We start from the raw sequence: 922,746 nt of genomic DNA, 5'->3' as shown, positions 1-922,746 counted from the left end.
CGCCGCCGCTGCTGAATATCATCGGCTGGCGCGGCATGTTCCTGGTCGGATTATTACCGGCGCTGGTCTCGTTTGCCATTCGTCGCGGCATGGGCGAACCGGAGGCGTTTCAGCGGCAGGTTAAACATGTGCCGTCGCTCTCGTTTCCGGCGCGCCTGAAGCTGCTGGTGCGCGACTGCGCGACCGCCAAAGCCAGTCTCGGTATTTTTATCCTCTGTTCAGTCCAGAACTTTGGTTACTACGGGCTGATGATCTGGATGCCGAGTTACCTCTCTTCCAGCTTTGGCTTTAGCCTGACGAAATCTGGCCTCTGGACTGCGGTAACCGTGGTCGGGATGACCTTCGGCATCTGGTTGTTTGGCGTGCTGGCCGACCGCTTTGCGCGCTGGAAAATCTTCCTGCTCTATCAGTTTGGTGCCGTCGTGATGGTGGTGGTTTATGCTCAGCTGCGCGACCCTGACATCATGCTGTTTACCGGTGCGATCATGGGAATGTTTGTTAACGGCATGATTGGCGGCTATGGCGCGTTGATTTCCGATACCTTCCCGCCGCAGGTGCGTGCCACCGCGCAAAACGTCCTGTTCAACCTGGGTCGTGGCGTGGGCGGCTTCGGCCCGGTGGTGATTGGTCTGCTGGCGAGCCAGTTCTCTTTCACCGCGGCGATTACCCTGCTGGCGCTGATCTACCTGCTGGATATTGCGGCAACGCTGTTCCTGCTGCCGAAGAAACAGGGTCAGGAAGATACGCTGGGCGCGATTGGCTGATGCGAAGTGCGCGTTCGCCGGATGATTTTCTCCCGGCAACAACAGATCAGGGATGATGGTCATCCGCTAAGCAGGACGCCAGGCAAAACGGTTCAGATGCCTGGCGTCCTCTTTATTTCATCAGCGGCAGGAGCTGCTGATACAGGGTCGCAAACGTCTCACGACGCGGCTGATAGTACGCCCTCCTGGCCGGATCGGGCTGATGGCGCTGCACCAGCGCCGGCCGTGGAACGGTGACGTCGGCGTCAAGCGCCTGCTGCGCCAGCCTTGCTGCCCCCAGCGCCGGACCAACGTCACCGCCGTGGCAGTAATCCAGCGTCTGACCACTGATGTCTGCCAGCATCTGACGCCACAGGGCACTGCGTGCGCCACCGCCGATCAGCATAATACTATTTGGCTGAACGCCACACTCATGCAGCACGTCCATGCCCTGCGCCAGGGCGAACCCTACGCCTTCCAGCACCGATCGTGCCAGCTCGGGACGACCATGCTGGTGAGTAAAGCCAAAGAAAGCGCCCCGGGCACCGGGGTTGTTATACGGCGTGCGTTCACCGGAAAGATAGGGCAGAAACCATAGCCCTGGCTCGTCATCGCGTGCGCGCGCCGCTTCAGCCAGCAGTTCTGGAACATCTTTGCATCCGGTCAGCGTGGCTGCCCAGTCGAGACAGGAAGCCGCACTGAGCATCACCGACATCAGATGCCAGCGCTGCGGTAACGCATGACAGAAGCTGTGAACCGCGCGTTCCGGATTGCTGAGATAGCCGTCGCTCACCACGAAGTAGACGCCCGACGTCCCCAGCGACAGCATCCCCTGGCCCGGTTCGGTCATACCGACACCAACAGCGCCCGCGGCATTGTCACCACCGCCAGCGGCCAGCGGCACCGTGTTCATCTTCCAGCGCGTCGCCAGATCGGCATGCAACGTGCCGGTCAGGGCATTGCCTTCACAGAGTTGCGGCATCTGATCGCGGCTGAGGTCGCAGGCGCGCAGCATCACATCGCTCCAGTCACGCTGCGCTACATCCAGCCACATCGTCCCTGCGGCATCGGACATATCGGTGGCGAAGTCGTCACTCAATCGCCAGCGCAGATAATCCTTGGGCAACAGCACATGCGCGATCTGACTGAAGATGGCCGGTTCATGCTGCTGCACCCACAGCAGCTTGGGGGCCGTGAAGCCGGGCATCATCAGATTGCCGGTGATCGCCCGTGAATCCGGCACCTTCTGCTCCAGCTCACGGCACTGCGCCTCGCTGCGCCCGTCATTCCAGAGCATGGCCGGACGCAATACCTGGTTAGCGCTGTCGAGCAGCGTGGCACCATGCATCTGTCCGCTCAGCCCGATAGCCTGCACCGTACGCAGGTTTTGCTGTGCGCTCAGCGCCTGCATGGCTGAATCCAGCGCCTGCCACCAGCTTTCAGGATCCTGCTCGCTCCACAAGGGCTGCGGACGCGAAACCTGCAGCGGCGACGTCTCTGTCGCCACCACGTTGCCCTGTGCATCCATCAGCACCACTTTGATGCCAGAGGTTCCTAAATCGATCCCGATAAACATGCGCTGCTCCTGAAGGGTCAGAAATCAAACAGGTAGTGATTCACCAGATTTTCCAGCTGCTCCTGACGCCCGCTCTGATGCTGCGGATTGAACTGCTGTTGCTGAGCATGCGCCGCCAGCGCCTCCAGTGAAAACTCACCTTTCAGAATTTGCTGGCCGAACTCACCATTCCAGCCACTGTAGCGCTGCGCCACACGCTTATCGAGTTCACCGTCGCTAATCATGCGGGCCGCCACTTTCAGCGCCAGCGCCATGGTGTCCATCGCGCCGATATGGCCGTAGAAGAGATCATATTTATCGGTGCTCTGACGACGCACTTTGGCATCAAAGTTTAAGCCGCCAGTGGTAAAGCCGCCCGCCTTAAGGATTTCGTACATCACCAGCGCGTTTTCTTCCACGCTGACCGGGAACTGATCGGTATCCCAGCCGCACTGCGGATCGCCGCGGTTAGCATCCACGGAACCAAAAATACCCAGCGCAATGGCCGTCGCAATTTCATGATGGAAAGAGTGACCGGCCAGCGTGGCGTGGTTCGCCTCAACGTTAACTTTGATCTCTTTCTCCAGTCCGAACTGTTTCAGGAAGCCATAAACTGTCGCGACATCGTAGTCATATTGATGTTTGGTCGGCTCCTGCGGTTTGGGTTCGATCAGCAGCGTTCCCTGGAAGCCAATTTTGTGTTTGTGCTCGACCACCATCTGCATAAAGCGGCCAATCTGCTCGCGCTCCTGGCGAAGATCGGTATTCAGTAGAGTTTCATAGCCTTCGCGCCCGCCCCACAACACATAGTTTTCACCGCCCAGGGTTTTGGTCGCCTGCATGGCGCTGCAGACCTGCGTCGCCGCCCAGGCAAAGACCTCCGGATCGGGATTGGTGGCAGCGCCCGCACCGTAGCGCGGATGGGTGAAGCAGTTAGCCGTACCCCATAACAGTTTCACGCCGGTCTCCTGCTGTTTCTCCAGCAGTTTATCGGTCATGGCAGCAAAGTTTTCTTTGTAACTGTGCAGCGAATCACCCTCCGGTGAGACATCAACGTCATGGAAGCAGTACCACGGCACATTCAGCTTATGGAAAAACTCAAAGGCGACATCCGCTTTCAGTTTTGCCTGCTGTAGCGCATCCCCGTTTTTCTGCCACGGACGATCAAAGGCACCGACGCCAAACATATCCGCGCCATTCCAGCAGAAGGTGTGCCAGTAACAGGCAGCAAAGCGCAGATGCTCCGCCATGGTCTTGTCGAGGATGACCTCATCGGGATTGTAGTGGCGGAAAGCGAGAGGATGCGTCGACTGGGTGCCTTCATAACGAACCCGATCGATCTGATCGAAATAAGCGTGCATGGTTTGCTCCTTAGCATCAGTACCCGGATGGTCTGCGTTGAAGCAATATTCAATATGGGCTGTAACCTCAGCTCAATTACGATATTTCATTACGGGTGTCAGATAATTATTATTTGTGCGCTGGCTCGCAAAATAATGTTATTTGCGGGGCGGTTTATCCCTGTCACTCTTTTGTCCTAAAAAGATGAAACCTCGATCGCGCTCATAAAAAAAGAAATAAACCAAAAAACGTAATAGCCGGATAAAAATCAGTAATTGCTGCGACAGGAAAAGAAGGGCAACAATTCATCCGCCTGGTTTATCGGCCTGCGATAACAATAGCCTCCACCTACAGGATGATCACAATGAAGATGAAACATGCACTGTTAGCCGCCTGCGCGGCGCTGGCGCTCTTCAGCCAGACCAGCGTGGCAAAAGAAGTGAAGATCGGCATGGCAATTGACGATTTGCGCCTCGAGCGCTGGCAGAAAGACCGCGATATTTTCGTTAAACAGGCGGAGACGCTGGGCGCTAAGGTGTTTGTTCAGTCGGCCAACGGCAACGAAGAAACACAGATGTCGCAGATTGAAAATATGATCAACCGCGGTGTCGATGTGCTGGTGATTATTCCCTACAATGGTCAGGTCTTGAGTAACGTTGTCGCTGAAGCGAAACGGGAAGGCATTAAAGTGCTGGCCTATGATCGAATGATAAATAATGCCGATATCGATTTTTATATTTCGTTCGATAATGAAAAAGTGGGCGAACTTCAGGCCGAAAGCATTGTGAAACAGGTGCCTAAGGGCAACTATTTTTTAATGGGCGGATCGCCGGTAGATAATAACGCCCGCCTGTTCCGTGCCGGGCAGATGAAAGTGTTAAAACCTTATATCGACAACGGCAGTATTAAAATTGTCGGCGATCAGTGGGTCGATGCCTGGCTGCCGGAAAACGCCCTGAAAATTATGGAAAACGCCCTGACCGCTAACAGTAACCACATCGATGCGGTCGTGGCCTCTAACGATGCCACCGCAGGCGGTGCGATTCAGGCGCTGAGTGCACAGGGACTGGCCGGAAAAGTGGCGATTTCGGGTCAGGATGCCGATCTGGCCGCGATTAAGCGCATCAAAGCGGGCACCCAGACCATGACGGTTTATAAACCGATCACCGAACTGGCCACCGAAGCGGCGAAAATTGCCGTCGAACTGGGTGATGGCAAAACACCAGCCAGCAACAGCAAGCTGAACAATGGCCTGAAAGATGTGCCGTCGCGACTGCTGAAGCCGCTTCCGGTCAACAAAGACAATATCGAAAGCACCGTGGTGAAAGACGGTTTCCATAAACAGAGCGAACTCTGACCGCGCATAGCGTGAGGGAGAACAGTCGATGCTGCTGGAAATGAAAAACATCACCAAGCGTTTCGGTGCCGTGAAGGCGGTTAATGATGTCAGTCTGCAACTGGAGGCGGGCGAAGTAATGTCGCTGTGCGGTGAGAATGGATCGGGCAAATCGACGCTGATGAAAATCCTGTGCGGCCTCTATCCGCACGGCGATTTTGAAGGGCAGATTCACTTCTCTGGCGACGAGATTCAGGCGCAGACTATTCGCGATACCGAACGTAAAGGCATTGTGATTATTCATCAGGAGCTGGCGCTGGTGCGGCAACTCACGGTGATGGAGAACATCTTCCTCGGTGCCGAACTGAGCCGTTTCGGCATGGTGGATGACGAAACCATGACCCTGCGCTGCCAGCAGCTGCTGGCGCGGGTCGGGCTGAACGTTTCTCCCGCGACCCGTGTCGGTGAGTTAGGCCTGGGCCAGCAGCAGCTGGTGGAGATCGCCCGCGCGCTTAACAAACAGGTCCGGCTGCTGATTCTGGATGAGCCAACCTCATCGCTGACGGAGCAGGAAACAGATGTGCTGCTGGGCATCATCCGTAATCTGCGCGAACACGGCATCGCCTGCATCTACATCTCACACAAGCTGAATGAGGTGAAGGCGATCTCCGACACCATCTGCGTGATCCGTGACGGCCAGCATATCGCCACCCGTCCGGCGGCAGGCCTGAGCGAAGATGACATCATCACCATGATGGTCGGACGCGAGCTGACCGCGCTTTATCCTCACGCGCCGCATCAGATTGGCGAGGTGATACTGAAAGTCGACAACCTCACCGCCTGGCATCCGGTTAACCGCCACATCCGCCGCGTCAACAATGTCTCGTTCACGCTCAGACGTGGTGAAATCCTGGGTATCGCCGGGCTGGTGGGTGCGGGCAGAACCGAAACCGTGCAGTGTCTGTTTGGCGTCTGGCCGGGACGCTGGCAGGGTGATATCTGGATCAATGGCCAGCAGGTCAGCATCACCGACTGCCGCGCTGCGATTGCGCACGGCATCGCGATGGTGCCCGAAGATCGCAAAAAGGATGGCATCGTGCCGCTGATGGCGGTGGGCAAAAATATCACCCTGGCGGCGCTGGATCAGTTTAGTCACCGCCTCTCTACCCTGGATGAAGCGCAGGAGCAGCAGGCGATCAACGACGCGATCAGCCGGCTGCGGGTGAAAACCTCCTCGTCGGAACTGCCTATTGGCCGCCTGAGCGGCGGCAATCAGCAGAAAGCGATTCTGGCGAAGTGCCTGCTGCTTAATCCCAAAATCCTGATCCTGGATGAACCGACGCGCGGCATCGATGTGGGCGCCCGTCAGGAGATCTACCTGCTGATCAATGCGCTGGTGCAGCAGGGTATCGCGGTGATTGTGATTTCATCTGAGCTGCCGGAGGTGCTGGGCCTGAGCGATCGGGTGCTGGTGATGCATGAAGGGCAGATCAAAGCCGATCTGATTAACGATAACCTGACTCAGGAGCAGGTGATGGAAGCTGCCCTGCGGAGTGAACATTATGCTTAAAAGTGAAAGTACCCAAAGCCGCCTCACCGGCACGTCGGGCAAACCGTCACCGGGCAGGTTCACGCTGCCTAATCTGCAGGTGCTGGTGATGCTGGGCGCGATTGTGCTGATTGCGTTGTTCTTTACCTGGACCACCGAAGGCGCGTGGCTCAGTGCGCGTAATGTCTCCAACCTGCTGCGTCAGACCGCCATCACCGGTATCCTGGCGGTGGGCATGGTGTTCGTGATTATCTCGGCGGAGATCGACCTGTCAGTCGGCTCCATGATGGGGCTGCTGGGCGGGGCGGCGGCGATATTCGACGTCTGGCTCGGCTGGCCACTGCCGCTGACCATCGTGGTGACACTGGTGATGGGGCTGTTGCTCGGTACCTGGAATGGCTGGTGGGTGGCCTACCGTAAAGTGCCGTCGTTTATCGTCACGCTGGCAGGGATGCTGGCGTTCCGCGGCATTCTGGTCGGAATTACTGACGGCACTACGGTTGCGCCCATCACGCCGGGCATGTCGCAGATTGGACAGAGTTATCTGCCGGGTGGCGTTGGTTTCGGCTTTGGCGTGGCCGGTCTGGCGTTGTTTATGCTGTGGCAGTGGCGTCTGCGTCTGCGTCGTCAGCAGCTCGGACTGCCGCAGGGCGCAGCCAGCAGCACCGTGGGGCGTCAGGCGATTACCGCCATCTTAGTGCTCGGTGCCATCTGGTTACTCAACGACTATCGCGGCGTGCCGACGCCGGTTTTACTGCTGGCTGTGCTGCTGCTGGCGGGCATGTTTATGGCCACCCGCACTGCATTTGGCCGTCGTATCTATGCCATCGGCGGCAACATTGATGCTGCCCGGCTGTCTGGCATTAACGTGGCGCGCACCAAACTGGCGGTGTTCGCCATCAACGGTGTGATGGTGGCGATTGCCGGGCTGATTCTGAGTTCAAGGCTGGGCGCAGGTTCGCCATCGGCGGGTAACATCGCAGAACTCGACGCGATTGCTGCCTGCGTCATCGGCGGCACCAGCCTGGCGGGCGGTGTGGGGTCGGTGGCGGGCGCGGTAATGGGGGCCTTTATCATGGCCTCGCTGGATAACGGCATGAGCATGATGGATGTGCCGACTTTCTGGCAGTACATCGTCAAAGGCGCGATTCTGCTGCTGGCGGTGTGGATGGATACCGCAACGCGGCGTCGGGTGTAATCGCGCGGGCGATCACATTGTGGCGCAAACAATTTTTTTGCCCCTTTCAGCCGTGTTATGCAATGCGCTGAGGATTTAAGGGAACGCGCCACCATGCATGATAAACGCTATCGCATTACGCTGCTGTTTAACGCCAATAAAGTGTATGACCGCCAGGTTGTTGAGGGCGTCGGAGAGTATCTGCAGGCGTCGCAGACTGACTGGGATATCTTCATCGAGGAAGATTTCCACTGTCGCATCGACAACATCCGCGAGTGGCTGGGCGATGGGGTGATCGCCGATTACGACGATCGCTCCATCGAAACCCTGCTGTCAAATGTCTCTGTGCCGATTGTCGGCGTTGGCGGCTCTTACCATCGTCAGGAAGATTATCCCCCGGTGCATTACATCGCTACGGACAATGCCGCGCTGGTGGAGAAAGCCTTTCTGCATCTGAAAGAGAAGGGCATTAACCGTTTTGCCTTTTATGGTTTACCGGCCTCCAGCGGCAAGCGCTGGGCACAGGAGCGGGAACAGGCGTTCCGCCAGCTGGTGGGGCGTGAGCGCTATCAGGGCGTGGTTTATCAGGGCATGGAAACCGCACCGGAAAACTGGCAGCACGCCCAGAACCGGCTCGCCGACTGGCTGCAGACGCTGCCGCCGCAAACCGGCATTATCGCCGTCACCGACTCACGGGCACGGCACCTGCTGCAGGCGTGCGAACATCTGAAAATACCGGTGCCGGAGAAGCTTACGGTGATCGGGATTGATAATGAGGAGCTGACCCGCTATCTGTCACGCGTGGCACTCTCGTCCGTAGCACAGGGCTCGCGACAGATGGGCTACCAGGCGGCCAAATTGCTGCATCGGCTGCTGGATAAGCAGCCTCTGCCGCTTCAGCGCATTCTGGTGCCGCCGGTGAAAGTGATCGCCCGGCGCTCAACTGATTTCCGCTCGCTGCGCGATCCGGCGGTGATTCAGGCGATGCACTATATCCGCTTCAACGCCTGTAAAGGGATTAAAGTGGAGCAGGTGCTGGATGCGGTAGGACTGTCGCGCTCTAACCTGGAAAAGCGCTTCCGGGATGAGACCGGCGACACTATCCATGCGATGATCCACCGCGAAAAGCTGGAAAAAGCCCGCGAACTGCTGGCTTCCTCGTCGCTCAACATCAACGAAATCTCACAGATGTGCGGCTACCCTTCGCTGCAATACTTTTACTCAGTTTTTCGCAAAAGCTACGACACCACGCCGAAAGAGTATCGCCAGCATTTTGGCGAAAACCTGCTTTAACGACAGACTGGCGTAAAGAACGCCAGTGTTTTCATATAATGACCAGGATGAAAATTATATTTCATCCTGATGCCTCGCTGTCAGTCCAGGGGCTATTTTCGCAGGCTTAATCTGCCAGCCGGAACGGCCCGGCTTCATTGAATTTAAAGCTTAAAAATCAGCACTTAAGGATGAATGCTGGCGTAGTGTTTTATCAGCCCCAGACAGGCCACTTCAGACGATATTTCGTCTGTCATCAGATGTTTACCCTTGATGGGAAAACATCACTGCCCGGATTTATCTCTTATATCATTGATTTATATGAGCTTTATTAAGGATTACCACTCAACAAGTTTATAATTTTTTCCAACCTGCCTCACACTTCCGAAAGAATTAATCCAAATCTCTCCATTTAGAAAATATATTTCACGGGTATCTGATCGCTGCAATTCCTGAACCCCTGACAATCACGCCTCCTCTTTCTGAACCGATACGGTTCAGGCAGTAGAGAAAAGGAGCCTGTAAAAATGGAAACCCGGCAAAAACGTTACAACATGAAATATGTCATGCTCTGTTGCACCGTCGCCGCTTTTGGTGGCCTGCTGATGGGCTATGACTCGTCAATTATCTCTGGCGCTATCGAGCCGCTTAGTGACTATTTCCAGCTGACCCCGGCAGAAACCGGCTGGGCAGTGTCTAACATCCTGCTTGGCAGTCTGGTGGGCTGCTTTATTGCGCCAAAGCTGAGCGATAAATTTGGCCGCAAAAAGTCGCTCGCTATCACGGCGCTACTGTTTACTGCCTCGGTGGTGGGGACTGCCATCGCCCATAACTTCTTCACCTTTGTCGCCTTTCGTATTCTTGGCGGATTAGCCATCGGGCTGGCCTCGGTGATTTCGCCAATCTATCTGGCGGAGCTTTCACCGTCGAAGTATCGTGGCCGCACCAGCGCGCTCTATGCGGTCTGCTGTGTCGGTGGGCAATCGGTGGTACTGCTCACCAACTACTTCATTAATAAATCGATGCTGCCGGAGGTGATGGTCGATACAGGCTGGCGCTATATCCTGGCAACCGCGCTGGTGCCCTGTGCGCTGTTTATCTTTTTCATTGCTTTTATACCGGAATCACCGCGCTGGAACGTTCTGAAAGGCAAAGACAAAGAGGCGCTGGATACGCTGAGCAAAATCTCTGACCCGGCCCATGCCCGCACCGTTTTCAATGAAATTAAACACTCATTCTCTGATGAGGCGGCGACCCGCCATAAATCCCGATTCCGCCTGAACAAAACCACGGTACCGTTGCTCATCATTGGTATTGGCCTGGCTGTCGGCAACCAGATTAGCGGCATCAATGTGATTCAGTATTTCGGACCAACGTTGCTGAAAAATGTGTCCGGCAGCACGGATTCGGCGCTGCTCCAGACCTTCTGGCTGTCTGTATGTCAGTTTGTGGGAGTGCTGATGGGTATGGCGCTGATTGATAAAGTCGGACGTCGTAAGCTGTTACTGCTGGGGGCGATTACCTCTGCCGTTTTCCTTGCCTACACCTTTATCGCTTTCTATTACCGTTTGCCCGGCTTGCTGGCGGTGGTGGGACTGTTTGCCTATATGGTTTTCTTTGGCATGACCTGGGGACAGATTGTCTGGACCGTACTGGGCGAGCTGTTTCCGACAGAAATCCGCTCAATCTGTGTCGGCATCTCTATTTGCGCCATGTCGATGGCCAATTTTGTCATCAGCACCACATTCCCGATTCTGAACAGTAGTGCTTTTCTGCTTGAGATTTTCCACGGTGGCTTCCCGCTGTTACTGTTTGCGCTTTTTTCACTGGCTATGTATTTCTTCACTTTCCGCTATCTGCCGGAAACGGCTGGGATGCCGCTGGAAAAAATTCACGCGCGCGTGCTGGAGAAGTTTAATATTGACCCGCGTGAGGCGGGCGAACGGACAGATGCTCCGGTCAGCGAGACGCGATCGTAAAGAAGAGGGCAGTCTGTGGGGGCACGCTCACCCCACACGCTGCTCACTCTGTTCCAGCACCGCCAGTGCCAGCCCGTTTGCCGGGTCAATCCGGTTTTCCGGGAAGTGCAGCTGAGTGTGCGCGGCGGTAAAGGCCAGCGCGTTGCCGTGTGCGGTATCGCGCACCGCCTTGCAGAAGCGCTCACTGGCGTTCCACGGACAATCAATGATGATGGTAGCGGGATTGAGCAGCAGCATAATCTGACTCAGCGCCGCACCCAGATAGCCACCCGCCTGCGCCATCACCTCATCCACCACGCGCGGGGCGCTGTCACGGTTCTGCCAACTCAGGCCAGGCTGACGCTGCGCCAGCTGCTGATTCACTGCAGGCTTGCTGACCAGCGCTTCCAGACACCCCCGGCGGCCGCAGCTGCAACGTGGCCCTTCAGGCTGGACAACCAGATGTCCTGCTTCGCCCGCCGTCCAGCTATGCCCGGTAAATACCTGACCCTGTTGTACCAGTGCGCCGCCAATCCCCTCGGAAATACGCAGATAAAAATGACCGCTCTCCGGCGATAATCCACTTTGCTCGACAGCCAGTAGCGCAGCGGCTTTGACATTATTCATAATGCGGATAGGCAGACGCACGTGCTTGCGCAGCGTGGTCAGCAGGTCAACATCCTGCCATTCCAGCGGCAATGAGATATGCATCCAGCCGCGCCGGGGATCGACGATGCCGGGGAAGCCGAGGCCAATACCGAGCAGATCGGGATAGCGTTCTGACAGTTCCCGGCACAGCATAGCCAGTTCAGCCAGCAGGCGGGTCGGATGACTGGTATCGGTACGCAGCGTCGCTTCAGCCAGCACCTGGGAAAAGTAGTCGCAGACCCGCCAGTGGATCACGTTGCGTTCCACCATGACGCCAGCGCTCTTAAGCTTTTCCGGTCTCAGGGTGATCCCGATTTTAGGCCGTCCGGCAGCCGCGACGCTGACCGGCCCCAGTTCCTCTATCAGACCCTGCTCCAGCAGGTCATCAATGATTAATGAGACGGTGTTTTTACTGAGTGCCAGCGCCTCCGCCAGATCCTGACGCGAGGTTACGCGGCGTTTACGCAGCTGAGTCATCACCCGTTTCTGGTTATTCAGTCGCAGTAGTGCAGGGCCTTTGCCGTTCGTTTTCATGACGGGTTCAGTCAACAGAGGAGTAAGAATTGAGTGTATCAGTCCATGCGTATTCTTCGCCCTACACTTTGTGGGCTGTTTCACATAACGAGATCGCCTGTGGCTAAGATCGTGACGGCGATCAGAACGCCGGGTTAATACCCTGTTTCAGGAGAAGATGAGGAAAGCCACATGCAAGCCGTGTTCTGATAATGATGACGCGGGAGATCATATTTGATGAGCAGAGTGACCCGGCGTAGCCGGGTCATTGTTAATACTCGTCGCCGCGTACCCGACAGCGATAGCTTTCCCAGTCGAAACGTACCCACAGGCTGTTGCCCAGGCGCATACGGTCCATGACGCGTTCGCCCAGCAGCGCATTCATGCCCGCATGGTCGAGGTTGGATAACATGCCCGTTGGCCGCTTTGACGAAGAACGGCGATCGACAATCTGGTTGATGATCACTTTTTCGTAGCGCGATTCGCTCTGCATACCGATCTCATCAATCACCAGCAGATCGACACTGCTGAGATCCTGAATCAGGCGCTCTTCGGTAATGCCGCTGCTGCCGCTGAAGGTCCCCTTCATGCTCGACATCAGATCGGCGACCGTCACGATCAGCACGCTTTTACCGCGCAGGATCAGGTCATTGCCAATCGCCGCGGCCAGATGGTTTTTACCGGTGCCAGGACGCCCGGAAAAGACAAAGCTGGCGATGCTGCCATCAAACTCAGCGGCGTACTGACGCGCCAGCTCCAGCGCTTTGCGCTGTCCCTCGTTCTCTACCCGGTAATTATCAAATGAGCAGTTCATGTGCAGCTCGCGAATACCGGAACGGCCCATCACGCGCTGCATTTTCATTGCGCGATTCTCACGCACAATCGCCTCCGATCGCAGACGACCCTGTTCCTGATTCCACGCCAGCAGCTCTTCACCATTGGCAAATTTGGGACGGGTGCCCGCAGGCATCATTCTTTTCAGACGGTTAAAGAGATCATCTGGCGTTTTCATCATTCACCTCGGAAACCATCGGGAATGGTACGGTCAGGATCAGGCAACTGCGTGATATCACGCTTCGGCTGCCCGCCATTTGCTGCGCGGTTCATCTGAATGCTGCGCGCCAGCTTCTGTTGCCACTGCACATGATGGAACATCCGGCTTTCCGCCTGCCAGTAGGCCACAAAGGCCGCCAGCTCGCCGGGCGTCACCGGTTCACTCAGCGCCACGCCCCAGATGGCGGCCTGACGCGTAAAGTCGGCATCCGGCTGCCAGCCCGGATACATGGCGAACTTGCCTGCCGGCGTATGAATCGCGGCGGGCGCATCGTCATAGAGGCTGTCATCCAGCACCACATCATTTGGCTGCCGGGCGGCGGCTTCCAGCGCCAGCAGCTCAGCCAGACGCGCCGGTGTGATGGCATACATCACCGGCGCATAGTTGTCTAACACCGCCAGCGTGCCCTTTTCCGCCTGCTGCAGGGCAGTCAGCGGATCCTGTCGGAAGGCATCCAGGCCAATGAGCGTTGAAGTTAAGATTTTAGCTGACATGAAAAGACCTGAGGTTAACGAACACCTTGCGCCGGGAACCTGTCGTCGACGCAGAAGTGTTTATTGTACCTGTTTTGAGGGTGCGGATCGCTTAAAAAGCAACACCGCAGTCAGTGCGACGTGGCCGGAGAAGAGGCGTGGCGGGCCGATGCAGATTCAGTGGCGCACACGCTGATGGCAGCGGCGGCCGGGCGGGTCTGCCATAAATAGCGAACCGAGGCGAGCCAGCAGAGGCTGTATCCCAGAAGCTCGGTGCCCTCTTCGGCCATGTTTTTCACCACGCGGTTGTAATCACCGAGCATCAGATGCTGCCACAGCGCGTGAATACCAAACAGACGTGAAAAAACCAGCACTACTAAAAAGCCGGACGCCATCACCGGCCAGCTGCGATGCAGCAGCAGGTTAGCCAGCGCATGCAGGGTTTTTTTCGGCGTGCGCAGTGCAACGGCCAGCGAACCCGCCGTGACCGCCAGGGCGAACCAGACCCAGCTGCCGTGCTGAATGACATCAAACACGAAGTCGAGCTCGCGGATCAGCATGCAGCTGTAAAAGCCGGCGACCAGGGTCAGCGCTCCACGCTGGGCGGGACGACGGCGGGCCGCAATGAAAAACAGCGCGGCGATCATCGCCAGCATGATTTCCTGGGTAGTTTCAGTAAAAGAGGTTTCGTGCAGTGCGTCGTTCATCCAGGCCACATCAATGTAGACGGGGACGATAGTCAGGGCGAGAACCAGGGCGGCCATCAGGAAGACCGCGATTTCACGGCCAATAATTGTCAAATCGTTGCGCATTTTGTTACCAGTATAATGATTAGCGGACTCATTATATTTTAAACGCCCGATTCCCTTTCTCTTTTCATGCCCCGCTAGAAGCTGGCGCTGAAGCCAAAGCTATAAAGTTGCTGCTCGTCGTTATTTAGCGCTTCGCTTTGTGAAAATGACGCGAAAGCCGCCAGATTATCGTTCAGTGGCATTTGTGCGCCGATGCTTAAATCGATACCGTCGGACTGGTCCGAGCCATTCGTTGCCTCGCGCCGTGGGCTTTGCGGCGCATCTGCCATCAGATAGTGGTAACTCAGCTGCGCCCAGGGCGATATCCATCCCTGCTGCGAATCAATGCGCCATCCGACGCTGGCGCTTTGTTCACGGCTCTGCTGATCGCTGTAGTCGCATTGCAGACAGTTCATCTGCTGGGGATCGACCGCATACTGCGCCACGGGTCCGGTGGTCAATGACGGCGCAATGGGCATATCAACACCCGCCCGATAGCGTTTACCCAGCGGCGTGGTACCTACGCTACCGGTTTCACTGTGCAGGGCGATGGGGGAAGCAGTGGGAGAATTAATTGCAGCTTCAAACAGGGCGCGGCTCTCATCGCTGAACGCAAGTGGCGTCAGGGCGATCTTCTCCGCCAGAATTGTGTCGTAGTCGGGCAGAAAGTCAGGATGCTGAGGCGCAGAGATACCACCGCGGGCAAAAGTCGGTTGCATGAACATTAACAGCCCTACAGCACAGCAGGTCCGCAGACCTTTCCAACCGCTTCTCGGCAACATCGCTTCTCCGGGCAAGGCTGAAGTTATGGCGTCTTAATGAATTTTTCGGCCCGTCTCTGTTATTTAACCGGTGATCGTTTAACTATCAACCGATTAATTCTAAGATCAAGCGGACCGCTAAAATATTCTCGTTATAAAGGAACAAAACGATGCAACGATGTGGCTGGGTAACGCAGGATCCGCTCTATCTGGCGTATCACGACAGGGAATGGGGTGTGGCGCAGAGAGAGACGCGTGCACTGTTCGAGATGCTCTGTCTGGAAGGACAGCAGGCGGGATTATCCTGGATCACCGTGCTGAAAAAACGTGAAAACTATCGGGCGGCGTTTCACCAGTTTGATCCTCAGGCTATTGCGCAGATGGACGCTGCCGACATTGACGATCTTATGCTCAACAGCGGCATTATCCGCCACCCTGGCAAAATCGCTGCCATTATCGCTAACGCCCGCGCTTTTCTTGAGATGGAAGCGAAAGGCGAGGATTTCAGCGACTTCGTCTGGCAGTTTGTCGATAACGTGCAAATTGTCCACCATTATCCTGATTACAGCCAGGCACCCACCACGTCAGAGCAGGCCATTGCGCTCTCGAAGGCGCTGAAGCTGCGTGGTTTCAAATTCATCGGCCCTACAATTTGCTACTCCTTTATGCAGGCCTGCGGGCTGATAAACGATCATCAGAGCAACTGTTTTTGCCATCCTGACAATCAAAAGGCGTGATTCCCGGTAAATCAGGATTTTTCCGCACTACATTCCCGGTCACCAGACGTCATAATCGTGCCACTTATGGGAAAGGTTTTCCCCTGTGTGTCGAATATAAGGGAACAAAAATGCAGAAGAAATTAATCGCCATCACCTTGTTATTAAGCGGCAGTCTGGCCCTGCCAGGTTGTACGACCAATCCCTACACCGGCGAATCTCAGGCGGGTAAGTCAGGCGTGGGCGCGGGCCTTGGCGCATTAGTCGGTGCCGGTGTCGGCGTGCTCTCTTCATCGAAGAAAGATCGTCGTAAAGGTGCGCTGATTGGGGCCGCAGGTGGTGCTGCACTGGGCGGTGGCGTGGGTTACTACATGGACGTGCAGGAAGCGAAACTGCGTGACAAGATGCGCGGGACCGGCGTCAGCGTAACCCGCAACGGCGATAACATCGTCCTGAATATGCCAAACAATGTCACCTTCGACTCCAGCAGCAGCAATCTGAAACCTGCCGGCGCCAACACCCTGACCGGTGTTTCAATGGTGCTGAAAGAGTATCCGAAAACCGCGGTAAACGTTGTGGGTTACACCGACAGTACCGGCAGCCGTGCGCTGAACATGCGTCTGTCACAGCAGCGTGCTGAAAGTGTTGCCAGTGCGTTGATCGTGCAGGGTGTTGCCAGCGATCGCCTGCGTACGCAGGGTGCAGGACCGGATAACCCGGTTGCCACCAACAGCACCGAAGCAGGCAAAGCACAAAACCGTCGTGTTGAGATCACGCTCAGCCCGCTGGGATAATCGCGGTCGCCCCCGAACGGGGGCGTACCTTTTCTGTAAAGCATCACGTTAAAAGCACCAGTAATGTTTCTGCGGATAGAGCCAGCAGAGGCCTTATGGTAGTCTGATCAAAAATTGATCAGTGGACTTGCCCCATGTCTCTTAAAGCCATCGCTGCAGTTTTAGGTCTTTCCGTTACGACTGTCAGCCGCGCCCTTAATGGTTATCAGGATGTCGCTCAGGAGACGCGTAAACGCATCGAAGAGGAAGCGCAGCGGCGCGGCTACCGGCCTAATGCGGCGGCCCGACGGCTGAAAACCGGCCGTGCAAACGCGGTGGGATTTGTCTGCCCAATCAGTGTATCCCCTCTATGTGGCAGCGACTTCAGCGACATGCTGCTGGCGCTGGATCATCATCTTGCCCGTCATGAAATTAACCTGCTGTTGCTGGCGGATAAACAGCAGCAGAGCCATTCAACCCTGACGCGCCTGCTGCGCAGTGGGGCCGTCGATGCTCTGATCGTCGGCCATACCACGCCAGAAGACAGCCGACTGAATGCGCTGATGCAGACCAGTTTTCGCTTTCTGGCGCTGGGCCGCAGCGATCTGCCAGCCGCCTACGCCTGGTTTGATGTTGATCACCTTGCCGGTTCACAACTGGCAGTGGGCTGGTCGCTGGCGCAGGGGCGGCAGCGGATAGCCTGGCTCGGCAGCAATGAAAACAGCACGCGGGTACGTGACCGGCGTCAGGGTTATCTGACGGCGCTGGGTGACGTTGCGCCTTACGCGATGGCGGCGGTCGCACCGTCGCGCCGTGCCGGCTATCACCAGACGCGTGAGTGGCTGGCAGAGGAACCCGCGCCGGAAGTGATTATCACCGACTGCGCTGCGCTGGCTGAAGGGGCAGCTCTGGCGCTGCAGCAGGCCGGTCGGGCAGCGGGCGAGGACGCCATTCTGCTCGCAGGCTGGGAAGGATTACCGCGTGATGCGATTCTCGATCATCCCATTGCTGCGATTCGCCAGGCAACGCCGCATCAGGCCGGCGAACAGGTGGCTGACATGGTTATCAGGCTGATCAATGGCGCGCCGCCGGAAACGTTACAGACCCTCTGGCAACCCTGGCTGCAATTACCGGCCTAGCACTTTTTGCGCCGGGCTTCGCTTGTGCTAGTCTCTGCCGGGTTTCTTATTTCGCAGGATATCTCATGAAAATCAGGCCGCCTCGCGCCACCATCAGCGATGTTGCTCACGCGGCACGAACCGGTAAAACCAGCGTTTCACGCTATCTCAATGGCGAGCTGCATCTGCTCTCTGCCGACTTAAAAGCGCGGATTGAACAGGCTATTGCGGATCTCAGCTACCGCCCGAGTCAGATGGCGCGCGGCCTGAAGCGCGGACGTACCCGCCTGATTGGGCTGATTATCGCCGACATTACCAATCCCTATTCCGTCGATGTGATGAGCGGCATTGAAGCTGCCTGCCGGGAGCAAGGTTTCACGCTGCTGATGTGTAACACCAACAACGAAGTGGATCTGGAGCAGCACTATCTGCAACTGCTGAGCAGTTATCAGGTTGAGGGCATCGTGGTTAACGCGGTCGGCATGCGTGAAGAGGTACTCAGCCATCTGCAACAATCCCTGCTGCCGATGGTGCTGATCGACCGCAAAATCCCCGACTTTCCCTGCGATGTGGTGGGCCTGAACAATGCCGAAGCGGCCGAGACGGCCACACGCCATCTGGTCGACAATGGCTATGACGCGCTGCTGTTTCTCAGCGAGCCATTGGGCAGCGTGAATACGCGACGCGAGCGTCTGAAGGCTTTCCGCCAGCTGCTGGCGGCGCATCCGCAGGTTGAGCATGAAAATGCGGAAGTGCCGCTGCACCAGCCCGCCGCACTGGACCAGGCGCTGCTGGCCTTCCAGCAGCGTCACACCGGTAAACGCTGCGCGGTGATGGTGGCCAACGGCGCGCTGACGCTGCAGGTGGCGCGATCGCTGCAACGACTTAACCTGCACTGGGGCCGTGATATCGGCCTGCTCGGTTTCGACGAACTGGAGTGGGCGGCGCTGGCGGGTGTCGGCATTACCACGCTGAAACAGCCGACCTGGCAGATTGGCTACAGCGCGCTGGAGCGATTGATTGCGCGCATCGAGGGCAGTGAACTGCCTGTTGCTGAGCAGGTCTTCTCGGGTGAACTGATCGTTCGTGGCTCCAGCCAGCCTCTGGGCTGACTTTCAGATTTAACCTTCCGTTTACATGCTCGCTTCGTGAGCACGATCATAATTTCACAGTTTGCTGCTTTGCTTTGGAACCGGTTCCATTTAGGGTTTTTCTATTCATTATGGGCAGACCTCTGCCATGGAGTAGAACATGAAACCTGACATTATCGTGGTGACCGCCGCTTATGGCCACACGCAGATTGCCGCTCTCGGCGGTCAGGCTGCGTTGCTGCCAATAATCCAGCAGGCGGGCGCTGACGGGGTCGAAATCCGCCGTGAACTGCTTGATGACGCGGCGCTGGCCGATCTGCCGGCGCTGGCCAGGGCGATAGCGGAGCATCAGCTGCACGCCAGCTATTCCGTGCCGGATACGCTGTTTTGTGACGGCGGCGAAATCAATCCACGCATAACCCACTACGTTGAAGAGGCACGACAGCTAAACGCGCAGCGGCTGAAAGTGGCGCTGGGAGACTTTACTGGTGCGCTGCCTCGCGAAACGTTGCAGGCGCTGCTGGCAGATCTGCCATTCCAGCTGACCGTGGAAAACGACCAGACCGAACATGGCCGACTGGCACCGTCCGTCGCGTTTTTCACGGCGGTGCGCGAAGCCAATCTGCCGATCAGCATGACCTTTGATATGGGTAACTGGTGCTGGACCGGCGAAAACGCCGATCAGGCAGCAGAGCAGCTGGCCGCGCAGGTGGGCTATGTGCATGTCAAAGCCGCCGTACCGCATCAGGATAGCTTCCGGGCGATTGCGCTGGATGAGGCTGATGACCACTGGCGCACGCTGCTGCAAAAGCTGCCCGCCCGCGCGCCGCGCGGTATTGAATTTCCGCTGGAAGGCAACGATCTGACTGCGGTGACACGTCACTATGTGTCGCTGTTGCGTAACGTGTAAGGAGTGAAGATGACGACGCATCACACTATGCATCACAACGGTCCGCTTGATGTTGTCACCATCGGTGAAGCGATGGCGATGTTCATCGCCCGTGAAACCGGCGACCTGGCCGCAGCAGAGACCTTTGTTAAACGTGCCGCGGGCGCGGAACTCAATGTAGCGACCGGCCTGGCACGTCTTGGCCTGAAAGTGGGCTGGGTCAGCCGTGTCGGCGATGACGCTTTTGGCCGGTTTATCTGCCAGCAGCTGGAAAAAGAGGGTATCGATCACGCCTGTGTGACGGTCGATAAGCGCTATCCCACCGGTTTTCAGCTCAAGTCCAAAGTGGATGACGGTTCCGATCCGCTGGTGGAATATTTTCGTAAAGGCTCGGCGGCCAGCCATCTCTCGGTCGATGATTTTGACGCGGACTATTTCGGCTCGGCGCGCCATCTGCACCTCAGCGGTGTGGCGGCGGCGCTGTCAGAAAGCTCATTAGAACTGCTGAAGCACACCGCCAAAGAGATGCGCGCACGCGGCAAAACTATCTCGTTTGACCCGAACCTGCGACCGGTGCTGTGGCGCAGCGAAGAGGAGATGCGTAAGCAGCTCAATCTGCTGGCGGAGTATGCCGACTGGGTACTGCCGGGCGAAAAAGAGGGTCTGATTCTGACCGGTTATCGTCAGCCGGAAGCGATCGCGGATTTCTATCTCGACAGGGGTGTGAAAGCCGTCGTGATTAAAACCGGTTGTGACGGTGCATGGTATAAAACCGCGCAGGGCGAACAGGGCCAGGTTGAGGCGATCAAGGTCGATAACGTGGTGGATACCGTGGGTGCCGGTGACGGCTTTGCCGTTGGCGTCATCAGCGCGCTGCTGGAAGGTCAGTCGCTGCCGCAGGCGATTCGCCGCGGTAACAAGATTGGTTCGATGGCAATTCAGGTCATTGGTGACAGCGAAGGTCTGCCGACGCGTCAGCAACTGGGCGACGTGTAGTTCGCGCCCCTCTACAGTCACAGGAGTTCCCGATGAAAAAGCAGACAATCGCGCCAAAACGCTGGTGGTTCATCATGCCCATCGTGTTTATCACCTACAGCCTGGCGTATCTCGATCGTGCAAATTTTAGCTTCGCTTCTGCTGCCGGGATTAACGACGATCTCGGCATCACCAAAGGCATGTCCTCGCTGCTGGGTGCGCTGTTCTTCCTGGGTTACTTCTTCTTTCAGATCCCGGGTGCGATTTACGCCGAACGCCGCAGCGTCAAGAAACTGATCTTCGTCTGTCTGATCCTGTGGGGCGGCTGTGCCTCGCTGACCGGCGTGGTCAGCAACATTCCGATGCTGGCCGCGATTCGCTTTGTTCTGGGCGTCGTGGAAGCCGCCGTGATGCCCGCGATGCTGATCTACATCAGCAACTGGTTCACTAAATCGGAACGTTCGCGCGCCAACACCTTCCTGATTCTGGGTAATCCGGTCACGGTGCTGTGGATGTCTGTGGTGTCGGGCTATCTGATTGAATCCTTTGGCTGGCGTGAGATGTTTATCTTCGAAGGGATTCCGGCGGTGGTCTGGGCGATTGCCTGGTGGTTCCTGGTGCAGGATAAACCGGCACAGGCGCGCTGGATGAGTGATGCCGAGAAAGCGGCATTGCAGGCTGAACTGCAGAAAGAGCAGGAAAACATCAAAGCGGTGCGTAACTACGGCGAAGCGTTCCGTAACCGCAACGTCATCCTTCTCTGCCTGCAGTACTTTGCCTGGAGCATCGGCGTGTATGGCTTTGTGCTGTGGCTGCCGTCGATTCTGCGCAACGGTACGCAGATGGGCATGGTAGAAGCGGGCTGGCTCTCTGCCGTTCCTTATCTGGCAGCGACCATTGCGATGGTGGTGGTCTCCTGGGCGTCGGACAAAACCCAGAATCGTAAGCTGTTCGTCTGGCCGCTGCTGCTGATTGGCGCGCTGGCGTTCCTCGGCTCGTATCTGATGGGATCGAACAATTTCTGGATGTCCTACACCCTGTTAGTGATTGCCGGAGCCGCGATGTATGCCCCTTACGGACCGTTCTTCGCCATTATTCCTGAGATGCTGCCCCGTAATGTCGCCGGTGGCGCAATGGCGCTGATCAACAGCATGGGCGCGCTGGGGTCGTTCATCGGTTCATGGATTGTCGGCTATCTTAATGGTGCTACCGGCAGCCCGTCGGCGTCTTACATCTTTATGGGATCGGCCCTGCTGGTTTCGGTGTGGCTGACGCTGATTGTGAAACCGGCGCAGAATAAAGCCCCGCCGCTGCAGGGTGCGAAACCGGCCTGAAAGCGTAAACGCTAGAGAGTGCTGATTCATAAACGCCTAAGGCTTAGTCAGCACATTAAAAGCGTAATCGTTAATCTCTGTTTCTCCGGGCGGCCTGCAAGCCGCCCGCTACTTATTGAACGGGAGCAACCGAATGAAACCCGCTGTAATTCTTTATAAAAAACTGCCTGACGATCTCTACGCACGCCTGGCTGAACAGTGTGACGTGACGGAAATCAGCGATCTGTCGCCGGAAAGCCAGCAGCAGCATGCTGCGGTGTTTCAGCAGGCAGAAGGGCTGCTGGGATCGGGCGGTAAAGTGAATGGCGAGCTGCTGGCGAAAATGCCCAATCTGCGCGTCTGCTCCAGCGTCTCTGTGGGCTATGACAATTTCGATGTTGATGCACTGAATCAGCGTCACGTGGTGCTGATGCACACGCCGACCGTGCTGACCGAAACCGTGGCGGACACCATGATGGCGCTGGTGCTGAGCACGGCGCGCCGGGTGCCGGAACTGGATGCCTGGGTGAAAGCGGGCAACTGGCAGAAGAGCATCGGGCCGGCGCAGTTCGGCATCGACGTGCACCATAAAACGCTGGGTATCCTTGGCATGGGACGCATCGGCATGGCGCTGGCGCAGCGCGCCCACTTTGGTTTCGGCATGAAAATCCTCTACAACGCCCGCCGCGAACATGAAGAGGCGCAGTTGCGCTTTAGCGCGCAGCGCTGTGAACTGGAGGCGCTGCTGAAGCAGAGTGATTTCGTCTGCATCAGCCTGCCGCTGACGGAAGAGACGCACCATCTGATCGGTGCTGCCGAACTGGAACTGATGAAGCCGGATGCAGTGCTGATCAACGCCGGTCGCGGGCCGGTGGTGGATGAGCAGGCGCTGATCGCCGCGTTGCAGGCGGGCAAACTGCACGCTGCCGGGCTGGATGTGTTTGAGCAGGAGCCGGTCTCAGCCGACTCTCCGCTGCTGTCGCTGCCTAATGTTGTGACGCTGCCGCACATCGGTTCCGCCACGCATGAAACCCGTTACGGCATGATGCAGGATGCGGTAGAGAATCTCATCGCCGCGCTCGGCGGAAACGTTGAGAAAAACTGCGTGAACCCGCAGGCGCTGAAGTAATCCCCACGCCTTCCCATTGCGCCCGCCGATGGCGGGCGTTATGGTGGACCCCCGATTCGCTATTACAAATATTTAACCGCTATGTCCTTTTCTCAGTTCGGTGACAAATTTACCCAACATTCCGGCATCTCACGTCTGATGGAAGATATGGGCGCAGGCCTGCGTACGCCCGGCACCATCATGCTGGGTGGCGGCAATCCGGCGCAAATTCCGGCCATGAACGACTATTTTCAGCAACTGCTGCAGCAGATGCATGAGGAGGGCAAACTCAGCGAGGCGCTGTGCAATTATGACGGTCCGCGTGGCAAAGCGACGTTGCTCGAATCGCTGGCCGGACTGCTGAGCGAACAGCTTGGCTGGCCGATTACCGCAGAGAACATCGCGCTGACCAACGGCAGCCAGAGTGCCTTCTTCTATCTGTTTAACCTGTACGCCGGTCGCCGGGCCGATGGCAGCAAAAAGCGGGTGCTTTTCCCGCTGGCGCCTGAGTATCTTGGCTATGCGGATGCCGGTCTGGAAGAGGATCTGTTTGTGTCGGCGAAGCCGAACATTGAGCTGCTGCCGGAAGGCCAGTTTAAATATCATGTCGATTTCGAGCATCTGCCGATGAACGATGATGTCGGGTTAATCTGCGTATCGCGCCCGACCAACCCCACCGGCAATGTGATCACCGATGATGAGCTGATGCAGCTCGATGCGCTGGCACAGCAGCATGACGTGCCGCTGCTGATCGACAATGCCTATGGCGTGCCGTTCCCCGGCATCATCTTCAGCGAGGTGCGCCCGCTGTGGAATCCCAACATTATTCTCTGCATGAGCCTGTCGAAGCTCGGCCTGCCGGGTGCGCGTTGCGGCATTATTATCGCGGATGAGAAGACCATTACTGCGCTGAGCAATATGAACGGGATTATCAGCCTGGCGCCAGGCAGTATCGGTCCGGCCATCGCCAATGAGATGATCCGTCGTGGCGATCTGTTGCGGCTCTCCGAAGAGGTGATTAAGCCGTTCTATCAGCAGAAGGTGCAGCAGACTATCGCGATCCTGCGGCGCTATCTGCCGGAAGATCGCTGCCTGATCCATAAGCCGGAAGGGGCGATTTTCCTCTGGCTCTGGTTCCGCGATCTGCCGATCACCACCGAACTGCTTTATCAGCGGCTTAAAGCGCGCGGCGTACTGATGGTGCCAGGCCACTTCTTCTTCCCGGGACTGGAACAGGCGTGGCCGCATACTCATCAATGTATGCGGATGAACTACGTGCCGGATGCAGAGAACATCGAGCGGGCGGTGCAGATTCTGGCGGAAGAGGTTGAGATCGCCTGGCGCGACAGTTAATCCTGCTGTTCCTGTGAATCGGTTAACGACAGCTGGCACCACTGTGCCAGCTGCTGAATCGCCTGTTCCACTTCCGCATTCCAGCCGAAACCGGCATTCAGCCGGAAACAGTGATCGTAGCGCTGATCGGTAGCAAAAATGTGGCCGGGCGCAATCCCGATGCCCGCATTGCGCGCTTTCAGAAACAGCTCGCGCACGTTCAGTGCCCCCCGTGGCATTTCCACCCACAGCACATAGCCTCCTTCCGGATCGGACACCCGGGTTCCCGCCGGAAATTCCCGCAATACCGACTGCCGCATTTCACGGATTTGCCGCGCCAGCTCGCGCCGCAGTTTGCGCAGGTGAGCATCATAGCCGCCGCTGCGCAGCAGCTCCGCCACCGCCGCCTGTGACAGCACGGAGGTGCCCATGGTGGAGGTATATTTCAGCGAGGCAATTTTGCGCATGTAGTTAACGCTGTGCACCCAGCCAATACGAATGCCCGGTGCCACGGTTTTAGAGAAGCCGCTGCAGAGAATGGCATTGGGGCTGAAGGCGCGCATCGGGAAGGGGCGACGCTCACCAAAGGCGGTATCGCCAAAAATATCATCCTCAATGATCACTACATCGTTCTCATCCGCCTGCCGCGCGATATAGGCTTTATGCTCGTTGGGAATACTCTTGCCCAGCGGATTATTGACGTTGCACAGGGTGAGAAAAACCCGCACCGCCTTGCGCTGAAACAGGCCGGTCAGCTTCGCCACATTCACATACCCTTCCGGCCCGGCTTCCACTTCAATCACCCGCAGATTCAGGTTATGCAGCATCTGCAGCAGCACGAAATAGCAGGGTGACTCTACGGCCACGACGTCACCCGGCTGGGTGGTGGCGCGCAGCGACAGTGAGATCGCCTCGATGCAGCCGTTGGTGATCAGAATATCGTCAGCGCTGATATTGCAGCCATAATCGACCGCGCGGCGGGCAATCTCGGTTTTCAGCGGCGCATAGCCGGTGCCCTTGACCGTATTGCCGAGCAGGGCCGGTTTGCTGTAGCCCATCTGGCGCATCAGCAGGCCGATGCGTTTGACCGGATAGAGCGCGCTGTCGCCGTTAGCCAGATCGAGGCGCACCCGGCAGTCTGAGCCAAGCATCGCCAGATGCAGTTCGGTCTGTTCATCCAGCGGTGCGATGGCGTGTGGCTGTTCGCTGATGGCGGGCAACTGACGTGAAGAAGGCCGCTGCGGGGCGACAAAAAAGCCCGATTTAGGCCGGGCGACGGCGTAGCGCTCATCTTCCAGCGTGCGCAATGTTTTCAGGGCGGTGGTGAGGCTGACATTGTACTGCGTCGCCAGCGTGCGTACCGACGGCAGACGGCTGTCGGGAGCCAGCGAACCGGCATGAATGGCCTGCTTGATCTGTTCTGCTATCTGGCGGTAACGACTGCTCTGACTCTCCTGTTCCCCGATAACATCGGCCATCTGTTCCACCCCATATCGCGCTGATCTGTGCATATTCAACAGAGTACATTCAAAGTACTTTAGGCTGCATCTCTTAATTATTCATGATGCTGAACGGCACGGCGACCCCGCCAGCCACCGGGCTTCAGGCCATAAAGCGATTCTGTTCACCTGAGGGAAATGCGAGAAATGAATAATCTGCCCGCCATGATGAAGGAGATTGAAGCGTATCTGTCGCCCGCGATCATGGAGTCGGCTCAGCGCTGCTCCGCCCGCCTGCTGGCGGCGTTACCGGATAAGCTGCAGCTAGAGAACAACCGTGTGCTGCTCGCCTATGGCGGCGGAAAAGACAGCAGCTACATGGTGGCGTATGTGCGATACATTCAGGGCCTGATCTGGCAGCAGCAGGGCAGCACTTTTTCTCTTCGGGTCAGCACCAACCGCCATGCGGCAATGAATCAGAGCGTGATGGAGAATATCCATCGCGTGTATCAGGCGCTGGCGATGCATGACGATGAACGGGCGGAATGTCTGGTGGTGGATGGCCTGCTGATCCGGCCGTTTGCCCGCGACCTGCCGATGCCGGAGAGCGTGCGGCAGCAGAACCGCCATGATGTGCTGATGAATGGCCACCGCTTTCGCGCCGATGGGCGCTCGACCTTCTGCAATGCCTGTAATCTCAGCATGGTGAACTCCTTTGGCCTGGCGGCAGACTACAACGGCGGCGTGGATTTGATTGTTACCGGCGACTCGCCGCAGGAGCAGGCTGCCTATGTTGCCTGGGCGCGGCACCTTTCACGGCTGTTTGATGCGCCGGTAGCGGACAAAGACCGGGGCTTCAGCGGCTTTCTCCAGACGCTGGACGGCGTAGCTGATCGCTACTTCTCTGACGTTTACGGTGCCGATCAACTGACACCCGCGCACCGCATTACCCACCAGCTGGCGCGCGATCCGCTGTTTTTCAACATCTATCAGGACACCGCCTATGAAGCGGGCGCGCACTGGGCACTGCTCAGCGAATTTATGCGTTTCCGTTTTGATGAGCTGATGTTCAGCTTTTCTGAGTCCGACTGCGGTAATCCGACACTGATGGCGCACCTGCGGGGACTGCGGGCAGAAACGCTGCTGCAGCGTAACTATGCCGAAGGGATCCGCGAATATGTGCGCTTTGCGCTGGGGCTGATGGTGAAGAAAGATTTTCCGCCACAGCTGATTGATGAGATGGCGGCACGTTATCAGGATGACGACGCCATCTACCAGCAGCGGCAGCGCGCGGCGGACTTCGCCCTGCAGGCGTTTGACCTTAACGACGACCAGCTGATCTGCATGATCTACTCACCCTTCCTGGCACAGGGAGAACAGCTCGGACAGTGGCTGTCACAGGAGCAGATTGCGCTGGATGAAACAGCCATTCGCGACCTGCTTGAGCAGCGCAGCGAGGATCTCACGCTGGCACAGCAGCTAACACAGCTCTCTGGCATGACGCTGACGCAGATGCAGCACTGCTGGCAGAGTCAGCCGGTCAGTTCGCTGCTGGAGGGCAAAAGCCGCGATCCGCTGTCGCGCGTCCTGCGTTTTGATCCCCATAAAGCGGTGATTCAGGTCAATAACGGTGTGCTCAACGACATCGTGACAGAAATCATTTCCGGGCGTTAACCCGGTAAGGCAAGGCGATGAAAAAGATTTTTCTGCAAATTGGCGCCACCCGCGATGGCCAGAACCCCTACTGCGAGGTGGCAAAGCGCGATGGCTATTTCACCGTACTGGCGGAAATGGGCGATTTTGTCGATTACCAGTCGTTAAGCCTGGCGCTGCCGTTTGATCTGATCATCCGCCTCGACCGTCCTGAGAATCCGTGGGAGGTCATGCAGGCCTATCTCCATGCCGGTTTGCTGGCGCATCCGCTGGTGGTGCTGGCGGGTTTTGAAGCCTACAACGCCAGCGCCGGACGGCTGCGCGAGATGCTGGCCGGGCCTGACGCGCCCGCCGCCTTTATTCCGCTGGATAAATATGCGCAGCGCATGGCGCTGAAAAAAGCCTGGCCGCGCTTTCCGCAGCCGGAGTTCCGCTTTTTTGCCTCGCCGCTCAGCATTCTGGATGCGGAACAGGCGCTGATCTATCCCTGTGTCGTGAAGCCGGTGGATGGTGGCGGTGGGCTGGGCATCTGGCTGATTGAGCGCGCCGATCAGCTGCACAGCGTAGTAACACAGCTGGTACAGACCATGAACTACGGCGGGCGCGGCTTCAGCGGCTTTATTGTGGAAAGTGCGCTGATCGGCGAGGAGTTTTCGTTGCAGGGCGTGGTGCATCAGGCGCATCCCCTGGCGCTGACCTGTTGCCAGAAGATCATTGAGCAGCACCGGGATAGCGAAGGCTGCGTCAGCTTTTATGAGTCGGGCCATGTAGCGATGGCGGCAGCAGCCCTGCCAGCGTCGTTCAGCAGTCTGATGACCTTCTGCTGCGAAACCTTTGGCTATCGTCAGGGCGCGTTTCACATCGATTTCATCGTGGTGAATGGCGTGCCGCATTTCCTGGAGATGGGATTCCGGCTCTCCGGCATGGGCGTGGCGACGCTGGTGCAGGCGACGACGGGCATCAACTGGGCGGAAGTCACCTTCCGGCTGGAAGCGGGCGGTGCACTGCCTGTCTTTACCTTCACCCCACCCGGTGCGGTCGGCCAGCTGCGGTTACGGCAACCGGCGCAGCTTCAGGCGGCTGAACGCTGGATTGATCAGCATCAGCAGGGTGCGCTGTTGCCACCACTCAGATTGCCGGCATTACAGGTTTCACCCCGATCCTCACTCTATGCCGATCTGACCCGACACGCGGGCATTCTGGCAACGTTCAGCCTGACGGCCGCTACGCGCGAACCCATTATGACCACCTTTCAGCAGGTGATTGCCGCGCAATCCGTTACAGCCGGGAGAGACAAAGTATGTGCAGGATGATTCTGGCGCATGGTCAGTTCGACAGCGCACAGATTTTAGAGGCGGCGCGCGCCATGAGCTGCGGTGAAGGCGCTGAACACGATGGCCCGATTAAATCGCATCCCAACGGCTGGGGCTGTCTGTGGCTGGAAGAGGGCGAGATTCGAACCCTGCACGGCACCGGCCCGTTCGCCGACGCCCTGCCGGGCATTGATGTGGATCGCCTGCGCAGCCGCTTTCTGGCGGTGCATGTGCGTCACGCCACGCTGAGTAAAAATCAGGGGATCGAATTTTCGCATCCGCTGTGGCGCAACAGCGCCGGACATCAGTGGTACATGATGCATAACGGCTTTCTGCCGACGATTTACCGCCAGCTTGGCCTGGCGGAATCCCGCTTCGATTCCGAAGAGTATCTGCGCTACCTAGTGGATCAGACCACACCCGCCGATTTCACCCGTGACTATCTGCGCGCAAAGATGGCGCAGGTTGAGCCAGGCGGTAGCGCAGGCAATGCCATTTTTGTCACCCGCGACAAAGCCTGGGCGTGGCAGTGGCATCCGCACGATACGCCTTTCCCTGACTACTTTACGATGCATTTTCGGCAACAGGACGGTTGCACGCTGATCGCCTCTGAACCCGTAACAATACCAGGCAGCGCCGGCAGCTGGCGGCGAATGATCAATCATGAACTCTATGAAATACCGTTTAGGGAGTGATAAACATGGCTATTTTCAATCAGTTCCGCGTGATTAATCCCAACATGTTTGTGGAATCGACCTGGCTGGATGACATCGTCACTGCACGGGTGCCGCTGCTGGTGCTGCGTAATTTCCTGACGCCAGAGGTGCGGGAAACGGTGGTGGCTGACCTGCAGCGCTGCCGGGAAAAGATCCGTGTCTCTCACTATCCCAATGGCGCGCTGACCACGCTTGGTCCCTATCTGGCGCGCCATACGGCGGCACCCGATAACTATTTTACCGAGCTGCGTGATATCCAGCCGGCGTTGCCGCCCTCGCTGAATTCACTGCGCGAACTGATTTACGGCTGGGTGCAGCATGCGCTGCGGCTGGAAAGTTTAAACATCGCCCATGAGCCGGGTCGTGGTGACTACGCCGGTTCTATCGTGCGCTTTCATGCCGATGGCGTCGCGAACCCGCTGCATAACGACAATATCGTGCGCGACGCCGCAAAGACCTCACTGGTGGTGACGCAAATCCTGCATCAGCTCAGCTGCGTGGTCTGCCTGCAGGAGTGCAACGCAGGTGGCGCGCTACGTATCTACAACAAAAAGTGGATGCCGGAGGATGAGCAGTTCAAAACCGCCGGTGAGCTGGGCTATCGTAGTGGTGTGATTGAAAACAGCGAGATCTGCGAATTTTCACCACGCAGTGGTGATATCTATCTGTTTAATCCTGCTTTTTATCACGAGATCGACCGGGTTGAAGGTGATACCCGCATCACCATGGGGTTCTTTTTCGGGCTGACCGATAAAAAGATGAAACACGCTATCGCCTGGAGCTAAGCCGGGTTGTGCCAGAAGAGGAGAAGGGAATGACGACGTTTGAAAAAATTACTGCGCTGCTGGATCAGCATCAGGCCAGCTACCGCGTGGTGGAGCATGAAGCGGTCGGACAGACCGATCAGATCAGCCAGATCCGCGGCAACGCGCTGGGCCAGGCGGCCAAAGCGATGGTACTGGAGGTCACTATGCCGGACGGTGCGCCATCGCGTCAGCTGCTGGCGATTGTGCCGGGTGACTGTCGGATCAATTTCAAAAGCGCGGCGCGCGCCATTGGCGGCAAAAAGTCCTCGTTCGCCGCGCCAGAGCTGGCGCAGGCACTGACCGACTGTGTGATGGGCGCGGTGCCGCCGTTTAGTTTTGATGACCGGCTGGCGCTGCGGGTCGATAGCCGGCTGCAGCAGGTCGGCACATTATGGTTTAACGCGGGCGAGCTGGAGAAGTCGATCGCGCTGGCTGCAGATGACTATTTTCGCATCGTGGGTGAAGGCTGTTGTGCTGATATCGCCTCCCCGATTGCGATCACCGCCTGACGGCGGCTCAAGGAGTTTCAGATGTCGGTAAAAGATATGCTGTTAGCGCTGTGCGTGGTGGTAGCGTGGGGCGTGAATTTTGTGGTGATTAAGCTCGGGTTGCAGGGCATGCCGCCTTTTTTGCTGGCCGGACTGCGTTTCGCCCTGGTCGCCTTTCCCGCTATTTTCTTTGTGCGTCGCCCGCCGATCCCGCTGCGCTGGCTGGTGGTTTACGGCATGACCATCAGTTTTGGTCAGTTTGCGTTTTTGTTTCTGGCGATCAAGCTCGGCATGCCAGCCGGTCTGGCCTCACTGGTGCTGCAGGCACAGGCGTTCTTTACCCTGTTGCTGGGGGCGTTGCTGCTGGCGGAGAAACTGCGCTGGAATCATATCGTCGGGATTATCATCGCCACGCTGGGAATGTTTATGCTGGCGACGGCGGGGATGGAAGGGCAGACCAGCGCCGGGATTACGCTGACCACCATGATGCTGACCCTGTCGGCGGCGCTGTCATGGGGGCTGGGGAATATCACCAATAAGATTATTATGCGGAACCGCAGTGTGCCGATTATGTCGCTGGTGGTCTGGAGTGCGCTGGTGCCGGTCATTCCCTTCTTTGCCTGTTCGCTGCTGTTTGAGGGGCAGGCCGCCATCGTTAATAGCCTGCTGCACATCGGCCTGCAGACCGTGCTGGCGCTGTTCTACCTGGCGTTTGTCGCCACCATTGTCGGTTACGCTATCTGGGGGAATTTACTGAGTCGCTATGAAACCTGGCGCGTCGCGCCGCTGTCGCTGCTGGTACCGGTGGTAGGGATTATTACCGCCGCGCTGGTGCTGGATGAGCACCTCTCTGGTCAGCAGATGCTGGGGGCGGGGGTGATTATTCTGGGGCTGCTGGTGAATGTGTTTGGTGGCGTGCTGGGTCAGCGTCTGGCGATGCGAACGCAGCTTTAAAGATAGCCATAAGAGCAAAAAAAAACGCCGCATGCGCGGCGTTGAGATTGTTGAAAAAGTCTGCCCTGGCTCGCTGTAAGATCCAGCCAGCGAAGGGAACAAAGTAAGATCGGAAAGTCGCAAAAACCGCCATCCCTGGCACGCTCGGCCCACGCCATCCCTGGCGCGGGACGTTTTCCTCCTCTGGCCTTATTCCCTGCGCTTTTAGCGAATGCGTTGCTGCCAGGTTCACCCAGCTTTGGCTTTGTCAGCAGTCTGACGCCGCTAACGCGGCGTTTGTCAGAAATTACTTCAGAATCTCAATACGGCGTGGTTTCGCCTCTTCCGGCACCAGTCGTTCAAGATCGATGCTCAGCAGACCATTTTCAAGGCGGGCATCGCGTACCACAATGTGGTCGGCGAGCTGGAATTTACGCTCGAAGTTACGCTCGGCGATACCCTGATACAGGTACTTACGCTCGGCCTGCTCTTCAGGATGGGCACCCCGCACAATCAGCACGTTATCGTGCGCCGTGATATCCAGTTCGCTCTGAGAAAAACCGGCCACCGCAATCGTAATGCGATAGTGATTTTCATCGACCAGTTCAACGTTATAGGGAGGATAGCCGCCATTGCTCTGATTCTGATTAGATTCGAGCAGGTTAAACAGGCGATCAAAACCGATAGCAGAGCGATAAAGTGGGGTGAGATCAAAGTTACGCATATTAAGACTCCTGAAATTCAGCAAGTTTTGGCAACCTTCCACAACTGGACAGGCTGGATACGGCACCTCACTGTCCCTTGCGGCGACGGTGAGTGAGTCCGTAAAATAAAAATGGGTGTCACAAAACGATTTTCAAGAGGGCGAAATGCAATTTTTTTCGCCAAATTGCGGAAATGACATACACTCAGGACTACTTTTGCCAGACGCAGACGGACTTCGCCCCAGAGTGTTGACGTTGTCTGGCAAGCCAACTCAGCCAGGCTTATGCCATGGCTGAAGGGATGATGATGATGAAATTGATGAAGACCTTACCTCTGGCTGGAATGGTGTGCTGCGCTATGGCAACAACAGGCTGTTCCAGCGTGATGTCTCATACCGGTGCGAGTCAGGGCTATTATCCCGGCACCCGTGCCAGTGCCGACATGCTGACGGATGGTGATACCAGCTGGGCGCTGAAGCCGCTGGCGTTAATCGATCTTCCTTTCTCTGCCGTGCTGGATACGCTGCTGCTGCCGTGGGACTACTACCGTAGCGACAAAGACAAATCTCTCGACTCCCCACGTGAACGTATCCTGCAGAGCGAAAGGCTGGCGCATACCCAGGAAAGCCTTGCGCAGGCGCAGCCTATGCCACCTATGCGGTCACAGCCGCAACCGTAAAGAGCTGCCGCCAGCCATTCACCTCACGCATAAAAGCAATTTGTGACCCGTCCGGTGACCAGACTACCGCGTCACCTGACGGTGCTTCTTCCGTTCTGCGTGTCAGACGCTGACACGTGCCGCTCTCAACCTCACATCGCATCACGCTGTTATCGCAGATAAAGGCAATTGACTGGCCGTCAGGATGCCAGCTAAAAGCGGACTGAATGCTGTGGCTGAGTTCGGTGATCTGACGCGGTTCGCCGCCGTTGGGAGAGACCGTCCAGAGCTGGATCACCGCACCGGCATCCGCCATCAGAAACGCGATCTGGCTGCCATCGGGCGCAGTACGCAGCCAATGGCGCGGTTGTAGCGCCACGCCACGGCTGTGCGTCAGGCGACGCTGCTGCACACCAGCCGGTGGCGCAGGTAACTGCTGGCTGCTGCCCTCCAGCGGCCTCTCTCCGGCGCGGGCGTAATCCTCCAGCGCGTCCGGCAGATCAACAATAAAAATTTCAGGCCGTTTCTCGCCCTGCGCCGTCAGCGTGTCGCCAATAAAAGCGATGGCCCAGCGCTGCCAGCTGCCGTCCGGTTTCTGATAGCCACGCTCACCGACCCAGCACTCCTCATAAGCACGATTAATCTGGTCACTGCCTGGCTGCGGTTCCGCATGCGTTCTGCTCACCAGCAGGCAGAAATAGCTGCCGTCATACTCGCGCGGATGCTGTTTAACCGGCGTCACCGCGTGAAGCGGCACCGCGATACCGACGTTGCGCAGATCGAGACGGCTATCCAGCTCATGCATGACATGGTCATTGTAGGTAAAGCTCAGGCGTGAACCATCGGGGCTGAAGACATGTACATGCGAGCCGCCGCGCAGCGCGCCAGGGGTAAAGGGCGGCGTGATATCGCAGGCATCCAGATTCACCGCCGCGCCGTTCTGAACGATCACACCGCGCCGGTGGTGGAAGTCATACTGCCAGCTGTCATCGGGATGTTCCGGGCCATGAATGCAGACGTAGCGTGGGGGCAGATCGGGGCTGACCGTCACGACGCCGACGTGGGCACCGTGCCGGGCCTGATAGAGCACCTCAACGTCACCGGTCATCACATTGACCCGCTCAATGGTCTGGCTGGTAAAGGAGGCACCTGATGGACGGACGTCAAACGCCAGCCACTGGCTGTCGGCCGTCCAGACATTGATATTGGTGAGCTGATGCTGACGGGCAGCAAAGGTGATCTGTTTTTCTGACATGATGAAACCCACGGAGAAAGCGTTGCCCGACAAATTACGCGATTCCGTTTTGCGGTGCAGCTTTTTTGGCGGGGTAAGGGAGCCGGGCCGCTGCGGCCCGGCAGAGAACAGGGCCGTTACAGCACTAACTCTTCAATGGCATGAGCGACGCCATCTTCCATATTGGTTTTAGTGATAAACTGCGCGATTTTCTTAACAGAATCAATGGCATTACCCATGGCGACACCCGTGCCAGCATATTCAATCATCGCCAGGTCATTCTCCTGATCGCCAATCGCCATCACTTCTTCCTGCTTCAGGCCGAGCTTCTCCGCCAGCATTCTGACGCCCTGGCCTTTGTTCACCCGGCGATCGAGGATTTCGAGGTAATACGGCGCACTTTTCAGGATGGTGTAAGTCTGCTGAGCATGCTCGGGCAGGCGGGCAATCGCCGCGTCGAGCAGGGCGGGCCGATCGATCATCATCAGTTTCGGGAAGCGCATAGCGCGATCCATCTCTTCCACCGCGCGATAGCGCACCGGAATGCCGGTCAGGCTCGCTTCATGGATGGTGTATTCACTGATGTCTTTGTTCGGCGTGTAGAGATGAGATTTGTCGAACGCCTGGAAATGGACGCCAAGCTCACGTGCCAGATTCTCAATGTAGAGGTAATCGTCAAAGGTCAGCGTCACTTCTGCCACACACTCACCATCTGCCGCCTGATGAACCAGCGCACCGTTGTTGCTGATCGCGTACTGGCCGGGCGCCTGCATATCCAGCTCCATCAGATAGCGCTGGATACCTACAAACGGCCGACCCGTGGTCAGCACAATCGACACGCCCTGCTTACGGGCACGATCCAGGGCGGATTTCACCCCCGGCGTGATCTCATGTTGCGGATTGAGCAGGGTGCCATCCATGTCGATAGCGATCAATTTAATAGCCATAGAGTCCTCGTAGCGTCTGGGTTTTGTTCAATGCTAGCGCGATTCAGCGCACATTGACTAGTTTCCTGGCAGGCGGGAATGGCCAGGAAACCGCCAGGGTCAGGCGGTAAAGAGATCGCGGTGGATTTTAATCACGGCTTTTCGGATAGTTGCGGGTTCGCCTGGCGCGCAGCAGGGGCGATGAATATCGTGCGGGAAAAACAGCGCGAACATGTCGGGCAGCAGCGTAATCACTGACTCATTTAATATTTTCTGATAAAAAACGACGTCACGCTCCTGGGCGAAATCTTCGGTGATGTGCTGATCGGGATGGGCGCGGGCCACACCAATATTCTCGGTGCCTGCCAGCAGATACTGAATATCGATGTAGTTTAAGTGGGACTCTGCACGACGCGCGCTGGCGGGTTCGGTCATCATCTCCTGCACCAGACAGAACATTTTGTTGTCAGGCAAAATCTCATATTTGCCGGTGTCCAGCTGGCTGAAATCGGTTTCCGCAATCCAGCTTATCGCCTGATCGATGACCGGATGAAAGGCGTGACGTTCTCTGTCCCAGTCGTGACGATCGCAAACAATCATGGTGTAACTCCCTGTAAAAATGAGTGCGCCGGAATAGCGCAAAGAGAGGCAAGAGTAAGGGAGCTGACCGGGTTAAAACGTGATCGGGGTCGCAGCATGCGGGCAGCAGGACCCGCCTCGCCGGGTTTTCGCCCATACGGCACAAAAAAAAGGCCATCACCTCAGTGATGGCCTGTTATGTCCGCTATCTGTTAAATATCGATATTGGCCGCTTTCAGCGCATTCTCTTCGATGAAGGCGCGGCGCGGCTCGACCGCATCGCCCATCAGGGTCGTGAACAGCTGGTCAGCACCGATCGCATCTTTAATAGTGACGCGCAGCATACGACGGCTGTCTGGATCCATGGTGGTTTCCCACAGCTGATCCGGGTTCATCTCGCCCAGACCTTTATAGCGCTGGACCGACAGGCCACGACGCGACTCTTTCACCAGCCACTCAATCGCCTGTTCGAAGCTTGCCACCGGCTGACGACGCTCACCACGTTCAATGTAAGCATCTTCTTCCAGCAGACCACGCAGTTTGCCACCCAGAGCACAGATTTTGCGGTACTCAGGTCCCTGAACAAACTCAGCTTCCAGTGGATAGTCGGTATCCACACCGTGGGTACGGACGCGCAGCACCGGCTCGAACAGGTTCAGTTCGCGGTTTTCACGCACCTGTGCCAGATAAGTACTGCCGTGCGCTTCACGCTCCGTCAGATAGCTCACCAGGCCGTTCAGCCAGGTAGTGACCTCTGCTTCGTTGCTCAGGTCGCTCAGCGTGTCGTGATAAATCATCGCACGCAGCATGGCCATCGGATAACGGCGTTCCATACGCTTGATCATCTTCTGGGTGCTGTTGAAGTCAGAGACCAGCGTCTCCAGCGGCTCACCGCCCAGCGCAGGCGCGCTGGCATTGGTGTGCAGCGTTGCACCATCAAGGGCGATAGCGATCTGGTATTGGTCCATCGCCTCGTCATCTTTGATGTACTGCTCCTGCTTGCCTTTCTTCACTTTGTAGAGCGGCGGCTGGGCGATATAGACGTGGCCGCGCTCAATGATTTCAGGCATCTGACGATAGAAGAAGGTCAGCAGCAGGGTTCGGATGTGTGAACCATCGACATCGGCATCGGTCATGATGATGATGCTGTGATAGCGCAGCTTGTCCGGGTTGTACTCATCGCGACCAATACCGCAACCCAGTGCGGTGATCAGCGTGGCCACTTCCTGCGAGGCAAGCATTTTGTCGAAACGCGCTTTCTCAACGTTAAGGATCTTACCTTTCAGTGGCAGAATCGCCTGGTTTTTACGGTTACGGCCCTGTTTGGCCGAGCCGCCTGCGGAGTCACCCTCCACCAGGTAGATTTCAGAGAGCGCCGGATCACGCTCCTGACAATCCGCCAGTTTGCCTGGCAGACCAGCCAGATCCAGCGCGCCTTTACGGCGGGTCATTTCACGGGCGCGGCGTGCTGCTTCACGGGCACGTGCGGCATCGATAATTTTGCCCACGACGATTTTGGCGTCTGACGGGTTTTCCAGCAGGTATTCTGCCAGCAGTTCATTCATCTGCTGCTCAACCGCCGATTTCACCTCTGACGAGACCAGTTTGTCTTTGGTCTGTGAGGAGAATTTTGGATCCGGCACTTTTACCGAAACCACGGCGATCAGGCCTTCACGCGCATCATCACCGGTGGCGCTGACTTTGGCTTTCTTGCTGTAACCCTCTTTATCCATGTAGGCATTCAGGGTACGCGTCATCGCTGCGCGGAAACCGGCAAGGTGCGTACCGCCATCGCGCTGCGGGATGTTGTTGGTAAAGCAGTAAATATTTTCCTGGAAGCCGTCGTTCCACTGCAGCGCCACTTCCACGCCAATGCCATCTTTCTCGGTAGAGAAATAGAACACGGTAGGGTGAATCGGAGTTTTGTTTTTGTTGAGGTACTCAACAAACGCCTTGATACCGCCTTCGTAATGGAAGTGGTCGGTTTTGCCATCACGCTTGTCTTCCAGGCGAATCGACACGCCCGAGTTCAGGAACGACAGTTCGCGCAGGCGTTTTGCCAGAATCTCATACTCGAAATCGCGCACGTTGGTAAAGGTTTCATAGCTTGGCCAGAAACGCACGCGGGTACCGGTGATGTCGGTATCACCAGTGACCGCCAGCGGTGCCTCAGGTACGCCGTGGACGTAAATCTGCTGATGGACTTTGCCTTCGCGACGAATGGTCAGCTCCAGCTTCTGCGACAGGGCGTTAACGACAGAGACGCCCACGCCGTGCAGGCCGCCGGAGACTTTATAGGAGTTATCGTCGAACTTACCGCCCGCATGCAGCACGGTCATGATCACTTCAGCGGCGGAAACGCCCTCTTCTTCGTGAATACCGGTTGGAATACCGCGTCCATCATCCTGCACCGAGACGGAGTTATCCGCATGGATAGTGACTACGATGTCACTACAGTGACCAGCGAGCGCTTCGTCGATTGCGTTATCCACGACCTCGAATACCATGTGATGCAGACCGGTACCGTCATCGGTATCGCCGATATACATGCCCGGGCGTTTGCGTACCGCATCAAGTCCTTTCAGGACTTTAATACTTGAGGAGTCATAAGAATTCGACATCAACGTTTCTCGCTCATTTTAATCTTCAGGTTGAACCGCTATTTTACCCTGTTCCACGCGGAACATCTTGCCCTTTTCGTCGGTCATGTCGATTACATGTCCGGCAGAAATGGCGCTGACAAACACCTGAGCCTGAGTGGCTTTTAACCGGTCCGCCAGCAGGCGCCGACGGCTTTCATCCAGCTCAGAAGCAAAGTCATCAATGAGGTAAATACAGCGGCGTCCGCTCTGGCTTGTCAGGAACTCGCCCTGTGCCAGACGCAATGCACACATCAGCAGTTTCAACTGCCCGCGTGAGAGTAAATCTTCGACCGGCGTCCCTTCAGCGCGAATACGAAAATCGGCTTTATGGGGGCCGCTGGCGGTATAGGTCAGTGCGCGATCGCGCTCAAAATTACGTTCCAGCAGTTCGGCGTAGTCGCTCTCTTTGTCCCAGCCACGCTGGAAGGAAAAGCGCAGCTCAAACTCCGGCAGAAACTGGGCGCAGGTGGCAGTGATCTCCGCTGAAATCGCCGCACTGTATTCCGCCCGCCACTGGCTGATCTGTTCCGCCAGCGGAACCAGCTCCTGATCCCAGGGACGAATCTGGCTGTAACGTGAAACCTGGCGCAGCGCCGCGTTTCGCTGCTTAAGCAGGCGGCGCATGTTGTTCCAGGCGTTAAAGAAGCCCGGCGTGTTATGGAAACAGCCCCAGTCCACATAGGCTCTGCGGTATTTGGGGCCGCCATTCAACAAACTAAAGCCTTCCGGCGTAATTAACTGCATCGGCAGCAGCTGCGCCAGCTCCGCGACCTTGTGACCATCGCTGCCGTCAATGCGCACTTTGCTGTCACCGGCCCGGTTTTTGGTCAGCCCGACGGAGATTTCCCGCTCTTTGCTTTCCAGTCGTCCGTGCAGTACGAACGCTGCCTCGTCGTGACGGATCACGCGGCCCGCCTGCAGGCTGCGAAACGAGCGGCCATGCCCCAGCGTATGGATCGCCTCTAAAACGCTGGTTTTGCCGCTGCCGTTGACGCCCACCAGGAAATTAAAGCCGGGTGCCAGCTGCAGGTCAGCCTGCTCGATATTACGAAAATCTTTGATAAGAAGGCGGGTTAAAGCCATGAATCAATCCAGCGTGAAGGGCAATAGTCGGGATGAAATGGGTTTGCCTAATAACACAATCCAGTGCGTTGACGGCGAAGCAGGTTTGCCCGATATCGCCGTCACCAGGACGATATGTAACACCTACAAGCGCATGGGCATCACGACGTAGGCCGCTGCGGGACTTGCTACATCTTCAATCTGCACGCTCGACACCGAATCCGTCAGCAGCAGGCGGACGTTTTCGCACTTCAGCGCGTTCAGCACATCCAGCACATAACTGACGTTGAAGCCAATCTCCAGCTCGGTGCCGTTGTAGCTGACGTCCAGCATCTCTTCCGCTTCTTCCTGTTCAGGGTTATTAGCGGTGATCTTCAGCTGATTTTCAGTGATATAGAGGCGAACGCCGCGGAACTTCTCATTCGAGAGGATCGCCGCACGGGCAAACGCCTGTTTGAGCAGATCGCAGCCGGCTTCCAGCGCTTTGTCGGGATTCTTCGGCAATACGCGGCGATAATCGGGGAAACGACCATCAACCAGCTTAGAGGTGAAGATATAGTCACCGACATGCGCCCGGATGTTGCTGCCGCCAATCTGAACCTGCAGCGGATTCTCGCCGCCATCAAGCAGACGCAGCAGCTCAATCACGCCTTTACGTGGCACAATTACCGAATGACTCGGCAGCGCCTGACCAATCGGCATAGAGCAAACGGCCAGACGGTGACCATCAGTGGCCACGGTGCGCAGCTCTTCCCCTTCGGTTTCAAACATCATGCCGTTGAGGTAGTAACGCACATCCTGATGCGCCATCGAGAACTGCGTTGCTTCGATCAACCGTTTCAGCGTTGCCTGCGGCAGGGTGAATTCAACTTCACTCTGCCAGTCGTCCAGATTCGGGAAGTCACTGGCGGGCAGGGTCGACAGCGAAAAACGGCTGCGGCCAGAGCGAACCAGCATGCGATCGCCTTCCAGCGCCAGCGTAATTTCTGCGCCATCGGGCAATCCGCGACAGATATCGAGGAATTTGCGCGCTGGCACGGTGGTGGAGCCAGGCTCATGCGCCTGCGTCAGCGCTACGCGCGCGACCATCTCCATTTCCAGATCGGTACCGGTCAGTAACAGCGATCCTTCCGTTACCTGCAGCAGCAGGTTTCCAAGGATCGGCAGTGTCGGACGACCGCCCAGCGGGCCACTTACTTGCTGCAGCGGCTTCAGCAGCTGCTCACGTTCAACAATAAATTTCATAGCGTCAGGAAGATAATGTTCTGATGAGATTAGAGAAATCTTCTTTGATATCATGGCTCTCTTCACGCAGCTGCTCAATCTTGCGGCAGGCATGAAGCACCGTTGTGTGGTCGCGACCCCCGAAAGCATCGCCAATTTCTGGCAAGCTGTGGTTCGTCAACTCTTTTGCCATCGCCATCGCCATCTGGCGCGGACGCGCTACCGAGCGCGAACGGCGCTTGGAGAGCAGATCCGCCACCTTAATCTTGTAGTACTCAGCCACGGTCTTCTGAATATTATCGATGGTGACCAGCTTTTCCTGCAGCGCCAGCAGATCGCGCAGCGCTTCGCGCACGAAGTCGATGGTTATCGCCCGGCCGGTAAAGTTGGCATTGGCGATCACGCGATTCAGCGCGCCTTCCAGTTCACGCACGTTAGAGCGTAAACGCTTGGCAATAAAGAAGGCGACTTCACCCGGCAGACGGATGTCGTTCTCATCTGCTTTTTTCATCAGGATTGCCACGCGCGTTTCCAGCTCAGGCGGCTCGATCGCCACCGTTAAACCCCAGCCGAAACGTGACTTAAGACGATCCTCCACCCCATTGATCTCTTTTGGATAGCGATCCGAGGTGAGGATGATCTGCTGATTGCCTTCTAATAAGGCATTAAAGGTGTGGAAGAACTCTTCCTGCGACCGCTCTTTATTCGCAAAGAACTGAATGTCATCGATCAGCAGCGCATCGACAGAACGGTAATAGCGTTTGAACTCTTCAATCGCGTTGTTCTGCAGCGCTTTAACCATATCCTGCACAAAGCGCTCGGAGTGCATGTAAACCACTTTTGCATTGGGTTTACGGGCAATGATGCCGTTGCCTACGGCGTGCAGCAGGTGCGTTTTACCGAGACCGGTGCCGCCATACAGAAACAGCGGGTTGTAAGCGCCGCCTGGATTATCCGCCACCTGACGTGCCGCCGCGCGCGCCAGCTGGTTGGATTTACCCTCGACAAAGTTATCGAAGTTATGACGGTTATTCACATTCGAGCGATAGGTGACGTCGGCCGGTGCCGGGACATTATCCCAGCTGGGACGCAGGATCTGCGTTGGGGCCGGACGGATGTGACTCTGCACGGGCATGACGGGCGCGCTGACGCTGGCCATCACCGGCTGGCTGACCGCTGCCGCTGGCTGCTGAACCGGGCGCGTACCCACTTCAAAACGCAGCGCAGGCACGTTCGGACCACAGAATTCATTCAGCAGTGCATTGATACTGTTAAGGTATTTGTCCCGGACCCAGTCGAGTACGAAGCGATTTGGAGCATACAAGGCAAGCGTATTGTCGTTTAACTCAGCCTGCAGTGGACGGATCCACATGCTGAATTCGGTGGCAGGAAGCTCATCCTGCAAACGGGCAAGACACTGTTGCCAAAGCGTAAGTGACACGGCGGACTCCACTCGTACAAATTCGAAAAGAATAGTAGGCGTTACTCTAAGAAACGTTCATTTTTGACACAGACGCTAAGAAAGCGCCTGCGACCGCTATCAGCGGTTTCCCGTCCTGCAATCACCGGAGGATCGTCAGCGGAAGGGCGGATCATAGCGCAAAGCGAGACAGAGATCTTCCCTTTCTACACAGTTTTGATCCTTTTTATCCACAGGCCGGAGACGCGCAAAGAAGTTTACGCCAGTTGCGGGAAAAACCAGCAGGGATCTGGCGCAATGCGCTAAATTTTCGGGCGACATCTCATTTTATCCCCAGGATCCGGCAAGCCGATCGCAATAAGATCCCGTACGATCCTTGCGCTTTGGAACGGAGCCCGTATAATCCTTCACCCGACATTATGCTGTAAGGCGCAACGTCGGGTCTCAGCGGGCTGTATGCGGGTTTTCAGGCACGACAACACGCGAAGTAAATTGACTCGGGACTGTACAATTATTACAATCCCGCCTCTTTATTAAAGACACATTGAGGCGTAGGTCGATTTACTGGCCCGAAACGCGTCATCCAGTGAAAATTTTCAAGTTTAGGTAGAAACCGCCATGAAACGCACTTTTCAACCGTCCGTACTGAAGCGCAACCGTTCACACGGTTTCCGTGCTCGTATGGCAACAAAAAATGGTCGTCAGGTTCTGGCACGTCGTCGTGCTAAAGGCCGTTCTCGTCTGACCGTTTCTAAGTAATAAAGCAAGCCCTGATGGGTAAGCTCGCATTTCCCAGGGAGTTACGTTTGTTAACTCCCACTCATTTCACTTTCGTCTTCCAGCAGCCACAACGGGCTGGCACGCCGCAAATTACTATTCTCGGCCGCCTTAACGCGCTGGGGCATCCCCGCATCGGTCTCACCGTCGCTAAAAAACATGTGAAACGCGCTCATGAACGCAACCGGATCAAGCGATTGACCCGCGAAAGCTTTCGTCTGCGTCAACATGAACTGCCGTCGATGGACTTCGTGGTGGTCGCGAAGAAGGGGGTTGCCGATCTGGATAACCGTATGCTGGCGGAAGCGTTGGAGAAATTATGGCGTCGTCACTGTCGCCTGGCGCGCGGCTCCTGATCGTCCTGATACGCGTCTATCAACGCGGTATCAGTCCATTACTGGGACCACACTGTCGGTTTCACCCGACCTGCTCTCATTACGGAATTGAGGCGTTACGCAGGTTCGGCCTGATAAAAGGCAGTTGGTTGACATTAAAACGCGTATTAAAATGCCACCCTTTGAACCCGGGTGGTGACGATCCTGTGCCGCCAAAAACCTTTGATACCAGAGAACATTAACGATGGATTCGCAACGCAATCTCTTTCTCATCGCTTTTCTGTTCGTGACCTTTATGATCTGGCAAGCCTGGCAGACGGACCACGCTCCGCAGCCACAGCAGACGCAGACCACACAGGGCACCAACAGCGTAGCGGGTGATACCGCCAGTCAGGGTGTACCGGCCAGCGGTCAGGGCCAGACGATCACCGTTAAGACTGATGTCCTGTCATTGAATATCAACACCCGCGGCGGTGATGTTGAACAGGCACAGCTGCTGACTTTCCCGGACAAACTGGGTTCAGACCAGCCGTTCCAGCTGCTTGAAACAACGCCAGCGTTCCTTTATCAGGCTCAGAGTGGTTTAACCGGTCGTAATGGTCCGGATAACCCGAACAACGGTGCGCGTCCGCTGTTCACCACTGCGCAGGATCACTTCGAGATGGCTGATGGCCAGTCCGAACTGCGTGTGCCGATGACCTATACCGCTGAAAATGGCGTGGTTTACACCAAAACCTTCATCTTCAAGCGTGGCGAATATGCCGTTAATGTCGATTATCATGTCAACAACACCACTCAGCAGCCGCTGGAAGTGTCACTGTTTGGCCAGCTGAAGCAGACGATTGATCTGCCTAAGCATCGCGATACCGGCAGCAACAACTTTGCTCTGCACACCTTCCGTGGCGCGGCCTACTCCACCAGCGAGTCGAAATATGAGAAGTATAAATTCGACACCATCGCGGACAACGAGAACCTGAACGCAACCACCAGCAATGGCTGGGTGGCGATGCTGCAGCAGTACTTTGCGACTGCATGGGTTCCGCGTACTGAAGGCACCAACACCCTTTACACCAGCAACCTGGGTAACGGCGTGGCAGCGATTGGCTATAAATCTGCACCGGTCACCATCGCTGCAGGCGCTCAGCAGAATCTGGGTGCAACGCTGTGGGTCGGCCCGGAAATTCAGGACAAGATGGCCGCGATTGCGCCGCACCTTGATCTGACCGTGGATTACGGCTGGTTGTGGTTTATCTCTCAGCCGCTGTTCAAGCTGTTGAAATTTATCCACAGCTTCATCGGTAACTGGGGCTTCTCCATTATCGTGATCACCTTCATCGTGCGCGGCATCATGTACCCGCTGACCAAAGCGCAGTACACCTCGATGGCTAAGATGCGCATGCTGCAGCCGAAGATTCAGGCGATGCGTGAGCGTCTGGGTGATGACAAGCAGAAGCAGAGCCAGGAAATGATGGCGCTGTATAAAGCAGAGAAAGTGAATCCGCTGGGTGGCTGTCTGCCGCTGGTGATTCAGATGCCAATCTTCCTGGCGCTCTACTATATGCTGTCAGGCTCAGTTGAACTGCGTCATGCGCCATTCATTCTGTGGATCCATGACCTGTCAGCGCAGGACCCGTACTACATCCTGCCGATTCTGATGGGCATCACCATGTTCTTCATTCAGAAGATGTCACCGACCACCGTGACCGATCCGATGCAGCAGAAGATCATGACTTACATGCCGGTGATCTTCACCGTGTTCTTCCTGTGGTTCCCGTCAGGTCTGGTGCTGTACTACATCGTCAGCAACCTGGTAACCATTCTCCAGCAGCAGCTGATTTATCGCGGCCTGGAAAAACGTGGTCTGCATAGCCGCGACAAGAAGAAAGCGTAAGCGATCCAGCGCGGGAGCCATCCCGCTCTAAAATAGTCTATTCTCAGGCGGTCAAAGCGACCGCCTGTGTTTTTTGTAGCGAGAGAAAATTTATGAGCCACAGCGATACCATTGTTGCCCAGGCAACACCGCCCGGACGCGGCGGCGTCGGCATTCTGCGCGTTTCCGGTGCCCAGGCGGCAGAGGTCGCCCGCCAGCTGCTGGGTAAACTGCCTAAGCCGCGATACGCCGATTATCTGCCGTTCACTGACAGCGACGGCAGCGTGCTGGATCAGGGCATTGCGCTGTGGTTTCCTGGCCCCAATTCCTTTACCGGCGAAGATGTGCTGGAGCTGCAGGGCCACGGCGGCCCGGTAATTCTCGATCTGCTGCTGAAGCGCATCGTGGCGCTGCCGGGCGTGCGTATCGCTCAGCCGGGTGAGTTCTCTGAGCGTGCGTTTCTGAACGACAAGCTCGATCTGGCGCAGGCCGAAGCGATTGCCGACCTGATCGATGCCAGCTCTGAGCAGGCGGCGCGTTCGGCCGTGAACTCGCTGCAGGGCGCGTTCTCCACCCGCGTCAATCATCTTGTGGAAGCGCTCACTCACCTGCGCATCTATGTCGAAGCGGCTATCGACTTCCCGGATGAAGAGATCGATTTCCTCTCTGACGGCCGAATTGAAGCACAGCTGAATACGGTGATCGGGGACCTGGATGCGGTCCGTGCCGAAGCGCGTCAGGGCAGCCTGCTGCGTGAAGGAATGAAGGTGGTGATTGCGGGCCGGCCTAATGCGGGCAAATCGAGCCTGCTGAATGCGCTGGCAGGCCATGACGCCGCTATCGTTACGGACATTGCGGGCACCACCCGTGACGTCCTGCGTGAACATATTCATATAGATGGCATGCCGCTGCATATTATCGATACCGCCGGTCTGCGAGAGGCCAGCGACGAAGTCGAACGCATCGGCATTGAGCGCGCCTGGCAGGAGATTGAACAGGCTGACCGCGTGCTGTTTATGGTAGATGGCACCACCACCGATGCCACCGAAGCGGCGGCTATCTGGCCCGATTTTGTCTCCCGTCTGCCGCCGGAGCTGCCAATTACCGTGGTGCGCAACAAGGCGGATGTTACCGGTGAAGCGCTGGGCCTGACAGAAGTAAACGGTCACTCACTGATTCGCCTGTCGGCACGCACCAGCGAGGGCGTCGATGCGCTGCGGGATCACCTGAAGCAGAGCATGGGCTTCGCGGGCAACATGGAAGGTGGCTTCCTGGCGCGTCGTCGCCATCTGCAGGCGCTGGAGCTGGCGGCCACACACTTACAGCAGGGGAAAGCGCAACTGCTCGGTGCCCAGGCCGGTGAGTTACTGGCGGAGGAGCTGCGTGTTGCTCAGCAGGCGTTAAGCGAGATCACCGGTGAATTCACATCTGACGATCTGCTGGGCCGTATCTTCTCCAGCTTCTGTATTGGTAAATAGCTTTCCGGGCCTGGCGGCATCGCGCTGTCAGGCCTGATTTCCCGTCTCGCTGCCTTCCCTGTTATTCCCGCCTCTGCGTTGATTCTTGCTGATATGTTATTTTGCGGCGGCACCGCGTTGTCGTATAACGGTAGATGCGCCGATCTGACGTGCGGCTATGATCGCGGTGAGTGAACCCCGCTTCATCCCGCCGTGTCGGGCCGCACGCAAACCCACTACGTGAACACCGTCAGGCGAAATTTTTGCCTGAAAAAGGAGAGTTGCATGAGTACACCGCTCGACACTGCCGCACTGGATACGCTGTTTAATGACGCCCGCACCCACAGTTACTGGCAGGATAAGCCGGTCGATAACGCCCTGCTGGAACAGCTCTATACCTTAACGGCGCTGGGGCCGACCTCGGCGAACTGCTTGCCTGCGCGTTTTGTTTTCGTCACCTCAGCGGAAGGCAAAGAGAAGCTGAAACCGGCCCTCTCGTCCGGCAATCTGGACAAAACCATGAGCGCGCCGGTTACGGTGATCGTGGCCTGGGACCGTGAGTTCTATGAGCAGCTGCCTGCGCTGTTCCCGCATGCAGATGCGCGCAGCTGGTTTACCGGCAGCCCGGAAGCAGCGAAAGAGACGGCTTTCCGTAACAGCAGCCTGCAGGCGGGTTACCTGATCCTGGCAGCCCGTTCGCTGGGTCTGGATGCCGGTCCGATGTCCGGTTTCGATCCGGCCAAAGTCAATGATGCCTTTTTCCCCGACGGCCAGTATCAGGTTAACCTGCTGATTAACCTCGGTTACGGTGAGGCATCAAAACTGCATCCGCGCCTGCCGCGTCTGAGTTTTGAGCAGGCAAGCCGCTTCGCCTGATGCGGCCCGCGTCGCGATTCGGTTCGCGGCGCGTAACTCTGATCCATTCCTGCCAGCCTGTGCTGCCTGATCATCCTATTCTGAATTTAACCCAATCTGTGCTGTTGCTGAGTGCATTAAGGTAGGAAAATTCCTACAATGTTTCTGATGATTATCTGACCATTTTCACGGAGCGACAGATGGCTGGTCATTTTGTACGCTGGACGGGCGATCCCGGCTTCCCGGCTAAAGAGATGTGCATTCCCCAGGCGATTACCGACACGGCACAGCAGTTCGCTGACAAACGCCGTGGACGTTTCCTTGCCGCGCGAACCCTGCTGGCACAGCTGATGCTGCGCGTTTATGGTATTCAAGAGCTGCCACGCCTGATTATCCAGAGCAACGGACGTCCCGTGTTTGCTGACAGCGATCTGCCCGATTTCAGCATTGCCTATGCGGGCAATACGGTGGGTGTACTGCTGGCTGAAGAGGGTGGACGTGCCGGTCTGGATATGGAGATTGTGCATGCGCGGAGCCGTCAGACGCAGGCGCAGCTGATTCAGGGATTAACGTCGGGCGAAATCGCCTGGATTAATGCCCAGCAGGATGCCATGGAAGCGGTGACGCAGATCTGGACGTTACGCCAGAGCATTCTCAAGCTGACGGGAGAAGGCGATCGGGGACTGGATTCGCTGCGGCTGCTGCCGGGTGCCGGTCGGCTGCGATCGTCACTCTATCCCGACATTCAGGTGGTGTGTGATGCGGAACCCATGCTGGTCTGGTCGTGTGCGCTGTCGTCTGCGACGCAGCGGCTGTACCTGTGGGAGATGGATAACGACTTTGAATGGCGTGCATTACGTGAAATTGAGATGGGTAAGCCCAACATCGGGCCTCATGCCCTGCGGCTGACCAGTCTGCCCAGCGAGCGCAATCTGCATCCTGAAATGTAAAAAGCCGCAACCGGTGGGTTGCGGCTCTGACTGCGCTTAGTGCGCGTCGATAAAGACAATCTTCAGCACAAACAGCAGCGCAACAATCACCACGCAGGGGCTGATCTCACGCCAGCGGCCGGTACCCAGCTTCATGACACAGTAAGCAATGAACCCCAGCGCAATCCCTTCGGTGATGGAAAAGCTGAAGGGCATCATGGCGGCGGTCACAAACGCCGGAACCGCTTCGGTCAGATCGTCCCAGCGCACGCGCGACAGGCTGGCGGTCATTAACACGCCCACATAAATCAGCGCACCCGCGGCAGCGTAGGAGGGCACCATCGCGGCCAGCGGTGACAGGAAGGTCACCAGCAGGAACAGCAGGCCGGTCACCACAGCCATCAGGCCGGTACGGCCACCAATCGCCACGCCCGAAGTGCTCTCGATATAGGCGGTCACCGATGAGGTGCCCGCCAGCGCGCCACTCACCGAACTGATGCTGTCGACATAAAGCGCCTGCTGCATCCGCGGGAAGGTGCCGGTTTCATCGGTCAGTCCCGCTTTGTCGGTGACGCCGATCAGCGTGCCGGACGAATCGAACAGGTTGACCAGCATAAACGAGAAAATCACGCCTGCCATGCCAATGTTAAACGCGCCTTTGATATCAACCTGACCCACTACCGACGTAATCGACGGCGGCGCTGAAAACAGGCCAACAAACTTCACGTCGCCCAGCATCCAGCCAATACCGGTGGTGATCACCATTGAGATCAGCACCGCCGCGTGGATATTACGTGATGCCAGAATGGCGATAATAAAGAAGCCCAGCGCACCCAGCAGCACGCTGTGCGAGGTCAGGTTGCCTACCGCCACCAGGGTATCGGGATTCGGCACGATAATACCGGCGTTCTTCAGCCCCATCATGGCGATAAACAGACCGATACCGGCGGTAATGCCAACGCGCAGGCTCAGCGGGATATTGGCAATCATCCAGTAGCGAACCCGCAGCAGCGTCAGGATCAGCAGGCCGACCGCGCCCCAGAAGATCGCGCCCATACCGACCTGCCACGAATAGCCCATCGCCCCGACCACCACAAAAGCGAAGAAGGCGTTCAGGCCCATTGCGGGGGCCAGCGCCACCGGTAGATTGGCAAACAGCCCCATCAGAATGCTGCCGAAGGCGGCAATCAGACAGGTGGTCACAAACACCGCCTGGGTATCCATGCCGGCGACGCCGAGGATCTGCGGGTTGACGAAGACGATATAGACCATCGTCAGAAAGGTGGTGATACCCGCGATCACTTCGGTGCGCACCGTGGTGCCATGTTCCTGCAGCCTGAAGATGCGCTGCAAAACGCCTTGCTTGCTCATGCCATCCATCCAGAAGAAAAAATCATCGGCGCGTATCCTGGCGATTTTACCGGGGCAATACAATGATTTTTCGCAACCGATTGCCAGTCTCGCAATCTGCGCTGAGTGCGGTAGAGTGTGGAGCACCCCCCTGAATCGAAGGATAGAGTCTGATGTCAGTTGAATGCGTCTTTTTTGATTGCGATGGCACGCTGGTGGACAGTGAGTTGCTCTGCACCCAGGCCTACGTCAACACCTTTGCCCGTTATGATCTCGAGCTGTCGCTGCAGCAGATGTTTGAAAAGTATAAGGGCGTCAAACTCTACGACATCATTCGTGACGTGGGTGATGCACATCAGGTGACGTTGCCGATGGAAGAGGTGGAAACTGCCTATCGCGCGGAAGTCGCGCGACTGTTTGATCAGCAACTGCAGCCGATCTCAGGCGCAAAAGCGCTGGTTGAGCAGATCAAAGTGCCGATGTGCGTGGTCTCAAACGGGACGGTAAAAAAGATGCAGCACTCGCTGGGCTTAACCGGCATGCTGCCGCTGTTTGAGGAGCACCTTTATAGCGGCTATGACATTCTGCACTGGAAGCCCGATCCGGAACTGATGTATCACGCGGCGGAACAGATGCAGGTGCCGATTGAGCGCTGCATTCTGGTGGATGACTCCGAAGCGGGTGCCCGCGCCGGTATCGCCGCCGGCATTCCGGTCTACTACTACTGCGCTGACCCGCACAACCCTGAACTGGACCATCCGCTGGTGACGCGCTTCGACGACATGGCGCAGCTGCCTGCGTTGTGGCGCGCCCGCGGCTGGGATCTGGTGTAGCGAGCCAGCATGACGCATACCGTCTGGTTTTTAACTCTGCCCGGTGTCATGGCGCTGGATCTGACCGGCCCTGCCGAGACGCTGAAGCTGGCGGGCGATCGCTTTACGCTGCGCTACATCGGCCCGCAGCCGGAGGTGGTCTGCTCCACCGGCATGACTATTGGCGGCATCGAACCTTTACCGGAACAGTTGCCCGCCGGGAGCCTGCTGGTGGTGCCGGGCGTCTTTGACTCACAGATCTGTTATTCCACACAGCAAGCCGCAGAAGCACGCGACTGGCTGATGCGCCAGCACGCCGCGTTGCGCGCGCAGACCTTTATGCTGGTCTGCGTCTGCTCGGGGGCACTGCTGGCGGCGCAGGCAGGCATGCTGGATGACGTGCCCTGCACCACCCATCATGATGTGATCGCCCGCCTGAAAGCAGCCGCCCCGCGCGCACGGGTGCAGGAGAATCGGGTGTTTGTCGGGCATGAGAATATCTGGACCAGCGCGGGCATCACGGCGGGCATCGATCTGGCGCTGCATCTGGTGAAGCAGCTCTGCGATACGCCTACCGCGCTGGCGGTGGCGCGGGAAATGGTGGTCTGGTTCCGCCGCGCCGGGGACGATCCGCAGCTTTCACCCTGGCTGCGTTACCGCAATCATATGCATCCGGCCATTCATCGGGCACAGGATCTGATGATTGCCCATCCTGAACACGGCTGGACGCTGACCGAGCTGGCAGGGCGCACCCACGTCAGCAGCCGCCATCTGGCGCGGCTGTTTCGTCAGCATCTGGGGATCAGCGTGCGGGAATACCATGAGCAGCTGCGAGTTGGCGTGGCGCGCCAGCGTCAGCAGCAGGGGGAATCGGCCGAAAAAGCGGCGCTGGCGGCGGGATTTTCATCGGCGCGCCAGCTGCGACGCGCCCGCCAGCGGGAAACCGATCAACTGACGAAGTGACGGGTATCGACACGTTTCAGCGCCATCCCCAGCAGCAGACTGCCGCCCAGCGTCAGCCCGAACACCCAAGGCAGGTCGAGCCACGGACGCGACATATCATCGTAGTGATGCGTACGCAGATAGTGAATGAACAGCGCGTGAAAGCCGTAGATCGGCAGTGAATAGCGTGCAATCACCGTAAAACCGGGCAGCGTGCGCTGATTCAGGCTGTTTTTAAACACAATCAGCAGGCTAATGGCCGCGATAAACACCAGCGGTCCGCAGTAGAGATACCAGGTATCGTTAAACGCTCCGTTGACGATCAGCGCCTTTTTCGTCCCTAACGTAATGCCAATTACGCAGGCGATAAACAGCCCGGCCGCCAGCGGCGTCAGGCCGCGCCGGGTCGTGTCCATTGTGCCGATCGCCCGTCCCAGCAGCGCATAAAGCAGGTAGTAAATGCTGTCCCCGCTGACATAAAGATTCACCGGCAGAAAATGAAACGGGCCCAGCGACTGGCTGGCCGTATTCGGATTAGCGAGCACCGCCAGCACCAGCACCAGCAGCGCCACATAGCGTGCCTGCACGGTTTTCACCTGAATCAGCGGCGACATCAGATAGAGGCCAATCAACGCAAAGAAGAACCAGAGGTGATAAAACACCGGCTTCTGCAGCATCTTCAGGATCGACCGTCCTTCGCTGATCGGCGTCAGCCAGGTGATATAGGCCAGCGAGACCGCGCTGTAAAATAGCAGGCAGAGCACCAGCCGGAGCATATGGCGCGGCTGGGCGCTGCGTTCACCGAAGAACAGATAGCCGGAGATCATAAAGAACAGCGGAACACAGACGCGTGATGCGGAGTTCAGCAGATTCGCCACATCCCAGGTGGTACCCGTTACCGCCATCGGGCCAGTGATATACCAGGTAGTAGTGTGAATCACGATCACCATCAGGCAGGCAACCGCGCGTAAATTGTCGATCCAGTAAATCTTTTGCGGCATGGCGTCCTCTTGCGCATAGCTCCGTGCGCAAAAGGGTAGTCAAATGCGACCAGAGCAACAACCGCTGCCAGCAGGATTCGGAGCCATCTGTATGCCGGCCCCCGAAATTACCGTGAAAACGCGCTGGAACCGTCCGGGATTTACGGCTGCACATCGCGCGGTCAAAGGGTATACTGTCGGCCTCTTTTTTTAATCTAACCGAAGCGCGTGCACACTTAACATGCAAAAGTTTGATACCAAAACCTTTCAGGGGCTGATCCTGACCTTGCAGGATTACTGGGCGCGTCAGGGCTGCACCATTGTCCAACCGCTGGACATGGAAGTGGGCGCTGGCACTTCACACCCGATGACCTGCCTGCGTGCACTCGGCCCGGAGCCGATCGCCGCCGCCTACGTGCAGCCATCCCGCCGTCCTACCGATGGCCGCTACGGTGAAAACCCGAACCGTCTGCAGCACTATTACCAGTTTCAGGTGATCATTAAGCCGTCACCGGACAACATTCAGGAGCTCTATCTCGGCTCGCTGAAAGAGCTGGGTATGGATCCGACGGTGCATGACATTCGCTTTGTGGAAGATAACTGGGAAAACCCGACGCTGGGTGCCTGGGGACTCGGCTGGGAAGTGTGGCTCAACGGCATGGAAGTGACGCAGTTCACCTACTTCCAGCAGGTTGGCGGCCTGGAGTGTAAGCCAGTGACCGGTGAGATCACCTACGGCCTGGAGCGTCTGGCGATGTACATCCAGGGCGTCGACAGCGTTTACGATCTGGTCTGGAGCGACGGCCCGCTGGGCAAAACCACCTACGGCGACGTGTTCCATCAGAACGAAGTGGAGCAATCCACCTATAACTTCGAATACGCCGACGTCGACTTCCTCTTTACCTGCTTTGAGCAGTACGAGAAAGAGGCGCAGCATCTGCTGGCGCTGGAAAAACCGCTGCCACTGCCCGCCTACGAACGCATTCTGAAAGCGGCGCACAGCTTTAACCTGCTGGATGCGCGCAAAGCGATCTCGGTAACAGAGCGTCAGCGCTATATTCTGCGCATTCGTACCCTGACCAAAGCCGTGGCTGAAGCTTACTACGCCTCTCGCGAGGCAATGGGCTTCCCGATGTGCAATAACAAAAAGTAAGAGGCAGCCATGACTGAACAAACTTTCCTGGTGGAGATCGGCACCGAAGAGCTGCCACCAAAAGCCCTGCGCAGCCTGGCAGAAGCCTTTGCCGCGCAGGTTACCGCTGAACTGGATGCCGCCAACCTGAGCCACGGCGAGGTCAGCTGGTTTGCTGCGCCGCGTCGTCTGGCGCTGAAAGTCGCAAACCTGAGCGCCTCACAACCCGATCGGGAAGTGGAGAAGCGCGGTCCGGCGGTCGCTGCGGCGTTTGACGCTGACGGCAACGCCACCAAAGCCGCAGAAGGCTGGGCGCGTGGCAACGGCATTACGGTCGATCAGGCTGAACGCCTCGCCACCGATAAAGGCGAATGGCTGGTTTATCGCGCCCAGGTCAAAGGCGAAGCGGCTCAGGCACTACTGCCGGCGATGATTGCGACCGCACTCAGCAAGCTGCCCGTGCCAAAACTGATGCGCTGGGGCGACAGCGATGTGCAATTCGTTCGTCCGGTTCACACCGTGACGATGCTGCTGGGCGATGAGCTGATTCCTGGCACTATTCTGGGCATTAAGTCAGATCGCGTTATTCGTGGTCACCGCTTTATGGGTGAAAGCGAAATCACGCTCGACAACGCCGATCAGTACCCGGATGTGCTGGAAAAACGCGGCCAGGTCATTGCCGACTATCAGGTCCGCAAAGCGATGATTAAAGCTGATGCCGAAGCGGCCGCACGTCGCTTAGGCGGTAACGCCGATATCAGCGACAGCCTGCTGGAAGAGGTGACGTCGCTGGTGGAGTGGCCGGTCGTCCTGACCGCGACCTTTGAAGAGAAATTCCTTAAGGTGCCTGCGGAAGCGCTGGTCTACACCATGAAAGGCGATCAGAAATATTTCCCGGTTTACGACAATGACGGCAACCTGATGCCGAACTTCATTTTCGTCACCAACATCGAATCCAGCGATCCGCGCCAGATTATCTCCGGCAACGAGAAAGTGGTACGCCCACGCCTGGCCGATGCGGAGTTCTTCTTTAATACCGACCGCAAAAAACGTCTGGAAGATAACCTGCCGCGTCTGGAGACGGTGCTGTTCCAGAAAGAGCTGGGCACGCTGCGCGATAAAACCGATCGCATTCAGACCCTGGCGGGCTGGATTGCCGGTGAAATTGGCGCCGATGTGAATCACGCTACCCGCGCGGGCCTGCTGTCGAAGTGTGACCTGATGACCAACATGGTCTTCGAGTTCACCGACACCCAGGGCGTGATGGGCATGCACTATGCGCGTCACGACGGCGAAGCCGAAGATGTGGCGGTTGCGCTGAACGAGCAGTATCAGCCGCGCTTTGCCGGTGACGATCTGCCATCCAGCCCGGTTGCCTGTGCGCTGGCGATTGCCGATAAAATGGATACGCTGGCCGGTATTTTCGGCATTGGTCAGCATCCGAAAGGCGACAAAGATCCGTTCGCACTGCGTCGTGCGGCGCTGGGCGTGCTGCGTATCATCGTTGAGAAGAACCTGCCGCTCGACCTGCAAAAGCTGACCGAAGAAGCGGTACGTCTGTATGGCAGCAAGCTGAGCAACGCTCGCGTGGTGGATGATGTGATCGACTTTATGCTGGGTCGCTTCCGCACCTGGTATCAGGAAGAGGGTCACAGCATCGATACGCTGCAGGCAGTTCTGGCGCGTCGTCCGACCCGTCCGGCTGACTTTGATGCACGTATGAAAGCAGTGTCGCACTTCCGTACGCTGGAAGCCGCTGCAGCGCTGGCAGCGGCGAACAAGCGCGTCTCTAACATACTGGCAAAGTCGACCGAAACGCTGAATGAAAGCGTGCAGGCATCGCTGCTGAAAGAGAACGAAGAGATCCAGCTGGCGACCTTTGTCACCGCACTGAGCAGCAAGCTGCAACCTTACTTTGCTGAAGGCCGCTATCAGGATGCGCTGGTCGAACTGGCCCAGCTGCGTACCGCGGTAGACAACTTCTTCGACAAAGTGATGGTGAACGCCGACGATCAGGCAGTGCGGGTCAATCGCCTGACGCTGCTGTCAAAACTGCGTGAGCTGTTCCTGCAGGTCGCGGATATCTCGCTGCTGCAGTAATCCTCTTAGCGTAGTGCGGAAAAGGGACGAGCAATCGTCCCTTTTTTTATGGGATTTTTCAGGCCGGGAGGGCCTCCCGATAGCGTGTTTACTCAAAGCACCTGTCTTAATGCTCAGCTCTGGCTGACGACTGCAGATGAAGTGGATTGCCTGCGTTTCAGTTGTGCTGAAGATCCCTGAATTCCTCTCTAATCTGTATGGTTTTACCCTATCCGGTAATGACCGTGGCTGAACCGCTGGTAAAATGCGCTGGCGCGTTGTTGAAAACCGGATACTCGCAACGCCATCTGTAAATATCCGATTTCTGAGAGAGTGACTCCGCAGGGTATGAAACTGACAGCTGCCAGCCACCGCACCCATCACGCCGCAGGCGGCGTCGTCCGCGCAAAGCTCTCGCGCTGAAACAGCGTTTCCGCCAGCTTCACCAGTGTCGGACGTTCGACACACCAGTTGGGCACCACGCGACGAAAATTGAGGTAGCCGATCAAGCAGCCGGTGGCGATATCCGCCAGATTAAGCTGACCGTTGTTAAGCCATTTGCCCTCTGCGGCCTTCGCTTCCAGCATATCGAGACTGCGCTGAATTTTTTCACGATTACGCAACAGCACCTCTTCCGACTGCAAATCCCCCGGACGCATCTGTTCGCGCACGATCACCAGCGCGGCATCACTGACCCCATCCGCCAGCTTCTCCAGCTGACGAATGTTAAGTGACTCAAGCGGATCGGCAGGGAGTAAAGCCGGCTCCGCGCCGCGCAGTTCCAGAAATTCGGCGATGATGCTGGAGTCGAACCAGATTTGCTTATCGTCAGCGACCAGCGCCGGGACTTTGCCCAGCGGATTGTAGTGCGGCACGTGGCTGTCATCGCTATAAGGCGATGCGTTAACGAATTCAAACGTAATGCCTTTTTCCAGCATGATAATCGAAATCTTACGCACAAACGGGCTGGTATAGCTGCCAATCAGTTTCATCGGGTTCTCCGGATTCAGTGACTATTCGCCAGGAAACATAAAGGGATTGAGACTGCTGCGTGCGAAGCCTTCCTGCTCCATTTTTGCATCGAGTATCAGCGACGCCAGGTCATCGGCCACCGGTTCAATAGCCGGATCTTTCTCCTGATAGAGCATCTTCAGGTAGGTGCCGCAGTCGCCGCAGCTCTCTGCCTTCACCGCCGCATGCTCGCTGTCGAGCGACCAGTAATGCAGATCGCGGGACTGTTCGCACTGGGTACATTTGCTGCGCACCACGTGCCATTCACTTTCGCACAGATTGCAGTGCAGATAGCGCGCACCTTCATGACTGCCCATATGCACCACGCTGGCGACCGGCATGCTGGCGCAGACCGGACAGAACTGGCGCTGATCGCCCATCTCCGCGCGTGCTTTGCCCGGGATCAGGGCCGCCATCTGCGCCCAGTAGAGCGAAAGCGCCGCCCAGATAAAGGGGGCTTTATCGCTGCTGACTTGGGCATATTCGCCGGTAAACAGCGCGCTGGCCAGGGTTTCCAGCTCGGTGGCTGACGCCTTCTCCAGATTCTCCAGCACTGCCAGTGCCTGACCGCTCATCTCCGGCTTCAGCTCGGCAATCAGCGAGTGCAGCAGCCGTTGCCAGTGTGCATCGCGCGGCAGGGTATGGATGTTCAGCGGCGGCTTGCCCTCGCTGGCGCTCTGCGTCAGTCGGGCATGCAGGTCGATGTGCAGCGGATGGTCATACAGCACAATCTCCTGTGCTTCAGCGATCACCGCCGCAAAGCGCAGATAGTCGCCGAGTGGATTTTTCGCCGCCATGTCGCGCAGTCGCGCGGCACGACGGCTGTATAAATTTTTCAGCCGTGGAAAAAGTAACGGCGGAATCATCTCCGCCGTTGTCTTTTCGCCTTTCTCCAGCTGGTCCTGCGGGATTATGCGAATACTCATCAGGGGCGTTTTTCCTGTTTTATTGGCGGATTACGCTGCTCACGATACCAGCGAGGATGATGCTGTCTGGCCCATTCGGCGCTGACCCAGCCTTCCACCATCGCGGTCAGTGTGCCTTTGACCCACAATGCAGCATAAATATGCACCATAATGACGATGATCAGCGCCACCGCTGACACCGAATGCACAACCAGCGCCAGACGAATCAGCGGAATGGCAAAGGCATCAGCAAAGTATGGTCGCCAGATCACAATGCCGCTGGCAAGCAGCAATACTAAGCTGATGATAGCAGCCCAGAACACACACTTCTGACCAAAGTTATATTTACCGGTATCACCGACCTCTTCATTCAGCGCAATCCGGTGAATATTTCTGGCCCAGTAAAGGTCATCGCGATTAATCAGGTTGTGTTTCCAGTAACGTAAAAACATCAGCATAAAAGCGACAAACATCACCACGCCAACAAAAGGATGCAGAATACGCGCCAGTTGTGGTGTGCCAAATATCTGCATCAGCCAGTTAAACGACGGAAAGAAAAACCCTAATCCGCTTAATGCGGCCATGACAAAGCAAATCGCGACGATCCAGTGATTGATGCGTTCAGGTGCGCGATAGCGCACCAGATGATCGGGCTTCTTCATTATTGATGCTCCTCAGGCTGATCGTCGTTGTCGTCGTGCTCTTCAGTGACGCGATTCGGGCCAACGCCAACATAGTGGAAGATTGAGGCGGCAAACGTCGCGGCAAAACCGACCGCTGCCAGCGGTTTCCAGATCCCCTTCCAGAAGGTCACGGTCGGGCTGATGCCCGGATTCGCAGGCAGGCAGTGATAAAGCTGAGGCTTGTCCGCATGATGCAGCACATACATTACGTGGGTGCCGCCCACGCCTTCCGGATTGTAGAGGCCAGCCTGCGCAAACCCGCGTGACTTCAGCTCCGCCACCCGTTCATCCGCCAGCGTCAGCATGTCGCTTTTGCTGCCGAAATGAATGGCACCGGTCGGGCAGGTCTTCACACAGGCGGGTTCCTGACCGACGCTGACGCGATCCACGCACAGGGTGCATTTGTAGGCGCGGTTATCCTCTTTATTGAGTCGTGGCACGTTGAACGGGCAACCTGCGATGCAGTAGCCGCAGCCGATGCACTGCTCCGACTGAAAATCGACGATGCCGTTGGCATACTGAATGATGGCGCCTGCCGACGGGCAGGCTTTCAGGCAGCCTGGATCGGCGCAGTGCATGCAGCCATCTTTGCGAATCAGCCAGGCCAGCTTGCCGTTCTCTTCGACTTCAGAAAAGCGCATCACCGTCCAGGATTTGGCGGTCAGGTCGGTGGGATTGTCATAAACCCCGATGTTGTGGCCGACCTCATCGCGGATGTCGTTCCACTCAGAGCAGGCGACCTGGCAGCCTTTGCAGCCGATACAGGTGGTGACGTCGATAAGTTTCGCCACTTCGCGCTGGTGATCGCGCGCCTGCGGCGGCGGGGTAAAGCCATTGGTCGCAGAGCGACGGATAATATCTTGTGATTGATAAGCCATAGTCATCTGCCGTTACGCTTTTTCAACTTTCACTAAAAATCCCTTGTACTCCGGGGTCTGCGAGTTGGCGTCGCCAACCGAAGGCGTCAGCGTATTGGCGAGGAAACCTTTACGCGTGGTGCCTTCAAAGCCCCAGTGACAGGGAATGCCCACGGTATCAACCGGCCTGCCGTCAATCATCAGACGCTGCAGACGACGTGTGACCACTGCTTTGGCTTTGATATAGCCTCGACGTGACGTGACTTTGACGCTGTCTCCGGCCTGAATGCCTTTCTCCTCTGCCAGCTCAGTGCCGATCTCGACAAACTGCTCCGGCTGCGCGATTGCATTCAGCAGGGCATGCTTGGTCCAGTGGCGGAACAGCTCGGTGATGGAGTAGGTGGTGGCGACGCAGGGATAGTCGGCGGCCTCACCCAGCTGCGCGGCGTCGCTACTGAACAGACGGACCACCGGACTGTGACGCTGCTGCGGATGCAGGGGATTGTCGGCGAGCGGACTTTCCATCGGTTCGTAGTGTGCCGGGAACGGGCCGTCGGCCATTTTATCGAGTGCAAACAGGTGGCCTAGACCATCGGGCTGCATGATAAACGGACCGGCCTGCTTCTGCGGCGACAGCGTCACCGGGTAATCCGGTACGTCGATGCCGTGCCAGCGTGTGCCATCCCATTCAATCAGGCGGCGCTGCGGATCCCAGGCTTTACCCTGTGCATCCGCGGAGGCACGGTTATAAAGAATGCGGCGGTTAGCGGGCCAGGCCCAGGCCCAGCCTGAGACGGCCCCCAGTCCCGACGGATCGGCGTTGTCGCGTCGTGCCATCTGGTTGCCTTCCGGCGTCCAGCTGCCGCTGTAGATCCAGCAGGAGCTGGCAGTGGTGCCATCGTTATGCAGCTCAGAGAAGCCGTTGAGCTGCTGACCTTTTTTCAGCAGCAGTTTGCCGCTGGCGTCATAAATGTCGGCCAGCGCCTGCCCGTTGTTCTCCTTCGCCACCTCTTCCGGCTCAGGATTGAACGGGTCGTGGTAGTCCCAGCGCATCGCCATCAGCGGCTCAGGGGCTGCACCGCCTTCCAGGAGGTAGAGCGCGCGCAGACGCATAAACAGATTGCCGAGGATTTTGCCGTCGTGCAGCGCTTCAGCAGGTGGCTCGGCGGCTGCCCAGTGCCACTGCAGCCAGCGCGACGAGTTCGCCACCGAACCCGACTCTTCGGCGAAGCAGGAGGAGGGCAGGCGGAATACTTCGGTCTGGATAGTCGATGGATCGACGTCGTTGAATTCGTCATGATGCTGCCAGAAGCTGGCGGTTTCCGTGCGCAGCGGATCGATCACCACCATATATTTGAGGCGCGAAAGGGCCCGAACGGCTTTGTTTTTGTCCGGGAAGGCGGCCAGCAGGTTGAAGCCCTGAATCAGGCAGCCGTTCAGCGCGCCCTGCTCCATCATCTCCGCCTGCGCCATGCAGTCATAGGCCTTGTCCCACTTCGGCAGCCAGTCGTAGCCCCACTGATTCTCCGCCGTGGCGTTATCACCATAGAAACTCTTCATCAGGCTGACGAAAAACTTGTCGATGTTCTGCCAGTAGTTGACCTGGTCCGGCAGCGCCGCCACCGGCGTGGCCTGTTGCAGGTAAGTCGCCAGCGTGGTCATCTTCTCGGACGGCAGCGGCAGATAGCCCGGCAGGCTCTGCGCCAGCAGGCCGAGGTCGGTGTAACCCTGCACGTTGGAGTGACCGCGCAGCGCATTGATACCGCCACCTGGCATACCGATGTTGCCCAGCAGCAGCTGGATCATCGCCGCCGTGCGGATAATCTGCGAACCGTTGGTGTGGTGGGTCCAGCCCAGCGCATAGAGGATGGTTGCGGTGCGATTAGGCACGCAGGTGGAGGCGAGCTGCTCGCACACCGTAATAAAGGCGTCCTGCGAAGTGCCGCACATCCGCGTCACCATTTCCGGGGTGTAACGGCTGGCGTGGGTTTTCAGCAGGTTCAGTACACAGCGTGGATGGCTGAAGCTCTCATCGCGTCGCGCATGGCCGTTTTCATCCAGCTCATAGTGCCAGCTCTGGCGATCGTACTGACGGGTTTCCGCATCGTAGCCGCTGAACAAACCGTCGCTGAAGCTGAAGCCTTCGCTGACAATCAGCGCTGCGTTGGTAAAGGCGCGAACATACTCCTGCTGAATCTGATTGTGCTGCAGCAGATAGTTGATCACCCCCATCAGGAACACCACGTCGCTGCCTGCTCGCAGGGGTGCATAGAAGTCGGCGACCGCTGCAGATCGGTTAAAGCGCGGATCGACCACGATAACCTGTGCATTATTATGGATCTTGGCTTCAATCACCCATTTAAAGCCAACCGGATGCGCCTCGGCGGGGTTGCCGCCCATGATCATCACCACGTTGGCGTTTTTGATGTCATTCCAGTTGTTGGTCATCGCACCGCGACCAAAGCTCGGGGCCAGCGCCGCTACGGTCGGGCCGTGACACAGGCGCGCCTGGTTTTCCAGCGCCAGAATACCCAGCGCGCGGGCAAATTTCTGATCGAGCAGGCCGGTTTCATTACTGGCGGCGGAGGAGCAGAGCATCGACGTGGTCGGCCAGCGGTTTACCGTTACGCCAGCGGCGTTGGTCGTCTGGAAATGAGTATCGCGATCCTGCTTCATCAGGCGGGCAATGCGGTCAAATGCCTCATCCCAGCTGATGCGCTGCCATTTATCGGAACCCGGAGCGCGGTATTCCGGGTATTTCAGGCGCTGTTCGCTGTGAATAAAGTCGAGCACGCCTGCGCCTTTCGGGCAGAGCGATCCGCGACTGACCGGATGGTCAGGATCGCCTTCGATATGGTAAATCGAGGCACGGGCATTTTTTGCACCATCGCCCAGACTGTAGATCAGCATGCCGCAACCGACTGAACAGTAGGTGCAGTTATTGCGTGTTTCTCTGGCACGAATGAGTTTGAATTCTCTGACGCTGGCTAACGCTGTGGTGGGGGCAAAACCGAGTAATGCCGCGCTGGTGCCTGCCAGCCCGCCAGCACAGATTTTGAAAAAACTCCGTCTGTTAATCTGCATTTTATCGTTCTTCTTTATTGGCTCCATTGCGAAGCCTTGCAAAATAGCAGTCCTGGTTGACTGTAAGTTGACCAGGGTCAACACGTTAGTCATTAGTAATTCTTTTTCTCAATTTTGTTAAAAATCCTCGGTGGTGTATTTGTGCTGCAAGCAGATTTTCAGACGGCGCAGATAATTACTGTTGTTTTATGCTTACTGATGTTAACGCGTAAAAGAGAACTATTCGCATTGTGTCCGCCAGCAGGCGCGGCTACGCCTTTTGGGGGAGAAAACCGCATGAATTGCCCCGCTGTTTATTTGCGCTGAATGGGGCTAAAAGGCAGAATCAGAGCGCGTCAGTGCTCTGCCGACTCGGGCACTGAATTACATAATTTATTAACAACAGGTCATACTTTTTGAAAGCTATCCAGCCTGACTCAGGCGAAGATTTAACAATTCAGGCCGGCGTCAGCAGGACGCAGGTGTGGCAGCGTAAAGACCTGACTGATGCGCAGGATGACTGGCTGGCGGATGAAGTGCCGGTGGCGCTGGTCTATAACGGCATCTCGCACGTGGTGATGATGACTACGCCCAAAGATCTGGAGGCGTTTGCGCTGGGCTTCTCGCTGTCAGAGGGCATTATCGACGCGCCGGGCGACATTTTCGGCATGGACATCGTGCCGGGCTGTGACGGCATTGAGGTTCAGATTGAGCTTTCCAGCCGCCGTTTTATGGCGCTGAAAGTGCAGCGTCGCGCGCTGGCAGGCCGGACCGGCTGCGGCGTGTGTGGCGTTGAACAGCTGGATCAGATTGGCAAGCCGCTCTCTCCGCTGCCGTTTACCCAGACCTTCGCGCTGGAGCAACTGGATCGGGCGCTGGGCCAGCTGAAAGATTATCAGCCGGTCGGACAGAAAACCGGCTGCACCCATGCGGCCGCGTGGATCCAGCCCGACGGTCAGCTGGCCGGAGGCTGTGAAGATGTGGGTCGCCATGTGGCGCTGGATAAGCTGCTGGGGTATCGCAGCCAGTCAGAGTGGGGACCGGGCGCGGTGCTGGTCTCCAGCCGCGCCAGCTATGAAATGGTGCAGAAGTCCGCCATGTGCGGCGTCGAGATCCTGTTCGCGGTTTCAGCCGCGACCCGCCTGGCGGTTGAGGTGGCTGAGCGCTGCAATCTGACGCTGGTCGGCTTCAGTAAACCTGGCCGCGCCACTGTCTACAGCCATCCTCAGCGACTGCGTTAAACCACCATCACTCCTGACAGCGTCTGCTGCAATGCTTCAAGGGCGGCACCGTTGTCGCCGTCGCTGTCGGTAATCAGCAGAGAGATTGTCTGCGGCGGCGCGTAAACCGTGCGGCTGACCACGCCCAGTTTGGTGTGATCGGCCAGCAGATAGCAGGCTGCAGATTGCTGCACCATCGCTCTGGCAATGGCCGCTTCGTGCGGATGAAAACTGCTGGCACCCCGATTCGCCTCAATGCCGACCGGCGACAGCAGCGCGACGTCGGCGCGATAGCGGACGATCTCGCCTACGGTGATTTCGCCGCGCGTCTGGTGCGCACCCGCTGACATCATCCCGCCCAGCAAAATAATCTGGTTATTCAGCGGCCGATCTTCTTCTCCGGCGCTCAGCGCCAGCGCGGCCTGCAGGCTATTGGTGACTATCGTCAGGCCGGAAAGGGCGTGCAGCTCCTCTGCCAGCAGGGTAGTAGTGCTGCCCGCATCCAGAAACAGCGTCTGTCCCGGCTGCAGCAACTGTGCAGCGGCGCGGGCGATGGCGCGCTTCTCGCGGGTCTGCGTACTGCGGCGTTGTGTCAGCGGCGGTTCAGCCGCCGTTTCAATCGCCACTAATCCGCCGTGAACGCGACGCGCCAGACCCAACGCTTCCAGCTCAATGATATCGCGGCGCGCGGTTTCGCGAGACACCCCCAGCTCCCTGATGATGCGTTCGGTACTGACCTGATTAAGCCGGGTCAGTAAGGCACGGATGCGATGAAGGCGCGTTTCCTGCAGCATAGAGATTTCCTTATAAAGCGCGAAGAGCACGGATGATACGCCACTGACGCGAAAGATGCCGTCTGAATCAGAGGGAAGCTTAGCGCGGGGATCGGCCAGCGTCATGTGTATTTTATTGTATTTGTGTATTTGGTTGCATTTTGGATTCAGGCAGGCATGATACAGGGGTCAGCTCTTCCTCCTTCATCCTTGTCACGGGAGTCATTATGGCCACGCGTTCTACCATTATGGATACCAACAGTTTCCGCGCCGAACATGCCGATGCGCTCGACAGCGAAACGCGCAAACTGACCGATAAACGCAGCAAAGTGCTTGGCGAATCCTATCGCCTGTTCTATCGCAAACCGGTTCATCTGGTGCGGGGTGAAGGGCAATATCTGTGGGACGCGGCGGGCGATAAATATCTCGACGTCTACAACAACGTGGCGAGCATCGGCCATTGCCATCCGGCCGTGATTGAGGCGGTGACGCAGCAGATGAAAATGCTGAACACTCACACCCGTTACCTGCATGAAAATATACTCGACTACAGCGAAGCGCTGCTGGCGACAACGCCTGCGGCGATCGATCGCGCGATGTACATGTGCACCGGGTCGGAAGCCAATGACCTGGCGATCCGCGTGGCGCGCGCTTTCAGCGGCGGTACCGGAATTATCGTCAGTAAAGAGGCCTATCATGGCACCAGTGAGCTGACCTCTGGCGCTTCTCCGGCGCTGGGTAGTGGACAGCCGCTGGCACCTACCACGCGGCTGGTGATGCCACCGGATGCGTATCGTGTGGATGCGCCGGACCTGGGTGACTGGTTCGCTGATCAGATTCAGCAGCAGATTGATGATATGGCGGCGCATGGCATTAAATTTGCTGGTTTCCTGGCGGACTCGATCTTCTCTTCGGACGGGGTGCTGCCGAATCCGCGCGGCTTCCTGAAAAAGGCGGTCGATGTGGTGCATGCCAACGGCGGTATCTTTATTGCTGATGAAGTCCAGCCTGGCTTTGGCCGTACCGGCGATGCGTTCTGGGGCTTTGGCCGCCACGATGTGGTGCCTGATGTGATTACCACCGGTAAGCCGATGGGCAATGGTATTCCGGTGTCCGGGCTGCTGGCAAAAAGCGACGTGCTGGCCGCCTTCAGTGACTCGATTCCCTACTTCAATACTTTTGGTGGTAATCCGGTGGCGATGGCGGCGGCGCAGGCAGTGCTGAACGTGATCACCGAAGAGGGATTACAGGAACACAGCCGCGTGGTCGGCGCGAAGCTGCTGGCGGAGTTGCAGACCCTGATGGATCGCTATGAGTGCGTGGGCGACGTGCGCGGTGCCGGACTGTTTATCGGCTTTGAACTGGTCACCGATCGTCACAGCAAAACGCCGGATAAAACCCTGGCGCTGAACCTGATCGAGAAGCTGCGTGAACATCGTGTGCTGACCTCGGTCGCTGGCCCGTATGGGAATGTACTGAAACTGCGTCCGCCATTGGCTTTCCAGGAAAGCGACATCGACTGGCTGGTTGGCGCACTCGACAACTCACTGCGCGAGCTGGGTCAGTAAGGCACAGGGCAGGGCAGACGCGGCATCCGGGCAGGCAGCGTGCTTGCTGCTGCCTTGGCTTAAGCGCGCCGCGTGCGCTGTCGGATAAGTCAGAAAAGCCTGAGTCAGCAGCAGCACACTGAAAAAACAATGGGTTGCTTTTGCCGGGTTTCGCAAATCCTTATGGTTAATAGGGCATTGATTACCCTTTTACGCTACATGAATTTAACTATAATGATTCGACTGCTTACGCGGCACGTCCCGAATTCGTCGTGCTGCTCACACTAAATGGAGAGGAAGAACATGAGTTATTCACTGCCATCCCTGCCTTACGCATACGACGCACTGGAACCGCATTTCGACAAGCAGACGATGGAGATCCATCACACTAAACACCACCAGACCTACGTGAACAACGCGAACGCAGCGCTGGAAGGTACTGAATTTGCTAATCTGCCGGTAGACGAGCTGATCACCAAACTGGATCAGCTGCCAGCAGACAAAAAAGGCCCACTGCGTAACAATGCTGGCGGCCACGCTAACCACAGCCTGTTCTGGAAAGGCCTGAAAACCGGCACCACGCTGCAGGGCGACCTGAAAGCGGCTATCGAGAAAGATTTCGGTAGCGTGGAAAAATTCCAGGAAGAGTTTGAGAAAGCTGCCGCCACCCGTTTCGGTTCTGGCTGGGCATGGCTGGTTAAGAAAGGCGACAAACTGGCTGTGGTTTCAACCGCAAACCAGGACAACCCATTGATGGGTGAAGCGGTTGCCGGCGTTTCTGGCTTCCCGATCATCGGTCTGGATGTGTGGGAACACGCTTACTATCTGAAATATCAGAATAAGCGCCCTGACTACATCAAAGCGTTCTGGAACGTGGTTAACTGGGACGAAGCGGCAGCCCGCTTCGCATCTGCTAAATAAGTTAACCAAACGTAAACGTAATGAAGATAAAACCGGTGAAATCTATTTCGCCGGTTTTTTTTGTCCTTATTTTGTGCATTGCCAAAATGAAATGAAAATCGTCAATTATCGGTTTTAATGTTATTCCACATTAACTTTCTGTTGATATTGACTATGTTATGTTCAGTGACATTCCTGCTTAACTCACTGTGTGTCGCTGACTATGTCAATTATAACTACTCACGAAAATACGACCGAATCCTCTGCTTCACTTTTTTTCCAGTTAATCAGTGGCAAATACATTCCGGATAAACTCTGGAACAGTAAACGTTTTCGTCTGAAATTTGTGTTAAGAACCTTAATATCGCCGCTGACCACGCTGCATTATCTGGATGCACTGTCGCATCTGCCGCAACTCCCGTTGCTGATGAGCACTCAGGGATTGCTGCCAGCCAAGCTGCACCGGCCCTATCTGCGTTCAGGCATGAGCATTGCTGCGCGTGCGCAGGCGATTCTCGACCACTACACGCTGATGAACAATCTCGACAATCCTGTGCTGCGTCAGCTGCTGCAGAGCGCTTCAGAAAATCCGCTGGCCGCGCTGACCGGAAAAAATGGCGAAGCTTTTTTACTCTCCTGCAGTTCCGGTTATTTTGATCGTGAAGGGGAAGTGACGCTGGTATTGCGTTATAACGACGAAATTATTGCTTCACTCTCATTTTCGATTCTTAACGAGAATAACCAGCGCACCTTATTAATTGGCGGATTACAGGGGCCGCGGAAACATATTAATAATGAGATGATCCGCGAGGCGACCAAAGCGGCTCACGGTCTCTTCCCGAAACGCCTGTTAATGGAAGCGGTATTTATTGTGGCGAAGCAGTGCGGCGTGGAAAGTATTCAGGCAGTAGGCGATGAGACCCATGTATTTCGCAGCCTGCGTTATCGCCACAGCAAAGGGGATAAATTCTTTGCCAGCTACAGTGAATTCTGGCTGTCGCTGAGTGGTGAAGCGCGCAGGGATGGGATGTTTACGCTGCCGCTGAGCCTGCCGCGTAAAACGCTGGAGGAGATTGCCAGTAAGAAGCGGGCAGAGTATCGCCGCCGTTATGAACTGCTGGATGCGCTGGCGGAGCAGGTTTATGCCGCCGCCGGCGAACGCAAAGCCGATGTCGATCAGGCTGCTGCCTGATCGACCCGTCAGAATGCGGTTTTAGCGAAGCCCGTCATCGCTTTAAGACCCATCTCACGTCCCAGCGCGGTCATTGGATGCACCACCACCAGGCCGCGCACGCTTTTCTTCAGCGCACCCAGATTTGCCTGCTCTTTTTTAGTAATTTCGCGGCTGAAGCCCATCTTCTGCAGCTTCTGCGCTTCGGCACTCAGTTTTTCAACCCGCTGACCGCGCAGACGCTCGATCTCAATGACCAGCGCTTCTTTCTCTTTCAGCAACGCGCCCAGTTTCTCGACATCACCTGATTCCAGTAACTGCGGCTCTTTGCGGTTCAGTGCGTCCAGCTTATCGCTGAGAAGTTTAATTTCGTTCTTTTCTTGCTCTTTCATGACAACAACTCGTTGAGGAAAACAGGCCAAGGATACACCAAATCTGACGTATATTCCCGGCCAGGTTAAGACGAAAAAGGCGTCGTGATGACGCCTGACAGGATTAGCTACCGGACTTTTTAAACGCCTGCTTCATACTGATGCGGGCGATCAGCTCGGTGAGCGACAGGACCATGGTGGATCGCACCATCTGCAGATAGCGCTGCTGCTGCATGCTGCGCAGCTCAGCATCGTCGGTGTGAAACACCGGCGCAGGTGGCCAGGCGGTGACGCAGTGCAGCTCACCAAACGGGCCCAGGATCTCATCGTCGGTAAAACGATAATCGCCGCTGTCGTGATTCAGCTCTTCGCGCAGCGCCAGCAGCAGTTCACCATCTTCATATTCGTGGCGACTGATGACGCCAAGTCCGTAAATCAGCTTCAGGCGAACCGAGAGTTCGCCCAGAGGACCATCGCCCAGCAGCAGCGGTTCTACCGCATATTTCACCGCATAGTCATCTTTACGAAACACCTGCAGCACCAGCAGATTGACGGCCTCAGCCAATAGCTCAACGGCGGCGATCAGAAAGCTTCTCACCGAACGACCGGCGTTCAGGCGCTCAAGCACCCGGTTCTCAAAAGCCTGCTTCTCTTCCATTATTGCCTGCATGGGTTCAATACCGCCGTCGGGCGCAGGTGAACTGCGCCCGGCTTGCATCACTAACACGCGCGCATTATGCCATAGCGTGCCAGGCGCTCACCACAGAAGCCACCACTTCGCTGTCAGCATCCAGCCCTGAAATCTCAGCCAGGGTCGCCTGTGGGCCTTTTTCAGCCAGCAGTGTAGCCAGCTCCTGCGCCTGGGGGTCCTGATCGCTGCGATAGTGCATTGCGGCGGCAATGCCCTGCACCAGGCTGGCGTGCGGCAAACCATACTCCAGCGTGCCCAGCGTCGGCTTGATCAGGCGATCGCCCGCGCTGAGTTTACGCAGCGGCTGACGGCCCACGCGCTCCACATCATCTTTCAGATACGGATTTTCAAAACGACCCAGAATCTTCCGGATGTAGGCCGCATGCTTCTCCGCGTCAAAACCGTAACGTTTGATCAGCACCGCGCCGCTCTCTTCCATTGCGCCTTTCACCACGGCCCGGATTTTTTCGTCGAGGATGGCGTCGCGAATGGTCTGGTGACCGGCCAGCTGGCCGAGGTAGGCGGTAATGGCGTGACCGGTGTTCAGGGTAAAGAGTTTACGCTCAACAAAGGCCATCAGATTATCCGTCAGCTCCATGCCCGGAATGGTCGGCAGGTCGCCTTTAAACTGAGTTTTATCGACGATCCATTCGCTGAAGGTCTCAACGGTCACTTCCAGCGGATCGGTGCTGCCGGCTTCAGACGGGGGCACGATGCGATCGACAGCGGAATCCACAAAGCCGACATGCTGCTCCAGCCAGGCGTGATACTGCTCCGGCAAGGCTTTCAGCACGTGCTGTTTCAGCTGGCTGGTGCCGCGCACCATATTTTCACAGGCGATGATATTTAACGGACGGGTGTTGCCGTTGTCGCTGCGTTTTGCCAGCCCTTTAGCCACACTGCCGGCAATACGCTCCAGAATCTGCGGACCCACGGCGGTGGTGACCAGATCGACTTCAGACACCAGGGTGATGATCTCATCGCTGGTGCTGTTGACCGCACTGACGCCTTTAACGGTTTCCACTTTGGCCTGCTCGCCAACCACATGAACGGGATACTCATGACGCGCGTTCAGTGCATCCAGCACCGTCTGATTCACATCAGCAAAAACCAGTTCGATACCTGCATCAGCCAGTAATTTGCCGATAAAGCCGCGACCAATGTTTCCTGCTCCGAAATGTAACGCTTTCATAATTTTTGACCCATATCAAATGACGATGGGGCGGGCAAACCCGCCCCAGGAAATCGGGACGGGCATGACCGCCCCAGGGAAAATAATTGCTATAAATTACGCGATTACAGGCTTACCTGACAGCAAATCCAGCACTTCCTGGACGCTGGTGGTATTCGCCAGCTTCTCAATCACGCTGTCATCATCCAGCGCGTTGGTCAGGCTGGTGATCACCTGGATGTGCTCGTTGTTGCGGGCCGCAATACCAATCACCAGGCGCGCCACATCGTCCGGCTCTTCGCCGAACAGAACGCCTGCCGGATACTGACAGAACACTACGCCGGTTTTCAGCACGCGATCTTTCGCTTCAACCGTGCCGTGTGGTACTGCGATCGACTCACCGAGATAGGTCGGCGTCAGTTTTTCACGCGCCAGCATCGCATCAATATATTCAGGTTCAACGTAACCACCTTTGACCAGCTGTTCGCCGGCAAAGCGAATCGCCTGCTCTTTGTTGCTGGCGGTCAGACCGAGGAAGACATTATCCGCGCCCAGTTTAAACAGGTGCGCATTGCCTTCATCGTAGCTGTCTGAGAGCGCGGTATTCACCGTCTCACGATGTACGTCGCTGCGGTTCGCCGCCACCAGACGCTCGGTCAGGGTGCTGTAGAGCGCGCTGTCGAGGAAGTTATTCAGCGAGATATGCTGGGCATGCGGCGCCTGGCGAATCGCGCGTTCAGTCAGGTCACGATGCGTAATCACCAGATCGACATCACCCGGCAGGGCGTTGATGGCGGTGTTGGTTACCGACACATTGCTCAGACCGGCGTCCTGCACTTTCTTGCGCAGCACGCCTGCACCCATGGCGCTGGAACCCATACCGGCGTCACAGGCCACGATGATTTTACGCACGTGATGCAGCTCGACGCTCATGGCATCGCTGGCGACGGCGCCGCCTGCTGTGCTCTGGCCTTTAGACTGCGCTTTCATCTCATGCATGCGCTGGGTCGCGGCTTCAATATCGTCATCTTCTTTGACTTTGCTGGTTTTCAGCAGGATAGCGGAAACTACGAAGGAGACGGCGAAGGCTGCAGCGATAGCGGCGATGTTGGCGAAGTAGGCACCTTTTGGCGTCATTGCCAGCACGGCTAGGATAGAACCTGGTGAGGCAGGAGAGACCAGGCCACCGTTCAGCACGGTCAGCGTGAAGACGCCGGTCATACCGCCCAGGATAACCGCCAGCAGCAGGCGAGGGGCCATCAGCACATACGGGAAGTAGATCTCATGGATGCCGCCGAGGAAGTGGATAATCGCCGCACCGCCCGCAGACTGTTTAGCACTGCCACGGCCAAAGAACATGTAGGCCATTAGTACGCCCATACCCGGACCCGGGTTGGCTTCGATCAGGAAGAAGATCGACTTACCCGCTTCGCTCGCCTGCTGGATACCCAGCGGTGAGAAAATACCGTGGTTAATGGCGTTGTTCAGGAACAGGATTTTCGCCGGTTCCACGAAGATGGAAGTCAGTGGCAGCAGGTTGTTCTGCACCATCAGATTCACGCCTGCGGCGAGAATGTGTGACAGACCTTCAACCAACGGACCGATTGCCAGGAACGCCAGCAGTGCCAGGATCATCCCGATAATACCGGCCGAGAAGTTGTTAACCAGCATCTCGAAGCCGCTTTTGATTTTGCCGTCAATCGCCCGGTCAAACGACTTAATTGCCCAGCCGCCCAGCGGACCGGCAATCATCGCACCGAGGAACATCGGCATATCTGCACCGACAATCACACCCATGGTCGTAATCGCGCCAACCACGCCGCCGCGATCGCCGCCCACCAGACGCCCACCGGTAAAACCGATCAGCAGAGGCAGCAGGTAGGTGATCATCGGGCCAACCAGTTTTGCCAGCGTTTCGTTAGGGATCCAGCCAGTTGGAATAAACAGTGCGGTGATGATACCCCAGGCGATAAACGCCCCGATGTTCGGCATCACCATATTACTCAGAAAGCGACCAAAGCTCTGTACTTTGACCTTCACTGATGAGGACATAAACCCACCCCTTATTGAGACGCGCTGCAATAGGAGAGCGCGCTTGTTTTTGTTTAGCCACCCCGACGCAAAGCCGGTGGTATTACTGTATGCACGCGGACTCTATCACGCGAATTTGACGCTGCGTAGCGCATGGAGCAAGTGTGATCTGTGTCACTGATTGAGGGTGGTGGAAGGGGTGATTTGCGTGATTTTGATCACATTTTTGTCGGCATTAATGATCGTTTTGCCTGGTTTCTGGCCGGACTGGCAGGTTATCTGTGAGATGAATCACACTTATCGGCAGGGTATTTGTTATATAAATGTGACTTAGATCACAAACTATTTTTGGTCGAAAATGCGCCAGATCACACTTCATTATCCAGGTGACAGGAAGAGAAATGAAAAGGGGAATGAGCCGGGCAGACGAATAACGCCTGCCCGTTAAACGGTTTTACTGCAGACCACCCTGGACGGCAGCCTGTGCCTGAGGAAGTGCCTGCGAATTGGCTGATAAAGTGCTCATCAGCGCGTTATATTGTGAAGCCTGATCCTGCGTCGGGAACTGCACGCCACCATCATTGAAGCTGACACGGTTTCCCTGCGTTTGCAGGAAATCGCCGGCCTGTACGGCACCCTGACTCAGCGCCTGGAGTTTTGGCAGCAGCGGAATCAGCTGATTGGCAGGCACCGTCACCACTTTGTTATAGGCGGTGTCATAGACTTTTTTCAGGTCATCCGGCTGCTTCAGGGCCGCTTTGCTGCTGTCCGCCTGCATTTTTGCGCTTTCAATCTGCTGGGTAACGATCACCAGTGCGCTGTTCGCCTGACGCAGGGAATCACGACGGCTAAGATAATCCTGCGGAACGCGAATGGCCGAAAGCTCATCCACCACCGGACGCATACCCTGCTCAACGGCCTTGTTCGCCTGCTGTGAGAAGCCATACATGATGGCGTAATCGCTGGCGAAGTTGCCAAAGCTCTGCTTCTGATTCTCGCTGAGGCTGGGCAGATGCTCGCCGCTGCGCATGACGGTGTTCTGGAGGAAATCGATAAATGCTTTGCGCTGCTCGCCTTCTTTATCACCGCACGCGGTGAGTTGCAGCACAATCAGCGCGCCAGCGAGCATCATGCCGCCGCGTGCCATAAGGCGTGTAAGTCCTGAAGCCATGGGTTCAACTCCTGTCGGTGATACTGTCGGATGTCCAGGTAAGAATGGCCTAAAGAATAGAACAAACCCGCATCACGGCACAATGTGAAACCACCTGTGAAACAGACGCTTTCTGAAACGCCGGTTAAAGAACGGGATTGTCTGCGTGTCAGGGCAAGCTGCTTTGCCTGCCATTGCGGGCAAAGCGTGTAGCTGAAAGGCACGCTTAGCGACATGACGCGCGCTGGCGCGGCCTTAAAACACTACCGCCTGACCATCTTTGCGACTCTCGCTGGCTGCGATATAGAAGCCCTGCGGATCGCGTACGATTACCTGTGCGCCACCAAAATTGTAGTTACTCAGAGGGTCTTCCAGCACCACATTGTGCCCCATACGGCGCAGCGTGCTCAGGGTATTGCGATCGAGAGTGGATTCAAACACCACCTCACGTCCCTGTACCACGCGCCAGCGCGGCGCATCAATCGCGGCCTGCGGATTCTGCCGGTGCAGCATAATCCGCAGCGCCAGCTGAACGTGTCCCTGCGCCTGCATCGGGCCGCCCATCACGCCAAACGCCATCAGCGGCTGGCCCTGCTGATCCAGCGCAAAGGCCGGAATGATGGTATGGAAAGGCCGCTTACCGCCCGCCACAACGTTGGGATGCTCCGGGTCGAGTGAAAAGCCTGCGCCACGGTTCTGCAGGCTGATGCCGGTATCGGGTACGACCACGCCAGAGCCAAAGCCCATGTAATTGGACTGGATGAAAGAGACCATCATGCCGCTGGCATCCGCTGCCGCGACATACACCGTGCCGCTTTGCTGCGGTGATCCAAAGCGGAAATCTCCTGCTTTATCAGGGTCGATTAATGCTGCCCGCTGGCGGATGTACTCTTTGCTCAGGAGTAATTCAGCCGGAAATTCGAGGTGATCCTCGTCAGTGACATAACGGTCCAGATCAACCAGCGCCAGTTTCATCGCCTCAATAGAAAGATGCAGCCACTGCGGTGAATCGGGTGCATAGCGATTGATCTCCCACGCTTCCAGAATGCCGAGCGCAATTAAGGTCGCGATCCCCTGACCATTCGGCGGCAGCTCCTGCACCGATCCGCCAGCAAACGGATGCGACAGCAGGGTAACCCAGTCAGCACGATGGTTTTTTAAATCCTCCAGCGTCAGCGCCGCGCCATGTTCGCGGGCGAAGGCCGCCATTTTCTGCGCCAGTGCGCCGCGATAAAAACTTTCACCCTCAGTCTCAGCAATCTCCTGCAGGGTGCGGGCCTGCGCCGGGTTGCGGAACAGTTCGCCCGTACGCGGTGGACGGCCCTGCGGCGCAAAGCAGTCGCTGAAACCAGGCTGATCCCGCAGCTTGTCATAGCCGCGCTGCCACAGCTGACCAATCAGCGGAGAGACCGGAAAGCCGTCGCACGCATAGTCAATTGCCGGTTGCGCCAGGGTGGTCAGCGGTAAGGTGCCGAAGCGCTGCGCCAGCGTCACCCACGCCGAGACGGCGCCCGGCACAGTGACAGACTCCCAGCCGGTTTCAGGCATCGCGCTCAGAGCGGCAAAGCGTTCGGGACGCCAGGCGGCGGGCGCCCGACCTGAAGCATTTAAGCCATGCAGCTCGCTGCCGTCCCAGACAATCGCAAACGCATCACTGCCGATGCCGTTTCCGGTCGGCTCCAGCACGGTTAAGGCGATGGCGGTGGCGATAGCCGCATCCACGGCGTTCCCACCCTGTTGCAGCATCCGTAAACCCGCCTGTGCCGCCAGCGGTTGCGAGGTTGCGACGGCATTGCGGCCCATCATCGGCACGCGATGAGAGGGATAGCCGACGTTAAAATCTGTTTCACGCATCGCTTTTCCTTAAAGAGGTCAGGAGTGAATTTTCCCGTCATCAGCACGTGATTCCACAGCTGCACGTTTAGCGCGCAAAGGGCTCGTTTTTAGCCGCCAGCTGCACCGTTATGAGGCGTCAGCCGTTTCGTTAGGATGACTGTTGATTCATCTGACGATGCAGGGGCGTTAAGAGTAAAAGATTTCTCCGCACTGCACTGTGAGCCGCCGCGCGCCAGGGTTCAGGCGCTAACCAGGACTATTCTTAAATTAATCAGAACCGTGAATATAAGTGTTCAGGAAGTAAACCATTGGCGTATATTTTGCACTCACAAGGTGAAGAGGTGTAGTGCTTCACAGAAATGAGAATATGCCTGAGAAAAGCTTGATGGCATCCACATAAATCGCAAACACCACTTGATTTTTTTGCACGCTATGCCAGCACAAAAATCAACTGCCTCAGCAGGTTAGAGGTGCTGGAACATTTCCGGCAAACCATAGTGAAAAAAATAATTATAAATTGCGCGGCAAATAGTCAGGTCTCTATCCATACTTAGTCTCCCGGCATTTGTTGCATTGACCTGACATCATTTAAGCAGTGCACCGCAGGCTGTGTCCCGTAATGGTTTTTCTCATAACAAAAACAAACCCTTGCGGGATCCAGCCTGAAACAGGCCCGGTTTCAGAGTCCTGACTTCAGGCTCGTACCTCTCTACTTTCACGTGCTTCATAGTGAGTTTTTAAGGAGTTCTCTATGGAATTAAAAGACCCGATGTTTGAATTGCTCAGCAGCCTTGAGCAGATTGTTTTGACACGTGATGATCGCGCCGCCGAGTTACTTATTCAGCGTCAGCAACCCGCCCAGCCAGAGCCGCAGCGTCTGCGTGAAATGACCGGCATGCAGGTTGATGAATTTGCAAAAGTGATGGGCGTGAGCGTCTCTTCCGTGAAAAGCTGGGAAGCGCGACGTACCCGTCCTTCCGCGACGGCGCAGAAATTAATGAAGTTATTGCATGCCAATCCCTATCTGGGACGGCAGTTGCTTGAATAATCAGGCATCACGAGAAGAACCCGCCGCTGGCGGGTTTTTTTATGCGCGCATTTCGCTGTATTTAGCGGCCTGTTTCACAAACCAGCTCTCTGGCACGTTGTAGGGAGGCTCCCGCAGTTGGGCAAGGCCGCTTTCAATGATCGTTGACGCCTGTTGCCATAACTGCGCATCACCCTCCTTCAGCAGCGCAATCTGTATCTGTTTTTCCACCAGATAGACCCGAGCAAAGTCAGGATCAAAACGCACAATCGCGCGGGTATTGTCGATGATGTCAGCCAGTTTGATCGTCTGCGCCTCAGGACTGGCACTGGCCGTATGGCGAAAGTGCGCCAGTTTACGGGCCGCCCGATTTTTTGCCGCTGTGGGTGTGCTGTCGGTCAGCATCTCCACCAGGCTGGCCACGTGCGCACCAAACCGGGCTTCGATATCCCCCAACGTGGCAGAGGTATCTTCTACGGTGTCGTGCAGCCAGGCGGCGGCTAACATGGCATCGTCATGAGTGACGCTGCGCACCAGCTCCACTACCGCAGCCGGATGAACAATGTAAGGCTCATCGGTATATTTCCGGCGCTGACCGGCACCGGCATGTGCCTCAGTGGCGAAACGACGCGCCTGTTCTTCCAGTGAATCCTGCATGCTATTTCTCCTGACAAAAAAGTTTGCTTGCAATTATCTAGCGCGCTATCTATATTAATCATCATGAACTGTGATCAAGATGACAAAAAAGTGAAAACGATGCCACTGTTGGTCGATCAGCAACTCTGTTTTGCGCTTTATTCTGCCAATCTGGCGATGAATAAAGTCTATCGACAGTTGCTGAGCCAGCTCGACATTACCTATCCGCAGTATCTGGTGATGCTGGTGTTGTGGCAGAAAGATGATGTCACGGTGTCAGAGATTGGCGAGCAGCTTTTTTTAGATTCGGCAACATTAACGCCACTGCTGAAGCGGCTGGAAAGCGCAGGTCTGATTAACCGACAGCGCACCCGGCAGGATGAACGCCAGGTTGCGGTAACGCTAACAGAGGCTGGCCGCGCGCTGCGCGTTAAGGCTGAAGCGATTCCTGAAGCGGTTAAATGTGCCACAGCCTGTGACGATGATGCCCTGCTGGCGCTGAAATTACAGCTCGATGGGTTGCGTGATAACCTGAATCAATCACGATAAATATTGCCGACGGATGCGCTGCATCCGTTGAACCTCACCGCCTGATTACGGTTAAATAAGTAGCAGGCGATTAAATAGCGTAACGGAGAAATGTCATGTCTTTAGAACAAGTGGTTTACCGCGCCAAAGCCAAAGCAACCGGTGGTCGCGATGGTCGTGCAACCTCTTCTGACGGTGTACTGGACGTTAAACTGGGCGTGCCAAAAGAGATGGGCGGTGCAGGCGGCGAAGTGACTAACCCTGAGCAGCTGTTTGCTGCAGGCTACTCTGCCTGCTTCCTGGGTGCGATGAAGTTTGTTGCTGGCCGCGACAAAATCGCGATGCCAAAAGATGCGTGGATTGAAGGTGAAGTCGGTATCGGTCCTATCCCTGATGGCTTTGGTATCGAAGCGACCCTGAATATTCATCTGCCAGAGATGGATGAAGCAGAAGCGCAGAAGCTGGTTGATGCGGCGCATATCGTTTGTCCTTACTCAAACGCTACCCGCAACAACATCGACGTTACGCTGAACATCATTCGCTAAGCGTGCCGCGGGCCTGAACCATCAGGCCCGCATTTTTCATTCATCACATCCTCTCTCCTGCTGTTTTCTGCGTCAGCCAGCCAACAGTCACTCTCCGCCATGTACAAAAAATGTGCTAATCCGGTCGACAACGATTATTTTCTGGTCTATCAACCGCGGCCATGTTTTACTGAGCCACCTCGCGTTATAGCCAGTAAATCCGTTCAGAATTTTCCTTCATCTTGTCCGGTCCGCTTATTCAGCGAACTCTGCCGCGTTTCGGCAGTCACATAAAAGATTTGGTCAAGCGCTTCACACCGGAGAAACTCCTTTTTTCATGAATTATATTAAAACCCTGACTCAGCAGAAGTTATCGCTACTGCTGGCGCTCTACCTCGGTATCTTACTGAACTTACCGATTTTCTATCGTCGTTTTGACGGTTTTCTCAGGCAATCCACGGTAACGAACTGGCTCACTGCCGTCACCGAGGTCGTGGCCATTGTGCTGCTGACGTTCTTTCTGATGCGTCTGCTGTCGCTGGGCGGAAAGTGGTTTTATCGCGTGCTGGCCACGATGATTGTTCTGATCTCTGTTGCCGCCGCCTATTACATGGCGTTTTTTAACGTTGTAATTGGCTACGGCATTGTGGCGTCGGTGATGACGACCGATACCGATCTTTCTAAAGAAGTGGTTGGCTACCATTTCATCCTGTGGATGGTTCTGGTCAGCGCGCTGCCGCTGCTGATGATCTGGCGCAACAGGCTGAGCATGACACTGAATGAACAGCTGCGTACGCCAGGGCAGCGCCTGAAACCGACCCTGATTATGCTGCTCTGCGTAGCCCTGGTCTGGCTGCCGATCCGTTATTTCGACAAGCTGCAGAAGCATAATGAAGAGATCACTAACATCGATCTGCCGAGCTACGGCGGTGTGGTCGCCCACTCGTATCTTCCTTCCAACTGGCTGGCGGCTGTAGGACTGTTTGCCTGGACCCGCGTGGATGAGTCGCTAAATAGCGAGGAGCTGCTGGATCCGGCGAAGAAGTTTACCTACGTTGCGCCTGCCGGTCTGGACGATACCTATGTGGTGTTTGTGATTGGCGAAACCACCCGCTGGGATCACATGGGAATGCTGGGTTATGAGCGCGACACGACGCCTAAGCTGTCGAAAGAGAAGAACCTGGTCGCGTTCCGCGGCGAGTCCTGTGATACCGCGACGAAGCTGTCGCTGCGCTGCATGTTCGTACGCGAAGGCGGTACCATGGATAACCCTGGCCGCACGCTGAAAGAGCAGAATGTGTTTGCGGTGATGAAAGAGCTGGGCTTCACCTCTGAGCTGTTTGCGATGCAGAGTGAAGTCTGGTTCTACGACAACGTCAATGCCAACAACTTTGCTTTCCGTGAGCAGATTGGTTCAGAGAAGCGCAATCAGGGCAAAGCGGTCGATGACATGCTGCTGGTGCCGGAGATGAAAGCGTCACTGGATCGTTTTCCGAAAGGTAAGCATCTGGTGGTGCTGCACACCAAAGGTTCGCACTATCTTTATTCACAGCGTTATCCGCGTAGCTTCGCGAAGTATCAGCCGGAGTGTATGGGCGTCGATGAGACCTGCAGCAAAGCGCAGTTGATTAACGCTTATGACAACTCGGTGCTGTATGTCGATAGCATGCTGGATAGCGTGCTGGATCAGCTGCGTGATAAGAAGGCGATCGTCTTCTATGCTGCTGATCACGGTGAGTCGATCAGCGAAAATATGCACCTGCACGGTACGCCGCGTGAGATGGCACCGCCGGAGCAGTTCCGTGTGCCGATGATGGTCTGGGCGTCAGATAAGTATCTGGAAGATAGTCAGAACCGCAGCAACTTCGAGCGCCTGCAGGCGCAACAACGTGTGGGCCGCACGCATCGTCACGTTGAGTTGTTCGATACCATCCTGGGTTGTCTGGGCTACACCTCGCCAGATGGCGGCATTAACCCGGCTAACAACTGGTGTCAGGCACCGGCTAAAAGTCAGGCTAAAGCGCTGTAATAGTGAGCGAAAAGGGCAGGGCAGGTGGTTAATTTCCGGTAACCGCGTGCTTTCCAGGCGATTGGCGGCAAAAGCATAAAAAGCGGTTGACGCTGATCGGGGGTAGCAGTAACATGCGCCCCCATCGGCGAGTAGCGCAGCTTGGTAGCGCAACTGGTTTGGGACCAGTGGGTCGGAGGTTCGAATCCTCTCTCGCCGACCATATTTAAGAAACCTGTCTGAAAAGACAGGTTTTTTTCGTCTGTAGAAAATGAGGATGAGGACCTCCGAAGGAGGTTTGAGCCGAGCGTAGCGAGACAACGTTGCTTCAGCAACGGCCCGGAGGGCGCTGCTCGAAGAGCAGAGTAATCCTCTCTCGCCGACCATATTTAAGAAACCTGTCTGAAAAGACAGGTTTTTTTTCGTCTGTAGAAAATGAGGATGAGGACCTCCGAAGGAGGTTTGAGCCGAGCGTAGCGAGACAACGTTGCTTCAGCAACGGCCCGGAGGGCGCTGCTCGAAGAGCAGAGTAATCCTCTCTCGCCGACCATATTTAAGAAAACCTGTCTGAAAAGACAGGTTTTTTTTCGTCTGTAGAAAAGTCATGGGCAGGCAAAAAAATTAGTGGTGTGCGGGCTTCAGGGAGCATACGCCTTCCGCAAAGACGCAAAACCGCTATCCCTGGCGAGCTCTGCGCGGGCGATTACGCACCTCATCCCTGAGGTGCGCACGTTGCCGGGCCAACGCGTTGCGTTGTTCAAAAACGCTCCCGTCGTTTTTATCCGGGCGGCGCGATGCTTTGCTACAGGCGTATGCTCCCTTCGCTTTACGTCTGGCAGACGCATCAGGTACTTACAGAAGCACTACAAACGGCTGGCAGATCTAAACCCTAGGAATCTGACCGCAGTGCATAAATTCAAGGCGAAGGGGACGCGGGCAGAGGAGGAAAGCGTCCCACGCCAGGGACGGCGTGGGCCGAGCGTCCAGGGATGGTTTAAGCGCCTTTCCGATCTGCCCGTGTTCCCGAAGCAGATCTCGATCTTAACGCCACTCCCGCTTACCACATTTTGTTTTGTTGCCCGCCTCGCTGCCTTCCAGAAAGTTCCAGTAAACTCCATCCGCCGCGCATTTCGCTTACCCGCCGTTATTGTTACCCCTTTCCCGCTGTCAGGCCTTGCCCTGTAAGAGTTACGATCATAATTCGCGACACATTCTTCTTATGACCGAAAGCGGCAACATGCTGATTTCTTATGCTTCTTTCCCAGCATATTCCGCTGGTTGAACGTCATAACGCACGGTGAATCGTTCAGTTATTCAACATTTGCCGGTAAAAGTTTTAAGTTTTTTAGCGGTGAGAATCACTAGCGATAGAGCCGCTATCCAGCACAATGCACGGAATTCAGGCCAGCTACGCTGTGCATTGTATGGCTTTCAGACAGAAACGGTTTTTATTACCGTTGCATGCTATTCCTCACACTCTGTGTAAATAAGTAACCGTTGTATTGACGTTCTTTGCAACTGTTGACAAATTGATGCGTCAATAAACGCGCAGTTACGGAATTTTCTGAATGCACAATCTGCGTCAGAAAAAACATAAAAAACGCAGCGCGCGTTAACCACCTGTTCGGTGGTACGCCTGAACCGCATAAAAAAATCAGAGGTCGGGCAATACACACAACATCACATCACAATGGAGCAAAAGCATGATCAACTCCCTGGCTAAATCCGGGATGCTGAAGGTCGGTCTGAGCCTGATTGCTATGACTGTCGCCGCCGGTGTTCAGGCAAAAACCCTCGTTTACTGTTCTGAAGGTTCTCCGGAAGGCTTTAACCCGCAGTTGTTCACCTCGGGCACCACCTACGATGCCAGCTCACGTCAGATCTACAATCGACTGGTTGAGTTCACTATCGGCACCACCGAACTGCACGCTGCGCTGGCAGAGAAGTGGGATGTCAGTGAAGACGGTAAAACCTACACCTTCCACCTGCGTAAAGGTGTGAAGTGGCAGACCACCAAAGATTTCAAACCGACGCGCGACTTCAATGCGGATGATGTGGTGTTCACCTTTGAGCGCCAGCTGGATAAAAACAACGCCTACCACGGCGTCTCCGGCGGCAGCTACGAATATTTCGAAGGCATGGACATGCCGAAGCTGATCAGCAAAATCGAAAAAGTGGACGAGAATACCGTTCGCTTCGTGCTGACCCGCCCTGAGTCACCGTTCCTTGCTGACCTCGGCATGGACTTCGCCTCGATTCTGTCGAAAGAGTACGCAGACAACATGCTGAAAGCGGGCACCCCGCAAAACGTCGACCTGAACCCGGTCGGTACCGGTCCGTTCCAGCTGCTGCAGTACCAGAAAGATTCGCGCATTCTTTACAAAGCTAACCCGGATTACTGGGGCACCAAGCCAAAAATCGATCGCTTAGTCTTCTCCATTACCCCGGATGCGTCGGTGCGCTACGCCAAGCTGCAGAAGGGCGAATGTCAGGTCATGCCATATCCGAACCCGGCTGACATTGCGCGTATGAAGCAGGACAAAAACATCAACCTGTATGAGCAGGCTGGCCTTAACGTTGGCTATCTGTCGTACAACGTTGAGAAAAAACCGCTGGATAACCTGAAAGTGCGTCAGGCACTGACCATGGCGGTCAACAAAAAAGCGATTATCGACGCCGTTTATCAGGGTGCAGGCCAGCCTGCTAAAAACCTGATCCCACCAACGATGTGGGGCTATAACGACGACGTAAAAGACTACGCCTACGATCCTGAGAAAGCCAAAGCGCTGCTGAAAGAAGCGGGCATGGCAGACGGTTTCTCCATCGACCTGTGGGCAATGCCGGTTCAGCGTCCGTACAACCCGAACGCTCGCCGCATGGCTGAGATGATTCAGAGCGACTGGGCGAAAATTGGCGTCAAAGCCAAAATCGTCACCTACGAGTGGGGCGAATATCTGAAGCGCGCCAAAGCGGGTGAGCACCAGACCGTCATGATGGGCTGGACTGGCGACAATGGGGATCCGGATAACTTCCTGGCCACCCTGTTCAGCTGCTCAGCGGCGAAAGATGGCTCTAACTACTCGCGCTGGTGTGATAAATCCTTCGAGGATCAGATTCAGCCCGCTCGCGCCACCGCCGATCAGGCGAAGCGTATCGAGTACTACAAGCAGGCTCAGGTTGTGATGCATGACCAGGCACCGGCGCTGATGATCGCGCACTCAACGGTATACGAACCGGTCAGCAAAAAAGTCTCCGGTTACAAAGTCGATCCGCTGGGCGGACACTACTTTGCTCAGGTAGACATTAAAGAATAATTGTCGCCTTTTCCGGGGCGGCTGCGCGTCGCCCCGGCTTTATCTCCCTGTTTTACTGGAAACGGTAGAGGCGCAGCCTGTCTGCGTCGCGGTCGGGCCTACCCGATCGTCAGATGTAAGCAATAACAACCCTCGCGGCGACGGTCGCGCGGACAAGAGAGAACCCGGATTATGCTGCAGTTCATACTCCGACGTCTGGGCCTTGTCATCCCAACGTTTATCGGTATTACATTACTCACCTTCGCGTTTGTTCACATGATCCCCGGCGATCCGGTGCTGATCATGGCCGGCGAGCGCGGTATTTCTCCTGAACGTCATGCACAGTTAATGGCGCTGTTAGGTCTGGATCAGCCGCTGTGGAAACAGTACCTGAACTACATTAACGGCGTATTACATGGCGACCTGGGCATTTCACTCAAGAGCCGCATCCCTGTCTGGGATGAGTTTGTTCCGCGCTTCAAAGCGACGCTGGAACTTGGCATCTGCGCCATGATATTTGCCGTGGCCATTGGTATCCCGGTTGGGGTGCTGGCGGCGGTAAAACGCGGTTCAATTTTCGATCACACCGCTGTGGGCATCTCACTGACCGGCTACTCCATGCCAATCTTCTGGTGGGGCATCATGCTGATCATGCTGGTCTCGGTGCAGCTCAACCTGACACCGGTTTCCGGGCGGGTCGGTGATACCGTCTTCCTGGATGACAGCATGCCGCTGACCGGCTTTATGCTGATTGACACCTTCTTCTGGGGTGAGCCGGGCGACTTCCACGATGCGGTGATGCACATGATCCTGCCCGCCATCGTGCTCGGCACCATTCCGCTGGCGGTAATTGTACGAATGACGCGTTCGGCAATGCTCGAAGTACTGGGTGAAGATTACATCCGTACGGCGCGCGCCAAAGGCCTGACGCGGATGCGCGTGATCGTCGTGCATGCACTGCGTAACGCTATGCTGCCGGTGGTGACGGTCATCGGCCTGCAGGTCGGCACGTTGCTGGCCGGGGCGATTCTGACCGAAACCATCTTCTCGTGGCCGGGTCTGGGGCGCTGGCTGATTGAAGCGTTGCAGCGCCGTGACTATCCGGTGGTGCAGGGCGGTGTGCTGCTGACCGCGGTACTGATTATTGTGGTCAACCTGCTGGTTGATCTGCTGTATGGCGTGGTTAACCCGCGCATACGTCACAAGAAATAAGGGGGCATCATGTCTGTTGTTGATCCCGGCAGCGTTACCGTTGCACCCAAGCCGATGACCCCATTCCAGGAATTCTGGCACTACTTCAAACGTAACAAAGGCGCCGTCGTGGGCCTGGTCTACATCATCATTGTATTGCTGTGTGCCATTTTTGCCGATGTGCTGGCCCCGCATGCGCCTGCTGAGCAGTTCCGCGATGCGCTGCTGCATCCGCCGGTCTGGCAGGAGGGCGGTAACTGGAGCTACATTCTGGGCACCGACGACGTGGGCCGCGATGTGCTGTCGCGTCTGATGTACGGTGCGCGCCTGTCGCTGCTGGTCGGCTGTCTGGTGGTGGTGCTGTCGCTGATTTTCGGCGTGATCTTCGGCCTGCTGGCCGGTTATCTCGGCGGCGTGGTCGATGCCATCATCATGCGCGTGGTCGATATCATGCTGGCATTGCCAAGCCTGCTGCTGGCGCTGGTGCTGGTCGCCATCTTTGGCCCCTCGATCGTTAACGCCTCTATCGCGCTGACCTTTGTGGCGCTGCCGCACTATATCCGTCTGACCCGCGCGGCGGTGCTGGTGGAAGTGAACCGCGACTATGTGACCGCCTCCGGCGTGGCCGGTGCCGGTATGCTGCGCCAGATGTTTGTGAATATTCTGCCTAACTGCCTTGCACCGCTGATCGTGCAGGCTTCATTAGGTTTCTCCAACGCCATTCTCGATATGGCGGCGTTGGGCTTTCTCGGTATGGGTGCGCAACCGCCAACGCCGGAGTGGGGCACCATGCTCTCCGACGTTCTGCAGTATGCGCAAAGTGCCTGGTGGGTCGTGACCTTCCCTGGATTGGTCATTCTGCTTACCGTGCTGGCATTTAACCTGATGGGCGACGGTTTGCGTGATGCCCTCGACCCGAAACTCAAGCAGTAAAGAGGCACCGAGATGGCGTTATTAAATGTAGACAAACTATCGGTGCATTTCGGCGACGATAAAGCACCGTTCCGTGCGGTTGACCGCATCAGTTATCAGGTTGAGCAGGGCCAGGTCGTCGGTATCGTGGGCGAGTCCGGCTCCGGTAAATCGGTCAGTTCACTGGCGATCATGGGACTGATCGACTTCCCTGGCAAAGTGATGGCGGAGAAGCTGGAGTTCAACCAGCGCGATCTGAAACGCATCTCTGAACGCGAGCGCCGCCAGCTGGTGGGCGCTGAAGTGGCGATGATTTTTCAGGACCCGATGACCAGCCTGAATCCCTGCTACACCGTGGGCTTCCAGATTATGGAAGCGATCAAGGTGCATCAGGGCGGCAACAAACGCACCCGGCGTCAGCGGGCAATCGACCTGCTGAATCAGGTCGGCATTCCCGATCCGGCGTCACGGCTTGATGTCTATCCGCACCAGCTGTCGGGCGGGATGAGCCAGCGTGTGATGATTGCCATGGCGATCGCCTGCCGGCCTAAGCTGCTGATCGCCGATGAGCCGACGACGGCGCTCGACGTGACCATTCAGGCGCAAATCATCGAACTGCTGCTGGATCTGCAGCGGCAGGAGAACATGGCGCTGATCCTGATTACGCACGATCTGGCGTTAGTGGCAGAAGCGGCGCACCACATTATCGTGATGTATGCCGGACAGGTTGTGGAGAGCGGGAAAGCGACCGATATCTTCAAAGCGCCGCGCCATCCTTATACCCAGGCGCTGCTGCGCGCGCTGCCGGAGTTTGCGGCTGATAAAGCGCGTCTGGCGTCACTGCCTGGCGTAGTGCCGGGCAAATATGACCGCCCGGCTGGCTGTCTGCTTAACCCACGCTGCCCCTATGCGACTGACCTTTGTCGCCAGGAAGAACCGGAACTGCGCACCATTCCAGGACGTCAGTCCAAGTGTCACTATCCTCTGGATGATGCCGGGAGACCCACTTATGAGTCATGAAACCACGAAAGATCAGTTCCTGCTGCAGGCGATTGATCTGAAAAAACACTACCCGGTGAAGAAGGGGCTGTTTGGTCAGGAGCGTCTGGTCAAAGCGCTGGATGGCGTCTCTTTTAATCTGGAGCGCGGCAAAACGCTGGCGGTCGTCGGCGAGTCAGGCTGTGGTAAATCCACGCTGGGCCGGTTGCTGACGATGATTGAAACCCCGACAGAAGGGCAGCTTTACTGGCACGGTCAGGATCTGCTGAAGCACGATCCCCAGGCGCAGAAGCTGCGTCGTCAGAAAATCCAGATCGTATTCCAGAACCCGTATGGCTCACTCAATCCGCGTAAAAAAGTAAGCCAGATTCTGGAGGAGCCACTGGTCATCAATACCCAGCTGACCAAAGCGGAACGCCGCGAGAAGACGCTGGAGATGATGGCGAAAGTGGGCCTGAAAACCGAACATTACGATCGCTACCCGCACATGTTCTCAGGCGGTCAGCGTCAGCGTATCGCCATCGCGCGTGGGCTGATGCTCGATCCGGACGTGCTGATTGCCGATGAGCCGGTTTCGGCGCTCGATGTTTCGGTGCGTGCTCAGGTGCTGAACCTGATGATGGATCTGCAGCAGGATATGGGTCTCTCCTACGTCTTTATCTCGCACGATTTGTCGGTAGTAGAGCACATTGCCGATGAGGTGATGGTGATGTATCTCGGCCGTTGCGTCGAGAAGGGCAGTAAAGAGGCGATTTTTGCCAACCCGCGCCATCCTTATACCCAGGCTTTGCTGTCAGCGACGCCGCGTCTGAATCCGGACGACCGTCGTGAGCGTATTAAGCTGACCGGCGAGCTGCCCAGCCCGCTTAATCCGCCGCCAGGCTGTGCTTTCAATGCACGCTGCCACCGACGTTTTGGCACCTGCGTGCAGTTACAGCCGAAGCTGAAAAACTACAGTGGTCAGGAGATTGCCTGCTTCGCGGTCGATCAGGATGAGAACCAGCCGGTGGGTGTGGCAGAAAAGGTCAGCTGAGGATTGGCGGCTCAGGCCGTTGATTCAGTGATAGCTCAGGGAGCATACGCCTTTCGCAAAGACGCAAAACGCCTCTGTAGCCCGCGTTGCTTTGCTCCAGGTGTATGCTCCCCTCTCCTGAAGAGGGTTAACCGTCTGTGCTTCTGAGTGGGTAGTGTCATACTCCCTGCGTTCTCACTTCTCTTCTCAGCCAAAGGCGCCTTTCTGGCGCTTTTTTTTATCTCAATTCCGCTGTAAACCAGCACCGCTGGCGGACCAGCCATCACGTTTTGGTTATTTCCCGTCTTTTTCCGTAATCAGATTTAACCTGTTTTTCTGCTGGCAATATTCGCAGCGAAAAAAGATAAACACTCCCCATCCCTTATGACAGCGATCAGGCTTTTTTGCGCCTGCGGCAGCCCGATTGCGGCTTAACATTGCGCTTATCGTGTCCCGCCTGGTTGTGCCAGTGGTTGTCAGAGCGGCTAAGTCTTAAAAATTATTGAAACATCGCAGATTAATTTAACTTAAACATCACTTATTAATTATAGGGGTTAATCATCTTATGTTGGCTTTATTCCGCTGTAAGTGAATCTTTATGATTAAACTATTTTATTGAATCTGCTTTATTTGTAATCAGGTTTTTCTGACTGACATTAAAGGGATGTGTTATATTCCAGGAAAATTCCTCCCTTGTTGCAGGCCACGGCCAATGAAGAATAATTACGATGATTTGCAGCGTTTTAAAGAGAAAACGCAAACGCTCGACATCGACTTTAAAGATATGTCTGGCCAGGCGCAGGAAGCGGCGGAACACAGTAAATGGTCTTTGATTCGCCAACTGGCGAAAGAGGACCATCAGACTTCACTGGGAGGCGGTCAGCGAATCGACCTGCCGCAGCCTCAGCCGCTGCGCGGGGATGAATTCACCGCGCCACCGCCTGAGGCACCGGCAAGGCCCGCCACACTCAGTGCGCAACCGACGACATCAGCCCGCAGCTCAATTCTCGATAGCCTGTCAGGCAGCAGCCTGCCCGCAGCCCGCACGGCTGAACGTGACCCTTCATCACTGTTTCCGCCGCCGCCGCAAAAACGGGTTGCGGCTGAGCCTGTTGCTGTATCACATCCTGAGCCCGTCCGGCCCGCCATGGCGGCAAATTTAAAGCCCGCCCTCACGCCTGTCACACCCCATTCTGAACCGGAACGGTTTAGTGCCTTGTTCCGCTCGCGTGACAGCGAACCGTCGAATCTGCCGAAAGAAACTTTACTCAAACCGTTACTGGAGAAGATTGCGCTATGCCGTTAGTTTGTGTGTGCTCGCCGAAGGGAGGCGTGGGGAAAACCACGCTTGCGGCGAATCTGGCCTGGAGTCTGGCGCGTTCCGGTAGCAAAGTTCTGGCTATTGATTTTGATGTGCAGAATGCACTGCGTCTTCACTTTGGCGTGCCGCTGCATGATGGTCGCGGATTTGTGGCGCGCTCAGAAGAGCAGGCGGACTGGAGCCAGTCGATCCTCACCACTGGCGGCAATATCTTTGTCCTGCCTTATGGCGATGTCACCGAGCCACAGCGCGAACGGTTCGAAGAGAACCTGATGAAAGATCCCAACTTTATTAAGCGTGGTCTTGATACGGTACTTAATTATCCCGGTCTGGTCATTGTCGCTGATTTTCCGCCTGGTCCGGGCCCGGCCCTTAAAGCAATGACGGCGCTGGCCGATATGCATTTAGTGGTGATGTTAGCGGATACCGCTTCTGTGTCGTTATTACCGCAGATTGAAGAGAACCGGATGACCGGGAAACCGCTCAATAATAAGCAGGGACACTATTTTATCCTGAACCAGTGCGATAATCGCCGGAATATTAATCGCGATGTCACTGCATTTATGCAGCAGCGTCTGGGCGATAATTTACTGGGCGTGGTTCACCGTGATGAAAGTGTGGGTGAAGCCAATGCTTCCCAGCAGTCCGTATATGATTTCAGTCCTGCCTCAGCAGCGGCATTTGATATTGAACTGATCGCCAAACGGGTCAGCAGCATTCTGAATATCACCGTGGGAAATGGCGAAGTTCAGGCTTCCATCCGCACAAATCATTTTTAGTCGGCTACTGCAGGCGACTGCCTTACACAGCTCTTCTCAGGGTGAATCATGAGTAAAATCGGGTTTTACCTGCTGCTGCTGGTGCTTGCACCCGTTGCCGCGGTGATCATCATTACGCCAATGGACAGCCAGAAACAGTATATTTTTGGTCTGATCAGCATCGGCATGATGTTTTTATTGGGTTTCAGCAAGAGCCGCAAAATAACCGTGGTGATGGTGATTCTCTCTGCCCTGATGTCCAGCCGGTATATCTGGTGGCGCACCACTGAGACGCTGCACTTTAATTCCGAAGTCGAGGCGATATTAGGGATTGGCTTATATCTGGCGGAGCTTTACGTCTGGCTGATCTTAATTCTCGGCTTCCTGCAAACCACCTGGCCATTAAAGCGCACCATTGAGCCGTTGCCGGACGATACTCGTCTGTGGCCGACGGTCGATATTTATGTGCCGTCTTACAATGAAAGCCTGGATGTGGTGCGCGATACCGTGCTGGCGGCGCAGTGTATCGACTACCCGCGTGACAAACTCAAAATCTATCTGCTGGATGATGGCAAACGCAGCGAATTTGCCCGCTTTGCGGCGGATGTCGGGGTCGGGTATATCACCCGCGACGACAACAAACATGCCAAAGCGGGTAACCTCAACCATGCGATGAAAATCACCAAAGGTGAGCTGATTTGCATCTTCGACTGCGACCACGTGGCAACCCGCACTTTCCTGCAGGCGACGGTGGGACCGTTTCTGAAAGATCCGAAGCTGGCGCTGTTGCAGACGCCGCACTACTTCTATTCGCCCGATCCCTTTGAGCGCAACCTGCGCGCTGCGCGCAGCATTCCCAACGAAGGCGCGCTGTTTTATGGCCCGGTGCAGCAGGGTAACGATAACTGGAACGCCACCTTCTTCTGCGGCTCCTGTGCGGTAATCCGTCGTTCGGCGCTGGAAGAGATTGGCGGCTTTGCCGTTGAAACGGTCACTGAAGATGCACACACCGCCCTGAAAATGCAGCGCCTGGGCTGGGGTTCAGCGTTCCTGTCGATCCCGCTGGCGGCCGGTCTGGCGACCGAACGTCTGGGTCTGCACATCATCCAGCGAACCCGCTGGGCGCGCGGCATGACGCAGATTTTCCGCGTCGATAATCCGCTGTTTGGTCGTGGCCTGAAGTGGCAGCAGCGTCTTTGCTACCTCAACGCCATGCTCCACTTCCAGTTCGGCCTGCCACGCGTCGCCTTCCTGACCGCGCCGCTGGCTTACCTGCTGTTTAATCTGAATATTATTCACTCGTCGGCGTCGCTGATTTTTGCCTATGTGCTGCCGCACCTGGTGATGTCGCTTTACGTTAACTCGCGCATGAATGGCCGCTTCCGTTACACCTTCTGGGGTGAGATTTATGAGACGGTAATGTGCTTCCATCTGGTGATCCCGACCATCCTGACGCTGCTGTCGCCGAAACATGGCAAGTTTAACGTGACCGATAAAGGCGGCGTGCTGGATCAGGGCTTCTTCGATTTCCACATCGTGCGTCCGCACGTCATTGTGGCGCTGCTGCTGGGCATCGGGATTGTCGCGGGCGTGGTACGTGCGGTGATGCATGACTATTTTGGCGTCGACCCTTACGTTATTGCGCTTAACGTCGGCTGGGCGATTTTCAGCCTGATCATTCTGATGGCGGCGATTGCCGTAGCGCGCGAAACCAAACAGGTGCGTAAAACCATCCGCGTTGACGTACAAATCCCGGCGATTATTCACTACGCCAGCGGCATTTCATCACGCACGCTGACCAGTAACCTGTCGATGGGCGGTGCGCAACTCGATGCGCCGGATGGGCGTCATGAAACGGATGTCATTGAAGAGATCGACCTGCTGCTGAAATCCGGCGCGATTACCATCCCGGTGAGTAAGATTTCCGGCGATGAGGAGAGCATCCGCCTGCGCTTTGAGGCGATGCCGCTGGCGCGCCGTCGCGAACTGGTGCGTGTGGTGCTCGCGCGTGCGGATGCCTGGATCCAGCCGGAGTATAAGCAGGACAACCCGCTGATTTCGCTGGGCACCATTATCCGCACCGTATTTGAGCTGTTCTGGCTGACCTGGAAAGGTCGCCACGATAAACGTAAAAAAGTCGACCCGGTTGCCGCGGCGGCGAAAGAGGATGGCGCGGCATGAAGATCCTGACGCACACGTTGCTGGCCAGTTCACTGACCGCCGCGTTATGGCTGACGCCCGCTGGCGCGGAAACGCCGACAGCGATTGATAACAGCAGTGCCGCGCCGGTAAACAGCGCGGCACCGATGCCACCTGAGGCTGCTGCAACCCGCCAGCCAGCGGGTGCTGCCGTCAGTGCGCCGGTAAACAGCGCGGCTCCGGCGTCGTCTGAGGCCGCTGGATCCTCACAATCTGCTAATGCCGCCGTCAGTGCGCCGGTAAACAGCGCGGCTCCGGCATCGTCTGATGCCGCTGGAACCTCACAATCTGCTAATGCCGCCGTCAGTGCGCCGGTAAACAGTGCGGCTCCGGCATCGCCTGAGGCTGCTGCAACCACACAGTCAGCCAATGCCACTGTCAGTGTGCCAGCGGAAAACCAGGCTCCGGCGACGCCACCTGCAACGCCTGTTAATAACACTGCCACACCAGATGCCGGTTCAGCGCAGGTGACGGCCCCGGTGAGTGTTGGCGGGTCAGCAACGCCGTCAGTGCCATCCGCGGCCCAGCCCGCAGAATCTGTACCGGCCTCTGCGTCACAGAGTGCAGTACCGGATGCCTCACAGACATCTGCGACCCCATCTTATGCTCCGGCTGCAGAAGCCGCCGCCGCACCTCAGGCGTCAGTAACCGGTGAAGCTTCACCCGCCGCGCCAGCCACCGCACCGGTGACGAGCAGCGGCGCTGTGACGCAGGACAGCAGCGCGCTCTCCGCGGTGCCGCTGCCGCAGGGGCTGAGCAGTGCCGATCCCGCGCTGGAAGCGGCCGCCAGTGCGCTGCCCTACGCGCCAGGCCAGACGACTGCGCCGGTTGCAGAACCGCAGATGCCGATCACGGCGGCTATCAATCAGCCGATCAGCAGCGTCATCTCCGTAGCCCAGATGGGCCAGTCGCGCGGTATCACGCTGACCGGCGGCCAGTTACAGTCGGGCATCACCTTTACCCTGCCCGGCGATGAGGTCATTACCAATGCGCGACTGAATCTGACGCTGCGCGTCTCAGCCGCGCTGGCAGCTCGCAATACTTCGCTGCAGCTGATGCTGAATGGTCAGCCGCTCGGTACGCTGCCGCTGGGTGCCACGGACAGCGACGTCAGTGATTATGAGCTGGATATTCCGGCGGCGATGGTGGTGTCGAACAACAACCTCAGTTTTAAAATCAACGATGCGGACAAGCTGCTGTGTGAGAAGGAGAGCGCGCAGCAGTATCAGGTCACCATTCTGCCGAATACCGCGCTGCACCTTGAAGGGCAGAAGCTTAATATCGGTACGCGCCTGCGCAACTTCCCGCGTCCGTTCCTGGATCCGCAGCGGATGACGGCGTCCACCATCACGATGGGCTTTGCCAGTAACGTTTCACCTGATGCGGTCAGCGCGGCGGCACTGGTCGCTTCCTGGCTTGGCATTCAGAGTGATTATCGCGGCATCCGGTTCCCGGTGGTGCGCGGCGAACTGCCGGAAAACAACGGCATCCTGTTTGGTCATCCTGGCGATCGAATCGGCATCCTGACGTTCCCGGCCAGTCATGGCCCGATGCTGCAGGTGGTGGATAACCCCAGTAACCCGGTTTACAAATTACTACTGGTCAGTGGTAACAATGACGATCAGCTGCGTCAGGCGGCGAACCGTCTGACAACCCAGCCCTTTACCACCGATGAGAGCCAGCTGCAGGTTCCTGTACAGACCATTGGCAACCGCAAACCTTACGATGCGCCACGCTGGATTAACACTGACCGCCCGGTCCGCCTGAGCGAACTGCTGCGTAAAGACCAGAGCCTGACCAGCAGCGGCATCTGGCATGATGCGCTGCGGGTGAACTTCCGCGCCGCGCCTGATCTGTTCCTGTGGGATGGCGACACGGTGCCGGTTAATCTGCACTATCGTTTCCCGTCCGAAAGCTGGATTGATGAGGACAACTCGTTCCTTAACGTCATGCTCAACGGCACTTTCCTGCGTAACCTGACGGTCAACAAAGTTGGCCTGCTGGAGAACGCCTGGCATCGTTTAGGCGGTGATGCACGTCAGGAACAGTATCAGCTGAATCTCGAGCCCTATCTGATCTATGGCGATAACCAGCTGGCGCTCTACTTCAATATCAAACCGCGCGCCGATGCGCCCTGCGGTGTGCTCCTGAATAACAACATCAAGAGTCGGATTGAAGAGGACTCGTGGATCGATCTGAGCCATACCCGCCACTTCAGCATGTTGCCGAACCTCTCTTACTTTGTCGGTGCCTCGTTCCCGTTCTCGCGGCTGGCTGACTTCGGCCAGACCACGCTGTTGCTGCCGGAAACACCCAGTAATGCCGAGCTGTCGACGCTGCTGGATCTGGCGGCGCGGGCCGGAACCGCGACCGGCGTAGCGCTGACGCAGAATCAGGTGCTGTTTGGTCTGCCCACTGGCGGCACCCATCTGGCGCGCATCCAGCAGAGCGATCTGCTGGCAGTCAGCACCACCGGCAACAGCGCTTTCAATCAGGCGATGCTGGCGGCGTCACCTTATGATGCCACCAGCAGCACCTTTGGGGTGAAAGAGCCGGACACGCTGGAAAAATTACGCGGCTGGCTGACCGGCGACTGGAGTCGTCAGCAGCTGGATGCAGATCGTTACTTCTCTTCCAACGAAGCGTGGCGGGGCTTTCTCAGCTACCGGTCGCCGTGGAATCGCGATCGGCTGGTGGTGATGACGGTGGCAACCAGCGACGATCAGCTGCTGCGACTGCACAACGATTTAAGTTCGGCGCAGATTAACGCCGCAGTGCGTGGCGACACCGCGATTATCACCGATGAAAACGGCATTCGTAGTTTCCGCGTCGGTGCACAGTTCCCCAGCGGCGAGATGCCCTGGTACATGATGGTGGTTTGGTATGCCAACCAGCACTCGGTGCTGCTGGCGGTGGCGGCGATGCTGCTCTCTGCGCTGGTGGGCAGTGCGGCCTGGGTGATGCTGAAGCGTCATGCCTGGCGGCGTCTGAACCCAAAGCAGAGCCATGATTCCGGCAGGAAGTAAGGACAATAATAATGAAAAAAAATCTGTTAAGTGCCGGTATCCGTAAAGCGTTACTGCTGGGAGGCGCGCTGGCTCTGTCGCCGCCGCTGCTGGCGGCGGAAAGCGCTAATCCGGCGTTGCAGGCCCTGTTCGATCAGGCTTCCTACTGGCATCAGAAAGCGCATGACGACCTGGCGAAAGCCTCGCTGCAAAAGGTGCTGATGGTTGAACCCGGCAATACCCAGGCGCTTTATCTGCTGGCCCTCTATTCACAGCAGGGTGGCGACACGGCTGCCGCAATGGAGTATCGCGCCCGTCTCAGCCAGGTCTCCCCCAGCGATCCGCACCTGAGCGAGCTGGATAATGCGCGCCAGATGCAGACCATTCCGCAGGCGCAGCTTTCGCTGGCGCGTCAGCAGGCGCGCAGCGGCAACATTCCGGCGGCGTTACAGACCTGGCGCAACACCTTCAGCGGTAATGAGCCGCCACCGAGCGTCGCGGCAGAATATTATCTTACGATGGCGGGTGACCGTACGCTGCTGCCGCAGGCGGTTGAGGCGCTGCGGCAGTTTGCGGCTCAGCATCCGCAGGACACCGGCGCACGGCTGGCGCTGGGTAAGGCGCTGACTTATCAGGAACCGACCCGTCGCGAAGGCATTGAGGTGCTGAGTTCGCTGGCGAGTGGTAATCAGGATGCCGATCGTTCACTGCGCCAGGCGCTGCTGTGGCTCGGTCCGCAGCCGTCAGACGCGGCCCTCTATCAGACCTGGCAGCAGCGTCATCCGCAGGACTCCGCCGTCATCGACTACTACCGTAAAAATGTCGGTGGCGCAGAAAAAGGAGCCGGATTCAGTGCGCTGAACAGCGGTGACGTCGGCGGAGCACAGACCAGCTTTGAAAAAGTGCTGGGAGCCAATCCCCAGGATGCCGATGCGCTAGCGGGCATGGGCTATGTGGCCCAGCGAGCCGGACGTTATCAGGAAGCGGCTGATTATCTGCAACGCTCTGCTCAGCAGGGCGGCGATCAGGGTTCCTCACGCCAGCAGCAGGCCGACGATGCCCGCTTTTATGCGCAGCTGGCCAGCGCGCAGCAGGCGCTGAAAAACGGCGACAGCGCGCAGGCGCTGACCTTAAGCGAACCGCTGGTCCAGGCTGACGGTGAAAAAGGGCTGGCCGCCAGGCTGTTCCGCGCCGACGTGTTGCGCCGCACCAATCAGCCTGAGCAGGCGGAGCAGATCTATCGCACCATTCTGCAAAGTGATGCGGATAACCGCAGCGCCAAAGAAGGGCTGTTCTACGTTCTGCGTCAGCAGAATCGCAGTGCCGAAGCCAGTACGCTGCTGGGGGCACTGCCCGACAGCGTGCGTCAGAGCGTCACGCCACGGGCCAATGAAGCGGATGCGCTGCGTCAGCAGGCGAAGCGTCAGCTGGCGGCCGGTAACAACGCCGCTGCTATCGCGACGCTGCAGCAGGGTATTCAGCGCTATCCCTCTGATGGCTGGCTGCGGCTCGATTTAGCCCGGCTCTATCGTCAGCAGGGCGATACGCTGCTGGCGGCCAACGTGATGCAGCCGGTGATGCGCAACGGGGCCAGCACCAGCGAACTCTATGCCGGTGCGCTGAACGCCAGCGAAAGCGGTGGCTGGCAGCAGGCCAGCGCGTTGCTGGCGCGCATTCCTGCCAATGCGCAGACGGCGGCGATGCGTGAACTGGCGCAGCGGGTGAATTTCAATCTGCAGATGAGCACCGCCGATCAGTACCTGGCGCAGGGCGCGACGGCCGCCGCCGCCAATACCCTGAAAGCGCTCACGGTCACGCCGCCCGCTAATCCGGTGGATGCCGGAAACCTGGCGCAGAAGCTGGCAAAGGCGGGCGATCTCAGCAGCGCGGTGTCGGTGGTGCGGACGAACCTGCAGCGTGGCGTGCAGGGCAATGCGGGCGATTATGCCGCGCAGATGGCGGTGCTGAATCAGGCGGGCCTCGGCAGTGAGGCGCAGCGCTTCCTCAGCAACCCGGAGCTGCAGGCGCGCAGTACCCCGACCCAGCTCGCCGGTATCCGCAACGGTTATCTGATTAACGAAGTGGATCGCCTGCGGCAGCAGCGTCAGTACGCGGTGGCTTATGACAAGCTGATTGGCGCGCTGCAGCAGGATCCGCAGAACCGCGATCTGATGTTCGCGATGGCCCGTCTCTATCAGGACGGCAAGATGAACCGGGATGCGGGCGTAGTCTATGACTACCTGATGACCCAGGATACGCCGACCCAGGATGCGCGCGTCGGGGCCATCAACGTCGCGCTGGCGCAGAACAATGTGCCGCGTGCTAACGAGCTGAGCCGCGGCCTTAACACCACCACGCAGACGCCGGATCGTCTGCTGTTGCTGGCACGTGTCGCCGAAGCCAATGGCAACCATTCACAGGCGATGGCGTATCTGCGTTCGGCACGCGGGCAACTGACTGGCCTGCAGGGCGCGCAGTCTGGCAGTGTGCCGACCGTGGGCGGCCTGGCGCTGGCGGACAATCCGTTTATCAACCGCACCACCTCGCCAGTGGGACGCTCACCGTCCAGCTACGGCACCGTGCTGCCGTGGCAGGCCGCACCGGCGGGCCAGACTGCTGGCGTGACATCACAGGGCGAACCGGCTGCGGGCAGCACAACGGTTTCTCAGCAGTCACAGGTTCTGCATGACGTTAACACCATGATGGATTCGCTACAGGAGAAAACGGCTACCTGGAGTCAGGGCATGGTGCAGGTGCGCGGGCGCGACGGCGAGTCGGGCCTGAGCAAACTGACGGAAGCCAAAGCGCCGCTGACCTTCTCTACCGTGCCGTTTGAAACGGCGCGCCTCGACTTTACCGCCACGCCGGTCTCACTCACGGCAGGCAGTGGCGCCGCCGATGCCTGGCGTCGTTTCGGCACCAATGCGCTGAGCCAGGGCCGCGTTGTGGCCGCAGGCGGCGCGACGGTGAATGACCTGCCCACCGCGACCACCGATTCGCAGACCGCTTCTGGCGTCGAGTTGAATCTGGCGCTGAAGGGCGACAGCTATAAAGTAGATATCGGCAGTACGCCGCTGGGCCAGGATCTCAGTACGCTGGTCGGGGGTGTGCAGTGGTCACCGAAACTCACCGACTTCCTGACGCTGATCCTGACTGGTGAGCGTCGCGCGATTACCGACAGCCTGCTCTCTTACGTCGGCGCAGAAGATAAAGCCAGCGGCAAACGCTGGGGACGTGTCACGAAGAACGGCGCGAACGCCCTGTTAAGCTACGATAATGGCGATGCGGGCTTCTACGCTGGCGGCGGCGCGTACAGCTATCTTGGTGAAAATGTCGCCAGCAACAACAATCTGCAGGCGACCGCCGGGGTGTATGTTCGTCCGTTCCACAGTGACGACCGCGAGCTGAAAGTGGGCATGAGTCTGGCGTGGATGGACTTCTCAAAAAACCTCAGCTACTTCAGCTACGGGCAGGGCGGTTACTTCAGCCCGCAGAACTACGCGTCGGTCTCGTTCCCGATAGAGTTCTCACGCAAGTTTGACGATCTCAAAGTGAATATTGGCGGGGCAGCCGGTTATCAGACCTACAGTCAGGATAAGAGCGCGTACTTCCCGGCGGATGCCAGCCTGCAGTCAGAGCTGGAATCCCTTGCTGCCAGCGGCAGCGTGAAAGACGCGTACTACTCTGGCGGCAGTAAAAACGGCATCGGCTATAACCTGCATGCCGGGGCGGACTACAAACTCAATAAAGATGTGACGATTGGCGGCCAGCTGGGTTATGACACCTTTGGTGACTACAACGAAAGCAGCGCCAGGCTCTATGTCCGTTACCTGTTCGGAGAGAAGTAATGAGTGAGCATTCGGGGGTATCACATCCTTATCAGCCGGGCTGGTTTGACCTGGTCAGCGTGCTGATTGACGGGATGATCGCCAACGCCGGTCAGCAGGAGGCGGAAGCCTTTCTCTACAGGATGGGTGAATCGCTGGCGACCCGCTATCCTTTGCCAGAGTCGCGCACCGTGCAGGATCTGGAGCGCGAGACCAACCTGCAACTGGCGCGGTTTAACTGGGGCTTTGTGCAGCTTCAGCCGGAAGAGAAGGCGCTGCTGATTGCGTATCACGCCTTACCGGCAGGCGACAATCGCCATTCTCCGGCTGACTGGCAGGCGGCGTTTGGTGCGGTCATCGCCGGGCTTTTTTCAGGCTGGTTGCAGGGCCAGGGCGGCAGTAGAATGGTACCGGTGACGCTTGAACTCAACGATGGCAGCACGCTGCACTATCGATATCAATAGGATCAGAAATGAAACGTAAGCCATTCTGGATGGGCTGGATCTGCACTGTTTTACTGCTGGCCTGCAGCGCGCAGGCCAATGCCAGCGGCTGGGATACCTTTAAAAGTCGTTTTCTGACCGCCGAAGGGCGGATCACGGATACCGCCAATAACAATGTCAGTCACACCGAAGGTCAGGGGTATGGCATGTTGCTGGCGGTGGCCAACAACGATCGCGCCACCTTCGATCGGCTGTGGCAGTGGACACGCACTCAGCTGCGTAATCCGCAGACCGATCTCTTCTACTGGCGCTATGTGCCGGGCAGTGACAACCCGGTTGCCGACAAAAATAACGCCTCGGATGGCGATGTGCTGCTGGCATGGGCGCTACAGCGCGCCGCACAGAAATGGCAGGTGGAGAGCTATCAGCAGGAGTCAGACCGCATTCAGCGCGCCATCATCAAGCTGGATGTCACGAGCTTTGGCGGCCATACCGTCCTGCTGCCGGGCGCGCAGGGCTTCAATAAAACCAGCTATGTGGTGCTGAACCCCTCGTACTTCCTGTTTCAGGCGTGGCGGGAGTTTGGCGAGCGCAGTCATCTGCAGGTCTGGGATAAGCTGATTAACGATGGTTTTGATCTGCTGGGTAAGCTGAGCTTTGGTAAAACCGGCCTGCCGCTGGACTGGGTCGCGCTGAATGCGGATGGGTCGGTTGCGCCAGCGGTGGGTTACTCAAACCGCTTCAGCTACGACGCGATCCGCGTGCCGCTGAACATCTGGTGGTATGACCCGCACAGTCTGGCGCTGGTGCCGTTTCAGCGCGTCTGGCAGGGTTACAGCCGCATGCTGACCCCCGCCTGGTTCGATGTGCTGGCGAATGCACCCGCTCCTTACCACCTTGAGGGCGGTCTGCTGGCGGTGCGTGACCTGACGCTGAATGAGACCGGCTATCTGAGCGATAAGCTGGCTGCCGATCAGAACTACTTCTCTGCCAGCCTGCAGCTGCTGACCTGGCAGGCGTTTCAGGAGAAGCGCTGATCAATCGCAGAACGGCGGCGCTGGCCGCCGTTCTGGAGCTGATAACCCGGTGTGTCAGGCGCTGAGTCGCGCCTGACACACTCTTCTGCTATCCGGCAATAATGCGTTACTGCGGATAGGGCACCCAGTCGCCGCCGTTGAGCCTGATCCAGGGCTTGCCCTGATACATCATCACCACCGCACCGTCGTTTTCCGACACCACCGGCGTCTGCGGCAGCTTGTCGGTCAATACCGACATATTCACATTCGGCGCATTAAATACCTGTCCATCCACCACCCGCGACACAATTTCTGAAATCGCCAGCAGGCTGGTCGGTGCATCAATATTGAGAGGCTGACCCTGATGCGGGGCCTTCATGCCGACAAACTTAATCCCCACCGGCACATGCGTAATGGCAGGGCTGGGAATATCCCGCAGGCCTGACATCTGCATCTTATCGCCCTCAAGTGCGGCACCATGCTCCGGCACCACCAGCACCATCACCCGGCGGCCCGACTTCTCCAGCTGGGTGAGGAAGGCGTCGATTTGATCAAACAGCAGCTGAGCGCGCGGCTTCCACGGGGCAGTCTGGGTGCTGCCCAGTTCACGGGTGCCGTCGTGCAGCGGGATCAGGTTGTAGAAGGTGGCGCTGCGTGCATCGCTGCTCTTGCTGCGATCGTCAAGCCAGCGCTGCATCAGCTGCGCATCGTTAAGCACCGGCGAGCCGTCGAATGAGGTCAGTTCCGGGGCAATGCCTGCCTGCGACATCAGCGGTGCCTGAATATCGCCGCCCTCGCGCAGTTCCTTGAGATAGTTACCGAACACGCCGGTGTGATCCATCATCAGCTGCTCTTTAAAGCCCAGCTTCGCCAGATTATCGAACAGATAACAGCGAGAATCGGTGGGTTTGTAGAGTTCGCTGTGCGAAGTCTGACCGCAGCTGGCACGCAGCAGACGGATCCCCGCCGGTCCGCTGTAACTGGTGGCGGAGTTATAGTTGGTCAGCATGATATCGAAATGCTGCCACAGCGGATGATTACGCAGCTGGGAGGCATCCATGTCGGACCAGGCGAGTGAACAGATGTTGATCACCAGGATGTCGAACGGCTGCGAATCGGCCGGCAGGCTGTCAGGGAAATGGGTGACGCGCTTGCGCTCACTCTCATAAAAACGGCTGAGCCAGGCGGTCAGGCTGGCGCTGGTGGGCGCGGCTGACTGATCGAGCCCATCCGGCACGGCCGCCGCCTGGCTGGCAGCAGCCGGTGTCTGATTCAGCACCACCTGCGGGGTTGTCGCGCGGGTCGGCAGCAGCGACATCGCCGGACCCGCAATGGTCAGCACGTTGAGCCAGATCAGCATCAATGAAACCAGCACGGTGATGCGAATCCACTGCGAAATAAACAGATAGAGCACCAGCAGAACAAACAGGGCACCCACCATTTGCCAGTTGATAAAACGGTCAGCCAGATCGAGCAGGTAAGCACCCGAGAAGCCCGCCAGCTGATCGCCCTGGCTGAGAATGCTGCTGAGTCCCGGCAGCCAGGTATCATGCCAGAACAGCGCGAAGCCAACAGGGATCGAGACCCAGTGGCGCAGGCGATGCAGGCGAACCGACGGCAGCGGGAAGAGCAGCCAGGCGAGAAACACCAGATTGCTCAAAGCATGAAAGTTGAGGTAGCCGTACCACAGCAGGGCAAATTTGACTAAAAAGTAGAAGTTCCAGCCGCCCAGTCCGCGCCAGCAGGACCACAAACGGGAAGAGTGGGCCGCAGCGGGTTGATCATTTTTCATTAATTTTTGCATCCGTTTTTGGAGATTGACGCTGCCAGTGACCTTCAGACTTCAGCGCGCGAGCAGGCAACAGCCGATTCAGCAGGCCGTTCCAGCGACGCGGCAGCCACTGATGCCAGACCGGCTTTAAAATCAGCAAAATAACAACGATCAGCAGCGCAATCTGTACCCAATCCATCAGGTTCATCGGGATTCATTCTCCGGCAGTAAAGTGATGGGCAGGGGGGCTGAGCGTTCCTGCGTTTCGTGCCGGCTCTCAACGGCAGCACGTGTTGTCTCTGATACCGGCGTCAGATCCTGAATCGCCATGGGCGTCAGTTTCTTAATATTGCTGACTTCCGCAAGAATCTGATTATCCTCGAACCAGACCATTCGGTTTGCAAACAGCTCGTCGTGAGGCAGTGAAAATATATATTTCAATGCTTTATCAAGATCGTTATAGCGGCAGGAGGAGAGAAACAGAATGACGCGATCTTCCAGTACCGTGACCAGATCGCCAAAGCGGCGCGGCTTACAAAGTGTCAGGATCTGCTGCGGTTTAAGCTGTGGCACCGGCCGCAACGCCACCAGCAGGCCCTTATCATTTTCCGGCAGCAAAGTATTACTGATCAACTGGCTGACTGACTGGCAGAAGGCGTCAAGCCGCAGGTAGCCTTTTTCATGCAGAGGCTGCAATGACGCGGTTAACGCCTCAAGACTGGCGGGAACGCGACGGTTAAACACCTGTCCCTGAACGCCTTCCAGCGTGGTCAGAAACCGCGACATGGGCGCGTTGGTCGGCACAATAACGTTTACCCCGCAGGCCAGCAGCAGACGCTCGTCGCTGTAACGCAGGCTGGCACCCATCTCGCGCACTACAATTTTCAGGCCGTTGCCGCGTCCGCGTCGCAGGCTGTGTACAAACTTCGCCAGTTCGTTGATCAGGTCGCTTCGGGTCAGGCTGAAAATAACCGTTGCGGCATTGGCCTGTTGAGCCCGTAACCAGACCTGCTCATTATCATCGAAGAGTTGCCACTGGCGTGAAAGTGGCGGTGCACCCTCAAGCACGATTTTGTCCGCAAGATAATGCTGCTCGTCATTAAGGCTCAGTGGTTCCTGGTTTTCATTTAACGTAAAGAAACGATCTTCTTCACAGCCCAGGCGTATTGCACGATCGGCCAGCAGGCGTTCTGCGGCATACCACCAGTTAATTCGATACTGCCAGCTATCCTGCTGAAAGCCCAAATGCGCCACGCCATCCAGCTGACGAAAATAACGCTGAAGATTATTACTCAGGTTTATTATGGTGGAGCCGGACGTCACGATTAACAGCGTGAGTTTTCTTTTATGCAGCGTGTGGCGCATACCCTTTATCCACCGCGTTAATTCGGCGTCATCGAGCTTATCCCATTGCGCTGCGCTGCTGTTAAATATCACCAGGCCGTTTTTGCTGCCGAGCGTGCGCAGAAAATCGCTTTCCAGCTGCAGCAGACTCCGTTTGCTTTTGGGAAGAGAAAACAGCGGGATACGGTCAGGACCGCCGACCGGGTCGGGCGTCAGTAAATCACGCGGCGGCTGATCAGCGCTGATCAGCGTGACGGCCTGCTGATGTGAAATCACCTGTCGAATAAACGTGCGGGCGTCATCCTGACGTGCACAAGTGACCCAATAACAGCCAGGGGTTTGCAATGCCGTTAATTCAGGCTGAACATGCAACAGCCCTAGCGAAAAAGAATTTTTCATATTGAATTCGTTATTTTTCCAGTCCAGGCTAGCTTATTATAGACAGGCCTGGATGTAACCTGAGAAATTTGAACATTGCTAATGACAGGCTGACTCACAATGTTCTGCAAATGCCGCGTTTCAGGAAATTTTTTTTCAACGCCCTTTTTTACGCGCAGGCGGTCATTCTGAATCTGACATTGTTTTATTTTTGGCGAAAAGTAATGAAAAACCAAAATCTTTATACCCCTGTCGCCACTGCGGGCGATCGTCAGGATGATATTAGCGCTTTGCGTGACGCCTTTTCTTTGCACTCTTTTCGCTATGTCGACATTGCACGTGAAGAGCGCCTGAAAGAGATTGTGTCGCGCTGGCCGCTGTTAGCGGAAACGCTCCCCAGCAAGCCTGAGCAACCTGACTGATGCCGCTGATAGCGCTTCAGGGCGTGCGGGGCGGCGTTGGCACAACCTCTCTTTGTGCCGGACTCGGCTGGGCGCTCGCCACCCTCGGCGAGCGGGTCTTGCTGATCGACGGCTCGCCGATCAGTCAGCTCGGCGTGCATTTTAATCTGCCCCCTCAACAGGAGAATGGCTGGATGCAGGCGCTGTGCGATGACGGGGAGTGGCAGCATGCCGCGCTTCGCTATCCCAATGGACCTGATTTGCTTCCACATGGTGTGCTTTCTCATCAGCATGCGTTGACTATTGCCCACCAGAGTGAAGCGGTGGCCGCGCCGCTGCTCCAGGCATTGCCGGACCTGCAGGCGCGCTATCAGTGGATTATTTTCGATCTGCCCGCCGATCCCCTGCCGTGGCACGAAACGCTCTATCCGGGACTGGACGGTATACTGTGCGTCACTCAGCCAGATGCGAATTGTCATTTACGTCTGAGCCAGCGCCATTTTCCGGCGCGTACGCGCTTTATCATCAATCAGTTCAATGCCAACAGCCGTCTGCAGCAGGACCTCCATCAGCTCTGGATGGCTTCGCTGACAAAGCTGATACCGCTGCTGATCCACCGCGATGAGGCGCTGGCTGAATCGCTGATGATGAAGCAGCCAGTTGGTGAATATCGGCCACATGCGTTAGTCAGCGAAGAGATTATCACGCTGGCAAACTGGCTGCTGCTCAACCTGAATGGGGTGAGGTCGTGAACCCGTTGCGCTGGCTGTTGACTGCTCCCGCCTGGCAATCACTGCACAGCGGCTATACCACCGCGCGAGGCAATGGCGCTTCCCGCTTTGCCAGTGCACTCCACCTGTTCTGGTCTGTTCTGGGGCTGATGCTGCTCCGTTTCGAAAGCCCGGCCTGGCAGCGTGTTATTCAGCAGCGCCGCCGCCTTTATCCGCACATTTCTCCGGAGCGTCCGCGTCCGCTGGATATTTTGCGTTATCTGATTCAGACACTCTGGCTGATTGTGATCCGGCTACCGGGTGCGGGCAGGCGCGACGGCGTTAATCGCCTGAGCGTGCTGACTGGCTGGCGGCACCACGGTTATCGCTGGCTGGATAATCTTGTCGCCCGCTCGCAAACCCACAGCATTGATACGCGTCTTGAACAGCGGCTGAAGCGCCTGTCACCGCTGATGCGACGCAGCCTTTTCGTCGTCATTGCCCTCTTTGCCTCACTGCTGGCACTGCTCTGTATCAGTCAGCCCTTTGGTCTGATGACCCAGTTTATTTTTGTCGTACTGCTCTGGGGGCTGGCGATGCTGGTACGGCGCATACCGGGGCGTTTTCCCACGATGATGCTCATCGTGCTGTCGCTGACCGTGTCGTGCCGCTACCTCTGGTGGCGCTATACCTCGACGCTGAACTGGGACGATCCGCTGAGCCTGATCTTTGGTCTGCTACTGATTGCAGCAGAGACCTACGCCTGGGTGGTGCTGGTGCTGGGCTATTTCCAGACGCTCTGGCCGCTTAATCGCCAGCCGGTTTCTATGCCAGCGGATCGTTCGCAGTGGCCCTCGGTGGACCTGCTGGTGCCGACCTATAACGAACCGCTCAGCGTTGTCAGACCGACGCTCTATGCTGCGCTGGGCATCGACTGGCCGAAAGACCGCCTGACTATCTATCTGCTCGACGACGGCAACCGGCCGGAATTTCGCGACTTTGCTGCCAGCGTGGGTATCAACTATGTCGTGCGTCCCTCTAACGAACATGCCAAGGCAGGCAACATCAACCACGCGCTGAAAAAGTATTGCCGCAGCGACTTCGTCTCGATCTTTGACTGCGACCATGTGCCGACACGCTCATTTTTACAGATGGCCATGGGCTGGTTTATCAAGGATCCCCGGCTGGCGATGCTGCAGACGCCGCATCACTTCTTTTCACCCGATCCGTTTGAGCGCAATCTCGGGCGGTTTCGCCGTACGCCGAACGAGGGGTCGCTGTTTTACGGGCTGGTGCAGGACGGTAATGATACCTGGGACGCCACCTTCTTCTGCGGCTCCTGCGCCATTCTGCGTCGCACCGCGCTGGAAGAGATTGGCGGTATTGCTGTAGAAACCGTCACTGAAGATGCCCATACCTCGCTGCGTCTGCACCGGCGTGGCTACACCTCAGCCTACATCCGCATTCCTCAGGCGGCCGGACTGGCAACCGAAAGCCTGTCAGCGCATATCGGGCAGCGTATCCGCTGGGCACGCGGCATGGTGCAGATTTTCCGCCTGGACAACCCGCTGTTTGGTAAAGGGCTGAAGTGGGTGCAGCGGCTCTGTTATGCCAACGCCATGCTGCACTTCCTGTCCGGCATTCCAAGGCTGGTCTTCCTGCTGGCACCGCTGGCATTTTTACTCTGCCACGCCTACATCATCTACGCGCCTGCGCTGGCGATCGCGATTTATGTTTTACCTCACATGCTGCATACCAGCCTCACCAACTCGCGTATCCAGGGGCGCTGGCGTCATTCTTTCTGGAGCGAAGTCTACGAGACGGTGCTGGCCTGGTATATCGCCCGCCCGACCACCGTAGCGTTGTTCAATCCCCACAAAGGCAAGTTTAACGTTACCGCCAAAGGCGGACTGGTTGAGGAGCAGCATCTGGACTGGGTGATCACCAAGCCCTATATGCTGCTGGTGCTGCTCAATCTGGCGGGGGTGCTGATGGCGTTCTGGCGCATACAGCATGGCCCGGCAAACGAGATACTGACGGTATGCGTAAGCCTGATTTGGGTGATTTACAACATGATTATTCTCGGTGGCGCGGTGGCGGTGTCGGTTGAAGCTCGACAGATCCGCGAGGCGCATCGGGTAGAGATTGCCATGCCCGCAGCCATCGCACGTGAAGATGGTCATATGCTGCCCTGTACGCTGCGTGACTACTCTGACGGCGGTGTGGGGCTGGAGATGCGCGAACCGGATGCGCTGCGGGAGAATGAAAAAGTCTGGCTGCTGCTGCGTCGTGGACAGCAGGAGTTCAGCTTTCCGTGCCAGGTTCAGCGCGTCTTTGGCCGTCGGGCGGGTGTCCGTCTGCATCAGCTGACCACCCAGCAACATATTGATTTTATCCAGTGCACCTTCGCCCGTGCTGATACCTGGGCGCTGTGGCAGGACGGTTTTCCGGAGGATAAGCCAGTGCAGAGTCTGGCCGACATCATGATCCTCGGCTTTAAAGGTTATCTGCGCCTGGCGGAATATGGTCCGCCGCAGTTACGTCGGTTGTTTAACCTGCTTACCGCTGGGGTAAGCTGGCTGGCTTCGCTGTTGCCGCAAGGCATCGGACGCGTGCCCGCTTCAAAAAATCTGCATTGAGTTGATGATATGACGACAACAGGAATAAACAGGTGGGTCGCTGCACTGCTGCTGGGCTCGGCAACGCTGAGCAGTGCCGTGGCGCAGGAGAGTGCACCGGTCATGGCTACCGGAGAAACGGCGGTGCAATCGTTGCCGCAGCAGCCTGCCGCGCCGCTGCGTAGCAGTCAGCTGAGCTTTGCTAAGCTGGCGCCGCCGCCGGGCAGCATGACGCTGAGCGGAACGCGCCCCAGCGGGCAGATCGAGTTCGGGGTGCGCAGTGATGAGGTGGTGACACGTGCGCTGCTTAATCTCAGCTACCGGCCGTCGCCTGCGCTGCTGCCCACGCTGTCGCAGCTGAAAGTCTATCTCAATGATGAGCTGGTGAGCCTGATCACCCTGACGCCGGAACAGCCTGGCAAACAGAATCAGATGCAGTTGGCGATCGATCCCCGTTTTATCACCGACTTTAACCGCGTGCGCTTTGAGCTGGTCGGTCACTACGCCAACATCTGTGAAAATCCGGCTAACAGCACCATCTGGCTCGATATCGGCAAAGAGAGCGGTCTGGATCTGACGCTACAAAAGCTGCCGCTGAAAAATGACCTGTCTCATTTCCCGGAGCCCTTTCTTGATACGCGCGACACGCGACCGCTGACTCTGCCGATGGTGTTTGCTGCCCGGCCAGACGTTAACCAGCAGCGTGCCGCCGCGATCCTGGCCTCATGGTTCGGCAGCAAAGCCGCCTGGCGCGGACAGCATTTTCCGGTGCTCTACAATCAGCTGCCGCAACAGCAGCATGCGGTGGTGTTTGCCACCAACGATGCACGCCCGGATTTCCTGAAAAATTTGCCGCCGGTGATGAAGCCGACCGTGGCGATGGTAAGCCAGCCTGACAGTCCTTATGAAAAAATGCTGCTAATCCTGGGACGCAACGACGACGATCTGCTGACGGCGGTGCAGGGGATTGCGCAGGGTGAGCTGCTGTTACGCGGTGACAGCGCGACCGTCGACCGTGTCACACTGCTGGCACCGCGTCAGCCCTATGATGCGCCAAACTGGGTGCGGACCGATCGCCGCACCACATTTGCTGAGCTGACGCAGTATGAAAACCAGTTACAGTCCGACGGTCTGCAGCCCAACCCGATCAGCCTGACGCTGAACCTGCCGCCCGATCTCTTCCTGGTACGGGCGCGCGGTATCGATATGGATCTGAGCTATCGCTATACCTCGCCTGTCCACCCGGATGGCTCACGGCTGGCCGTTAACCTGAATAATCAGTTTATTCAGGACTACCCGCTGGTGCCGAAAAACACTGCCGGGCAGCAACTGCTGCATATTCCGCTGATTCAGGGAATGATGGACAAGAATCATGAGCTGCTGATCCCGGCGCTGCGGCTGGGCGTGGTAAACCAGCTGCGCTTTGATTTTGACTATGCCAATACCTTTATGGGTGGCACCGCCGACGGGCGTTGTGAAACCGTGACGCCGGTAGGACACCATGTTGTGGTGGACGACAGTTCCAGCATCGACTTCTCTGGCTATCGCCACTACATCGAAATGCCCTCATTGCAGAGCTGGGCGAATGCGGGCTTCCCGTTCAGTCGCTACGCCGATCTGGCCCAGACGCTGGTGCTGGTCCAGCCCAATCCCGATGCACAGCAGGTCAGTACGCTGCTGAATGCGCTGGGCAATATGGGCGCGCAGACCGGCTATCCGGCGCTGCGCGTGCAGCTTACCGATGACTGGGGTACGGCGAAAAAGCAGGATGCGGATCTGCTGATGATCGGCGATATCCCCAAAGATCTTCAGGATGACCGCCGGATCACGGCGCTGGTCGATGCTACCGCCAGCTGGCTGAAAACCCCGGCGCGCAGGGTTTCTCAGCCTGTTCAGCCACTGAGCGAGGCTGAAAGAGCAGCGGAAAGCACTACGGCTATTGGGTCACGCGGCCCGCTGGCGACCGTGATTGGTTTCCAGTCGCCGTTTTACGATCAGCGCAGTGTCGTCGCGCTGCTCGCCGATGGCAGTCCGCGCAGCTGGCAGCTGCTTGATGAGGCGCTGGCTGACAGCGGCAAACGCCAGGCGATCTCAGGCTCCACGGCGATTATCCGTGAGTCGGGCGTCAACAGCCTGCGCGTTGGAGAGACCTACTTTGTCGGCCATCTGCCGTGGTGGGAGCGTCTCTGGTCGCTGCTCTCTTCACATCCCTTCTGGCTGGCACTCTGTGCGCTCTTTGTGGTGGTGCTGTTCGCGCTGATGACATGGCGTCTGATGCGAATTATTACCCGTCGTCGTTTACTGGATGAAGATGAATAACGCTCAGTTATTGCGGACAGGCATGCTGCTCGGCGCACTAAGTGCGCTGCCGGGCATGGCCGTCGCCGCTGACGGATCGGAAGTCTCGCCGGTCGACTGGCTGCTGACCCAGGTCCGTACCGGCGAGTCGACCAACAAATACGATCTGGTACAGCAGTCGCTCTATCGGCTGGAGAAAATCGATCCCGATAATCCCCAGGTGCTGGCGGCACGTCTGCGGCTGGCACTGCACCAGGGCGATATCGCCAGCGCGCAGTTGCTGCTGGATCAACTGAAAAAGGTTGCACCTGATTCGGCAGAGACGCGCGAATCAGCTGTCGGCCTGGCGCTGACCTCATCCGATGGACGGCAGCAACTGCAGCAGGCGCGTCTGCTTGCCACATCGGGGCGACTGACCGAGGCGAAAAGCGCTTATGATGCGCTGTTTAACGGCGTCTTCCCCGATCCCAATACCGCCCTGGAGTACTGGCGGCTGCTGGCGCGCCTTCCCGGCCAGGAGAGTGTGGCTTATCAGCAGCTTCAGGCACTGGAACAGCGCTATCCGGGCAATATCGGGGTTGAGCTACAAATTGCACGCATGGCGTTTAATCAGCAGCAGCCAGAAAAGGCGATAGCGCAGCTGAAAAAGCTGGCAAACAGCAACGGCGGGCGTACCGCTGCCGCCGACCTCTGGCTGCAGCAGATCACCAGTCAGCCGATCAGCGACAGCAGCGTGGCGCAGCTTAAAGCCTATCTGGCTGTGTTCACTGAGGGCGATGCGTACCAGCAGGGCGCAGAGGCGCTCGCGAAGCAGCAGACGACACTGGCCGATCCCGCTTATCGGGAAAGGATGCGGGCGCTGGCGCTGGTCGACGCAGGCGATGTGAATAACGCGATGACGACCCTTAACCGGGCGCTGAAAGCGAATCCCGATGATGCCGAATTAATGGGCGCGATGGGACAGACCCAGGCCCGCGCGGGCCATCGTGAGACTGCGATTCTGTGGCTGGAACGCGCCATCAAAGCGGGCCAGCAGAGCACGCTGATCGGCAAATGGCAGTCACTGTTGCAGAGCAATCGCTACTGGCTGGCGATTGAGCAGGGCGATAAAGCGCTGGCACAGCACGATATTGATGCTGCCGAAAAGCACTATCGCGCGGCGCAAACGTATGACAGCAGCGACAGCTATGCCCTGATTGGCCTGGGCGATGTGGCGATGGCCCGCAAAGAGACGGCGGCGGCTGAACAGTTCTGGCAGCGCGCGCGACGGCTGGATGGCACTAATATCACCGCGGTGCGTCGGCTGGCGGGACTGTATCAGACGGTGTCGCCCGCCCGCGAGATGGAATTCATCAATACCTTACCTGCTGCACAGCAGCGCGCACTGGCCGACACGATCCGGACGCTGCGCAGCGACAGCCTGCGCGCGGAAGCGGATGCCCTGGCGCAGCAGGCGCGCTGGTCGCAGGCCGCAGAGAAATATCGTCAGGCGCGCGAGCTGTCACCGGATGACGTCTGGCTCAGTTACCGGCTGGCAGGCGCACTGCGTAACAGCGGAGCCGGACAGCAGGCGGATGCGGTAATGCGCGCACTGCCGCAGCAGCATCCTCAGGACGCCACCGCGCTTTATGCGACCGCACTCTGGTTCTCAGGCAATGATAACAACAGCGAGGCGATGGCCACGCTGCATCGGCTGCCCGACGCGCAGTGGAGCAGCGATATGCGCGAGCTGGCTGACCGCCTGAAGCAGGATCAGATCTTTGCCCAGGCTGAGGCGCTGCGCGCCGCCGGGCAGGAGCAGGCAGCGGTGACGCTGCTTGAGCAGCAGCCGGTTTCTACCCGGCGAGACCTGATGCTGGCCGACTGGGCGCTGGAACGTGGTGAAGCGCCGCAGGCGCTGGCGGAATATCAGCAGGTGCTGTCGCGCCAGCCGGATAACGGCGATGCGGCGCTGGGGCGAATCGAAGCGCTGGTTGCCCTGCAGCGCAACAGCGAAGCCCGCCAGGCCCTGGCGCAACAGCCGCCCGTACAGGCGAGTGTCAATGCGGATCGCCGTATTGCGCTGGCGTGGCGGGCGGTGGGTGAAACCACGCGGGCTGCTGCGCAGTTTACCGATCTGAAACAGCGCGCCGCCGCGCTGCCGCCTTCGCAGGATAAGGCGCTGGTGTTTCGTGATTCGGCACGGCTGGAGGGCGCACAGCAGCAGCCTGAACAGGCACTGGCAGACTATCGTCAGGCGATGACGGCCAGCGGTATCGATAGCAGTGGCAATATCAGCCGTGCAACCCGCAACGATCCCCAGGATGACTGGCTGAAGCGCAGCCTGCGCAGCGACACGGCCGATCTTTATCGTCAGCAGCAGACCACGCTGACGGTGCAGCAGGACTATTCACGCAACAGCGGCACCGGCGGCATCTCTGATTTTACGGCGCACACCACCATGCTGCAGGCGGAACGTCCGTTTGCTGATGGCCGGGGCTTTGTCCGTCTTGATCGGGTGGATGTCTCCGCAGGCACCTTTACCACCCAAAACGGCAACATCGACGCTCTGTTTGGCAGCTGTGACGATGCGAATTCCGGCGGCTGCAGTCGTCAGACCCGCCAGCGCGATGAGGGTACGGCGCTGGCCGCTGGCTGGCATAACGCGACCTGGTCGGCTGACCTCGGTACTACGCCGCTGGGTTTTGAAGTCACGAACTGGACCGGTGGGCTGAGCTGGAAAACCGATGTGAAACAGCTCGGCGTCACACTCACTGCCTCACGCAGGCCGATCGCCAGTTCGCTGCTCTCCTATGCCGGGACGCGCGATCCCGCCGCCAATGGTGGCAAAAGCTGGGGCGGCGTAGTGGCCACGGGCGGCAGCATCGGGCTGAGTTACGATCAGGGCGGGGCGCATGGCGTCTGGGGCGACATCAGTGCGCATCAGATCACCGGTAAAAATGTTGCCGATAACAGCCGCGAGCGGCTGATGGGCGGCTATTACTACAAGCTCATCAACAGCGACAATCGCCGTGCGACCGTCGGGCTGAACAGCATGATCTGGCACTATCAGAAGGATCTCAGCGATTACACCTTCGGCCAGGGCGGTTACTACAGTCCGCAGCAGTATCTCTCTTTTTCCGTGCCGGTGACCTGGCGGCAGCGGACAGAGAACTGGTCGTTTGATCTGGGCGGCTCCGTCTCCTGGTCCCATTCGAAAACCAGTGCGCAGCAGCGTTATCCGGTTAATCCGGGTTATACCCTGGCCAGTAATCCGTCTTCTGCCAGCAGTTCCGGCGGCGGTACGGGCTATACGCTGCAGGCAGTGATTGAGCGACGGCTGACGTCGAACTGGTTTATTGGTGCGGGTGTCGATATTCAGCAGGCGAAGGATTACACCCCGAGTCATGGTCTGCTCTATGTGCGCTATGCTGCCGACGGCTGGGAAGGCGATCTCGATATGCCGCCACAGCCGCTGATCCCTTACGCAGATTTTAAATAACACGGAACGGGAAAAAGCAGGACTTTTCAGACGGTAAAAAAGTCAGTTTATGGGATATACTGGCGGGCATTGTCCTGTCTGCTATCTGGGCTTTTTTCATCGTCGGGAGAGAATTTTTTTGCGCGTAAGCCGGTCACTTACGATAAAGCAGATGGCGACAGTTTCGCTGGTTGCGGTTATCACCATCAGTATCTTTATCGTCATCCAACTGTTTCATTTTGTGCAGCAGCGCAGGATTGACTATGCCCAGCAGATGGAGAATATCGCACACACCGTCCGCCAGCCGCTGTCGGAAGCGGTGCTGCGTGCCGATATTTCTCAGGCCGAACGCATTCTTCATTCACTGAAGCCAGCCGGTATTTTATCGCGCGCCGATGTGGTGCTGCCGAATGCGTTCCAGGCCCTGCACGCCGACTTCGAGACGGAAAAACCGGTGCCGCTTCTGGTGGCCCGCCTGTTTGAGCTGCCGGTGCAGATTACCCTGCCGCTCTATTCGGTGGAAAATACCGGGATGCCGAAGCCGCTGGCCTATCTGGTGTTGCAGGCTAACTCGACGCGCGTCTACCAGTTTATCCTCAGCACGCTCTCGACCATGATCATCACCTACCTGCTACTGGCGCTGATCCTCTCTGTGGCGATCAGCTGGTGCATCAACCGGCTGGTGGTGCATCCGCTGCGCAATCTCTCACGGGAATTGCAGGAGCTGCCACCGCAGTCGATTCTGACGCATAAACTGACCCTGCCGCAGAGCCACCGCGATGACGAAATCGGCATGCTGATACGAAGCTACAACCGCAATCAGCAGGTGCTGGAGTCGATTCATGACGAGATGAGTCGGCTGACCACCCATTTTGCCGTCACCGATCTGCCTAACCGTACGCTGTTTCTGGCGCTGGTCGAGCAGTTTATGTGCAACCCTGAACAGCCACTGGGTCTGATGGTGATCCGCATTGAAACGCTGCAGGAAGCTAACGGCGTACTGAGCGATGAGCAGCGCGATACGCTGATGCTGACGCTGGTGGAGAAGATCCGGCATACGCTGGATGACCATACCCTGCTGGCACAGACCGGTGTCAGCGACTTCGTGCTGTTAATGAAGCGCGCCAGTAATCCGTTCCGTGCGCTGCGCCTGGCGCGCAACCTGATGATTCGCCTGAATCAGCCGGTCAACCTGCATCAGCTGCAGCTGCGTCCTAACGTCAGTATCGGTCTGGCGCTGCGCGACGATCGGCCGCTGAGCGCGAATGAGCTGCTTGACCGCGCGACCTCGGCGATGATGTCGGCCCGTCATCAGGGCAAAAATCAGATCCTGTTCTTTGACGCTGCCCTGACCGAGCGCGCGCAGAAACGCCTGACGCAGGAGCATGACATTCTGCAGGGGCTGCACGATGAGCAGTTCGCCCTCTACCTGCAACCTCAGGTGGATATGCGCACCGGCACGTTAACCGGCGCAGAAGCGCTGCTGCGTATGCGCCAGCCAGATGGCAGTTACGGTCTGACCGAAGAGTTTATTGCCAGTGCCGAAGAGATTGGCGTGATTAGCGCGATTGGCCGCTGGGTGTTTGAAGAGGCGTGCCGCATTCTGGCTGGCTGGCAGCGACAGGGCATTATGCTGCCGCTGAGTGTGAATATTTCCGCGGTGCAACTGCGGGATACCGGCGTAGTTTCTCATCTGCAATCTTTGCTGGCGCGCCACCGCATCGCACCAGGCACCCTGGTGCTGGAAGTGACAGAGACGGCTCAGCTTGACGATGCGGAACAGGCGATATCGATGCTGCGACTGTTGCAGCAGACCGGCGTGGCGGTGGCGCTGGATGATTTCGGCATGGGCTATTCCAACCTGAACTATCTCCATCAGCTCAAAGCGTTGCCGGTTAACAAACTGAAGATGGATCGCAGCTTTGTGGCGGCACTGCCGCATGACGACACCATGGTCCGCATCGTGGCGGCCATCGCCGAGATTATCCATCTTGAGGTGATTGCTGAAGGCGTGGAAACGGCGGAGCAGCGCGACTGGCTGCTGGCGCGCGGTATCGCTATCGGTCAGGGCTATTTCTATGCAGAAGCGCTGCCGGTGAGCCGATTCAACGAGACGTGGATCGAAAACTCCTCACTGCCGCAATAATTGCCTGATTCATTGATTTTGCGAGAATTTTAGTTACAAAACCCCTTGCTGAAGCGTTTCAGTTCAGAATTACGATCCCAGGGTTTCCTGGGCGTTTGTCACCCTGTATTAATCACGTAAACAGAGTGTTATTTTCGGGTTACTGTCAGGCGCCACCTCTGTTGCCCGCCAGTCACAATAACGAATCCGACAACATCACCTCACGGCGTTAGTGGACACCTGTTTATGAAAACCTCACTTTTTAAAAGCCTTTACTTCCAGGTGCTGATGGCGATTGGCATCGGCGTTTTGTTAGGCCATTTTTACCCGGAGTTAGGGACTCAGATGAAGCCGCTGGGAGATGGCTTTGTTAAATTAATCAAGATGATTATCGCCCCGGTGATTTTCTGTACCGTGGTGACCGGCATCGCTGGCATGGAAAGCATGAAAGCGGTAGGGCGGACCGGCGCAGTAGCCCTGCTCTATTTTGAAATTGTCAGCACCATCGCGCTGATTATCGGCCTGATCGTGGTGAACGTCGTGCAGCCAGGTGCCGGGATGAACGTTGATCCTGCCACGCTGGACGCCAAAGCCGTGGCGATGTACGCCCAGCAGGCAGAACAGCAGGGCATCGTTCCCTTCCTGCTGGATATTATTCCTAACAGCGTGATTGGCGCCTTTGCCAGCGGCAACATTCTGCAGGTATTGCTGTTCGCCATTCTGTTTGGTTTTGCCCTGCATCGCCTGGGTAACACCGGCACGCTGATTTTCAACGTGATTGAAAATTTCTCAAAAGTGATTTTCGGCATCATTAACATGATCATGCGTCTGGCACCGATAGGAGCATTTGGCGCAATGGCGTTTACTATCGGTAAGTATGGCGTGGGATCACTGGTGCAGCTCGGCCAGCTGATTATCTGCTTCTACATCACCTGCGTGCTGTTTGTGGTGATCGTGCTGGGGCTGATTGCGCGTCTGTTTGCCGGATTCAGCATCTTTAAGTTCATTGCCTACATCAAAGAAGAGCTGCTGATTGTGCTGGGAACCTCCTCTTCCGAGTCTGCGCTGCCGCGTATGCTGGATAAGATGGAGAAACTGGGCTGTAAGAAATCAGTGGTCGGGCTGGTGATCCCCACCGGTTACTCCTTTAACCTCGACGGCACCTCGATTTACCTGACCATGGCGGCGGTATTTATCGCTCAGGCGACCAATGCGCACATGGATATCTTCCATCAGATTACGCTGCTGGTGGTGCTGCTGCTCTCCTCGAAAGGCGCAGCGGGGGTAACCGGAAGCGGATTTATCGTACTGGCGGCGACGCTCTCTGCGGTAGGACATCTGCCGGTGGCGGGTCTGGCGCTGATACTCGGTATTGACCGCTTTATGTCCGAAGCCCGTGCGCTGACTAACCTGATCGGTAACGGTGTGGCGACCGTAGTGGTCGCGAAGTGGGTCGATCAGCTGGATCATAAACAGCTGACCGACACGCTGGCAGGCCGTAATAAGGAGAATAAAGCGTCTGAATCTTCAATTTAATCATTGAATTTCACTTAAATCCCCACAAATGCCCGCTGTCGCTTGCCCTGACAGCGGGCATTTGCATAATGAACCCCACTTGTTTTTTTTGACGTTTTTCACTTCGTTGCGCGACATCCTGAGCTTCCTGTGGTCAAACACTCTGTTGTTGGATAACAGCGCGATTCGGCGCCAGCCGATTCGTTAATAACAGCGGCAATATGCGCCAGTGATAACGATATTTGAATTATTTGAGTAGGGGTTCACATGCAGGGCACCAGAATTCGGCTTTTGGTTGGTGGATTAGTGCTGGCAGGCAGCTTTGGTCTCCAGGCAGAAACGCTGCAACCGGATCCGGCCTGGCAGGAAGGCAAGCTGGATAATGGATTTAACTGGCAGTTACTGGCCACACCGCAGCGCCCCAGTGACCGCATTGAACTGCGGCTGGTGGTGAACACCGGTTCGCTGGTAGAAAGTGCGCAACAGACCGGCTTCAGCCATCTGCTGTCGCGTCTGGCGATGGTGCATAACACGGCGCTCAATACGCAGCAGCAGCGCGCGCTATGGCAACAGGCGATGGATCCTCAGCATCCGCTGCCGCCCGTCATCGCCTCCTATGATTCCACCCAATATAATCTGAGTCTGCCGAATAACCGCCCCGAGCTGCTGAAAGAAGCGCTGAACTGGCTGGCGGCCACGGCAGGCAATATGGCGATCACTGAAGAAGTGGTTAACACCGCGCTGGCCGCTTCCGATCCGGTGGCGACCTGGCCGAAAGATCCGCAGGATGTCTGGTGGCGCTACCGACTGAAAGGCTCCGCGCTGCTGGCGCACGATCCCGCTGCACAGCCCCGTGCGCCGGTTGATTTAACCCAGCTCAGCGATTTTTATCATCAGTGGTACACCCCGGACGCGATGACGCTCTACGTGGTAGGCAACGTCGACAGCCGTAACCTCTCTGAACAGATTAACAAAACCTTCTCGGCGTTAACCGGCAAACGTGAAACCCCTGCGCCACTGCCCACCCTGTCGCCGCTGCCGCACGAGCCGGTGAATCTGGTCAGCAGCAACATGACTCAGGATCGTCTCTCACTGGTGTGGGATACGCCGTGGCAGCCGATCCGTGACTCTCAGAATCTGCAGCGTTACTGGCAGGGCGATCTGGCCCGTGAAGCGCTGTTCTGGCATGTGCAGCGTGCACTCAGCGACAGCAAGGCACAGGGCATCCAGGTCGGATTTGACTGCCGTGTGCTTTATCAGCGTGCGCAGTGTTCCATCAACCTGGATGGGCGCAATGAAAATCTGGCGCAGAATATGAATCTGGTGGCGCGTGAGTTGGCAAACGTGCGTGATAAAGGTTTACCGCAGGAGGAGTTTGATGCGCTGATGGCGCAGAAGCTGCTGGAGCTGAACAAGCTGTTTACCACGTATGCCCGCACCGACACCGATGTGCTGATGAGTCAGCGCCTGCGCTCGCAGCAGAACGCCGTGGTCGATATCGCGCCTGAGCAGTATCAGAAGCTGCGTCAGACTTTCCTGGCCGGCCTGACCCGTGAACAGCTGAACCAGGAGCTGCGCCAGCAGCTGACGCAGGAACTGATGATGGTTCTGATTCAGCCGGAAGGCGAAGCAGAAACCAACGTGAAGAGCCTGCAAAACAGCTGGGACAAAGTGATGTCACCATCAGCGGCACCGGCGACCAGCAATGAAGCCAGTCCGCCGGATAGCAACGTCAAAGACGTTCCGCCCGCCGCGTAACGTCAGGTTTTTGCCCTGAGCCACTCGGTCACTAACATCGGCCAGCTGGCGAGGGGCAAATCTGCCACGCCACGGATACCAAATCCGTGCCCGCCTTTCTGATAGAAATGCACTTCTGCCGGGACCTTATGCTCACGCAGCGCGCCGAAAAACGCCATGCTGTGATTCACGGAGACATCATCATCGTCGGCGGCGTGGATTAACAGCGTCGGCGGCACCAGCGGATGAACCCGGGTTTCCATTGAGTAGGCTTCAATCGTTTTCTGATCCGGCCACGCACCCAGCAGGCGGGTTCTGGCACCTTCGTGGGCGATGCCGTCACGCATGCTGATCAGGGGATAGACCAGCACCATCGCATCCGGACGCGGCGAGAAGTTTTCAGCGCCATCCTGCACCGGATAGAGTTTCTCTGCGAAACGCGTGCCCAGACTGGCTGCCACATGGCCACCTGCCGAAAAGCCCATCATCACAATGTATTTACCGTTCAGGCCGCGCTGTGCCCGATCGCGCAGGACGCGAACCGCACGCTGTGCATCGGCCAGCGGCGCATCGGGGCCTTCGTGATGCCCGTCGTAGGGCAGGCGATAGGTCATGACCGCCAGGGTATAGCCCATGGAGGTAAAGAAGGTCGCCAGCGCGCTGCCTTCACGATCGATCATTACACGCTGATAGCCACCGCCCGGTGCAACCAGCAGGGTAATGCCGTTGGATTCGACCGGATGCCAGATCGCCATCTCCGGGCAACGCACGCCGGTCGCGGCGCGATCGTAAGGCTCATACTCTTTTGCCATATCGACAATCTGCGGTTCGGCGCGGGAGTCGCTGGCGCCTGGCGCATCACCGTGTGGCCAGATATTAATAATTTCTGTGTGCATAAATAGATCCTGATGCGGGGAATATTTTAATTGTTTTGTTCGCGGCCGGAGAGAACAGCGTCCTGCTGTCTTTTGATTAAAAGATGGTCTTTTTTCAGGCGGTCGTCCATCCGAAAAGGGTGAATCTGACCAGATTCGGACTATGCCTGGAGTGAGATCTGTCTGCGTAAATGATTAATTTTAATCAATAAATTATAAGAGGGATTAACGGGGATTGCCGCAGGGTGTCTTTTATTAACCACTAATTTTCAGCTTAAGGTAAATGGCTGGCACGGGCCGCTTTGTTAGCCGCAATTTACCGGATATCACACTGTTTGCTGTTAAGACGACATAATGCTTTTAATGACAGAGTGATCTCCGCCTCGATGCTGAGATGAATGTGCCAGTCTCATTTGGGAATGGTCAGCATCATTGACCATGAGGCAGTTTCCTGTTGGTTGATGCGGTTTAACATAACATCACCCGTCTGTTCACAACGGTAAGATGCATGCCATGTTTGATACCGATCTCTCCACCAGACAAACCTTTGGTCGCCTGTGGCCGACAATTTCTCCCTTCAGGCTGGGACTGCTGGTTGCGGGTGTTGCCCTGATCGTCAATGCTGCTATAGACCCGTTTATGCTGACGTTACTGAAGACGCTGCTGGACGATGTGATTGGCAAAAATAACCACGGCATTCTGGCCTGGATGCCGCTGGTGATTATCGGGCTGATCCTGATCCGCGGTGTCAGCGGTTATATCTCCAGTTACTGCATCTCCTGGGTGTCAGGCAAAGTGGTCATGACCCTGCGGCGTCGGCTGTTCAGTCACATGATGGGCATGCCGGTATCGTTCTTTGATCAGCAATCAACCGGCACGCTGCTCTCCCGTATCAGCTACGACTGCGAACAGGTCGCGTCTTCCTCGTCCGGGTCGCTGGTCACGGTAGTACGTGAAGGGGCCTCGATTCTCGGCCTGTTTGTCATGATGTTCTACTACAGCTGGCAGCTTTCCCTGATCCTGCTGGTGCTGGCTCCCATTGTGTCGCTGGCGATCCGCATCGTCTCCCGGCGCTTCCGCCGCATCAGCAAAAATATGCAGAACACCATGGGGCAGGTGACCTCTCATGCAGAGCAGATGCTGAAAGGGCATAAAGAGGTGCTAATGTTCGGCGGTCAGCAGGTTGAGACCGACCGCTTCGGCCAGGTCAGCAACAAAATGCGTCACCAGGGAATGAAAATGGTCTCGGCGACCTCGCTCTCCGATCCGATTATTCAGCTGCTCGCCTCTTCGGCACTCGCCTTTGTGCTTTATGCGGCCAGCTTCCCCTCGGTGATGGCCACGCTGACGGCGGGCTCCATCAGCGCGGTGTTTTCCGCCATGTTGATGCTGATGCGTCCGTTAAAATCGCTGACCAATGTCAATGCCCAGTTCCAGCGCGGCATGGCGGCCTGTCAGACGCTGTTTGCGATTCTGGATACGGAGCAGGAGAAAGATGAAGGTACACGCGTGGTTAAGCGCGCCATCGGCAACATTGAATTTCGCGACGTCACCTTTACCTATCCGGGGGCGGAAACCCCGGCGCTGCAGCATATCAGTCTGACCCTTCCCGCCGGTAAAACCGTGGCGCTGGTTGGCCGTTCCGGTTCGGGGAAATCGACCCTCGCCAGCCTGCTGACGCGCTTTTACGACATCGACAGCGGCGAAATTTTGCTGGATGGGCATGACCTGCGTGATTACACCCTGGCCTCGCTGCGCGAGCAGATGGCGCTGGTCTCTCAGCATGTTCACCTGTTCAACGACACGGTCGCCAACAACATTGCTTATGCCCGCACCGACGTCTTCAGCCGCGAGGAAATTGAAAAGGCGGCAGAGATGGCTCATGCCATGGAATTCATTAATAAAATGGATAACGGACTGGATACGGTGATTGGGGAAAATGGGGTGCTGCTGTCGGGTGGACAGCGTCAGCGCATCGCGATTGCCCGCGCCCTGTTGCGCGACAGCCCGATTCTGATCCTCGACGAAGCGACCTCGGCCCTGGACACCGAGTCTGAACGCGCAATTCAGTCTGCGCTGGAGACGCTGCAACAGAACCGGACCACGCTGATCATCGCTCACCGGCTCTCAACCATTGAAAAGGCAGATGAAATTCTGCTGATAGAAGAGGGGAAAATTGTGGAGCGCGGTTCGCATCAGCTGCTGCTGCAACAGAACGGCGCGTATGCGCGGCTCTATCAGATGCAGTTCAGTCAGCCGCTTTGTGCGTAAGAGGCATGAATGCCCAAAGCTAAAAAATGCGCCCAGGGGCGCATTTTCCGTCATCTGCATTCGCAGAGCGATCTTTACGACGCTAACTGCTTCAGTATCACTCAGGCATCGCCGCCGCCGGAATAATCGCGCCGCGATGCTGAATCACGGTGCTGGCGGTCAGGTGTCCGCGCTGCGCTGCGGCCTCCGCTGAGGCACCCGTCAGACGACGCGCCAGATATCCGGCACTGAATGAATCGCCAGCGGCTGTCGTATCGATCACTTTCTCTTTCGCCAGATGTACCGCAGGCACCTCGATCAGCGGCGCATCGCCGATAGCGACCAGACAGGAGTCTGCACCCCGCTTAATGACGATTTCGCTGGCACCGGCCTGACGGGTACGCGCAATAACGTCATCGAGTGGCTGCTCGCCCCACAGCAGATGTTCATCATCCAGCGTCAGGAAAGCGATATCGGTACAATTCAGCATGGCGCGATACGCAGCCTGCGCGCTGGCGCGATCGGCCCATAAACGCGGGCGGTAGTTGTTATCAAAAATCACCCTGCCGCCATTCGCCCGGCAGCGGGCCAGCAGCGCCATCAGCTTCTCACGGCTTGCCGGCGGCAGAATCGCCAGACTGATGCCGCTAAGGTAGAGATAATCGTAGTGCGACAGCTGTTCGGCTATCTCTGCGGATTGCGGGCTGTCGAGCCAGTAACGCGCGGCAGCATCACTGCGCCAGTACCAGAAGGTACGCTCGCCATCGGCATCGGTTTCAATCACATACAGGCCCGGCATCTTATTATCGAGGCGCTGAATCAGGTCCGTATTCACCTTTTCCTGCTGCCAGGCGGCGATCATCTGATCGCTGAACGAATCCGTGCCCAGCGCGGTAACATAATCGACCCGTAACTGCTGCTCATCAACCTGGCGGGCAAGATAAACGGCCGTGTTAAGGGTATCGCCGCCAAAGCCCCGCTTAATGTTCTCACCCTTTTCGGACAGCTCAATCATGCATTCGCCGATGATGGCGATTTTCTTCTGCGTCATGGTTTCAGACCTGTAGTGAAATATCGCCTTAGTCTCGCGTCTGGTATGGCAGACGTCAATGGTTTTAAAACGGTGTTTTAATTTAACTTAAGGCGCTAAAAGGCCCCGATCCGGGCGATAAGAGCGGCTAATTTCGGCCTGTTTTACCGATTATGCTAACGAATCGGCTGGTAAACTCTCCGTTTTCATACGGCCGCCCCATTCATCTCATTATCACAGGCATTTACGATAATCACTTCAGTCTCCCGTTTTGGGGACGTGTTACCAACCAGGAAAATAGCATGGTGATGGAGAGTATTAGCCAATGGCTGCCGTCTTCAACCGACCTTAATCTCCACACGGAAACGCCGCTCTTCTGGCAACAATGTCATCGACGCTATCGGTTTCAGCCGATCTATCGGGTAACCGGTCGGTTACTCGCCATTGAACTGCTGACCGCCGTCTATCATCCCATGGCGCCGGAACGGAATCTCTCGCCTGAAGCCTGGTTTGCCGGACTCGACATCGCTCAGCGCCTGAACGTCGTGTATGAGCAGCTTGAAATCCTCGCAGAATGGACTGCATTTTTTGAACGCAATGATGTGGTCGCCTCGGTCAACATAGACGGCCCCTCACTGCTCGCCATTCAGCATCGACCTGCTATTCGCCAGCTTATTGCCCGGCTGCCCTGGTTACGCTTTGAACTCACCGAGCATCAGGTGCTGCCGCAGGAGGAGAAAGTAGCGAAAATTCCTGAGCTGGGAGCGCTGTGGCTGGATGATTTCGGTTCGGGTATGGCCAATTTCTCGGCGCTGACCCAGCTCAACTATGATTACATCAAGCTCTCGCGCGACCTGTTTGTTTTGCTGGGCACCACCGATGAAGGGCGCAGCCTGTTTTCGATGCTGCTGGCGCTGATCAATCGCTACTGTAACGGCGTCATTGTTGAAGGCGTTGAGACGGAAGCGCAGTGGCAGCAGGTGAAAGCGTCCCCCGCTATCGCAGCCCAGGGCTACTACTTTTCGCGGCCTGTCCCATTTTCTGAACTGAATCATCTCACTATCCAGCTTCCCTGATGCCGTTGCTCGCCGTCTCGACTATCTTTAACGCAGACCGTGAATGTGCAAGGAGAAAGCGTAATGTCGCGTACCGGGAAAATAGTCAGCTGGGTAGCAGGAATTCTGGTGTTATTAATCGTGGTGATTATCGTCGTCATCGCCACCTTTGACTGGAATCGCCTGAAGCCCACCATCAATCAGAAAGTCTCTGCCGAATTAAACCGTCCCTTTGCGATACGGGGAGATTTGGGTATCGACTGGGCAAGAAATCGCGACGAGGCAGGCTGGCGGCGCTGGGTGCCGTGGCCGCAGGTGCACGCGGAAGATATAATGCTGGGCAATCCGCCAGACATTCCTGACGTCACGATGGTGCATCTGCAACGTGTGGATGCCACGCTGTCACCACTGTCGTTGCTACATAAAGAGCTGTTTATCCCGTGGATTAAGCTGCAGCGGCCTGATGCCCGGCTGATCCAGACCGCAGATAAAAAGAACAACTGGACCTTTACCCTGGCCAATAGTGACAAAGACGAGAAGAGTGCCGCGCCGTCTGCGTGGTCCTTCCGTCTGGATAATATTCTGTTTGATCAGGGACAAATCCGTTATCGCGATGCCGTTAACCGTGCGGATGTGACGGTACAGATTAATCCGCTGGGTAAACCAGTGCCTTATGCGCAGATTGCCGGAGGCGATGACCAGCAGAAGGGCGCGGGCGATTTTGTCTTTGGCTGGAAAGCCAGTGGCACCTATAACAACGAGAATCTCACTGGCGACGGCAAAATTGGCGGCATGCTGTCGCTGCGCAGCCAGAACACTCCGTTCCCGATTCAGGCCGATGTGCGCAACGGCTCCACGCGCGTGCAGGTGACGGGCGGGTTGCAGGATCCGATGAACCTCGGCGGGCTTAACGTGCGGCTGCGCTTCGCAGGCGATACGCTGGCGAATCTCTATGGTCTGACCGGCGTCCTGTTGCCTGACACACCCCCTTATGAAACTGACGGCCATCTGATTGCGAAATTCAATGGCGAAAAGGGTGCGGTCTACCGCTATGAGAAATTCAACGGACACATTGGCGACAGCGATATTCATGGCTCGCTGATTTACACGCAGGGCAAACCCCGTCCGACGCTGACCGGCGAACTGACCTCGGAGCAGCTGCGTATGGCCGATCTGGGGCCGCTGATTGGCGTGGACTCCGGCAAAGGCAGTGAAAAAACCGCGCAGGCCAAAGCCCGTCGTGGTGAGAAATCGAATCAGCCTGCCGACCGCGTGCTGCCGCACGATAAATTTGAGACTAAAAACTGGGACGTGATGGATGCCGATGTGAAGTTCAGCGGCAAACGAATCGAACACAGTAATTCCCTGCCGTTAAGCGATCTCTATACCCACTTACAGCTGAAAAGCGGCGATCTGCTGCTGGATCCGCTGCGCTTTGGTGTGGCAGGCGGCAGTCTCAACAGTACCATCCGGCTGGAGGGCGATCGATCGCCGATGCGTGGCCGGGTTGACCTTCATGTCCGTAAGCTGCAGCTGCGTCAGCTCTTCCCGACGGTGGACGCAATGAAGAACAGCCGTGGTCAGCTCAATGGCGATGCCAGCTTTACCGGCACTGGTAACTCAGTGGCCGATCTGCTGGCGACCAGCAACGGTCAGCTTAAGCTGCTGATGAATGATGGACTGATCAGCCGCAGCCTGATGGAGATTGCCGGACTCAACGTCGGTAACTACGTGGTGGGCAAGCTGTTTGGCGATGACCAGGTGCGTATCAACTGTGCTGCGACCGATCTCAGACTGCAGAACGGTGTGGCGACGCCTAACCTGTTTGTGTTTGATACCGAGAACGCGATTATCAATGTGTCAGGTAATGCGAACTTCGCCAGTGAGCGGCTGGATCTGTCGGTGAATCCGGAGAGCAAGGGCATCCGCATCGTGACGCTGCGCTCCCCGCTCTACGTGCGCGGCACCTTTAAAAATCCGGATGCAGGCGTGAAAGCGGGGCCACTGCTGGCCCGCGGTGCCGCTGCCGTGGCTCTGGGTGCGGTCGTCGGTCCGGCAGCGGCCCTGCTGGCCATGATCTCGCCAAGTGATAACGAAGACAATCAGTGCAGCACCGTCCTGCAGCAGATGAAACAGAAGAAGTAACTAGTTGCGGTAGAGCACTTTGATAATGTGATAACCAAAGCCGGTCTTTACCGGCCCGTAAGGCGTCAGCAGCGGGCAGGTAAAGACCGCTTTATCAAAGGCCGGCACCATCTGTCCCTGCCGGAACTCGCCCAGATCGCCCCCCTTACGGCCGGAAGGACAGGTTGAGTGCTTCTTTGCCAGCTCCTGAAAATTGCCGCCTTTCGCCAGTTTCGCCAGAATCTCTTTTGCCAGCGCTTCCTCTTTGACCAGGATGTGTAAAGCCGCCGCGGTTTTCGCCATGTTGGTATCTCGGTTGTGTATAATTGCCGCCCAGTATAAACCCCTTTCTTTTGATTCAATCAGGCGATTTCTTTTATGCGTTTAAACCCCAGCCAACAACGTGCCGTCGAATTTGTTACCGGTCCCTGTCTGGTGCTGGCGGGCGCGGGATCGGGTAAAACCCGCGTGATTACCAACAAAATCGCCCATCTGATTCGTGAATGTGGCTATCAGGCGCGCCACATCGCCGCGGTAACTTTTACCAATAAAGCTTCGCGCGAAATGAAAGAGCGTGTGGCGCAGACGCTGGGCCGCAAAGAGGCGCGCGGCCTGCTGATCTCAACCTTCCATACGCTGGGACTGGAGATCATCAAACGCGAAACGGCGGCGCTGGGCATGAAGTCGAACTTCTCGCTGTTCGACGATCAGGATCAGCTCGCCCTGCTGAAAGAACTGACCAAAGAGTGGCTGGAAGAGGATAAGACGATGCTACAGCAGCTTATCTCCACCATCTCGAACTGGAAAAACGATCTGATCGATCCGCAGGGCGCTGCTGCGCAGGCGAAATCACAGCAGGATAATATCTTTGCCCACTGCTATGCCCTCTATAGTCAGCATCTCAAGGCGTGCAACGTGCTGGACTTTGATGACCTGATCCTGCTGCCGACGCTGCTGCTGCAGCGTAATCAGGAAGTGCGTGAGCGCTGGCAGCAGCGTATCCGCTATCTGCTGGTGGATGAGTATCAGGACACCAACACCAGCCAGTATGAGCTGGTTAAGCTGCTGGTTGGCACACGTGCGCGCTTCACGGTCGTCGGCGACGATGACCAGTCGATTTACTCCTGGCGCGGCGCACGGCCGCAGAATCTGGTGCTGCTGAATCAGGATTTCCCGGCGCTGGAGGTGGTGAAGCTGGAGCAGAACTACCGCTCTTCGCAGCGCATCCTGAAGGCGGCCAATATCCTGATTGCCAATAATCCGCACGTCTTTGAGAAGCGGCTCTTTTCGGAGCTGGGGCAGGGCAGCGAGCTGAAAGTGCTGACCGCCAACAGTGAAGAGCATGAGGCGGAGCGGGTCACCGGTGAACTGATCGCGCATCACTTTATTAACCGCACGCAATACAAAGATTACGCGATTCTGTATCGCGGCAACCATCAGTCACGGACCTTTGAAAAGTTTCTGATGCAGAACCGCATCCCTTATCGCATCTCTGGCGGCACCTCTTTCTTCTCCCGGCCGGAGATTAAAGATCTGCTCGCCTATCTGCGTGTGCTGACCAATCCTGAGGATGACAGCGCGTTTCTGCGCATCGTTAATACGCCGCGCCGCGAGATTGGCCCGACCACGCTGCAGAAGCTCGGTGAATGGGCCAACCTGCGCAGCAAGAGTCTGTTTAACGCCAGTTTTGATGTCGGTCTGGGGCAGACGCTGAGCAGCCGTGGTCTGGAGCATCTGCAGCGCTTCACCCACTGGCTGAATGAGATTATCCAGCTGAGCGAACGAGAGCCGGTGAATGCCGTCCGCGATTTGATTCGCGGCATCGACTACGAAAGCTGGCTGTTCGAAACCTCGGGCAGCCCCAAAGCCGCCGAAATGCGGATGAAAAACGTCAACACGCTGTTTCAGTGGATGACTGAAATGCTCGAAGGCAGCGATATCGATGAGCCAATGACGCTGGCGCAGGTGGTGACGCGCTTTACCCTGCGCGACATGATGGAGCGCAGTGAAAGCGATGAAGAGCTGGATCAGGTGCAACTGATGACGCTGCACGCCTCTAAAGGTCTGGAGTTCCCCTATGTGTTCCTGGTGGGCATGGAAGAGGGACTGCTGCCGCATCAGAGCAGCATCGATGAGAACAACATCGAAGAGGAGCGTCGTCTGGCTTACGTGGGGATCACGCGGGCGCAGAAAGAACTGACTTTTACCCTGTGTCGCGAACGCCGGCAGTATGGCGAGTTAATCCGGCCAGAACCGAGTCGTTTCCTGCTGGAGCTGCCGCAGGACGATCTGCAATGGGAGACCGAGCGCAAAGTGGTCAGTGCGGAAGAGCGGATGAAAACCGGGCAGAGTCGGGTCGCCGGATTGAGAGCGATGCTGGATAAGGCGAAGAAGAGTTAAACCTCGCAGGAGGCGAAGGAAATTCGCCTCACGCGGGTGCTATTACGACAGGGTTAACAACCAGTGGACGTAAGACTGATAGTGGCTTTCCTGCTCCAGCAGTTCGCTGCGCAGCGGATGCGCCTCCAGCCAGCCTGCGGGCAGGGTCAGATGCAGGGCATCATCGTCTGCCAGTAGCCGCACTGCAGGCAGGGTGTCATCGCGACGGCGGGTGGAGAAAATAATCGCCAGCCGCAGCAGACGGCACATCCGTTCCGCCAGACGCGGCGGCAGCGCGTTTTGCTGAGTCAGCAATGCCAGATCGATGCTGCCGCTCTGATTTTGCAGTAAACAGGCCAGCAGCTTCTTCTGCGCCGGTGTGAAGCCAGGCAGATCGAGGTGACGCACCAGATACGCCGCGTGCTGTGGCGCATGACGGAAGTCGACGCTCAGGCCAATTTCGTGGATCGCGCAGGCGCTGAGCAGCAGCTCACGACAGCGCTGATCCAGCTTCCACGGCGTGGAAACCTGACGGAAAAAACTCTCAGCCAGCTGACGCACGCGGTCTGCCTGTTCGACATCAATGCTGAAACGGCGCTGGACGTTGTGCAGCGTACGGGTACGGATATCGCGGTCAATCGGCAGATGAAGCATGCCGTAAACCAGTCCTTCCCGCAGTGCACCACCAGCCAGCGTCATGCTATCAATGCTGAGCGTCTGGAAGATAGCGATCAGGATCGACAGGCCGCTGGGGAACACCAGTGCCCGTTCCAGCGTCAGTCCTTCAATTTCCAGCTCTTCCAGTTTGCCGCACTGAATGGCGCGCTGCTTCAGCTGCTGCAGTTTATTCAGCGTGATGCGCTCATCCATACCCTGCGCCACCATGATCTCCTGCAGCGCCTGAACCGTGCCGGATGCACCGACACAGGCCTGCCAGCCCTGCGCACGCAGCTGCGCGGCAATCGGCTGGATCATCTCACGGGCCGCCTGCTCAGCCTGGTCGAAGTTCTCTTTTGCCAGATGACGATCGCTGAAGAAGCGCTCCAGCCACGTCACACAGCCCATCGACAGGCTGAACAACACGGATGCGTGTGAGCCGTCGCCGGTAGCCAGTTCGGTACTGCCGCCGCCGATATCGACCACTAAGCGCTTGTCGGAACCGCCGGTAGTGTGGGCCACGCCCTGATAAATCAGGCGCGCCTCTTCTTCACCGCTGATGACGTTAATGGTACAGCCGAGAATCTGCTGGGCGGTGTCGAGGAAGGTCTGCGCATTGGCAGCCAGACGCAGCGTGGCGGTCGCCACCACGCGAATCTGATCGGGGGGAATATCCTGCAGTTGTTCAGAGAAGAGTCTGAGGCATTGCCAGCCACGCGACATCGCGTCGGCTGACAACAGGTTATTTTTATCCAGACCGGCAGCAAGGCGAACCTTGCGCTTAATTTTTGCGACGGTCTGAATACTGCCAGAGACTTCGCGCACCACCAACATATGAAAGCTGTTAGACCCTAAATCGATCGCTGCATAAAGTGACGACGCGCTGAGCATGGTGGCCTAACCTGAACGTTTGCGGTTGTTGTTGCGTGGAGCTCCGCGACGATTGGCGTTATTCCCTCCGCGACGCTGGCCATTGCCGGTACGGCTGCGTTGCAGACGTTTAGGCGGCGGTAAATCGGTTAACAACGCCTCGCTGCTGTACTTGCTGACCGGAATGCTGTGGCCAATGTACTCTTCAATTGAAGGCAGGTTCAGCGCGTACTCTTCACAGGCCAGGCTGATCGAGTGTCCGCTGGCGCCGGCACGACCGGTACGGCCAATACGGTGAACGTAATCTTCACAGTCATCTGGCAGATCGTAGTTAAAGACGTGCGTCACAGCCGGAATGTGCAGGCCGCGAGCGGCTACATCGGTGGCGACCAGAATATCCACATCACCTTTGGTAAAGTCATCCAGAATGCGCAGGCGCTTCTTCTGAGCCACGTCGCCAGTCAGCAGACCAACACGGTGTCCATCGGCAGCCAGATGGCCCCAGATATCTTCACAGCGGTGCTTGGTGTTGGCGAATACAATGGCGCGATCGGGCCACTCTTCTTCCAGCAGGGTCTGCAGCAGGCGCATTTTCTCTTCGTTAGACGGATAGAAAAGCTCTTCCTGAATGCGATGGCCGGTTTTTTGTTCCGGTTCCACTTCGACATATTCAGCGCTGTTCATGTGCTCAAACGCCAGTTCGCGGACGCGGTAAGAGAGCGTCGCCGAGAACAGCATGCTCAGACGCTGCGTAGCAGGCGGCATGCGACGGAACAGCCAGCGGATATCTTTAATAAAGCCGAGATCGAACATGCGATCGGCTTCGTCCAGCACCATGACCTGAATGGCACCGAGATTGACATGATTCTGCTTCGCGTAATCGATCAGGCGGCCGGTGGTTGCCACCAGAATATCAACGCCCTGTTCCAGCACTTTCAGCTGTTTATCATAACCGTCTCCGCCATAGGCGAGACCCAGTTTCAGGCCGGTTGAGGCGGTAAGGGGTTCGGCATCCGCATGAATCTGCACAGCAAGTTCACGCGTCGGCGCAAGAATTAAAGCCCGTGGCTGGTTAACCTGACGACCTTCCGCCGCAGGATGAGAGAGAAGATGATGAAACGTTGACGTCAGAAACGCCATCGTTTTGCCGGTACCGGTTTGCGCCTGGCCTGCAACATCACGCCCTGAAAGCGTAAAAGGCAGAGCTAACGCCTGAATCGGCGTGCAGTATTGAAAGCCTTTACTATCAAGGGCTTCCACCACTTTTGGGTGCAGGGCGAAGTCGGAAAACTTCTGTTCAGTTAAGTGTGTTTTGCTCATAGTGTGGTAGAATATCAGCTTACTATCGCTTTACGAAAGCGTATCCGATGAAATAAAGTCAACCAACATTGGTATATATTACGCCAATTCGCCAGGCATAATCTTTGGAGTAAAACATGAGCAGCGATAAAATCGTTCATCTGACTGATGACAGTTTCGACACCGACGTGCTGAAAGCCGACGGCGTTACACTGGTAGATTTCTGGGCTGAATGGTGTGGTCCTTGCAAAATGATCGCGCCCATCCTTGATGAAGTTGCAGAAGAGTATGATGGCAAGCTGACCATCGCTAAGCTGAATATTGATGATAACCCAGGCACGGCACCGAAATACGGCATTCGTGGTATCCCGACGCTGCTGCTGTTTAAAAATGGCGAAGTCGCCGCGACCAAAGTGGGCGCGCTGTCTAAAGGCCAGCTGAAAGAGTTCCTGAACGCCAACCTGGCGTAATTCAGGGCTGAACGTCTGGCAGTGGTGAATTTATCTCCTGCTGCTGGACGTTCGCTTTCGGGCGTGCTAAGTTACCAATACTGCATTACGAACTTACCTTGTAGTTTGCATCTGAAAGTTTTCCCTTGTTGAACCCTGTCGCCCTGTACCTTATAAAGATAGAACGGTTCAGCAATCTTACGGTTAGCTCCAACTCTGGCATCACATTCGGACATCTGCCTGCATACCGATCGCCATTTCATACGATGATCGTCGGGAAGAGCCGAAAAGAGCCATTAACGGCATGGATTAATTGCCATACCACTCACGACAAACATTCCGAGTATTACCCCGAGTTTAAGAACCCATCACTATGAATCTTACCGAATTAAAGAATACGCCGGTTGCTGAGCTGATTACTCTCGGCGAAAATATGGGGCTGGAAAATCAGGCTCGCATGCGCAAGCAGGACATTATCTTTTCCATCCTGAAGCAGCACGCGAAAAGCGGCGAAGACATCTTTGGTGATGGCGTGCTGGAGATTCTTCAGGATGGATTTGGATTCCTCCGTTCCGGAGACAGCTCCTACCTCGCCGGCCCTGATGATATCTACGTTTCCCCCAGCCAAATCCGCCGCTTTAACCTCCGCACTGGTGACACCATCTCTGGCAAAATCCGTCCACCAAAAGAAGGTGAACGTTATTTTGCGCTGCTGAAAGTTAACGAAGTTAACTACGACAAGCCGGAAAACGCGCGTAATAAGATTTTGTTCGAAAACCTCACGCCGCTGCACGCAAATAAACGTCTGCGTATGGAACGGGGTAATGGCTCAACGGAAGATTTAACCGCTCGCGTACTCGATCTGGCATCGCCGATCGGTCGCGGCCAGCGTGGTCTGATCGTGGCACCGCCGAAAGCCGGTAAAACCATGCTGCTGCAGAACATCGCGCAGAGTCTGGCGTACAACTACCCGGATTGCGTGCTGATGGTGCTGCTGATTGACGAGCGCCCGGAAGAAGTGACCGAGATGCAGCGTCTGGTTAAAGGCGAAGTTATCGCCTCAACCTTCGATGAACCTGCTTCGCGCCACGTTCAGGTTGCTGAAATGGTGATCGAAAAGGCCAAGCGTCTGGTTGAGCATAAAAAAGATGTCATCATCCTGCTCGACTCCATCACACGTCTGGCGCGTGCCTACAACACCGTGGTGCCTGCTTCAGGTAAAGTCCTGACCGGTGGTGTGGATGCCAACGCCCTGCATCGTCCAAAGCGTTTCTTTGGTGCTGCACGTAACGTGGAAGAGGGCGGAAGCCTGACCATCATCGCGACCGCGCTGGTTGATACCGGTTCGAAGATGGATGAAGTGATTTACGAAGAGTTTAAAGGTACCGGTAACATGGAACTGCATCTCGCCCGTAAAATTGCTGAAAAACGCGTCTTCCCGGCGATTGATTACAACCGTTCTGGTACGCGTAAAGAAGAGCTGCTCACCTCTCAGGAAGAGCTGCAGAAGATGTGGATCCTGCGTAAGATTATTCACCCGATGGGCGAAATCGACGCAATGGAATTCCTCATCAACAAACTGGCGATGACCAAAACCAATGATGAATTCTTCGATATGATGAAGCGTTCATAATCCGATACTGCCAGGCCGGACCACAGATTCGGCTTTTTTAGTTCAAATGCGCAGAAAATCGACCTTACGCCACGTCTCAACGTGGCGTTTTTCATTTGTGAGCTATAGGATTGAACACTGGCAGGAGCATTTATAATGACTGTGGTAGTGATGGCGAATTTATGACCGTTCGTCTGTCTCTTTATGCAGAATTCGGAATCCGACACAGCACCAGGCGCGCTTTTTCGCGTATTGTGGTGCGGGATGTTAGCTGAGAGCGTTTAACGTGAATTTACTCACTATGAGTACTGAGCTTGGTTTAATTTTTCTCTTTTCCCTGGCTTTCCTCTTTTTTGCTCGAAAAGCAGCTAAAAAAATTGGTTTAGTTGACAAGCCTAACTCACGTAAACGTCATCATGGCGCGATTCCGTTGGTGGGCGGCATTTCCGTGTTCGCAGGTATCTGCTTTACGTTTGCCATCACCAACTACTATCTGCCACACGCGCTGCTCTATCTGGGCTGCGCCGGGGTTCTGGTGCTGGTTGGCGCACTGGATGACCGATTCGATATCAGCGTCAAAATTCGCGCAGTCGTACAGGCCATCGTCGCGCTGGTGATGATGTTTGGCGCAAAACTCTATCTGCTCAGCCTGGGCTTTATCGTGGGTCCGTTCGAGCTTATCGTGGGGCCCTTCGGCTATGTGCTGACCCTGTTTGCCGTCTGGGCTGCGATCAACGCCTTTAATATGGTAGACGGGATCGATGGTCTGCTGGGCGGACTCTCCTCGGTCACCTTTGCCGCAATGGGTATCATCCTCTACTTCGATGGCCAGACCAGCCTCGCGATGTGGTGTTTTGCGATGATTGCCGCCACGCTGCCCTATATCCTGCTTAACCTCGGCTTCCTGGGGCGTCGCTTCAAAGTCTTTATGGGCGATGCCGGCAGCACCATGATCGGCTTCACCATTATCTGGATTCTGCTGGAAACGACGCAGGGTCTGAGCCATCCCATTACACCCGTTACCGCACTCTGGCTGATCGCCATTCCGCTGATGGATATGGTGGCGATTATGTATCGTCGCCTGCGCAAAGGCATGAGCCCGTTCTCGGCCGATCGTCAGCACATCCACCATCTGATTATGCGTGCCGGTTTTACCTCGCGTCAGGCCTTTGTCCTGATTACCGTTGCGGCGGCCATCCTCGCTGGTATCGGTGTACTGGGTGAATATCTGGCGTTCATTCCGGAGTGGGTGATGCTGCTGCTGTTCCTGGGCGCTTTTATGGTTTATGGCTACTGCCTGAAGCATGCGTGGCGCGTGGCGCGACGCGTCCGGCGTATCAAGCGTCGTCTGAGCCATCATCGCGAAGCAAAAAATAAATGAACCCGATGCTGAAAAAGGATACCTCTGCCATGCCTGCTGACGTTGTGGACAACGAACTGGATATTCGCGGCCTGAGCTGCCGTTTATGGCGTGGCAAACGCTGGATTGTCGGGCTGGCGCTGCTGTTTGCTCTGATTGCCTGGCTGGCGACGCTGCTATTGAAACAGGTCTGGAGCACCACGGCGATCACCGATCGCCCGACGGTGAACATGCTGGGCTCTTACTATGCGCAGCAGCAGTTCCTGACCAATCTGGATGTGCGCAACAATGCCCTGACGCTGGCTGCACCGTCACCGACGGTGATGGATCAGGTTTATCAGGAGTTCACCATGCAGCTTGCCTCCTGGGATACGCGTCGGGAGTTCTGGCAGCAAACGGATTACTATAAGAACCGTAAAACCGGCAATGCGCATAACGATGCTGCGCTGCTCGACGATTTGATCGGCAACATCCTGTTCACGCCCGCAGACGCAGCACATAACCTGCCCGATAACGTCAAACTTAAAGCGGAAACAGCAGGCGACGCTAACAATCTGCTGCGGCAGTACATCGCTTACGCCAGTGAGCGCGCCGCGCGTCATCTGAATGATGAGTTAAAAGGGGCCTGGCGGGCGCGTACCGATCAGTTGCAGGCGCAGGTAAAACGTCAGGAAAATGTGTCTAATGCGGTATTCCAGCGCCAGCAGCATCGGCTGGAGCAGGCGCTGAAGATTGCCAGCCAGCAGGGCATCAACGAGAAACAGACGCGCGAAGCGGGTGAGAACCTGGCAGACAGCGACCTGTTCCTGCTGGGCCAGCCCGTTCTGCAGGGACAGCTGGATACCCTGCGCGCCACCGGTCCGGAATTTGATATCAGCTATGATCAGAACAGAGCAATGCTGACCACGCTGCAGACCGGGCCAAAACTGAACAGCCAGTTCCAGACCTACCGTTATCTGCGTACGCCGGAAGAGCCGGTATCACGTGACAGTCCGCGACGTCTGTTCATGATGATTATGTGGGGTGCCGTTGGGGCATTAACAGGCGCGGGAGTGGCGCTGGCACGTCGTCCGCGTCTGATGTCAGACGCGCATGATTGAGAGAAACAGTGTGAAAGTTCTGACCGTATTTGGTACTCGTCCGGAAGCGATTAAAATGGCGCCGCTGGTGCAGGCGCTGTCGCAGGATCCCGCTTTTGAATCGCGACTGTGCGTGACCGCTCAGCATCGCGAAATGCTCGATCAGGTGCTGCGTCTGTTCAAGCTGGAGCCGGACTATGATCTCAATATTATGCGTCCTGAACAGGGGCTGACCGAGATCACCTGCCGCATTTTAGAGGGCATGAAAACCGTCCTGCTCGACTTCAGACCGGATATCGTGCTGGTGCATGGTGATACCACCACGACGCTGGCGGCGAGTCTGGCGGCTTTTTATCAGCAAATCCCCGTCGGGCATGTGGAGGCAGGTCTGCGTACCGGCGATCTCGCCTCGCCGTGGCCGGAAGAGGGTAACCGTAAGCTCACTGGCCATCTTGCCCGCCTGCACTTCACGCCTACCACCCGCTCGCGTCAGAACCTGTTGCAGGAGAATCTGCCCGATGCGCGCATCGTCGTCACCGGTAATACGGTCATTGATGCACTGCTGTGGGTTCGCGATCGGGTGCTGGACGACAGTAATCTGAACGCACAACTGGCGGCGCGCTATCCGTTTCTCGACCCGGATAAGAAACTGGTGCTGGTCACTGGTCACCGGCGTGAGAGCTTTGGCGGCGGTTTTGAACGTATCTGCAGCGCGCTGGCGCAGATTGCCCGCCAGCATCCCGAGGCGCAGATTGTCTATCCGGTACATCTCAATCCCAATGTCAGCGAGCCGGTTAACCGGATACTCAGCGGCATTGAGAATATCATTCTGATTGAACCGCAGGAGTACCTGCCTTTTGTCTGGCTGATGAACCGTGCCTGGCTGATCCTTACCGATTCCGGCGGCATCCAGGAGGAAGCGCCTTCACTGGGCAAGCCGGTGCTGGTGATGCGCGACACCACCGAGCGTCCTGAAGCCGTCGATGCCGGAACCGTCAGACTGGTGGGAACCGATATCGCCAGAATCGTAGCCAGCGTCAGCGAATTGCTGAGTGACGACGCTGCCTGGCAGGCGATGAGCCATGCCCATAATCCGTATGGCGATGGCAAAGCCTGTGGTCGTATTTTACAAGCCTTAAAAGATAACCGAGCCGAATTATGAGTTTTGAAACCATCTCCGTGATTGGACTGGGATACATTGGGCTGCCGACGGCAGCCGTTTTTGCCTCAAAGGGAAAAAAAGTGGTGGGCGTGGATATCAACGCGCGCGCCGTAGAAACCATCAATCGTGGCGCGATCCACATTGTGGAACCCGATTTAGATCAGGTGGTGCATGCGGCCGTGACGCGTGGCGACCTGCGCGCCACCACGCAGCCTGAAGCCGCCGACGCCTTTCTGATCGCCGTACCGACGCCATTCAAAGATGATCATCAGCCCGACCTGCGCTTTGTGAAAGCCGCGGCGGAGTCGATCGCGCCGGTTCTTAAAAAGGGCGATCTGGTGATTCTGGAATCGACCTCGCCGGTGGGCAGCACTGAACAGATGGCCGACTGGCTGGCTGCGGCGCGTCCCGACCTGCGTTTTCCGCAGCACGGAGAGACGCCCGATATTTTTGTCGCCTACTGCCCGGAGCGCGTGCTGCCCGGCCAGGTGATGGTTGAGCTGATTAACAATGACCGGGTGATTGGCGGCATGACGCCCGCCTGTTCCGCCCGCGCCAGCGAGCTTTACCGGCTGTTTTTAAAAGGTGAATGCGTTGAAACCAACGCCCGTACAGCCGAGATGTGCAAGCTGACCGAAAACAGCTTCCGTGACGTGAATATCGCCTTTGCAAATGAGCTGTCGCTGATTTGTGCCGACCAGGGAATTAACGTCTGGGAGCTGATTGCGCTGGCGAATCGCCATCCGCGCGTCAACATTCTGCAGCCGGGTCCGGGCGTTGGGGGGCACTGTATCGCCGTCGATCCCTGGTTTATCGTGGCGCAGAATCCCGAATTAGCTCGCCTGATCCGCACCGCGCGCGAGGTGAATGACGCCAAGCCGCAGTGGGTGCTGGACCAGGTGAAAACCGCGCTGGCGGACTGCCTGACCCAGACCGGCAAGCGCGCCAGCGATATCACCATCGCCTGCTTTGGCCTGGCCTTTAAACCCAATATCGACGACCTGCGCGAAAGCCCGGCGGTGGGCGTGGCCCAGAAGATTGCCGAATGGCACAGCGGCACCACCTGGGTGGTTGAACCGCACATTGAGCAGCTTGCTGACTCGCTGGCTGACAAAGCAGAGCTGGTCTCCTGCGAGCAGGCGCTGGCCCAGGCCGATATTCTGGTGATGCTGGTTGATCACCGCGCCTTCCGCGCCATTGATGCCGCTGATGTTCAGCAGAACTGGATTGTCGATACCAAAGGTGTCTGGCGATGAAGCGCTTTCTGATTACGGGCGGTGCCGGTTTTATCGGCTCGGCTCTGGTGCGCTTTCTGATCGCAGAAACCAGACATCAGGTGGTGGTGGTCGATAAACTCAGCTATGCCGGAAATCTGGCGTCACTCGCCAGCGTGGCCGATTCGCCCCGCTTCTGTTTTGAGCAGGTCGACATCTGTGATCGTGCGGCGCTTGATCAGGTTTTTGCCCGTCATCAGCCAGACTGCGTGATGCATCTTGCGGCTGAAAGTCATGTTGATCGCTCGATTGATGGACCGGTGGCCTTTATTGAGACCAATATTGTCGGGACTTATCAGTTGCTGGAAGCCGCGCGTTTTTACTGGCAAAACCTGGATGACGCGCGCAAGACGGCTTTTCTGTTTCACCATATCTCGACCGATGAAGTGTTTGGCGATCTGCATGACAGCCAGGCTTACTTCACCGAAACCACCCCTTATGCGCCAAGCAGTCCTTACGCCGCCTCTAAGGCCAGCAGCGACCATTTAGTACGGGCCTGGCTTCGAACCTACGGTCTGCCCACGCTGGTTACCAACTGCTCGAACAACTACGGTCCCTGCCATTTCCCGGAGAAGCTGATCCCGCTGACCATCATCAATGCGCTGGCTGGTAAAGCCTTGCCGGTTTACGGCAACGGCCAGCAGATTCGTGACTGGCTTTACGTTGAGGATCACGCTCGCGCACTCTATCAGGTGGTCAGTCAGGGCAAGCCAGGCGAGACCTATAATATTGGCGGCCATAACGAGCGCCGCAATATTGAGGTAGTCGAAACCATCTGCAGCCTGCTTGAAGAGCTGGCCGCAGAACAGAAACCTGCCGGGCTGGCGCATTATCGCGACCTGATTACCTATGTCACTGACCGGCCCGGTCACGATCAGCGCTACGCCATCGATGCCAGTAAAATTGCGCATGAACTTGGCTGGGTGCCGCAGGAAACCTTTGAAAGCGGCATGCGTAAAACCGTGGCATGGTATCTGGCTAATCCCGCCTGGTGGCAGGCCATTCTGGATGGTCGCTATCAGGGCGAACGCCTCGGCTTATCGCAATAAACCCGCGTAAGGAGCAGTGATGAAAGGCATCATTTTAGCGGGAGGCTCGGGCACGCGGTTACACCCGATAACCCGGGCAGTATCAAAGCAACTTCTGCCGGTCTACGACAAACCGATGATCTACTATCCGCTTTCCGTGCTGATGCTGGCGGGGATTCGCGACATTCTGTTGATCACCACGCCGGAAGATCGGGCACAGTTTGAACGCCTGCTGGGTGATGGCAGTGAATTTGGGATACGCCTGAGCTATGCGGTGCAGCCCAGTCCTGATGGGCTGGCGCAGGCCTTTATCATTGGCGAATCTTTTATCGGCGATGACAATTGCTGCCTGGTGCTGGGTGACAATCTCTATTTCGGTCAGGGCTTCAGTCCCAAGCTGCGGAAAGTCGTCGAACAGAATCGTGGCGCAACGGTGTTCGGCTATCAGGTTATGGACCCGGAGCGTTTCGGTGTGGTGGAGTTTGACGATAACTTCAAAGCGATATCGATTGAAGAGAAGCCCCAGCAGCCGAAATCGCGCTGGGCGGTCACCGGACTCTATTTCTATGACAACCAGGTTATCGAATTCGCAAAACAGGTTAAGCCCTCTTCGCGGGGCGAGCTGGAAATTACCGCCATTAACCAGATGTATCTGGAGCGCGGTGAGCTGACGGTCGAACTGCTGGGACGCGGCTTTGCCTGGCTTGATACTGGCACCCACGACAGCCTGGTGGAAGCCAGCATGTTTGTGCAGACGGTGGAAAAACGTCAGGGCTTTAAAATTGCCTGCCTGGAAGAGATCGCCTGGCGTAACGGCTGGCTCAGTGATGACCAGCTGCGTGCTGCAGGTGAAGCGCTGACAAAAACCGGCTACGGCCAATACCTGCTGGATTTATTACATGCCCGTCCACGTCAGTATTAATCCCCTTAGCTGGGAAAGTGCATTCTTCGGTGTTGAGACCGTGCGGCTGGAGCCGGAAGGTGACATTCCGCTGGAGCAGGCGCTGCGTCATCCCTGTGCGCTGATGCAGATGAAAGTTGCGGCCAGCGAGACGGCGCTGATTGATACACTGCAGCAGCATCAGTTTCAGCTGGCAGAAGGCGAGGCGGACCTGGCGCTGGCGGTTAACGAGACGGAACGGCAGGCGGGGATTCGCATTGCGCGCGAAGCACAAATTCCGCAGCTGCGTGATGCAGCGTCACAGCTCTTCAGCCAGAGTCGTTTTCGCGCGCCCTGGTATGCACCGGACGCCAGCGGCCGTTTTTATGCGCAGTGGATTGAGAATGCGGTGCGCGGAACGTTTGACGATCAGTGTCTGGTGGCCAGTGATGCCACCGGCCAGCTGCAGGGTTTTGTGTCGCTGCGCGCAGTGGACGGCGATGCCCGCATTGGCCTGCTGGGCGTGCTGCCTGACGCGCAGGGCCAGGGGCTGGGTCAGCGACTGCTGCTGGCAGCGGCGGACTGGGCGCGGGTAAGACAGCTGGCTCAGCTTCGGGTGGCTACCCAGCTCAGTAATCTCACGGCGATGCGCCTCTATTTACGCAGCGGTGCCCGGCTCGACAGCACCGCCTACTGGTTTTACAGGAAAGGTCATGATTCCATTTAATGCGCCCCCGATTGTGGGCACAGAAATTGAGTATATGCAGTCGGCAATGAACAGCGGCAAGCTGTGCGGTGACGGCGGATTTACCCGTCGCTGTCAGCAGTGGATGGAGCAGCGTTTTGGCAGCAAAAAAGTGCTGCTGACCCCTTCCTGCACCGCTTCGCTGGAGATGGCGGCGCTGTTAATCGATCTGCAGCCCGGCGATGAGGTGATCATGCCGAGCTACACCTTTGTCTCAACCGCCAACGCCTTTGTGCTGCGCGGCGCGCGCATCGTGTTTGTCGATGTGCGCCCGGATACCATGAACATTGACGAAACGCTGATCGAAGCGGCCATCACTGAAAAAACCCGCGCCATTGTGCCGGTCCATTACGCAGGCGTGGCCTGTGAAATGGATACCATTATGGCGCTGGCGGCAAAACATAAGCTGTTTGTGATTGAAGATGCGGCGCAGGGCGTGATGTCACGCTACAAAGGTCGCGCGCTGGGCACCATCGGTCATATTGGCTGCTTCAGTTTCCACGAAACCAAGAACTACACCGCCGGTGGCGAAGGTGGCGCGACATTGATCAACGACGCCAGCCTGGTCGAGCGCGCCGAGATCGTGCGGGAAAAAGGCACCAACCGCAGCCAGTTCTTCCGGGGTCAGGTCGATAAATATACCTGGCGTGACATGGGATCGAGCTACCTGATGGCCGATCTGCAGGCCGCCTATCTCTGGGCGCAACTGGAAGCCGCTGAACGCATCAACCAGCAGCGGTTACGCATCTGGCAGCGTTATTATGACGCACTCCAGCCGCTGGCGGCTCAGGGACGCATCAGCCTGCCGGTGATCCCCGCCAGCTGCGAACATAATGCGCACATGTTCTACATCAAACTGCGCGATCAGGACGATCGCCAGGCGCTGATCAACTGGATGAAAGAAGCCGAGATACTGACGGTGTTCCACTATATTCCGCTGCACAGTTCACCTGCCGGCGAGCGTTTCTCGCAGTTTGTCGGCGACGACCGCTTTACCACGCTGGAAAGTGAACGTCTGCTGCGCCTGCCGCTGTTTTATAACCTGTCGGATAATAATCAGAGCACGGTTATCAGCTCGCTGCTGAGCTTCTTTTCCTGATGTCATTAGCCAGAGCCTCAGTGTGGACCGCGTCGTCCACGCTGGTAAAAATTGTGTCTGGTCTGCTGGTGGTCAAACTGCTGGCGGTCAGCTTCGGCCCTGAAGGTGTCGGCCAGGCGGGTAACTTCCGCCAGTTGATCACCGTGCTGGGTGTGCTGGCGGGCGCGGGCATCTTCAACGGCGTTACCACTTATGTCGCGCAGTATCAGCAGCAGCCCGGACAACTCCGGGCGATGGTGGGCACGGCATCGGCTATGGTGCTGGGCTTTTCCGGCATGCTGGCGCTGCTGTTTCTGCTGGCGGCGGCACCCATCAGCACCGCGCTATTTGGTCACGACCGCTATCAGGGCGTCATCCGCGTCGTCGCTTTTCTTCAGCTCGGTATCGCCTGGGCCAACTTTACGCTGGCGCTGCTGAAGGGGTATCGCGACGCGCATGGTAATGCGCTGGCGCTGATTCTCGGCAGTCTGACTGGCGTGGTGGGCTATCTGCTCTGCTGGTGGCTGGGCGGCTATCAGGGCGCATTGATCGGCCTGGCGCTGGTGCCGGCTTTGCTGCTGCTGCCTGCGCTACTGATGCTGAAACGCCGCGCGCCGCTGCCGCTAAGCTGGCTACGGCCACAGTGGCACCCTGAGCTGGCGCGTAATCTGGCAAAATATACCCTGATGGCGCTGATCACGGCCGTGACCCTGCCGGTTGCCTGGGTAATGATGCGTAACCTGCTGGCAGAGCAGGAGGGCTGGGCGCAGGTCGGATTGTGGCAGGGCGTCACCAGCATTTCCGATGCCTACCTGCAGTTTATCACCGCAACGTTTAGCGTCTGGCTGCTGCCGACGCTGGCGCGGCTCGACAACAAACGCGACATCGCACGTGAGATTGGCCGTGCATTGCGCTTTGTCCTGCCCGCCGTGGCGGTTGCCAGCTTTGGCGTCTGGGTACTGCGCGATTTCGCCATCAGCCTGCTGTTCTCTGAGGCTTTTCGCGGAATGCGCGATCTCTTTGTCTGGCAGCTGTGCGGCGATGTTTTTAAAGTCGGTGCCTATGTTTTCGGATATCTGGTTATCGCCAAAGCCTCGCTGCGCTTTTATGTTCTGACTGAGATCAGCCAGTTTCTGTTACTGACCCTGTTCTCACGCTGGCTGATCCCGTTACATGGCGCGACGGGTGCGGCGCAGGCCTATATGTTTACCTATATGGCTTACTTTGCCCTGTGTTGTGGCGCTTTTATTGTTTACTGCCGGAAAAAATGACTTTAATTCACGTTTTGGGATCGGACATTCCCCACCACAATCTTACGGTGCTGCGCTTTTTCAACGACGTACTCAGCGTTGAGCAGCCTGTGGCTTCGCCACGCCATTTTATGGTGGTGACGCAGCAGCCGGAGAGCCTGGCTCCGTTCAGTGCGTTACAGATCGAGTGTTTCGCCAGCAAGAAAGCGCTGGCGCAGGCGGTACTGCAGCGAGCCAGGAATCGGCAGCAGCGTTTTTTCTGTCACGGTCAGTTTAACCCGTGGATCTGGCTGGCATTACTTAGCGGTAAACTGCGCCGTTCACAGCTGTTCTGGCATGTCTGGGGCGCCGATCTCTATGAAGATTCGCGCAGCCTGAAGTTTCGCCTGTTCTATCTGGTGCGCCGGATAGCGCAGGGGCGGGTTGCACAGGTTTTTGCGACCCGTGGCGACCTGCATCACTACCAGCAGCGTTATCGCCGGGTTCCGGGTTCACTGCTCTATTTCCCGACCCGAATGCCAGATGCTGCCGTTGAGTCGGCGCCGTCAGAGCCGTTTACGCTGCTGCTGGGTAACTCGGGCGATCCGAGTAACCGGCACATTGAAGGCTTAAAAGCGATTCACGCACAGTTTGGCGAGCAGGTGCGCATCGAAGTCCCATTAGGTTATCCGCCGGGCAATGAGGCGTATATCAGCCAGATTCAGACCGCAGCAGAGGCGCTGTTCCCGAACGGGCAGGTGAATCTGCTGCGCGAAAATCTGGCGTTTGATGATTACTTAGCGCTGCTGGCGCGCTGCCATGTTGGCTATTTTATGTTTGAACGTCAGCAGGGGGTGGGCACACTTTGCCTGCTGATCCAAGCCAGCGTGCCGTTTGTTCTGACCCGCAAAAATCCATTCTGGCGTGATGTGGCAGAGCAGCAGCTTCCGGTATTGTTCAGCGAAGATACGCTGTCGCCTGCAGTCATCGCCGAGGCACGCCGGCAGCTGATGCGCTGTGATAAACAGGCTATCGCCTTCTTTGCGCCGGGTTATCTGGCAGGCTGGCGTACAGCGTTACAGCTCAGCGAAGGGGAGTTGTCATGAGTCTTATGCAGTTTGGCGGCCTGCTGGTGGTCTATCTGCTGTCGCTGGTTTTTATTCTGACCCTGACCTGGCGGGAATTTAAGCGCGTCCGTTTTAACTTCCATCTGTTCTTTACGCTGCTGTTCTTACTGACCTTTTACTTCGGCTTCCCGCTGACCTCCGTGCTGGTGTTTCGCTTCAACGTGGACGTAATGCCGGTTGAGAATCTGCTGGAGGCGCTACTGTCGGCCACGGCGTTTTACGCCATTTATTACGTCAGCTATAAAGTGCGGCTGAAACCGGCGGGTGCGCCGCCGGCGAAGCCCTGGCTGCAGATGAACCGGGTTGAAACCCACCTGACCTGTGTGATTCTGGCGCTGGTCGCGCTGGGTACCGTGACGGTGTTCTTCATTCACAACGGTTTTCTGCTGTTCCGCCTGACCGCCTATAACCAGATTTTCTCCAGCGAAGTATCGGGCGTAGCGCTTAAACGCTTCTTCTATTTCTTTATTCCGGCGATGCTGATCCCCTACTTTTTACGCCCGACCCGGCGCAACTGGCTGCTGTTCCTGGTGGTGACGGTGGCCTTTGGTTTACTGACTTATGCACTGGTGGGCGGAACCCGCGCCAATATCATTATTGCGTTTGCCCTGTTCCTGTTTATCGGGATTACCCGTGGCTGGATCACCCTGTGGATGCTGGCAACGGCGGGTGTGATGGCGATTGGGGGGATGTTCTGGCTGGCGCTGCGCCGCTATAACCTCGACGTGATGGGCGATGAAGCATTCTATACCTTCCTGTATCTGACGCGTGATACCTTCTCGCCGTGGGAAAATCTCGCCAGGCTGCTGGATAACTACGACAAAATTGAGTTTCAGGGGCTGGCACCTCTGTGGCGTGATTTCTACGTGTTTATTCCGACCTGGCTCTGGCCGGATCGACCGCTGGCGGTGTTGAACAGTGCCAACTACTTCACATGGGAAGTGCTGAATAACCATTCGGGCCTGGCGATTTCACCCACGCTGATCGGGTCGCTGGTGGTGATGGGCGGCGTCTGGGCCATTCCAGTTGGTGCTGTTGCGGTAGGAATGATTATTAAAGCCTTTGATGCGATCTATCAGCGTGGCTGCCTTGAGACGAACCGCTATACCGGTGCCATCCTGCAAAGCTTCTGTTTTGGCGCAGTGTTTAACATGATCGTACTGGCCCGCGAAGGTCTTGATGCGTTCGGCTCACGAGTAGTGTTTTTCTGCCTCATTTTTGCTGCCTGTCTGGGCATGGCTAAATTACTTTTCTGGTTACTGGATCGCGCAGGTTTGATTCGCGACCGCAGCAGGCGGGTGTTGCACAGCCCGCTCTGATTAACCTCTGGGATTGACGGAAGATATGACAACGTTAACTGAGACGCCGCAGTACCGTATTCGCGGCGTTGATTTGTATGGCTTCGAAAATATGCCGTCGGCAGTGAATTTTCTAATGCCGCCGCAGAGCGTCCGCAGCGGTATTTTAGTGGCCATCAATGCGGAGAAGATCCTGACCGCTGAGCGGGATGAAGGATTGCGCGCGCTGTTAGCGCAGGCGGAATATGCGTATGCCGATGGCATCAGCATCGTGCGCTCGATTCGTAAAAAGTATCCGCAGGCGTCAGTGCAGCGCATTGCGGGTGCTGATTTATGGGAAGCGCTGATGGAACGCGCCGGGCGTGAAGGGACGCCGGTGTTTCTTATCGGCGGTCGCCAGCAGGTGCTGGATGAAACCTGCGATAAGCTACGTCGTCAGTGGAATGTAAATATTGTCGGCGCGCAGGATGGCTATTTTGCGCCAGCCGAGCAGGATGCGCTGTTTGCCCGGATTGCGGCCAGCGGTGCGAAGCTGGTGACCGTCGCGCTGGGCTCGCCACGTCAGGAGCTGCTGATGCTAGCGTGCCGTGCGTACTGGCCTGATGCCCTCTATATGGGCGTGGGCGGAACCTATGATGTTTTCACCGGCCATGTGAAGCGCGCGCCCAAAATCTGGCAGCGGCTGGGTCTGGAGTGGCTCTATCGTCTGATTCGGCAGCCGAGCCGCCTGCGCAGGCAATTAAAACTGCTTAAATATTTGCGCTATCACTGGCGCGGCGATCTCTGATATTGCTGATAAATGCCGCATTTTCAGGCATTACGAGAGTGGAAATGTACTATTTGTCGACGAAATGCACAAAGCGTAATCAAACGCGTCTTTTTATTTAAAAAGCACTAGACACGATGGGCGCTTATCTCTAGTATGCACATCCGCAACGGCGCTACGCGCCCGTAGCTCAGCTGGATAGAGCGCTGCCCTCCGGAGGCAGAGGTCTCAGGTTCGAATCCTGTCGGGCGCGCCATATCGTTTGTGCGCATGAGCTTCGGTGGTTGATTTACCGCGGTTGGCAGTAAAGATTTAAATGCTGCAGGTTTTAAACTTGTAACATTAAGAATAGTGGTGGCTATAGCTCAGTTGGTAGAGCCCTGGATTGTGATTCCAGTTGTCGTGGGTTCGAGTCCCATTAGCCACCCCAGATTTTGCTGGGAAACGCGAAGGTGGCGGAATTGGTAGACGCGCTAGCTTCAGGTGTTAGTGTCCTAACGGACGTGAGGGTTCAAGTCCCTCTCTTCGCACCAGGCAAAACAGTTAAAAAAATCGGCGAGTAGCGCAGCTTGGTAGCGCAACTGGTTTGGGACCAGTGGGTCGGAGGTTCGAATCCTCTCTCGCCGACCATTTTTAGAAACCTGTCTGAAAAGACAGGTTTTTTTTCGTCTGTAGAAAAGTGGATTTGAATTTCTGCGGGAGATATGGGCCGGGCCGGGTTGGGTGCTGTAGAACAATGTTGCTGTGAGTTCGAGCCTGCGAAGAGAACACGGTCAGATCGGAAAGTCGCTTAAGCCATCCATTGGCCGCTCGGCCCGCGCGATTACGCACCTCATCCCTGAGGTGCGCCCGTATCCGGGCCAACGCTTCGCGTTGTTCAAAAACGCTCCCGGCGTTTTTTTCCGGGCGGTGGGACGCTTTCCTCCTCTGCCCGTGTTCCCTGCGCATTGAGCTTCTTCATTGCTGTAAACCCTCTGAAGCTTATGTAAGTACTTAATGCGTCTGCCAGACTTAAAGCGAAGGGAGCATACGCCTGTAGCAAAGCATCGCGGGCCAGGGACGGCCCGCGCTGAGCCCGCCAGGGATGGCGTCTTTTGCGTCTTTGTGAAAGGCGTATGCTCCCTGAAGCCCGCACTGCGGTGAGTGCGGGCGGTGCGTTTGAGCTTATCCGTGGCAACCAAAGCTACTCTGCTTTATATGACCAATAGTCTAAGCAACGTCGTGAATCGCAGACAAATAAACCATTGTTATTGTTGAAATCACCGTAAGAATTACCTTGCTGTCTCCATCCAGAGACAGAGAAAATGCCAGCTGTCGCCTGATACCGACACTTCATGCCATATCCCGCTATGACCAGACTTATCGATCTGTTTAAGGCATTGATTTATAGTTATTTTAAAAATAAACCTTAACCTGGCACGGCTTGTGCAATACTTCTGCTGTAGATGCTCATTCCACCTCTTATGTTTGCTGATGCTACATAAACCTGGGAATGATGCAGAGCCAATTTTAGGTACCTGTTGTCTGCCTGCCTGTATCGCGAAAGCCTTACAGGGTTAACAGACACCACGTTGAGTCAGGTACCTCCCGGTTGTCTTACCGACCTGATCTTACACCTGCCACTGGCAGGTGTTTTTTTTGCCTGTAAGAATAGAGCGGCAGATTGCGGGCACAAAAAAGCCGGGCAAGCCCGGCTTTATCCTGTCTGACAACCGCATCAGGCGTTGGGATTATTCTTCAACGTCAGCAACAATCCTTCACGGCGCATCTTCGCGGCCTCTTCCGGACGATGCAGACGATCATAAACATCCGCCAGCCACGCATAATCGAACGCATCCGGACGCTGTGCCAGCGCCTGCTGCAGCGCATCTGCTGCCTGCTGCCATTCACCATGACGCATCAGCAACTGTCCCAGCGTACTGTGCAGCAACGGCGTTGCGCCATGCTGTTTGATCTGCTGGCGTAATGCCTTCTCCAGCGCTTCCGGATTGCCGCTTTTGATGCGCGGCATCAGCAGTACCAGACGATCGTCATAATGACGCTTGAGGCCTTCCAGCACGATCGACTGTGCGGTGTCGTGATCGTTGCATTCAATCAGATGATCCGCCATTGCCACCTGCAGGGTCGTGTCCTGACGGGTTTTGCGGCTCAGCGTGCTCCACCAGCGCTTCAGGCCATCACTGCCCTGATCGGCCATTGCCTGATTCATCAGACCCAGCCAGGCCTGCTGCTGCAACGCATCACGATGCAGCTCATCGCCAACCTGCGCTTTCTGCATAGCAGGCAGAATATCCAGCAATGCACTCCAGGCACCCGTACGGACGTACGCCTGTTCGGCCAGGCGCAGCACTTCAGGGTGACGCGGCGCCACTTCCAGCAGACGGTCAATGCTGTGTCGCGCCGCATGATCTTCGTTACGAGCCAGCTGAATACGAGCGCGGGCAATTTCAACCGGAATGGTATTGCTTTCGGACAGCTCAGCAGCACGTTCAAGATGCTGATTGGCACGAATTTCATCGCCACGCTGCTGGGCAGCTTCGGCGGCCAGCAGATAGTTGGCTACCGGCACATCGGCGTGATCGGCATCTTTAGACAGCAGTTTCTCCACCTGACGGTGGTCGCCTTCTGCCAGCTTCATCAGCGCAGACTGAGTATGACGCTGGGCGCGACGGCGCTTACGGCCGGTAAACCAGCCGCGGGTACGCGCCCCGGTGTGCAGCACGCGGCGCAGCAGCCATTCCACCGCCAGAATCACCAGCAGGCTGATGATAAGGATAATCACCAGGCCAGTGACGCTGGTTTCGATATTCCAGTTATCGGTCTGAATCAGCACGTAGCCCTGATGACCGGCAATCATCGGTCCCAGCACCACGCCCGCAATCAGCAGGATAAAGAGGATAAATACCTTAAGCATGCTTAGCCTCCCTGCTGATTAGCAGCGGCAGACGGTTGCGCCAACAGGTTCCGCACGCGTGTCTGCATCAGCTGTTCCAGCAACGGCTGACTTTCCAGGTTATCCGGCAGATCCATGTTGATGTTCTGCTGGCTCAGCTCATCCAGCTGGGCAAGGAAGGCTTTGGTAGCGGCATCATTGGTGTCGTACCAGGCGCGAACCCAGGCGGACACGGTGTCGATAGATTGTTTATAAATCTCATCCTGATGACGCGGTACGGCCTGCGCAGCGATCAGCAGACGCGAGCGGATATTCTCACGCAGGTAAACATCCTGATTCGGAGCCAGCAGCGGCTGTGCGGTGTTATCGCGGCGGCGGATGGTAATAAAGTCATCCATAAAGTTATGCCAGCTTTTCACCAGATTCTGACGCCATTCGCGCACGGAACCTGAGAGTTCGCCGCCATCGCTGTCCATCGGCGCATCATCGCTGTCGTTGTCGGCCAGACGCAGATTATCAACGTTATTCGACAGCTGATTCAGCTTGAGGATCACGCCGTCGTAGTCGACCTGCGTAACGGAAGAGAGGTTACTGATATCCTGGGTCAGCGCACGACGCACATTCATGACGCTGGGATCGTTCATGTCAGCCAGGCTGGCATCGGCGCTTTTCAGCAGTGCCGCGGCGGTAGTAACATCCTGATCGCTCCAGAGTTTGCGGCCAGCCAGTTTCACCAGATAGTCCGCCTGTGCCAGCAGCCAGCTGCGCACGTCGTTGCCAGAAATTACAGCCACTTTTTCACGCAGCGTTTCCAGCTCTTTTGCTGACGCGGTCTGCTGCTGCTGTGCCGTCTGCAGGGCAGTTTCAGCGCCACTCAGTTGCTGTGTCAGCTGCTGTTTATCGCTGCTGGCCTGCTGCTGCAACGCGCTTAACTGATCGCTCAGCTTCTGATTGGTTTGTGCCTGTAAATCAGCCTGATGTTTCCCGTTAAGGTATAAACCCGCACCTATCGCCAGCGCGATGACAATCGCAACTGCACCCAACACCATGCCACCATTTTTCGCATTACGCGGTGGTGTGCTGTTGCTGGAAGGAGAGCGGTCGACCGCTGGGGTGGTTTCTTCAACCATGGCGGAGGAGTCTTTTTGTTCCGTCATATGTGGCACATCCCATTGTTAAAGTTCAGCGTAACGCGCGCAGCAGCGCATCGTTATCGGCACCATCGGCTACCTGAATATCCTGCCAACCCAATCCTGCGGCCAGGGTAGCCAAACGTTCACTGACGACTATCAGTCGGCAGTTGAGCAGCCATTCCTCGCGATCAACCGCGGGGAATAGCGAAAAAAGCTGTTGTAACATTTCACCGCTGGTCACCACCAGCACAGAGACGCCGCGATCGCGCCAGCGGCGGCCTTCAACCGGCCCGTCATAATGCTTCTGGCAGCGCTGGTAGCAGGCAGCAAACGTTACCTCAGCACCTCGCCGGTTTAATGTCTCCGCCAGCAATTCGCGTCCAGGATCGCCACGCAGAATCAGCGCACGTTTACCGGCAACCTGCTGAAGCGTGTTTATCCTGATCAATTCCTCACTGGTTTCATGCGCATGAGGCCAGGTCACCTGCTGTCCGCTGACGGTGTGAAACGCCAGCGCGGTGCTGCGACCAATTGCATAATAGTCCAGCTCAGTGGGCCATGCTTTGATCGCGTGCTGGGCGTAGTGAATAACCTGCTGAGAAAGAATAAAGACGAGGTCGCCAGCACGAAGTCCGGCGAGCTTGTGAGGCAGGGAATTGAGGTCAGCGCCCGGTGCAAATTCGATTAGCGGCAGGCTCCACGCCTGTTTGCCAAGGGCATGCAGGCGTGACACCAGCTCTGCCGCTGCGGGTTCCGGGCGCGTCACCAGGATGGTCATGCCGGCGGCTGCCCCTGGTAGACCTCTTTCAGGATTTCACGCGCGCCGCCGTTCAGCAGCTCATCGGCCAGTGAAATGCCCATCTGTTCAGCCTGCGCGCGGGGGCCACGACGTTCTCCGCTGACCATAACCCGGCCATCGGGCGCGCCGACCATGCCGCGCAGCCAGAGCTCATCGCCTTCCAGCACCGCGAAGCTGCCGATGGGCACCTGACAGCCACCCTCTAAGCGCGTATTCATGGCACGTTCTGCTCTGACACAGACTTCGGTGTCATCGTGATTCAGCGTCTGTAACAGGCTGATTAAAGTGGTGTCGTCCAGACGGCATTCAATGCCGACCGCACCCTGGCCCACGGCGGGCAGGGAGACTTCGGCAGGCATCGCCTGGCGAATGCGATCTTCCAGCCCCAGACGCTTCAGCCCGGCGACGGCAAGAATGATCGCGTCATACTCGCCGGCATCAAGTTTGCCGAGGCGGGTGCCGACGTTGCCACGCAGCGAGCGGATCACCAGATCCGGACGGCGCGCGCTAATCTGGCACTGACGACGCAGACTGGAGGTGCCGACAACGGCGCCCTGTGGCAGCGCATCAATGGAGTCATAATGATGAGAAACAAACGCATCGCGCGGATCGTCGCGCTCGCAGATGGTCACCAGGCCCAGACCTTCAGGGAAACTGACCGGCACATCTTTCATAGAGTGCACGGCCATATCGGCACGGCCATCCTGCATTGCCAGCTCAAGCTCTTTGACAAACAGCCCTTTGCCACCGACTTTTGCCAGTGGCGTATCAAGAATGATGTCACCTTTGGTGACCATAGGCACCAGCTCAACGCGCAGTCCCGGATGGGCACTCATGAGTCGTTGCTGTACATAATGTGCCTGCCATAATGCGAGCGGGCTTTGTCTTGTAGCAATTCTGAAAATTTTGTCTAACATGCTGTTAACCATTTTTATCGTTCACTGAATATCCTATCATCTCTGGGTGAATACTGTCAGTTTCAACGGATTGAAAACGGCCTGTGTGCGGTTTCAGGCCCGGTTTATCAAGCCATAGCGTGGCAACCCGTGCCGAAAAGGCGGGAAGCTGGTAAGAACGTGCTAAACTGTTAAGTAGCGCAACTTTCTTTACGGTCAATCAGCCGAGTGATAGATTGATCACGTTTCCAGCAATTATCTGCCCACTTTTTTACTTTTAATAAGCGGCAGAGCGTGGAAACAGGGTGCTTAAACACTGGGACAATCAGGCGAAACGTCTTGTACCTCTACATTGAGACACTGAAACAGAGACTGGATGCAATCAACCAGCTGCGCGTTGATCGTGCGCTGGCTGCCATGGGACCCGCTTTTCAGCGCGTCTACAGTCTGCTGCCAACCTTATTACATTATCAACATCCGCAGATGCCGGGTTACCTTGAAGGTAGCGTTCCACATGGCATCAGCTTCTTCACGCCTGATGAAAATCAACGCCAGCTGCTGGCCGACCTCACCGGCGACAGCGATCTGCGCCATGCCGATGCGCCGAAAGGCGAAATGCCGATCACCGCTATCTACTCTATGGGCAGCACCTCGTCTGTCGGCCAGAACAGCATCTCCGATCTTGATATCTGGGTCTGCCATCAATCCTGGCTCGATAATGAAGAGCGCCTGAATCTGCAGCGCAAATGCACGCTGTTACAGAAGTGGTGCGTCTCAATGGGCGTGGAAGTCAGTTTCTTCCTGATTGACGAAAACCGCTTCCGTCACAACGAAAGCGGCAGCTTGGGCGGTGAAGATTGCGGTTCAACCCAGCACATTTTACTGCTGGATGAGTTTTACCGTACCGCGGTTCGTATGGCGGGCAAACGCATCCTGTGGAATATGGTGCCGGGCGAAGAAGAGCATCATTACGACGACTACGTGATGTCGCTGTATGCCAAAGGCGTGCTGACACCCAATGAGTGGCTTGACCTGGGCGGCCTGGGCACGCTGTCGGCGGAAGAGTATTTCGGTGCCAGCCTGTGGCAGCTCTATAAAAGTATCGACTCGCCTTATAAAGCCGTACTGAAAACGCTGCTGCTGGAAGCTTACAGCTGGGAATACCCGAACACGCAGCTGCTGGCGATGGATATCAAACAGCGCCTGCACGACGGCGAAATCATCTGCTTCGGACTTGATCCTTACTGCATGATGCTGGAGCGCGTTACGCACTACCTGACCAGCGTTGACGATCAGCCGCGCCTTGACCTGGTGCGTCGCTGCTTCTATCTCAAAGTGTGTGAAAAGCTCAGCACCGACGATCATCAGCAACGCACCGGCTGGCGTCGCGAGATCTTATCGCAGCTGGTGAAAGATTGGGGCTGGAACGAAGAGAAGATCGCCATTCTGGACAACCGTGCCGGGTGGAAAATCGAGCGGGTGCGCGAAGCCCATAACGAATTGCTGGATGCGATGATGCAGAGTTATCGCAACCTGATCCGCTTTGCCCGTCGCAATAACTTAAGCGTCAGCGCCAGCCCGCAGGATATCGGTGTATTGACCCGTAAACTGTATGCCGCGTTTGAAGCGCTGCCGGGCAAAGTGACGCTGGTGAATCCACAGATTTCGCCCGATCTTTCTGAACCGAATTTGACCTTTATTCATGTGCCGCCTGGCCGCGCTAACCGTTCCGGCTGGTATCTCTATAACCAGGCACCAGACATGGATTCGATCATCAGCCATCAGCCGCTGGAATATAACCGCTACCTGAACAAGCTGGTGGCGTGGGCCTGGTTTAATGGTCTGCTGACCCGCAAAACCCGGCTGCATATTAAAGGCAATGAGACCTGCGATCTGGCGCGTCTTCAGGAACTGGTCAACGATGTTTCCAGCCATTTCCCGCTGCGTCTCCCTTCGCCGACGCCAAAAGCGCTCTACAGCCCGTGCGAAATCCGGCACCTCGCGATTATCGTTAACCTTGAGCACGATCCGACGGCGGCCTTCCGCAATCAGGTGGTGCACTTCGACTTCCGCAAACTGGATGTCTTTAGTTTTGGTCAGCAGCAGCAGTGCCTGATTGGCAGCATCGATCTGCTCTATCGCAACTCCTGGAATGAAGTGCGTACGCTGCACTTCAGCGGCGAACAGGCGATGATCGAAGGGCTGAAAACTATTCTCGGCAAGATGCATCAGGATGCCGCACCGCCGGATACGGTAGAAGTGTTCTGCTACAGCCAGCATCTGCGCGGGCTGATTCGCACGCGCGTCCAGCAGCTGGTCTCAGAGTGCATTGAGCTGCGCCTCTCCAGCACGCGTCAGGAGCCGGGCCGCTTTAAAGCGCTGCGCATGGCGGGTGAGACCTGGGGTCTGTTCTTTGAACGCATGAGCGTCTCGGTGCAGAAGCTGGAAAACGCGGTAGAATTTTATGGCGCGATCTCCAATAACAAGCTGCATGGGTTGTCGATCAAAGTCGAAACGAATCAGACGCCGCTGCCACCGGTAGTGAACGGTTATGCCAGCGAAGGCATCATTCAGTTCTTCTTTGAAAACACCACGGATGAGCGCGGCTTCAACATCTATATCCTCGATGAGAGCAATCGGGTTGAGGTTTATCATCACTGTGAAGGCAGCAAAGAGGAGCTGGTGCGCGACGTCAGCCGCTTCTACTCCTCGTCACACGATCGCTTTACCTATGGCTCAAGCTTCATCAACTTCAACCTGCCGCAGTTCTACCAGATTGTGAACACCGGTGAGCGATTCCAGGTGATCCCATTCCGGAGTCAGACGCTGACGCAGCTCTGTACAACGCAGCCTGACAACGACAACAGCGACTATCAACCGCGCTATCAGGTGCATTGATGCTGACGGGCTGCCTGCGCTCTGCAGGTGGCCGCTATCTTCCTGGCCTGTCACCCGGTTCACGCTATTTGCGGGGATTTCCTGTTGCTTTTCCACCTTCAACTGCGATGATAAGCATCCAGGTAAAGGACATTAAGAGCATAAAGAATGAAGAAAGTAATAAGCCTGTTGGCCATGACACTGGCAGTAATCAGCCTTGCAGGTTGTGGTCTGAAAGGACCGCTCTACTTCCCGCCGAAGGACCAGCCGAAGAAACAACAAGTCCCAACCGAACGCCAGAAAGCGGATGCCACTAAAGCCGATGTCGGCGGGCTGGTGACCGGCAATTCAGGCGTAAAAGCGAACTAATCTGATGGCTTATCCGGCGGAGCAAAAAATGCAGTTCTCCAAAATGCACGGTCTCGGCAACGATTTTATGGTTGTGGATGCGGTGACACAAAACGTCTTCTTTTCGCCGGAACTGATCCGCCGGCTGGCCGATCGTCATCTGGGGATCGGTTTCGATCAGCTGCTGATTGTTGAACCGCCTTACGATCCCGATCTCGATTTTCACTATCGCATTTTCAACGCTGACGGCAGTGAAGTGGCCCAGTGCGGTAACGGTGCGCGCTGTTTTGCCCGCTTTGTTCAGCTGAAAGGGCTGACCAACAAAAGCGATATTCGGGTCAGTACCCAGAATGGCCGCATGGTCCTCACCGTGACGCCTGATGACCACGTGCGCGTGAACATGGGTGAGCCCAACTTTGAGCCTCAGCAGGTGCCGTTCCGCGCCAACAAAGCCGAAAATCTCTATCTGCTGCGCGTGGCCGAACAGACGGTGATGCTGGGTGCGGTGTCGATGGGGAATCCTCACTGCGTCATCCAGGTTGAAAGTGTTAAAACCGCGCAGGTTGAACTGCTTGGCCCGATTCTGGAGAGCCACGAGCGCTTCCCGGATCGCGTCAATGTCGGTTTTATGGAGATCATTAATCCCGAACATATCCGGCTGCGCGTCTACGAACGCGGAGCGGGTGAAACGCAGGCGTGCGGCAGCGGCGCCTGTGCTGCCGTTGCATGTGGCATTCAGCAGGGCATTCTGGCACCGAAAGTGCGTGTCGATCTGCCTGGCGGGACGCTGCATATCTCCTGGAAAGGCGCCGGTCAGCCGCTCTATATGACCGGGCCTGCGACACACGTCTACGATGGGTTTATTCATCTATGAAAAATATCGAAGAGCAGGCTGACAGTTCGGTTCTGCTGGACGATCAGGCCGTCAGTGATTATCTGCGGCAGAATCCCGATTTCTTCATCCGTAATGCCCGTGAAGTTGAACAGATGGCGGTGCCGCATCCGGTGCGCGGCAGTGTGTCCCTGGTCGAGTGGCATATGGCGCGGCAACGCAACCACATTCAGCGGCTGGAAGAAGAGATCACACTGCTGATGGAGCAGGCCAGCGCGAACCATGAGCTGTTTGACCGTTTGCTGTCGCTGGAAAGTCATCTGGCCGCGGCTGATTCGCTGCAGGATATGCTCAACCGTCTGCATCGCTGGGCGCGTGAGCTGGGCCTGGCGGGTGCCAATGTGCGGCTGTTCAGCGACAAATGGCTGCTGGGTGCCCCCTCCGATTTCTTCCAGCTGAGCCTGTCGCGTCAGGCGTTTGAGCCGCTGCGTATTCAGCGTTTCGGCAACCAGCACCACTATCTCGGTAATATCAATGGGCCGGAACTGCTGCTGCTGCTGCCACAGGCCAAAGCAATTGGCTCGGTTGCGATGTCGCTGATGGGCGAAGAGGGCGATCTCGGCGTGCTGGTGTTCAGCAGCCGTGACAGCCAGCACTATCAGTCGGGCATGGGGACGTTGCTGTTGCAGCACCTGTCACAGATGATGCCTGGCCTGCTTTCCCGCTGGGTGGAGCGCGCATGAGCAGCGGACTGCAGGAGGCCGTCGACGGATTTCTGCGCTACCTGAAAGTGGAGCGCCAGCTGAGTCCGTTAACCCAGAGCAGCTATGCGCGCCAGCTTGCCGCGCTGGTGGCAATTGCGGATGAGATGAAGCTCGGCAGCTGGGCACAGCTGGAACCGGCGCAGGTGCGTAGCATGGCGGCACGCAGCCGTCGCGCCGGACTCTCAGCCAGCAGCCTCGCGCTGCGCCTCTCCGCCCTGCGCAGTTTTCTCGACTGGCAGGTAAGCCAGGGTTTGCTTTCCGCCAATCCGGCTAAAGGGGTAATGACGCCGCGTAAAGCGCGTCATCTGCCTAAGAATATCGATGTGGATGAAGTGAATCAGCTGCTGGAGATCGACCTTAACGATCCGTTGGCGGTGCGCGATCGCGCGATGCTGGAAGTGATGTATGGCGGCGGGCTGCGTCTCTCCGAGCTGGTGAATATGGATTGCCGCCACGTCGACCTCGATTCCGGCGAAGTGTGGGTCGTGGGTAAGGGCAGCAAAGAGCGCCGGGTGCCGATTGGCCGCACGGCGGTCACCTGGATCCAGCACTGGCTGCCGCTGCGTGAAACCTTCGGCGGCCAGGATGATGCGCTGTTCCTGTCGACGCGCGGCAACCGCATCTCGCCCCGTAACGTGCAGAAACGCTTTGCCGAATGGGGCGTCAGACAGGGTGTGGCGAGCCATATCCATCCGCATAAGCTGCGGCACTCTTTTGCCACGCATCTGCTGGAATCCAGCGGCGACCTGCGCGCCGTACAGGAGTTGCTGGGGCATGCGAACCTCTCGACGACCCAGATCTATACCCATCTCGACTTCCAGCATCTGGCTTCGGTGTATGACGCTGCGCATCCCCGCGCCAAACGAGGAAAGAACGAATGAAGTTTTATCGTCCGCTGTCGGCCATTAAAGCCATGACTTTCGATCTTGATGACACGCTCTACGATAACTATCCGGTGATCCGTCGCACCACGCTGGAGTCTCACGCCGCTTTGCAGGCTTTTCATCCGGCGCTGCGTGACTTCACGCCGCAGGATTATCAGCAGTTGCGCGATCAACTGCTGCAGCGCGAGCCTGAAATCTATCATGACGTTTCAGAGTGGCGACGCCGTTCGGTAGAGCTGGCGATGCTCAATATCGGCCTCTCTGCTGCGGAAGCGACCGCTGGCGCGGCAGAGGTCATGGCGGTGTTCCATCAGTGGCGGAGTCAGGTCGAGATGCCGGATGAGACGCATCAGACGCTGAAGGCGCTGGCGGAAAAAATCCCGCTGGTGGCAGTCACCAACGGCAACGCCAGCCCGGAAAAAATGGGCATCGCTGAATACTTTCAGTTCACGCTGCGGGCCGGGCCTGACGGGCGCGCCAAGCCGTGGCAGGATATGTATCAGCTTGCCGCGCAACGCCTTGATATCGCGCCACAACACATTCTGCATGTGGGCGACGACCTGACTACCGATGTCGCTGGCTCACTGCGCTGCGGCATGCAGGCCTGCTGGATTAACCTGCGGCAGGGCAACCTGATGCATATCCCGGACGCGCGCCTGTTGCCGCATGTCGAAATTTCGCGGTTGGCATCACTCACCTCACTGCTATAATGGCTGTAAATTTATCCAGTCGTCTCCTCTTCTCTGCTTTGCCGCCGTCCCTTATCCGGCATCTGTGTCGCCGCCTGACTGGCCGTGACACTGCCTTGCGGCAGGCGGAATAAACAACGCGGCGACGGCGTTTTTCTCTGGTAAACGGTGCTTATGGACGTTTCTGAACTGCTCGACGGTTTGAATGACAATCAGCGCGCGGCCGTTGCGGCTCCGCGCAGTAACCTGCTGGTGCTGGCAGGTGCGGGCAGTGGTAAAACGCGGGTGCTGGTGCATCGCATTGCGTGGCTGATGTCAGTAGAGAACTGCTCACCCTATTCGATTATGGCGGTGACCTTTACCAATAAAGCAGCCGCGGAGATGCGTCACCGTATCGAGCATCTGATCGGCACCAGCCAGGGCGGGATGTGGATCGGGACTTTCCACGGTCTGGCGCACCGTTTACTGCGCGCCCACCATCTTGACGCCGGTCTGCCGCAGGATTTTCAGATCCTCGACAGCGAAGACCAGCTGCGTCTGCTCAAGCGCCTGATTAAATCAATGAACCTTGATGACAAGCAGTGGCCTGCGCGTCAGGGCATGTGGTACATCAACGGCAAAAAAGATGAAGGCCTGCGGCCAAAGCACATTGAAAGCTATGGCAATCCGATTGAGCAGACCTGGCTGCGCATCTATCAGGCCTATCAGGAAGCCTGCGATCGCGCCGGTTTAGTCGACTTCGCCGAGCTGCTGCTGCGCGCCCATGAACTCTGGCTCAACAAGCCGCATATCCTCAATCACTACCGCGAACGCTTTACCAACGTGCTGGTGGATGAGTTTCAGGATACCAACAACATTCAGTACGCCTGGATTCGGATGCTGGCGGGCGACAGCGGCCGGGTGATCATTGTGGGCGATGATGACCAGTCGATCTACGGCTGGCGCGGCGCACAGGTCGAGAATATTCAGCGCTTCCTGCAGGATTTCCCTGGTGCAGAAACGATCCGTCTGGAGCAGAACTACCGCTCAACCAATAACATTCTGAAAGCGGCTAACGCCCTGATCGCCAATAACAATGGCCGTCTGGGTAAAGAGCTCTGGACTGAAGGCAGCGATGGCGAACCGATCTCTATCTACTGCGCCTTTAATGAGCTGGATGAAGCGCGCTTCGTGGTCAACCGCATCAAGGTCTGGATGGAGAACGGCGGTGCGCTCAACGACTGCGCCATTCTCTATCGCAGCAACGCCCAGTCGCGCGTGCTGGAAGAGGCGCTGCTGCAGAGCAGCATGCCGTACCGTATTTATGGCGGCATGCGCTTCTTCGAACGTCAGGAGATCAAAGATGCGCTCTCCTATCTGCGTCTGATGGCGAACCGCAATGACGACGCCGCCTTTGAGCGCGTAGTGAATACCCCGACGCGCGGCGTGGGCGATCGCACGCTCGACGTGGTGCGTCAGACGGCGCGTGAACGTCAGATGACGCTGTGGCAGGCCACGCGCGAACTGCTGCAAAGTCGCGCACTGGCTGGCCGCGCCGCGTCTGCGCTGCAACGCTTCTGTGAGCTGGTCGATTCACTGGCCACCGAAACTGCCGATTTACCGCTGCATGTTCAGACCGACCGGGTTATCAAAGACTCCGGCCTGTGGCTGATGTATGAGCAGGAAAAAGGCGAAAAGGGTCAGGCGCGTATCGAAAACCTTGAGGAGCTGGTGACGGCAACGCGTCAGTTCAGCTATCAGGATGAAGATGAAGATCTGATGCCGCTGCAGGCCTTCTTATCCCATGCGGCGCTGGAAGCGGGCGAAGGTCAGGCAGACAAATGGCAGGATGCGGTTCAGCTGATGACGCTGCACTCGGCCAAAGGGCTGGAGTTCAGTCAGGTCTTTATCGTCGGTATGGAAGAGGGGATGTTCCCGAGCCAGATGTCGCTGGATGAAGGTGGACGGCTGGAAGAGGAGCGTCGTCTGGCGTACGTCGGTGTGACCCGCGCGATGCTCAAGCTGACGCTGACCTACGCTGAAACCCGCCGACTCTATGGTAAGGAAGTGTATCACCGGCCTTCCCGTTTTATCGGCGAACTGCCCGAGACCTGCATTGAAGAAGTGCGTCTGCGCGCCAGCGTCAGCCGTCCGGTCAACCATCAGCGGATGGGTGCGCCGGTGACCAAAAATGACAGTGGATTCGCGCTGGGCCAGCGTGTTCATCACGCAAAATTTGGCGAAGGCACCATCATAAATCTGGAAGGCAGCGGCGAACACAGCCGCCTGCAGGTGGCGTTTCAGGGGCAGGGAATCAAGTGGCTGGTGGCGGCTTACGCGAAGCTGGAAACGCTTTAGCGTGCGGTTGACGGCTTTTTCGTCTCAGCGTAACATGCGCCCACTATTATCATGAGAGGACAATGCCTTGGACACGCCCAGTCGATGCTGGCTCAATGACCTGGATACCAGGCATAACATCTAAGGCTACCTCTTTACGCGGGTAGCCTTAGCGGTTATCAGCGACCTCCCTTTTTGATTCCGTCGCGCGAGTCAGCACTGATTTATCTCTGAAACTCTGTTTCCGTGTTCAGGCCGCACGTTCCATGTTGAGGAACGGCGGACCGCCTTGTCCCATTTAGTCTGCAATGGGGAGTATTGCTATGCTGAGCGCATTTAAACTGGATCACAGCCGCCTGACGCGACTGGAGCTGGAAGACGAAAACGACAAACTGACCACCTCCGTCTGGGTCGATCTGATCGAGCCGGAAGAGGGCGAACGTGACCGGGTGCAGACCGAGCTGGGCCAGAGCCTGGCAACACGGCCAGAGCTGGAAGATATCGAGGCCTCGGCACGCTTCTTCGAAGATGAAGATGGTCTGCATATCCACTCCTTCTTCTTCTATGAAGATGCTGACGATCACGCCGGTAACTCCACCGTGGCATTCACCATTCGTGAAGGCCGCCTCTACACGCTGCGTGAACGTGAGCTGCCCGCTTTCCGCCTCTATCGCATGCGTGCCCGTAGCCAGACCCTGATCGACGGCAACGCCTTTGAGCTGCTGCTGGACCTGTTTGAAACCAAAATCGAACAGCTGGCGGATGAAATCGAGAACATCTACAGCGCGCTGGAGAAACTCAGCCGGGTGATCATGGAAGGTCAGCAGGGCGAAGAGTACGATCAGGCGCTGTCACGCTTAGCGGAACTGGAAGATATCGGCTGGAAGGTGCGTCTCTGCCTGATGGATACTCAGCGCGCCCTGAACTTCCTGGTGCGTAAAGCGCGCTTACCGGGTAATCAGCTGGAGCAGGCGCGGGAAATTCTGCGCGATATCGAATCGCTGCTGCCACATAACGAATCGCTGTTCCAGAAGGTCAACTTCCTGATGCAGGCGGCGATGGGCTTTATCAATATCGAACAGAACCGCATCATCAAGATCTTCTCGGTGGTCTCGGTAGTGTTTCTGCCGCCGACGCTGGTCGCTTCCAGCTACGGGATGAACTTCGAGTTTATGCCGGAACTGAAGTGGAGCTTCGGTTATCCCGCGGCTATCGGCCTGATGATTCTGGCCGGACTGGCGCCGTATCTCTACTTCAAACGTAAAAACTGGCTTTAGAAAAGCAACGGGCCATCTGAGATGGCCCGTTCTGCTGGCTCCCGTCCCGATTTCTGCGTACTCTGACCCTCCTGTTTTTACAAAAAATTAACTTCTTATGGACGCTTTTTCGTTACGCACGCAGTGGACGCTGCTGCTGCTGATTTCCGTATTGCTAGGTGCGGTGCTGCACTATTTTCACGTGCCTGCCGCGCTGCTACTGGGACCGATGATAGTGGGCGTGGTGATGGGCCTGTCGGGTGCCACACTGCGGATTGATAAACGATTCTTCCTGCTTGCCCAGGCGGTGCTGGGTTGCATGATTGCCCAGAGCCTCTCGCCTTCGATTCTGACACCGCTGATTCAGGAGTGGCCGATCGTGCTGGCGGTGCTGCTGCTGACGCTGGCGGCCAGCGGCCTGTCCGGTTTTCTGCTGGTGCGCTTCAGTCATCTGCCTGGCCCGACCGGCGCATGGGGCTCGTCACCGGGCGGTGCTTCGGCCATGGTGGCAATGGCGGGGGACTTCGGCGCTGATGTACGGCTGGTGGCGTTTATGCAGTATCTGCGGGTGCTGTTTGTCGCCTCGGCCGCCGCGCTGGTCGCGCGTATCGGGCTGGGCGATGAAGCGCACAGCATCTCGCTGCTCTGGTTTCCCGCGCTGAATTATGGCTTTGCCATTACGCTGGTGGTGATGCTGACGGGCGCGTGGCTGGGCACACGACTGCGCATTCCCTCTGGCGCATTACTGCTGCCCGCGCTGGCGGGTGCGGTACTGAACAGCAGCGAAATCGCAGTGCTACAGGTGCCGGAATGGCTGCTGGCCGTAGCCTATGCACTGATTGGCTGGAGCGTGGGTTTACGTTTTACCCGCCCGATTTTTCTGCTGGCACTGCGCACGCTGCCGCAGATGCTGGCGTCAATCTTCGGGCTGATGCTGTTGTGTGGCGGGCTGGCGTGGATACTGACGCGCATGCTGGATATCGATCTGATGACGGCCTATCTCGCCACCAGTCCAGGCGGGCTGGACACGGTGGCGATTATTGCTGCGGGAACTCAGGTCAACATGGCATTTGTGATGGCGATGCAGACGTTGCGCCTGTTCACTATTCTGCTGACCGGCCCGGCTTTAGCGCGCTTTATTTCACGCTATGCGCGCGCGGGAACGGAATGAAAACGCCACCGCATCGCAGACAAACACCAGCAGCGCCAGCCAGATGAAGCCAAAGGTCACCATCTTGTCTGGTGTGATGGTTTCGCCATAAAACACCACCGCCAGCACAAACATCAGCGTCGGGCCGAGGTACTGAAAGAAACCGACCGTTGAGAGGCGCAGCCGGCTGCAGGCCGCCGCAAACAGCATCAGTGGAATGGTGGTCACAATGCCGGCCGCGATCAGCTTCAGGTTAAGACTTAGCGGGTTAGCGGACAGATGACTGGTGGCGCTGTCGGCAAAGCCAAACAGATAAATGGCTGCCAGCGGAAACAGCCACAGGGTCTCAATCAGCATGCCGCTCTGCGCATCGACCTGAATCTTTTTGCGCATCAGACCATAAACGGCAAAGCTCAGGGCCAGCCCCAGCGCGATAACCGGCAACGATCCAAACTGCCACAGTTGCACCAGCACGCCAATGGTTGCCAGCAGCACGGCCAGCCATTGCAGACGACGAAAACGTTCGCGCAAAAACAGCATGCCGAACACCACGTTGATCAGCGGGTTAATAAAGTAGCCCAGGCTGGCTTCCAGCATATGCTGATTGTTGACCGCCCAGATAAACAGCAGCCAGTTGCTGCCGACAGTCACGGCCGTCAGCGCCAGCAACAGCACTTTTTTGGGCTGGCGCAATACGCTGCGAACGCCGGGCCAGCTGCGGCTCAGGGTAATCAGCAACAGCATAAAGAGTGCCGACCAGATCACCCGGTGCGTCATGATTTCTGTGGCGGGAACCTGTTTGACCAGCTTGAAATAGGCGGGCGCAATGCCCCAGATAAAGTAAGCGCCCAGTGCAAAGCCAACGCCCTGGCGGGTTTGTTGCGTATCCATATGCGATCCATTCAGTGGCGTGGTTAGCCGATAAGATAGGTGGCGGTAGCCGTGGCGATATAATCGCCCTGTTGATTGTGCAGTTCCACGCGCGCCACGGCGACTTTGTTACCAGCGCGCAGCAGGCTGCTGGTGGCGGTGAAGCGCTCGCCGCGTCCGGGACGCAGATAGTCAACGCGCATGTCGATGGTGCCCATGCGTGACAGACGCTGACGCAGATCCGCTTCGCTGATGCTCTCCTGACGGGTTAACGCATTGCTGACGCAGACCATGCCCGCGGCCACATCGAGGACGGACGCGATAACACCACCGTGCAGAATCTGCTGCGCCTGATTGCCCACCAGCATGGATTTATTATTGAAGCTGATTTCAGCGTAGTCTGCGTCAAGACGCATCAGCTCCAGGCCTAGCGCCTGATTAAACGGCATGTGATAAACAAAAATTTCGCCGACCAGCTGGCGAGCGTCCTGCGGTGTCAGCACGGGTGATGACATGATGATGTGTCCTGAAAAAATCGGGCCAGAGGGGCGCGGAACATGAATGAGTTGTGTATTCTATGCCGCCTGCGAGGGTGTTTCCAGTTTAAGAAATCAGCACTCATGCTCACTGCCATTTGCGTGTAGAATGGCCTGCTTTTGACAACACCCTTTCAGTTATTCTGATACGCAGCTGCTCACCGGAGAATTTTATGCGTAAGCATCGCGCCTTGCTGGCGGCAATGTTGATATTTCCTGCGCTGGCGCAGGCGGATGAAGCCCGGATTAAAGAGGTTCATGACGCGCCACAGGTTCAGGGCAGCATTATTGCTAACCTGCTGGAGAAGCATGATAACCCGTTTGTTCTCTATCCTTACGAGAACAACTATCTGCTCTACACCTATACCAGCGACCTCAATAAAGAGGCGATCTCCTCTTATAACTGGGGTGAAAACGCCCGCAAAGATGAAGTGAAATTCCAGCTCAGTCTGGCATTTCCGTTATGGCGCGGTATTCTGGGCGACAACTCGGTGCTGGCAGCCTCTTATACCCAGCGTTCCTGGTGGCAGCTGTCGAATAGTGCTGAGTCATCACCTTTCCGTGAGACCAACTATGAGCCGCAGATTTTTCTCGGCTGGGCGACCGACTACTCGCTGGGTGGCTGGACGCTGCGTGATGTCGAACTGGGTCTGAATCACCAATCTAACGGACGAAGTGACCCGACCTCACGCAGCTGGAACCGTGTCTATGCGCGTCTGATGGCGGAGAACGGTAACTTCCTGGCGGAAATCAAACCCTGGTATCGCATCCCTGAAGGGGCGAGCAGCGATGATAATCCCGACATCACCAAATATATGGGTTACTACCGCACCCGGCTGGGCTATAAGCTCGGCGACAGTATCTTCAGCGTAGAGGGCAACTATAACTGGAACAGCGGTTATGGCGGCGCGACAATGGGCTGGAGCTACCCTATCAGCGAGCACGTCCGCTTCTATACTCAGGTGTTTAGCGGCTACGGTGAATCACTGATCGATTACAACCATCGCCAGACGCGTCTGGGTGTGGGTGTAACGCTTAACGACTTGTTCTAATCCCTAACGTAAGACAGGAATCGCGTGGCAACCTCGGCAGTTCTTAATCAGGAAGCGCTGGCTCAGCAGGTATTGCAGGATACCTTCGGCTACCAGCAGTTTCGTCCCGGTCAGCAGACGATCATTAATCAGGCGCTGAGCGGACGCGACTGTCTGGTGGTGATGCCCACCGGCGGCGGTAAATCGCTCTGTTATCAGATCCCGGCGCTGGTGCGCGAAGGGCTGACACTGGTGGTGTCGCCGCTGATCTCACTGATGAAAGATCAGGTCGATCAGCTGCTGGCGAACGGCGTGGCGGCAGCCTATCTCAATTCCACCATGACGCGCGATCAGCAGCAGACGGTGATGGCTGACTGCCGTACCGGCCGGGTTAAGCTGCTCTACATCGCCCCAGAACGCCTGATGATGGATAATTTCCTGGAAAGTCTGGCGCACTGGCAACCGGCGATGCTGGCGATAGATGAGGCGCACTGTATTTCACAGTGGGGCCACGATTTCCGTCCGGAATATGGTGCACTCGGGAAGATGCGTCAGCGCTTCCCGGAATTACCGGTCATGGCATTGACGGCGACTGCGGACGAAACCACCCGCAACGACATCGTTAACCTGCTGCACATGCAGGATCCGCTGATTCAGATCAGCAGCTTTGACCGCCCCAATATTCGCTACACGCTGGTGGAAAAATTCAAACCCACCGATCAGCTGCTGCGCTACGTTCAGGATCAGCGCGGCAAATGCGGCATTATCTACTGCAATAGCCGGGCGAAGGTGGAAGACACCGCCGCGCGGCTGCAAAGCCGGGGTTTCAGCGTCGGGGCGTATCATGCCGGCATCGACAGCGAACAGCGTGCCCGCGTGCAGGAAGCGTTCCAGCGTGACGATCTGCAAATCGTAGTGGCGACCGTGGCTTTTGGCATGGGTATCAACAAGCCCAACGTCCGTTTTGTGGTCCACTTCGATATTCCGCGCAACATCGAGTCCTACTATCAGGAAACCGGACGAGCCGGACGTGATGGTCTGCCCGCCGAAGCGATGATGCTCTACGATCCGGCCGATATGGCCTGGCTGCGTAAATGCCTGGAAGAGAAAGTGCCGGGGCCCTTGCAGGATATTGAACGCCACAAGCTCAACGCCATGGGCGCGTTTGCTGAAGCACAGACCTGCCGCCGCCTGGTGCTGCTGAATTATTTTGGCGAGGGTCGCCAGCAGCCGTGCGACAACTGCGATATCTGCCTTGATCCGCCGAAACGGTATGACGGCCTGGTTGAAGCGCAAAAAGCGCTCTCCGGCATCTATCGCGTCGGCCAGCGGTTCGGCATGGGCTATATCGTTGAGGTCCTGCGCGGGTCCAACAACCAGCGCATCCGTGAACAGGGTCATGACAAACTGCCGGTTTATGGACTGGGCAAAGATCAGAGCCACGAACACTGGGTCAGCGTGTTACGTCAGTTAATCCATCTGGGGCTGGTGACGCAGAACATTGCTATGCACTCGGCATTACAACTCACCGAAGCAGCGCGGCCGGTGCTGCGCGGTGAAGTGCCACTGATGCTGGCGGTGCCGCGTTTAATCACCGCGAAAACAAAGAGCAGCGGTCCGGCGAAGTTTCACGGTGGTAACTACGATCGCAAACTGTTCGCTAAGCTGCGTAAGCTGCGAAAAGCGATCGCCGACGAAGAGAATATTCCGCCTTACGTGGTGTTCAATGACGCCACGCTGATAGAGATGGCAGAACAGATGCCGGTCAGCGCGTCCGAGATGCTTAGCGTCAACGGCGTGGGGCACCGCAAACTGGAGCGCTTTGGCAAACCCTTCCTGGTGATGATCAAAGAGCATCTTGATGATGAAGAGTAAAGGACACTAATCATGCTGATGTTATTCGCAACCGTGGCGCTGGTACATCTGGTGGCGCTGATGAGCCCCGGCCCTGATTTCTTTTTCGTATCGCAAACCGCCGCCAGCCGCTCGCGTAAAGAGGCGATGATGGGGGTACTGGGTATTACGCTGGGTATCGTTGTCTGGGCGGGCGTGGCGCTGATGGGCCTGCATCTGATCCTGGAAAAAATGGCGTGGCTGCATCAGATTATTATGGTCGGCGGTGGCCTCTATCTGCTCTGGATGGGCTGGCAGCTGATGCGCTCGGCGCGTCAGCGTCATAAGCAGCCGCAGCAGGATGAGCCGGTGGTAGAGCTGCCGAAACGCGGCATGAGCTTTCTCAAGGGCCTGCTGACCAACCTGTCGAATCCTAAAGCGATTATTTACTTCGGCAGCGTATTCTCGCTGTTCGTCGGTGACGATGTCGGTTCAGCAGAGCGCTGGGGTCTGTTCCTGCTGATTGTTGGTGAAACCTTTGCGTGGTTTACGCTGGTGGCGGCTATCTTTGCGCTGCCGTGGATCCGCGCGAAGTATCAGCGGCTGGCGAAGTGGGTAGATGGTATGGCTGGCGTTCTGTTCGCCGGTTTTGGTATCCACCTGATTATTTCGCGTTAAGCCCTAATGCCGGAGAGCGTGCTGCGCATCCGGCAGTCATTTCACCTGCTGCTGCCTCTTTCTGAACTTCACCTGGGTGACGGCTATCACAATCCAGGCCTGCTGACGTCTTTCTGCTGTCATCGCTGACAAAAAGTCACCCTTCGTTAATTAATGAAACCATCACCTCCGGTATGGTCGTATCGACGGACTCTTTTTCATGGAGAGGATGATGCGAGTAAAACCCCTTTTACTATTGTTTATCGCGGCCTGTATCAGCGCCTGCGCTTCCCCTGATGCTGCCCATAATCGCGTCTCTGAAACGGCAGAAGTAGATAGCGTGTCGGCTATCCTGTCGCAGGCACGCCCGGCGTCAGAGCAGTTGCAGGGCGAAAGGATTAGCCAAATCTCTGCCGCGTTTCTCGGTACGCCTTATCAGGCGCATACGTTAACTGGTTCGATCAATACGCCGGAAGCGCTGGTGATCAATTTCAACGGAGTGGATTGTTTCACGCTGCTTGATTATGTCCAGGCGCTGAGCCGCAGCCATGACCGCGCCAGCTTTGAGGCTAGCCTGATTCGGACCCGCTACGCTGGCGGTGAGGTCAGCTTTCTGAAGCGCCGCCACTTCTTTTCCGACTGGTTCGCTGAGAACCCGCGCAATGCCGATGATGTCACCGGCACCCTCAGCCCGGATGCGGTGACGGTAGTGAAGCAGCTCAATCATCAGGCTCGTGGAAAAGAACAGGTGCCCGGTCTGGGTATCATTCCTCGCCGCATCACCTACATTCCGGCCCGGGCGATCACACCAAAGGTGCTGGCGCAGATCCAGACTGGCGATTACATCGGGGTTTACACCCCCGCGCAGGGGCTGGATGTCACGCATGCCGGAATTGCCGTCCGACATGATGGCCGGTTGTGGTTCAGGAACGCCTCATCACTGGCCGTTAATCGCAGGGTTGTCGATACGCCGTTCAGGGAATATATGCGGTCGAAGCCTGGCATGATTGTGTTGCGTGCGGTGCCACTGACTGCACCGTAGCAGCGGTAAGGAAGAAATTGCGCGCCGGATTCGGCGCGTCAGGTCTTAAGCGATTTTTCTGGCGCTGGCCAGCAGTGCGCCCACCGCCATAAACAGCCCACCGAAAATACGGTTCATCAACTTCATCTGTTTTGGCCCTTTAATCCAGCCAGCAATGCGCGTTGCCAGCGTGGCGTAGCCAATCATCACGATGATATCGACCACCACGGTGGTCACGCCCAGCACCAGATACTGCATAAACAGCGGCTGATGCGGCTGGATAAACTGCGGGAACAGCGCCGCCAGAAAAACGATACTTTTCGGGTTGGTGAGATTAACCAGCACGGCACGTTTGAACAGGCGACGACGCGGCATCGCTCTGGAGACCGCATCCAGATCGATGCCGCCTGCTGAGCGCCACTGCTGAATACCCAGCCAGACCAGATAGGCTGCACCGGCCCATTTCAGAATTTCAAACGCCAGCAGCGACTGCGAAAACAGCGCGCCCAGACCGATACCGACCAGCACGATGTGCAACGCCAGGCCGACCTGCAGACCAGAGATAGAGGCCACCGTGCCGCGATAGCCGTGGCTGATACCGGTACTCATGGTATTGATTGCGCCGGAACCGGGTGACAGGCTGAGAATTGTGGTAGTAAGCAGGTAGGTCAGCCACCATTCGATGGTCATGGGTCAGGCTCTCTTTAGTCGCGGATTTGTGACACAATACGCCAGAAATAAGCGCGGCGCTACGGCCTGCGCAGGGCGTTCAGGACTCTGTATCCGGTCATCAGGAGGGCGAATGAATCAACACAAAGCCAGCTGGCTGCGACGGGAAAAAGCCTTTGCTGCCTTCGCCACCGGGCCGCTGCTCGATTTCTGGCACAGTCGTGAGGAGCTTGAGTTTACCGGCGTCGGCAATCTGACGCTGCGTTATGTTCGCTTCACATCGCCGCAACACAAGCGTGTGATCCTGATTGTGCCGGGACGCATCGAGAGTTACATAAAATATCCTGAGCTGGCGTACGATCTGTTTCACTGCGGATTTGATGTGGTGATCCTGGACCATCGCGGTCAGGGGCGTTCCGATCGCCTGCTGGAAGATTCACACCGCGGTCACGTGGCGGAATTTACCCATTACGTTGACGATCTTGAAACGCTCTATCTGAAAGAGATCGTCAGCGGCCATTACCAGCAGCGCTATGCGCTGGCTCACTCAATGGGTGGCGCAATCTTAACGCTGTTTCTGGCGCGTCAGCCGCAGGCGTTTCATGCAGTCGCGCTGGTGGCACCGATGTTTGGCATCGCCTTACCGTTGCCCTCTTTTCTGGCTCATCGTATCCTGGACTGGGCGGAGAAACGTCCAGCCTTGCGCGATGGCTATGCGCTCGGCACCGGACGCTGGCGCGCGCATCCGTTTGGCATTAACCGGCTGACCCATAGCGCCGAGCGTTACCGGCGTAACCTGCGTTTTTATGCGGACGATCCGGCGATTCGTGTGGGCGGACCGACCTACCATTGGGTACGGGAAGGCATCCATGCGGGGCGCAACATCATCAGCCAGGTCGATAAGATCACCACGCCGCTGCTGCTGTTACAGGCGAGCGACGATCGGGTGGTCGACAATCGCTCGCAGGACCTTTTTTGTGCCGCGATGGCGGCGGCGGGTCATCCGTGTGAGGGCAATAAGCCACGGGTGATCGACGGTGCACGTCATGAGATCCTGTTTGAAAAGGATGAGATGCGCGCCGAAGCACTCAATGCAGTGGTCGACTTCTTCTCATCGCACCACTGACGTTATTTATCCGACCGGTTTAAACCGGCAGAACCAGATACCCGAGGTTTTCATGTATCACATCGTTGCATCCGATCTGGATGGCACGCTGCTTTCCCCCGAACATCGTCTGACCCCTTTTGCGCGTGAAACGCTGCAGCAGCTGGTCGCTAAGAATATTCACTTTGTCTTCGCCACCGGCCGTCATCATATCGATGTCGGACAGATGCGCGACAGCCTGGCGATTCCGGCCTATATGATCACCTCGAACGGCGCGCGCGTGCACAACGCAGAGGGCGAGCTGGTGTTCAGTCATAATCTGGATGAGGATATCGCCAGCGACCTGTTTGGCCTGCAGTATCATCACAGCGATATTCTGACGCACGTTTACCGCGACGATGAGTGGTTTGTCAGCCGTTCAAGCCCGGCTGAGCAGGACTATTTCCGCGAGTCAGTGTTCAACTATCAGGTCTATGAGCCGGGCCTGCTGCCAACCAGCAACATCAGCAAGGTCTTTTTTACCTGCGAAAACCCTGAGCATCTGATCCCAATGGAGCAGGCGATTGAAGCGCGCTGGGGCGATCGGGTTAACGTCAGTTTCTCGCTGCCAACCTGCCTGGAAGTCATGGCGGGCGGCGTGTCGAAAGGACATGCGCTGGAAGCGGTCGCGAAAACGCTGGGTCACTCACTGGAGAGCTGCATTGCCTTTGGCGACGGTATGAATGATGTGGAGATGCTGAGCATGGCGGGCAAGGGCTATATCATGCAGAACGCCCATCAGCGCTTAAAAGATACGCTGCCGGAGCTGGATGTGATTGGTTCGAATGCCGATGATGCGGTGCCGCAGACACTGCGCACGCTCTATCTTGCTTAAGCAGCCTGCGTTAAAAGGGCCGGATAACCGGCCCTTTTTATTGCCGTCAGGCGAGGGTCTTTTTGTGTTTGTGTTCGCTGACCATGGTCAGTAACAGCAGAATAACCGCCAGCACACAGCCCGCAATCATCACCATAAAGCCGCCGTCCCAGCCGAAGTAATCGACGGTGTAACCGACAATGGCACTGGCCGCGACCGAGCCACCCAGGTAGCCAAACAGGCCGGTAAAGCCCGCCGCCGTCCCTGCTGCTTTTTTCGGTGCCAGCTCCAGCGCATGCAGACCAATCAGCATCACCGGACCGTAGATCAGGAAGCCAATCACGATCATGCAGGCCATGTCGACGCCAGGATTGCCCGCCGGGTTGAGCCAGTAAATCACGGTCGCAATGGTCACCAGTGTCATAAAGAATACGCCAGTCGCACCGCGATTACCCCGGAACACTTTGTCCGACATCCAGCCACACAGCAGCGTTCCCGGAATTCCCGCGTATTCATACAGGAAGTAGGCCCACGACGATTTATCCAGCGTGAAGTGTTTGACTTCGCGCAGATAGGTGGGTGACCAGTCGAGGATGCCGTAGCGCAGCAGATAGACAAAGACGTTGGCCAGCGCGATGTACCACAGCAGCTTGTTCGGCAGCACATACTTCATGAAGATCTGTTTTGCCGTCAGCTCCTCTTCGTGGCTGGCATCGTAGTCGGGCGGGTAGTCGTTTTTGTACTCTTCAATCGGCGGCAGGCCACAGGATTGCGGCGTGTCACGCATCAGCGCAAAGGCAATAATCGCAATGGCAATGGCACCAAACGCGGGCATATAGAGTGCTGCTTTCCAGTCGTTGAACCACGCCATGCCGAGCAGGAAGAGCAGTGGCGGAATACCACCGCCCACGTTATGCGCACAGTTCCAGACCGAAACGATCCTGCCGCGCTCCTTCTGCGACCACCAGTGAACCATGGTGCGCCCACAGGGTGGCCAGCCCATGCCCTGGAACCAGCCGCAGATAAACAGCAGTACGAACATCACCATGATGCTGGAGGTCGCCCAGGGGACGAATCCCATGATCAGCATCACTGCTGCGGCCAGAATCAGGCCAGCCGGTAAGAAGACGCGCGGGTTTGATCGATCAGAGACCGAGCCCATGATAAATTTTGAAAAGCCGTAGGCAATGGAGATGCCGGACAGGGCAAACCCGAGATCGCCACGTGAAAAACCCTGCTCGACCAGATAGGGCATGGCGAGTGCGAAGTTTTTTCTGACCAGGTAGTAGGCAGCATAACCAAAGAAGATCCCGATGAAAATTTGCCAGCGCAGACGACGGTAGAGCGGATCAACGTGATCCGCCGCCACCTGCGGCTGACGTGGTGCAGGTTTAAAAATGCTCAGCATCAGTGAGGCCCTCCAGGGCACATTATGGTTTTTCATTCCCGGCAGGTTGGAGCAGGAAAGTGCAGAACAAAATGGATGCAGAATGTTCCATTTCGCGCAAAGAATAGTGTTAGTTGCGCAACGTTACTGTGATGAATGACACATTTGTTACAGTTTTATTACAGTCAGGAGCGGAAGTGATCACCGGATGGATCATTTCGCGCATTTTATCTGGCTGAAAGCCTATTCTGTCGATTGATGTGTCAGGAAGTGTAAGCAGGCTATCCGGTCTGCTTTTTAATCGCCTGGTTTATAATCAGATGTCAACCAGATTTCACAGCCTGACGGTGGCACATTGTTTACACTGTCGGCCTGTTAATTTCGGGGTCGTTGCCGTGTTTTTATTGATTATTACCACCATTCTGTGGGCCTTTTCGTTCAGCCTGATTGGCGAATACCTCGCCGGGCAGGTGGATAGCTGGTTCTCTGTGCTGATGCGGCTGGCGCTGGCTGCGCTGGTATTTTTGCCTTTCCTGCGCTGGCGGGGTTATCGCCCTTCGACGCTACTGCTGTATATGCTGGTGGGAATGCTGCAACTGGGCGTGATGTATCTGCTGAGCTTCGAAGCCTATCTCTACCTTAGCGTGTCAGAATTCCTGCTGTTTACGGTGATGACGCCGCTCTATGTGACGCTGATTTACGATCTGATCAGCCGTCGTCCGCTGCGCATCGGCTATATCTTCAGTGCGTTACTGGCGGTAGCGGGTGCGGCCATTATTCGCTATGACAAAGTCAGCGATCATTTCTGGTTTGGTCTGCTGTTAGTACAGCTGGCTAACATCTGCTTTGCGGCAGGCATGGTGGGCTATAAGCGTCTGCAGGAGACCCGCCCAATGCCGCAGCACACGGCCTTCTCCTGGTTCTATCTGGGGGCGGTGTTGATTGCCGTCATCGCCTGGTGCGCCTGGGGCAACCCACAGAAGTTACCGACCACCTCATTGCAGTGGGGCATTCTGGTCTGGCTGGGCGTTGCGGCTTCCGGTCTCGGCTATTTTATGTGGAACTACGGTGCGACGCAGGTCGATGCCGGTACGCTGGGCATCATGAATAACATGCACGTCCCTGCCGGGCTGCTGGTGAATCTGGCTATCTGGCAGCAGAAACCGCACTGGCCGAGCTTTATTGCGGGCGCGCTGGTGATCATCGCCTCGCTGTGGGTGCATAAGCGCTGGGTGGTGGGGCGCGGTGACCGGTCATAAGGTGAAAGGGGTGCGCTGCCACAGACCATAAACAGGCTTTGAAAAGTGGCTGTTGAATGGGTGCCGCCTCCCGGGCTGGGGCGTCCGATCGCGAAGGAATCTCACCTCCCTGTCGATCGGCCGGGCCATCCCTGGCCCGGACGCTTCGCTCTTCTGACGCGCCAGCCCATGAGGTGCGACAGCCTCATCGCTGTTAAATGCGTGGCTCAGCGCGAGCATGAAGGAGGGAATGGCGGGCTGAGAAGTAAAGCGTCCGCCGCATGGCTGGCCCGGTGCTGCTCTTGTCAAAGCAATGATGAAGCGGGAGCGCAGCTGAGGAGCAAAGCGTCCGAGCCAGGGATGGCGAGGCCGTACTGCATGGATGCAGGCTTTCTTTGCGATCAGATGCGCCACCTCTGACCACGCAGGGGTCAGAAGCGATCAGAAATTAAGCTGGCTTCTCACTCTTAGGGCGCTGAATCATCGCCAGCCCTTTCAGGAAGTTACGCAGAATCTGATCGCCGCACTCGCGGTAATTTTTATGATCGGGCTTGCGGAAAATCGCGCCGACTTCCGCCTGCGAAACGGTAAAGTTCACGCGTTTGAGCACGTCAGGGATATCGGTGGTTTTTAAATCGAAAGCGATACGCAGTTTTTTCATGAAGATGTTGTTCGTCATCTTGCGTTCAATCGACGGTGCAGGCGCATCTTCACTCTTGCCGCGACGGTAAAAGATCAGGCCATTCAGGAAATAACCCATCAGCACATCGGGGCAGGGACGGAACGCCGCATCGTCATCTTTTTTCAGCCACGCCTGAATATCTGTCTGCGGCACGTCACATTCTGCCAGCGCAAAAATCTCCACCATTTTGGCATCGCTCAGGTTGAGCATGTAGCGCACGCTGCGCAGAATATCGTTGTTAGTCATGGTGAGATCTTCTCATGGTCAGTCGACAGGCTGCGCATTATAGGGGATTTTGCCCGCGTTCGCGCAGGTTTGTGCTGGCCGGATTACCGTTGCAACACCGTGCCGGGCAGCGCGGCATCACGCACAAACGGCAGATGCTCACAGGCATGCTGACGGGCAAAACGGATAAACGCTTCCAGCACCGGCTGACGCTGCTCACCTTCACGCACGGCGGCATAAAGACGGCTCCACAGACCCTCACCCAGCGTGCGCGTGACGACCAGACCCTGCTTCTCAAAACTCTCCACCACCCAGTGCGGCAGTGCGGCAATCCCCATCCGTGCCGACACCATCTGAATCATCAGCAGGGTGTTATCCACACTTTTCAGGGCCGGACTGACGCCAGCGGGCTGCAGGAAGTGACGCCAGATATCCAGACGCTGACGCTGCACCGGATAGATCATCAGCACTTCATCGGCTAAATCTTCTGGCGAAATCTGCTCAACCTGCGCCAGCGGATGATCCGTCGCCAGCACCAGCCGCACTTCATAATCAAACATCGGCGAGTAGAACAGGCCCGAGCGCGCCAGAATGTCGGAGGTCAGCACCACATCCAGCTCACCCTGTTGCAGAGCGGGCTGGGGATCAAAGGTCACACCCGATTTAAAATCCATCACCACCTGCGGCCAGCTCTGCCGGAATTTATCCAGCGCGGGCGTCAGCCACTGAATGCAGCTGTGACACTCAATCGCTACCCGCAGCGTGGTCTGATGCGGCTCATGGCAGGCCTGCAACGCCTGCTGAATCTGCGGCAGCACCTGTTCCGCCAGCTGCAGCAGAATATCGCCCTGCGGCGTAAAACGCAGTGGCTGACTTTTACGCACGAACAGGCGGAATCCCAGCCGCTGCTCCAGATCGCTGAACTGGTGAGACAACGCCGACTGCGTCTGATGAAGCTGGGCCGCCGCCGCCGCCAGCGATCCGGTATTGCGCAGAGCCTGAAGCGTCCGCAGGTGCTTGAGTTCGATCATGAGAGTCCTTCACATCGAAAATGAACATATTGCGCTTGAGCAACATACAGTACCCGCAGAGTATAGCAGTGTAAACATCTGGACGGCTAAACATCTTTGGGCTGCCCATTTAAGCCAAAGTGAAAGATTATCTGGAGAACAGCATATGACTATCCTGAACCATACCCTCGGCTTTCCCCGAATTGGCCTGCGCCGTGAACTGAAAAAAGCCCTGGAGAGTTACTGGGCGGGCGACAGCACGCAGCAGGCTTTACTGGCAACGGGCCGAGAGCTGCGCGCCCGACACTGGCAACAACAGAAAGAGGCGGGGGTCGATCTGCTGCCGGTCGGCGATTTCGCCTGGTATGATCATGTGCTGACCACCAGCCTGCTGTTGGGTAACGTGCCCGCGCGTCATCAGAACAAAGAAGGGACCGTTGATCTCGACACGCTGTTTCGTCTGGGGCGCGGTCGTGCGCCGACTGGCGAGCCTGCGGCGGCGGCAGAAATGACGAAATGGTTTAACACCAACTATCACTACATGGTGCCGGAATTTACTCAGGACCAGACCTTTAAACTGACCTGGACTCAGCTACTGGATGAAGTGGATGAGGCGCTGGCGCTGGGCCACAACATCAAACCGGTGCTGCTGGGACCGGTGACGTATCTGTGGCTGGGTAAAGTTAAAGGTGAGCCGTTTGAACGTCTGTCGCTGCTGGAAAGGATTCTGCCGGTCTACCAGCAGGTGCTGGCAGAACTGGCGAAGCGCGGCATCGAATGGGTTCAGATCGAGGAACCCGCCCTGGCGCTGGAGCTGCCACAGACGTGGCGCGATGCGTTTAAACCGGCGTATGACGCCCTGCAGGGGCACAGTAAGCTGCTGCTGACAACCTATTTTGACAGCATCGGCCAGAACCTTGATGTCATTCGTAAGCTGCCGGTACAGGGCCTGCATGTCGATCTGGTCCATGGCCGCGATGATATTGAGCATCTGAATCAGCAACTGCCCGCCACCTGGCTGCTGTCGCTGGGCGTGATTAACGGTCGTAACGTCTGGCGCGCCGATCTGAGCCGCTGGTTCAGTCGCCTGCAACCGCTGATCAAAGAGCGTCAACAACTGTGGATCGGATCTTCCTGCTCGCTGCTGCACAGCCCAATCGATCTCTGCGTCGAGACCCGTCTGGATGATGAGGTCAAAAGCTGGTTCGCCTTTGCGCTGCAGAAATGTGCTGAGCTTTCACTGCTGAGTCAGGCACTGAATAACAATGATGCGACGCTGCTGGACGCCTGGAGCACACCGGTGCGTGCCCGTGCTCACTCCCGCCGCGTGCATAATGCGGCCGTGGGACAGCGGCTGCAGGCCATTACGCCGCAGCACAGTGAGCGCCAGAACGCCTATCCGGTGCGGGCAGCGCTGCAGCGTCAGCGTTTCAATCTGCCCGCGTGGCCCACTACCACCATCGGCTCATTTCCGCAGACCACTGAAATTCGCGGCCTGCGCCTCGACTTTAAACAGGGCCGTCTCGACAGCAACCATTACCGCACCGGCATCGCGGAGCACATCAGACAGGCGATTACCGAACAGGAGCTACTGGGACTGGATGTGCTGGTGCACGGTGAAGCGGAACGTAACGACATGGTTGAGTACTTCGGCGAGCATCTGGAGGGATTTGTCTTTACCCAGAATGGCTGGGTGCAGAGCTACGGTTCCCGCTGTGTGAAACCGCCTGTGATCATCGGCGATGTCAGTCGTCCAGAGGCGATTACCGTTGAGTGGGCGAAGTATGCGCAGTCGCTGACCGACAAGCCGGTAAAAGGAATGCTGACTGGCCCGGTGACGATTCTGTGCTGGTCATTTCCGCGTGAAGATGTGTCACGGGAAACCATCGCGAAGCAGATCGCGCTGGCGCTGCGTGATGAGGTGGAAGATCTGGAGAAAGCAGGCATTGGTATTATTCAGATCGATGAGCCTGCACTGCGTGAAGGTCTGCCACTGCATCAGTCTGAGTGGGCGGACTATCTGAACTGGGCGGTGGAGGCGTTCCGGCTGAATGCGGCGGTGGCGCAGGATGAAACCCAGATTCATACGCATATGTGTTACTGCGAGTTTAACGACATCATGGACGCCATCGCGGCGCTGGATGCGGATGTGATCACGATTGAAACCTCACGGTCTGACATGGACTTACTGGAGTCGTTCGAACACTTCGACTACCCGAATGAAATCGGCCCCGGCGTCTATGACATTCACTCGCCTAATGTTCCCAGCGTGGCGTGGATAGAGGCACTGTTGCTGAAGGCGGCGAAACGGATTCCGGAAGCGCGGTTGTGGGTGAACCCGGACTGCGGTCTGAAAACGCGTGGCTGGACGGAGACGCGTCAGGCGCTGGCGAATATGGTGACGGCGGCAAAGAAACTGCGTGGTGAGACGGCGTAGGAAAGGGACCGGGTGGCAAAAACAGGGGCGCAGAAGCGCCTCTTGTTCATTTATTTTGCTGCAACGCCATACTGCCTGAACCAGGCCAGCATCCGCTGCCAGCCATCATTGGCTGATTCAGCATGGTAGCTCGGGCGGTAGTCAGCATTAAACGCATGTCCCGCCTCGGGATAGACGATGATCTCGGCGGTCGCATTAGCGGCATGCAGCGCCTGACGCATCTGCTCGACGCTCTCCAATGGAATACCGTCATCCTGACCACCATACAAACCTAACACCGGCGCACTCAAATCGACCGCAACATCAATTGGATGCTTCTGTTGCTTCAGCGTGCGCTCACCGATTAATCGTCCATACCAGGCAACCGCGGCGCGTAGCTGTGGGTTATGCGCGGCGTAGAGCCAGGTAATGCGGCCACCCCAGCAAAAACCGGTGATGCCCATGCGACGGATATCACCGCCGTTACGTGCTGCCCAGTTAGCGGCATGATCGAGATCGGCCAGCACCTGCGTATCCGGCACTTTGCTGACCAGTTCGCTGAACAGGGTCGGGATATCGTTATACTCAGTCGGGTCGCCTTCGCGGAAATAGAGCTCAGGTGCAATCGCCAGATAGCCTTCCAGTGCCAGACGACGGCAGATGTCCCGGATGTGTTCATGGACGCCAAAGATCTCCTGCACTACCAGCACCACAGGCAATGGGCCTTCCGCTGAGTGCGGTTTTGCAAAAAACGCTGGCATGTTTTCGCCCTGGCTGGGCACTGAGGTTTCACCTGAGTGAATTGCCGGGCTTTCGGTAATAATGGTGGTAGAGGCGGTGGGCTGCACGGCAGGGGCAAAGCCGCCCGTCGCCGGTTTTTGTGCCATAGTGTCACTGGGTTTCATTATTCTCTCCGTGCAAGCATTTGCGCAATCACGTAACTATAGCCTGGCCGTAAAGCGTCTGCGTCCAGGTGTCGGGTAACAGAATCAGCAGCGAATAAAATCATCCACCTCTTTAACACTGCGCCGACCCTGACACAGCCTCGCTAAGGGCTATCCGGAAGAATAAGACGTAATTGTGTGATTAAAATCACATTTAATCTTCCGTGAAATGTAACTTTCATTTTCTTAAGTGAATGTTGTCACATATTTATCGGGCGTGCTGGCGTAGAGTGACGCGCTACCTTCCCTTAACAGGAGTCTGAAAATGACACAGTCTGACGTTTTCCATCTTGGCCTGACAAAAGCCGATCTGCAGGGCGCGACCCTGGCGATTGTGCCGGGCGACCCGGAGCGTGTGAAGAAAATTGCCGGACTGATGGAAGATGCCACGCATCTCGCCTCACACCGTGAATTTACCTCCTGGCTGGCAAAACTTGATGGTAAGCCGGTCGTGGTCTGCTCAACGGGCATCGGCGGTCCTTCTACATCGATTGCGGTCGAAGAGCTGGCGCAGCTTGGCGTGCGTACCTTCCTGCGTGTCGGTACCACAGGTGCTATTCAGCCACACATCAACGTCGGCGATGTGCTGGTGACCACCGCGTCCGTTCGCCTGGACGGAGCAAGCCTGCATTTTGCCCCGATGGAATTCCCGGCTGTCGCTGACTTCGCCTGCACCACCGCGCTGGTTGCCGCCGCTGAAGCCTGTGGCACGAAAACCCACATTGGCATCACCGCCTCTTCTGACACCTTCTATCCGGGCCAGGAGCGCTACGACACCGTTTCAGGCCGCGTCGTCAGTCGCTTCAAAGGATCGATGAAAGAATGGCAGGAGATGGGCGTGCTTAACTATGAGATGGAATCTGCAACGCTGTTAACCATGTGCGCCAGCCAGGGTCTGCGAGCCGGCATGGTAGCTGGCGTGATTGTGAACCGCACTCAGAAAGAGATTCCGGATGCGGTTACCATGAAGCAGACTGAAAGTGACGCAGTGAAGATTGTGGTCGAAGCGGCGCGTCGTTTATTATAACGCCCGCGTCTGGCAGCAGGTTTTTTGTCCAGACTCAAAACCTGTTGCCGGTAGTTAACGGCGCGTAACATCAGTGAAACCTGAGAGTTTTTATGCGCAATACGATTCCTGTCCGACGTCCTGTCCCTGGCGCTAATCCTGCGGCAATCAATGCCCGGCTGGAACGCAGTGCCGAACGTTTTCGCGCTGCCATGCAGGAGGGTGACCACGCGCTGGCTGCCCGGTGCTGCGAAGAAGTCTTGCGCTCAATGCCCAATCAGATGCAGGTGCTGAGCGACTACGCGCTCTGCCTGCTGCGTCTGGGTCAGTACAATAAATCGTACAAAATCTACCAGAAAATTTATCAGTCACCGCCCGCGGTGCAGGCCACGGCCTCTGAAACCTGGCTGGATGGCTTAACCGAAGTGTGCGGCTGGCTGGATAAAAAGAAAGAGGTGGCACGTTTTGGTCTGGCGTCGCTGATGCGCTCTGATGCGCGTTTCAGTCAGGGACAGCGTGCCGCGTTTCCTGCTCCGCAACCTGAGCCTGTCGATCTCAGTCAACCGCACCAGAATGTCATCGCTTTCTGCCTGTATGGCGATCAGCCCCGCTATTGCGAAACGCTGATTAAAAACGTTGAGGTAGCGCCTGAGTTCTATCCTGGCTGGGTTTGCCGCATCTATCTTGATGACAGCGTGCCGCAGCATGTCTGGCAGCGCCTGAACCAGCCACACGTCCAGCTGGTCGATATGTCTCACGAGAAAACGCTGTTTCCGACCCTGTGGCGTTTTCTGGTGCTCGACGATCCGACGGTGAAGCGCTTTATCGTGCGCGATGCCGACTCGCTGCTTTCGGAGCGCGAAGCGGCCGCGGTTAACGCCTGGCTGGCGTCGCCTTACTGGTTCCACCACATGCGCGACTACTTCTCTCATACCGAACTGCTGCTGGCGGGAATGTGGGGCGGCTGTCACGGCGTCTTTCACAACGTGGAACAGGCGATGCGTGATTTCATTGCCCGGTATCAGGGCAGTCAGCGCTTCACCGATCAATATTTTCTTAAAGTGGCGTTATGGCCGACAGTGCGTGAAAGCCTCCTGAGCCATGATGAGCTGTTCAGTTTTCATCAGGCCCGGCCGTGGCCTGATCATGCGCCCGTGCGCTGGCAGACGCCGCATTTCCACGTTGGCAGCAATGCCGGTTTTGCCAGTATGACCGGTAAATCCAGCGCCCCTGAGGGCAGCAGACAGCGCGTTGCGATCACCTCCGGCGAGACAACCTGGCATTATCTGGCGCAGGTCAAAAACGGCGAGTGGCTATTGCCGATGCCATTCTTCCTGATTGATGAGTGGCAGGCTGGAAAGCTGACGGTAGCGGCCCTGTAAGGCGCTGAATGCCGGTAAATTTATCTGGACATTCATACAGTGCGACTCTACCTTTTTCCTCAGCAGCCTGAGTCGCGGGGAAATCATGGATCAGCACATCATTATCAGCGCCTGTCTGGCGCTGGCCGGGTTGGGGATTGGCTGGATGCTGGCACAGTTACGTGCCGGCCATCAGGTCGCCAGTTTTCAGACCGAGCGCCGTCTGCAGGAAGAGGCGCAACAGCGCCAGCAGCAGCAAATCGAACAGCTTCAGCAGCAGACGCAGCAGCGTGAGCATGAGCTGCGTCAGCTTCATGGCGCGCTGAGCGGGGCGAATGAGCGCCTGCAACAGCTCGATTACTGGCGCAATGAAAGCGAACAGCTTAATCGTGAACTGCGCAATCAGCTGGAGGTGAACAGCGCGCAGGAAGCAGAGCTGCGCGAAGTGACCATCCGCCTTGAAGAGACCCGTTTTGCCGCTGAAGAGAAACAGCGCCTGCTGACCAACAGCGAACAACGCCTCAGCGCCCAGTTTGAAAACCTCGCCAACCGTATTTTCGAAAACAGCGGCCGTCGCGTCGATGAACAGAACCGCCAGAGTCTGGACGGGCTGATTGGCCCGCTGCGTGAACAGCTGGATGGCTTTCGCCGTCAGGTGCATGAAAGCTTTGGTGCAGAAGCGCGTGAACGGCACACCCTGACTCATGAAATCCGGCAGTTACAGCAGCTGAATGCGCAGATGGCGCAGGAGGCACTTAACCTGACCAAAGCGCTCAAGGGCGACAATAAAATCCAGGGTAACTGGGGTGAAGTGGTGCTGAGCCGGGTACTGGAGGCCTCCGGGCTGCGTGAAGGCTACGAATATGAAACCCAGGTCAGCATCCAGTCAGAACAGCAGGGCAGGATGCAGCCGGATGTCATTGTGCGTCTGCCGCAGGGTAAAGATGTGGTGGTGGACGCCAAAATGACGCTGGTGGCCTATGAGCGCTACTTCAATGCGGATGATGAGATCGAACGTGAGCAGGCGATCCAGGAACATGTCAGCGCGATGCGAGCGCACATTCGCCTGCTGGGACGAAAAGATTATCAACAATTGCCCGGTTTACGGTCGCTGGATTATGTGTTGATGTTCATTCCGGTCGAGCCGGCTTTTTTGCTGGCGATTGACCGTCAGCCTGAGCTGATTGGCGAGGCGCTGCAGCAAAACATTATGCTGGTCAGTCCCACCACGCTGCTGGTGGCGCTGCGTACCATTAACAATCTCTGGCGCTATGAGCATCAGAGCCGCAATGCGCAGCGTATTGCTGACCGGGCCACGCGCCTCTATGACAAGATGCGACTGTTTGTCGATGACATGAGCGGCATTGGTCACAGCCTGGATAAGGCGCAGAACAGCTATCGCGAGGCGATGAAAAAGCTGGCAGAAGGGCGCGGCAACCTGATTGCGCAGACGGAAGGATTTCGTGCGCTGGGCGTGGAGATCAAACGACCCATCAATCCCCAGCTGGCCGAGCGGGCCATGCCGGAAAACCGGGCCGCTGACGACGCAGATGACGACAGGGATGCGGATGAAAGTGAGAGTCGTGTGAGACGCCTCCACGAATAGTATGGGCGCAGCGTGCCTGACTTCCGTGACTCTGATACACTTCGGGAAGTATTGTTTGTGGAGCAGGTAAAACCGATGGCAGATGAATCACAGCAGGAAACTACCCATTTTGGCTTTCAGACGGTCGCCAAAAGCGAAAAAGCTGACAAAGTCGCGGATGTGTTTCACTCCGTAGCAGCAAAATATGACCTGATGAACGATTTGATGTCGTTTGGCGTCCATCGTATCTGGAAGCGTTTTACCATTGACAGCAGCGGCGTACGTCGCGGTCAGCGCGTGTTAGATCTGGCGGGTGGTACCGGCGATCTCACCGCCAAATTCTCTCGCCTGGTGGACGAAACCGGTCAGGTTGTCCTGGCGGATATCAACAGCTCCATGCTGAAGATGGGCCGCGAAAAACTGCGCAATCAGGGCGTGGTGGGCAACGTGAGTTACGTCCAGGCTAACGCAGAAGCGCTGCCTTTCCCCGATAACTATTTCGACTGCATCACCATCTCTTTTGGTCTGCGCAACGTCACGGAAAAAGAGAAGGCGCTGGCCTCCATGTTCCGCGTCCTTAAGCCGGGCGGACGCCTGCTGGTGCTGGAGTTCTCTAAGCCTGTTCTGGATCCGCTGAGCAAAGCGTATGACGCTTACTCGTTCCACATTCTGCCGCGCATCGGACAGCTGGTAGCGCAGGATGCAGAGAGCTATCGCTATCTGGCCGAATCAATCCGCATGCATCCCGATCAGGAGACCCTGAAAGCGATGATGAACGATGTCGGTTTTGAAAATACCACTTACTCCAATATGACCGGCGGCATTGTTGCGCTGCATCGCGGATTTAAGTTCTGAGTGAGATGGTAATGAACCTGACGCCCTTGATTACCGCGGGTCTGGAAACGGCGCTGAACCGTATTCTCTATCGTGATCGTGGCCTGAAAGCGGCGCGGCAACGCCTGAATGGCAAAGTGCTGACGCTGCGCCTGAGTGAGTTTTCGCATCCGCTGGTGCTGGTTTTCAGTGAGCAGCAGTTGGACGTATTAGCGGACTGGCAGGATCGCAGTGACTGCACGGTGATCACCTCGCTGAAAACGCTGCCTAAGCTGCGCGATCGCCAGCAGCTGACGCCGCTGATCCGCAGCGGTGAGCTGCAGGTTGAAGGTGACCTGCAGGTGGTGCAGCAGTTATCAGCGCTGATGGATCTGGCTGAGCTGGATCCGGCAGAATATCTGGCTCCCTGGGTCGGCGATATCGCCGCTCAGGGCATCAGTCAGCGCTCACAACAGGCATTCCGCTTTTTCAAAGGTGAAGTGCAGCGTCGCCAGGATTATCTCGGACAGGCCATTACCGAAGAGTGGCGTGTTGCGCCTGGCTCGCTGGAGTTAGCCTGGTTTTCTGAGGAGGTCGACGCGATGGAACGTTCGCTTGAGGCGCTTGATGCGCGTCTGGCGCAGCTGGAGGCAAAATGAGTTTTGGAGAGATCCGCCGTTTATATCTGATCATGAAGGTCTTTCTGACCTATGGCCTTGATGAACTGATCCCTCAGACACGCCTCACTTTCCTGTTTCGTCTGTGGCGTCGCTCTGTTTTCTGGATCCCGAATCTGTATAAGCATGAACCGATTGGCGCACGCATGCGCATGGCGATGGAGCAACTTGGGCCGGTCTGGATCAAGTTTGGCCAGATGCTGTCGACGCGTCGCGATCTTTTCCCGCCGCTGATCGCCGATCAACTGGCAATCCTGCAGGACCGCGTTGCGCCGTTCGATGGCGTCAAAGCCAAAGCGCAGATTGAAGCCTCAATGGGCGCACCGATTGAAACCTGGTTTGATGATTTTGATATCAAGCCCCTGGCGTCGGCATCCATTGCGCAGGTACACACCGCCACACTGAAATCGACCGGTAAGAAAGTGGTCATCAAGGTGATTCGCCCCGATATTTTGCCGGTCATCAGAGCGGACATGAAGCTTATCTATCGCCTGGCACGCTGGGTTCCGCGTCTGCTGCCGGATGGCCGTCGTCTGCGTCCGGTCGAGGTGGTGCGCGATTATGAGAAAACCCTGCTTGATGAACTGAATCTGTTACGCGAAGCCGCCAATGCCATTCAGCTGCGCCGGAACTTTGAAGATAGCCGTATGCTCTATGTGCCGGAAGTCTATTCAGATTACTGCAGCGAAACTATGATGGTGATGGAGCGCATCTACGGCATTCCGATTTCAGACGTAGCGACGCTGGAGCGTCATGGTGTGAACATGAAGCTGCTGGCAGAGCGTGGCGTGCAGGTCTTCTTCACCCAGGTTTTCCGCGACAGCTTCTTCCATGCGGATATGCACCCGGGCAACATTTTTGTCAGCTATGAGCATCCGGAAGACCCGCAATATATCGGCATCGACTGCGGTATCGTGGGTTCGCTGAACAAAGAAGATAAGCGTTATCTGGCAGAAAACTTCATCGCCTTCTTCAACCGTGATTACCGTAAGGTCGCGGAGCTGCACGTTGACTCAGGCTGGGTGCCGCCCGATACCAACGTTGAAGATTTCGAGTTTGCGATCCGTACGGTCTGTGAGCCGATTTTCGAAAAACCGCTGGCTGAGATCTCCTTCGGCCATGTGCTGCTGAATCTGTTTAACACCGCACGCCGCTTCAATATGGAAGTGCAGCCGCAACTGGTATTACTGCAAAAAACGCTGCTCTATGTGGAAGGGATTGGCCGTCAGCTCTATCCGCAGCTCGACCTGTGGAAGACGGCTAAGCCGTTCCTGGAAGACTGGATTAAGGATCAGGTCGGTTTGCCCGCTATTATTCGTGCGGTCAAAGAGAAAGCGCCATTCTGGGCTGAAAAGTTACCTGAGTTGCCAGAACTCTTTTACGACAGCATGCGCCAGCACAAACTCTTACGGCACAGCGTCGATAAGTTAGTGGGCGACATGAACGCGCAACGCGTCCGTCATCATCAGGCGCGATACCTGTTTGGCGTCGGTGCAACGTTGCTGTTAAGTGGAACGGCGGTGCTGCTCACCCGACCGGACTGGGACTTCTTCCCGGCGGTGCTGATGGCAGCGGGAATCGTCTCCTGGTTAATCGGCTGGCGTAAGACAAACTGATTGTCACGTCTGTTTAAAAAAAGGTAATGTCGCTGGCTAAAGCCCGGTTAAAAAGGGCACTCTGTCCTGCATTACCTTATCGTTTTCACAGAATATTAGAGGCTATCTCATGGGCGGTATCAGTATCTGGCAATTGTTAATCATTGCCGTGATTGTTGTTCTTCTGTTCGGTACCAACAAATTACGTAATCTGGGTTCAGATTTAGGTTCTTCGATTCGTGGCTTCAAAAAAGCCATGAGTGACGAGGATGACAAAAAGGATCAGCCGAAAGAGCAGGACGCTGACTTCGCGGCCAAAACACTGGCGGACAAACAGCAAACGTCGGCTAACAAAGAAGAAGCCAAGAACGACAAGCAGGTGTAAACCGTGTTCGATATTGGTTTTAGTGAACTGGTATTGGTGTTCGTTATCGGGCTGATTGTTCTCGGCCCGCAACGTTTACCGGTTGCGGTGAAAACAGTGGTCGGCTGGATCAGGGCGATTCGCTCGCTGGCAGCCAATGTACAACATGAACTGGCGCAGGAGCTCAAGCTGCAGGAATTGCAGGAGAGCCTGAAAAAGGTGGAAGAAGCGGGCCGCGGTACGCTCTCCCCTGAGCTGAAAGAGTCGATGGAAGAGCTGCGTAAAACCGCGGATTCAATGAAACGCTCGGTCAGTCAGAGTATCGACATTGAAAAAGAGGAAGATGAGGCGAACACCATTCATTCGGCTCAGCACAGGCATGTACCTCAGGCGGCTTCTGAGACGGTGCAGGCATCTGAACCTGGCCCGGTTGAGCCTTCGGCAACGCCGGCTAGCGCAGAACATCAGGCCAGTGCCCCGGCCCAGGCTCCCGCTGCGGTTTCAGATTCAGGTCCGGCCGTGCAACCTTCTGCGGCACCTGCCGCAGTCGCCACGGCTCCGGCACAGGCTCCATCCGCGGTTTCATCCGCTCCGGCTGTGCAATCCTCTGCCGCACCTGCCGCTGTGGCCAGCGCTCCGGCTCAGGCGCCTGCGAGTGATGTTGCCAGACCGGCAGATTCTGCGCGTAATCCCGCAGCCTCCTCTTCTGCAAGTGATGAACGATAATGGCCGTTGAAGATACCCAACCGCTCATCAGTCATCTGATTGAGCTGCGTAAGCGACTACTGAATTGCATTCTCGCTGTATTAGCGATTTTCCTGGTGCTGGTTTACTTCGCCAATGACATCTATCAGTTGGTCGCGGCACCGTTGATCAGCCAGATGCCGGTTGGATCGAGCATGATCGCGACCGATGTGGCCTCACCGTTTTTCACCCCGATTAAGCTGACCATTATTGTGTCGGTGTTTCTTGCGGTGCCGGTGATCCTCTATCAGGTCTGGGCCTTTGTCGCCCCGGCGCTCTACCGGCATGAGCGTAAGCTGGTTATGCCGCTGCTCTTTTCCAGCACCTTCCTGTTCTATTTCGGTGTGGCCTTTGCCTATTTCGTGGTCTTCCCACTGGCATTTGGCTTTTTTACCAAGACCGCACCGATTGGCGTCACCGTCGCAACGGATATCTCTAAATACCTCGATTTTGTCATGACGCTGTTTATGGCATTTGGCGTGGCGTTCGAAGTGCCGGTAGCGATTGTGTTGCTGTGCTGGACCGGGATCACCAGTCCGGAAGAGTTGAAGAAGAAGCGCCCCTATATTCTGGTGGGTGCCTTCGTGGTCGGGATGTTGCTCACACCGCCGGATGTTTTTTCCCAAACTTTGCTCGCTATTCCGATGTACTGCCTGTTTGAAGTCGGCGTATTCTTTTCCCGGTACTACGTGGGTAAAGGCCGACGCTTACAGGATGAGGAAGAGAACACCGACGCCTGATGCTGACAGCCTTACCCGCACTGGCGGGAAGCGTTCACTCCAAACCGCCCTGATGGGCGGTTTTTGTTTATAAACAGTGGGAAATATTATGTTTGATATCGGTGTAAACCTGACCAGCACGCAATTCGCCTCCGACCGGCAAAAGGTGGTTAAACGCGCGCGTGATGCGGGCGTCACCGGCATGCTTATTACCGGCACTAACGCGCTGGAGAGCCAGCAGGCTCAGCGACTGGCTGAAGCTCAACCCGGCTTCTGCTGGTCTACTGCGGGCGTTCATCCTCACCATGCCAGCGAATGGTCCACGGAAATCGCCAGTACCCTGCGTCGCCTGGCTGAAAAACCGGAAGTGGTAGCTATCGGTGAGTGCGGGCTCGATTTCAACCGCAACCTGTCGGCGCATGAGCAGCAGGAGTATGCGTTTGACGCGCAGCTGGCGCTGGCGGCCGAACTCAACATGCCGGTGTTTCTGCACTGCCGTGAAGCCCATGCCCGTTTCGCTGCGGTACTTGAACCCTGGCTGCCGAAACTGGCTGGTGCGGTGATTCACTGCTTTACCGGCACCCGTGATGAGCTGGAGGCCTGTCTGGCGATGGGATTATCGGTGGGGATTACGGGCTGGGTTTGCGATGAGCGTCGTGGGCTGGAATTGCGCGAGCTGCTGCCGCTGATTCCGGCTGACCGGCTGCTGCTGGAAACGGATGCGCCTTATCTGCTGCCACGCGACATGCGTCCGCGCCCAACCTCACGCCGGAACGAACCCTGCTTTTTACCGCATATTGTTAATCAGGTGGCGACATGGCGAGGCGAGAGTGCTGAGGAACTGGCGACCCGCATCGATCAGAATGCGCGGACGTTGTTCCGACTGGCTTAAATCTTACGGAACTGCTTGTTATCGACGCTGCGCATCACCTGCTTGTTCAGCAGATTCAGCAACAGAATCGAGCGCGTTTCACCATCCGGCTCGGCAAAAATGGCGCGCAGCCCTTCAAACGTCCCCTCGGTGATGACGACTTCATCGCCGCTTTGTGGTGTCTCAGGGTCAAGCAGGATTTGCGGAACGTCGGTTTCCAGCGCTTCTATCACCGCCGATGGCACGGTTGCGGGCGTGGTGCCAAAGCGCACGAAGTGACTGACACCGCGTGTGCTGCTAATCGTCGTGGTGTGAATCGCTTCCGGATCGAATTCGATAAACAGATAATTTGGAAACAGTGGCTCACTCACCGTGGTGCGTTTGCCGCGCACGATTTTTTCCAGAGCGATCATTGGACTGAGGCAATGCACTTCCTGCCGCTCCAGATGCTCCTTCGCGCGCAATAGCTGTCCACGTTTGCAATAGAGTAAGTACCAGGATTCCATAACTGCTCCCATTGAATGGACGCTAAGAATAGCAAACCTGCTGCCAGAGTTATAGCGCAGGGGCAGGGTAAAGCGTCCTGCAGCGAAAATAAACTGAGACTTTTCCTAACATGCCGGATGGCAGTAAAAGCATTGATGGGTAATTGACGGCGGCTATTGCTCTGTATCAGACTCGATGACCATCACATCTGCACAAGGATCCTCTGATGGAACTCTTTCTGTTGAGCAATGGCAAGCTGGCGGATGATGCGCCGTTGCTGGGCTATGCGCAGCCACAGCTGCACGCCATGATCGCGCGACGCGCTATCCGGTCGGCGGTACTGATCCCCTACGCAATTATTCGTGGCGATCAGCAGCAGCGCGCTGATGAGCTCAGCGCTTCTCTTGGAATTCAGGTGGAGCGGGTTCAGGCATTCGCTTCGCCAGCTGATGCAATTGCCCAGGCAGAGCTGATTTTAGTCAGCGGTGGCAACACCTGGTTTCTGAATCAGATGCTGCATGAACAGGGTCTGATCGGAGCGATTCAGCGCGCGGTGCGGGAGCGGCAGGTACCCTATGTCGGCTGGAGCGCAGGCTGCAACGTGGCAACGCCCTCAATCCGTACCACTAACGATATGCCGGTACGCAGCAGCGTGGTGTTACCTGCGCTGGGCCTCTTTCCGGTGCAGATCAATCCCCACTATCTGGATGCCAGCGTCAGCGGCCACATGGGCGAAACCCGTGACGAACGTCTGGCGGAGTTCTGTGCCGTTAACCCTGCTGAGTCGGTCATTGCGCTGCGTGAAGGCAGTTTTCTGCATCTACATGACAACCAGCTGCGTTATCACAGCGTGCGTAACGAAGATTTTAAACTGTTTCGCCACGGCGAGCCGATTCAGGGGTATCACGATGCCCGTGCGTTACAACCGCTGGTTCCCTTTCAGTGCGTATGAGGCGGCCATATAAACCTCAGCAACTCCGTGTAATCAGACCTATAATGGCCGACTCACTCTGGCCGGAAAGCTAAAGCCGCATGAAATATCACGATTTAAGAGACTTTCTCGCGCTGCTCGAACAGCGCGGTGAGCTAAAGCGCATTACCCAGACGATCGATCCTGAACTGGAAATGACCGAAATTGCCGACCGTACCCTGCGTGCCGGTGGCCCCGCCTTGCTGTTTGAAAACCCGAAAGGGTACGACATGCCGGTGCTGTGCAATCTGTTCGGCACGCCAAAGCGCGTGGCCATGGGCATGGGCCAGGAAGAAGTCAGCGCACTGCGTGAAGTGGGTAAACTGCTGGCCTTCCTGAAAGAGCCGGAGCCGCCAAAAGGCTTCCGCGATCTGTTCGATAAGATGCCGCAGTTTAAGCAGGTCCTGAACATGCCAACCAAACGCCTGCGCAATGCACCCTGTCAGGAAGAGGTGTTCAGCGGCGATGAAGTCGATCTGACGCGTATTCCGGTGATGAAATGCTGGCCTGGCGATGCGGCACCGCTGATTACCTGGGGACTGACCGTCACGCGCGGCCCGCATAAAGAGCGGCAGAATCTTGGCATTTATCGACAGCAGGTGATCGGCAAAAACCGTCTGATTATGCGCTGGCTGTCGCACCGTGGCGGCGCGCTCGATTATCTGGAGTGGACGAAAGCGCATCTGGGTGAGCGTTTTCCGGTCTCGGTGGCGCTGGGTGCCGATCCCGCCACCATTCTCGGTGCCGTCACGCCGGTGCCTGACACGCTGTCAGAATATGCGTTTGCCGGGTTGCTGCGCGGCAATAAAACCGAAGTGGTGAAGTGCCTGTCGAACGATCTTGAAGTGCCGGCCAGTGCGGAAATCGTACTGGAAGGGTATATCGAAGCGGGCGATATGGCGCCAGAAGGACCTTACGGCGATCACACCGGCTACTACAATGAAGTAGACAGCTTCCCGGTGTTTACCGTGACACATATTACGCAGCGCCATAAGCCTATCTATCACTCCACCTACACCGGCCGGCCGCCGGATGAGCCTGCGGTGTTGGGTGTGGCGCTGAATGAAGTGCTGGTGCCAATCCTGGTGAAGCAGTTCCCGGAGATCGTGGACTTCTATCTGCCACCGGAAGGTTGCTCATACCGGCTGGCGGTTGTAACGATTAAAAAGCAGTATGCCGGGCATGCGAAACGTATCATGTTTGGCGTCTGGTCGTTTTTACGGCAGTTCATGTACACCAAATTTGTTATTGTGTGTGACGATGATGTTAATGCGCGTGACTGGAACGACGTGATCTGGGCCATTACCACCCGTATGGATCCGGCCCGCGATACGGTATTAGTAGAAAATACCCCGATCGATTATCTCGATTTCGCCTCACCTGTTTCCGGGCTGGGGTCGAAAATGGGGATGGATGCGACCAATAAGTGGCCAGGTGAAACGCAGCGTGAATGGGGCACACCCATCGTTAAAGATCCGGCGGTTACCGCGCGCATTGATGCTATCTGGGATGAGCTAGGTATTTTTGATCAGCCGCCACAGCGTTGATGGCGAGCACAACCATAAAGACGACCCGACAGAGGGAACGCATGACAACGTTAAGCTGTAAAGTAACTTCGGTTGAGGCGATTACCGACACGGTCTATCGCGTTCGCCTGATCCCTGAAGCGGAATTCAGTTTTCGCGCGGGACAGTATCTGATGGTAGTGATGGATGAGCGCGACAAGCGTCCGTTCTCGCTGGCCTCAACGCCGATGGAAAAAGATATTATCGAGCTGCATATCGGCGCGTCCGATCTGAATCTCTATGCCATGGCCGTAATGGACCGCATCCGTAACGATCGCCAGATCACGGTTGATATGCCGCACGGCGATGCCTGGCTGCGTGAAGAGAGCACTAAACCGCTGATCCTGATTGCAGGCGGCACCGGTTTCTCCTATGCCCGTTCGATTTTGCTCACCGCACTGGCGGAACAGCCAGAGCGCGACATCGCCATTTACTGGGGCGGACGTGAGCTTAAGCATCTGTACGATATGGATGAGCTGGATGCGCTGGCCGTGAAGCACCCGAACCTGAAGGTGATCCCGGTCGTCGAGCAGCCTGAAGCAGGCTGGCAGGGCCGTTCTGGTACGGTACTGACCGCAGTGATGCAGGACTTCAGCACGCTGAGTGAGCATGAGATCTACATTGCCGGACGTTTTGAGATGGCAAAGATTGCCCGCGATCGTTTCTGTGCCGAGCGTGGCGCAGTGGAATCACAGATGTATGGCGATGCGTTTGCCTTTATCTGATTCCCGGTAGCAGACAGAAAAAACCCGCCGATCAACGGCGGGTAAATCTGACAAAGTAAGACTCAACGTATTAAAGACGCTCGAATACGGTTGCGATCCCCTGGCCCAGTCCGATGCACATGGTGGCGAGGCCAAAACGGGCATCGCGTCGTTCCATGATGTTCAGCAGCGTAGTGCTGATGCGCGCACCGGAACAGCCCAGCGGATGACCTAAAGCAATCGCGCCGCCATTCAGATTGACCTTCTCATCCATCAGTTCCAGCAAACCTAAGTCTTTAATACAGGGCAGGGTCTGCGCGGCAAAGGCTTCGTTCAGCTCAAACACGTCGATTTCACTGACGCTCAGTCCCGCCCGTTTCAATGCCAGTTTGCTGGCCGGAACCGGTCCGTAGCCCATGATCGACGGATCACAGCCGACCACTGCCATGCTGCGGATACGTGCACGTGGCGTCAGTCCCAGTTCACGGGCGCGTGATTCACTCATAATCAGCATGGCGGCCGCGCCATCGGACAGGGCCGACGACGTACCCGCTGTGACGGTGCCATTCACCGGATCGAAGGCGGGTTTAAGCGCCGCCAGGCCTTCGGCGCTGGTCTCCTCGCGGATCACCTCATCGAAATCATAGCGCTTAAGAATGCCGTCGCTGTCGTGACCATAGGTGGCGACAATTTCCGTTGCGAAGTCCCCGCGCTGTGTGGCCTGCCATGCGCGCTGGTGCGAACGCAGGGCGAACGCATCCTGCTGCTCACGGCTGATATGATGCATACGCGCCAGCATCTCGGCGGTTAAGCCCATCATGCCCGCAGCTTTAGCGACGGTGCGGCCCAGGCCGGGATGAAAGTCGACGCCGTGATTCATCGGCACGTGTCCCATATGCTCCACACCGCCAATCAGGCAGCACTGCGCATCGCCGACCATAATGGCGCGGGCCGCATCGTGCAGCGCCTGCATTGACGAACCACACAGCCGGTTAACGGTCGTGGCCGGCACAGAGTGCGGGATTTCGGCCAGCAGCGCGGCGTTACGCGCGATATTAAATCCCTGTTCCAGCGTCTGCTGTACGCAGCCCCAGACGATATCGTCGAGGGATGCCGGGTTCACCGCCGGGTTGCGGCTCAGGATTTCGCGCATCAGGTGCGCGGAGAGATCTTCAGCGCGCACGTTCCGAAAGGCTCCGCCTTTTGAACGTCCCATTGGCGTGCGCACCGCATCAACAATCACCACATTTTCCATCTTCTTGCCCTCAGGCGCTTTTCAGCGCGGCTTCATCAATCGGTTTGGCGGCGGGATACCAGCTTTCATGCTGATGGGCTTTCTGTACCAGCAGCGCAGGCAGGGCATACAGGCCACCAAGCGCGCTGTAGCGCCGGGCCTGATCGACCACATTGCTGTTGCCCAGGGTATCGAGGTAGCGGAAAGCACCACCACGGAACGGCGGGAAGCCGAGGCCATAGACCAGCGCCATATCCGCTTCTGCTGGCGAAGCGATAATCTTCTCTTCCAGGCAGCGCACGACTTCATTCAGCATCGGAAGCATCATACGGTTCAGGATCTCTTCATCGCTGAAGACCCGCGCGGGCTGACAGACCTGTTGCAGCAGCGTATCCACTTCAGCATCCGGCACTTTCTTCAGCTTGTCCTTTTTATCCTCTTCCCAGCGCCAGAATCCTTTGCCATTTTTCTGACCAAAACGACCGGCATCAAACAACAGATCGATCGCATCGCGATAGTCGTGCTTCATGCGATCCGGGAAACCATCCGCCATAACACTTTGCGCGTGGTGCGCGGTATCGATGCCCACCACATCCAGCAGCCATGAAGGCCCCATCGGCCAGCCGAACTGTTTTTCCATCACTTTGTCGATCTGACGGAAATCAGCGCCGTCGCGCAGCAGCAGGCTGAAAGCAGCGAAGTAGGGGAACAGCACCCGGTTCACAAAGAAGCCGGGGCAGTCATTCACCACGATAGGCGTTTTGCCCATTTTGCTGGCCCATGCCACCACTTTACTCAGTGTCGCTTCACTGGTTTTCTCGCCACGAACCACTTCGACCAGCGGCATACGCGGCACCGGATTGAAGAAGTGCATGCCACAGAAGTTTTCCGGGCGCTGCAGCGCCTGCGCCAGCTGGCTGATAGGAATGGTTGAGGTATTGGAGGCCAGAATCGCATCCTGACGCAGATGCTGTTCGGTTTCCGCCAGCACTTTGGCCTTGATCAGCGGGTTCTCGACCACGGCTTCCACCACCACATCGGCCTGGTCAAAACCGGCGTAATCCAGGGTGGGCTGAATAGTGGCGATCACACTGGCGAGTTTACTGCCGTCGATTTTGCCGCGCTCCAGCAGCTTATTGAGCAGCTTGCTGGCTTCATTCATCCCCAGCGTTAACGCCTGCGGATTAATGTCTTTCATTCTGACTGGCACGCCTTTCCAGGCAGACTGGTAGCTGATGCCGCCACCCATAATGCCCGCGCCCAGTACCGCTGCATGAGCCGGAGCGCCGCTTTCGCTGCCGCGTTTTTTCGCCAGACTTTTAACGTACTGGTCGTTGAGAAAGATGCCGACCAGTGCGCGGGCTTCATCAGACTGCGCCAGCGGCACAAACGCTGCCGTTTCAAGTTTCAGCGCATCATCACGACCCAGGCTGGCCGCCGCTTCAATCGTTTTTACGGCCATCAGCGGAGCGGGATAGTGTTTACCTGCGGTCTGCAGCACCATCGCTTTCGCAATCGTGAAGCTCATCGCCGCTTCAATCGGGCTGAGTTTCAGCGGTGCCAGTTTCGGTGCACGGCGTGCGCGCCAGCTGTCATCTGCGGCAGCGGCCTTAAGCATGGTGATCCCCGCCTCGCGCAGTTTCTCACGCGCCACGACCGCATCGACCAGACCGAGTTTCAGGGCGGCATTGCCATCCACATCTTTACCCGCTGCAATAATTTCCAGCGCACTGTCGGCACCCAGCAGGCGCGGCAATCGCACGCTGCCACCAAAGCCGGGCATGATGCCAAGTTTTGTTTCCGGCAGGCCAATACGGGCATCCGCAGTGGCGATACGCAGATCGGTTGCCAGTACGCATTCGCATCCGCCACCCAGCGCATAGCCGTCAATGGCGGCCAGGGTTGGCACCGGTAAATCTTCAAGACGGTTGAAGATGCTGTTGGCGTAGCTCAGCCACTGACTCAGTTTTTCGGTGGGTGCATCAAACAAAGAAAGGAACTCGGTGATATCCGCGCCCACAATAAAAGCAGGTTTAGCGGAGCTCAGCAGCAGGCCGCGCAGGTCTGGCTGCTGTTCCAGCACCGCAATCGCCTCGCCCAGACTGGCGACCGTTTGCGTATCGAGCTTATTGACCGAGCCTGTAGCGTCAAAAACCAGCTCGGCGATGCCATCGTCCAGCCAGTGAAGAGTAAGGTTAGCGCCTTGGTAGAGCATGTGCGTCTCCTGAAACCGCGAAAGGTGATCTGGTCATACCAGATGATCGTGAGTGTGGGAGCGATGTTAATTATTTGCAAACTGCTCTTTGCTTATTTGCTAACAAGATCACAGCTGCGCCGACTTCGGCATCTGCACAAGGGGTATGCTAAACTTGCGGCCATTTCGCGACACTGGAGAGACGTCAATGGATTCACTGAAGACCTTGTATCACGCGCATATCGCCACGTTGCAACAACGGGCGCAGCAGGTGCTGGCACGCAATAAACTGGATGCGATGTTGATCCATTCCGGTGAATTGTTGACGGTGTTTCTGGATGACCACACCTATCCATTTAAGGTGAATCCGCAGTTCAAGGCCTGGGTGCCGGTAACGCAGGTGCCTAACTGCTGGCTGTGGATTGACGGGGTGAACAAACCGAAACTGTGGTTCTACTCTCCGGTGGATTACTGGCACAACGTTGAACCGTTGCCGGATAGCTTCTGGACCGCGGATGTTGAGGTTATCGGCCTGAAAAATGCCGATGAGATTGCGCAACTGCTGCCTGCACAGCGCGATAACGTCGCCTATATCGGCCCGGTTAACGCGCGTGCGGCTCAGCTCGGTATCACTTCCGGCAATATCAATCCGAAAGCGGTGATCGACTTCCTGCATTTCCATCGCAGCATCAAAACAGATTATGAACTTGCCTGCCTGCGCCAGGCACAGAAGCTGGCGGTTGCGGGTCATCGCGCAGCGAAAGAGGCATTCTCTGCAGGCTTAAGCGAGTTCGATATCAACCAGGCCTATCTGACCGCAACCGGGCATCGCGATACTGATGTGCCTTACGGCAATATCATCGCGCTGAATGAACACGCTGCGGTGCTGCACTACACCCGGCTGGATCATCAGCCACCGGCGAAACGCCACAGCTTTTTGATTGATGCCGGTGCTGAGTATCTTGGCTATGCCGCCGATTTAACCCGCAGCTATGCGGCGCAGAGCAGTTCGCTCTATGCCAGAATGGTTGAGGCGATGAACGCGGAAGAGCTGGCGCTGATCGCTACGCTGAAAGCGGGCGTGCGCTATACCGATTATCATCTTCAGATGCACCAGCGTATTGCGAAGATGTTGCTGAAGTTTGAGCTGGTGCACGGGATTAGCGAAGAAGCGCTGGTGGCTGAAGATCTGACCGGTCCGTTTATGCCACATGGTCTGGGACATCCGCTGGGTCTGCAGGTGCATGACGTGGCTGGCTTTATGCAGGATGATCAGGGCACCCATCTGGCCGCGCCCGCGCAATATCCTTATCTTCGCTGCACCCGCGTGCTGCAACCGGGCATGGTCTTAACCATCGAGCCGGGCTTCTATATTATTGACTCATTACTGGCGCCGCTGCGTGCGGGCCGTTTCAGTCAGCACTTTAACTGGCAGGCTATCGATGCGCTTCGGCCTTATGGCGGGATTCGTATCGAGGACAACGTGGTGATCCATGCGCATCGCGTTGAGAATATGACCCGCGATCTGCATCTGGCCTGATGGACGCTTTTGATATTCCGGCTGTGCCAGTCAGCAGCAGTGAGGAGACGATCAAAAAGAGTCGCTTCATTACGCTACTGGCACACACCGAAGGCGCTGAGGCGGCACGCGCGTTTGTCCAGCAGGTGAAAAGCGAGCATCCTGCTGCCCGGCATCACTGCTGGGCGTGGGTCGCGGGCGCACCGAATGATTCCCAGCAGCTTGGCTTCTCTGATGATGGGGAACCCTCGGGCACGGCCGGCAAACCGATGCTTGCGCAGCTGATGGGCGCAGATATTGGCGAGATTACCGCCGTCGTCGTACGTTATTACGGCGGCATCATGCTGGGAACCGGCGGCTTAGTAAAAGCCTATGGCGGTGGGGTCCAGCAGGGACTTAAGCTGCTGCCACGGCAGCGCAAAGTACCGATGAAGCTGTTCACCTTGCAATGCGACTATCCACAGCTCAGCGATATTGAACGGCTGGTTCAGCGTTTCGACGGTAAGGTGACCGACAGTCAGTTTCAGGATCGCATTGCATTGACGCTGGCTGTACCTTACGGACAAATCGACGGATTCAAAAAAAATCTGTCAGACTTTAGTCGGGGCGCGTTATCGCTGATCCCGCTCACACCCTGATGTTCATCTCTATTATTTAAAGGAACGGCTGAATGCACTTTCGCGCCATTACCCGCATAGTCGGTCTGCTGGTGATCCTCTTTTCAGTGACGATGATTTTGCCCGGTCTGGTCGCCCTCATTTATCGCGATGGGGCGGGGCGGGCGTTTAGCCAGACCTTTATGATGGCGCTGGTGATTGGCTCGCTGCTGTGGTGGCCGAATCGTAAAAAGAAAACCGAACTCAAACCGCGCGAAGGGTTCCTGATCGTCGTCCTGTTCTGGACGGTGCTGGGCAGCGTAGGAGCCATGCCCTTTATCTTTGCCGAGCAGCCACATCTTTCGGTGACGGATGCGTTCTTTGAATCGTTCTCGGGCCTGACAACAACCGGTGCCACCACGCTGGTGGGGCTGGACTCGTTGCCTAAGGCGATTCTCTTCTATCGGCAGATGCTCCAGTGGCTGGGCGGTATGGGGATCATCGTGTTAGCGGTGGCGATACTGCCGATTCTGGGCGTCGGGGGCATGCAGCTCTATCGCGCTGAAATGCCGGGGCCGCTGAAAGATAACAAGATGCGGCCACGTATCGCCGAGACGGCCAAGACACTCTGGCTAATCTACGTTCTGCTGACGGTGGCCTGTGCGCTGGCATTGTGGCTGGCGGGCATGCCGGCGTTTGATGCTATCGGCCACAGCTTCTCGACCATCGCCATTGGCGGCTTTTCTACCCACGATGCCAGCATCGGCTATTTTCATAGTGGCACCATCAATACCATCGTGGCGGTGTTTCTGCTGATCTCAGGCTGTAATTACGGCCTGCACTTTGCCATGTTAAGCGGACGTAATTTGCGCGTGTACTGGCGCGACCCGGAATTCCGCATGTTCATTGGCGTTCAGCTGACGCTGGTGTTGATCTGCACGCTGGTGCTCTGGTTCCACAATGTCTATGCCAGCGGCTGGCAGACGCTGAATCAGGCCTTCTTTCAGGTCGTTTCCATGGCAACGACGGCGGGATTCACGACCGACAGCATCGCACGCTGGCCATTGTTCCTGCCGGTGCTGCTGTTGTGCTCAGCCTTTATTGGCGGCTGTGCCGGTTCAACCGGCGGTGGCCTGAAGGTGATTCGCATCCTGCTGTTATGCAAGCAGGGTAACCGTGAGCTTAAGCGTCTGGTTCACCCCAATGCGGTCTACACCATTAAGCTGGGTAATCGGGCGCTTCCGGAACGTATCCTTGAAGCCGTCTGGGGGTTCTTCTCGGCCTATGCACTGGTGTTCCTGGTCAGCATGCTGGCGATCATCGCCACCGGTGTCGATGACTTCTCGGCTTTTGCTGCGGTTGCCGCGACGCTCAACAACCTCGGGCCGGGTTTAGGGGTTGTGGCTGATAACTTCACTTCAATGAATGACGTGGCGAAATGGATTCTTATTTCTACCATGTTGTTTGGGCGTCTCGAGGTATTTACCTTGCTGGTGCTGTTCACGCCTACTTTCTGGCGCGAATAATTAATAAGGATGCTGACATGAAAGCGCTGATTCTCTATTCCACTCGCGACGGACAAACAAAGAAGATTGCCTCTTCTATTGCTGAGGTGATCCGTCAGCAGCAACCATGTGATGTGCTGGACATCCAGGATGCTACCCTGCCTGACTGGACGCAGTATGATCGCGTGCTGATTGGCGCCTCGATCCGCTACGGCCATTTCCAGCCGGTCGTCGATAAGTTCGTTAAGCAGCACCTCAAGGAATTGCAGCAGCGTACCAGCGGTTTCTTTTCGGTGAACCTGACAGCGCGGAAACCGGAGAAGCGTTCTCCTGAAACTAACGCCTATACGCAAAAGTTTCTGGCTAACTCTCCGTGGCAACCCGATTGCTGTGCCGTGTTCGCGGGCGCACTTTATTATCCGCGCTATCGCTGGTTCGATCGCGTCATGATTCAGCTGATTATGCGTATGACCGGTGGCGAGACAGATTCAACGAAAGAAGTGGAATACACGGACTGGCAGCAGGTTCGCACTTTTGCCAATGATTTTGCACAGTTACCAGGCAAATCGTAGCGAAATAGCGCGATTTGATGAAAATTACTGCGAACGATAATCTTTTCGTAATAAACACTTGTCAGCCCGCGCGAACTCCCTATAATGCGCCTCCATCGACACGGAACACCGGCAACGGGAAACGCGCTGAGAGGCACAGGAGACTGCGCCGCCGGAGAAAAACTTCTGAGAAAGGGGTTGACTCTGCAGGAGGAAAGCGTAATATACGCCACCTCGCGACAGGACGCTAACGCACTGTTCGCACTGCTCTTTAACAATTTATCAGACAATCTGTGTGGGCACTCGCAGGATTGATATCAGCGTCTTAGGACGCAACAAAATATCAAAGCCTCACGAGTGAACACATAATGAAATTCATTATGACGTTTTACAGATGAGCACCGCTTAACTTGTTTAAGCAAATCAAACTTAAATTGAAGAGTTTGATCATGGCTCAGATTGAACGCTGGCGGCAGGCCTAACACATGCAAGTCGGACGGTAGCACAGAGGAGCTTGCTCCTTGGGTGACGAGTGGCGGACGGGTGAGTAATGTCTGGGGATCTGCCCGATAGAGGGGGATAACCACTGGAAACGGTGGCTAATACCGCATAACGTCGCAAGACCAAAGAGGGGGACCTTCGGGCCTCTCACTATCGGATGAACCCAGATGGGATTAGCTAGTAGGCGGGGTAATGGCCCACCTAGGCGACGATCCCTAGCTGGTCTGAGAGGATGACCAGCCACACTGGAACTGAGACACGGTCCAGACTCCTACGGGAGGCAGCAGTGGGGAATATTGCACAATGGGCGCAAGCCTGATGCAGCCATGCCGCGTGTATGAAGAAGGCCTTCGGGTTGTAAAGTACTTTCAGCGGGGAGGAAGGCGATGCGGTTAATAACCGCGTCGATTGACGTTACCCGCAGAAGAAGCACCGGCTAACTCCGTGCCAGCAGCCGCGGTAATACGGAGGGTGCAAGCGTTAATCGGAATTACTGGGCGTAAAGCGCACGCAGGCGGTCTGTTAAGTCAGATGTGAAATCCCCGGGCTTAACCTGGGAACTGCATTTGAAACTGGCAGGCTTGAGTCTTGTAGAGGGGGGTAGAATTCCAGGTGTAGCGGTGAAATGCGTAGAGATCTGGAGGAATACCGGTGGCGAAGGCGGCCCCCTGGACAAAGACTGACGCTCAGGTGCGAAAGCGTGGGGAGCAAACAGGATTAGATACCCTGGTAGTCCACGCCGTAAACGATGTCGACTTGGAGGTTGTTCCCTTGAGGAGTGGCTTCCGGAGCTAACGCGTTAAGTCGACCGCCTGGGGAGTACGGCCGCAAGGTTAAAACTCAAATGAATTGACGGGGGCCCGCACAAGCGGTGGAGCATGTGGTTTAATTCGATGCAACGCGAAGAACCTTACCTACTCTTGACATCCACGGAATTCGGCAGAGATGCCTTAGTGCCTTCGGGAACCGTGAGACAGGTGCTGCATGGCTGTCGTCAGCTCGTGTTGTGAAATGTTGGGTTAAGTCCCGCAACGAGCGCAACCCTTATCCTTTGTTGCCAGCGATTCGGTCGGGAACTCAAAGGAGACTGCCGGTGATAAACCGGAGGAAGGTGGGGATGACGTCAAGTCATCATGGCCCTTACGAGTAGGGCTACACACGTGCTACAATGGCGCATACAAAGAGAAGCGACCTCGCGAGAGCAAGCGGACCTCACAAAGTGCGTCGTAGTCCGGATCGGAGTCTGCAACTCGACTCCGTGAAGTCGGAATCGCTAGTAATCGTGGATCAGAATGCCACGGTGAATACGTTCCCGGGCCTTGTACACACCGCCCGTCACACCATGGGAGTGGGTTGCAAAAGAAGTAGGTAGCTTAACCTTCGGGAGGGCGCTTACCACTTTGTGATTCATGACTGGGGTGAAGTCGTAACAAGGTAACCGTAGGGGAACCTGCGGTTGGATCACCTCCTTACCTGAAGATACCTTCCGGCGCAGTGTCCACACAGATTGTCTGATAAAAAGTAACGAGCAGAAAAAACCTCTACAGGCTTGTAGCTCAGGTGGTTAGAGCGCACCCCTGATAAGGGTGAGGTCGGTGGTTCAAGTCCACTCAGGCCTACCAGATTTGTCCTCATGCTGCGTTGTGTCGACGGCTCGCATAGTTCACTATGCTTCGCATCGACACGCCTTGCCTGAGAAAAAATCGCATTCTTTACATGAAGAATGTTACTCCTGGTAGTAGTGGTCTCTGCAGTAACTGTATGGGGCTATAGCTCAGCTGGGAGAGCGCCTGCCTTGCACGCAGGAGGTCAGCGGTTCGATCCCGCTTAGCTCCACCATACCGTTTTAACTGTTTTTTCTGAATACCTCAGAGCGTACCGGCAACGGTGTGCTGCGAAGTATTATGCTCTTTAACAATCCGGAACAAGCTGAAAATTGAAACGACGTGTCGTTTTCATTCTCCGTAATAAGAATGAAAAATACGATACGTTCGAGTCTCTCAAATGCTTGCAGCTCGCAGCGTTGAAAAACGCCTGTGGGTTGTGAGGTTAAGCGACTAAGCGTACACGGTGGATGCCCAGGCAGTCAGAGGCGATGAAGGACGTGCTAATCTGCGTAAAGCGACGGTAAGGTGATATGAACCGCTACAGCCGTCGATGTCCGAATGGGGAAACCCGGTGCACTCTGTGCATCATTGCAGCATGAATACATAGTGCTGCAAGGCGAACCGGGGGAACTGAAACATCTAAGTACCCCGAGGAAAAGAAATCAACCGAGATTCCCCCAGTAGCGGCGAGCGAACGGGGAGCAGCCCAGAGCCTGAATCAGCATGTGTGTTAGTGGAAGCGTCTGGAAAGTCGCAGGGTACAGGGTGATACTCCCGTACACAAAAGCACACGTGCTGTGAGCTCGATGAGTAAGGCGGGACACGTGGTATCCTGTCTGAATATGGGGGGACCATCCTCCAAGGCTAAATACTCCTGACTGACCGATAGTGAACCAGTACCGTGAGGGAAAGGCGAAAAGAACCCCGGCGAGGGGAGTGAAACAGAACCTGAAACCGTGTACGTACAAGCAGTGGGAGCCTTGATTTATCAGGGTGACTGCGTACCTTTTGTATAATGGGTCAGCGACTTATATTCTGTAGCAAGGTTAACCGTATAGGGGAGCCGCAGGGAAACCGAGTCTTAACTGGGCGTTAAGTTGCAGGGTATAGACCCGAAACCCGGTGATCTAGCCATGGGCAGGTTGAAGGTTGGGTAACACTAACTGGAGGACCGAACCGACTAATGTTGAAAAATTAGCGGATGACCTGTGGCTGGGGGTGAAAGGCCAATCAAACCGGGAGATAGCTGGTTCTCCCCGAAAGCTATTTAGGTAGCGCCTCGTGAACTCATCTTCGGGGGTAGAGCACTGTTTCGGCTAGGGGGCCATCCCGGCTTACCAACCCGATGCAAACTGCGAATACCGAGGAATGTTATCACGGGAGACACACGGCGGGTGCTAACGTCCGTCGTGAAGAGGGAAACAACCCAGACCGCCAGCTAAGGTCCCAAAGTCATGGTTAAGTGGGAAACGATGTGGGAAGGCACAGACAGCCAGGATGTTGGCTTAGAAGCAGCCATCATTTAAAGAAAGCGTAATAGCTCACTGGTCGAGTCGGCCTGCGCGGAAGATGTAACGGGGCTAAACCATGCACCGAAGCTGCGGCAGCGACGCTTATGCGTTGTTGGGTAGGGGAGCGTTCTGTAAGCCGTCGAAGGTGTGCTGTGAGGCATGCTGGAGGTATCAGAAGTGCGAATGCTGACATAAGTAACGATAAAGCGGGTGAAAAGCCCGCTCGCCGGAAGACCAAGGGTTCCTGTTCAACGTTAATCGGAGCAGGGTGAGTCGACCCCTAAGGCGAGGCCGAAAGGCGTAGTCGATGGGAAACAGGTTAATATTCCTGTACTCGGTGTTACTGCGAAGGGGGGACGGAGAAGGCTATATCAGCCGGGCGACGGTTGTCCCGGTTTAAGCGTGTAGGCGGAGGGTCCAGGTAAATCCGGTCCCTTATCAACGCTGAGGCGTGACGACGAGGCACTACGGTGCTGAAGTGATAAATGCCCTGCTTCCAGGAAAAGCCTCTAAGCATCAGGTAACACAGAATCGTACCCCAAACCGACACAGGTGGTCAGGTAGAGAATACCAAGGCGCTTGAGAGAACTCGGGTGAAGGAACTAGGCAAAATGGTGCCGTAACTTCGGGAGAAGGCACGCTGGCGCGTAGGTGGAGGGACTTGCTCCCCGAGCCGAAGCCAGTCGAAGATACCAGCTGGCTGCAACTGTTTATTAAAAACACAGCACTGTGCAAACACGAAAGTGGACGTATACGGTGTGACGCCTGCCCGGTGCCGGAAGGTTAATTGATGGGGTTATCCGCAAGGAGAAGCTCTTGATCGAAGCCCCGGTAAACGGCGGCCGTAACTATAACGGTCCTAAGGTAGCGAAATTCCTTGTCGGGTAAGTTCCGACCTGCACGAATGGCGTAATGATGGCCAGGCTGTCTCCACCCGAGACTCAGTGAAATTGAACTCGCTGTGAAGATGCAGTGTACCCGCGGCAAGACGGAAAGACCCCGTGAACCTTTACTACAGCTTGACACTGAACATTGAGCCTTGATGTGTAGGATAGGTGGGAGGCTTTGAAGCGCGGACGCCAGTCTGCGTGGAGCCAACCTTGAAATACCACCCTTTAATGTTTGATGTTCTAACGTAGGCCCGTGATCCGGGCTGCGGACAGTGTCTGGTGGGTAGTTTGACTGGGGCGGTCTCCTCCTAAAGAGTAACGGAGGAGCACGAAGGTCAGCTAATCACGGTCGGACATCGTGAGGTTAGTGCAATGGCATAAGCTGGCTTGACTGCGAGAGTGACGGCTCGAGCAGGTGCGAAAGCAGGTCATAGTGATCCGGTGGTTCTGAATGGAAGGGCCATCGCTCAACGGATAAAAGGTACTCCGGGGATAACAGGCTGATACCGCCCAAGAGTTCATATCGACGGCGGTGTTTGGCACCTCGATGTCGGCTCATCACATCCTGGGGCTGAAGTAGGTCCCAAGGGTACGGCTGTTCGCCGTTTAAAGTGGTACGCGAGCTGGGTTTAGAACGTCGTGAGACAGTTCGGTCCCTATCTGCCGTGGGCGCTGGAGAATTGAGGGGGGTTGCTCCTAGTACGAGAGGACCGGAGTGAACGCACCACTGGTGTTCGGGTTGTCATGCCAATGGCATTGCCCGGTAGCTAAGTGCGGAAAAGATAAGTGCTGAAAGCATCTAAGCACGAAACTTGCCCCAAGATGAGTTCTCCCTGACTCCTTGAGAGTCCTGAAGGGACGTTGAAGACTACGACGTTGATAGGCCGGGTGTGTAAGCGCAGCGATGCGTTGAGCTAACCGGTACTAATGACCCGTGAGGCTTAACCTTACAACGCCAGAGGCGTTTTTGAGAGACACGATTTTCAGCCTTGTACCGGATATTCTGCGCGGCCCCCTGTGGCGGCGCGGAGACAGAATTTGCCTGGCGGCTTTAGCGCGGTGGTCCCACCTGACCCCATGCCGAACTCAGAAGTGAAACGCCGTAGCGCCGATGGTAGTGTGGGGTCTCCCCATGCGAGAGTAGGGAACTGCCAGGCATTAAATAAGTGAAGAAGCCCCGCACGCGAGTGCGGGGCTTTTTTACGTCTGCAGATCGTGAAAAACCGCACCATAATCTCCGAAAACAGCCTGAGAACCCCTCTCTGATACGGTAAACTACGGCCAGATAACTCAGTAAAGGCCGTCAAATGTCCAGCCAGCATCCCTCCTTAAAAGCCGACAATACGCTTGGGCTTGAAGTACACACACAAAAACGCATCGTCGCAGAGACGCCAGCCGCTATTCTGGCCGCATGGCAGGATAGCCAGCGTAATCAGACACCTTTCCTTGTGCTCGGGGAAGGCAGTAACGTCCTCTTCCTGGAGGATTTTGCCGGTACCGTGGTGCTGAATCGCATTAAAGGCATCAAAATTCAGGATGAATTTGAGTGCTGGAAGTTGCATGTCGGGGCAGGTGAAAACTGGCATCAGCTGGTTAAGAGTACGCTGGAAAAAGGGATCACTGGCCTGGAAAACCTGGCGTTGATCCCTGGAATGACGGGTTCGGCACCGATTCAGAACATTGGTGCCTATGGTGTGGAATTAAAAGATGTCTGCGAATACGTAGATGTGCTTAATCTGCACAGTGGTGAGACAGAACGCCTCGATCGTGAAGCCTGTGAGTTTGGCTATCGTGACAGCATTTTTAAACATCGCTACCAGTCAGGCTATGTCATCGTCGCCGTCGGGATGATCCTGCCTAAGCAATGGCAGCCGGTATTAACCTATGGCGATCTGAAAACGCTTAATCCGGTGACGGCTAATGCCTGGGATGTCTATCACGCGGTTTGCCAGATGCGGCAGAGCAAATTACCGGATCCGAAAGTCACCGGTAATGTCGGCAGCTTCTTTAAAAACCCGGTCGTCACCGAGGCGCAGTGTAGCTCCCTGCTAACCCAATTTCCCGCTATGCCACACTATCTGATGCCAGATGGAGAAACCAAGCTGGCCGCAGGGTGGCTTATCGATCAGTGTCAGCTGAAAGGGTATCGCATCGGAGGCGCCGCCGTTCACCAGCAACAGGCTCTGGTGCTGATTAACGCTGACCATGCCACGTCTGAGGATATCGTTGCGCTGGCAAAAACTGTGCGCGCCCGGGTGGGTGAAAAATTTGATGTCTGGCTGGAGCCTGAAGTCCGCTTTATTCAGGCGCAGGGTGAGTGCAATGCTGTCGGGGTGATCGCATGAAAGACCACAGTGTCCCGCTAAAACTGGTCGATATTTTATCTGATGGTGAGTTTCATTCTGGCGAGCAGCTGGGCGACACTCTGGGCATGAGTCGTGCCGCCATCAACAAGCACATCCAGACACTAAAAAGCTGGGGTCTGGACGTCTATACCGTGACAGGGAAAGGCTACAGCCTCTCTGCCCCGATACAGTTGCTGGATGAGCAGGCAATTCTGTCACAGGTGAAGCAGGGCAATGTCTCGGTTATCCCGGTCATTGACTCCACAAACCAGTATCTGCTGGAACGCATGCATGACCTGCAGTCGGGTGCCGCCTGTATCGCTGAATATCAGCAGGCCGGTCGTGGCCGTCGTGGTCGTCAATGGTTCTCTCCTTTTGGTGCCAACCTCTACATGTCCATGTACTGGCGTCTTGAGCAGGGTCCGGCTGCGGCGATGGGTCTTAGCCTGGTCATTGGCATTGTTATGGCTGAAACATTACGTGCACTCGGGGCCGATGATGTCCGGGTAAAGTGGCCCAATGATATTTACCTCAACGATCGGAAACTGGCAGGTATTCTGGTCGAACTGACCGGGAAAACCGGTGATGCTGCGCAGATCGTGATGGGAGCTGGCATCAACCTGGCGATGCGAACAGCGGATGCTTCACAGATTAATCAGGGCTGGATTAACCTGCAGGAGGCCGGAGTAAGCGTGAACCGCAATGAGCTGGCAGCCCGTCTGATCAACAGCCTGCGCGAGGCCCTGCCGCTGTTTGAGCAGGAGGGATTAACTGCCTTCATCTCGCGCTGGGCGGCACTGGACAATTTTATTAACCGGCCCGTTAAGTTGCTCATCGGCGAACGTGAAGTGCATGGTATTGCACGGGGTGTCGACAGCCAGGGTGGTTTATTACTGGAGCAGGATGGTGAAATAAAAGCCTGGGTGGGCGGGGAAATATCACTGCGTCCTGTCTGATCAAAAAAGCCTGCACTAATGCAGGCTTTTTTATGACCGCTGTTATTTACGCAGGCGAACCTTATCGACCGCATGATCGCCACTTTTGGTCATGATCAGGCTGGCCCTTTCACGTGTCGGCAGGATATTTTCCTGCAGGTTAAGCCAGTTAATCTCTTTCCATAGATTACCTGCTATCTCAACCGCTTCTGCCTCTGAGAGCTGGGCGTAATGGTGGAAGTAGGAGTCTGGATCGGTAAAGGCACCCTGACGGAATTTCAGGAATCGATTGATATACCAGCTTTGCAGAAGGTCTTCCTCTGCATCTACATAGATAGAGAAGTCAACGAAGTCCGAAACAAAGACATGATGAGGGTCATGGGGATAGTCCATGCCGCTCTGTAATACGTTCAGACCTTCCAGAATAAGAATATCTGGCTGCTGTATCACTTTATCGCCATCAGGGATGACATCATAAATCAGGTGCGAATAGACCGGGGCGGTCACCTGACTGGCGCCGGATTTTAAATCGGAGACGAAATTGACCAGCCGGTGCATATCATAAGATTGCGGGAAGCCTTTTTTCTTCATTAAGCCACGCTCTTTCAGCACGGCATTAGGGTGAAGGAAGCCATCCGTCGTGATCAATTCCACTTTACGATGTTCAGGCCAGCGACTGAGCAACGCCTGCAGTACACGCGCAGTCGTACTTTTACCGACCGCGACGCTCCCCGCGATACTGATGATATAGGGGATTTTCTGGCTATTGGTGCCAAGAAATTGCTCCAGTACCGCCTGCCGACGAACGTTAGAGCTGATATAGAAATTAAGCAGACGCGAAAGTGGCAGATAAATTTCTGCAACTTCCTCCAGCGAAAGATCTTCGTTGATGCCCTTGAGCTGCGCGATCTCTTCCTCTGACAGCGTCATAGGTACAGAATCACGTAATGCAGCCCACTGCTCACGAGTGAACTCCAGATAAGGCGTTGTCAGGGGGGTTGTTTTATCCATAAGCATGCATCTGACCGCAAATTCATTACTATCAACCGCGTATTAGCCGATAAGCAGGACAGCACGGGTGAAGTGAATCACGAATCGCTGGTTTATCAGTGAGAACAATGGGCTGGAGGGTATCACCAGTATGGCTTTTAACAGAAGTAAAAAGATAAACGCGATCGCGCTTTCGTCGGCATACCCACAAAACGTTGCAGTGCCTTTAATTTTTACTGCTTTATCGTTGTTTATGATATTGCAGGCCGGCACAGGTAATGTGCGACGTTTAATCTGCTTATACGGTCATCGCTGTGCCTGATTGGCTGAACGGCGTAATAAGACGCTTGCAGTGAGGCTAATACATGTCACGCGCAACCTTTCGCAAAAAAACAAACAGTACAAAGACATTTTAAACGCTTCCTTCAGCGCAAATCGTGATAGTGAGAAAGAATGCGCATGACAATATGCCCCTGCTTTCGATAGAAGTGCGCCGCTCCATGAGAAAAAAGGGTTCAGCCAGGGGCAAAAAAACCTCATTCAGCACCCCGACGTAAAAAAAAGGGTGCTGGCCACTCATTTTATTCGCATAAAAGAGAAGGGCAGAGGGAGTTAAGATGGTGGCGCGCTTTAGTCTGATCCTGTGAAAACAGAGCCAGATTGCACAAATAATCTGCATAAAAACGTTAAAATGCGATGATTTGCACAAATAGTAAGCGATAGAAAAAAATATGCGATTTTTTAGTTGCATCCAGGGCCCGACCTTCCTAGAATGCGCTCCACTTGATGCCGGCTTAGCTCAGTTGGTAGAGCAACTGACTTGTAATCAGTAGGTCACCAGTTCGATTCCGGTAGCCGGCACCAATCAAGTAGGTGGGATTCCCGAGCGGCCAAAGGGAGCAGACTGTAAATCTGCCGTCACAGACTTCGAAGGTTCGAATCCTTCTCCCACCACCATCTCAGCCTCGCGGTTGAGTACAGATAAACGGCCTGTTTATCTGTCAGGTGAGTCACTTATCACCCTGAATTCAGACTGAGCGTTAGCGAAGTCAACGTCGGTCAGCTTCGCTGGCAGACAGTAGATAGCAGAGAAGCATTCACTGTTATCTGCAAGCTACAGAAAGAACAGGTAGCCGAGTTCCAGGATGCGGGCATCGTATAATGGCTATTACCTCAGCCTTCCAAGCTGATGATGCGGGTTCGATTCCCGCTGCCCGCTCCAGATGTGCTGATATGGCTCAGTTGGTAGAGCGCACCCTTGGTAAGGGTGAGGTCCCCAGTTCGACTCTGGGTATCAGCACCACTTCCTTTAATCTCCCTCCTGATTTTCTCTGTAACTTCCTTGCAGTCAGGCATTGCCTGGTTAATGTGATGATATCATTGATATATCCGTGTCTTAGAGGGACTAGCGATGGCTAAAGAGCAATTTCAACGTAACAAACTGCACGTAAACGTGGGCACCATCGGTCACGTTGACCACGGTAAAACCACCCTGACTGCAGCTATCACTACCGTACTGGCTAAAACCAACGGCGGCCAGGCTCGTGCGTTCGACCAGATCGACAGCACGCCTGAAGAAAAAGCCCGCGGTATCACCATCAACACCGCTCACGTTGAGTATGAGACTGCTGCACGTCACTACGCTCACGTTGACTGCCCAGGCCACGCCGACTATGTGAAAAACATGATCACCGGTGCTGCGCAGATGGACGGCGCGATCCTGGTTGTTGCTGCGACTGATGGCCCGATGCCACAGACCCGTGAGCACATCCTGCTGGGTCGTCAGGTTGGCGTTCCTTACATCATCGTGTTCCTGAACAAGTGCGACATGGTTGATGATGAAGAGCTGCTGGAACTGGTCGAGATGGAAGTTCGTGACCTGCTGTCACAGTACGACTTCCCAGGCGACGACACTCCAATCGTTCGTGGTTCTGCTCTGAAAGCGCTGGAAGGCGTTCCTGAGTGGGAAGCGAAAATCATCGAACTGGCTGAACACCTGGACAACTACATCCCGGATCCAGTCCGTGCGATCGACATGCCGTTCCTGCTGCCAATCGAAGACGTATTCTCAATCTCTGGCCGTGGTACTGTTGTTACCGGTCGTGTTGAGCGCGGCATCGTTAAAGTCGGCGACGAAGTTGAAATCGTGGGTATCAAAGATACTGCGAAATCAACCTGTACCGGTGTTGAGATGTTCCGTAAGCTGCTGGACCAGGGTCAGGCAGGCGAAAACTGTGGTGTTCTGCTGCGCGGTATCAAGCGTGAAGACATCCAGCGTGGCCAGGTTCTGGCTAAGCCAGGCTCAATCAAGCCACACACCCAGTTCGAGTCAGAAGTTTACGTTCTGTCTAAAGACGAAGGTGGCCGCCATACTCCGTTCTTCAAAGGCTATCGTCCACAGTTCTACTTCCGTACAACTGACGTAACCGGCTCAGTAGAGCTGCCAGAAGGCGTTGAAATGGTCATGCCAGGCGACAACATCAAAATGGTTGTTACCCTGATCCACCCAATCGCAATGGACGAAGGTCTGCGCTTCGCAATCCGCGAAGGTGGCCGTACCGTTGGCGCGGGTGTTGTTGCTAAAGTTATCGCATAATTACCGATAACGTTTGACGCAATGCACACGGAAAGGGCATCATTTGATGCCCTTTTTGCACGCTGTTTCATAGAACCTGGCTCATCAGTGATTTTTTGAATCATAATCATTGCTGAGACAGGCTCTGTTATGCGGCGTTGGATACCGAGTTACGCCCCAAAAGCTCATTCGGTTTGGACGCCTCGCACTGCGGGGCAGAATAGTTTCTGAATTATTGTGGCAGGTTGGTTTATGAGTGCGAATACCGAAGCTCAAGGGAGCGGGCGTGGCCTGGAAGCGGTAAAGTGGGTAGGTGTTGTATTACTGCTGCTTGCAGCGATTGTAGGTAACTACCTCTATCGTGATGTGTCACTGCCACTGCGTGCATTAGCCGTAGTTGTACTGATTGCAGCGGCTGGCGGCATTGCGCTTTTAACGACCAAAGGCAAGGCGACCGTGGCTTTTGCTCGTGAAGCAAGAACAGAAATGCGTAAGGTTATCTGGCCAACCCGCCAGGAAACGCTGCACACCACGTTAATCGTTGCCGCGGTTACTGCCGTGATGTCACTGATTTTGTGGGGGCTGGATGGTATTCTGGTCCGTCTGGTATCGTTTATCACTGGCCTGAGGTTCTGAGATGTCTGAAGCTCCAAAGAAACGCTGGTACGTCGTACAGGCGTTTTCCGGTTTTGAAGGCCGCGTAGCCCAATCGCTGCGCGAGCATATCAAATTGCACAACATGGAAGAGCTGTTTGGTGAAGTCATGGTTCCGACTGAAGAAGTCGTTGAAATCCGTGGTGGCCAGCGTCGTAAGAGCGAGCGCAAGTTTTTCCCGGGATACGTACTGGTTCAGATGGTGATGAATGACGCCAGCTGGCATTTAGTACGCAGCGTCCCGCGCGTGATGGGTTTCATCGGCGGTACCTCTGACCGTCCTGCACCTATCAGCGATAAAGAAGTTGATGCGATCATGAATCGTCTGCAGCAGGTCGGCGACAAGCCTCGTCCTAAAACGCTATTTGAACCAGGTGAAATGGTTCGTGTTAATGACGGTCCGTTCGCTGACTTTAACGGTGTGGTTGAAGATGTGGATTACGAGAAGAGCCGCCTGACGGTATCCGTTTCCATCTTTGGTCGTGCAACACCGGTTGAGCTCGACTTCGGTCAGGTGGAGAAAGGTTAACCTCTTTCCGCTCACAAATTAGCTGTTGCAGCAGGCGCGAAATTTAACTACAATTTCGCGCCTTTTGTTTTTATGCGCTGGCAACAGCGTATAAATCGTTATCACGGGGAGCCTTTACAGGCGCTATAACCCAATTGAGGAAATATCATGGCTAAGAAAGTCCAAGCCTACGTCAAGCTGCAGGTTGCAGCTGGTATGGCGAACCCAAGTCCACCGGTTGGTCCAGCTCTGGGTCAGCAGGGTGTTAACATCATGGAATTCTGTAAAGCGTTCAACGCTAAGACCGAATCTCTGGAAAAAGGTCTGCCGACTCCTGTTGTTATCACCGTATACAGCGACCGTTCTTTCACCTTCATTACCAAAACGCCTCCGGCTGCCGTACTGCTGAAAAAAGCAGCGGGCATCAAGTCTGGTTCTGGTAAGCCGAACAAAGATAAAGTCGGTAAAGTGACTCGTGCTCAGGTACGTGAAATCGCAGAAACCAAAGCTGCGGACATGACTGGTTCTGACGTTGAAGCGATGACTCGCTCAATCGAAGGTACTGCTCGTTCCATGGGCCTGGTAGTAGAGGACTAAGAAATGGCTAAGCTGACCAAGCGCATGACCGTAATTCGCGACAAAGTTGACGCGACCAAGCAGTATGACATTGCTGAAGCTGTTGCTCTGCTGAAAGAACTGGCAACTGCCAAGTTCGTTGAAAGCGTTGACGTTGCTGTCAACCTCGGCATTGATGCACGTAAATCTGATCAGAACGTTCGCGGCGCGACCGTTCTGCCACACGGTACTGGTCGTTCAGTACGTGTTGCTGTCTTCGCCCAGGGCGCTAACGCTGAAGCTGCTAAAGCAGCTGGCGCAGAGCTGGTAGGCATGGAAGACCTGGCTGATCAGATCAAGAAAGGCGAAATGAATTTTGACGTTGTTATTGCTTCTCCGGATGCAATGCGCGTTGTTGGCCAGCTGGGCCAGATTCTGGGTCCACGTGGCCTGATGCCAAACCCGAAAGTCGGTACTGTAACCCCTAACGTTGCTGAAGCGGTTAAGAACGCTAAAGCCGGTCAGGTTCGTTATCGTAACGACAAAAACGGCATCATCCACACTACCATCGGTAAAGTGGACTTTGACGCTGACAAACTGAAAGAAAACCTGGAATCCCTGCTGGTTGCGCTGAAAAAAGCTAAACCATCACAGGCCAAAGGCGTGTACATCAAGAAAGTCAGCCTTTCAACCACCATGGGTGCCGGCGTTGCCGTTGACCAGGCTGGTCTGAACGCAACAGCAAACTAATTGCTGCTTGAAACGGGCGAAAAATTCACCTAGAATCTTACGCCCGTTGTTCTGTTATTAGCAGAACGGGACACCAGAGAGCCAGAACCGACTGTTGCGTTTATCGCCATTCCCTCTGACTCTGCTGCGTCGCACAGAATTTAGGTTGGAGCCAGGCCTTATCCTGGCCTCCGTCCAAGACCGCAGGCGCTGTTTATCTCCGGATATTCCGCTTAATCCCCTGCGTAGACGGTGACAGAACCAAAAGAATATTTTCTTAGCTGGATTCTGCTCACCGTGTTCGAGCGCTTATTACCCCTCGGGGTGAGTAAGTGAAGTGAGTTCCGGGGAAATCCTTTCCCGGTCAAATCCAGGAGCAAAAGCTAATGGCATTAAATCTTCAAGACAAACAAGCGATTGTTGCTGAAGTCAGCGAAGTAGCCAAAGGTGCGCTTTCAGCGGTTGTTGCGGATTCCCGTGGCGTTACCGTTGATAAAATGACCGAACTGCGTAAAGCAGGCCGTGAAGCTGGCGTTTACATGCGTGTTGTTCGTAACACCCTGCTGCGCCGCGTCGTTGAAGGTACTCAATTTGAGTGCCTGAAAGACACGTTTGTTGGTCCGACCCTGATTGCATATTCTATGGAACACCCGGGCGCTGCTGCTCGTCTGTTCAAAGATTTCGCGAAAGCGAATGCAAAATTTGAGGTCAAAGCTGCAGCCTTTGAAGGTGAGCTGATCACGGCGGCCAATATTGACCGTCTGGCAACGCTGCCGACCTACGAAGAAGCACTGGCACGTCTGATGTCGACCATGAAAGAAGCCGCTGCCGGCAAACTGGTCCGCACTCTGGCTGCCGTACGCGATGCAAAAGAAGCGGCTTAAGGCCTTATTCTTTTCTTCGTACCTGCTTACGTATAAACTTTTTCTGATTCTTAGGAACAATTGTCATGTCTATCACTAAAGACCAAATTCTGGAAGCTGTTGCAGCGATGTCCGTAATGGAAGTTGTTGAGCTGGTTTCTGCTATGGAAGAAAAATTCGGCGTTTCTGCTGCTGCTGCTGTAGCTGTTGCTGCGGGCCCGGCTGAAGCTGTTGAAGAAAAAACTGAATTCGACGTCGTACTGAAAGCTGTTGGCGCGAACAAAGTAGCAGTCATCAAAGCCGTACGTACTGCAACTGGTCTGGGCCTGAAAGAAGCCAAAGACCTGGTTGAAGCAACTGGCGTAATCAAAGAAGGCATCAGCAAAGATGACGCAGCTGCACTTGAAGCTGCTCTGAAAGAAGCTGGCGCTGAAGTTGAAGTTAAGTAAGACAGCCTTCGGGTTGCAGTCTGAGTAGTTTCAGACTGATGGCTGGTGACTTTTTGGTCACCAGCCTTTTTGCGCTACAGGGTCTCAATGGGGTTTCACACTGTTTGTCCATTGTTGCTCTTCAATATCTTTCTCTATCGACGACTTAATATACCGCTTTCCTGTGCGGGTTCCCTGCCTTCACAAAAGCGATGAAATGATTTAAGCGTGATAGAAAGAGGTATTGCACTGCTGCCGCGCAGCCAGTGAATCAAACAAAATCGTGTTGCATGAACTGTCCTGTCAGGACGGACAGCGTGGGTCGACTTGTCAGCTAGCTGAGGAACCCTATGGTTTACTCCTATACCGAGAAAAAACGTATTCGTAAGGATTTTGGTAAACGTCCGCAAGTACTGGACATACCTTATCTCCTTTCCATCCAGCTCGACTCGTTCCAGAAGTTTATCGAGCAAGATCCAGAAGGTCAGTACGGACTGGAAGCTGCATTCCGCTCTGTATTCCCTATTGCGAGCTACAGCGGCAACTCTGAGTTGCAGTATGTCAGCTACCGCCTGGGTGAACCTGTCTTTGACGTGAAAGAGTGTCAGATCCGTGGCGTGACCTATTCGGCACCGCTGCGCGTGAAACTGCGTCTGGTGATCTATGAGCGCGAAGCGCCAGAAGGCACCGTAAAAGACATTAAAGAACAAGAAGTCTACATGGGCGAGATTCCGCTCATGACCGACAACGGTACCTTTGTTATCAATGGTACCGAGCGCGTTATCGTTTCTCAGCTGCACCGTAGTCCCGGCGTGTTCTTTGATAGCGATAAGGGTAAAACCCACTCATCGGGTAAAGTGCTGTACAACGCACGTATCATCCCTTACCGCGGTTCATGGCTCGACTTTGAGTTTGACCCGAAAGATAACCTGTTTGTCCGTATTGACCGTCGTCGTAAGCTGCCGGCCACTATCATCCTGCGCGCGTTACAGTTCACTACACCTCAGATCCTCGATATCTTCTTCGAGAAAGTGGTGTTTGAAATCCGTGACAACAAGCTGCAGATGGAGCTGGTGCCTGAGCGCCTGCGCGGTGAAACCGCTACCTTCGATATCGAAGCGAACGGCACCGTCTACGTCGAAAAAGGTCGCCGCATTACTGCGCGCCATATTCGTCAGCTGGAAAAAGATGGCATTCAGCACATCGAAGTCCCGGTTGAATATATCGCGGGCAAAGTGGTCGCTAAAGATTACATCGATGAGAGCACCGGTGAGCTGATTGTTGCAGCGAACATGGAACTGTCACTGGATCTGCTGGCTAAACTGAGCCAGTCCGGTCACAAGCGCATCGAAACGCTGTTCACCAACGATCTGGACCACGGTCCATATATGTCCGAGACCCTGCGTGTCGACCCAACCAGCGATCGCCTGAGCGCACTGGTTGAGATATATCGCATGATGCGTCCTGGTGAGCCGCCAACACGCGAAGCTGCAGAGAACCTGTTTGAGAACCTGTTCTTCTCAGAAGATCGTTACGATCTTTCTGCGGTCGGTCGTATGAAGTTCAACCGCTCATTGCTGCGTGATGAAATCGAAGGTTCAGGCATCCTGAGCAAAGATGACATCATCGAAGTGATGAAGAAACTGATCGACATCCGTAACGGTAAAGGCGAAGTGGACGATATCGACCACCTCGGTAACCGTCGTATTCGTTCAGTGGGTGAAATGGCTGAGAACCAGTTCCGTGTTGGTCTGGTCCGTGTTGAGCGTGCGGTTAAAGAGCGTCTGTCTCTGGGCGACCTTGATACGCTGATGCCACAGGACATGATCAACGCGAAGCCTATTTCGGCTGCGGTGAAAGAGTTCTTTGGTTCAAGCCAGCTTTCTCAGTTTATGGATCAGAACAACCCGCTGTCAGAGATTACGCACAAACGTCGTATCTCTGCTCTCGGCCCGGGTGGTTTGACGCGTGAGCGTGCCGGCTTCGAAGTGCGTGACGTACACCCAACGCACTACGGTCGTGTCTGCCCAATCGAAACCCCTGAAGGTCCGAACATCGGTCTGATCAACTCCTTGTCTGTCTATGCACAGACCAATGAGTACGGTTTCCTTGAAACACCTTATCGCCGTGTTATCGACGGTCTGGTTTCTGACGAGATTCACTACCTCTCTGCTATCGAAGAGGGTAACTACGTTATCGCTCAGGCGAACGCCCCTCTGGATGACAACGGCGCGTTTGTTGATGACCTGGTCACCTGCCGTAGCAAAGGCGAATCGAGTCTGTTCAGCCGCGATCAGGTTGACTACATGGACGTTTCCACGCAGCAGGTGGTTTCTGTCGGTGCATCCCTGATCCCGTTCCTGGAACACGATGACGCCAACCGCGCCCTGATGGGTGCGAACATGCAACGTCAGGCCGTTCCGACTCTGCGTGCTGATAAGCCGCTGGTTGGTACCGGTATGGAACGTGCTGTTGCCGTTGACTCCGGTGTAACAGCCGTGGCGAAACGTGGCGGTACCGTACAGTACGTTGACGCATCACGTATCGTTATCAAAGTTAACGAAGACGAAATGCATGCTGGCGAAGCCGGTATCGACATTTACAACCTGACCAAATATACCCGTTCTAACCAGAACACCTGCATCAACCAGATGCCATGTGTTTCTCTGGGTGAGCCGGTTGAGCGCGGCGACGTGCTGGCAGATGGCCCGTCCACCGATCTGGGTGAACTGGCTCTCGGCCAGAACATGCGCGTGGCGTTCATGCCGTGGAACGGCTACAACTTCGAAGACTCCATCCTGGTCTCCGAGCGCGTGGTTCAGGAAGATCGCTTTACGACTATCCACATTCAGGAACTGGCTTGCGTGTCGCGTGACACCAAACTAGGGCCGGAAGAGATCACTGCTGATATCCCGAACGTGGGTGAAGCTGCACTCTCTAAACTGGATGAGTCAGGCATCGTCTACATCGGTGCTGAAGTGACCGGTGGCGACATTCTGGTTGGTAAGGTAACGCCTAAAGGTGAAACCCAGCTGACGCCAGAAGAAAAACTGCTGCGCGCTATCTTCGGTGAAAAAGCCTCTGACGTGAAAGATTCGTCACTGCGCGTGCCGAATGGCGTGTCAGGTACTGTGATCGACGTTCAGGTCTTTACCCGCGATGGCGTGGAAAAAGACAAACGTGCGCTTGAAATCGAAGAGATGCAGCTGAAGCAGGCCAAAAAAGACCTGTCTGAAGAACTGCAGATCCTGGAAGCGGGCCTGTTCAGCCGTATCCAGAACGTACTGATTTCGGGTGGCGTTGAAGCAGACAAACTGGACAAGCTGCCGCGCGAGCGCTGGCTGGAACTGGGTCTGACTGACGAAGCCAAGCAAAACCAGCTGGAGCAGCTGGCAGAGCAGTACGACGAACTGAAGCACGAGTTTGAGAAAAAACTCGAAGGTAAGCGTCGTAAGATCACCCAGGGCGATGATCTGGCACCAGGCGTGCTGAAAATCGTTAAGGTTTATCTGGCTGTTAAGCGTCAGATTCAGCCGGGTGACAAAATGGCAGGCCGTCACGGTAACAAAGGTGTTATCTCCAAGATCAACCCGATCGAAGATATGCCTTACGATGAAAACGGCACGCCGGTTGACATCGTTCTGAACCCGCTGGGCGTACCATCGCGTATGAACATCGGTCAGATTCTGGAAACGCACCTGGGTATGGCAGCGAAAGGTATCGGCGAGAAAATCAACGCCATGCTGAAGAAGCAGGAAGAAGTCGCGAAACTGCGCGAATTCATCCAGCGCGCCTATGACCTGGGTACCGATCTGCGTCAGCGTGTTGATCTGAACACCTTCTCTGATGACGAAGTACTGCGTCTGGCTGAGAACCTGAAGAAAGGTATGCCAATCGCCACGCCGGTGTTTGATGGCGCGAAAGAGAGCGAGATCAAAGAGCTGCTGCAGCTCGGCGGCCTGCCTTCTTCCGGTCAGATTACCCTGTTTGACGGCCGTACCGGTGAGCAGTTCGAACGTCAGGTAACCGTTGGCTACATGTACATGCTGAAACTTAACCACCTGGTTGATGACAAGATGCATGCACGTTCTACCGGTTCCTATAGCCTGGTTACTCAGCAGCCGCTGGGTGGTAAGGCGCAGTTCGGTGGTCAGCGCTTTGGTGAGATGGAAGTATGGGCACTGGAAGCATATGGTGCCGCGTATACCCTGCAGGAAATGCTTACCGTTAAGTCTGATGACGTCAACGGCCGTACCAAGATGTATAAAAACATCGTTGACGGTAACCATCAGATGGAACCGGGCATGCCGGAATCCTTCAACGTACTGTTGAAAGAGATTCGCTCGCTGGGTATCAACATCGAGCTGGAAGACGAGTAACCCCTTTTCAGGCTGCGGCTTGCCGCCGCCTGAAAGCGCAGGGTTTAAAGCGCTCGCAATTGTACTGGTTACGGGGCGTTCAATTTCGGTTGGACGCCCCCTGAGTCTCACTCCGACGGGAGCTAATCCGTGAAAGACTTACTTAAGTTTCTGAAAGCGCAAACTAAGACCGAAGAGTTTGATGCGATCAAAATTGCGCTGGCTTCGCCAGACATGATCCGTTCCTGGTCTTTTGGTGAAGTGAAAAAGCCAGAAACCATTAACTACCGTACTTTTAAGCCAGAGCGCGATGGTCTGTTCTGTGCCCGTATCTTCGGGCCGGTAAAAGACTATGAGTGCCTGTGCGGCAAGTATAAGCGCCTCAAACACCGTGGTGTGATTTGTGAGAAGTGCGGCGTTGAAGTGACCCAGACTAAAGTACGCCGTGAGCGTATGGGCCACATTGAACTGGCGTCGCCGACTGCGCACATCTGGTTCCTGAAGTCACTGCCATCGCGTATCGGCTTACTGCTGGATATGCCACTGCGTGACATCGAGCGCGTGCTCTACTTTGAATCTTACGTGGTAATCGAAGGTGGCATGACCAACCTCGAGAAGCGTCAGATCCTGACTGAAGAGCAGTACCTTGACGCTCTGGAAGAGTTCGGTGACGAGTTCGACGCCAAAATGGGCGCCGAAGCGATCCAGGCCCTGTTGAAAAACATGGATCTGGAGCAGGAGTGCGAGCAGCTGCGTGAAGAGCTGAACGAAACTAACTCCGAAACCAAACGTAAAAAACTGACCAAGCGCATCAAGCTGCTGGAAGCGTTCGTCCAGTCTGGCAACAAGCCAGAGTGGATGATCCTGACCGTGCTGCCTGTTCTGCCACCGGATCTGCGTCCGCTGGTACCGCTGGATGGTGGTCGTTTCGCTACGTCGGATCTGAACGATCTGTATCGTCGCGTGATCAACCGTAACAACCGTCTGAAGCGCCTGCTGGATCTGGCTGCGCCAGACATCATCGTGCGCAACGAAAAGCGTATGTTGCAGGAAGCGGTCGATGCACTGCTGGACAACGGTCGTCGCGGTCGTGCGATCACCGGTTCTAACAAGCGTCCGCTGAAATCGCTGGCTGACATGATCAAAGGTAAGCAGGGTCGTTTCCGTCAGAACCTGCTGGGTAAACGTGTCGACTATTCTGGTCGTTCGGTTATCACCGTTGGTCCATACCTGCGTCTGCATCAGTGCGGTCTGCCGAAGAAAATGGCACTCGAACTGTTCAAACCGTTTATTTACGGCAAGCTGGAACTGCGTGGCCTGGCCACCACCATCAAAGCCGCGAAGAAAATGGTTGAGCGCGAAGAAGCGGTTGTCTGGGATATCCTCGACGAAGTGATCCGTGAGCACCCGGTTCTGCTGAACCGTGCGCCTACGCTGCACCGTCTGGGTATTCAGGCCTTTGAACCGGTTCTGATCGAAGGTAAAGCGATCCAGCTGCACCCGCTGGTTTGTGCGGCTTATAACGCCGACTTCGATGGTGACCAGATGGCTGTTCACGTACCGCTGACGCTGGAAGCCCAGCTGGAAGCGCGTGCACTGATGATGTCGACCAACAACATCCTGTCACCTGCGAACGGCGAGCCAATCATCGTTCCTTCTCAGGACGTTGTACTGGGTCTGTATTACATGACCCGTGACTGTGTTAACGCCAAAGGCGAAGGCATGGTGCTGACTGGCCCGAAAGAAGCTGAGCGTATTTATCGCGCCGGCCTCGCCTCTCTGCATGCTCGCGTTAAGGTGCGTATCACCGAACACGAGAAGAATGAGCAGGATGAGTGGGTTGCTAAAACCAGCATCATCGATACCACGATTGGCCGTGCCATCCTGTGGATGATCGTGCCAAAAGGTCTGCCTTTCTCCATCGTTAACCAGGCGCTGGGCAAAAAAGCTATCTCCAAAATGCTGAACACCTGTTACCGCATTCTGGGCCTGAAGCCGACCGTTATCTTTGCTGACCAGACCATGTACACCGGTTTCGCTTATGCTGCCCGTTCAGGCGCGTCAGTCGGCATCGACGACATGGTTATTCCAGAGAAGAAAGTGGAAATCATCACTGAAGCGGAAGCGGAAGTGGCTGAGATCCAGGAGCAGTTCCAGTCTGGTCTGGTAACCGCAGGCGAACGTTATAACAAAGTCATCGATATCTGGGCTGCAGCCAACGAACGTGTTGCCAAGGCGATGATGGAAAACCTCTCTACCGAAGTCGTCATTAACCGTGACGGCGAAGAAGAGCGCCAGGTTTCCTTCAACAGCATCTTTATGATGGCTGACTCCGGTGCGCGTGGTTCTGCTGCACAGATTCGTCAGCTGGCCGGTATGCGTGGTCTGATGGCGAAGCCAGATGGCTCCATCATCGAAACACCAATCACGGCGAACTTCCGTGAAGGGTTGAACGTACTCCAGTACTTCATCTCAACCCACGGTGCACGTAAAGGTCTTGCGGATACCGCACTGAAAACAGCGAACTCCGGTTATCTGACGCGTCGTCTGGTTGACGTTGCCCAGGATCTGGTGGTTACCGAAGATGACTGTGGTACACACGAAGGCATCATGATGACGCCTGTCATCGAAGGTGGCGACGTTAAAGAGCCACTGCGTGAACGTGTACTGGGTCGTGTGACTGCTGAAGACGTTCTGAAGCCGGGTACTGCTGATATTCTGGTCCCACGCAACACGCTGCTCGATGAGCACTGGTGTGACGTGCTGGAACTGAACTCAGTCGACAGCCTGAAAGTCCGCTCGGTAGTAGGTTGTGAAACCGACTTTGGTGTGTGTGCGCATTGCTACGGTCGCGACCTGGCACGTGGTCACATCATCAATAAAGGTGAAGCGATCGGTGTTATCGCGGCACAGTCCATCGGTGAGCCAGGTACACAGCTGACGATGCGTACGTTCCACATCGGTGGTGCGGCATCACGTGCGGCTGCTGAATCCAGCATTCAGGTGAAGAACAAAGGTACCATCAAGCTGACCAACGCCAAGTCGGTAACGAACTCGGCAGGCAAGCTGGTGATCACCTCGCGTAACGTTGAACTGAAAATGATCGACGAATTTGGTCGTACCAAAGAGAGCTATAAAGTTCCTTACGGTTCTACCATGGCGAAAGGTGATGGTGAGCAGGTTGCAGCGGGCGAAACCGTCGCAAACTGGGATCCGCATACCATGCCAGTCATCACCGAAGTGGGCGGTTTCATTCGCTTCACGGATATGGTTGATGGCCAGACGATTACCCGTCAGACAGATGACTTAACCGGTCTGTCTTCGCTGGTGGTTCTGGACAGTGCTGAACGTACTGCAGGCGGTAAAGATCTGCGTCCTGCGCTGAAAATTGTTGATGCCAACGGCAACGACGTTCTGATCCCAGGCACCGATATGCCGGCTCAGTACTTCCTGCCAGGTAAAGCGATTGTTCAGCTGGAAGATGGCGTTAAGATCAGTGCTGGTGACACGTTAGCGCGTGTTCCGCAGGAATCTGGCGGTACCAAGGATATTACCGGTGGTCTGCCACGCGTTGCTGACCTGTTCGAAGCGCGTCGTCCGAAAGAGCCAGCTATTCTGGCGGAGATCAGCGGCATCATCTCCTTCGGTAAAGAGACCAAAGGTAAGCGTCGTCTGGTCATTACTCCGCTGGATGGCAGTGAGCCATACGAAGAGATGATTCCGAAATGGCGTCAGCTGAACGTGTTCGAAGGTGAACGTGTTGAGCGCGGTGACGTGGTTTCCGATGGCCCAGAGTCTCCACATGACATCCTGCGCTTGCGTGGCGTGCATGCGGTGACCCGTTACATCACTAACGAAGTGCAGGAAGTTTACCGTCTGCAGGGCGTTAAGATTAACGATAAGCACATCGAAGTCATCGTTCGTCAGATGCTGCGTAAAGCAACCATCGTGAGCGCAGGAAGTGCAGACTTCCTGGAAGGTGAGCAGGCTGAATTCTCTCGCATCAAGATCTCTAACCGTGATCTGGAAGCGAACGGAAAAGTCGGCGCAACCTTCATGCGTGACCTGCTGGGTATTACCAAAGCGTCACTGGCTACCGAATCGTTCATCTCTGCAGCCTCGTTCCAGGAGACCACACGTGTCCTGACCGAAGCAGCAGTAGCAGGCAAGCGTGACGAACTGCGCGGCCTGAAAGAGAACGTGATCGTGGGTCGTCTGATCCCGGCCGGTACCGGTTATGCGTACCATCAGGATCGTATGCGCCGCAAAGCGGCAGGTGAAGTTCCGGTTGCACCGCAGGTGACTGCGGATGAAGCCTCAGCCAGCCTGGCTGAACTGTTGAACGCCGGTCTCGGCGGCAACAAAGACGATTAATCGTCCTTTGCCTGATAAAAACCCTGCCTCGGCAGGGTTTTTTTTGTCTCAGATTCAGCCATTCCAGTCACTGCGGCTGATACCAATATCTTTCAGCTGACTGTCGCTTAACTTCGACAGGATGAGGCGCGTCTCACGCCGCAGTTGCCAGCGTTTGTAACTGCGCCACAGATAACGAACCAGGTGGTAAGGCGTGCCTGTAAACGGTTTAGCTGCGCGATTCTCGTCATATCCCATGATAGTGCCCTCAGTGAAGTGTCTGAGGACCATTTTCAGTGGATTTCTCTGTATGATACAGACGCAAAAATCACTTTTATTTAACATACAGTTTGCCGTCATGACGATCTGAATGGTAAAAAAGAGACGGAACTGTACTGGTTACGGCTCAGCATCTGAGCCTGTGGAGATACAATGACCCGCTATGAACATCTGGCTACGCTGCTGGCTCAGCGTATCGAACAAGGCTTATATCGCAGCGGTGAGCGCCTGCCTTCAGTACGCAGTCTGAGTACGGAGCATGGCGTCAGTATCAGTACCGTGCAGCAGGCTTATCATCTGCTGGAAGAGAAGCAGATGATTACACCGCAGTCGCGCTCCGGCTATTTTGTGGCGTCACGCAAAGCAACGCCGCCGATCCCTGCGCTGACCCGTCCCGCCCAGCGGCCGGTTGAGGTGACACAGTGGGATGCGGTGCTGGAACTGATTAACGGCCGTCTGGAAGATGATGTGTTGCAGCTGGGCAGTGGCATGCCCGATTTGACCCAGCCGACGCTTAAGCCGCTGTGGAAAGCTTTCAGCCGCCAGGCGCAGAAGCAGGACATGGCGCTGCTGAATTATGACAACCTTTATGGTGTGCTCGCGCTGCGGCAACAGGTTGCACGGCTGGCGATAGACAGCGGCTGTCAGCTCACGGCCGATGACATTGTCATTACGACTGGCTGCCACGAAGCGTTATCGGTCGCCGTACGCGCGGTCTGTGAGCCGGGCGATATCATTGCTGTTGAGTCACCGTCGTTTCACGGCATCATGCAAACCCTGCGCGGCTTTGGCATTCGTGCCATTGAAATCCCGACGGATGCGGTCACCGGCATCAGTCTGGAAGCGCTGGAACTGGCCTTTGATCAATGGCCGATCAAAGCGGTGGTCGTGGTGCCGAACTGCAATAATCCGCTGGGATTCATCATGCCCGAACAGCGTAAGCGGGCATTGCTGGCGCTGGCGCAGCGGTTTGATGCCGCCGTGATTGAAGATGATGTTTATGGTGAGTTAGCCTGGGAATACCCGCGCCCCTCCACAATTAAAGCGCTGGATCTCGATGGCCGGGTTCTGCTGTGCAGCTCCTTTTCCAAAACGCTGGCGCCAGGTCTGCGCGTCGGCTGGGTTGCACCTGGTCGTTATCGCGATCGCGTGCTGCACATGAAATATATTGTCACAGGCTCAACCGCGACGCAGCCTCAGCATGCGGTCTCTGAGTTTATCCGCCAGGGACATTATCAGCCCCATCTGCGCCGGATGCGGCAAATCTATCATCGTAACTATGAAACCTTTAGCTGCTGGGTACGCCACTACTTTCCCTGCGGTATCTGCGTTTCCCGTCCTCAGGGCGGCTTTCTGATGTGGATTGAACTCCCCGAAGCGTTTGATGCGGTCCGGCTTAACCGGGAACTGCGCGAGTCAAAAATTCAGATTGCTGTAGGCTCACTGTTTTCAGCGTCGGGTAAATATCGTAACTGTCTGCGCTTAAACTACGGGCTGCCGATCAACGAGCAGACTGAACAGGCGCTGGCGCTGGTGGGTGCGGCCGTCGAACGTGCCATGCTCTCGTGCCAGCATGAGACGCAGACTTCCACCTCGACGCCCGCATAGCGAAAAGAAGAAGCAGGGCCGGCAAGAGGAGGGAACCGGCCCTGGTCAGATAACCTTAACCTGACGGATGCCACGTTAAGGTTTTGGATCACAGCACGCCAGCGGCAACATTCCACTTTGCGCGCTGCTTTCCCGGAAGAACGCTGGCGTTACCGATTTTGCAGCCAATATGCGCGGCAGGTTCCATAAATGCTTAATCGCCTGGTCCTGCCAGCGCCAGAAGCGTGCGCGTTGCGGCACGCCAGTCATCTGCCTGAGTAATCGCACTCACCACCGCAATGCTGCCGACGCCGGTGGCCAGCACCTCAGGTGCCCGTGCAATCGAGATACCGCCAATCGCCACGGTGGGAATATGCGACAGACGTGTCAGGTGTTGATTCAGCTGTGCAATGCCCTGCGGTGCAGAAGGCATCTCTTTGGTCTGCGTCGGGAAAATATGCCCAAGTGCGATGTAAGAGGGCTGGATTGCCAGAGCGCGATCCAGTTCCGCATCGTCGTGGGTAGAGAGTCCCAGTCGTAACCCGGCCTGATGAATGCGGGCAAGATCGGCGACATCCAGATCCTCCTGACCCAGATGTACGCCATAAGCATGATGTTTAATCGCCAGCTGCCAGTAATCATTGATAAACAGACGCGCGTCGTAGCGTTTGCCCAACGCAATTGCCTGAGCAATGGCGGGCTCGGCGGCCTCATCAGGCTGATCTTTGATACGCAGCTGCAGCGTGCGAACGCCCATCTCCAGCAGGCGTTCGAGCCACTCGGGGCTATCAACCACCGGATAAAGTCCCAGACGCGGGGCGGTAGCGGGAAATGCAGGCATCCTTACTCCTCCTTAATGGCATCGGCAGGGTGATAGAGCTCACTGCCGCGGCTGCGGAAACGATCTGACATCTGCGCCATGCCAACTTCAACCGGCTCGGCACGGGCATCCTGGCGTGCCGCAAACTCGCGCACCTCCTGGGAAATTTTCATTGAGCAGAATTTGGGGCCGCACATTGAGCAGAAATGGGCCACCTTGCCCGACTCCTGCGGCAGGGTTTCATCATGCATCGCCCTTGCCGTATGGGGATCCAGCGCCAGGTTAAACTGATCTTCCCAGCGGAATTCAAAGCGCGCTTTGGACATGGCGTTATCACGGATCTGCGCACCGGGGTGGCCTTTCGCCAGATCGGCAGCATGCGCCGCGATTTTGTAGGTGATCAATCCCTGCTTCACGTCCTCTTTGTTCGGCAGACCCAGATGCTCTTTGGGCGTGACGTAGCACAGCATGGCGCAACCAAACCAGCCAATCATGGCGGCACCGATACCCGAGGTGAAGTGGTCGTAGCCGGGCGCGATGTCAGTGGTCAGCGGGCCAAGCGTGTAGAAGGGGGCTTCATCGCACAGGTCGAGCTGTTCGGTCATATTACGGCGGATCATATGCATCGGCACATGTCCCGGACCTTCAATCATCACCTGAACGTCATACTCCCAGGCAATACGCGTCAGTTCACCCAGGGTTCGCAGTTCGGCAAACTGCGCCTCATCGTTGGCATCCTGAATCGAACCCGGACGCAGACCATCGCCCAGCGACAGGGAGACATCGTAAGCGGCGCAGATTTCACAGATCTCCCGGAAGTGCTCATACAGGAAGCTCTCCTGATGATGCGACAGGCACCATTTGGCCATGATCGATCCCCCCCGCGACACGATCCCGGTGAGACGTTTCGCCGTCATCGGGACATAACGCAGCAGCACGCCCGCGTGGATAGTGAAGTAATCGACGCCCTGTTCCGCCTGCTCCAGCAGCGTGTCCCGGAATATTTCCCAGTTCAGCGCCTCAGCCACGCCATTCACTTTTTCCAGCGCCTGATAGATCGGCACGGTACCGATGGGCACCGGGCTGTTTCGCAAAATCCATTCTCGCGTTTCATGAATATAGCGACCGGTAGAGAGATCCATCACCGTATCGGCACCCCAGCGGGTCGACCAGACCAGCTTTTCCACTTCTTCCTCGATAGAAGAGGTGACTGCCGAGTTACCGATATTGGCGTTGACCTTAACCAGGAAGTTACGACCAATGATCATCGGCTCCGATTCCGGGTGATTGATATTGGCAGGGATGATGGCGCGTCCGGCAGCGACCTCCTGACGGACAAACTCGGGGGTGATGTCGGCGGGCAGATGTGCGCCAAAACTGTGTCCCGGATGCTGTTGCAGCAGCACCTCACTGCGGATTCGCTCACGGCCCATGTTTTCCCGCAGGGCGATGAACTCCATTTCCGGGGTAATCCTGCCCTGACGGGCATAGTGCAGTTGCGTGACACGGCGGCCTGCACGGGCGCGGCGCGGTGTCGGAAGGTGATCGAAGCGCAGATGATCCAGCCCCTCGTCAGCCAGCCGCTGCTGGGTATAGCCCGAGCTGTTCTGTTCGAGAAGCTCACTGTCGTCGCGTTCAGCAATCCAGCGAGCGCGCAGCTTTTCCAGACCACGATGCACATCGATCTGCGCCGCGGGATCACCATAAGCACCCGCCGTGTCATAGACCGGCACCGCTTCATTTTGCTCATAGAGAGGCTGTTCTTTGGTGCCGCCGATGTGGGTCGGGCTTAGGGTGATTTCACGCATCGGCACGCGAATATCTTCCCGGCTGCCGGTAATCCAGATGCGACGGGACTGGGGAAAAGCACTGCCGCTTTGCAGGGAATCGATAAATTCCTGCGCCTGGGCACGTTGTTCACGACGGGTCATTTTTGGGTCAGACATAGCAATCTTCCTGTTAAAGGGGAACGATGCTTGTCCGGAGTTCGGAAGGAGTAACCGTATAGACAGCACAGGCATGCTGGCATACAGAGAATTTTTACTCTTGTTCCCTACGCAGGTTCTAACCTGGTCAGGTTCCGCGGATCCCGAATTAACGGTCTCAGCCCAACTGGGCACTCCGACAAGAAGCAGTTTTTACGCGGGTGTCTGATAACAGACCCGGGCGTAAAAACCTTACATTTCAACGCTAAAATAACAAAGGTTCTCTGGAGAGTACTCCTCAGAACCTGTTCAGCATAAAAGGGCTACGGGATAATCTCAAGCCCTTTGCCGTTGTTAACCATCAAGCCGGACGCGCGATATGGCTGTCATTCGCCACTGGCGGCGTAGCAAGCTGGTTATCCCAGGCCAGCTGGATCAGCTTATCTTCCAGCGTAAAGCGTGATTCCAGCACTTCGCCCACTTCGGAGAGTGCCTGCTGGAAGGTCATGCAGTTTTCATCGTCAATCGCCTGCTGCAGGTGACCGTCATACAGCTGCATCAGACGCTCAGTATTCGCTTCCAGCGGAGGGTAGATCTGCGCGGCAGCGATCATCGGGCTGTCGCCACTCATTTCGCTGATTACGCGCTCATAGATACTGAAGTGACCGGCAGAAAGATAGTCGACCAGGCCGTGACAGAAGTTGTCGAGCGCCTGCTCGTCAAGACGCGTCAGCGCCTCTTTTTTAGGTTTAAGACCGACCAGGTGATAATAGGTCACCAGTAGCTGGCGGCGTGCTTCAAGCCACGAATCGACCAGTTCATTACTGCCACCTACGCGTTCAGCCAGGACGTCTAACTGGTTAAGCATATCTAACTCCATGTGAGTTATAGTTGTTTATCTACACACTTAACATCAGGGCTTCAGCGTGCGGGTTGACGCTAAGGATGACGAAATAAATGCAATGCGAAATCTCAAGCGTAGACGCTGGATGGTGGATTGTCAGCCATGAACAGAAACTTTGGTTGCCACAAGGTGATTTACCCCACGGAAACGCCGAAAAATTTGGTTTAACCGGCAGTAAGGCCCGGACCATTGGTGAATGGCAGGGCGAAAAAGTCTGGCTGATTTGTGAGCCGCGTTCTTCCGATATGTTCTCCGTGCGACAGCTGATCGATCAGGATGTGGAGCTGTTTCAGCTGGTGGGTCGCGGTGTACAGCTGGCGGAATTCTACCGTTCTCATCGCTGGTGCGGCTATTGCGGCCATGAGATGCACCACAGCAAACATGAATTTGCCTGTCTCTGCAGCCATTGCCGTGAGCGTTACTATCCGCAGATCGCGCCCTGCATCATTGTGGCTATCCGTCGTGGCGATGAAATCCTGCTGGCGAATCATGCCCGCCATCGCAACAAGGTCTACACCGTGCTGGCCGGTTTTGTGGAGGTCGGCGAGACGCTGGAGCAGGCCGTTGCCCGGGAAGTGATGGAAGAGAGCAATATCCGCGTCAAAAACGTCCGTTACGTGACCTCCCAGCCGTGGCCCTTCCCGCAATCGCTAATGACCGCTTTTATGGCGGAATATGACAGTGGCGATCTGCAACACGACGGTAAAGAGCTGCTGGATGCCGCCTGGTTCCGTTTTGATGCGCTGCCTTTGCTGCCACCGCCAGGCACCGTGGCACGCCGCCTGATTGAAGATACCGTCGCCCTGTGCCGCGCCGAAGCGTGAAAGTGCTACACTACACGCCTGTTATTGAGAGAGTGTTGAGATGAGTGAACTGAAGAACGATCGTTATTTGCGTGCCCTGCTACGTCAGCCGGTCGATGTCACGCCGGTATGGATGATGCGACAAGCCGGGCGCTATTTGCCGGAGTACAAAGCGACACGCGCCCAGGCGGGTGATTTTATGTCGCTGTGTAAAAACGCCGAGCTGGCCTGTGAAGTGACCCTTCAGCCGCTGCGCCGTTATCCGCTGGATGCCGCCATCCTCTTCAGTGACATCCTGACCATTCCGGATGCGATGGGACTGGGTCTCTACTTTGAAACCGGCGAAGGCCCGCGTTTCTCTAACCCTGTCACCTGTCGCGCCGACGTTGAGCGTTTGCCGGTGCCCGATCCTGAAATGGAGCTGGGCTATGTGATGAATGCGGTCCGCACCATCCGTAAAAACCTGAATGGCGATCTGCCGCTGATTGGCTTCTCCGGCAGTCCGTGGACGCTGGCCACCTACATGGTGGAAGGCGGCAGCAGCAAGGCGTTTACCAAAATTAAGAAGATGATGTATGCCGATCCGGCGACGCTGCACGCGATGCTGGATAAGCTGGCCGACAGCGTCATCCTCTATCTCAACGCTCAGATCCGCGCCGGTGCGCAGTCCGTCATGGTCTTTGATACCTGGGGCGGCGTGCTGACCGGTCGTGACTATCGCGAATTCTCCCTGCACTACATGCACAAGATTGTCGATGGCCTGCTGCGTGAAAACGACGGCCGCCGCGTGCCGGTGACGCTCTTTACCAAAGGCGGTGGACAGTGGCTGGAAGCGATGGCAGCCACCGGTTGTGATGCGCTGGGTCTCGACTGGACCACCGATATTGATGATGCGCGCCGTCGCGTAGGCGACAAAGTTGCGCTGCAGGGCAACATGGATCCCTCTATGCTCTATGCGGCACCTGAACGTATCGAACAGGAGGTGGCCGGTATTCTGGAGCGTTTTGGCTCAGGCACTGGTCACGTCTTTAATCTGGGGCATGGCATTCATCAGGATGTTCCGCCCGAAAATGCCGGTGTTTTTGTTGACGCTGTGCATCGTTTATCACGTCCCTGGCATCAGGAGTAATCATGGACATTGCCGCACTTCGCGCTGAGCAGTTACAACGCGCCGCTGACGTGGTGCGTGAAGATGACTTTGACGTGCTGCCTCCCCGCTTTATTGGCGGGGCAGACGTTGGATTTGAGCAGGACGGCACCATCACGCGGGCGGCGATGGTGATACTGGAATATCCTTCGTTAACGCTGGTGGAGCATCGCATCGCGCGCGTTGAGACCACCATGCCCTATATTCCGGGCTTTCTCTCCTTCCGTGAATATCCGGCTCTGATGGCTGCCTGGCAGATGCTGGAGCAAAAGCCTGATCTGCTGTTTGTGGATGGGCACGGTATTTCGCATCCAAGACGGCTGGGCGTCGCATCGCATTTTGGCCTGCTGGTCGATGTCCCCACGATTGGCGTTGCGAAAAGTCGTCTCTGCGGACGTTTTGACGATCTGGATGCGCAGCCTGGCAGCCGTCAGCCGCTGATCGACAAAGGTGAGCAGATAGGTTGGGTATGGCGCAGCAAGCTGCGTTGTAATCCGCTGTTTGTCGCCACCGGTCATCGTGTCAGCCTGGATACGGCGCTGCAGTGGGTCGAAAACTGTACGCGCGGTTACCGGTTGCCGGAACCCACCCGCTGGGCCGATGCGGTTGCCTCTAACCGAACCGCTTTCCAGCGCTGGCAAAACGCGCTTTAACACTGTTTGTGCTGCGGTTTTGCAGTTACACTGCGGCCAGAGAAACGAATAAGAGCCACCATTATGTTACAGAACCCCGTGCATCTGCGTCTGGCGAAGCTGGAAAGCTGGCAGCACCTGACTTTTATGGCCTGCCTGTGCGAACGCATGTATCCCAACTATCGCGCATTCTGCGAGCAGACTGAATTTGCCGATCCGGCACTCTATCGCCGGATTCTTGATCTGATCTGGGAAAACCTGACGGTTAAAGATGCGAAGATTAACTTCGACAGCCAGCTGGAAAAACTCGAAGCCGCCATTCCTGATGGCGATGCATTTGAGGTTTACGGCGTTTATCCGGCTATCGATGCCTGTGTGGCATTAAGCGAAGTCGTCCATGCGCAGCTGAGCGGCGAAACGCTTGAGCATGCTATTGAAGTCAGCGAGACCTCAATTACCACTGTCGCTATGCTGGAGATGACCCAGGCTGGACGCGAAATGACCGATGAAGAGCTGCGTGAAAATCCGGCTATCATCGATGAGTGGGACCTCCAGTGGGAGATTTTCCGTCTGCTGGCGGAGTGTGAAGAGCGCGACCTTGAATTGATTAAAGGTCTGCGATCTGACCTGCGTGAAGCGGGAATTAGCAACATCGGTATAAATTTCCAGCAGTAAGGCGATAAAACGTGACTTCAGGCCCGAATTAGCGCGCCTGAAGGCTTCACATTGGCCCCCTGTCTGGTCTACATTTGGGGGGCTGAAAATTGTGGCTATCGGTGCGTGCAGGCAGAAGAGTGCCAGAATATGGCTTTTCCCTCGCACTCGTTGCTTAGCAAGCGATAAATACACTTTAAGGATAACTTATGAACAAGACTCAACTGATTGATGTGATCGCAGAAAAAGCTGACCTGTCTAAAACCCAGGCAAAGGCAGCGCTGGAATCTACTCTGGCTGCGATCACTGAGTCTCTGAAAGATGGTGATGCTGTACAACTGGTTGGTTTTGGTACTTTTAAAGTGAACCACCGCGCTGAGCGTACCGGTCGTAACCCGCAGACTGGCAAAGAGATCAAAATCGCTGCAGCAAACGTACCGGCATTCGTGTCTGGTAAAGCGCTGAAAGACGCCGTTAAGTAAGACGTCGCACTGCGGTTAAGCTTTAAAACAGGGGGCGTTTCGCCCCTTTTGTTTTTAAGAGGCCAGCCATCATGACTTCGCTGTTACCGCGTTTATCTGTTCTGTTTCTCTCTCTGTTTCTTTTCGGCTGTAGCTCGACGCCGGATATTCCTCCCTTTTCTGCCAGTGGCTATCTTGCCGATCGTGGTGTTGTGCGAATCTGGCGCAAAAATAGCGATCATCAGTCGGTTCATATTCGCACCCTCTATACGCCGTTCAGTGGCGGGGAAGGTGAAGTGACTGACTATGTCTGGCTGGAAGAGTCATTGATCAGCATTCAGCGACAGGTGAAGGGCAAGCAACCTGACGATGTGACCCTGCGCTTCGACCAGGCCGGTGGTCTCAACTTTATGCAGCGCCAGCTTGCAGGCCGGCGTGAAGCGGTCAGCCCGGATTCGATTGAACTCTATAAGTTTGATGCTCAGCGCATGCGTAACCTCAGCGATGCGCTGTTAAGCGGTCAGGTGTTTCTGAAACAGGGGCACTGGCTGGGAAATAATGTGCTGGAGAGTTGTGAAGGCCGGCAGGCCAGACCCGCTTTTGATGCTGACGATCTGCAGATGCTGATACAGCAGCAGCGTAGCGCATCGGCACCGCTGATGGTGTCATGGCTTGAAGCGCCTGAAGGGATACAGTTGTTGCGGGTCAGCCAGCAGGATGACTGCTCACAGCAGCCGACAGAAGACGATATGTGAATTGAAGAGGGGGCACCATGTGCCCCCTTTGCTTATTTGCGATTAATAGCGCGATAGCCGATATCGCGGCGACAGAAGCTGCCCTGCCATGAGATCGGCTTTGTCAGCTCGTAAGCCCGCTTTTGTGCCGCAGCGACATCGTCACCCAGCGCGGTGACGCACAGCACGCGGCCACCGTTCGTCAGTACCCGATCCTCTTCCAGACGTGTTCCGGCGTGGAATACCTTGCCGTCAGCCACTTCTTCCAGTGGCAGCCCATGAATCTGATCGCCCTGAGCATAATCACCCGGATAACCGCCGGCCGCCAGTACCACACCCAGCGCAGGGCGGGGATCCCATTGTGACGTTTTCTGATCCAGCTTGCCGTCGCAGGCAGCCAGGCAAAGATCGACCAGATCCGACTGCAGGCGCAGCATGATCGGCTGCGTTTCCGGATCGCCGAAGCGGCAGTTGAATTCGATCACTTTCGGCTGCCCGGTGTGATCGATCATCAGGCCGGCATAGAGAAAACCGGTGTAGACATTACCTTCAGCGGCCATGCCACGCACGGTCGGCCAGATAACCTGATCCATCACGCGCTGGTGGATCTCATCGGTGACCACCGGTGCCGGCGAGTAAGCGCCCATGCCACCGGTGTTCGGACCGGTATCGCCATCGCCGACACGTTTATGATCCTGGCTGGTGGCCATAGGCAGCACATTCTCGCCGTCCACCATCACGATGAAGCTGGCTTCTTCGCCATCCAGAAACTCTTCAATCACAATACGGTGTCCGGCATCGCCAAAGGCGTTACCGGCCAGCATATCCTGAACCGCATCTTCAGCTTCCTGCAGCGTCATCGCGACAATGACGCCTTTACCTGCGGCCAGGCCGTCGGCTTTGATAACAATGGGCGCGCCTTTCTCACGCAGATACGCAAGAGCAGGCTCAACGTCGGTAAAGTTCTGATACGCTGCGCTGGGGATCTGATGACGCGCCAGGAAATCTTTGGTAAAGGCTTTAGAGCCTTCCAGCTGTGCCGCGGCCTGCGTCGGACCAAAGATAGCCAGCCCCGCTTCACGGAAGGCATCTACGACGCCGATCACCAGCGGCGCTTCCGGTCCGACAATCGTCAGATCGATCTTTTCACGCTGAGCAAACTCAAGCAGAGCAGGGATGTCGGTGGCTCCGATTGCGACATTCTGCAGCGCAGGTTCTAATGCCGTGCCCGCATTACCCGGCGCGACAAATACGGTTTCCGCCAGTGGTGACTGGGCCGCTTTCCAGGCCAGAGCATGTTCACGTCCGCCGTTGCCGATTACTAAAATTTTCATCTGTTACTCTCCGAATCGATTAATGGCGGAAGTGACGCATGTCGGTGAAGATCATCGCAATGTCATGCTCATCCGCTGCCGCAATCACTTCTTCATCGCGGATGGAGCCGCCTGGCTGGATAACGCAGCTCACGCCTGCCGCGGCGGCAGCATCAATACCATCGCGGAACGGGAAGAAGGCATCTGACGCCATGGCTGAGCCTTTCACTTCCAGACCTTCATCAGCTGCTTTAATACCTGCAATTTTTGCGGAGTAGACGCGGCTCATCTGACCCGCACCAATGCCGATAGTCATGTTGTCGCGTGCATAGACAATGGCATTGGACTTAACGAACTTCGCGACTTTCCAGCAGAACAGTGCATCGCGCAGTTCCTGCCCGGTTGGCTGGCGCTTGCTGACGACACGCAGCTGGCTGGCTTCCACCATGCCAAGATCGCGATTTTGGACCAGCAGGCCGCCGTTGACGCGTTTGAAATCCAGCGCGGCGGTACGGTTCTGCCACTGGCCGCAGATCAGGACACGGACATTCTGCTTCGCAGCGGTAATTTTCAGCGCGGCTTCAGAAACGGCGGGCGCGATGATCACCTCAACAAACTGGCGGCTGATAATGGCCTGCGCCGTTGCTTCATCCAGCTCGCGGTTAAAGGCAATGATGCCGCCAAACGCGGAAGTGGGGTCGGTCTGGTAAGCACGCTCGTAGGCTGCCAGCAGATCGTCACCGGTTGCGACACCACAAGGGTTGGCATGCTTAACGATGACGCACGCGGGTTCACTGAACTCTTTCACACACTCCAGTGCCGCATCCGTGTCAGCAATATTGTTATAGGAGAGCGCTTTGCCCTGAACCTGCTGCGCGGTCGCTACTGAGGCTTCAGTGATATTCTCTTCTATATAGAAGGCAGCATCCTGATGGCTGTTCTCGCCGTAACGCATATCCTGCTTCTTGATGAAGTTCAGATTGAGCGTCCGTGGGAAACGGCCGGCGGGCTGGTTGCGTTCACCGTGATAGGCAGGCACCAGGGTACCGAAGTAGTTAGCGATCATGCTGTCATACGCGGCGGTGTGTTCGAACGCTTTAATGGCCAGATCGAAACGGGTCTCAAGCGTCAGCGCGTTCTCGTGAGCGTCCATTTCAGCAATGATGGCGTCGTAGTCGCCGCTGCTGACCACAATGGCGACATCTTTATGGTTCTTGGCAGCAGAGCGCACCATGGTCGGGCCACCGATATCGATGTTTTCCACCGCATCTTCCAGTGAACATCCTTCACGGGCGACCGTCTGTGCAAAGGGATAGAGGTTAACGACCACCATGTCGATTGGGCTGATGTCGTGCTGTGCCATGATGGCATCATCCTGGCCGCGACGACCTAAAATGCCGCCATGCACTTTCGGATGCAGGGTTTTGACGCGTCCATCCATCATTTCCGGAAAACCGGTGTAGTCAGAGACTTCAGTGACAGCCAGGCCCGCATCCGCCAGCAGGCGAGCGGTTCCACCTGTGGAGAGCAGTTCGACACCGCGATGGGAGAGCGCCTGAGCAAATTCGAGGATACCGGCTTTGTCAGAGACACTGAGCAATGCGCGGCGTACAGGACGAGGTTGTTGCATGGTGGTTTATCCCTTGGCTTTGTTTCGCGTATATAAGAGCGTTACATCAGGTTTTATCGCGGTTTTCTCTTCTATATAAGAAGAAAAGATCAAAAACCTCAGGTAACGCCCCGATAAGGGGGTCCGGAATATTGCCCGGCATTGTAGCGAAAACGTTTGCGTGATGCTCGCCTAAATTTGATTAGCCCGCTCTGTGTGGATAACATTGTGCGTAACTGCGTATAACAGCGGCTTTTGCTGTGGAATGCAGCGAACGCGCTTTTTTATGCATTTTATGGGTTGCGCCTCTGTGCGAACTCCCTATAATGCGCATCCATCAACACGGAACACCGGCAACGGGAAACGGGCTGAGAGGCACAGGAGACTGCGCCGCCGGAGAAAAACTTCTGAGAAAGAGGTTGACTCTGCAGGAGGAAAGCGTAATATACGCCACCTCGCGACAGGACGCTAACGCACTGTTCGCACTGCTCTTTAACAATTTATCAGACAATCTGTGTGGGCACTCGCAGGATTGATATCAGCGTCTTAGGACGCAACAAAATATCAAAGCCTCACGAGTGAACACATAATGAAATTCATTATGACGTTTTACAGATGAGCACCGCTTAACTTGTTTAAGCAAATCAAACTTAAATTGAAGAGTTTGATCATGGCTCAGATTGAACGCTGGCGGCAGGCCTAACACATGCAAGTCGGACGGTAGCACAGAGGAGCTTGCTCCTTGGGTGACGAGTGGCGGACGGGTGAGTAATGTCTGGGGATCTGCCCGATAGAGGGGGATAACCACTGGAAACGGTGGCTAATACCGCATAACGTCGCAAGACCAAAGAGGGGGACCTTCGGGCCTCTCACTATCGGATGAACCCAGATGGGATTAGCTAGTAGGCGGGGTAATGGCCCACCTAGGCGACGATCCCTAGCTGGTCTGAGAGGATGACCAGCCACACTGGAACTGAGACACGGTCCAGACTCCTACGGGAGGCAGCAGTGGGGAATATTGCACAATGGGCGCAAGCCTGATGCAGCCATGCCGCGTGTATGAAGAAGGCCTTCGGGTTGTAAAGTACTTTCAGCGGGGAGGAAGGCGGTGCGGTTAATAACCGCGTCGATTGACGTTACCCGCAGAAGAAGCACCGGCTAACTCCGTGCCAGCAGCCGCGGTAATACGGAGGGTGCAAGCGTTAATCGGAATTACTGGGCGTAAAGCGCACGCAGGCGGTCTGTTAAGTCAGATGTGAAATCCCCGGGCTTAACCTGGGAACTGCATTTGAAACTGGCAGGCTTGAGTCTTGTAGAGGGGGGTAGAATTCCAGGTGTAGCGGTGAAATGCGTAGAGATCTGGAGGAATACCGGTGGCGAAGGCGGCCCCCTGGACAAAGACTGACGCTCAGGTGCGAAAGCGTGGGGAGCAAACAGGATTAGATACCCTGGTAGTCCACGCCGTAAACGATGTCGACTTGGAGGTTGTTCCCTTGAGGAGTGGCTTCCGGAGCTAACGCGTTAAGTCGACCGCCTGGGGAGTACGGCCGCAAGGTTAAAACTCAAATGAATTGACGGGGGCCCGCACAAGCGGTGGAGCATGTGGTTTAATTCGATGCAACGCGAAGAACCTTACCTACTCTTGACATCCACGGAATTCGGCAGAGATGCCTTAGTGCCTTCGGGAACCGTGAGACAGGTGCTGCATGGCTGTCGTCAGCTCGTGTTGTGAAATGTTGGGTTAAGTCCCGCAACGAGCGCAACCCTTATCCTTTGTTGCCAGCGATTCGGTCGGGAACTCAAAGGAGACTGCCGGTGATAAACCGGAGGAAGGTGGGGATGACGTCAAGTCATCATGGCCCTTACGAGTAGGGCTACACACGTGCTACAATGGCGCATACAAAGAGAAGCGACCTCGCGAGAGCAAGCGGACCTCACAAAGTGCGTCGTAGTCCGGATCGGAGTCTGCAACTCGACTCCGTGAAGTCGGAATCGCTAGTAATCGTGGATCAGAATGCCACGGTGAATACGTTCCCGGGCCTTGTACACACCGCCCGTCACACCATGGGAGTGGGTTGCAAAAGAAGTAGGTAGCTTAACCTTCGGGAGGGCGCTTACCACTTTGTGATTCATGACTGGGGTGAAGTCGTAACAAGGTAACCGTAGGGGAACCTGCGGTTGGATCACCTCCTTACCTGAAGATACCTTCCGGCGCAGTGTCCACACAGATTGTCTGATAGAAAATAACGAGCAAAGTGTCTTTCGAAGACAGACTTAATTGTCCCCTTCGTCTAGAGGCCCAGGACACCGCCCTTTCACGGCGGTAACAGGGGTTCGAATCCCCTAGGGGACGCCAAAGCTTGGTGACAGGTGAAAGATGTTACCCACATATCTTAAAGATGACTTACGAGTCATGTTTAAGATATTGCTCTTTAACAATCCGGAACAAGCTGAAAATTGAAACGACGTGTCGTTTTCATTCTCCGTAATAAGAATGAAAAATACGATGCGTTCGAGTCTCTCAAATGCTTGCAGCTCGCAGCGTTGAAAAACGCCTGTGGGTTGTGAGGTTAAGCGACTAAGCGTACACGGTGGATGCCCAGGCAGTCAGAGGCGATGAAGGACGTGCTAATCTGCGTAAAGCGACGGTAAGGTGATATGAACCGCTACAGCCGTCGATGTCCGAATGGGGAAACCCGGTGCACTCTGTGCATCATTGCAGCATGAATACATAGTGCTGCAAGGCGAACCGGGGGAACTGAAACATCTAAGTACCCCGAGGAAAAGAAATCAACCGAGATTCCCCCAGTAGCGGCGAGCGAACGGGGAGCAGCCCAGAGCCTGAATCAGCATGTGTGTTAGTGGAAGCGTCTGGAAAGTCGCAGGGTACAGGGTGATACTCCCGTACACAAAAGCACACGTGCTGTGAGCTCGATGAGTAAGGCGGGACACGTGGTATCCTGTCTGAATATGGGGGGACCATCCTCCAAGGCTAAATACTCCTGACTGACCGATAGTGAACCAGTACCGTGAGGGAAAGGCGAAAAGAACCCCGGCGAGGGGAGTGAAACAGAACCTGAAACCGTGTACGTACAAGCAGTGGGAGCCTTCTTTATGGGGGTGACTGCGTACCTTTTGTATAATGGGTCAGCGACTTATATTCTGTAGCAAGGTTAACCGTATAGGGGAGCCGCAGGGAAACCGAGTCTTAACTGGGCGTTAAGTTGCAGGGTATAGACCCGAAACCCGGTGATCTAGCCATGGGCAGGTTGAAGGTTGGGTAACACTAACTGGAGGACCGAACCGACTAATGTTGAAAAATTAGCGGATGACCTGTGGCTGGGGGTGAAAGGCCAATCAAACCGGGAGATAGCTGGTTCTCCCCGAAAGCTATTTAGGTAGCGCCTCGTGAACTCATCCTCGGGGGTAGAGCACTGTTTCGGCTAGGGGGCCATCCCGGCTTACCAACCCGATGCAAACTGCGAATACCGAGGAATGTTATCACGGGAGACACACGGCGGGTGCTAACGTCCGTCGTGAAGAGGGAAACAACCCAGACCGCCAGCTAAGGTCCCAAAGTCATGGTTAAGTGGGAAACGATGTGGGAAGGCACAGACAGCCAGGATGTTGGCTTAGAAGCAGCCATCATTTAAAGAAAGCGTAATAGCTCACTGGTCGAGTCGGCCTGCGCGGAAGATGTAACGGGGCTAAACCATGCACCGAAGCTGCGGCAGCGACGCTTAGGCGTTGTTGGGTAGGGGAGCGTTCTGTAAGCCGTTGAAGGTGTGCTGTGAGGCATGCTGGAGGTATCAGAAGTGCGAATGCTGACATAAGTAACGATAAAGCGGGTGAAAAGCCCGCTCGCCGGAAGACCAAGGGTTCCTGTTCAACGTTAATCGGAGCAGGGTGAGTCGACCCCTAAGGCGAGGCCGAAAGGCGTAGTCGATGGGAAACAGGTTAATATTCCTGTACTCGGTGTTACTGCGAAGGGGGGACGGAGAAGGCTATATCAGCCGGGCGACGGTTGTCCCGGTTTAAGCGTGTAGGCGGAGGGTCCAGGTAAATCCGGTCCCTTATCAACGCTGAGGCGTGACGACGAGGCACTACGGTGCTGAAGTGATAAATGCCCTGCTTCCAGGAAAAGCCTCTAAGCATCAGGTAACACAGAATCGTACCCCAAACCGACACAGGTGGTCAGGTAGAGAATACCAAGGCGCTTGAGAGAACTCGGGTGAAGGAACTAGGCAAAATGGTGCCGTAACTTCGGGAGAAGGCACGCTGGCGCGTAGGTGGAGGGATTTACTCCCCGAGCCGAAGCCAGTCGAAGATACCAGCTGGCTGCAACTGTTTATTAAAAACACAGCACTGTGCAAACACGAAAGTGGACGTATACGGTGTGACGCCTGCCCGGTGCCGGAAGGTTAATTGATGGGGTTATCCGCAAGGAGAAGCTCTTGATCGAAGCCCCGGTAAACGGCGGCCGTAACTATAACGGTCCTAAGGTAGCGAAATTCCTTGTCGGGTAAGTTCCGACCTGCACGAATGGCGTAATGATGGCCAGGCTGTCTCCACCCGAGACTCAGTGAAATTGAACTCGCTGTGAAGATGCAGTGTACCCGCGGCAAGACGGAAAGACCCCGTGAACCTTTACTACAGCTTGACACTGAACATTGAGCCTTGATGTGTAGGATAGGTGGGAGGCTTTGAAGCGCGGACGCCAGTCTGCGTGGAGCCAACCTTGAAATACCACCCTTTAATGTTTGATGTTCTAACGTAGGCCCGTGATCCGGGCTGCGGACAGTGTCTGGTGGGTAGTTTGACTGGGGCGGTCTCCTCCTAAAGAGTAACGGAGGAGCACGAAGGTCAGCTAATCACGGTCGGACATCGTGAGGTTAGTGCAATGGCATAAGCTGGCTTGACTGCGAGAGTGACGGCTCGAGCAGGTGCGAAAGCAGGTCATAGTGATCCGGTGGTTCTGAATGGAAGGGCCATCGCTCAACGGATAAAAGGTACTCCGGGGATAACAGGCTGATACCGCCCAAGAGTTCATATCGACGGCGGTGTTTGGCACCTCGATGTCGGCTCATCACATCCTGGGGCTGAAGTAGGTCCCAAGGGTACGGCTGTTCGCCGTTTAAAGTGGTACGCGAGCTGGGTTTAGAACGTCGTGAGACAGTTCGGTCCCTATCTGCCGTGGGCGCTGGAGAATTGAGGGGGGTTGCTCCTAGTACGAGAGGACCGGAGTGAACGCACCACTGGTGTTCGGGTTGTCATGCCAATGGCATTGCCCGGTAGCTAAGTGCGGAAAAGATAAGTGCTGAAAGCATCTAAGCACGAAACTTGCCCCGAGATGAGTTCTCCCTGACCCCTTGAGGGTCCTGAAGGGACGTTGAAGACTACGACGTTGATAGGCCGGGTGTGTAAGCGCAGCGATGCGTTGAGCTAACCGGTACTAATGACCCGTGAGGCTTAACCTTACAACGCCAGAGGCGTTTTTGAGAGACACGATTTTCAGCCTTGTTACCGGATATTCTGCGCGGCCCCCTGTGGCGGCGCGGAGACAGAATTTGCCTGGCGGCTTTAGCGCGGTGGTCCCACCTGACCCCATGCCGAACTCAGAAGTGAAACGCCGTAGCGCCGATGGTAGTGTGGGGTCTCCCCATGCGAGAGTAGGGAACTGCCAGGCATCAAATAAGTGAAGAAGCCCCGCACGCGAGTGCGGGGCTTTTTTACGTCTGTTGTTTGCCACTTTAAGCTGAAACATTTTCATTTTCTGCATGAAACCTCGACATCTTACAACGATCAGGCTAATGTTGGGCATCCAGATGTCTAAACGTTTATATGGTTGCGAGAGGTGAGCAGGCTATGCCAATCAGGGTTCCCGACGAATTACCGGCAGTGAATTTTTTGCGTGACGAAAATGTCTTTGTCATGACATCGTCGCGCGCCAGTGTTCAGGAGATCCGACCGCTTAAAGTGCTCATACTGAATCTGATGCCGAAAAAGATCGAAACGGAGAATCAGTTTCTGCGTCTGCTTTCCAACTCGCCCTTGCAGATCGATATTCAGCTGCTGCGCATCGACAGCCGCGAGTCACGTAATACGCCCACTGAGCACCTCAACAATTTCTACTGCAATTTTGAAGATATCCAGCACGACAACTACGATGGCTTAATCGTGACAGGTGCACCACTGGGACTGGTTGATTTTAATGATGTCGCCTACTGGCCCCAGATTCAGCGCGTACTGCACTGGGCCAATGAGCATGTCACCTCCACCCTGTTTGTCTGCTGGGCCGTGCAGGCTGCGCTTAATATTCTGTATGGCATTCCCAAGCAAACCCGGCATAACAAGCTGTCTGGCGTCTATGAGCACCAGATTCTGCATCCCCATGCGTTACTGACCCGGGGTTTTGATGATAATTTCCTTGCGCCACACTCACGCTATGCTGATTTTCCTACTCAGCTGATAACGGATTACACCGATCTTGAGCTGTTTGCTGAATCGGAACAAACCGGCGCCTATCTGATGGCGAGTAAAGACAAACGTCTGGTGTTTGTTACCGGTCACCCGGAGTATGATGCGCTGACGTTGTCGGGTGAGTATCATCGCGATTATGAAGCGGGAGTCAGCCCGGAAGTTCCGTATAACTACTTCCCGCAGGATAATCCGGCTCTGCCACCGCGCGCCACCTGGCGAAGTCACGGCAATCTGCTGTTCTCGAACTGGCTCAACTACTATGTTTACCAGATCACTCCGTTCGATCTGCGCCGCATGAATCCAACGCTGGAATAGTCCCACCTGACGATCAACTGAACCGTGTTAGCCAAAGGCAACACGGTTTTTTTTCGTCTGTAAAACGCTAATGAAATCCGTTCCTTTAATAAAAATAACTTTAATTGCATGTAAAACATCGGGATAGAATAATTTATATACAAAAATGGAAATAGTTTTTGATTTAGAAAAATAAATGCTTATGCTCTGATCCTGTCGCTCACAAAACGAACACCGTGTGGATCCGCTGCATTCGATCCTTTGAATACAGGAGAAAACCAGCATGACAGACTCAGTGATCAGCCATATCCTCTCTTTCAGCCAGCCCTTTAACCATGCCGAACAGCAGTTATTAACCCTCGAGGCCGTCTCTTTTCTGGAGGCGCTGGTTGCGCGCTTTGCACCGCAACGCGACGTGCTGTTATCAGATCGCCAGCAGCGTCAGCAGCAATATGACCAGGGCTATCTGCCAGACTTCGATATGGAAACCGCTTCCATAAGAGCCAGCGAATGGCGTATTCAATCCATTCCGGCAGACTTAGAAGATCGTCGGGTCGAGATCACGGGGCCACCCGAGCGAAAAATGGTGATTAATGCCCTGAACGCAAACGCAAAAGTTTTTATGGCCGACTTTGAGGATTCGCTGTCACCGGAGTGGTCAAAACAGATTGACGGGCAGCTGACACTGCGCGAAGCGGTGCAGGGCACCCTGAGTTACACCAGCGACACGGGCAAAATTTATCAGCTCGGCGCTAATCCAGCGGTGCTGATGTGCCGGGTTCGCGGCCTGCATCTGTCAGAAAAACATGTCAGCTGGCAGGGTGAGGCGATTCCGGGCGGGCTGTTTGATTTCGCACTCTATTTCTTCCACAACGTCCGGCCTTTGCTGGCTAAGGGCAGCGGACCTTACTTCTATCTGCCTAAGACCGAGAGCTGGCAGGAGATCGCATGGTGGCGTGAGATCTTCAGCTTCAGCGAGGATCAGTTCGATCTGCCGCGCGGCACGATCAAAGCAACAGTGCTGATTGAAACCTTACCCGCCGTGTTTCAGATGGATGAGATCCTGTGGAATCTGCGCGATCACATCGTTGGACTCAACTGTGGCCGCTGGGATTACATCTTCAGCTACATCAAAACCCTGAAACAGCATCCGGATCGCGTCCTGCCGGATCGCCAGTCCGTCACCATGTCTCAGCCGTTTCTGGATGCTTACTCGCGTCTGCTGATTAAAACCTGTCATCGCCGGGGAGCATTCGCGATGGGCGGTATGTCAGCGCTGATCCCCGCTAAAGATCCGACGCGCAATGCCTGGGTGCTGCAGCGCGTGACGGAAGATAAACAACGGGAGGCGGGCAACGGGCATGACGGCACATGGATTGCGCATCCGGGCCTGGCAGATACCGCTATGGCGGTCTTCGATGCTGCGCTGGACGACCGGCCGAATCAGCTGCATGTCATGCGTGAAGAAGATGCCCCGATCACGGCGGAGCAATTACTCGCACCCTGTCAGGGTGAGCGCACCGAAGCGGGGATGCGCGCCAACATCCGCGTCGCCCTGCAATACCTTGAAGCCTGGATCAGCGGTAACGGCTGTGTGCCGATTGACGGGCTGATGGAGGATGCCGCTACCGCTGAGATTGCACGCACCTCAATCTGGCAATGGATTCGTCACCAGCAAATGCTGAACAGTGGCCAGCGGGTCACGGCCGAACTGTTTCTGCGCTGGCTGAACGAAGAGCTGCATCTGCTGCAAAACGCGCTGGGTGAAGCCCGCTTTAGTGCCGGTCGCTATGATGACGCGGCGCAGCTGATGGCGCAGATCACCACCGAGCGCGAGCTGGTTTCCTTTCTTACCCTGCCAGGCTACCGCCTGATCCCCTGAACAGAGGAGCTATTGCCATGACACGTACTCAACAGATCGATCAACTGGAACAACTCTGGCAGACCGCACGCTGGGAGGGCATTACCCGACCTTATAGCGCCGCAGAGGTCGTCAATCTGCGCGGCTCGGTCCTGCCCGCCTGTACGCTGGCAGAGCGCGGTGCGGAGAAGTTATGGGCGCTGCTGAACGGCGAAGCGAAGAAAGGGTATATCAACAGTCTGGGGGCGCTCAGCGGCGGGCAGGCACTGCAGCAGGCCAAAGCGGGCATTGAAGCAATTTACCTTTCTGGCTGGCAGGTGGCTGCGGATGCCAACGTAGCGGGGCAGATGTATCCCGATCAGTCGCTTTACCCGGTGAACTCGGTGCCGGAAGTGGTGACGCGCATCAATCAGACCTTTCAGCGCGCCGATCAGATTCAGTGGTCCAGCGGTATCGAAAAGGGTGACAGCCGATACACCGATTTCTTTCTGCCGATTGTCGCTGATGCGGAAGCCGGTTTTGGCGGCGTACTCAATGCGTATGAGCTGATGAAGGCGATGATTCAGGCGGGCGCGGCTGCGGTTCACTTCGAAGATCAGCTGGCGGCGGTAAAAAAATGCGGTCACATGGGCGGCAAAGTGCTGGTACCGACTCAGGAAGCGATTCAGAAACTGGTGGCGGCGCGGCTGGCTGCGGATGTCATGGGCGTGCCAACGGTACTGCTGGCCCGCACCGATGCCGACGCCGCGGACCTGATTACCTCAGACTGCGATGAATACGATCGTCCCTTTATCCGTGGCGACCGGACGGCAGAAGGCTTCTTCCGCACACACGCTGGCATTGAACAGGCGATCAGTCGCGGGCTGGCTTATGCCCCTTATGCTGACATCCTGTGGTGTGAAACCTCAACGCCGGATCTGGCGATGGCGCAGCGCTTTGCCGATGCCATCCATGCGCGCTTCCCCGGCAAACTGTTGGCCTACAACTGCTCGCCATCGTTCAACTGGAAGAAGAACCTCGACGACCGCACCATCGCGAAGTTCCAGCAGGCGCTCAGCGACATGGGCTATCGCTTCCAGTTCATCACGCTGGCGGGCATCCACAGCATGTGGTTCAACATGTTCGATCTGGCGCATGCCTATGCCCAGGGCGAAGGCATGCGTCACTACGTGGAAAAGGTGCAGCAGCCTGAGTTCGCCGCCCGCGATCGCGGTTACAGCTTCTCGTCACATCAGCAGGAAGTGGGCACCGGCTATTTCGATCAGGTGACCAACATCATTCAGGGCGGTAAGTCTTCGGTCACCGCGCTCACCGGTTCGACCGAAGAGCATCAGTTCTGACGCTTCTCCTATGACGGATTCCCCGCCCGCACCACGCGGGCGGGCATTGACCGGAGCTGACTATGCCGCCACGTGAATCCCTGATCGCCCACACTATCCTGCAGGGTTTTGATGCTCAGTATGGCCGTTTTCTGGATATTACCGCCGGGGCGCAGCAGCGGTTCGAGCAGGCAGAATGGCAGGCAGTGCAGCATGCGATGAAGGCCCGCATTCATCTCTATGATCATCACGTCAGTCTTGTCGCCGATCAACTGCGGGTGCTGAATGGCGCGGCCAGCTGGGATGAGATTTTCTGGCTGCGGGTCAAGGAACACTATCAAAGCCTGCTGCCCGGCTATCCCCGGCATGAAATTGCTGAAAGCTTCTTTAACTCGGTTTACTGCCGGTTGCATGGACATACCGACCTGCAGCCGGACCGGCTGTTTATTTTCAGCTCTCAGGCCCAGACTGCGCCGGTGACACCTTTGCGACCGTTGTCGCGCCATTATCAGCCGGAGCGGGGCTGGCAGGCATTGGTGGATCAGGTGCTGGGAGATTTACCGCTGACGCTGCCCTGGCAGCACCGCGCGCGTGATGTCGGGTGGATTGTCCGCCATCTGGCGTCGCATTTCCCCCGGCTTGATCAGGGCTGGCTGGAGGTCAACAGTGAACTCTTCTATCGCAACAAAACCGCCTGGCTGGTGGCGCGCCTGCAGCTGCCGGAAGGCATTTTTCCCTGTCTGCTGCCGATCCAGCGCACGGAAGCTGGCGAACTGTGGATCGACACCTGCCTGACTGATGTGAATGACGCCAGCATTGTGTTTGGTTTTGCCCGTGCCTATTTCATGGTGTATGCCCCGGTGCCTGCAGCGCTGGTCGCCTGGCTGCAACCGATTCTGCCCGGTAAAACCCTGGCGGAGCGCTATATGGCGATTGGCTGTCAGAAGCACGGTAAAACTGAAAGCTATCGTGAATATCTTCAGGCGCTGGCAGAGAGTGACACCGCTTTTGAGATCGCGCCTGGCGTGCGCGGCATGGTGATGCTGGTCTTCACGCTGCCGGGCTTTGACTGGGTGTTCAAGGTAATAAAGGATCGCTTCGCACCGCAAAAAGAGGTGACGGAAGCGCAGGTCCGCGCCTGTTATCAGCAGGTCAAAGAGCACGATCGCGTGGGACGGATGGCGGATACGCAGGCGTTCGAGCAGTTTGCGCTGCCACTGTCGCGTATCTCACCGGCGCTGCTGGCGGAACTTCACGCCTGCGTGGCAGAGAAGCTGCATATCGAAGGCGATCGCCTGGTCATCCGTCACCTGTGGCTGGAGCGTCGTATGCAGCCGCTTAATCTCTATCTGGCTCAGGCCAGCGACGCTGAGCGACGACACGCCATTGAGGAGTATGGTAATGCCATTAAACAGCTGGCAGCCGCCAACATCTTTCCTGGCGACATGCTGTTTAAAAACTTCGGCATAACCCGCCATGGGCGCGTGATTTTCTACGACTACGATGAGATCCGCCCGATGCAGGAGCTGAATTTTCGCGAGGTGCCCGCGGCGCGCTATGAGGAGGATGAACTCAGCGCCGAACCGTGGTACAGCGTCGGGCCGGACGATGTCTTCCCGGAAACCTTCCGCTATGCGTTATGCAGTGAAGCCGCGACCGGTGCCTTGCTGCTGCAACTGCATCCCGAGATATTCGACGCCCGCTGGTGGCGCGCGCAGCAGCAACGCCTCGCCCTGGGTCATGTGGAGGAGGTGATCGCCTGGCGGCAGACGCAGCGTTTCAGCGTCTGCTATGCGGCGGAGACGGTCAACGGCCGCTATACGCCAGCGTAACCTGACGCGCTTCGCGGATGACCAGCGCACCTAATTCCGTAATCCGATCGTCTGTCATGCGCGCGATGGGGCCGGAAATCGAAAGAGCGGCAAACGCCTCGCCATGTTCATCATAAATGGGCGCGGCGACACAGCGCAGTCCGAGCGCATGCTCTTCATCATCCAGCGAAAAACCCGCTTTGCGCACCTGCGCCAGATTCTCTTTCAGACTCTGTGGCGACATCAGGGTTTTCGGCGTGTAGTAATGCAATCCTTTCTGATGCAGCAGGGCGGTGACCTGCTCATCACCCAGATGGGCCAGAAAGGCTTTGCCTGCGCCTGACGCGTGCATCGGCAGTTTGCCGCCAATCGGCGCAGACATCCTCATCAGCTGGGTGCACTGTACCTGATCAATGATCACCGCCTGGTGGTCGCTGAGATCCAGCACCGCCAGATTCACCGTCTCACCGGACTGCTCCATCAGGCTGCGCAGCACCGGGTGGACCAGCGCCAGCAGATTCCGGCTTTGCAGGAAACTGCTGCCGACCACAAAGGCGTGTGCGCCAATTGTCCACAGCCCGAGATCGCCCACCTGACGGACAAAGCCCTGCTGTTGCATGGTGCTGAGCAGGCGATGCGTGGTGGAGTTAGGCAGGCCCGCCTGCTGTGCCAGCTCGGTCAGCGCCACGCTGCCATGTGAATCCGCAATCAGCTCCAGCAGCGTCAGGCCGCGCGTCAGCGATTGAACCTGACCGCCCGCCGGTGCGGCGACAGGGGTGCCGCGGGGTTTCTTACCGCGCTTAACAGGAACGGGCGTTGCCATCGTTGTCTCTCCTTTTGCATTGTGGAAATCATTTTCGTTTTAATCACACCGTTTGCAAACGCTGGTTTTCTGGTCAGACCTGTATGGCCATGGATGGAACCTGTCGCAGAAGAGGTTACTTTGTCGCCAGACAGGCTTGTGCCAGAATGAAAAACAGGGTTTTCCGCCAGCAGACTGACGTGAATGGGGCAACAGTGAGCACTAAAATCGACGCGCTACATCAGCAGCTCGCACAACGCATTATGGTGTTGGATGGCGGCATGGGCACCATGATCCAGAGCTACCGACTGGCGGAAGAGGATTATCGCGGCAGCCGTTTTGCTGACTGGCCCTGCGATCTCAAAGGCAACAACGATCTGCTGGTGCTGAGCAAACCGTCGGTGATCCGCGAGATCCACGACGCTTATCTGGCTGCCGGTGCAGATATCCTCGAAACCAACACCTTCAACGCCACGTCGATTGCGATGGCAGATTACCAGATGGAAAGCTTGTCGGCGGAGATCAATTTCGAAGCAGCCCGGCTGGCGCGCGCCTGCGCCGATGCGTGGACGGCGAAAACGCCGGATCGTCCGCGTTACGTTGCGGGTGTGCTCGGCCCGACTAACCGCACCTGCTCGATCTCACCCGACGTCAACGATCCTGCTTATCGCAACGTCACCTTTAATCAGCTGATGGAAGCCTACCGTGAATCGACCCGTGCGCTGGTGGAGGGCGGTGCTGACCTCATCATGATCGAAACGGTGTTCGATACGCTGAATGCCAAAGCGGCTGTCTATGCGGTGAAGACCGAGATGGACGCGCTGGGTGTGAAACTGCCGCTGATGATCTCCGGCACCATCACCGATGCGTCCGGCCGGACGCTCTCCGGCCAGACCACCGAAGCGTTTTACAACTCGTTGCGTCATGCCGAACCGCTCTCTTTTGGCCTGAACTGCGCGCTGGGGCCGGATGAGCTGCGTCAGTATGTGGCGGAGCTGTCGCGCATCGCCGAGGGCTACGTCACTGCCCATCCCAACGCCGGACTGCCGAACGCCTTTGGCGAATACGATCTCGATGCAGAACTGATGGCGGAGCAGATTGGTGAATGGGCCACCTCGGGCTTCCTGAACATTATTGGCGGCTGCTGTGGCACTACGCCGCAACATATTGCGGCCATGGTCGCGGCGGTTGACGGCATCGCGCCGCGCAGGTTGCCGGTGATTCCGGTGGCCTGTCGCCTCTCCGGTCTGGAGCCGCTGAACGTCACCGCAGAGTCGCTGTTTGTTAACGTCGGTGAGCGCACCAACGTCACCGGCTCAGCAAAATTTAAGCGGCTGATCAAAGAAGAGAAGTACAACGACGCGCTGGAAGTGGCACTGCAGCAGGTGCAGAGCGGCGCGCAGATCATCGACATCAACATGGATGAAGGAATGCTCGACGCCGAAGCGGCGATGGTGCGGTTTCTGAATCTGATTGCGGGCGAACCGGATATTGCCCGCGTGCCGATTATGATCGACTCCTCGAAATGGGCGGTGATTGAGAAAGGGCTGCAGTGCATTCAGGGCAAAGGGATTGTGAACTCGATTTCGATGAAAGAGGGGGAAGCGGCCTTTATCCATCATGCGCGCCAGGTCCGGCGTTACGGCGCGGCGATGGTGGTCATGGCGTTTGACGAAGTGGGCCAGGCAGATACCCGCGCCCGTAAAATCGAAATCTGTCGTCGCGCTTACCGGATTCTGACCGAACAGGTCGGCTTCCCGCCGGAAGATATCATTTTCGATCCCAACATCTTTGCGGTCGCCACCGGCATCGACGAGCACAACAACTACGCCATGGATTTCATCGGTGCCTGTGAAGACATCAAGCGTGAACTGCCCCATGCGCTGATCTCCGGCGGCGTCTCAAACGTGTCGTTTTCCTTCCGTGGCAACGACCCGGTGCGTGAAGCGATACATGCGGTGTTTCTCTACTATGCTATCCGTAACGGCATGGATATGGGCATCGTCAACGCAGGCCAGCTGGCCATCTATGACGATCTACCGGCAGAACTGCGCGAGGCGGTGGAGGATGTGATCCTCAACCGACGGGATGATGGCACTGAGCGGCTGCTGGCGCTGGCGGAAAAATACCGTGGCGGCAAAAGTGATGGTGCGCAGGACAAGCAACTCGCCGAGTGGCGCAGCTGGGACGTGGTGAAGCGGCTGGAATATTCGCTGGTCAAAGGCATCACGGAGTTCATCGAGCAGGATACCGAAGAGGCGCGTCAGCAGGTGCCACGCCCGATAGAGGTGATTGAAGGGCCGCTGATGTCCGGGATGAACGTGGTCGGCGACCTGTTCGGCGAAGGCAAAATGTTCCTGCCACAGGTGGTGAAATCGGCGCGCGTGATGAAGCAGGCGGTAGCGTATCTGGAGCCGTTTATCGAAGCCAGCAAAGAGGCGGGGCGCAGCAACGGTAAAATCGTGCTGGCCACGGTTAAAGGCGACGTGCATGACATCGGCAAGAATATCGTCGGCGTGGTGCTGCAGTGTAATAACTACGAAATTATCGACCTTGGCGTGATGGTGCCGGGCGAGAAAATCCTCAAAACGGCGCGTGAAGTGAAGGCGGACATCATCGGCTTGTCTGGCCTGATTACGCCGTCGCTGGATGAGATGGTCAATATGGCGAAAGAGATGGAGCGGCAGGGCTTTACCTTACCGCTGCTGATTGGCGGCGCGACCACCTCGAAGGCGCATACTGCCGTCAAAATTGAACAGCACTACAGCGGCCCGACGGTCTATGTGCAGAACGCCTCACGCACCGTCGGCGTGGTGTCGTCGCTGCTCTCCGCCACGCTGAAAGACGACTTCGTTGCCCGAACGCGCAAAGAGTACGAAACCGTTCGCATCCAGCATGCGCGTAAAAAGCCACGCACGCCGCCGGTCCCGCTGCAGGCGGCGCGCCACAACGCCACCTCAATTGACTGGGAAAGCTACACGCCGCCGGTACCGCATCGCGCTGGTGTCAGTCAGGTGGAGGCCAGCATTGCGACGCTACGCAACTACATCGACTGGACGCCGTTCTTTATGACCTGGTCGCTGGCGGGTAAATATCCCCGCATTCTTGAAGATGAGGTGGTGGGTGAAGAAGCGCAGCGTCTGTTTGCCGATGCCAGTGCGATGCTCGACAGATTAAGTGAGGAGTCGCTGCTGAAGCCGCGTGGCGTGGTCGGTATTTTCCCGGCTAACCGGGTTGGCGATGATATCCATGTTTACCGCGATGAGCGACGCGATGAAATTTTGTGTGTGAGTCATCACTTACGTCAGCAGACCGAGAAAACCGACTTCGCCAACTACTGCCTGGCGGATTTCGTTGCCCCGAAGTCAGCGGGAAAAGTGGATTACCTTGGCGCGTTCGCGGTGACCGGCGGACTGGAAGAGGATGCGCTGGCGGAGGCCTATGATCGTCAGCACGATGACTACAACAAGATCATGGTCAAAGCGCTGGCGGACCGTCTGGCGGAAGCCTTTGCTGAATACCTGCACGAGCGGGTGCGTAAGGTGATCTGGGGCTTTGCGCCCAACGAAAACCTCAGCAATGAAGAGCTGATTCGCGAAAATTATCAGGGGATACGTCCGGCGCCAGGCTATCCGGCCTGCCCGGATCACACTGAAAAAGCTGCCATCTGGCGTCTGCTGGCGGTTGAAGAGCAGACCGGCATGAAACTGACCGAATCCTTTGCCATGTGGCCGGGTGCGGCGGTGTCCGGCTGGTATTTCAGCCATCCTGACAGCCGCTATTTCGCCGTGGCGCAGATTAAGCGTGATCAGGTGGAAGATTATGCGACACGCAAAGGGATGTCGGTGAGTGAGGTGGAGCGTTGGCTGGCACCCAATCTCGGCTACGATGCGGACTAAATAAAAAAAGCGGCCTGAGGGCCGCCTGAAGGGAGATCAGCCGCACCGTACTGGTCAGCTGTAATATCGAGCCAGCACAGGAAACACGGTCAGATCGGAAAGGCGCTAAAGCTAGTCCCTGGCCGCTCGGCCCGCGCCGTCCCTGGCGCGGGACGCTTTCCTCTTCTGCCCGTGTTCCCTGCGCATCAGGCTTCTTCATTGCTGAGAGTCACCCTGACCGGGCCTGTCAGCCAACTCATGCATACAGGTGACTTCCTGAAACGCGTGCCAAAGTCAAAGCGATGGGAGCATACGCCAGGAGTAAAGCATCGCGGGCCACAGATGGCCCGCGCTGAGCATGCCACGGATGGCGTTTTTGCGTCTTTACGCAGGGCGTTTGCTCCCTGAGCCTGCTTCTGTAAACAGCGTTGAGCGGCCCGGAGGCCGCCTCTGCTTAGTTGAAGCGAGCGTCGCGATCCGACGTCAGATCATACAGCTGGTACTTACGACCCAGCATCTGACCGCCATCACGCGTCAGCGGCACCCAGTTCACCTGCGCGCGACCGCGTGTTGGCGTCACGGTGAACAGATCCATCGGGATAGAGATATAGAAGCCTTTGGTGAAGTCGCCTTCGCCATACTCTTCAGACGACACGTTGGTTTTGGTGGCATAAACACCGACCATCACGCCGCTGTCGAAGCGCTTCGACACATCGACCGTCACGCCTTTATCTTTTGCCAGATACTGACCGACGCTGGTTTTCACCAGCACATCCTGCATGAACCACGGACGCCAGTAACCGGTCAGGTTGCCCGTTGACGCTTTGTAGCGGTTAAACTGCATCATATTGTCCCAGTCACGCTGACGGACGTAGTTGGCATCGACGCCCACCGCCCAGTTCGCATCGACCGGACGATAAAGCAACTCGCCGCCCACGCCGCCGTACATCGTCTCCAGATAGCCGCCGTAGACCTGACCATAGAAGCCGTTACCGAGGTGGCCCATATAGTTCGCCTGCAGATCGTTGACGTAGACGTTGTTCTCAACGTAGTCGCGGATATGGGTACGCACGCGCGGCAGCGAAGAGTCCGCCGGTGCGCCGTTGTAGTTGAACTTATCGTAGTTGTTGGCGAGGTTACCAAACAGACTGCCGCCCACCAGCAGGTGATCCGTCAGCCAGTAATCCGCGCTGGCCATCACGCCAACCTGATACATGTAGAAGCTTTCGGGGCCGCCCACCGACTGATTCAGCACTGGTGACAGGCTGTAGTTCAGGCGATCCTGGCGGATGAACATCCCCTGCTCGGTATTACCCGGATCGACCGGTTCTTTGCGGGTCTGTTGCAGCGGCTGTTCGTGGCCGAGCGGGTAGCCTTCCAGATCGTTACGCAGACTGGCAACTTTCGTTTCAGTGGTCACCTGCGGCATGTTAAAGCGCGACTCGGTCACATTGATGGTGTCGATGCCGTCCGGCAAGTGGTTCATGATGATGCGGTTAGCGCGATCCACCCCTTCACGGGTATCACGATACTTCGTCTGCTCGCCTGACACATACAACGTGTGGCCCTGAGTCTGAATCCGCGGACCATCAAGACCAGCGTTGTATTTCAGATCGGTCAGCTGAGTCCCGACTACCGTCGGTTCCAGCAACTGAGGCTGCGGCTGCGGATTGTAGGCCGGCTTCTCGCTGTCGATGTGCGCCTGACGCAGATCGTTGAAGTTGGTACGGATGGTGACACCAAACATAAAGGTGTTGCCGCGCTCGTAGCTGGCGTTGATGTCAGCCCAGTCGGTCACACGATAAATCGCGCCGACATTGAGCTTGCTGCGCTGATCAAGGCGGCCAGCAAAGTCATTCTGGTAGTCGTTGCCCTCATACTCCATCTTGAGACGCAGCGGCTGCCAGGGCGTCTGATACTCCACGCCGCCGAAAAATGCTGTCGGACCGTGGAACATCTGCGAGCCATTGATGGAACCCGCTTCGCCCACCCGTGGACGCTGGCAATAGCTGTCGCTATAGGAGCAGAACGGGTTCTTCACAGTGCCGCTGTTGCCGAGATAGCCCCAGCCGAGGCCCAGGGTGAAGTCGAACGGTCCCCAGGCTTTGGTTCCCACCACATATTCACTGTCAAACAGGCCGGTACCGCCGAGATCGCGGGTTCCCACCGCCACTTCCGGCAGCCAGAAGCCTTCCTGCCACAGACGCAGTTTCAGGTCGAAGGCTTTATCCTTATAGCTCTGCGTGCCGCTGAATTCTGACACTGCACTGTACTGCCGGGTGCGCACGTCGGTATAACGCACGGTCGTCTCCAGCCAGGGGAAGAGCTGCAGTGACGCAGAGTAATAGCGGTACTGATCGTTGTCGCGCGCATTGAGGCTGAACTCGCCTTCTTTGGCCATGCGCGCCGTCGGCACCTGCATCAGGCCCACACCACCGAAATCAGATTGTGACGGGCCCACCGGCGCGGGGAAGGTGTCGGCCTGCGCCTGACAGGCTGCCGCCACGGAAACAGCCAACAGGCTGAAGAGATAACGTTTTTTCATCAGTCTGGTATCCGGTGAGTCAGTACGGAAAGAATGCGATCGTTCAGATCTTCATAGCTGCCTGGCAGGCTCCATGAGGAAAAGCCGAGCCAGATAACGCTGCCTGGCTCCACTTCCGCGTGGCGATGATTCCAGTAAGCAACCGGCACCTGCTGTGTGGCGCCGGAAGGCGCAATCACCGTGACAAAATTGCGTTCTGCGCCGGAGAGTGACGGGTGTCCCTCCAGATAGTCGCGTACTGATTTACCCGGCTGCCAGCTCACTTTGCCTGCGCCGCTTAGTGCGCCGAGCAGCAGCACTGAATCGGATGGCGTCTGCAGCCAGAGGTCATAGCTGCCTTCAAGTCGACGGTTGTCCGCCGGATGGAGACGGATCCAGTCCGGGTCAAGCGGGGTGAACTGACGACCTGTCACGTTGATGGCGCTCATCTGGCGGATGACCTCATCAATAGCCGCCGCCCGATCGCCGCTGCTGTCAGCACGCCAGGCACGTAAAGCACCCAGCGTCTGTTGATATTGCTGCTGTGCGACTGCGCTGGCACCGCGCTCGGCAATAACGGTACGGCGCCAGTCCGTGTTGGCCTGCAGCGGAGGCAGTGTCGCCAACTGTGAGAGATCCGCGATCTGGCTCAGCTCAGCCTGACCGCCGTTGTGCGGTGCATGAACGATAACCTGCGCAGTCGCCTGCGCTTCTGCGGCGCTGAGCAGGCTCAGCCCGGCCAGCAAAATAGTGATTTTTTTCATGATTTCGCCGGCTTCAGAATAGTGATATCGACAGGGAAGGCATCGGCCGCCAGCATCTGATGGGCCTGCACCACATCACCGCTGCTGTTGTCGATCCAGAAGGTGTTTTCCCACTCGCGGTTACTGCTGTCGATGCTTACCTGCTCATGCCAGACACGGCACGGGATACGGTTGCCCGCCACGGTCAGCACTTCGTCGGTGCCGCGCTGGAAGGTGGAACGCACGGTCGCGCCGCGAACCTTGCCCTGCTCGGTCCACTGCACGATGCGGGTCCAGCCTGCGCCATTGCTGATATGCAGGCTGTCAGCAAGCGGATCCTGTTGCAGATTGCTGACGCTCAGCAGGTTATCCGGTAAGCCCAGGGTTTTAACCAGGCGGCCGTGCTGTGTCACCAGCATCGCCTGATCCTGCGTCACCCATTTCTGCTGCCCCTTCTCGCTGTAGCCCAGCACCACAAAAATGCGCGGACCGTCATTCAGACGAGCATAGAGACTGGCATAGGGAAGATTGTTGACCTGTTGATCGGTGACGGTCACGTCATCCGGACCGTTAACCGCGAGCAGCAGGGTCTGTTCAAGACCTTTTTGCGTTTGTGTACAGGCCTGCAGCAGCAGGCAAGCGAGCAGCAGAGGAAGTCGGCGCACTGTGTGTCCCTGATAAGTCATGCCAAAGTAAAAAATAACCACACAGGCGTGTGGTTATGTTTAAAGGTGCTCTGCCCGTCACGGCTGGCTGCAGAGATACAGGTTACAAGGCTCAGCGTCATCACTTAACGAAGTCAGTGATTCAGCCTCGGCCCGTTTGCTGCACATCAGCAATCAGACGGGAGTCGGGCATCCATTAACGAGTGGTGCTCGTCGTGGTCGTGGTTGTTGTACCGGTATTTGCGCCGTCACCACCGCCAGAAGCAGCAATGCCGAGCCCGACCAGCGCGCCAAGTGCGCCGATACCCACAGCCGTGGACGTGCCAGCAGAGATTGCTCCCGCCTGCGCGCCAGCTGCAGTACCTGCTTCACCTGCTTCCTGCGGCGCAGCAAATGCGCTGGAAGAAGCGGCAACGAGGATCAGGGCTGCACCGGCAACCATAGTTTTTTTCATAACAACGTTTCCTGCATTGAGTGAATGAAGGATCTCTGACCGGCGACAAGGGCTATACAGACAGGCTGCAACCAGAGCGACGGACAGTCCCATTGCGGGCGCGTTCATTATAGGGCAACAAAATATCAGAGTTCAGTGCCATAAAAACCAGGGCAAATAGCGGGGTGATTGCGTGATTTAATCAGCTGGATTGGGGATAACTACTTTTTAAATCGGAGTTTTTCTGGTTGATACCCTATATTTCGCTACGGGTGAGGTAATTGCAAAGCGGAATGTTCTTTTTTAGTTATATCTGGTACGGAATAAGAATAATCAGAATTTACTCAGAAGAGCTCAAATTAAATATGACTATAAATCAATAGTTAACCCTGCGTGCCGCCTGTTTTCAGATCCATTTTATACTGGACGCCACTCTGTTTTATCACCAGATGTTCAGAATTATCTTAGGGTATTTTAAGACTTTTCCCGCGCTGGCGTGAATGACAGAATCGATAATCAGGTCATCCGGATGGAAAAAGAGACAAAAAAAGGGCGGCAACGTTGCCGCCCGATGAAATTAACGCCGATTAACGCCAGGATTTATAGCGGTTAATTAAGGCATTAGTGGAACTGTCATGAGAGGTAATTTCGTCCTCATTTTCCAGTTCCGGCAGAATACGGTTCGCCAGCTGCTTACCTAATTCCACACCCCACTGATCAAAGGTGAAGATATTCAGGATGGCACCCTGCGTGAAGATTTTGTGCTCGTACAGCGCAATCAGCGCGCCCAGGCTGTACGGCGTAATCTCACGCAGCAGGATGGAGTTAGTCGGGCGATTACCTTCAAACACCTTGAACGGCACAATGTGGGCCACAGATTCTGCAGATTTGCCGGCATCGGTAAACTCTTTCTCCACGACGTCGCGTGACTTACCAAACGCCAGCGCTTCGGTCTGGGCAAAGAAGTTAGAGAGCAGTTTTGGATGGTGGTCCGCCAGCGCGTTATGAGTAATAGCCGGCGCAATAAAGTCACACGGAACCAGTTTAGTACCCTGATGGATCAGCTGATAAAACGCATGCTGACCGTTAGTGCCGGGTTCGCCCCAGATAATAGGGCCCGTCTGGTAGTCCACCGGGTGACCGTCGCGATCCACATACTTGCCGTTTGACTCCATATTTCCCTGCTGGAAATAGGCGGCAAAGCGGTGCATGTACTGGTCGTAAGGCAGAATCGCTTCGGTTTCGGCACCAAAGAAATTGTTGTACCAGATACCAATCAGCGCCAGCAGCACCGGCAGGTTCTGTTCAGCCGGGGTGGAGGCGAAGTGCTGGTCCATGGCATGTGCGCCGCTCAGCAGCTGCTCGAAGTTATCGAAACCAATCGAGAGAATGATCGACAGGCCGATCGCTGACCACAGTGAATAGCGGCCGCCAACCCAGTCCCAGAATTCAAACATGTTATTGGTGTCGATACCGAATTCACCCACTGCTTTGGCATTGGTCGACAGTGCAGCAAAGTGTTTCGCTACATGCTGCTGATCGTCTGCGGTTTTCAGGAACCAGTCACGCGCGCTGTGGGCGTTGGTCATAGTTTCCTGAGTCGTGAAGGTCTTGGATGCAACCAGGAACAGGGTGGTTTCCGGGCTGAGATCTTTCAGCGTTTCGGCGATGTGAGTGCCGTCAACGTTGGAGACAAAATGCATATTCAGATGATTTTTGTACGGGCGCAGCGCTTCCGTCACCATAAACGGGCCAAGGTCGGAGCCGCCGATACCGATGTTCACTACGTCGGTGATCGCTTTACCGGTATAGCCTTTCCATTCGCCGCTGATGATGCGCTCTGAGAAGCCTTTCATCTTGTCCAGCACCGCGTTGACCTCTGGCATCACATCTTTGCCATCCACCAGAATCGGCGTGTTACTCCGGTTACGCAGTGCGACGTGCAGCACCGCACGATCTTCGGTACGGTTAATCTTCTCACCCGAGAACATAGACTTAATGGCACCGCTGAGATCGGTCTCTTTGGCCAGCGCCTGTAACTTATCTAGGGTTTCCTGGGTGATGCGGTTTTTGGAGAAATCCACCAGCATCTGATCATCAAAGGTGGCAGAGAATTTGGCAAAACGATCGGCATCCTGAGCGAACAGATCGGCAATTTCTACCGATTTCATCTGCTCAAAATGCTGTTGCAGCGCTTTCCAGGCTGCGGTTTGTGTCGGATTGATATTTTTCATGGCAACACTCTTGTTGATATTAAGAACCGTCATTCCATCGGAGGCACATCATGCCCGTTTAGCGTTTCAGTATGACCACACTTGTAACTGAAAGGAAAAATTTTGTCAGCGTACGCCGCGCAGGTGAGGTGAACGCTGCGATCTGACGTCAGCATTCACTGGCGCGAACAGCCTGCGGATGGCAGCAGTATCACGCGCTAAAGTGTGACGCGAAAGTCTGCGCAAAACGTTGTGCCGTGTCAGGGATTGTTGCAGGGGCTGAACCCATTAAGCACTGTAGTCGCTGCGGCGCAGGGTCATTTGTTTTCTGATGCGGCTCTCCGGCCATCGCTGACATTGACAGCAGGTCCAGAAAAGGCTAGATCTATGCGCCTACTTGCGCACCTGTGTGCAAGCCAGAAGAGGCGCGTCGCCCAGGCAGTGTGTTGGAGGAACCGTATCCGGTGAAAACACATCATGGGGAGCGACGCCGAGGTGGGTCAGCACGCGGTGTGTTGCCTGTCGGCTACAGGGGCTGAATCCTCTGGGTTGTCACCAGAAACGTCTGCAGTCGACGTTTTGCAAGGTGGGGCGCTTCTGGGTGACTCGTCTATCCGATCTTGTCCGCCCGTTTCTGCTCTTTCCTTGTGCCTGGCTGAAAGCATGTTTCTCGACCCTTTCATCGGCGAGAACAAGATAACCTGACACGAGGTCCTACATGTCTCAAACTCTGATAGTGGCAAAATTTGGCGGCACCAGCGTAGCCGATTTTGAAGCGATGAACCGCAGCGCCGATGTGGTGTTGCAGGACGCCAGCACGCGTCTGGTGGTGCTCTCTGCCTCGGCAGGCATTACCAATCTTCTGGTTGCGCTGGCTGAAGGCCAGCAGGCACCCCAGCGCGCTGCTCTGCTTGATGATATCCGCCGTATCCAGTACGCCATCGTCGATCGCCTGCAGCGTCCGGACGTGATCCGCGATGAAATCGATCGGATGATCGACAATATCAGCATGCTCTCAGAAGCGGCGTCACTCGCCACCTCAAATGCCCTGACCGATGAACTGGTCAGCCACGGCGAGCTGATGTCTTCACTGCTGTTTGTTGAAATTCTGCGTGAACGTCAGGTGAATGCAGAGTGGTTTGATGTTCGTAAAGTGATGCGCACCGACGATCATTTTGGCCGCGCAGTCCCGGATGTTCAGGTGCTGGCGGAGCAGGCGACGGCACAGTTGCAGCCGCGCATTGAGCAGGCGCTGGTGATTACCCAGGGCTTCATCGGCAGTGAAAGCGAAGGGCGTACCACCACTTTAGGGCGTGGCGGCAGTGATTACACCGCCGCGCTGCTGGGCGAAGCGCTGAATGCGGCGCGAGTCGATATCTGGACGGATGTGCCAGGTATCTATACCACCGATCCACGCGTGGTGCCGACGGCGAAGCGTATTGATGAAATCACCTTCGAAGAAGCCGCTGAGATGGCGACGTTTGGTGCCAAAGTATTGCATCCGGCGACGCTGCTGCCCGCCGTGCGCCGGGGTATTCCGGTCTTCGTCGGTTCCAGCAAGGATCCGGCCGCAGGCGGTACCCGCGTCTGCAACGAAACCCGCAATCCGCCGCTGTTCCGGGCGCTGGCGTTACGTCGTAAGCAGACGCTGTTAACGCTGCACAGCCTTAACATGCTGCATACGTTTGGTTTCCTCGCCGAACTGTTTAACATTCTGGCGCGTCATAACGTCTCCGTTGACCTGATCACCACCTCCGAAGTGAGCGTGGCGCTGACGCTGGACACCACCGGATCGACCTCAACCAGCGCCAGTCTGCTGACGCAGGCGCTGCTGACTGAACTCTCGTCGCTGTGCCGGGTAGAAGTGGAGGAAGATCTGGCGCTGGTGGCGATTATCGGCAATGAGCTGTCAAAAGCCTGCGGTGTCGGCAAAGAGGTGTTTGGTGTGCTCGACCCGTTCAACCTGCGGATGATTTGCTATGGGGCCAGCAGCTACAATCTCTGCTTCCTGGTGCCGGGCAACGACGCGGAAAGCGTAGTCCGTACGCTGCACCGCAATCTGTTCGAGTAAATTTATCTGCTGTTCAGGCCGCGTCTGCGCGGCCTGAACAGCGGCAAAAAAACTTCACTTCGTTCTGATCCTCCGCTGGTTTCCTTCTTTCAGATAATTAAATTAATCCAACGACTTATTGCCCACTATTGCCAAATGGCAACCCCTTTCTTTGCGCATTTCGTGTACCGGCGTTGCGCTCCCTTTCCTCAGATTTATAATCCCGCCGCTGAATCAATTCACCCAAATTTAGGAAATATCATGAAAAGGTTAGTCGCAGAGGCGCTGGGGACTTTTGTACTGGTCGCAGGCGGTTGTGGTAGTGCCGTACTGTCAGCGGCGTTCCCGGAACTGGGCATTGGCTTCATGGGCGTCGCGCTGGCTTTCGGTCTGAGTGTACTGGTCATGGCGTATGCAGTTGGTCATATCTCAGGCGGTCATTTTAATCCGGCGGTCACTCTGGGATTAGTGGCAGGCGGACGTTTCTCCGCCTCGCAGGCCATTCCTTACATCATCGCGCAACTGGTAGGCGGCATTGCTGCTGGCGCGGTGCTTTATCTGATCGCCAGCGGTAAAGGCGACTTCAGCGCAGCGGCCAGCGGCTTTGCGGCGAACGGCTACGGCGAACACTCGCCGGGCGGCTTCAGTTTGCAGGCAGGCATGATCACTGAGGTCGTGATGACGGCTATCTTCCTGATTGTGATCATGGGCGCGACCAGCGAACGCGCGCCAAAAGGCTTTGCGCCGATCGCGATTGGGCTGGCGTTAACCCTAATCCACCTGATCAGCATTCCGGTGACTAACACTTCTGTTAACCCGGCACGCAGCACCGCAGCAGCCCTCTTCCAGGGCGACTGGGCGATCGCTCAGCTGTGGATGTTCTGGTTGATGCCGATTATCGGCGCCGTGATTGGTGGTTTGATCTACCGCGGTTTAGAGGATAAAGCAGCGTAATTTCGTCGATATTCAGCGGATCGGCAGCAGTCGATCCGCATTTTCCTGCCTCGCCCCATCTTCGCCTTACGCCATGATAATGAAATGTTATGATCCCGGCCTCGTCACGACAGTCGTTCCTGCATGATGACGCTCTATGGCAAATCTGCACTAAACATAACATTCTTATAAGGAAGTCTGGCTATGCTCGCCACGTTAACCCGCCTGTTCCCGCTCTGGGCCGTGCTGCTGTCTGTCGCCGCTTATTACTCTCCAGGTACCTTTCTCGGCATCGGACCCTGGGTCACTTATCTGCTGATGCTGATTATGTTCGGCATGGGCGTGACCCTGAATATCGACGATTTCAAACGGGTGCTGACCCGGCCTGCGCCGGTGATTGCCGGCACTTTTCTGCACTATCTGGTGATGCCGTTAGCTGCCTGGGGGCTGGCAAAACTGTTTCATATGCCGCCCGATCTGGCCGCCGGCATGATTCTGGTCGGCTCAGTTGCCAGCGGCACCGCCAGCAACGTGATGATCTATCTGGCGAAAGGCGATGTGGCGCTGTCGGTAACCATTTCTTCCGTCTCTGCGCTGGTGGGCGTGTTCGCTACGCCGCTGTTAACCCGCTTTTATGTGGATACCCACATTCAGGTTGATGTGGTGGGCATGCTGCTGAGCATCGTGAAGATCGTCGTGATCCCGATTAGTCTTGGACTGATCATTCATCACAGCATGAACAGCGTGGTTCGCCGGGTGGAGCCGTGGCTGCCTGCGTTTTCGATGGCCTGCATTCTGCTGATCATCAGCGCGGTAGTGGCGGGCAGTCAGGGCTTTATCGGGTCGGTGGGTCTGATGGTGATCGCGGCGGTGATCCTGCATAACGCGATTGGTCTGCTTGGCGGCTACTGGGGCGGCAAACTGTTTGGCTTTGATGAGTCAACCTGCCGTACGCTGGCGCTGGAGGTCGGCATGCAGAACTCCGGTCTGGCGGCGACGCTGGGCAAACTCTACTTCTCGCCGCTGGCGGCATTGCCGGGCGCACTCTTCTCGGTGTGGCACAACCTGTCAGGTTCGTTGCTGGCGGGTTACTGGTCCGGAAAGCCGATTAAGAAGAAGTAACCGTGGCGGCGCATTATTGCGATGCGCCGCTTCTCACTGCTGTTGCGCCGGACGAGTGCTCCGGCGTAACTGTCTGTTCACACCCCTTATTCATAATCCCGTTCATCGTCGGGCTGGTCCAGCACGGTATAGGCCACGCTGCAGAACAGCGAATTCAGGCGCTTCATGTCGCCGAGTAAACCGAGGTGCAGCGAGCTGGTTTCAATGCTCTGCACATTCTGCTGATGCAGGCGATCAACGTGGGCGTGAGAGTAGCGACGAATCATCAGGCGGAAGCGATGTTTCGCGCGGCGCAGACGTCTGGCGCTGGTGACATCGTGCGACAGAAACACCGACAGGCTCATTCTGAGGTTGGCGATCAACAGTTCCTGCAACTCCTGCAGCTCCTTTAATCCCTCGGCAGAAAACGCGCGGCCCGCTGCCAGCGACTTGTCAGCGACATCGCCGCTCATCCGCTCAATAATGTCACCGGCCTGCTCCAGATTCAGCGACATCTCAATAATTTCGCCCCAGCGGCGCGAATCCTCTTCGGGCAAATCCTCTTTGGGCATCCGCGCCAGATAGAGTTTGATGGCGGTATAAAGCACATCGACATCATCATCCAGCCGACGCACCGTGCGCTCCTCGCGGGACTCACCATGCACGACTTTATTAAACGCCTCCAGCATCTGTTCCAGCACGTCACCCATGCGCAGCGCTTCACGGGCGGCATTCACCAGCGCCAGCGCCGGGGTGTCCAGCGCGCTGCGATCGAGATGCTTTGGCTTAAGCTGCAGCGCGTTGTCGACGTCGTCAGCAATGAGTCGACGGCAAAGGCGCGCCATCAGGTCCGCAAACGGCACCATCGCCACGCAGCGGATCAGGTTGTAAAACACATGGAAGAAAATCACTAACTCTTCATCGTTGACCGGCAGCTTATCGAGCCAGGTCGCCACAATATCGACAAACGGCAGGATCAGGACGCAGCCAATGAACTTGAACAGCAGGCTGCCGAGCGCAACGCGCTTACCGGCGGCATTCGAGCCGCTGGCGTTGATCATCGCCAGCAGGCCGCTACCGAGATTGGCACCAATCACCAGACAGAGCGCGACCTTGAACGAAATCACGCCGGTGGCAGTCAGTGTCGCGGTGATCAGCACCGCGGCCAGACTGGAGTAACTGATAATGGCAAACACTGCGCCCAGCAGCGCATCAAGCATCACGTCGCCGGTCAGGCTGGAGAAGAGTACCTGCACGCCCGCGGCCTGAGTAATCGGACGCGCCGCTTCGACAATCAGCTGCAGCGCCAGCAATATCAGGCCCAGGCCGATACTGGCACGGCCTAACTGACCGGCGCGGGTCTGCTTGCGGCTGAGGAAGAACACCACACCAAAGAAGATAAACAGCGGTGAGAGCCAGGAGAGGTCAAAGGTCAGGATGCGCGCCATGATGGCGGTACCAACATCCGCGCCCAGGATCACCACCAGCGCAGGCGTCAGGCTGACCAGATTCTGTGCCACAAACGAGGTGACCAGCAACGTCGTGGCATTGCTGCTCTGTACCAGCGTAGTCACGCCGAGACCCGCCAGAAACGCCATCGGTTTTTTTTCTATACTGCGGCTCAGCACGCGGCGCAGATCGGCACCGTAAACCCGCATGATGCCGGTTCGCACGATATGTGTGCCCCAGACCAGCAGGGCCACTGCAGAAAGCAGATTAAGCAGAGTTAACACGGGGTATCGCTCCTCGTTTGTCAGGCTTCAAACAGCACAGACTGCCAGCCTGACAGCAAGAGCAATCTGTGAAGGGGATTGCCGTGCTATGCGTGATTTTTTCCTGTGTTTTAAGCCACCTGGCGCAAAGTCGACAGCTCTAATTGTAGACCAATCTGCCTGCCAGCGGGGTGCAAATCCGCCGCTGATCGGTTCAGCACATCGACCGAAAGCTCCACGTCATGCGCCCGGATACGGTAGCGGATGACGTTACCCAGCAGACTGTGGCTGAGGATTTCTGCAGGAATCCCCTGGCCCGGCGCGGTAAACAGCATCGACTCCGGGCGAATGGCGACCTGGCTGTGGAAAGGCTGGCCGGTCAGCCGCGTCGCCTGCTCGGCACTCAGCAAGTTGTAGTTGCCGATAAATCCGGCAGCAAAGAGATCGACCGGCTGGGTATAGAGCGCTTCGGCATCGCCGTTCTGCACAATTTTGCCCCGGTTCATCAGCACAATGCGGTCGGAGAGCGTCAGCGCCTCCTCCTGATCGTGGGTGACGAAGAGGGTGGTGAGATTCAGCTCGCGCTGAATGCGCCGGATTTGATCGCGCAGATGGCGACGGATGCGCGCATCCAGCGCCGACAGCGGCTCATCCAGCAGCAGCAGACGCGGACGCGTCACCAGCGAACGCGCCAGCGCCACGCGCTGACACTGGCCGCCTGACAGCTGATGCGGATAACGACGCGCATAGTCACTGAGTTCCACCAGTTCCAGCACCTCCAGCACCCGCTGGCGGATCTGTGCCTCGGGCAGCTTCTGCATCTTCAGGCCAAACGCGACGTTCTTCTCCACCGTCATGTTGGGAAACAGCGCATAGCTCTGGAACACCATGCCAATGGCGCGTTTCTGCGGGGCCAGCGGCACGATATCCTTGCCCTCCAGCCTGATTTCACCGCTGTCGACGCCGGTTAATCCCGCCAGACAGCGCAGCAGCGTCGATTTGCCGCAGCCGCTGGGGCCGAGCAGGGTGACAAACTCTCCTTCGGCGGCGCTGAAATCGATCTGCTCAAAAATCGGCGTCGGTCCATAAGACTTGTTCAGCTCTCTGACCTCAAGGTAACTCATATTCAGCCTCGTTCAGGATTCAGGGCATTGGCCAGCCAGGTGACCAGCAACACCACAAAGAAGTAGGAGATCACCAGCGCGCTGGTGAAGTGACCGCTGCCGTTACGCATGTTGAAGAGGTAAACCTGCAGGGTTTCATAGCGGTTGCCGACCAGCAGGTTAGCGAAGACAAACTCACCAATCAGAAAGGAGAACGAGAGCAGCACGGCGATCAGCATCCCTTTACGCAGGTTAGGCAGCACCACCCACAGCGCCGCCTGCCAGGTGCTGGCACCCAGCAGCTGTGCAGCATCAATCAGCTCTTTAAGGTTGATCGCCTGCATATTGTTCGCCAGCGCCCGATAGATAAAGGGCAGTGCGATAGTGAAGTAGCAGCCGATTAAGATCCACGGCGTGCCGGTGAGCATCAGCGGTGACGAAGAGTAGAGCTGGAGTAATCCCACAGATGACACCACCGGCGGCACGGCAAAAGGCATCAGGATCAGGATGTTCATCACCGCATCCAGTCGGGGAAAGTAGTAAGCGATTACAAACATGGCAGGCAGCACCAGCACCAGAGAGAAGAGCAGCGCACCGAAGCAAATCAGCAGCGAATGGCCCAGCGCTGTCAGAAAACGTGAATCGCTCCAGAGCTGAATGAACCACTTCAGGCTATATCCCTGCGGCAGAATGGTATTGCTCCAGTCGGACGAAATCGCATAGAGCAGCGTCGCCAGCAACGGCAGCGCCAGCAGAGTAAAGAGTAACCCGACCATGATCCGGTGATAGAGATGCTCAGCACGTGACATGACGGCTCCTTTCATGGCTGTTTCGCATTGAGATAGCTGCGGCGCACCAGATACTGCTGTACCAGGGTGATCAGCGCCATGATTGCCACCAGCAGCATCGCCAGCGCGCTGCCGGTGTTGGGATCGAGCGAAATATCACCGGAGACCAGCGCGGCGATGCGCACCGGCACCACGTTGAAATTACCGGTGGTCAGCGCGTAAATCGTGGCATAAGCGCCCAGCGCATTCGCCAGCAGGATCACAAAGGTTCCGAGCAGCGCCGGGAAAAGAATCGGCAGAGCGATGTGCCAGACGTAGCGCCAGCGGCTGGCACCCAGCAGCGCAGCAGACTCCTGCCACTCTTTTTTCAGTCCGTCGAACGCCGGGTAGAGCAGCAGCACACCCAGCGGGATCTGAAACCAGGTGTAAACCAGCACCATCCCGTTGCGCGAGAAGAGTCGGAAGCTCTCAATCACACCATAATGGCGCAGCAGCAGCGTCAGGCAGCCGTTCAGCCCCAGCAGAATCACAAAGGCAAACGCCAGCGGGACACCGGCAAAGTTGCTGGTCATGTTGGTAAAAGAGATAAGGAAGCGCTGCAGTCGTCCGCCGCCGAGCTGATGCAATGAATAGCCGGTGATCAGCGCAATCAGCAGTCCCCAGACGCTGGACCAGAGCGAGATATCCAGTGAGAAGCGAAATGCCTGCTGGTAGAACGGTGAGGTGATGATGTCGTGATAGTTATCCCAGCCCCACTGGCTGTTCATGTCACTCCAGAAGCTGTTGATGGCGATCCACAGCAGTGGGGCCAGCTGAAAGGCGACCCAGAATAGGGTGAAAGGCAACAGCATCAGCAACGCGAATCCTTTTCCCTTCATCTTTGCGGCTCCGCCAGCAGCCCGCGACAGACCGGTTTGTCATGCGCCACTTCCAGCAGTTCACACAGCGTGCCGCACAGATCCGTCTGCTGCGGCGCAAGGTCAGGCTGCAGCGAGAAAGCGTGGCCAAAGACAAACAGCGGCACCGTTGTCTCCTCCGGCAGAATTCCGCCGTGGGAGCGATCGTCATTCATGCCGTGATCGGCCGTCACCATCACCTGGTAGCCTTCGGCCAGCCACAGCGGCATCCACTGCGACAGCAGGCCGTCAGCGATGCGCGCCCGGTTGCGGTACTGCGGCGAGGAGAGCCCCGACTTATGACCGGCATCGTCGATATTCATCGGGTGGATCAGCAGGAAATCGGGATCGTGACGCAGCCGCAGGCTCTCTGCATCCTCAAACAGATGTGAGTCAGGATAGCTATCGTCAGAATAAAAATGACCATACTGAATCGGCAGGTCCGGCGCGTCGGTATGACGATCGCGCGCCGGAACGAACGGTGTGCGGTTATAAAGCTCACTTACCCAGTGGTAGGCCGCCGCCGCTGTCGTCAGCCCTGCCGCGCGCGCAAAGTGAAACACGCTGCGTTCGCGACTTAACCGGCTGACGCCATTATGAATAATGCCGCTTCTGACCGGCGGAACGCCGGTCAGAATGCACTCATAAAGCGGGCGCGACAGCGACGGTAATTCACAGGTCATACGGTAATAGAACCCGTTGCACTGTGAACACTCGGCATGCAGGTAACCCATTGCATGTTGTGCGACCTGATTGCTCAGCCCGTCCAGTACCACCAGGATGGTCTTCATTCCGTTCTCCCTGCCGCGAATTACTGCTGCATGTTGATGATGACGTTTTCCTGCCACAGGCGCGGCAGCATTTTCGACGATTTATCCCAGGCAGCCTGATCCTTAACCGGACGGGCATTTTTATATTCGGACTGCGGCAGCAGGCGAGCCTGAACGTCCGCTGGCAGGGTCAGATGCTCGGCACGAACCGGGCGGGCATAGCCCTTCGCCAGATTGATCTGTCCCTGGTCTGAGAAGATATATTCGCGCGTCAGTTTTGCGGCGGCAGGGTGTTTCGCATATTTGTTGATGATAGTGGTGTAGCCGGAGGTGACGGAGCCGTCAGACGGGATCACTACTTCGTAGCGATTTTTGTCGATCTGGTCACGGTAGTTCAGGGCGTTAAAGTCCCATACCACTGCCATCTGCACTTCGCCTTTTTCGATGTTAGCAATGACCGGATCGGTCACGCCAAGACGACCCTGTTTGGCCAGATCGGCAAAGAACGCCAGCGCAGGTTTCAGGTTCTTTTCATCGCCGCCTAAGGCGTAGTTTGCAGCCAGTACGCCATTAGCCGCCTGAGCTGCCACACCGACGTCGCCGATAGTAACCACATACTTACCTTTCTTCAGATCGGCCCAGCTGTGGGGAATATCTTTCACCTGCTGCTTGTCGATCAGAAAGGCAATGGTGCCGGTGTAGGCCAGCGCCCAGTGACCGTCTTTATCTTTGGCCCAGGCAGGAATCTGATCCCAGTGCGTCGGTTTGTAAGGCTGGGTTACCCCTTTGGCGACGGCGATCGGGCCAAAGGCGGCGCCCACGTCACCGATATCAGCGCTGGCGTTCTCTTTCTCTGCATCGAATTTCGCCAGCTCCTGCGCCGATGACATATCGGTATCGCTGTGCTTAAGGCCATATTTGCTGCTGATGTCGTTCCAGGTATCTTTCCAGTTGGCCCAGCTATCCGGCATCCCGACGCTGTTGACCTGACCTTCACTGCGTGCGGCTTTTTCGAGTGCGGCGAGGTCGTTATCGGCGGCCTGCGCAACGGGCAGGGTGAGGACTACAGCACTGGCTACTACAGAGGCGATAAACGCTTTCATCTCAGTTGCTCCGGGTGTAAGTTGATGGGCCTGGCTGGTCTAGTCCAGCAAGAACCGAGCCAATGTAGCCCCTCTATATGAACGATTTATGACAAGGCGGCGGGGTGCGGGGAAGGGGCGACAAAAGACGCGGCCCGTTCGCCCACCTCAGGCGCGTTTACCTGAACAGTAAGAGTGCGAAGTCGCACCAAAATGAGGCTACTGTTGTGGAGTCGATAGCACTCAAAACGGCAGATGCGATAGCCAGCGCACTGCTGACGCGCATCAAGGCCGGTGAGTTCAGCGGCGGGCGCCTGCCAGCGGAGCGTGCCTTAAGCGAGGCGTTCAGCACCACGCGGATTACCCTGCGGGAAGCGCTGGGTAAGCTGGAGGCCCAGGGGATGATCTACCGGGAACTGCGTCGCGGCTGGTTTATCGCGCCACCACGTCTGATTTACAACCCGCTGCATCACAGCCACTTTCATGCCATGGCGAGGGAGCAGGGAAGGCAGGCGACCACGGAAGTGATCGCTGCTGAGCAGGTCGCAGCGCACGACAGCGTAGCGATCGCGCTGCGTCTGGCTCCAGGTTCGTCGGTTTACTGTATTCGCCGCCTGCGCCGCATTGATGGGCGCGCGGTGCTCTATGTAGAACACTACCTCAATCCGCGTTTTTTCCCTGGCCTGCTCGATGAAGATCTGACCCGCTCCCTGACCGATCTCTATGACCAGCGCTACGGTATTCGCTACGGCGGCGCGCGCTTCACGATTCTGCCCGGCCCGTTGCCGGAGATTGCTGCACCTACGCTGAATGTCGCGCCGGGCAGCCCCGGTTTGCTGATCACCCGTATCAACCGCAATCAGCAAAAAGAGGTGATTGATTGCGACTGTGAATACTGGCGGTACGACGCGCTCTGTGTGGATGTGGAAGCTTAGGGTTATTGTGATTTGCATCACACTCACGCATGATGTTGCGCGCTAATAACTCCTTTTTAAAGGCGCAACATGAGTGACAAAAATCCTTTGGCCCGCCACCTTGCAACGGTTCTGCAATGGGTGCTGAATCTGGGTCTGCTGAGTCTGGCGATCATCCTGATCGTCTTTTTAGGCAAAGAGACTATTCATCTGGCAAATGTCCTGTTTAACACCGGCGAGCAGGCCTCTTCTTACCTGCTGATTGAGGGAATTGTTATCTATTTCCTCTACTTCGAATTTATTGCCCTGATTGTTAAGTACTTTCAGTCGGGCTATCACTTTCCCCTGCGCTACTTTGTCTATATCGGTATCACGGCTATTATCCGCCTGATTATCGTCGACCATAAAAATCCCTTCGATACCCTCTGCTACTCAGCGGCGATTCTGATTCTGGTGGTCACGCTGTGGCTGGCCAACAGTAACCGGCTGAAACGCGAGTAATCCCCCTGCCGTCTGACACGACGGCAGGTGTTCGCATCGCCGCTCTGCGCTAAACTAGCGTCCTGAAAATTATCGGGAGTGGTGCCATGTCGCAAGACGCACTCAGCTTATTACGTTCGCTCAACTGGCTTTCTCCGTCGCAGGCCACCCTTGCGCCGCCCTTGCTCGACTGGCTGATGGAGGAGGATTCGATGACGCGCCGTTTTGAACAGCACTGTCAGCGGGTCACGGTTCAGCCGCTGCGTGAAGGCTTTATCGACGCCAGCGAGTTGGGTGAGGAAAGGGCGTTGTTGCCAGACGATGAACGCTTCTGGCTACGCGAAGTGCTGCTGTCCGGCGACGATCAGCCCTGGCTGGCTGGCCGCACGCTGGTACCGGAAAGCACCCTTAACGGGCCAGAGGCGATGCTGCAACAGCTCGGCACCCGTCCTCTGGGGCGCTATCTTTTTTCGTCGTCGACGCTGACCCGCGATTTTATTGAGCCGGGGCAGGTGGAGGGATTGTGGGGACGGCGTTCCCGTCTGCGTCTCTCCGGCAAACCGCTGCTGCTGACTGAACTGTTTTTACCGGCATCGCCGCTCTATCGCGATCTGGTCTGAGGATTTTGTGGTGCAAACGAGCTTAAGTATGAATAAATGGCGGGCCTACGCTCGCCTGATGCGTATCGACAAACCGATCGGGACGCTGCTGCTGATGTGGCCCACGCTCTGGGCATTATGGCTGGCTGACATGGCGATCCCGCCACTGCCGGTGCTGGTGGTATTCGTTGCCGGAGTGTTTGTGATGCGCGCGGCGGGTTGTGTGATCAATGACTACGCCGACCGCAAAGTTGATGGTCATGTGGAGCGTACGAAGCACCGGCCACTGGCCAGCGGCGCGGTGAGTGCAAAAGAGGCGAAGCTGCTGTTCGTGATCCTGGCGCTGATAGCTTTTGCGCTGGTGCTGACCATGAACCTGATGACGATCATGCTCTCCGTCGTAGGACTGGCGCTGGCCTGGGTTTATCCCTTTATGAAGCGCTACACCCACCTGCCGCAGGTGGTGCTGGGGGCCGCGTTTGGCTGGGCGATTCCGATGGCCTGGTCCGCAGTTAGTGAGTCCTTACCTCTGGTCTGCTGGCTGGTGTTTATTGCCAACATTTGCTGGACGGTCGCTTACGATACGCAGTATGCGATGGTCGATCGGGACGATGACCTGAAGATTGGCGTGAAGTCGACGGCGATTTTGTTTGGCCGTTTCGATAAGCTGATTATTGGTCTGCTGCAACTGGCAACCCTGCTGCTGATGGCGCTGGTGGGCATGATGCTGCATCTGAACGGCGCCTTCTACTGGACGCTGCTGCTGGCGGCTGCGCTGTTTGTTTATCAGCAGAAGCTGATCGCCGGGCGCGAACGCCAGCCCTGTTTCCAGGCTTTCCTGAATAACAATTATGTCGGGATGGTGCTGTTCCTGGGCGTACTGATGAATACGCCGCCGTTCAGTCAGCTGTTCTGATAGAGAGTTTTGGGCATAAAAAAGGCGACCTCATGAGGTCGCCTTTTTACTGGGCGCGTGTGTCAGTCGTGCGCCACCGCGGTTTCAATCGTCATGCGCACATCACTGGTGACCAGGTCAGCCAGGATATGCCAGGTCGCCAGAGTCTGCGCGACATCGGCATCACCGCTGTCGCTGATATACCCTTCGTCACGCAGCGTCAGCACCAGTGAGGTAAAGACCGCTTTGTCGAAGAACTCCGGCGCATTGATACCGTGCAGCACCGACAGACGCTGTGCCAGCGTCCGGCTCTCTTTCTCCAGCGTGCCACGGTTAATCGTCGGCTTGGCGCTGAGAATCGAGAAGGTAATGGCATAACGCTGCAGCGTTTCGCGCACACCGGCAGCCAGCAGTTGCAGCGTGCGGTAGCGCGCCGCAGTAAAGCGCAACTCACCGGCTTCGAAGGTAATCAGGCCCTGACGCGCCAGCTCCTGACTGATATCGGTCAGCAGTTGCGGCAACTCATCGGTCTGCCAGCGCAGGAACAGTTCGCTCTTCAGCATCGGGTAGATCAGGCTTACCTGACGCAGCAGTTCGGCTTCAGTCAGCGTCTGATGCTGCTGAACTATGGCGGCAATCAGCGACGGCATCACCAGCATGTGATGAATATTGTTGCGATAGTAGGTCATCAGCACCGCCTGCTCACGCGGCAGAATGATGATGTCGCCGATACTGTCCTTTTCATTCTCAAACTTATTCATACCCATGGCGTGATCCAGCAGCGCTTCCGCTGAAAGATCGGGTACGGTCGCGTTAGGTGAATAAGGCACATTGCGCAGCAGCTGGGTATAGCATTCCAGCTGTTCAATCAGCTGTTCACGGGTGAGTGAGCGCTGACGTGACGCCAGCAAAGCGGTAACACAGAGGTTCATGGCATTGGCCGCGCCCGCTTCATTGATACGTACCATCAGGCTGGCCGCGATATCATTGACCGTCGGTGTTAACCAGCTCGGACGCTGCGGCTCAATCGGATCGATGGCATCGCGCCATTCCGGTACCTGCTTGTTGAGATAGTTGACCAGCGGCAGCGGTTCGCCAAAGTTAACGTAACCCTGACCGAGATTGCGCAGCTTGCGCAAGCCACGCACCATCTGCATGAAGCCCTCTTTCTCTTTCGCCGCGCCGCGCAGTTCTTTGGCGTAAGTACCCACTTCCATCACGTGCTCATAGCCGATGTAGATCGGCACCAGCGTGATCGGGCGGTTACCGCCGCGCAGCATCGCCTGCAATGTCATGGCTAAGGTGCCGGTTTTCGGGTCCAGCAGACGGCCGGTACGAGAACGTCCACCCTCGACAAAGTACTCAACCGAATAGCCGCGGGTAAACAGCTCGCCGAGATATTCACGGAACACCGTGGCGTAGAGCTTGTTGCCTTTAAAAGTACGACGAATAAAGAATGCGCCCAGACGACGGAAAATCGGGCCGGCTGGCCAGAAGTTGAGGTTGATACCGGCAGCAATGTGTGGCGGGACCAGGCCCTGATGATAGAGCACGTAGGAGAGCAGCAGATAATCCATGTGGCTGCGATGGCACGGCACATAGACAATCTCGTGGCCATCCTGCGCCAGCTGGCGCACTTTTTCGCCGCCATTAACGTTGATGCCCTGATAGAGACGACTCCATAGCCAGCCCATCACGCGGTCAGTAACGCGAATCGCTTCATAAGAGAAGTTGGCGGCAATTTCTTCCATCATCTCGACAGCATTCTGCTGCGCTTTCTCATGGGAGATTTTTTTGCTGCGTGCTTCATCTTCGACGGCTTTTTCAATCGCTTTGGATTGCAGCAGACGGTTAAAGAGATCCTGACGCGCCGGTAACCGCGGGCCAATCGCCGCCAGCCGCTGACGGGCAAAATGGATGCGCGCCACGCGAGCCAGCTTCTGGGCGATCGACTTATCCGTACCGTGTTCCGTGGCCATGCGGCGCAGCGAAACGGTCGGCGAGAAGCGAACAAAACTGTCGCGTCCGTGCCAGATCACCGCAAAGAATTTCTGTACGCCGTTCAGCACCCGCAGGTGTGGCGTGGCTTCGCCCTGGACTTCACGTCCTGGTGCGCGGCCAAACATCACCGTGACCGGCAGCATCTGGATATCCAGCGTAGGATTATTGCGATGCAGATCGAGGTAATCGTGAAAGATTTTCACCGATTCCACGCTGGGCACGAAATAGGGAAAGACGCGCGGGCCATCGTGGATAAATACGTGGCGCGGCAGCAGTGAACCATCAATCTCCAGCGGAGAGAGTGGGTCAGGCAGATGATGCCGCAGACACTGCGCGCGTAAAGTCAGTAAGTCGGCCTTCGAATCGTAAGGCAAAACATACATAATAGGTCGGGTCGGATCCAGACCATGTTCAGACACGGGATCGGCCGGAATGGCCTTACTTTTTACCAAAAACGACAGTGGTAAATTAAGCAATTTGTAATAGAGTTTACGCCAACCTGACATAGACAACATGAAGCCTCTTGTTAGCAAAGCGCCGCAAGCATACCAGAAAGTGCAGCGAAGATCTGTGGTGGTGCCAATTGCACGCAGCCCAGACATTGACGTCAATCCGATAAAAGGGTTCCCACATCATGGCAAATAATGCCACCGGACTTATCAGAATAGTTAAAGCCGCAGGTTACTCCTGGCAGGGACTGCGTGCCGCCTGGCAACATGAAGCGGCGTTTCGTCAGGAGGCACTGGCTGCGCTGGTCGCCATTATTATCGCCTGCTGGCTGGATGTCGATGTGGTCTCACGCATCCTGATGATTGGGTCGGTGGTGCTGGTGGTCATTGTTGAAATCCTCAATAGCGCCATTGAAGCGGTCGTTGACCGCATCGGTCAGGAGCATCATCCGCTGGCGGGCCGGGCCAAAGATATGGGCTCTGCGGCGGTACTGATCAGCATCTTACTGGCACTGTTTGTCTGGATCGCGCTGCTCTGGACACATTTGCGATAAGCGTTCCATATCGCGCCGGAAGCCGCGTTTTGCCTGACAATCGGTTTCCATTTCGCCAATACCTGTATATACTCACAGCGACTGTATAAACAACCAGGGGGCGGGATGAAAGCATTAACCAGCAGGCAGCAGCAGGTCTATGACCTGATTCGCGACCATATTTCTTCAACAGGCATGCCGCCTACGCGCGCAGAGATTGCTGCACAACTGGGCTTCCGCTCACCGAATGCGGCAGAAGAGCACCTGAAAGCGCTGGCGCGTAAAGGCGTTATCGAGATCGTTTCCGGTGCATCGCGCGGCATTCGTCTGCTAATGGAAGAAGAAGCCTCAGAAGGCATACCGTTGATTGGCCGGGTTGCTGCCGGTGAGCCGATCATGGCGCAGGAACATATCGAAACCCACTACAAGGTCGATCCGGGCCTGTTTAAGCCGTCTGCCGACTTCCTGCTGCGCGTCAGCGGAATGTCGATGAAAGATATCGGGATTATGGATGGCGACCTGCTCGCGGTACATAAAACCCAGGATGTACGCAACGGCCAGGTTGTCGTTGCCCGCATTGATGATGAAGTCACCGTTAAGCGCTGGAAAAAGCAGGGTGCTATCGTGCATCTGCTGCCTGAAAACAGTGATTTTGACCCGATTGTTGTCGATACCCGTGCACAGTCCCTGACCATTGAAGGTCTGGCGGTTGGTGTGGTGCGCAACGGCGAGTGGCTCTGATTTGAGGCCTGCGTGCATTCGCCTTTTCTGATGCTATTCTGTCTGCCCTAATTTTGTCGCTGCCTGTTTTGCGCAGCGACACCGAGCACGGAACGGCGAATGCGCTTTATCACGGCAACCGATAAAAATCTCTGGCGGCTTGCGCTGCCAATGATCCTTTCAAATATCACCGTTCCCTTACTGGGGGTGGTTGATACGGCAGTAATAGGTCATCTCGACAGCCCTGTCTATCTTGGCGGGGTTGCGGTCGGGACCACGGTGACCAGCTTCCTCTTTATGCTGCTGCTTTTCCTTCGAATGAGTACGACTGGCCTTACGGCGCAGGCGTTTGGTGCGGGCGATAAAACTGCGCTGGCACGCGCGCTGACGCAGCCGCTGATTATTGCGCTGCTGGCAGGTGTACTGTTCATCGCTTTACGTTATCCGATTATTCAGCTGGCGACCCATCTGGTTGGCGGCAATCCCGCGGTACTGGAACAGGCGGCGCTGTTTATTCAGATTCGCTGGCTCAGCGCGCCTGCTACGCTGGCAAATCTGGTCATTCTGGGCTGGCTGCTGGGCGTGCAGTATGCGCGCGCGCCGGTGATCCTGCTGGTGGTGGGCAATGTGGTTAATATCGTGCTCGATCTCTGGCTGGTGATGGGTCTGCACTGGGGTGTCGCGGGTGCAGCAACCGCCACGGCGCTGGCGGAGTACATTACGCTGGGTGTCGGCAGCATCATGGTCTGGCGGGTCCTGAAGCTGCGCGGCATTTCGCTAAGCCTGTTGAAGCAGAGCTGGCGCGGTGACAGCGGCCGACTGCTGCGGCTGAACCGGGATATCATGCTGCGCTCACTAATGCTGCAACTCTGTTTCGCCTCGCTGACCGTGCTGGGCGCGCGGCTTGGCCCGGATGTGGTGGCAGTTAACGCGGTATTGCTGATGTTCATTACGTTCACGGCCTATGCGCTGGATGGCTTCGCCTACGCGGTTGAAGCGTTTGCCGGCGAGGCGCATGGTGCAAAAGATGGCAGCAAACTGTGGCATGTCTGGCACTCTGCCTGTCGGCAGGCGGTGGTGGTGGCGCTTTTCTTCTCGCTGATCTATGCCATTGCTGGCTCGCAGATTGTTACCCTGTTGACCTCCCTTCCTTCGCTGCAACAAAGTGCTGACCGCTATCTGGTCTGGCAGATCGTTATGCCGCTGATCGGCGTCTGGTGTTATCTGCTGGATGGGATGTTCATCGGCGCGACGCGCGGACGTGAGATGCGTAATAGCATGGTGATAGCAGCAGCAGGCTACTTTCTGACGCTGTTGAGCGTACCGGCGCTGGGCAATCACGGACTGTGGCTGGCGGTAACGGTTTTCCTGGCGCTGCGCGGTCTGTCACTGTGGCTCATCTGGCGCAGGCACTGGCGTCAGAACAGCTGGTTTGATGCCTGACGCTGCACAGATTGATACAGATTATTCCGTATTATTCCGGGTTTTTGAATCTGGTTGCTACAATTAACTTTATCCGGCGCAGTTAACCAGCGCTTTATATCGTTATTTTGTTAAGTAACAAGATAATTGTTAAACCCCGAGGATTGGAGGTCTGCCATGAATAAAGACGAAGCGAGCGGCAACTGGAAGCAGTTCAAAGGCACAATGAAAGAGAAATGGGGCAAGCTGACCGACGATGACATGCAGGTTATCGAAGGCAAACGCGATCAGCTGGTCGGCAAAATCCAGGAACGTTATGGCTATGCGAAAGATGAAGCAGAGCGTGAAGTGACGGACTGGGAAGGCCAGAATAAAGACCACCGCTGGTAATGCAGCGCTGATCAGTTAACACATTCCGGTGCACCCGCACCGGAACCACACAAGGATGCGCCAGTTACCCGCGTTTTCCCCGCTTTTTCCCCTCATCCTGATGATCGTGTTCGCAGCTTTCATGGTGCGTACAGGCTTCTACTGCAGCACAATTTTCACATAAACCATGCGCTTCAATCACACTGTGGCGTAAAGCGAACTGCGCTTCACCCGCCAGCGTCGCGATAATCTTCTCCACGCCCTGCGCCTGTTTCTCCGTTACTGCTGCACAGCGGTCGCAGATCAGCATCACTGAGGTATGTGCCGGTGCCTCGAAGTGGTGACACATAACGTAGCTATTGTTGGACTCCACCCGATGTATGAAACCCTGCTCCAGCAGGAAATCCAGCGCACGATAGACGGTGGGCGGCTTGGCCTGCGGTTCGCTGATGCGGAGTTGATCCAGCAGATCGTAGGCGCTGATCGAGCCAGGCTGTTCGGCCATCAGGCGCAATACCTCAGCACGCTGCGAAGTCAGACGTACACCGCGCTGCAGGCACATTTTTTCAGCCTGAATCAAAATTTGCTGCGATGTCATGTTTGTCATGAAAAATTCTCCGCTGGATAAGTGATGTTATTTTATCACACATAGTTTTGCGGCGCTGATGTTCGTTTTCGCCTGTTAAAACAGCATTATTTGCCTGTTAAAACAGCATTTTAAGAATTTAAGCCGCTATCTATCTCAAATCTGACGAGAAATCAGATCCATTCTCAATCGACATGAAGCGGAATTTGTTGGCATTTTGCTTTGCATCTCACTGAGTTAAGAAGTAATGTTCAGAAAGACTTAAGGAAAGTCTGGCAGTATTTGAAATAACCCGACACAGTCTGAACAATTACAACGGTTTTTTGATTGGAAAACGTCCAATCCTTTGAATTAAGACACTGTTTCCTTTGAATTCACAGCAATAACGCGTTAGCCAGGGTTCACAATAGGGCTAACAAACTATTCAGTCGTTGAATGTTTCAATGACAATTTCTCAGGTGATGGCAGGCAAATGGTGAAAAAATCCGCTCAACGTTCAGCGCTGAAGTATTCCGCTGCAGCGACCGCGCTTTTCCTTTCTTCTTCCGCCATGGCGGCAGGGACCTGGTATGATGCACGTAATGACGCCATGGGCGGCACCGGCGTAGCATCTTCTGTTTATGGCTCAGCAGTGCTGGCGAACCCGGCATTAATGACGCGTGCTAAATCTGACGATAACGTCAGCATTATTATTCCCTCGGCAGGAATTCAGGTTACTGACAAAGATAAGCTGATTGATAAAGTCGATGATATTACCGACACAGTGGATCGCTATCGCGACGTGATTGGTAACCTGACTTTTGCGGATTATCTGCGTGGCTACCCTGAACTGCGTGCTGCCTCCGGCGATGTTGCTGACAAGCTCAGCGATTTGCGCGGTAACAAAGCGGACGGCAGTGCAGGCGTGGCCGTGGCCGTCACGATCCCTAATGAGACCCTGCCTTTTGCGTTTATTACCAAAGCCTACGGTACGGCGCACGTCCGTGCCAACGTGGTCCAGGGTGATATCGACTATCTGCGCGGTGTTGCTAACGGAACGGTGCTGCCACGTCCTGGCGATCAAAATAACCTTCGCTCCAGTGCAAATGGCTTAGCGGCACTCACCATTGATTATGGTGTGGCGGTCGCGCATGAGTTCACCATCGCCGGTCAGCCGGTCTCGGTGGGCGTAACGCCGAAAGTGCAGAAAACCTCGCTCTATAACTACACTGCCAGCATCTATAACTACGACAAGAACGACATCAACAATAGCCAGTATCGCAGCACCGACACCGGCTTTAACGTTGATGCCGGTCTGGCGACTACCTTTGCTGAAAACTGGACGCTGGGTGTGACCGGACAGAACCTGGTTTCGCGCGATCTGCAGACCAAAGAGGTCAACGGGTTCCGCGATACCTACCAGATTCGCCCGCTGGTCACCACCGGACTATCCTGGGATAAAGGGCCGTTTACCGTGACAGGCGATGTGGATCTGACTGAAACCAAACGCTTCAAAACCCAGGATAACAGCCAGTATGCGGCAGTGGGCGCGGAGTACCGCGTGCTTGACTGGCTGCAACTGCGTGCCGGTTATCGTGCGGACATGCGGTCTAACGACGAAAATGTTGCCACCGCAGGTTTTGGTCTGTCACCGTTTAACAAAGCTGTCCATCTGGATCTGGCTGGCTCGGTGGGGGCTAACAACACCTGGGGCGCGATGATGCAGCTGGGCTTTAACTTCTAAGCACGATATTCAGGCTGTTCGGGGGCGGGCGATGCACTATCGCCCGCCCTTGTGTTATCCTTGCACAGAATTCCATCACCCTTAATTACCGGATTGTCTGCGCTTCATGCCTAATTTCTCTTCGCAACGTTTCTCTATCGCCCCCATGCTCGACTGGACCGATCGCCACTGTCGCTATTTTCATCGTCAGCTGACCGGTGACGCGCTGCTCTACACCGAAATGGTGACCACAGGCGCGATCATTCATGGCAAAGGGGATTACCTGGCATACAGCGAGGCGGAACATCCGGTCGCGTTGCAGCTTGGCGGTAGCGATACGGCGGCGCTGGCGCAGTGTGCGAAGCTGGCAGAGCAGCGCGGCTACGATGAAGTAAACCTGAATGTCGGCTGTCCTTCGGATCGGGTTCAGAATGGTCGTTTTGGTGCCTGCCTGATGGCCGAGGCGAATCTGGTCGCGGATGCGATTAAAGCGATGCGCGATGTGGTATCGATTCCGGTGACGGTGAAAACCCGCATCGGGATTGATGAGCTGGACAGCTATGAATTCCTGACGGACTTTATCGGCACGGTGGCAGGTCGCGGTGAGTGTGAGACGTTTATCATCCATGCGCGCAAAGCCTGGCTCTCTGGCCTCAGCCCCAAAGAGAACCGCGAAATTCCACCGCTGGACTATCCACGCGTATATCAGCTGAAACGGGATTTCCCGCATCTGACGATCGCGCTTAATGGCGGCGTAAAAACGCTGGAAGAGGCACAGACCCACCTGCAGCACCTGGACGGTGTGATGATGGGACGCGAAGCCTATCAAAACCCCGGCATTCTGGCGCAGGTCGATCAGACGCTGTTTGGTCGTCAGCACCCGGCGGCAAACCCGGTGGAAGTGGTGCGCGCCATGTATCCCTATATCGAAGCGGAACTGGCGAAGGGCACGTATCTGGGACACGTCACACGCCATATGCTGGGACTGTTCCAGGGTATTCCGGGCGCCCGCCAGTGGCGACGTCACCTGAGTGAAAACGCTCACAAGCCGGGGGCGGATGTTCGCGTACTGGAAGCCGCGCTGGCGCTGGTGGCGGATGAGATCCCACAGGAAGTCTGATCCGTGATCGTAACCCTGATAAACCAGCTCTGATAAGCTGGTTTTTTTTACGCCAGAATGTGGTTTTTCTCACCAGGTCGCTACACCTTTTTTAATCCTTTTCAGCTTTAAATCAATAAGTTATCAGTTGGCACGCTTTTTGTAATAGCTATAACAACTGATTTTAAAAGGAGCGCTGACGTGGAAATTTTATTCGTATTGGGGTTTTTCCTGATGCTGTTGCTGACCGGCGTTTCACTGCTGGGCGTGCTGGCGGCACTGGTGGTCGCTACCCTCGTGATGTTTGTCGGTGGACTGTTTGCACTTGTTATCAAAGTGTTGCCGTGGCTGGTGCTGGCGGTCATCGCTGTATGGCTGCATCGTGCCTTTTTTGGCGATAGCGATGCGCGAGCGCGCCGTAAGCTGAGACGTAAGATCAACAGGTTAGACCGCAAAGGCTGGCGCTAAATGCGGTAGCGATCACAGTGTGAGAGATTGTTCGGCGCTGATCTGCAATTAAACATATTTTTTACTTATGTTTTCTGGCAGGATGCCTGTCGTCAAATCGATGTGCCATCGACTCGACATGAATTTATCGCCGCTGTCCCTACACCAGCGCGAAAAAAAAATAAAAAAAAGAAGAGGGCTTCCCACGGGAGGCCCTTTTTGCTGCTTACGGGGTGCTGGCTGTTACGGGATTAACAGGCAGGATCCCTGCGTGGCACGGCTCTCCAGCATCTGATGCGCCTGGCTGGCCTCTTTCAGCGCAAACTTCTGCTGCTCCGGCACATCAACCTTGATCGCGCCGCTCGCCAGCAGGGAGAACAGCTCGGCACTGGCGGTTTCCAGCTCCTGGCGATTGGTGATATAGCCAAACAGGGAAGGTCGGGTCACAAACAACGAGCCTTTCTTATTCAGAATGCCCAGATCGATGCCGGTCACCGGACCCGATGCATTACCAAAACTGACCATCAGACCGTGACGGCGCAGCGAATCCAGCGATGCTTCCCAGGTATCTTTACCCACGGAGTCATACACGACACCCACTTTTTTCCCTTCTGTCAGTTCGCTGATGCGCTGTGCAATATTCTCTTCGCGATAATTAATGGTCTCCCATGCGCCAGCATTTTTCGCCATCGTGGCTTTTTCCGCTGAACCCACGGTGCCGATCAAATGCGCACCCAGCGCTTTTGCCCACTGACAGGCGATTAACCCGACGCCGCCCGCCGCGGCATGAAACAGAAAGGTCTCACCGGCGCTGATTTTATAGGTCTGGCGCAGCAGATATTGCGTGGTCAGCCCTTTCAGATAGCTTGCCGCACCCTGCTCAAAGCTGATCGCCTCCGGAAGATGCATCAGGCGATCTTCCGCTACGTTGTGCACTTCACTATAGGCCCCCATCGATGCCAGACAGTAGACTACGCGATCGCCAGGTTTAAACAGAGTCACGCCACGGCCAACCCGCGACACCACACCTGCGGCTTCCGTTCCCAGGCCAGAGGGAAAAGCGGCAACCGGATAGAGCCCGCTGCGAACATAGGTATCGATGTAATTAATCCCGATAGCGCGATGCTCAACCTGCACTTCATGTTCAGCCGGGTCAGCAGGTTCAAAATCTGTCCACTCTAAGACGTCCGGGCCGCCATGCGCGCTGAACTGAATACGCTTTGCCATTCTGACTCCTGTGATTGTTTCATCATGAGGGTGAGGCGCGCACCCCAACTAAGGTATACTTGCGCGTCCCCACAGAAGATCGGTAATGCATTCACTATGGCAGGAAATAAACCCACCAACAAATCGAACGAAACGCAGGATCGCCAGCTCGCAGGCGTGAAAATGCCCCCGCATTCTCTGGAAGCGGAGCAGTCGGTGCTCGGTGGGTTAATGCTGGATAACGAGCGCTGGGATAACGTCTCTGAGCGCGTCGTCGCGAATGATTTTTTCAACCGCTCGCATCGGCTGATTTTTTCCGAGATGCAGCGGCTGCTGGAAAACAGCAAACCCATCGACCTGATTACGCTCTCTGAATCGCTGGAAACCCGCGGCGAACTGGAGATGGCCGGTGGCTTCGCCTATCTGGCTGAGCTGGCGAAAAATACCCCGAGTGCGGCGAACATCGGCGCTTATGCTGACATTGTGCGCGAACGCGCAGTGGTACGTGAGATGATCTCCGTTGCCAACCAGATTGCTGATGCCGGCTACGATCCGCAGGGACGTAACAGCGAAGAGCTGCTCGACTTCGCAGAGTCGAACGTCTTTAAAATTGCGGAAGCGCGTGCGGATAAAGATGCTGGCCCGAAAAACATTGAGCAGATTCTGGAATCAACCGTCTCCCGTATCGAATCGCTCTATCAGACACCGCATGACGGCGTCACCGGCGTGGATACTGGCTATCAGGACCTCAATAAAAAGACTGCCGGCCTGCAGGGCTCTGACCTGATTATTGTTGCCGCCCGTCCATCGATGGGTAAAACCACCTTTGCGATGAACCTGTGCGAAAACGCCGCCATGCTGCAGGAGAAGCCGGTGCTGATCTTCAGTCTGGAGATGCCCAGCGAGCAGATCATGATGCGTATGCTGGCGTCACTTTCCCGCGTCGATCAGACCCGCATCCGAACCGGACAGCTGGATGATGAGGACTGGGCGCGCATCTCCGGCACCATGGGCATCCTGCTGGAGAAGAAGAACATGTACATCGATGACTCTTCTGGCCTGACGCCCACCGAGGTGCGTTCGCGCGCCCGACGCATCTACCGTGAAAACGGTGGCTTAAGTATGATCATGATCGACTACCTGCAGCTGATGCGCGTGCCGTCACTGTCGGACAACCGTACGCTGGAGATTGCAGAAATCTCCCGCTCGCTGAAAGCGCTGGCCAAAGAACTGAATGTGCCGGTGGTGGCGCTGTCGCAGCTTAACCGCTCACTGGAGCAGCGTGCTGACAAACGGCCGGTCAACTCGGATCTGCGTGAATCGGGTTCGATCGAGCAGGATGCGGATTTGATCATGTTTATCTATCGCGATGAGGTTTACCACGAGAACAGCGATCTGAAAGGGATTGCCGAGATCATCCTGGGTAAACAGCGAAATGGCCCGATCGGTACGGTGCGCCTGACCTTTAATGGCCAGTGGTCACGCTTCGACAACTACGCGGGTCCGCAATACGACGACGAATAATCTCCGCTTTGTGCTGTCATGCACGATCTGTGCATGACAGCCCTCATCATCAGAAAATAGTGTTGGACAACCTCTCGGGTTATCGGGTTATCTGTAACAAAGCGACGCCCATTACGCTGTGGAAACGGAATGACTCACGTAGACGATTACGACCTTAAAATCCTGACTTTATTACAATCTAACGGCCGTCTGACCAATCAGGAACTCAGCGATCTGGTCGGCCTTTCTGCCTCTCAATGTTCCCGCCGCCGTATCAATCTGGAACAGGCTAACCTCATCCTGGGTTATCACGCCCGGCTGTCACCTGATGCCATCGGGCTTGGCATGGTGGGATTAATAGAGGTGCGCCTGATTAATCACACCGCCGAATATGTCGAGAGCTTTCACCGCATGGTGGAGCAGGAGCAGGCGATTGTGGATGCCTACAAAACCACGGGTGATGCAGACTATCTCCTCAAGGTGGCGGTGGCCGATCTCAACTCCCTCAGTGCGTTAATCAGCCAGTTAGTTGCCGGACACCAGAGCGTTTCCCATGTGAAAACCTCCGTGGTACTGGGACGAATGAAAGAGAACGGGCTGATGATGATCCCCGGAGAGAAGACGCGCTAAAAGAGTGCGTGCTGTGCGATTTTGGTGCACACTGGCGGCAGTTAATGCAAATAACGCGCATTTAAGATGGCTTTGGCGCATAGGTTGACGGCATCAGTCGAAATTCATGCACAAAGTTCCGTTATAAAGCGCCTTAGATATCAACGGGATATCGCTGGCATCCGCTTTACAGCCGTTCAGTGCTGTGACGATGGTGCGTTTTTTGCATCGGAACCGCATCATTTGCACTGAGAAAACCCCCATGGATAACATCGCAGAACCCACCCGCGTTCCGCATTCGCGCATTGAAGATGCGCTGGCGATGGTGCTCGGCACTCTGATGGTCTCGTTCGGCGTCATTATGCTGAAACAGGCCGGTGCGCTGACCGGCAGCACCGCAGGTATCGCCTTTCTGATCAGCTATCTCTCGCCGCTCTCGTTCGGCAGCGCGTTCTTCCTGATCAACATCCCGTTTTACTGGCTGGCGGTTAAACGCATGGGCTGGGAATTTACCCTGAAAACCTTCTGCGCCGTCGGGCTGGTGTCGCTCTTCACCCAGCTGCACCCGCTGTTCGTCCACTTTTCTGACCTTAACCCCTTCTATGCGACACTGTTCGGTAACGTCATCATGGGAATCGGGTTTATAGTGTTATTTCGTCATAAGGCGAGCCTGGGCGGCATCAATATTCTGGCGCTGTGGCTACAGGATCGCTTTGGGATCCGCGCGGGTAAACTGCAGATGGCAGTCGATACCTGCGTCGTGCTGGCGTCACTGTTTGTGGTGAGTGGCCCCATCCTGCTCGCGTCGATTGCGGGTGCGGTGATCCTGAACCTGATTATTGCAATGAACCACCGTCCGGGACGCTATCGGGTTTAATCCGCCGCTTACGGACCAATCATGGAGACCTACACCGTGTTTCAAAACGTTGATGCCTATGCTGGCGATCCGATTCTGTCGTTGATGGAAGCTTTCAAACAAGACCCACGCGAACACAAAGTTAACCTGAGTATCGGACTCTATTACGACGAACAGAACATTATCCCGCAACTGAAGGCTGTAGCGGCTGCCGAAGAGCAGATCTATGCTGAGCCGCATCAGGTATCGCTCTATCTGCCAATGGAAGGGCTGAACAGCTACCGTAGTGCGATTGCACCGCTGCTGTTTGGTGCCGATCATCCGGTATTAAAAGCGGGCCGTATTGCGTCGATTCAGACTCTGGGTGGTTCTGGCGCGCTGAAAGTCGGCGCGGATTTCCTCAAGCGCTACTTCCCGCAGTCTGCCGTCTGGGTCAGCGATCCGACCTGGGAAAACCACATCGCGATTTTTAACGGTGCAGGTTTAGAGGTAAATACCTATCCCTGGTATGACGCCGAAACCCACGGTGTGCGGTTTGATGCCTTTATCAGCACCCTGAAAACCCTGCCCGCGCAGAGCATCGTGTTGCTGCATCCCTGCTGTCATAACCCGACCGGCGCTGACCTGACGGATGCGCAGTGGGATCAGACCGTTGAGGTGCTGAAAGCACAGCAGCTGATTCCTTTCCTGGATATCGCCTATCAGGGCTTTGGTGCGGGTATGGAACAGGATGCCTATGCCCTGCGCGCGGTCGCGGCGGCTGGTCTGCCTGCGCTGGTCAGTAACTCCTTCTCCAAAATCTTCTCGCTTTATGGCGAGCGCGTAGGCGGTCTCTCTATCGTCTGCGACAGTGCCGAAGAGTCAGCACGTGTGCTGGGCCAGTTAAAAGCTACCGTTCGCCGTAACTACTCCAGCCCGCCAAATTTTGGTGCGCAGGTTGTGGCACGCGTCCTCAACGATGAGGCGCTGAAGGCCAGTTGGCTGGCTGAAGTAGAGGCGATGCGTCTGCGCATTCTTGCGATGCGCCAGTCGCTGGTGGACGTACTGAGCACCGCGCTGCCAGGTAAAAACTTCGACTACCTGCTGAAGCAGCGTGGCATGTTCAGCTATACCGGCCTGAGTGCGCAGCAGGTTGATCGCCTGCGTAACGAATTTGGCATCTATCTGGTGGGCAGCGGCCGCATGTGTGTGGCCGGTCTGAACAGCAAAAATGTGCATCAGGTAGCGGAAGCGTTTGCTGCCGTGATGTAACAGCAGCCAGGCTGTAAACAAGACCGCCAGGGTTTTCTCTGGCGGTTTTTTTATGGGTCAGGGTTTACCTTTCGGCGACATGCTGCACACTTAAACGGGATAACCGTTTCAGGAATAAGCTATGTGGCATCAACAAACTATAACGCTGAGGGCGAAGTCGCGCGGGTTTCATCTGGTCACCGATGAGATCGTTAATTCGCTTTCCGGACTGCGTGATATCAAAACCGGACTGCTGCATCTGCTGTTGCAGCACACTTCGGCGTCGTTAACCTTAAACGAGAATTGCGACCCGACGGTGCGCAGCGACATGGAGCAGCATTTCATGCGGCACGTGCCGGAGAATGCGCCTTATCAGCACGACTACGAAGGACGTGATGATATGCCAGCGCACATCAAATCATCGACCTTAGGGGGTTCGTTGTTATTACCGGTTCAGCGGGGACGTCTGGTGCTGGGCACCTGGCAGGGTATCTGGCTGGGCGAGCATCGCATTGATGGCGGTGCCAGGCGGATTATCGCCACTTTACAAGGGGAGTCGTAATGAATAACTCAGACTTACTGACCTATTGCATGAGCAAGCCGGGCGCGGAGCAGAGCGTCCACAATGACTGGAAGGCTACACAGATTAAAAGTAACGGCGTGCTGTTTGCAATGGTGCACGAGGTAAAAGGGCGGCCCGCCGTCTCGCTGAAATCGACGCCAGCGCTGGCCGAATTGCTGCGCGATGAGCACAGCGATATTATTCCCAGCGAGCATCTGAATAAGTCTCACTGGAGCACGCTGTTCCTCGACGGTTCGCTGAAAGATTCGCAGATCTACTATCTGGTCGATGCCTCATACCAGCAGGCGGCGGCTGCCCGTTAAACGGCAATAAAAAACCCTCTTACCTGAGCAGGAGGGTTTCAGATCAGACCGCTTACGCGGCAGACTGATCGCGCAGGGTGTTAATATCAATAACAAAGCGATACTTCACATCGCTTTTCAGCATGCGCTCATACGCTTCGTTGATCTGGTCCATCGCGATCAGCTCAATGTCTGACGTAATCCCGTGCTCGCCACAGAAATCGAGCATCTCCTGGGTTTCCGCGATGCCGCCAATTAGTGAACCGGCGATGCTGCGACGTTTAAAGATCAGGTTAAAGACCTGCGGTGCCGGATGATCGTGCTCCGGTGCGCCCACCAGCGTCATGTTGCCATCCAGCTTCAGCAGGGTGATGAACGGATTGAGATCGTGCTGAGCCGCCACGGTGTTCAGGATGAAGTCAAAGCTGTTCGCGTGCTGCGCCATCTGATCCGCATCTTTGGAGATCACCACTTCATCGGCACCCAGACGTTTGCCATCTTCAATTTTGGATGGTGAGGTGGTGAACAGCACCACATGTGCGCCCATGGCATGCGCAATCTTCACGCCCATATGGCCCAGGCCGCCTAAGCCTACGATACCCACTTTCTTGCCAGGACCGACATTCCAGTGACGCAGCGGCGAATAGGTGGTGATACCGGCACACAGCAGCGGTGCCACGCCCGCCAGCTCCAGGTTTTCCGGGATCCGCAGCACAAAGCTTTCATCAACCACCATCGACGTTGAGTAGCCGCCGTAGGTAATGGCGCCGGTTTCGCGATCTTCGCCGTTATAGGTGCCGACAAAGCCGTTTTCGCAGTACTGCTCCAGACCCTGCTGACAGCTCGGACAGCTGCGGCAGGAATCGACCATACAGCCGACGCCAACCAGATCGCCGACTTTGTATTTCTGCGTCTGTGGACCAACAGCAGTTACGCGACCCACAATTTCATGCCCCGGAACGACGGGAAAAATAGTGTTTTTCCACTCATTACGGGCCTGATGCAGGTCTGAGTGGCAAACGCCACAGAACAGCACCTCAAGCTGAACGTCATGGGCGCGCAGCTCACGCGGCTTAAAATCGAACGGTGCCAGTTTGGATTTTGCATCCTGAGCAGCATACGCATGCGTAATATTCATGGTGTCTCCAGTTTCGATGTGTCGTGAGTGTTTTTTGATGATGTGCAGCAGCGTGGATGTGCTGCGAAAACAGGGCGACGCCAGGGGCGTGCCAAAGAGGAACCGCTTAAGGATAGTCAGCGTGAGGAAAAGCGTATATGCCTATACATGTCTGAATCTTGCCTGATTCTGCATTTTTCTGGCTGAATCGGCAGGGGATAAAAAAGGCCCGCACGCGGCGGGCCTGAGAGAATTACTTCTGTAACAGGGGCTTCAGGAAGCGCGCTGTGTGGGATTTCTCACACTCCGCCACGGTTTCTGGCGTACCCGCCACCAGGATTTCACCGCCGCCGCTGCCGCCTTCCGGACCAAGATCGACAATCCAGTCTGCGGTTTTGACCACATCGAGGTTGTGCTCAATCACCACGATGGTATTGCCCTGATCGCGCAGCTTATGCAGCACTTCCAGCAACTGCTGGATATCGGCAAAGTGCAGGCCGGTGGTCGGCTCATCCAGAATGTAGAGCGTCTGACCGGTGCCACGCTTCGACAGCTCACGCGCCAGCTTCACACGCTGGGCTTCACCGCCGGAAAGGGTGGTGGCGGACTGACCGAGGCGGATATAGGTGAGACCCACATCGATCAGCGTCTGCAACTTACGCGCCAGCGCTGGCACGGCATCGAAGAACTCACGCGCCTCTTCGATCGTCATCTCCAGCACTTCGTGAATGCTCTTGCCTTTGTATTTCACTTCCAGCGTTTCACGGTTATAGCGTTTGCCTTTGCACTGGTCGCACGGCACATAAATGTCCGGCAGGAAGTGCATCTCGACTTTCAGCACGCCATCGCCCTGACAGGCTTCACAGCGTCCGCCCCGCACGTTGAAACTGAAGCGACCCGGATTGTAGCCGCGCGAACGCGCTTCCGGCACGCCCGCAAAGAGTTCACGCACTGGCGTGAAGATGCCGGTATACGTGGCCGGGTTGGAACGCGGTGTACGACCAATCGGGCTCTGGTCGATGTCGATCACTTTGTCGAAGTGCTCCAGGCCTGCCACGTCACGGTAAGGTGCCGGTTCGGCGATGGTCGCGCCGTTCAGCGCACGCTGAGCAATCGGGAACAGCGTATCGTTGATCAGGGTCGATTTACCCGAACCAGAAACACCGGTAATACAGGTGAACAGCCCGACCGGCAGCGTCAGCGTAACATCCTTAAGGTTGTTGCCGCGTGCGCCGGTAATCTTCAGCACTTTGGCCGGATCGCCTTTAACGCGCTCCTCTGGCACCACAATGCCACGCTTGCCACTCAGGTACTGACCGGTCAGCGATTCTTCCTGCGCCATAATCTGATCAACGGTGCCTTCTGCGACCACCTGACCGCCGTGTACGCCTGCACCCGGACCGATGTCGATCACGTGGTCTGCGGCACGAATCGCATCTTCATCATGCTCAACCACAATCACGGTGTTGCCGAGGTCGCGCAGATGAATCAGGGTGCCAAGCAGTCGTTCGTTGTCACGCTGGTGCAGGCCAATAGAAGGCTCATCCAGCACATACATCACGCCGACCAGACCGGCACCGATCTGGCTGGCCAGGCGGATACGCTGTGCTTCACCCCCGGATAGGGTTTCCGCAGAGCGTGACATCGACAGATAGTTCAGGCCGACGTTGACGAGGAAGCTCAGGCGATCGCCAATCTCTTTCAGAATTTTCTCGGCGATCTGCGCACGCTGGCCGCTGAGTTTCATGTTTTCAAAGAAGGACATCGCATGGCCGATGCTCATCTCAGAGATGGTCGGCAGCGTGGTGTTCTCCACGAAGACGTGGCGCGCTTCACGACGCAGACGGGTGCCTTCACAGCTGGCACAGGCGCGGTTGCTGATAAACTTCGCCAGCTCTTCGCGAACCGCAGAGGATTCCGTCTCTTTATAGCGGCGCTCCATATTATTGAGCACGCCTTCAAACGGATGACGACGAACCGAGGTATCGCCGCGATCGTTGATGTACTTAAATTCGATGCTCTCTTTGCCTGAGCCATACAGAATCACTTTCTGCACATTGTCTGGCAGGCTGCCGAATGACGCTTCGATATCAAAATCGAGGTGTTCCGCCAGCGAACGCAGCATCTGGAAATAGTAAAAGTTACGACGATCCCAGCCGCGAATGGCGCCGCCCGCCAGCGAAAGCTCGGGATTCTGCACGACGCGGTCAGGATCAAAATATTGCTGTACGCCCAGGCCGTCACAGGTTGGGCAGGCGCCCGCCGGGTTGTTAAACGAGAACAGGCGCGGTTCCAGCTCGCTCATGCTGTAACCACAAATCGGACAGGCGAAGTTAGCCGAGAAGAGCAGCTCTTCTGCGTCGCTGTCATCCATGTCCGCCACGATAGCCGTGCCGCCGGAAAGCTCCAGCGTGGTTTCAAACGACTCCGCCAGACGGGTTGCCAGGTCTTCACGCACTTTGAAGCGGTCAATGACCACCTCAATGGTGTGCTTCTTCTGCAGCTCAAGCTTCGGCGGATCGGAGAGGTCACACACTTCGCCATCGATACGCGCACGGATGTAGCCCTGCGTCGCCAGATTCTCCAGCGTCTTGGTGTGCTCACCCTTACGATCTTTCACCACCGGGGCCAGCAGCATCAGGCGACGACCTTCCGGCTGGGAAAGCACCTGATCCACCATCTGGCTCACGGTCTGCGCCGCCAGCGGCACATCATGATCCGGGCAGCGCGGTTCGCCTACGCGGGCAAACAGCAGACGCAGGTAGTCATGGATCTCTGTGATGGTTCCCACCGTCGAGCGTGGGTTGTGCGAGGTGGATTTCTGCTCAATGGAAATGGCGGGCGACAAACCTTCGATATGATCGACGTCCGGCTTCTCCATTAACGAAAGAAACTGGCGCGCATATGCAGAGAGCGACTCCACATAGCGGCGCTGACCTTCCGCATACAGCGTATCAAACGCCAGTGAGGATTTACCGGACCCTGACAGGCCGGTTACCACAATGAGTTTGTCGCGTGGGATGGTCAGGTTGATGTTTTTCAAATTATGGGTGCGGGCACCACGAACTTCGATCTTATCCATTCACCTTTCCCGGATTAGCTGCACTCACCGTGCCTTGCCGACACGGCCAGAATAAACGTGTCATTATGGCACAAAAAATAGACTGAATATATATCCAGTACTCTCGGCCGGGAAGCTGAGAGGGATTAAAACTGGAACCCCGCTCGAAAGTGGGAAACAGTCCGCAGGACGTGTTAGAATTGATAGATTAGACTGTATGCATTAACTCATCGGGAGACAGCAACATGGCCAGTCGTGGCGTTAACAAAGTGATTCTTGTCGGGAATCTGGGTCAGGATCCGGAAGTACGTTACATGCCAAATGGTGGCGCGGTTGCCAACATTACGCTGGCTACGTCGGAAAGCTGGCGCGACAAGCAGACCGGTGAAAACAAAGAGATCACTGAATGGCACCGTGTGGTGCTGTTTGGCAAACTGGCTGAAGTCGCAGGCGAATACCTGAAAAAAGGATCGCAGGTTTACATCGAAGGTCAGCTGCGTACCCGTAAATGGCAGGATCAGGGCGGCCAGGAACGTTACACCACCGAAGTCGTGGTCAACGTTGGCGGCACCATGCAGATGCTGGGTGGCCGTCAGCAGGGCGGCAACGCGGGTGCACCAGCAGGTGGTGGCGCGCAGGGCGGTGGCAACAACAATGGCTGGGGTCAGCCGCAGCAGCCGCAGGGCAACAACAACCAGTTCAGTGGCGGCGCGCAGTCCCGTCCGCAGCAGCAGCCACAGAGCGCACCGGCCAGCAACAACAACGAACCTCCAATGGATTTCGACGACGACATTCCATTCTGATTCCGCTGGACAGACAGTGCAAAAAAGCCCGCTTATGCGGGCTTTTTTATGCGCGGCTTTTGCGGGCGGTTACGACCATTCCGCCACAATCTCATCGGTACTCAGCACGCGCGGCACGTGGCCGGGAATCGACAATGAGGACCAGACCTCATTGTGCTGGTTTATCAACGCTTCAGCGCTGACCCAGCGACGATCGGCGGTGGTATGCGCATCAGCAGCCACGGTAATGGCATAGCCCGCACTGGCACCCACTTTTATGGTGGTATCGAGACAGTAGTCAGTGGCACAACCGCACGCCACAAACTCTTCCACCGCCAGCTTCTTTAACAGTGCGGCCAGCTCTGTCTGCCAGAAGCTGTCGCAGGCGGTTTTTGTGACGTAATGCGCGCCAGCAGGCTGAACCAGTTCCGGCAGCAGATTAAAAGCCTCATTCCCCTCGCACATCGCGCCTTCGCGGTGCTGGATAAAAATGGTGATGTCGGCGCGTTCAGTCAGCCGGTTAATCTGCGCCACCCGACCCGCCTGGTCGAAGCGTGGCGAGCTGAAGACCCCATTCTGCATATCGATAACCACTGCCACACGCTGTGCCATGCTTGACCCCATCCGTCTGAAAAAAACAGTGTTACCTGTGGCATTGCAGATAGCAATCTTTTGCATTTCAGACCCGGTCACAGGCATGCTTAGCAGACTGGTTAAATAAGGAGAGAGAAGTGGACGGTGTTCCGGCAAGTTTCCCCTGTGAGAAAGATCGCGCCCGGTTCCGGCAACTCGCAGAGCTGCCCGGTGTGGAACTCTATCAGGCCCACATCTCCCGCTACGCCTTTGAACCCCATACCCACGAAGCCTTTGGGATCGGCACCATTGAAGCGGGCGCGCAGCGCTTTCGCTATCGCGGCACCGAATATACTGCGCCGGAAAACTCACTGGTCATGATGAACCCGGATGAGCTGCACACGGGTGAGTCAGCGTGCGAAGAGGGCTGGCGCTATCAGATGATCTACATTCAGCCGCAGCTGATGGATGAACTGACCGGCGACCGCGGCTGGTGGTTTAACGAGGCGCTGCTGACCGATCCGCGCGTGGCGCAGCCGCTCTCCCGCCTGCTTGCCGCACTCTGGCAGGCAGAGTCTGAACTGGCGCGCCAGAGCCTGATTGCTGAGCTGCTGCTGCAAATCCGTCCGCTGGCGCGTATGTCTTCACAGAGCAGACCCGATGCCCGGCATCGTTTTGATCAGGTCAGAGATTTTCTGCGCGCAAACCTCGCAGAACCGGTGCGGCTGGAGGAGCTGGCGGCGCTGGCTTCACTGTCGCCGTGGCACTTCTTACGTGCCTTTCGCCAGCACTATCACGTTACGCCGCATCAGATGCTGATGGCTTTCCGGCTCTATGACGCCAAGCAAAGGCTGGCACAGGGTGAAGCGGCCGCCAGCGTCGCGGCGGCGGTGGGATTGACCGATCAGGCTCATCTCACCCGCGCCTTTGCTCACCGTTATGGCATTACGCCGGGCCGCTATCAAAAGCAGGTCCGCCAGCCCTGATACCACCGCAATCTGCTACAAGCATTTCCCGCCCGAACCCGCCACACTCTGCCAAAAGTCTGTATAAGGAAGAAATCATGTTTGCGGGAATTATGTTTGCCGTCACTGCCGGACTGATGTGGGGGCTAATCTTTGTCGGGCCGCTGCTGGTGCCGGACTATCCTGGCGCGCTGCAATCGGCGGGACGTTATGTGGCGTTTGGGCTGATTGCGCTACCGCTGGCCTGGCACAGCCGTCGTCGTCTGCGTCAGCTGTCACGCGCTGACTGGCTTGAGGCCGTAAAGCTCTCGCTGGTGGGAAACCTCTTTTACTATGCGTTTCTGGCGAACGCCATTCAGCGAACCGGCGGGCCGGTCTCCACCATGATTATCGGCACGCTGCCGGTGGTGATCGCCGTCACGGCTAATCTCTGTTATGGCCATCTTGAAGGACGATTGCCGTGGCGGCGGTTGTTCCCGGCACTGGTCATGATGGCGGCTGGCTTGCTTTGCGTGAACGCGGCGGAGCTGCAGAGTCAGGGTGCTACGCTGGATCTCAGTCGTTATCTGACCGGTATCGTGCTGGCACTATTGGCGGTAGTCTGCTGGACCTGGTATCCGCTGCGTAATGCCCGCTGGCTGCGTACGCATCCCGAACTGCGCCCCTCAACCTGGGCTACCGCGCAGGGGCTGGTGACGCTGCCGATGGCACTGATCCTGTACGCGCTGGTCAGCGTTCAGCTCGCCTGGCAGCAGCCCGATTTTTCGCTGCCGTTCGGGCCGCGACCCATGGTATTCATCGCATTGATGCTGACGATTGGCCTGCTCTGTTCCTGGCTGGGTACCTTATGCTGGAATGCTGCCAGCCAGCGTCTGCCTACCGTACTGATGGGACCGCTGATCGTTTTCGAGATACTCTTTGGCCTGTTATGGACTTTTCTCTGGTATCAACGCTGGCCGCCGCAGCTCACTCTGATGGGCATTGTTTGTCTGATGGCGGGTGTGATCTGGGCAATGCGCATCAAACCCCAACCCCAGGTCGTCGCGATTAAAGAGTAAACCGTAAAGCTCACCTGAATGCCTTTACCGCGCGGACAAGACGCCGCGCGGCTTTTTAAGATTAAACCCTATCCTGATTTGCTCGCTCTCCGGCAGATTTATACCGCGAAATCGATTTCATGGTTCCGCACTGTTGTCCGGTATCCCCCGATAACCCCCTTCATCCTCCCTTTGTCAGTAAAAAAACGGCCCTTTCTGGCGGCTGAAAGTGGCCTGTTCCAGCGCTGGCAACCGTTCACCGGTCAGATATCGGTCATTAATCAGGAAAAATAGCGCAGCATTATGGACGTTACGCTTTTATCCAGTGCTGTTTATTGCGTTATGGACCTGAGAAAAGGGGACTAAAAACCACCATTAACTTCACTCAGTGATAAATGAGTAAGAGAATTCCGCCGCTGCGTTAATAATTAAAGATTAATCTCTGGCATCAATGATGCGCAATGAAGAGAGTCAAAAGATAGACCCATAACGTTAGTGATAAGGAGTAATAAACTATTTAACCCGGATTAATCCTGGAGAAAGTTAATGCAATAAACCCATCATCGGGAATTAAAGCGCAACCGCAAAATTTCAGGCAGGTCCATCATTAACTCAAATTTACGGTGATTAATGTTTGTGCGATGTTTAAAGTGGCTTAATGATATTGAGACGATTTAGTTCCGACGATTAGCAGGACTAAACTAAAAAAGGGAAGGCCCAATCCCGCGTAAACGAGATTGGGAGGGGAAGATAAGGCGTGGAATGCGAGACTTTTGCTGTTGTGAATCAATTTTACCGCAAAAAAAGAAGCTTAGCCGTGAAGCCATTCATTAGTTATAAATGGAGCGGAAAAGGGTGCCGCAATTGTCCTGTTAAATGATCTTCATCTCTTCTGGTAAGAACAAATCTCAGCGTTAAGTCTAAAAAGCGCGGTAGCATTAGGTTTAGCGATTCTCCGTGCCTGACGGATAGTGGTATACGCTGCGGCTGATATCTAATAAGCGGCAGCTGCGGCGGGTGCCAATGTCGAAGGTGGTCTGCAGGAAATCCACAGCCTGTCGTTTTTCATTAGTAGTAAAGAAGTGCTTCAGAACGCTCTGCAGCATCTCTTTGTCCGAGTTGAGCGTCTGCAGTTCACGTGTGACATTCTGCAGTTTTTCTTCCAGCTCCTTGATTTTTCTGCCTTCTTCCGAAGACAACCCAGAAAACTTCTTTTTCCAGCTATAGAACGTGGCTTCAGAGATGCCTAACTCTTCACAAATCTCTCTGACTTTCACGCCCGATTCAGAAGCTTTAATGGCATTTGTGATTTGATCTTCGCTGTATCGTGACTTTCTCATAAATGCTCTTACCTTTCTTATCGATTAATGGATGAGAATGACTTTAATAATTTCTGGCACTGTAAGATTTTATTAAGGCAGTATTAAAGTGCGCGAATTGAATTGCGAAGCCTAAATTAAGATATTTAGAAGAAATATCATCATGGGATAAATCTTATTTTATTCTTATCCGGGGGGCGTGCCTTCCTGGAGGCGGGTTTTTGTTATAAATTCATCGCATCCAAAATACGAAAAAATTCTACGTACAGTGGATATTTAGCTTCGCCGACTTGATTAATATGCCGGTATGGCTGTTTAAGGTTGTTTTATTTTCAGCCTGAAATCGTTTCCATCAGAAGTGATTCGCGCCATTTATAATAAGAATTATCCTGAATTCACTCTCCGGATCATGATTTACATCTCAATTTTCGGACCAGTTTGGTCTGAAGTCATACATTTTCGCCAGGCCCACTGAGCGCTTATTAATTCGTTACAGGGATGTTGTACCGAAGCGGTTGTAGTTGAGTAATACTAAGGAAGAGTCGATGAAATTGAGCGTAATGTCTAATGCCGCCTGGATGATGTCTGAGAAGATCATCTCCGTTTTTGGCGTCATTTTTGTGACGTCTTACGTGGCTAAATCCTTTGGTCCAACGGTGTTTGGCCAGATGGCGTTTTCTACTTCACTATTTGCCATGGTGCAAACCGTCGCAATCTTTGGCACCGAAACCATTCTGTTTAAGCGCGTCAGCAAAAATGCGTCGAAAGGCCTGCGCCTGATGACCATCGCCCGTACGCTGCGCATGGTGCTATTGCTGGTCACGTCGGTGCCAGTCTTAATTTGGGTCTGGTACAACATGCAGGAAAACTTCCTGGCGTTTGCACTGGCCTCATTTGTTGCCTCGGTTTTTGTCACCCAGGACACCTTCAGCGTTTATAACAACGCACGTCTTGCTTCGCGTCTTAACACCATCGCTAACGCTGTGGGCATGCTGCTGAGTTTCGGCATCAGCTTTACCGTCGCCTGGCTGCGTCTTAATCCGCTCTGGCTGACGCTGTCGATTGTTGCCGTGACGCTGGTGCCTTACCTGATCAAGCGTCACAACTTCTATCAGGACCATCAGGATCAGATGCCGCCGCGCGAAAAGCGCACCGCCTATCTGCGCTATCTGATGTATGCCGGTCTGCCGCTGGCGATCTCCAGCATCTTTATCTCGGTGCAGGTTAAAGCGGCGCAGATGTTTCTGGCAGGCACGGCGCCTGCGCGCGACCTCGGTCTGTTTGCGGCGGCAAATACCATTTCCGCCTCCTGGATTTTTATCCCGGTTGCGCTGATCACCTCCTGCTTCACTGAAATCTTTAGGGAGCGCGGCGAGGTGGCTATTAAGCTGGCTGCCCGGCTCAATGGCTACGTTATGGCAGTTTCATTGCTGATGCTGCTGGTCATTTCGCTTTACGGCGAGCAGATCATCATCGCGTTGTACGGACCGGAATACACACAGTCAGGAAGTCTCATTACGTTGCTGTCGATAGCGACCAGCTTTTCGGCAATGGGGACTGTAGCGTATCGCTACATGGTCAAAGAGGGAGGATTTAACTACTTGCTGAGGAAAATCATCTGCCTGATGGTCATCAGTCTGCCGCTCTCCTGGTGGTTGATCCAGGGTCACGGCATCATGGGGGCCGCGTGGAGCGTTTTCCTTTCAGAACTTTTGTCCCTGACCGTAATGAATTACTTCTTTAAAAACGGCGTCATTCAAAAGATTCAGGTTTCCTCACTCAACTACAAAACATACAAATGAGGTCAGATATGCTCAAGTTGAAAGAAGAACTCAGAAAAAGTGTGCAGTACTTTATCAAGAAGATGCCCTGGGCTTATCAGGACCGCATCTACTACTTCCATAAGTTCAGAAAGCTGCCCAATCTGCGTCAGCCAAAAGTGTTCAACGAGAAGGTGTTGTACCGTAAGTTTATCTTCGGCGATTACCAGAACTACGGTCGTCTGTCAGATAAGTACTCGGTGCGCGAATTCATTGCTGAAAAAATCGGTAATGAATACCTGATCCCGCTGGTACACGAAACCACTGACCCGACCACGCTGAACAGCCTGCCTTGCTGGAAGGGAACGGTGATCAAGCCGAACCACGCTTCCAACATGGTAGAAATTCTGCTGGAAGAGCCGGACGCGTTGCGCAAGCAGCAGATCATTCATGACTGCTATCGCTGGCTGAAGACCGACTTCGCCAACGAAGCGCGTGAGATTCACTATCGCTACATCAAGCCACGCATCCTGGTTGAGAAGTACATTGGTGATGGCAAAAGCGCGCCGATCGATTACAAGTTTCATATGTTCAACAAGCGTGATGGCCGGTTCGAATATGTGCTGCAGGTGATCTACAACCGCTGTCAGCCGCTGCTGTCGATGAATTTCTACGTGAATAACCTCAATGAGGCCTACCACAAGATTCGCGATACCGGTCTGGATGTTTCACCGATTATGCCGTCACTGGAACATGCGCTCGAACTGAGCAAAAAGCTGGCCAGTGATTTCGACTACGTGCGTGTGGACTGGTATATCCATGACGAGCACATCTACTTTGGCGAACTGACCTTCACCCCAGGTGCAGGGCTGGTTACCGGATTGGATCGTGGTTTAAACCAGATGATGGGAGATATGTGGATTCAGGACCGCCGCGGAACGCAGAGCCCGGGCGTTACAGTGCAGGATGTTAATATCCCTGCCATGTTGAAGAAAATTTAAGTTCACACAGCAATATAAAAAACCCCGCTAAGCGGGGTTTTTTATGCGTAAAAATCAGGGCATCGGCCAGTCAGCAGGCGCCTGGCTCATCGCATCAATAAAGGCGTGCTTTGAGATTTCCACGAAGTTGTGCACGTTTTCCATGCTCAGGGTAATGCCCATCAGACCGGTAACAAACCAGCAGGTCATGCCTAAACCAATCCCGCCACACATAAAGGCCATCACGTGACGGCTGTCCTGACGAAGTTTGGTTTTCAGGGTGCTGGCAAAAAACATCATGATTGCGCTCAGCAGTTCCCAACGCATAACAAGAAAACTGGCGGTTAACGTAGCCATCGGCCGGACCTCAATATCAGTAAGTATTCCTGACAATCTGCGGACATCACCGGCGACAAAAAAGTGTGTCAGGTAGGACTTTTTTGCCGTCAACCCAGGTTCAAAGTGTGACTTGGGTCACATTATATCACCCGATTTTAAATTTTGAACAAAATTTGACTCTTGTATGGTAGTGACGTGCGGAAAAAGTGAGCAGCAGAAGAAGAACGGCGGGGGAAATCAGGCAGATGCGCCCGGAGCGGGCGCAGCAAAGAATTAACGGACCGGGCAGCACTCGCCGGTGGTGCGCTGGGTAAAGCTGGTAATGCCGTCGTTACAGCCAAAACTCAGCAGGCGAGGGCGCTGAATCGTCTGGCGGCGCATGGTGTGGCGGTAAGCGGTCGGGGTCTGTGAAAACTGACGACGAAACACCCTGGAGAAGGTCTGCTGCGAGTCATAGCCATATTGCATCGCGATATCAAACACCGGACGCTGTGTCTGCGATAGCGCTTCTGCGGCCAGCGTCAGGCGGCGCTCACGAATATAGCCACCCAGCGTCTGTTTCGTCACGGAACGGAACATACGCTGCAGGTGCCATTTCGAATAGCCTGATTTTGCCGCAACCTCATCAATCGACAGGCTCTTATCGAGGTTCTGGTCAATCCAGTCCGTCAGGGAATGAATGATCTCTTCTTGCATCATGGCCTCATCCTTCTGGTGCTTAATAAGGGGTAATGGGAGTTTAGGGGTTTCAATGGAGAAGGAGTATAATTCCTCAAGTTAACTTGAGGTAAAGGGTCTGATGAAAAAAGAACGCAACTATCCAAAACCGGTTTTAACACCCGGTGAAGTGGCGCGCCGCAGCGGTGTGGCGGTCTCGGCGCTGCACTTTTATGAAACCAAAGGCCTCATTTTCAGCACCCGTAACAGCGGTAATCAGCGCCGTTACAGCCGCGACGTGCTGCGACGCGTGGCGATCATCAAGATTGCGCAGCGCATTGGCATCCCGCTGGCGACGGTCAGCGACAGTCTTGACCACATTCCGCCCGATAAGCGCATGTCGACGACGGAATGGGATGCGCTGACCCGGCACTGGCGCGAAGAGCTGGATAAGCGCATTGAAACCCTGACTCGCCTGCGCAATGACCTGGATGGCTGTATCGGCTGCGGCTGCCTGTCGATGCGCGACTGTCCGCTGCGCAATCCTGGCGACCGGCTGGGTCAGCAGGGCTCGGGTGCAGTGCTGCTTGACCCGGAACAGGATGATAAACATCCACCTGTGGAGTGATGTCTATACTTGGTGAAGGTCAACACACAGGGAATCATGATGATCACCGTTCACCATCTTGAAAAATCGCGCTCGCATCGGGTGCTGTGGCTGCTGGAAGAGCTGGAAGTGCCGTACCAGATTAAACACTATCAACGCGAACCCACCATGCTGGCCCCGGAGGCACTAAAAAAAGTGCATCCACTGGGAAAATCGCCGGTCATTACTGACGGAAACCAGGTGGTAGCTGAATCGGGTGCTATTCTCGAATACCTTGAAGAGAAATATGATCGCGAATTCCGGCTGAAAGTGAGTGATGAGGCGTCACGGTTACAGTGCCGCTACTGGCTGCACTATGCTGAAGGCTCACTGATGCCGCTGCTGGTAATGAAGCTGATCTTCGGGCAGATGGGCAAAGCGCCGGTGCCGTGGCTGCTGCGTCCGGTCGGCGCGGCATTTGGCAAAGGGGTGCAGAAGGCGTTCCTGGATAAACAGCTTAAGCCGCACAGGCAGATGATCGAACAGCATCTGGCGACGCATCCCTGGTTTGCCGGTGAGCGTTTCACCATTGCGGATATCCAGATGAGCTTTCCGCTGCTGGCACTGGCGCGCCGTGCCGGACTCGATCAGATGCCCGCCACCGGGAAATGGTTGCAGACGGTGCAGCAGCGCGCCGCCTGGCAACGCGCGATTGCGCAGGGCGGCGAGCTTTCGCTGCCAGGTTAATCGTCTCTCTCCACCGGCGCGTGCTGTACGATCACCGCTGCGCCGGTGTGAATCCTCTCTTTATATGACATTAAGTTTATGGCCTCAGCGTTTCAGACTGGCTTCCGCCGGGTGTCGGCCAGCCTGTTACGCCCAATCTTTATGCCAAAGAATCTCCCTCTTAGAGTTGAAAACGTGGCGCTAAACGCCGGATAATCGCATGCCTTTTTATCTGGCCGCTTTTGACGGCTAATTATCTGCGGCAAGGTAAACGTTTGCCTGGCGGGTTAATCCCGACAGTGACGCCGTTTACCCGCTTATTCCAGGGACAGCGATGGTCGCAGAGCGATCCACACAACAAAAATTTTTGAGGCTCAACTATGTCAACTGAATCACGCCCGGCCAGTGGAAAACTGGACGCCTGGTTCTCGATCTCGGCGCGCGGCAGCAGCGTGCGTCAGGAAATTCTGGCCGGACTCACCACCTTCCTGGCGATGGTTTACTCCGTCATCGTGGTACCGGGAATGCTGGGCAAAGCCGGTTTCTCCCCCTCCGCCGTGTTTGTCGCCACCTGTCTGGTCGCCAGCTTTGGTTCCATCCTTATGGGACTGTGGGCCAACCTGCCGATGGCGATTGGCTGTGCCATCTCCTTAACCGCCTTTACCGCTTTCAGTCTGGTGCTGGGTCAGCATATCAGCGTGCCGGTGGCGCTGGGCGCAGTGTTCCTGATGGGCCTGCTGTTTACGCTGATCTCCGTGACCGGCATTCGTGCCTGGATTTTGCGTAACCTGCCGATGGGCGTGGCGCACGGCACCGGCGTCGGGATTGGCCTGTTTTTGCTGCTCATCGCCGCTGATGGCGTGGGTCTGGTGGTAAAAAACCCGGCTCCGGGCCTGCCGGTAGCGCTGGGTCACTTCACCACTTTCCCGGTGATGATGACGCTACTGGGACTGGCCGCGATTATCGGACTGGAGAAGCGCCGGGTACCGGGCGGCATCCTGCTGACCATTATCGCTATTTCGCTGCTCGGCCTGATCTTTGACCCGTCGGTGACCTGGCAGGGACTGTTTGCCCTGCCGAGCCTGCGTGACGCCAGCGGTCAGTCGCTGCTGTTCAGCCTCGACATCATGGGCGCGATGCAGCCTGTGGTGCTGCCCAGCGTGCTGGCACTGGTAATGACGGCTGTTTTTGACGCCACCGGCACCATCCGCGCGGTCGCAGGGCAGGCTAACCTGCTGGATAAACAGGGCCAGATTATCAATGGCGGTCGTGCGCTGACCAGCGACTCCGTCAGCAGCCTGTTCGCAGGTCTGGTAGGCGCGTCACCGGCTGCGGTTTACATCGAATCGGCGGCAGGAACGGCGGCGGGCGGTAAGACCGGCCTGACCGCGATTGTGGTGGGCCTGCTGTTCCTCGCCATCCTGTTTATGTCGCCGCTGGCTTATCTGGTTCCCGCTTACGCGACTGCGCCTGCACTCATGTATGTCGGTCTGTTGATGCTCAGTAACGTGGCGAAAGTCGACTTCGGTGATTTTGTCGATGCGATGTCGGGCCTGCTCACGGCGGTGATCATCGTGCTTACCTGCAACATAGTGACCGGCATCATGATCGGTTTCGCCAGCCTCGTAGTGGGGCGTCTGTTCGCCGGTGAATGGCGTAAGCTCAACGTCGGCACCGTGATCATTGCCGTCGCGCTGGTGGCGTTTTACGCCGGTGGCTGGGCGATCTGACTGTATAACCGGGCGTGCGACTGCGCGCCCGGAATTTTTCACTTTTTTCCCGCCCGGCGCACGCGTAGCTGACAACCTTCACCGCCGTTTGTTTTACACTTTAGCGCTTAACCAATGATTGAAAGAAACGACGCCTAAGGAAAGCATGGAAATCTTTTTTACTATTCTCATCATGACGCTGGTCGTGTCGCTCTCTGGCGTCGCGGCCCGCATTCTCCCTTTTCAGATCCCGTTGCCGCTGGTGCAGATCGCCGTAGGTGCGATGCTGGCCTGGCCCACGTTTGGTCTGCATGTCGACTTTGATCCGGAGCTGTTTCTGGTGCTGTTCATCCCGCCGCTGCTGTTCGCTGATGGCTGGAAAACGCCGATCAGTGAGTTCCTGCATCATGGTCGAGAGATCATCGGCTTAGCACTGGCGCTGGTGCTGATTACCGTGATCGGTATCGGCTATCTGATCTACTGGATGGTGCCAGGTATCCCGCTGATCCCCGCGTTTGCGCTGGCGGCGGTGCTGTCGCCGACCGATGCCGTGGCGCTCTCCGGCATTGTCGGTGAAGGCCGCATTCCCAAGAAGATTATGTCGATCGTGCAGGGTGAAGCCCTGATGAACGATGCATCGGGCCTGGTATCACTGAAGTTTGCCGTGGCCGTGGCCATGGGCACCATGGTATTTACCTGGGGCGGTGCCAGCGTTGAGTTCATGAAAGTCGCCATTGGCGGCCTGATTGCCGGTGTGGCCATCTGCTGGCTGTACGGGAAATCACTGCGCCTGTTCAGCCGCTGGAGCGGGGATGACCCGGCGACCCAGACCGTGCTGCTGCTGCTGCTGCCGTTCGCTTCTTACCTGATTGCCGAACATCTGGGTGTCTCAGGCATCCTGGCGGCCGTGGCTGCCGGTATGACTATTACCCGTTCCGGTATTATTCGTCAGGCACCGCTGGCTATGCGCCTGCGTGCTAACAGCGTCTGGCAGATGCTGGAATTCATCTTCAACGGCATGGTCTTCCTGATGCTGGGCCTGCAGCTGCCGGACATTCTGCAGACCTCTATCGACCAGGCGCAGGCCGACACCAACGTCGAGCTGTGGATGTTGTTCGCCGATATCGGGCTGGTCTATGCCGCGCTGATGCTGGTGCGTTTTGGCTGGCTGTGGATCATGCAGCGTCTGAGCAAACGCCTGTTGAAGAAGAAGCCGCTGGAGTTCGCGAACTACTCGCTGCGTGAGCTGCTGATCGCCACGTTTGCCGGGGTGCGCGGGGCGATTACCCTGGCGGGTGTGCTGTCGATTCCACTGTATCTCACCACGGGTGATCCCTTCCCGGCGCGCTATGAGCTGGTGTTTATCGCCACCGGCGTGATTCTGGTCTCATTGCTGGTAGGGGTCGTGATCCTGCCGATTCTGCTGCGCGGCATTGATAGCATCGATAAAGGTGCCCATCGCCGTGAGCTGCAGAATGCCCGTGCGGTGATGGCGGGTGCCGCCATTGAAAGCCTGCATAAGATGGAAGATCGGCTGGAGAATGAGTCGGAAGAGAACATCGATCCGGAACTGCTGAAAGAGGTCAGTCTGCGCGTGATTGGCAACTTACGCCGTCGCGCTGAAGGGAAGAATGATCTTGAGCATGCGCTTTACGCTGAGAACCTTGAGCGTCGCTTCCGCCTGACCGGGCTGCGTGCCGAACGCGCAGAGGTCTATCATCTGCGCGCCACCCAGCAGATCTCCAATGAGACGATGCAGACGTTACTGCACGACCTGGATCTGCTGGAAGCACTGCTGATCGAAAAAGAAGAGTAAGCCCTGACCTGCACGCCTGCACATTCATGCAGGCGTGCCAGCTTTTCACACCGACAGGCGCGGTGGTTCATCCGGCCAGTGCTCGCGACAACAGTTGATCCACGCCTGCGCACTGCGCGACAGATAACTCCCTTCCCGCCAGATCAATCCCAGACTCCACTTCAGTTCCGACTCCAGCGGCAGCCACAATAATGACTGCTTATCCAGCCGCTGACAGATCGGCTCCGGCAGAATCGCCAGCCCCATCTCCGCCTGCACCATTGCCGCCAGAAAATCCCACTGACCGCTGCGCACCGCCACCGTTGGCGTCAGGTTAAGCCGCTGAAACGCCTGCATCAGCTGGCGATTCAGCGAGAACTCCTCATTGAAAATAAGTAAGGGATGCTCTGCCAGCTCTGCCAGTCCTACCTGCTGGCGGCTGAGCCACTCCGGGCGGCGCGGCAACAGCACGCAGAGCGGATGATGCATCAGGGGCAGCGTGTTCAGCGGCAGCTCAGGGTCAACCGGCAACGCAGTCAGGGCAATATCCAGACTGCCCGCCAGCACCGCCTGCTGTACAGTCAGGCCGCCGAACTCTGAAATTTTCAGCTTCACACCGGGATAGCGACGGCGAAAGGCGGAAATCGATCCCGCTATCTGCATACCCACCATCGGCGGAATACCGAGCCGCAGCTCGCCGGTTTTGAGCTGGTTGATGTCACCAATCTCCGCCTCCAGCTGATGAAACTCCTGCAGGATCGCCAGGCCGCGCTGATAAACTGCCTGGCCGCTGTCGGTAAGGTACAGACGACGGCCATCTCGCAGGATCAGCGTGCAGCCCAACTCCTCCTCCAGCTGACGCAGCATTTTGCTGATGGTCGGCTGGGTGACAAACAGCTTTTGCGCCGCACGGGTAAAGCTCTGCTGGCGGACCACTTCAGTAAAGTAACGCAGGGCGCGGACATCCATAACTATTCCTTTAAGGCATGATTGCGATAATTTTAATTCATTTTTTTCACCTTGTGCTGGCGTTTTATACTGGTGACATCAATTTAATCGGGGAGACAAGGTGATGGCGTCAGCACTCACTTTACGCAGCAACCGTGCCATGCAGTGGATCAGCCTGCCGCTGCAGCTGGGTTTCTATATCGGCCTGTTTGTCGCCTGTGACCGGCTGGTGAGCTGGCTACATCTGCCGCTGCCCGCCAACATTGTCGGGATGCTATTGCTGCTGGCGTTAATCGTGACGCGGGTTGTGCCGCTGAACTGGGTAAAAGCCGGATCGCGCTGGCTACTGGCCGAGATGCTGCTGTTCTTTATTCCGGCGGTGGTGGCGGTGGTAAATTATGGCGATCTGCTGCGGGTCGATGGCTGGCGCATCTGCGTGGTGATCGGCGTCAGCACGCTGCTGGTGCTGGCCTCCACCGCCTGGGTGGTGGATCGGCTTTATCACTATGAAGTCGCGCGCGCCGCGCGTAAGCAGGATCCTCATGCGTGATTTTCTGCTCAGCCTGCTGTGTGTGGCGGTTACGCTGCTGGTGTATGCGCTGAATAAACGGCTTTACCGCCGCTGGCGGACGCTGCTGTTAATGCCGCTGGTGATGACGCCGCTGGTGCTGGTGGCACTGCTGCTGCTGACCCACATCAGCTGGCAGGATTACATTGCAGAAAACCACTGGCTGCTCTGGCTGCTGGGCCCGGCGACGCTGGCGTTTGCGGTGCCGGTCTATGAGAACGTGGAGATTATAAAACGCCACTGGCTGTCACTGAGCGCGGGTGTTCTGACCGCCACGCTGGTCGCCGTCTGCAGTTCGGTCTGGCTGGCGCGGCTGCTGACGCTGCCGGAGTCGATCCAGCGTAGTCTGGCGGTGCGATCCATTACTACGCCGTTTGCGCTGGCCGCAGCCGGACCGATTGGCGGTCAGCCCGATCTGGTGGCGCTGTTTGTGGTCATTACCGGCGTGTTTGGCATGGCGGTGGGTGACGTGCTGTTTCTGCGCATCGCGATTAAGCAGGGGGTGGCGAAAGGGGCCGGGTTTGGGGCTGCGTCACACGGTGCCGGCACAGCTCGCGCTTATCAGCTTGGGCAGCAGGAGGGCGTCGTCGCCAGCCTGGTCATGATGCTCTCGGGCGTCGTGACCGTGATACTGGCTCCGGTGATTGGACACCTGATGTGGACAATATAGTCTACACTGCGTTGCGCAGGGACAGCTGTAATTCTGAACGCGACACGTATTTTTACGTAAAGTTTCCCGGATTTTGTTGTCTCCCCGTTTCAGGCTGTTAACCTTGCGGCCGAATTAATTGTCCTTCACGGAGTGGAATCATGTTTAAGCAACTTGTTACCGGGAGCGCCCTCGGGCTGGTTTTACTGAGCGGTGCCGCTCAGGCGATTGAAGGGAGTGTTGATGTCAGCGAACACAACACCAACCTGAATCTGGGTCTGGGCACCACTACCCCCGGTCTGTTTCTGAAAGGTAACTGGCTGCGTAGCGACCATGACGGCAGCACCTACGGTGCCGGTCTGGGCTACAACGTTGACTTCGGGCCGCTGCGTCTGGCGCCGACCGCAAAAGCGATCTTCACCCATCCTGAAGATGGAAAAGATGGGTTTGCGGTGGCGGTGGGTGGTGCAGCGCACTACAGCCTGAACAGCATGTGGGGCCTGTATGGCGAATATTATTATGCGCCAGAGTCGTTCACCGATCAGCTCGACAGCTATCAGGAAGCCGCTGGCGGCCTGAGCTTCACGCCGGTTTCACTGCTTAACCTGCGTGTGGGTTATCAGTACATCGAACTGAACAACAAAGATGGACGCAAAGATAACGTGCTGGTCGATGGCCCGTACGTGGGTGCATCACTGCGCTTCTGATTCTGCTGCGTGAAAGAAAAGGGCGACTACCCAGGTAGCCGCCCTTTTTTATTGTCCGATCGTCAGGAATGAAAATGGCGATCAGTGCGCTTTGCCCTGTTCAATGCCGGTACCGGTCTGCGAACGAATAAATTGTGCGCGGAAGCGTGAACGCTCCTCTGCGCCCTGCTGCGAATGGTCGGTAATCGAGAAGAGCCAGATACTGACAAAGGCCACCACCATCGAGAACAACGCCGGATACTCATACGGGAAAATCGGCGTGGCGTTGCCCAGCACCTGTACCCACACGGTCGGGCCGAGGATCATCAGGATAACCGCGGTCAGCAGACCGAGCCAGCCGCCCACCATCGCGCCACGCGTAGTGAGTTTTGACCAGTACATCGAGAGCAGGATGATCGGGAAGTTACAGCTGGCCGCAATCGAGAAGGCCAGCCCGACCATAAAGGCGATATTCTGCTTCTCAAACAGTATTCCCAGCGCAATCGCCACCACGCCCAGCGCCAGCACGGTAATTTTGGAAACCCGCAGCTCATCTTTCTCGCTCGCCTTGCCTTTACGATAGACGCTGGCGTAGAGGTCATGCGACACCGCTGATGCACCCGCCAGGGTTAAGCCTGCGACTACCGCCAGAATCGTGGCGAAGGCCACCGCAGAGATAAAGCCCAGGAAGGTGCTGCCGCCGACCGCGTTAGCCAGATGCACTGCCGCCATATTGGTGCCACCAATCAGCGCGCCGCTGGCATCTTTGAAGGCCGGGTTCGCACCCACCAGCAGAATCGCTCCGAAGCCGATAATAAAGGTCAGGAAGTAGAAGTAGCCCATAAAGCCGGTGGCCCAGAAGACGCTTTTGCGCGCCTCTTTGGCATCCGCGACGGTGAAGAAGCGCATCAGAATATGCGGCAATCCGGCCGTACCAAACATCAACCCCAGCCCCAGCGACAGCGCCGAGATAGGATCTTTGACCAGCCCGCCAGGCTGCATGATCGCGATGCCTTTGGGATGGACCGCCATCGCCTCGGTGAACAGTGTGTTAAAGCTGAAGTTGGCCGCTTTCATCACCATTATGGCCATAAAGGAGGCACCAAACAGCAGCAGCACCGCTTTGATGATCTGCACCCAGGTGGTCGCCAGCATGCCGCCAAACAGCACATACATCACCATCAGAATGCCGACCAGAACCACCGCCACATGATAGTTAAGACCAAACAGCAGCTGGATCAGTTTACCGGCTCCCACCATCTGGGCGATCAGGTAGAGCGCCACCACCACCAGCGAACCGCAGGCTGACAGCGTACGGATCGGCATCTGCTTCAGACGATAGGAGGCGACATCGGCAAAGGTGTAGCGGCCCAGGTTGCGCAGCCGCTCGGCGATTAAAAACAGAATCATCGGCCAGCCGACCAGGAAGCCGAGCGAGTAGATCAGCCCGTCATAGCCGGAGGTGTAAACCAGCGCCGAAATGCCCAGGAACGAGGCCGCTGACATGAAGTCACCCGCCATCGCCAGGCCATTCTGGAAGCCGGTGATATTGCCGCCTGCGGTGTAGTAGTCGTTACGCGAACGGGTTCGCTTTGATGCCCAGTAAGTAATCCCCAGGGTGGCACCGACGAAAATCGTAAACATGATAATCGCCTGATAGTTAGTCGCCTGGCGCTGCACCGCACCGGTGATCGCATCGGCGGCCAGCGCTGAAAACGGCAACATTAAGGCCAGCAGCCATAAGGTGAGACGGGTCATGATTTCACCTCGCTGAGGATCGCTTTGGTTAAACGGTCAAACTCACCGTTGGCGCGCCAGACATAGACGCCGGTCAGCACAAACGACATCACAATCAGCCCGACACCAATCGGGATACCGCGCGTGACGTTGGTACCGGCATGCAGCGGCGTGCCGAGCCAGCCGGGGGCAAATGCAATCAGCAGGATAAAGCCGACATAGAGCACCAGCATGATCAGCGACAGCAGCGTCGCGAACGCCTGGCGCTTACGGACTAACTCATGAAAACGGGGATTACGTTCAATCTGCTGATTGATTGCATCCTGATTCGAAAGGGCGTCATTCATCACATTTTCTCCAGAGGGCTTGCAGGCGAGAACCTCACGACAGGGCGCGGATTCAGCTGGTTATAATTTTTGTGACTAGCGAAACAGACTGCGTAGGGCGGGTGTGGCGGGAAGCGATCTTCCCGCCGGACAGCGTGCGCTTAAGGCATTTTGATCGACTGTTTCTCCTCAAGCAATTTTTCGACAACGCCAGGATCGGCGAGGGTAGAAGTGTCACCCAGGTTACTGGTATCGCCGGTGGCAATTTTGCGCAGAATACGGCGCATGATTTTGCCGGAGCGGGTTTTCGGCAGTGAGTCGGTCCAGTGCAGTACATCCGGCGTGGCGAGCGGGCCAATCTCTTTGCGGACCCACTGACGCACTTCGGTGTACAGCTCGGGCGACGGCTCTTCGCCGTGATTCAGCGTGATATAGGCGTAAATCGCCTGACCTTTAATGCTGTGCGGAATCCCGACCACGGCCGCTTCGGCAATTTTAGGATGCGACACCAGCGCCGATTCAATCTCGGCAGTGCCAAGACGGTGACCGGAGACGTTGAGCACGTCGTCGACACGTCCGGTGATCCAGTAGTAGCCATCTTCATCGCGACGGGCACCGTCACCACTGAAGTAGACGTTTTTAAAAGTGGAGAAGTAGGTCTGCTCGAAACGGTCATGATCGCCAAAGAGGGTGCGCGCCTGTCCTGGCCAGGACTCGGTGATCACCAGATTGCCTTCACAGGCACCTTCCTGGGGCTGACCTTCGTTATCCACCAGCGCCGGTTGCACGCCAAAGAAGGGTCGGGTGGCGGAACCTGCTTTCAGTTCGGTCGCACCCGGCAATGGCGTGATCATGAAGCCCCCGGTTTCGGTCTGCCACCAGGTATCCACTATCGGACAGCGGCTGTTGCCGATTTTTTTGTAGTACCACTCCCAGGCTTCCGGGTTAATGGGCTCACCGACCGATCCCATAATGCGCAGGCTGCTGCGATCGGTACCTTCAATGGCCTTGTCTCCTTCGGCCATCAGTGCACGGATGGCGGTGGGTGCGGTGTAGAGCAGGGTGACTTTATGTTTATCGACCACTTCCGCCATACGGCTCGGCGTTGGCCAGTTCGGCACCCCTTCAAACATCAGCGTGGTGGCACCGCACGCCAGCGGGCCATAAATCAGATAGCTGTGTCCTGTTACCCAGCCGACATCGGCGGTACACCAGTAAATGTCATCCTGATGATAATCAAAGACGAACTTAAAGGTGGTGGCGGCATAGACCAGATAACCGCCGGTGGTATGCAGCACGCCTTTGGGTTTGCCGGTAGAGCCAGAGGTATAAAGGATAAACAGCGGATCTTCCGCGCCAACTTCGGCTGCAGAGTGGTTGGTGCTGGCGTCCCGCATCAGGTCATGCCACCACCGATCTCGGCCTTCAACCCAGCCTACATCTTTGCCGGTGCGCTGGAACACCACCACGTTTTTCACGCTGGTGACATTCGGATTTTTTAACGCGTCATCGACATTTTTCTTCAGCGGAATACTGCGACCGGCGCGGATCCCTTCATCGGCGGTAATCACTAGCGAGGCGCTGGAGTCGACGATGCGGCCAGCGACCGCTTCCGGTGAAAAGCCGCCAAAGATCACGGAGTGAACGGCACCGATACGCGCACAGGCCAGCATCGCCACCGCCGCTTCCGGCACCATCGGCATGTAGATCGCCACCACGTCGCCTTTTTTCACTTCCAGTAACTCAAGCACATTGGCGAAGCGACAGACTTCAGCATGCAGCTGGCGGAAGGTCAGGGTTTTGCTTTCGCTGGCGTCGTCGCCTTCCCAGATAATCGCCGGGTGATCGCCGCGCGTCGCTAAATGACGGTCAAGGCAGTTTGCCGCCAGGTTGAGCGTGCCATCTTCGTACCAGCGAATGTTAATGTTACCTGGCGCAAACGAGCAATTTTTCACCTTGCTGTAAGGTTTAATCCAGTCAAGGATTTTGCCCTGTTCGCCCCAGAAACTGTCTGGATCGTCGACAGATTGCTGATACATCGCCTGGTACTGTTCAGCCGTAATCAGGGTGTTTGCTGCAATGTTCTCTGGAACGGGATGTTTATGTATTTGGCTCATGGCGGATCTCCTTGAAGATGTTAATGATATGTCAATCAATGGTTAATTGAAGCCTGCGCCATAGCTTTGTTTCTTTTTTGCGCCACAGATCACGAGATAAACCTCTTCGGGAGAAGCGTGAAGCCGTTCTGATATTTCCGGTTAACTCTCTGGCGGCGAGGGGGAATTAAGAAGCGGTGTCATCCGGGATTAGACTGGATAAAAAGCAAGCAAACGCGCCGGACGCGTTTTTAACCCACTCTGCATAGCTATGCGGAAATTCATCTAAGTATTACTTTTCATAACAGCAGGTTAGGGATTTTTACTTCCGGCAGCACTTTATGCTACTCAGGTGGCTAACTTTTAATCGGATTCGCCAGGGGTTGCATTTACCACAGTGAAAATGGTACTTATCTCGCCCCTGTTCTGCAGGTATCAACTCAGACCGCGTCTGAAAATGGGTATGGGAATCATCAGATTTTCATACGAGGCGCTGTTTCTAAACACCCTCTAATTTACCGGGCTTTTTGCTCACTCCCTGTGTGTATTGTCTTCTGCACCTTCGCAGTAGAGAGAAACGGGTTTTGACTGAGGAAATTACGCGTTATGAAAGGTTTTAAAATCAGCCTGGCCTGGCAGATTCTGACAGCCCTGGTGCTCGGCATCGTTGTGGGTGCTGTGTTGCATAATCAGCCAGACAATCGTGAATGGTTAGTCACCAACATTCTCAGTCCTGCAGGCGATATCTTTATTCATCTTATCAAGATGATTGTGGTACCGATTGTGATTTCATCCCTGATTGTCGGCATCGCTGGCGTGGGTGATGCAAAGAAGCTGGGACGCATCGGCGTCAAAACGATTCTCTACTTTGAAGTGATCACCACCATTGCCATTGTGGTCGGTATTACGCTGGCCAACGTATTTCAACCCGGCACCGGCATTGATATGTCAACGCTGGCAACGGTGGACATCTCTAAATATGAAGCCACAACGGCAGAGGTACAGGGCGGTCCGCACAGCCTGGTGACCACCATTCTGTCGCTGATCCCGCAGAATATTTTCGCCTCTATGGCGAAGGGCGACATGCTGCCGATTATCTTCTTCTCGGTGCTGTTTGGCTTAGGCCTGTCGTCACTGCCGTCAGAACAGCGCGATCCGCTGGTGAACCTGTTCCGTGGTATCTCTGAAGCGATGTTTAAAGTGACGCACATGATCATGCGTTATGCGCCGGTCGGTGTGTTTGCGCTGATCGCGGTGACGATTGCTAACTTCGGTTTTGCCTCGCTGTGGCCGCTGGCTAAGCTGGTGCTGCTGGTTTATGCGGCGATTCTGTTCTTCGCCTTTGTGGTGCTGGGCGGGGTAGCGCGCTTCTGTAAGCTGCGCATTACCACGCTGATGCGCATCCTGAAAGATGAGCTGATTCTCTCTTATTCCACGTCCAGCTCGGAAACCGTGTTGCCGCGCATCATGGAGAAGATGGAAGCTTACGGCGCGCCGAAAGCGATCACCAGCTTCGTGGTGCCGACCGGTTATTCATTTAACCTGGATGGTTCAACGCTGTATCAGAGCATCGCGGCGATCTTTATTGCGCAGCTGTACGGCATTGACCTGTCGCTGACTGATGAGATTGTGCTGGTTCTGACGCTGATGGTGACCTCGAAAGGGATCGCTGGCGTGCCAGGCGTATCCTTCGTGGTGCTGCTGGCTACGCTGGGCAGCGTCGGCATTCCGCTGGAAGGTCTGGCGTTTATCGCCGGTGTTGACCGCATCATGGACATGGCGCGTACCGCGCTGAATGTGGTCGGTAACGCGCTGGCAGTGCTGGTGATTGCCCGCTGGGAAAACCAGTTCGACGCCGAACAGGCGAAAGCGTATGAGCTGCAGCTGCGGACGCAGACGGCAAGCTGAGAACAGCGCTAACGTAAAAAAGGGCTCAACGAAAGTTGGGCCCTTTTTGTTTGTGCGGCTTAGTTCTTACCTGGTCAATAGAGCAGAAATGAAAGATCAGCCTTTGTGCCGTTCAGTCGGGCACAAAGGCAGGCTGCGTAAAGTCGGCATAAACCCGTCCCTGGGCCTCGGCCGCCGGTTACTCGCCTCATCCATGAGGCTCGCCCGCAAGCGGGCCAGCGCTTTACGTTGTTCAAAAACGCTCCAGGCGTTTTTGTCCATGCGGCGGATGCTTTACTCCGCTACTCATGTTTATTCGCCACACTTGTTCGAACAGCAGTAAAACAGCCTGAGGGAAGAAAAGGTTCACCTGAAGAGTAAAGCGTCCCACGCCAGGGACGGCGTGGGACGAGCGTCATGGATGACGAATGCGTCTTTACGATCAGGTGAACCTTTTCTGACCGGCTCCGATTTCCCAGCAACACTACTCACACACCCTGCGCCCAGGCCGGAATGCACAGCATTTAAACCCCGTATACCAGTCACCCTGCTTAAACTCAACGCTGTCCCGCCCACTCCCCGCAACATGATTCACCCCACATCCATTGAAAAAAGATCTCACTCAATGAATTAATCATTCGTTATGATGTTTTGTAATTTGAATAATTTATTCCTTAACGGAGCCCGCCATGAAACTCGACCTCAGCCAGATGATCACCGAAGGCCGCAACCCGGCCAGCCAGAACATCGATGAACTCTCTACCGAAGCGATGCTGCGCGTCATTAATGATGAAGATAAAAAGGTGGCGCTGGCGGTAGAGGCCATCGTGCCGCAGATCGCCGACGCCGTTGACGCCATCTGCGCTGCGTTCCAGGCAGGTGGGCGATTAATCTATTGCGGTGCGGGCACCTCCGGGCGGCTGGGCATCCTGGATGCCAGCGAGTGTCCGCCTACTTTTGGTACGCCACGCGAGCAGGTCATCGGCCTGATTGCCGGCGGTCATACCGCCATACTCCAGGCGGTCGAAAATGCCGAAGATAACCGGGAGCAGGGCGCGCAGGATCTGAAAGATATCCACTTCAGCCGCCACGATGTGCTGGTCGGTATCGCCGCCAGCGGTCGCACACCTTACGTGCTCGGTGCGCTGGCTTACGCCAACGAGCTTGGTGCGACTACCGTGTCGCTCACCTGTAATCCCGGCAGCGCCATGTCGCAGGTCGCTGCGATTGCGCTCACGCCGGTGGTCGGCCCGGAAGTGGTCACCGGCTCCTCCCGCATGAAAGCGGGCACGGCACAAAAACTGGTGCTCAACATGCTCACCACAGGCTCGATGATCCGCAGCGGAAAAGTCTACGGCAACCTGATGGTTGATGTGGAAGCGACCAACCAGAAACTGGTGCAGCGCCAGGTCAACATCGTCATGCAGGCCACGGACTGTGATGACGCGACCGCCAGCGCTGCGCTTACCGCCTGCGGCGGACACTGCAAAACCGCGATCCTGATGGTGCTGGCTGACCTGGCCGCCGATGAGGCGAAAGCGCTGCTCTGTCAGCATCAGGGCTTTATCCGTCAGGCTCTGCAGGCAGCGGGAGCACGCTAATGGCGAAAATCACCGAAGCACTGTTGCGTGACATCCTGCAGGCGGTCGGTGGCCCGCAAAATATCGCGGCCTGTGGTCACTGCATGACGCGGCTCCGCCTGACGCTAAATCAGCCGGAACAGGCTGATCTGGCAGGATTAAAAAGCCTGCCGGGCGTGCTGGGCGTTATCGACAGCGAGGCGCAGTTACAGATTGTCCTGGGGCCAGGCAAAGCGCAAAGCGCCGCCGAGGGGATGCAGAGCCTGCTGGCGCAGGGCGATACCGCGCTGGCACCGCGGGGTGAAACAGCCGATCTTAGCCAGCGGGCGGCGCAGCAAAAGCAGCAGCTAAAGGCAAAACAGACCAGCGGCGTGCATCAGTTCCTGTCGCGCTTCGCGACTATTTTCACCCCGCTGATTCCGGGTTTTATCGGCGCGGGGCTGCTGCTGGGCTTTGCCACGCTGATTGAACAGAGCCTCCACCTTAATGCGCCCGGCGACCATGCGCCCTGGCTGCTGCACACCGTGGCGTACATGAAAGTGTTCGGCAAAGGACTGTTCACCTTTCTCAGCATCCTGATTGGCTATAACGCGCAAAAAGCCTTTGGCGGCAGCGGCGTCAATGGTGCCATCATCGCTTCACTGTTTGTGCTCGGCTATGTGCCCACCGCCACCACCGGCTACTACAGCGGCATGGAGAGCTTCTTTGGCCTGACGATCGACCCGCGCGGCAACATTATTGGCGTGCTGATGGCGGCGATTATCGGGGCGTGGATTGAGAAACAGCTGCGCAAAATCATTCCCGACAACCTCGATATTATCCTGACTTCACTGTTTACGCTGGTGATTACCGGGGCCATCACCTATCTGCTCATCATGCCGCTGGGTGGTGAACTGTTTAAGGGTATGTCGTGGCTGTTTATCCATCTCAATAACAATCCCTTTGGCTGTGCGCTGCTGGCCGGGTTGTTCCTGATCGCGGTGATGTTCGGCATCCATCAGGGCTTTATTCCGGTCTACTTTGCGTTGATGGAAACGCAGGGGTTTAACTCGCTGTTCCCGATTCTGGCAATGGCGGGCGCAGGGCAGGTCGGCGCATCACTGGCGCTCTGGTGCAAAGCAGAAAAAGGGGCGCTGCTGCGGGCGCAGATCAAAGGTGCCATTGTGCCCGGCCTGCTGGGCGTTGGAGAACCGCTGATCTATGGCGTCACGCTGCCGCGCCTCAAGCCGTTTATTACTGCCTGCGGTGGCGGGGCGCTGGGCGGGTTCTTTATCGGGCTGGTAGCGTGGCTGGGTCTGCCGGTGGGGATGAACACGGTATTCGGACCGTCCGGGCTGGTCACGCTGCCGCTGATGACCTCCAGCCAGGGGATCTTCGCGGGTATGGCGGTCTACCTGGCCGGACTGATGGTGGCCTGGACCGGCGGATTCCTGCTCACCTGGTGGTTTGGCACCCGGAATGTCGACCTCAGCTGAGCGCCTGCCGGAATTCTGAAATCCGGCTAACGGATAAATAATCACCTGAAAATGTGAAATCTGCCGCAAAGCGGCTTTTTTCGCGGCGGAAATTTAACTGAAACGTTAAAGAGAGTAAGGAAGCATGCCGAAAACATAAAAAAAGGTAATCGTTATTTCTCAGCCCACCGTTTTCACGCTGACACGCAGACTGTCACGTGAAGGCGGTCGGGTCTTCAAGGATTTTTGATGCGTAACAACCAGCCTGTCTCTCAGCGTGAATATCAGTTTGACGATCATGCGACACTCATGTCGACCACCGATCTCAACAGCCACATCACCTACGCCAACGACGCGTTTATCGAAGCGAGTGGATTCACTGCCGAAGAGATTAACGGCCAGCCGCATAACATGGTGCGTCACCCCGATATGCCGCCAGAAGCGTTTGCCGACATGTGGGCGACGCTGAAACAGGGCGAGCCCTGGACTGCACTGGTTAAAAACCGTCGTAAAAATGGCGATCACTACTGGGTGCGGGCCAATGCCATTCCGGTGGTGCGCGACGGTAAAGTGCAGGGTTATATGTCAGTGCGCACCAAACCCACGGCAGAGGAAGTCCGTCAGACTGAAGTGCTCTATCAGGATTTTCGTGAAGGCCGGGCCAGAGGGCGACGTTTTTACAAAGGCCTGCTGGTTCGCAGCGGCTGGCGTCGTCCCGCCTCCATTCTGAAGACGCTGCCCCTGCGCTGGCGGATCCGCAGTACGCTGCTGGCATTACTGCCCCTCTCGGTGGCAGGCGTCTGGGCGCTGGGTATGACGCACGCAGCACTGGCCGGCTTTGCCGCAGGCATGGCGGCGCTACTCACACTGAGCAGTCTGTGGCTGGAGCAGCAGATTTCACGGCCTATCGAGCGGATGTGCAAACAGGCGCTGAGCGTGGCGACCGGTGCGAGTCACAAGGTCGAGCAGATGGATCGCGTTGATGAGGTCGGCGTCACGCTGCGCGCTATCGGTCAGCTCGGATTGATGTTCCGCTGGCTGGTGGATGATGTCAGCGGTCAGGCGATCAACGTGCTAAGCGCCAGCGACGCCATTGCCCGCAGCAACAACGAACTCAGCCGCCGTACCGAGCAGGCAGCCGCCAACGTACAGCAGACCGCAGCCACCATGAACGAAATGACCGCCACGGTGAAGAGCAATACTGAAACGGCGAACGAGGTGAATACCCTGTCAGCTGACACCAGCCAGGCTGCCAGTAAAGGCGGTGAGGTAATGACCGAGATGATGGGTATGATGGGCGAAATTGCTGACAGTTCAAAGCGGATTGCCAATATTACCAGCGTTATTGACGGCATTGCTTTTCAGACCAATATTCTGGCGCTGAACGCCGCAGTAGAAGCGGCACGGGCCGGTGAGCAGGGCAAAGGCTTTGCAGTAGTGGCAGGCGAAGTCCGTAGCCTTGCACAACGCAGCGCCAAAGCCGCCAGCGAAATCAAAATGCTGGTCGAAACCAGTGCCAGCCGCGTTCAGTCGGGCAATGAGCACGCCAGCGCGGCGGGCCGGACGATGCAGGATATCGTGTCACAGGTACAGAATGTGACTGCCCTGATCGCTCAGATTAGCGCCGCCACGGCCGAACAGGCAACCGCGCTCAGCGAAGTCAGTTCAGCGGTGGAAGATCTCGATGACATCACCCACCAGAACGCCGCCCGCGTAACAGAAAGCGCCGAGGCTTCAGGTCGCATGACCCACCAGGCTAACCGGCTGGTGGAAGCGATTAGCGTGTTTCGTTAAGAGATCCGATTACGAGGCTAGCGCCTGCGTGCCGTCGCGTCCGGCACGCAGCGCGCCTGGCGACTGCCCGACAATCCGCTTGAAGGCGCGACTGAACGCCGCAATCGAGCCGTAGCCGAGATGATAAGCGACGGCTTCCACCGCTTCGCCATTGTTTACAATCCGTTGCACCGCCAGCCGCATCCGCAATTCGGTCAGATATCGCAGCGGCGTCATGCCGGTAGCCGTGAGAAAACGTCCGGCGAACACCGAACGCGAACAGCCTGCTACGCTGGCGAGTCGCGCCACCGTCCAGTTTTCGCCCGGCTCCCGATGCATCGCGGCAATCGCCTGGCTCAGACGCGGATCGCGCATCGCCTGCACCAGCCCGCTACTCTGGCCGCAGCCGTTCTCTACCCAGCCGCGAACTATCAGCGCGGCAACCACATCAGCCAGACGCGACAGAATCCCGGCAAATCCCGCCTGGCGGGTCCGCGATTCCCGCTCCATCGCCGCCAGAATAGGCTGAATCTCCGGGTACTGCGACAGCAGCGTACTCACCAGCATCACATCCGGCATGGTGTTGATCAGCGGTTGCATGCCGCCAAGCTCAAACGCCATGCAGGCGCTGAACAGCAGCACGCTGTGCTCGTCATCACAGGCATCTTCCGGTGCAGCAATCGCACAGACGCTGTCGCAAATCGGCTTACTCGCCATGTTCTTAATACACTGGCAGTCCGCCTCCTCACTGGAGATCAGGCTGTGCGGCTTACCGTGCGGCACCAGTAGCGCATCGCCGCTGTTGAGCTGAAACACCTCACCGGAGGCGCCGCGTACCAGCAGTGAACCGCGCCCGACAAAGTGAAACTGCGCCCGCCCCGGCGCGTGCTCATAATGCAGCCCGAACGGCGCGCTTACCGCGATACGCTGATAGTTCACGCCATACAGACGCATTCCCATCAGCAGTTCACTGGTCAGATCTCCATAGTGGCTCATACGATTCCAGACGAATTATCAAAAATGAAGGTGTAAGCATCATAGATCGTCCTGACGCTCCACTCTATGCTCTCACTCACTTTTTTATCTTCCGGAGAAGCAGCATGAGTCTGACAACCGAAGTGGCTGATGAGGTTTCCTCGCCGACCCGTCCCGCCTGGGGCGCGGTGTTTGCTATGGCGTTTGGGGTGTTCAGCCTGATTACCGCCGAATTTTTACCCGTGAGTCTGCTGACGCCAATGGCCCACAGCCTGGGCGTTTCAGAAGGGCAGGCGGGACAGACCGTCACTATCACCGCGCTGGTGGCGCTGTTTACCAGTCTGGTTACCGGCAGCGTCACGCGGCGCATCGATCGCCGCATCGTTATGCTGGTGTTTTCGCTATTGCTGATTGCCTCGGCGCTGATGGTGGCGTTTGCGGCTGACCTGACGGTGATCCTGCTGGCGCGGGTGCTGCTGGGGATGGCCATTGGCGGCTTCTGGACGCTCTCAACGGCCATCACCATGCGTCTGGTACCCACCGATCAGGTACCGCGTGCGCTCTCTATTGTCTTCAGCGGGATCTCGCTGGCGACGATTATCGCCACGCCACTTGGCAGCTATCTCGGTGGACTGGTGGGCTGGCGCAACATCTTTATGCTGACCGCCGGACTGGGTGCGGTGGCGCTGCTGTGGCAGTTCTTTACCCTGCCCGCCATGCCAGCAGAGAACAAAGCCCGCAATGGCGGCGTGCTGGGGCTCCTGCGTATCGGCGTGATGCGCTGGGGCATGCTGGCGGTGATCATGATGTTTACCGGCCACTTCGCTTTCTTCACCTATCTGCGTCCATTCCTGGAAGGCGTTGCACAGCTCAACCTTAATCAGCTGTCGCTGGCGCTGCTCGCCTTTGGCGTGGCGAACTTCTTTGGTACCTCGCTGGCGGGTTTTCTGGTCACCCGCAGCGTATCGCTGACGCTGAGCGGGATGGCGCTGTTAATGAGCGTCACTGCGCTGATGCTGGTGAGCTTTGGCGATGTCAGCTGGATGGTAGGCGCAGGCGTGGCAATCTGGGGCATGGCATTTGGTTCGATGCCAACCGGCTGGTCAACCTGGATTTCGCGCGCGGTGCCGGATGACGCGGAATCAGGCGGCGGGTTACTGGTCGCCACCATTCAGCTGGCGATTACCGTCGGCGCGGCTGCGGGCGGCTGGATGTTTGACCTGCGCGGAGCAGGCGGCGTGTTCGTTGCCAGTGGCGTGCTGATGCTGCTGGCTGCACTGACCATCTTCACGCGGGTGCGGCATCACGGTTAAACTTCTGAGGGCAGCGCATTATGCTGCCTTTTTTTATGGAAGTGGGTTATTAACCTTTTGAGCGATAACTGTGCGATACGTGCTTTTTATGTTCAATTTTACTGAAAGAGATAAGCAAAACCCTCCGCTTTTTACTGATCAAATTCCGGACTAATATATCTATCAACAAGGCAGCACGCCTTACCTGATAAAAATTAACCGAGGAATTGACCATGAAATCTATCAAAACTTTTGCAGCTTTTATCGCGCTTTCTGTTCTGCCATTCGCCAGCTTCGCGCAATCTGTGACCGCCATCGACTCTACGCTGGATGGTGCAGAAGCGAAAATTGCTGCACAGGCGCAGGAAGCTGGTGCTTCATATAAAATCACTGAAGCTTACACCAACAACGGCGTTCACATGACCGCTGAGCTGCTGAAATAAAACGCTTTACCCTCTTATGCTGACAGGACGCCTCCGGGCGTCCTGGCTTCGTTTCTCCGCGAATAATCCTGTCCCTTTCCTTCATAAATAATTATCATTCTCAAAAAAACGTAAATCAGCCTGTGCGTCAGGCCTTTCTGGTTGCAATGTCGGGCTTTCTTATCACTGCGTCTGCAGTGGATTAACTCTGGAGAAGTTATGAAAGCGATTACCATTACGCGCCGGACTCTGCGTCCGCTGTTACTGGCTACGGCCCTGTTCTCTGCCTCAGGATGGCTGGCAGCGCAGGCGGCGGATCTTAATCAGTCCGTGGGTAAAGGTGTTTATGAACTGGCGGTCAGCCCGAAAGACAACGCGCTGTTCGTGGCGACAGCGCAGAACAGCAGCGGTAACGGCGGCACGGTTTTCCGTCTCGACCCAGCTACGCTGGCGGTACAGCAGGCAATCAACACTGAGCTGAAATCCTTTGGTGCAGCAATCAATCCACAAACCAACGTGCTTTATATTGGTAATACCGTAAACGGTTCGGTCACCGCTATTGATGCCAGTAGCGGTAAGGTACTGAATACGCTGGTGCTGGATAGCCGTCCGCGCAGTGAGACCGTGCGTCCGCTGCAGCCGCGCCAGGTGGCGGTGGATGTGAAAACTAACCGGGTTTATATCACCGGACTGGGACCGCAGAGCGTGGTCTGGGTGGTGGATGGCGGCACGATGAAGCTTGTCAGCACCATTCCGAATACCGGCAAAATGGGCACCGGTCTGGCTGTGGATGCCGATGCGCAAAAGGTCTACGTCACCAATGCCGATGGCGAACTGGTCACGATTAATGCGCGTACAAATGCGGTTGAGAAGAAGCAGAAGATTGACGGCGATAAAGAACACTTCTTCCTGAACCTTGCGCTGGATACCGGTGGTCAGCGCGCTTTCCTGACAGATTCAAAGCAGGCGCAGGTGCTGGTTGTGGATCTGCGTAATCAGCAGGTAATTCAGCGGATTGATGTGCCTGAATCGCTGGCGGTGTTGTTCAATGCGCAGCGTGATGAGCTTTATGTTACCCACCGCAAAGCTGGTGAAGTCAGCATCATCGACGCCAGCAGCTATAAGGTGAAGCGCACGGTAAAAACCCCGGCATTGCCTAACAGCATGGCGCTCTCGGCGGATGGTAAGGTGCTGTACGTCAGCGTAAAACAGCCCGGCTCGCGCAAGGAACCGCCCAAAAATCCTGATAGCGTGATGCGTATTGTACTGTAAGTGATTCCTCTTCCTCTCCAGCCAGAGAGGAAGAGTCTTCCCCTAAACCACTAAACCTCTTCCGATGCCTCGCGCATCATCTCATCATGCGGCACATCATCCAGGATCTGTTCAAAGCTGCGCAGACGTTTGTAGATCGACATCAGCTCGATCAGCGTTGACCAGGAGGCGATCAGATACTGGAACGAACCGCGCACCTGATCAAACACGTTGGTGATCTGGTTGAGTAAGCCCAGCGTGATGGTGCCTGCCACAATCGACGGGAACAGCAGGAACAGACCAAACACGTTATCGACTTGCAGATAAAGAATGCGGGTGATGTTGAAGTAGAGATAGTGGAAGTAGAGACGGAAGTAGTTAACCCGTACCCGACTGAACAACTCCTGCACCGTCTGTGGCTGTGCACGATCGGCATTATCTTCGCCGTAGACCAGCTCTTTACGGTATGCAGCTTCAACCCGCTGATTACGGAACTCCAGACCCGGTAGCTTAATCCCGACCAGCGCCAGCAAGCCGGTGCCGAACACAGACCAGAGCACCGCTGCAATCACCAGCGCGTAAGGGATATTGCCGAGGATCGGGATATCTTTCACGTGATGTGACAGCGCCACCAGCACCGGTAAAAACGCCACCAGCGTCATAATCGCCTGAATAAAACTAACACCCCAGTTTTCCAGCGTAGTTGCAAACCGCATGGTGTCTTCCTGCACACGCTGTGCGGCACCTTCCACATGACGCAGACGCTGCCAGTTATGCATGTAGTAGTTATTCATGGCGGTACGCCAGCGGAAAACCCAGTGGCTGATAAAGAAGGAGTTGAGAACGCCAATCACCACCGCGATTAATGCGATGCCGAGAAAAGAGATAACCTCATGGTAAAACTCTGCAATCTGCACCGATCCCGCTTTGGTCAGGGCTTTCTGAATCAGGTCATAGAACGGACCATACCAGGCATTAATGGCCACGCCCACCTGCACACCAAACCAGGTGACAAAGATAATCAGCGCGGAACCCCATACTGACCAGCGTTGCCACGGATGCGCATCAATCAGCCGCCAGGCCAGGGCAAAAATGGCTACCATGATCCAGTAATAGAGATAAAACCAGATCTGACTCGCAGCGATAAAACGTGCCGCTGTGGTCGGTAAAGGTTGTTTCATTGCCGTTTCAAAAGTCGGCCACATGCCGGGCAGATGTGCGGCAAAGCCGAACCAGGCAAAAATCGCTACTAAGCTCCAGACAGCCGCAGAGCTGAAAAACAGCGCTGGCCGCGGAAAAAAAGACTTAAACATAGGCACTCCGCTGTTGTGTGTTGCCTGTTATAACGTTTTTGGCGGGTCGCTGTCTGTAGTCTGTTGTTTCTGCTCATGACAGGACGGTGATAGATGTTAATGAAATTGTGCGGTTTTGTTTCGTGGAACTAAATCTTTGTGAATGGCAGTGTTACAATATGGTGCTTTGTTACCGGTAACAAAAATCTGTCACCCTGAATTTGCTTATAAAAACCATTACAACGCAACCCTCTACTTTTTCATACCGCTCACGATAGCGGGAATGAGGCAATGTCATGTCAGAACAAAAAAAGGGTCATTCACGCAGGGATTTTTTGCTGAAGACTATTACCCTGGCGCCTGCAATGGCGGTAGGTTCCACAGCGATGGGCGCGCTCTCCCTGCCGCTCGCTGCGCAGGCGGCTGAAACCCCGGCGGGTCCACAGCAGGCACGTGACTACCAGCCAGCCTGGTTTACCGCCGAAGAGTTTGCCTTTATTACTGCCGCCGTAGCTCGCCTGATCCCCAGCGATGAACGCGGGCCGGGTGCGCTGGAAGCCGGCGTGCCGGAGTTTATTGATCGTCAGATGAATACACCGTATGCCACGGGTTCAAACTGGTATATGCAGGGACCGTTTAATCCCGATCTGCCGAAAGAGCTGGGCTATCAGCTGCCGCTGGTACCCCAGCAGATCTACCGTCTTGGTCTGGCCGATGCCGACAGTTACAGCAAGCAGCAGCACGGCAAGGTTTTCGCCCAGCTCAGTGGCGAGCAGCAGGATGCCCTGTTGCAGGCGATGGAGAGTGGCAGCGCGGAATTCAGTCAGCTGCCATCAAAAGTCTTCTTCAGCTTCCTGCTGCAGAACACCCGCGAAGGCTTCTTCAGCGATCCCATCCACGGCGGAAATCAGGGCATGGTCGGCTGGAAGCTGATCAACTTCCCTGGCGCACGCGCCGACTTTATGGACTGGGTAGAGCGCGGCGAACGATATCCGTTCCCATCAGTGTCGATTCGCGGGGAGAGAAGCTAAGCATGGCTAACGAAATGAAAAAAGTGGATGCAGTGATTGTCGGCTTCGGCTGGGCAGGCGCAATTATGGCGAAAGAGCTGACCGAAGCGGGCCTTAACGTGCTGGCGCTGGAGCGCGGACCGCATCGCGACACCTATCCTGATGGCTCTTATCCGCAGTCCATTGATGAGCTGACCTATAACATCCGCAAAAAGCTGTTCCAGGATCTGTCGAAAAGCACCGTGACCATTCGTCATGACGCCTCGCAGACGGCCGTTCCCTATCGCCAGCTGGCGGCGTTTCTGCCCGGCACCGGTACTGGCGGCGCGGGCCTGCACTGGTCCGGCGTCCATTTCCGTGTCGATCCGGTTGAACTGCGGATGCGCAGCCATTACGAAGAGCGCTACGGCAAGAACTTCATCCCGGAAGGCATGACGATTCAGGATTTTGGCGTCAGCTACGATGAGCTGGAGCCGTTTTTCGACAAAGCAGAAAAAGTCTTTGGCACCTCCGGCAGCGCCTGGAGCATCAAGGGGAAAGTGGTCGGCAAAGATAAAGGCGGCAACCCGTTTGCGCCGGATCGCTCCGATAACTTCCCGCTGCCCGCGCAGAAGCGCACCTATTCGTCACAGCTGTTTGCTCAGGCGGCCGAGTCGGTTGGTTATCACCCTTACGATCTGCCGTCCGCCAATACTTCGGGTCCTTACACCAACACCTATGGCGCGCAGATGGGGCCGTGCAATTTCTGCGGTTACTGCAGCGGCTACGCCTGCTACATGTATTCCAAAGCCTCGCCAAACGTCAACATCCTGCCTGCGCTGCGTCAGGAGCCGAAGTTTGAGCTGCGCAACAATTCTTATGTACTGCGGGTCAATCTCAGCGATGACAAAACGCGCGCAACTGGCGTGACCTATGTGGATGGTCAGGGTCGTGAGCAGGTTCAGCCTGCTGATCTGGTGATCCTTTCCGCTTTCCAGTTCCACAATGTTCACCTGATGCTGCTGTCAGGCATTGGTAAACCGTACAACCCGATCACCAATGAAGGCACCGTAGGCCGCAACTTCGCCTATCAGAACCTTTCTACGCTCAAGGCGCTGTTTGATAAGAACACCACTACCAATCCGTTTATCGGCGCGGGTGGTGCAGGCGTAGCGGTTGATGATTTCAACGCGGATAACTTCGATCACGGGCCGCTGGGCTTTGTCGGCGGTTCGCCATTCTGGGTTAACCAGGCGGGCACTAAACCGATCTCTGGCCTGCCGGTGCCAGCGGGTACCCCTAACTGGGGCAGCAAATGGAAAGCGGCGGTGGCGGATACCTACACCCACCATCTGTCGATGGATGCGCACGGTGCACATCAGTCCTATCGCGCCAACTACCTCGATCTCGATCCCAACTACAAAGATGCCTATGGGCAGCCGCTGCTGCGCATGACCTTTGACTGGCAGGATAACGACATCAAAATGGCACAGTTTATGGTTGGCAAGATGCGCAATATCGCGGAAGCGATGAATCCGAAGATGATCATCGGCGGCGCGAAAAAGCCGGGCACCCATTTTGACTCGACGGTGTATCAGACCACCCACATCAGTGGCGGGGCGATCATGGGCGACGATCCTAAAACCAGTGCGGTGAACCGTTATCTGCAAAGCTGGGACGTGCCAAATGTGTTTGTACCAGGCGCATCCGCCTTCCCGCAGGGACTGGGTTATAACCCGACCGGCATGGTGGCGGCGCTGACCTACTGGTCAGCCAAAGCGATTCGCGAACACTACCTGAAAAACCCCGGTCCACTGGTGCAGGCATAAGGAGATGGCGATGAAAAATGGCATTCTGGCTCTGATTCTCGGCTCCCTGTCGTTCGCCGCCCTGGCGGATAACAGCCAGGACGATCTGGTTAAACGGGGTGAATATCTGGCGCGTGCCAGTGACTGTGTGGCCTGCCACACCAGCAAAGGCGGCGCGGCGTTTGCCGGTGGTCTGCCGATGGCGACACCGATTGGCACCATCTACTCCACCAACATCACGCCCGATCGCGACACCGGCATTGGCGAATACAGCTACGACGACTTCCAGAAAGCGGTGCGTCACGGCGTGGCGAAGAACGGCGATACGCTCTATCCGGCAATGCCATTCCCCTCCTACGCGGTGGTCAGCGATGAAGACATGAAGGCGCTTTACGCTTACTTCATGCATGGCGTTGCGCCGGTCAGCCAACCCAACCGTGAGAGCGACATTCCCTGGCCGCTGTCGATGCGCTGGCCGCTGGCGATCTGGCGCGGAATTTTTGCGCCCGATGTAAAAGCCTTCCAGCCTGCAGCGCAGGAAGATCCGGTGCTGGCGCGGGGTCGTTATCTGGTTGAAGGACTGGGTCACTGCGGGGCCTGTCACACACCGCGCAGCATTACCATGCAGGAGAAGGCGCTGACCAACGAGGAGGGCAGCGACTATCTGGCGGGCAGCAGTGCACCCATTGATGGCTGGACCGCCAGCAACCTGCGCGGCGATAACCGCGATGGGCTGGGTCGCTGGAGTGAAGGGGACCTGCGTCAGTTCCTGCGTTATGGCCGCAACGATCAGACCGCCGCGTTCGGTGGCATGACCGACGTGGTAGAACACAGTCTGCAGCACCTTAGCGAGGCCGATATCACGGCTATTGCACGCTATCTGAAGTCGCTGGGCGCAAAAGACCCGCATCAGGCAGCGTTCAGCGTGGATGATGCCACGGCAAAAGCGCTGTGGCGTGGCGATGACAGCCAGACCGGTGCGGCGACCTACGTCGACAGCTGTGCGGCGTGCCATAAGACCGATGGCAGCGGCTATAAACGCTTCTACCCGGCGCTGCGCGGTAATCCGGTCGTCATGGCGGATGATCCGACCTCGCTGATCCACATTGTGCTGGTGGGCGGACAGTTGCCTGGCGTGAATGGTGCGCCGTCGACCATTACCATGCCGGCATTCGGCTGGCGCCTCAACGATCAGCAAGTGGCAGACGTCGTGAACTTCGTGCGCAACAGCTGGGGCAACAAGGCGTCGGAGCAGGTCAGCGCGAAACAGGTGGCTGAGCTGCGCAAAGATGAGAAAGATCGGCTGGGCAGTGCGGATACCAACGTACTGGAAGGCAAATAACCGGCAATAAATGAGGCCGTCATCATCAGGATGACGGCCTCTTCTTTTAAATATTCTCCAGATCGATTCCGCGCGTTTTCGGCCCGTAAATTCCCACCGACAGCATTACCATCACCATGCTCAGCACGATAAAGGTAATCACCCCTGGCGTTCCGGCATACTGCAATATCACCCCGATCAGGATGCTGCTGAAGACTGTAGAAAGGCGGCTGAAGGAGTAGCAAAAACCGACTGCCCGCGCCCGAATATGGGTGGGGAAGATCTCGGTCTGATAGGCGTGGAAGCTGAAGGTCAGCCAGGCATTTGACCAGGTGATCAGGAAGCCGCACATAATCAGCAATACCGGCTGCGTCTGGAAGGCAAAGAGCGTACCGAACACCACCGTCATCAGCGACGACAGGACGATTTGCCACTTATTCTCCATTTTGTCAGCGTAGCGGCTACAGATTAGCGATCCCAGCGGATAGGCCAGCGTGATGAAGAAGGCGTAGAGCAGGCTATGCGTCACCGTGGCACCGCGGCCTGACAGCAGTGCAGGCAGCCAGTTACCAAAGCCGAAAAAGCCAATCGCCTGGAAGAAGTTCATCACCACCAGCATCAGGGTGCGCTTACGGTAAGCGGGTGACCAGATCTCACTGAAACGCCCCTGTTTTGGCAACTGTGCCGCCGCATCATCGGCTGAAAATGCGGGTCCGGCCGGGATGCCACAGCGCTGCTCCATCGCGGACAACACCTGATGCGCCGCCTGATGACACCCCTGCTGCGCCAGCCAGCGTGCTGATTCCGGCAGGTTCCTGCGTACCAGCCAGATCACCAGCGAACAGACCGCGCCCGCGATCACCACCCAGCGCCAGCCTTCCAGGCTGAGCAGCGTTTGCGGAATCAGCCACCACGACATCAGCGCCACGGCAGGCACCGACAAAAACTGCACGAAAAAGGAGAAGGCAAAAGCGCGGCTGCGCAGATGGCTCGGCACCCATTCCGACAGATAAGTATCAATGGTCACCAGTTCGACACCCAGCCCGATCCCCACCAGGAAGCGAAACAGAATAATCATCTCCGCACTCTGCTGAAACGCCATCAGCAGCGAAAACAGTCCATACCAGAGCAGCGCGCACATAAAGGTCAGGCGGCGGCCAAAGCGGTCAGCATAGGGTGCCAGCAGGCTGGCACCGAAAAACAGACCGAGAAAGGTGGCCGAGGCGAACGCGGCCTGATCGGAGAAGCCCAGTACACCCGCCGCGCCGGTGTGAAATACGCCCGCCGATAGCAGGCCGGTGCTGATATAACCGGTTTCAAACAGATCATAAAGCTCAAAAAAACCGCCCAGCGCCAGTAGCGTGATAAAGCGCCATAATCCGGCAGAGGAGGGCAGCGCATCAACGCGTGCGGCTAAGCTGTTACGGGCCGCCGATGAAGCGTGCATCGGCGGCAGTCTGGTGGAAGTGGTGGTCATATCAGCGTGAACCTCAGGCAGTGTGGATACGACTCGCAGCCGGTCAGAGGCTTATTAAAATAGTTAACCGTTAGCAAGCGAAGAGATAGCAGGATAATCAATTCATCCGCCGTTGCCGAGAGCGTCGTTGCTGACGATTTAGCAATGTACGTTGCAGGTTTTGCCATCCATGGCACGGCGCCTTAAGGCAGTTTCGGCCAGACGCCTGGCCCGATTGGCAGACCCAGCAGATACCACACCATCAGCAGCGCTATCCAGCTGATAAAGAACACCAGCGGATAGGGGAAGATCAGCACGTAATAAGTGCCGAGCTGCGCATCCTTCTGGTAACGCTGCAAAAAGGCCAGGAACAGCGGCAGAAACGGCGACATCGGTGCCAGCGGCAGCACGGCGGAGTCGGCGATGCGGAAAATCATCTGGGCAAAGGCGGGATGGAAGCCAAGCAGCATAAACATCGGCACGAAGACCGGGGCGAGAATCGACCAGATTGCTGAGCCGCTGGCAATAAACATGCAGAGAAACGCCGACAGGAACATCAACCCCAGAAACGCGGGCGCACCGCTGACGCCAGCGCTTTCCAGCACGTCGGTCAGCCCGATTGCCATGAACTTGCCCATGTTGCTCCAGTTAAAGAACGCCACGAACTGCGACAGCGGAAACACCATCACGATAAAGCCCGCCATGCCCTTCATCGGATCGACCAGCAACTGCGGGATATCATCCGGACGGCGGATCTGTCGGGTGACCACACCGTAAGCAATGGCGACCACAAAGAAGAACAGAATGATGATCGGTACGATGCCCTGAATAAAGGGGGAGGGGATAATGGCGCCGGTAGCGGGGTTGCGCAGCGGCGCATGTTCCGGCACCACCAGCAACGCCATTACGGCGATAAACAGTAATGCGGCGATCCCGGCTGCCCGCAGGCCGCGGTTCTCCAGCGGCGTCAGTGCCGCCAGCTTCTCACCATTGCCCTGCCACTCTGGCAGGCGCGGCTCGACAAATTTGTCGGTCAGCAGCGCACCCACAATCGTCAGTACAATCACCGAGGTAGCCATAAAGAACCAGTTATCGATGACGCTGACGTGCACTGTGTCGCTGACCGCTTTAGCCGCCTCGGTGCTGATCCCCGAGAGCAGCACATCGGTGGTGACAATCAGCAGGTTGGCGGTAAAGCCAGAAGCCACACCGGCAATCGCGGCCAGCAGGCCCGCCACCGGATGACGCCCTACCGCCAGGAAGATCAGCGCACCCAACGGCGGCATCACTACCAGCGCGGCATCCGAGGAGATATGGCTGAAGAAGGCGATAAACAGCACCATGTAGCTGGCATAGCGGCGGCTGACGCGCGATGCCATCTTTACCATCAGCGACTGTAACAGGCCGACCTTTTCTGCCAGTCCGGCACCAATCACCAGCGCCAGAATCGATCCCAGTGGGGTAAAGCTGCTGAAGTTCTTAATGATATTGGGCAGTATCCACTGAATGCCTGCGACGCTCAGCAGGTTGTTCACCCGGACAATTTCGCCGTTGCTGGGGTTTTTTACCGCCAGGTCCAGCGCGCTGATAACGGCGGTTGCCACCATCAGAACAACAATCAAATAGACAAACAGTAAAAAAGGGTTGGGCACTTTATTGCCCACGCGCTCGATCCAGCTGAAAAGCCGGCCAGGGCTGCGGTTTCCCGAGGTTGCTTCCATGGTATTGGTTCTCGTCTTGTATTCCCCTTATCGGCGGAGGTCCGGCCTGGCGCCGGTCGTGGTAGACGACAGACGGTGAGTTCAGTTCCAGCTCCGCTGAATCAGGGAAGTGTTTGCAATATTTTTATAATGGTCCGCGTCAGAGACACGGCCGTTGGCTCATTCGGCCAGTTTTGTGGGTGTGATCCCCGCCGGGATCGGACAGATATAAGGCTGCGCGGCGCGTACTCGATCAAACTCGGCCCGGCAGCCAGCCAGCGCCTGCGGATCCGTTAACAGCGTTAACACCGTGGCCGCCATCACTTTGCCCGCCAGAAACATCCCCTTATGCCCGATACTGGTGCGGCCCTGCGCCACCAGTTGCCAGGTGTGCAGCGGTGTACCGAAGGTAAAGCAGGGCGCAAAGCACTGTGCGGTCGGCGTCACCCAGCTGACATCGCCGACATCGGTGGAGCCGTAGAGCAGCTCGCGCGTGACCGCATAGGGCGCGACCTCATCCATAAACAGTTTATCGCCCAGCTGTTCAGCCCAGGTATGACCGGCTTCGCCACCGGTGCGGGCGGCATTGAGCCGGGCATTGCGCAGATCGTCATCGGTCAGGGTGGCACGCAGTTCAGCCGCAAACGCGCGTTCTTCGTCGCTGTAACCGGGCAAACCAAACTGATGCAAATAACGCTCCATCACCGCTTCCAGCGCGCGATTAGGCACGTAGTCAGAACAGGCTTTGTCAAAACGCACGGTCAGCGTGGTGTCGGTCATCAGCGCTGCGCCCCTGGCGATATTGATCACTCTCTCATAGATCGCCTGCGCCTGAGGCAGTTCCGGGGCACGAATCAGGTAGAGCACCTCCGCATCGGCCTGCACCACATTCGGCGAGACGCCGCCGCTGTTGGTGATGGCGTAATGCAGACGCGCTTCCTGTACGATATGCTCGCGCAGGAAGTTGGCGCCGGTGTTCATCAGCGTGACGGCATCCAGTGCGCTGCGGCCCAGATGGGGTGAGTTGGCGGCGTGAGCGGCGACGCCTTTGAAGCTGAAGGCCGCCTGAATATTGGCAAGCGTGCGCAGATTAAACATCCCGCTGAAACCTTCCGGATGCCAGGTCACGGCGGCGTCAACGTCGTCAAACAGCCCCTCGCGCACCATAAAGGTTTTGCCCGAGCCGCCCTCTTCGCCAGGACAGCCATAAAAGCGAACCGTACCGCCCATATGATGCTGCTCCATCCAGGCTTTCACGGCGCAGGCTGCAGCAACCCCTGCCGTGCCAAGCAGGTTGTGGCCGCAGCCATGTCCGTTGCCGTTAGCTTCCAGCGGTTGTGGCCGGGCGCAGCCCGACTGCTGGCTCAGACCGGCCAGCGCATCAAACTCACCCATGATAGCAATCACCGGCTTACCGCTGCCCATGCTGGCGATAAAGGCCGTGTCGATGCCCCCCACGCCGTGTTCCACTGTAAATCCTTCTCTTTCCAGCGCACCGGCCAGCAGAGCAGAGGAACGGGTTTCGGCGAAGCGCGTTTCCGGCGTGTCCCAGATGGCGTCGCTGAGCGTGCTGAAGCGGAGCTGATGGCGATCGATATAATCGGCGATAAACGCTTCCATCATCGTGAGCCCCCAAACTGCGCCTGGTTCAGCACCAGCGTTGCCAGCAGCGTGATGGCGTCTGGCATGACCCGCTCGTCAAAGTCGAATTTCGCATTGTGGTGACCCGCCGCCAGCGCACAGCCGAAAATAACGTAAGAGGCCTGGCCGCCGCGCTGTTTTACGCGCTCCATCATGTAGGTCGCATCTTCCGAACCTGCTGCCTGCGCTTTACGATCGACCACCGAGTCGAAAAGGCCGAGTGCATCTGCCTGCTGGTGGATGAAATCAACCCACGGCTGTGTAGGCGTACAGCTGCGCGCGGCACCCATCAGTGAAATCTGCTGCTCAACGCCATACATCGCTGCCGCACCGGCAATCACCCGCAGCGCCTGCTGATAAATATCGTCGTTAACCTGATTGGTCACGCCACGGGTTTCGACTTTCAGCAGGGCGCAGTCGGCCACTACGTTGCGGCCGGTTCCCGCCTGCAGCACGCCCACGTTAACCCGCGCCACACCGCCGCTGTGCTGGGTTAAACCATGCAGCGCCAGCGTCGCCTGTGCCGCGGCCAGCAGAGCATTGCGACCCTCTTCAGGGCGACCGCCCGCATGGGCACCGACGCCGGTAAAGTGAACATCCAGCTTGGTGGTAGCCAGGAAGCTGTCGCTGCCGCACACCACTTCACCTGCCGGCACGCCGGTACCGATGTGAATCGCAGTGAAGCGCTCAACGTCATCGACCACGCCCGCGGCGACCATCGCTTTCGCGCCGCGCACACCCTCTTCGGCGGGCTGGAAGATCAGTTTAATCGTACCGCTGAGCTGATCTTTCATCGCCATCAGCACTGCGGCGAGGCCCAGGCCAATGGTGGTATGGCCGTCGTGCCCGCAGGCATGCATCATGCCCGCGTTACAGGAAGCAAATCCTTCACGCTGCGGCAGATGATCGGTGGCCTGGCTTTCGTTGAGATCCAGTGCATCCATATCGACGCGGAAGCCCATCACCGGGCCGGGACGGCCGGTATCGAGTGTTGCCACGATGCCGCAGAATCCGCCAGAGAAGTGGCTGATCCACTGCGGCAGTGCGCCCTGCTGCAGCGCACGGGCTTCCTGCTGCTTCAGCACGGCGTCGTCGGGCAAGCCCATCCGCGCATCGGCATCGATCACTTCACGGCCCAGCTTTAGTTGATAACCGAGCTTATGCAGTTCTTCAGCGACTAACGTCGCGGTACGGAACTCCAGCCAGCCCGATTCGGCGTAGTGATGGAAGTCGCGACGCCACTGTTGCAGCTGTGGCAGCAGGGCATTGACGTGGTCTGAAAGGGGGGTCATCGGCTCTTTCCTCGTTGTTGATTTTTTATGCACTGCGTCGAATCTACACAATGGTACTGGGTGGCATAAGATGCGAATATCTTGTGACTGATAAACAACGGTTATCGCAAAACTATGTCTGCCAATCTCAAACTTCATCAGCTGCGCGCCTTCACTGACGTAGCACGACAGGGCAGTATCCGGGCGGCAAGCCGGCTGTCCGGGCTGTCGCAACCGGCGTTAACCAAAGCGATTCAGGAACTGGAGCGAGAGCTGGGCGCAAAGCTGTTTATCCGCCGTCAGCAGGGCGTGGTACTGACCGATATCGGTGATAACTTTTTTCGCCATGCCAGCCTGGTGCTGGCGGAACTGCGGGTCGCAGAAGAGGATATCCAGCAGCGCCTGGGGCTGGGTGGCGGTCAGGTGAACATCGGCGTGGGGGGCAGCGTCGCGCGCACCATCATGCCGCAGGTGATAAACCAGTTTCATCGCGAATACCCGCTGATTAAGGTACGCATCGTCGAGGGCCAGCTGGTGTCGATGGTGCATGAGCTGCGTCAGGGCGCGCTCGATTTCACCATCAACACCTACGATCAGAGTCATCTCGATCAGGAGCTGATGTATGAGCGGGTGATGGAGCGCGAGTATAGAGTGGTGGTGCGTAAAGGCCACCCGCTGGAAAAGGCCCGTTCTCTGGCGGCGTTACAGCAGGCGGACTGGACGATGCCAACGCCAAAAGGGAGTTACTACCGTCTGCTGCACGATTTGTTTGGCGAGCGCGGTATGGCACCCAAAATCGTGGTGACCTGTGAAACCTTTATGGCCTGCACCAGCCTGGTCGCGCAAAGCGATTTCATCAGTATTCTGTCGGTCGACGTGATTGACGATCCCATTCTGGGGCGGTCGCTGGTGGCGCTGACGCTCGACGAGCCCCTGCCGAAAGCCATCTTCTATCTGATCCAGCGCAAAGACACCGCGCTGACGCCGATGAGCAGTTATATGGCGCAACTCTTTCGGCGTTATTGCCAGTAAATTCAGGGAGTAAAGTCGATCGTCTACACTATAGGGGTACTGTAAAAAATCCACCCGACAAATAGAGGTTACGATGCAAGTCAGTCCTTATCTGTTTCTCTATGGCCGTTGTGAAGAGGCTATCGACTTTTACCTGCAGGCGACCGGGGGAGAGCTGCTCTCTAAAATGAAATTTGGTGATATGCCGGATCAGGGTGAGCAGGTAGGCGATCAGTCTGCTGCGCCGCAGCCGCCAGAAAAGATCATGCATGCGCAACTGCGTATCGGTGACGGTGAGCTGATGTTGAGCGATGGTAATACCGAGAAGCCGCCCGCGTCTGAACATGCCGGTTATGCGGTCAGCCTTTCAACTACTGATGTCGAAAAGGGTAAAGCCTGGTTTGAGAAACTATCGGCAGGCGGCAAGGTCACAACGGAGTGGCAGGAGACATTCTGGTCGAACGGATTCGCGATGTTTATCGATAAGTTCAACATTCCATGGCGCATCAATGTTGAGAAGCCACAGGAATAACCGAAGGTAAGATGCAGGACTGAGTTGCTAAAACTGCCTCTCAAAAGCTGGCCTGGAGAGACAACGCTCCAGGCCAGATCTCCTGCGTGACGGGCGGTTTTTTCAGCCGCCCGTTATCTTTATCAGAAGTTGTAACCCGCCACCAGGTAGTAACCCCAGCCCGTCGATTTCACTTCAAACGGGCCTTTGCCGAAGTTCAGCTCCTGACCATCCGCCCACTGTCCGCCGTTGTGGAAGTAACGCGCCACCGCAGAGAAGTGCCAGTGATCGTAACCCAGTGACAGAATGTGGCTGGAGGCGATGGAGTTGCTGGTGCGTGATGAACCGCCTTTCTCGTTGAGATCGGAACCCCAGTCGAAGTTGGTGAAGCCCACATAGCCCAGATTACCGCCCCACAGCGTGGTGATAGGCACGAAGTATTTCACCTTGAAGCGATAGCCATCCCAGCTGTTTTCGTTCGCCGCGCCGTAGTTTTCCCACTGATATTTGGCGTAGACGTTCAGCGACAGGCCGACATCGCTGTGCGTATCGATATCGGTGCCCAGACCCATATACCAGGTGTTCTGGCGGTTGTCGCTGTTGCGGCCCATATCGTAGATATAGTTATTGGCGAAATACCACTCTTTGAACGGACCAAAGGCCAGGCTGGTGCCGGTCAGTTTGTCGATAGAGAAGCGCGGCTCAATCTCCATAAACATCGGTGAACCGTGGTCGAATACGCCGTTGGCATTGCTGTTGCCGACGCCGAAGAAGTTAGGCACGTCGAGATAGCCGTAGAAATCGAACCAGTCTTTCTTCGCAAACGCTTCATATTCCAGATAAACGTCGTTGTTAAACTGCGGTCCGAAACGCGTGTGGTAGCTGCCTACCACGTTAACGCTCTGATGCCACCAATCCGAGAGATACTGCGGATCGCTTTCAGCGGCCTGCGCAGCACCACTCAATAAACATGCCAGCACGGCACCTGCTATCAACGTTTTATATTTCATTATTATCAGCCACATGCTTTTGACCGCTGCACACCAGACGCAGTCAGAGAGAAATCGGTCCCTTGATGGGAATGAGGGTTTCACAGCGAATAACAACCCGTTCTTCAGCCCGCGTAGCGTGCCTGTAACAGATCGATAGAAAATAGATTTTGCTCACGTTTGTCAAAAAGTGTTGCATTACAATTCAGCTAAAATGTGATGCACTTCACAATAACGGCGTGGATCGAACGGAACCAGGCAACCGTTTACGTTGTCTGGTTCGTGATCAAACAGGCGGGATCAGGGAAGAGTGACGCGAACCTGCAAACCACAAATTGCACCCTGTGGAGTCAGGCAATTGGAAAGGGCGACGTGAATCTGATGTTTCTGTGCGACGTTGCGCACAATCGATAATCCCAGCCCGCTGCCCTGGGCTTTAACGTCTGGCGAACGGGTAAAACGGTCGAACGCACGTTCGATAAAGGATTCCGGCATGCCCGGTCCGTTATCAACAATATCGACCACCGTTTTGCCCGCGACCCGATGCAGCAGCACATCGACCAGGCTGCCTTCCGGCGTGTGCAACATAGCGTTACCAATCAGGTTGTCGAACAGGCTGCGCAATTCGGAACGGCTGGCCTGCAGGCGATACTGCGTGGAGCCATTAAAGCCGATATCGATGCCGCGCTTATCCGCCACCACCATCAACTGCTCAATGCTCTCTTTTAGCAGATCTTCAAGTTCGATATGCTCCACGCTGGACACCACGCTCTGGTCATCCTGACGTGAGACATTGAGTAACTGCGTGACCAGGTGACGGGTACGCGTGACGCCCGCTTCCAACTGGCTGAACTGACGGCTCGCTTCACCCGGCTGAATATGCTGACGCAGGTTTTCCAGCTGTAACGTCACCGCTGTTACCGGCGTACGCAGCTCATGCGCGGCATCTTCCAGGAACTGACGCTGCGACGACCAGGCGTCACGCAGCTTACTCAGCAGCGAGTTGTAAGCGGCTACCAGCGGCAGGATCTCATCCGGTAAGCCTTCCGGTGAGACATTGTGTGGATGATGGGTTTCCTGCGCCGCAATCTGACGCGAAGCGACCTGCAGATCGCGGGTGATCTTGCGCACCACCAGCCAGATCACCAGCAGCGACAGCGGCATCATCAGGATCATCGGAATGATCGCCGACAGCGCCCGCTTGACCATTGAGGCTTTCATGTAGCTGAGGTTGTGCATCACCTGAATCGTTTTGATCTCGCTGCCAGGCATGCCGGGCCGGGAAAAAATACGCCATTCACAGTCGTCGCACTGACCCACATGCACATCGTGATAACCGCGCTGGTTTTGCAGCGGGGCCTGCAACTCCGGCCATGAACTGGCCCGCAGCTGGCCCTGATCGTCCCAGAGCTGAACTACAAAGGCGCTCTTTGCTTTGTCAGGTGCAATAAGCATCGGCATCAGGGCGGGCATCTGTTTATTGGTGGACCAGGCATCAGCGATTTTTGCCAGCTGATCGTCCTTCATGGTACCGACCATATCGCCGTAACAGCTGAAGAAATACCAGGTGACGCCGCCGATCATCAGCAGATGAATAATCAGCAGGGTAGAGAGAAGTTTATTGCGCAGTGAGCGCATAAAGGGGAAAGGTTTCATATCGCCGGAACCCGCCAGCCCAGTCCGCGTACATTACGGATCACGTCGTTATCGAGTTTGCGACGCATGCCGTGGATCAGGACATCCACCGCGTTGCTGCTGACTTCATCGCCCCAGCCGTAGATGCGGTTTTCCAGTTGCTCGCGCGACAGAATAGCGCCCGGCCGCTCCAGCAGCGCGTAGAGCAGGGCATATTCCCGCGCCGTCAGCTGCTCGCGCTGGCCTTTGTAGAGCACCTCGCGGGTCATCATGTCCAGCTGCACATCGCCGCTGCCAAGCACCGAGTCTGCCGCGCCGTGGCTGCGCCGGGTAATGGCGCGCATCCGGGCCATCACTTCCTGGAGATCGAACGGTTTAAGCAGGTAGTCGTCCGCGCCGCTGTCGAGTCCCTGAATACGCTGCGCCACCGTGTCGCGTGCGGTAAGAATCAGGACCGGCGTGGCGTCGCCGCGCCCGCGCGCCCGGCGCAGAACCTGCAGACCGTCATCGCGCGGTAAGCCGAGATCAAGCAGTACACAGCTGTAGCCGCCTTCGCTCCAGGCATTCTGGGCATAGACGCCATCGCGCACCCAATCTACTGACCAGCCCGCGCCCTGCAGTGCCTGTTGCAGGTTCGCGCCGATCATTTCATCATCTTCAACCAGTAACACGCGCATGGCTGATCTCCTTCGTAAAGATAAGAGAGAGTTTATCCATCAATTGTTAGGCCAGAATTATCCTTCCGCCGTCATACTTCGCACTGTGGCGGCGTTGGCTGCTTTTGCTCACCCCAGTCACTGACCAATGTCAGCTCCTGGGGATTCGCGCCTTTGCCGCCTTGCCACAGCACGAATTATTTTGGCGGACCGCGGCCTTCATACTTCGCACTGTGGCGGCGTTGGCTGCTTTTGCTCACCCCAGTCACTGACCAATGTCAGCTCCTGGGATTCGCGCCTTTGCCGCCTTGCCACAGCACGAATTATTTTGGCGGACCGCCATCACCGATATTTTACAGAATTAACCGGTGGCTTAGCGTCCCTCTCCATACCCACTGAGATACCCGTGATTGCAAGCGTAAATGGGGTGACGTATATTTGAACAATAGATTCATGCCAGACATTTCAGCGGTGAAAAGTATGTCAGCTCAGGAAGCAAAAATCAGACATCAGCGCGAGTATCAGGAGCGTGTTGAAGCCGTTCGAAAGGGTCAGGCTCCGGGCCGCGTTCTTGAAAAACGTCCTGACGGTATTGTGCCTGCAAAAGATGGACGCAGCCTCGCATTTTTCTGACATCATGCCCTGCTGAAATCGGCTAAGTGATAAAATAAGCTCATCATCCAGGTGGGCTTTTTTTATGACATCGCACGCTATTCCTCCAGAAGAACAAATCCTCAAACTCAATCGTTATCTGATCGATAACGCCGTACAACTGCCATCCCCGGTTATCACTGTTGGTGGTCAGGCTGTTATGTACTGGTATCTGACTTACCTGCACTTTTATCCTGATCAACCTGACATAACATCCATTACCTCAATTGATGTCGACTATGTCACGCGAAAAGAAGGCGTTGATGTCATAGCAAAAATTTTTAACGTGTCAGCTCAGGTTCAGGAAATTTTTAATCCGCCCTCGATTGCGGTTCTCAGTCTTATTGATAAAGATACAGGCAGAGTCAAGGAAGATGCTCAGGGTCAGTTCCTCAATGAGCCGCTTAATGAGGCAAATATTGTCGATATTATCGATCGCCCCACAGGCTTTGAAGTTGGGGATTTTGTCGGTGATAAACTCGCACTTAATACGGAACCCTTTCTGGTTATGCCTGATCGACATGGCGCAGCCATGAGTCATGAATTCGTGCGGGTGCTGAACCCTGTTGCCTGTATCCGCTCCCGTCTGTCGAACGCCACTGTGCCTATGGGCAAAGACAGGCTGACTGAAGCTGAGCGAATTCGGGTACTGGCTCTGCCAGTTTTTAACTTTTTACTTGAGAAGTTACAAATATTACCTTTCCGGCAGGGAAGGCGTTACGTTGATTATTTTATTTCGTTTATCTGGGATAGGTCATTCAGACGTTTTCAGGCAGAACACAGGATCCCCTTATTCCGTATTGTTGAAAAACTGGTCGCTGAGCTGGAACAGGATCCAGACCACGAGGTGCCACCCGAATTTTATCAGGAAGAGTTATCCCGAAAAGTGGATTTCCTGACTCAGGAATATCAGCGGTACCTCAGAATGGTTGAAGTCAGGCAAGACTCAACAATCACGCACATAACCCGCATAAAAATGATGCGGGCTGACTAAGTTTTTTAAACATCTCACCTCTTTTTTCAACAGCAATCTCACCACAGATTTCCCCCCAAAGCCCCGCTGGCCGCACCCTTCCGCGCCCATTCCCGCCGTTGCTAATTCTGCGCTAATTTTCTGCTAATTAAGGGATAAATTTTAGCGGGTAGAGTGGCTCCACTGCACATCAGCATCAACAGGAGGAACCATGAATCAGCGCGAGTTTATTCGGAGTTTGCTGGACTGGATTGAGAACAACTTAGGACACGATCTGCATCTGGATGAGGTGGCACGCCGCTCGGGCTATTCGCGCTGGCATCTGCAACGCCTGTTTCGCCAGCACACCGGCTTTTCACTGGCAGAATATATCCGCCAGCGCCGCTTAACCGAGTCTGCACTCAGTCTGCTAAGCAGCAACGAAGCGATACTGCAGGTGGCGATGAACTTCGGCTTCGATACCCAGCAGGCCTACACCCGCACCTTTAAAAACTACTTTATGATGACGCCGGGCCAGTTGCGCCGTCAGCGTCGCGTTGAGCCGGATCGGCTGCTGTTTCCTCTGGCGATGGCCAGCTGATGCCTGTTAAGACCTTTCCGTCACCGCATACAGACGGGAAGGTCGGCCCGCGCTCAGCGCCGCTCTCCTCCTGAACTTTGCCTCGTCTTTTTTTGCCCGCCCGCCACAGTGACCCCGCCCTGACGTGTTAGTTTGTTGCCTGCCCCTTTTACTGTCGGAGTCGGGAACATGGAAAACGGCGAGAATTTAACCGCCATGTTGGTGTTTGCACGGGTCGTGGAATTGCAGAGTTTCAGTGAGGCAGCACGGGCACTTGGCCTGTCCAAATCTCACGTCAGCCGGGAAATTGCCCGTCTGGAGCTGCGGCTCGGTATCCGGCTGCTACAGCGTACCACCCGGCGGCTGGCACTGACTGAGCTGGGCCAGGCTTATTATCCCTACTGTGTGCGGATGCTGGCTGAAGTGCAGCGCGCCGAGGCGTTTGTGCAGCAGGTGCATCAGCAGCCCACTGGGCATGTCAGGCTGCAGGCGCCCGTCACGTTCGGCTGCCAGTGCGTGGTTCCCGTTCTCAATCATTTCCTGCGCCGCCATCTGCATATTAACGTCGATCTCGATCTGACCGATCGCAATCACGATCGGCTGGACGATCAGGTTGATCTGGCGATTGTGATCCGATCCTGCTCGCCGCAGCAGGGCAATTTCCGGGTACTGAGCGATATCGAGTGGGGGCTTTATGCCGCGCCGGCTTATCTGGCGCAGCGACCCGTAATCACCCATCCTGAAATGCTGCCGCGCCATGACCTGCTGCTATTTCACGGTCCGGCGCACACCGCTGCGCTGCCATTCCGCCGTGATAAACAGCGGCTGGCACTGGACGTGCGCAGCCGCTTTCGCGCCAATAACAGTATGGCGCTGCTCAATGCCGCACTGGCAGGCAGCGGTATCGCTTATCTTCCGTCCTACATGGCGCAGGAGGCGGTGGCACGTGGTGATATCCAGCAACTGCTGCCGGAGTGGCAGATGGATCGCCTGCAAAGCTATCTGCTGCTGCACAATACGCCTGAACCGGCGTCGCCGGTGACACTGCTGTGCGATGCCCTGATTACGGCGCTGAATTGTTGCCTGCTGACAACAATCAGCGCCACAGAGTAACTATTACGCCACGACTGTTGTTACTCTGCGACTCCGGTTAGCCTGTATCCCTGATCATTCAACGGATATCATCATGCAACAGTCACCCGAAACGGCAGAGTTTCAGCACTGGCGACGTAACTTAGCGGTCTGCGTCGTCGGCTCTTTTACCACCATCGTGGCGATGACGCTGCTGCTGCCGTTTCTGCCACTCTATGTGCAGCAACTCGGCGTTGAGCAACCCGCCGCTATCGCCCGCTGGTCGGGGCTGGCCTATGGCGCGACCTTTTTCAGCGCCGCGCTGACTGCGCCGCTGTGGGGCAGGCTGGCTGACCGTTATGGTCGTAAGCTGATGCTGATTCGGGCCAGTCTGGGGATGGCAATTGCGATGTCGCTGATCGGCATGGCGACCGCGCCCTGGCAGCTGGTGGCGCTGCGGCTGCTGGCCGGACTGCTGGGTGGCTACGCATCGGGATCGACCATTCTGGTGGCAGCGCAGACGCCAAAAGCGCAGACCGGCTGGGCGCTGGGCGTATTGTCTTCCGGCATTATGGCGGGCAATGTGGTCGGGCCGCTGCTGGGTGGAGTGTTACCGCCGCTGATCGGCATCCGTCAGACGTTCTGGCTGACCGGCGCGGTAATCTTTCTTGCCTTCCTCGCCACCACCTTTTTACTCAAAGAGCAGCCGCGTGCTGCTGCGAGGTCGCGTGCCAGCCAGCAAGCGCAGTCCGCAGACGAGCCGGTGAATCACACCCTGGTGAGGCTGATGTGGCTCTCCGGCATGTTGCTGATCTTCGCCAGCATGTCGATTGAGCCGATCATCACGCTCTACGTGGGCGAGTTCGTGCAGGGCGACCATCAAATCACGATGATCGCCGGACTGGTGATGTCTGCGGCGGCGCTGGGTACGGTGCTGGCGGCACCCCGGCTGGGTCGTCTGGCCGATCGGGTAGGGCACTGGCGGGTTCTGACCGGCGGCCTACTGGTCAGTGGGCTGCTGCTGATTCCGCAGGCGTTTATTACCGCGGCCTGGCAACTGGTGGTGCTGCGTTTTCTGATGGGGATGGCGCTGGGCGGATTGATGCCGTGCATTACAGCGATTATCCGCCATAACGTGCCCGGTTCCCAGGTCGGACGGATGCTGGGATATTCAACCTCGGCGCAGTATATCGGTCAGGTCAGCGGCCCGCTGTTTGGTGGGCTGGTGGGTGGGACATTCGGGATGCGGCCAGTGTTTCTGGCGACCTGCGTGGTGATGCTGTTTTGCGCCTGGCTCAACTGGCGCGGGATGCGTAAATAACGCGATCAAAAAAGGCGGACCGGAGTCCGCCTTAGTTTATTCACAGCGTCGTGAATTACTTCTGGTCTGGCAGGGCGTAGGCAATCACATAATCGCCCAGCTTAGTACCAAACGAACCGTGCCCACCTGCTGCGATGACAACGTACTGCTTGCCATTCACTTCATAGGTCATTGGGGTCGCCTGGCCGCCTGCTGGCAGACGGGCCTGCCATAACAGCTCACCGGTATCGGTGCTGAACGCACGCAGGTAGTTATCGGCGGTCGCGCCAATGAAGAACACCTTACCCGCGGTGGTGATAGGACCACCCAGCATCGGCATACCCATTTTGAACGGCAACGGAACCGGTGCGCTATCGCGAACGGTACCGATACGCTGTTTCCACACCACGTCGTTGGTCTTCAGATCCACCGCGGAGATGTAACCCCAGGCAGGCTGTTTACATGGCAGACCAAACGGTGACAGGAACGGATTCAGCTCGACGCCATACGGCACGCCATACTGTGGCTGAATACCGGTTTCCGTACCTGAACCACCCTCAGCGCCTTTCGGCGGCTCAATCGGGTTGCCCGGGCCACGTGGAACCAGCTTCGAGACAAACGGCAGCGCCATTGGGTTAGCAATCGCAATCTGACGATGTGGATCGACGGCAATACCGCCCCATTCGAACATACCGAGGTTACCCGGGAACACCAGCGTACCCTGCTCAGAAGGCGGGGTGAACGGACCTTCATAGCGCAGGCGCTTGAAGATCACGCGGCACACCAGCTGGTCAAACATCGTTGCGCCCCACATATCCTTGTCCGTCAGGTTCTGCTTCGGACGGAAGGTCAGCTCAGAGTAGGGCTGAGTAGCGGCAACGTGATCGCCTTTGGCAGCACCCTGTGGTACTGGCGTTTCTGGCGCAGGTACCACTGGCTTGCCGGTGCGGCGATCCAGGACAAAGATGTTGCCGGTTTTCGCTGGCGCATAAACCACCGGTACGGTGTTGCCATCTTTATCGGTGATGTCAGCCAGCGTTGGCTGCGACGGCAGATCCATATCCCACAGATCGTGATGCACGGTCTGATAAGACCAGACCAGCTTACCGGTGGTGGCGTTCAGAGCCAGCACGCTGCTCGCATAACGCTCCTGCTCTGGTGTGCGGTTACCGCCCCAGATATCCGGTGTAGTCACACCCATTGGCAGATAAACGGTATCCAGTTTCGGATCGTACACTGCCGGTGCCCATGAGTTCGGTGAATTCATGGTAAAGGTGTGTTCATCAGCCGGAATGGCATTCGGGTCTTTCGCGCCTGGATCAAATACCCACAGCAGTTTGCCGGTATTCACATCAAAACCACGAATCACGCCTGACGGCTCGCGGGTTGAGAAGTTATCGGTAACCGCACCCGCCATGACGATGGTGGTGTTAGTAATGATCGGTGGCGAGGTCGGCTCATACATACCCGCAGTCGTGACAGGCTGTTTGTGCTGCAGATCCAGCTCGCCGTTGACGCCAAATGACGGGCAGCGTTCGCCGGTCTCTGCGTCCAGGGCAAACAGGCGACCATCGTTGACAGGCAGATAGATACGACGTGAGCAAAGCGCAGGCTGCGTGTTTGCCGCATCGGCGGCTGCCGGCACTTCGTGATAAGAAACACCACGACAGGTAACATGCTGGAAGGTTGGGTTAACCTTCATGCCCGGATCAAATTTCCACTTCTGCTTACCGGTGGCCGCATCCAGAGCAAACAGGATCTGGTGTGGCGAACAGAGGTAAAGCGTGTCGCGGATTTTAATCGGGGTAACTTCGTCGGTGATTTCACCCGGATCGTTAGGGGTTTTCATGTCGCCCGTCTGGAACTGCCAGGCAACCTGCAACTCTTTCACGTTCTGGTGATTGATCTGCTTCAGCGGCGAGAAACGGGTTCCCTGCTGATCGCGCGCATAAGCGGGCCAGTCAGCATCCGGGATGTTGCTCAGCGGCGCAGCCTGCGGGGCGTTGTCAGCGGTTTCTGGCACTGAACCGTTTATCACCTGCGGGTCGTTAAACACCGCATAGGCCAGCACGATAGCACTGGCAACCAGCGCCACAGCCATCGTACCCAGCGCGGCTTTACTGCCTGCGTTAACACTGCGATAAACAAACGGCAGGATCAGCCAGACACCAAAGATCACCAGCACATCGGTGCGCGGTGCCAGTGCCCAGAAGTCCGTACCCACTTCCCATACACCCCAGATCAGGGTGGCGATTAGCAGCAGCGCATAGAGAACCAGCGCGGTGCTTTTACGACGGGAAAGCAGATAAGCGGTGATAAGCATCACCACACCGCCGAAAACGTAATACCAGGAACCACCAATGGCGGCTAACCAGCCACCGCCAATCAGCATAAACGCGCCCGTCAGCGCTGCGAACAGCACTGTCAGAAAACGAATTACGCCAAATGATGAGGAGTTTTTCCCCATAATATCGACCTCGTTTCGTTACCATAAAACACACGAAAACAACCAGATAGGTTGCTTCCAGTTATCAAGTACAAATGATTAAGGGTGTTCTTGAGTATCTCTTCCGCTAAGACAGACGATCCCTTTGTGTTAAATGTTATAGCAAAATCAGATCGAGGTTTGATTTTTTTAGCTTAAAGCGCTTAACAAATGCAGTAATGCGACATTTTATGAGGGATTAAAGGACGTTAAGCGCACCGCCGTGTGCCCTTAACGCCGGAAGGCAGGATTTGTGAATCAGCAGCTAATAAGATCGCCGTCCGAGCGTTGCTGTTGCCAGCCGCTGATATTTATCTCAGCAAACTGCTCAGCCGTTAAAGTCGGCGTATGACTTCGCACGATGACCTCTGCTCCTTTTTCACGAAATGTCGCCATAAAAAAGGGAAAGGTAAATTTTTCATAATTGTCATTAAAGAACGCTTCGTTTAAAACAATTCCTGAAAAAGGAAAGGATTCCAGCAGTCGCCAGTCTGCTCCCGGCGGCGCAAAATCATAAAGCCAGAAATCAAATTTCTTAGTTAATTCAAGCAGTGGCGCATAATGTGCCACTAAACTGGAATAATTGATTCCAATCCGGATACGCCCATTCTGTAAATGTGAATAAGCGTCCGGTACAGCAATCATTCCCCGTAATCGCATATCATCGATCGGAATAATCATTAATGCTGCTTCAGTGGCAATTTGATTGTGTAATGAAATAATGTTGTTTGTATTAAGTGTATTTCTGCTTTCCTGGTTTTGCTGAAGATAAGGCACGCTATAGCAAATGCCAGAGACATTACGCTTAACGTGATGGATAGGTTCAGTAACATAGGGGTTATATAAACTGTTTTTCATTATCTCTATGAAATGCAATAAAAAAGGATTTGTTGATAATTAATCATATAAAAAGTCGCATTTTTTTAAACGCGTGAATAAATATAGATCATCTGCTTAATCCAAATCATCCTTTTGTTGCCTGAGAAAGTAAATAAACCCATTAGCAAAGAGATGATAATTCCTTTGGCGTCTGATGATGTGCTGGAATATATTCAATAGTCGGGACCAATAGGCTGGTAATAGTCAGGAGAGGTCGGACGTGCCTGTGCCAGACGGGTATGCCTTTTGTTGGGCAGAGAGACAGGGCTGGAGCCGCAGCCATTCAGGTCTCATCCGGTCTGTTAATTTAGCATCATCAATCACCACACCAATAACACCGCGCAACGATGCGGGCTTCCTCACCTGATTTGGGATAAGACATGGGATTTATGGCATCAACAGCGGAAGAGTCGCTGTGGCGACATCGGACATTTGTCGCATTCTGGCTGGCGCGCACCTGCTCATCATTTGGTTTTCAGATGTTCTCGGTAGCGATCAGCTGGCAGATCTATGCGCTGACCAACAGCGCAATGGCGTTAGGGATGATTGGCCTGATGCAGTTTCTGCCGTCGGTATTGCTGGCGCTACCTGCAGGTCATCTTGCGGATCAATATGACCGGCGGCGCATTGTGCTGCTGGGGCAACTGGTGGAATTTGCTGCACTGGTGGCATTAGTGGTGCTTACCTTATTCCATACCGCCGATAAGACCGCGCTGTGGGGGCTGGTGTTTATGATTGCGGTGGCGAAGGCGCTGGAGTGGCCCGCGATGTCCTCAATGTTGCCGTCGCTGGTGCCGCCCTCGATTCTGGCACGCGCGATGGCGATGAACTCGGTAGGGGGCCAGGCGGCGGTGATTGTCGGGCCGACGATAGGCGGCTTGCTGTATGTTGCCGGGCCGCATGTTGTGTATGGCGTTTCCGGGCTGTTTTATCTGATTTCGCTGACGCTGGTGAGTCTGCTGCGTTATGAGCGTCCGGTGCAGACCCGTCTGCCGATGAATATGAAGAATCTGTTTGCCGGGATTCACTTTATCCGTGAGCGCAAAGATGTCCTTGGAGTGATTTCGCTCGATCTGTTTGCGGTGCTGCTTGGTGGCGCAACGGCGCTGCTGCCGATTTTTGCCAAAGATATTCTGCATACCGGGCCGTGGGGGTTAGGGATGCTGCGCGGTGCGCCCTCGGTAGGCGCATTACTGGTGGGCATCTGGCTGAGCCGTCACAAGCTGGACAAGCATGTCGGGATGATTATGTTTGGCTCGGTGGCGGGATTTGGCGTGGCCACGCTGGTATTCGCGCTGTCCACGCAGCTGTGGCTGTCGCTGATTGCGCTCTGTGCGCTGGGCGGCTTTGATATGGTAAGTATGGTGATTCGGGGTGCGCTGGTGCAGCTGGATACGCCGGATGCCATGCGCGGACGGGTGAATGCGGTTAACGCAATTTTTATCAATACGTCAAATCAGCTGGGCGAGTTTGAGTCGGGATTGCTGGCAGCCTGGATGGGGGCGGCACCCGCGGCAGCGATTGGCGGCATCGGTACACTGATTGTGGTGGCGTTGTGGATGAAGCTGTTTCCGCATCTTCGGCGGCGTCAGAAGCTGGAGAATGAGGTGGATCCGGTTTAGAGCTGGTTAGAGGTATGCAGCGGTCATGGGCCACTGAGCAGGCTCAGGGAGTATACGCCTTTCGCAAAGACGCAAAAGACGCCATCCCTGGCAGGCTCAGCGCGGCCCATCCCTGGCCCGCGATGCTTTGCTGCAGGCGTATGCTCCCATCGCTTTAAGTGCGTAAGTTGCCTTGGGCTGAGGAGTGGTTTGTTAGGGCTGGTTGTGGAGAGCAGGTCTGGATCGGATACAGGCCTATATCCCAATCGCTTTAAGAATGTAAGTTGCCTCAGGCTGGGGAGAAGGGAAAAGACGTTGGTTGAGAGTTGGGCAGAGTTATTAAGGTGGCGCTCAACATCAATAATGTCACTGGCCCGAAGGCCAGTAGAGGAAGTTACCAGTCATACTGCCATTCAAAACCCGGAGTCAGAGGGGGAGTCTGACCCGCAGGCTGGGACCATCAGGCCCCGGTTTTTCCCAGGTTGGCGTCAAATGTTAGCCAGCTTTCACGCATGTCCACTACGCTGCGGGTTTTGCGCGCCTCATCGATTTTTATGGCGGTGAGGCCCGCTTCCAGCGCGTCCACAACTGAAACTTTCAGCGGTGTTCCCTGTTTAATATGTTTAACGATCTCTTCTGCCATCAGGGCATCTGCACCGTAGTGACCATCATAAGCATTGCCGCTGTAAGCGGTGTCGACCTCTTTCTCACCGCTGCGCGCGTTGTGAACGCGGAAGTAGTTTCGCACGAAGTCGCCTTCCGCCATGCCGTCCGTGCCCATGACGCAGAAACGGCGGAACTCATCCGGAACGTTGAGGTTGGCATGGAAAGCAAGTGTCGCGCCGCCTTCGTACTCAATCAGGGCAGTCTGGTAGTCTACAATATCGGCGTCGCTGTCGAAGACCGCATCGGTGCTCGACCAGCCGCTAGGTTTCTCGTGATAGAGCGCTGATTCAGCGGTGATCGCCCCCTGCGGCGCATGCGCCGGGGTAAAAGATTTGCGGCCACCAAAGCTGGCGACGCGGATCGGACGCTCCTGCAACAGGCCCTGATAGAGATCGATGTCGTGGCAGCACTTTTCCAGAATGTAAGGACCGGCATACTTCTCCAGACGTCGCCAGTCGCGCTGGAAAAAGGCGCCGTGATAAGGCTTGATATGTTCTGTCGCCTCAATCGAGGTGATTTCACCTAATTGCCCGGCATCGCGTGCCGCCAGCAGATCGTGATAGAGCGGGGAGTAGCGCAGCACCAGGCCAACCAGAATGCGTGCCTCGCCATACTGGCGCACCAGCTTCGCCATCTCCATGGTCTGCTCTTCATTGATCACTACCGGCTTTTCGGTAAATACGGTGTAGCCCGCCGCCAGCGCCTGACCTACATGCTCCAGATGCAGGAAGTTGGGGGAGCCAACCAGCACCACATCCATGCCGCCGTGTTCCAGCAGCGCGTCGATGGACGCAAAGGCCTGGCCGGGCGCGATACCAAAGCTGTGCAGATTAGGCAGTCCGGCTGGGGCCGGATCGTAATAACCCACTACCGAGAAGGCGTCGTCGGCTTTGCTGAACTCTTTGATCACGTGGGACAGACGAAAGCCGAGACCGATAATGCCTACTTTCATGTTAAACCCCTGCTCCTGAAATCGGATAATGCATAGCCCGCCTGCGATCGGGCGCGCCTGTTGATAATCTGACCACCAACTTATTACGATGGAAAAACTAATGTCAATAACACGCTGCGCGTTTTGCGGCGTACTTTTTGTTATCTCAATGTAAAATAAACAAAAAGTGTCGATATATTTTTGCCATATTTATTTGTTATTGCGATTTAAGTTTTTTTATCCTATCGTTCGCTCATTATGGCTATAACCCAAAATCGGGAAGGAAGCGCGTGCAACCACACTATCTTCTTGGCATTGATGGCGGCGGTACACAGTGTCGCGCGCGGTTAACCGACCTGCAGGGCCGCGTGCTGGCGGAAGCCACCGGCGGGCCTGCCAACGTCTGGTCAGACTATGACGCGGCGCTGACCTGCGTCGGACAGCTGATTGACCGGGTATTGTCACTGGCAGGATTAGCGCCGGAGGCGCTGGCGCAGACCGCGCTGGTGGCCGGATTAGCGGGTGCCAATGTCGCTTCGGTGCAGGCGCGGCTCGCCAGCTGGCAGCCTGCCTGCGCGGCGTTACAGGTGGTCAGTGATGTGGAAATCGCCTGTGCGGGCGCGCATGCTGGCGCTCCTGGCGCCGTCTTTATCATCGGCACCGGCAGTCAGGGCGCCGCCTGGGATGGCGAACGCTTTACGCTGCTTGGCGGCTGGGGCTTTGCCCTGTCCGATCAGGGATCGGGCGCGGAGCTGGGCCGCCGTGCGCTGCGTCTGGCGCTGCTGGCCCATGAGTTCATTATTACGCCGACCGCCTTTTCCCGGCAGCTGATGGCACAGTTCGGTGACAGCCCGGAAACGATGCTGCTCTGGACGCGCTCAGCGACGCCTGCCGACTGGGCGCGCGTGGTGCCACAGATTTTCGCATCCGCCGATGCGGGCGACAGCCACGCACAGGATCTGCTGCATCAGACCGCCGCCGATATCGGCCTGATGGTGCGCCGTCTGATTGCGCTGAGCAGCGGACGGGTGGCGCTGATGGGTGGCCTGGCCACGCCAATTCAGCGCTGGCTGGACGACGATATCCAGGCCCGGCTCGTGACGCTACAGGGCGATGCCCTGAGCGGGGCGCTGATACTGGCGCAGCAGCTGACCTCTGTCCGATTACCGATCTGAAACTGGCTGAGCCTTCTCAGCCAGATAACCCGAGGAATTTATGACCGCTCCCAACGTAACCGCGCGTATTCTGCGGTTGATTGTTGAAAATGCGCCGATCAGCCAGTCAGACCTGAAAGTCCGCAGCGGACTGAGCATGTCGACCGTGTCGCAGGCCACTAATCGGCTGCTGGCGCAGGAGATTGTGCAGGAGCTGGGGCTGCGTCGCGTGTCGATGGGGCGACCAAAAACCCTGCTGGGCCTCAATCCCGATCGCGCCAGCGTGATTGGCATTCAGCTCAATGCGGAACGTAACCTGATCGTCATGACCGATCTCAGCGGCAATCTGCTGGGCGAACAGCAGATGCCGAAAGGTACGCTGACACCACGTCAGCTTGGCGATGCGCTGGCGAAGTTCCTGCGCGGCGTGGAGGAGAAGCGGGTTGGGGCGATAGGCCTGGCGCTGTCGGGCCTGGTCGATGCCGAAAATGGCTACTGCATCCGCTCCAAAGTGCTCGACTGGGATAACGTCCCGATTGCACGCCTGCTGGAAGAACGCTTCTCGCTGCCGGTGTTTATCGAGAACGACGCCAACGCCATGGCAATGGCTGCGCTGGTGTTTGGTCAGCTCGGCAACGCCCAGTCGGCGGTGATCGCGACCTACGGCAAAGGGATCGGGGCGGGCATCATCCTGAATCGTCAGCTCTACCGCGGTCGTCACGGCAAGGCAGGCGAGATCGGCAACGGGCTGGTGGGCGACGGCTCGCTGCGTCTGCTGGAGGATGTCGCCTCATCGCGCGCCATTCTGCAGCGGTTGGCTGAGCAGGAACCGGTAGAAGGCCTCACGTTGCAGGCGCTGGATCAGCGACCCACGCCTGAGGTTCTGGCGGTACTGCAGGAAGCCGGGCGCGAGCTGGGAATTTCGCTGGCGAACCTGTCGGTGGCCTACGACCCGGATGTGGTTTATCTGGCGATGGAGCCGCATATGGCGTCACGTATTCTGCTCGATCACATCACCCAGAGCTTCCAGGCTTACCGGCTTAAACTGACACCGCACATGACGCCGCTGCAGTTCCTGACGGAATCGAACCGGATGTGGGCGCTGGGCGCAGCGGGTTTTGCCGTCAACCGGCTGCTGGATCTGCTGGCGGCGCAGGCCGACGAAGAGCCGGTCACCTGATTGAGCTCTCAAATAAAAAACGGGCGCTTCGGCGCCCGTTTTTTATTTCCGCGTTTGCCTTAGCGCAGGCGCATTCCCTGCTCATCAAACAGCAGGCAGTGTGCGGCAGAAAAGCCCAGTTCAACCTGCGTACCCAGGTCGCGCGTAGTCGCCTCGCGCTCTTCCACCACCAGCATCTGTTCACGTCCGATATCCAGGTAGAGATAGTTGGTGTGGCCCAGCATCTCGCCATAAGCCAGCTCGCCGTGAAAGCGCTGTGCGTCTGGCGTCTGCACGGCAGGCTGGAAATGCTCAGGACGAATGCCCAGCGTCACGGTTTGCCCCTCGCGGCAGTCGGCGGCAATCTTCAGCACCAGCCCCTCAATCTTCAGTTCCGGCACCCGCAATTGCACTTCACCCTCGCCGATGGCACTGATCTCCGCCCGCAGAAAATTCATTTTTGGTGAGCCGATAAAACCGGCGACAAACAGATTATCCGGGTCGTGATAGAGCGTCAGCGGCGCGCCGACCTGCTCAATGCGGCCCTGACGCAGCACCACAATGCGGTCAGCCAGCGTCATCGCCTCCAGCTGATCGTGGGTCACATAAATCATCGTGTTACCGAGTGAGGCGTGCAGCCGGGCGATCTCAATCCGCATCTGTAGACGCAGCTCTGCATCAAGGTTAGAGAGCGGCTCATCGAACAGGAAGATACGCGGATGACGGATAATCGCCCGGCCAATTGCCACGCGCTGCCGTTGTCCGCCCGAGAGCGCGCGCGGCAGGCGATCGAGCAGTTCGGTGAGATGCAGACGGGCTGCCGTCTGAGTGATTGCCTCGTTGATCTCCGCTTTGGACTTTTTCATCACCTCCAGCGGATAGGCCAGATTGCCGCGCACCGTCATGTTGGGGTAGAGCGCATAGGACTGAAACACCATCGCGATACCGCGCTCGGTAGCGGGCTGCTGCGTCATGTCCTGCTCCTCAATCAGCAATTGTCCGCTGCTGATCTCCTCCAGCCCGGCAATCATCCGCAGTAGCGTCGATTTGCCACAGCCGGATGGCCCGACAAACACCACAAATTCGCCGCTGTTGATCGTCAGATCGATGCCATGGATGACATTCACGTGTTCATACGACTTCTTCACATTCTGCAAGCGCAGGCTGGTCATCGGCTACCTCACTCAGAGTAACTGGCCCATGTAGATGGCATTGCTGCGCAGAATGGGGGTAAAACCCATGCGCGCATAGAAGGCGCAGACCTGCTCATTCTGCAGGCTTACGCCAAGATGGACACCACTGACGCCCGCCGCCCGCAGCGCCGCCAGTTCATGCTCAATCATCCGGCGACCCCAGCCGCCTTTCTGCGCTGCCGGCAGCAGGTTGATATGCAGATGCGCGGGCCACTGTGTCACCAGCGTTTCTGCGGCCTGGTCGGGATGGCGGATCGCGTCGAGCACCTTGCTGTCGAGCGGGGCGCTGGGGCTGCGGTCGCGATATTTTTCCTGCAGCTGTGGCCACCATTCGGCCTCAAGCTGTGCTTCGAACGCGCGGGTATCCGGTGTTGCCACCACATATCCCTGCACCTCATTGTCCCGCTCCAGCACAAAAGCAAAGTCTGGCGCGAAGCGCGCATAGGGGACGGCAAAACGCTGGCCGGGATAGTCAGGATCGGAGTAGAGCGCGCGGGCATCGCCGCCTGCATCGGCTGTTTCCAGGCAGATGCGGTAGAGCGCCGGGTAGTCCGCCGGCGTGGCCGGACGAATGACACCTTGATTCGCCATGGTGAATTCTCGTGAGTGAGGGAACCGGTCAGGGATTGAACAGATCCGCAGGTGAAAGTTACGTTAATGAAAGTGGACTTAGTTTTCAAGATAGAATAATTACCTTATCGCACTAACATGGGCGGTTCGGCAACGTTTAACGGCGTCAGGATGCACAACTGTGATCGCCAACACGCCCGGAACAGGGCGGCTGGCGGCAGATTCACGGCCGATCAAAAGAGAAAAGTGTGAGCGTGATAGGATTTTCATATGTTTTATCAGGACGTTATTTTGCGATTATCAGGCTGGTATCTCCTGCTGAAGAAAAAGCGGCTGGCGACGTGCCGCCACGGTTAATGACGTAAAAGCCAGCGTGGCGTGCTGAATTTCGCCTCATATCGTTGTTTATTTGCGCGTGCTCACAGCGTTGCAATTCCCAATGCAGGCTGTTTGACTTTATTTTTCCATTAAAGTAAGTATGAGTGAGTGCGTTTGTGTGCGGCTGCAGCCTGCAGGATGTCAGGCGGTGAGATGAAAGGATGCCGATCCTGGTCTGAAGAAGGTGAGCATAATGTCTGTTTCCTCCGTTCGTTCGTTCCGAATTCGCAATGTGGGTCGGCTGCTGGCAGCGGGCCTGCTGGCGGGCAGCGTTTCTCATGCCGCTCACGCCGCCGTTAATCTGAATGAGTGGGATATCTACAATTACCCGGAGCAGACTGCTGCGGTGGATGAAGGGATTAAAGAGTTCTCACAGCAGAATCCCGGCATCGTGATTAACCGTTCGGTTCACTCCTTTGAAGATACCCGCATTCCGCTGAAGCTGGCACTGACTGCCGGTGATGGCCCGCAGATCGCCCAGGTCAATCAGGGCGGCGGCGATATGGGCTCGCTGGTTAAAGATAAGCTGCTGCTGCCGCTCGACAGTTACGCCGCCAGCTATGGCTGGACCACCCGCTTCCCGGACTCAATTCTGAAACGTAACCGCTGGTCAGATAGCGGCGAGTTCGGCAGCGGCAAGCTCTACGGTGTCGCCAGCTTGGGCGAAATGGTCGGGCTCTATTACAACAAAGCGCTGCTGGATAAAGCGGGCATTGCGGTGCCGAAAACGCTGGCCGAGCTGGAGAGCGCCATGGCGAAGCTGAAACAGCAGGGCACCGCACCGATGATGCTGGGCCTGCTCGATGGCAACATGGGCCAGCAGCTGCTCAGCACCCTGTGGCAGGCGCAGATTGAGAGCCACGACCGCAAGACGCTGGATAACCTGATTTACGATGTGGGCGGCACCTTCAAAGACAGCAAGCTGGTCAATGCCGCCACCATGATGAAAAGCTGGACCGACAAAGGGTACTTCTTCCCTGGTTTTCAGGGCATTGGTCACGACGATGCGGCGACACTGTTCCAGAACGGCCAGGCGGCGTTCCTGGTCAGCGGCACCTGGTATCTCGGCCAGTTTAAAGACAACAAGGATATTCACTTTGCTGCGATGCCTGCCGGTGACGGCGTGAAGCAGCCGCTGATGGTAGGCGGAACCGATCTGGCGTTCTCGATTACCAGCACCGCTAAAGGCAAAGATCAGCAGGATGGGGCGGCGAAGTTCATCAACTATATGGTCTCGGATGCCATGGCGAACCGCTGGCTGAAAGTGGGCTTCCTGCCGGCCAGCACCAACAAGGCGGCCAAAATGCCGGCGGATAATCCGCTGCTGGCAGAGGCGTATCAGGTCTGGCTGACGCTCAACGACTATGACGGTTTAGGTCACTATGTAGACTGGGCCACGCCGACCATGAATGCCGAGCTGAATCAGAATGTCCAGCTGCTGCTGGCGGGTCGTCAGACTGCCGATCAGATGGTGGTGAATTTTGATAACAACTATCAGCGTTACCTGAAAACTCTGAAGCATTAAGCCGGAGGCCCGGCGCACAGCCGGGCCTGAGCATCGTTCTGAACCACGAGTAGGGTTATGTTGAATTTAAGCAGCTGGCGTAATTTTCTCTATGTTCTGCCTGCGGTGCTGGTCTATGCGGTGTTTCTGCTGTTCCCGCTGCTGGCCTCGCTGGGCATCAGTTTTACCGAATGGGACGGCACCTCGCTGCCGGTGTTTAGCGGCATCAGCAACTATCTGCGGATGTTCAGCGATCCGGTGTTCTGGATTGCGCTGGGCAATAACGCCATCCTGATGCTGTTCTATACCCTGTTGCCGATTGGCGTCGGCCTGCTGCTCTGCAGCTTTCTCTATGACACGCGCAACAACAGCGAACGCAGCGTACTGCGCATTCTCTTTTTCCTGCCCTACATCATGCCGATGGCGGTACTGGGCGTGGTGTGGCGCTGGCTCTATAACCCGGCGTTTGGCCCGATCGACCAGATATTACGCGCGATCGGCCTGCCACAGCTGGCGCTCTCCTGGCTGGGTGATTTTACCTGGGCGCTGCCCGCTGTCGGTCTGGTCGCCACCTGGTACTTCTTTGGCTTCTGTCTGGTACTGTTTATGGCGGGCCTGCAGCGCATGGACCCTTCACTGCTGGAAGCCGCCGACCTGGATGGCTCATCGCGTCGCCAGAAATTTATGCGCATCACGCTGCCTGGCCTGCGGCCTGAGCTGCGGATTGCCCTGCTGCTGACGGTGATCGCCAGCCTGAAAGCCTTTGACCTGGTCTATGTGATGACCCAGGGCGGGCCGGGCACCTCCACCATGGTCACCAACATCTTTATGTATAAGCAGGGCTTTGACCTGCACTACTTTGGCTACGCCTCGTCGGTAGCGGTGTTCAGCATGATTATTGTTTTAGGGATTAACTATCTGATCCATCTGGCCCTGAAGGAGCGTTACTGATGCGAAGCACGCCGGTAATTTCACGCGCGCTGATCTGGATCGTGGCGCTGATGACGATTCTGCCGTTTCTGATGGCGCTGATGACCTCGTTTAAAACCCAGATGGAGCTGTTTCAGGGTGTTTTCACGCTGCCCGCCTCGCTGAATTTCAAAAACTACGTGACCGCCTGGCAGCAGGGACACTTTAACGTCTACTTCCTCAACTCGGTGCTGGTGGTGATCCCGGTGGTGCTGTTCAGCGTGCTGCTCGGCATTCTGGCCGGGTTCGGTTTCGCCTGGCTGAAAATCCCCGGTAAAAAAGTCATTGGGGCGATGCTGGCGCTGGGGATGGTGCTGCCGAGCGAAGCCTTTATCATTCCGCTCTATCACGAGCTGCGCTGGATGGGGCTGACCAACACCTACCTGGCGCTGATCCTGCCGCAAATCGCCCTGTCGCTGCCCTTTACCACGCTGATGATCGCCAGCGCGTTTCAGCAGGTGCCGAAAGAGCTGGTAGAAGCGGCGGTGATGGATGGCGCGTCACGCGTCAAAATTCTGTGGGGCATTCTGGTGCCCGCTATCTGGCCGACTCTGTCAACGCTGGGGCTGCTGCTATTTATCTGGACCTGGAATGAGTTCCTGATCCCGCTGATTCTGGTTAACAAGGATGAGCTGCGCACGCTGCCGATTGGCATGATGTTTTTCCAGAACAAAAACACCATCGACATTCCGGTGCTGATGGCGGGCGCGATGATTGTGATTATGCCGCTGATCGTGGTGTTCCTGATTTTCCAGCGCAAGTTTATCAGCGGCGTCACCGAAGGGGCCGTTAAGTAATTTGTGATGTCCCGCACGAAACGGCGCACTGGCGGCCAGACAAAGGTTTGCCGCGCCGTGTCGTGCTGCAATTCCTCCTCCTCAACCCTGCGGGAGACGCATGATGCACCTTTCCCTTGCTGATTTTCACCCTGTCGCCGATGGCGAAACCCCGGACACGGCCGTGTTGCAACGCGCGATGGATCAGATTGCGGCGGCAGGCGGTGGCCGTCTGACGCTGCCTGCCGGACGTTATCGCAGCGGCTGCCTGAATCTGCCCTCTGATTTTGAACTGCACCTTGAAGCAGGTGCGGTGCTGATCGCCAGTCCGCGGCTGGCCGACTACCAGGCGGTGCAGGCGCTGAGCTGCGCGGAAAAGTCCCACAACGTGCTGCTCTATGCGCTGGGCCAGCGCAATATCATCATCAGCGGCACCGGTCGCATCGATGGCGAGGGTGAAGCCTGGTTTGCCGCTGAGCGGGATGAGCAGGGCTATCGTCTGCCGCGTGCCGACCGGCCACGCATTATTGTGTTTGAGGATTGCGAGCAGGTGACGCTCACCGCTTTTACCATTGTGCAGGCACCGATGTGGACAGTGCATCTGGTGAGCTGTCGCCATGTGCATATCGACCACCTCACCATCGACAATGCGATGACCATGCCGAATACCGATGCGCTGGATATCGACAGCTGCGAAGCCGTGTTTGTCAGCAACAGCTACCTCAGCGCCGCTGATGATGCCATCTGCATTAAAACCACCCATAAACCGGCCGCGCTGCGGCGTCCGGCGCGGCAGATTATGATCACCAACTGCCTGCTGCGCAGCTACAGCTGCGCCTTTAAGATCGGCACCGAAACCTGGGATGACGTCGAAGATGTCACGGTAACCGGCTGCACCATTTTTGATTCCAACCGCGGCATCGGCATTCTGTCGCGTGACGGCGGCGCGATGCGGCGTCTGCTGTTCAGCAACCTGACCTTCGCCTGTCACCACGCGCCGCCCTGTCACTGGGGTAAAGCCGATCCGCTGCATATTTCGGTGCGCCGCCGCGATCCCGCCATCACGCCCGGCATCGTGGAGCAGGTGCAGTTCAGTAACCTGACAGGCGTAGCAGAAGGGGCGATTAACCTGCATGCGGCAGAACCGGGCTGGATACGCGATGTTCTCATCAGCCAGCTGCAGATGCGGCAGAGCGTGTCGCCGATGACACAGGGACACTACGACGTGCGGCCGCCCTGTAATCCGGACTCGCCGACCGGCATGGGGCTGGATAACGCCTACAAACTTGACCCGAAAACCGGCGAAGCCTTTGGCGTCGAGCGCTATCCCGGCGGACTGCCGGGCCTGTTCGCGCGTGGGGTAGAGAACCTGCAACTGCACAGCCTGGTGATAACACGTCCGGAGCCGCTACCGCCAGGCTGGCACCCTGAGTGTGTGGTGCAGTTGCCGGATTGATTTACAGCGCGGCGGCGATGGCTGCACCGAGCTGTCCGGTGCTGGCGCTGCCGCCGAGATCGCGCGTCAGATGCTGTCCCGCCGCCAGCGTGCGTTCAATCGCATCTAACACCGCATCACCCGCCGCTTTGTAGCCGAGATGTTCCAGCATCATCGCCCCGCACCAGATCTGCCCGATGGGATTGGCGATGCCTTTGCCAGCGATGTCGGGCGCAGAACCGTGAACCGGCTCGAACAGGCTGGGGAACAGGCCTTCCGGGTTGATATTGGCGGACGGCGCAATGCCGATGGTGCCGGTACAGGCCGGGCCGAGGTCGGAGAGGATATCGCCAAACAGGTTGCTGGCGACCACCACATCAAACCAGTCCGGGTGCAGCACGAAGTTGGCGGTGAGAATATCGATGTGATATTTGTCGACGCGAACCTCGGGGAACTGGCCGGACATCGCTTCGACGCGGCTATCCCAGTAAGGCATGGTGATGGCGATGCCGTTGGATTTGGTGGCGGAGGTCAGGTGTTTCTTCGGCCGGCTCTGCGCCAACTGATACGCAAACTTCAGGATGCGATCGACGCCGGTGCGCGTCATCACCGTCTCCTGAATCACCACTTCACGGTCGGTGCCGGGGAACATGGTGCCGCCAACGCTGGAGTATTCACCCTCGGTGTTTTCGCGTACCACATAGAAGTCGATATCGCCGGGCTGACGATTCGCCAGCGGCGCTTTGACGCCTGGCATCAGTCGTACCGGGCGCAGATTAACGTATTGATCAAACTCCCGGCGGAACTGCAGCAGTGAACCCCACAGCGAAACGTGGTCGGGCACCACATCGGGCCAGCCCACCGCGCCAAAATAGATCGCATCAAAGGCTTTCAGCTGCGGGAACCAGTCGTCAGGCAGCATCTTGCCATGCTGCTGCCAGTAGTCGGCGCTGGCGTAATCGAACCACTCCCAGCGCAGCGGAATGTTAAATTTCTCTGCGGCCACATTCATTACGCGGACGCCTTCCGGCATCACTTCTTTGCCAATGCCGTCGCCAGGGATCACAGCAATGCGGTGGATTTTGTCAGTCACAGGGTACCTTTCCGGTTGATGTTCGAATTGTGTACGCAGTATAACTGTCGATTCCGGGGAAATAATGAGCCTGAAAGGCAATCCATTGTTGAATCAAAGTAGAGAATCCCGCACCTCCACCGATGACTTAGCCTTCTTTGTTCGCCTCGCCGCACTGGATAGTCTGACTGCGGCGGCGCGCGAACTGGGCCTGTCGCTGGCGGCGGTAAGCAAACGTCTGAGCCAACTGGAGCAGCGGCTTGGTGTGCAACTGCTGCGCCGCACCACGAGACGGCTGGAGCTGACGCCGGAAGGCCGCCGTTATCTGGCAGGCGCGCGCCCGTTGCTGGATCAACTGGCGGCGCTGGAAGAGGCAGTCAGCGGTGAAACGGCTCAGCTGCGCGGCACACTTAACATCAACGCCTCATTTGGTTTTGGTCGTCGCCATATTGCGCCCTGCGTCTCGGCCTTTGCCGCGCTGCATCCGCAGCTCTCGCTGTCGCTGTCGCTCAGCAGTCAGCCGCTTAATTTTCTGGATGCGCACATGGACATTGATATCCGCGTCGGCGAACCGCCGGACTCACGGCTGGTGGCGCGTAAACTGCGCACGAATCCACGCATCCTCTGCTGCTCACCCACCTATGCTGCCCGCCACGGCCTGCCCGTTACGGTGCGCGATCTGGCGCAGCACAACTGTATTCTGCTGCGCCAGCACGACAGCGATTTTACCCTGTGGCGGCTGACCAGCGGCGAACAGAGCATCAGCCAGAAAGTGCGCGGCAGCCTGATCACCAACGATGGTGAAGTGGCGATGCGGCTGGCGATGGATGGGCATGGCATTCTGCTGCGTTCCTGGTGGGACGCGCAGCACAGCCTGGCAACAGGCGAGTTACTGCATGTTTTACCCGACTGGCAGGCACCTGATGGCGATATTTTTGCGGTCTGGCAGGCGCAGCGCCAGCTGCCGGCACGCATCATCGCGTTTGTGGAGTTTCTGCAGAGCAATCTGCAATCGGTTGATTAATCATGTTTTTATACTGACTGACTGACTGACTGACTGACTGACTGACTGACTGACTGACTGACTGACTGACTGACTGGCGTGCGTGAAAAAGCGCCTGTGGACAATTAACATACCGTATTAAGCTGATTCGGTGGCTTCAGGCTGCCGCTGCGTTTACAGCCTTTTTTCTGCTGCGTATGATTCTCATTCATTTTCTTCCCTGCCTGCCCTCTGCATTGCGGCCAGCCGGGAGAGCAGGTCGATAGGGGAGTTAAGCATGAAAGCGTTGTTCAGCCCGCGTAAAACGGCACTCGCACTGGCGGTGGTCATCACCTTCAGCCTGACGGCATGCCAGACCGCGGTGAAAAAAGTCGATGGCGGCGCCGTAGTGATGCAGCCCTCCAGCCCCGATAACCTGATTGAGCGCGAGCTGGGTGAAGGTTTGTATGAGATGGCTTATCTGCCCGCGAAAAACGCGCTCTATGTCGCCAGTGCGCCGGAAGGTAAGGATATCAGCGGCGGGATGATCTACCGTCTTGATGGCACCACGCTGCAGAGCACCGGGGCGGGGCATTTCGACCTGAAAAACTTTGGGCTGATTAGCGAGCCGGACGGCAGCGCACTCTACGCCACCAACTCACTGGACGGCGGTATCTCGAAGATTGATCCGGAGAACGGAAAGGTGCTGAAGCGCCTGATGTTTGACGACAAAAACGAGAAAGGGTTACCTGTTGGCACGCGTGAAATCTTTCTGCATGACGGGCTTCTCTATGTCGGCGGCACAGGCGATCCGGGTGTGATCTGGGTGGTCGATGCCAAAACACTGACCCTGAAAACCCGGATTAAAAATGCCGGGAAGTGGGTCACAGGCATTATCTTCTCGCCGGTCAGCGACCGGATTTACGCGGCGAACGGCAGCGGCGAAATCCTAATGATCAATCCACGTAATCACAGGATCGAACAGCGTCTGACAGCCGGTGACGGGCAGGACACTCTGTTCCTGAACATGGCAGAGGATCCGGCGACGGGACGCCTGTTTGTCACGGATAATTCTAAGGCGAAAAACACCCTGGTATTTGATGAGCGCAGCGGCAAGGTGATTAAGCGTCTTAATGTGGGCGATTCGATGGGGATTAAGTTTAACGGCAAGCGTAATGAGATTTATATCAGCCAGCGCGACTCGAAGAAGGTGCTGCAATTGGATGGCACGACCTATGAAGTGAAAAACAGCTGGTCATTTGATAGTCACCCGAACAGCCTGCTGGTGTCACCCGACGGGCAGACGCTGTTCGTGACATTGAAGCAGAGCTTTAATAGCGATCACAGCAGTCAGGGGCTGGATGGCGTAGCGCGTATTACGCTGCAATAAAAAAAGGCGGCATTGCTGCCGCCTGTTTAGTTACTTATCTACACCCTGAACCAGCACCACACGGTATTCCGCACCTTTCAGGCGATGCTGTTTCGCTTCCTGATATTCCGGGCTGTCATACCAGCCATGCGCTGCTTCAGCCGTCGGAAACTCCAGCACGACAACGCCGTCCGCTTCCGGTCCTTCCAGCGTCTCAAGCTGTCCATAAAACGCCAGCGGCGTAATGGGATGGTCGCCGCGCGCTTTGCCCGCTTTCTCGCCGTAAATAGCGAATTCCTCAGGATTAGTAATTTTGTCGCGAATAAAGATTACATATGCGCTCATTGTGGGCTCCTTTACGCCTGGCGTTTATCTTCAGTGTTAATGTCAAAATCGGCTGCATCATGACGCTCATGCAGCTGGTCGGCCGGGTCACCCATAACGCGGTTAACCTTGCGGCCACGGATGACGGCAGGACGCTGTGCGATCTCTTTCGCCCAGCGCACCACGTTTTTATAGGACTGCACATCCAGGAATTCGGCTGCGCCATACTGATCGTTGAGCACCATGTTGCCGTACCACGGCCAGGTGGCGATGTCGGCGATAGTGTAGTCATCACCGGCCAGATAGCGGTTATCAGCCAGCTGGCGATCCAGCACGTCAAACTGACGCTTCGCTTCCAGCGTGAAGCGGTTAATGGCGTACTCAATTTTTTCTGGCGCGTAGTGATAGAAATGGCCGAAACCACCACCAAGGTAAGGCGCTGAGCCCTGCAGCCAGAACAGCCAGTTCAGCGTTTCAGTGCGGCCAGCGATATCTTTCGGCAGGAAGTAACCATATTTTTCCGCCAGATAGAGCAGGATATTGCCTGATTCAAATACCCGAATCGGCGGTGTTGCCGAGTGGTCGCTCAGCGCCGGGATTTTTGAGTTCGGGTTCACGTCGACAAAACCACTCGAGAACTGGTCGCCGTCGCCGATACGGATCAGCCAGGCATCATACTCGGCATCTTTGACGTTAAGCGCCAGCAGCTCTTCCAGCAGGATGGTGACTTTCTGGCCGTTAGGCGTGCCGAGCGAATAGAGCTGCAGAGGGTGTTTGCCGACCGGCAACGCTTTCTCATGGGTGGGACCAGCGAACGGACGATTAGTTTTAGCGCCGTTACCTTTGGCTTCAGGGTCCCAGGTCCAGACTTTTGCGGGCTGATATGCATTTTCCGACATAATGAAAGTTCGCCTTATGGTGTGGTATTGGTCTGGAGTGTAGCAGGTGCTGCGAAGGCGGTTTAACTCTGCTGGCTGCGCGAGGCCATACTGCGACGGGCCGAGGTCAGGCGGGGAGCGGCTTAGCGGAAAAGTGCTTACAAGTGTGTCAGACGGGGCGATGTTTGTCCTGCGCGGACATAACCGTGCAGCCAGCAACGGCTGCACGGCAGGCAGGTTTACAGCAGTTCGCGTTCAATCAGTTCGCGGGTTTCAATCGCCTGCACCTTCATCTTTTCCGGGTAGCCAAACAGTGACGCTGCGATAATCGGTTCACCGCCCACTTTATGCGTGCGGGTAGCAAAGCCGGTGTCGCGCAGGGTTTTAAACAGGGTATCGAAGTCGACTTCACCTTCGCCAACGCCGACATGCTGGTGAATGGTGGCATCCACCCCTGGCGGGTTGACGATGTAGCGACAGTGCTTCGTATGGTTCATGGTGTCGGCGATCAGCATGTGCGACAGATCGTCACCCGCATACTCCAGCATCGGTTTCACATCGCCTTTGCCTTTGTCATAGAAGAAGGTGTGCGGCGCGCTGTAGATATACTTCACGTTATCGCTACGGAACGACTTCACGATATCCACCGTTTCATTATTTTCTTCGCAGAAATCCCACGGATGCGCCTGAATTTCGACGCGGATACCTTCACGTTCGATAATCGGCAACAGCTCTTCCATGGAGCGATAGAACATCTCTTCACAGATTTCCGGCTCGTTAGGCGTGCCGGAGAGTTCGGTGTTAATGACCTGCACACCCATCTCAACCGCAATCTCAATCATCCGCTTCCAGTTCTTTACCGCCGCCTGACGACGCAACTCATCCGGGCCGGACCAGCGATAGACCACGATAAAAGAAGAGATTTCCAGCCCGGTGGCGCTCAATGCATTCTTATACTCGGTGATGATCTCACGGCTGGCTTTGGGATGTTTATAAAACGGGTTGATCTGCGGATGCGGCGACTGTTCGATATATTTGTAGCCCCAGTCGGCCACCTGATGAACCATTCGGGTGATGCCTAAGTCTTTAATCACATCCACATCAAAAGCGATTTTCATCTTTCTGCTCCGGGCACATTAAGGTTGCTGTTCTTCGTTGAAAGTCACGCCGATCTGCTGCCTGACGTTGTCCATTGCGGCCAGGGTGATGATCGCCTGGTCAAGCGAATGGACAGGTGAATCGATCAGGTTCTGGCCGACGCACCAGGCGAAGTGGTTAATTTCATGACAGAGTTGTTCATAGCGGTTAGTGGGTTCCTGCCACTGCAGGCGATGACGCCGATCGCTGGAAGTAAGCGTGAAATTACCGGGTGCATAGAACTGGCCTGCCAGCTCCAGCGTAGCGTCGCGACCGGCAATCACCGCGCAGCCGGGCGTGTTGCTGAACAGGGTAGTATTCAGCACCGACTGCATGCCGTGCTGATGGGTAAACAGCATCGACGTCTGACCGTTGACGCGGCCATCCGGGACGGGCTGACCACGGGCGACGATCGTGTCAGGCGCACCGCCGCCAACAAATACGCTAAGCGCCACCAGATAACTGCCGAGATCGAGCATCGGACCGCCCGCCAGATCGGCATTGAAGATGCGGTGATCCGAAGTGAAAAACTCACCGTGATCGGCAATCAGGGTGTGGACGTCACCGAGTACGCCATCCGCCAGCAGCTGACGAATGACGTCATACTTCGGCGCAAAATTGCACCACATCGCCTCCATACAGAGCCGGTTCGCGGCCGCGGCGGCCTGTTTAAGCTGAGCCGCCTGCTGCGCATTCAGCGCCAGCGGTTTTTCGATCAGCAGATGCTTTCCGGCGGCAATCACGCGCAGGCCATCGGGAAAATGGTGATTGTGGGGTGTCGCGATATAGACCGCATCCACATCATCCCGCGCCAGCATCGCATTGAGGTCGCCTGTGGCATGGCCGATTGACCATTTGTCAGCAAAGGCCTGTGCTTTTGCCGGGTCGCGCGCAGCCACCGCCGTGATCTGCTGGTGAGTACGCTGGCGCAGCGCATGGGCAAAATGGTCGGCGATCCAGCCTGGCCCGATAATGCCCCAGCGCAGTTGCGGAACCTGGCGGGCATCGGTTATGCGTGGAGCCGGAAGCGTTGATGGGAACATTACTTTTCCTTTTTTACGTGCAGGCTGGGGGTGCTCAGGTCTCCACTATAAAAAGCTCACCGTCACCGCTCTAACCTTTTGATGATGTGATCCCATCAACCGGATCGACGCGGGATTTTTACCCGTTTTAGCAAATAGACGTTTTAAAGAGAACACAGAAAGAAATGGATGTTTCATTTTGAGAGGAAGATCAAAATTAGCTCTGATTTTCTATCAAATAAATGAGAGGAAATGGCCCTGTCGCGATAAAGTAGTGCTGTTTTAAACAACAGAACATAAAGACGTAGCCGTCAGTTAACGGGAACAGGAAAAGCAGGAGAAGGGTGATGTCAAAAGTGACGATGACGGCCATTGCGCAGGCGGCGGGCGTGGGTGTGGCGACGGTAGACAGGGTGCTGAACCGCCGTGCGCCGGTACGCAGTGTGACCGAGCAGAAGGTGCTGGCTGCGGCCCGTGAACTGGGCTATCGCCTGACCCAGGCACACAGCCAGACCACCGCGCCACTGGCTGCAGCCGCACTCCGCGTGAGCTTTATCCTGCTGCCTGCCCGCTACTCGTTTTATCAGCAGCTGGGCGAGGCGCTGAAACAGCAGCTCAAGGCGCAGCAGCCACAGGGCAGCGAACCTGAATTCTGCTGGCATGATATCCACGAGGTTGAAGCCGTCGCGCATTCCTTGCGTCAGCTGGCACAGCGCAGCGATGTGATTGCTCTGGTGGCGCTGGATCACCCGCTGATCCGTCACGCAATCCAGGATGTTTCACGGCTGGGTGTGCGGGTTTACGCACTGTTCTCCGATTTTTCGCCCTGTGACCATGCCGGATTTATTGGCATCGATAATCAGAAAGCAGGACGCACTGCGGCCTGGATGGCACAGCATCTCCTGCGTCAGCCGGGATGTGTCGGTGTGCTGCTGGGCGACCACCGTTTCACCTGCCAGGAGAGCAGCGAAATCAGTTTCCGCTCCTATCTGCGCGAGTCGGGCATCAGTCAGCGGGTACTGGAACCGTTAAAAACGCATGAGTCGGGTGAAGGAGGCTATCAGGCGACCCGGCAACTGCTGGAAGCCCACGATGATCTGGTCATGATTTATGCGCCCTGTGGCGGCATAGAGGGCGTGATACAGGCGCTGCGTGAGAGCGGTCGCACGCAGATTGATTTGCTGTGCCACGGCCCGCTGCCTGGCGATGAACTGGCGCTGATTGATGGCACCATCACGCTGATGGTGCGGCACCGTATTGATGCGATGGCGGAGGCGGTGATCGCTACCTGTCTCAGCAGCCGGATGGATCAGCCTGACCATTTTGCACAGGTGACCGTACCGTTTGAGATCGTAACGCGTGAAAACCTGTAGAAAGAACAGGTTAGTCAGTATTTGATAGTAATCTATCATTTAATGGGATTTTTAAATGCGATCTCTATCAAAAAATGAAACTTTCATAGTTGTCTGAGATGAAATTTTTATTTGATACTGCCAGCAGTTTTCACTGCACAGGCAGATATCATGACCTTTCATATTGCAAATGCCCCCTGTAGCTGGGGCGTGGATGATCCCGCTAATCCCTTTCTGCCGCCGTGGCAGAAAGTCCTGACCGAAGCCGCGCAGGCCGGCTATCCCAGTATTGAACTCGGCCCCTGGGGCTATCTGCCAACCGATGCCGCTGAACTGACCCGGCAGCTTAATGCGCATCAGCTTTCGCTGGTGGCAGGCACGATCTTCGATGATTTGGTCAGTGAGGCGCATTTTCCGGCGCTGGTGACGCTGACCCACAATCTGTGTCGCACGCTGTCCAGCGTACCTGTTGCGACTAAAACGCCCGGTGCCAGCGCGCCTTATCTGGTGATCATTGATTTCGGTAATCCGGAGCGGGCGAAATATGCCGGTCAGTCTGAAAAAGCGCCACGGCTTTCCGCTGACGACTGGCAGCGCATGATGCAGCACATCACCATTCTGAGTGAGATCGCCTGGCAGGAGTATGGCGTGCGGCCGGTAATCCATCCGCATGCGGGCGGCTGCATTGAGTTTGCCGATGAGCTGGCACAGTTGGTCAGTGATATTCCGCATCAGGTCGCCGGTTTGTGCCTGGACACTGGTCATCTCTATTACGCCGGCATGGACCCGGTCGCTTCGCTGGAGCAGTACTGGGACCGTATCGACTATCTCCATTTTAAAGACGTTAATCAGCCGGTCTGGCGTGATGCCCTCTCGCAGGGACTCGACTTTTTCACTGCCTGTGCGCAGGAGGTGATGTGTCCGCTGGGGCAGGGCGCAATCGACTATCCGGCGGTGCGCAGCCTGCTGACTGAGCGCAATTATCAGGGCTGGATCACCATCGAACAGGAGCGCGATCCGCGCCATGCCGACACCAGCCTGCAGGATGTGAAAGCCAGCCTGGACTATCTCCGATCAACAGGATTCTGAGGACAACAGCATGATTAACGGTAAAAAAGCGGCTAATCGCTCATTGCGCTGGGGCATGATCGGCGGCGGCGGCACCAGCCAGATTGGCTATATCCATCGTTCGGCGGCGCAACGTGACGGCAATTTTGCATTGCTGGCGGGGGCGTTTGATATCGACGCGGCGCGCGGCCGCGAGTTTGGTCAGGCGCTGGGTGTGGCACCTGAACGCTGCTATCCCGACTACGCCAGCCTGTTCGCCGGAGAAGCGGCGCGCGAAGATGGCATTGAAGCGGTGTCGATCGCCACGCCAAACAATACCCATTTCGCCATTTGTCGCACGGCGCTGAATGCCGGGCTGCATGTGGTGTGCGAGAAGCCGCTCTGTTTTACGGTCGAAGAGGCCGATGAGCTGGAGCAACTTAGCCGGGAGAAGCAGAAGATTGTCGGCGTAACCTACGGCTATGCCGGGCATCAGCTGATTCATCAGGCCAGAGAGATGATCGCTGAAGGCATATTGGGTGAGATCCGCATTGTAAATATGCAGTTTGCTCACGGCTTTCATAATGAGGCGGTGGAGTTGCAGAGTGAAAGCACTCGCTGGCGGGTGGATCCGCGCTTTGTCGGCCCGAGTTACGTGTTAGGCGATCTGGCGACGCATCCGCTGTTTATCGCCGAAACGATGTTGCCCCAGCTGAAGGTGACGCGTCTGCTCTGTTCGCGCCAGAGTTTTGTCGCCTCGCGTGCGCCGCTGGAGGATAACGCCTTTGTGATGATGGAGTATGACAACGGCGCGGTGGGTACGCTCTGGGCCTCGGCGGTGAATGCAGGTTCCATGCATGGGCAGAAAATTCGCGTGGTCGGATCGAAAGCCAGTCTGGAGTGGTGGGATGAGCAGCCAAACCAGTTGCGTTACGAGGTGCAGGGTGAGCCGGTTCGCATTCTGGAGCGCGGCATGGGCTACCTTAACCCGCGCGCGCTGGAAGAGGATCGTATTGGCGGCGGGCACCCGGAAGGGTTATTCGAAGCCTGGTCGAATCTCTATCGCCGCTTTGCGCTGGCGATGGATGCCACCGATCGCCGTGACACCGCTTTCCTGGAGGATTTCTGGTATCCCGATGTGCATGCCGGATTAGCGGGCGTGCGCTGGGTGGCGCAGTGCGTGAAATCAGCGGATGCGGGTGCAGAGTGGGTGATCTGCTGAATCGAGCCTTTATCGTGGGCCAGGGGGCACGCTTGCTCTACCCATAGAAGTGCTATTTATCATGACCGGGATATAAACCGGCTGGCTCTGGTTCAGGAAGTCAGCTCTGGCCGCTCGATCTGCTCACGAGGCGGTTCGGTTACTGATAGGAAAAAGTAATACTCGCCAGTGCATTAGCTGTTCCGGGCACCAGTTCGCCCGTACGAATATACTGCGCCTGGAAAGGCAGTGACAATACCTGGTTTGCTGATGAGGTTGTCTGGATAAAGAACTGGTTGAGTGTACCATCAGCCGTGCTGTCCGGGCCCATGCTCAGAGGACCGATACCGTTGTAGAAGAACTGTACGCCTACGCCCGAAGCGGTAGAGTCGCCCGTTAGTGTCACAACCGATGAACTATTTGATGGGGTTGTCTGGTCGGTCATAACCGCATTCACCGCGATGTTCTGATTACAGGTGAGGGTGACGTTGAACGTGCCCGAAGGTGAGGTGCTACCCACGGTTGAAAGTGTGCGGATATCCAGCGTGCCCAGATCGACATTCGCACTTTTCGTATTGACCGTACAGCCGCTGGCGACCACCGTGATGGTGGTGGGGTTGATGATGACCTGCGCTGTTTTGGTTTCATTATTGTAGGCCGTCAGAATGGCAGCAGTGATTGTGGGCGTTGTATAGGTGCCCGACTTCAGTGCTGTTCCCGTTTTAATAAATGTTACTTTTGCTGACCAGCCCAGGTTCTGGGCATAACCTGATGTACCGGAGGCTGGATAGCTCTGAGTGATGCCAGTTTGTAATGGAACATATTCCGACCCATTAAAATCTTTGAGACCCAGGATGTAACCCACTCCGGGTATACCCGTTTCAAAAATGGTGTAATTTACTCCATCAACGGTAACCGTCATGCCGCTGGATATTGCTGAGGGAGAGGGTTCCAGCGTGCCCTTTGAGCAGGTCCATATCAGTCCGCACCAGAACACTTCCGAGACGTCAGCTGTCGCGCTCCAGGTCGAACCAATAATATCTCCGGGCATTACCGAATCCGCTGGCCCGGAATATTCCATTGGCAGGGGCGAGAGCGTGATGTCTGATCGCCACTCCAGAGCCAGCGCGCTGGCAGAGGTGAGAAAGCAGGCAAGCAACAGTAAAATACGCATCATTGATACTCCGTAGTCCAGGTGGCGATGGCTGAAACGCCGCCAGCGGTAACCTCAGGGCCTGTAGCGGTTAACCGGGCATAAAAATTCATCTGTACGCTGTCGTTACCGGCTACGCCATAGGCGGTCGTCTGGGTATCAAGTGGGACAAGCGCGCCCTCCTGATCGAGAATTTGCACTGCCACGCCTGTTGCTCCGCCCTCAGCCACTTTAATCAGTCGCGGATCGATCTCATCCGGCGTGCCACTGAAGCGGATCTTCACGCCCGAAAAGGTGGGGCCGCACGCTTCCAGTGTGAGTGTGAACGGAGTTTTAATGTTGCTTACCGCACCTGCTTTACTTAGCTGTCTGGTGCCGATATCACCAAGCGGTACATTTTTCTCCAGCGAGTCGGCGGCCACTACACACGTGTTAGCGATCAGATTTCCCGTTACCGAAACCAGCACATCGTAGCCGCGCACCGGTAACGAACCGGCGAAAAAAAGGACGATGCATACCAGACGCTTTGTTACTGACATACTCCCTCCTGTGTATAGAGGCCCGTGCGGGCATTGAAATCCTGCTTATTGAGCTGGAAGCGAACAGAACAGCGTGCCATGTTATCTTTGCCCCAGACCGCGTTAAGTGTGCCTTTCATTGGCAGGCCCGATAAATAGACGCTGCCGCCATCACCCACAATGCTGCTAACCTCGCTGTCTTCCAGTGCGACGACGGTACCAAAAGGCAATACCGTGCCGTTCTGACGTAAGACAATCATCGCTTTTGCACCCTGCTGAGTGGCAATGGTGGCTCGCACCAGTGCGCCGTCGGTAGGCGTTTTGCTGATGATGGCGTTATCGGGTTCAACATCATTACCCGTGGTCGTGGTGTCCAGTCCTACCCGGTTAATGCGATAAGGCGTAGCGTAAGGAATGACCGCATAACCCCGGCTGTCGGTTTTAATACTTCTATGATTCAGAACCGCAACCTCGCTGGCTCCCGGTGCTTTGATCAGAATATTGGTATTGCCCAGAGGCTGGCTCAGCGTCAGACCATCTTCGTGTAAAACAGCACCACCGCTTATGCCGTAGCTGAGATTGCGAGCATCACGCCCGTAGCTGTAACCCAGGTTGTACTGGCCCCGCTGATTTTTGTATTGCAGTGCAGTATCGCCGCCATACGCTTGCCGGGCGCTGTAGCGCTGATTGACGCTGTAATAAAGCTCATCCTGTCCAGGTACATAACCACTGACGCCACCGCTGTAGGTCGTTCCTGCTGATTTCCCCTGAGTGGTGGAGAAACGTGCCCGTGTCGAATTTTTAGGATCGCCGAAGGGTATCGAGAGCGATAACGCCAGAATGTTATCTTTACTGTCATCATACAGACTGGTACTGCGCTGGAAGCTCACCCCCAGCGAGGCCGATCGCAATGTCGTATTCCAGGCAAACTGGATTCCCTGAGTCGTTTTCGAAGTATGCCAGTAGGTTTGCTGATCCCAGGACAGTGACAGTGAGCCATATTTGTCCATCGGCTGCGTGAGCTGCATCTGGTTTCTGGCTTTGCGTGACATCCGGAGGTCATAGAGATTTTCATAGCGGGAAGTCACAGTTCCATCTGCTTCTACTATTTGTTCCGGCTTGCCGCCACTCATCCTTTTATAAGCCGTATCACTGAGGTTATAGAACCCTTGTGTGGAGTAGCGTAGCGAGTAGAAATTCACGCGCGTTCCGATGTCATTGAGCAGTTTGCTGTAGCGCAGGCGAATGGAATCACCTGTGTAATGTTTGTCATCCGCAAGCTGGCTCTGGGCATGGGTAATATCCAGCGAATAGGCACCAAAACGGCCCAGGTTCTGACCGATGCCTGCTGCAACTCCGCGATAACGCTCGGAAAGCTGAGCGCCACCATAAAAAGTGAGTCCATACCGCCAGCCATAAAAGAGTTCACCCTGGGCAAAAGTGGGTGCATTCTGATTATTAACGGGCTGGAATTTTCCTGCATTAAGGGCATATTTAGCCTGGCCGCTTCGAACCAGATTAGGAACGCTGGCGAAAGGCACGCTGAACTGGGTTTCGTAGCCATCGTTCTCCCTTATAGCGACAGACAGATCACCACCGGAAGAGGTTGGATAGAGATCGCTAAGCACAAATGGCCCGGGCGACACACTGGTTTGATAAATAACATTGCCGTTCTGCCGAACGGTGACGACAGCATTGCTGCGCGCAATCCCCCTGACTTCGGGCGCGTAACCGTTCAGGCTGGCAGGCAGCATATTGTCATCAGTTTTAAGCGCCAGCCCGCGTACACCTATGGAATCAAATATCTGAGATGACGTGTACGTTTCCCCAGCGTAAAGCTGTGCGCCCAGCGCCGGAACATCGCGCTGTAGCCAGGTCTGTACATGCTTCAGCTCATTGGTGTCTTTAGTCCAGGTGGTATAGTCACGCAGCCGCCATGCGCCAATGTTTATGCCGCTGTTCAGGCTGGCAAACAGCTGCTGCTCGCGAGTTTTATTATTCCCTCGGTAGGTGTTATTTGAGCCGTTAATAACATAGTTCAGCCACCCGGCGTGAATGCCATGTTCCCAGCTTTCCGGACTAACGTAGCCACGTGGCAGATTGCGCATCATGCTCTGCGGTAAAGTGATGTTGAGCGTGAGGGTTCGCGGCTCATAATCCGTGCTGCTGCCGGGAAACAGCGTGTTGAGAAAATAGCACTGCTTTACCAGCGGCAGGCTGACACCCTGTGCCTGTGCCATGTCAACGCCGAGCGCATTAAACTGACTGGCCGTCAGGCACGCTGCGGTTATATCCTGCCCATTTGATTTATCCACAGCAAAAATGACGTTGCCAGTGAAGGCATAGTTCTTATTGATATAGACGTTAATATTATATTCGCCTGGTGGTAAGGCACTGCCTGTATTTACCCAGGATAAATCAGCCATTGACGCGCTCTCGCCATTAAGGAAGGCGGGGTTAAAGTGCAAATCGCTTTCCGCGGCTGCGGTATACCGCATGGCATGGAAAGCCACCACCGCACAAACGATTTTCATTTTCACGCGATCATCCCTCAAAGAGTTTATTTACGGTTCAACGGGGCGCGGGTGACAGGTGTCCATGCACCATAATCATTGATGGTCTGAAAGGTCAGCGATGTGGCCTGGCTGAATTTCTCCGCCAGTGTGATAGTTGATTTTGGTGGCAACATTACAGGCTTAACCGTCTTACCATCAACTTTGAGATTGATTGTGGTAATGAACCAGGGCGTTGGATTTTTCAGCACGACTTTGCCCGAAGTGTATTTACCGCTAATTTTTTTCCAGCCTTCGTTAGCATTATCGGAAAGTGAAGCGGGGCGATAAAATACCTTAATACGATTTGCAGAGGCGAACTGCAGAGAGTTACCTGCACTATTTTTCGTTTGCTGTGGAATCGCTTTTACCGTCATCCAGTACAGGGATTCACGATCCTGTGGCAGAGATTTACCATTAAAGATAATCTTCACTACGCTTTCGGTTGACGGTTTTAAAACATAAAGCGGGGGCGTAATAACAAAATCCTGCGTGCGCTCACCGCTGGCATTCTCCATCCAGGACTGAATCAAAAATGAGGCTGTTGCATGGGTGTTTCTGACCTGAAGAGTGGACTGTTTTGAATCAGCTGAGTAGACCATACGTGTCGCACCTAACCCCACGCCACCCGCGTATACCTCGGATGAACACAGTGCGGCAGCCAGAAAAACCCAGGTTAAAGAACGCATTTTTTTCTCCTGAATGTCTATTTATGCCCGGTCTTTAAACCGGGCATAACGATTACGAGTAGGTTACGGTGTAGGTGGCAACTGCACTGGCATCGCCCGCAGTGGCACCACCGGTCGGGGAATAATATTTAGCGCTAAAGTTCAGCGTGTTAGAGCCTTTACGCAGTTGCGTTGCTGTCGCTGCTTCACCCAGTTTTACGACATTGCCCTGTTCGTCATAAAGACGAATGGCCACATTCTGCGCAGAGGCTGTACCACCGTTTACACCCGCCGCCAGGCTGTTGGCATCATTAGCATCTGGCGTACCTGAAAAGGTCACCGAGACAGTGGTCGCAGCAACCGGGTTCTCTTCTGTAGAAGCTGAGGTATCAGCAATTGCGCAATCCTCCAGGGCGATAGAGAACGTTTTTGCCACGCTTGCTTCACTGCCTGCAGCGGCCAGCGTTGCAGTACGGACTTCACCCATATCAACATCAATGTTTGCGCTGTTGGCACTGATGGCGCAGGCTGATGTCACGACGCTTCCGTTAAAATTGACAGAACCACCGCTGGCCGTTGCCGCCAGCGCTGAGCCCATCGGAAACAGAGCTGAAGCACCTAATACCAGAAGGTCTTTTTTATTTAATTTCATGTAATCACCTTTATTGTTGAGTTTGCTTTGTTGTGTTTTGTAAATAAGGGCTGACAATAAATATAAAAATTATTTTTACTGTAAATATGCGAAAACACAGGTTTTGGATTTTAATATAATTTATTTTTTTCTTTATTGTTTGTTTTTGCTGCTTCGATGTATGTGGGGTGATTCCCTCCTCTTAATAATAAGATGGGGGCATTATAATTTATTTAAGAAAAAAGCACCTGTGGTTTTTTATTGTATGGGCAGGGTGTTGATGAATAACTATTCTATATTGAAAGCTTATGTTAATAGGTTATTTATTTTTAATGAAATGGTGAGATTTATGAGTTTAGCCTTTCCCTGAGAGTGAATAATAATTTCATCATCATTTGATATTTATTTTGATTCGTATTTCTATCGTAATAAATGAGAAAGATGTTATCTCTTCTGCCCACAGAAAATGCCTTGATGAAGATCATGAAAGATCGTTTATAATGATTTTTTAAATGCCATTCTGGACTGTTGGATAAAAGGGGATAGCCCGGGCAAGTAGAGACTAGCTGGATCCCTGTTTGTGACAGCAAGCATGATCGCCGGGTCTTTACCGGGATGGCCATTAATATAGTGAATAGGTTCATTAAAGCGTACAGAGGATAATTGAGGGTCAGTTCAGTCGTCATGCCTGACTCTCGGGGCTGGCGGACAACAGCAGAATAGTGCACATAAACCAGGGATAGTGGGAAACACGGCAGAGGTACGGGGACTGGCGTCCCAAAAGCAAAAAACCCGCCAGAGGCGGGTTTCTTTAAATTTTGGTGCCCGAACCCGGAATCGAACCAGGGACACGGGGATTTTCAATCCCCTGCTCTACCGACTGAGCTATTCGGGCAACGGGGCGCATTAAACCGTAAAGGCCGCGGGTCGTCAACGGCTTTCACTAAAAAACCCCTGGAAACGTGACTGATTGCCTGATTTTCAGTCAAAGCGGGCAAAACCTCAGGCCAGCGCACCATTTTTACGGCACAGTGCGATGCTGTACACATCCTCTGCCAGCCGCTGAGCGGTGGCGACATCCTGCACATTACGCTTCACCAGCAGCTTGCTCAGGCAGCCTTCAAGGATCAGCTCCATCTGATCGGCGACCATACTGGGATTATCCAGCGCCTGCTCTACCAGAATCTCATGGGTGAACTGCCAGGAGCCGCGTTTCTGCTGCTCGGCCAGCTGATGAATGGGCTGATCGGGCTGTGGATAGAAGCTGCAGGCGGCGATAAACAGGCAACCTGGAAAGCGTCCCTTACTGACCTGCTCACCCAGTACTTCATAGCGCGCCATCAGCTTCTGATCCGGTGACAGCGATTCATCCAGCAGGATCTGGCGGCGCCAGGTTTCGATCTGCTGGCCGTGATAGCGCAGCGCATCATAGAGCAGAGCGTCACGATCGGGCCAGAACAGCTGAAGCTGCTCAAGGGTTAATTCAGTCTGTCCCGCCAGGGTTTCCAATGAGAGGGTGGCGGCGAGGCCGTTTTGTTCAAGCACATTCAATGCATGCTCGAGTATCTGTTCACGCTGCAAGTGACTCTCCTCTGGTATGCAGGCCCGGTCATTCACCGGGCAATGACCTGACTCCAGTGTTGTTTACGGGGTAAGTTTCTGCAAATGCGCTCTGAAGTCGGCGGCATTGAGAAACCCGGTGATGCGCGAACCGGGGACTTCATGGCCCTGCGCATCGAAGAACAAAATCGTCGGTAAGCCCAGCACCTGAAGATGCTGCAACAGCACGTTGTCGCTGGCGCTGTTGGCGGTGACGTTGGCCTGAAGCAGCTGTACCTGACTCAGGCTATCGCGCACGGCGCTATCACTAAAGGTATATTTTTCAAACTCTTTGCAGGCGACGCACCAGTCAGCGTAGAGATCGACCATGGTGATGCGGCCGCGGGCCTGCTGCAGCGCGCTATTGAGCTGCTGCGGTGTCTGAAGCGTCTGGAACGGCAGCGGTGCTACAGCATGCTGCGCGGCCTGACCGCCAAAGGCCCAGTCCTGCAACGGACGCGCGCTGATCAGCGCAGCGGCCAGCATGATAATCTGCACCACGCGCCACTTACCGCTGCTGGCGTGCAGGCTGACGGTGAACGCCCAGCCGAAGAAGGCCACGCCGAGCAGGCTCCAGAGCCGCACGCCCCACGCGTCACCCAGCACCCGCTCCAGCAGGAAGACCGGCAACGCCAGGATGACAAAGCCAAAGCCTTCTTTAACGGTTTGCATCCACGGGCCGCTTTTCGGCAGCAGCCGGTTACCAAACAGGGTCACGGCAATCAATGGTAAGCCCATGCCGACCGCATAGAGCCACAGCGTTCCGGCACCGGCCCACAGATTTCCGCTCTGCGCGATGTAAAGCAGAATGGCACTGAGCGGGGCCGTGGTGCAGGGCGAACAGATCAAACCTGCCAGCGCACCCATCAGGAAGACGCCGGGCAGCGATCCTCCCTGCTGGCGATTGCTCCACAGGGTCAGACGGGTTTGCAGGCTGGCGGGCAGTTGCAGCGTAAACAGGCCGAACATCGACAGCGCCAGCACGATGAACAGCAGGGAGAGCGTGAACAGCACGTAGGGGTGCTGCAACGCAGCCTGGAAGCGCAGCCCCGCGGCCGCGACCACCATCCCCAATAACGTATAGGTCAGCGCCATTCCCTGGACATAGACCATTGCCAGCGCAAATAGTCGGCCCAGCGAATAGTGGCGCTTGCCGCCAAGGATGATGCCGGAGATCAGTGGATACATCGGCAGTACGCAGGGGGTAAACGCCACGCCGATGCCGATCAATAACGCCCAGAGCGGAGAAAAGGGCAGCGGACTGGCAGGCGCGGGCTGAGCACTGACCGGCGCTGGCGCGCTGCTGGCTGCAATCTCACTTACCGGCACGCTGCGTGTCTCCGGCGGATAACAGAATCCGGCGGCAGCACAGCCCTGATACGTAACGCTGAGCGTGGCATCAGGGCCTGCCTGTTTCAGCGTCACCGGCAGCGTCAGGTCCTGCGGATAAATCTCACTTTTGCCGAAGAATTCATCTTCATGCGGCTGACCGGCGGGCAGCGTCAGCGGCGCAATGGTCGCGTTCTGCGGCGTGATGTGGATTTGCTGGCGATAAAGGTAGTAACCCGGTTTCACTTTCCAGTGCAGGTTGAGCTGCGCGCCCTGCTGGTCAAAGTCAAACGTAAACGCCTGATCGACCGGCACAAAGCGGCTGGTCGCCGGATTTGAAAAGAGTGATGCGTGCGCCTGCAGACAGAGAAACAGCGTCAGCAGAAGCGTAATTAAGCGAGAGATGCGTGCAGCCATGACAAGTATTCACTGTCTCCATATTGAACCGGTAGCGCCAGCAGTTCAGGCACGTCGTAGGGATGCGCCTGTTTGAGCAGGTCACACAGCGCCTGCTGATGATCGCTGTCGCACTTCAGCAGCATCTGGACTTCGCTGCTCTGCTCCATTTTGCCCTGCCAGAGATACCAGGAGGTCGCGCCCGGCAGCATTGTGACGCAGGCCGCCAGTCGGGCTTCCAGCGCCAGGGCAGCAAGTTTTTCTGCCGTGGCCTGATCGGGCACGGTGCAGAGGATCACGACAGCGTTCATCCTGTGACTCCTGTTGAAAAGAGCGCCGATGATAGCACGCTCCATCCGTAACACGATGACGGCGCTATAACAGCAAGCCGCCAAAGACGAAGCCGGAGAGTACCGACAGCGCAATGGCGATCACACCGGGAATAATAAAGGCATGGTTAAAGACAAACTTGCCAATCCGGGTTGAGCCGGTGTCATCCATCTCCACGGCGGCCAGCAGGGTCGGGTAGGTCGGCAGCACAAACAGCGCCGAAACCGCTGCGAATGACGCGATGGCCGTCAGCGGCGTCACGCCCAGCAGCAGCGCGGCGGGCATCAGTGCTTTAGTGGTAGCGGCCTGTGAGTAGAGCAGCATGGAGGCGAAAAACAGCACCAGCGCCAGCATCCATGGATAGGTTTTCAGCGCGTCGCCCGCCAGCATCTGGATCTCCGCCAGATGCGCTTTGACAAAGGTATCGCCCAGCCAGGCAACGCCCATCACGCAGATACAGGCGCTCATGCCGGATTTAAAGGTGCTGGCACTAAGGATTTCGCTGGTGTCGAGTTTGCAGGTCAGGCTGATCAGCGTGGCGATGGTCAGCATAAATACCACAATCGCTTCGTTACGTGGCAGCGGCGGATTGGCGATCAGGCCGACGCTGGCGCTGGTCACGGTGGCATAGAGCACCACGGCCACAATCCCTGTCAGAAACAGCAGCACCGACTTTTTCGCGCCCGGTTTTGCATGGAAGATGCTGGCACCGCGCAGCGTGACTTCGCCTTTGGCGAGACGTGCCTGATAGACCTCATCATCTTTCAGCTCACGGCCCAGGAAGTTGGTCACCAGTGCCGCCAGGAAGAGACCCACCATAGTTGAGGGGATGGCAATCGCCAGCAGCGTGATGTAGCTGACGCCGCGCGGTTCAAGCAGGGTGGCGAAGAAGACCACCGCGGCTGAAATCGGTGACGCGGTAATCGCGATCTGCGAAGCCACCACCGCAATCGACAGCGGTCGGGAAGGGCGAACGCCTTGCTCCTTCGCGACTTCGGCAATCACCGGCAGCGTCGAGAACGCGGTGTGCCCGGTTCCGGCCAGCAGCGTCATCAGATAGGTCACCAGCGGAGCCAGTAGGGTGACATGGCGTGGATGACGGCGCAGCAGGCGTTCCGCCAGGCTCACCAGATAATCCATGCCGCCCGCCACCTGCATGGCGGCGATTGCGGCGATCACCGCCATGATGATTTCGATCACATCGAACGGGATAGCACCGGGTGCCATGCCAAATCCCAGCGTCAGCACCAGCACGCCCATGCCGCCGGCGAACCCGATGCCAATGCCGCCAAGACGCGCGCCCAACCAGATCGCCATTAAGACGATAAGCAGCTCAACCACAAACATGAATCACTCCTGTAAAGTAAACCGGTAAAACCTGGGTGTGCTGTGTAACAAAAAAAAAGGCACACCGTGTTGATCGCGGTGTGCCTTTGGTTAACCAGCGTCGGTTAACCCTTACTGTTCACTTTCATCGGTATAACGTTTCGCTTTGTAAACCGGGTACATCAGGTTCTGCACCGAGAAGATATCGTCCAGCTCACTTTCCGTCAGCAGGCCGCGCTCCAGCACCACTTCACGCACACTTTTACCGGTTTCCGCACAGATTTTGCCGACGATATCGCCGTTGTGGTGGCCGATGTAAGGGTTGAGGTAAGTGACGATACCAATCGAGTTGAAGACGTAGGCTTCGCACACCGCGCGGTTGGCGGTGATGCCGTTAACGCATTTCTCCAGCAGGTTGTAGCAGGCGTTGGTCAGGATGCTGATTGACTCAAACAGCGCCTGCCCAATTACCGGCTCCATCACGTTAAGCTGCAACTGGCCCGCTTCAGAAGCCATCGTCACGGTAATGTCGTTGCCAATCACTTTGAAGCAGACCTGGTTAACGACCTCTGGCACGACCGGATTGACCTTGGCCGGCATGATAGAGGAACCCGCCTGCAGCTCTGGCAGGTTAATTTCGTTCAGGCCGGCGCGTGGACCGGAGGAGAGCAGGCGCAGGTCATTACAGATTTTTGAGAGCTTCACCGCCAGACGTTTCAGCGATGAATGGACCATCACATAGGCACCACAGTCAGAGGTTGCTTCAATCAGATCTTCCGCTGGCACCACCGGCAGATTGCTGACTTCCGCCAGACGCTGAACCGCCAAATGCTGATAGCCTTCCGGGGTATTGAGGCGGGTGCCGATGGCGGTCGCGCCCAGGTTCACTTCCAGCAGCAGTTCAGCAGTGCGCAGAATGCTTTTGGTCTCTTCATTCAGCAGCACGCTGAAGGCGTGAAACTCCTGACCGAGGGTCATTGGCACGGCATCCTGCAGCTGGGTGCGGCCCATTTTCAGGATGGTCTGGAATTCATCGGCTTTGTGCTGGAAGCCTTCGGCCAGCTGGCTGATGCCATCAAGCAGCTTCAGCAGCGAGCTGTAAACGGCAATGCGAAAACCGGTCGGGTAGGCATCGTTAGTGGACTGGCATTTGTTCACATGATCGTTGGGGTTAAGGTACTGATATTCCCCTTTCTGGTGGCCCATCAGCTCCAGGCCGATGTTTGCCAGTACCTCATTGGTGTTCATATTGACCGAGGTTCCGGCCCCGCCCTGATAGACATCCACGGGGAACTGGTCCATACAGCGACCGTTGTTCAGCACTTCGTCGCAGGCCTTAATGATGGTATCGGCAATGTTACGCGGGATGGTCTGCAGCTCTTTATTGGCCATCGCTGCCGCTTTTTTTACCATCACCATACCGCGGACAAATTCAGGTATGTCGCTGATTTTACTGTTGCTGATATAAAAATTTTCAATCGCACGCAGAGTATGAACGCCATAATAGGCATCCGCCGGAACTTCGCGCATACCTAACAGGTCTTCTTCGATACGAATGTTGTTCGCCATGATAACCTTCTTGTTGTTGCCGCTAACCATCACAAAGGATGTGTTTATTTTGTTGTGGTGTGCCCGTGCCGACATATTATCCGTCTTCACCGTGGCATGTGCGATCATATTCTGATGCATAAGAAAAGCACGCATGCAGATCACTTAATGCTGCCGTCTGGTTAACGATATGTGAAGTTGGTTACAAAATTAACCCCGCAGGATAAATTTGACAGGATCGGTTGAAAATGGCGGCGTGGGTGCCCATCTCTTTTCTTATCATCCTCAGGATGAACGCTTTCTGCTGACCGGCACGCTGCCGTTCAGCCCTACTTACAGGAGAGTACGGTGCGCTGGATACCGTTATTAGTCTTTTTTGTTCTGGCCTGGATCGAGATTTCGCTCTTCATTCAGGTTGCGCACGTCATGGGCGTGCTGCTGACCATGCTGCTGGTGGTCTTCACTTCGTGCATCGGGGTGTCGCTGGTCAAAAATCAGGGCATGAAGAACTTCATGCTGATGCAGGAGAAGCTGGCGCGTAACGAAAGTCCTGCCAGTGAGATGATCAAAAGCGTATCGCTGATCATCGCCGGTTTCCTGCTGCTGTTGCCGGGCTTCTTTACTGACCTGCTCGGTCTGTTGCTGCTGCTGCCACCGGTGCAGAAGCATCTGACGCTGAAGCTGATGCCCCATCTGCGCGTCTGGCGCGGACCGGGTGCCGGACCGGACAGCGGTTACACCATGGATGGCGAATTCGAACGTAAAAACAGCGATCGCCTTGAGCACCATGACGATCACAAGGATCGTTAATCACAGCGGTTACTTTTGAAAGCGCAGCCTCCGGGCTGCGTTTTTTATTTGTCGCGCCTTCTGTTCAAAAAGCCGCCACTTATCACGTTCGCGTAAAAAATTTGTTGTCCGCCCCCTTGAAAGCAGGTGGGTATGGCCCTATCTCTCTGGTCACGAGGCCGGAAGCCATGCAGCCCGGTGTTCAACCCCAAAACTGAATGATTGGACTTCTCAAAGGAGAGCTATCAAATGAAAATTCGTCCATTGCACGATCGCGTCATCGTCAAGCGTAAAGAAGTTGAAGCTAAATCAGCTGGCGGCATCGTGCTGACCGGTTCCGCAGCAGGTAAATCCACCCGTGGTGAAGTTCTGGCTGTCGGCAATGGCCGCATCCTTGAGAGTGGCGACGTTAAGCCGCTGGACGTGAAGGTTGGTGATGTCGTGATCTTCAATGAAGGTTACGGTGCTAAAACCGAAAAGATCGACAACGAAGAAGTGCTGATCATCTCTGAAAGCGACATTCTGGCGATTGTTGAAGCGTAATTTTTTCGCGTAACTCACTGAACGAAACGAATTTAAGGGACAATTGAAATGGCAGCTAAAGACGTAAAATTCGGTAATGACGCTCGCGTAAAAATGCTGCGTGGCGTGAACGTACTGGCAGATGCAGTAAAAGTTACCCTGGGCCCGAAAGGCCGTAACGTGGTTCTGGATAAATCTTTTGGTGCACCGACCATCACTAAAGATGGTGTTTCTGTGGCACGTGAAATCGAGCTGGAAGACAAGTTCGAGAACATGGGCGCGCAGATGGTGAAAGAAGTAGCCTCTAAAGCGAACGACGCTGCGGGCGACGGTACCACCACGGCAACCGTACTGGCACAGTCAATCATCACCGAAGGCCTGAAAGCGGTCGCAGCGGGTATGAACCCGATGGACCTGAAGCGCGGTATCGACCAGGCCGTTATCGCTGCGGTTGAGAAACTGAAAGCGCTGTCTGTGCCTTGCTCAGACTCTAAAGCGATTGCGCAGGTTGGTACTATCTCTGCTAACTCCGATGAAACCGTAGGCCAGCTGATTGCTCAGGCGATGGAAAAAGTCGGTAAAGAAGGCGTGATCACCGTTGAAGAAGGCACCGGCCTGCAGGACGAGCTGGATGTGGTTGAAGGTATGCAGTTCGATCGTGGCTACCTCTCTCCTTACTTCATCAACAAGCCAGAAACTGGCGCGATTGAACTGGAATCTCCGTTCATCCTGCTGGCTGACAAGAAAATTTCTAACATCCGTGAAATGCTGCCAGTGCTGGAAGCTGTTGCGAAAGCAGGCAAACCATTGCTGATCATCGCGGAAGATGTTGAAGGCGAAGCGCTGGCAACACTGGTGGTTAACACCATGCGCGGCATCGTGAAAGTGGCTGCGGTTAAAGCACCAGGCTTCGGCGACCGTCGTAAAGCTATGCTGCAGGATATCGCTATCCTGACCGGTGGTACTGTGATCTCTGAAGAGATCGGTATGGAGCTGGAAAAAGCGGCGCTGGAAGATCTGGGCCAGGCTAAACGCGTTGTGATCAACAAAGACACCACCACCATCATCGACGGTGTGGGTGAAGAGGCGACAATCCAGGGCCGTGTGACCCAGATTCGTCAGCAGATCGAAGAAGCAACCTCTGATTACGACAAAGAAAAACTGCAGGAGCGCGTAGCGAAACTGGCAGGCGGCGTAGCCGTTCTGAAAGTAGGCGCAGCAACTGAAGTTGAAATGAAAGAGAAGAAAGCCCGCGTTGAAGATGCGCTGCACGCAACCCGTGCTGCTGTCGAAGAAGGCGTGGTTGCAGGTGGTGGTGTGGCGCTGGTTCGCGTTGCCGCACAGCTGGCCGATCTGCGTGGTCAGAACGAAGACCAGAACGTGGGTATCAAAGTTGCGCTGCGCGCAATGGAATCTCCACTGCGTCAGATCGTCTCTAACGCCGGTGAAGAGCCATCCGTTGTTGCTAACAACGTGAAAGCGGGCGACGGTAACTACGGTTACAACGCGCAGACTGAAGAGTACGGCAACATGATCGACTTCGGTATCCTGGACCCAACCAAAGTGACCCGTTCTGCTCTGCAGTACGCGGCCTCTGTTGCGGGTCTGATGATCACCACCGAATGTATGGTCACTGACCTGCCAAAAGGCGATGCACCTGATTTAGGCGGCGGCGCTGGCGGTATGGGTGGCATGGGCGGTATGGGCGGCATGATGTAATTGCCGTTGACTGCTTAAGTCATCACAGAACCCCCGATCGGAAACGGTCGGGGGTTTTTCTTTTGGGCAGGAAAATAGTATAAGTAGTGGCGCAATCGTTCGTCTTTCCTCTTGATATCTCCCGCTGTCTGCGCGCTGACTGTTGCCGCCCTGCCGGATTGACTTACTGCTGTAAGTTTATCGGGATGCGCCAATCTGCCAGCCTGAACTCAGTATGAAATATTGAGGTGATATAACGGGATTAAGGCAATGAATGTTCAGAAAAAAGTGATCTTTTTCTGCTACGCTGCCACCCGACTCTGATGATAATAAATGGGGATTACAATGCGGATTAACCTCTTGCTCGGACTGACGGCTGGCGCGTTATTGCTGGCGGGCTGCAGCAGCTCTACGCAACTCTCTTCAGCAGGACAGCGTGTAACGTTTACCGATCAGCAGCCTGGCAATAACTGCCAGCTTCTGGGCAATATCACCGGCTCACAGAGCAACTGGCTGAGCGGTGCAGGCGGCGAAACCAGCGCACTGCGCGGTGCAGCGAATGATCTGCGCAATCGCGCAGCGGAGATGGGCGGCAACGTCATTTACGGTGCAACCAGCCCGACGCAGAATCTGTTGTCCGCGTTCGCGCCACTCGACAGCAAAATGACCGGCCAGGTTTATAAGTGCCCATAATGTGAATCGGGCGTCTGCTTTATTTAATCGGCCAGCTTTTTGCTGGCCGTTTTTATTCCTGACGCAGCTGTAAATCCAGTGGTGTTTTACTTGGCTCTCCACCAATTTCACGCGCCAGCTTTGGCACCAGATAACCCGAGACCTGTGACAACAGCGCACGCACCAGTTGACGGGCTTCCTCATCTGACACAAAGAAGTGCGCGGCACCCTGTACCTTATCCAGCACATGCAGATAGTAGGGCAGAATACCGGCATCAAACAGCGCATTGCTCAGGGTGGCCAGCGTCCGGGCATTATCGTTGATGCCGCGCAACAGCACGCTCTGATTCAGCAGGGTGACACCGGCACGCTTCAGGCTGCTCATCGCCTCACGCAATTCATCATCGATCTCCTGCGCATGGTTGATGTGCGTTACCATCAGCACCTGCAGGCGGGTTTCGCTGAGCATCTGACAGAGCTGATCGGTGATACGCGCCGGGATCACTACCGGTAAACGACTATGTATGCGCAGACGCTTCAGGTGCGGGATCTGTTCCAGCGCCGCGATCAGCCAGGCGAGCTCATGATCTTTCGCCATCAACGGATCGCCGCCGGAAAAAATGATCTCATCCAGCTCAGGATGATCGGCGATATAGTCCAGTGCAGCCTGCCAGCTACGCTTGTTGCCGGGATTGTCCTGATAAGGGAAATGACGACGGAAGCAGTAGCGACAGTTGACGGCGCAGCCGCCTTTTACCAGCAATAACGCCCGGTTTCGGTATTTATGCAGCAATCCAGGTACAACGTTGCTTTGTTCATCGAGTGGATCGGTGCTATAACCTGGCGCATCGATGAATTCCTGGCGGCGGGTCAGTACCTGAAGCAGCAGCGGGTCGTGCGCATCGCCTTTTTTCATCCGGCGGATGAACGCATGCGGGACACGCAGGGCGAAAAGACGCCGCGCATCCGCACCTTCAGCCAGTTCAGTGTGCTGATCAAGGGCTAAAATCCGCAGTAATTCATCAGGTTCGGTGACAACATCCGCAAGTTGCTGCAACCAATCTTCTCTGGAAGGTGTTTTTAGGGTTACAATGTGTGCCATTTTTTTGGCTTAGTACCAGTGTCAATTTTCGTAGAGGGCCTTCATGGCGACTTATTCTAGCAACGATTTCCGTCCCGGTCTTAAAATCATGTTCGAAGGCGAGCCGTATGCCATCGAATCCAGTGAGTTCGTTAAACCGGGTAAAGGTCAGGCATTCGCACGCGTTAAAATGCGTCGCCTGCTGACGGGTTCTCGCGTTGAGAAAACTTTTAAATCTACCGACTCCGCTGAAGGTGCAGACGTTGTAGATACCAACCTGAACTACCTGTACAACGACGGTGAGTTCTACCACTTCATGCACCCGGAAAGCTTTGAGCAGTTCCAGGTTGAAGAGAAGACGGTAAGCGATGCAGCGAAATGGCTGCAGGATAACGCTGAATGTATCGTTACGCTGTGGAATGGTCGTCCAATCGCCGTTCAGCCGCCGAACTTTATCGAAGCTGAAGTTATCGAAACCGATCCAGGTCTGAAAGGTGATACTGCGGGTACTGGCGGCAAGCCAGCCAAGCTGTCTACCGGCGCCGTGGTGAAAGTGCCATTGTTCGTGCAAGAGGGCGAAGTGGTCAAAGTTGACACCCGCTCTGGCGAATACGTGTCACGCGTGAAATAAGATTCGCAGGCGCATCTTCTGGTGCGCCTTTTTCTTGTCTGAGAGAAAAAAATGATCAAGCTGGCAAAATTAATCGCATTCGCGTTGCTGGTCTCTTCTGCGCTTAGCGCCTGCAACACATTCCACGGTTTTGGCGAAGATGTCTCCCACTTAGGCGGTGCCATTTCGCGTGCGGCAAAATGACCTTAACTGATTGTCCTTTTTAGAGTCCCGCCCGCAGCAACTGCCTGAAATCCGGCTATGCTTAAAGCGCTGTACTTTACATCCATCAAAAAGGACATTGTTATGTTAAAGAAAAGTATTGCCGCAATCTTCTCTGTACTGGTGCTCTCTTCTCTGCTGACGGCGTGTAATACCACGCGCGGTGTCGGTGAAGATGTCGAGGCGGGTGGCCAGGCGATTCAGAACAGCACGAAGTAACCTGTTATTCCAACCGGTACGAAAGGCTTTTCGTACCGGCTTGTCATAATCTGCACTATTTCTGTTTTACCCAGATTAGCTCTTCGACCGGGAAACCATCCCGACGCGCCTGCTCAACCAGTTTCTCTTTTACACCCGGCTCCAGTTGGGGTGTCCGTGACAGTATCCAGAGATAGTGGCGATTCGGGCCGCACACCAGCGCATAGCGATAGTCGGGATCCAGTGCGATAACGTTATAGCCACCGTAGAAGGGGCCAAAGAAAGAGACTTTCAGCGACGCACGCTGAGGTTCACCAGTAAAGTAGGCTTTACCGACGCTCTCCTGCCAGCGCTGCTTTTTGACGTTATAGCCACGATTAATCACCTTCAGGCCGCCATCTTCACGCGGGCTGTAGTTTGCCGTCACCTGCTCAAGGCCACGCTCAAAGGGATGGTTGAGGCGGGCAATCTCATACCACTGACCGAGATAGCGCTGACTGTCAAAGTTATCAATGACCGTGACGTTCTTTGGCGGCGTGGTGCTACAGGCAACTGAGAGAAAAGCACTCAGGCTGGCAACAACTGTTTTCCATGGAGACATAGTGGGATTCCTTTGTGATTTAACCGCTTAAGTATAGAAGCCGAAACGCTGTTTTTGGCAGCGCGGGCACGAGATTGTTTGCCGCAGGCATTGCAGGTAGACTTCCCCCCCTAATTTGTATCAGGAGTCATCACCATGAGCGAAACGGCAAGCTGGCAACCAAGCGCATCCATCGCCAATTTGTTAAAACGCGCCGCTATTTTAGCCGAAGTGCGTCGTTTCTTTGCCGATCGCGGCGTGCTGGAAGTCGATACGCCGGCGATGAGCCAGGCAACGATTACCGATATCCATCTGGTGCCCTTCCAGACGCGCTTTGTCGGGCCTGGTGCGGCGCAGGGGCGCGATCTCTGGCTGATGACCAGCCCGGAATATCATATGAAACGCCTGCTGGCGGCGGGCAGTGGCCCGATCTACCAGATGGCGCGCAGCTTCCGCAATGAAGAGGCGGGACGGCACCATAACCCCGAATTTACCATGCTGGAGTGGTATCGTCCGCATTACGACATGTACCGTCTGATGAACGAAGTCGACGATCTGATGCAGCAGGTGCTGGAGTGTGACAGCGCCGAGTCGCTCTCGTATCAGCAGGCATTTATCCGCCATCTGGATCTGGATCCGCTGTCAGCGGACAAAGCGCAGTTGCGTGAAGCAGCAGAGAAGCTGGGTGAAGGTGAGCTGGCGCGCGCAGAAGAGGATCGCGATACCTTGCTGATGCTGCTGTTTATGCTGGGTGTGGAACCAAAGATTGGTCAGGATAAACCCTGCTTCGTTTATCACTTCCCGGCCAGCCAGGCGGCACTGGCGGAGATCAGTACGGAAGATCATCGTGTGGCCGAGCGTTTCGAGGTCTATTACAAGGGCATTGAGCTGGCGAACGGTTTCCGTGAGCTGACCGACAGCCGTGAGCAGCGTCAGCGCTTTGAGCAGGATAACCGTCGCCGTGCGGCGCGCGGCCTGCCTGTGCATCCGATTGATACCTATTTGCTGGATGCGCTGGCGCATGGCATGCCAGCCTGTTCCGGGGTCGCGCTGGGTATCGATCGCCTGATCATGCTGGCGTTGAAAGCGGAGTCATTGAGTGAAGTGATCGCGTTTCCGGTGGATCGTTGCTAAACGTCCGGGTGAAAAGGGCGGGGATGGCCCATCTGATCGCAAAGGAAACCTGCATCCCTGCAGGTCGGCCTCGCCATCCTGGCTCGGACGCTTTGCTCTTCAGATGGGCCCCCCTGCCCGTCAGGCTAAGGCATTGCTGTTAGTTTAAGGCCCAGGCAATCAGCTGCTGCTATCCGGAAACTCCTGAATCGTCACCGGCAGCGTCAGCTTCTGGTCGTTTCGCAGCACCTGTACATCAATTACTGAACCCGGACGAATTTCGGCCACCTGATCCATGGTCTCCTGCGCGGAGATGGCTGGCTTGCCGTTGACGCTGAGCAATACATCATTGGCCTGAATCCCGGCTTTATCCGCTGGCCCATCTGGCGTGACCACACTGACAATAATCCCCTGAACCCGATCCAGATTGCTGCCCTGTCCGTGCAGCGGCGGCAACTCACGCCCGGTAATGCCGATATAGCCGCGGATGACCCGGCCATCACGAATCAGCTTATCCATGATTTTTGAGGCTAAGACAGTTGGAATGGCGAAGCCGATGCCTTCCGGGGTTTCACCATCATTACTCTTATCAAACGTCAGGGTGTTAATGCCCATCAGTTCGCCAAGCGAGTTAATCAGCGCACCGCCGGAGTTACCCTGGTTGATTGAGGCATCGGTCTGCAGGAAGTTCTGTCGGCCTGACGAACTCAGACCTACGCGGCCTGTGGCGCTGATAATGCCCTGCGTTACCGTCTGACCGAGGTTGTAGGGGTTACCGATTGCCATTACCACATCGCCGATATGCGGCTGCCGGTTGGGATTAATCGGGATAACAGGCAGGCCAGAAGCGGTAATCTTCAGTACGGCCAGATCGGTCATGCCATCGGAACCCACCAGCGTCGCTTCAAAGAAGCGGCCATCCTGCAATGCCACGATAATCTGATCGGCATTGTTGATCACATGCTTGTTGGTAAGGATGTAGCCTTTCGTATTCATGATCACCCCTGAACCCAGGGTAGTGATGCCACGATTGTTGTTGCCATGAGCGCTGCGGTTGTAAACGTTCACAACGGCAGGCACGGCGCGGCGCACCCCCTGATTGAAGCTAAAGGGCGTTTCGTCGGTAATATTTTCGTGGTTATAGAGGGCGTCGCTGCCCATACGCAGTGCAGGCAGTGCTGCGAGCAAAATACCCGCCACAATCAGGCCCAGCACCACGGCACGCAAAAGTTTAAGAAACATGGTGTTAAATCACGCCAGGGGAGATCGCAGGGGAGAATAACATGAGAGCGGCGGACACACACGCGCTTGTGTCCGCCGTAATGCGAGGTTTATCTCAACAACAGATAGATACTTTCATCGCCGCGTACCACATTCAGTGCCAGTACCGGCGGTTTTCCTTCCAGAATTTTACGCATTTCTGCAATGGTCTGAACGCGATTGCGGTTAACGCCGATAATCACATCATCTTTCTGCAGGCCAACCTGTTCAGCCGGCGTGCCTTTTTCGATGGTATCGACCTTCACGCCTTTGTCACCGGTTTTGGTCTGTCCATCACTCAGGGTTGCGCCCTGAAGTGCAGGTGACATCAGCTGAGCGCTGGCGGTACTCTGGGCGCTCTGTTCCAGCGTGACGGTAACGGTTAGCGGCTTACCTTCGCGCAGCAGGCCAAGTTTAACCTGTTCGCCTGGCGGCGTGGTGCCCACTTTGACGCGCAGCTCTGCGAAGCTGGTAATCGGCTTATCGTTAATCGACGTAATGATATCGCCTGACTTCACGCCCGCTTTCTGTGCTGCAGACTGCGGTAAGACTTCTGAGACGAAGGCGCCGCGCTGCGCATCGACATTGAACGCTTTAGCCATATCGGCCGTCATTTCAGTGCCTTTGATGCCGAGCTGACCGCGCTTCACTTCACCAAATTTGATCAGCTGTTGCGCGAGGTTCATCGCCATATCGCTCGGAATCGCAAATCCGATGCCAATGTTGCCGCCGCTGGAGGCCAGAATCGCGGTGTTGATACCGATCAGCTCACCGTTAAGGTTGACCAGCGCACCGCCTGAGTTGCCGCGGTTAATGGCAGCATCGGTCTGAATAAAGTTTTCCAGCCCTTCCAGGTTCAGGCCGCTGCGGCCCAGCGCCGAGATAATCCCGGAGGTGGCGGTCTGTCCCAGGCCAAACGGGTTACCGATCGCCACTGCGAAATCACCCACTTTCAGCTGATCGGAGTCTGCGACTTTCACCTGCGTGAGGTTTTTTGCGCCCTGAATCTGAATCAGCGCGATATCGGTCTGCTCATCATGGCCGATCAGTTTGGCTTCATATTCACTGCCGTCGCCAAGCTGTACGTTGATCTTATCCGCACCGTTGACCACGTGATTGTTGGTCAGCACGTAGCCTTTAGCGGCATCAATAATGACGCCAGAACCTAAGCCTTCAAATGGCTGTGGCTGACTGTTTCCGCCAGGCATCTGGCCGAAAAAACGCTTCAGGGGTTCAGGAATATCCTGAGCCTGCGCACCGGAATCAGTGCCTTCCACGTGAACACTGACCACGGCGGGCAACACTTTCTCCAGCATCGGCGCCAGACTTGGCAGCGGCTGGCCCGCAATTTGTGCTGGCAGCGTTGCCATCGCGTCTGGCGCGGCGGCAAGGCTCATCCCAATACTCAGGGCTAATGCGCTAAACAGGCGTGCTTGTTTTTTCATTGCTACAACGCTCTCGCTGCAAAAGGTGGGAGAAATTAATGAGTGTGACAGTCGTTTGCGGTCAGGGTTCGCAAAAACAGCGGGCGCAGACAGGCTGCGCCCCAAAAAGATTAGTCGCGGGCAGGGCGCTCGCCACGCAGTAAACCGGATGCGCCTTCAGAGTAGTCGCGCGGCATCTGCACCGGCACCTGATCGTTGTCCGCTTCAGCTTCAGTCAGCTGATAGGCAAACGGATTTTTCTGGCCAGGCAGATTTGGCAGCAGGTCATTCGAGCCTTTTGCCATATGCTGATAGAGCTGACGATAGTCACGCGCCATGTTGTCCAGCAGCTCCGCGCTCTGCGCGAAGTGGTTGGTCAGCTCTTCGCGATAATCAGCCAGCTCCGCTTTCGATTTTTCCAGCTCATACTGCATGCTGCGCTGCTCACGCAGCTTTTTGTTGCCAAAACGCATGGCGACTGCGCCGACAATAATACCTACCACTAAACCAATTAGCCCGTATTCCCAGGTCATAATGACTCCCGTGTTATTTCCATTGTTCCGTAGGGCGTTACACCATATTCAATAATAGTCACTATACCCGTTAATCTTATGGATGTGGAACTCCGGAGCAGCATGGCTTAGTGTAGAACGGCCTTTTTTTCAGCAACCGTGGTATCAATCAGACACCATTCAGGGACTTTGAAACAATAATGCAAACCTCAACTCCGCTTGCACGCTATGAGCAGGCGCTGTCGCAGGGCGAATTCAGGCCCGATGACGTACAACGTGAAGCGATTACCCGCTTAGACGCGCTGCAGCAGGCGCTGGTTGCCCGGCAACAAGCCGCCGCGCCTTCCTCATCCGGCCTGCTGGGACGCCTCTCTAAATTGATGGGCAAAGAGAAAAACGAGACGCCACAACCGGTACGCGGGCTCTATATGTGGGGCGGTGTCGGTCGCGGTAAGACCTGGGTCATGGATCTCTTTTTTCAGTCTATTCCTGGCGATCGCAAACTGCGTCTGCACTTCCACCGTTTTATGCTGCGGGTACACGAAGAACTTACGCAGCTTCAGGGCCAGAGCGATCCGTTACTGATCGTGGCGGACAAATTCAAAGCCGAAACCGACATCCTCTGTTTTGATGAGTTTTTTGTTTCCGATATCACCGATGCCATGCTGCTGGGCACGCTGATGGAAGCGCTGTTTGAACGTGGCATCGCGCTGGTCGCCACCTCGAACATTCCGCCGGACGATCTCTATCGCAATGGTCTGCAGCGTGCGCGCTTCCTGCCTGCGATTGAGCAGATAAAACGGCACTGTGATGTGATGAACGTGGATGCCGGTATCGACTACCGGTTACGCACGCTGACCTCCGCGCATCTGTGGAATTTCCCGCTCAACGCAGAGACGCATGCCGAGATGGGCCGGATGTTCAAAGCATTGTCAGGCAGCCAGCCTGAAGCGGCACCGGTTCTGGAAATTAATCATCGCCAGATGCCGACGCTGGGTGTGAGCGAAGGCGTGCTGGCCATTAATTTCACGACCCTCTGCGGTGAGGGACGCAGTCAGCATGACTACATTGCGCTTTCGCGCCGTTTTCACAGCGTGCTGCTCTATGACGTGCCGGTGATGATCTACAAAACCGAAGATCAGGCGCGCCGTTTCCTGGCACTGGTCGATGAGTTCTATGAACGTCATGTGAAGCTGGTGGTCGCGGCGGAGACGTCACTGACCGAGATTTATCAGGGCACGCGACTGAAGTTTGAATACCAGCGCTGTTTATCCCGACTCCAGGAGATGCAGAGCGAAGAGTATCTGCGTTTGCCGCACCTGCCGTGAGAATAAACAGGATAAATACCGAAATAGGGTTCGATTTTTGTAACCGACTTCTCTATAATCTTGCGACCCCACGTTACAGCAAAGGATTTTTTTCCCAAATCCTCTGTGTTCCAGTAACTCTATCCGAAGGGGTGGCTTGCTGGTCAAAATGGTCGTGTGAGCCTCATTCGTTTACTTAAGCGTTTGGGATTTCACCAACGTGTAACTTAATTTGGGTAAGCTTTTCGATGAAAACTTTTACAGCTAAACCAGAAACCGTCCAACGTGACTGGTTTGTAGTTGACGCAACGGGCAAAACTTTGGGTCGCCTGGCGACTGAACTGGCGCGCCGTCTGCGTGGTAAGCATAAAGCGGAATACACTCCGCACGTTGATACGGGTGATTACATCATCGTTCTGAACGCAGAAAAAGTTGCTGTAACCGGCAACAAGCGTACTGACAAGATCTACTATCACCACACCGGCCACATCGGTGGTATCAAACAGGCGACCTTTGAAGAGATGATTGCTCGCCGTCCTGAGCGTGTGATTGAGATCGCGGTTAAAGGCATGCTGCCGAAGGGCCCGCTGGGTCGTGCTATGTACCGTAAACTGAAAGTTTACGCAGGCAACGAGCACACCCATGCGGCACAGCAACCGCAAGTTCTTGACATTTAATCGGGATTAAAGGCAATGGCTGAAACTCAAAACTACGGCACTGGTCGCCGCAAAAGCTCTACCGCTCGCGTATTCATTAAGCCGGGTAGCGGTAACATCGTAATTAACCAACGTTCTCTGGAACAGTACTTCGGTCGCGAAACTGCCCGCATGGTAGTTCGTCAGCCGCTTGAGCTGCTGGACCTGGTTGGTAAATTCGATCTCTATGTCACTGTTAAAGGTGGCGGTATTTCTGGTCAGGCTGGTGCGATCCGTCACGGTATCACCCGCGCTCTGATGGAATACGACGAATCACTGCGTGGCGAACTGCGTAAAGCAGGCTTCGTTACTCGTGATGCGCGTCAGGTTGAACGTAAGAAAGTCGGCCTGCGTAAAGCACGTCGTCGTCCTCAGTTCTCCAAGCGTTAATTGTTTGCAGCTCCGGCTGCGGCAATTGGCTCAAAAAACCCGCTTCGGCGGGTTTTTTATTTTCTGCCTTCCCACGACTTCCCGCGAAAACCGTAACATCGCGCTCAATTTACCTGCAAAGATTCATTACACGCCCACAAGCAGCCTAAAATCTGGTAAACTCTGTGTCACTTTGCGCCCGCAGGCCGGTGCGTTATGCGCCTTCCCTCTGTCGGGGCGTCAGTATCTGTGACGCGGCTAACCAGGTTGCGTGCGAGTTCGATAAGCTGGTGAATCGCCGTGTGGTTGGCTATTCGCAGTATCTTTTTGTGAACAAACTTGGAGGTTTTCATGGCTGTCGCTGCCAACAAACGTTCGGTAATGACGCTGTTTTCTGGTCCTACTGACATTTTCAGCCATCAGGTTCGTATCGTCCTGGCGGAGAAGGGTGTCAGCGTAGAGATCGAGCAGGTCGAAATGGATAACCTGCCGCAGGATCTGATTGACCTCAATCCGTATCGCACGGTACCAACGCTGGTAGATCGTGAGCTGACGCTGTATGAATCACGCATCATCATGGAATATCTGGATGAACGCTTCCCGCATCCGCCACTGATGCCGGTTTATCCGGTTGCCCGTGGTGACAGCCGCCTGATGATGCATCGCATCGAGCAGGACTGGTACAGCCTGATGCGGAAAGTCGAGAACAGCACGGGTCAGGAAGCCGAAGCCGCACGCAAGCAACTGCGTGAAGAGCTGCTGGCTATCGCGCCACTGTTTGGTCGTACGCCTTACTTCATGAGCGAAGAGTTCAGTCTGGTCGATTGCTACCTGGCGCCGCTGTTATGGCGTCTGCCTTCCATGGGCATCGATCTGATCGGCTCGGGTTCAAAAGAGCTGAAAGGTTACATGAACCGCGTATTTGAGCGTGATTCTTTCCTTGCTTCATTAACTGAAGCTGAACGTGAAATGCGCCTGCAAGCCCGGGCTTAACGTATGGAAATGTCGCAACTTACTGCACGTCGTCCCTATCTGCTGCGCGCCTTCTATGACTGGTTGCTCGACAACCAGCTGACGCCGCATCTGGTGGTCGACATTAATCTGCCGGGTGTGCAGGTGCCGCTGGAGTATGCGCGTGATGGTCAGATTGTCCTGAACATTGCGCCACGCGCTGTGGGTAACCTCGACCTGGCCAATGATCAGGTGTCGTTCAACGCCCGCTTTGGTGGCGTTCCTCGCCAGGTTAACGTGCCGATGGCGGCGATTCTGGCGATCTATGCACGTGAAAACGGTGCCGGCACGATGTTTGAACCGGAACCGGCTTACGAGCTGGGTATGCAGGAGGCGTCAGAAGGTCAGGAAGAGACTATGATGTCAGTGATTGATGGTGATCGTCCTGACGATGCCAGCGATGACGAGACACCGCCTGATGACGATCCACCGCCACGTGGCGGTCGGCCTTCACTGCGCGTCGTGAAATAGCCGTGACATAACAGCGAATACCCGCCCATCCGGCGGGTATTTTTTTGCCTGTCAGCCATAAAAAAAATCCGGCTGCCTGCGCAAGCCGGATTTTTCAGCAGACCTTCGCGATTAGTAGACGTCGCGCAGGTAGCGTTTCTCTTTCTTCAGCTGATCGACATAGTCGGCAGCGCGCTCGGTGGAGAGACCACCAAACTGACGAACCACTTCATACAGCGCATTATCCACATCTTTCGCCATACGCGAAGCATCGCCACAGACGTAGAAGTACGCCCCTTCCTGCAGCCAGGCGTAAAGCTCAGCGCCCTGTTCCAGCATCCGGCTCTGCACGTAGATCTTCTTCTCCTGATCGCGTGAGAAGGCCAGATCCAGACGGGTCAGCAGGCCGTTATCCCGCCAGGCCAGCAGCTCATCCTGATAGATAAAGTCATGTTCCTGATGCTGATCGCCGAAGAACAGCCAGTTTTTGCCCTGCGCGCCGGTTGCCTGGCGTTCCTGCAGGAAGGCGCGGAACGGTGCGATACCGGTGCCCGGTCCCACCATGATCAGTGGTGCGCTGTTATTGGCAGGGACGCGGAACGCTTTATTGGGTGAGATAAAGATGGCGGGCTTCTCACCACGACGCACGCGTTCGGCCAGATAGGTCGAGCAGACGCCACCGCGATTACGGCCGCCACTGTGATAACGCACAGAGGCAACGGTCAGGTGCACCTGATTCGGATGGGCTTTAGAGCTGGATGAAATTGAGTAAGCACGATGCTGCAGCGGGCGCAACAGGGCAACAAACTCCGGCACTGTCAGCGTGCGCGTCAGTTCGAGCTGCAGCAGGTCAAGGGTATCTTTGCCCCACAACCAGACTCCCAGCGCATCTTTATCATCATGCTGTAAGACATGACGCAGTTCCTGATTGGTGGTGTTCTGTCCAACCCACTCGATTAACTTGCGTGAAGGCTCAGAGATCTCAAACTGATAGGTCAGCAGGTCGCCGAGGCTGCGGTCGAAGCCAGGTACTGGCGTCTGGTAGTCAGCATTAAGCTGGGTCAGCAGCAGGCTGACCAGTGAAGGTTCGTTGACCGGAATCACGCCCAGCGCATCGCCCGCTTCATACTTCAGGCCGCTGTCAGACAGGTCGAATTCGAAGTGACGAATATCTTTGGCTGACTGCTCGCCTGACAGGCGCTTATTCGTGATCAGCGCGGCGGCATACGGATTCGATTTGTTGCTGCCTGGAATGACCGGCGCTTCAGGCGCGCTCTCCAGCACGGTGCCGCTGCTGCCTGCGCTGGCGGCAAACTGTGGCATTGAGCTGTTCAGCCACTCGCTGGACGGCTCTTCATAGTCGATATCGCAGTCAATGCGATCTACCACGCGTTTTGCACCCAACTGCTCAAGGCGCATATCGATGAATTTGCCCGCCTGACAGAAGCCATCGTAACCCGTATCGCCAATCGCCAGCACGGCGAAATGCATCTGCTCCAGACGCGGTGCGGTACTGGCAGAGATCGCATCCCAGAACAGCTGGGCATTGTCCGGCATCTCACCTTCACCATAGGTCGAGGTGACAATCAGTACATGGCGCATGGTGGCAAACACGTCGAGATCGACATCGCCCAGCGCCTGAACCACTGGCACCAGCCCTTTCGCTCGGGCAGATTTCGCAGCGGTCTGCGCCAGCGCTTCGGCATTGCCGGTCTGTGAGCCGTACAGAATATGCAGTTGCGTGGTCGCGGCTGCGCCCGTACCTGCAGCAGGTTGCTGCTTGTCTTCTAAAACCAGCAAACGGGAGTGAAGGCCCGCGAGAAAGCCAGCCAGCCAGTACTTCTGATCGCCATTAAAAGGTGCATCTTCTGGAATATAAGGAATTTTCATGGGTACTTTTACTCAATCCCGTTCTCGCCCGATATCAGTGGCGTTCCCCGGTCTGAAAGCGGTTCCGCCTCCCCGCGCCGCAGTGTGTGCAGCAGGGGAAAGCGGTTCTGCCTCTGTCCGGTACAACGATTAATCCGGGCAATGATCAATTAATAATATTCAGTTCAGCCTGATCAGTATCACTGTCAGGAGAGTTTACCCACCGCAGCGGCAATTTCCGGCAATGCCGCACGTGCAAACAGCTCTTCAAAGTCAGGCAGGTGGCCCAGCACTTCCCGGTTACAGGCATCCTGATACATGATCCAGCCGTAGGTCGCCAGACTGTCCATGGAGCGGATGTTACGTTGCGTCAGTGCCGCTTTGTAATCTGACATGCGTTTAGTACCAATCAGACTGGCCAGTTCATCATCGCTGTAACTCTCGATGGCAGAACGGGCATGACGTTGCAGCTTGCTGACCAGTGAAAAGTCTTCCGTCATCAGCAGATTGCGGACCGCTTTTTCCACCGCCGCATCTTCAACCGGCGTGCCTTTCGGCAACTTCGCCAGTGCCAGCTGCTGGGCAAAGCTCAGCACGGTGTAGTTGTTCAGCAGGACAAACATCTCCTGCGTATCGGTCGCGCCATAGGCCGGAACGGCACCGTTGGCGATGGTTTTACCCTGACGCCACGCGGCTTTGAATTTCGCTACCTGATGGCCTGCCAGCGCCGTGGACAGCTCTTCGAGCAGATCTTTGCGGCTCTTGGCTTTCAGGATCTCGCCGCCATCCTGATAGAGCAGCAGTGAGCGCGGCATCACGTAAACAAAGTGGTGGCACTCTGTTTCCCAGTTCTCCAGCAGCCACGCGGCACGTGGTGACTGGGTCGCCTCCAGATGCCAGTTCAGCATGGTCAGCACGGCCTGCTTGTGCACCTGCGCCATCTCATCCTGATCCGCAATCGATCCGAAGCGTACTGAATCACCTGCAGCGTGGCTGGCCAGCGATCCATACGGGTCGTACTGGTAAGCAAAGCCGCCGCTCATGCCGTTGCCAAATCCTTTACCAAAGGTGCCGAGGTTGAGAATGGCACCGTTAGTCATATATTCGCAGCAGAAGTCACCCACGCCTTCAACCACAGCCGTTGCGCCGGAGTTACGTACTGCGAAGCGGTCGCCAGCCTGGCCCTGCACGAACAGTCGTCCGCCAGTCGCGCCAAACAGGGCAAAGTTACCGATCAGCACGTTGCCATCGCCATCCTGCGCGCCGCCCCCAGGCGACATCACAATCAGCTCACCACCACACTGTCCTTTGCCGACACCGTCGTTACAGGTGCCGTAATGGGACAGCTGCATGCCATCGTTGCAGAAGGCGCCAAATGACTGACCGGCAGATCCGGTGGTAGAAATTTTTACGCTTTCAGGGGCCAGATAGCGGCGACCGCGATCGTCGGTCATTACCGCAGGCATCGCCTGCAACTGCTGTGCGCTGAGCTGATGGTTCAGCATGCGCTCAATGTCGATGGCCAGCTGGCCGCCAACGCTTTTGTTGCGGTTGTTCAGGACGATGCTGTTGCCCAGTGAGACGTCAGGATTTCCCTGCTCCACCAGTGACTGCTTAACCTGCTCAATCCAGCCATCATCCAGCTCAAAATCTTTTTCCAGGTAAACCGGCTTGTCGATTTTCAGCTCTGGCACCACGGTGAGCATGGCGCGTAAGTCGAGTTTGCCGACTTCCAGCGGATGATCCATCAGGTGCAGCAGGTCAGAGCGACCACGCGCCTCACGCAGGGAACGCAGGCCCATACGTGCCAGAATTTCACGTACTTCATGCGCGACGTTGAGGAAATACTGCGCCAGCTGACGCGGATCGCCATCAAAGGCTTCTGCGTTAGTGGTTAAGCCAGCCGGGCACTTCACGTTGCAGTTCTTCGCCATCACGCATTTCAGCATCATCAGCGCGGTGGTACCGAACTCAAAGCTGTCACCGCCCAGCAAGGCAGATTTCACCACGTCGCTGCCGGTCTGCTGTGCGCCAGAGCAGCGCAGCAGCACTTTCTCACGCAGGCCGTTGGCACACAGCGCCTGGTGGACTTCAGCGATGCCGATTTCGGCCACGCGTCCGGTATATTTCAGGCTGGTCACCGACGCCGCGCCGGTACCGCCGGTGTTACCTGCAACGTTAATCACGTCGGCACCGGCTTTAGCCACGCCAACTGCGATGGTGCCGATCCCTTCTGACGACACCAGTTTGACAATGACGCGCACGCGCGCGGCTTTACAGTCGTGGATCAGCTGCGCCAGATCTTCGATGGAATAGGTGTCATGATGCGGCGGCGGCGAGACCAGCTCGACGCCAGGCGTACCGCCACGGGCCGCAGCAATCTCTACGGTCACTTTGGCCGCCGGTAACTGACCGCCTTCGCCAGGCTTCGCACCCTGACCAATTTTGATCTCCAGCTCTTCCAGCATCGGATCCGCCAGATAGGCAGCCCAGACACCGAACCGACCCGAAGCCAGCTGTTTGATACGCGAGGCACGGATGGTGCCGTGACGGGAGTAATGCTCGCCGCCTTCACCGCAGTTGCTCATGCCGCCGACCATGTTGGTGCCGTGTGCGACCGCTTCATGAGCCGGCGCGACCAGTGCACCGTGGCTCATTGCCCCGGAAGCAAAGGTACGGGTAATTTCACAGGCTGGCTGTACTTCGCTCAGCGGCAGTGAGGGCAGGGTGGTGAAGATACGTGACAGATAATCTGCCGCTTTACCGTATGCGGTCACTTTCAAAGCGCCAGTGACCACGTCGCTGCTCTCAATATCATCGCCGAAACGGGATTTCAGGGCGCGGGAGAGGTTCTGCAGGCGTTCGGTCTCAGGCTTCAGCCCCTCAATCGCATCGGTCAGACGCAGCATAAAGTGATTCAGGCTGCCATCCACCGCTTCACACTCCATGCCACGAATAGCAAAGCCGTTGTTGGTCAGCGAGTAGCGTCCCAGCTTGCGACGGAACTCCGCTTCGCTGTCAATGTGGGTCAGATCAGCCGGGAATGTCAGAATGTCACGCAGCGCCGCCGGGCGACGTTTACGCTCTTCATACATCAAACTTGAGAACTGACGGTAATCGGCCGTAATCGCAAAGTTGTTGATCACGTCATCCGGGATGCGCTCAAAGCTGCTGTCTTTGAAGGTCTCTGGCTTAATACCAAACGCGTTATCCAGTTTTGCCAGCGTCATCAGACGAATGAAGTTGTCCTCTTCGCGCGCCTTGTCGGCAAAGCGAATCGGCTCTTCGGTCATGTCGATGAAGGTGCGCACGGCGATAGTGCCGTAGGAGTGACCTGCACCTTCTGCACGCTCTTTAAACAGGCCCAGCAACGGCACTTCAGATTCGCCCTGAATCCTGAGCGCGCTCTGGTGCCAGTCAACGGCCATCGCTGCGATGGCTGCGAAGCCCGCGCCACCCACCGGGGTTTTGATATTCGGGAAATACTTTTTCAGCACCGGATCGTCAGTGTTGAGGAAGTTAGGCTCAAAGAATTCGCCGCTGCTGTAACTTTCAACGGTACAAAGGCCCACTTTGCCCATGGTTTTCATCAGCGCTTTTTCAGCGGCTTTGGCATAGCGCTTAAAGGCTTTGTTGCCTTCTTCACCTTCACCAAATTTTTCCTCTGCACGCATCTGTACGCCCAGCGGATAGATAGCGGAAGCCCCGAAGCCGAGGGTGGCAGCAATGTGGTGCGAAGATATGCTCTGGCCGCTTTCTACGACCAGAGAAACATCCAGACGCAGGCCTTCCTGCACCAGGCGCTGGTTAATGGCAGAAACCACCAGCAGCATCGGGATTGCGGCGTGCGTTGACGAGATGTGACGGTCAGTAAGCACGGCGATGCCACCCTGCGAACGGGCAAAATCCACGACCTGTTGCGCCAGGTCATCAATCGCTTTTTCCAGCGCGTTTGCGTTCGCGGTGGTGCTCAGCAGATCTTTGCCGATTACCGGCTCATAGAGCATCTCAAAGCGGGCATAAGGTGCGATGGTCTGCTCGCGCAAACGCAGCATATCAAGGTGGCTGAGGATTGGGGTCGGCACCACAATCTGACGACCTTTGCTGCGGCCCAGATGCGGTTTCGCACCCAGCGCGACACGCAGCGTCATACCATCCACTTCGCGGATTGAGTCCAGCGGCGGGTTGGTGACCTGAGCAAAGCGCTGAGAGAAGTAGTGCGCCATGCCGCCTTCATGATCGGATAAGCCGTTAATGGCGTTGCCGTAACCCATCGCGGAGATTTTCTCTGCGCCGGTGTTCAGCATCGGGTCCATCATGAACTTGAAGCTTTCCTGGTTGTAGTAGTAAGCCACAAAGCGCTGATAGGTTTTCAGATCGCCGCGATAACGCAGCGGTGAACCCTGCTGCTCTGCCGGGATTTCAGGCAGATCGTCAAGACCGACGCGCGCTTCACGCAGCAGCGCTGAATAATCTTTCTCCGCCGCCAGTTTTTCCAGTGCCTGCAGCGTGGTGTAGCTGCGTTTTTCACGGTGATCGAAATAGAGCATGCCGCCCGCTTCGATACGGCCGCGACGCAAGACGCTTTCGGGTGGGAAGGCGATCTGACCGGCTTCTGACATCGCACCGATATACTCAGCCGTTTCGACTGAGCGCAGTGGACGCAGGCCAAGACGGTCAAGACGGGCGCCAATCACTTCACCATTGCCAAAGATTAATGCTGCCGGGCCGTCGTTCTTCTCTTCATACAGTGAGAAATATTCCAGCATGTCACGCACTTCTGGCGGCAGCGAACTGTCGTTTTCCCAGGCGGGTGGCATCATTGAAACCACGGCGGTGATCAGGTCGAGATCATCTTCCATCAGACGGCTGTGGATACTCTGGTCCAGACGCGAGCTGTCAGACTGACCTTTGGGCCGCACGATTTTCTTGCCACGGGCCAGTGCCAGCGCGGACTCAGCGATGCGGTTTTTACGGTCCGTATTCAGCTCACCGTTGTGCGCCATCAGGCGGAACGGCTGGGCCATCGTGGTATGCGGATCGGTGTTGGTGGAGAAGCGGGTATGGAAAAACAGCCCACGCACCTGATGATCGGGATCGGTCAGATCTTTGAAGTAGGGGATCACTTCATTGGAATTCAGACGGGCTTTAAACACCTGGGTGCGCGACGACAGCGACAGCGGATAGAGGCCGCCAAATTCGCTCTCGGTAAAGGCGCGGGCTTCAATCGTTAACAGGGCGCGGTAGATGCGTTGCTCGAAGTCGTTCTGGTCAACCACGTCCTGTGGCGCAGTGAAAATCCACTGCAGGATCGGTAACTGAAACTGTACGGCGGCCGGACGCGTCACGCTGCTGTCGAGCGGCATGTCACGCTTCATGATCACCGGCAGGCCAAAGCTGTTGAGTGTCTCATCTACCAGACGTTCGGCATTCGCGCGCAGCGCAGCATCTTTCGGCACAAAGAAGTTGCCGACGCCAAAGCGGCCCGCTTCCAGCGGCTGGCCGGTAATCTTGCGGAAGAAATGCAGGGAAAGGTCAACGTTGACCCCGGCGCCGTCGCCGACGCCTTCCGCTGACATACCGCCGCGGTGAGGCACCGTGCACAGGGCGCTGTGCGCCATCTGCAGAATTTCGTGGGTCTGCTCGCCGTCCTTGCGCGTAATGAAACCTACACCACAGCTGTCACTGCCTGCTGTCGGATCATACAAGCCATAGGATTGAGGTTTTTTAGTGGACATTGAGGGTCTCCTTAACTGCTTTGACATTACCTGCACTGTTTCAGGGTCTGAGCGCAACGGGGCGCAACATCATTTTCATCGCCATGCTCTGTCGAGCGCGCGTCATAGCCCTGAGCATTTCTCTCCAGACATCGATAAAACGTCCTTAATTGAGCTGCTCTCTGATTTCCGGTCTCTTAAAGGAGATGACTTAAACCGCGCGGGAGTCTTCTTGTTGCATAGATATGCCGAGACAATGGCCCGTCTGGAAAGCTTTCAGCGGATTTCCAACTTATCGGGAAAGCGTAATCAGGTCAAATAGGGCGGTCAGACAGGGTTAACAGGGGTTTTATCTGCGTAAGATATTGAATTTATTGCTTTTTAAGGTTTAAAGTGTATCACTCTGCTGCCTGCCGATCGGCCCATAAATGTGAACTGACTCACTGTAGTGCAGGCGTCAGATCTCTGCACCATGCTGGTGACGGGGTGTTAGACAGCATTAAATGCTGTTCAGAACCGTTGATGCATAGCATGTATCTGTTTTTCTTATGTCCGTCTATTTGAATGAAACAGCGGTTGGTTATAAGAAAAATTAATCAACACTGTCTTGCTTAAAATATCATTTAAGTTGAATGGGTATGCATGTAAACAGGGTGTGCCTGCGCAACAGGACGTTGCCAGGATATTGAAAACAGGCCATACGAAGAAATCACGGATTCGCTGGCGGCATTACAGATTATTCATTTGGCACAATCAGTCAAGGGTTTTAACCGCTTTGTCCTTAACGTCGCCGATCGACTATGCGAATGCACCATAAAAGCGCATTTGATCCCGTATCTCCACGCGACGTGCCGGGACGTCAGCAGGCTAACTGCGCTATTATGAGGCTGTTTCTCTTCCAGGGAGTTGTTATGAAACAAATTCGTCTGTTGGCGCAGTACTACGTTGATTTAATGGTCAAGCTTGGACTGGTGAGGTTCTCGCTGCTGCTGGCATCTGCGCTGGTGGTGCTGGCGATGATCGTCCAGATGGCGGTTACGATGGTACTGCGAGGTCATGTCGAGAGCATTGACGTGGTGCGTTCGGTTTTCTTCGGGCTGCTGATTACGCCCTGGGCGGTCTATTTTCTGTCGGTGGTGGTCGATCAGCTGGAGGAATCGCGGCAACGGCTGGCACGGCTGGTGGATAAGCTGGAAGAGATGCGCACCCGCGACCTGGAACTGAACCAGCAGATGAAAGAGACCATCACGCAGCTGAATCAGGAGATCAGTGACCGTAAAAAGGCGGAGCTGGCTCGCGAGCAGGTGATGGACAAGCTGCGTGAAGAGGTGACCCGTCGCGAGCAGGCACAGATTGAGCTGGAGCAGCAATCCTCCTTCCTGCGCTCATTCCTGGATGCTTCGCCTGACCTGGTTTTCTATCGCAACATTGATAAGCAGTTCTCCGGCTGTAATCGGGCGATGGAACTGCTGACCGGCAAAAGCGAGAAACAGCTGATTGGCCTGACGCCACGCGATATCTATGATGATGAAGCGGCAACGAAGGTGCTGGAAACGGACGAGAAGGTGTTCCGTCATAACGTCTCGCTGACTTATGAACAGTGGCTGCAATATCCCGACGGGCGCAAAGCCTGTTTCGAGATCCGTAAAGTGCCTTATTACGACCGCGTCGGTAAGCGCAGCGGGCTGATGGGCTTTGGCCGCGATATAACGGAGCGTAAGCGCTATCAGGACGCGTTAGAGAACGCCAGCCGGGAGAAGACCACCTTTATCTCTACGATCAGCCACGAGCTTCGTACGCCGCTTAATGGCATTGTCGGCCTGAGTCGTATTCTGCTGGATACCGACCTTAATCAGGAACAGCTGAAATACCTGAAAACCATTCACGTCTCTGCCATCACGTTGGGCAACATCTTCAATGATGTGATTGAGGTGGACAAAATCGAGCGCCGCAAAGTGCAGCTGGACAATCAGCCGCTCGACTTCACCGGTTTCCTCGCCGATTTAGAAAATCTTTCCGGCCTGCTGGCTCAGCCAAAAGGGCTGAAGTTTGTGCTTGCGCCACAACTGCCGCTGCCGCATATGATTTCGACGGACGGAACGCGTCTGCGTCAGATTCTGTGGAACCTGATTGGTAACGCCGTGAAGTTCACTCAGCAGGGCGAAATCGTGGTGCGGGTAGCCTATGAGCAGGACGAAACGCTGCGCTTTGAGGTGCAGGACTCCGGTATGGGTATTCGGCAGGAGGAGCAGGATAAGATCTTTGCGATGTACTATCAGGTCAAAGATCAGCATGGCGGTAAACCGGCGACTGGCACCGGTATCGGGCTGGCGGTTTCACGTCGTCTGGCGCAGGCGATGGGCGGTGACATCCATGTACATAGCGCACCAGGACAGGGCTCATGCTTCACCGTAGAGATTAAGGCGCCGCGCATTGCTGAAGAGGTGGAGGATGAAGGCCTGGACGACAGCCTGCCACTGCCTGCGCTGCATGTCCTGCTGGTTGAAGATATTGAGCTGAATGTGATTGTGGCGCGCTCGGTGCTTGAGAAGCTGGGCTGTAGCGTCGAGGTCGCCATGACCGGCAGCGAAGCGCTGGCGCTGTTCGACCCGCTGGAGTTTGATCTGGTGCTGCTGGATATTCAGCTGCCCGATATGACCGGGCTGGATGTCTCGCGTGCGATTCGCCAGCAGTATCAGGGAACGCATCTGCCACCGCTGGTGGCACTGACCGCCAACGTCCTTAAAGACAAAAAAGAGTATTTCGACGCGGGCATGGATGATGTTCTGAGCAAACCGCTGGCAGTGCCGGCGCTGACCGCGATGATCAAAAAGTACTGGGATTATCAGGCAGATTCGGAAGAGGAAACCGCAGAGGTCAGCGATGACAAAACCCGGATGCTGCTGGATGTCGCGATGCTCGAACAGTATATCGAGCTGGTTGGCCCGGGCCTGATTACCCAAAGCCTGACGATGTTTGAAAAGATGATGCCGGACTATCTTGCGGTGCTGGAATCGAATCTGATGGCGCGCGATCAAAAAGGCATTGCTGAAGAGGGGCACAAGATCAAAGGGGCGGCAGGTTCGGTCGGGCTGCAGCGCTTGCAGATGCTGGCGAAACAGATCCAGAGTCCTGAATTACCGGCGTGGTGGGACAACGTTGTTGAATGGATTGACGAGCTGAAGCATGAGTGGCGACATGATGTGCAGGTATTGCGCGACTGGGTGGCAGAGCAGGATAAATCATATCCCGGAAAAAAATGACCCCAGCCGAGGCCGGGGTGCGCGAATACTGCGCCAACACCAGGGAAAACATTGCGGCCGCTATGATTTGAATAATTAATGCAGCCGCAGGGTATTGGTTAACACTGACATCACCTTAGCAAATTCATCTTCTCATGCGACAAGATTCATTAAAATTTGTGATATTGAGCAGCGTTTAAATACAGAAAACATTAATTTGGCAACACAGTCAAGTAAGGAATCATTTTCTCTGCTGCATTGCTGTTATTTTAATCAAATTTGTGGTTTTTGGTATAGTTTTGACGCTGCTCAGCTGCAAAGCAAAGGCTGAGCAGCTGTAAATTAAGCTGGCATTAACCTCTGCCTCTTCAGAGAGGCTAACGCGCTGATATTGCAAGTGACCACCCTGAAATGACACGAATTATCCAAAACGATTTGGAATGATAAAAAAGAATCTAAAACTTTGTCCTGCACTTGCACTGACATCATTGCGCTTAATGAGAGTAAAAAGGGCCACAACAACTCTGAGTAACGCTGTTAAGCGCTGTTTATTTATACGTTATCAGCGTGATTCTGTTTAAGCTTTGGGCGGCTCATCATTCATAAAAAAATAACAGTTAAGAATATCGAATGATTTAAACCGGCGCTTATCACCCATTATTAAGTGTTTATCTGGAAAGATGCTAAGCCGTGGCAATGAATGGAACCGATTCCTTTTTACCGGAAGTCCTTGAACTATTTCGAACTGTTGCAGCATTTTGATGCAAAATGATTGAATAAAGTCTGGAAACCGCCGCAAGGTTTTCAGCGATTTTTATGAAAAAGCTGCTTTTCTGGCAGTGATTACATGAGTGATTAATTAACGTCTGAAACAGGTATGGGAAGATTGCATGAACAAGCATAAAGGAAGCGTCGGACAGCGTATCAGACGTATTATTGGTCGTGTCATGCTGGTATGGCTGGGCGTATGGCTGGCGGGAATTTTGCTCTTTTCGTTCCTGCCGGTACCGTTTTCAGCGGTGATGGCTGAACGACAGATCGGTGCCTTGTTACGCGGTGACTTTAGCTATGTCGCCCATTCTGACTGGGTCGGACATGATGAGATTTCGCCGTGGATGGGGCTGGCCGTTATCGCCTCAGAAGATCAAAAGTTTCCGGACCACTGGGGTTTCGATGTCGCGGCGATTGAATCTGTACTGGATAACAGCGATAGCCGGATGCGTGGTGCCTCCACGCTGTCACAACAGACAGCAAAGAATCTGTTTCTGTGGGATGGCCGCAGCTGGGTGCGCAAAGGTCTGGAAGCGGGGCTGACAGTAGGTATTGAGACAGTCTGGACGAAACGACGTATTCTGACCGTCTATCTTAATATTGCAGAGTTTGGACCGGGTATCTTTGGCGTTGAAGCAGCTTCACAGCGCTACTTCCACAAGCCAGCCAGCCGGCTTACCGCTGCCGATGCCGCCTTACTGGCGGCCGTTCTGCCTAATCCTATCCGTTATCGTGCGGCTGCGCCTTCAGGCTACGTCAGAGAGCGACAGCAGTGGATAATGCGTCAGATGCGCCAGCTTGGCGGGGAAGGCTTCCTGCAGCGTAATAAGCTCGACTAAGACTTAGTCTTCATCAAAGCCTGCTTCAAACAGCTCAATGACCGCTGCCAGCGCCGGGATCTCCTCCGGACCGCTGGCTTCAATCTCTATGTGTCCGCCTTTAGCCGAGTCGAGCATCAGCAGCGCAATTACGCTGCTGGCTTCGGCTTCTGTGCCCGCTTCGTTGCGCAGCAACACTTCGGCATCGAAGCTCTGCACCAGCTCAAACAACTTCATTGCCGGACGGGCATGCATGCCCAGCTTATTTTTGATTTCTACAGTTTGTCTGACGGTCATGATTTGCGCTTTTCCAGCGTGCGATGGCGTGACTGTACATTCTTACCGCGCGAACGGAAGTAATCCGCCAGCTGTTCTGCAATATAAACTGAGCGGTGTTTGCCACCAGTACAGCCAATCGCCACGGTAAGATAGCTACGGTTGTTGGTCTCCAGCATCGGCAGCCAGAGTTCAAGATAGCTGCGTGTCTGGTAGATAAAGTTGTGCACTTCAGTGTGGCGGTCAAGGAAGGCCGCCACCGGACGATCAAGGCCGGTCATCGGGCGCAGCTTAGGATCCCAGTGGGGATTAGGCAGAAAGCGCACGTCAAAGACATAATCAGCGTCAATCGGGATGCCATGTTTGAAGCCAAAGGATTCAAACACCATGGTCAGTTCGCGTTCACGCTTGCCCAGCAGACGGGTACGCAGCATCTCGGCCAGCTCATGTACCGACATCTCTGAGGTGTCGATGATCAAATCGGCACGCGAACGCAGCGGCTCCAGCAGATCGCTCTCTTCATCGATAGCGCTCTCCAGCGACAGATTTTTGCTGGAGAGGGGATGCAGACGGCGCGTATCGCTGTAACGGCGAATCAGGGTATTGCGATCGGCGTCGAGAAACAGCAGCTGAGGTGAAAATGTGTCAGGCAGATTATTCAGCGCGGTTTCAAAAATTTCCGGGGATTCAGGCATGTTACGCACGTCGATGCTGACCGCCGCCGAAATATTGCGTTCCGCCAGCGAATTGGCCAATTCAGGCAGCAGCACGACCGGCAGGTTATCAACGCAGTAGAATCCCATATCTTCCAGCGCACGGAGCGCCACTGACTTCCCCGAGCCTGAACGACCGCTAACGATCATCAGCACCATGACCTTCTCTCCCGTTTTAAAACCGGCACCGGGCCGGTAAAGACGCGTTACTGCTCTGTCTGGACTTCCGTAATAATGGCATAGAGTTCTTCATCACTCTGCGCAGCACGCAGGCGACGGCAAACCGTTTTATCTGCCAGACGTTTTGCCACCAGTGAAAGGGTGTGCAGGTGTGTTTTGCACTGGTCAGCCGGAACCAGCAATGCAAACAGCAGGTCGACCGGCTGGTTGTCGACGGCATCAAACGCAATCGGCTGCTCGAGGCTGATAAATACCCCAACCGCACGCAGCGTATCCTCTTCTAGCTTGCCGTGAGGAATGGCTATTCCGTTACCAATACCGGTACTGCCCATGCGTTCGCGGGTCAGAATCGCTTCGAAAAGCGTCTGGTGCGGCAGGTTGAGCTGCTTAGCGGCCAGTTCGCTGATGATTTCCAGCGCACGTTTTTTGCTCTGGCAGTGTACGCCGCTGCGGGTGCAGTCTGGCGAAAGCACTGTGCTCAATTCCAGTGTAAGGTCGTTGTTCATTATCGTTTCACTTGCGTGTTCACCAGGCCATTCACCACCAGCGCGCTGATATGTGCGACAAACGGCGCTTGCTCAGATGACAAAACGGGGCGGATTATCCGCCCCATCCTGTCGGCTCTGCGCGGCAGGCGCGCGTAGCTAGCGTGAAGGTTAGTGTTTTTTCAGTTTATCTTTGTGTTTGGTCAGCTGACGGGCCAGTTTATCGATCAGCCCGTCAATTGCCGCATACATATCTTCCGCTTCCGACGTGGCGTGCAGCTCGCCACCGTTCACGTGGAGTGTTGCGTCAGCCACCTGCGTGACTTTCTCAACCTTCAGGACAATATAGACCTGATTGATATGTTCAAAATAGTGTTCCAGTTTGGCAAATTTACCGCTGACGAATTCACGTAAAGGTGGCGTGATTTCAACATGTTGCCCGGTCAGGTTCAGCTGCATAGGTCTTCCTTCTCATTTCTTTCAAACCAGCTGTTTACGCTGGTTCGATGGCGGGATGGATAAAGACTCACGATATTTGGCGACGGTACGCCGTGCCACCATGATCCCCTGATCAGATAACATGGAGGTCAGTTTACTGTCGCTCAAGGGTTTGGCTGGATTTTCCGCCGAAATTAATTTCTTCACCAGAGCACGGATCGCGGTAGAGGAGGCTTCACCGCCACCTTCCGTATTAACGTGGCTGGAGAAAAAGTACTTCAGTTCAAAAATGCCACGCGGGCTGTGCAGATATTTCTGCGTGGTCACACGGGAAATGGTCGATTCGTGCATCTCAACAGCCTGGGCGATATCGGCCAGCACCATCGGACGCATAAATTCTTCACCCTGCTCAAAGAACGCCTGCTGCTGCTCAACGATACAGCGCGTGACTTTAAGCAGCGTGTCATTGCGGCTTTCCAGACTCTTAATCAGCCAGCGCGCTTCCTGCAGATTACTGCGAATGAACTGGCTGTCGCTGTCATTGCGCGTTGCACCGCCCATTGCCGCATAGTGCTGGTTGATTTTCAGACGAGGCACGCTGTCGGCATTGAGCTCAACCGTCCAGCGGTTGCCGACCTTACGCACCAGCACATCGGGGATAACATATTCCGGCTCGCCGGTGTTGATGGACTGACCCGGCCGCGGGTCCAGCGACTGAATCAGCAGCATCGCCTCTTTCAGCACCTCTTCTTTGAGGCGCGTGACGCGCATCAGGCTACGGAAGTCGTGATTGGCCAGCAGGTCGAGATGTTCGCTGACAATCAGGCGTGCTTCAGTCAGCATCGGCGTTTCTGGCGCATACTGGGAGAGCTGAACCAGCAGACAGTCACGCAAATCACGTGCGCCCACACCGATCGGGTCAAAGCGCTGGATGCGTTTCAGCACCGCCTCAACCTCATCCGCTTCAAGCTCATCATTGCCGATGCTGTCGAGGATCTCCTCAAGCGAGACGGTGAGATATCCGGTGTCATCGATAGCATCGACGATAGAGGTCGCAATCGCGCGGTCGGTATCGCTGAAAGGCGTCAATTCGACCTGCCACATCAGGTAATCCTGCAGTGACTGCGTGGTTTCGCCCTGATAGACCGGCAACTCATCATCCTGATAATCGGTACCGGTGCCGGAAGGGGTGCCAGCGGTGTAGATTTCATCCCAGGTGGCATCCAGCGGCAGCTCATCAGGCATCTCTTTCTGCTCAAGCGCTTCACGGGTATCCAGCGCTTCGGCTTCTGACGATTCCCGGGAGTCAATCTCGTCATGCAGATCGGTCTGCTCAAGCAGGGGATTACTTTCCAGTGCAAGCTGTAACTCCTGCTGGAGTTCAAGCGTGGAGAGTTGCAGCAGACGAATCGCCTGCTGCAACTGTGGAGTCATTGCCAGCTGTTGGCTGAACCTGAGTTGTAAACCTTGCTTCATAGACAGGATGGTAGTTCCCAGGTAAACATCGGTATTAACGACACCTTATCAGAGTCTGAACTCTTCACCCAAATAAACCCGCTTAACCTGCTCATCCGCAAGAATTTCATTGGGTGTACCATGCGCAATCAGGTGGCCCTGGCTGACGATATAGGCCCGCTCACAGACCGCTAACGTTTCGCGCACGTTATGGTCGGTAATCAAAACGCCGAGGCCGCTGTCACGCAGATGCTCAATGATCTTCTTGATGTCGATAACGGAAATAGGGTCAACACCGGCAAAAGGTTCATCCAGCAGAATAAACTTAGGATTGGCAGCCAGCGCGCGGGCAATCTCAACACGACGTCGTTCACCACCCGACAGTGCCTGACCCATGCTGTCACGCAGGTGCTCGATGTGGAACTCTTCCATCAGCTCACGGGCGCGATCCTGGCGTTGCTCTTCGGTGAGGTCATCACGGATCTGCAGTACCGCCATCAGGTTATCGTAGACGCTGAGGCGACGGAAGATCGATGCCTCCTGCGGCAGATAACCGATGCCGCGACGCGCACGCGCATGCAGCGGCAGGATACTGATGTCTTCATCATCAATGACAATGCGGCCAGCGTCACGCGGCACAATGCCCACCACCATGTAAAAGGTGGTGGTTTTACCGGCTCCGTTCGGACCCAGCAGGCCGACAATCTCGCCGGATTTTACCTGCAGGCTGACATCTTCTACCACGCGACGGCCTTTATATGCCTTCGCCAGGTTTTCTGCGATTAATGTGGCCATAGCTATCAGTTACTCTTCTTTCCGCTGTTGGACGAACCTTTATCCTGAAGTTGCGACGGCACCAGTACGGTCGTGACGCGCTTGTTCTGGCCCTGACTGTAAGCTTGCATTTTCTGCTCTTTCACCAGATAGGTAATACGATCGCCTTTGATGTTGCTGTCCTGCTGCTCTATGAACGCATTGCCGGTCAGTTCAACGAAATCGTTGGCCAGTTCGTAGTGCAGTTTAGACGCATGGCCCTGAACCGGCTTGCCGCTGTCCTGCATCTGATAGAAAGTGGCGGGATTACCGTAGGCGTCAACGATGGTTTTCTTGCTGTCGCCGCCCGGACGGGTCACCACGACTTTATCGGCCGTGATTTTGATAGAGCCCTGCGTCACGATGACATTGCCGGTAAAGGTCGCGACATTGCCCTGCAAATCCAGCGCCTGATTCTGCGAGTCAATATTGACGGGTTTGTCCGAGTCACCGGTCAGGGCCAGCGCCGGAACGCTGGTTGCCAGTAACATGCTGGCCAGTAAAATCTTCAGGCTATTTTTGTTCATTTTGGATTTCATAAGAGGTTTTGACCTTCTCGATTAACTCGGCGTTTTTTGTCCGTAAATTGCCGCGCATTTTCATGCCGGTGGAGTTAAAGCTGCGGCCATACAATGTCACCTGGTCATCAGAGGTAACGTCCTGAGTGACAAGGTTAATCTGTGCATTATCGGTTTTGATCCGCTCAAGCTGGGAATCCTGCGTCAGCGTATTCAGCTCAACATGGCCATACAGATAAAGCATACGATCTTTGGTGAGCTTTGCTTTATCTGCGCGTAACGTCCAGGTAGGAATTTTATTCTCATCAAAGGTGGTCATTACCGGATTGTCGAACCAGCTCAGCTCGTCATCCGAGAAATAGGTCACTTTGTCAGAGACCAGTTTATATGACAGCGCGCCCTGCGGGTTATACACCACAGTGTGAGAATCATCACTGGTATAGGTCGGCGACTGACTATCCGTCCCGACTGGCGTGCCATCGCCATCCTGGTTGGTAAGATTCCAGCCGATCAAAACCAGTGCAATCAAGGTCAGAATCAGCGTTATCCAACGCCTGCTTTTACTCATACTGATTGCCCTTTGGCATCCTCAAATTTGTTCTGCGCCATTAAGATCAGGTCACATACTTCGCGAACCGCGCCGCGTCCACCCGCAATCCGCGTAACATACTGCGCGCGCGGCAACAGGATCGGATGTGCATCCGCTACCGCCACGCTTAATCCCACTTTCGCCATCACCGGCCAGTCGATCAGGTCGTCACCGATATAGGCGACCTGATCATCAGAGAGAGACAGTTTATCCAGAAGTTCACGATAGGCCAAAAGCTTATCCGATTGTCCCTGATAAAGATGACGGATGCCGAGCGTTTTGCAGCGATCTTCCATCAGACGGGCATTGCGGCCAGTAATAATAGCCACTTCCACATCGGCGGTCAGCAAACAGCGTACACCGTAACCATCCCGCACGTTGAAGGCTTTCAGCTCTTCACCCTTGTTTCCCATGTAGATCACCCCGTCGGACATGACGCCATCGACGTCGCAGATCAGCAGACGAATGTTGCTGGCGCGCGCCATGACGTCAGCACTGATCGGTCCATAGCAGGTGTCAATCGTGGGCGTTACCTGTTGCATTTTCTTTTCCTGTTCAGACTACGCCAGCGCGCAGCATGTCATGCATATGTACCACACCGAGCAGATGGTCGTCATCGGCCACCAGAATCGAGGTAATGTTTTTGGTCTGCATCAGGTTCAGGGCTTCAACCGCCAGCATATTTGGCCGGACGCGGATGCCACCTGGCGTCATCACTTCCCCGATGGTGGCGCGCTGAAAATCGATGCCCATATCAAAGATGCGGCGCAGGTCACCATCGGTAAAGATACCTTCAATTTTCATCAGACCGTCGACGATGACCGTCAGGCCCAGATTTTTGCGGGTAATCTCCAGCAGCGCATCACGCAGTGAGGCGTCACGGGTGACGTGCGGCAGCTCATCGCCGCTGTGCATGATATCCGCTACATGCAGTAGCAGTTTGCGGCCCAGCGCACCGCCAGGGTGGGAGAGGGCGAAATCTTCCGCCGTGAATCCACGTGCTTCCAGCAGCGAAACCGCCAGCGCATCGCCCATCACCAGTGTGGCTGTGGTACTGGTGGTTGGCGCAAGGCCTAACGGGCAGGCTTCCTGCGGAACATGGACACACAGATGCACATCGGCAACCCGGCCCATCGCGCTGTCAGGCCGTCCTGTCATGCAGATCAGCGCAATGTGCTGACGTTTTAACACCGGAATCAGCGCGAGGATTTCATTCGACTCACCGCTGTTAGAGATGGCGATCACCACATCATTTTTGCTCACCATGCCCAGGTCGCCATGGCTGGCTTCGGCCGGATGAACAAAAAAGGCTGGCGTACCGGTACTGGCAAAGGTCGCCGCTATTTTTTTGCCGATATGACCAGACTTACCCATGCCCATCACGACCACTTTACCCTGACAGGCGTAGATCAGGGCGCAGGCGCGGGCGAAATCGTCATTAATATATTGATCGAGCTGTTCCAGTCCTTCACGCTCGATGCGCAGGACGGTTTTCCCCGCCTGCTGAAAATCAAATGCTGTTGGTTGCTGATATGACATAGTGAGTCTGTCCTTGTTAGCCGTCCATGAATGCCGGCTGCATCCACAGCAGCGTCACCCAGACGAAGAAACCACAGAGTAAAATCAGGCCGGCGATGCGGCCAACGCGTCGGCGACGCAGCAGGCAGAGCAGGGCAAACAGCACGCTGACGCCCAGCATCACCCAGTAATCACGAGCAAAGGCGTGATAGTCGATACTGCCGGGGTGAATCAGCGCCGGCAGGCCCAGCACGATGGCAATATTATAAATGTTGGCACCGATCAGATTGCCGATCGCGATATCATCTTCACCTTTCAGCGCCCCGGCAATCACCGTCGCCAGCTCAGGCAGGCTGGTGCCCACGGCGATGAGCGTCAGGCCCATCACCAGTTCGCTGACGCCAAAGTAGTCAGCAAAGGCGGTGGCATTGTCGATCACCATCCGGGTCGACATCGGCAGAATTATCAGCGCGACGGCCAGCCAGAGAAAGGCCACCGTGTTTCCGCTCTCTTCACGGGGCAGCTCGGCCAGCTGCTCGCGGGTCAGGGTGTCGTTGTTGTCCCGTTCTGCTTTACGCGCAATGCGAATCACCACCATCAGATAAATAGCGGCGATGGCGATCAGGCCAATTCCATCCAGTCGACTAAGCTGATTGTCAAACAGCATAAATCCGCTGAGCAGGGTAACCAGCAACATCAACGGCAGTTCACGGCGTATCAGATTAGAATGAACGCTGAGTGGATGCATGAGCGCAGCGGCACCCAAAATGAGTAAAATGTTGGTAATATTCGAGCCGAGCGCGGTGCCAACTGCCAGATCCATCTGTCCATGCTGGGCCGCGGAAAAGGAGAGGATCATTTCTGGCAGCGAGGTGCCGATGCTGACAACGGTCATGCCAATGATCAGCGGCGGAATGCCAAAGGATCGACACAATATAGAGGCGCTAAACACCAGACGATCGGCACCATATGCCAGTAAAAGCAAACCGATAATCAGCAGTGCAGAAGCTACGAACATGAAAAATCCTTGCGTAAAAACCCGGGCCGGCAATGCCTTTACCGACCGGTTTAAGGTTCTGTTTGGCGTGACAGCCGCTGATTTTGACCGTCTGAACGGCAAAAGTAAATTTAATGACCATTTTCGCCAAATCTTAGCGGTAAGTTTCTGTAAAGCTATCGTGAATCAGGACCGAACAGGCTACCATCGTACCCCATGTTTACGCCCGATCCTTACAAGAGGTAATAATGATCCAGCAGCAAACGAATCTGGTTGAGGTTCGTGGCGTGAGTTTTTCGCGCGGAGATCGCACCATCTTCGACGACATTTCGCTGACCGTGCCGAAAGGCAAAGTGACGGCGATAATGGGACCGTCGGGGATAGGGAAAACCACTCTGCTACGCTTGATTGGGGGGCAACTTCAGCCGACCCGCGGTGACATCTTTTTCCGTGGCGAAAACATTCCGTCATTGTCGCGCGCTAAATTGTATGAAGCGCGCAAGAAGATGAGCATGCTGTTCCAGTCTGGCGCGCTATTTACTGACTTAACGGTCTATGAAAATGTTGCCTGGCCGCTGCGCGAACATACCCGTCTTCCCGCACCTATTCTGCACAGCACGGTATTAATGAAGCTGGAAGCCGTGGGGCTGCGTGGCGCAGCTCAACTGAAACCGGCTGAGCTGTCGGGCGGAATGGCGCGTCGTGTGGCGCTGGCGCGCGCGATTGCGCTTGAGCCGGAACTGATCATGTTTGATGAGCCTTTTGTCGGTCAGGATCCCATCACCATGGGTGTGCTGGTCAAACTCATTGATGAACTGAACCATGCTCTGGGCCTGACCTGTATTGTGGTCTCGCACGACGTACCGGAAGTACTGAGTATTGCGGACTATGCCTATATCGTGGCCGGACAAAAAATTATCGCACACGGCACCACGCCGGAACTGCGAGAGAATAATGACCCGCGCGTCCGCCAGTTTATTGATGGCGATGCGGATGGTCCGGTTCCCTTCCGTTTTCCTGCCGGCGACTATCTCGCTGATTTAACCGGCTCAGGGAGTAACTAAACAGATGGTCTTGAAGGCGCTGGCGTCATTCGGTCGTCAGGGAATTGAAACGTGCGCCAGTTTTGGACGCGCAGGATTAATGCTGTTTCACGCGCTGGTAGGAAAACCCGCGTTCCGCAGACACTCGCCGCTACTGATTAAACAGCTCTATAGTGTTGGCGTGTTGTCGTTACTGATTATTGTGGTGTCGGGCCTGTTTATCGGCATGGTACTGGGACTGCAGGGTTATCTGGTACTGACCACTTACGGTGCTGAAACCAGTCTGGGCATGCTGGTGGCGCTGTCGTTGCTGCGTGAGCTGGGGCCGGTCGTGACCGCGCTGCTGTTTGCCGGACGGGCAGGCTCGGCCCTCACGGCTGAAATCGGTCTGATGAAAGCCACTGAACAGCTCTCCAGTATGGAGATGATGGCGGTGGATCCGTTGCGTCGCGTCGTTTCGCCGCGCTTCTGGGCCGGTTTTATCAGTATGCCGCTACTCGCACTGATCTTTACCGCGGTAGGCATTGCTGGCGGTGCCCTGGTTGGCGTGAGCTGGAAGGGAATCGATCCTGGTTTCTTCTGGTCAGCCATGCAGAATGCGGTCGATTTCCGCACCGACGTTGTTAACTGCATCATCAAAAGCGCCGTCTTTGCCGTGACGGTTACCTGGATTGCTCTTTTTAATGGCTATGACGCGATTCCCACTTCTGAAGGGATCAGTCGCGCGACAACGCGTACCGTAGTACATGCTTCACTGGCGGTGCTCGGGTTGGATTTTGTGCTGACAGCACTGATGTTTGGGAATTGATGCAATGCAAAGCAAAAAAAGCGAAATCTGGGTTGGCATTTTTATGATTATGGCGTTGATCGCCGCATTGTTTCTCTGTCTGCGCGTCGCCGATTTAAAGTCGATGGGCACAGAGCCAACATGGAAACTCTACGCCACGTTTGACAATATCGGCGGCCTGAAAGCCAGTTCGCCGGTCAAAATCGGCGGTGTGGTGATTGGCCGGGTAACGGACATTGAGCTTGAACCGAAAACGCTGCTGCCACGTGTCACGATGGAGATCAGCGATCAGTATGCGAATAAAATTTCAGACACCAGCTCGCTGGCGATTCGCACGCAGGGACTGCTGGGTGAGCAGTTCCTGGCGCTCAACTTAGGCTTTGACGATCCTGAACTCGGTTCGGCGATGCTGAAAGATGGCGATACGCTGCGCGATACCAAGTCAGCGATGGTGCTCGAAGACCTGATTGGCCAGTTCCTTTATAAGAGCGGCGATAACAAGCAAAACAGTGACAACAAGGATGCGCAGGAAGGCGACAGTGCTGCGCCTGCGGCACCGGCTCAACCTTAAAGAAGAGGGTATACCATGTTTAAACGTTTACTGATGATTGCCATGCTAGTGGTTGCCGTACCACTGACGGCGACAGCAGCCGATCAGAGCAATCCCTACAAGCTGATGAATGAAGCGGCTGAAAAGACGTTTACCCGTCTGAAAAATGAGCAGCCGAAAATCAAGCAGGACCCAAACTACCTGCGTCAGATTGTGCGTCAGGAGCTGCTGCCCTATGTACAGATCAAATACGCGGGCGCGTTAGTGCTGGGCCGCTACTATCGTGATTCGACCCCGGCGCAGCGTGAAGCCTACTTCAGCGCCTTTGGTGACTATCTGGCACAGGCCTATGGTCAGGCACTGGCACTCTATAACGGTCAGAGCTACCAGATTCAGCCTGAGCAGCCGTTGGGCGATGCCCAGATTGTCGCTATTCGGGTCTCCATCATCGATCCTAATGGCCGCCCACCAGTTCGTCTCGACTTCCAGTGGCGTAAAAACAGCCAGACTGGTAACTGGCAGGCTTATGATATGATTGCCGAAGGCGTGAGCATGATCACCACCAAACAAAATGAGTGGAGCGATCTGTTACGTACTAAAGGTATCGACGGTCTGACAGCGCAACTGAAATCCTCTGCGGCACAGCCAATTACGCTGGATAAACAAAAATAATGCACGAATCGTTACGCTGGGAGCGGGAAGCCAGCACGCTATTGCTGAAAGGCGAGCTGGATCGCGACACGTTAATGAGCCTGTGGCAGCAACGTGAAACGCTGATTAAAGATGTCGATACCATCGACGTTGCAGCGCTGGAGCGTGTTGATTCTTCCGGTCTCGCTTTGCTGGTGCACCTGCGGGAAATCGCCCGGGCACAGGGCATTACGCCACGCTTTACGGGTATCAGTGACAAACTGCACTCGCTGATTACACTTTACAATCTGCAACAGATTATTGTTTCTGCGGATAAAAGCGCCTGATTTCCGGTTGTTATCGTAAGCCCCTGTTTTCAACAGGGGCTTTTGCGTATTTAAGAGTCAGCCGCTTTCCTCTACTATGTCAGCCTTATTATTATTAAGTGAAGTTAAGCCCAATGGAAAACAGTGAAATTCAGGCCGTGCTGATGGCCGCATTGCCTTTAGACGAAGTTCATGTGATGAGCAACGATGGCAGCCATTTTCAGGTGATCGCCGTAGGCGAACTGTTTGGCGAACTGAGCCGCGTGAAAAAACAGCAGGCTGTCTACGCGCCGCTGATGGAATTCATCGCGGATAACCGCATGCATGCTGTCTCTATCAAAACCTATACTCCCGCTGAATGGGCGCGTGACCGTAAACTCAACGGTTTCTGATCCCGCAGCGTAGTGAACTCGCCGTGGGCGAGTCCAATTTTTAGCTAGTTAATTGAGAGCCGTGTTAATGGAAAAATTTCGTGTGCAAGGCCCCACCCGCTTAAGTGGTGAAGTCACCATTTCCGGGGCGAAGAACGCCGCACTTCCTATTCTGTTTGCTGCCCTGCTGGCCGAAGAGCCGGTAGAGATCCAGAATGTGCCAAAGCTGCGCGACATTGATACCACCATGAAGCTGCTGAGCCAGCTGGGTGCGAAGGTGGAACGCAACGGTTCTGTGCATGTCGATGCCAGCGCGGTAGATGTCTTTTGTGCGCCTTACGATCTGGTTAAAACCATGCGTGCCTCAATCTGGGCGCTGGGCCCGCTGGTGGCACGTTTTGGTCAGGGTCAGGTTTCCCTGCCGGGTGGCTGTGCGATTGGCGCGCGTCCGGTTGACCTGCACATCACCGGTCTGGAACAGCTGGGTGCCGAGATCAAGCTGGAAGAGGGCTATGTCAAAGCGTCAGTCAATGGCCGTCTGAAAGGCGCGCTGATTGTCATGGACAAAATCAGCGTTGGCGCAACCGTGACCATCATGAGTGCTGCGACGCTGGCGACCGGTACTACCGTGATTGAAAATGCGGCCCGCGAGCCGGAAATTGTGGATACCGCCAACTTCCTTAACACCCTGGGCGCTAAAATTAGTGGCGCAGGCAGCGATAAAATCACCATCGAAGGCGTAGAGCGCCTGGGTGGCGGTGTTTATACCGTCCTGCCCGATCGTATCGAAACCGGTACCTTCCTGGTGGCTGCCGCGATTTCGGGCGGCAAAGTGATGTGTCACAAAACTCAGCCCGATACGCTGGATGCAGTGCTGGCGAAGCTGCGTGATGCGGGTGCCGATATCGAAACCGGTGAAGACTGGATCAGTCTGGATATGCACGGCAAGCGACCAAAAGCGGTCAACGTGCGCACCGCACCGCATCCGGGGTTCCCGACCGATATGCAGGCGCAGTTCACTCTGTTAAACATGGTTGCGGAAGGCACGGGCGTGATTACCGAAACCATCTTTGAAAACCGTTTCATGCATATCCCGGAACTGATTCGTATGGGTGGACATGCTGAGATTGAGAGCAACACGGCGATCTGTCACGGGGTTGAAACCCTGTCAGGTGCGCAGGTGATGGCGACCGATTTGCGTGCGTCTGCCAGTCTGGTTCTGGCAGGTTGCATTGCAGAAGGAACGACGTTCGTTGATCGCATTTATCACATCGATCGTGGCTATGAGCACATCGAAGATAAGCTGAAAGCGATGGGCGCGAACATCGAGCGCGTCAGCGAAGAGTAATCCTGCAGATGCGCTGAAATAGCCAGCCCCCGCGGGGGCTGGTTTTTTTTCGCCTGAGGATCGCCAGATATCTCAGGTGTTATCCGTCTGGCCGGCAGGTGGCCGGATACGTTTTCTGCGATCCAGCAGGCAGTTTGTATCGGGATCGTAATAGCGGCTGGGCCAGATCTCACTGGGATGAACTTTGATCGCGTCGGCGATCAGCCATTCACCTTTGGGCCATGGACGCGTCAGTGCATTCGCCAGCGTGGATGAACTCAGGCCTGCTGCGCGTGACAGCGCTGCCAGCGTCATACCACGCTTATGCAGTGCCGCGATAATGTCAGCCGGGTGCCAGTCTTCCTTTATTTTTTGCATAACCTGTTCTCCTTTTCCTTGTCATTGCATCATCCAGCGAGACGCTGGCTTTCCTTTTACCATTATCTGGAAATAGTCAGAATTTTATAGCAAATGTTTCCTGTTAATTTCCAGTAATATTTGGATCCCGCGTCTGGTCTGTGTGGTGGCACGCAACAGGAGTGCAATAGCTAAGAGGGAACAAAAAGAAGTGAGAGCAGGGTCGTAAAAACGGAGCCCGGCAGGCTCCGTGAGGGATCAGAAGTCGCGCTGAACAGACATGTGTGCCAGCGACTCCAGCGCGCTGCGCCAGGGGGATTCAGGCAGGATCCGCAAGGCTTCAATCGCTTTATCCGCTTCCTGTTCCGCGCGACTGCGCGTCCATTCCAGCGAACCACACTGATTCATCGCTTCCAGCACTGGCTCCAGCAGATGGCGGCCATTTCCCTGCTCAATGGCTTCACGGATCATCTTCGCCTGTTCAGGCGAGCCGTGCTGCATGGCATGCAGCAGCGGCAGCGTCGGTTTGCCTTCGCTCAGGTCATCGCCGGTATTTTTACCCAGCGTCTCGCCGTCAGCACTGTAATCCAGCAAATCGTCAATTAACTGGAAAGCGGTACCCAGATAGCGCCCATAATCCTGCAGCGCTTTTTCCTCTTCAGGCGTCGCTTCAGCCAGTATCGCCGAGGCCTGTGAGGCCGCTTCAAACAGGCGCGCGGTCTTACTGTAAATCACACGCATGTAGCTCTCTTCGGTGATGTCCGGGTCGTTGACGTTCATTAGCTGCAGGACTTCGCCTTCAGCAATCACGTTTACCGCCTCTGACATCAGCGCCAGGATACGCAGCGACCCCATGCTGGTCATCATCTGGAAGGCGCGGGTGTAAATAAAATCACCGACCAGCACGCTTGCCGCATTGCCAAACGCCGCGTTCGCGGTCGCTTTGCCACGACGCATATCGGATTCATCCACGACATCGTCATGCAGCAGCGTGGCGGTGTGGATAAATTCGATCAGCGCCGCATTGGTCACGTGCAGGTCGCCCTTGTAGCCCATGGCACGTGCAGATAGCACGGCAATCATGGGACGGATACGCTTGCCCCCGCCACTGATGATGTAGTAGCCCAACTGGTTGATGAGCGAGACATCCGAATTCAGCTGGTCGAGGATGGTCTGGTTAACGGCAGCCATATCCTGTGCGGTTAATTCATTAATCTGTTCTAAGTTCATTCGTCTTTTCAGCTATGACTCGTTATCTCTGCCATGGTAAGTGGTTTACCCAGCCAGCGTTCAGGTAATCTGTTACTGATTGTACTTGAATTTTGTGCCTGAGAAACGGTTGCATTCAGCCTGTGTTTTTTTTCTGCAAGAGTGTGCAAAGTGCTCTTGTCTTCTTCTGGAGTTTTGCGTAGAATTCGCGCCCTATTGTGAATATTTAGCGCGCCGCCTGATGAACTAAAAGGCAAGCGCAGAAGCGGAGTTTTATATGTACGCGGTTTTCCAAAGTGGTGGTAAACAACACCGAGTAAGCGAAGGTCAGACCGTTCGCCTGGAAAAGCTGGACATCGCAACCGGTGAAACGATTGAGTTTGACCAGGTTCTGATGATTGCTAATGGCGAAGACGTGAAAATCGGCGCGCCACTGGTTTCAGGCGGAATGATCAAGGCAGAAGTTGTTGCTCACGGTCGTGGCGAGAAAATTAAGATTGTTAAGTTTCGTCGTCGTAAGCACTACCGTAAGCAAGCAGGCCATCGCCAGTGGTTCACTGATGTGAAAATCACTGGTATCACGGCGTAAGAGGAGATCTGACAAATGGCACATAAAAAGGCTGGTGGTTCGACTCGAAATGGTCGTGACTCCAATGCAAAACGTCTGGGTGTAAAACGTTTCGGTGGCGAATCTGTTCTGGCAGGTAGCATCATCGTTCGTCAGCGTGGCACCAAATTCCACGCCGGTACCAATGTAGGTTGTGGTCGTGACCACACCCTGTTTGCTACCGCAGACGGTAAAGTACAGTTCGAAGTTAAAGGTCCGAACAACCGTAAATACATCAGCATCGTTGCTGAGTAAGGTTGTCGTGACGCAGACGTCTGACGTCTGAACGCACGAATTGAAGGCCCCGCAGCTCCTGCGGGGCTTTTTACATTCTGCGGTCTGTCGCGGTAAAAGCGACGCATCACAAAAGTTTGCTGTACACTTTGTGTACGCACTGGCGAAAGCCAATCCTGATTTATCCGCCGCTGGTCAGCGCAGAAGACCCTGGCGGACCCGTCTGCAGAGTGCTGCAGGCGATTGTGTGACGGAGATTTAAAAATGAAGTTTGTTGATGAAGCGACAATTCTGGTCGTCGCCGGTGATGGCGGTAATGGTTGCGTCAGCTTCCGCCGCGAAAAATATATCCCGAGAGGCGGCCCTGATGGGGGTGATGGTGGTGACGGCGGTGACGTTTATCTGATCGCTGATGAAAACCTTAATACCCTTATCGATTATCGTTTCGAAAAATCGTTCCGCGCCGAACGTGGGCAGAACGGCCAGAGCCGCGACTGTACCGGTAAACGCGGTAAGGATATCGAAGTTAAAGTGCCGGTCGGCACCCGGGTTATCGACCAGGGTACCGGTGAGACACTCGGCGACATGACGCGCCACGGTCAGAAATTGATGGTCGGTAAAGGCGGCTGGCATGGCCTGGGCAACACCCGTTTCAAATCGTCAGTGAACCGCAGTCCTCGCCAGAAAACCATGGGTACCCCAGGTGAAAAGCGTGACCTGCAGCTGGAGCTGATGCTGCTGGCGGACGTCGGGATGCTGGGCTTACCGAATGCCGGTAAATCGACCTTTATTCGTGCCGTCTCGGCAGCCAAACCTAAAGTAGCGGACTATCCGTTTACCACCCTGGTGCCAAGCCTGGGCGTGGTGCGTATGGACAGCGAGCAGAGCTTCGTCGTGGCCGATATTCCGGGTCTGATTGAAGGCGCAGCAGAGGGCGCAGGCCTCGGCATTCGCTTCCTGAAGCATCTGGAACGCTGCCGCGTACTGCTTCACCTGATCGATATCGACCCCATTGATGAAAGCGATCCGGTTGAAAATGCCCGTATCATCCTCGGCGAGCTGGAAAAATACAGCGAGAAGCTGTTCAACAAACCACGCTGGCTGGTCTTCAACAAAATTGATCTGATCAGTGAAGAAGAAGCGCAGTCACGGGCGAAAGCGGTTGCTGAAGCGCTGGGCTGGGAAGATAAGTATTACCTGATCTCTGCCGCAAGCCAGACCGGCGTCAAAGAACTCTGCTGGGACGTGATGAGCTTCATCAACGCTAACCCGAAAGAAGCGGAGCTTGAAGAGAAGCAGCCGGAGAAAGTGGAATTCATGTGGGATGATTACCACAAAGAAACCATTGAAAACACGGTCGAAGTGGAAGATGAAGAGTGGGATGACGACTGGGATGATGAAGACGACGAAGGCGTTGAAATTATCTATCAGCGTTAACAGAACGCCTGCTACAGCGTAATATGTGATGCCCTCTTTCAGTATGAAAGAGGGCATCGTTCTTTCTGCCGCTAGCTCATGACCGCTACGCTCAGTCGCGCACTGCAGCACAGCTGATCCCGACTGTTCCGAATCTCAATCTGCCAGCTCTGACTGCGTTTACCCAGATGCAATGGACGGCAGGTCCCCCGTACCCGTCCCGCTGACACTGCGCGATGATGGCTGGCGTTAACTTCAACACCGACCACGCTGCTGCCTTCTTCAACCGCCATATACCCGGCAATTGAGCCCATCGACTCCGCTAGTACCACGGAGGCGCCACCATGCAGCAACCCGAACGGCTGCTGCGTCCGGGCATCGACCGGCATCGTCGCTTCCAGATAATCATCGCCTATCGCGGTAAAAACGATCCCCAGATGCGCCACCAGTGAGTGCTCACCCAGCGCGTTCAGTGCAGGAAGATCAAGGGATCGTTTCCAGATCGCAGTCATCATCAGGCTCCCAGGGTTGCGCCGCCATCGACCACAATATCCTGCAGCGTCACATGGCTGGCAAGATCCGACGCGAGAAACAGAACGGTGGCCGCAATTTCCTGCGGCTGCGCGATCTTGCCCAGCGGAATACCCAGCTTAAACTGATCCGGGAAGCCCGCAATCATCTCCTGCTCGCCGGTCGGTGTGTGCCACAGGCTGCGCTGCATATCGGTGTCAGTGGAGCCAGGCGAAACAATATTACAGCGCACACCGTAAGGCGCCATTTCCAGACCCACTGTCATACAGAGGCTGCGCAGCGCGGCTTTTGACGCACCATAAGCGGACATGCCAATACGCGGTGCATGCGCTGAATTCGATGCGACAGTAACGATGGCACCGGCGCGCTGTTCGCGAAAGCGCGGCAGTGTCTGCTGGAACAGATTAAACGCACCGCCCGCATTGACGTTAAGACAGGACTGCCAGTCAGCAAATGAGAGTGCATCGGTGGCACCAGTACGCAGAATACCGGCTGCGTTGACCAGCACATCGATGCGCGGCTGGGCGGCCAGCACCCGCTGACACACGGATTTTACCTGCGCCGGATCGGCTACATCCATAATGTGACAGGAAAACGGATAGTCATGACCCTGGAACCGCAGATCAAAGGCCTCTACCTGCGCGCCCGTCTGGTGAAAGGCCAGCGCTGTGTGGTAGCCAATGCCCTGACCGGCACCGGTCACCCAGACGATTTTACCGCTGAAATCGGATAGATGGCTCATTCAGCAGGCTCCCGCGACAGCAGCGCCCACCAGCCGTCGATGCTAGGATTTCTGGCCAGGCTGACAAAATCAATGTCACGATGTACCTGACGCCAGCGTGCCGCCAGCGCCATCACACGTACCGAATCCAGCCCGTAGTCGATCAGGTTTTCATCATCGTCCGGCACCTCATCATCTTCCAGCAGCGGCAGGATCAGCATGCGCAGTTCGTCTTTGCTGAGCGGTACAGGCATCAGATCGGCGGTCATCACCACTTTTCCGCTGCGACCCGCGGTGTAGGTCAGCGCCATCATATGTTCCTCACGGCTGAAGTCAGCCAGCGCATCGGCCACCATAAACGGCTGGATATTACGCATAAACGCATCCGTGGCGGTGGTCAGGCAGCCGATATGGGCATAGACGCCGGTAATAATCAGCTGATCGCGGCCCATCTCCTGCAGGATCGCCTCCAGCGGCGATCGGTGAAACGCACTGTAGCGCCACTTGGTCAGGACCTGATCGTGCTCATCCGGTGCCAGCGCCTCCACGATCTTCTGCTGATCGGGATGTTTATTCAGGCCGGGTCCCCACATATCATTGAGCAGCGCACGATCTTCATCGCTCTGCGCGTTAGGCTGAGCGGTGTAAAACACCGGAATGCCCTGCGCTTTGCAGTAGCGTCGCAGGCGGACAATATTGTCAACGACCTGCTTAACCAGCGGGCTGTTATCGCCCCAGAAGTTAAGGAAATAGCGCTGCATATCGTGGATCAGCAGGGCAGCACGGCCCGGCTCCAGCGTCCATTTCACCTTGTTGTTCGGCAACTCAGTGGCGTCAGGTAGCGGATAAGAGGTCAGTTGTGGAATAGCCATTAAGATTCTCCGGACAGATCAGGCTTGCGCACGCTGATCGGCAAGTTGTTGGCGCAGACGTTTTTTGTCTACCTTGCCGACCGCGGTCAGCGGCAGGGCATCTACGCAGGTAATACGGTCGGGCAGCTTAAATTCGGCGACGCCCAGTTCACGCAGGTGACGACGCAGCGCCACCGGTTTCACCGGCTGACGGGTGACAATAAACGCACAGCTCTTTTCACCCATCAGTTCGTCGCTCATAGAGACCAGCGCCGCGTGGATCACATCCGCATGGCGCTGCAGCAGGTTTTCAATCTCTTCAGCTGCGATCTTTTCGCCGCCCCGGTTGATCTGATCTTTCTCACGACCCTGCACAATGATGTTGCCAGCGGGGGTGATCTCAACCAGATCGCCAGAGCAGTAAAAGCCCTGGTCATCAAAGCTGGCGGCGTTATGTTCCGGGCTGTTGTAGTAGCCACGGAACGTATAAGGACCGCGTGTCATCAGGCGCCCAATGGCACCGACCGGCAGCGGATGCCCCTGTTCGTCTGTGACCCACACCTCGTCATCCGGTGAGATCGGACGGCCCTGCGTGGTGAGAATGGTCTGTTCATCGTCATCCAGCCGGGTGTAGTTCACCAGACCCTCCGCCATCCCAAACACCTGCTGAAGGGTACAGCCCATCTCGTTCTGGATGCGCGCAGCCAGCGTTTCACCCAGCTTTGCGCCACCGACCTGAATACGTTGCAGTGAGGCCAGCGCGGCATTGCTGCCCCATTCCTGAATCGCCTGCAGCCAGAGACTGGCCGCGGGTGGAACCAGGCCGGTATCAGTAACCTGATGTTTTTCAATCAGCGGGAAACAGAGGGTCGCGCTGGGATCGGCCGCTAAGATCACCTGGCCGCCCGCGTAAAAGACGCCCAGCGCGCCCGGAGAACTCATCGGGAAATTATGTGCAGCGGGCAGAGCAATCAGGTAACGGGTATCTGCGTTGACCCCGCAGATCACGTCACTTTCCCGGATGCTGTAGTAGTAATCATTGTGGGTACGCGGGATCAGCTTCGGAGTGCCGGTACTGCCGCCCGACAGCTGGAAAAAAGCGACGTCATCGCCTGCGGTCGGGGTTGCCCTGAAGTCACCTGCGGGTTCTGCCAGCAGGGCGTCGAGACTGTTTTCCGCATGAGCGTCATTACGTAGGATCACCTGCTGCAGTGAATGCTGTTCCCGGCGAAGCTGCGTGATAAAGGCGTCATCGGCGAACAGGGGATGGCTGCGATCGGCAATCAACAGGCACGGCGCGATCTGACTGGCATAGGCGACCAGTTCGGTACGTTGATGGCTGAAAAGAGCGTTAACCGGGGCGACGCCGATTTTGAACAGCGCAAACAGCGTCAGATAAAATTCCGCCACGTTGCCAAGCTGCACCAGCGCCGTATCACCGGGTTTCAGGCCACGATGCTGCAGGGCCGCTGCCAGATTGTCACTCAGTGAGGCCATCTGGCGATAGGTAAATTGCCGGTCGCCATCAATCACCGCCACGCATTCGCTGTCGCGGTGACGTTCCAGGATGTCGGTCATCGGCAGATCCAGCCAGTACCCTTTTTCACGGTAACGTGCAGCCAGATCGTCCGGCCAGCGGCTGTAAGAAATCGTCATACAGGTTCCTTTAGTGCAATCCAAAAGCGCGAAGCATGGTGTCGAGTTTGACGCCGGTTTCGCGCCACTCGGATTCAGGTTGTGAGTCCGCCACGATGCCCGCACCAGCAAACAGCCGGACCCGCGGACCATTCACCGTGCCGCAGCGGATGGTGACGACCCATTCGCCGTTGCCCTGATCGTCACACCAGCCGACGATGCCGCCAAACAGCTGACGCTCAAACGGTTCAAGTTGCTGAATCAGCGCCTGAGCACGCTGATGCGGAAAGCCGCTGAGCGCCGGTGTCGGATGCAGCAGGCAGGCCAGTGACAGCGCATTTTCGCGGTCGTCCAGCACTTCGCCCCGAATCTGCGTAGCGAGGTGCCACAGTGTCGGGGTGGTCAGCAGGGAAGGGATTTCCGGGACTGACAGCAGGCGACTGCGCGGCTGCAGCGTCATGCGCATCGCGTCCGTCACCAGTTTATGTTCATGCCGGTCTTTAGCTGACCGCATCAGGCTGTCACCTGAGGCCTGGTCACGCTGTGGATCGCTGTTGCGCGGCGCTGAACCGGCCAGCGGACAGGAGCTGAACTGACGGCCCTGCTTACGGATCATCAGTTCAGGGCTGGCACCCACCAGCGCGCCGCCATCAGGCAGCGGCAGATGAAAATGATAGCTGTCAGGGTTCTGCGCCAGGATGCGCTGCATCAGGGCGGCCGTATCGACCGGCTGTTCCGCCACGATCTCCATCAGCCGCGACAGCACCACTTTATCCGGATCGCCGCGCTGCGTGGCCGTTACGGCCTGCGCAACCATGTCAGTGAAGGTGGCGTGATCCGGCAGCGCCGTACGGCGACGAACTTTTGGCAGATTGCTTTCAGCCAATGAGGCGTGGGCTTTCAGATCGTCACGTTGAAAGGTCTGATACGACTCAGGGATAAACAGTGCAGCGGGCTGATCCACATCGAACGGGATCGCACCCACCAGAATGGGATGGGCTATGCCCTGTTTTCTGGCCGAGGCAAAATGATGCTGCAGTTGTTGCTGAAACTCTCCGGTCAGCTGCTCACCCTGGTTTACCGGAGCAGTGAGTGTCGTAAAACAGCCCTGAGTCGTCAGGCTTCGCCAGGGAGAAGTAAACAGGAAGCCACGGCAGAGTGCCGGAAAATCCTGCAGCAGGGGATGTTCAAATGCCAGTGATTCCACCATAATTTCACCTATAAATGATAAGATAACTAATAATGATTATCATTTGTATTATGGTGCAGTAACCTACGTCGAATAGCCGAAGGTGTCAATAAATACGCGGTGATTCAGCTGGTTTTGTTGGTTAAATCAGCACAAGTTGTCGCCCGGATTACCAGAGAGAAATAGGATGAAAACAAATGACTAAACAGGGAGTAACGTCGGCATTAGCGCTGTTTTTGCTGAGTATCACTCTGTTCAGCGTGACCGCTGTTGCACAGACCGGCTGGCCGCGCACCTTCGCGGGGGCAAAAGGTCAGGTCACCCTGGCTCAGGCACCGACCCGCATTGTCTCGACCAGTGTCACCCTGACTGGCTCGCTGCTGGCGATTGATGCGCCAGTAGTTGCCAGTGGCGCAACCGCACCCGGCAGCCGGCTGGCTGATGAGCAGGGATTCTTCCGGCAGTGGGGGCGTGTGGCGAAACAGCGTGGCGTAAAGCGGCTCTATATTGGTGAACCCAATGCGGAAGCGATCGCTGCGGAAGCGCCAGACCTGATTGTGGTCAGCGCCACCGGTAATGATTCAGCGATCAAACTGGCCGATCAGCTCTCGGCGATTGCACCGGTACTGGTCGTTAACTATGACGATAAAAGCTGGCAGCAGCTGGTGACGCTGCTGGGTGAGGCGACCGGGCATGAGGCGGATGCCGCTGCCCGGATAAGCGAGTTCGACGCGCGTGAAAAGGCGCTGAAGGCAAAGCTGACCCTGCCTCCGCAGCCGGTTTCTGCAATGGTGTGGAACGGAGATGGCCGGGCTGTGAATCTCTGGACGGAGGCATCGGCACAGGGGAAGTTACTGCAGGAGCTGGGCTTCACGCTGGCAACGCCACCGGCGACGCTTCAGTCTGCTCACAGCATGGGACAGCGTAAAGATATTCTTCAGCTGTCAGGCGAAAATCTGGCGGAAGGCCTGAATGGACAGACTTATCTGCTGTTTGCCGCCGAAGATAACACGGCTGCGCAGGTAATGAGCAATGCTTTTCTGGCGCAGGCCCCAGCGGTGCGCGCTAAAGCGGTCTATGCGCTGGGGCTGGATAGCTTTCGTCTCGACTACTACAGCGCCAGTCATTTACTGACGCGGCTGGAAGCGCTGTTCGTGAAATCATGATGTGGCATCGTCGGAGGCAGGCCGTTGATAGCGTCGCAGGCGGGCCATCAGCAGCCACATGATGAGACCCAGCACGGTGGCTGCCAGGCCAGAGAGGGCGGCGGCCTGCTGCGGCAAAAGCAGTGAACCCATCGCGCCAATTATTGCTGCACCTATCGCATCGCCGGTGACATTCTGCGCTGTCCAGAGGCTGTTGATCCTGCCAAGCAGCGCATCGGGCGTCAGCGTCTGAATCATCGCGTACTGCACCAGGCTGCTGATGGCACTGAAATAACCAAAGGCTACGAGGCAGATCAGACTCAGGCTGAACCACGGCATCAGGCTGAACAGAGCCAGTGCGACGAATGCCGCGATGGCACTGACCAGAATCAGGCGGCCCGGCTGTGGCGACTGTGCCAGCCGTCCGCTGGTCAGCGCGCCTGTCGCAGCACCCAACGGCACGGCGGCGTACATCAGTCCCAGCGCCGTCAGACCGACCTGCCAATGAGGGGCCAGCGCCGGATAGAGCACACGCACCGCGCTGGCTAGCGTTACCAGCGCGCCAGTCAGCGCCGCCATACCTACAATTGGCGTATCGAACAGAAAGCGGACGCCGCTGCTTAGTGCCTTTATGGGATGTTCACGCGGCTGCGGCGGTGGCGCAAGCGGCGGCAATCGCAACAGGGTTAACACCGTCAGCAGCGTGCCGAACGCGGCCAGCCCGTAGTTCCACGCCACACCGCCCTGAGCAATCACCATACCCGCAATCGCGGGTGACAGAATCGCGCCAAAGCGCACCGTCAGCATAGTAATGGCACCCGCCTTCATCAGATTCTCACGCCCGACCAGCGCCGGCGTGGCCGCCAGCAGCGCCGTGACGCCTATCGCGCCGAAAAAACCATCCCAGAGTCCCAGCACGAAGACGGCGATGACCGACGGTGAAGGGAGCAGGGCATTAATGCACAACGCGGCAAAGCCCAGGCCACAGGTGGATCGGGCAAACAGGATCAGGCGACGACGCTCATAGCGATCGGCCAGCACGCCGCCGGTCAGCAGACCGATAAACATACCGGCTCCGGCCAGCGTCACCGCCAGTCCTACCAGCAATGGTGATTGCGTCAGTTGCTGAATCTGAACCGGGACCGCCACCGCCAGCATGCCGAGAGCGACAATCGAGATAAAGCGGGCGATAAACAGGGCGCGAAAGGCGGGATGGGTTCTCAGCAGAGTGAGATCGATAAAATGGGAGGGTTTGTTCATAGCGTCGCTTTTTAGCACCCATTTTCCTCATTATTGAATCTGAGAGTCATGGTAACATACAAAAAATAGTTAATAACGATAACAAGTATCATTATCATAAACACTCGCAATTGCGAGCCATGTTGAATTCGTGAAGGTTTAAACGTTATGCGTCAACTCCGTGCAATAGCCGGTTCAGGGATGCTGCTATTGTTGCTTATTGCGCTCAGCCTGATGCTGGGAGCCAGACCTGTACCCTTTCATGATGTCACACATGCCTTACTCTCCGACTGCAGCCGCATCGATTGCGTGATCGTGCGCGATGCCCGGCTGCCGCGAACCCTTGCGGGACTGCTGGCCGGGATCAGTTTAGGTCTGGCGGGCGCACTGATGCAGAGCCTGACGCGCAATCCCCTGGCCGATCCAGGCATTCTTGGTGTGAATGCCGGAGCGGGTTTTGCGGTGGTGCTTGGCATTGCCCTCTCTGGCGCCGATTCTCCTGCGGAATGGCTGGGTTTTGCTTTTACGGGTGCACTGCTGGCGTCGCTGCTGGTGGCCATGACGGGTGCGATCGGCGGCGGCCGCGTGAATCCGCTGCGTCTGACGCTGGCAGGCGTGGCGCTGGGTGCGGTGCTGGAGGGTTTAACATCTGGCCTGTCGCTGCTTAATCCCGATATTTACGATCATCTGCGTTTCTGGCACAGCGGCTCGCTGGATATCCGCAATTTCGCCATTCTGCGCACTGTCTTTCCGGCGGTCGTAGCCGGGAGCCTGCTGGCGTTGCTGCTGGCACGTTCGCTCAACAGCCTGAGTATGGGCGGAGATATGGCAACCGCGCTGGGCACCCGTGTGATGCGTACTCAACTGGTGGGATTGCTGGCGATTGCACTGCTGAGCGGTGCGGCGACGGCGGCAGTCGGCCCCATCGCCTTTGTCGGGTTAATGACACCGCATCTGGCCCGCTGGCTGCTGGGCAACGATCATCGCTGGATGCTGCCGGGAACCCTGGTGATCACTCCCTGTCTGCTGCTGGCGGCCGATATTCTGGGACGGCTGCTGGTGCCGGGTGAACTGCGCGTGTCAATTGTCACGGCCATTCTCGGTGCGCCGATGCTGATTGTGCTGGTGCGCCGTAAGCTGGGAAGAGGGCAGATATGACACGGACGATGATCAATGCGCTGCTGCTGATGGCCTGCGGGGCGCTGGCTTTTCTGGGCGTCACGCGCGGCACCTTACCGATCTCCGCCAGCCAGTTATGGGCACTTCTCAACGGCGAGGCAGCGCGCAATGTTCAGCTGATTGTACTGGAGTGGCGTCTGCCGCGCGTCATGATGGCGCTGCTGATTGGTGCGGCGCTGGGCGTCAGCGGGGCGATTTTCCAGTCGCTGCTGCGCAACCCGCTGGGCAGTCCCGATATTCTGGGTTTCAACACTGGCGCTTACAGCGGTGTGCTGGTGGCGCTGGTGCTGTTCCAGCAAAACATGGAAGGGATGACGCTGGCGGCGCTGGCAGGCGGGCTGCTCACTGCAGGTGTGGTCTGGCTGTTCAGCTGGCGCAACGGCGTGGAGACCTTCCGGCTGATTATTGTGGGCATCAGCGTGCGGGCACTGCTGATGGCGCTGAACAGCTGGCTGATTATCAGTGCTTCACTGGAGGCGGCACTGAGTGCCGGGCTCTGGAGCGCCGGTTCACTTAACGGCATTACCTGGGCAAAAACCATGCCGGTGATCACCGTGCTGCTGCTGGCGCTGCTGGCAACAGGCATGCTGGCCCGCCGCATGCGACTGCTGGAGATGGGTGACGACACGGCCTGCGCGCTGGGCGTTCCGGTTGAGCGCAGCCGCATCATGCTGATGCTGACGGGCGTTATCCTCACCGCCGCCTCGACGGCGCTGGCCGGTCCGATCTCTTTTATTGCGTTGCTGGCACCGCAGATTGCGCGGCGGCTCAGTGGTGGTACTAAAGGCGCGCTGCCGCTGGCTGCCTTGTGTGGCGCGCTGCTGTTAATCGCCGCGGATTACGCCGCGCAGCACTTTTTCCTGCCTTATCAGCTGCCGGTTGGCGTGATCACGGTCAGTCTGGGCGGACTCTATCTGATTGCGCTACTGGTGCGGGAGGCACGACGTCAATGAAAGTGACAACACGTTTGCAGGGTGACGCGCTGACGCTGGGCTATGACAAAAAAATCGTGGCGGAGAATCTCTCTGTCGCGATCCCTGACGGTGAGCTGACCGTGATCATCGGTCCCAACGCCTGCGGAAAATCGACGCTGCTGCGTACCTTAAGCCGCCTGGTCTCGCCGCTACAGGGCGAGGTGCTGCTGGATGGCAATACGATTGCTCACTACGCTACCAAAGAGGTGGCACGCCGGCTGGGGCTGCTGCCGCAAAGCTCGAACGCGCCTGCGGGTATCAGCGTCAGCGAACTGGTGGCGCGCGGGCGTTATCCGCACCAGTCGCTGTTCGGGCGCTGGCGACAGGAAGATGAGGCAGCGGTGCAGCAGGCCATGCAGGCCACCGGCGTGGCCGGTTTAGCGCAGCAGCAGGTTGATACGCTCTCTGGCGGTCAGCGGCAGCGGGTGTGGATTGCGATGGTGCTGGCTCAGCAGACACCGCTATTGCTGCTGGATGAACCGACCACCTGGCTGGATATCGCCCATCAGATTGAACTGCTGGAATTAATGCAGGATCTCAATCAGCAGCATGGCCGAACGCTGGTGGTGGTGCTGCACGATCTTAATCAGGCGTGCCGCTACGCCAGCCACCTGATAGCGATGCGCGACGGGAAAATCGTTGCCGAAGGGAAACCGGCGGAGATTGTGACGCCGGAACTGATAGAAGCGATCTACGGCCTGCGCTGCATCATCATTAACGATCCCGTGGCCGGTACGCCGATGATTGTGCCGCTGGGCAGAGGCTGACCCGCGCTTTCTCCGGTGAAGAAAGCGCGAGGTCAGGACGGCTCAGGAAATCAGCGCCGCCAGACACTGCTGCAGTCGTGGGCCAATCTGCTCGAACATGCGTGGTGAGATGATCTCGACGTGCGCACAGTCCAGCGGCCAGACGGTCAGCCCGCCAATCCAGGGCGCCCAGGCGCGACGCACATCCTGACCGGGCTGCTGCGTCTGTTGCGCCAGGAACAGCGTGGCGTGTCCCCCGAAGCGGGCGCTGCGTGCCGTCGCCAGCAGGCGCACCGAACTGGCGTAGTTGGCTTCAATGGTGGTGAACAGCGCCGCCATCCCTTCACCGGCCTGCTCGCGCTGTGCCGCGATAAACTGCTCGCGCTCCCGATTCACTTCTTCCAGCACCGCCGGGTCCAGCACGTTTTCGCCGCGCCGTTCATCCCAGTTCTGCGTCTCTGGCGGCCAGGTATCCAGCAGCCCGAGGAAGGCGACCGTTTCACCTTCGGCCTCCAGCCGCGCAGCGATACCCTGTGCCAGCGTGCCGCCCAGTGAGTAGCCAAGGAAATAGTAGGGCCCCTCTGGCTGCTGCTGGCGCACCGTCGCCAGATGTGCGTCACACACCGCATCAAGGTGCTGCGCCTGATTCAGCGGGCTGGTAATGTCGGGTGACTGAATACCGAGCAGCGACCAGCGGGCATCCAGATAGCGCTGCAACACGCTGAACTGCCAGGCAAAACCGGAGGCGGGATGGAAGCAGAACAGCGTCGGGCCGGTAGTGCGCCGCAGCGGCAAGACCGCCTCAAATCCGGCGCGGGCTGTCTCCGCGGATTCGCTACTGAGCAGGGCGGCCAGCTTTTCTGCCGTAGCTGCCACCATAATCTGGCCCACTGACACCGGCTGATTCAGCGTCCGCCGCAGATGCGCCGCCAGCCGCATCGCCAGCAGCGAATGGCCACCCAGCGCAAAAAAATCATCCTGTGCGCTGACGGACTCACGTTCCAGCAGCGTGGCGAACGCCTGCGCCAGCGTGGTTTCCAGACCAGGGTGCGGCGCACGACCGGCAGCCGCTGTCCGGGTCTGTGGCAGCGGCAGCGCTTTACGATCCAGCTTGCCGTTGCTGCTGAGCGATAATGCCGCCAGCTGAACAATCGCCACCGGCACCATATGCGCGGGCAACTGTGTCGCCAGCGTCTGGCGCATGACGTCGGCATCAATCGGGCCATCTGCCACTACATAGCCGACCAGCTGGCGGGCATCACCCTGCTGGTCGCTGCTGCTGCCCAGTACCACCGCATGCGTCACGGCCTGCACAATGCCAGGCAGCGCAGCCATGGCATGGTCGATCTCATTCAGCTCGATGCGCTGTCCGCGGATTTTAAGCTGATCGTCGCTGCGGCCCAGATACTCCACCGCACCATCCGGCAGCCAGCGCGCCACATCGCCGGTGCGGTACATGCGGGAGCCGTGACCCCACGGATCTGCCACAAACCGGCTGGCCGTGAGGTCGGGGCGATCCAGATAACCCTGTGCCAGCTGCACGCCGGTCAGCCAGAGATCGCCCGCCACGCCTGGCGGCACCGGCTGCAGACGCGCATCCAGAATCCGTAAGCCGGTGTTCCAGACCGGGAAGCCAATCGGCACGCTGGCACCGTCGACGGCTGCCAGCGCGGGTCCGAACGCCGGGTAGAAGCTGACATCCACTGCCGCTTCGGTCGGGCCATACAGGTTATGCAGGGGTACCCGGGTCAGCGTCTGCCACTGGCGCGACAGCTCAGCGGGCAGCGCTTCGCCACTGCAGAACACCTGCCGCAGGGTGGTGCACCTTTCTATCGCATTGTCATCCTGCAGCGAGGCAACAAAGGCCGCCAGCATCGAGGGAACAAAATGGGTGGTGGTCACGCGGTAGCGGGCAAACAGCTGCTGCAGGGCTTCCGGGTCGCGGTGGGCATCAGGCGGTGCCATCACCAGCTGTGCGCCAGCAATCAAGGGCCAGAAGAACTCCCACACCGAGACATCAAAGCTGCTCGGCGTTTTCTGCAGCACGACATCATCACCGCCGAGCGGATAACAATCCTGCATCCACAGCAGCCGGTTGACGATTGCCTCATGACTGACCAGCACGCCTTTTGGCCGACCGGTCGAACCAGAGGTATAGATGAGGTAAGCGCCATCATGCGGACGCGGAGCCTGTGTCAGCACGCGATCAACCGGTGTTAACAGCGCGTCGTAAAACAGCGGCGCAACCGGTGAGAGAGCCGCCAGCCGGTCTGCCAGTTCGCGGCAGGTGATCAGCGTTTTCGGCGCGGCATCTTCCAGCATCATTTTCAGCCGATCGTCCGGGTAGCCGGTATCAAGCGGCAGCCAGGTTGCGCCTGTGCTGACAATCGCCTGCAGTGCCAGCGATAAAAAGACCGAGCGCGGCAGCGCCACGGCGACAATGTCACCCCGCGTCACACCCTTCGCAATCAGCTGTTGTCCCAGCGCGACGACCTGCTGCTGCATCTGCTGATAATTAAGCTGATGCGCCTCATCCGCCAGCGCCACGGCGTGCGGCGTACGCTGCGCCTGCTGCAGCAGCAGGCTGCTTAGCGTCTCTGCAGGCAGCATCACGGCGGTCTGATTGATCGCTGCCAACTGCTGATGTTCTTCCGGCATCAGCATATCCAGCTCGCCACAGGCGCACGCTGGCCGGACGGCAAGCTGCTGAAGCAGCAGACTAAAGCGGCTGGCATGTTGCTTCAGCACGGTTTCGCTGTAGCGCGCTGCATTAGCCAGTAATTCCAGCGTCAGGTCGCCCTGTTCGCTGAGGTAGATAGCAATCTCCAGATCGCGAACCGGGCCTGACGCCAGCTGATGAGTGATGCCTTCAATGCCGGCGAAATCGAGCTGATAGTCGAACATCTTCAGGTTAATCACCGGCCCATAGAGCGGAGCACTGTCACCCAATCGCCCCAGATCGCGCTGCACCTGCTCAGCGTCGTAACGCTGATGACGGCGCATTTTTCTGACCTCACCCGCCAGCCGCGCGGCCAGTGACGTCAGCGGCTGTGCCGGATCGTAATGGATCGCCATAGGCAATACGTTGATCACCGGACCGGTGGCGCAGAGCGCGGCCGAGCCGATGCGGCGCATAAAGATGAAACCGGCGGCAAAGTCGTTCTGACCGGTGAGGCGCGCCAGCCACAGCGCCACCAGCGCAAAGGCGGTGTCCGCCGCGCTGAGATTCTGCTGCTGAGTATGCGCCAGCAACGCCTGAAAGGTGTGTCGCTCCACGGCAAATGTGTGTCGCAGCAGGTCGGTGCTGGCACTCTGACCCGCCAGCGGCAGCGAGGATAACGAGGCGGGCGCAGGTAAATGCGCCCCTTTTTCCAGCCAGAACTGACGATCGCGCTGCCAGGTCGAAGAGTGCTGATAGCGCTGATACTCGTCGACGACCTCGCTGAACGGGACAAAGGGGCTCGGCTCCGGCGTGTCGCCGTGCCGCCAGGCGGTGTAGAGATGGGCGATACGGCGGGTCAGGGCGGTAAAGCTGAAACCATCGACCACCAGATGATGGTAGCGCTGATACCAGTACCAGTGATCCTCGCCCAGCCGAAGCAGGCTGTGATGATAGAGCGGCGCACCGCTCAGCACCCGCAGATCGCCGGACATATCATGCTGCATCAGCGCCCGTGCGGCCGCCGCCGGATCGGCGGCATCGCGCAGATCGATTATTTCAGGCTCGCGAAAATGCTGGGGGGCAGGCCACTGCAGCGGTTCACCCTCCTGCTCGCCAAAGGCCATATTCAGCGTGTCCGCTTCCTGCATGCCGGCAACGATGGCGCGAGACAGCAGCGCGCTGTTCAGCGCACCACGCAGTTCAACGAAATGCGCCACGGCGTAGGCATTGGAATAGGGGGATAACTGGTCAGCGATCCAGATGCCGGGCTGAGCGGCCACCAGCGGCAATGTTTTTTGTTCTGTCAGCGGGTTCAGGGTGGTCTCAGACATTGTGGCTCCCACTGTCCGGCGTCATAACCGGACGGATATCGTGCCAGTTTTCATTCAGCCAGCTCAGGCAGCGAACCTGTGGTTCGGGCCCATAAACAGGCCGCCATCCTGGCGGAACCGCACAAAAGGCGGGCCATAAGCTGTATTGCTGCTGATCGTTTTTCAGCACCTGACAATCCTGCTGGGGATCGTCGAAAGGATTGAGTTGTTGCATGTTGGTCTCCTGTCCGAAGTCGTCGGGCGCGTTAACGCCGCTCTCCTGCGTATCCTTTTTCTTTCTTTTAATGGCGCACAGGCGGCGGGAGTTCAGCGGGTTATGACGATTGCCACATAGCTTTGAGGCCCGCCAGCAGCCCGCCGCGCCAGCACAGCGCATCGTGACCACCTTCAACCGGGTGATAGCTGACCTGATGTCCTGCCACAGTCAGATCGCGCTGAAACTGCTCGTTTGCCGCCAGAATCAGTCGTTCGCGCCGTCCCGCCTCCAGATAAAAGCGCCGGGAGGGCGCCTGCAGCAAACCCTGCTGTAACTGCTGCGGCAGCCAGCCATTCGGGTCGCCGCGCGCGGGCCACCAGAACGAACCGGAAAGACTGACGGCACCCGCAAAGGTTTCCGGCCAGGTCAGGGTGGCGTAAGCGGCAGAAAGGCCGCCAAAACTCTGTCCGGCCACCAGCGTACTGTCGGCCCGGAACGGTGCCCACTGCTGAATTTGTGGTAACAGCTCATGCTGAATCGCCAGCCAGAAATCGGGATTACAGGTCAGTTCACGCGTGCGGTGTTCGCGGTCAATGATGTCGATCATGACATAGACCGCAGGAGGCAGTTCGCCTGCCTCAGTGAGTTCCTGAAGCGGACCGGCAACCGGCATGCTGTGCGCCCAGAACTGACCATCCAGCAGCAGTGCCAGCGGACGATCGGCAGCGTCTGCCTCGCCGGTGACATAAAGCCAGACCTGACGTTGATTGCCCAGCCGCTGGCTGCGCCACAGATGCTGCTGCAGCGGAAGAGTGGCGGCGCGACCTTCATCAACTGCACGCCAGACCTGCTGCTCAGGCGCAAGCGGCAGATGCAGCGGTGAGACGCTCATGCCGCGCCCGGCCGACCAGTTCCGCAGCGGATTGAGCGGATCGCTTTGTGCGTGCCGGAATTTCTGACCCCACCACTGGCGCAGCGCCTGCATATCAGTCTGCCCGGTAAACGTCTCTGTCTGGTTGTCAGGGATCAGGCAGTAACTGCCGCGCCAGTCAGCGGGCAGGGTGGTTTGCCACCACCAGACATCGGTATCAGGAACAGGTGTTAAGGAAGAAGGTGAGGCTGTGTGATGATGATCGGTTACACCGGTAATGTTGATCCAGACGCGCCGGGTATCAGAGTGCAGCGGATCACCCTGCGGATCACGCCAGAAAAAAGTGACCTGACAGGTCCCCTTTTCAGCGGGTTCAATCAGGGGAATGCCCTGTTGCTGCTGATGATGCCACCAGCGTTCGCTGCCGGTCTCTTCGTTTAACCACGCCATTCGCGCCATGATTCAATCACACTTGCTTAGGGTCATGCATGTTACAGATAATAGTATTGATAATTATTTGCATTTGCAATAGGGTGTTTCCGCTCGACAGGGAGCGCGCGCATTCTCTCTGTCGCATCGGATTTCAGACGGACGTAACGCGTTTCTGAAGCAGGTGTGGCGGGAGGGTTAATGCGTTGCAGGCAAGGTTATGACCTTTTTACCGGTACGCCGGCAGTGGCATGCTCGCTGGCACTCCAGGAACAGAAAAATGAAAAAGTTATCCCGGCTTTCGTTAGCCATTATGATTGAACTGGGTTTTACTGCCTCTCTCATTTCTGCTGGCGCAGTGGCTGCCCAAGCCCACAGCGACCCGGCGATCAACAACACGTCAGATACGATCCACGACGGCACCATGACGGTCACCGCCGCTGAGCAGACGCTGCAGGCACCTGGCGTATCGACGATTACCGCCGACGAAATAAAAAAACATCCCCCTGCGCGCGACGTTGCCGAAATTATCCGCACCATGCCGGGTGTCAACCTGACCGGTAACTCCACCAGCGGCCAGCGCGGAAACAACCGTCAGATCGATATCCGTGGCATGGGGCCGGAAAACACCCTGATTCTGATCGATGGGCTGCCGGTAACCAGCCGTAATTCCGTGCGGCTTGGCTGGCGTGGCGAGCGCGACACACGCGGCGACACGAACTGGGTACCGCCAGAGATCATTGACCGCATTGACGTCATCCGCGGTCCGGCAGCGGCCCGTTACGGCAATGGTGCGGCGGGCGGTGTAGTTAATATCATCACAAAAAAAGAGATGGATAATCAGTGGCACGGCTCGTGGAGCGCCTATTACAACGTGCCGCAACACAAGGAGGAGGGCGCGACGCGGCGTACCAACTTCAGTCTTGAAGGACCGCTGGGCGATGATGTCAGTTTCCGGCTCTATGGCGGTCTGGCAAAAACGCAGGCCGACGCTTACGACATTAATGAAGGTCACGCCGCTGACCGCACCGGCAGTTATGCAGGATCCTACCCGTCGGGCCGGGAAGGTTCAGTCAATAAAGATATTCATGGCCTGCTGCGCTGGGCGTTTGCACCAATGCAGGCGCTGGAAGTGGGGGCCGGTTACAGCCGGCAGGGCAACCTCTATGCTGGCGACACCCAGAACACCAATACCAACGCGCTTGTGAAAAGCAAATATGGTGACGAGACCAACCGGCTCTATCGGCAGAACTTTTCGGTTAAGTGGACCGGCGCCTGGGATAATGGCCTCAGCACCAATACCTATGCGCAGTATGAAAACACCCGTAACTCGCGCCTGAATGAAGGGCTGGCGGGCGGCACTGAAGGTATCTTTTCCAACAGCAACTTCAACACCATCCAGCTGGATGATGTGTTGCTGCACAGCGAGATCAGCGTGCCGTTTGAGTGGCTGGTGAATCAGACCGCAACCTTTGGCACGGAATGGAATCAGCAGCGGATGAAGGATCCGTCCTCGACGACGCAGGCCGCCAGCTACGGTTCGATTCCCGGTATCGCCTCCACCGGACGCTCTCCCTATTCGCAGGCGGAGATCTTCTCACTATTTGCGGAAGACAATATTGAGCTGACCGACAGCACCATGCTGACGCCAGGCATGCGCTTCGATCACCATTCGATTGTCGGCGATAACTGGAGCCCGTCGCTCAACCTCTCACAGGGATTAGGCGATGAGGTCACCCTGAAAATGGGCATTGCACGCGCTTATAAAGCGCCGAGCCTCTACCAGACCAACCCGAACTATCTGCTTTACAGCAATGGTCAGGGCTGCGCGGCCAGTGCCGGTGCCTGTTATCTGATGGGTAATGATGACCTGAAAGCGGAAAACAGCATCAATAAAGAGATTGGACTTGAATGGAAGCGCGACGGCTATCAGGCGGGTCTGACCTGGTTCCGCAACGACTATCGCAACAAGATTGAGGCAGGCACGGCTCCCACCGGCACGGCGTCTAACGGCAAAACCGATATCTACAAATGGGAAAATGTGCCCAAAGCGGTGGTTGAGGGGCTGGAAGGTACGGTTAACGTCCCGTTCTCCGACAGCGTAACGTGGAACAACAACTTCACGTATATGCTGCAAAGCAAAAATAAAGAGACCGGTGATCGCCTGTCAATTATTCCGGCGTATACGCTCAATTCGACGCTGAGCTGGCAGGCGACGCAGGATCTCTCCCTCCAGACAACCCTGACCTGGTACGGTAAACAGGTGCCGAAGAAGTATGACTATAAGGGTAAGGCCGTCACCGGCAGCGCGACCGATCAGGTCAGCCCCTATTCGGTGGTGGGGATGAGCGGCACCTATGATGTTAATCAGTATGCCAGCCTCACGGTCGGTATCGACAACCTGTTCGACAAGCGTCATTTCCGTCAGGGCAATGCGCAAACCACCGGCAATGCCACCACCGGCGCTTACCTCTACGGCGCGGGAGCCAATACCTTTAACGAATCGGGCCGCACATTTTATATGAGCGTGAACACCCGCTTCTGATCGGTTCAGCCATAAAAAAACGCAGCAGGGTGATCGCCCGCTGCGTTTTTTATCTCTGCTTTATCAGTTGTTCTGATTGATATCGCGGTAGAGTCGGCTTTCAAAACGTACCAGTGGAATACGACGGGCACGTTGATCTTCCGGCGGCACCGCATAACCGGAAAGGAACTGAACAAAGGCGACACGGGCACCACTGGAGGTGGTAATAAAGCCCGCCAGATTATAGACGCCCTGCAGTGAACCGGTTTTCGCCGAGACCTTGCCATCCAGTCCCGCCTCATGCAGCCCGCCGCGATACTGTAGCGTGCCGTCATAGCCCGCCAGCGGCAGCATCGAAATATAATCCAGCGTGTTGTCATTCTTCGCAATGAACTGCAACACCTGCATCATGGTTTGCGGCGAAATCAGATCGTGGCGCGACAGACCGGAACCATCGACCTGAATGCTGTTGCCCATATCCACATTGGCTTTGGCTTTCAGGATCCGGCGGACAGCATCCTGTCCGGCGCGGAATGTACCGGGCACGTTGAAGTAGTGATGACCAATGGTGCGGAAGACCGTGTCGGCTATCATGTTGTCTGACTTCTTCAGCATGGTGTGCAGCAGCGTATGCAGCGGCGCAGACTGGGTCGATGCCAGTACGGTACCTGGCTCCGTGACCTGCGTCTGGCGTACCAGATGGCCACTGTAGTCGATCTCTGATGACCGCAGCTCTGCCTTAAGGATTTCACCCGCCCACGCCGCGCCATCCTGCACCGCAAAGGCCAGCGGCAGCGGTTCGGCACGCTGGCGCATACAGCCTGTCAGGGTGTAGCGGTTCAGCTCACCCGGCACCACATCCAGTTCACAATATTGCCCTTCACCACTGTTACGGCCGATGGTGCGGACCTGGCTGTACATATGCGCCGGATAATAGGAAGCGATGCGCACAAACGCATTTTCACCCGGCGTATTAGCGCTGTAGAGCGACACCGAGAAGCAGTTTTTATCTACAATCGCGGCACCCGGCGGGGCGCTGAAGCACTGGGTCATATCGTTCCACGGCCAGCCCGGTGCCATGTCATGACTGGCAAAAACCGAGGTGTCGATAACCAGATTGCCTTTTATATGGTTAATGCCCTGCTTCTTTATCGCCGCGATCATGTTGCGCAGATCCTGACGGCTTAACGTCGGATCACCGCCGAAACGTGCGACTAAATCGCCGTTCAGGGTGCCATCTATAATGGCACCCCGGGTCTCAAACGTGGTCTGAAAACGGAAATCGCCACCCAGTTCCAGTAGTGCCGCCAGCGCCGTCACCACTTTCATGGTACTGGCGGGCAGGGCCATCTGTTTGCCGTGGTAATCAATGATCGGTGTTGATGCACCCACTTTCTGAACCATCAGCGCCAGATTGGCGCCATCTGGCAGGTACTGCATGTATTCATCAACTGGCGCTGCGTGTGCCTGCAGCATAAATGCGCAGCTTAATCCGGTAACAAGTCGTGAAAATCGCATAATCTCGCGGTAACTGGCAGGTGAGGGCGTCAATACTACGTCGCTGGGCGGTGCAAAGTAAACGATGACCCGCAGGGAACTCTGGGGTAAAATACGTATCAAATTGCAAAACTCTTTTCTGGCCTGGAGGCATCTCCGGGTCAGGATTCTTTTATTTGCAAAAACGGGCTAATGCGCCGCAGAGCGCTTTTTTCTGCGGTCACCGGTCAGGATGACATCGTTAAACAGGAAAGAGGGCGAGGAGCTTAAATGAATCAGATTCCGATGACGTTAAGAGGCGCTGAAAGATTGCGCGAAGAGCTGAACGAGCTGAAAACCGTGAAGCGCCCGCGCATTATCGCCTCTATCGCTGATGCACGCGAACATGGCGATTTAAAAGAGAACGCGGAATATCACGCTGCGCGTGAAGAGCAGGGCTTTTGTGAAGGCCGTATTCAGGAGATTGAAGCCAAACTCTCCAATGCGCAGGTTATCGATGTCACGCAGATGCCGAAAACCGGCCGCGTGATCTTCGGTGCCACGGTGACCGTGCTGAACGTCGAGACCGACGAAGAAGCCACGTATCGCATCGTGGGCGATGACGAAGCGGACTTTAAGCAAAATCTGATTTCGGTCAATTCGCCAATGGCGCGTGGCCTGGTGGGTAAAGAGGCCGATGATGTGGCTATCGTAAAAACCCCGGGCGGCGACGTTGAGTATGAGATCCTGAAGGTGGAATACCTTTAAGATGTTGCTACGCTTTGAAAAGCGTTTAAGCACAATGTAAAGAAAGGAAAAAGGCCGCATTGCGGCCTTTTATCTGAGGTAAGAGCATGTCACTTTCTTTGCCCACTTAGCGTGGCAGAGAAATTTTGCTCTCTTTAGAGGGGCGATACAGCACCAGCGTTTTGCCGATCACCTGTACGTTGCTGGCACCGGTCTCACGCACGATAGCCTCGACGATCAGCTGTTTCGTTTCACGATCTTCAGAGGCGATTTTTACCTTAATCAGTTCGTGATGCGACAGAGCCTGCTCGATTTCGGCCAGCACGCCTTCAGTCAGGCCATTGCCACCCAGCATAACTACTGGCTTGAGCGGATGGGCGAGGCCCTTGAGGTGCTGTTTTTGTTTGGTACTTAGATTCATCGTAGTTTTTTACTTACTCAGGGATTGAAAACGGTTCATTCTACCGCCATCTCGGGTATATCACCAAATCGACGCAACCCATTGCGTGCAGGTTTATCGCTACGATGACGATTTAACTGGAATTATTATGACGGGTAAAAAGCGTTCGGCCAGCTCCAGCCGCTGGCTTCAGGAACACTTTAGCGATAAATATGTGCTTCAGGCGCAGAAAAAAGGGTTGCGCTCGCGCGCCTGGTTTAAACTTGATGAAATACAACAGGGTGACAAGCTTTTCAAACCCGGCATGACCGTGGTAGATCTGGGTGCTGCACCTGGTGGCTGGTCGCAGTATGTGGTTCAGCAAATCGGGAATAAAGGCCGCATCATTGCCTGTGATATCCTGCCAATGGATCCGATAGTCGGTGTCGATTTCCTTCAGGGCGATTTTCGTGAAGAATCGGTAATCAATGCGCTGCTTGAGCGCGTTGGCGATCAGAAAGTTCAGGTTGTCATGTCCGATATGGCGCCGAATATGAGTGGTACACCTGCCGTAGATATTCCCCGGTCGATGTATTTAGTGGAACTGGCGCTGGAGATGTGTCGGGATATCCTGGCACCTGGCGGCAGTTTTGTAGTGAAAGTGTTTCAGGGAGATGGCTTCGATGAATACCTGCGGGAAATTCGCTCCCTGTTTACGAAAGTAAAAATTCGTAAGCCGGACGCTTCACGGTCTCGTTCACGTGAAGTGTACATTGTGGCGACTGGGCGCAAACTATAACCAAATTGCTGGAGATGTCCGCAGCTTTGCTGCGATTCCATGTATGCAGGAACTATAGTACCCTACGCTATCTGTTAACACCGATGTAATATGAGGTTAATCCCTTGAGTGACATGGCGAAAAACCTGATTCTCTGGTTAGTCATCGCGGTCGTGCTGATGTCAGTATTCCAGAGCTTTGGGCCCAGCGAGTCGAATGGCCGTCGGGTTGATTATTCAACCTTCCTGTCGGAAGTGAACCAGGATCAGGTCCGCGAGGCACGTATTAACGGGCGTGAAATTAACGTTGTCAAAAAAGACAGCAATAAATATACCACCTACATTCCTGTCAATGATCCTAAGTTGCTCGATAACCTCTTGACCAAAAACGTCAAAGTGGTTGGCGAACCGCCGGAAGAACCGAGCCTGCTGGCTTCCATCTTCATTTCGTGGTTCCCGATGCTGCTGCTGATCGGTGTGTGGATCTTCTTTATGCGTCAGATGCAGGGCGGCGGCGGTAAGGGCGCGATGTCCTTCGGCAAAAGCAAAGCCCGCATGTTGACAGAAGACCAGATTAAAACCACTTTCGCCGACGTTGCGGGTTGTGACGAAGCGAAAGATGAAGTGGCTGAGCTGGTGGAATATCTGCGTGAGCCGAGCCGTTTCCAGAAGCTGGGCGGTAAAATTCCAAAAGGCGTTCTGATGGTGGGGCCGCCGGGTACCGGTAAAACCCTGCTGGCAAAAGCGATTGCCGGTGAAGCCAAAGTGCCTTTCTTCACTATTTCTGGTTCTGACTTTGTGGAAATGTTTGTCGGTGTCGGTGCATCACGTGTGCGCGACATGTTCGAACAGGCCAAGAAAGCCGCACCGTGCATCATCTTCATCGATGAGATCGATGCCGTCGGTCGTCAGCGTGGCGCCGGTTTAGGCGGTGGTCATGATGAACGTGAGCAGACGCTGAACCAGATGCTGGTTGAGATGGATGGTTTCGAAGGTAACGAAGGAATTATCGTTATCGCCGCGACTAACCGTCCTGACGTACTGGACCCTGCGCTGCTGCGTCCAGGCCGCTTTGACCGTCAGGTTGTGGTCGGTCTGCCAGACGTACGTGGTCGTGAGCAGATCCTGAAAGTGCATATGCGTCGTGTGCCACTGGCAACCGACATTGACGCCGCAATCATTGCACGTGGTACGCCAGGCTTCTCAGGTGCCGATCTGGCTAACCTGGTGAACGAAGCAGCGCTGTTCGCCGCTCGTTCAAACAAGCGTGTGGTGTCGATGGTTGAGTTCGAGAAAGCGAAAGACAAAATCATGATGGGTGCGGAACGTCGCTCCATGGTGATGACGGAATCGCAGAAAGAATCCACTGCCTATCACGAAGCGGGCCACGCCATTATTGGCCGCCTGGTGCCAGAGCATGATCCGGTGCATAAAGTCACGATTATCCCGCGCGGCCGTGCGCTGGGTGTGACCTTCTTCCTGCCTGAAGGCGACGCGATTAGCGCCAGCCGTCAGAAACTGGAAAGTCAGATCTCAACGCTGTATGGCGGTCGCCTGGCAGAAGAGATCATCTATGGTGTTGAACATGTTTCTACCGGCGCGTCCAACGACATTAAAGTCGCGACGAATCTGGCACGTAACATGGTGACGCAGTGGGGCTTCTCTGAAAAACTGGGTCCGTTGCTCTATGCAGAAGAAGAGGGTGAAGTGTTCCTTGGACGTTCTGTCGCGAAAGCGAAACACATGTCTGATGAAACAGCCCGCATCATCGACCAGGAAGTTAAACACCTGATCGACAGCAACTACCAGCGTGCTCGCCGCATTCTGGGTGAGAACATGGACATTCTTCACGCGATGAAAGACGCGCTGATGAAGTATGAAACCATTGATGCACCACAGATCGACGACCTGATGGCACGCCGCGAAGTGCGTCCGCCAGCGGGCTGGGAAGATCCAGGCAGCAACTCAGACAGCAACGGTACGCCAAAAGCGCCACGTCCGGTTGATGAACCGCGTACGCCGAACCCAGGCAATACCATGTCAGAGCAGTACAACAAATAAGACGCATCATCGTCAGACAAAACCCCGGCTGGTCCGGGGTTTTTTACATCCAGATATTGATCAGCAAGGAGTTTTCACCATGAAGTTGTTTGCCCGTGATTCCCATCTCGATTTATCGTTTCCTCATGTGATGGGCATTCTGAATGTCACGCCGGACTCCTTTTCAGATGGTGGTAAACATAACGCGCTGGTCGATGCGCTGACGCATACCAATGAAATGGTCAACGCCGGCGCAACCATTATCGATGTAGGCGGCGAATCAACCCGTCCTGGCGCTGATGAGGTCAGTGTGGAGGAGGAGCTGGAGCGGGTCATTCCGGTGATCGATGCCATTGCCCAGCGTTTCGAAGTCTGGATTTCAGTAGACACCTCTAAAGCGGACGTGATCCGGGAAGCCGCGCGAGTGGGTGCTCACATCATTAACGATGTCCGCTCACTCTCCGAACCGAGGGCGCTGGAAGCCGCCGCCGCAACCGGACTGCCTGTCTGTTTAATGCATATGCAGGGCGAACCGCGCACCATGCAGCAGGCACCGGTTTACGAAAACATCTTAAGCGAAGTGGACACTTACTTCGCTCAGCAGATTGCGCGTTGCGAAGCGGCGGGAATGAAAAAAGAGCAGCTGATACTCGACCCGGGCTTCGGTTTCGGTAAAAATCTCAGCCACAATTATGAACTGCTGGCTCATCTCAGCGATTTTCACCACTTTGGTCTGCCACTGCTGGTGGGGATGTCGCGTAAATCGATGATTGGCCAGTTGTTAAATGTCGGCCCGTCACAGCGTTTAACCGGCAGCCTGAGCTGCGCGGTGATTGCTGCCATGCAGGGCGCGCAGATTATTCGCGCCCATGACGTAAAAGAGACGGCCAAAGCGATGCGCGTGGTCGAAGCGACCCGAAGAGCAAAAGGAACATCATGAGTAATCGTAAATATTTCGGTACAGACGGCATTCGCGGCAAAGTCGGTGAAACACCTATCACGCCAGATTTCGTCCTGAAGCTGGGCTGGGCCGCGGGTAAAGTACTGGCGCGCCACGGTTCCAAAAAGATCATCATCGGCAAAGATACCCGTATCTCTGGCTATATGCTGGAGTCTGCGCTGGAAGCGGGTCTCGCCGCCGCGGGCCTGACCGCTGCGTTTACCGGTCCGATGCCGACCCCCGCCATCGCCTATCTGACCCGAACCTTTCGCGCTGAGGCGGGCATCGTTATTTCAGCGTCGCACAATCCATTTGACGATAACGGCATTAAATTCTTCTCGTCCGAAGGCACCAAATTGCCTGATGACGTGGAAGAAGCGATTGAGCTGGAGATGGAAAAGCCGATTACCTGCGTGGAGTCCGCGCAGTTAGGGCGCGCCAGCCGCATCGTCGATGCAGCAGGGCGTTACATTGAGTTCTGTAAGGGGACTTTCCCCAGCGAGCTCAATCTGAATGGCCTGAAAATTGTGGTCGACTGTGCCAATGGTGCGACTTACCACATTGCGCCGAATGTCCTGCGCGAGCTGGGCGCAACCGTCATCGCAATCGGTGTGCAGCCAGACGGCATGAACATCAACAAAGAGTGCGGTGCGACCGATCTTAAACTGCTGCAGCAACGCGTACTGGCAGAGAAGGCGGATATTGGCCTGGCCTATGACGGCGACGGCGACCGCATCATGATGATTGACCATCTGGGTGACAAAGTTGACGGTGACCAGATCCTTTACATCATTGCACGTGAAGCGCTGCGTCAGGGGCAGTTACGTGGCGGTGTAGTGGGTACGCTGATGAGCAACATGGGCCTGGAATTAGCGCTGAAACAGCTCGGCATTCCGTTTACCCGTGCCAAAGTCGGTGACCGTTATGTGCTGGAGAAGATGCAGGAGAAGGGCTGGCGTCTCGGCGCGGAGAACTCCGGTCATGTGATCCTGCTGGATAAAACCACCACAGGCGACGGTATCGTGGCAAGTTTGCAAGTGCTCACTGCGATGGTGCGTAACCACATGAGCCTGCACGATCTCTGCAGTGGTATGAAGATGCTGCCGCAGGTGCTGGTCAACGTACGCTTCGCGGGCGAGCATGACCCGCTGCAAAGCGACGCCGTCAAAACGGTCACCGCCGATGTTGAAAAAGCGCTGGCGGGTCGCGGACGCGTTCTGTTGCGTAAGTCAGGCACTGAGCCGCTGATTCGTGTGATGGTCGAAGGCGAAAATGAGGCGCAGGTCACCGAACTGGCTAATCGTATTGCCGATCAGGTCAAAGCGGTTTAAACCTCTTAAAGGCGGTTATCAGAATGCGGATCCGCCTGTAAAATCACCGGGATGGCGCTTTTTTCTGCAATCAGTTTGCGTAAGAGAAATTGCACTTGCAGAGATATGCGCCTTTGGTTAGTATTCACACCCGCTTCTGATGGGTGATGACGAGACGCCCCATCAATACTGGTTGAAGCTTTAACTGTACGATTATCGTGCAAGGAACAGGTTGAATATGTACGAAGCTCTTTTAGTTGTTTTCCTTATTGTAGCTATCGCCCTCGTGGGTATGATCATGCTGCAGCAAGGCAAAGGCGCTGATATGGGAGCCTCATTCGGTGCAGGCGCATCCGGTACGGTGTTTGGTTCTTCGGGTTCAGGTAATTTCATGACCCGTACCACTGGCATCTTAGCGGCACTGTTCTTCATCATCAGCCTGGTTCTGGGTAATCTGAACAGCAATAAAGCCTCGAAAGGAAGCGAGTGGGAAAATCTTTCTGCGCCGGCGCAGTCTTCTCAACAGACTGAAAAGCCAGCTCAACCGGTTACACCGGGCAGCGATATTCCTAAGTAAGGTCGTCAGCACAACGAATCGTTGTGGTCAGTGCAGTGCCGTGGTGGTGGAATTGGTAGACACGCTACCTTGAGGTGGTAGTGCCCGATTGGGCTTACGGGTTCAAGTCCCGTCCTCGGTACCAAATAGCAGTATCTCTTGCATTTTATGCAGGTCTGGCGTATTATTCGCCACGTTTTCGGACGCGGGGTGGAGCAGCCTGGTAGCTCGTCGGGCTCATAACCCGAAGGTCGTCGGTTCAAATCCGGCCCCCGCAACCAATTTTCCCTTTGAGTTCTTTTTCAAATATACTGTATGCATCGACGGACGCATTCACGGCTATTTTTTGAAAGAAAATTCTTTGGATGGAGTCCGGGCCGCATTGCGGCATACAGGGTCCAGTGACTAAAAGCCCCGAATATTCGGGGTTTTTTGTTATTAGCGAATCGTAATACTGGGCTATAGGCCCTTTTTTTATGTCTTGGGGGTGGGCTTGTCCACATTAGAGCAAAAATTGACAGAGTTGGTATCGGCTCCCGTAGAAGCGCTGGGTTACGAACTGGTTGGAATTGAATTCGTTCGTAGTCGCACATCTATCCTGCGCATCTATATTGATAGTGAAGATGGCATCAATGTCGATGATTGCGCCGATGTCAGCCACCAGGTAAGTGCGGTAATGGATGTTGAAGATCCGATTACGGTACCTTACAACCTTGAAGTCTCTTCACCGGGACTCGATCGTCCTCTGTTCACCGCAGAACACTACACCCGTTTTATGGGTGAAGAAGTGAGTCTGGTGTTGCGTATGGCCGTTCAGAACCGCCGTAAATGGCAGGGAACCATCAAGTCAGTTGATGGCGAGATGATCACGGTGCACGTTGAGGGTAGCGATGAAGTGTTCGCGCTGAGTAATATTCAGAAAGCGAACCTGGTCCCCCACTTTTAAAAGTCCGGATTGAGGCTAACCAGGATGAACAAAGAGATCTTAGCTGTTGTAGAAGCCGTTTCTAACGAAAAAGCCCTGCCGCGTGAGAAAATCTTCGAAGCGCTGGAGAGCGCGCTGGCGACTGCGACCAAGAAAAAGTACGAGCAGGAAATTGAAGTACGCGTCAGCATTGATCGCCGCAGTGGCGATTTCGATACTTTCCGCCGCTGGGAAATCGTAGAAGAGGTGACACAGCCGACGCGCGAGATCACGCTGGATGCGGCCCGCTTCGAAGATGAAGCATTCAATCTGGGCGAATATGTCGAAGATCAGATTGAATCGGTCACCTTTGACCGTATCACCACTCAGACCGCTAAGCAGGTTATCGTGCAAAAAGTGCGCGAAGCTGAGCGCGCGATGGTGGTTGATCAGTTCCGTGAGCAGGAAGGCGAAATCATCACCGGTGTGGTGAAAAAAGTTAACCGCGACAACATTTCCCTCGACCTTGGCAGTAATGCCGAAGCGGTCATTCTGCGCGAAGATATGCTGCCGCGTGAAAACTTCCGTCCAGGCGACCGTATTCGTGGCGTACTCTACTCGGTACGTCCGGAAGCGCGTGGCGCGCAGCTGTTCGTGACGCGTTCCAAACCGGAAATGCTGATTGAACTGTTTCGCATTGAGGTGCCAGAAATTGGCGAAGAACTGATTGAAATTAAAGCTGCTGCCCGTGATCCGGGTTCGCGCGCTAAAATTGCAGTCAAAACTAACGACAAACGTATCGATCCGGTGGGTGCCTGTGTGGGCATGCGCGGCGCGCGCGTTCAGGCTGTTTCCAGTGAACTGGGCGGCGAGCGTATCGATATCGTGCTGTGGGACGATAACCCGGCGCAGTTTGTTATTAACGCCATGGCTCCGGCCGATGTGGCGTCAATCGTGGTTGATGAAGATAATCACACCATGGATATCGCCGTAGAAGCTGGCAATCTGGCTCAGGCGATCGGCCGTAACGGCCAAAACGTGCGTCTCGCTTCGCAGCTGAGTGGCTGGGAGCTGAACGTGATGACCGTCGATGATCTGCAGGCTAAGCATCAGGCTGAAGCGCATGCAGCGATCGATATGTTCACTAAACATCTCGACATCGACGAAGAGTTCGCCACCGTACTGGTGGAAGAGGGCTTCTCCTCGCTGGAAGAGCTGGCATACGTGCCAATCAACGAGCTGCTGGAAGTCGACGGCCTCGACGAAGAGACCATTGAAGCCCTGCGTGAACGAGCAAAAAATGCGTTAACCACCCTGGCACTGGCGAAAGAAGAGAGTCTTGGAAATCAGGAGCCCGCTGAGGACCTTCTGAATCTTGAAGGCCTCGATCGTGCGCTGGCGTTCCGCCTGGCGTCAAAAGGCGTTTGCACGCTGGAAGATCTCGCTGAGCAAGGTGTTGACGATCTGACGGATATTGAAGGCATGTCTGATGAACAAGCCGGCGCGCTGATTATGGCCGCACGTAATATCTGCTGGTTCGGCGATGACGCGTAATAACAGGAAGGAACAGCATGACAGATGTAACCGTAAAATCGCTGGCCGCAGAAATTCAGACTCCGGTCGATCGCCTGGTACAGCAATTTGCTGATGCGGGGATCCCTAAGTCTGAAAATGACGCGGTGACCCAGCAAGAGAAAGAAACCTTACTATCTCATCTGAACCGTGAACACGGTCAGGTCGGTTCAGCTAAGCTGACGCTGCAGCGTAAAACGCGCAGCACCTTGAATATTCCAGGCACCGGGGGTAAAAGTAAGTCGGTGCAAATTGAAGTCCGCAAAAAGCGTACCTATGTGAAAGGTGATGCAGAGTCTGAGCAAGCTCAGGCAGAAGCTGAAGCCCAGGCGCAGCGTGAAGCGGAAGAGCAGGCGCAACGCGAGGCTGAAGAAAAAGCCCGTCGCGAAGCTGAACAGAAAGCGCAACGTGAAGCCGAAGATAAAGCAAGGCGCGAAGCCGCTGATAAGGCCAAACGTGCAGCAGCGGAAAATGACAAAGTGACAAATCAACCTACCGATGAAGTGACCAGGGCTGCGCAATCAGACAAAGCCCGTCGCGAAGCTGAAGCTGCTGAACTGAAGCGTAAAGCTGAAGAAGAAGCCCGCCGTAAGCTTGAAGAGGCTGCCCGCCTCGTAGCCGAAGAAGCCCGCCGTCTGGCTGAAGAGAAATCAGCTGAATGGGAAAAACCGGAAGAAGAGGATAAAGGCGACTATCACGTCACCACTTCGACTCACGCCCGCCAGGCAGAAGACGAAAACGACCGTCAGGTTGAAGCAGGCCGTGCGCGTGCGCGTACGACTGCTAAAGCTGCGCGTCCGGCGAAAAAAGGCAACAAACATTCCGAAGCCAAAACTGACCGTGAAGAAGCGCGTGCGCAGGTTCGTGGCGGTAAAGGCGGTAAGCATCGCAAACCTAGCGCACTGCAGCAGGGCTTCAACAAGCCAGCGCAGGCCGTTAACCGCGATGTTGTGATTGGCGAAACCATCACCGTAGCCGAACTGGCGAACAAAATGGCGGTGAAAGGTTCTCTGGTCATTAAAGCGATGATGAAGATGGGCGCCATGGCGACTATCAACCAGGTCATCGATCAGGAAACTGCACAGCTCGTAGCCGAAGAGATGGGCCACAAAGTGACCCTGCGTCGTGAGAACGAGCTGGAAGAAGCGGTAATGGACGATCGTGATACCGATGCGGCACAGGAATCTCGTGCGCCGGTTGTGACCATCATGGGCCACGTCGACCACGGTAAAACCTCTCTGCTGGACTATATCCGCTCCACTAAAATCGCCTCTGGCGAAGCGGGCGGTATTACACAGCACATCGGTGCTTACCACGTTGAAACCGACAACGGTATGGTCACCTTCCTGGATACCCCGGGCCACGCCGCGTTTACCGCGATGCGTGCACGTGGTGCACAGGCGACAGATATCGTTATCCTGGTCGTTGCCGCAGACGATGGCGTGATGCCACAGACTGTCGAAGCTATTCAGCACGCCAAAGCCGCTAAAGTGCCGGTTGTGGTTGCCGTGAACAAGTGCGATAAGCCAGAAGCGGATCCGGATCGTGTTAAAAACGAACTGACTCAGTACGGAATTATTCCAGAAGAGTGGGGCGGCGAAAACATGTTCGTGAATGTCTCTGCGAAAGCAGGCACCGGCATTGATGACCTGTTAAATGCTATCCTGCTGCAGGCGGAAGTGCTGGAACTGACCGCTATCCGTGAAGGTATGGCGAGCGGCGTAGTGATTGAATCGTTCCTCGACAAAGGTCGTGGTCCGGTTGCTACCGTGCTGGTTCGTGAAGGTACGCTCAACAAAGGCGACATCGTTCTTTGTGGTTTCGAATATGGCCGTGTTCGTGCAATGCGTGACGAACTGGGTCGCGAAGTTCTGGAAGCGGGTCCTTCTATCCCGGTTGAGATTCTGGGCCTGTCCGGCGTGCCGGCTGCAGGTGATGAAGCGACCGTGGTACGTGACGAGAAGAAAGCACGTGAAGTTGCGCTCTATCGTCAGGGCAAATTCCGCGAAGTTAAACTGGCTCGCCAGCAGAAATCTAAGCTCGAGAACATGTTTGCTAACATGACCGAAGGCGAAGTGTCTGAACTGAACATCGTTCTGAAAGCTGACGTTCAGGGTTCTGTGGAAGCCATCTCTGATTCCCTGCAGAAACTCTCCACCGACGAAGTGAAGGTGAAGATTGTGGGTTCAGGCGTAGGCGGGATTACCGAAACCGATGCAACCCTGGCGGCTGCTTCTAACGCCATCCTCCTTGGCTTCAACGTTCGTGCCGATGCCTCTGCGCGTCGCGTCATTGACGCAGAAAGCCTGGATCTGCGCTACTACTCTGTCATCTATAACCTGATTGATGAAGTTAAAGCGGCGATGAGCGGCATGCTGGCACCAGAGTACAAACAGCAGATCATTGGTCTGGCTGCAGTGCGCGACGTGTTCAAATCACCGAAGTTTGGCGCGATTGCCGGTTGTATGGTGACGGAAGGTAACATCAAACGTCACAATCCAATCCGTGTCCTGCGTGACAACGTGGTGATTTACGAAGGCGAGCTGGAATCTCTGCGTCGCTTTAAAGATGACGTCAACGAAGTGCGTAATGGCATGGAGTGCGGTATCGGCGTGAAGAACTACAACGACGTTCGCGTTGGCGATATGATCGAAGTGTTTGAAATCATCGAAATTAAACGCACCATCGAGTAATAGACTGCTGATGTGTTGCAATTTGGGAGGCCTCTGGCCTCCCGAATTATTTGGGAGAAATAATGATGGCGAAAGAATTTGGTCGCCCGCAGCGCGTGTCACAAGAGCTGCAAAAAGAGATTGCGATGATCCTGCAGCGTGAGATTAAAGATCCGCGCCTTGGCATGATGGTCACCGTATCCGGCGTTGAAGTGTCACGCGATCTTGCTTACGCAAAAGTGTTCGTGACGTTCCTCAACGACAAAGATGAAGATGCGATTAAGCATGGCCTGAAAGCGCTGAAAGAAGCCTCAGGTTACATTCGCATTCTGCTCGGCAAAGCGATGCGCCTGCGTATCGTGCCTGAGCTGACGTTCTTCTACGACAACTCGTTAGTCGAAGGGATGCGCATGTCTAACCTCGTCACCAGCGTCGTGAAGAACGATGCAGAGCGCCGTGGTCCGGATGCCACCGGCGATGACGAGGAGGCGTAATGAGTCGTCCGCGTCGTCGCGGTCGCGACGTCCATGGCGTGTTGTTGCTGGATAAGCCACAAGGCGTTTCGTCGAATGATGTCCTGCAGAAAGTGAAGCGTATCTTCAACGCCAATCGCGCAGGCCATACCGGCGCGCTTGATCCACTGGCCACCGGCATGTTGCCAATCTGCCTGGGTGAAGCGACCAAGTTTTCGCAGTATCTGCTCGATTCAGACAAACGCTACCGTGTGATTGCCCGACTGGGCGAGCGCACTGACACGTCAGACGCCGATGGCAACATCGTGCAGACGCGTCCGGTCAGCTTCAGTCAGGCCGATCTGGATAGCGCCCTTGAGAGCTTCCGCGGTGACACGCTGCAGGTGCCATCAATGTTTTCGGCGCTGAAGCATCAGGGTCGTCCGCTGTATGAATATGCACGTCAGGGCATTGTGATTGAGCGTGAACCGCGTCCGATTACGGTCTATGAGCTGCAATTTATTCGCTGGCAGGATAATGAGCTGGAGCTGGAAATTCACTGCTCCAAAGGCACCTATATCCGTACCATCATCGATGATCTGGGCGAAAAGCTGGGATGCGGTGCGCATGTCATCATGCTGCGTCGTGTACAGGTTGCCCGTTACCCGTATGAACGGATGGTGACGCTGGAACAGCTCAATACCCTGCTGGCGGAAGCCACAGAAGCGGGCATCCCACTGGAAACGCAGCTCGATCCGCTGTTGTTGCCGATGGACAGTCCCGCTTCTGATTTCCCTGAAGTAAATATCCCGCCCGCCGTGGCAGATTTTTTCCGCCAGGGACAGCCGGTGCAGGCCAGCAATGCGCCTGCGCACGGGCTGGTCAGGGTATCGGAAGGCGAAGCGCGTAAGTTTATCGGTATGGCAGAAATTGCCGATGATGGTCGTCTTGCGCCACGTCGTTTAGTGGTTGAGTATCAGGATTAAGCCAGGCGTTCACTTTTCGCTGATGGGGCATTTGCGTTGCTATCGGGCGCAGAGTAGAATAGCGCGGCTTTAAAGCGGGATGCTGAATTAGAGATTGGCACCCATACATTCATTTATTACTGGAGTTTATTATGTCTCTAAGCGTAGAAGCTAAAGCAGAGATCGTTGCTAAATATGGCCGTGGTGCTAACGACAGCGGTTCAACTGAAGTTCAGGTTGCCCTGTTGACCGCGCAGATTACCCATCTGCAGGGTCACTTCTCTGAGCACAAAAAAGACCACCACAGCCGCCGCGGTCTGCTGCGCATGGTATCTCAGCGTCGTAAGCTGCTGGACTACCTGAAGCGTAAAGACGTTGCACGCTACAGCAGCCTGATCGAAAGTCTCGGTCTGCGTCGCTAAGTCTGAAGAATCTGATCGTCGGGGCATTATGCGAGCTTTTGCACTGTGTGCAGCTTACGATCAGATTTGTGCGAGTTTCGTGAAGAGGGGGCCTTTATGGCCCCTTTTTTCGAGCAATCGGCAGCAATCCGGACCAAACTGATGTATTGTTGCTTAGTGTGATCTTTAGTTTGCAGAATTTCGCGCGGCTAATGAGAGGCTTTACCGCAGGGGCGGTCGAGGGTTGTCATTAGTCGCGAGGATGCAGCTGAAGATTGGTAATCAATGGCGGGCTACAGATAGCCCAGCCCCGAAGTTAAGGACTTTGATTTTGCTGAATCCGATCGTACGCAAATTCCAATATGGTCAACATACCGTCACGCTGGAAACCGGCATGATGGCTCGCCAGGCGACAGCCGCTGTGATGGTGAGCATGGACGATACTGCAGTGTTCGTCACTGTCGTAGGTCAGAAAAAATCTAAACCAGGTCAGGACTTCTTCCCACTGACCGTGAACTATCAGGAGCGTACTTACGCTGCTGGTCGTATCCCAGGCAGCTTCTTCCGTCGTGAAGGCCGTCCAAGCGAAGGCGAAACCCTGATTTCGCGTCTGATTGACCGCCCGATTCGCCCGCTGTTCCCGGAAGGCTTTGTTAACGAAGTTCAGGTTATTGCCACCGTGGTGTCTGTTAACCCACAGGTTCATCCGGACATCGTTGCAATGATTGGTGCCTCTGCTGCACTGGCGCTTTCTGGTCTGCCGTTTAATGGCCCGATTGGTGCTGCGCGTGTCGGTTACATCAACGATCAATATGTTCTGAACCCAACCGCAGATGAGCTGAAACAGTCTCGTCTGGATCTGGTCGTTGCCGGTACGCAGAATGCCGTACTGATGGTTGAATCTGAAGCTGAGATCCTGTCAGAAGAGCAGATGCTGGGTGCCGTGGTCTTTGGCCATGACCAGCAGCAGATCGTTATCGAAAACATCAATGCTCTGGTGGCTGAAGCCGGCAAACCACGCTGGGACTGGCAACCAGAAGCGGCTAACACCCCGCTGATTTCTCGTGTTGCTGCCCTGGCAGAAGCGCGCATCAGCGATGCTTACCGCATCACTGACAAGCAGGAGCGTTACGCGCAGGTTGGCGTCATCAAAGACGAAACCATTGCTGCGCTGCTGGCTGAAGATGAAACGCTGGATGGTTCAGAAATCGGCGACATCGTGCATAGCCTCGAAAAAACCGTTGTTCGTACCCGCATCCTGAATGGCGAGCCACGTATCGATGGCCGTGAAAAAGATATGATCCGCGGTCTGGACGTGCGTACTGGCGTATTGCCACGTACTCACGGTTCATCACTGTTCACGCGTGGTGAGACGCAGGCACTGGTTACGGCAACGCTGGGTACTACCCGTGATGCGCAGAACCTGGATGAGCTGATGGGCGAACGTACCGACAGCTTCCTGTTCCATTACAACTTCCCTCCATACTCTGTCGGTGAAACCGGCATGGTCGGTTCGCCGAAGCGTCGTGAGATTGGTCATGGTCGTCTGGCGAAGCGCGGTGTGTTAGCGGTAATGCCTAAAGCGGAAGATTTCCCTTACACCGTGCGTGTGGTGTCTGAAATCACTGAATCTAACGGCTCCTCTTCAATGGCCTCTGTCTGCGGTGCCTCACTGGCGCTGATGGATGCAGGTGTGCCAATCAAAGCCGCCGTTGCCGGTATCGCAATGGGTCTGGTAAAAGAAGATGAGAAGTTTGTCGTTCTGTCAGACATTCTGGGCGACGAAGATCACCTGGGCGACATGGACTTCAAAGTAGCCGGTAGCCGTGAAGGTATCACCGCGCTGCAGATGGACATCAAAATCGAAGGCATCACGCGTGAAATCATGCAGGAAGCCCTGAACCAGGCCAAGGGTGCGCGTCTGCACATTCTGGGCGTCATGGAACAGGCTATCAGCACACCGCGTACCGAGATTTCTGAATTCGCTCCACGCATTTACACCATCAAAATCAGCTCTGACAAGATCAAAGATGTGATCGGTAAAGGCGGCTCAGTGATTCGTGCACTGACCGAAGAGACCGGCACGACGATTGAAATCGAAGATGACGGCACCGTGAAAATCGCTGCGACCGATGGTCTGAAAGCGAAAGAAGCGATTCGTCGTATCGAAGAGATCACTGCAGAAATCGAAGTGGGCCGCATTTACAGTGGTAAAGTGACCCGTATCGTTGACTTCGGTGCCTTCGTTGCTATCGGCGGCGGTAAAGAAGGTCTGGTTCACATTTCACAAATCGCTGACAAGCGCGTTGAGAAAGTGACTGACTATCTGCAGATGGGTCAGGAAGTGCCGGTTAAGGTGATGGAAGTTGATCGCCAGGGTCGCGTACGTCTGAGCATCAAAGAAGCGACAGAATCTAAGCCGCAGACTGAAGAAGCTGCAGCGGTGACCACGCCTGACGCTGAATAAGTCGTTGCTGATTTGCCCCTCTTTGCCTGGCAGAGAGGGGCGTTTGTATCATCGCGAGGGCGGGAATCCTTGTGCACAGCAGGCGGATGACAGGATGGTTATCCCAATGTTTGTATTCGGGAGTGGGAAATGAAGCCTTTTCTGCGCTGGTGTTTTGTTGCGACAGCTTTGACGCTGGCAGGATGCAGCAACTCCAATTGGCGTAAGAACGAAGTTCTTGCAGTGCCTTTACAGCCCACACTGCAGCAGGAAGTGATACTGGCGCGCATGGAACAAATTCTTGCCAGTCGCGCTCTCACCGATGATGAACGCGCACAGCTGTTATATGAGCGCGGAGTGTTGTATGATAGTTTAGGTCTGCGGGCATTAGCGCGGAACGATTTTTCGCAAGCGCTGTCTATAAGACCAGATATGCCCGAAGTGTTTAACTACTTAGGCATATATTTAACGCAGGCGGGCAACTTTGATGCCGCCTATGAAGCGTTCGATTCTGTACTTGAGCTTGATCCAACTTACAACTATGCGCATTTAAACCGTGGTATCGCCCTCTATTACGGCGGTCGATACAAGTTAGCGCAAGATGATCTGCTGGCGTTTTATCAAGACGATCCTAACGATCCTTTCCGCAGTCTGTGGCTCTATCTTGTTGAACGTGAGATGGATGTCGACAAGGCAAAAGTCGCGCTTCAACAGCGTCACGACAAAGCGGTCAGAGACCAATGGGGATGGAATATTGTCGAGTTCTACCTTGGAGATATCAACGAGAAAACGTTGATGGAAAGTCTCAAGGCGGACGCAACGGATAACACCTCGCTCGCTGAACATCTCAGTGAAACCAACTTCTATTTAGGTAAGTACTACCTAAGTCTGGGGGAGAAGGACGACGCGAAAGCGTTGTTCAAACTGGCGGTCGCCAACAACGTTAACAACTTTGTTGAACACCGATACGCATTGTTGGAACTGGCGCAACTCGGCCAGGCACAAGACGATTTATCAGAATCTGACCAGCAATAGCTGACGAACTTAATTTGCCTGTAAAACCTGTTAAGTCATCATCTTAAGGGATGAAGGCTTTTCTGTTCGTCAAAACTTCTAATTTGAGCCGGTTCACACTTTTTGATGAAAATGACTGAAAGTTTTCACGACGAGTTATGTAGACTGGCCGCCGCAATCTAAGAGGCACGTGTACTACATGACTGATATTCAAACCACTTTTGCTGACCTTGGCCTGAACGCCGACATCCTTGAATCACTGAATGGCATGGGCTACGTAAAGCCATCCCCAATCCAGGCTGAGTGTATTCCTCACCTGCTGGCGGGCCGTGACGTGTTAGGCATGGCGCAGACCGGGAGTGGTAAAACTGCGGCGTTCTCTCTGCCGCTGTTAAACAACATCGACCCGACTGTTAAAGCACCACAGATTCTGGTGCTGGCACCGACCCGCGAACTGGCGGTACAGGTTGCTGAAGCAATCACTGAATTCTCTAAGCACATGCGTGGCCTGAACGTGGTTGCCCTTTACGGCGGCCAGCGTTATGACGTGCAGCTGCGCGCTCTGCGTCAGGGACCACAGGTTGTTGTGGGTACCCCTGGTCGTCTGCTTGACCACCTGAAACGCGGCACGTTAGAACTCTCTAACCTGCGCGGTCTGGTGCTGGATGAAGCTGATGAAATGCTGCGTATGGGCTTCATCGAAGACGTTGAAACCATCATGGCTCAGATTCCAGCCGGTCATCAGACTGCGCTGTTCTCTGCAACCATGCCGGAAGCGATTCGTCGCATCACCAAACGCTTCATGAAAGATCCACAGGAAGTGCGTATTCAGTCAAGCATGACAACGCGTCCTGACATCAGCCAGAGTTACTGGACCGCTTACGGTCGTAAAACAGACGCACTGGTTCGCTTCCTGGAAGCAGAAGACTTTGATGCTGCTATCATCTTCGTGCGTACTAAAAACGCAACGCTGGAAGTGGCAGAAGCGCTGGAGCGTAGTGGCTATAACAGCGCCGCGCTGAACGGTGATATGAACCAGGCACTGCGTGAGCAGACGCTGGAGCGCCTGAAAGATGGTCGTCTGGACATCCTGATTGCAACCGACGTTGCGGCCCGTGGCCTGGACGTTGAGCGTATCAGCCTGGTTGTAAACTACGACATCCCAATGGATGCAGAATCATACGTTCACCGTATCGGCCGTACTGGTCGTGCCGGTCGTGCTGGCCGTGCGCTGCTGTTCGTTGAGAACCGCGAGCGTCGTCTGCTGCGCAACATCGAACGTACCATGAAGCTGACTATTCCTGAAGTCGAGCTGCCTAACGCAGAACTGCTGGGTGAGCGTCGTCTGGCCAAGTTTGCCGCTAAAGTTCAGCAGCAGCTGGAAAGCAGCGATCTGGATCAGTACCGTGCTCTGCTGACTAAAATGCAGCCGGAAGATGAACTGGATCTGGAAACTCTGGCAGCCGCACTGCTGAAGATGGCACAGGGCGAACGTCCTCTGATTCTGCCACCAGAAGCACCACGTCCTGCACGTCGCGAATACCGCGATCGTGACGAGCGTGATGGCCGTCGTGACAGCCGTGAAGCGCGTAGCGATCGTGGCCCACGTGAAAGCCGTGACAGCCGTGATGGCGATCGTCCACGCCGCGAACGTCGTGACGTTGGCGAAATGCAGCTGTACCGCATCGAAGTGGGCCGTGATGATGGTGTTGAAGTTCGTCACATCGTTGGCGCTATCGCTAACGAAGGCGACATCAGCAGCCGTTACATCGGTAACATCAAGCTGTTCGGTAACCACTCGACTATCGAGCTGCCGAAAGGCATGCCAGGCGATGTGCTGCAGCACTTCACCCGTACGCGTATTCTGAACAAACCGATGAATATGCAGCTGCTGGGTGATGCACAGCCAAACGAAGGCCGTGGCGATCGTCGTCCAGCCGGTGCTGGCGGTGAGCGTCGCAGCGGTCCTGGCGCAGCCAACCGTGAAGGTGGTCGTCGCTTCTCTTCTGAACGCCGTGAAGGTGGTCGTGAAGGCGGTGGACGTACTTTCAACCGTGAAGGTAGCCGTGGTCCACGTCGTGAAGAAGGCGCAGCTGCCGCTCCACGTCGTCGTGATGCATAACGACTTAAAGTCGTAACGAAAAGGGAAGCCGCTGGCTTCCCTTTTTTTATGCCTGTCAGGCACCGCCGCTGATCATGACGCGCTCGCCGCTGACATAAGCGGACTCTTCAGACGCCAGAAACAATGCAACCTGCGCCACATCCTCCGGCAGACCAAAACGCCCCAGCGGGGTAGCCGCCAGCAGCTGTGCCTTGAGCTGCGGGCTCATCCTCTTCGCGGCCAGCAATCCTTCGGTCAGAATCATGCCCGGTGCCAGCGCGTTAACCCGGATATTTTTTGCGCCCAGCTCGCGCGCCAGCCCCTGAGTCAGCGTATCCACTGCACCTTTGGTGGCCGCCCAGAGCACGGAACCTGGCGTACTGTTTTTACTGTTCAGGGCGCTGAGGTTAATAATGCTGCCGCCGTGCGCGGGAAAGTGACGAATTGCTTGCTGACAGACCAGCAGCGTGCCGAGCAGGTTAACGTTAATCTGCTGCTGCATCTCCTCTGGCGTCAGCGCCGCAAACTCGCCATGATGAAAACTGCCCGCATTATTCACCACAATATCGGGTGCGCCGAAACACTCTGCGGTGGTGGCAAACAGCCGTTCCACGTCCCGCAGATGAGAAATATCAGCCTGTACCGCCACGGCTTCACTGCCCAGCGTGACGATATCGCTCACCACGTCTGCCGCTCCCACCTCGTCCTGACGATAGTTGACCACGACCCTGGCGCCCGCTGCGGCGAACGCGATGGCAATCGCTGCACCAATCCCTTTTGAGGCGCCTGTCACCAGTGCGATTTTGTTCTGCAGTGCTTTCATTATGTCATTCTCCGCCGTAATGATTGCGTCGAAAGACTATGCGCGCTGGTGACGAAAAGCGGGTAGCGCAATCCTGCAAGCTTTTTGCACGATCCTGCAAAAGTGCGGCAGCAGGACAGGCATTTCGCCTGACGTCAGGTAATATCGGCACAGAGAGCGGAAGGGGAGAACACAGTGACAGAGAGTGACAAGTGGCAGGCGCTGGCACAGTTAATTGCCCGTCATGCGCCGGAGGATGGCCGGCATTCCAGCGCCATCGATTGCCTGTTTTTTGGCCGGGTTTCAGCACCCACTGAGCCGATGCACTTTGCTCAATGGGCCAGTTTTGCGCTGGTGGCGCAGGGCAGCAAAGCGCTGCATATGGGTGATGAGGTGCTGCACTATGGACCGGGAGATCTGCTGCTCGTGACGCTGGATATGCCAGTGCGCGCCTGCGTCACTGTCGCCACGCCGGAAAAGCCGAATCTCGGAATAGGTATCGCCATTAATGAATCCCGGCTTATGCGCTACCTTGAACAGTTTCCGCCAGCGCTGCCGCTGTCGACCGCAGGCAATGAACGTGGTGTCACCGTGCATAAGGTTTCACCTTTGCTGGTGGATGCGGTCATCCGGCTGGTGCGTTTGCTTGACCATCCGGAGGATATTGAAGCGCTGGCCCCGCTCATCGAGCAGGAGATTTTCTACCGGCTGCTGACCGGGCCGGAGGGATCGCGCATCCTGAACATGGCGCTGGCTGAGCGGCCGGGTAACCGGGTGGCGCAGGCAGCTCGCTGGCTGCGTGAGAATTTTCATCAGCCGCTGAAGATAGACCAGCTCGCCAGCAGTGTCGGCATGAGTATCTCTTCGCTGCATCATCACTTCAAAGCCGTCACGGCCATGACGCCGATGCAATATCAGAAACAACTGCGGCTCAACGAGGCGCGACGTCTGATGATGGTGGAAAAGCTGGATGCCGGTACCGCAGGCTATCGGGTGGGCTACCAGAGCACATCACAGTTCAGCCGCGAGTATCGCCGCCTGTATGGGCAATCTCCGGCCAGGGACAGTCGTCAGCTGGCGGTGAGCCCGGATACCCTGCGCCCACCGCAAAACTGATTACAGGCTGTTTGCCGCTTCCATCGCAATGGCAAAGGAGCGCAGGCGTGCCTCGCTGTCAAAAATCTGACCATTAACCATAATTTCATCCGCCTGCGTTTCACGCATCAGCGAGGCCAGGCCATGACGCACCTTGTCGGTATCGCCTACCAGCGACATGCTCAGCGCCTGCTGCACGCCATACTGCTCTGACGGCGACCAGAGGTTATTCATGTTCTCAACCGGTGCCGGTAACGGGCCAGGTTTGCCGCGGCGCAGGTTAATAAACTGCTGCTGCTGCGAGGTAAACAGGAAGCGCGCATCACGTTCATTATCAGCGGCAACCACGTTAATACAGACGGTGGCATACGGCTTGTCGAGACGCGCTGAGGGCTGGAAGTTCTCACGATACACGTGCAGCGCCTGGAACAGCTGGTCAGGCGCGAAATGGGAGGCAAAGGCAAATGGCAGGCCCATTTTCGCTGACAGCTGGGCGCTGTAAAGGCTGGAACCGAGCAGCCAGACCGGGATCTTCAGGCCCAGACCCGGCACTGGCTGAACCGGTAGTTGCGCATCCGGGTCAGCATCAAACCAGTGAATCAGCTCAGCCACATCTTCGGGAAAGGTGTCAGCGTGCATGCTGGCCTGGTGACGGCGCAGCGCCATCATGGTGCGCTGGTCAGAACCGGGCGCACGGCCTAAGCCGAGGTCGATACGGCCAGGATAGAGAGAGGCCAGGGTGCCAAACTGCTCGGCGATGACCAGTGGCGCATGGTTAGGCAGCATAATGCCGCCGGAACCCAGCTTCAGGGTCTCGGTGTTCGCCGCCAGATAGCTGATCAATACCGACGTCGCAGCGCTGGCAATCCCTGTCATGTTGTGATGTTCAGCCAGCCAGTAGCGTTCGAAGCCCAGTTTTTCAGCCTGACGCGCCAGCGCCAGTGAATTATGGAACGCATCCCGTGCGGTCGCGCCCTGTGGAATCGGCGCAAGATCCAGCACGGACAGGCGAAGAGGTTTTTTATCAGACATGACTACTCCCGTTGTATGGCGCAGGCGTAAAAACCTGCACCATTTAGTATTACGCATCATTCCTTATATTAAAACTGCTAACCTCAGCAGGAATATAGCCGGTATGTGCTTTTACTCAGGATGCCAGCGTCATACCTGCCAGTTTGCGCCAGTAACCGTTACAATCGCAGCCTTTCGCGACCATAAGCGGGGCCTGACCGTTTTCATTAGCGCGGAAACGGTCAATCTCCGCCAGCGTCGACGTATCCTGCGGCGAGAGTCTCACGCAATCGACCTGGCCACGCATTCCCGCCAGATCGTTACCCAGGTTATAGCAGTAGCCGCTCATGGTCTGAATGCCATTGAGGACGAACACCTGCTGTCCCTCCTGAGAATTGACGCGGCGGCCTGTCGGATAGTTGATGCAGCAGGTTTCACAGTCATCTTTCGCGCGGTTTTCAGAGCGGGCGGTGAAGCAGCGCGCTGACAGCGCCAGCGGCAGATGACCGTAGCCCATCACCTCCACTTCAAACTGCTGCCGGATACCCCGTGTTTCGCACTGCGCCAGCAGCTGTAGCAGCCAGTCACGCGACATCTCCACCGGCATACACCAGCGCGTCATGCCCTCTTTGACCAGCAGCTGCAGCGTGTCGGCGTTATAGACATTCAGCGTCGGACCGGCGACAAACGGCAGATGGCGCTCAGCGGCCATATTGACCGTGCCGATATCATTGGCTTCAATCAGGAACTCGCCGTTTTCTACATAGCGCTGCAGCTCTTTCAGCTCAGAAGGGGATTGCAGCAGCGCCAGCGTGCTGAGTACGACCTGTTTGCCGCTGGACGCCACGTCACGCGCCAGCGCCATCCAGCGGGCATAGGGCGTGGCGCGGCGTTTACTGCACACCGCCTCGCCGAGATAAATAATATCCGCACTACTGCGGGCAGCCTGCTGGTAGAAATCTTCCAGCGTATCGGTCGGCCAGTACCAGAGCACCGGCCCAAGGGCATATTGCATCATGACTCCTTATTGCCATTCACGGTGATAAGCACCCAGCGTGGTTTGCGTGCCTTCTGAGAGATCGCCCAGCGTCTGCATCCACTGTGGCGCGACGTCAAACTGTTCCGGCTGCGCCTTGCAGCGATCGATCGCCTGACGCCAGACGCGCGCCACATCAGCGACGTAGGCGGGACTGCGCTGGCGGCCTTCGATTTTCACCGAGGCGATGCCTGCCCGCAGCAGTTCCGGCAGCAGTTCCAGTGTGTTCAGACTGGCAGGCTCCTCCAGCACGTGATAACGCTGATTGTTAACCTCATAGCGTCCTTTGCAGAGCGTCGGGTAACCTGCGCTCTCATCGGGCGCGTAGCGATCGATTAGCACCTCATTCAGGCGTGACTCCATGCCCTGCGGCGTCTGCTGCCAGCGCACAAATTTAGCCGGGGAGCAGGCACCTGCGCTGTTAGGCGATTCGCCGGTCATCCAGGAAGAGAGATAGCAGCGGCCTTCCGCCATAATGCACAGGCTGCCAAAGGCGAACACCTCCAGCGGCACCGGCGTGCTGCGCGCCAGTTGTTTAACCTGATGAATCGACAACACCCGCGGCAGCACCACGCGCTGCAGATTGAAGTGGCGATGATAAAAGCGAATCGCCTCAAGATTGGTTGCCGAAGCCTGCACAGAGAGATGACGTTCAACCTGTGGATAATGCTTCGCGGCATACTCCAGCGTGGCAATATCGGCCAGAATCAGCGCGTCGGCTCCGTTTTGCGCCGCCACATCAATCGCCCGCTGCCAGCGTCCCATGCCATCCGGGTGGGCAAACGTGTTGATCGCCACATGCAGTTTGCGCCGATGCTGATGAAGATAGCGCGCCGCTTCAGCCAGCTTTTTATCGGTGAAGTTCAGGCCCGCAAAGTGTCGGGCATTGGTGTCATCTTTCAGTCCCACATAGACCGCATCTGCGCCATTCTCTGTGGCGGTGCGCACTGCGGGTAAGTTTCCTGCCGGGCAGAGCAGTTCCATAGGTGTTCCTCTCAACATGCGATGGGCGTCGAGTCTAGGCATCTGGTGTGGTCTGCGTGTTGATTTGGGGCAGTGAAATTCCAGTTCATCCGGCCTGGCGGCGCTTTTTTTCCCTCTATAGCCGCGTTTTTTATTGATCCCGGATGAGGCGCGCAGAAAAGGATATGGCAATATACGTAAAATTTTCTGAAGGGAGTGACGAAAGTGTTAGAGCGGATACATGCCCATTGTGTGAAAAATGGTCCAAAAATCTTAGGGTTACCCGTAGCGCTTACCCCATTCCCGGTCAAAAAGTTGCTGCTGCAACAACTCTTAAACTGGCAATTTCGCCATGCTTTGGCTGAAGGTGAGTTAGACTTTCTGAACGGTCGCCTGCTGGGTATCGGGATTGCCGATCTCAATCTGCAATGGATAACCACGCTGCAGGATGGCCGACTGGCGGTATTGCAACAGTCCGAAGCGGATGTCTGGTTTCGGGGCAATGCCAATGATCTGTTGCTGGTGGCAGCACGTAAAGCAGATCCCGACATGCTGTTCTTTCAACGCCGTCTGGTGATTGAAGGCGACACAGAACTGGGACTTGAGGTGAAGAACGTAATGGATGCTATTGAACCCGAGGCTATGCCCACCGCGTTACGCACGGCTATTGAGCAGATGGCGGCATTTGTCGACGCCGGCATGAAACAGGACGCGAAGGCCGCACAGGCACGCGCGGGTGCCGCATGTTGATCCGTAGCGAAATTGGTGTTGATGCCGCAGGCATCGACGTACTGCTCAGACGCTGCTTCAGTACCTCCGCCGAGGCGGAACTGACTCAGGCGCTGCGTGAAGATGGCCTGCTGACCCTGGGCGTGGTCGCCACGGATGATGAGGGACAGGTGCTGGGTTATGCCGCATTCAGTCCGGTCAGCGTTCAGGGCGACGATCGCGGCTGGGTGGCGCTGGCACCGCTGGCCGTTGATGAGACGCTGCGCGGTCAGGGCATTGCCAGCAAGCTGATTTATGAGGGGCTGGATACGCTTAATGAATTTGGCTACAGCGCGGTCGTGGTGCTGGGCGATCCGGCGCTGTTCAGCCGGTTTGGTTTTGAATCGGCTGCACGCCATGGCCTGCGCAGTCGCTGGCCGGGAACAGAGACAACGTTCCAGGTCTACCGTCTGGCGGACAATGCTTTTGACGGCGCGGAAGGGCAGATCGACTACGCCGAACCTTTTAATCGCCAGCCGTAATACCCAGCCAGCTCTCCAGACTGATCGGCTGACCCGCCACCAGCAGTAACTTCTGCTGACGGGTCAGTTGTTTAACCTGATACTCCAGTCTGGAGGCGCTGGCGCGATCGCCCGCCTCACAGTGAAACACCAGGTCCAGCGGACCTTTGCCCCGTAGCGCGCGGGCGCCGCGTCCGCTCTGGTGCTGAGCAACCCGGCGCACCACATCCGTGGTAATGCCGGTGTACAGGCTCCCTTTCGCCGTCCGGACGATGTAGAGTTGCCACTGCTGAGCCATACGTAATCTATTCCCAAAAAAAGGTGCCGGGCAGTGTAGCGCGCTTCACGCTCCGGTGCACCGCCAGGAGTTTATCTTGTCCGATCACGCCCATCTTGTTCGCTACCTCCGAAAGCAGCATGTGCTTTCACTCTGCTGTACCGCCGACGATCAACTCTGGTGCGCTAACTGCTACTACGTCTTTGATGAGACGCGCATGGCCTTCTGGATCATGACCGAACCTGATACCCGCCACGGTGAACTCATGGTGCTGAATCCGCAGGTTGCAGGCACCGTAAATGGCCAGCCCAGAACTGTCCTGCTGATTAAAGGGGTGCAGTATCGTGGCCGGGTCACACGGCTGGATGAAGCATCAGAGCAGATCGCCAGAGCGGCTTACCAGAAACGTTTTCCGGTCTCACGCAAAGTGTCGGCCCCGCTGTGGGAGATTGAGCTGGATGAGGTGAAGATGACGGATAATGCGCTGGGATTCGGCAAGAAAATTGCCTGGCAGCGGGAGAAATAGATACGCCCCTTTCAGCAGAAAAGGGCGTGGCGGATTTACAGCGCTTCGAGGATCCGCAGGGATTCACGGTTAAAGGCCGGTAAATCGTCCGGCGTACGGCTGGTGACCAGCTTATCGCCATCCACGACCACTTCCTTATCATGGAAGTCAGCACCGGCATTGATCAGGTCAATGGCAACGGCTTTAACGGTAGTCATCTTGCGACCGCGCACGCCGTTCGCGCTAATCAGCAGCTGTGGACCGTGGCAGATGGCAAAGATCGGTTTGCCGCTGGCGACAAACTCTTTGGTAAAGGCAACAAAACGATCGTCGCCGCGCAGCGCGTCAGGCGAGTGGCCGCCTGGCAGCAGCAGGGCATCAAATTCCGCCGGGCTGACGTCATCAATGCTGCGGTCGATGGTCACTTCCGCTTCGCCTTTCTTGCCTTTAACGACATTACCGGCCTGTTTCTCAATGGTCACCACCTCAAAACCAGCGCCTTTGTAGGCTTCCGCAGGTGAGGTAAATTCTGAGTCTTCAAATTCATCGGTAATCAAAACCGCAACTTTCTTGCTCATCTTTTTTCCTCCTTAAATTTGTGGAGCGCGAGGCGCGCTATCCGGATAACGTTGTAAGCCTGGTCGCTGAGCGTGAGAACGCAAGCCAGCCCGTTAAGATCAGCTATCTTTTAAGCTGTCAGCAGTGAAATAAGGACGAATCTGAGATGAATCGCGTATTACTGACCGGTGCCACCGGCTTAGTCGGGTCGCATCTGCTGCGCTTACTGATTGAGGATCCGCGTGTTGATGAGATCATCGCGCCTACCCGCCGGCCACTGCCCGTAATGCACAAAGTGGTGAATCCGGTAGAGGCCGATCTCACCGATGTGCTGGGGCCGCTGCAGAGTTCGCTGGATACGGTGTTCTGCTGCCTGGGCACCACACGTAAGCAGGCGGGCAGCAAGCAGGCCTTTATTCACGTCGATTACACGCTGGTGGTGGACAGCGGGTTATGCGGATTACGTCTGGGGGCGAAGCAGATGCTGGTGGTCAGCGCGCACGGTGCCAGCCGTCACTCACCGTTTTTATACAATCGCGTCAAAGGCGAAATGGAGAATGCGCTGCGCCATCAGGGCTGGCCGCGCCTGATGCTGGTGCGGCCTTCACTGCTGCTGGGGGATCGCGCGCAGAAACGACAGGGCGAAAGCCTGGCGGGACCGCTGTTTTCGCTGCTGCCGGGCAACTGGCGGGCGGTTCACGCACGCGACGTGGCACGCTGTCTGCATCAGCAGGCATTCATGCCGGGTAGTGAGAGCGTCAGCATCATTGAGTCGGGCGACATCCCGCGTCACTCAGCGTAACTGCCAGACGATCTGATTTCGGCTGCCGCGCCATTGCAGCGTGGCATCCTTCTCCTCTTCGACAAAGCGGCCATCGATCAGCACGTCGAGATAGTCCAGCACGGCACACTGTGCCGCATTCAGCTCCTGCATCCGGTAGCCGGTCCAGAGCCAGATATCTTTACCGGGGCATGTCTTTCGCACCCGTTTCACCAGACGGCGAATGTGCGGCACGTTATGCGGATGAAGGGGATCGCCACCGCTCAGCGACAATCCCTGGCGCGGAATGCGTGTGTCCTGCAAATCCGCCAGCAGTTGCTCTTCCATCGCCAGCGTAAAGGGCACGCCGGAGTCAGTGCGCCACGTACTCTGGTTGTAGCAGCCGCGACACTGATGTTCGCAACCGGCGACAAACAGCGTGCAGCGGGTGCCGGGGCCATTCACGATATCCACATCGTAGTAGCGGTGAATATGCATCATCCCAGCGGCCCTTCGGCCAGATGCTTAACGCGACGCTGCACTTCCTGCTGCTTACCGGCGTTAAAAGGTCGCGCATCCGGGCTGCCCAGATAGCCACAGACCCGCCGTGTCACAGAGACGCGTGCCGGATCGTGATTGCCGCAGTTCGGACAGGTAAATCCACGGCTGGTACAGGTGAACTCGCCGTTGAAGCCGCACTCGTAGCACTCATCAATCGGCGTATTGGTACCGTAATAGGGCACGCGGTCGTAGCTGTAATCCCAGACATCCTCCAGCGCTTTGAGGTTGTGCTGTACGTTCGGGTATTCGCCGTAACAGATGAATCCACCATTCGCCAGCGGCGGATAGGGCGCTTCAAAGTCGATTTTATCGTAAGGATTCACCTTCTTCTCGACGTCAAGATGGAAGCTGTTGGTGTAATAACCCTTGTCGGTAACGCCCGGTACCACGCCAAACTGTGCCGCATCCAGTCGGCAGAAGCGGTCGCACAGATTCTCACTCGGCGTGCTATAAAGGCTGAAGCCGTAGCCTGTTTCCGCTTTCCAGCGGTCAGTGGCGGCGCGCAGATAGGCGATGATCGCTACGCCTTTGGCGCGCAGTGCCGCGTCATCGTAAGGGTGCTGGTGGCCGCCGCTGAGGGCATTCAGGGTTTCGTGCAGGCCGATGTAGCCCAGCGACAGTGACGCCCGGCCATTACGGAAAATAGGGCCGACTTCATCATCAGCATTCAGCCGGACGCCGCAGGCCCCTTCCATGTAGAGGATGGGCGCGACGCGTGCTTTGGTCTTCTCTAGACGCGCCACACGCGTCATCAGCGCCCGCTTAGCCAGCAGCAGGCGGGCATCAAGCAACGTCCAGAAGCGGGCTTCATCCCCAGCCGCCTCAAGCGCAATGCGCGGCAGGTTCAGGCTGATCACGCCGATGTTGTTGCGGCCCTCATGAATCTGCTCGCCATTCTCTTCATAAACGCCTAGGAAGCTGCGGCAGCCCATGGGCGTTTTGAACGAGCCGGTGACTTTCACCACCTGATCGTAATTGAGGATGTCGGGATACATCCGCTTGCTGGCACACTCCAGCGCCAGCTGCTTGATATCGTAGTTAACGTCGCCCGTCCGGCGGTTGACGCCTTCACGAATGCTGAACACCAGTTTAGGGAATACCGCAGTTTTACGATTTTTGCCCAGTCCGGCCAGCCGGTTGCGCAGAATCGACTGCTGAATCAGCCGCGCCGCCCAGTCCGTTCCCAGGCCGAAACCAAAGGTGACAAACGGCGTCTGGCCGTTGGCGGTGTGCAGGGTATTCACCTCGTACTCCAGCGACTGAAAGGCGTCGTAGCACTCTTTGTCCGTACGCTGACGTGCATACTGTTCAGCCTGCGGAATCTGCCACTGTTCAGCGATCGCCAGATGCCGGGCATAGCTCTGCTCAACAAACGGGGCCAGCACTTCATCAATGCGGTTAATGGTGGTGCCGCCGTAAATGTGGCTTGCGACCTGGGCGATGATCTGCGCCGTCACAGCAGTGGCGGTGGCGATCGATTTAGGCGGCTCGATCTCAGCGTTGCCCATTTTAAAGCCATTGGTCAGCATGCCTTTCAGATCGATCAGCATGCAGTTAAACATCGGGAAGAAGGGTGAATAGTCGAGATCGTGATAGTGGATCTCGCCGCGCTCGTGCGCCAGAACGATATCCCGCGGCAGGATCTGCTGCTGCGCGTAGTGCTTCGCCACGATCCCGGCCAGCAGATCGCGCTGTGTCGGGATCACTTTGCTGTCTTTGTTAGCATTTTCGTTCAGCAGCGCCGCGTTGGTCTGATCGACAAGACCGCGAATGGCGTGGTGTAACTGGCTCTGGCGATCTCGGGCGACATCGCGATCGTGGCGGTATTCAATGTAGGCGCGCGCCAGTTGTGGATAAGGGCCCGCCATCAGCGTCTCTTCTACCGCACACTGAATCTCACTAATATCCACTTCGGGACGATCCGCCAGCCGCAAAGCAACGCGCTCGGCGACCTGCGCGCACCAGGCCGCATCGTCGACCTCTGCTGCCCGTGCCGCCGCCATGACAGCCTGCTCGATACGCTGCGCATCAAAGCCTGTCCGGCCTCCATCGCGCTTGATTACCACCGTCGCCATTTCTCTCTCCGTAAACTACATATGGGGTTCGGGAGGATTCTATTCCCTACATGTAGTGATTGCTGAGAATTAATGCGCTCTGATTTGACCTGAAGCAAGGAAGCCTCAACCCGGCAGAAAATTCCGACTGACGTAAAAAATCGGGTTCGGGTTCAGGTTTCCTGCAGCGCTGGCAGGCCAACGCGACGGCGGTAATGCCGATCGTCACCAGCAGCGCGACGCTGAAGCCGCTGGCACACAGCGTGCAACAGACTGAAATGCTCAGCACCATGGGCTTCGCGCTGGTGAATGCTTACGTCCGTAATCAGGCATCTGGTGCCACTGAAGTGGCCGGGATGCAGGCGACATTGGATGCCGCCGCAGAGGTGCAGGATGAAACGGTGATAGCGCTGGTCAGGCCGCTGGAGACGCTGCTGCGTGCCTTTCAGTAAACGCGATGGCTGGATGAACCGGCCACCGCGGCGTCAGGCCGGGCCGCTGACCGAGTGACGGCGCACCAGCGTCGGGCTGAACATGTGAGTGACTTCCGGCAGCGGCAGATCGTTGGCCAGGGCCAGGGCCAGCTGAGCGGCCTGCTGCGCCATGGTGACAATCGGATAGCGGACTGTCGTGAGGCGTGGTCGCACATAGCGCGACACCAGCACATCATCGAAACCGATCAGCGACATCTCTTCCGGCACGCGGACGCCGTTATCGCTCAGCACCGCCAGCGCGCCCGCCGCCATGGAGTCGTTGTAGCAGGCGACGGCGGTGAAATTTCTGCCGCGTCCCAGCAGTTCTGTCATCGCCTGCTCACCGCCGACTTCGTCCGGTTCGCCCCAGGTCACCAGCCGATCGCTGCACGGCAGACCGTGCTCTTTCAGCGCATCGTAGTAACCCTGCAGGCGATCTTCGGCATCAGAGATGGTGTGGGTTGAGCAGATAAAGGCGATATTCTGGTGGCCGAGCTGGATCAGATGGCGGGTCGCCAGCCAGGCACCGTAGCGATCGTCGAGTGCAATACAGCGCTTTTCAAAGCCTTTTATCAGCCGGTTCAGCAGTACCATTCCGGGCACCTGCTTCATCAGCACTTCCAGCTCTGCGTCGGGAATCTTCTTGGCGTGCACCACCAGCGCCGCGCAGCGGTGACGCATCAGCTGTTCAATCGCCTGACGCTCTTTTTGCTCATTGTGGTAACCGTTACCAATCAGCAAAAAGTTACCGGTGTCGCCTGCCACTTCATCCACGGCTTTCACCATGGCGCCAAAAAAGGGATCGGAGACGTCACCGACAATCAGGCCGAGCGTTTCGGTCGATTGCTGCGCCAGCGCGCGTGCGTTGGCATTCGGGTGATACTGAAGCTGCTCCATCGCCTGGCCTACGGCCTGTCGGGAGCTGTCGCTGGCTTTGGGAGAATTATTGATTACACGGGAGACTGTGGCGACAGAAACGCCAGCCAGTCGCGCAACATCCTTTATGGTAGCCATGCGTTGACCTGCTTTGGGGAAAACGTTTACACATCGCATCAGTGTTACGGAAAAGGGCGGACACATCAACCCGACAGAATGCCAGCGTTGTCGCAAAAAGGGGCAAAATCAGACCCACAGGCACATCTTCTGCTGAGACGTCGCCCCATGTTATGCTCAGTTCCCCACCTGGCTACCGTGAAAAAACAACGATGAAAATCAAAGTGCCACATCTGGCGCACTGGGGCGCGTTTACCGCCGTCACTGAAAACGATCGTCTGACTGGCTGCGAACCTTTCTTCGCCGATGCCGATCCGTCGCCGATGATCCACACTATTCCCGAGCTGGTCTACTCCGACAAACGCATTCGCCAGCCGATGGTGCGCCGTTCGTGGCTGAAGTCACGCGAGAAGAGCGACCGCACGCTGCGAGGCCGGGAAGATTTTGTCGCCGTGGACTGGGAAACCGCGCTGGATCTGGTGGCGGAAGAGAATCGCCGCGTCCGCGAGCGCTACGGTGCATCGGGTATTTTCAACGGCTCCTACGGCTGGTCATCGGCCGGTCGCGTTAACCACGCCCGCACGCTGGTGCGTCGCTTCTACTTTCAGGGTGGCGGCGGCGTCGATCAGCAGGGTAACTACAGCTGGGGCGCGGCGCAGTTCTTCCTGCCCTATGTGATCGGCACCTATATGCCGCTGACCGGACGCGTTACCGAGTGGCCGCAGGTGGTGGAGCACGCCGAAATATTTGTCGCCTTTGGCGGGCTGGCGCTGAAAAACGCCCAGGTCGCCTCAGGAGGCGCAGGGCAGCACAGCCTGAAACCGGCGCTGATGCAGCTGGCGGCTAAAGGCACGCCGGTCATCAACATCAGCCCAATGCGCGATGACTGCCCGGAATTTGTGAACGCCGAATGGATCCCGATTCGCCCCAACACCGACGTGGCGCTGATGCTGGCGCTGGGTCATGAGATCACCCAGCGCGGCGCGGTTGACGAGGCGTTTCTCGCCAGCCACTGCACCGGCTGGCCGCAGCTGCGCGCCTATCTGCTGGGCGAAACCGACGGCGTGGCGAAAACCGCCGGCTGGGCCAGCCGTATCACCGGCATTCCGGCTGACCGCATCGTGCAGCTGGCGCAGCAGCTGACCGGCAAACGCAGCTTTATTACCTGCTCCTATTCCGTGCAGCGCGCCCATCGCGGTGAGCAGCCTTACTGGATGATGATTGCGCTCTCCTCAATGCTCGGTCAGCCTGGCCTGCCGGGCGCAGGGTTCTCCTTTGGTCACGGGTCGATGAACAGCGTCGGCAACCCGCGTCAGGAAGGGCCAGCGCCGATGATGAGCACCGGCCCGAATCCTTCGGGACTGTCGATTCCGGTGGCGCGCATCAGCGATATGCTGCTCAATCCCGGCCAGCCCTATCGCTTCCAGGGCGAAACGCTGCACTATCCCGACATCCACATGGTGCACTGGGCGGGCGGCAATCCGTTCCACCATCACCAGCAGCTGAACCGGCTGGTGGAGGGCTGGCAACGGCCCGATACGGTGGTGGTGCAGGATATCGTCTGGACGCCAGCGGCGCAGATGGCGGACATCGTGCTGCCCGCGACGACCACACTGGAGCGCAACGACATCGGCGGCTCCTCACGTGACCGCTTTGTGCTGGCCATGCATCAGGCGATTAAGCCGCAGCATCAGGCACGCAACGACTTCGATATTTTTGCCGATTTAGCAGAGCGTCTCGGCTATCGCGACACCTTTACCGAAGGACGCAACGAGATGCAGTGGATCGTGCATCTCTATCAGCAGTGCGCCACCGCCCATCAGCGCAAAGGCATCGATTTCCCCGAATTTGATGAATTCTGGCAGCGCGGCTTTGTGGAAATTCCGGAAGGCGGCAAGCCTTATCAGTTTATGGAGGATTTCCGTGCCGATCCGCAGGCGAATCCGATCAAAACCGCCAGCGGCAAAATCGAGCTGTTCAGCCAGACCATTGCGGACTACCAGCTGGACGATTTCGCCGGTCATCCGGAGTGGCGTGAACCGCAGGAGTGGCTCGGTTCGCCCGTGAGCCGTGACTATCCGCTGCACATGATCTCCATTCAGCCGTCCGACCGGTTACACAGCCAGCTGGATGCCACCGACACGGTGCAGGGCAACAAAACGGCCGGACATGAAACGCTCTGCATGCATCCAGTGGATGCGGCCGCGCGCGGACTGGTGGAAGGCGATGAAATTGAGGTGAGCAACGCCCGTGGTGTGATGCTGGCGGGTGTGCGCATCACTGAGGGTGTAACGCAGGGCGTGGTGATTATCGCCACCGGTGCCTGGTTTGATCCGGGCTTCGGCAGGGCATGGCAGCCTTTCGATCGCGCGGGTAACCCCAACGTGCTGACGCTCGACATCGGCACCTCGTCGCTGACGCAGGGGCCAAACGCCATGAGTTGCCTGGTGGAAATCAAAAAACATCAGGATTGCACAATAGCGTAAGGATCTCATGGCTGGTTACATTTTGCGGGTAACTGTTGCGTTTAGGCGATGGCAGCCGATCAATCCCCTTTGCTACATTCAGGGTCCCAGAGGTATTGATGGGTGAACATCAATAGATTTTCTTGATTACACCAACCTGCGCAGATGCGCAGGTTTTTTTTGCCCGCAATCTACCGTCGATAACGAACTGATACACAGTTTTCCTGTTATACGGCCAGCGCTTTCTTTATAACTGCTGGCACCAGCCCCTTTCTCTTTATTTTGCGCAGCGGAATGCCATGCCCCGGATTAAAAAACTACTGGGAAAAGACCAGATAAAAGCGCCCTTTAACCCTTTTCGTTTTCGGCTGATCTGCCTCGGTGTCACGACCTGCCTGGTGGTGCTGCTGGCGCGCGTCGCGGACCTGCAGTTCCTGAATCAGCCGATGCTGGAGCACGAAGCGGATCAGCGATCGCTGCGAACCGTCACGCTGCCCACCAGCCGCGGCACCCTGCTGGATCGTAACGGCGAAGCCCTGGCGCTCAGCGTGCCATCGCGCGACGTGATTGCCGATCCACTGCGCGTGCTGGAGAGCAACCCCGATTTTACCAGTGCCAAATGGGCCTATCTTGCAGCGGCGCTGAACACCCGTCCTGAAGAGCTGGCGGCGCAGATCACCGCCAACCCGAAACGTCGCTTCCTCTATCTGGGGCGTAAAGTCGAACTGGGTATCGCCAAAGACATTAAAGAGCTGAAGCTGAAAGGCATCAGTGAAGTTTATGACGACAGCCGTTTCTATCCGATGAGTGAAGCCTCTGCGCCACTGATCGGCATCGTTGGCGCGGATAACGTCGGCCTGAACGGGCTGGAAAAAGGCTTCGATAAGGTATTGCAGGGCGAGCCGGGCAAAGAGGTTTATCGTCAGGATGCGGCAGGCAATATCATCGCGATGATCAACTACCAGCCGCCGACGCAGCCGCCAACGGTACAGCTCAGCATCGACAAATATGACCAGTACACGCTCTACAGCAAACTGCGCGACGGCGTGCTGATCAACAAGGCGGACTCGGGTGCCGCCGTGCTGGTGAAGATTGACACCGGCGAGATTCTGGCGATGGCCTCTTATCCGTCGTTCAACCCCAACAACTATGAAGGGGCTACCCCGGCGCAGATGCGTAACTCGGCCATCAACGACAGCTACGAACCGGGATCGACCGTGAAGCCACTGGTGGTGATGGAAGCGCTGGAGCGCCATCTGGTTCGCCCGGACTCGGTGATCGACACCACGCCTTACAGCGTGAACGGCCACCTGATCCGCGACGTTGGCCACTGGCCGCGCCTGACCATGACCGGTATTCTGCAAAAATCGAGCGACATCGGGGTCTCTCACCTCGCGCTGGCGATGCCCGCGGAAGCGCTGGTGAATACCTATCATGCGTTTGGCCTGGGCAAACCGACCGGATTAGGGCTGACCGGCGAAAGCGTCGGTTACTTCCCGCTGCACCGTGCCCGCTGGGCTGACATTGAGCGGGCCACCTTCTCCTTTGGTTATGGCCTGCGCGTCACGCCGCTGCAGATTGCACGCGAATACGCCACGCTCGGCTCTTATGGCGTTTACCGTCCGCTGTCGATCACCCGCGTCACGCCACCGGTCATGGGACGGCAGGTTGCCAACCCGGAAACGGTGAAAGAGGTGGTGCATATGCTGGAGAGCGACGTATTGCCAGGCGGAACCGGACTGAAAGCGGCGGTGCCGGGCTACCGTCTGGCAACCAAAACCGGTACGGCGGAAAAGATGGGCACCAGCGGCAAGTATGATGGCGGCTACGTCAACTACACCGCCGGTATCGCGCCCGCCAGCCATCCTGAAGTGGCGCTGGTGGTGATGATCAACCATCCGACGGCGGGCGATCACTTCGGTGGTTCGGTTGCTGCGCCGGTATTCGGCAACATCATGGGGCCGGTTCTGAAACACATGAACGTTGCGCCGGATGCCATCTACACCAAACCTGCGGCCAGCCCTTCGGATAAATCTTAGTTAGATCTGAGTGTAAGCGAGGCGTGAAGGATAGTCACACCTCGTTGCACTTCCCCGAATTCGGTTGCGTTTTCCTGCTGTCTCCGCGCGGTCAATCAGTGCGAGGATAGCAGTCCCAGAGGTATTGATGGGTGTGAAAACAACACCGCTTCGGCAGTGAGACCCTGTTATTACACCGACCCACGCAGATGCGTGGGTTTTTTTTTGCCTGCGCACCGGACTCCTGCCTTTTCGGCTGTATCAACCGCCGTTAAATCATCATCGTTCTTAACGAAACCCTGACAGTTTGCCGGTAGAAACGCGCGTCGCCTTTCACCGATAATGGCCGCCGTGACGCCTGGCGTTTTTTTTGCTCGCCACAACCGGTTTTCACTGCCGCATTCCGCACGTTCCGGGATTTCTTTTTCTGCTTATCTGAAGAGTTCGACGATGACTCACCTTTCTCGCCCCGCGCGTTCCTTTGGGCTTAAATGGCTGCTCCTGTTGCTGGTTGTTGTGATTGTCGCGGGCGTTATCTGGCGTCTGCTCTCTTCGGGGCACGGGCCGGGTGAGGGAATGCCGCCGGGCAGACCGGGTGCGCCTGGCATGATGGGCGGCGGTGCAACGCTGGTTCACAGCGGCGTCGCCAGCACGGCGGATGTGCCAGTATGGCTGAATGCGCTCGGCACGGTGATCCCCAACGCCAGCGTGACGGTGACCAGCCGCGTTGATGGTCAGCTGGAGCAGGTTTTCTTCACTGAAGGGCAGAAGGTCAGCGCCGGGCAACTGCTGGCGCAGATCGATCCGCGCAGCTATCAGGCGACGCTGAACCAGTATCAGGCTGAACTCAGCGAAAACCAGGCGCTGCTGAAAAGTGCCGAGCTGACGCTGGCGCGTTACCGCAAACTGGCTGCGCAGGATGCGCTGGCGCGTCAGGATCTGGACAGTCAGATTGCCACCGTCGGGCAGTATCGCGGCGCTGTCGCCGCCGATCAGGCGCAGATTGCCAGTGCGAAGCTGAGCATTGAGTATGCCCGGATTACCGCCCCGATCAGCGGGCGTGTCGGCCTGCGTCAGGTCGATCCCGGCAACATGGTACAGAGCTCCAGCAGTACCGGCCTGGTCACCATTACGCAGATGCAGCCCGCTGCCGTGACCTTCAGCGTGCCACAAAGCGACATCCCGGCGCTGGTCAGCGTGCTGCATCAGGGACAGAGCCTGCCCGCCACGCTGTTCGATCAGGACAATCAGCATCCGCTTGCCAGCGGCGAAGTGAAGTTCATCAGCAACCAGATCGACACCGCCACCGGCACCGTGGCGCTGAAGGCGATGTTTGCCAACCAGGATGAAGCGCTGTTTGCTAACCAATTTGTGAATATCAGGCTGCAGACCCGGGTGCTGAAAGGCGTGACGGTGATCCCGGCGCAGGCGCTGCAGCTCAGCAGCGATGGCAGCTTCGTCTTTGTGATCAACAAAGATCACACCGTCACGCGCAAAGCGGTCACCACCGGCCCGGCGTTCGGCGACGATCAGCAGGCGATCCTCAGTGGCGTTTCGCCGGGCGATCGGCTGGTAACGGAAGGGATCGATCGTCTGACCAGCGGCAGCAAAGTCACGCTGGCGGATGAGACGCCCGCTGCCGGTGCTGTATCGAAATGAACCCGTCTCGCCTGTTTATTCTGCGTCCGGTCGCCACCATTCTGCTGATGGTCGGCGTGCTGATCGCGGGCATCTTCGCCTATAAATTCCTGTCGACCTCGGCGTTGCCGCAGGTCGACTATCCGACCATTCAGGTCACCACGCTCTATCCTGGCGCCAGCCCGGATGTCATGGCGTCGTCGGTCACCTCACCGCTGGAGCGCCAGCTAGGGCAGATGGCGGGGCTGAGCCAGATGAGCTCCACCAGCGCCAGCGGCTCGTCGATCATTACTCTGAAGTTCAGCCTGGATCTGTCGCTGGATGTCGCCGAGCAGGAGGTGCAGGCGGCCATTAACGCGGCAAATAACCTGCTGCCTGACGATCTGCCTAATCCGCCGACCTACAAAAAGGTCAATCCGGCGGACAGCGCGGTGGTGACGCTGGCAGCCAGTTCAGACACGCTGCCGCTGACAGAGGTGCAGGATCTGGTGAATACCCGGGTGGCGCTGAAGCTGTCGCAGATTTCCGGCGTCGGCATGGTGACGCTGGCGGGCGGTCATCAGCCCGCGATTCGGGTGCAGATGAACCCGCAGGCGCTGGCGGCGCATCATCTGACGCTGGAGGCGGTGAATACGCTGATCGGCAACAGCAACGTCAATGGCTCCAAAGGCGGCTTTGACGGCAAATATCATTCGGTCACCATCGACGCCAACGATCAGCTGCGCACCGCCGAAGAGTACGGCAACCTGATCCTCACTTACGAGAACGGCGCGGCGCTGCGCCTGAAAGATATCGCTCATATTGAGCAGGGTCCGGAGAACAGCTTCCAGTCCGCATGGGCCAATAACCAGCCCGCGATTGTCATCAGCGTGCAGCGCCAGCCCGGCGCAAACGTTATTCAGGTGGTGGACAACATCAAGGCGCAGCTTCCCGCACTGCAGGCGGCGCTGCCGGACGGGGTAAAGATGACCATTCTCTCCGACCGCACCCAGACCATTCGCGCCTCAATCAGCGACGTGCAGTTTGAGCTGATGCTGTCGATTGCGCTGGTGGTGATGGTGACCTTCCTGTTCCTGCGCAACGTGGCCGCCACGCTGATCCCGAGCGTGGCGGTGCCGCTGTCGCTGGTTGGCACCTTTGGCGTGATGTATCTGGCGGGCTTCAGCCTGAATAATCTGTCGCTGATGGCGCTGACCATCGCCACCGGCTTTGTCATCGATGACGCGATCGTGGTGGTCGAGAACATCTCCCGGCGGCTGGAGCAGGGCGAGTCACCGATGGAGGCGGCGCTGAAAGGCTCACAGCAGATTGGCTTCACCATCATATCGCTGACCTTTTCCCTGATTGCGGTGCTGATCCCGCTGCTGTTTATGGGCGATGTGGTCGGGCGGCTGTTCCGGGAGTTCGCGATTACGCTGGCGGTGGCGATCCTGGTGTCGATGCTGGTGTCACTGACGCTGACCCCGATGCTGTGCGCGTATCTGCTGCGGCACATTCCGCCAGAGCAGCAGTCAACCTTTGCCCGCAAGGGCGGCGCGCTGTTTGACCGGCTGGTGCGCGGCTATGACCGGCTGCTGACCATGGTGCTGAATCATCAGAAACTGACGCTGCTGGTGGCGCTGGCGACCTTCGGGCTGACGGCGCTGCTCTATCTGATGGTGCCGAAAGGCTTCTTCCCGACGCAGGATACCGGGCTGATTCAGGGCGTCACCGTTGCCTCTCAGGATGTCTCGTTTAACGCCATGGCCTCGCGCCAGCAGGCGCTCTCTAAACTTATCCTGACAAACCCGGCGGTGGAGAGCGTCTCATCGACCATCGGTATCGACGGCACCAACACCAGTCTCAACAGCGGACGGTTGCAGATCAACCTTAAGCCGTTTGGCTCGCGCGATCTCAGTGCCAGCCAGGTCATCAGCCAGCTGAACCAGGCGACCGCCAGCGTGCCGGGTATCCGGCTCTATCTGCAGCCAGCGCAGGATCTCACCGTCAACGATCAGGTATCGCCGAGTCAGTATCAGTTCACCCTCGACGACGCCGACAGTGAAAATCTGGTCCGCACGTCGCCGAAACTGGTGGCTGCCTTGCAGCAGCGGCCCGAGTTTAATGGCGTGGTGAGTAACCTGCAGGATCAGGGGCGTGTATCTTACGTGGAGCTGAACCGCGACAAAGCGGCGCGCTTCGGCATTACCGCATCGGACGTGGACACTGCGCTCTATAACGCGTTTGGTCAGCGTCTGGTCTCGACCATTTTTACCCAGTCGAATCAGTATCGGGTGGTGCTGGAAGTGGCGCCGGCTTACCAGCAGGGGCCGGCGTCGTTTGATGATGTTTATCTGCAGCCGTCCACCAGCAGCAGTTCAACGTCGTCATCCACCAGCACGACGTCATCTGCCTCTTCGTCCACCTCTTCATCCACCTCTTCATCAACGTCGACGTCCACCTCAGGTTCGGACAGCACCACGGCCAGCAGCGGGATGGTGAAACTCACCTCTATCGCGACGATTCATCAGCGCACCGGCTCGCTGATGCACATGCGGCTGAATCAGTTCCCGGCGGTGATGATCTCCTTCAACCTTAATCCAGGCTACTCGCTGGAGGATGGTCAGCGGGCAATTGCAGAGGTGCGCCAGCAGCTGCAGCTGCCGGAGAGCACCACGCTGCGCTATCAGGGGGAAACCTCGGCGTTCCAGAGCGCCACCGGCAACACGCTGTGGTTGATTCTGGCGGCGCTGATCACCATGTATGTGGTGCTCGGAATCCTCTACGAAAGCTTTATCCATCCGGTCACGATTCTCTCTACGCTGCCGTCGGCGGCGGTGGGCGCCCTGCTGACGCTGCTGCTGGCGGGCACGGAGTTCAGCCTGATTGCGCTGATTGGCGTCATCCTGCTGATCGGCATCGTGAAAAAGAACGCCATTATGATGATCGACTTCGCACTGGAGGCGGAACATCAGCAGCACCTGAGCGCGCGTGAGGCGATTCATCAGGCCTGCCTGCTGCGCTTCCGCCCGATCCTGATGACGACGATGGCGGCGCTGCTCGGCGCGCTGCCGCTGATGCTCGCCTCCGGCTCGGGTGCCGAACTGCGTCAGCCGCTGGGGCTGGTGATTGTCGGCGGGCTGATTGTCAGTCAGGTGCTGACGCTCTTCTCCACGCCGGTCATCTACCTCTGGTTTGACGGGCTGGCGCAGCGCGGCAACGCCTGGGTGAAACGCCGTCAGCAGCAGGCGCGGAGCGGGCAATGAATCTGACCCGGCTATTCATCTTTCGTCCGGTGGCGACGCTGCTGCTGACGCTGGCGATCCTGCTGCTCGGCGCGCTGGGCTACCGGCTGCTGCCGGTGGCACCGCTGCCGCAGGTCGATTTTCCGACCATCATGGTCAGCGCCAGCCTGGCGGGAGCCAGCCCGGAAACTATGGCGGCGACGGTCGCCACCCCGCTGGAACGTTCGCTCGGGCAGATTGCGGGTATCAGTGAGATGACCTCCAGCAGTTCGCAGGGCTCCAGCAGCATCATCCTGCAGTTTGAGCTGGACCGTGATATCAATGGCGCGGCACGCGACGTGCAGGCGGCGATCAACGCGTCGCGCAGCCTGCTGCCGAGCGCGATGGCCTCGCTGCCGACCTATCGCAAAGCCAACCCGTCGGATGCGCCGATTGTGATGCTGGCGCTGACCTCTGCCACCCGCACGCCCGGCGAGCTTTACGATCTGGCGGAGAGCAAGATCGAACAGGCGATGGGACAGGTGCAGGGCGTGGGCGATGTGTCGCTGATGGGCAGCGCCTTACCCGCGGTGCGGATTGATCTGCAGCCGCTGAAGCTGACCCACTACGGCATCTCGCTGGAGACGGTGCGCGCCGCCGTCGCCAACAGCACCACCAATCTGCCCAAGGGGATTTTACAGGGCAGTGACCAGTCGTGGCTGGTGGACAGCAACGGCCAGCTGGAAAAAGCCGCCAGCTATCGCGATCTGATCATCACGTATCAACAGGGCAAGGCGGTGCGGCTGCGCGACGTTGCCACCGTCTATGACTCGGTGGAAGATCGCTATCAGGCGGGATTTCTGAATGCCACGCCTGCGGTGATGATCGGTATCAAACGTCAGGCGGGCGCTAATATGCTCGAAACCATCGACGCGATAAAAGCGCAGCTGCCGCTGCTGGAAAAGAGCCTGCCCGCGGACAGCCAGCTGAAAGTGGTGGTTGACCGCTCGCCCGGCGTGCGCGCCTCGCTGTATGATACCGAAGAGACGCTGCTGATCGCGGTGCTGCTGGTCATTGCGGTAGTGTTTATTTTCCTGCGCAATCTGCAGGCGGTGATCATTCCGGCACTGGCGCTGCCGGTGTCGCTGATCGGCACCTGTGCGGTGATGTACCTGCTGGGGTACAGCCTGGATAACCTGTCGCTGATGGCGCTGATTATCTCCACCGGCTTCGTGGTGGATGATGCGATTGTGGTGCTGGAGAACATCACCCGTCACATTGAGCGCGGGCTGAGCCCGTTACGGGCGGCGCTGCGCGGAGCGCAGGAGGTGAGTTTCACCGTGCTGTCGATGACCGTATCGCTGATCGCGGTGTTCATCCCGATCCTGCTGATGGGCAGCATTGTGGGGCGGCTGTTCCGCGAGTTTGCCGTGACGCTCACCGTATCGCTGCTGATCTCGCTGTTTGTCTCGCTCAGCCTGACGCCGATGCTCTGCGCACGCCTGCTTAAACCAAAGCCGCCCGTCAGCCAGCGGCCGCATCCGCTTTATCAGTTTATTGAAAATCAGCTGAACCGCCTGCTGGCCGCCTACGGACGCGGGCTGGCCTGGGTGATGCGCCATCAGAAACTGACGCTGCTGAGTCTGCTGCTGACCGTGCTGCTGAATGTTTTTCTGTTTACCGTAGTGCAGAAGGGCTTTTTCCCGAATCAGGACACCGGGCTACTGATGGGCGCGCTGCGCGCCGATCAGAACATTTCATTTCAGGCGATGAAGCCGAAAATGCTGATGTTCACGAAGATCATTCAGGAAGACCCGGCGGTCGAGAGCGTAATGTCGTCGATGGGCAGCGGGATGTTTGGCTCCCGTAACAGCGCCAACTTCTTTGTGCGGCTTAAGGACTTTGACCAGCGCGATGCCACGGCCACCGAAGTGGCCAACCGGCTGACGCGTAAAACCAGCCACATCGCCGGGGCGCAGATGTTCCTGATGGCGGCGCAGGATCTGCACATTGGCGGACGCAGCGCTAACGCCACGTATCAGTACAGTCTGCAGGCAGACGATCTTGATCTGCTGCGGATCTGGACGCCGAAAGTGCAGGCGGCGCTGGCGGCGATCCCTCAGCTCAACAGCGTAGACTCCGACTCGCAGACCGGCGGTCAGGAGGTGGAACTGACCATCGACCGCGACCGAGCGACCCGGCTGGGCGTCAACGTGAAAATGCTCGATACGCTGCTGAATAATGCGTTCAGCCAGCGGCAGATCGCTACGCTCTATCACACCCTGAATCAGTATCACGTGGTGATGTCGCTGCAGGACAGCGACACCGCGAATCCGGAGACGCTGCAGCAGCTCTATGTGATTAACGACAGCGGTGACCGCGTGCCGCTCTCCGCCTTTGCCCGCTTCAGCGGCGGCAATGCGCCGCTGTCGGTGGCCCATCAGGGCCAGTCAGCGACCAGCACGGTGGCGTTCAATCTCAATGATGGCGTTTCACTGGAGCAGGCGCAGGGTCTGATTAAACAGGCGATGGCGAAGCTGGGCCTGCCATCGACCATTCATGCCGGTTTTGCCGGTACCGCCGCCGCCTTTTCCCAGCTGACCGCTACCATGCCGTGGCTGATTCTGGCGGCGCTGGCAGCGGTCTATATCGTGCTCGGCGTGCTCTACGAGAGCTACATCCATCCGCTGACCATTCTTTCGACGCTGCCGTCTGCGGGCGTCGGCGCGCTGTTACTGCTACTGCTGACCAACACGCAGCTCACGGTGATCGCGCTGATTGGCATCATCCTGCTGATTGGCATCGTGAAAAAGAACGCCATCATGATGATCGATTTTGCCATCGACGCGGAACGGCGGCAGGGCATGTCGCCGCAGCAGGCGATCACCCAGGCGTGCCTGATGCGCTTCCGGCCGATCATGATGACCACGCTGGCCGCGTTTTTCGGCGCGTTGCCGCTGGCGCTGGGCAGTGGCGGGGATGCCGATCTGCGCAGTCCGCTGGGGATTGCCATCGCGGGCGGTCTTGCGCTCAGCCAGCTGCTGACGCTGTTTACCACACCGGTTGTTTATCTGTGGCTCGACCGTCTGGGCCGTGCCACTCAACGTCAATGGCGTCGTCTGCGCCATGCGGAATCCTGATCCATGAAATCTCTTATCCCGTTTATTGTGCTGCTGCTGGCTGGCTGTAGCGTTGGTCCCGATTATCAGCGCCCGGCGGTGGCGATGCCGGTTCACTATAAAGAGACGAAAGGCTGGCAGCAGGCGACGCCGCTGGATGCGCAAAGCAAAGGCGAATGGTGGGCGGTCTATCACGACGCCACGCTGGGCGGGCTGCTGAGCCAGGTCAGCGTGTCGAATCAGAATGTGGCGACCTATGCCGCGCAGTACCGGCAGGCGCAGGCGCTGGCGGCGGAGTCTCGCGCGGCGCTGTTTCCTTCGCTGGGCTATGACGGCAGCGTGACGCGCAGCGGCAGCCATGCAACCAACAGCAGCGTTCGCACCACCAGCAGCAGCCATCAGGCGGAACTGAGTGCCAGCTGGGAGCTGGATCTGTGGGGCAAACTGCGGCGCACGCTGGAGGAGGACCGCGCCAGCGCCGCGGCCAGTGCGGCGGAACTGGCCAATATCACCCTGAGCGCCCAGTCTGAGCTGGCGCAGGACTATTTCCAGCTGCGCATCATGGATCAGAAAATCGCGCGCTATCAGCAGAGCGTTGACGCCTATCAGCGCTACCTGAACGTCATTACCAGCCAGTATCAGGCGGGCACCGCGTCGCGGGCGACTCTGGCTCAGGCGCAGCTGCAACTGGAGAATGCCAGCGCCTCGGCGCAGGATTACCAGTGGCAGCGCGCGCAGATGGAGCACGCCATTGCGCTACTGATCGGCAAAGCCCCCGCCGACTTTAGCCTGGCCGCCGCGCCGCTGACCGCCACGCTGCCCGCGATTCCGGCGGCCCTGCCGGGCGAGCTGCTGCAGCGCCGTCCCGACATTGCATACGCCGAACGCAACATGGCCGCCGCCAATGCCGCCGTGGGTGTGGCGGTGGCTGGTTACTATCCCGACCTGACCCTGAGCGCCAGCGGTGGCGTCAGCGCTTCGGTGCTGCATTCGCTGTTCTCACTGCCGAACCGCGTCTGGTCGCTGGGGCCGGAGCTGAGCGGCACGCTGCTTGACGCGGGCGCGACCTCTGCCAAAGTCGATCAGGCGCGGGCGAGCTGGGATGCCAGCGTCGCGACCTATCGTCAGACGGTGCTGTCCGCGATGCAGGAAGTGGAAGATAAGCTGGTGGAGCTGAACACGCTGCAGGGCGAAATCGCCGCACAGCAGCGCGCCACCGATGCTGCACAGACCTCGGCGCGGGTGACGCGTCTGCAGTATGAGGCGGGTATGATTAACTACCTGGATGTAGCGACCACTGAGAACAGCAGCCTGAGTGCGCAGCAGAGTTTGCTGACGCTGCAGAGCACGCAGTGGGTCAGCAGCGTGGCGCTGATTGCCGCGCTCGGCGGTGGCTGGCAGGCCCCCTGAAGCCGCGTCAGACTGCCGATAATTCGGTTGTCGAACCGCGTCAAATCCTGCATCGTGAGGGGCTAATTTTCACGATGCTAAGGAACCGGCATGGCTTTCACACTTTTACGCCTGATATTTCGCCTGTTATGGCGGGTCGAACTGCGTGGCGACGTCGCCGAACTGCATAAGCAGAAGGTATTAATCACGCCGAACCATATGTCGTTTCTCGACGGCATGCTGCTGGCGCTCTTTTTACCGATTAAACCGGTATTCGCCGTCTACTCGACCATCAGCGAAAGCTGGTTTATGCGTCTGATTAAACCCTTTATCGACTTTGTGCCGCTGGATCCGACCCGGCCTATGGCGCTGAAGCAGCTGGTACGGCTGATTGATACGGGCCGTCCGGTGGTGATCTTCCCGGAAGGCCGGATAACCGTGACCGGATCGCTGATGAAGATCTACAGCGGGGCCGGCTTTGTCGCCGCGCGTTCAGGCGCGAATGTGGTGCCGATGCGCATCGAAGGCGCTGAATACACGCCGTTCGGTCGTCTGGCGGGCGTGTTCAAACGTCGCCTGTTCCCGCGCATCACCCTGACCATTCTGCCCGCGACCCGCATTCCGATGCCGGAGGCGAAACGGGCGCGCGACCGGCGCGTGCTGGCCGGGGAGCATCTGCATCACGTGATGATGGAAGCGCGCATGGCGGTGCGTCCGCGTGAAACCCTGTTTGAGGCGTTTCTGGCGGCGCGGACACGCTATGGCGCGTTTAAGCGCTGCATCGAAGATGTGAATTTCAAACCCGACAGCTACACCGGACTGCTGAAGAAGTCGCTGGGCGTGGGCCGTATTCTGGAGCGCTACAGCCAGCCGCGAGAAGTGGTGGGGCTGCTGCTGCCCAATACCACTGTGACAGCAGCAGCGATTTTCGGGGCCACCCTGCGCGGGCGTGTTCCGGCAATGCTCAACTACAGCGCAGGCGTTAACGGCATGCGGGCTGCACTGACCGCCGCGCAGATCAAAACCGTCTTCACATCACGGCAGTTCCTGGACAAAGGCAACCTGTGGCATCTGCCGCAGGGGCTGGACGATGTGCAGTGGATCTACCTGGAAGATCTGAAAGATACCGTCACCGGCAAGGACAAACTGTGGATCCTCGCGCATCTGCTGATGCCGCATCGCGCCCAGCTGCCTCAGCAGCCGGAAGACGCCGCGATGGTGCTGTTTACCTCCGGCTCGGAAGGCAACCCTAAAGGGGTGGTGCACTCGCATAAAAGCCTGCTGGCAAACGTTGAGCAGATCCGCACCATCGCGGACTTCACCCCGCGCGACCGCTTTATGTCGGCGCTGCCGCTGTTCCATGCGTTTGGTCTGACCGTCGGGCTGTTTACGCCGCTGATGACCGGCGCACAGGTCTTCCTCTATCCCAGCCCATTGCACTATCGCATCGTGCCGGAGCTGGTTTATGACCGTAACTGCACCGTGCTGTTTGGCACCTCAACCTTCCTGGGTAACTACGCGCGCTTTGCCGCGCCCTATGATTTTGCCCGTCTGCGCTATGTGGTCGCGGGTGCGGAGAAGCTGCAGGAGAACACCCGTCAGCTCTACATCGAGAAGTATGGCATTCGCATTCTCGAAGGCTACGGCGTAACCGAGTGCGCACCGGTTGTGGCGATTAACGTGCCGATGGCGGCGAAGACGCACACCGTGGGGCGCATTCTGCCGGGCATGGATTCACGACTGATGTCGGTGCCGGGCATTGAGCACGGCGGACGCCTGCAACTGCGTGGGCCGAACGTGATGAAGGGCTATCTGCGGGTCGAAAATCCTGGCGTGCTGGAAGCACCGGCCGCCGACGATGGTGAAGGCAATATGGAAGCGGGCTGGTATGACACCGGCGATATCGTCAGCTTCGATGAAGGCGGCTTCTGCCAGATTCAGGGCCGTGCCAAACGCTTTGCGAAGATTGCCGGTGAGATGGTGTCACTGGAGATCGTCGAGCAGATCGCCCTTAAAGCGTCACCGGACAAACAGCACGCCGCTTCACTGCGCCCGGATGGTCAGCGCGGTGAGGCACTGGTGCTGTTCACCACCGATGCTGAGCTGACGCGCGACAGGCTGCAGAAAGCGGCCCGCGAGCTGGGTGCACCAGAGCTGGCACTGCCGCGTGATATCCGTGTCATGAAGCAGCTGCCGCAGCTGGGCAGCGGTAAACCCGACTACGTCACGCTGAAAAAAATGGCGGAAGAGGAGCAGGCATGAGCCTTGATCGTAATGCGCCGCTGATGTCGCGCGGCATGATTGCCGTGATTATCGCCCAGTTCTTTTCGGCCTTCGGCGATAACGCGCTGCTGTTTGCCACGCTGGCGGTGCTGAAAAGTCAGTTCTATCCCGAGTGGAGCCAGCCGGTATTACAGATGCTGTTTGTTGCAGCCTACATTCTGCTGGCACCGTTTGTCGGGCAGGTGGCGGACAGCATGGCGAAAGGGCGGGTGATGATGCTCGCCAACAGCCTGAAGCTGCTGGGCGCGCTGGTGATCTGCTTCGGCTTCAATCCCTTCCTCGGCTACACGCTGGTGGGCGCGGGCGCAGCGGCCTACTCGCCGGCCAAATATGGCATCCTCGGTGAGATCACCCACGGCGAGAAGCTGGTGAAAGCCAACGGGCTGATGGAGGCGTCGACCATCGCCGCCATCCTGCTTGGCTCGGTGGCAGGCGGTATGCTGGCTGACTGGCATATTCTGGCGGCACTGGGGATCTGTGCGCTGACCTACGGCATCGCCGTGGTCGCGAACCTGTTTATCCCGAAACTGCAGGCGGCACGGCCGGGTCAGAGCTGGCAGTTTGGCGTGATGACGCGCAGTTTCTTCAGTGCCGCTGCGCTGCTGTGGCGTGACGCAGAGACGCGCTTCTCACTGCTCGGTACCAGTCTGTTCTGGGGCGCAGGCGTGACGCTGCGTTTCCTGCTGGTGCTGTGGGTGCCGGTGGCGCTGGGCATCAATGACAACACCACGCCAACCACGCTGAATGCGATGGTGGCGATCGGCATTGTGATTGGCGCGGCGGCGGCGGCGAAGCTGGTCACGCTGGAGACCGTGCGTCGCTGCATGCCAGCTGGTGTGCTGATTGGCGTGATGGTGGTGGTCTTCGCGCTGCAGCACTCCCTGATGAATGCTTATCTGGTGCTGATGCTGATTGGTGCGCTGGGCGGTTTCTTTGTGGTGCCGCTGAATGCGCTGCTGCAGGCGCGCGGCAAAGAGAGCGTCGGGTCAGGCAATGCGATTGCGGTTCAGAACCTGGGCGAGAACAGCGCCATGCTGATCATGCTGGGGCTCTATACGCTGGCGATTAAGGCGGGAGCCCCTCCGGTGGCGACGGGCGTCGGTTTTGGCGTGCTGTTTGCGCTGGCGATTACGGTGCTGTGGCTGTGGCGACTGGCTAAGCGGTAACAAATTCGCCGCCTCTCTCCGGCTTACGCGGGAAGAGGCGGCGTGAGGCTTAGCGACGGACGGCAATCGCTTCGATTTCGATCTTCACATCTTTTGGCAGACGCGCCACTTCGACACAGGAACGCGCCGGGAAGTTAGCTTCATGCTCGGTGAAAAACGCTTCATAGGTCGCGTTGACCGTGGCGAAATCATTCAGGTCCTTCACGAACACCGTGGTCTTCACGATGTCACCCACCTTCAGACCCGCGGCTTCAACAATCGCCTTCACATTTTCCAGTGACTGACGCGCCTGTGCGGCAATGTCATCTGCCACCTGGCCAGTCGCCGGATCGACCGGGATCTGACCTGAGGTGATGATCATGCTGCCCAGATCGACACCCTGAACATAGGGACCGATAGCGGCAGGGGCTTTTTCAGTACTGATTTCACGAGACATCATGGCTCCTTTGATTATGTCGTCAGGCGGCGATGCCGCCGGTGTTGCCCATTATAAGGTCGGGCAGGGCGATTACCAGTGACCCAGCACCACATGACGGGCGAACTCTTTCTCGCAATATTTGCACTTCAGATGCACATCGTCGGCACGCTGCTTCACGGCAAAGCTGGAGAAGACCGGCTCGCTGCGGCTGATGCAGTTGCTGTTGGGGCAGGTCAGCACCCGTTCAACGTGATCCGGCAGCGTCGGGGCGATCTTCGCTACCACTTCGTAGTCGTCGATGCGGTTAACCGTGGCGTGCGGCGCATAGACCGCCAGCTGATTTACCTGATCGTCGGTGAGAAAGGTGTTCTCAATTTTGATCAGATCTTTGCGGCCCATCTCGCCCGACGGCAGATTCAGACCGATGGTAATGCGCTGATCGGTTTCGGTCAGCCGGAACAGGGAGAGCAGTTTAAAACCGATCTGCGCCGGAATATGGTCGATGACCGTGCCGCGTTTGATCGCTTCGACCTGCAATTTGTTGTCCTGCGTCATGGGGGATTCTCCTTACAGGGCGAGTTCGCTGTTTAAAACCAGTGCCAGCAGAGCCTGGCGCGCATAGATGCCGTTACCCGCCTGCTGGAAATACCAGGCATACGGGGTTTTATCGACATCGGTGGTGATCTCGTCGATGCGCGGCAGCGGGTGCAGCACCTTCATGTTGTCGCGCGCTGTGCTGAGGTCGGCAGCGCGCAGAATGAACTGTGCTTTGACGTTGGCATATTCGGACGGGTCGAGCCGCTCTTTCTGCACCCGGGTCATGTAGAGGATATCGAGCTGCGGCATCACCTCTTCAAAACTGTCGTGCCGTGACCAGGCGATGTTCTTCTCATCCAGCATGTCGGTGATATAGGCCGGCATCGCCAGCGCATCGGGTGCGATGAAAAAGAAACGGTTGCCATCAAATTTCGCCAGCGCCTGCGTCAGGGAGTGCACGGTTCGGCCATACTTCAGGTCGCCGACCATCGCCACATTCAGCTGATTAAGACGGCTCTGCGTCTCCTGAATGGTGAAGAGATCGAGCAGCGTCTGGGTCGGATGCTGGTTTGCGCCGTCACCAGCGTTGAGAATCGGGATGCCGCCGGAGAACTCGGTCGCCAGCCGCGCCGCGCCTTCCTGCGGATGACGCATCACGATCGCATCAACGTAGGTGCCGATGACGGAAATGGTGTCGGCCAGGGTTTCGCCTTTTTTGCCCAGCGAGGTATTACTGCCGTCCGCAAAGCCCACCGCTGACGCGCCCAGGCGATGGATCGCAGTTTCAAACGACAGGCGGGTACGGGTCGAGGCCTCAAAAAAGCAACTGGCGATCACCTTGTGCTTCAGCAGTTCCGGCTGCGGATGGGCTTTCAACTTTGCAGCGGTGTGCAGCGCCAGTTCCAGCTCTTCACGACTGAGGTCATTGATTGAAATAATGTGCTTGCGATATAGCGGGTTAGGCATAGCTCTCTCCTCTGCGCGGCCGGATTGCGGACAAAAAAAAGCCCCTGCTTAAGGGGCTTTTTTAAGATCGGGTCGATGACCGAAAGAAACAGCAGCGCCGCCTGCGGTCAGGCGTGATTGAACGTTAAATTGTCCGCTGTGCTGTCGCATATTTCCTCCGGCAAATTGGGCCGCATTATACCCGTTCGCGGTGGGGCGGCAAGAGGAAAACGTTTGCGCCTCGGTAGCAGCTAAGCGCGCATGGGCCGTCAGACGGGTGACGCGCTCTTCACCAGCGGACGTGACTTAGCGTCCTCAGCCCGTCTGAACCCCGCCGGTCAGCGCTGGCCCAGCGTGGCGACCATCACCGCTTTAATGGTGTGCATCCGGTTCTCGGCCTGGTCAAACACAATGCTGTGCGGCGACTCAAATACCTCGTTGCTCACTTCCATACCGTTGGGCAGATCGTACTGCTCTGCCATCTGCTGGCCCAGTGTGGTCTGGTCATCGTGGAAAGCGGGCAGGCAGTGCAGGAATTTCACCAGCGGATTACCGGTCAGATCGAGCATCGCCCGGTTGACCTGATAGTCACGCAGCAGGGCAATACGCTCGGCCCAGACTTCTTTGGCTTCGCCCATCGACACCCAGACGTCGGTGTAGATAAAGTCAGCGCCTTTTACGCCATCAGCAATATCTTCGGTGAGGGTAATTTTGCCACCGGTCTGCTGCGCAGCGTCGCGGCACTGCGCCACCAGTTCGTCCTCTGGCCAGCAGCTCTTCGGTGCCACCAGACGCAGATCCAGACCGACCTGAGCGGCGGCTTCCAGCATGGTGTTACCCATGTTGTTGCGTGCATCGCCCACATAAACCAGTGTCATCTCGCTGAGCTTTTTGCCCGGCAGATGCTCCTGCATGGTCAGCAGGTCAGCCAGCAACTGGGTTGGATGAAACTCGGTGGTCAGACCGTTCCACACCGGCACACCGGCGTGTTCTGCCAGCGTCTCCACCAGCTCCTGACCGTAACCGCGATACTGAATGCCATCGTACATGCGGCCCAGCACCCGCGCGGTGTCGCGCATTGACTCTTTATGGCCGATCTGACTGCCACTCGGGCCGAGATAAGTGACGTTTGCACCCTGATCGTAAGCGGCAACTTCGAAAGAGCATCGGGTACGGGTCGAGTCTTTTTCGAAGATGAGCGCGATGTTTTTGCCTTTCAGATACTGCACTTCGCTGGCGCTTTTTTTCGCCTGTTTCAACTCAGCGGACAGGGAAAGCAGGTGATCAATTTCGGCGGGGGTAAAATCCAGAAGCCTGAGGAAATGGCGCTGATACAGTTGACTCATACAACACTCCGGTAATCATTAAAATGAATTAAAATTCAATTTAACCGTATGAATATTCATTTTCAAGTCTGGAGCTAATAAACTTTTCTTTTTGTGTAGTGGCGCGACAGGCAGTGTGGGAAAATAATTGATTATTGCCGAACTCAGAGAGGACATTGTCATGGCATATGAAGCATTACTGGAAGAGCAGCAGGAAGAGACACGGCAGATTATCGAAGAGCTGCTGGAGGATGGCAGCGATCCTGATGCGCTCTATACCATCGAGCATCATCTCTCATGCAATAATTTTGATTCACTGGAAAAAGCCGCGGTTGACGCATTCAAGCTGGGTTATGAAGTGACCGAGCCGGAAGAGCTGGAGCTGGAAGATGGCACCACCGTGATGTGCGTCGACATCATCAGCGAATCTGCGCTGAAGCCTGAACTGATTGATGTGCAGGTTGAGCAACTGGTGAACCTGATTGGTAAGTACAACGTCGACTACGACGGCTGGGGCACCTATTTCGAAGACCCTGATGCCGAAGATGAAGACGAAGATGACGACGCCATCGAAGATGAAGATGATGATGGTATTCGCCACTAAGTAGCCGGGGCGGAGAGTTCTCCGCCTGTCACTTCTGCCACCCCTTTTGACATCATGAATTACACACCCTTACTTGAACCGATCTATCAGTTTCTGCACTGCCGCACGCCACAGGCCTGGATTGACGAGGCGCGCAAGCCGGAAAACCTGACCCTGCTGTTAACCGACCATCTGGTGTGCGAGCTGAAAGCTGCCCAGACCGCGGTGTGGCTGATCCGCAAATATGTCGCCGACAAACCCAGCGGCGACGCCATTCTGGCGTGGCTGAAGCCCTATGAAGATTTTATTTTCCGCGAAGATGGCGACAGCGACTTTATCAACGCCCATAAGAACCTGACAAAAAGCGTTATTGTGCGCAATGCGCTGCCGTGGGCGGATGAGCTGGTGGAGAAGATGGTGCTGCTGATTAAAGAGGAGCTGCATCACTTCTATCAGGTGTGGGAAATTATGCAGTCGCGCGGGCTGGTCTATCAGAAGATTACCTCCAGCCGCTATGCCAAATCGCTGCTGCGCGAAGTGACCACCCATGAGCCGGAAACGCTGGTGGATAAGCTGATTTGTGGCGCTTACATTGAGGCGCGATCCTGCGAGCGTTTCGCCAGCCTGGCACCGTATCTTGATGATGAACTGGCGAAGTTCTATATTTCGCTGCTGCGCTCCGAAGCGCGGCATTATCAGGACTATTTAATGCTGGCGGCACAGATTGCCGATAAAGATATCGCGCCGCGGGTTCAGGCGATTGGCGTGACAGAAGGGCGGTTAATCAGCGAACCCGACAACGAATTACGTTTTCACAGTGGCGTTCCCGCCTTCTGATCCGGCTGCACGGGCGGGGCGGGCAGCCCCGTCTGTCACAGTAGTTTCAGCATCCGTACTTCGCAGTCGACATGGCCGGTGCAGCCCATCGCGCTGTCGATATGCTCAAAGCCCAGCGACTCATAGAGTTTAATCGCCCGCGTCAGGCTGGCGGTGGTTTCCAGATAGCAGCGACGGAAGCCGTGGCTGCGTGCATATTCTATCGCCCTCAGCGCCAGTTCGCGCGCCAGACCCTGACCGCGCACCTCTGGCAGAAAGTACATCTTTTGCAGTTCGCAGATATCGGGCGCGCTACAGGCCAGAGGTGCAACCCCGCCGCCGCCGACCACTTTGCCCTGATACTCCACAATCCAGTAGGCACTCTGTTCTGCACTGTAGAGCTCAAACAGCTGGTCGAGCTGCGGATCGGAGACGGTGTAGCCCTTGTCAGCCGTCAGGCCGAACTCCGCAGAAACATCACGGATCACCTGAGCAATATGCGGATTATCGGCGGCCGTAATTGGCCGCACCTGGAGGTGCTGAGAGTCAGAAATCATGTTGGGATTGGGTTATGCGAATCGGTTAGACATTTACCAGAAGTAACATTATCGTCATGTAAAAGCAATATTGCTGATATTTTAAGGAGGCAAAGAATGACAGCATTTCATTGGTTATTTAAAAATTATAAGAACTTATCTTTTATTTTTATTGTCATGGGTTTTATCAACGTTTGGGCTTATTTTAAGTGGATTGGACGAGTGGATTTTTTTCCATTAGTAATTGGTAATCTTTCAGCAAGTCTGTCCGTATTGATATCTTCTCTGGTCTTCTTTCTCACTATCTCCATCATGTTCTTTATTCCTTCAGCTCTTTGTTCGTTAATGGGGCTTAAAAGTACAGTTAAAGATAAAAAGAAATTAAGCATTCGGGAAAGACTTAACATTGAATATAACGAAGGATGTACTGCTGTTACTGCTTTGATCACTATTCTCACTGCACTTGCTGTTCTACTTATTAATGAAAATTCCAGTGTTGGGGTTTTTGTTATTCCTGCTTTGATGGGTTTGATAACACATGTGATATGTAATTATTTCATAAATAATCAAAGGCAGGAGTACTTGCGAGTGTTTATTTCTCGTTTGAAAAATATGCACGAACGTAAAAGTCTCGTAAATTGTGAACTAAATAAATGGTTCGCTTGGGAAAGGTTTAAAGCAGATCAGATAACTATAAATATTTTCTACTGTTCTATGTCGCTCTGTATTGCTTTCATTTCTATTTTGCCACTTTTTATTTTAATAGACTTAGAAGTGTATTTTACTGGCGAGAAATTGTTGGTTCAATACTCAATAGTGGTGATTTTATATGTTTTACTTTTTATGCCTGCGCTTATGATACTTTTTAAAAACAAAGCTGGCAGAGTCCAGTCAGTTCACCCTGCATTGGTGCTAGCGCCTTTTATACTTGTTGTTATTTTCGGTGTTTTTCCTGCTTTAATAATTCAAGTAAATCAGCGTGGAATTGAGTTGGTAGGTATGGCTTCCTGGAAAGAAAAATTTTTTTCCTTTAATGTAGAAGATTTCCCTGCATACTATTTCCCTGAAAAAGAATGGGGTCCAACAAAAGAAGTAGGTAAGTTCCGCCTCGTTAAAGGACTCCAGGTTTTTTCGAATAATGAAGTCTGGCTTATTTGTCCTTCAGGTTTAGAGCAATTAAGAACAAAAGCTCTACAAGGAAATGCATTGATATGGAGGGTGGACGAAGATTCTAAACACAAGTTGAGAGACTTAAGTCAGTATTGTTTAATAGCCAGGAATAATCAGGTCAGAACTGATGCTGCTTTAGCAGCTCTATATGGATCAATGTTGCATTGAATAAAAACGTAATTTTGTAATAGACATTAATTCTTCCGTTAATTCGACTGTGGTTTTTCTCCAATCTATACCCGCTATACGTTTTTATATCAATCTCATAGCGCTTATGTCGATATACGCATGTGTATTTAACTGAAGAACGATGCAGAGCAGATACCATCACAGAACTACGAGCTTTGCTAAGCATCAAGTACTGACAATAAAAAACCCCGCGCCAGAGCGCAGGGTTTTTTCAGAGCGAGAAATCAATCAGAGCGCCGCAATGACCGCCTGCTGTTCAATCAGTTTTGCTTTTGATTGTTGCAGGTCTGCCACGCGTTCGCGCTCTTTCGCGACGACCGCTTCCGGCGCACGTGACACAAAGCCTTCGTTTGCCAGCTTGGTCTCAATCTTCTCGATCTCGACATCCAGCTTAACCAGCTCTTTCGCCAGACGCTCCAGCTCGGCGGTTTTATCCACCAGATCTGCCATCGGGATCAGCAGCTCTGCGCCTTCAACCAGTTTGGTCACCGACACCGGGCCTTTCTCGCCTGCAGGCAGAATGGTCAGGCTTTCCAGACGCGCCAGGCGCGACAGGAAGTTGCGGTTAGCCTCAACGCGACGCAGTGCCGCAGGTGAGCAGTCACGCAGCAGCACATCCAGCGGCTTGCTCAGCGCGATGTTCATCTCGGCACGGATATTACGCACCGCGACGATCGCCTGCTTCATCCATTCGATGTCCGCTTTCGCTTCGGCATCTTCTTTCGCCGCATCGTACTGCGGGAAAGGCTGCAGCATAATGGTGTCGTCGCTGATATTTTTCAGCCCCTTCACGCGCTGCCAGATGGTTTCAGTGATAAACGGAATGATCGGATGCGCCAGACGCAGCAGCGCTTCCAGCACGTGAACCAGCGTATGGCGGGTGCCACGCAGTTCAGCTTCACTGCCGCTGTTCATCACCGGCTTGGTCAGCTCCAGATACCAGTCGCAGAACTGGTTCCAGGTGAAGTCATACAGCAGGTTAGCCGCGATGTCGAAACGGTAGCTATCCAGCGCTTCACGGTATGCTTTCACCGTGTTGTTGAACTCGGTCAGGATCCAGCGATCCGCCAGCGACAGCGTCATCTCGCCGCCATTCTGTCCGCAATCCTGGTCTTCGGTGTTCATCAGCACGAAGCGGCTGGCGTTCCACAGCTTGTTACAGAAGTTGCGATACCCTTCCAGGCGCTTCATGTCCCAGTTGATGTCGCGACCGGTTGAGGCCAGCGCCGCCAGAGTGAAACGCAGCGCATCGGTGCCTGATGGCTCGATGCCGTCCGGGAACTGCTTCTCGGTACGTTTGCGGATCTTCTCCGCCAGCTGTGGCTGCATCATGTTGCCGGTGCGTTTTTCCAGCAGCGCCTCCAGCGAAATGCCGTCGACCATATCCAGCGGGTCAATCACGTTGCCCTTGGATTTCGACATCTTCTGACCTTCTTCATCGCGGATAAGACCGGTCATGTAGACGGTTTTGAACGGCACCTGCGGTTTGCCGTTTTCATCTTTGATGAAGTGCATGGTCAGCATGATCATGCGGGCAATCCAGAAGAAGATGATGTCGAAGCCGCTGACCAGCACGCTGGTCGGATGGAAGGTGCGCAGCGCTTCGGTGTTTTCCGGCCAGCCCAAGGTGGAGAAGGTCCACAGACCTGAGGAGAACCAGGTATCCAGCACGTCATCATCCTGACGTAGCGCCACATCGGCGGCCAGGTTGTTCTCGGCGCGAACTTCATCTTCGGTACGGCCAACGTAGACGTTACCGTTGTTGTCATACCACGCCGGGATGCGGTGACCCCACCAGAGCTGACGGGAAATACACCAGTCCTGAATATCACGCATCCAGGAGAAGTACATGTTTTCGTACTGCTTCGGCACGAACTGGATGTCGCCATTCTCAACGGCTTCAACGGCGACTTTTGCCAGCGGCGCGGTACGCACATACCACTGGTCAGTCAGCATCGGCTCGATCACCACGCCACCACGATCGCCGTAAGGGACGGTCAGATCGTGCGGCTTGATCTCTTCAAGCAGGCCCAGCTCATCGACAGCGGCAACGATGGCTTTACGCGCGGCAAAGCGTTCCATGTTCTGGAAAGCGGCCGGGATCTCATCGGAACAGGCATCGCTGGCTTCGCCGTTGGTGTCATATACCTGAGCGCGGTCGCGGATATCACCATCGAAGGTCAGGATGTTGATCATTGGCAGCTTATGACGACGACCCACTTCGTAGTCATTGAAGTCATGCGCCGGGGTGATCTTGACGCAGCCGGTGCCTTTTTCCATGTCAGCATGTTCGTCGCCAACGATTGGAATCAGACGGCCAACCAGCGGCAGCAGCACAAATTTGCCAATCAGATCTTTGTAACGGGGATCTTCCGGGTTAACGGCCACGCCGGTATCGCCCAGCAGGGTTTCCGGACGGGTGGTGGCAACGACCAGGTAATCTTTACCGTCGGCGGTTTTTGCGCCATCAGCCAGCGGATAGCGGATATGCCACATCGAGCCTTTGCTCTCGCGGTTTTCCACTTCCAGATCGGAGATCGCGGTGCGCAGCTTAGGATCCCAGTTCACCAGGCGTTTGCCACGGTAGATCAGGTTCTCTTTGTAGAGGCGAACAAACACCTCTTTCACGGCGTTGGAAAGGCCATCGTCCATGGTGAAGCGCTCGCGCTCCCAGTCGACGGAGTTACCCAGGCGGCGCATCTGGCGGGTAATGGTGCCGCCGGATTCCGCTTTCCACTGCCAGATTTTCTCAATGAACGCATCGCGGCCATAGTCCTGGCGCGTCTTGCCCTCTTCAGCCGCAATTTTGCGCTCAACCACCATCTGCGTGGCGATGCCCGCGTGGTCAGTACCGGCCTGCCACAGGGTATTTTTCCCCTGCATGCGCTGGTAACGGATCATGGTGTCCATGATGGTTTGCTGGAAGGCGTGACCCATGTGCAAGCTACCGGTGACGTTCGGCGGCGGGATCATGATGCAAAAGCTTTCCTGGCTGGTATCGCCATTCGGTTTGAAGTAGCCCTGCTTTTCCCAATGCTCGTAAAGCGGCTGCTCGATATCTTGCGGGTTATATGTCTTTTCCATTTCTGCTATGTCGTTTGCGGCTGTGGTGGCGCTGCCGTATTCAATTGGAATCCAACGCTGCGATACGCTTTATAGCGGTCGCGCGCCAGTTGTTTGAGAGCGTCCTCGTAAGGAACGAAGTCTATCACTTCATGGAAAGCAGTAGCAAAATCTGCGAAGTGGGGCAGCAGGCTAATCAGCAGGTCGCGTTGTGAACTGCCGCGACGCTGTGGCCAGGCCAGCTCGACCGGCGCACCGTAGCGCGGGCCTTCACCCGCCAGGTTGTGCGGCACGAAGGCATTTGCCGGTCGTTGCCACAGCGCTTCGTCGAGACGAATGGCTTGCTGTTCATCTTCGCAGGCGATCAACACCCGCTTTCCGGCCCGCCAGCGTGTTTCCGCCAGATTGCACACCAGCGCTTCAACGGCACTCAGGCCATCGCTCGTTGCATCGGTTTCCAGCACGTAGAAGGTTGCGTTTTTCATCGGTTAGCTCATCAGAAGATCAGGGGCGGATTCAGATCCGCCCCTGCTGTCAGAAAAGAGGGCGGTTAGTCGTCGCCGTTCAATCCTGCCCGATTCAACAGAAACTGCGACAGCATCGGCACCGGACGTCCGGTCGCGCCTTTGGCCTTGCCGGAACGCCAGGCGGTACCGGCGATATCCAGGTGCGCCCAGTTATATTTGCGGGCAAAGCGTGCCAGGAAGCAGGCGGCGGTAATCGCGCCACCTGGACGGCCACCGATGTTGCCCATATCGGCAAAGTTGGACTCCAGCTGCTCCTGGAACTCATCCGCCATCGGCAGACGCCAGGCGCGATCGCCCGACTGTTCCGAGGCGCTGATGAGCTCATGCGCCAGCGGATTGTGGTTCGACAGCAGGCCGCTGATGTGATGACCCAGCGCAATCACACAGGCTCCGGTCAGCGTTGCCACGTCAATCACCACTTCCGGGTCGAAGCGTTCCACGTAGGTCAGCGCATCGCACAGCACCAGACGGCCTTCGGCGTCGGTGTTCAGTACTTCAACCGTCTGACCCGACATGGTCGTGAGCACGTCGCCCGGACGCATCGAGCGGCCATCCGGCATGTTTTCACAGCCCGCCAGCACGCCCACTACGTTCAGCGGCAGATTCAGCTCGGCCACCATCCGCATCACGCCATAGACGGCAGCCGCGCCGCACATGTCATATTTCATTTCGTCCATGCTGTCGGCAGGCTTAATGGAGATGCCGCCGGAGTCAAAGGTCAGTCCTTTACCCACCAGCACAATCGGGCGCGCTTCAGCGTCCGGATTGCCTTTGTATTCAATTACCGACATCAGCGATTCGTTCTGCGAACCGGCACCGACGGCGAGATAGGCGTTCATGCCCAGCTCTTTCATCTGCTGTTCGCCGATCACGCGGGTCGTCACGTTTTTGCTGAAGGCATCGGCCAGCTGGCGCGCCTGCGACGCCAGATAGGCAGCGTTACAGATGTTTGGCGGCATATTGCCGAGATCTTTAGCCGCTTTCATACCGGCAGCGACCGCTAATCCGTGCTGGATCGCGCGTTCGCCGCTGGTCAGTTCACGGCGGGTCGGCACGTTAAACACCAGCTTGCGCAGCGGACGACGCGGCTCGGCTTTGTTACTTTTCAGCTGGTCGAAGTTATAGAGGGCCTCTTTTGAGGTCTCCACCGCCTGACGCACTTTCCAGTAAGTGTTGCGGCCTTTGACATGCAGCTCGGTCAGGAAGCAGACCGCTTCCATGGAGCCGGTGTCATTCAGCGTGTTAATGGTTTTCTGAATGACCTGCTTGTACTGGCGTTCATCCAGCTCACGCTCTTTACCGCAGCCAATCAGCAGAATACGCTCGGACAGGATATTTGGCACATGATGCAGCAGCAGTGTCTGGCCCACTTTTCCTTCCAGCTCGCCGCGGCGCAGCAGGGCGCTGATGTAGCCGTCGCTGATTTTATCCAGCTGCTCGGCAATCGGTGACAGACGACGCGGTTCGAAAACGCCAACGACAATGCAGGCACTGCGCTGTTTTTCCGGGCTTCCGCTTTTTACACTGAACTCCATGCACTCTCCTGAATCTTAAAGACAACGGCCGCTGCTGCCGCTAGAATGTAGCGCGCTCATGACCCATTTATTCATTGTCGCAGCATGACATTCTGCCGCTGGAGGTCATAATGAATCAGGGTGACAAGATGTTGTTTTTTCACCACCCGGACGCGTTTTTCATACAAATTTAGCTACGGCGACGGCCATTGATGAAGAAAAATGGCTGATAAGCGTTGAAACTAGCGATTTTCCTGCAAAAAGACAAGTTTTCACAGGCGTACTAAGCGTGATCATCATTAGATATCTGGTTCGGGAAACGCTCAAAAGCCAGCTGGCTATCCTGTTTATCCTGCTACTCATCTTCTTTTGCCAGAAGTTAGTCAGGATCCTGGGAGCCGCGGTGGATGGCGAAGTGCCGACAAACCTCGTTCTGACCTTGTTAGGACTCGGTGTGCCTCAAATGGCACAACTTATACTGCCCTTAAGTCTGTTTCTGGCGATCCTGATGACGCTGGGGCGTCTCTACACGGAAAGTGAAATTACCGTGATGCACGCCTGCGGCCTGAGTAAGGCCGTCCTGGTAAAAGCGGCGATGGTACTGATGCTGTTTACCTCGGTGGTGGCAGCGGTGAACGTCATCTGGCTGGGGCCATGGTCATCCCGCTATCAGGATGAGGTGACGCAGAACGCCAAAGCGAATCCAGGTGCTGCGGCGATGGCCGCCGGGCAGTTCCAGACCTCCAGCGACGGCAGCGCCGTGCTGTTTGTCGAGGATGTGAAGGGCAACAACTTTGGCAACGTATTCCTGGCGCAGTTACGGCCAAAAGGCAACGCGCGTCCTTCGGTGGTGCTGGCTGACAGCGGTCACATGGAGCAGCATAAAGATGGCTCGCAGGTGGTAACGCTGGATAAAGGCACCCGCTTTGAGGGCACCGCACTGCTGCGTGACTTCCGTATCACCGACTTTACTAACTATCAGGCCATCGTGGGCTATAAAGCGGCAACGCTCGATCCTAACGATGCCGAGCAGGCCAGCATGACCGACCTGTTCGCGAATAAGACACCGGATTTCCAGGCCGAGCTGCACTGGCGTCTGACGCTGGTATTTGCGGTGCTGGTGATGGCGCTGATGGTGGTGCCGCTCAGCGTGGTGAACCCGCGTCAGGGTCGTGTGCTATCGATGCTGCCCGCCATGCTGCTCTATCTGATCTTCTTCCTGTTGCAGAGCTCGCTGAAGTCGAGCGGAGCGAAAGGGCGGCTCGATCCGGCGCTCTGGATGTGGGTGGTGAATATCAGCTATCTGGTGCTGGCGGTGCTGCTTAACCTGTGGGATACGGTGCCGATGCGTCGGATTCGCGCCCGCTTTACCCGCGGAGGGTCGGTCTGATGTTTCGCGTACTTGACCGCTATATCGGTAAAACCATCTTTAATACCATCATGCTGACACTGTTCATGCTGGTGTCGCTTTCCGGCATCATCAAGTTCGTCGATCAGCTGCGTAAAACCGGCCAGGGTAGTTATAGCGCGCTGAGTGCCGGTTATTACACCCTGCTCAGCGTGCCAAAAGATATTGAGATTTTCTTCCCGATGGCGGCCCTGCTGGGTGCGCTGCTGGGACTCGGCGCGCTGGCGCAGCGCAGTGAGCTGGTAGTGATGCAGGCGGCGGGCTTTACCCGCATGCAGGTGGCGCTGTCCGTGATGAAAACGGCGATTCCGCTGGTGCTGCTGACCATGGCAATTGGTGAGTTTGTTGCGCCATCGGGTGAGCAGATGGCGCGTAACTATCGGGCACAGCAGCTTTATGGCGGCGCACTGGTCTCGACGCAGAATGGTCTGTGGGCGAAAGATGGCAATAACTTCATCTATATTGAGCGCATCAAAGGCGACAATGAAATTGATGGTGTGAGCATCTACAACTTCAACGATCAGCGTCGTCTGCAGAGCGTGCGTTATGCGGCGACAGCGACCTGGGATGCGGCTAAAAAGCGATGGATGCTGTCACAGGTCGATGAGTCAAACCTGACCGATCCGAAGCAGATCACCGGTTCACAGAGTCTGAGTGGCGAATGGAAAACCAATCTGACGCCGGACAAACTGGGTGTGGTGGCGCTGGATCCTGACGCGTTGTCGATTCGCGGTCTGCATAGCTACAGCAAGTATCTGAAGCAGAGCGGTCAGGAAGCGGGACGTTATCAGCTGAATATGTGGAGCAAGATTTTCCAGCCGCTGTCGGTGGCGGTGATGATGCTGATGGCGCTGTCGTTTATCTTTGGTCCGCTGCGAAGCGTGTCGATGGGTGTGCGCGTCGTAACCGGTATCAGCTTCGGCTTCCTGTTCTACGTGCTGGACCAGATTTTCGGCCCGCTGAGTCTGGTTTACGGCCTGCCGCCGATTCTGGGGGCGATTCTGCCGAGCTTTGCGTTCTTTGCTATCAGCATGTTTATGTTGATTAAGCGGCGCTGACCGTCATCACGCAAATGGCCGCCTCTCAGGGCGGCCTTTTTTATGGCAGGCACTGTGCGTCAGTTTATTCGTCCAGTCGTCTGATGCATCTCTCCATTACCTCATCCAGTCGTTAATCAACGCACCATACAACACTTCCGCTTCCGCTAACCGGCTCAGCAGGCAGTATTCATCGGTCTGGTGCGCCATTGACGGCTCGCCGGGACCGAGGATAATGCAGGGCGGCGAACCCAGCGCGGGTAACAACAGTGACGCATCTGTAAAGTAGGGCACAATGCGCGGTGTCAGCGGGGCGTCATGTAACGCCTGACAATGCTGATAAACAGAATGAATCCAGGCCTGATTGTCTTCGCTCAGCACCGCCGGCAGATCCACCAGCGTCGTCACCGTTACGCTGTCTCCCAGTAAGGTTGTCAGTTGCTGACGAATGGTGGCGTGCTGCAGATTGGGTGCGCTGCGGATATCCACGTCAAAATGTGTGCGATCGGGCACCGAGTTAATGTTCAGGCCGCCTGCAATGCGTCCGACGTTAATGGTCGGCTGCTTCATCAGCGGATGGGGTGCGCCAGGTGAGAAGTGCTGAATCTTTCCCAGTGCCTCCGCCGCCAGATAAATGGCATTGATGCCCAGTTCCGGCATTGCGCCATGGGCTGTTTTCCCGCGGGTTTCACAGCGTAGCCATAGTGCTCCTTTGTGGCCGATAACCGGATAGTTGGCGGTAGGCTCGCCGACAATCAATGCGCCAATATCGGGCAGGTCAGCGGTATCAATCAGCGCCCGCGCGCCGTCACAGCCCGTTTCCTCCCCGCCGGTGATCAACAGCACTACGCCGGAACCCTGCAGAATCGCCTGCTGATTCGTCACGCAGGCAACAGCAAACGCCGCGACAGCGGCCTTCATGTCACTCGACCCGCGCCCGTAAAGTCTGTCACCCACGATTTCACCGAAAGGATCGTACTGCCAGTCAGCATTGCCGAGCGGGACGGTATCCAGATGGCCGGTAAACGCCAGCTGCGGTCCGGGCTGACTGCCAGGCAGACTGGCCATCAGGTTCAGGCGGTTTTCACCGAAGGAGGACAAGGTGACGTCAAAGCCCTGTTCCATCAGCCAGTTCGCCAGAAAGTGCATGCAGGCCGCTTCATTGCCCGGTGGATTAATGGTGTCAAAGCGCAGCAGCTGCTGCGCCAGCGTCTGGCTTTGGCTCATCATCCGCGCACCGTTAACCAGTCCAGACAGTTGATCCACAGCTGGCGATAACCCTGCCACCGGGCAAATTCCTGCGGCAGCCAGTGCGCAGACATATCGCTGGTCCAGACCAGTGAGCGGCCCTGCTGATACTCGCGCACCGCCAGTAGCGGATGTGACGTACCATCAATGGTTGCCAGCAATGTGCCTTCAGGGTGCATTTCTACTTCGTTATAACCCAGCAACCACGGCCATTCGTCTGGCATATCGGTGAACAGCGCGTGGGATTCCGTCACGCTGGGGTAAACGCCTTCGGGCGTTTCGATACGGTCATCCCAGGCCAGGCAGCGCACCGGCAGGACTTTCTCAACTGCCGTATTGCGATAGCGCGCGCCGCCATTAATACCCTGAAAACTAAAGTAGCCGCCCACCATCATCAGCGCGCCGCCCGCGGCCACATAGTCGTGAATCAGCGTCAGACGGTTCGCCGTGCGCTGGCTCTTCAGCCAGGTATCCGGGTGCAGCAGCAATGTATTCGCGCCGATGTCGGAGAGAATGATCGCGTCCCACTGCTGAAGCCCGTCCGGTGTTAAAGGAAACTCGGTGGCAGCAGCATGGGCGGGCATGTAGGTAATGGCATAATCACTGTCGGCCAGCGCCGCCATAAAGTCGGTTGCGCCATTATGCCAGGTAGCGGTGGCAAACTGATCGAAGCCTTTGACGTGAACAGACGTGCTGGTCCAGGACTCGCCGACCAGTAAAATTTTCTTCTGCATTACGGTTCTCCCTTACCCACCAAAAACACGCTGTGGGTTAGCAATCAGTAAGGTTTCAAGTTGTTCGCCGCTCACGCCGTGGCGTTTCAGACGCGGAACAAAATGTTTAAGGATGTAGCCATAGCCATGACCGCCGTAGCGGGTCAGCATGGTTTTCAGGAAAACGTCCTGCGACAATAAAATCTGTTCAATAAAGCCGTCATCGATCAGCTCGCGAATAGCACGGGCATTCTCCTCATCGGACGGTGACTGTGCGGACTCGTCGGCATAGTAATAGCTCATGCCGATCATGTCGTACTCCAGAAAGGCTCCGCGCTGCGCGAGTTCGCGCTGGTAACGTTTGTCGGCGAAGCTGGGGTTCATGTGACACAGCACCACATGGCGCAGGTCTGCCCCTTCATCTTCAAGGATATCCAGCACCTGATGGCCTAATCGTGCCCAGCCGGGCAGGTGCACCTCAACCGGCACACGTGTCGCGGCACTGGCACGGCCCGCCGCCCGCAGGGATTTCTCCTCGTCGGGCGTAAAGCGGCTGGACACGCCAATCTCGCCAATCAGGCCAGCCAGCACCTCGGGTTTTTCCTCCCTGCCGCCGAGGTCGTAAATCAGCTTCTCAGTCAGGGCTTCGATGCTGATCGTTTTCACCCAATCCGGATGCGACGGTTCCAGATATAACCCGGTGCTCATGATGATATTCAGCCCGGTCAGGCGTGCGATGCGTTGCAGTGCTTTGGGATCGCGGCCAATGCCAATATTAGTGGGGTCCACCACGGTATCGCCGCCCAGCGCCCGGAACTTCATTAGCTCCTCAACCGCTAAATCGACATCAAACAGCTGGCAGTTATCGCGGCTGATGAGGGGATTAAGCGACAGCTCGCCCAGGTTTTCGATGCTGACGGGCAATTCCGCCAGATGACGATCGCTACAGCAGCAGGGCGGCACCCATTTGCCGGAGGCATCCAGCAAAATATGTTCGTGCATCAGCGTCACACCCATCTCACAGACAGGTAGCGGGCCGAGTACGGTCATCACATAGCCACTGTTAATGCCCAGCGGCAGGGGGTCAGGATGACGAAAAATCGAATGTTTCATCAGCTATCCTTTCGCCGCCGATCGCGTCGGGTTGAGAATGCGGGTGTTCAGCCAGATCGCCAGCAGAATAATCGTACCGGTGGCGATCTGCGTGTAAAACGGGGAGATATGCGACAAAATCAGGCCGTTCTGGATGATGGCAATCGACAGCGCGCCTAACAGCGTGCCAATAACGGTGCCGAAGCCGCCGAACAGACTGGTACTGCCCAGCACCACCGCAGCGATCACCTGCAACTCAAAGCCTTCGCCCTGATTAGAGGATCCGCTGCCGAGACGGGCGGTGATGATCATGCCCGCCAGCGCTGCCGCCATGCCGCTGAGGATGTAGACCTTCATGGTCACAGCTTTGGTGTTAATCCCGCTGCGGCGTGCGCCTTCCACATTCGCGCCAATTGCCGTGACATAACGACCAAAACGCATATGGTTCAGCACGATATGGCCGACCACCAGCACCACAATGCCAATCAGTGCGGGCATCGGAACGCCCAGCACCCAGGCGCGTCCCATAAAGGCGAACAGGCTGTCGGCAGGGATAGGAATGGAGTAACCCTGGGTGACCAGCAGCGCCACGCCGCGCACCACCGCCAGCGTCGCCAGCGTGACGATAAAGGCCGGGATGCCTTCGTAAGCAATAAAGAAGCCGTTGATGGCACCGACCAGCGCGCCCAGCAACAGACCGCCCAGCAACACCACCGGCCAGGGCAGGCCCCAGTTATTCAGGGCGATAGCGGACAGCGCGCCGACCAGCGCCAGTGTCGATCCCACCGAAAGATCAATCCCACCGGTGGTGATCACCAGCGTCATCGCTGTGGCGACGATCAGCAGCGGCGCACTCTGACGAATGATATTCAGCCAGTTCGCGCTGCTGAGAAAGTTGCCGGTGATCAGGGAAAACACCACGCAGCAGAAAACGAAAAACAGCGCGATGCTGACCACGCCAGAGTGGTTGTGCAGAAGGCGACGCGGCAGCGAGTGCTGTGCCATACGGGAACTGCTCAGATTCATAATAGTCATCCTGTTACCTCGCTCAGTGTGCTGCGGCCGAGCGGGCGACAAATTTCTCACCCACGATCAAATTGACGATCTCGGTCAGATCCGTTTCGGCCACCCGGCGTTCCGCCACGTTAGTGCCTTCGTACATCACCATGATGCGATCGCAGACCAGGAACAGATCCTGCAGGCGATGCGTGATCAGGATGACACTCACGCCACGTGCCGATACCCGCCGGATCAGCTCCAGCACCGCCTCTACTTCGGCGACGGCCAGCGCGGCGGTGGGTTCATCCATGATCAGCACTTTGGGATCGAAGGCGGCGGCGCGCGCAATGGCAATCGCCTGGCGCTGTCCGCCGGATAAATTGCGCACCAGCAGTCGTGTGTCCGGAATAGAAATCCCCAGTCCCTTCAGCATCTCCCGTGCGTCAGCGTGCATTTTCTCTTCATCCAGAAACGGAATGCCGAGAATCGATTTCATCGGCTCACGTCCCATAAACAGATTGCCTGCCACATCGACGGTGTCGCACAGCGACAAATCCTGATAAACCATCTCGATATGGCAGCGGCGTGAATCCGCCGGGTTGCTGAAATGCTGAGCCTCACCATCAATACGAATCGTGCCGCTGGTCGGTACGACCGCACCTGACAGCACCTTGGTCAGGGTGGATTTCCCCGCACCGTTGTCGCCCACCAGGCCCAGTACTTCACCCGGCGCCAGTTGCAGATTGACGCCGCGCAGAGACCGTATCGCGCCATAGGTCTTGGTAATATTCACCATCTCTACCCGTGTCAGGGCAGTTTGTGCTTGCTGCATGTGATTACTCCCATCACCATTAACGGGACCGTTACTCTGTATGCAAAAAAGGGTTATCCGGCACGGTTTACGCCCATGTAAACCGGTTTACCTGCAGAATAAAACCTTTGTCACAACACACAGAACAACACGCTACAACGATATTTGTTTGCCGGGTAAGACATTGCAGCTTCCGTGCCAGCCTGGGAACAGGCGCTACACTCGCGGTCTAACCTTTTGTAATGAAGAACATTTAAATGTTAACTTCAGGTAAACCGGTTTACTTACTATAATGCTGAGAAATTAAAAAGCGCGTTATTTGCGCTAAAACTGTGCGCTTTTGCGCCATTTCGGGACGTTGTTAACACATTTGTATTGAATCGCGCGCCACCCATTCTACTGGCAGACGGGTTTCGGCGGGGACGGGGAGGTCGTCATTCAGAATGCGCAGCATGATCTCTACCGCCGTGCGGCCCAGTTCACGGGCGGGCTGGCGGATGGTTGAAATACGGGGTTGGGTAAAGTCAGCATAGGTCGCGTCATCAAAGCCGACCAGCGACAGCGCGTCGGGCGCGTTGAGTCCATGCGCGCGCAGGCCATCCATCAATCCCAGCACGAGAAAATCGCTCGCGGCAAAGACGGCAGTAGGGCGTTTAGCGCGGCTAAACAGCTGTTCCAGCGCCTGTTTACCGAACTCACGCTGGTATTCGCCGTACATCACCCATTCGGGCGGGATACACAGGCCAGCCTGCTCCATAGCGGTGCAAAACCCCTGGAAGCGTTCGCGCACACTCATCAGTTCGTCCGGACCGCCGACAAAGGCGATATGCCGGTGACCCGCAGCGATCAGCTTTTCGGTAGCAATCCGGCCACCCTGAACGTTATCGACAAACACCTTGGGCACTTCGCTGCCAGGAATGTCCTCATCCAGCAGCACGATGCGCTGGTGGCGGTTAATTTCTTTGCACAACAGGCCGTTATCAGGATGGTTGGTGGTAAACAGCAGGCCGTCTACCTGGCAGGTATCCAGCCAGCGGATAAACTGGCTCTCTTTGTCTGGATGGTTGCGGGTAATACACAGCACCAGGCTGTAGCCATGGGCAGAGGCGGCTTCTTCGGCGGCATCTGCCAGTTCGGCAAAGAAGGGATTGGTAATATCAGGCAGCACCAGCCCCAGGGTTTCACTACCGCCCTTACTCAGGCGGCGTGCCAGGCTGTTACCGCGATAATCCAGTTGACGAATCGCCGCTTCGATACGGTTAATCGTCTCCTGCGGCAGCATAATGCTTTGATTCATATAGCGGGATACGGTCGCTTTAGACAGTCCAGCCAGCGCTGCGACATCGGATAACAGCACCCGTTTTTTACTCATATCACCTGCCATCTTGCCCGGAATCGGCTCTCAGTTAACACCGTTGCGCGCAGCGAATACAGTTTTTCCCTGCCCGCTGACGATAAAATAATCGCTTGACAAAATTTAGCCAAAAGCGAATGTTAAAGGCAGTTTACCGCATTACCCGGGAGTCACTCCCAAACCCGATTAATCCCTTTCACACGTGCACCATAATGGACGGTGTGCAGAAAGTCGATTATTCAGGTTCTGGCTCAAGCAGCCATTCAGACGATATTTGCCCGCCAACACTATTCCCTCTGCATTTCGATGCGGAGATCAACTGGTTATCGCTCATTCCCGACGAGGAATTTTAAGATGATGGCATTTAACACCAGAAAACTGCGTGCTGTTGCGCTGGCAACCGGCTTACTGTCTGCGGGTTCTTTATTTTCACTGGCGCAGGCCGCTCCCACTTATGCGCTGGTTCAGATTAATCAGCAGGCCCTGTTTTTTAATCAGATGAATAAGGGCGCCCAGGACGCAGCAAACGCCAGCGGTAAAAAGTTAGTGATCTTTAACGCCAACGATAATCCTGTGTCGCAAAACGATGCGATCGAAAATTATATTCAACAGGGCGTGAAGGGTATTTTGGTGGATGCGATTGACGTCAACGGCATTATGCCAGCCATAAAAGAAGCGGCCGCCGCTAAAATACCGGTGATTGCGATTGATGCGGTATTACCGGCGGGCCCTCAGGCGGCGCAGGTGGGCGTGGATAATCTGGAAGGCGGCAAAATTATCGGTAAATATTTTGTCGACTACGTGGCGAAAAGTATGGGCGGCAAAGCGCGACTGGGCATTGTGGGCGCGTTGAATTCAGCCGTGCAGAACCAGCGTCAGAAAGGGTTTGAAGACACCATTAAGAGCAATCCGGGCATCACCGTGGCAGATGTGGTTGATGGCCAGAACGTGCAGGATACCGCAATGACGGCGGCAGAAAACCTGATGACCGGTAACCCGGATTTAACCGCTATCTATGCGACCGGTGAACCGGCACTCCTGGGGGCGATTGCTGCCGTTGAAAACCAGGGCCGTCAGAAGGAGATCAAAGTCTTTGGCTGGGATCTGACGTCAAAAGCCATTAGCGGCATTGATGGCGGTTATGTCGAGGCCGTGCTGCAGCAGGATCCGAAAAAGATGGGTGAAGAGGCGGTTAAGGCCCTGAACGCGCTTACGTCGGGCAAAACCGTGTCAAAAACCATTCTGGTGCCGGCCACGGTGGTCACCAAAGCCAATGTGGACAGCTACCGCGCGATATTTAAGTAATCGCTGACTCGCCGCCTGTCTGGAGCAGCGCGGCGAGTTCCTCTGTGGTGGGGAAGGCCTGTAGTGTGCCATGACGGCTGACGGTCAGCGCAGCAGCCTGACTGGCATGAGTCAGTGCTAATGCATCAATTTCACCCCCACGCAGGATCGCGGACGCCAGCATCACGGCCAGAAAGGTATCGCCTGCGCCGGTGGTATCGACGGCATTGGCGGGTTGTGCCGGGTAAAACGTTCGCTGGTCGCCTTGTGTCAGCCAGGCACCCGCGCTACCGAAGGTGGTCACTAACGTTGTCACTGCGCGGGGCTGCAACTGTTGCGCTTCGTGCTGATTGACCACGGCGATATCCACTAGCGGCCAGCAGGAGGCAAAACCGGCGTGCACGGGTGAGGGATTAAATACGGTGATCAGGCCGTGGGATTTGGCCAGGCTGAACAGCGCATAGGTTTTATCGGGCGAGAAATTGCCCTGCTGCACCAGCAGATCGCCCGGACGCGAGCTGGCAAGATGGTGCTTAAGCGTATCGATGTCCAGCGCATCTGCCGCCGTTGTACTGGTAATAATGGCATTATCGCCATCGGCGCTGTGCAGAATAAGCGAGGTATCGCTCAACGCAGTCATGGGCTGCGTGGGCAATAACGTCACGGGCTCGTTCATGAGCTGCTGACGGATCCATTTTCCATTACTGTCATAACCGGTCGCGGCAATTAAATAGGTTTCAATGCCGCAACGGGATAAAAGTATCGCCTGATTCGCGCCTTTACCGCCGATATCCTGCGAACGTTGATAACCGTGAACAGAGGTGCCCTTAGCCGGAATATCTGTGACAGACCAGGTTTCATCGACAGTAATATTACCAGCCACATAAACACGCATAGTGTTTTCCTGAACAGGATAAGAAGCGATGGTTGCTATATCAGCAGAAAAAATTGATGCAATACAAGCGATATTTTCACGCCCTAAAGCAGTTATTGGCGTCATTCACTGTGACCCTTTTCCGGGGTCACCAAAATATCGCGGCAAACCTGTCAGCGCGATAATTGATCGTGCGTTACGTGATGCGGAAAACTATATTCTTGGCGGCGTTCATGGCCTGATTGTGGAAAATCATGGCGATATTCCTTTTTCAAAACCTGAGGATATTGGCCCGGAAACGCCGGCGCTGATGGCGGTGATTACGGAAAAAGTGCGGGAGCGTTTCGGCGTGCCGCTGGGCATTAACGTGCTGGCGAACGCAGCCTTACCTGCTTTTGCCACCGCGCTGGCGGGCGGGGCGGATTTTATCCGCGTCAATCAGTGGGCCAATGCGTATATCGCCAATGAAGGCTTTATTGAAGGGGCCGCCGCAAAAGCGCTGCGCTACCGAAGCCAGCTTCGCGCCGAACATATCCGGGTGTTCGCCGACAGCCACGTTAAACACGGCAGCCATGCGATAGTGGCCGATCGCTCCATTCAGGAGCTGACCCGCGATGTCGATTTCTTCGAAGCGGATGCGGTTATCGCCACCGGACAACGTACCGGTGACAGCGCCACGCTGGAGGAAATCGACGAGATCCGCGCCGCCACCACTTTGCCGCTGCTGGTGGGGTCGGGCGTGACGCCTGCCAACGTCTGCCAGATTCTGGAACGCACGCAGGCTGTGATTGTGGCCAGCGCGCTCAAAGTCGATGGCGTCTGGTGGAACGATGTAGATCGCGACAGGGTAAAACATTTTATGGCGGTGGCGCAGGCTGCGCTGTACCCGGCGTAGCCGCCGTTTAACACCGGATGCAGGCAACAGAAAATCCCATAGATGAGGCGACGTTTTTTGTTCAGGTGAGCACGGTGGAATGTGGCGGCCACCGTGCCACAACAGGTTCAGATCAGCCAGCTTTTCACCACCGGCAGCACGGCGGGCAACTGCGACAACAGATAGAGAATGAGCCCGATGGTGCCGCCGACCAGCGTACCGTTGATGCGGATAAACTGCAGGTCCTTGCCGATATTGAGTTCGATCTGCTGCGACATGTCGCGCGCATCCCAGCTCTTCACGGTGTCGCTGATGTGACGCGTCAGGAAGCTGGCAAACTCCGGCACCACGCTGCGCGCCGCCTGTTCCAGATGCTGGTTCATGGAGTCACGCAGCGCAGGGTCGGCCGCCAGGGTTTCGCCCAGCCACAGGGCCGCACCGCGCACTTTCTCCTGCACCCGCGAATCCTCACTGCTCAGATCCGCCTTGAGCCAGTTACGCATATCATTCCACAGCTCGCCGATGTAGCGATTGAACGAGGCATCCTCTTTCAGCCAGCCCTTAATTTCTTCGGCGCGCTCGGCCATATCCGGGTCGGTCTGCAGCTTAACGATCAGTTTATCAACTGCCCGGTTGAAGCCGAGGCGCAGCTCATGGCCCTGATCCAGCGCCACATCATCCAGCAGGGAATCGACCGCGTTGGCCACCAGCTCGGCGCTGTGTTCGCCCAGCCATTCGGTCGGCAACATTTTGGCTTTGATCGGATGCTCGCGTTTGAGCCAGCGCACCAGCTGCATCGCAATAAACTCGCGGGTGCTGGGTTTATGCAGCAGCTTCAGCAGCTGTTCAATGGCCGCATCCAGCAGCGCCTGATGACGGTTATTTTTGGTGAGGCTCTCCAGCACCATGGAGCTGGTCTGGGTGAGATCGACCTTGTCGATGGCGCGATGCACGGCGCGGCGCATAAAGGTCTGGATCCGCGCGTCATCGGTGAGATCAAGGAAGCCGCGCATCACCTGCAGCAAATGGCGGCCAACGCGGTCGGCATTGCCCGGCGCATTCAGCCACTGGGCCAGCAGGTTTGAAGGATCGTGACGGCGAATCAGATTCAGCAGGGAGTCGGTATCAAGAAACTTCTCCTGCACAAAGCGCCCGAGGTTTTCACCGATACGATCTTTGTTGCGCGGAATGATAGCGGTATGGCGCGAGATAAAAGGCACCGGCACGCGCCGGAACAGCGCCACCACCGCAAACCAGTCCGCCAGTGCGCCGACCATTGCGGCTTCTGCAATCGCTTTGACGCCGCTGACCCAGAAGCCGGGCGGCAGGAAAAGGGTGACGATGAAGGTCGCGGCGGCGAGCAGCAACAGCAGCAGCGCCAGACGTTTCATCCGTTTGAGTTCGTAGTGTTTATCCATAACCTGATCTTAGCAGAGAGCGGGGGTCATCGGCGACGGCCACCCAGCAGGCTGCCGAGCACCCCACGGATGATCTGACTAGTGATCTGACGGGTGGCGCTTTTCGCCATGGTCTGGACCACGCCATCGTGTTTGCCGCCGCGCGGGCCGGTATGACCAAACAGGATCTCTTTCAGACCACCGAGTATGCCATTGTCGACCGCGACAGCATCGCCTTTGGCCGGGGGGGCACTCGCCTCATCGCTGGCGGCCTGAAAGCCTTTTTGCAGCTTTTCAAACGCCGATTCGCGATCGATTTCGGTGTCATATTTGCCATAAAGCGGTGAATGGTTGATCAGGCCGTTACGTTCATCGCCGGTGACCGGACCCATGCGCGAGCCTGGCGCAATGACCATCGCGCGTTCTACTACCGACGGGCTGCCTTTGGCATCCAGGAAGGAGATCAGCGCTTCGCCGGTACCCAGCGCCTGAATCGCTTCCACGCTGTCAAACGCCGGATTGGCGCGCAGCGTATCGGCGGCCGTTTTCACCGCTTTCTGATCTTTCGGCGTGAAGGCACGCAGGGCGTGCTGAACGCGGTTGCCGAGCTGTCCCAGCACCCGATCCGGAATATCTGCCGGGTTCTGGGTGACGAACCAGACGCCGACGCCTTTGGAACGGATCAGCCGCATCACCTGCTCGATTTTCTCCAGCAGCACGGCTGGCGCGTCGGTAAACAGCAGGTGCGCCTCATCAAAGAAAAACACCAGCTTTGGCTGATCGAGATCGCCCGCTTCCGGCAGATGCTCGTAAAGCTCCGACAGCAGCCACAGCAGGCTGGTGGCGTAGAGTTTTGGCATCTGGTAGAGCTTCTCCGCAGAGAGGATGTTGATGACGCCTTTGCCGTTGTCGTCGACGCGCATCCAGTCGGCGATATCCAGCATCGGCTCACCAAAGAAGTGTTCCGCACCCTGTTGCTCCAGCGTCAGTAATCCGCGCTGAATCGCGCCGACTGAGGCACTGTTGATATTGCCATAATGCGTCTGAAAGCTTTTGGCGTTGTCACCGATATATTGCGTCATGGCGCGCAGATCTTTGAAGTCGAGCAGCAGCAGACCCTGGTCATCGGCGATGCGGAAAATAATCTGCAGCACGCCGCTCTGCACGTCATTGAGGTTCAGCAGCCGCGCCAGCAGCAGCGGCCCGAGGTCGGAGACGGTGGCGCGCACCGGATGGCCTTTCTCGCCAAAGATATCCCACAGCACCACCGGATTGCTCTGCGGCTGCCAGTCGGTGACGCCGATTTTCGCCAGCCTCTCCTGCAGCTTTTCGCTGGACTGGCCCGCCATCGCCACACCGGTTAAATCACCTTTGACGTCAGCCATAAAGACCGGTACGCCACTCGCAGAGAACGATTCGGCCAGCTTCTGCAGCGTCACGGTTTTCCCGGTGCCGGTCGCACCGGTAATTAAACCGTGACGGTTGGCCATTTGCGGTAACAGATGAAGTTCGACGTCTGGCGTACGGGCAATCAGTAGCGGGGAAGTCATAGTTTTCCACTCTCAGTCAAAGGATTATGCCTGAAGGATAGCAAGCGGAGCATAGACAGGAGGAGAACAATTCGTCAAAAACGCGGCCGCTGCCCATAGAGCAGCGGCCTGAAACGCGGGATTACTTCTGCACCTCTTCGAAATTGAGCAGGCTGACGCCGATGCCCTGTTGCAGGTGACTGAGGTTGCTGCGCACTGCCACCTGGGTCGCGCCCTGTAACAGCACGACAAACGGCGAATCCTGCTGGATGCGGGTTTGCAGCCCGGTGTAGAGATTGCGGCGTTTAGCCGCATCGCTCTCTCCGGCGGCGGCGCGGGTCTGCGCACTCAGCTCCGGAATGGTCCAGCCGACGCGCCACGCCAGGGTTTTACCGCCGCCTGGCACGTTAGAAGCAAAGGTGCTGGCATTGGTGTTGGGGTCGACGTAGTCCGCGCCCCAGTAAGTGAAGATGGCCTGGAAGTCGCGGCTGCGCATTTTGCTCCACAGCTCTGACTCCGCCACCGGCTGGATATCGAGCTGCACATCCGCTTTGGCAAAGCTCGCCTGCAGCGCCTGCGCCACGTCAATAAACGGCGGCTGGTTCACCACCGTCAGCGCGATGTGGGTGCCCGGTTTGATGCCGCCTTTCTGCAGGATTTCCTGCGCCTTTTTCAGATCGTAATGGAACGGCGTGGTGTTCAGTGCACCATCGAAGCCGTCCGGCAGGAAGCTCTGATGGATGCGGTACTGACCTTTCAGCAACTGGTTTGCCAGGCTGTCATAGTCCACCAGCCAGCGTGCCGCCTGCCACAGGGCCGGATTGCCCAGTGCCGGTTGCTGCGCGCTCTGAGTATTAAAGCCAACGTAGTAAACCAGGCTGGACGGGAAGGCGTCGACCCGCACATTGGCCACATTTTTCAGCGCGGCAATCTGGTCCGGGCCGAGCTGGTAGGCGACATCCACGTCACCCTGCTGAAGCAGCAGTCGGCGGCTGCCGGCTTCGGCGACGCCCTTGAGCAATACCCGCTTCAGATGCGGCTTCTGCGTGCTGTAAGGGTTAGCTTCCAGCACCAGCGCCTGCAGCGGGACAAACTGTTTGATGGCATATGCCGCGCTGCCAGCCGAATGCGTTTTCAGCCAGGCGTTGCCGTAATCATTGTTGCTGACGTGCTGCTGTGCCAGTTTACTGTCAACGATGGAGGCGACCGGCGCAGTCAGCAGGCGCAGCGCCAGATCGCTGCCGATCTCAGCCGGCCAGCGCAGCTCAATCTGGTGATCGTTGATCACCGTGAACTGCTGATCGATATTTTCCGGCGTCCAGCCAAACTCACCCAGGATAAAGGAGGGCGCCTTGTTGAGTTTTACCGCACGGGTTAATGAGAACACCACATCCTGAGCCGTCAGTGGATTACCACTGGAGAAGCGGGCCTGCGGATTGAGGTCAAAAACGAGACTGTGCGGCGTTTTCCCGGCCTGCCAGTGCGTAGCGGCCAGCGGCGATAATTTTTGCGGATTCTGATGGTCCGGCTCCACGAGCCTCTGATAGATATTGCGCTGGCTGCTGTTGCTGACCATTTCAAAACTTTCCGCCGGATCGAAACTAATGATGCCATCCAGGGGAACGGCAACCACCAGCGTGTCGGCAGGCGTCGCGGCGTGTGCCGGGTGAACCAGTGCCAGTGCAGTCAATAAGGAGAGTGAGAGTAGCGATTTGCGCATCGAGAGTTATCCTGAGTCGTTGATCGCTCTACTCTATCGGGCGCCGGATAATCTCAAAATGCCGGTTTGTTATGAGCTTTGCACAATTACATGCTTAGTTATTCAGGCAAAAAGACAAATTAAGATAATGTCCGTCAGTAATTATTTGAGCGTCATTTTACAGCAGGCGGAATAAAGCCGGATTTATTCGGGCGATCACAATTTGCGCACTGTCTGATTGTATGACCATCAAAGTCACTATAGTGTTAACGATGAGAATGAATCTCTGGTATGGAAGTATGATATTTTTTTATCGGTTATTCTGCGTGATGATGACAGGGCGAAAATAATATCCGTCGCTCCTGCGTCAAAACGGCTAAATACCCGATGTTTATGCGGTTTTAGACGCAATTTCCTCGCTGTAAATCTTTTACCTCTCCGTAACCCTTCCGCAACACCATGATAAACTTTCACTGCGACACATTTTAAATTCAATTTTTACATTCAGACATAGTTATATCCCTAATATTGCCAGGTTATTAACCGATATGTTCCGTTAGTCACCGAACCATAATTCTACCTGCCTTCGCTGTTCTGCCGTTGTCTGTGCTGTGTGCGTTCATCCCTGCGGGGAGTTTCCTGCCTGCACCAGGCCTTTCAGCGTCATAACACCGTAAGCGGGTATTTAGCAGATGAGAGTCGTGCGGATATGCTTTTAGAAAAACCCACCACCAGGCGTAAATTTTTGCTCGGTTCACTGCTGGCGTTGCCATTAAGTGAGCTGGTCCTGAAAGGCATGACTGCGGCACAGGCTGCAGAGATGGCCGCCCCCGAGTTAGCCGATTACAAACCGATCTTTTTTAGTGCCGATGAGTGGCAGTTTATTCTGGCCGCCACCGACCGCCTGATTCCGGCGGGCGGCAAAGGCAAAGCGCCAGGCGCGCTGGAAACTAACGTGCCGATCTTTATCGATCAGCAGCTGCACAGCGAAGCATTTGGCAGCGAAATCTATATGCAGGGGCCTTTCAACACGAAAGCACCCGCCACGATGGGTTATCAGATCCCGTTCCGTCCCCAGCAGATGTATCAGACCGGTATCCGGCTGATCAATCAGTGGTCGCAGAACACGCACCAGAAAGCGTTTCATGCGCTGACGCTGGAAGAGAAAGATGCGGTGCTGACCCAGGTCAACAAAAACGAGATCGACTTTGCCGCGCTGGGCGAAGCCGATCTTAAGCCTTCCCATTTCTTCAGCCAGCTGCTTTCCGATACCAAGCATGGCTACCTGGCCGACCCGATGTACGGCGGTAATAAAGGCATGAAAGCCTGGATCGCCATCGGCTTCCCGGGGGCGCGTGCCAGCTTCACCGAATGGGTGAAACAGCACAACGTTCCTTATCCGCTCGGCCCGGTCAGCATCAAAGGTGAACGCGCATAAGCGCTTCCACATCAGGTAAACAGGATTATCATGGCACAGGTTACTAAAAAAGAAGTCGACGTCGTGGTCTGCGGCCTCGGCTGGGCAGGCTCGCTGATGAGCATCGAGCTGGCACTGGCAGGTCTGGACGTGCGCGCCCTGGAGCGCGGCGGCGATCGCGATTATGACGAATTCGCCTACCCGAAACCGGCGGATGAATACGCCTATGCGGTGCGCAACAAAGTGTTTGCTACACCCGCCGAAGTGGCGGTCACCGTGCGCTACAACAGCAGCCAGACGGCATTGCCAACCCGTAAATGGGGCGCGTTCGCCCCGGGCACTGGCGTGGGCGGCTCCGGCCTGCACTGGACGGCGGTACTGATCCGTCCGACGCCGACCGATATCAAACTTAAAACCTACGTTGACGAAGCTTACAAGCCCGGCATTCTGCAGGATGATATGCGGGTGATGGACTTCCCGTTCAGCTGGGAAGAGATCGAGCCGTACTACTACAAATTCGAACTGATTTGCGGCCAGTCGGGTAACACCGGCAACCTGCGCGGTAAAATCCTGGAAGGCGGCGACCCGTTTGAAGGCCCGCGTTCCGAGCCTTATCCGCTGCCCGCGCTGGATGACACGCTGAACAACGTGATGTTCAAAGAGGTGGCGACGAAGCTCGGTTACCACCCGTTCCCGAACCCGTCAGCCTGTGTGTCGCGCGCATGGAAAAACCCGTATGGCAACCAGATCGCACCGTGCAACTACTGCGGCTACTGCAGTAAATATCCGTGCCTGAACTACTCCAAAGCGTCGCCGCAGACCGCGGTAATGGATTCGCTGAAGCGTATGCCGAACTTCTCGTATGAAGTGAATGCGGAAGTGATCAAAGTCGTGCTGAACGATGATAAGAAAACCGCCAAGGGCGTGATCTATATCGATGCACAGGGCAATGAGTGCTTCCAGCCCGCCAAAATCGTGGTGCTGAGCAGCTTCCAGCTCTACAACGTGCGTCTGATGCTGCTTTCTGGCATCGGCAAGCCTTACAACCCGATTACCGAAGAGGGCGTGGTCGGCCGTAACTACGCGTTCCTGTCGAACGGCGGCGCAACGCTTTTCTTCAAAGATAAAAACTTCAATCCGTATGCGACTGCGGGCGCGACCGGCCAGATGTTTAACGATATCTCGCCAGGCAACTTCGACGGTCCTTCGCTCGGCTTCCTGGGCGGCGCGAAGATCCACAGCTCACAGGCGACCGGCACGCCGATCAGCACCGCGCTGCCAAAAGGCACGCCGACCTGGGGCATGGGCTACAAGGAAGGTCTGGAAGAGTGGTACGGCCATTCGATGAAGATCAGCATCACCACCACCTGCCAGTCTTATCGCGACATCTATCTGGATCTCGATCCGAACTACAACGATCACCGTGGCCTGCCACTGCTGCGTATGACGTTTAACTGGAAAGAGAATGAGCTGAAGCTGCAGCAGCATCTGAAAGGCATCGTTGGCAACATCGCTAAAGAGCTGAACCCGGACAGCATGAGCATGAGCTTCCTGCCGATGGGCGCGGACTTCGATATCACCAAGTATGTCTCTACCCACAACGTGGGCGGCGCGGTGATGGGCGATAACCCGAAAACCTCTGCGCTGAACAAGTATCTGCAGAGCTGGGATGTGCATAACGTCTTTGTGCCCGGCGGCAACGCCTTCCCGCAGAACTTCCAGGCGAACCCGACCGATACCATCGGTGCGATTACCCTGATGGCGGCGCAGGCGATCAAAGATCACTACCTGAAAAATCCCGGCCCACTGGTACAGGCATAAGCGCATGAATAAGCTGAAACTGAAGTCTTTTATTTTTGCTAACGCGGTGCTGCTGGCCAGCGGATTTGCGCTGCCGGTTCACGCCGAAGATGAAGCGCAACTGATTAAGCAGGGTGAGTATCTCTCGCGGCTGGGCGACTGTATGGCGTGCCACTCGCTGCCCGGCAAACCGGCCTATTCGGGTGGACTGGCGATTGAGTCGAACCTCGGCACCATCTTCTCGACCAACATCACGCCGGATAAGCAGCACGGTATCGGCAATTACAGCGAGCAGCAGTTCTCTGACGCGGTGCGCAAGGGCGTATTACCGGACGGATCGCATCTCTATCCGGCCATGCCGTATCCTGACTACGCCAAAATCAGCGATGCCGATATGCACGCGCTCTACGTCTACTTTATGAAAGGCGTGCAGCCGAGCGCAGAACAGCCACCGGAAACCGATCTGAGCTTCCCGTTCAGTCAGCGCTGGGGCATGCGGTTCTGGAACTGGGCGTTCGCGTCCGATAAACCGTTCCAGCCGATTGGCGGTGCATCAGCCGAAGTTAACCGCGGTGCCTATATCGTGGAGAGTCTGGGTCACTGCGGCAGCTGTCATACGCCGCGCGGTCTGGGCATGAACGAGAAAGCGCTGGATAGCGGTGACGATAAATTCCTGGCGGGCGGCAGCCTGAACAACTGGGATGTCCCGTCACTGCGTGGCCTGCCACACTGGAGCGAGCAGGAAGTCATTGATTACCTGCAGACCGGCCGTAACGATAAAGCGGCAGTCGGCGGCGAGATGACCTCGGTGGTTGAGCACAGCAGCTCACACATGACCGATGCCGATCTCAAAGCTATCGCGGCCTACCTGAAGTTCCTGGGCGGCAATCCGCCATTGCAGGCGTTCAACGTGCAGGCGCAGCAGGCAACGGAAGCGAAACTCACCGCCGCGAAGAACCTCAGCGAAGGCGAGCGTCTCTATCTGGATAACTGCGGTGCCTGTCACTTCGTGACCGGCAAAGGCGCGCCTGGGATCTTCCCGGAGCTGGATGGCGCAACCATCGTGAATGCTAAGGATCCAACCGGCTTGATCCACACCATTCTGGCCGGCGCGCAGCAGCCTTCTACCGAGAAAGCGCCGTCTAAACTGGCGATGCCGGGCTTTGCCCAGCGGCTGAATGATGATGAAGTCGCGCAGCTGGCGACCTTTATTCGTCAGGGCTGGAGCAACACCGCGCCTGCGGTGAGCAAAGATCAGGTTGATGAAGTGCGTAAAACGCTGAAGTAATCGCGCTTTCCCCTCTGCCTGTCCGGAGAGGGGAAAACCCGCATTAATGGAAGGTGCGCACCACTTCCAGCACGCCGTTAATGATGAACTGCACGCCCATACAGACCAGTAAAAATCCCATCAGGCGCGATATTGCCTCAATGCCGCTTTTCCCCACCAGCTTCATGATGGCCCCTGAACTGCGCAGCGAGATCCACAGGATCAGGCTCACCAGCAGGAAGGTCAGCACTGGCGCAACACTGATCACCCAGGCGGGGAAATCGACGCCACTTCTCACCGTTGAGGCAGAGGAGATGATCATCGCAATGGTTCCCGGTCCCGCCGTGCTTGGCATCGCCAGCGGCACGAAGGCGATATTCACCGGCTCTTTCGTTGCCTCCTGCTCATCCAGTTTGTGCTTCGCTTCGACCGAATGACCCGCCGGCTTCGCCGGAAACAGCATCCGGAAGCCGATAAAGGCGACGATCAGGCCGCCCGCCATACGCAGGCCAGGAATGGAGATGCCGAAGGTATTCAGCACCGCACTGCCCGCGTACCACGCCACCATCATGATGGCGAAAACATAGATAGAAGCCTGCCGCGCCTGGCGGTTGCGCTCCTGGAAGTTCATCTCACCCGCCAGCCCTAAAAACAGCGCCACGGTGGTGAGCGGATTGGCGAGCGGCAGGATCACTACCAGCCCCAGGCCAATCGCTTTAATCAGCTCCAGCATGTCCGAACTCCCTGATTAGTGTTTCGGGCGCTCCAGCGCCTCTAACAGTTCCGGGAAGAAGTCCTGCAGGATTTCGGGCGTCATCAGTTCGGGATACTGCATCAGATGTTCGCGGATACGTTCGTTGACGTCCGGTAGCAGACGCTGGGCCGCGGCGCTGGCGGTGATTTTGTGCTTCTTCATGGCGCGCAGCAGATCGCCTGGCAGCGAGTCTTCGTCATCGCCGTCATCGACCATCTCCAGCGCATCCAGCTCGTCGAACATCTCCATCAGCGCTTCGGTCTGCGGCGTGCGCGACTCATATTCACGCGGATGTTCATCTTCAAGGAAGCGCAGCATCGCGCGCATTGGCGTACCGTCTGGCGTGGATGGCGGCTCGGTCGCGAACCAGCTCAGCAGCTGATGCATAGTGACCTGATGGACGCGATAGCCGCTGTCGACCAGCTCATCGGCCAGCAACTCGGCGGTTTCGTTTTCAATCAGGCAGATGTGGGTGCGTTTAGGTTCGTACTGCTCCAGCCACTGATAGATCTCTTCAATCACGCCATCGTCATACTCGAATTTTTTGCTGAGATAGCTGTCGTCCTGTTCGTGAACGCAGGCCTGAATCTGATCGGGGTCGAAGTAAAGTGCGATGTTGATGCCTTTCATGCGTGCTGTCCTGTAGAAACCAAAACAACACTATAGCGCTCAACCCCAGGTTAAGGGAATGTCAGGCATCACAGCAAAGCGGGGTTTAACGCTCCCCTCAGAGAAGAGAGGGGAGAGATGAAGAGAAGGGATCAGGAGATAAAGTTTTTGCCCTGCTTCAGGACCACGTCGCAGGCTTTTGTTTTCAGCTTCTCACCCATCGGCGAGTTGCTCAGGCTTTGCAGATTGAGCTGCTGGCCGTTACCGGTATTCAGCAGACCTGCCACGCCCTGGGTGTAATCGGTTTTCTGCTCCTGCGCGGTCGTCGTATTCAGACCGAGCTTGCTCAGCACCTGATCTTTCACCGACTGCACATTGTTTTTCACCACGTTGTGTTCGACGCAGTACTGCATCACACCGGCCGCGTTGGTCATGCTGTTGGCGCTGACCGCTTTGTCGCCGCCGCCCAGCATGCTGGTAATAGTAGAGAGCGACATGCCGCCATTCTGCTGCGTGGTGCTGGTGGTGCTGCCGTTGTTCTGCTGGCTGAGCTGCGATGCTGCACTGCTCAGCTGATCCTGCCAGCTTGCCGCTGATGCACTGCCTGCCACCAGAAGTGCCGCCATGCCCAACATCCATGCACTGCGTTGTGCCTGTTTCATCTTAACCTCAGTATCTGCGTATTCAGTTTTGCTAAGAGAGTCTGACGAGCAGAAAGTTCCTGAACTTCCTTCATAAATAACGCTTTGGGAATCTTCTGTAATAAGGCGATTAAATATGCGGATGAGTACGGGTGTTATTATTTCGTGAGATGACTTGCCTTGGTGCGTTAATTAGCTCATCTGCTGAAACATTCTTTAATATTCTCGGCGGTTTTATCAGGAATTGTCCTGGTCTGAATTAAATAATTCGTTTTTCTATAAGCGATTTTATAAGTTTTTTGTCTGCGGTGTTAATATTTACCTTCGCAATTACTTCTTCGCATGTTGCAGTTTTATATGTATTTTTTATTTTTAGCGTAGCGGTAGTGAAAGAGATTTCGCGGGATTCAGACGGTATTTTTCGTACCGTAATTAAATCGGGCCAGCAAAAAAATTTATTATCCCGCCTTGCGAAAATCGCGAGGGTGTTCATGCTTAATCACTGTGTCAGGCAGTTGTGGCCAATATTTAAATTAACGGGAGAGTTATTATGGCTGGACAGCCAGAGCACAATAATAATGCAGAGGTCACGCTTAAACTCGCTGAAGAGCAAATAGCCCTGACGAAGCAAAAGATTGTGGATGGACATGTCCGCGTTACCCGTTCCACAACTGAGCATGACGAGGTCATCAGTACACTCCTTACCCAGGAGAAGGTTGAGGTTAAGCATGTAGCGAAAGCACAGCCCGTTGAAACGATGCCCGAAATCAGGGAAGAGAACGGTGTACTGATTGTCCCGGTAGTAGAGGAAGAAATCGAAATCGTCAGAAAGCTGGTGCTTAAAGAGGAAATCCACATCCGAAAAGTGCAGGAGAATGTTCCTTTTCAGGAAGTGGTGACCCGACGTGAGCAGCAGGTGAACGTTGAGAGAGATGACGATCAAATCAGCTAACAGAGAGGAACCTATCATGGCACAGGAAAAAATCGTAACACTGTTCGATTCTGCAATTCAGGCAGAGGCCGCGAAAAGAAATCTCGTGAAAGCAGGCTTTTCTGATCGGGACATCAGTCTTATCAGTGGAGAACGTTTGCAGCAGGAAGGGCAGTCGATCCGCCATCCGAGCCTGTGGCAGCGTCTGTTTGGGCACGACGTCGATAAAGATGAGGCGGATGTCTACACCCGAGCAATGGACAAGGGCGGCGTAGTGCTGACCATCCGCCCCGAGGAAGAGAAGCTGGCCCGCGCCATGACGATTCTCCATTCTCATGACTCGGTAGATGTGCCGTCACGTATGCAAAGTTCAGTCGGGAACGGCACCACTGCACCGGGCATCAACCCGACCGCAGGCAAGCAGTTTGCCGGTGAGACCAATGACCGTCCGGCTGAGCCTCTACGTACCTCACTGACCGGTGATGAGAGTGAAGCTGATATTCTGCGTCTGGCGGAAGAGCAGGTGGAAGTGGGTAAACGCCTGGTGAGCGAAGGCTCGACCCGCGTACGACGCTATACCGTGACCGATACCGTATCTGAAGATATCTCGCTGCATGAGCAGCACGCTGACATCTTCCGCCGCTCGGTGAATGAACCTGCGCTGGCCGGAGAAGTGGACTGGTCCGAGAAAACCCTCGAGGTCGCTGAGACCCATGAGCAGCCGGTGATTAACAAAACGACCCACGTGAAAGAAGAAGTAGTGGTGCGTACCGACGGCAGCGATCGTACCGAGACCATTAACGACACGGTGCGTCGTCAGGAAGTGGACATCGACCATGCACGAGGTGGTCTGGAGAGCGAACTGCCGGGTACGACAGCAGGGGTAAAACCTGCCGCCGCTACGCAGTCACCAGCAGCGCATAACCGTGACCACAAAGAGAGCCTGACTGAGAAAGTGAAGGACAAAGCTGGCGAAGTGAAAGATAAGGTCGAAAACAAGCTGCATCATGACCATACGCATTGAGGCGCTTATCCTGACAACAACAGGCGCTGATGGGTATCGCTGATACCCGATGCTGAAGATGCAAGGAAGAGCCAACCGCGAGGTTGGCTCTTTTGCGTTTGTGGGGAAGGTGAGTGGTTATGGTTGCGGCTTGTTATGGTGGTGCTGCCGTTATTTTACTGGCTGAGCAGTAACGCTGCATTGCTCAGCTGATCCTGCCAGCTTACCGCTGATGCACTGCCTGCTACCAGACGTGCCACCAGTCCCCATTCCTACGCACTGCATTGTGCTTGTTCCATCTCAACCTCGGTATGTACTTATTCAGTATTCTTAAAAAAGGCTGAGTAGCAGAACGTTTCTGACTTTCTTCATTAAATAGCGCTCTGGGAATCTTTTGTAATAAAAGTGATGAAATATTCAGATGCTTGTGGTTATTATTTTTTTGTGAAGTGATTTTTTAAGTCAGTAATAAGCAAGTTCCGCTTTGCTTGTGGCAAATTTTATAAGCGGCCTCCTCGGGTTGTATGGTGTTTATCTTTGAGGTTATATTTACCGAGTCGTCCTTTTTTCTTTTATTTTTAATGGAATAATAGGTGTGCCGATGAATTTAATGCCGCGATTAATTTAAGGTTGAAAGGTTTTTTTATTATCCTGCTTTGCGAAAATCGCCATATATACCTCCTGACAGACCGATTACGCAGGAGGCAAGGACAGCGTGTTCGTTAGATATCTGGTCTGAACTTATGGCGACTTACGCTTGTTGTCCGGGCTTTAGTCAGCACAGGGTTAACGGCGGTCTGGTTTTTCAGCTATCAGCCACGTCAGGCCGTAAACAACCAGTCCCGCGACAAGAACGAGCAGCGGAACAATGATGCGCATGGCACCCTCATTCAGCGTGGCTGCCAAAAAAATGCCCACCACCATAGCCATTAATACCAGACCGCCAGACACTTCAGCGATGAGCTTACGAAGAAGTCTAATAAGTTTCGATAGCATTAATAAACTCTCTGGAGGCTGAGGGATTTTTACGTAACATTTCACCCATTTTGATGAAGTTCTGCAGAGGCTCTTCAAACATGAAATAGAGCATGTCGTAGTCGTTAATCCGCAGTTTTCGCCACAGTTCAGGGTTTTGCATCTGAAGTCGTCTGGAGGCTTCACAGGCGCGGGAAATTACGCCCTGAGCGATGACGCCGCCAGTCAGGCCACCGGTTAGTCCACGGAGTGCCACGCGGGAAATGAATGACAGCATGACACCACTGATGACCTTTGATCCCAGGTAAGAAGACAAAGTAAGTTGCGTAGCCGTCCGGCTGGTCATTGACGTTGCGTTGCCTATCAGCTTGTCATAAACCTTACGCAGTGCAGGTTCGGGAAGGAACTGCAACGAATCATCAATGATGATATTAACGATTTTCGCTATCTTATTTCTGTCCCTGAAGGCCTGATAGACAGCCCGGCCAACGCGGACGTCGTCATGCATATTGCGTGACTGGATGCCTCTGCCGCCATCAGAAAGGTTTAAATCCTGAAAGGTTCGCTCCAGTCCCAGATAAAAATCCATCGGTACTGAAACTACGCCCGATAAGACTGAACTGGCGAGCATTGTTGCGTCCATTGCTTTTCCTCGGAAACCGTGTCCATTGATGAATTAACATTAAAATATTGTAACTGTCATGGCAATCTTTTGACGATCCTGGCCGCACCAAAATGACAGCTGTAAGATTTTATGTAAAAAACTTTCCATGAACTTTCAACGGGTACCCGGCGCGCATAACCATGACCACAAAGAGAGCCTGACTGAGAAAGTGAAGGACAAAGCTGGCGAAGTGAAAGATAAGGTCGAAAAAAAATTGCATCATGACCATACGCATTGAGGCGCTCATCCTGACAACGACAGGCGCTGATGGGCACTGATAATGTCTGATGCTGAGCATGTGATATGCAAGAAAGAGCCAGGGCCTTTTACAGGGCAGCTAGAAGATTAAACTTTTCCTGATAATCGCATTCAGCCACACTTCGTCGCCGCGTCCGATACGAACATCACCGGTCTGCCAGATTTTTGTCGTTTCAAGCGCGAACCTGCTTCCCGTTGCGTCCTCAGAGCCAGCCTCTTTTTTTATCCCCATCTTATTTTTAGCCAGAATGCCACCACCGACACTATTAATCCCCTCGACCCGTTTCTGTAACCCTGCCGCATCCATATCCGTAAATCTGCGCCCGTCCTTTTCACGTTCGCCGCGTCCATGTTTGAAAGAGAGATACCATACGCCGCCAGGTTTCAGCGCTATGGCCAGCTTTGTCATGACCTCAGGGAGTTCAGTGTCGGAAACATGCAGCAGCGATGCACAGCACCAGATACCGTCATATCTTTCAATCGCATCAACATCCTGAAAACGCATCTGCACTACTGGTTTTCCGGATAACTGACGAGCCAGCGCGACCAGCTCCGCCGAGGCATCAAAGGCTTCGACGTCAAAACCCATTTCGCTAAAGGCTTTGACGTCACGACCTGAACCACAGCCCGCATCCAGAATGCGTGCGCCCGGTGGCAGGAAGTCAACAAAATGTGGGTAAAGCGCAGACATATCCACGCTTACCGTATCGGTAAAAAACCGCTGAGCGTTCTGCCGGTAATACTCTTCGTTGCTCAAAACACGCTGTCTCCCTGTGCCGCTGGCTGCCACTCGTGGAGCAGGGAAAATTTTGCCGTATCCCAGCTGTTTTGCAGGAAACTGTGCCGCAGCAGCGGCGTTGCGCCGGTCTGGCGGATTAACGTCTCCCGCAGTGGCAGATGGCTGTTAATAAAGTATTCGTTTCGATCATGCAGCCGCTGCAGCAGCGTTATCGACGGGATACGCGCAAACTTACCCTGAGCGCCACGATTACAGGTCTGGCAGGCCAGCACCAGATTCCAGACACCGTTGAGGTTGCCGATTTGCTCGCTGAGCATCAGCGGCAGGAAGTGATCGACATCAGCCAGATTCTCCTCGCCGCCCGTCACGCCAATGGTACGGAAGCAGTAAAAGCACAGGCCTTTCTGGTAGCCGTTCAGGCTGCTGCGACAGCTGGTAATGTTGATGCGGCGACCGCTCTGACGGCTGAAAAGCATCTTGTCATTATCGTCATAATCAACCGCAATCAGGTTGCGTGAAACGTTCATCGCCCAGGCTTCTTCAACCAGCCGCCATCTGGCATCCGTTTCCGCTTCCAGACTGGCGAACTGTTCGGTTTCCGTCAGCTGATAAAAGTTGTCTGTAAGCCGGATGCCTTTATGGCTTCGCCGTTCATCCAGGAAAAAGCGTTTGTCGATCTCAGCGTGATTCACATTATGAAAAGCATCAATGACGTTAGCAAAACCGCGCTTAACGGTAATAGTGATCAACTGTTCTTCGTTGATTTCGCCTGCGTTGAATTGTCTGCATACCTCCAGAAACTCGCTGCTTTTGCTGGTGATCTGCTTCGGCGCATGACGCAGATGGGCGCATAAATGCCGCACAAAGGGCACGGCCAGCTCATCCAGCGTAATCAAATCGTTGTCCGGCTGTTTCAGGTCATAGAGCGCATGAGCAAGCGCAAATTTATAGGACGCGACGTTTTTGCCAAAAAGAATAACGCCGCGCCAGTAGTTTTCAAGGCGGGGATCGGCCTGGTAAAAGCGCATGCAGGATCCTGTTTTGCGAGACGGCTCGAAGAATTCACGTAACAGGATCACATAACAAATGCAGATAAATGTAAACCGTGAAGGTGGGTAGGGGGTTAAGCGTTTCTAAAGGCGAACAGGCATTGTAGGTCGATGGAGACAGCATCGGCGTGAGAGGTAAGTAGAGGGAGGATGTTCAGGCTAAAGCGTTGGGTCATTGCCGGTTGTATTAAGGCAACTTATTCGTAAGGCAGGCGCTCAGCGCTGTCTGGAACTGGCACTGGTCAGACAGATTGTACTGCACTGAAAGATGATCGGGCAGGGCGGTAAAAACGGATAACGGCGTCATAACTCATTCGATATAATCAGCAAATCTCCGCGCAGTCCGGGTCATTTAAATGCACGATATTTCCGCTATTCTGTCCACTCTATTAACGTTGGTTTTTGTCATCTGGATCATCAGGTGTTTCTTCTGGCCGTTATTCAATAAAGAGTCGTTCTTTCCGTCTAAAGGCGAGATGAAAAAAATATCGGCTAACACCCCGATATTAAAAAAATTGGGCATGAACACGGAAGATTATTACTATGACAGCGACTTCCTGTATCAGCAGCGTCAAGGCGAAACACTCTGCAAAGTTCCGCTGGAAAATATTATCAGGATAAAAGTCACCGGAACCGAAGTCAGCAGTCGCCGGGTGTGGCTGGTGCGATACGTCACCGGGTCTTATCGCACCGAAAGGGAGTTCAGAGTCCTGAACAACTACACCCTTTTTAATCGGGATTTTGCGGGTTTTCTTGCCGCCGTGAGAGAGGCCAATCCAGCGGCTGAGGTACAGAAAATGACTCTGTGGCGAGTGTAAAATGACAGAAAAGTGCGGAGCGCTCTTGCAGGAGCAAGGATATGGAACCTTCATTAGCTGACGTTATCGCTTTTGTTCGTGAGTTTTCAGGATGCAGACGTGAAAACATTGATGAAAATACCTGCCTGGAAAACGATTTGGGTATTACCGGCGATGATGGTGTTGAATTGCTGGAAGAAGCAGAAAAAGTTTTCGGCGTGAGCTTTTTTGCAGAAGAAGATGATTTCCGGAAGGCGTTTTCCCTGCAAGAAAACGAATATCTTTTCCACAGTGAAGGTATCGACTTTTTGGGTATTGTTTATCTTTGCAGACGACTACGCGGCATTCCTGCGCCTGTCATCCGCGATCTCTCTGTCGGCCAGCTGCACAGCGTGCTGGTAGAAGCTCGTAACAAAAAAGAAAGAGTTGCCCTGTAGCCGCATTGCCCAGGAACGCGGCGTATCCTCTCGTCAAAGTCTGGCGGCAATAAACGATGGCTGTTGGTTTCCTCGCACTCGTGGTGTAAGAGTGATATCAGCACTGATATCAGAAATAAAACCTGAGGGATTAAAGTGAACTGTAAACCGATGCTTTTCGTGCTGGCAATGCTCTCCCTGTCGGCTCAGGCCGCCCAGAGCGGAAAAACGCTCGAGCACAAAGACTGGGAAGTGGTCTGTGATAACACCCTGACCTGCCGTATTGCGGGTTATGCCAAAGAAGAGGATCCCTCCGGCTCCATCCTGCTCACCCGTGCTGCTGGACCGGGAACGGAGACAGTGGGCGAAGTGACGCTGGGCGACACCGAAGATGACAGCGAACCGGCGGAAAAGCTGACGCTGTGGATCAACGGGAAATCAGCCGGTGATCTGGTTGCGGCTGATGACAACTGGCGAATGTCGGCCAGCCAGACCTCTGCGGTAATCAGCGCCGTGAAAGGCAGCGGTAAAGTCGAGTTTAAAGGCGGCACCAAGCCATTCCAGCTTTCTGGCGAGGGTGCGTATGCCGTGCTGCTGAAAGCGGACGACGTACAGGGCCGTATCGGCACGCCAGGTGCGCTCACCAAAAAGGGCAATAAACCGGAAAGCAGCGTGGTTAAGGCTGTGCCCGCACCGGTTATCCAGGCAGCGAAAACCCTCGGCGGCGAACCGCGTTTGCTGACCGCTACAGAAAGCGACGCACTGAAAACCCGACTGCTTGCAACGGTCAATCATAATGACGATGACACGTGCGACAGCCTCTATTCACCTGCAGAAAACAGCGATCCGGAAACCGACGGACTCACGCTTACTCCACTGGATGAAACACACGCTTTGCTTTCGGCGCTCTGCTGGCGTGCCGCTTATAACGAAGGATATGGCTATTGGGTCATTGATAATCAGCTGAAAGGCAAGCCTGAGCTGGTGACCATTTCCGGGTCGGATTACGACAAAGGCGAGATTACCAGCGTGCAGAAAGGCCGCGGCATCGGCGACTGCATGAGTCAGGAAAGCTGGGTATGGGACGGCAAGGCCTTCCGCAAAAGCTATGACGGCGGGACCGGCATGTGTCGTTATATCCATGCGGGTGGCACGTGGGATCTGCCGACGCTGGTGACGGATGTGAAGCCGGTATCGGGTTAAGCCGATGAACCTGAGAACTTAAAAGACGGTTTTTTCAGCAGTTGCACCTCTGCCTGCGGATAAGGGTTGCGGAAACAGGGGGTAACGGTATAATCCTCAACGTTTTCCGCATACCCTTCAGTGCCGAAGTGGCGAAATCGGTAGACGCAGTTGATTCAAAATCAACCGCCGCGAGGCGTGCCGGTTCGATTCCGGCCTTCGGCACCATGTATGCAAATTAAAGTCGCTTAAGGGCGGCTTTTTTTATGTCTGAAATCCAGTATTCGCAAGTCCTTGCCCCGCTTTTTCACTCAACTTAAGTCAACTTGATTCAATCTACATCAACTTACTGATGCGGGTATCACTGCGGGTATATTACAGTTCGATAATATTTGTACCCACACAGAGCTCTTGAAAGGATATTCATCATGGCTCTGAGTGATGTGAAGGTGCGTACTGTCAAGCCTGAAGCAAAAGCCTATAAGCTTACTGATGGTGATGGCATTGTGTTGCTGGTTCACCCTAACGGTTCAAAGTACTGGCGGCTACGTTATCGCTTTGGCGATAAAGAAAAGATGCTGGCGCTGGGGAAATACCCCGAAGTATCGCTGGCGGATGCCAGAGCACGGCGTGACGAAGCACGTAAGTTGTTAGCTAATGGTGTTGACCCCCAGTGAGAATAAGAAATCCGTTAAGGTCGAACAGAAACAAGAGGCGATAACGTTTGAAGTGGTCGCCAGAGACTGGCATGCCAGCAATCAGAAGTGGTCTGAGTCGCATAGTGGCCGTGTTCTTAAAAGTCTGTAAGATAATTTGTTCGATGCGATTGGTAAACGAAGTATCGCAGAGTTAAAAACCTGAGATCTGCTTACACCGATTAGAGCCGTAGAGATATCTGGACGTCTTTAAGTGGCAGCGCGTCTACAACAACGAACAACAGCAATTATGCGATTTGCCGTGCAGAGCGGTTTAATCGATTACAACCCCGCGCAAGAAATTGCCGGTGCGGTAGCTACGGCGAAAAGACAGCATCGTGTTGCTCTGAAACTTAATCGCATTCCTGAATTACTTCACCGCATCGATCACTATTCTAGAAGACCGTTAACCCGGCTGGCTGTCGAACTCACGTTGTTGGTTTTCATCCGTTCAAGCGAGCTGCGTTTTGCCCGCTGGTCTGAAGTGGATTTTGAAACGGCGATGTGGACTATTCCGGGTGAGCGTGCACCGCTGGAAGGTGTGAAGCATTCACATCGAGGATCAAAGATGCGCAATCCTCATCTTGTTCCTTTATCGCAGCAAGCTCTCGCCATTCTGGAAAAGATCAAAAGCATGAGTGGAAACCGTGAGCTGATTTTCGTTGGTGACCATGATCCACGTAAACCGATGAGTGAGAACGCGGTTAATAAATCACTACGAGTAATGGGCTACGACACGAATGTGGAAGTTTGTGGTCACGGTTTTAGAACAATGGCTTGTAGTTCATTGATTGAGTCGGGATTGTGGTCGAAGGATGCGGTAGAGCTGCAGATGAGTCACCAGGAACGTAACTCTGTGCATGCGGCTTATATTCATAAGGCCGAGCACTTAGGAGAGCGGAGGCTGATAGTGCAATGGTGCAATGGTGGGCTGATTATCTGGATGCTAATCGGGAGAAGGGGGTGAGTCCGTTTGATTTTGCAAAGCTTAGGTGGTGATCAACCATGCCTTCTTCTGCATTGTATGGATAGTTCTATATATGCAAGGGCCACTCGGCTTGGATTGAGACACAGTTTCCCTCATGTGGATAAGAACGATACTTAAAACTATGTGCCATCCTTACGTGGCTGGCTTGAGATGCTTTAGCGGCATACCGACTGTGTAGATAGCTTGGAGCGTGATGGGAATATTATGCAAGGGAGTTTTGAGTGTCGCGTTTAGATTTATGTGGTTTTTTGAAGGGGAGCGGCAGTATCAGCAGTGGTGCTGATACTGCCGATTTTTGTGGTAGCTTATTTTTTGTCTGGTTTAGTGAAGTGGAAGCCTTGAATTGAGAATTGTCGGTATACCGTAGCCTCACCAAAGGTGATGTCTAGCTGGCATAGCTATATACTTTTTGCCATATCGCCTGAATGGCATAGGCCTCATCAGGCTTAATGAGGATGGTAGCCCAAAGTTCGGCAGGGCCAGTTGTTCATTTAATTCGAACCAAACTTGAGCAAGACATTCAAGCATCAATTGAACGATTTTCAATAGGAAAACAGTATGACAAGTATTCAACAACGCGCCGCACTACAGCGCCAGATTTGGGCGATTGCCAACGAGGTACGTGGTGCTGTTGATGGTTGGGACTTTAAGCAGTATGTTTTGGGAGCCCTGTTTTATCGTTTTATCAGCGAGAACTTTACCACCTACATAGAAGCGGGTGATGACAGCATCAACTACGCAGAGCTGCCGGATAGCGTCATTACTCAGGAGATCAAAGAGGACGCGATCAAGACAAAGGGCTACTTCATTCGCCCTAGCGATCTCTTCGTGAACGTGGCTAAAAATGCTCATAGCAACGAGAGCTTGAATACTGATCTTGCCTACATATTTGCCGACATTGAGGCTTCAGCCAGCGGCTACCCCTCAGAGCGCGATATCAAGGGGCTGTTTGCCGACTTCGATACCACCAGCAACCGCTTGGGCAACACGGTAAAAGACAAAAATGCCCGTTTGGCCGCGGTACTTAAAGGCGTAGCCGGGCTGGATTTTGGTGACTTTACTGCGAGCCATATCGACCTGTTTGGTGATGCCTACGAGTTCCTTATCTCCAACTATGCTGCCAATGCCGGTAAGTCGGGTGGCGAGTTCTTCACCCCGCAGCATGTTTCTAAGCTGATCGCGCAGCTCGCCATGCACGGACAAACCAGCGTCAACAAGATTTATGATCCGGCCTGTGGCTCTGGCTCACTGTTGTTGCAAGCTAAAAAGCACTTTGATGCGCATGTCATCGAAGAGGGTTTTTTTGGCCAGGAGATCAACCACACCACTTACAACCTGGCGCGGATGAACATGTTCTTGCACAACATCAACTACGACAAGTTCAATATCCAGTTGGGTAATACCCTAACGGAGCCGCATTTTGGAGACGATAAGCCCTTTGATGCCATTGTCTCCAACCCGCCCTATTCGGTGAAATGGATAGGTTCAGACGACCCGACGCTGATCAACGACGAACGCTTCGCCCCTGCCGGAGTGCTTGCCCCCAAATCCAAGGCCGATTTTGCCTTTGTGCTGCACGCCTTGAGCTACCTTTCCAGCAAAGGCCGTGCCGCCATCGTCTGCTTCCCCGGCATCTTCTATCGCGGTGGGGCTGAGCAAAAGATTCGCCAATACCTGGTAGACAACAACTATGTGGAGACGGTGATTTCCCTCGCGCCCAACCTGTTCTACGGCACCACTATCGCGGTGAATATTCTGGTGCTGGCAAAAAACAAAACAGAGACCACCACCCAGTTCATCGACGCCAGCGGCCTGTTTAAGAAAGAAACCAATAACAACGTATTGACTGACAATGATGACGAGAAAAACCTAGGGCATATTCAGCAAATAATGAGGGTGTTTGCTAGCAAAGAGAACGTCGATCACTTTGCTAGGTCGGTACCTTACGAAGAAATAGCAAATGAAAAAGACTACAACCTGTCGGTGAGCAGCTACATCGAGGCGAAAGATACTCGTGAAGAGATGGATATTGCCCAGCTCAATGCCGAGCTGATAACTACCGTTGCCAGAATTGAGCAACTTCGTACCGAAATTGATGCGATAGTTGCAGAAATTGAAGGTGAGGGGACTAGAGCATGAGCGACATGAACTTCTTGGAAAAGTTGCTTGATGGGGTTGAGGTGGCTTGGAAGCCTATTGGAGAAGTGACTCTACGTACTAATAATATAAAGTGGTCGGATTCTACTCGCAGTTATCGATATATTGATCTAGCTTCTGTCAGCATTGAAACAAAAAAAATCACAGAGACATCAGTGGTTGCAGCTAACAATGCCCCCAGCCGGGCGCAGAAACTTGTTGAAAAAGACGATGTGATTTTTGCAACTACTCGTCCTACTCAAATGCGCTATTGCTTGATCGATGAAAAATACTCTGGCGAAGTTGCTAGCACTGGCTATTGTGTTTTACGAGTCAAAAAAGATGAAGTGTTACCTAAATGGATATTGCATTGGCTCTCCTCAAGAGAATTTAAAAAATACCTTGAAGAAAATCAAAGTGGCTCGGCATACCCAGCAATTTCTGATGCGAAGGTAAAAGAATTTCGGATCCCCATCCCCTACCCAGACAATCCCAAAAAATCGCTGGAAATCCAGATGAAAATCGTCCGAATTCTGGATACCTTTACCGAGCTTACCGCCGAGCTTACCGCCGAGCTTACCGCCCGCAAAAAACAATACAACTACTATCGCGAGCAGTTATTGAGCTTTGAGGAAGGTGGAGTCGAGTGGAAGGCATTAGGTGAGGTAGCGATCGTCCAGCGCGGTGCATCGCCTAGACCAATTGCAAAATATATTACTGATGATGAAAATGGCGTGCCTTGGATCAAGATTGGTGATACTTCGCATGGCTCAAAATACGTCAACCAGACAGCGCAGAAAATCACTCAGGAAGGTGCTCAAAAGTCACGTATCCTGAATAGTGGCGATTTCATTATCTCCAACTCAATGAGTTTTGGGCGTCCTTACATTCTGGGTATAAGAGGGGCTATTCATGACGGATGGGCTTCTATCAGTGGTTTTAACGGAACGCTAAATTCAGATTATCTGTATCACTACCTTTCATCGAATGGTGTGCAGAACTACTGGGCAGGGAAGATCAATAGTGGCTCAGTGAGCAACCTGAATGCAGATATTATTAAAGCTTTGCCTGTGCCTATCCCGGCACTTTCAGTGCAAAAGGAGATTGCGTCAATTCTCGACAATTTCGATATATTGACCAACTCTCTTAGCGAAGGTTTGCCACGTGAAATCAATCAGCGAAAAAAACAATACGAGTATTATCGCGATTTGTTGTTGAGCTTCCCAAAACCGGACTCGGAGGTAGCAGCCTGATATGAGCAAGACGCTAACGGAAATAGCCCAGCAGCTAAAAGAGACTGATAAGAAGGTACAGTTGATCTATGCCTTTAATGGTACGGGTAAAACACGCCTGTCTCGTGAATTTAAGGAGCTGGTTGCGCCTAAAAATGCTGGCGATGAGCAGGCTGACGAAGTAGGGTTATCACGAAATAAAATTCTTTATTACAACGCATTTACCGAAGATCTCTTCTATTGGGATAACGATTTACAGAGTGATTCCGAACCCAAGTTGAAGATTCAGACGAACTCTTTCACGGATTGGGTGCTGATTGAACAGGGTCAAGACCAAAATATCATCGCCAATTTCCAGCGTTACGCCAATGATAAGCTTACACCACGGTTTAACGAGGAATATAAGACCAAAAACAAAGATGAAAAAGAAGTTACAGTAAAAGCGTTTTCAGAAGTGACATTTTCCCTTGAGCGGGGGAATGATGATCACTTTGGTAATCTGAAAATATCCAAAGGTGAGCAAAGTAACTTTATCTGGAGTATCTTTTACACCCTGTTAGACCAAGTGATAACGATTCTCAATGTGGCCGAGCCTAGTGAACGCGAGTCGAATCAATTTGACCAGTTGAAATATGTGTTTATAGACGACCCGGTGAGCTCATTGGATGAAAATCACTTGATTGAGCTGGCTCTTGATCTGGCACAGCTAATAAGATCCAGCGAATCTGAGCTTAAATTCATTGTTTCCACGCACAACCCTTTATTTTATAACGTGCTTTACAATGAGGTTAAAGCCAAAGGTGGTTGCATTCTTAAACGCTTTGAAGATGGCACTTTTGAAATTGAAGATAAGAAAGGAGATAGCAATAAAAGCTTTTCTTACCATCTGTATATAAAGCGCCTCATTGAACAAGCCATCGAAAAGAACGAAGTTCAACGCTACCATTTTACTTTACTTCGTAACCTGTACGAAAAATCTGCTAACTTTCTAGGCTACCCTCAGTGGTCTGACTTATTGCCCGAAAACAAACATTCTTATTCAAGGCTGGTGATGAATTTTTATAGCCATCGCACATTGTCCAATGAAGAAGTGGCCGAGCCAACAGAGCCCGAGAAACAAACGGTAAAGCTGTTGCTTGAACACTTGAAAGATGAGTATGGTTTTTGGAAGCAGGAAGAACAACATGGTTGATTACACCAAGCCCATCGCCGAATCCAACAACTTTATCGTGTTGGATAAGTACAAGAAAGAATGGATGGCAGCTGAAAGCTACCAAAGCGAGAACGATCTGGAGCGGGAGCTAATCCAGGACTTAGTCAATCAGGGCTATGAGTTCCTGCTCAGTCTGAATACTCCTGAAGCCATGCTAGCCAATGTGCGAGTGCAATTGCAAACACTCAATAATGTGCAATTTGCTGATGGTGAATGGACGCGTTTTGTAGAAACCTACCTCGATAAGCCCAGCGATACCATTGTGGATAAGACCCGCAAAATTCACGATGACTTCATCTACGACTTCGTTTTCGATGATGGCCGCATCAAGAACATCTATCTGCTGGATAAGAAGAATATCGCCCGTAACAAGGTACAGGTGATCAAGCAGTTTGAACAAACCGGCAGCTATGCCAATCGCTACGATGTGACCATTCTAGTCAATGGCTTGCCTTTGGTGCAGATTGAACTGAAAAAACGTGGCGTTGCTATTCGAGAAGCCTTTAACCAGGTACACCGTTACAGCAAGGAGAGTTTTAACAGCGGGCATTCTCTCTATAAGTATTTGCAACTGTTTGTCATTTCTAACGGTACTGATAGTCGCTATTTTGCCAACACCACGGCACGCAATAAAAACAGCTTCGACTTCACCATGAACTGGGCGAAGGCAGATAACAACCTGATCAAGGATTTGAAGGACTTCACCGCTACCTTCTTTCAGAAGCATACCTTGCTAAATGTGTTGCTGCATTATTCAGTGTTTGACGTGAGTAACACTCTGTTGGTGATGCGCCCTTACCAGATTGCCGCCACTGAGCGCATCTTGTGGAAAATTAAAAGCGCCTTTGAGGCGAAAAACTGGAGCAAGCCGGAAAGCGGCGGCTTTATCTGGCACACCACAGGTTCTGGCAAGACCCTTACCAGTTTTAAGGTGGCGCGTTTGGCCACCGAGCTGGAGTTTATCGACAAGGTATTCTTCGTTGTGGACCGAAAGGATCTGGATTACCAGACTATGAAGGAGTACCAGCGCTTTTCGCCGGATAGCGTCAATGGCTCTGACAGTACCGCAGGCCTCAAGCGCAATCTGGATAAAGACGACAATAAGATCATCGTCACCACTATCCAGAAACTCAACAACCTGATGAAAAGCGAAGGTGATTTGCCCATCTACACCAAGCAAGTGGTCTTCATCTTTGATGAGTGCCACCGCAGCCAGTTTGGTGAAGCACAGAAGAACCTGAAGAAGAAGTTTAAACGCTTCTACCAGTTTGGTTTTACGGGTACGCCGATCTTTGCTGGAAAGAATGCTCTGGGCGCAGAAGATACAGCCAGCGTATTTGGCCGAGAGTTGCATTCGTATGTCATCACTGATGCCATTCGTGACGAAAAGGTACTGAAGTTTAAAGTGGACTACAACGATGTCCGCCCACAGTTCAAAGCCATCGAAACCGAGAAGGATGAGAAAAAACTCAGTGCCGCTGAAAACCAACAGGCCTTGTTGCACCCTGATCGTATCCGCGAAATTACCCAGTACATCCTGAACAATTTCCGGCAAAAAACGCATCGCCTACAAGCAAATGCCAAGGGTTTTAATGCCATGTTTGCGGTGAGCAGCGTGGATGCGGCCAAGCTTTATTATGAGTCGTTCAAGACGTTGCAAAAGCACAGCCATAACCCACTGAAAGTGGCCACCATCTTCTCGTTCACCGCCAATGAAGAACAGGATGCCGTGGGGGATATTCAGGATGAAAGCTTTGATGTTTCAGCTATGAATAGCAGCGCCAAAGAGTTTTTAAGCGCAGCTATTGCCGACTACAACGCGTTGTTCAAAACCAATTTCAGCGTAGACAGCAATGGCTTCCAGAATTATTACCGTGATTTGGCCAAACAGGTTAAAGCCAAAGAGATTGATCTGCTGATTGTGGTGGGCATGTTCCTTACCGGCTTTGATGCCCCGACGCTGAACACCCTGTTTGTGGATAAAAACTTGCGTTATCACGGCCTGATGCAAGCCTATTCGCGCACCAACCGTATTTACGACGCCACCAAGACATTTGGCAATATCGTTACCTTCCGTGATTTGGAACAAGCAACGGTGGATGCCATTACTCTGTTTGGTAACAACAACACCAAAAACGTAGTGCTGGAAAAGAGCTACCAGGAATACATGGAAGGCTTTACTGATGTGGTGACGGGTCAGGCGCGGCGCGGTTTTATGGATGTTGTCAGCGAGTTGGAGCAGCGCTTTGCTGATCCTGCCGCCATTGAAAAAGAAGCCGACAAAAAAGCCTTTGTTAAACTCTTTGGCGAGTACTTGCGTGTTGAGAATGTGCTACAAAACTACGACGAGTTTGCCAGCCTGAAAGCCCTGCAAAACGTAGATATGAACGATCCAGAAGCGATTGAGGCGTTTAAAGCCGAACACTATCTGGACGATGCAAAGCTGGCCGAGTTGCAGGCCATACGCCTGCCCGCCGAGCGCACGATCCAGGATTACCGTTCGACCTACAACGACATCCGCGATTGGCAGCGTCGGCAAAGATCGGCAGAGGACAAAGACAAATCCACCATCGACTGGGATGATGTAGTGTTCGAAGTAGATCTGCTGAAATCCCAAGAGATCAACCTCGATTACATTCTAGAGCTGATCTTTGAACACAACAAAAAAACCAGAAGCAAAGCCGATCTGGTTGATGAAGTGCGCCGGTTGATCCGTGCAAGCCTAGGTAACCGCGCTAAAGAGAGCTTGCTGGTTGATTTTATCAATCAAAACGATCTGGATCAGATTGGCGATAAAGCCAGCGTGATCGAGGCCTTCTTTGCTTTTGCCCAGATTGAGCAACAACGTGAAGCTGATGAACTGATCAGCTCTGAAAGTTTGAATGATGAGGCAACCAGACGCTATATCACCACCTCGCTTAAGCGTGAATTTGCCAGCGAAAATGGCACCGAGCTCAATTCCATCCTGCCAAAAATGAGCCCGCTTAATTCACAATATCTGCCGACAAAGCAACGTGTTTTCCAGAAGATCGCGGCGTTTGTCGAGAAGTTCAAAGGTGTGGGAGGGAAAGTCTGATAAACAAGCAAAGCCACCTTTATCGTCGGCTTATACTAAATTGATTGGTTAAATAGCCATCTAATCAGTGAACTCTCTGGGAACTCCAGAGAGTACAAATAACATGTTTTTTATTTGGTTAAACACGCCAACTTTTCTGGGAATCAAGGTGCATACATCGTTAAATTAACAACGGGTCGATGCCGCTTTTAAGCTTTCGGCCATAAGCATGCCGATGCCCATGTGAGGTCGTAAGGGGGGCGTCGTGTTTCGTAACACCTCCTGAAAACGTTAGGTTTAAAAATCTTCATTCTAACGATTGGTATCAGGCACATAGATCCATTCATGACAATCAGGGCACTGTTTTTGACCGTAGCAAGGGTGTCCACGTCAGGTACATCGCCAATTCGTGTTTGTCGCGTTGGTTCGCAGCATCCTGGGCCCCGCTGGTGATATGGGCGTATTGGCTAGGTATCCCGTTTTTCTCCGTCACATCAGTTAATGCAGCGAACATAGTCGCCCTTGACTGAAGTCATGGGATAACGGCCCGGAACTGATATCACTGGCTCTGGCGCAATGGGCTGAAGACCATGGTGTGATGCTGGAATTTATCAAGCCGGGTAAGCCGACACAGAACGCGTTTATTGAGAGGTTTAACAGGACGTACCGGACAGAAATACTGGATTTTTACCTGTTCAGAACGCTGAACGAAGCACGGGAAATCACAGAGCGCTGGCTGAATGAATACAAGAGTGAGTGGCCCCATGAATCCCTGAATAACCTGGCACCGGAAGAATACCGGCTGATGGCTGAGAAACCGGAAATCTCAAAAAGTGTGTGGAACTAAAGCTGTGGTACTTACAGTTTCAACTGCGGGTTAAATTTTCCCTTGGTGCTGGTTTTGTCTTTAATCTAAAAAATGCCAGTCTTCACGTTGCTTGTTCCAGCATTAAACATGTATTTGCTGACTTTTTAGCCTTTGAAAGAAACTGCCAGAGATTTAGTTTGTGATTCTGCGCAGCCTGCAAGCAGTCCCAAAAAGGTGATGACCTTAGTCATAGAGCCGCATATCACAAAAAATCATGAGATATTGTAATGCCTTGTATCCTTGTTTATTTGTCCCAACAACTGATGACCTTACTCTAATATGCGATAACGTGGTCTCGATGAGCTTTCGTTATAAACAGCATCGACTATCCCCTCATTCATCAGGTTGGTTACTATGTTTGCAACTTTGCTAAACCCTGTAATACTCTTGGTAGCAAGAGTGCAATCCAGTATCATCCATGTCCGGTTTATGTCTTTTTCTTCAATGATTTTCAATACATTAAATTTGGTATTCATTATCTTCATTTCAGTGCATCCGGGTGGAATAAATCACCGTCTTTGAGTTTTAAATCTTTAAGCGTTGCCGTATGGGCATTGTTCCATATATTATAACCTGCAACACCATCTGGTTCGACTGCTTCCCATCACAGGTTAAAGTAACGCTTATATTCACGAAATTCATGGGAGTAGGAGTTTGAATCTCCCTTTCAGAGGAGCATCTCTCCTTTTTCACGTAGAACAACTCTTAGCCTAAGCCGACACTATAAAAAAACAGGTCAACAACACGCTTTCACTCGTCAACAACCTGACTCAACCCATCCTGGCGAAAGCATTCCGGGGTCCAAGAAAAAACCTCGAGTAAAAAACCTTTATTGTTTTTTTTGCGCCCCTAACTGGTGTGCTGCTTATTATTTTATGCCAGATAAAATTTAATATTTATATTAAAATGATTTTATAAAGAGCTTATTTAAACCTGTTTTACACTGGACTTAAGCTCTCTTTCCTGATGATATATACAGGTATTTAGCGCGGCGCGGATGTGCTGCAACACACCCGCGCCGCTAATCACAATCACTATTGAAAAGGAATAGTAATCATGACTGACGCCCATTCTATTGCACAACCGTCTGAACCAGAAGTCTCCCCGGCAAATAACCGTCAATTAACGGTTGGCTACGCGAGTCGCTATCCGGATTACAGCCGGATTCCTGCCATCACCATGAAAGGGCAATGGTTGGAAGCAGCCGGTTTTGCCACAGGCACAGCAGTAGATATAAAGGTAATGGAAGGTTGTATTGTACTCACCGCCCGGCAGGAGAGTGAACTGATGCAGTCGCTGCGCCAGGTGTGCAAACTCTCGGCGCGGAAACAAAAGCAGGTGCAGGAGTTTATTCAGGTTATATCGGGTAAACAGAAAATCGTCTGAATGAAAAGCCGCTCCCGATATTGCTTCGGGAGCGGTTAACTATCAGGTCGCGATCACTTCCACCATCTCATCTGCTTTCCTGCTCTTTTCACTGTTCGCCATGTTCCCATGCTTGCAGCCCAGCGCCTTATTACCTTGCCGAGAAAAGTTATCACTGACGTAGAGATCATTTCGTTTTGATACAAAGTTAATGCGCCAGTAGCAAGTTTCTTAATCGAAGTGAACCTTCCTTGTCTGATCATCCTCCAAGATTATCGTCAACTTATGCATGATGATGTGGAAGATTAGCTGGCGCACAGACCACCTTCCGTTTGAAGGATCAATAGGCGTTACGGCGGGGTTTTACTTTAATCATGGAGTCGCGTGCCGCAAAAAATCATGAGATATCGTAATTTTTGGTATCCCTGGTCATTTGTCCCAACAACTGATGACCTTGCTCTGATACGCGATAACGTGGTTTCGATGAGCTTTCGTTATGAACAGCATCGACCATCCCTTCATTCATCAGGTTGGTTACTATGTTCGCGACATTGCTAAACCCTGGAATATCCCTTGTAGCAAGAGTGCGATCCAGTATCATCCATGTCCAGTCTATGTCTTTTTCTGCCATGACTTTCAATACATTAAATTCTGTATTCGTTATTTTCATTTCAGTGCATCCGGGTGGAATAAATCACCGTCTTTGAGTTTAAAATCTTCCAGTGTTGCCGTATGGGCATTGTTCCACATATCATAACCTGCAACACCGTCTGGTTCACCTGCTTCCCATCCCAGGTTACAGTAACGCTGATATTCCCGACATTCATGAGTGTAGTAGTTTAAATCCACTTGCTCAGGGGGCATTTCTCCTTTTGCGATGTTTTTCAGCCTGCCTACCATTACGTCATTTGCCGGGTCGTGGTCGAAACGAGATATATGTTTCTCAACGGTTGCGATCCCTTCATGAGTTATATTAACGCCATCCGTTGTCAGGTTTTCAATCGGCCCACCGGCTTTTTCAGGATCAAACTCTCTTCCAGAGGCAGCGCCTCTGGCCCCAAAATGCTCAAGTTCCTCTATTTCAGGAAAACGCATTCTTCCCATTGTCAGCCCGGCGGCAATAGATGCACCTGCAATCAGCAGACCTTTGTTATCCACTACCTGATTGTAACCCGCTGGCGCATCCCCGCCGAGTTGCTCTGCTGTCTTCCTGAATCCATCTATGTTGCCGTTATAAACGCCTCCCGCGGCCAAAAGCCTGCCCGCTGATTTGCTGTTGATGGTTTTTGCTGCTTGAGCGTGTTGCACGGGCGCTGACGGGTGAAGGTAGTAAACCGGGCGTTTTAGTTGCTTTGATATGAGATAGCTCAGGCGGGAGTGAAGGAACAAGGGCAGATCATTTCGGAGGTTTCCGGAGGAGGTCAGCACACCCATTAAGGCATTGCCGCTCATGTTTGTTTTCAGCAGAACAACCTTTCCGGATTTGATGTCGTCCAGTGTGTCACGATATGACATCCAGGGGCGTTGCCAGTGAAACTGGTGATACCGGCTGACAAAATAGCTGTAGCCCTGAGGTAAATTCCACTCCTGGATGTTTCGGTTTGGTAGGGTGGTATCCGCTAGATCTCGTGCCGCATAGTCCGGGTGGATTATGTGAGGAATGTCCTCGAGGTATATATTGTCCAGTGACTTTGCCTGATAGTGATGAAGCATAATGTCCCTTTAGCGCCATCGTCGCGCATCGATTTTAAGCTAATCGATGTTGAACAAAATTTAAGCCTACCCTTCGGCCTAAGAAAGGGAAAGTGTGGGATGATCGCTAAGCGACACAAAATTGATTTCATCGCGATTCGGCAGGCTTTACTCTCTACACCACAGGTAAAATTACCTAATGAGCTGATGTCTTATGGAACAATTGAGGTGGTTTTAAATGGAAGCAAAACGTGTCCCTGCGGGATTTAGAATTCTTATCGCCGTGTCCTTGTTCGTCGTTAGCTTTTTACTGGCAAGGCCATCAGATCCATCGACAGAAAGGGAGCAGCAGTTCTGGACAGAGTTAGCAAAGCTATTTAATCAGCGTGATATCGAGGGTTTTGTGGGGATAGCGTTAATAGTCATCTGTACAGTGGTAACGCTCATCGGTTATCAGATTATAATCAGAACGATTGAGAAGAAAATTAATAATAAATAAATTTATAACGAGTAAAGTAGTTTGTGTTCCCTCGCTTTATCAGAAAATCGTAACAGGGAAGGGTCGTTAATCATGAAAAACAAGATGATGTTGGGTGTCGTATTTCTCTTGACGGGATGCCCTGGGCCTGGCGACCGAATGGTGGATCGCGAATCTACAACGGCATTTATCAAAGACAAGCAAGTATGTGTGGTGTCGCCACTGGAGCCACAAGAAAGGATTACTGCCATTCAAATCAACAGCACTAAAAGCAACTACCTTCACAAGGTTTTTTATGACAAACCTATTTATGTTCCAATAGGTGAGTGCCTTCCTGTGTTCGGATTTAAGTTCACAACGGGAGAGCGTTACTATTTCGCCTATGATATTCAATCTGATAAATCAATGTCGCATTTAGTCACTGCTGAATTTTCTTATCCAAAAGAATAGGGGGCATAATGGCCCTTTGATTCTCATAAACGCACGCATGTCATTAGGCCCGGCTTAACGACTTCACATCTGTGGTAGTTAAGGTAGTGACCAATGATGGGTCATCACTCTCATTCATAGGGACGAAGCAATGAAAAACCTGTTTAAGTGGCCCGCACTTGTGGCTGCCACCCTCCTTATTCTCATTGGCTTGTTTGTCTGGTTTGTTGCATCGGGCTCTGATGAGGCGACTGTTTATAAAGAAAATGATTTCTTTAACTACCATATGCTGACAGACCCGGATATTGAAAATGCCCCGCGTATAACGGACAACTACTACTTCGAATCGCACCCTGGTGACGGTTACTCACCTTCAAATAGTATTATATTCAAGGGAACTACAGATACGGCTTCACTACACGCTTATCTCGAAAAGCTGGGATACGAGAAGCAAAGACGCAGTTTGGGTGAGAAGGAGATATGGGCAAAGCCTGGTCAGCTGGATGGGGAACTGTTTTATCTGTACGTTAACCCTACTACCCGTGAGATTGAGCTGACTAAGATTCTGAATAACTGAGGTTCCCTGGCTACAATTATGAAAAACATTAACATAGCCGGACTGGATAGCATTATTGCCATCTATTTTGGACAGGATTATAACCTGTTCGGTAGTGGTGAAAGTGTTGATGCCCAAATCAACGCATGGATTGCAGATTCCACCACTGCTTCCCGACATGGCTTGATTGGTGACATTGAGCAGTTTATGAGAGAGTGTGACAACCTGGAGGAGGACTTTGAAAACCGCTATGGCGCGGAATTTTCTACAGACTTATGGGAAACTACGCCTGCAGAATTCCTGAATCTTTTGAAGCAAAAGGTTAGTGCATCTCTTTCTCAAGGCTGAATGCTGATTTCTCATTCGGATAAACACTCCCCCAATATGAACCCTTGTTGATGAGGTTGTACCTGCATTGAGTTGCCTGATCGGACGCAATCCACTGAACCGGAAATCATTGTGGCCATGCCGGTCTCTGCCGCTGGTCATCGCGCTGCTGCTCACAGGATGCGCCCGCTCTGACGCGCTGTGGACGGTCACGCATGACCTCTGCATGAATAACTATCACTACCGTCGCGATCCGGCACCCTGCCAGCAAGTCTATCTGCCGCAGGACAACACACAGGGCTACAGCATTATCCAGAATCCTCGACATAAGCTGCACTTTATTCTGGTGCCCACGGTGGCGATGTCCGGCATTGAGAGCATTGCGTTGTCGCGCCCCGGACGTCCCGATTATTTCGGCTACGCCTGGTTAATGCGCTATCGTCTGATGGCGGCCTATGGTGCTGAAGTACCTGAGGATCGGCTCGGCATGGCGCTGAATTCCGCTTATGGCCGCAGCCAGAATCAACTGCACATTCATCTGACCTGCCTGCGGGAGGATGTGTATCGCCAGCTTCAGGCCGAGCGCTCCTTTATTCATAATGACTGGCGACCCTTGCCCGACCGTTTGCTGAATCACACCTACTATGCCCGTCGCGTTTTGCAGCCGACGGCGATGGATATCTATCCTGTTTCCTCCGTGGCGCGCCATTTCCATCTGTCGCCGCCGCAGCTGGCAGAGTCTGGGGTGGCGCTTATCCCGGCGACGTTTTCGGGAGAAAAAGGGTTTATCCTGCTAACCACCCGGCGCGGCTGGGATAAGGGTAACCGGGCGTCTGTTGAGTCGCTACTGGATAAACGCTGCGCTATTCTTTCAGCGCCGCCAGCTGACGTTTCAGCCGCGGAGTAACTAAACCTCATCCCCCGGAATCCTCTTCCGACCCAGCCACTCTGGTGTAATCAAACCCTCTGATAGCACGAACCTGCTGACGAAGACGATCGCCCGAGCATCGGTTTCGTAAACAATGAATCAGGTTCGTATCTGCCGGTATAGTAAGGTCTTGTAGTGGTTTGTCAGACCCGTCAATAGGTGACTTTAAGGGCAAAACCAACCTCAGGATGCTGCCCATAAAATGCGATCCGATGTTTTTATAAACAAACGCATGCTAGACTTAATAGAAGTTATTAACTGTTATTAATCGAGGTGTTCCCTATGGGTTCTCTTACAAAACAGACCATTAGCGCACAGATACCTGTCGAGTTGGCTAATGCTGTAGAAAATCTGGCTGTTGAGCTGGATCGTTCTAAAAGCTGGATCATCAAGGAAGCGTTGACCACTATGCTGGCTGAAAGGGAACGGCGTCATCAGAGCATTCAGGCTGGCCTTGCCGATGTGGATGCCGGGCGTGTAGTAAGTCACTCGGACCTTGTTGAATTTGGTAATCGTTTAAAGAAAAGCTGATAAATGGAAATTTACTGGACGCTTAAAGCTCAGGATGACTTGGAACGCATCTACCGTTTTGCTCTTCAGTACAGCCGCCAGCATGCTAATGATGTCTTAGACCGCCTGATAACCGGCAGTGCTGGCCTTAAGGCGCACCCAGCAATCGGCATTAAGCAGGTTCGATATGAACCTCGGGAAGTTCGAAAGGTGATACTGGATGACTACGAGATTCACTACGAACTCCGTGATAACGCCATCTATATTGTGGATTTCTGGCATACAAAAGAAGAGCGATGAGCACGTTGATAGCTGTTGCCGACTCGCCTGAAACGTATTTTAAAGCTCATCTATTAAATCCAAAAAAGACACCGTTCCATCAGTGCCTTTCCCAATCTCAACTCGCAGCCCATCGACCACCAAAACCCCTTACCGATACAGCGCCGCTTTCCCCACCGAACTAAACAGCGCCATCTTCGCCGCGACCACTTCACTTGCCGCCTGCATCGGTTTAACAAACAGAGCATTAGGCTCGTGTCCGCCCTGTTTCAGCTCCTGTTCCAGCGCCACGAAGAACGCTTTCTTCATGTCGCTGGAAATATTGATTTTACCCACGCCGTAACGGATCGACTCCGCGACCTCACTGTCTTTATTTCCCGAACCGCCATGCAACACCAGCGGGATATCCACCACCTTACGGATCTGCTGCAGGCGCTCGATATCCAGCTTCGGTTGCTTCCCTTTGGGGTAGAGGCCATGCGAGGTGCCGATAGCGACGGCCAGCGTGTCGGTGCCGGTCTCGCGCACAAAAGTCTCGGCCTGCTGTGCATCGGTATAGAGAATCTCGTTACTGCCGCCTTCGCCGCTGCCTTCTGCCACACCGATGGTGCCCAGCTCCGCTTCCACAGAGACATTAATCGTGTGCGCTATCTCGACAATCTTCTTCGTCAGTGCAATGTTCTGCTCAAAAGGGTGAGATGAGGCGTCAATCATCACCGAGGTAAAACCGGCGTAGATCGCCTTCATCACCTCTTCCAGAGAGCGGCCATGGTCCAGATGGATCACCACCGGCACACGCGCCTGAATCGCCAGCGTCCGCAGATAGCCGATAAATTCCGGGCCGGTAAACGCCATCTCTTCAGGATGGATCTCCAGAATCAGCGGGGAATCCAGTCGCTCGGCTGTCTCAACCGCCACGCGGCCAAACTCCGCACTGGCGATGTTAAACGCGCCCACACCAAACTGATGACGCTGGGCAACGCTGAGCAGATCTTTCATGTTGTAAAGCATAGGTTTTATCCTTGTTTTGCAGGAACGGAGATATCTTTTTTCAGGAACAACAGGATGAGCGCCGTCAGTAAACTGCCTGCGGCAATCGCAAACAGATAACCCATGACATTGCTGATCACGTTGGGAATGAAGATGACGAAAATGCCGCCGTGCGGCGCGCGGGAAGCACAGCCCAGCATCATTGACAGGGCGCCCGCTAAACCGGAACCCGCCACAATGGCCGGGATGACGCGCAGCGGATCGGCGACCGCAAAAGGGATAGCGCCTTCGGTAATGAAGGAGAGGCCGAGGATGTAGGTGACTTTGCCAGTCTCACGCTCCTGCTCGGTAAATTTGCGGCGGAAGAGGGTGGTCGCCAGCGCGATGCCCAGCGGCGGCACCATGCCCGCCGCCATACAGGCCGCAATCGGTCCATAAATGCCGCTCGACATCAGGCCGATCGCAAACATGCAGACGGTTTTATTCAGCGGGCCGCCCATATCAAAGGCCACCATCATGCCGAACAGCAGGCCGAGGATGGCTGCGTTGGTGTTACCCAGTGAACTGAGGAAGGCGGTCAGCCAGCCGAGCAGCATTTTGATGGGCTCGCCAATCAGCAGCACCATCAGTGCGCCGGTCAGCAGCACGCTCAGCAGCGGCACGATTAAAATAGGTTTTAACCCGGCGACCGCTTTGGGCAGATGAATATGGTTGGTGATGAGTAGCGTGATATATCCGGCCAGAAAGCCGGCAATTAGCGCGCCAAGGAAGCCGGAGCCGGTGTGGATCGCCATCATTCCGCCCACCGCGCCTGCCACGATGCCCGCTTTGCCGCTGATGGACTGGCTGATCCCCAGCGCAAGAATCGGCAGCATCAGGGCAAAGGCCGAACCGCCGCCGATGTCAGAGAGCATCTTCGCTATCGGGCTGAAATTAGCGTCCCCTGGTGTGGCCGCCGTAATCCCGAATGAAAAGCTCAGGGCGATCAGAATGCCGCCAGCCACTACAAACGGGATCATCAGGTTCACACCGGTGATCAGGTGCACATAAAACTCTGAGATCCAGGAACGGGAACCTGACGCCTCGCGCGCGCTGTTAGCCGGTTCAGACGTATTGTTCTGAGGGGCGGAATCGACCAGCCTGGGCGCCAATTCTCCGTTCACAATGGCGCTGAGTAATCCTTCAGCGTCTTTCGCGGCACGGGTGACGGGGACCTCGATCACGTTTTTGTGCTGGAAGCGCGCCATCTCAACTTTCTTATCTGCGGCGATTAACACCACGTCGGCCTGATGAATATCGTCGTCGCTGAAAATATATTCGCTCTCAATCGCGCCCTGGGTTTCAACTAATACATTCAGGCCCAGTTTTTTAGCCGCTTTTTTTAAATTACTTTCGGCAAGGTAGGTGTGGGCGACACCTGTAGGACAGGCGGTAATGGCAATGATGTTCATAAACGTTCTCCAGTGAAAATTTTATATTTATGTTTTTCGGTCTGAAGGGATGGCTACAACCTGGAATACCTCCTTAATCTTTTATTTCATAAATAGCTTCGGTTTATTCAGGCCCCCGATCGGGATAGCAGTAAATGAAACATCTCTTCGCGGTGTTCCACATTCAGTAATTGTTCGACCACATCTTCATCACCTAGCGCGATGGATATTCTGGCGAGCATTTTGATATGGCCGACATCTTTATCAGACTCTTTCACTGCGAAAAGAATAACCAGCCGGACTTTGGTGCCGTCAATAGTCTCCCAGGGAATATCCTGGCGTAAACGCCCGACGGCAATCCGGGTTTTGGCCACGGCAGCAGATTTGCCATGCGGAATAGCAATGTGATTTTCAAAACCTGTTGAGCCTAATTCCTCACGCAGATACACATCGTTCAGAAACGCAGCTTTATCAGTGACCGCGCCGCTCTGGCAGAGCAGGTCAGTCAGCTGAGAAATAATCTGTTCTTTTGTCTGGCAGTCGACATCGAGAATAATACATTCTTCTTTCAGGACTTCATTAATAGCTACAGCTGTCGTCATGTTGCTTCTCCATTATTAATTAATCGAATTCGATACCAGACACTCCGTTACTCTTGCGATATCTTTCGCTGAAAACAGGGCCGAGACATAGACCACCGGTTTTTCCAGCGGCTCCAGCCGGATGGTGGAGATCACCACGTCACACTCATGTCGTTTCAGGGAATCCGCGATGTTTTTCCCTGGCACGATGTCGATAATCTTCCAGTCGGGAAAGGCGCGGATAATCCGCCCGTAAAGCAGCTGTGAGGTGCCCAGACCGCTGGAGCAGACCAGCAATACCCGCTTGACCTTGATGCTGTTTTCGATGGCGGCCTGAATATGCACGGTCAGGTACGCCACCTCATCGTCACTGATCTCATCCAGGCTGTACTCCTCCGTCAGCTGGCTGATGACCGCTTTGACGGCGGCGAAGACCGTTCCCAGCTCGGTCCGGATATCATGCAGTAGCGGATTTTTAATCCGGATGTGATATCGGAGGCGGTTCAGCATCGGCTTGATATGCGAGGACAGCGAAGCCTGCAGGTTCTGGTCAGTGGTGATTTCGATGTTGATGCGCTGCGCTACGCGGGCAATCAGCGCCTCAGCAAAGCGGGTTTCACGTTCGGATATCAGCGAGTCATCATGCTGTGGCATCTCGCCGCCCGCCTTACCGGAGGAGACCAGATACTGATAGATGGAGTGAGACTCTTCAGCTACCAGTACCGTGTTGTAAGCGGTTTCGATGCGTTCTATCACTGCCAGCGAAACCTGCCAGGCGTGATGGTCGCTGACCCGGCTCATGGTCACCGCGCGGGCATCGGTCCTGTGCATCGGCGAATGACTCCGGTGGATCAGCACCAGAATATGAGTAAATAAATTGATGTAGTAAGGATCGCTAATCGTATATTGCAGTTGCTGTTCAATAAAATTAATTAATTGCAGGGTAAAGTGGACAGCCTGCTGACCAAATTTCTCTGAAAGCTCCTGCAACGTGCTTTCATCCAGACGGCTTTCCATCATGTCCTGACGGTTATAAATCGATTTTAATACTAGCGCTTTCATCGCCATGCGAATATTCTGGTCACTGCCTTTTATGCTGGTGCCGACCCGACTTTTTAATAAGGTTAAATCAAACTGATGTAACCAGGCTTCTAATGTTTTTAAATCATTCACTATCGAAGCCCGGCTGATAAAATACTTATCCGCCAGTTCGCTGATTGACGAACTTTTGGGTGACAGCATTAATAAATCAGACGCTATTTTCAGCATCCGGAAGTTACTGCTGAAATCATCCACTTCCGTTGAAAAAATCCGGCGTGCGGCTATTTCTGCCTGCGCATCAGCGAATTTAATTGTGATGCCTCTCCCACTTTTACCGCTGAGGTTGATTCCCTGGTCAGAGAGTTTTTCATTAATATCAGCGATGTCGCGGCGTAAGGTTCGGGTGGTGATGGCTGTTTTTTCTGAAATAGTGTATAGGCTCACATAACTGTTATGAGAAATAAGCTGTCGCATAATCGTCAGTTGCCGCTCAGTCAGCGCCTTCATCATCATCAGGGTCCGCTTAATCAGTTATTCACCTTGTCAGTTATCATCTAAGCAAAGGGACTATGCCATGTAAATATTAAAACATGGCCACAACCTGACGGTCAGGCTGACCACCTGAAAGTGAATTTTCGAAATATTTTGAGAGGAGGTTAAAGAATATCAGAACAGGGAAGGGGAAGATGAGTGGGTGCCTGATGGGCGGGGCAGGGCATGAAATCCGGTGTTAGCTGCCCCACCAGCAGGGGCAGCAAATCTTATGTTTACCTCTCCCGCAGCGCTTCTTTCGCCCGGTTCAGCGGTTTCATCAGATACTCCATGATGGTTTTACTGCCGGTATGGATCTCACCCATTGCGATCATCCCCGGATAAACCGGAAACTTTTTGCCCTTTTTATTCACCAGATAATCCTTATCGGTGCGGATGTAGACGCGATAATAGTACTGGTCGCGATGAACTTCGTCCTGAATAGTGTCGGGCGAAATAGAAGCCACTTTGCCCTCCAGACCGCCATAGATGTTGTAGTCATACGCGGTCAGCTTTACCACCGCACGCTGGCCGGGCGTGATAAAGGCGACATCGCGCGGGGCGATCTGCGCCTCAATCATCAGCTGCTCATCCAGTGGCACAATCTCCATCAGATTGCCGCGCTGCGGGATAACGCCGCCAACGGTGTTCACTTCGATATCTTTAACGATTCCTCTGACCGGCGTGACAACGACTGTGCGCTTCAGTGAGTCCGCTCGCCCGATGATAATGGAGCGTTGAGATGCCGCTTCGGCGTTGGCTTTCGCCAGCTCTTCACGGGCCTGCACGATATAGTTATTTTCCGCGTCGTTGAGCTTACTTTGCAGGTCGTTAGCCTGACGTTTCAGGCGCAGTACTTCCACGTTACTGGCCGCGCCTTTTGCTACCAGTGATGAGGTCAGCTGTAGTTCGCGGTTAATCAGACTCAGCGCTTCGGTCAGGCCGCTGATGGTTTTGCTGTAGTTCTCACGACGCGAGTGGTAAAGCGCCGTCTCAGCAGCCACCAGTGGCGGATCCGCTAATACCTCAGGCGGAAAGGTCAGCGGCGTGCCTGCGGTCTCAGCCTGCAAGCGGGCCGCCGTCGCCAGCGCAGCACGTAAACGCGACGTGCTCTCCTGCACACCCGAGTCAATCTGGGTGGGATCCAGCAATGCCAGCACCTGACCCGCCTCAACCACATCGCCTTCGTGAACCTTCAGCTCTTTGAGGATCCCGCCCTCCAGTGACTGGATGATCTGCTCGTGTGAGCTGGGTACAACTTTCCCGACACCAACGGTGACTTCATCCAGTTCGAAGTTCGAAGCCCAGACAAAGAACAGCAGCAGCATGACCAGCACCGACATGATGATCAGACCGCCGGAAGAGACGCGCTGACGGGAACGCTGATGCTTCTTTTTACGGAATAAGGAGAAATTCATGCCTCTGCTCCCTGCGGTTTAACATTGACTTTGCCCTGATGAGGCGCGGCACTGGCTTCGGGCCGGGTAACCAGCATCTCTGCTTTTGAGCCATCCCGCGCAATCATGCCCTTATCCATCAGCATGATGCGATCAACCAGCTGCAATACCGCCGGGCGATGCGTGGCGATAATTAATGTGCGGTTGCCCATCCACGTCATCAGTCGTTCAATCAGATGTTTTTCAGCAGCATCATCCAGCCAGGCGGTAGGTTCATCCAGCAACAACACGCTGGGCTGGCGGAGCAGAGTGCGCGCGAGCAGCAGCTGCTGACGCTGCCCGCCAGATAAGCCTTTGCCGCCTTCCTGTAACAGATAATCCATGCCTTCCGGCAGGCGCTGAATAAAGTCGAGGGCGCCGCTAATCTCCAGGGCCTGAAGCATCTCCTCTTCGGTCGCCAGCGGCATGCCCAGGCGTAAGTTCTCGCGAATCGTGCCGTAGAACAGGGATGAGTTCTGGGTAAGCAGCCCGACGTCACGCCTTACATCCAGCGGGTCAATGGAGGAAAGCCGCACGCCATCCAGCAGCAGGGCACCTTCGCCCGGCTGCAACAGACCTGCCATCAGTTGCAACAGCGTTGATTTACCGGATCCGTTACGCCCCAACAGCGCCACTTTCTCACCCGCTTTAATGGTCAGCTTTTTCACCGTCAGCACCGGTTCAGGGGCGTTCGGGTCGTAGCGATAGATGACGTCAGAGAGAGCATATTCGCCGTTAATGCGCGGGCGATGAATGCGGATGCTGCGTTCTGGCTGATCGACCTCGCTATTAAGCAGGTTCTCCAGTCCTTCACGCGCCACTTTGGCCTGCTGCCAGCGGCCAAATATCATCGCCAGCTGGCCCAGCGGTGCCATCATGCGTGACGCCAGCATCGAGCAGCCAATTAACACGCCGGTAGAGAGGTCACCGCTCATGGCAAAAAAGGCACCCACCAGCACCACGCTGACATAGGCAACGGTCTGGACTTCACTGGTCCAGCTCATCAGCAGGCCGCTGACAAAACGCTGCTTCTGTGAAGATTTACTGATCACCTCATTCAGGTGATTCCACTGGTTCTGAAAGTAGGGCTCTGCGCGCAGCAGCTTGATGTCATCCATGCCCTGTACGGTCTCAACCAGCATAGCGCTGCGCACTGCGGACTCGCGCATGGTTGCTTTGGAGAGCTTGGCCAGCGAACCCTGCGCCAGCAGGCCCGGAATAACAATCAGCGGAATCGCCGCCAGCGGAACCAGCACCAGCCATCCACCCAGTAACCAGAGGATAAACAGAAAGATGATTAAAAAAGGCAGATCGGCAATTGCTGAAATGGTGGTCGAGGTAATCAGCTCACGGATCTGTTCCAGCTCGCGGATCTGAGCAATAAACGATCCGGTCGATTTGGGACGCTGATCGTTACGGATCCGCAGCGCGTGACCAAAGACGCGATCGGAGATGCGCAGATCCGCGCTTTTACCGGCTGCATCAGAGATATGCGTGCGGATAATACGCATCACAAACACGCAGGTCAGGGCGATCATGACGCCGCCAAACAGTACCCAGAGAGAGGGAACGGACTGGGAAGGGATCACCCGGTCATACACCTGCATGGTGAAGAGCATCGCTGAGAGGCCCAGCACGTTGGAGATCAGCGACGCAAACATGACGTTTACATAGGCTGGCCACTCACGAAGAATGGTCTGCCACAGCCAGTCAGCACGATGTGGCTTAATATAGTCATCCACCCGCGCATCCGGCACGGAAGACTCCGGCTTCGCCAGCAGTACGCGCTGTGCATGCTGTGACAGATCTTCAATACTCAGCGTGGTCTGCAGCTGTTTTTCACCGCTCAGCATCACGCTGACCTGACCCTCTTCGCCCACTGTGGTGATGACGCCGACGCCGCGAGGACCGAAATCGACGATCAACGGCATGCGCCACGGATCGAGCTGATCCGGGTCAAACGCGTCAAAAATCACCAGCAGGCCGAGCTGGCGCGCCATATTTTCAATCAGGGCATCCTGTGAAAGGTGCTGCATGTGCCATTCCGCTTCGCCTTTCACTCGCTCAGGTGAACCATCAAGGCGGTAATGTTTTGCCACCAGCAGCAGCGCGTCGAGCCAGGGGGTGTAAGCCTTTTTAGCCTCAGGCTGTGCTGATGCATTTTCGCTGTCAGATATCGTGTTCATTATCATCTTCTCTTAATTGCTGACAGAATTACGGCGCAATGCGCAGTCCCTGAATGACCTTATTATTTAAATCAAATGCTTCGCGTGCCATACCGGTTACTACCAGATAATTAACGGATGAGGCCCAGAGGTCGCAGCGGGCATTAATTAAATCCTGCTGAGCACGGCTTATTTCCTGTTCGGCGTTAAGTAAGTCGAGTACGTTTCGGTTACCCAGTGATAAATATTGCTCACGATAAAGGGAGCGTGTTTCCATAATAGTTTTCATACGACGCGTCAGCAGGCTGATATTTTTTTGTAATCCCTTTACGCTCTGAAAATAATTTCGTTGCTGATCGCTGATCTCCAGTTTTTTACTGGCTATGGTGGTTCTGGCCGCTTCCAGCGCTCTGGCACTGGCGCTTTCCTGCGCCACTAATGCACCACCCTGATAAAGCGTGCTGTTAACAGACAGATAAACGTTCTGGTACTGGCTATGGCGCTGATAATCCGCAATATCGCCGATATATTTATTAGTATTGGCTTCAAGCGATAAAGTGGGATAGCGCTGCGCTTGGTAATTACGTAACTCGGCCAGTGCCACGGCGGCATCGGCCTGGGCAACTAAAATAGTCGGGTTACGGTTTAAATCAATCCGGGCATTCTGACGCTCAATCAGCGGCAGCAGCGAGATCGGCGCGGATATTTTCTTTTCGGCAACCGGCTGTCCCAGCAATGATTGCAGATGGTATTTCTGCTGCTGGAGTTTGATTTCCAGATCCAGTTGCTCTGCCTGGGCCGCTTCAACACGCGCCTGCGCCTGAACCGGATCCACCCGTGTGCTGGCTCCGGCATCGGCACGCATTTGCGTCAGCGCCAGGATATCCCGCAGGGCTTTCACCTCTTTCTTCGAGTTATCAAGCAGCTGCGTCGAGCGATAAACTTCATTCAGCGCCAGTGCGGTTTGTTCGATAATGGTGTCGATCTGCATCAGAACAGTGGCCTGCTGGCGCAGATATTTCGCGCTGGCCTGATCGACCGCGCTGCCGGTTTTACCAAAGTCGTAAAGCATCTGAGTGAGGCCGACGGTGGCGATATGGCCGTTGCCTTCATCCTGCTGTCGACCGGTTGTGATACCTGCTTTTACAGAGGGCAGATAGCCCGCTTTTGCAGCATCAATGGTGAACCCTGATGACTCCAGCGTCGCAATGCTGCTGCTGATGGAGGGATGATGATTCACCGCCAGCTGGATAGCCGCCTGCCAGTCAGCCGGAAAGCTTTCAGCCCCGTTCGACTCCGCAGGCTGCATTTCAATTTCTGCCGGATTAATTTGTAATTTATCTGCCAGCGCAGATCCGCCCGCAGGTAAGGTTCCGGGATCCGGCGTTTTAGAAAATACGCCCCAGAAACCTGCCGGTGCTTCATTAATGGTTGGTTCGCTGCCTGAGAAAATTTTTTGATCGGCAGCAAAAGAATATTGGGTAATAAGAATGCAGTGCAAAATGATAATAATTTTTTTCATGATGTTTAGATAATTAAATATATCTCCGTCATAAAAGGTGGCTTAAAGCGCGGGGAAGTAGCAGGCTGGTATAAATAACCCAGCCTGCTTTTAATGCGGATATTAATTATCCGATGGTGATATCGTCTTCAATATATAACTGTACCACGGAGCCATCGGCTGCAGAACTGGTGTAATGGTTATAGTTAACCCCATTTGCCACTATTCCGTCTGCCTGCTCCCAGTTACCATTCAGCGTCACCGTGTCGCCATTTTCCCCTCTGACATATAACGTATTATCGTTATCAGTGACCTTCAGCAGACTTTCTGCACTTACGACCAGATTGTCTTTTCCGGCATCCGTCATCAGGTCGATGGTTTCTATATTGTTGACCCTGGCGGAGATATCACTAAGGTTCAGCGTTCCTGTGCCATGCCAGGCCAGCGTATCGTTACCCTCTGCACCGTTGATAGAGGTGAAATCGGTGTCATAGACTTCGAAAACATCTCCACCGCGGGTACCGGTGAAGGTGATCTCGCCGCCCGCACTGCCATCAACATCAACGCCCAGGTTAAAGCTCAGAGAAGCATTGCTGCCGTCTGACAGGGCATAGGTGAAGGTGTCAGTGTTGCCGCTGTGCGCATACGCATCATCCACCACGTAGCTGTAGTGACCCGCTTCATCGATAACCAGCGTGCCGTAGGCACCTTTGACGCTCACCGCATCGTCAGTGATCGCGGTGGTTTCACCGTTCTGGCTCACCGATACCACGGTCAGATCGGCGGAGACATCCTGGATGGAACCGGCAAGATGCTCTGTCACTTCGTTGAATTGCAGACCCTGCTGAACATAGAGTTTGATTGCCGTGCCATCCAGCGCCGTGCTGGTGTAGAGGGTGTAGGTGATGTTATTCAGCGTTTCCACGCCGTTAACAGCCCACACGCCCTGCAGTGAAAGGGAGTCATTGCTGCCACCCCTGACATACAGCACATTGCTGGCATCCGTGATTTTCTCAATATCATCGGCACCAATCAGCAGCGCCGTTGCCTGGGCGTTATCCTGCAGATCGATGATTTCGATATTGTTCACTTTGTCCGCAATCTCACTGACATTCAGCTCGCCTGTGCCATTCCAGACCAGCGTATCCTGACCCGACTTCCCGTCCACCGAGGTGAACTGGGTGTCGTGAACGGTGAAGCTGTCATCGCCAACGGTACCGGCAAAGATCAGCGCGCCACCTTCAGAGCCATCCACGGAGACACCCAGCGTGATTACCAGATTTTTGGTGCTTCCATCCGCCAGAACATAGGTGAATGAATCTTCACTGCCGGTCAGTTTGATCACCGAGTCGCTATTCAGTGTGTAGCTATAGCTGCCATCGTTCTTAATCGTCAGCGTGCCGTAAGTACCCGCGATAGTGGTTCCCGCAGCGGCAACCAACGTATAGCTTGCGGCACCGGTCACAATACCCGCCGTTATCGACGTCACTACCAGCGAACTGTCACTGGTGCTGTCGCTGGTAAAGACCGAACCATTGACGCTGGAACTGGTGCTGACTTTATAGTCGGTGGTGCTGACGATGTTCACTGCCACTTTCACGGTGAGCGCGTCATAGCTGGTAGACCACAGGAAGCCAGGATGTCCGGACTGCGTGCTGTCGACCACGATGCGGTAGGTTCCCGCATTCTGACCCGCCAGCGAAACATTCAGCGGACTACCGCTGGTGATCGCCTGTGTGCCGGTGGTCACGTTGTCCCAGCGCAGCGTCTGCTCGTTGTAAACCTGCAACGACCAGTTCACCGAAACAGTATTGCTGGCATTGATCGACGCCCCGGTCACGCTGACGTTAATCTCCTGCAGATCGCTGATGCTGTTAACCGTGAAGCTCTCACTGGTAAAACTGCTGGTTGCGGTGTTCATCGTGGTGCTCTGTGCCACGCTGTCGCTGAGCAGGGCAACATCGCCCGTTACGTCGGCCGCATTGTTTTCAGACGCGGTTTCGGTGCTGCTCAGTTTCATGTCGCGATCAACATAGAGATTCACCGTCTGACCATCAGCGGTGGTACCAACGTAATGGACGTAATCCACATTGTTGACCACTTCACTGCCTGACAGCGTCCAGCTACCAGAGAGTGTCAGTGTGTCTGTGATGACACCTTTAACAAACAGCGTGTTATCAGCATCGGTGATGTCCGCTACGTTTTGCGCGGTGACCACCAGATTATTCACTGCGCTGTCATTCACCAGCTCGATCTCTTCGATGTTACTGATTTTCGACTGCAGATCGCTGAGTGTGAGTGTGCCCGTACCGCTCCACACCAGCGTATCCAGACCTTCACCGCCATCAATGTGGGTAAAGCTGGTATCGCTCACGTTAAAGATATCGTCGCTTGCCGTACCGGTTACATCCTGCGCAGCGGTAACGGTATATTCCGTCCCATTCTGGCTATCCGTATAGGTGGCTGAAGAGAGATTAACCCCCTGCTGCACGTAGATATCGACCAGGGTACCGGCAGCAGTGGTGCTGGTGTAGTGCGTGTAAGTGATGCTGTCGACAATCACCGTACCACTGTTGATCCAGGTGCCTTCCAGCGTCACGCTGTCGCCAGCGATTCCCTTGATATAGAGAGCATTACTTTCGCTGGTGACATCTTCCACGCTCTGCGCATCCAGTACCAGGTTGTCACTGCTGGTGGTTGAGGTCAGCATGATTGATTCGATATTGCTGACTTTCGCCGCGACGTCGCTCAAGACCAGCTGGCCATTGCCATGCCATGCCAGTGTATCGTCGCCAGCCGCGCCATCTACCGAGGCGAAGCTGGTGTCATACACATCAAACACATCATTGACTTCAGTGCCGTGGAACACCAGCGCACCGCCATTGCTGCCGTTGACTTCAACACCCAGATGGATCGTAACGGTAGCATTAACCACTTCACCATTGGCCCCTTTCAGCGCATAGGTGAAGACGTCTTCAGAGCCGGCTGGCAGTGTAGTCGTGGCAGGGGTGTAGGTATAAGCACCGTTGTTATAGATCACCAGGGTGCCATACTGACCCGCTATGGAGACGCCACTTTCGGTGACCCAGGTATAACTGTCATCGACCGTTACATCGCTGGTGCTGTCACCGGCCTTGGCATACATCCGTGTATAGATAGAGCTGAGCTTATCAACTGCACCATCTGTGCCTTCGTCGGTTAGCACGTTGCCGGTTGCGACCTCATTCGCGGTGATAACGTACTCGGTGGGGCTGACTGTCTGAACTGACATATCCAGTTTCACCACGTTTGTTGCGCCAGTTGTTGAAATCGCCACGCGGTAGGTCCCCTCACCCAGGCCGTCCAGCAGCGACGACATCTCCAGGTTCTGGATAACTTCTTCATTGTGCTGTCCGGCTGCTACGACGGCAGTCTGCGTTTTCACCGTGGTCCATGTGCCATCACTATTCTGCATTTGCACGGCATAAGTGATGTTCAATGGTGAGTCAAAGTTGTTGCCGAATAATCCCCACTCGGTGGTTAACGTCAGCGAACCGGTAACCAGGTCGTCATTCCCTGCCAGGGTAAAGGTCGAACTGTAGTTCTCGGTCCCGCCTGCGACCAGCTTAACGTCGGTATTCGTCGCGCTGGATGACTCGTAAGTCACCGTAACGCTGGCATTCGCCTCGTTGCTGGAAGCGATATCCGTCACGGCTGTTGCAGAAGGATCGGTAGCATCCCAGCTCAGATCCAGCGCTTCGTTTGTTGTACCAATCTGTACGTGAATCTGGGCTGATGAGCTCAGACCCGTCGCAGAGTCAGTAATGGTATAGGTAAACGAATCCACCTTACCGATGCTGTCCATGGATGAGATCGGGGTATAGACATAGCTGCCATCAGCGTTGATGACCAGCGTGCCATACTGACCGACCAGCGTGGCGGTTTTGGTGGTAGCATCCAGCGTGACAGAGGTCACGGTGCCATCACTGTTGGTCACGCTCGCCGCGCTCACAGAGGTGTAGGCACTGTGCGGAATACCATCTGCACCATAAACGCTGTCGACGTCTGTTATCACATTGCCGGTTGCGGTGGTGTAGTCGGTCGGTGTGCCCTGTTCCGCCAGCGTATAGACGGTTTTAGAGGCGTCCAGATTAAAGCTTACGCCGACGTTAATACCGCTGGTGGTGTAAACCAGCTGATACTGGCCGGCAGTCAGCCCGGTTAGCGTGATGGTGGACGTCGATGCGCCCAGTCCAAACATGCCAAACAGGTTTCCGCTGTTCTCTTCAGACACGGTGACCCAGGTGCTGGTTGACGAGTCATACTTCTGCAACACCAGTGTCGAGTTACTGGCGACGTTAATGAAGGCAGAAGAAGTCGCGGTTACATCAAGATCGATAATGGTGCCGTCTGCGACCACAATCGGATCACTGACGATCTTATTGTTGAACGCGATTAACCCGCCGTCCTGCAGGATGGTTCCCAGATCCTCACTGACATCAACCGGATAGGTAAAGCCTACCGCGGCACCTGAGCTGACATTGTCGGAGGCCGTCAGCGTAATGGCCTGCACATTCAGATCCAGCGTGCCGGATGGATCGCTGCTGTTGCCTGCCGCGTCTGTGACAGTAAAGGTCACTTCATGGCTGCCATCATACAATCCGTCAGTGGCGGTAAAAGTCCAGCTGCCATCTTCGGCGACGGTGGTTTCACCGACAACCTGGCCTTTGTCGTACATTGTGACAGTGGTACCCGGCTCAAGATCGCTGCCGCTGAAGGTGAGTTTGCTGTCGCTCTGGATTTCGGCTGTATCGATAGTTGCACCCACTTCATCCGTGATCACTACCGTAGTAATGTCCACGCCTTCAGGTGCAACAGAGTCCACGACATAGCTGACAGCCTCAGATTCACCGCTGCTGTTACCTGCTGCGTCGACTGCCTCAAACGTAAAGCTGTGATCACCATCAGCCAGCGCTTCAGACGGCGTGAATGACCAGCTGCCGTCATCTGCAACCTGCGCTTCACCCAATACCGTATCGTTATCGCGAACGATAACGGTGGTGCCTGCTTCCAGTCCTGAGGCACTGAAGGTCGGCGTGGTGTCACTGATCGCGCTGCCAGCAGCTAACGCATTACCAGCATCATCAGAGACGACCACTGCGGCCAGATCAATGATCTCTGGCGCAACGGTGTCGACCACGACGTTAACAGTGTCTGTACGGGTGTTTCCTTCCGCATCTGTTACGGTCACGATTAATGCATGGTTACCGTCAGCCAGCGCTGTATCAGGCGTAAAGCTCCAGCTTCCGTCCTCAGCAACCACGACACTGCCCAGCACGGTTTCACCATCGGCGATGGTGACTGTTACGCCTGGCGTCTGATCCTGGCCGCTAAAGGTCGGTGTGCTGTCGTTAATGGCTTCACCATTCACGATCACATTGCCATCATCATCAGTAACCACAACACCGGTGTTGATACCTTTAGTTGCGGAGATTGACAGGTCCAGCGCTTCAGATACGCCACTGCTGTTACCGACTGCATCGGTGACTTCGAATGTGAACTGATGTTCACCATCGTCAAGCGAGGTTGAAGGCGTAAAGGACCAGCTGCCATCTTCGCTGACCGTGGTTTCACCCAATACGGTTTCACCATCGCGAATAATCACGGTCGCGCCCGGCTCCAGCGCTGTACCACTGAAGATTGGCGTATTATCTGCTGTGATACCGGCTGCGGTGATGGTGGCACCGTCGTTATCGACCATCGTGACCGTAGAGATATCAACCCCTTCCGGCGGTGTGGTATCGACAGTGACGTTGAAGACGCCGCTGGCACCGACGCCCTGTGGATCGGTAACGGTGACCTCGATGGCATGCGCACCGTCAATCAATCCAGCGGTTGGTGTGAAGGTCCAGTTGCCATCTGCGCCTACAGTCACAGTAGTCAGCGTGGTATCGCCGTCTGCGATGACAATCGTGGTTCCAGGTTCAAAGTTTTTACCATTGAACGTTGGCGTACTGTCACTGATGGTGTCGCCATCCAGAATAGCGGTACCGTTATCATCAACGATTTCCATAGACGGCGCGGTTTGCACCACGACATTAATGGTGTCATTGACATGATTACCGCTGGCATCTGTACCGTCGACAACCAGGGTATGCTCGCCGTCGGCCAGCGCGGTATCCGGTGTAAAGGTCCAGTTACCGTCAGCGTCGACAGTGGCGGTGCCGAGTTCGGCGTCGCCATCCGAGACGGTCACGGTGGATCCCGGCTGCATGCCGCCGCCGCTGAGGGTCGGCGTGCTGTCACTGGTGGTTGCGCCGTCGGCTATCGGATTGCCGGCGTCGTCGGTCAGGCCCGGTACGGTGGCGCTGGTGTCGACGGTCACGTTCACGATGTCGTTCATGACATTCCCGTTAGCGTCGGTACCGTCAACGACCAGGGCGTGCTCGCCGTCTGCCAGCGGTGCGTCCGGCGTGAAGGTCCAGTTGCCGTCCGCATCGACGGTAGCGGTGCCGATTTCAGCGTCGCCGTCCGAGACGGTCACGGTGGAACCCGGCTGCATGCCGCCGCCGCTGAGGGTCGGGGTGCTGTCGCTGGTAATGCTGCCGTCGGCGACCGGATTACCGGCGTCGTCGGTCAGGCCCGGTACGGTGGCGCTGGTGTCAACGGTGATATTCACGGTGTCGTTTACCGCATTACCGTTCGCATCGGTGCCGTCGATCACAAGCGCGTGTTCTCCGTCGGCCAGTGCGCTATCCGGCGTGAAGGTCCAGCTGCCGTCCTCGCCCACGGTGGCGGTGCCGAGTTCGCTGTCGCCATCCGAGACGGTCACGGTGGATCCCGGCTCCATGCCGCCGCCGCTGAGGGTCGGCGTGCTGTCGCTGGTGCTGCTGCCGTCAGCGACCGGATTACCGGCGTCGTCGGTCAGGCCCGGCGCGGTGGCGCTGGTGTCGACGGTCACGTTCACGGTGTCGTTTACCGCGTTACCGTTCGCGTCGGTACCGTCAACGACCAGGGCGTGCTCGCCGTCGGCCAGCGGGGCGTCCGGGGTGAAGCTCCAGCTGCCGTCCTCGCCCACGGTGGCGGTGCCGAGCTCGGTGTCGCCGTCGGAGACGGTTACGGTGGAGCCGGGCTGCATGCCGCCGCCGTTAATGGTCGGGGTGCTGTCGCTGGTGGTCGCACCGTCGGCGACCGGGTTGCCGGCGTCGTCGGTCAGGCCCGGCGCGGTGGCGCTGGTGTCGATGATGACCTCTACAGAATTGCTGACGTTGTTGCCGTTGGCATCGATACCACCAGTGATAAGCGTGTGTTCGCCATCGTCCAGCGCAGTATCTGGCGTAAACGTCCAGTTGCCGTCGGCGTCCACGGTAGCTTCGCCGATTGGCGTGCTGCCGTCGGTAATGACCACGGTGGAACCCGGCTCCATGCCGCCGCCGCTGAGGGTCGGGGTGCTGTCGCTGGTAATGCTGCCGTCGGCGACCGGATTACCGGCGTCGTCGGTCAGGCCCGGTACGGTGGCGCTGGTGTCAACGGTGATATTCACGGTGTCGTTTACCGCATTACCGTTCGCATCGGTGCCGTCGATCACAAGCGCGTGTTCTCCGTCGGCCAGTGCGCTATCCGGCGTGAAGGTCCAGCTGCCGTCCTCGCCCACGGTGGCGGTGCCGAGCTCGGTGTCGCCGTCGGAGACGGTCACGGTGGATCCCGGCTCCATGCCGCCGCCGCTGAGGGTCGGCGTGCTGTCGCTGGTGGTCGCACCGTCAGCGACCGGATTACCGGCGTCGTCGGTCAGGCCCGACGCGGTGGCGCTGGTGTCGACGGTGATATTCACGGTGTCGTTTACCGCGTTACCGTTCGCGTCGGTACCGTCAACGACCAGGGCGTGCTCGCCGTCGGCCAGCGGGGCGTCCGGGGTGAAGCTCCAGCTGCCGTCCTCGCCGACGGTGGCGGTGCCGAGTTCGCTGTCGCCGTCCGAGACGGTCACGGTGGATCCGGGCTGCATGCCGCCGCCGCCAATCGTTGGCGTGCTGTCGCTGGTGGTCGCGCCGTCGGCGACCGGGTTACCGGCGTCGTCGGTCATGCCGGGCACGGTTTCGCTGGTGTCGATAATGACTTCGACGGTGCTGCTGCTGGCGTTACCGTTCGCGTCGGTACCGTCAACGACCAGGGCGTGCTCGCCGTCGGCCAGCGCGGTATCCGGTGTAAAGGTCCAGTTGCCGTTCGCGTCCACGGTGGCGGTGCCGAGCTCGGTGTCGCCGTCAGAGACGGTCACGGTTGAGCCCGGCTGCATGCCGCCGCCGCCAATCGTTGGCGTGCTGTCGCTGGTGGTGCTGCCATCGGCCACTGCGTTACCGGCGTCGTCGGTCAGGCCGGGCGCGGTGGCGCTGGTGTCGACGTTCACGTTCACGGTGTCGTTCACCGCATTGCCGTCCGCATCGGTGCCGTCGATCACGAGCGCATGCTCGCCGTCGTCCAGCGGAGCATCCGGGGTGAAGGTCCAGCTGCCGTCCTCGCCGACGGTGGCGGTGCCGAGTTCGCTGTCGCCGTCAGAGACGGTCACGGTTGAGCCCGGCTGCATGCCGCCGCCGCCAATCGTTGGCGTGCTGTCGCTGGTGGTTGCGCCGTCGGCGACCGGGTTACCGGCGTCGTCGGTCAGGCCCGGCGCGGTGGCGCTGGTGTCGACGGTGACGTTCACGGTGTCGTTCACCGCGTTGCCGTTCGCGTCGGTGCCGTCAATGACCAGAGCATGCTCGCCGTCGTCCAGCGGCGCATCGGGCGTGAAGGTCCAGCTGCCGTCCGCGTCAACGGTGGCGGTGCCGAGCTCGGTGTCGCCGTCGGAGACGGTCACGGTGGAGCCGGGCTGCATGCCGCCGCCGCTGATCGTCGGCGTGCTGTCACTGGTGGTGCTGCCGTCAGCCACCGGATTACCGGCGTCGTCGGTCAGGCCCGGCGCGGTGGCGCTGGTGTCGACGTTCACGTTCACGGTGTCGTTCACCGCGTTACCGTTCGCGTCGGTGCCGTCGATCACGAGCGCGTGCTCGCCGTCGTCCAGCGGGGTTTCAGGCGTGAAGGTCCAGCTGCCGTCGGCGTCCACGGTGGCGGTGCCGATTTCAGCGTCGCCGTCGGAGATCACCACGGTAGAGCCCGGCTGCATGCCGCCCCCGCCAATCGTTGGCGTGCTGTCGCTGGTGGTCGCGCCGTCAGCCACCGGATTACCGGCGTCGTCGGTCAGGCCCGGCACGGTTTCGCTGGTGTCGATGATGACGTCGACGGTGCTGCTGCTGGCGTTGCCGTTTGCATCGGTGCCGTCAACGACCAGCGCGTGCTCGCCGTCGGCCAGCGGTGCGTCCGGCGTAAAGGTCCAGCTGCCGTCCTCGCCGACGGTGGCGGTGCCGAGTTCGCTGTTGCCGTCGGAGATCACCACGGTGGAGCCGGGCTGCATGCCATCACCGCCAATCGTTGGTGTGCTGTCGCTGGTGGTGCTGCCGTCGGCGACCGGATTACCGGTGTCGTCGGTCATGCCCGGGACGGTCTCGCTGGTGTCGACAGTGACGTCGACGGTGCTGCTGCTGGCGTTGCCGTTTGCGTCGGTGCCGTCAATGACGAGGGCGTGCTCGCCGTCGTCCAGCGGCGCGTCCGGCGTGAAGGTCCAGCTGCCGTCCTCGCCGACGGTGGCGGTGCCGAGTTCGCTGTTGCCGTCGGAGATCACCACGGTAGAGCCGGGCTGCATGCCGCCGCCGTTAATGGTAGGGGTGCTGTCGCTGGTGCTTGCGCCGTCGGCGACCGGGTTACCGGCATCGTCGGTCAGGCCCGGCACGGTGGCGCTGGTGTCGACGGTCACGTTCACGGTGTCGTTCACCGCGTTGCCGTTCGCGTCGGTGCCGTCAACGACCAGGGCGTGCTCGCCGTCAGCAAGCGGGGCGTCAGGTGTGAAGGTCCAGTTGCCGTCCGCGTCCACGGTGGCGGTGCCGATTTCAGCATCGCCGTCAGAGACGGTCACGGTAGAGCCGGGCTGCATGCCGCCGCCGCCAATCGTTGGCGTGCTGTCGCTGGTGCTTGCGCCGTCGGCGACCGGGTTACCGGCATCATCGGTCATGCCCGGCGTTGTGGCGCTGGTGTCGATGATGACGTCGACGGTGCTGCTGCTGGCGTTGCCGTTCGCGTCGGTACCGTCAACGACCAGCGCGTGCTCGCCGTCGGCCAGCGGTGCATCCGGTGTGAAGGTCCAGTTGCCGTCCGCGTCAACGGTGGCGGTGCCGAGGTCGGTGTCGCCGTCGGAGACGGTCACGGTGGAGCCGGGCTGCATGCCGCTGCCTCCGATGGTCGGCGTGCTGTCGCTAGTGGCAGATCCGTCCGCCACCGGGTTACCGGCGTCGTCGACGAGAGAGGGCGTTGTGGCAGGAATAACGCTGGCAGCACTATTGTCTTCACCGGTTGCTGCAGCGTTGTCTTCATTCGCTGCTACAGAGTTGTTATTTCTTGAACCCCCACTGCCACCAGAGTTTGACGCTGCAGCCACACCAATCAATGCAGCAAGACCACCTAAAACACCTCCCGCTACGTAGACATTGTCCGCTATAAGAGGATCCGTCGAGGTCGAAACAAGTTCATATACGCTATTCGTCGCATCATAGTCATACGCATAGATCACACCGTCCGAACCAGAGGCTGTCATGACTGGCATTTCTTCTGCGCTGACGTTTTGCAGGACGATGTCATACTGCTCACCCGTGACATCATCCACCAGCTTAAATTTCATCTGGCCATTCGCTTTTGACGCAATGATCTTCTGGGGAGGCTGCCCATCAACACTGTGAACTTCATAGGACGCAGCCTGTGGCATGGACTCCAATGCCAGCGACTTTCCAGGTTGTAAAGCATGTGTAGCAATAACATTGCCCTGAGTATCTTTAATAATTAATTGTATTTTCATTTTTCACCAATAGTGTTGAAATGAATCTGGCGATTAAAAAACAGCCAGATGCTGCTGTGTTATGTTGATAAAAAAATTTAAAACAGTGAGTTAACCTCCAGATGGCAGTAAGTCATGACCCGATAACGCGGTGTAATAAAAATGAATAAAAATATATTTTTTATCTTAACGCTTAATAATCAGTGTTATTTGACACTCTGTTTAATAATGCTGATCGGTCTTTTCTAAGCTCTGCTATAGGGTTGGTTGTTTATTGCCATAGCAAGGCTTTAACCTGTTTCATGACCAGGCACTTATCTGAGTGGATAGATAAGTGTTTATCACTTTCATCACTTCTGTCTGATAGAGAGATGGACGATTTAGTTAGTTCATCAACGTTAATCTGCATTCTTACAAATAAAATGATGAAAGGGAATTTACATACTCTCATCCACACGCTGTAGAGAAGAAAACTAACTTGAGGTTCCCAGGCAGGATAAAATTATTTAGTATGGATTTTTTACGATTTTAAACTCCAAAAAAACTAATCAGACATTGCGTGCCGGATTTTTTTGTCAATCTTGTGTAAATGTATTTAATAAAATGCTATCAGCGCAGAAATGATTTCCGTTGATTTTTCCTGGGATTAACTACTAATAATATCAGTAAGTTATATGTAATCTCCCGGTCTGGTTGACTGTTTTCATTATAAATTTAAACGTAGAAAATACGATTAGAGTTAATGTTATTTTAACAAAAAATAATCGTGCGTTATTATATGGCAATAAATAAAGCTCTTTCATATTTAGCATTAAATGCACTTTTCAAAATCAGCTAATTGATAACAGCAATAGATTGCAATTTTATAACTTTTGTTAAAATAAAGATGTATATCTATCAAAGCTTGTAGTGAGTGTTAAACCCGTGCAGGCTATATCTCATGTGAAGTTAATGATGAGCTTTTAAAGCAAAATTTCACTTTTTTAACTAAGCAGCATGAAACCTGTTAACTTTTATTCCTAATCGGGAATGATGCTTATTACAGACGGTAAAAATCGCGCTTACCTCAGTGATAAGTCTGTTGTTGCTCAGGGCATGCACTGTCTAGTCGGGGAAAGTAACGGATAGATAATCTGGCGAGACCTGCCGGGCGGTAGTAACACCCGGCAGATGATGGGGCTAATCAGTCAATCAATGCAGACAGCACTGCTTATATTTTTTGCCGCTGCCGCACGGGCAGGGATCGTTGCGACCAGGCAGTTTCTCAGCTGAGACAGGTTTCTGTGGCACGGGGATGGCTTCCGGCTGGGAAATCCAGTGATCGTGCAGCGCCAGCGCAGCAGGGCGAATCGCCTCAATGCTGGCTTCCATCTCGTCCGGCGTCATGGCGTCAATCTTTTCGAGGTTCTCTTCCACACCGTGCAGGGCGATAGCGTCCAGCGCAGGCTGCAGATCGGCAGGCAGGGCAGACCAGTCAGTCAGCGCGACACCGCGCATATAGCCGAAGCACCACTCTTCCACCACGGTAAACTCCAGACCTTCCATCTCGCGGATGCCAAACAGCGGTTCGAACTGCTCCGGGAATTCAGATAAGCGATCGGCCACATCATTCATATGCTGGAAGCACAGCGACATAAAGCGCGTCATTTCACGCTCGTTGCTCCATTTTGGAATCTGCTTCTCGCCACCCCACAGCGCCACCAGCCACTGGCTGGGTTCGACGGTGACAGGGCCGGAGAGGACAGCAGTCAGCAGGCCATCCAGTTCGGAGACATCAATAATCGACGCTTCGCTGCCATATTTTTCCAGCATATCTTCCAGCCATTGCAGCTCTTTTTCGGACAGTGGGCCTTCTTTCATGCGGTTGCCTCCCGGGCATATCAAATTTCAGCGCGGCGTTAAGCCTCAAAACCGCAGCAGTGTACACCCTTGTGGGCTGCAACACAGCTAACCAGGGCAGTACGCAGTGGCTAAACCGTGTTTAACACCACTTTAACCCCGTTATGCAGGCGATAGCCCGCAGCACTTTATGGTACATTTTTGCGCTATATCTGGCCTGCTGCGTATCAAAGAAAATTAACCTGATGATTATTAAATGAAAAATGGATTTTCCGGCAGGCAGGCTGTGGCCGTACACCTCACACGGATGGCTTCTGCCAGCCGGTGGATGAGCAGATTAACAACGCGATGCATCCCCTCCGTGATCTTCCTGCTGGCGGGCTGCGGTACCCTGTCGCAAACCTCCGCGCCGGTGGGCGACCGTGTTTATCTGACGCACGCTACCTTTCGCCAAAATGTCGATGACATCGTGCAGCACTACATGCAGCAGAAGCAGGTGCCCGGTATCAGCATTGCGGTGATTCATCACGGCGGTCCGACACGTTATTACCCGTTTGGCGTCACCGATCGGGTGCATCGCTACCCGATCACGCCCGATACCCTGTTTGCACTGGGATCGCTGAGTAAAGGCGTGACGGCAGAAGTGATCATCCAGCTGGTTGATCAGGGTAAGCTGCGCTGGAGCGATACTCTGGCCGATCTTTTGCCACAGGACGTTCATCTCAGCGCTGACGCGCGGCGCATCACGCTGCTGCAGCTGGTGACGCACACCTCCGGTCTGCCGCGTCAGGATATGGATCTGCCGATGCTGCTGCAGTTCGTTCGTTATCTGGACACGGGCGAGAACTTCTATGGCAATCTCGACAACGACAAACTGCTGAGTTATCTGGCGGATTTCAAAGCATCTGCGGTACGCATGCCGCACTACTCCAATCTCGGCTATGCGCTGCTCGGCTTTATCGTGCGCACCCGTTTTCATCAGGACATTCAGACGCTGGCGTCACAGCTGATCTTTACACCGCTAAAGATGGACCAGAGCAGTTTTGAGCCGGAAACGCTGAAGGGTTATCCGCTGCGTGCGCTGGGTCATGCCGGCGATCAGCCGAAATTTATCCGCCGTGGTATGCTGACGCCCGACTGGCATTTTCACGGCAATATGGTGGCAGCGGCCAGTCTTTACAGTAATGCGCGCGATCTGAGTGCTTATCTGCGCGCGCATCTTGATGCGACCGGTGATACGGCACGGGATCGGGCTTTTGCGGCGGTGAACCGGCCGTGGTATCAGCAGGGGGCGCAGGCGCAGAATATCGCCTGGGTTACCGACACCATCGAAGGGCAGCAAATCACTTATCAGGTGGGCTATATTGGCGGCTACGCCAGTTTTATCGGCTACGATAAACGTCACGGCAATGCGATCGTGGTGCTACAGAACGGCTTTAACTGGAGCAACTATTTAGGCATTGCGTTGTTGGTCGATCTGGCAACTCAGGATAAAGTGGTCTGATCCGTTACCTGGCCTGTGTGCAGTAAAGCGAACCGCGCTGTTTTCCCTGCACATAGCATCAGCACAATGGAACTGAAGTGCGATAAACTTTAGCCTGACTGTCAAAATTCAACGTGGAAATCATTATGCGCAGGACTCAACGTGTACTTTTATCAATGGGATTACTGGTTGGCTCGCTGAGCCTGATCCCCGCTGTACAGGCTGCTGGCGAAGCAACGGACACCGTTCCGCCACCGCCGCAGATCCAGCCCGCTAATCCTGATGCTCAGCCCGCGACGCCAGATACCAGCACCGCTCAGCCGGATGCCGGTGCGGCGCAAAACCAGGCACCGACCAGCTCACAGTCTAATGATGGTATTACGCCGACTACGCCAAACACGCCGTCAACGGTCAATGGTGCGCGCCCTAATTACGATCTCAGCACCATCATCATTGACTACAAACAGTACAACATCGGTGACATCGTGCCAGAGAAGTACACCGATAAAACTTTCACCATCACCGAGTGGCAAAAGCGTAATCTGCCTGCACCGCAGGAAAATACCCACTGGGCGTATATCAACGCCAACTACATTCTGATTACCAATGACACCGGCAAAATCGTCATGGGTAAATCGGGTGATATCTTCTTCCGTGGATAAATAAAAATCAGCCGGTCGTGATGACCGGCTTTTTGTTAGCTGAAACGCTCTGCACCAAAGCCTGCCAGCATCGGGTGCTTCTCACCGCTTACGATCTCCTCCGCGAGTAATTCCCCGACAATCAGCGCCAGGGTTGCGCCCGAATGCGTGAACGCGACATAACAGCCGGGGACCTTCTGCAACTGGCCCAGCACCGGATCGCCATCGCCCGGAATCGGCTTCAGGCCAATCTTCCAGCTCTGAACGCTGAGCGGCTCGTCACCCCGTAACAGCCTGCTCGCTTCATCTGCCAGCTTTACCACGACCTGCTCATCAATATGGTACTCACCGCCGGGCAGCAGCCGGATATCCTCTTCGTACCAGTCATGATCCAGCGCATAGCGGTTACCCGGATTGGGACGTATGGCGGCGCGGGGCGTGTTCAGCACCGATTTCAACTCATGGCTACCCGGTTCCGTGATAACCAGCATGGAGACCGGCGATCCGTTGGGGATTGTCACACCAAGCGGTGCTACTACATCTGGTGTCCAGGGGCCACAGGCGACCACCACCGCATCTGCCCGCAGTTCACCCTGTTCACTGCGGATGCCACAGGCGCGGCCCTGCTCGGTGAGCACGCTGGCTTTGCCGGCATGCTCTATCACTTCACCCCCGCGCGCCCGGAACTGATTTACCAGATAATCGGTCAGGTGCGGCAGGCTGACCCAGCCTTCGCCGGGATTGAATATCGCCTGCGACGGCAGCGCGTCGGGATCGATGGCCGCATCTGCCTGTGCCACGTTGTCAGACGTCATGAGTTGTGAGTCGTAACCGTGGGCTTTCTCATAGGCATGCCGCGCCTGGGTTCCGGCTGCATCGTCTTTAAACCAGCAGACCCCTCCATCAAAACGCAGCCAGTCGAGGTCAGGATGTTGAGCAAACAGGGTGCGATAGCGATCGATACCCGCCATGCGCAGCGCGTGGTAGGGCAGGGAGCGCTCACCCGCTGAGTTGAGCCACGACAGTGAACGTCCCGATGCGCCGGAACAGAGCGCCGCTTCGGTCACGAGCGTCACTGCCGCACCCCGTTTGGTCAGCTCCAGCGCCGTCGACACACCGATCACGCCACCGCCCAGTACCACCACTTTCAATTCAGTTTTTAACGCCATTATCAGGTTCCTTGCTCAGTTACAGCACTTCAGAGAGAAAACGTTGCAGTCGCGGCGACTGCGGTGCATCAAAAATGGCACCCGGCGGTCCGGCTTCAACAATCTCGCCTTCATCCATAAACACCACCTGATCCGCCACCTTGCGTGCAAAACCCATTTCATGGGTCACCACGACCATCGTCATGCCGCGACGGCAGAGATCCGCCATCAGCGTCAGGACACCTTTCACCAGTTCGGGATCGAGTGCGGAGGTCGCCTCGTCAAACAGCATGACTTCGGGGTCCATCGCCAGCGCACGGGCAATCGCGACGCGCTGCTGCTGGCCGCCGGAGAGATCGCGTGGCCGGTGATCGGCGCGCTGACCCAGGCCCACCTCTTCCAGCCGCTGACGCGCAATCGCCATTGCCTGTGATTTGGGCAGGCCTTTGACCCGCCACGGGGCCAGCGCCACGTTCTCCAGCGCGCTGTGATCGGGGAAGAGGTTAAAATGCTGAAACACCATGCCAATCCGCAGCCGCAGCGCATCAGGCTTGTCGTGCAGCACCGATCGGTCAGCCAGCAGGACATCCCCGGACTGCGGTTCGTGCAGCCGGTTGATGCCGCGCAGCAGCGTCGATTTACCCGAGCCGGATGGCCCGATAATGCAGGTGGTGCTGCCTGGCGCGACCCGCAGCGAGACGTTACGCAGCACCTCAATCGGGCCATAGGCCAGCGTCAGATCGCGTAGCTCCAGACTGGCGCCGTGCCAGCTCGCGCCGTTCAGGTTATTCATGAGTGCCTCCGATTCGGGGTTGCGTGACCAGTGAAACGCCGGGCGCTCTGACTTCATCCACTTCTTTTAAGCCGCTTTTCGGTGCCGTCAGGCGACGGCGGCCGGTGCGATAGCGCACATCGACATAGTTGACCATGTGCGTCAGCGGCACGGTGATGATCAGATAGAACAGCCCGGCCAGCATCAGGGGCGAGAGGTTGCCGGTGAGCACCGCCGCATCCTGACCCACGCGAAACAGCTCCCGCTGCTGGGTCATCAGGCCCAGCAGGTAGACCAGCGAGGAATCTTTGATGATGGCGATGAACTGGTTAACGATGGCGGGCAGCACGCGGCGAATCCCCTGTGGGATCACTACCAGTCGCATTGCCCGGCCATAGCTCATCCCCAGCGCCCGGCAGGCCTCCATCTGGCCGCGCTCCACGCTCTGAATCCCCGCGCGGAAAATCTCGCCCATATAGGCGCTTGCGATCAGGCTGAGGGCGAAGATTCCCAGCGGATAGGGCGTTGGACCGAACAGCTGATAGCTGAAGCGCGCCAGGCCCTGACCAATCAGTAGAATGGTCAGAATCGAAGGCAGCCCGCGAAACAGATCGGTATAGAGCCGGGCCGGCAGGCGCAGCCAGCGTGAGGGCGAAATGCCCATCAGCGCCAGCAGCAGCCCAAACAGCGTGCCGAGCAGCGTGGCCGCCAGCGAGATAATCACCGTGTTGACCAGCCCGGTGGTCAGCATCTGCGGCAGCACTTCCATCATGGATGGAAAATCAAAGAAGGTGCGGGAAAGAATTGTGAGCAGGTCCATCGCCGTCTCCATGCAGGGCGGGGTTTCCCCGGTTAACTCAGGACGCGAACGTCCGCCTCTTTACTGCCCGCCAGGCAGATACTGTTTTGGCATCGGCGATCCGGGAAACCACTTCTCGTAAAGTCGTTTCCAGGTGCCATCCTGCATCGCGGCTTTGATGGCACCGTCCAGCGCGGCCTTAAAGGCGGGTTTGCCTTTGGCAATGGCAATGCCAGCCGGTGCATCAAATGAGGGGATGTCGGCGGCAGAGACCAGCTTAAAGCGTTCGGCGTAACTTTTGGCCGCCTCGTAGTCCAGGAAGATGGCGTCGAGCGTGCCGTTGTTGAGCGCGGATACGGCGCTGTTGTTATCCGGGAAGCGCACCAGGTCCGTCTGTGGGAAGTGTTCGACGGCATAGCTCTCCTGCAGCGTGCCCTGAACGACGCCGAGCCGGTGTTTTGCCAGGCTGGCGACATCCTTCACGCCGCTGTCAGATCGGGTGAGAACGGTGAGAAATCCCGCCAGATACCCCGTCGAAAAATCGACCGTCTTTTCCCGCGCAGGCGTGATGCCGATAGCCGCCACTGCCGCGTCATACTGACCGTTAGCCACGGCCGGCATGATCGCCGAGAAGTCCTGACCAATAAAATCGACCTTATCGATCCCGATACGGTGGGCGACATCCCGGAAGAACTCGACGTCAAAGCCAGTGAACTGACCGCTGGCATCCGTGAAGGTGTACGGTTTGGAGTCGCCGACGCTGGCGACGCGAAGCTGACCGGGTTCGATCAGCCCATAAGGATTATTATCTCTGGCAGCCAGCGTACAGAACGAAAGTGAACAGAGTGCGAGGGCGGTGCCGAGCAGTGTGCCCAGGGTGGTTTGCGATTTCATAGCTCATCCGTTTTTGCAGGTTTAAACATCAGAGACTGTTGAGCCAGCAATTATAATTGAGACCGGTCTCAACGCAGGTGGCACCTTAAGACGTGGGCATTGTGAGACCGGTCTCAAGGGGTTACAATGAGTTTAAGCACAGCCTTTTTTCGGCGTCAATATTCCTGTCATCAACCTGTGATTCAAAATAATTATGACGAGTCAGAAACGACAATCGAAAGCGCCTACCGTGGCGGATGTGGCACGTGCAGCAAACGTCTCTAAAGCTCAGGCGGCGCGTGCGCTGGGAGGCTATGGGGCCGTCAGTGATGAGGTGCAGGAGCGGGTCACCAGCGCGGCCTCTGCGCTGGGCTACCGTCCGAATGCCCTGGCCCGCAGCATGAATACCGGGCGTTCTAATACCATCGGTGTGATTGTCGGCGATATCGAAAATCCTCACTTTGGCCTTGCGCTGCGCGGGATGGCCGATGTGGCACGCACGGCGGGTTACCATCTGCTGCTCAGTAACAGCGATGAGAAACTGCAGGCTGAGCAGGATGCAGTGCGGGTGATGCTGGAAAAGCAGGTCGACGGCATTATCGTTGCGCCATGCTGTTCGGAGCACCAGCACAACAGCCATCTGACGCAGGTACTGGAAGAGGGCAGAGCGCTGAAATTATTTGATCGCGCAGTGACTGACCTTGATGTGGAAGCAATCTGCTGCGAATTTACTGACGTCGCTGAACAGGCGACTACCCAGTTGCTGGAGGCAGGTCATCGTCATATCGCCTATGTCACCAGCATGGCGCTGGCAACCGACTACAGCACGCCAGGCGATTTTGGCCTGACGCCAGTCGCCCAGCGCGTTGGTGGCATGATACAGGCCTTTGCTGCCGCGGGCGTGGCATTTGATCCGACGCTGGTGAAAGTGAACGCGCTGGATGAAGCGGAGATTGCCCGTATTGTGGCTGAGCTGTGGCAGCGTCCGCAGCCGCCTACGGCGCTGGTGGCCTCAGACAGCGTGGTCGCGATGTGGCTGCTGCGGGAAGTCACGCAGCGCGGACTGCGCATCCCTGCCGATCTCTCCTTTGTGATGTATGACAATTTTCCGTGGAGTGAGATTGTCACGCCGCCGCTGACGGTGGTAGCGCAACCGGTGTATGAGATGGGCCGGGAAGCCGCACGACGCCTGATTTCGGAGATACGCGGCGAAGCCGTCGGGCCGATGCCGCGCTTTGATGCCCGCCTGATGATTCGTCAGTCGATTGCTGCGCCGGCCAGCCTGGTCAGCGCGGAATGATTAGGTCATCCGGGCCAGCCGAGCAGGCGACTTAGCTGGCGCATAGCTGCGGTAATTTGCGTGTCGCTGCAATTACCATAGCCAATAACCAGCCCCTGCTGCACCGGTTCGCGCAGACAGAAGGTCGAGAGAGCCGTGGGCGCGTAGCCCGCCTGGAGCAGTGTGCGGGTAATAGTGACGTCATCCCGATGAGGATCGAGTGGCAGCACCAGATGCATACCGCTGTTGCCACCCAGCAACGGAATCGCCTGACCTGCAGCGCGCTGCAGTTCGGTTCGCAGCCATGCCTGTCGCTGACGATAGAGACGACGCATTTTGCCCAGATGTCGGCGATAATCACCACTGAGAATAAAACGCGCCAGCGCCTGTTGTTCCAGCCGGTTTCCGCCGCGCAGGATCTGATGCAGTGCCGGTCGCAGACGCCTGACCAGCGGCGCGGGCAGCACCATAAAACCGATGCGCAGCGCGGGGAATAGCGTCTTGCTGAATGAGCCGAGATAGATAACCGGAGCATTATCGGTCATGCCCTGCATCGCCATTACAGGTTCGCCGTGGTAATGGAAGTCGCCATCATAATCATCTTCAATAATCCAGGCCTGGTGCTGCTGCGCAGCCTCAATCAGCGCCAGACGCCGGGCCGCGCTCATGACGACGCCGGTGGGATACTGATGGGTAGGCGTGGTATAAATCAGACGGGGTGGAGCCTGTTTCCAGTGTTCCGGCTCGGGGGCCATTCCCTGGTCATCGGTGCGGATCGGGACAACGTTAAGTTCTCCGGCCTGCAGAGCCGATTTGGCATTACGATAACCCGGTTCTTCAATCCAGCCATAATCGCCCGGATTACTCAGCAGGGCGACGCACAGCGTTAACGCCTGCTGCACACCTTCAGTAATCACAATCTGTCCGGGGTCACACCGTACACCGCGCGTGATAGGCAACTGTTGCGCCAGTACGGCACGCAGTTCTGCTTCACCAAAGGGATCGCCATAGCCGAGCAGCGACGGTGGCGGGTGACTCATTACCTGACTCAGCGCCCGGCGCCAGGCCGCCATCGGAAAATGGTTCAGGGCAGGTATGCCGGGTCGCAGCGGCAATGAGCCGGTGTCGATCCACTGGCTTTGGTGAAAAGCCTCAATCCGTTTTGCCAGCGGCCAGCTGGCTAGCGTGTCGTCATCCGCCTGCCCGGCAGGCAAAGCCAGTGAGCTGACGCGGCTGCCCTGTCGATCGCTCATCAGATAGCCCTCAGCCTGCAGCTGGGTCCAGACGTTAAGCACGGTATTCCGCGACACCTGCAGCTCAACTGCCAGTTGCCGCGTAGACGGTAACATCGCGCCAGCGGCAAGCTGCCCTTGCAAAATGCCCTGTTTTATCCGCTGATAAAGTTGCTGCTGTAGTGTGGTCCCGGCGGCGGGTATCAATGGTGCCAGCAGCAAAGGGGAGATCTCTGGCTTCATAGTCGGGTCCCGTGGATCTATCATTTTTCCTGATTGTGGTACTTTTTAACCCACCATGATAGTGGCAATCTGTGGATATCATCTGCAGCCGGGAGGCGATATGTCACAACACCTGAATCAATTCGGTCAGCCGGTCGGCCAGCCTTTACCAGACTGGCAACCCCGTCCTTTGCCCCAGCATCAGGTTTTCACCGGCGAGTCATGTCGGCTGGAGCCGTTCAGTGCAGCACGGCATGGTGATGCACTGTATGAGGCTTGGTCACTGGCTGAAGATGGGCGTGACTGGACTTACCTGCCTGTTGGGCCCTTTACCGGGCACAATGCGTGGCAGGACCATGCAGCACAACTTGAAGCCAGCCGCGATCCGCTACATTTCGCCGTCATCGATCTGGCTACGGAGCAGGCGGTGGGCAGCCTTTCATTAATGCGCATCCAGCCTGAACATGGCGTAGTGGAAGTCGGGCATGTCACGTTTTCGCCCCGGCTGAAGCAGACCCGCATGGCGACGGAAGCGCATTTTCTGCTGATGCGTTACGCTTTTGAAACGCTGGGCTATCGCCGCTATGAATGGAAATGTGATAGCTGTAATGGGCCTTCCCGTAAGGCCGCGGCCCGTCTCGGTTTCCGTTATGAGGGGGATTTCCGCCAGGCAATCGTTTACAAAGGCCGTTCTCGTGACACCAGCTGGTTCTCGATTATCGATAGCGAATGGCCGCAGGTGAAAAAGGGCTTTCAGCGATGGCTGGCGGAGGATAACTTTACCGCCGACGGTCAGCAGCGAGAGAAGCTGGAAGCACTACGCGACAGACCCTGATTGGGTAGTGGGCTCACAGTAGAATATCTTTCAGGACCGCTGCCAGCAGGGTGGTGGTCATGAGGATAGATAACCGTTTGATCCAGCGCATATCAGTGCTCAGTGTCACAACGTCATTTCTCAGGCTGTCGACAGCGCCCGTTAATCGGAAATTCATTTCACTGAGCATCGCTTCCATCTTATCCACTTTGATTTCCAGGTGATTAAAACGGATGGCCAGCTTGTCGGTTTTTCTTTCAACATGGCAAAGCCGTTCGTCGATCTGATTAACTTTTATGGTGAGATGCCCAAGCCGCTCGTCGATCTGATTAACTTTTATGGTGAGGTGCCCGAGCCGCTCGTCGATCTGATTAACCTTTGTAGTGAGATGCCCGAGCCGCTCGTCAATCTGATCTACTTTCGTCGTAAGCTTGCCGAGTCGATTGTCCATCTGGTCAACTTTCATCGTAAGCTTGCCGAGCCGATCGTCCATCTGGTCGACTTTGGTCGTAAGTTTGCCGAGTCGATCGTCTGTCTGTTCGGCTTTTGTCTGAAGCTGGCCGATCCGGACGTCAATATGTTTGGCTTTGGTCTGAATCTGACCGAGCTGCTTCCCGACCTGTGCGCCTGGCTGCCTCTGCTGCATATCGGTAAACACCTCCACCATCGCCTCCGCTTGCTGATCGTCGATCCCCGCCTGTTGCAGCGCTTTAAAGGCTTTGTGGGTACTCATCATTGTGATGAGTCTCACGACACCTCCCTGTGTACTTCGGCGATAACCGCATTATGACAGGCAAAAAGCGTATCACCACTCAGTCGGTTATATTTTCGCGCCTTGCCGAAAAATATCAATTAGTACAACAGGTAACGTGCAGAGGAGTGCGGGTTGGCTCGCAACAGGAAGTCGATGACAGGATGAGGCGCCTCTGCGGTAATCCGCAGAGGCGGGAGAAGAAAAAACGGGTCTTAAGGCTGTGGTACGATTTTAATTTCAACCATGCCGATGCCCAGTTTGCGCGGATCCTGACCTGTGATATTGCCGGTGTTACTCAGCTGCGGCTCAGGGGGGGCAATGACCAGTTGATGGCTGGCGCCTGGGTTGTCGAAATGCAGGGTATGCGTCGATACCTCTTCGCCCAGCGACAGCAGTTGCTGCTGATCGCCCACCCGAACCGGGATCGCGCGATGTGCGTTGGGGCCATACGCGCGTGCGGTAATGACCAGATCAAACTTAGCCGGGAGTGCATCGACATAATCGATATGCACTTCTGGCGCGAGATTGGCGTTTGACCAGCGCCCCCAGCTCTCTGGCCGTGAGATGCCGCTGAAGCTTTTAATCGTTTCCGGCGCGCCGGGCACATCAAGCCGGAAGCTGTCGGCGCTATAGCGAATGTTATTATCTTCAATGCGGATCTGCGCCAGGTTCTGCTGGTAACGTGCCTCGCTGACAGCGCCGTCCGGGAACTGCACTTTGCCTTTCCACTGCGGTTTGTCGACATGTGTCACGGTTGGCGTGCCGCCGAGCTGCCCCATCGCCACACAGAGATCGCCGGAAAGAGCCAGCGAAGGCTGCCAGAGTCGCGCCATTTTAAAACAGCGATCCACCCAGAGGAATTTATCGGCTGAAGCGAAATCGGCCAGCTGATAGCGCAGCGGGGCCGAATATTCCCCTTCCGGCATCGGCTCAACATGCTTATCGCTGATGCGGAACAGAATCGGCAGTTTAAAGGTGGTGCCTGAGAAGCTGAAGGTATTCTTCGCCTGATCCACCGTGAAGCTGTCTATCTTCTTCGGGAAGTTCCAGAGCTGGATGATGTCGGGTTTCCAGCTCGCCACCTTACTCTTCATGTCGTCGAACTGGGTGGAGAGCGAAAGAGAAGAAAGGCTGCTGCGGCCCAGGCCAATCGCGTTATCGCCGCCGAGAATATCCAGCAGCGTCGCGCCATTATCCAGCGTGCTGCGCTTCGCCTCCATCAGCTCCGCCTGCGGTTTATCACCCCGGATCACCATGAACAGATTGCGACGTGGCTGTTTGACCAGCCACGGATGCGCCGTGTTGTTCATGGCCAGATGATCGGAGCTCACCACAATCACGGTGTTTTTAAACCACGGCGACGCTTTGATGCGTGTGATCAGCCGCGCCACATGTTCCTGCGAGCAGGCGACCGCGCTGAAGGACTGATTCGGTTTGCCATCAATGCTATAGCTCCTGCGATCGCAGCTGCGTGAGATAAACCCGTCCGGGTGATGCGTATCAACGGTCAGCGTAAACAGTGCGAAAGGTTTACCGGCCTGCGAGAGTTCCTGATACTTCTCAAAGACTTCATCCAGCACCGTATCGTCGTAATAACCCCAGTTATTGCGATAAGCAGGATCGGCAACGCGGCTTTTCAGCTCCTGCGAACCATAAAGATTTTTGGGGTCGAAACCGTGCGATTTCAGGAAGACATCTTTACCGGCAAAACGCAGATCGGCACCCTGAATAAACCAGTTCTGGTAGCCGGAGTTTTTCAGGATGTCGCCCAGACAGACGTTTTGCGGATAGAAGCTGGAGAGCGATGCCGACGCATTACCATCAAACGGCGCAAACAGCGGAATGCCGCACTGTGAGGCGACCATGCCTGCAATGGTGTAGTCGGTGCCGGGTAACTGTTCGGTTTCGCTGAAGTCGATACTCTGCTCTTTCTGCCGGCTCAGCTCAGGCGCCAGGCCAGGAAAGGCGATGGGGTCGAAATAGGTGCGCTCTAAGCTTTCACCATAGATGTAAACCACGTTAAGGCGCGGCTGTTCAATGCGATTACGCGGCACTTTATAGAAGTTGTCGAAGTCAGAGTCCGCCATCTGGGTATGCGACACGATGAGCGTCGCGACCTGGCGAAAGGCCGGGGTGGTCTGCACCGAACCGAGCGCGCAGGCGGCAGCCAGCAGTGACCAACCCATGTGATGGGGACGCTTACGCCGACGCAGAATCCACGACAGCAGGCAGAACAGCAGGAACAGCACAATAATCAGCCCAATCGCGGGCACCACATATTTACTGACACCCGCGCCGGTCAGGCTGTTAGTCAGCGTATAGAGCACCGCATCGTTGATGCCGTCACCGGTAAAATAGTTGCTGGCATAAAGGGTGGCGTTCAGGACAACGAAAAGCACCAGCATGATAAGAACAAGAATAAACCAGAATTTGTTACGCCCGGCTTTACAGGAATAGATTGCAATAGCGGCCAGAAACAGCACGACGGAGACCAATTCGGACAACGGTAAATCCTCTCTCTACAGGGTTGCACGAGGCTTCACGCAACCGGCCACCTTCGGGGGATAGTTTTTCGACAATCTATATTGGCTGTCATCCGGCTGCAACATATCCGGCCCGATTTGTGCGGTGGAGAGCAGATTGGTTCAGAAGTGAGGTTTTCAGGCGTGACGGTGGCTGGCGCACCGTCAGCAGAGCAGAAGTCAGGACGTTTTTCAGAGTTTGCCGGTGAGGTATTGCGCTTCTCCGTCGGCAAAACTCCAGTCACCTTTGTCATTGGTGATAAAGCTGATCATTAAATCGTTGCCCTGCACGCCACAGTGCTCACGCAGCTCACGCGCCAGCTCCGCCATAAAATGTTGCTTCTGTTCACGACTGCGTGGGCTGGTATAAACCCGCACCATCACCAGATTATCGCTGCGGCTAAATCCCAGGCCGGTATCCTGAAACACCATCTGATAGCGCTTGTTTTCCTGAACAATCTGATAACGATCCCGTTCAGGCACCTTAAAGGCTGTCAGCACGGCACGGTGCGCCGCATCCAGCAGTGTACGCAGCTCTGATTCTGAACGACCCTGAATAACATCGAATTGCAGCAGTGGCATGGTGAATTCCTCATCGTGATTAATGAGCCTATGGTGACCCCTTTATCCGGCGGGAAAAAGCGCGTAGCCTGAAATGATTATTCACTATAATGAACAATCGCAATGAAAGAGATGAAAACGGATACGCTGTGGGATCATCTTCACTGGCTGACCGTACTGGCTGAGCAGGGCAGCTTTACCCGCGCGGCGGAGCGGCTGGACGTCAGCAAAGCTGCGATGAGTCAGAAAATCAAAGAGCTGGAGCAGATAGCCGGTGTACTGCTGGTACAGCGTACCACGCGCAGCGTACGACTGACATCAGCGGGTGAGAAGCTGGTGGAGGAGTTGCGCGAGCCTTTTGCCCGCATCGAACAGAGTTTTTTCAGCGTGCGTGATACCGCCGGGCCAGTGCGTGGTCTGGTGCGTATTACCGCGCCGGTAGCGTTTGCCCGGCAGCAGCTGGTGCCGATTATTGGTGAGTTTCTGCGTGACTATCCGCAGCTGCGTCTGCAGCTGGATGTGACCGACCGCATTGTGTCGCTGAGCAGTGAGGGGTTTGATCTGGCCATCCGGCACAGTGACACGCTGCCGGAAACCCATGTGGCGCTGCCGCTGTGTGATACGCAGACAGTGTTGGTGGCCTCACCTGCCTATCTTAACCAACAGGGTATACCGAACACGCCGCAGGATCTGATGCAGCATAACTGCCTTTACTATCCGCGTGGTGTTGAATCACCGCGCTGGCGGTTTGTAACCGCAGCGGATGGTGAAGAGGTGCAGGTGCGGATTCAGGGCTGCTTTGCCACTAACAACAGTGAGTCGATACGTGATGCCGCTCTGCAGGGACTGGGAATCGCGATGCTGCCCGACTTCAGCGCCCGTGAAGCGCTGGCCGCAGGCTCTTTGCAGCAGGTGTTACCTGAGTGGCAGCCGGTGGAGGCCTTTGCCGCCCGCCTGTGGATCGTTCGACCCTGGGCGGCGCAGGTACCCCGCGCGGTCACCACTTTTACGCAGTGGCTACGCGCGCGCTTTGACCGTTGATGGCAATGCCAGCGCAGATGATGGGGTGTGCATCATTTCGCCAATCAGGCTGCTGCGGTTATACAAACCCAGTCGCAGATTGAAGTCGAGATGCAGTCGCTCGTTGCCGGTTAATTTGATAATCGGTGGTGGTGTCTCTGGCCGCTGCTGAAACATCACAGACTGCGCAAACGCGCTGCTGCTGTCGGCATGCAGGCGCTGATAGTACCAGGCGCTGGCTTCACCTTTACGCAGATAAAGATTAGCCCGCCGGTATTCGCGCATCGCGACCTGCTGCGCCAGCGACAGAAGCTGGCGTGACGGATTATCTACATTTTGCACAATCAGCGGAAAATCATCACGCTTCTTAAGCTCATGGAAATAGTTGCGGATACCGACGTTTTTAACCGGTGCCAGCTGTTTCAGCCATTCGCGAATAAAGGCATTCTGCGGCGGCGCGGCAATAAACCAGCTCTCGGTGACCGGCGCAAGCAAGTTTAGCGTTGATTGCTCGCGATAGTAGCCGATGAGATCCATTGGCCGCGCATGGTGAACGCGATGCACCCAGGCAAGATTTTCAAACAGCAGGGTGCTGCAGTCGATGCCAATACCGCCATAGCGGTGAATCAGCTCAAGCCGGATTATTTCACTTTTATGTGCCAGCGTTAGATCGGAAGAGATAAAGCTGAGTTCGGGCAGCCACTGCGACAGAGTGCGCTGCGTGACCAGATAAACCTGGTGGTCGGGGTTGTCCCGCCGGATTTTACTGATATTCAGCGCCATTGACGTCGGCAGCTGATCGTTATGCCAGACCATCCAGACAATCTTTGGAATCTCGGGCAGATCTTTCTGCTGAGCAATCAATACGACATTATCTTCCTGTCCCGGATCATATTCCGGTGCCTGACAGAGGCTCTGCTGTTTCTTATTCCATAACATCTGGCTACTGAACGATATTCTTTTCCAGTTACGCCAGAGTTTATGCGCTGGACGTTGGCGATGTGAAGTCATGGTACACCTGTTATTTTTATTTTCCCGCTATAGTGCAGGCTCTGCCCGTTGTGCCTGAGGCGTGAACGGGCGGCATTGCATACTGAGTGCAATCCCGATGAGTGCGGGAATTAATGAATAGTTTTCCCTGGTGGCGACGCAGTGCGGGAGCGCGCGATAGTTTCCTCACGGCTTTTTAATTGCACTGCACCTTTTTAATAAAACATTATTTACACATTAGCTATGTCTTTTTTTGACTTTAGGATAATACGGAAATAATCCGGTCACCTTAATGGAATAATAATATCGCCACTGTTAATCAGTTATTTAAATGTGGCGGAACGCATAACTAAGGAATGTCTGAATATTATGCTAAGCCTTTGGCTTCTCTCAGGGCCCGGACCTCAGAAACAGTGAATATTGCGCTTAACGTGTGGCGTAAGCCCGGCTCAACAATTTGCGGAATCGGACAGCCTGAAGAGGATTGTCTACGCTTAAGAAGAACTTACTGAGAAAGGAGCGCGCATGCAGAGTGAATCCTATGGTTTACTGGCGGTTGATAAGCAGGGCAATCGCGTCCTGTTTCTTAACCCGGAAACCTTCGCGGTCGAGCGCGAGCTGAACGCTTTTCCACCGCGGCCGCATGAACTCCTGATGCTGGCACCCTGGGGTAAAGCGTATGTGCCTATCTATGGTGACGGTGTTCATGGCAATAACCCGCATCCGGGTCACAAAGTGGCGATCATTGATTTGCAGCGTCGTGAGATCAGCTGCTTTATCGATCTGTCGCCGTTGCGAGCACCACACAGTGGGCAACTGGGCCGCGATGGCAAAGTCTATCTCTGCTGTGAGCAGAGCGCCGCCGTAGCCGTAATCGATCCGCAGACCGACAAAGTGGAAAAGATCATCCCGATTCCTTCTCACAACGCGCATCGCCTGACGCTGTCACCCAGCGGCCGCAAACTGTTCACCGATAACGAAGAGGATGCGACCATCACCGTCGTGGATCTCTGTGAAGCAGAGGGACGGGTGATTGATACGATTCTGCTGCCTGGCCCGATTGCGGGTATCGCCGCCTCACCAAAACACCCTTATCTGGTCGCCAGCGCAGCAGATGCGCCGTTGCTCTATGTGATCGACCGACAGAGCCACCGTATTCGCCAGCGCATTACGCTGCCGGGTCATCAGCAGCCCTGCCAGGTGGTTCGCTTCAGCGCCGATGGCGAACAGCTGGTGGCGATTGGCGATCAAGAACCGCTGGTAACGCTGTTTGACGACCTGCTGAATCCGCTGGGCGATATCAGCGTGGGAAACATGCCGATGGATGGCTGCTTCACGCCAGACAGGCAACAGCTGCTGATTGCGAATCAGGATGACGGCACGCTGAGTGTGATCGATCTGGCGCAGCGTAAAGTGATTGCCACACCGCGTGTCGGAACGGGCTGTGAGGTGCTGGGCTATTTTCCGATGGGTCAGATAAACGGACGATGATAGATCGCAGAACTCCAGTGGCGGCTGCTGGCATGTTTCTCTGCCTGCCAGCCGCGTTTACGTAATTCTCGCGCAATCATCTTGTTCATGATGCCGTGGCCCAGCAGCAGCACCGTGCCACGCCGTGAGTGCTCGATCAGCTTCTCTGCCGCCGCCGAGGCCCGGCTGCGCGCATGTTGCAGCGACTCCGCTTCACCCGCATAACCGCAGAACCACAACAGCCGCAGTAAGGCCAGCCAGCAGATTGTCGGCAGTTGAAAATCCCCCGTTCGCAGCAGCGGTACGGCGACTTCGCTGTAGAGCGCATCAATCTCATGAGGCTGCAGGCCAAGCTGGCTCAGAGAAGATTGCGCGCGGGGCAGGGGACTGCAGACAATAATTGCGGCCTGACGAGCAATCTTAATACTGCGCGGTGGCGGTCCGTCACTGACTCCGGACTGATCGTAAGCTTCGCACCAGTCTGCCAGTGCCTGCACGCTCTGGCGACCCGCTGCCTGGTGGTCAGGTTTACCGTGTCGCATCAGAATAATGGTCATAACACCTCTGTCAGGCTTTTTTTCAGGGTAACGCATTGTCTGCGCTTGCCGCGATTTTTCAGAATAAAGATGAAGTGTCATCTGCAGGTAATCCGGGTGTGCGACAACAGAACCCGATGAAAGGATTTTAGCCCCGCTTATAACGCTTAATGATTAGAGAAAATGCTAACTTACCGCGCAGAGTGATTTTTTATTGTGCGATATAGTGGAGTTAACTGGCTGAATTTGCGCTGAAAATGTGTGATGACGCAATGTGATAGTGAAGTTTTACTAACAATTTGCGCCGGGATCTCTTGATTTATCTACGCGCGTAGATACACTAGGTCCCCAGTGATTGCTCACGGTGCGATGCACAGTAGGCTCCATTGATTGTTAAGTTACATTCGCTCAGTTTAAGCGACCGGTGAAAAATACATCGGCGAAACGGGGCGAAGAACAAGATTCCAACACCAGGGAATCCTTTAACCTTTCATCATGGTTAGTCAACTGAACGTCGCCACCGGGGGAATTCCGCTTTCATCAGGGAATCGACCCATGGACGGGCGTTTATCAATCTGCATACTCATTCAGGGATAGGGTTATGACGGCACACAATTCCGTTAAGCAGCAGGCATCACTGTCTTCCACCTCAGCCGCCGACGAGCGGTTTAACACTTCTTCAGGCCGCAAAGATTTCTGGCGCGCCACTTTCTCATGCTGGCTCGGAACGGCAATGGAGTACGCGGATTTCGCGCTCTACGGTCTGGCTGCCGGTATCATCTTTGGCGACGTATTCTTTCCGGAATCGACTCCCGCAATGGCACTGCTCTCCAGCTTTGCTACCTGGTCAGTCGGCTTTGTTGCCCGGCCTATCGGCGCACTCTTTTTCGGCTGGCTCGGCGACCGCAAAGGCCGAAAGGTCGTGATGATCTCCACCATCATTCTGATGGGCGCTTCCACCACCTTTATCGGCTTAATACCGAGCTATGCCGCGATTGGTGTCTGGGCTCCGGCCTGTCTGGTGCTGCTGCGCTTTACCCAGGGTTTCGGCGCGGGCGCAGAGTTATCGGGCGGCACGGTGATGCTGGGTGAATATGCGCCCGTTAAGCGTCGTGGCCTGGTTTCATCCGTTATTGCTCTGGGGTCTAACAGCGGTACGTTACTGGCCTCGCTGGTCTGGCTGCTGGTAGTGCAGATGGATCAGCAGAGCCTGCTGGAGTGGGGCTGGCGTATTCCCTTCCTCAGCAGTGCGCTGATTGCCCTTGTTGCGCTGTGGATTCGACGTCACCTGCGTGAAACGCCAGTGTTTGAGCGCAGGAAAGCGGAAATGGAAGCGGAACGTGCAGGCGTACTGGCCGCGCCAGTCGTGGACTCGCGTCCTTTCTTCCAGCGTACCCGCGCTTTCTGGACCATGATAGGTTTGCGCATCGGCGAAAATGGCCCTTCTTATCTGGCTCAGGGCTTCATGGTGGGTTATGTCGCGAAGGTGCTGATGGTGGATAAGTCCGTACCGACGACGGCGGTGTTCCTTGCCTCACTGCTGGGCTTCCTGATTATTCCGTTTGCGGGCTGGCTCTCTGATCGTTTTGGTCGCCGGATCGTTTATCGCGTCTTCTGCCTGTTACTGATGATCTATGCCTGGCCCGCCTTTACGCTGCTGGACACGCGTGAACCGATGCTGGTGATCCCGGTTATCGTGGTCGGTATGGCGCTGGCGTCACTGGGTATTTATGGGGTGCAGGCGGCATGGGGCGTGGAAATGTTCGGCGTTCAACATCGCTACACCAAAATGGCAGTGGCCAAAGAGCTTGGCTCGATTTTATCCGGCGGCACAGCGCCGCTTATTGCCGCTGCTATGCTCTCTTATACCGGTCACTGGTGGCCGATTGCGGTCTACTTCTCGGCAATGGCCGCCATTGGATTCTTTACCACTTTTGTCGCTCCTGAGACGCGAGGGCGGAATCTCAATCTGCCTGAAGATGCCATCTAGATTTACCTGAAGGTGCCGTCTGCCAGGAGAGAGCGATAAACAGCAGGCCGTGTAAAGCGGCCTGTTTTTTTTATGGAGGAACGTGATGTGCCTAAGTCGTTAACGGGAAAAGTGACCCGCAGTGAAGTTGCGAAAGCGGCAGGCACCTCAGTGGCAGTCGTCAGTTATGTCATCAATAACGGGCCTCGTCCGGTCGCTGAGGCGACCCGTCAGCGGGTACTGGAGGCGATTAAAGCCACCGGTTACCGGCCCAATGCAGCAGCACGCGCGCTGGCCTCCGGCAACACCAAAACGTTTGGGCTGGTGGTGCCCAACATCGGCAATCCCTTCGTGGCGTCAATGGCGCACGTGTTGTTGCAGGAGTCGATGAACCACGGTCACGTCATGCTGCTGGGTGATGCAGGTGATGACCGCAAACGCGAACTGGAGTTAATTCAGGGGCTGCTCAATCGGCAGGTCGATGGTTTGTTTTACAATAGCGTCGATCGCCATCCTTACATCGACCTGATTAAAGCCAGCGGAACGCCACTGGTGATGCTGGAGCGGGTTGAGCCTCAGCCGGGCGTGAACATGCTGCGGGTCAATGAGCGTCAGGCCGCGTGGCAGGTGACGGCACATCTGTTGAGTCACGGTTATCAGCAGGTAGGGATCATCAGCGGCCCGGTCGATATGCTCAACGCACAGGATCGTATTCAGGGCTGGCGCGATGCCATGCACGATCGTGGCCTGCCGATTGATGAGTCGCTGATGTTCCCCGCCAGCTACACCCCACAGGGCGGCTATGAGGCGGCACAAACCATGATCGCCCGCGGCTGTGTGCCTCGTGCGTTGTTTACCAGCAATGAAGGTCAGGCGATTGGCGCGCTTCGCGCCTTTTCCGAACATCACCTTCGCGTGCCGCAGGATGTGGCACTGGTCTGCTTTAACGGGACCAATCACTCGTCGTTTCATGTTCCGACATTAACGACCGTGCGCCAGCCACTGCGTGAGATGGCACGCTCTGCGATTCAGATGCTGAAAGAGGGACAGAGCGAAGCGCAATTAAAGGAGTTTCCACACTATCTTGAAATTGGTGAATCCTGCGGCTGTCAGCCGCAAAGTCAGAGTTAATTTATAAAAATATGAAAAGAATCATTATTGATTGCGATCCCGGCAATGGTATCGCGGGTGCCAACACCGATGATGGGCTGGCGATTGCGCTGGCCTTAGCTTCACCAGCCCTGTCGCTGGAATTGATCACTACCGTAGCGGGTAACACGCCATGTGACGTGGGTGCACGCGTTGCCAAAGATCTGATCGTCCGGCTGGGATTATCTATCCCGGTCGTCCAGGGCGCGACGCAGGCGTTACAGGAAGATCCTGCGCCATGGCGCGAGACGCTGGATCATCGGGTCAATCAGCTTGCGCTGGAAAAGCTCTGGCAGGATGTGCGTCAGCCAGCCGATATTGCGGCGGATGCGTTTGATGCGGCTGACGCTATCGGCAAACTGATTTGCGACAATCCGGGCGAGATTACACTGGTAGCAATTGGTCCGCTGACGAATGTGGCGCTGGCGATGCAGCGCTATCCCGCCATGGCAGAATCGGTGGCGGAAATTGTGATCATGGGCGGCGTCTTCTCGCTGGATGATTACATCAAAGACACCAATTTTGGTCTGGATCCCGAGGCGGCGCATCAGGTGTTGCACAGCGGTGCTGCGGTAACACTGGTGCCGATGGATGTCACCACGCAGACGCTGCTGACCCAGCAGGATCTGACACGTCTCACCGCGGCCGATCATCCGCTGACCGAATTTGTACGCGACACGCTGCGCCCGTGGATCGACTATTCAATGGAAACCCGTCAGCTGGCAGGATGCTGGATCCACGATGCGCTGGTGGTCGCCTGGTTGCTGAATCAGCGAGTCGCCTCGGGTATCGATTACCGGGTTGATATCGAACTACGTCCCGGTGCGACGCGTGGCAAAAGCTGGCGTTATCGTCAGCCGCTTCGGCTCACTGTCGGTGTGCCTGATCACTGCGGTGCATCGGTGCATGTGCTGCATAGCGTCGATAACACGCTGCTGTTGTCGATCATCGAACAGGCATTTAAGCGCCTGACATCCTGAAGTCATGGGCGATTAACTGCGCCCGCTTACTGCGCGTGATTAACTGCCATGATGGGGCGGTGATTATCATCGGCTGATAAAATCTGTCAGGTTGTCAGCAGCATTCGGGCGCAGGCAGAAATGCAGGGTTTGTGAGCCGATGCAAAGCGTTAAATCGCTTCGCATACGTCGATCCAGCGGGCGTTAGTCAGTTCAGCCATCTGCTGTGGCGAGATGCGGACGGCGCTGTGGATAGCGCCAGCGGCGGGCAGGACTTCTTCAAAGCTGCGCAGTGAAACATCACAGTAGACGGTCAGCGGATTCTCCAGACCGAACGGACAGACGCCGCCCACCGGGTGGCCGGTCCAGTTAATCACCTCGTCGACGCTCAGCATCCGCGCTTTCGCGCCCAGAGCCGCTTTCAGCTTGCGATTATCCAGCCGGGCATCGCCGCGTGTCACAATCAGCACCACGTCGTTTTTCACTTTCAGTGACAGGGTCTTGGCAATCTCTCCTGGCGTCACGCCATGGGCACGTGCAGCCATCCCGACCGTTGCAGTGCTTTCTGCCAGCTCAATAATTTCAATTTCAGGGGCGTGTTCGGCAAAGAACTGGCGCACGGACTCCAGACTCATCTTTCTCTCCAGGCTGATCGAAGGCGTAAAAATTGCCACAAGCCTCAGTGCCTGTAAACGAGATAAACGGAGAATTCGCTGTAATTAAGTCTGTTTAGCTGCCGCTCAGGGTGCAGTTGCCGCATTGTTCGACATCAGGGATGCGATAACGCTGGCAGCAGCTGCGACGGACCAGTTCGCCGTTGCGCGGGATCATGGTGCGATAAAGTGGGTTTTCGCTGCCATCCAGCAGCCGCTGGTTGAAGAACAGCGCCTGCTCCAGTTGCAGGATCAGCGCCTCATCGATCTGGCTTTTCAGCTCACCCAGGAACCACTGGAATGAGTAGCCCATGTTGTTCCAGATGAGTCGGGCGTTGATATCACCATGCTGCGTAATACCCTTGACCACCGGGATCAGATGCTGCTGAATCAGCCGGTCGATGCGCTGCAGGGAATTAAGATAGCGCGCTTCTTCATCTTCCTGCACATCGATCCAGAACGTGGCCGGATGGCCATTCTCATGAAATCCGACGCGAATATGCTCAGGCGAGCAGTCCAGCGCACGTGACTCCTGCAATAACGCCATGATGAGCGGAGGCAGCAGAAGGCCAAAATACCATTGTGCCCAGAGTGACAGCACCGGTTTCGCTTCACGAACGGCATCAGGATGATCGCGATAAAGATAATCGCTATAGCGCTGGATGAGCGGGGCAAAGGCCTCTGATTCCGACCAGGCGGCAAGCGTCAGCGTATCGCGCGGAGCAGACTGGCTGAACTTCGTCGATTCAAGCAGATAGCTGCGCTGTTGCTGCAGCCGCTCATGCAGACTTTCCGCCAGCGGGCGGTCATTCTGCCGGAAGATCATCGACTGAGCGCTAAAACGCTGTTCCTGAGCTGAAGCAGTTGCCATGACGACTCGCAGAAAGTGTAGATAAGAAAGCAAATGATAATCGTTATTGATTAACTCTACAAGTCGTGTAAAAAATCGTCGCTGCTGGCGGGAAATCGGCGGGGGTTGAGAGCGGTCATCAGGCCGGACAGAGCAGCACATCGCTCGCCACTGTTCCGGTCAGCAACGACCGCGTTATGCTTACTCAGGCATGTTCGCTGGAGGTCTGAGGCTGCTGTCGGGGCAAATCTTCCCAGGCGAGAATGGTATTGCGACCCTGATTTTTAGCCACATATAACGCGCTGTCCGCATTGGCGACCGCCAGATCGAACTCATTATCATAAATGGGCGCGATGCCCGCACTGATAGTCACGTGGGTGGAAACGGTCTCATTGAAAAGGTGAGGGATTTCTAAATCCAGCACATACTGGCGAATTCGCTCTGCCAGCTTCATGGCGATCGAACTGTTCACATTGGTCATCAGCACCAGAAACTCTTCGCCGCCGTAGCGGGTGACGACATCGCGCGAACGCACCGCATCACGAATCGCGACAGAGACACGCGCCAGTGCCTGATCGCCCATCGCATGCCCATAATTATCGTTATAGGCCTTGAAGTGGTCGATATCCAGCAGCAGCACGTAGTGGCTGCCGGCGTGGTTTTCCAGAATATTATCGAGCCGGTTCTTCAGGCCGCGACGGTTATAGAGTCCGGTCAGCGGATCGAGCATGCTGAGGTCACTGAATGTCTCTTTCTCTTCATAAAGCTGATGCATCAGACGCAGGGTAAAGTTGTCGGCACGGCGGCGCATCAGATGCTGCAAAGAGAAACCGATCAGAGGCAGGATGATGGTCAGCAGGATCAGCGGCAGATGCTGTCCATTGTCGAGCAGTAATACGGTGAAGACCGGCGGCGCGACGTGCAGACAAAATGCACCCAGATAATCGCTCAGGGCGATAGCACTGATAAATAACACACTGATCAAACTGATAATAAGAAAGCCACCATCAAAATAGAACACCTGATGAAAGCGATAATTAATGTGCCAGGCCCAGAGCATGCCCAGCAGTAGTGCCACAGGATTTAACAGGGGAAGTTTTAGTCTGGGCCATATTAAATAGGTAATTAACATGATGCCGCTAAAAGCAGCCACACAAATTACCGGCAGTGTCGCGTCATTGGTCTCATTGCTCATTACAGGCAGCAGATAAAATAGCGAAACGGCGATATTTAAAAAGAGAAAAAGCATCACTGAAAGCCGGTATTTACTCTGTTTCAGTTCTTCATATGATTGTAATTTCATTATAAATACTCGTGACGGCCCTGAAATACCAAAGCGCAAGCCGGCAAAAAAAGATTCTGCCAGAGAGTGAGCAAATTATTGCTGTTGCTGTTATTAAAGGTGTTATCGGCCGCAATCTAGCATTTTCCAACTGGTCTGTCATCTTCGTTGCCGGACGTGACAAAAACAGGCTGCAAGGCCGTTAAAACTGTCATATGATAATGGGAATGCTTATCATTTGAGGTTTGCGTCATGGGGATAGCGATTATTGCGGCCTGCGGCCTGTGGGGAGTCAGCTGGGCATTGGGTAAAAAACTGGATAGCGCGTGGGGCGTATTGCTGCCCTGCATCGCACTGCCGCTGTTCGCCTTATGGGAACCGAGCTTCAGTCAGTGGCGGATGGTCATGACGGTGGCGCTGCTGCTGACTGTCGTGATGCTGTTTAATCAGCGTCTGCGACACTATCTGCTGTTGCCATCCTGCCTGGCATTAGCGGGTGGCCTGGCGGCAATCTCTGTGAATTTTCATCTGATTTAATCGAGGCGAAGAGGGTGAAATCGACGTGCCGGGTGAGCTAAAGCGAGCTGAAAACTAAAATGAGCAGGGGATAAAACGGTACTGCAAGGGAAGCAAAAGGGCATTGCGGGGAAAACAGAGGATGACAACGTTGGTGCGAAGAGAGGGACTTGAACCCTCACGTCCGTTAAGACACTAACACCTGAAGCTAGCGCGTCTACCAATTCCGCCACCTTCGCATCGAGTTGTCTGTTCATATCACCGCAATGGTGCGAAGAGAGGGACTTGAACCCTCACGTCCGTTAAGACACTAACACCTGAAGCTAGCGCGTCTACCAATTCCGCCACCTTCGCGCAGTGCTCGCGATATGAAACATGTGATTTTGGTGCGAAGAGAGGGACTTGAACCCTCACGTCCGTTAGGACACTAACACCTGAAGCTAGCGCGTCTACCAATTCCGCCACCTTCGCATACCCGTAACACCCTGAGAATGTTACAACCACGGAGGCGCATTCTAGAGATTTTACTCTTTGCGTCAACAACTATTTCGTCGGGCTGAAACGATCGCTGTAAAAAGCAACGTTTTCAGCCCGGCAACGCCATTAACGCCGGGAAAAGCGATTAGCGCGTTTTGGCTCCGCGACCGTAAACAGCGCGATAAACTTTAAAACGACCGGTCTGTGCGATGACTTCGTGACTGCCGAAGGCTTCATCCAGCGCCTGCGGGTAAGGCAGGAAGGTGTTCGCCACAATACGCAACTCGCCGCCGGTGTTCAGGTGTTTCACTGCGCCACGGATCAGCGCCTGGGCGGCGTCGAGGCTGGTCTGGGTACCTTCATGGAACGGCGGGTTCGAGATAATCATGTCGAAACGCCCCGTGACGTCAGAGAAGACGTTGCTGGCGAAGACTTCTCCCTCGATGCCATTGGCGGCCAGCGTCAATTTACTCGCTTCAATCGCAGCCGCGTGCACGTCGCACAGCCACAGACGCACTTTAGGCGAACGGGCCGGCAGAGAGGCGGCAATCACGCCTGCGCCACAGCCCATATCCAGCACTTTACCTTTGGTGTGCGGAGTAAAGGTCGAGAGCAGCAGGGCACTACCGCTGTCCAGGCCATCACGGCTGAAGACGCCAGGCAGGGTATGAATCGTCAGACCATCCAGCTGATACTGATGACCAAAGCTGCTGGCATCAAACTCAGGCTGTTTGTCCAGGCGACCGTGGTAGAGACCACAGCGACGCGCGCTGTCGATTTTCTCCAGTTTCACCCACGACTCCACCATGCCTTCGGCACTGCGCACGCCGCTGCGGTTTTCACCGACCACGAATACGTCACAGCCGACCGGCAGCAGAGAGAGCAGGTTCTGCAGCTGGAACTGCACTTCCGGCTTATTCTTGGTCCAGAAGTAGACCAGCGTATCGCAGCCCTGCACATCTTCTGCCTGCGCAACCATGCCGTAACGCGCCTGCTCGCCCATACGGCGGCTCAGGTTTTGCCAGTGATGATATTGCTGGGTGTGAACGCGCGACGAGGCGGTTTCCAGCTGAGCGGGCAGGTCATCCTGCAGATCGCCAGCAAATAAAACATGGCGGGCGGTAAATTCATCACTGTGGCGCAGAATGACTTCGCTGGCCGGGGTTAAAGCAGACATGTAGGGCTCCTGTAAGATCTGAGCGGGGATTATAGTGGTTTGTTGGCGCATGTTCGATGGGTTTGCTAGCATAGCGTCGCATTCAGGCAGCAGAACAGGTAACACCATGACGTCCAGGCGCGACTGGCTTTTACAGCAAATGGGAATTACACAGTACCAGCTGCGCCGCCCGCGCGTGCTTCAGGGCGAAATTGCCGTCACGCTGGCACCGGACACGCAGTTAATTATTGTCGCTGACGCGCCGCCCGGTCTGCATGAACCGCTGATGCGCGACGTGCTGCATGCTCTCAACCTGCAACCCGCTCAGGTGATGACGGTGACGCCGGATCAGCTGCAAATGCTGCCGGAGACGCTGAACTGCGCGGGCTGGCTGCTCGGCGTAGAGAGCGAACAGACTTTTAATGGCGTGGCTTTAACCAGCGCCTCTTTCAATGAACTGATCAGTAGCGGCGTCGCCAAACGCGCGCTCTGGCAACAGATGTGTAACCATGACAGCCATCTCTTTACTCACCCCTGACGATCTGGCGCAGGCCTACGCCATTGAATGTCGTAGTCACGCGTTTCCCTGGAGTGAAAAGACGTTTGCCAGCAATCAGGGCGAGCGCTTTATCAATTTACGTCTCGATATCGACGGCAAAATGGCCGCTTTTGCCATTACCCAGGTGGTGCTGGACGAAGCCTCGCTGTTTAACATCGCGGTCGATCCCGCCTTTCAGCGCCAGGGACTGGGCCGCCAGCTGTTGCAGCATCTGATCGATGAACTGATCAAACGCGACGTGCTGACGCTGTGGCTGGAAGTGCGGGCCTCGAACCTGCCCGCCATCGCGCTCTATGAGCAGCTTGGATTCAATCAGGTCAGTCGTCGCCCCAATTATTATCCCACCGCCAGCGGCCGTGAAGATGCCATTCTCATGGCCCTGACGCCGTAGTGGTGTTAAGGAGCTTTAATGTTAGATAACTGGGATTGCATCCTGTTTGATGCCGACGATACCCTTTTTCATTTCGACGCCTATGCTGGTTTGCAGCGCCTGTTCGCGGGTTATGACGTGCAGTTCACTGACCAGGATTACAGCGATTATCAGGCGATCAACAAACCGCTGTGGGTCGATTATCAGAACGGCACCATCTCAGCGTTACAGCTGCAGACTCAGCGTTTTAACCACTGGAGCGAAAAGCTCAGCGTTGCGCCAGAGATCCTTAACAGCGGTTTTCTCACCGCAATGGGGGAGATCTGCACGCCGCTGCCGGGTGCGGTCAGTCTGATGAATCAACTGCATGGCCGGGTAAAGATGGGCATTATCACCAACGGCTTTACCGCGCTGCAGCAGACGCGTCTGGAGCGCACCGGTTTTCGTGATTACTTCTCGGCGCTGGTGATTTCTGAGCAGGTCGGCGTGCCAAAACCGGCGGCAGAGATCTTTGATTACGCGCTGGATCTGATGGGCAATCCGGATCGTCAGCGGGTGCTGATGGTGGGTGATACGCCAGAATCAGATATTCTGGGCGGCATGAATGCTGGTGTGAAAACCTGCTGGCTCGATCATGGCACCCGGCCGTTGCCGGAACACATCAGACCAACCTGGCAGGTCAAATCGCTGGGTGAGCTGGAAACGTTGTTGATCGGCTGATTGAAGCTGCCTCGCAAATCCGCAACTTTCTCATAAAAAAGGCCCGCACAGCGGGCCTTTTCCATTTTTGACAAACTCAGTCCGGGCCAGCGGTAAGATCGAGTCTGCGAAGGAAACACGGTCAGATCGGAAAGTCGCTTAAACCATCCCTGGCCGCTCGGCCCGCGCCGTCCCTGGCGCGGGACGCTTTCCTCCTCTGCCCGTGTTCCCTGCGCATTCAGCTTATTCATTGCGGTCATACAAACCCGGATTTTGTTTTTTGAGCAGTATAAAAAAGGCCCGCTGTGCGGGCCTTTCTCGTTTTATCTTTACCGCAGCCGGCGCGTTACTCTTTCTTCTCGTCGTCCTCATCCCGGTCCTCTTTCACCGGGGTGCTGGCGGTAAGCAGAAACGGCGACTGCTGCCAGCGGGTGCGGCGGTGGCGCAGCAGAGTGCGGGAGAGAATAATGCCGATCGCCAGCGCCAGCAGCATCATCAGACGCAGAATATTGGTGGTGTTATCGACCTGATGTGAGTCGGTGACCAGCACGTGGGTATCCAGCGTTACGCGCAGAAAGCCCAGCGGGCCATCGTTTCCGGCCAGCGGCTGCACAATCTGGTGGTTGAAATAGCTGCCCGCGCGCTTGCCGTCGAGCGCCAGCCGGTCACGGACATTGATGTTTTCACCGCTGTGCGCCACCAGGCTGCCGTCGCCGTCATACACGGACGCATCCAGAATACGGCTGTTCGCCGTCATCTGATTAAGAATGGCTTCGATCTGATTCCGGTTATTTTCACTGTTGTCCATCAACGGTTTAAGGCTGAATGCCACCTGGCTGGTCAGCGTATGCGCCAGCTCCTCGACCTGCTCAGAACGCGCCGTCTGATGGCCGAGACTGAACCAGGAGGCGCCCTGCATCAGCACGACCAGCAGCGCCATCGAGATAAGCACGATCACGGTACGATGTAAGCGAAATTTCAGTGCGGTTTTAGCCATTAATCATCCGGGTCATATCACAACAGAAAGCCTGGAGATTATGTTGCCAGAAGCGGCGCAGACAAGGTAGCCTCTTGCGTGGTTTTGTTGTCCCTACAGGAGCTCTGATGCCAAATCGTTTAACCTGGTGCGATCTTCCCGCCGATGTCTCCCTCTGGCCGGGTTTGCCCCTTTCTCTTAGCGGTGATGAAGTGATGCCGCTGGATTATCGCGCTGGCCGCACCGGCTGGCTGCTGTATGGCCGCGGGCTGGATAAGCAACGGCTGACCGATTACCAGCACCAACTGGGTGCGGCGATGGTGATCGTCAGCGCCTGGAACGTCGATGAGTATCAGGTGATTCGCCTGGCGGGATCGCTGACGCCGTTTGCCAGCAAGCTGGCGCACGACGCCGGGCTGGACGTAGCGCCGCTGGGCAAAATCCCGCATCTCAAAACGCCAGGCCTGCTGGTCATGGATATGGATTCGACCGCGATTCAGATCGAATGCATCGACGAGATTGCTAAACTGGCGGGCTGCGGCGAGCAGGTGGCGGAAGTGACGGAGCGCGCAATGCGCGGCGAACTCGACTTCACCGCCAGCCTGCGTCAGCGCGTCGCTACCCTGCAGGGCGCGGACGCCAATATTCTCAAACAGGTGCGTGATGCGCTGCCGCTGATGCCAGGCTTAACGACGCTGACGCAGAAACTGCAGGCGCTGGGCTGGCAGGTTGCCATCGCGTCCGGCGGCTTTACCTACTACGCCGACTACCTGCGCGACAAGCTGCATCTGTCCGCGGTGGTGGCCAATGAACTCGAAATTCGCGACGGCAAGCTGACCGGCAACGTGTTGGGTCCGGTTGTCGACGCACAATACAAAGCCGATACCCTGAAGAAGCTGGCGCAGCGTTTTGACATTGCGCCAGAACAGACGGTGGCGATCGGCGATGGAGCCAATGACCTGCTGATGATCAAAGCCTCAGCGCTGGGCATTGCGTTCCATGCTAAACCTAAGGTGAATGAGCAGACTGCGGTCACCATTCGCCATGCCGATTTAATGGGTGTGTTCTGCATCCTCACCGGCAGCCTGATCCACGAAGAGCGTTAACAGAGGTATTGATTTGGCCAAAGCGGCAAAACGCGCATTTGTCTGTAATGAATGCGGCGCAGATTACCCACGCTGGCAGGGGCAATGCAGCGCCTGCCACGCCTGGAACACCATCACCGAGGTGCGCATCGCCGCCTCGCCCGCCGCTGCGCGTAACGAGCGCCTGAGTGGTTATGCCGGCAGCGCGGGCACCAGCCGGGTGCAGAAGCTCTCTGAAATCAGCCTGGAGGCGTTACCGCGCTTCTCGACCAGCTTCAAAGAGTTTGACCGGGTGCTGGGCGGCGGCGTCGTACCGGGCAGCGCTATTCTGATTGGCGGCAGTCCGGGCGCGGGCAAATCCACGCTGCTGCTGCAGGTGATGTGCCGGTTGTCAGAAGGGATGAAAACCCTGTACGTCACCGGTGAAGAGTCACTGCAACAGGTGGCGATGCGCGCTCATCGTCTGGGATTACCCACCGAAAATGTGAATATGCTGTCGGAAACCAGCATTGAGCAGATCTGCCTGATCGCCGAGCAGGAGCAACCGCAACTGATGGTGATCGACTCGATCCAGGTGATGCACATGGCGGAGATCCAGTCATCGCCGGGCAGCGTGGCTCAGGTGCGGGAAACCGCTGCTTACCTGACGCGCTTCGCCAAAACGCGCGGCGTGGCGATCATCATGGTCGGCCACGTCACCAAAGATGGCTCGCTGGCCGGGCCGAAGGTGCTGGAGCACTGCATCGACTGTTCGGTGCTGCTGGATGGCGATGCCGATTCCCGCTTTCGCACGCTGCGCAGCCATAAAAACCGCTTCGGCGCGGTGAATGAGCTGGGTGTGTTTGCCATGACCGAGCAGGGCATGCGTGAAGTCAGCAATCCATCCGCTATCTTCCTGTCGCGTGGCGAAGAGGTCACCTCGGGCAGTTCGGTCATGGTGCTGTGGGAGGGAACGCGTCCGCTGCTGGTGGAGATTCAGGCGCTGGTCGATCACTCAATGATGGGCAATCCGCGCCGCGTGGCGGTGGGTCTGGAGCAGAACCGTCTGGCGATTCTGCTCGCCGTTTTACACCGCCACGGCGGATTGCAGATGGCGGATCAGGATGTGTTCGTTAACGTGGTTGGTGGCGTTAAAGTCACCGAAACCAGTGCGGATCTGGCGCTGATGCTGTCGATGGTGTCGAGCCTGCGCGATCGTCCACTGCCACAGGATCTGGTGATCTTCGGCGAAGTGGGACTGGCCGGTGAGATCCGTCCAGTGCCCAGCGGTCAGGAGCGCATCTCTGAAGCAGCGAAGCATGGCTTCAAACGCGCCATTGTACCGGCGGGGAATGCACCGAAAAAACCGATTGCCGGGATGCAGGTTTTCAGCGCGAAGAAGCTGGCCGATGCGCTGGCGATTCTGGACGATCTGTAACGCGCCTGCGGCCAGCCTGCGTCGCAGGCTGGCCGTTCCCACCTTAACCGCATTGATGCAGGAGGCACGACATGTCGTCGTTTGATTATCTGAAAACGGCCATTCGCCAGCAGGGCCATACGCTGCAACAGGTCGCTGATGCCAGCGGCATGACCAAAGGCTATCTGAGCCAGTTGCTCAATGCCAAAATCAAAAGTCCCAGCGCGCAAAAGCTGGAGGCGCTGCACCGCTTTCTGGGCCTGGAGTTTCCGCGCCGTGATAAAACGGTGGGCGTGGTATTTGGTAAGTTTTATCCGCTGCATACCGGCCATATCTATCTGATTCAGCGCGCCTGTAGCCAGGTGGATGAGCTGCATATCATTATGGGTTATGACGAGCCGCGCGATCGCGAGCTGTTTGAGAACAGCGCGATGTCACAGCAGCCGACGGTCAGCGATCGCCTGCGCTGGCTGCTGCAGACCTTTAAGTATCAGAAGAATATCCGCATTCACGCCTTTGATGAGGAGGGGATCGAACCTTATCCGCACGGCTGGGACGTCTGGAGTCAAGGCGTCAGCGCGTTTCTCAGTGAGCACGGCATTGCGCCAGACTGCATCTACACCAGCGAAGCGCCCGATGCGGAGATGTACCAGCAGCACCTGGGCATTCAGACTGTGCTGGTCGATCCTAACCGATCCTTTATGAGCATCAGCGGCGCGCAGATTCGTCAGGATCCGTTCCGCTTCTGGGATTACATTCCCACGGAAGTGAAACCGTTCTTTGTGCGCACCGTGGCGATCCTTGGCGGAGAGTCGAGCGGTAAATCGACGCTGGTGAATAAACTCGCCAACATCTTCAATACCACCAGTGCCTGGGAATATGGCCGCGATTATGTCTTTTCCCATCTGGGCGGTGATGAAATGGCGCTGCAATATTCCGATTACGACAAGATCGCGCTGGGCCAGGCGCAGTACATCGATTTCGCCGTCAAATATGCCAACAAAGTGGCGTTTATCGACACCGATTTTGTCACCACGCAGGCGTTTTGTCTCAAGTATGAAGGGCGTGAACATCCGTTTGTGCAGGCGCTGATCGATGAATATCGTTTTGATCTGGTGATCCTGCTGGAGAACAATGTGCCCTGGGTCGCGGATGGCTTGCGAAGCCTGGGCAGTTCAGTGGATCGACGGGAGTTTCAGTCGATGCTGGTCACGATGCTGCGGGAAAACAACATCGAATTCCTGCACGTGAAGGAAGATGATTATGACACTCGCTTCCTGCGCTGCATTGAACTGGTGAAAGCGATGCTAGGCGAGAAAAACGCCCAGTCGTAACGCATGCATTGGCCCGGTCTGCCGAAAGGCAGCCGGGTCAGCGCATTAATAAACCATCACCACTTTGCCGCGCATATGGCCTTCCAGCACGCGCTGGTGGGCGGCAGTTAAGGTTTCAACGCTCAGGCCGTGCAGCGTCTCGCTCAGTGTGGTTTGCAGCTTCCCTTCGTCCAGCAATGCCGATACCGCATCCAGAATCTCGCCCTGACGCGCCATATCCGGCGTGTTGAACATGCTGCGGGTATACATCAGCTCGAAGTGCAGCGCCGCACTCTTCAGCTTCAGCTGGTCCATCGACAGCGGATGTTCGTTTTCCACGATGGTGCAGATGTGACCCTGTGGAGCGATCAGCTTCGCCATGGTTTCCCAGTGACCGTCGGTGTCATTCAGGCAGAAGATATAATCGACCTGCTTAATGCCCTGTTTCTCCAGCTCACCGATCATATCTTTGTAGTTGATCACCAGATCGGCACCGCGATCGCGGCACCACTGGGCTGAATCTTCACGCGAGGCGGTCGCAATGATCTTCACCTTGCTGCGCAGCTTCGCCAGTGGGATCGCCAGTGATCCGACACCGCCTGCGCCGCCGACGATCAGCAGCGTCTGATCTTCTGATGCTGTCTCAAGATTCAGTCGTTCAAACAGGCCTTCCCAGGCGGTCAGGGCTGTCAGCGGGATCGCCGCCGACTGCGCCCAGTCCAGGCTCTCTGGCTTGTGACCGGTGATGCGTGAGTCAACCAGCTGCTCGGTGCTGTTACTGCCAGGACGGGTCAGGTCGCCCGCATAGAAGACTTCATCGCCAGGCTTAAAGTTGCTGACTGAGCTGCCCACTTCCAGCACTACGCCGCTGGCATCCCAGCCGAGGATGCGTGGCTGCTGTAAGCCATTCTTCTTCGCCCCTTTGTGCACCTTGGTATCGACCGGATTGACGGACGCAGCTTTGACTTCAACGCGTAGGTCATACTCACCTGGCGCTGGGGTTTCAGGGAAAATTTCAGTGAAGTGTTCAGGATTTTCCGGATTAATTGCGATAGCGCGAATAGACATAACGTTTTCCTGTGTAGTTAAGCAAAGAGTCTGGCTCTTTTCTCTGACAGCCTGGTCGGGAGTCGGTGTACATACTCTCCATGGACAGACGGGCTGTAATGATGAAGACAGGCTTTAAGTGTAGAACCTGATTTTAGCGGTGATAAGATGGACAATCTTTCATAGAGTGTTCGTCTGAGGTGAACAATGGCGTTTCGTCAGTGGCAGGATATGGCTCTGTTTGCGCTGGTGGCGGAGTGTGGCAGCTTTACCGGCGCGGCGGAACGCGCGGGTCTGCCCAAATCGAGCGTCAGTCAGCGCATCAGCCAGCTGGAGCAGCGGCTGGGGATCCGGTTACTGAACCGCACCACCCGCCAGCTCAATCTGACCTTTGCCGGTGAGCGTTATCTGCTGCACTGTCAGGAAATGATGCAGGCCAGTGAACGCGCCGATCAGGCGATTGCCAGCCTGCGGGAAAACCCCAGCGGGCGCCTGCGCATCACCAGCCCGGCAGGGATTGGCGCTACGCTGCTGGCGCGCTGTAATGCAGAGTTTTTACGTCTCTATCCGGATGTGACGCTGGATGTCTCGATCTCCGATGAGATGCGCGATCTGGTGCAGGAGGGCTTTGATGTGGCGCTGCGCACCGGTCAGCCGCAGGAATCTTCACTGATTGGCCGCCGGATAGGCAACTGCCCGCGGCTGCTGGTGGCTTCTCAGCACTATCTTAACCAGCACCCGCCGCTGCTGCATCCACAGCAGCTGTCGGCTCACCGCTGTATTGCGCATCGCGCCTGGAATGAATGGGTTTTGCAGCGTGACGATGAGTTCTACCGCTGGCTGCTGCCGCCGGGTCATCTCACCGACAATTTACTCTATGCGCGTGAATCGGCGCTGGGCGATGCGGGCATTACGCTGCTGCCGCACTTTCTGACTGATGGCGCGATGGCGGATCCCCGGCTGGTGCCGGTGCTGCCGGACTGGGAAGTGGAGGGGAATGAGCTATGGCTGGTCTATCCGGGGCGAAAGCTGAACTCACCCGCGCTGGCGCGCTTTATTGAGTTCGCACTGCAGTCCCCTGTGTTCAGGGAGTTTTATCGCTGATACAGCGATAAAAAAGGGCGGCATCGCTGCCGCCCGTTTAGTCAATTACTTCGTCATACGTTTGTACTTGATGCGCTTCGGCTCCAGCGCGTCGGCGCCGAGGGTACGCTTCTTGTACTCTTCATATTCGGTAAAGTTACCTTCGAAGAATTCGATATTGCCTTCATCCTGGTAATCCAGAATGTGCGTCGCGATACGGTCCAGGAACCAGCGGTCATGCGAGATCACCATCGCACAGCCCGGGAACTCCAGCAGGGCGTTTTCCAGCGCGCGCAGGGTTTCGATGTCCAGGTCGTTGGTTGGTTCATCGAGCAGCAGCATGTTGCCGCCAACCTGCAGCAGTTTTGCGAGGTGCAGACGACCACGCTCACCACCGGAGAGTTCGCCCACGCGTTTGCCCTGATCGACGCCTTTAAAGTTAAAGCGTCCGACATAGGCGCGGCTTGGCATCTCGGTGTTACCGATACGCATGATGTCCTGACCGCCGGAGACTTCTTCCCACACGGTTTTGGAATTGTCCATGCTGTCGCGGAACTGATCGACGGAGGCCAGCTTAACGGTCTCACCCAGTACGATGCTGCCGGAATCAGGCTGTTCCTGACCGGACATCATGCGGAACAGCGTTGATTTACCCGCGCCGTTCGGACCGATAATCCCGACAATCGCGCCTTTTGGCACGGAGAACGAGAGATCGTCAATCAGCACACGGTCGCCATAGGACTTACGCAGATTGCTGACTTCCAGCACTTTGTCACCCAGACGGGCACCTGGCGGAATGAACAGTTCGTTGGTTTCGTTACGCTTCTGGTAGTCGGTGTTGTTCAGCTCTTCAAAGCGTGCCAGACGGGCTTTGCCTTTCGACTGCTGGCCTTTTGGTCCTTTGCGAACCCACTCCAGCTCTTTCTCAATCGACTTACGACGAGCGGCTTCAGAAGAGGCTTCCTGCGCCAGACGCGCATCTTTCTGCTCCAGCCAGGAGGAGTAGTTGCCTTCCCACGGAATACCTTCACCGCGGTCAAGTTCCAGAATCCAGCCTGCCACATTATCCAGGAAGTAACGGTCGTGCGTAATCGCGACGACGGTGCCTTCGAAGTCATGCAGGAAGCGCTCCAGCCAGGCGACAGATTCGGCGTCCAGGTGGTTCGTTGGTTCGTCCAGCAGCAGCATGTCTGGTTTTTCCAGCAGCAGGCGGCACAGGGCGACGCGGCGACGTTCACCACCGGAAAGGGTCGCAATTTTAGCGTCCCAGTCAGGCAGGCGCAGCGCATCGGCAGCACGTTCCAGCTGGGTATTCAGGTTATGACCATCGTGTGCCTGGATGATTTCCTCCAGACGGCCCTGCTCAGCGGCCAGCTTGTCGAAATCTGCACCCTCTTCGGCATAGAGCGCGTAGACTTCGTCGAGACGTTTCAGTGCGCCAACCACTTCTGACAGCGCTTCTTCAACCGACTCGCGCACGGTGTGTTCAAGGTTAAGCTGCGGCTCCTGCGGCAGGTAGCCAATCTTGATGCCTGGCTGCGGACGCGCTTCCCCTTCGATGTCTTTATCGATGCCGGCCATGATGCGCAGCAGGGTAGATTTACCCGCACCGTTCAGACCGAGTACGCCGATTTTTGCGCCAGGGAAGAAGCTGAGGGAGATGTTTTTCAGAATATGACGCTTCGGCGGAACCACTTTGCCGACGCGATGCATGCTATAGACGAATTGAGCCACGTTGGTTTGAGCCTCTGGGTCTGTTGGTCGTTGGAATGATGTCGAAGTTTAGCCTTTTTCACCGTCTAATCCCAGCCGGGGGGCGGCGAATAATGCCCTGTAGGACGTGATGCCGGGCAGCATGCGGGATAACTGACTGATTTCCGCGCTCAATCGCTGACGATAGTGCCGGGGCAGGCTTCAGGGCAGGCGCAGCGGTATCGCCTGCTGTACCAGCCAGTTTTGTAACGCCTGATCGGGCGCGCTATCACTCACCAGCAGATCAAAGCGCTGCAGCTCGGCGATGCGTGCAGGCAGCACTTTGCCATATTTACTGCTGTCCGCCACCAGCACCGACTTTCGGGCGCGCAGCATGGCGTGATGTTTCATCATCAGCTCATTGGTGTTGTAGCAGGTCGCACCCTGATCTTTGTCGATGCCCGCGGCAGAGATAAAGGCCAGCGTCGGACAGAGATCGTCCAGGATGGTATGCACGCCAATCGGCGTAAACAGCGCATTGTCGGCATGAAATTCACCGCCGCTGAGAATCACATTGCAGGCCGGTTTCTCTTTCAGGGTCAGAAAGGTGTTCATGGCGCAGCAGATGGCGGTAAATGACAGGGTGTCGGGAATGGCATCGACGATATAGGGCAGGGTGGTGCCGCAGTCAAAGAAGACCGTATCGTTCTCACCGATCAGGCTGGCCGCCGCCTGCGCCAGCCGCTGCTTTCTGGCGGCATTCTGCCCATGCTGATCGCTGACAAAATAGTGGCCGGCATGACTTTTCGGATCGCTGACAATGTAACCGCCCAGCAGGACCACGCTGGAACCCGGCTCGGTTAAATCACGGCGAACCGTCATCTCTGAGACACCTAACAGCTGGGCCGCATCTTTCAGATGCAGTTTGTCGGTGCGTTTAAGCGCCTGCGTCAGCTTGTGAATGCGTTCGTCGCGCCGGGTTTCCATGGTCATCTCTCTGTTACCTATCCTGCAGTGCGGAGAAGGGACGTCATAATCGACGTCGATACGCTACAAACCTCACAGATTTGAATGAGTTGCGTCTCATCCGCCAGGCTGGCAGTCAATCTTACCCGCAATCTGTAAGGGCCGCAAACCTCCGCCGTACGGTGATAACGGACCCTCCATGCAGGCGATCACGCCTCTCAGTCGCCACGCTCCATGATGTGATCTTGTTATAATAGTAACATTTTAAATCCCTGCCCATGCCGTATTCCGGCATTATTCGCCGCTTTAGGATGTGGTTTTTGTCACATATTTAACCTTTAAGAAAGGTTATTGTTACTTTAATAACATTTTAAATGTGAAAAACGTCGGGGAGGTTCGTCATGACAATTGCGGTCATCGGCTCAAACATGGTCGATCTGATTACCTACACCAACAGCCTGCCGAAAGCGGGCGAAACCCTTGAAGCGCCCGACTTTGCCATTGGCTGCGGCGGTAAAGGCGCTAACCAGGCGGTCGCGGCCGCGAAAATGGGTGGCAACGTGATGATGGTCAGCAAGGTCGGCGACGACCTCTTTGCTCCCAACACCGTAGCCAATTTACAGCAGCAAGGCGTGGACACGCGCTTTGTCACTACCGCAGCAGGCACCTCCAGCGGCGTGGCACCGATTTTTGTCGATGATCAATCGCAGAACCGCATTCTGATTATCAAAGGTGCCAACCAGCAGCTGAAACCGGCCGATATCGACGACGCGGCAGAGGCGCTGAAAGCCTGTGAGCTGATCATCCTGCAGCTGGAGATCCCGCTGGAAACGGTCTATTACGCCATTGATTTTGCCCGCCAGCATCAGATCAGGGTGATCCTGAATCCGGCGCCAGCCGTTGCCACGCTGGATATTCACTACGCCTGCAAATGCGACTTCTTCATGCCGAACGAAACCGAGCTGGAGATCCTCACCGGCCTGCCGGTCAGCACTGATGAAGAGGTGATCCTCGCCGGTCAGTCGCTGCTGAAGCGCGGCCTTAAAAATCTGATCATCACGCTGGGCAGCCGGGGATCAGTCTGGATGAGCGGCGACCAGGTGCATCGCGTGGCCGCGACGCCGGTTCAGGCGGTCGATACCAGCGGCGCGGGTGATGCCTTTATCGGCTGCTTTGCGTATCTGCTGGTGAAAACCGGCGATGTGGCCGCCGCCATGACCCAGGCCTCGGCTTATGCCGCCTGCAGCGTCACCGGGCGCGGCACGCAGTGTGCTTATCCCGACGCCGAGGCTTTCCAGCGTTTTCTCAACCGTAACTGAGGTGCTGCTATGCAACAGAAAATTGTTCAGCAATCTGATGGCTATCTGAATAAAACGCCGCTGTTCCAGTTCATTCTGCTGTCATGCCTCTTTCCGCTCTGGGGTTGTGCGGCGAGTCTCAACGATATCCTGATCACCCAGTTTAAAAGCGTCTTTGCCCTGAGCGACTTTGCCAGTGCGCTGGTGCAGAGCGCCTTTTATGGCGGCTATTTTCTGATTGCGATCCCCGCCTCGCTGGTGATCCGCAAAACCAGTTACAAGATGGCGATCATGATTGGCCTGGCGCTCTACATTGCTGGCTGTATCGCCTTCTATCCCGCTTCGCACATGGCGACCTACACCATGTTCCTGGCAGCGATCTTTGCCATCGCCATTGGCCTGAGTTTTCTGGAAACTGCGGCTAACACCTACAGCTCGATGATTGGTCATCGGGACCACGCCACGCTGCGCCTTAATGTCAGCCAGACCTTCTACCCTATTGGTGCGCTGATGGGGATCGTGCTGGGTAAATATCTGGTGTTCCAGGATGGCGACAGCCTGGAAAGTCAGATGGCGACGATGACGGCAGAGCAGGCGCATGCCTTCCGCCTGACGATGCTGGAACATACGCTGGAGCCCTACAAATATCTGGTCATGGTGCTGGTGGTCGTGATGCTGCTGTTTATGTTCACCCGCTATCCGCGCTGTAAACCAGAGAGTAATGAGAAATCCCGGCCGTCGCTGGGCGAAACCTTCCGCTATCTGGCGGCTAATCGTCACTTCAAACGGGGCATTGTGACCCAGTTCCTCTATGTCGGCATGCAGGTGGCGGTCTGGTCATTTACCATTCGTCTGACGCTGACGCTGGGGGCGGCCAATGAACGTCACGCTTCGAACTTTATGATCTACAGCTTCGTCTGCTTCTTTATCGGCAAGTTCGTGGCGAACTTCCTGATGACCCGCTTCCGTGCAGAGAAAGTGCTGATCGCCTATTCGGTGCTGGGCGTGCTGACGCTGGCCTGGGTGATGCTGGTGCCGAACTTTACCGCCGTCTACGCCGCCGTGTTTGTCAGCGTGCTGTTTGGCCCCTGCTGGGCAACGATCTATGCCGGTACGCTGGCGACGGTCGATAATAAATATACCGAAGTAGCAGGCGCGTTTATCGTGATGGCGATTGTCGGCGCGGCTTTTGTTCCGGCGCTGCAGGGCCTGGTGTCTGACACGCTGGGGTCAATGCAGCTGGCGTTTGGCGTCTCGCTGCTCTGTTTTGCCTGGGTCGGATTCTACTTCTATGGCGAACTGCGCCATAAAAAACAGCCGGTTGCCGCTGGTCGTCTGGTGGAGGAGTTATCATGAAAACCCGTTTACCCTTAGCGCGTGAGCAGTTTCACGCCACGCCCTGGGTGCTATTAGAGAGCGATGACTTCCGGGTTGAGCTGTTTCGCTATCCGGCGGGCATTGAGGCGGTGCGCATTCATAACCGGCGCGGCAGCGTGACCGTGCTGCCGTTTCTCGGTCAGATGATCTGGGACGTGCAGTTCGACGATCATAACCTGACCATGGGCCACAGTTTTAAACAGCCGCTGCCCGCCAGTTCGATCATCGACACCTATGGCTGTTTTGCCTTTCATTCGGGGCTGCTGGCTAACGGCTGCCCGGCGCCAGAGGACGATCATCCGCTGCACGGTGAAATGGCCTGCGCCCGCATGGATAGCGCCTGGCTGGTGCTGGACGATCAGACGCTGTCGCTGGAAGGGGAGTGTGAATATGTTAAAGGTTTCGGCCATCACTACCTTGCGGCCCCTGCCGTCCGCATTCAGGCCGATCGGCCGCGTCTGACGATAGAGATGACGGTGACCAATCTCGCCGGTGCACCGATGCCGTTGCAGTATATGTGTCACCTCAATAGTGCGTGGGTCGATCAGGGACGCTTCCGGCAGTCGATCCCCGAAGAGGCATTCCAGCTGCGTCGCTCGATCCCCGCGCACCTGCGACCGACACCGGCCTGGCGCGAATACACGGATCGCTTATCGCGCGATCCACAAGCGTTACAGCAGCTCGATCAGCCGCAGCTCTGCGATCCGGAGATCGTCTTTTTCGCGGACGATCTGCCGCAGTATGGTGATGACGTGCAGTTTGAGCTGCATTCGCCGCAGGGTTATGCGCTGATGACGCGCTTCTCTACCGCGCAGTTCCCGCATGCGACCCGCTGGCTGCTGCATAACCACGATCAGCAGGTGGCGGCCTACATTCTGCCTGCCACCTGTCGGCCAGAGGGCTTTCTTGCCGCGCAGCAGGCTGGCACGCTGATCACTCTGGCCAGCGGTGAACAGCGGCACTTCTCCGTTGAGACCGGTTTACTGTGAGCCGGATTTAAATCGCTACCAGGCCGCGCACACCCTCAGCTTCCATGGTGTCACCGCGGCCCCGCTGTACGATCTCCCCGCGCGACATCACCAGATAGCTGTCCGCCAGCTCCGCCGCGAAGTCATAGAACTGTTCTACCAGCAGGATCGCCATATCGCCCCGCTGCGCCAGCTGGCGGATCACCGCGCCGATCTCTTTGATCACCGAAGGCTGGATCCCTTCGGTCGGCTCGTCGAGGATCAGCAGTTGTGGCCGACAGGCCAGCGCCCGGCCGATCGCCAGCTGCTGCTGCTGACCGCCAGAGAGATCGCCGCCCCGTCGTGACTTCATCGCCAGCAGCACCGGAAAAAGCTGGTAGATCTCCTCCGGCACTTCACGCGCCGCTGCTGCCGGAAAACGCGACAGCCCCATCAGCAGGTTCTCTTCCACCGTCAGACGCGGAAAGATTTCCCGCCCCTGCGGCACATAGGCGATGCCCGCCTGCACCCGCTGGTGCGGCTTGCGACCATTCATTCGCTGCTGCTGCCACTGGATCTCGCCCGACTTCGCCGGGATCAGCCCCATCAGGCATTTCAGCAGCGTGGTTTTCCCCACGCCATTGCGCCCCAGCAGGCAGGTAATTTCGCCAATCTTTACCTCAAACGACAGGCCGCGCAGAATGTGACTGCCGCCATAATATTGATTCAGTTCAGTAACCTGTAACATCTCAGCGCCCCAGATAAACGTCGATAACCTGCTCATTAGCCTGAACCTCGCGCAGCGAACCCTCGGCCAGCACCTGTCCCTGATGCAGCACGGTGACATGGTCAGCAATGGTCTCGACAAAGCCCATGTCATGCTCCACCACCATCAGGGAATGTTTGCCCGCCAGGCTGCGAAACAGCTCGGCGGTGTAGTCCGTCTCCGCGTCGGTCATGCCCGCCGCCGGTTCATCCAGCAGCAGCAGATGCGGCTCCTGCACCAGCAGCATGCCGATCTCCAGAAACTGCTTCTGGCCGTGTGACAGCAGACCCGCGCGATGCTGGCGTTCGCCGCCCAGCCGCAGCAGTTTCAGTACCTCATCAATGCGATCGCGCTGTTCGCTGCTGAGGCGAGCGCGCAGGCTGGCCCAGACCGATTTATCGGCTTTGAGCGCGATCTCCAGATTCTCGAACACGGTTAACGCCTCAAACACCGTGGGCTTCTGGAACTTACGGCCAATGCCGGCACGGGCGATCTCTACCGGTGAAAGACGGGTCAGATCGCTGTCCTGGTCGTAGATCACCCGACCCGCGTCTGGCCGGGTTTTGCCGGTGATCACATCCATCAGCGTGGTTTTCCCCGCGCCGTTGGGGCCGATCACGCAGCGCAGCTCACCGATGCCAATCTGCAGCGAAAGATCGTTCAGCGCCCGGAAGCCGTCAAACGACACGCTGATCTTCTCCAGTTGCAGCACCGGATCGCTCTGCGCCCGGTGGCGATCCGCCAGCTGGGGTTGGGTAAACAGGGCATCACTCATTTTTTCCTCCGGCGCAGCAGGCCAATCACGCCGTGCGGCAGAAACAGTGTCACCAGGATAAACATCAGTCCCAGGAAGAAGAGCCAGTATTCGGGGAAGGCGACGGTGAAGAAGCTGCGCGCGCCGTTTACAATCGCCGCGCCCAGCAGCGGGCCAATCAGCGTGCCGCGTCCGCCCAGCGCCACCCAGATCGCCGCTTCTATCGAGTTAGCCGGTGACATCTCCCCCGGATTGATAATGCCGACCTGCGGCACATAGAGCGCCCCGGCCAGGCCGCACAGCACGGCGGAGAGCGTCCAGACAAACAGCTTGAAGCCGCGTGGATCGTAACCACAGAACATCAGGCGGTTTTCGGCGTCCCGCACTGCCGTCAGCACCCGGCCAAACTTGCTGCGCGCCAGGGCGAAGCCGATCACCAGACTCAGCAGCAGCAGCAGCACGGTGGCGATAAACAGTCCGATACGGGTGCCGGTCGCCGTCACCGAAAAGCCGAGCAGGGTGGTAAAGCCGGTAAAGCCGTTGTTGCCGCCAAAACCGGTTTCGTTGCGGAAGAACAGCAGCATTCCGGCGTAGGTCAGCGCCTGGGTCATGATGGAGAAGTAGACGCCTTTGATCTTCGAGCGAAAAGCGAAGAAACCAAACACCAGCGCCAGCAGGCCCGGCACCAGCATGCTCAGACAGAGCGCCCAGGCAAAGTATTCGGTGCCGGTCCAGAACCAGGGCAGCTCACGCCAGGAGAGAAAGGACATAAAGGCGGGCAAGCCTTCACCGGCGGCTTGGCGCATCAGGTACATGCCCATGGCATATCCGCCCAGAGCAAAGAACAGGCCGTGACCCAGCGACAGCAGTCCGGCGTAGCCCCACACCAGATCGAGCGCCACCGCGACCACCGCATAGCAGAGGATTTTGCCGACCAGCGTCAGGGTATAGGTAGAGATCGCCAGCGGATGCGTGGCGGGCAGCAGCGCCAGAAACGGCATCACCAGCAACGCCAGGGTGATCGCCAGACCGATGCTGATCGTCAGGCGCGGCGACGTGTGCACCGCGCGGAGCGTGATGGGTTGCGTCATCAGTCAGTCACCCTTCCTTTAACCGCAAACAGTCCCTGCGGACGTTTCTGAATAAACAGCACGATAATCACCAGAATCAGGATCTTACCCAGCACCGCGCCAATCTGCGGCTCCAGCACTTTGTTCAGAATCCCCAGGCTGAACGCGGCAACCACGGTGCCCGCCAGCTGGCCGACGCCACCCAGCACCACCACCAGGAACGAGTCGATGATGTAGCCCTGACCCAGCTCCGGTCCGACGTTACCGAGCTGCGACAGAGCGACGCCGCCCAGCCCGGCAATGCCGGAGCCGAGGCCAAACGCCAGCATATCGACTCGACCGGTCGGCACGCCGCAGCACTCTGCCATGGCGCGGTTCTGCGTTACGGCGCGAACGTTCATGCCAAGACGGGTCCGGTTCAGCAGCAGCCAGGTGAGCGCCAGCACAAACACCACAAACAGGATTACCGCGATGCGGTTCCACGGTAGCACCAGATTAGGCAGCAGCTGTAAGCCTCCGGAGAGCCACGATGGGTTCGCCACCTCCAGGTTCTGCGCCCCGAACAGCACCCGCACCAGCTGGATCAGCATCAGGCTGATGCCCCAGGTCGCGAGCAGCGTCTCCAGCGGACGGCCATAGAGATGGCGGATCACCGTGCGCTCCAGCGCCATGCCAATAGCGGCAGTGACCATAAAGGCAACCGGCAGCGCCAGCAGCGGATACCAGGCTAAGTAGTGCGGGGCAAACTGCTGAAACAGGCTCTGAACCCACCAGGTGGCGTACGCACCGAGCATCAGCATTTCACCGTGCGCCATGTTGATCACGCCGAGCAGGCCATAGGTAATCGCCAGGCCCAGCGCGGCCAGCAGCAGGATAGAACCCAGCGACAGGCCGCTGAAGGCCTGGCCCAGCAGATCGCCCCACATCAGCCGCTTCTGAATCTGTTGCAGGCTCTCCGCTGCGGCTGCCCGCACGGTGGCGTCCGGCTCATTCGCGGGCTGGGTCAGGCGTTGCAGGCTGGCCTGGGTATTGGGATCGCTGGACTCACCCAGCAGTTTCACCGCCCGCAGGCGCACCATCGGTTCCCCATCCGCCAGTTGCAGGTTCGCCAGTGCCAGCGCTAATGCGGCGTGAACGCGGCTATCTTTTTCGGCGGCCAGACGCTGTTCCAGCAGCGGCAGCTGGTCTGCAGAACCGTCATTCTGCAGCTGCTGCGCTGCGCGCAAACGCAGTGTGGCATCGCTGCTCACCAGCTGATGGGCAGCCAGCGCGTTGTTCACCAGCACGCGCAGGCGATTGTTCATAAACAGCTTTTTAAGGTTGCCGGTGGGCTGCGATACAGCGTCCAGCGGCTGCAGCGTCGAACCCTGCTGGCTGAATGGCTGTTTGTTCTGGTCGATGACCACGGTTTCGGCTTTCAGCGCTTCCAGCAGCGGCAGACGATGGCTGTCCGGCGTAGCGGCCCACTGTTGCAGCAGCGTGGCCTGCTGGCTGCGGCTGGCGGCGGCAAAGTCAGCCGCCGGTCCGGCACTGGCAAACAGCGGGACCAGCAGCAGCAGGCTGAAAAAGCAGCGACATAAATTCATAAAAGGAGTCTCGTTTGGCAAGGTCAGTACGGCAGCCTGAAAAGTGGCTGCCGTACTGCCGCGTCACTGCGGGTGACGCTTTCTCATCAGCAACGCGCGCTTACTGCGCGGTCTTCACCGGGTGATCGGGCTTCTTGTCGTTACCGGCAATGTATGGGCTCCACGGCTGCGCGCGCACTGGCTTATCGGTCTGCCACACCACGCTGAACTGGCCGTTCTCTTCCACTTCGCCAATCATGACCGGCTTATGCAGATGATGGTTGGTCTGATCCATAGTCAGGGTAAAGCCATCCGGCGCTTTGAAGGTCTGACCGGCCATTGCCGCCCGCACTTTATCCACGTCCGTCGTGCCCGCTTTTTCCACCGCCTGCGCCCACATATGAATGCCAACATAGGTCGCTTCCATCGGGTCGTTGGTCACGACGGTAGCCGCGTTTGGCAGGTTGTGTGCTTTGGCGTAAGCGCGGTAATCGGCGACGAATTTCGCGTTGGTCGGATTATCGATCGACTCGAAATAGTTCCAGGCCGCTAACTGACCTACCAGCGGTTTGGTGTCGATACCGCGCAGCTCCTCTTCGCCCACCGAGAAGGCGACCACCGGAATGTCAGTGGCTTTGATGCCCTGGTTAGCCAGCTCTTTGTAGAACGGCACGTTGGAGTCGCCGTTGATGGTCGAGACCACCGCCGTTTTACCGCCTGCCGCGAATTTTTTGATGTTGGAGACAATGGTCTGATAGTCGCTGTAACCAAACGGCGTATAAACCTCTTCGATATCTTTGTCCGCCACGCCTTTGCTGTGCAGGAAGGCGCGCAGGATCTTATTGGTGGTGCGCGGATAGACATAGTCGGTGCCCAGCAGGAAGAAGCGTTTCGCGCTGCCGCCATCTTCGCTCATCAGGTACTCCACCGCCGGAATCGCCTGCTGGTTAGGTGCCGCGCCGGTGTAGAAGACGTTGGGTGACATCTCTTCCCCTTCGTACTGCACCGGATAGAACAGCAGGCCGTTCAGTTCTTCAAACACCGGCAGCACCGATTTGCGTGATACCGAGGTCCAGCAGCCAAATACCACCGCCGCTTTATCCTGCGTCAGCAGCTGACGCGCTTTCTCGGCAAACAGCGGCCAGTTAGAGGCGGGATCGACCACCACCGGCTCCAGCTTTTTCCCCAGCACGCCGCCTTTGGCGTTGATCTCATCAATGGTCATCAGCGCCACATCTTTCAGCGGCGTTTCTGAAATCGCCATGGTGCCGGAGAGCGAATGCATGATCCCCACTTTGATGGTGTCAGCCGCGTGCGCACTCCAGGCGAAACCCAGACTGACAACGGTAGCGGAGAGCGCGAAAGCCTTGATCAACGAACGTCTTTTCATCATTTAAACCCCTGAGTGGTTGTTATGTTATTCGGTGAGCTGGAGCCGGGCCTGCTGCAGGCGGTGCAGGGTGATCTTCCTGACCTCCGCCTTACTGACGGCGATATGATCGGTCAGGATGCGTTGCGCCTCGCCTGTCTGCTGCTGAAAAATGGCCTGTAAAATCTGTGCATGTTCCTGATAGGTGGCCCAGACGCGGTCATCGCGGGTAAAGTCGAGCCGGCGAATAATGCGGATCTTCTCCGTGAGTTCGGCGTGAATGCGCGCCATCTCCGGATTGCCCGCTGCCGCCACCAGCGTCATGTGAAACGCCTCGTCATGCTGCGACACTACCAGGCCCTCGGTGAGCGCCTCTGCCTCACACCAGAACTGGTTAAGTTCGCTTAACAGCGCGGCACACTGCGGCGTGGGCAGGGCGCATAGGCGTTTTACCGCCTCGCACTCCAGCACGGTGCGCAGGTCATACAGCGATTCGAACCAGGCAAAATCGAAGTTTTTGATCTGCCAGCCGCTGCGGAACCAGACTTCGACAAAGCCTTCGCGCTCCAGCCGGAACAACGCCTGGCGCACTGGCGTGCGGCTGACCGCCATCCGTCCGGCGATTTCGCTTTCGCTGAAACGATCGCCCGGCATCAGGCGAAAGGCGAAAATATCGGCCTTCAGTGCCTGATAGACCCGTTCGGCCAGCGCTTCCGGACGCGCTTTAGGGGATTGAGGTTGGGTTGTCATTGCCGCTCCTTATTCCAGCCACAGCAGGTTGTCGCCTGGACTCACCGGACGGCCCGCCTGGCAGGCAATCCGCGTGACCCGACCGGCCTGCGGCGCGACAATCGCCAGCTCCATCTTCATCGCCTCAACAATAATCAGCGTCTGTCCGGCGCTGACCGCGTCGCCCGGCTGTACCAGCACTTTCCAGATGTTGCCATTGAGATCCGCCTGCACCGCCAGCCCGGCTTCCTCCTCTGCGCTAGCGCTGGCCTGCGCCTCATCCGCCGCTGGTGCGTTCTGCTCCTCCTGCGCCCAGAGCTGCACTTCTTGTTCAAAGGCGGTGGCCTGGCGCTGGCGGAACGCGGCAATTTCAGTGGCGTGATCGGCGAGGAACTGCTGGTGGGCAGCAAAATCAAACTGCGTTTCTTCAATCCGCAGGCTGGCACGACCTTCCCGGAAATCTTCGCGTAGCTGGTTCAGCTCGGTTTCACTCACCGGATAGAAGCGCACCTGATCGAAGAAGCGCAGCAGCCACGGCGCATCGGCCGCGAACTGCGGATTCTTCAGGAAGGTGTTCCAGATGGGCAGCGTGCGGCCTACCAGTTGATAACCGCCGGGCGAATCCATGCCGTAGATGCACATGTACATGCCGCCGATGCCGACGGTGCCTTCGGCGGTAAAGGTGCGCGCCGGACTGTATTTTGAACTCAGCAGGCGATGGCGTGGATCGATCGGCACCGCGCAGGGTGCGCCCAGGTAGACATCGCCCAGGCCCAGCACCAGATAGCTGGCGTCGAACAGGGTGTCGCGCACCTGCTCGCGGCTGCTTAAGCCGTTAATACGCTGGATGAAGTCCACATTGTTCGGCAGCCAGGGCGCGCTGGCACGCACCGTCTCCTGATAGCGGCTGACCGCACCCAGCGTGGCGCTGTCTTCAAATGCCATCGGCATCCACACCACGCGCGACGGGACTTTCAGCGTGCTGACATCGCCCAGTGTCGCTTCCAGCGCCAGCAGCAGCGACATCAGGGCGGACTGGTGAATGATACGGCTGTCGTAACGCACCTGCAGCGATCGCACACCCGGCGACAGCTCCTCCACGCCAGGCTCCGCCTGCGCCGTCAGGGCATTCATCAGCAGGTGGACGCGCAGGCGCAGTGCCAGATCCAGCACGTTGTCGCCATACTCAATCAGCACATATTTGTCGCCCGCCTGGCGATAGACCACTTTCGGCGTGCTACCGGTAGCCTCAATGGCGGCCAGAATGGTGGCGGAGCCGTGGGCGGTTTCGGCCAGTGACGGCACGGCAAAGGTCGGTGGATGTTCCGGCCGCAGGGTTTCAATCAGGTGCATCTGCGCTTTTTCCCGCGCCAGCGCATCGTCGGCCGTAATCGGGTGGAAGCGGATGGTGTCGCCAGGTTTGACCTGGCCCACTTTCCACAGTTCGGCTTTGGCGATGGTCACCGGACAGACAAAACCGCCCAGGCTCGGGCCGTCATGTGTCAGGATCACCGGGAAGTCGCCGGTGAAATTGACCGCGCCAATGGCATATTCACAGTCGTGAACGTTGGAGGGGTGCAGGCCCGCTTCGCCGCCGTTGGCGCGGGTCCAGGTCGGTTTCGGGCCAACCAGCCGCACGCCGAGGCGATTGGAGTTGTAGTGTACCTGCCAGTCGCTGGCAAAGAACTCGTCGATGGCGGCCTGGGTGAAGAAGTCCGGTGCGCCGTGCGGGCCGTAGAGCACGCCGATGCGCCATTCGGTGCCGTAGTGCGGAATCAGCGCGGCATCGAGCGGCTGCGGGTCGCTGACGGGGGCAGGCGTGGTGCAGGCTGCCCGTTCAGGCTGTGAGATCGCCAGCATATCGGCCACCCGCAGGGTGCGTCCGGCATGACCGCCAAACTGGCCCAGTGAGAAGGTGCTGCGACTGCCCAGATACTCCGGCACGTCGAAGCCGTTGCGCACCGCCAGATAGCTGCGGCAGCCCTGCCGGGCGCGTCCCAGTGCCAAAGTCTGTCCGGCTTTCACCGTCAGCGGCTGCCAGTAGCTGACCGGTTCACCATCGAGCCGGGCGTCGCAGTCCGCGCCGGTCAGCGCCAGAATGGCATCACAGTGGAAACGCAGCGTCGGCCCCTGCAAAGTAAACTCCAGGCCTGCAGCCGTGTCATGGTTACCGACGATGCGGTTAGCCAGCCGGAACGCGAAGTCATCCATCGGGCCGGATGGCGGCACACCGATATCCCAGTAGCCGAGGCGGCCAGGGTAGTCCTGAACCGAACTGAAGGTGCCGGGCTGCAGTACCTCCACCACGGAGGCGGCAGGGACGACGCTGTCGAGATAGCGCGTCCAGACGTTGCCAGTGCGAAAGGCGTCGCTGGTGGTAATCTGGCGCAGATAGTCGAGGTTAGTGGCGATGCCATGCAGCTGCGTGGCATCCAGCGCCTGATGCAGTTTTTCCAGCGCCGCATCGCGGGTGTCGGCATGGACAATCAGCTTGGCGATCATCGGATCGTAGAAGCTGGAGACTTCACTGCCGGTTTCGATGCCGCTGTCGACCCGCACGCCGTCAGGGAAGGTGACGCCGGTAAGCAGGCCAGGGCTGGGCTGAAAGTTCTTCAGCGGATCTTCCGCGTAAAGCCGCACCTCAATGGCCGCGCCCTTGGGTGGCTGCTGCAGACGTGACCAGTCCACCGCATCGCCTGCCGCTACCTGCAACATGCACTCCACCAAATCGAGTCCGGTGACGCATTCGGTGACCGGATGCTCCACCTGCAGACGGGTGTTCACTTCCAGAAAGTAAAAGGCCTGCTGGCTGACGTCGTAGATATACTCCACGGTGCCTGCGCTGCGGTAGTTGACCAGCTCACCCAGCCGTACCGCTGAGGCGAGCAGGGCGTCACGCGTCGCCTGCGACAGCCCGGGTGCAGGCGTCTCTTCCACCACCTTCTGATTGCGGCGCTGCAGGGAGCAGTCGCGTTCCCCTAGTGCCACCACGTTGCCCTTGCCGTCACCAAAAATCTGCACTTCAACGTGGCGGGCGCGATCGATACAGCGCTCCAGAAACACGCCGGCATCACTGAAGAACTGTTCGCCCAGACGGCGTACGCTCTCCCAGGCGCTGGCGAGCGCATCGGCATCGGCGCAGCGCGTCAGGCCAATGCCGCCGCCGCCCGCCGTGCTTTTCAGCATCACCGGATAGCCAATGTCATCGGCAGCTTGTAACGCCTCCTCCAGCGAAGCAAGCAGCGGTGTGCCTGGCGTCATCGGGACACCCGCGCTGGCAGCCAGCTCACGGGCGCGGTGTTTCAGACCGAACTCACCAATCTGCTGCGCGGTGGGGCCGACAAAGGCGATGCCCGCCGCGTCGCAGGCGTCAGCAAACGGCTGGCTTTCAGAAAGAAAACCGTAGCCCGGCCAGATCGCCTGCGCGCCGCTCTGCTGCGCCGCCGCCAGAATTTTGTCGATGCGCAGATAGCTGTCGCTGGCTTTGTCGCCGCCCAGCGCGATAGCGATATCCGCCTGCTTAACGTGCTGCGCATTGCGATCGGCGTCAGAGTAAACTGCGACGCTTTTCACGCCCAGGCGCTTCAGGGTGCGAATGGCGCGGCAGGCAATCTCGCCGCGGTTGGCAATCAGTACGGTGGTGAACATGATCAGTGACTCCCCTGTGAGGCCAGCCAGTTGCGCCAGCCGCCCGTCTCAGTAATTTCCAGCGCGCTCTTCAGCGCCGAGCCTTCGCAGATAAAGCCTTTCACCACCCGGCCATCAGCCAGCGTCAGGCTGCCGATACCCAGCGGTGCGGGGATCTCCGCCACAAACTCGCCAAAACGCGCGACCGGGATATCCCACAGTTCAACGGTGATCGCAGCGCCCTGTTCGTCACGCATCAGGCCGGGCTTTTTGATCGCGCCCTCCAGCAGGGCGAACAGGCGATAGTGTGGCGCGGTCTGCGTCTCTTCGACCCAGACGGCCTTGCGTTCAGTGAGCTGGAAATTAAGCGGCATGCCGGTCAGATGTGCGCCCACGACCGCCAGCCTGACGTGGTCGGGCGAGGCGGGCAGTGAAGTGCGCCGGGCCGGGAAGGGCTGGCCGGTGGCGCCCAGCGGCAGAGCGAGCTGCTGCTGCCAGCGAAGACCAAACTCCGCCAGCGCCCGATCGTGCCAGGCAGGCGCAATCAGCGTGATACCCGCCGGGAGATCGTCGTTGCGGAACGGGCCGGGCAGCGCCAGTGCAGAGAGGTCGGCAAGATTGGTGAAGTTGGTATAGGTGCCGAAATGCGAGTTGTAGAGAATCGGCTCCTGCTTCATCTCCTCCAGGGTGTGGATGGTGGGCGAGGTGGGCACCACCAGCGCGTCGAACTGTGCCAGCGTCTGCTGGATTTGGCGCGTCAGTTCGGCCCGCAGATACTCTGCCTTATAAGCATCGACCGCGCTATATTTCAGGCCGCTGGCGACGATCTCATGAACCACCGGGTCCATCTCCGCCGGACGATCAAGCATCCCGCCCACCGCCGCCGTGCGTTCGGCGACCCAGGCACCGTAATAAAGCTGTTCAGCCAGCTTGATGAATGGGGTGAAGTCGATGGGGTGCAGCGTTGCGCCGCCCGTCTGCAATGCCTCCAGCGCCTGATCCCAGGCTGCTTCAGCCACCGCATCATCAAAAAATTCCGGGTTCGCCGGAATAGCAAAATGAGGATGAATCGGCAGGCTGGCCGGGGCGGTGCGCGGATTCACGCGCGAATAGGCGTCACCGGCATCATAGCCTCCCATGATACTGGCGACATGAAAGGCATCTTCTGCCGTCAGCGCAAACACCGAAATAGTGTCGTTGAGGCGACAGGCGGGCACCACGCCACGCGCAGAGAACCAGCCCTTGGTTGGCTTGAGTCCGACTATATTGTTAAAGCCTGCCGGCACGCGACCCGAACCGGCGGTATCGGTGCCCAGCGAAAAGGCAACCAGCCCGCGCGCCAGCACGGATGCCGAACCGGAGCTGGAGCCGCCACTGACATAATCAGCATCAAAGGTGTTGCTGACCGCGCCATAAGGCGAACGGGTGCCCACCAGACCGGTCGCGAACTGATCGAGGTTGGTTTTGCCGATGACGACGGCACCAGCGGCTTTCAGCCGGGCGACGGCGACCGCGTCTTCGCTGGCGGTATAGGTAAAGGCAGGGCAGGCGGCGCTGGTCGGCCAGCCCGCCACATCGATATTGTCTTTGACCGCAAAGGGCACACCAAACAGCGGCAGTGAGCCGGGATCGCGCTGATAATCGGCCAGCAGTGGCGCAATCTGTGCCGCTAACTGATCCGGTGTCGCGAGGTAGATCCAGGCATTATCACGGGTGTCGAGTGCTGCCAGGTGTTCAGTCAGCAGTGAGGTTATCTGTTGCGGAGCCTGCTGATAGCGCTGCTGCCAGGCAGGAAGTGTCAGGCCGATGGTTGAAGTCATATGAAGAATTCCAGCTGGTATACAAGATGGGATTCAACAGAGCAAAGGGTGTGCCACTTTTTTAACGCAATGATTCAACAGTTTAATGCGTGCAGTGATAAGATTTTCTGATGATAATTTGCACAATGGCGGCGCGCACGCTGATCGATGACGGTGCGTTTAGTGTCCGTGTGCGTAAATTTTGTGAAGAACATGGCAAGAGTCCGGTGGCCCGGTTAGCATGAAAGACTGTCTGGCAACTCGCCGGCGCCCAGCAACAGAGGAGATTTACGTGGTGAAGTGGCGTAACTGGATGATAGGGATCTGCCTGGTCGGTTCGGCCAGCAGCGCATGGGCCGATTCGCTGGATCAACAACGGCAACGTTATCAACAAATTAAACAGGCCTGGGACAGCAACCAGATGGCGACCGTGGATCAGCTGTTGCCGACGCTCCAGGATTATCCGCTCTACCCTTATCTGCAATATCGCCTGCTGGCACAGGATCTCGATCAGGAAACCGCCCTGGCCGTGCAGAATTTTATTCGCCAGTATCCGACGCTGCCACCCGCGCGCTCGCTCAGTACCCGCTTTATTAATGTGCTGGCTTACCGTCAGGACTGGCAGGGCGTGCTGAACTTCAGTCCGACCGAACCGAAGCCAGTGCAGGCACGCTGTAACTGGTATTACGCCAAATGGGCCACCGGTCAGCAGCAGGCCGCGTTTGATGGCGCGAAGCAGATCTGGCTGCGCGGCACGGCGCTGCCCGCGGACTGCGATAAGCTCTTCTCGGTATGGCAGGCGTCCGGTCAGGTTTCGCCTATTACCATCCTGGAACGTATCCGGCTGGCGATGAAAGCGGGCAACGACAGCCTGGTGAGTTATCTGGCGAAAACGTTACCTGCCGACTATCAGACCATGTCTGACGCGATACAGTCCCTGCAGCAGGATCCGTTAACGGTCAGCACCTTTGCCAGCGCCGTCGGGCCAACCGACTTCACCCGTCAGGCCACGATTTACGCCTTTACGCGCGTCGCGCGGCAGGACATGGAAAATGCCCGCAGCCTGATTCCGATTCTGGTCCGGGCACAGAAGATGGGGCCGGAAGATGAGCAGGCGCTGAAGGAGATTGTGGTCTGGCGTATGATGGGCAGCGATCTCACTTCTGAGCAGGCGCGCTGGCGCGATGCGGTGGTGATGAACAGTGAGTCGACCGCGCTGGTGGAACGCCGGGTGCGCCTGGCGCTTTCTCAGCATGACAGACGCGGCCTGAATACCTGGATCGCCCGTCTGCCGCTGGAAGCCAAAGAGAAAGATGAGTGGCAGTACTGGCAGGCTGACCTGCTGTTTGAAAAAGATCGCAAAGAGGAAGCAGAAGAGATCCTGCGCAAGCTGATGCAGGCACGTGGCTTCTATCCGATGGTGGCCGCCCAGCGGCTCGGTGTTGACTACCCGTTGCAGGTCGATGAAGCGCCGAAGCCTGACAGTGCCACGGTGCAGGGACCGGAGCTGGCCCGCGTACGCGAACTGATGTACTGGGGGCTGGATAATCTGGCACGCAGCGAGTGGAGCAATCTGATTGCCAGCCGCACCCACTCGCAGCAGCAGATGCTGGCGCGTTACGCCAATGAGCAGGACTGGTGGGATCTCAGCGTGCAGGCGACCATCACCGCCAAAATGTGGGACAGTCTGAAAGAGCGCTTCCCGCTGGCATGGCAGAGCGTCTATGAGCGTAACACTGAGGTCAAACAGATCCCGCCAAGCTATGCGATGGCGATTTCGCGCCAGGAGAGCGCCTGGAACCCGAAAGCGCGTTCGCCGGTCGGGGCCAGCGGTCTGATGCAGATTATGCCTGCCACCGCGGCGCATACCGTGAAGATGTACAACATTCCTGGCTACAGCAATACCAGCCAGCTGCTGGATCCGGAAACCAATATCCAGATCGGCACGCAGTATCTGGAATATGTCTATCAGCAGTTTAACCAGAACCGGATCTTCGCCTCTGCGGCCTATAATGCCGGTCCGGGCCGGGTGCGAAGCTGGCAGAAAACCAGTGCAGGCAATCTCGACGCCGTCGCGTTTATTGAGACCATTCCGTTCTCTGAAACGCGCGGCTACGTGAAGAATGTGCTGGCGTATGACGCCTATTATCGTCACTTCATGGGCAAGCCTGACAGGATCCTGTCAGATGCTGAGTGGAATCGCCGTTACTAGCTGTGCTAAGCTTCCGTACTCTTTAGCGAGTACGGAAGCCTCTTCATGACCCATTCTGATTCCCCCTCTACCGATGCGCATCCGCCAGAAGATAGCTGGCAACGCTTTGTCGTGCTGATGCAGCAGGCCTTTGCCGATGGTCATGCATTGCCACTGATGCAACTGATGATGACGCCTGATGAGCGGGAAGCATTCGGCACCCGACTGCGGATTATCGAAGAGTTGATGAACGGCCAAATGAGCCAGCGTGAGCTGAAAAATGAGCTCGGCGTCGGCATCGCGACCATTACCCGCGGCTCCAACAGCCTGAAAGAGGCGCCGCCAGAGCTGAAACGCTGGCTGGAAGCGCATCTGGGACGCGTCTGATTACTGCTGATAGAGCGGATGGACGAACGGGCAGAGTGCCAGAATCAGTGCCTGATGATAGACACTGGAGCGACTGAGCAGGCCGTTCGTGAACGCCCCGATAGCACCACCCTGGTGTTTGATATTGTCGATGCCGGTTAACCGCGCCATCTCTTCGCCCAGCTCCCGGCCTTCGCGCAGGCCTGCCAGCACGACTGGCGGTAGGGTAAAACTGGCTGAGCGCGATTCGCCGCGCTGCTTCTGGTTTTCCACGACCATCCAGGCAAATGCGGTGTCATCTTCGATGCCTGCCTCAATCGCCACCCAGAACGCCGCTTCAGGCCGGACCTGGCGGGCATTCATGACGCGCTGACGTGCGCCTGTTCGCGTTTCCAGATGGGTTAACGGTTGTGCTGCTACGCCGCTATCGACCTCGACCCCTTCAATATGGCAGGATCCCTCGCCGAAAACGTCGCTGAAAGCCTGAGCAATCGCGTGAATCTTCGCTGGGTTGGTTGTGGCTGCGACAACATGGTACATAATTGGTTGAACCCTCAGGTGATTAAGAGCCTGGCCCATCAGGCAATTTTACGGGCTGGTCTGAACCTGAGCAGTGCCACGATCCTCGCGTACTCCGTGTACGCCGGGTTATTCCGCACGCTCCGTGTCCAGACTGCCTGCAACAATGACGCCTGATGGGGCAGGCTCTGAGACGATTTTTGTCGCAGTATAACGGAAACTAACATGCTACAGGTCTATCTTGTTCGTCACGGTGAAACGGTATGGAATGCGGAACGCCGCATTCAGGGGCAATCCGACAGTCCGCTGACGGAAAAAGGTGAGCAGCAGGCTTACCAGGTCGGTGAGCGCGTCAAACATCTGGGCATCACGCACGTGATTGCCAGCGATCTGGGGCGTACGCACCGCACCGCGGAGATTATTGCGGATGCCTGCGGATGCACAGTGACGCTGGATCCGCGGCTGCGTGAGCTGAATATGGGCGTGCTGGAGAAGCGTCCGCTGGATGGCTTAACGGCGGAGGAAGAGCAGTGGCGCGCCACGCTGGTCAACGGCACCGAAGGCGGCCGCATTCCAGAAGGCGAGTCGATGACGGAGATGGCGACCCGCATGCACGCCGCGCTGAATGCCTGCCTTGAACTGCCTGCCGGAAGCCGTCCGCTGCTGGTCAGTCACGGTATGGCGCTGGGATCGCTGGTCAGCACGATTCTCGGTCTGCCCGCGTATGCAGAACGTCGCCTGCGACTGCGTAACTGCTCAATCTCACGTGTCGATTATCAGCAGAGTGCCTGGCTGGCAGAAGGGTGGATTGTGGAGACGGCGGGAGATATTTCCCATCTTGACGCGCCTGCGCTCGACGAGCTGCAACGCTGATGTCGTGAAAGCTGCCGTCCTGAGACGGCAGCCCTGACCTTAGCTGGCGACGGTCTGGCGGCGAATCGGAATCAGGTATTCGCACCGGATCTCAGTCGGTGGCTCGCTACGCTTTTTACCGCCATGAGTATAAAAGCGTTCGATATCCTGTCCCTGACGACGGGTCAGTCCCAGCGTTGGCATGCAGGTGCCGTAAAGCAGCAGGATAAATTCCTGCAGATTGACGCGCGGGCCATTGTAGGTGAACTGCACGTAATCGCCCGCTTCCAGAATAACACTTTGTCCGGAGTGCAGGTTGACTGCGCTGTCAGCAGGCACCGCCGTGGTGTAGAGAATCTCCTGCTCATCATCTTTGTCCTGGCTGGCACGCACCTGATGCAGGCCATACAGCACCGGCGGCACCGTGTCCGTTTCCAGCAGGAACTGCTTCCAGAAGTGAATCCGCATCTCATCGCGATAGCTTGAGATCTGCTCCAGAATACAGGTGTAGTTCTGGGTTTGTCCCACCAGTACCGTTTCCGGCAGGGTAACGAAAGCCGGTTCCGGCTGCGTCTCATCGTCCAGGCGAATCGGGGGACGAATACCGAATGAGTTCCAGTCGGAAGAGCGACGATACCAGGCCGGTGTCTGAGCAAACTGCTTTTTGAATGCGCGAGTAAAAGTTTGCTGTGAATCAAAACGATACTGCAGGGCGATGTCCAGAATCGGGCGACTGGTCAGGCGCAGCGCGACAGCAGCTTTCGACAGACGACGCGCACGGATATAGGCACCTATTGCGTGACCGGTTACGTCCTTGAACATCCTTTGTAAATGCCATTTAGAGTAACCGGCTTTCTGGGCAACATTGTCCAGTGAAAGGGGTTGATCCAGATGGCTCTCCAGCCAGACAAGCAAATCGCGAATGATACCGGCTTGGTCCATAAAACATCCTCATACTCTGGTGGTGCAGCTAAACGCATTCGAAGAATATTAGCACTCATTGCTCAAAAGACGTGGGCCGTTTTCCGGGGAAGGTTGTGCTAAATCAGTACGGGCTTAAACCCGTTTTGGTTTGGTCATTAGTTCGATTAACAGTACATTACATTCTCATCTATTCCATTTGCAATGGTAACTCCATGACAATAACGCGTCTTATGATCGCTGCGCTGACCACGCTCACCTTTTCCAGCCCGCTGCTTGCCGAACAGATTGGCTCTGTTGATACGGTATTCAAGATATTCGGGCCTGACCACAAGATCATTGTTGAAGCATTCGATGACCCGGATGTTAAAAATGTAACCTGTTATATCAGCCGGGCGAAGACCGGCGGTATCAAAGGCGGACTGGGGCTGGCAGAAGATACCTCTGATGCCGCGATTTCCTGTCAGCAGGTGGGGCCGGTCGAACTGAGTGATAAAATTGCGCAGGGCAAAGCGGAGGGCGAAGTGGTCTTCCGCCAGCGCACCTCTTTAATCTTCAAGAAGCTGCAGGTTGTACGCTTCTTCGACAAAAAGCGCAACGCTCTGGTCTATCTGACCTATTCCGATAAAGTGGTCGATGGTTCACCGAAAAATGCGCTCAGCGCCGTGCCGATTATGCCGTGGCACTGATTAAACTGCGGTATTGAGCATAAAAAAAACGCCCGCAGGGGCGTTTTTTATTTATCGCATCTGACAGCGTATTAATCCTGCAGATCGCCACAGAAGCGATAACCTTCACCATGGATGGTGGCGATGATCTCAGGCGTGTCCGGCGTGGATTCGAAATGCTTGCGGATACGACGGATGGTGACATCAACGGTGCGATCGTGCGGCTTAAGGTCGCGGCCGGTCATTTTTTTCAGCAGATCGGCACGGGTCTGAATTTTGCCTGGGTTTTCACAGAAGTGCAGCATGGCGCGGAACTCACTGCGTGGCAATTTGTAGTGTTCGCCGTTCGGGTTGATCAGTGAGCGGCTGTTGATATCCAGCTCCCAACCGTTAAATTTATAACTCTCTACCTGACGGCGCTCTTCGCCTGGCATCGCCAGGTTCATGGTGCGCGACAGCAGGTTGCGGGCACGAATGGTCAGCTCACGCGGATTAAACGGTTTGGTGATGTAGTCATCAGCGCCAATTTCCAGACCAAGAATTTTATCGACTTCGTTGTCACGGCCGGTCAGGAACATCAGGGCGACATTGGCCTGCTCACGCAGTTCACGGGCCAGCAGCAGGCCGTTTTTACCGGGCAGGTTGATGTCCATAATAACCAGGTTAACGTCATTGTCGGTCAGTACCTGATGCATTTCAGCACCATCAGTCGCCTCGTACACCACATAACCTTCCGCCTCAAAAATGCTTTTGAGGGTATTACGCGTGACCAGTTCGTCTTCAACGATAAGAATGTGCGGGGTCTGCATGTTTAGCTACCTAAAATTTGCCAACAAATTGAAAACAGGGCGTACAGCGGTATGGCGTTCTCCATCATCGAGAGCGGCGGGCCGCGCTGAACCGTTGTACGAAATCATATTTTGATAAGCCATCTATCAACGTCAACAACAGGTTTAGCTCAGCCAGTCAGGATGAAAATTGCATGCCCCGGGCGTTAATGATAATGGCGCATATCCTAACTGTATTAACAGCAACCTAACAGCACCAACTACAACCGATAAGCATAAAAACAACGCTTCGTTGACTTATATCAAATGCAATTGTAGCACGTTAACACTTTTGTGAAAAACTTCTCGCAGACTGCCTGTTTAGCTCACAAAAAGCATCATTTTCGTTACATTTATTACGCTTGTGACCCAAAATGAAACCAGTGAGTAATCACATTCTATCTATTTGAATTTAAATAGATTAATAATGCTTTCTTTAATAAGGCTGCTTTCGGCGATAAAAATATTCAGGACATCACTTTTCACTGGTTTTAACATTGTTAACACCCGATTTTCTTATTACCTTCTGACAACTGAATCATTAATAGCCATGTTAATATGGCGTTATGTTAATGGACCAATGGAATAAATATGCTTTTTCCCCTGATTCTCGTCTCGCCCGCGCGGCCAGAAAATATCGGCGCTGCGGCGCGTGCCATGAAAACCATGGGATTCAGCCAGCTGCGCATCGTTGCCAGCGACGCCTGGCAGGATCCGGCAGCGCGCCGGGTAGCCCATGGTGCGGGTGAGATCCTCGATAATGTTCAGACCTTTGCTACTCTTGCCGAGGCATTAGCGGATATCGATTTTTCGGTCGCGACGACGGCGCGCAGCCGGGCAAAGTTCCGTTACTACGCCACACCCGAACAGGTTGAAACGCAACTGCTGGAAAAGCGTCAGTGGGTCAACAGCATGGCGCTGGTGTTTGGCCGCGAAGATAGCGGGCTGACCAACGAGGAGCTGGAGCAGGTCGATCTGCTCACCGGCATCCCGATGGCAAATGACTATCCCTCACTGAATCTCGGTCAGGCAGTGATGGTTTACTGCTATCAGCTGTCGAAATTGAATCAGGTTGAAGCGCCGGTCGCGTCCGCCGCCGACGGGCAGCAGCTGCAGGCATTGCGTCAGCGTTTCCATCAGCTGCTGGCGCAACTCGACGTCAGTGATGATGAGAAACTCTCAGACTGGATCGATCAGCGGGTGGGTCTGCTGGAACAGCGTGACAGCGCGATGCTGCATCGTCTGCTGCACGATATTGAAAAAAAAATCACAGATAAATCCTCGGCAAAAAGCTGATTTTACAGCAACAGATCGCAGGGAATGTCTGCATTACAAACGATCGAGCAGCGTTTTACGGTTTGACCGGAGGCTGTGCGCAGTGGTGGAAAACTGTCCGCCGGACAAATCGGGTTGACTTAATGTGCGCTTTGCTTTACTTCTGGAAGCAAGACGGACAGACAAAAACAGACAGAAAATAAATCTAAATGCGTAAAATCAGCCTGAACACCACAATTATTACCACCACCATTACCTCAGGTAACGGTGCGGGCTGACGCATACAGGAAAAACAGAAAACAAGCCCGCACCTAAACAGTGCGGGCTTTTTTTTCGGCTTAAATTCAGGAGAGTTAATATTATGCGAGTGCTGAAATTCGGCGGGACCTCGGTAGCGAATGCGGAGCGTTTCCTTCGCGTCGCTGACATTCTGGAAAGCAATGCGCAACAAGGACAGGTTGCAACCGTGCTCTCTGCACCTGCGAAGATCACCAACCATCTGGTGGCGATGATTGAAAAAACCATCAGTGGTCAGGACGCTTTGCCGAATATCAGCGACGCCGAACGCATCTTCAGCGAGCTGCTGCAGGGGCTCGCAGCCGCGCAGCCGGGCTTTGAGTTCGATCGACTGAAAACCCGCGTTGACCTGGAGTTTGCGCAGCTGAAGCAGGTACTGCACGGTATCAGCCTGCTGGGCCAGTGCCCGGACAGCGTCAACGCAGCGATTATCTGTCGTGGCGAAAAACTCTCGATTGCAATCATGGAAGCGCTGCTGCAGGCGCGCGGTCATGAGGTCAGCGTGATTGATCCGGTTGAGAAATTGCTGGCGGTCGGCCACTACCTCGAATCCACGGTCGATATCCCTGAGTCAACCCGCCGTATTGAAGCGAGCCAAATCCCGCCGCAGAACATGATCCTGATGGCTGGCTTTACCGCCGGTAACGAGCGCGGCGAGCTGGTAGTGCTGGGCCGCAATGGCTCAGATTATTCAGCGGCTGTACTGGCCGCCTGTCTGCGCGCCGACTGCTGTGAAATCTGGACCGATGTGGATGGCGTCTATACCTGCGATCCGCGTCAGGTGCCGGATGCACGCCTGCTGAAGTCAATGTCCTATCAGGAGGCGATGGAGCTCTCCTATTTCGGTGCCAAAGTGCTGCATCCCCGCACCATCGCGCCTATCGCCCAGTTCCAGATCCCGTGCCTGATCAAAAACACCGCCAATCCGCAGGCGCCCGGCACGCTGATTGGTGCCGAAGGCGAACAGGATGAGAGCCCGGTTAAAGGCATCACCAACCTGAATAACATGGCGATGGTCAACGTCTCCGGTCCCGGCATGAAAGGGATGGTTGGAATGGCGGCCAGAGTCTTTGCGGCGATGTCGCGTACCGGCATCTCGGTGGTGCTGATCACTCAATCCTCTTCCGAATACAGCATCAGTTTCTGCGTGCCGCAGAGCGAGCTGGCGCGGGCGCGTCACGTGCTGGAAGAAGAGTTCTATCTTGAGCTGAAAGATGGCCTGCTGGATCCGCTGGATATCATTGAAAACCTGGCGGTGATTTCAGTGGTGGGCGATGGCATGCGTACCCTGCGTGGCATCTCAGCGAAATTCTTCTCGGCGCTGGCACGCGCCAATATCAATATCGTGGCGATTGCACAGGGCTCCTCTGAGCGCTCCATCTCGGTGGTGGTAAATAATGACGAAGTGATCACCGGCGTGCGCGTGGTGCATCAGATGCTGTTCGCCACCGATCAGGTGATCGAAGTGTTTGTGGTCGGTGTCGGTGGTGTCGGCGGTGCGCTGCTGGATCAGTTACATCGCCAGCAGGCGTGGCTGAAGCAGAAGCATATTGACCTGCGGGTCTGCGGCATTGCGAACTCGCATGCGCTGTTAACAAACGTCCACGGCATCGATTTAAGCAACTGGCAGGCGGCACTCGCCGAAGCGAAAGAGCCGTTCAATCTCGGACGCCTGACCCGTCTGGTGAAAGAGTATCACCTGCTTAATCCGGTCATTGTGGATTGTACCTCCAGCCAGGCCGTTGCCGATCAGTACGCGGATTTCCTCAGCGAGGGCTTCCACGTGGTGACGCCGAACAAAAAGGCCAACACCTCCTCCTGGAATTACTATCAGCAGATGCGCGCCGCCGCCGCCAAATCGCGTCGTAAATTCCTTTATGATACCAACGTCGGGGCCGGGCTGCCGGTGATCGAAAACCTGCAGAACCTGATGAACGCGGGTGATGAACTGCTGCGCTTCTCCGGTATCCTTTCGGGATCGCTGTCGTTCATCTTCGGCAAGCTGGATGAAGGGGTTTCGCTGTCGCAGGCAACGAACATGGCGCGTGAGATGGGCTTTACCGAGCCCGATCCACGTGACGATCTCGCTGGCACTGATGTGGCGCGTAAGCTGCTGATTCTGGCACGCGAAGCAGGCCATCAGCTGGAGCTGAGTGATATTGAGATTGAGCCGCTGCTGCCCGCCAGCCTGGTCGACATTCAGGATGTGGAGCAGTTTATGCAGCGTCTGCCTGAGCTGGATAACGCCTTTGCCGACCGCGTTGCACAGGCGCAGAATGAGGGCAAAGTCCTGCGCTACGTGGGCGTGATTGAAGAGGGCGGTGTCTGCAAAGTGAAGGTCGACGCCGTTGACGGCAACGATCCGCTCTATAAAGTGAAAAATGGCGAGAACGCGCTGGCGTTTTACAGCCGCTACTATCAGCCGATTCCGCTGGTGCTGCGCGGATACGGTGCAGGAAATGATGTCACAGCGGCCGGTGTCTTTGCCGATCTGCTGCGCACGCTGTCATGGAAGTTGGGAGTTTAATCATGGTAAAAATTTACGCACCGGCCTCGATTGGTAACGTCAGCGTCGGGTTCGATGTGCTGGGCGCGGCGGTTTCGCCGGTAGATGGCTCCCTGCTGGGTGACTGCGTCTCCGTTGAAGCGGCAGAGCAGTTTTCACTGACCAACGCCGGACGTTTTGTCAGTAAACTGCCCGCCGATCCTAAAGAGAATATCGTTTATCAGTGCTGGCAGCGTTTCTGCGAGGCGATTGGCAAAGAGATCCCGGTGGCGATGACCCTGGAGAAGAATATGCCCATCGGCTCCGGTCTGGGCTCCAGCGCCTGCTCGGTAGTGGCCGGTCTGATGGCAATGAATGAGTTCTGCGGCAAGCCACTCAGCGACAGCACGCTACTGACGCTGATGGGTGAGCTGGAAGGGCGGATCTCCGGCAGCGTACATTATGATAATGTCGCTCCCTGCTTCCTCGGCGGCATTCAGCTGATGCTGCAGGAAAATGACATCATCAGCCAGGCGGTGCCGGGCTTTGACGACTGGCTGTGGGTGATGGCCTATCCGGGCATTAAAGTGTCGACTGCCGAAGCGCGCGCCATTTTACCGGCACAGTACCGCAAAGAGGACTGTATTAAGCATGGCCGCCTGCTGGCCGGCTTCATTCACGCCTGCCATACGCGTCAGCCGCAGCTGGCAGCTAAACTTATGCAGGATGTGATTGCCGAACCCTACCGGACCCGGCTGCTGCCAGGCTTCGCCGAGGCGCGGCAGGCCGCGAAAGAGATTGGCGCACTGGCGTGCGGTATCTCCGGCTCTGGTCCGACACTTTTCGCCGTTTGCAATCAGATGGAAACGGCACAGCGGATGGCTGACTGGCTGAGCCAGCACTATCTGCAGAATGATGAAGGCTTCGTCCATATCTGCCGTCTCGACACGGCTGGCGCACGACAATTGGGATAACGCATGAAACTCTACAATCTTAAGGATCACAACGAGCAGGTCAGCTTCGCCCAGGCGGTGAAACAGGGTCTGGGATCGCAGCAGGGTCTGTTCTTTCCGCTGGAACTGCCAGAGTTTGAACTGACTGACATCGACGCGATGCTGGAGATGGATTTTGTCAGCCGCAGCAGCAAAATTCTCTCGGCTTTCATTGGCGATGAGATTCCGGCCCATCATCTGCATGAGCGTGTTAAAGCCGCTTTTGCTTTTCCGGCCCCGGTGAAAGCCGTCAGCGAAGATATTGCCTGTCTGGAGCTGTTCCACGGTCCGACGCTGGCGTTTAAAGACTTCGGCGGCCGTTTTATGGCGCAGATGCTGTCGTATGTTTCAGGCTCAGATGAGCAGATCACCATTCTGACCGCCACCTCCGGTGATACCGGCGCGGCTGTGGCGCACGCGTTCTACGGCATGAAGAACGTGCGCGTGGTGATCCTCTATCCGCAGGGCAAAATCAGTCCGCTGCAGGAGAAACTCTTCTGTACCCTGGGCGGCAACATCGAAACCATCGCTATCGACGGCGATTTCGATGCCTGTCAGTCGCTTGTGAAACAGGCGTTTGATGATGAAGAGCTGAAAAAGACGATTGGTCTGAACTCGGCGAACTCTATCAACATCAGCCGCCTGCTGGCGCAGATCTGCTACTACTTTGAAGCGGTCGCGCAGCTGCCGCAGGAAAAACGTAATCAGCTGGTGGTCTCCGTGCCGAGCGGCAACTTTGGTGATTTGACCGCCGGTCTGCTGGCGAAATCGCTGGGCCTGCCGATCAAGCGCTTTATTGCCGCCACCAACGCCAATGACACGGTGCCGCGCTTCCTTGGCAACGGCGAATGGCAGCCTAATCTGACGGTCTCTACGCTGTCGAATGCGATGGACGTCAGCCAGCCAAACAACTGGCCGCGTGTGGAAGAGCTGTTCCGCCGTAAAACCTGGCGCTTAACCGATCTCGCCTGTGGTGCGGTCTCTGATGAGACCACGCGCGCCGCAATGCGTGAACTGGCTGAGATTGGCTATGTTTCCGAACCACATGCTGCCATCGCCTGGCGTCTGCTGCGCGATCAGCTGCAGGAAGGGGAATATGGTGTGTTCCTGGGTACCGCGCACCCTGCGAAATTCCGCGAAAGCGTGGAAGCGATCCTTGAACAGACACTGACGCTACCGCCAGAGTTAGCGGAGCGTGCCGAGCTGCCGCTGCTGTCGCACGAGATGAAGGCGGACTTCGGCTCACTGCGTGCGTTCCTGCTGAAGTAGTGCTGTGAATGGCTTCCCGGTGGCGGGAAGCCCATTTGCAGAGAGTACACTACGCGCGCGGGGTATTACTGCTCCGCGCGCTTAAAGACCAGTTCGCTTTCGCTGCTGCTGGCCGCATCAAAACGATAGCCATCCAGATCAAACGCCTTAAGCTGCTCCGGCTTTGTCAGGCGCTGCTGAATCACATAGCGACTCATCAATCCACGCGCCTTTTTGGCATAGAAGCTAATCACTTTGTAGCTGCCATTCTTCTCGTCGAGGAATACCGGCTTAATCATGTGTGCCTTCAGCGTCTTCGGCTTAACTGCTCTGAAATATTCGTCTGAGGCGAGGTTGATCAGTACCTCATCACCCTGTTCCGTCAGCGCGGCATTCAGCGTTTCAGTGATGAGATCGCCCCAGAAGGTGTAGAGATCTTTGCCCGCCGGATTCGCCAGACGAATCCCCATCTCCAGCCGGTAAGGCTGCATGAGATCGAGCGGACGCAGCACGCCATACAGGCCTGAAAGCATGCGCAGGTGCTGCTGAGCAAAGCTGAAATCCTCATCGCTGAAGGTTTCGGCCTGCAGACCCGTGTAGACATCACCTTTGAACGCCAGGATGGCCTGACGGGCATTCTGTGGGGAAAAATCGGGTTGCCAGCTGTTAAACCGTTCGGCATTGAGGTGTGCCAGTTTGTCGCTGATACCCATTAACGAGGCGATGCTGGCGGGTGACAGCTCGCGCGCAATCTCAATCAGCTGTTGTGATTTTTCTAACAGCGCAGGCTGGGTGAAACGCGTGGTCGCCAGCGGACTTTCATAATCGAGCGTCTTGGCAGGAGAGATCACCATCAACATTGTTGCTTCCTCGGTTAATGCCTGGTTTAACAGGGCATTGGCTGCTTATCAGGCTCTGCAGTGTACCAAAAAAGCCGCAAAGAATGACGAATCACACCTATTTGTTCGCGCTATCGTAAACGGCATTCCCTGACCTTGCGCCACCGTTGGCGCGTGATATTATCCCAACAGCCTTTTTTCACACTGACAGTTAACTAAGAGAAAAGAACATGACGGACAAACTTACCTCCCTGCGCCAGCTCACCACCGTCGTCGCCGACACCGGTGATATCGCAGCTATGAAGCTGTATCAGCCGCAGGACGCTACCACCAACCCTTCTCTGATTCTTAACGCCGCACAAATCCCTGAATACCGTAAACTGATCGATGAAGCGATCGGCTGGGCGCGTGAGCAGAGCAGCAATAAAGAAGAGCAGCTGCAGCTGGTTTCTGACAAGCTGGCCGTGAACATTGGTCTGGAAATTCTGAAACTGATCCCAGGCCGTATCTCGACAGAAGTCGATGCGCGTCTCTCTTACGACACTGAAGGCAGCATCGCGAAAGCCCGCAGCCTGATCAAACTCTACAATGATGCCGGTATCAGCAATGACCGCATCCTGATCAAACTGGCCTCTACCTGGCAGGGCATCCGTGCTGCAGAGCAGCTGGAAAAAGAGGGTATCAACTGTAACCTGACCCTGCTGTTCTCGTTTGCTCAGGCGCGTGCCTGTGCCGAAGCGGGCGTGTTCCTGATCTCTCCATTCGTTGGCCGTATCCTCGACTGGTACAAAGCCAACACCGACAAGAAAGAGTATGCCGCGCACGAAGATCCAGGCGTGGTTTCTGTTTCTGAAATCTACAACTACTACAAGCAGCACGGCTATGAAACCGTGGTGATGGGCGCCAGCTTCCGTAACGTCGGCGAAATCATCGAGCTGGCTGGCTGTGACCGTCTGACCATTTCGCCTGCGCTGCTGAAAGAGCTGGCAGAGAGCGAAGGCACCCTGGAGCGTAAACTGAGCTACAGCGGTGAAGTGAAAGCGCGTCCGGCCCGCATGACCGAGTCTGAGTTCCTGTGGCAGCACAACCAGGATCCAATGGCGGTGGCTAAGCTGGCAGAAGGTATCCGCAACTTTGCCGTTGATCAGGGCAAACTTGAGAAGATGCTGGCAGAACTGCTGTAATCTGCTGACCGTGGCGGCGCAGGCTGCCACGGTTTTCTCTTTTCCGACCCTTTCACTTTATATTATCCTCTCTGCTATTCCCCTTTTACTCCACCGCACCGCGGTAAATCACAGCGAAGCTCATCATGAATACATTACGCATTGGCCTGATCTCGGTCTCCGATCGCGCCGCGAACGGCATCTATCAGGATCAGGGGATCCCCGCGCTGGAGAGCTGGCTTGGCAGCGCAATCAGCAGCCCGTTTGAGATTGAGTCCCGGCTGGTGCCCGACGAGCAGCCGATGATTGAGCACGCCATTTGTGAGCTGGTCGATGAACGGTTTTGCCATCTGGTGTTAACCACCGGCGGCACCGGTCCGGCCCGACGCGATGTCACGCCCGATGCCACCCTGGCCGTGGCCGATCGGGAAATGCCCGGCTTTGGTGAGCAGATGCGTCAGATCAGCCTGCAGTTCGTGCCGACCGCGATTCTGTCGCGTCAGGTTGGGGTAATCCGCAAACAGTCGCTTATCCTCAATCTGCCCGGTCAGCCGAAGTCGATCAAAGAGACACTGGAAGGGCTGAAAGATGAGCAGGGCAAGGTAAAAGTTCACGGTATCTTTGCTTCTGTACCTTATTGTTTACAGTTGCTGGAAGGACCTTATGTTGAAACGCATCCTGACGTGGTAGCAGCATTTCGGCCTAAAAGCGCCATCCGTGAGATAAATAACTAAATATCCCGCATTTCAGGCATAAGCTATAGTCCTGCTGGTGTGGCAAAAGATTGACGATATAGTAAGGGTATCTTTACAACCTTGTCTCTTTTGCCTCTGGACTATTATGAATCCGACTCACACGCAGCGTCTGACCGGTAAGGATTACAAAACCCTGGCGCTGGCCGCGCTGGGCGGCGCGCTGGAATTTTACGACTTCATCATCTTTGTCTTCTTCGCCACCGTGATTGGCGAGCTCTTCTTCCCCTCCGATATCCCGGAATGGCTGCGTCAGCTGCAGACGTTTGCCATTTTTGCCGCAGGCTATCTGGCACGCCCGCTGGGTGGCATCGTGATGGCGCATTTTGGCGACAAACTCGGGCGCAAAAAGATGTTCAGCCTGAGTATTCTGCTGATGGCGCTGCCAACCCTGATGATGGGCGCTTTACCCACCTGGCAGACGATTGGCATTGCTGCGCCACTGCTGATGCTGTTGATGCGGATGTTGCAGGGCGCGGCGATTGGCGGTGAAGTGCCTGGCGCGTGGGTGTTTGTCGCTGAGCACGTGCCATACAAACGTATCGGCATCGCCTGTGGCACGCTGACGGCCGGGTTGACCATCGGCATTTTACTGGGCTCGCTGGTGGCGACGCTGATTAATACCTCGATGTCGCAGCAGGCGATTCATGACGGCGGCTGGCGTATTCCATTCTTCCTCGGTGGCGTGTTTGGTCTGATCGCCATGTACCTGCGGCGCTGGCTGCATGAGACGCCGGTCTTTGTTGAGATGCAGCAGCGTAAAGCGCTGGCTGAAACGCTGCCGCTGAAGACCGTGCTGGCGGAGCATAAAAAGTCGATTGTCATCTCCATGCTGCTGACCTGGCTGCTCTCCGCCTGCATCGTGGTCGTGATCCTGATGTCGCCGGTCTGGCTGCAAAAGCAGCTGAGCATCGCGCCCGCGCTGACCCTGCAGGCCAACAGTATCGCCACCGTGATGCTCTGCATCGGCTGCATTGTTGCCGGACTCGCTGTCGATCGTTTTGGTGCCAGTCGAACGTTATGTGTCGGCAGCCTGCTGCTGGCACTCTGTAGCTGGCAGTTCTATCACCTGACTGCCCTCTATCCTCAGCAACTCTTTCTGCTCTATGGCATGGCGGGCCTGAGCGTCGGTATTGTCGGCGTCGTGCCCTTTGTGATGGTGCGCGCCTTCCCGGCAGAGGTGCGTTTTACCGGCCTCTCGTTTTCCTACAACCTTTCCTATGCCATCTTTGGCGGGCTGACCCCGATCTTTGTGTCGCTGCTGATGAATGTCTCCGTGATGGGACCGTGCTGGTATGTGATGGCACTGGCGGTGGTGGGATTGCTGACCGGTATCTGGCTGCGGCGTGATGTCAGCTATGAGCCGGACCTGCAGCAGGGCGTTAAGACGTTGTAGCAGGGAAACGCGGAGCCAGGCTCCGCGTCTTTTTCAGGCGTGAAGCAGGCTTAAAGTGCCTTTGCGCCAATCGGCAGAAGAGTGCGGCCAAAGGTTTCGTTCAGCACTTCACCCATTGCCAGATAGCAGGCGCTGGCACCACAGATGATTCCGACCCAACCCGCAGACACGACCAGCGAAGGCTGGTGCATAAGGTGAGCCACGGCCAGCAGCAGAAATAGCAGGGTGAGGGAGCCGAAGACAAACTGCAGCATCCGCGTACCTTTCAGCGTGCCGATAAACATAAACAGCGTGAAGATGCCCCACAGTCCCAGCCATGCACCCAGGAAGCGTTCGTCAGGCGCTTTCGCCAGACCCATCTGCGGTAACAGCAGGATCGCCACAAAGCTTAACCAGAACATGCCGTAAGAGGTAAAGGCGGTCAGCCCAAAGGTGTTGTTCTTTTTAAATTCCAGCAGACCGGCCAGCACCTGCGCGATCCCGCCATAAAAAATTCCCATCGCTAAAATTGCCACGTCCATGTCAAACAGACCCGCGTTGTGCAGGTTTAGCAAAATGGTTGTCATGCCAAATCCCATTAAGCCCAGCGGGGCAGGATTAGCCAGCGTTGAATTTGCCATAGTTCCCCGGCAGTAAGATGATCGTTAATGAAATAAAAGGATTTCAGCCTGCTCACAGAAAGGAGCAAGGCGACGCATCATATTCAGTGGGTTAATCGTGTTCTTTGATCCCGGCAGGGCCAGAGGTAGAAAAATTTTTTTTGGTTTAGCCCTTGATGCGCATCGAAGCGGCCCCATCTACTTGTCATCGAGCGTTGTGAACGTTGGAAAAAAAGCATGTGCTGGCAGGTTGAATGCAAACAACCCGCCCACATAAAAGGTTCACAACCCAAATTGGCAACGAATTTAAGTGGGAGATGTTTAGATGGGTAAGATTATTGGTATTGACCTGGGTACAACCAACTCTTGTGTTGCGATCATGGATGGCACTAAAGCACGTGTGCTGGAAAATGCCGAGGGCGATCGCACCACGCCTTCAATTATTGCGTATACACAGGATGGCGAAATTCTGGTTGGTCAACCGGCTAAACGTCAGGCAGTGACCAACCCGCAGAATACCCTGTTCGCAATCAAGCGTCTGATCGGTCGTCGTTTCCAGGACGAAGAAGTGCAGCGTGATATTAAAATCATGCCATACAAAATCACCGGCGCTGACAACGGCGACGCCTGGCTGGAAGTGAAAGGCCAGAGAATGGCACCACCGCAGATCTCTGCTGAAGTGCTGAAGAAAATGAAAAAGACCGCCGAAGATTACCTCGGTGAGCCAGTGACCGAAGCGGTTATTACCGTACCGGCCTACTTCAACGATGCGCAGCGTCAGGCGACCAAAGATGCCGGCCGTATCGCGGGTCTGGAAGTCAAACGTATCATTAACGAACCGACTGCTGCAGCACTGGCATACGGTCTGGACAAAGGCCAGGGCAACCGCACCATCGCGGTTTATGACCTGGGTGGCGGTACCTTCGATATCTCAATCATCGAGATCGACGAAGTTGACGGCGAAAAAACTTTTGAAGTTCTGGCAACCAACGGTGATACCCACCTGGGTGGTGAAGACTTCGACAGCCGCCTGATTAACTATCTGGTTGCTGAGTTCAAGAAAGACCAGGGCATTGATCTGCACAACGATCCACTGGCGATGCAGCGTCTGAAAGAAGCGGCAGAGAAAGCGAAAATCGAACTTTCTTCTGCACAGCAGACCGACGTTAACCTGCCATACATCACGGCAGATGCGACTGGTCCTAAGCACCTGAACATCAAAGTGACCCGCTCTAAACTGGAGTCACTGGTTGAAGATCTGGTTGCACGCTCAATCGCGCCACTGAAAGTTGCGCTGCAGGATGCAGGCTTGTCTGTATCAGACATCAACGACGTTATTCTGGTGGGTGGTCAGACCCGTATGCCACTGGTTCAGGCGAAAGTGACCGAATTCTTCGGTAAAGAGCCGCGTAAAGACGTGAACCCGGACGAAGCCGTTGCCGTTGGTGCTGCGGTTCAGGGTGGTGTACTGGGTGGCGACGTGAAAGACGTGCTGCTGCTGGACGTTACCCCGCTGTCACTGGGTATCGAAACCATGGGTGGCGTGATGACTTCGCTGATCAGCAAGAACACCACTATCCCAACCAAGCACAGCCAGGTCTTCTCGACGGCTGAAGATAACCAGTCAGCCGTGACCATTCATGTGCTGCAGGGTGAGCGTAAGCGCGCCAATGACAACAAGTCACTGGGCCAGTTCAACCTCGACGGTATCCAGAATGCGCCACGCGGTATGCCACAGATCGAAGTCACCTTCGACATCGATGCGGATGGTATCCTGCATGTATCGGCGAAAGACAAGAACAGCGGTAAAGAGCAGAAGATCACCATCAAAGCCTCTTCAGGTCTGAGCGATGAAGAGATCCAGAAAATGGTGCGTGATGCAGAAGCGAATGCTGAATCTGACCGTAAGTTCGAAGAGCTGGTACAGACGCGTAACCAGGGTGACCAGATTGCCCACAGCACGCGTAAGCAGCTGGACGAAGCAGGCGACAAACTGTCAGCTGATGACAAAGCGCCAATCGAAGCCGCTCTGGCCGCGCTGGAAACTGCGCTGAAAGGCGAAGACAAAGCGGAAATCGACGCCAAAATGCAGGCGCTGATGGAAGTGTCCGGCAAACTGATGGAAGCAGCACAGCAGTCTCAGGCGGGTGCAGCAGATGCCGGTGACGCGTCAGCGAAGAAAGATGACGACGTTGTCGATGCTGAATTCGAAGAAGTGAAAGACAACAAGAAATAATTGCCCCTGACCGGGCGCGACGGTTGGCCTGACAGCCGTTGAAACCAGCACGGGCGTAGGAGATCTCTCCACGCCCGTGCGATCATGTTAAGGGCTAAAAAAACATGGCGAAGAGTGATTACTACGAGATTTTAGGCGTCGCCAAATCCGCGGACGAGCGTGAAATCAAAAAGGCTTACAAACGCCTGGCAATGAAATTCCACCCGGACCGCAATCCCGGTGACAAAGAAGCCGAAGCTAAATTCAAAGAGGTCAAGGAAGCCTACGAAATCCTGACCGATGCGCAGAAGCGTGCGGCCTACGATCAGTATGGTCATGCAGCCTTTGAACAGGGCGGCATGGGTGGCGGTGGATTCGGCGGCGGCGGCTTTGGTGGCGGCGGTGCAGACTTCAGCGATATCTTTGGCGACGTATTCGGTGACATCTTTGGTGGTGGACGCCGTCAGCGCGCCTCCCGTGGCGCCGATTTACGCTACAACATGGAGCTGTCGCTGGAAGAAGCGGTACGCGGCGTGACCAAAGAGATCCGCATTCCAACCCTGGAAGAGTGTGATGTCTGCCACGGCAGCGGTGCGAAAGCGGGAACGCAGCCACAAACCTGTTCAACCTGTCACGGTGCAGGCCAGGTGCAGATGCGCCAGGGCTTCTTCACTGTCCAGCAGGCCTGTCCGACCTGTCATGGTCGCGGCTCGGTGATTAAAGACCCGTGCAACGCCTGTCATGGTCACGGCCGCGTCGAGAAATCGAAAACGCTGTCAGTGAAAATCCCGGCAGGGGTCGACACCGGCGATCGCATTCGTCTGAGTGGCGAAGGCGAAGCGGGCGAGCAGGGCGCACCAGCCGGCGATCTTTACGTTCAGGTATCGGTGAAGAAACACCCGATCTTCGAGCGTGAAGAGAACAATCTCTACTGCGAAGTGCCGATCAACTTTGCGATGGCGGCGCTGGGCGGCGAGATTGAAGTGCCGACACTGGATGGTCGCGTGAAGCTGAAAGTGCCGTCAGAAACCCAGACCGGCAAGCTGTTCCGCATGCGTGGACGTGGCGTCAAATCGGTACGTGGCGGCGCAGTCGGCGACTTGTTATGCCGTGTCGTGGTGGAAACACCGGTCAGCCTGAATGAGAAACAGAAAACGCTGTTGCGTGAACTGGAAGAGAGTTTTGGCGGCCCAAGCGGCGAGCATAACAGCCCGCGCTCCAAGAGCTTCTTCGACGGCGTGAAAAAGTTCTTCGATGACTTAACCCGTTAAGTTCATCCACTCTGAAAGCCAGCGCTCAGCCGCTGGCTTTTTTTTGCCTGCACTTCTCAATTCGCTATTTCCGAATGATTCCCGCCAAATAAACTGTTTTTTTCGAGCTGTTGTTACCGCTATTCTTAGGGCCTTTGATTGACCTCTGGATTAAGGACAACGCGTGTGAATATCAGACTAAAAAAAATACTGGAAAGCGACGCTACCGGCGGTGTGGTGCTGATTATTGCGGCTGCGCTGGCGATGATGCTGGCCAATAGCGGAGCGACGCAGCAGGGCTATCGCGATCTGCTGGCGATTCCGGTGGAGTTTCGCTTTGGTGCGCTCGATATCAGCAAAGACCTGCTGCTGTGGATTAACGATGCGCTGATGGCGCTATTTTTCCTGATGGTGGGACTGGAGGTCAAACGCGAACTGGTGATGGGTGCGCTGGCTAAACGTGAACAGGCGCTGTTCCCACTGATTGCGGCGCTGGGTGGCATGATCGCCCCGGCGATCATTTTTCTGCTGTTTAACGGTGCCGATGCCACCACCCGTAGCGGCTGGGCGATCCCGACCGCCACCGATATTGCCTTTGCGCTGGGCATCCTGGCACTGCTGGGAAGCCGCGTGCCGCCTGCTCTGAAAATCTTCCTGATGGCGCTGGCGATTATCGACGATCTCGGGGCTATCGTAATTATCGCGCTGTTCTACACGCATCACCTTTCGATGGCCTCGCTGGGCGTTGCCGCCGCTGCCATTGCCGTGCTGGCGCTGATGAACCTGCTTAACGTTCGCAACACCGGTCTCTATCTGCTGGTGGGGCTGGTGCTGTGGGTGGCGGTACTGAAGTCGGGTGTTCATGCGACGCTGGCGGGTGTCGTGGTCGGCTTCCTGATTCCGCTGGCGAAGAAAGAGGGCCACTCTCCGGCGATTCATCTTGAGCATGCGCTGCATCCCTGGGTGCGCTGGGTGATCCTGCCACTGTTTGCCTTTGCCAATGCGGGTGTGTCACTGACGGGCGTTTCGTTCGGCAGCCTCTTCTCGCTGCTGCCGCTGGGCATCATCGCCGGGCTGCTGATTGGTAAGCCTCTGGGCATCACGCTGTTCTGCTGGCTGGCAGACAAAACCCGCATAGCCAGGCTGCCGGAAAATACGCACATTAAAGATATTGCGGCGGTAGGGGTGCTGTGCGGTATTGGCTTTACCATGTCGATATTTATCGCCTCGCTGGCCTATGGCGACATCAGTGCTGAACTGATGACGCTGGCGAAGCTGGGGATTCTGTCAGGCTCGATTCTGTCGGCGGTGCTGGGCTATGTGATCCTTGGCTGGCGTCTGAAGCAGCGTGCGGCGTAGGGCAGCCTATGGCGCACATTAATTACAATCACCTCTATTACTTCTGGCACGCCTGCCGCGCGGGGTCGATTGCGGGTGCTGCAGAGGCCCTCTCGCTGACGCCACAGACCATTACCGGACAGATTAAGGCGCTTGAAGAGCGCCTGCAGGGCAAGCTGTTCCGGCGTCAGGGGAGGGGGCTGGTGCCGACAGAACTGGGGCAACTGGTGTTCCGCTACGCTGACCGCATGTTTATGCTGGGTCAGGAGATGCTGGATATCGTTAACTACCGCAAAGAGTCCCATCTGCTGCTGGATGTTGGCGTGGCAGATGCGCTCTCTAAGCAACTGGTCAGTAAGGTGCTGGAGACCGCAGTGGCTGCCGGGGAGAAGATTCACCTGCGCTGTTTCGAGTCGACCCACGAGATGCTGCTGGAGCAGCTCAGTCAGCATAAGCTGGATATGATTATCTCTGACTGCTCCATCGATCCGACCCAGCAGGAAGGGCTGTTTTCGGTGAAGCTGGGGGAGTGCCCGATCAGCTTCTGGTCCGCGCAGCCGATCACCGATCTCTCTTTTCCGGCCTGCCTTGAGACGCATCCCCTGCTGATTCCGGGTCGCCGCTCGATGCTGGGGCGCAAAATCCTCAACTGGATTACGACCCAGGGGCTGCAGGTGGAGATTCTCGGTGAGTTTGATGATGCGGCCCTGATGAAGGCGTTTGGTGCGCGGCAGAATGCATTTTTTGTAGCAGCAGCGCTGGACAGGGATCAGCAGGAGGGAAGTTATGAAGTTGGCCGGCTTGATGCGGTGTCAGAGGAGTATCACATCCTCTTCGCGGAGCGAATGATTCAGCATCCGGCCGTGCAGCGTCTCTGTCACGCTGACTTCAGCGGACTCTTTCCCCGCCAGAGTACAGACGAAAAAAAACCGGCGTAAGCCGGCTTTTTCAACAAAGCGATTAACAACGGGCGATTAAGCCAGTTTGTTGATCTGTGCAGTCAGGTTTGATTTATAACGTGCAGCTTTGTTTTTGTGGATCAGACCTTTAGCGGCCTGACGATCCACGAGTGGTTGCATTTCATTGAATGCGTTCTGCGCAGCAGCTTTGTCGCCTGAAGCGATCGCCGCGTATACTTTCTTAACGAAGGTACGCATCATTGAGCGGCGGCTAGCGTTATGCTTGCGGCGTTTCTCAGATGTTACGGCGCGTTTCTTAGCTGATTTGATATTAGCCAAGGTCCAACTCCCAAATGTGTTCTATAGAGACAAATCAAAGGCCGAGGACTATGCCCTTCTAACCTGATTTTGTCAATGGATTTGTGCAAATAAGCGTCGCTCTATGAGCAGCACTCGGTTACGTATTTGATGGCGCAAGATTCTACCAGCTTCCCCTCGCTGAATACAGTATTTCGCGACAAAATTCTTAACATGCGCATCTGCAACAGGAAATGCAGCACCTAAAGCATGAAAGGCGTGCTGACGGGTTAACCTGAGTCGCTTTCAAGGGTATAATCCGCCGATTTCCACCGGTTTGGGCCAGCCATGAAGTTTATCCGCGGTATTCATAATCTTAACGAGCAGCATCGCGGCTGCGTTCTGACCATTGGTAATTTCGATGGCGTACACCGCGGGCATCAGGCGCTGATGTCCCGTCTGTGTGAAGAGGGGCGTAAGCGTAATCTGCCGGTCGTGGTCATGGTGTTTGAGCCACAGCCGCTGGAGCTGTTTGCCGGTGATAAAGCCCCGGCACGCCTGACGCGCCTGCGTGAAAAACTGCGCTATATGGCGGAAGCCGGCGTCGATAAAGTGCTGTGTGTGCGGTTTGACCGTCGCTTCGCAGCCCTGTCCGCCCAGCGTTTTATCAGTGACCTGCTGGTCGACAAGCTGGACGTAAAGTACCTCGCAGTAGGCGATGATTTCCGCTTCGGCGCTGGTCGCCAGGGGGATTTCCTGTTATTACAGAAAGCCGGTGCGGAGTATGGTTTTGAGGTCGTGAGCACCGAAACCTTCTGTGACGGCGGGAAGCGAATCAGCAGCACCGCCGTGCGTCAGGCACTGGCCGCAGATGATTTAGCGCTGGCGCAGTCGCTGTTAGGTCATCCTTTCACCATTTCCGGCCGCGTCGTGCACGGTGATGCACTGGGACGCACGCTGGGTTTCCCCACTGCGAACCTTCCTTTACGCCGCAGCGTCTCGCCGGTGAAAGGAGTTTATGCGGTGGAGGTCCAGGGGCTGACGCCCGAGCCACTGCCGGGTGTTGCCAATATCGGCACCCGTCCGACCGTAAAAGGTTTACGCCAGCAGCTTGAAGTTCACCTGCTCGACATCAATATGGATCTCTATGGTCGTCACATTGATGTGGTGCTGAAACAGAAAATACGAAACGAGCAGCGCTTTGCCTCACTGGAGGCGTTGAAAGAACAAATTGCGAACGATGTGGTAACGGCCCGGCAGTTCTTTGGGCTGCTTTAACCTGAGCGAAAAACGGAATCGAGAATCTGATGAGTGACTATAAATCTACCCTGAATTTGCCGGAAACGGGATTCCCGATGCGTGGCGATCTGGCCAAACGCGAACCGGGAATGTTGCAACGCTGGTATGCCGACAACCTGTACGGCATTATCCGCGAAGCCAAAAAAGGGAAAAAAACCTTTATCCTGCATGATGGCCCTCCGTATGCGAACGGCAGCATTCATATTGGTCACTCTGTTAACAAGATTCTGAAAGACATTATCGTCAAGTCGAAAGGCATGGCGGGTTATGACTCGCCGTATGTGCCGGGCTGGGACTGTCACGGTCTGCCAATCGAACACAAAGTTGAGCAGATGATCGGCAAGCCAGGCGAGAAAGTCAGCGCCGCTGAATTCCGTGCCGCGTGCCGCAAATATGCCGCTGAACAGGTTGAAGGCCAGAAGGCAGACTTTATCCGTCTGGGCGTGCTGGGCGACTGGGATCGTCCTTACCTGACCATGGATTTCGGCACCGAAGCTAACATCATCCGTGCGCTGGGTAAAATCATCGGCAACGGCCACCTGCATAAAGGCGCGAAGCCGGTGCACTGGTGCCTGGATTGCCGTTCTGCTCTTGCAGAAGCGGAAGTCGAGTATTACGACAAAACGTCACCGTCAATTGATGTGATGTTCAACGCTATCGATGCCGACGCGGTGCGTCAGGCATTTGGCGTAGCACAGGTCAATGGCCCAATCTCACTGGTGATCTGGACAACGACGCCGTGGACATTACCGGCTAACCGCGCCATCTCTCTGCATCCTGAATTTGAATACCAGCTGATCCAGATCGAGGGACGCGCCCTGATCCTGGCGAAAGAGCTGGTTGAGAGCGTCATGAAACGCGCCGGTGTCAGTGAATGGCAGGTACTGGGCGAATGCAAAGGCGCTGCGCTGGAACTGCAGAAATTCCAGCACCCGTTCCTGGCGATTGAGTCGCTGGTGGTGCTGGGCGATCACGTGACGCTGGACGCGGGTACGGGTGCAGTTCACACCGCACCCGGCCACGGTCCGGATGACTACGTCATCGGTCAGAAATATGGCATCGAAACGGCGAATCCGGTCGGACCGGATGGCAGCTACCTGCCAGGCACCTATCCGACGCTGGATGGGATTAACGTCTTCAAAGCTAACGACATGATCGTTGAGCTGCTGAAAGAGAAAGGCGCGCTGCTGCACGTTGAGAAACTGCTGCACAGCTACCCGCACTGCTGGCGCCACAAAACGCCGATCATCTTCCGCGCCACGCCGCAGTGGTTCATCAGCATGGATCAGAAAGGACTGCGTGCGCAGTCGCTGAAAGAGATCAAAGGCGTGCAGTGGATCCCTGACTGGGGCCAGGCGCGTATCGAATCGATGGTGGCGAACCGTCCTGACTGGTGTATCTCCCGTCAGCGTACGTGGGGCGTGCCAATGGCGCTGTTCGTTCATAAAGAGAGTGAAGAGCTGCACCCGGACACGCTGGCGCTGATGGAAAAAGTGGCGCAGCGCGTTGAGCAGGAAGGCATTCAGGCCTGGTGGGATCTCGACCCGCGCGAACTGATGGGCGACGATGCCGATCATTACGTCAAAGTGCCGGATACGCTGGATGTCTGGTTCGACTCCGGTTCTACCAGCTTCTCCGTGGTGGATGCGCGTCCGGAATTTGGCGGACATGCACCAGACCTCTATCTGGAAGGTTCCGATCAGCATCGCGGCTGGTTTATGTCCTCGCTGATGATCTCCACAGCGATGAAGGGCAAAGCGCCTTATCGTCAGGTACTGACACACGGTTTCACCGTGGATGGTCAGGGCCGTAAGATGTCGAAGTCGATCGGCAACACCGTTGCGCCGCAGGATGTGATGAACAAGCTGGGCGCTGATATTCTGCGTCTGTGGGTGGCCTCAACCGACTACTCAGGCGAAATGGCGGTTTCCGATGAGATCCTCAAGCGTTCTGCCGATGCCTATCGTCGTATCCGTAACACCGCACGCTTCCTGCTGGCTAACCTCAGCGGCTTCAACCCGGCCACCGATCTGGTGAAACCGGAAGAGATGGTCGTCGTGGATCGCTGGGCAGTGGGTCGCGCACAGGCAGCACAGGCCGATATCGTTGCCTCTTATGAGAACTACGATTTCCACGAAGTGATCCAGCGTCTGATGCAGTTCTGCTCAATTGAGATGGGCAGCTTCTATCTCGACATCATCAAAGATCGTCAGTACACCGCGAAAGGCGATGGCCTGGCACGTCGCAGCTGCCAGACCGCGCTGTGGCATATCGTCGAAGCGCTGGTGCGCTGGATGGCACCGATCATGTCCTTTACGGCGGATGAAATCTGGGGCTATCTGCCAGGTGAACGCGCGCAGTATGTCTTCACCGAAGAGTGGTATCAGGGTCTGTTTGGCCTGGCGGAAGATGAAGCGCTGAATGACGCCTACTGGGCTGAGCTGCTGAAAGTGCGTGGCGAAGTGAACAAGGTAATCGAGCAGGCGCGTGCGGATAAACGTATCGGTGGTGCACTGGAAGCGACGGTGACGCTGTATGCCGATCCGGAACTGGCGGCTAAGCTGCAGGCGCTGGGTAATGAACTGCGCTTTGTGCTGCTGACCTCTGGCGCACAGGTGGCGGATTACGCCCTGGCGAACGACGAAGCGCAGCAGAGTGAAGGGCTGAAAGGTCTGAAAATCGCGCTGCACAAGGCGCAAGGCGAGAAATGTCAGCGCTGCTGGCATTACACTACCGATGTCGGACAGAATCCTGAGCATGCTGAGGTCTGTGGTCGTTGTTACACTAACGTAGCCGGTGACGGCGAACAGCGTGAATTTGCCTGATGCGTAAACCTATTTTATCAACCGGATTGCGCTGGCTCTGGCTGGTACTGGTGGTGATTGTTGTGGACTTTGCCAGTAAGCAGTGGGTGATGAACAACATGATGCTGCATGAAACACAGCCGCTGATGCCTTATCTGAATCTGTTCTACGCGCACAACTATGGCGCGGCGTTCAGTTTCCTTGCAGACAAAGGTGGCTGGCAGCGCTGGTTCTTTGCGGGCATCGCACTGGCTATCGTGATCTCACTGATGGTGATGATGTATCGCAATCAGGCCAGCCAGAAGATCGCTAACATCGCGTATGCCCTGATTATCGGCGGCGCGATCGGCAATCTGTTCGATCGCTCATATCATGGCTTTGTGGTCGATTTTATCGATTTCTATGTCGGTAACTGGCACTTCGCTACATTTAATATCGCTGACTGCGGCATCTGTATTGGTGCCGCACTGGTGGTGCTGGAGGGCTTTTTCAGCCCCAACGGCAAACAGGCTAAACAGAAAGGGTAAGTGATGACTGAGTCCGTACAGCGCGAAAGCGCGGTGTTGGTGCATTTTACGCTGAAGCTGGAAGATGGCTCGACGGCGGAATCGACCCGTGCAAACGGCAAGCCCGCGCTGTTCCGTCTTGGTGATGGCAGCCTCTCTGCGGCACTTGAGCAGGCACTGCTGGGGCTGAAAGCGGGTGAAACTAAGCAGTTCAACCTCGAGCCGGAAGACGCCTTTGGCGGCGTCAGCCCTGACCTTATTCAGTATTTCTCGCGTCGGGATTTTATCGATGCAGGCGAACCTGAAGTGGGTGCCATCATGCTGTTCAGCGGCATGGGCGGCAGTGAAATGCCAGGCGTGATCCGTGAAGTCTCCGGTGATTCGATCACCGTGGATTTCAACCATCCGCTGGCAGGTCGTCGTATTCAGTTTGATGTAGAGGTGCTGGAAATCGATCCGGCACTGGAGGCGAACGATGCAAATCCTGTTAGCTAATCCGCGCGGTTTCTGCGCTGGCGTTGATCGCGCCATCAGTATTGTTGAGCGCGCGCTGGAGATGTATGGCGCGCCCATCTATGTCCGTCACGAAGTGGTGCATAACCGTTACGTGGTGAACAGCCTCCGTGAGCGCGGTGCTATCTTCATTGAAGAGATCAGCGAAGTGCCGGATGACGCGATTCTGATCTTCTCGGCACACGGTGTTTCACAGGCCGTGCGTGCCGAAGCTAAAGCGCGCAATCTGACCATGCTGTTCGACGCCACCTGTCCGCTGGTGACCAAAGTGCATATGGAAGTGGCGCGCGCCAGCCGTAAAGGTGTGGAAGCGATTTTGATTGGTCATGCGGGTCATCCGGAAGTTGAAGGCACTATGGGGCAGTACAACAACCCTAATGGCGGCATGTATCTGGTGGAGTCACCGGAAGATGTCTTCAGGCTGACTGTCAAAGACGAAAACAATCTGAGCTTCATGACGCAGACCACGCTGTCGGTGGACGACACTTCTGACATCATTGATGCCCTGCGTCAGCGTTTCCCGGCGATCATCGGGCCGCGTAAAGATGATATCTGCTACGCCACCACCAACCGTCAGGAAGCCGTTCGCACGCTGGCGAAAGATGCGGAAGTGGTGCTGGTGGTCGGTTCGAAGAACTCCTCGAACTCTAACCGTCTGGCTGAGCTGGCACAGCGTGCCGGTAAGCTGGCGAAGCTGATCGACTCTGCGGATGATATTCAGGAAGAGTGGGTAAAAGGCGTGGCCTGTATTGGTGTGACCGCAGGTGCCTCAGCCCCCGATATTCTGGTGCAGCAGGTGATCCAGCGACTGCGTGAGCTGGGCGGTGAAGCGGCGATTGAGCTGATTGGCCGTGAAGAGAATATTGTTTTCGAGGTGCCTAAAGAGCTGCGCGTCGAAGTACGTAATGTGCAGTAACTCTTCGATATAACTGATAAAAAGGCCGACTCTGTTCGGCCTTTTTTGTTTTTTTAGTCTGTCAGAAATGCCCTGGTTTGCGGCGATGATTGCTTTTACTGATAATCACAGGCGGCTGGCATAAAATTCTTATTATCACGGATTAATAGTGGCGTGACTGTTAACTCATCGTTAACCTGATGACGCTTTGGATGCATAGTTTTGTTTTAGGAATGAATAAATATGAACACTATCCGCATTGCTATTGTGGGCGCGCCGGGCCGAATGGGCCGTAATCTGATTCAGGCGACGCAGCAGGCAGAGGGCGTAGCACTGGGTGCCGCACTGGCACGCTCGGGTTCATCGCTGACCGGCAGCGACGCAGGTGAATTAGCGGGCATCGGCAAGAACGGCATTCTTATCGCTGACGATTTACGCGCGGTGATAAACGACTTTGATGTGCTAATCGACTTCACCCGCCCGGAGGGCACGCTGGAGTATATGGCGATCTGCCGTGAGCAGGGTAAAGCGATGGTCATTGGCACTACCGGTTTTGATGAGGCAGGCAAAGCGGCCATTCGCGCGGCGGCAGAAGATATCGCCATCGTGTTCGCTGCGAACTTCAGTGTGGGGGTTAACCTGGTGCTGAAGCTGCTGGAGAAGGCCGCTAAAGTGATGGGTGAGTACGCGGACATTGAGATCGTTGAAGCACACCACCGTCATAAAGTGGATGCGCCGTCTGGCACCGCGCTGGCGATGGGAGAGGCGATAGCCGATGCGATGCAGTGGAAACTGGATGAGCATGCAGTCTATACGCGTGAAGGCCACACGGGTGAACGCCAGCCGCAGACCATCGGTTTTGCAACGGTGCGCGCAGGTGACATTGTCGGTGAGCATACAGCGATGTTTGCAGATATTGGCGAGCGGGTAGAGATAACCCACAAGGCTTCGAGTCGTATGACCTTTGCAAATGGTGCAGTTAAGTCAGCTTTATGGCTGAAGGATAAGAAATCTGGCCTGTTTGATATGCGGGATGTGCTGGATTTGTCGATGTTGTAAGTGTTGTGAACCATCGTGATGTGGTTATTTCAATCGGTAATTGATTGATTGAAAAGGGGCAATGTTTTCATTGCCCTTAATTTTACCTGAAAAATACCATTCCGATTTAAAATATTCATCTGATGCTCATTTGTATCTGTTTTCCAGGTTTAGCAGCCCGGTGAAACACCATTTTTGACCATTTGGTCAAAAATAAAGGCCCTGCTGCGCCGGTTTCTTTTTTATGCTGCCTGGCAAACGATTATTCCGCCGGGTTTTCCCCTCTTTTTGCCGCTTATACTCGGTTTTTTCCTCATAAGGCAGATAATCATTAAAAAATACCGCTTCAGGGTAGACAATGACCAGGGCGATCATTAGAATGCGCGCAATTTGCCAAAAATCGACAATTCAGGCGGTTTTTGCATTGATTCAGGCGGCTATTTTGAATTAATATGCAGATATATTGACTGTTTATTCCCTGGAGGATGTTTTGATCAAGTCAGCAATCCTGGTTCTGGAAGACGGAACCCAATTCCACGGTCGGGCCATCGGGGCAACAGGATCGGCAGTGGGAGAAGTCGTTTTCAACACTTCAATGACCGGTTATCAAGAAATCCTCACTGATCCTTCCTATTCCCGCCAAATCGTTACTCTCACTTATCCCCATATCGGTAATGTCGGTGCCAATGCCGCCGATGAAGAATCCAGCCAGATTCACGCGCAAGGCCTGGTTATTCGTGACCTGCCGCTGATTGCCAGCAACTTCCGTAGCGAAGAGGGCTTATCGGCTTACCTGCAGCGCAACAACATCGTGGCGATTGCCGATATCGATACCCGCAAGCTGACGCGCTTGCTGCGTGAGAAAGGGGCGCAGAACGGCTGCATTATTGCTGGCGACAATCCGGATGCTGCGCTGGCGCTGCAAAAAGCCCAGGCGTTCCCGGGACTGAAAGGAATGGATCTGGCGAAAGAGGTCTGCACCACGGAGACTTACAGCTGGCAGCAGGGCAGCTGGACGCTGGACGCGGGTCTGCCAGAGCAGGCTACTGCGGAGTCGCTGCCTTACCATGTGGTGGCTTACGACTACGGCGCTAAGCGAAACATCCTGCGCATGCTGGTCGATCGCGGCTGCCGTCTGACCGTAGTTCCGGCACAGACATCTGCCGAAGAGGTGCTGAAGCTGAACCCGGATGGCATTTTCCTCTCCAACGGTCCTGGCGACCCGGAGCCGTGCGACTACGCCATCAGCGCCATTCAGGCCTTCCTGAAAACCGAGATCCCGGTGTTCGGTATCTGCCTGGGTCATCAGTTGCTGGCGCTGGCCAGCGGGGCTAAGACCGTGAAGATGAAGCTCGGCCACCACGGCGGCAACCATCCGGTGAAAGATCTCGAAAACAATCGCGTCATGATCACCGCCCAGAACCACGGTTTTGCAGTCGATGAGAACAATCTGCCTGCGAACCTGCGTGTCACCCACATTTCGTTGTTCGATAAAACCGTGCAGGGCATTCATCGCACTGACAAGCCCGCATTCAGCTTCCAGGGACACCCGGAAGCCAGCCCTGGACCGGGTGATGCTGCGCCGCTGTTTGACCACTTTATTGAATTGATTGACGCATTCCGTCTGCAAGCGAAGTAATCAGGAGCTAATTCATGCCAAAACGTACAGACCTAAAATCCATCCTGATTCTTGGTGCCGGTCCGATTGTGATCGGCCAGGCCTGCGAATTTGACTATTCCGGTGCGCAGGCGTGTAAAGCGCTGCGTGAAGAGGGCTACCGCGTCATTCTGGTGAACTCTAACCCGGCGACGATTATGACCGACCCGGAAATGGCCGATGCAACCTACATTGAGCCGATTCACTGGGAAGTGGTGCGCAAAATCATCGAAAAAGAGCGTCCGGATGCGGTGCTGCCAACGATGGGTGGCCAGACCGCGCTGAACTGTGCGCTGGAGCTGGAACGTCATGGCGTGCTGGAAGAGTTTGGCGTCACCATGATTGGCGCGACCGCTGATGCGATCGACAAAGCGGAAGATCGTCGTCGCTTCGACGTGGCGATGAAAAGTATCGGTCTGGATACCGCGCGCTCCGGCATTGCGCACACCATGGAAGAAGCGCTGGCCGTGGCGGAAGATGTTGGCTTCCCGTGCATCATCCGCCCCTCCTTTACCATGGGCGGCACCGGTGGCGGCATCGCCTATAACCGCGAAGAGTTTGAAGAGATTTGCGAACGCGGTCTCGACCTCTCACCAACCAATGAGCTGCTGATTGATGAGTCGCTGATTGGCTGGAAAGAGTATGAAATGGAAGTGGTGCGCGATAAGAACGATAACTGCATCATCGTCTGCTCCATTGAAAACTTCGACGCGATGGGCATTCACACCGGTGACTCCATCACGGTCGCACCTGCCCAGACGCTGACCGATAAAGAATATCAGATCATGCGTAACGCCTCGCTGGCGGTACTGCGTGAAATCGGTGTTGAAACCGGCGGCTCCAACGTGCAGTTCTCGGTTAACCCGAAAGATGGTCGCCTGATTGTCATCGAGATGAACCCACGCGTATCGCGCTCCTCGGCGCTGGCCTCAAAAGCAACGGGCTTCCCGATTGCGAAAGTGGCGGCCAAACTGGCGGTGGGCTATACCCTCGATGAGCTGATGAACGATATCACCGGCGGTTTAACGCCAGCCTCGTTCGAGCCGTCAATCGACTACGTCGTCACCAAGATCCCGCGTTTCAACTTTGAAAAATTTGCCGGTGCCAACGATCGCCTGACCACGCAGATGAAGTCAGTCGGTGAAGTGATGGCGATTGGCCGCACATTCCAGGAATCGATGCAGAAAGCGCTGCGCGGTCTGGAAGTGGGCGCTAATGGCTTCGATCCGAAAGTGCACCTGGACGATCCGGAAGCGTTAACCCGCATCCGCCGCGAGCTGAAAGATGCCGGTTCAGACCGCATCTGGTACATCGCAGACGCTTTCCGCGCTGGCATGTCGGTTGATGGCGTGTTCAATCTGACCAACATTGACCGCTGGTTCCTGGTGCAGATTGAAGAGCTGGTGCGGCTTGAAGATCAGGTGGCAAGCGAAGGAGTGAATAGCCTGGATGCCACGTTCCTGCGTACCCTGAAGCGCAAAGGCTTTGCTGATGCGCGGCTGGCGACGCTGGCGGGTGTGGCAGAGAGCGAAATCCGCAAGCTGCGTCAGCAGTTTAACCTGCACCCGGTTTATAAGCGTGTGGATACCTGTGCCGCCGAGTTCGCCACGGATACGGCCTACATGTACTCCACCTATGAGGAGGAGTGTGAAGCCAACCCGAGTCCGGATCGCGAAAAAATCATGATTCTGGGTGGTGGACCAAACCGTATCGGTCAGGGTATCGAATTTGACTATTGTTGCGTTCACGCCGCTCTGGCGCTTCGTGAAGATGGTTACCAGACCATTATGGTCAACTGTAACCCGGAAACGGTTTCGACCGATTATGACACCTCCGACCGCCTCTACTTTGAGCCGGTCACGCTGGAAGACGTGCTGGAGATTGTGCGGATTGAGCAGCCAAAAGGCGTCATCGTCCAGTATGGCGGTCAGACCCCGCTGAAACTGGCGCGTGCGCTGGAAGCCGCAGGCGTGCCGGTTATTGGCACCAGCCCGGACTCGATTGACCGTGCGGAAGACCGTGAACGTTTCCAGCAGGCGGTTGATCGCCTGAAACTGAAGCAACCGGCTAACGCCACGGTAGCGACGCTGGAACAGGCGGTCGAGAAAGCCGCTGGCCTGGGTTATCCGCTGGTGGTGCGTCCTTCTTATGTACTGGGCGGCCGTGCCATGGAGATCGTCTACGACGAGATCGACCTGAGACGCTACTTCCAGACGGCGGTTTCGGTTTCCAACGATGCGCCGGTACTGCTGGATCGCTTCCTTGATGATGCGGTTGAAGTGGATGTGGATGCGATTTGCGACGGTGAGCGTGTGCTGATTGGCGGTATCATGGAACACATTGAGCAGGCTGGCGTTCACTCCGGTGACTCCGCTTGTTCACTGCCGGCCTACACGCTGAATCAGGAGATTCAGAACGTGATGCGCCAGCAGGTTGAGAAGCTGGCGTTTGAGCTGAACGTTCGTGGCCTGATGAACGTTCAGTTCGCAGTGAAAGACAATGAAGTCTACCTGATCGAAGTTAACCCACGTGCGGCACGTACCGTTCCGTTCGTCTCTAAAGCGACCGGCGTACCGCTGGCGAAAGTGGCCGCGCGCGTGATGGCAGGTAAAACACTGGCAGAGCAGGGCGTCACGGAAGAGGTGATTCCACCTTACTACTCGGTCAAAGAAGTGGTTCTGCCGTTCAACAAGTTCCAGGGCGTTGACCCGATTCTGGGACCAGAAATGCGCTCTACCGGTGAAGTCATGGGCGTGGGCCGCACGTTCGCTGAGGCATTCTCCAAAGCGATGCTGGGTGCCCAGAGCAATATGAAGAAATCGGGCCGTGCGCTGCTGTCGGTGCGTGAAGGCGACAAGAAACGTATCGTCGACCTGGCTGCGAAGCTGCAGAAGTTTGGTTTCGAACTGGATGCGACCCACGGCACGGCAGTGGTGCTGGGCGAAGCGGGCATCAATCCCCGCCTGGTCAACAAGGTGCATGAAGGACGTCCACACATTCAGGACCGCCTGAAGAATGGCGAGTATAGCTACATCGTCAATACCACGGCGGGTCGTCAGGCGATTGAAGATTCGAAGCTGATTCGCCGCAGCGCACTGCAGTATAAAGTGCACTACGACACCACGCTGAACGGCGGCTTCGCCACTGCGATGGCGCTGAATGCTGACCCGACGGAACAGGTTATCTCCGTTCAGGAAATGCATGCCCAGATAAAGGCGATGTAAGACAATGTAGTGTGAAAAGCGGCTCCTGCGGGAGCCGTTTTTTTTGCCACTTATCTGGCGATAATCCGAATTTCAGGTTCAGGTAAAGCCAGGTATTTGCGTTAAAGTCACTGATTTGGCTTAATTTTTTAGCTTTAGGTGCGAATGTGGCCAGTTCGCACAAATTTATAAGATAAACACTTCCTGTGCGGATTTTTCGCCAGTACTATGCCTGCCGCTTATCACTAAAGCGTATCAGGACATAAATAAAAAATGAAAATGCGTACTTTTTCTCTGAGTGCAGTGGCTGCACTGATGGTTACTCTTCCTTTCGCCAGTCAGGCGGAAATTACCCTGTTAAAACAGGATCCGCAGGCAGGCGATCCGCTTAGCCGTCTTACCCTGAATGTTGGCGGCAGCATCCGTGCTCAGGTCAATCATCAGACCGGCGTGGGTGACAAATCCTACAAGCGTGACGGTTTCGATGGCGGCACCCGTTTCCGTTTCGGTGCGGATTACTACCTGTTTGATGACGTTAGCTGGATCAGCTACTACGAGCTGGGCGTTAACATCCCGGCAGTGTTCAGCTGGGATCGTCACTATGCCGATGGTGCCAATAACACCACGCGTCGCCAGCTCTACACCGGTCTGAAAAGCAAAACCTGGGGTCAGCTTACCTTTGGTCAGCAGAACAGCGTCTATTACGACACCGTGGGCGCCAAAACCGATATCTGGGATTACGATATGGTCGGCCAGGCACCGGGCAACGGAATCAACGGCGACTACGACGGCTCTTACCGCTCACGTAAACAGCTGAAGTATAAAAACAGCTTCGGCGACGCGGATGTCTACGCTTCTTATCTGTTCGAAGACAACGAGTATCTGCCAGGCAACGGCCTGCGCTATAAGCGCAAAGGCGGCGGCTCACTGGGCGTGGATTACCACATCACAGAGGATCTGAGCTGGGGCACGGCGTGGAACTACACCCGCGCGGCAATGCGTAACCCGAACAACGGCGACAGTCACGATTACGACCAGAACATTTACGGCACCGCACTGAGCTGGACACCAGGCAACTGGACGCTGTCAGCCGGTGGTGGCTGGTATGAAAACTTCATGACCACCAAACGCAAAGATGTCCATAACTACTTTGCGGGCGATGCGTGGGGCATTGAATATTTCGCCGGTTACAAGATCCCGGTGGCGCAGTATGGTCTGAAAGCGGTGCAGCCTTATGTCATGGGTGACCGCATCGAGTATGCGACAGGTCGTGATTACCAGCGCATCGACAACGGTCTGGGTGTGACGCTGTTCCTCGACTACGGTTTCCGTGTTGATTACGAACATGTCTTCACCTCCAGCACTGATAACCTGGGTGATATGAATCTGGTGCGTCTGCGCTACGACTTCTGATAACTCTGACGGCTTCCCCTGGAAGCCGTTTTCTTTTGCGCACGCTTTTTGTGCCAGCCTGAGGCAAATCGCTGGCGTGCTGCAGCAAACTGACGCGATTACGCGGTGAAAAACGCTGCACAGGCCGTGAAAAACGGCGTCCTGAAAAGGTTTACGCAAATAGACCTTTCCCCCTATCGACGAAAGTTTCACCTTTACGTATCATGGCGCCAATTTTTTTCAGTGAGTGGTTAACATGATTAGTCTTATCGCGGCATTAGCAGCAGATCGCATTATTGGGATGGAGAACGCCATGCCGTGGGACCTGCCTGCAGATCTGGCGTGGTTCAAACGCAATACGCTGAAGAAACCGGTCATTATGGGCCGACTGACCTTTGAATCCATCGGGCGCCCGTTACCTGGCCGGCTGAACATCGTGGTCAGCAGTAAGCCAGGCACCACGGAAGGCGTCACCTGGGTTACGTCGCTGGATGAGGCGTTACAGGCAGCCGGTGATGCAGAAGAGATCATGGTGATTGGGGGTGGACGCGTCTACGAGCAGATGCTGAAGCGTGCCGATCGTCTCTATCTGACGCACATTGATGCGGAAGTGGAAGGCGATACGCAGTTCCCGGATTACGAGCCGGATGAGTGGCAGTCCACGTTCAGCGAATTCCACGACGCTGATGAGCAGAACTCCCACAGCTACTGCTTTGAGATCCTCGACCGTCGCCGTTAATCCTCTTCCCGCCCGGCTGTAACCTGGCTGTCATCTCTGTTTATTAGCATTGCTTCTTTTCTGGGATCGTCATAAAGGAAGCAATCAATAATGAAAACCGAACTCTCCGCATTAAGCACTGACCGCCTTCGTGATCCACATCGCCGTAAATTTCTTGCCGGTTCCGGTGCAATAGGGCTGACCGGCTTTCTCAGCGGCGGCCTGACGCTCTCATCCAGCGCACTGGCTCAGACGAAGCCTGTCGGCAGCCCACTGCTGGGCTTTCAGGCGATTGCCGCATCCACGGCCGATGAGGTTGTGGTCGCTCCCGGCTATCGTGCTGACGTGCTGATCTCCTGGGGTGATCCGCTGGTGAATGGCGCGGCCGCGTTTGACCCGCTGGGCAATAACAGCGCAGAAGAGCAGGAAAAGCAGTTCGGTGATAACAACGATGGCATGAGCTTCTTCGCCATTGATGAGCATCGCGGCGTGATGGCGATTAACAATGAGTATGTGAATGAGCCGACGCTGTTTGCCCACGGCGGTAGCAAAGCGACCAGCCTGGAAGATGTGAGGAAGTCACAGGCGGCACACGGCGTCTCCATCGTTGAAGTTAAACGGGGTGAAGACAATCGCTGGCAGGTGGTACGTCCTTCTGACTACAACCGCCGCATTACTGCCAATACGCCTATGCGGTTTTCCGGTCCGGCCGCCGGTGATAACGCGCTGAAGACCGCGGCTGACCCCCAGGGAATGCATGTCCTTGGCACCTTTGGTAACTGTGCCAACGGTAAAACGCCGTGGGGCACCTATCTCACCTGTGAAGAGAACTACGACACCTACTTTGGCACTCATCAGGCAGACTTTACCCCGACTCCACAGCAGAAGCGTTACACCCTGAATGCCGCCGAGCCGGAGCGCAACTGGTCTGACTTTGATCCCCGCTTCGATATCGCGAAAAATCCCAACGAATTTAATCGCCACGGCTGGATTGTCGAGATCGATCCCTTTGATCCTCACGCCGTGCCAGTCAAACGCACCGCGCTGGGCCGCTTTAAGCACGAGAACGCGGCTGTGACGGTCGCGAAAACCGGGCAACTGGTGGTTTACATGGGCGACGATGAGCGCGGCGAATATATCTATAAATATGTCTCCGATGACAAGGTCATTCCGGATGATGCCAAAGCCAGTCAGGGACTGCTGGATAAGGGCACGCTCTATGTGGCGCAGTTCAACGGCGATGCGCAGGGCACACCGCTGAAAGGCACCGGGCGCTGGCTGGCGCTGAAGTGGGGCGAAAATGGACTCACCGCTGAGAAAGGCTTTAACAGTCAGGCTGATGTCCTGATCAATGCACGTGCTGCGGCCGATGTGGTGAACGCCACGCGGATGGACCGGCCCGAGTGGATTGCCGTTAATCCGCACGATGGCCGTGCCTACTGCACCCTGACCAACAATAACAAGCGTGGCAATGAGGGTATGCCGGTCAATGCGGCGAATCCGCGGCCCAAAAATATCTACGGTCAGATTATCCGCTGGGATGAAAAGGGTGATGCTACGGCACAGACCTTTGAGTGGGATATCTATGCGTTGTGCGGTAACCCGATAGCGCATCCCGAGGGGATCTATCGCGGCACACCCAACATCACTGCTGAAAACACCTTCAACAGTCCGGATGGTCTGGGCTTTGATGCGCACGGGCGCTTATGGATCCTGACTGACGGCAAGTACAGTAATAAAGAGGATTATCAGGGACAGGGAAATAATCAGATGCTGGTGGGCGATCCTGACAGCGGAGAGATCCGCCGCTTTATGGTCGGCCCCAAATCGTGCGAGCTGACCGGCATTACCTTCACGCCCGACTACAAAACATTGTTCGTGAACGTGCAGCATCCCGGTGAAGAGGGTGACTCGCACTTTCCCAATAACAGTCCACGCCCACGCTCATCGGTGATCATGATCACCCGTGAAGATGGCGGCATTATCGGCGCCTAAAACAGGATGCTGGCCTGACGGGCCAGCATCAAAGTTTACAGTGTGGGCGGTGCCAGGCTGTCGCTGTAGGCCAGTGCTTTTTCGCGATTGGAGTGCTGCACCACATAACGCTGATCTTCCCAGTGCAGCAGGGTCAGCGTTCCGCCCCAGCAGCAGCCGGTATCCAGACCGATAATACCCTCGGGTGTTCCTTTGCCTTCCAATGATGCCCAGTGACCAAACACGATGGTGTAGTCACGTGCGACCGGTCCCTCAATGTTAAACCAGGGTTTCAGCGGCGGAAGGGCTGACTCAGGGGCATCTTTGCAGATCATGTCCAGCTGGCCGTTGGGGAAGCAGTAACGCATGCGGGTCAGAGCGTTGGTGCTGAAGCGCAGACGCGCCAGTCCGGTCAAATCTTCACTCCAGTTGTTCGGCATGTCGCCATACATCGCATCCAGGAACAGCGGATAACTGTCGCTGGCGAGCACTGCTTCAACTTCACGCGCGCACTTTTTCGCGGTCTCAATATCCCACTGCGGCGTGATACCGGCGTGGCCCATCACCAGCTTTTTCTCTTCATCCACCTGCAACAGCGGCTGACGGCGCAGCCAGTTGATCAGCTCATCTGCATCGTCCGCTTCGAGCAGAGGCGTCAGGCGATCTTTAGGCTTGTTACGGCTGATCCCGGCGTAAACCGCCAGCAGATGCAAATCGTGATTGCCCAGCACCAGACGTACCGCGTCACCCAGCGATTTCACGTAGCGCAGGACCTCAAGGGAGCCCGGACCGCGTGCCACCAGGTCGCCGGTCAGCCACAGCGTATCCTGCTCAGGATTGAAATCGACCTGTTGCAGCAACGCACGTAATTCATCGTAGCAACCGTGAACATCGCCAATCAGGTATGTGCTCATAACGTTTTATCCATCAGGAAGGTGCCCGACTTAACGGGCAAAAAGCGTGTAAATCAATGAATGTGGGTCTGAATGGCGAGGCGGAACACCGGGATCTCGACGTGGAAGGTATCGCCCTGTTCGTCGACCATCACATAATGTCCCTGCATGGTGCCCATCGGCGTTTCGATCACGGCACCGCTGGTGTACTGAAATTCGTTGCCAGGCGCAATAAACGGCTGTTCACCGACCACGCCTTCACCCTGAACTTCCGTTTCGCGGCCATTACCGTTGGTAATCAGCCAGTAACGTCCCAGCAGTTGCACGGAGGAACGGCCCAGATTGCGTATCGTAATGGTATAGGCGAAGACGTAACGATCATCATCCGGTGAGGATTGTGAGGCGACGTACTGGCTTTGCACATGGACGGAGACGCGGGCCGTTTCACTCATGACTTACTCCTGCGATTTTCCCTGATGATTCGCCAGCCAGTTCGCCAGCTGACAATATTGCGCGACGGAGACGTTCTCGGCACGCAGGGTTGGATCTATGGATAACTCTTCCAGTGCCCCGGCAGCCACCATGTGGCTCAGGCTGTTGCGCAGCGTTTTGCGGCGCTGGCCGAATGCTTCCGTGGTAATACGGCTCAGGATGCGCACGTCGCTGACCGGATGAGGCGGCTCAGCAAACGGCACCAGCCGCACTACGGCCGAGTCCACTTTTGGTGGCGGCGTAAAGGAGTGCGGAGGCACTTCCAGCACCGGGATGACCTGGCAGTAATATTGCGCCATCACCGTCAGACGACCATATGCTTTACTGCCCGGACCGGCAACCAGACGGTTGACCACTTCTTTCTGCAGCATGAAGTGCATATCTTTGATCGAACCAGTATAGCTGAAAAGGTGGAACATCAGCGGGGTCGAAATATTGTACGGCAGGTTACCAAATACCCGCAGCGGCTGGCCTCTCTCCTGAGCCAGCGCGGCGAAGTCGAAGGTCATGGCATCCTGCTGGAAGATAGTCAGTTTCGGGCCAAGAAACGGATGGGTTTCCAGACGCGCAGCGAGGTCGCGGTCCAGCTCTATCACCGTTAATTTATCGAGCCGTTCACCAACCGGCTCGGTTAAGGCACCCAGGCCTGGGCCGATTTCCACCAGCGCTTCGTCGCGCTGTGGATGAATGGCGGAGACAATGCTGTCGATAATGTACTGATCGTTCAGGAAGTTCTGCCCGAAACGTTTACGGGCGTAGTGCCCCTGATGGACGCGATTATTCATTACTGCTCTTGATCATAGTGATGGCGAGGTTAAGCGCCGTGATGAAGCTGCCCGGTTCAGCCTGACCCAGACCGGCGAGTTCTAGCGCGGTGCCGTGGTCAACGGAAGTCCGGATAAAGGGCAGGCCCAGGGTGATATTCACCGCCCGGCCAAACCCCTGAAATTTGAGTACTGGCAGGCCCTGGTCGTGATACATCGCCAGCACCGCATCGGCATACTGCAGATATTTAGGCTGGAAAAGGGTATCTGCAGGCAGTGGGCCGGTCAGATTAATGCCCTGCTGACGCAGTTCGTTGAGTGCTGGCGTGATGGTCTCGATTTCTTCACGTCCCATGTGGCCACTTTCACCCGCATGCGGATTAAGACCACAGACGTAAATATGCGGTTCGGCAATCGCAAATTTCTGCTGCAGATCGCGATGCAGAATCGTGATCACTTCATGCAGACAGTCGCGGGTGACCGCCGCAGGGACATCCTTCAGCGGCAGATGCGTAGTCGCCAGTGCGACTCGAAGCTCTTCTGTCGCCAGCATCATGACCACCCGATGCCCGCCAGCGCGATCGGCGAAAAATTCGGTATGGCCGGTAAAGGCGATACCGGCATCATTGATGACACCTTTGTGCACCGGGCCGGTTATCAGGGCAGCAAATTCACCGTCGAGACAACCGTCACACGCGCGCGCCAGCGTAGCCAGTACATAGTCGCTGTTGGCGACGCAGAGTTCACCTGGCGTAACCGTCTCTGCCGTTTCAATGGGCAGGACAGTCAGCGTACCCGCCTGCTGCGGCTCTGCCGCCGCGTCAGGCTGGTAGGTCCGTAGCGTCAGCGGCAGACCAAGTTGGGCCGCACGCTGCTGCAACAGTGCTGGCGAGGCGCACACCACCAATTCAACCGGCCACGACTGCTGAGCCAGCTGAACGGTGAGATCGGGACCAATCCCGGCGGGTTCGCCGGGCGTGATTACCACACGAAGATTACTGCGCATTGCCATCCAGAATTTTCACGTAGGCGCTGGCGCGTTGTTCCTGCATCCAGGTCTGTGCTTCTTCCGCGAACTTACGGTTAAACAGCATACGGTAAGCGCGCTCTTTCTGAGCCGCATCGGTTTTATCTACCTGACGAGTATCCAGTAACTGAATCAGATGCCAGCCGAAAGAGGAGTGGACCGGCTGACTCGTCTGACCTTTCTTCAGGCGCAGCAGCGCGTCACGAAACGCCGGATCAAAGACTTCCGGGGAGGTCCAGCCGAGATCGCCACCCTGGTTCGCCGAACCCGGGTCATCAGAGTACTGTTTGGCCGCCGCGGCGAAAGTGGTTTTGCCACTGCGGATGTCAGCAGCGATCTGTTCCAGCTGCGCGCGTGCCTGGTCGTCTGTCAGAATCGGCGACGGCTTCAGCAGAATGTGACGTGAATGGACTTCGGTGACAGAGACATTTTTGCTCTCGCCACGCAGGTCGTTCACTTTCAGGATGTGGAAGCCAACACCTGAGCGAACGGGTCCGACGATATCACCTTTTTTCGCGGTCGCCAGCGCCTGCGCAAACAGGGTTGGTAACTCTTCGATTTTACCCCAGCCCATGTTCCCGCCTTTCAGCGCCTGAGAGTCGGCAGAGTAGGTTACGGCCATCTTGCCGAAGTCCGCGCCATTTTTCAGTTCGCCAACCAGCTGTTTCGCCAGCGTTTCCTGCTCATCAACCTGCTGCTGCGTCGGGTTTTCCGGCAGCGGCAGTAGAATATGGCTGACGTTCAGTTCGGTGCCCTGACTGTTCTGAGAGCCGATCTGGTTAGCCAGCGTATCGACTTCCTGCGGCAGAATGGTGACGCGACGACGCACTTCGTTGTTGCGCACTTCAGCAATGGTCATCTCTTTACGGATCTGAGAACGATAAACGCTGTAGTTCATGCCGTCATAAGCCAGACGGCTGCGCAGCTGATCAAGGCTCATGCGGTTCTGCGCAGCGATGTTCTGAATCGCCTGGTCCAACTGCTCGTCGCTGATCTGGATCCCTGCTTTTTCACCCATCTGCAGAATGATGTTGTCCATGATCTGACGTTCCAGAATCTGATGGCGCAACGTTTTATCATCCGGCAACTGCTGACCTGCCTGCTGGGCCTGAGATTTAACCGTGCCCATCATGCCGTCCACGTCACTCTCAAGAACCACGCCGTTATTGACCACGGCTGCAACTTTATCAACGACTTGTGGTGCTGCGAACGCGGTGTTGGCACTGATTGCCACACCAAGAATCAGCATTCTCCAGTTCTTCATACTTTATCCATTGTTGGTTCCGCACTGCGGGATTGCCTGTCAAACATCACAACATCAGAAAGCGGGCTGGTAAGGGATAATGCCCTGACGCAGCATATCGTTGGTGCCTAAGCCATAGTTAGGACTCAGACCACGCAGCTCAATGTTGAATGAGATTTGGTTGTCATATTTACTGTCGTTGTTTTCCCAACCGTTAATTTTGCGTTCGTAACCGACCCGAATCGCGTAACAGCATGAGCTGTACTGCAGGCCAACCAGCTGCGACGCCGGACGCGTATTGCGGGTATCGTAGTAGTAAGCACCTACCACAGACCATGCATCCGCAATCGGCCAGCTGGCCGTGGTACCCACCTGTGAAATCCCGTTTTTAAAGATAGGGTTTGTCACCAGGCTGCTATCGTTCAGCGCGGTCGCTACATATTCCGGGCTGCTGTAACGGTAGCTCAGCTGTACCATGCGGTCGGCGTCACGACGGTATTCCAGTACGGTATTGCCCTGGGAGACGTTGTCGAGTTTGGTGTCATATTGCAGCCCACCTCTGACGCCCCAGCGATCGCTGATTTTCCAGTATGTATCACCAGCCCAAATCAGGCTGCCGGTATCATCTTCTTTACTGGTTTGATTCACACCAGTACGAGAAGGGGTAAACGAGTAGATTTGACCCACAGAAACGTTAAAACGTTCAACCAGATCGGTATCATAAATACGCGAGGTGACACCGGTAGCCACTTCATTGGCCGACGCGATGCGATCCAGCCCGCTATAAGTACGATCGCGGAACAGACCGGTGTAGTCGGTTTGCAGCAATGTTGAGTCGTAGGGATAGATGTTGCTCTGGTTACGGTACGGGATATACAGGTACTGCACGCGCGGTTCCAGCGTTTGGGTATAGCCCGCAGCCGAATTCATATCGCGGTCAAATACCAGCCGGCCATCCACTTTAAACTGCGGCAGGGTGCGGTTTACAGATTCATCCAGTTCGCCGCTCTTATCACCCCGGAGACCGTTAGCAGCGTTGTTATAGTAATCAACGTCAGTCTGCTGATAGTGGGTCGCCAGGAACTTCGCTTCGGTATCCAGGCTGGCCCAGCCATTGGACAGTGGCAGATTCAGCGTTGGCTCAACATGCAAGCGGGTCGCCTCGGGATAGCGGCTGTTGACGTTGGTGAACTTCACCGCCTGCGCATAAACGCGGCCATCAAACGGGCCGATATCGTTCTGATAGAGATTAACGTCCAGCTGCGGCATCGCGCGATAGACATTATTGCTGGTGGTATTGCCAAATACCTGGAAATCTTTGGTGGAGAGCGTGGCGTCCCAGTTGGTGTCCGCATAGCCAACGCTGAATTTCTGCGTGGCGTAGTTGTCGGTCGAGCTGTAGTACTTCGAGTCGAGATCGTTGAAGTAATATTTGTCGCTGACTTTGGTATAGTCCGCGTTGAAACGCCAGTGCTGGTCATAAACACCCGCATGACGCCAGTAGAACAGCCAGCGATCGGAGCTGGCGCTTTCGGCGATGCCACGCTCTGATTTGTCGTTATCGTACTGTTTATCGGAGCCGAGGTAGTCGAACTCCACCAGACCGGCACCCAGCGTGGTCAGATAACGGAATTCATTTTCAAACTTCATGCCGCGCTTACTGATGTAGTGCGGCGTGATGGTCGCATCGGCCTGTGGCGCGATGTTCCAGTAGTAGGGCAGAACGAACTCAAAGCCGTTATTGCTGCCATATTTTGCGTTCGGGATCAGGAAACCGGACCGGCGGCGATCGCCAATCGGTAACTGCAGATAGGGGCTGTAGAACACCGGAACCGGACCGAGCTTAAAGCGAGCATTCCAGATCTCCGCCACTTCCTCTTCGCGATCCTGGATCACTTCTGAACCCACTACGCTCCAGCTGTTGGAGCCAGGCAGACAGGAGGTAAAGGTACCGTTTTCCAGAATGGTATAGCGGTTATCGCCGCGCAGCTTCATCTGATCGGCGGTACCACGTCCCTGACGATCCACCATCTGGTACTGACCATTCCAGACGTTGGTATCTTTGCTGTTCAGGTTTGACCAGGCTTTCGGACCTTTCAGGATGACCTGGTTGTCATCGTAGTGCACATTACCCAGGGCATCGACGGTACGCACGGGCGCGGTCTGGCCTTCCTGCTGACGCTGATGAAGCTGAACTTCATCCGCCTGCATACGGCTGTTGCCCTGCTCAATGTTTACGTTGCCAGTAAAGACCGCATCATTGGGATAGTTCCCTTTCGCGGCATCGGAGTGAATGGTGACAGGCAGTTGGTTCGTATCACCGTTCACCAGCGGGCGGTTGTAACTCGGCACGCCTAACATACACTGCGACATCAAATCGTCGGCAAAGGCTTGCTGGCTAATGGCTGCGCCGATCAGTGTGGCCAGCAGGGTAGGTATATGTTTTTTCATACGCGGTATCGAGAATTCCATGAAAACTGGCATCATGCCGACAATCGGGTCAGAGACTAACTTACTGCCCGGCGTTGCGCCAGTGTTAATCCTGGTCTGTCAGCGTTGCCGTTAGGCGCTGAGATAAATGACAGGTATGATAATGCAATTTTCAGCCGCAAGCATGGCGAATTGAGGAGTTTATGCGCTACTGGGGAAAAGTTATGGGTCTGGCGGTGGGATTACTTTCCGGCGCAGGCTTTTGGGGTATTGTGATCGGTTTGATCATTGGCCATATGGTTGACAAAGTACGCGGCGCACAAGGCAAGGCTTACTTCTCAAATAATCAGACCCGACAGACGCTGTTTTTCAGCACCACCTTTCAGGTGATGGGCCATCTGACCAAGTCAAAAGGGCGCGTCACGGAAGCGGATATTCAGATTGCTTCGCTGTTAATGGAACGGATGCAGCTGCACGGTGACTCCCGCAGTGCAGCCCAGCGCGCGTTCCGCGAAGGCAAGCAGGCGGATTACCCGTTACGCAGCAAATTGCGTGAACTGCGCAGCGCCTGTTTTGGCCGGTTCGATCTGATTCGGATGTTCCTGGAGATCCAGATTCAGGCCGCCTTTGCCGACGGCTCACTGCATCCCAATGAGCGTCAGGTGCTCTATGTGATTGCTGAAGAGCTCGGCATTTCACGGGTCCAGTTCGACCAGTTCCTGCGCATGATGGAAGGTGGCCAGCAGTTTGGCGGCGGTCAGCGCAGTTCTGGCGGTTTCCAGCAGGCACAACGCGGCCCAACGCTGGAAGATGCCTGCAGCGTACTGGGCGTGAAAAGCAGTGATGACGCCACCACGATCAAACGCGCTTACCGTAAACTGATGAGCGAGCATCATCCCGACAAGCTGGTGGCGAAAGGGCTGCCGCCAGAGATGATGGAGATGGCGAAGCAGAAAGCGCAGGAAATTCAGGCGGCGTACGATCTGATTCGCAAAGAGAAAGGCTTTAAATAATCACTGTGTCCCCTGGCCTCTTCTGCAACAGAGGAGGCCAGGGTGACAGGTCGAACATCTCAAAAATCGGCGGGCTGACGAAACGTCATAGCATTACCAAATGCCGGATGGGCAATGGTCAGTGACTCCGCATGCAGCAGCAGACGGGCTGCCATCGCTTTGGCTTCCGGGTGCGCATAGAAGTTGTCTCCCAGAATCGGATGGCCCAGCGCCAGCATATGCACCCGCAACTGGTGTGAACGGCCGGTAATCGGCTTCAGCGACACGCGTGCACTGTTATCCGCACGATACTCCAGCACCTGATACTCCGTCTGCGCGGCTTTGCCGGTCTCGAAGCAGACCATCTGCTTTGGACGATTTGGCCAGTCACAAATCAGCGGCAGATCAACCAGTCCCTCTTCCTTTTCAGGATGTCCCCAGATACAGGCCACGTAGGTTTTGGAAGGCTCCCGTTCGCGGAACTGGCGTTTCAGCTCGCGTTCCGCCGCCTTGGTCAGCGCCACCACCATTACGCCGCTGGTCGCCATATCGAGTCGGTGGACCGACTCGGCCTGCGGGAAATCACGCTGTATCCGCGTCATCACGCTATCTTTGTGCTCATCCAGACGACCGGGTACTGAGAGCAGACCGCTGGGTTTATTCACCACCATGATATGCGCATCCTGATAAAGGATGTGCAGCCAGGGTTCACGCGGTGGATTGTAAGGTTCCATGGGGCTTTCCAAAAATAAGGGGCCATGTGGCCCCTGAGCTTACTGGTGTGTCACCACAATCAGGCGCAGCGCGTCGAGACGCCAGTTGGCCTGGTCGAGACTTTCCAGCACCTGTTCGCGGTTGCTTTCCAGCGCCTCAACTTCATCGTCGCGGATGTTCGGGTTGACGGCTTTCAGCGCATTAAGACGCGAAAGCTCGGCACCCAGCTTCTCGTTCGCTTCAGCACGTGCCGCATCAATCACCGCACGCGCTTCACTGACGACGCTCTCTTCGGCCTGCGTCAGAATCGCATGCACATCCTGCTGCACCGCATTCACCAGTTTACTGGCGGTATGACGGTTAACCGCATTCAGCTGACGGTTAAAGCTTTCGAACTCCACTTTGCCCGCCAGGTTAGTGCCTTTGGTATCCATCAGCAGACGGATTGGCGTCGGTGGCAGGAAGCGGGTCAGTTGCAGATGCTTCGGTGCCTGCGCTTCAACCACATAGATCAGCTCGACCAGCAGCGTCCCCACCGGCAGCGCCTTGTTCTTCAGCAGTGACAGTGCGCTGCTGCCGGTATCGCCTGACAGGATCAGATCCAGACCGTTACGGATCAGCGGGTGTTCCCAGGTAATGAACTGAGTATCCTCGCGTGACAGTGCCTGATCGCGGTTAAAGGTAATGGTGCAGCCATCTTCCGGCAGGCCAGGGAAATCGGGCACCAGCATGTGGTCGGAAGGGGTCAGCACAATCAGGTTATCGCTGCGATCTTCCTGATTGATGCCGACGATATCAAACAGGTTAAGCGCGAAGTTCACCAGGCCAGTATCGTTATCCTGCTCGCTGATAGCATTGGCCAGCAGCTGCGCCGATTCACCGCCGTTGGAGTTCAGTTCCAGCAGGCGATCGCGACCCTGTTCCAGCTGCGATTTCAGCGCGTCGTGCTGTTTACGGCAGTCAGTGATAAACGCATCGAAGCCTTCATTGTTCTCCGGCGCGGCCAGATAGCCGATCAGCTGTGAATGGACGCTGTCATAGATGGTACGGCCGGTCGGGCAGGTGTGCTCAAACGCGTCCAGCCCTTCGTGATACCAGCGCAGCAGCACCGCCTGTGCGGTCTGCTCCAGCCACGGCACCAGAATCTGAATATCGTGCGCCTGACCGATACGGTCCAGACGACCGATACGCTGCTCCAGCAGGTCCGGGTTAAACGGCAGGTCGAACATCACCAGACGGCTGGCAAACTGGAAGTTACGGCCTTCTGAACCGATCTCGGAGCACAGCAGCACCTGCGCGCCGTTCTCTTCTGAGGCGAACCAGGCGGCAGCACGGTCACGTTCAATGATCGACAGACCTTCGTGGAACACCGCGGCGCGGATGCCTTCACGTTCACGCAGCACCTGCTCCAGCTGCAGCGCGGTGGCGGCTTTGGCGCAGATCACCAGCACTTTCTCTTTACGGTTGCTGGTGAGATAGCCCATCAGCCATTCGACGCGCGGGTCGAAGTTCCACCAGGTCCCGCTGTCGCCCTCAAATTCCTGATAAATCTGCTCCGGGTAGAGCAGGTCACGCGCCCGCTCCTCGGCGCTTTTGCGCGTACCCATAATGCCGGAGACTTTAATCGCCGTCTGATACTGCGCAGGCAGCGGCAGACGGATCTGGTGCAGCTCGCGTTTCGGGAAGCCTTTAACGCCATTACGGGTATTACGGAACAGTACGCGGCTGGTGCCGTGGCGATCCATCAGCATGGAGATCAGCTCCTGACGCGCCTCCAGCTTGCCATCACGGTCGCTGTTGGCGACCTGCAGCAGCGGCTCAATGTCCTGCTCGCCGACCAGATCGTTGATCCGATTCATCTCCTCCTGGGAGATCGCGTTGTCCGCCAGCAGCGCCGTGACGGCATCAGCAATCGGACGGAAATGCTGCTGCTCTTCTACAAAGGCGGCAAAGTCATGGAAACGGTCCGGGTCGAGCAGGCGCAGACGGGCGAAGTGGCTCTCCATACCCAGCTGCTCTGGTGTTGCGGTCAGCAGCAGAACGCCGGCAGTTTTTTCGGCCAGCTTTTCGATAACCTGATATTCGCGGCTTGGCTCGCCTTCTGACCAGGCCAGATGGTGCGCTTCATCCACCACCAGCAGATCCCATTCGGCATCGGCCAGCATCTCAAGGCGCTGTTTGTTACGGCGCACAAAGTCCAGCGAGCAGATAATCAGCTGCTCCGTTTCAAACGGGTTATCGCTGTCGTGCTGCGCTTCGGTATAGCGATCGTCATCAAACAGCGCAAAGCGCAGGTTGAAGCGGCGCAGCATTTCGACCAGCCACTGGTGCTGTAAGGTTTCAGGCACCACGATCAGAACACGCTCAGCACGACCCGCCAGCAGCTGTTGCTGGATGATCATCCCGGCTTCAATAGTTTTACCCAGGCCAACTTCATCGGCCAGCAGCACGCGCGGCGCATGGCGACGGCCGACATCGTGGGCGATATGCAGTTGGTGAGGGATCAGGTTGGTGCGCATACCGCGTAAGCCGCTGATCGGCAGGCGGTACTGCTCGCTCTGGTATTTACGGGCGCGGAAGCGGAGGGCGAAACGATCCATCCGGTCGAGCTGGCCGGCAAACAGGCGATCCTGCGGCTTACTGAATACCAGCTTGCTGTCGAGCATCACTTCGCGCAGCATCACGTCGCTTTCTTCGGTATCCAGCCGGGTACCGATATAGGTCATCAGGTCATTTTCGTTGCGTACTTCATCGACGCGCATCTGCCAGCCTTCGTGGCTGGTGATGGTATCACCCGGATTAAAGATGACGCGGGTAACCGGCGAATCGTTGCGGGCGTAGAGGCGGTTTTCCCCCGTGGCCGGAAACAGCAGGGTGATCATGCGGGTATCGATCGCCACCACGGTGCCCAGTCCCAGTTCACTTTCCGTATCACTAATCCAGCGCTGACCTAATGTAAAAACCATATATTTTTTGCTCGAATTTTAACGTTTTTAGAGGTGTTCCCAAAGCTCAGGCAATAGCGTTACCGCCAGACAAACGAGGTCTGGAGCGGGAGTAAGAGCGGTGAGTTTCAGGAAGGGCGCTATGGTACTGGATGGCAGGGCGTTCGTCACCTGTCAAAAAAGCCCCAGTTGCCCTGTAATCAGTGTAGCAAAGTCCCCTTCAACAAAGGGCAGAATCCCCTCAGCGACCGGCTGAAGTTGCTTCGTTACATAGTGGTCATAGTCCAGCGGCGTGCTGCGCGCTTCCAGTGGTTCCGGGCCTGCCGTCGCCATAACGTAACGAATACGGCCTCCCTTCTGATACTGCAATGGCCGGTTTAATTTACGATTCTGCTCATCGGCCAGCCTGGCGGCACGCACATGCGGGGGCACGTTTCGTTCATATTCATTCAGCGGCCGCCGCAGACGCTTTTTATAGATCAGCTGATCGTCGAGTTCACCCGCCAGCAGCTGCGCTATGGTCGTGCGGATGTAGTCCTGCCACGGCTCACGGTGAAAAATGCGATGGTAGAGCTGCTGCTGAAACTGTTTGGCCAGCGGCGTCCAGTCGGTTCGCACCGACTCCAGCCCCTTGAAGACCATGCGCTCACCGGCAGCGTCACGAATCAGTCCGGCGTAGCGTTTCTTGCTGCCCTGTTCCGCGCCGCGAATGGTCGGCATCAGGAAGCGGCAGAAGTGGCTTTCATACTCCAGCTCCAGAGCGCTGGTCAGCCCCTGCGTCTGCTGGAGGTGGTCACGCCACCAGTCATTTACTTTCTGCACCAGCTGCTGACCAATCGCGGCAGCATCGTCTTCACTGTGCGCCGACTTCAGCCAGACAAAGGTGGAGTCGGTGTCGCCATAGATAACGTCATAGCCTTCCGCTTCAATCAGCGTGCGGGTCTGCTGCATGATGGCGTGACCGCGCAGGGTAATCGAGGAGGCGAGACGAGGATCGAAGAAGCGGCAGGCGCTGGTACCCAGCACGCCATAAAAGGCGTTCATGATAATCTTCAGCGCCTGAGACAGCGGCTGATTTTTCTGCTTTTTCGCTGCCTCACGACCCAGCCAGATCTGCTCAACAATCGCGGGCAGGCAATGGGTATGCCGTGAGAAACGCGCTTCGCGGAAACCTTCGACTGAATCGGCATCATCCCGATGGGCCAGTCCCTCTACCAGACCCACCGGGTCGATCAGGAAGGTGCGGATAATCGACGGATAGAGGCTTTTGTAATCCAGCACCAGCACCGAGTCATACAGGCCGGGGCGCGAATCCATTACATAGCCGCCCGGGCTGGCTTCCGGGGCGACATCGCCCATGTTCGGGGCGACAAACCCGGCGCGATGCATCCGCGGAATATAAAGATGACCAAAAGCCGCCACCGAACCGCCGTGGCGATCGACGGCCAGGCCATTCACCGCCGCACGCTCCAGCAGAAACGGCATAATTGCGGTTTTGTGAAAAATGCGCGTCACCAGCTCGCAGTCTTTCAGGTTGTAGCGTGCCAGCGCCGGTTTATCGTTGGCAAATCGCCAGTTGATCTCCTCCATGCGATCCCAGGGATTATCAATCGCTTTTCCTTCACCCAGCAGCTGTTGCGACACCGACTCCAGGCTGAACGACGGAAAATCCCAGAACGCCGATTTCAGGGCGTCGATGCCATCGATAATTAACCGGCCGCTGGCCTGCGCGAAAAAAACGCCGGGCTTGAAGCCGTGTTCACGCCACTCCAGCGCGGCCTGCTGGCGGCCAAGACGCAGCGGTATGCCGTAGCGATCGGCATGCTTCTGCAGCACCCGCAGGTCAAACTGCACCACGTTCCAGCCAATCAGCACGTCCGGGTCATGCTCTGCAAACCACTGGTTCAGCGCTTCAAGCAGCTGCGGGCGGCTGTCGAGATAGATCAGCTCGAAGTCCAGCGCGCTGGCATCACCGTTTGGCGGGCCGAGCATAAAGACCTGGCGCTGACCGCAACCCTCCAGCCCGATGCAGTAAAGCTCGCCATGCTGCGTGGTTTCAATATCCAGTGAGACCCATTTCAGTGGCGGGCGATAGTCGGGGTGGGGTTTGAGCCGCGCATTGACCACGCTGTCGCCGCGCTGCTCGCCGTCAAACCAGACCGGGGCGGTAATAAAACGCTCCATCAGGTAGCGCTCCGGCGGGCGGATATCCGCCTCATAGACCGGGATGCCCTGTTCGCGCAGCCGCTTTTCGATGCGCTGTAGCTGACGGTTCTGCGGACAGTAGAGGCCAAAAACCGGGCGGCGGCGGAAATCTTTCAGCGCCAGCGACTGAATCCGAAACTGACGTTCATCTTTGAGTAATTCGCTGACCTGCGCCTGAAATTCCTCAGGAATAAACGCAACGGACTCCTGTACCGGCAGTACCACGCGCTGTGCGCCAGCATCCGTGGCGAGCCAGAGGATAATTTCGGTGCCTTGCGGGCTGTCGCGCCAGTGGCGGGTGAGCAGAAAACCTGCGCGGGCCATATTCAGATGTTCTCCGGACTCAGCAATTCAGGGATGAGAAAACTGCTTAAGTATATCATGGATATTTATACAGTTCCCGCCGCCGCTTTTGTCAACATTGTCCTACAATTCTTGCCTTGACGCTGTGTGGCTGGCTCTGGACAATCCAGCCTTCTGCTTTTACTTAGGATGATTATGGAAGCCTGGATTCAACAACTGATTACGCAGTCCCTGGAGTGGGCGCTGTTTGCCGTTGCGCTGGTGACGTTTCTGGAGTCGCTGGCGCTGGTCGGGCTGTTGCTGCCAGGTACGGTAATGATGGCCAGTCTGGGTGCGCTGGTGGGCAGTGGCGAGCTTGGTCTCTATCCTGCCTGGGCGGCGGGCTTTGCGGGCTGCCTGATTGGTGACTGGGTCTCTTACGGTATCGGCTGGAAATTCCAGGGGCCGCTGCATCGCTGGAAGTATCTGCAAAAATATAAAGGCCTGCTGGATAAAACCGAGCATGCCCTGCATCAGCACAGCATGTTTACGATTCTGGTCGGGCGCTTTGTGGGGCCGACACGTCCGCTGATTCCGCTGGCGGCCGGTATGCTGGAGCTGCCAGTGCGTAAATTCCTGCCGCCGAACATTATTGGCTGCATCCTCTGGCCGCCGCTCTATCTGCTGCCCGGTATTCTGGCGGGTGTAGCGATCGATGTGCCCAAAGCCGCGCAGGGCGGCAGCTTTAAGTGGCTGTTACTCGGCGTAGCCCTGCTGATCTGGCTGGGCGGCTGGTTATGCTGGCGCTGGTGGCGCAGCGGCAAGAGCCGCGACTGGGCGACCGCCTGGCTGCCGCCTGAGCGTTTACGCTGGGCAGGACCGCTGGGGCTGGTGATCGCCGTTGCGGCGTTTGTGGGTATTCAGTTCCATCCGATGATGCCGGTTTTCCGTCATCTGCTGTGGCAGGTGTTCTTCGCCTGACGCTTAACGACGCGGGATGCCGAGGACTTCTGCCTCCCGCGTCTCGCCCGACAGCAACTGTCGGGTCTCGCCATCCCAGTACACCCGTCCATCCACAATCACCACACTGCGCGGCGCAATCTGCTGTGCATCTTCAAGACTGTGCGACACCATCAGCAGCGTGATGCTGCGCGCTTCGCACACCGAACGCACCAGTTGCAGCATCTCGCCACGCAGCGCCGGATCCAGTGCAGAAAAAGGCTCATCCAGCAGCAGCACCGGCCGGTCGCGCAGCAGACAGCGTGCCAGCGCCACGCGCTGACGCTGTCCGCCTGACAGTTCGCCCGGCAGGCGAGTCAGCAGATCGCCTAATCCCACCTGGTCGGCCAGCGCGGCCAGCTGCTGACGCTGCTCAGCGTTGAGTTTTAATCCCGGATGCAGGCCCAGCGCCATGTTCTGCTGCACGCTGAGGTGCGGAAACAGGTTGTTCTCCTGAAACAGCATGGACACCGGTCGTCTGGCCGGGACGCTGTGGGTGTGCTCCTGACCGTCAATCATCAGGGTGCCCTGTTTCACCGGCAGGAAACCGGCGATCAGGCTCAGCAGCGTGCTTTTACCGGCTCCGCTGGGTCCGAGAATCGCGATCCGCTCGCCGCGCGCGGCAGTGAGGCTGAAGCGCATCGGCAGATGCTGATAAAGGTAAGTGAGGTTATCAAGTGTCAGCATGGCGGCCTGGTAATTTTTCCATTAGCGTGAACAGCAATAAGCAGAGCAGCAGCAGCAGCAGGGCGGTGACCGCGCCATCTGCACCGCGATAGGCGCCAATCTGCTGATAAAGGTAGAACGGCAGTGTGCGGAAGTCGGCACTGCCAAACAGCGCCACCACGCCGAAATCACCAATCGACAGCACGCAGGCAAAGGCCAGCGCCTGGGCTAGCGGACGCTTCAGCGCCCGCAGCTCGATCAGCCGCAGCCGGTTCCAGCCGTGGATATCCAGTGAATCGCAAAGTCTGCCGTAGCGCTCTGCGACATCCCGCATCGGATTTTCCAGCACTTTCAGCGCATAGGGAATGGCGATTAGCGCATTGGTAAAGATCACCAGCCCGTCGGCCGACTCGGGCAGGCCGATGGTGGCGTTGAACAGCAGGAAAAAGCCGGTGGCGAGCACAATGCCTGGCATCGCCAGAATTAGCATGCCGCTGGTGTCGATCAACTGCGCTGCCGTCGGACGCTGACGCAGACGCAGTTCCCGACTGCTCCACAGCAGCATCATGGTCAGGACCACTGAGAGTAAACCGGCACCAATGGCGATGCGCAGTGAGGTAAAGGTGGCCTGCCACAGTGCAGGCTGTGCCAGCGCGCCACGCAGTCCGCCGTGCAGACCATCGACAATGACCGCCGCCAGCGGAGGCAGCAGCAGGATCAGCGCCAGCCCGATCAGCAGCGCATCCATCAGCTGTGCTGCACGGGAATCCTGCGGATCGCGCCAGTCGTTCAACTGACTGGTTCCGGCGGGAATCGCCTTGCTAAAGCGCTGGCTGAGCAGCACCAGCGTCAGACAGCAGCCGAGCTGAATCAGCGCCAGCAGCGCCGCACGTCCGGGATCGTAGTCATAACTCAGCGCCTGGAATATTGCCAGCTCAATGGTGGTGGCCTGAGGACCGCCACCCAGCGACAGCACGGTGGCAAAGCTGGCGAAACAGAGCATAAAGATCAGCGCGCCGGTTGGCAGCAGCTGACGCCGCAGCCACGGCCACTCCAGCAGACGAAAATGGTGCCAGCCGCGCAGGTCGAGCTGCGCCGCCAGCTGACGCTGTTCAGCCGGGATGCTCTCCAGCGCCTGCAGCATCAGGCGGGTCGCCAGCGGCAGGTTAAAGAAGACGTGCGCCAGCAAGATGCCCGGCAGACCATAGGGCGAGAAGTGATAACCTAGCCCTGCCATCTGGCACAGCTGCGCCAGCCAGCCATTGCTACCGTAAACGGTCAGCAGGCCGAACACCGCGACCAGCACCGGCAGCACCAGCGTCATGGCGCACAGGCGCAGCAGCAGCTGGCGGCCTGGGAAGCTGCGTCGATAGAGCGCCCGCGCCAGCGGTACTGCAGGCAACAGTGACAGCAGGGCGGAGAGCAGCGCCTGAGCGAAAGAGAACGCGATAACGTGATGCAGGTAGTCATCCTGCAGCACGCCGCGTAAGTCCGTGTCCGGTGCGGCGCTCCAGAGTGCACCGAAGGCCAGAAACGCCACGAGTGTCAGTAACACCGTGGCGAGGGAACCGGGGATCAGCCAGCGCGGCATCAGCGGCTGACGGCGCGTTGCCACTGGCTAATCCAGCCCGAACGCTGGCTGGCAACCTCTTCCGGCGAGAACTGCAGAGCAGTTGAAGGCACGCTGAGCGCCGTGAAACCGGCAGGCAGAGGCGTGTCGATCACCGGGTACATCCAGTTGCCGGTGGGGATAGTGCGCTGGAAGTCAGGCGAGACCATAAACTTCATAAACTGCTGTGCCAGCGCGGGCTGTTTGCTGCTGGTTAACTGCGCGGCCACTTCAACCTGCAGATAGTGTCCCTCGGCAAAAGACGCGGCAGCATAGTTCTCTTTTTTCTCTTCGATGATGTGGTAAGCCGGTGAGGTGGTGTAACTCAGCACCAGATCGCCTTCACCCTTCAGGAACAGGCCATAGGCTTCACTCCAGCCTTTAGTGACCGTCACGGTTTTCTGCGCCAGCTTTTGCCACGCCTGCGGGGCCTGATCGCCATAGACCTTCTGCATCCATAGCAGCAGACCTAAGCCGGGCGTGCTGGTGCGGGGATCTTCGTAGATCACCCGCCACTTCTCCGGGCTGTCGACCAGCTCTTTCAGGCTTTTTGGCGGATTTTTCAGCCGGGTTTTGTCATAGACAAAGGCGAAGTAGCCATAATCGAACGGCACGAAGGTGGTGTTGTGCCAGCCATCGGGCAGTTTTAATGTCGAGGTGTCGACCTGACTTTCGGCAAACAGGCCAGTTTTTTGCGCCGCCTGCACCAGATTGTTATCCAGCCCCAGCACCACATCCGCTTTACTGTTTTTGCCTTCCATGCGGACGCGGTTCAGCAGCGAGACGCCATCTTCCAGCGTGACGAATTTCAGTTCGCAGTCGCACTGGGCTTCAAAGGCTTTTTTCACTGCCGGGCCAGGGCCCCAGTCGGCGGAGAAGGAGTCGTAGGTGTAGACCGTGAGAACTGGCTTAGCCGCCAGAACGGGGGCGGAGAGTAACAGCAGCACCGGCAGAACTTTGTTTAACACTTTGCGCTCCTTCAGGAGAATAGGGGATGAGTCGCAAAGGATCTGAGCACAGAGGCCTCTCAAATCCCTACGTCGGTATTAACCGAATCAGGTTCGACGGGTCTCTCTCAGCGGCTTGCTTGTGGCAGGCCGCACCCCGTTGAGAACGTCACATTCTAGTCATTTCAGCGCCGGGGCGAAAGCGTCACAGCGCTGGTGGCGCGAACCAGGCCGATTTAAAATCAAACCAGCCCAGGGTATTCATCCGTACGCCGCGCATGCTGCGCTGTCCTTCCAGTAGCAGCCAGTGATGAAACAGCGGATGCAGACCGGCTTCTTCGACTAATTGCTTGCTCCATTCGGCCAGCGGCAGTGTTTTCTCACGCCAGCGGGCCGCATCGCCATGCCAGTCGATCGGCAGGCAGTGATGCAGCAGTGGAATCTCATAAAGTTGCGCGAACAGGGAGTAATTCAGCGGCAGGGTAAAGTTCACGCTGCCCAGCCAGATATCACTTTCCGCCTCGCCCTGATACCAGCTTTCGTAGCTGATCTCACGGGTCTCCAGCGTGACGCCATGCGCTGCCAGCAGCGGACGCAGTGCATTAGCGATACCTTCGTGCTCCACGTGCTGGCTGTACCAGGTCAGCGTCAGGTGCGTTAAGCCGGGCGGTTTTTCCACGGGCGTCAGATCACGGCGATGATGCCAGCGCGGCAGCAGACCATACGCCGGAAACCAGTAGCGCTGATAGCCGACGCCGGCATGATTGAGCAGGGCGATGGGGTTAAACAGGTAGCTGACCCAGCGCCGCACCGCCTCGTTGCGACCCTGCTCTGAACGCTGATCGAACAGCAGATAGTAGCAGCCCTCTTCAAGGCGGCTCTCCTCCTGAACTTCATCGACGCTGTCGCCCTGCAGTCGGACACCGGCATAGACCAGCTCATCGCTGATGTCGGGCAGGACCCAGATAGAGACATCATCAATCAGGGCGCGAAAACCGAAGTAGTCATCAAACGCTTCGATTTTCAGCTGGCTCTCCTGATTGCGGATCACCCGGTAGGGACCGGTGCCAACAGGCTGACGGGCAAAATCACGCAGTGTCGGCCATTCGCTCGGCAGGATCATCGCACTGACGCTGCCGAGCAGCCAGGGTAATCCCTCGTCGGGCTGGCTTAAACGGATATCCAGCGTCCAGGGGGCAGGCGAGTCAATCTGCGCGATATGGGAAAAGAGTGGATGGGCGCGCTGACGCTCCAGCGTGGCGAGCACATCCTCCATCTCCAGTTCTCTGCCGTGATGGAAGCGAATCGCCGGACGCACAAAGAAGCGCCAGTGAAGTGGGGAAGTCTGCTGCCAGTGGTGCGCAATATCGGGTTCGATTTCCCCGTTTTCCTCATTTATCCGCGTCAGGCCGTTAAAAATCTGTCGCGCAATATGCGTTTCCGAGCGCCGCAGCGGCGAACCGGGCAGCAGGTTAAGCAGCGGACGATAGTAGAGCACCCGCAGGATATGCTTGCCCTGGCGGAAACTGCGCCCCAGGTGTGCCCCAATCATCTGCCGCACCTGGTTTTTATCGCCCACCAGCTGGACCAGTTGATCGATGCGATCCTGTTCCAGCAGATCCTCAGCACGCTGCTGCTGCAACGCCAGACCGGTGTAGCAGAAGGTGAGTTGCGATCGCCTGCCGCGCCCGGCTTCCGCCTGCCAGATCAGCCATCCTGCAGCCTGCATCCGGTTGAGCAGATTACGCATATGACGGCGAGAGCAATGCAGCAGGTCAGCCAGTTCGCTGAGGGTAATCTCCTGCGTTTGCCCCTGGCAGCTCTGCCACAGGCGAATGAACTGCTGCTTCAGACGTGATGAGGACATAAAAGAGGAACTCCCGGTGAAAAGCGCTCTGTTTTTTCTGCCCCATTTTAAGAGCAAACTTTGCGCTATGGGAAGAGCGGGAGGCATTCAGCAGTGAATGGCGTTCGACCCTCACTTCGCTGTTCAGTGGAGTGCTTTTCTGAGTAGGGTGCATTTACACCGCCAGCAGATGATCTCTGCTGGCTTTTTTCATGTTGCGCGGTATCGTCTACCCTTCTTTTTCCCGTCTGTTTGTTCTGAAAGGGATTTCGCTATGAAATCGCTGTTAACGCGGCAGCGCCGCATCAATCCGGTTTACCTCGCTTTTATGGTTGCCTCGTTCATGCTGGGCATCGCGGGCGCATTACAGGCACCCACGCTCAGCCTGTTTCTGACGCGCGAGGTGCAGGCGCGGCCCTTCTGGGTCGGGCTGTTTTTCACCATCAATGCGGTGGCCGGTATCGTGGTGAGCATGCTGGTGGCTAAGCGCTCAGACAGCGTTGGCGATCGTCGGCATATCATTCTCTTCTGCTGCCTGATGGCGCTGATGAATGCGCTGCTGTTTGCCTTTACCCGCCACTATCTGACCCTGCTGACGCTGGGTGTACTGCTGTCGGCGCTGGCCAGCGTCTCAATGCCGCAGCTGTTTGCGCTGGCGCGGGAGTATGCCGATCAGTCGTCACGGGAAGCGGTGATGTTCAGTTCGGTGATGCGTGCGCAGCTGTCGCTGGCGTGGGTGATCGGGCCACCGCTCTCGTTCGCGCTGGCGCTGAACTACGGTTTTGTGACGCTGTTTTTGGTGGCCGCTGCGCTGTTTCTGATCTGTATCCTGCTGGTCTGGTTTACGCTGCCATCTGTGCCACGCACGCAGCCGCTGATGCAAGGCGGCGGGCTGCCGATAAGCGGCTGGCGGGATCGGGATGTGCGGTTGCTGTTCATCGCCTCCGTCGTGATGTGGACCTGCAACACCATGTATATCATCGATATGCCGCTCTATATCAGCACCACGCTGGGGCTGCCGGAGAAGCTGGCTGGTTTGCTGATGGGAACGGCGGCCGGGCTGGAGATTCCGGTGATGCTGCTGGCGGGACATTACGCGCGCCGCATCGGCAAGCGGCGGTTAATGCTGATCGCGGTGGCAGCGGGCGTCCTGTTTTACCTGGGGCTGGTGTTGTTCAACTCCCGCACTTCGCTGATGGTATTGCAGCTGTTTAACGCGGTATTTGTCGGGATTATTGCGGGTATCGGGATGTTGTGGTTTCAGGATCTGATGCCAGGACGACCCGGCGCGGCGACCACGATGTTCACTAACTCGATCTCGACCGGCATGATTTTGGCCGGGGTGATTCAGGGAACGCTGAGTGAGCGGCTGGGACATGAGGCCGTTTACTGGCTGGCATTCGGGCTGGCGATTGTGGCGCTGGTGATGTCGGCGCGGGTGCGCGACGTATAAAAGAGAAGGGCGACAGGATGTCGCCCTCACAGTGCTGATAACGTCCGGCTCGGTGGCGGTAAGACCGAGCTGGCGAAGAGAACACGGTCAGATCGGAAAGTCGCTTAAGCCATCCCTGGCCGCTCGGCCCGCGCCGTCCCTGGCGCGGGACGCTTTCCTCTTCTGACCGTGTTCCCAGCGCATCAGGTTTTTTTATTGCTGTCAGATTCACCCTGATTTGGGTTTGTCAGCAGTCTGAGGGCGACCGAATGTCACCCTTTATTAACTCAATCAGCGCAGAAAAGCGGGCTGATTCTGCTCGTACTGCGAAATCGAGGCTTCGTGCTGCAGGGTCAGGCCGATGCTGTCGAGACCATTAATCATGCAGTGGCGGCGGAAGCTGTCGAGTTCAAACGGATAGACTTTGTCGCCTGCGGTAACCGTCTGGGCTTCCAGATCGACCGTGAAGCTGATACCCGGCTGGGCCGCAACGAGTCTGAACAGCTCATCCACTTCCTCTTCGCTTAACTTCACCGGCAGCAGTTGGTTGTTGAAACTGTTGCCGTAAAAAATATCCGCGAAGCTCGGCGCAATCACCACGTGGAAACCGAAATCGGTCAGCGCCCAGGGCGCATGCTCACGTGAAGAGCCACAGCCAAAGTTCTCGCGCGCTAGCAGGATGCTGGTGCCTTTGAACTCAGGCTTGTTCAGCACAAAGCCGGGCGTCGGCACCGTACCAGCGTCATCTTCAAAGCGCCAGTCATGGAACAGATGCTGACCGAAACCGGTACGGGTGACCTTCTGCAAAAACTGCTTGGGAATGATCGCGTCCGTATCGACGTTCGCGGCATCCAGCGGTGCAACAATGCCGGTGTGCTGAGTAAATTTATTCGCCATGACTTAAGCTCCTGTCGTCAGTTCACGGATGTCGGCAAAGTGGCCGGTCACGGCAGCCGCCGCGGCCATCGCCGGGCTGACCAGATGGGTACGTCCACCACGGCCCTGGCGACCTTCAAAGTTACGGTTGCTGGTAGATGCGCAACGCTCGCCCGGATTCAGGCGGTCATTGTTCATCGCCAGGCACATTGAGCAGCCAGGCAGACGCCATTCAAAGCCCGCTTCCAGGAAGATTTTATCCAGACCTTCCGCTTCAGCCTGCGCTTTGACCGGGCCGGAACCCGGCACCACCATCGCGACCACGCCAGGCGCGACTTTGCGGCCTTTGGCGATAGCGGCGGCGGCACGCAGATCTTCAATACGTGAGTTGGTGCAGGAGCCGATAAACACTTTATCAATCGCAACATCGGTCAGTTTAATGCCCGGCTGCAGGTTCATGTAGGCCAGCGCTTTTTCCGCTGAGGCGCGCTCAACCGGATCGGCGAATGAGGCCGGGTTCGGGATCAACTGATCAACGGCAATCACCTGGCCCGGGTTGGTGCCCCAGGTGACCTGCGGTGCAATCTCTTCAGCATGCAGCGTCACTACCGCATCATACTTCGCGCCTTCATCAGATTTCAGGGTGCGCCAGTATTCAACGGCCTGCTCCCATTTCTCGCCCTGTGGGGAGAACTGACGACCTTTCAGGTAGTTGAAAGTAGTGTCATCCGGTGCTACCAGGCCCGCTTTCGCGCCCATCTCAATCGCCATGTTGCACAGGGTCATACGACCTTCCATGCTCAGCGCCTGGATGGCCGGGCCGCAGAATTCAACCACATAGCCGGTGCCGCCTGCGCTGCCGGTTTTACCGATGATCGCAAGCACGATATCTTTGGCGGTAATGCCGGTGGACGCCTGGCCCAGTACTTCAATCTTCATGGTTTTCGCCCGACCCTGTTTCAGGGTCTGGGTAGCAAACACATGTTCCACTTCAGAGGTGCCAATACCAAACGCCAGCGAGCCGAACGCGCCATGGGTGGCGGTGTGCGAGTCGCCACACACAATGGTCATGCCTGGCAGCGTCATACCCTGCTCAGGACCGATAACGTGGACGATGCCCTGGAATGGGTGATTCAGGTCATACAGCTGTACGCCAAATTCTTCGCAGTTCTTCATCAGCTCCTGCATCTGAATACGCGCCATCTCGCCCGACGCATTGATATCTTTGGTCTGGGTAGAGACGTTGTGATCCATCGTGGCAAAGGTTTTGCCCGGCTGACGGACTTTACGTCCGTGTGCGCGCAGGCCATCAAAGGCCTGTGGCGAGGTCACTTCATGGATCAGGTGACGATCGATGTAGAGTAACGGCGTTTCGTTCGGCGCTTCGTGGACGACATGTGCATCAAATAACTTCTGGTATAAGGTTTTCATTTTTTTATTTTTCCTCGGCGATAAAGCGGGCAATGATGCTGCCCATCTCATCTGTGCTGACCGCAGGGCCATCACCGGCTAAATCTTTGGTGCGGTAGCCCTGTTCCAGCGCACGGCTGATGGCGCGTTCGATACTGTCGGCTGCCGCATCGGCATTCAGGCTGTAACGCAGCAGCAGCGACAGCGACAGGATCTGGGCGACCGGGTTAGCAATATTCTGACCGGCGATATCCGGCGCTGAACCACCCGCCGGTTCGAACAGGCCAAAGCCCGCTTCATTCAGGCTGGCTGACGGCAGCATGCCCATCGAGCCGGTGATCATGGCGCACTCATCAGAGAGAATGTCACCGAACAGGTTGGAGCAGAGCAGCACGTCAAACTGCGACGGGTCTTTGATCAGCTGCATGGTCGCGTTGTCGATATAGATGTGGCTCAGCTGCACGTCCGGGTACTCTTTTGCCACTTCATTAACAATTTCACGCCACATCACCGAGGTCTGCAGCACGTTGGCTTTATCCACCGAGGTGACTTTGTTGCGACGTTTGCGCGCCGATTCAAACGCGATACGGGCGATGCGCTCAATTTCGAAACGGTGATAGACCTCGGTATCAAAGGCACGCTCTTCCGGGCCGCTGCCTTCGCGTCCTTTCGGCTGACCAAAATAGATGCCGCCGGTCAGTTCACGAACACAGAGAATGTCGAAGCCCTTTGCGGCGATATCGGCGCGCAGCGGGCAGAAGGCTTCCAGTCCGCTGTAAAGCGCCGCCGGACGCAGGTTACTGAACAGCTTAAAATGCTTGCGCAGCGGCAGCAGCGCACCACGTTCAGGTTGTGATGCCGGGGGTAAATGCTCCCACTTCGGACCGCCAACGGAGCCAAACAGGATCGCGTCAGCCTGCTCGCAGCCTGCAACCGTAGCCGGTGGCAGAGGTTCGCCATGCTGATCGATTGCAATGCCGCCGACCGCATATTCCTGGGTGGTAATCTGCATATCAAAGCGCTGACGAATGGCATCCAGCACTTTCATCGCCTGTGCCATCACTTCCGGGCCGATACCGTCACCGGATAAAACTGCGATATGAGAGGAGGTGGACATGGTTATACGGTTTCCTTCTGATCTTTAAATTTGCGCTGCAATTCTTGTTCAACCTGACGGGCACGCCAGATATTGTTCAGGGCGTTGACCATCGCTTTCGCAGAGGACTCGACGATATCGGTCGCCAGACCAATGCCGTGGAATTTGCGGCCGTTGTAGCTCACAACGATATCGACCTGACCCAGCGCGTTTTCGCCGTGGCCTTTCGCAGTCAGCTTGTAGTTAACCAGCTCAGCGTCAAACTGCGTGATTCGGTTAATCGCCTGATAGACCGCATCAACCGGACCGTTACCGGTGGCGGCATCCGATTTAGCGACATCGCCGCAGCCCAGATTGACAGAGGCGGTGGCGGTGATGCCGGAACCGGTCTGGACGTTAAATTCGTGCAGCTGGAAATGCTCCGGCTCTTCATTCTGTTTGTTGATGAAGGCCAGCGCTTCCAGGTCGTAATCGAAGACCTGACCTTTTTTGTCGGCCAGTTTCAGGAAGGCGTCATACAGCGTATCCAGATTGTAATCCTGCTCGGCATAGCCCATCTCTTCCATGCGATGTTTTACCGCCGCACGGCCTGAACGCGAGGTCAGGTTCAGCTGGATTTTGTGCAAGCCAATCGACTCTGGCGTCAGGATTTCGTAGTTCTCGCGATTCTTCAGCACGCCATCCTGATGAATACCGGAGGAGTGGGCGAAAGCGTTGGAGCCGACCACTGCTTTATTCGCCGGGATCGGCATGTTGCAGATCTGGCTGACCATCTGGCTGGTGCGGTAGATTTCCTGATGATTGATAGTGGTGTGCACGTTCATGATCTGCTGACGGGTTTTAATCGCCATGATCACCTCTTCCAGCGCACAGTTTCCGGCACGTTCACCCAGCCCATTCATCGTGCCTTCAACCTGACGCGCGCCGGCCTGAACAGCAGCCAGGGCGTTACCGGTTGCCATGCCCAGGTCATCGTGGGTATGTACAGAGATAATCGCTTTATCGATGTTAGGAACGCGGTTCATCAGTTCGCTGATGATGTGAGCATATTCGCCTGGCAGGGTGTAGCCAACGGTGTCCGGGATGTTGATAGTGGTCGCACCGGCGTTAATCGTGGCTTCCACCATCCGGCACAGGTCATCAATGGGGGTACGGCCGCCATCTTCACAGGAGAACTCGACGTCACTGGTGTAGTTACGCGCACGCTTTACCATATGCACCGCACGCTCAATCACTTCCGGCAGCGTACTGCGCAGTTTGGTGGCGATGTGCATCGGGGAGGTCGCGATGAAGGTATGAATACGGAAGGCTTCGGCAACGCGCAGTGATTCATATGCCGCGTCGATGTCTTTCTCCACACAGCGCGCCAGTCCGCAGACCCGACTGTTTTTGATGGTGCGCGCAATGGTCTGTACTGATTCAAAGTCGCCTGGTGAGGAGACCGGGAAACCCACTTCCATCACATCCACGCCCATACGCTCCAGCGCTAAGGCAATCTGCAATTTTTCTTTCACACTCAGGCTGGCCTGTAATGCCTGCTCACCATCGCGCAGAGTGGTATCGAAAATAATGACTTGCTGGCTCATCGTATTCATCCTTTTGCTTTTTTCGGGCCTGGCAACGAGCATAAAAAAACCCGCGACAGGCGCGGGTTTTTAACTTTCAGCAGGTTTGAATCAGTGTTTGATTCCGCCCACAAGTCTACCGCGCAAGCTGAGTGCGTTTAGTAGTAGACCGAGAAGGCGAACAGAACGAAACATGGATTCAAACCTTATAAAATGTTGTGCTGTACATATTGGTACTGGAATCGCTCAGGGATGTCAACCTTCAATGCAGGGGTATTATCCGGGACGATGAAGGAAGATATTCTGTTATTTAACGGTCAGGCAGCGTAATGAACAGCGTGTCAGTCACTGCGTAAGCAATCAGCCCCGGAAGGCTGCCTTTTATGGGCTGTTTAAAGATTTATTCTATTGAAAAATAATAATTTTATTGGTTTTCAGCCTGGCAGCACCACAGGATTTATCACCTGTCGGTTAGCATAATCGAATGCGCTTGCGTGATTTACTGGTTAATTACGCCAGAAAAGAAAAGCGTCAGGCGATTGTGGGCTATTGCAGGCGGTAATAAGTTTTCGTTATTTCTTATATCACGCTGAAAATAATTTCTTACTTAGCATTTTCGTCTGCGGTTCTGCGACGTAATTAGTTTAATCCGCGCAGCCAATTCTTATCAGGCAGAGCCTTTACGTCCCGGCCTTTTAATTTACGCGGGTTTGCGGTTTGCCTGCCCGGTTAACTGCGGTTATGGTAATTGACCTACTCTCAGAACAATGAACTCAACAGATTTCTCTGTAACCGGACAGCGGCACATGTTTTCGCTGTCGTGCATAAACATAAGATTTTGATTGGCAAAGCAGGCACCAGGGCAACGTGTTACACACCAACGGGCGTAGTAACCGGGCCGGGTCCTCAAGCCTGGAGGCAGAAGATGGAGATGTTGTCAGGAGCCGAAATGGTCGTCCGTTCGTTAATCGATCAGGGCGTTAAGCAGGTATTCGGTTATCCGGGTGGCGCAGTCTTAGATATCTATGATGCGCTGCAAACCGTCGGGGGTATCGATCACATTCTGGTGCGCCATGAGCAGGGCGCGGTGCATATGGCTGACGGTCTGGCGCGTGCTACTGGTGAAGTTGGCGTGGTGCTGGTTACCTCAGGACCCGGTGCAACCAATGCGATTACAGGTATCGCTACCGCCTATATGGACTCGATTCCGCTGGTGATCCTGTCGGGTCAGGTTCCCTCGTCGCTGATTGGCTATGATGCCTTTCAGGAGTGCGACATGGTCGGCATCTCTCGTCCGGTGGTGAAGCACAGTTTCCTGGTGAAAAGCACCGAAGAGATCCCAACCGTACTGAAAAAGGCATTCTGGCTGGCCTCCAGCGGACGTCCGGGACCGGTGGTGATCGACCTGCCAAAAGATATTCTGAACCCGGCCAACAAACTGCCTTATCACTGGCCGGACTCGGTAAGCATGCGCTCCTACAACCCGACCATTCAGGGTCACAAAGGGCAGATTAAGCGCGCGCTGACCACCTTGCTGGCCGCGAAGAAGCCGGTGATTTACGCGGGTGGCGGGGCCATCACCGCTGGCTGCGAAGCGGAACTGTTACAGCTGGCTGAAAGCCTGAATATTCCGGTGACAACTTCGCTGATGGGCCTGGGCTCGTTTCCGGGTACCCACCGTCAGTGCGTCGGCATGCTCGGTATGCACGGCACGTACGAAGCCAACATGACGATGCACAATACCGATCTGATTTTTGGTATCGGCGTTCGCTTTGATGATCGCACCACCAACAACCTGGCGAAATATTGTCCCAACGCCACGGTGATGCACATCGATATCGACCCTACCTCGATTTCCAAGACGGTCGCGGCGGATATCCCGATCGTAGGTGATGCGAAACAGGTACTGCAGCAGATGCTGGAGTTGCTGGCGCAAAGCGACACGCTATCGCGTGCTGAGAGCCTGCACGACTGGTGGCAGGCGATCGAAGGCTGGCGCAGTCGTCACTGCCTGGAATTTGATCGCACCAGCGATAAAATTAAACCACAGGCCGTAATTGAAACCATCAGCCGTCTGACCAAAGGCGATGCGTACGTCACGTCGGATGTGGGCCAGCATCAGATGTTTGCTGCGCTCTATTATCCTTTCGACAAACCGCGCCGCTGGATCAACTCCGGCGGTCTGGGCACCATGGGCTTTGGTCTGCCTGCTGCGCTGGGCGTTAAGATGGCGTTGCCGGAAGAGACCGTCATCTGCGTAACGGGCGATGGCAGTATCCAGATGAACATTCAGGAGCTCTCTACAGCACTGCAGTACGATCTGCCGGTGCTGGTGCTGAACCTGAATAACCGGGTGCTGGGCATGGTGAAGCAGTGGCAGGATATGATCTATTCCGGTCGTCACTCCCAGTCTTACATGGAGTCGCTGCCTGACTTCGTGCGTCTGGCGGAAGCCTACGGTCATGTCGGCATCGCGATTGAACATCCGGCTGAGCTGGAAGAGAAACTGACGCTGGCGCTGGAAACGCTGGCGAAAGGACGTCTGGTGTTTGTGGATGTCACCGTTGACGGTAGCGAGCACGTTTACCCGATGCAGATTCGCGGTGGCAGCATGGATGAGATGTGGTTAAGCAAAACGGAGAGGACATAATTATGCGTCGCATTTTATCAGTTCTGCTGGAGAACGAATCCGGCGCATTATCCCGTGTCGTCGGTCTGTTTTCGCAGCGCGGCTATAACATTGAAAGCCTGACTGTGGCACCGACCGACGATCCCACGCTGTCGCGGATGACCATTCAGACGGTGGGCGATCAGAAGGTGCTGGAGCAGATTGAAAAGCAGCTGCACAAGCTGGTGGATGTGCTGCGCGTTACCGAACTGGGGCAGGGCGCCTATGTTGAACGTGAAATCATGCTGGTGAAGATTCAGGCCAGCGGTTATGGCCGTGAAGAGGTGAAACGAAACGCCGAGATCTTCCGCGGTCAGATCATTGACGTGACGCCAACGCTGTACACGGTTCAGCTTGCAGGCACCAGTGACAAACTGGACGCTTTCCTGAATACCGTCCGCGATGTTGCCGAAATTATTGAAGTGGCACGCTCCGGGATCGTGGGCGTTTCACGCGGCGATCGCATCATGCGTTAATTACGCTCCGTCATCATCAATCCTCACCTAACCCGGCGAAATGCCGGGTTTTTTTATTTTTTATGCGCAAGGCGGGTTACATTCAGAAAAGCGGTTGCTCCGCGCACTTTTCTGCTGTTAGATGATAGTCATAAGTTATCCATAGCTTAACTGCGGCTATTTTTGCCGTTAAAGCGGATTTGATGGTGGGGTTATCGTGAAACTGGATGAAATTGCGCGTCTGGCAGGCGTATCGCGCACCACGGCCAGTTATGTGATCAATGGTAAAGCGCGGCAGTATCGTGTCAGCGACAAAACCGTTGAAAAAGTCATGGCGGTGGTACGTGAGCATAATTATCACCCTAATGCGGTGGCTGCCGGGCTACGTGCCGGGCGAACGCGCTCTATTGGGTTAGTGATTCCCGATCTGGAAAATACCAGCTATACCCGTATTGCGAACTATCTGGAGCGCCAGGCGCGTCAGCGCGGCTATCAGCTGCTGATCGCCTGTTCTGAAGACCAGCCTGATAACGAGATGCGCTGCATTGAACATCTGTTACAGCGGCAGGTCGATGCGATTATCGTCTCTACCTCATTACCGCCAGAGCATCCCTTTTATCAGCGCTGGATCAACGATCCCCTGCCGATTATCGCGTTAGACCGCGCGCTGGATCGTGAACATTTTACCAGCGTAGTGGGTGCCGATCAGGATGATGCACAGACGCTGGCCGCTGAACTGCGTCAGCTTGAGGTTAAAAATGTGCTGTTCCTTGGCGCGTTACCTGAGCTCTCAGTAAGTTTCCTGCGGGAGATGGGGTTCCGCGATGCCTGGAAAGACGATCCCCGTCCGATTGACTACATCTACTGCAACAGCTTCGAACGCACCGCCGCTGCCGCGCTGTTTGAAAAATACCTTGAAGATCATCCGATGCCGGAGGCGCTGTTTACCACCTCATTTGGTCTGCTGCAGGGTGTCATGGATGTGACGCTGAAACGTGACGGAAGGCTGCCGACCGAGCTGGCCATTGCCACCTTTGGCGACCACGAATTACTGGACTTTCTTGAGTGTCCGGTACTGGCGGTGGGTCAGCGTCATCGTGACGTGGCAGAGCGTGTACTGGAATTAGTTTTAGCCTCGCTGGATGAACCCAGAAAACCGAAACCGGGTTTAACCCGCATTCGTCGTAATTTATACCGTCGCGGACAATTAAGCAGAAAAGTTAAATGAGTAACGGGCAGTATTATGCTGCCCGCCCATTTTATTTCCGTGATGTACTGATTAAATAAACAGGTCGACGTAAAAAAGCGTAAATTCTGCTCATCAAATCTAACAAAGTCGACAGGCTTATTTTTATTATCTGCTTACAACTTCAACAAACTTCCTGCCCCGTCTCGCCTGAAGCTGCTGTGCTTCCTTTCGGAAATCCCCTAAAATGCCGCCGCTGTCTCAGAAACTACGATAAATATTCAGCGCTTCATGTTGTTTCATTTTTAGTCGTTTTTTTGTGGGTCCTTATTTTTATTCAGGTATTCATTGGCTTAATTTTTACTTTCCCTTTTTATTCGTTTATATCGTCGCCAGAGATTAATTTTGCGCTCTGTAAAGAGTGATATTCAACTACCGCTCCGGCTTGACAAGGATTTCATGGGATCCTTAAACTCGTTTCGTGGTAAAAAGTGGGATAAAGTGGCGTAAATGGGTGACCAGGAGGAGAGACTGGCATGTTCCGCGGAGCAACGTTAGTCAATCTCGACAGCAAAGGGCGGCTCGCCGTACCCACGCGATATCGCGATTTGCTGATTGGGGAATCTCAGGGGCAGATGGTCTGTACCATCGACCTCCACCAGCCATGCCTGTTGCTTTATACCCTGCCCGAATGGGAAATCATTGAAAAAAAGCTGGCACGCCTTTCCAGCATGAATCCACTTGAGCGCCGCGTACAGCGTTTGCTGCTGGGACATGCCAGTGAATGTCAGATGGACAATGCAGGCCGCCTGCTGCTGGCAAATACGCTTCGGCAGCACGCACAATTAACCAAAGAAGTGATGCTGGTTGGACAGTTCAACAAGTTTGAGCTGTGGGATGAACAGACCTGGTATCAACAAGTCAGGGACGATATTGACGCAGAACAGTCGGCTCAGGAGCCTTTATCTGAGCGGTTGCAGGACTTGTCGCTATAGCTATGCAGGAAAATTTCAAACATACCACCGTACTGTTGGATGAGGCGGTTAACGGCCTCAATATCAGGGAAGACGGTATTTACATCGACGGCACTTTTGGCCGTGGTGGCCATTCACGCCTGATTCTTTCGCAACTGGGAGAGAAGGGAAGGCTGATCGCCATCGATCGCGATCCGCAAGCTATCGCCGCTGCCGCTGAGATCACCGACCCGCGTTTTTCAATTATTCATGGCCCTTTTTCCGCGCTGGCAGAGTATGTCGCTGAACGGGATTTAGTCGGGAAAATTGACGGCATTTTACTCGATCTGGGGGTTTCATCACCGCAACTGGATGACGCCGAACGCGGCTTCTCCTTTATGCGTGACGGACCACTGGATATGCGCATGGACCCTTCGCGCGGTCACTCCGCCGCAGAATGGTTACTGCACGCGGAAGAAGCGGATATCGCCTTCGTCCTGAAGACCTACGGTGAAGAGCGATTCTCTAAACGTATTGCCCGGGCCATTGTCGAGCGCAATCGTGAACAGCCGATGACCCGCACCCGGGAGCTGGCTGAAGTGATCTCTGTCGCCATGCCGGTGAAAGATAAGTTTAAGCATCCGGCTACACGCAGCTTCCAGGCTATTCGTATCTGGATTAACAGTGAACTGGAAGAGATCGATATTGCTCTGAAAGGGGCGGTTGAGGTGCTGGCGCCACAGGGGCGCCTCTCTGTTATCAGCTTCCATTCACTGGAAGATCGGCTGGTGAAGCGCTTTATGCGCGATCAGAGTCGCGGGCCACAGGTGCCAGCCGGGATACCGATGACTGAACATCAGCTGCGAGCGCTGGGTGGGCGTGAGCTGAAGCTGCTTGGCAAGATGTCACCGGGTGATGCTGAAGTCTCTGAGAATCCCCGTGCGCGCAGTTCGGTATTACGTATCGCGGAGAAAACCGACGCATGATCGGTAATGAGCGCCACAGTCTGCCCGCCGTCATCGGCGGGGATTTGCTGCGAAAAGGCAAGATTCCGGTGCTGTTGCTGATCGCTGTGGTGGTGTCTGCCGTGCTGGTGGTCACCACCACCCATAAAACACGACTGCTGACCGCGCAGCGCGAACAGCTGGTGCTGGAGCGTGATGCGCTGGATATCGAGTGGCGCAACCTGATTCTGGAAGAGAATGCGCTGGGCGATCATAGCCGGGTTGAACGCATCGCCACCGAGAAGCTGCAGCTGCAGCACGTTGATCCTTCACAAGAAAATATCGTGGTGCAGAAATAAGGATTTCAGATAGCGAATGAGCGGCACAGGCAGAACGCTGAAGTTAAAGAAACCGGAAGATAAAGCCAGCTTTGTAAGCTGGCGTTTTGCGTTGCTGTGCGGCTGTATTTTACTGGCGCTGGGTGGCTTGCTGTCGCGTGTGGCCTGGCTGCAGGTCATTAATCCCGGCAAGCTGGTGAAAGAGGGCGATTTGCGCTCGCTGCGTGTTCAGGCAGTGCCGACTTCGCGCGGGATGATCAGCGATCGCGCCGGACGTCCACTGGCTGTCAGTGTACCGGTTAATGCCATCTGGGCTGATCCAAAAGAGCTGCATGCTGGTGGTGGCGTAACGCTCGACAGCCGCTGGAAGGCGCTGTCCGATGCGCTCTCTATTCCGCTTGATCAGCTGGCGGCCCGCGTCAATGCCAACCCTAAAGGCCGCTTTGTCTATCTGGCGCGCCAGGTTAATCCGGCCATCGGTGAATACGTCAAAAAACTCAAACTTCCCGGTATTCATCTGCGCGAAGAGTCGCGTCGTTACTATCCTGCCGGGCAGGTCACCTCTCATCTGATTGGCTTTACCAATATCGACGGCCAGGGCATCGAAGGCATTGAGAAGAGCTTTGATAAATGGCTGACCGGTGCGCCGGGCGAGCGGACGGTGCGCAAAGATCGCTATGGCCGCGTCATCGAAGATATCTCCTCTGTGGACAGCCGCGCCGCCCATAACCTGACCCTGAGCATTGATGAGCGGTTACAGGCGCTGGTTTACCGTGAACTGAATAACGCCGTTGCTTTTAACAAAGCGGAATCGGGTACGGCGGTGCTGGTGGATGTGAACACCGGTGAAGTGCTGGCGATGGCCAACAGTCCGGCTTACAACCCGAATAATCTCACCAATACGCCAAAAGATCTGATGCGTAACCGCGCGATTACCGACATCTTCGAGCCGGGTTCTACCGTGAAGCCGATGGTGGTGATGACCGCGCTGCAGCGCGGCGTGGTCAGAGAGAACAGCGTACTGAATACCGTGCCGTACCGCGTCAATGGTCATGAGATCAAAGATGTGGCGCGCTACAACGAATTGACCCTGACAGGGGTTTTACAGAAGTCGAGTAACGTCGGTGTTTCACGTCTGGCGTTAGCGATGCCTTCCTCAGCGCTGGTAGAAACTTACGCGCGCTTTGGACTGGGCAAACCGACCAATTTGGGGCTGGTCGGGGAAAGCAGTGGCTTATACCCTAAAAAACAACGGTGGTCTGACATAGAGAGGGCCACCTTCTCTTTCGGCTACGGGCTAATGGTAACGCCGTTACAGTTAGCGCGAGTCTACGCAACGATTGGCAGCTATGGCATTAACCGTCCGCTGTCGATTACCAAAGTGGATCCGCCCGTCGCGGGACAACGCGTTTTCGATGAGTCACTGGTGAAAACTGTGATGCACATGATGGAAAGCGTGGCGCTGCCCGGTGGCGGTGGCGTTAAAGCGGCAATCAAGGGTTATCGCATCGCGATAAAAACCGGTACGGCGAAAAAAGTCGGGCCGGACGGACGATACGTCAATAAATACATTGCCTATACCGCAGGCGTTGCGCCTGCCAGTCATCCCCGATTCGCGCTGGTGGTGGTGATTAACGATCCCCAGGCTGGCAAGTATTATGGCGGTGCGGTTTCTGCACCGGTGTTTGGTGCCATCATGGGCGGCGTACTGCGCACCATGAACATCGAGCCGGACGCATTACCGACGACCAATGACAGGAATGAGTTGGTGACTAACAGAAGTGAGGAATCAAGTGACAGATCGTAACCTGCGCGACTTACTCGGCCCCTGGGTGCCAGGCGCGCCGGCGCGCCCATTGCGCGACATGACCCTGGATAGCCGCATGGCGGCGTCTGGCGATCTGTTTGTCGCTGTTGCAGGCCATCAGGTTGATGGCCGCCGTTTCATTCCGCAGGCGATTGCGCAGGGCGTCGCCGCCGTGGTGGCTGAAGCTGAAGGTGAAGCGACTGACGGCGAAATCCGTGAAATGCACGGCGTACCGGTCATCTATCTGGCACAGCTGCATCAGCGGCTGTCGGCTTTAGCAGGACGTTTTTATCAGCAGCCGGGCGAGAAGCAGACGCTGATTGGCGTCACTGGCACCAACGGTAAAACCACGACCACCCAGCTGCTGGCGCAGTGGGCGACGCTGCTGGGTGAAACCAGCGCAGTGATGGGCACCGTCGGCAACGGGCTGGTGGGTCACTTAGTCGCTGCAGAAAATACTACCGGTTCAGCCGTGGACGTTCAGCATATGCTGCACGAGCTCGCTGAAAAAGGAGCGACCCTGACCGCGATGGAAGTCTCGTCACACGGTCTGGTGCAGCATCGCGTTGCGGCGCTGCCGTTTGCCGCGGCGGTCTTCACCAATCTCAGCCGCGATCATCTCGATTACCACGGTGACATGCCGAGCTATGAGTCGGCCAAATGGCTGCTGTTTTCTGAGCATCAGGTCGGACAGGCGATTCTTAACGCTGATGATGAAGTCGGCCGTCGCTGGCTGGCGCGCTTACCTGATGCGGTTGCCGTCACCATGGAAGATAACCTTCAACCGGGCTGCCATGGCCGCTGGCTGAAAGCCGATGCGGTGGAGTACCACGACAACGGGGCTCATATCCGCTTCAGCTCCAGCTGGGGCAACGGTGAAATCGACAGCCCGCTGATGGGCGCGTTCAACGTCAGCAATCTGCTGCTGGCGCTGGCGACCCTGCTGTCACTGGATTATCCGCTGGCGACGCTGATAAGCGTTGCACCACGATTACAGCCCGTTAACGGGCGTATGGAAGTGTTCAGCGCTGCAGGAAAACCGACGGTCGTGGTGGATTATGCCCACACGCCGGATGCGCTGGAAAAAGCGCTGGAAGCGGCACGTCTGCATTGCAAAGGAAAACTCTGGTGCCTGTTTGGCTGCGGCGGCGACCGCGACAAAGGCAAGCGCCCGTTAATGGGGGCGATTGCTGAACAATTTGCGGATGTGGTGGTGATTACCGACGACAATCCGCGCAGCGAAGATCCGCAGGCGATAGTAAAAGACATTCTGACCGGTTTGCTGGATCCGGGCCGCGCCCGCGTGGTATCAGGTCGTGCGCAAGCGGTCACTAACGCCATTATGCAGGCACAGCCTGACGATATCGTGCTGGTGGCGGGCAAAGGCCATGAAGATTATCAGATCATCGGCAATCGTCGTCTCGACTACTCCGATCGTGCCACGGTAGCGGCACTGCTGGGAGGCGCAGCATGATCCCGGTTTCATTAAAGACCCTGGCGGAAATTACCGGCGGCACGCTGCACGGCAGCGATTTCACCCTGAACGATGTGACCACCGATACCCGCAAAGTGACGGCGGGCAGCCTGTTTGTCGCGCTGGTGGGCGAACGCTTCGATGCACACGACTTCGCCGGAGAGGCCATTGCAAATGGCGCACAGGCGCTGCTGGTGAGTAAGCATTTACCTGTCGCTGTGCCTCAGGTGGTGGTTGAAGATACCCGTATCGCCTTTGGACGACTGGGTGCCTGGGTTCGTCAGCAGTCGACCGCCCGCGTAGTAGCGCTGACCGGCTCCTCCGGCAAAACTTCGGTCAAAGAGATGACCGCAGCGATTCTGCGTCAGTGTGGCGAAACGCTCTACACCGCAGGCAATCTCAACAACGATTATGGCGTGCCGATGACCCTGCTCCGCCTGACCGCAGAACATCAGTATGCGGTCATCGAGCTGGGTGCTAATCATCAGGGCGAAATCGCTTACACCACTGACCTGGTTAAACCAGAAAGTGCGCTGGTGAATAATCTGGCCGCGGCCCATCTGGAGGGCTTTGGCTCACTGGCGGGTGTTGCTAAAGCGAAAGGTGAGATCTTTCAGGGCCTGCCGGCTCACGGCATTGCCATTCTCAATGCGGAGAGCAACGACTGGCCGAACTGGCAGAGCACGCTGCAGGATAAAACCGTGTGGCGCTTTTCACCGCAGGCGGCCGAGTGTGATTTCTCCGCCCGTGATATCCGCATTGCGCAGGATGGCACCCATTTTGTGATGAACACACCGCGTGGCACGGCTGAGATCGTACTGCCGCTGCCGGGCCGTCATAACATTGCTAACGCCCTTGCGGCGGCGGCACTGGCCCTGTCAGTGGATGCGCCGCTTAGCGCCGTTCAGCAGGGACTGAAAAACCTGCAGTCGGTGCCGGGTCGTCTGTTTCCGGTGCGTCTTTCTGCGCATCAGCTGCTGCTGGATGACAGCTACAACGCTAACGTCGGCTCAATGACCGCCGCCGTCCAGGTCCTGTCAGAGATGCCAGGTTACCAGGTGCTGGTCGCGGGTGATATGGCGGAACTGGGTGAAGAGACTGAAAAATGTCACCGCGAAATCGGTGAAGCGGCACGCGAAGCAGGCCTTGACCGCGTGCTGACCTGTGGAAAATTCAGTCACTTCATCAGTGAAAGCAGTGGCGTTGGTGAACATTTCAGCGATAAGACGGCGCTGACTGAACGTTTGCGAGAATTGTTGTCCCAACACTCAGAAATTACCGTCCTGATAAAAGGTTCACGTAGTGCCGCCATGGAGCAGGTAGTACAGAGCTTAAAGGAGAAAGGAACATGTTAGTTTGGCTGGCCGAGCATCTGGTCGCTTTTTATTCGGGCTTCAACGTCTTTTCCTATCTGACGTTTCGCGCCATTGTCAGCCTGCTGACCGCGTTATTTATCTCGCTCTGGATGGGGCCGCGCCTCATCGCCTGGCTGCAGAAATTACAGATTGGCCAGGTCGTCCGTAACGACGGTCCGGAATCGCACTTCAGTAAGCGCGGGACGCCTACCATGGGCGGCATCATGATTCTAACTTCCATCACCATTTCGGTACTGATGTGGGCCTATCCGTCGAACCCCTATGTCTGGTGCGTGCTGTTCGTGCTGGTCGGCTTTGGCATCATCGGCTTTGTCGATGACTACCGCAAAGTGGTGCGTAAAGACACCAAAGGCCTGATCGCCCGCTGGAAATATTTCTGGATGTCGGTGATTTCGCTGGGTGTGGCGTTCGGACTTTATGCGGCGGGCAAAGATACCCCTGCGACTCAACTGGTCGTGCCGTTTTTCAAAGACATCATGCCGCAGCTTGGCCTGTTTTATGTGCTGCTGGCCTACTTTGTCATTGTCGGAACGGGTAATGCGGTCAATCTGACCGATGGCCTGGATGGCCTGGCGATTATGCCAACCGTCTTTGTCGCTGCGGGCTTCGCGCTGGTTGCCTGGGCAACCGGTAACGTGAAGTTTGCTGAATACCTTCATATTCCCTATCTGCGTCACGCCGGTGAGCTGGTGATTGTCTGTACCGCTATCGTCGGGGCAGGGCTGGGCTTCCTGTGGTTCAACACCTATCCGGCTCAGGTCTTTATGGGCGACGTCGGCTCGCTGGCATTAGGCGGCGCGCTGGGCACCATCGCGGTGTTACTGCGTCAGGAATTTTTACTGGTGATCATGGGCGGCGTATTTGTGGTTGAAACGCTGTCGGTAATCCTTCAGGTGGGATCGTTCAAGTTGCGCGGCCAGCGTATTTTCCGCATGGCGCCGATCCATCACCACTATGAACTTAAGGGCTGGCCGGAACCGCGCGTCATCGTGCGCTTCTGGATTATTTCGCTAATGCTGGTGCTGATTGGCCTGGCCACGCTGAAGGTGCGTTAATCATGGCTGACTATCGGGGTAGAAAAGTCGTCATCATCGGACTGGGCCTTACCGGGCTCTCCTGTGTTGATTTCTTTTTAGCGCAGGGCGTCACGCCTCGCGTGATGGACACCCGTGTCTCGCCGCCGGGGCTGGATAAATTGCCCGGGCAGGTTGAACGCCATCTGGGCGGCATTAACGGTGACTGGCTACTGGCGGCCGATCTGATTGTTGCCAGCCCTGGCGTCGCGCTGGCGCATCCGATTCTCAGCGAAGCGGTAGAAGCCGGAATTGAAATCGTCGGTGACATTGAGCTGTTCTGCCGCGAGGCGCAGGCTCCCATCGTGGCAATTACCGGTTCTAACGGCAAAAGCACCGTGACCACGCTGGTAGGTGAGATGGCGAAAGCCGCAGGCTGGCAGGTGGGCGTCGGTGGCAATATTGGTCTGCCCGCGCTGAGTCTGCTGCAATCACCGGCCCAACTTTATGTACTGGAACTCTCCAGTTTCCAGCTTGAGACCACCCACAGTCTGAAAGCGGCTGCGGCAACCGTGCTTAACGTCACCGAAGATCATATGGACCGCTATCCGCTGGGTATGCAGCAGTATCGTGCTGCCAAGCTGCGGGTCTATGAGAATGCGCAGATCTGCATCGTTAACGCTGATGATGCGCTGACGATGCCGGTACGTGGTGCGGATAAGCGCTGTGTCAGCTTTGGTGTCGATTTCGGTGACTACCACCTTAACAAGCAGCAGGGCAGTATCTGGCTGCGGGTGAAAGGTGAGAAAGTCCTGAACACCGCTGAAATGAAGATGGTGGGACAGCATAACTACACCAACGCGCTGGCTGCGCTGGCGCTGGCCGATGCGGTCGGTCTGCCACGCGCCTCCAGCCTCGCGGCCTTAACGCAATTTAACGGTCTGGCGCATCGCTTCCAGCTGGTCCATGAACACCAGGGCGTGCGCTGGATTAATGACTCCAAAGCGACCAACGTCGGCAGCACCGAAGCGGCGCTGAATGGCCTGCAGGTTCAGGGAACGCTGTGGCTGCTGATGGGCGGTGATGGTAAGTCAGCCGATTTTACACCGCTGATCCCGTGGCTTCAGGGCGACAACGTGCGCCTTTACTGCTTTGGCCGTGACGGCGATGCGCTGGCGGCGCTGCGTCCTGCCATCGCTGTGCGCACGGAAACGATGCGACAGGCAATGGAGCAGATCGCGCCACAGGTTAAAGCAGGCGATATGGTTCTGCTGTCGCCAGCCTGCGCCAGCCTTGACCAGTTCCGTAACTTTGAGCAGCGCGGTGAGCAGTTCGCGCAACTGGCGAAGGAGCTGAGCTGATGCGTATTCCTGGTGCCGGACTGGCGGGTTACTTCTCAGGACGCCTGAAAGACTGGGTGATGGGCGCACGCGAAAGTGATGATTCATCGCTGGTGCTCTATGACCGCACACTGTTATGGCTGACGCTGGGCCTGGCGGTAATTGGTTTTGTGATGGTGACGTCGGCGTCTATGCCGGTAGGTCAGCGTCTGAATGACGATCTCTTTTACTTCGCCAAACGTGATGCGTTCTACATCGTGCTGGCTTTGGGTATGGCGCTGGTCACGTTGCGGGTGCCGATGGATTTCTGGCAGCGCTACAGCAACGTGATGCTGATGGTCACGGTGGCAATGCTGCTGATTGTTCTGGTCGTCGGCAGCTCAGTTAACGGTGCCTCGCGCTGGATTGCGCTGGGTCCGCTGCGTATCCAGCCTGCGGAGCTGTCGAAGCTCTCCCTGTTCTGCTATCTGGCCAGCTACCTGGTGCGCAAAGTGGAAGAGGTGCGTAACAACTTCTGGGGCTTCTGTAAGCCGATGGGGGTGATGGTCGTGCTGGCGGTGTTACTGCTGGCGCAGCCGGACCTCGGTACGGTGGTGGTGCTGTTTGTCACCACGCTGGCGATGCTGTTCCTGGCCGGTGCCAAGCTGTGGCAGTTCATGGCCATCATCGGCTCCGGCATTTTTGCGGTGATCCTGCTGATCATTGCAGAACCTTATCGTATGCGCCGTGTGACCTCGTTCTGGAACCCGTGGGAAGATCCGTTTGGTAGTGGCTACCAGCTGACGCAGTCTCTGATGGCATTTGGTCGCGGAGAATTCTGGGGGCAGGGACTCGGTAACTCGGTGCAAAAGCTGGAATATCTGCCGGAAGCGCATACCGACTTTATTTTCGCCATCATCGGGGAAGAACTCGGCTATGTCGGTGTGGTACTGGCACTTTTAATGGTATTCTTCGTCGCTTTTCGTGCGATGTCGATTGGCCGTCGTGCTCTGGAACTGGATCAGCGTTTTTCCGGCTTTTTAGCCTGTTCAATCGGTGTCTGGTTCAGCTTCCAGGCGCTGGTTAACGTCGGGGCTGCCGCCGGTATGTTACCGACCAAAGGCCTGACCTTACCGCTGATCAGTTACGGTGGGTCGAGTCTGATCATTATGTCGACCGCCATCGTCTTTTTATTACGCATAGATTATGAAACGCGCCTGGCGAAAGCGCAGGCGTTTACCCGAGGTGGTCGATGAGCGGTAAGCGATTGATGGTGATGGCAGGCGGAACCGGCGGACATGTCTTTCCCGGTCTGGCTGTCGCCCATCATCTGATGGAACAGGGCTGGCAGGTTCGCTGGTTAGGCACAGCCGACCGTATGGAAGCCGATCTGGTGCCAAAACACGGCATCGACATCGACTTCATCCGTATCAGCGGATTGCGCGGGAAGGGCATGAAAGCACTGCTGCTGGCACCGCTGCGTATCTTCAATGCCTGGCGCCAGGCGCGTCGCATTATGAAAGACTGGCAGCCGGATGTTGTGCTAGGCATGGGCGGCTACGTTTCAGGACCAGGCGGCTTAGCGGCCTGGAGCTGCGGAATTCCGGTGGTGCTGCATGAGCAGAACGGGATCGCCGGGCTGACTAACAAATGGCTGGCGAAAATCGCTACCAAAGTACTGCAGGCGTTTCCGGGCGCGTTTCCCGCCGCCGATGTGGTGGGGAATCCGGTTCGTACCGATGTTCTGGCTCTGCCTTTACCCGCGCAACGTCTGGCGGATCGTCATGGCCCGATTCGGGTGCTGGTGATTGGGGGCAGTCAGGGGGCGCGGATTCTGAACCAGACGCTGCCGCAGGTTGCGGCGCTGGTGGGTGATGAGATCACCCTGTGGCATCAGACCGGTAAAGGGGCACAGCCCGAAACAGAGAAAGCCTATCAGCAGGTGGGACAGACGCAGCATAAGGTCACTGAGTTTATTGATGACATGGCTGCCGCCTACGCCTGGGCTGATGTGGTGGTATGTCGCTCCGGCGCATTAACCGTGAGCGAAGTCGCTGCCGCTGGTTTACCGGCGATTTTCGTGCCGTTTCAGCACAAAGATCGCCAGCAGTACTGGAACGCGCTGCCGCTGGAGAAAGCGGGCGCCGCCAGAATTTTTGAGCAGCCGCAATTTACTGCGGAGGCTGTAGCGGATTTGCTACGCCACTGGGACCGCGCAACACTGCTGACGATGGCCGAGCAGGCCCGTCAGGTGGCGATCCCCGATGCGACTGGACGGGTCGCTCAGGAAGTGGCTCGCGCCGCAAAGTAATCATTCCGGTCAGCGTGTCTGACCTGTACCCGAAGTGGGTACAAACTGAAATAGCAGGTAACTGAGAGCGATGAATACACAACAATTGGCAAAACTGCGTTCTATCGTGCCCGAGATGCGTCGCGTCCGGCACATCCACTTTGTCGGCATCGGTGGTGCTGGCATGGGCGGTATTGCCGAAGTGTTAGCAAATGAAGGCTACCATATCAGCGGTTCAGATCTGGCCCCTAACCCGGTGACGCAGAACCTGATCGCCCTGGGCGCCACCATTTATTTTAACCATCGCCCCGAAAACGTGACCGATGCCAGCGTCGTGGTGGTCTCCAGCGCCGTATCGCAGGATAACCCGGAACTGGTAGCAGCTCGTGAACAGCGTATCCCGGTGATCCGTCGCGCGGAGATGCTGGCTGAACTAATGCGTTTCCGTCACGGCATCGCCGTTGCGGGTACGCATGGCAAAACGACCACCACGGCGATGGTGTCGAGTATCTATGCGGAAGCCGGTCTTGATCCGACTTTCGTTAACGGCGGCTTGGTCAAAGCAGCAGGTACCCATGCGCGTCTGGGTCACAGCCGCTATCTGATTGCCGAAGCGGATGAGAGCGATGCGTCGTTCCTGCATCTGCAGCCGATGGTGGCCATTGTGACCAACATCGAAGCTGACCATATGGACACCTATCAGGGCGATTTTGAGAACCTGAAGCAGACGTTTATTAACTTCCTGCACAACCTGCCGTTTTACGGTCGTGCGGTAATGTGTGTGGATGATGTGGTTATCCGTGACCTGATCCCACGGGTGGGCCGTCATATCACCACCTACGGTTTCAGTGACGATGCGGATCTGCGCATTGAAAACTACGAGCAGAGTGGCGCGCAGGGGCATTTTACCCTGATCCGTCAGGACAAAGCGCCGCTGCAGATTACGCTGAATGCGCCGGGTCGCCATAACGCCCTGAACGCGGCAGCCGCGGTTGCCGTCGCCAGTGAAGAGGGCATTGAAGACAATGCCATCCTGGCTGCGCTGGAGAGTTTCCAGGGCACGGGCCGTCGCTTTGATCTGCTGGGTGAATTCCCGACAGAGCCGGTGAACGGTCAGCCGGGCACCGCCATGCTGGTGGATGATTACGGTCATCACCCAACCGAAGTGGACGCGACGATTAAAGCCGCGCGCGCAGGCTGGCCGGATAAAAAACTGGTGATGGTGTTTCAGCCGCACCGTTACAGCCGTACCCGCGATCTGTTTGATGATTTCGCCAACGTGCTGTCGCATGTCGATGTGTTGCTGATGCTGGATGTGTACTCCGCCGGTGAAACCGCGATTCCGGGTGCCGACAGCCGTTCGCTGTGCCGTGCCATTCGTAACCGGGGCAAGGTTGATCCGATTCTGGTGCCGGAACATGACGCGCTGCCGGAAATGCTGGCACCACTGCTGTCAGGCAATGACCTGATTCTGGTGCAGGGTGCCGGTAACGTCGGCAAGGTTGCCCGCAAGCTGGCGGAGACTAAGCTCCAGCCGGAACGCAAAGCGGAGGATCGTCATGGCGGATAAAGTTGCCGTATTAATGGGCGGCACCTCAGCAGAGCGTGAGGTTTCGCTGAACTCGGGTCAGGCCGTCGTCGCCGGACTGCGGGAAATGGGCATCAATGCGCATGGCGTCGATACCCGTGATGTGTCGGTGCTGACACTGAAAGAGCAGGGCTTTACCAAAGCCTTTATCGCGCTGCATGGCCGGGGCGGAGAAGATGGCACGATGCAGGCAGTGCTGGAGTTTCTGCAACTGCCTTACACCGGCAGCGGCGTAATGGCATCGGCTGTGACCATGGATAAGCTGCGCACCAAACTGCTGTGGCAGGGTCGCGGATTACCGTCAGGAAAGTTTGTCTGGCTGACGCGTCAGCAGTTTGATGCCGGGCTGGATGCAGAGAGCAACGCAGCAATTGCGGCGCTGGGTCTGCCACTGTTTGTAAAGCCAGCCTGTGAAGGCTCGAGCGTGGGTATCAGCCGGGTTAACGATCTGAGCGCGCTGCCTGCCGCACTGGACATGGCGTTTAAGCACGACAATGACGTACTGGTCGAAGCGTTTCTCAGCGGCGCGGAGTATACCGTCGCGATTGTGGGCGATCGTATTCTGCCCTCAATTGAAATAAAGATCGCCAGTGAGTTCTATGACTATGAAGCTAAATACATTTCTGACGATACTCAGTACGTCTGTCCGACCGATTTAAGCGCTGAACGTGAAGCTGAATTACAGCAGCTGGTGCTGGCGGCCTGGCGTGCACTGGGCTGTCGTGGCTGGGGACGGGTTGATGTGATGACGGATGGGGAAGGGCGCTTTCAGTTGCTGGAAGCCAATACCTCTCCGGGCATGACCAGCCACAGTCTGGTTCCTATGGCTGCGAAACAGGCGGGCATGAGTTTCCCGCAGCTGGTTGCCCATATTCTGGAGCTGGCCGACTGATATGTCACAGGCGGCGATGAGAGTTCGAAACCGTGAACCGCAGGAGCGTATTCGCACCGGGCGCAGTAACGGAGCCCGACTGTTCGGCATTGTTTTTCTGCTGATGGTTATCGGGATTATGGTTGCCGGCGGGCTGGTAGTGCTGAAGTGGATGAACGATGCGTCCCGGCTGCCGCTGTCAAAACTGGTGGTGACAGGACAGACGCACTACACCACCCACGACGATATCCGCCAGGCGATTCTGTCGCTGGGTCCGCCTGGCACGTTTATGTCTCAGGATGTGGATATCCTGCAGCAGCAGATTGAGCGGCTGCCGTGGATTAAGCAGGTCAGCGTACGTAAGCAGTGGCCGGACGAACTGAAAATCCATCTGGTGGAGTATACGCCGGTGGCGCGCTGGAACGATTTGCATATGGTGGATGCTGAAGGTGTCTCCTTCAGCGTACCCGCCAGTCATGCCGGCAAAGAAACAATGCCGATGTTGTATGGGCCAGAAGGGAGTGAGAAAGAGGTCCTGGCGGGCTATCACAGCATGGATGATGTGCTGAAAGCCCGGAAGTTTACCCTGAAGGTGGCGTCGATGACGGCCCGTCGTTCATGGCAGCTGGTCACCAGCGATGATGTACGTATCGAACTGGGCCGCAGCGACACCATGAAACGACTGAATCGCTTTATTGAGCTCTACCCGGTGCTGCAACAGCAAGGTCAGAACGAGAGCAAACGTATCAGCTACGTGGATTTGCGATACGACTCTGGCGCTTCTGTTGGCTGGACACCGGTCGTGATGGAGCCACAGGACAGTAATCAGCAACAGAACCAGGCACAGGCTAAACAACAATGATCAAGGCAACGGACAGAAAACTGGTAGTTGGACTCGAAATCGGCACTGCAAAGGTTGCCGCCCTGGTTGGGGAAGTTCTGCCCGATGGTATGGTCAACATTATTGGGGTGGGCAGCTGCCCTTCCCGCGGTATGGATAAAGGTGGCGTAAACGACCTTGAGTCGGTGGTGAAATGCGTTCAGCGCGCCATCGATCAGGCTGAGCTGATGGCAGATTGTCAGATCTCCTCCGTCTACCTTGCTTTATCGGGCAAACATATCAGTTGTCAGAACGAAATCGGGATGGTTCCGATTTCGGAAGAGGAAGTGACTCAGGATGATGTAGAGAACGTTGTACATACCGCCAAATCGGTGAGAGTACGTGACGAGCACCGCATCCTGCATGTAATTCCTCAGGAATACGCAATCGATTATCAGGAAGGGATTAAGAATCCGGTCGGGCTGTCCGGCGTGCGCATGCAGGCAAAAGTACACCTGATCACCTGCCACAACGATATGGCGAAGAACATCGTTAAAGCCGTTGAGCGTTGCGGACTGAAAGTGGATCAGCTGATTTTTGCCGGCCTCGCCTCCAGTTTTGCGGTTCTGACTGAAGACGAACGTGAGCTGGGCGTCTGTGTTGTCGATATTGGTGGCGGTACAATGGACATAGCCGTATATACCGGCGGCGCTTTACGGCACACTAAGGTGATTCCGTATGCAGGCAACGTCGTCACCAGCGATATCGCCTATGCGTTTGGTACACCACCAACGGATGCTGAAGCGATTAAAGTGCGCCATGGCTGTGCGCTGGGCTCGATTGTCGGCAAAGATGAGAACGTTGAAGTGCCGAGCGTAGGAGGACGTCCACCGCGCAGCCTGCAACGTCAGACGCTGGCGGAAGTGATTGAGCCGCGTTATACCGAACTTTTGAATCTGGTCAATGACGAGATTCTGCAGTTACAGGAACAACTGCGTCAGCAGGGCGTGAAGCATCATCTGGCCGCAGGCATTGTCCTGACCGGTGGTGCAGCGCAAATCGAAGGACTGGCGGCCTGTGCGCAACGCGTATTCCATACGCAGGTGCGTATCGGACAGCCGCTGAATATTACCGGCCTGACTGACTATGCGCAGGAATCGTACTACTCCACCGCCGTGGGACTGTTGCATTACGGCAAAGAGTCGCACATGAACGGTGATGCAGAGACCGAAAAACGGGTTTCAGTAGGTAACTGGTTCAAGCGTATTAACAGTTGGTTAAAAAAAGAGTTTTAATTTTTGTGAAAGGGGATCATGCTGTTTTCTTTAATGATCTCCAGGCGACAGGCACATAACGGAGAGAAATCATGTTTGAACCTATGGAATTAACCAACGACGCGGTGATTAAAGTCATCGGCGTCGGTGGCGGCGGCGGTAACGCCGTAGAGCACATGGTACGCGAACGTATCGAAGGTGTGGAATTCTTTGCTGTGAATACCGACGCGCAAGCGCTGCGTAAAACAGCGGTCGGCCAGACCATCCAGATCGGTAATAACATTACCAAAGGTCTGGGTGCGGGTGCGAACCCGGAAGTGGGCCGTAACTCTGCAGAAGAAGATCGCGAAGCACTGCGGGCTGCGCTGGAAGGGGCAGACATGGTCTTCATCGCAGCAGGCATGGGCGGCGGTACCGGTACCGGTGCAGCACCTGTGGTTGCTGAAGTGGCCAAGGATCTCGGTATCCTGACGGTGGCGGTTGTCACCAAGCCATTCAACTTCGAAGGCAAAAAACGCATGGCGTTTGCCGAGCAGGGGATCGCTGAACTCTCCAAGCATGTCGATTCACTGATTACCATTCCAAACGACAAGCTGCTGAAAGTGCTGGGTCGTGGCATTTCCCTGCTGGATGCGTTTGGTGCGGCCAATGACGTGCTGAAAGGCGCAGTCCAGGGTATCGCCGAACTGATCACTCGTCCGGGCCTGATGAACGTCGACTTTGCTGACGTGCGTACCGTGATGTCCGAAATGGGCTATGCAATGATGGGTTCAGGCGTGGCGTGCGGTGAAGATCGTGCGGAAGAAGCGGCTGAAATGGCAATCTCCAGCCCGCTACTGGAAGATATCGATCTGTCTGGCGCCCGTGGCGTGCTGGTCAACATTACTGCGGGCTTCGACCTGCGTCTGGATGAGTTCGAAACCGTGGGTAACACTATCCGTGCCTTCGCCTCTGACAACGCGACCGTGGTAATCGGTACGTCGCTGGATCCGGAAATGAACGACGAACTGCGCGTCACTGTCGTGGCAACCGGTATTGGCATGGACAAGCGTCCGGAAATTACGCTGGTCACCAATAAGCCAGCCAGCCAGCCAGTGATGGATCATCGCTATCAGCAGCACGGTATGTCACCGCTGCCGCAGGAGCAGAAGCCTGCTGCCAAAGTCGTTAACGACCAGGCTGCGCAGTCGAATAAAGAGCCAGACTATCTTGATATTCCGGCCTTTTTACGTAAGCAGGCCGACTAGGATTAACCCTATAATTGGGATTCTCCGCTCTTTGTGCTAAAGTGTCTGTCCGCTGGTAAAGTATACTGGCGGTCGGAAAGGTGATACTGCGAGATAATGCGATGATCAAACAAAGGACATTAAAACGTATTGTTCAGGCGACTGGCGTCGGTTTACATACCGGCAAAAAAGTCACACTGACATTACGCCCTGCGTCGGCTAACACCGGGGTCATCTATCGTCGCACCGACTTGAATCCACCGGTAGATTTTCCGGCTGATGCAAAATACGTGCGCGACACCATGCTGAGTACCTGCCTGGTGAATGATGAAGGCGTGCGTATTTCAACGGTTGAACACCTTAATGCCGCCCTGGCGGGTCTGGGTATCGATAACATTATTGTTGAAGTCGATGCGCCAGAAATCCCGATCATGGACGGCAGCGCAGCACCGTTTATCTATCTGCTGATGGATGCGGGTATCGAGCAGCTCAACAGCGCGAAGAAATTTGTGCGTGTTAAGCAGACCGTGCGTGTGGAAGAGGGTGACAAATGGGCAGAGATCAAACCGTACAACGGTTTCTCGCTCGATTTCACCATTGACTTCAAACACCCGGCTATCGATTCCAGCTCACAGCGCTATGCGATGAACTTCTCTGCTGACGCCTTTGTTCGTCAAATCAGCCGGGCGCGTACATTTGGCTTTATGCGTGAAATCGAATATCTGCAGTCTAAAGGCCTGTGCCTGGGCGGTAGCTTAGATTGTGCGATAGGTCTGGATGATTTCCGCGTACTGAATGAAGAAGGTCTGCGTTTTGAAGACGAGTTTGTCCGTCACAAAATGCTGGACGCGATTGGCGACTTGTTTATGTGTGGTCATAACATTATTGGCGCATTCACTGCGTTCAAATCGGGCCACGCGCTGAACAACAAGCTGTTGCAGGCGGTTCTGGCGAAGCAGGAAGCCTGGGAATGGGCTACCTTCGAAGACGAAGCTGAACTGCCAGTGGCATTCAAAGCACCGAATCTGGTTCTGGCTTAACTACCCCAGAACGTGAAACGGCTGGTTATGCTGACACCCTCTCCGGTCAGCGGCACCAGCCGTTTTTTTATTGCCTTCCGTAACACACCTGATGACTGCGACCTTGCTCGCAAAGCGTTGTCTGTTCTGCTGAATTGCTGAACAATCACACGCGTTTTCTCACGCCGCCTCTTTAATCCCAGGTGTGGATGCCCCACATTAATGTTACTATCTGTGGCGCTTTTACAGGCCGAAATCCGTTGCGGCTCGCGGCGGGTACACGAAATCAAGAGCGCAACAGAGCATGCGCGATGGAAAGGTTGTGATCGGGATTCTTCTGCGCTGGCGACAATTAGGTAGACGCTACTTCTGGCCCCATCTCCTGTTAGGGATGGTAGCGGCCAGCTTTGGCCTGCCAGCCTGTGCGCAAAGCTCCGAACTCAACGCCTCGTCTGAATCGCCGGCCAGCAGTCTCTTTCTTGGCAATGCCACACGCTTCGATCATTTAATCCGGCTTCAGGAAGCATCCCGACGTCCAAGCTTCAGCGTGGATTACTGGCATCAGCACGCCATCCGCACCGTTATTCGTCACCTCTCTTTCACGCTGGCACCTCAGGTGCAGGCGGAGCAACAGCAGTTACCGCTGGCGGCACAAAAGCTGGCGCTGATCGACTCACTGCATAATTTACTGACATCGCATTCTGCGCTGCACACTGCACCGCAGCAGATATCTGTACCGCCTCTTTTCACGGCCACTACCCGCTCATGGGTAGAATGGCATGCCAGCGTGCATGGCATTCGCGCCGGACCCGCCCGATTGTTCTGCTAATATTTTTGGTTTTATTCACGCTGTTTAGATTTTGCAGTCCGGAATGCGCCGGCTGAATTGAGAATATATTTACTATGTTAAGCAAAATATTGACCAAGGTTTTTGGTAGCAGTAACGATCGTACGCTGCGCCGTATGCGCAAAGTGGTGGACGTCATCAATAAGATGGAGCCCGATTTTGAGAAGCTCTCTGACGATGAACTGAAAGCAAAAACCGACGAGTTCCGCGAGCGCCTGAAAAAAGGTGAATCGCTGGAAAGCCTTATCCCGGAAGCGTTCGCGACCGTGCGTGAAGCGAGTAAACGTGTGTTCGGCATGCGTCACTTCGACGTGCAGCTGATCGGCGGCATGGTGCTGAACGACCGCTGCATCGCTGAAATGCGTACCGGTGAAGGTAAAACCCTGACCGCAACGCTGCCAGCCTATCTGAATGCGCTGTCCGGCAAAGGCGTTCACGTGGTGACCGTCAACGACTATCTGGCACAGCGTGATGCGGAAAATAACCGTCCACTGTTCGAGTTCCTGGGTTTAAGCATCGGTATCAACATGTCAGGCCTGCCGGCGGTGGCGAAGCGTGAAGCCTATGCTGCTGATATTACCTACGGCACCAACAATGAATATGGCTTTGACTATCTGCGCGACAACATGGCTTTCAGCCCGGAAGAGCGCGTACAGCGTAAACTGCACTATGCGCTGGTGGATGAGGTCGACTCCATCCTGATCGATGAAGCGCGTACGCCGCTGATTATCTCTGGTCCGGCAGAAGACAGTTCTGAGCTTTACACCAAAGTGAACAAGATCATCCCTCATCTGGTTCGCCAGGATAAAGAAGATACCGAGACCCATCAGGGTGAAGGTGACTTCTGGGTCGATGAGAAAGCGCGTCAGGCTCACATGTCTGAGCGTGGTCTGGTGAAAGTGGAAGAGCTGCTGGTCAGCCAGGGCATTATGGAAGCGGGCGAGTCTCTCTACTCACCGACCAATATCATGCTGATGCACCATGTCACTGCGGCGCTGCGTGCGCACGCACTCTTTACCCGCGATGTTGATTACATCGTGAAAGATGGCGAAGTGGTGATTGTTGATGAACACACCGGCCGTACCATGCAGGGCCGTCGCTGGTCCGATGGTCTGCATCAGGCGATTGAAGCGAAAGAAGGCGTTGAGATTCAGAACGAGAACCAGACGCTGGCCTCTATCACCTTCCAGAACTACTTCCGTATTTACGAGAAGCTGGCCGGTATGACCGGTACTGCTGATACCGAAGCGTTCGAATTCAGCTCTATTTACAAGCTCGACACCATTGTGGTGCCGACCAACCGTCCGATGGTGCGTAAAGATCTGGCCGACCTGGTCTACATGACCGAGAAAGAGAAGATCGATGCCATTATCGAAGATATCCGTGAGCGCACAGCCAACGGTCAGCCGGTGCTGGTGGGAACCATCTCGATTGAAAAATCAGAAGTGGTTTCTAACGAACTGACCCGTGCCGGTATCAAACATAACGTCCTGAACGCCAAATTCCACGCCCGCGAAGCGGACATCGTGGCGCAGGCTGGTCAGCCGGGTGCGGTCACTATCGCCACCAACATGGCCGGACGTGGTACGGATATTATGCTGGGCGGTAGCTGGCACGCTGAAGTGGAAGAACTGGAAGAGCCAACTGAAGCGCAAATCCAGGAGATTAAAGCGGCATGGCAGATTCGTCATGATGCGGTTCTGGCGTCAGGTGGTCTGCACATTGTCGGTACCGAACGTCACGAATCGCGTCGTATCGATAACCAGCTGCGTGGTCGTGCCGGCCGTCAGGGTGACGCCGGTTCTTCACGCTTCTACCTGTCGATGGAAGATGCGCTGATGCGTATTTTCGCCTCAGACCGCGTCTCCAACATGATGCGTAAACTGGGCATGAAGCCAGGCGAAGCGATTGAGCATCCGTGGGTTACCAAAGCGATTGCCAACGCACAGCGTAAAGTTGAAAGCCGCAACTTCGATATTCGTAAGCAGCTGCTGGAATATGATGATGTGGCAAATGACCAGCGTCGCGCGATTTACAGTCAGCGTAATGAGCTGCTGGATGTCTCGGACGTTAGCGAAACCATCAACAGCATTCGCCACGATGTCTATAAAGCCACCATCGACACCTATATTCCGCCGCAGTCGCTGGAAGAGATGTGGGACGTGCCGGGTCTGGAAGAGCGTCTGCGTGCTGACTTCGATCTGAATCTGCCGATTGCAGAATGGCTGGATAAAGAGCCTGATCTGCACGAAGAAGTGCTGCGTGAGCGCATCATGACCCACGCCACGGAAAGCTACGCAGAGAAAGAGCAGATCGTTGGTGCAGAGATGATGCGCAACTTCGAAAAAGGCGTGATGTTGCAGACGCTGGATTCATTGTGGAAAGAGCATCTGGCTGCAATGGACTATCTGCGTCAGGGTATCCATCTGCGCGGCTATGCGCAGAAAGATCCGAAGCAGGAGTACAAGCGTGAGTCCTTCGCTATGTTTGCCGCAATGCTTGAATCACTGAAGTATGAAGTGATCAGTACGCTGAGCAAAGTGCAGGTGCGCATGCCAGAAGAAGTTGAAGCGATGGAGCAACAGCGTCGTGAAGAAGCTGAACGTCTGGCGCAGCAACAGCAGCTAAGCCATGTAGAAGAAGATCTGCTGGCAGCCGAGCCTGTGGCGGAGCAGAGCGGCGAACGCAAAGTCGGCCGCAACGATCCTTGCCCATGCGGTTCCGGTAAAAAGTACAAGCAGTGTCATGGCCGTATTGCCTGAAACTGAATGCTGATAAAAAAGGAGCCGCTGGCTCCTTTTTTTATGGTCTGTGCCAGCGCAGCGAGTGCGCCAGCTCGGAGCTAAAGCGGTTAACTTCCGCTCCGGCATGCTCTAGAATCAGCCTTCATTCACTTATGACGACCGGATAGTTTCCATGAAGCACCTGCAGGTTGCAGTTGGCATCATTCGCAATGCCAATAAACAGATTTTCCTTGCCCAGCGCGCGGCAAGCTCTTACATGGCGAACAAGTGGGAGTTTCCTGGCGGTAAGATTGAAGCGGGCGAAAGTGCCGAACAGGGGCTGGTCAGGGAGCTACACGAAGAGACCGGGATTGACGTCACTGAGGCGCGCCCGATTGGTCATGCAGACCACAGCTATGACGATCTGCGCGTAACGCTGCATTTCTTTCTGGTTGAAGGGTGGAAAGGCGAGCCGTGGGGCAAAGAGGGTCAGCCACAGCGTTGGGTTGATCAGCATGCGCTGGTGGCGGAGGAGTTTCCACCCGCGAATCACCAGCTGATTGCGCGTCTGGTCGCGGGCGAACTCTGACTGGATGGGGCAGTGCGCCCCATCTCATCAGCGATCTTCTTCTTCGCTCCAGTTGTCACTGTCGTTCATGTCGTTGCTGCTGGGAATGCGTTTTTCTTCTGCGGCCCATTCTCCTAAATCGATGAGCTGGCAGCGCTTACTGCAAAAAGGGCGCCACGGGCTGAGCTCATCCCAGATCACATCTTTGCCGCACTGCGGACAGGAAACGGTCATCACTTCTTGCTGCATATTTACCTCTAACAACAGGCCAGCTGGAAGTTAAGGCGGGCCGGAACTTCACCGCGCTCACTATCAAGTGGCATAAAACGAATGGCGTAGCGGCTTTTATGTCCGGACACCTGGGGATAGAGCGCATCGTCCAGCGACAACTGTAGTCGCAGCAGATCGGCACCCTCGGCATTATCCTGATAAAAACCATTAAGACTGGTCTGCATATGGAACGCGCCGGACTGGCGGATTAGATCCAATACCATCGCCAGCGCACGATGCAGCGGCTCCAGCGTCTGCATCCAGGCCTCGACCTGCGCATCGCGCGTTTCCTGCGGCAGATGGAGCCAGATGTGCAGGCCCGGCAAATCAAAGCTGCAGCATCCGCCTGGGATGCTCAGTCGCTGACGCACCAGGGCAATCAGACGATCCTCGCGCAGTTGCTGGCCCATACGCGGTGCATTCATCAACTGCGTTGACTGAATTTTGAGTTTATCGCGCAGAGCATCCACCAGCGTCATATCGACGCCAGGCACGTCAGCCCACGCCCGTAATTTTTGCTGTTGACGCTCAAGCTCTTTCAACAATTCTGTCCGCATATCGCCGCGCTCAAAAATATCGAGCAACTCGCCAGTCAGGCGAAAAAAGGTCAGCGCATTAACGGTTTTATCCAGTGGGGTCGTTTCATCTAACTGATTAATCAAAAACTCAACCCGTAACCAGGTTCGCATTTTTTCATTCAGTGGGTGTTCAAACAGAACGGGTGTGCTCATGGTATTAATCCTGTTTCGTTGCCGCCAGCCTGAGATAGCGCTGATGGAGTTCGGCAACCTGTGGCAAGGCGTCGTCGGGCTCACCACTGTTATCAATAATGTCATCGGCACAGGCGAGGCGCTGCTGGCGCGTGGCCTGTGCGGCAATAATACGTTTCGCCTGTTCGACGGAAAGATGGTCACGCTGCTGGGTGCGCTTTAACTGCGTTGCCTCATCAATGTCTACCACCAGTACCCGATCAGCCTGGTGCTGTAACTGATTTTCCACCAGTAATGGCACCACCCAGAGCACATAAGGTGAGGTGGCCTGGGCGATCAGTTCTCGTGTCCGGGCGTTAATCTGCGGATGCAGCAGGGCGTTTAACCAGCTTTTCTCTTCAGGCTGCTGAAAAATAATGTCGCGAAGCTGTTTACGATCAAGCATTCCCTGTTCCGTCACGATTGACGCGCCATAGCGTGCCTGAATGGCCTGCAAAGCGGGCGTGCCAGGTTCAACAACTTCGCGGGCGATCAGGTCAGCATCAATAATGTCCACGCCAGACGCGGCGAATGCCTGGGCAATCGTACTCTTTCCACTGCCGATTCCCCCTGTAAGCGCGACGATATAGGGCATGTTTCTCACCTGACTTCATAATCCGACATAGGTACAGGGTAATGATCTGGCTAAGAAAGGCAAAAATGCGCGACAGATCACACCGATAAAGCACAACTAAATTTAACGGATTGTAGCGTAAATAAAGTGAAATTCGCAGTCTTGTCGCGCAGTCAGAGGCGCGTATCATAACGTCACTGGAGCTGTGCTTACTTCGTGAACGACGATTCATTGCCACTTACCAGGACACTGTTTATGCGTATTGAAGAAGATTTGAAACTGGGCTTTAAAGATGTCTTGATCCGCCCCAAACGTTCAACGCTGCAAAGTCGCTCACAGGTTGAGCTTGAGCGCAGCTTTACCTTCAGACATTCAGGCCTGAGCTGGAGCGGCGTACCGATCATCGCCGCCAACATGGATACCGTTGGCACATTTTCGATGGCCGAGGCGCTGGCCAGCTTCAATATCCTCACTGCCGTCCACAAGCATTACAGCGCAGACGACTGGCGGGCGTTTATTCAGCGCGTGCCTGCGACAGTCCTGAACCATGTGATGGTTTCAACCGGCACCTCAGAAGCCGACCTCACTAAACTGGTCGCGATTATGACGCTGTCTGACGATCTGCAGTTTATCTGCATTGACGTGGCTAACGGCTACTCACAGCATTTTGTCGATTTCCTGCAGTGCGCGCGTGAAATGTTCCCGGCTAAAACCATCTGTGCCGGTAACGTGGTCACGGGCGAAATGGTGGAGGAGCTCATCCTCTCTGGCGCGGATATTGTTAAAGTCGGTATTGGTCCAGGATCGGTCTGCACAACCCGTGTGAAAACCGGTGTAGGCTATCCGCAGCTTTCTGCAGTCATTGAGTGTGCCGATGCGGCGCATGGCTTAAGCGGACAGATTGTCAGTGATGGCGGCTGTTCCGTGCCGGGTGATATCGCCAAAGCCTTTGGCGGCGGCGCTGATTTTGTGATGCTGGGCGGTATGCTGGCGGCACATGATGAGTGTGAAGGGCAGGTCGTCGAAGAGAATGGTGAAAGCTTCATGCTCTTTTACGGCATGAGTTCCGAATCGGCAATGAAGCGTCATGTCGGCGGTGTCGCGCAATACCGTGCCGCAGAAGGTAAAACCGTGAAGCTGCCATTGCGCGGTCCGGTGGCTGACACCGCGCGTGATATCCTGGGTGGACTGCGTTCCGCCTGTACGTACGTCGGGGCTGAGCGCCTTAAAGAGCTGACCAAGCGTACGACCTTTATCCGGGTTAACGAGCAGGAAAACCGCGTTTTCAATCGATAGTCTTTCGGGGCGCACTTTGCGCCCCCTTAATGCATCGCATCACCCAGCCCGAACACCGGCAGATACATCGCAATCACCAGCGTGCCGACAATCCCGCCAATCACCACCATCATAATTGGTTCCAGTGACGCCGCCAGTGTGTCAGCGCGCTCTCGCGTTTCTGCCTCGTGCCATTCCGCCAGGCGGGCCAGCATCAAATCCAGTGCGCCCGCCTCTTCACCCACCCGAATCAACTGACCACATAAGGGCGTGAATAGCGGATGCTGCATCAGCGCCTGATGCAGAGGACTCCCCTGCGCAATATGCTGCTGCAGTCCGGCCATCGCTTCCCGCCAGAGTAATGAAGAGAGCGTGACTTCCACGGCGGCCAGCCCCTGTAACAGGGTTAACCCGGCGCGCTGCGTGAGATTCAGGATGGTATAGATCTGCGTCAGCTGCGTGCCACGCCACAACCCGGAAAGCAGCGGGATGCGCAGGAAAAGCGTCTGTTCACGACGTTGCCAGCCTGGAGAGCGTCGTCGCAGCTGATGCCATCCAGCCAGCATCAGCGAAATACCAAAGGCCAGCACACCGCCCCATTCCTGAAGCGCGGCAGATAACTGCATAACCGCGGCTGTAAACGCGGGCAGGGGCGCGTCAAAGGAGTCATACACCGCAACGAATTCTGGCAGCACGAACAGCAGCATGCCGCAGGTGACCGCTATCGCCACCAGCAGAATGAACAGCGGATAGCGTAACGCCTTTGCCACCTGATGCCATAACTGATGCTGGCGGATCTGCTGCTGAGCCAGCTCACTGCAGCAGACATCCAGCTGCCCCGTCAGTTCGCCCACTTCCATCAGAGCCGGGTAGAGCGGCGGAAAAATCTGCGGCCATTCACGCAAAGCCTGTGAAAAAGGGGCACCGCTGAGTACCCGATGATGCAGGGCGAGCATCAGAGCCCGCCAGCCTGCATGCGGATGCCCCTCAGCCAGCAAAGCCAGACTCTCAGCCAGTGGCAGGCCCGCTTTGAGCAGGGTAGCCAGCTGAAGAATCAGATCGGTTTTGTGCTGCCACGTCCACTCCCTCTGACGCCAGATTTTTTCCCGCTTCCAGCTCACCGGCAGAAGATCGCGCTGTGCCAGCATCTGCAGCAGGTTGTCAGTGTCGACAGCCAGTAGCTGACCACTGAGTAACTGCCCCTGGCTATCGACTGCCTGCCAGCTGAATAAAGCTGCGTTAGCCATCGTCCAGCCCAATCACCCGTTGCATCTCTTCCAGCGAGGTATCACCCCGGCTTACCGCTTCCAGGCCGGAAACCAGTAAAGTGCGCAATCCCTGCTGTTTGGCTAGACTGAGCAGATTCTCCAGCGGCATCTCGGCTGCAATCGCATTCTGCAGCCTGGCATTGATCGGCAGCAGCTCAAACAGCGCCAGCCGGCCAAAATAGCCGGAGAAGCAGTGGTCACAGCCGGGGGCCCGCCAGGTCTGCAGAGTGCCGGGCCAGAGTTCCGCAGGATAGTGCGCCACCGCCTCAGCGGGCTGACGGCAATGGGGGCAGAGGCGTCGGACCAGACGCTGTGCAACGATCAGTTTCAGCGCTGACCCCAGCAGATAACCGGGAATCCCCATCTGCCGCAGCCGGGTTAGCGTTTCGGCGGTGGAGTTGGTGTGCAGCGTCGATAGCACCAGATGCCCGGTCTGCGCCGCTTTCACCGCAATCTCCGCTGTTTCGGCATCGCGGATCTCGCCCACCATGATCACATCCGGATCCTGCCTCAGCAGCGCCCGCAGCACACGGTTAAAATCGAGACCGTTTTTGGTGTGAATCTGCGTCTGGTTAATGCCGGGCAGTGGGATCTCAATAGGATCTTCAACGCTGCACAGATTTTTTTCCGGTTTATTCAGGGCACTGAGTCCGCTATAAAGCGTAAACGTCTTGCCACTGCCGGTGGGGCCGGTGACCAGGATCAGTCCCTGTGGCTGGGCCAGTGCGGCACAGAACAGACGCAACTGGGCAGCGGGTAAGCCGAGCTTATCCAGAGACAGCGCCGCGCTTTCACTCTGCAACAGCCGGACCACTGCTTTCTCGCCGCCATAGATGGGCAAGGTCGCCAGGCGGAAAGAGGCGGGTTTACCGGCAATCTCCATGCTGAACTGACCATCCTGCGGTAAGCGGCGTTCGGCGATATCCAGCCCGCCAAGGATCTTCAGTCGTGCCAGCAACGCCGCAGGCTGAGTGGAAGGCAGTGAAGAGAGCGGATGCAGTACGCCATCAATGCGCAGTCGCACACGCAGACCCTCGCGGCAGGGTTCGATATGCACATCGGAGGCTCGTCGCTCCAGTGCCTGACGCAGGATAAGCTGTGTCGCTTCAATTGCTGACTCGGTAGGTGTCTCTTCGCGCGCTACCAGCGGTTTATCAGCGTGCTGGAGCTGGTCAAGCCGGGCCTGTGGCCAGCATTCGATCTCAATCTGACACTGGCTGGCAAAGTTGAGCGCTTCAGCCAGTCCGGGCGGCACGCTCTCCGCGACGGCAACGCGCAGCAGACTGGCATCATGATGCAAAACCAGAGCACGATAGCGCTGGCATAATGCCGCAATCGTCTCATCAGGCTTGCTCATCGCTGGCTCCTTTATCCGCAAAGCGGAATTGTTCCCGGCAGTTGTCCTGCAGGCTGGTGTTACTGCTGGTGCAGCTGCGTTGCCAGCTGATGCCGCCCTCTGTGCTGTCCCAGATCGGCAGCATTTCAACGCTCAGACCATTCAGACTCTCCTGGCCAGTCAGCGTAATTACCCCGTTGGTCACGCTCAGTGTTGAGACATAGCGCGATCCTCTGGCTGCCGGAATGCCTGCTTCTCCGGCCTGACATTGTGTTGGGCCACCGCGCTCCATGGCGCAAAGCTCTACCGCGGTTTTATAGGGCACCATCGTTTGCAGCATGTCGGTGAGGGCCGCACGCTGCAGATAGTTTTGATAAGCGGGCAGGCCAATGGCACTTAAGATCGCCACAATACCCACCACAATCATCAGTTCAACCAGCGTAAATCCACGTTGATAATTCATCACATCGTCTCCTGAGTTAAGAAGGCGACAGGGTAAAAATCGGGGGCAGTGAAAGACAGTCAGAGATCGGCGAACTGGAAAGCGCAATGTGAAGAGATTTCAGAATTGCAGCGCAGTCGAAACTGCGCCGGAAGCGGGGTCGCAAAATCGCCGTGTCAGGTTACGGCGGGACAGGCTATTTTTGTTTAAAACGCATTGAGAGATCCAGCGCCCGCACATGCTTGGTCAGCGCGCCAACCGAGACATAGTCCACACCGGTCAGGACGATCTGTGGCAGGGTGGTTTCGGTCACGTTGCCGGAGACCTCCAGCAGCGTCCGCCCCTGGTTGAGTTCGACGGCTTCACGCATCGCTTCCAGACTGAAGTTGTCCAGCATCACAATGTCGGCTTCCGCTTCCAGCGCCTGACGTAACTCTTCTAAGGATTCCACCTCTACCTCAACCGGCACATCGGGCTGCAGCCACTGCGCGCGTTCGACTGCCTGAGCAATCGATCCGCTGGCAATAATATGGTTTTCTTTGATCAGATAGGCGTCAGAGAGGCCGAGGCGATGATTGCTGCCTCCGCCGCACAGCACGGCATATTTCAGCGCAGTCCGCAGTCCTGGCAGAGTTTTGCGCGTATCCAGCAGTTGCGTCTGGCTTCCCGCCAGCAGCGCAACATAGCGGCTGACTTCAGTGGCAACGCCCGAGAGCGTCTGTACAAAATTAAGCGCCGTGCGCTCGGCGGTCAGCAGCAGGCGGGCAGGCCCCTCAATTTCAAACAGCAACTGATCTGCTTCGATTCGATCACCATCTTCAACATGCCAGTTCAGAGTCACATGCGAGCCAAGCTGAATGAACACCTCTTCAACCCAGCGTTTACCACAGAAAACACCGGCTTCACGGGTGATGACCTGCGCATGGGCCTGCGTTTCAGCAGGTAACAGCTGCGCGGTAATGTCGCGATCAGCGTCGATTTCACCACCGAGATCCTCTTTTAACGCCAGCGCAACGGCATCCGGGATGTCACTTTCAATGCGTTTAATCAGGGCCTGACGGCGGCTGTCGGGATCATAACCACGGGATGACATAGGCATTTTACTCCAGAAACAGAAAGGACAGAGGCGGTCACAATAGCCTGAACCGGCATCAGGTTCCAGCAACGAATAACATTTTGTTTAGTATCCTTAACAAAGGGCAATTTAATGTCACCGGACCGACACACTAAGAGGCAAGAATCCTTTATTATTCATGCTATTCTCAGCCTGGCGATATAAGGAAAAGCGGTATGAAAATCAAACAGGGCTGGCTGACCGGTGTGCGTCACGTGCCGTCAACGCATTGTAATGAACGCCCTGACAATGAGGCGCCTTCACTGCTGGTGATCCACAATATCAGCCTGCCACCCGGTGAATTTGGCGGACCCTGGATCGACAGACTGTTTACCGGCACATTACCGCCGGATGCTCATCCCTATTTTGCGGATATTGCCGCCCTGAAAGTGGCAGCACACTGCCTGATTCGTCGTGACGGGGAGATTGTGCAGTATGTCCCCTTTGACAAACGCGCCTGGCATGCAGGCATTTCGCAGTTTGAAGGACGTGAAAACTGCAACGACTTCTCCATCGGTATTGAGCTGGAAGGAACTGACAGCGAGCCGTATAGCGAGGCGCAGTATCGGGCCTTGCAGCAGGTCACGCAGTTACTGCTGCAACACTATCCGGTAACGCCTTCACGTATCACGGGGCACAGCGACATCGCGCCGGTACGCAAAACCGATCCCGGACCTGCTTTTGACTGGGACTACTACAAACAGCTGTTAACGCAGCAAAAATCGTGATTTTTGCGGAGTCAGTATGACGTTGTTTACCTTGTTGTTGGTTTTAGGCTGGGAGCGCCTGTTCAAACTGGGCGAGCACTGGCAGCTCGAACACCGGCTGGAGCCGATTTTTCGCCATCGCCGCCATTACTCCATGATGCGAACCCTGCTGATGACCGTACTGGCGATGGCGCTGACCGCGCTGGTGGTCTGGAGTCTGAAAGGATTGCTGTTTGGCGTACTGCAACTGCTGTTCTGGATCGTTGCCGGACTGCTCTGCATCGGTGCCGGCTCAGTACGTCAGCACTACCATAGCTACCTGAAAGCGGCCAGCCATGACGACGACGCGGCACATCAGGCGATGGCGGCTGAGCTGACGCTAATCCATGGTGTGCCGGTGGAGTGCAGCGAACGTGAGTTCCTGCGCGAGCTGCAGAATGCGCTGATCTGGATAAACTTCCGTTTCTATCTCGCCCCGATGTTCTGGCTGGTGGTGGGTGGGCCGTGGGGACCTGTGCTGCTGGTGGGTTACGCGTTTCTGCGTGCCTTGCAGGGCTGGCTGGCAAAGCACGGTACACCGATGGCGCGTGCACAATCGGGCGTGGATGCGATTCTGCATCTGCTCGACTGGATCCCAGTGCGGCTGGCGGGTGTCGCTTACGCGCTGCTGGGCCACGGCGAAAAAGCGCTGCCCGCCTGGTTTGCCTCGCTGACCGATCGTCACCGTTCTCAGTATCACGTGCTGACGACGCTGGCGCAGTTCTCACTGTCGCGCGATCCGCACACCGATAAAGTTGAAACGCCACGGGTGGCCGTGGCGTTAGCAAAACGGACTTCGCTGGTGCTGGTTGTTGCCGTCGCGTTGCTGACGATTTACGGCACGCTGGTGTAATCAGCAGGTGGCACGCCGAAATCGGGCGTGCCATCTTCCCGCCAGCTGAAATATTTCAGTCGGGTATGGCGGTTCGGATCCCAGAGCGGATCGCCCTCAATTTCAGTGTAATTACGCGCGTGGTAAACCAGCACGTCGCGTCCTGCCTCATCCTGAGTAAAGCTATTGTGACCCGGCCCGTACTGGTGGTTGTCCCAGCTGGACACAAACACTGGTCGCGCTGATTTCTGCCAGGCTGCGGCATCAAGCGGGTTGGCATCTGCGGCAATCGACAGGAGCCCCAGACAGTAATTCTCATCGGTGGCGCTGGCGGAGTAGGTCACAAACAGCCGATCGCCGTGACGGATGACCGCCGGACCTTCATTAACGCTGAACCCTGCACACTCCCACTCATATTCCGGCCGGCTTAGCATCACCGGCGTGCCTTTCAGCGTCCAGGGATTCAGCAGCTCAGCCAGGTAGAGGTTAGAGTTGCCGGGAATCAGGGGATCTTTCTGCGCCCAGAGATACCAGTTTTTGCCCTGATGCACGAAGTGGGTAGCATCCAGTGAGAAGCTGTCGAACTGACTGAAGACGCGGCGGCAGGGCTGCCATTCGCCCTGCAACGGATCTGCCGCCTCACACACCAGCGCATACATCCGGTGCTGAAACAGTCCTTCTTTGATCTCCCGCGTCGGGGCTGCCGCGAAATAGATGACCCATTGACCGTCAATGTAGTGCAGCTCAGGTGCCCAGATTAATTCGCTGCAGGAACCACTCGCGGGCTTGCGCCAGACCACAACCGGTTCGGCGCTGCGCAGGCCAGCCAGCGTGGTAGCGCGCCGGATCTCCAGCCGGTCATACTCCGGTACCGAGGCCACAAAATAGTAGTGCTGTTCATGGCGCAGGATAAAGGGATCGGCGCGCTGCTCAATAAAAGGATTCGGCAGGATTGCGGTCATTTAACATCTCCGGTTGGCGTGACAACACCGTTACGCAGGCGAACAGTGTGTAACTCATGGAAGTTTTCGCGGCGCAGCGCGAGATCCTGCTGGATGGTAATCATCATTTTGCGGTCAACTTTCATCAGCCGCACCACACCTGCAGTAATCAGATAGCCGACGCCCGGAATAACGGTGAACAGCAGCATGATGCCGTTAATCGCTTCCGGTGACTGCTGTTTAGCGCCTGCATTGTAGCCGTAGATCGACAGCAGAAAGCCGACCATCGCACCGGCGACCGCCAGCCCCACCTTAAGGAAGAACAGGTTGCCGGAAAAGCTGATACCGGTAATGCGTTTGCCGGTTTTCCATTCGCCATAGTCATCCACATCGGCCATCAGTGACCAGTGCAGCGGAGAGGGGATCTGATGCAGAATATTCAGCACAAAATAGGCGACCACAACCATCACGGTAGCGTGGGGATCGATCCAGTAGAAGGCGCTGGAGAAGAGAGCCAGTACGATATTGGTCCAGAAGAAGACTTTGAGTTTGCACCAGCGATCGGTGAGCAGTTTTGCCAGCGTGCTGCCGAACATCATGCCAATCACCCCCAGGCTGATAAACAGCGTGGCAAAGTGCGTTGACTGGCCCATGACCCAGGTCACGTAATACATGGTGGCCGCCATGCGGATAAAGCCAGGACAGACGTTGCAGAAGGTCAGCAGCAGAATGCGCACCCACTGGTCATTCTTCCAGACGTCACGCAGATCTTTCTTCAGGTCATCATTGCTCGGCACGGCCGGGCGAATACGTTCCCGTACCGTGGCAAAGCAGAACAGAAACATCGCCAGACCAATGGTGGCCAGTACCGCCATCGCCATCTGGTAGCCACGTGCTTTGTCTTCACCGCCAAACCACTCCGCCATCGGCAGCAGCGACAGCGACAGTATCAGCGTGGCGATGCCGACCATGACAAAACGGTATGACTGACAGGAGACACGCTCACCGGGATCGTTGGTAATCACGCCGCCCAGCGAACAGTAAGGAATGTTAATCGCGGTGTAGGTCAGCGACATCAGGAAGTAGGTGACGAAGGCCCAGATCACCTTATTGTGATAAGTCCAGTCTGGCGTGGTGAACATGAGAACGCTGAAGACCACATAGGGCACGGAAACCCACAGCAGCCAGGGACGAAAACGGCCCCAGCGACTCTGGGTGCGATCGGCTATGGCACCCATAATCGGGTCGGTGATCGCATCCAGCACCCGGACCGAAAGCAGCAGGGTTCCGACCAGCGCCGGAGCCAGCCCGAAAACATCGGTATAGAAGTAGTTCAGGAACAGCATGATGGCACCGCCAATCATGTTGCATCCGGCATCGCCCATGCCATAACCCAGTTTTTCCCGAAACGAGAGGGCTGCACCTTTCATGGTTTTCTCCTGCGCATCCAGTGTGAACAGGAATTATTGTCATCAAATCAGCGAGATGAACGGGAGTAATTCGTCATGAAGATGGACAAAACAGGTGCGGGAAGAGAAGTGTGAACTGGATCGGGGCTGAAGAGGGGCAGGGGAACGCGGGTGACGTACTGCAACCTCCCACAGGAGGTTGCAGTACGCGATAAAGCATCAGGCCTTTTGCGTCTGGTTCTTGATAAAGTAACCAATACCCAGAATGACCAGCCAGACCGGGATCAGCCAGACAGAGATCGCCATGCCCGGCGTGGTCGCCATCAACACCAGAATCGCCGCCAGGAAGACCAGGCAAATCCAGTTACCCGCCGGATAGAGCAGCGCTTTGAAGCGGGTGGTGACGCCCTGCTGATCTTTCTTACGACGGAACTTGAGGTGCGCCAGGCTGATCATCGCCCAGTTAATCACCAGCGCGGAGACGACCAGCGACATCAGCAGGCCAAATGCTTCACCCGGCATCAGGTAGTTGATCAGCACGCACAGCGCAGTGGCTACAGCCGAGACCAGAATGGTTAAGACCGGCACACCGCGACGATCGACTTTCAGCAGCGCTTTCGGCGCATTGCCCTGCTGTGCCAGACCAAACAGCATGCGGCTGTTGCAGTAAACGCAGCTGTTATAGACCGACAGGGCCGCCGTCAGGATCACCACGTTCAGCGCATTCGCCACCATGGCATCGCCCAGCTCGTGGAAAATAAAGACGAACGGGCTGACTTCTGACGTGACACGGCTCCACGGCATCAGAGACAGCAGCACCGCCAGTGAACCAATGTAGAAAATCAGGATACGCCACAGCACCTGGTTAGTTGCTTTTGGAATGCTCACTTCCGGGTTGTCAGCCTCTGCAGCGGTGATACCCACCAGCTCCAGTCCGCCGAACGAGAACATGATAATTGCCATGACCGCGACCAGACCGCCGATGCCATGCGGGAAAAAGCCGCCCTGTTCCCACAGGTTGCGCACGGTCGCCTGCGGACCCGCGTGACCGCTGAACAGCAGCCAGCCACCAAACAGGATCATGCCGATGACCGCGACCACTTTAATAATGGCGAACCAGAACTCCATCTCACCGAACACTTTCACGTTGGTCAGGTTGATGGCGTTGATCATCACGAAGAAGATGGCGGCTGAGGCCCAGGTCGGAAAGTCTGGCCACCAGAACTGGATATATTTACCGACGGCGGTAAGTTCCGCCATGGCAACCAGTACGTAAAGGACCCAGTAGTTCCAGCCCGAGGCGAAGCCGGCAAAGTTGCCCCAGTATTTATACGCGAAGTGGCTGAAGCTGCCGGCGACCGGCTCTTCCACCACCATTTCACCCAGCTGACGCATGATTAAAAAGGCAATAAAACCGGCAATCGCATAGCCCAGAATAACGGCCGGTCCGGCGGATTCAATGACCGATGCACTGCCCAGAAACAGCCCGGTTCCCACTGCACCACCCAGCGCGATGAGCTGAATATGGCGGTTCTTAAGACCACGTTTCAGCGCTTCGCCTTGCTGTTGTTCCATACAAACCTCGTGATGTTTTTATTCTTCGTTCGCAGCGCAGTCCGCTGTAATGAAGTAGTTACAATAACGTATTGATTATTTTACGGTATCTGGCCTGCTGAATGCTGCCATCTGCTACCCTGGCGACAAGAATAGTGATAAGCGAATCGCTTTGCACCTGCTTTCGCCTTTCGTGCTGAGAGTTGACTGAAAAAACGCCGTCCCGGTCACGTCTGTACCCCGCAAACTTCTGCCATGAAATGCCGTTAATGACGAATAGCTTTCACTTATGGTTACCGCTGCGCTCAGGCCCTGAGCGGGTGTAAGGTTTGGTAAAAGTGCATTTATTTAACATTTACAGGAACGGGGATTTTTCATTTTTTTAACCGCGAGTTAGCGTCAGCACAGGCTTGCGGGGGAGGTGAATGTCGCAGACACCATATAGACACAAGGTGAATACTTTGTTACTTTACCGGCACCTCTTTGCAATTGGTATTACCAATTTACTCCGGACGATTGGCTTAATAAGAAGGGATGATGGCTTACAGTAAGATTCGCCAACCCAAGCTCTCCGACGCTATCGAGCAACAGCTCGAATCCCTGATTATGGAAGGGACCCTGCGTCCGGGAGAGAAGCTGCTCCCTGAGCGCGAACTCGCTAAACAATTCGATGTCTCACGTCCATCTCTCCGCGAAGCGATCCAGCGCTTAGAAGCCAAAGGATTATTGCTGCGCCGACAGGGTGGCGGAACATTCGTACAGGAGCATCTCTGGCAAAGCATGAGCGATCCACTCGTTGAGCTTCTCGCCGACCATCCGGAATCACAGTTTGATCTGCTGGAAACACGTCATGCCTTAGAAGGCATCGCGGCCTATTACGCAGCTCTGCGCGGCACGGAAGAAGACCTGCTGCGCATTCGCGACTGCCATGTGCATATCCAGCAGGCGCAGGACAGCGGCGACTTAGACGCCGAAGCGGACGCAGTGATGCAGTATCAGATCGCTGTCACAGAAGCGGCCCATAATGTTGTGCTTTTACATTTGCTACGCTCAATGGGCCCTATGCTGGAACAAAACGTACGTCAGAATTTCGAATTGCTCTACTCGCGCCGGGAAATGCTGGCAAAAGTGAGCGGTCACCGCGCCAGAATCTTTGAGGCGATTGTGGCTCGTGAGCCAGAAAAAGCGCGCGAGGCTTCACACCGTCACCTGGCGTTCATAGAGGAAATCTTGCTGGACAGAAGTCGGGAGCAGAGCCGTCGAGAACGCTCCCTGCGTCGTTTACAGCAACGTAAGGAATAACGTGCGACAAAGATCGTACGGACATCAGACGAGGCTGCCTGCATCTGCTTTAACAGGCTCCCGATTATTCAACGTATTAGACACAGATAAGGAACACACCCATGTCAGAACGTTTACACAATGACGTGGATCCGATTGAAACTCGTGACTGGCTACAGGCGATCGAATCGGTCATCCGTGAAGAAGGTGTTGAACGTGCACAGTATCTGATTGATCAGGTACTGGGTGCAGCCCGCAAAGGCGGCGTAAAAGTGGCTGCAGGTTCGTCTGCAATCAGCAACTACATCAACTCTATTGCCGTTGAAGATGAACCCGATTATCCGGGCAACACCTCTCTTGAACGTCGTATCCGTTCCGCAATCCGCTGGAACGCCATCATGTCGGTGCTGCGCGCGTCGAAGAAAGATCTGGAGCTCGGTGGTCACATGTCCTCCTTCCAGTCTTCTGCGACGATTTATGAAGTGTGCTTCAACCACTTCTTCCGCGCCCGCAGTGACAAGGATGGCGGCGATCTGGTCTATTTCCAAGGCCACATCTCTCCAGGCATCTATGCCCGTGCGTTTCTTGAAGGTCGCCTGACTGAAGATCAGATGAACAACTTCCGTCAGGAAGTTGACGGTAAAGGCCTCTCTTCTTATCCGCACCCGAAATTAATGCCGGAATTCTGGCAGTTCCCGACCGTATCAATGGGTCTGGGTCCATTGTCAGCGATCTATCAGGCTAAGTTCCTGAAGTATCTGGAACACCGTGGCCTGAAAGACACCTCTGCTCAGACCGTTTATGCCTTCCTGGGTGACGGCGAGATGGATGAGCCGGAATCTAAAGGTGCGATCACCATCGCCACCCGTGAAAAACTGGATAACCTGGTCTTCATCATCAACTGCAACCTGCAGCGTCTGGATGGCCCGGTAACCGGTAATGGCAAGATCATCAACGAGCTGGAAGGCATCTTTGCCGGTGCTGGCTGGGAAGTGATTAAGGTCATCTGGGGCGGACGCTGGGATGAGCTGCTGCGCAAAGATACCAGCGGCAAGCTGATTCAGCTGATGAACGAAACCGTTGACGGTGACTACCAGACCTTCAAATCCCGTGATGGTGCCTATGTGCGTGAGCACTTCTTCGGCAAGTATCCGGAAACCGCGGCGCTGGTTAAAGATATGTCCGATGATGAAATCTGGGCATTGAACCGTGGCGGCCACGATCCGAAGAAAATCTATGCGGCACTGAAAAAAGCGCAGGACACTAAAGGCAAGCCAGTACTGATCCTGGCGCATACCATCAAAGGTTATGGTATGGGCGACACCGCGGAAGGCAAAAACATTGCCCACCAGGTGAAGAAGATGAACATGGATGGCGTACGCTATATCCGTGATCGCTTCAACGTGCCGGTTGCTGACGATAAAATCGAAGAACTGCCGTACGTCACCTTCGAGAAAGGCTCAGAAGAGCATGCTTATCTGCACGGTCAGCGCGAGAAATTAGGCGGCTACCTGCCAACGCGTCAGCCGAAGTTCACTGAGAAGCTGGAAATGCCAGCACTCGAAGAGTTCAGTGCGCTGCTGGATGAGCAGAACAAAGAGATCTCGACCACCATCGCCTTTGTGCGTGCCCTGAACGTGATGCTGAAGAATAAGTCGATCAAAGATCGTCTGGTTCCGATCCTCGCCGATGAAGCGCGTACCTTTGGTATGGAAGGTCTGTTCCGTCAGATTGGTATCTACAGCCCGAACGGTCAGCAGTACACCCCGCAGGACCGCGAGCAGGTTGCTTACTATAAAGAAGACGAGAAAGGCCAGATTCTGCAGGAAGGGATCAATGAGCTGGGCGCAGGTTCATCCTGGCTGGCTGCGGCGACCTCTTACAGCACCAACAATCTGCCGATGATTCCGTTCTACATCTATTACTCTATGTTCGGCTTCCAGCGTATCGGCGATCTGATGTGGCTGGCGGGCGACCAGCAGGCACGCGGCTTCCTGGTCGGCGGCACCTCCGGTCGTACGACGCTGAACGGCGAAGGTCTGCAGCATGAAGATGGTCACAGCCACATTCAGTCGCTGACTATCCCGAACTGTATCTCTTACGATCCTTCATACGCTTATGAAGTGGCTGTCATCATGCATGACGGTCTGGTGCGTATGTATGGCGAAGCGCAGGAGAATGTTTACTACTACATCACCACGCTGAACGAAAACTACCATATGCCAGCCATGCCGCAGGGCGTGGAAGAAGGTATCCGCAAGGGTATCTACAAGCTGGAAACGGTAGAAGGCAGCAAAGGTAAAGTGCAGCTGCTGGGCTCAGGTTCTATCCTGCGTCACGTGCGTGAAGCCGCGCAGATCCTGGCGAAAGATTACGGTATCGGCTCTGATGTCTACAGCGTGACCTCGTTCACCGAACTGGCGCGTGATGGCCAGGATTGTGAGCGCTGGAACATGCTGCATCCGACTGAAGAAGCGCGTGTACCTTACATCGCTCAGGTGATGAACGACGCACCTGCTGTTGCTTCAACCGACTATATGAAACTGTTTGCTGAACAGGTTCGTAGCTATGTCCCGGCCAGCGATTATCGCGTACTGGGTACTGATGGCTTTGGTCGCTCTGACAGCCGTGAGAATCTGCGTCATCACTTCGAAGTTGATGCATCTTATGTGGTGGTTGCCGCGCTGGGTGAGCTGGCTAAACGCGGCGAGATCGAGAAGAAAGTGGTGGCCGATGCGATCACCAAATTCAATATCGATGCCGATAAAGTTAACCCGCGTCTGGCTTAAGAGGTAATAGAGTAATGGCTATCGAAATTAAGGTACCGGATATCGGGTCTGACGAAGTTGAAGTCACCGAGATTCTGGTGAAAGTTGGCGACAAGGTGGAAGCCGAGCAGTCGCTGATCACCGTGGAAGGCGACAAAGCCTCAATGGAAGTGCCGTCGCCACAGGCTGGCGTAGTGAAAGAGATTAAGATCTCTACCGGTGACAAAGTTGAGACCGGCTCACTGATCATGGTGTTTGATGCTGAAGGTGCTGCTGAAGCAGCACCAGCACCGGCCGCAGAGAAAAAAGCGGACGCGGCGCCAGCGCCAGCCGCTGCTGCGGCCACTGCCAGCAAAGAAGTGGCGGTTCCGGATATCGGCGGTGACGAAGTCGAAGTCACTGAGATTCTGGTTAAGGTTGGCGACAAAGTCGAAGCCGAGCAGTCACTGATTGTGGTGGAAGGTGATAAAGCCTCAATGGAAGTTCCGGCTCCGTTCGCGGGTGTGGTCAAAGAGATCACCATTGCGACCGGCGACAAAGTCAGCACCGGATCAGCCATCATGGTCTTTGAAGCAGAAGGCGCAGCACCGGCCTCTGATGCGAAGCCAGAAGTGAAAGAAGAAGCAGCATCGGCACCCGCTGCTGTTGCAGGCGCAAAAGAAGTTAACGTGCCGGATATCGGCGGTGATGAAGTCGAAGTTACCGAGATCCTGGTCAAAGTTGGCGACAAAGTTGACGCTGAGCAGTCACTGATCGTGGTTGAAGGCGACAAAGCCTCAATGGAAGTCCCTGCGCCGTTTGCAGGTACAGTCAAAGAGCTGAAAGTCGCAACCGGCGATAAAGTCAGCACCGGCTCATTGATTATGGTGTTCGAAGTCGAAGGTGCTGCTCCGGCCGCCCCTGCAGCTGCGAAACAGGAAGCTGCTCCGGCGCCTGCTGCGAAATCTGATGCTAAGCCAGCCGCCGCGGCGCCAGCAGCCAAAGCCGACAGCAAAGGCGAGTTCGCAGAGAACGACGCTTACGTTCACGCAACTCCGGTGATCCGTCGCCTGGCGCGCGAGTTCGGTGTTAACCTGGCGAAAGTCAAAGGCACCGGCCGTAAAGGTCGCATTCTGAAAGAAGACGTGCAGACTTACGTGAAAGACGCCGTGAAACGCGCTGAAGCAGCACCTGCTGCGGCAAGCGGCGGTGGTCTGCCGGGCATGCTGCCATGGCCGAAAGTTGATTTCAGTAAGTTTGGCGAAATCGAAGAAGTCGAACTGGGTCGTATCCAGAAAATTTCTGGCGCGAACCTGAGCCGTAACTGGGTGATGATCCCGCACGTTACGCATTTCGACAAAACCGATATCACCGATCTGGAAGCGTTCCGTAAGCAGCAGAATGCTGAAGCAGAGAAGCGTAAGCTGGATGTGAAGTACACGCCTGTCGTGTTCATCATGAAAGCGGTCGCGGCGGCGCTTGAGCAGATGCCACGCTTCAACAGCTCGCTGTCTGAAGATGCGCAGAAACTGACGCTGAAGAAATATATCAACATCGGTGTGGCGGTTGATACGCCAAATGGCCTGGTCGTTCCGGTCTTCAAAGACGTGAACAAGAAGGGCATCACCGAGCTGTCGCGTGAACTGATGGCGATTTCGAAGAAAGCGCGTGACGGTAAGCTGACAGCGGGCGACATGCAGGGCGGATGTTTCACCATCTCCAGCCTGGGCGGCTTGGGCACCACACACTTCGCGCCGATCGTTAACGCGCCGGAAGTGGCTATCCTGGGTGTCTCTAAATCGGCGATGGAGCCGGTGTGGAATGGTAAAGAGTTTACGCCGCGTCTGATGATGCCGATTTCTCTCTCCTTCGACCACCGCGTGATCGACGGTGCTGATGGTGCGCGATTCATCACCATTATCGGCAATATGTTGTCTGACATTCGTCGTTTAGTTATGTAAATGTGAAGAAGGCCGGCGGATGCCGGCCTTCCTTTAACGATTCGTCGCGCCGCTGTTGGCAGTTTGTTAACAATTCTGTAAACTCTTGCGGTGAAAGTCCCGGTGGAACAAGGGCATTATAAGAACGTCTGACCCGCCGGATATCAATTAAGAGGTCATGATGAGTACAGAGATTAAAACCCAGGTCGTGGTACTTGGGGCAGGTCCTGCAGGTTACTCTGCAGCCTTCCGTTGTGCGGATTTAGGTCTGGAAACCGTACTGGTAGAGCGTTACAGCACCCTCGGTGGTGTTTGTCTGAACGTCGGTTGTATCCCATCTAAAGCGCTGCTGCACGTTGCTAAAGTGATTGAAGAGGCGAAAGCCCTTGAAGAGCACGGCATTGTGTTTGGCCAGCCATCTACTGATATCAACAAGATTCGCAGCTGGAAAGAAAAGGTTATCAACCAGTTGACTGGCGGCCTGTCAGGTATGGCAAAAGGTCGTAAAGTCACCGTGGTGAATGGTCTGGGCAAATTCACCGGTGCTAACACCCTGGTGGTTGAAGGAGAAGGCGGCGCGACCACCATCAACTTCGATAACGCCATCATCGCTGCGGGTTCACGCCCAATCGAACTGCCATTCATTCCACATGAAGATCCACGCGTCTGGGACTCTACCGATGCGCTGGAACTGAAAGAAGTTCCGAAGCGTCTGCTGGTCATGGGCGGCGGCATCATCGGTCTGGAAATGGCGACGGTATATCACGCGCTGGGTTCAGAGATCGATGTGGTTGAGATGTTCGACCAGGTTATCCCGGCTGCGGATAAAGACGTGGTGAAAGTCTTTACCAAAAAAATTAGCAAGAAATTTAACCTGATGCTGGAAACCAAAGTGACCGCCGTTGAAGCAAAAGACGATGGCATTTACGTTTCAATGGAAGGTAAAAAAGCACCAGGCGAAGCGCAGCGTTATGACGCGGTGCTGGTTGCTATCGGTCGTGTGCCGAACGGTAAAGGTCTGGATGCCGGTAAAGCGGGCGTGGAAGTGGACGATCGCGGCTTCATCCGCGTCGACAAACAGATGCGTACCAACGTGCCACACATCTATGCTATCGGCGACATCGTCGGTCAGCCAATGCTGGCGCACAAAGGCGTGCATGAAGGCCACGTAGCGGCTGAAGTGATCTCTGGTCTGAAGCACTACTTCGATCCGAAAGTGATCCCTTCAATTGCCTATACTGAGCCAGAAGTTGCCTGGGTCGGTCTGACCGAGAAAGAAGCGAAAGAGAAGGGCATCAGCTACGAGACCTCCACCTTCCCGTGGGCTGCCTCTGGCCGTGCTATCGCTTCTGATTGTGCAGACGGCATGACCAAGCTGATTTTCGACAAAGAGACGCACCGTATTATCGGTGGCGCGATTGTCGGTACTAACGGCGGCGAGCTGTTAGGCGAAATCGGTCTGGCTATTGAGATGGGTTGTGATGCGGAAGATATCGCGCTGACCATCCACGCTCACCCAACTCTGCATGAGTCAGTCGGTCTGGCTGCAGAAATCTTCGAAGGCAGCATCACCGATCTGCCTAACGCGAAAGCGAAGAAGAAGTAAGTTTCTGCTGCTGCAAAGAGAAAGCTCCCGCTATGGGGGCTTTTTTTTGGTCTGTCATTTTGATCATAAGCGTCAGTAGATTCTGCCATTCATTCCTCTGACAGACACGTTAGGCCGAGGGAAAATCGCCCGGAATCGCACTTCAATATTACTGATATTCAGCCTTTGTGCTGCCGGACTAGCAATGACGGTAAGCCGTTAACCCCTGATGTGCGAGGCGGTGTGTCAAAAAGCCCGGCAGGGGAGGTGGGGCATCAGAACGGCTATATAGATTTAAGAGAAGGCATGTTACCTGCGAGAAATGTGCGGATGGCATTATCGATGACTTCACGCGTCAGCTCTGACTCTGCGACGATAATTTGCAGACCAATACCACTACGATAGCCATGTTGGATGCGATAACCAGGGGTGATTACGGGTGGGGTGTCGCGGAGAATATCTGCCATGCGCTTGTTAATGTAATCATGATATGTCATCCCGCCGAACTGGGGATAAGCAACGCGGGTGCGTTTTACCTGCTTATAGCTGACAATCTTTCCTTTCGCGTCATAGTTGGACACTGTCTCTAAACGGAATTCATCCTCCAGTTGGGTATGGTCAAGCATTGCAGTGGCTTCATTGAGTACCCGGTTTTCGATGATATCCATGCGAGCGACATCAGCAGTAACGATCTCGGCGTTCCAGTAGATGGTGGGATCTTGATCATCCAGGAAAAGAACATCACTCCAGGTCCAGACCCAGCCCGCCGCAATAGCCTCTGCGTTTTCAGAATCACAATCATCGTAATGTAAACCACCGCAGCGCTCACGCTCGCGATGGATAAGATTTTTGATGTGCTGAACACGCGTGCGACGGTGGCGGCGGGAAAGGGAGGTGAAAGGCTTGAATTTGCGGGTCATGGGTTACTCTGCGCAATTTATGCTGGGAGGAATCCAGCCCCGCAGTTTAGCGAAAGGAAATGATGAGAGCTAGCGAAATAGCGGGGTTATAAGGAGCGAGCGGCCAGAAAGAGCTGCTGTGTGCGTGCCTTTACATTTACGTTCAGCGGCGCACCTCCCACGCTGCCACCCGTTCCATAAACATCTGCGCCAGTTCAGCAATGGCGCTATTGCCGGGCAGTCTCTCTTCATTGATGTACATCACCAGCGTACTACTGCGTCGGCGGCCCTGAAGCAGCGGCAGGGGACGGAGTTCACCGCTCTTTAAGAGGCTGGCGATATTTTGTTCCGGCAGCCAGCCATAGCCTAGCTGGTGCTGGACCGCTTCAATCGCTGCCGACAGGGTAGTGAATGACCAGTTTTCTGCCTGATTGCCACTCACCTCTGACTGCTGCTGTTGCTGGCGATCCAGAATGGTAATGCAGGGCCAGCGCGCCAGTGTGGCAGCATTAAGCGGGGCAGGTTCACTGTGCAGCGGGTGATCGCGATGGGCAACGGCGACGAAATCGACACTCATCAGGCTTTCGCCCGCTAAAGGGGTATCACCGTATTGCGCCACCAGCCAGAGATCGGCCTGTTGTTCAGCCAGCCTGTCTGGTGTTTCGCTGCGGACAATTTCGCTGAACCAGATGCGCACATGTGGATAGCGTTGCTGAAATATATTGAGCACATCAAACAGCAGAGGTTTTGGAAAGGTAGCATCTACCATTAAATCAATACGCGAACGTTCACCTCGTCGCAGGGCACTGGCCTTAGCTTCAAGCGCGCTAAATCCTTCCAGCAGTGGACGCACCTGCGCAAGTAACTGATGTCCTTCAGCACTCAGGACGGCACGGCGTCCCACCTGCTCCAGCAGTTCCATGTCGAGCCGTTGTTGAAGCAGACTCAACTGATAGCTCAATGAGGACTGGCTGCGATTATTCTTCTCCGCTGCCAGCGCAAAACTCCCTTCCTTTACGACGGCGTCGAGCAGATACCACTGTTCCAGCGTTGCTTTGTACATGGTAACCCATCTAAAAATTGAATAATTTAGTGCTAAAAATAGCGTTATTCATCGCTTTTGTAACGCGCAATAATCACCTCAAGGAAAACAAATGAGGAATTAATCATGAGCACTTTTGATAAACATGACCTGTCTGGCATCGTTGGCAAACATCTGGTTTATACCTATGACAACGGCTGGAACTACGAGCTCTACATTAAAAATGCCAGCACCATCGACTATCGCATTCACAGTGGTATGGTCGGCAATCGCTGGGTTAAAAATCAGCATGTTTATGTGGTTCGCCTGGCGCAGGATGTCTATAAAGTCTCCTGGACTGAACCAACCGGCACTGATGTCAGCCTGGCCGTTAATCTGGCGGATAAAATTTTCCACGGCACCATCTTCTTCCCACGCTGGATTATGAACAATCCGGAAAAAACCGTCTGCTTCCAGAATGATCACCTGGAAGAGATGGCGAAATTCCGCGAAGCGGGTCCGGCTTATCCAACTGAAGTGATTGATGAGTTCGCGACGCTGACCGTGATTCGTGATGTGGGTGAAAACAACGAAAGCGTGATTGACTGCCCGCCTGATCAGCTGCCCGCCAATTTTCCGGAAAACCTGAAAAATTAAGAGTGAACAGAAGAGGTCATCATGACCTCTTCTGCTTAGTTGTTTCTGACGTGTAGCTTCTGATGTGTAACGTATGAGGACGAAAAATGGATTTATCGACGAAGGTTTTTATCAGCAGTGACCAGCACGACGGCTTCGGTGTCAGTTCCACCATTATCATGGGTGAGAAAGAGGCGATGTTAGTCGATGCCCAGTTCACGCTGGCGAATGCGCATCGGTTAGTCGCTGAGATTATCGAAACCGGTCTCGACCTGAAACGCATCTTTATTACCCATCTGCATCCCGATCATTTTCTGGGACTTGAAGTGATTAAATCGGTCTTTCCGGCTGCTGACATTCTCTCTTATAAGCAGGTCGCCGAAGATGTTAATGACGCCTTTGACTTCAAAATTGATTACTGGGGTAAGCAGGTTTTAAAAGAGAACGGTGCCCGCACTAAGTTTGCGATCACCGAACTGGAAGAGGATAGGATCTGGCTGGAAGGGCAGGAGATTAAAATCCTGAGCGATCTCAGTGGCGATTGCATCCGGGTGACACCGCTCTGGATCCCCTCGACGAAAACATTGATCGCCTCCGATGTGGTCTTCGCGGATGCACATGTATGGATTGCCGATATGCGCACGCCGGAACGCATGGCGAAATGGATGGAAAGTCTGGATAAACTCGAAGCGCTGGCGCCGAAAGTCCTGATCCCTGGCCATTCGCGAACGACGCCATCGCTCAGCCCCTCAGCAATAGGCTTTACCCGCACCTATATCAACGATTTCATTAAGACGCTGCACAAGGTCAAAAACAGCGAAGAGCTGGTACAGGAGATGGAGCGAATCTATCCCAACCTGCCGGTGAAAATCTGTCTCGACTACAGCGCGCGGATTCTGAAAGATCACTACGTCTGGCCGGGTGACTGGCCGGTATCACTGCGGGAAATGAAAACCACGCTGTAATCGTCTCAGGCGCCAATGACACCAGGCTTATCTCCGGCCTGGTGTTGCTATCCGCCTGCATTCGCCTCTGCGGTAACCCGGAGGACCGTTCACTTCTATTCCTGCCAGTTATCTATTCCCCTGAATCACCTCACTAAAACTGCGCCAACGCTGACATAATCCTGCCGTTTTTACTCTGAGATGCGGTACGCTGCAGAGTGACCCGATTAGCCAGCTTAGCTGGCTGATGCGGGAGTATAAGCGGGCAGAACGGGCGCAGTGGATTATGTTGTATTTTTGTAAACAGATTAACAAACAGACGAAATCCTGCTATTCTGCCCTCCGCGAAACCGGGCACCTCAACCTGGACGAGAAAGGGAAGTGTGTTCTCCATAAGTGAGCAAGGTGGTCGGAAAGCCCTACATAATGAGAGCGAGGATAACGTCGTGCTAGAAGAATACCGTAAGCACGTTGCCGAGCGTGCTGCCCAGGGAATTGTACCTAAGCCTTTAGAGGCTTCCCAGATGGCCGCGCTGGTTGAACTGCTGAAAAATCCACCTGCGGGTGAAGAAGAATTTCTGACCGATTTATTGGTCAACCGAGTCCCACCTGGCGTCGATGAAGCGGCGTATGTTAAAGCCGGTTTCCTGGCGGCTGTCGCCAAAGGCGAAGCAACCTCTCCTCTGATATCTCCTGAAAAAGCGGTTGAACTGCTCGGCACCATGCAGGGCGGTTACAATATTCATCCGCTGATTGACGCGCTGGACGATAGCAAACTGGCGCCCATCGCGGCGAAAGCCCTTTCACACACGCTGCTGATGTTCGACAACTTCTATGATGTCGAAGAGAAAGCGAAAGCGGGTAATGAATACGCGAAACAGGTGATGCAGTCCTGGGCAGATGCGGAATGGTATCTGGCACGTCCTGAGCTGGCTGAGAAAATCACCGTTACGGTGTTCAAAGTCACTGGCGAAACCAACACCGACGACCTCTCTCCGGCCCCGGATGCCTGGTCACGTCCTGACATCCCGCTGCACGCCCTGGCGATGCTGAAAAATGCCCGTGAAGGTATTGAGCCGGATGAAGCGGGCAATATCGGCCCGATCAAACAGATCGAAGCACTGAAGACCAAAGGCTTCCCGCTGGCGTATGTCGGTGACGTTGTCGGAACCGGTTCTTCACGTAAATCCGCCACCAACTCGGTGCTGTGGTTTATGGGCGACGACATCCCGAACGTGCCGAATAAAAAAGGCGGCGGCGTGGTGCTGGGCAGCAAAATTGCACCCATCTTCTTCAACACCATGGAAGATGCGGGCGCACTGCCGATTGAAGTGGACGTCAATGACCTGAACATGGGCGATGTCATCGACATCTATCCGTTCAAAGGCGAAGTTCGCAACCACGAAACCAACGACCTGCTGGCCAGCTTCGAACTTAAAACCGAAGTGCTGATTGACGAAGTCCGCGCCGGTGGCCGTATTCCGCTGATCATCGGTCGCGGCCTGACCACTAAAGCGCGCGAATCGCTGGGTCTGCCGCACAGCACCGTATTCCGTCAGGCGAAAGATGTCGCGGAGAGCACCCGTGGTTTCTCACTGGCGCAGAAAATGGTTGGCCGTGCCTGTGGCGTCGCCGGTATTCGTCCGGGTGCCTATTGTGAACCGAAGATGACCTCGGTTGGCTCGCAGGATACGACCGGTCCGATGACCCGTGATGAGCTGAAAGATCTGGCTTGCCTGGGCTTCTCGACCGATCTGGTAATGCAGTCCTTCTGTCACACCGCTGCGTACCCTAAGCCGGTGGATGTGAACACGCACCATACGCTGCCAGACTTCATTATGAACCGTGGCGGTGTCTCACTGCGTCCGGGCGACGGCATTATCCACAGCTGGCTGAACCGTATGCTGCTGCCGGATACCGTGGGCACCGGTGGTGACTCGCATACCCGTTTCCCTATCGGCATCTCTTTCCCGGCGGGTTCAGGCCTGGTGGCGTTTGCGGCAGCGACGGGCGTCATGCCGCTCGACATGCCGGAATCAGTACTGGTGCGCTTCAAGGGTAAGATGGAGCCAGGTATTACCCTGCGCGATCTGGTTCACGCCATTCCGCTGTATGCTATCAAGCAGGGTCTGCTGACCGTTGAGAAGAAAGGTAAGAAAAACATCTTCTCTGGCCGCATCCTTGAGATTGAAGGTCTGCCGGATCTGAAAGTCGAGCAGGCGTTTGAGCTGTCCGATGCGTCAGCCGAGCGTTCCGCTGCGGGCTGTACCATCAAGCTGGATAAAGCGCCGATTATCGAATACCTGAACTCCAACATCGTGCTGCTGAAGTGGATGATCGCAGAAGGCTACGGCGATCGTCGTACGCTGGAGCGTCGCGTTGAAAGCATGGAGAAATGGCTGGCCGATCCTCAGCTGCTTGAGCCGGATGCGGATGCTGAATATGCCGCCGTAATCGAAATCGATCTGGCTGACATTAAAGAGCCGATCCTGTGTGCGCCAAACGATCCGGACGATGCCCGTCTGCTCTCTGACGTTCAGGGCGAGAAGATCGACGAAGTGTTTATCGGCTCGTGCATGACCAACATTGGTCACTTCCGTGCCGCCGGTAAACTGCTGGATAGCCACAAAGGCCAACTGCCAACCCGTCTGTGGGTGGCTCCGCCAACCAAGATGGATGCGGCACAGCTGACCGAAGAGGGCTACTACAGCGTATTCGGTAAAAGCGGTGCGCGTATTGAGATCCCGGGCTGTTCACTCTGCATGGGTAACCAGGCACGTGTGGCTGATGGTTCGACGGTGGTTTCTACCTCGACCCGTAACTTCCCGAACCGTCTGGGTACCGGCGCTAACGTCTACCTGGCATCTGCAGAGCTGGCGGCAGTGGCTTCACTGTTAGGCCGTCTGCCAACGCCGGATGAGTATCAGCAATTTATGGCGCAGGTCGATAAAACGGCCAGCGACACCTATCGCTATCTCAACTTCGACCAACTGGCGCAGTACACCGATAAAGCTGACGGCGTGATTTTCCAGACCGCGGTCTGATTCTTCACCTGGCAGTCATGACTAAGGGGCGATGATTCGCCCCTTTTTTATGTCTGTGCATTGAGGGCGGTTCGATCAAAAGCTGGATTTCGCCAGACAGCCTGTAATAATGCGCGACGTGTCACACTATGCCGCGTAGGCAGCGCTGACACTCATTTAGTGACGCGATGACGTTAAGAGGAACGGGCGATGGAATATGAATTTTTACGCGATGTGACCGGACAGATTAAGGTTCGTATGTCGATGGATCATGAAGCGGTCGGCCACTGGTTCAACGAAGAGGTGAAAAACGATCCAGGATTGCTGGATGAAGTGGAAGCCGCAATCGAAGACGTCAAAGGCAGCGTGCGTCAGTGGCAGCGCATCGGCAGCGAGTACACCATCCTGCTGGATGAGGAAGAGGTAATGATTCGCGCCAATCTGCTGGCACTGGAAGATGACGGAATGGAAGAGGGGATGAACTACTACGACGAAGAGAGCCTCTCCTTCTGCGGCATTGAAGATTTTCAGCTGGTGATCGCTGCTTACCGCCAGTTTGTGAACCAGTACGGTAAACCCGTACGGTAATTTTTACGCTGATACAGGCCGGGCCACCCGAGTCGCCCGGCCTGTTCATTAACTCAGCGACGCACCGCCGCACATCACCAGTTGCTGACCGGTGATTGCCGCGGCTGCAGGCGAAAGCAGGAACCCGACCAGCCCGGCGACTTCCTGCGGCTGAATATAGCGGCCTATCGGTGGCAGACGGGGCGGGGAACTGGCCCGGCCCGGCTGTTGCAGCATCGGCGTTTCGGTGGCACCTGGCGCCACGATATTGACTGTAATGCCGCGCGGTGCCAGCTCTGCCGCCCAGCTGCGCACCATGCCGATCATCGCCGATTTGGTGGCCACATACTGACTGCGGCCCGACGCTCCACCTGACGTGCGACTGCCCAGCAGCACGATTCTGCCGCCCGCGCTCATCCGGGGCGCAAAATGATTGGCCAGCTGTTCTGCGACGGCAACATGCAGTTGCCACAGGCGTGTGCTGGCGTTCAGATCCAGCTCCCCGAGCGGCGCGGCCTGCATCATTCCCGCTGCATGGATCACCGCCTGCGGCACCGGCAGTTTGTCCAGTAAAGCCTGCAATGCCGCACTGTCGCTGATATCGATCTGATGGCTCTGCCAGCCCGCGTCTGACCGGTTTATCGCCGATCGGCTCAGGCCAATCACCTGCCAGCCCTCATCCAGCAGGCGATCCACAATCGCCTGACCGATGCCGGAACTTGCGCCGGTCACCAGCGCCATCTTTTCAATCACGCGTCACCTCCCTGCACCCAGGACTCCCCGACCCGCACATACTTGATCGCCTGGCGATACCAGGTGTAGGCGATATGCAGTTCGCCATTCACGCCCTGTTTGATGCTGGGATAAGAGAACTCACGGTTTAACTTCTGCTGAGAGTTATTGGTCATGCAGTAGCCGTCGCCCTCGTCCAGATTGCGCTGCAGCGGCCAGCTTTTGCCGCCATCTGTTGAGATCGCCAGCGTCATTGGCGCTCGTGGCGCGCCCCAGAAGGCGGTGCGCCCGCTGTGCACCACCGGCTCGGCGGCAACCGCAACGTCACCGTCTTCTTCATCATCTTCAATTTCGTCATACAGCGACAACCGGCGCTCGCTGGCCCCTTCGGCGCTCATCGCATTGAACACCAGCGCCAGATGACCGTTGCGCAGCGTCGTGACCTGAATGGAGGAGTTATTGTTGGGCAGCGACAGCGGCTCGGGCGCACTCCAGCTTTCACCCTGATCAAACGAGCGGCTCTGGTAGATATGGTCGGCCCAGCGACTGCGGTAGAGTGCCAGCAGCGAGCCATCATCCAGCAGGGTCACGTTCATATGAACGCAGCCGGTGCTGTCAGGCACGCTGACGTCGCGCCAGCTCTGGCCTTTATCTTCTGAGATTTTTACCGCGCTGACGTCATAGCTGCCGACCCACTTTTCGCCGGGCTGCGTCAGGCAGTAAAACACCGGCAGCAGCCAGTTGCCGTTGGGCAGCACGACAATCGGCTGACGAATAAAGGTGCCGGGCTTATCCAGCAGGGTTTTGATCTCGCCCCAGCTTTTGCCCATATCGTGAGACTGGCGATAGCGCACGATCGCGGTGTCCTGATTACCTGATTTCTGCGCCGTCCACAGCAGCCACAGTACCTGGTCGGGATCGAGAAACAGCACCGGATTCTGTTCTGAGCGACCCGGATCGTCAGAAAGCTTCTGCGCGTCACTCCAGCGATCGCTGCCTTTTGTCAGCCGGGAACACCAGACTGAGATATCGGCAATCCCTTCCTGCGTGCCACCAAACCAGACGCAAAGCAGATCGCCATCGGGCAGCGGCAGCAGGTTAGCCGCATGGTTTTGCGGGCAGGAGGAGGGCAGCATCGCAATCTGCTGGGCGCTATCCTGCGGGTGCGGCGCAACCAGGCCGGTGCGTTCTGCGGTGACAGTTTCCTGAGTCATATTAGGCTCCACTATTTTGTGCATTGTGTTGCGGTTGAGGCTGAGACTGGCGTGACGGTATACAGCGGTCAATCACCATAATGATGGCCGGCGTAATCAGCGCCACATACATATTGTCGATACCGAACGGGTTACCCATCAGGAACCAGACGGACGTCACCACGCAGGCACCAATCAGACCGGCGTTGGCTCCACGCGTGCTCTTAAACCACGGCAGATAGAACGCCATAATCGCCACCACGGTGATCGACAGGCGAATCGCGCGGGTAAAGAACGAGAGCTTCAGCACTTCCGGGAAGAACAGGACAAACAGCAGCGGGAAGAAGCCGATGCCAATCGAGATCCAGCGCGTCACTTTAAATTCGCGCTCCGGCGTCGGGTTACGATAAGGCACGTAAAAATCTTTGACGACCAGCGAGGCGATGGCCAGCGCAACGGTGCCGACGCTGACGAAAATCGAGGCCACCAGCGAGGTGGTGACAATGCCTGCCAGCCACGGTGACATATCCTGCAGAAACACTGGCAGCGCATAGAGGCTCTTGATATCGGGATGCGCGAACTTCGCCGCCACGCCAATCAGCGCCATCGCCAGACCGATTGGCAGGCAGAAGATGAAGGCGACCCAGGTAGCGCGCTTCGCGGACTTCACATCTTTGGTGGAGGAGATCGCCTGGATCACAAACTGCGTACAGAAGATCGATCCCACGGTCCCGATCAGCCAGGCCACAATGGTACTGGCCCCGACGTGACCGTCCCACGTCCAGTAGAACGCCGGCATTTTCTCGATCATCGGGGCCACGCCGCCGGTCATCTTCAGTGCCACATAGAGAATAATCAGAATCCCGATGTACTTGATGGCGCTGTGCAGCAGCGTAACCCAGGCGACGCCTTTCATGCCGCCAAACGCAAAGTAGAAGGTGCTGACCACCGCGGTGATAAAGGCCGCCTGCGTCAGGTCGATCTTCAGCACGGTGGAGATCGCCGCCGCACCGCTGATGTAGTTCCCGACGTTCACCAGCAGCAGCGCATAGATCATAATCAGCGAGATAATGTTCTTGGTTGAGCTGCCATATTTCTCGGCGATGGCACCAGAGATCGTGATTTTTCCGGTGTTGTAGATGCGTTTGACCAGAATCAGGCCAAACAGCGGGAACCCAATCGCCGCGCCAATCACCGACCAGGAGGCGGCGAAGCCATCCTCAAAGGCTGCCTGCGCCGTGCCAATGGTCGATTTTGCCCCGATATACTCTGACATCAGCATAATGCCAACGATAAAGGCGGGCATGGCGCGGGAGCCTTCCATGAAGTCGCCGCTGGTTTTACTGCGCAGCCGCCAGGTCAACCAGGTGGTGAACAGGATATAGGCGACCACCATGCCGACGATCAGTAAGGTGCTCTCAGTTGAAAATGCTTTCATCATGACCTCGATTGTTCTGGCAGATGGCGACCATCAGGTTCGTTCTCATCTGACCGATAGGGTACAAAGGCGATGGACGTTATTGCAGGTAGTGGTTCACGATTTGACGGATCTGCTGCTGCTCGTCGGCGCTGAACTGCACCGCATAGCGGCTTTCACCCACCTCAAAGCCCTGCAGGCTGACCGCTTTTTTCACGGCGGCCGGTGAGAAACCGATGCTGTACAGCGCAGTGCGCAGGCCGGTGACGTTCTCCTGTGCCTGATGCGAACCGGCAATGTCACCGGCACTGAAGCGCGCCCAGATGGCGTTAATCGCCTCCGGTGCCACGTTTGCCAGCCCGGAAATGGAGGCGGAGCAGCCATCGACAAATCCCTGATGAATCAGCGAGTCAGGGCCGTTCAGCACATCAAAGCCCTCACAGTCGGCGGTGGCCTGCAGAAATCCGCTCAGACTTTCATAGCTGCCTGCGGAGTCTTTAATACCGATGATGTTCGGGTGCACGGCCAGCGTGCGAACGGTCTCTGGCTGCAGGGTATTGCCGGTTCGCGCCGGGATGTTGTAGAGGAACAGCGGCACCGTCAGCGCGTCCGCTACGCGCTGATAGTGGTCGATCAGCTCCTGCTGTTTCAGCGGCACAAACCATGGGGTGATCGCCGAGACGGCATCCACGCCCAGGCGGGCAATCTGTTTGCCGAGCCGGATCGTTTCGCGGGTCGAAATCTCGCCGATGTGCGCCACGACAGGCGCGCGGCCGTTGATCTCATCGACGCAGGTGGTGGTGACGGCGATCTTCTCCTGCTCGTTCAGCACAAAGAACTCGCCATTGGTGCCGCCACAGAAGATGCCGTTTCCGGCGTTGATCTGACGTCTGACCTGCTCACGCTGTCTTACCGGATCAAAGGCACCTTCACGGTCGAAGGTGGTGACGATGGCGGTCAGTACGCCGTTGATTTTCTTATTCATGACAATCCTCATTACGCCTGGCAGGAAGGGAACAGCGTCAGATAGACGGCGCGCACATCGTCGGCGGTGACCGCCATGGGCACGTTTTTCATCAGGCGCTGCACGTCGAGTGCCGCTTCCACTAAATAAGGCAGGTGATCCGGGCCGATGCCCAGTGCTTCCAGGCTGGCAGGCAACTGCAGCCGCGCAACCAGCGCGGTGAAGTAGTCGACCAGCGCGTGTGATTTCTCTTCATCGCTTAAACGGACGTCGGCGTCGGGCAGCAGGTCATAGGCCTGAGCGAATTTGCTCACCGCGGCCGGACGGACAAAGCGCATGCAGGGGGCCAGCAGAATGGCGTTGGCAACGCCGTGTGGCAGGTGATATTTGCCGCCAAGCGGATAGGACATCGCATGCACCAGATGCGTCCCGGCATGGGCAATCGATGCGCCGCCATAATAAGAGGCCCAGAGCATCTCCAGCCGTGCCTGCAGATTCTCGGGCTCGCGCAGCGTGGTTTCGAGATTCGCGAACAGCTTTTTCATCCCAATCAGCGCATAGTTGTCGCTGACCGGGTTAGCCACGTTGGCGGTGAAGCACTCAATCAGGTGACACAGGGCATCAATGCCGGTAGACGAGGCGATGTGCGGCGGCATGCTGGTGGTGAGTTCCGGCACCAGCGCTACCACATCGGGCAGCATCACCGGTGAAATAATGCCGACTTTGGTCTCTTTCTCCGGGATCGCCAGAATCGCATTCGGCGTCGCTTCAGAACCGGTGCCAGCAGTGGTCGGGATGAGCATTGAACGGGTGCGACGCTGCGGTTTTTCGCCTGCCAGCAGGGCGTCCAGCGACGGTGCTCCGTCGATGCACAGCACCGAGAGCAGCTTCGCCACATCCAGTACGCTGCCACCGCCGATGCCAATCACCATGTCGGCCTGGCGCTGCGAGAGCGTTTCTATAATAGCGGCCACATCATGCTGGCTCGGCTCGGGCGGCACGCTGTTGACCACGCTGATACGCGGAATCTGATCCCGGAGTTGCCCCATCAGCGCCTGAACCGCCGGAATCGCTTCAATGTTCCGGTCAGTCACCACTACCGCTGTCGTTACGCCACTCAGCAGATAGCGCATGTCGTTTAACGCCTGATAACCGCTAATCACCGTGCTGTTAATGTTCATTTCGTACCCTTTTTTCTTTCATGACTGAGCAGATGATTAATTTTGCTCAGCGCAATGCGATGTCAGTCACTCTCTGTGGCTAATTTTATAAGGCATATCGATTTCGATTAATTTGAACTTGCTCACATATAATCAATCATGATTGAATATAATCAAATGCAGCGGCAATAGCCTGACAGGAGTGAGGATGGGCTCATCAGTATGGAAAACCCCGGTGCTGGTCATCGCCGATGACTTTACCGGTGCCAACGATGCAGGTAGTGGACTGGCACAGGCCGGTGCCCGTGTACATGTGCTGTTCGGCACCGCCGCGCCGCAGCCCGACGAGGCGGCGGATGTGCTGGTAATCAGTACTGACAGCCGGGCGGTCAGCATCAGTCAGGCGGCAGAGCGCGTCACGCAGGTGGTACAGCATTACGCGGCACAGTTTCAGCAGGGCTGGCTGTTCAAAAAGATCGACTCCACGCTGCGTGGCAACGTCGGTGCTGAAACGGTGGCGGCACTGCGCGCCAGCGGCAAAAGGCTGGCGCTGGTGGCACCGGCCGTGCCGCGCCTGGGCCGCACCACACGTGAGGGCAGCGTGTGGGTGAATCAGCGATTACTGACGGATACCGAATTTGCCAGCGATCCCAAAACCCCGATCCGCAGCGCCCGCATTCTCGATCAGATGCAGATCGACGGCATGGAGATCGATCTCGCCACGCTGCGCAGCGATCGGCTGGATGCCGTGCTGGCGGCTGCGCAGGGCGTGGTGGTGGTAGATGCCGAAACGGAGGCCGACCTGGCGCGACTGATCGCCGCTGCGGCGCGGCTGAGCGAGACGCCCCTGCTGGTGGGCGCTGCCGGATTAAGCGATGCGCTGGGCGCTGCGCTCTCTGTTCGCCCGTCGCGGCCCGTACTGGCGGTGGTGGCATCGATGAGCCGTCAGGCAGAGCAGCAGATCGCCGCACTGCTTAACCAGCAGGCAGTGGAAATCGTGGATGTTGATATTCGTCAGCTGTTTCAGCAGCCCGCCTGGTGTGGCCGGGATAGCTGGATTGAACAGGCGGCTGCCGCACTGCGTGCCGGTCGCCACACGGTGATCCGTACCTGCCAGCATGAATCCCAGCGACACGCGATCGAGGATCTCTGCCAGCAGCACAGCATGACGCGCCAGCAGCTGGGTGAGGCGATCTGTCAGCTGCTGGGCGAAATGACCCTGAGTCTGTGCCGGGCACAGCTGCCGCATGCGCTCTATCTGTCGGGTGGCGACGCGGCGATAGCCGTTGCTCAGGCGCTGGGGGCCAGCGGCTTTAAAATTCAGGGTTTGGTGGCGGGCTGTGTGCCGCACGGGGTCCTGCTTAACAGTGAATTTACTCTGCCGGTGATGACCAAAGCGGGTGGCTTTGGTGATGAAAATACCCTGGTAGCAGCCATTGGTTTTATTGAGGAGAAGTCGAGTGAGTAAAATTATTGCGATCACCATGGGCGATCCGGCGGGCATCAGCCCGGAAATCATCATCAAAGCGCTCTCTGAAGGTGAGCTGAACGGCATTCCTGCCGTGGTGATTGGCTGTGCCAGTACGCTGCGCCGCATTATGGCGATGAACATCACCCCGCAGGCCGAGCTGCGGGTGCTGGATCGGGTACAGGATGCACGGTTTGCGCCCGGCATTATCAATGTCATCGATGAGCCGCTGGCCGATCCGGACGCGCTGAAACCTGGCGTGGTACAGAAAGAGGCCGGGGATCTGGCGTGGCGCTGCGTGAAGCGGGCCACCGAACTGGCGCTGGCCGGTGAGGTGCATGCCATTGCTACCGCGCCGCTGAATAAAGAGGCGATGCATGCGGCGGGCCATCTCTATCCGGGGCACACCGAACTGCTGGCGCACCTGACTGACACCAAAGATTACGCTATGGTGCTCTATACCGATAAGCTGAAAGTCATTCATGTCACAACCCATATTGCGCTGCGTAAGTTCCTCGACACGCTCAACCAGACACGCATTAAAACCGTGATTGGTATGGCGGACACCTTCCTGCGTCGTGTCGGCTACAGCGCCCCGCGTATCGCCGTCGCGGGTGTTAATCCGCACGCTGGTGAGAACGGGCTGTTTGGCGACGAGGAGATCACCACCGTTGCCCCCGCGATTGAGGCGATGAAAGCGCAGGGGATTGATGTCTCCGGGCCTTGCCCGCCGGACACGGTGTTTCTGCAGTGCCAGGATGGACGCTATGACATGGTGGTGGCGATGTACCATGATCAGGGGCACATCCCGCTTAAACTGCTGGGCTTCTATGATGGCGTGAACATTACCGCAGGCCTGCCGTTTATCCGCACCTCTGCTGACCACGGCACGGCATTTGATATCGCCTGGACAGGTAAAGCGAAGTCTGACAGCATGGCGATCTCGATTAAACTCGCGATGCAGCTCGCATAGGGAAATATGAAGGGACAGAGCCGTCTTGACCAGATTATGGATTACCTGAAAAGCCATAATCTGGTGACTGTTGAGCAACTGGTCAGTGCGATTTCCGCCTCACCCGCCACGATTCGACGTGATTTAATTAAGCTGGATAAAGAGGGCGTGATCAGCCGCAGTCATGGCGGCGTTACCCTGAATCGTTTTATTCCTGCCCAGCCGACCACGCTGGAGAAGATGCAGCGAAACCTGGCCGAGAAGCAGGCGATCGCCGCATGCGCCGCCAGTTTTGTCCGGGCGGGCGATGCGGTGGTGCTGGATGCAGGAACCACCATGCTGGAGCTGGCGCGACAGCTCACCCATCTGCCGCTGCGGGTCATTACGGCCGACCTGCACATTGCACTGTTTCTGTCTGAGTTTAAGCAGATCGAAGTGACGATTATTGGCGGCCGGATCGACGACTCCAGTCAGTCCTGTGTGGGTGAACATGGACGGCGGTTGCTGCGCAGCATCAATCCCGATATTGCGTTTGTCAGCTGTAACTCCTGGAGCCTTGAGCGCGGTATTACCACGCCGACTGAAGAGAAAGCGGGGCTGAAACATGACCTGCTGGCCAATGCGGCGCGTCGGGTTCTGCTGGCGGACAGCAGTAAATATGGCTCCTGGTCGCTGTTCTGCGCGTCACCGGTGGATGATCTGACCGATGTAGTGACCGACAGCCGGTTAGACGAGGATGTCTGCCGCACGCTGCGCGAGCGCGGTATTACGCTGGCGCTGACCTCTGCCTGAACTGAACGCGCCGTGCTTCTCTGACCTCATCGTAAAGCAGGGTGAGAGCAGCACTGCGCGTTTATCTTCTGCAGTCGCCGTTAACGCGCGTAGGCGTCATGCTCTTCGCGCGTCATTGCCGGCGCGTCTACCGTAACCCGCTCAAACCTCAGATTCGTTACGCCCGCTATTTTGCCAAACTCCTGCGCCTGCAGCGTAATATCGCTGAAACTCAGCTGTTCGATTGGGTTTTCCGGCGTGCCTTCAACAAAAAAGGCGCGGGAAAACGCCGCAGGCTGAGTCAGGCTGCTGCTGATATGACTGATACTGATATTCTCAACCCGCGTCAGGCCAGCATCACCCGTGACGCCTGATGCCAGCTTACGCCAGTGTGGCGGCTGTTTGGTGTCGGCGGGCTGTTCGCTGTAGCTGTACTGCGGGAACCAGTTCAGCTGCAGCATAAACGGATAACAGACATCCTCCATCTTCAGATGGCGAACCACGATGTTTTTGATCCAGCCGCCGCGATTCCGGGCGGACTTGATGCGAAAGCCGACGCCGGTTCCAGAAAAGCGGTTATGTTCGATGATGACGTTTTCAATACCGCCAGAGGTTTCGCTGCCCAGGGTAATGCCCGAACCTTTCAGCAGGGTGCAGTCGCGAATAATGATATCGCGTGCGGTTCTCCCGAGCTGCTGTGCTTCCGCGCCGCGACCCGATTTCACGCAGATATTGTCGTCATTGCAGGAGACCGTACAGCCCTCCACACGCACTAACTGGCTGGAATCAATATCAATTCCATCGGTGCTGGGGCCGGTGGCGTTCATGACACGTAGCCTCTGCAGATTCACCTGTTTCGAATAGCAGACGTGCAGGTTCCAGAAGCCGGAATCCTGTGAGGTGAAGTCCTCCAGCGTCACGCATTCGCTCTCGTAAACCACTACGTTACGTGGACGCCTGCAGTCGTAATCCACCACCCAGCGCAGGCCGCGACGGGTATAGTCCGCCAGCATCCCGCTGTTTTCGTCGTCGCCCCAGAATTTATGCCACCAGACGGCACCCTGTCCGTCGAGCGTGCCGCTGCCGCAGACGGTGACGTTGCGGCAGTGATTGATGTTAAGCATCGCCGCGGGCCAGACCATATCAATGCCCGCCACGCGCGTAGGGATGTCCGGGTAGTCCTCCAGCCGCTGGCTGCCGAGCAGTACGGCATCTTTCGCCAGCTCCAGCGTCATCTCACTTTTCAGAAACAGCGCGCCGGTCAGAAAGCGGCCCGCTGGGATCAGTACCGTGTCGCCTGCTGATGCGCTATCAATCGCGCGCTGTATTGCCTGAGTGGAAAGTGAGGTGGCGTCCGGGACGGCAGCGAAATCAATAATGTTAATTCTTGCCATTTTTTTGCCTGTAGTGGTTGAGAAATGAGCGTTCAGCGCTGAAAGTAGCACGCTCTGACAGGCAAATTATTGCTGGCGATCAGGGAATTACGGCAGTTGCCGTGATGAAAAGTCGGAGGGATAAGCGGGAAGAGACGCGCAGGTTTTGGGGTGTCACGCTGCGCGCCGGATCATCAGAGGGTCTTCAGGCCCACTGAGGGGATATTTCTGCCGTAGTAGATCTCACGCATCTCTTTCCACAGCAGGTCAGTAATACGCTTGTGCTCCTGCGGGCTGAGATCTTCCGGGCGGGTGTTAAACAGGTAGTGTTTCAGGTCAAACTCTTTCAGCAACATCTTGGTATGGAAGATGTTCTCCTGATAGACATTCACATCCACCATGTCATACATCGCTTTCATATCGTCAGACATGAAGTTCTGAATCGAATTGATCTCGTGATCGATAAAGTGCTTCATACCTTTCACGTCACGGGTAAAGCCGCGCACCCGGTAATCGACGGTAACGATGTCTGACTCCAGCTGGTGGATCAGGTAGTTCAGCGCCTTGAGCGGTGAGATCACGCCACAGGTTGAGACTTCAATGTCCGCACGGAAGGTGCAGAGCCCGCCTTCAGGATGGCTTTCCGGATAGGTATGCACACAGATATGGCTTTTATCCAGATGCGCCACCACCGAGTTGGGCAGCGGGCCAGGATGTTCGGAGTTATCGATATCTTTGGGATCGATCGGCTCTTCGCTGACCAGAATCGTGACGCTGGCCCCCTGCGGTTCATAATCCTGGCGCGCAATATTAAGCACGTTAGCCCCGATAATAGAGCAGGTTTCGGTCAGGATTTCCGTCAGACGGTTGGCGTTATATTGTTCATCAATGTAGGCGATATAACCATCGCGTTCAGCTTCAGTATTCGCATAGCAGATATCGTAAATACAAAAACTCAGGCTTTTCGTCAGGTTGTTGAAGCCATGTAGTTTTAGCTTTTGCAATTTTGTTCACCCCCTTAAAAATGCACTGTCAGCACGCGGCCGATAGCGCATTTAACAGATATTGTGGCAGGGCAAAGCTGCCGGTATGGATCGCTGGTGTGTAGTAACGGCAGGTCAGGCCAGCAGCCTCGAAACGCGCTTGCAGGGTGGCGGTATCGAGCTGGCGCAGCGCCGGATTATCGCTCGCCCAGGCAAAGGTCATGATGCCGCCGTAGTAGGTCGGAATTGCCGCCTGATAGAAACTGACATCCGCAAAGTAATGGCCCAGCTTGCGATGGCTGTTGATGGCCTCATCCTGCTGCAGGAAGCAGACGCCATTCTGCGCCACGAAGATGCCATTTTCATTAAGGGCCGCTTTGCAGCCGGCATAAAATTCGGAGGTAAACAGACTCTCGCCCGGACCAATCGGATCGGTGCAGTCGGAGATGATGACATCGAATTTTTCCTGCGTCTGATTAACGAAGTTAACCCCGTCATCGATCACCAGCGTAAAGCGCGGATCGTCATAGGCGCCTGCGCTGTGGTTCGGCAGATACTGGCGACAAAAGGTCACCACGCCTGCATCGATTTCCACCATGGTAATCTTTTCGATTTCCGGATGACGTGACACTTCACGCAGCATGGCGCCGTCACCACCGCCGATGATCAGGACGCTCTTCGCCGCGCCGTGCGCCAGCAGCGGAACGTGGGTCATCATTTCATGATAGATAAATTCGTCGCGTTCGGTGGTCTGCACCACGCCGTCCAGCGCCATTACGCGGCCCATCGCGGCATTTTCGAAAATGATTAAATCCTGATGCGCAGTCTTTTCACGGTACAGTTCTTTATCGACCGTGAAATACTGGCCAAAACCGGCATGAAGGGTTTCATACCACGTTTCATTATGGGCCATGGTGCTCTCCTCTGATGACATCGCCATGAAGATGGGCGGCACATGATAGCTAACACTGACCGTGGTTGCACGGTCAATGTCCGGCAGCAGAGGGCAGAGTAATTACCTGACGTAGGCCAGCAGGCTCAGTGAATCGCGGGCCAGTGACTTGCACTTTTTGTCGTTGGTGATGGCGATGCCACTGAGATCGCGATAGCTGTCTTCACCCAGCGCTTTCATGTTGTAGTTGCTGTAGTTGCTTAAATCCCAGCGGTTCTGCTGAGCAAAAAAGACCAGCGCTTTGCGAATCTGTGCGTCCGGTAAATCCTGATAGCCACAATCATTTTTCAGATAAACGAAAACCGCCGTGAGATCGGCCAGATCTTCCGCTTCGGATTCGCTCAGGGCAAAACTGGTGGAGGAGAAGCCAAGGAGTCCCGTCAGCAGCAGGATCCTGATACTTTGCTTCATAGTCGTTCTCTTCAATGGATATTACTCATGACGTTAGCACAGTTATTCTCAGGTTTTCGATTAATTTGGCGCTGTGAGCCGCTGCACCGCCTTTTTTCATCAGATTCTCACGGCTAACACTTGACCTTCCCATAAGGTCAGGGTTTAGGCTGTGCGCTCTGATGCCACAAGGATGATCACCATGCAACGTCGCCACTTCCTGAAACTCACCGCCGCACTGAGTGCAGCCGGAGCCTTACCGCTCTGGAGCCGTTCGCTGATGGCAGCCACCCGTCCGCTGCTGCCGATTCCGTCACTGCTGGAAGCGGATGCCAGGGGCAGCTACAGCCTTACCGCGATGCAGGGCACCACGCAGTGGAACGGCAAAGCCGTGCCGACCTGGGGCTATAACGGCAGCCTGCTGGGACCGGTGCTGAAGTTGCAGAGTGGCAAACCGGTGACGGTGAATATCCATAACCGGCTCAGCGAAGCGACTACCCTGCACTGGCACGGGCTGGAAATCCCCGGCGCGGTAGATGGCGGTCCGCAGGCCGTGATTGCGCCTGGTGCTTCGCGTCAGGTCTCTTTTACCCCTGACCAGCCCGCTGCCACCTGCTGGTATCATCCGCATCTGCATGGCAAAACCGGGCATCAGGTCGCACAGGGACTCGCGGGACTGATTCTGCTGGAAGATAAGGAGAGCGGCACGCTGCGCCTGCCCACGCAGTGGGGCGTGGATGATGTGCCACTGATTTTCCAGGATAAACAGCTGACCAAAGATGGGCGCCTTATCGATTATCAGCTCGACGTGATGCGCGCGGCCGTGGGCTGGTTTGGCGACATGATGCTGACCAACGGCGTGCAGTATCCGCAGCATGCGGTGCCGCGCGGCTGGCTGCGTCTGCGTCTGCTGAACGGCTGTAATGCCCGTTCGCTGCACGTTGCCGCCAGTGATAAACGTCCTCTTTATGTGATCGCCAGCGACGGTGGCCTGCTGGCTGAGCCGGTGAAGCTCGACACACTGCCGATCCTGCCGGGCGAGCGTTTTGAGGTGATGATCGATACTTCTGACGGTAAAGCGTTTGATCTGGTGACGCTGCCGACGGATCAGATGGGCATGACGCTGCCGCCGTTTGACCAGCCGCTGCCGCTGGTACAGATCCTGCCGCTGCGGGTGATGGCCAGCGCCACGCTGCCGGATAAGCTGGCGACGCTGCCTGCGCTACCCGCCACCGACGGACTGACGACACGCTGGCTGCAACTGATGATGGACCCGCAGCTGGACCAGCAGGGAATGCAGGCATTAATGCAGCGCTACGGCAAGAAAGCGATGGGCAAGGGCGGTCATCATTCGATGCCGGAGAAAACGGCTGACGAGCCGATGCCGCCAATGGAAAACATGGAAGGGATGGATCACAGCATGCACGGCATGGCGAAGCCCGCCGTTTACGATTTCCGCAACGGCAATAAGATCAACGGCCAGGCCTTTGATATGACGAAGCCGTCATTTGCGGTGAAGCTGGGTGATTATGAGAAGTGGACGATTTCAGGGGAAGGTGACGCCATGCTGCATCCGTTCCATATTCACGGCACCCAGTTCCGCATTCTCTCCGAGAACGGCAAACCGCCCGCCCCGCATCGGCAGGGCTGGAAAGATATGGTGAATGTCGACGGCTGGCGCAGTGAAGTGCTGGTGCGCTTCAACTATGTCGCCGCCGCCGAACACGCTTACATGGCCCACTGTCATCTGCTGGAGCATGAAGACACCGGCATGATGCTGGGCTTTACTGTAAGCTGATTACGCCTGATCGAGCGCCAGCCTGATATCTTCAATCAGGTCACCGGCGTTCTCGATGCCAATCGACAGCCGCACCGTGGCGTCCGTGATACCAATACGCTGACGCACCGCCTGCGGCACGCCGGAGTGGGTGGTGCTGCCAGGATGGCTGGCCAGCGACTCGGTTCCACCCAGGCTCACCGCCTGTTTAAACAGCGACAGCGCATTGAGAAAACGGAACGCAGCAGGCTGATCGCCGACGATATCAAACGAGAAGGTCGAACCTGCGCCGCTGCACTGTTCGCGATACGTTTTCCCTTCGGCGCTCTCCGCATCCAGATAGGGCAGCCAGTGCAGCTTCGCCACTTTCGGGTGATCGCGCAGAAACGCCGCGACCGCTTCTGCATTGTGAAAGGCTTTCTCCATCCGCAACGATAATGTTTCCAGTGAGCGGCTGAGCATCCAGCTTGAGTGCGGATCCAGCTGCGTACCGATGGCGCTGCGCAGGGCGCGTACTTTCGCCATCAGCGCCTTACTGCCCATCGCCGCGCCCGCAATCAGGTCAGAGTGACCGCCCACATATTTGGTCAGCGAGTAGAGCGAGAGATCCGCGCCCAGCGTCAGCGGCTGCTGGAACAGCGGGCCGAGCAGGGTGTTATCACAGGCGATAATTGGTCGTGAACCCTGCTGCTGGTCAATCTCATCGGCGATGCGCGCCATCAGGCGGATATTGACCAGGCTGTTGGTGGGATTTGCGGGTGTTTCAATCAGGATCACCGCCACCCGGCCCTGGGCCATCGCCTGCTGAGCGGCTTCACGCACTTTGACTTCATCATTCCCGTCGCTGAAACCAACCGCTTTAATATCCAGATTGTGCAGCGTTTTGCTGAGCAGCGTTTCGGTGCCGCCATACAGGGGCTGCGAGTGCAGGATCACCTCGCCCGGGCGGGCAAACGTCAGCAAGGCCGTGGAGATGGCGGCCATACCGGAAGAGAAGAGCGAACAGCTCTCCGCCTGCTCATAAACCGCCAGCCGGTCTTCAACAATTTCGCTGTTAGGATGGTTAAAGCGGGAGTAGACCAGCCCACCCGATTTACCTTCCGGCGGCTCACGACGACCAGAGACATAATCAAAGAAGTCCCGCCCCTCTTCGGCGCTGTTAAAAACAAAGGTTGAAGTCAGAAACACCGGCGGCTTCACCGCACCTTCAGAGAGGCGGGGATCATAGCCATAGTTCAGCATCTGGGTTTCGGGGTGCAGCGGCCTGTCGCCGATATGCGTCTTTTTGCTTGATGATGAAGTCATTGTGATCTCCGGCCAGCGGCGCGAGTAGGGTAACGATCTGTTGGATAAAGGCTACCACGCAGCGAATCATGCTGGTAAATGCCAGAATGTTCTAAGGTAATGCGCATTTCAGCCAGCCGCCGGCAGCAGGGAATAATTTTCACGACGTAATCGTTTGCTCAGGAGCCGGCAGAGCCCTCATAGCTGCGTCTGTGGTAGACTTCGGGGCTTTTCTGACGTAACCGGGCTGAACGCAATGAAACACACTGTTGAAGTGATGATCCCTGAAGAGGCAATCGCCACGCGCATCGCTGAACTGGGCAAAGAGATTAACGAGCACTACCGCGACAGCGGCAGCGATATGGTGCTGGTGGGGCTGCTGCGCGGCTCATTCATGTTCATGGCTGATCTCTGTCGCGCCATTGATGTGCCGCATGAAGTCGACTTTATGACGGCATCCAGTTACGGCAGCGGCATGTCCAGCACGCGTGATGTGAAAATCCTGAAAGATCTGGATGAAGACATTCGTGGCAAGGATGTGCTGATCGTCGAAGATATCATCGACTCCGGCAACACCCTGAGCAAAGTGCGTGAGATTCTGCAACTGCGTCAGCCAAAATCACTGGCGATCTGTACCCTGCTGGATAAGCCAGAGCGCCGTGAAGTTGAAGTCAATGTCGAGTATGTCGGCTTTGCCATTCCGGATGAGTTCGTGGTGGGCTTTGGTATCGACTACGCTCAGCACTATCGCCATCTGCCTTACATCGGCAAAGTGGTGCCGCTGGAATCCTGATACTGCTCTGACCGCACATTCTTCCAAGGCCTGCACCCGATGCCTGGTGTAGGCTATGTCGCGCTTTACGCCGCGATCGGCTCAGGCCTCGCCGTTCATCTGCAGATTAGCAATGCCGTGACGATAGCGCTGTTCAAGGATCTCCCGGCTGTTTGCCGTGACATCCAGGTTACGCAGACAGCCATCCTGAATGCCGTAAACCCAGCCGTGCAGGGAGACATCCTTGCCACGTTTCCAGGCTGACTGGAGGACGGTCGAGTGCCCCAGGTTATAGACCTGTTCAATAACGTTGATTTCGCACAGTTTGTCCAGGCGCTTATCCGGCGGAAGTTCCCCCAGCAACACGCTATGCTTGTACCAGAGGTCGCGGATGTGCAGCAGCCAGTTGTCGATTAACCCCAGCTCCGGGTTATCCATGGCCGCCTGCACGCCGCCGCAGCCGTAGTGGCCGCATACGATAACGTGTTCCACTTCCAGCACTTCGATAGCGTACTGCACCACCGACAGACAGTTCAGATCGGTGTGGATAACCAGATTGGCAACGTTGCGGTGAACGAAGAGCTCGCCCGGTTCCAGTCCGGTCAGGCGCTCGGCAGGGACTCGGCTGTCAGAGCAGCCAATCCACAGGAAGCGCGGTTTTTGTGCCTGGGCGAGCCGCTCAAAAAAGCTGGGATCTTCTTCAACCAGCAGTTTTGACCATTCGCGGTTGTTTCTGATCAGGGTATTGATGTCTGTCATGGCGTTGAGCGACCGGTTACTGCGCAAAGTGCGCGCGCGTACTATATGCCAGGGCCTGATAAATTTAAACGGCATTGCAATGCCATCAAAACAGGGTATGGATGCAGAATGACTTATGCACTGGAACTTTCCCGGCTGACCAAGACCTATCCCGGCGGCGTGCAGGCGCTGAAGGGCATCGATCTTAACGTTGAAGCGGGTGACTTTTATGCACTGCTGGGGCCAAACGGTGCCGGTAAATCGACCACCATCGGGATTATCAGTTCGCTGGTCAATAAATCCGAAGGTAGTGTGCGGGTGTTTGGCTACGATTTAGAAAAAGATGTGGTGAATGCCAAGCGCCAGCTCGGCCTGGTGCCGCAGGAGTTTAACTTCAACCCGTTTGAAACGGTGATGCAGATCGTCGTGAATCAGGCGGGTTACTACGGCGTTGAGCGTCGCGAAGCCAATGAGCGTGCGGAAAAATATCTGAAGCAGCTCGACCTGTGGGGAAAACGCACTGAGCGTGCGCGCATGCTCTCCGGCGGGATGAAGCGCCGTCTGATGATCGCCCGAGCACTGATGCACGAGCCAAAACTGCTGATTCTGGATGAGCCGACGGCTGGCGTGGATATCGAACTGCGTCGCTCAATGTGGGTGTTCCTGAAAGATCTCAATGCCAAAGGCACTACCATCATTCTTACCACCCACTATCTGGAAGAAGCTGAGATGCTGTGCCGTAACATCGGCATCATCCAGAGCGGTGAGTTGGTGGAAAACACCTCGATGAAAGAACTGCTGTCCAAGCTCAAATCAGAAACCTTTATCCTGGATCTGGCACCGCGCAGTCCGCTGCCGAAACTGGAGGGCTTCCAGTACCGGCTGACCGATACCTCAACGCTGGAAGTGGAAGTGCTGCGTGAGCAGGGCCTTAACAGCGTCTTCAGCCAGCTGAGTGCGCAGGGTGTGCAGGTGCTGAGTATGCGCAATAAAGCCAACCGTCTGGAAGAGCTGTTCGTTGGCCTGACGACGCAGGGAAAAACAGGAGCAAAAGCATGACACATTTGTACTGGGTGGCGCTGAAAAGCATCTGGGCCAAAGAGGTTAACCGTTTCGCCCGTATCTGGATCCAGACGCTGGTGCCGCCGGTCATCACCATGACGCTCTATTTCATCATCTTTGGCAACCTGATCGGGTCGCGCATTGGTGAGATGCACGGCTTCAGCTATATGCAGTTTATTGTGCCGGGATTGATCATGATGGCGGTGATCACCAACGCCTACGCCAACGTGGCATCATCGTTCTTCAGTGCCAAGTTCCAGCGCAACATTGAAGAGCTGCTCGTTGCACCCGTGCCGACCCACATTATCATTGCTGGCTATGTAGGCGGTGGTGTGGCGCGTGGCGTCTGCGTCGGCATTCTGGTGACGGCCATCTCGCTGTTCTTTGTGCCGTTTCATGTGCACTCCTGGTCGATGGTGGCGATCACGCTGCTGCTGACCGCGATTCTGTTTTCACTGGCCGGTCTGCTCAACGCCGTCTTTGCGCGCACCTTTGACGATATCAGCCTGATCCCGACCTTTGTGCTGACGCCACTGACCTATCTGGGCGGCGTATTCTATTCGCTGAGTCTGCTGCCGCCGATCTGGCAGGCTGTCTCTAAACTGAACCCAATCGTTTATATGATTAGCGGATTCCGTTATGGCTTCCTGGGTATTAATGATGTGCCACTGGTCTTTACGCTCTCGGTACTGGTGGCCTTTATTCTGGTGTTCTACTGGCTGGTCTATGCGCTGATTCAGCGCGGACGCGGACTGCGCACCTGACAATACGTTGAATGGTAAGGGCCACGCTGCAATAAGGGCGTGGCTTTTTTTTGGTGAGTGAAAAACAACCCGAACTACGGTTCTCCCTGGCCTTAAAAACGATGTTAAGATCTGCCTGGTCATTTCTTTTCTGTCTCTGAACCCGCTCACGGCCTCGCTTTCATCCTTTTTCACAAAAAGTAACCCTAAGTATTATCTGATAATAATCTGTCATCTTTCGCTATCTTAATGATTCTTAACTGTTAAATATTTTTTAAGAATAGGCTTAAAGGCTGGCTGTTGTTTATTTGATTATGAATTATCAAAATACCGCCTGAATAAAGTTATTCCTCTGCTCAGGGATGAACGGGTGGGTTAAGAGTCTTCTTAATAAGCAAAATGGCATCTTAAACAGGGCCAGTTTTTAATCAAAGGCAGGAAAAGATGAATCGTATAACGTGGATCGATAATCTGCGGGGATTGAGTATTCTCGCAATTATTTTTTTGCATAGCACTATTGCCGTACATAATAATGCCGGACATTTTACCGCCTTCAGCAGCCTGTTAAATGAGATGCTGGCACCGGTAAGACTGGGGCTGATGTTCTTTGTTTCGGGTCTGTTTGTCGATGCCGGATTAAGAAAAGGCCTGGGTCCTTTTTTTAATAACAAAGTACGCAGTATTCTCTATCCGTTTGTGGTCTGGGTGGCGGTCTATGGCGGGTTAAAGATCCTGTTCAGCTCAATGGCAAATACGCCGCAGTCACCGATGAATATTATTCTCTCCCACCTGACCGGCGGCGGGGATATGACCTGGTTCCTGCACTCGCTATTTATCTTCTTTATCGTGATTATCTTTGCCCGCCACCTGCCATTCCTGCTGGTGTTTGCTATCTGTATGGCGCTGAGCTGGGCGCTGCCGGCCATCGATCCGGATGGCGTATTTGCCAGCTTCGACAATACGCACATCAACAAATCGCTTTATCTGTTTGTCTTTTTCTACCTGGGCGATTACGTGGTACGTAAGCAGGTGGATATCGCAGAGAAAGTACAGCATGGCCCGACGCTGTTAATCTCAGCGATCAGTTTTGTGCTGCTCTCCTGCCTGAATATCTTTATTCTGGAGCGTCATTCCCAGGCGTTATTATCACCGCTTGCACTCTTATCGGTGCCATTCTTTGTCTGGATTGCGCTGAAGCTGAAATCTGAGCTGGTCTACTACATTGGCGTCAATTCTATCGTCTTCTACCTGTCGCATTATCTGGCGATTCAGTTCTTCAGTAAGATTGTGAAGTTTGAAAGTCCGTCAGCCTGGGTGAATGACCTGAAATTCATTTCGGCGTTTCTGGTGGCGCTGGCGCTGCCATTGACAATATGTCTGATGAGAAAACGCGGCTGGTTTAATTTCCTCTTTACGATGAAAAAGTCATCGAAGCCGATGACAACCAAAGCGGTTTAATTGCAGAAGCAGAAACAAAAAGGGCCGCCCATGTTAATGGCGGCCCTTTTTTATCAGCTGATCGATTAATCAGGCAATTTGTACCGGCAATGCTTTCGCCAGACGCTTCATCTGGTTGTCACCTTCAAAATAGGCGACTTTAGGCTGCCACTGACGCGCGACGGCATCCTCTACCTGCACATAGGAGCAGATAATTAAAATATCGCCTTCGCAGGCGCAGCGGGCAGCCGCACCGTTGACCGAAATAATTTTCGAACCACGCTCAGCCGCGATAGCGTAGGTGGAAAAGCGCTGACCGTTAGTGACGTTATAAATATCGATCGCTTCATATTGCAGAATGCCGGAAGCATCCAGGAAATCCTGATCGATAGCGCAGGAGCCTTCATAATTGAGGTCCGCCTGCGTCACTTTTACGCGGTGCAATTTGCCTTGCAGAACTGTGCGAATCATAGCCAGAAACCTTATCAGAGAAATAAAATAACCTGCAGCGGGCGTACTTACAGCGTCAGGTCAACAGTTTGATTATCAATCAGTCGGGCTTTACCCAGCCAGGCGGCCATCAGCACCACCGCACGCTGGCTGTCCACCGTCAGCGGCTGCAGCGTTTCCGCATCACAGATTGCCAGGCCATCAGGACGCAATCCCTGTGCCAGCAGCGCCTCGCTGGCTGTCTCGATAATCTCTTCAATGTGACGCTCGCCGTTCTCAAGTCGCTGAGCCATCTGATGCATCACCTGGCTCAGCACCGGGGCCAGTTTGCGCTCATCGGATGTCAGGTAGCCGTTGCGTGAACTCAGTGCCAGGCCATCTTTCGCCCGCACGGTTGGCACGCCAACAATCTCAATGTCGAAGCCCATATCAGCCACCATCTTACGAATGATAGCCAGCTGCTGAAAATCCTTTTCACCGAAACAGGCAATATCGGGCTGCACCAGATTAAACAGTTTGCTGACGATGGTTGCCACGCCGCGAAAATGGCCTGGACGCGTTGCCCCTTCCAGCAGGGAAGAGAGCACCGGCACCTCAACAAAGGTCTGATTCTGCGCGCCTTGCGGATAGACTTCAGCCGGTGACGGGGCAAAGACCACGTCAACCTGGTGGCGGTTCAGCTTTTCACAATCTTCCTGCAGCGTGCGCGGGTAGCGCGCTAAATCATCGGCGCGATCGAACTGCATCGGATTGACAAAGATCGAGACAATGACGATGTCGCCGCGCGCCCGGGCTTCATCCACCAGCGTCAGATGGCCTTCATGCAGGTTGCCCATGGTCGGCACCAGCGCAATGCGTTTACCCTGCTGGCGCCAGCGACGGACTTCCTGGCGCAGCATCAGCAGCGTTTCAATGATCAACACGGTGACTCTCCTGAATTACTGGAAACTGTGCTCTGCCGCCGGATAGGTTCCGGCCTCGACTTCGGCGATATAGTGGCGAATCGCCGCGCGAACGTCGCCGGTCTCCGCCAGGAAATTTTTGGCAAATTTGGGAATATGACCGCCGGTTACGCCCAGCGCGTCATGCATCACCAGAATCTGACCATCGGTCACGTTACCGGCACCGATGCCGATCACCGGGATGGTAAGCGCCCCGGTGATCCGCTGCGCCAGCGACACCGGCACGCACTCCAGCACCATCAGCTGTGCGCCTGCCGCTTCCAGCGCCAGGGCATCGGCCAGCAGCTGATCGGCACCGGCCTCATCACGGCCCTGCACTTTATAGCCGCCAAAAATATTCACCGACTGCGGGGTCAGCCCAAGATGACCGCACACCGGCACGGCGCGTTCGGTCAGCATCTGTACGGTCTCTGCCAGCCAGCTGCCGCCTTCCAGTTTCACCATATTGGCACCGGCACGCATCAGCTGTGCGGCACTCTCAAAGGTCTGCTCTGGTGTGGCATAACTCATAAAGGGCAGGTCGGCGAGCAGCAGGGCCTGGGGCGCACCACGGCGCACGGCGGCGGTGTGATAGGCGATGTCGCTGACCGTAACCGGCAGGGTGGAGTCGTGCCCCTGCACCGTCATCCCTAAGGAATCACCAACCAGCAGCACCTGAATGCCTTCATCGGCAAACAGGCGGGCAAAACTGAAATCGTAGGCGGTCAGCGTCGCGAATTTTTTACCGCTGGCTTTCGCCTGACGCAGATGTGAAATCGTGGTGGGTTTCATGGCGCTCTCAACTCAGGAATTCTGATGGGCGCAGTTTACTGGATAGCGTGAAAGAGCGGAATCAGAGATGTGCGTTTGTCTGATCAGTCGTGCCACAGCACGATGTTGCTGCTGCCGAGGGTGGCCAGAACGGTGCTGAGTGCGCGGCCATCGGGCAGGCGGGCATCGGGCGCAATCGCCAGCAGGGGCACCAGCATAAAGGCGCGATTCAGCAGGTCGTAGTGCGGCACAATCAGCCGCTCAGTGTTAATAACTGCGTCGCCAAACAGCATGAGATCGATATCCAGCGTGCGCGGTCCCCAGCGTTCTTCCTTGCGTATCCGGCCATGATCCCGCTCAATCTGCTGGGTATGGTCAAGCAGGGCTTCAGCGCTGAGATCGGTTTCCAGCGCCACGGCGGCATTGAGAAAATCGGGCTGATCGGGCGGGCCATAAGGCGGCGTGCGATAGAATGGCGAGGTCGCGATGCATTGCGTCTGCGGCAACGCATCCAGTGCTGTCAGCGCTGCATCAACCTGATGCAGCGGATCGGCCAGATTACTGCCTAACGCGAGGTAAACCCGTGTCATGACACGTTTTGATTGTCACGACGTGGCGCGGAAGAGCGGCGGCGCGGACGGCGCGATTTATTGCGCGGCACCGGATCGTCACCCAGATTATTCAGCATGTTTTTCTGATGCGGCGGCGCAGCGACCTGGAATTCACCCCACCACTGACTCAGACGCAGCAGTTCCGGATTGTTTTCCACTTCCGCGCGCAGCGCCAGCAGATCGTATGCGGCGCGGAATTTCGGATGCTCCATCAGTTTCCAGGCGCGTTTACCGTGACGGCGTGACATGCGTAACTGCAGCAACCAGATATCGCGGATCAGCGAGGTAATACGTTTTGGAATCGCCAGCGCACGGCAGGCTTCGTCCAGCGTATCGTTCATCGCCATCGCAAAGGCTTCGAAGTAGGTCAGGCCACTCTCCTGCGCAATGCGTTCGGCCGCCTCAAGCTGCGGATACCAGAACATCGCTGCAAACAGGAACGCCGGATTCACGCGCATGTCGTTATGAATGCGGTTGTCGGTGTTTTTCAGCACCTGTGCCAGCATCCGCTCCATGTGGCTGTCACTGTTTTCCGTGAAGTTGCGCGCCAGCGTCGGGAACAGCGGCTGGAACAGCTGATATTCACACAGCTTCAGATACGTGCTGTAGCCATAACCCGCCTGCAACAGCTTCAGGGACTCTTCAAACAGGCGCGCAGGCGGGATATCACGCAGCAGCGAGGCCAGACGGGGAATCGGCTCGGCGGTTTCCGGCGCAATGCTCATATTGAGCTTGGCGGCAAAGCGCGCGACGCGCAGCATGCGCACCGGATCTTCGCGGTAGCGGGTTTCCGGATCGCCAATCAGGCGAATGATACCCTGTTCGAGATCGCTGATGCCGCCAACGTAGTCGCGCACGCTGAAATCAGCCACGCTGTAGTAGAGGCTGTTGATGGTGAGATCGCGACGCTGGGCATCATCTTCGATAGAGCCGAAGATATTGTCGCGCAGCAGCATGCCGCTCTGGGCGCGCTGCGAACTGTTGCGATCTTCCGCAATCTCTTCAACCTGATGATGACCACGGAAGGTGGCGACTTCGATCACTTCCGGGCCAAACATCACGTGTGCCAGCCGGAAACGGCGACCGACCAGCCGACAGTTGCGGAACAGCTTGCGCATCTGCTCAGGCGTGGCGTTAGTGGTCACGTCGAAATCTTTGGGTTTTTGCCCCAGTAGCAAATCGCGCACGCCACCGCCTACCAGATAGGCTTCATAACCGGCTTTGTTCAGGCGATAGAGCACTTTGAGGGCATTTTCGCTGATGTCTTTACGTGAGATGGTATGGCTTTCACGAGGGATGATGGTCATCAGACGCTCTGGTTCAACCTCTGCTGGGGCTTCCTCTTCATCACGCTTCAGGACTTTCCGGCAAAAATTAGCTACTCGGGTAAAAATGGGACACCTCGACAGTGGCAATTAGGGTGTAGGTAAAATCAGCGGCTAATCATAGCCTGTTGAGAACCGTTTGAGAATGCTGTTGTCTATGCATCCGGTTTCAGGGCGTTCTGTTGCGGCATCAAAGCGATATTCCACTGTGACACCGCGTCAGACAGCAGTTTGTCCTGCGTTAAGTCCTGCCAGCCGCCTGAAACAGGCTGTCCGAGGAAGCGTAATGCCGCTACCAGCAGGGGTCTGGCATCGCCATCGGGCAGCGAAGGCGCATGATTCTGCTTCGATAACTTATTGCCATCGTGATTAAGCGCCAGCGGCAGGTGCAGCCAGGCCGGCACCGGCCAGCCAAACTGCTGATAAAGCGCAATCTGCCGTACCGTCGGCTCAATCAAATCTGCGCCGCGCACCACTTCGGTAATGCCCTGAAAATGGTCATCGACGACCACCGCCAGGTTGTAGGCAAACAGGCCATCGCGACGGTGAATAATAAAATCTTCCTGTGCAAGACGGCTGTCCGCCTCTACGCGCCCGCGTAATCGATCGTCAAAGGCAAAGACCGGCGCATGCTGGCGTAAACGCAGCGCGGCATTCTCTGGTCCGCGTTGCCGTTCACGGCAGTAACCATCATAGAAACCGCCAATCTCCTGAATGCGACGTCGGGGACAGGTGCAGAAATAGCTCTGACGATGCTGCTGCAGCCAGGCCAGTGCGTCACGATAGGCCTCGTGACGTTGCGACTGCCACAGTACCTCGCCATCCCACGTCAAACCGTAGTGTTCCAGCTGATGCAGAATGCGGCTGGCGGCACCCGGCACTTCCCGTGGCGGATCGATATCTTCCATTCTCACCCGCCAGATGCCGTTTTGCGCGCGCGCGCTCAGGTAACTGCCCAGGGCAGCAATCAGCGAGCCAAAATGAAGTTCACCAGAGGGAGAAGGGGCGAAGCGACCAATGCAGGAAGGTGACATAGGGTTCAGAAGTGACCACGCAGCGGACAACACAACGGTTTTTCCACTGCGTGGTAACAGGCTGGACGCGACATTAGCCGGCCATTTGTTTCTCACGAATTTCTGCTAACGTCTTACAGTCGATGCAGAGATCGGCAGTAGGACGTGCTTCGAGACGGCGGATACCAATCTCAACGCCACAGGAATCGCAATAACCGAAGTCGTCGTCTTCGACTTTCTTCAGCGTCTTCTCGATCTTTTTAATCAGTTTACGTTCGCGATCGCGGTTACGCAGCTCCAGGCTGAACTCCTCTTCCTGCGCGGCACGGTCAACCGGGTCCGGGAAGTTAGCGGCTTCATCCTGCATGTGCGATACGGTACGATCGACTTCGTCCCGCAATTGATTACGCCAGGCTTCCAGAATCTTGCGAAAATGGGTCAGCTGCGCGTCGTTCATATACTCTTCGCCAGGCTTAACCTGATAAGGCTCAACGCCAGCGATAGCGAGAATACTCAGGGACGATGTTTTACGGTTTTGACCTTCTTGCATGTTGCTTCTCCTGGATAACACGCACTATACCCTCTGACTTACGTCCCGCAGGGGCGTTACTGCCGGCCTGCATCTGACGTCTGCGGGGTACATCGATCCCCCATTGGGGAAAAAAACAGGCCGCTATAAATAACAGAAGCAGTCAGGGTTGGCAATTCTTCATGAACACACCTTGACAAGCCTGTGAGGAACAGCGTAATCAGCCCTTAGCTCAGAACATTCTTACCACATAAAATTGCAAAAGATATTACATGGTTACGTTGATTGGCGATTTAAGAAACATTCCCTCTGCCGATAAGTCTGCCTGATACGCTAAAACCTCTACACCTTCCCGTTGCGCCTGAGCCAGTTGTTCTGCATACGCCGCATCAATGTGGCGTGCCGGGGAAACGTCCTCAATCCCCGAGTGCAAAACGGCAAACAATAAAACGGCCCGATGACCCTCTGCCGCCACTGTCGCCAGCTCGCGCAGGTGTTTCTGTCCTCGAATCGTCACCGCATCCGGAAAATAGCCTTTACCTTCATGTAAAAGGGTTACGGATTTCACCTCAATATAGCAGTTGCGCCGTGCCTCTGCTTTGAGCAGGAAATCAATTCTGCTTTTTTCACTGCCATATTTCACTTCCGCCTGTCGATGCGAATAACCGGCCAGCGATGGCAGCTGATGCTGGTCCAGCGCTTCAGCCACCAGCTGGTTCGCGCGCAGGGTATTCACGCAAATCCAGTGGCCCTGTTGCGTTTCGGTCAGCTCCCAGCTGTGAGGGTATTTGCGCGTCAGGCTGTCGGACGTGGAATACAAGACTGTATCGCCCGGCGTGGCGCAGCCGGTCATGGCACCGGTGTTGGCGCAATGAATCGTCAGCACTTCGCCTTCTGGCGTCTCGACATCGGCCAGGAAACGTTTGTAACGGGTGATCAGGCGGGCGGATTTAAGGGGCGGAGAGAAGTGCATGCGGATCCTGAGACGTTAATGGCCAGCTGGCCAGCGCGCGGTAGCGGGTGCGGCCCCGGGCATAGTCAGAGGCGAACAGTGAAAAGGTGGAGACGCGAAAACGCCAGTGAAAGCCGCGTGGTGGCAATGCAACCGGCTGGGTGGCCTGGCGTAACAGCGTGATGTGCGGATGAAACGGCTGCGGGCTTTGATAACAGCCATGCCGGGCAGCCTGCGCCCGCAGCAGGCTGGCGAGCTGCAGCAGGCCGCGAGGCGCGCGCTGGCAGCCGAGCCAGACCACGCCGGGACGCGGCCAGTGCCCGGCATCATCCAGATCGAGATCGAAACCGGGCTGGACGATGCGGGAAGCCAGCGTCTGCAGGCGCTGTGAGGTTTCCGGTGCGACCTCACCCAGAAACGCCAGCGTCAGGTGCAGATTCGCTGCGACCACAGGCTGACCTGCCTCTGCAGGAAAGGTGTCGGCCCGCCAGCGCACCAGCTGTTGCTGCATTTCGTCAGGCAGGCTGATGGCAAAAAATAAGCGTTGTGTCGCCATGGCGCTCTCCGGCAAATATCACGTGCTACAATGCGCGCCATCTTAGCACAGGCAGAAGCGGAGTTTGCTGTGAGCGATTTACCAGTCAGCGCGGTGCTGCCAGACATCCTGGCGGCGCTGCGTGACGCCTCTCAAATCCTGCTGGCCGCCCCTACCGGCGCGGGCAAATCGACCTGGCTCCCGCTGCAGTTGTTGCAGCAGGCGGCGCTGCCAGGACGCATCATTATGCTGGAGCCACGCCGGCTGGCGGCACGTAATGTGGCGCAGCGGCTGGCAGAGCAGCTCGGCGAACAGCCGGGTGCCACGGTGGGATTCCGGATGCGTGGCGAAAGCTGCGTCGGACCAGAAACCCGGCTGGAAGTTGTTACCGAAGGGATGCTCACGCGCATGCTTCAGCATGATCCGATGCTGGAGGGCGTGTCGCTGGTGATCCTCGATGAGTTTCACGAGCGCAGCCTGCAGGCCGATCTGGCGCTGGCGCTGCTGCTCGATGTGCAGCAGGGATTACGCGACGACCTTAAAATCATGCTGATGTCCGCCACGCTCGACAATGCCCGGCTGGCGGCGCTGCTGCCGGATGCGCCACTGATCGTCTCAGAAGGGCGCAGCTATCCGGTTGAGCGGCGGTACGCGTCGCTGAATCAGCACGTGCGTTTTGAAGAGGCGGTCGCGCGTGAAATCGCTCAGCTGCTGCGCGACGAAGCGGGCTCGCTGCTGCTGTTTCTGCCGGGCGTGGCGGAAATTGAACGGGTGAAACGTGAGCTGGAACCACGCATCAGTGACGATGTGGATCTGACACCACTCTATGGCGCACTGCCGCTGGCGGCGCAGCGACGGGCGATCCTGCCCGCCGCCGCCGGACGTCGCAAAGTGGTGCTCGCCACCAATATCGCCGAGACCAGCCTGACCATTGAGGGGATTCGCCTGGTAGTCGACAGTGCGCTGGAGCGCAGCGCCCTGTTTGACGCCCGCAGCGGCGTGACGCGGCTGCAGACCCAGCGCATCAGCCAGGCCTCAATGATTCAGCGCGCAGGTCGCGCCGGGCGACTGATGCCGGGAATCTGTCTGCATCTGCTGCCGCAGGAGCAGGCGTCACGTGCAGCAGCGCAGAGCGAACCGGAAATCGTGAACAGCGATCTCTCGTCGCTGTGGCTGGATCTGCTGCAGTGGGGCTGTACCGGGCCGCAACAGCTGCAGTGGCTGGATCAGCCGCCCGCCAGAAATCTTGAAGCGGCACAACAGCAACTGACCCGTCTGGGTGCGCTGGACAGCAACGGCCTGCTTAACACACTGGGACGGCGTATGGCACAGCTGGGGTGCGATCCGCGGCTTGCTGCTATGCTCTGTGCCGCGGGCGATGAGCCGGATGCGGTCGCCAGCGCCGCGCTGCTGGTGGCGATTCTGGAAGATCCTCCACGCAGCGGCAGTGCCGATCTGCGTGATGCGCTGCATCGGCCTCAGGCTCAATGGCAGCGGCGGGCGCAGCAGTGGCAGCAGCGACTCAAAATTCGTGGCGGGCGGATCGATGAAGATCGCTTTGCGGGCCTGCTGGCGGTGGGGTTTGGCGATCGGCTGGCGCGGCGTCGCGACCAGAGCGGTCGCTATCAACTGGCCAACGGGCTGGGGGCCAGACTCGATGAGCAGGATGGCCTGACGCGCAACGAATGGCTGATTGCACCCGCCCTGTTGCAAAGCAGTGCGACGCCGGATGCCCGGATGCTGCTGGCACTGCCGGTCGACATTGAAACGCTGTGCCAGCAGCAGCCCGCACTGATTGAGCGCCGGACTGAAGTGGAATGGGACGAAGAGAAGGGCACGCTGCGTGCGTTCAGACGTGAGCAGATTGGCGCGCTGATTCTGAAGACCCAGCCGATGGCGCGTCCGGAGCCGGACGTGCTGCACGCCGCCATACTGCGCTGGATCGCCGAAAAAGGTCTGTCGGTATTGGGCTGGACGCCGGATGTCGAACAGTTGCGCCTGCGCATCCAGTGTGCGGCACAGTGGCTGCCGGAAGAGAGCTGGCCCGCTATGGACGATCAGACGTTGCTTGAGAGCCTGCCGCAGTGGCTGTTGCCGCAGATGTCAGCGGTACGCGATCTGCGCAGCCTGCAGGCGGTAAACCTGACCACGGCGCTCTTACATTTACTCACATGGTCACAACGTCAGCGGCTGGATAGTGTGCTGCCAACTCATTACACTGTGCCGACCGGAAGCCGGCTGCCGATTCGCTACGATGCGGATAAGCCGCCCGCGCTGGCGGTCAGGATTCAGGAGATGTTTGGCGAAGCGCAGAATCCCACCGTGGCGGAAGGACGTATTCCGCTGGTGCTGGAGCTGCTATCGCCCGCCCAGCGACCGTTGCAGATCACCCGCGATCTGGCGGCGTTCTGGCGCGGTGCCTGGCCGGAGGTCAGGAAAGAGATGAAGGGACGCTATCCGAAACACCTCTGGCCAGAGGATCCGGCCACCGCCTTGCCAACAAGGCGAACCAAAAAAATGTCCCCGCAGGGTTGAGTCCGCTGGATCGAATTCAGAGGGTTCTGCCATGCGGCACGCGAGAAAGCAGTTAGAGTAGCGGCGCTGCCGTAAGCACTGCCTGGAGAAGAAAAGTAATGTCTGGGAACGATCGCGAACCAATAGGGCGCAAAGGTAAACCGTTGCCGCCGCGCAGCAGTGCGGGCCGGGGACGACGCAGGGATATCGAACAGGATATCGATCAGGACGATTTTAATGATGACGAGGAGGAAGCGCCGGTGCCACGTAAAGGTAAAGGTGGAAAACCGCCGCGCGGCAAACGCCGTTGGCTGGGATGGATAATTAAACTGTTCCTGGTGTTTGTGGTGGTTATGGCCGCGTGGGGCATCTACCTCGACTCGGAGATTCGCAGTCGCATTGACGGTAAGGTATGGCAACTGCCCGCCACCGTCTATGGCCGCATGGTCAGCCTGGAACCGGGCATGGCCTACAACAAAAGTGAAATGGTGGCGCTGCTGGAAGGCACCCAGTATCGCGAAGTCTCCCGTATCACCCGCCCCGGCGAGTTTTCGGTGAAGGGCAACACCATTGATCTGCTGCGTCGCCCGTTTGATTTCCCCGACAGTAAAGAGGGGCAGATCCACGCGCGTATGAGCTTCACGAAAGATGAGCTGAGCGAGATTAAAAACCTCGAAACCGGCCGTGATTTTGGCTTTTTCCGCCTCGATCCGCGCCTGATCACCATGCTGCAGTCGCCGAATGGTGAACAGCGACTCTTCGTGCCGCGCACCGGTTTCCCGGATCTGCTGGTCGATACGCTGATCGCCACTGAAGATCGCCATTTCTATGAGCATGATGGTATCAGCCCGTACTCCATAGGTCGCGCTTTCCTGGCGAACATCACGGCAGGAAAAGCGGTGCAGGGCGGCAGTACGCTGACGCAGCAGCTGGTGAAGAACCTGTTCCTGACCAATGAGCGTTCGCTGTGGCGTAAAGCGCGTGAAGCCTATATGGCGGTGATCATGGATGCGCGCTACAGCAAAGATCGCATCCTGGAGCTCTACCTGAACGAGGTCTATCTCGGTCAGGCGGGCAGCGATCAGATCCGCGGTTTCCCGCTGGCGAGCCTCTACTACTTTGGCCGTCCGGTAGATGAACTGAGTCTGGATCAGCAGGCGATGCTGGTTGGCATGGTGAAAGGGGCATCGCTCTATAACCCGTGGCGCAACCCGAAACTGGCGCTGGAACGCCGCAACCTGGTGCTGCGCCTGTTGCAGCAGCAGAAAGTGATCGACCAGGAGCTGTATGACATGCTGTCGGCGCGTCCGCTGGGCGTGCAGCCAAAAGGGGGCGTGATCACGCCGCAGCCTGCCTTTATGCAGATGGTGCGTAACGAGCTTCAGGCGAAACTGGGCGACAAGATTAAAGATCTCTCCGGCGTGAAAATCTTCACCACGCTGGACCCGGTGTCGCAGGATGCAGCTGAAAAAGCGGTGGTTGATGGCATTCCGACGCTGAAAAAACAGCGCGGCCTGAAAGATCTGGAAACCGCGATGGTGGTGGTTGACCGCTTCAGCGGCGAAGTCCGTGCCATGGTCGGCGGGGCCGATCCACAGTACGCCGGTTACAACCGTGCGCTGCAGGCGCGTCGCTCTATCGGTTCACTGGCAAAACCGGCGACCTACCTCACCGCGCTGAGCCAGCCAAACAGCTACCGCCTGAACAGCTGGATCGCCGATGAGCCGATTGCGCTGAAGCAGCCAAATGGCACCATCTGGAAACCGATGAACGACGATCGTCGCTTCAGCGGCAAAGTGATGCTGGTGGATGCGCTGACCAACTCCATGAACGTGCCGACGGTTAACCTCGGTATGACGCTGGGGCTGGATGCGGTAGTCGATACCTGGAACAAGCTGGGCGTGCCGAAAGAGCAGCTGCATCCGGTGCCGGCGATGCTGCTGGGTGCCCTGAACCTGACGCCGGTTGAAGTGGCGCAGGCGTTCCAGTCGATCGCCAGCGGCGGTAACCGCGCGTCACTATCTGCGGTGCGTTCAGTGATTGCAGAAGATGGCAGCGTGCTCTATCAGAGCTATCCGCAGGCGCAGCGTGTGGAACCGGCGCAGGCGGCTTATCTGACGCTTTACACCATGCAGCAGGTCGCTGACCACGGTACTGCCCGTGCGCTGGGCGCGCGTTTCCCGAATGCCCATCTGGCCGGAAAAACCGGTACCACTAACGATCTGATCGACAGCTGGTTTGCCGGTATTGATGGTAAAGAAGTGGCGATCACCTGGGTGGGCCGTGATAACAACCAGCCGACCAAACTCTATGGTGCCAGTGGTGCGATGCAGCTCTACCGTCGCTACCTCGACAATCAGGCACCGATGCCGTTGCAACTGACGCCGCCGGAAGATGTGTCGATGATGAATGTCGATTCGGCCGGTAACTTTGTCTGTGGCACGGGCAGCAGCACCTGGCGTTCTCTGCCGGTGTGGGCGCTGGATCCGAATGCGCTGTGTCAGCAACAGCAGCAGCAGGTTCAGCAGCAGCAACAGCTGTTTGACCAGCAACAGCAACAGCCGCAACAGCAACCAGTCCAGCAACCGCAGGAGCAGAAAGACAGCGACGGCGTAGCAGGGTGGATAAAAGATATGTTTGGCAAATAAATCAGTCAGACAGGTTAAAAAGGGCGCTTCGGCGCCCTTTTTTTGTTTGTGATCAATACGGATAAATCGCCCTGCAAACGGCGTCACTACTGGGATTTCTGCTTGCAGTGTCCGCGGCAGTTCGCATATTATCTAATCCGTTATAATAATCATTATCGTTTCGATTCGCTCGCCTGAGCCTATTTTAAGAGACACCTTTTTATGAATGCGCGAACGACTTTTGCAGACAACACCAAAAAAACATTTTCCCGGCCGCTTCTGGGCGTCATGATCTCACTGAGCCTGAGCTCCTCGCTTTACGCCGCGCAGCCAGAGACCATGGTGGTCTCGGCGGATGGCGGCAACGGCGTCGAGGCGGAAAGCGCCTGGGGGCCGGCACCGACGGTGGCAGCAAAACACAGCGCCACCGGCACCAAAACCGATACCCCGATTGAAAAAAATCCGCAGTCTGTCTCCGTGGTCACCCGCGAAGAGATGGAAATGCGCAATGTGACCAGCGTGAAAGGGGCGTTTAACTATACGCCTGGCGTGCTGACCGGTAACCGTGGTAGCTCAGATGTGATTGATGCGCTTTCGATTCGCGGCTTCAGCGAAACCAATACCAACCAGTATCTGGATGGCCTGAAACTGCAGGGAGATAACTACTCTGAGTTTGCCATCGATCCCTACTTCCTGGAGCGCGCTGAACTGCTGCGCGGTCCGGTCTCTGTGCTCTATGGTAAAAGCAATCCGGGCGGTGTCGTCTCACTGGTGAGCAAGCGTCCCACCCAGGAAACCCTGCGCGAAGTGCAGTTCCAGATGGGCAACGACAATCTCTTCTCGACCGGCTTTGACTTTGGCGGTGCGCTGGATGATAACGGCGTCTACAGCTATCGCCTGACCGGTCAGGCGCGCAGTCAGGATGCGCAGCAGTCGATGAACAAAGAGAAGCGCTACACCATTGCCCCGTCATTCAGCTGGCGTCCCGACGATCGCACCCGCATTGATCTGCTGACCTATTTCCAGAACGAGCCAGAAACCGGCTATTACGGCTGGCTGCCGCGTCAGGGCACCGTGGTGCCGATCACTCGTGCCGATGGCAGCCAGTACAAACTGCCGACCGACTTCGACGAAGGCGAGCAGAGCAATAAGATTTCGCGCACCACCAAAATGGTGGGCTATAACGCCGAGCACAGCCTCAACGACACCTGGACGCTGCGCCAGAACCTGCGTTACGCCGACCTGCGCACCGATTACCGCAGTATCTATGGCAATGGTTTCAATACAGCAACCCAGGAGATTACCCGTGGTTCAGCGGTCTCCAGCGAGAAGCTGAATCAGTTTGCCGTGGATACCCAGGCGCAGGCGAAGTTTGCCACCGGCCAGGTCGATCATACGCTGCTGTTAGGCGTGGACTTCCAGCGTACCCGCAATGATATCGACGCACAGTTTGGCTCGGCATCCAGCCTGAATGCGGTTAACCCGCAATATGGCGATGATAGCGTGACGCCGTTTGCCGATCCTTATCAGCATCTGAATAAGCAGCGTCAGACCGGCCTCTATGCACAGGATCAGATGGAGTGGAACCGCTGGGTGCTGACGCTGGGTGGCCGCTACGACTATGCCATGAACTCCGTTTACGATCGGGTGGCAGATAGCGTTGATCGCCAGAACGATCAGGCCTTTACCTGGCGTGGTGGTCTGAACTATGTGTTTGATAACGGCATCGCGCCTTACTTTAGTTACAGCGAAGCCTTTATTCCGAATGCGGGTTCAACCTATGACGGTCAGGCATTTGATCCGTCACGCGCTAAGCAGTATGAAGCGGGCGTGAAGTATGTACCGAAAGATCGTCCGGTGGTGCTCACCGCCGCGCTTTACCAGCTGACCAAAACCAAAAACCTGACTGCCGATCCCAATCCAGACAGAGCTCTTTTTAGCGTGCAGAGCGGTGAAATCCGGTCACGGGGCGTAGAGCTGGAAGCTAAAGCGGCGCTGAATGCCAACGTTAACCTGACGGCCTCCTACACCTACACCGATGCGGAATATACTGAAGACACGTCGCTTAAAGGCAAAACGCCGGTGCAGGTGCCGAAACATATGGCCTCACTATGGACCGACTACACCTTCCACGAGACTGCTTTGTCAGGGGTGACGATCGGCGCTGGGGTCCGTTACGTGGGTGAAAGCCAGGGGCTGTATGCTGAAACCCCAACTAACACCTCTGCTGGACTCTCGAACCAGAACTTTAAGGTAGCCGGTTACACCACGGTGGATGCGGCGCTGAAGTATGATCTGGGTCGCTTCGGCCTGCCAGGCTCGACGGTAGGCGTCAACGTTAACAATCTGTTCAACCGCGAGTATGTCGCCAGTTGCTATCGTGAATACGCCTGCTACTGGGGTGCGGAACGCCAGATTGTCGGCACCGCGACCTTCAGATTCTGATTTAACCGGGCGCTCCGGCGCCCGTTCACAGGGATAATCATGCCGCATCCGCACGCAGAAGAGGCGACCTTTACGCTGGAAAACGCCAGTTTCGAGGTGCCCGGCCGCACTCTCCTCCAGCCCCTGTCGCTGACTTTTCCACCGGGTAAAATGACCGCGCTGATTGGTCACAACGGCTCGGGCAAATCGACGCTGCTGAAAATGCTGGGCCGTCATCATGCGGCCAGCAGCGGAGAGGTTTTGCTGAATCAGCAGCCGGTCGGGCGCTGGAACAGTAAAGCCTTTGCCCGCGAGGTGGCCTATCTGCCGCAGCAGTTACCGGCAGCCGAAGGGATGACGGTGCGTGAGCTGGTGGCGATTGGCCGCTATCCCTGGCACGGGGCGCTGGGGCGCTTTGGTCAGGAGGATCGCGATAGGGTAGAGGATGCGATTGCCCAGGTCGGGCTAAAGCCCTTTGCCGGTCGGCTGGTGGACAGTCTGTCAGGCGGTGAGCGTCAGCGCGCCTGGCTGGCGATGATGGTGGCGCAGAACAGCCGCTGTCTGCTGCTGGATGAACCGACCTCGGCGCTGGATATTGCCCATCAGGTTGAGGTACTGGCGCTGATCAAAGATCTGAGCCAGCAGCGCGGCCTGACAGTGATTGCGGTGCTGCACGATATCAATATGGCGGCACGCTACTGCGATCATCTGGTGGCGCTGCGTCAGGGCGCGATGATTGCCGAAGGTGACGCCGGAGCGATTATGCAGCCTGAGGTACTGGGTGCAATTTATGGCATTCCAATGGGCATTTTACCGCACCCGCAGGGCGGCGCGCCGGTTAGTTTTGTCTGTTAAGGAAAGGATGATGCCCGATCTTTATCGCCGCCGACTGTTGCTGGCACTGGCGGCCTCGCCGCTGTTTTGTGCGCTTCCTCTGCGTGCTGCCACGCCAAATCCGGGTCGGATTATTGCACTGGAGTGGTTACCCACCGAACTGCTGATCGCGCTGGGTGTTACGCCCTGGGGCGTGGCCGATCTGCACAACTACAACATCTGGGTAGGTGAGCCGAAGCTGCCTGCGGTCGTGATCGATGTCGGCCTGCGCACCGAACCCAATCTTGAGCTGATGGCGCAAATGCAGCCGTCGCTGATCCTCTGCTCCAATGGCTATGGCCCGCCCAAAGAGAAACTGACGCGCATCGCACCCATCATGGGCTTCGACCTTCACAGCGGCGACGGAAAACCTTTCACCGCCGCGCGCGCATCACTGCGTCAGCTGGCGGCGCGCCTGGGATTAAGCGAGCGGGCGGAGCAGCATCTGCGTGAGGTCGATGATCAGCTGGCAGCGGCGCGTGAGCGGCTGGCACCCTATGCCGGACGCACGCTTCTGCTGATGTCGCTGCTCGACAGTCGTCACGCCATTACCTTCGGTAAAAACAGCCTGTTCCTGGAAGTGATGACCCTGCTGGGCCTGAAAAATGGCTGGCAGGGTGAAACCAATTTCTGGGGCAGCGCAGTGATCGGCATCGAACAGCTGGCGCAGGCCGGGGAAGTGGATGTTATCTGTTTCGATCACGACAACGACGTGGAGATGCAGCAGCTGATGCGCAGTCCGCTGTGGCAGGCCATGCCGTTTGTCCGCACCGGACGCTTTCAGCGCGTCCCGGCGGTCTGGTATTACGGTGCAACGCTCTCGGCGCTGCACTTTGTTCGCGTGCTGGAACGCGCGCTGGAGACGCACTGATGCGCCATGCTCTGTTTCCCGCAGGCCTTCTCAGCCTGCTGTTTCTGCTCTCACTCAGCCTGACGCTGGTTAATCTGCACCACGCCTTGCCACAGGCTGAATGGTGGCAGGCATTCTGGTCACCGGCCGTCAATAGCCTGCCGCAGATGGTGTTTCACTACAGCCTGCTGCCGCGCACGGCGCTGGCGCTACTGGTGGGGGCCGGACTGGGGTTAGCCGGTCTGCTGTTTCAGCAGATCTTACGCAACCCGCTGGCGGAGCCGACCACGCTGGGCGTCTCTTCCGGCGCGCAGTTGGGCATTACCGTCGCGACGCTGTGGCATCTGCCGGGCGGGGCGCTGACACAGCAGTTTGCTGCGCTTAGCGGTGCGCTGCTGGTGGGCGCGCTGGTGTTTGGTGTGGCCTGGGGCAAACGTCTGTTGCCAGTGACGCTGATTCTGGCCGGGCTGGTACTGAGCCTGTACAGCGGCGCGGTAAATCAAATCTTCGCTATCTTCAATCACGATCAGCTGCAGAACATGTTTCTGTGGAGCACCGGCGCGCTGAATCAGATGAGCTGGGAAAACGTGCAGCAGCTCTGGCCGCGCCTGCTGCTGGCGTTTTTGCTGGCGCTGGCGCTGCTGCGTCCGCTGACGCTGATGGGACTGGATGATGGTGTCGCGAAAAACCTGGGTCTGGCGCTCTCTGTGGCGCGGATGGGCGGCCTTGGACTGGCGATTCTGCTCAGTGCGCAGCTGGTCAATGTCGCCGGTATCATCGGCTTTATCGGGCTGTTTGCACCGCTGCTGGCGAAGCTGCTGGGTGGACGACGGCTCCTCACCCGGATGTTGCTGGCACCGCTGACTGGCGCGCTGCTGCTGTGGCTGGCAGACAGCTGCGTATTATGGCTCAGCACGCACTGGCGCGATATCCCGACCGGCACGGCCACGGCCCTGCTTGGCGTACCGATTCTGCTGTGGCTGCTGCCGCGACTGCGCACCGGTTCAGTGCCGCCCGCGCTGAATCAGGGTGACAATGTGCCCGCCGAGCGACAGAACCTGCTGCGCTGGGCGCTGATCGGTCTCGCTGTTCTGGCGCTACTGGGGTGGGGGGCGCTCGCGTTTGGGCGTGATGCGCAGGGCTGGAGCGGGTCCACAGGCGAGATGCTGCAATCACTGCTGCCGTGGCGCGCACCGCGCGTGCTGGCGGCGCTGGTAACCGGTCTGATGCTGGGCGTGGCGGGGAGTCTGATTCAGCGGCTGACCGGCAATCCCATGGCCAGCCCGGAAGTACTGGGCATCAGTTCCGGGGCCGCCTGCGGCGTAGTGGTCATGATGTTCTTTGTGCCAGGCGATGCGATGGCCTGGCTGCTGCCCGCCGGTGCGGTGGGTGCCGCGCTGACGCTGCTGGTGATTATGGCGGTAGCCAGCCGTGGCGGCTTCTCGCCGGAGCGGATGCTGCTGGCGGGTATGGCGCTTAACAGCGCCTTTGTCACCCTGCTGATGCTGCTGCTGGCCAGCGGCGATCCGCGTATGGGCGGGTTGCTGAGCTGGATCTCCGGCTCGACCTATAACATCAGCGGCAGTCAGGCAGTTCAGAGCGCAATCTGCGCGCTGGTGCTGGTGTCGCTGGCCCCGCTGGCCAGTCGCTGGCTGACGCTGCTGCCGCTGGGAAGTGCGACCGCGCGCTCGGCGGGTATGGCATTGACGCCTGCACGGCTGAGTCTGCTGCTGCTGGCGGCAGCACTGACCGCCAGCGCGACGCTGACTATCGGTCCGCTGAGTTTTGTCGGGTTGATGGCTCCGCATATGGCGCGGATGCTGGGATTCCGGCGGGCTTTGCCACAACTGTTGCTATCGGGATTGCTGGGAGGCGGATTGATGATGCTGGCTGACTGGTGCGGGCGGATGCTGGCGTTTCCGGATCAAATCCCTGCCGGACTGATGGCGACGTTTTTAGGTGCGCCTTACTTTATCTGGCTACTGCGGCGTTCAGGTTAAAAAAAAGACCGGTGCAAGCCGGTCTGAGCTTATTAACAAAGTCTGGCCCGATTGGCTGTGAGACTGAGCCTGCGAAGGGAACACGGTCAGATCGGAAAGACGCAAAAGCCGTCATCCCTGACACGCTCGTCCCGCGCCGTCCCTGGCGCGGGACGCTTTCCTCCTCTGCCCGTGTTCCCTTCGTGTTGAGTTTTATGTTGCTGTGAGATTCGGGACCAGCTGCTGCCGGTCTTTGTCTTTAACGCTGCCGAAATTACAGCTTCGCGAAACAACGACGCGCGGCGTCAACCGTGCGCTGAATATCCTCTTCGCTGTGCGCCAGCGACATAAAGCCCGCTTCATAAGCTGATGGCGCAAAGTAAACGCCTTCCTCCAGCATCAGATGGAAGAAAGTTTTAAAGCGCTCTACATCGCAGCGGGTCACATCGGCATAACAGGTCACGCTGTCAGCCTCGGTGAAGAACAGGCCAAACATCCCGCCAACATGGTTGATCACCAGCGGGATATTTTGCTGTTGGGCTGCCTCGCGCAGACCCTCAGCCAGCTGGCGGGTCAGAGCATCCAGCTTTTCGTGCGTACCAGGCTGCGCGATCTGCGTCAGGCAGGCAAAACCGGCGGCCATTGCGATCGGGTTACCGGAGAGCGTCCCCGCCTGATAGACCGGGCCGGTCGGGGCCAGCGCGGCCATCACATCGCGGCGGCCACCGAATGCGCCAACCGGCATCCCGCCACCGATAATCTTTCCAAGGCAGGTCAGGTCAGGACGCACATTGTAGTGAGCCTGCGCGCCGCCCAGTGCAACGCGGAAACCGGTCATCACTTCATCAATAATCAGCAGTGCGCCGAACTCATCACAGAGCGCGCGCAGGCCTGGCAGGAATTCCGGCTGCGGCGGAATGCAGTTCATGTTGCCGGCAACCGGCTCGACGATGATGGCCGCGATGGCATCAGGATATTGCTCGAAGGCGCTGCGCACTGAGTCGAGATCGTTAAAGGTGCAGGTCAGGGTGTGTTTAGCGAAATCAGCCGGTACGCCCGGCGAGTTTGGCTGACCCAGCGTCAGGGCACCAGAACCGGCTTTCACCAGCAGATGATCGGCGTGACCGTGATAGCAGCCTTCAAACTTGATAATTTTATCGCGGCCGGTAAAGCCACGCGCCAGACGAATCGCGCTCATGGTCGCTTCGGTGCCGGAGTTGACCATACGCACCATCTCCATGGAAGGCACCAGTTCACACACCAGCTGCGCCATGGTCACTTCCATTTCGGTCGGTGCGCCAAAGCTCAGGCCGCGCTGGGCCGCTTCGATCACGGCATTGCGGATCGCCGCATTGTTATGACCCAGCACCATCGGGCCCCATGAGCCGACATAGTCGATATAGGCTTTGCCATCGGCGTCATAGAGATACGCGCCATCAGCATGTTCAATAAACAGCGGAACGCCGCCCACACCGGTAAATGCGCGTACTGGCGAGTTTACCCCGCCCGGGATCAGGCGTTGTGCCTCGGCAAACAGTTGTTCGGACTTACTCATTTTCGGCTCCAGCGGTTCATAAAAAATATTGCACCATTCTACGGAAGAGGGGCAGCAGACGAAAGGCGGATTCACCCGCCGCGCCCTTAACGGAGGTGAAAGCGGCACAGAGTGCGAAGGGCAGAGCTTGATTGCGCTGAGGTGCTGGCTGATAATAGCGTTATTAAGGTCGTTTTCTGACCTGGGCGTTTACCGGAGTAAAACATGAGTGATGAAGTAGTAGCACTGCCGTTGCAGTTTACCGACGCCGCAGCCACCAAGGTGAAGAACCTGATTGCCGACGAAGAGAACCCGGCGCTGAAACTTCGCGTCTATATTACCGGTGGCGGTTGCAGTGGTTTCCAGTACGGCTTCACCTTTGATGATCAGCTGAATGATGGCGACATGACGATCGAAAAGCAGGGCGTCTCGCTGGTGGTTGACCCGATGAGCCTGCAATATCTGGTGGGCGGTTCAGTGGATTATACCGAAGGTCTGGAAGGCTCACGCTTTATCGTGACCAATCCGAATGCCAAAACCACCTGTGGCTGTGGCTCTTCCTTCAGTATCTGATAACGAAGGCCGTCATCGCGACGGCCTCGTTTACCACTCTATTGTGACCAGCCGGTTACTCTGTTTCACACTTCCCTGCGACTGAATCTGACTATGGGTTACGCGCGGCTGCGCGCTTGCCTGTCTGCCGCAGTTCACCTGCGGCGCGGGCTGACCGTTAGCCATGTTGATTTCACAGCGTGAATAGATGACAAGCCTGGCGCCTATAGAGCCATTAATCGATCCCGCAAATGCAGATCCGGCGAGCGATAGCCCTATGGCCAGCAGCAGTGCTCTGGTCATAGATGGTTCCTGGTGTTTTAAAAAAGCGCTGTGACGCTAAAAGGACGGCAAGCATACGTGGCCGGCTCGTCTCTGGTATTGATTAACGGCAAAAAGTGCAGCAACTTTAATCATTTCGCCGATTTATTCAGCGGGATGCAGGGCCACACAGAGTTGCTGCGCCGCCAGCAGCAGTCGCGGGCCTGGCCGGCTCAGCCAGTCCTCGTTGATGGCAATCACCGGCACAGTGAGCTGTGGCCGCCAGAAGTTACGGATGTTCTCCGCCTGCTGGGCACTGCCCGCTGTTACAACGGCCTGAGGATGGCGCATCAGTACCTGCTCGCGGCTGACCTGTGGCCATCTGACGCGGCTGTCGGCAAAGATATTCCTGCCACCACATAAGGTAATAATCTCATTCTGCAGCGTGGCTCTGGCGGCGGTAAACAGCGGCTGCTGTCCAAACTGCAAAAAAAGCGGAACCGCAGTCAGGTGAGCATAGCGCTGACGCAGTGCGGCTTCCTGCTGCCGTAACGTCTGGGCAGCTCTGCTTGCCTGTTCCGGGCTGGGACTCCAGCGGCCCAGATCGGCCAGCGCCGTGAACATCTCATCCAGCGTCTGCGGATCAATCCATTTAACCGGTACGCCGAGCTGTTGCAACTGATCGATCTGCCGCTGCGGATTACCGCCACGCCAGGCTAAGACCAGATCCGGTTTGAGCTGCAGAATGCGTTCGGCTTTGATGCCCTGCCAGTTGGCAACCTGCTCAAGCTGTTTTGCCTGCGGCGGATAGTCAGACCATGCACTGACCGCAATCGGCGTAATCCCGGCAGCAAAGGCGAGTTCGGTAAGGTGGGGAGCGAGGGTGATAACACGGGGCGGTGAGGCAAGCAGGCTGCCGCTTAACAGCAGCAGCCAGCAGAAAAGCAGCGTTTTAGCCACGCGCCAGATGCGCCAGCAGGTTCTCCACCAACAGCGAAGATTGCTTCGCCGCTACGCTTAAGAATTCATCAAAGCTGAGGTGAGATTCCTTATCGGCCACGTCGGAAATCGCACGGACCACCACAAACGGTACCTGGAACTGATGACAGACGTGACCGATGGCAGTCGCTTCCATCTCAACGGCAATCGCCTGCGGGAACAGGTTGCGAATGCGCGCCAGCGGTTCGGCACCATTGATAAAGGCATCGCCGCTTACCACCAGACCGCGTACGGCATTCAGATCCAGCTGCTTAATGCAGGCTTCTGCCGCTGCGATAAGCTTGCTGTCGGCCACAAACGCGGCCGGACAACCCGCCATCTGACCCGGCTCATAACCAAAAGCGGTGACATCAGCATCGTGATAACGCACTTCGTCTGACACCACGATATCGCCGACGCTGAGCGACGGCGCTAAACCGCCCGCCGAACCGGTGTTGATCACCACATCGGGTTTGCATAGCTGCAGCAGCAGCGTGGTGCCCAGCGCCGCAGAGGTTTTACCAATGCCCGATTTCAGCAGTGCCACCTCAACGCCCTGCAGGGTGCCGGTATAGATTTCACAACCCGCCAGCGACAGCGTTTGACGGTTTTCAATTTTGTCGCGCAGCAGTGTGACTTCCTGCTCCATCGCGCCAATAATGCCTGCTTTCATAGTGAGTTCCGCTAATGTAAAGAATCAAAATTTAGGGCATAGTCTACCATGGCATCCAGGGGATTAATTCACGAAAAAGTCAGGGGTAAATCATGTCGGCGATCAATTTCAGGAAGAAGATCAGCTTCTCGCGCCCTTATACCAGTCGAAAAGATCCGGAAGGCGAATATTACATTACCCGCCATTTTGAGAGTGACCGTGGACGGATTATCAACTCCGCTGCCATCCGGCGACTGCAGCAGAAAACGCAGGTCTTTCCGCTGGAGCGAAATGCCGCCGTCCGTTCCCGACTGACACACTCGCTGGAGGTGCAGCAGACCGGACGCTACATCACCAAAGAGATCCTGCAAACCCTGAAGATGCAGGGCGGGCTGGCGCAGTATGGTCTGGATGAGCTTGAAGGCGCATTTGAAAGCCTGATCGAAATGGCGTGTCTGCTGCATGACGTGGGTAATCCGCCGTTTGGTCATTTTGGCGAGGCGGCCATTAACGACTGGTTTGAAGAGAACCTGGCTGCCGAACTGGTCGATCCGCTGGTGGCGGGCGTTGAAGGGGATGCACAGCGTAAAGCCTTTGATGAGCTGAATGCCATGATCCGCCAGGATCTCTGCCATTTTGAGGGCAACGCGCAGGCTATCCGTATGGTGCACACCCTGCTGCAGCTCAATCTCAGTTACTCTCAGGTCGCCTGTATCCTCAAATATACTGCTCCTGCCTGGTGGCAGGGGGAAAGGCCCGCCGAATTTAGCGTGTTAATGAAGAAACCCGGTTTTTATCTCTCCGAGCAGGATTATATTGCCGACCTGCGTGCTGCCACCAATATGGAAGAACACCACCGCTTTCCGCTCACCTATATAATGGAAGCGGCGGATGATATCTCCTATTGTATTGCCGATTTGGACGACGCTGTAGAAAAAGATATCTTTAATGTTGAGAGTTTGTTTGAATTTCTCAATAAAGCCTGGGGGCCGGTGAAAAATAATGACGCCTTTAGCCGGACTATTGGCGAAGCCTGGCGGGAAGCCTGTAGTAAAAAACGCCGCAGCCGCAGCGATCAATTTTTTATGTCATTACGCGTAAATGTTCAGAGCGTGCTGGTCAGTTACGCGGTGAAACGTTTTGTTGATAATCTTCCTGCAATATTCGAGGGAAGTTTTAACCATGCGCTGCTGGAAGATGAGGGTGAAGAGGGCCGTTTACTGCAACTGTTTAAGACCGTTGCGCGCCAGCAGGTGTTTAATCATTCTGAAGTTGAACAGCTGGAGCTGCAGGGTTACCGCGTGATTAAAGGGCTGCTGGAGATCTATCAGCCGCTGATGCGCCTTAATTATGAAGCCTTTACCACGCTGATGAATGAGGATTTTTTACGCCAGCACCCGATTGAAACGCGGCTTTTTCATAAGCTCTCCGGGAAACACCGCAAAGCCTATTTGCACAAGATGCGTAATCTGGTTGTGGAGCATAAATATCAGCGGCTGTTGTGGGAACGTTATTATCGCTTCCGGCTTATTCAGGATTATATTAGCGGCATGACCGATCTCTATGCCTGGGATGAGTACCGGCGGCTGATGGCAGTAGAATAAGCCGCCGATTGTAAAGAGCGCGAATAAATTTTTACCTTTGGCTTAAACTTTTAAAGGAACTTCGCGCTAAAACATTTATCTCACCTTTCGACCACAGCAATGGTCTGAACAGTAATCTTATTGAGAAACGAAAAATGAAAAAAAAGACTTTAGTGTTAAGTGCGCTGGCGTTGAGCCTGAGCATGGCGCTCGCCCCTGTTACTGTTTCTGCTGCGCAAACGGCCTCTTCCGAAAGCCAGCAACTGCCAAGCCTGGCTCCCATGCTGGAGAAGGTGATGCCGTCTGTGGTCAGTATCAGCGTTGAGGGCACCACCACAGTAAAAACCCCACGCATGCCGCAGCAGTTTCAGCAATTCTTTGGCGACAATTCGCCTTTCTGTCAGGACGGTTCCCCGTTCCAGGGTTCACCCATGTGCCAGAACGGTGGCGGTGAAGGTGGTAATGGTGGCGCACCCGTCCCTGATACCCAGCAGGAAAAATTCCGTGCACTGGGATCGGGCGTGATTATCAACGCCGAAAAAGGCTACGTGGTGACCAACAACCACGTTGTGAATAATGCCACCAAAATTCAGGTGCAGCTCAGCGACGGTCGTCGCTATGACGCAAAAGTCATCGGTAAAGATCCCAGCTCTGACATTGCACTGATTCAGTTGCAGGAAGCTAAAAATCTGACCGCCGTGAAAATCGCTGACTCTGACAATCTGCGCGTCGGTGACTACACCGTGGCAATCGGTAACCCGTATGGACTGGGTGAAACCGTAACCTCCGGTATCGTTTCGGCACTGGGACGCAGCGGCCTGAATGTAGAAAATTACGAAAACTTTATCCAGACGGATGCGGCGATTAACCGGGGCAACTCCGGTGGTGCGCTGGTTAACCTCAACGGTGAACTGATTGGGATTAACACCGCTATTCTGGCGCCGGATGGCGGTAACATTGGTATCGGCTTTGCTATTCCGAGCAACATGGTGAAAAACCTGACGGCGCAGATGGTTGAGTTTGGACAGGTTAAACGCGGCGAGCTGGGCGTGCAGGGCACGGAACTGAACTCCGAACTGGCAAAAGCGATGAAAGTCGACGCACAGCGTGGTGCATTTGTCAGCCAGGTACTGCCAGACTCTGCTGCCGCAAAAGCGGGCATCAAAGCGGGTGACGTGATTGTCTCCATGAACGGCAAACCGCTGAGCAGCTTTGCTTCACTGCGTGCAGAAGTGGGTTCACTGCCGGTTGGCACCACCCTGAAACTGGGCCTGCTGCGTGACGGCAAACCGGTCGATGTATCTGTTCAGTTGCAGCAGAGCAGCCAGGCGAAAGTGCAGTCCGCCACCATCTACAACGGCATTGAAGGGGCTGACCTTAGCAATGTTGAAACTGGTGATAAAGGCGTTCGCGTTGATAATGTGAAAGCGGGCAGTGCCGCAGCGCGTATCGGCCTGAAGAAGGGGGACGTGATTCAGGGCGTTAACCAGCAGCCGGTAACCAACCTCGGCGAGTTGCGCAAAGTCCTTGATACCAAGCCAGCCGTTCTGGCGCTGAATGTGAAGCGCGGCGATAGCAGCATCTACCTGCTGATGCAGTAACGGAACGACCACTGATGAAGAGGCGGACTGCGGTCCGCCTTTTTTATGTCCGGCATTTGCCCTGGCAGAGTGTGATGCTCACCGCAAATTCGGCAAATGACCGCCTGGCTCTGTGCAAATGCACAATGTTCTGCCTGCTTTCCATGCGTATTCTGTTTCTCCCCCTCTTTTTCAGGAGTAATGGATGGCTACCTATCACCTTGATGCCCGGCTGGCACAGGATATCGTGGCGCGCACTATGAAAATTATTGACAGCAATGTCAATGTGATGGATGCGCGGGGCCGCATTATCGGCAGCGGTGACCGGGAACGCATTGGGGAGTTGCACGAAGGTGCGCTGCTGGTGCTTTCACAGGGTCGCGTAGTCGACATTGATGAAGCGGTGGCTAAACATCTTCATGGCGTACGGCCCGGCATTAACCTGCCGCTGCGCATTGATGGTGACATCGTCGGGGTGATTGGCCTGACCGGCGAGCCGCTGGCATTGCGGCACTACGGCGAGCTGGTCTGCATGACCGCAGAGATGATGCTGGAGCAGGCGCGGCTTCTGCATATGCTGGCACAGGACAGCCGTCTACGTGAAGAGCTGGTGCTGAATCTCATCCGCAGCGATACCCTGTCGCCACAGCTAACTGAATGGGCTCAGCGGCTCGGCATCGATCTCAATCAACCGCGTGTGGTGGCCGTTCTGGAGGTGGATAGCGGTCAGCTTGGCGTCGACAGCGCGATGTCAGAGTTACAACAGCTGCAAACGCTGCTGACCACACCGGAGCGCGATAATCTGATCGCCATTGTCTCACTGACCGAAATGGTGGTGCTGAAACCAGCCCTGAACGGGCATGGACGTTACGATCAGGATGATCATCGCCGCCGCGTCGAGCAGTTGCTGCAGCGGATGAAAGAGAGTGGCCATCTCCGGATGCGTATCGCGCTGGGTAACTTCTTTACCGGGCCGGGCAGCATTGCACGCTCTTACCGGACGGCGCGCACCACCATGATGGTAGGCAAACAGCGTATGCCCGAAGTGCGCAGCTATTTTTATCAGGATCTGGTGCTGCCGGTGCTGCTCGACAGCTTGCGAGGCGGCTGGCAGGCCAATGAGCTCGCCCGGCCGCTGGCGAAGCTCAAGAGCATGGATAACAACGGCTTGCTGCGCCGTACGCTAATCGCCTGGTTCACCCATAACGTCCAGCCGAGCGCTACCGCACGTGCACTATTCATTCATCGCAATACGCTGGAGTACCGCCTGAACCGGATTTCTGAACTGACGGGACTGAATCTGGGTCATTTTGACGACAGGCTGTTGCTCTATGTGGCTTTGCAACTGGATGAGCAGGGGTAGGGGCAGGTTTGCGGCATAAAAAAGGCCAGCAAAGCTGGCCTCTCTTGTCTCTTGTCGGACAGGAAATTAACGGCTGTTACGGGTTAATTTTTCCAGGTCCGATTCAATTTCCGAGATCTTGTGGGCGACCACGCTTTCCAGGTGACGCAGGTCATCCAGAATTTTGCGTTTCAGATCCACTTCAACCTGATCGCGCTGGCAAATCTGGTCCAGTTCATCGATGACATAACGCAGATTCGGGCTGATTTCCTGAACTTCTTTGTAGCCCTGCGTCGCGTGATCGGCAACGACAGTTTTGCGCTGGCGCGGATATTTGAATTTAACGCTCTTCGCGAAAAACTCGCCTTTATCTTTGCGGAAGTAGATCTTCAGAATGTCGTTATTGGCTTCCTGACGCAGGCTGTAGCGGTCAATGTCGTCCGGGTTACTGATACCTAAGCTTTTCAGATTGTCATACATAGCGTTGTTTCCATCAAAAGTGAGAAGCGCGCAGACTTGTTCATGACGTCCGTCAACTGTAGACATAAATAAGCGGGATGAACATTGCGCGACAGGATTTAACTGGCGCGGATTATGACCTGGATAAAAACTAAACGCACCAGTTAATTCGCGGCGCGAAGCATGTTATTTGATAATGACTGTAAAGAAAAGATGACGGGCTGGTTTCCAGCCCGTCAGTGAAATCAGTCGATGGTGCGCAGCAGTTCGTTGATACCGGTTTTGCCCAGCGTTTTCGCATCCACTTTCTTCACGATCACGGCACAATAGAGGCTGTAGCTGCCATCTTTGGACGGCAGGTTACCTGAAACCACGACGGAGCCGGCAGGCACACGACCATAATGTACTTCGCCTGTTTCACGGTCATAAATTTTGGTGCTCTGACCGATGTAAACACCCATTGAGATCACTGAGCCTTCTTCAACAATCACGCCTTCAACGATTTCAGAGCGTGCGCCAATGAAGCAGTTGTCTTCGATAATGGTCGGGTTGGCCTGCAGCGGTTCCAGCACGCCACCGATACCCACGCCGCCAGAAAGGTGAACGTTTTTACCAATCTGTGCACAGGAGCCGACGGTCGCCCAGGTGTCTACCATGGTGCCTTCATCCACAAATGCACCGATGTTGACGTAAGAAGGCATCAGCACCGTGTTGCGGGCGATATAGGCACCCTGACGCACAGCCGCAGGCGGCACGACGCGGAAGCCTGCTGCTTTGAAACGCGCTTCATCCCAGCCGGCAAATTTCATCGGCACTTTGTCGTAAAAGCGGGTTTCCGAACCTTCCATCACCTGGTTGTCATTGATGCGGAAAGAGAGCAGCACTGCTTTCTTCAGCCACTGATGCGTTACCCACTCGCCGTCGATCTTCTCAGAAACGCGCAGCTCACCGCTGTCCAGCAGAGAGATCACCTGGTTAATGGCATCACGGGTTTCGCTGTCAACGCTGGCAGGTGTGATGTCAGCGCGACGTTCGAAGGCGGATTCAATAACGCTCTGTAACTGTTGCATATTTTTTTCCTGATCTGTCATGTGCGATGCCGGGCAATAACCCGACACAAGTAAAGAGATTAATGTTTACAAATCGAGTCTGGTCACACTTTATCGTTTGGATTAAGGGCCTCTGTCAACCGTTGTTGCAACGCTTTGCGCATTTCTTCGTCCAGCGCCTGACGTTCACTGTTAGCCAGAATAAACAAATCTTCGACCCGCTCGCCAATGGTGCTGATGCGTGCGCCGTGCAGTGAGACACCGAGATCGGCAAAGACTTCACCCACGCGCGCCAGCAGGCCAGGCTGATCCAGCGCCACCAGTTCAAGGTAGCTGCGACGGTCGGTGTGCGTCGGCAGGAAATTGACCTCGGTATCCACGCTGAAATGCCGCAGTTTGGCCGACGGACGACGGGTTCGTGGCGCCACCCAGTCAGACTGGGTGATCGCCTGCTCCAGCGCCTGAATGATCATCGGATGGCGGTCCGGCGACAGCGGGCTGCCATCCGGTTCCAGCACAATAAAGGTATCCATGGCCATGCCGTCGCGGCTGGTAAAGATTTGCGCGTCGTGGACGCTGAGGTTGCGGCGGTCGAGTTCTCCGGCGACGGCGGCAAACAGGTGTGGGCGATCGGGACTCCAGATGAAAATTTCGGTTCCGCCGCGTGTGGCCTGCGGGCTGACCAGCACTAATGGTTTCTTCAGGTCGTGAACCAGTAAGTGGCGGGCATGCCAGGCAATCTGATTAGGCGTATGGCGCAGGAAATAATCTGCGCGGCAGCGATTCCAGATCTGGTGCAGACGCTCTTCATCGATGTTGTCCATCCGCAGCAGCGCCAGCGCCTGCAGGCGATGGTGACGCACCCGCTCACGCAGGTCCGGACTGTTTTCCATGCCGCGTCGCAACTGCTTCTCGGTGGCGAAAAAGAGCTCACGCAGCAGGCTCTGCTTCCAGCTATTCCACAGGCTTTCGTTGGTGGCGCAGATATCGGCGACGGTCAGGCAAACCAGATAGCGCAGCCGGTTCTCATTCTGCATCACCTCAGCGAACTGCTGGATCACCGTCGGGTCCTGAATATCGCGCCGTTGCGCCGTCACTGACATCAGCAGATGATGGCGAACCAGCCAGGCCACCAGCTGCGTTTCACGCGAGTTAAGGCCATGCATTTCAGCGAAATCGAGTGCATCCTGTGCGCCGAGAATAGAGTGATCGCCGCCGCGCCCTTTGGCAATGTCATGCAGCAGTGCGGCCATCAGCAGCAGCTCCTGCTGCGGCAGGCGCGGCCATAACTCTACGCACAGCGGATGCTGCGGCCGAGTGGTTTCATTGGCAAAGCTTTCCAGCTTCTGCAACACGCGGATAGTGTGCTCATCCACTGTGTAGGCGTGGAACAGGTCGAACTGCATCTGCCCGACAATATGGCCCCACAGCGGCGTGTAAGCCCATAACACGCTGTGACGGTGCATCGGCACCAGTGCCCGGCTGACCGCGCCGGGATGACGCAGAATCGACATAAAGGTACGTCGCGCTTCCGGAATCTGGCACAGCGGCTGTTTAAGATGACGACGCGCATGGCGCAGATGACGGAGGGTAGTGGAGTAGATCCCCTTGATGCTGTCGTTACGCACCATGACATAGAACATACGCAGAATTGCCTGCGGTTCGCGGGTAAACAGCGTTTCGTCGCGCAGGTCGATCAAATTGCCACGCAGCTGGAAATCGTCATCGACAGGTCTCGGTTTTTCGCTGGTAGAGAGCGCCAGAATCGCCTCATCAAACAGCTGCAGCAGCATCTGATTCAGTTCGCCGATGCGCCGCGTGACGCGATAGAAATCTTTCATCATCCGCTCGACCGGCTCATTGCCTTCGCCCTGGTAATTCAGGCGCTGCGCCACGCTGAGCTGGCGATCGAACAGCAGGCGATTATCGTAGCGGGGCAGGGAGAGGTGCAGGGCAAAACGGATGCGCCAGAGAAATTCCTGGCATTCGTTGAGTTCGCTGCGTTCCGCGTCGGTGAGGAAACCAAAGCCAACCATCTCATCCAGCGTGGTGGCACCAAAATGGCGTCGGGCAACCCATTGCAGCGTGTGGATGTCGCGCAGGCCACCCGGACTGCTCTTGATGTCCGGCTCAAGGTTATAGCTGGTGCCGTGGTAACGCTTGTGGCGTTCCTGCTGTTCTTCGATTTTGGCCGCAAAGAAGGTGGATGAGGGCCAGAAACCATCGCTGAAGATGTTTTTCTGCAGTTCCAGAAACAGCGCCACGTCGCCGGTCAGCATCCGTGATTCAATCAGGTTAGTGGCAACGGTCAGGTCAGACAGCCCCTCCAGCAGACACTCTTCCAAAGTGCGCACGCTATGGCCCACTTCCAGCTTGAGGTCCCACATCAGCGTCAGCAGATCGCTGGTACGCTGTGCAGCCTGTTCATTCAGCGGCTGGCGGCTGAGGATCAGGACATCAATATCAGAGAGCGGATGCAGTTCGGCACGGCCATAGCCGCCCACGGCGACCAGCGCGATAGAGGGCATCGCATCAAAGCCATAGAAGCGCCACAGGCGACGCAGCAGCCGATCGATAAACAGCGTGCGGGCATCTATCAGCGGCTCAACGGCTTCACCGGCATCAAATGCGGCAGCCAGATGCTGCTGAAACTGCTCCAGCCGCGGCTTCAGAATGTCGCGGGTCAACTGGTCGTCACCCCATTCGGCTGGCGAATCGACCAGACCGTTTTTTACCTCTTCCGACAGACTCACGCTCATGCAGCTCTTCTCTTTTTTAGCCAAAAAAAAGCCGGCTCATCGCCGGCTTGATCTGCGTGAAGAAAATTACCCTTCAGCAACGAGCACGGCAGGGATCGTGTCATCTTTACGCAGGGTTAAAATCTCACAGCCGTTTTCCGTCACCACAATAGTATGCTCATACTGTGCGGACAAGCTGCGATCTTTGGTTTTTACCGTCCAGCCATCTTTCATGGTGCGGATGCGGTAATCACCGGCATTGACCATCGGTTCTACCGTAAAGGTCATGCCCGCCTGCAGTACAACGCCGCTATCATCGGCATCGTAATGCAGCACCTGCGGCTCTTCGTGGAAGCCCTTGCCGATGCCGTGACCGCAATATTCGCGCACAACAGAGAAGTCGTTCGCTTCCACATACTTCTGGATAGCCCGGCCCAGTTCGCGCAGACGAATACCGGGCTTAATCAGACGCAGGGAAAGATAGAGGCTCTCCTGCGTGACGCGGCACAGGCGCTCACCCTGAATGGTCGGTTTACCAACGATAAACATCTTTGAGGTATCGCCGTGGTACTCATCTTTAATCACGGTGACATCAATATTGACGATATCGCCATCTTTTAACGGGCGGTCATCGCTGGGAATGCCGTGGCACACCACTTCGTTGACGGAGATGCAGACCGACTTCGGAAAGCCGTGATAGCCGAGGCAGGCAGAGACCGCCTGTTGCTTTTGAGTAATGTGCTCGTGGCAGATGCGGTCCAGCTCACCGGTGGTCACACCCGGTTTCACGTAAGGTTCGATCATCTCCAGCACCTCGGCGGCCAGTCGGCCTGCGACGCGCATTTTTTCGATTTCTTCAGGGGTTTTAATTGAAATTGCCATTAAATTAATCCGCATTTGTCGAAATTTTCGACAATAATAAGTTCTGTGCTGTCATGTTAGCAGCCAGCAAATGGGCTGCCAAATAGAGAACGCGCTGGCCTCTGTCAGCGATGATTTATTGGCGTCACTGGGCTGGTTGTGATATAAAGCGCGCCGACGATTCTCTGTATGGCCGTTTCGGTCAGCAGGAAACGCATAACTCTCATTATGTGTACTAAAACACACATGTATCGACACATACGCCGGGGTGCCTTGAAAGAGGTCGGTCGTATGGGATACATGGAGGCCCAACCCCAATCAAACTTTAGAGGTTTTATCATGGCAACTGTTTCCATGCGCGACATGCTCCAGGCTGGTGTTCACTTCGGTCACCAGACCCGTTACTGGAACCCAAAAATGAAGCCATTCATCTTTGGTGCACGTAACAAGGTTCACATCATCAACCTGGAAAAAACTGTACCTATGTTCAACGAAGCTCTGGCTGAACTGAACAAGATCTCTTCCCGTAAAGGTAAGATCCTGATCGTAGGTACTAAGCGCGCTGCTGCTGAAGCGGTAAAAGAGTCTGCACTGAGCTGCGACCAGTTCTTCGTAAACCACCGCTGGTTGGGTGGCATGCTGACTAACTGGAAAACCGTGCGTCAGTCAATCAAGCGTCTGAAAGATCTGGAGATTCAGTCTCAGGATGGTACTTTCGACAAACTGACCAAAAAAGAAGCGCTGATGCGTGCGCGTGAGCTGGCCAAGCTGGAAAACAGCCTGGGCGGTATCAAAGACATGGGCGGTCTGCCAGACGCGCTGTTTGTTGTTGATGCTGACCACGAACACATCGCAATCAAAGAAGCAAACAACCTGGGTATCCCGGTATTTGCTATCGTTGATACCAACTCAGATCCAGATGGCGTTGATTTCGTTATCCCAGGTAACGACGATGCGATCCGTGCTGTAAACCTGTACCTGACTGCCGTTGCGACCACCGTTCGCGAAGGCCGCTCTCAGGACCTGGCTGAGCAAGCTGAAGAAGCGTCTTTAGAAAACGCTTAATTAAGGTTTGCTCTGCATAAGAGCCCTTAGCATTCAGATGTGATCTGTAAGGGGCCTATAGTGGCCCCTTTATTTATCTAAGTCTGTTACGCCCCTAACCGGACGGCGGGACAGAGTAAATTTTCCGCAAATAAGTGTCTGCATGTACGTATGTACACAGGCACGAACCGAGGATTCTGGAATGGCTGACATTACCGCTGCATTGGTAAAAGAACTGCGCGAGCGTACTGGCGCTGGCATGATGGATTGCAAAAAAGCGCTGACTGAAGCGAACGGCGACATTGAGCTGGCGATTGAGAACATGCGTAAGTCTGGCGCAATCAAAGCAGCGAAAAAAGCAGGCAACGTTGCTGCTGATGGCGTAATCAAAACCAAAATCGTTGGCGACTACGGTGTGATTCTGGAAGTTAACTGCCAGACTGACTTCGTAGCAAAAGATGGCGGTTTCCAGGCGTTCGCAGACAAAGTTCTGGATGCGGCTGCCGCTGATCGTGTTACTGACGTTGAAGTCCTGAAAGCGCAGTTCGAAGAAGAGCGCGTTGCACTGGTTGCTAAAATCGGTGAGAACATCAACATCCGTCGCGTTGCAATCCTGGAAGGCGCAGAGCTGGGCAGCTACCTGCACGGCGCGCGTATCGGCGTTCTGGTTTCAGCGAAAGGCGCTAACGAAGATCTGATCAAACAGATCGCGATGCACGTTGCAGCGAGCAAGCCTGAATTCGTTAAGCCAGAAGACGTTTCTGCTGACGTGGTAGATAAAGAGTACCAGGTTCAGCTGGACATCGCGATGCAGTCTGGCAAGCCAAAAGAGATCGCAGAGAAGATGGTTGAAGGCCGTATGAAGAAATTCACCGGCGAAGTCTCTCTGACGGGTCAGGCTTTCGTTATCGACCCAAGCAAAACCGTTGGCCAGGCTCTGAAAGAGCAGGGCGCTGACGTGATCAACTTCATCCGCTTCGAAGTGGGTGAAGGCATCGAGAAAGTTGAATCAGACTTCGCTGCAGAAGTTGCAGCAATGTCCAAACAATCTTAATGCTCTGAAAGAACCGCCAGATGGCGGTTCTTTTTTGTCTGTGAATCGCAACAGACACGTTTTCAGTTTCATCCCAATAGCATTTTCTTTGCGGTAAGCGGATGATCGATCAGAATTTACTTCTCCTTTACACCCAATCTTCCAGGAAGAACTGACCATGGCGACCAACGCAAAACCTGTTTATCAACGTATCCTGCTTAAACTCAGCGGCGAAGCTCTGCAAGGCGCTGAAGGTTTTGGTATCGACGCGAGTGTGCTTGACCGCATGGCACAAGAGGTAAAAGAGCTGGTTGAGCTGGGCATCCAGGTTGGCGTGGTAATTGGCGGAGGGAACCTGTTCCGCGGCGCGAGCCTGCAGCAGGCAGGTATGAACCGCGTCGTAGGTGACCACATGGGTATGCTGGCGACCGTGATGAACGGCCTGGCGATGCGTGATGCACTGCACCGCGCCTATGTGAATGCACGCCTGATGTCAGCGATTCCACTGAATGGCGTCTGTGACAACTACAGCTGGGCAGAAGCGATCAGCCTGCTGCGTAACAACCGCGTCGTCATCTTCTCCGCCGGTACCGGCAATCCGTTCTTTACCACCGACTCTGCGGCGTGTCTGCGCGGCATTGAGATTGAAGCGGACGTGGTACTGAAGGCGACCAAAGTTGACGGCGTTTACTCTGCCGATCCGGTGAAAAGCCCGGACGCGACGCTGTATGATCAACTGACCTATGCCGAAGTCCTGGATAAAGAGCTGAAAGTGATGGATCTGGCGGCCTTTACCCTGGCACGTGACCACAAATTACCTATCCGTGTTTTCAACATGAATAAACCTGGCGCACTGCGTCGCGTAGTGATGGGTGAAAAAGAAGGCACCCTGATTACGCATTAATACCCGAGGCGAGATAAAATAAGGTATATTCTGTCAGCGCGATGAGAACGCATCGCGCACCAGTCAGGATTATCGATGATTATCGATCCCGCTTCCGGTTATGCCGGAACTGGCCAGGTCAAACCGAATCCAAGGGTTTCAACGTGATTAACGACATCAAAAAAGATGCTGACACGCGCATGGAAAAATGCGTTGAAGCATTCAAAACTACCATCAGCAAAGTGCGTACCGGTCGTGCGTCACCTTCGCTGCTCGACGGCATCGTCGTCGAATATTACGGCACGCCGACGCCACTGCGTCAGCTGGCTTCTGTCACTGTGGAAGATTCACGCACGCTGAAAATCAACGTGTTTGATCGTTCACTAAGCCAGGCAGTCGAAAAAGCGATCATGAAGTCCGATCTCGGTCTGAACCCAAGTTCAGCCGGTACTGACATCCGTGTTCCGCTGCCAGCGCTGACAGAAGAGCGTCGTAAAGATCTGATTAAAATCGTGCGCGGCGAAGCCGAGCAGGGCCGTGTGTCGGTACGTAACGTCCGTCGCGATGCCAACGATAAAATCAAAGCGCTGCTGAAAGATAAAGAAATCAGCGAAGACGACGAACGTCGTGCGCAGGACGAAGTGCAAAAAATGACCGATGCGTACATCAAGAAAGTTGATGCTGCACTGTCAGAAAAAGAAACGGAGCTGATGGATTTCTGATTCCATCACTGCCGGACAAAACGCCGTACAGAGAGGTATTCGTATGAATGCGACATCTGGCGGCGTTTTACATTGTGCCTGCGGGCACGCTGACTTCACACGGATAGCCTCATGAAGCGATTAACTCTGCTGGGATCCACCGGCTCGATCGGCACCAGTACGCTGGCGGTGGTTCGCGCCAACCCAGAGCTTTATCAGATTACGGCGCTGGTTGCCGGCCATAACGTGGCGCTGATGGCCGAACAGTGTGCGGCCTTTACGCCACGCTACGCCTGCATGGCAGACGAAACTTCTGCCGCTGCGCTGCGTGAGCGACTGAGAGCAATCAGGGTCAATACTGAAGTGCTCTCCGGCGTTCAGGCAGCCTGTGAGCTGGCCGCGCTGGATGAGGTGGATCAGGTGATGGCGGCCATTGTCGGTGCGTCAGGTTTGCTGCCAACGCTGGCCGCCATTCGCGCCGGTAAAACGGTATTGCTGGCCAACAAAGAATCGCTTGTCACCTGCGGCCGTTTGTTTATGGAGGCGGTGCGTCATCATAACGCGCAGTTACTACCGGTCGACAGCGAACATAACGCCATTTTTCAGAGTTTACCGGCTACCATCCAGCATCAGTTAGGTTACGCTGACCTGCGGGATAATGGCATTGAGTCAATTATCCTTACGGGATCGGGTGGTCCTTTTCGTGACACAGATTTAGCGGATCTCAGCGCCATGTCGCCTGATCAGGCCTGTGCACATCCGAACTGGTCGATGGGGAGAAAAATCTCTGTCGATTCGGCCACCATGATGAATAAAGGTCTTGAGTACATTGAAGCCCGTTGGTTGTTTAATGCCAGCGCAGCGCAGATGGAAGTGATCCTTCACCCACAGTCGGTGATTCACTCTATGGTGCGATACTGCGATGGCAGCGTGCTGGCTCAGTTAGGTTCTCCCGATATGCGTACGCCCATTGCCCATAGCATGGCCTGGCCTTCGCGCATCAAAGCAGGCGTGACGCCGCTGGATTTTACCCGCATGTCGGCGCTGAGCTTTGCAGAACCTGATTTTAGTCGCTACCCCTGCCTGAAACTGGCCATTGATGCCTGTGATGCAGGGCAGGCGGCGACCACCACGCTGAATGCAGCCAACGAGGTTGCCGTCGCGGCTTTCCTGAACCACCAGATCCGCTTCACCGACATCGCAGCGCTTAATAGCGCGGTGATGGCAGCACAGGTGTGTCCGGAGCCTGATTCGGTGGACGCTGTCCTTGAAATTGATCGCTCCGCGCGCGCGCTGGCGGCAGAAATGTTGCCGCGCTTCACGTCGTGAAGCCGATCGTTATGAGGCCATTTGTTCGCTTCAGGTGAAAATGGTATAGTCGCTGGCTCGCGTTTCACGGTCTGTCACCGAATTCGGTGTGGCCCGGCACCAAAAGCGTGTCGGGATTTGAATCGGGCGCAATGTATTCAGAAACCACAGCATTTCTGATGAAAGGAATTGGTTAAGCGTTATGTCGTCTAACAATCACAACAACACTGATGACCAGCAGGGAAACGGTCCGCGCCACGTCGCTATCATCATGGATGGCAACGGTCGCTGGGCCAAAAATCAGGGAAAATTGCGTATTTCAGGCCACAAAGCGGGCGTTAAATCGGTGCGCCGCGCCGTCAGCTTTGCGGTCAGCAACAATCTTGAAGCCCTGACGCTTTACGCCTTCAGCAGTGAAAACTGGAGCCGTCCGGCGCAGGAAGTCACCGCGTTAATGGAACTGTTTGTCTGGGCGCTCGACAGCGAAGTGAAAAGCCTGCACAAACACAATGTTCGCTTACGCGTCATTGGCGATACCAGCCGTTTCAGCCCGCGTATTCAGGAACGTATTCGCCGTTCTGAGACGCTGACCGCAAATAATAGTGGCCTGACGCTCAACATTGCTGCCAACTATGGCGGCCGTTGGGATATTATCGAAGGCGTGAAAAAACTGGCTGAGCAGGTGCAGGAAGGATTACTGCGTCCTGACCAGATTACCGAAGAGAGCCTGACGTCGCAGCTCTGTATGCAGGAGCTGGCGCCAGTGGATTTAGTGATAAGGACCGGGGGAGAGCATCGGATTAGCAACTTCCTGCTGTGGCAGATTGCCTATGCTGAATTCTATTTTACCGATGTGCTCTGGCCGGATTTCGATGAACACGTTTTTGAAGGTGCACTGAATGCATTCTCTCTGCGGGAGCGTCGTTTTGGCGGCGCTGCACCAGGCGGCGCCTGAGCAATCTGGGGGTAACCTTTGCTGAAGTCTCGTCTGATTACCGCGTTGATATTAATTCCGCTGGTAATAGCTGCACTGTTCTGGTTACCACCTGTGGGCTTTGCCCTTACAACCATCGTTATCTGCATGCTGGCCGCCTGGGAATGGGGTCAGTTTGCAGGGATGGCATCACGGCAACAGCGCGTCTGGCTGGCTGTACTTTGTGGTCTGCTGCTGGCGCTGATGCAGTTTACGCTGCCGCCTTATCAACACACGGTGCATCTGCCCCAGGTCGCGACATCGCTTTGGGCGTCGCTGGTGTGGTGGGTCGTTGCACTGCTGCTGGTCCTCTCCTATCCCGCATCTGCGGCCTTCTGGCGTCATTCGCGCCCGCTCCGCTTACTGTTTGGCGTGTTAACGCTGGTGCCTTTTTTCTGGGGCATGGTGGCGCTGCGGCAGTATCACTACGAAACCGATCACTTCGCCGGTGCCTGGTGGCTGCTGTTTGTGTTGCTGCTGGTGTGGGGTGCGGATTCAGGTGCCTATATGTTTGGCAAAATGTTCGGCAAGCACAAGCTGGCACCGAAGGTCTCGCCAGGTAAAACCTGGGAAGGCTTCCTGGGCGGCCTGGTCTCCTCTGCGCTGATTGCGCTGCTGTTTGCCTCGCTGGCGCCGCTGACGGTCTCTACCGGTACGCTGGTGATTTGCGCGGTTATCGCAACGCTGGCCTCCGTGCTGGGCGACCTCACTGAGAGTATGTTTAAACGTGAAGCGGGTATCAAAGACAGTGGCAATCTGATACCGGGTCACGGCGGCATTCTTGATCGCATTGATAGTCTGACTGCGGCGGTGCCGGTGTTTGCCTGTTTATTGCTGCTGGTGTTCCGCACCCTTTAAGGACAGGCAAAGATGTTGAGCATAATCTGGAGTTTCTTCGCCTTTATCGTTGCGCTGGGCGTGTTGATTACCGTTCATGAGTTTGGCCATTTCTGGGTCGCTCGTCGCTGTGGCGTCAAGGTTGAGCGTTTTTCCATTGGGTTTGGTAAGTCGCTCTGGCAGCGCCGTGACCGCCACGGCACGGAATTTGTCATCGCGCTGATTCCCCTTGGTGGCTACGTGAAAATGCTCGACGAACGTGTCGAAAGCGTGCCAGCCGAGCTGCGTCATCAGGCTTTTAATAATAAAGCCGTCTGGCAACGTGCCTCCATCATTGCGGCAGGTCCTGTCGCTAACTTCCTCTTTGCCATCTTTGCCTACTGGGTTGTGTTTATTCACGGCGTGCCTGGTGTGCGCCCGGTAATCGGTGAAATTTTAAACGGTTCGGTCGCTGCGGAAGCGCAAATTGCGCCCGGCATGGAACTTAAGGCCGTTGACGGTATCGAAACGCCTGACTGGGATGCTGTGCGTATGGCGCTGGTAGGTAAAATCGGCGACAGCAGCACCACGTTAACGGTGGCACGATTTGGCGAGGATGCGACTCAGCAGAAGCAGCTGGATTTGCGTAACTGGCAGTTTGAGCCTGATAAGCAGGATCCGGTCGTCGCGTTAGGCATTCAGCCTCGCGGTCCGCAAATTGAGACCACACTGGCAGAAGTTCAGGCGAATTCGCCAGCCAGTGAAGCCGGTTTGCAAGCAGGCGACAGGATCGTTAAAGTCGATGGTCAGCCATTATCGCAGTGGCAGACGTTTGTTACCCAGGTCCGGGACAATCCCGGCAAAAGCATGGCGCTTGAGGTGGATCGCGGCGGTGAATCAATTGCGCTGACGATGACGCCAGAAGCGAAAGCTGGCACGACAGCGGGCTTTGCGGGTGTGATTCCGCGCATTGTTCCGCTGCCCGAAGAGTACAAGACGGTAAGGCAGTATGGCGCGTTTGCGGCTATCGGTGAGGCCAGTGTAAAAACCTGGCAACTGATGAAGCTCACCGTTTCCATGCTGGGCAAGTTAATAACCGGTGATGTGAAGCTGAACAACCTGAGCGGGCCAATCTCGATTGCGCAGGGTGCAGGGTTGTCAGCGGAGTATGGGTTGATTTACTACCTGATGTTCCTGGCGTTGATTAGCGTCAACCTGGGCATTATCAACCTGTTCCCTTTGCCGGTTTTAGATGGTGGGCACCTGCTGTTCCTGGCGATCGAAAAGATCAAAGGTGGACCGGTGTCCGAGCGAGTTCAGGACTTTAGTTATCGCATCGGCTCAATTCTGCTGGTGCTGTTAATGGGGCTTGCACTTTTCAATGATTTCTCACGTTTGTAACCGCTGGAACGCGAACATTCGAGGGATGTGTTAGGAAAACGCATAACAACGATGGCGATGAAAAAGTTGCTCATAGCGTCGCTGCTGTTTAGCAGCGCCACCGTTTACGGTGCAGACGATTTCGTGGTGAAGGATATTCATTTCGAAGGGCTGCAGCGAGTCGCCGTCGGCGCGGCTCTGCTGAGCATGCCAGTACGGGTCGGCGATACGGTGAATGACGATGATGTCAGAAATACCATTCGCTCGCTGTTCGCTACTGGCAACTTTGAGGATGTTCAGGTCCTGCGAGACGGTACAACGCTGATTGTCCAGGTCAAAGAACGTCCTACCATTGCCAGCATTACCTTCACCGGTAACAAAGCGGTGAAAGAGGATCAGCTCAAACAAAATCTGGAAGCTTCAGGTGTCCGTGTCGGCGAAGCGCTGGACCGTACTACCATCTCTTCTATCGAGAAGGGACTTGAAGACTTCTATTACAGCGTCGGTAAATATACCGCCAACGTGAAAGCCGTGGTCACGCCACTGCCGCGTAACCGCGTTGATCTGAAGCTGGTCTTTACGGAAGGTGTCTCTGCCAAAATTCAGCAGATCAACATCGTCGGTAATAAAGCCTTCAGCTCCGATGAACTGATCTCCCGTTTCCAGCTGCGCGATGAAGTGCCATGGTGGAACGTGGTCGGCGATCGTAAATACCAGAAGCAGAAACTGGCGGGCGACCTCGAGACCCTGCGCAGCTTCTATCTGGATCGCGGTTATGCCCGCTTCAACATCGATTCGACTCAGGTCAGCCTGACGCCAGATAAAAAAGGCATCTACATCACGGTGAATATCACCGAAGGTGACCAGTACAAAATTGCTGGTGTGATCGTCAATGGCAGCATGGCGGGCCATTCAGCAGAAATTGAGCATCTGACCAAAATTCCGGCAGGCGAGCTTTATAACGGCGCCAAAGTCACGAAAATGGAAGATGACATCAAGAAACTGCTGGGCCGCTACGGCTATGCCTATCCGCGTGTCGCCACACAGCCTGAAATCAACGACGCCGATAAAACCGTAAAACTGCATATCAACGTCGATGCGGGTAACCGCTACTACGTGCGTAACGTCCGTTTCGAAGGCAATGACACCTCTAAAGATTCGGTGTTACGTCGCGAAATGCGTCAGATGGAAGGCGCATGGCTGGGCAGCGATCTGGTTGAACAGGGTAAAGAACGTCTGAACCGTACCGGTTACTTTGAAACCGTGGATGTGGATACGCAGCGTGTGCCGGGTTCGCCGGACCAGGTTGATGTGGTTTACAAGGTTAAAGAGCGTAACACCGGTACCTTTAACTTCGGCGTCGGCTACGGCACCGAAAGTGGTGTGAGCTTCCAGGTCGGGGTAACGCAGGATAACTGGCTGGGCACCGGTAATACCGTGGGCATCAGCGGCACCAAAAATGACTACCAGACCTATGCTGAATTCTCGCTTACTGACCCTTACTTCACCGTTGATGGTGTGAGTCTGGGTGGTCGTCTGTTCTATAACGACTTCAAAGCGGACAATGCGGATCTTTCTGACTATACCAACCGAAGTTATGGTCTGGATGGCACGCTTGGCTTCCCGGTTAACGAAAACAACACCCTGCGTGTCGGTCTGGGCTATGTCCACAATGACCTGTCAAACATGCAGCCGCAGGTTGCGATGTGGCGTTATCTGGATTCAGTCGGCAAGCCGCAGCAGTTGAATGACAAAGGCGAATTCTCAGCCGATGACTTCACCTTTAACTACGGCTGGACGTACAACACGCTGGACCGCGGCTTCTTCCCGACATCTGGTAACCGTACCAACCTGAACGGTAAGGTAACGATTCCAGGCTCAGATAACAGCTTCTATAAGGCCACGCTGGACACCCAGCAGTATGTGCCGATTAACCAGGATCGTACCTGGGTGCTGCTGGGCCGTGGTCGTGTTGGCTATGGCGATGGTCTCGGCGGCAAAGAGATGCCGTTCTATGAGAACTTCTACGCCGGTGGCTCGAGCACCGTGCGTGGCTTCCAGTCCAACACCATTGGGCCGAAAGCGGCTTACTACAATAACAACTCGTCGAACTGCCGCATTGCCGATCCGGATGGCGTTTGTAAGTCTGACGATGCGGTGGGCGGTAACGCCATGGCGATTGCCAGCCTTGAGCTGATTACGCCAACGCCGTTCCTGAGCGAGAAGTATGCTAACTCGGTGCGTACCTCGGTGTTTGTTGATACCGGTACTGCGTGGGATACCCACTGGGAAAACACCGCTAAAACACGTGCTGCGGGTATTCCTGACTACAGCGATCCAAACAATATCCGCGTATCAAGCGGTGTGGCGCTGCAGTGGATGTCACCGCTCGGCCCGCTGGTGTTCTCGTATGCCCAGCCGATTAAGAAAGTCGATGGAGACAAGTCAGAGCAGTTCCAGTTTAACATTGGTAAAACCTGGTAATGTTCTGAGCATGGATGCATAGCTGAAGTCTTGCTGCCGGGCAGCACTTGTTGCTGTTCCGGGGCAAACACTGTGTCGCTGACACAAACGTTGATGGTAAGGAGTTTATAGTGAAAAAGTTGTTGTGTGCCGCAGGTCTGGGTCTTGCTTTAGCGGTCTCCGCTGGTGTTCAGGCTGCTGACAAAATTGCAGTGGTAAACGTGTCCAGCATTTTCCAACAGTTACCGCAACGTGCGACTGTTGCTAAACAGCTGGAAAACGAGTTCAAAGGCCGTGCAACTGAGTTGCAGAGCCAGGAGCGCGATCTGCAAACCAAAATGCAGCGTCTGCAGCGTGACGGTTCTACCATGAAGGCCAGCGAACGCAGCCGTATGGAAAAAGATGTCATGTCACAGCGTGAAGCTTTCTCTTCAAAAGCGCAGGCTTTTGAGCAGGACAATCGCCGTCGTCAGATGGAAGAGCGTAACAAGCTGCTGAGCCGTATTCAGGATGCCGTGAAGAAAGTCGCTGACAGCGATGGTTACGACGTCGTGATCGACGCTAACGCGGTGGCTTATGCATCAAACGCAAAAGACATCACTGCTGACGTGCTGAAACAGGTTAAATAATTCATGTCATCTATTCGACTGGCTGATTTAGCCCAGCAGTTGGATGCAGAATTGCACGGAGATGGCGATATCGTCATCTCCGGCATTGCTTCTATGCAATCCGCCACAACTGGCCAAATCACTTTTCTTGCAAACAGCCGTTACCGCGAGCAACTCGCCCTGATAAAGGCCTCAGCCGTGGTGCTGACGGAAGCGGATCTGGAGTGGTGCAAAACCGCAGCGCTGGTAGTCAAAAATCCCTACCTGACCTATGCGCGTATGGCACAAATACTCGATACCACGCCACAGCCGGCGCAGAATATCGCCCCCAGCGCAGTTATCGATCCCTCAGCCCGACTTGGCAATAACGTTGCCATTGGTGCCAATGCAGTGATCGAAGCGGACGTTGAGCTGGGTGATAACGTAGTCATTGGTGCGGGATGCTTTGTGGGCAAAAAAACCCGTATCGGCAGCGGAACCCGCCTCTGGGCCAACGTCTCTGTGTATCACGAGATCGAAATCGGCCAGGATTGTCTGATTCAGTCAGGTACCGTCATCGGTTCTGATGGTTTCGGCTATGCCAACGATCGCGGTAACTGGGTGAAAATCCCGCAGTTAGGCGCAGTAATTATCGGCGATCGCGTCGAAATAGGTGCCTGCACCACCATCGATCGCGGTGCGCTTGATAACACTCTGATCGGCAATGGTGTTATCATAGACAACCAGTGCCAGATCGCTCACAACGTAGTTATTGGCGACAATACTGCGGTTGCAGGCGGTGTGATCATGGCGGGTAGTTTGAAAATTGGGCGTTACTGTATGATTGGCGGTGCCAGCGTCATTAACGGCCATATGGAAATCTGTGACAAAGTAACGGTGACCGGTATGGGTATGGTCATGCGTCCTATCACAGAGCCTGGTGTCTATTCGTCAGGCATTCCGCTGCAACCCAACAAAACCTGGCGCAAAACTGCAGCGCTGGTGATGAACATCGATGACATGAGCAAACGCTTAAAAGCCATCGAGCGCAAGGTCGGCAAAGACGACTAACCGCCATCCCAAAACTGACCGGCTTTCATAATAAAAATGTTAAGCAGGGAAGCCCGGCGCCACAGAACCTATTTGCGGCCTGCGGAAGATCATTTTGATCTGTGCAGGCCGTGTTATTGATGTCATCAGATTTTTAGGACAGGAAGAGTATTTTGACTACTGAAACTCATACTCTGAAAATTGAAGAGATTTTAGAGCTGCTGCCGCACCGCTATCCGTTTCTGCTGGTAGACCGCGTGCTGGAATTTGAAGAGCACAAATACCTGCGTGCAGTGAAGAACGTTTCTGTTAATGAACCGTTTTTCCAGGGGCATTTCCCTGGTAAACCGATTTTTCCTGGCGTTCTGATCCTGGAAGCGATGGCGCAGGCCACCGGTATTCTGGCGTTTAAAAGCGTAGGTAAACTGGAACCAGGTGAACTCTATTACTTTGCCGGTATCGACAGTGCCCGCTTCAAGCGCCCTGTGGTACCAGGCGACCAGATGATCATGGAAGTCACTTTCGAGAAAACCCGCCGTGGTCTGACCCGCTTTAAAGGCGTGGCGACTGTCGATGGTAAAATCGTTTGTGAAGCGACCATGATGTGTGCCCGCAGCCGGGAGGCATAATTCGTGATTGATCCAACCGCCACTATCCATCCCAGTTCTGTCATTGAAGAGGGCGCTGTTATTGGCGCCCGCGTTCACATTGGCCCGTTTTGCTTTATTGGCGCGAATGTTGAAATCGGTGAAGGAACGGTACTGAAGTCACACGTTGTGGTGAACGGCCACACGCGTATCGGTAAAGATAATCAGATCTATCAGTTTGCCTCTATTGGTGAAGTGAATCAGGATCTGAAATATGCCGGTGAGCCAACACGGGTTGAGATCGGCGATCGCAACCGCATCCGTGAAAGCGTGACGATTCATCGCGGCACCACGCAGGGTGGCCATGTCACCACGGTGGGCAGCGATAATCTGCTGATGGTCAATGTCCATATTGCGCATGACTGCGTGATTGGTAACCGCTGTATCTTCGCCAACAACGCCACCCTGGGTGGTCACGTGACGGTCGATGATTTCGCCATTATTGGCGGCATGACAGCGGTACATCAGTGGTGCATCATCGGTGCTCACGTGATGGTAGGTGGCTGTTCCGGCGTGGCGCAGGATGTGCCGCCTTACGTTATTGCGCAGGGCAACCACGCGACGCCGTTCGGGATCAATATCGAAGGTCTTAAGCGCCGTGGCTTCAGCAAAGAGTCGTTGCACGCGATTCGCAACGCCTACAAGCTGCTCTATCGCAGCGGCAGAACGCTGGAAGAAGTGAAGCCAGAAATCGAAGCCATCGCGCAGCAGCACAGCGAAGTGCAGCCTTTCTACGACTTCTTCACCCGTTCAACCCGTGGATTAATTCGTTAATCCATGTCAGCGCGTCCTTTAACGATTGCCCTGGTCGCCGGAGAAACCTCCGGCGATATTCTTGGTGCAGGTCTCATTCGTGCCCTGAAAGCCCGTCATCCTGATGCACGCTTTGTCGGCGTGGCGGGACCACTGATGCAGGCGGAAGGGTGCGAAGCCTGGTATGAGATGGAAGAGCTGGCGGTGATGGGCATTGTTGAGGTGCTGGGCCGCCTGCGACGTCTGCTGACAATTCGCCGCGATCTCACCCGGCGTTTTACCGAACTCAGACCCGATGTCTTTGTCGGGATTGATGCGCCCGATTTCAATATCACGCTGGAAGGCAACCTTAAACGCACGGGCATTCGCACGATCCACTATGTCAGTCCCTCGGTGTGGGCATGGCGGCAAAAGCGCGTGTTTAAAATTGGTCGTAACACCAATCTGGTGCTGGCCTTCCTGCCGTTTGAAAAAGCTTTCTACGATCGCTATAACGTTCCCTGTCGCTTTATCGGCCACACCATGGCAGATGCCATGCCGCTGCAACCTGATAAGCAGGCTGCGCGCCGTCATCTCGGCATTGCCGATGATGCACTCTGTCTGGCTTTGCTGCCCGGCAGCAGAGGCGCAGAAGTGGAAATGCTCAGCGCTGATTTCCTGAAAACAGCGCAATTGTTGCGTCGTCACTATCCGGCACTGGAAATCGTGGTGCCGCTGGTTAATGCGCGTCGCCGCGAACAGTTTGAAAAAATTAAAGCTGACGTCGCTCCTGAGCTGCCGATGCATCTGCTGGATGGTCAGGGACGTGAAGCGATGATTGCGAGCGATGCCGCACTCCTGGCGTCAGGTACTGCCGCACTGGAGTGCATGCTGGCAAAATGCCCTATGGTCGTCGGTTATCGCATGAAGCCGGCCACGTTCTGGCTGGCGAAACGGCTGGTAAAGACGCCTTATGTCTCTCTGCCGAATCTGCTGGCCGGGCGTGAGCTGGTCAAAGAGCTACTGCAGGATGAGTGTCAGCCAGAAGCCCTGGCCGCGGCGTTAGATCCGCTGCTGCATGCCGGGCCTGAGCGCGAAACCCTGCTGCAGACGTTTCATAAATTACATCAACAGATCCGCTGGAACGCCGATGAGCAGGCAGCGGATGCGGTACTGGAGCTGGTGAATGCCTGATTTTATCTATCCTGTCGGCAGACTGATTGCCGGTGTGGACGAAGTGGGGCGCGGTCCGCTGGTCGGCGCGGTGGTCACTGCTGCCGTCATCCTCGACCCGGCTAATCCGATTACCGGTTTGGCTGACTCCAAGAAATTGTCGGAAAAGCGCCGCCTGTCATTGTATGACGAAATCAAAGAGAAGGCGCTGGCCTGGAGTCTGGGACGTGCAGAGCCGGAAGAGATTGATCAGCTCAACATTCTGCACGCCACTATGCTGGCGATGCAGCGCGCCGTTGCTGGCCTGAGTATTCAGCCCGACTATGTGCTGATTGATGGTAATCGTTGTCCGGCGTTGCCAATGCCTTCACAGGCCGTGGTGAAAGGGGATAGCCTGGTGGCCGAAATCAGTGCAGCCTCCATCATCGCCAAAGTGTCGCGCGATCGTGAAATGGCCGAGCTGGATCTGCTGTTCCCGCAGTATGGTTTTGCGCAGCACAAAGGTTATCCGACGGCGCTGCATATGGAAAAACTGACGCAGTATGGCGCCACGCCGCACCACCGTCGCAGTTTTGCGCCTGTACGCAACGCGCTGCTCGACGCTGAAGTACTGGCTGCCCGCCAGATCCTTACGCTTTAATAGCCTGACGCTGTTTTAACCGGAAACTGATATGGCTGAACCCCGTTTTATACATCTGCGTGTCCATAGTGACTATTCGATGGTTGATGGCCTGGCGAAAACCGGGCCGTTGATCAAGAAGGCGGCTGCCCTTGGCATGCCTGCTATCGCGATTACCGACTTCACTAACCTGTGTGGTCTGGTGAAATTTTACGGTGGCGCACACAGCGCAGGGATAAAGCCGGTCATTGGTGCCGATTTTAACGTTGCCAGTGAGCTGATGGGAGATGAGCTGACCCAGCTGACCGTGCTGGCGTCCAGTGATACCGGATACCAGAACCTGACGCTGTTGATCTCCCGCGCTTATCAGCGTGGTTATGGTGTGGACGGACCGATCATCGATCGCGACTGGCTGATTGAACTGCAGGAAGGGTTAATTCTGCTGTCGGGCGGGCGACGTGGCGACGTGGGCCGCAGCCTGTTGCGTGGCAACAATGCCCTGGTTTCGCAGTGTCTGTCGTTTTACCAGCAGCATTTCCCCGATCGCTACTATCTGGAACTGATCCGCACCGGTCGTCAGGACGAAGAGAGCTATCTGCATGCCGCCGTTGAACTGGCGATTGCCGAGGGCATTCCGGTCGTCGCCACCAATGAAGTCTGCTTTATCAACGCAGAAGATTTCGATGCGCACGAAATTCGCGTTGCCATTCACGACGGCTATACGCTGGACGATCCCAAGCGCCCGCGCAACTACAGTCCTCAGCAATATATGCGCAGCGAAGAGGAGATGTGCGAGCTATTCTCGGACATCCCGGAAGCGCTGGAAAACAGCGTAGAGATTGCTAAGCGTTGTAACGTGACTGTGCGGCTCGGTGAGTACTTCCTGCCGCAGTTCCCGACCGGCGATATGACCACTGAAGATTATCTGGTGGTGAAATCCCGTGAGGGACTGGAAGAACGTCTGGTGTTCCTCTTCCCGGACGAGGCTGAGCGCGCGGAAAAACGCCCGGAATATGATGAGCGTCTGGAAATTGAACTCAACGTTATCAACCAGATGGGATTCCCCGGCTACTTCCTGATCGTAATGGAGTTCATCCAGTGGTCCAAAGATAACGGTGTGCCGGTCGGACCGGGCCGTGGTTCGGGTGCGGGTTCGCTGGTGGCCTATGCGCTGAAAATCACCGATATCGATCCGCTGGAATTTGACCTGCTGTTTGAACGCTTCCTGAACCCGGAACGTGTTTCGATGCCCGACTTTGACGTCGACTTCTGCATGGAGAAACGCGATCAGGTGATTGAACACGTCGCCGATATGTACGGTCGTGAAGCAGTTTCCCAGATTATTACCTTCGGTACCATGGCGGCGAAAGCGGTTATCCGCGATGTGGGTCGCGTGCTGGGGCATCCTTACGGCTTTGTTGACCGTATTTCAAAACTGATCCCGCCCGATCCCGGCATGACGCTGGAAAAAGCGTTTATTGCTGAACCACAACTTCCTGCGATGTATGACGCAGATGAAGAGGTTAAAGCGCTGATCGACATGGCGCGCAAGCTGGAAGGGGTTACGCGTAACGCCGGTAAGCATGCGGGTGGCGTGGTCATTGCGCCAACGAAGATCACCGATTTTGCGCCGCTCTATTGCGATGAGCACGGCCAGTTCCCGGTCACCCAGTTCGATAAAAATGATGTGGAATATGCCGGCCTGGTGAAGTTCGACTTCCTGGGACTGCGAACGCTGACCATCATCGACTGGGCACTGAAGATGATCAACCCGCGCCGGAAAAAAGAGGGACTGGAGCCGATCGATATCGCCGCGATCCCGCTGGATGACAAGAAAAGCTTCGATATGCTGCAGCGCTCGGAAACCACCGCGGTATTCCAGCTTGAATCGCGCGGCATGAAAGATCTGATTAAGCGTCTTAAGCCCGACTGCTTCGAAGATATGATCGCACTGGTGGCGCTGTTCCGCCCTGGTCCTCTGCAGTCCGGCATGGTAGATAACTTCATCGACCGTAAGCATGGCCGTGAAGCGATCTCCTATCCCGATATCCAGTGGCAGCACGAGAGCCTGAAGCCAGTGCTGGAGCCAACGTACGGCATCATCCTCTATCAGGAACAGGTGATGCAGATCGCCCAGGTCCTGTCCGGTTACACTCTGGGCGGTGCAGATATGCTGCGTCGCGCCATGGGTAAAAAGAAACCCGAGGAGATGGCTAAGCAGCGTTCAGTTTTCCGCGACGGTGCCGAAAGCATGGGCATCGACGGCGAACTGTCGATGAAGATCTTCGATCTGGTGGAAAAATTTGCAGGTTATGGCTTTAACAAGTCACACTCTGCGGCCTACGCACTGGTCTCCTATCAGACGCTGTGGCTGAAAGCGCACTATCCGGCTGAGTTTATGGCGGCGGTGATGACCGCCGATATGGATAACACCGAGAAAGTGGTCGGCCTGGTCGATGAGTGCTGGCGGATGGGGCTGAAGGTCCTGCCGCCCGATATTAACTCCGGTCTCTATCCGTTCCACGTTAACGAAGCGGGCGAGATCGTGTACGGCATAGGCGCGATCAAAGGCGTGGGCGAAGGTCCGATCGAAGCGATCATCGACGCCCGTAACGAAGGCGGCTATTTCCGCGAACTGTTTGATCTCTGCGCCCGTACCGACACCAAAAAGATCAACCGTCGGGTGATGGAGAAACTGATCATGTCCGGGGCCTTTGATCGCCTCGGACCGCACCGCGCCGCGCTGATGAGTGCACTCAGCGACGCGCTGAAAGCGGCCGATCAGCACGCGAAAGCGGAAGCGATTGGTCAGGCGGATATGTTTGGCGTGCTGGCAGAAGAGCCAGAGCAGGTGGAGAAATCATACGCCAGCGTCACGCCGTGGCCTGAGCAGGTGCAGCTGGATGGTGAACGGGAAACGCTGGGGTTATACCTGACCGGCCACCCGATTAATCAGTATCTGAAAGAAATTGAGCGTTACGTTGGCGGGGTGCGGCTGAAAGATATGCATCCTACCGATCGGGGTAAAATTACCGTGGCGGCCGGTCTGGTGATCGCCGCGCGGGTAATGGTGACCAAACGCGGCAACCGAATTGGTATCTGTACTCTGGACGATCGCTCCGGTCGTCTTGAGGTGATGTTATTTACCGATGCGTTAGATAAATACCAGCAGTTGCTGGAGAAAGACCGAATCCTGATCGTCAGCGGACAGGTCAGCTTTGATGACTTCAGTGGTGGGCTTAAAATGACCGCGCGTGAAGTCATGGACATCGACGAAGCTCGCGAAAAATACGCGCGCGGACTTGCTATCTCGCTGACGGACAGGCAAATTGATGACCAGCTATTAAACCGACTCCGTCAGTCCCTGGAACCCCATCGATCAGGGACTATTCCGGTGCATCTCTATTATGAGAGAGCCGACGCGCGAGCGAAGCTGCGCTTTGGTGCAGCGTGGCGTATTTCGCCCAGCGATCGTTTACTTAACGATCTGCGCTCGTTGATTGGATCGGAGCAGGTGGAACTGGAGTTTGACTAGAACAGGAACATTATGAGTCTTAATTACCTGGATTTTGAACAGCCAATTGCAGAACTGGAAGCGAAGATTGATTCGCTGACCTCAATTGGTCGTCAGGATGATAAACACGTTAATCTGGATGAAGAAGTTCAGCGTCTGCGTGAGAAAAGCGTTGAGCTGACCCGTAAAATCTTCGCCGATTTGGGCGCATGGCAGATTGCCCAACTGGCACGCCATCCTTTACGTCCTTACACCTTTGACTACGTTCGCAACGCTTTCGACGATTTCGATGAGCTGGCGGGCGACCGTGCTTATGCGGATGACAAAGCGATTGTCGGCGGGATTGCGCGTCTTGATGGACGTCCGGTGATGATCATCGGGCACCAGAAAGGCCGTGAAACTAAAGAGAAGATTCGCCGTAACTTCGGCATGCCTGCACCGGAAGGCTATCGTAAAGCGCTGCGCCTGATGGAGATGGCTGAACGTTTCAAAATGCCAATCATCACCTTCATCGACACACCGGGTGCTTATCCGGGCGTGGGCGCGGAAGAGCGTGGGCAGTCTGAAGCGATTGCCCGCAACCTGCGTGAAATGTCTGGCCTGAAAGTGCCGGTGATCTGTACGGTCATCGGTGAAGGCGGTTCAGGTGGCGCGCTGGCGATTGGCGTGGGTGATAAAGTGAATATGCTGCAGTACAGCACCTATTCAGTGATCTCACCAGAAGGTTGCGCCTCCATTCTGTGGAAAAGCGCTGACAAAGCGCCGCTGGCCGCCGAAGCGATGGGCATTACCGCGCATCGTCTGAAAGAGCTGAAGCTGATTGACTCCGTGATCCCTGAGCCGCTGGGTGGCGCACATCGCCGTCCGGTGGATATGGCGCAGTCACTCAAGCAGCAGCTGCTGGCTGACCTGGCCGACCTCGATGGATTAACCACCGAAGAGCTGCTGGATCGTCGTTATCAGCGTCTGATGAGCTACGGCTACGCCTGATTTTAGCTCATCCATAAAAGCGGACTCCGGTCCGCTTTTTTTATGCCGCCAGTTCAGCCCCCGCACGCGGTCTGACGCCTTTCAGCCTCATCTGATCGTCCCCTTGCTACACCTTCCCTGAGTTAGCGGTTATGCTTGTCCGGTTCCACAACAATCAGGGAGAGGGGCATTGAATATTCTGGCGATCATGGGCGCGCACGGCGTGTTTTATAAAGATGAACCGTTACGCGAACTCGACGCGGCGTTAAATCTGCAAGGCTTCCAGCTGCTTTACCCGAAAAACAGTGACGATCTGCTGAAGCTGATCGAACACAATCCGCGAATCAGCGGCGTGATTTTCGACTGGGACGCGCACAACAGTCCGGAACTGTGCGGCGAGATTAACCAGCTCAACGAATACCTGCCGCTGTATGCCTTTATCAATACCCACTCACAGATGGACATCAGCATCAATGAGATGCGCATGCCACTGCACTTTTTTGAATATGCGCTGAATGCCGCCGACGATATCGCGCTGCATATCCGGCAGTATACCGATGACTATCTTGACCACATCACGCCGCCGCTGACTAAAGCGCTGTTCACCTATGTGAAAGAGGGCAAGTACACCTTCTGCACGCCAGGCCATATGGCGGGCACCGCATTTCAGAAGAGCCCGGTAGGTTGCCTGTTCTACGATTTCTTCGGGGCCAATACGCTGAAGTCGGACATCTCTATTTCAGTGACCGAGCTGGGTTCGCTGCTGGATCACACTGGCCCGCACCTTGAAGCGGAAGAGTACATCGCACGCACGTTTGGCGCCGAGCAGAGTTACATGGTGACCAATGGCACCTCGACCTCGAATAAAATTGTCGGCATGTATGCGGCACCGGCGGGCAGCACCGTATTGATCGATCGCAACTGCCACAAGTCTCTGACTCATCTGCTGATGATGAGCGATCTGATCCCGATCTGGCTGAAGCCGACCCGCAATGCGCTGGGGATTCTCGGCGGTATCCCGAAGCACGAGTTCACCCGCGAGAGCATTACGCAGAAGGTCGCGACCACCGATCGCGCGACCTGGCCGGTGCATGCGGTGATCACCAACTCCACTTACGATGGGCTGCTCTACAACACCCAGTACATCAAAGAGACGCTGGATGTGCCGTCGATTCATTTCGATTCGGCCTGGGTGCCATATACCAATTTCCATCCGATTTATGCCGGTAAAAGCGGCATGAGTGGCGATCGTATTCCGGGCAAGGTCGTATACGAGACGCAGTCGACCCACAAACTGCTGGCGGCGTTCTCGCAGGCCTCCATGATTCACATTAAAGGCGACTACGACGAACAGACGTTTAACGAAGCCTACATGATGCACACCACCACCTCGCCCAATTACGCCATCGTCTCCTCAATTGAAACTGCCGCCGCCATGCTGCGCGGTAACCCCGGTAAGCGGTTAATCAATCGCTCGGTGGAACGCGCCTTGCATTTCCGTCGGGAAATCCAGCGCCTGCGCGAAGAGTCTGACAGCTGGTTCTTCGATATCTGGCAGCCGGAACAGATCGATGAAGCGCAATGCTGGGCGATCCAGCCCGGCGAAGAAGAGTGGCATGGATTTACGCAGGCCGATCGCGATCACATGTACCTCGATCCGATCAAAGTCACTATCCTGACGCCAGGCATGAGTGAGCTGGGTGAAATGGCGGAAGAGGGGATCCCGGCCGCGCTGGTGGCGAAGTTTCTCGATGAGCGCGGCATTGTAGTGGAGAAGACCGGCCCCTATAACCTGCTATTCCTGTTCAGCATCGGCATCGACAAAACCAAAGCGATGAGCGTGCTGCGCGGTCTGACTGAGTTTAAACGCGCCTATGATCTCAATCTGCGCGTGAAAAACATGCTGCCGGATCTCTACGCTGAAGATCCCGACTTCTATCGCAATATGCGCATCCAGACGCTGGCGCAGGGGATCCATCAGCTGATCCGCCATCACGATCTGCCGCGTCTGATGCTGCAGGCGTTTGATGTCCTGCCCGAAATGAAGATGACGCCGCATCAGGCTTTTCAGCAGCAGGTGAAGGGCAACATCGAAACGGTGGACCTCAGCGAACTGGTCGGGCGGGTGTCGGCCAACATGATCCTGCCTTATCCGCCGGGCGTTCCTCTGGTAATGCCGGGCGAGATGATTACCGAAAAGAGCCGTGCGGTGCTCGATTTTCTGCTGATGCTGTGTAGCATCGGCCGGCACTACCCGGGATTCGAAACCGATATTCACGGTGCCAGCCTGACGGAAGAGGGCGAGTATCGCGTCCGCGTACTGAAAAACGACCTCGCGTAATCCTTTAAATGACTATCAGCGGCAGGCGGTCTGCGGACAGCCTGCCCCAATCAGGAAATTCACTATGTTACAGTTAACCGCTATTCATCACATCGCCATCATCGCCTCCGACTATCAGCGCAGCAAAGCGTTCTATTGCGACGTGCTGGGCTTTCGTCTGATGGGCGAAGTTTACCGCGAGGCGCGCGACTCCTGGAAAGGGGATCTGGCCTTACAGGATCGCTATACCATTGAGCTGTTCTCTTTTCCCGCGCCGCCGGTACGCGTCAGTCATCCCGAGGCGTGTGGCCTGCGCCATCTGGCCTTTACCGTGCCGGATGTGGCCGCTGCCGTTGCGACGCTGGCTGATAAAGGCGTGGTCTGCGAGCCGATTCGCATCGATGAACTGACCGGTAAACAGTGTACGTTCTTTGCCGATCCGGATGGTTTGCCGCTGGAGCTTTATCAGGCGTAAAATAGCGCGCTCAGCGGGCGACATTCGGTCGCCCGATTATCCGGATTCTGCCATGCCTTTGCCCGCTTTTGACGCCCTGTTGCAACCCGATGCCGCGCTGGTGGTTGCGTTCAGCGGCGGACTTGATTCAACGGTGCTGCTGCATCAGCTTCTCGGCTGGCAGCAGCAGCATCCTCAGTCGCACCTGCGGGCGTTGCATGTACATCACGGTCTCAGCCCAAATGCCGATGCATGGGCCGCCCATTGCCAGACGATATGCGAACAGTGGCAGCTGAGATGTGACGTGCTGCGCGTGACGGTGGATGGCAGGGAAAATGGGATTGAAGCAGCTGCCCGCACCGCACGTTATCAGGCGCTGAGCGCCGCGCTCAAGCCGGGCGAGATATTGCTTACCGCGCAGCACCTCGACGATCAGTGTGAAACCTTTCTGCTGGCGCTGAAGCGCGGCAGTGGTCCGGCCGGGCTGGCGGCAATGCCTTCATCGCGCATGCTGGGTACGCATCAGCTGGTGCGTCCGCTGCTGAATCAGTCGCGACAGTCGCTGGAAGCTTATGCCGACGTCCATCAGCTGGTGTGGATAGACGACGAAAGTAATCAGGATCTTCGCTACGATCGTAACTTCCTTCGCCAGCGGCTGCTGCCTGAGCTTTATCAACGCTGGCCCCATTTTGCTGAGGCAACGGCCCGAAGTGCTGCATTGTGCAGTGAGCAGGAGCAGTTACTGGATGAGCTGCTCGCCGGGCAACTGGCCGAGCTGATCCAGCCTGACGGCAGCCTCTATTTTCCACCTTTAATGAACATGAGCACGCTGCGCGCTAACGCGTTATTGCGCCGCTGGATCGCCGGACAGGGTGGAGCGATGCCATCGCGGGATGCGCTGAAGCGTATTCGCGATGAAGTGATGGCGAGCCGGGAAGATGCACAGCCCCGGCTACGCTTCGGCCAGGCTGAATTGCGTCGTTTCCGTCAGCAACTCTACTGGCTGCCGTTATTCACATCGCTGCGCGACACCGAGCTGGCATGGCCCGATATCCGCCAGCCGCTGTCATTACCGCAGAACCTCGGTACGCTGCGTGCCAGCATGTCGCAGAGCCTGTTGCGCTATCCTCTGCCGGATGAGCAGATCAGCGTGCGCTTCCATGCGCAGGGTCAGGTCCATCTGGTGGGCCGCAATGGCGGAAGAGAAATGAAAAAGCTGTGGCAGGAATTACAGATACCGCCGTGGCAGCGAGAACGGCTGCCGTTAATTTTTTATAACCAGACGCTGGTCTGTGTGCCGAATCTCTTTGTCACACACGCGGGCGCGACCAGTGATCAGCAGGGCTGGCAGATAATCTGGGACAGGGCATCCCGCTCAGGAGAGCAATAACAATGAAGCAATGGCTTATCGTCTGTTTAGTGGCCGCCGTATTACCGGCATGGGCGGCGGGTGATGCGCAGCGCGGCGCAGAAAAAGCGGCCAGTTGCATGGCGTGTCATGGCGCAGCGGGCAAAGCGGCGGTGCCGCTCTACCCAAACCTGGCAGGACAACACGCCCCTTATCTGGAGCATGCGCTGCAGGCGTACAAAAAGGGCGAACGCAGTGGCGGTCAGGCTGAGGTCATGAAGGCGTTTGTGGCGGGATTAAGCGATAGTGATATGGCGGATCTGGCGGCATACTACGGTTCGTTACAGCCCTGACGTTTAACAGGGCGGGAAGGTCCCGCCCGGAATACGTGGATTACTCTGCGCTGACCACGACCGTACCCAGTTCGGGATGGGTAAAGCTGGCGATATGGTCGAGACGTAATTCGCGATGCTCACCGGAAAGATCGATAGCCAGATATTCCACATTCTTGCGTGAGAAGATCTCTTTAGCCTTTGCCTTAAGCTGCTCGCCATCTTTCATTTCCAGCGACAGCATCCATTGGTTCTGGCAGGCGAGCTCCAGATTATCGTAATCATCGCAATTGATAGGTTGGTACGCTTCATTTATCAACATAGTCGCTCACCAATAAGTTAGCAGCGGCGTAAGCCGCCTGTTCCCTGACAGAAGAGTTTAGCTCAGTATTTGCGGCAATATCATTAAGCGCCTTTAATGCGCAGCCAATCGCATCCGGTATGTAACCTAAATCCCCGCTGCCGATTTCGGCATATTTCCGGCGAACTAACTCACAATAATTTTGCACGTGGCCCTCCTCAGCAGAGCGTAAATACTCTGGTTAACTGGCGACTATATCATAGCCATTTAGAGGAAATCAGCCTGCGTAAAGCAGGATCAGTGCGCGAATCACTGCTAAAGTGACAGATTCCGCTGTCTGAGACGGAATGAATCAGAGCACAAAAGGTTAATTTGATGAACAGGTTATCGGAGGTCAACGTGATTAAGGTGTGGGGAGCGCGCTAATGATTATGCTATCCCGTTCGGTTGAGATTCCGGAGAGTGAGATCGAGCTGACGGCGATTCGTGCCCAGGGGGCGGGCGGACAACATGTCAACAAAGCCAGTACCGCCATTCATCTGCGCTTCGATATTGCGGCCTCTTCACTGCCTGCGTTTTATAAAGAGCGGTTGCTCACCGCCAGCCATCATCTGATTACCGGTGAGGGCGTGGTGGTGATCAAGGCGCAGGAGTATCGTAGTCAGGAAATGAATCGTGAAGCGGCATTGCAGCGTCTGGTCAATCTGATCCAGGAGTTGAGCACTGTCGAAAAAGCCCGGCGCGCCACGCGCCCAACCCGCGCCTCGAAAGAGCGGCGTCTGGAAGGAAAAGCGCGACGCAGTTCGACGAAAGCGATGCGCGGCAGGGTGCAATAAAAAACGCCCCGCAGGCGGGGCGTTTGTTTCCTGGGCAGGCCCGGTCTCAAAGCAACCGGGCAAACTCTTCAGCTATCAGACGCCCCTCAGGAGAGGCATCTGACCGTTCCTTCAAAGCTTACTTATTCAGAGCCTTCAGCAGGAAATCAACGATTTCATCCTGCTTAATCATCTGCTTCTCACCGGCGCGACGTGATTTATATTCAATCTCCTGATTGTCGAGATTGCGGTCGCCGATGACGATGGTGTGTGGCACACCGATCAGTTCCATATCTGCGAACATCACGCCCGGACGCTCTTTACGGTCATCCAGGATAACTTCAACGCCTTTAGCACGCAGGGTAGCATACAGCTCTTCCGCCAGCTCTTTAACGCGGAACGATTTCTGCATATTCATCGGCAGAATCGCCACCTCGAACGGTGCCAGTGCATCTGGCCAGATGATGCCGCGATCGTCATGGTTCTGCTCAATGGCTGCGGCAACCACGCGGGTGATGCCGATGCCGTAGCAGCCCATGCTCATCACCTGATTACGGCCATCTTCACCCTGAACGGAGGCTTTCAGCGCGTCAGAATACTTAGTGCCGAGCTGGAAGATGTGACCCACTTCGATGCCGCGTTTAATCTGCAGTGTACCTTTGCCATCCGGGCTTAAATCGCCTTCGACCACGTTACGGATATCCGCCACGCTCGCCAGCGGCAGATCGCGCTCCCAGTTAATGCCGAAATAATGCTTACCATCGACGTTGGCACCGGCGCTGAAGTCGCTCATCTTCGCCACGGTACGGTCAGCAATGATTGGCATCTGCAGACCTACCGGTCCAATGGAACCCGGACCAGCTCCTACAGCAGCACGAATCTCTTCTTCCGTCGCGAACACCAGCGGTGATGCAACGATAGCTGATTTCTCTGCTTTGATCTCATTCAGCTGATGATCGCCGCGAACCAGCAGGGCAACCAGTGCATGACCGCTCTCTTCAGCACCTTTAACAATCAGCGTTTTCACTGTCTTTTCAACAGGCACACTGAATTGCTCAACCAGCTCCGCGATGGTTTTTGCGTCTGGCGTCTCGACCAGCTGCATCTCCTGCGACGGCGCGGCACGTTCACCGGCGGGGGCGACAGCTTCGGCCAGCTCAATGTTGGCGGCGTAATCAGAATCGGTAGAGAAGATCACATCATCTTCACCGCTCTGCGCAAGTACCTGGAACTCATGTGATGCGCTGCCGCCGATAGAGCCGGTGTCGGCCTGCACGGCACGGAAATCCAGGCCCATACGGCTGAAGATCTGGCTATAGGCTCGATACATCGCATCATACGTTTCCTGCAGCGATTCCTGTGAAACGTGGAATGAGTAAGCATCTTTCATGATGAACTCGCGTGAACGCATCACGCCAAAGCGTGGACGCACTTCATCACGGAATTTGGTCTGAATCTGATACAGGTTGAGCGGCAGTTGCTTATAAGAGCTCAGCTCATTGCGGATCAGGTCAGTGACTACTTCTTCATGCGTCGGACCCAGCACAAAAGGACGCTCGTGGCGATCGGCAATACGTAACAGTTCCGGGCCATACTCCTCCCAGCGACCGCTCTCCTGCCACAGGTCGGCGGGCTGCACAACCGGCATTAAAATCTCAACCGCGCCCGCGTTGTTCATCTCTTCGCGCACGATATTTTCGACTTTCTTCAGCACGCGAACACCGGTCGGTAACCAGGTGTACAAGCCAGAAGCCAGTTTGCGGATCATACCGGCGCGCAGCATCAGCTGGTGGCTGATCACTTCAGCGTCGGAAGGCGTCTCTTTCTGAGTAGAGAGCAGATATTGAGTAGTACGCATTGATTACGGTTCCAGTTGATCGGAAAGTCACAGACAGAATTTTGCTGGCGGCTAGTGTACCAGCGAGATCACCGGCTCAAAAGCGGGTTTTAACGCAGGTCGATAGCGATCACTTCAGTACCGGCATCGTCAATGCGCCAGCGTACATTAAAATCCATCAGCAAGGCCGCATATTCCCGCTCCTGTGTTTCACCCTGACGGTAAGCGGGACGAGGGTCCTGTGCCAGCACCTCACTGATAAAGCGTGCGAGATTGGGATAGCGCGACTGCTGCTGAAGCTGTTGCTGGGCCAGCGCGGAGAAGCGAACCGGCATATCCGCCGCCGGTGCCGCCTGAGCAAACCCGGCCTGCGCATGAGGCAGCGCTTCAGCAAAGGGCAGATAAGGTTTGATATCTACCACCGGCGTGCCATCGACCAGATCCAGACTGCCAAGCTGCAGGATTACCTGCTGTTTTTCAATCCTGATCCCTTTCAGTTCAACCAGCGACATGCCAATGGGATTGGGACGGAACGTTGAACGTGTCGCAAAAACACCCATGCGCGCATTGCCGCCCAGCCGGGGAGGGCGAACCGTAGGACGCCAGCCGCCTGCCATCGTCTGATGGAAGACAAACAGCAGCCAGAGGTGACTGAAGTCTTCCAGCCCGCGAACGGCTTCCGGCTGATTGTAGGGGGGCAGCAGGTGAAGTTCGCCGCCGCCATCCTGCACCAGACCTGGCTGGCGCGGCACGGCAAACTTCTCTTTCCACGGTGAACGGATTACCCCAATTTGCGCAAAGGCGAATTCACTCATTGATTGCTGACTTTCAGCGCTGAACCCTGGCAGACGGCCTGACGATAGCAGCCCGGCGTGCCGGTAACGATTTCACACTGATGCAGCAGCACCGCATTGGCTTTCATCTGTGAAGCTTTGATCTGCAGACGTTTACGTGCTGTGGCGATGTTGGCCGGGGAGTTCTGATTACTGATCTGGCAATCTTCAGCGGAGACTTCACCCAGATCGCGGAACGGTTTGCTGACCAGATCGGCGGCATCGGTATAAAGCTTAACCGGGGCCGGTCGTACCACGGGTTTGCGGGTCGGTTGGCTGGATTGCTGCGGCCGGGACGGTGCGCTGCTTATCGGGTGATACTCATGAACACACCCTGTCAGCATCAATGCTAACAAGCAGAGCGGTAAAAAACGCATGGCAACATCCTCAGGTTTCAAAAAGTGGCGTTATTGAAACAAGGACGGGAATAAATAACAAGTCGGGCAGGGTACCCAATAACAGAAAGGGCGACATAGCGTCGCCCTTAAGGAGATGAATAGCTGAATTACCAGCCTTTGACCGCGCCGCCGTTAAAGACTTTGTTAGCGGCTTCGTTCACTTCGTCAGACTGGTAAGCCTGAACGAACTTCTTCACGTTTTCCGCATCTTTATTATCTTCGCGGGCAACAATCAGGTTCACGTAAGGTGAATCTTTATCTTCGACGAAAATGCCATCTTTAGCCGGGGTCAGGCCAATCTGGCTGGCGTAAGTGGTATTGATTACAGCCAGTGCGATCTGCTGATCGTCTAATGAGCGCGGCAGCTGTGGTGCTTCCAGCTCAACGATTTTCAGATGCTTAGGATTCTCAGTGATATCCAGTGAGGTTGGCAGCAAGCCCACGCCATCTTTCAGTTTGATCAGCCCCACTTTCTGCAGCAGCAGCAGCGTACGACCCAGGTTGGTCGGGTCATTCGGAATGGCAACCTGTGCGCCATCCTGCAGCTCATCCAGTGACTTGATCTTCTTCGAATAGCCCGCGATTGGGTAGACGAAAGAGTTACCCACTGAAACCAGCTTGTAACCACGATCTTTGATCTGCTGATCCAGATACGGTTTGTGCTGGAAGGCGTTGACGTCGATATCGCCTTTACTCAGCGCTTCATTCGGCAGCACGTAGTCGTTAAACGTGACCAGCTCAACGTCCAGACCATACTTCTCTTTAGCCACTTTCTGTGCGGCTTCAGCAACCTGCTGCTCAGCACCGACAATGACGCCCACTTTAATGTGGTTTGCGTCTTTCTCTTTTTGATCGCATCCTGCCAGCGCAATCGCGCCAATCAGTGCACCCACAGCGGCAATTTTTTTGAATCTGAAAGACATATCCTTTCCTTCTTAATAATGTGAGATTGCTGGCTTACTTATGGGACACTGCACGCACGATGCGGTCGCCACAGAATTGAATGAGATACACCAAAACCACTAACAACACCAATACCGTATTCATCACCGTGGCGTTGTATCCGATATAACCATACTGATAGCCGATCTGACCCAGACCACCGGCACCCACTGCGCCACCCATGGCAGAGTAACCGACCAGCGTAATCAGGGTAATGGTGGCTGCATTCACCAGGCCCGGCATCGCTTCCGGCAGCAGGACCTTACGGACGATCTGCATTGGCGTAGCGCCCATGGCACGTGATGCTTCAATCAGACCGGTAGGCAGTTCCAGCAAGGCATTTTCAACCATACGCGCAATAAACGGTGCAGCGCCAACGGTCAGCGGCACGATGGCTGCCTGCAGTCCGATGGAGGTGCCAACGATAACGCGGGTAAAAGGAATCATCCAGACCAGTAAAATAATGAAAGGAATGGAGCGGAAGATATTCACCAGCGCGGAGAGCACGCGGTACAGCCCCTGATTCTGTAGAATCTGCCCTGGACGGGTGACATAAAGTAAAACGCCGACCGGCAGGCCCAGTACAAAACCGAAAAAGCCTGAGACGAAGGTCATCATCAGCGTTTCCCATACGCCCCGTCCCAGCAACCACATCATCGCTTCAGACATAACCTAGCACCTCTACTTTCACATGATTCTCTTTCAGCCAGGCTATCGCCTCGCGCGTATCGCTTTCTGCGCCGTGCATTTCGGCCAGCATAATGCCGAACTTCACACCACCGGCGTAATCCATCTGGGCACTGATAATGTTGTTATTCACGTTGTAACGGCGGGCCGCTTCGGAAAGCAGCGGCGCATCAACTGATTTACCGGTGAACTCCAGTCGCAGCAGGGGCACGGTGCCTTCAGCGGCCGTGGCTGAAAGACGCTGCTGGTAATCATCCGGAATATCCAGATGCAGAGTCGACTGAATAAACTGCTGTGCTAACGGCGTCTTAGGGTGTGAGAACACTTCACTGACGCTATCTTTCTCGATCAGCTCACCGTGACTGATGACCGCAACCTGATCGCAGATGCGTTTCACCACATCCATCTCATGCGTGATCAGGAGAATCGTCAGTCCAAGCCGGCGGTTGATATCTTTCAGCAATTCCAGAATAGAGCGGGTTGTTGCGGGATCCAGTGCGCTGGTGGCTTCATCACACAGCAGAACCTTAGGATTGCTGGCCAGCGCACGGGCAATCGCGACACGCTGCTTCTGACCGCCCGAGAGATTGGCAGGCCAGGCATCATGTTTATCGGATAATCCCACCAGTTCCAGCAGCTCAGTAACGCGAGCGTTGATCTGGGCGCGGGAGAGATTACCGAGTTCCAGTGGCAGAGAAACGTTGCCCGCGACAGTGCGTGAGTTCATCAGGTTAAAGTGCTGGAAGATCATGCCAATCTGGCGGCGCGCCTGGGTTAACTGACGCTCATTAAGTGCAGTCAGATCGGCTCCGTCGACCAGTATGCGGCCTGAAGTGGGGCGCTCCAGCAGATTCACACAACGAATCAATGTACTTTTACCGGCACCGGAAGCGCCGATAACGCCATAAATCTGTCCGGCAGGCACGTGCAGGCTGACATCCGTTAATGCCGGAATAGTCCGCGAGCCCTGCTGAAACACCTTAGTAATATTTTCTAGTTTAATCATTATGTTATTAATTATCGTGTTGCGTTGTCCGTGGTGTGGGAAGCCTCGTCACTTTTAATCGCTATAAAAGCTGGATGGATGTTAAGGCATCCAGACGTCTGAATCAATGGAAGTGATTCAATCTGACATTCTCCCTTTTATAGCAATCATGCGATACTGATCGGCAATTTTTACAGCAGGAGTTTCTACGTGGCGAATAAAGTCCCCGCTATTTTTCTTGATCGTGATGGCACCCTTAATGTCGACAGTGGCTATGTTCATGAGATCGATGACTTCCAGTTTATTGACGGCACAATTGAAGCGCTGCAGCAACTGAAGGCAATGGGATATGCGCTGGTGGTCGTGACCAATCAGTCTGGCATAGCGCGCGGTATGTTTACCGAAGATACCTTTATGCGTCTGACAGAGTGGATGGACTGGTCGCTGGCCGATCGCGACGTCGATCTTGATGGCATTTATTTCTGTCCTCACCATCCCGAAGCAACAGTTGAAGCGTTCCGTCAGGAATGTGATTGCCGTAAGCCACAGCCTGGCATGCTGCTGACCGCACAGGAAGAGCTGCATATTGATATGGCTGCTTCTTATATGGTGGGCGACAAACTGGAAGATATGCTGGCAGGAAAGGCTGCGGGCGTAGGCACCAAAGTGCTGGTGCGTAGCGGTAAACCCGTTACGGCTGAAGGTGAAGCTGCAGCAGACTGGGTGATTAATAGCCTCGCAGAGCTGCCAGCACGCATTAAACAGGGCTAAAACGGCGCTTTTGTGCAAATTTCAGACGAACAGCAAAAAAGTCTTAATTTGCACTTGCGCTATCTGAACCGTTCCCTATAATGCGCCTCCACTGACACGGCAAACCGGAAACGGGAAACGGGTTGAGAGGCACAGGAGACTGCGCCGCCGGAGAAAAACTTCTGAGAAAGAGGTTGACTCTGCAGGAGGAAAGCGTAATATACGCCACCTCGCGACAGGACGCTAACGCACTGTTCGCACTGCTCTTTAACAATTTATCAGACAATCTGTGTGGGCACTCGCAGGATTGATATCAGCGTCTTAGGACGTAAAAAATATCAAAGCCTCACGAGTGAACACATAATGAAATTCATTATGACGTTTTACAGATGAGCACCGCTTAACTTGTTTAAGCAAATCAAACTTAAATTGAAGAGTTTGATCATGGCTCAGATTGAACGCTGGCGGCAGGCCTAACACATGCAAGTCGGACGGTAGCACAGAGGAGCTTGCTCCTTGGGTGACGAGTGGCGGACGGGTGAGTAATGTCTGGGGATCTGCCCGATAGAGGGGGATAACCACTGGAAACGGTGGCTAATACCGCATAACGTCGCAAGACCAAAGAGGGGGACCTTCGGGCCTCTCACTATCGGATGAACCCAGATGGGATTAGCTAGTAGGCGGGGTAATGGCCCACCTAGGCGACGATCCCTAGCTGGTCTGAGAGGATGACCAGCCACACTGGAACTGAGACACGGTCCAGACTCCTACGGGAGGCAGCAGTGGGGAATATTGCACAATGGGCGCAAGCCTGATGCAGCCATGCCGCGTGTATGAAGAAGGCCTTCGGGTTGTAAAGTACTTTCAGCGGGGAGGAAGGCGGTGCGGTTAATAACCGCGTCGATTGACGTTACCCGCAGAAGAAGCACCGGCTAACTCCGTGCCAGCAGCCGCGGTAATACGGAGGGTGCAAGCGTTAATCGGAATTACTGGGCGTAAAGCGCACGCAGGCGGTCTGTTAAGTCAGATGTGAAATCCCCGGGCTTAACCTGGGAACTGCATTTGAAACTGGCAGGCTTGAGTCTTGTAGAGGGGGGTAGAATTCCAGGTGTAGCGGTGAAATGCGTAGAGATCTGGAGGAATACCGGTGGCGAAGGCGGCCCCCTGGACAAAGACTGACGCTCAGGTGCGAAAGCGTGGGGAGCAAACAGGATTAGATACCCTGGTAGTCCACGCCGTAAACGATGTCGACTTGGAGGTTGTTCCCTTGAGGAGTGGCTTCCGGAGCTAACGCGTTAAGTCGACCGCCTGGGGAGTACGGCCGCAAGGTTAAAACTCAAATGAATTGACGGGGGCCCGCACAAGCGGTGGAGCATGTGGTTTAATTCGATGCAACGCGAAGAACCTTACCTACTCTTGACATCCACGGAATTCGGCAGAGATGCCTTAGTGCCTTCGGGAACCGTGAGACAGGTGCTGCATGGCTGTCGTCAGCTCGTGTTGTGAAATGTTGGGTTAAGTCCCGCAACGAGCGCAACCCTTATCCTTTGTTGCCAGCGATTCGGTCGGGAACTCAAAGGAGACTGCCGGTGATAAACCGGAGGAAGGTGGGGATGACGTCAAGTCATCATGGCCCTTACGAGTAGGGCTACACACGTGCTACAATGGCGCATACAAAGAGAAGCGACCTCGCGAGAGCAAGCGGACCTCACAAAGTGCGTCGTAGTCCGGATCGGAGTCTGCAACTCGACTCCGTGAAGTCGGAATCGCTAGTAATCGTGGATCAGAATGCCACGGTGAATACGTTCCCGGGCCTTGTACACACCGCCCGTCACACCATGGGAGTGGGTTGCAAAAGAAGTAGGTAGCTTAACCTTCGGGAGGGCGCTTACCACTTTGTGATTCATGACTGGGGTGAAGTCGTAACAAGGTAACCGTAGGGGAACCTGCGGTTGGATCACCTCCTTACCTGAAGATACCTTCCCGCGCAGTGCTCACACAGATTGTCTGATAAAAAGTAATGAGCAGGACGGCTGCGAAGTCGTGACACTATCGTGTCCCCTTCGTCTAGCGGTTAGGACTCCGCCCTTTCACGGCGGCAACAGGGGTTCGAATCCCCTAGGGGACGCCACCTGCTTGGTGACAGGTGAAAGGTGTCTCCATACAGTATCTCAAAACCGTTCGGGTTGCGTAAGCAGCCGGGTCGCGTTTGAGATATTTGCTCTTTAACAATCCGGAACAAGCTGAAAATTGAAACGACGTGTCGTTTTCATTCTCCGTAATAAGAATGAAAAATACGATACGTTCGAGTCTCTCAAATGCTTGCAGCTCGCAGCGTTGAAAAACGCCTGTGGGTTGTGAGGTTAAGCGACTAAGCGTACACGGTGGATGCCCAGGCAGTCAGAGGCGATGAAGGACGTGCTAATCTGCGTAAAGCGACGGTAAGGTGATATGAACCGCTACAGCCGTCGATGTCCGAATGGGGAAACCCGGTGCACTCTGTGCATCATTGCAGCATGAATACATAGTGCTGCAAGGCGAACCGGGGGAACTGAAACATCTAAGTACCCCGAGGAAAAGAAATCAACCGAGATTCCCCCAGTAGCGGCGAGCGAACGGGGAGCAGCCCAGAGCCTGAATCAGCATGTGTGTTAGTGGAAGCGTCTGGAAAGTCGCAGGGTACAGGGTGATACTCCCGTACACAAAAGCGCATATGCTGTGAGCTCGATGAGTAAGGCGGGACACGTGGTATCCTGTCTGAATATGGGGGGACCATCCTCCAAGGCTAAATACTCCTGACTGACCGATAGTGAACCAGTACCGTGAGGGAAAGGCGAAAAGAACCCCGGCGAGGGGAGTGAAACAGAACCTGAAACCGTGTACGTACAAGCAGTGGGAGCCTTGATTTATCAGGGTGACTGCGTACCTTTTGTATAATGGGTCAGCGACTTATATTCTGTAGCAAGGTTAACCGTATAGGGGAGCCGCAGGGAAACCGAGTCTTAACTGGGCGTTAAGTTGCAGGGTATAGACCCGAAACCCGGTGATCTAGCCATGGGCAGGTTGAAGGTTGGGTAACACTAACTGGAGGACCGAACCGACTAATGTTGAAAAATTAGCGGATGACCTGTGGCTGGGGGTGAAAGGCCAATCAAACCGGGAGATAGCTGGTTCTCCCCGAAAGCTATTTAGGTAGCGCCTCGTGAACTCATCTTCGGGGGTAGAGCACTGTTTCGGCTAGGGGGCCATCCCGGCTTACCAACCCGATGCAAACTGCGAATACCGAGGAATGTTATCACGGGAGACACACGGCGGGTGCTAACGTCCGTCGTGAAGAGGGAAACAACCCAGACCGCCAGCTAAGGTCCCAAAGTCATGGTTAAGTGGGAAACGATGTGGGAAGGCACAGACAGCCAGGATGTTGGCTTAGAAGCAGCCATCATTTAAAGAAAGCGTAATAGCTCACTGGTCGAGTCGGCCTGCGCGGAAGATGTAACGGGGCTAAACCATGCACCGAAGCTGCGGCAGCGACGCTTAGGCGTTGTTGGGTAGGGGAGCGTTCTGTAAGCCGTTGAAGGTGTGCTGTGAGGCATGCTGGAGGTATCAGAAGTGCGAATGCTGACATAAGTAACGATAAAGCGGGTGAAAAGCCCGCTCGCCGGAAGACCAAGGGTTCCTGTTCAACGTTAATCGGAGCAGGGTGAGTCGACCCCTAAGGCGAGGCCGAAAGGCGTAGTCGATGGGAAACAGGTTAATATTCCTGTACTCGGTGTTACTGCGAAGGGGGGACGGAGAAGGCTATATCAGCCGGGCGACGGTTGTCCCGGTTTAAGCGTGTAGGCGGAGGGTCCAGGTAAATCCGGTCCCTTATCAACGCTGAGGCGTGACGACGAGGCACTACGGTGCTGAAGTGATAAATGCCCTGCTTCCAGGAAAAGCCTCTAAGCATCAGGTAACACAGAATCGTACCCCAAACCGACACAGGTGGTCAGGTAGAGAATACCAAGGCGCTTGAGAGAACTCGGGTGAAGGAACTAGGCAAAATGGTGCCGTAACTTCGGGAGAAGGCACGCTGGCGCGTAGGTGGAGGGATTTACTCCCCGAGCCGAAGCCAGTCGAAGATACCAGCTGGCTGCAACTGTTTATTAAAAACACAGCACTGTGCAAACACGAAAGTGGACGTATACGGTGTGACGCCTGCCCGGTGCCGGAAGGTTAATTGATGGGGTTATCCGCAAGGAGAAGCTCTTGATCGAAGCCCCGGTAAACGGCGGCCGTAACTATAACGGTCCTAAGGTAGCGAAATTCCTTGTCGGGTAAGTTCCGACCTGCACGAATGGCGTAATGATGGCCAGGCTGTCTCCACCCGAGACTCAGTGAAATTGAACTCGCTGTGAAGATGCAGTGTACCCGCGGCAAGACGGAAAGACCCCGTGAACCTTTACTACAGCTTGACACTGAACATTGAGCCTTGATGTGTAGGATAGGTGGGAGGCTTTGAAGCGCGGACGCCAGTCTGCGTGGAGCCAACCTTGAAATACCACCCTTTAATGTTTGATGTTCTAACGTAGGCCCGTGATCCGGGCTGCGGACAGTGTCTGGTGGGTAGTTTGACTGGGGCGGTCTCCTCCTAAAGAGTAACGGAGGAGCACGAAGGTCAGCTAATCACGGTCGGACATCGTGAGGTTAGTGCAATGGCATAAGCTGGCTTGACTGCGAGAGTGACGGCTCGAGCAGGTGCGAAAGCAGGTCATAGTGATCCGGTGGTTCTGAATGGAAGGGCCATCGCTCAACGGATAAAAGGTACTCCGGGGATAACAGGCTGATACCGCCCAAGAGTTCATATCGACGGCGGTGTTTGGCACCTCGATGTCGGCTCATCACATCCTGGGGCTGAAGTAGGTCCCAAGGGTACGGCTGTTCGCCGTTTAAAGTGGTACGCGAGCTGGGTTTAGAACGTCGTGAGACAGTTCGGTCCCTATCTGCCGTGGGCGCTGGAGAATTGAGGGGGGTTGCTCCTAGTACGAGAGGACCGGAGTGAACGCACCACTGGTGTTCGGGTTGTCATGCCAATGGCATTGCCCGGTAGCTAAGTGCGGAAAAGATAAGTGCTGAAAGCATCTAAGCACGAAACTTGCCCCGAGATGAGTTCTCCCTGACCCCTTGAGGGTCCTGAAGGGACGTTGAAGACTACGACGTTGATAGGCCGGGTGTGTAAGCGCAGCGATGCGTTGAGCTAACCGGTACTAATGACCCGTGAGGCTTAACCTTACAACGCCAGAGGCGTTTTTGAGAGACACGATTTTCAGCCTTGTACCGGATATTCTGCGCGGCCCCTGTGGCGGCGCGGAGACAGAATTTGCCTGGCGGCTTTAGCGCGGTGGTCCCACCTGACCCCATGCCGAACTCAGAAGTGAAACGCCGTAGCGCCGATGGTAGTGTGGGGCCTCCCCATGCGAGAGTAGGGAACTGCCAGGCATCAAATTTGTTCCTTTTCCTCTGACAGGGAAAATAACGGGAACAGACGGTTATCAGCCGGTTGCTGATAAGCGTGAAAGAATCGGTGGAGCGGTAGTTCAGTTGGTTAGAATACCTGCCTGTCACGCAGGGGGTCGCGGGTTCGAGCCCCGTCCGTTCCGCCACTTAATTGGAAAGCCCTGACTTAACGGTCAGGGCTTTTTCCATTGCAGCAAATAAGCCAGTTCAAAAGACCTCACGTGCGCCACGGCTGCTCAGCTGTCCACTCGCTGAGAAAATCGATAAAAGCCCGCACACGCTGACTCACGCCGATATCGCTGTAGTAGACCGCATTGAAGGGCATCTCGATCGGCAGACGTTGATCGGCCAGCACCTCCACCAGTGTTCCTTCTGCAACCTCACGATCGATCATATAGTCTGACAGACAGGCAATACCATTGCCGGTAAGGCAGAGCTGCTTAATCGTCTCTCCACTATTAGAAGAGATAGCCCAGTCAATATCATAGAGTTCGCCGCTTTCACGTGCGATGGGCCAGCGATTGAGCCTCGGGGATTCTTCAAAGCCAAGACAAGCGTGGTTATCCAGATCGGTCACCTTTTGTGGTACACCGTACTCACGGAGATAGGCTGGTGAGGCGACAATCCTGCGAAAACTGTTAAACAGCAATCTGGCACGTAGCGTTGAGTCCGTGAGATTGCCGGCACGAATTGCAATATCCACTTTCCGTTCAATCAGATTGATAAAACTCTCTGAGGAGATCAATGAAAGCGTCACCCCGGGATAGCGCTGGCGAAAGGGCTTAACCATCGGCATCAGCAAATGCAGAATAACCGGTGTCGCGGCATCAACGCGCAATAGCCCTTTGGGCTCCTGTAAGCTTTCTATCAAATCGCTTTCTGCGGTAGTCATCTCCTGCAAAAAGCGCTGAACATGGCGGAAATAGCATTCGCCTTCCTGCGTAAGTGCCAGCTGTCGCGTGGTACGGGTCAGCAGAGCAATGCCCAGCTTGTTTTCCAGTTTTTTTATGGTTCTGCTGACGGCAGAGTTTGCCATCTGCAACTGCTCAGCAGCGCGGCTGAAACTTCCACTCTCTACTACACTGACAAACACTTTAAGTTCGTCAGAAGATGCCTTCATTTTGCCGCCCTATAGTATCGTATTTATTTAGCTATTTTATGAACGATTATACTGGCATAACCAGTACAGGTGTCCTCAATGATGGCACCGTTGATGTGGCCTGGCTCTGCCTCGTTTAGCTTAGCGAGCTTAAACTAACGCCTTTATTCTGGAAAAGCGTGATGAATTCTGACATTCACCTGCATCCATTGAAACCCCGGTCTAGAATCCCTATAACAGACAGGTGTTAACTGTATTTTTGAATTATCAGCCAGGCGGGAAAGTGCGCAAAAAAACTTATGCAATGCGATATGTAGCAGGACAACCAGTGGAACAGATCTTTCCACCTGGGGCGATGCTCCATCTCGGCCAGGCACTGCCACCCGGCGCACCGTTGCCCGCGCATCCAAACCTTAAAGTTCTGGTATGGAATATTTTCAAGCAGCAGCGTGCAGACTGGATGTCAGTGCTGGAAGGATTTGGTAAGGATGCGCATCTGGTGTTACTGCAGGAAGCGCAGACCACACCCGAACTGGTGCAGTTTGCCACCAGTAATTATCTGGCTGCCGATCAGGTGCCTGCCTTTGTGCTGCCTCAGCATCCCTCTGGCGTGATGACGCTTGCTTCTGCCCATCCGGTCTATTGTTGCCCATTACGCGAGCGTGAGCCTCTGCTGAGGCTGTCAAAATCGGCACTGGTTACGGCGTATCCGCTGCCAGCAGGAGAAATGCTGATGGTGGTTAACATCCATGCGGTTAACTTCAGCCTGGGTGTCGACGTCTACAGTAAACAGCTGGGGCCCATCGGCGAACAGATCATGCATCATCAGGGACCGGTAATCATGGCAGGGGATTTCAATGCCTGGAGCCGTCAGCGCATCAATGCGCTCTACCGGTTTGCACAGAGGATGAAGCTGGAAGAGGTGATGTTTACGGCCGATCACCGCCGCAAAGCGTTTGGTCGCCCGCTGGATTTCGTCTTCTATCGCGATCTCAGAGTAAGTGAGGCATCCGTACTGGTGACGCGCGCTTCCGATCATAATCCGTTACTGGTGGAGTTCAGTTCAGGCGGCTAATACGGCGCCGGGCCTGAGAGGGATATGGGTTTGAGGCCTGAATAGCGGCAGATGAATAAATGAAAAAGGCTGACAAATGTCAGCCTTTTCAACGTATCAGGTATCCGGTGTTGCGTTATTATTCACAAACAGCGTTAAGTTATCGCCGGGTTGAATATCTTTCGCACTGTCCAGCACACTGTTCCAGCGCATCACGTCTTTGATATTGACGCCGTGATGACGGGCAATACTGTCAAGAGAATCACCCTTACGAACACGATAGGTGATGCTGTTGCCGTTATCAGCCAGTCGGGTGCCGTTCGAACCGATGGTCAGCGTCTGACCCGGTCGGATATCAGCACCGCGCAGGTTGTTTTCCTGCTTCAGTGTCGAGACGCTAACGCCAAGTTTAGCGGCGATACCAGAAAGCGTATCACCCCGTCGCACTTTGTACCCGCCACTCGCGCTGGCTTTCGCAAGCTGCACAGGCTGTACCGCTGCGATGTCACCGGAAGCCAGTGAGTTTCGCAATTTCGCGACGTTCGACTTCGGCACCATAATATAGTGCGGGCCGTTTGGCGCTGTTGCACCGCCTTTGTAGCCGGTATTGAAGCTCTTAAGTTTCGTGAGCGACATACCTGCCATTTCAGCAGCCTGCGTCAGCTGTATCTGCTGACCCACTTCCACTCGTGCCAGAGCACGACTTTCATTAGGTGTCGGCAGTTTGATACCGTAACGCTTGTTATTTTTGAGCAGTTCACTCAGAGCTAACATTTTAGGCACATACACGGTCGTTTCGCGTGGCAGCGATAAATGCCAGAAGTCAGTCGGCTTACCGCGCGCCTTATTCTGCTTGATCGCTTTGAGCACCCGTCCTTCACCACTGTTGTAAGCAGCGATGGTCAGTAACCAGTCACCGTCAAACATGGTGTTAAGACGCTGCATCATATCCAGCGCAACTTTCGTGGATGCGACTACATCACGTCGCCCATCGTAATACTGGTTTTGTTTCAAACCATAGTTTCGACCCGTAGCTGCAACAATCTGCCAGATACCAGCGGCATTGGCGGATGAGGTTGCGCGAGGGTCAAAAGCGCTCTCCACTATGGGTAGCAGTACCAGTTCCATCGGCATTTTACGTTTCTGTATCTGCTCGACTATCCAGTACATGTACGGCTCTGCCCGTAATGTTACATCGTGGAGATAGCTCTTATTTTTTAAAAATTTACTTTTTTGTTCGCGGATTGCCGGGTTTTCCGGAATCCCCATCTTCAACTCGTCACTAATGAAACTCCAGAGATCTGCGTCTGCTGCGAGGCCAGTTCCATCTTCCTGCCATCGCGGCGACAAAAACTCGTCTCCGTACTTTCCATTTTCACCTTGACCAGCTGAAGACAGACTCTGTGCATGCTGTTCGGGGATATTGGCATCGTTCCTGGACGCCTGACATCCTACCAGCAAGACTGAGGCGAGTAAGATCGCTTTAGCCTTCATGTGTGTGTCAATAGTTCGCTTAAAAGACGAGCAACTATACGTGACGACTTTTCACAACACAACCCGAAAAATCAAAAAGCGTCTTTCTTCTCGCGTAGAACAGCAAATGTCCGCCATACCGGTTCATCAGTAACGTTAACGTTTAATGCCCTTTGCAAATCAATATCTTGCGTACGAAGAAATAAATTTATTGACCGTTCGTGCGCCAGTTTTGTTGGCAGACTAATGCCATTTTCGGCACGTAAGTCCTTAATTTTCTGGTATTCGGCCGTTATTTGCGGGTCATGGGGCAGAATAGCCGCAGCAAACTTCAGATTGGATAAAGTATATTCATGCGCGCAGCAGACTAAGGTTTCTCCTGGATGCTGATTAAGCTTTTGAAACGAATCATACATCTGCTCTGGTGTACCCTCAAAAAGGCGTCCGCAGCCGCCTGAAAAGAGAGTGTCGCCACAGAAAAGATAAGGTGAGCTGTAATATGAGATATGTCCTAAAGTGTGACCAGGAGTATGGATCACTTCAAAGGTCAGGCCCAGTACGGTGACTTTATCCCCTTCGCTGACTATCGTTCTGGCCCCTTTCGCTTCGGTTTCCTGAGGACCGTAAACCTCAAGGTGAGGGAAGTGCTCACATAAGGTTTTCACGCCGCCCGTATGGTCGTTATGGTGGTGAGTCAACAGAATCGCGACTGGCTGCCAGCCGTTTGACGCCATTTTTTCTAACACTGGCTGAGCTTCGCCGGGATCAACGATCAGGCATTTACCCTCATCATCATTCAGCGTCCAGATGTAGTTGTCCTGCAACGCAGGAATACTGGTAAGATTCATCATCACCTCTCGCAGGTCGTAGGAAAAGGAAGAGCGTAAAGCATGAAGCCCGCTAAATCACGCCAGGTTCTGAACGCACCGCTGTCCTGGCGCAATATGCCGTGGGGAGATTATTTCCGCGACGCGCTAACGCAGCAGCTTCAGCCTTACCTTGGAAAGCTTTATGGCTTTCATATGCTTAAGCTTGGCAACCTCAGCGCAGAAATCAACACCGAAAACTGTGCTATTTCACATCAGGTCAATGTGGGCAGTGAAGGCGAGCTGTTACAGGTGCGGGCTGACCCGATGCAGTTGCCGTTTGAGTCGAAGTCTATTGATGCCTGTTTGCTGGCCCATACGCTCGCCTGGAGTCAGGATCCTCACCGGGTGCTACGCGAAGTGGACAGGGTGTTAATCGATGATGGCTGGATGATCATCAGCGGCTTCAATCCCTTCAGCCTGCTTGGTGTGAGTAAAATGGTACCGGGATTAACCCGCAAAGCACCCTGGAGCGGGCGGATGTTCAGCCAGATGCGGCTACTCGACTGGCTGGGATTGCTGAATTATGAGGTGGTCTACCGCACCCGATTTCAGGTGCTGCCGTGGCACCGGCAGGGCGGAAAACTGATCAGCGCCCACTTACCGGCGCTGGGGTGTCTGAATATTGTGGTGGCGCGTAAGCGAACCTTCCCGCTGCTGCCAACCCGGGCAAAGAAGAGCCTGAGCACCAGCAAGATCCGCCAGACGGTCAATGCCACGCGTCAGTTTCGCAAGGCAGAGGATCAGGACTCGGCTTTATAACCGATATCCTCAAAGGCAGGGTTTTCCGCCGCGCTGCGGGCCAGCACGTCGCAGCGCTCGTTTTCCGGGTGTCCGGCATGCCCTTTAACCCACTCCCACTGAATCTTATGAGCGCTGAGGGCTAAGTCGAGACGCTGCCAGAGATCAACATTCTTCACCGGCTTTTTATCGGCAGTTTTCCAGCCACGCTTTTTCCAGTTATGGATCCAACTGGTGATCCCCTGACGCACATACTGACTATCGGTGCTGAGCACCACATCGCACGGCTGGGTCAGCGCTTCAAGCGAGACAATCGCCGCCATCAGCTCCATCCGGTTATTAGTGGTAAGGTAATAGCCCGCGCTGAAGGTTTTCTCATGCTGACCGTAGCGTAAAATCGCCCCGTAACCGCCGGGACCGGGATTTCCAAGACAGGATCCATCGGTGAATATTTCTACCTGTTTGCGCATCTCTGGTAGACTTCCTCTCAAAAGCGCCAAGTCTGACATAAAACGGGTCTTATGAGCACTGCAAATAACCGCCAGATCGTTCTCGATACTGAAACCACCGGCATGAACATGATCGGGGTACATTATGAGGGGCACCGCATCATTGAGATTGGTGCGGTAGAGGTGATTAACCGTCGCCTGACCGGCAACAATTTCCATATGTATCTCAAGCCCGATCGGCTGGTCGATCCTGAAGCTTTTGGTGTACATGGGATTGCGGATGAGTTTCTGGCCGACAAGCCCGCGTTCAGCGAAATCGCCGATGAGTTTCTCGACTACATTCGCGGTGCCGAGTTAGTCATTCATAACGCGCCGTTTGATATCGGCTTTATGGATTACGAATTTTCAAAGCTGAACCGCGGCATTGAGAAAACCGAAACCTTCTGCAAAATTACCGACAGCCTGGCTCTGGCGCGTCGAATGTTTCCCGGCAAGCGTAACAGCCTTGATGCGCTCTGCTCACGTTACGAAATAGACAACACCAAACGTACCCTGCACGGCGCACTGCTCGATGCCGAGATTCTGGCTGAAGTGTTCCTGACCATGACCGGCGGGCAGACGTCACTCTCCTTCTTATCAGAAAGTGAAAGCGCCCGGCAGGCACAGGGAGAGAGCATTCAGCGCATCGTGCGTCCCGCTTCTGCACTGCGTGTGGTGACGGCCAGCGAAGAAGAGGTCGTTGCTCATGAGTCCCGTCTGGATCTGGTGATGAAAAAAGGCGGCAGCTGTCTGTGGCGCGGCTGAAGAGCCTGTTTTTGTGGATAAAATCAGCGGCAAGCTGAAAAAAACAGCAAACGATTCATTCACCTGGAAAAAGCGTTGACGCCGTAACGGCCTGCCATTACTATGCGCCTCGTTCCCGACGGGGAACAAAGCGCGGAGCGGTAGTTCAGTTGGTTAGAATACCTGCCTGTCACGCAGGGGGTCGCGGGTTCGAGCCCCGTCCGTTCCGCCAATCTCTTTAAAAAAGCCGATTCAGAAATGAATCGGCTTTTTGCTGTCTGCTATTCAGCGGCGGCTTGCTTCTTCTGCGCCATTCCCTCGCTATGCCAGCGGGTCACATCCTCCTTCTCGCGATCTTCACGGGCGATAAAGCGATAGCAGCCTGCCGCCAGACCGGCACCAATAAACCAGCTGAAGTTCGCCACCTGATGCAGGGAAGGGATAAAGCTAATCACCAGGCAAATCGCTACCGACGGCAGCAGCGCGCCAATCGCTTTGGGGTTAAAGCCACCGCGATACCAGTAACGGCCTGCTGGCGTATCGTTAAACAGGTCATCGACCGAGATACGTGCACGTTTAATCAGGTAGAAATCGGTCAGCAGAATGCCGAACAGTGGTCCGATGAACGATCCCAGTACATCCAGCGTGTAATGAATCAGCTCAGGGGACTGGAACAGGTTCCACGGCGTTAACAGCACGGAACCCACGGCGGCGATCATGCCACCGGTGCGGAAGCTGATTTTCTGCGGTGAACAGTTGGAGAAGTCAAAAGCAGGTGATACGAAGTTCGCCACGATATTGATGCCGATGGTAGCAGTAATCATCGTCAGCAGGCCAATCGCCACCGCCAGATCGTTGCCGACCATGCTCACGGTTTCGATGGGATCGGTAATCATCTTGCCAAACAGCGACTGGGTACCTGACACAATCACCACCGTCACCACAGAGAACAGCAGGAAGTTGAACGGCAGGCCCCAGCGGTTGCCACGGCGAATCTCGGACATGTTTTTGCCATAGCGTGAAAAGTCACCGAAGTTCAGCAATGGACCGGAGAAGTAGGAGACCACCAGCGCCGTGGCCGTAATCATCTGCCACGTCTGCTCACCTGCAGTCAGTGATTTGCTTGCAAGGGTAAAGGAGATCCCATCGAAGCCGGTCTTGTATACAATCCAGCCCGCCAGTGCCACCATCACCACATAGACAGCCGGTCCTGCGACATCAATAAAGCGTTTAATCGCGTTCATGCCGTGCCAGAACACCATCGCCTGCAGTAACCACATAATGCCAAAGCAGCACCAGCCCAGCAGCGACAGGCCCAGCCAGTGCGGTACGGTCATCGACGTCAGCGACGGCGCGAACTTCAGCAGCACCAGCATCAGGGCGTTCGCCGCCAGGTAGGTCTGGATGCCATACCACGCGAACGCGATCAGCCCGCGGATCACTGCCGGAATATTGGCGCCGAACACGCCAAACGCCTGACGGCAAATCACCGCATAAGGTACGCCCGCCATCTGGCTCGGTTTCGCCACCAGATTCGCACAGATCTGCACGATGCAGATCCCGGCCAGCAGACAGAGCAGCACCTGCCAGCTGGCTAATCCCAGCGTGAAGAAGCTGGCGGCCACCACATAACCACCCATGCTGTGCACATCGGACATCCAGAAGGAAAAAATGTTGTACCACGACCAGTTCTGATCGCGTGTCGGTGCCAGGTCTTCGTTACAGAGCCGTGGGCTGTAACGGGCACTGGCTTCAGAGGCCGTGCTGGCCACCGTTGATTGATTTGGCATGAAACCTGCTCCTATACCCGAGAGTGAAATGAATAATCTGGTAAAATGGTATTGCAGGATTCAGGCCAGATCTCTTTTCTTGTATACAATTTTTAATTTTAACGTATACGATATGTGGCATACAGCGAGCGACCGGAGCAGGTAATGACGAGTAAAACAGGCCAGCGAGACGCCACCAGGCTGCAGGATAAGGATGAAGGGATCTACCAGGCGCTAATGAACGCCATTGTTGAGCATCAGCTGCCGCCGGGCAGTAAATTGCCGGAAGAGGCCCTTTCCGGAGTATTTGGCGTGAGCCGCACCGGCATCCGCAAAGTGTTGCAACGCCTCGCGGCGGTGCAGATGGTGACGCTGACGCCCAAACGTGGTGCGCAGGTGGCGACACCCGGTGTTGAAGAGGCGCGGGACATCTTCTCTACCCGCAGTTTAATGGAGTGCGCCAATCTGCCTGCGGTACTGGCGCATCTGCAGCCGCCTCATCTGGTGGCGCTGGAGCAGCTCATCGCGCAGGAGAACCAGGCCCTTGCCGATCAGGATGGTCCGGCAGCGATCCGGCTCTCTGCGGCATTTCATATCCAGCTGCAGGCGATCTCCGGCAATCAGGTGCTCACCGGCATGGTGACCAGCCTGACGCAGCGCTCGTCGCTGGTGATTGCCGCTTATGGCGCGCCGTGGCAGCGCGGCTGCCGCTGTGACGATCACGCGAATCTGCTGAAGTTACTGCGCGCGCGTGCGCTGGAACCGCTGATGCAGGCGCTACAGCATCACTTTGAGCACATCGTTTCCAGCCTGCATTTTGAGCGCAGCGGGGAAACCCTGCCCGATTTCTCCCGACTGTTTGCCTCAGGCTCTGGAGCTGCCTTATGAGCCTGATTCAGGTTATTAACCCCAACACCAGCCTGGCGATGACTGAAACCATCGGCCTGGCCGCCCGTGCGGTCGCCGCGCCGGGTACCGAAATTCTGGCCGTTTCGCCGTCGCAGGGCGTGCCCTCCATTGAAGGCCACTTCGATGAGGCGATCGCCGCCATCGGCGTGCTGGAGCAGATCAAACTCGGCAGGGAGCAGGGCGTCAGCGGCCATGTCATCGCCTGCTTTGGCGATCCGGGTCTGCTGGCGGCACGCGAGCTGGCCAGCGGACCGGTGATCGGTATTGCGGAAGCGGCGATGCATACCGCCACGCTGCTGGCGACGCGTTTCTCCATTGTTACCACGCTGCCACGCACCCTGGTGATTGCGCGTCATTTGCTGCAGCAGTATGGCTTTACCCATCACTGTGCCGCGCTGCACGCCATCGATCTGCCGGTACTGGCGCTGGAAGATGGCAGCGGCCTGGCGCAGGAGAAAGTGCGTGAACGCTGTATTCAGGCGAAACGGGAAGATGGCAGCGGGGCGATTGTGCTGGGCTGTGGCGGAATGGCCACGCTGGCTGCTTCGCTGACCCAGGAGCTGGGCCTGCCGGTGATCGACGGCGTCAGCGCGGCGGTGAAAATGGTGGAGTCGCTGGTGGCGCTGGGCTTTGGCACCAGCAAACATGGCGATCTGGCCTGGCCTTTGCAGAAACCTCTCTCAGGTGCGTTTCAGCATCTAAACTAACGGAACTTTCCCGATTTAAGACAGGAAGCGAGTGATGACTGACGCTGCAGAGAAGAAAGAGTACAGCTTTAACAAAAACTATCCGCGCGATTTAATCGGTTATGGCGCTAATCCGCCGCACGCCGCCTGGCCCAACAACGCCCGTGTGGCGGTGCAGTTTGTTCTGAACTATGAAGAGGGCGCAGAAAACAGCGTGCTGCATGGCGATGCGGGCTCAGAACAGTTCCTTTCGGACATCATCGGTGCAGCCAGCTATGCCGATCGTCACATGTCGATGGAGTCGCTGTATGAATATGGCTCCCGCGCCGGTTTCTGGCGCATTCACAATGAGTTTCAGAAGCGCGGTCTGCCGCTAACCGTGTTTGGCGTGGCGATGGCGCTGGCGCGTCACCCGGAAGTCGTCGAGGCGATTAAACAGGCGGATTACGATGTGGTCAGCCACGGCTGGCGCTGGATCCACTATCAGGGCATGGATGCAAAAACCGAACGTCAGCATATGCAGCAGGCGGTTGATGTGCTGGTGGATCTGTTTGGTAAAGCACCGACCGGCTGGTACACCGGCCGCGACAGCCCGAATACCCGCCGGCTGGTGGTGGAGCAGGGTGGTTTCAGCTACGACAGTGACTACTACGGCGACGATCTGCCGTTCTGGACCCAGGTCACCTGTCAGGATGGCACGGTGAAACCGCACCTGATTATTCCTTACACCCTGGAATGCAATGACATGCGCTTTGCCTCGCCGCAGGGTTTTAACACCGCCGAACAGTTCTTCACCTATCTGCGGGACACCTTCGATGTGCTGTATGAAGAGGGGGAAACCGCGCCGAAGATGATGTCGATCGGCATGCATTGCCGCCTGCTGGGGCGTCCTGGCAAATTCCGCGCGCTGCAGAACTTCCTCGATCACATTCAGCAGCACGATGACGTCTGGATTTGTACCCGTCAGCAGATCGCTGACCACTGGATCACCACGCACCCGGCTCCGTAAGCCCGGTCCGGCGCTTGCCCCGTACTGATTGGGCGAAGCGCCGGAGGCCGTCAGCTCATCAGACTGACCTGCGCCGCCACGATGCACCAGCCGTGGGGCATGCGCACCCAGGTCTGCTGCTGGCGGCCAATTTTATCGCTGCCGGTGCGGGTAAATTCGGTGCTGCAGACCGCATAATCCTCACCAAAGGTGGTAATCACGGTGTTGCGCAGCGTCCGATCCAGCCCGGCTGACGGACGCGCGGCACGGAAGGCCCGAATCTCATCAATGCCATACAGATTCTCACCCGCGCCGAGGCGCACGGTTCGCGGGTCGTGCCAGAACAACGCATCCAGTTCGTCCACATCATTGCTGACCAGCGCCTGCTCGTAGCGGTAAAACTGCGCCGTCACCTCGCTGAGCACCTGCGGTAAATTAATCTCTCTGTTCATCAGGCTCCTGCCATATTGATTTGCGGTATCGTAATGCCCTGTTGTTCCAGTGCCCAGGCGGCGCGTAGCACTGCCTCTTCGTTAAACGGACGGGCGATAAGCTGTAAACCAATCGGCAGGCCGCTCCGGGTCGCCAGCGGCACGGTACAGACCGGCAATCCCAGGAAGGAGATCGGCTGCGTCAGCATCCCCATGCTCGCTTTAGCGGGCAGGGATTCACCCTGAATCGACAGCGTCTGCTGGCCGATCGTGATCGCGCTGCAGGGCGTTGCCGGGGCGATCAGCACATCGAAATGATCAAACAGCGGTAACACTTGCTGCTGGAAATGACGACGGAAGCGCTGCGCCTGCACATACCAGGCGCCTGGCATCATGGCACCCGCCAGCAGACGCTCGCGTGAGTTCGGTTCAAACTGCTCCGGCATCTGACGCAGGGCAGGCAGATAGTGATTGCCGCCTTCTGCGGCGGTCATGATAAACGCCGCCGAGCGTGCCAGCTCCGCGTCGGGCATCAGCACCTCTTCCTGTGCATCCAGCGCGGCCGCGACCACCGCGACGGCAGCGCGCGCGTCATCATCGCACCAGCGGGAAAAAAAGCCGCCCAGCACGCCGCAGCGTAAGCCTTCGCTGCCCTGTGACAGCCCCGGCAGCGTCGCGGCAAGCGGACGATCGGCCTGAAACGCATCGGCGTGGTCTGCGCCCTGTAACAGATCATAAACCAGCGCCAGGTCTTCAGCCCGCCGGGCCAGCGGCCCGATATGGTCAAGGCTGGCGACAAACGGATGGCTGCCGCTACGCGACAGACGGCCAAAAGTGGGCTTAAGGCCAAAAATACCGCACAGCGACGCGGGCACCCGAATCGAACCGTTGGTATCGCTGCCGAGCGAAAAGTGAACCAGCCCGGCGGCTACCGCGGCGGCCGAACCGCCTGACGAGCCGCCCGCCACGCGGCTGAGATCGCGCGGATTGTGGGTCGCACCATAATGGCTGTTCTCGGTGGTAAAACCGTAGGCATAGGCATCCATGTTCAGCATACCCGACAGCAGCGCACCAGCATGACGCAGCTTATCAACGGCAAACGCATCTGCCTGTGCCGCAGGGCGATCGCGGAACAGGCTGGCACCGGCCAGGGTGCTGTGACCCACCACATCAAACAGGTTTTTCACCGCATACGGAATGCCCGCCAGCGGTGGCAGGGTTTCGCCGCGCTGCCGCTGTGCATCAATGACGCTGGCCTCTTTTAACATGCGCGGCCCGGTCACTTCCGTCCAGGCATTCAGCGCCGGGTTGTGCTGCTCAACCGCCTGCAGCGTGTGCTTCGCCACCTCCAGTGCGCTGATCTCACCCTGCTGAATCGCCCGTTGCAGCGTCTGAATTGAAACATCACCTAATCTCATGCCTGATATACTCCTGCGACTTCCAGCCGGTCATCCAGCGGAAACGCCATCAGCGGCGCAGCCATTTCCGCAATGCGTGAAAGCTGGATCAGCAGCTCAGCGCGACGTGCCTCATCCAGTTCCAGTTGCAGGATCTGCTCCATATGGCCGATGTAGCTGGCCCACTCTTGTTGATTCATGATTCGCTCCTGTTAAAAACCGGCAGCGCTGCCGTTACTACGTGGGTCGCTTGCGCCCTCAAACATGCCGTTGCTGTGACGCACAATCGCGCCCGCATGGCCTACGGATTCGCTGAAGTCCGGCAGCCGTTCCACCTCATGTCCCCACAGACGCAGCATCAATACCGTTTCGTCGTCAAAGCGGCCTTCCAGTTTCAGCGAGTCGGACGATTGCCCCCAGGTCCGGCCCAGCAGCCAGCGCGGCGCACTGACCGCCTGCTGTAACGGCAGCCCCTGAATCACATGGCGGGTGAAAATCGCCGCCTGGGTCTGCGGCTGCCCATCTCCGCCCATCGCGCCATACACCATTGTCCGGCCATCTTTCAGCCGTGCGGCGGCGGGATTGAGGGTATGGAACGGCTGCTTACCGGGCGCGAGCGCCAGCAGATGGTCAGGGTCGAGGCTGAACGCAGCGCCCCGGTTCTGCCAGGTGATGCCCGTGCCAGGCAGCACCACACCGCTGCCAAACTCGTGGTAAATGCTCTGAATAAAGGAAACAGCCAGACCGCTGCTGTCCATCACGCCCATCCAGACCGTATCGCCCGGTCCGCGTCCGCTGCCCCAGGCGGCGGCCTCGCCATCGGCGATCTGGCTGGCGAGCGTATCGAGATGATCGCTATCCAGCAGCGCCTGCACATCTTCGGTGATGTGACGCGGATCGGTGATGTGTTTGTCGCGTAGCGCAAAGGCTTTTTTGGTGGCTTCCACGATGCGGTGCACCGTCTGCGCGTCGTCAGCCTCCGTCATCTCCAGCCGATCGGTGATGCCGAGGATCGCCAGCGACACGACGCCCTGGGTTGGCGGAGCGATATTCCAGATGTCGCCTTCGCTGTGGGCGAGATGCAGCGGCGTTGTGCGACGAGCGTAATGCTGCTGCAGATCGGCCAGCGTCACCGGCATGCCCAGCGTCGCCATCTCACCGGCCATATGGTGAGCCAGCGGGCCGCGATAAAAGCTGTCGAGTCCCTCTTCGGTGAGCTGGCTCAGGGTGTTCGCCAGCGCGGGCTGGGTAAAACGGCTGCCCGGCTGCGGCACATCGCCGTCGGGCATAAAATGGGCACGAAAGCCGGGCTGATGCTGCAACTCACTGAGGAAGTTCGTGGTCGCGGCGGTCTGTGAGGCGGTCACCGGAATCCCGTCGGCGGCGTAGCGAATCGCATCCCGCAGCAGACGGGCCAGCGGCAGTGGCGGGGTGCCCATCTCTGCAGAGAGCGTCAGTGCCTCCTGCCAGCCGCTGACCGTACCGGCCACCGTCAGCGCCGCTTTCGGCCCGCGATGTGGGATCTTCGGGTGATCGGCGTAAAAATCGCGGTGAGCCAGTGAACCGGCTGCGCCGCTGGCGTCGATAGCGACCGGATCGCCGCCAGGCGGCAGAATCAGCCAGAAGCCATCGCCGCCCAGTCCGTTCATGTGCGGATAGACCACGGCGATTGTTGCGGCAGCAGCCACCATCGCTTCAATGGCATTACCGCCATCGCGCAGCACCGCGAGCGCACTTTCACTCGCCAGATGGTGTGGCGTCACCGCCATCCCCTGCGGGGCCATATTGCTTTGAATCATCTTTTTCTCGTTATCCGGGTGACAGAACCCATAACAAAGCAAGAGCTGTTCCAGTTTTCATGCTCAGCTGACAATGCGCCGGTTAACCTGGCGTAAATTGTGCTAGCTTCTGCTGAAACAAAAGTTACAGGACGCCTTATGAAACAGCTTGATGAACGACTCAGAAGTCACTATCCCCAGCTCTCTCCGCAGGAGCAGCGTATTGCCGACTTCGTGTTTGACCACTTCGATGACCTGATCAGCTACAACAGCGCCGAGCTGGCGCGGCTCAGTGGCGTGTCGAAAGCCACGGTCAGTCGACTGTTTAAGCGTCTGGGCTATGAGAAGTACAAGGATATGCGTGATGAGCTTCGCATCCTGCGGCAGAGCGGCATGCCGCTGACCGATAACCGTGATGCGGTGCAGGGCAATACGCTGCTGGCGCGCCACTACAAGCAGGAGATGGCTAATCTGACGCAGTGGGTAAACAGCCTGGATGCCCGACACTTTAATGAGGTGATTCAGCAGCTGGCGCAGGCTAAGCGCGTGTTTATCATCGGCATGCGCAACGCCTATCCGGTGGCGCTCCATCTGCGCCAGCAGCTGGTGCAGGCGCGTTCACAGGTGCATATCCTGCCGCAGCCGGGCCAGACGCTGGCTGAGGAGCTGGTGGATATCACGCCGGACGACATGGTGATCGTGATGGCGTTTCGTCGTCGTGCGCGCATCATTCGTCCGCTGATGCAGCAGCTGCAGGCTGCCGGTGTCCCGATGCTGGCACTGTGTGAGCCGCAGGCGCAGACGGTGATTGCGCTGGCGCGCTGGCAGCTCTGTACGCCACTCGACAGTGTTTCCGCCTTCGACAGCTACAGTGCCGCCATGAGTCTGGTTAATCTGATCGCCAATGCGCTGCTGCATGAAATGCTGGCACAGGGACGTCAGCGTATTCATCAGATCGCCGACCTTTACCAGCAGTTTGACGAGCTGGAGCACCGTTAACAGGCACCGTTTTGGTGCTTTGCCCCATTTCAGATCACCACTTCCCCGGCGTGATTGCCCCGATTACGCCGGATTTCCGTTGAACTCTCTGCCGCTTAACCCTTTTTCTGTTGCTATCCGGATTGGCACATTAGTTGCAGATTGCTTGTTAAAGAATCTTTTGTTTCACGTTAATCTCACCGGGGTGCATAATGAAAAAAGCTTTGATGGCGGTAGCGACAGCGGCATTACTGATGGCACAAACGGGCAGCGCGCTGGCCGATCAACTGCAGGATATCCAGAAGCGCGGCGTCATCCGTGTTGCCGTGCCGCAGGATTTTCCACCGTTTGGCTCGGTCGGCACTGACCTGCAGCCGCAGGGATATGACATCGACACGGCAAAATACCTGGCGAAACAGATGAAACTTAAGTTGCAGCTGGTGCCGGTCAGCAGTGCCAACCGCGTGCCTTATCTGCAAACCGACAAGGTCGATCTGGTTATCTCCAGCATGGGTAAAAACGCCGAGCGTGAGAAAGTGATCGACTTCACCCGTGCCTATGCGCCGTTCTTCCTGGGCGTCTTCGGTCCGAAGGGCGATGAAATCAAAGCGGCGTCGGCTCTGAGCGGCAAGTCGATTGGCGTCACGCGCGGTGCGGTAGAAGATATGGTGCTCAGCGAAGTGGCCCCGAAAGATGCGCAGGTGAAACGCTACGAAGATAACAACACCACGTTGTCTGCGTATCTTTCTGGTCAGGTGCAGTATGTCGCAACCGGTAACCTGGTCGTCGCCGCGATTGCGCGCCAGAATCCGGCCAAAGCGCCTGTGGCGCAGTTTATGCTGAAAGATTCACCCTGCTATATCGGCCTGAAAAAAGATGAGCCTGCATTGAAAGCGAAAGTGAATGAGCTGATTGAGCAGGGCATTAAAGACGGCACGCTGAATAAACTCTCTGAAGAGTGGCTGAAAGCACCGCTGCCTGCGAACCTCGGCGCCTGAGGACGGATTCATGATCGGGCAACTTAACTTTCCCGCCCTGTGGCCCTACTGGCCGGAGCTGCTCTCCGGTCTGTGGGTCACCATCCAGCTGACGGTGCTGGCGACCACCGGTGGCGTGGCGCTCGGCATTGCGGGTGCGGCGCTGCGTAGCGGCAAACCGAGCTGGATGAGCCGTCTGTGGGGCATCTATGTCGAGCTGATCCGCAATACGCCGTTTGTGGTGCAACTGTTCTTTATCGTTTTCGGTCTGCCTGCGCTTGGGCTGAAACTCACTGCGGGTGAGGCGGCACTGCTGGCGATGCTGATTAACCTTGGCGCCTACAGCACCGAGATTATCCGCGCCGGGATTCAGGTGACGCCCAAAGGGCAGTGGGAAGCGGGACGGGTGCTGGGATTAACCCGCAGCCAGACTTTTCTGCGGGTCGTGCTGCCGCCTGCGCTGCAGCGCATTTATCCGGCGCTGGTGAGTCAGTGCATCATCGTGATGCTGGGCTCGTCGGTGGTGTCGCAGGTCTCCTATGAGGAACTGACCTTCGCCGCCAACCTGATCCAGTCGCGCACCTTCTTAAGTTTTGAGGTCTATCTGGTGACCACGCTGATCTACCTGGCGTTGTCGATTGCGATGCGCCATCTGCTGCTGGCGATTGGCCGTAAATGGTTTGGAGTGCAGCCATCATGATGACGACCTTTACCGACTGGGACATCCTGCGCAACCTGCTGCTGGCGGCGCGCTGGACCCTGTTACTGTCGCTGGTGGCCTTTATTGGCGGCACGCTGGTGACGCTGCCGCTGCTGTTTATGCGCCTGCTGCAGCGTAAATGGCTGACGCGCCTGATACGCGGTTACACCGCGCTGTTTCAGGGCACACCGCTGCTGATGCAGCTGTTCCTGGCATTTTTCGGCGTCGGCCTGTTTGGGATCGATGTCGCCCCCTGGACCGCCGCCTCACTGGCGCTGACCTTCTACACCAGCGCCTTTCTGGTGGACATCTGGTACGGCAGCATCCGCGCCCTGCCGAAAGGGCAGTGGGAAGCGTCGCGCTGCCTCGGCCTGACCTTTGGTCAGACGCTGTGGCGGGTGGTGGCACCGCAGGCGATCCGCATCGGTATCGCCCCGACAGTGGGATTCGCCGTGCAGGTGATCAAGGGCACCGCGCTGGCGTCAATTATCGGCTTCATCGAGCTGACCAAGGCGGGCACCATTCTCAACAACGTGACCTATCAGCCGTTTAAAGTCTTTGGGCTGGTGGCGCTGGGCTACTTCCTGATGTGTTATCCGCTGTCTCGCTACAGCCAGTATCTGGAGAAAAAATTCAATGCCGCTCATCACCATTAATCAGGTGCAAAAATATTACGGCGACAACCATGTGTTGAAAGGCGTGGATCTGGATATCGACATGGGCGAGGTGATCTCGATCATCGGTCGCAGCGGATCGGGTAAAAGCACGCTGCTGCGCTGTATGAACGGGCTGGAAGGCTATCAGGAGGGCAGCATCAAGCTCGGCGGGATGACGATCACCGACCGCGATTCGCAGGCGCGTGAAATCAGCCGCTCGGTCGGTATGGTGTTTCAGAGCTTCAACCTGTTCCCGCACATGACAGCGCTGGAGAACGTCATGCTGGCACCGCGCCGCGTGCTGAAGAAAAGCGAGGCCGAGTGCCGGGCGCTGGCGGCACAGATGCTGGAGAAGGTCGGACTGGGCGAACGCCTTAACTACTATCCTGCCAGCCTCTCCGGCGGGCAGCAGCAGCGCGTGGCGATCGCCCGTGCGCTGGCGATGACGCCGAAAGTTTTACTCTGTGATGAGATTACCTCCGCGCTCGATCCTGAACTGGTGGGCGAAGTGCTCAAGGTTCTGGAGCAGCTGGCGGCAGAGGGCATGACGCTGATCCTCGTCACCCATGAAATGAACTTCGCCCGCGACGTGGGCGATCGGGTGGTCTTTATGCATCAGGGGCGCGTCTGGGAGCAGGGCGACAGTAAAACGCTGTTCGCCCAGCCGCAGACGGCGGAGCTGAAGCAGTTTATTTCTTCGGTTCGTCTCTGAGTCTTAGAAAAGGAAATGATGATGGATATAACAAAATTCCCGCAACTCAATCCGCCACAGCGTTTGCTGATGGGACCGGGGCCGATCAACGCCGATCCCCGTGTGCTGCGCGCCATGTCGAGTCAGCTGCTAGGTCAGTACGATCCTGCGATGACCCACTACATGAACGAAGTGATGGCGCTCTATCGCGGCGTGTTCCGCACCGAAAACCGCTGGACGCTGCTGATTGATGGCACGTCACGTGCCGGTATCGAAGCGATTCTGCTGTCGTCTATTCGCCCTGGTGACAAAGTGCTGGTACCGGTGTTTGGCCGTTTCGGTCATCTGCTGTGCGAAATTGCCCGCCGCTGTCGTGCGGACGTGCACACCATTGAAGTGCCGTGGGGCGAAGTCTTTACCCCGGACCAGATTGAAGATGCGATCAAAAAAGTGCGACCGCGTCTGTTGCTGACCGTGCAGGGCGACACGTCGACCACCATGCTGCAACCACTGGAGCAGCTGGGCGCAATCTGCAAACAGTATGGCGTGCTGTTCTACACCGATGCGACCGCGTCGCTGGCGGGTAACGCGCTGGAAACGGACGCCTGGGGACTGGATGCGGTGTCGGCGGGGATGCAGAAATGCCTGGGCGGGCCATCGGGCACCTCGCCGGTCACCCTGAGCGCAGAGATGGAAGCCGTGATCCGCAAACGCAAATGCGTAGAGCAGGGGATCCGCACCGAAGCGCATCAGGATGGCGAAGAGGAGATGATCTACTCCAACTATTTTGATCTCGGCATGATCATGGATTACTGGGGCCCGGAGCGGCTCAACCATCACACTGAAGCGACCAGTGCGCTGTTTGGCGCGCGCGAATGCGCTCGTCTGATCCTGCAGGAGGGGCTGGATAACGGCATCGCCCGTCACAAGCTGCACGGTGAAGCGATGCTGAAAGGCATTCAGGGGATGGGGCTGGAGACCTTCGGCGACCTGAAAAACAAAATGAACAACGTGCTGGGCGTGATGATCCCGTCCGGCGTGAATGGCGATCAGGTGCGCAAACTGATGCTGGAGGATTTCGGCATTGAAATTGGCACCTCGTTTGGTCCGCTGCATGGCAAGGTCTGGCGCATCGGCACTATGGGCTACAACGCGCGTAAAGATTGCGTGATGCAGACCCTGTCGGCGCTGGAAACGGTGCTGACCTACGTCGGCTACCGCGCGCCGCAGGGTGCCGCCGCACAGGCCGCGTGGGATCACTACGGGAGCCACGCATGATGATGAGCGCCAGCGAAGCCCAGGTCGCGGCACAGCGCGTGATGGCGCGCTGCGATACGCTGGCCGCGATCAGCGAAACGGCTGAGGGACTGACCCGCGTCTACCTCTCGCCAGAACATCTGCGCGCTAACGCCTGCGTCGGTGAGTGGATGCAGGCGGCGGGAATGCAGGTGTGGCAGGATGAAGTTGGCAATATCTGTGGGCGCTACGAGGCGGCAGAAGCGGGTGCGCCTGCGCTGCTGCTCGGCTCGCATCTCGACACGGTACGCAACGCCGGGCGCTATGATGGGATGCTGGGCGTGCTCAGCGCCATTGAAACCGTGCAGTGGCTTAACGAACATCAGTGCCGTCTGCCGCTGGCGATTGAGGTGATTGGCTTCGGCGACGAAGAGGGCACCCGTTTTGGCATTACGCTGCTCGGCAGTCGCGGTATTACCGGCAGCTGGCCGCAGAGCTGGGTGACGCATCCTGACGGCAACGGCATCACCGTGGCGCAGGCGATGACCGATGTCGGGCTCGACAGCGACAGGATCGTATCTGCGGCGCGGCAGGTTGAGGACATCGTCGGCTATCTTGAGCTGCACATTGAGCAGGGCCCCTGTCTGGAGCAGGAGGAGCTGGCGCTGGGCGTGGTCACGGCGATCAACGGTGCGCGCCGCCTCAACTGCCGTTTTACCGGCGAAGCGGGCCATGCGGGCACGGTGCCGATGACGCACCGCAAAGATGCGCTGGCCGCCGCTGCCGAGTGGATGGTGTTTATCGAGCAGACCACCCGTGAGCAGGACCCGCAGCTGGTCGCTACCGTCGGTACGATTAACTGTGCGCCGGGTGCGGTGAATGTCATCCCCGGCGAGGTGTCGCTGTCACTCGACGTACGCGGTCCGCTGGACACGCCGCTGGAGACGCTGCTCTCCAGCCTGTTAACCCAGGCAGAGGCGATTGCACTGCGCCGTGGGCTTCAGTTTGAATCGAACGAATATTATCGCATCGGTGCCACCGCCTGTGACTCTGCGCTGCAACAGGCGCTGAGCCATGCGGTGGAAACGGTGCAGGGTCGCAGTCTGTCGCTGCCGAGCGGTGCCGGACACGACGCTATCGCCATCGCTGAACGCTGGCCGGTCGGCATGTTATTTGTGCGTAACCATCGCGGCATCAGTCACCATCCGGCTGAGTCGGTGGCGGTGGACGATGTGGCACCTGCGCTGCAGGCCTATTTACAGGCGGTCTCGCTGATTGCCGGACGGAGCTGAACATGGAATTAGCCACATTTAATCAGCTTTCCGCTGACGAAGCGCAGGCGGCCATCCGGCACTGTGTGGCGATCCCGCACTGGCAGCAGGCGCTGGTGGCGGCCCGGCCTTTTGCCAGCACCGATGCATTACTGGCTACTGCCGATACGCTGGCGCGTCAGTGGCAGCAGCCTGAACTGGAGGCCGCCCTGTCGGCACATCCGCGCATCGGTGAGCGCGTGAACGGCGCAGATAAGGAAGCCGCGTTGTCACGTGGCGAGCAGTCTGCAATGCAGCAGGCCGATCACGCCCTGCAACGGGCGATGCAGCAGGCTAATCAGGCGTATGAAGCACGTTTTGGCCGGGTGTTTCTGATACGCGCTAAAGGGCGCAGCGGCGAGCAGATGCTGGCAGAGTTGCAGCGTCGGTTGCAGAATGATGATATTGCCGAGCAGCAGGAGGCGCTGGATCAGCTGCGTGAAATTACCCTGTTACGCCTTAAGGAGACGATGCAATGAGTACCGTGACGACTCATATTCTTGACACGGCGCTGGGCAAACCGGCCAGCGCCGTGGCGATTTCACTGGAGCAGAACAGTCCGGAAGGGTGGTTTCCGATTTCACAGGGTGAAACGGACAGCGACGGACGTCTGAAAGATCTGACGCCCGAGCCGCTGACGCCGGGCCATTACCGTTTAACGGCGGAAATTGGCGACTATTTTGCCGCTGCCGGTCGGGATGCGCTCTACGTCAGCGCCCAGATCGATTTTGTCATTGCCGAGGCGGGCAGCCACTTCCATCTGCCGTTTCTGATTTCACCCTGGTCGTGGTCAACCTATCGCGGCAGCTAATCGTCGGCGGTTTACAGCGAAAAACGATCCGCATCCTGCCACGCCGGGAAACGCTCGCGGTAGGCCTTCAGCGCGTCCAGCGACAGCTCAGCATCCAGCCGGGCGCGCTGATGCGGCTCGGCCGCGCTGAGGATCTCGCCCTGCGGCGAAATAATCTGACTGTCGCCGCTGTAGTGATGCTGATTGCCGTCACTGCCAACACGATTACAGCCTGCCACATAAGCCTGATTTTCAATCGCCCGCGCTAACAGCAGCGCCTGCCAGTGCAGCGTACGTGGCGCTGGCCAGTTGGCAACATAGAGCGTCAGATCGTAATCGTTGCGGTTGCGCGAGAAAACCGGAAAGCGCAGGTCGTAACAGATTTGCGGCAGAATGCGCCAGCCGCGCCACTCAAACACCTGACGCTGTTCGCCGGGCAGATAGTGGTGATGTTCATCCGCCATGCGGAACAGGTGACGCTTGTCATACTGATGCAGCGTGCCGTCCGGCTCGACCAGCAGGAAGCGGTTAACCGCGCCATTGTCGGTCTGAATCGCCGCGCTGCCGCCGACCAGGGCATCGGTGCGGCGGGCATGCTGATGCAGCCATTCAACCACCTGCGCCTGTGGCAGCGAGCTTTTCGCTGCCTCCATCGCAAAGCCGGTAGTAAACATCTCCGGCAGCAGAATCAGGTCACGTCCGGTGAGTCCGGCCAGCTGCGCGTCAAAATGTCGCAGGTTGGCCTCGCCATCCATCCAGCTCAGCGTCTCCTGCAAAACGGTAATTTTTAAAGCTGACATAAGCGCTCCGCGGCGGCATCTAATGTCGCCGGCTGTTTGGCAAAACAGAGGCGGATCAGTTTATGAGGGAAAGCATCGGCGCAGAACACCGACAGCGGAATCGCGGCGACGCCCACTTCGCGGGTCAGCCACTGGCAGAAACTGACATCATCCAGATCGGAGATGGCGCTGTAATCGACCAGCAAAAAGTAGGTGCCTTCGCAGGGCAGTACCTTAAAGCGGCTGTTGCTCAGCGCCGTCGCCAGCCGATCGCGCCGGTCACGATAAAACGCCGGCAGCTCAAAATAGTGTTCCGGATGCTCACGCAGCATATCGGCAATTGCCAGCTGCGCAGGGGTATTCACCGAGAAGGTCAGGTACTGATGCACCTTGCGCAGTTCAGCGCTAATCGCCGCAGGAGCAATGCAGTAACCCACTTTCCAGCCGGTCATGTGGAACGTCTTGCCAAACGATGACACCGCAATGGCGCGCTGGCGCAGTTCAGGATGGGCCAGCACGCTGGCGTGGCCCGCCTCATCGAAACAGATGTGCTCATACACTTCGTCGCTCAGCACATAGATTGGGTGCTGAGCAATCGCCTGCCACAGCGCGGCGAAATCCTGCTGCTGCCAGACGGTGGCCGAAGGATTGTGCGGCGTATTCAGGATCACCAGCCGGGTTTTGTCACTCAGCAGCGCAGCAAATGCCTGCCAGTCCACCCGGAAGGCAGGCGGCTGCAGCGTAATGCGTTTCATCACGCCGCCCGACAGCTCCACCGCAGGGGCATAACTGTCGTAGCTGGGATCAAAGCAGATCACCTCATCGCCCGGCCGCACCAGCGCGGTAATCGCCGCATAGAGCGCTTCGGTCGCGCCCGCCGTCACCGTAATTTCCGTTTCCACATCCGGACGATAGTCATAAAGCCGCGCGGTTTTCTCTGCAATCGCCTCACGCAACGGCAGCGCACCGGTCATCGGCGCATACTGGTTCGCGCCCTGGCTGACGTGATACGCCAGCCGCTGCTGCAGATAGTCCGGGCCGCTGAAATCGGGAAAGCCCTGGGAGAGATTGATGGCGTTATGCTGCTGCGCCAGCGCACTCATCTGGCTGAAAATCGTGGTGCCGAGCAAAGGGAGTTTGCTCTCGGGGATCAGGTTGTGCTGCGTCATGGTGTCAGGCCTTAAGCGCGAAGATTGATGCGGTGTCACCCGGGGTTTGTGCCACTATAAACAGGATGGTAGTATTTGGCAATCAAGACGCTTAGACGGCTAAATGCGTCATGCTCCGCACGTCAGCAGCGTTGGCCGCGTTTGCTTACCCCGGTCACTTACTTATGTAAGCTCCCGGGGATGCGCGCACTTGCCGCCTTGCTGAGATGCGGATCATTTAGCATTTACATGCGTCATGAGCCACGCGTCGGCGGCGTTGGCTACGCGTACTTACCCGGAATCTCATTTCACCGCAAGGAACCATTATGTCGCAGAGTCTTCCGTTAGATCAGCTGGTTGCTGCCTGTCACTGGATTGGGGCGAAAGGCTGGGCACCCGCCACCGGCGGCAATATGTCCGTGCGCCGCGATGAACATGTCTGCCTGCTGAGTGAATCGGGTAAAGATAAAGGCACGCTGACGCGGGATGACTTTATCGAGGTCGACATTGCCACCAGCCAGTCGCTCTCTGGCCGTAAGCCGTCGGCTGAAACCGGGCTGCACACGATGATCTATCGCCTTTTTCCCGAGGCGGGTGCGGTGCTGCATACCCACACGGTGAATTCGACCGTGCTGTCGCGGGTGGAGCAGGGCGCGGCGCTGCTGCTGCACGGCTATGAGATGCAGAAATCGTTAAGTGGCCAGCACACCCATCTGGATACGCTGGCGATTCCCGTATTCGACAACAGTCAGGACATTGCGGCGTTGGCGTCAGAAATTGAAGATTACGCCGCCCGCTTTCCGCTGCATTATGGCTTCCTGCTGCGCGGCCACGGCTTAACCTGCTGGGGCCGGGATGTCAGCGAAGCCCGCCGTCATCTGGAAGGTCTGGAATTTTTATTCGAATGTGAACGTCAACGTCGCCTGCTGGAGAAAACATGATTCGCGCCATTGTTACTGATATCGAAGGCACCACCAGCGATATTCGCTTTGTACATAACATCCTGTTTCCCTATGCCCGCCAGCACCTGCCGGACTTCGTGCGTGACAATGCGCAGCAGCCTGAGGTGGCGGCGGCGCTGCAGTCGGTACGTGAAGAGGCCGGTCAGCTGCAGGCCGATCTGGACGGGGTGACGGACATTCTGCTGGGCTTTATGGACCAGGATCGCAAATCCACCGGCCTGAAAGCGCTGCAGGGGATGATCTGGCGCGACGGCTACGTGAACGGCAGTTTTACCGGTCATCTCTATCCCGACGTCCTCCCAGCACTCACCCGCTGGAAGGCACAGGGTATTGAAATTTATGTATATTCCTCCGGATCGGTTGCGGCGCAGAAATTGTTATTTGGCTACAGCGACGAAGGTGATATTACTGGCCTGTTCAGCGGCTATTTTGACACCCACGTCGGCACCAAGCGTGAAGTCACGGCTTATCGCGCTATCGCCGCTGAAATGGGTCAGCCAGCGGCGCAGCTGCTGTTTCTCTCCGATATTCATCAGGAGCTGGATGCCGCCGCGGAGGCGGGCTGGCAGACGTTGCAATTACTGCGTGGCGAGGCGGATGACGAGAGCCGCCATCGTCAGGTGACGGATTTTTCCCAGATTAACCCGGAGTCGATTTAGGATGAGCGCACTGACTATTTTTACCGACCGCGAAGCCAGCCAGCCGGTGTGGTACAGCACCGACGCAGAAGCGATTCGTGACCGTCTGAATGCTAAAGGCGTCCGTTTTGAACGCTGGGAAGCCGATCGCGATTTGGGTGAAAACCCGGATGCCGAAACGGTGATCAACGCCTATCAGCATGCGATCGATCGGCTGGTGGCGGAGAAGGGCTATCAGAGCTGGGACGTGATCAGCATGCGTGCCGACAATCCGCAGAAAACCGTGCTGCGCGAGAAGTTTCTCAATGAGCATACGCACGGCGAAGATGAGGTGCGTTTCTTTGTCGAGGGGGCCGGGCTGTTCTGCCTGCATCTGGATGGCGAGATCCTGCAGATCCTGTGCGAGAAAAATGATCTGATCTCGGTGCCCGCGGGCACCCCGCACTGGTTCGATATGGGATCGTCACCGCACTTCACGGCGATTCGGATTTTCGATAATCAGGAAGGCTGGGTAGCGAACTTTACCGGCGACAAGATCGCGGATGCCTATCCGCGTCTGGCGTAATCTTTCAGCCGATGTGCGAGGCGTCTGCCATCAGCGGCAAACGCCTCGCAGCGCGTTACTGCGGCTGGAAGATGCCGTTCTGTACCTGGTCAGGCGTGACCACGCCGGTATCCAGTACCCAGCCGCTGATCAGGGCGGCAGGCGTGACATCGAACGCCGGGTTGTAAACCTTCGCCGCTTCCGGTGCCCACTGTACGCTGCCAAAACTGCCGGCCACGCCTGTCACTTCGCTGGCGGCGCGCTGCTCGATGGGAATCGCTGCGCCGTCAGGACAGCTGCGATCCAGCGTGGTATGGGGAGCCGCCACGTAAAATGGAATCTGATGATAATGCGCCAGCACCGCCAGGCTGTAGGTGCCAATCTTATTGGCGACATCGCCGTTGGCGGCAATGCGGTCAGCGCCAACCCACACCGCATCTACCTCGCCACGGGCCATCAGGCTGGCGGCCATGGAATCGGTGATCAGCGTGTAAGGAACCGCCAGTTCGCCCAGCTCCCAGGCGGTCAACCGGCCACCCTGTAGCAGCGGGCGGGTTTCATCCACCCAGACATTCTTAACCAGCCCCTGCTGATGGGCGCGGGCAATAACGCCCAGCGCGGTGCCCACGCCAGCAGTGGCCAGCCCGCCGGTATTGCAGTGGGTCAGCAACTGGCTGTTGGGTTTTACGAGTGTGCAACCTGCGTCTGCGATGGCGTCGCACAGTTGCTTATCCTCCTGCACCAGCCGCCAGGCTTCTTCAACCAGCGCGGGGACAAAGTCCGGCTGAGCCAGCGCCACTTTCATCCGATCCAGGTTGTTCATCAGGTTGACGGCAGTAGGGCGGGCGGCGCGCAGCGTCTCCAGCGCCTGTGCCAGTTCAGCGCGCGTCAGTCCCTGTTCTGCCAGCAGCGCCAGCAACAGCGAAGCGGAGAGACCAATCAGCGGCGCACCGCGCACCCGCAGCGCATGAATATGTTCAACCAGCTGAGGCACGCTGTGCGCAGGCAGCCAGTTTTTCTGCTGCGGCAGCGCCTGCTGATCCAGAATCCAGAGCTGATTGTCACGAACCTGTAAACTGGTGGTTTGAAGTGTCTGCATTGTGGGTGAAATCCATGTTGCGTTAATGATACGTATTGTGCCAACATGCTGAACGGATGTATAGACGTCTGAACGGCTTATTACACCTGAGTGACCCCCTTCGAACGATGAGGAACAGGCAATGTCGCAATACCGTACTTTTACTGCTGCTGATGCTGTGGAGTATGCCCGACAATTTGGCGGCGTGGACAATCCTGCCGCGCTGAGCAGCGCAGAAGAGATTGGTGATGGCAACCTCAACCTGGTGTTTAAGATTTATGACGATCAGGGCAACAGTCGCGTCATCGTCAAGCAGGCACTGCCCTATGTGCGCTGCGTGGGGGAGTCCTGGCCGCTGACGCTGGATCGGGCGCGGCTGGAAGCGCAGACCCTGGTCGAGCACTACAAGTATTGTCCGCAGCACACGGTGAAGATCACCCATTATGATGCGGAGCTGGCAGTGATGGTGATGGAAGATCTTTCCAGCCATCGCATCTGGCGCGGCGAGCTGGTGAAGGGCGTGTATTATCCGGAAGCGGCGCAGCAGCTAGGCGACTATCTGGCGCAGACTCTGTTCCATACCTCCGATTTCATCCTGCATCCACATCAGAAAAAAGCGGAAGTGGCGCGTTTTATTAATCCGGAAATGTGTGAAATCACCGAAGATCTTTTCTTCAACGATCCCTACACCAACCATGAGCGCAACAGCTATCCCGCGGCGCTTGAGCCGCTGGTCGCCAGCCTGCGTGATGATGATGCGTTACGCATTGCGGTGGGCGGCCTTAAACATCGCTTCTTTGCCCATGCTGAAGCCTTGCTGCATGGCGATATTCACAGTGGCTCAATTTTCGTTGCGGACGGCAGTCTGAAAGCGATTGATGCAGAATTTGGCTATTTTGGCCCCATCGGGTTTGATATTGGCACTGCTATCGGCAATCTGCTGATTAACTACTGTGGTCTGCCGGGGCTGCTGCCTCCGCGTGAAGCCGCCGATGCACGTGAACAGCGCCTCAGCGATGTTCACACCCTCTGGACGACCTTTGCGTCAGGCTTCCTGGCGCTGGCAGCTGAGAAAACCCGCGATGAGGCGATGGGTTATCCAGGCTATGCGGCGGCGTTTCTGCGTAAAGTGTGGGCCGATACCATCGGTTACTGCGGCACGGAACTGATTCGCCGCACGGTGGGGATGTCACATGTAGCGGATATGAAGCTGATTGCCGATCCGGCGATGCGTATCGACTGCATCCGTAATGCGATTAACCTGGGACGCACGCTGATTCTGGCCGCCGATCACGTAGAAGATGTGGATGCGCTGATTGCCCGTATCCGTCAGGCGGGATAAAAAAGGCCGACGTGATGTCGGCCTGTAAAGCAGTACTGGCTCAGGGAGCATACGCCCTCCCTTGCTCGCCCGGCCCGTAGCACGGGATGCTTTCCTTTTCTGACCCTGTTCCCTGCGCTTTGGGCTTAATCATTGCGGTCAGATTTCCCCTGATTTGGCATAGTGTCGCCCTCCTGATGAAGAGCGCTGAACTTCAAGCGATAGGAGCATACGCCTGGAGTAAAGCATCGCGGGCCATGGATGGCCCGCGCTGAGCATGCCATGGATGGCGTTTTTGCGTCTTTACGGAGGGCGTATGCTCCCTGAGCAGACGCTAATCCTATGCCGCCTCACTCGCCCGTGACGCAGGCTGAGGGGCTTTCTCCGGCACCGGTACTGCCAGTGCCTCCGGCTCAAACTCATCAACGTTAATCGACCGCAGACGACTGGCTTCAGCACGCTGCAACACATCCGCCTCTTTAGCATCAATCCAGCCCTGCTCCAGCGCGCGCTTCGCCAGCGCGTCCAGCCGGGTAAAGGAGAGGTGCTGCTTCGTCTGTTTGCACAGCCTGTCGTGGATCACTTCTGCCGCCATTACATCCTGCAGCGCCTGTTCCAGCTGACCGGCAGGGTTGTGCTCACTCGGCGTCAGGTACATGCCACGGCCCAGACGGCTACGGGTAGCTGACGGCTGCTGCAGCATTTTTGCCAGCTGATGGTCCAGGCGATCGGATGGCGCAGGGCAGTGATGACCGCCAGCAAAAATGGTCATCCGCAGTGCGCCGGCTACCAGACGGTTCGGGAAGTTACGCAGCAGATCGTCGATAGCCACTTCCGCCTGATGCAGCGCATCCTGCACGCCCCAGTGAACCAGCGGCAGATCGGCTTCGTTGCGGCCTTCATCGTCATAGCGTTTCAGCGTCGCGGAAGCGAGATAGAGCTGGCTCAGTACATCGCCCAGACGCGCCGAGATACGCTCGCGACGTTTCAGGCTGCCGCCCAGTACCGCCATCGACACATCAGAGAGCAACGCCAGATTGGCACTGATGCGGTTCAGGTGCTGGTAATAACGGCGGGTGCCATCGCGGGTCGGGCTGGCGCTGGTACGTCCGGCGGTTAAGCCCAGCCACAGGCTGCGCAGGGTGCTGCTGCCCACATAACCGATATGGCTGAACAGCGCGTGATCAAACGCGTTCACATCGTTGCTGGCGGCGGCTGCCATCTCCTGCAGCACATAAGGATGGCAGCGAATCGCGCCCTGTCCGAAGATAATCATGCTGCGGGTCAGAATGTTAGCGCCTTCCACCGTGATAGCGATCGGTGCGCCCTGATAGGCACGGGCCAGGAAGTTGCTGTTGCCGAGCATGATGCCTTTACCGCCCGCAATATCCATGGCGTCGATAATGGCGCGCTGGCCGCGATGGGTGCAGTGATATTTCACAATCGCCGACAGCACCGCCGGTTTTTCACCCTGCATAATCCCGGCGGTAATCAGCGTCGCTGCCGCATCCATCACGTAAGCGTTACCGGCGATGCGCGCCAGCGGCTCTTCAATCCCTTCCATCTTACCGATTGAAACCCGGAACTGACGGCGGATATGGGCATAGGCCCCTGTCGCCAGCGCCACACTTTTCAGGCTGCCGGTTGAGTTCGAGGGCAGCGTAATGCCGCGGCCCACTGACAGACACTCCACCAGCATCCGCCAGCCCTGTCCGGCCATTTCCGGCCCGCCGATAATATAGTCAATCGGTACAAAGATATTATTGCCGCGCGTTGGGCCGTTCTGGAATGGTACGTTAAGCGGGAAGTGGCGATGGCCAATTTCCACGCCGGGGGTATGAGTCGGGATCAACGCACAGGTAATGCCAGGATTCTCGTTGTCGCTGAGCAGATGCTCCGGGTCAGAGAGTTTAAACGCCAGGCCCAGCACGGTGGCGATCGGTGCCAGCGTGATGTAGCGCTTGTTCCAGGTCAGGCGCATGCCCAGCACCTGCTGACCCTTCCATTCACCCATGCAGACGACGCCGGTATCGGGGATTGCGCCGGCATCTGAACCCGCTTCCGGGCTGGTCAGCGCAAAGCAGGGGATCTCATCGCCGCGTGCCAGCCGCGGTAAATAGTGATTTTTCTGCTCTTCGGTGCCGTAATGCTGCAGCAATTCGCCCGGACCCAGTGAGTTAGGCACGCCCACGGTAATCGCCAGAATCCCGGAGACGCCAGACAGTTTTTGCAACACACAGGCCTGCGCATAGGCGGAGAAATCGAGTCCGCCATACTCTTTCTTAATGATCATCGCGAAGAAACGATGCTCTTTCAGATAGGCCCAGAGTTCCGGCGGCATATCGGCCAGCTCGTGGGTGATCTGGAAATCGTTAGCCATGCGGCACGCTTCTTCGACCGGGCCATCAAGAAAAGCCTGCTCTTCGGCGGTGAGGCGCGGCTGTGGATAGCTGTGCAGCTTCTGCCAGTCAGGTTTGCCTTGGAACAGATCACCTTCCCACCAGGTGGTGCCCGCATCAATCGCTTCTTTCTCGGTGCGCGACATCGGCGGCATCACCTTCTGGAAGCGCTGAAAGATCGGCTTTGAAAACAGGCTGCGGCGCAGTGCCGGCAGGTTAAATGGCAGCAGAACGATCGCCAGCGGCAGCAGCAGCCACGGCGTCCAGAGGTGAGCGACAGCCATCGCCGCAGTCCACAGCAACAGGATTGCGCTACTGAGCCGTAACGACAGGCGGTGATAGAACAGAGCGCCAATCAGCGCCAGCGTGGCAAATATTGAAACAATTATCATGATGAATCGCTCCAGGAAGTAAGAGGTCTGACCTGTTGTGTAGAGAGGTTTAGAGTAGTTGGCGGGATTTATCAATTTGTTTACATCGCAATTACAACCTGCCTCACAAAAACCGTTTTTAGCCCATTTTTGCATCAACTGTGGCAATGTTAATCGCCGCCACTGCCTGGCCGGACATGGCATGACGCTTTGCGCTGACCGGCCATTCCGTTAAACTTGCTGCGATTAACCTCTCCTAAAAAAGGACATCCCTATGTACCAGGACATCATCCGCTCTGAGCTTAATGAAGCTGCTGATACGCTGACAAAATTCCTCAGCGATGACGCCAATATTCATGCGATCCAACGTGCTGCGGTGCTGCTGGCTGACAGCTTCAAGGCGGGCGGCAAGGTGCTTTCCTGCGGTAACGGCGGTTCACATTGTGATGCCATGCACTTCGCCGAAGAGCTGACCGGTCGCTACCGTGAAAATCGTCCTGGCTATCCGGCGATTGCCATCTCAGATGTCAGCCATCTCTCCTGCGTCAGTAATGACTTTGGTTATGACTATGTCTTTTCGCGCTATGTGGAAGCGGTAGGACGACCAGGCGATGTGTTGCTGGGCCTCTCAACCTCCGGGAACTCTGCCAATATTATTAAAGCGATTGAAGCTGCACGTGCGCAGGGGATGAAAGTGATCACCCTGACCGGTAAAGATGGCGGTAAGATGGCAGGCAGTGCCGATATTGAAATCCGCGTGCCACACTTTGGTTATGCCGATCGCATTCAGGAGATCCACATTAAAGTGATCCATATCCTGATGCTGCTGATCGAAAAAGAGATGGTGAAGTAACAGCGTGGGCCTCCCGCCTGACGGGAGGCCTCAAAATCAGAGGTGGTGGCTATGTGCGAATTGCTCGGGATGAGCGCCAATGTTCCCACGGATATCTGTTTCAGCTTTACCGGACTGGTTCAGCGTGGCGGTGGAACCGGGCCTCACAAAGATGGCTGGGGCATTACCTTTTACGAAGATAAAGGTTGTCGTACGTTTAAAGATCCGCTGCCGAGCTTTAACTCGCCGATTGCGCGTCTGGTGCAGGAGTATCCGATCAAATCGCATTCGGTGGTGGCGCACATCCGCCAGGCGAATCGTGGTCAGGTGTCGCTGGAAAACACCCATCCATTTACCCGCGAGCTGTGGGGCCGAAACTGGACCTATGCGCACAACGGTCAGCTTAAGGGCTATCGTCAGCTGGAGACCGGTACATTCCGGCCGGTGGGTGAAACGGACAGTGAGAAGGCGTTCTGCTGGATCCTGCATCAGCTGGCGACGCGCTATCCACGCACGCCGGGCAACTGGCCTGCGGTGTTTCGTTTTATCGGAGAGCTGGCCGGTTCGTTGCGGCAGAAGGGCGTGTTTAACATGCTGTTGTCAGATGGCCGCTATCTGATGGCCTTCTGCTCCACCAACCTGTTCTGGATCACCCGCCGGGCACCGTTTGGCCGGGCGCAATTACTGGATCAGGATGTGGAGGTTGATTTTCAGCAGCACACCACGCCGCATGACGTGGTGACGGTGATTGCTACGCAGCCACTGACGGCCAATGAAACCTGGCAGCGGATTGCGCCAGGTGAATGGGCGTTATTCTGCCTTGGAGAGCGCCAGGAATGAACGTGAAGCGGCTTCGGGACTGGCTAACACCGGTGCCGGGCTGCTGTTCATCACATATTTCCCGCTGGTAACATTGACCATCGGCGGCTGGTGATATTTCGCAAAGTACGCATAGCCCGGCTGCAACTGCTGCCAGAAACTGGCGTCGCTGGAGTAGCGGTGACGCTGCATGTTGCTGTCGGTCATGCGGAACGGATAGATGCTGATGCCAACATCCTGCTGACCGTTACGCAGCGCCGCGTTCACATAGGTAAAAATCTCATCCATATAGGCGTTGGTCATGGCATAGCAGCCAATTGACTTACAGTCGCCATGAATCATCAGGTAGTTGCCGCTATACCCCTGATTACGATCGTACTGATTCGGGAAGCCGATGTTGATCGCGCGATAAAAGCGGCTATCCGGCTTCAGCTGATTCAGCTTCACGTTGTAAAAACCTTCCGGGCTTTTGAAATCGCCTTCACGACGTTTCGGGCCGAGGCCGCCAGAAAAGTTACAGATGCGATAGGTATCCAGCAGGCGGAATTCGTTACCGATTTTGCCGTAGAGTTCGAGCGTGCGTTCTTCCTTGAAGATCTGGATGTAGACCGGGGTGCCGAGTAACTGCTTTTTTAATTCTTTGCTGACCGGTGCCGCTGAGACGGGTTCGGGTGTCATTGCCATGCTGAGGGCTGGCAGTAAAATCATCGCAAACAGGAGTGCGATTTTGCCCATGCTGTGTATACCTTGAGGTGAAGAGAACATGACGCAAAATGTGCGTCTTTGTTTGCATTATCGGAACTGTCCGCTACCGCAGCGCAACATTAAACATTGTCTGTTTTTTTAGCAAGACGCCGACAGCCAGATTCGCGATTTACTGAAAGATATTCGGCCACAAATTTGTAAACTTTAATTGTGGGCCCGACAAATATTGCAGTTACCCCTGCCAACTGTATACTTATCCAGTGCCGGAGGGGGTATGCGTAAAATCATTCATGTCGATATGGACTGCTTCTATGCCGCGGTGGAGATGCGTGATAATCCCCAGCTGCGCGATATCCCGATCGCCATTGGCGGCAGCCGCGAACGCCGCGGCGTGATCAGCACTGCCAACTATCCGGCCCGCAAATTTGGCGTGCGCAGTGCGATGCCAACCGGCATGGCCCTCAAGTTATGCCCGCATCTGCGCCTGCTGCCAGGTCGTTTCGACGCCTACAAAGAAGCGTCCGCGCAGATTCGCGACATCTTTACCCGCTACACACCGCGGATTGAACCGCTCTCCCTTGATGAAGCCTATCTGGATGTCACCGACAGTCCGCACTGTCACGGCTCCGCCACGCTGATGGCACAGGAAATCCGTGCGACCATCTTCCGTGAAACCGGGCTTACCGCGTCAGCGGGTATCGCGCCAATTAAGTTTCTGGCGAAGATCGCCTCGGACCTGAATAAGCCGGACGGACAGTATGTAATTACCCCGCCGGAGATGGCCGGTTTTCTGCTGTCCCTGCCGCTGGCGAAAATTCCCGGTGTCGGCAAGGTCTCGGCCAAAAAGCTGGAGGAGATGGGGCTGCTCACCTGTGGCGACGTACAGAAGGCTGATTTAGCGCTGCTGCTGAAGCGCTTTGGTAAGTTTGGCCGGGTGCTGTGGGAACGCAGCAACGGCATTGATGATCGTGAGGTGATCGTCGAGCGCGAGCGTAAATCACTGGGGGTGGAACGCACGCTGGCGGAAGATATCAGCGACTGGGACGCCTGCCTGGAGATTATCGACTTTCTCTATGCTGAACTGGATCGCCGGCTGACGCAGATTCGACCGGACAAGCAGGTGGCGCGGCAGGGCGTGAAACTGAAGTTCAGCGATTTTCAGCAGACGACCCAGGAGCATATCTGGCCGGTGCTGAATAAAGAGGACATGATTGCCATCGCCCGGAAAACCTGGGATGAGCGTCGCGCCGGGCGTGGCGTGCGGCTGGTGGGACTGCATGTCACCATGGTGGATCCCCAGCTGGAGCGTCAGCTGCTGCTGGGTCTGTAACGGTCAGCCTCACCAGTCGGCAAGGCTGACGCCGGATTACTTCTTGTATTTCGCCTCAAGGGTCGCAAACCACGGTGCGATGAAATCTTCATTGCCGCCCCAGCCCGGAATGATCTTGTTCAGCGAGGCAACGTTCACCGCGCCAGGCTGACTGTTGAGCTGCTGCTGAGAGATCGACGCGGCTTTAAACTGATACGTCGCTGGCGTCTCTTCACCGGCAATCTTCTTCGCCACCAGACGCATATTCACCGCGCCGATGGTTTTAGGATCGACCGCCACCGTCTGCACCCATGGGCTGTTTTTCTCGCGCATCAGCTGCAAATCCTGGTTCGAGACGTCGATGCTGTAGAGCTTAATCTCGGTACGACCATTCTCCTGCAGCGCCTTGTAAGCACCCTGACTGAACGCATCCCAGGCGCCCCAGATGGCATCGATTTTGCCTTTCGGGTATTTCGCCAGAATCGCACCAATCTTGTTAGCGGTGTCGCCCTGAACGTCTGTTGACACTGCGCCAATCGACTCCAGCTGATGAATGCCCGGGTTCTCTTTCAGCAGTTTTTCATACACGACCTGACGGCGCTCCATCGGCGGGAAACCGGCGACCCACAGCTTGACGATATTCGCCTTACCGTTGAAGTCGTGGATAAGTTGACCTAGCGACAGCTGCGCCAGCGAAGCATCATCCTGCGCAGTGACGGTGACGCCAGGAATCGGGTTATCCACCGGGGTATCAAACACGGACAGCTTAATACCGGCATCGGCGATACGCTTTACCAGTCCGCTGGCGTAGGGTGCTTTGCCATGCGACAGCACGATGCCGTCATATTTCTGGCTGATCGCCTGATTCACGAAATCCTGAAAGCGCGCATCATCGCCGTTGCTGAGAAAGGTGCTGACCTTAAAGCCCAGCTGGCGACCCTGCTGTATGGCACCGGCAACAAACTGGGTGGTGTTGTCATCGGAGCCGAGGTTGCGGATCACCGCAATACGAATCGGGCCATCATGGCTGGCGATTGCCGCAGGCACCGGGGTGACGGTGTCCGCGAAGGCGGCGCTGGCGTTCAGCAGGCTCAGGGCCAGCAGCGAGAGTGTTATTTTTTGCATTGTTATCAACTCCGGTAAACGCGCCTCAGCGGCGCTGGATATAGGTAATCGCCAGTGCTAACGCCAGCACCAGTCCTTTAATAATGTCCATGGCGTAGTAGGGTACAGAGAGCATGACCAGGCCGTTCTGCAGCACGCCGAGGATAACCGCGCCGACCAGCGTGCCCAGCGCGTTGGGCTTGCCGGAACCGGCCAGCGAAAAGCCAATCCACGCCGCCGCGACCGCATCCATCAGGTAGCCGCTGCCGGCATTAACCTGCGAGGAACCGATACGTGAAGCAAGCAGGATGCCGCCCAGACCGGCGAGCAGTGAGGCGATCACATAAGCCAGCACCCGGTAGCGGGTGGTACGGATGCCCGAGAGGCGCGCCGCTTCCGGATTACCGCCCAGCGCATACATGCGGCGGCCATGCTTAGTCAGAGATAGCGCCAGCTGTGCGGCAACGGTCACCACCAGCATAATGATGACGATGGTCGGCACCTGACCCAGCAGGCCAAACGCGGCCGGAATAGTGCCTTCCGCCATATCACCGCTCGGCAGCATCATGTTCTCGGTGATCGACCCGCCAAAGCTGTAGGTCATCGCCACACCCTGAATCACGAAGAGTGTCGCCAGCGTCGCCAGCATGTCGGGGATACGCAGGATCACAATCAGGAAGGCGTTAAACAGTCCGACCAGGGTGCAGAGCGCCAGGGTAATCAGGATTGCGGTGGTCGTGCCGAAGCCGTACCAGACAAACAGCGAAATCACTAACGCATTGGCGAGCGAGGCGGTCGAGCCGACCGACAGATCAAAGCCGCCCACGGTCAGCGAGATGGACACGCCGATCGCAATCACCGTCACAATCGCAATCGATCGCAGAATGTTGATGATGTTGTTGGGCTCAAGGAAGCTGTCAGAGGCCAGGCCAAAGGCAGCGATCAGGATCACCACCGTGAGTAACATGCCCCATTTATAGAGAAAGTCGAACAACTGGTGACGCCACGGCGCGGCCGTCAGGTTCAGGCTGGTTTCTTTGCTGCTCACGCAGGGGTTCCTCCGGTGGAATAGAGCAAAAGCGTCTCTTCGGTGACGTCGCGTGCGGCCAGTTCGGCCACAATACGTCCATCCCAGAGCACGCAAATCCGGTCGCATAAGCCGACCAGTTCAGAAAATTCACCCGACGCGTAGATGATGCCTTTACCCTCGCGCGCCAGGCTGTCGATCAGGGTGAACAGCTCGGTTTTGGCTTTGATATCGACGCCTTTGGTCGGCTCATCGAAAATCAGCACGTCAGCGTTGTTGCGCAGCCATTTGCCAATCGCCACCTTCTGCTGGTTGCCGCCTGAGAGACGCCGCAGTGTCTGTGCCGGGCCGGTGGTGCGCACCTGCAACTGCCGGATAACCTGCTCCGCCCAGCGCCACGCCTGGCGATGCCCGAACAGGCTCCAGCGCGAAAAGCTGTCGTCCGCGCTGACGCTGAGGTTCATCGCCACCGACTCATCGATAAAGATCCCCTCTTTGCGCCGCTCTTCCGGCACCAGCGCCATGCGGCGACTGACCGAGTCGTGCGGCGAGCGCGGCTGCCACGGCTGACCGTGCAGTTCACCGCGACTGACGCGGCTTTTGCTGGCACCAAACAGCGCCTTGCAGAGTTCGGTTTTGCCGGCACCGGCCAGTCCGGCGATGCCCAGAATTTCCCCTTTGTGCAGCCGCAGCGAGATATCCTGCAGCAGCTGCTCATCGTGCAGTCCTTCCACCGCCAGCAGCAGCGGCTGTGTCTGCTGTTCACGGCGGGCCGGGAAGATATCGGTGAGCTGATGGCCCAGCATCTTCTCCACGATCTGCTCGCCGCTCAGCGCCGCCATCGGGCCGGTTTCGATCAACCGGCCATCACGCAGCACCGTCAGCTGGTCGCAGATGGCTTTCAGTTCATGGATGCGGTGAGAGATAAACACTATGCCGATCCCACTGGCCTGCAGACGACGTACCACGGCAAACAGTCGCTCGCTTTCGTGCTGATCCAGCGGGGCAGTGGGTTCATCCAGAATCAGGAAGCGGCAGTGGTGCGACAGCGCCCGCGCCAGCAGAATTTGCTGCTTTTCCGCCAGGGTGCAGCGCTCCACCAGCCGGTTGACGTCCAGTGCCACGTCGAGCTGCGTCAGCAGCGCCCGCGCCTGACGGCGGATCTCACCCCAGCGATAGCGGTGGCCGGGTTCTGCCAGCCGATCCAGCAGAATGTTTTCTGCCACGCTGAGCTGCGGCACCAGCGCCACATCCACTTCCTGCTGAACCAGATGGATACCCAGCTGTTTTGCATCACGTGGCGTGCGGATGGAGACCGGTTCACCATCCAGCAGGATTTCGCCGCTGTAGTGGCTGTGCGCGCCGGAAAGGATCGCCATCAGGGTAGATTTACCCGCGCCGTTCGCGCCGGTCAGGGCATGAACCGAATGGCCGTCACTGCGGAAATCCACCGACGATAGCGCGGCAAACCCGCCAAAAGCGATGGAGATGTTACGCATCTCAAGGCGGTTTAACCCTGGCATGTCATTACTCTCCTGAAGAATCACTGGCCGCATTTTTTCCTGAACCTTCAGGCGCGGCAACAGCCGAAAGCGCATAAGCTAGCACGAAATCTTATTAGCCATCCAGACATCCGGACATAACGGCGGCTGTGACCAGCGAAGCGCGGGAACGTGGCGGAATAGCGGGGTAAAGCGCGGAAAAGGCAGCGAATTATGCTGGGGATAAGTGACAGGCATAAAAAAACCAGGCCGGAGCCTGGTTTACTTTTTTGTGACAGAATTACTTTTCTGGCACCACATTCAGCAGGGTGGTCAGTAATTTCCAGTAAAGACCAACGCTTTCGATGTGAACCTGCTCATCCGGCGAGTGCGGCCCGGTGATGGTCGGCCCAATCGAGACCATATCCATATCCGGATAAGGCTTTTTGAACAGACCACACTCCAGACCGGCGTGAATCACCTGAATGTTCGGGGTCTTATCAAACAGCGCGATATAGGTCTGACGGGTCAGCGCCATGATGGCGGAGTCCGCATCCGGCTGCCAGCCTGGGTAGCCGCCTTTCGCTTTGGTCTGCGCGCCCGCCAGCTGGCCCAGCGAGGTCAGCATCTGCACCACATAATCGCGGCCGGTGTCGATCAGCGAACGGATCAGGCAGTTGATCTCTGCGTGGTCATCTTCCATCGTCACCACACCGATATTCAGTGAGGTTTCGACCACACCTTTCGCCACGTCTGAATTGCGGATCACGCCGTTTGGCGTGCTGTTCAGCAGATTCAGGAAGCGATCGCGGCTGTCGGTGCTCAGGGCATTACCCTGATGCGCCAGCGGCTCAGTGACCAGTGCGATGTTTGGCTCTTTAACGCCATGCTCGTTTTTGATGGCGCTCAGGAAGTGCGCCGCTGCGGATTTCAGCGCATCCGCTTTGTGACTCTCGACCGCCACAGTAGCAAAGGCTTCACGCGGAATCGCGTTGCGCAGCGTACCGCCGCTGAACGCCAGCAGACGCAGATCCAGTTCAGCCGCGTGTGCCGCCAGGAAGCGTGCCAGCAGTTTGTTGGCGTTGCCGAGGCCCATATGAATGTCGGCACCGGAGTGACCGCCACGCAGTCCCTTCAGCGTCAGCTTCAGGGTCTGGAACTCAGCAGGCACGGCTTCGCGGGTCAGTGGCAGGGTAGAGACGAAGTCGATACCGCCTGCACAACCCATGTAGATCTCACCTTCTTCTTCGGAGTCGGTGTTGATCAGGATTTCAGCCTGCAGCCAGTTGGGTTGCAGACCGAACGCGCCATCCATGCCAGTCTCTTCGGTCATGGTCAGCAGCACTTCCAGCGGGCCATGCGTCAGGCTGTTGTCAGCCAGCACCGCCAGCGCAGAAGCCATACCGATGCCGTTGTCCGCGCCCAGCGTGGTGCCGCGTGCTTTTACCCACTCGCCGTCAATCCAGGGCTGAATCGGGTCTTTGGTGAAGTCATGCACGGTGTCGTTATTTTTCTGCGGCACCATGTCCAGATGCGCCTGCAGCGCAACCGGGGTACGGTTTTCCATGCCTGCGGTGGCGGGCTTACGAATCAGGATGTTGCCGACCTGATCGCGCTCACACCAAAAGCCCTGCTCTTTAGCCCAGCCGGTGATGTAGTTCGCCAGCGCTTCTTCGTGAAAAGAGGGATGGGGAATAGAGCAGATCTTAGCGAAAATATCCCACAGTGGCTGTGGAGAGAGTTGAGACAATTCAGACACGACAGGTCTCCTGTGTCAGTGTACCGGCGAGGCCGGACATCGCGAGTTTCCAGTGAAAAATCGCCGTCAGAGAATCTGACGAGCCAGGCCTGAGAATATCACTGTTTTTTACCGGGTGCGCTCTCAGACGCGCTAAAAAGCCGCAACCAGCGCGCGGGTGCTGGTTTTTAGTGCGTCAACTCCTTATAATCTCGCGCAACCTTTTCCCCGTTGCACATTTTTACGCCACCTCGGTTGGCTGGGATTTCTATTTTATGAGCGAAAAATACGTCGTTACCTGGGACATGCTTCAGATTCATGCCCGTAAACTGGCCCAGCGCCTGCTTCCTGTTGAACAGTGGACAGGCATTATCGCGGTGAGCCGCGGCGGTCTGGTACCGGCTTCGCTGCTGGCACGTGAACTGGGTATCCGCTACGTTGATACCGTCTGCATCTCCAGCTATGACCACGATCATCAGCGCGAAATGAAAGTGCTGAAGCGTGCGGAAGGCGACGGTGAAGGCTTTATCGTGATCGATGACCTGGTGGATACCGGCGGCACCGCTCAGGCGATTCGCGAGATGTACCCGAAAGCGCGTTTCTGCACCATTTTCGCGAAACCCGCTGGTCGCTCACTGGTTGATGATTATATTGTCGATATTCCGCAGGATACCTGGATTGAGCAGCCGTGGGATATGGGCGTGGTCTACATTCCGCCGATTGTAAAAAACTGATTGATACACATCAGACAACGCCCGGTTTTCCGGGCGTTGTGCTTTCTGAGCCTCGCACCCCGAATTGCCGTACAGTACACTTAGCCATCGCCGTTCTGTTGCAGGAGAAGTGAGTATGACGAGCAAAAATCTCAGCGAGGAGCTATTCAAGCCGCGCTTTAAGCATCCTGAAACCTCTTCCCTGGTTCGCCGCCAGCATCACGCTACCCCGGATATCCACTCAGCCCTGGATGGTGACAGCCAGCGTGGCTGGTATCGCATGCTGAACAAGCTGATGTGGACATGGCGCGGCCTGACGCCGCAGGAGATCAGTGAAGTGCTGGCGCGTATTGCCATCAGCAACGTTGAACATACCGATGAGACGCTGCTCGATACGGTAATCGGTTTCCGCAGCGGTAACTGGCATTTTGAATGGTGCAGACAGGCAGGCATCTGGCAGCAGAAAGCGCTGGAGGCGACCGACGACAGCGAGGCGGGTGACTACTGGCTGCACGCGGCGCACCTCTATAGCGTTGCCGCTTATCCCTATATAAAAGGCGATGAGCTGGCTGACCAGGCACAGACGCTGGCCAATCGCGCCTATGAAGAGGCCACTCAGCGGTTGCCGGGCGAACTGAAATCCCTGACGTTTGCCATCACGGGCGGCAGTCCGGTTAGCGGCTTTCTGCACATACCACCGGATGTCGAAGCGCCTTATCCCACCGTGCTGTTCTGCGGCGCGCTCGACTCGTTACAGAGCGATCATTACCGCCTGTTCCATGACTATCTTGCCCCGCGCGGCATTGCGATGCTGACCATTGATGTGCCGTCGGTGGGTAACTCGGTGAAATGGACGCTGAATCAGGACACCAGTTTTCTGCATCAGCAGGTGTTGCGCGATCTGAAAAACGTGCCCTGGGTTGACCACACCCGCGTGGCGGCGTTTGGTTATCGCTTTGGCGCGAACGTGGCGGTGCGGCTGGCCTATCTGGAATCGCAGCGGCTGCGCGGCGTCGCCTGTCTTGGCCCGATTGTGCATGCGCTGCTGACGCAGACGGCATTGCAGGATGAGATCCCGGATATGTATATGGATATGCTGGCAAGCCGGTTAGGCATGGCGACCACTTCCGACAGCGCGCTGCGCACCGAACTCAATCGTTATTCGCTTAAAACCCAGGGATTGCTGGGCCGCCGGACGCCGACACCGATGCTGTCGGGTTACTGGCAGAACGATCTTTTCAGTCCGGAAGAAGAGAGCAAGCTGATCGCTAACTCGTCGTCAGACGGCAAAGCGCTGCTGATTCCGGTGAAGCCGATGATGGCCAGTTTCGACAAGGCGCTGAATGAGATTTGCGACTGGCTGGAGAAGCGTTTAAAAAGGTAACTGGCAAAATTTACAGTATTTGCTACAACTAGTAGCGGAATTCTTCCGGGCGGCCTTATAAAGGCTTATGACGTAATCAGGCCGCCCGGAAATCAAGGCTGTATAGCGGTCAAAACCTATGGAGAATCAGCATGACGTTACCAAGTGGTCATCCCCGCAGTCGCCTGCTTAAGCGTTTTACCGAGCTTGGGCCTTATATTCGCGATGGGAAATGTGGCGAAACCCGCTTCTTCTTCGACTGTCTGGCTGCCTGCGTCAATGTGAAACCGGCACCGGAACTGCGTGAGTTCTGGGGCTGGTGGATGGAGCTGGAAGCGCAGGCTGACCACTTTACCTATGTCTACCATATTGGTCTGTTCGATAAAGAGGGCGACTGGTCGGTGGCAAACATCAAAGGTAAAGAGAACACGGCACGTGTGGAAGAGACCTTACGGAATTTCCATACCCGCCTGAAAGCGATGCTGAAGGAGTTAGAGCTGGATCTTATCCCGGCCAGCGACTTCGATGAGAAACCGGTGAAGCTGAGCGCCTGATTAGGTAGTTCAGTAAAATAAAGACGAAAAAAATGGCGAGTTTAAAAACTCGCCATTTTTGTTGAAGTCTGGCCCGCTGTTAGATCGCGTTTTCGCAGAGAACACGGTCAGATCGGAAAGACGCAAAAGCCGCCATCCATGGCACGCTCTGCTCACGCGATTACGCACCTCATCCCTGAGGTGCGTCCGTAAACGGGCCAACGCTTTGCGTTGTTCAAAAACGCTCCCGGCGTTTTTGTCCGTGGCGTGGGACGCTTTCCTCTTCTGACCGTGTTCCCTGCGTGTTGAATTTATGCGTTGCTGCCAGATCCAAATCCGCCCGGTTTTCGAGCCTCAAATCAGAACTGGTAAGTCACACCCATTGCCACAATGTCGTCGTTGTTGATCGACAGCGCGTTGTCATCATCCAGCTGGTTGATTTTGTAATCCACGAAGGCGGACATGTTTTTGTTGAAGTAGTAGGTTGCACCCACATCGATATATTTCACCAGATCTGCATCACCGATACCGTTTTCAATATCTTTGCCTTTGGTCTGCACATAGCCAATAGAAGGACGCAGGCCGAAATCAAACTGATACTGCGCCACCAGTTCGATGTTCTGCGCTTTGTTGGCTGCGCCCGCGACGGCAGCGCCGGTATTACGGTTGGTGCCGCTGATTGGCGTCATGTTGCGGGTATCGGTGTAAATCGCCGCCAGGTAAACGCTGTTGGCATCATACTTCACCCCTGCGCCCCAGGAATCTGCGCGGTCACCGCCGCCATAGGCGCGCGCCTGCTGCTGGTTGGTGCGGTCAGATGAGGTGATGGCACTCATCAGGCTCACGCCGCTATCACCCAGCGCATAGCCCAGTGAAGCACCGTAGCCGTCGCCGTTCTGGCGGTTAATGTCAGTACGGCTGTTGGCGCTGGTGGCGTCGTTCTTGCCCTGATACTGCAGCGCAAATTTCAGGCCATCGACCAGACCAAAGAAGTTGTTGTTGCGGTAAGTGGCGACGCCGGTGGCGCGCTGGGTCATAAAGTTATCGGAACGGGCCGTGCCGTCCCCACCGAATTCCGGGAACACGTCGGTCCAGGCTTCAACGTCATACAGCACGCCATAGTTACGGCCATAATCCACCGAACCATACTGCGAGAATTTCAGGCCAGCAAAACCCAGGCGGGTCTTGTTGCCGTTATTGGCGTCGCTGCCTTCAGAGTTATTAACGTTGTACTGATATTCCCACTGACCGTAACCGGTCATCAGGTCATTAATCTGCGTCTGGCCTTTAAAGCCGATACGGGTATAAGACTTGTCACCGTCTGCGCTGGCATTATCGCTGATGTAGTGCTCAGCTTTAACTTTGCCGTATAAATCCAGTTTGTTGCCGTCTTTGTTATAGATTTCGGCAGCGTGCGCGGCAGAAGCCAGCGTCAGCGTGGAGACGATCATGGCCAGTGTGCTTTTCTTCATTTGCTATCAATCCCAATGTGAACGCCGTAAAAAAACGAAAGTTTTTGTAAAACACCGACTTTTTACCCGTCCGTGATGAACTTTTTATGACACTTTTCCGGATTTCTTGTTAATGCTGAACTTTTGGTCTACCGCCTTGTCCGCGTAAATTCGTGCTTTTCCCCCGCTGGCTGTTGGCTTCCGTATCGACTCCTGTTAAAACGTCCTTTCGTAAAAATTTTTCACTACGGCAGGAAATATGAGTGGCAGTCAGACCTTAGTGGTCAAGTTGGGTACCAGCGTTCTTACCGGCGGCTCTCGCCGGTTAAATCGGGCGCACATGGTGGAACTGGTTCGTCAGTGTGCGCAGCAGCATGCCGCAGGCCACCGCATTGTGATCGTCACTTCTGGCGCGATGGCCGCCGGACGCGAACATCTGGGCTACCCCGAACTGCCACCCACCATCGCCTCAAAGCAGCTGCTGGCTGCGGTGGGGCAGAGCCGTCTGATTCAGCTGTGGGAACAGTTATTCTCCATCTATGGCATCCATATTGGTCAGATGCTGCTGACCCGTGCCGACATGGAAGATCGCGAACGTTTCCTGAATGCCCGCGATACGCTGCGCGCGTTGCTGGATAACCACATTGTGCCGGTGATCAACGAGAACGATGCGGTTGCTACCGCTGAAATCAAAGTGGGCGACAACGACAATCTTTCGGCGCTGGCGGCGATGCTCGGCGGTGCCGACAAGCTGCTGCTGCTGACCGATCAGCAGGGTCTGTTTACCGCCGATCCGCGCAACAATCCTGACGCTGAGCTGATCAGCGACGTCCACGTGATCGATGATGCGTTACGCGCGCTCGCGGGTGACAGCGTATCCGGTCTCGGCACCGGCGGTATGTCGACCAAGCTTCAGGCGGCGGATGTTGCCTGCCGCGCCGGAATAGACGTGATTATCGCCTCGGGCAGTCGCAGCGGTGTGATCAGCGATGTGATTGACGGTAAGCCGGTTGGTACGCGATTCCATGCACAGCAATCGCCGCTGGAGAACCGTAAACGCTGGATTTTCGGTGCGCCACCGGCGGGCGAACTCACCGTCGATGACGGGGCACTGGCGGCCATCATTGAACGCGGCAGTTCGCTGCTGCCCAAGGGCATTCGCGCAATCCAGGGGAATTTCTCGCGCGGTGAAGTGATCCGCATCCGCAGCCTGCAGGGCCGGGATATTGCTCACGGTGTTTCTCGCTACAACAGTGACGCGATGCGCATGATTGCCGGCCATCACAGCCAGCAGATCAGCGAAATTCTGGGATATGAATATGGCCCGGTGGCCGTTCACCGCGACGACATGATCGTCAGTTAAGGAGCGGACAATGCTTGAAGAGATGGGAAAAGCGGCGCGTGCCGCAGCGTATACCGTGGCCGATCTGTCGACGGCTGAGAAGAATCAGGTTCTGATGACCATTGCTGACCGCCTTGAGGCGGAGAGCGCAGACATTCTGGCTGCTAACGAGCTGGATTTAGCCGATGCGCGTCAGAACGGCATGAGTGCCGCGCTGTTAGACCGGCTGACACTCAACCCGCAACGCCTCGCCAGCATCGCCAGCGATGTGCGTCAGGTCTGTCAGCTGGCCGATCCGGTGGGACAGTTAATCGACGGCGGTCAGCTCGACAGCGGACTGCGTATTGAACGCCGTCGCGTGCCGCTGGGCGTTGTTGCAGTCATTTATGAGGCGCGTCCTAACGTCACGGTTGATGTCGCCAGCCTGTGTCTGAAAACCGGCAACGCCGCCATTCTGCGTGGCGGCAAAGAGACCTGGCGCACCAATGCGGCCACCGTCCGGGTGATCCAGAACGCGCTGAAACAGCACGGTCTGCCGACGGCTATCGTGCAGGCGATTGAAAATCCGGATCGCGAGCTGGTGAATCAGCTGCTGAAGCTGGATCGCTACGTCGATATGCTCATCCCGCGTGGCGGAGCCGGGCTGCACAAGCTGTGCCGGGAAAACTCCACTATCCCGGTGATTACCGGCGGCATCGGCGTCTGTCACATCTATATTGATGAGACGATGGAGATTGAACCGGCGCTTGATCTGATCGTCAACGCCAAAAAACAGCGTCCCAGCGCCTGTAACTCGCTGGAAACGCTGCTGGTGGAGCAGGCGATGGCCGAACGTTTCCTGCCCGCTTTCAGCGCGCGTATGGCGCAGGAAGGCATTGCGCTGCATGCTGACAGCAACGTGCTGGCGCAGTTGCAGCAGGGCCCGGCTTCGGTCATCCAGGTTAATCCTCAGCAGTACAATGATGAGTGGCTGTCGCTGGATCTTAACGTCAAATTAGTGGCGGATATGGATGAGGCGATCGATCACATCCGTACGCACGGCACGCAGCACTCGGATGCCATCCTGACCCGTGACACCCGCAACGCCGCGCGTTTTGTTCGTCAGGTCGACTCCTCAGCGGTCTATGTTAACGCCAGCACCCGCTTCACCGATGGCGGGCAGTTTGGCCTGGGTGCGGAAGTGGCGGTCAGTACCCAGAAGCTGCATGCACGCGGGCCAATGGGATTAGAGGCGCTGACAACCTATAAATGGATTGCCTGGGGCGACGACACGCTCCGGTCATAGCTACGATAATTTTTAACAAAACGGGAGTCTTTCAGAGACTCCCGTTTTTTTTAGCCCGGCTTTCCGGTCCAGTGAAAGATAGAGTTTTCTGCCCGCCTGATCAATTTTCATTCCGATTTCGTCACTATTGCCCGTTATGCTGGCTGAATTTCACGCAATTTCTTACGGAACATTCCTGAAAGCCGGGGCTGTATGCGGCCTGAGGCAATATTTTTTGTTCAGCTGCAGGCCGGAGCGGATAATGATAATTAGAAATGCTTGATAAAGCGGTTAGGTAGTAAACGAGCGGTAATATAAAATGAACTGGTAGCAATAATGAAAATAACATCCAGTATCTCTTCTATGGCTGATTATTAACTAATGGTTAAAAAAGAAAGTACAAGACAAGCTTTCACCACCAGGCTGATAGCGGCCTGTGAGAGTGCCGGCATTGTCGGACATGGACGAAACAAACAGGTTGCCAGAGCCCTGCAGCAGCAGGGCTGTAAGATTTCAACACCAGGAGTGTGGAAGTGGTTTAACGCGCAGTCAGTGCCTGATGGCGGCAATTTACTGGCGCTCAGCCAGCTGCTGGGAGTCAGGGTAGAGTGGCTGCAATACGGTATGGAACAACCCACAGACCCGGTAACGCTGAGTACGTTTACCGGCCATAAGAATGTGTTTCGGGTGGATAGCCTTGATATCGGGCAGCGAAGCGCTGCGGGTCTGCCCGCGCGTGATGAGTTTGTAGAGACCATCCAGGCGATCGAATATGGTCTGGATGAGGCGCGGGTGCTATTCAACGGGCGTCCGGCGGAGAACATCCGGTTAATTGCCATCAATAGCGACTCTATGGCTGACACCTTTGCACCGCGCGATCAGCTGTTTGTGGATATCAGCGTGCGGATGTTCGACGGTGATGGCATCTATATTTTTACCCTCGATGAGCAACTCTATCTCAAGCGTCTGCAGCTGCAGCATAAGAAAATTGCTGTAATTTCAGATAATAAACGCTATGAAACCTGGTATATCAATCACGACGACGTTACCAGCCTGAAGGTCCTGGCAAAAGTGATCATGAGTCAGGCGCGTCACTATCAGATCCTCGGCTAAGGCCGCTTTTGCCGCCTTTCTCAGACAGGCTGCAAAAAAATAATCGGCATAAATTCATAAATTTAACCAGCAGTAAATAAAAAATTAACCAACAGTGTTTGATAAAGCATAAGAACCTGTTAATAATTTGGATATGGATGAACGAAGCAGTTCTTTCACGGATGAGCCGCTCTTAAACAATTGAGGCGCTGCACAAGCGCGAATCATACCACCCAAAAGTCAGTGAACTTTGGGATGGGGTGGATGCGCAAAATGCAGCGTCGTCAGATGCCGTTTATTTCCCCTCGCTTACTTTCCACCTGGCTGCTAACGCAGCCGGGCGGCGAGCGTGCGAGCGCGATACACGTCATTCGGGCCCGTTCGGATCACCGAAAGCTCGCGCCTGCCACCCCATCGCCAAAGACTCATTCACAGGAGGAGTTATGGCGATAATTCACTATGGCAAAAGCGTTTTTGTGGGCAACGCACGTACTCGTCGCCATCGGCGGCGCCAACCTCTCAGCAGCCTGACTCAGAGCATCGACCAGGCCCTGAACTTCCCAACTGAACCCCCCGTCCTGAGACGTGCAGAGCAAATCTGCCAGCGTCAGGTCGCCCCGCGCGTTGATCGCGCAATCACTGCACCCCGCGTCACCAGTCAGGAAACACCCAGTTTCGACAATTGCTGTCTTCCGCATGTTCACCTCTACGCCGTGAGCTGAAGCGCGAAGAAAGCGTGCATTTCCGTTCCGGCTAACTCTTCGTTATCTCCAGCTATCACTGGACGCAATTTGCTGAATTACTGTTCAGTTTTGCTGCAGGGTCAGTCAGGCCTCTTGCCGCGCCTGAACGGGTAATGATCAGCAGGCGTTATGTATTTCTTTTCACAATGGTGAATTGCTTTAACCCGTCATTAAGGAGTCGTTATGAGCCAGATAATTGCAGTACTGAATTTTGAAGAGGGATATGTCGACACGCCTTACCTCGACACGCTGGGCTTTCCCACGGTCGCGGGCGGTATCCGCATCGGGCCTAAGGGGGCATCGCTGAGTAATTACACTTTCCGCGTGCCACGGCGCGTCGGGGATGTCTGGAAGCAGTGCATTCTTGAAAACAAAGTTCAGGAGATGCAGGGCAGGGATCTGCTGCGTAACGCGCTGGCGAAGTGCAATGACGCCCGCACGGATGTGTTGCTGAGCATGACCTATCAGCTGGGCGTCGAAGGCGTTATGCAGTTCAAAAACATGCTCACCGCCATCGCTGCTGAACAATTCAATGAGGCAGCTGACGCGATGATGAACAGCCTCTGGGCCCGCCAGACACCGGGCCGCGCCCGGCGTCATGCGGAGATGATGCGCAGCGGAACCTATGCGGTTTACAGGGGGCTGCTATGAGATGGCTCATGTTTCTCGTCGCCGTACTGACGGCGATCATCATCCTGCTGCTGTTGCAGCGCTTCACCACCCTGCAATTTGTCTCTCATGCCCGCCTGCTCTTCAAAACCTGGTCCGTCTGGCTCGCGTCGCTGGGATCCATGCTCAGCGCCTGGGCACAGTCATTCCCTTCTGCCGCCGTTGATGCCTGGAACGTGCTGCCGGAGGACGTGAAATCGATTCTGCCACACAACTACCTGGGGTTTGTGGGGGCGTTCATGGTGGCGATGGGCGTGATTGCACAATTTGTTCGTCAGAAAAATCTGCTTAACGCGAAAGAGCAAACGGAAGGAGCGAAACCATGACGCTGATTACCACTTTACTGGGCGGCAGCTGGCACTGGCTTGCTGCACTGGCCGGCATCATTGCGGCACTGGGCGCCAGTTATTTCGGCGGCAGGAAAATCGGCAAAGTGCAGCAAAAAGCGCGATCTGACGTCGCAAACGCGCAACAGGAGGCGTCCCGCGTCAGCGCAGTGGCGCAACAACAACAACATAACCGCGAGGAGGCTAACCGTGTGGCGACTGACAACCATAGCCTTGATGACGCTGCTGCTCGCGACAAGCTGCAGCAGTCGAAATACCACAAACCCTGAGCCGGTGGCGATCACCGACTCTGCCTGCGTACTTTTTTCCCCTCTTTATACCTACGGCGATGACGCGCAAAAAATGGACGTCAGGACAGTGCGCGCCATCAACACCCACAACGACATGTGGGACACCCTTTGCGGCCATCCGGCTGCGGCTAAGTAGTGCGCTGATGGTCAGCGCGATATCTCAATGATCCTGAGGAGGATTCTATGATCGAAGTTAACTCTTTTGCTGAACTGCGCACCACTGTTCCACCAAAATCAGGTGAAGTCGCGAGCCTGAAACGCTATTACGACAAAGACTCCAGCTTCCGTGGCGGCGCAGACTTTGTCGGTTTCCTCACCACCACGCCGCTGAAAGATGATGGCGGTACAGTGGCGGTGGGTAACGGTTTCTACTGGAAGCGCACCATCAACGATCCCGCCGAAGTGAATATCCTGCACTTTGGCGCGAAAGGGGATGGCGTCACAGATGACACTGATGCCTTTAAGCGCATGCTGGCATGGACGCAGAGCTACAACACCTATGCGAAAGCGATTCCGGTACGTTTTCCGGGTGGTCGCTTCCTGATTTCACCTATCGATATCAGCGATACAGAGTTGCCGTTCTTTGGTCTGGCAGGTGACGATATCGAACTCGGCTCGTCACCGCGCACCACTATTATTTCTGACAAAAGTGCTACTCCGGTGTTTAAGGTTAATGCGCGTAAAATCGCCATCAAAGGCATTTGCTGGCACGGACAGGCTAATGCCGGGACTGTCGACACCACGCTCAAAGTCACCGTCACGCCTGAACAGTGCAGCAACGTTCAGCCGTTCTTCGAAAACACGATTGTCGGCGGCCAGATCGTCAATATCTTCTGCTTCAAGGCGCAAAGTACCGGGGGAACCGTCTTTAAGCTGCAGGATACGCTCGACAGTAAGTTCGATCAGATCTACACCTCCACGACCTATTCACGCGTGTTTGATGTCGGCTGGTCAAACACACCGAAGGGGAACTGGGACCACTCAACCGCCATTGAGCTCTGTAATGCCAACTTCCAGTCGGGCTACGGCGACGCCACGCTTTACATGCCGCGCGTTACGCAGGGCGTCATACGCAACGTCTGGATTGAGCACACGACTAACCCGGGGGATCTGTCGGACGGCGGCTGGAACATTGAGACGCTCAATATTGAAGATTGCGCCACGCCGCTCAATCTCAATAATGCCCGCGTGGTAATGCGCCATATTAACCTCCAGGCGGGGGCGAAAATCACTAATGATCTGGCCGGGAGTAAGTGGTTATCGACCTTTGAATATGGCTATCGTCGGGATGAGAACTACGGCACGTTCATGACCGGTTCGCTGCGTGCTGGCTATTACAGCGGCTATAAAGTGGTGAATAACACCGCGACCGACAACTGGTATCGGCTGGGGCAGCTCTATTTCCCGGCGCCTAACCAGCAATGGGTGATGGAACTGATCAGTAAAGCGGATGCCACCACGCCGTCCGGCACCGCCGGTTCACCGGTCAATATGCCTGCCACTGGTAAAACCCTGATCAACCTGCAGCGACTGGAGACGGTCTGGGCCGATGCTTACCACATGGGACAGCCTTCCGTGCTGGACATTCGTTATGGCCGGGTAGGGACCACCTATGCCGTCATCTGGGTCAAGCTGAAAGCCAACAGCGGCGAGACCATGTTCAACCTGAAGACCACCGGTCCGACCCGTTTCGACACCGGTTCCTGCTCGCTGTTCCAGTCGGATATGTCGGTGGTGACGGACATCACCAATATCAGCAACCTGAAACCTGCGGCACGCTTCGGCATGCACAATGGACTGGCAGGTATTGGTGCTAACGAGAAGGGCGTGGTGACGCTCGCGACCGCTGCGGGTACACCGACCAATAAAACCGCGCCAACCGGTTTTGTGCTGATCAATATCAACGGCGTTGACCGCAAGGTTCCTTACTACGATTGATGATCGGCATGTTTTGGGCGAGGCTCCGGCCTCGCCCTTTTTTAACCGGTAACAAAAGTCAGGTGAAAATATCATTGTCATATGGGGAAATATGAATGCTTTTCAAACAAGTGCACTTGACGTAATAACGGCTCTTTTTTACCGTAGCACCCGTACTTCTCACCCTTGCCGGTGTAGCTCAGTTGGCAGAGCAGCGCATTCGTAATGCGAAGGTCGCAGGTTCGACTCCTGTTTCCGGCACCACTCCGCTCTTTTTCAGCCTCACGCCGGAATAAATTTCTGCAGGCCATTCTTAAGCCTTCATTCTGATTAAAGAACCCACACTGAGAATTTACCGTCGCCAGCCGCTATCTGCTGGTGCGGCAGGGTTTGTCTGCCATAAACAATGCGCGCTCTGGCCAGGTTGTCAGTCCGGAACGCTGAACCGTTCACTCATCGCCGCTAAGTTCAGGCCACGCTATTTGCGTTTAATTTGAATAACGGCTTGCGTCGCCTGGTGAAGTGTGGCCTAATGAATCGTCGGTTTGATTAACAGACACTATCAAAGTAAGTAACCAAAGCAGTTCTCATCTCTAAGTTTGTCGCGAGACATCCCTTCTTTTTGAGTCTTCTCTTACGTTCTGATTAAAATCTGTTCTCAGGCCATTATGCCGGAAGGCTCGATATATTAAGGATTTAAGCATGTCTAACAAAATTCGCGGTACCGTTAAATGGTTTAACGCAGAGAAAGGCTTCGGTTTCATCTCTCCTGCAGACGGCAGCAAAGATGTATTCGTACATTTCTCTGCAATCCAGGGCACCGATTTCCGTTCATTAGACGAAGGTCAGCAAGTTGAATTCACAGTAGAAAATGGCGCCAAAGGCCCAGCTGCTGCGAACGTTGTTGGTCTCTAAGGACTGAAAATTACTTTTAAATGTCCTCACTGTAATGGCTCACAGTTTCGTACATCACATTTTGATGTTACAAGAGCCAATCCGCATGGAGCGAAATGCATTTTCTGCAAATCTGTCGTTGTTCAGGTGAACGCGGCGAGGATTGCAATTCAGAGCCAGCTTCGCGCTCTCTGATAAAGGCTAGTGAGCTTTATAGCGTTGTTGCATTTACAGTAATAAAAGGCTGCCTCTGGCAGCCTTTTTTGTTTTCTGCTGTTTCCCCTCCGCCATCCCTCATCCTTTCTTCTGTACCCGCCGGAATACCTTAGCTTCCCTGCGTAACTTTTTGCTCAACCACCTGTAACCTGTTCGTTTACTGTCACCGATCTGAAACAGGCCCGCCGGAGCAGGCCATTAAAGGGAATCAGCGAAGCACGGGTTGCAGTGCGAGCTTGCCGGTATTAAACACGCTCATCGCCTGCGCCATACGCTCAGCCTGATCCTGCAGTGCCTGTGAAGCAGCTGATGCTTCCTGAACCAGCGCGGCGTTCTGCTGCGTTACCGCTTCCATCTGGGTAATCGCCTGATTGATCTCATTGATGCCGCTGCTCTGCTCGCTGCTGGCAATGGTGATTTCGCTCATGATGTTCGCCACGCTCTGAACGCTGTTTACCACCTCACCGATGGTCGAACCCGCATGAGTGACCAGTTTGCTGCCTTCATCGACTTTAGCGACCGAATCTTCAATCAGTACCTTAATCTCTTTAGCCGCGGAGGCTGAGCGCTGTGCCAGATTACGCACTTCACTTGCAACCACCGCAAAGCCGCGACCCTGTTCACCCGCCCGCGCCGCTTCAACGGCGGCGTTCAGAGACAGAATATTGGTCTGGAAGGCGATTGAGTCGATAACGCTGATGATATCGACAATTTTGCGTGAGGAGAGGGCGATCGCTTCCATCTTCTCGATCACTTTTTCCATGACCACGCCACCCTCACGCGCTACGCTGGAAGTCGTCGATACCAGGTGATTAGCTTCACGTGCGTTGTCGGCATTGTGTTTCACGGTCGACGTCATCTGCTCCATGGCAGAGGCGGTCTCTTCCAGCGAACTGGCCTGCTGTTCGGTGCGGGTCGAGAGGTCCAGGTTACCACTGGAGATTTGATTAGAGGCGACTGCGATAGTGTCGGAGCCGGTGCGTACTTCAGTAACAATCGACAGCAGGTTATCGTTCATGCGCTGCAGCGCCTGCATCAGGACGCCGGTTTCATCGCGCGAGGTGACCTGCATCTGGGTACTCAGATCGCCCGCGGCAACGCGTTCAGCAACGTCAACCGCAGCAACCAGCGGACGGACAATAGAGCGGGTCAGGAAGTAGCCCAGCATAATCGCGGCCAGAATCGCCAGCGCGGAGAAAATCAGCGTGATGGTGATAGCAGACTGACCATTTTCCACAATGCCCTGACCTTCACTGCGCAGCTGCGAGTCCTGAGAGTTGGCAAAATTCACCGCATCCTGCAGGAATTTGTTCTGGGTGGCGGTCATCGATTTCAGGACATAGGCGCTGGCTGCATCAAAATTGCCCGCTTTGATCAGGCCGATCAATTCAGTTTTGACCTGCTCAAATGCCTGAGACGAGGCCAGCAGACCAGCGATCTTTTTCTTACCGACGGGTGTAACCTGGATGTCCTCAATCTTTTTCATCGCGATGTTAGTGCGTTGCGTGGCTTCATCCAGCTGCCCATAACGTTTCACATTCATTTCCGGACGGTTTGTGTCGATCACCATGCCGCGCAGGTATTTGATCTGATCGTTGACGCCATCGCGCACATCAAATGCCAGTCGTACTTTCACATAGCGATCGTCAACGATCGATGAGATCGCGGTATTAATACTGTTAATTCTGGTAATGGATGTTACGCCAATCACTATCAGTAACGTCACAATAATACCGAAGGCTGCTGCGAGCCGCATTCCCACCTTCATATTCTTGATACTGAACATGTTCTCTTCCCCGTTTTATTATTAATCAGTTTGTTAGCAACACTCAGGTTCTCTGCTGTTGTGCGCAGTGCCTTGCTGATGTCTGTGGTCACAGCCGCAGGCAAAAAGGTGATCTCGCGCATACAGTTATCGGAGCACAAACATGTACCTTTAATAATTTTTAAGTAATAACGGTGCGTGAATAAATAGTCACTGAAAAGCTTCAGAAAGGGTTAACAAATAAACAAAGGGGAAACTCAGGCAAAAAAAAGGGCCGTCAGCAGGAATGCTGACGGCCCGATCCAGACAAGCATGACCGGATTCAGAAAACTAAGAAGTATAGGCCTACCCAGAATGCGACACTTAACGTGACGGCGGTAATCCAGGCCAGCTGGCGTAAACGGCCACGCAGCACTTTCTGAGGAGAAGGGGTAGCAGGTGCCGGTGTAACAGGTAAAGTTTCAATATGCATAGTCGGTTCCTGATCAGGCCAGCCATTCTGCTGGCTAAAAAGTAAAAACATACCGGGCATTCTTCGCGGCCCGGATTTGTTTAGCGGGCAGTGTCGAGAACGTTGAAAATCACGTCTGACAGCTCATTCAGTTCAAACTTCGCCACATAACCGTCGGCACCCACTTTGCGCACATGATCTTCGTTGGCGCTGCCAGAGAGTGAGGAGTGAATGACGACCGGCAGAACCTTGAGAATCGGGTCCCGCTTAATGTTGCGGGTCAGCGTAAAGCCATCCATCTCAGGCATCTCCAGATCGGTCAGGACCAGCGCAATTTTGTCGTGAATCGACTCGCCCGCAGCCTGTGCTTCCTGGCTCATCAGCTTAATTTTTTCCCAGGCTTCAAGACCGGTGTTAAACATCAGCGCCGGAATGCCCATGCTCTTCAGGCCCTGCTCCAGCAGCTGACGCGCCACTTTAGAATCTTCTGCCACAATGGCGACTGCACCAGGGCGATAGTTGAACGCACGTGGTCTGGCCGCTTCCGGTTCAACGCCGCGCACTGAAGGAATGATGTCATACAGAATCTGCTCAACGTCCAGCACCATCGCCAGCTCGTTGCTCTGTTTGTCGCTGTCCAGGCAGGCGATGCTGGTAATATTACGGCCGCCGATACCGGCTTCAGCGGTATGCACCTGGCTCCAGTCGAGACGCACGATGTTTTCTACTGACTCCACGGCAAACGCCTGGGTGTTACGGGCATACTCGGTCACCAGCAGCAGGTTAAGACCGGTTTCCGGCACACAGCCCGCTACTGCAGGCAGGTCGATCACCGGAATGAACTGACCACGAATACTCGCCATCCCCAGCAGCGGCGAACGCATGCCCGCGGCTTTAGTGATGGTCGGCATCGGTACAATTTCACGCAGCTTGAAGACGTTAATGCCAAACAGTTCAGACTTGCCTTTCAGCTGATCGGAACCTAAGCGAAACAGCAGCAGCTCAAACTTGTTCGATAACGCGAGGTTCGCTCTTTCATCAATCTCTTTTTGAAAATTATCCATGGTTGCCTCTGCATTAACGCAGCTGGTGAAATAGGGTGTGAACAGGTTATCGGCAGCAAACGGAAAAAGGTGAGAAGAGAAGGGTGAAATAAAACGGATGCCAATTATTGTGCCAGGCTTAACCCTGAAGGTTCAACATGGACACCTTTCCAATAAAGGAGTGTGAAATGAAAAAAGTGATTTTAGCGTCGTTGCTGGTGATGATGAGCGCGGGCGTTTCAGCTGAAGAGGGCGGATACAAAGCAGGCGATACGCCGCCGCCGCAACACAAGCAGGATGCCGGCTATAAAGGGTCAGAAGATACCGGCCAGACCCACATCGATCAGATCCGCGATTTCCGTCAGGGCGGGTATGTGACGCTGGAAGGCTACATCGTGAAGAAAGAGCAAGGCGAGCGGTATCAGTTCCGCGACAACACCGGGACCTTACCGATTATTGCCCCGAAGAAGACCTTTGATGGTAAAACCTACACCGCTGAGGACAAAGTGCGCGTCAGTGGCAAGGTACAGGGCAAAGGCGATAAAACCACGCTGCATGTGTCACGCATCGAAGAGCCATAACAGACCAGGCGAGGTCATGACCTCGCCCTTTTTTATTTAGTCTTTCAGCAGAATCGCCCGGCAGGTTTTGCCTTTGATTTTGCCCTGCTTAAGTTTCACCAGCGCCGCTTTGGCCTGATTTGCCTCAATCGCTACATAGGCATGGGTCGGGGTCAGGACAATTTTCCCAATCTGCTCAGCGCGATAACCCGCTTCACCCGTCAGCGCACCCAGAATATCTCCCGGACGTATCTTGGCTTTACGACCACCATCAATGCACAACGTCATCATGGCGGCAGGCAGTGGCTTACTGCTGCCCTTTTTCAGCGTGCTGGCCGAGACCCACGGCAGTTTCTGCTGCAGGAAATCTTCCAGCGCATGCGCACGCGCCATCTCATCGGCCGCGACCAGGCTGACGGCAACACCATGCTCGCCTGCACGCGCCGTACGACCAATGCGGTGCAGGTGAACTTCAGGGTCCCAGGCGAGCTGATAGTTGACCACCATCGCCAGCGATTTGATGTCGAGTCCGCGCGCGGCGACATCGGTGGCGACCAGCACACGACCGCTGCCGTTCGCGAAGCGAATCAGCACGCGTTCACGATCGCGCTGCTCAAGGTCGCCATGCAGTGGCAGGGCGCTGATATCACGCGCGTTAAGCGCCGCAGCAACATCATCACACTCACGTTTAGTGTTGCAGAAGACCACGCAGGATGAAGGCTGACGATCGCTGAGCAGGGCTATCAGCAGGCCCAGTTTTTCATTGTGGCTGGCTTCAAAGAACTGCTGGTCGATTGAGGGCAGTTCGCTGACATCTTCAGTGACAACGCTCAGTGCATCACGCTGAAAGCGGGTGCTGATAGCGGTGATACCGTCGGGCCAGGTAGCGGAAAAAAGCAGCGTCTGACGCGAGGCGGGCGTCGCTTCAATGATCGTTTCCATATCATTGAGGAAGCCCATCTCCAGCATCCGATCCGCCTCATCCAGCACCAGCGTGCTGAGCTGGTCCAGCTTGAGGTTTTCGCGGTTGATGTGGTCGAGGATACGACCCGGCGTGCCGACCACAATATGCGGTGGATGCACCAGCGAATCACGCTGCGCGCTCATTGGCTGTCCGCCACACAGGGTCAGGACTTTGATGTTGCGGGTGAAGCGTGCCAGCTGGCGCAGCACGTTACCCACCTGATCCGCCAGTTCACGGGTCGGACAGAGGATCAGTGCCTGCGTCTGAAAGCGGGTGCTGTCGATATGGTGCAGTAAACCAATACCAAAGGCAGCCGTTTTACCGCTGCCAGTTTTCGCCTGCGCACGCACGTCGCGTCCCTGCAGAATGGCGGGCAGCGTAGCGGCCTGCACGGGCGTCATGCTGGTGTAGCCCATCTCGCGCAGGTTATCGAGCTGGCTGTCGGGAAGCGAATTGAGGGTAGAAAAAGCGGTCACGGGCGCGGCCTCTGAGGCTGAAAGTGTCGGGCATTATTGCGGGGCAAGTCTGGCAGAAAGCACGCCTGACAGCAACGGGAACCTCGATGGTTAGCGGTATGAAACTAAATCTGCCGGTGCGCTTAGGAATAAGCTGAAGTTTACTGAAAAAAGGTGGTTTATTTTTATAGATTAAAGCCGGCTTAACGTGGTTGTTCCAGAGTGACGATCGGTTAATACCAGTAATTATTTTATAAGTGACCGTTTTTAAAAAAATATTTCATTGTTAATCAGATAAATCCTCAACTAAGACTCCAGTAATAGAATTAATCATTAAAAAATATCACCACTGGTGCCGATAAAAATCCTGATCTAATTGCTTTATATTTATCGCGCCATATTCCTGGTACAACGACCGGTAGAGGGTATTTGCATTGAGTAATAGCATCCAGGGACCACATGAAAATGTGCTTAAAATAGTAGGCCGCGCCGTACTGACACTGCATGTTCATGGCGAGAGTTTATCTGCGGATAAAATCGCATCCATGATCGGCTGTTATGCGGAAGATGAGCCCTGTGATCAGGAAGATCGTCGCTTATACGCGCTGGCAATGGAATTAATGTCGAATGATCAATGGGCCAAAAGCGCGTAACCCGCACTCCGCTCAGGTAAATGCAGAGCCTCCCGTGTGGAGGCTCTGTTGTTTTTAGGGGGCGTATGAGGGGGACATGTTCAGGCAGTAAGGTCGCTGCTGGCAAATCCTGAGCAGGTATGTGTTAGCCGCAGAGCAGGCTTCAGGGAGTATATGCCCTCCGCAAAGACGCTAAACCGCCATCCCTGCCAGGCTCAGCGCGGGCGATTACGCACCTCATCCCTGAGGTGCACCCGTAGCCGGGCCAACGCTTTGCATTGTTCAAAAACGATCCCGGCGTTTTTGTCCGCAGCCCTGCTGTGTCAGGCCGAGGCCAGCGCAAAGACCGGCTTACCGCGTGAGAAGGTCGCCACTACCGGTGAAATGCGCGCCACGGCTTCAGCGGAACAGCTCGCTGCTACCAGCATCATGCTCGCATCATCGCCCGGCGCAGGCCACTGACGATCGCCCTGAGCAGAGAGCGGCAGCCGATCGTCTGTGGCGATGGCCAGCGCTCGCGCCAGCGAGAACTCGTCCGAACCACGATAGAGCTGTGCATAGAGATTCGCTTTTTCCAGCATGCTGCCGGTGCCAAACGGGGACCAGTGATCGATCACGCTGTCGGTGCCGGTCATCACCTTTATGCCCGCCGCCTGCAATTGAGGAATCGGCATAGTGAGCCTGCCAATCGGCAACGTGGAAGCGACGCTGAACTGCTGCTCCGCCAGCCCTTCGATCATGTTATCCAGCGCACTGCCGGTAAGCGTCGCCAGCGCAAAACCGTGGCTCAGCGTCACTTTACCTTTCAGCACCGGATTCTGCGCAACTGTGTCAATCATGTACTGAATCGCCGCCACGCCAGCCGGTGAGGTTTCATGCAGATGAATATCCACGCCGCGCTGATAATCGAGCGCAATCTGAAACATGGCATCCAGCGACTTCTCCATCGCACCATCCACGTTGGTGGGATCCAGCCCGCCGACATATTCAACGCCGTTCTGCATCGCCTCACGCATCAGGCCATCAACCTGCGAATGCAGCAGGCCGTGCTGCGGGAAGGCAACAATTTCACAGGAAAAAGCAGGATGACGGGCTAATGCCGCCTGCAGATGTTCCAGACTTTTCAGGCCGCTGACCGGATCGATATTGCAATGGCTGCGGGCGCGGGTAGTACCTTTGGCGTGCAGCAGGGCGATCAATCCTTCGGCACGGGCCTGGGAGTGCGGCAGTAGCTGCGGAATCAGCACCTGCTCGCGCGCAATCATATCCATGATGGTTTTGCCCTGACGTGGACGTGGAGCCTGCCACGGACCGCCGTAGAAGGTTTTATCAAGATGGATATGCATATCCTGCGTCGCGGGCAGCAGCAGCGCCTCCTGCGCATCCCACGACGGTAGCGTGCTATCACCCCGGCCCGCCGAGGTCAGTTGGTCAATTTTGCCGTCGCGCACGCTGATGTCGTAAAGACCGGTCCGGGTCGCGACGACGTCGTCATCCTCGCGGATAAAACCCTCTTCCAGTCGCACATTGCGCAGCAGATAGTGGTCCTGTCGGGGCAGGGCGGCGGGCTGGTCGGGATTGATGGCGGACAACGATGAGCGGGTGGCGGCACTGGCCTGACCGAGACCGGCGGCCAGCAAGCCGCCTGCGGCGGTCCAGCGAACGCTTTGCCCCAGGAAATCACGGCGGCTCGGCGAAGAGGAAATAGGCATCAGAGGCTCCTGCAAAGTGAACAAGGTCTTAATCTGACAAACGACGCGTCACCCTGCTGCGTTATTTTCCACTGACGGCTATTCGATATTTCACTGCCAGCGCAGCTTGCCGAATGCCGCCAGTGACGCCGCCAGTGCGCGCTGCAGCGGATCCTGCGGATGACGGCAGAACAGCGCCAGTTCAAAGGTATTAATCACCGGCAGACCCTGTTCAGGACCCAGAACCCGGTGCTCCGGCAGACGGCAGCTGGCAGGCAGTAACGTCAGCCCCAGCCCCTGTGCACTGGCGGCGGCCAGCGCGACCAGGCTGGCGCTGCTGTAGCTGATGCGCCAGCTTCGGCCCAGCGCATCAAGCGTCTGACAGACCTCATCGCGATAGAGCCCCTGCTGGGGAAACAGCACTAGCGGCACCGGCGTCTGCTCAAAGCAGGGCCACTCTGCACTGTCGAGCCACAGCAGCGGTTCAGGACGCGACGCCAGCGGACGGTCGCCAGCGGGCTGTTTAATCAGCATGATGTCCAGCTCTTCACGCTGCCAGGCACGACGAAGCTCCACCTGCATACCGCTCATCACATCCAGCCGCAGTTGCGGATGATCACGACTGAAGTGCGCCAGCAGACCGGCCGTGGGGGCGGCAAAATCTTCCGGCACGCCAAGGCGCAGCACGCCATCGCGCCACTGGTCACTCAGTACATCGTGCGCTTCCCCGTTCAGGGCAATAATCCGCCGGGCGTAACCTAAAAGTTTTTCGCCTTCTTCGGTGATCTGTACCTGATGCGAGGAGCGGACCAGCAGTTCTTTACCGACCATCTCCTCCAGCCGCCGCACCTGCTGGCTGACGGTAGACTGCGACAGGTGCACTCTGTCGGCGGCGCGGGTAAAGCTGGCGGTTTCGCACACCGCCACAAAGCTGAGCAGCTGTTGCGGAGTGAACATCGGCTGACGATTCATTTTTCCACTACCTGGCAGAGTAATATTTCATTTCCAGATAGTAGCGACTGCTGTCAGGCTGGCAACTTTTAATGGCGTAGATTTCATATGAAGAGAGAGAACAACCTGCTGCTGGCGGCGCTGGTGCTGGCCGGGCTGAATATGCGGCCACTGATGACTTCTGTCAGTCCGTTACTCGGTGAGCTGCGGCAGAGCATCGGTCTGTCACCGCTGGCGGCCTCGCTGCTGCCTGCGGTGCCGATGATGATGATGGGTGCCATTGCCCTGGTCAGTGCGCCGCTGATGCAGCGCTTTGCGGTACGTAAATTACTGCTGGGCGGGCTGTTGCTGCTGTTGCTGGCGCTGGTGAGTCGATGGTTTGTGACTGACGGACGCGGGCTGGTGCTGACTGCCGTGCCGGGTGGGGCGGGCATTGGTATCGTCCAGATGGCGATGCCGGGATTGATTCGTCAGCGCTTTGGCAGCCGCAGTGCGGGCGTGACCGGACTATGGGCAGCGGCGCTGATGGGCGGCGGCGGGATTGGCGCGGCGATCTCGCCGTGGCTGAGCGCACATGCTGGCTGGCAGGGGGCACTGAGCAGCTGGGCGCTGCCGGTGGTGCTGGCTATCCTGCTCTGGCTGTTGATCACCACCACGCCACCCGCAGCCCGCACGGAGGCCGACGCAGTGCCTTCGCTGTGGCGAAAAACCCGCGCCTGGACGCTGGCGCTGAGCTTCGGGCTGGTGAACGGCGGTTACGCCATTTGTGTTGCCTGGCTGCCCGATTTTTACCATCAGCGTGGCTGGAGTGCGCAGGCGGGCGGTTCACTACTCGGTATGATGATCGGCTGTCAGGTTACCGGTGCGCTGCTGCTGCCGTTGCTGGCGCGGGGCCGCGATCGTCGTCCATTGCTGCTGCTCACCCTGGCTATGCAGTTCTGCGGCATGCTCGGCTTCCTGTTTGCACCACAACTGGCACCATGGTTCTGGGCGGGGATAGCGGGCTTCGGGCTGGGCGGGGCGTTTCCGCTGGCACTGGTGCTGGCGCTGGATCATCTGGAGCAGCCCCAGGCTGGCGCGCGGCTGGTGGCCTTTATGCAGGGCATCGGCTTTATTATTGCGGGCAGCATGCCGTTTATCGCCGGTCAGCTGCATGCGCTCACCGGAAATTTCACCAGCGTCTGGATTCTGCAGGCGACGGTCACGCTGCTGCTGATTGTGCTTAATCTGCGTTTTCATCCGCACAGCTATCAGCGCGCTTTCCCGGAGATAAATTGCTGATTTTGGTCCGACCAATTCCGGTAATATTTTTCTCTGGTTCACACTCCGGGAAAATTCGCCCAACTTCTGTTGCCATAGATTAACAATGCATTAACTATCTGTTGCCATAAGCCCCAATACAGCGGTTTGGTCAGACCAATCCGGGGGCAGATGGCATACAGTACTGCATCTGCATGCCACATCACCTTTTCCTCTGGAGATACTGGAATGCAGATCTGGCAACAAAACTACGATCCGCTGGGTAATATCTGGCTCTCAAGCCTGGTCGCGCTGATCCCGATTCTGTTTTTCTTCTTTGCACTGATTAAGCTGAAGATGAAAGGCTATCTGGCCGCCACCACCACCGTGGTGCTGGCGCTGCTGGTGGCGCTGTTTCTCTATCAGATGCCCGTTGCCCAGGCGCTGGCCGCCGTGGTGTACGGTTTTCTCTATGGGCTGTGGCCGATTGCCTGGATTATTGTCGCCGCCGTGTTCGTCTACAAAATCTCGGTCAAAACCGGCCAGTTCGATATTATCCGTGCCTCTATCCTCTCCATTACCCCCGATCAGCGTCTGCAGATGCTGATTGTCGGCTTCTCGTTCGGGGCCTTCCTGGAAGGCGCGGCGGGCTTTGGAGCGCCGGTGGCGATTACCGCGGCGCTGCTGGTGGGGCTGGGCTTTAATCCGCTCTACGCTGCCGGGCTCTGCCTGATTGTGAATACCGCGCCGGTCGCTTTTGGCGCAATGGGCATTCCGATTATCGTGGCGGGTCAGGTCACCGGACTGGATAGCTTCGCCATCGGCCAGATGGCCGGACGCCAGTTGCCGCTGCTGACGCTGATTGTGCTGTTCTGGATTATGGCGATTATGGATGGCTGGCGCGGCGTGAAAGAGACCTGGCCAGCGGTCGTTGTGGCGGGTGGATCCTTTGCCCTTGCCCAGTTCCTCAGCTCCAACTTCCTGGGGCCGGAGCTGCCCGATATTATCTCGTCGCTCGCCTCGCTGATTTCGCTGACGCTGTTCCTGCGGGTCTGGAAACCGGTGCGCATCTTTCGTTTTGCCGATGCAGAGGCAAAGCACGGCGATGTGCTGCAACCGCCACAGAAGTATCGGCTGGGGCAGGTGATCCGCGCGTGGATGCCGTTCCTGTTTCTCACCGCCACCGTCACGCTATGGAGCATCCCGCCTTTTAAAGCGCTGTTCGCCAAAGGTGGTGCACTCTATGAGTGGGTGCTGGCGGTGCCGGTGCCGATGCTGAATGAGCTGGTGGCGCGGATGCCGCCCGTGGTCGGCAGTGCAACGCCTTATCCGGCGATCTTTAAGCTGGATCTGGTTTCTGCAACCGGCACCGCCATTTTAATTGCGGCGATTATGGCAATGCTGTTCCTGCGCATGAAGCCAAAGGCAGCGCTGCAGACCTTTGGTGAAACGCTGAGAGAGCTGGCGCTGCCGATCTACTCCATCGGGATGGTGCTGGCCTTTGCGTTTATCTCCAACTACTCCGGTCTCTCTGCCACGCTTGCTCTGGCGCTGGCGCACACCGGCCACGCGTTTACCTTCTTCTCGCCCTTCCTGGGCTGGCTGGGCGTCTTCCTGACCGGATCCGATACCTCATCGAATGCGCTGTTTGCCGCGTTACAGGCGACTACCGCCCAGCAGATCGGCGTTTCCGATGTTCTGCTGGTGGCGGCTAATACTACCGGCGGTGTGACGGGTAAGATGATCTCGCCGCAGTCGATCGCCATCGCCTGTGCGGCGGTCGGGCTGGTGGGAAAAGAGTCCGATCTGTTCCGGTTTACGGTTAAACACAGCCTGATTTTCACCTGTATGGTGGGGGGGATTACCACACTTCAGGCCTACGTCTTCCCCTGGATGATCCCATGAGCAACACTGCCGATCCGCTGGTGACACGCCTGCGGGCCTATATCACCGAACATCAGCTCGAGCCGGGCATGCGCCTGCCCGCCGAGCGCCAGCTCTCTGCTGAACTCGGCGTCTCACGTTCCTCGCTGCGTGAAGCGATACAGCAGCTGATCAGCAGTGGCATGCTCATCAGCCGGCGCGGCGGCGGCACCTGGATTCGTCAGCAGCTGGCACCCTGGTCGGAACAGCGCATCGTCGAACCGATTCGCCAGCTGCTGCGCGACGATCCCGACTACCGCTACGACATTCTGGAAGCGCGCCATGCCATCGAGGCCAGTACTGCCTGGCATGCGGCACTGCGCGCCACCGACGCCGACAAAGAGAAGCTGCAGTACGCCTTTGACGCCACCCTGAAGCTGAAAGAGAGTGACGATCCTGACCTCGCTGCCCAGGCGGATGTGCGCTTCCATCTGGCGATTGCCGAGGCGTCACACAATGTGGTGCTGCTGCAGACCATGCGCGGCTTTTTCGAGCTGCTGCAGTCGTCGGTGATGCAGAGCCGTCAGCGCATGTACACCCAGCCAGCCATTTTTGCCCGCCTGACGGAACAGCATCGGGGGCTGCTGGATGCGATCCTCGCGGGCGACGCCGACGCGGCCCGTCAGGCGGCGATGCAGCATCTGGGCTTTGTCCATACCACGCTGAAAAGTCTCCATGAAGATGAAGCGCGCCAGGCGCGCATCACACGCTTACCGGATAACGACACACGCAACCCAAAGGAATCTGACTGATGATTATCTCAGCTGCCAGTGACTATCGCGCCGCCGCGCAACGTATCCTGCCGCCGTTCCTGTTTCACTATCTTGATGGCGGGGCTTACGCCGAGCACACCCTGCGACGTAACGTGGAGGACCTTTCTGACGTGGCGCTGCGCCAGCGCATTCTGAAGAACATGTCGGAACTTAGCCTCGAAACGAAATTATTTAATGAAACCCTGTCGATGCCGGTTGCGCTGGCACCGGTCGGCCTGTGCGGCATGTATGCCCGTCGCGGCGAAGTGCAGGCGGCGCGTGCGGCAGCCCTGAAAGGCATTCCGTTTACCCTGTCGACAGTCTCGGTCTGCCCGATTGAAGAGGTGGCCCCGCAGATCAATCGTCCGATGTGGTTCCAGCTTTACGTGCTGCGTGACCGCGGCTTTATGCGCAATGCGCTGGAGCGTGCAAAAGCCGCTGGTTGTTCAACGCTGGTGTTTACCGTGGATATGCCGACGCCGGGCGCGCGCTATCGCGATGCGCACTCCGGGATGAGCGGTAATCACGCGGCGCTGCGTCGTTACTGGCAGGCGGTCACCCATCCACAGTGGGCGCTGGATGTGGGACTGCAAGGCCGTCCGCACGATCTGGGGAACATTTCCGCCTATCTCGGCAAGCCGACCGGGCTGGAAGATTATATTGGCTGGCTGGCGAACAACTTTGATCCCTCGATTAGTTGGAAAGATCTGGAGTGGATCCGCGAGTTCTGGGACGGGCCGATGGTGATCAAGGGCATTCTCGATCCGGAAGATGCACGCGACGCGGTACGTTTTGGCGCTGATGGCATCGTGGTCTCTAATCACGGCGGACGCCAGCTGGATGGCGTGCTCTCCTCAGCGCGTGCGCTGCCAGCGATTGCCGATGCGGTCAAAGGTGACATTACTATTCTGGCAGACAGCGGTATTCGCAACGGGCTGGATGTGGTGCGGATGATTGCGCTGGGGGCAGATAGCGTGCTGCTGGGACGGGCGTTTATCTATGCGCTGGCGACCCATGGACAGCGCGGCGTGGAAAACCTGCTGAACCTGATTGAGAAAGAGATGCGCGTGGCCATGACGCTGACCGGCGCAAAATCGATAAGTGAAATTACCCGCGATTCGCTGGTGCAGGCGGAGACGCTGCTGACACCAACAGGCACGGTATCACGTCCCCGCGCGGTGAGTTAGCCTGCGAAAATGAATGTATTGTCTATACTTAGCTTCTTTACCAACAGGAGGAATGACATGACCATTCATAAGAAAGGTTCGGCTCACTGGGAAGGCGATATTAAAGGCAAAGGCACCGTCAGCACCGAAAGCGGCGTGCTGAGCCAGCAGCCTTATGGCTTTAATACCCGTTTCGAAGGCGTCAAAGGCACCAATCCGGAAGAGCTGATTGGTGCAGCGCATGCGGCCTGTTTCTCTATGGCACTGTCGCTGATGCTGGGCAATGCGGGCCATAAACCGGAAAGCATTGATACCACGGCTGATGTGTCACTGGATAAAAAAGGCGAGGGCTTTGCCATCACCAAAGTGGCGCTGACCAGCACCATCTCCCTGCCAGGCATTGATGAGTCGACCTTCGACGAAATCATCAACAAAGCCAAAGCGGGCTGCCCGGTTTCTCAGGTACTGAACGCGGAAATTACGCTGGATTACACCCTGAACAACTGATGCCGGCAACGGGTCGCCTTTTGGTGGCCCGGACGTTATGCTATGCCTCCCGGTCCTGTTGCTGACCGGAACAGATGCGCCTTCTGGCGCATCTTCGCTTTCTGATTAGGGGAGACCGAGGTGACAAGATACCGGGCGGCCAAAAAGTACTGGAAGATGGTGCTGGTTCTGTTGTGCATTTGCGGCGCGCTGCTGCTGATACGCTGGGCTGCCATGATCTGGGCCTGAGCAGATGAAGTGGATTAGTCGCCACTCGCTGGGCATATTAGTGATGGTAATTATCGTACTGGAAGCGGTTTATTTTCTGCTCACCGCCTCGTGGCTGCCGTGGCGATAAACGCATTCAGACAAAGGCATCCTCGCGCCGTTTAGTCCGCACATCGCTGCGCGCAATGCGATAAGCCTTACGCGGATCGCCCACCACAAACTCAAAAGTTGGCGTGTAATAAAATGGCAACCAGCCGCCATAGCTGCTCTCCCACTCCCATCGGACGGGGCAGGGCCACAGAATGCCATCATACAAAAGATAGTAAACCCAGCGTCCACCAGGACGACGGGGGCGTGATGTTTTCATGGGATTCACAACGGTAATGGATAACAACAGCTTATATTTTGTACGCTAAAGCGCCAGCTTGCAATGTTGCAGCCCTGCTTTATTGAATCTGGTCCTGAATCAGCGATGGACCTCACCACAAAGCAGGACCACATTCGGTCTGACTTTATGAATACGGTTTGCCATCGTTTCACAGTCCACCTTCGTCGGATAAATGCGCTCCGAGACCGGCAGCGCTTCGCAGGCGTCGTAGCCACACGCGCTCACTAACAACACAAATCCTATCAACATAGATCCTCTCCTTTACACGGTCTGGTGGTCCGGACTGTGGTGCTTTTTATCCCTTTTTAACATCCAGTATAGACAAACGTGACGGGGCGGCATTGTCAGTGTGAGCTATGACCTGCCAGGCAGCGGTCTGCGGCAGGATGAGGGCTGTGTAAGACAAGGACGCAGGCGGGGAGTCAGCCAGCGAAATACCAGGCGGGCAGCAGCGCAATCAGGTTATTCAGGGTGTGCAGGAAAATGGGCAGCGCCAGACTGTTACTCCGCAGCCGCGCATAGCAGAGCAGCAGTGAAAACAGCGTCAGAGCGATAAGGGTCTGCCAGTGCACATACTGTGTATGCATCACCGCAAACAGCAGTGAGGTCAGCAGCATGCAGGCGAAACGGCTGCGCGGCGCCCACAGCAGAAAACCCTGTAACAGGAAACCGCGGAACAGCACCTCTTCAAACACCGGCGCCAGCAGTACGGCGGTCAGCAGCAGGATCAACAGCGAATTGCGTCCCTGCTGGGCCTGCATCACCAGCCAGCCTTCCGGCTGCATGAACTGCATCTGTGCCGCCATCAGCACAAACAGCGCGCCGGTAAACAGCAGGGTTTGCAGCGTATAAAGTTCACCCAGCGGCAAATCGGTGCGGCGCTGGCAGTAGAAGCGATAAAGCGGATAGATAACAGCAAATTCAAACAGGCAGAGTACGGGCACCAGCAGGCCGTCATTACGCAGCACGCTGTAATTAGGGAACAGCGTGATCAGCATGGTAACCAGGTAATAGACCACAAAGCTGCCGACGTAGAACAGCGTCAGGGTCACTCTGTCGGAATTGGTGTTCATAGGCGACTCAGCCAGCGAAGGTAAGCGCATAGTAGCAATGCACCCGATCGCTGTCGAGTGAGCCTGTTACACATTATTTAAGCGCAAAATGTTAGCCGCAGACTAAACACCAGAGCACCCAGGCCGATAACTGATGAAACTAATCTGGCCAGCAACGCATGTTGTATTGCAGGTCTGTGATCTCAACCCCTGGCTGTGTAGTGAGCACTCTTAATGACTTTTAACCCTCCGGCGCCGCCGTCGCCGCCATTCAGACATGCCGCTGAAGATCGCACTGTCCGCTTTACGCGGCGCAGCCTGCGTACGCTTTCGCTGCTGCTGTCTGGTGTGCTGGTGCTCTCGATGCTGATGGTGCTGACGATTGCGCAGCGTCAGAACAGCGCATCGGTTGAGCATGACCGCATGCTGATGCAGCAGACGTGGCAAAATCGTCAGGAGGCGATGGTCACCGATATCCGGGATTATGCCTTCTGGGGAGAAGCCTGGCGCAATCTCCATGTCAGGGTGAACAAGGTCTGGGCGTTTGACGAAGAGAACTTCGGACCGGGTCTTTACGAAGAGTATCACTATGAAGGCGTGTTCGTGGTTGACGGCAAAGGCCGCACTACCTACAGCGTGATTAATGGGCAACTGGCGGATACGTCGCTGGAAGCCTGGCTGGGTAATGAAACACCGTTGCTTATTGCGGCAGCGCGTCAGCTCAATAATAAAGCGATGACCCGCAATGCGCTGATCAATCATATGCCCGCGATTGTGGTGGCTGCACCTATCAGCAGCGGTAAACTGCCGAACGCGCCGCCTATGGCCGGACCTGCGTCTATCATGGTGTTCGTGAATCTGTTCACACCCGCCAAATTACAGGCACTCGGCGCGACGCTGGATGTGCGCGAACTGCGTCTGCCCGCCAGTGAAGAGGATGCCCTGCGTGAACCGCGAATGGTACTCCCGTTGCCAGGCGGCGAGTCCATTGTGCTGCGCTGGACGTCAAAAATGCCGGGCATGGGCCTGATCGGGTTGCTGTTGCCACTGCTGCTGCTGACGGCGATCATCATCGGCATCATCACCCATCGCGTCAGCCGCCATGCGCTCTCTAATGCGATTCTCTCTGACCGCCGCTTTGCCATGCTGGCAATCAGTCAGCAGGAGCTTGCCAACAGTGAAGCGCGGTTTCGCGATCTCGCTGAGGCGGCGTCAGACTGGATCTGGGAAACGGATGAAGAGGGCCGTCTGATCTATCTGTCAGCGCGTTTTCATACCCTTACCGGCCATGACATCACACACTGGCTGGGACGTCACATCGATCACCTGCTGACTCATCCCAGCCATTCGCTGGTCGCCTGGCTGCTGCGGCAGGAGGCGGAAGAGCAACAGATGCCGCTGCGCTGTCAGTTTATGTCGGCTCAGGGTCACCGCCGCATCGGTCAGCTGGTAGCGAAAACCATCTGGCATGATGCGCGACGTATCGGGTTTCGCGGCACGGTATCGGACATTACCCAGGGCATGGAAGCGGAGGCTCGCATTCAGTTTCTGTCGCGTCACGACGTTTTAACCGGTCTCTCGAACCGCGTGCAGCTGCTGGAGTTTCTGACGCTGCACCTTGCGCTGCCTGATGGCGCTGCGCCGCTGACGCTGATTACTCTCGATCTCGATCAGTTCCGGCCAATCAATGAAACCTGGGGCCATGCGGCGGGCGATGAGGTACTGAGCCAGATAGCGCAGCGTCTGAAGCACTGTATCGGCCCGCAGGAGCTGGTGGCGCGGCTGAGCGGAGATGAATTTGTCCTGGTGTTGCGGGAAACGAACCGTGAGCGGATCGATCAGCGTTGTGCCCAGCTGGTGCACGAGGTTCAGCAGCCAGTCAGCACCGGCCAGCATGTCCACTATCTCACCATCAGCATGGGCATTGCCTGTGCGCCGCAGGATGCCAGCCATCCGGAAGCGCTGCTGCAGATGGCGGATATCGCACTGAATGAAGCACGCGATGCGGGACGTAATCAGTGGGTCTGGTACGCCAATGAAATGGCGAGCCAGCGCGAAGATAAGCGTGAAATGGCGCGGCGCATTGAGAAAGCGCTGACTAACAACGAATTCCGTCTGCACTATCAGCCCCGTTATCAGCTGCTGACCGGTCAGCTGGCCGGCGCTGAAGCGCTGATTCGCTGGCAGATTGCCCCGGATCAGTGGATTACGCCTGACCACTTTATTCCGCTGGCGGAAGAGAGCGGTCTGATCGCCACTATCAGCGACTGGGTTCTGATGCGCGCCTGCCAGGATGCGCTGGGCTGGGGCGGCGATCGCTATGTGTCAGTCAATATTTCGCCGATGGAGTTTCGTACCAGCGATCTGGTGCAACGTGTGGCAGATGTTCTGGCGAAAAGTGGTCTGCCAGCGACAAGGCTGGAGCTGGAGATCACGGAAAATGTCACCTTTGAACATCCACAGCATGCGCTGGAGGTGATGCAGGGCTTACGGTCACTGGGGGTGAGGTTAACCGTTGACGATTTTGGCACCGGCTATGCCGCGCTGGGCTACCTGAAGACCTTCCCGTTCAACGGTCTGAAGATAGACCGCTCCTGGATGAAAGATTTCCCGGAGTCGCAGCAGGCGCAATCGGTCGTGGCGGGCATTATTGCGCTGGCACGCGCTTTTGCGCTGACGATTACGGCGGAGGGAATTGAGACAGAAGCGCAGCTGAACCAGCTAAAACAGCTCTCGTGCGAAGAGGGGCAAGGCTACTTCCTCGGTCGGCCGATGCCGCTGGCTGCATTCAGTACGCTTCTGGAAAGAACAACGCAAAATCAGGCTGAGCCGGTTTAACGGACTTTGACCGCCACGGCGGTCATCAGCATTGCGCAGACAACAAAAATAATCAGTTCCATCATGACCTCCACAGTGCTAAGAATAGTCTTAAGATAGTGTAGCGGCTCACTGTGTTTTTTTTAGGCAGTGAGTGCGATTAATCTTAAAAAATGCCCCTGTGTGACACCCGGATCCGCGCTCACTGTAACAACTTTACCTTTTCCGGCTTCTGGTCAGCAGGCACGCTTTGCTACTCTTGGGGCAGGTTTTACACGTCCAACAGGAGAACAAACGTGAAATTTTATGGAAAAGGGCTGCTGGTAGTGGGTCTGTTTGCATTAACCGCCTGTCAGTCTGCCAGTAAACCTGACACCGCCAGTGTGCCGCAGGATCCTGAAGCCGACCGCTGCGGTGCCTCTCAGTTTCAGAACTATGTCGGCAAACCGTTAACCGTGCTTCAGGGTCAACACTTTGAACAGCAGGTGCGTCCAATCCCCTATAATTCTGCGGTCACCATGGACTTCAACCTCAACCGGCTTAACTTCCTGGCCGACAAAAATGGCAATATCAGCTCAGTTTATTGTGGCTGACGGCCGGTCTGTCATAGGCTTGTCATAACGGCAGGCGAGGATAGCAGCGCGTTTAAGAAACTTCCTCGTCACACAATAAATAGTGCTCGTCTTGTTTATTCCCGCCCCGGCGGGAATTTTTTTAGCGCCTTCGGGCCGGAACAGGAGCGGAGAAGATGAAACGCATCATCGTGGCACTGCTGCCCACGTTGTTACTCAGCAGCACGCTGGCACAGGCCTCCAGTGAAGAGGCCTGGCAGAAGAGCCGTCAGATCATGACGCAGGCGTGTATTAACGCCAGCCACCTGAGCAAAGTAAAAGTGCTGGGCGAGCCGATTGAGTATGACGACAACACAGGTTACAGCGCACTGTTGCTGGAAGGACGCTATCCCCAGCAGCATATGAAAAACAGGCGTGGACGGGAGCTCTGCCTGTTTCAGCGCAGCAGTGGACGGGCCAGTGTCAGCGAAGCGGATAAACTGCGCTGGGTGAAGTAAACCGCCGTTTTACACCTCCGGCTGCGTGTCGATGAGCTGTGCCAGCAGGGTGCGATACCGCTGCAACTGCGCTTCATCGCCTTCCACTTCCAGTTTGTCGATCACTCGCGCAATCAGTGCCTTACTGGTCGCGGGTTCTCCCGCCTCCATAATTTCGCGCAGAATAACCGCCAGCAGATCGGACTCTGGCGGTGTTCGCCAGTTCGGGCTGTTGAAATAGTCACTGATAGCGCGGCTGGCACTGTTCGTTTGCACTCTCATTTCCCTACCTCCGCTGAAACACTATCCCGACCCTTACACAGGTGTAAGAGCATCTATGCATGTCATAAGCTGAACTGCCTCAGCGTAGCCGGATGGTCTGGACCGTTTTTTAGCGGAGGACGTCGCGCCAGGCAGAATGATCGCCACATCGCCACGACTGGCGATTTTTTAAACATAGAAGCGGCGTGAATCGTTGTCAGTAACAGAATGACATATTTTTCCATATTGATGAGGCATGGTTGAGGAAGAGGGTGCCAGGGCAGGCCGTCGGCCACGGGATTCACGCTGTAAACCGCTGGTCAGAGAAAATTTTCGCGGGTAATTGCGCTGAATCAAGAGGAATCCGGTCTTTTGCCGTTTGTGCCATGTTATGTCGGTCACGTTAAGAATCGTCGCGTTAAACTAAGTACTCCCTCTCTTTGAATTATCTGCTCATGCCACGCATTATTGAACCCTGGAAGATAAACCTGATCTCGGTCTGGTTTGGCTGTTTTTTTACTGGCCTGGCCATCAGCCAGATTATCCCGTTTCTGCCGCTCTACCTTGAGCAGCTTGGCGTCACCGGAGGCGAGTCCCTGAGTCTCTGGTCGGGGCTCACCTTCAGTATCACCTTCGTGGTTTCGGCGGCGGTCGCCCCGCTGTGGGGCAGTCTGGCCGATCGCAAAGGCCGTAAATTGATGCTGCTGCGTGCGGCGTTTGGTATGGGCGTGGTGATCCTGCTGCAGGCTTTTGTCACCCAAGCCTGGCAGTTGCTGCTGCTGCGCGCCCTGATGGGGCTGACCTCCGGCTATATCCCCAACGCGATGGCGCTGGTGGCGGCTCAGGTGCCGCGTGAACGCAGCGGCTGGGCGCTGAGCTGTGTCTCCACCGGGCAGATTGGCGGTGTGATTCTGGGGCCGATGCTGGGTGGGCTGCTGGCTGACTGGGTCGGTTTGCGCACGGTATTTATCGTCACCGCGGCGCTGCTTATGGTTAGCTTTCTGGTGACGCTGTTCCTGATTAAAGAGACCGGTTACACCCCGGTGAGTAAAAAAGAGAAACTCAGCGGACGCGAGGTTTTCCGCTCGCTGGACAACCCCAGGCTGATGCTCTGCCTGTTTTTCACCACCATGGTGATCCAGATGTGCAACGGATCGGTGAACCCGATCCTGACGCTGTTTGTGCGCGAGCTGGCGCCCACCGCAGAGAATATCGCGTTTCTCAGTGGCGTAATTGCGGCACTGCCCGGCGTCTCTGCACTGCTGGCCGCGCCACGTTTGGGACGACTCGGTGACCGCATTGGTACGCAGCGTATCCTGCTGGCGACGATGGTTATCTCGCTGCTGCTGTTTATCGCGATGTCTTTTGTAACCAGTGCCACGCAGCTGGGCGTCTTACGTTTTCTGCTGGGCTTCGCCGATGGCGCGATGATGCCTGCGGTACAGACGCTGCTGGTACGTCACTCGCGTGACAATATCACCGGCCGGATCTTCGGTTATAACCAGTCGTTTATGTATCTTGGCAATGTTGCTGGCCCCTTACTGGGCGCAGCAGTATCGGCGGTGGCAGGTTTCCGCTGGGTCTTTTGTGCCACCGCCGTTGTGGTGCTGATTAACGTGCTGTTTCTGAAACGCTTTTACCGGCGTCCGAAGACTGTGTTGCCCGCGTCGGCTGACAAATCTTCAGTTCAGCCTGCCAGCGCTGCTGAGTCAGCAAAAACTCAGGACTGACGCTGGGGCTCCAGGAGTCATCACCGCCGACGCCCATATGGAAGGCATCCAGGTGCAGCCAGCAGCCCGCCTCCGGACGCAGAAGGTGGCGGTGGGATGCCTCACGCAGCTGTTCCAGACTGAAGCGGCTCAGCGAAAAAGCGAAATCACCGCTGACCTGCCAACTGCCGCTGTCGAGCTGGCGGGTGCCGCCACGCAGACCATTCTCACCGGGGAAAACATAGGGGGTTGAAAGCTGATCCAGCGGCAGTTGCCAGTGTGAGAACTGCGCGGCCAGCTGGCGATCGGGATAGTTTTCATGCGGTCCCAGACCGAGCCAGCTTACCTGCTGCGGTATCTGCGCCAGCTCACAGCGTAAGCCGATGCGTGCGGGCGGTGGCAATCCGCGTGACTGCTCAACGGAAAGCTGTAACTGCAACTCCCCCTGCGCATTGATCAGATAACGCTTACGGCTGATAAAGGCGAGCTTGCCACTGGCGAGCCAGCTATGCAGCGTTTCGATCTGCACCGCCTGCGGCAACGCATGCGCGGCTATCGACACCAGCTGGCTGCTCATCTGGTCATATCCTGCCGCCTTCCAGCGCTCGACCCACGCATTAGGATCAACCCGTTCCGCTTCGCTGGTGCCGATGTCATTGTCCAGCGGCGCGCGAATAAAGCAGTCCTGAAGCGGCGAGAGCAGCGTCGGCTGTTCATCAACAAACCATTGCGTCAGTTCGCCGCTGTGGCGTGAGAAATGCCAGCGCTGCTGCTGATGGGTGACGATAATCTCACTGGCGTCATCATGGAGGACAGGTGCTTCAGCTTTTTCCGGCAGCGGAGGCAGCGCCAGCAGCGAAGGCAGCGCCCACTGATGCCAGGCGACACGCCAGTCGGCAGCACTCCAGCGGGTCGGGTGAATCTGATGAACAGCAACATTAAGCCAGCATTCGCCCTGTAAGGCGGGCGGTGACGGCAGGGTGATCCGCTGCTGACCCTGTGGGCCGATATCCAGTAAAACTTCACCTTCCGTCACCACCTGGCCTGCCTGCTCAATGCGCCAGCGCAGCACTTCATTGTCACTGTGACGGAATAAGTAGTCGCTGCTGACCGTAACGCTCAGCGGGTCGCCGGGATCGACGGTGAACTGCCAGAACTGCTGTGCGCGCTGCGCCTCATACAGCGCCGGATGCGGCGTGCGATCGGCAAACACCAGCCCGTTCATACAGAATTGACGATCGTTGGGTTTATCGCCAAAATCACCGCCGTAAGCCTGCCACGGGTTGCCCTGATCGTCATAGCGGGTCAGGCTCTGATCCACCCAGTCCCAGACGAAGCCGCCCTGCAGGCGCGGGAACTGGCGGAAGGCCTCCCAGTATTTCGCGAAACCGCCAAAGCTATTGCCCATGGCATGCGCATACTCACACAGGATCAGCGGACGCGTTTCGCCCGGCAGGCCGATCCACTTTTTCAGCGACCACTTCGGCACCGCCGGGAATGGCTGATCTTCATCGACCCTGGCATACATCGGGCAGATGATATCGGTCGCGGCGGTGTCCGCACCGCCGCCTTCATACTGAACCGGACGGGTAGGATCGCTGCTTTTCACCCAGCGGTAGAGCGCGTCATGCGTGGCACCATGTCCCGACTCATTGCCCAGCGACCAGATAATAATGCTGCAGTGATTACGATCGCGCTGCACCATACGCGTCACACGTTCGCTAAAGGCAGCGAACCAGCGGGGATCGTCGGAGAGCCGGTTCATCGGCTGCATGCCGTGGGTTTCGATATTCGCTTCATCCACCACATAAAGCCCGTACTGGTCGCACAGCCGATACCAGAGCGGATGATTGGGATAGTGCGAACAGCGCACCGCGTTGAAATTGTGCTGCTTCATCAGCTCAATGTCGCGGCACATCGTTGCCTCATCCACCACCTGACCGAGCTCCGGATGGTGTTCGTGGCGATTAGTGCCACGGATCAGCAGCGGTTTGCCGTTGAGACAGAGCAGGCCGTTATCGATAGTGACCTGACGGAAGCCGACATCATACGCTTCCACCTCGATCAGCTGCTGATCCCCATCCAGCAGCGCCAGCGTGGCGCGATAGAGGTGTGGCGTTTCAGCGCTCCACAGCGCAGGCCGTTCCACCGGCAGGCTGAGCAGGGCGCGTTCAGGATAGTGACCCCGCTCGTCAATAATGGCACTGCCCAGCAACTGCTGACACTGCGCAACCGGCTGTTCACCCTGCCATAGCGTCAGGCGCAGCTGATAGCGCGAGGTGAGGTCAGGCGGCAAGGCAACGCGGACCTGGGCGCGCAGCTCGGCACGGGTAAACTCCGGGCTGAGCCGGGTTTCCAGTTGCACGTCAGCCAGATGCACCTGCGGCTTATGCAGTAACGTGACATCGCGGAAAATGCCGCTCATCCGCCACATATCCTGATCTTCAAGATAGCTGCCGTCGCTCCAGCGCAGCACCATCACCGCCAGCCGGTTTTTGCCCTGTCGCAGATAAGGGCTCAGGTCGAATTCGGCGGGCAGGCGGCTGTCCTGAGAGTAGCCAATCCACTGTCCATTGCACCACAGATGAAAGGCCGAATTGACGCCGTCAAAGATGATGCGTGTCTGCCCGGAAGTGAGCCAGGCGGCGTCCGGGCTGAATGTGAGCGAATAACATCCTGTCGGGTTCTCTTTGGGTACAAACGGGGGATTAACCGGAATGGGATACTGCACGTTGGTGTAAATAGGCGCATCAAAGCCGTGCATCTGCCAGTTTGCCGGCACCGGAATCGTGCTGGCATCCGGTAGATCCTGCAGTAACCAGCTGGCCGGGACCGCCTCAGGCTGCGCAAAGTAACTGAAACCCCACTCCCCATTCAGGCTCTGCAGTGACACCGAGGGCGTGTCATCACGCGCCGCTGCTTCGTCCCGCCAGCTGGCAAAAGGCGGGTGCGCATCCAGCCGATGCAGCGAGGTCACGACCGGATTTTCCCAGTCGCGCCGGGAGAGGATGTCACTGAAAGCAGCCTGTGAGAGAGTCATGGTTATATCCTGTAAATGTGATGCGCTCACAATGCGCAAAATTGTTCAGGCTGTAAAGCGTTCGCCATCCCGATTTGCACAAATAGTTTTCCCCGAAAGCGGGCCGCAGTGTTGAGAATGTGGCGGCTTACTGACTGTAAAACGTTAAGTCTGGTCAGCAAAGATGAATAGCGGCCGGATGCGGAGGAATCTCACTTGTCGCCATGCGGGTGGCTTCATACACTCAGCCCGATTTCATCACCCTGAGGTAAATATGGTACGAATCGTTAAGCTGGCTGCCGTTGTGGCATTAGTGACTGCATTAAGCGGATGTCTTTTCCCGCCTCCTGGCGGCGGCGGTGGAGGAGGTGGTGGCTGGGGCGGACCTGGCGGCGGACCGGGCCGCGGATTTGTCGATCCGCGTTAAGTCTGCTTATTGAATGCTGGCAGGCAAAACGTTTAACAGCGGTGATGTTTGTCCGCAAAACGTTTCGCCTGCAAAGTTAGCCGGAAATCGCCGTGAAAAGCGCAGCGGTGCAGGCTAACTCGCTGAAAAAAGGTGAGTTGCCCTCTGTTTTTTTAGCCAGCGTGGTGATAGTTTCAGCTTTTCTTCACCGCTGAGACAACAGCATGAAAAACCTGATTGCTGAGTTACTGGTTAAGCTGGCTGAAAAAGAAGCGACAGCGAAAGAGCAGGTGGCGCAGATTGAGGCGCTGGAAATTGTCGTGACCGCACTGGTTCGCAAGCTGGATCCGCAACAACATCTGGACATGACGATTACGATTGAAACCGCCATGGACAACGTGGCCTGTGCCGATGACAACGATGCGCTGTTGCTGCGTAATTACATCGAAAAGCTGCTCCGGCATCCCCGCCAGTAACGAGCCCGGTACCAATCTGGAATGGGATCTTCACATCACTTTGACATGAAACATTTTCCGCTTTGCTTATTCGCTGCCAGAATAACAGGGGACAATCCATTGTGGAGATAACAAGATGAAAGTCGGTTTAATGGCGATGATGATGGCGGGCCTGCTGGTCAGCGGGCTGGCGGGTGCGGCGGAGAAGACCCCGCAGCAGGAAAAGATGACGATGTGTAACCAGCATGCTAAATCACAGGATCTCAAAGGGGATGCACGTAAAACCTTTATGAGTGAATGCCTGAAAAAAGACAGCAAACTGTCGCACATGTCGCCGCAGCAGATGAAAATGAAAAGCTGTAACGGCGAAGCTGGCGATAAAAAGCTGGCAGGCGATGCGCGTAAAACCTTTATGAGCCAGTGCCTGAAAAAAAGCTGATCATCCCCCACGGCCACGTAGGTGGCCGCTTCTTCTTTCTGCGCAACGATGATTCAGTTCCTTAACGCTGATTAAATTACCTTCCACAACAAAACCTTAACCCCTCTGACAAACATTCCTCATCAGGCTTCCCGGTTCCTTTGCCACACTTACTGTTTGTGGGGATTTGCGCAGGCTTTGTTTTACCGCGCAGCACCAGACCCGAAACAGCGAAAGGAGCCATGCCGTGAACTATCAATTTACCGCCGACCTGAACGATCTGCCGCAGCGACAGCCGGTTAAGAAAACGCTGGGTGAGGTAGAGGTGTTACTGATTCGCGACGGGGACAACGTACGCGCGTATCAGGCGAAATGTCCGCATGCGGGCGCGCCGCTGGAGCAGGGCGCGATTTGTGGCGACCGGCTGGTCTGCCCGTGGCACAAAGCCGCGTTTCATATCGCCGATGGCAAAATGTGTGAACCGCTGGCGCTGGCCGATCTTAAGCAATATCCGCTGCGCATTGAAGAGGGCCGGGTGCTGGTAAACCCAAAAGCGATGTCTCCCGCTGCACCCATTGGCAGCGGAGCAGACGCACCGGTTTATGTAGTGCTGGGTGGTGGCGCTGCGGGCAGCGCAGCGCTGTGGCGTCTGCGTCATGACGGCTTCAAAGGCCGCCTGATTCTGGTTGAGCGGGAAGCGGACGCGCCTTACGACCGCACTGCGCTGACCAAATTTGTGCCGTCGGGCAAAATGGACATCAGCGAGGTGCCACAGCTGCTGAAAGCGGATGTGATGGAGCACGTTGAACGCGTGCAGGCTACCGTGAGTCGCCTTGATACGCAGCAGCAACGGCTGATCTTCGACGATGGCGAAACGCTTGCCTTCGACAAACTGCTGATCGCCAGCGGCGCAAAGCCTGTCCGTCCCGATTTGCCAGGCAGCGATCTTGAAGGAGTTTATTTGCTGCGCAGCAAAGCGCAGACCGATGAGCTGCTTAAAGCGGTGGATGCCAGCCATAAAATCATGATTATCGGCAACAGTTTTATCGGCACCGAGCTGGCGTCGGCACTGCGTAATCGTGACATCGACGTTACGGTGATTGCCCGTCAGGCGCTGCCCTTTGCAAAACGGTTTGGCGATCAGATAGGCCGCTATTTCTACCAGCTGCATGAGCAAAACGGCGTGAAGTGGGTGCAGGGCGAGATTGAAGCTATACAGGGCGACCAGCAGGTGAGTGGCGTACAGCTTAAGGGTGGACGGCAGCTGGATGCGAACGTTGTGCTGTTTGCTACCGGCGTAAAACCGGCTACCGACTTTATCCACGATCTGGCGCTGGCAGAGGATGGCAGTCTGCAGTCAGACGAGCATTTACGGGTCGCTGACAATATCTGGGTGGCGGGTGATATCGCCACGTATCCGTCGGCACAGGGTCCGCTGCGCATTGAGCACTATCGCGTCGCGCATCAGCAGGGACAGACCGCCGCATGGAATATGCTGGATCAGAACGTTGCCTTTGATCGTGTGCCGTTCTTCTGGACCACGCAGTATGGCACCCGTTATGAGTATGTTGGCCATGCGGCAGAATGGGATAATTTCGAGCTGATCGGCTCGCTGGAGGACAAAAAGTTTATGGCGTTTTATGGTCAGCAGGGGCAACTGGCGGCGATCTGCTCATGCGGTATGTATACGCTGACTGCTGAGCTGGTGGAGCGGATGCAGCAACCGATGTCGCTTGCCGACGCGGTGGCGCTCGCTCAGGCGCACATCAGTTAAGTTGCGCACAAGGCGGGCCGCGAGCCGGTCCGCCCTGCGCAGTGCCTGAACGCTTAGCTGCGGCTTAGTTTTTCGGACTTCGCCATGCACTGCTGCATTGCTTCAATCACCGCCGAGCGCATCCCTTTCTCTTCCAGCACCTTCACGGCTTCAATGGTGGTGCCGCCAGGCGAGCAGACCATATCTTTAAGTTCAGCCGGATGTTTGCCGCTGGTCAGCACCATCTCCGCCGCCCCTTTTACCGCCTGTGCAGCAAACTGATAGGCCTGGGCGCGCGGCATGCCGCCCAGTACGGCCGCATCCGCCATCGCCTCGATAAACATAAAGACGTAGGCCGGTGCAGAACCGCTGACGCCGACCACGGAGTGAATCAGATATTCATCCACCACGGCCGCTTTGCCGAAGCTCTCAAAAATCGCGACGACCTCGTCGATCTCCGCCTGCTCAACCAGCACGTTGGGCGTGACCGAGGTCATGCCTTCGCTGACCAGCGAGGGCGTATTCGGCATCGCCCGGACAATTTTACGATCGTAGCCCAGCACCGATGAAAGCGAATCCAGCGTCACGCCCGCCGCAATCGACACTACCAGCGCCTCTTTTTTCAGGCTGCCGGCCAGCTCTTTTAATACTTTCAGAATCACATTGGGTTTTACCGCGCCGAACAGGATGTCCACCTCACGCGCCAGCGCATCCGCGCTCTCAGCTGCGTTGATGCCATACTGCTCTGCCATCGCCTGGTTGGTCTCTGCTTTGCGATCGTAAACGAAGATATCAGACGGGGCGATTTTGCCGCTGTTGACCAGTCCGCCGATAATAGCTTTCGCCATGTTTCCCCCGCCGATAAACCCGATTTTTTTTGCCAGCATCGCCATCTCCTTAGGACATTATTCGGTTTTCTCAGTGGGCTAGCTTACTTCAGCCAGCCCGAATAACAAGTCAGCCGGATGCGGGCTGGAAAGCGTGCCGCAAATAAAATTTGCCATTCAGGGAGAACCCGGCAAGATCTCAGGCTTCTCTGACTGTAAGGAATCATGATGTTTATCTGGGTCGATGCCGATGCCTGTCCGAATGTGATCAAAGAGGTGCTCTACCGTGCGGCGGATCGCACCTCCACCACGGTCACTTTTGTGGCAAACCAGTTTCTGCGTGTGCCGCCATCGCCTTATCTGCGCACCCTGCAGGTGCCAGCCGGATTTGATGTGGCGGACAATGAGATTGTCAGGCGTTGTCAGCCTGGCGATCTGGTGATCACCGCCGATATTCCGCTGGCGGCTGAGGTGATTGAGAAGGGGGCGGCAGCGCTGAATCCGCGCGGTGAACGTTACTCACCGGCAACGATACGTGAACGCCTGACGATGCGGGATTTTATGGATACTCTGCGGTCAAGCGGCGTGCAGACCGGCGGCCCCGCGACGATGAGTCCGCGTGACCGCCAGCAGTTTGCGAATGAGCTGGATAGCTGGCTCACTCAGCAGAAACGCTCGACTTAAACGAAGCTGTCGTCATCGTCGAAATCACCGCCGCCAAAATCGTTCAGATCGCTGTTGTCGGCATAATTACTGTCCCAGCCTGAGTTCTGATCGAGGAAGGCGTTATCGTTACCGCCGTTAAAGGCATCGGCGTTGTCATCGCCACCGTTAAAGGTGTTGAGATTATCATTCACCTCCGGCAGCGGCGGCTCATTGATGATGTTCACAATCTCTTCCGGCTGTGAATGGTGGAACATGCTGGTCAGCATATCGGCCATCACCACACCCCCTGCCACGCCCACTGCTGTTTGTAGTGCGCCGCCAAGAAAACCGGTGCCGCGTGGCGCTGCTGCCTGAGCAGGGGCATATTGCTGCTGTGCCAGTTGTTGCGGCGCACTGTTCCACGGCGATGGTTGCTGTTGCTGCTGCTGGACGGGCTGCTGCTGGCGCGAACCGCTGCCAAACAGTCCCGACAGAAAGCCGCCGCTGCTCTGTGCGGGTTGTTGCTGCTGTTGCTGCTGCAACTGTGCAACCTGGCTTTCCAGCGCTGACACTTTCTCATTGAGTTTTTTCAGCGCCGCTTCCTGAATCAGGATCGCCTGCGCCATGTAGTAAGGCGCGCCCGGCTGCGCCTGAAGATGCTGGTTAATCAGTTGTTCGGCTGCGGCATCGCGTGCCGCGGTCTGGCTTTCAGCCTGTTTCAGACGGCTGAACAGCCCTTCAATCAGTTGTTGTTCTTCGCGTTGCATGATGACTCTCCTGTGGCGATTGTTACCAGTATATGGGGGCGCCGGTAAGAAAAGTAAAATCGCGGCGGTAAGCAAATATTGCCAGCGCATTCCGGACGCTGTTTTGCGCGTTTTTTATCGTCCTGTTAGCGCCGTGATGCACAAAACGTGCATGCTTTTCCCGTTGAAAACACAAAGATTATCGCTGTTCAGGTAACGAAAATGCGTAAATCATGCCTGACAGGTGGAGGCAATAATAATTTCCAGTTATCATGCGTCGCATTATTAAGCTAACCATGCAGCCGCATCGCGCGGTCAGGCGGAGGAACGGCCCTGATGTCACTACCCATCTTTTTGATTGGCGCTCGCGGTTGCGGCAAAACCACGGTCGGCGAAGCGTTGTCGCAGGCGCTGGGCTACGCCTTTACGGATACCGATCACCATCTGCAACTTAGCACGCAGCGCAGCGTGGCCGAGATTGTTGCGGCAGAAGGCTGGGAAGGTTTTCGCGCCCGTGAAACGGAATCGCTTAAAGCGGTGACGGCACCCGGGACCGTGATTGCCACCGGTGGCGGGATGATTCTGGCTGAAGAGAACTGCCGTTTCATGCAGGAGCAGGGCCGGGTGATCTGGCTCAGCGCGTCGCCCGAAGTGCTGGCAGAACGACTGGAAAGCGAACCTGAAGCGGCTCAGCGTCCGACGCTGACCGGACGTCCGATTGCCGATGAGATGAGTGATGTGCTGCGTGAACGCGCGCATCTCTATCAGTCCGCAGCCCATCATCAGGTGAATGCCATGCAATCGCCTGAGTGCGTAGTGGAGGAGATTTTGCTTTCCCTCTCTCTGGCGCGCGCCAGCTAACCCTCAGATTTTTCCCGCTTTGATCCCGCTTCGGATGGCATTGTCTATACTTATCCTATGACAGGCAGCAGCCTGTCCTGTGGAATGTTATTCAGACAAGAGGGACATACTATGCCGACTAGACCACCATACCCACGTGAAGCGAAAGTTGTGCCTGTTGAAAAGGGTCCTGAGGGAAACAAAGTAACCTCCTACGAATTGCGTGCTGATCATCCCAAACCGAATTCATTAATCAGTGAGCACGAAACGGAAGAAGAAGCGCGTGACGCCAAAGAGCGTTACGAAGATGTCGAGAAAGAGTAAAGCTTTGCTGCTGGCAGGGACGCCAGCCTGTCATGTCTGATAATCCTGTCTTTTTCAGCGCAACGCTGTTCCAGTACAATGCCTCTTTGCACTCATAGCGACCTGATTACTAAAGAAGCGAAATTTACGCAGATTTCCTGTCGTATGCTTTCTGCTCATGCGTCTGTTCTGCACTCTCTTCACGTC

Annotated in this window: 783 protein-coding genes, 23 tRNA genes, 9 rRNA genes, 2 other RNA genes, 5 pseudogenes, 3 riboswitches and 1 other annotated feature (1 of these 826 cut by a window edge); of the genes and pseudogenes, 497 read left to right on the top strand and 325 right to left on the bottom strand. The window is 56.0% G+C overall.

The window, feature by feature from the left end:
- Nucleotides 1–764: the 3' portion of an MFS transporter gene (locus IV493_RS17810; RefSeq protein WP_195857539.1), read on the top strand. Its footprint begins 475 nt before the window's first position; the window shows 764 of its 1,239 coding nt (coding positions 476–1,239); its start codon lies beyond the left edge, outside the window; it ends in the stop codon at nucleotides 762–764.
- Between the two features lie 112 nt (nucleotides 765–876).
- Here IV493_RS17810 and xylB read toward each other — a convergent pair whose 3' ends face one another.
- Both xylB and xylA read right to left on the bottom strand, forming a co-directional pair.
- Entirely contained in the window at nucleotides 877–2,319 is a 1,443-nt protein-coding gene (gene xylB, locus IV493_RS17805) for a xylulokinase (RefSeq protein ID WP_195857538.1), read from the bottom strand.
- Nucleotides 2,320–2,336: 17 nt separating this feature from the next.
- Nucleotides 2,337–3,659, bottom strand: a complete 1,323-nt coding sequence (xylA, locus tag IV493_RS17800) for a xylose isomerase (RefSeq protein WP_195857537.1) — start codon at nucleotides 3,657–3,659, stop codon at nucleotides 2,337–2,339.
- 344 nt (nucleotides 3,660–4,003) lie between these two features.
- Here xylA and xylF point away from each other — a divergent pair, with 344 nt between their 5' ends.
- The 5 genes from xylF (at nucleotide 4,004) to IV493_RS17775 (ending at nucleotide 10,952) form a co-directional block, all read left to right on the top strand.
- Entirely contained in the window at nucleotides 4,004–4,996 is a 993-nt protein-coding gene (gene xylF, locus IV493_RS17795; protein ID WP_195857536.1) for a D-xylose ABC transporter substrate-binding protein, read from the top strand.
- A 28-nt stretch (nucleotides 4,997–5,024) separates the two neighbouring features.
- Nucleotides 5,025–6,545, top strand: a complete 1,521-nt coding sequence (locus tag IV493_RS17790; protein ID WP_195857535.1) for a xylose ABC transporter ATP-binding protein — start codon at nucleotides 5,025–5,027, stop codon at nucleotides 6,543–6,545.
- Nucleotides 6,538–7,722 (top strand): xylose ABC transporter permease XylH, encoded by a 1,185-nt coding sequence (xylH, locus tag IV493_RS17785; protein WP_195857534.1) that lies wholly within the window; start codon nucleotides 6,538–6,540, stop codon nucleotides 7,720–7,722. The genes IV493_RS17790 and xylH overlap by 8 nt, the downstream gene beginning before the upstream one ends.
- A 93-nt stretch (nucleotides 7,723–7,815) precedes the next feature.
- The gene (xylR, locus tag IV493_RS17780; RefSeq protein ID WP_061061193.1) at nucleotides 7,816–8,994 is read left to right on the top strand and encodes a D-xylose utilization transcriptional activator XylR; all 1,179 of its coding nucleotides are present in this window, start codon (nucleotides 7,816–7,818) and stop codon (nucleotides 8,992–8,994) included.
- A gap of 506 nt (nucleotides 8,995–9,500) precedes the next feature.
- Entirely contained in the window at nucleotides 9,501–10,952 is a 1,452-nt protein-coding gene (locus IV493_RS17775) for a sugar porter family MFS transporter (RefSeq protein WP_195857533.1), read from the top strand.
- A 27-nt stretch (nucleotides 10,953–10,979) separates the two neighbouring features.
- Here the strand turns inward: IV493_RS17775 and IV493_RS17770 are convergent, their stop codons facing one another.
- The 5 genes from IV493_RS17770 to IV493_RS17750 all read right to left on the bottom strand — a co-directional run bounded on the left by IV493_RS17770 (nucleotide 10,980) and on the right by IV493_RS17750 (nucleotide 15,129).
- Nucleotides 10,980–12,113, bottom strand: coding sequence for an ROK family transcriptional regulator (locus IV493_RS17770; RefSeq protein ID WP_195857532.1), 1,134 nt, complete (start codon nucleotides 12,111–12,113; stop codon nucleotides 10,980–10,982).
- A 250-nt stretch (nucleotides 12,114–12,363) separates the two neighbouring features.
- Entirely contained in the window at nucleotides 12,364–13,104 is a 741-nt protein-coding gene (dnaC, locus tag IV493_RS17765) for a DNA replication protein DnaC (protein WP_195858201.1), read from the bottom strand.
- Nucleotides 13,104–13,640, bottom strand: coding sequence for a primosomal protein DnaT (dnaT, locus tag IV493_RS17760; RefSeq protein WP_013359579.1), 537 nt, complete (start codon nucleotides 13,638–13,640; stop codon nucleotides 13,104–13,106). Before dnaT ends, dnaC begins: the two co-directional genes overlap by 1 nt.
- Nucleotides 13,641–13,750: 110 nt before the next feature.
- Nucleotides 13,751–14,431, bottom strand: a complete 681-nt coding sequence (locus IV493_RS17755) for a hypothetical protein (RefSeq protein ID WP_147789685.1) — start codon at nucleotides 14,429–14,431, stop codon at nucleotides 13,751–13,753.
- 74 nt (nucleotides 14,432–14,505) lie between these two features.
- Nucleotides 14,506–15,129, bottom strand: a complete 624-nt coding sequence (locus IV493_RS17750; RefSeq protein ID WP_230299978.1) for an autotransporter — start codon at nucleotides 15,127–15,129, stop codon at nucleotides 14,506–14,508.
- Nucleotides 15,130–15,341: 212 nt separating this feature from the next.
- Between IV493_RS17750 and IV493_RS17745 the strand changes: the two genes are divergently transcribed.
- The 9 genes from IV493_RS17745 (at nucleotide 15,342) to IV493_RS17705 (ending at nucleotide 24,507) form a co-directional block, all read left to right on the top strand.
- Nucleotides 15,342–15,908 carry a DNA-3-methyladenine glycosylase I gene (locus tag IV493_RS17745; protein ID WP_195857531.1) on the top strand — a complete coding sequence of 189 codons (567 nt, stop codon included), beginning with the start codon at nucleotides 15,342–15,344 and terminating at the stop codon, nucleotides 15,906–15,908.
- A 110-nt stretch (nucleotides 15,909–16,018) separates the two neighbouring features.
- Entirely contained in the window at nucleotides 16,019–16,681 is a 663-nt protein-coding gene (locus tag IV493_RS17740) for an OmpA family lipoprotein (RefSeq protein ID WP_013359583.1), read from the top strand.
- A 134-nt stretch (nucleotides 16,682–16,815) separates the two neighbouring features.
- Nucleotides 16,816–17,799 carry a LacI family DNA-binding transcriptional regulator gene (locus IV493_RS17735; RefSeq protein ID WP_195857530.1) on the top strand — a complete coding sequence of 328 codons (984 nt, stop codon included), beginning with the start codon at nucleotides 16,816–16,818 and terminating at the stop codon, nucleotides 17,797–17,799.
- Between the two features lie 65 nt (nucleotides 17,800–17,864).
- On the top strand, nucleotides 17,865–18,890 hold the full coding sequence (locus tag IV493_RS17730) for a LacI family DNA-binding transcriptional regulator (RefSeq protein ID WP_013359585.1): 1,026 nt from the start codon (nucleotides 17,865–17,867) through the stop codon (nucleotides 18,888–18,890).
- Between the two features lie 139 nt (nucleotides 18,891–19,029).
- On the top strand, nucleotides 19,030–19,779 hold the full coding sequence (locus IV493_RS17725) for a sugar phosphate isomerase/epimerase (RefSeq protein ID WP_013359586.1): 750 nt from the start codon (nucleotides 19,030–19,032) through the stop codon (nucleotides 19,777–19,779).
- 9 nt (nucleotides 19,780–19,788) lie between these two features.
- Entirely contained in the window at nucleotides 19,789–20,754 is a 966-nt protein-coding gene (locus tag IV493_RS17720; RefSeq protein ID WP_013359587.1) for a sugar kinase, read from the top strand.
- Nucleotides 20,755–20,786: 32 nt separating this feature from the next.
- The gene (locus IV493_RS17715; RefSeq protein ID WP_195857529.1) at nucleotides 20,787–22,067 is read left to right on the top strand and encodes an MFS transporter; all 1,281 of its coding nucleotides are present in this window, start codon (nucleotides 20,787–20,789) and stop codon (nucleotides 22,065–22,067) included.
- Nucleotides 22,068–22,200: 133 nt separating this feature from the next.
- The gene (ghrB, locus tag IV493_RS17710; RefSeq protein WP_195857528.1) at nucleotides 22,201–23,175 is read left to right on the top strand and encodes a glyoxylate/hydroxypyruvate reductase GhrB; all 975 of its coding nucleotides are present in this window, start codon (nucleotides 22,201–22,203) and stop codon (nucleotides 23,173–23,175) included.
- An 81-nt stretch (nucleotides 23,176–23,256) separates the two neighbouring features.
- Nucleotides 23,257–24,507 (top strand): valine--pyruvate transaminase, encoded by a 1,251-nt coding sequence (locus IV493_RS17705; RefSeq protein ID WP_195857527.1) that lies wholly within the window; start codon nucleotides 23,257–23,259, stop codon nucleotides 24,505–24,507.
- Here the strand turns inward: IV493_RS17705 and IV493_RS17700 are convergent.
- Nucleotides 24,504–25,964, bottom strand: coding sequence for a PLP-dependent aminotransferase family protein (locus IV493_RS17700; protein WP_013359591.1), 1,461 nt, complete (start codon nucleotides 25,962–25,964; stop codon nucleotides 24,504–24,506). The two genes, IV493_RS17705 and IV493_RS17700, sit on opposite strands and share 4 nt — an antisense overlap.
- Nucleotides 25,965–26,132: 168 nt before the next feature.
- Here IV493_RS17700 and IV493_RS17695 point away from each other — a divergent pair, with 168 nt between their 5' ends.
- The 6 genes from IV493_RS17695 to IV493_RS17670 are packed head-to-tail and all read left to right on the top strand — an operon-like array spanning nucleotide 26,133 to nucleotide 31,855.
- On the top strand, nucleotides 26,133–27,599 hold the full coding sequence (locus tag IV493_RS17695) for a hypothetical protein (protein WP_195857526.1): 1,467 nt from the start codon (nucleotides 26,133–26,135) through the stop codon (nucleotides 27,597–27,599).
- A gap of 17 nt (nucleotides 27,600–27,616) precedes the next feature.
- Nucleotides 27,617–28,891: an acetyl-CoA carboxylase biotin carboxylase subunit family protein gene (locus IV493_RS17690; protein WP_095706440.1), complete on the top strand. Its 1,275-nt coding sequence runs from the start codon at nucleotides 27,617–27,619 to the stop codon at nucleotides 28,889–28,891.
- The gene (locus IV493_RS17685) at nucleotides 28,879–29,586 is read left to right on the top strand and encodes a class II glutamine amidotransferase (RefSeq protein ID WP_195857525.1); all 708 of its coding nucleotides are present in this window, start codon (nucleotides 28,879–28,881) and stop codon (nucleotides 29,584–29,586) included. The genes IV493_RS17690 and IV493_RS17685 overlap by 13 nt, the downstream gene beginning before the upstream one ends.
- Nucleotides 29,587–29,591: 5 nt before the next feature.
- Nucleotides 29,592–30,392 (top strand): hypothetical protein, encoded by an 801-nt coding sequence (locus IV493_RS17680; RefSeq protein WP_033784369.1) that lies wholly within the window; start codon nucleotides 29,592–29,594, stop codon nucleotides 30,390–30,392.
- Nucleotides 30,393–30,421: 29 nt separating this feature from the next.
- Entirely contained in the window at nucleotides 30,422–30,922 is a 501-nt protein-coding gene (locus IV493_RS17675) for a YbaK/EbsC family protein (RefSeq protein WP_095706438.1), read from the top strand.
- 21 nt (nucleotides 30,923–30,943) lie between these two features.
- Entirely contained in the window at nucleotides 30,944–31,855 is a 912-nt protein-coding gene (locus tag IV493_RS17670; protein WP_195857524.1) for an EamA family transporter, read from the top strand.
- A 286-nt stretch (nucleotides 31,856–32,141) separates the two neighbouring features.
- Here the strand turns inward: IV493_RS17670 and ibpA are convergent, their stop codons facing one another.
- A complete protein-coding gene (gene ibpA / locus IV493_RS17665) occupies nucleotides 32,142–32,558 on the bottom strand; it encodes a small heat shock chaperone IbpA (RefSeq protein ID WP_003849623.1) in 417 nt (138 codons plus the stop codon).
- Nucleotides 32,559–32,848: 290 nt separating this feature from the next.
- Between ibpA and IV493_RS17660 the strand changes: the two genes are divergently transcribed.
- Nucleotides 32,849–33,217: a YceK/YidQ family lipoprotein gene (locus tag IV493_RS17660; RefSeq protein ID WP_236263131.1), complete on the top strand. Its 369-nt coding sequence runs from the start codon at nucleotides 32,849–32,851 to the stop codon at nucleotides 33,215–33,217.
- Here the strand turns inward: IV493_RS17660 and IV493_RS17655 are convergent.
- The 7 genes from IV493_RS17655 to dnaA all read right to left on the bottom strand — a co-directional run bounded on the left by IV493_RS17655 (nucleotide 33,192) and on the right by dnaA (nucleotide 42,304).
- On the bottom strand, nucleotides 33,192–34,451 hold the full coding sequence (locus IV493_RS17655) for a DUF3748 domain-containing protein (RefSeq protein ID WP_195857523.1): 1,260 nt from the start codon (nucleotides 34,449–34,451) through the stop codon (nucleotides 33,192–33,194). The genes IV493_RS17660 and IV493_RS17655 overlap by 26 nt on opposite strands.
- A 116-nt stretch (nucleotides 34,452–34,567) precedes the next feature.
- Entirely contained in the window at nucleotides 34,568–35,377 is an 810-nt protein-coding gene (yidA, locus tag IV493_RS17650) for a sugar-phosphatase (RefSeq protein WP_033784374.1), read from the bottom strand.
- 99 nt (nucleotides 35,378–35,476) lie between these two features.
- Nucleotides 35,477–35,956, bottom strand: a complete 480-nt coding sequence (locus IV493_RS17645; RefSeq protein WP_195857522.1) for a YhcH/YjgK/YiaL family protein — start codon at nucleotides 35,954–35,956, stop codon at nucleotides 35,477–35,479.
- A gap of 191 nt (nucleotides 35,957–36,147) precedes the next feature.
- On the bottom strand, nucleotides 36,148–38,556 hold the full coding sequence (gene gyrB, locus IV493_RS17640; RefSeq protein WP_013359602.1) for a DNA topoisomerase (ATP-hydrolyzing) subunit B: 2,409 nt from the start codon (nucleotides 38,554–38,556) through the stop codon (nucleotides 36,148–36,150).
- A gap of 18 nt (nucleotides 38,557–38,574) precedes the next feature.
- The gene (recF, locus tag IV493_RS17635) at nucleotides 38,575–39,660 is read right to left on the bottom strand and encodes a DNA replication/repair protein RecF (RefSeq protein ID WP_013359603.1); all 1,086 of its coding nucleotides are present in this window, start codon (nucleotides 39,658–39,660) and stop codon (nucleotides 38,575–38,577) included.
- Between the two features lie 123 nt (nucleotides 39,661–39,783).
- Nucleotides 39,784–40,884 carry a DNA polymerase III subunit beta gene (gene dnaN, locus IV493_RS17630; protein ID WP_033734661.1) on the bottom strand — a complete coding sequence of 367 codons (1,101 nt, stop codon included), beginning with the start codon at nucleotides 40,882–40,884 and terminating at the stop codon, nucleotides 39,784–39,786.
- Nucleotides 40,885–40,888: 4 nt separating this feature from the next.
- On the bottom strand, nucleotides 40,889–42,304 hold the full coding sequence (dnaA, locus tag IV493_RS17625; protein WP_013359605.1) for a chromosomal replication initiator protein DnaA: 1,416 nt from the start codon (nucleotides 42,302–42,304) through the stop codon (nucleotides 40,889–40,891).
- Between the two features lie 597 nt (nucleotides 42,305–42,901).
- On the opposite strand from dnaA, the gene rpmH reads away from it, so the two are divergent.
- The 7 genes from rpmH (at nucleotide 42,902) to IV493_RS17590 (ending at nucleotide 48,527) form a co-directional block, all read left to right on the top strand.
- Nucleotides 42,902–43,042 carry a 50S ribosomal protein L34 gene (gene rpmH / locus IV493_RS17620; protein ID WP_003849659.1) on the top strand — a complete coding sequence of 47 codons (141 nt, stop codon included), beginning with the start codon at nucleotides 42,902–42,904 and terminating at the stop codon, nucleotides 43,040–43,042.
- A 14-nt stretch (nucleotides 43,043–43,056) separates the two neighbouring features.
- Nucleotides 43,057–43,416 (top strand): ribonuclease P protein component, encoded by a 360-nt coding sequence (rnpA, locus tag IV493_RS17615; protein ID WP_008926396.1) that lies wholly within the window; start codon nucleotides 43,057–43,059, stop codon nucleotides 43,414–43,416.
- Complete coding sequence (gene yidD / locus IV493_RS17610) at nucleotides 43,380–43,637, top strand: membrane protein insertion efficiency factor YidD (protein WP_008926397.1); 258 nt, start codon at nucleotides 43,380–43,382, stop codon at nucleotides 43,635–43,637. The genes rnpA and yidD overlap by 37 nt, the downstream gene beginning before the upstream one ends.
- Before the next feature lie 2 nt (nucleotides 43,638–43,639).
- Complete coding sequence (gene yidC, locus IV493_RS17605) at nucleotides 43,640–45,286, top strand: membrane protein insertase YidC (RefSeq protein ID WP_013359606.1); 1,647 nt, start codon at nucleotides 43,640–43,642, stop codon at nucleotides 45,284–45,286.
- 92 nt (nucleotides 45,287–45,378) lie between these two features.
- A complete protein-coding gene (gene mnmE / locus IV493_RS17600) occupies nucleotides 45,379–46,743 on the top strand; it encodes a tRNA uridine-5-carboxymethylaminomethyl(34) synthesis GTPase MnmE (protein ID WP_195857521.1) in 1,365 nt (454 codons plus the stop codon).
- A gap of 264 nt (nucleotides 46,744–47,007) precedes the next feature.
- Complete coding sequence (locus IV493_RS17595; protein ID WP_033784376.1) at nucleotides 47,008–47,598, top strand: malonic semialdehyde reductase; 591 nt, start codon at nucleotides 47,008–47,010, stop codon at nucleotides 47,596–47,598.
- A 179-nt stretch (nucleotides 47,599–47,777) separates the two neighbouring features.
- On the top strand, nucleotides 47,778–48,527 hold the full coding sequence (locus IV493_RS17590; RefSeq protein WP_013359609.1) for a 4'-phosphopantetheinyl transferase superfamily protein: 750 nt from the start codon (nucleotides 47,778–47,780) through the stop codon (nucleotides 48,525–48,527).
- A gap of 36 nt (nucleotides 48,528–48,563) precedes the next feature.
- On the opposite strand, the gene IV493_RS17585 is transcribed toward IV493_RS17590, so the two are convergent.
- Complete coding sequence (locus IV493_RS17585; RefSeq protein ID WP_033734757.1) at nucleotides 48,564–49,877, bottom strand: NCS2 family permease; 1,314 nt, start codon at nucleotides 49,875–49,877, stop codon at nucleotides 48,564–48,566.
- A 152-nt stretch (nucleotides 49,878–50,029) separates the two neighbouring features.
- Here IV493_RS17585 and yieH point away from each other — a divergent pair, with 152 nt between their 5' ends.
- Complete coding sequence (gene yieH / locus IV493_RS17580; RefSeq protein ID WP_195857520.1) at nucleotides 50,030–50,689, top strand: 6-phosphogluconate phosphatase; 660 nt, start codon at nucleotides 50,030–50,032, stop codon at nucleotides 50,687–50,689.
- A gap of 9 nt (nucleotides 50,690–50,698) precedes the next feature.
- On the top strand, nucleotides 50,699–51,631 hold the full coding sequence (locus tag IV493_RS17575; protein ID WP_095706431.1) for a GlxA family transcriptional regulator: 933 nt from the start codon (nucleotides 50,699–50,701) through the stop codon (nucleotides 51,629–51,631).
- Here the strand turns inward: IV493_RS17575 and IV493_RS17570 are convergent.
- A complete protein-coding gene (locus tag IV493_RS17570; RefSeq protein ID WP_013359613.1) occupies nucleotides 51,616–52,611 on the bottom strand; it encodes an acyltransferase in 996 nt (331 codons plus the stop codon). The two genes, IV493_RS17575 and IV493_RS17570, sit on opposite strands and share 16 nt — an antisense overlap.
- Before the next feature lie 220 nt (nucleotides 52,612–52,831).
- Here IV493_RS17570 and glyQ point away from each other — a divergent pair, with 220 nt between their 5' ends.
- A complete protein-coding gene (gene glyQ, locus IV493_RS17565; protein ID WP_003849680.1) occupies nucleotides 52,832–53,743 on the top strand; it encodes a glycine--tRNA ligase subunit alpha in 912 nt (303 codons plus the stop codon).
- Nucleotides 53,744–53,752: 9 nt separating this feature from the next.
- The gene (gene glyS / locus IV493_RS17560) at nucleotides 53,753–55,822 is read left to right on the top strand and encodes a glycine--tRNA ligase subunit beta (protein WP_195857519.1); all 2,070 of its coding nucleotides are present in this window, start codon (nucleotides 53,753–53,755) and stop codon (nucleotides 55,820–55,822) included.
- Between the two features lie 359 nt (nucleotides 55,823–56,181).
- Here glyS and IV493_RS17555 read toward each other — a convergent pair whose 3' ends face one another.
- Genes IV493_RS17555 through fdnG form a run of 5 tightly spaced genes read right to left on the bottom strand, consistent with a single transcriptional unit; the run spans nucleotide 56,182 to nucleotide 62,341 of the window.
- Nucleotides 56,182–56,793, bottom strand: coding sequence for a glutathione S-transferase (locus tag IV493_RS17555; RefSeq protein ID WP_195857518.1), 612 nt, complete (start codon nucleotides 56,791–56,793; stop codon nucleotides 56,182–56,184).
- Nucleotides 56,794–56,814: 21 nt separating this feature from the next.
- Nucleotides 56,815–57,738 (bottom strand): formate dehydrogenase accessory protein FdhE, encoded by a 924-nt coding sequence (gene fdhE, locus IV493_RS17550; RefSeq protein ID WP_195857517.1) that lies wholly within the window; start codon nucleotides 57,736–57,738, stop codon nucleotides 56,815–56,817.
- A complete protein-coding gene (fdoI, locus tag IV493_RS17545) occupies nucleotides 57,738–58,379 on the bottom strand; it encodes a formate dehydrogenase cytochrome b556 subunit (RefSeq protein ID WP_010257478.1) in 642 nt (213 codons plus the stop codon). Before fdoI ends, fdhE begins: the two co-directional genes overlap by 1 nt.
- The gene (fdxH, locus tag IV493_RS17540) at nucleotides 58,379–59,278 is read right to left on the bottom strand and encodes a formate dehydrogenase subunit beta (protein ID WP_195857516.1); all 900 of its coding nucleotides are present in this window, start codon (nucleotides 59,276–59,278) and stop codon (nucleotides 58,379–58,381) included. The genes fdoI and fdxH overlap by 1 nt, the downstream gene beginning before the upstream one ends.
- A gap of 12 nt (nucleotides 59,279–59,290) precedes the next feature.
- Nucleotides 59,291–62,341 carry a formate dehydrogenase-N subunit alpha gene (fdnG, locus tag IV493_RS17535; RefSeq protein ID WP_195857515.1) on the bottom strand — a complete coding sequence of 1,017 codons (3,051 nt, stop codon included), beginning with the start codon at nucleotides 62,339–62,341 and terminating at the stop codon, nucleotides 59,291–59,293.
- A gap of 395 nt (nucleotides 62,342–62,736) precedes the next feature.
- Between fdnG and fdhD the strand changes: the two genes are divergently transcribed.
- Nucleotides 62,737–63,561, top strand: coding sequence for a formate dehydrogenase accessory sulfurtransferase FdhD (gene fdhD / locus IV493_RS17530; protein WP_195857514.1), 825 nt, complete (start codon nucleotides 62,737–62,739; stop codon nucleotides 63,559–63,561).
- Here fdhD and IV493_RS17525 read toward each other — a convergent pair.
- A complete protein-coding gene (locus tag IV493_RS17525; protein WP_195857513.1) occupies nucleotides 63,558–64,334 on the bottom strand; it encodes a DeoR/GlpR family DNA-binding transcription regulator in 777 nt (258 codons plus the stop codon). The genes fdhD and IV493_RS17525 overlap by 4 nt on opposite strands.
- Nucleotides 64,335–64,540: 206 nt before the next feature.
- On the opposite strand from IV493_RS17525, the gene IV493_RS17520 reads away from it, so the two are divergent.
- The 3 genes from IV493_RS17520 to IV493_RS17510 all read left to right on the top strand — a co-directional run bounded on the left by IV493_RS17520 (nucleotide 64,541) and on the right by IV493_RS17510 (nucleotide 67,952).
- Complete coding sequence (locus tag IV493_RS17520) at nucleotides 64,541–65,881, top strand: aspartate aminotransferase family protein (RefSeq protein WP_013359622.1); 1,341 nt, start codon at nucleotides 64,541–64,543, stop codon at nucleotides 65,879–65,881.
- A 282-nt stretch (nucleotides 65,882–66,163) separates the two neighbouring features.
- Nucleotides 66,164–66,781, top strand: coding sequence for a superoxide dismutase [Mn] (gene sodA, locus IV493_RS17515; protein ID WP_013359624.1), 618 nt, complete (start codon nucleotides 66,164–66,166; stop codon nucleotides 66,779–66,781).
- 202 nt (nucleotides 66,782–66,983) lie between these two features.
- A complete protein-coding gene (locus tag IV493_RS17510) occupies nucleotides 66,984–67,952 on the top strand; it encodes a VirK/YbjX family protein (protein ID WP_013359625.1) in 969 nt (322 codons plus the stop codon).
- Between the two features lie 8 nt (nucleotides 67,953–67,960).
- Here the strand turns inward: IV493_RS17510 and IV493_RS17505 are convergent, their stop codons facing one another.
- From IV493_RS17505 to IV493_RS17480, 6 genes are all read right to left on the bottom strand, one after another.
- Complete coding sequence (locus IV493_RS17505) at nucleotides 67,961–68,323, bottom strand: YibL family ribosome-associated protein (RefSeq protein WP_013359626.1); 363 nt, start codon at nucleotides 68,321–68,323, stop codon at nucleotides 67,961–67,963.
- 103 nt (nucleotides 68,324–68,426) lie between these two features.
- Nucleotides 68,427–69,020 carry a mannitol operon repressor MtlR gene (gene mtlR / locus IV493_RS17500; RefSeq protein WP_013359627.1) on the bottom strand — a complete coding sequence of 198 codons (594 nt, stop codon included), beginning with the start codon at nucleotides 69,018–69,020 and terminating at the stop codon, nucleotides 68,427–68,429.
- 16 nt (nucleotides 69,021–69,036) lie between these two features.
- Nucleotides 69,037–70,185: a mannitol-1-phosphate 5-dehydrogenase gene (mtlD, locus tag IV493_RS17495; protein ID WP_095706425.1), complete on the bottom strand. Its 1,149-nt coding sequence runs from the start codon at nucleotides 70,183–70,185 to the stop codon at nucleotides 69,037–69,039.
- 96 nt (nucleotides 70,186–70,281) lie between these two features.
- On the bottom strand, nucleotides 70,282–72,216 hold the full coding sequence (locus IV493_RS17490; RefSeq protein WP_033734707.1) for a PTS mannitol transporter subunit IICBA: 1,935 nt from the start codon (nucleotides 72,214–72,216) through the stop codon (nucleotides 70,282–70,284).
- A 433-nt stretch (nucleotides 72,217–72,649) separates the two neighbouring features.
- Nucleotides 72,650–73,366 carry a DUF3053 domain-containing protein gene (locus IV493_RS17485; protein WP_013359631.1) on the bottom strand — a complete coding sequence of 239 codons (717 nt, stop codon included), beginning with the start codon at nucleotides 73,364–73,366 and terminating at the stop codon, nucleotides 72,650–72,652.
- A gap of 234 nt (nucleotides 73,367–73,600) precedes the next feature.
- Nucleotides 73,601–75,199, bottom strand: a complete 1,599-nt coding sequence (locus IV493_RS17480) for a gamma-glutamyltransferase family protein (protein ID WP_195857512.1) — start codon at nucleotides 75,197–75,199, stop codon at nucleotides 73,601–73,603.
- 733 nt (nucleotides 75,200–75,932) lie between these two features.
- On the opposite strand from IV493_RS17480, the gene IV493_RS17475 reads away from it, so the two are divergent.
- The gene (locus IV493_RS17475; RefSeq protein WP_010257438.1) at nucleotides 75,933–76,229 is read left to right on the top strand and encodes an HTH-type transcriptional regulator; all 297 of its coding nucleotides are present in this window, start codon (nucleotides 75,933–75,935) and stop codon (nucleotides 76,227–76,229) included.
- A 39-nt stretch (nucleotides 76,230–76,268) separates the two neighbouring features.
- Here the strand turns inward: IV493_RS17475 and IV493_RS17470 are convergent, their stop codons facing one another.
- Entirely contained in the window at nucleotides 76,269–76,865 is a 597-nt protein-coding gene (locus IV493_RS17470; RefSeq protein WP_095706423.1) for an HD domain-containing protein, read from the bottom strand.
- A gap of 63 nt (nucleotides 76,866–76,928) precedes the next feature.
- Here IV493_RS17470 and IV493_RS17465 point away from each other — a divergent pair, with 63 nt between their 5' ends.
- From IV493_RS17465 to IV493_RS17380, 18 genes are all read left to right on the top strand, one after another.
- Entirely contained in the window at nucleotides 76,929–77,393 is a 465-nt protein-coding gene (locus IV493_RS17465) for a MarR family winged helix-turn-helix transcriptional regulator (protein WP_095706422.1), read from the top strand.
- Nucleotides 77,394–77,488: 95 nt separating this feature from the next.
- Nucleotides 77,489–77,917: an organic hydroperoxide resistance protein gene (locus IV493_RS17460; protein ID WP_013359635.1), complete on the top strand. Its 429-nt coding sequence runs from the start codon at nucleotides 77,489–77,491 to the stop codon at nucleotides 77,915–77,917.
- A 316-nt stretch (nucleotides 77,918–78,233) separates the two neighbouring features.
- Nucleotides 78,234–79,925 carry a kdo(2)-lipid A phosphoethanolamine 7''-transferase gene (gene eptB / locus IV493_RS17455; protein WP_147789670.1) on the top strand — a complete coding sequence of 564 codons (1,692 nt, stop codon included), beginning with the start codon at nucleotides 78,234–78,236 and terminating at the stop codon, nucleotides 79,923–79,925.
- A gap of 125 nt (nucleotides 79,926–80,050) precedes the next feature.
- Nucleotides 80,051–80,127 (top strand) — tRNA-Pro (locus IV493_RS17450).
- Between the two features lie 34 nt (nucleotides 80,128–80,161).
- Nucleotides 80,162–80,290, top strand: a non-coding RNA gene (locus tag IV493_RS17445) — RtT sRNA.
- A gap of 35 nt (nucleotides 80,291–80,325) precedes the next feature.
- A non-coding RNA gene (locus tag IV493_RS17440) (RtT sRNA) lies at nucleotides 80,326–80,454 on the top strand.
- 1,153 nt (nucleotides 80,455–81,607) lie between these two features.
- On the top strand, nucleotides 81,608–83,218 hold the full coding sequence (dppA, locus tag IV493_RS17435; protein ID WP_013359637.1) for a dipeptide ABC transporter periplasmic-binding protein DppA: 1,611 nt from the start codon (nucleotides 81,608–81,610) through the stop codon (nucleotides 83,216–83,218).
- 171 nt (nucleotides 83,219–83,389) lie between these two features.
- On the top strand, nucleotides 83,390–84,409 hold the full coding sequence (gene dppB, locus IV493_RS17430) for a dipeptide ABC transporter permease DppB (RefSeq protein WP_013359638.1): 1,020 nt from the start codon (nucleotides 83,390–83,392) through the stop codon (nucleotides 84,407–84,409).
- A gap of 9 nt (nucleotides 84,410–84,418) precedes the next feature.
- On the top strand, nucleotides 84,419–85,321 hold the full coding sequence (dppC, locus tag IV493_RS17425) for a dipeptide ABC transporter permease DppC (RefSeq protein WP_013359639.1): 903 nt from the start codon (nucleotides 84,419–84,421) through the stop codon (nucleotides 85,319–85,321).
- A gap of 12 nt (nucleotides 85,322–85,333) precedes the next feature.
- On the top strand, nucleotides 85,334–86,320 hold the full coding sequence (dppD, locus tag IV493_RS17420; protein WP_033784396.1) for a dipeptide ABC transporter ATP-binding protein: 987 nt from the start codon (nucleotides 85,334–85,336) through the stop codon (nucleotides 86,318–86,320).
- On the top strand, nucleotides 86,310–87,332 hold the full coding sequence (gene dppF, locus IV493_RS17415; protein ID WP_095706420.1) for a dipeptide ABC transporter ATP-binding subunit DppF: 1,023 nt from the start codon (nucleotides 86,310–86,312) through the stop codon (nucleotides 87,330–87,332). Before dppD ends, dppF begins: the two co-directional genes overlap by 11 nt.
- A 691-nt stretch (nucleotides 87,333–88,023) precedes the next feature.
- The gene (gene bcsO / locus IV493_RS17410; RefSeq protein ID WP_195857511.1) at nucleotides 88,024–88,617 is read left to right on the top strand and encodes a cellulose biosynthesis protein BcsO; all 594 of its coding nucleotides are present in this window, start codon (nucleotides 88,024–88,026) and stop codon (nucleotides 88,615–88,617) included.
- Nucleotides 88,608–89,411, top strand: coding sequence for a cellulose biosynthesis protein BcsQ (bcsQ, locus tag IV493_RS17405; protein ID WP_195857510.1), 804 nt, complete (start codon nucleotides 88,608–88,610; stop codon nucleotides 89,409–89,411). The genes bcsO and bcsQ (IV493_RS17405) overlap by 10 nt, the downstream gene beginning before the upstream one ends.
- Nucleotides 89,412–89,459: 48 nt before the next feature.
- Entirely contained in the window at nucleotides 89,460–91,571 is a 2,112-nt protein-coding gene (bcsA, locus tag IV493_RS17400) for a UDP-forming cellulose synthase catalytic subunit (protein WP_195857509.1), read from the top strand.
- Nucleotides 91,568–94,615 carry a cellulose biosynthesis cyclic di-GMP-binding regulatory protein BcsB gene (bcsB, locus tag IV493_RS17395; RefSeq protein WP_195857508.1) on the top strand — a complete coding sequence of 1,016 codons (3,048 nt, stop codon included), beginning with the start codon at nucleotides 91,568–91,570 and terminating at the stop codon, nucleotides 94,613–94,615. The genes bcsA (IV493_RS17400) and bcsB (IV493_RS17395) overlap by 4 nt, the downstream gene beginning before the upstream one ends.
- Nucleotides 94,616–94,626: 11 nt before the next feature.
- Nucleotides 94,627–98,442 (top strand): cellulose biosynthesis protein BcsC, encoded by a 3,816-nt coding sequence (locus tag IV493_RS17390; protein WP_195857507.1) that lies wholly within the window; start codon nucleotides 94,627–94,629, stop codon nucleotides 98,440–98,442.
- Nucleotides 98,442–98,885: a cellulose biosynthesis protein BcsD gene (bcsD, locus tag IV493_RS17385; RefSeq protein ID WP_195857506.1), complete on the top strand. Its 444-nt coding sequence runs from the start codon at nucleotides 98,442–98,444 to the stop codon at nucleotides 98,883–98,885. The genes IV493_RS17390 and bcsD overlap by 1 nt, the downstream gene beginning before the upstream one ends.
- Nucleotides 98,886–98,893: 8 nt before the next feature.
- Nucleotides 98,894–99,901 carry a glycosyl hydrolase family 8 gene (locus IV493_RS17380; protein ID WP_013359648.1) on the top strand — a complete coding sequence of 336 codons (1,008 nt, stop codon included), beginning with the start codon at nucleotides 98,894–98,896 and terminating at the stop codon, nucleotides 99,899–99,901.
- A gap of 106 nt (nucleotides 99,902–100,007) precedes the next feature.
- Here IV493_RS17380 and bcsG read toward each other — a convergent pair whose 3' ends face one another.
- Genes bcsG through bcsE form a run of 3 tightly spaced genes read right to left on the bottom strand, consistent with a single transcriptional unit; the run spans nucleotide 100,008 to nucleotide 103,394 of the window.
- Nucleotides 100,008–101,672 (bottom strand): cellulose biosynthesis protein BcsG, encoded by a 1,665-nt coding sequence (bcsG, locus tag IV493_RS17375; RefSeq protein ID WP_110331140.1) that lies wholly within the window; start codon nucleotides 101,670–101,672, stop codon nucleotides 100,008–100,010.
- Complete coding sequence (bcsF, locus tag IV493_RS17370; protein ID WP_013359650.1) at nucleotides 101,662–101,859, bottom strand: cellulose biosynthesis protein BcsF; 198 nt, start codon at nucleotides 101,857–101,859, stop codon at nucleotides 101,662–101,664. Before bcsF ends, bcsG begins: the two co-directional genes overlap by 11 nt.
- Nucleotides 101,856–103,394 carry a cellulose biosynthesis protein BcsE gene (bcsE, locus tag IV493_RS17365; protein WP_107319208.1) on the bottom strand — a complete coding sequence of 513 codons (1,539 nt, stop codon included), beginning with the start codon at nucleotides 103,392–103,394 and terminating at the stop codon, nucleotides 101,856–101,858. Before bcsE ends, bcsF begins: the two co-directional genes overlap by 4 nt.
- A 203-nt stretch (nucleotides 103,395–103,597) precedes the next feature.
- On the opposite strand from bcsE, the gene bcsR reads away from it, so the two are divergent.
- The 8 genes from bcsR (at nucleotide 103,598) to IV493_RS17325 (ending at nucleotide 118,258) form a co-directional block, all read left to right on the top strand.
- Complete coding sequence (bcsR, locus tag IV493_RS17360) at nucleotides 103,598–103,795, top strand: cellulose biosynthesis protein BcsR (RefSeq protein ID WP_195858200.1); 198 nt, start codon at nucleotides 103,598–103,600, stop codon at nucleotides 103,793–103,795.
- Entirely contained in the window at nucleotides 103,795–104,526 is a 732-nt protein-coding gene (gene bcsQ / locus IV493_RS17355; RefSeq protein WP_195857505.1) for a cellulose biosynthesis protein BcsQ, read from the top strand. The genes bcsR and bcsQ (IV493_RS17355) overlap by 1 nt, the downstream gene beginning before the upstream one ends.
- Nucleotides 104,523–107,123 carry a UDP-forming cellulose synthase catalytic subunit gene (gene bcsA, locus IV493_RS17350; protein ID WP_195857504.1) on the top strand — a complete coding sequence of 867 codons (2,601 nt, stop codon included), beginning with the start codon at nucleotides 104,523–104,525 and terminating at the stop codon, nucleotides 107,121–107,123. Before bcsQ (IV493_RS17355) ends, bcsA (IV493_RS17350) begins: the two co-directional genes overlap by 4 nt.
- Nucleotides 107,124–107,132: 9 nt before the next feature.
- Nucleotides 107,133–109,421 carry a cellulose biosynthesis cyclic di-GMP-binding regulatory protein BcsB gene (bcsB, locus tag IV493_RS17345; protein WP_013359655.1) on the top strand — a complete coding sequence of 763 codons (2,289 nt, stop codon included), beginning with the start codon at nucleotides 107,133–107,135 and terminating at the stop codon, nucleotides 109,419–109,421.
- Entirely contained in the window at nucleotides 109,414–112,881 is a 3,468-nt protein-coding gene (gene bcsC, locus IV493_RS17340) for a cellulose synthase complex outer membrane protein BcsC (RefSeq protein WP_195857503.1), read from the top strand. Before bcsB (IV493_RS17345) ends, bcsC begins: the two co-directional genes overlap by 8 nt.
- A gap of 118 nt (nucleotides 112,882–112,999) precedes the next feature.
- Nucleotides 113,000–115,006, top strand: a complete 2,007-nt coding sequence (hmsP, locus tag IV493_RS17335; RefSeq protein WP_147789664.1) for a biofilm formation regulator HmsP — start codon at nucleotides 113,000–113,002, stop codon at nucleotides 115,004–115,006.
- A 225-nt stretch (nucleotides 115,007–115,231) separates the two neighbouring features.
- Entirely contained in the window at nucleotides 115,232–116,521 is a 1,290-nt protein-coding gene (locus IV493_RS17330) for a dicarboxylate/amino acid:cation symporter (RefSeq protein WP_013359658.1), read from the top strand.
- Nucleotides 116,522–116,767: 246 nt separating this feature from the next.
- Nucleotides 116,768–118,258, top strand: coding sequence for a pitrilysin family protein (locus IV493_RS17325; protein ID WP_195857502.1), 1,491 nt, complete (start codon nucleotides 116,768–116,770; stop codon nucleotides 118,256–118,258).
- A 2-nt stretch (nucleotides 118,259–118,260) separates the two neighbouring features.
- On the opposite strand, the gene IV493_RS17320 is transcribed toward IV493_RS17325, so the two are convergent.
- On the bottom strand, nucleotides 118,261–119,133 hold the full coding sequence (locus tag IV493_RS17320) for an alpha/beta hydrolase (protein WP_013359660.1): 873 nt from the start codon (nucleotides 119,131–119,133) through the stop codon (nucleotides 118,261–118,263).
- A gap of 492 nt (nucleotides 119,134–119,625) precedes the next feature.
- On the opposite strand from IV493_RS17320, the gene msbA reads away from it, so the two are divergent.
- Nucleotides 119,626–121,383: a lipid A ABC transporter ATP-binding protein/permease MsbA gene (msbA, locus tag IV493_RS17315; protein ID WP_370584646.1), complete on the top strand. Its 1,758-nt coding sequence runs from the start codon at nucleotides 119,626–119,628 to the stop codon at nucleotides 121,381–121,383.
- A 97-nt stretch (nucleotides 121,384–121,480) separates the two neighbouring features.
- On the opposite strand, the gene IV493_RS17310 is transcribed toward msbA, so the two are convergent.
- Nucleotides 121,481–122,413 carry a sugar kinase gene (locus tag IV493_RS17310; RefSeq protein ID WP_195857500.1) on the bottom strand — a complete coding sequence of 311 codons (933 nt, stop codon included), beginning with the start codon at nucleotides 122,411–122,413 and terminating at the stop codon, nucleotides 121,481–121,483.
- 281 nt (nucleotides 122,414–122,694) lie between these two features.
- Here IV493_RS17310 and pdeH point away from each other — a divergent pair, with 281 nt between their 5' ends.
- Nucleotides 122,695–123,468 carry a cyclic-guanylate-specific phosphodiesterase gene (gene pdeH / locus IV493_RS17305; RefSeq protein WP_195857499.1) on the top strand — a complete coding sequence of 258 codons (774 nt, stop codon included), beginning with the start codon at nucleotides 122,695–122,697 and terminating at the stop codon, nucleotides 123,466–123,468.
- Nucleotides 123,469–123,531: 63 nt separating this feature from the next.
- Nucleotides 123,532–125,592, top strand: coding sequence for an AsmA family protein (locus tag IV493_RS17300; RefSeq protein WP_195857498.1), 2,061 nt, complete (start codon nucleotides 123,532–123,534; stop codon nucleotides 125,590–125,592).
- On the opposite strand, the gene ppiC is transcribed toward IV493_RS17300, so the two are convergent.
- Nucleotides 125,593–125,874 carry a peptidylprolyl isomerase PpiC gene (gene ppiC / locus IV493_RS17295; RefSeq protein ID WP_008926423.1) on the bottom strand — a complete coding sequence of 94 codons (282 nt, stop codon included), beginning with the start codon at nucleotides 125,872–125,874 and terminating at the stop codon, nucleotides 125,593–125,595.
- A gap of 75 nt (nucleotides 125,875–125,949) precedes the next feature.
- Here ppiC and rep point away from each other — a divergent pair, with 75 nt between their 5' ends.
- The gene (gene rep, locus IV493_RS17290; RefSeq protein WP_195857497.1) at nucleotides 125,950–127,971 is read left to right on the top strand and encodes a DNA helicase Rep; all 2,022 of its coding nucleotides are present in this window, start codon (nucleotides 125,950–125,952) and stop codon (nucleotides 127,969–127,971) included.
- A gap of 42 nt (nucleotides 127,972–128,013) precedes the next feature.
- On the opposite strand, the gene gppA is transcribed toward rep, so the two are convergent.
- Both gppA and rhlB read right to left on the bottom strand, forming a co-directional pair.
- Nucleotides 128,014–129,498: a guanosine-5'-triphosphate,3'-diphosphate diphosphatase gene (gene gppA, locus IV493_RS17285; RefSeq protein ID WP_013359669.1), complete on the bottom strand. Its 1,485-nt coding sequence runs from the start codon at nucleotides 129,496–129,498 to the stop codon at nucleotides 128,014–128,016.
- Nucleotides 129,499–129,504: 6 nt separating this feature from the next.
- Entirely contained in the window at nucleotides 129,505–130,797 is a 1,293-nt protein-coding gene (gene rhlB / locus IV493_RS17280) for an ATP-dependent RNA helicase RhlB (RefSeq protein ID WP_013359670.1), read from the bottom strand.
- 116 nt (nucleotides 130,798–130,913) lie between these two features.
- Between rhlB and trxA the strand changes: the two genes are divergently transcribed.
- The 18 genes from trxA to IV493_RS17190 all read left to right on the top strand — a co-directional run bounded on the left by trxA (nucleotide 130,914) and on the right by IV493_RS17190 (nucleotide 146,493).
- Nucleotides 130,914–131,246, top strand: a complete 333-nt coding sequence (gene trxA / locus IV493_RS17275) for a thioredoxin TrxA (protein ID WP_003851963.1) — start codon at nucleotides 130,914–130,916, stop codon at nucleotides 131,244–131,246.
- A gap of 352 nt (nucleotides 131,247–131,598) precedes the next feature.
- Nucleotides 131,599–132,858, top strand: coding sequence for a transcription termination factor Rho (gene rho, locus IV493_RS17270; protein ID WP_003851960.1), 1,260 nt, complete (start codon nucleotides 131,599–131,601; stop codon nucleotides 132,856–132,858).
- Between the two features lie 280 nt (nucleotides 132,859–133,138).
- Nucleotides 133,139–134,218, top strand: a complete 1,080-nt coding sequence (gene wecA, locus IV493_RS17265) for a UDP-N-acetylglucosamine--undecaprenyl-phosphate N-acetylglucosaminephosphotransferase (protein WP_033784413.1) — start codon at nucleotides 133,139–133,141, stop codon at nucleotides 134,216–134,218.
- Nucleotides 134,219–134,247: 29 nt separating this feature from the next.
- Nucleotides 134,248–135,297, top strand: a complete 1,050-nt coding sequence (gene wzzE, locus IV493_RS17260; RefSeq protein ID WP_195858199.1) for an ECA polysaccharide chain length modulation protein — start codon at nucleotides 134,248–134,250, stop codon at nucleotides 135,295–135,297.
- A gap of 10 nt (nucleotides 135,298–135,307) precedes the next feature.
- Nucleotides 135,308–136,438 (top strand): non-hydrolyzing UDP-N-acetylglucosamine 2-epimerase, encoded by a 1,131-nt coding sequence (wecB, locus tag IV493_RS17255; RefSeq protein ID WP_041457283.1) that lies wholly within the window; start codon nucleotides 135,308–135,310, stop codon nucleotides 136,436–136,438.
- Nucleotides 136,435–137,694 (top strand): UDP-N-acetyl-D-mannosamine dehydrogenase, encoded by a 1,260-nt coding sequence (gene wecC, locus IV493_RS17250; protein ID WP_033784414.1) that lies wholly within the window; start codon nucleotides 136,435–136,437, stop codon nucleotides 137,692–137,694. The genes wecB and wecC overlap by 4 nt, the downstream gene beginning before the upstream one ends.
- Nucleotides 137,691–138,761 (top strand): dTDP-glucose 4,6-dehydratase, encoded by a 1,071-nt coding sequence (rffG, locus tag IV493_RS17245; protein ID WP_147789657.1) that lies wholly within the window; start codon nucleotides 137,691–137,693, stop codon nucleotides 138,759–138,761. The genes wecC and rffG overlap by 4 nt, the downstream gene beginning before the upstream one ends.
- Before the next feature lie 19 nt (nucleotides 138,762–138,780).
- Nucleotides 138,781–139,662, top strand: coding sequence for a glucose-1-phosphate thymidylyltransferase RfbA (rfbA, locus tag IV493_RS17240; protein WP_195857496.1), 882 nt, complete (start codon nucleotides 138,781–138,783; stop codon nucleotides 139,660–139,662).
- Nucleotides 139,640–140,347: a dTDP-4-amino-4,6-dideoxy-D-galactose acyltransferase gene (gene rffC / locus IV493_RS17235; RefSeq protein ID WP_095706405.1), complete on the top strand. Its 708-nt coding sequence runs from the start codon at nucleotides 139,640–139,642 to the stop codon at nucleotides 140,345–140,347. The genes rfbA and rffC overlap by 23 nt, the downstream gene beginning before the upstream one ends.
- A complete protein-coding gene (gene rffA, locus IV493_RS17230; protein WP_033784417.1) occupies nucleotides 140,334–141,464 on the top strand; it encodes a dTDP-4-amino-4,6-dideoxygalactose transaminase in 1,131 nt (376 codons plus the stop codon). The genes rffC and rffA overlap by 14 nt, the downstream gene beginning before the upstream one ends.
- A complete protein-coding gene (wzxE, locus tag IV493_RS17225; protein ID WP_195857495.1) occupies nucleotides 141,464–142,714 on the top strand; it encodes a lipid III flippase WzxE in 1,251 nt (416 codons plus the stop codon). The genes rffA and wzxE overlap by 1 nt, the downstream gene beginning before the upstream one ends.
- On the top strand, nucleotides 142,711–143,778 hold the full coding sequence (locus tag IV493_RS17220; RefSeq protein ID WP_195857494.1) for a TDP-N-acetylfucosamine:lipid II N-acetylfucosaminyltransferase: 1,068 nt from the start codon (nucleotides 142,711–142,713) through the stop codon (nucleotides 143,776–143,778). The genes wzxE and IV493_RS17220 overlap by 4 nt, the downstream gene beginning before the upstream one ends.
- The gene (wzyE, locus tag IV493_RS17215) at nucleotides 143,775–145,118 is read left to right on the top strand and encodes an ECA oligosaccharide polymerase (RefSeq protein ID WP_110331153.1); all 1,344 of its coding nucleotides are present in this window, start codon (nucleotides 143,775–143,777) and stop codon (nucleotides 145,116–145,118) included. The genes IV493_RS17220 and wzyE overlap by 4 nt, the downstream gene beginning before the upstream one ends.
- A 25-nt stretch (nucleotides 145,119–145,143) precedes the next feature.
- A complete protein-coding gene (wecG, locus tag IV493_RS17210; protein WP_195857493.1) occupies nucleotides 145,144–145,884 on the top strand; it encodes a lipopolysaccharide N-acetylmannosaminouronosyltransferase in 741 nt (246 codons plus the stop codon).
- A gap of 158 nt (nucleotides 145,885–146,042) precedes the next feature.
- Nucleotides 146,043–146,119 (top strand) — tRNA-Arg (locus tag IV493_RS17205).
- A 98-nt stretch (nucleotides 146,120–146,217) separates the two neighbouring features.
- Nucleotides 146,218–146,293 (top strand) — tRNA-His (locus IV493_RS17200).
- A 16-nt stretch (nucleotides 146,294–146,309) separates the two neighbouring features.
- Nucleotides 146,310–146,396, top strand: a tRNA-Leu gene (locus IV493_RS17195).
- A gap of 20 nt (nucleotides 146,397–146,416) precedes the next feature.
- A tRNA-Pro gene (locus IV493_RS17190) sits at nucleotides 146,417–146,493 on the top strand.
- Nucleotides 146,494–147,580: 1,087 nt separating this feature from the next.
- On the opposite strand, the gene hemY is transcribed toward IV493_RS17190, so the two are convergent.
- From hemY to hemC, 4 genes are read right to left on the bottom strand one after another with little or no spacing between them, the layout of a single operon-like run.
- Nucleotides 147,581–148,777 (bottom strand): protoheme IX biogenesis protein HemY, encoded by a 1,197-nt coding sequence (gene hemY / locus IV493_RS17185; protein WP_013359681.1) that lies wholly within the window; start codon nucleotides 148,775–148,777, stop codon nucleotides 147,581–147,583.
- A gap of 2 nt (nucleotides 148,778–148,779) precedes the next feature.
- Entirely contained in the window at nucleotides 148,780–149,913 is a 1,134-nt protein-coding gene (hemX, locus tag IV493_RS17180) for a uroporphyrinogen-III C-methyltransferase (protein ID WP_013359682.1), read from the bottom strand.
- Between the two features lie 25 nt (nucleotides 149,914–149,938).
- Nucleotides 149,939–150,667: a uroporphyrinogen-III synthase gene (gene hemD, locus IV493_RS17175; protein WP_195857492.1), complete on the bottom strand. Its 729-nt coding sequence runs from the start codon at nucleotides 150,665–150,667 to the stop codon at nucleotides 149,939–149,941.
- Nucleotides 150,664–151,605 carry a hydroxymethylbilane synthase gene (gene hemC, locus IV493_RS17170; RefSeq protein WP_195857491.1) on the bottom strand — a complete coding sequence of 314 codons (942 nt, stop codon included), beginning with the start codon at nucleotides 151,603–151,605 and terminating at the stop codon, nucleotides 150,664–150,666. Before hemC ends, hemD begins: the two co-directional genes overlap by 4 nt.
- A 318-nt stretch (nucleotides 151,606–151,923) precedes the next feature.
- Here hemC and IV493_RS17165 point away from each other — a divergent pair, with 318 nt between their 5' ends.
- From IV493_RS17165 to IV493_RS17125, 10 genes are all read left to right on the top strand, one after another.
- Nucleotides 151,924–154,482 carry a class I adenylate cyclase gene (locus IV493_RS17165; protein ID WP_195857490.1) on the top strand — a complete coding sequence of 853 codons (2,559 nt, stop codon included), beginning with the start codon at nucleotides 151,924–151,926 and terminating at the stop codon, nucleotides 154,480–154,482.
- A 147-nt stretch (nucleotides 154,483–154,629) separates the two neighbouring features.
- Nucleotides 154,630–154,830: a lipoprotein gene (locus IV493_RS17160; RefSeq protein WP_195857489.1), complete on the top strand. Its 201-nt coding sequence runs from the start codon at nucleotides 154,630–154,632 to the stop codon at nucleotides 154,828–154,830.
- A gap of 28 nt (nucleotides 154,831–154,858) precedes the next feature.
- On the top strand, nucleotides 154,859–155,683 hold the full coding sequence (gene dapF / locus IV493_RS17155; RefSeq protein ID WP_033734938.1) for a diaminopimelate epimerase: 825 nt from the start codon (nucleotides 154,859–154,861) through the stop codon (nucleotides 155,681–155,683).
- Nucleotides 155,680–156,384: a DUF484 domain-containing protein gene (locus IV493_RS17150; RefSeq protein ID WP_013359688.1), complete on the top strand. Its 705-nt coding sequence runs from the start codon at nucleotides 155,680–155,682 to the stop codon at nucleotides 156,382–156,384. Before dapF ends, IV493_RS17150 begins: the two co-directional genes overlap by 4 nt.
- Nucleotides 156,381–157,286 carry a tyrosine recombinase XerC gene (xerC, locus tag IV493_RS17145; RefSeq protein ID WP_013359689.1) on the top strand — a complete coding sequence of 302 codons (906 nt, stop codon included), beginning with the start codon at nucleotides 156,381–156,383 and terminating at the stop codon, nucleotides 157,284–157,286. Before IV493_RS17150 ends, xerC begins: the two co-directional genes overlap by 4 nt.
- Complete coding sequence (yigB, locus tag IV493_RS17140) at nucleotides 157,283–157,999, top strand: 5-amino-6-(5-phospho-D-ribitylamino)uracil phosphatase YigB (RefSeq protein WP_095706400.1); 717 nt, start codon at nucleotides 157,283–157,285, stop codon at nucleotides 157,997–157,999. Before xerC ends, yigB begins: the two co-directional genes overlap by 4 nt.
- A 153-nt stretch (nucleotides 158,000–158,152) precedes the next feature.
- Nucleotides 158,153–160,315 carry a DNA helicase II gene (gene uvrD, locus IV493_RS17135; RefSeq protein WP_013359691.1) on the top strand — a complete coding sequence of 721 codons (2,163 nt, stop codon included), beginning with the start codon at nucleotides 158,153–158,155 and terminating at the stop codon, nucleotides 160,313–160,315.
- Nucleotides 160,316–160,382: 67 nt separating this feature from the next.
- Nucleotides 160,383–160,439 (top strand): YsgD/CorL family protein, encoded by a 57-nt coding sequence (gene ysgD, locus IV493_RS18700; RefSeq protein ID WP_350769477.1) that lies wholly within the window; start codon nucleotides 160,383–160,385, stop codon nucleotides 160,437–160,439.
- A 178-nt stretch (nucleotides 160,440–160,617) separates the two neighbouring features.
- Complete coding sequence (corA, locus tag IV493_RS17130) at nucleotides 160,618–161,571, top strand: magnesium/cobalt transporter CorA (RefSeq protein ID WP_195857488.1); 954 nt, start codon at nucleotides 160,618–160,620, stop codon at nucleotides 161,569–161,571.
- A gap of 97 nt (nucleotides 161,572–161,668) precedes the next feature.
- Complete coding sequence (locus tag IV493_RS17125) at nucleotides 161,669–162,721, top strand: AbrB family transcriptional regulator (protein ID WP_013359693.1); 1,053 nt, start codon at nucleotides 161,669–161,671, stop codon at nucleotides 162,719–162,721.
- Here IV493_RS17125 and rarD read toward each other — a convergent pair.
- Together rarD and IV493_RS17115 are read right to left on the bottom strand one after the other, a co-directional pair.
- Nucleotides 162,692–163,591 carry an EamA family transporter RarD gene (rarD, locus tag IV493_RS17120; RefSeq protein WP_147789648.1) on the bottom strand — a complete coding sequence of 300 codons (900 nt, stop codon included), beginning with the start codon at nucleotides 163,589–163,591 and terminating at the stop codon, nucleotides 162,692–162,694. The genes IV493_RS17125 and rarD overlap by 30 nt on opposite strands.
- Nucleotides 163,592–163,614: 23 nt before the next feature.
- A complete protein-coding gene (locus IV493_RS17115) occupies nucleotides 163,615–164,085 on the bottom strand; it encodes a thioesterase family protein (RefSeq protein ID WP_033734820.1) in 471 nt (156 codons plus the stop codon).
- A gap of 194 nt (nucleotides 164,086–164,279) precedes the next feature.
- Between IV493_RS17115 and pldA the strand changes: the two genes are divergently transcribed.
- The 4 genes from pldA (at nucleotide 164,280) to IV493_RS17095 (ending at nucleotide 168,669) form a co-directional block, all read left to right on the top strand.
- Nucleotides 164,280–165,158, top strand: coding sequence for a phospholipase A (pldA, locus tag IV493_RS17110; RefSeq protein ID WP_110331160.1), 879 nt, complete (start codon nucleotides 164,280–164,282; stop codon nucleotides 165,156–165,158).
- A 24-nt stretch (nucleotides 165,159–165,182) separates the two neighbouring features.
- Nucleotides 165,183–167,012 (top strand): ATP-dependent DNA helicase RecQ, encoded by a 1,830-nt coding sequence (gene recQ, locus IV493_RS17105; RefSeq protein ID WP_195857487.1) that lies wholly within the window; start codon nucleotides 165,183–165,185, stop codon nucleotides 167,010–167,012.
- A gap of 12 nt (nucleotides 167,013–167,024) precedes the next feature.
- Nucleotides 167,025–167,648 (top strand): threonine export protein RhtC, encoded by a 624-nt coding sequence (rhtC, locus tag IV493_RS17100; RefSeq protein WP_033734822.1) that lies wholly within the window; start codon nucleotides 167,025–167,027, stop codon nucleotides 167,646–167,648.
- A gap of 211 nt (nucleotides 167,649–167,859) precedes the next feature.
- Nucleotides 167,860–168,669 (top strand): DUF1460 domain-containing protein, encoded by an 810-nt coding sequence (locus IV493_RS17095; protein ID WP_195858198.1) that lies wholly within the window; start codon nucleotides 167,860–167,862, stop codon nucleotides 168,667–168,669.
- A 45-nt stretch (nucleotides 168,670–168,714) separates the two neighbouring features.
- On the opposite strand, the gene rhtB is transcribed toward IV493_RS17095, so the two are convergent.
- On the bottom strand, nucleotides 168,715–169,338 hold the full coding sequence (gene rhtB / locus IV493_RS17090; protein WP_195857486.1) for a homoserine/homoserine lactone efflux protein: 624 nt from the start codon (nucleotides 169,336–169,338) through the stop codon (nucleotides 168,715–168,717).
- A 112-nt stretch (nucleotides 169,339–169,450) separates the two neighbouring features.
- On the opposite strand from rhtB, the gene pldB reads away from it, so the two are divergent.
- Together pldB and yigL are read left to right on the top strand one after the other, a co-directional pair.
- The gene (gene pldB, locus IV493_RS17085; RefSeq protein ID WP_161733915.1) at nucleotides 169,451–170,443 is read left to right on the top strand and encodes a lysophospholipase L2; all 993 of its coding nucleotides are present in this window, start codon (nucleotides 169,451–169,453) and stop codon (nucleotides 170,441–170,443) included.
- A 52-nt stretch (nucleotides 170,444–170,495) separates the two neighbouring features.
- On the top strand, nucleotides 170,496–171,296 hold the full coding sequence (gene yigL, locus IV493_RS17080) for a sugar/pyridoxal phosphate phosphatase YigL (RefSeq protein ID WP_013359702.1): 801 nt from the start codon (nucleotides 170,496–170,498) through the stop codon (nucleotides 171,294–171,296).
- Between the two features lie 46 nt (nucleotides 171,297–171,342).
- Here yigL and glpT read toward each other — a convergent pair whose 3' ends face one another.
- Nucleotides 171,343–172,683: a glycerol-3-phosphate transporter gene (gene glpT / locus IV493_RS17075; RefSeq protein WP_033734825.1), complete on the bottom strand. Its 1,341-nt coding sequence runs from the start codon at nucleotides 172,681–172,683 to the stop codon at nucleotides 171,343–171,345.
- Nucleotides 172,684–173,057: 374 nt separating this feature from the next.
- Here glpT and IV493_RS17070 point away from each other — a divergent pair, with 374 nt between their 5' ends.
- On the top strand, nucleotides 173,058–173,921 hold the full coding sequence (locus IV493_RS17070; RefSeq protein ID WP_107320144.1) for a carboxylate/amino acid/amine transporter: 864 nt from the start codon (nucleotides 173,058–173,060) through the stop codon (nucleotides 173,919–173,921).
- 427 nt (nucleotides 173,922–174,348) lie between these two features.
- On the opposite strand, the gene IV493_RS17065 is transcribed toward IV493_RS17070, so the two are convergent.
- On the bottom strand, nucleotides 174,349–174,828 hold the full coding sequence (locus tag IV493_RS17065; RefSeq protein WP_013359705.1) for a DUF1456 family protein: 480 nt from the start codon (nucleotides 174,826–174,828) through the stop codon (nucleotides 174,349–174,351).
- Nucleotides 174,829–174,911: 83 nt separating this feature from the next.
- Nucleotides 174,912–175,838 carry an HTH-type transcriptional regulator MetR gene (metR, locus tag IV493_RS17060; protein WP_013359706.1) on the bottom strand — a complete coding sequence of 309 codons (927 nt, stop codon included), beginning with the start codon at nucleotides 175,836–175,838 and terminating at the stop codon, nucleotides 174,912–174,914.
- Between the two features lie 145 nt (nucleotides 175,839–175,983).
- Here metR and metE point away from each other — a divergent pair, with 145 nt between their 5' ends.
- The gene (gene metE / locus IV493_RS17055) at nucleotides 175,984–178,254 is read left to right on the top strand and encodes a 5-methyltetrahydropteroyltriglutamate--homocysteine S-methyltransferase (RefSeq protein ID WP_195857485.1); all 2,271 of its coding nucleotides are present in this window, start codon (nucleotides 175,984–175,986) and stop codon (nucleotides 178,252–178,254) included.
- Nucleotides 178,255–178,304: 50 nt separating this feature from the next.
- Here metE and IV493_RS17050 read toward each other — a convergent pair whose 3' ends face one another.
- Nucleotides 178,305–179,138, bottom strand: coding sequence for a dienelactone hydrolase family protein (locus tag IV493_RS17050; protein ID WP_013359708.1), 834 nt, complete (start codon nucleotides 179,136–179,138; stop codon nucleotides 178,305–178,307).
- A 304-nt stretch (nucleotides 179,139–179,442) separates the two neighbouring features.
- Here IV493_RS17050 and udp point away from each other — a divergent pair, with 304 nt between their 5' ends.
- The 10 genes from udp to tatD all read left to right on the top strand — a co-directional run bounded on the left by udp (nucleotide 179,443) and on the right by tatD (nucleotide 188,933).
- Nucleotides 179,443–180,204 (top strand): uridine phosphorylase, encoded by a 762-nt coding sequence (udp, locus tag IV493_RS17045; RefSeq protein ID WP_195857484.1) that lies wholly within the window; start codon nucleotides 179,443–179,445, stop codon nucleotides 180,202–180,204.
- Nucleotides 180,205–180,296: 92 nt separating this feature from the next.
- Nucleotides 180,297–181,565 (top strand): tetratricopeptide repeat protein, encoded by a 1,269-nt coding sequence (locus IV493_RS17040; protein WP_195857483.1) that lies wholly within the window; start codon nucleotides 180,297–180,299, stop codon nucleotides 181,563–181,565.
- An 85-nt stretch (nucleotides 181,566–181,650) separates the two neighbouring features.
- Nucleotides 181,651–183,150 (top strand): DNA recombination protein RmuC, encoded by a 1,500-nt coding sequence (rmuC, locus tag IV493_RS17035; RefSeq protein WP_195857482.1) that lies wholly within the window; start codon nucleotides 181,651–181,653, stop codon nucleotides 183,148–183,150.
- A 75-nt stretch (nucleotides 183,151–183,225) separates the two neighbouring features.
- Nucleotides 183,226–183,984, top strand: coding sequence for a bifunctional demethylmenaquinone methyltransferase/2-methoxy-6-polyprenyl-1,4-benzoquinol methylase UbiE (gene ubiE, locus IV493_RS17030; RefSeq protein ID WP_195857481.1), 759 nt, complete (start codon nucleotides 183,226–183,228; stop codon nucleotides 183,982–183,984).
- An 11-nt stretch (nucleotides 183,985–183,995) separates the two neighbouring features.
- A complete protein-coding gene (locus IV493_RS17025) occupies nucleotides 183,996–184,601 on the top strand; it encodes an SCP2 domain-containing protein (RefSeq protein ID WP_195857480.1) in 606 nt (201 codons plus the stop codon).
- Nucleotides 184,598–186,235, top strand: coding sequence for a ubiquinone biosynthesis regulatory protein kinase UbiB (gene ubiB / locus IV493_RS17020; RefSeq protein ID WP_033734835.1), 1,638 nt, complete (start codon nucleotides 184,598–184,600; stop codon nucleotides 186,233–186,235). Before IV493_RS17025 ends, ubiB begins: the two co-directional genes overlap by 4 nt.
- A 109-nt stretch (nucleotides 186,236–186,344) precedes the next feature.
- Nucleotides 186,345–186,599 (top strand): Sec-independent protein translocase subunit TatA, encoded by a 255-nt coding sequence (tatA, locus tag IV493_RS17015; protein ID WP_009088506.1) that lies wholly within the window; start codon nucleotides 186,345–186,347, stop codon nucleotides 186,597–186,599.
- A gap of 3 nt (nucleotides 186,600–186,602) precedes the next feature.
- Nucleotides 186,603–187,304, top strand: coding sequence for a Sec-independent protein translocase protein TatB (gene tatB / locus IV493_RS17010; RefSeq protein WP_195857479.1), 702 nt, complete (start codon nucleotides 186,603–186,605; stop codon nucleotides 187,302–187,304).
- The gene (gene tatC, locus IV493_RS17005; protein ID WP_013359715.1) at nucleotides 187,304–188,062 is read left to right on the top strand and encodes a Sec-independent protein translocase subunit TatC; all 759 of its coding nucleotides are present in this window, start codon (nucleotides 187,304–187,306) and stop codon (nucleotides 188,060–188,062) included. Before tatB ends, tatC begins: the two co-directional genes overlap by 1 nt.
- Before the next feature lie 88 nt (nucleotides 188,063–188,150).
- Complete coding sequence (gene tatD, locus IV493_RS17000; RefSeq protein ID WP_033734837.1) at nucleotides 188,151–188,933, top strand: 3'-5' ssDNA/RNA exonuclease TatD; 783 nt, start codon at nucleotides 188,151–188,153, stop codon at nucleotides 188,931–188,933.
- On the opposite strand, the gene rfaH is transcribed toward tatD, so the two are convergent.
- Nucleotides 188,930–189,418 carry a transcription/translation regulatory transformer protein RfaH gene (gene rfaH / locus IV493_RS16995; protein WP_033734838.1) on the bottom strand — a complete coding sequence of 163 codons (489 nt, stop codon included), beginning with the start codon at nucleotides 189,416–189,418 and terminating at the stop codon, nucleotides 188,930–188,932. The genes tatD and rfaH overlap by 4 nt on opposite strands.
- A 206-nt stretch (nucleotides 189,419–189,624) precedes the next feature.
- Here rfaH and pepE point away from each other — a divergent pair, with 206 nt between their 5' ends.
- The 3 genes from pepE to fre all read left to right on the top strand — a co-directional run bounded on the left by pepE (nucleotide 189,625) and on the right by fre (nucleotide 192,658).
- Nucleotides 189,625–190,350: a dipeptidase PepE gene (pepE, locus tag IV493_RS16990; protein WP_013359718.1), complete on the top strand. Its 726-nt coding sequence runs from the start codon at nucleotides 189,625–189,627 to the stop codon at nucleotides 190,348–190,350.
- A gap of 80 nt (nucleotides 190,351–190,430) precedes the next feature.
- Nucleotides 190,431–191,915 carry a 4-hydroxy-3-polyprenylbenzoate decarboxylase gene (gene ubiD, locus IV493_RS16985; RefSeq protein WP_195857478.1) on the top strand — a complete coding sequence of 495 codons (1,485 nt, stop codon included), beginning with the start codon at nucleotides 190,431–190,433 and terminating at the stop codon, nucleotides 191,913–191,915.
- A gap of 41 nt (nucleotides 191,916–191,956) precedes the next feature.
- Nucleotides 191,957–192,658 carry an NAD(P)H-flavin reductase gene (fre, locus tag IV493_RS16980; protein WP_008926461.1) on the top strand — a complete coding sequence of 234 codons (702 nt, stop codon included), beginning with the start codon at nucleotides 191,957–191,959 and terminating at the stop codon, nucleotides 192,656–192,658.
- Nucleotides 192,659–192,728: 70 nt separating this feature from the next.
- On the opposite strand, the gene fadA is transcribed toward fre, so the two are convergent.
- Nucleotides 192,729–193,892, bottom strand: a complete 1,164-nt coding sequence (fadA, locus tag IV493_RS16975) for an acetyl-CoA C-acyltransferase FadA (protein ID WP_195857477.1) — start codon at nucleotides 193,890–193,892, stop codon at nucleotides 192,729–192,731.
- A 10-nt stretch (nucleotides 193,893–193,902) separates the two neighbouring features.
- Entirely contained in the window at nucleotides 193,903–196,086 is a 2,184-nt protein-coding gene (gene fadB / locus IV493_RS16970) for a fatty acid oxidation complex subunit alpha FadB (protein WP_195857476.1), read from the bottom strand.
- Nucleotides 196,087–196,273: 187 nt separating this feature from the next.
- Here fadB and pepQ point away from each other — a divergent pair, with 187 nt between their 5' ends.
- The 11 genes from pepQ to birA all read left to right on the top strand — a co-directional run bounded on the left by pepQ (nucleotide 196,274) and on the right by birA (nucleotide 208,046).
- The gene (pepQ, locus tag IV493_RS16965; RefSeq protein WP_013359722.1) at nucleotides 196,274–197,605 is read left to right on the top strand and encodes a Xaa-Pro dipeptidase; all 1,332 of its coding nucleotides are present in this window, start codon (nucleotides 196,274–196,276) and stop codon (nucleotides 197,603–197,605) included.
- A complete protein-coding gene (locus IV493_RS16960) occupies nucleotides 197,605–198,222 on the top strand; it encodes an IMPACT family protein (protein ID WP_013359723.1) in 618 nt (205 codons plus the stop codon). Before pepQ ends, IV493_RS16960 begins: the two co-directional genes overlap by 1 nt.
- Nucleotides 198,223–198,254: 32 nt before the next feature.
- Complete coding sequence (gene trkH, locus IV493_RS16955; RefSeq protein ID WP_013359724.1) at nucleotides 198,255–199,706, top strand: Trk system potassium transporter TrkH; 1,452 nt, start codon at nucleotides 198,255–198,257, stop codon at nucleotides 199,704–199,706.
- Nucleotides 199,707–199,723: 17 nt separating this feature from the next.
- Nucleotides 199,724–200,257, top strand: coding sequence for a menaquinone-dependent protoporphyrinogen IX dehydrogenase (hemG, locus tag IV493_RS16950; protein ID WP_033734843.1), 534 nt, complete (start codon nucleotides 199,724–199,726; stop codon nucleotides 200,255–200,257).
- A gap of 410 nt (nucleotides 200,258–200,667) precedes the next feature.
- Nucleotides 200,668–202,209 (top strand): 16S ribosomal RNA (locus IV493_RS16945).
- A 73-nt stretch (nucleotides 202,210–202,282) separates the two neighbouring features.
- Nucleotides 202,283–202,359 (top strand) — tRNA-Ile (locus IV493_RS16940).
- Nucleotides 202,360–202,500: 141 nt separating this feature from the next.
- Nucleotides 202,501–202,576: transfer RNA gene (locus IV493_RS16935), tRNA-Ala, on the top strand.
- A 208-nt stretch (nucleotides 202,577–202,784) separates the two neighbouring features.
- Nucleotides 202,785–205,694 (top strand): 23S ribosomal RNA (locus IV493_RS16930).
- Nucleotides 205,695–205,786: 92 nt separating this feature from the next.
- Nucleotides 205,787–205,902: ribosomal RNA gene (rrf, locus tag IV493_RS16925) — 5S ribosomal RNA — on the top strand.
- The 16S, 23S and 5S rRNA genes sit together here with 2 tRNA genes alongside, the layout of an rRNA operon.
- A gap of 150 nt (nucleotides 205,903–206,052) precedes the next feature.
- Entirely contained in the window at nucleotides 206,053–207,090 is a 1,038-nt protein-coding gene (gene murB / locus IV493_RS16920; protein ID WP_195857475.1) for a UDP-N-acetylmuramate dehydrogenase, read from the top strand.
- Nucleotides 207,087–208,046 (top strand): bifunctional biotin--[acetyl-CoA-carboxylase] ligase/biotin operon repressor BirA, encoded by a 960-nt coding sequence (birA, locus tag IV493_RS16915; protein ID WP_095706383.1) that lies wholly within the window; start codon nucleotides 207,087–207,089, stop codon nucleotides 208,044–208,046. Before murB ends, birA begins: the two co-directional genes overlap by 4 nt.
- Before the next feature lie 42 nt (nucleotides 208,047–208,088).
- Here the strand turns inward: birA and coaA are convergent, their stop codons facing one another.
- On the bottom strand, nucleotides 208,089–209,036 hold the full coding sequence (coaA, locus tag IV493_RS16910; RefSeq protein WP_033784445.1) for a type I pantothenate kinase: 948 nt from the start codon (nucleotides 209,034–209,036) through the stop codon (nucleotides 208,089–208,091).
- A gap of 767 nt (nucleotides 209,037–209,803) precedes the next feature.
- On the opposite strand from coaA, the gene IV493_RS16905 reads away from it, so the two are divergent.
- From IV493_RS16905 to rpoC, 13 genes are all read left to right on the top strand, one after another.
- Nucleotides 209,804–209,879: transfer RNA gene (locus tag IV493_RS16905), tRNA-Thr, on the top strand.
- Nucleotides 209,880–209,887: 8 nt separating this feature from the next.
- Nucleotides 209,888–209,972, top strand: a tRNA-Tyr gene (locus IV493_RS16900).
- 190 nt (nucleotides 209,973–210,162) lie between these two features.
- Nucleotides 210,163–210,237: transfer RNA gene (locus IV493_RS16895), tRNA-Gly, on the top strand.
- Nucleotides 210,238–210,242: 5 nt separating this feature from the next.
- Nucleotides 210,243–210,318: transfer RNA gene (locus tag IV493_RS16890), tRNA-Thr, on the top strand.
- A 108-nt stretch (nucleotides 210,319–210,426) separates the two neighbouring features.
- Nucleotides 210,427–211,611: an elongation factor Tu gene (gene tuf, locus IV493_RS16885; protein WP_013359730.1), complete on the top strand. Its 1,185-nt coding sequence runs from the start codon at nucleotides 210,427–210,429 to the stop codon at nucleotides 211,609–211,611.
- Between the two features lie 231 nt (nucleotides 211,612–211,842).
- On the top strand, nucleotides 211,843–212,226 hold the full coding sequence (secE, locus tag IV493_RS16880; RefSeq protein ID WP_013359731.1) for a preprotein translocase subunit SecE: 384 nt from the start codon (nucleotides 211,843–211,845) through the stop codon (nucleotides 212,224–212,226).
- A gap of 1 nt (nucleotide 212,227) precedes the next feature.
- On the top strand, nucleotides 212,228–212,773 hold the full coding sequence (nusG, locus tag IV493_RS16875) for a transcription termination/antitermination protein NusG (protein WP_013359732.1): 546 nt from the start codon (nucleotides 212,228–212,230) through the stop codon (nucleotides 212,771–212,773).
- 147 nt (nucleotides 212,774–212,920) lie between these two features.
- Nucleotides 212,921–213,349: a 50S ribosomal protein L11 gene (rplK, locus tag IV493_RS16870; RefSeq protein WP_006121495.1), complete on the top strand. Its 429-nt coding sequence runs from the start codon at nucleotides 212,921–212,923 to the stop codon at nucleotides 213,347–213,349.
- A gap of 3 nt (nucleotides 213,350–213,352) precedes the next feature.
- Nucleotides 213,353–214,057, top strand: a complete 705-nt coding sequence (gene rplA, locus IV493_RS16865; protein WP_010261038.1) for a 50S ribosomal protein L1 — start codon at nucleotides 213,353–213,355, stop codon at nucleotides 214,055–214,057.
- 365 nt (nucleotides 214,058–214,422) lie between these two features.
- Nucleotides 214,423–214,920 (top strand): 50S ribosomal protein L10, encoded by a 498-nt coding sequence (gene rplJ / locus IV493_RS16860; protein WP_003848098.1) that lies wholly within the window; start codon nucleotides 214,423–214,425, stop codon nucleotides 214,918–214,920.
- 65 nt (nucleotides 214,921–214,985) lie between these two features.
- Entirely contained in the window at nucleotides 214,986–215,348 is a 363-nt protein-coding gene (rplL, locus tag IV493_RS16855; RefSeq protein ID WP_009092660.1) for a 50S ribosomal protein L7/L12, read from the top strand.
- A 329-nt stretch (nucleotides 215,349–215,677) separates the two neighbouring features.
- The gene (gene rpoB, locus IV493_RS16850; protein WP_013359733.1) at nucleotides 215,678–219,706 is read left to right on the top strand and encodes a DNA-directed RNA polymerase subunit beta; all 4,029 of its coding nucleotides are present in this window, start codon (nucleotides 215,678–215,680) and stop codon (nucleotides 219,704–219,706) included.
- Nucleotides 219,707–219,835: 129 nt separating this feature from the next.
- Nucleotides 219,836–224,059, top strand: coding sequence for a DNA-directed RNA polymerase subunit beta' (gene rpoC / locus IV493_RS16845; protein WP_013359734.1), 4,224 nt, complete (start codon nucleotides 219,836–219,838; stop codon nucleotides 224,057–224,059).
- A gap of 54 nt (nucleotides 224,060–224,113) precedes the next feature.
- On the opposite strand, the gene IV493_RS16840 is transcribed toward rpoC, so the two are convergent.
- Nucleotides 224,114–224,296: a DUF1127 domain-containing protein gene (locus IV493_RS16840; RefSeq protein WP_033734941.1), complete on the bottom strand. Its 183-nt coding sequence runs from the start codon at nucleotides 224,294–224,296 to the stop codon at nucleotides 224,114–224,116.
- Between the two features lie 174 nt (nucleotides 224,297–224,470).
- Here IV493_RS16840 and IV493_RS16835 point away from each other — a divergent pair, with 174 nt between their 5' ends.
- On the top strand, nucleotides 224,471–225,925 hold the full coding sequence (locus tag IV493_RS16835; RefSeq protein WP_107319232.1) for a PLP-dependent aminotransferase family protein: 1,455 nt from the start codon (nucleotides 224,471–224,473) through the stop codon (nucleotides 225,923–225,925).
- A gap of 193 nt (nucleotides 225,926–226,118) precedes the next feature.
- On the opposite strand, the gene thiE is transcribed toward IV493_RS16835, so the two are convergent.
- The 3 genes from thiE to IV493_RS16820 form a co-directional block, all read right to left on the bottom strand.
- Nucleotides 226,119–226,745 carry a thiamine phosphate synthase gene (thiE, locus tag IV493_RS16830; protein WP_147790105.1) on the bottom strand — a complete coding sequence of 209 codons (627 nt, stop codon included), beginning with the start codon at nucleotides 226,743–226,745 and terminating at the stop codon, nucleotides 226,119–226,121.
- Nucleotides 226,746–226,747: 2 nt separating this feature from the next.
- The gene (gene thiC, locus IV493_RS16825) at nucleotides 226,748–228,670 is read right to left on the bottom strand and encodes a phosphomethylpyrimidine synthase ThiC (protein WP_304622257.1); all 1,923 of its coding nucleotides are present in this window, start codon (nucleotides 228,668–228,670) and stop codon (nucleotides 226,748–226,750) included.
- An 87-nt stretch (nucleotides 228,671–228,757) separates the two neighbouring features.
- A riboswitch (TPP riboswitch) is annotated at nucleotides 228,758–228,858 on the bottom strand.
- A gap of 152 nt (nucleotides 228,859–229,010) precedes the next feature.
- Nucleotides 229,011–229,517, bottom strand: coding sequence for an Rsd/AlgQ family anti-sigma factor (locus tag IV493_RS16820; RefSeq protein ID WP_013359740.1), 507 nt, complete (start codon nucleotides 229,515–229,517; stop codon nucleotides 229,011–229,013).
- Nucleotides 229,518–229,606: 89 nt separating this feature from the next.
- Between IV493_RS16820 and nudC the strand changes: the two genes are divergently transcribed.
- The 6 genes from nudC (at nucleotide 229,607) to IV493_RS16790 (ending at nucleotide 234,005) form a co-directional block, all read left to right on the top strand.
- Nucleotides 229,607–230,377, top strand: coding sequence for an NAD(+) diphosphatase (gene nudC, locus IV493_RS16815; RefSeq protein ID WP_013359741.1), 771 nt, complete (start codon nucleotides 229,607–229,609; stop codon nucleotides 230,375–230,377).
- Between the two features lie 40 nt (nucleotides 230,378–230,417).
- Nucleotides 230,418–231,485, top strand: a complete 1,068-nt coding sequence (gene hemE / locus IV493_RS16810; protein WP_013359742.1) for a uroporphyrinogen decarboxylase — start codon at nucleotides 230,418–230,420, stop codon at nucleotides 231,483–231,485.
- A 2-nt stretch (nucleotides 231,486–231,487) separates the two neighbouring features.
- Nucleotides 231,488–232,156: a deoxyribonuclease V gene (gene nfi, locus IV493_RS16805; RefSeq protein ID WP_013359743.1), complete on the top strand. Its 669-nt coding sequence runs from the start codon at nucleotides 231,488–231,490 to the stop codon at nucleotides 232,154–232,156.
- A gap of 63 nt (nucleotides 232,157–232,219) precedes the next feature.
- Nucleotides 232,220–232,810: a YjaG family protein gene (locus IV493_RS16800; RefSeq protein WP_013359744.1), complete on the top strand. Its 591-nt coding sequence runs from the start codon at nucleotides 232,220–232,222 to the stop codon at nucleotides 232,808–232,810.
- Between the two features lie 188 nt (nucleotides 232,811–232,998).
- Nucleotides 232,999–233,271 carry a nucleoid-associated protein HU-alpha gene (gene hupA / locus IV493_RS16795; RefSeq protein WP_003850136.1) on the top strand — a complete coding sequence of 91 codons (273 nt, stop codon included), beginning with the start codon at nucleotides 232,999–233,001 and terminating at the stop codon, nucleotides 233,269–233,271.
- Nucleotides 233,272–233,342: 71 nt separating this feature from the next.
- Nucleotides 233,343–234,005, top strand: a complete 663-nt coding sequence (locus tag IV493_RS16790) for a DUF1481 domain-containing protein (protein WP_195857474.1) — start codon at nucleotides 233,343–233,345, stop codon at nucleotides 234,003–234,005.
- Between the two features lie 32 nt (nucleotides 234,006–234,037).
- Here the strand turns inward: IV493_RS16790 and purD are convergent, their stop codons facing one another.
- Complete coding sequence (purD, locus tag IV493_RS16785) at nucleotides 234,038–235,318, bottom strand: phosphoribosylamine--glycine ligase (RefSeq protein ID WP_013359746.1); 1,281 nt, start codon at nucleotides 235,316–235,318, stop codon at nucleotides 234,038–234,040.
- Between the two features lie 19 nt (nucleotides 235,319–235,337).
- Nucleotides 235,338–236,927: a bifunctional phosphoribosylaminoimidazolecarboxamide formyltransferase/IMP cyclohydrolase gene (gene purH, locus IV493_RS16780; RefSeq protein ID WP_195857473.1), complete on the bottom strand. Its 1,590-nt coding sequence runs from the start codon at nucleotides 236,925–236,927 to the stop codon at nucleotides 235,338–235,340.
- Nucleotides 236,928–237,558: 631 nt separating this feature from the next.
- Here purH and IV493_RS16775 point away from each other — a divergent pair.
- The 8 genes from IV493_RS16775 (at nucleotide 237,559) to aceK (ending at nucleotide 248,692) form a co-directional block, all read left to right on the top strand.
- Nucleotides 237,559–239,100 (top strand): 16S ribosomal RNA (locus tag IV493_RS16775).
- Nucleotides 239,101–239,186: 86 nt separating this feature from the next.
- A tRNA-Glu gene (locus IV493_RS16770) sits at nucleotides 239,187–239,262 on the top strand.
- A 212-nt stretch (nucleotides 239,263–239,474) separates the two neighbouring features.
- Nucleotides 239,475–242,383 (top strand): 23S ribosomal RNA (locus IV493_RS16765).
- 93 nt (nucleotides 242,384–242,476) lie between these two features.
- Nucleotides 242,477–242,592, top strand: a 5S ribosomal RNA gene (gene rrf / locus IV493_RS16760).
- Nucleotides 242,593–242,771: 179 nt separating this feature from the next.
- Nucleotides 242,772–243,701, top strand: coding sequence for a homoserine O-succinyltransferase (gene metA, locus IV493_RS16755; protein ID WP_013359748.1), 930 nt, complete (start codon nucleotides 242,772–242,774; stop codon nucleotides 243,699–243,701).
- A gap of 262 nt (nucleotides 243,702–243,963) precedes the next feature.
- Complete coding sequence (gene aceB, locus IV493_RS16750; protein WP_195857472.1) at nucleotides 243,964–245,562, top strand: malate synthase A; 1,599 nt, start codon at nucleotides 243,964–243,966, stop codon at nucleotides 245,560–245,562.
- Between the two features lie 17 nt (nucleotides 245,563–245,579).
- The gene (gene aceA, locus IV493_RS16745; RefSeq protein WP_013359750.1) at nucleotides 245,580–246,881 is read left to right on the top strand and encodes an isocitrate lyase; all 1,302 of its coding nucleotides are present in this window, start codon (nucleotides 245,580–245,582) and stop codon (nucleotides 246,879–246,881) included.
- Nucleotides 246,882–246,943: 62 nt separating this feature from the next.
- Complete coding sequence (gene aceK / locus IV493_RS16740) at nucleotides 246,944–248,692, top strand: bifunctional isocitrate dehydrogenase kinase/phosphatase (protein WP_147789994.1); 1,749 nt, start codon at nucleotides 246,944–246,946, stop codon at nucleotides 248,690–248,692.
- On the opposite strand, the gene iclR is transcribed toward aceK, so the two are convergent.
- The gene (gene iclR / locus IV493_RS16735; RefSeq protein WP_033784456.1) at nucleotides 248,667–249,494 is read right to left on the bottom strand and encodes a glyoxylate bypass operon transcriptional repressor IclR; all 828 of its coding nucleotides are present in this window, start codon (nucleotides 249,492–249,494) and stop codon (nucleotides 248,667–248,669) included. The genes aceK and iclR overlap by 26 nt on opposite strands.
- 242 nt (nucleotides 249,495–249,736) lie before the next feature.
- On the opposite strand from iclR, the gene metH reads away from it, so the two are divergent.
- A complete protein-coding gene (metH, locus tag IV493_RS16730) occupies nucleotides 249,737–253,372 on the top strand; it encodes a methionine synthase (protein WP_370584682.1) in 3,636 nt (1,211 codons plus the stop codon).
- A 433-nt stretch (nucleotides 253,373–253,805) separates the two neighbouring features.
- Here metH and IV493_RS16725 read toward each other — a convergent pair whose 3' ends face one another.
- From IV493_RS16725 to pgi, 5 genes are all read right to left on the bottom strand, one after another.
- A complete protein-coding gene (locus tag IV493_RS16725) occupies nucleotides 253,806–255,896 on the bottom strand; it encodes a YjbH domain-containing protein (protein WP_013359754.1) in 2,091 nt (696 codons plus the stop codon).
- Nucleotides 255,896–256,639, bottom strand: a complete 744-nt coding sequence (locus tag IV493_RS16720) for a capsule biosynthesis GfcC family protein (RefSeq protein WP_095706371.1) — start codon at nucleotides 256,637–256,639, stop codon at nucleotides 255,896–255,898. Before IV493_RS16720 ends, IV493_RS16725 begins: the two co-directional genes overlap by 1 nt.
- A complete protein-coding gene (locus IV493_RS16715; protein WP_013359756.1) occupies nucleotides 256,636–257,283 on the bottom strand; it encodes a YjbF family lipoprotein in 648 nt (215 codons plus the stop codon). Before IV493_RS16715 ends, IV493_RS16720 begins: the two co-directional genes overlap by 4 nt.
- Nucleotides 257,284–257,479: 196 nt before the next feature.
- Complete coding sequence (gene yjbE / locus IV493_RS16710) at nucleotides 257,480–257,737, bottom strand: exopolysaccharide production protein YjbE (protein WP_013359757.1); 258 nt, start codon at nucleotides 257,735–257,737, stop codon at nucleotides 257,480–257,482.
- A gap of 566 nt (nucleotides 257,738–258,303) precedes the next feature.
- Nucleotides 258,304–259,950, bottom strand: coding sequence for a glucose-6-phosphate isomerase (pgi, locus tag IV493_RS16705; protein WP_033784459.1), 1,647 nt, complete (start codon nucleotides 259,948–259,950; stop codon nucleotides 258,304–258,306).
- 391 nt (nucleotides 259,951–260,341) lie between these two features.
- Nucleotides 260,342–260,534: riboswitch (Lysine riboswitch) on the top strand.
- 113 nt (nucleotides 260,535–260,647) lie between these two features.
- Between pgi and lysC the strand changes: the two genes are divergently transcribed.
- From lysC to panS, 3 genes are all read left to right on the top strand, one after another.
- A complete protein-coding gene (lysC, locus tag IV493_RS16700; protein WP_033734867.1) occupies nucleotides 260,648–262,000 on the top strand; it encodes a lysine-sensitive aspartokinase 3 in 1,353 nt (450 codons plus the stop codon).
- A 240-nt stretch (nucleotides 262,001–262,240) separates the two neighbouring features.
- Nucleotides 262,241–262,933, top strand: coding sequence for an aquaporin Z (aqpZ, locus tag IV493_RS16695; RefSeq protein ID WP_013359761.1), 693 nt, complete (start codon nucleotides 262,241–262,243; stop codon nucleotides 262,931–262,933).
- Between the two features lie 183 nt (nucleotides 262,934–263,116).
- A complete protein-coding gene (gene panS, locus IV493_RS16690; RefSeq protein ID WP_195857471.1) occupies nucleotides 263,117–264,034 on the top strand; it encodes a ketopantoate/pantoate/pantothenate transporter PanS in 918 nt (305 codons plus the stop codon).
- 86 nt (nucleotides 264,035–264,120) lie between these two features.
- Here the strand turns inward: panS and IV493_RS16685 are convergent, their stop codons facing one another.
- The 6 genes from IV493_RS16685 to IV493_RS16660 all read right to left on the bottom strand — a co-directional run bounded on the left by IV493_RS16685 (nucleotide 264,121) and on the right by IV493_RS16660 (nucleotide 270,385).
- Nucleotides 264,121–265,746 carry a Na/Pi cotransporter family protein gene (locus tag IV493_RS16685; protein WP_013359762.1) on the bottom strand — a complete coding sequence of 542 codons (1,626 nt, stop codon included), beginning with the start codon at nucleotides 265,744–265,746 and terminating at the stop codon, nucleotides 264,121–264,123.
- 110 nt (nucleotides 265,747–265,856) lie between these two features.
- Nucleotides 265,857–266,849 carry an ABC transporter ATP-binding protein gene (locus tag IV493_RS16680; protein WP_033734868.1) on the bottom strand — a complete coding sequence of 331 codons (993 nt, stop codon included), beginning with the start codon at nucleotides 266,847–266,849 and terminating at the stop codon, nucleotides 265,857–265,859.
- 2 nt (nucleotides 266,850–266,851) lie between these two features.
- A complete protein-coding gene (locus tag IV493_RS16675) occupies nucleotides 266,852–267,637 on the bottom strand; it encodes an ABC transporter permease (RefSeq protein ID WP_013359764.1) in 786 nt (261 codons plus the stop codon).
- An 11-nt stretch (nucleotides 267,638–267,648) separates the two neighbouring features.
- On the bottom strand, nucleotides 267,649–268,494 hold the full coding sequence (locus tag IV493_RS16670) for an ABC transporter permease subunit (RefSeq protein ID WP_033784462.1): 846 nt from the start codon (nucleotides 268,492–268,494) through the stop codon (nucleotides 267,649–267,651).
- Entirely contained in the window at nucleotides 268,491–269,303 is an 813-nt protein-coding gene (locus IV493_RS16665) for an alkaline phosphatase family protein (protein WP_195857470.1), read from the bottom strand. Before IV493_RS16665 ends, IV493_RS16670 begins: the two co-directional genes overlap by 4 nt.
- A gap of 20 nt (nucleotides 269,304–269,323) precedes the next feature.
- A complete protein-coding gene (locus IV493_RS16660) occupies nucleotides 269,324–270,385 on the bottom strand; it encodes an ABC transporter substrate-binding protein (RefSeq protein WP_195857469.1) in 1,062 nt (353 codons plus the stop codon).
- 206 nt (nucleotides 270,386–270,591) lie between these two features.
- On the opposite strand from IV493_RS16660, the gene IV493_RS16655 reads away from it, so the two are divergent.
- The 4 genes from IV493_RS16655 (at nucleotide 270,592) to ubiA (ending at nucleotide 273,273) form a co-directional block, all read left to right on the top strand.
- On the top strand, nucleotides 270,592–271,299 hold the full coding sequence (locus IV493_RS16655) for a UTRA domain-containing protein (protein ID WP_195857468.1): 708 nt from the start codon (nucleotides 270,592–270,594) through the stop codon (nucleotides 271,297–271,299).
- A 69-nt stretch (nucleotides 271,300–271,368) separates the two neighbouring features.
- A complete protein-coding gene (psiE, locus tag IV493_RS16650; protein ID WP_013359769.1) occupies nucleotides 271,369–271,779 on the top strand; it encodes a phosphate-starvation-inducible protein PsiE in 411 nt (136 codons plus the stop codon).
- Between the two features lie 86 nt (nucleotides 271,780–271,865).
- Nucleotides 271,866–272,378 (top strand): chorismate lyase, encoded by a 513-nt coding sequence (ubiC, locus tag IV493_RS16645; protein ID WP_013359770.1) that lies wholly within the window; start codon nucleotides 271,866–271,868, stop codon nucleotides 272,376–272,378.
- Between the two features lie 28 nt (nucleotides 272,379–272,406).
- The gene (ubiA, locus tag IV493_RS16640; RefSeq protein ID WP_202604921.1) at nucleotides 272,407–273,273 is read left to right on the top strand and encodes a 4-hydroxybenzoate octaprenyltransferase; all 867 of its coding nucleotides are present in this window, start codon (nucleotides 272,407–272,409) and stop codon (nucleotides 273,271–273,273) included.
- Between the two features lie 62 nt (nucleotides 273,274–273,335).
- On the opposite strand, the gene plsB is transcribed toward ubiA, so the two are convergent.
- A complete protein-coding gene (plsB, locus tag IV493_RS16635; RefSeq protein ID WP_041457162.1) occupies nucleotides 273,336–275,759 on the bottom strand; it encodes a glycerol-3-phosphate 1-O-acyltransferase PlsB in 2,424 nt (807 codons plus the stop codon).
- A gap of 128 nt (nucleotides 275,760–275,887) precedes the next feature.
- On the opposite strand from plsB, the gene IV493_RS16630 reads away from it, so the two are divergent.
- From IV493_RS16630 to IV493_RS16615, 4 genes are all read left to right on the top strand, one after another.
- Nucleotides 275,888–276,256, top strand: a complete 369-nt coding sequence (locus tag IV493_RS16630) for a diacylglycerol kinase (RefSeq protein WP_013359773.1) — start codon at nucleotides 275,888–275,890, stop codon at nucleotides 276,254–276,256.
- A gap of 105 nt (nucleotides 276,257–276,361) precedes the next feature.
- Nucleotides 276,362–276,976 carry a transcriptional repressor LexA gene (gene lexA, locus IV493_RS16625; protein WP_013359774.1) on the top strand — a complete coding sequence of 205 codons (615 nt, stop codon included), beginning with the start codon at nucleotides 276,362–276,364 and terminating at the stop codon, nucleotides 276,974–276,976.
- A 99-nt stretch (nucleotides 276,977–277,075) separates the two neighbouring features.
- Nucleotides 277,076–278,398 (top strand): MATE family efflux transporter DinF, encoded by a 1,323-nt coding sequence (gene dinF / locus IV493_RS16620; protein ID WP_195857467.1) that lies wholly within the window; start codon nucleotides 277,076–277,078, stop codon nucleotides 278,396–278,398.
- 156 nt (nucleotides 278,399–278,554) lie between these two features.
- Entirely contained in the window at nucleotides 278,555–278,767 is a 213-nt protein-coding gene (locus IV493_RS16615) for a CsbD family protein (RefSeq protein WP_033734884.1), read from the top strand.
- Between the two features lie 64 nt (nucleotides 278,768–278,831).
- Here IV493_RS16615 and zur read toward each other — a convergent pair whose 3' ends face one another.
- Nucleotides 278,832–279,353, bottom strand: coding sequence for a zinc uptake transcriptional repressor Zur (gene zur, locus IV493_RS16610; protein ID WP_195857466.1), 522 nt, complete (start codon nucleotides 279,351–279,353; stop codon nucleotides 278,832–278,834).
- A 451-nt stretch (nucleotides 279,354–279,804) separates the two neighbouring features.
- Here zur and traF point away from each other — a divergent pair, with 451 nt between their 5' ends.
- The 3 genes from traF (at nucleotide 279,805) to pspG (ending at nucleotide 282,601) form a co-directional block, all read left to right on the top strand.
- A complete protein-coding gene (gene traF / locus IV493_RS16605; RefSeq protein ID WP_013359778.1) occupies nucleotides 279,805–281,055 on the top strand; it encodes a conjugal transfer protein TraF in 1,251 nt (416 codons plus the stop codon).
- Between the two features lie 106 nt (nucleotides 281,056–281,161).
- Complete coding sequence (gene dusA / locus IV493_RS16600) at nucleotides 281,162–282,154, top strand: tRNA dihydrouridine(20/20a) synthase DusA (protein ID WP_195857465.1); 993 nt, start codon at nucleotides 281,162–281,164, stop codon at nucleotides 282,152–282,154.
- A gap of 180 nt (nucleotides 282,155–282,334) precedes the next feature.
- Nucleotides 282,335–282,601 carry an envelope stress response protein PspG gene (gene pspG, locus IV493_RS16595; protein WP_095706365.1) on the top strand — a complete coding sequence of 89 codons (267 nt, stop codon included), beginning with the start codon at nucleotides 282,335–282,337 and terminating at the stop codon, nucleotides 282,599–282,601.
- A gap of 222 nt (nucleotides 282,602–282,823) precedes the next feature.
- On the opposite strand, the gene IV493_RS16590 is transcribed toward pspG, so the two are convergent.
- Nucleotides 282,824–283,807: a quinone oxidoreductase gene (locus tag IV493_RS16590; protein ID WP_033784470.1), complete on the bottom strand. Its 984-nt coding sequence runs from the start codon at nucleotides 283,805–283,807 to the stop codon at nucleotides 282,824–282,826.
- Nucleotides 283,808–283,903: 96 nt separating this feature from the next.
- Between IV493_RS16590 and dnaB the strand changes: the two genes are divergently transcribed.
- From dnaB to IV493_RS16560, 6 genes are all read left to right on the top strand, one after another.
- Nucleotides 283,904–285,310: a replicative DNA helicase gene (gene dnaB / locus IV493_RS16585; RefSeq protein ID WP_033734894.1), complete on the top strand. Its 1,407-nt coding sequence runs from the start codon at nucleotides 283,904–283,906 to the stop codon at nucleotides 285,308–285,310.
- A gap of 129 nt (nucleotides 285,311–285,439) precedes the next feature.
- Entirely contained in the window at nucleotides 285,440–285,919 is a 480-nt protein-coding gene (locus IV493_RS16580; protein ID WP_003855753.1) for an Lrp/AsnC family transcriptional regulator, read from the top strand.
- A gap of 241 nt (nucleotides 285,920–286,160) precedes the next feature.
- The gene (locus IV493_RS16575; RefSeq protein WP_033734896.1) at nucleotides 286,161–286,775 is read left to right on the top strand and encodes a YitT family protein; all 615 of its coding nucleotides are present in this window, start codon (nucleotides 286,161–286,163) and stop codon (nucleotides 286,773–286,775) included.
- 36 nt (nucleotides 286,776–286,811) lie between these two features.
- Nucleotides 286,812–288,005, top strand: coding sequence for an amino acid aminotransferase (locus IV493_RS16570; RefSeq protein WP_195858195.1), 1,194 nt, complete (start codon nucleotides 286,812–286,814; stop codon nucleotides 288,003–288,005).
- Between the two features lie 121 nt (nucleotides 288,006–288,126).
- On the top strand, nucleotides 288,127–288,546 hold the full coding sequence (locus IV493_RS16565) for a secondary thiamine-phosphate synthase enzyme YjbQ (RefSeq protein WP_195857464.1): 420 nt from the start codon (nucleotides 288,127–288,129) through the stop codon (nucleotides 288,544–288,546).
- On the top strand, nucleotides 288,546–288,869 hold the full coding sequence (locus IV493_RS16560) for an MmcQ/YjbR family DNA-binding protein (RefSeq protein WP_013359786.1): 324 nt from the start codon (nucleotides 288,546–288,548) through the stop codon (nucleotides 288,867–288,869). The genes IV493_RS16565 and IV493_RS16560 overlap by 1 nt, the downstream gene beginning before the upstream one ends.
- A gap of 52 nt (nucleotides 288,870–288,921) precedes the next feature.
- On the opposite strand, the gene IV493_RS16555 is transcribed toward IV493_RS16560, so the two are convergent.
- Both IV493_RS16555 and uvrA read right to left on the bottom strand, forming a co-directional pair.
- On the bottom strand, nucleotides 288,922–289,986 hold the full coding sequence (locus IV493_RS16555) for an NAD(P)-dependent alcohol dehydrogenase (RefSeq protein WP_013359787.1): 1,065 nt from the start codon (nucleotides 289,984–289,986) through the stop codon (nucleotides 288,922–288,924).
- 232 nt (nucleotides 289,987–290,218) lie between these two features.
- Entirely contained in the window at nucleotides 290,219–293,047 is a 2,829-nt protein-coding gene (uvrA, locus tag IV493_RS16550; RefSeq protein WP_033784472.1) for an excinuclease ABC subunit UvrA, read from the bottom strand.
- A 224-nt stretch (nucleotides 293,048–293,271) separates the two neighbouring features.
- Here uvrA and ssb1 point away from each other — a divergent pair, with 224 nt between their 5' ends.
- Nucleotides 293,272–293,829 carry a single-stranded DNA-binding protein SSB1 gene (ssb1, locus tag IV493_RS16545; RefSeq protein WP_033734905.1) on the top strand — a complete coding sequence of 186 codons (558 nt, stop codon included), beginning with the start codon at nucleotides 293,272–293,274 and terminating at the stop codon, nucleotides 293,827–293,829.
- 69 nt (nucleotides 293,830–293,898) lie between these two features.
- On the opposite strand, the gene IV493_RS16540 is transcribed toward ssb1, so the two are convergent.
- A complete protein-coding gene (locus IV493_RS16540; RefSeq protein ID WP_013359790.1) occupies nucleotides 293,899–294,420 on the bottom strand; it encodes an isochorismatase family protein in 522 nt (173 codons plus the stop codon).
- A gap of 119 nt (nucleotides 294,421–294,539) precedes the next feature.
- On the opposite strand from IV493_RS16540, the gene IV493_RS16535 reads away from it, so the two are divergent.
- Nucleotides 294,540–295,367, top strand: coding sequence for an AraC family transcriptional regulator (locus IV493_RS16535; RefSeq protein ID WP_033734909.1), 828 nt, complete (start codon nucleotides 294,540–294,542; stop codon nucleotides 295,365–295,367).
- 77 nt (nucleotides 295,368–295,444) lie between these two features.
- Complete coding sequence (locus IV493_RS16530) at nucleotides 295,445–296,404, top strand: DMT family transporter (RefSeq protein WP_013359792.1); 960 nt, start codon at nucleotides 295,445–295,447, stop codon at nucleotides 296,402–296,404.
- 923 nt (nucleotides 296,405–297,327) lie between these two features.
- Here the strand turns inward: IV493_RS16530 and IV493_RS16525 are convergent.
- The gene (locus IV493_RS16525) at nucleotides 297,328–297,723 is read right to left on the bottom strand and encodes a transposase (protein ID WP_013359793.1); all 396 of its coding nucleotides are present in this window, start codon (nucleotides 297,721–297,723) and stop codon (nucleotides 297,328–297,330) included.
- A gap of 524 nt (nucleotides 297,724–298,247) precedes the next feature.
- On the opposite strand from IV493_RS16525, the gene IV493_RS16520 reads away from it, so the two are divergent.
- Nucleotides 298,248–299,504, top strand: coding sequence for an oligosaccharide flippase family protein (locus IV493_RS16520; protein ID WP_013359794.1), 1,257 nt, complete (start codon nucleotides 298,248–298,250; stop codon nucleotides 299,502–299,504).
- Between the two features lie 8 nt (nucleotides 299,505–299,512).
- On the top strand, nucleotides 299,513–300,463 hold the full coding sequence (locus IV493_RS16515; protein ID WP_013359795.1) for an ATP-grasp fold amidoligase family protein: 951 nt from the start codon (nucleotides 299,513–299,515) through the stop codon (nucleotides 300,461–300,463).
- A 54-nt stretch (nucleotides 300,464–300,517) separates the two neighbouring features.
- On the opposite strand, the gene IV493_RS16510 is transcribed toward IV493_RS16515, so the two are convergent.
- Both IV493_RS16510 and soxS read right to left on the bottom strand, forming a co-directional pair.
- On the bottom strand, nucleotides 300,518–300,799 hold the full coding sequence (locus IV493_RS16510; protein ID WP_013359796.1) for a YjcB family protein: 282 nt from the start codon (nucleotides 300,797–300,799) through the stop codon (nucleotides 300,518–300,520).
- A 255-nt stretch (nucleotides 300,800–301,054) separates the two neighbouring features.
- Nucleotides 301,055–301,480 carry a superoxide response transcriptional regulator SoxS gene (soxS, locus tag IV493_RS16505; RefSeq protein WP_195857463.1) on the bottom strand — a complete coding sequence of 142 codons (426 nt, stop codon included), beginning with the start codon at nucleotides 301,478–301,480 and terminating at the stop codon, nucleotides 301,055–301,057.
- Nucleotides 301,481–301,580: 100 nt separating this feature from the next.
- Between soxS and soxR the strand changes: the two genes are divergently transcribed.
- The 4 genes from soxR (at nucleotide 301,581) to IV493_RS16485 (ending at nucleotide 306,275) form a co-directional block, all read left to right on the top strand.
- Nucleotides 301,581–302,066 carry a redox-sensitive transcriptional activator SoxR gene (gene soxR, locus IV493_RS16500; protein WP_013359798.1) on the top strand — a complete coding sequence of 162 codons (486 nt, stop codon included), beginning with the start codon at nucleotides 301,581–301,583 and terminating at the stop codon, nucleotides 302,064–302,066.
- Nucleotides 302,067–302,105: 39 nt separating this feature from the next.
- Nucleotides 302,106–302,771: a glutathione S-transferase family protein gene (locus tag IV493_RS16495; protein WP_095706362.1), complete on the top strand. Its 666-nt coding sequence runs from the start codon at nucleotides 302,106–302,108 to the stop codon at nucleotides 302,769–302,771.
- Between the two features lie 359 nt (nucleotides 302,772–303,130).
- Nucleotides 303,131–304,480: an NCS2 family permease gene (locus tag IV493_RS16490; RefSeq protein WP_095706361.1), complete on the top strand. Its 1,350-nt coding sequence runs from the start codon at nucleotides 303,131–303,133 to the stop codon at nucleotides 304,478–304,480.
- Nucleotides 304,481–304,625: 145 nt separating this feature from the next.
- Nucleotides 304,626–306,275 (top strand): Na+/H+ antiporter, encoded by a 1,650-nt coding sequence (locus IV493_RS16485; RefSeq protein WP_013359801.1) that lies wholly within the window; start codon nucleotides 304,626–304,628, stop codon nucleotides 306,273–306,275.
- A 45-nt stretch (nucleotides 306,276–306,320) separates the two neighbouring features.
- On the opposite strand, the gene IV493_RS16480 is transcribed toward IV493_RS16485, so the two are convergent.
- Entirely contained in the window at nucleotides 306,321–307,223 is a 903-nt protein-coding gene (locus IV493_RS16480; RefSeq protein ID WP_195857462.1) for a LysR family transcriptional regulator, read from the bottom strand.
- A 103-nt stretch (nucleotides 307,224–307,326) separates the two neighbouring features.
- Between IV493_RS16480 and IV493_RS16475 the strand changes: the two genes are divergently transcribed.
- The 3 genes from IV493_RS16475 (at nucleotide 307,327) to IV493_RS16465 (ending at nucleotide 309,126) form a co-directional block, all read left to right on the top strand.
- Nucleotides 307,327–307,752, top strand: a complete 426-nt coding sequence (locus tag IV493_RS16475; protein WP_013359803.1) for a CidA/LrgA family protein — start codon at nucleotides 307,327–307,329, stop codon at nucleotides 307,750–307,752.
- Nucleotides 307,745–308,440, top strand: a complete 696-nt coding sequence (locus tag IV493_RS16470) for an LrgB family protein (RefSeq protein ID WP_013359804.1) — start codon at nucleotides 307,745–307,747, stop codon at nucleotides 308,438–308,440. The genes IV493_RS16475 and IV493_RS16470 overlap by 8 nt, the downstream gene beginning before the upstream one ends.
- A gap of 140 nt (nucleotides 308,441–308,580) precedes the next feature.
- Nucleotides 308,581–309,126 carry a YfaZ family outer membrane protein gene (locus tag IV493_RS16465; protein ID WP_013359805.1) on the top strand — a complete coding sequence of 182 codons (546 nt, stop codon included), beginning with the start codon at nucleotides 308,581–308,583 and terminating at the stop codon, nucleotides 309,124–309,126.
- 81 nt (nucleotides 309,127–309,207) lie between these two features.
- On the opposite strand, the gene IV493_RS16460 is transcribed toward IV493_RS16465, so the two are convergent.
- From IV493_RS16460 to acs, 3 genes are all read right to left on the bottom strand, one after another.
- Nucleotides 309,208–310,863 (bottom strand): cation acetate symporter, encoded by a 1,656-nt coding sequence (locus IV493_RS16460; RefSeq protein ID WP_013359806.1) that lies wholly within the window; start codon nucleotides 310,861–310,863, stop codon nucleotides 309,208–309,210.
- Nucleotides 310,860–311,189, bottom strand: coding sequence for a DUF485 domain-containing protein (locus tag IV493_RS16455; protein WP_013359807.1), 330 nt, complete (start codon nucleotides 311,187–311,189; stop codon nucleotides 310,860–310,862). Before IV493_RS16455 ends, IV493_RS16460 begins: the two co-directional genes overlap by 4 nt.
- Nucleotides 311,190–311,329: 140 nt before the next feature.
- Nucleotides 311,330–313,285: an acetate--CoA ligase gene (gene acs / locus IV493_RS16450; protein ID WP_095706360.1), complete on the bottom strand. Its 1,956-nt coding sequence runs from the start codon at nucleotides 313,283–313,285 to the stop codon at nucleotides 311,330–311,332.
- Between the two features lie 585 nt (nucleotides 313,286–313,870).
- Between acs and gltP the strand changes: the two genes are divergently transcribed.
- From gltP to IV493_RS16430, 4 genes are all read left to right on the top strand, one after another.
- Nucleotides 313,871–315,172, top strand: a complete 1,302-nt coding sequence (gltP, locus tag IV493_RS16445) for a glutamate/aspartate:proton symporter GltP (RefSeq protein ID WP_013359809.1) — start codon at nucleotides 313,871–313,873, stop codon at nucleotides 315,170–315,172.
- A gap of 668 nt (nucleotides 315,173–315,840) precedes the next feature.
- On the top strand, nucleotides 315,841–316,752 hold the full coding sequence (murQ, locus tag IV493_RS16440; protein ID WP_195857461.1) for an N-acetylmuramic acid 6-phosphate etherase: 912 nt from the start codon (nucleotides 315,841–315,843) through the stop codon (nucleotides 316,750–316,752).
- Entirely contained in the window at nucleotides 316,752–318,206 is a 1,455-nt protein-coding gene (gene murP, locus IV493_RS16435; protein ID WP_195857460.1) for a PTS N-acetylmuramic acid transporter subunit IIBC, read from the top strand. Before murQ ends, murP begins: the two co-directional genes overlap by 1 nt.
- A gap of 228 nt (nucleotides 318,207–318,434) precedes the next feature.
- The gene (locus IV493_RS16430) at nucleotides 318,435–319,979 is read left to right on the top strand and encodes a PAS domain-containing methyl-accepting chemotaxis protein (RefSeq protein ID WP_195857459.1); all 1,545 of its coding nucleotides are present in this window, start codon (nucleotides 318,435–318,437) and stop codon (nucleotides 319,977–319,979) included.
- 9 nt (nucleotides 319,980–319,988) lie between these two features.
- Here the strand turns inward: IV493_RS16430 and IV493_RS16425 are convergent, their stop codons facing one another.
- Nucleotides 319,989–320,954, bottom strand: coding sequence for an AraC family transcriptional regulator (locus tag IV493_RS16425; RefSeq protein WP_013359813.1), 966 nt, complete (start codon nucleotides 320,952–320,954; stop codon nucleotides 319,989–319,991).
- A gap of 104 nt (nucleotides 320,955–321,058) precedes the next feature.
- Between IV493_RS16425 and IV493_RS16420 the strand changes: the two genes are divergently transcribed.
- From IV493_RS16420 to IV493_RS16410, 3 genes are all read left to right on the top strand, one after another.
- On the top strand, nucleotides 321,059–322,246 hold the full coding sequence (locus IV493_RS16420) for an MFS transporter (RefSeq protein WP_195857458.1): 1,188 nt from the start codon (nucleotides 321,059–321,061) through the stop codon (nucleotides 322,244–322,246).
- Nucleotides 322,247–322,458: 212 nt separating this feature from the next.
- Nucleotides 322,459–322,668, top strand: coding sequence for a DUF1471 domain-containing protein (locus IV493_RS16415; protein WP_195857457.1), 210 nt, complete (start codon nucleotides 322,459–322,461; stop codon nucleotides 322,666–322,668).
- Between the two features lie 198 nt (nucleotides 322,669–322,866).
- The gene (locus IV493_RS16410) at nucleotides 322,867–323,919 is read left to right on the top strand and encodes a YncE family protein (protein WP_195857456.1); all 1,053 of its coding nucleotides are present in this window, start codon (nucleotides 322,867–322,869) and stop codon (nucleotides 323,917–323,919) included.
- A gap of 50 nt (nucleotides 323,920–323,969) precedes the next feature.
- On the opposite strand, the gene sbmA is transcribed toward IV493_RS16410, so the two are convergent.
- Nucleotides 323,970–325,211 (bottom strand): peptide antibiotic transporter SbmA, encoded by a 1,242-nt coding sequence (gene sbmA / locus IV493_RS16405; RefSeq protein WP_033781572.1) that lies wholly within the window; start codon nucleotides 325,209–325,211, stop codon nucleotides 323,970–323,972.
- 275 nt (nucleotides 325,212–325,486) lie between these two features.
- Between sbmA and IV493_RS16400 the strand changes: the two genes are divergently transcribed.
- From IV493_RS16400 to IV493_RS16390, 3 genes are read left to right on the top strand one after another with little or no spacing between them, the layout of a single operon-like run.
- Nucleotides 325,487–326,221: a gluconate 2-dehydrogenase subunit 3 family protein gene (locus tag IV493_RS16400; protein ID WP_095706354.1), complete on the top strand. Its 735-nt coding sequence runs from the start codon at nucleotides 325,487–325,489 to the stop codon at nucleotides 326,219–326,221.
- A gap of 2 nt (nucleotides 326,222–326,223) precedes the next feature.
- Nucleotides 326,224–328,008 (top strand): GMC family oxidoreductase, encoded by a 1,785-nt coding sequence (locus tag IV493_RS16395; RefSeq protein ID WP_095706353.1) that lies wholly within the window; start codon nucleotides 326,224–326,226, stop codon nucleotides 328,006–328,008.
- 10 nt (nucleotides 328,009–328,018) lie between these two features.
- Nucleotides 328,019–329,329: a cytochrome c gene (locus IV493_RS16390; RefSeq protein WP_195857455.1), complete on the top strand. Its 1,311-nt coding sequence runs from the start codon at nucleotides 328,019–328,021 to the stop codon at nucleotides 329,327–329,329.
- 46 nt (nucleotides 329,330–329,375) lie between these two features.
- Here IV493_RS16390 and IV493_RS16385 read toward each other — a convergent pair whose 3' ends face one another.
- The 4 genes from IV493_RS16385 to IV493_RS16370 form a co-directional block, all read right to left on the bottom strand.
- Complete coding sequence (locus IV493_RS16385) at nucleotides 329,376–330,785, bottom strand: MFS transporter (protein ID WP_195857454.1); 1,410 nt, start codon at nucleotides 330,783–330,785, stop codon at nucleotides 329,376–329,378.
- A gap of 182 nt (nucleotides 330,786–330,967) precedes the next feature.
- The gene (abgT, locus tag IV493_RS16380; RefSeq protein ID WP_095706350.1) at nucleotides 330,968–332,485 is read right to left on the bottom strand and encodes a p-aminobenzoyl-glutamate transporter; all 1,518 of its coding nucleotides are present in this window, start codon (nucleotides 332,483–332,485) and stop codon (nucleotides 330,968–330,970) included.
- Nucleotides 332,486–332,644: 159 nt separating this feature from the next.
- Nucleotides 332,645–334,087 (bottom strand): M20 family metallopeptidase, encoded by a 1,443-nt coding sequence (locus IV493_RS16375; protein ID WP_147789974.1) that lies wholly within the window; start codon nucleotides 334,085–334,087, stop codon nucleotides 332,645–332,647.
- Entirely contained in the window at nucleotides 334,084–335,397 is a 1,314-nt protein-coding gene (locus tag IV493_RS16370; RefSeq protein ID WP_195857453.1) for an amidohydrolase, read from the bottom strand. Before IV493_RS16370 ends, IV493_RS16375 begins: the two co-directional genes overlap by 4 nt.
- 114 nt (nucleotides 335,398–335,511) lie before the next feature.
- Here IV493_RS16370 and IV493_RS16365 point away from each other — a divergent pair, with 114 nt between their 5' ends.
- Both IV493_RS16365 and yjdN read left to right on the top strand, forming a co-directional pair.
- Nucleotides 335,512–336,408: a LysR family transcriptional regulator gene (locus IV493_RS16365; protein ID WP_013359824.1), complete on the top strand. Its 897-nt coding sequence runs from the start codon at nucleotides 335,512–335,514 to the stop codon at nucleotides 336,406–336,408.
- Nucleotides 336,409–336,481: 73 nt separating this feature from the next.
- Entirely contained in the window at nucleotides 336,482–336,919 is a 438-nt protein-coding gene (yjdN, locus tag IV493_RS16360; RefSeq protein ID WP_013359825.1) for a VOC family metalloprotein YjdN, read from the top strand.
- Nucleotides 336,920–337,041: 122 nt separating this feature from the next.
- Here the strand turns inward: yjdN and IV493_RS16355 are convergent, their stop codons facing one another.
- The 3 genes from IV493_RS16355 to IV493_RS16345 all read right to left on the bottom strand — a co-directional run bounded on the left by IV493_RS16355 (nucleotide 337,042) and on the right by IV493_RS16345 (nucleotide 340,199).
- The gene (locus IV493_RS16355) at nucleotides 337,042–337,908 is read right to left on the bottom strand and encodes a nucleoside-specific channel-forming protein Tsx (protein ID WP_195857452.1); all 867 of its coding nucleotides are present in this window, start codon (nucleotides 337,906–337,908) and stop codon (nucleotides 337,042–337,044) included.
- Between the two features lie 279 nt (nucleotides 337,909–338,187).
- Complete coding sequence (locus tag IV493_RS16350) at nucleotides 338,188–339,543, bottom strand: HAMP domain-containing sensor histidine kinase (RefSeq protein WP_195857451.1); 1,356 nt, start codon at nucleotides 339,541–339,543, stop codon at nucleotides 338,188–338,190.
- On the bottom strand, nucleotides 339,540–340,199 hold the full coding sequence (locus IV493_RS16345) for a response regulator (RefSeq protein ID WP_003855687.1): 660 nt from the start codon (nucleotides 340,197–340,199) through the stop codon (nucleotides 339,540–339,542). The genes IV493_RS16350 and IV493_RS16345 overlap by 4 nt, the downstream gene beginning before the upstream one ends.
- A 676-nt stretch (nucleotides 340,200–340,875) precedes the next feature.
- Here IV493_RS16345 and IV493_RS16340 point away from each other — a divergent pair.
- The 4 genes from IV493_RS16340 (at nucleotide 340,876) to IV493_RS16325 (ending at nucleotide 344,753) form a co-directional block, all read left to right on the top strand.
- A complete protein-coding gene (locus tag IV493_RS16340; protein ID WP_195857450.1) occupies nucleotides 340,876–341,823 on the top strand; it encodes a hypothetical protein in 948 nt (315 codons plus the stop codon).
- A 190-nt stretch (nucleotides 341,824–342,013) separates the two neighbouring features.
- Complete coding sequence (locus tag IV493_RS16335; RefSeq protein ID WP_195857449.1) at nucleotides 342,014–342,382, top strand: helix-turn-helix domain-containing protein; 369 nt, start codon at nucleotides 342,014–342,016, stop codon at nucleotides 342,380–342,382.
- A gap of 168 nt (nucleotides 342,383–342,550) precedes the next feature.
- Nucleotides 342,551–343,474: a LysR family transcriptional regulator gene (locus IV493_RS16330; RefSeq protein WP_195857448.1), complete on the top strand. Its 924-nt coding sequence runs from the start codon at nucleotides 342,551–342,553 to the stop codon at nucleotides 343,472–343,474.
- A 73-nt stretch (nucleotides 343,475–343,547) separates the two neighbouring features.
- Nucleotides 343,548–344,753, top strand: a complete 1,206-nt coding sequence (locus tag IV493_RS16325) for an MFS transporter (RefSeq protein WP_195857447.1) — start codon at nucleotides 343,548–343,550, stop codon at nucleotides 344,751–344,753.
- A 55-nt stretch (nucleotides 344,754–344,808) separates the two neighbouring features.
- Here IV493_RS16325 and IV493_RS16320 read toward each other — a convergent pair whose 3' ends face one another.
- Both IV493_RS16320 and IV493_RS16315 read right to left on the bottom strand, forming a co-directional pair.
- Nucleotides 344,809–347,199: a glucose/quinate/shikimate family membrane-bound PQQ-dependent dehydrogenase gene (locus tag IV493_RS16320; protein ID WP_110331213.1), complete on the bottom strand. Its 2,391-nt coding sequence runs from the start codon at nucleotides 347,197–347,199 to the stop codon at nucleotides 344,809–344,811.
- Between the two features lie 276 nt (nucleotides 347,200–347,475).
- Complete coding sequence (locus tag IV493_RS16315; RefSeq protein WP_110331214.1) at nucleotides 347,476–348,075, bottom strand: hypothetical protein; 600 nt, start codon at nucleotides 348,073–348,075, stop codon at nucleotides 347,476–347,478.
- Between the two features lie 401 nt (nucleotides 348,076–348,476).
- On the opposite strand from IV493_RS16315, the gene IV493_RS16310 reads away from it, so the two are divergent.
- A complete protein-coding gene (locus IV493_RS16310; protein WP_013359834.1) occupies nucleotides 348,477–349,718 on the top strand; it encodes an MFS transporter in 1,242 nt (413 codons plus the stop codon).
- A gap of 439 nt (nucleotides 349,719–350,157) precedes the next feature.
- Here IV493_RS16310 and IV493_RS16305 read toward each other — a convergent pair whose 3' ends face one another.
- Nucleotides 350,158–351,315: a Gfo/Idh/MocA family protein gene (locus tag IV493_RS16305; protein WP_013359835.1), complete on the bottom strand. Its 1,158-nt coding sequence runs from the start codon at nucleotides 351,313–351,315 to the stop codon at nucleotides 350,158–350,160.
- Between the two features lie 269 nt (nucleotides 351,316–351,584).
- On the opposite strand from IV493_RS16305, the gene IV493_RS16300 reads away from it, so the two are divergent.
- Nucleotides 351,585–352,469, top strand: a complete 885-nt coding sequence (locus IV493_RS16300; RefSeq protein ID WP_195857446.1) for a BadF/BadG/BcrA/BcrD ATPase family protein — start codon at nucleotides 351,585–351,587, stop codon at nucleotides 352,467–352,469.
- A gap of 40 nt (nucleotides 352,470–352,509) precedes the next feature.
- Entirely contained in the window at nucleotides 352,510–353,628 is a 1,119-nt protein-coding gene (locus IV493_RS16295) for an ROK family transcriptional regulator (RefSeq protein WP_033781589.1), read from the top strand.
- Nucleotides 353,629–353,687: 59 nt separating this feature from the next.
- Here IV493_RS16295 and IV493_RS16290 read toward each other — a convergent pair whose 3' ends face one another.
- On the bottom strand, nucleotides 353,688–354,779 hold the full coding sequence (locus IV493_RS16290) for an ABC transporter ATP-binding protein (protein ID WP_195857445.1): 1,092 nt from the start codon (nucleotides 354,777–354,779) through the stop codon (nucleotides 353,688–353,690).
- 12 nt (nucleotides 354,780–354,791) lie between these two features.
- A complete protein-coding gene (locus tag IV493_RS16285; RefSeq protein WP_013359839.1) occupies nucleotides 354,792–355,391 on the bottom strand; it encodes a GNAT family N-acetyltransferase in 600 nt (199 codons plus the stop codon).
- Between the two features lie 550 nt (nucleotides 355,392–355,941).
- On the opposite strand from IV493_RS16285, the gene IV493_RS16280 reads away from it, so the two are divergent.
- From IV493_RS16280 to IV493_RS16265, 4 genes are all read left to right on the top strand, one after another.
- Entirely contained in the window at nucleotides 355,942–357,273 is a 1,332-nt protein-coding gene (locus IV493_RS16280) for an extracellular solute-binding protein (RefSeq protein ID WP_013359840.1), read from the top strand.
- Nucleotides 357,274–357,330: 57 nt separating this feature from the next.
- The gene (locus IV493_RS16275) at nucleotides 357,331–358,203 is read left to right on the top strand and encodes a carbohydrate ABC transporter permease (protein WP_013359841.1); all 873 of its coding nucleotides are present in this window, start codon (nucleotides 357,331–357,333) and stop codon (nucleotides 358,201–358,203) included.
- On the top strand, nucleotides 358,203–359,018 hold the full coding sequence (locus tag IV493_RS16270; protein ID WP_013359842.1) for a carbohydrate ABC transporter permease: 816 nt from the start codon (nucleotides 358,203–358,205) through the stop codon (nucleotides 359,016–359,018). The genes IV493_RS16275 and IV493_RS16270 overlap by 1 nt, the downstream gene beginning before the upstream one ends.
- Nucleotides 359,019–359,121: 103 nt before the next feature.
- On the top strand, nucleotides 359,122–360,453 hold the full coding sequence (locus tag IV493_RS16265; RefSeq protein ID WP_041457292.1) for a glycoside hydrolase family 28 protein: 1,332 nt from the start codon (nucleotides 359,122–359,124) through the stop codon (nucleotides 360,451–360,453).
- 1 nt (nucleotide 360,454) lies between these two features.
- On the opposite strand, the gene IV493_RS16260 is transcribed toward IV493_RS16265, so the two are convergent.
- The gene (locus IV493_RS16260; protein ID WP_013359844.1) at nucleotides 360,455–361,525 is read right to left on the bottom strand and encodes a tartrate dehydrogenase; all 1,071 of its coding nucleotides are present in this window, start codon (nucleotides 361,523–361,525) and stop codon (nucleotides 360,455–360,457) included.
- Between the two features lie 64 nt (nucleotides 361,526–361,589).
- Here IV493_RS16260 and IV493_RS16255 point away from each other — a divergent pair, with 64 nt between their 5' ends.
- The gene (locus tag IV493_RS16255) at nucleotides 361,590–362,528 is read left to right on the top strand and encodes a LysR family transcriptional regulator (protein WP_013359845.1); all 939 of its coding nucleotides are present in this window, start codon (nucleotides 361,590–361,592) and stop codon (nucleotides 362,526–362,528) included.
- Nucleotides 362,529–362,784: 256 nt separating this feature from the next.
- Nucleotides 362,785–363,876 (top strand): YncE family protein, encoded by a 1,092-nt coding sequence (locus IV493_RS16250; RefSeq protein WP_195857444.1) that lies wholly within the window; start codon nucleotides 362,785–362,787, stop codon nucleotides 363,874–363,876.
- Between the two features lie 30 nt (nucleotides 363,877–363,906).
- Here the strand turns inward: IV493_RS16250 and IV493_RS16245 are convergent, their stop codons facing one another.
- The 4 genes from IV493_RS16245 to IV493_RS16230 all read right to left on the bottom strand — a co-directional run bounded on the left by IV493_RS16245 (nucleotide 363,907) and on the right by IV493_RS16230 (nucleotide 367,237).
- The gene (locus tag IV493_RS16245) at nucleotides 363,907–364,200 is read right to left on the bottom strand and encodes a DUF1330 domain-containing protein (RefSeq protein ID WP_095706338.1); all 294 of its coding nucleotides are present in this window, start codon (nucleotides 364,198–364,200) and stop codon (nucleotides 363,907–363,909) included.
- 11 nt (nucleotides 364,201–364,211) lie between these two features.
- Nucleotides 364,212–365,078: a glutathione-dependent disulfide-bond oxidoreductase gene (gene yghU / locus IV493_RS16240; protein ID WP_013359849.1), complete on the bottom strand. Its 867-nt coding sequence runs from the start codon at nucleotides 365,076–365,078 to the stop codon at nucleotides 364,212–364,214.
- A gap of 218 nt (nucleotides 365,079–365,296) precedes the next feature.
- Nucleotides 365,297–366,175 carry a sugar phosphate isomerase/epimerase family protein gene (locus IV493_RS16235; RefSeq protein WP_003855643.1) on the bottom strand — a complete coding sequence of 293 codons (879 nt, stop codon included), beginning with the start codon at nucleotides 366,173–366,175 and terminating at the stop codon, nucleotides 365,297–365,299.
- 18 nt (nucleotides 366,176–366,193) lie between these two features.
- Nucleotides 366,194–367,237 (bottom strand): Gfo/Idh/MocA family protein, encoded by a 1,044-nt coding sequence (locus tag IV493_RS16230; protein ID WP_195857443.1) that lies wholly within the window; start codon nucleotides 367,235–367,237, stop codon nucleotides 366,194–366,196.
- A 326-nt stretch (nucleotides 367,238–367,563) separates the two neighbouring features.
- Between IV493_RS16230 and IV493_RS16225 the strand changes: the two genes are divergently transcribed.
- The 3 genes from IV493_RS16225 to IV493_RS16215 all read left to right on the top strand — a co-directional run bounded on the left by IV493_RS16225 (nucleotide 367,564) and on the right by IV493_RS16215 (nucleotide 370,837).
- Nucleotides 367,564–368,589 carry a LacI family DNA-binding transcriptional regulator gene (locus IV493_RS16225; RefSeq protein WP_195857442.1) on the top strand — a complete coding sequence of 342 codons (1,026 nt, stop codon included), beginning with the start codon at nucleotides 367,564–367,566 and terminating at the stop codon, nucleotides 368,587–368,589.
- 150 nt (nucleotides 368,590–368,739) lie between these two features.
- Nucleotides 368,740–369,657 (top strand): TIM barrel protein, encoded by a 918-nt coding sequence (locus IV493_RS16220; RefSeq protein WP_195857441.1) that lies wholly within the window; start codon nucleotides 368,740–368,742, stop codon nucleotides 369,655–369,657.
- A 10-nt stretch (nucleotides 369,658–369,667) separates the two neighbouring features.
- Nucleotides 369,668–370,837 (top strand): Gfo/Idh/MocA family protein, encoded by a 1,170-nt coding sequence (locus tag IV493_RS16215; RefSeq protein ID WP_195857440.1) that lies wholly within the window; start codon nucleotides 369,668–369,670, stop codon nucleotides 370,835–370,837.
- Between the two features lie 139 nt (nucleotides 370,838–370,976).
- Here IV493_RS16215 and IV493_RS16210 read toward each other — a convergent pair whose 3' ends face one another.
- From IV493_RS16210 to aspA, 11 genes are all read right to left on the bottom strand, one after another.
- On the bottom strand, nucleotides 370,977–371,993 hold the full coding sequence (locus tag IV493_RS16210; protein WP_370584642.1) for a fimbrial protein: 1,017 nt from the start codon (nucleotides 371,991–371,993) through the stop codon (nucleotides 370,977–370,979).
- The gene (locus IV493_RS16205) at nucleotides 371,990–372,508 is read right to left on the bottom strand and encodes a fimbrial protein (RefSeq protein WP_013359856.1); all 519 of its coding nucleotides are present in this window, start codon (nucleotides 372,506–372,508) and stop codon (nucleotides 371,990–371,992) included. The genes IV493_RS16210 and IV493_RS16205 overlap by 4 nt, the downstream gene beginning before the upstream one ends.
- The gene (locus IV493_RS16200; protein ID WP_195857439.1) at nucleotides 372,499–375,027 is read right to left on the bottom strand and encodes a fimbria/pilus outer membrane usher protein; all 2,529 of its coding nucleotides are present in this window, start codon (nucleotides 375,025–375,027) and stop codon (nucleotides 372,499–372,501) included. Before IV493_RS16200 ends, IV493_RS16205 begins: the two co-directional genes overlap by 10 nt.
- 20 nt (nucleotides 375,028–375,047) lie before the next feature.
- Nucleotides 375,048–375,728: a molecular chaperone gene (locus IV493_RS16195; RefSeq protein ID WP_195857438.1), complete on the bottom strand. Its 681-nt coding sequence runs from the start codon at nucleotides 375,726–375,728 to the stop codon at nucleotides 375,048–375,050.
- A gap of 52 nt (nucleotides 375,729–375,780) precedes the next feature.
- Nucleotides 375,781–376,359 carry a fimbrial protein gene (locus IV493_RS16190; protein WP_195857437.1) on the bottom strand — a complete coding sequence of 193 codons (579 nt, stop codon included), beginning with the start codon at nucleotides 376,357–376,359 and terminating at the stop codon, nucleotides 375,781–375,783.
- A 798-nt stretch (nucleotides 376,360–377,157) separates the two neighbouring features.
- Nucleotides 377,158–377,233 (bottom strand) — tRNA-Phe (locus IV493_RS16185).
- A 107-nt stretch (nucleotides 377,234–377,340) separates the two neighbouring features.
- A complete protein-coding gene (locus IV493_RS16180) occupies nucleotides 377,341–377,919 on the bottom strand; it encodes a transcriptional regulator (RefSeq protein ID WP_095706332.1) in 579 nt (192 codons plus the stop codon).
- 63 nt (nucleotides 377,920–377,982) lie between these two features.
- A complete protein-coding gene (locus IV493_RS16175) occupies nucleotides 377,983–379,683 on the bottom strand; it encodes a protein-disulfide reductase DsbD (RefSeq protein WP_195857436.1) in 1,701 nt (566 codons plus the stop codon).
- A complete protein-coding gene (gene cutA / locus IV493_RS16170) occupies nucleotides 379,659–379,973 on the bottom strand; it encodes a divalent cation tolerance protein CutA (RefSeq protein WP_013359862.1) in 315 nt (104 codons plus the stop codon). Before cutA ends, IV493_RS16175 begins: the two co-directional genes overlap by 25 nt.
- 64 nt (nucleotides 379,974–380,037) lie before the next feature.
- On the bottom strand, nucleotides 380,038–381,339 hold the full coding sequence (locus IV493_RS16165; RefSeq protein ID WP_195857435.1) for an anaerobic C4-dicarboxylate transporter: 1,302 nt from the start codon (nucleotides 381,337–381,339) through the stop codon (nucleotides 380,038–380,040).
- A gap of 111 nt (nucleotides 381,340–381,450) precedes the next feature.
- Nucleotides 381,451–382,887 carry an aspartate ammonia-lyase gene (gene aspA / locus IV493_RS16160; RefSeq protein ID WP_041457294.1) on the bottom strand — a complete coding sequence of 479 codons (1,437 nt, stop codon included), beginning with the start codon at nucleotides 382,885–382,887 and terminating at the stop codon, nucleotides 381,451–381,453.
- Nucleotides 382,888–383,214: 327 nt separating this feature from the next.
- On the opposite strand from aspA, the gene IV493_RS16155 reads away from it, so the two are divergent.
- The 4 genes from IV493_RS16155 to IV493_RS16140 all read left to right on the top strand — a co-directional run bounded on the left by IV493_RS16155 (nucleotide 383,215) and on the right by IV493_RS16140 (nucleotide 386,568).
- Complete coding sequence (locus IV493_RS16155) at nucleotides 383,215–383,676, top strand: FxsA family protein (protein WP_013359865.1); 462 nt, start codon at nucleotides 383,215–383,217, stop codon at nucleotides 383,674–383,676.
- Between the two features lie 228 nt (nucleotides 383,677–383,904).
- Nucleotides 383,905–384,198, top strand: coding sequence for a co-chaperone GroES (locus IV493_RS16150; RefSeq protein ID WP_009092502.1), 294 nt, complete (start codon nucleotides 383,905–383,907; stop codon nucleotides 384,196–384,198).
- Between the two features lie 48 nt (nucleotides 384,199–384,246).
- The gene (groL, locus tag IV493_RS16145) at nucleotides 384,247–385,896 is read left to right on the top strand and encodes a chaperonin GroEL (RefSeq protein ID WP_003848314.1); all 1,650 of its coding nucleotides are present in this window, start codon (nucleotides 384,247–384,249) and stop codon (nucleotides 385,894–385,896) included.
- A 324-nt stretch (nucleotides 385,897–386,220) separates the two neighbouring features.
- Nucleotides 386,221–386,568: a DUF4156 domain-containing protein gene (locus tag IV493_RS16140; RefSeq protein ID WP_008925394.1), complete on the top strand. Its 348-nt coding sequence runs from the start codon at nucleotides 386,221–386,223 to the stop codon at nucleotides 386,566–386,568.
- A gap of 52 nt (nucleotides 386,569–386,620) precedes the next feature.
- Here the strand turns inward: IV493_RS16140 and epmB are convergent, their stop codons facing one another.
- On the bottom strand, nucleotides 386,621–387,649 hold the full coding sequence (gene epmB, locus IV493_RS16135) for an EF-P beta-lysylation protein EpmB (protein ID WP_135910355.1): 1,029 nt from the start codon (nucleotides 387,647–387,649) through the stop codon (nucleotides 386,621–386,623).
- 43 nt (nucleotides 387,650–387,692) lie between these two features.
- Here epmB and efp point away from each other — a divergent pair, with 43 nt between their 5' ends.
- From efp to IV493_RS16120, 3 genes are all read left to right on the top strand, one after another.
- The gene (gene efp / locus IV493_RS16130) at nucleotides 387,693–388,259 is read left to right on the top strand and encodes an elongation factor P (RefSeq protein ID WP_010251979.1); all 567 of its coding nucleotides are present in this window, start codon (nucleotides 387,693–387,695) and stop codon (nucleotides 388,257–388,259) included.
- A gap of 51 nt (nucleotides 388,260–388,310) precedes the next feature.
- Nucleotides 388,311–388,442, top strand: a complete 132-nt coding sequence (locus IV493_RS16125) for an entericidin A/B family lipoprotein (protein WP_003848306.1) — start codon at nucleotides 388,311–388,313, stop codon at nucleotides 388,440–388,442.
- A gap of 102 nt (nucleotides 388,443–388,544) precedes the next feature.
- Entirely contained in the window at nucleotides 388,545–388,679 is a 135-nt protein-coding gene (locus IV493_RS16120) for an entericidin A/B family lipoprotein (RefSeq protein ID WP_003848302.1), read from the top strand.
- Between the two features lie 55 nt (nucleotides 388,680–388,734).
- Here IV493_RS16120 and IV493_RS16115 read toward each other — a convergent pair whose 3' ends face one another.
- Complete coding sequence (locus tag IV493_RS16115; protein WP_033781615.1) at nucleotides 388,735–389,259, bottom strand: lipocalin family protein; 525 nt, start codon at nucleotides 389,257–389,259, stop codon at nucleotides 388,735–388,737.
- Nucleotides 389,260–389,394: 135 nt separating this feature from the next.
- Between IV493_RS16115 and epmA the strand changes: the two genes are divergently transcribed.
- Nucleotides 389,395–390,372 carry an elongation factor P--(R)-beta-lysine ligase gene (epmA, locus tag IV493_RS16110; RefSeq protein WP_013359868.1) on the top strand — a complete coding sequence of 326 codons (978 nt, stop codon included), beginning with the start codon at nucleotides 389,395–389,397 and terminating at the stop codon, nucleotides 390,370–390,372.
- 159 nt (nucleotides 390,373–390,531) lie between these two features.
- On the opposite strand, the gene degS is transcribed toward epmA, so the two are convergent.
- The 3 genes from degS to zapG all read right to left on the bottom strand — a co-directional run bounded on the left by degS (nucleotide 390,532) and on the right by zapG (nucleotide 393,568).
- A complete protein-coding gene (gene degS, locus IV493_RS16105; protein WP_033781618.1) occupies nucleotides 390,532–391,593 on the bottom strand; it encodes an outer membrane-stress sensor serine endopeptidase DegS in 1,062 nt (353 codons plus the stop codon).
- A gap of 89 nt (nucleotides 391,594–391,682) precedes the next feature.
- A complete protein-coding gene (gene degQ, locus IV493_RS16100; protein ID WP_010251960.1) occupies nucleotides 391,683–393,056 on the bottom strand; it encodes a serine endoprotease DegQ in 1,374 nt (457 codons plus the stop codon).
- 110 nt (nucleotides 393,057–393,166) lie between these two features.
- The gene (zapG, locus tag IV493_RS16095; protein WP_003848291.1) at nucleotides 393,167–393,568 is read right to left on the bottom strand and encodes a Z-ring associated protein ZapG; all 402 of its coding nucleotides are present in this window, start codon (nucleotides 393,566–393,568) and stop codon (nucleotides 393,167–393,169) included.
- Nucleotides 393,569–393,747: 179 nt separating this feature from the next.
- On the opposite strand from zapG, the gene zapE reads away from it, so the two are divergent.
- The 5 genes from zapE to sspB all read left to right on the top strand — a co-directional run bounded on the left by zapE (nucleotide 393,748) and on the right by sspB (nucleotide 397,400).
- Nucleotides 393,748–394,875, top strand: coding sequence for a cell division protein ZapE (zapE, locus tag IV493_RS16090; protein ID WP_013359870.1), 1,128 nt, complete (start codon nucleotides 393,748–393,750; stop codon nucleotides 394,873–394,875).
- Between the two features lie 227 nt (nucleotides 394,876–395,102).
- Nucleotides 395,103–395,531 (top strand): 50S ribosomal protein L13, encoded by a 429-nt coding sequence (rplM, locus tag IV493_RS16085; RefSeq protein ID WP_008925400.1) that lies wholly within the window; start codon nucleotides 395,103–395,105, stop codon nucleotides 395,529–395,531.
- A 15-nt stretch (nucleotides 395,532–395,546) separates the two neighbouring features.
- On the top strand, nucleotides 395,547–395,939 hold the full coding sequence (rpsI, locus tag IV493_RS16080) for a 30S ribosomal protein S9 (RefSeq protein WP_008925401.1): 393 nt from the start codon (nucleotides 395,547–395,549) through the stop codon (nucleotides 395,937–395,939).
- Nucleotides 395,940–396,269: 330 nt separating this feature from the next.
- Nucleotides 396,270–396,911 (top strand): stringent starvation protein SspA, encoded by a 642-nt coding sequence (gene sspA, locus IV493_RS16075; protein ID WP_003851135.1) that lies wholly within the window; start codon nucleotides 396,270–396,272, stop codon nucleotides 396,909–396,911.
- 3 nt (nucleotides 396,912–396,914) lie between these two features.
- A complete protein-coding gene (gene sspB / locus IV493_RS16070; RefSeq protein ID WP_013359871.1) occupies nucleotides 396,915–397,400 on the top strand; it encodes a ClpXP protease specificity-enhancing factor in 486 nt (161 codons plus the stop codon).
- Nucleotides 397,401–397,511: 111 nt separating this feature from the next.
- Here sspB and IV493_RS16065 read toward each other — a convergent pair whose 3' ends face one another.
- Together IV493_RS16065 and IV493_RS16060 are read right to left on the bottom strand one after the other, a co-directional pair.
- Nucleotides 397,512–399,269, bottom strand: coding sequence for a sulfite reductase subunit alpha (locus IV493_RS16065; RefSeq protein ID WP_013359872.1), 1,758 nt, complete (start codon nucleotides 399,267–399,269; stop codon nucleotides 397,512–397,514).
- A 185-nt stretch (nucleotides 399,270–399,454) separates the two neighbouring features.
- Nucleotides 399,455–404,986: a glutamate synthase-related protein gene (locus IV493_RS16060; protein ID WP_013359873.1), complete on the bottom strand. Its 5,532-nt coding sequence runs from the start codon at nucleotides 404,984–404,986 to the stop codon at nucleotides 399,455–399,457.
- Nucleotides 404,987–405,876: 890 nt separating this feature from the next.
- On the opposite strand from IV493_RS16060, the gene arcB reads away from it, so the two are divergent.
- Nucleotides 405,877–408,228, top strand: a complete 2,352-nt coding sequence (gene arcB / locus IV493_RS16055) for an aerobic respiration two-component sensor histidine kinase ArcB (protein ID WP_013359874.1) — start codon at nucleotides 405,877–405,879, stop codon at nucleotides 408,226–408,228.
- A gap of 869 nt (nucleotides 408,229–409,097) precedes the next feature.
- Nucleotides 409,098–409,817, top strand: a complete 720-nt coding sequence (gene mtgA, locus IV493_RS16050; protein WP_195857434.1) for a monofunctional biosynthetic peptidoglycan transglycosylase — start codon at nucleotides 409,098–409,100, stop codon at nucleotides 409,815–409,817.
- A 3-nt stretch (nucleotides 409,818–409,820) separates the two neighbouring features.
- On the opposite strand, the gene npr is transcribed toward mtgA, so the two are convergent.
- The 11 genes from npr to IV493_RS15995 form a co-directional block, all read right to left on the bottom strand.
- Nucleotides 409,821–410,093: a PTS phosphocarrier protein NPr gene (gene npr / locus IV493_RS16045; RefSeq protein WP_010251923.1), complete on the bottom strand. Its 273-nt coding sequence runs from the start codon at nucleotides 410,091–410,093 to the stop codon at nucleotides 409,821–409,823.
- On the bottom strand, nucleotides 410,090–410,944 hold the full coding sequence (rapZ, locus tag IV493_RS16040; RefSeq protein WP_010251920.1) for an RNase adapter RapZ: 855 nt from the start codon (nucleotides 410,942–410,944) through the stop codon (nucleotides 410,090–410,092). The genes npr and rapZ overlap by 4 nt, the downstream gene beginning before the upstream one ends.
- A gap of 47 nt (nucleotides 410,945–410,991) precedes the next feature.
- Nucleotides 410,992–411,471 carry a PTS IIA-like nitrogen regulatory protein PtsN gene (gene ptsN / locus IV493_RS16035; RefSeq protein WP_013359876.1) on the bottom strand — a complete coding sequence of 160 codons (480 nt, stop codon included), beginning with the start codon at nucleotides 411,469–411,471 and terminating at the stop codon, nucleotides 410,992–410,994.
- A gap of 150 nt (nucleotides 411,472–411,621) precedes the next feature.
- Entirely contained in the window at nucleotides 411,622–411,909 is a 288-nt protein-coding gene (gene hpf / locus IV493_RS16030; protein ID WP_013359877.1) for a ribosome hibernation promoting factor, read from the bottom strand.
- A gap of 21 nt (nucleotides 411,910–411,930) precedes the next feature.
- Entirely contained in the window at nucleotides 411,931–413,364 is a 1,434-nt protein-coding gene (gene rpoN, locus IV493_RS16025; RefSeq protein WP_033731275.1) for an RNA polymerase factor sigma-54, read from the bottom strand.
- Nucleotides 413,365–413,412: 48 nt separating this feature from the next.
- Nucleotides 413,413–414,138 carry an LPS export ABC transporter ATP-binding protein gene (gene lptB / locus IV493_RS16020; protein ID WP_009092467.1) on the bottom strand — a complete coding sequence of 242 codons (726 nt, stop codon included), beginning with the start codon at nucleotides 414,136–414,138 and terminating at the stop codon, nucleotides 413,413–413,415.
- A gap of 5 nt (nucleotides 414,139–414,143) precedes the next feature.
- Nucleotides 414,144–414,695, bottom strand: a complete 552-nt coding sequence (gene lptA / locus IV493_RS16015) for a lipopolysaccharide ABC transporter substrate-binding protein LptA (RefSeq protein WP_110331229.1) — start codon at nucleotides 414,693–414,695, stop codon at nucleotides 414,144–414,146.
- Nucleotides 414,670–415,242, bottom strand: coding sequence for an LPS export ABC transporter periplasmic protein LptC (lptC, locus tag IV493_RS16010; RefSeq protein ID WP_013359880.1), 573 nt, complete (start codon nucleotides 415,240–415,242; stop codon nucleotides 414,670–414,672). The genes lptA and lptC overlap by 26 nt, the downstream gene beginning before the upstream one ends.
- Complete coding sequence (kdsC, locus tag IV493_RS16005) at nucleotides 415,239–415,805, bottom strand: 3-deoxy-manno-octulosonate-8-phosphatase KdsC (protein WP_147789304.1); 567 nt, start codon at nucleotides 415,803–415,805, stop codon at nucleotides 415,239–415,241. Before kdsC ends, lptC begins: the two co-directional genes overlap by 4 nt.
- A 13-nt stretch (nucleotides 415,806–415,818) precedes the next feature.
- Nucleotides 415,819–416,802 (bottom strand): arabinose-5-phosphate isomerase KdsD, encoded by a 984-nt coding sequence (gene kdsD / locus IV493_RS16000; protein ID WP_195857433.1) that lies wholly within the window; start codon nucleotides 416,800–416,802, stop codon nucleotides 415,819–415,821.
- Nucleotides 416,803–416,818: 16 nt separating this feature from the next.
- Nucleotides 416,819–417,799, bottom strand: a complete 981-nt coding sequence (locus IV493_RS15995; RefSeq protein ID WP_033731280.1) for a calcium/sodium antiporter — start codon at nucleotides 417,797–417,799, stop codon at nucleotides 416,819–416,821.
- Here IV493_RS15995 and IV493_RS15990 point away from each other — a divergent pair.
- From IV493_RS15990 to murA, 8 genes are all read left to right on the top strand, one after another.
- Entirely contained in the window at nucleotides 417,798–418,055 is a 258-nt protein-coding gene (locus tag IV493_RS15990; protein WP_148235579.1) for a hypothetical protein, read from the top strand. The two genes, IV493_RS15995 and IV493_RS15990, sit on opposite strands and share 2 nt — an antisense overlap.
- Nucleotides 418,027–418,842: a phospholipid ABC transporter ATP-binding protein MlaF gene (mlaF, locus tag IV493_RS15985; protein WP_095706325.1), complete on the top strand. Its 816-nt coding sequence runs from the start codon at nucleotides 418,027–418,029 to the stop codon at nucleotides 418,840–418,842. The genes IV493_RS15990 and mlaF overlap by 29 nt, the downstream gene beginning before the upstream one ends.
- A gap of 4 nt (nucleotides 418,843–418,846) precedes the next feature.
- The gene (gene mlaE / locus IV493_RS15980; RefSeq protein WP_033731283.1) at nucleotides 418,847–419,629 is read left to right on the top strand and encodes a lipid asymmetry maintenance ABC transporter permease subunit MlaE; all 783 of its coding nucleotides are present in this window, start codon (nucleotides 418,847–418,849) and stop codon (nucleotides 419,627–419,629) included.
- A 4-nt stretch (nucleotides 419,630–419,633) separates the two neighbouring features.
- Entirely contained in the window at nucleotides 419,634–420,179 is a 546-nt protein-coding gene (gene mlaD / locus IV493_RS15975) for an outer membrane lipid asymmetry maintenance protein MlaD (protein WP_033731989.1), read from the top strand.
- 15 nt (nucleotides 420,180–420,194) lie between these two features.
- Nucleotides 420,195–420,830, top strand: a complete 636-nt coding sequence (gene mlaC, locus IV493_RS15970; protein ID WP_033731285.1) for a phospholipid-binding protein MlaC — start codon at nucleotides 420,195–420,197, stop codon at nucleotides 420,828–420,830.
- Nucleotides 420,830–421,135: a lipid asymmetry maintenance protein MlaB gene (mlaB, locus tag IV493_RS15965; protein WP_010251883.1), complete on the top strand. Its 306-nt coding sequence runs from the start codon at nucleotides 420,830–420,832 to the stop codon at nucleotides 421,133–421,135. Before mlaC ends, mlaB begins: the two co-directional genes overlap by 1 nt.
- Nucleotides 421,136–421,248: 113 nt before the next feature.
- A complete protein-coding gene (gene ibaG / locus IV493_RS15960) occupies nucleotides 421,249–421,506 on the top strand; it encodes a BolA family iron metabolism protein IbaG (protein WP_003851098.1) in 258 nt (85 codons plus the stop codon).
- A gap of 67 nt (nucleotides 421,507–421,573) precedes the next feature.
- On the top strand, nucleotides 421,574–422,833 hold the full coding sequence (gene murA, locus IV493_RS15955) for a UDP-N-acetylglucosamine 1-carboxyvinyltransferase (RefSeq protein WP_013359888.1): 1,260 nt from the start codon (nucleotides 421,574–421,576) through the stop codon (nucleotides 422,831–422,833).
- Between the two features lie 72 nt (nucleotides 422,834–422,905).
- Here the strand turns inward: murA and IV493_RS15950 are convergent, their stop codons facing one another.
- A complete protein-coding gene (locus IV493_RS15950; RefSeq protein ID WP_013359889.1) occupies nucleotides 422,906–423,190 on the bottom strand; it encodes a helix-turn-helix transcriptional regulator in 285 nt (94 codons plus the stop codon).
- A 237-nt stretch (nucleotides 423,191–423,427) separates the two neighbouring features.
- Nucleotides 423,428–424,399, bottom strand: coding sequence for an octaprenyl diphosphate synthase (gene ispB / locus IV493_RS15945; RefSeq protein WP_008925415.1), 972 nt, complete (start codon nucleotides 424,397–424,399; stop codon nucleotides 423,428–423,430).
- Between the two features lie 256 nt (nucleotides 424,400–424,655).
- Between ispB and rplU the strand changes: the two genes are divergently transcribed.
- The 3 genes from rplU to cgtA all read left to right on the top strand — a co-directional run bounded on the left by rplU (nucleotide 424,656) and on the right by cgtA (nucleotide 426,656).
- On the top strand, nucleotides 424,656–424,967 hold the full coding sequence (gene rplU / locus IV493_RS15940) for a 50S ribosomal protein L21 (protein WP_008925416.1): 312 nt from the start codon (nucleotides 424,656–424,658) through the stop codon (nucleotides 424,965–424,967).
- Nucleotides 424,968–424,982: 15 nt separating this feature from the next.
- A complete protein-coding gene (gene rpmA, locus IV493_RS15935; protein WP_003851093.1) occupies nucleotides 424,983–425,240 on the top strand; it encodes a 50S ribosomal protein L27 in 258 nt (85 codons plus the stop codon).
- Nucleotides 425,241–425,483: 243 nt separating this feature from the next.
- On the top strand, nucleotides 425,484–426,656 hold the full coding sequence (gene cgtA, locus IV493_RS15930) for an Obg family GTPase CgtA (protein WP_013359890.1): 1,173 nt from the start codon (nucleotides 425,484–425,486) through the stop codon (nucleotides 426,654–426,656).
- 71 nt (nucleotides 426,657–426,727) lie between these two features.
- On the opposite strand, the gene IV493_RS15925 is transcribed toward cgtA, so the two are convergent.
- Genes IV493_RS15925 through IV493_RS15905 form a run of 5 tightly spaced genes read right to left on the bottom strand, consistent with a single transcriptional unit; the run spans nucleotide 426,728 to nucleotide 431,583 of the window.
- On the bottom strand, nucleotides 426,728–427,147 hold the full coding sequence (locus tag IV493_RS15925; RefSeq protein WP_033731990.1) for a hotdog fold thioesterase: 420 nt from the start codon (nucleotides 427,145–427,147) through the stop codon (nucleotides 426,728–426,730).
- Between the two features lie 2 nt (nucleotides 427,148–427,149).
- Nucleotides 427,150–427,908, bottom strand: coding sequence for a 2,3-dihydro-2,3-dihydroxybenzoate dehydrogenase (gene dhbA, locus IV493_RS15920; protein WP_195857432.1), 759 nt, complete (start codon nucleotides 427,906–427,908; stop codon nucleotides 427,150–427,152).
- A complete protein-coding gene (locus IV493_RS15915) occupies nucleotides 427,905–428,759 on the bottom strand; it encodes an isochorismatase family protein (RefSeq protein WP_195857431.1) in 855 nt (284 codons plus the stop codon). The genes dhbA and IV493_RS15915 overlap by 4 nt, the downstream gene beginning before the upstream one ends.
- 18 nt (nucleotides 428,760–428,777) lie before the next feature.
- Entirely contained in the window at nucleotides 428,778–430,394 is a 1,617-nt protein-coding gene (locus IV493_RS15910; RefSeq protein ID WP_195857430.1) for a (2,3-dihydroxybenzoyl)adenylate synthase, read from the bottom strand.
- A gap of 10 nt (nucleotides 430,395–430,404) precedes the next feature.
- Nucleotides 430,405–431,583 carry an isochorismate synthase gene (locus tag IV493_RS15905; RefSeq protein ID WP_013359895.1) on the bottom strand — a complete coding sequence of 393 codons (1,179 nt, stop codon included), beginning with the start codon at nucleotides 431,581–431,583 and terminating at the stop codon, nucleotides 430,405–430,407.
- Between the two features lie 176 nt (nucleotides 431,584–431,759).
- On the opposite strand from IV493_RS15905, the gene fepB reads away from it, so the two are divergent.
- Nucleotides 431,760–432,728 (top strand): Fe2+-enterobactin ABC transporter substrate-binding protein, encoded by a 969-nt coding sequence (fepB, locus tag IV493_RS15900; protein WP_195857429.1) that lies wholly within the window; start codon nucleotides 431,760–431,762, stop codon nucleotides 432,726–432,728.
- Here the strand turns inward: fepB and entS are convergent.
- Nucleotides 432,723–433,967 (bottom strand): enterobactin transporter EntS, encoded by a 1,245-nt coding sequence (gene entS, locus IV493_RS15895; RefSeq protein WP_033781640.1) that lies wholly within the window; start codon nucleotides 433,965–433,967, stop codon nucleotides 432,723–432,725. The genes fepB and entS overlap by 6 nt on opposite strands.
- A 147-nt stretch (nucleotides 433,968–434,114) precedes the next feature.
- Between entS and fepD the strand changes: the two genes are divergently transcribed.
- The 3 genes from fepD to IV493_RS15880 are packed head-to-tail and all read left to right on the top strand — an operon-like array spanning nucleotide 434,115 to nucleotide 436,866.
- Nucleotides 434,115–435,104, top strand: a complete 990-nt coding sequence (fepD, locus tag IV493_RS15890; protein WP_013359898.1) for a Fe(3+)-siderophore ABC transporter permease — start codon at nucleotides 434,115–434,117, stop codon at nucleotides 435,102–435,104.
- Complete coding sequence (fepG, locus tag IV493_RS15885; protein WP_013359899.1) at nucleotides 435,101–436,078, top strand: iron-enterobactin ABC transporter permease; 978 nt, start codon at nucleotides 435,101–435,103, stop codon at nucleotides 436,076–436,078. Before fepD ends, fepG begins: the two co-directional genes overlap by 4 nt.
- Nucleotides 436,075–436,866, top strand: coding sequence for an ATP-binding cassette domain-containing protein (locus IV493_RS15880; RefSeq protein WP_033781646.1), 792 nt, complete (start codon nucleotides 436,075–436,077; stop codon nucleotides 436,864–436,866). Before fepG ends, IV493_RS15880 begins: the two co-directional genes overlap by 4 nt.
- 42 nt (nucleotides 436,867–436,908) lie before the next feature.
- Here the strand turns inward: IV493_RS15880 and IV493_RS15875 are convergent, their stop codons facing one another.
- The 3 genes from IV493_RS15875 to fes all read right to left on the bottom strand — a co-directional run bounded on the left by IV493_RS15875 (nucleotide 436,909) and on the right by fes (nucleotide 442,364).
- Complete coding sequence (locus IV493_RS15875; RefSeq protein ID WP_195857428.1) at nucleotides 436,909–440,838, bottom strand: enterobactin synthase subunit F; 3,930 nt, start codon at nucleotides 440,836–440,838, stop codon at nucleotides 436,909–436,911.
- Nucleotides 440,831–441,052 (bottom strand): MbtH family protein, encoded by a 222-nt coding sequence (locus IV493_RS15870; protein WP_013359902.1) that lies wholly within the window; start codon nucleotides 441,050–441,052, stop codon nucleotides 440,831–440,833. The genes IV493_RS15875 and IV493_RS15870 overlap by 8 nt, the downstream gene beginning before the upstream one ends.
- A gap of 100 nt (nucleotides 441,053–441,152) precedes the next feature.
- Nucleotides 441,153–442,364, bottom strand: coding sequence for an enterochelin esterase (gene fes / locus IV493_RS15865; RefSeq protein ID WP_195857427.1), 1,212 nt, complete (start codon nucleotides 442,362–442,364; stop codon nucleotides 441,153–441,155).
- 250 nt (nucleotides 442,365–442,614) lie between these two features.
- Here fes and IV493_RS15860 point away from each other — a divergent pair, with 250 nt between their 5' ends.
- Nucleotides 442,615–444,879 (top strand): TonB-dependent siderophore receptor, encoded by a 2,265-nt coding sequence (locus IV493_RS15860; protein WP_195857426.1) that lies wholly within the window; start codon nucleotides 442,615–442,617, stop codon nucleotides 444,877–444,879.
- 63 nt (nucleotides 444,880–444,942) lie between these two features.
- Here IV493_RS15860 and dacB read toward each other — a convergent pair whose 3' ends face one another.
- The gene (gene dacB / locus IV493_RS15855) at nucleotides 444,943–446,376 is read right to left on the bottom strand and encodes a serine-type D-Ala-D-Ala carboxypeptidase (RefSeq protein ID WP_195857425.1); all 1,434 of its coding nucleotides are present in this window, start codon (nucleotides 446,374–446,376) and stop codon (nucleotides 444,943–444,945) included.
- A 249-nt stretch (nucleotides 446,377–446,625) separates the two neighbouring features.
- On the opposite strand from dacB, the gene greA reads away from it, so the two are divergent.
- On the top strand, nucleotides 446,626–447,102 hold the full coding sequence (gene greA, locus IV493_RS15850; RefSeq protein WP_010251811.1) for a transcription elongation factor GreA: 477 nt from the start codon (nucleotides 446,626–446,628) through the stop codon (nucleotides 447,100–447,102).
- A 106-nt stretch (nucleotides 447,103–447,208) separates the two neighbouring features.
- On the opposite strand, the gene yhbY is transcribed toward greA, so the two are convergent.
- Complete coding sequence (gene yhbY, locus IV493_RS15845) at nucleotides 447,209–447,502, bottom strand: ribosome assembly RNA-binding protein YhbY (RefSeq protein WP_010251809.1); 294 nt, start codon at nucleotides 447,500–447,502, stop codon at nucleotides 447,209–447,211.
- 127 nt (nucleotides 447,503–447,629) lie between these two features.
- Between yhbY and rlmE the strand changes: the two genes are divergently transcribed.
- From rlmE to IV493_RS15760, 17 genes are all read left to right on the top strand, one after another.
- Nucleotides 447,630–448,259, top strand: coding sequence for a 23S rRNA (uridine(2552)-2'-O)-methyltransferase RlmE (rlmE, locus tag IV493_RS15840; protein ID WP_013359905.1), 630 nt, complete (start codon nucleotides 447,630–447,632; stop codon nucleotides 448,257–448,259).
- A gap of 113 nt (nucleotides 448,260–448,372) precedes the next feature.
- Nucleotides 448,373–450,298, top strand: a complete 1,926-nt coding sequence (ftsH, locus tag IV493_RS15835) for an ATP-dependent zinc metalloprotease FtsH (protein ID WP_033731314.1) — start codon at nucleotides 448,373–448,375, stop codon at nucleotides 450,296–450,298.
- Nucleotides 450,299–450,377: 79 nt separating this feature from the next.
- On the top strand, nucleotides 450,378–451,217 hold the full coding sequence (folP, locus tag IV493_RS15830) for a dihydropteroate synthase (RefSeq protein ID WP_195857424.1): 840 nt from the start codon (nucleotides 450,378–450,380) through the stop codon (nucleotides 451,215–451,217).
- Complete coding sequence (gene glmM, locus IV493_RS15825) at nucleotides 451,214–452,548, top strand: phosphoglucosamine mutase (protein WP_013359908.1); 1,335 nt, start codon at nucleotides 451,214–451,216, stop codon at nucleotides 452,546–452,548. Before folP ends, glmM begins: the two co-directional genes overlap by 4 nt.
- Nucleotides 452,549–452,765: 217 nt before the next feature.
- Nucleotides 452,766–453,104 (top strand): preprotein translocase subunit SecG, encoded by a 339-nt coding sequence (gene secG / locus IV493_RS15820; protein WP_003851074.1) that lies wholly within the window; start codon nucleotides 452,766–452,768, stop codon nucleotides 453,102–453,104.
- Nucleotides 453,105–453,141: 37 nt separating this feature from the next.
- Nucleotides 453,142–453,228: transfer RNA gene (locus IV493_RS15815), tRNA-Leu, on the top strand.
- Between the two features lie 59 nt (nucleotides 453,229–453,287).
- A tRNA-Met gene (locus tag IV493_RS15810) sits at nucleotides 453,288–453,364 on the top strand.
- Between the two features lie 212 nt (nucleotides 453,365–453,576).
- The gene (gene rimP, locus IV493_RS15805; RefSeq protein WP_010251795.1) at nucleotides 453,577–454,029 is read left to right on the top strand and encodes a ribosome maturation factor RimP; all 453 of its coding nucleotides are present in this window, start codon (nucleotides 453,577–453,579) and stop codon (nucleotides 454,027–454,029) included.
- A gap of 24 nt (nucleotides 454,030–454,053) precedes the next feature.
- On the top strand, nucleotides 454,054–455,541 hold the full coding sequence (gene nusA, locus IV493_RS15800) for a transcription termination factor NusA (protein ID WP_010251792.1): 1,488 nt from the start codon (nucleotides 454,054–454,056) through the stop codon (nucleotides 455,539–455,541).
- 17 nt (nucleotides 455,542–455,558) lie between these two features.
- Nucleotides 455,559–458,252 (top strand): translation initiation factor IF-2, encoded by a 2,694-nt coding sequence (gene infB, locus IV493_RS15795; RefSeq protein ID WP_013359910.1) that lies wholly within the window; start codon nucleotides 455,559–455,561, stop codon nucleotides 458,250–458,252.
- Nucleotides 458,253–458,317: 65 nt separating this feature from the next.
- Nucleotides 458,318–458,725: a 30S ribosome-binding factor RbfA gene (gene rbfA / locus IV493_RS15790; RefSeq protein WP_033731320.1), complete on the top strand. Its 408-nt coding sequence runs from the start codon at nucleotides 458,318–458,320 to the stop codon at nucleotides 458,723–458,725.
- Complete coding sequence (gene truB, locus IV493_RS15785) at nucleotides 458,725–459,669, top strand: tRNA pseudouridine(55) synthase TruB (RefSeq protein WP_033781661.1); 945 nt, start codon at nucleotides 458,725–458,727, stop codon at nucleotides 459,667–459,669. The genes rbfA and truB overlap by 1 nt, the downstream gene beginning before the upstream one ends.
- 131 nt (nucleotides 459,670–459,800) lie before the next feature.
- Entirely contained in the window at nucleotides 459,801–460,070 is a 270-nt protein-coding gene (rpsO, locus tag IV493_RS15780) for a 30S ribosomal protein S15 (protein ID WP_003851063.1), read from the top strand.
- Nucleotides 460,071–460,380: 310 nt separating this feature from the next.
- Nucleotides 460,381–462,516, top strand: coding sequence for a polyribonucleotide nucleotidyltransferase (gene pnp / locus IV493_RS15775; protein ID WP_033781662.1), 2,136 nt, complete (start codon nucleotides 460,381–460,383; stop codon nucleotides 462,514–462,516).
- A gap of 129 nt (nucleotides 462,517–462,645) precedes the next feature.
- Nucleotides 462,646–463,530, top strand: a complete 885-nt coding sequence (nlpI, locus tag IV493_RS15770; RefSeq protein WP_010251765.1) for a lipoprotein NlpI — start codon at nucleotides 462,646–462,648, stop codon at nucleotides 463,528–463,530.
- Between the two features lie 105 nt (nucleotides 463,531–463,635).
- Complete coding sequence (yrbN, locus tag IV493_RS18695; RefSeq protein WP_098053093.1) at nucleotides 463,636–463,692, top strand: protein YrbN; 57 nt, start codon at nucleotides 463,636–463,638, stop codon at nucleotides 463,690–463,692.
- A gap of 16 nt (nucleotides 463,693–463,708) precedes the next feature.
- Complete coding sequence (locus IV493_RS15760; RefSeq protein WP_013359913.1) at nucleotides 463,709–465,631, top strand: DEAD/DEAH family ATP-dependent RNA helicase; 1,923 nt, start codon at nucleotides 463,709–463,711, stop codon at nucleotides 465,629–465,631.
- A gap of 55 nt (nucleotides 465,632–465,686) precedes the next feature.
- Here the strand turns inward: IV493_RS15760 and IV493_RS15755 are convergent, their stop codons facing one another.
- Complete coding sequence (locus tag IV493_RS15755) at nucleotides 465,687–466,433, bottom strand: SDR family NAD(P)-dependent oxidoreductase (protein WP_033781664.1); 747 nt, start codon at nucleotides 466,431–466,433, stop codon at nucleotides 465,687–465,689.
- A gap of 174 nt (nucleotides 466,434–466,607) precedes the next feature.
- Here IV493_RS15755 and IV493_RS15750 point away from each other — a divergent pair, with 174 nt between their 5' ends.
- Complete coding sequence (locus tag IV493_RS15750) at nucleotides 466,608–467,528, top strand: AraC family transcriptional regulator (RefSeq protein ID WP_195857423.1); 921 nt, start codon at nucleotides 466,608–466,610, stop codon at nucleotides 467,526–467,528.
- Here IV493_RS15750 and IV493_RS15745 read toward each other — a convergent pair whose 3' ends face one another.
- The 3 genes from IV493_RS15745 to IV493_RS15735 all read right to left on the bottom strand — a co-directional run bounded on the left by IV493_RS15745 (nucleotide 467,529) and on the right by IV493_RS15735 (nucleotide 470,538).
- Complete coding sequence (locus tag IV493_RS15745; RefSeq protein ID WP_195857422.1) at nucleotides 467,529–468,539, bottom strand: luciferase-like monooxygenase; 1,011 nt, start codon at nucleotides 468,537–468,539, stop codon at nucleotides 467,529–467,531.
- A gap of 115 nt (nucleotides 468,540–468,654) precedes the next feature.
- Entirely contained in the window at nucleotides 468,655–469,533 is an 879-nt protein-coding gene (locus tag IV493_RS15740; RefSeq protein WP_147789427.1) for a U32 family peptidase, read from the bottom strand.
- 9 nt (nucleotides 469,534–469,542) lie between these two features.
- Nucleotides 469,543–470,538: a peptidase U32 family protein gene (locus tag IV493_RS15735; RefSeq protein ID WP_013359918.1), complete on the bottom strand. Its 996-nt coding sequence runs from the start codon at nucleotides 470,536–470,538 to the stop codon at nucleotides 469,543–469,545.
- 204 nt (nucleotides 470,539–470,742) lie between these two features.
- On the opposite strand from IV493_RS15735, the gene IV493_RS15730 reads away from it, so the two are divergent.
- Nucleotides 470,743–471,267, top strand: a complete 525-nt coding sequence (locus IV493_RS15730) for an SCP2 domain-containing protein (RefSeq protein WP_013359919.1) — start codon at nucleotides 470,743–470,745, stop codon at nucleotides 471,265–471,267.
- Nucleotides 471,261–471,767 carry a GNAT family N-acetyltransferase gene (locus IV493_RS15725; protein ID WP_013359920.1) on the top strand — a complete coding sequence of 169 codons (507 nt, stop codon included), beginning with the start codon at nucleotides 471,261–471,263 and terminating at the stop codon, nucleotides 471,765–471,767. The genes IV493_RS15730 and IV493_RS15725 overlap by 7 nt, the downstream gene beginning before the upstream one ends.
- On the opposite strand, the gene IV493_RS15720 is transcribed toward IV493_RS15725, so the two are convergent.
- Entirely contained in the window at nucleotides 471,751–472,044 is a 294-nt protein-coding gene (locus IV493_RS15720) for a GIY-YIG nuclease family protein (RefSeq protein ID WP_013359921.1), read from the bottom strand. The two genes, IV493_RS15725 and IV493_RS15720, sit on opposite strands and share 17 nt — an antisense overlap.
- Before the next feature lie 76 nt (nucleotides 472,045–472,120).
- Between IV493_RS15720 and IV493_RS15715 the strand changes: the two genes are divergently transcribed.
- A complete protein-coding gene (locus IV493_RS15715; protein ID WP_013359922.1) occupies nucleotides 472,121–472,549 on the top strand; it encodes a YhbP family protein in 429 nt (142 codons plus the stop codon).
- 35 nt (nucleotides 472,550–472,584) lie between these two features.
- Here IV493_RS15715 and IV493_RS15710 read toward each other — a convergent pair whose 3' ends face one another.
- Nucleotides 472,585–473,106, bottom strand: a complete 522-nt coding sequence (locus tag IV493_RS15710) for a type 1 glutamine amidotransferase domain-containing protein (RefSeq protein WP_033731332.1) — start codon at nucleotides 473,104–473,106, stop codon at nucleotides 472,585–472,587.
- A gap of 146 nt (nucleotides 473,107–473,252) precedes the next feature.
- On the opposite strand from IV493_RS15710, the gene IV493_RS15705 reads away from it, so the two are divergent.
- Nucleotides 473,253–473,888 (top strand): NAD-dependent epimerase/dehydratase family protein, encoded by a 636-nt coding sequence (locus tag IV493_RS15705; protein ID WP_195857421.1) that lies wholly within the window; start codon nucleotides 473,253–473,255, stop codon nucleotides 473,886–473,888.
- Here the strand turns inward: IV493_RS15705 and nrdG are convergent.
- Both nrdG and nrdD read right to left on the bottom strand, forming a co-directional pair.
- Nucleotides 473,880–474,347 carry an anaerobic ribonucleoside-triphosphate reductase-activating protein gene (nrdG, locus tag IV493_RS15700; protein ID WP_195857420.1) on the bottom strand — a complete coding sequence of 156 codons (468 nt, stop codon included), beginning with the start codon at nucleotides 474,345–474,347 and terminating at the stop codon, nucleotides 473,880–473,882. The genes IV493_RS15705 and nrdG overlap by 9 nt on opposite strands.
- Entirely contained in the window at nucleotides 474,344–476,482 is a 2,139-nt protein-coding gene (gene nrdD / locus IV493_RS15695) for an anaerobic ribonucleoside-triphosphate reductase (RefSeq protein ID WP_195857419.1), read from the bottom strand. Before nrdD ends, nrdG begins: the two co-directional genes overlap by 4 nt.
- A gap of 161 nt (nucleotides 476,483–476,643) precedes the next feature.
- On the opposite strand from nrdD, the pseudogene IV493_RS15690 reads away from it, so the two are divergent.
- Nucleotides 476,644–476,913, top strand: a pseudogene (locus IV493_RS15690) (beta-N-acetylhexosaminidase); the annotation flags it as partial.
- 33 nt (nucleotides 476,914–476,946) lie between these two features.
- Here the strand turns inward: IV493_RS15690 and galR are convergent.
- Entirely contained in the window at nucleotides 476,947–477,948 is a 1,002-nt protein-coding gene (galR, locus tag IV493_RS15685) for an HTH-type transcriptional regulator GalR (protein WP_003851033.1), read from the bottom strand.
- Nucleotides 477,949–478,139: 191 nt separating this feature from the next.
- Between galR and IV493_RS15680 the strand changes: the two genes are divergently transcribed.
- The 8 genes from IV493_RS15680 to lplT all read left to right on the top strand — a co-directional run bounded on the left by IV493_RS15680 (nucleotide 478,140) and on the right by lplT (nucleotide 495,208).
- Nucleotides 478,140–480,413: a molybdopterin guanine dinucleotide-containing S/N-oxide reductase gene (locus IV493_RS15680; protein WP_195857418.1), complete on the top strand. Its 2,274-nt coding sequence runs from the start codon at nucleotides 478,140–478,142 to the stop codon at nucleotides 480,411–480,413.
- Between the two features lie 278 nt (nucleotides 480,414–480,691).
- Nucleotides 480,692–482,431, top strand: coding sequence for a penicillin-binding transpeptidase domain-containing protein (locus tag IV493_RS15675; RefSeq protein WP_095706306.1), 1,740 nt, complete (start codon nucleotides 480,692–480,694; stop codon nucleotides 482,429–482,431).
- A gap of 429 nt (nucleotides 482,432–482,860) precedes the next feature.
- Nucleotides 482,861–484,069 carry an efflux RND transporter periplasmic adaptor subunit gene (locus tag IV493_RS15670; RefSeq protein WP_195857417.1) on the top strand — a complete coding sequence of 403 codons (1,209 nt, stop codon included), beginning with the start codon at nucleotides 482,861–482,863 and terminating at the stop codon, nucleotides 484,067–484,069.
- A complete protein-coding gene (locus tag IV493_RS15665; protein WP_195857416.1) occupies nucleotides 484,066–487,293 on the top strand; it encodes an efflux RND transporter permease subunit in 3,228 nt (1,075 codons plus the stop codon). The genes IV493_RS15670 and IV493_RS15665 overlap by 4 nt, the downstream gene beginning before the upstream one ends.
- On the top strand, nucleotides 487,290–490,391 hold the full coding sequence (locus IV493_RS15660; protein WP_195857415.1) for an efflux RND transporter permease subunit: 3,102 nt from the start codon (nucleotides 487,290–487,292) through the stop codon (nucleotides 490,389–490,391). The genes IV493_RS15665 and IV493_RS15660 overlap by 4 nt, the downstream gene beginning before the upstream one ends.
- Nucleotides 490,392–490,394: 3 nt before the next feature.
- Nucleotides 490,395–491,780 carry an efflux transporter outer membrane subunit gene (locus IV493_RS15655; protein WP_110331250.1) on the top strand — a complete coding sequence of 462 codons (1,386 nt, stop codon included), beginning with the start codon at nucleotides 490,395–490,397 and terminating at the stop codon, nucleotides 491,778–491,780.
- Between the two features lie 90 nt (nucleotides 491,781–491,870).
- Nucleotides 491,871–494,021 carry a bifunctional acyl-ACP--phospholipid O-acyltransferase/long-chain-fatty-acid--ACP ligase gene (gene aas, locus IV493_RS15650; RefSeq protein ID WP_147789324.1) on the top strand — a complete coding sequence of 717 codons (2,151 nt, stop codon included), beginning with the start codon at nucleotides 491,871–491,873 and terminating at the stop codon, nucleotides 494,019–494,021.
- Nucleotides 494,018–495,208: a lysophospholipid transporter LplT gene (gene lplT, locus IV493_RS15645; RefSeq protein ID WP_195857414.1), complete on the top strand. Its 1,191-nt coding sequence runs from the start codon at nucleotides 494,018–494,020 to the stop codon at nucleotides 495,206–495,208. Before aas ends, lplT begins: the two co-directional genes overlap by 4 nt.
- A gap of 49 nt (nucleotides 495,209–495,257) precedes the next feature.
- Here lplT and ridA read toward each other — a convergent pair whose 3' ends face one another.
- From ridA to argF, 4 genes are all read right to left on the bottom strand, one after another.
- A complete protein-coding gene (gene ridA, locus IV493_RS15640) occupies nucleotides 495,258–495,644 on the bottom strand; it encodes a 2-iminobutanoate/2-iminopropanoate deaminase (RefSeq protein ID WP_013359937.1) in 387 nt (128 codons plus the stop codon).
- 72 nt (nucleotides 495,645–495,716) lie between these two features.
- Complete coding sequence (gene pyrI, locus IV493_RS15635; RefSeq protein ID WP_010251684.1) at nucleotides 495,717–496,181, bottom strand: aspartate carbamoyltransferase regulatory subunit; 465 nt, start codon at nucleotides 496,179–496,181, stop codon at nucleotides 495,717–495,719.
- A 12-nt stretch (nucleotides 496,182–496,193) separates the two neighbouring features.
- Entirely contained in the window at nucleotides 496,194–497,129 is a 936-nt protein-coding gene (gene pyrB / locus IV493_RS15630) for an aspartate carbamoyltransferase (RefSeq protein ID WP_147789326.1), read from the bottom strand.
- 317 nt (nucleotides 497,130–497,446) lie between these two features.
- Nucleotides 497,447–498,454, bottom strand: a complete 1,008-nt coding sequence (gene argF / locus IV493_RS15625; RefSeq protein ID WP_013359939.1) for an ornithine carbamoyltransferase — start codon at nucleotides 498,452–498,454, stop codon at nucleotides 497,447–497,449.
- A gap of 160 nt (nucleotides 498,455–498,614) precedes the next feature.
- Between argF and rraB the strand changes: the two genes are divergently transcribed.
- On the top strand, nucleotides 498,615–499,037 hold the full coding sequence (gene rraB / locus IV493_RS15620) for a ribonuclease E inhibitor RraB (RefSeq protein ID WP_013359940.1): 423 nt from the start codon (nucleotides 498,615–498,617) through the stop codon (nucleotides 499,035–499,037).
- A 54-nt stretch (nucleotides 499,038–499,091) separates the two neighbouring features.
- Complete coding sequence (locus tag IV493_RS15615) at nucleotides 499,092–499,853, top strand: tRNA-(ms[2]io[6]A)-hydroxylase (RefSeq protein ID WP_195857413.1); 762 nt, start codon at nucleotides 499,092–499,094, stop codon at nucleotides 499,851–499,853.
- Between the two features lie 35 nt (nucleotides 499,854–499,888).
- Here IV493_RS15615 and IV493_RS15610 read toward each other — a convergent pair whose 3' ends face one another.
- A complete protein-coding gene (locus IV493_RS15610; protein WP_033731349.1) occupies nucleotides 499,889–500,389 on the bottom strand; it encodes a GNAT family N-acetyltransferase in 501 nt (166 codons plus the stop codon).
- A 96-nt stretch (nucleotides 500,390–500,485) separates the two neighbouring features.
- Between IV493_RS15610 and IV493_RS15605 the strand changes: the two genes are divergently transcribed.
- Nucleotides 500,486–501,706, top strand: a complete 1,221-nt coding sequence (locus IV493_RS15605; protein WP_195857412.1) for a hypothetical protein — start codon at nucleotides 500,486–500,488, stop codon at nucleotides 501,704–501,706.
- A 249-nt stretch (nucleotides 501,707–501,955) separates the two neighbouring features.
- Here the strand turns inward: IV493_RS15605 and IV493_RS15600 are convergent, their stop codons facing one another.
- The 3 genes from IV493_RS15600 to pepA all read right to left on the bottom strand — a co-directional run bounded on the left by IV493_RS15600 (nucleotide 501,956) and on the right by pepA (nucleotide 506,852).
- A complete protein-coding gene (locus tag IV493_RS15600; protein ID WP_033781700.1) occupies nucleotides 501,956–504,811 on the bottom strand; it encodes a valine--tRNA ligase in 2,856 nt (951 codons plus the stop codon).
- A 5-nt stretch (nucleotides 504,812–504,816) separates the two neighbouring features.
- Complete coding sequence (locus IV493_RS15595; protein WP_008925453.1) at nucleotides 504,817–505,275, bottom strand: DNA polymerase III subunit chi; 459 nt, start codon at nucleotides 505,273–505,275, stop codon at nucleotides 504,817–504,819.
- Nucleotides 505,276–505,340: 65 nt separating this feature from the next.
- Complete coding sequence (pepA, locus tag IV493_RS15590) at nucleotides 505,341–506,852, bottom strand: leucyl aminopeptidase (RefSeq protein ID WP_009092357.1); 1,512 nt, start codon at nucleotides 506,850–506,852, stop codon at nucleotides 505,341–505,343.
- A 268-nt stretch (nucleotides 506,853–507,120) separates the two neighbouring features.
- Here pepA and lptF point away from each other — a divergent pair, with 268 nt between their 5' ends.
- Both lptF and lptG read left to right on the top strand, forming a co-directional pair.
- Nucleotides 507,121–508,221: an LPS export ABC transporter permease LptF gene (lptF, locus tag IV493_RS15585; protein ID WP_033731353.1), complete on the top strand. Its 1,101-nt coding sequence runs from the start codon at nucleotides 507,121–507,123 to the stop codon at nucleotides 508,219–508,221.
- The gene (gene lptG, locus IV493_RS15580) at nucleotides 508,221–509,297 is read left to right on the top strand and encodes an LPS export ABC transporter permease LptG (protein ID WP_033781702.1); all 1,077 of its coding nucleotides are present in this window, start codon (nucleotides 508,221–508,223) and stop codon (nucleotides 509,295–509,297) included. The genes lptF and lptG overlap by 1 nt, the downstream gene beginning before the upstream one ends.
- A 96-nt stretch (nucleotides 509,298–509,393) precedes the next feature.
- Here lptG and IV493_RS15575 read toward each other — a convergent pair whose 3' ends face one another.
- The 6 genes from IV493_RS15575 to IV493_RS15550 all read right to left on the bottom strand — a co-directional run bounded on the left by IV493_RS15575 (nucleotide 509,394) and on the right by IV493_RS15550 (nucleotide 515,523).
- A complete protein-coding gene (locus tag IV493_RS15575) occupies nucleotides 509,394–510,503 on the bottom strand; it encodes a M20 family metallopeptidase (RefSeq protein ID WP_041457296.1) in 1,110 nt (369 codons plus the stop codon).
- Nucleotides 510,503–511,258: a glutamine amidotransferase gene (locus IV493_RS15570; RefSeq protein WP_013359950.1), complete on the bottom strand. Its 756-nt coding sequence runs from the start codon at nucleotides 511,256–511,258 to the stop codon at nucleotides 510,503–510,505. Before IV493_RS15570 ends, IV493_RS15575 begins: the two co-directional genes overlap by 1 nt.
- Nucleotides 511,259–511,270: 12 nt before the next feature.
- On the bottom strand, nucleotides 511,271–512,350 hold the full coding sequence (locus IV493_RS15565) for a phosphotriesterase (RefSeq protein WP_033781706.1): 1,080 nt from the start codon (nucleotides 512,348–512,350) through the stop codon (nucleotides 511,271–511,273).
- A gap of 3 nt (nucleotides 512,351–512,353) precedes the next feature.
- Nucleotides 512,354–513,355, bottom strand: a complete 1,002-nt coding sequence (locus tag IV493_RS15560) for an ABC transporter permease (RefSeq protein ID WP_195857411.1) — start codon at nucleotides 513,353–513,355, stop codon at nucleotides 512,354–512,356.
- A gap of 22 nt (nucleotides 513,356–513,377) precedes the next feature.
- Nucleotides 513,378–514,124: an ATP-binding cassette domain-containing protein gene (locus IV493_RS15555; protein ID WP_162470140.1), complete on the bottom strand. Its 747-nt coding sequence runs from the start codon at nucleotides 514,122–514,124 to the stop codon at nucleotides 513,378–513,380.
- 376 nt (nucleotides 514,125–514,500) lie between these two features.
- On the bottom strand, nucleotides 514,501–515,523 hold the full coding sequence (locus tag IV493_RS15550) for a LacI family DNA-binding transcriptional regulator (protein WP_195857410.1): 1,023 nt from the start codon (nucleotides 515,521–515,523) through the stop codon (nucleotides 514,501–514,503).
- Between the two features lie 324 nt (nucleotides 515,524–515,847).
- Between IV493_RS15550 and IV493_RS15545 the strand changes: the two genes are divergently transcribed.
- Nucleotides 515,848–516,798 carry a substrate-binding domain-containing protein gene (locus tag IV493_RS15545; RefSeq protein WP_061061485.1) on the top strand — a complete coding sequence of 317 codons (951 nt, stop codon included), beginning with the start codon at nucleotides 515,848–515,850 and terminating at the stop codon, nucleotides 516,796–516,798.
- Here the strand turns inward: IV493_RS15545 and IV493_RS15540 are convergent.
- Entirely contained in the window at nucleotides 516,791–517,672 is an 882-nt protein-coding gene (locus IV493_RS15540) for a ribokinase (protein ID WP_195857409.1), read from the bottom strand. The two genes, IV493_RS15545 and IV493_RS15540, sit on opposite strands and share 8 nt — an antisense overlap.
- 28 nt (nucleotides 517,673–517,700) lie before the next feature.
- Between IV493_RS15540 and IV493_RS15535 the strand changes: the two genes are divergently transcribed.
- Entirely contained in the window at nucleotides 517,701–518,546 is an 846-nt protein-coding gene (locus IV493_RS15535; protein ID WP_147789333.1) for a BtpA/SgcQ family protein, read from the top strand.
- A gap of 107 nt (nucleotides 518,547–518,653) precedes the next feature.
- Here IV493_RS15535 and IV493_RS15530 read toward each other — a convergent pair whose 3' ends face one another.
- The 3 genes from IV493_RS15530 to IV493_RS15520 form a co-directional block, all read right to left on the bottom strand.
- Complete coding sequence (locus tag IV493_RS15530) at nucleotides 518,654–519,943, bottom strand: DUF445 domain-containing protein (RefSeq protein WP_195857408.1); 1,290 nt, start codon at nucleotides 519,941–519,943, stop codon at nucleotides 518,654–518,656.
- 26 nt (nucleotides 519,944–519,969) lie between these two features.
- Nucleotides 519,970–521,472: a helicase HerA-like C-terminal domain-containing protein gene (locus IV493_RS15525; protein ID WP_195857407.1), complete on the bottom strand. Its 1,503-nt coding sequence runs from the start codon at nucleotides 521,470–521,472 to the stop codon at nucleotides 519,970–519,972.
- Nucleotides 521,473–521,593: 121 nt separating this feature from the next.
- Nucleotides 521,594–523,171, bottom strand: coding sequence for an ABC transporter substrate-binding protein (locus tag IV493_RS15520; RefSeq protein ID WP_195857406.1), 1,578 nt, complete (start codon nucleotides 523,169–523,171; stop codon nucleotides 521,594–521,596).
- A 688-nt stretch (nucleotides 523,172–523,859) separates the two neighbouring features.
- On the opposite strand from IV493_RS15520, the gene IV493_RS15515 reads away from it, so the two are divergent.
- From IV493_RS15515 to IV493_RS15505, 3 genes are read left to right on the top strand one after another with little or no spacing between them, the layout of a single operon-like run.
- Nucleotides 523,860–524,588: a gluconate 2-dehydrogenase subunit 3 family protein gene (locus IV493_RS15515; RefSeq protein ID WP_095706284.1), complete on the top strand. Its 729-nt coding sequence runs from the start codon at nucleotides 523,860–523,862 to the stop codon at nucleotides 524,586–524,588.
- 30 nt (nucleotides 524,589–524,618) lie between these two features.
- The gene (locus IV493_RS15510; protein ID WP_033731366.1) at nucleotides 524,619–526,388 is read left to right on the top strand and encodes a GMC family oxidoreductase; all 1,770 of its coding nucleotides are present in this window, start codon (nucleotides 524,619–524,621) and stop codon (nucleotides 526,386–526,388) included.
- Nucleotides 526,389–526,392: 4 nt separating this feature from the next.
- Nucleotides 526,393–527,655, top strand: a complete 1,263-nt coding sequence (locus IV493_RS15505; RefSeq protein ID WP_195857405.1) for a cytochrome c — start codon at nucleotides 526,393–526,395, stop codon at nucleotides 527,653–527,655.
- A gap of 43 nt (nucleotides 527,656–527,698) precedes the next feature.
- Here the strand turns inward: IV493_RS15505 and IV493_RS15500 are convergent, their stop codons facing one another.
- The 3 genes from IV493_RS15500 to IV493_RS15490 form a co-directional block, all read right to left on the bottom strand.
- Entirely contained in the window at nucleotides 527,699–528,367 is a 669-nt protein-coding gene (locus IV493_RS15500) for a MarC family NAAT transporter (RefSeq protein WP_095706283.1), read from the bottom strand.
- Nucleotides 528,368–528,382: 15 nt separating this feature from the next.
- Nucleotides 528,383–529,018, bottom strand: a complete 636-nt coding sequence (locus IV493_RS15495) for a hypothetical protein (RefSeq protein ID WP_195857404.1) — start codon at nucleotides 529,016–529,018, stop codon at nucleotides 528,383–528,385.
- 131 nt (nucleotides 529,019–529,149) lie between these two features.
- On the bottom strand, nucleotides 529,150–529,659 hold the full coding sequence (locus tag IV493_RS15490) for a DUF2501 domain-containing protein (protein WP_013359966.1): 510 nt from the start codon (nucleotides 529,657–529,659) through the stop codon (nucleotides 529,150–529,152).
- Nucleotides 529,660–530,188: 529 nt separating this feature from the next.
- Here IV493_RS15490 and IV493_RS15485 point away from each other — a divergent pair.
- Both IV493_RS15485 and IV493_RS15480 read left to right on the top strand, forming a co-directional pair.
- Nucleotides 530,189–530,590 carry a DUF2382 domain-containing protein gene (locus IV493_RS15485; protein ID WP_095706281.1) on the top strand — a complete coding sequence of 134 codons (402 nt, stop codon included), beginning with the start codon at nucleotides 530,189–530,191 and terminating at the stop codon, nucleotides 530,588–530,590.
- A 16-nt stretch (nucleotides 530,591–530,606) separates the two neighbouring features.
- Nucleotides 530,607–531,593 (top strand): YsnF/AvaK domain-containing protein, encoded by a 987-nt coding sequence (locus IV493_RS15480; RefSeq protein ID WP_195857403.1) that lies wholly within the window; start codon nucleotides 530,607–530,609, stop codon nucleotides 531,591–531,593.
- 765 nt (nucleotides 531,594–532,358) lie between these two features.
- Here the strand turns inward: IV493_RS15480 and IV493_RS15475 are convergent.
- Both IV493_RS15475 and IV493_RS15470 read right to left on the bottom strand, forming a co-directional pair.
- Nucleotides 532,359–532,568: a hypothetical protein gene (locus IV493_RS15475; protein ID WP_033762275.1), complete on the bottom strand. Its 210-nt coding sequence runs from the start codon at nucleotides 532,566–532,568 to the stop codon at nucleotides 532,359–532,361.
- The gene (locus IV493_RS15470) at nucleotides 532,549–533,190 is read right to left on the bottom strand and encodes a hypothetical protein (protein WP_195857402.1); all 642 of its coding nucleotides are present in this window, start codon (nucleotides 533,188–533,190) and stop codon (nucleotides 532,549–532,551) included. The genes IV493_RS15475 and IV493_RS15470 overlap by 20 nt, the downstream gene beginning before the upstream one ends.
- A gap of 127 nt (nucleotides 533,191–533,317) precedes the next feature.
- On the opposite strand from IV493_RS15470, the gene IV493_RS18630 reads away from it, so the two are divergent.
- A complete protein-coding gene (locus IV493_RS18630) occupies nucleotides 533,318–533,449 on the top strand; it encodes a hypothetical protein (RefSeq protein WP_255529577.1) in 132 nt (43 codons plus the stop codon).
- Nucleotides 533,450–533,548: 99 nt separating this feature from the next.
- On the opposite strand, the gene IV493_RS15460 is transcribed toward IV493_RS18630, so the two are convergent.
- Both IV493_RS15460 and IV493_RS15455 read right to left on the bottom strand, forming a co-directional pair.
- Entirely contained in the window at nucleotides 533,549–534,226 is a 678-nt protein-coding gene (locus tag IV493_RS15460; protein ID WP_147789340.1) for a bifunctional 2-polyprenyl-6-hydroxyphenol methylase/3-demethylubiquinol 3-O-methyltransferase UbiG, read from the bottom strand.
- Nucleotides 534,223–535,236: an HNH endonuclease domain-containing protein gene (locus IV493_RS15455; RefSeq protein WP_195857401.1), complete on the bottom strand. Its 1,014-nt coding sequence runs from the start codon at nucleotides 535,234–535,236 to the stop codon at nucleotides 534,223–534,225. Before IV493_RS15455 ends, IV493_RS15460 begins: the two co-directional genes overlap by 4 nt.
- A gap of 377 nt (nucleotides 535,237–535,613) precedes the next feature.
- Between IV493_RS15455 and IV493_RS15450 the strand changes: the two genes are divergently transcribed.
- The 11 genes and pseudogenes from IV493_RS15450 to IV493_RS15405 form a co-directional block, all read left to right on the top strand.
- A complete protein-coding gene (locus IV493_RS15450; protein ID WP_195857400.1) occupies nucleotides 535,614–536,075 on the top strand; it encodes a hypothetical protein in 462 nt (153 codons plus the stop codon).
- A 41-nt stretch (nucleotides 536,076–536,116) separates the two neighbouring features.
- Nucleotides 536,117–536,491, top strand: coding sequence for a hypothetical protein (locus IV493_RS15445; RefSeq protein ID WP_195857399.1), 375 nt, complete (start codon nucleotides 536,117–536,119; stop codon nucleotides 536,489–536,491).
- A gap of 150 nt (nucleotides 536,492–536,641) precedes the next feature.
- Nucleotides 536,642–537,673: a DUF1176 domain-containing protein gene (locus IV493_RS15440; RefSeq protein WP_195858193.1), complete on the top strand. Its 1,032-nt coding sequence runs from the start codon at nucleotides 536,642–536,644 to the stop codon at nucleotides 537,671–537,673.
- Between the two features lie 122 nt (nucleotides 537,674–537,795).
- Nucleotides 537,796–537,880, top strand: a tRNA-Leu gene (locus IV493_RS15435).
- Between the two features lie 200 nt (nucleotides 537,881–538,080).
- Nucleotides 538,081–539,346, top strand: a pseudogene (locus tag IV493_RS15430) (tyrosine-type recombinase/integrase).
- 210 nt (nucleotides 539,347–539,556) lie between these two features.
- Nucleotides 539,557–539,682, top strand: a complete 126-nt coding sequence (locus IV493_RS18625) for a hypothetical protein (protein ID WP_004707111.1) — start codon at nucleotides 539,557–539,559, stop codon at nucleotides 539,680–539,682.
- Nucleotides 539,683–539,893: 211 nt separating this feature from the next.
- On the top strand, nucleotides 539,894–541,474 hold the full coding sequence (locus tag IV493_RS15425) for a type I restriction-modification system subunit M (protein WP_195857398.1): 1,581 nt from the start codon (nucleotides 539,894–539,896) through the stop codon (nucleotides 541,472–541,474).
- Nucleotides 541,471–542,724, top strand: a complete 1,254-nt coding sequence (locus IV493_RS15420; protein ID WP_195857397.1) for a restriction endonuclease subunit S — start codon at nucleotides 541,471–541,473, stop codon at nucleotides 542,722–542,724. The genes IV493_RS15425 and IV493_RS15420 overlap by 4 nt, the downstream gene beginning before the upstream one ends.
- A 1-nt stretch (nucleotide 542,725) precedes the next feature.
- Nucleotides 542,726–543,895, top strand: a complete 1,170-nt coding sequence (locus IV493_RS15415) for an AAA family ATPase (protein ID WP_195857396.1) — start codon at nucleotides 542,726–542,728, stop codon at nucleotides 543,893–543,895.
- Complete coding sequence (locus tag IV493_RS15410) at nucleotides 543,888–546,992, top strand: type I restriction endonuclease subunit R (protein WP_195857395.1); 3,105 nt, start codon at nucleotides 543,888–543,890, stop codon at nucleotides 546,990–546,992. The genes IV493_RS15415 and IV493_RS15410 overlap by 8 nt, the downstream gene beginning before the upstream one ends.
- 517 nt (nucleotides 546,993–547,509) lie before the next feature.
- Nucleotides 547,510–547,818 (top strand): annotated as a pseudogene (locus IV493_RS15405) (integrase core domain-containing protein); the annotation flags it as partial.
- Nucleotides 547,819–547,943: 125 nt separating this feature from the next.
- Here IV493_RS15405 and IV493_RS18600 read toward each other — a convergent pair.
- A pseudogene (locus IV493_RS18600) lies at nucleotides 547,944–548,012 on the bottom strand (hypothetical protein); the annotation flags it as partial.
- A gap of 517 nt (nucleotides 548,013–548,529) precedes the next feature.
- On the opposite strand from IV493_RS18600, the pseudogene IV493_RS18590 reads away from it, so the two are divergent.
- Both IV493_RS18590 and symE read left to right on the top strand, forming a co-directional pair.
- Nucleotides 548,530–548,640 (top strand): annotated as a pseudogene (locus tag IV493_RS18590) (type I restriction endonuclease subunit R); the annotation flags it as partial.
- Between the two features lie 255 nt (nucleotides 548,641–548,895).
- Nucleotides 548,896–549,225 carry an endoribonuclease SymE gene (gene symE / locus IV493_RS15400; RefSeq protein WP_195857394.1) on the top strand — a complete coding sequence of 110 codons (330 nt, stop codon included), beginning with the start codon at nucleotides 548,896–548,898 and terminating at the stop codon, nucleotides 549,223–549,225.
- 376 nt (nucleotides 549,226–549,601) lie between these two features.
- Here the strand turns inward: symE and IV493_RS15395 are convergent, their stop codons facing one another.
- Nucleotides 549,602–549,874, bottom strand: coding sequence for a MarR family transcriptional regulator (locus IV493_RS15395; RefSeq protein ID WP_195857393.1), 273 nt, complete (start codon nucleotides 549,872–549,874; stop codon nucleotides 549,602–549,604).
- Nucleotides 549,871–550,917: a hypothetical protein gene (locus tag IV493_RS15390; RefSeq protein ID WP_195857392.1), complete on the bottom strand. Its 1,047-nt coding sequence runs from the start codon at nucleotides 550,915–550,917 to the stop codon at nucleotides 549,871–549,873. The genes IV493_RS15395 and IV493_RS15390 overlap by 4 nt, the downstream gene beginning before the upstream one ends.
- A 217-nt stretch (nucleotides 550,918–551,134) precedes the next feature.
- Between IV493_RS15390 and IV493_RS15385 the strand changes: the two genes are divergently transcribed.
- From IV493_RS15385 to IV493_RS15355, 7 genes are all read left to right on the top strand, one after another.
- Nucleotides 551,135–551,395 carry a hypothetical protein gene (locus tag IV493_RS15385; protein WP_195857391.1) on the top strand — a complete coding sequence of 87 codons (261 nt, stop codon included), beginning with the start codon at nucleotides 551,135–551,137 and terminating at the stop codon, nucleotides 551,393–551,395.
- Nucleotides 551,396–551,467: 72 nt separating this feature from the next.
- Complete coding sequence (locus IV493_RS15380) at nucleotides 551,468–551,824, top strand: putative T6SS immunity periplasmic lipoprotein (protein ID WP_195857390.1); 357 nt, start codon at nucleotides 551,468–551,470, stop codon at nucleotides 551,822–551,824.
- Between the two features lie 130 nt (nucleotides 551,825–551,954).
- Nucleotides 551,955–552,380 carry a hypothetical protein gene (locus IV493_RS15375; protein ID WP_195857389.1) on the top strand — a complete coding sequence of 142 codons (426 nt, stop codon included), beginning with the start codon at nucleotides 551,955–551,957 and terminating at the stop codon, nucleotides 552,378–552,380.
- 18 nt (nucleotides 552,381–552,398) lie between these two features.
- Nucleotides 552,399–552,707 (top strand): contact-dependent growth inhibition system immunity protein, encoded by a 309-nt coding sequence (locus tag IV493_RS15370; protein ID WP_195857388.1) that lies wholly within the window; start codon nucleotides 552,399–552,401, stop codon nucleotides 552,705–552,707.
- 67 nt (nucleotides 552,708–552,774) lie between these two features.
- Complete coding sequence (locus IV493_RS15365) at nucleotides 552,775–553,593, top strand: CDP-diacylglycerol diphosphatase (protein WP_230299976.1); 819 nt, start codon at nucleotides 552,775–552,777, stop codon at nucleotides 553,591–553,593.
- A 303-nt stretch (nucleotides 553,594–553,896) separates the two neighbouring features.
- On the top strand, nucleotides 553,897–554,145 hold the full coding sequence (locus IV493_RS15360) for a CopG family ribbon-helix-helix protein (protein ID WP_013359986.1): 249 nt from the start codon (nucleotides 553,897–553,899) through the stop codon (nucleotides 554,143–554,145).
- A 3-nt stretch (nucleotides 554,146–554,148) separates the two neighbouring features.
- On the top strand, nucleotides 554,149–554,424 hold the full coding sequence (locus IV493_RS15355) for a type II toxin-antitoxin system RelE/ParE family toxin (RefSeq protein WP_110331313.1): 276 nt from the start codon (nucleotides 554,149–554,151) through the stop codon (nucleotides 554,422–554,424).
- Between the two features lie 129 nt (nucleotides 554,425–554,553).
- Here the strand turns inward: IV493_RS15355 and IV493_RS15350 are convergent, their stop codons facing one another.
- The 9 genes from IV493_RS15350 to IV493_RS15310 all read right to left on the bottom strand — a co-directional run bounded on the left by IV493_RS15350 (nucleotide 554,554) and on the right by IV493_RS15310 (nucleotide 576,829).
- Entirely contained in the window at nucleotides 554,554–555,414 is an 861-nt protein-coding gene (locus tag IV493_RS15350) for a ketose-bisphosphate aldolase (RefSeq protein WP_195857387.1), read from the bottom strand.
- Nucleotides 555,415–555,419: 5 nt separating this feature from the next.
- Nucleotides 555,420–556,844: a PTS fructose transporter subunit IIC gene (locus tag IV493_RS15345; protein ID WP_013359989.1), complete on the bottom strand. Its 1,425-nt coding sequence runs from the start codon at nucleotides 556,842–556,844 to the stop codon at nucleotides 555,420–555,422.
- A gap of 107 nt (nucleotides 556,845–556,951) precedes the next feature.
- A complete protein-coding gene (locus IV493_RS15340; RefSeq protein ID WP_013359990.1) occupies nucleotides 556,952–557,425 on the bottom strand; it encodes a PTS sugar transporter subunit IIA in 474 nt (157 codons plus the stop codon).
- A 15-nt stretch (nucleotides 557,426–557,440) separates the two neighbouring features.
- Nucleotides 557,441–558,889: a transcription antiterminator gene (locus IV493_RS15335; protein WP_230299975.1), complete on the bottom strand. Its 1,449-nt coding sequence runs from the start codon at nucleotides 558,887–558,889 to the stop codon at nucleotides 557,441–557,443.
- 323 nt (nucleotides 558,890–559,212) lie between these two features.
- Nucleotides 559,213–560,394, bottom strand: coding sequence for an HlyD family efflux transporter periplasmic adaptor subunit (locus IV493_RS15330; protein WP_230299974.1), 1,182 nt, complete (start codon nucleotides 560,392–560,394; stop codon nucleotides 559,213–559,215).
- A complete protein-coding gene (locus IV493_RS15325; protein WP_195857386.1) occupies nucleotides 560,391–562,598 on the bottom strand; it encodes a type I secretion system permease/ATPase in 2,208 nt (735 codons plus the stop codon). The genes IV493_RS15330 and IV493_RS15325 overlap by 4 nt, the downstream gene beginning before the upstream one ends.
- A gap of 28 nt (nucleotides 562,599–562,626) precedes the next feature.
- Complete coding sequence (locus IV493_RS15320; protein ID WP_195857385.1) at nucleotides 562,627–564,099, bottom strand: TolC family outer membrane protein; 1,473 nt, start codon at nucleotides 564,097–564,099, stop codon at nucleotides 562,627–562,629.
- Between the two features lie 106 nt (nucleotides 564,100–564,205).
- Nucleotides 564,206–574,816, bottom strand: coding sequence for a BapA/Bap/LapF family large adhesin (locus tag IV493_RS15315; RefSeq protein ID WP_195857384.1), 10,611 nt, complete (start codon nucleotides 574,814–574,816; stop codon nucleotides 564,206–564,208).
- A gap of 1,344 nt (nucleotides 574,817–576,160) precedes the next feature.
- Nucleotides 576,161–576,829: a YecA family protein gene (locus tag IV493_RS15310; protein ID WP_033781757.1), complete on the bottom strand. Its 669-nt coding sequence runs from the start codon at nucleotides 576,827–576,829 to the stop codon at nucleotides 576,161–576,163.
- A 235-nt stretch (nucleotides 576,830–577,064) separates the two neighbouring features.
- Between IV493_RS15310 and IV493_RS15305 the strand changes: the two genes are divergently transcribed.
- On the top strand, nucleotides 577,065–578,312 hold the full coding sequence (locus IV493_RS15305; protein ID WP_013356657.1) for a serine hydrolase: 1,248 nt from the start codon (nucleotides 577,065–577,067) through the stop codon (nucleotides 578,310–578,312).
- A 125-nt stretch (nucleotides 578,313–578,437) separates the two neighbouring features.
- Nucleotides 578,438–578,953: an RcnB family protein gene (locus IV493_RS15300; RefSeq protein WP_107319312.1), complete on the top strand. Its 516-nt coding sequence runs from the start codon at nucleotides 578,438–578,440 to the stop codon at nucleotides 578,951–578,953.
- Nucleotides 578,954–578,988: 35 nt separating this feature from the next.
- Here IV493_RS15300 and IV493_RS15295 read toward each other — a convergent pair whose 3' ends face one another.
- From IV493_RS15295 to IV493_RS15280, 4 genes are read right to left on the bottom strand one after another with little or no spacing between them, the layout of a single operon-like run.
- Complete coding sequence (locus tag IV493_RS15295) at nucleotides 578,989–580,101, bottom strand: FAD-binding oxidoreductase (protein WP_195857383.1); 1,113 nt, start codon at nucleotides 580,099–580,101, stop codon at nucleotides 578,989–578,991.
- A 19-nt stretch (nucleotides 580,102–580,120) separates the two neighbouring features.
- A complete protein-coding gene (locus IV493_RS15290; protein WP_013356660.1) occupies nucleotides 580,121–580,873 on the bottom strand; it encodes an amino acid ABC transporter ATP-binding protein in 753 nt (250 codons plus the stop codon).
- On the bottom strand, nucleotides 580,866–581,672 hold the full coding sequence (locus tag IV493_RS15285; RefSeq protein ID WP_033781763.1) for an amino acid ABC transporter permease: 807 nt from the start codon (nucleotides 581,670–581,672) through the stop codon (nucleotides 580,866–580,868). Before IV493_RS15285 ends, IV493_RS15290 begins: the two co-directional genes overlap by 8 nt.
- Before the next feature lie 60 nt (nucleotides 581,673–581,732).
- A complete protein-coding gene (locus tag IV493_RS15280) occupies nucleotides 581,733–582,545 on the bottom strand; it encodes an ABC transporter substrate-binding protein (protein ID WP_195857382.1) in 813 nt (270 codons plus the stop codon).
- 193 nt (nucleotides 582,546–582,738) lie between these two features.
- On the opposite strand from IV493_RS15280, the gene IV493_RS15275 reads away from it, so the two are divergent.
- On the top strand, nucleotides 582,739–583,824 hold the full coding sequence (locus IV493_RS15275; protein WP_195857381.1) for a LacI family DNA-binding transcriptional regulator: 1,086 nt from the start codon (nucleotides 582,739–582,741) through the stop codon (nucleotides 583,822–583,824).
- 5 nt (nucleotides 583,825–583,829) lie between these two features.
- Here the strand turns inward: IV493_RS15275 and IV493_RS15270 are convergent, their stop codons facing one another.
- Nucleotides 583,830–585,278 carry a PLP-dependent aminotransferase family protein gene (locus IV493_RS15270; RefSeq protein WP_195858191.1) on the bottom strand — a complete coding sequence of 483 codons (1,449 nt, stop codon included), beginning with the start codon at nucleotides 585,276–585,278 and terminating at the stop codon, nucleotides 583,830–583,832.
- A 100-nt stretch (nucleotides 585,279–585,378) separates the two neighbouring features.
- Between IV493_RS15270 and IV493_RS15265 the strand changes: the two genes are divergently transcribed.
- Nucleotides 585,379–586,092, top strand: coding sequence for a GNAT family N-acetyltransferase (locus tag IV493_RS15265; RefSeq protein ID WP_013356665.1), 714 nt, complete (start codon nucleotides 585,379–585,381; stop codon nucleotides 586,090–586,092).
- Between the two features lie 13 nt (nucleotides 586,093–586,105).
- Here IV493_RS15265 and IV493_RS15260 read toward each other — a convergent pair whose 3' ends face one another.
- From IV493_RS15260 to IV493_RS15250, 3 genes are all read right to left on the bottom strand, one after another.
- Nucleotides 586,106–586,822, bottom strand: coding sequence for a hypothetical protein (locus tag IV493_RS15260; protein ID WP_147789362.1), 717 nt, complete (start codon nucleotides 586,820–586,822; stop codon nucleotides 586,106–586,108).
- A gap of 215 nt (nucleotides 586,823–587,037) precedes the next feature.
- A complete protein-coding gene (gene opgB / locus IV493_RS15255; protein ID WP_013356668.1) occupies nucleotides 587,038–589,329 on the bottom strand; it encodes a phosphatidylglycerol--membrane-oligosaccharide glycerophosphotransferase in 2,292 nt (763 codons plus the stop codon).
- Between the two features lie 210 nt (nucleotides 589,330–589,539).
- Nucleotides 589,540–589,929, bottom strand: coding sequence for a tautomerase family protein (locus tag IV493_RS15250; protein WP_013356669.1), 390 nt, complete (start codon nucleotides 589,927–589,929; stop codon nucleotides 589,540–589,542).
- 102 nt (nucleotides 589,930–590,031) lie between these two features.
- On the opposite strand from IV493_RS15250, the gene IV493_RS15245 reads away from it, so the two are divergent.
- Nucleotides 590,032–590,949 (top strand): LysR family transcriptional regulator, encoded by a 918-nt coding sequence (locus IV493_RS15245; protein WP_013356670.1) that lies wholly within the window; start codon nucleotides 590,032–590,034, stop codon nucleotides 590,947–590,949.
- On the opposite strand, the gene IV493_RS15240 is transcribed toward IV493_RS15245, so the two are convergent.
- On the bottom strand, nucleotides 590,926–591,939 hold the full coding sequence (locus IV493_RS15240) for a glycosyltransferase family 32 protein (RefSeq protein WP_013356671.1): 1,014 nt from the start codon (nucleotides 591,937–591,939) through the stop codon (nucleotides 590,926–590,928). The two genes, IV493_RS15245 and IV493_RS15240, sit on opposite strands and share 24 nt — an antisense overlap.
- 504 nt (nucleotides 591,940–592,443) lie before the next feature.
- Between IV493_RS15240 and IV493_RS15235 the strand changes: the two genes are divergently transcribed.
- On the top strand, nucleotides 592,444–593,409 hold the full coding sequence (locus IV493_RS15235) for a WD40 repeat domain-containing protein (RefSeq protein WP_195857380.1): 966 nt from the start codon (nucleotides 592,444–592,446) through the stop codon (nucleotides 593,407–593,409).
- On the opposite strand, the gene IV493_RS15230 is transcribed toward IV493_RS15235, so the two are convergent.
- Nucleotides 593,391–593,945, bottom strand: coding sequence for a histidine phosphatase family protein (locus IV493_RS15230; RefSeq protein WP_033781772.1), 555 nt, complete (start codon nucleotides 593,943–593,945; stop codon nucleotides 593,391–593,393). The two genes, IV493_RS15235 and IV493_RS15230, sit on opposite strands and share 19 nt — an antisense overlap.
- Nucleotides 593,946–594,525: 580 nt before the next feature.
- On the opposite strand from IV493_RS15230, the gene IV493_RS15225 reads away from it, so the two are divergent.
- From IV493_RS15225 to IV493_RS15215, 3 genes are all read left to right on the top strand, one after another.
- Nucleotides 594,526–595,914 carry an MFS transporter gene (locus IV493_RS15225; RefSeq protein ID WP_013356675.1) on the top strand — a complete coding sequence of 463 codons (1,389 nt, stop codon included), beginning with the start codon at nucleotides 594,526–594,528 and terminating at the stop codon, nucleotides 595,912–595,914.
- Between the two features lie 87 nt (nucleotides 595,915–596,001).
- Complete coding sequence (locus IV493_RS15220; protein ID WP_041457176.1) at nucleotides 596,002–597,024, top strand: LacI family DNA-binding transcriptional regulator; 1,023 nt, start codon at nucleotides 596,002–596,004, stop codon at nucleotides 597,022–597,024.
- Between the two features lie 11 nt (nucleotides 597,025–597,035).
- Entirely contained in the window at nucleotides 597,036–598,022 is a 987-nt protein-coding gene (locus IV493_RS15215) for a nucleoside hydrolase (RefSeq protein ID WP_061061540.1), read from the top strand.
- 149 nt (nucleotides 598,023–598,171) lie between these two features.
- Here IV493_RS15215 and IV493_RS15210 read toward each other — a convergent pair whose 3' ends face one another.
- The 3 genes from IV493_RS15210 to IV493_RS15200 form a co-directional block, all read right to left on the bottom strand.
- Entirely contained in the window at nucleotides 598,172–598,636 is a 465-nt protein-coding gene (locus IV493_RS15210; protein WP_013356678.1) for a YbaK/EbsC family protein, read from the bottom strand.
- A 94-nt stretch (nucleotides 598,637–598,730) separates the two neighbouring features.
- A complete protein-coding gene (gene fhuF, locus IV493_RS15205; protein ID WP_041456616.1) occupies nucleotides 598,731–599,525 on the bottom strand; it encodes a siderophore-iron reductase FhuF in 795 nt (264 codons plus the stop codon).
- Nucleotides 599,526–599,709: 184 nt separating this feature from the next.
- Nucleotides 599,710–600,807 (bottom strand): diguanylate cyclase, encoded by a 1,098-nt coding sequence (locus IV493_RS15200; protein ID WP_013356680.1) that lies wholly within the window; start codon nucleotides 600,805–600,807, stop codon nucleotides 599,710–599,712.
- Between the two features lie 231 nt (nucleotides 600,808–601,038).
- Here IV493_RS15200 and IV493_RS15195 point away from each other — a divergent pair, with 231 nt between their 5' ends.
- On the top strand, nucleotides 601,039–601,323 hold the full coding sequence (locus tag IV493_RS15195; RefSeq protein ID WP_013356681.1) for a DUF1435 domain-containing protein: 285 nt from the start codon (nucleotides 601,039–601,041) through the stop codon (nucleotides 601,321–601,323).
- Between the two features lie 131 nt (nucleotides 601,324–601,454).
- Here IV493_RS15195 and IV493_RS15190 read toward each other — a convergent pair.
- The 4 genes from IV493_RS15190 to rsmC all read right to left on the bottom strand — a co-directional run bounded on the left by IV493_RS15190 (nucleotide 601,455) and on the right by rsmC (nucleotide 602,956).
- Nucleotides 601,455–601,541, bottom strand: a tRNA-Leu gene (locus tag IV493_RS15190).
- Nucleotides 601,542–601,569: 28 nt separating this feature from the next.
- Nucleotides 601,570–601,656: transfer RNA gene (locus IV493_RS15185), tRNA-Leu, on the bottom strand.
- Between the two features lie 30 nt (nucleotides 601,657–601,686).
- Nucleotides 601,687–601,773 (bottom strand) — tRNA-Leu (locus IV493_RS15180).
- Between the two features lie 151 nt (nucleotides 601,774–601,924).
- Nucleotides 601,925–602,956 (bottom strand): 16S rRNA (guanine(1207)-N(2))-methyltransferase RsmC, encoded by a 1,032-nt coding sequence (gene rsmC, locus IV493_RS15175; RefSeq protein WP_033731428.1) that lies wholly within the window; start codon nucleotides 602,954–602,956, stop codon nucleotides 601,925–601,927.
- A 106-nt stretch (nucleotides 602,957–603,062) separates the two neighbouring features.
- Here rsmC and IV493_RS15170 point away from each other — a divergent pair, with 106 nt between their 5' ends.
- Genes IV493_RS15170 through yjjG form a run of 3 tightly spaced genes read left to right on the top strand, consistent with a single transcriptional unit; the run spans nucleotide 603,063 to nucleotide 604,584 of the window.
- The gene (locus IV493_RS15170; RefSeq protein ID WP_022625367.1) at nucleotides 603,063–603,473 is read left to right on the top strand and encodes a DNA polymerase III subunit psi; all 411 of its coding nucleotides are present in this window, start codon (nucleotides 603,063–603,065) and stop codon (nucleotides 603,471–603,473) included.
- Nucleotides 603,445–603,885 carry a ribosomal protein S18-alanine N-acetyltransferase gene (gene rimI / locus IV493_RS15165; RefSeq protein WP_195857379.1) on the top strand — a complete coding sequence of 147 codons (441 nt, stop codon included), beginning with the start codon at nucleotides 603,445–603,447 and terminating at the stop codon, nucleotides 603,883–603,885. Before IV493_RS15170 ends, rimI begins: the two co-directional genes overlap by 29 nt.
- An 18-nt stretch (nucleotides 603,886–603,903) precedes the next feature.
- Nucleotides 603,904–604,584: a pyrimidine 5'-nucleotidase gene (gene yjjG / locus IV493_RS15160; RefSeq protein WP_095706239.1), complete on the top strand. Its 681-nt coding sequence runs from the start codon at nucleotides 603,904–603,906 to the stop codon at nucleotides 604,582–604,584.
- 325 nt (nucleotides 604,585–604,909) lie between these two features.
- On the opposite strand, the gene IV493_RS15155 is transcribed toward yjjG, so the two are convergent.
- A complete protein-coding gene (locus IV493_RS15155; protein ID WP_095706238.1) occupies nucleotides 604,910–605,560 on the bottom strand; it encodes a YtjB family periplasmic protein in 651 nt (216 codons plus the stop codon).
- A gap of 107 nt (nucleotides 605,561–605,667) precedes the next feature.
- Between IV493_RS15155 and serB the strand changes: the two genes are divergently transcribed.
- The 3 genes from serB to nadR all read left to right on the top strand — a co-directional run bounded on the left by serB (nucleotide 605,668) and on the right by nadR (nucleotide 609,354).
- On the top strand, nucleotides 605,668–606,645 hold the full coding sequence (serB, locus tag IV493_RS15150) for a phosphoserine phosphatase (protein WP_095706237.1): 978 nt from the start codon (nucleotides 605,668–605,670) through the stop codon (nucleotides 606,643–606,645).
- Nucleotides 606,646–606,658: 13 nt separating this feature from the next.
- Complete coding sequence (gene radA / locus IV493_RS15145; protein ID WP_003854897.1) at nucleotides 606,659–608,041, top strand: DNA repair protein RadA; 1,383 nt, start codon at nucleotides 606,659–606,661, stop codon at nucleotides 608,039–608,041.
- A gap of 71 nt (nucleotides 608,042–608,112) precedes the next feature.
- Nucleotides 608,113–609,354, top strand: coding sequence for a multifunctional transcriptional regulator/nicotinamide-nucleotide adenylyltransferase/ribosylnicotinamide kinase NadR (gene nadR / locus IV493_RS15140; RefSeq protein ID WP_013356688.1), 1,242 nt, complete (start codon nucleotides 608,113–608,115; stop codon nucleotides 609,352–609,354).
- Between the two features lie 45 nt (nucleotides 609,355–609,399).
- On the opposite strand, the gene IV493_RS15135 is transcribed toward nadR, so the two are convergent.
- The gene (locus IV493_RS15135; protein ID WP_095706235.1) at nucleotides 609,400–610,401 is read right to left on the bottom strand and encodes a zinc-binding alcohol dehydrogenase family protein; all 1,002 of its coding nucleotides are present in this window, start codon (nucleotides 610,399–610,401) and stop codon (nucleotides 609,400–609,402) included.
- A gap of 186 nt (nucleotides 610,402–610,587) precedes the next feature.
- Between IV493_RS15135 and IV493_RS15130 the strand changes: the two genes are divergently transcribed.
- The gene (locus IV493_RS15130) at nucleotides 610,588–611,484 is read left to right on the top strand and encodes a LysR family transcriptional regulator (RefSeq protein WP_013356690.1); all 897 of its coding nucleotides are present in this window, start codon (nucleotides 610,588–610,590) and stop codon (nucleotides 611,482–611,484) included.
- A gap of 45 nt (nucleotides 611,485–611,529) precedes the next feature.
- Here the strand turns inward: IV493_RS15130 and ettA are convergent, their stop codons facing one another.
- Entirely contained in the window at nucleotides 611,530–613,197 is a 1,668-nt protein-coding gene (gene ettA, locus IV493_RS15125) for an energy-dependent translational throttle protein EttA (RefSeq protein ID WP_013356691.1), read from the bottom strand.
- A 180-nt stretch (nucleotides 613,198–613,377) separates the two neighbouring features.
- A complete protein-coding gene (gene deoR, locus IV493_RS15120) occupies nucleotides 613,378–614,142 on the bottom strand; it encodes a DNA-binding transcriptional repressor DeoR (protein ID WP_195858190.1) in 765 nt (254 codons plus the stop codon).
- Between the two features lie 380 nt (nucleotides 614,143–614,522).
- Here deoR and rbsK point away from each other — a divergent pair, with 380 nt between their 5' ends.
- The 3 genes from rbsK to IV493_RS15105 are packed head-to-tail and all read left to right on the top strand — an operon-like array spanning nucleotide 614,523 to nucleotide 617,785.
- Nucleotides 614,523–615,440: a ribokinase gene (gene rbsK, locus IV493_RS15115; protein WP_195857378.1), complete on the top strand. Its 918-nt coding sequence runs from the start codon at nucleotides 614,523–614,525 to the stop codon at nucleotides 615,438–615,440.
- Between the two features lie 9 nt (nucleotides 615,441–615,449).
- Nucleotides 615,450–616,775, top strand: a complete 1,326-nt coding sequence (fucP, locus tag IV493_RS15110; RefSeq protein WP_195857377.1) for an L-fucose:H+ symporter permease — start codon at nucleotides 615,450–615,452, stop codon at nucleotides 616,773–616,775.
- A complete protein-coding gene (locus tag IV493_RS15105) occupies nucleotides 616,772–617,785 on the top strand; it encodes an aldose 1-epimerase family protein (protein WP_195857376.1) in 1,014 nt (337 codons plus the stop codon). Before fucP ends, IV493_RS15105 begins: the two co-directional genes overlap by 4 nt.
- Nucleotides 617,786–617,792: 7 nt before the next feature.
- On the opposite strand, the gene urtE is transcribed toward IV493_RS15105, so the two are convergent.
- The 8 genes from urtE to atzF all read right to left on the bottom strand — a co-directional run bounded on the left by urtE (nucleotide 617,793) and on the right by atzF (nucleotide 629,443).
- Nucleotides 617,793–618,491 carry an urea ABC transporter ATP-binding subunit UrtE gene (urtE, locus tag IV493_RS15100; protein ID WP_033731451.1) on the bottom strand — a complete coding sequence of 233 codons (699 nt, stop codon included), beginning with the start codon at nucleotides 618,489–618,491 and terminating at the stop codon, nucleotides 617,793–617,795.
- Between the two features lies 1 nt (nucleotide 618,492).
- The gene (gene urtD / locus IV493_RS15095; RefSeq protein ID WP_195857375.1) at nucleotides 618,493–619,284 is read right to left on the bottom strand and encodes an urea ABC transporter ATP-binding protein UrtD; all 792 of its coding nucleotides are present in this window, start codon (nucleotides 619,282–619,284) and stop codon (nucleotides 618,493–618,495) included.
- Nucleotides 619,281–620,354: an urea ABC transporter permease subunit UrtC gene (urtC, locus tag IV493_RS15090; RefSeq protein ID WP_195857374.1), complete on the bottom strand. Its 1,074-nt coding sequence runs from the start codon at nucleotides 620,352–620,354 to the stop codon at nucleotides 619,281–619,283. The genes urtD and urtC overlap by 4 nt, the downstream gene beginning before the upstream one ends.
- On the bottom strand, nucleotides 620,354–621,919 hold the full coding sequence (urtB, locus tag IV493_RS15085; RefSeq protein ID WP_195857373.1) for an urea ABC transporter permease subunit UrtB: 1,566 nt from the start codon (nucleotides 621,917–621,919) through the stop codon (nucleotides 620,354–620,356). The genes urtC and urtB overlap by 1 nt, the downstream gene beginning before the upstream one ends.
- 100 nt (nucleotides 621,920–622,019) lie before the next feature.
- A complete protein-coding gene (gene urtA, locus IV493_RS15080) occupies nucleotides 622,020–623,288 on the bottom strand; it encodes an urea ABC transporter substrate-binding protein (RefSeq protein ID WP_195858189.1) in 1,269 nt (422 codons plus the stop codon).
- A gap of 27 nt (nucleotides 623,289–623,315) precedes the next feature.
- Nucleotides 623,316–624,017 carry a GntR family transcriptional regulator gene (locus IV493_RS15075; protein ID WP_195857372.1) on the bottom strand — a complete coding sequence of 234 codons (702 nt, stop codon included), beginning with the start codon at nucleotides 624,015–624,017 and terminating at the stop codon, nucleotides 623,316–623,318.
- Between the two features lie 9 nt (nucleotides 624,018–624,026).
- The gene (gene uca, locus IV493_RS15070; RefSeq protein WP_195857371.1) at nucleotides 624,027–627,644 is read right to left on the bottom strand and encodes an urea carboxylase; all 3,618 of its coding nucleotides are present in this window, start codon (nucleotides 627,642–627,644) and stop codon (nucleotides 624,027–624,029) included.
- Nucleotides 627,645–627,646: 2 nt separating this feature from the next.
- Entirely contained in the window at nucleotides 627,647–629,443 is a 1,797-nt protein-coding gene (atzF, locus tag IV493_RS15065) for an allophanate hydrolase (RefSeq protein WP_195857370.1), read from the bottom strand.
- 271 nt (nucleotides 629,444–629,714) lie between these two features.
- Here atzF and sltY point away from each other — a divergent pair, with 271 nt between their 5' ends.
- A complete protein-coding gene (gene sltY, locus IV493_RS15060; RefSeq protein WP_033731466.1) occupies nucleotides 629,715–631,634 on the top strand; it encodes a murein transglycosylase in 1,920 nt (639 codons plus the stop codon).
- Nucleotides 631,635–631,679: 45 nt separating this feature from the next.
- Entirely contained in the window at nucleotides 631,680–632,000 is a 321-nt protein-coding gene (gene trpR / locus IV493_RS15055) for a trp operon repressor (protein WP_013356705.1), read from the top strand.
- Here the strand turns inward: trpR and yjjX are convergent, their stop codons facing one another.
- Entirely contained in the window at nucleotides 632,001–632,519 is a 519-nt protein-coding gene (gene yjjX / locus IV493_RS15050) for an inosine/xanthosine triphosphatase (protein WP_013356706.1), read from the bottom strand. It abuts the gene before it with no gap.
- A 204-nt stretch (nucleotides 632,520–632,723) separates the two neighbouring features.
- Here yjjX and gpmB point away from each other — a divergent pair, with 204 nt between their 5' ends.
- Nucleotides 632,724–633,371, top strand: coding sequence for a 2,3-diphosphoglycerate-dependent phosphoglycerate mutase GpmB (gene gpmB, locus IV493_RS15045; protein ID WP_195857369.1), 648 nt, complete (start codon nucleotides 632,724–632,726; stop codon nucleotides 633,369–633,371).
- A gap of 39 nt (nucleotides 633,372–633,410) precedes the next feature.
- Here the strand turns inward: gpmB and robA are convergent, their stop codons facing one another.
- Nucleotides 633,411–634,292, bottom strand: a complete 882-nt coding sequence (gene robA, locus IV493_RS15040; protein WP_013356708.1) for an MDR efflux pump AcrAB transcriptional activator RobA — start codon at nucleotides 634,290–634,292, stop codon at nucleotides 633,411–633,413.
- A 194-nt stretch (nucleotides 634,293–634,486) separates the two neighbouring features.
- Here robA and creA point away from each other — a divergent pair, with 194 nt between their 5' ends.
- The gene (gene creA, locus IV493_RS15035) at nucleotides 634,487–634,960 is read left to right on the top strand and encodes a protein CreA (RefSeq protein ID WP_033731476.1); all 474 of its coding nucleotides are present in this window, start codon (nucleotides 634,487–634,489) and stop codon (nucleotides 634,958–634,960) included.
- A gap of 71 nt (nucleotides 634,961–635,031) precedes the next feature.
- On the opposite strand, the gene arcA is transcribed toward creA, so the two are convergent.
- Nucleotides 635,032–635,748, bottom strand: coding sequence for a two-component system response regulator ArcA (arcA, locus tag IV493_RS15030; RefSeq protein WP_010253677.1), 717 nt, complete (start codon nucleotides 635,746–635,748; stop codon nucleotides 635,032–635,034).
- A 609-nt stretch (nucleotides 635,749–636,357) separates the two neighbouring features.
- Here arcA and IV493_RS15025 point away from each other — a divergent pair.
- From IV493_RS15025 to thrC, 5 genes are all read left to right on the top strand, one after another.
- On the top strand, nucleotides 636,358–637,062 hold the full coding sequence (locus tag IV493_RS15025; RefSeq protein WP_195857368.1) for a tRNA/rRNA methyltransferase: 705 nt from the start codon (nucleotides 636,358–636,360) through the stop codon (nucleotides 637,060–637,062).
- A gap of 188 nt (nucleotides 637,063–637,250) precedes the next feature.
- Complete coding sequence (gene thrL, locus IV493_RS15020; protein ID WP_071822204.1) at nucleotides 637,251–637,319, top strand: thr operon leader peptide; 69 nt, start codon at nucleotides 637,251–637,253, stop codon at nucleotides 637,317–637,319.
- Nucleotides 637,258–637,376 (top strand) — a sequence feature (Thr leader region). (Overlaps the previous gene by 62 nt.)
- 26 nt (nucleotides 637,377–637,402) lie before the next feature.
- Nucleotides 637,403–639,865, top strand: coding sequence for a bifunctional aspartate kinase/homoserine dehydrogenase I (gene thrA, locus IV493_RS15015; protein ID WP_013356711.1), 2,463 nt, complete (start codon nucleotides 637,403–637,405; stop codon nucleotides 639,863–639,865).
- A 2-nt stretch (nucleotides 639,866–639,867) separates the two neighbouring features.
- On the top strand, nucleotides 639,868–640,797 hold the full coding sequence (gene thrB / locus IV493_RS15010; protein WP_013356712.1) for a homoserine kinase: 930 nt from the start codon (nucleotides 639,868–639,870) through the stop codon (nucleotides 640,795–640,797).
- 3 nt (nucleotides 640,798–640,800) lie between these two features.
- Entirely contained in the window at nucleotides 640,801–642,084 is a 1,284-nt protein-coding gene (gene thrC, locus IV493_RS15005) for a threonine synthase (protein WP_195857367.1), read from the top strand.
- A gap of 65 nt (nucleotides 642,085–642,149) precedes the next feature.
- On the opposite strand, the gene yaaA is transcribed toward thrC, so the two are convergent.
- Nucleotides 642,150–642,923: a peroxide stress protein YaaA gene (yaaA, locus tag IV493_RS15000; RefSeq protein WP_195857366.1), complete on the bottom strand. Its 774-nt coding sequence runs from the start codon at nucleotides 642,921–642,923 to the stop codon at nucleotides 642,150–642,152.
- A gap of 209 nt (nucleotides 642,924–643,132) precedes the next feature.
- Between yaaA and tal the strand changes: the two genes are divergently transcribed.
- The 3 genes from tal (at nucleotide 643,133) to IV493_RS14985 (ending at nucleotide 646,213) form a co-directional block, all read left to right on the top strand.
- Entirely contained in the window at nucleotides 643,133–644,086 is a 954-nt protein-coding gene (tal, locus tag IV493_RS14995) for a transaldolase (RefSeq protein WP_013356716.1), read from the top strand.
- A 125-nt stretch (nucleotides 644,087–644,211) separates the two neighbouring features.
- Nucleotides 644,212–644,799 (top strand): molybdopterin adenylyltransferase, encoded by a 588-nt coding sequence (gene mog / locus IV493_RS14990; protein ID WP_033731492.1) that lies wholly within the window; start codon nucleotides 644,212–644,214, stop codon nucleotides 644,797–644,799.
- Nucleotides 644,800–644,905: 106 nt separating this feature from the next.
- Nucleotides 644,906–646,213, top strand: a complete 1,308-nt coding sequence (locus tag IV493_RS14985) for an MFS transporter (protein ID WP_195857365.1) — start codon at nucleotides 644,906–644,908, stop codon at nucleotides 646,211–646,213.
- A gap of 50 nt (nucleotides 646,214–646,263) precedes the next feature.
- On the opposite strand, the gene satP is transcribed toward IV493_RS14985, so the two are convergent.
- The gene (satP, locus tag IV493_RS14980; protein WP_195857364.1) at nucleotides 646,264–646,833 is read right to left on the bottom strand and encodes an acetate uptake transporter; all 570 of its coding nucleotides are present in this window, start codon (nucleotides 646,831–646,833) and stop codon (nucleotides 646,264–646,266) included.
- A gap of 304 nt (nucleotides 646,834–647,137) precedes the next feature.
- Here satP and dnaK point away from each other — a divergent pair, with 304 nt between their 5' ends.
- The 4 genes from dnaK to nhaR all read left to right on the top strand — a co-directional run bounded on the left by dnaK (nucleotide 647,138) and on the right by nhaR (nucleotide 652,553).
- Nucleotides 647,138–649,048, top strand: a complete 1,911-nt coding sequence (gene dnaK, locus IV493_RS14975) for a molecular chaperone DnaK (RefSeq protein ID WP_013356720.1) — start codon at nucleotides 647,138–647,140, stop codon at nucleotides 649,046–649,048.
- 104 nt (nucleotides 649,049–649,152) lie between these two features.
- A complete protein-coding gene (gene dnaJ, locus IV493_RS14970; RefSeq protein ID WP_003854835.1) occupies nucleotides 649,153–650,298 on the top strand; it encodes a molecular chaperone DnaJ in 1,146 nt (381 codons plus the stop codon).
- Between the two features lie 165 nt (nucleotides 650,299–650,463).
- Nucleotides 650,464–651,636 (top strand): Na+/H+ antiporter NhaA, encoded by a 1,173-nt coding sequence (gene nhaA / locus IV493_RS14965; protein WP_095706219.1) that lies wholly within the window; start codon nucleotides 650,464–650,466, stop codon nucleotides 651,634–651,636.
- Nucleotides 651,637–651,644: 8 nt separating this feature from the next.
- On the top strand, nucleotides 651,645–652,553 hold the full coding sequence (gene nhaR / locus IV493_RS14960; RefSeq protein ID WP_110331341.1) for a transcriptional activator NhaR: 909 nt from the start codon (nucleotides 651,645–651,647) through the stop codon (nucleotides 652,551–652,553).
- A 36-nt stretch (nucleotides 652,554–652,589) separates the two neighbouring features.
- Here nhaR and rpsT read toward each other — a convergent pair whose 3' ends face one another.
- Nucleotides 652,590–652,853: a 30S ribosomal protein S20 gene (gene rpsT / locus IV493_RS14955; RefSeq protein WP_008925553.1), complete on the bottom strand. Its 264-nt coding sequence runs from the start codon at nucleotides 652,851–652,853 to the stop codon at nucleotides 652,590–652,592.
- A gap of 306 nt (nucleotides 652,854–653,159) precedes the next feature.
- Here rpsT and ribF point away from each other — a divergent pair, with 306 nt between their 5' ends.
- From ribF to dapB, 6 genes are all read left to right on the top strand, one after another.
- Nucleotides 653,160–654,089 carry a bifunctional riboflavin kinase/FAD synthetase gene (gene ribF, locus IV493_RS14950; RefSeq protein WP_013356724.1) on the top strand — a complete coding sequence of 310 codons (930 nt, stop codon included), beginning with the start codon at nucleotides 653,160–653,162 and terminating at the stop codon, nucleotides 654,087–654,089.
- Between the two features lie 29 nt (nucleotides 654,090–654,118).
- Entirely contained in the window at nucleotides 654,119–656,935 is a 2,817-nt protein-coding gene (gene ileS, locus IV493_RS14945; protein WP_195857363.1) for an isoleucine--tRNA ligase, read from the top strand.
- Entirely contained in the window at nucleotides 656,935–657,441 is a 507-nt protein-coding gene (lspA, locus tag IV493_RS14940; protein WP_013356726.1) for a signal peptidase II, read from the top strand. Before ileS ends, lspA begins: the two co-directional genes overlap by 1 nt.
- 3 nt (nucleotides 657,442–657,444) lie before the next feature.
- On the top strand, nucleotides 657,445–657,915 hold the full coding sequence (gene fkpB, locus IV493_RS14935) for an FKBP-type peptidyl-prolyl cis-trans isomerase (RefSeq protein ID WP_033784493.1): 471 nt from the start codon (nucleotides 657,445–657,447) through the stop codon (nucleotides 657,913–657,915).
- A complete protein-coding gene (ispH, locus tag IV493_RS14930) occupies nucleotides 657,896–658,849 on the top strand; it encodes a 4-hydroxy-3-methylbut-2-enyl diphosphate reductase (RefSeq protein WP_013356728.1) in 954 nt (317 codons plus the stop codon). Before fkpB ends, ispH begins: the two co-directional genes overlap by 20 nt.
- A 222-nt stretch (nucleotides 658,850–659,071) precedes the next feature.
- The gene (gene dapB, locus IV493_RS14925) at nucleotides 659,072–659,887 is read left to right on the top strand and encodes a 4-hydroxy-tetrahydrodipicolinate reductase (protein ID WP_195857362.1); all 816 of its coding nucleotides are present in this window, start codon (nucleotides 659,072–659,074) and stop codon (nucleotides 659,885–659,887) included.
- Nucleotides 659,888–660,073: 186 nt separating this feature from the next.
- Here the strand turns inward: dapB and IV493_RS14920 are convergent, their stop codons facing one another.
- Complete coding sequence (locus tag IV493_RS14920) at nucleotides 660,074–660,241, bottom strand: hypothetical protein (protein WP_195857361.1); 168 nt, start codon at nucleotides 660,239–660,241, stop codon at nucleotides 660,074–660,076.
- Nucleotides 660,242–660,356: 115 nt separating this feature from the next.
- On the opposite strand from IV493_RS14920, the gene carA reads away from it, so the two are divergent.
- From carA to IV493_RS14895, 5 genes are all read left to right on the top strand, one after another.
- The gene (gene carA / locus IV493_RS14915; protein ID WP_095706215.1) at nucleotides 660,357–661,505 is read left to right on the top strand and encodes a glutamine-hydrolyzing carbamoyl-phosphate synthase small subunit; all 1,149 of its coding nucleotides are present in this window, start codon (nucleotides 660,357–660,359) and stop codon (nucleotides 661,503–661,505) included.
- Between the two features lie 14 nt (nucleotides 661,506–661,519).
- Nucleotides 661,520–664,747, top strand: a complete 3,228-nt coding sequence (gene carB, locus IV493_RS14910; RefSeq protein ID WP_013356733.1) for a carbamoyl-phosphate synthase large subunit — start codon at nucleotides 661,520–661,522, stop codon at nucleotides 664,745–664,747.
- A 252-nt stretch (nucleotides 664,748–664,999) separates the two neighbouring features.
- Nucleotides 665,000–666,139 (top strand): porin, encoded by a 1,140-nt coding sequence (locus IV493_RS14905; protein WP_195857360.1) that lies wholly within the window; start codon nucleotides 665,000–665,002, stop codon nucleotides 666,137–666,139.
- A gap of 235 nt (nucleotides 666,140–666,374) precedes the next feature.
- Entirely contained in the window at nucleotides 666,375–666,857 is a 483-nt protein-coding gene (folA, locus tag IV493_RS14900; protein WP_013356735.1) for a type 3 dihydrofolate reductase, read from the top strand.
- 90 nt (nucleotides 666,858–666,947) lie between these two features.
- A complete protein-coding gene (locus tag IV493_RS14895; RefSeq protein WP_147789383.1) occupies nucleotides 666,948–668,831 on the top strand; it encodes a PhoX family phosphatase in 1,884 nt (627 codons plus the stop codon).
- Between the two features lie 35 nt (nucleotides 668,832–668,866).
- On the opposite strand, the gene apaH is transcribed toward IV493_RS14895, so the two are convergent.
- The 6 genes from apaH to lptD are packed head-to-tail and all read right to left on the bottom strand — an operon-like array spanning nucleotide 668,867 to nucleotide 675,680.
- Entirely contained in the window at nucleotides 668,867–669,724 is an 858-nt protein-coding gene (gene apaH, locus IV493_RS14890) for a bis(5'-nucleosyl)-tetraphosphatase (symmetrical) ApaH (RefSeq protein ID WP_013356737.1), read from the bottom strand.
- A 53-nt stretch (nucleotides 669,725–669,777) separates the two neighbouring features.
- Nucleotides 669,778–670,155 (bottom strand): Co2+/Mg2+ efflux protein ApaG, encoded by a 378-nt coding sequence (apaG, locus tag IV493_RS14885; RefSeq protein WP_013356738.1) that lies wholly within the window; start codon nucleotides 670,153–670,155, stop codon nucleotides 669,778–669,780.
- A gap of 3 nt (nucleotides 670,156–670,158) precedes the next feature.
- Complete coding sequence (gene rsmA / locus IV493_RS14880; RefSeq protein ID WP_033781836.1) at nucleotides 670,159–670,980, bottom strand: 16S rRNA (adenine(1518)-N(6)/adenine(1519)-N(6))-dimethyltransferase RsmA; 822 nt, start codon at nucleotides 670,978–670,980, stop codon at nucleotides 670,159–670,161.
- On the bottom strand, nucleotides 670,973–671,965 hold the full coding sequence (gene pdxA / locus IV493_RS14875) for a 4-hydroxythreonine-4-phosphate dehydrogenase PdxA (RefSeq protein WP_110331947.1): 993 nt from the start codon (nucleotides 671,963–671,965) through the stop codon (nucleotides 670,973–670,975). The genes rsmA and pdxA overlap by 8 nt, the downstream gene beginning before the upstream one ends.
- A complete protein-coding gene (gene surA, locus IV493_RS14870; protein ID WP_013356741.1) occupies nucleotides 671,955–673,250 on the bottom strand; it encodes a peptidylprolyl isomerase SurA in 1,296 nt (431 codons plus the stop codon). Before surA ends, pdxA begins: the two co-directional genes overlap by 11 nt.
- Before the next feature lie 54 nt (nucleotides 673,251–673,304).
- Nucleotides 673,305–675,680 carry an LPS assembly protein LptD gene (lptD, locus tag IV493_RS14865; protein ID WP_230299973.1) on the bottom strand — a complete coding sequence of 792 codons (2,376 nt, stop codon included), beginning with the start codon at nucleotides 675,678–675,680 and terminating at the stop codon, nucleotides 673,305–673,307.
- Nucleotides 675,681–675,862: 182 nt separating this feature from the next.
- On the opposite strand from lptD, the gene djlA reads away from it, so the two are divergent.
- On the top strand, nucleotides 675,863–676,672 hold the full coding sequence (gene djlA / locus IV493_RS14860) for a co-chaperone DjlA (protein ID WP_195857358.1): 810 nt from the start codon (nucleotides 675,863–675,865) through the stop codon (nucleotides 676,670–676,672).
- Nucleotides 676,673–676,731: 59 nt separating this feature from the next.
- On the opposite strand, the gene rluA is transcribed toward djlA, so the two are convergent.
- The 3 genes from rluA to polB form a co-directional block, all read right to left on the bottom strand.
- Nucleotides 676,732–677,385, bottom strand: coding sequence for a bifunctional tRNA pseudouridine(32) synthase/23S rRNA pseudouridine(746) synthase RluA (rluA, locus tag IV493_RS14855; protein WP_195857357.1), 654 nt, complete (start codon nucleotides 677,383–677,385; stop codon nucleotides 676,732–676,734).
- A gap of 39 nt (nucleotides 677,386–677,424) precedes the next feature.
- Nucleotides 677,425–680,331 (bottom strand): RNA polymerase-associated protein RapA, encoded by a 2,907-nt coding sequence (rapA, locus tag IV493_RS14850; protein ID WP_013356745.1) that lies wholly within the window; start codon nucleotides 680,329–680,331, stop codon nucleotides 677,425–677,427.
- Nucleotides 680,332–680,484: 153 nt separating this feature from the next.
- Nucleotides 680,485–682,845, bottom strand: coding sequence for a DNA polymerase II (gene polB / locus IV493_RS14845; protein WP_195858188.1), 2,361 nt, complete (start codon nucleotides 682,843–682,845; stop codon nucleotides 680,485–680,487).
- Between the two features lie 168 nt (nucleotides 682,846–683,013).
- On the opposite strand from polB, the gene IV493_RS14840 reads away from it, so the two are divergent.
- Nucleotides 683,014–683,778 (top strand): DedA family protein, encoded by a 765-nt coding sequence (locus IV493_RS14840; RefSeq protein ID WP_095707664.1) that lies wholly within the window; start codon nucleotides 683,014–683,016, stop codon nucleotides 683,776–683,778.
- 3 nt (nucleotides 683,779–683,781) lie between these two features.
- Here the strand turns inward: IV493_RS14840 and thiQ are convergent, their stop codons facing one another.
- The 4 genes from thiQ to sgrR form a co-directional block, all read right to left on the bottom strand.
- Nucleotides 683,782–684,483: a thiamine ABC transporter ATP-binding protein ThiQ gene (gene thiQ / locus IV493_RS14835; protein WP_195857356.1), complete on the bottom strand. Its 702-nt coding sequence runs from the start codon at nucleotides 684,481–684,483 to the stop codon at nucleotides 683,782–683,784.
- A complete protein-coding gene (gene thiP / locus IV493_RS14830) occupies nucleotides 684,470–686,077 on the bottom strand; it encodes a thiamine/thiamine pyrophosphate ABC transporter permease ThiP (RefSeq protein WP_195857355.1) in 1,608 nt (535 codons plus the stop codon). The genes thiQ and thiP overlap by 14 nt, the downstream gene beginning before the upstream one ends.
- On the bottom strand, nucleotides 686,053–687,039 hold the full coding sequence (gene thiB, locus IV493_RS14825) for a thiamine ABC transporter substrate binding subunit (protein WP_033781845.1): 987 nt from the start codon (nucleotides 687,037–687,039) through the stop codon (nucleotides 686,053–686,055). Before thiB ends, thiP begins: the two co-directional genes overlap by 25 nt.
- 46 nt (nucleotides 687,040–687,085) lie before the next feature.
- Nucleotides 687,086–687,188: riboswitch (TPP riboswitch) on the bottom strand.
- Nucleotides 687,189–687,223: 35 nt separating this feature from the next.
- On the bottom strand, nucleotides 687,224–688,885 hold the full coding sequence (gene sgrR / locus IV493_RS14820) for an HTH-type transcriptional regulator SgrR (protein WP_195857354.1): 1,662 nt from the start codon (nucleotides 688,883–688,885) through the stop codon (nucleotides 687,224–687,226).
- 253 nt (nucleotides 688,886–689,138) lie between these two features.
- On the opposite strand from sgrR, the gene IV493_RS14815 reads away from it, so the two are divergent.
- Complete coding sequence (locus IV493_RS14815; RefSeq protein WP_147789390.1) at nucleotides 689,139–690,317, top strand: MFS transporter; 1,179 nt, start codon at nucleotides 689,139–689,141, stop codon at nucleotides 690,315–690,317.
- A 270-nt stretch (nucleotides 690,318–690,587) separates the two neighbouring features.
- Here the strand turns inward: IV493_RS14815 and leuD are convergent, their stop codons facing one another.
- The 5 genes from leuD to leuL all read right to left on the bottom strand — a co-directional run bounded on the left by leuD (nucleotide 690,588) and on the right by leuL (nucleotide 695,438).
- A complete protein-coding gene (leuD, locus tag IV493_RS14810) occupies nucleotides 690,588–691,193 on the bottom strand; it encodes a 3-isopropylmalate dehydratase small subunit (protein ID WP_003854779.1) in 606 nt (201 codons plus the stop codon).
- 3 nt (nucleotides 691,194–691,196) lie between these two features.
- Complete coding sequence (gene leuC, locus IV493_RS14805; protein WP_013356753.1) at nucleotides 691,197–692,603, bottom strand: 3-isopropylmalate dehydratase large subunit; 1,407 nt, start codon at nucleotides 692,601–692,603, stop codon at nucleotides 691,197–691,199.
- Nucleotides 692,604–692,607: 4 nt separating this feature from the next.
- A complete protein-coding gene (leuB, locus tag IV493_RS14800) occupies nucleotides 692,608–693,699 on the bottom strand; it encodes a 3-isopropylmalate dehydrogenase (RefSeq protein ID WP_013356754.1) in 1,092 nt (363 codons plus the stop codon).
- Between the two features lie 2 nt (nucleotides 693,700–693,701).
- Nucleotides 693,702–695,264 carry a 2-isopropylmalate synthase gene (gene leuA, locus IV493_RS14795; protein WP_033781852.1) on the bottom strand — a complete coding sequence of 521 codons (1,563 nt, stop codon included), beginning with the start codon at nucleotides 695,262–695,264 and terminating at the stop codon, nucleotides 693,702–693,704.
- Nucleotides 695,265–695,354: 90 nt separating this feature from the next.
- Nucleotides 695,355–695,438 (bottom strand): leu operon leader peptide, encoded by an 84-nt coding sequence (leuL, locus tag IV493_RS18690; RefSeq protein WP_099257765.1) that lies wholly within the window; start codon nucleotides 695,436–695,438, stop codon nucleotides 695,355–695,357.
- A gap of 730 nt (nucleotides 695,439–696,168) precedes the next feature.
- Here leuL and ilvI point away from each other — a divergent pair.
- The 22 genes from ilvI to mutT all read left to right on the top strand — a co-directional run bounded on the left by ilvI (nucleotide 696,169) and on the right by mutT (nucleotide 722,023).
- Nucleotides 696,169–697,893 carry an acetolactate synthase 3 large subunit gene (ilvI, locus tag IV493_RS14785; protein WP_013356756.1) on the top strand — a complete coding sequence of 575 codons (1,725 nt, stop codon included), beginning with the start codon at nucleotides 696,169–696,171 and terminating at the stop codon, nucleotides 697,891–697,893.
- Between the two features lie 2 nt (nucleotides 697,894–697,895).
- The gene (gene ilvN / locus IV493_RS14780; protein WP_013356757.1) at nucleotides 697,896–698,387 is read left to right on the top strand and encodes an acetolactate synthase small subunit; all 492 of its coding nucleotides are present in this window, start codon (nucleotides 697,896–697,898) and stop codon (nucleotides 698,385–698,387) included.
- A gap of 196 nt (nucleotides 698,388–698,583) precedes the next feature.
- Complete coding sequence (gene cra, locus IV493_RS14775; RefSeq protein WP_013356758.1) at nucleotides 698,584–699,594, top strand: catabolite repressor/activator; 1,011 nt, start codon at nucleotides 698,584–698,586, stop codon at nucleotides 699,592–699,594.
- A 494-nt stretch (nucleotides 699,595–700,088) separates the two neighbouring features.
- Nucleotides 700,089–700,547, top strand: a complete 459-nt coding sequence (gene mraZ, locus IV493_RS14770; protein ID WP_195857353.1) for a division/cell wall cluster transcriptional repressor MraZ — start codon at nucleotides 700,089–700,091, stop codon at nucleotides 700,545–700,547.
- Between the two features lie 2 nt (nucleotides 700,548–700,549).
- Nucleotides 700,550–701,491 (top strand): 16S rRNA (cytosine(1402)-N(4))-methyltransferase RsmH, encoded by a 942-nt coding sequence (gene rsmH, locus IV493_RS14765; protein ID WP_013356759.1) that lies wholly within the window; start codon nucleotides 700,550–700,552, stop codon nucleotides 701,489–701,491.
- Nucleotides 701,488–701,808, top strand: a complete 321-nt coding sequence (gene ftsL, locus IV493_RS14760) for a cell division protein FtsL (protein ID WP_003854764.1) — start codon at nucleotides 701,488–701,490, stop codon at nucleotides 701,806–701,808. The genes rsmH and ftsL overlap by 4 nt, the downstream gene beginning before the upstream one ends.
- A 16-nt stretch (nucleotides 701,809–701,824) precedes the next feature.
- A complete protein-coding gene (locus tag IV493_RS14755) occupies nucleotides 701,825–703,594 on the top strand; it encodes a peptidoglycan glycosyltransferase FtsI (RefSeq protein WP_013356760.1) in 1,770 nt (589 codons plus the stop codon).
- The gene (gene murE, locus IV493_RS14750) at nucleotides 703,581–705,068 is read left to right on the top strand and encodes a UDP-N-acetylmuramoyl-L-alanyl-D-glutamate--2,6-diaminopimelate ligase (RefSeq protein WP_195857352.1); all 1,488 of its coding nucleotides are present in this window, start codon (nucleotides 703,581–703,583) and stop codon (nucleotides 705,066–705,068) included. The genes IV493_RS14755 and murE overlap by 14 nt, the downstream gene beginning before the upstream one ends.
- Complete coding sequence (gene murF / locus IV493_RS14745) at nucleotides 705,065–706,423, top strand: UDP-N-acetylmuramoyl-tripeptide--D-alanyl-D-alanine ligase (protein ID WP_195857351.1); 1,359 nt, start codon at nucleotides 705,065–705,067, stop codon at nucleotides 706,421–706,423. The genes murE and murF overlap by 4 nt, the downstream gene beginning before the upstream one ends.
- On the top strand, nucleotides 706,417–707,499 hold the full coding sequence (gene mraY, locus IV493_RS14740; RefSeq protein ID WP_013356763.1) for a phospho-N-acetylmuramoyl-pentapeptide-transferase: 1,083 nt from the start codon (nucleotides 706,417–706,419) through the stop codon (nucleotides 707,497–707,499). Before murF ends, mraY begins: the two co-directional genes overlap by 7 nt.
- Nucleotides 707,500–707,501: 2 nt before the next feature.
- Entirely contained in the window at nucleotides 707,502–708,818 is a 1,317-nt protein-coding gene (murD, locus tag IV493_RS14735) for a UDP-N-acetylmuramoyl-L-alanine--D-glutamate ligase (RefSeq protein WP_147789393.1), read from the top strand.
- A complete protein-coding gene (gene ftsW, locus IV493_RS14730) occupies nucleotides 708,818–710,032 on the top strand; it encodes a cell division protein FtsW (RefSeq protein ID WP_003854750.1) in 1,215 nt (404 codons plus the stop codon). Before murD ends, ftsW begins: the two co-directional genes overlap by 1 nt.
- The gene (murG, locus tag IV493_RS14725; protein WP_013356765.1) at nucleotides 710,029–711,087 is read left to right on the top strand and encodes an undecaprenyldiphospho-muramoylpentapeptide beta-N-acetylglucosaminyltransferase; all 1,059 of its coding nucleotides are present in this window, start codon (nucleotides 710,029–710,031) and stop codon (nucleotides 711,085–711,087) included. Before ftsW ends, murG begins: the two co-directional genes overlap by 4 nt.
- A 70-nt stretch (nucleotides 711,088–711,157) precedes the next feature.
- Complete coding sequence (murC, locus tag IV493_RS14720) at nucleotides 711,158–712,636, top strand: UDP-N-acetylmuramate--L-alanine ligase (RefSeq protein WP_013356766.1); 1,479 nt, start codon at nucleotides 711,158–711,160, stop codon at nucleotides 712,634–712,636.
- On the top strand, nucleotides 712,626–713,546 hold the full coding sequence (locus IV493_RS14715; protein ID WP_195857350.1) for a D-alanine--D-alanine ligase: 921 nt from the start codon (nucleotides 712,626–712,628) through the stop codon (nucleotides 713,544–713,546). The genes murC and IV493_RS14715 overlap by 11 nt, the downstream gene beginning before the upstream one ends.
- A 1-nt stretch (nucleotide 713,547) precedes the next feature.
- On the top strand, nucleotides 713,548–714,387 hold the full coding sequence (ftsQ, locus tag IV493_RS14710; protein WP_013356768.1) for a cell division protein FtsQ: 840 nt from the start codon (nucleotides 713,548–713,550) through the stop codon (nucleotides 714,385–714,387).
- On the top strand, nucleotides 714,384–715,640 hold the full coding sequence (gene ftsA / locus IV493_RS14705) for a cell division protein FtsA (protein WP_010253890.1): 1,257 nt from the start codon (nucleotides 714,384–714,386) through the stop codon (nucleotides 715,638–715,640). Before ftsQ ends, ftsA begins: the two co-directional genes overlap by 4 nt.
- A gap of 71 nt (nucleotides 715,641–715,711) precedes the next feature.
- The gene (gene ftsZ, locus IV493_RS14700) at nucleotides 715,712–716,866 is read left to right on the top strand and encodes a cell division protein FtsZ (RefSeq protein WP_003854738.1); all 1,155 of its coding nucleotides are present in this window, start codon (nucleotides 715,712–715,714) and stop codon (nucleotides 716,864–716,866) included.
- A 101-nt stretch (nucleotides 716,867–716,967) separates the two neighbouring features.
- A complete protein-coding gene (lpxC, locus tag IV493_RS14695; RefSeq protein ID WP_013356769.1) occupies nucleotides 716,968–717,885 on the top strand; it encodes a UDP-3-O-acyl-N-acetylglucosamine deacetylase in 918 nt (305 codons plus the stop codon).
- Between the two features lie 301 nt (nucleotides 717,886–718,186).
- Nucleotides 718,187–718,693: a secA translation cis-regulator SecM gene (gene secM / locus IV493_RS14690; protein ID WP_323859492.1), complete on the top strand. Its 507-nt coding sequence runs from the start codon at nucleotides 718,187–718,189 to the stop codon at nucleotides 718,691–718,693.
- Between the two features lie 74 nt (nucleotides 718,694–718,767).
- The gene (gene secA, locus IV493_RS14685; RefSeq protein WP_033731564.1) at nucleotides 718,768–721,473 is read left to right on the top strand and encodes a preprotein translocase subunit SecA; all 2,706 of its coding nucleotides are present in this window, start codon (nucleotides 718,768–718,770) and stop codon (nucleotides 721,471–721,473) included.
- Between the two features lie 154 nt (nucleotides 721,474–721,627).
- Complete coding sequence (mutT, locus tag IV493_RS14680) at nucleotides 721,628–722,023, top strand: 8-oxo-dGTP diphosphatase MutT (protein ID WP_110331361.1); 396 nt, start codon at nucleotides 721,628–721,630, stop codon at nucleotides 722,021–722,023.
- Nucleotides 722,024–722,050: 27 nt separating this feature from the next.
- On the opposite strand, the gene yacG is transcribed toward mutT, so the two are convergent.
- Genes yacG through coaE form a run of 3 tightly spaced genes read right to left on the bottom strand, consistent with a single transcriptional unit; the run spans nucleotide 722,051 to nucleotide 723,616 of the window.
- A complete protein-coding gene (yacG, locus tag IV493_RS14675) occupies nucleotides 722,051–722,251 on the bottom strand; it encodes a DNA gyrase inhibitor YacG (protein WP_013356775.1) in 201 nt (66 codons plus the stop codon).
- Nucleotides 722,252–722,259: 8 nt separating this feature from the next.
- Nucleotides 722,260–723,003: a cell division protein ZapD gene (zapD, locus tag IV493_RS14670; RefSeq protein WP_195857349.1), complete on the bottom strand. Its 744-nt coding sequence runs from the start codon at nucleotides 723,001–723,003 to the stop codon at nucleotides 722,260–722,262.
- Between the two features lie 4 nt (nucleotides 723,004–723,007).
- Complete coding sequence (gene coaE / locus IV493_RS14665; protein ID WP_013356777.1) at nucleotides 723,008–723,616, bottom strand: dephospho-CoA kinase; 609 nt, start codon at nucleotides 723,614–723,616, stop codon at nucleotides 723,008–723,010.
- Nucleotides 723,617–723,850: 234 nt separating this feature from the next.
- Here coaE and IV493_RS14660 point away from each other — a divergent pair, with 234 nt between their 5' ends.
- A complete protein-coding gene (locus IV493_RS14660) occupies nucleotides 723,851–724,891 on the top strand; it encodes a GMP reductase (RefSeq protein WP_195857348.1) in 1,041 nt (346 codons plus the stop codon).
- Between the two features lie 26 nt (nucleotides 724,892–724,917).
- Here the strand turns inward: IV493_RS14660 and hofC are convergent, their stop codons facing one another.
- The 4 genes from hofC to nadC all read right to left on the bottom strand — a co-directional run bounded on the left by hofC (nucleotide 724,918) and on the right by nadC (nucleotide 729,009).
- A complete protein-coding gene (gene hofC, locus IV493_RS14655; RefSeq protein WP_013356779.1) occupies nucleotides 724,918–726,117 on the bottom strand; it encodes a protein transport protein HofC in 1,200 nt (399 codons plus the stop codon).
- Entirely contained in the window at nucleotides 726,110–727,495 is a 1,386-nt protein-coding gene (gspE, locus tag IV493_RS14650; protein WP_013356780.1) for a type II secretion system protein GspE, read from the bottom strand. The genes hofC and gspE overlap by 8 nt, the downstream gene beginning before the upstream one ends.
- Nucleotides 727,482–727,937, bottom strand: coding sequence for a prepilin peptidase-dependent pilin (ppdD, locus tag IV493_RS14645; RefSeq protein ID WP_013356781.1), 456 nt, complete (start codon nucleotides 727,935–727,937; stop codon nucleotides 727,482–727,484). Before ppdD ends, gspE begins: the two co-directional genes overlap by 14 nt.
- Nucleotides 727,938–728,112: 175 nt before the next feature.
- Entirely contained in the window at nucleotides 728,113–729,009 is an 897-nt protein-coding gene (gene nadC / locus IV493_RS14640; protein WP_110331366.1) for a carboxylating nicotinate-nucleotide diphosphorylase, read from the bottom strand.
- Between the two features lie 197 nt (nucleotides 729,010–729,206).
- Between nadC and ampD the strand changes: the two genes are divergently transcribed.
- Nucleotides 729,207–729,758: a 1,6-anhydro-N-acetylmuramyl-L-alanine amidase AmpD gene (gene ampD, locus IV493_RS14635; protein ID WP_013356783.1), complete on the top strand. Its 552-nt coding sequence runs from the start codon at nucleotides 729,207–729,209 to the stop codon at nucleotides 729,756–729,758.
- A 16-nt stretch (nucleotides 729,759–729,774) separates the two neighbouring features.
- Nucleotides 729,775–730,629 (top strand): beta-lactamase regulator AmpE, encoded by an 855-nt coding sequence (gene ampE, locus IV493_RS14630; protein ID WP_195857347.1) that lies wholly within the window; start codon nucleotides 729,775–729,777, stop codon nucleotides 730,627–730,629.
- On the opposite strand, the gene IV493_RS14625 is transcribed toward ampE, so the two are convergent.
- From IV493_RS14625 to aroP, 3 genes are all read right to left on the bottom strand, one after another.
- The gene (locus tag IV493_RS14625) at nucleotides 730,611–731,570 is read right to left on the bottom strand and encodes a family 43 glycosylhydrolase (RefSeq protein ID WP_033781875.1); all 960 of its coding nucleotides are present in this window, start codon (nucleotides 731,568–731,570) and stop codon (nucleotides 730,611–730,613) included. The genes ampE and IV493_RS14625 overlap by 19 nt on opposite strands.
- Nucleotides 731,567–732,979, bottom strand: coding sequence for a glycoside-pentoside-hexuronide (GPH):cation symporter (locus tag IV493_RS14620; RefSeq protein WP_195857346.1), 1,413 nt, complete (start codon nucleotides 732,977–732,979; stop codon nucleotides 731,567–731,569). Before IV493_RS14620 ends, IV493_RS14625 begins: the two co-directional genes overlap by 4 nt.
- 198 nt (nucleotides 732,980–733,177) lie before the next feature.
- A complete protein-coding gene (gene aroP / locus IV493_RS14615) occupies nucleotides 733,178–734,533 on the bottom strand; it encodes an aromatic amino acid transporter AroP (protein WP_013356787.1) in 1,356 nt (451 codons plus the stop codon).
- 516 nt (nucleotides 734,534–735,049) lie between these two features.
- Between aroP and pdhR the strand changes: the two genes are divergently transcribed.
- From pdhR to lpdA, 4 genes are all read left to right on the top strand, one after another.
- Entirely contained in the window at nucleotides 735,050–735,814 is a 765-nt protein-coding gene (gene pdhR, locus IV493_RS14610) for a pyruvate dehydrogenase complex transcriptional repressor PdhR (RefSeq protein ID WP_033781878.1), read from the top strand.
- A gap of 101 nt (nucleotides 735,815–735,915) precedes the next feature.
- A complete protein-coding gene (gene aceE / locus IV493_RS14605) occupies nucleotides 735,916–738,582 on the top strand; it encodes a pyruvate dehydrogenase (acetyl-transferring), homodimeric type (protein ID WP_013356789.1) in 2,667 nt (888 codons plus the stop codon).
- A 14-nt stretch (nucleotides 738,583–738,596) separates the two neighbouring features.
- A complete protein-coding gene (gene aceF / locus IV493_RS14600; protein ID WP_195857345.1) occupies nucleotides 738,597–740,501 on the top strand; it encodes a pyruvate dehydrogenase complex dihydrolipoyllysine-residue acetyltransferase in 1,905 nt (634 codons plus the stop codon).
- Nucleotides 740,502–740,661: 160 nt separating this feature from the next.
- A complete protein-coding gene (lpdA, locus tag IV493_RS14595; RefSeq protein ID WP_010253950.1) occupies nucleotides 740,662–742,086 on the top strand; it encodes a dihydrolipoyl dehydrogenase in 1,425 nt (474 codons plus the stop codon).
- A 263-nt stretch (nucleotides 742,087–742,349) separates the two neighbouring features.
- On the opposite strand, the gene IV493_RS14590 is transcribed toward lpdA, so the two are convergent.
- On the bottom strand, nucleotides 742,350–742,985 hold the full coding sequence (locus tag IV493_RS14590) for a hypothetical protein (protein ID WP_195857344.1): 636 nt from the start codon (nucleotides 742,983–742,985) through the stop codon (nucleotides 742,350–742,352).
- Between the two features lie 142 nt (nucleotides 742,986–743,127).
- Complete coding sequence (locus IV493_RS14585) at nucleotides 743,128–744,027, bottom strand: LysR family transcriptional regulator (protein WP_147789401.1); 900 nt, start codon at nucleotides 744,025–744,027, stop codon at nucleotides 743,128–743,130.
- 105 nt (nucleotides 744,028–744,132) lie between these two features.
- Between IV493_RS14585 and IV493_RS14580 the strand changes: the two genes are divergently transcribed.
- The 4 genes from IV493_RS14580 to yacL all read left to right on the top strand — a co-directional run bounded on the left by IV493_RS14580 (nucleotide 744,133) and on the right by yacL (nucleotide 749,176).
- A complete protein-coding gene (locus tag IV493_RS14580) occupies nucleotides 744,133–744,642 on the top strand; it encodes a phenolic acid decarboxylase (RefSeq protein ID WP_195857343.1) in 510 nt (169 codons plus the stop codon).
- An 86-nt stretch (nucleotides 744,643–744,728) separates the two neighbouring features.
- Nucleotides 744,729–745,586 (top strand): MBL fold metallo-hydrolase, encoded by an 858-nt coding sequence (locus IV493_RS14575; protein WP_195857342.1) that lies wholly within the window; start codon nucleotides 744,729–744,731, stop codon nucleotides 745,584–745,586.
- Between the two features lie 425 nt (nucleotides 745,587–746,011).
- Nucleotides 746,012–748,609, top strand: a complete 2,598-nt coding sequence (acnB, locus tag IV493_RS14570) for a bifunctional aconitate hydratase 2/2-methylisocitrate dehydratase (RefSeq protein ID WP_095706188.1) — start codon at nucleotides 746,012–746,014, stop codon at nucleotides 748,607–748,609.
- 189 nt (nucleotides 748,610–748,798) lie between these two features.
- A complete protein-coding gene (gene yacL, locus IV493_RS14565) occupies nucleotides 748,799–749,176 on the top strand; it encodes a protein YacL (protein WP_013356797.1) in 378 nt (125 codons plus the stop codon).
- A gap of 48 nt (nucleotides 749,177–749,224) precedes the next feature.
- Here yacL and IV493_RS14560 read toward each other — a convergent pair whose 3' ends face one another.
- From IV493_RS14560 to IV493_RS14540, 5 genes are all read right to left on the bottom strand, one after another.
- The gene (locus IV493_RS14560) at nucleotides 749,225–749,896 is read right to left on the bottom strand and encodes an SDR family NAD(P)-dependent oxidoreductase (RefSeq protein WP_195858187.1); all 672 of its coding nucleotides are present in this window, start codon (nucleotides 749,894–749,896) and stop codon (nucleotides 749,225–749,227) included.
- A gap of 8 nt (nucleotides 749,897–749,904) precedes the next feature.
- Nucleotides 749,905–751,101, bottom strand: coding sequence for an exo-alpha-sialidase (locus tag IV493_RS14555; RefSeq protein ID WP_008925597.1), 1,197 nt, complete (start codon nucleotides 751,099–751,101; stop codon nucleotides 749,905–749,907).
- Nucleotide 751,102: 1 nt separating this feature from the next.
- Nucleotides 751,103–752,518: a sodium:solute symporter family protein gene (locus IV493_RS14550; RefSeq protein WP_013356800.1), complete on the bottom strand. Its 1,416-nt coding sequence runs from the start codon at nucleotides 752,516–752,518 to the stop codon at nucleotides 751,103–751,105.
- 79 nt (nucleotides 752,519–752,597) lie between these two features.
- Nucleotides 752,598–753,482: a dihydrodipicolinate synthase family protein gene (locus IV493_RS14545; RefSeq protein WP_195857341.1), complete on the bottom strand. Its 885-nt coding sequence runs from the start codon at nucleotides 753,480–753,482 to the stop codon at nucleotides 752,598–752,600.
- Nucleotides 753,483–753,493: 11 nt separating this feature from the next.
- The gene (locus IV493_RS14540; RefSeq protein WP_195857340.1) at nucleotides 753,494–754,642 is read right to left on the bottom strand and encodes an iron-containing alcohol dehydrogenase; all 1,149 of its coding nucleotides are present in this window, start codon (nucleotides 754,640–754,642) and stop codon (nucleotides 753,494–753,496) included.
- A 187-nt stretch (nucleotides 754,643–754,829) separates the two neighbouring features.
- Here IV493_RS14540 and IV493_RS14535 point away from each other — a divergent pair, with 187 nt between their 5' ends.
- From IV493_RS14535 to IV493_RS14525, 3 genes are read left to right on the top strand one after another with little or no spacing between them, the layout of a single operon-like run.
- A complete protein-coding gene (locus IV493_RS14535; RefSeq protein ID WP_195857339.1) occupies nucleotides 754,830–756,089 on the top strand; it encodes a four-carbon acid sugar kinase family protein in 1,260 nt (419 codons plus the stop codon).
- Nucleotides 756,082–757,062: a D-threonate 4-phosphate dehydrogenase gene (locus IV493_RS14530; protein WP_003854687.1), complete on the top strand. Its 981-nt coding sequence runs from the start codon at nucleotides 756,082–756,084 to the stop codon at nucleotides 757,060–757,062. The genes IV493_RS14535 and IV493_RS14530 overlap by 8 nt, the downstream gene beginning before the upstream one ends.
- A 6-nt stretch (nucleotides 757,063–757,068) precedes the next feature.
- Nucleotides 757,069–757,833 carry a DeoR/GlpR family DNA-binding transcription regulator gene (locus IV493_RS14525; protein WP_003854682.1) on the top strand — a complete coding sequence of 255 codons (765 nt, stop codon included), beginning with the start codon at nucleotides 757,069–757,071 and terminating at the stop codon, nucleotides 757,831–757,833.
- Nucleotides 757,834–757,913: 80 nt separating this feature from the next.
- Here IV493_RS14525 and IV493_RS14520 read toward each other — a convergent pair whose 3' ends face one another.
- The 4 genes from IV493_RS14520 to IV493_RS14505 all read right to left on the bottom strand — a co-directional run bounded on the left by IV493_RS14520 (nucleotide 757,914) and on the right by IV493_RS14505 (nucleotide 761,531).
- On the bottom strand, nucleotides 757,914–759,206 hold the full coding sequence (locus IV493_RS14520) for a glycoside hydrolase family 28 protein (RefSeq protein ID WP_095706184.1): 1,293 nt from the start codon (nucleotides 759,204–759,206) through the stop codon (nucleotides 757,914–757,916).
- Nucleotides 759,207–759,379: 173 nt separating this feature from the next.
- Nucleotides 759,380–760,189, bottom strand: coding sequence for an adenosylmethionine decarboxylase (gene speD, locus IV493_RS14515; protein ID WP_003854677.1), 810 nt, complete (start codon nucleotides 760,187–760,189; stop codon nucleotides 759,380–759,382).
- 28 nt (nucleotides 760,190–760,217) lie between these two features.
- Complete coding sequence (speE, locus tag IV493_RS14510) at nucleotides 760,218–761,081, bottom strand: polyamine aminopropyltransferase (protein WP_195857338.1); 864 nt, start codon at nucleotides 761,079–761,081, stop codon at nucleotides 760,218–760,220.
- A 102-nt stretch (nucleotides 761,082–761,183) separates the two neighbouring features.
- On the bottom strand, nucleotides 761,184–761,531 hold the full coding sequence (locus IV493_RS14505) for a YacC family pilotin-like protein (RefSeq protein WP_003854673.1): 348 nt from the start codon (nucleotides 761,529–761,531) through the stop codon (nucleotides 761,184–761,186).
- A 181-nt stretch (nucleotides 761,532–761,712) separates the two neighbouring features.
- On the opposite strand from IV493_RS14505, the gene cueO reads away from it, so the two are divergent.
- Nucleotides 761,713–763,308 carry a multicopper oxidase CueO gene (gene cueO / locus IV493_RS14500; RefSeq protein WP_195857337.1) on the top strand — a complete coding sequence of 532 codons (1,596 nt, stop codon included), beginning with the start codon at nucleotides 761,713–761,715 and terminating at the stop codon, nucleotides 763,306–763,308.
- Here the strand turns inward: cueO and IV493_RS14495 are convergent, their stop codons facing one another.
- Nucleotides 763,309–764,592: a cystathionine gamma-synthase family protein gene (locus IV493_RS14495; RefSeq protein WP_013356809.1), complete on the bottom strand. Its 1,284-nt coding sequence runs from the start codon at nucleotides 764,590–764,592 to the stop codon at nucleotides 763,309–763,311.
- Nucleotides 764,593–764,827: 235 nt separating this feature from the next.
- Between IV493_RS14495 and hpt the strand changes: the two genes are divergently transcribed.
- The gene (gene hpt / locus IV493_RS14490) at nucleotides 764,828–765,364 is read left to right on the top strand and encodes a hypoxanthine phosphoribosyltransferase (protein ID WP_013356810.1); all 537 of its coding nucleotides are present in this window, start codon (nucleotides 764,828–764,830) and stop codon (nucleotides 765,362–765,364) included.
- An 81-nt stretch (nucleotides 765,365–765,445) separates the two neighbouring features.
- Here hpt and can read toward each other — a convergent pair whose 3' ends face one another.
- Nucleotides 765,446–766,102 carry a carbonate dehydratase gene (can, locus tag IV493_RS14485; protein ID WP_033784496.1) on the bottom strand — a complete coding sequence of 219 codons (657 nt, stop codon included), beginning with the start codon at nucleotides 766,100–766,102 and terminating at the stop codon, nucleotides 765,446–765,448.
- 108 nt (nucleotides 766,103–766,210) lie between these two features.
- Here can and IV493_RS14480 point away from each other — a divergent pair, with 108 nt between their 5' ends.
- The 3 genes from IV493_RS14480 (at nucleotide 766,211) to IV493_RS14470 (ending at nucleotide 769,344) form a co-directional block, all read left to right on the top strand.
- Nucleotides 766,211–767,140 (top strand): ABC transporter ATP-binding protein, encoded by a 930-nt coding sequence (locus IV493_RS14480; RefSeq protein WP_033781901.1) that lies wholly within the window; start codon nucleotides 766,211–766,213, stop codon nucleotides 767,138–767,140.
- Nucleotides 767,137–767,907 carry an ABC transporter permease gene (locus IV493_RS14475; RefSeq protein ID WP_013356813.1) on the top strand — a complete coding sequence of 257 codons (771 nt, stop codon included), beginning with the start codon at nucleotides 767,137–767,139 and terminating at the stop codon, nucleotides 767,905–767,907. The genes IV493_RS14480 and IV493_RS14475 overlap by 4 nt, the downstream gene beginning before the upstream one ends.
- Nucleotides 767,908–768,330: 423 nt before the next feature.
- A complete protein-coding gene (locus IV493_RS14470) occupies nucleotides 768,331–769,344 on the top strand; it encodes an acyltransferase family protein (protein WP_013356814.1) in 1,014 nt (337 codons plus the stop codon).
- 69 nt (nucleotides 769,345–769,413) lie between these two features.
- On the opposite strand, the gene panD is transcribed toward IV493_RS14470, so the two are convergent.
- From panD to thpR, 9 genes are all read right to left on the bottom strand, one after another.
- On the bottom strand, nucleotides 769,414–769,794 hold the full coding sequence (panD, locus tag IV493_RS14465) for an aspartate 1-decarboxylase (RefSeq protein WP_013356815.1): 381 nt from the start codon (nucleotides 769,792–769,794) through the stop codon (nucleotides 769,414–769,416).
- A gap of 47 nt (nucleotides 769,795–769,841) precedes the next feature.
- Nucleotides 769,842–770,696, bottom strand: a complete 855-nt coding sequence (gene panC / locus IV493_RS14460; RefSeq protein WP_013356816.1) for a pantoate--beta-alanine ligase — start codon at nucleotides 770,694–770,696, stop codon at nucleotides 769,842–769,844.
- A 15-nt stretch (nucleotides 770,697–770,711) separates the two neighbouring features.
- Nucleotides 770,712–771,506, bottom strand: coding sequence for a 3-methyl-2-oxobutanoate hydroxymethyltransferase (gene panB / locus IV493_RS14455; protein WP_013356817.1), 795 nt, complete (start codon nucleotides 771,504–771,506; stop codon nucleotides 770,712–770,714).
- A gap of 83 nt (nucleotides 771,507–771,589) precedes the next feature.
- Nucleotides 771,590–772,075 carry a 2-amino-4-hydroxy-6-hydroxymethyldihydropteridine diphosphokinase gene (gene folK / locus IV493_RS14450; protein ID WP_195857336.1) on the bottom strand — a complete coding sequence of 162 codons (486 nt, stop codon included), beginning with the start codon at nucleotides 772,073–772,075 and terminating at the stop codon, nucleotides 771,590–771,592.
- Nucleotides 772,072–773,490, bottom strand: a complete 1,419-nt coding sequence (gene pcnB / locus IV493_RS14445) for a polynucleotide adenylyltransferase PcnB (RefSeq protein WP_218832235.1) — start codon at nucleotides 773,488–773,490, stop codon at nucleotides 772,072–772,074. Before pcnB ends, folK begins: the two co-directional genes overlap by 4 nt.
- An 86-nt stretch (nucleotides 773,491–773,576) precedes the next feature.
- Nucleotides 773,577–774,455: a tRNA glutamyl-Q(34) synthetase GluQRS gene (gene gluQRS, locus IV493_RS14440; protein ID WP_195857335.1), complete on the bottom strand. Its 879-nt coding sequence runs from the start codon at nucleotides 774,453–774,455 to the stop codon at nucleotides 773,577–773,579.
- Between the two features lie 73 nt (nucleotides 774,456–774,528).
- Nucleotides 774,529–774,984: an RNA polymerase-binding protein DksA gene (dksA, locus tag IV493_RS14435; protein WP_008925615.1), complete on the bottom strand. Its 456-nt coding sequence runs from the start codon at nucleotides 774,982–774,984 to the stop codon at nucleotides 774,529–774,531.
- A gap of 247 nt (nucleotides 774,985–775,231) precedes the next feature.
- Nucleotides 775,232–775,936, bottom strand: a complete 705-nt coding sequence (gene sfsA / locus IV493_RS14430) for a DNA/RNA nuclease SfsA (RefSeq protein WP_195857334.1) — start codon at nucleotides 775,934–775,936, stop codon at nucleotides 775,232–775,234.
- A complete protein-coding gene (gene thpR, locus IV493_RS14425; RefSeq protein WP_061061637.1) occupies nucleotides 775,914–776,471 on the bottom strand; it encodes an RNA 2',3'-cyclic phosphodiesterase in 558 nt (185 codons plus the stop codon). Before thpR ends, sfsA begins: the two co-directional genes overlap by 23 nt.
- A 30-nt stretch (nucleotides 776,472–776,501) precedes the next feature.
- On the opposite strand from thpR, the gene hrpB reads away from it, so the two are divergent.
- From hrpB to fhuB, 6 genes are all read left to right on the top strand, one after another.
- Complete coding sequence (gene hrpB, locus IV493_RS14420; RefSeq protein WP_195857333.1) at nucleotides 776,502–778,985, top strand: ATP-dependent helicase HrpB; 2,484 nt, start codon at nucleotides 776,502–776,504, stop codon at nucleotides 778,983–778,985.
- A 98-nt stretch (nucleotides 778,986–779,083) separates the two neighbouring features.
- Complete coding sequence (gene mrcB / locus IV493_RS14415) at nucleotides 779,084–781,612, top strand: bifunctional glycosyl transferase/transpeptidase (protein ID WP_013356824.1); 2,529 nt, start codon at nucleotides 779,084–779,086, stop codon at nucleotides 781,610–781,612.
- A 201-nt stretch (nucleotides 781,613–781,813) separates the two neighbouring features.
- The gene (fhuA, locus tag IV493_RS14410) at nucleotides 781,814–784,036 is read left to right on the top strand and encodes a ferrichrome porin FhuA (RefSeq protein ID WP_195857332.1); all 2,223 of its coding nucleotides are present in this window, start codon (nucleotides 781,814–781,816) and stop codon (nucleotides 784,034–784,036) included.
- A 39-nt stretch (nucleotides 784,037–784,075) separates the two neighbouring features.
- Nucleotides 784,076–784,870, top strand: a complete 795-nt coding sequence (fhuC, locus tag IV493_RS14405; RefSeq protein WP_013356826.1) for a Fe3+-hydroxamate ABC transporter ATP-binding protein FhuC — start codon at nucleotides 784,076–784,078, stop codon at nucleotides 784,868–784,870.
- A gap of 10 nt (nucleotides 784,871–784,880) precedes the next feature.
- Complete coding sequence (fhuD, locus tag IV493_RS14400; RefSeq protein ID WP_095706173.1) at nucleotides 784,881–785,759, top strand: Fe(3+)-hydroxamate ABC transporter substrate-binding protein FhuD; 879 nt, start codon at nucleotides 784,881–784,883, stop codon at nucleotides 785,757–785,759.
- Nucleotides 785,759–787,738 carry a Fe(3+)-hydroxamate ABC transporter permease FhuB gene (gene fhuB / locus IV493_RS14395; protein WP_195857331.1) on the top strand — a complete coding sequence of 660 codons (1,980 nt, stop codon included), beginning with the start codon at nucleotides 785,759–785,761 and terminating at the stop codon, nucleotides 787,736–787,738. Before fhuD ends, fhuB begins: the two co-directional genes overlap by 1 nt.
- Nucleotides 787,739–787,991: 253 nt before the next feature.
- Here fhuB and hemL read toward each other — a convergent pair whose 3' ends face one another.
- A complete protein-coding gene (gene hemL, locus IV493_RS14390; RefSeq protein ID WP_195857330.1) occupies nucleotides 787,992–789,272 on the bottom strand; it encodes a glutamate-1-semialdehyde 2,1-aminomutase in 1,281 nt (426 codons plus the stop codon).
- Nucleotides 789,273–789,476: 204 nt separating this feature from the next.
- Between hemL and erpA the strand changes: the two genes are divergently transcribed.
- Entirely contained in the window at nucleotides 789,477–789,824 is a 348-nt protein-coding gene (erpA, locus tag IV493_RS14385) for an iron-sulfur cluster insertion protein ErpA (protein WP_008925625.1), read from the top strand.
- 30 nt (nucleotides 789,825–789,854) lie between these two features.
- Here erpA and IV493_RS14380 read toward each other — a convergent pair whose 3' ends face one another.
- The 3 genes from IV493_RS14380 to mtnN all read right to left on the bottom strand — a co-directional run bounded on the left by IV493_RS14380 (nucleotide 789,855) and on the right by mtnN (nucleotide 791,715).
- Nucleotides 789,855–790,106: a hypothetical protein gene (locus IV493_RS14380; protein ID WP_147789413.1), complete on the bottom strand. Its 252-nt coding sequence runs from the start codon at nucleotides 790,104–790,106 to the stop codon at nucleotides 789,855–789,857.
- Between the two features lie 123 nt (nucleotides 790,107–790,229).
- Nucleotides 790,230–791,024 (bottom strand): vitamin B12 ABC transporter substrate-binding protein BtuF, encoded by a 795-nt coding sequence (gene btuF / locus IV493_RS14375; protein ID WP_195857329.1) that lies wholly within the window; start codon nucleotides 791,022–791,024, stop codon nucleotides 790,230–790,232.
- Nucleotides 791,017–791,715 carry a 5'-methylthioadenosine/S-adenosylhomocysteine nucleosidase gene (mtnN, locus tag IV493_RS14370; protein ID WP_013356830.1) on the bottom strand — a complete coding sequence of 233 codons (699 nt, stop codon included), beginning with the start codon at nucleotides 791,713–791,715 and terminating at the stop codon, nucleotides 791,017–791,019. Before mtnN ends, btuF begins: the two co-directional genes overlap by 8 nt.
- Nucleotides 791,716–791,807: 92 nt before the next feature.
- On the opposite strand from mtnN, the gene dgt reads away from it, so the two are divergent.
- The 3 genes from dgt (at nucleotide 791,808) to IV493_RS14355 (ending at nucleotide 796,220) form a co-directional block, all read left to right on the top strand.
- On the top strand, nucleotides 791,808–793,298 hold the full coding sequence (gene dgt, locus IV493_RS14365) for a dGTPase (RefSeq protein WP_033781928.1): 1,491 nt from the start codon (nucleotides 791,808–791,810) through the stop codon (nucleotides 793,296–793,298).
- Between the two features lie 134 nt (nucleotides 793,299–793,432).
- Nucleotides 793,433–794,878, top strand: a complete 1,446-nt coding sequence (gene degP, locus IV493_RS14360; RefSeq protein ID WP_033781929.1) for a serine endoprotease DegP — start codon at nucleotides 793,433–793,435, stop codon at nucleotides 794,876–794,878.
- A 184-nt stretch (nucleotides 794,879–795,062) separates the two neighbouring features.
- Nucleotides 795,063–796,220 carry a CdaR family transcriptional regulator gene (locus tag IV493_RS14355; protein ID WP_013356833.1) on the top strand — a complete coding sequence of 386 codons (1,158 nt, stop codon included), beginning with the start codon at nucleotides 795,063–795,065 and terminating at the stop codon, nucleotides 796,218–796,220.
- A gap of 66 nt (nucleotides 796,221–796,286) precedes the next feature.
- On the opposite strand, the gene IV493_RS14350 is transcribed toward IV493_RS14355, so the two are convergent.
- The 4 genes from IV493_RS14350 to map all read right to left on the bottom strand — a co-directional run bounded on the left by IV493_RS14350 (nucleotide 796,287) and on the right by map (nucleotide 801,327).
- Nucleotides 796,287–796,679 carry a DUF3461 family protein gene (locus IV493_RS14350; protein ID WP_033731626.1) on the bottom strand — a complete coding sequence of 131 codons (393 nt, stop codon included), beginning with the start codon at nucleotides 796,677–796,679 and terminating at the stop codon, nucleotides 796,287–796,289.
- A 224-nt stretch (nucleotides 796,680–796,903) separates the two neighbouring features.
- A complete protein-coding gene (gene dapD, locus IV493_RS14345; RefSeq protein ID WP_013356835.1) occupies nucleotides 796,904–797,728 on the bottom strand; it encodes a 2,3,4,5-tetrahydropyridine-2,6-dicarboxylate N-succinyltransferase in 825 nt (274 codons plus the stop codon).
- Between the two features lie 83 nt (nucleotides 797,729–797,811).
- Nucleotides 797,812–800,466 (bottom strand): bifunctional uridylyltransferase/uridylyl-removing protein GlnD, encoded by a 2,655-nt coding sequence (gene glnD, locus IV493_RS14340; protein WP_110331394.1) that lies wholly within the window; start codon nucleotides 800,464–800,466, stop codon nucleotides 797,812–797,814.
- 66 nt (nucleotides 800,467–800,532) lie between these two features.
- The gene (gene map, locus IV493_RS14335) at nucleotides 800,533–801,327 is read right to left on the bottom strand and encodes a type I methionyl aminopeptidase (RefSeq protein WP_041456646.1); all 795 of its coding nucleotides are present in this window, start codon (nucleotides 801,325–801,327) and stop codon (nucleotides 800,533–800,535) included.
- Nucleotides 801,328–801,645: 318 nt separating this feature from the next.
- On the opposite strand from map, the gene rpsB reads away from it, so the two are divergent.
- The 21 genes from rpsB (at nucleotide 801,646) to IV493_RS14230 (ending at nucleotide 825,673) form a co-directional block, all read left to right on the top strand.
- On the top strand, nucleotides 801,646–802,371 hold the full coding sequence (rpsB, locus tag IV493_RS14330) for a 30S ribosomal protein S2 (protein ID WP_033731630.1): 726 nt from the start codon (nucleotides 801,646–801,648) through the stop codon (nucleotides 802,369–802,371).
- Nucleotides 802,372–802,552: 181 nt separating this feature from the next.
- Entirely contained in the window at nucleotides 802,553–803,404 is an 852-nt protein-coding gene (tsf, locus tag IV493_RS14325; RefSeq protein WP_013356839.1) for a translation elongation factor Ts, read from the top strand.
- Nucleotides 803,405–803,561: 157 nt separating this feature from the next.
- Nucleotides 803,562–804,287 carry a UMP kinase gene (gene pyrH / locus IV493_RS14320; RefSeq protein WP_013356840.1) on the top strand — a complete coding sequence of 242 codons (726 nt, stop codon included), beginning with the start codon at nucleotides 803,562–803,564 and terminating at the stop codon, nucleotides 804,285–804,287.
- 143 nt (nucleotides 804,288–804,430) lie between these two features.
- The gene (gene frr, locus IV493_RS14315) at nucleotides 804,431–804,988 is read left to right on the top strand and encodes a ribosome recycling factor (protein WP_033731632.1); all 558 of its coding nucleotides are present in this window, start codon (nucleotides 804,431–804,433) and stop codon (nucleotides 804,986–804,988) included.
- Nucleotides 804,989–805,099: 111 nt separating this feature from the next.
- Nucleotides 805,100–806,296, top strand: coding sequence for a 1-deoxy-D-xylulose-5-phosphate reductoisomerase (gene ispC / locus IV493_RS14310; protein ID WP_033731633.1), 1,197 nt, complete (start codon nucleotides 805,100–805,102; stop codon nucleotides 806,294–806,296).
- Between the two features lie 181 nt (nucleotides 806,297–806,477).
- On the top strand, nucleotides 806,478–807,230 hold the full coding sequence (gene ispU / locus IV493_RS14305) for a (2E,6E)-farnesyl-diphosphate-specific ditrans,polycis-undecaprenyl-diphosphate synthase (RefSeq protein ID WP_009091989.1): 753 nt from the start codon (nucleotides 806,478–806,480) through the stop codon (nucleotides 807,228–807,230).
- Between the two features lie 18 nt (nucleotides 807,231–807,248).
- Nucleotides 807,249–808,106 carry a phosphatidate cytidylyltransferase gene (gene cdsA, locus IV493_RS14300; protein ID WP_013356843.1) on the top strand — a complete coding sequence of 286 codons (858 nt, stop codon included), beginning with the start codon at nucleotides 807,249–807,251 and terminating at the stop codon, nucleotides 808,104–808,106.
- Between the two features lie 12 nt (nucleotides 808,107–808,118).
- Nucleotides 808,119–809,465 (top strand): sigma E protease regulator RseP, encoded by a 1,347-nt coding sequence (rseP, locus tag IV493_RS14295; RefSeq protein ID WP_061061656.1) that lies wholly within the window; start codon nucleotides 808,119–808,121, stop codon nucleotides 809,463–809,465.
- 51 nt (nucleotides 809,466–809,516) lie between these two features.
- Nucleotides 809,517–811,928: an outer membrane protein assembly factor BamA gene (gene bamA / locus IV493_RS14290; protein ID WP_195857328.1), complete on the top strand. Its 2,412-nt coding sequence runs from the start codon at nucleotides 809,517–809,519 to the stop codon at nucleotides 811,926–811,928.
- Between the two features lie 110 nt (nucleotides 811,929–812,038).
- Nucleotides 812,039–812,536 (top strand): molecular chaperone Skp, encoded by a 498-nt coding sequence (skp, locus tag IV493_RS14285; RefSeq protein WP_003852644.1) that lies wholly within the window; start codon nucleotides 812,039–812,041, stop codon nucleotides 812,534–812,536.
- 3 nt (nucleotides 812,537–812,539) lie between these two features.
- Nucleotides 812,540–813,565 carry a UDP-3-O-(3-hydroxymyristoyl)glucosamine N-acyltransferase gene (lpxD, locus tag IV493_RS14280; RefSeq protein WP_013356846.1) on the top strand — a complete coding sequence of 342 codons (1,026 nt, stop codon included), beginning with the start codon at nucleotides 812,540–812,542 and terminating at the stop codon, nucleotides 813,563–813,565.
- 152 nt (nucleotides 813,566–813,717) lie between these two features.
- Nucleotides 813,718–814,173, top strand: a complete 456-nt coding sequence (gene fabZ / locus IV493_RS14275; protein ID WP_003852639.1) for a 3-hydroxyacyl-ACP dehydratase FabZ — start codon at nucleotides 813,718–813,720, stop codon at nucleotides 814,171–814,173.
- A gap of 3 nt (nucleotides 814,174–814,176) precedes the next feature.
- Nucleotides 814,177–814,965 (top strand): acyl-ACP--UDP-N-acetylglucosamine O-acyltransferase, encoded by a 789-nt coding sequence (gene lpxA, locus IV493_RS14270; protein ID WP_013356847.1) that lies wholly within the window; start codon nucleotides 814,177–814,179, stop codon nucleotides 814,963–814,965.
- A 3-nt stretch (nucleotides 814,966–814,968) separates the two neighbouring features.
- Nucleotides 814,969–816,117, top strand: coding sequence for a lipid-A-disaccharide synthase (gene lpxB, locus IV493_RS14265; RefSeq protein WP_195857327.1), 1,149 nt, complete (start codon nucleotides 814,969–814,971; stop codon nucleotides 816,115–816,117).
- On the top strand, nucleotides 816,110–816,736 hold the full coding sequence (rnhB, locus tag IV493_RS14260) for a ribonuclease HII (RefSeq protein ID WP_195857326.1): 627 nt from the start codon (nucleotides 816,110–816,112) through the stop codon (nucleotides 816,734–816,736). Before lpxB ends, rnhB begins: the two co-directional genes overlap by 8 nt.
- Nucleotides 816,737–816,767: 31 nt before the next feature.
- The gene (gene dnaE / locus IV493_RS14255) at nucleotides 816,768–820,250 is read left to right on the top strand and encodes a DNA polymerase III subunit alpha (RefSeq protein ID WP_195857325.1); all 3,483 of its coding nucleotides are present in this window, start codon (nucleotides 816,768–816,770) and stop codon (nucleotides 820,248–820,250) included.
- A gap of 12 nt (nucleotides 820,251–820,262) precedes the next feature.
- The gene (accA, locus tag IV493_RS14250; protein ID WP_013356851.1) at nucleotides 820,263–821,219 is read left to right on the top strand and encodes an acetyl-CoA carboxylase carboxyl transferase subunit alpha; all 957 of its coding nucleotides are present in this window, start codon (nucleotides 820,263–820,265) and stop codon (nucleotides 821,217–821,219) included.
- A gap of 169 nt (nucleotides 821,220–821,388) precedes the next feature.
- A complete protein-coding gene (locus IV493_RS14245; RefSeq protein WP_033731640.1) occupies nucleotides 821,389–823,539 on the top strand; it encodes a lysine decarboxylase LdcC in 2,151 nt (716 codons plus the stop codon).
- Nucleotides 823,540–823,603: 64 nt separating this feature from the next.
- Complete coding sequence (locus IV493_RS14240; RefSeq protein ID WP_195857324.1) at nucleotides 823,604–823,993, top strand: VOC family protein; 390 nt, start codon at nucleotides 823,604–823,606, stop codon at nucleotides 823,991–823,993.
- Between the two features lie 52 nt (nucleotides 823,994–824,045).
- A complete protein-coding gene (tilS, locus tag IV493_RS14235; protein WP_041456650.1) occupies nucleotides 824,046–825,362 on the top strand; it encodes a tRNA lysidine(34) synthetase TilS in 1,317 nt (438 codons plus the stop codon).
- A 2-nt stretch (nucleotides 825,363–825,364) separates the two neighbouring features.
- On the top strand, nucleotides 825,365–825,673 hold the full coding sequence (locus IV493_RS14230) for a cytochrome c (protein WP_013356855.1): 309 nt from the start codon (nucleotides 825,365–825,367) through the stop codon (nucleotides 825,671–825,673).
- Between the two features lie 40 nt (nucleotides 825,674–825,713).
- On the opposite strand, the gene rof is transcribed toward IV493_RS14230, so the two are convergent.
- Both rof and IV493_RS14220 read right to left on the bottom strand, forming a co-directional pair.
- Nucleotides 825,714–825,974 (bottom strand): Rho-binding antiterminator, encoded by a 261-nt coding sequence (gene rof / locus IV493_RS14225; protein ID WP_013356856.1) that lies wholly within the window; start codon nucleotides 825,972–825,974, stop codon nucleotides 825,714–825,716.
- A complete protein-coding gene (locus IV493_RS14220) occupies nucleotides 825,961–826,161 on the bottom strand; it encodes a YaeP family protein (protein WP_003852623.1) in 201 nt (66 codons plus the stop codon). Before IV493_RS14220 ends, rof begins: the two co-directional genes overlap by 14 nt.
- Nucleotides 826,162–826,378: 217 nt before the next feature.
- On the opposite strand from IV493_RS14220, the gene arfB reads away from it, so the two are divergent.
- Complete coding sequence (arfB, locus tag IV493_RS14215) at nucleotides 826,379–826,789, top strand: alternative ribosome rescue aminoacyl-tRNA hydrolase ArfB (RefSeq protein WP_095707659.1); 411 nt, start codon at nucleotides 826,379–826,381, stop codon at nucleotides 826,787–826,789.
- Nucleotides 826,790–826,907: 118 nt separating this feature from the next.
- On the opposite strand, the gene proS is transcribed toward arfB, so the two are convergent.
- The 6 genes from proS to metN all read right to left on the bottom strand — a co-directional run bounded on the left by proS (nucleotide 826,908) and on the right by metN (nucleotide 832,471).
- Nucleotides 826,908–828,626, bottom strand: coding sequence for a proline--tRNA ligase (gene proS / locus IV493_RS14210; RefSeq protein ID WP_013356858.1), 1,719 nt, complete (start codon nucleotides 828,624–828,626; stop codon nucleotides 826,908–826,910).
- Nucleotides 828,627–828,715: 89 nt separating this feature from the next.
- Nucleotides 828,716–829,420 (bottom strand): tRNA (N6-threonylcarbamoyladenosine(37)-N6)-methyltransferase TrmO, encoded by a 705-nt coding sequence (gene tsaA / locus IV493_RS14205; RefSeq protein WP_195857323.1) that lies wholly within the window; start codon nucleotides 829,418–829,420, stop codon nucleotides 828,716–828,718.
- Nucleotides 829,417–829,815: an Rcs stress response system protein RcsF gene (rcsF, locus tag IV493_RS14200; RefSeq protein WP_013356860.1), complete on the bottom strand. Its 399-nt coding sequence runs from the start codon at nucleotides 829,813–829,815 to the stop codon at nucleotides 829,417–829,419. The genes tsaA and rcsF overlap by 4 nt, the downstream gene beginning before the upstream one ends.
- Before the next feature lie 128 nt (nucleotides 829,816–829,943).
- On the bottom strand, nucleotides 829,944–830,759 hold the full coding sequence (locus IV493_RS14195; RefSeq protein WP_013356861.1) for a MetQ/NlpA family lipoprotein: 816 nt from the start codon (nucleotides 830,757–830,759) through the stop codon (nucleotides 829,944–829,946).
- A 34-nt stretch (nucleotides 830,760–830,793) separates the two neighbouring features.
- Complete coding sequence (locus IV493_RS14190; RefSeq protein WP_009091958.1) at nucleotides 830,794–831,447, bottom strand: methionine ABC transporter permease MetI; 654 nt, start codon at nucleotides 831,445–831,447, stop codon at nucleotides 830,794–830,796.
- Complete coding sequence (metN, locus tag IV493_RS14185) at nucleotides 831,440–832,471, bottom strand: methionine ABC transporter ATP-binding protein MetN (protein ID WP_195857322.1); 1,032 nt, start codon at nucleotides 832,469–832,471, stop codon at nucleotides 831,440–831,442. Before metN ends, IV493_RS14190 begins: the two co-directional genes overlap by 8 nt.
- 189 nt (nucleotides 832,472–832,660) lie before the next feature.
- Between metN and gmhB the strand changes: the two genes are divergently transcribed.
- From gmhB to IV493_RS14155, 6 genes are all read left to right on the top strand, one after another.
- Nucleotides 832,661–833,221 (top strand): D-glycero-beta-D-manno-heptose 1,7-bisphosphate 7-phosphatase, encoded by a 561-nt coding sequence (gene gmhB, locus IV493_RS14180; protein WP_195857321.1) that lies wholly within the window; start codon nucleotides 832,661–832,663, stop codon nucleotides 833,219–833,221.
- A gap of 405 nt (nucleotides 833,222–833,626) precedes the next feature.
- Nucleotides 833,627–835,168: ribosomal RNA gene (locus IV493_RS14175) — 16S ribosomal RNA — on the top strand.
- 88 nt (nucleotides 835,169–835,256) lie between these two features.
- A tRNA-Glu gene (locus IV493_RS14170) sits at nucleotides 835,257–835,331 on the top strand.
- A 230-nt stretch (nucleotides 835,332–835,561) separates the two neighbouring features.
- A 23S ribosomal RNA gene (locus tag IV493_RS14165) occupies nucleotides 835,562–838,471 on the top strand.
- A 91-nt stretch (nucleotides 838,472–838,562) separates the two neighbouring features.
- A 5S ribosomal RNA gene (gene rrf / locus IV493_RS14160) occupies nucleotides 838,563–838,678 on the top strand.
- 87 nt (nucleotides 838,679–838,765) lie between these two features.
- Nucleotides 838,766–838,842: transfer RNA gene (locus tag IV493_RS14155), tRNA-Asp, on the top strand.
- Nucleotides 838,843–838,913: 71 nt separating this feature from the next.
- On the opposite strand, the gene yafC is transcribed toward IV493_RS14155, so the two are convergent.
- Complete coding sequence (gene yafC, locus IV493_RS14150; protein WP_195857320.1) at nucleotides 838,914–839,816, bottom strand: DNA-binding transcriptional regulator YafC; 903 nt, start codon at nucleotides 839,814–839,816, stop codon at nucleotides 838,914–838,916.
- A gap of 262 nt (nucleotides 839,817–840,078) precedes the next feature.
- Here yafC and IV493_RS14145 point away from each other — a divergent pair, with 262 nt between their 5' ends.
- A complete protein-coding gene (locus IV493_RS14145) occupies nucleotides 840,079–840,870 on the top strand; it encodes an endonuclease/exonuclease/phosphatase family protein (protein ID WP_033732016.1) in 792 nt (263 codons plus the stop codon).
- Between the two features lie 96 nt (nucleotides 840,871–840,966).
- On the opposite strand, the gene mltD is transcribed toward IV493_RS14145, so the two are convergent.
- Together mltD and gloB are read right to left on the bottom strand one after the other, a co-directional pair.
- Nucleotides 840,967–842,343 (bottom strand): murein transglycosylase D, encoded by a 1,377-nt coding sequence (mltD, locus tag IV493_RS14140; protein ID WP_013356866.1) that lies wholly within the window; start codon nucleotides 842,341–842,343, stop codon nucleotides 840,967–840,969.
- Nucleotides 842,344–842,414: 71 nt separating this feature from the next.
- Nucleotides 842,415–843,170: a hydroxyacylglutathione hydrolase gene (gene gloB, locus IV493_RS14135; RefSeq protein WP_033781946.1), complete on the bottom strand. Its 756-nt coding sequence runs from the start codon at nucleotides 843,168–843,170 to the stop codon at nucleotides 842,415–842,417.
- A gap of 42 nt (nucleotides 843,171–843,212) precedes the next feature.
- Between gloB and IV493_RS14130 the strand changes: the two genes are divergently transcribed.
- Entirely contained in the window at nucleotides 843,213–843,950 is a 738-nt protein-coding gene (locus IV493_RS14130) for a class I SAM-dependent methyltransferase (RefSeq protein WP_013356868.1), read from the top strand.
- Here the strand turns inward: IV493_RS14130 and rnhA are convergent.
- Nucleotides 843,932–844,399: a ribonuclease HI gene (rnhA, locus tag IV493_RS14125; RefSeq protein WP_195857319.1), complete on the bottom strand. Its 468-nt coding sequence runs from the start codon at nucleotides 844,397–844,399 to the stop codon at nucleotides 843,932–843,934. The genes IV493_RS14130 and rnhA overlap by 19 nt on opposite strands.
- Nucleotides 844,400–844,450: 51 nt before the next feature.
- Between rnhA and dnaQ the strand changes: the two genes are divergently transcribed.
- Both dnaQ and IV493_RS14115 read left to right on the top strand, forming a co-directional pair.
- Nucleotides 844,451–845,182 carry a DNA polymerase III subunit epsilon gene (gene dnaQ / locus IV493_RS14120; protein ID WP_013356870.1) on the top strand — a complete coding sequence of 244 codons (732 nt, stop codon included), beginning with the start codon at nucleotides 844,451–844,453 and terminating at the stop codon, nucleotides 845,180–845,182.
- Between the two features lie 134 nt (nucleotides 845,183–845,316).
- Nucleotides 845,317–845,393, top strand: a tRNA-Asp gene (locus IV493_RS14115).
- Nucleotides 845,394–845,442: 49 nt separating this feature from the next.
- Here IV493_RS14115 and IV493_RS14110 read toward each other — a convergent pair.
- Entirely contained in the window at nucleotides 845,443–846,951 is a 1,509-nt protein-coding gene (locus tag IV493_RS14110; protein WP_110331405.1) for an NCS1 family nucleobase:cation symporter-1, read from the bottom strand.
- A 144-nt stretch (nucleotides 846,952–847,095) separates the two neighbouring features.
- On the opposite strand from IV493_RS14110, the gene IV493_RS14105 reads away from it, so the two are divergent.
- The 3 genes from IV493_RS14105 to puuE are packed head-to-tail and all read left to right on the top strand — an operon-like array spanning nucleotide 847,096 to nucleotide 849,534.
- Nucleotides 847,096–847,818: a GntR family transcriptional regulator gene (locus IV493_RS14105; RefSeq protein WP_147788609.1), complete on the top strand. Its 723-nt coding sequence runs from the start codon at nucleotides 847,096–847,098 to the stop codon at nucleotides 847,816–847,818.
- Complete coding sequence (gene hpxA / locus IV493_RS14100) at nucleotides 847,815–848,546, top strand: allantoin racemase (protein ID WP_195857318.1); 732 nt, start codon at nucleotides 847,815–847,817, stop codon at nucleotides 848,544–848,546. The genes IV493_RS14105 and hpxA overlap by 4 nt, the downstream gene beginning before the upstream one ends.
- A 34-nt stretch (nucleotides 848,547–848,580) precedes the next feature.
- Nucleotides 848,581–849,534 carry an allantoinase PuuE gene (gene puuE, locus IV493_RS14095; RefSeq protein WP_013356874.1) on the top strand — a complete coding sequence of 318 codons (954 nt, stop codon included), beginning with the start codon at nucleotides 848,581–848,583 and terminating at the stop codon, nucleotides 849,532–849,534.
- A gap of 50 nt (nucleotides 849,535–849,584) precedes the next feature.
- On the opposite strand, the gene hpxZ is transcribed toward puuE, so the two are convergent.
- From hpxZ to IV493_RS14075, 4 genes are read right to left on the bottom strand one after another with little or no spacing between them, the layout of a single operon-like run.
- Nucleotides 849,585–849,965, bottom strand: a complete 381-nt coding sequence (hpxZ, locus tag IV493_RS14090; RefSeq protein ID WP_110331408.1) for an oxalurate catabolism protein HpxZ — start codon at nucleotides 849,963–849,965, stop codon at nucleotides 849,585–849,587.
- Nucleotides 849,965–851,362: an AtzE family amidohydrolase gene (locus IV493_RS14085; protein WP_195857317.1), complete on the bottom strand. Its 1,398-nt coding sequence runs from the start codon at nucleotides 851,360–851,362 to the stop codon at nucleotides 849,965–849,967. The genes hpxZ and IV493_RS14085 overlap by 1 nt, the downstream gene beginning before the upstream one ends.
- On the bottom strand, nucleotides 851,359–851,541 hold the full coding sequence (gene hpxX, locus IV493_RS14080; protein WP_033781957.1) for an oxalurate catabolism protein HpxX: 183 nt from the start codon (nucleotides 851,539–851,541) through the stop codon (nucleotides 851,359–851,361). Before hpxX ends, IV493_RS14085 begins: the two co-directional genes overlap by 4 nt.
- Nucleotides 851,542–851,553: 12 nt before the next feature.
- On the bottom strand, nucleotides 851,554–853,140 hold the full coding sequence (locus IV493_RS14075) for a gamma-glutamyltransferase family protein (RefSeq protein ID WP_195857316.1): 1,587 nt from the start codon (nucleotides 853,138–853,140) through the stop codon (nucleotides 851,554–851,556).
- A gap of 138 nt (nucleotides 853,141–853,278) precedes the next feature.
- Between IV493_RS14075 and hpxU the strand changes: the two genes are divergently transcribed.
- From hpxU to uraH, 9 genes are all read left to right on the top strand, one after another.
- On the top strand, nucleotides 853,279–854,118 hold the full coding sequence (gene hpxU, locus IV493_RS14070) for a MurR/RpiR family transcriptional regulator HpxU (protein ID WP_013356879.1): 840 nt from the start codon (nucleotides 853,279–853,281) through the stop codon (nucleotides 854,116–854,118).
- A gap of 191 nt (nucleotides 854,119–854,309) precedes the next feature.
- Entirely contained in the window at nucleotides 854,310–855,095 is a 786-nt protein-coding gene (locus IV493_RS14065; protein ID WP_147788604.1) for a transporter substrate-binding domain-containing protein, read from the top strand.
- A 10-nt stretch (nucleotides 855,096–855,105) separates the two neighbouring features.
- A complete protein-coding gene (locus IV493_RS14060) occupies nucleotides 855,106–855,774 on the top strand; it encodes an amino acid ABC transporter permease (protein WP_013356881.1) in 669 nt (222 codons plus the stop codon).
- Complete coding sequence (locus tag IV493_RS14055) at nucleotides 855,774–856,430, top strand: amino acid ABC transporter permease (protein ID WP_033784498.1); 657 nt, start codon at nucleotides 855,774–855,776, stop codon at nucleotides 856,428–856,430. The genes IV493_RS14060 and IV493_RS14055 overlap by 1 nt, the downstream gene beginning before the upstream one ends.
- A complete protein-coding gene (locus IV493_RS14050; RefSeq protein ID WP_013356883.1) occupies nucleotides 856,411–857,142 on the top strand; it encodes an amino acid ABC transporter ATP-binding protein in 732 nt (243 codons plus the stop codon). Before IV493_RS14055 ends, IV493_RS14050 begins: the two co-directional genes overlap by 20 nt.
- A 21-nt stretch (nucleotides 857,143–857,163) precedes the next feature.
- Complete coding sequence (locus IV493_RS14045; protein ID WP_147788603.1) at nucleotides 857,164–858,399, top strand: alanine--glyoxylate aminotransferase family protein; 1,236 nt, start codon at nucleotides 857,164–857,166, stop codon at nucleotides 858,397–858,399.
- On the top strand, nucleotides 858,396–859,649 hold the full coding sequence (gene hpxK / locus IV493_RS14040; protein WP_013356885.1) for an allantoate amidohydrolase: 1,254 nt from the start codon (nucleotides 858,396–858,398) through the stop codon (nucleotides 859,647–859,649). The genes IV493_RS14045 and hpxK overlap by 4 nt, the downstream gene beginning before the upstream one ends.
- Nucleotides 859,650–859,651: 2 nt before the next feature.
- The gene (gene uraD, locus IV493_RS14035; RefSeq protein ID WP_013356886.1) at nucleotides 859,652–860,146 is read left to right on the top strand and encodes a 2-oxo-4-hydroxy-4-carboxy-5-ureidoimidazoline decarboxylase; all 495 of its coding nucleotides are present in this window, start codon (nucleotides 859,652–859,654) and stop codon (nucleotides 860,144–860,146) included.
- Nucleotides 860,143–860,478 carry a hydroxyisourate hydrolase gene (uraH, locus tag IV493_RS14030; RefSeq protein WP_013356887.1) on the top strand — a complete coding sequence of 112 codons (336 nt, stop codon included), beginning with the start codon at nucleotides 860,143–860,145 and terminating at the stop codon, nucleotides 860,476–860,478. The genes uraD and uraH overlap by 4 nt, the downstream gene beginning before the upstream one ends.
- Before the next feature lie 11 nt (nucleotides 860,479–860,489).
- Here uraH and IV493_RS14025 read toward each other — a convergent pair whose 3' ends face one another.
- Together IV493_RS14025 and IV493_RS14020 are read right to left on the bottom strand one after the other, a co-directional pair.
- A complete protein-coding gene (locus IV493_RS14025) occupies nucleotides 860,490–861,257 on the bottom strand; it encodes an amidohydrolase (RefSeq protein ID WP_195857315.1) in 768 nt (255 codons plus the stop codon).
- Nucleotides 861,245–862,405, bottom strand: coding sequence for a pyridoxal phosphate-dependent aminotransferase (locus tag IV493_RS14020; RefSeq protein WP_107319359.1), 1,161 nt, complete (start codon nucleotides 862,403–862,405; stop codon nucleotides 861,245–861,247). The genes IV493_RS14025 and IV493_RS14020 overlap by 13 nt, the downstream gene beginning before the upstream one ends.
- A 305-nt stretch (nucleotides 862,406–862,710) precedes the next feature.
- Between IV493_RS14020 and IV493_RS14015 the strand changes: the two genes are divergently transcribed.
- The 3 genes from IV493_RS14015 to IV493_RS14005 are packed head-to-tail and all read left to right on the top strand — an operon-like array spanning nucleotide 862,711 to nucleotide 864,549.
- The gene (locus IV493_RS14015; RefSeq protein WP_195857314.1) at nucleotides 862,711–863,325 is read left to right on the top strand and encodes a methylthioribulose 1-phosphate dehydratase; all 615 of its coding nucleotides are present in this window, start codon (nucleotides 862,711–862,713) and stop codon (nucleotides 863,323–863,325) included.
- Nucleotides 863,322–864,005: an acireductone synthase gene (gene mtnC / locus IV493_RS14010; protein ID WP_195857313.1), complete on the top strand. Its 684-nt coding sequence runs from the start codon at nucleotides 863,322–863,324 to the stop codon at nucleotides 864,003–864,005. The genes IV493_RS14015 and mtnC overlap by 4 nt, the downstream gene beginning before the upstream one ends.
- Nucleotide 864,006: 1 nt before the next feature.
- Nucleotides 864,007–864,549 carry an acireductone dioxygenase gene (locus IV493_RS14005; RefSeq protein WP_013356892.1) on the top strand — a complete coding sequence of 181 codons (543 nt, stop codon included), beginning with the start codon at nucleotides 864,007–864,009 and terminating at the stop codon, nucleotides 864,547–864,549.
- A 55-nt stretch (nucleotides 864,550–864,604) separates the two neighbouring features.
- Here IV493_RS14005 and mtnA read toward each other — a convergent pair whose 3' ends face one another.
- Nucleotides 864,605–865,627 (bottom strand): S-methyl-5-thioribose-1-phosphate isomerase, encoded by a 1,023-nt coding sequence (mtnA, locus tag IV493_RS14000; RefSeq protein WP_013356893.1) that lies wholly within the window; start codon nucleotides 865,625–865,627, stop codon nucleotides 864,605–864,607.
- Nucleotides 865,628–865,748: 121 nt separating this feature from the next.
- Here mtnA and mtnK point away from each other — a divergent pair, with 121 nt between their 5' ends.
- Nucleotides 865,749–866,948: an S-methyl-5-thioribose kinase gene (gene mtnK / locus IV493_RS13995; RefSeq protein WP_195857312.1), complete on the top strand. Its 1,200-nt coding sequence runs from the start codon at nucleotides 865,749–865,751 to the stop codon at nucleotides 866,946–866,948.
- Between the two features lie 319 nt (nucleotides 866,949–867,267).
- On the opposite strand, the gene fadE is transcribed toward mtnK, so the two are convergent.
- Nucleotides 867,268–869,718: an acyl-CoA dehydrogenase FadE gene (gene fadE / locus IV493_RS13990; RefSeq protein ID WP_195857311.1), complete on the bottom strand. Its 2,451-nt coding sequence runs from the start codon at nucleotides 869,716–869,718 to the stop codon at nucleotides 867,268–867,270.
- A gap of 253 nt (nucleotides 869,719–869,971) precedes the next feature.
- Between fadE and lpcA the strand changes: the two genes are divergently transcribed.
- Both lpcA and IV493_RS13980 read left to right on the top strand, forming a co-directional pair.
- The gene (lpcA, locus tag IV493_RS13985) at nucleotides 869,972–870,550 is read left to right on the top strand and encodes a D-sedoheptulose 7-phosphate isomerase (protein WP_013356896.1); all 579 of its coding nucleotides are present in this window, start codon (nucleotides 869,972–869,974) and stop codon (nucleotides 870,548–870,550) included.
- 51 nt (nucleotides 870,551–870,601) lie between these two features.
- Nucleotides 870,602–871,369, top strand: a complete 768-nt coding sequence (locus IV493_RS13980; protein WP_013356897.1) for a class II glutamine amidotransferase — start codon at nucleotides 870,602–870,604, stop codon at nucleotides 871,367–871,369.
- On the opposite strand, the gene dpaA is transcribed toward IV493_RS13980, so the two are convergent.
- Nucleotides 871,340–872,083, bottom strand: a complete 744-nt coding sequence (dpaA, locus tag IV493_RS13975) for a peptidoglycan meso-diaminopimelic acid protein amidase (protein ID WP_033781979.1) — start codon at nucleotides 872,081–872,083, stop codon at nucleotides 871,340–871,342. The two genes, IV493_RS13980 and dpaA, sit on opposite strands and share 30 nt — an antisense overlap.
- A 244-nt stretch (nucleotides 872,084–872,327) precedes the next feature.
- Here dpaA and dinB point away from each other — a divergent pair, with 244 nt between their 5' ends.
- Nucleotides 872,328–873,383, top strand: a complete 1,056-nt coding sequence (dinB, locus tag IV493_RS13970; protein ID WP_147788596.1) for a DNA polymerase IV — start codon at nucleotides 872,328–872,330, stop codon at nucleotides 873,381–873,383.
- Between the two features lie 36 nt (nucleotides 873,384–873,419).
- On the opposite strand, the gene IV493_RS13965 is transcribed toward dinB, so the two are convergent.
- The 4 genes from IV493_RS13965 to pepD form a co-directional block, all read right to left on the bottom strand.
- Nucleotides 873,420–874,487, bottom strand: coding sequence for a sugar ABC transporter substrate-binding protein (locus IV493_RS13965; RefSeq protein ID WP_098051390.1), 1,068 nt, complete (start codon nucleotides 874,485–874,487; stop codon nucleotides 873,420–873,422).
- 25 nt (nucleotides 874,488–874,512) lie between these two features.
- Nucleotides 874,513–875,514: an ABC transporter permease gene (locus IV493_RS13960; RefSeq protein WP_195857310.1), complete on the bottom strand. Its 1,002-nt coding sequence runs from the start codon at nucleotides 875,512–875,514 to the stop codon at nucleotides 874,513–874,515.
- Nucleotides 875,511–877,016, bottom strand: a complete 1,506-nt coding sequence (locus IV493_RS13955) for a sugar ABC transporter ATP-binding protein (RefSeq protein ID WP_195857309.1) — start codon at nucleotides 877,014–877,016, stop codon at nucleotides 875,511–875,513. Before IV493_RS13955 ends, IV493_RS13960 begins: the two co-directional genes overlap by 4 nt.
- 259 nt (nucleotides 877,017–877,275) lie before the next feature.
- Nucleotides 877,276–878,733 carry a beta-Ala-His dipeptidase gene (gene pepD / locus IV493_RS13950; RefSeq protein WP_013356903.1) on the bottom strand — a complete coding sequence of 486 codons (1,458 nt, stop codon included), beginning with the start codon at nucleotides 878,731–878,733 and terminating at the stop codon, nucleotides 877,276–877,278.
- Nucleotides 878,734–878,987: 254 nt separating this feature from the next.
- Here pepD and gpt point away from each other — a divergent pair, with 254 nt between their 5' ends.
- From gpt to crl, 3 genes are all read left to right on the top strand, one after another.
- Complete coding sequence (gpt, locus tag IV493_RS13945; protein ID WP_003851171.1) at nucleotides 878,988–879,446, top strand: xanthine phosphoribosyltransferase; 459 nt, start codon at nucleotides 878,988–878,990, stop codon at nucleotides 879,444–879,446.
- A 115-nt stretch (nucleotides 879,447–879,561) separates the two neighbouring features.
- Complete coding sequence (frsA, locus tag IV493_RS13940) at nucleotides 879,562–880,809, top strand: esterase FrsA (RefSeq protein WP_013356905.1); 1,248 nt, start codon at nucleotides 879,562–879,564, stop codon at nucleotides 880,807–880,809.
- Nucleotides 880,810–880,940: 131 nt separating this feature from the next.
- Complete coding sequence (crl, locus tag IV493_RS13935) at nucleotides 880,941–881,342, top strand: sigma factor-binding protein Crl (RefSeq protein WP_013356906.1); 402 nt, start codon at nucleotides 880,941–880,943, stop codon at nucleotides 881,340–881,342.
- A gap of 338 nt (nucleotides 881,343–881,680) precedes the next feature.
- Here the strand turns inward: crl and ompC are convergent, their stop codons facing one another.
- Entirely contained in the window at nucleotides 881,681–882,793 is a 1,113-nt protein-coding gene (gene ompC, locus IV493_RS13930; RefSeq protein WP_013356907.1) for a porin OmpC, read from the bottom strand.
- A 238-nt stretch (nucleotides 882,794–883,031) separates the two neighbouring features.
- On the opposite strand from ompC, the gene proB reads away from it, so the two are divergent.
- The 11 genes from proB to IV493_RS18585 all read left to right on the top strand — a co-directional run bounded on the left by proB (nucleotide 883,032) and on the right by IV493_RS18585 (nucleotide 891,525).
- Nucleotides 883,032–884,135, top strand: coding sequence for a glutamate 5-kinase (gene proB / locus IV493_RS13925; protein ID WP_013356908.1), 1,104 nt, complete (start codon nucleotides 883,032–883,034; stop codon nucleotides 884,133–884,135).
- Nucleotides 884,136–884,145: 10 nt separating this feature from the next.
- Nucleotides 884,146–885,399: a glutamate-5-semialdehyde dehydrogenase gene (gene proA / locus IV493_RS13920; protein ID WP_195857308.1), complete on the top strand. Its 1,254-nt coding sequence runs from the start codon at nucleotides 884,146–884,148 to the stop codon at nucleotides 885,397–885,399.
- Nucleotides 885,400–885,759: 360 nt separating this feature from the next.
- A complete protein-coding gene (locus tag IV493_RS13915) occupies nucleotides 885,760–886,491 on the top strand; it encodes a S24 family peptidase (RefSeq protein WP_195857307.1) in 732 nt (243 codons plus the stop codon).
- Between the two features lie 422 nt (nucleotides 886,492–886,913).
- Nucleotides 886,914–887,192 carry a hypothetical protein gene (locus IV493_RS18685; protein WP_033731690.1) on the top strand — a complete coding sequence of 93 codons (279 nt, stop codon included), beginning with the start codon at nucleotides 886,914–886,916 and terminating at the stop codon, nucleotides 887,190–887,192.
- Between the two features lie 204 nt (nucleotides 887,193–887,396).
- The gene (locus IV493_RS13910) at nucleotides 887,397–887,864 is read left to right on the top strand and encodes a glycoside hydrolase family protein (protein WP_013356911.1); all 468 of its coding nucleotides are present in this window, start codon (nucleotides 887,397–887,399) and stop codon (nucleotides 887,862–887,864) included.
- Entirely contained in the window at nucleotides 887,861–888,208 is a 348-nt protein-coding gene (locus tag IV493_RS13905; protein WP_013356912.1) for a hypothetical protein, read from the top strand. The genes IV493_RS13910 and IV493_RS13905 overlap by 4 nt, the downstream gene beginning before the upstream one ends.
- A complete protein-coding gene (locus IV493_RS13900; RefSeq protein ID WP_013356913.1) occupies nucleotides 888,205–888,498 on the top strand; it encodes a hypothetical protein in 294 nt (97 codons plus the stop codon). Before IV493_RS13905 ends, IV493_RS13900 begins: the two co-directional genes overlap by 4 nt.
- A 204-nt stretch (nucleotides 888,499–888,702) precedes the next feature.
- Nucleotides 888,703–890,457: a glycosyl hydrolase family 28-related protein gene (locus tag IV493_RS13895; protein ID WP_013356914.1), complete on the top strand. Its 1,755-nt coding sequence runs from the start codon at nucleotides 888,703–888,705 to the stop codon at nucleotides 890,455–890,457.
- 167 nt (nucleotides 890,458–890,624) lie between these two features.
- Nucleotides 890,625–890,700: transfer RNA gene (locus tag IV493_RS13890), tRNA-Thr, on the top strand.
- A gap of 438 nt (nucleotides 890,701–891,138) precedes the next feature.
- The gene (cspA, locus tag IV493_RS13885) at nucleotides 891,139–891,351 is read left to right on the top strand and encodes an RNA chaperone/antiterminator CspA (protein ID WP_003854408.1); all 213 of its coding nucleotides are present in this window, start codon (nucleotides 891,139–891,141) and stop codon (nucleotides 891,349–891,351) included.
- 3 nt (nucleotides 891,352–891,354) lie between these two features.
- Entirely contained in the window at nucleotides 891,355–891,525 is a 171-nt protein-coding gene (locus IV493_RS18585) for a cold-shock protein (RefSeq protein WP_098053076.1), read from the top strand.
- Between the two features lie 229 nt (nucleotides 891,526–891,754).
- Here the strand turns inward: IV493_RS18585 and IV493_RS13880 are convergent, their stop codons facing one another.
- Nucleotides 891,755–893,332 carry a methyl-accepting chemotaxis protein gene (locus IV493_RS13880; protein ID WP_013356915.1) on the bottom strand — a complete coding sequence of 526 codons (1,578 nt, stop codon included), beginning with the start codon at nucleotides 893,330–893,332 and terminating at the stop codon, nucleotides 891,755–891,757.
- Nucleotides 893,333–893,863: 531 nt separating this feature from the next.
- On the bottom strand, nucleotides 893,864–894,826 hold the full coding sequence (locus tag IV493_RS13875; RefSeq protein WP_013356916.1) for a chemotaxis protein: 963 nt from the start codon (nucleotides 894,824–894,826) through the stop codon (nucleotides 893,864–893,866).
- A 167-nt stretch (nucleotides 894,827–894,993) separates the two neighbouring features.
- On the opposite strand from IV493_RS13875, the gene IV493_RS13870 reads away from it, so the two are divergent.
- Nucleotides 894,994–895,386: a YgiW/YdeI family stress tolerance OB fold protein gene (locus tag IV493_RS13870; RefSeq protein WP_033731697.1), complete on the top strand. Its 393-nt coding sequence runs from the start codon at nucleotides 894,994–894,996 to the stop codon at nucleotides 895,384–895,386.
- Nucleotides 895,387–895,422: 36 nt separating this feature from the next.
- Here the strand turns inward: IV493_RS13870 and dbpA are convergent, their stop codons facing one another.
- A complete protein-coding gene (dbpA, locus tag IV493_RS13865) occupies nucleotides 895,423–896,805 on the bottom strand; it encodes an ATP-dependent RNA helicase DbpA (protein WP_013356918.1) in 1,383 nt (460 codons plus the stop codon).
- Between the two features lie 413 nt (nucleotides 896,806–897,218).
- On the opposite strand from dbpA, the gene IV493_RS13860 reads away from it, so the two are divergent.
- Nucleotides 897,219–897,437: a hypothetical protein gene (locus IV493_RS13860; protein WP_013356919.1), complete on the top strand. Its 219-nt coding sequence runs from the start codon at nucleotides 897,219–897,221 to the stop codon at nucleotides 897,435–897,437.
- A gap of 302 nt (nucleotides 897,438–897,739) precedes the next feature.
- Here IV493_RS13860 and IV493_RS13855 read toward each other — a convergent pair whose 3' ends face one another.
- Together IV493_RS13855 and IV493_RS13850 are read right to left on the bottom strand one after the other, a co-directional pair.
- Nucleotides 897,740–899,128, bottom strand: a complete 1,389-nt coding sequence (locus IV493_RS13855) for an amidohydrolase family protein (RefSeq protein WP_195857306.1) — start codon at nucleotides 899,126–899,128, stop codon at nucleotides 897,740–897,742.
- A gap of 90 nt (nucleotides 899,129–899,218) precedes the next feature.
- Nucleotides 899,219–900,079 carry a LysR family transcriptional regulator gene (locus tag IV493_RS13850; protein WP_195857305.1) on the bottom strand — a complete coding sequence of 287 codons (861 nt, stop codon included), beginning with the start codon at nucleotides 900,077–900,079 and terminating at the stop codon, nucleotides 899,219–899,221.
- An 87-nt stretch (nucleotides 900,080–900,166) separates the two neighbouring features.
- On the opposite strand from IV493_RS13850, the gene IV493_RS13845 reads away from it, so the two are divergent.
- The 6 genes from IV493_RS13845 to yniD all read left to right on the top strand — a co-directional run bounded on the left by IV493_RS13845 (nucleotide 900,167) and on the right by yniD (nucleotide 905,873).
- Nucleotides 900,167–901,339, top strand: coding sequence for a cyanate transporter (locus IV493_RS13845; RefSeq protein WP_195857304.1), 1,173 nt, complete (start codon nucleotides 900,167–900,169; stop codon nucleotides 901,337–901,339).
- A gap of 207 nt (nucleotides 901,340–901,546) precedes the next feature.
- On the top strand, nucleotides 901,547–903,202 hold the full coding sequence (gene lldP / locus IV493_RS13840) for an L-lactate permease (protein ID WP_195857303.1): 1,656 nt from the start codon (nucleotides 901,547–901,549) through the stop codon (nucleotides 903,200–903,202).
- Nucleotides 903,199–903,972, top strand: a complete 774-nt coding sequence (lldR, locus tag IV493_RS13835) for a transcriptional regulator LldR (RefSeq protein WP_013356924.1) — start codon at nucleotides 903,199–903,201, stop codon at nucleotides 903,970–903,972. Before lldP ends, lldR begins: the two co-directional genes overlap by 4 nt.
- On the top strand, nucleotides 903,972–905,159 hold the full coding sequence (gene lldD, locus IV493_RS13830; protein ID WP_013356925.1) for an FMN-dependent L-lactate dehydrogenase LldD: 1,188 nt from the start codon (nucleotides 903,972–903,974) through the stop codon (nucleotides 905,157–905,159). The genes lldR and lldD overlap by 1 nt, the downstream gene beginning before the upstream one ends.
- A 57-nt stretch (nucleotides 905,160–905,216) precedes the next feature.
- On the top strand, nucleotides 905,217–905,645 hold the full coding sequence (locus tag IV493_RS13825) for an OsmC family protein (RefSeq protein WP_013356926.1): 429 nt from the start codon (nucleotides 905,217–905,219) through the stop codon (nucleotides 905,643–905,645).
- 120 nt (nucleotides 905,646–905,765) lie between these two features.
- On the top strand, nucleotides 905,766–905,873 hold the full coding sequence (gene yniD, locus IV493_RS18580) for a small membrane protein YniD (RefSeq protein ID WP_022625163.1): 108 nt from the start codon (nucleotides 905,766–905,768) through the stop codon (nucleotides 905,871–905,873).
- 115 nt (nucleotides 905,874–905,988) lie between these two features.
- Here the strand turns inward: yniD and IV493_RS13820 are convergent, their stop codons facing one another.
- From IV493_RS13820 to IV493_RS13810, 3 genes are all read right to left on the bottom strand, one after another.
- Nucleotides 905,989–906,219 carry a hypothetical protein gene (locus tag IV493_RS13820; RefSeq protein ID WP_033731707.1) on the bottom strand — a complete coding sequence of 77 codons (231 nt, stop codon included), beginning with the start codon at nucleotides 906,217–906,219 and terminating at the stop codon, nucleotides 905,989–905,991.
- 99 nt (nucleotides 906,220–906,318) lie between these two features.
- Entirely contained in the window at nucleotides 906,319–906,489 is a 171-nt protein-coding gene (locus IV493_RS13815; protein WP_003850083.1) for a hypothetical protein, read from the bottom strand.
- Between the two features lie 173 nt (nucleotides 906,490–906,662).
- The gene (locus tag IV493_RS13810; RefSeq protein ID WP_033732018.1) at nucleotides 906,663–907,313 is read right to left on the bottom strand and encodes a CPBP family intramembrane glutamic endopeptidase; all 651 of its coding nucleotides are present in this window, start codon (nucleotides 907,311–907,313) and stop codon (nucleotides 906,663–906,665) included.
- A 213-nt stretch (nucleotides 907,314–907,526) separates the two neighbouring features.
- Between IV493_RS13810 and IV493_RS13805 the strand changes: the two genes are divergently transcribed.
- The 3 genes from IV493_RS13805 (at nucleotide 907,527) to IV493_RS13795 (ending at nucleotide 911,178) form a co-directional block, all read left to right on the top strand.
- Complete coding sequence (locus IV493_RS13805; RefSeq protein WP_195857302.1) at nucleotides 907,527–910,130, top strand: EAL domain-containing protein; 2,604 nt, start codon at nucleotides 907,527–907,529, stop codon at nucleotides 910,128–910,130.
- Between the two features lie 275 nt (nucleotides 910,131–910,405).
- A complete protein-coding gene (locus IV493_RS13800) occupies nucleotides 910,406–910,702 on the top strand; it encodes an I78 family peptidase inhibitor (RefSeq protein ID WP_013356930.1) in 297 nt (98 codons plus the stop codon).
- A 155-nt stretch (nucleotides 910,703–910,857) separates the two neighbouring features.
- Nucleotides 910,858–911,178, top strand: coding sequence for a hypothetical protein (locus IV493_RS13795; protein WP_095707633.1), 321 nt, complete (start codon nucleotides 910,858–910,860; stop codon nucleotides 911,176–911,178).
- Between the two features lie 9 nt (nucleotides 911,179–911,187).
- Here IV493_RS13795 and IV493_RS13790 read toward each other — a convergent pair whose 3' ends face one another.
- On the bottom strand, nucleotides 911,188–911,439 hold the full coding sequence (locus IV493_RS13790; RefSeq protein WP_013356932.1) for a biofilm development regulator YmgB/AriR family protein: 252 nt from the start codon (nucleotides 911,437–911,439) through the stop codon (nucleotides 911,188–911,190).
- 434 nt (nucleotides 911,440–911,873) lie between these two features.
- Between IV493_RS13790 and IV493_RS13785 the strand changes: the two genes are divergently transcribed.
- The gene (locus IV493_RS13785; protein ID WP_195857301.1) at nucleotides 911,874–913,148 is read left to right on the top strand and encodes a multidrug efflux MFS transporter; all 1,275 of its coding nucleotides are present in this window, start codon (nucleotides 911,874–911,876) and stop codon (nucleotides 913,146–913,148) included.
- Here IV493_RS13785 and IV493_RS13780 read toward each other — a convergent pair.
- The gene (locus IV493_RS13780) at nucleotides 913,030–916,167 is read right to left on the bottom strand and encodes a beta-galactosidase (protein WP_195857300.1); all 3,138 of its coding nucleotides are present in this window, start codon (nucleotides 916,165–916,167) and stop codon (nucleotides 913,030–913,032) included. The genes IV493_RS13785 and IV493_RS13780 overlap by 119 nt on opposite strands.
- Nucleotides 916,168–916,776: 609 nt before the next feature.
- Here IV493_RS13780 and iraP point away from each other — a divergent pair.
- The 3 genes from iraP (at nucleotide 916,777) to IV493_RS13765 (ending at nucleotide 919,199) form a co-directional block, all read left to right on the top strand.
- Complete coding sequence (gene iraP / locus IV493_RS13775) at nucleotides 916,777–917,028, top strand: anti-adapter protein IraP (protein WP_013356937.1); 252 nt, start codon at nucleotides 916,777–916,779, stop codon at nucleotides 917,026–917,028.
- 115 nt (nucleotides 917,029–917,143) lie between these two features.
- On the top strand, nucleotides 917,144–917,446 hold the full coding sequence (locus tag IV493_RS13770) for a PsiF family protein (protein ID WP_013356938.1): 303 nt from the start codon (nucleotides 917,144–917,146) through the stop codon (nucleotides 917,444–917,446).
- A 226-nt stretch (nucleotides 917,447–917,672) separates the two neighbouring features.
- Nucleotides 917,673–919,199, top strand: a complete 1,527-nt coding sequence (locus IV493_RS13765) for an FAD-dependent oxidoreductase (RefSeq protein ID WP_195857299.1) — start codon at nucleotides 917,673–917,675, stop codon at nucleotides 919,197–919,199.
- Nucleotides 919,200–919,252: 53 nt separating this feature from the next.
- Here the strand turns inward: IV493_RS13765 and proC are convergent, their stop codons facing one another.
- Complete coding sequence (gene proC, locus IV493_RS13760) at nucleotides 919,253–920,065, bottom strand: pyrroline-5-carboxylate reductase (RefSeq protein WP_013356940.1); 813 nt, start codon at nucleotides 920,063–920,065, stop codon at nucleotides 919,253–919,255.
- A 168-nt stretch (nucleotides 920,066–920,233) separates the two neighbouring features.
- Between proC and IV493_RS13755 the strand changes: the two genes are divergently transcribed.
- Nucleotides 920,234–920,689, top strand: a complete 456-nt coding sequence (locus IV493_RS13755) for a YaiI/YqxD family protein (protein WP_013356941.1) — start codon at nucleotides 920,234–920,236, stop codon at nucleotides 920,687–920,689.
- Here the strand turns inward: IV493_RS13755 and IV493_RS13750 are convergent.
- Complete coding sequence (locus IV493_RS13750) at nucleotides 920,686–921,417, bottom strand: DUF2076 domain-containing protein (RefSeq protein ID WP_195857298.1); 732 nt, start codon at nucleotides 921,415–921,417, stop codon at nucleotides 920,686–920,688. The genes IV493_RS13755 and IV493_RS13750 overlap by 4 nt on opposite strands.
- A gap of 315 nt (nucleotides 921,418–921,732) precedes the next feature.
- On the opposite strand from IV493_RS13750, the gene aroL reads away from it, so the two are divergent.
- Both aroL and IV493_RS13740 read left to right on the top strand, forming a co-directional pair.
- Entirely contained in the window at nucleotides 921,733–922,257 is a 525-nt protein-coding gene (gene aroL / locus IV493_RS13745) for a shikimate kinase AroL (protein WP_110331438.1), read from the top strand.
- A 111-nt stretch (nucleotides 922,258–922,368) separates the two neighbouring features.
- A complete protein-coding gene (locus IV493_RS13740; RefSeq protein ID WP_033731718.1) occupies nucleotides 922,369–922,560 on the top strand; it encodes a YaiA family protein in 192 nt (63 codons plus the stop codon).
- Nucleotides 922,561–922,746: the final 186 nt, after the last annotated feature.

Source organism: Pantoea sp. SM3640, assembly GCF_015654165.1.
GTDB lineage: Bacteria > Pseudomonadota > Gammaproteobacteria > Enterobacterales > Enterobacteriaceae > Pantoea > Pantoea vagans.
Note: the sequence above shows the minus strand (reverse complement) of the source record. Positions and strands in the feature narration are given on the sequence as shown.

Bases quoted from the DNA above. Each gene is read 5' to 3' on its own strand.
- yghU (WP_013359849.1), bottom strand. From the start codon at position 365,078: ATGTCGGAAAATGCATATCAGCCCGCAAAAGTCTGGACCTGGGACCCT.
- IV493_RS16120 (WP_003848302.1), top strand. From the start codon at position 388,545: ATGTTAAAGAAAAGTATTGCCGCAATCTTCTCTGTACTGGTGCTCTCT.
- IV493_RS13805 (WP_195857302.1), top strand. From the start codon at position 907,527: ATGACTTTTAACCCTCCGGCGCCGCCGTCGCCGCCATTCAGACATGCC.
- IV493_RS17685 (WP_195857525.1), top strand. From the start codon at position 28,879: ATGTGCAGGATGATTCTGGCGCATGGTCAGTTCGACAGCGCACAGATT.
- degS (WP_033781618.1), bottom strand. From the start codon at position 391,593: ATGTTTCTTAAACTTTTGCGTGCCGTGGTGCTGGGCCTGATTGTGGCG.
- IV493_RS16555 (WP_013359787.1), bottom strand. From the start codon at position 289,986: ATGAATATTACGCATGCGTATGCTGCTCAGGATGCAAAATCCAAACTG.
- IV493_RS15385 (WP_195857391.1), top strand. From the start codon at position 551,135: ATGGAAGCAAAACGTGTCCCTGCGGGATTTAGAATTCTTATCGCCGTG.
- IV493_RS16485 (WP_013359801.1), top strand. From the start codon at position 304,626: ATGGAAATCTTTTTTACTATTCTCATCATGACGCTGGTCGTGTCGCTC.
- IV493_RS18630 (WP_255529577.1), top strand. From the start codon at position 533,318: ATGAACTTTCAACGGGTACCCGGCGCGCATAACCATGACCACAAAGAG.
- IV493_RS13795 (WP_095707633.1), top strand. From the start codon at position 910,858: ATGAAACGCATCATCGTGGCACTGCTGCCCACGTTGTTACTCAGCAGC.
- IV493_RS15280 (WP_195857382.1), bottom strand. From the start codon at position 582,545: ATGAAATCGCAAACCACCCTGGGCACACTGCTCGGCACCGCCCTCGCA.
- proA (WP_195857308.1), top strand. From the start codon at position 884,146: ATGCTTGAAGAGATGGGAAAAGCGGCGCGTGCCGCAGCGTATACCGTG.
- aceK (WP_147789994.1), top strand. From the start codon at position 246,944: ATGCCGCCACGTGAATCCCTGATCGCCCACACTATCCTGCAGGGTTTT.
- tatC (WP_013359715.1), top strand. From the start codon at position 187,304: ATGGCCGTTGAAGATACCCAACCGCTCATCAGTCATCTGATTGAGCTG.
- dnaE (WP_195857325.1), top strand. From the start codon at position 816,768: ATGGCTGAACCCCGTTTTATACATCTGCGTGTCCATAGTGACTATTCG.
- robA (WP_013356708.1), bottom strand. From the start codon at position 634,292: ATGGACCAAGCCGGTATCATTCGCGATTTGCTTGTCTGGCTGGAGAGC.
- IV493_RS15245 (WP_013356670.1), top strand. From the start codon at position 590,032: ATGAAAGAGATGAAAACGGATACGCTGTGGGATCATCTTCACTGGCTG.
- IV493_RS15215 (WP_061061540.1), top strand. From the start codon at position 597,036: ATGAAAAGAATCATTATTGATTGCGATCCCGGCAATGGTATCGCGGGT.
- IV493_RS16390 (WP_195857455.1), top strand. From the start codon at position 328,019: ATGAAAAATGGCATTCTGGCTCTGATTCTCGGCTCCCTGTCGTTCGCC.
- IV493_RS15925 (WP_033731990.1), bottom strand. From the start codon at position 427,147: ATGACTGCGATCTGGAAACGATCCCTTGATCTTCCTGCACTGAACGCG.
- ubiB (WP_033734835.1), top strand. From the start codon at position 184,598: ATGAGTTTTGGAGAGATCCGCCGTTTATATCTGATCATGAAGGTCTTT.
- hemE (WP_013359742.1), top strand. From the start codon at position 230,418: ATGAGTGAACTGAAGAACGATCGTTATTTGCGTGCCCTGCTACGTCAG.
- dpaA (WP_033781979.1), bottom strand. From the start codon at position 872,083: ATGGGCAAAATCGCACTCCTGTTTGCGATGATTTTACTGCCAGCCCTC.
- IV493_RS17775 (WP_195857533.1), top strand. From the start codon at position 9,501: ATGGAAACCCGGCAAAAACGTTACAACATGAAATATGTCATGCTCTGT.
- rbfA (WP_033731320.1), top strand. From the start codon at position 458,318: ATGGCGAAAGAATTTGGTCGCCCGCAGCGCGTGTCACAAGAGCTGCAA.
- IV493_RS16400 (WP_095706354.1), top strand. From the start codon at position 325,487: ATGTCAGAACAAAAAAAGGGTCATTCACGCAGGGATTTTTTGCTGAAG.
- folP (WP_195857424.1), top strand. From the start codon at position 450,378: ATGAAGTTGTTTGCCCGTGATTCCCATCTCGATTTATCGTTTCCTCAT.
- IV493_RS15760 (WP_013359913.1), top strand. From the start codon at position 463,709: ATGACTGATATTCAAACCACTTTTGCTGACCTTGGCCTGAACGCCGAC.
- IV493_RS14560 (WP_195858187.1), bottom strand. From the start codon at position 749,896: ATGGCGCTGGTGACCGGCGCAAGTTCCGGCATCGGTCAGGCGATTGTG.
- IV493_RS16060 (WP_013359873.1), bottom strand. From the start codon at position 404,986: ATGTCCACTAAAAAACCTCAATCCTATGGCTTGTATGATCCGACAGCA.
- hpxA (WP_195857318.1), top strand. From the start codon at position 847,815: ATGAGCCTGATTCAGGTTATTAACCCCAACACCAGCCTGGCGATGACT.
- rpoN (WP_033731275.1), bottom strand. From the start codon at position 413,364: ATGAAGCAAGGTTTACAACTCAGGTTCAGCCAACAGCTGGCAATGACT.
- dnaT (WP_013359579.1), bottom strand. From the start codon at position 13,640: ATGTCAGCTAAAATCTTAACTTCAACGCTCATTGGCCTGGATGCCTTC.
- fhuB (WP_195857331.1), top strand. From the start codon at position 785,759: ATGCGCCATGCTCTGTTTCCCGCAGGCCTTCTCAGCCTGCTGTTTCTG.
- IV493_RS16325 (WP_195857447.1), top strand. From the start codon at position 343,548: ATGCAACAGTCACCCGAAACGGCAGAGTTTCAGCACTGGCGACGTAAC.
- IV493_RS17740 (WP_013359583.1), top strand. From the start codon at position 16,019: ATGCAGAAGAAATTAATCGCCATCACCTTGTTATTAAGCGGCAGTCTG.
- apaH (WP_013356737.1), bottom strand. From the start codon at position 669,724: ATGAGCACATACCTGATTGGCGATGTTCACGGTTGCTACGATGAATTA.
- accA (WP_013356851.1), top strand. From the start codon at position 820,263: ATGAGTCTTAATTACCTGGATTTTGAACAGCCAATTGCAGAACTGGAA.
- secA (WP_033731564.1), top strand. From the start codon at position 718,768: ATGTTAAGCAAAATATTGACCAAGGTTTTTGGTAGCAGTAACGATCGT.
- thrC (WP_195857367.1), top strand. From the start codon at position 640,801: ATGAAACTCTACAATCTTAAGGATCACAACGAGCAGGTCAGCTTCGCC.
- IV493_RS15075 (WP_195857372.1), bottom strand. From the start codon at position 624,017: ATGACAACCCAACCTCAATCCCCTAAAGCGCGTCCGGAAGCGCTGGCC.
- IV493_RS14480 (WP_033781901.1), top strand. From the start codon at position 766,211: ATGACTTATGCACTGGAACTTTCCCGGCTGACCAAGACCTATCCCGGC.
- IV493_RS15670 (WP_195857417.1), top strand. From the start codon at position 482,861: ATGACTCACCTTTCTCGCCCCGCGCGTTCCTTTGGGCTTAAATGGCTG.
- IV493_RS17380 (WP_013359648.1), top strand. From the start codon at position 98,894: ATGAAACGTAAGCCATTCTGGATGGGCTGGATCTGCACTGTTTTACTG.
- IV493_RS17690 (WP_095706440.1), top strand. From the start codon at position 27,617: ATGAAAAAGATTTTTCTGCAAATTGGCGCCACCCGCGATGGCCAGAAC.
- IV493_RS14350 (WP_033731626.1), bottom strand. From the start codon at position 796,679: ATGTATGACAATCTGAAAAGCTTAGGTATCAGTAACCCGGACGACATT.
- rplA (WP_010261038.1), top strand. From the start codon at position 213,353: ATGGCTAAGCTGACCAAGCGCATGACCGTAATTCGCGACAAAGTTGAC.
- IV493_RS16385 (WP_195857454.1), bottom strand. From the start codon at position 330,785: ATGACCACCACTTCCACCAGACTGCCGCCGATGCACGCTTCATCGGCG.
- cueO (WP_195857337.1), top strand. From the start codon at position 761,713: ATGCAACGTCGCCACTTCCTGAAACTCACCGCCGCACTGAGTGCAGCC.
- IV493_RS18685 (WP_033731690.1), top strand. From the start codon at position 886,914: ATGGCGATAATTCACTATGGCAAAAGCGTTTTTGTGGGCAACGCACGT.
- zapG (WP_003848291.1), bottom strand. From the start codon at position 393,568: ATGACCTGGGAATACGGGCTAATTGGTTTAGTGGTAGGTATTATTGTC.
- IV493_RS15740 (WP_147789427.1), bottom strand. From the start codon at position 469,533: ATGCAATATGCCCTTGGGCCGGTGCTCTGGTACTGGCCGACCGATACG.
- mtnC (WP_195857313.1), top strand. From the start codon at position 863,322: ATGATTCGCGCCATTGTTACTGATATCGAAGGCACCACCAGCGATATT.
- IV493_RS15340 (WP_013359990.1), bottom strand. From the start codon at position 557,425: ATGACGACAGCTGTAGCTATTAATGAAGTCCTGAAAGAAGAATGTATT.
- IV493_RS17330 (WP_013359658.1), top strand. From the start codon at position 115,232: ATGAAAACCTCACTTTTTAAAAGCCTTTACTTCCAGGTGCTGATGGCG.
- udp (WP_195857484.1), top strand. From the start codon at position 179,443: ATGACACAGTCTGACGTTTTCCATCTTGGCCTGACAAAAGCCGATCTG.
- ubiA (WP_202604921.1), top strand. From the start codon at position 272,407: ATGAATAAATGGCGGGCCTACGCTCGCCTGATGCGTATCGACAAACCG.
- IV493_RS15905 (WP_013359895.1), bottom strand. From the start codon at position 431,583: ATGGTGGAATCACTGGCATTTGAACATCCCCTGCTGCAGGATTTTCCG.
- IV493_RS16840 (WP_033734941.1), bottom strand. From the start codon at position 224,296: ATGGGATATGACGAGAATCGCGCAGCTAAACCGTTTACAGGCACGCCT.
- IV493_RS14840 (WP_095707664.1), top strand. From the start codon at position 683,014: ATGGAAGCCTGGATTCAACAACTGATTACGCAGTCCCTGGAGTGGGCG.
- uvrA (WP_033784472.1), bottom strand. From the start codon at position 293,047: ATGGATAAGATCGAAGTTCGTGGTGCCCGCACCCATAATTTGAAAAAC.
- IV493_RS15105 (WP_195857376.1), top strand. From the start codon at position 616,772: ATGAAAACCCGTTTACCCTTAGCGCGTGAGCAGTTTCACGCCACGCCC.
- IV493_RS15390 (WP_195857392.1), bottom strand. From the start codon at position 550,917: ATGCTTCATCACTATCAGGCAAAGTCACTGGACAATATATACCTCGAG.
- IV493_RS16375 (WP_147789974.1), bottom strand. From the start codon at position 334,087: ATGATGGAAGCGTTTATCGCCGATTATATCGATCGCCATCAGCTCCGC.
- ppiC (WP_008926423.1), bottom strand. From the start codon at position 125,874: ATGGCGAAAACCGCGGCGGCTTTACACATCCTGGTCAAAGAGGAAGCG.
- IV493_RS14525 (WP_003854682.1), top strand. From the start codon at position 757,069: ATGAAGGGACAGAGCCGTCTTGACCAGATTATGGATTACCTGAAAAGC.
- nusG (WP_013359732.1), top strand. From the start codon at position 212,228: ATGTCTGAAGCTCCAAAGAAACGCTGGTACGTCGTACAGGCGTTTTCC.
- IV493_RS14520 (WP_095706184.1), bottom strand. From the start codon at position 759,206: ATGGCAAGAATTAACATTATTGATTTCGCTGCCGTCCCGGACGCCACC.
- IV493_RS13845 (WP_195857304.1), top strand. From the start codon at position 900,167: ATGAAGAGAGAGAACAACCTGCTGCTGGCGGCGCTGGTGCTGGCCGGG.
- IV493_RS15570 (WP_013359950.1), bottom strand. From the start codon at position 511,258: ATGCAGAAGAAAATTTTACTGGTCGGCGAGTCCTGGACCAGCACGTCT.
- IV493_RS14060 (WP_013356881.1), top strand. From the start codon at position 855,106: ATGATCGGGCAACTTAACTTTCCCGCCCTGTGGCCCTACTGGCCGGAG.
- IV493_RS17510 (WP_013359625.1), top strand. From the start codon at position 66,984: ATGTCAATTATAACTACTCACGAAAATACGACCGAATCCTCTGCTTCA.
- IV493_RS15350 (WP_195857387.1), bottom strand. From the start codon at position 555,414: ATGCTTTACAACATGAAAGATCTGCTCAGCGTTGCCCAGCGTCATCAG.
- IV493_RS16630 (WP_013359773.1), top strand. From the start codon at position 275,888: ATGGCAAATAATGCCACCGGACTTATCAGAATAGTTAAAGCCGCAGGT.
- pldB (WP_161733915.1), top strand. From the start codon at position 169,451: ATGAATCAACACAAAGCCAGCTGGCTGCGACGGGAAAAAGCCTTTGCT.
- IV493_RS14015 (WP_195857314.1), top strand. From the start codon at position 862,711: ATGTCGCAGAGTCTTCCGTTAGATCAGCTGGTTGCTGCCTGTCACTGG.
- ppdD (WP_013356781.1), bottom strand. From the start codon at position 727,937: ATGAATTATCAACGTGGATTTACGCTGGTTGAACTGATGATTGTGGTG.
- IV493_RS16190 (WP_195857437.1), bottom strand. From the start codon at position 376,359: ATGAAATTAAATAAAAAAGACCTTCTGGTATTAGGTGCTTCAGCTCTG.
- rpsO (WP_003851063.1), top strand. From the start codon at position 459,801: ATGTCTCTAAGCGTAGAAGCTAAAGCAGAGATCGTTGCTAAATATGGC.
- IV493_RS16460 (WP_013359806.1), bottom strand. From the start codon at position 310,863: ATGACCCGTCTCACCTTATGGCTGCTGGCCTTAATGTTGCCGTTTTCA.
- dnaC (WP_195858201.1), bottom strand. From the start codon at position 13,104: ATGAAAACGCCAGATGATCTCTTTAACCGTCTGAAAAGAATGATGCCT.
- sfsA (WP_195857334.1), bottom strand. From the start codon at position 775,936: ATGCACTTCTCTCCGCCCCTTAAATCCGCCCGCCTGATCACCCGTTAC.
- thiQ (WP_195857356.1), bottom strand. From the start codon at position 684,483: ATGCTGACACTTGATAACCTCACTTACCTTTATCAGCATCTGCCGATG.
- bcsO (WP_195857511.1), top strand. From the start codon at position 88,024: ATGAAGAATAATTACGATGATTTGCAGCGTTTTAAAGAGAAAACGCAA.
- creA (WP_033731476.1), top strand. From the start codon at position 634,487: ATGACAATAACGCGTCTTATGATCGCTGCGCTGACCACGCTCACCTTT.
- IV493_RS14505 (WP_003854673.1), bottom strand. From the start codon at position 761,531: ATGAAGCAAAGTATCAGGATCCTGCTGCTGACGGGACTCCTTGGCTTC.
- IV493_RS16430 (WP_195857459.1), top strand. From the start codon at position 318,435: ATGCGTAACAACCAGCCTGTCTCTCAGCGTGAATATCAGTTTGACGAT.
- IV493_RS15225 (WP_013356675.1), top strand. From the start codon at position 594,526: ATGACGGCACACAATTCCGTTAAGCAGCAGGCATCACTGTCTTCCACC.
- xylF (WP_195857536.1), top strand. From the start codon at position 4,004: ATGAAGATGAAACATGCACTGTTAGCCGCCTGCGCGGCGCTGGCGCTC.
- dnaB (WP_033734894.1), top strand. From the start codon at position 283,904: ATGGCAGGAAATAAACCCACCAACAAATCGAACGAAACGCAGGATCGC.
- fepG (WP_013359899.1), top strand. From the start codon at position 435,101: ATGACACGGACGATGATCAATGCGCTGCTGCTGATGGCCTGCGGGGCG.
- IV493_RS13750 (WP_195857298.1), bottom strand. From the start codon at position 921,417: ATGCAACGCGAAGAACAACAACTGATTGAAGGGCTGTTCAGCCGTCTG.
- hemG (WP_033734843.1), top strand. From the start codon at position 199,724: ATGAAAGCGCTGATTCTCTATTCCACTCGCGACGGACAAACAAAGAAG.
- speE (WP_195857338.1), bottom strand. From the start codon at position 761,081: ATGGCCCATAATGAAACGTGGTATGAAACCCTTCATGCCGGTTTTGGC.
- yaaA (WP_195857366.1), bottom strand. From the start codon at position 642,923: ATGTTGATGGTGATCTCTCCTGCCAAGACGCTCGATTATGAAAGTCCG.
- fepB (WP_195857429.1), top strand. From the start codon at position 431,760: ATGACTAAACAGGGAGTAACGTCGGCATTAGCGCTGTTTTTGCTGAGT.
- dacB (WP_195857425.1), bottom strand. From the start codon at position 446,376: ATGCGATTTTCACGACTTGTTACCGGATTAAGCTGCGCATTTATGCTG.
- IV493_RS15735 (WP_013359918.1), bottom strand. From the start codon at position 470,538: ATGGAACTGCTCTGCCCGGCAGGAAACTTACCCGCAGTGCGCACCGCC.
- mtnA (WP_013356893.1), bottom strand. From the start codon at position 865,627: ATGCAGACACTTCAAACCACCAGTTTACAGGTTCGTGACAATCAGCTC.
- IV493_RS15880 (WP_033781646.1), top strand. From the start codon at position 436,075: ATGAAAGTGACAACACGTTTGCAGGGTGACGCGCTGACGCTGGGCTAT.
- IV493_RS14905 (WP_195857360.1), top strand. From the start codon at position 665,000: ATGAAAATGCGTACTTTTTCTCTGAGTGCAGTGGCTGCACTGATGGTT.
- dppF (WP_095706420.1), top strand. From the start codon at position 86,310: ATGAGTCATGAAACCACGAAAGATCAGTTCCTGCTGCAGGCGATTGAT.
- IV493_RS13980 (WP_013356897.1), top strand. From the start codon at position 870,602: ATGTGCGAATTGCTCGGGATGAGCGCCAATGTTCCCACGGATATCTGT.
- IV493_RS15135 (WP_095706235.1), bottom strand. From the start codon at position 610,401: ATGTCTATTCGCGCTATCGCAATTAATCCGGAAAATCCTGAACACTTC.
- IV493_RS15425 (WP_195857398.1), top strand. From the start codon at position 539,894: ATGACAAGTATTCAACAACGCGCCGCACTACAGCGCCAGATTTGGGCG.
- ridA (WP_013359937.1), bottom strand. From the start codon at position 495,644: ATGTCTCGTGAAATCAGTACTGAAAAAGCCCCTGCCGCTATCGGTCCC.
- nlpI (WP_010251765.1), top strand. From the start codon at position 462,646: ATGAAGCCTTTTCTGCGCTGGTGTTTTGTTGCGACAGCTTTGACGCTG.
- IV493_RS13870 (WP_033731697.1), top strand. From the start codon at position 894,994: ATGAAAAAAGTGATTTTAGCGTCGTTGCTGGTGATGATGAGCGCGGGC.
- tilS (WP_041456650.1), top strand. From the start codon at position 824,046: ATGCCTTTGCCCGCTTTTGACGCCCTGTTGCAACCCGATGCCGCGCTG.
- lpxB (WP_195857327.1), top strand. From the start codon at position 814,969: ATGTCAGCGCGTCCTTTAACGATTGCCCTGGTCGCCGGAGAAACCTCC.
- hemX (WP_013359682.1), bottom strand. From the start codon at position 149,913: ATGACGGAACAAAAAGACTCCTCCGCCATGGTTGAAGAAACCACCCCA.
- IV493_RS17745 (WP_195857531.1), top strand. From the start codon at position 15,342: ATGCAACGATGTGGCTGGGTAACGCAGGATCCGCTCTATCTGGCGTAT.
- xylB (WP_195857538.1), bottom strand. From the start codon at position 2,319: ATGTTTATCGGGATCGATTTAGGAACCTCTGGCATCAAAGTGGTGCTG.
- mtnK (WP_195857312.1), top strand. From the start codon at position 865,749: ATGTCGCAATACCGTACTTTTACTGCTGCTGATGCTGTGGAGTATGCC.
- IV493_RS14110 (WP_110331405.1), bottom strand. From the start codon at position 846,951: ATGCCAAATCAATCAACGGTGGCCAGCACGGCCTCTGAAGCCAGTGCC.
- proC (WP_013356940.1), bottom strand. From the start codon at position 920,065: ATGCTGGCAAAAAAAATCGGGTTTATCGGCGGGGGAAACATGGCGAAA.
- IV493_RS17470 (WP_095706423.1), bottom strand. From the start codon at position 76,865: ATGCAGGATTCACTGGAAGAACAGGCGCGTCGTTTCGCCACTGAGGCA.
- rpoB (WP_013359733.1), top strand. From the start codon at position 215,678: ATGGTTTACTCCTATACCGAGAAAAAACGTATTCGTAAGGATTTTGGT.
- IV493_RS17645 (WP_195857522.1), bottom strand. From the start codon at position 35,956: ATGATTGTTTGCGATCGTCACGACTGGGACAGAGAACGTCACGCCTTT.
- lptA (WP_110331229.1), bottom strand. From the start codon at position 414,695: ATGAAATCCAAAATGAACAAAAATAGCCTGAAGATTTTACTGGCCAGC.
- zur (WP_195857466.1), bottom strand. From the start codon at position 279,353: ATGACAAACATGACATCGCAGCAAATTTTGATTCAGGCTGAAAAAATG.
- IV493_RS17460 (WP_013359635.1), top strand. From the start codon at position 77,489: ATGTCTTTAGAACAAGTGGTTTACCGCGCCAAAGCCAAAGCAACCGGT.
- djlA (WP_195857358.1), top strand. From the start codon at position 675,863: ATGCGCTACTGGGGAAAAGTTATGGGTCTGGCGGTGGGATTACTTTCC.
- murQ (WP_195857461.1), top strand. From the start codon at position 315,841: ATGAAACTCGACCTCAGCCAGATGATCACCGAAGGCCGCAACCCGGCC.
- IV493_RS14475 (WP_013356813.1), top strand. From the start codon at position 767,137: ATGACACATTTGTACTGGGTGGCGCTGAAAAGCATCTGGGCCAAAGAG.
- IV493_RS15130 (WP_013356690.1), top strand. From the start codon at position 610,588: ATGGCGTTTCGTCAGTGGCAGGATATGGCTCTGTTTGCGCTGGTGGCG.
- soxR (WP_013359798.1), top strand. From the start codon at position 301,581: ATGAAAAAAGAACGCAACTATCCAAAACCGGTTTTAACACCCGGTGAA.
- IV493_RS15555 (WP_162470140.1), bottom strand. From the start codon at position 514,124: ATGGTGAATATTACCAAGACCTATGGCGCGATACGGTCTCTGCGCGGC.
- IV493_RS16305 (WP_013359835.1), bottom strand. From the start codon at position 351,315: ATGAAAGTAGGCATTATCGGTCTCGGCTTTCGTCTGTCCCACGTGATC.
- IV493_RS15420 (WP_195857397.1), top strand. From the start codon at position 541,471: ATGAGCGACATGAACTTCTTGGAAAAGTTGCTTGATGGGGTTGAGGTG.
- urtB (WP_195857373.1), bottom strand. From the start codon at position 621,919: ATGAATTTATGTCGCTGCTTTTTCAGCCTGCTGCTGCTGGTCCCGCTG.
- IV493_RS16470 (WP_013359804.1), top strand. From the start codon at position 307,745: ATGCGTGATTTTCTGCTCAGCCTGCTGTGTGTGGCGGTTACGCTGCTG.
- mraZ (WP_195857353.1), top strand. From the start codon at position 700,089: ATGTTCCGCGGAGCAACGTTAGTCAATCTCGACAGCAAAGGGCGGCTC.
- leuD (WP_003854779.1), bottom strand. From the start codon at position 691,193: ATGGCGAATAAATTTACTCAGCACACCGGCATTGTTGCACCGCTGGAT.
- IV493_RS15745 (WP_195857422.1), bottom strand. From the start codon at position 468,539: ATGTCTGATAAAAAACCTCTTCGCCTGTCCGTGCTGGATCTTGCGCCG.
- fadE (WP_195857311.1), bottom strand. From the start codon at position 869,718: ATGATAATTGTTTCAATATTTGCCACGCTGGCGCTGATTGGCGCTCTG.
- efp (WP_010251979.1), top strand. From the start codon at position 387,693: ATGGCGACTTATTCTAGCAACGATTTCCGTCCCGGTCTTAAAATCATG.
- IV493_RS16270 (WP_013359842.1), top strand. From the start codon at position 358,203: ATGCGAAGCACGCCGGTAATTTCACGCGCGCTGATCTGGATCGTGGCG.
- ftsA (WP_010253890.1), top strand. From the start codon at position 714,384: ATGATCAAGGCAACGGACAGAAAACTGGTAGTTGGACTCGAAATCGGC.
- IV493_RS17750 (WP_230299978.1), bottom strand. From the start codon at position 15,129: ATGCAACCGACTTTTGCCCGCGGTGGTATCTCTGCGCCTCAGCATCCT.
- IV493_RS17220 (WP_195857494.1), top strand. From the start codon at position 142,711: ATGACTTTAATTCACGTTTTGGGATCGGACATTCCCCACCACAATCTT.
- IV493_RS15915 (WP_195857431.1), bottom strand. From the start codon at position 428,759: ATGGCTATTCCACAACTGACCTCTTATCCGCTACCTGACGCCACTGAG.
- IV493_RS17095 (WP_195858198.1), top strand. From the start codon at position 167,860: ATGCGAGTAAAACCCCTTTTACTATTGTTTATCGCGGCCTGTATCAGC.
- ispU (WP_009091989.1), top strand. From the start codon at position 806,478: ATGTCGTCTAACAATCACAACAACACTGATGACCAGCAGGGAAACGGT.
- thpR (WP_061061637.1), bottom strand. From the start codon at position 776,471: ATGGCGACACAACGCTTATTTTTTGCCATCAGCCTGCCTGACGAAATG.
- lptD (WP_230299973.1), bottom strand. From the start codon at position 675,680: ATGAAAAAACATATACCTACCCTGCTGGCCACACTGATCGGCGCAGCC.
- xerC (WP_013359689.1), top strand. From the start codon at position 156,381: ATGAGCAGCGGACTGCAGGAGGCCGTCGACGGATTTCTGCGCTACCTG.
- IV493_RS17300 (WP_195857498.1), top strand. From the start codon at position 123,532: ATGTCGCGTACCGGGAAAATAGTCAGCTGGGTAGCAGGAATTCTGGTG.
- IV493_RS16480 (WP_195857462.1), bottom strand. From the start codon at position 307,223: ATGGATGTCCGCGCCCTGCGTTACTTTACTGAAGTGGTCCGCCAGCAG.
- IV493_RS14755 (WP_013356760.1), top strand. From the start codon at position 701,825: ATGAGCGGCACAGGCAGAACGCTGAAGTTAAAGAAACCGGAAGATAAA.
- IV493_RS15605 (WP_195857412.1), top strand. From the start codon at position 500,486: ATGACAGCATTTCATTGGTTATTTAAAAATTATAAGAACTTATCTTTT.
- IV493_RS15290 (WP_013356660.1), bottom strand. From the start codon at position 580,873: ATGAATAACCTGAACGGCGCGAGCTGGCACGGCGCCAGTCTGGAGCTA.
- IV493_RS14575 (WP_195857342.1), top strand. From the start codon at position 744,729: ATGGATTTATCGACGAAGGTTTTTATCAGCAGTGACCAGCACGACGGC.
- carB (WP_013356733.1), top strand. From the start codon at position 661,520: ATGCCAAAACGTACAGACCTAAAATCCATCCTGATTCTTGGTGCCGGT.
- IV493_RS15500 (WP_095706283.1), bottom strand. From the start codon at position 528,367: ATGCTGGAGCTGATTAAAGCGATTGGCCTGGGGCTGGTAGTGATCCTG.
- IV493_RS15450 (WP_195857400.1), top strand. From the start codon at position 535,614: ATGCACGATATTTCCGCTATTCTGTCCACTCTATTAACGTTGGTTTTT.
- IV493_RS15515 (WP_095706284.1), top strand. From the start codon at position 523,860: ATGCTTTTAGAAAAACCCACCACCAGGCGTAAATTTTTGCTCGGTTCA.
- recF (WP_013359603.1), bottom strand. From the start codon at position 39,660: ATGGCTTTAACCCGCCTTCTTATCAAAGATTTTCGTAATATCGAGCAG.
- IV493_RS15510 (WP_033731366.1), top strand. From the start codon at position 524,619: ATGGCACAGGTTACTAAAAAAGAAGTCGACGTCGTGGTCTGCGGCCTC.
- IV493_RS16525 (WP_013359793.1), bottom strand. From the start codon at position 297,723: ATGAGAAAGTCACGATACAGCGAAGATCAAATCACAAATGCCATTAAA.
- rmuC (WP_195857482.1), top strand. From the start codon at position 181,651: ATGGATCAGCACATCATTATCAGCGCCTGTCTGGCGCTGGCCGGGTTG.
- leuA (WP_033781852.1), bottom strand. From the start codon at position 695,264: ATGAGCCAGCAAGTCATTATTTTCGATACCACTCTGCGCGATGGTGAG.
- IV493_RS16210 (WP_370584642.1), bottom strand. From the start codon at position 371,993: ATGATGCGTATTTTACTGTTGCTTGCCTGCTTTCTCACCTCTGCCAGC.
- dhbA (WP_195857432.1), bottom strand. From the start codon at position 427,908: ATGAGCCATCTATCCGATTTCAGCGGTAAAATCGTCTGGGTGACCGGT.
- IV493_RS14355 (WP_013356833.1), top strand. From the start codon at position 795,063: ATGGCTACCTATCACCTTGATGCCCGGCTGGCACAGGATATCGTGGCG.
- rpmA (WP_003851093.1), top strand. From the start codon at position 424,983: ATGGCACATAAAAAGGCTGGTGGTTCGACTCGAAATGGTCGTGACTCC.
- IV493_RS16580 (WP_003855753.1), top strand. From the start codon at position 285,440: ATGACTCACGTAGACGATTACGACCTTAAAATCCTGACTTTATTACAA.
- IV493_RS16490 (WP_095706361.1), top strand. From the start codon at position 303,131: ATGTCAACTGAATCACGCCCGGCCAGTGGAAAACTGGACGCCTGGTTC.
- mnmE (WP_195857521.1), top strand. From the start codon at position 45,379: ATGAGCCACAGCGATACCATTGTTGCCCAGGCAACACCGCCCGGACGC.
- IV493_RS14190 (WP_009091958.1), bottom strand. From the start codon at position 831,447: ATGTCTGAAGCGATGATGTGGTTGCTGGGACGGGGCGTATGGGAAACG.
- rffG (WP_147789657.1), top strand. From the start codon at position 137,691: ATGAAGCGCTTTCTGATTACGGGCGGTGCCGGTTTTATCGGCTCGGCT.
- fes (WP_195857427.1), bottom strand. From the start codon at position 442,364: ATGGCGCGAATGGCGTGGTTAAACGAAGAGACCGGCAGCGAACGCTGG.
- IV493_RS13825 (WP_013356926.1), top strand. From the start codon at position 905,217: ATGACCATTCATAAGAAAGGTTCGGCTCACTGGGAAGGCGATATTAAA.
- IV493_RS15505 (WP_195857405.1), top strand. From the start codon at position 526,393: ATGAATAAGCTGAAACTGAAGTCTTTTATTTTTGCTAACGCGGTGCTG.
- IV493_RS14495 (WP_013356809.1), bottom strand. From the start codon at position 764,592: ATGACTTCATCATCAAGCAAAAAGACGCATATCGGCGACAGGCCGCTG.
- fadB (WP_195857476.1), bottom strand. From the start codon at position 196,086: ATGCTCTACCAAGGCGCTAACCTTACTCTTCACTGGCTGGACGATGGC.
- nrdG (WP_195857420.1), bottom strand. From the start codon at position 474,347: ATGATGCATATTCACCGCTACTACGATGTGGATATCGTGAATGGCCCC.
- yacG (WP_013356775.1), bottom strand. From the start codon at position 722,251: ATGCAGCAAGAAGTGATGACCGTTTCCTGTCCGCAGTGCGGCAAAGAT.
- fdoI (WP_010257478.1), bottom strand. From the start codon at position 58,379: ATGAAGAAGCCCGATCATCTGGTGCGCTATCGCGCACCTGAACGCATC.
- IV493_RS15170 (WP_022625367.1), top strand. From the start codon at position 603,063: ATGACGTCCAGGCGCGACTGGCTTTTACAGCAAATGGGAATTACACAG.
- IV493_RS17125 (WP_013359693.1), top strand. From the start codon at position 161,669: ATGGACGCTTTTTCGTTACGCACGCAGTGGACGCTGCTGCTGCTGATT.
- rplK (WP_006121495.1), top strand. From the start codon at position 212,921: ATGGCTAAGAAAGTCCAAGCCTACGTCAAGCTGCAGGTTGCAGCTGGT.
- tatA (WP_009088506.1), top strand. From the start codon at position 186,345: ATGGGCGGTATCAGTATCTGGCAATTGTTAATCATTGCCGTGATTGTT.
- birA (WP_095706383.1), top strand. From the start codon at position 207,087: ATGAAAGACCACAGTGTCCCGCTAAAACTGGTCGATATTTTATCTGAT.
- IV493_RS15680 (WP_195857418.1), top strand. From the start codon at position 478,140: ATGAAAATCAAAGTGCCACATCTGGCGCACTGGGGCGCGTTTACCGCC.
- infB (WP_013359910.1), top strand. From the start codon at position 455,559: ATGACAGATGTAACCGTAAAATCGCTGGCCGCAGAAATTCAGACTCCG.
- trxA (WP_003851963.1), top strand. From the start codon at position 130,914: ATGAGCAGCGATAAAATCGTTCATCTGACTGATGACAGTTTCGACACC.
- IV493_RS16960 (WP_013359723.1), top strand. From the start codon at position 197,605: ATGGACGCTTTTGATATTCCGGCTGTGCCAGTCAGCAGCAGTGAGGAG.
- IV493_RS16820 (WP_013359740.1), bottom strand. From the start codon at position 229,517: ATGCTTAACCAGTTAGACGTCCTGGCTGAACGCGTAGGTGGCAGTAAT.
- IV493_RS16790 (WP_195857474.1), top strand. From the start codon at position 233,343: ATGACTTCGCTGTTACCGCGTTTATCTGTTCTGTTTCTCTCTCTGTTT.
- dapD (WP_013356835.1), bottom strand. From the start codon at position 797,728: ATGCAACAGTTACAGAGCGTTATTGAATCCGCCTTCGAACGTCGCGCT.
- IV493_RS14535 (WP_195857339.1), top strand. From the start codon at position 754,830: ATGGGCTCATCAGTATGGAAAACCCCGGTGCTGGTCATCGCCGATGAC.
- IV493_RS16265 (WP_041457292.1), top strand. From the start codon at position 359,122: ATGCACCTTTCCCTTGCTGATTTTCACCCTGTCGCCGATGGCGAAACC.
- IV493_RS14920 (WP_195857361.1), bottom strand. From the start codon at position 660,241: ATGATCGCCCTGGTCATTGTCTACCCTGAAGCGGTATTTTTTAATGAT.
- msbA (WP_370584646.1), top strand. From the start codon at position 119,626: ATGTTTGATACCGATCTCTCCACCAGACAAACCTTTGGTCGCCTGTGG.
- tsaA (WP_195857323.1), bottom strand. From the start codon at position 829,420: ATGAGTGAATTCGCCTTTGCGCAAATTGGGGTAATCCGTTCACCGTGG.
- IV493_RS16395 (WP_095706353.1), top strand. From the start codon at position 326,224: ATGGCTAACGAAATGAAAAAAGTGGATGCAGTGATTGTCGGCTTCGGC.
- IV493_RS16615 (WP_033734884.1), top strand. From the start codon at position 278,555: ATGAATAAAGACGAAGCGAGCGGCAACTGGAAGCAGTTCAAAGGCACA.
- rcsF (WP_013356860.1), bottom strand. From the start codon at position 829,815: ATGCGTTTTTTACCGCTCTGCTTGTTAGCATTGATGCTGACAGGGTGT.
- ghrB (WP_195857528.1), top strand. From the start codon at position 22,201: ATGAAACCCGCTGTAATTCTTTATAAAAAACTGCCTGACGATCTCTAC.
- IV493_RS17735 (WP_195857530.1), top strand. From the start codon at position 16,816: ATGTCTCTTAAAGCCATCGCTGCAGTTTTAGGTCTTTCCGTTACGACT.
- yacL (WP_013356797.1), top strand. From the start codon at position 748,799: ATGGAATATGAATTTTTACGCGATGTGACCGGACAGATTAAGGTTCGT.
- apaG (WP_013356738.1), bottom strand. From the start codon at position 670,155: ATGAGTGAAACGGCCCGCGTCTCCGTCCATGTGCAAAGCCAGTACGTC.
- dgt (WP_033781928.1), top strand. From the start codon at position 791,808: ATGTCGGCGATCAATTTCAGGAAGAAGATCAGCTTCTCGCGCCCTTAT.
- IV493_RS17670 (WP_195857524.1), top strand. From the start codon at position 30,944: ATGTCGGTAAAAGATATGCTGTTAGCGCTGTGCGTGGTGGTAGCGTGG.
- yieH (WP_195857520.1), top strand. From the start codon at position 50,030: ATGTCAGTTGAATGCGTCTTTTTTGATTGCGATGGCACGCTGGTGGAC.
- IV493_RS15210 (WP_013356678.1), bottom strand. From the start codon at position 598,636: ATGAGTCTGGAGTCCGTGCGCCAGTTCTTTGCCGAACACGCCCCTGAA.
- IV493_RS16285 (WP_013359839.1), bottom strand. From the start codon at position 355,391: ATGGCGAATCAAGGTGTCATTCGTCCGGCCACGCCGGCGGACTACCCG.
- ampE (WP_195857347.1), top strand. From the start codon at position 729,775: ATGACGTTGTTTACCTTGTTGTTGGTTTTAGGCTGGGAGCGCCTGTTC.
- IV493_RS17755 (WP_147789685.1), bottom strand. From the start codon at position 14,431: ATGCGCAACGATTTGACAATTATTGGCCGTGAAATCGCGGTCTTCCTG.
- IV493_RS15200 (WP_013356680.1), bottom strand. From the start codon at position 600,807: ATGAAATTACAATCATATGAAGAACTGAAACAGAGTAAATACCGGCTT.
- yafC (WP_195857320.1), bottom strand. From the start codon at position 839,816: ATGAAGGCATCTTCTGACGAACTTAAAGTGTTTGTCAGTGTAGTAGAG.
- IV493_RS16125 (WP_003848306.1), top strand. From the start codon at position 388,311: ATGATCAAGCTGGCAAAATTAATCGCATTCGCGTTGCTGGTCTCTTCT.
- dnaQ (WP_013356870.1), top strand. From the start codon at position 844,451: ATGAGCACTGCAAATAACCGCCAGATCGTTCTCGATACTGAAACCACC.
- wecA (WP_033784413.1), top strand. From the start codon at position 133,139: ATGAGTACTGAGCTTGGTTTAATTTTTCTCTTTTCCCTGGCTTTCCTC.
- hemY (WP_013359681.1), bottom strand. From the start codon at position 148,777: ATGCTTAAGGTATTTATCCTCTTTATCCTGCTGATTGCGGGCGTGGTG.
- nadR (WP_013356688.1), top strand. From the start codon at position 608,113: ATGTCGTCGTTTGATTATCTGAAAACGGCCATTCGCCAGCAGGGCCAT.
- erpA (WP_008925625.1), top strand. From the start codon at position 789,477: ATGAGTGATGAAGTAGTAGCACTGCCGTTGCAGTTTACCGACGCCGCA.
- IV493_RS15720 (WP_013359921.1), bottom strand. From the start codon at position 472,044: ATGGCTCAGCAGTGGCAACTCTACATCGTCCGGACGGCGAAAGGGAGC.
- ilvN (WP_013356757.1), top strand. From the start codon at position 697,896: ATGCGTCGCATTTTATCAGTTCTGCTGGAGAACGAATCCGGCGCATTA.
- metN (WP_195857322.1), bottom strand. From the start codon at position 832,471: ATGATTAAACTAGAAAATATTACTAAGGTGTTTCAGCAGGGCTCGCGG.
- hupA (WP_003850136.1), top strand. From the start codon at position 232,999: ATGAACAAGACTCAACTGATTGATGTGATCGCAGAAAAAGCTGACCTG.
- gpt (WP_003851171.1), top strand. From the start codon at position 878,988: ATGAGCGAAAAATACGTCGTTACCTGGGACATGCTTCAGATTCATGCC.
- yjbE (WP_013359757.1), bottom strand. From the start codon at position 257,737: ATGAAAAAAACTATGGTTGCCGGTGCAGCCCTGATCCTCGTTGCCGCT.
- murG (WP_013356765.1), top strand. From the start codon at position 710,029: ATGAGCGGTAAGCGATTGATGGTGATGGCAGGCGGAACCGGCGGACAT.
- IV493_RS16215 (WP_195857440.1), top strand. From the start codon at position 369,668: ATGATTAACGGTAAAAAAGCGGCTAATCGCTCATTGCGCTGGGGCATG.
- murA (WP_013359888.1), top strand. From the start codon at position 421,574: ATGGAAAAATTTCGTGTGCAAGGCCCCACCCGCTTAAGTGGTGAAGTC.
- IV493_RS13785 (WP_195857301.1), top strand. From the start codon at position 911,874: ATGCCACGCATTATTGAACCCTGGAAGATAAACCTGATCTCGGTCTGG.
- dinF (WP_195857467.1), top strand. From the start codon at position 277,076: ATGCGCTTTATCACGGCAACCGATAAAAATCTCTGGCGGCTTGCGCTG.
- IV493_RS15565 (WP_033781706.1), bottom strand. From the start codon at position 512,350: ATGAAACATTCGATTTTTCGTCATCCTGACCCCCTGCCGCTGGGCATT.
- deoR (WP_195858190.1), bottom strand. From the start codon at position 614,142: ATGGAAACCCGGCGCGACGAACGCATTCACAAGCTGACGCAGGCGCTT.
- iclR (WP_033784456.1), bottom strand. From the start codon at position 249,494: ATGGCAACGCCCGTTCCTGTTAAGCGCGGTAAGAAACCCCGCGGCACC.
- ftsZ (WP_003854738.1), top strand. From the start codon at position 715,712: ATGTTTGAACCTATGGAATTAACCAACGACGCGGTGATTAAAGTCATC.
- IV493_RS17520 (WP_013359622.1), top strand. From the start codon at position 64,541: ATGGCCACGCGTTCTACCATTATGGATACCAACAGTTTCCGCGCCGAA.
- gppA (WP_013359669.1), bottom strand. From the start codon at position 129,498: ATGCTCAGCGCGTCGTCACTTTATGCAGCGATCGATTTAGGGTCTAAC.
- IV493_RS13895 (WP_013356914.1), top strand. From the start codon at position 888,703: ATGATCGAAGTTAACTCTTTTGCTGAACTGCGCACCACTGTTCCACCA.
- lptB (WP_009092467.1), bottom strand. From the start codon at position 414,138: ATGGCCACATTAATCGCAGAAAACCTGGCGAAGGCATATAAAGGCCGT.
- lpxC (WP_013356769.1), top strand. From the start codon at position 716,968: ATGATCAAACAAAGGACATTAAAACGTATTGTTCAGGCGACTGGCGTC.
- IV493_RS16165 (WP_195857435.1), bottom strand. From the start codon at position 381,339: ATGTTTGTGGTTGAGCTGCTTATCGTCTTAATGGCGATCTGGTTGGGC.
- murF (WP_195857351.1), top strand. From the start codon at position 705,065: ATGATCCCGGTTTCATTAAAGACCCTGGCGGAAATTACCGGCGGCACG.
- metH (WP_370584682.1), top strand. From the start codon at position 249,737: ATGGTGTTGGATGGCGGCATGGGCACCATGATCCAGAGCTACCGACTG.
- IV493_RS14550 (WP_013356800.1), bottom strand. From the start codon at position 752,518: ATGAAAGCATTTTCAACTGAGAGCACCTTACTGATCGTCGGCATGGTG.
- bcsD (WP_195857506.1), top strand. From the start codon at position 98,442: ATGAGTGAGCATTCGGGGGTATCACATCCTTATCAGCCGGGCTGGTTT.
- IV493_RS16245 (WP_095706338.1), bottom strand. From the start codon at position 364,200: ATGAGCGCATATGTAATCTTTATTCGCGACAAAATTACTAATCCTGAG.
- rhlB (WP_013359670.1), bottom strand. From the start codon at position 130,797: ATGAGCAAAACACACTTAACTGAACAGAAGTTTTCCGACTTCGCCCTG.
- IV493_RS14590 (WP_195857344.1), bottom strand. From the start codon at position 742,985: ATGACCCGCAAATTCAAGCCTTTCACCTCCCTTTCCCGCCGCCACCGT.
- IV493_RS16425 (WP_013359813.1), bottom strand. From the start codon at position 320,954: ATGAGCCACTATGGAGATCTGACCAGTGAACTGCTGATGGGAATGCGT.
- dnaJ (WP_003854835.1), top strand. From the start codon at position 649,153: ATGGCGAAGAGTGATTACTACGAGATTTTAGGCGTCGCCAAATCCGCG.
- IV493_RS16590 (WP_033784470.1), bottom strand. From the start codon at position 283,807: ATGGCAAAGCGTATTCAGTTCAGCGCGCATGGCGGCCCGGACGTCTTA.
- fdhE (WP_195857517.1), bottom strand. From the start codon at position 57,738: ATGAGTATTCGCATAATCCCGCAGGACCAGCTGGAGAAAGGCGAAAAG.
- fhuA (WP_195857332.1), top strand. From the start codon at position 781,814: ATGAATGCGCGAACGACTTTTGCAGACAACACCAAAAAAACATTTTCC.
- proB (WP_013356908.1), top strand. From the start codon at position 883,032: ATGAGTGGCAGTCAGACCTTAGTGGTCAAGTTGGGTACCAGCGTTCTT.
- dapB (WP_195857362.1), top strand. From the start codon at position 659,072: ATGAACACTATCCGCATTGCTATTGTGGGCGCGCCGGGCCGAATGGGC.
- IV493_RS17770 (WP_195857532.1), bottom strand. From the start codon at position 12,113: ATGAAAACGAACGGCAAAGGCCCTGCACTACTGCGACTGAATAACCAG.
- IV493_RS13755 (WP_013356941.1), top strand. From the start codon at position 920,234: ATGTTTATCTGGGTCGATGCCGATGCCTGTCCGAATGTGATCAAAGAG.
- IV493_RS16520 (WP_013359794.1), top strand. From the start codon at position 298,248: ATGAAATTGAGCGTAATGTCTAATGCCGCCTGGATGATGTCTGAGAAG.
- IV493_RS15480 (WP_195857403.1), top strand. From the start codon at position 530,607: ATGGCACAGGAAAAAATCGTAACACTGTTCGATTCTGCAATTCAGGCA.
- IV493_RS14240 (WP_195857324.1), top strand. From the start codon at position 823,604: ATGTTACAGTTAACCGCTATTCATCACATCGCCATCATCGCCTCCGAC.
- IV493_RS16510 (WP_013359796.1), bottom strand. From the start codon at position 300,799: ATGGCTACGTTAACCGCCAGTTTTCTTGTTATGCGTTGGGAACTGCTG.
- IV493_RS16835 (WP_107319232.1), top strand. From the start codon at position 224,471: ATGACCCGCTATGAACATCTGGCTACGCTGCTGGCTCAGCGTATCGAA.
- IV493_RS16175 (WP_195857436.1), bottom strand. From the start codon at position 379,683: ATGGCTGCACGCATCTCTCGCTTAATTACGCTTCTGCTGACGCTGTTT.
- hemD (WP_195857492.1), bottom strand. From the start codon at position 150,667: ATGACCATCCTGGTGACGCGCCCGGAACCCGCAGCGGCAGAGCTGGTG.
- IV493_RS14580 (WP_195857343.1), top strand. From the start codon at position 744,133: ATGAGCACTTTTGATAAACATGACCTGTCTGGCATCGTTGGCAAACAT.
- yhbY (WP_010251809.1), bottom strand. From the start codon at position 447,502: ATGAATCTAAGTACCAAACAAAAACAGCACCTCAAGGGCCTCGCCCAT.
- sodA (WP_013359624.1), top strand. From the start codon at position 66,164: ATGAGTTATTCACTGCCATCCCTGCCTTACGCATACGACGCACTGGAA.
- symE (WP_195857394.1), top strand. From the start codon at position 548,896: ATGACTGACGCCCATTCTATTGCACAACCGTCTGAACCAGAAGTCTCC.
- IV493_RS16195 (WP_195857438.1), bottom strand. From the start codon at position 375,728: ATGCGTTCTTTAACCTGGGTTTTTCTGGCTGCCGCACTGTGTTCATCC.
- IV493_RS13910 (WP_013356911.1), top strand. From the start codon at position 887,397: ATGAGCCAGATAATTGCAGTACTGAATTTTGAAGAGGGATATGTCGAC.
- IV493_RS15910 (WP_195857430.1), bottom strand. From the start codon at position 430,394: ATGACGATTTCTTACAGCCGCTGGCCGGACGATCTGGCTGCACGTTAC.
- IV493_RS14985 (WP_195857365.1), top strand. From the start codon at position 644,906: ATGAATCCGACTCACACGCAGCGTCTGACCGGTAAGGATTACAAAACC.
- glyS (WP_195857519.1), top strand. From the start codon at position 53,753: ATGACTGAACAAACTTTCCTGGTGGAGATCGGCACCGAAGAGCTGCCA.
- zapE (WP_013359870.1), top strand. From the start codon at position 393,748: ATGCAAACCTCAACTCCGCTTGCACGCTATGAGCAGGCGCTGTCGCAG.
- lplT (WP_195857414.1), top strand. From the start codon at position 494,018: ATGAGCCTTGATCGTAATGCGCCGCTGATGTCGCGCGGCATGATTGCC.
- IV493_RS14815 (WP_147789390.1), top strand. From the start codon at position 689,139: ATGAAATCGCTGTTAACGCGGCAGCGCCGCATCAATCCGGTTTACCTC.
- wzzE (WP_195858199.1), top strand. From the start codon at position 134,248: ATGCCTGCTGACGTTGTGGACAACGAACTGGATATTCGCGGCCTGAGC.
- uraD (WP_013356886.1), top strand. From the start codon at position 859,652: ATGGAATTAGCCACATTTAATCAGCTTTCCGCTGACGAAGCGCAGGCG.
- plsB (WP_041457162.1), bottom strand. From the start codon at position 275,759: ATGTCAGGTTGGCGTAAACTCTATTACAAATTGCTTAATTTACCACTG.
- rfaH (WP_033734838.1), bottom strand. From the start codon at position 189,418: ATGGAATCCTGGTACTTACTCTATTGCAAACGTGGACAGCTATTGCGC.
- aceE (WP_013356789.1), top strand. From the start codon at position 735,916: ATGTCAGAACGTTTACACAATGACGTGGATCCGATTGAAACTCGTGAC.
- trkH (WP_013359724.1), top strand. From the start codon at position 198,255: ATGCACTTTCGCGCCATTACCCGCATAGTCGGTCTGCTGGTGATCCTC.
- purH (WP_195857473.1), bottom strand. From the start codon at position 236,927: ATGCAACAACCTCGTCCTGTACGCCGCGCATTGCTCAGTGTCTCTGAC.
- IV493_RS17680 (WP_033784369.1), top strand. From the start codon at position 29,592: ATGGCTATTTTCAATCAGTTCCGCGTGATTAATCCCAACATGTTTGTG.
- bcsQ (WP_195857510.1), top strand. From the start codon at position 88,608: ATGCCGTTAGTTTGTGTGTGCTCGCCGAAGGGAGGCGTGGGGAAAACC.
- IV493_RS16565 (WP_195857464.1), top strand. From the start codon at position 288,127: ATGTGGCATCAACAAACTATAACGCTGAGGGCGAAGTCGCGCGGGTTT.
- IV493_RS15540 (WP_195857409.1), bottom strand. From the start codon at position 517,672: ATGCGTGTTTATGTGGCTGGTAATATTACTGTCGATGAAACCTGGTCT.
- IV493_RS14380 (WP_147789413.1), bottom strand. From the start codon at position 790,106: ATGACCAGAGCACTGCTGCTGGCCATAGGGCTATCGCTCGCCGGATCT.
- murC (WP_013356766.1), top strand. From the start codon at position 711,158: ATGAATACACAACAATTGGCAAAACTGCGTTCTATCGTGCCCGAGATG.
- hpxK (WP_013356885.1), top strand. From the start codon at position 858,396: ATGATGATGAGCGCCAGCGAAGCCCAGGTCGCGGCACAGCGCGTGATG.
- IV493_RS17065 (WP_013359705.1), bottom strand. From the start codon at position 174,828: ATGACTAACAACGATATTCTGCGCAGCGTGCGCTACATGCTCAACCTG.
- mutT (WP_110331361.1), top strand. From the start codon at position 721,628: ATGAAGCACCTGCAGGTTGCAGTTGGCATCATTCGCAATGCCAATAAA.
- galR (WP_003851033.1), bottom strand. From the start codon at position 477,948: ATGGCTACCATAAAGGATGTTGCGCGACTGGCTGGCGTTTCTGTCGCC.
- IV493_RS15870 (WP_013359902.1), bottom strand. From the start codon at position 441,052: ATGCAACAACTCAATCCTTTCGACGATCCCCAGCAGGATTGTCAGGTG.
- IV493_RS17700 (WP_013359591.1), bottom strand. From the start codon at position 25,964: ATGGCCGATGTTATCGGGGAACAGGAGAGTCAGAGCAGTCGTTACCGC.
- IV493_RS14105 (WP_147788609.1), top strand. From the start codon at position 847,096: ATGACGAGTAAAACAGGCCAGCGAGACGCCACCAGGCTGCAGGATAAG.
- can (WP_033784496.1), bottom strand. From the start codon at position 766,102: ATGACAGACATCAATACCCTGATCAGAAACAACCGCGAATGGTCAAAA.
- iraP (WP_013356937.1), top strand. From the start codon at position 916,777: ATGAAAAACCTGATTGCTGAGTTACTGGTTAAGCTGGCTGAAAAAGAA.
- yidC (WP_013359606.1), top strand. From the start codon at position 43,640: ATGGATTCGCAACGCAATCTCTTTCTCATCGCTTTTCTGTTCGTGACC.
- IV493_RS14195 (WP_013356861.1), bottom strand. From the start codon at position 830,759: ATGTCTTTCAGATTCAAAAAAATTGCCGCTGTGGGTGCACTGATTGGC.
- epmA (WP_013359868.1), top strand. From the start codon at position 389,395: ATGAGCGAAACGGCAAGCTGGCAACCAAGCGCATCCATCGCCAATTTG.
- gltP (WP_013359809.1), top strand. From the start codon at position 313,871: ATGAAAGGTTTTAAAATCAGCCTGGCCTGGCAGATTCTGACAGCCCTG.
- rapA (WP_013356745.1), bottom strand. From the start codon at position 680,331: ATGGTTTTTACATTAGGTCAGCGCTGGATTAGTGATACGGAAAGTGAA.
- lspA (WP_013356726.1), top strand. From the start codon at position 656,935: ATGCGTAAACCTATTTTATCAACCGGATTGCGCTGGCTCTGGCTGGTA.
- IV493_RS16675 (WP_013359764.1), bottom strand. From the start codon at position 267,637: ATGTCACGTGCTGAGCATCTCTATCACCGGATCATGGTCGGGTTACTC.
- rplM (WP_008925400.1), top strand. From the start codon at position 395,103: ATGAAAACTTTTACAGCTAAACCAGAAACCGTCCAACGTGACTGGTTT.
- IV493_RS16415 (WP_195857457.1), top strand. From the start codon at position 322,459: ATGAAATCTATCAAAACTTTTGCAGCTTTTATCGCGCTTTCTGTTCTG.
- hpxX (WP_033781957.1), bottom strand. From the start codon at position 851,541: ATGAATCAACAAGAGTGGGCCAGCTACATCGGCCATATGGAGCAGATC.
- rplJ (WP_003848098.1), top strand. From the start codon at position 214,423: ATGGCATTAAATCTTCAAGACAAACAAGCGATTGTTGCTGAAGTCAGC.
- mlaE (WP_033731283.1), top strand. From the start codon at position 418,847: ATGGTCTTGAAGGCGCTGGCGTCATTCGGTCGTCAGGGAATTGAAACG.
- pyrB (WP_147789326.1), bottom strand. From the start codon at position 497,129: ATGCCTAACCCGCTATATCGCAAGCACATTATTTCAATCAATGACCTC.
- IV493_RS15495 (WP_195857404.1), bottom strand. From the start codon at position 529,018: ATGAAAGGCATCAACATCGCACTTTACTTCGACCCCGATCAGATTCAG.
- hrpB (WP_195857333.1), top strand. From the start codon at position 776,502: ATGCGCGCCATCTTAGCACAGGCAGAAGCGGAGTTTGCTGTGAGCGAT.
- IV493_RS15355 (WP_110331313.1), top strand. From the start codon at position 554,149: ATGGAAATTTACTGGACGCTTAAAGCTCAGGATGACTTGGAACGCATC.
- IV493_RS16455 (WP_013359807.1), bottom strand. From the start codon at position 311,189: ATGAATGACGCCCTTTCGAATCAGGATGCAATCAATCAGCAGATTGAA.
- IV493_RS15440 (WP_195858193.1), top strand. From the start codon at position 536,642: ATGCTTTTCGTGCTGGCAATGCTCTCCCTGTCGGCTCAGGCCGCCCAG.
- lpxD (WP_013356846.1), top strand. From the start codon at position 812,540: ATGTCATCTATTCGACTGGCTGATTTAGCCCAGCAGTTGGATGCAGAA.
- IV493_RS13790 (WP_013356932.1), bottom strand. From the start codon at position 911,439: ATGAGAGTGCAAACGAACAGTGCCAGCCGCGCTATCAGTGACTATTTC.
- wzxE (WP_195857495.1), top strand. From the start codon at position 141,464: ATGTCATTAGCCAGAGCCTCAGTGTGGACCGCGTCGTCCACGCTGGTA.
- coaA (WP_033784445.1), bottom strand. From the start codon at position 209,036: ATGGATAAAACAACCCCCCTGACAACGCCTTATCTGGAGTTCACTCGT.
- IV493_RS16330 (WP_195857448.1), top strand. From the start codon at position 342,551: ATGGAAAACGGCGAGAATTTAACCGCCATGTTGGTGTTTGCACGGGTC.
- IV493_RS17050 (WP_013359708.1), bottom strand. From the start codon at position 179,138: ATGAAACCCAGTGACACTATGGCACAAAAACCGGCGACGGGCGGCTTT.
- panD (WP_013356815.1), bottom strand. From the start codon at position 769,794: ATGATTCGCACAGTTCTGCAAGGCAAATTGCACCGCGTAAAAGTGACG.
- rapZ (WP_010251920.1), bottom strand. From the start codon at position 410,944: ATGGTGCTGATGATCGTTAGCGGTCGTTCAGGCTCGGGGAAGTCAGTG.
- aas (WP_147789324.1), top strand. From the start codon at position 491,871: ATGGCTTTCACACTTTTACGCCTGATATTTCGCCTGTTATGGCGGGTC.
- IV493_RS13915 (WP_195857307.1), top strand. From the start codon at position 885,760: ATGGTTAAAAAAGAAAGTACAAGACAAGCTTTCACCACCAGGCTGATA.
- IV493_RS14715 (WP_195857350.1), top strand. From the start codon at position 712,626: ATGGCGGATAAAGTTGCCGTATTAATGGGCGGCACCTCAGCAGAGCGT.
- IV493_RS17475 (WP_010257438.1), top strand. From the start codon at position 75,933: ATGGAATTAAAAGACCCGATGTTTGAATTGCTCAGCAGCCTTGAGCAG.
- wecC (WP_033784414.1), top strand. From the start codon at position 136,435: ATGAGTTTTGAAACCATCTCCGTGATTGGACTGGGATACATTGGGCTG.
- IV493_RS15395 (WP_195857393.1), bottom strand. From the start codon at position 549,874: ATGAAAATAACGAATACAGAATTTAATGTATTGAAAGTCATGGCAGAA.
- fdxH (WP_195857516.1), bottom strand. From the start codon at position 59,278: ATGGCTTATCAATCACAAGATATTATCCGTCGCTCTGCGACCAATGGC.
- IV493_RS13740 (WP_033731718.1), top strand. From the start codon at position 922,369: ATGCCGACTAGACCACCATACCCACGTGAAGCGAAAGTTGTGCCTGTT.
- nadC (WP_110331366.1), bottom strand. From the start codon at position 729,009: ATGTCATCCCGTGGTTATGATCCCGACAGCCGCCGTCAGGCCCTGATT.
- IV493_RS14545 (WP_195857341.1), bottom strand. From the start codon at position 753,482: ATGAATAAGAAAATCAACGGCGTACTGACCGCCATCGTCACCACCTTC.
- puuE (WP_013356874.1), top strand. From the start codon at position 848,581: ATGACTGACGCTGCAGAGAAGAAAGAGTACAGCTTTAACAAAAACTAT.
- rraB (WP_013359940.1), top strand. From the start codon at position 498,615: ATGGCATATGAAGCATTACTGGAAGAGCAGCAGGAAGAGACACGGCAG.
- IV493_RS14625 (WP_033781875.1), bottom strand. From the start codon at position 731,570: ATGACCGCAATCCTGCCGAATCCTTTTATTGAGCAGCGCGCCGATCCC.
- ubiD (WP_195857478.1), top strand. From the start codon at position 190,431: ATGAAATATCACGATTTAAGAGACTTTCTCGCGCTGCTCGAACAGCGC.
- dppA (WP_013359637.1), top strand. From the start codon at position 81,608: ATGATCAACTCCCTGGCTAAATCCGGGATGCTGAAGGTCGGTCTGAGC.
- aceF (WP_195857345.1), top strand. From the start codon at position 738,597: ATGGCTATCGAAATTAAGGTACCGGATATCGGGTCTGACGAAGTTGAA.
- satP (WP_195857364.1), bottom strand. From the start codon at position 646,833: ATGGCAAATTCAACGCTGGCTAATCCTGCCCCGCTGGGCTTAATGGGA.
- IV493_RS15315 (WP_195857384.1), bottom strand. From the start codon at position 574,816: ATGAAATTTAAGCTGGTGGATGATGTCACGGGTGAGCAGTATGACATC.
- ptsN (WP_013359876.1), bottom strand. From the start codon at position 411,471: ATGAACAACGACCTTACACTGGAATTGAGCACAGTGCTTTCGCCAGAC.
- IV493_RS15950 (WP_013359889.1), bottom strand. From the start codon at position 423,190: ATGCAAAAAATAAAGGAAGACTGGCACCCGGCTGACATTATCGCGGCA.
- traF (WP_013359778.1), top strand. From the start codon at position 279,805: ATGGTGAAAAAATCCGCTCAACGTTCAGCGCTGAAGTATTCCGCTGCA.
- IV493_RS13880 (WP_013356915.1), bottom strand. From the start codon at position 893,332: ATGTTCAGTATCAAGAATATGAAGGTGGGAATGCGGCTCGCAGCAGCC.
- IV493_RS13815 (WP_003850083.1), bottom strand. From the start codon at position 906,489: ATGTTGATAGGATTTGTGTTGTTAGTGAGCGCGTGTGGCTACGACGCC.
- IV493_RS13905 (WP_013356912.1), top strand. From the start codon at position 887,861: ATGAGATGGCTCATGTTTCTCGTCGCCGTACTGACGGCGATCATCATC.
- pdxA (WP_110331947.1), bottom strand. From the start codon at position 671,965: ATGCGCAGTAATCTTCGTGTGGTAATCACGCCCGGCGAACCCGCCGGG.
- IV493_RS14055 (WP_033784498.1), top strand. From the start codon at position 855,774: ATGACGACCTTTACCGACTGGGACATCCTGCGCAACCTGCTGCTGGCG.
- fdnG (WP_195857515.1), bottom strand. From the start codon at position 62,341: ATGCAGATTAACAGACGGAGTTTTTTCAAAATCTGTGCTGGCGGGCTG.
- kdsD (WP_195857433.1), bottom strand. From the start codon at position 416,802: ATGTCATATCAGCAACCAACAGCATTTGATTTTCAGCAGGCGGGGAAA.
- mltD (WP_013356866.1), bottom strand. From the start codon at position 842,343: ATGAAGGCTAAAGCGATCTTACTCGCCTCAGTCTTGCTGGTAGGATGT.
- gloB (WP_033781946.1), bottom strand. From the start codon at position 843,170: ATGAATCTTACCAGTATTCCTGCGTTGCAGGACAACTACATCTGGACG.
- IV493_RS17485 (WP_013359631.1), bottom strand. From the start codon at position 73,366: ATGGCTTCAGGACTTACACGCCTTATGGCACGCGGCGGCATGATGCTC.
- ssb1 (WP_033734905.1), top strand. From the start codon at position 293,272: ATGGCCAGTCGTGGCGTTAACAAAGTGATTCTTGTCGGGAATCTGGGT.
- IV493_RS17675 (WP_095706438.1), top strand. From the start codon at position 30,422: ATGACGACGTTTGAAAAAATTACTGCGCTGCTGGATCAGCATCAGGCC.
- dppD (WP_033784396.1), top strand. From the start codon at position 85,334: ATGGCGTTATTAAATGTAGACAAACTATCGGTGCATTTCGGCGACGAT.
- IV493_RS17025 (WP_195857480.1), top strand. From the start codon at position 183,996: ATGAACCTGACGCCCTTGATTACCGCGGGTCTGGAAACGGCGCTGAAC.
- dppC (WP_013359639.1), top strand. From the start codon at position 84,419: ATGTCTGTTGTTGATCCCGGCAGCGTTACCGTTGCACCCAAGCCGATG.
- rbsK (WP_195857378.1), top strand. From the start codon at position 614,523: ATGACAATTGCGGTCATCGGCTCAAACATGGTCGATCTGATTACCTAC.
- yjdN (WP_013359825.1), top strand. From the start codon at position 336,482: ATGCAAGTCAGTCCTTATCTGTTTCTCTATGGCCGTTGTGAAGAGGCT.
- soxS (WP_195857463.1), bottom strand. From the start codon at position 301,480: ATGATGCAAGAAGAGATCATTCATTCCCTGACGGACTGGATTGACCAG.
- IV493_RS17555 (WP_195857518.1), bottom strand. From the start codon at position 56,793: ATGAAACTGATTGGCAGCTATACCAGCCCGTTTGTGCGTAAGATTTCG.
- aspA (WP_041457294.1), bottom strand. From the start codon at position 382,887: ATGGCGAACAACATTCGTATCGAAGAAGACCTGTTAGGTATGCGCGAA.
- IV493_RS15535 (WP_147789333.1), top strand. From the start codon at position 517,701: ATGGTTGCTATATCAGCAGAAAAAATTGATGCAATACAAGCGATATTT.
- eptB (WP_147789670.1), top strand. From the start codon at position 78,234: ATGAATTATATTAAAACCCTGACTCAGCAGAAGTTATCGCTACTGCTG.
- IV493_RS15285 (WP_033781763.1), bottom strand. From the start codon at position 581,672: ATGGACCTGCTCACAATTCTTTCCCGCACCTTCTTTGATTTTCCATCC.
- IV493_RS16315 (WP_110331214.1), bottom strand. From the start codon at position 348,075: ATGAAAAACAGTTTATATAACCCCTATGTTACTGAACCTATCCATCAC.
- IV493_RS16290 (WP_195857445.1), bottom strand. From the start codon at position 354,779: ATGACCAGCCTGCGCTTGCAGAATGTGAAGAAGTCGTATGAACACGTG.
- IV493_RS17695 (WP_195857526.1), top strand. From the start codon at position 26,133: ATGAATAATCTGCCCGCCATGATGAAGGAGATTGAAGCGTATCTGTCG.
- folA (WP_013356735.1), top strand. From the start codon at position 666,375: ATGATTAGTCTTATCGCGGCATTAGCAGCAGATCGCATTATTGGGATG.
- mog (WP_033731492.1), top strand. From the start codon at position 644,212: ATGAATACATTACGCATTGGCCTGATCTCGGTCTCCGATCGCGCCGCG.
- lpcA (WP_013356896.1), top strand. From the start codon at position 869,972: ATGTACCAGGACATCATCCGCTCTGAGCTTAATGAAGCTGCTGATACG.
- IV493_RS15370 (WP_195857388.1), top strand. From the start codon at position 552,399: ATGAAAAACATTAACATAGCCGGACTGGATAGCATTATTGCCATCTAT.
- thiE (WP_147790105.1), bottom strand. From the start codon at position 226,745: ATGCCTGCATTTCCCGCTACCGCCCCGCGTCTGGGACTTTATCCGGTG.
- IV493_RS15155 (WP_095706238.1), bottom strand. From the start codon at position 605,560: ATGGCTAAAACCGCACTGAAATTTCGCTTACATCGTACCGTGATCGTG.
- dksA (WP_008925615.1), bottom strand. From the start codon at position 774,984: ATGCAAGAAGGTCAAAACCGTAAAACATCGTCCCTGAGTATTCTCGCT.
- bamA (WP_195857328.1), top strand. From the start codon at position 809,517: ATGGCGATGAAAAAGTTGCTCATAGCGTCGCTGCTGTTTAGCAGCGCC.
- ilvI (WP_013356756.1), top strand. From the start codon at position 696,169: ATGGAGATGTTGTCAGGAGCCGAAATGGTCGTCCGTTCGTTAATCGAT.
- IV493_RS15445 (WP_195857399.1), top strand. From the start codon at position 536,117: ATGGAACCTTCATTAGCTGACGTTATCGCTTTTGTTCGTGAGTTTTCA.
- IV493_RS14895 (WP_147789383.1), top strand. From the start codon at position 666,948: ATGAAAACCGAACTCTCCGCATTAAGCACTGACCGCCTTCGTGATCCA.
- aroL (WP_110331438.1), top strand. From the start codon at position 921,733: ATGTCACTACCCATCTTTTTGATTGGCGCTCGCGGTTGCGGCAAAACC.
- pepQ (WP_013359722.1), top strand. From the start codon at position 196,274: ATGGATTCACTGAAGACCTTGTATCACGCGCATATCGCCACGTTGCAA.
- IV493_RS17655 (WP_195857523.1), bottom strand. From the start codon at position 34,451: ATGTCAGAAAAACAGATCACCTTTGCTGCCCGTCAGCATCAGCTCACC.
- mraY (WP_013356763.1), top strand. From the start codon at position 706,417: ATGTTAGTTTGGCTGGCCGAGCATCTGGTCGCTTTTTATTCGGGCTTC.
- IV493_RS15530 (WP_195857408.1), bottom strand. From the start codon at position 519,943: ATGGATAAACACTACGAACTCAAACGGATGAAACGTCTGGCGCTGCTG.
- IV493_RS16530 (WP_013359792.1), top strand. From the start codon at position 295,445: ATGTTTGCGGGAATTATGTTTGCCGTCACTGCCGGACTGATGTGGGGG.
- groL (WP_003848314.1), top strand. From the start codon at position 384,247: ATGGCAGCTAAAGACGTAAAATTCGGTAATGACGCTCGCGTAAAAATG.
- IV493_RS17040 (WP_195857483.1), top strand. From the start codon at position 180,297: ATGCGCAATACGATTCCTGTCCGACGTCCTGTCCCTGGCGCTAATCCT.
- glpT (WP_033734825.1), bottom strand. From the start codon at position 172,683: ATGCTGAGCATTTTTAAACCTGCACCACGTCAGCCGCAGGTGGCGGCG.
- IV493_RS13770 (WP_013356938.1), top strand. From the start codon at position 917,144: ATGAAAGTCGGTTTAATGGCGATGATGATGGCGGGCCTGCTGGTCAGC.
- panB (WP_013356817.1), bottom strand. From the start codon at position 771,506: ATGAAACCCACCACGATTTCACATCTGCGTCAGGCGAAAGCCAGCGGT.
- ftsH (WP_033731314.1), top strand. From the start codon at position 448,373: ATGGCGAAAAACCTGATTCTCTGGTTAGTCATCGCGGTCGTGCTGATG.
- cutA (WP_013359862.1), bottom strand. From the start codon at position 379,973: ATGAACGCTGTCGTGATCCTCTGCACCGTGCCCGATCAGGCCACGGCA.
- folK (WP_195857336.1), bottom strand. From the start codon at position 772,075: ATGACACGGGTTTACCTCGCGTTAGGCAGTAATCTGGCCGATCCGCTG.
- IV493_RS13780 (WP_195857300.1), bottom strand. From the start codon at position 916,167: ATGACTCTCTCACAGGCTGCTTTCAGTGACATCCTCTCCCGGCGCGAC.
- IV493_RS15455 (WP_195857401.1), bottom strand. From the start codon at position 535,236: ATGCGCTTTTACCAGGCCGATCCCCGCCTTGAAAACTACTGGCGCGGC.
- IV493_RS17720 (WP_013359587.1), top strand. From the start codon at position 19,789: ATGACGACGCATCACACTATGCATCACAACGGTCCGCTTGATGTTGTC.
- nhaR (WP_110331341.1), top strand. From the start codon at position 651,645: ATGGCGCACATTAATTACAATCACCTCTATTACTTCTGGCACGCCTGC.
- rnhB (WP_195857326.1), top strand. From the start codon at position 816,110: ATGCCTGATTTTATCTATCCTGTCGGCAGACTGATTGCCGGTGTGGAC.
- tsf (WP_013356839.1), top strand. From the start codon at position 802,553: ATGGCTGACATTACCGCTGCATTGGTAAAAGAACTGCGCGAGCGTACT.
- IV493_RS16515 (WP_013359795.1), top strand. From the start codon at position 299,513: ATGCTCAAGTTGAAAGAAGAACTCAGAAAAAGTGTGCAGTACTTTATC.
- metE (WP_195857485.1), top strand. From the start codon at position 175,984: ATGACTATCCTGAACCATACCCTCGGCTTTCCCCGAATTGGCCTGCGC.
- IV493_RS15360 (WP_013359986.1), top strand. From the start codon at position 553,897: ATGGGTTCTCTTACAAAACAGACCATTAGCGCACAGATACCTGTCGAG.
- IV493_RS16250 (WP_195857444.1), top strand. From the start codon at position 362,785: ATGAAAGCGTTGTTCAGCCCGCGTAAAACGGCACTCGCACTGGCGGTG.
- IV493_RS14050 (WP_013356883.1), top strand. From the start codon at position 856,411: ATGCCGCTCATCACCATTAATCAGGTGCAAAAATATTACGGCGACAAC.
- IV493_RS16225 (WP_195857442.1), top strand. From the start codon at position 367,564: ATGTCAAAAGTGACGATGACGGCCATTGCGCAGGCGGCGGGCGTGGGT.
- IV493_RS13855 (WP_195857306.1), bottom strand. From the start codon at position 899,128: ATGCCTATTTCCTCTTCGCCGAGCCGCCGTGATTTCCTGGGGCAAAGC.
- dnaN (WP_033734661.1), bottom strand. From the start codon at position 40,884: ATGAAATTTATTGTTGAACGTGAGCAGCTGCTGAAGCCGCTGCAGCAA.
- IV493_RS15250 (WP_013356669.1), bottom strand. From the start codon at position 589,929: ATGCCACTGCTGCAATTCGATGTTATTCAGGGTCGTTCAGAATCAGAG.
- gluQRS (WP_195857335.1), bottom strand. From the start codon at position 774,455: ATGTCACCTTCCTGCATTGGTCGCTTCGCCCCTTCTCCCTCTGGTGAA.
- IV493_RS16335 (WP_195857449.1), top strand. From the start codon at position 342,014: ATGAATCAGCGCGAGTTTATTCGGAGTTTGCTGGACTGGATTGAGAAC.
- murD (WP_147789393.1), top strand. From the start codon at position 707,502: ATGGCTGACTATCGGGGTAGAAAAGTCGTCATCATCGGACTGGGCCTT.
- IV493_RS13875 (WP_013356916.1), bottom strand. From the start codon at position 894,826: ATGGATAATTTTCAAAAAGAGATTGATGAAAGAGCGAACCTCGCGTTA.
- hpxZ (WP_110331408.1), bottom strand. From the start codon at position 849,965: ATGAACAGAGAGATTAATTTACCGCAGGTGCTCAGCGAGGTGACGGCG.
- ispH (WP_013356728.1), top strand. From the start codon at position 657,896: ATGCAAATCCTGTTAGCTAATCCGCGCGGTTTCTGCGCTGGCGTTGAT.
- glnD (WP_110331394.1), bottom strand. From the start codon at position 800,466: ATGAGCGTGAGTCTGTCGGAAGAGGTAAAAAACGGTCTGGTCGATTCG.
- IV493_RS15705 (WP_195857421.1), top strand. From the start codon at position 473,253: ATGAATCGCGTATTACTGACCGGTGCCACCGGCTTAGTCGGGTCGCAT.
- pgi (WP_033784459.1), bottom strand. From the start codon at position 259,950: ATGAAAAATATCAATCCGACACAAACCGCAGCCTGGAAAGCGCTGCAA.
- arfB (WP_095707659.1), top strand. From the start codon at position 826,379: ATGATTATGCTATCCCGTTCGGTTGAGATTCCGGAGAGTGAGATCGAG.
- lptG (WP_033781702.1), top strand. From the start codon at position 508,221: ATGTTTCGCGTACTTGACCGCTATATCGGTAAAACCATCTTTAATACC.
- glyQ (WP_003849680.1), top strand. From the start codon at position 52,832: ATGCAAAAGTTTGATACCAAAACCTTTCAGGGGCTGATCCTGACCTTG.
- IV493_RS16680 (WP_033734868.1), bottom strand. From the start codon at position 266,849: ATGAGTTACCTTGAGGTCAGAGAGCTGAACAAGTCTTATGGACCGACG.
- IV493_RS16235 (WP_003855643.1), bottom strand. From the start codon at position 366,175: ATGAAAATCGCTTTTGATGTGGATGTGATTAAAGACTTAGGCATCACC.
- IV493_RS17325 (WP_195857502.1), top strand. From the start codon at position 116,768: ATGCAGGGCACCAGAATTCGGCTTTTGGTTGGTGGATTAGTGCTGGCA.
- IV493_RS14025 (WP_195857315.1), bottom strand. From the start codon at position 861,257: ATGTCAGCTTTAAAAATTACCGTTTTGCAGGAGACGCTGAGCTGGATG.
- sbmA (WP_033781572.1), bottom strand. From the start codon at position 325,211: ATGTTTAAGTCTTTTTTTCCGCGGCCAGCGCTGTTTTTCAGCTCTGCG.
- IV493_RS17595 (WP_033784376.1), top strand. From the start codon at position 47,008: ATGAGTACACCGCTCGACACTGCCGCACTGGATACGCTGTTTAATGAC.
- yigL (WP_013359702.1), top strand. From the start codon at position 170,496: ATGTATCACATCGTTGCATCCGATCTGGATGGCACGCTGCTTTCCCCC.
- fhuD (WP_095706173.1), top strand. From the start codon at position 784,881: ATGCCCGATCTTTATCGCCGCCGACTGTTGCTGGCACTGGCGGCCTCG.
- IV493_RS15600 (WP_033781700.1), bottom strand. From the start codon at position 504,811: ATGGAAAAGACATATAACCCGCAAGATATCGAGCAGCCGCTTTACGAG.
- IV493_RS15300 (WP_107319312.1), top strand. From the start codon at position 578,438: ATGCGCAGGACTCAACGTGTACTTTTATCAATGGGATTACTGGTTGGC.
- IV493_RS17310 (WP_195857500.1), bottom strand. From the start codon at position 122,413: ATGACGCAGAAGAAAATCGCCATCATCGGCGAATGCATGATTGAGCTG.
- bcsA (WP_195857509.1), top strand. From the start codon at position 89,460: ATGAGTAAAATCGGGTTTTACCTGCTGCTGCTGGTGCTTGCACCCGTT.
- ispB (WP_008925415.1), bottom strand. From the start codon at position 424,399: ATGAACTTAGAACAGATTAATGAATTAACCGCACAGGATATGGCTGCC.
- IV493_RS14085 (WP_195857317.1), bottom strand. From the start codon at position 851,362: ATGAGATTAGGTGATGTTTCAATTCAGACGCTGCAACGGGCGATTCAG.
- hemC (WP_195857491.1), bottom strand. From the start codon at position 151,605: ATGTTAGACAAAATTTTCAGAATTGCTACAAGACAAAGCCCGCTCGCA.
- psiE (WP_013359769.1), top strand. From the start codon at position 271,369: ATGAGTGACAAAAATCCTTTGGCCCGCCACCTTGCAACGGTTCTGCAA.
- IV493_RS16220 (WP_195857441.1), top strand. From the start codon at position 368,740: ATGACCTTTCATATTGCAAATGCCCCCTGTAGCTGGGGCGTGGATGAT.
- IV493_RS15655 (WP_110331250.1), top strand. From the start codon at position 490,395: ATGAAATCTCTTATCCCGTTTATTGTGCTGCTGCTGGCTGGCTGTAGC.
- IV493_RS17570 (WP_013359613.1), bottom strand. From the start codon at position 52,611: ATGCCGCAAAAGATTTACTGGATCGACAATTTACGCGCGGTTGCCTGC.
- secE (WP_013359731.1), top strand. From the start codon at position 211,843: ATGAGTGCGAATACCGAAGCTCAAGGGAGCGGGCGTGGCCTGGAAGCG.
- fepD (WP_013359898.1), top strand. From the start codon at position 434,115: ATGCGTCAACTCCGTGCAATAGCCGGTTCAGGGATGCTGCTATTGTTG.
- mlaC (WP_033731285.1), top strand. From the start codon at position 420,195: ATGTTTAAACGTTTACTGATGATTGCCATGCTAGTGGTTGCCGTACCA.
- IV493_RS14230 (WP_013356855.1), top strand. From the start codon at position 825,365: ATGAAGCAATGGCTTATCGTCTGTTTAGTGGCCGCCGTATTACCGGCA.
- IV493_RS15560 (WP_195857411.1), bottom strand. From the start codon at position 513,355: ATGAATCTGAGCAGTTCCCGTATGGCACAGCACTCGCTGCCGCGTCGC.
- epmB (WP_135910355.1), bottom strand. From the start codon at position 387,649: ATGGCACACATTGTAACCCTAAAAACACCTTCCAGAGAAGATTGGTTG.
- IV493_RS16150 (WP_009092502.1), top strand. From the start codon at position 383,905: ATGAAAATTCGTCCATTGCACGATCGCGTCATCGTCAAGCGTAAAGAA.
- IV493_RS16355 (WP_195857452.1), bottom strand. From the start codon at position 337,908: ATGAAATATAAAACGTTGATAGCAGGTGCCGTGCTGGCATGTTTATTG.
- rimI (WP_195857379.1), top strand. From the start codon at position 603,445: ATGACAGCCATCTCTTTACTCACCCCTGACGATCTGGCGCAGGCCTAC.
- IV493_RS15275 (WP_195857381.1), top strand. From the start codon at position 582,739: ATGACGAGTCAGAAACGACAATCGAAAGCGCCTACCGTGGCGGATGTG.
- dppB (WP_013359638.1), top strand. From the start codon at position 83,390: ATGCTGCAGTTCATACTCCGACGTCTGGGCCTTGTCATCCCAACGTTT.
- rof (WP_013356856.1), bottom strand. From the start codon at position 825,974: ATGTTGATAAATGAAGCGTACCAACCTATCAATTGCGATGATTACGAT.
- IV493_RS16725 (WP_013359754.1), bottom strand. From the start codon at position 255,896: ATGAAAAAACGTTATCTCTTCAGCCTGTTGGCTGTTTCCGTGGCGGCA.
- rnpA (WP_008926396.1), top strand. From the start codon at position 43,057: ATGGGTAAGCTCGCATTTCCCAGGGAGTTACGTTTGTTAACTCCCACT.
- IV493_RS17115 (WP_033734820.1), bottom strand. From the start codon at position 164,085: ATGTCATCACCCGTGCTGACACCGCAGGACGCTCGCCAGCTGGTCGGC.
- IV493_RS15755 (WP_033781664.1), bottom strand. From the start codon at position 466,433: ATGAAAGCACTGCAGAACAAAATCGCACTGGTGACAGGCGCCTCAAAA.
- nudC (WP_013359741.1), top strand. From the start codon at position 229,607: ATGCAATGCGAAATCTCAAGCGTAGACGCTGGATGGTGGATTGTCAGC.
- IV493_RS16115 (WP_033781615.1), bottom strand. From the start codon at position 389,259: ATGTCTCCATGGAAAACAGTTGTTGCCAGCCTGAGTGCTTTTCTCTCA.
- IV493_RS16575 (WP_033734896.1), top strand. From the start codon at position 286,161: ATGGATAACATCGCAGAACCCACCCGCGTTCCGCATTCGCGCATTGAA.
- IV493_RS15320 (WP_195857385.1), bottom strand. From the start codon at position 564,099: ATGAAAAAAATTATTATCATTTTGCACTGCATTCTTATTACCCAATAT.
- rarD (WP_147789648.1), bottom strand. From the start codon at position 163,591: ATGGATACGCAACAAACCCGCCAGGGCGTTGGCTTTGCACTGGGCGCT.
- rep (WP_195857497.1), top strand. From the start codon at position 125,950: ATGCGTTTAAACCCCAGCCAACAACGTGCCGTCGAATTTGTTACCGGT.
- IV493_RS15725 (WP_013359920.1), top strand. From the start codon at position 471,261: ATGTTGATCCGTAGCGAAATTGGTGTTGATGCCGCAGGCATCGACGTA.
- truB (WP_033781661.1), top strand. From the start codon at position 458,725: ATGAGTCGTCCGCGTCGTCGCGGTCGCGACGTCCATGGCGTGTTGTTG.
- bcsQ (WP_195857505.1), top strand. From the start codon at position 103,795: ATGCCGCTGATAGCGCTTCAGGGCGTGCGGGGCGGCGTTGGCACAACC.
- rpsI (WP_008925401.1), top strand. From the start codon at position 395,547: ATGGCTGAAACTCAAAACTACGGCACTGGTCGCCGCAAAAGCTCTACC.
- dinB (WP_147788596.1), top strand. From the start codon at position 872,328: ATGCGTAAAATCATTCATGTCGATATGGACTGCTTCTATGCCGCGGTG.
- IV493_RS13810 (WP_033732018.1), bottom strand. From the start codon at position 907,313: ATGAACACCAATTCCGACAGAGTGACCCTGACGCTGTTCTACGTCGGC.
- crl (WP_013356906.1), top strand. From the start codon at position 880,941: ATGACGTTACCAAGTGGTCATCCCCGCAGTCGCCTGCTTAAGCGTTTT.
- corA (WP_195857488.1), top strand. From the start codon at position 160,618: ATGCTGAGCGCATTTAAACTGGATCACAGCCGCCTGACGCGACTGGAG.
- IV493_RS17590 (WP_013359609.1), top strand. From the start codon at position 47,778: ATGGCTGGTCATTTTGTACGCTGGACGGGCGATCCCGGCTTCCCGGCT.
- nfi (WP_013359743.1), top strand. From the start codon at position 231,488: ATGGACATTGCCGCACTTCGCGCTGAGCAGTTACAACGCGCCGCTGAC.
- rpmH (WP_003849659.1), top strand. From the start codon at position 42,902: ATGAAACGCACTTTTCAACCGTCCGTACTGAAGCGCAACCGTTCACAC.
- rsmA (WP_033781836.1), bottom strand. From the start codon at position 670,980: ATGAATAATCGCGTCCATCAGGGGCACTACGCCCGTAAACGTTTCGGG.
- IV493_RS15375 (WP_195857389.1), top strand. From the start codon at position 551,955: ATGAAAAACCTGTTTAAGTGGCCCGCACTTGTGGCTGCCACCCTCCTT.
- rhtB (WP_195857486.1), bottom strand. From the start codon at position 169,338: ATGACCATCGAATGGTGGCTGACCTACCTGCTTACTACCACAATTCTC.
- IV493_RS15025 (WP_195857368.1), top strand. From the start codon at position 636,358: ATGCTTTTTCCCCTGATTCTCGTCTCGCCCGCGCGGCCAGAAAATATC.
- npr (WP_010251923.1), bottom strand. From the start codon at position 410,093: ATGACCGTCAGACAAACTGTAGAAATCAAAAATAAGCTGGGCATGCAT.
- bcsR (WP_195858200.1), top strand. From the start codon at position 103,598: ATGAAAAACCAAAATCTTTATACCCCTGTCGCCACTGCGGGCGATCGT.
- entS (WP_033781640.1), bottom strand. From the start codon at position 433,967: ATGAACAAACCCTCCCATTTTATCGATCTCACTCTGCTGAGAACCCAT.
- mlaF (WP_095706325.1), top strand. From the start codon at position 418,027: ATGATCCAGCAGCAAACGAATCTGGTTGAGGTTCGTGGCGTGAGTTTT.
- IV493_RS16345 (WP_003855687.1), bottom strand. From the start codon at position 340,199: ATGCGCGTGTTACTGGTTGAAGATGATGAAATGATCGGCGCGAACCTG.
- IV493_RS15995 (WP_033731280.1), bottom strand. From the start codon at position 417,799: ATGTTCGTAGCTTCTGCACTGCTGATTATCGGTTTGCTTTTACTGGCA.
- abgT (WP_095706350.1), bottom strand. From the start codon at position 332,485: ATGGAAGCAACCTCGGGAAACCGCAGCCCTGGCCGGCTTTTCAGCTGG.
- leuB (WP_013356754.1), bottom strand. From the start codon at position 693,699: ATGTCCACCTCCTCTCATATCGCAGTTTTATCCGGTGACGGTATCGGC.
- thrA (WP_013356711.1), top strand. From the start codon at position 637,403: ATGCGAGTGCTGAAATTCGGCGGGACCTCGGTAGCGAATGCGGAGCGT.
- mtlR (WP_013359627.1), bottom strand. From the start codon at position 69,020: ATGCAAGCCGGGCGCAGTTCACCTGCGCCCGACGGCGGTATTGAACCC.
- pepA (WP_009092357.1), bottom strand. From the start codon at position 506,852: ATGGAGTTCAGTGTAAAAAGCGGAAGCCCGGAAAAACAGCGCAGTGCC.
- rplL (WP_009092660.1), top strand. From the start codon at position 214,986: ATGTCTATCACTAAAGACCAAATTCTGGAAGCTGTTGCAGCGATGTCC.
- IV493_RS15345 (WP_013359989.1), bottom strand. From the start codon at position 556,844: ATGAACATCATTGCCATTACCGCCTGTCCTACAGGTGTCGCCCACACC.
- IV493_RS13820 (WP_033731707.1), bottom strand. From the start codon at position 906,219: ATGAAAACATCACGCCCCCGTCGTCCTGGTGGACGCTGGGTTTACTAT.
- IV493_RS15615 (WP_195857413.1), top strand. From the start codon at position 499,092: ATGAATTACACACCCTTACTTGAACCGATCTATCAGTTTCTGCACTGC.
- IV493_RS16465 (WP_013359805.1), top strand. From the start codon at position 308,581: ATGTTTAAGCAACTTGTTACCGGGAGCGCCCTCGGGCTGGTTTTACTG.
- rsmH (WP_013356759.1), top strand. From the start codon at position 700,550: ATGCAGGAAAATTTCAAACATACCACCGTACTGTTGGATGAGGCGGTT.
- aroP (WP_013356787.1), bottom strand. From the start codon at position 734,533: ATGGAACAACAGCAAGGCGAAGCGCTGAAACGTGGTCTTAAGAACCGC.
- murP (WP_195857460.1), top strand. From the start codon at position 316,752: ATGGCGAAAATCACCGAAGCACTGTTGCGTGACATCCTGCAGGCGGTC.
- IV493_RS16255 (WP_013359845.1), top strand. From the start codon at position 361,590: ATGAGCCTGAAAGGCAATCCATTGTTGAATCAAAGTAGAGAATCCCGC.
- IV493_RS15660 (WP_195857415.1), top strand. From the start codon at position 487,290: ATGAATCTGACCCGGCTATTCATCTTTCGTCCGGTGGCGACGCTGCTG.
- IV493_RS16065 (WP_013359872.1), bottom strand. From the start codon at position 399,269: ATGAAAATTCCTTATATTCCAGAAGATGCACCTTTTAATGGCGATCAG.
- IV493_RS16295 (WP_033781589.1), top strand. From the start codon at position 352,510: ATGACCGCTCCCAACGTAACCGCGCGTATTCTGCGGTTGATTGTTGAA.
- aqpZ (WP_013359761.1), top strand. From the start codon at position 262,241: ATGAAAAGGTTAGTCGCAGAGGCGCTGGGGACTTTTGTACTGGTCGCA.
- IV493_RS15295 (WP_195857383.1), bottom strand. From the start codon at position 580,101: ATGGCGTTAAAAACTGAATTGAAAGTGGTGGTACTGGGCGGTGGCGTG.
- IV493_RS16475 (WP_013359803.1), top strand. From the start codon at position 307,327: ATGGCGTCAGCACTCACTTTACGCAGCAACCGTGCCATGCAGTGGATC.
- uraH (WP_013356887.1), top strand. From the start codon at position 860,143: ATGAGTACCGTGACGACTCATATTCTTGACACGGCGCTGGGCAAACCG.
- lexA (WP_013359774.1), top strand. From the start codon at position 276,362: ATGAAAGCATTAACCAGCAGGCAGCAGCAGGTCTATGACCTGATTCGC.
- zapD (WP_195857349.1), bottom strand. From the start codon at position 723,003: ATGAGCACACCCGTTCTGTTTGAACACCCACTGAATGAAAAAATGCGA.
- kdsC (WP_147789304.1), bottom strand. From the start codon at position 415,805: ATGCAACAGGTAACGCCCACGATTGACACCTGCTATGGACCGATCAGT.
- fhuF (WP_041456616.1), bottom strand. From the start codon at position 599,525: ATGGCAACTGCTTCAGCTCAGGAACAGCGTTTTAGCGCTCAGTCGATG.
- ispC (WP_033731633.1), top strand. From the start codon at position 805,100: ATGAAGCGATTAACTCTGCTGGGATCCACCGGCTCGATCGGCACCAGT.
- pepE (WP_013359718.1), top strand. From the start codon at position 189,625: ATGGAACTCTTTCTGTTGAGCAATGGCAAGCTGGCGGATGATGCGCCG.
- IV493_RS17790 (WP_195857535.1), top strand. From the start codon at position 5,025: ATGCTGCTGGAAATGAAAAACATCACCAAGCGTTTCGGTGCCGTGAAG.
- ubiC (WP_013359770.1), top strand. From the start codon at position 271,866: ATGTCGCAAGACGCACTCAGCTTATTACGTTCGCTCAACTGGCTTTCT.
- bcsB (WP_195857508.1), top strand. From the start codon at position 91,568: ATGAAGATCCTGACGCACACGTTGCTGGCCAGTTCACTGACCGCCGCG.
- IV493_RS16140 (WP_008925394.1), top strand. From the start codon at position 386,221: ATGCGGATTAACCTCTTGCTCGGACTGACGGCTGGCGCGTTATTGCTG.
- IV493_RS16660 (WP_195857469.1), bottom strand. From the start codon at position 270,385: ATGAAAGCGTTTATCGCCTCTGTAGTAGCCAGTGCTGTAGTCCTCACC.
- IV493_RS16540 (WP_013359790.1), bottom strand. From the start codon at position 294,420: ATGGCACAGCGTGTGGCAGTGGTTATCGATATGCAGAATGGGGTCTTC.
- secG (WP_003851074.1), top strand. From the start codon at position 452,766: ATGTACGAAGCTCTTTTAGTTGTTTTCCTTATTGTAGCTATCGCCCTC.
- leuL (WP_099257765.1), bottom strand. From the start codon at position 695,438: ATGTTTCGTTCTGTTCGCCTTCTCGGTCTACTACTAAACGCACTCAGC.
- IV493_RS16370 (WP_195857453.1), bottom strand. From the start codon at position 335,397: ATGACCCCCCTTTCAGACCACGTCAATGCCCTGCTGCCACAGCTGCAA.
- gpmB (WP_195857369.1), top strand. From the start codon at position 632,724: ATGCTACAGGTCTATCTTGTTCGTCACGGTGAAACGGTATGGAATGCG.
- xylR (WP_061061193.1), top strand. From the start codon at position 7,816: ATGCATGATAAACGCTATCGCATTACGCTGCTGTTTAACGCCAATAAA.
- IV493_RS17660 (WP_236263131.1), top strand. From the start codon at position 32,849: ATGAAATTGATGAAGACCTTACCTCTGGCTGGAATGGTGTGCTGCGCT.
- mlaB (WP_010251883.1), top strand. From the start codon at position 420,830: ATGCACGAATCGTTACGCTGGGAGCGGGAAGCCAGCACGCTATTGCTG.
- greA (WP_010251811.1), top strand. From the start codon at position 446,626: ATGAATCAGATTCCGATGACGTTAAGAGGCGCTGAAAGATTGCGCGAA.
- IV493_RS16340 (WP_195857450.1), top strand. From the start codon at position 340,876: ATGACATCGCACGCTATTCCTCCAGAAGAACAAATCCTCAAACTCAAT.
- fhuC (WP_013356826.1), top strand. From the start codon at position 784,076: ATGCCGCATCCGCACGCAGAAGAGGCGACCTTTACGCTGGAAAACGCC.
- yigB (WP_095706400.1), top strand. From the start codon at position 157,283: ATGAAGTTTTATCGTCCGCTGTCGGCCATTAAAGCCATGACTTTCGAT.
- IV493_RS15380 (WP_195857390.1), top strand. From the start codon at position 551,468: ATGAAAAACAAGATGATGTTGGGTGTCGTATTTCTCTTGACGGGATGC.
- bcsE (WP_107319208.1), bottom strand. From the start codon at position 103,394: ATGAAAAATTCTTTTTCGCTAGGGCTGTTGCATGTTCAGCCTGAATTA.
- argF (WP_013359939.1), bottom strand. From the start codon at position 498,454: ATGAGTCAACTGTATCAGCGCCATTTCCTCAGGCTTCTGGATTTTACC.
- IV493_RS17320 (WP_013359660.1), bottom strand. From the start codon at position 119,133: ATGCACACAGAAATTATTAATATCTGGCCACACGGTGATGCGCCAGGC.
- rpsB (WP_033731630.1), top strand. From the start codon at position 801,646: ATGGCAACTGTTTCCATGCGCGACATGCTCCAGGCTGGTGTTCACTTC.
- dusA (WP_195857465.1), top strand. From the start codon at position 281,162: ATGCCTAATTTCTCTTCGCAACGTTTCTCTATCGCCCCCATGCTCGAC.
- IV493_RS16320 (WP_110331213.1), bottom strand. From the start codon at position 347,199: ATGGGGAAAAACTCCTCATCATTTGGCGTAATTCGTTTTCTGACAGTG.
- fre (WP_008926461.1), top strand. From the start codon at position 191,957: ATGACAACGTTAAGCTGTAAAGTAACTTCGGTTGAGGCGATTACCGAC.
- IV493_RS15675 (WP_095706306.1), top strand. From the start codon at position 480,692: ATGCCCCGGATTAAAAAACTACTGGGAAAAGACCAGATAAAAGCGCCC.
- acs (WP_095706360.1), bottom strand. From the start codon at position 313,285: ATGAGCCAAATACATAAACATCCCGTTCCAGAGAACATTGCAGCAAAC.
- trpR (WP_013356705.1), top strand. From the start codon at position 631,680: ATGACCCATTCTGATTCCCCCTCTACCGATGCGCATCCGCCAGAAGAT.
- ibpA (WP_003849623.1), bottom strand. From the start codon at position 32,558: ATGCGTAACTTTGATCTCACCCCACTTTATCGCTCTGCTATCGGTTTT.
- hemL (WP_195857330.1), bottom strand. From the start codon at position 789,272: ATGAGTAAGTCCGAACAACTGTTTGCCGAGGCACAACGCCTGATCCCG.
- sspA (WP_003851135.1), top strand. From the start codon at position 396,270: ATGGCTGTCGCTGCCAACAAACGTTCGGTAATGACGCTGTTTTCTGGT.
- ubiE (WP_195857481.1), top strand. From the start codon at position 183,226: ATGGCAGATGAATCACAGCAGGAAACTACCCATTTTGGCTTTCAGACG.
- IV493_RS14470 (WP_013356814.1), top strand. From the start codon at position 768,331: ATGAATCGTATAACGTGGATCGATAATCTGCGGGGATTGAGTATTCTC.
- ftsQ (WP_013356768.1), top strand. From the start codon at position 713,548: ATGTCACAGGCGGCGATGAGAGTTCGAAACCGTGAACCGCAGGAGCGT.
- bcsB (WP_013359655.1), top strand. From the start codon at position 107,133: ATGACGACAACAGGAATAAACAGGTGGGTCGCTGCACTGCTGCTGGGC.
- IV493_RS15595 (WP_008925453.1), bottom strand. From the start codon at position 505,275: ATGAAAAACGCAACCTTCTACGTGCTGGAAACCGATGCAACGAGCGAT.
- IV493_RS14540 (WP_195857340.1), bottom strand. From the start codon at position 754,642: ATGAACATTAACAGCACGGTGATTAGCGGTTATCAGGCGTTAAACGAC.
- dapF (WP_033734938.1), top strand. From the start codon at position 154,859: ATGCAGTTCTCCAAAATGCACGGTCTCGGCAACGATTTTATGGTTGTG.
- IV493_RS14620 (WP_195857346.1), bottom strand. From the start codon at position 732,979: ATGAAAGGTGCAGCCCTCTCGTTTCGGGAAAAACTGGGTTATGGCATG.
- IV493_RS15470 (WP_195857402.1), bottom strand. From the start codon at position 533,190: ATGGACGCAACAATGCTCGCCAGTTCAGTCTTATCGGGCGTAGTTTCA.
- IV493_RS17465 (WP_095706422.1), top strand. From the start codon at position 76,929: ATGAACTGTGATCAAGATGACAAAAAAGTGAAAACGATGCCACTGTTG.
- IV493_RS16720 (WP_095706371.1), bottom strand. From the start codon at position 256,639: ATGAAAAAAATCACTATTTTGCTGGCCGGGCTGAGCCTGCTCAGCGCC.
- wzyE (WP_110331153.1), top strand. From the start codon at position 143,775: ATGAGTCTTATGCAGTTTGGCGGCCTGCTGGTGGTCTATCTGCTGTCG.
- mrcB (WP_013356824.1), top strand. From the start codon at position 779,084: ATGTCTGGGAACGATCGCGAACCAATAGGGCGCAAAGGTAAACCGTTG.
- IV493_RS15860 (WP_195857426.1), top strand. From the start codon at position 442,615: ATGAAAAAGTTATCCCGGCTTTCGTTAGCCATTATGATTGAACTGGGT.
- aceA (WP_013359750.1), top strand. From the start codon at position 245,580: ATGACACGTACTCAACAGATCGATCAACTGGAACAACTCTGGCAGACC.
- IV493_RS17505 (WP_013359626.1), bottom strand. From the start codon at position 68,323: ATGAAAGAGCAAGAAAAGAACGAAATTAAACTTCTCAGCGATAAGCTG.
- urtC (WP_195857374.1), bottom strand. From the start codon at position 620,354: ATGACGCAACCCATCACGCTCCGCGCGGTGCACACGTCGCCGCGCCTG.
- IV493_RS16275 (WP_013359841.1), top strand. From the start codon at position 357,331: ATGTTGAATTTAAGCAGCTGGCGTAATTTTCTCTATGTTCTGCCTGCG.
- lptC (WP_013359880.1), bottom strand. From the start codon at position 415,242: ATGAGTAAAAGCAGGCGTTGGATAACGCTGATTCTGACCTTGATTGCA.
- rhtC (WP_033734822.1), top strand. From the start codon at position 167,025: ATGCTGATGTTATTCGCAACCGTGGCGCTGGTACATCTGGTGGCGCTG.
- panS (WP_195857471.1), top strand. From the start codon at position 263,117: ATGCTCGCCACGTTAACCCGCCTGTTCCCGCTCTGGGCCGTGCTGCTG.
- IV493_RS17725 (WP_013359586.1), top strand. From the start codon at position 19,030: ATGAAACCTGACATTATCGTGGTGACCGCCGCTTATGGCCACACGCAG.
- IV493_RS16670 (WP_033784462.1), bottom strand. From the start codon at position 268,494: ATGAAGGGAAAAGGATTCGCGTTGCTGATGCTGTTGCCTTTCACCCTA.
- IV493_RS17575 (WP_095706431.1), top strand. From the start codon at position 50,699: ATGACGCATACCGTCTGGTTTTTAACTCTGCCCGGTGTCATGGCGCTG.
- IV493_RS15415 (WP_195857396.1), top strand. From the start codon at position 542,726: ATGAGCAAGACGCTAACGGAAATAGCCCAGCAGCTAAAAGAGACTGAT.
- IV493_RS17730 (WP_013359585.1), top strand. From the start codon at position 17,865: ATGAAAATCAGGCCGCCTCGCGCCACCATCAGCGATGTTGCTCACGCG.
- IV493_RS17160 (WP_195857489.1), top strand. From the start codon at position 154,630: ATGAAGAAAGTAATAAGCCTGTTGGCCATGACACTGGCAGTAATCAGC.
- ftsW (WP_003854750.1), top strand. From the start codon at position 708,818: ATGCGTATTCCTGGTGCCGGACTGGCGGGTTACTTCTCAGGACGCCTG.
- IV493_RS14005 (WP_013356892.1), top strand. From the start codon at position 864,007: ATGAGCGCACTGACTATTTTTACCGACCGCGAAGCCAGCCAGCCGGTG.
- xylA (WP_195857537.1), bottom strand. From the start codon at position 3,659: ATGCACGCTTATTTCGATCAGATCGATCGGGTTCGTTATGAAGGCACC.
- IV493_RS16230 (WP_195857443.1), bottom strand. From the start codon at position 367,237: ATGTTCCCATCAACGCTTCCGGCTCCACGCATAACCGATGCCCGCCAG.
- nrdD (WP_195857419.1), bottom strand. From the start codon at position 476,482: ATGGCGACGGTGGTAATCAAGCGCGATGGAGGCCGGACAGGCTTTGAT.
- IV493_RS16310 (WP_013359834.1), top strand. From the start codon at position 348,477: ATGGGATTTATGGCATCAACAGCGGAAGAGTCGCTGTGGCGACATCGG.
- metA (WP_013359748.1), top strand. From the start codon at position 242,772: ATGCCAATCAGGGTTCCCGACGAATTACCGGCAGTGAATTTTTTGCGT.
- IV493_RS15550 (WP_195857410.1), bottom strand. From the start codon at position 515,523: ATGGCAGGTGATATGAGTAAAAAACGGGTGCTGTTATCCGATGTCGCA.
- map (WP_041456646.1), bottom strand. From the start codon at position 801,327: ATGGCAATTTCAATTAAAACCCCTGAAGAAATCGAAAAAATGCGCGTC.
- bcsF (WP_013359650.1), bottom strand. From the start codon at position 101,859: ATGAACCTGATGGATTGGGTACAGATTGCGCTGCTGATCGTTGTTATT.
- IV493_RS15665 (WP_195857416.1), top strand. From the start codon at position 484,066: ATGAACCCGTCTCGCCTGTTTATTCTGCGTCCGGTCGCCACCATTCTG.
- IV493_RS15305 (WP_013356657.1), top strand. From the start codon at position 577,065: ATGAAAAATGGATTTTCCGGCAGGCAGGCTGTGGCCGTACACCTCACA.
- degP (WP_033781929.1), top strand. From the start codon at position 793,433: ATGAAAAAAAAGACTTTAGTGTTAAGTGCGCTGGCGTTGAGCCTGAGC.
- proS (WP_013356858.1), bottom strand. From the start codon at position 828,626: ATGCGTACTACTCAATATCTGCTCTCTACTCAGAAAGAGACGCCTTCC.
- yjjG (WP_095706239.1), top strand. From the start codon at position 603,904: ATGTTAGATAACTGGGATTGCATCCTGTTTGATGCCGACGATACCCTT.
- urtD (WP_195857375.1), bottom strand. From the start codon at position 619,284: ATGAGTGATGCCCTGTTTACCCAACCCCAGCTGGCGGATCGCCACCGG.
- tatD (WP_033734837.1), top strand. From the start codon at position 188,151: ATGTTTGATATCGGTGTAAACCTGACCAGCACGCAATTCGCCTCCGAC.
- IV493_RS16410 (WP_195857456.1), top strand. From the start codon at position 322,867: ATGAAAGCGATTACCATTACGCGCCGGACTCTGCGTCCGCTGTTACTG.
- ibaG (WP_003851098.1), top strand. From the start codon at position 421,249: ATGGAAAACAGTGAAATTCAGGCCGTGCTGATGGCCGCATTGCCTTTA.
- frsA (WP_013356905.1), top strand. From the start codon at position 879,562: ATGACGAGCAAAAATCTCAGCGAGGAGCTATTCAAGCCGCGCTTTAAG.
- coaE (WP_013356777.1), bottom strand. From the start codon at position 723,616: ATGCCCTATATCGTCGCGCTTACAGGGGGAATCGGCAGTGGAAAGAGT.
- lpdA (WP_010253950.1), top strand. From the start codon at position 740,662: ATGAGTACAGAGATTAAAACCCAGGTCGTGGTACTTGGGGCAGGTCCT.
- rsmC (WP_033731428.1), bottom strand. From the start codon at position 602,956: ATGTCTGCTTTAACCCCGGCCAGCGAAGTCATTCTGCGCCACAGTGAT.
- rho (WP_003851960.1), top strand. From the start codon at position 131,599: ATGAATCTTACCGAATTAAAGAATACGCCGGTTGCTGAGCTGATTACT.
- IV493_RS17480 (WP_195857512.1), bottom strand. From the start codon at position 75,199: ATGCGTGAAACAGATTTTAACGTCGGCTATCCCTCTCATCGCGTGCCG.
- rluA (WP_195857357.1), bottom strand. From the start codon at position 677,385: ATGGAACCTTACAATCCACCGCGTGAACCCTGGCTGCACATCCTTTAT.
- IV493_RS13850 (WP_195857305.1), bottom strand. From the start codon at position 900,079: ATGAATCGTCAGCCGATGTTCACTCCGCAACAGCTGCTCAGCTTTGTG.
- rffA (WP_033784417.1), top strand. From the start codon at position 140,334: ATGATTCCATTTAATGCGCCCCCGATTGTGGGCACAGAAATTGAGTAT.
- IV493_RS13900 (WP_013356913.1), top strand. From the start codon at position 888,205: ATGACGCTGATTACCACTTTACTGGGCGGCAGCTGGCACTGGCTTGCT.
- fkpB (WP_033784493.1), top strand. From the start codon at position 657,445: ATGACTGAGTCCGTACAGCGCGAAAGCGCGGTGTTGGTGCATTTTACG.
- lldR (WP_013356924.1), top strand. From the start codon at position 903,199: ATGAGCAACACTGCCGATCCGCTGGTGACACGCCTGCGGGCCTATATC.
- urtE (WP_033731451.1), bottom strand. From the start codon at position 618,491: ATGTTACAGGTTACTGAACTGAATCAATATTATGGCGGCAGTCACATT.
- IV493_RS16205 (WP_013359856.1), bottom strand. From the start codon at position 372,508: ATGTCAGTAACAAAGCGTCTGGTATGCATCGTCCTTTTTTTCGCCGGT.
- IV493_RS16800 (WP_013359744.1), top strand. From the start codon at position 232,220: ATGTTACAGAACCCCGTGCATCTGCGTCTGGCGAAGCTGGAAAGCTGG.
- pyrH (WP_013356840.1), top strand. From the start codon at position 803,562: ATGGCGACCAACGCAAAACCTGTTTATCAACGTATCCTGCTTAAACTC.
- IV493_RS13965 (WP_098051390.1), bottom strand. From the start codon at position 874,487: ATGCAAAAAATAACACTCTCGCTGCTGGCCCTGAGCCTGCTGAACGCC.
- hofC (WP_013356779.1), bottom strand. From the start codon at position 726,117: ATGGCTAACGCAGCTTTATTCAGCTGGCAGGCAGTCGATAGCCAGGGG.
- IV493_RS15610 (WP_033731349.1), bottom strand. From the start codon at position 500,389: ATGATTTCTGACTCTCAGCACCTCCAGGTGCGGCCAATTACGGCCGCC.
- yjjX (WP_013356706.1), bottom strand. From the start codon at position 632,519: ATGTACCATGTTGTCGCAGCCACAACCAACCCAGCGAAGATTCACGCG.
- mlaD (WP_033731989.1), top strand. From the start codon at position 419,634: ATGCAAAGCAAAAAAAGCGAAATCTGGGTTGGCATTTTTATGATTATG.
- IV493_RS15485 (WP_095706281.1), top strand. From the start codon at position 530,189: ATGGCTGGACAGCCAGAGCACAATAATAATGCAGAGGTCACGCTTAAA.
- IV493_RS16365 (WP_013359824.1), top strand. From the start codon at position 335,512: ATGTCTGCCAATCTCAAACTTCATCAGCTGCGCGCCTTCACTGACGTA.
- ompC (WP_013356907.1), bottom strand. From the start codon at position 882,793: ATGAAGAAAAGCACACTGGCCATGATCGTCTCCACGCTGACGCTGGCT.
- IV493_RS15310 (WP_033781757.1), bottom strand. From the start codon at position 576,829: ATGAAAGAAGGCCCACTGTCCGAAAAAGAGCTGCAATGGCTGGAAGAT.
- IV493_RS14130 (WP_013356868.1), top strand. From the start codon at position 843,213: ATGAAGCCCGCTAAATCACGCCAGGTTCTGAACGCACCGCTGTCCTGG.
- bcsG (WP_110331140.1), bottom strand. From the start codon at position 101,672: ATGAAAAATGATCAACCCGCTGCGGCCCACTCTTCCCGTTTGTGGTCC.
- glmM (WP_013359908.1), top strand. From the start codon at position 451,214: ATGAGTAATCGTAAATATTTCGGTACAGACGGCATTCGCGGCAAAGTC.
- gyrB (WP_013359602.1), bottom strand. From the start codon at position 38,556: ATGTCGAATTCTTATGACTCCTCAAGTATTAAAGTCCTGAAAGGACTT.
- xylH (WP_195857534.1), top strand. From the start codon at position 6,538: ATGCTTAAAAGTGAAAGTACCCAAAGCCGCCTCACCGGCACGTCGGGC.
- IV493_RS17390 (WP_195857507.1), top strand. From the start codon at position 94,627: ATGAAAAAAAATCTGTTAAGTGCCGGTATCCGTAAAGCGTTACTGCTG.
- rnhA (WP_195857319.1), bottom strand. From the start codon at position 844,399: ATGCGCAAACAGGTAGAAATATTCACCGATGGATCCTGTCTTGGAAAT.
- lldD (WP_013356925.1), top strand. From the start codon at position 903,972: ATGATTATCTCAGCTGCCAGTGACTATCGCGCCGCCGCGCAACGTATC.
- IV493_RS15875 (WP_195857428.1), bottom strand. From the start codon at position 440,838: ATGTCTGAGACCACCCTGAACCCGCTGACAGAACAAAAAACATTGCCG.
- hpf (WP_013359877.1), bottom strand. From the start codon at position 411,909: ATGCAGCTGAACCTGACCGGGCAACATGTTGAAATCACGCCACCTTTA.
- IV493_RS15330 (WP_230299974.1), bottom strand. From the start codon at position 560,394: ATGAATTTCTCCTTATTCCGTAAAAAGAAGCATCAGCGTTCCCGTCAG.
- tuf (WP_013359730.1), top strand. From the start codon at position 210,427: ATGGCTAAAGAGCAATTTCAACGTAACAAACTGCACGTAAACGTGGGC.
- IV493_RS17705 (WP_195857527.1), top strand. From the start codon at position 23,257: ATGTCCTTTTCTCAGTTCGGTGACAAATTTACCCAACATTCCGGCATC.
- rplU (WP_008925416.1), top strand. From the start codon at position 424,656: ATGTACGCGGTTTTCCAAAGTGGTGGTAAACAACACCGAGTAAGCGAA.
- bcsC (WP_195857503.1), top strand. From the start codon at position 109,414: ATGAATAACGCTCAGTTATTGCGGACAGGCATGCTGCTCGGCGCACTA.
- yidA (WP_033784374.1), bottom strand. From the start codon at position 35,377: ATGGCTATTAAATTGATCGCTATCGACATGGATGGCACCCTGCTCAAT.
- IV493_RS17525 (WP_195857513.1), bottom strand. From the start codon at position 64,334: ATGCTGCAGGAAACGCGCCTTCATCGCATCCGTGCCTTACTGACCCGG.
- ampD (WP_013356783.1), top strand. From the start codon at position 729,207: ATGAAAATCAAACAGGGCTGGCTGACCGGTGTGCGTCACGTGCCGTCA.
- hpxU (WP_013356879.1), top strand. From the start codon at position 853,279: ATGAAACAGCTTGATGAACGACTCAGAAGTCACTATCCCCAGCTCTCT.
- gspE (WP_013356780.1), bottom strand. From the start codon at position 727,495: ATGAGCAAGCCTGATGAGACGATTGCGGCATTATGCCAGCGCTATCGT.
- IV493_RS15475 (WP_033762275.1), bottom strand. From the start codon at position 532,568: ATGCTATCGAAACTTATTAGACTTCTTCGTAAGCTCATCGCTGAAGTG.
- IV493_RS15545 (WP_061061485.1), top strand. From the start codon at position 515,848: ATGATGGCATTTAACACCAGAAAACTGCGTGCTGTTGCGCTGGCAACC.
- serB (WP_095706237.1), top strand. From the start codon at position 605,668: ATGCCAAATCGTTTAACCTGGTGCGATCTTCCCGCCGATGTCTCCCTC.
- IV493_RS17585 (WP_033734757.1), bottom strand. From the start codon at position 49,877: ATGAGCAAGCAAGGCGTTTTGCAGCGCATCTTCAGGCTGCAGGAACAT.
- wecG (WP_195857493.1), top strand. From the start codon at position 145,144: ATGACAACGTTAACTGAGACGCCGCAGTACCGTATTCGCGGCGTTGAT.
- IV493_RS15410 (WP_195857395.1), top strand. From the start codon at position 543,888: ATGGTTGATTACACCAAGCCCATCGCCGAATCCAACAACTTTATCGTG.
- aceB (WP_195857472.1), top strand. From the start codon at position 243,964: ATGACAGACTCAGTGATCAGCCATATCCTCTCTTTCAGCCAGCCCTTT.
- yidD (WP_008926397.1), top strand. From the start codon at position 43,380: ATGGCGTCGTCACTGTCGCCTGGCGCGCGGCTCCTGATCGTCCTGATA.
- IV493_RS15525 (WP_195857407.1), bottom strand. From the start codon at position 521,472: ATGACTTCCCCGCTACTGATTGCCCGTACGCCAGACGTCGAACTTCAT.
- cspA (WP_003854408.1), top strand. From the start codon at position 891,139: ATGTCTAACAAAATTCGCGGTACCGTTAAATGGTTTAACGCAGAGAAA.
- IV493_RS17490 (WP_033734707.1), bottom strand. From the start codon at position 72,216: ATGTCCTCATCAGTGAAGGTCAAAGTACAGAGCTTTGGTCGCTTTCTG.
- cgtA (WP_013359890.1), top strand. From the start codon at position 425,484: ATGAAGTTTGTTGATGAAGCGACAATTCTGGTCGTCGCCGGTGATGGC.
- IV493_RS15520 (WP_195857406.1), bottom strand. From the start codon at position 523,171: ATGCGCAAATCGCTACTCTCACTCTCCTTATTGACTGCACTGGCACTG.
- mtgA (WP_195857434.1), top strand. From the start codon at position 409,098: ATGAACAAGCATAAAGGAAGCGTCGGACAGCGTATCAGACGTATTATT.
- murB (WP_195857475.1), top strand. From the start codon at position 206,053: ATGTCCAGCCAGCATCCCTCCTTAAAAGCCGACAATACGCTTGGGCTT.
- IV493_RS16560 (WP_013359786.1), top strand. From the start codon at position 288,546: ATGAATAACTCAGACTTACTGACCTATTGCATGAGCAAGCCGGGCGCG.
- IV493_RS14075 (WP_195857316.1), bottom strand. From the start codon at position 853,140: ATGATTCAAAGCAATATGGCCCCGCAGGGGATGGCGGTGACGCCACAC.
- IV493_RS14065 (WP_147788604.1), top strand. From the start codon at position 854,310: ATGAAAAAAGCTTTGATGGCGGTAGCGACAGCGGCATTACTGATGGCA.
- rlmE (WP_013359905.1), top strand. From the start codon at position 447,630: ATGACGGGTAAAAAGCGTTCGGCCAGCTCCAGCCGCTGGCTTCAGGAA.
- IV493_RS13955 (WP_195857309.1), bottom strand. From the start codon at position 877,016: ATGCCAGGGTTAAACCGCCTTGAGATGCGTAACATCTCCATCGCTTTT.
- mtlD (WP_095706425.1), bottom strand. From the start codon at position 70,185: ATGAAAGCGTTACATTTCGGAGCAGGAAACATTGGTCGCGGCTTTATC.
- lysC (WP_033734867.1), top strand. From the start codon at position 260,648: ATGTCTCAAACTCTGATAGTGGCAAAATTTGGCGGCACCAGCGTAGCC.
- IV493_RS15235 (WP_195857380.1), top strand. From the start codon at position 592,444: ATGCAGAGTGAATCCTATGGTTTACTGGCGGTTGATAAGCAGGGCAAT.
- rfbA (WP_195857496.1), top strand. From the start codon at position 138,781: ATGAAAGGCATCATTTTAGCGGGAGGCTCGGGCACGCGGTTACACCCG.
- IV493_RS15575 (WP_041457296.1), bottom strand. From the start codon at position 510,503: ATGAGCCAAAGCCAGACGCTGGCGCAGCAGCTGCTGCGCTTTGACACC.
- IV493_RS14660 (WP_195857348.1), top strand. From the start codon at position 723,851: ATGCGTATTGAAGAAGATTTGAAACTGGGCTTTAAAGATGTCTTGATC.
- sspB (WP_013359871.1), top strand. From the start codon at position 396,915: ATGGAAATGTCGCAACTTACTGCACGTCGTCCCTATCTGCTGCGCGCC.
- rseP (WP_061061656.1), top strand. From the start codon at position 808,119: ATGTTGAGCATAATCTGGAGTTTCTTCGCCTTTATCGTTGCGCTGGGC.
- IV493_RS15270 (WP_195858191.1), bottom strand. From the start codon at position 585,278: ATGAAGCCAGAGATCTCCCCTTTGCTGCTGGCACCATTGATACCCGCC.
- urtA (WP_195858189.1), bottom strand. From the start codon at position 623,288: ATGAAAAGACGTTCGTTGATCAAGGCTTTCGCGCTCTCCGCTACCGTT.
- dnaK (WP_013356720.1), top strand. From the start codon at position 647,138: ATGGGTAAGATTATTGGTATTGACCTGGGTACAACCAACTCTTGTGTT.
- thrB (WP_013356712.1), top strand. From the start codon at position 639,868: ATGGTAAAAATTTACGCACCGGCCTCGATTGGTAACGTCAGCGTCGGG.
- thiC (WP_304622257.1), bottom strand. From the start codon at position 228,670: ATGTCTGACCCAAAAATGACCCGTCGTGAACAACGTGCCCAGGCGCAG.
- sgrR (WP_195857354.1), bottom strand. From the start codon at position 688,885: ATGTCCTCATCACGTCTGAAGCAGCAGTTCATTCGCCTGTGGCAGAGC.
- fucP (WP_195857377.1), top strand. From the start codon at position 615,450: ATGCAACAGAAAATTGTTCAGCAATCTGATGGCTATCTGAATAAAACG.
- arcA (WP_010253677.1), bottom strand. From the start codon at position 635,748: ATGCAGACCCCGCACATTCTTATCGTTGAAGACGAACTGGTCACGCGT.
- atzF (WP_195857370.1), bottom strand. From the start codon at position 629,443: ATGACTTCAACCATCGGCCTGACACTTCCTGCCTGGCAGCAGCGCTAT.
- pdhR (WP_033781878.1), top strand. From the start codon at position 735,050: ATGGCTTACAGTAAGATTCGCCAACCCAAGCTCTCCGACGCTATCGAG.
- IV493_RS14555 (WP_008925597.1), bottom strand. From the start codon at position 751,101: ATGACTCAGGAAACTGTCACCGCAGAACGCACCGGCCTGGTTGCGCCG.
- hpt (WP_013356810.1), top strand. From the start codon at position 764,828: ATGAAACACACTGTTGAAGTGATGATCCCTGAAGAGGCAATCGCCACG.
- IV493_RS15710 (WP_033731332.1), bottom strand. From the start codon at position 473,106: ATGAGCAAGAAAGTTGCGGTTTTGATTACCGATGAATTTGAAGACTCA.
- nusA (WP_010251792.1), top strand. From the start codon at position 454,054: ATGAACAAAGAGATCTTAGCTGTTGTAGAAGCCGTTTCTAACGAAAAA.
- IV493_RS17715 (WP_195857529.1), top strand. From the start codon at position 20,787: ATGAAAAAGCAGACAATCGCGCCAAAACGCTGGTGGTTCATCATGCCC.
- ribF (WP_013356724.1), top strand. From the start codon at position 653,160: ATGAAGTTTATCCGCGGTATTCATAATCTTAACGAGCAGCATCGCGGC.
- IV493_RS15490 (WP_013359966.1), bottom strand. From the start codon at position 529,659: ATGAAACAGGCACAACGCAGTGCATGGATGTTGGGCATGGCGGCACTT.
- IV493_RS15195 (WP_013356681.1), top strand. From the start codon at position 601,039: ATGGGGATAGCGATTATTGCGGCCTGCGGCCTGTGGGGAGTCAGCTGG.
- leuC (WP_013356753.1), bottom strand. From the start codon at position 692,603: ATGAAAACCTTATACCAGAAGTTATTTGATGCACATGTCGTCCACGAA.
- IV493_RS15990 (WP_148235579.1), top strand. From the start codon at position 417,798: ATGAAAAATCCTTGCGTAAAAACCCGGGCCGGCAATGCCTTTACCGAC.
- rffC (WP_095706405.1), top strand. From the start codon at position 139,640: ATGCCCGTCCACGTCAGTATTAATCCCCTTAGCTGGGAAAGTGCATTC.
- IV493_RS14020 (WP_107319359.1), bottom strand. From the start codon at position 862,405: ATGACGCAGCACAACCTGATCCCCGAGAGCAAACTCCCTTTGCTCGGC.
- mtnN (WP_013356830.1), bottom strand. From the start codon at position 791,715: ATGAAAGCAGGCATTATTGGCGCGATGGAGCAGGAAGTCACACTGCTG.
- uvrD (WP_013359691.1), top strand. From the start codon at position 158,153: ATGGACGTTTCTGAACTGCTCGACGGTTTGAATGACAATCAGCGCGCG.
- IV493_RS15325 (WP_195857386.1), bottom strand. From the start codon at position 562,598: ATGAACACGATATCTGACAGCGAAAATGCATCAGCACAGCCTGAGGCT.
- metR (WP_013359706.1), bottom strand. From the start codon at position 175,838: ATGATCGAACTCAAGCACCTGCGGACGCTTCAGGCTCTGCGCAATACC.
- surA (WP_013356741.1), bottom strand. From the start codon at position 673,250: ATGAAGAACTGGAGAATGCTGATTCTTGGTGTGGCAATCAGTGCCAAC.
- tal (WP_013356716.1), top strand. From the start codon at position 643,133: ATGACGGACAAACTTACCTCCCTGCGCCAGCTCACCACCGTCGTCGCC.
- pdeH (WP_195857499.1), top strand. From the start codon at position 122,695: ATGGTGATGGAGAGTATTAGCCAATGGCTGCCGTCTTCAACCGACCTT.
- degQ (WP_010251960.1), bottom strand. From the start codon at position 393,056: ATGAAAAAACAAGCACGCCTGTTTAGCGCATTAGCCCTGAGTATTGGG.
- lldP (WP_195857303.1), top strand. From the start codon at position 901,547: ATGCAGATCTGGCAACAAAACTACGATCCGCTGGGTAATATCTGGCTC.
- IV493_RS16495 (WP_095706362.1), top strand. From the start codon at position 302,106: ATGATCACCGTTCACCATCTTGAAAAATCGCGCTCGCATCGGGTGCTG.
- IV493_RS16420 (WP_195857458.1), top strand. From the start codon at position 321,059: ATGAGTCTGACAACCGAAGTGGCTGATGAGGTTTCCTCGCCGACCCGT.
- arcB (WP_013359874.1), top strand. From the start codon at position 405,877: ATGAAACAAATTCGTCTGTTGGCGCAGTACTACGTTGATTTAATGGTC.
- pyrI (WP_010251684.1), bottom strand. From the start codon at position 496,181: ATGACGCAGGACAACAAATTGCAGGTCGAAGCGATCAAACGCGGCACG.
- IV493_RS15265 (WP_013356665.1), top strand. From the start codon at position 585,379: ATGTCACAACACCTGAATCAATTCGGTCAGCCGGTCGGCCAGCCTTTA.
- IV493_RS16350 (WP_195857451.1), bottom strand. From the start codon at position 339,543: ATGAAACCTTTCCCCTTTATGCGCTCACTGCGCAATAAACTTCTCTCT.
- pldA (WP_110331160.1), top strand. From the start codon at position 164,280: ATGCGTAAGCATCGCGCCTTGCTGGCGGCAATGTTGATATTTCCTGCG.
- IV493_RS14585 (WP_147789401.1), bottom strand. From the start codon at position 744,027: ATGTACAAAGCAACGCTGGAACAGTGGTATCTGCTCGACGCCGTCGTA.
- fadA (WP_195857477.1), bottom strand. From the start codon at position 193,892: ATGGAAAATGTGGTGATTGTTGATGCGGTGCGCACGCCAATGGGACGT.
- ileS (WP_195857363.1), top strand. From the start codon at position 654,119: ATGAGTGACTATAAATCTACCCTGAATTTGCCGGAAACGGGATTCCCG.
- uca (WP_195857371.1), bottom strand. From the start codon at position 627,644: ATGTTCACCACCGTACTGATTGCCAACCGCGGCGAGATTGCCTGCCGC.
- IV493_RS16665 (WP_195857470.1), bottom strand. From the start codon at position 269,303: ATGAAGACCATCCTGGTGGTACTGGACGGGCTGAGCAATCAGGTCGCA.
- IV493_RS17150 (WP_013359688.1), top strand. From the start codon at position 155,680: ATGAAAAATATCGAAGAGCAGGCTGACAGTTCGGTTCTGCTGGACGAT.
- IV493_RS15230 (WP_033781772.1), bottom strand. From the start codon at position 593,945: ATGACCATTATTCTGATGCGACACGGTAAACCTGACCACCAGGCAGCG.
- ftsL (WP_003854764.1), top strand. From the start codon at position 701,488: ATGATCGGTAATGAGCGCCACAGTCTGCCCGCCGTCATCGGCGGGGAT.
- purD (WP_013359746.1), bottom strand. From the start codon at position 235,318: ATGAAAATTTTAGTAATCGGCAACGGCGGACGTGAACATGCTCTGGCC.
- IV493_RS14045 (WP_147788603.1), top strand. From the start codon at position 857,164: ATGGATATAACAAAATTCCCGCAACTCAATCCGCCACAGCGTTTGCTG.
- IV493_RS15240 (WP_013356671.1), bottom strand. From the start codon at position 591,939: ATGACTTCACATCGCCAACGTCCAGCGCATAAACTCTGGCGTAACTGG.
- IV493_RS16280 (WP_013359840.1), top strand. From the start codon at position 355,942: ATGTCTGTTTCCTCCGTTCGTTCGTTCCGAATTCGCAATGTGGGTCGG.